This window comes from Chryseobacterium sp. D764 (genome assembly GCF_019317325.1).
Lineage (GTDB): Bacteria > Bacteroidota > Bacteroidia > Flavobacteriales > Weeksellaceae > Chryseobacterium.
Window position 1 is genome coordinate 1,844,876 of record NZ_CP079219.1, and the last position, 922,746, is coordinate 2,767,621.

Annotated in this window: 845 protein-coding genes, 17 tRNA genes, 2 other RNA genes, 5 pseudogenes and 3 riboswitches (2 of these 872 only partly in view); of the genes and pseudogenes, 398 read left to right on the forward strand and 471 right to left on the reverse strand. The window is 35.9% G+C overall.

Annotation, left to right across the window (positions count from 1 at the left end):
- The 12 genes from KYG33_RS08240 to KYG33_RS08295 all read right to left on the reverse strand — a co-directional run.
- Positions 1–1,867, reverse strand: the 5' portion of a protein-coding gene (locus KYG33_RS08240) for a TonB-dependent receptor (RefSeq protein WP_219073053.1). 380 nt of this gene lie to the left of the window's left edge; the window shows 1,867 of its 2,247 coding nt (coding positions 1–1,867); it begins with the start codon at positions 1,865–1,867; its stop codon lies off the left edge, out of view.
- 152 nt (positions 1,868–2,019) lie between these two features.
- On the reverse strand, positions 2,020–2,907 hold the full coding sequence (locus KYG33_RS08245) for an urea transporter (RefSeq protein ID WP_219073054.1): 888 nt from the start codon (positions 2,905–2,907) through the stop codon (positions 2,020–2,022).
- Between the two features lie 177 nt (positions 2,908–3,084).
- Positions 3,085–3,786, reverse strand: coding sequence for a hypothetical protein (locus KYG33_RS08250; protein WP_219073055.1), 702 nt, complete (start codon positions 3,784–3,786; stop codon positions 3,085–3,087).
- A 65-nt stretch (positions 3,787–3,851) separates the two neighbouring features.
- Positions 3,852–4,640 carry an urease accessory protein UreD gene (locus KYG33_RS08255; protein WP_219073056.1) on the reverse strand — a complete coding sequence of 263 codons (789 nt, stop codon included), beginning with the start codon at positions 4,638–4,640 and terminating at the stop codon, positions 3,852–3,854.
- Positions 4,641–5,279, reverse strand: a complete 639-nt coding sequence (gene ureG, locus KYG33_RS08260) for an urease accessory protein UreG (RefSeq protein WP_045499433.1) — start codon at positions 5,277–5,279, stop codon at positions 4,641–4,643. It lies immediately after the preceding gene.
- Between the two features lie 134 nt (positions 5,280–5,413).
- A complete protein-coding gene (locus KYG33_RS08265) occupies positions 5,414–6,112 on the reverse strand; it encodes an urease accessory protein UreF (protein ID WP_077418501.1) in 699 nt (232 codons plus the stop codon).
- Positions 6,105–6,614, reverse strand: coding sequence for an urease accessory protein UreE (gene ureE, locus KYG33_RS08270; RefSeq protein ID WP_219073057.1), 510 nt, complete (start codon positions 6,612–6,614; stop codon positions 6,105–6,107). The genes KYG33_RS08265 and ureE overlap by 8 nt, the downstream gene beginning before the upstream one ends.
- Positions 6,604–7,251, reverse strand: a complete 648-nt coding sequence (locus KYG33_RS08275; protein ID WP_077418499.1) for a hypothetical protein — start codon at positions 7,249–7,251, stop codon at positions 6,604–6,606. Before KYG33_RS08275 ends, ureE begins: the two co-directional genes overlap by 11 nt.
- A 173-nt stretch (positions 7,252–7,424) precedes the next feature.
- Positions 7,425–9,146 carry an urease subunit alpha gene (ureC, locus tag KYG33_RS08280; protein WP_180564214.1) on the reverse strand — a complete coding sequence of 574 codons (1,722 nt, stop codon included), beginning with the start codon at positions 9,144–9,146 and terminating at the stop codon, positions 7,425–7,427.
- Position 9,147: 1 nt separating this feature from the next.
- On the reverse strand, positions 9,148–9,516 hold the full coding sequence (gene ureB, locus KYG33_RS08285) for an urease subunit beta (protein WP_047387761.1): 369 nt from the start codon (positions 9,514–9,516) through the stop codon (positions 9,148–9,150).
- Positions 9,517–9,527: 11 nt separating this feature from the next.
- Positions 9,528–9,830: an urease subunit gamma gene (gene ureA, locus KYG33_RS08290; RefSeq protein WP_047387758.1), complete on the reverse strand. Its 303-nt coding sequence runs from the start codon at positions 9,828–9,830 to the stop codon at positions 9,528–9,530.
- Between the two features lie 154 nt (positions 9,831–9,984).
- Positions 9,985–10,350 (reverse strand): hypothetical protein, encoded by a 366-nt coding sequence (locus KYG33_RS08295; protein WP_077418498.1) that lies wholly within the window; start codon positions 10,348–10,350, stop codon positions 9,985–9,987.
- Positions 10,351–10,756: 406 nt separating this feature from the next.
- Here KYG33_RS08295 and pruA point away from each other — a divergent pair, with 406 nt between their 5' ends.
- From pruA to KYG33_RS08310, 3 genes are all read left to right on the forward strand, one after another.
- Positions 10,757–12,382 (forward strand): L-glutamate gamma-semialdehyde dehydrogenase, encoded by a 1,626-nt coding sequence (gene pruA, locus KYG33_RS08300; RefSeq protein ID WP_180564215.1) that lies wholly within the window; start codon positions 10,757–10,759, stop codon positions 12,380–12,382.
- Positions 12,383–12,688: 306 nt separating this feature from the next.
- A complete protein-coding gene (locus tag KYG33_RS08305; RefSeq protein ID WP_077418496.1) occupies positions 12,689–12,910 on the forward strand; it encodes a cytochrome C551 in 222 nt (73 codons plus the stop codon).
- A gap of 235 nt (positions 12,911–13,145) precedes the next feature.
- Positions 13,146–13,352, forward strand: a complete 207-nt coding sequence (locus KYG33_RS08310) for a hypothetical protein (protein WP_077418494.1) — start codon at positions 13,146–13,148, stop codon at positions 13,350–13,352.
- Positions 13,353–13,756: 404 nt separating this feature from the next.
- Here KYG33_RS08310 and KYG33_RS08315 read toward each other — a convergent pair whose 3' ends face one another.
- The gene (locus tag KYG33_RS08315; protein ID WP_219073058.1) at positions 13,757–15,385 is read right to left on the reverse strand and encodes an AraC family transcriptional regulator; all 1,629 of its coding nucleotides are present in this window, start codon (positions 15,383–15,385) and stop codon (positions 13,757–13,759) included.
- Between the two features lie 301 nt (positions 15,386–15,686).
- On the opposite strand from KYG33_RS08315, the gene KYG33_RS08320 reads away from it, so the two are divergent.
- Positions 15,687–16,847, forward strand: coding sequence for a thioredoxin family protein (locus KYG33_RS08320; protein WP_077418490.1), 1,161 nt, complete (start codon positions 15,687–15,689; stop codon positions 16,845–16,847).
- 217 nt (positions 16,848–17,064) lie between these two features.
- Here the strand turns inward: KYG33_RS08320 and KYG33_RS08325 are convergent, their stop codons facing one another.
- Entirely contained in the window at positions 17,065–18,087 is a 1,023-nt protein-coding gene (locus KYG33_RS08325) for a 3-oxoacyl-ACP synthase III family protein (protein WP_077418488.1), read from the reverse strand.
- Between the two features lie 73 nt (positions 18,088–18,160).
- Between KYG33_RS08325 and KYG33_RS08330 the strand changes: the two genes are divergently transcribed.
- The 5 genes from KYG33_RS08330 (at position 18,161) to KYG33_RS08350 (ending at position 22,222) form a co-directional block, all read left to right on the forward strand.
- Positions 18,161–19,060, forward strand: coding sequence for a CorA family divalent cation transporter (locus tag KYG33_RS08330; RefSeq protein ID WP_077418486.1), 900 nt, complete (start codon positions 18,161–18,163; stop codon positions 19,058–19,060).
- Positions 19,061–19,167: 107 nt separating this feature from the next.
- On the forward strand, positions 19,168–20,754 hold the full coding sequence (locus KYG33_RS08335; RefSeq protein WP_219073059.1) for a patatin-like phospholipase family protein: 1,587 nt from the start codon (positions 19,168–19,170) through the stop codon (positions 20,752–20,754).
- A 38-nt stretch (positions 20,755–20,792) separates the two neighbouring features.
- Positions 20,793–21,293 (forward strand): DUF2199 domain-containing protein, encoded by a 501-nt coding sequence (locus KYG33_RS08340; protein ID WP_232538979.1) that lies wholly within the window; start codon positions 20,793–20,795, stop codon positions 21,291–21,293.
- Positions 21,294–21,767 carry a hypothetical protein gene (locus KYG33_RS08345; protein WP_077418479.1) on the forward strand — a complete coding sequence of 158 codons (474 nt, stop codon included), beginning with the start codon at positions 21,294–21,296 and terminating at the stop codon, positions 21,765–21,767. It abuts the gene before it with no gap.
- Between the two features lie 2 nt (positions 21,768–21,769).
- Complete coding sequence (locus tag KYG33_RS08350) at positions 21,770–22,222, forward strand: hypothetical protein (protein ID WP_219073060.1); 453 nt, start codon at positions 21,770–21,772, stop codon at positions 22,220–22,222.
- A gap of 42 nt (positions 22,223–22,264) precedes the next feature.
- Here the strand turns inward: KYG33_RS08350 and KYG33_RS08355 are convergent, their stop codons facing one another.
- Positions 22,265–22,795, reverse strand: a complete 531-nt coding sequence (locus KYG33_RS08355; RefSeq protein ID WP_180564218.1) for an NAD(P)H-dependent oxidoreductase — start codon at positions 22,793–22,795, stop codon at positions 22,265–22,267.
- Between the two features lie 91 nt (positions 22,796–22,886).
- Between KYG33_RS08355 and KYG33_RS08360 the strand changes: the two genes are divergently transcribed.
- Complete coding sequence (locus KYG33_RS08360) at positions 22,887–23,264, forward strand: winged helix-turn-helix transcriptional regulator (RefSeq protein WP_077418472.1); 378 nt, start codon at positions 22,887–22,889, stop codon at positions 23,262–23,264.
- A gap of 76 nt (positions 23,265–23,340) precedes the next feature.
- On the opposite strand, the gene KYG33_RS08365 is transcribed toward KYG33_RS08360, so the two are convergent.
- Complete coding sequence (locus tag KYG33_RS08365; RefSeq protein ID WP_219073061.1) at positions 23,341–23,901, reverse strand: DNA-3-methyladenine glycosylase I; 561 nt, start codon at positions 23,899–23,901, stop codon at positions 23,341–23,343.
- A 163-nt stretch (positions 23,902–24,064) separates the two neighbouring features.
- On the opposite strand from KYG33_RS08365, the gene KYG33_RS08370 reads away from it, so the two are divergent.
- From KYG33_RS08370 to KYG33_RS08380, 3 genes are read left to right on the forward strand one after another with little or no spacing between them, the layout of a single operon-like run.
- On the forward strand, positions 24,065–24,979 hold the full coding sequence (locus tag KYG33_RS08370; protein ID WP_077418468.1) for an alpha/beta hydrolase: 915 nt from the start codon (positions 24,065–24,067) through the stop codon (positions 24,977–24,979).
- A 17-nt stretch (positions 24,980–24,996) separates the two neighbouring features.
- Positions 24,997–25,374, forward strand: a complete 378-nt coding sequence (locus KYG33_RS08375; RefSeq protein WP_139348569.1) for a hypothetical protein — start codon at positions 24,997–24,999, stop codon at positions 25,372–25,374.
- A gap of 52 nt (positions 25,375–25,426) precedes the next feature.
- The gene (locus KYG33_RS08380) at positions 25,427–26,440 is read left to right on the forward strand and encodes a TQO small subunit DoxD (RefSeq protein ID WP_077418464.1); all 1,014 of its coding nucleotides are present in this window, start codon (positions 25,427–25,429) and stop codon (positions 26,438–26,440) included.
- Between the two features lie 169 nt (positions 26,441–26,609).
- On the opposite strand, the gene KYG33_RS08385 is transcribed toward KYG33_RS08380, so the two are convergent.
- From KYG33_RS08385 to KYG33_RS08410, 6 genes are all read right to left on the reverse strand, one after another.
- Entirely contained in the window at positions 26,610–27,206 is a 597-nt protein-coding gene (locus KYG33_RS08385) for a hypothetical protein (protein WP_219073062.1), read from the reverse strand.
- A 401-nt stretch (positions 27,207–27,607) separates the two neighbouring features.
- On the reverse strand, positions 27,608–29,185 hold the full coding sequence (locus KYG33_RS08390; RefSeq protein ID WP_077418460.1) for a DHA2 family efflux MFS transporter permease subunit: 1,578 nt from the start codon (positions 29,183–29,185) through the stop codon (positions 27,608–27,610).
- A 142-nt stretch (positions 29,186–29,327) separates the two neighbouring features.
- Positions 29,328–30,431, reverse strand: coding sequence for an HlyD family secretion protein (locus tag KYG33_RS08395; protein ID WP_077418458.1), 1,104 nt, complete (start codon positions 30,429–30,431; stop codon positions 29,328–29,330).
- 16 nt (positions 30,432–30,447) lie between these two features.
- Entirely contained in the window at positions 30,448–31,761 is a 1,314-nt protein-coding gene (locus KYG33_RS08400) for a TolC family protein (protein ID WP_180564220.1), read from the reverse strand.
- Positions 31,745–32,371, reverse strand: coding sequence for a TetR/AcrR family transcriptional regulator (locus tag KYG33_RS08405; protein ID WP_228408885.1), 627 nt, complete (start codon positions 32,369–32,371; stop codon positions 31,745–31,747). Before KYG33_RS08405 ends, KYG33_RS08400 begins: the two co-directional genes overlap by 17 nt.
- A gap of 298 nt (positions 32,372–32,669) precedes the next feature.
- Positions 32,670–33,788, reverse strand: a complete 1,119-nt coding sequence (locus KYG33_RS08410; protein ID WP_077418453.1) for an ATP-binding protein — start codon at positions 33,786–33,788, stop codon at positions 32,670–32,672.
- A 250-nt stretch (positions 33,789–34,038) separates the two neighbouring features.
- Between KYG33_RS08410 and mdlD the strand changes: the two genes are divergently transcribed.
- The 4 genes from mdlD (at position 34,039) to KYG33_RS08430 (ending at position 38,511) form a co-directional block, all read left to right on the forward strand.
- A complete protein-coding gene (gene mdlD, locus KYG33_RS08415; protein ID WP_219073063.1) occupies positions 34,039–35,358 on the forward strand; it encodes an NAD(P)-dependent benzaldehyde dehydrogenase MdlD in 1,320 nt (439 codons plus the stop codon).
- Positions 35,359–35,555: 197 nt separating this feature from the next.
- On the forward strand, positions 35,556–36,863 hold the full coding sequence (locus KYG33_RS08420; protein ID WP_047387668.1) for a membrane protein: 1,308 nt from the start codon (positions 35,556–35,558) through the stop codon (positions 36,861–36,863).
- A 1-nt stretch (position 36,864) separates the two neighbouring features.
- On the forward strand, positions 36,865–37,455 hold the full coding sequence (lptC, locus tag KYG33_RS08425) for an LPS export ABC transporter periplasmic protein LptC (RefSeq protein ID WP_034699921.1): 591 nt from the start codon (positions 36,865–36,867) through the stop codon (positions 37,453–37,455).
- Between the two features lie 12 nt (positions 37,456–37,467).
- The gene (locus tag KYG33_RS08430; RefSeq protein ID WP_219073064.1) at positions 37,468–38,511 is read left to right on the forward strand and encodes an anhydro-N-acetylmuramic acid kinase; all 1,044 of its coding nucleotides are present in this window, start codon (positions 37,468–37,470) and stop codon (positions 38,509–38,511) included.
- Between the two features lie 49 nt (positions 38,512–38,560).
- On the opposite strand, the gene KYG33_RS08435 is transcribed toward KYG33_RS08430, so the two are convergent.
- Entirely contained in the window at positions 38,561–38,950 is a 390-nt protein-coding gene (locus tag KYG33_RS08435) for a hypothetical protein (protein WP_047387661.1), read from the reverse strand.
- Between the two features lie 36 nt (positions 38,951–38,986).
- Between KYG33_RS08435 and KYG33_RS08440 the strand changes: the two genes are divergently transcribed.
- Complete coding sequence (locus KYG33_RS08440; RefSeq protein ID WP_219073065.1) at positions 38,987–39,595, forward strand: NUDIX hydrolase; 609 nt, start codon at positions 38,987–38,989, stop codon at positions 39,593–39,595.
- 166 nt (positions 39,596–39,761) lie between these two features.
- On the opposite strand, the gene KYG33_RS08445 is transcribed toward KYG33_RS08440, so the two are convergent.
- A complete protein-coding gene (locus KYG33_RS08445) occupies positions 39,762–41,033 on the reverse strand; it encodes a UDP-N-acetylmuramoyl-tripeptide--D-alanyl-D-alanine ligase (RefSeq protein WP_077418445.1) in 1,272 nt (423 codons plus the stop codon).
- A gap of 153 nt (positions 41,034–41,186) precedes the next feature.
- On the reverse strand, positions 41,187–42,788 hold the full coding sequence (gene gldJ / locus KYG33_RS08450) for a gliding motility lipoprotein GldJ (protein ID WP_077418444.1): 1,602 nt from the start codon (positions 42,786–42,788) through the stop codon (positions 41,187–41,189).
- A 164-nt stretch (positions 42,789–42,952) separates the two neighbouring features.
- Between gldJ and porU the strand changes: the two genes are divergently transcribed.
- Both porU and porV read left to right on the forward strand, forming a co-directional pair.
- A complete protein-coding gene (gene porU / locus KYG33_RS08455; protein ID WP_219073066.1) occupies positions 42,953–46,855 on the forward strand; it encodes a type IX secretion system sortase PorU in 3,903 nt (1,300 codons plus the stop codon).
- Positions 46,856–46,914: 59 nt separating this feature from the next.
- Positions 46,915–48,078: a type IX secretion system outer membrane channel protein PorV gene (gene porV / locus KYG33_RS08460; RefSeq protein ID WP_047378455.1), complete on the forward strand. Its 1,164-nt coding sequence runs from the start codon at positions 46,915–46,917 to the stop codon at positions 48,076–48,078.
- Between the two features lie 144 nt (positions 48,079–48,222).
- On the opposite strand, the gene blaCHM is transcribed toward porV, so the two are convergent.
- A complete protein-coding gene (gene blaCHM / locus KYG33_RS08465; protein WP_077418440.1) occupies positions 48,223–48,981 on the reverse strand; it encodes a CHM family subclass B1 metallo-beta-lactamase in 759 nt (252 codons plus the stop codon).
- 229 nt (positions 48,982–49,210) lie between these two features.
- Between blaCHM and KYG33_RS08470 the strand changes: the two genes are divergently transcribed.
- A complete protein-coding gene (locus tag KYG33_RS08470) occupies positions 49,211–51,475 on the forward strand; it encodes an FUSC family protein (protein ID WP_077418438.1) in 2,265 nt (754 codons plus the stop codon).
- Here KYG33_RS08470 and KYG33_RS08475 read toward each other — a convergent pair.
- Positions 51,456–52,070, reverse strand: coding sequence for a 4'-phosphopantetheinyl transferase family protein (locus tag KYG33_RS08475; protein ID WP_219073067.1), 615 nt, complete (start codon positions 52,068–52,070; stop codon positions 51,456–51,458). The two genes, KYG33_RS08470 and KYG33_RS08475, sit on opposite strands and share 20 nt — an antisense overlap.
- Positions 52,071–52,253: 183 nt before the next feature.
- A complete protein-coding gene (locus tag KYG33_RS08480) occupies positions 52,254–52,772 on the reverse strand; it encodes a pyridoxamine 5'-phosphate oxidase family protein (RefSeq protein ID WP_219073068.1) in 519 nt (172 codons plus the stop codon).
- Positions 52,773–52,938: 166 nt separating this feature from the next.
- On the opposite strand from KYG33_RS08480, the gene ahcY reads away from it, so the two are divergent.
- The 6 genes from ahcY (at position 52,939) to KYG33_RS08510 (ending at position 60,703) form a co-directional block, all read left to right on the forward strand.
- Positions 52,939–54,252 carry an adenosylhomocysteinase gene (gene ahcY, locus KYG33_RS08485; protein ID WP_047378461.1) on the forward strand — a complete coding sequence of 438 codons (1,314 nt, stop codon included), beginning with the start codon at positions 52,939–52,941 and terminating at the stop codon, positions 54,250–54,252.
- A 103-nt stretch (positions 54,253–54,355) separates the two neighbouring features.
- Positions 54,356–55,153, forward strand: a complete 798-nt coding sequence (locus KYG33_RS08490; RefSeq protein WP_219073069.1) for a hypothetical protein — start codon at positions 54,356–54,358, stop codon at positions 55,151–55,153.
- 389 nt (positions 55,154–55,542) lie between these two features.
- Positions 55,543–55,935, forward strand: coding sequence for an inner membrane protein YiaA (yiaA, locus tag KYG33_RS08495; RefSeq protein WP_034699887.1), 393 nt, complete (start codon positions 55,543–55,545; stop codon positions 55,933–55,935).
- A 183-nt stretch (positions 55,936–56,118) separates the two neighbouring features.
- Positions 56,119–57,441: a BspA family leucine-rich repeat surface protein gene (locus tag KYG33_RS08500; protein ID WP_180564310.1), complete on the forward strand. Its 1,323-nt coding sequence runs from the start codon at positions 56,119–56,121 to the stop codon at positions 57,439–57,441.
- A gap of 23 nt (positions 57,442–57,464) precedes the next feature.
- Complete coding sequence (locus tag KYG33_RS08505) at positions 57,465–59,138, forward strand: BspA family leucine-rich repeat surface protein (protein WP_077418428.1); 1,674 nt, start codon at positions 57,465–57,467, stop codon at positions 59,136–59,138.
- A gap of 56 nt (positions 59,139–59,194) precedes the next feature.
- Positions 59,195–60,703 (forward strand): BspA family leucine-rich repeat surface protein, encoded by a 1,509-nt coding sequence (locus tag KYG33_RS08510; RefSeq protein WP_257468964.1) that lies wholly within the window; start codon positions 59,195–59,197, stop codon positions 60,701–60,703.
- Between the two features lie 54 nt (positions 60,704–60,757).
- On the opposite strand, the gene purE is transcribed toward KYG33_RS08510, so the two are convergent.
- A complete protein-coding gene (gene purE, locus KYG33_RS08515) occupies positions 60,758–61,261 on the reverse strand; it encodes a 5-(carboxyamino)imidazole ribonucleotide mutase (RefSeq protein ID WP_077418424.1) in 504 nt (167 codons plus the stop codon).
- Between the two features lie 210 nt (positions 61,262–61,471).
- Here purE and KYG33_RS08520 point away from each other — a divergent pair, with 210 nt between their 5' ends.
- The 7 genes from KYG33_RS08520 (at position 61,472) to KYG33_RS08550 (ending at position 67,673) form a co-directional block, all read left to right on the forward strand.
- On the forward strand, positions 61,472–62,377 hold the full coding sequence (locus KYG33_RS08520; protein WP_219073249.1) for a DMT family transporter: 906 nt from the start codon (positions 61,472–61,474) through the stop codon (positions 62,375–62,377).
- Positions 62,378–62,499: 122 nt separating this feature from the next.
- The gene (locus tag KYG33_RS08525; protein ID WP_219073071.1) at positions 62,500–63,198 is read left to right on the forward strand and encodes a hypothetical protein; all 699 of its coding nucleotides are present in this window, start codon (positions 62,500–62,502) and stop codon (positions 63,196–63,198) included.
- A gap of 70 nt (positions 63,199–63,268) precedes the next feature.
- Entirely contained in the window at positions 63,269–63,835 is a 567-nt protein-coding gene (locus KYG33_RS08530; RefSeq protein WP_077418418.1) for a hypothetical protein, read from the forward strand.
- Between the two features lie 6 nt (positions 63,836–63,841).
- Positions 63,842–65,965, forward strand: a complete 2,124-nt coding sequence (locus tag KYG33_RS08535) for a cation:proton antiporter (RefSeq protein WP_219073072.1) — start codon at positions 63,842–63,844, stop codon at positions 65,963–65,965.
- Positions 65,966–66,118: 153 nt separating this feature from the next.
- A complete protein-coding gene (locus KYG33_RS08540; RefSeq protein WP_139348568.1) occupies positions 66,119–66,820 on the forward strand; it encodes an SH3 domain-containing protein in 702 nt (233 codons plus the stop codon).
- Positions 66,821–66,858: 38 nt separating this feature from the next.
- Entirely contained in the window at positions 66,859–67,275 is a 417-nt protein-coding gene (locus tag KYG33_RS08545) for a hypothetical protein (RefSeq protein ID WP_219073073.1), read from the forward strand.
- A gap of 26 nt (positions 67,276–67,301) precedes the next feature.
- Positions 67,302–67,673: a hypothetical protein gene (locus tag KYG33_RS08550; protein ID WP_219073074.1), complete on the forward strand. Its 372-nt coding sequence runs from the start codon at positions 67,302–67,304 to the stop codon at positions 67,671–67,673.
- A gap of 182 nt (positions 67,674–67,855) precedes the next feature.
- Here the strand turns inward: KYG33_RS08550 and KYG33_RS08555 are convergent, their stop codons facing one another.
- The gene (locus tag KYG33_RS08555; RefSeq protein WP_219073075.1) at positions 67,856–68,968 is read right to left on the reverse strand and encodes a 5-(carboxyamino)imidazole ribonucleotide synthase; all 1,113 of its coding nucleotides are present in this window, start codon (positions 68,966–68,968) and stop codon (positions 67,856–67,858) included.
- A gap of 25 nt (positions 68,969–68,993) precedes the next feature.
- The gene (locus KYG33_RS08560; protein ID WP_180564316.1) at positions 68,994–69,545 is read right to left on the reverse strand and encodes a DUF1543 domain-containing protein; all 552 of its coding nucleotides are present in this window, start codon (positions 69,543–69,545) and stop codon (positions 68,994–68,996) included.
- A 97-nt stretch (positions 69,546–69,642) separates the two neighbouring features.
- On the opposite strand from KYG33_RS08560, the gene KYG33_RS08565 reads away from it, so the two are divergent.
- Together KYG33_RS08565 and KYG33_RS08570 are read left to right on the forward strand one after the other, a co-directional pair.
- Positions 69,643–70,473, forward strand: coding sequence for a sulfite exporter TauE/SafE family protein (locus KYG33_RS08565; protein WP_077418408.1), 831 nt, complete (start codon positions 69,643–69,645; stop codon positions 70,471–70,473).
- On the forward strand, positions 70,473–70,856 hold the full coding sequence (locus tag KYG33_RS08570) for a DUF1634 domain-containing protein (RefSeq protein ID WP_047378474.1): 384 nt from the start codon (positions 70,473–70,475) through the stop codon (positions 70,854–70,856). The genes KYG33_RS08565 and KYG33_RS08570 overlap by 1 nt, the downstream gene beginning before the upstream one ends.
- 3 nt (positions 70,857–70,859) lie before the next feature.
- On the opposite strand, the gene KYG33_RS08575 is transcribed toward KYG33_RS08570, so the two are convergent.
- Together KYG33_RS08575 and KYG33_RS08580 are read right to left on the reverse strand one after the other, a co-directional pair.
- Positions 70,860–71,237, reverse strand: coding sequence for a VOC family protein (locus tag KYG33_RS08575; protein WP_219073076.1), 378 nt, complete (start codon positions 71,235–71,237; stop codon positions 70,860–70,862).
- A 34-nt stretch (positions 71,238–71,271) separates the two neighbouring features.
- Positions 71,272–71,712, reverse strand: a complete 441-nt coding sequence (locus tag KYG33_RS08580) for a nuclear transport factor 2 family protein (protein ID WP_219073077.1) — start codon at positions 71,710–71,712, stop codon at positions 71,272–71,274.
- A 108-nt stretch (positions 71,713–71,820) separates the two neighbouring features.
- On the opposite strand from KYG33_RS08580, the gene KYG33_RS08585 reads away from it, so the two are divergent.
- On the forward strand, positions 71,821–72,903 hold the full coding sequence (locus KYG33_RS08585; RefSeq protein ID WP_180564317.1) for an endonuclease/exonuclease/phosphatase family protein: 1,083 nt from the start codon (positions 71,821–71,823) through the stop codon (positions 72,901–72,903).
- A 54-nt stretch (positions 72,904–72,957) separates the two neighbouring features.
- Here the strand turns inward: KYG33_RS08585 and KYG33_RS08590 are convergent, their stop codons facing one another.
- The 11 genes from KYG33_RS08590 to KYG33_RS08640 all read right to left on the reverse strand — a co-directional run bounded on the left by KYG33_RS08590 (position 72,958) and on the right by KYG33_RS08640 (position 82,967).
- Positions 72,958–73,101, reverse strand: coding sequence for a hypothetical protein (locus KYG33_RS08590; RefSeq protein WP_180564318.1), 144 nt, complete (start codon positions 73,099–73,101; stop codon positions 72,958–72,960).
- Between the two features lies 1 nt (position 73,102).
- Positions 73,103–74,161 carry a diphosphomevalonate/mevalonate 3,5-bisphosphate decarboxylase family protein gene (locus KYG33_RS08595; RefSeq protein WP_180564319.1) on the reverse strand — a complete coding sequence of 353 codons (1,059 nt, stop codon included), beginning with the start codon at positions 74,159–74,161 and terminating at the stop codon, positions 73,103–73,105.
- 21 nt (positions 74,162–74,182) lie between these two features.
- Entirely contained in the window at positions 74,183–75,952 is a 1,770-nt protein-coding gene (locus KYG33_RS08600) for an AMP-dependent synthetase/ligase (protein ID WP_219073078.1), read from the reverse strand.
- On the reverse strand, positions 75,949–76,962 hold the full coding sequence (locus tag KYG33_RS08605) for an NAD-dependent epimerase/dehydratase family protein (RefSeq protein ID WP_077418396.1): 1,014 nt from the start codon (positions 76,960–76,962) through the stop codon (positions 75,949–75,951). Before KYG33_RS08605 ends, KYG33_RS08600 begins: the two co-directional genes overlap by 4 nt.
- Positions 76,963–77,221: 259 nt before the next feature.
- On the reverse strand, positions 77,222–78,226 hold the full coding sequence (locus KYG33_RS08610; protein ID WP_077418394.1) for an MvdD family ATP-grasp ribosomal peptide maturase: 1,005 nt from the start codon (positions 78,224–78,226) through the stop codon (positions 77,222–77,224).
- A complete protein-coding gene (locus KYG33_RS08615) occupies positions 78,219–79,175 on the reverse strand; it encodes an MvdC family ATP-grasp ribosomal peptide maturase (RefSeq protein WP_219073079.1) in 957 nt (318 codons plus the stop codon). The genes KYG33_RS08610 and KYG33_RS08615 overlap by 8 nt, the downstream gene beginning before the upstream one ends.
- 73 nt (positions 79,176–79,248) lie before the next feature.
- Positions 79,249–79,473 carry a microviridin/marinostatin family tricyclic proteinase inhibitor gene (locus KYG33_RS08620; protein WP_047387582.1) on the reverse strand — a complete coding sequence of 75 codons (225 nt, stop codon included), beginning with the start codon at positions 79,471–79,473 and terminating at the stop codon, positions 79,249–79,251.
- A gap of 52 nt (positions 79,474–79,525) precedes the next feature.
- Positions 79,526–79,762: a microviridin/marinostatin family tricyclic proteinase inhibitor gene (locus KYG33_RS08625; protein WP_077418390.1), complete on the reverse strand. Its 237-nt coding sequence runs from the start codon at positions 79,760–79,762 to the stop codon at positions 79,526–79,528.
- Between the two features lie 114 nt (positions 79,763–79,876).
- Positions 79,877–80,656 carry an alpha/beta fold hydrolase gene (locus tag KYG33_RS08630; RefSeq protein WP_219073080.1) on the reverse strand — a complete coding sequence of 260 codons (780 nt, stop codon included), beginning with the start codon at positions 80,654–80,656 and terminating at the stop codon, positions 79,877–79,879.
- 145 nt (positions 80,657–80,801) lie between these two features.
- Positions 80,802–81,521: a pyridoxine 5'-phosphate synthase gene (locus KYG33_RS08635; protein ID WP_077418386.1), complete on the reverse strand. Its 720-nt coding sequence runs from the start codon at positions 81,519–81,521 to the stop codon at positions 80,802–80,804.
- A 177-nt stretch (positions 81,522–81,698) separates the two neighbouring features.
- Positions 81,699–82,967: a mechanosensitive ion channel family protein gene (locus KYG33_RS08640; RefSeq protein WP_180564323.1), complete on the reverse strand. Its 1,269-nt coding sequence runs from the start codon at positions 82,965–82,967 to the stop codon at positions 81,699–81,701.
- Positions 82,968–83,237: 270 nt separating this feature from the next.
- Here KYG33_RS08640 and KYG33_RS08645 point away from each other — a divergent pair, with 270 nt between their 5' ends.
- The 3 genes from KYG33_RS08645 (at position 83,238) to KYG33_RS08655 (ending at position 85,519) form a co-directional block, all read left to right on the forward strand.
- A complete protein-coding gene (locus tag KYG33_RS08645) occupies positions 83,238–84,422 on the forward strand; it encodes a carboxypeptidase-like regulatory domain-containing protein (RefSeq protein ID WP_228408883.1) in 1,185 nt (394 codons plus the stop codon).
- 78 nt (positions 84,423–84,500) lie between these two features.
- The gene (locus tag KYG33_RS08650) at positions 84,501–84,992 is read left to right on the forward strand and encodes a DUF456 domain-containing protein (protein ID WP_219073081.1); all 492 of its coding nucleotides are present in this window, start codon (positions 84,501–84,503) and stop codon (positions 84,990–84,992) included.
- A 17-nt stretch (positions 84,993–85,009) separates the two neighbouring features.
- On the forward strand, positions 85,010–85,519 hold the full coding sequence (locus tag KYG33_RS08655) for a hypothetical protein (protein WP_077418380.1): 510 nt from the start codon (positions 85,010–85,012) through the stop codon (positions 85,517–85,519).
- On the opposite strand, the gene KYG33_RS08660 is transcribed toward KYG33_RS08655, so the two are convergent.
- From KYG33_RS08660 to KYG33_RS08675, 4 genes are read right to left on the reverse strand one after another with little or no spacing between them, the layout of a single operon-like run.
- Complete coding sequence (locus KYG33_RS08660; RefSeq protein WP_047378498.1) at positions 85,506–86,147, reverse strand: uracil-DNA glycosylase; 642 nt, start codon at positions 86,145–86,147, stop codon at positions 85,506–85,508. The genes KYG33_RS08655 and KYG33_RS08660 overlap by 14 nt on opposite strands.
- A gap of 36 nt (positions 86,148–86,183) precedes the next feature.
- Positions 86,184–87,188, reverse strand: a complete 1,005-nt coding sequence (locus KYG33_RS08665) for an acyltransferase family protein (protein WP_077418378.1) — start codon at positions 87,186–87,188, stop codon at positions 86,184–86,186.
- A gap of 50 nt (positions 87,189–87,238) precedes the next feature.
- Positions 87,239–87,757 carry a GNAT family N-acetyltransferase gene (locus KYG33_RS08670; RefSeq protein ID WP_077418376.1) on the reverse strand — a complete coding sequence of 173 codons (519 nt, stop codon included), beginning with the start codon at positions 87,755–87,757 and terminating at the stop codon, positions 87,239–87,241.
- A 54-nt stretch (positions 87,758–87,811) separates the two neighbouring features.
- Positions 87,812–88,180, reverse strand: a complete 369-nt coding sequence (locus KYG33_RS08675; protein ID WP_077418374.1) for a hypothetical protein — start codon at positions 88,178–88,180, stop codon at positions 87,812–87,814.
- A gap of 256 nt (positions 88,181–88,436) precedes the next feature.
- On the opposite strand from KYG33_RS08675, the gene KYG33_RS08680 reads away from it, so the two are divergent.
- Both KYG33_RS08680 and KYG33_RS08685 read left to right on the forward strand, forming a co-directional pair.
- A complete protein-coding gene (locus KYG33_RS08680) occupies positions 88,437–90,584 on the forward strand; it encodes an endonuclease MutS2 (RefSeq protein WP_180564324.1) in 2,148 nt (715 codons plus the stop codon).
- Positions 90,585–90,693: 109 nt separating this feature from the next.
- Positions 90,694–91,362 (forward strand): hypothetical protein, encoded by a 669-nt coding sequence (locus KYG33_RS08685; protein ID WP_219073082.1) that lies wholly within the window; start codon positions 90,694–90,696, stop codon positions 91,360–91,362.
- A 53-nt stretch (positions 91,363–91,415) separates the two neighbouring features.
- Here KYG33_RS08685 and KYG33_RS08690 read toward each other — a convergent pair whose 3' ends face one another.
- Positions 91,416–92,507 carry a GEVED domain-containing protein gene (locus KYG33_RS08690; RefSeq protein ID WP_219073083.1) on the reverse strand — a complete coding sequence of 364 codons (1,092 nt, stop codon included), beginning with the start codon at positions 92,505–92,507 and terminating at the stop codon, positions 91,416–91,418.
- Positions 92,508–92,766: 259 nt separating this feature from the next.
- On the opposite strand from KYG33_RS08690, the gene KYG33_RS08695 reads away from it, so the two are divergent.
- Together KYG33_RS08695 and KYG33_RS08700 are read left to right on the forward strand one after the other, a co-directional pair.
- The gene (locus KYG33_RS08695; RefSeq protein ID WP_077418366.1) at positions 92,767–93,567 is read left to right on the forward strand and encodes a hypothetical protein; all 801 of its coding nucleotides are present in this window, start codon (positions 92,767–92,769) and stop codon (positions 93,565–93,567) included.
- 33 nt (positions 93,568–93,600) lie between these two features.
- Positions 93,601–93,781: riboswitch (cobalamin riboswitch) on the forward strand.
- A gap of 118 nt (positions 93,782–93,899) precedes the next feature.
- Positions 93,900–94,283, forward strand: a complete 384-nt coding sequence (locus KYG33_RS08700) for an acyl-CoA thioesterase (RefSeq protein WP_002977578.1) — start codon at positions 93,900–93,902, stop codon at positions 94,281–94,283.
- A 57-nt stretch (positions 94,284–94,340) separates the two neighbouring features.
- Here KYG33_RS08700 and KYG33_RS08705 read toward each other — a convergent pair whose 3' ends face one another.
- Positions 94,341–94,931: an HD domain-containing protein gene (locus KYG33_RS08705; protein WP_077418364.1), complete on the reverse strand. Its 591-nt coding sequence runs from the start codon at positions 94,929–94,931 to the stop codon at positions 94,341–94,343.
- Position 94,932: 1 nt separating this feature from the next.
- Positions 94,933–95,631, reverse strand: a complete 699-nt coding sequence (locus KYG33_RS08710) for an XAC2610-related protein (RefSeq protein ID WP_077418362.1) — start codon at positions 95,629–95,631, stop codon at positions 94,933–94,935.
- A gap of 518 nt (positions 95,632–96,149) precedes the next feature.
- Here KYG33_RS08710 and KYG33_RS08715 point away from each other — a divergent pair.
- The 5 genes from KYG33_RS08715 (at position 96,150) to KYG33_RS08735 (ending at position 100,735) form a co-directional block, all read left to right on the forward strand.
- On the forward strand, positions 96,150–96,479 hold the full coding sequence (locus tag KYG33_RS08715; protein WP_047387534.1) for a PadR family transcriptional regulator: 330 nt from the start codon (positions 96,150–96,152) through the stop codon (positions 96,477–96,479).
- Between the two features lie 11 nt (positions 96,480–96,490).
- Entirely contained in the window at positions 96,491–98,212 is a 1,722-nt protein-coding gene (locus KYG33_RS08720; protein ID WP_219073084.1) for a PspC domain-containing protein, read from the forward strand.
- A gap of 316 nt (positions 98,213–98,528) precedes the next feature.
- Entirely contained in the window at positions 98,529–99,116 is a 588-nt protein-coding gene (locus tag KYG33_RS08725; RefSeq protein WP_077418358.1) for a 1-acyl-sn-glycerol-3-phosphate acyltransferase, read from the forward strand.
- Positions 99,117–99,161: 45 nt separating this feature from the next.
- Entirely contained in the window at positions 99,162–99,590 is a 429-nt protein-coding gene (locus tag KYG33_RS08730; RefSeq protein WP_149386627.1) for a PaaI family thioesterase, read from the forward strand.
- Between the two features lie 158 nt (positions 99,591–99,748).
- The gene (locus tag KYG33_RS08735) at positions 99,749–100,735 is read left to right on the forward strand and encodes a chorismate-binding protein (RefSeq protein WP_219073085.1); all 987 of its coding nucleotides are present in this window, start codon (positions 99,749–99,751) and stop codon (positions 100,733–100,735) included.
- A 328-nt stretch (positions 100,736–101,063) separates the two neighbouring features.
- Here the strand turns inward: KYG33_RS08735 and KYG33_RS08740 are convergent, their stop codons facing one another.
- The 10 genes from KYG33_RS08740 to KYG33_RS08785 form a co-directional block, all read right to left on the reverse strand.
- Entirely contained in the window at positions 101,064–101,264 is a 201-nt protein-coding gene (locus KYG33_RS08740; RefSeq protein ID WP_047387519.1) for a hypothetical protein, read from the reverse strand.
- A gap of 5 nt (positions 101,265–101,269) precedes the next feature.
- Positions 101,270–101,872, reverse strand: coding sequence for a MarC family protein (locus tag KYG33_RS08745; RefSeq protein WP_047387516.1), 603 nt, complete (start codon positions 101,870–101,872; stop codon positions 101,270–101,272).
- 44 nt (positions 101,873–101,916) lie between these two features.
- A complete protein-coding gene (locus KYG33_RS08750; RefSeq protein WP_257468966.1) occupies positions 101,917–103,632 on the reverse strand; it encodes a BatD family protein in 1,716 nt (571 codons plus the stop codon).
- A gap of 23 nt (positions 103,633–103,655) precedes the next feature.
- Positions 103,656–104,399 (reverse strand): tetratricopeptide repeat protein, encoded by a 744-nt coding sequence (locus KYG33_RS08755; RefSeq protein ID WP_219073087.1) that lies wholly within the window; start codon positions 104,397–104,399, stop codon positions 103,656–103,658.
- A gap of 99 nt (positions 104,400–104,498) precedes the next feature.
- The gene (locus KYG33_RS08760; protein WP_077418348.1) at positions 104,499–105,506 is read right to left on the reverse strand and encodes a vWA domain-containing protein; all 1,008 of its coding nucleotides are present in this window, start codon (positions 105,504–105,506) and stop codon (positions 104,499–104,501) included.
- Positions 105,506–106,498, reverse strand: a complete 993-nt coding sequence (locus tag KYG33_RS08765) for a VWA domain-containing protein (RefSeq protein ID WP_077418346.1) — start codon at positions 106,496–106,498, stop codon at positions 105,506–105,508. Before KYG33_RS08765 ends, KYG33_RS08760 begins: the two co-directional genes overlap by 1 nt.
- Positions 106,491–107,387 carry a BatD family protein gene (locus KYG33_RS08770; RefSeq protein ID WP_077418344.1) on the reverse strand — a complete coding sequence of 299 codons (897 nt, stop codon included), beginning with the start codon at positions 107,385–107,387 and terminating at the stop codon, positions 106,491–106,493. The genes KYG33_RS08765 and KYG33_RS08770 overlap by 8 nt, the downstream gene beginning before the upstream one ends.
- Positions 107,388–107,442: 55 nt before the next feature.
- The gene (locus KYG33_RS08775; RefSeq protein WP_047378531.1) at positions 107,443–108,306 is read right to left on the reverse strand and encodes a DUF58 domain-containing protein; all 864 of its coding nucleotides are present in this window, start codon (positions 108,304–108,306) and stop codon (positions 107,443–107,445) included.
- A gap of 60 nt (positions 108,307–108,366) precedes the next feature.
- Complete coding sequence (locus KYG33_RS08780) at positions 108,367–108,825, reverse strand: GNAT family N-acetyltransferase (RefSeq protein ID WP_219073088.1); 459 nt, start codon at positions 108,823–108,825, stop codon at positions 108,367–108,369.
- Positions 108,825–109,829, reverse strand: a complete 1,005-nt coding sequence (locus KYG33_RS08785) for an AAA family ATPase (protein WP_077418735.1) — start codon at positions 109,827–109,829, stop codon at positions 108,825–108,827. The genes KYG33_RS08780 and KYG33_RS08785 overlap by 1 nt, the downstream gene beginning before the upstream one ends.
- Positions 109,830–110,080: 251 nt before the next feature.
- Between KYG33_RS08785 and KYG33_RS08790 the strand changes: the two genes are divergently transcribed.
- From KYG33_RS08790 to KYG33_RS08825, 8 genes are all read left to right on the forward strand, one after another.
- Positions 110,081–110,554, forward strand: coding sequence for a DinB family protein (locus tag KYG33_RS08790; RefSeq protein ID WP_047387497.1), 474 nt, complete (start codon positions 110,081–110,083; stop codon positions 110,552–110,554).
- Between the two features lie 114 nt (positions 110,555–110,668).
- Positions 110,669–111,418, forward strand: a complete 750-nt coding sequence (gene rlmB, locus KYG33_RS08795; protein WP_077418341.1) for a 23S rRNA (guanosine(2251)-2'-O)-methyltransferase RlmB — start codon at positions 110,669–110,671, stop codon at positions 111,416–111,418.
- Positions 111,419–111,420: 2 nt separating this feature from the next.
- Entirely contained in the window at positions 111,421–112,542 is a 1,122-nt protein-coding gene (locus KYG33_RS08800; protein ID WP_180564331.1) for a serine hydrolase domain-containing protein, read from the forward strand.
- Between the two features lie 12 nt (positions 112,543–112,554).
- A complete protein-coding gene (locus KYG33_RS08805; RefSeq protein ID WP_077418337.1) occupies positions 112,555–113,604 on the forward strand; it encodes a DUF6263 family protein in 1,050 nt (349 codons plus the stop codon).
- Positions 113,605–113,662: 58 nt separating this feature from the next.
- The gene (locus tag KYG33_RS08810) at positions 113,663–113,893 is read left to right on the forward strand and encodes a hypothetical protein (protein ID WP_219073089.1); all 231 of its coding nucleotides are present in this window, start codon (positions 113,663–113,665) and stop codon (positions 113,891–113,893) included.
- Between the two features lie 31 nt (positions 113,894–113,924).
- Positions 113,925–116,465, forward strand: a complete 2,541-nt coding sequence (locus KYG33_RS08815) for a YfhO family protein (protein ID WP_219073090.1) — start codon at positions 113,925–113,927, stop codon at positions 116,463–116,465.
- 176 nt (positions 116,466–116,641) lie between these two features.
- Positions 116,642–116,824 (forward strand): GIY-YIG nuclease family protein, encoded by a 183-nt coding sequence (locus KYG33_RS22570; protein ID WP_317169714.1) that lies wholly within the window; start codon positions 116,642–116,644, stop codon positions 116,822–116,824.
- A 53-nt stretch (positions 116,825–116,877) separates the two neighbouring features.
- Positions 116,878–118,167 (forward strand): glycosyl transferase family 1, encoded by a 1,290-nt coding sequence (locus KYG33_RS08825; RefSeq protein ID WP_077418333.1) that lies wholly within the window; start codon positions 116,878–116,880, stop codon positions 118,165–118,167.
- A 64-nt stretch (positions 118,168–118,231) separates the two neighbouring features.
- Here KYG33_RS08825 and KYG33_RS08830 read toward each other — a convergent pair whose 3' ends face one another.
- Positions 118,232–118,873 (reverse strand): hypothetical protein, encoded by a 642-nt coding sequence (locus KYG33_RS08830; protein WP_219073091.1) that lies wholly within the window; start codon positions 118,871–118,873, stop codon positions 118,232–118,234.
- Positions 118,874–119,004: 131 nt separating this feature from the next.
- On the opposite strand from KYG33_RS08830, the gene KYG33_RS08835 reads away from it, so the two are divergent.
- Positions 119,005–119,970: a YpdA family putative bacillithiol disulfide reductase gene (locus KYG33_RS08835; RefSeq protein ID WP_180564334.1), complete on the forward strand. Its 966-nt coding sequence runs from the start codon at positions 119,005–119,007 to the stop codon at positions 119,968–119,970.
- 83 nt (positions 119,971–120,053) lie between these two features.
- Here the strand turns inward: KYG33_RS08835 and KYG33_RS08840 are convergent, their stop codons facing one another.
- On the reverse strand, positions 120,054–121,235 hold the full coding sequence (locus KYG33_RS08840) for an MFS transporter (RefSeq protein ID WP_077418327.1): 1,182 nt from the start codon (positions 121,233–121,235) through the stop codon (positions 120,054–120,056).
- A 303-nt stretch (positions 121,236–121,538) separates the two neighbouring features.
- Here KYG33_RS08840 and KYG33_RS08845 point away from each other — a divergent pair, with 303 nt between their 5' ends.
- Together KYG33_RS08845 and KYG33_RS08850 are read left to right on the forward strand one after the other, a co-directional pair.
- Positions 121,539–122,417, forward strand: coding sequence for a helix-turn-helix domain-containing protein (locus KYG33_RS08845; RefSeq protein WP_219073092.1), 879 nt, complete (start codon positions 121,539–121,541; stop codon positions 122,415–122,417).
- Between the two features lie 89 nt (positions 122,418–122,506).
- Positions 122,507–124,447 (forward strand): oleate hydratase, encoded by a 1,941-nt coding sequence (locus KYG33_RS08850; RefSeq protein ID WP_219073093.1) that lies wholly within the window; start codon positions 122,507–122,509, stop codon positions 124,445–124,447.
- 83 nt (positions 124,448–124,530) lie between these two features.
- Here KYG33_RS08850 and KYG33_RS08855 read toward each other — a convergent pair whose 3' ends face one another.
- The gene (locus KYG33_RS08855) at positions 124,531–126,204 is read right to left on the reverse strand and encodes a glutamine--tRNA ligase/YqeY domain fusion protein (protein WP_077418321.1); all 1,674 of its coding nucleotides are present in this window, start codon (positions 126,202–126,204) and stop codon (positions 124,531–124,533) included.
- Between the two features lie 155 nt (positions 126,205–126,359).
- Between KYG33_RS08855 and KYG33_RS08860 the strand changes: the two genes are divergently transcribed.
- Both KYG33_RS08860 and KYG33_RS08865 read left to right on the forward strand, forming a co-directional pair.
- Positions 126,360–127,490 (forward strand): alpha/beta hydrolase, encoded by a 1,131-nt coding sequence (locus KYG33_RS08860; RefSeq protein ID WP_219073094.1) that lies wholly within the window; start codon positions 126,360–126,362, stop codon positions 127,488–127,490.
- Between the two features lie 430 nt (positions 127,491–127,920).
- Positions 127,921–128,088, forward strand: coding sequence for a bacteriocin-like protein (locus KYG33_RS08865; RefSeq protein WP_156118473.1), 168 nt, complete (start codon positions 127,921–127,923; stop codon positions 128,086–128,088).
- A gap of 9 nt (positions 128,089–128,097) precedes the next feature.
- On the opposite strand, the gene KYG33_RS08870 is transcribed toward KYG33_RS08865, so the two are convergent.
- Both KYG33_RS08870 and fbp read right to left on the reverse strand, forming a co-directional pair.
- Positions 128,098–129,108, reverse strand: a complete 1,011-nt coding sequence (locus tag KYG33_RS08870; RefSeq protein ID WP_180564337.1) for an o-succinylbenzoate synthase — start codon at positions 129,106–129,108, stop codon at positions 128,098–128,100.
- Entirely contained in the window at positions 129,108–130,124 is a 1,017-nt protein-coding gene (fbp, locus tag KYG33_RS08875) for a class 1 fructose-bisphosphatase (protein ID WP_047421077.1), read from the reverse strand. Before fbp ends, KYG33_RS08870 begins: the two co-directional genes overlap by 1 nt.
- Before the next feature lie 324 nt (positions 130,125–130,448).
- Here fbp and KYG33_RS08880 point away from each other — a divergent pair, with 324 nt between their 5' ends.
- The 4 genes from KYG33_RS08880 (at position 130,449) to KYG33_RS08895 (ending at position 135,300) form a co-directional block, all read left to right on the forward strand.
- Positions 130,449–131,687 (forward strand): aspartate kinase, encoded by a 1,239-nt coding sequence (locus KYG33_RS08880; RefSeq protein WP_180564338.1) that lies wholly within the window; start codon positions 130,449–130,451, stop codon positions 131,685–131,687.
- A 22-nt stretch (positions 131,688–131,709) separates the two neighbouring features.
- Entirely contained in the window at positions 131,710–133,551 is a 1,842-nt protein-coding gene (locus KYG33_RS08885; RefSeq protein ID WP_047387446.1) for a lysophospholipid acyltransferase family protein, read from the forward strand.
- 108 nt (positions 133,552–133,659) lie between these two features.
- A tRNA-Phe gene (locus KYG33_RS08890) sits at positions 133,660–133,732 on the forward strand.
- A 221-nt stretch (positions 133,733–133,953) separates the two neighbouring features.
- The gene (locus KYG33_RS08895) at positions 133,954–135,300 is read left to right on the forward strand and encodes a DUF3472 domain-containing protein (RefSeq protein WP_219073095.1); all 1,347 of its coding nucleotides are present in this window, start codon (positions 133,954–133,956) and stop codon (positions 135,298–135,300) included.
- A 130-nt stretch (positions 135,301–135,430) separates the two neighbouring features.
- Here the strand turns inward: KYG33_RS08895 and KYG33_RS22480 are convergent, their stop codons facing one another.
- The 9 genes from KYG33_RS22480 to tssD (KYG33_RS08940) form a co-directional block, all read right to left on the reverse strand.
- Positions 135,431–136,696 carry a hypothetical protein gene (locus KYG33_RS22480; RefSeq protein ID WP_257468967.1) on the reverse strand — a complete coding sequence of 422 codons (1,266 nt, stop codon included), beginning with the start codon at positions 136,694–136,696 and terminating at the stop codon, positions 135,431–135,433.
- A 110-nt stretch (positions 136,697–136,806) separates the two neighbouring features.
- Positions 136,807–138,051 (reverse strand): hypothetical protein, encoded by a 1,245-nt coding sequence (locus tag KYG33_RS08905; protein WP_180564340.1) that lies wholly within the window; start codon positions 138,049–138,051, stop codon positions 136,807–136,809.
- A 15-nt stretch (positions 138,052–138,066) separates the two neighbouring features.
- Positions 138,067–142,299, reverse strand: coding sequence for a hypothetical protein (locus KYG33_RS08910; protein WP_219073096.1), 4,233 nt, complete (start codon positions 142,297–142,299; stop codon positions 138,067–138,069).
- Positions 142,300–142,317: 18 nt separating this feature from the next.
- A complete protein-coding gene (locus KYG33_RS08915; RefSeq protein ID WP_180564342.1) occupies positions 142,318–143,112 on the reverse strand; it encodes a hypothetical protein in 795 nt (264 codons plus the stop codon).
- A gap of 23 nt (positions 143,113–143,135) precedes the next feature.
- Positions 143,136–143,378, reverse strand: a complete 243-nt coding sequence (locus tag KYG33_RS08920; protein ID WP_077418303.1) for a hypothetical protein — start codon at positions 143,376–143,378, stop codon at positions 143,136–143,138.
- Between the two features lie 437 nt (positions 143,379–143,815).
- Complete coding sequence (locus KYG33_RS08925) at positions 143,816–144,211, reverse strand: hypothetical protein (RefSeq protein WP_077418301.1); 396 nt, start codon at positions 144,209–144,211, stop codon at positions 143,816–143,818.
- On the reverse strand, positions 144,211–145,506 hold the full coding sequence (locus KYG33_RS08930) for a hypothetical protein (RefSeq protein WP_219073097.1): 1,296 nt from the start codon (positions 145,504–145,506) through the stop codon (positions 144,211–144,213). The genes KYG33_RS08925 and KYG33_RS08930 overlap by 1 nt, the downstream gene beginning before the upstream one ends.
- Before the next feature lies 1 nt (position 145,507).
- Positions 145,508–147,388: a type VI secretion system Vgr family protein gene (locus KYG33_RS08935; RefSeq protein WP_077418296.1), complete on the reverse strand. Its 1,881-nt coding sequence runs from the start codon at positions 147,386–147,388 to the stop codon at positions 145,508–145,510.
- A gap of 127 nt (positions 147,389–147,515) precedes the next feature.
- A complete protein-coding gene (tssD, locus tag KYG33_RS08940) occupies positions 147,516–147,920 on the reverse strand; it encodes a type VI secretion system tube protein TssD (protein ID WP_077418293.1) in 405 nt (134 codons plus the stop codon).
- A gap of 542 nt (positions 147,921–148,462) precedes the next feature.
- Here tssD (KYG33_RS08940) and KYG33_RS08945 point away from each other — a divergent pair.
- Positions 148,463–148,535, forward strand: a tRNA-Phe gene (locus tag KYG33_RS08945).
- Between the two features lie 174 nt (positions 148,536–148,709).
- Here the strand turns inward: KYG33_RS08945 and KYG33_RS08950 are convergent.
- The 7 genes from KYG33_RS08950 to KYG33_RS08980 form a co-directional block, all read right to left on the reverse strand.
- Entirely contained in the window at positions 148,710–149,471 is a 762-nt protein-coding gene (locus tag KYG33_RS08950) for a LytR/AlgR family response regulator transcription factor (RefSeq protein WP_077418290.1), read from the reverse strand.
- A gap of 79 nt (positions 149,472–149,550) precedes the next feature.
- On the reverse strand, positions 149,551–150,870 hold the full coding sequence (locus KYG33_RS08955) for a RagB/SusD family nutrient uptake outer membrane protein (protein WP_219073098.1): 1,320 nt from the start codon (positions 150,868–150,870) through the stop codon (positions 149,551–149,553).
- A gap of 11 nt (positions 150,871–150,881) precedes the next feature.
- Positions 150,882–154,214, reverse strand: a complete 3,333-nt coding sequence (locus KYG33_RS08960; protein ID WP_219073099.1) for a SusC/RagA family TonB-linked outer membrane protein — start codon at positions 154,212–154,214, stop codon at positions 150,882–150,884.
- Positions 154,215–154,220: 6 nt separating this feature from the next.
- Complete coding sequence (locus KYG33_RS08965; RefSeq protein ID WP_219073100.1) at positions 154,221–156,806, reverse strand: zinc-dependent metalloprotease; 2,586 nt, start codon at positions 156,804–156,806, stop codon at positions 154,221–154,223.
- 112 nt (positions 156,807–156,918) lie between these two features.
- Positions 156,919–158,502: a histidine kinase gene (locus KYG33_RS08970; RefSeq protein WP_077418279.1), complete on the reverse strand. Its 1,584-nt coding sequence runs from the start codon at positions 158,500–158,502 to the stop codon at positions 156,919–156,921.
- 209 nt (positions 158,503–158,711) lie between these two features.
- Positions 158,712–159,278 carry a cysteine hydrolase family protein gene (locus tag KYG33_RS08975; protein ID WP_077418276.1) on the reverse strand — a complete coding sequence of 189 codons (567 nt, stop codon included), beginning with the start codon at positions 159,276–159,278 and terminating at the stop codon, positions 158,712–158,714.
- Positions 159,279–159,295: 17 nt separating this feature from the next.
- Positions 159,296–160,240: an alpha/beta hydrolase gene (locus KYG33_RS08980; protein ID WP_077418273.1), complete on the reverse strand. Its 945-nt coding sequence runs from the start codon at positions 160,238–160,240 to the stop codon at positions 159,296–159,298.
- Positions 160,241–160,383: 143 nt separating this feature from the next.
- Between KYG33_RS08980 and KYG33_RS08985 the strand changes: the two genes are divergently transcribed.
- The 4 genes from KYG33_RS08985 (at position 160,384) to KYG33_RS09000 (ending at position 162,955) form a co-directional block, all read left to right on the forward strand.
- On the forward strand, positions 160,384–160,743 hold the full coding sequence (locus KYG33_RS08985; RefSeq protein WP_077418271.1) for a winged helix-turn-helix transcriptional regulator: 360 nt from the start codon (positions 160,384–160,386) through the stop codon (positions 160,741–160,743).
- A gap of 178 nt (positions 160,744–160,921) precedes the next feature.
- Entirely contained in the window at positions 160,922–162,097 is a 1,176-nt protein-coding gene (locus tag KYG33_RS08990; protein WP_077418268.1) for a thioredoxin family protein, read from the forward strand.
- Positions 162,098–162,111: 14 nt separating this feature from the next.
- Positions 162,112–162,744: a DUF3575 domain-containing protein gene (locus KYG33_RS08995; RefSeq protein ID WP_077418266.1), complete on the forward strand. Its 633-nt coding sequence runs from the start codon at positions 162,112–162,114 to the stop codon at positions 162,742–162,744.
- Between the two features lie 4 nt (positions 162,745–162,748).
- Positions 162,749–162,955 (forward strand): hypothetical protein, encoded by a 207-nt coding sequence (locus KYG33_RS09000; protein WP_077418263.1) that lies wholly within the window; start codon positions 162,749–162,751, stop codon positions 162,953–162,955.
- Here the strand turns inward: KYG33_RS09000 and KYG33_RS09005 are convergent, their stop codons facing one another.
- Positions 162,956–164,152, reverse strand: coding sequence for an exo-beta-N-acetylmuramidase NamZ domain-containing protein (locus tag KYG33_RS09005; protein ID WP_219073101.1), 1,197 nt, complete (start codon positions 164,150–164,152; stop codon positions 162,956–162,958). It abuts the gene before it with no gap.
- 4 nt (positions 164,153–164,156) lie between these two features.
- Here KYG33_RS09005 and KYG33_RS09010 point away from each other — a divergent pair, with 4 nt between their 5' ends.
- Both KYG33_RS09010 and KYG33_RS09015 read left to right on the forward strand, forming a co-directional pair.
- Positions 164,157–165,386: an ABC transporter permease gene (locus KYG33_RS09010; protein WP_077418260.1), complete on the forward strand. Its 1,230-nt coding sequence runs from the start codon at positions 164,157–164,159 to the stop codon at positions 165,384–165,386.
- A gap of 126 nt (positions 165,387–165,512) precedes the next feature.
- Positions 165,513–166,511: a PLP-dependent cysteine synthase family protein gene (locus KYG33_RS09015; RefSeq protein ID WP_219073102.1), complete on the forward strand. Its 999-nt coding sequence runs from the start codon at positions 165,513–165,515 to the stop codon at positions 166,509–166,511.
- Positions 166,512–166,568: 57 nt separating this feature from the next.
- Here the strand turns inward: KYG33_RS09015 and KYG33_RS09020 are convergent, their stop codons facing one another.
- Genes KYG33_RS09020 through KYG33_RS09030 form a run of 3 tightly spaced genes read right to left on the reverse strand, consistent with a single transcriptional unit; the run spans position 166,569 to position 168,354 of the window.
- Positions 166,569–167,096 (reverse strand): hypothetical protein, encoded by a 528-nt coding sequence (locus tag KYG33_RS09020; RefSeq protein ID WP_180564351.1) that lies wholly within the window; start codon positions 167,094–167,096, stop codon positions 166,569–166,571.
- A gap of 37 nt (positions 167,097–167,133) precedes the next feature.
- Entirely contained in the window at positions 167,134–167,436 is a 303-nt protein-coding gene (locus KYG33_RS09025; protein ID WP_219073103.1) for a chaperone modulator CbpM, read from the reverse strand.
- A gap of 3 nt (positions 167,437–167,439) precedes the next feature.
- Positions 167,440–168,354: a DnaJ C-terminal domain-containing protein gene (locus KYG33_RS09030; RefSeq protein WP_219073104.1), complete on the reverse strand. Its 915-nt coding sequence runs from the start codon at positions 168,352–168,354 to the stop codon at positions 167,440–167,442.
- Between the two features lie 93 nt (positions 168,355–168,447).
- On the opposite strand from KYG33_RS09030, the gene KYG33_RS09035 reads away from it, so the two are divergent.
- Together KYG33_RS09035 and KYG33_RS09040 are read left to right on the forward strand one after the other, a co-directional pair.
- Positions 168,448–169,647 (forward strand): dicarboxylate/amino acid:cation symporter, encoded by a 1,200-nt coding sequence (locus KYG33_RS09035; RefSeq protein WP_219073105.1) that lies wholly within the window; start codon positions 168,448–168,450, stop codon positions 169,645–169,647.
- Positions 169,648–169,674: 27 nt separating this feature from the next.
- A complete protein-coding gene (locus KYG33_RS09040) occupies positions 169,675–170,187 on the forward strand; it encodes a hypothetical protein (protein WP_219073106.1) in 513 nt (170 codons plus the stop codon).
- A gap of 21 nt (positions 170,188–170,208) precedes the next feature.
- Here the strand turns inward: KYG33_RS09040 and KYG33_RS09045 are convergent, their stop codons facing one another.
- The 3 genes from KYG33_RS09045 to KYG33_RS09055 form a co-directional block, all read right to left on the reverse strand.
- Positions 170,209–170,592 carry a DUF779 domain-containing protein gene (locus KYG33_RS09045; protein ID WP_047387354.1) on the reverse strand — a complete coding sequence of 128 codons (384 nt, stop codon included), beginning with the start codon at positions 170,590–170,592 and terminating at the stop codon, positions 170,209–170,211.
- 86 nt (positions 170,593–170,678) lie between these two features.
- Complete coding sequence (gene adhP, locus KYG33_RS09050) at positions 170,679–171,713, reverse strand: alcohol dehydrogenase AdhP (RefSeq protein ID WP_077418242.1); 1,035 nt, start codon at positions 171,711–171,713, stop codon at positions 170,679–170,681.
- Between the two features lie 204 nt (positions 171,714–171,917).
- Positions 171,918–173,447: an aldehyde dehydrogenase family protein gene (locus KYG33_RS09055; protein ID WP_180564354.1), complete on the reverse strand. Its 1,530-nt coding sequence runs from the start codon at positions 173,445–173,447 to the stop codon at positions 171,918–171,920.
- Between the two features lie 182 nt (positions 173,448–173,629).
- Between KYG33_RS09055 and KYG33_RS09060 the strand changes: the two genes are divergently transcribed.
- On the forward strand, positions 173,630–174,553 hold the full coding sequence (locus tag KYG33_RS09060; protein WP_180564355.1) for a helix-turn-helix domain-containing protein: 924 nt from the start codon (positions 173,630–173,632) through the stop codon (positions 174,551–174,553).
- A gap of 74 nt (positions 174,554–174,627) precedes the next feature.
- Here KYG33_RS09060 and KYG33_RS09065 read toward each other — a convergent pair whose 3' ends face one another.
- The 11 genes from KYG33_RS09065 to KYG33_RS09115 form a co-directional block, all read right to left on the reverse strand.
- On the reverse strand, positions 174,628–176,307 hold the full coding sequence (locus tag KYG33_RS09065) for a RagB/SusD family nutrient uptake outer membrane protein (protein ID WP_219073107.1): 1,680 nt from the start codon (positions 176,305–176,307) through the stop codon (positions 174,628–174,630).
- A gap of 12 nt (positions 176,308–176,319) precedes the next feature.
- Positions 176,320–179,172 (reverse strand): SusC/RagA family TonB-linked outer membrane protein, encoded by a 2,853-nt coding sequence (locus KYG33_RS09070; RefSeq protein WP_180564357.1) that lies wholly within the window; start codon positions 179,170–179,172, stop codon positions 176,320–176,322.
- Between the two features lie 620 nt (positions 179,173–179,792).
- Positions 179,793–181,121: a hydroxymethylglutaryl-CoA synthase family protein gene (locus KYG33_RS09075; RefSeq protein WP_180564358.1), complete on the reverse strand. Its 1,329-nt coding sequence runs from the start codon at positions 181,119–181,121 to the stop codon at positions 179,793–179,795.
- Between the two features lie 167 nt (positions 181,122–181,288).
- Positions 181,289–183,799, reverse strand: coding sequence for a M1 family metallopeptidase (locus KYG33_RS09080; protein WP_219073108.1), 2,511 nt, complete (start codon positions 183,797–183,799; stop codon positions 181,289–181,291).
- Positions 183,800–183,823: 24 nt separating this feature from the next.
- On the reverse strand, positions 183,824–184,042 hold the full coding sequence (locus KYG33_RS09085; RefSeq protein ID WP_180564360.1) for a hypothetical protein: 219 nt from the start codon (positions 184,040–184,042) through the stop codon (positions 183,824–183,826).
- Between the two features lie 229 nt (positions 184,043–184,271).
- Positions 184,272–185,066, reverse strand: coding sequence for a thymidylate synthase (locus KYG33_RS09090; protein WP_149386689.1), 795 nt, complete (start codon positions 185,064–185,066; stop codon positions 184,272–184,274).
- A 135-nt stretch (positions 185,067–185,201) separates the two neighbouring features.
- Complete coding sequence (locus tag KYG33_RS09095) at positions 185,202–185,642, reverse strand: hypothetical protein (RefSeq protein ID WP_077418216.1); 441 nt, start codon at positions 185,640–185,642, stop codon at positions 185,202–185,204.
- A gap of 139 nt (positions 185,643–185,781) precedes the next feature.
- The gene (locus KYG33_RS09100; protein ID WP_219073109.1) at positions 185,782–187,131 is read right to left on the reverse strand and encodes an alpha-amylase family glycosyl hydrolase; all 1,350 of its coding nucleotides are present in this window, start codon (positions 187,129–187,131) and stop codon (positions 185,782–185,784) included.
- 255 nt (positions 187,132–187,386) lie between these two features.
- Positions 187,387–187,983, reverse strand: coding sequence for an IS1096 element passenger TnpR family protein (locus KYG33_RS09105; protein ID WP_077418212.1), 597 nt, complete (start codon positions 187,981–187,983; stop codon positions 187,387–187,389).
- Positions 187,984–188,117: 134 nt separating this feature from the next.
- Entirely contained in the window at positions 188,118–189,149 is a 1,032-nt protein-coding gene (locus tag KYG33_RS09110) for a sensor histidine kinase (RefSeq protein WP_180564361.1), read from the reverse strand.
- Positions 189,150–189,197: 48 nt separating this feature from the next.
- Positions 189,198–189,872: a response regulator gene (locus KYG33_RS09115; RefSeq protein WP_077418208.1), complete on the reverse strand. Its 675-nt coding sequence runs from the start codon at positions 189,870–189,872 to the stop codon at positions 189,198–189,200.
- Positions 189,873–190,196: 324 nt separating this feature from the next.
- Between KYG33_RS09115 and KYG33_RS09120 the strand changes: the two genes are divergently transcribed.
- Positions 190,197–192,986: a TonB-dependent receptor domain-containing protein gene (locus tag KYG33_RS09120; RefSeq protein ID WP_077418206.1), complete on the forward strand. Its 2,790-nt coding sequence runs from the start codon at positions 190,197–190,199 to the stop codon at positions 192,984–192,986.
- A gap of 44 nt (positions 192,987–193,030) precedes the next feature.
- Positions 193,031–194,440: a hypothetical protein gene (locus tag KYG33_RS09125; protein WP_219073110.1), complete on the forward strand. Its 1,410-nt coding sequence runs from the start codon at positions 193,031–193,033 to the stop codon at positions 194,438–194,440.
- Between the two features lie 384 nt (positions 194,441–194,824).
- Here KYG33_RS09125 and KYG33_RS09130 read toward each other — a convergent pair whose 3' ends face one another.
- The 7 genes from KYG33_RS09130 to KYG33_RS09160 form a co-directional block, all read right to left on the reverse strand.
- Positions 194,825–196,063 carry an amidohydrolase gene (locus tag KYG33_RS09130; protein ID WP_219073111.1) on the reverse strand — a complete coding sequence of 413 codons (1,239 nt, stop codon included), beginning with the start codon at positions 196,061–196,063 and terminating at the stop codon, positions 194,825–194,827.
- 81 nt (positions 196,064–196,144) lie between these two features.
- Entirely contained in the window at positions 196,145–196,990 is an 846-nt protein-coding gene (locus tag KYG33_RS09135) for a helix-turn-helix domain-containing protein (RefSeq protein ID WP_077418200.1), read from the reverse strand.
- A 287-nt stretch (positions 196,991–197,277) separates the two neighbouring features.
- Positions 197,278–198,612, reverse strand: coding sequence for an amidohydrolase (locus tag KYG33_RS09140; protein ID WP_219073112.1), 1,335 nt, complete (start codon positions 198,610–198,612; stop codon positions 197,278–197,280).
- Positions 198,613–199,942: 1,330 nt separating this feature from the next.
- A complete protein-coding gene (gene hemL / locus KYG33_RS09145; RefSeq protein WP_219073113.1) occupies positions 199,943–201,232 on the reverse strand; it encodes a glutamate-1-semialdehyde 2,1-aminomutase in 1,290 nt (429 codons plus the stop codon).
- A gap of 74 nt (positions 201,233–201,306) precedes the next feature.
- A complete protein-coding gene (locus KYG33_RS09150; protein ID WP_077418194.1) occupies positions 201,307–202,365 on the reverse strand; it encodes a glucosaminidase domain-containing protein in 1,059 nt (352 codons plus the stop codon).
- Between the two features lie 15 nt (positions 202,366–202,380).
- Positions 202,381–203,289 (reverse strand): 1-aminocyclopropane-1-carboxylate deaminase/D-cysteine desulfhydrase, encoded by a 909-nt coding sequence (locus tag KYG33_RS09155; protein ID WP_077418192.1) that lies wholly within the window; start codon positions 203,287–203,289, stop codon positions 202,381–202,383.
- A 285-nt stretch (positions 203,290–203,574) separates the two neighbouring features.
- Entirely contained in the window at positions 203,575–203,901 is a 327-nt protein-coding gene (locus tag KYG33_RS09160; RefSeq protein ID WP_180564365.1) for a hypothetical protein, read from the reverse strand.
- A gap of 40 nt (positions 203,902–203,941) precedes the next feature.
- Between KYG33_RS09160 and KYG33_RS09165 the strand changes: the two genes are divergently transcribed.
- The 3 genes from KYG33_RS09165 (at position 203,942) to KYG33_RS09175 (ending at position 206,787) form a co-directional block, all read left to right on the forward strand.
- Positions 203,942–204,124 carry a DUF5522 domain-containing protein gene (locus tag KYG33_RS09165; protein WP_034745671.1) on the forward strand — a complete coding sequence of 61 codons (183 nt, stop codon included), beginning with the start codon at positions 203,942–203,944 and terminating at the stop codon, positions 204,122–204,124.
- A gap of 1 nt (position 204,125) precedes the next feature.
- Positions 204,126–204,653: a DUF4136 domain-containing protein gene (locus KYG33_RS09170; RefSeq protein WP_047387292.1), complete on the forward strand. Its 528-nt coding sequence runs from the start codon at positions 204,126–204,128 to the stop codon at positions 204,651–204,653.
- A 343-nt stretch (positions 204,654–204,996) separates the two neighbouring features.
- Entirely contained in the window at positions 204,997–206,787 is a 1,791-nt protein-coding gene (locus tag KYG33_RS09175) for an endonuclease (protein WP_219073114.1), read from the forward strand.
- Between the two features lie 176 nt (positions 206,788–206,963).
- Here the strand turns inward: KYG33_RS09175 and KYG33_RS09180 are convergent, their stop codons facing one another.
- The 17 genes from KYG33_RS09180 to namA form a co-directional block, all read right to left on the reverse strand.
- The gene (locus KYG33_RS09180; RefSeq protein ID WP_077418186.1) at positions 206,964–207,680 is read right to left on the reverse strand and encodes a hypothetical protein; all 717 of its coding nucleotides are present in this window, start codon (positions 207,678–207,680) and stop codon (positions 206,964–206,966) included.
- Positions 207,681–207,842: 162 nt separating this feature from the next.
- Complete coding sequence (locus tag KYG33_RS09185) at positions 207,843–208,238, reverse strand: hypothetical protein (protein WP_219073115.1); 396 nt, start codon at positions 208,236–208,238, stop codon at positions 207,843–207,845.
- Positions 208,204–208,764: a LemA family protein gene (locus KYG33_RS09190; protein ID WP_077418182.1), complete on the reverse strand. Its 561-nt coding sequence runs from the start codon at positions 208,762–208,764 to the stop codon at positions 208,204–208,206. Before KYG33_RS09190 ends, KYG33_RS09185 begins: the two co-directional genes overlap by 35 nt.
- The gene (locus tag KYG33_RS09195) at positions 208,764–209,546 is read right to left on the reverse strand and encodes a hypothetical protein (protein WP_219073116.1); all 783 of its coding nucleotides are present in this window, start codon (positions 209,544–209,546) and stop codon (positions 208,764–208,766) included. Before KYG33_RS09195 ends, KYG33_RS09190 begins: the two co-directional genes overlap by 1 nt.
- A gap of 81 nt (positions 209,547–209,627) precedes the next feature.
- Positions 209,628–210,278, reverse strand: coding sequence for a hypothetical protein (locus tag KYG33_RS09200; protein ID WP_219073117.1), 651 nt, complete (start codon positions 210,276–210,278; stop codon positions 209,628–209,630).
- Positions 210,279–210,347: 69 nt separating this feature from the next.
- Positions 210,348–211,001, reverse strand: a complete 654-nt coding sequence (locus KYG33_RS09205) for a hypothetical protein (protein WP_219073118.1) — start codon at positions 210,999–211,001, stop codon at positions 210,348–210,350.
- A gap of 9 nt (positions 211,002–211,010) precedes the next feature.
- Positions 211,011–211,826 carry a hypothetical protein gene (locus KYG33_RS09210; RefSeq protein WP_257468972.1) on the reverse strand — a complete coding sequence of 272 codons (816 nt, stop codon included), beginning with the start codon at positions 211,824–211,826 and terminating at the stop codon, positions 211,011–211,013.
- A gap of 8 nt (positions 211,827–211,834) precedes the next feature.
- Positions 211,835–214,495 carry an OmpA family protein gene (locus KYG33_RS09215; RefSeq protein ID WP_077418173.1) on the reverse strand — a complete coding sequence of 887 codons (2,661 nt, stop codon included), beginning with the start codon at positions 214,493–214,495 and terminating at the stop codon, positions 211,835–211,837.
- 11 nt (positions 214,496–214,506) lie between these two features.
- Positions 214,507–214,995: a DUF4280 domain-containing protein gene (locus tag KYG33_RS09220; protein WP_077418171.1), complete on the reverse strand. Its 489-nt coding sequence runs from the start codon at positions 214,993–214,995 to the stop codon at positions 214,507–214,509.
- Between the two features lie 29 nt (positions 214,996–215,024).
- Complete coding sequence (locus tag KYG33_RS09225) at positions 215,025–216,068, reverse strand: hypothetical protein (RefSeq protein ID WP_219073119.1); 1,044 nt, start codon at positions 216,066–216,068, stop codon at positions 215,025–215,027.
- Between the two features lie 43 nt (positions 216,069–216,111).
- Positions 216,112–217,527, reverse strand: a complete 1,416-nt coding sequence (locus KYG33_RS09230) for a T6SS phospholipase effector Tle1-like catalytic domain-containing protein (protein WP_077418167.1) — start codon at positions 217,525–217,527, stop codon at positions 216,112–216,114.
- Positions 217,528–217,558: 31 nt separating this feature from the next.
- Positions 217,559–218,536 carry a DUF2931 family protein gene (locus KYG33_RS09235; RefSeq protein ID WP_219073120.1) on the reverse strand — a complete coding sequence of 326 codons (978 nt, stop codon included), beginning with the start codon at positions 218,534–218,536 and terminating at the stop codon, positions 217,559–217,561.
- A 64-nt stretch (positions 218,537–218,600) separates the two neighbouring features.
- On the reverse strand, positions 218,601–218,771 hold the full coding sequence (locus KYG33_RS09240; protein ID WP_156106421.1) for a hypothetical protein: 171 nt from the start codon (positions 218,769–218,771) through the stop codon (positions 218,601–218,603).
- 1 nt (position 218,772) lies between these two features.
- The gene (locus tag KYG33_RS09245) at positions 218,773–220,704 is read right to left on the reverse strand and encodes a type VI secretion system Vgr family protein (RefSeq protein ID WP_180564372.1); all 1,932 of its coding nucleotides are present in this window, start codon (positions 220,702–220,704) and stop codon (positions 218,773–218,775) included.
- 150 nt (positions 220,705–220,854) lie between these two features.
- The gene (tssD, locus tag KYG33_RS09250) at positions 220,855–221,259 is read right to left on the reverse strand and encodes a type VI secretion system tube protein TssD (protein WP_077418161.1); all 405 of its coding nucleotides are present in this window, start codon (positions 221,257–221,259) and stop codon (positions 220,855–220,857) included.
- A 287-nt stretch (positions 221,260–221,546) separates the two neighbouring features.
- The gene (locus KYG33_RS09255; RefSeq protein ID WP_077418159.1) at positions 221,547–221,825 is read right to left on the reverse strand and encodes a DUF2752 domain-containing protein; all 279 of its coding nucleotides are present in this window, start codon (positions 221,823–221,825) and stop codon (positions 221,547–221,549) included.
- A gap of 29 nt (positions 221,826–221,854) precedes the next feature.
- Entirely contained in the window at positions 221,855–222,907 is a 1,053-nt protein-coding gene (namA, locus tag KYG33_RS09260; RefSeq protein WP_219073121.1) for an NADPH dehydrogenase NamA, read from the reverse strand.
- Between the two features lie 100 nt (positions 222,908–223,007).
- Between namA and KYG33_RS09265 the strand changes: the two genes are divergently transcribed.
- Positions 223,008–223,490, forward strand: a complete 483-nt coding sequence (locus KYG33_RS09265) for a cytidine deaminase (RefSeq protein WP_077418153.1) — start codon at positions 223,008–223,010, stop codon at positions 223,488–223,490.
- A 172-nt stretch (positions 223,491–223,662) separates the two neighbouring features.
- Here KYG33_RS09265 and KYG33_RS09270 read toward each other — a convergent pair whose 3' ends face one another.
- From KYG33_RS09270 to KYG33_RS09300, 7 genes and pseudogenes are all read right to left on the reverse strand, one after another.
- The gene (locus KYG33_RS09270) at positions 223,663–223,971 is read right to left on the reverse strand and encodes a barstar family protein (protein ID WP_077418150.1); all 309 of its coding nucleotides are present in this window, start codon (positions 223,969–223,971) and stop codon (positions 223,663–223,665) included.
- 385 nt (positions 223,972–224,356) lie between these two features.
- Positions 224,357–224,428: a hypothetical protein gene (locus KYG33_RS22575; protein ID WP_317169715.1), complete on the reverse strand. Its 72-nt coding sequence runs from the start codon at positions 224,426–224,428 to the stop codon at positions 224,357–224,359.
- 92 nt (positions 224,429–224,520) lie between these two features.
- On the reverse strand, positions 224,521–225,039 hold the full coding sequence (locus KYG33_RS09280; protein ID WP_232538990.1) for a ribonuclease domain-containing protein: 519 nt from the start codon (positions 225,037–225,039) through the stop codon (positions 224,521–224,523).
- 89 nt (positions 225,040–225,128) lie between these two features.
- Positions 225,129–225,920: an NAD(+) synthase gene (nadE, locus tag KYG33_RS09285; protein ID WP_219073122.1), complete on the reverse strand. Its 792-nt coding sequence runs from the start codon at positions 225,918–225,920 to the stop codon at positions 225,129–225,131.
- Between the two features lie 13 nt (positions 225,921–225,933).
- A complete protein-coding gene (locus KYG33_RS09290) occupies positions 225,934–226,464 on the reverse strand; it encodes a GNAT family N-acetyltransferase (protein ID WP_180564375.1) in 531 nt (176 codons plus the stop codon).
- Positions 226,454–226,996 (reverse strand): annotated as a pseudogene (locus KYG33_RS09295) (GNAT family N-acetyltransferase). Before KYG33_RS09295 ends, KYG33_RS09290 begins: the two are co-directional and overlap by 11 nt.
- A 6-nt stretch (positions 226,997–227,002) precedes the next feature.
- Entirely contained in the window at positions 227,003–227,641 is a 639-nt protein-coding gene (locus tag KYG33_RS09300) for a leucine-rich repeat domain-containing protein (protein ID WP_077419340.1), read from the reverse strand.
- 52 nt (positions 227,642–227,693) lie between these two features.
- Here KYG33_RS09300 and KYG33_RS09305 point away from each other — a divergent pair, with 52 nt between their 5' ends.
- The 8 genes from KYG33_RS09305 (at position 227,694) to KYG33_RS09340 (ending at position 234,210) form a co-directional block, all read left to right on the forward strand.
- Positions 227,694–228,680, forward strand: coding sequence for a gliding motility protein GldB (locus KYG33_RS09305; RefSeq protein ID WP_175627297.1), 987 nt, complete (start codon positions 227,694–227,696; stop codon positions 228,678–228,680).
- Between the two features lie 29 nt (positions 228,681–228,709).
- Positions 228,710–229,033, forward strand: a complete 324-nt coding sequence (gldC, locus tag KYG33_RS09310) for a gliding motility protein GldC (RefSeq protein WP_077419338.1) — start codon at positions 228,710–228,712, stop codon at positions 229,031–229,033.
- 132 nt (positions 229,034–229,165) lie between these two features.
- On the forward strand, positions 229,166–230,305 hold the full coding sequence (locus tag KYG33_RS09315) for a cystathionine gamma-synthase (protein ID WP_219073123.1): 1,140 nt from the start codon (positions 229,166–229,168) through the stop codon (positions 230,303–230,305).
- A 69-nt stretch (positions 230,306–230,374) separates the two neighbouring features.
- Complete coding sequence (locus tag KYG33_RS09320) at positions 230,375–230,821, forward strand: GNAT family N-acetyltransferase (RefSeq protein ID WP_077419336.1); 447 nt, start codon at positions 230,375–230,377, stop codon at positions 230,819–230,821.
- A gap of 117 nt (positions 230,822–230,938) precedes the next feature.
- Positions 230,939–231,451, forward strand: a complete 513-nt coding sequence (locus tag KYG33_RS09325; protein WP_219073124.1) for a DinB family protein — start codon at positions 230,939–230,941, stop codon at positions 231,449–231,451.
- Positions 231,452–231,753: 302 nt separating this feature from the next.
- The gene (locus KYG33_RS09330; protein ID WP_219073125.1) at positions 231,754–232,302 is read left to right on the forward strand and encodes an L-threonylcarbamoyladenylate synthase; all 549 of its coding nucleotides are present in this window, start codon (positions 231,754–231,756) and stop codon (positions 232,300–232,302) included.
- Positions 232,303–232,409: 107 nt separating this feature from the next.
- Positions 232,410–232,754, forward strand: a complete 345-nt coding sequence (locus tag KYG33_RS09335) for a nuclear transport factor 2 family protein (RefSeq protein ID WP_077419333.1) — start codon at positions 232,410–232,412, stop codon at positions 232,752–232,754.
- 37 nt (positions 232,755–232,791) lie between these two features.
- Complete coding sequence (locus tag KYG33_RS09340; RefSeq protein ID WP_077419332.1) at positions 232,792–234,210, forward strand: CCA tRNA nucleotidyltransferase; 1,419 nt, start codon at positions 232,792–232,794, stop codon at positions 234,208–234,210.
- A 162-nt stretch (positions 234,211–234,372) separates the two neighbouring features.
- Here the strand turns inward: KYG33_RS09340 and KYG33_RS09345 are convergent, their stop codons facing one another.
- From KYG33_RS09345 to KYG33_RS09355, 3 genes are all read right to left on the reverse strand, one after another.
- Entirely contained in the window at positions 234,373–235,428 is a 1,056-nt protein-coding gene (locus KYG33_RS09345; protein ID WP_180564379.1) for a YncE family protein, read from the reverse strand.
- A 20-nt stretch (positions 235,429–235,448) separates the two neighbouring features.
- Complete coding sequence (locus tag KYG33_RS09350) at positions 235,449–237,275, reverse strand: TonB-dependent receptor plug domain-containing protein (protein WP_219073126.1); 1,827 nt, start codon at positions 237,273–237,275, stop codon at positions 235,449–235,451.
- Between the two features lie 31 nt (positions 237,276–237,306).
- Positions 237,307–237,484: riboswitch (cobalamin riboswitch) on the reverse strand.
- 126 nt (positions 237,485–237,610) lie between these two features.
- Entirely contained in the window at positions 237,611–238,903 is a 1,293-nt protein-coding gene (locus KYG33_RS09355) for a T9SS type A sorting domain-containing protein (protein WP_257468975.1), read from the reverse strand.
- Positions 238,904–239,075: 172 nt separating this feature from the next.
- Here KYG33_RS09355 and KYG33_RS09360 point away from each other — a divergent pair, with 172 nt between their 5' ends.
- Together KYG33_RS09360 and KYG33_RS09365 are read left to right on the forward strand one after the other, a co-directional pair.
- Positions 239,076–240,704, forward strand: a complete 1,629-nt coding sequence (locus KYG33_RS09360) for a helix-turn-helix domain-containing protein (protein WP_219073128.1) — start codon at positions 239,076–239,078, stop codon at positions 240,702–240,704.
- Positions 240,701–241,834 (forward strand): tetratricopeptide repeat protein, encoded by a 1,134-nt coding sequence (locus KYG33_RS09365; protein WP_219073129.1) that lies wholly within the window; start codon positions 240,701–240,703, stop codon positions 241,832–241,834. Before KYG33_RS09360 ends, KYG33_RS09365 begins: the two co-directional genes overlap by 4 nt.
- A gap of 60 nt (positions 241,835–241,894) precedes the next feature.
- Here KYG33_RS09365 and pafA read toward each other — a convergent pair whose 3' ends face one another.
- Positions 241,895–243,541 (reverse strand): alkaline phosphatase PafA, encoded by a 1,647-nt coding sequence (gene pafA, locus KYG33_RS09370; RefSeq protein WP_077419326.1) that lies wholly within the window; start codon positions 243,539–243,541, stop codon positions 241,895–241,897.
- Positions 243,542–243,593: 52 nt separating this feature from the next.
- On the opposite strand from pafA, the gene KYG33_RS09375 reads away from it, so the two are divergent.
- From KYG33_RS09375 to KYG33_RS09405, 7 genes are all read left to right on the forward strand, one after another.
- Complete coding sequence (locus KYG33_RS09375) at positions 243,594–244,430, forward strand: hypothetical protein (RefSeq protein ID WP_219073130.1); 837 nt, start codon at positions 243,594–243,596, stop codon at positions 244,428–244,430.
- Positions 244,431–244,450: 20 nt separating this feature from the next.
- Positions 244,451–244,843, forward strand: coding sequence for a VOC family protein (locus tag KYG33_RS09380; RefSeq protein ID WP_180564384.1), 393 nt, complete (start codon positions 244,451–244,453; stop codon positions 244,841–244,843).
- 16 nt (positions 244,844–244,859) lie between these two features.
- Complete coding sequence (locus tag KYG33_RS09385) at positions 244,860–245,396, forward strand: GNAT family N-acetyltransferase (protein ID WP_077419323.1); 537 nt, start codon at positions 244,860–244,862, stop codon at positions 245,394–245,396.
- A gap of 113 nt (positions 245,397–245,509) precedes the next feature.
- Positions 245,510–245,743, forward strand: coding sequence for a hypothetical protein (locus KYG33_RS09390; RefSeq protein WP_180564385.1), 234 nt, complete (start codon positions 245,510–245,512; stop codon positions 245,741–245,743).
- 123 nt (positions 245,744–245,866) lie between these two features.
- Positions 245,867–246,439 (forward strand): Crp/Fnr family transcriptional regulator, encoded by a 573-nt coding sequence (locus tag KYG33_RS09395; protein ID WP_180564386.1) that lies wholly within the window; start codon positions 245,867–245,869, stop codon positions 246,437–246,439.
- 24 nt (positions 246,440–246,463) lie between these two features.
- The gene (locus KYG33_RS09400) at positions 246,464–247,015 is read left to right on the forward strand and encodes a putative glycolipid-binding domain-containing protein (protein ID WP_180564387.1); all 552 of its coding nucleotides are present in this window, start codon (positions 246,464–246,466) and stop codon (positions 247,013–247,015) included.
- A 55-nt stretch (positions 247,016–247,070) separates the two neighbouring features.
- A complete protein-coding gene (locus KYG33_RS09405) occupies positions 247,071–247,988 on the forward strand; it encodes an alpha/beta fold hydrolase (RefSeq protein ID WP_180564388.1) in 918 nt (305 codons plus the stop codon).
- 158 nt (positions 247,989–248,146) lie between these two features.
- On the opposite strand, the gene KYG33_RS09410 is transcribed toward KYG33_RS09405, so the two are convergent.
- From KYG33_RS09410 to KYG33_RS09420, 3 genes are all read right to left on the reverse strand, one after another.
- On the reverse strand, positions 248,147–249,073 hold the full coding sequence (locus KYG33_RS09410; protein WP_045500033.1) for a malate dehydrogenase: 927 nt from the start codon (positions 249,071–249,073) through the stop codon (positions 248,147–248,149).
- Positions 249,074–249,190: 117 nt separating this feature from the next.
- Positions 249,191–249,742, reverse strand: coding sequence for a biliverdin-producing heme oxygenase (locus tag KYG33_RS09415; RefSeq protein WP_180564389.1), 552 nt, complete (start codon positions 249,740–249,742; stop codon positions 249,191–249,193).
- Positions 249,743–249,763: 21 nt separating this feature from the next.
- Complete coding sequence (locus tag KYG33_RS09420) at positions 249,764–251,986, reverse strand: ATP-binding protein (RefSeq protein ID WP_232538992.1); 2,223 nt, start codon at positions 251,984–251,986, stop codon at positions 249,764–249,766.
- 357 nt (positions 251,987–252,343) lie between these two features.
- Between KYG33_RS09420 and KYG33_RS09425 the strand changes: the two genes are divergently transcribed.
- The 6 genes from KYG33_RS09425 to KYG33_RS09450 all read left to right on the forward strand — a co-directional run bounded on the left by KYG33_RS09425 (position 252,344) and on the right by KYG33_RS09450 (position 259,602).
- On the forward strand, positions 252,344–253,393 hold the full coding sequence (locus tag KYG33_RS09425; protein ID WP_180564390.1) for a linear amide C-N hydrolase: 1,050 nt from the start codon (positions 252,344–252,346) through the stop codon (positions 253,391–253,393).
- A 225-nt stretch (positions 253,394–253,618) separates the two neighbouring features.
- Positions 253,619–254,785 (forward strand): porin, encoded by a 1,167-nt coding sequence (locus tag KYG33_RS09430; RefSeq protein ID WP_047387125.1) that lies wholly within the window; start codon positions 253,619–253,621, stop codon positions 254,783–254,785.
- A 20-nt stretch (positions 254,786–254,805) separates the two neighbouring features.
- Positions 254,806–256,236 carry an anion permease gene (locus KYG33_RS09435; protein WP_077419315.1) on the forward strand — a complete coding sequence of 477 codons (1,431 nt, stop codon included), beginning with the start codon at positions 254,806–254,808 and terminating at the stop codon, positions 256,234–256,236.
- 16 nt (positions 256,237–256,252) lie between these two features.
- Entirely contained in the window at positions 256,253–256,909 is a 657-nt protein-coding gene (locus KYG33_RS09440) for a succinate dehydrogenase cytochrome b subunit (RefSeq protein ID WP_047387121.1), read from the forward strand.
- 11 nt (positions 256,910–256,920) lie between these two features.
- On the forward strand, positions 256,921–258,837 hold the full coding sequence (locus KYG33_RS09445) for a fumarate reductase/succinate dehydrogenase flavoprotein subunit (protein ID WP_219073131.1): 1,917 nt from the start codon (positions 256,921–256,923) through the stop codon (positions 258,835–258,837).
- A 12-nt stretch (positions 258,838–258,849) separates the two neighbouring features.
- Positions 258,850–259,602: a succinate dehydrogenase/fumarate reductase iron-sulfur subunit gene (locus KYG33_RS09450; protein WP_077419312.1), complete on the forward strand. Its 753-nt coding sequence runs from the start codon at positions 258,850–258,852 to the stop codon at positions 259,600–259,602.
- 81 nt (positions 259,603–259,683) lie between these two features.
- Here KYG33_RS09450 and KYG33_RS09455 read toward each other — a convergent pair whose 3' ends face one another.
- From KYG33_RS09455 to KYG33_RS09475, 5 genes are all read right to left on the reverse strand, one after another.
- Positions 259,684–260,463: a cyclase family protein gene (locus KYG33_RS09455; protein ID WP_180564393.1), complete on the reverse strand. Its 780-nt coding sequence runs from the start codon at positions 260,461–260,463 to the stop codon at positions 259,684–259,686.
- A 106-nt stretch (positions 260,464–260,569) separates the two neighbouring features.
- Positions 260,570–261,427 (reverse strand): GLPGLI family protein, encoded by an 858-nt coding sequence (locus tag KYG33_RS09460; protein WP_077419310.1) that lies wholly within the window; start codon positions 261,425–261,427, stop codon positions 260,570–260,572.
- 72 nt (positions 261,428–261,499) lie between these two features.
- Positions 261,500–261,703, reverse strand: coding sequence for a bacteriocin-like protein (locus KYG33_RS09465; RefSeq protein ID WP_077419309.1), 204 nt, complete (start codon positions 261,701–261,703; stop codon positions 261,500–261,502).
- 318 nt (positions 261,704–262,021) lie between these two features.
- Entirely contained in the window at positions 262,022–262,984 is a 963-nt protein-coding gene (locus KYG33_RS09470) for a hypothetical protein (protein ID WP_077419308.1), read from the reverse strand.
- A gap of 60 nt (positions 262,985–263,044) precedes the next feature.
- A complete protein-coding gene (locus KYG33_RS09475) occupies positions 263,045–264,058 on the reverse strand; it encodes a nucleoid-associated protein (protein ID WP_219073132.1) in 1,014 nt (337 codons plus the stop codon).
- A gap of 418 nt (positions 264,059–264,476) precedes the next feature.
- Here KYG33_RS09475 and KYG33_RS09480 point away from each other — a divergent pair, with 418 nt between their 5' ends.
- The 4 genes from KYG33_RS09480 (at position 264,477) to KYG33_RS09495 (ending at position 266,405) form a co-directional block, all read left to right on the forward strand.
- The gene (locus KYG33_RS09480) at positions 264,477–264,641 is read left to right on the forward strand and encodes a hypothetical protein (protein WP_232538993.1); all 165 of its coding nucleotides are present in this window, start codon (positions 264,477–264,479) and stop codon (positions 264,639–264,641) included.
- Positions 264,642–264,652: 11 nt separating this feature from the next.
- Entirely contained in the window at positions 264,653–265,009 is a 357-nt protein-coding gene (locus tag KYG33_RS09485) for a hypothetical protein (protein WP_219073133.1), read from the forward strand.
- Positions 265,010–265,274: 265 nt separating this feature from the next.
- Positions 265,275–265,670, forward strand: a complete 396-nt coding sequence (locus KYG33_RS09490; RefSeq protein WP_180564398.1) for a hypothetical protein — start codon at positions 265,275–265,277, stop codon at positions 265,668–265,670.
- A 132-nt stretch (positions 265,671–265,802) separates the two neighbouring features.
- Positions 265,803–266,405, forward strand: a complete 603-nt coding sequence (locus KYG33_RS09495; RefSeq protein WP_219073134.1) for a hypothetical protein — start codon at positions 265,803–265,805, stop codon at positions 266,403–266,405.
- A gap of 67 nt (positions 266,406–266,472) precedes the next feature.
- On the opposite strand, the gene KYG33_RS09500 is transcribed toward KYG33_RS09495, so the two are convergent.
- Positions 266,473–266,985, reverse strand: a complete 513-nt coding sequence (locus KYG33_RS09500; protein WP_219073135.1) for a thioredoxin family protein — start codon at positions 266,983–266,985, stop codon at positions 266,473–266,475.
- A gap of 83 nt (positions 266,986–267,068) precedes the next feature.
- Between KYG33_RS09500 and KYG33_RS09505 the strand changes: the two genes are divergently transcribed.
- From KYG33_RS09505 to KYG33_RS09520, 4 genes are all read left to right on the forward strand, one after another.
- Positions 267,069–267,638, forward strand: coding sequence for a hypothetical protein (locus KYG33_RS09505; RefSeq protein ID WP_219073136.1), 570 nt, complete (start codon positions 267,069–267,071; stop codon positions 267,636–267,638).
- Between the two features lie 72 nt (positions 267,639–267,710).
- Positions 267,711–268,502 (forward strand): AraC family transcriptional regulator, encoded by a 792-nt coding sequence (locus KYG33_RS09510; protein ID WP_180564402.1) that lies wholly within the window; start codon positions 267,711–267,713, stop codon positions 268,500–268,502.
- A gap of 368 nt (positions 268,503–268,870) precedes the next feature.
- Positions 268,871–269,290: a DoxX family membrane protein gene (locus KYG33_RS09515; protein WP_077419299.1), complete on the forward strand. Its 420-nt coding sequence runs from the start codon at positions 268,871–268,873 to the stop codon at positions 269,288–269,290.
- 19 nt (positions 269,291–269,309) lie between these two features.
- The gene (locus KYG33_RS09520) at positions 269,310–269,663 is read left to right on the forward strand and encodes a cupin domain-containing protein (RefSeq protein ID WP_077419298.1); all 354 of its coding nucleotides are present in this window, start codon (positions 269,310–269,312) and stop codon (positions 269,661–269,663) included.
- A gap of 79 nt (positions 269,664–269,742) precedes the next feature.
- Here KYG33_RS09520 and KYG33_RS09525 read toward each other — a convergent pair whose 3' ends face one another.
- From KYG33_RS09525 to KYG33_RS09550, 6 genes are all read right to left on the reverse strand, one after another.
- Positions 269,743–270,852, reverse strand: coding sequence for a heparan-alpha-glucosaminide N-acetyltransferase domain-containing protein (locus KYG33_RS09525; protein ID WP_180564404.1), 1,110 nt, complete (start codon positions 270,850–270,852; stop codon positions 269,743–269,745).
- 311 nt (positions 270,853–271,163) lie between these two features.
- Positions 271,164–272,306, reverse strand: a complete 1,143-nt coding sequence (locus tag KYG33_RS09530) for a cytochrome-c peroxidase (RefSeq protein ID WP_180564405.1) — start codon at positions 272,304–272,306, stop codon at positions 271,164–271,166.
- 6 nt (positions 272,307–272,312) lie between these two features.
- Positions 272,313–273,905: a DUF6850 family outer membrane beta-barrel protein gene (locus KYG33_RS09535; protein ID WP_219073137.1), complete on the reverse strand. Its 1,593-nt coding sequence runs from the start codon at positions 273,903–273,905 to the stop codon at positions 272,313–272,315.
- Positions 273,895–275,244, reverse strand: coding sequence for a DUF4876 domain-containing protein (locus KYG33_RS09540; protein WP_149386773.1), 1,350 nt, complete (start codon positions 275,242–275,244; stop codon positions 273,895–273,897). Before KYG33_RS09540 ends, KYG33_RS09535 begins: the two co-directional genes overlap by 11 nt.
- A 20-nt stretch (positions 275,245–275,264) precedes the next feature.
- Positions 275,265–277,982 (reverse strand): TonB-dependent receptor plug domain-containing protein, encoded by a 2,718-nt coding sequence (locus KYG33_RS09545; RefSeq protein ID WP_257468978.1) that lies wholly within the window; start codon positions 277,980–277,982, stop codon positions 275,265–275,267.
- Positions 277,983–278,151: 169 nt separating this feature from the next.
- A complete protein-coding gene (locus tag KYG33_RS09550; RefSeq protein WP_219073138.1) occupies positions 278,152–278,595 on the reverse strand; it encodes a DUF3291 domain-containing protein in 444 nt (147 codons plus the stop codon).
- 91 nt (positions 278,596–278,686) lie between these two features.
- On the opposite strand from KYG33_RS09550, the gene KYG33_RS09555 reads away from it, so the two are divergent.
- On the forward strand, positions 278,687–279,049 hold the full coding sequence (locus KYG33_RS09555; RefSeq protein WP_219073139.1) for a winged helix-turn-helix transcriptional regulator: 363 nt from the start codon (positions 278,687–278,689) through the stop codon (positions 279,047–279,049).
- Positions 279,050–279,212: 163 nt separating this feature from the next.
- Here the strand turns inward: KYG33_RS09555 and KYG33_RS09560 are convergent, their stop codons facing one another.
- From KYG33_RS09560 to KYG33_RS09570, 3 genes are all read right to left on the reverse strand, one after another.
- A complete protein-coding gene (locus tag KYG33_RS09560) occupies positions 279,213–280,211 on the reverse strand; it encodes an erythromycin esterase family protein (RefSeq protein ID WP_219073140.1) in 999 nt (332 codons plus the stop codon).
- A gap of 180 nt (positions 280,212–280,391) precedes the next feature.
- Positions 280,392–282,290, reverse strand: a complete 1,899-nt coding sequence (gene dnaK / locus KYG33_RS09565; protein ID WP_219073141.1) for a molecular chaperone DnaK — start codon at positions 282,288–282,290, stop codon at positions 280,392–280,394.
- A gap of 152 nt (positions 282,291–282,442) precedes the next feature.
- Positions 282,443–283,675 (reverse strand): zinc-dependent metalloprotease, encoded by a 1,233-nt coding sequence (locus KYG33_RS09570; protein WP_219073142.1) that lies wholly within the window; start codon positions 283,673–283,675, stop codon positions 282,443–282,445.
- 242 nt (positions 283,676–283,917) lie between these two features.
- On the opposite strand from KYG33_RS09570, the gene ppk1 reads away from it, so the two are divergent.
- From ppk1 to KYG33_RS09600, 6 genes are all read left to right on the forward strand, one after another.
- On the forward strand, positions 283,918–285,990 hold the full coding sequence (ppk1, locus tag KYG33_RS09575; RefSeq protein WP_077419288.1) for a polyphosphate kinase 1: 2,073 nt from the start codon (positions 283,918–283,920) through the stop codon (positions 285,988–285,990).
- Positions 285,987–286,871: an exopolyphosphatase gene (locus KYG33_RS09580; protein WP_077419287.1), complete on the forward strand. Its 885-nt coding sequence runs from the start codon at positions 285,987–285,989 to the stop codon at positions 286,869–286,871. The genes ppk1 and KYG33_RS09580 overlap by 4 nt, the downstream gene beginning before the upstream one ends.
- Positions 286,872–287,194: 323 nt before the next feature.
- Entirely contained in the window at positions 287,195–287,848 is a 654-nt protein-coding gene (locus KYG33_RS09585; RefSeq protein WP_077419286.1) for an NAD-dependent epimerase/dehydratase family protein, read from the forward strand.
- Complete coding sequence (locus KYG33_RS09590) at positions 287,845–287,994, forward strand: hypothetical protein (RefSeq protein WP_156118480.1); 150 nt, start codon at positions 287,845–287,847, stop codon at positions 287,992–287,994. The genes KYG33_RS09585 and KYG33_RS09590 overlap by 4 nt, the downstream gene beginning before the upstream one ends.
- A gap of 140 nt (positions 287,995–288,134) precedes the next feature.
- Entirely contained in the window at positions 288,135–291,173 is a 3,039-nt protein-coding gene (locus KYG33_RS09595) for a choice-of-anchor I family protein (protein WP_219073143.1), read from the forward strand.
- A gap of 177 nt (positions 291,174–291,350) precedes the next feature.
- Positions 291,351–291,743, forward strand: a complete 393-nt coding sequence (locus KYG33_RS09600) for a DUF3060 domain-containing protein (RefSeq protein WP_077419284.1) — start codon at positions 291,351–291,353, stop codon at positions 291,741–291,743.
- Positions 291,744–291,843: 100 nt separating this feature from the next.
- Here the strand turns inward: KYG33_RS09600 and KYG33_RS09605 are convergent, their stop codons facing one another.
- The 4 genes from KYG33_RS09605 to KYG33_RS09620 all read right to left on the reverse strand — a co-directional run bounded on the left by KYG33_RS09605 (position 291,844) and on the right by KYG33_RS09620 (position 296,099).
- The gene (locus KYG33_RS09605; RefSeq protein ID WP_002977212.1) at positions 291,844–292,092 is read right to left on the reverse strand and encodes a NifU family protein; all 249 of its coding nucleotides are present in this window, start codon (positions 292,090–292,092) and stop codon (positions 291,844–291,846) included.
- Between the two features lie 45 nt (positions 292,093–292,137).
- Positions 292,138–293,244, reverse strand: coding sequence for an Mrp/NBP35 family ATP-binding protein (locus KYG33_RS09610; RefSeq protein WP_047387055.1), 1,107 nt, complete (start codon positions 293,242–293,244; stop codon positions 292,138–292,140).
- Between the two features lie 118 nt (positions 293,245–293,362).
- On the reverse strand, positions 293,363–294,109 hold the full coding sequence (locus tag KYG33_RS09615) for a hypothetical protein (protein WP_077419282.1): 747 nt from the start codon (positions 294,107–294,109) through the stop codon (positions 293,363–293,365).
- A gap of 34 nt (positions 294,110–294,143) precedes the next feature.
- Positions 294,144–296,099: a metallophosphoesterase family protein gene (locus tag KYG33_RS09620; RefSeq protein ID WP_219073144.1), complete on the reverse strand. Its 1,956-nt coding sequence runs from the start codon at positions 296,097–296,099 to the stop codon at positions 294,144–294,146.
- Positions 296,100–296,326: 227 nt separating this feature from the next.
- Between KYG33_RS09620 and KYG33_RS09625 the strand changes: the two genes are divergently transcribed.
- The gene (locus tag KYG33_RS09625; RefSeq protein ID WP_219073145.1) at positions 296,327–296,782 is read left to right on the forward strand and encodes a hypothetical protein; all 456 of its coding nucleotides are present in this window, start codon (positions 296,327–296,329) and stop codon (positions 296,780–296,782) included.
- Between the two features lie 92 nt (positions 296,783–296,874).
- On the opposite strand, the gene KYG33_RS09630 is transcribed toward KYG33_RS09625, so the two are convergent.
- Entirely contained in the window at positions 296,875–299,217 is a 2,343-nt protein-coding gene (locus KYG33_RS09630) for an outer membrane beta-barrel family protein (RefSeq protein WP_219073146.1), read from the reverse strand.
- A gap of 95 nt (positions 299,218–299,312) precedes the next feature.
- On the opposite strand from KYG33_RS09630, the gene KYG33_RS09635 reads away from it, so the two are divergent.
- Complete coding sequence (locus KYG33_RS09635) at positions 299,313–302,114, forward strand: GH92 family glycosyl hydrolase (protein ID WP_219073147.1); 2,802 nt, start codon at positions 299,313–299,315, stop codon at positions 302,112–302,114.
- A gap of 190 nt (positions 302,115–302,304) precedes the next feature.
- Here KYG33_RS09635 and KYG33_RS09640 read toward each other — a convergent pair whose 3' ends face one another.
- Both KYG33_RS09640 and KYG33_RS09645 read right to left on the reverse strand, forming a co-directional pair.
- Complete coding sequence (locus KYG33_RS09640) at positions 302,305–303,030, reverse strand: phytanoyl-CoA dioxygenase family protein (RefSeq protein ID WP_077419277.1); 726 nt, start codon at positions 303,028–303,030, stop codon at positions 302,305–302,307.
- Positions 303,031–303,038: 8 nt separating this feature from the next.
- The gene (locus KYG33_RS09645; protein WP_077419276.1) at positions 303,039–304,289 is read right to left on the reverse strand and encodes a dicarboxylate/amino acid:cation symporter; all 1,251 of its coding nucleotides are present in this window, start codon (positions 304,287–304,289) and stop codon (positions 303,039–303,041) included.
- A gap of 220 nt (positions 304,290–304,509) precedes the next feature.
- On the opposite strand from KYG33_RS09645, the gene KYG33_RS09650 reads away from it, so the two are divergent.
- The 4 genes from KYG33_RS09650 to KYG33_RS09665 all read left to right on the forward strand — a co-directional run bounded on the left by KYG33_RS09650 (position 304,510) and on the right by KYG33_RS09665 (position 310,275).
- Positions 304,510–304,998, forward strand: coding sequence for a BON domain-containing protein (locus tag KYG33_RS09650; protein ID WP_180564415.1), 489 nt, complete (start codon positions 304,510–304,512; stop codon positions 304,996–304,998).
- Between the two features lie 6 nt (positions 304,999–305,004).
- Complete coding sequence (locus KYG33_RS09655; RefSeq protein WP_077419274.1) at positions 305,005–305,424, forward strand: SH3 domain-containing protein; 420 nt, start codon at positions 305,005–305,007, stop codon at positions 305,422–305,424.
- Positions 305,425–305,520: 96 nt separating this feature from the next.
- Positions 305,521–308,289: a TonB-dependent receptor gene (locus tag KYG33_RS09660; protein WP_219073148.1), complete on the forward strand. Its 2,769-nt coding sequence runs from the start codon at positions 305,521–305,523 to the stop codon at positions 308,287–308,289.
- A gap of 126 nt (positions 308,290–308,415) precedes the next feature.
- Positions 308,416–310,275, forward strand: coding sequence for a CocE/NonD family hydrolase (locus KYG33_RS09665; RefSeq protein WP_219073149.1), 1,860 nt, complete (start codon positions 308,416–308,418; stop codon positions 310,273–310,275).
- Positions 310,276–310,420: 145 nt separating this feature from the next.
- On the opposite strand, the gene KYG33_RS09670 is transcribed toward KYG33_RS09665, so the two are convergent.
- The 3 genes from KYG33_RS09670 to speB form a co-directional block, all read right to left on the reverse strand.
- Positions 310,421–311,029, reverse strand: coding sequence for an alpha-ketoglutarate-dependent dioxygenase AlkB family protein (locus tag KYG33_RS09670; RefSeq protein ID WP_219073252.1), 609 nt, complete (start codon positions 311,027–311,029; stop codon positions 310,421–310,423).
- A 343-nt stretch (positions 311,030–311,372) separates the two neighbouring features.
- Complete coding sequence (locus KYG33_RS09675; RefSeq protein WP_219073150.1) at positions 311,373–312,215, reverse strand: bifunctional helix-turn-helix domain-containing protein/methylated-DNA--[protein]-cysteine S-methyltransferase; 843 nt, start codon at positions 312,213–312,215, stop codon at positions 311,373–311,375.
- Positions 312,216–312,284: 69 nt separating this feature from the next.
- Complete coding sequence (speB, locus tag KYG33_RS09680) at positions 312,285–313,142, reverse strand: agmatinase (RefSeq protein ID WP_180564419.1); 858 nt, start codon at positions 313,140–313,142, stop codon at positions 312,285–312,287.
- Positions 313,143–313,327: 185 nt separating this feature from the next.
- Between speB and KYG33_RS09685 the strand changes: the two genes are divergently transcribed.
- Entirely contained in the window at positions 313,328–313,987 is a 660-nt protein-coding gene (locus KYG33_RS09685; RefSeq protein WP_077419269.1) for an HAD family hydrolase, read from the forward strand.
- A 202-nt stretch (positions 313,988–314,189) separates the two neighbouring features.
- Here KYG33_RS09685 and KYG33_RS09690 read toward each other — a convergent pair whose 3' ends face one another.
- From KYG33_RS09690 to KYG33_RS09715, 6 genes are all read right to left on the reverse strand, one after another.
- On the reverse strand, positions 314,190–315,584 hold the full coding sequence (locus KYG33_RS09690) for an arginine decarboxylase (RefSeq protein WP_077419268.1): 1,395 nt from the start codon (positions 315,582–315,584) through the stop codon (positions 314,190–314,192).
- Positions 315,585–315,706: 122 nt separating this feature from the next.
- Positions 315,707–316,582 (reverse strand): tyrosine-protein phosphatase, encoded by an 876-nt coding sequence (locus tag KYG33_RS09695; protein WP_077419267.1) that lies wholly within the window; start codon positions 316,580–316,582, stop codon positions 315,707–315,709.
- Positions 316,583–316,687: 105 nt separating this feature from the next.
- Positions 316,688–317,335 (reverse strand): thiamine diphosphokinase, encoded by a 648-nt coding sequence (locus KYG33_RS09700; RefSeq protein WP_077419266.1) that lies wholly within the window; start codon positions 317,333–317,335, stop codon positions 316,688–316,690.
- Positions 317,325–317,894: a cob(I)yrinic acid a,c-diamide adenosyltransferase gene (locus tag KYG33_RS09705; protein WP_077419265.1), complete on the reverse strand. Its 570-nt coding sequence runs from the start codon at positions 317,892–317,894 to the stop codon at positions 317,325–317,327. The genes KYG33_RS09700 and KYG33_RS09705 overlap by 11 nt, the downstream gene beginning before the upstream one ends.
- A gap of 187 nt (positions 317,895–318,081) precedes the next feature.
- Positions 318,082–320,502 carry a TonB-dependent receptor plug domain-containing protein gene (locus tag KYG33_RS09710; protein ID WP_077419264.1) on the reverse strand — a complete coding sequence of 807 codons (2,421 nt, stop codon included), beginning with the start codon at positions 320,500–320,502 and terminating at the stop codon, positions 318,082–318,084.
- Between the two features lie 323 nt (positions 320,503–320,825).
- Positions 320,826–321,410 (reverse strand): hypothetical protein, encoded by a 585-nt coding sequence (locus KYG33_RS09715; RefSeq protein ID WP_077419263.1) that lies wholly within the window; start codon positions 321,408–321,410, stop codon positions 320,826–320,828.
- 169 nt (positions 321,411–321,579) lie between these two features.
- Here KYG33_RS09715 and KYG33_RS09720 point away from each other — a divergent pair, with 169 nt between their 5' ends.
- Entirely contained in the window at positions 321,580–322,071 is a 492-nt protein-coding gene (locus KYG33_RS09720; RefSeq protein WP_047387000.1) for a DinB family protein, read from the forward strand.
- Between the two features lie 222 nt (positions 322,072–322,293).
- Here KYG33_RS09720 and KYG33_RS09725 read toward each other — a convergent pair whose 3' ends face one another.
- Entirely contained in the window at positions 322,294–323,247 is a 954-nt protein-coding gene (locus KYG33_RS09725) for a helix-turn-helix transcriptional regulator (RefSeq protein WP_219073151.1), read from the reverse strand.
- A gap of 95 nt (positions 323,248–323,342) precedes the next feature.
- Here KYG33_RS09725 and KYG33_RS09730 point away from each other — a divergent pair, with 95 nt between their 5' ends.
- Together KYG33_RS09730 and KYG33_RS09735 are read left to right on the forward strand one after the other, a co-directional pair.
- The gene (locus KYG33_RS09730) at positions 323,343–323,915 is read left to right on the forward strand and encodes a Crp/Fnr family transcriptional regulator (protein WP_219073152.1); all 573 of its coding nucleotides are present in this window, start codon (positions 323,343–323,345) and stop codon (positions 323,913–323,915) included.
- 196 nt (positions 323,916–324,111) lie between these two features.
- Complete coding sequence (locus KYG33_RS09735) at positions 324,112–324,576, forward strand: carboxymuconolactone decarboxylase family protein (RefSeq protein ID WP_077419260.1); 465 nt, start codon at positions 324,112–324,114, stop codon at positions 324,574–324,576.
- 49 nt (positions 324,577–324,625) lie between these two features.
- On the opposite strand, the gene KYG33_RS09740 is transcribed toward KYG33_RS09735, so the two are convergent.
- On the reverse strand, positions 324,626–326,353 hold the full coding sequence (locus KYG33_RS09740) for an ABC transporter ATP-binding protein (protein WP_219073253.1): 1,728 nt from the start codon (positions 326,351–326,353) through the stop codon (positions 324,626–324,628).
- Positions 326,354–326,858: 505 nt separating this feature from the next.
- Positions 326,859–327,584: pseudogene (gene lptB / locus KYG33_RS09745) on the reverse strand (LPS export ABC transporter ATP-binding protein); the annotation flags it as partial.
- A 153-nt stretch (positions 327,585–327,737) separates the two neighbouring features.
- Here lptB and KYG33_RS09750 point away from each other — a divergent pair.
- Positions 327,738–328,031: a TM2 domain-containing protein gene (locus KYG33_RS09750; RefSeq protein ID WP_077419258.1), complete on the forward strand. Its 294-nt coding sequence runs from the start codon at positions 327,738–327,740 to the stop codon at positions 328,029–328,031.
- Between the two features lie 78 nt (positions 328,032–328,109).
- Here the strand turns inward: KYG33_RS09750 and KYG33_RS09755 are convergent, their stop codons facing one another.
- Both KYG33_RS09755 and hemB read right to left on the reverse strand, forming a co-directional pair.
- A complete protein-coding gene (locus tag KYG33_RS09755) occupies positions 328,110–328,256 on the reverse strand; it encodes a bacteriocin-like protein (RefSeq protein ID WP_156118482.1) in 147 nt (48 codons plus the stop codon).
- A gap of 145 nt (positions 328,257–328,401) precedes the next feature.
- The gene (gene hemB, locus KYG33_RS09760; protein ID WP_077419257.1) at positions 328,402–329,391 is read right to left on the reverse strand and encodes a porphobilinogen synthase; all 990 of its coding nucleotides are present in this window, start codon (positions 329,389–329,391) and stop codon (positions 328,402–328,404) included.
- A gap of 118 nt (positions 329,392–329,509) precedes the next feature.
- Between hemB and KYG33_RS09765 the strand changes: the two genes are divergently transcribed.
- From KYG33_RS09765 to KYG33_RS09775, 3 genes are all read left to right on the forward strand, one after another.
- Positions 329,510–329,860, forward strand: coding sequence for a T9SS type A sorting domain-containing protein (locus KYG33_RS09765; protein ID WP_047378731.1), 351 nt, complete (start codon positions 329,510–329,512; stop codon positions 329,858–329,860).
- 108 nt (positions 329,861–329,968) lie between these two features.
- Entirely contained in the window at positions 329,969–330,880 is a 912-nt protein-coding gene (locus KYG33_RS09770; protein WP_077419256.1) for an ABC transporter ATP-binding protein, read from the forward strand.
- A gap of 3 nt (positions 330,881–330,883) precedes the next feature.
- Positions 330,884–332,194, forward strand: coding sequence for an ABC transporter permease (locus KYG33_RS09775; protein ID WP_077419255.1), 1,311 nt, complete (start codon positions 330,884–330,886; stop codon positions 332,192–332,194).
- Between the two features lie 105 nt (positions 332,195–332,299).
- Here KYG33_RS09775 and KYG33_RS09780 read toward each other — a convergent pair whose 3' ends face one another.
- The 9 genes from KYG33_RS09780 to KYG33_RS09820 all read right to left on the reverse strand — a co-directional run bounded on the left by KYG33_RS09780 (position 332,300) and on the right by KYG33_RS09820 (position 340,370).
- Positions 332,300–332,968: a porin family protein gene (locus KYG33_RS09780; protein WP_077419254.1), complete on the reverse strand. Its 669-nt coding sequence runs from the start codon at positions 332,966–332,968 to the stop codon at positions 332,300–332,302.
- Positions 332,969–332,984: 16 nt separating this feature from the next.
- The gene (sucD, locus tag KYG33_RS09785; RefSeq protein WP_077419253.1) at positions 332,985–333,857 is read right to left on the reverse strand and encodes a succinate--CoA ligase subunit alpha; all 873 of its coding nucleotides are present in this window, start codon (positions 333,855–333,857) and stop codon (positions 332,985–332,987) included.
- 90 nt (positions 333,858–333,947) lie between these two features.
- Positions 333,948–334,850 (reverse strand): LpxD N-terminal domain-containing protein, encoded by a 903-nt coding sequence (locus KYG33_RS09790; RefSeq protein WP_077419252.1) that lies wholly within the window; start codon positions 334,848–334,850, stop codon positions 333,948–333,950.
- A gap of 70 nt (positions 334,851–334,920) precedes the next feature.
- On the reverse strand, positions 334,921–335,484 hold the full coding sequence (gene efp, locus KYG33_RS09795; protein ID WP_077419251.1) for an elongation factor P: 564 nt from the start codon (positions 335,482–335,484) through the stop codon (positions 334,921–334,923).
- Between the two features lie 15 nt (positions 335,485–335,499).
- Positions 335,500–335,835: a hypothetical protein gene (locus tag KYG33_RS09800; RefSeq protein WP_257468980.1), complete on the reverse strand. Its 336-nt coding sequence runs from the start codon at positions 335,833–335,835 to the stop codon at positions 335,500–335,502.
- 20 nt (positions 335,836–335,855) lie between these two features.
- Entirely contained in the window at positions 335,856–336,650 is a 795-nt protein-coding gene (gene lpxA, locus KYG33_RS09805) for an acyl-ACP--UDP-N-acetylglucosamine O-acyltransferase (RefSeq protein ID WP_047386961.1), read from the reverse strand.
- Positions 336,651–338,048, reverse strand: coding sequence for a bifunctional UDP-3-O-[3-hydroxymyristoyl] N-acetylglucosamine deacetylase/3-hydroxyacyl-ACP dehydratase (locus KYG33_RS09810; RefSeq protein WP_047386958.1), 1,398 nt, complete (start codon positions 338,046–338,048; stop codon positions 336,651–336,653).
- Positions 338,041–339,072 (reverse strand): UDP-3-O-(3-hydroxymyristoyl)glucosamine N-acyltransferase, encoded by a 1,032-nt coding sequence (gene lpxD / locus KYG33_RS09815; protein ID WP_077419250.1) that lies wholly within the window; start codon positions 339,070–339,072, stop codon positions 338,041–338,043. Before lpxD ends, KYG33_RS09810 begins: the two co-directional genes overlap by 8 nt.
- A gap of 71 nt (positions 339,073–339,143) precedes the next feature.
- Positions 339,144–340,370 (reverse strand): HD domain-containing protein, encoded by a 1,227-nt coding sequence (locus KYG33_RS09820; RefSeq protein WP_180564426.1) that lies wholly within the window; start codon positions 340,368–340,370, stop codon positions 339,144–339,146.
- A gap of 229 nt (positions 340,371–340,599) precedes the next feature.
- Here KYG33_RS09820 and KYG33_RS09825 point away from each other — a divergent pair, with 229 nt between their 5' ends.
- The 4 genes from KYG33_RS09825 (at position 340,600) to KYG33_RS09840 (ending at position 345,061) form a co-directional block, all read left to right on the forward strand.
- Positions 340,600–342,246 (forward strand): S41 family peptidase, encoded by a 1,647-nt coding sequence (locus tag KYG33_RS09825; protein WP_219073153.1) that lies wholly within the window; start codon positions 340,600–340,602, stop codon positions 342,244–342,246.
- A gap of 115 nt (positions 342,247–342,361) precedes the next feature.
- Entirely contained in the window at positions 342,362–343,906 is a 1,545-nt protein-coding gene (locus tag KYG33_RS09830) for a bifunctional response regulator/alkaline phosphatase family protein (RefSeq protein ID WP_077419247.1), read from the forward strand.
- 100 nt (positions 343,907–344,006) lie between these two features.
- Positions 344,007–344,297: a YciI family protein gene (locus KYG33_RS09835; protein WP_219073154.1), complete on the forward strand. Its 291-nt coding sequence runs from the start codon at positions 344,007–344,009 to the stop codon at positions 344,295–344,297.
- A complete protein-coding gene (locus KYG33_RS09840) occupies positions 344,297–345,061 on the forward strand; it encodes an exodeoxyribonuclease III (protein WP_219073155.1) in 765 nt (254 codons plus the stop codon). The genes KYG33_RS09835 and KYG33_RS09840 overlap by 1 nt, the downstream gene beginning before the upstream one ends.
- Before the next feature lie 68 nt (positions 345,062–345,129).
- Here KYG33_RS09840 and KYG33_RS09845 read toward each other — a convergent pair whose 3' ends face one another.
- The 34 genes from KYG33_RS09845 to KYG33_RS10010 form a co-directional block, all read right to left on the reverse strand.
- Positions 345,130–345,501 carry a septal ring lytic transglycosylase RlpA family protein gene (locus KYG33_RS09845; RefSeq protein WP_034699143.1) on the reverse strand — a complete coding sequence of 124 codons (372 nt, stop codon included), beginning with the start codon at positions 345,499–345,501 and terminating at the stop codon, positions 345,130–345,132.
- Positions 345,502–346,066: 565 nt separating this feature from the next.
- Entirely contained in the window at positions 346,067–346,801 is a 735-nt protein-coding gene (locus KYG33_RS09850; protein ID WP_219073156.1) for a hypothetical protein, read from the reverse strand.
- 25 nt (positions 346,802–346,826) lie between these two features.
- Positions 346,827–347,462 (reverse strand): hypothetical protein, encoded by a 636-nt coding sequence (locus tag KYG33_RS09855; protein ID WP_077419243.1) that lies wholly within the window; start codon positions 347,460–347,462, stop codon positions 346,827–346,829.
- A gap of 374 nt (positions 347,463–347,836) precedes the next feature.
- Positions 347,837–349,138: a 30S ribosomal protein S12 methylthiotransferase RimO gene (gene rimO, locus KYG33_RS09860; RefSeq protein WP_077419242.1), complete on the reverse strand. Its 1,302-nt coding sequence runs from the start codon at positions 349,136–349,138 to the stop codon at positions 347,837–347,839.
- Between the two features lie 96 nt (positions 349,139–349,234).
- Positions 349,235–349,780: a dTDP-4-dehydrorhamnose 3,5-epimerase gene (rfbC, locus tag KYG33_RS09865; RefSeq protein WP_077419241.1), complete on the reverse strand. Its 546-nt coding sequence runs from the start codon at positions 349,778–349,780 to the stop codon at positions 349,235–349,237.
- A 15-nt stretch (positions 349,781–349,795) separates the two neighbouring features.
- Entirely contained in the window at positions 349,796–350,365 is a 570-nt protein-coding gene (locus tag KYG33_RS09870; protein ID WP_219073157.1) for a sugar transferase, read from the reverse strand.
- 14 nt (positions 350,366–350,379) lie between these two features.
- Entirely contained in the window at positions 350,380–351,516 is a 1,137-nt protein-coding gene (locus KYG33_RS09875; RefSeq protein WP_077419239.1) for an aminotransferase class I/II-fold pyridoxal phosphate-dependent enzyme, read from the reverse strand.
- A gap of 20 nt (positions 351,517–351,536) precedes the next feature.
- Positions 351,537–352,130, reverse strand: a complete 594-nt coding sequence (locus KYG33_RS09880; RefSeq protein WP_219073158.1) for an acetyltransferase — start codon at positions 352,128–352,130, stop codon at positions 351,537–351,539.
- 9 nt (positions 352,131–352,139) lie between these two features.
- Positions 352,140–352,742: a sugar transferase gene (locus KYG33_RS09885; protein ID WP_180564433.1), complete on the reverse strand. Its 603-nt coding sequence runs from the start codon at positions 352,740–352,742 to the stop codon at positions 352,140–352,142.
- Positions 352,743–352,792: 50 nt separating this feature from the next.
- Positions 352,793–353,917, reverse strand: coding sequence for an O-antigen ligase family protein (locus KYG33_RS22580; protein ID WP_077419236.1), 1,125 nt, complete (start codon positions 353,915–353,917; stop codon positions 352,793–352,795).
- Positions 353,918–354,006: 89 nt separating this feature from the next.
- The gene (locus tag KYG33_RS09895; protein ID WP_219073159.1) at positions 354,007–355,245 is read right to left on the reverse strand and encodes a glycosyltransferase family 4 protein; all 1,239 of its coding nucleotides are present in this window, start codon (positions 355,243–355,245) and stop codon (positions 354,007–354,009) included.
- 5 nt (positions 355,246–355,250) lie between these two features.
- A complete protein-coding gene (gene asnB, locus KYG33_RS09900; RefSeq protein WP_219073160.1) occupies positions 355,251–357,101 on the reverse strand; it encodes an asparagine synthase (glutamine-hydrolyzing) in 1,851 nt (616 codons plus the stop codon).
- A gap of 1 nt (position 357,102) precedes the next feature.
- Positions 357,103–358,230, reverse strand: a complete 1,128-nt coding sequence (locus KYG33_RS09905; protein ID WP_077419233.1) for a glycosyltransferase family 4 protein — start codon at positions 358,228–358,230, stop codon at positions 357,103–357,105.
- Positions 358,231–358,364: 134 nt separating this feature from the next.
- On the reverse strand, positions 358,365–359,474 hold the full coding sequence (locus KYG33_RS09910; protein ID WP_139348595.1) for a hypothetical protein: 1,110 nt from the start codon (positions 359,472–359,474) through the stop codon (positions 358,365–358,367).
- Between the two features lie 163 nt (positions 359,475–359,637).
- Positions 359,638–361,470, reverse strand: coding sequence for a glucosamine 6-phosphate synthetase (locus KYG33_RS09915; RefSeq protein ID WP_077419231.1), 1,833 nt, complete (start codon positions 361,468–361,470; stop codon positions 359,638–359,640).
- Between the two features lie 101 nt (positions 361,471–361,571).
- Entirely contained in the window at positions 361,572–362,333 is a 762-nt protein-coding gene (locus KYG33_RS09920; RefSeq protein ID WP_175627296.1) for an O-antigen ligase family protein, read from the reverse strand.
- Positions 362,334–362,796: 463 nt separating this feature from the next.
- Entirely contained in the window at positions 362,797–364,068 is a 1,272-nt protein-coding gene (locus tag KYG33_RS09925; protein ID WP_219073161.1) for a lipopolysaccharide biosynthesis protein, read from the reverse strand.
- A gap of 82 nt (positions 364,069–364,150) precedes the next feature.
- On the reverse strand, positions 364,151–365,161 hold the full coding sequence (locus tag KYG33_RS09930; RefSeq protein WP_219073162.1) for a Gfo/Idh/MocA family protein: 1,011 nt from the start codon (positions 365,159–365,161) through the stop codon (positions 364,151–364,153).
- A gap of 10 nt (positions 365,162–365,171) precedes the next feature.
- Positions 365,172–365,744, reverse strand: a complete 573-nt coding sequence (locus KYG33_RS09935; RefSeq protein ID WP_077419227.1) for an acyltransferase — start codon at positions 365,742–365,744, stop codon at positions 365,172–365,174.
- A 12-nt stretch (positions 365,745–365,756) separates the two neighbouring features.
- Complete coding sequence (locus KYG33_RS09940; RefSeq protein ID WP_219073163.1) at positions 365,757–366,881, reverse strand: DegT/DnrJ/EryC1/StrS family aminotransferase; 1,125 nt, start codon at positions 366,879–366,881, stop codon at positions 365,757–365,759.
- Between the two features lie 37 nt (positions 366,882–366,918).
- Positions 366,919–368,109 carry an L-2-hydroxyglutarate oxidase gene (gene lhgO / locus KYG33_RS09945; protein WP_219073164.1) on the reverse strand — a complete coding sequence of 397 codons (1,191 nt, stop codon included), beginning with the start codon at positions 368,107–368,109 and terminating at the stop codon, positions 366,919–366,921.
- A 6-nt stretch (positions 368,110–368,115) separates the two neighbouring features.
- Positions 368,116–369,411 (reverse strand): nucleotide sugar dehydrogenase, encoded by a 1,296-nt coding sequence (locus KYG33_RS09950; protein ID WP_219073165.1) that lies wholly within the window; start codon positions 369,409–369,411, stop codon positions 368,116–368,118.
- Positions 369,411–371,798: a GumC family protein gene (locus tag KYG33_RS09955; RefSeq protein ID WP_077419223.1), complete on the reverse strand. Its 2,388-nt coding sequence runs from the start codon at positions 371,796–371,798 to the stop codon at positions 369,411–369,413. Before KYG33_RS09955 ends, KYG33_RS09950 begins: the two co-directional genes overlap by 1 nt.
- Before the next feature lie 5 nt (positions 371,799–371,803).
- The gene (locus KYG33_RS09960) at positions 371,804–372,628 is read right to left on the reverse strand and encodes a polysaccharide biosynthesis/export family protein (RefSeq protein WP_077419222.1); all 825 of its coding nucleotides are present in this window, start codon (positions 372,626–372,628) and stop codon (positions 371,804–371,806) included.
- Positions 372,629–372,667: 39 nt separating this feature from the next.
- Positions 372,668–374,596, reverse strand: coding sequence for a polysaccharide biosynthesis protein (locus tag KYG33_RS09965; RefSeq protein ID WP_077419221.1), 1,929 nt, complete (start codon positions 374,594–374,596; stop codon positions 372,668–372,670).
- Between the two features lie 358 nt (positions 374,597–374,954).
- On the reverse strand, positions 374,955–375,413 hold the full coding sequence (locus KYG33_RS09970) for a regulatory protein RecX (protein WP_077419220.1): 459 nt from the start codon (positions 375,411–375,413) through the stop codon (positions 374,955–374,957).
- Positions 375,414–375,469: 56 nt separating this feature from the next.
- A complete protein-coding gene (glyA, locus tag KYG33_RS09975; protein WP_077419219.1) occupies positions 375,470–376,735 on the reverse strand; it encodes a serine hydroxymethyltransferase in 1,266 nt (421 codons plus the stop codon).
- Between the two features lie 149 nt (positions 376,736–376,884).
- The gene (locus tag KYG33_RS09980) at positions 376,885–377,790 is read right to left on the reverse strand and encodes an NAD(P)/FAD-dependent oxidoreductase (protein ID WP_219073166.1); all 906 of its coding nucleotides are present in this window, start codon (positions 377,788–377,790) and stop codon (positions 376,885–376,887) included.
- A 197-nt stretch (positions 377,791–377,987) separates the two neighbouring features.
- Positions 377,988–379,514, reverse strand: coding sequence for an ArnT family glycosyltransferase (locus tag KYG33_RS09985; protein ID WP_219073167.1), 1,527 nt, complete (start codon positions 379,512–379,514; stop codon positions 377,988–377,990).
- Positions 379,515–379,569: 55 nt separating this feature from the next.
- Entirely contained in the window at positions 379,570–380,136 is a 567-nt protein-coding gene (locus KYG33_RS09990) for a hypothetical protein (RefSeq protein ID WP_077419216.1), read from the reverse strand.
- Positions 380,137–380,261: 125 nt separating this feature from the next.
- Entirely contained in the window at positions 380,262–381,473 is a 1,212-nt protein-coding gene (locus KYG33_RS09995) for an efflux RND transporter periplasmic adaptor subunit (RefSeq protein WP_047386834.1), read from the reverse strand.
- A 97-nt stretch (positions 381,474–381,570) separates the two neighbouring features.
- Positions 381,571–382,842, reverse strand: a complete 1,272-nt coding sequence (locus KYG33_RS10000) for an ABC transporter permease (RefSeq protein ID WP_047386832.1) — start codon at positions 382,840–382,842, stop codon at positions 381,571–381,573.
- Positions 382,843–382,899: 57 nt separating this feature from the next.
- Positions 382,900–384,129 carry an ABC transporter permease gene (locus KYG33_RS10005; protein WP_047386830.1) on the reverse strand — a complete coding sequence of 410 codons (1,230 nt, stop codon included), beginning with the start codon at positions 384,127–384,129 and terminating at the stop codon, positions 382,900–382,902.
- Positions 384,130–384,220: 91 nt separating this feature from the next.
- Positions 384,221–384,910, reverse strand: a complete 690-nt coding sequence (locus tag KYG33_RS10010; RefSeq protein WP_077419215.1) for an ABC transporter ATP-binding protein — start codon at positions 384,908–384,910, stop codon at positions 384,221–384,223.
- Between the two features lie 424 nt (positions 384,911–385,334).
- Here KYG33_RS10010 and KYG33_RS10015 point away from each other — a divergent pair, with 424 nt between their 5' ends.
- From KYG33_RS10015 to KYG33_RS10040, 6 genes are all read left to right on the forward strand, one after another.
- A complete protein-coding gene (locus tag KYG33_RS10015; RefSeq protein ID WP_047378790.1) occupies positions 385,335–386,309 on the forward strand; it encodes a ribonucleotide-diphosphate reductase subunit beta in 975 nt (324 codons plus the stop codon).
- A gap of 112 nt (positions 386,310–386,421) precedes the next feature.
- Positions 386,422–386,712, forward strand: a complete 291-nt coding sequence (locus KYG33_RS10020; RefSeq protein WP_077419214.1) for a hypothetical protein — start codon at positions 386,422–386,424, stop codon at positions 386,710–386,712.
- A 54-nt stretch (positions 386,713–386,766) separates the two neighbouring features.
- Positions 386,767–388,425, forward strand: coding sequence for a ribonucleoside-diphosphate reductase subunit alpha (locus KYG33_RS10025; protein ID WP_047386822.1), 1,659 nt, complete (start codon positions 386,767–386,769; stop codon positions 388,423–388,425).
- Positions 388,426–388,744: 319 nt separating this feature from the next.
- Positions 388,745–390,883 (forward strand): T9SS type A sorting domain-containing protein, encoded by a 2,139-nt coding sequence (locus tag KYG33_RS10030; protein ID WP_219073168.1) that lies wholly within the window; start codon positions 388,745–388,747, stop codon positions 390,881–390,883.
- 98 nt (positions 390,884–390,981) lie between these two features.
- Positions 390,982–391,872 (forward strand): DUF72 domain-containing protein, encoded by an 891-nt coding sequence (locus tag KYG33_RS10035; RefSeq protein WP_077419212.1) that lies wholly within the window; start codon positions 390,982–390,984, stop codon positions 391,870–391,872.
- Positions 391,873–391,980: 108 nt separating this feature from the next.
- Positions 391,981–392,211: a hypothetical protein gene (locus tag KYG33_RS10040; protein ID WP_077419211.1), complete on the forward strand. Its 231-nt coding sequence runs from the start codon at positions 391,981–391,983 to the stop codon at positions 392,209–392,211.
- Between the two features lie 52 nt (positions 392,212–392,263).
- Here the strand turns inward: KYG33_RS10040 and KYG33_RS10045 are convergent, their stop codons facing one another.
- The 7 genes from KYG33_RS10045 to KYG33_RS10075 all read right to left on the reverse strand — a co-directional run bounded on the left by KYG33_RS10045 (position 392,264) and on the right by KYG33_RS10075 (position 399,339).
- Positions 392,264–392,857: a hypothetical protein gene (locus KYG33_RS10045; RefSeq protein ID WP_077419210.1), complete on the reverse strand. Its 594-nt coding sequence runs from the start codon at positions 392,855–392,857 to the stop codon at positions 392,264–392,266.
- A gap of 258 nt (positions 392,858–393,115) precedes the next feature.
- Complete coding sequence (locus tag KYG33_RS10050; protein WP_077419209.1) at positions 393,116–393,760, reverse strand: HD domain-containing protein; 645 nt, start codon at positions 393,758–393,760, stop codon at positions 393,116–393,118.
- Positions 393,757–394,602, reverse strand: coding sequence for an alpha/beta fold hydrolase (locus tag KYG33_RS10055; RefSeq protein WP_077419208.1), 846 nt, complete (start codon positions 394,600–394,602; stop codon positions 393,757–393,759). Before KYG33_RS10055 ends, KYG33_RS10050 begins: the two co-directional genes overlap by 4 nt.
- 90 nt (positions 394,603–394,692) lie before the next feature.
- Positions 394,693–395,583, reverse strand: a complete 891-nt coding sequence (locus tag KYG33_RS10060; RefSeq protein ID WP_219073169.1) for a ribokinase — start codon at positions 395,581–395,583, stop codon at positions 394,693–394,695.
- Positions 395,584–395,649: 66 nt separating this feature from the next.
- Positions 395,650–396,285 carry a DUF4241 domain-containing protein gene (locus KYG33_RS10065; protein ID WP_077419206.1) on the reverse strand — a complete coding sequence of 212 codons (636 nt, stop codon included), beginning with the start codon at positions 396,283–396,285 and terminating at the stop codon, positions 395,650–395,652.
- Positions 396,286–396,290: 5 nt separating this feature from the next.
- A complete protein-coding gene (locus tag KYG33_RS10070) occupies positions 396,291–396,656 on the reverse strand; it encodes a GIY-YIG nuclease family protein (protein ID WP_077419205.1) in 366 nt (121 codons plus the stop codon).
- A gap of 67 nt (positions 396,657–396,723) precedes the next feature.
- Positions 396,724–399,339 (reverse strand): valine--tRNA ligase, encoded by a 2,616-nt coding sequence (locus KYG33_RS10075; protein ID WP_077419204.1) that lies wholly within the window; start codon positions 399,337–399,339, stop codon positions 396,724–396,726.
- A gap of 128 nt (positions 399,340–399,467) precedes the next feature.
- Here KYG33_RS10075 and KYG33_RS10080 point away from each other — a divergent pair, with 128 nt between their 5' ends.
- Entirely contained in the window at positions 399,468–399,938 is a 471-nt protein-coding gene (locus tag KYG33_RS10080) for a DUF1573 domain-containing protein (protein WP_077419203.1), read from the forward strand.
- A gap of 207 nt (positions 399,939–400,145) precedes the next feature.
- On the forward strand, positions 400,146–401,015 hold the full coding sequence (locus KYG33_RS10085; RefSeq protein WP_219073170.1) for a polyphosphate kinase 2 family protein: 870 nt from the start codon (positions 400,146–400,148) through the stop codon (positions 401,013–401,015).
- Between the two features lie 11 nt (positions 401,016–401,026).
- Here KYG33_RS10085 and KYG33_RS10090 read toward each other — a convergent pair whose 3' ends face one another.
- The 4 genes from KYG33_RS10090 to rnpB form a co-directional block, all read right to left on the reverse strand.
- Complete coding sequence (locus tag KYG33_RS10090) at positions 401,027–401,617, reverse strand: glycine-rich domain-containing protein (RefSeq protein WP_180564457.1); 591 nt, start codon at positions 401,615–401,617, stop codon at positions 401,027–401,029.
- 46 nt (positions 401,618–401,663) lie between these two features.
- On the reverse strand, positions 401,664–402,191 hold the full coding sequence (locus KYG33_RS10095) for a hypothetical protein (RefSeq protein ID WP_219073171.1): 528 nt from the start codon (positions 402,189–402,191) through the stop codon (positions 401,664–401,666).
- Between the two features lie 22 nt (positions 402,192–402,213).
- Positions 402,214–402,744 carry a hypothetical protein gene (locus tag KYG33_RS10100; RefSeq protein ID WP_077419199.1) on the reverse strand — a complete coding sequence of 177 codons (531 nt, stop codon included), beginning with the start codon at positions 402,742–402,744 and terminating at the stop codon, positions 402,214–402,216.
- 176 nt (positions 402,745–402,920) lie between these two features.
- Positions 402,921–403,245, reverse strand: an RNA gene (gene rnpB / locus KYG33_RS10105) — RNase P RNA component class A.
- A 159-nt stretch (positions 403,246–403,404) separates the two neighbouring features.
- Here rnpB and KYG33_RS10110 point away from each other — a divergent pair.
- The 3 genes from KYG33_RS10110 to KYG33_RS10120 are packed head-to-tail and all read left to right on the forward strand — an operon-like array spanning position 403,405 to position 406,244.
- On the forward strand, positions 403,405–403,896 hold the full coding sequence (locus tag KYG33_RS10110) for an RNA polymerase sigma factor (RefSeq protein ID WP_047386784.1): 492 nt from the start codon (positions 403,405–403,407) through the stop codon (positions 403,894–403,896).
- Positions 403,889–404,563 carry a beta-carotene 15,15'-monooxygenase gene (locus tag KYG33_RS10115; RefSeq protein WP_077419198.1) on the forward strand — a complete coding sequence of 225 codons (675 nt, stop codon included), beginning with the start codon at positions 403,889–403,891 and terminating at the stop codon, positions 404,561–404,563. Before KYG33_RS10110 ends, KYG33_RS10115 begins: the two co-directional genes overlap by 8 nt.
- Positions 404,564–404,621: 58 nt before the next feature.
- On the forward strand, positions 404,622–406,244 hold the full coding sequence (locus tag KYG33_RS10120; RefSeq protein ID WP_180564459.1) for an AMP-binding protein: 1,623 nt from the start codon (positions 404,622–404,624) through the stop codon (positions 406,242–406,244).
- A 271-nt stretch (positions 406,245–406,515) separates the two neighbouring features.
- On the opposite strand, the gene KYG33_RS10125 is transcribed toward KYG33_RS10120, so the two are convergent.
- From KYG33_RS10125 to KYG33_RS10155, 7 genes are all read right to left on the reverse strand, one after another.
- The gene (locus tag KYG33_RS10125; protein WP_219073172.1) at positions 406,516–408,663 is read right to left on the reverse strand and encodes a hypothetical protein; all 2,148 of its coding nucleotides are present in this window, start codon (positions 408,661–408,663) and stop codon (positions 406,516–406,518) included.
- A gap of 199 nt (positions 408,664–408,862) precedes the next feature.
- Complete coding sequence (gene rpoN / locus KYG33_RS10130; protein ID WP_077419195.1) at positions 408,863–410,326, reverse strand: RNA polymerase factor sigma-54; 1,464 nt, start codon at positions 410,324–410,326, stop codon at positions 408,863–408,865.
- A gap of 160 nt (positions 410,327–410,486) precedes the next feature.
- On the reverse strand, positions 410,487–411,935 hold the full coding sequence (asnS, locus tag KYG33_RS10135; RefSeq protein WP_047386768.1) for an asparagine--tRNA ligase: 1,449 nt from the start codon (positions 411,933–411,935) through the stop codon (positions 410,487–410,489).
- Positions 411,936–412,695: 760 nt separating this feature from the next.
- Positions 412,696–414,438: an AraC family transcriptional regulator gene (locus KYG33_RS10140; RefSeq protein ID WP_219073173.1), complete on the reverse strand. Its 1,743-nt coding sequence runs from the start codon at positions 414,436–414,438 to the stop codon at positions 412,696–412,698.
- 153 nt (positions 414,439–414,591) lie between these two features.
- Positions 414,592–414,750 (reverse strand): hypothetical protein, encoded by a 159-nt coding sequence (locus tag KYG33_RS10145; protein WP_219073174.1) that lies wholly within the window; start codon positions 414,748–414,750, stop codon positions 414,592–414,594.
- Positions 414,751–414,761: 11 nt separating this feature from the next.
- The gene (locus tag KYG33_RS10150; RefSeq protein ID WP_219073175.1) at positions 414,762–415,232 is read right to left on the reverse strand and encodes a hypothetical protein; all 471 of its coding nucleotides are present in this window, start codon (positions 415,230–415,232) and stop codon (positions 414,762–414,764) included.
- 30 nt (positions 415,233–415,262) lie between these two features.
- Positions 415,263–415,913, reverse strand: coding sequence for an LA_2272 family surface repeat-containing protein (locus KYG33_RS10155; protein ID WP_219073176.1), 651 nt, complete (start codon positions 415,911–415,913; stop codon positions 415,263–415,265).
- A 105-nt stretch (positions 415,914–416,018) separates the two neighbouring features.
- Between KYG33_RS10155 and KYG33_RS10160 the strand changes: the two genes are divergently transcribed.
- The 5 genes and pseudogenes from KYG33_RS10160 to KYG33_RS10180 all read left to right on the forward strand — a co-directional run bounded on the left by KYG33_RS10160 (position 416,019) and on the right by KYG33_RS10180 (position 421,552).
- The gene (locus tag KYG33_RS10160; RefSeq protein ID WP_219073177.1) at positions 416,019–416,948 is read left to right on the forward strand and encodes a helix-turn-helix domain-containing protein; all 930 of its coding nucleotides are present in this window, start codon (positions 416,019–416,021) and stop codon (positions 416,946–416,948) included.
- The gene (locus KYG33_RS10165; RefSeq protein ID WP_219073178.1) at positions 416,945–417,751 is read left to right on the forward strand and encodes a helix-turn-helix transcriptional regulator; all 807 of its coding nucleotides are present in this window, start codon (positions 416,945–416,947) and stop codon (positions 417,749–417,751) included. Before KYG33_RS10160 ends, KYG33_RS10165 begins: the two co-directional genes overlap by 4 nt.
- 132 nt (positions 417,752–417,883) lie before the next feature.
- Positions 417,884–418,396 (forward strand): annotated as a pseudogene (locus KYG33_RS22615) (SDR family oxidoreductase); the annotation flags it as partial.
- A gap of 493 nt (positions 418,397–418,889) precedes the next feature.
- Positions 418,890–419,804 carry a helix-turn-helix domain-containing protein gene (locus KYG33_RS10175; RefSeq protein WP_077419188.1) on the forward strand — a complete coding sequence of 305 codons (915 nt, stop codon included), beginning with the start codon at positions 418,890–418,892 and terminating at the stop codon, positions 419,802–419,804.
- Between the two features lie 26 nt (positions 419,805–419,830).
- Entirely contained in the window at positions 419,831–421,552 is a 1,722-nt protein-coding gene (locus KYG33_RS10180; protein ID WP_257468981.1) for a serine hydrolase domain-containing protein, read from the forward strand.
- 41 nt (positions 421,553–421,593) lie between these two features.
- Here the strand turns inward: KYG33_RS10180 and rimM are convergent, their stop codons facing one another.
- From rimM to KYG33_RS10205, 5 genes are all read right to left on the reverse strand, one after another.
- On the reverse strand, positions 421,594–422,136 hold the full coding sequence (gene rimM / locus KYG33_RS10185) for a ribosome maturation factor RimM (RefSeq protein WP_047386745.1): 543 nt from the start codon (positions 422,134–422,136) through the stop codon (positions 421,594–421,596).
- Between the two features lie 14 nt (positions 422,137–422,150).
- Positions 422,151–422,717, reverse strand: a complete 567-nt coding sequence (locus tag KYG33_RS10190) for a 30S ribosomal protein S16 (protein ID WP_077419187.1) — start codon at positions 422,715–422,717, stop codon at positions 422,151–422,153.
- A 202-nt stretch (positions 422,718–422,919) separates the two neighbouring features.
- The gene (locus KYG33_RS10195; RefSeq protein ID WP_219073179.1) at positions 422,920–423,432 is read right to left on the reverse strand and encodes a nitroreductase; all 513 of its coding nucleotides are present in this window, start codon (positions 423,430–423,432) and stop codon (positions 422,920–422,922) included.
- Positions 423,433–423,536: 104 nt separating this feature from the next.
- Entirely contained in the window at positions 423,537–423,986 is a 450-nt protein-coding gene (locus KYG33_RS10200) for a hypothetical protein (RefSeq protein ID WP_077419185.1), read from the reverse strand.
- 224 nt (positions 423,987–424,210) lie between these two features.
- Positions 424,211–424,735 carry an SRPBCC family protein gene (locus KYG33_RS10205; protein WP_077419183.1) on the reverse strand — a complete coding sequence of 175 codons (525 nt, stop codon included), beginning with the start codon at positions 424,733–424,735 and terminating at the stop codon, positions 424,211–424,213.
- Between the two features lie 197 nt (positions 424,736–424,932).
- On the opposite strand from KYG33_RS10205, the gene KYG33_RS10210 reads away from it, so the two are divergent.
- From KYG33_RS10210 to KYG33_RS10250, 9 genes are all read left to right on the forward strand, one after another.
- A complete protein-coding gene (locus KYG33_RS10210) occupies positions 424,933–426,969 on the forward strand; it encodes a M3 family metallopeptidase (RefSeq protein ID WP_077419182.1) in 2,037 nt (678 codons plus the stop codon).
- Between the two features lie 147 nt (positions 426,970–427,116).
- Positions 427,117–427,536 (forward strand): DUF1801 domain-containing protein, encoded by a 420-nt coding sequence (locus KYG33_RS10215; RefSeq protein ID WP_077419181.1) that lies wholly within the window; start codon positions 427,117–427,119, stop codon positions 427,534–427,536.
- A 39-nt stretch (positions 427,537–427,575) separates the two neighbouring features.
- On the forward strand, positions 427,576–428,886 hold the full coding sequence (locus KYG33_RS10220; protein ID WP_077419180.1) for a hypothetical protein: 1,311 nt from the start codon (positions 427,576–427,578) through the stop codon (positions 428,884–428,886).
- 11 nt (positions 428,887–428,897) lie between these two features.
- Positions 428,898–428,972 (forward strand) — tRNA-Lys (locus KYG33_RS10225).
- 4 nt (positions 428,973–428,976) lie between these two features.
- Positions 428,977–429,049, forward strand: a tRNA-Lys gene (locus tag KYG33_RS10230).
- A gap of 97 nt (positions 429,050–429,146) precedes the next feature.
- Positions 429,147–429,530 (forward strand): tetratricopeptide repeat protein, encoded by a 384-nt coding sequence (locus KYG33_RS10235; RefSeq protein ID WP_180564467.1) that lies wholly within the window; start codon positions 429,147–429,149, stop codon positions 429,528–429,530.
- Positions 429,531–429,557: 27 nt separating this feature from the next.
- A complete protein-coding gene (locus tag KYG33_RS10240; protein WP_077419178.1) occupies positions 429,558–429,758 on the forward strand; it encodes a YqaE/Pmp3 family membrane protein in 201 nt (66 codons plus the stop codon).
- Positions 429,759–430,007: 249 nt separating this feature from the next.
- A complete protein-coding gene (locus tag KYG33_RS10245) occupies positions 430,008–430,739 on the forward strand; it encodes a class I SAM-dependent methyltransferase (RefSeq protein ID WP_077419177.1) in 732 nt (243 codons plus the stop codon).
- Positions 430,740–431,000: 261 nt separating this feature from the next.
- Positions 431,001–432,104 (forward strand): serine hydrolase domain-containing protein, encoded by a 1,104-nt coding sequence (locus tag KYG33_RS10250; protein WP_219073180.1) that lies wholly within the window; start codon positions 431,001–431,003, stop codon positions 432,102–432,104.
- A gap of 12 nt (positions 432,105–432,116) precedes the next feature.
- Here the strand turns inward: KYG33_RS10250 and KYG33_RS10255 are convergent, their stop codons facing one another.
- Together KYG33_RS10255 and KYG33_RS10260 are read right to left on the reverse strand one after the other, a co-directional pair.
- Positions 432,117–433,523: an MFS transporter gene (locus KYG33_RS10255; RefSeq protein ID WP_219073181.1), complete on the reverse strand. Its 1,407-nt coding sequence runs from the start codon at positions 433,521–433,523 to the stop codon at positions 432,117–432,119.
- Positions 433,524–433,564: 41 nt separating this feature from the next.
- Positions 433,565–434,128 carry a TetR/AcrR family transcriptional regulator gene (locus tag KYG33_RS10260; RefSeq protein ID WP_219073182.1) on the reverse strand — a complete coding sequence of 188 codons (564 nt, stop codon included), beginning with the start codon at positions 434,126–434,128 and terminating at the stop codon, positions 433,565–433,567.
- Between the two features lie 188 nt (positions 434,129–434,316).
- Here KYG33_RS10260 and KYG33_RS10265 point away from each other — a divergent pair, with 188 nt between their 5' ends.
- Complete coding sequence (locus KYG33_RS10265; RefSeq protein WP_219073183.1) at positions 434,317–434,697, forward strand: VOC family protein; 381 nt, start codon at positions 434,317–434,319, stop codon at positions 434,695–434,697.
- 96 nt (positions 434,698–434,793) lie between these two features.
- Entirely contained in the window at positions 434,794–435,414 is a 621-nt protein-coding gene (locus tag KYG33_RS10270) for a hypothetical protein (protein ID WP_219073184.1), read from the forward strand.
- A 266-nt stretch (positions 435,415–435,680) separates the two neighbouring features.
- Here KYG33_RS10270 and KYG33_RS10275 read toward each other — a convergent pair whose 3' ends face one another.
- Positions 435,681–436,040, reverse strand: coding sequence for a hypothetical protein (locus tag KYG33_RS10275; protein WP_219073185.1), 360 nt, complete (start codon positions 436,038–436,040; stop codon positions 435,681–435,683).
- Positions 436,040–436,174 (reverse strand): hypothetical protein, encoded by a 135-nt coding sequence (locus tag KYG33_RS22490; protein WP_257468984.1) that lies wholly within the window; start codon positions 436,172–436,174, stop codon positions 436,040–436,042. The genes KYG33_RS10275 and KYG33_RS22490 overlap by 1 nt, the downstream gene beginning before the upstream one ends.
- Positions 436,175–436,274: 100 nt before the next feature.
- Between KYG33_RS22490 and KYG33_RS10280 the strand changes: the two genes are divergently transcribed.
- The 8 genes from KYG33_RS10280 to KYG33_RS10315 all read left to right on the forward strand — a co-directional run bounded on the left by KYG33_RS10280 (position 436,275) and on the right by KYG33_RS10315 (position 442,367).
- Positions 436,275–436,895, forward strand: a complete 621-nt coding sequence (locus KYG33_RS10280; RefSeq protein ID WP_180564471.1) for a TetR/AcrR family transcriptional regulator — start codon at positions 436,275–436,277, stop codon at positions 436,893–436,895.
- The gene (locus KYG33_RS10285) at positions 436,873–437,370 is read left to right on the forward strand and encodes a GNAT family N-acetyltransferase (protein WP_077419170.1); all 498 of its coding nucleotides are present in this window, start codon (positions 436,873–436,875) and stop codon (positions 437,368–437,370) included. Before KYG33_RS10280 ends, KYG33_RS10285 begins: the two co-directional genes overlap by 23 nt.
- A 10-nt stretch (positions 437,371–437,380) precedes the next feature.
- Positions 437,381–438,199, forward strand: coding sequence for a helix-turn-helix domain-containing protein (locus KYG33_RS10290; RefSeq protein WP_180564473.1), 819 nt, complete (start codon positions 437,381–437,383; stop codon positions 438,197–438,199).
- Positions 438,200–438,274: 75 nt separating this feature from the next.
- Positions 438,275–438,874 (forward strand): NAD(P)H-dependent oxidoreductase, encoded by a 600-nt coding sequence (locus tag KYG33_RS10295; RefSeq protein ID WP_219073186.1) that lies wholly within the window; start codon positions 438,275–438,277, stop codon positions 438,872–438,874.
- Between the two features lie 466 nt (positions 438,875–439,340).
- Positions 439,341–440,540: a tyrosine--tRNA ligase gene (tyrS, locus tag KYG33_RS10300; RefSeq protein WP_219073187.1), complete on the forward strand. Its 1,200-nt coding sequence runs from the start codon at positions 439,341–439,343 to the stop codon at positions 440,538–440,540.
- Positions 440,541–440,745: 205 nt separating this feature from the next.
- Positions 440,746–441,267 (forward strand): 3'-5' exoribonuclease, encoded by a 522-nt coding sequence (locus KYG33_RS10305; protein ID WP_219073188.1) that lies wholly within the window; start codon positions 440,746–440,748, stop codon positions 441,265–441,267.
- A gap of 13 nt (positions 441,268–441,280) precedes the next feature.
- Positions 441,281–441,787 carry a hypothetical protein gene (locus KYG33_RS10310; RefSeq protein WP_219073189.1) on the forward strand — a complete coding sequence of 169 codons (507 nt, stop codon included), beginning with the start codon at positions 441,281–441,283 and terminating at the stop codon, positions 441,785–441,787.
- A gap of 139 nt (positions 441,788–441,926) precedes the next feature.
- Positions 441,927–442,367, forward strand: coding sequence for a GNAT family N-acetyltransferase (locus KYG33_RS10315; protein WP_077419165.1), 441 nt, complete (start codon positions 441,927–441,929; stop codon positions 442,365–442,367).
- Positions 442,368–442,542: 175 nt separating this feature from the next.
- On the opposite strand, the gene KYG33_RS10320 is transcribed toward KYG33_RS10315, so the two are convergent.
- The 8 genes from KYG33_RS10320 to panD form a co-directional block, all read right to left on the reverse strand.
- Positions 442,543–444,054, reverse strand: coding sequence for a helix-hairpin-helix domain-containing protein (locus KYG33_RS10320; RefSeq protein WP_219073190.1), 1,512 nt, complete (start codon positions 444,052–444,054; stop codon positions 442,543–442,545).
- 4 nt (positions 444,055–444,058) lie between these two features.
- On the reverse strand, positions 444,059–445,336 hold the full coding sequence (locus tag KYG33_RS10325) for a protein phosphatase 2C domain-containing protein (RefSeq protein WP_180564480.1): 1,278 nt from the start codon (positions 445,334–445,336) through the stop codon (positions 444,059–444,061).
- Positions 445,336–446,379, reverse strand: coding sequence for a TerY-C metal binding domain-containing protein (locus KYG33_RS10330; RefSeq protein WP_180564481.1), 1,044 nt, complete (start codon positions 446,377–446,379; stop codon positions 445,336–445,338). The genes KYG33_RS10325 and KYG33_RS10330 overlap by 1 nt, the downstream gene beginning before the upstream one ends.
- A gap of 17 nt (positions 446,380–446,396) precedes the next feature.
- Entirely contained in the window at positions 446,397–447,035 is a 639-nt protein-coding gene (locus tag KYG33_RS10335; protein WP_180564482.1) for a vWA domain-containing protein, read from the reverse strand.
- 85 nt (positions 447,036–447,120) lie between these two features.
- Complete coding sequence (locus tag KYG33_RS10340) at positions 447,121–447,798, reverse strand: TerD family protein (protein WP_219073191.1); 678 nt, start codon at positions 447,796–447,798, stop codon at positions 447,121–447,123.
- A 29-nt stretch (positions 447,799–447,827) separates the two neighbouring features.
- Complete coding sequence (locus tag KYG33_RS10345) at positions 447,828–448,403, reverse strand: TerD family protein (protein ID WP_047378867.1); 576 nt, start codon at positions 448,401–448,403, stop codon at positions 447,828–447,830.
- A gap of 177 nt (positions 448,404–448,580) precedes the next feature.
- Positions 448,581–449,609, reverse strand: a complete 1,029-nt coding sequence (locus KYG33_RS10350; RefSeq protein WP_077419159.1) for a lysylphosphatidylglycerol synthase transmembrane domain-containing protein — start codon at positions 449,607–449,609, stop codon at positions 448,581–448,583.
- 3 nt (positions 449,610–449,612) lie between these two features.
- Positions 449,613–449,963: an aspartate 1-decarboxylase gene (panD, locus tag KYG33_RS10355; protein ID WP_047386679.1), complete on the reverse strand. Its 351-nt coding sequence runs from the start codon at positions 449,961–449,963 to the stop codon at positions 449,613–449,615.
- A gap of 399 nt (positions 449,964–450,362) precedes the next feature.
- Between panD and KYG33_RS10360 the strand changes: the two genes are divergently transcribed.
- Complete coding sequence (locus tag KYG33_RS10360) at positions 450,363–450,653, forward strand: HU family DNA-binding protein (RefSeq protein WP_002976900.1); 291 nt, start codon at positions 450,363–450,365, stop codon at positions 450,651–450,653.
- A 251-nt stretch (positions 450,654–450,904) separates the two neighbouring features.
- Here KYG33_RS10360 and pdxH read toward each other — a convergent pair whose 3' ends face one another.
- Positions 450,905–451,546, reverse strand: a complete 642-nt coding sequence (pdxH, locus tag KYG33_RS10365; protein ID WP_077419158.1) for a pyridoxamine 5'-phosphate oxidase — start codon at positions 451,544–451,546, stop codon at positions 450,905–450,907.
- 24 nt (positions 451,547–451,570) lie between these two features.
- Here pdxH and KYG33_RS10370 point away from each other — a divergent pair, with 24 nt between their 5' ends.
- A complete protein-coding gene (locus KYG33_RS10370) occupies positions 451,571–452,119 on the forward strand; it encodes a YqgE/AlgH family protein (RefSeq protein WP_077419157.1) in 549 nt (182 codons plus the stop codon).
- A 101-nt stretch (positions 452,120–452,220) separates the two neighbouring features.
- On the forward strand, positions 452,221–452,802 hold the full coding sequence (locus tag KYG33_RS10375) for an N-acetylmuramoyl-L-alanine amidase (RefSeq protein WP_077419156.1): 582 nt from the start codon (positions 452,221–452,223) through the stop codon (positions 452,800–452,802).
- Positions 452,803–452,888: 86 nt separating this feature from the next.
- Here KYG33_RS10375 and KYG33_RS10380 read toward each other — a convergent pair whose 3' ends face one another.
- The 12 genes from KYG33_RS10380 to KYG33_RS10435 all read right to left on the reverse strand — a co-directional run bounded on the left by KYG33_RS10380 (position 452,889) and on the right by KYG33_RS10435 (position 466,565).
- Complete coding sequence (locus KYG33_RS10380) at positions 452,889–453,704, reverse strand: aminotransferase class IV (RefSeq protein WP_180564484.1); 816 nt, start codon at positions 453,702–453,704, stop codon at positions 452,889–452,891.
- A gap of 78 nt (positions 453,705–453,782) precedes the next feature.
- Complete coding sequence (locus tag KYG33_RS10385) at positions 453,783–454,169, reverse strand: START-like domain-containing protein (protein ID WP_034696870.1); 387 nt, start codon at positions 454,167–454,169, stop codon at positions 453,783–453,785.
- 188 nt (positions 454,170–454,357) lie between these two features.
- Positions 454,358–455,533 (reverse strand): aspartate aminotransferase family protein, encoded by a 1,176-nt coding sequence (locus KYG33_RS10390; RefSeq protein WP_180565763.1) that lies wholly within the window; start codon positions 455,531–455,533, stop codon positions 454,358–454,360.
- Between the two features lie 135 nt (positions 455,534–455,668).
- On the reverse strand, positions 455,669–456,445 hold the full coding sequence (locus KYG33_RS10395; RefSeq protein ID WP_077419154.1) for a hypothetical protein: 777 nt from the start codon (positions 456,443–456,445) through the stop codon (positions 455,669–455,671).
- A gap of 2 nt (positions 456,446–456,447) precedes the next feature.
- Complete coding sequence (locus KYG33_RS10400; RefSeq protein ID WP_077419153.1) at positions 456,448–457,275, reverse strand: hypothetical protein; 828 nt, start codon at positions 457,273–457,275, stop codon at positions 456,448–456,450.
- Between the two features lies 1 nt (position 457,276).
- Positions 457,277–458,182, reverse strand: a complete 906-nt coding sequence (locus KYG33_RS10405) for a hypothetical protein (RefSeq protein WP_219073192.1) — start codon at positions 458,180–458,182, stop codon at positions 457,277–457,279.
- 273 nt (positions 458,183–458,455) lie between these two features.
- Entirely contained in the window at positions 458,456–460,195 is a 1,740-nt protein-coding gene (locus KYG33_RS10410) for an OstA-like protein (protein ID WP_077419151.1), read from the reverse strand.
- A 3-nt stretch (positions 460,196–460,198) separates the two neighbouring features.
- Complete coding sequence (locus KYG33_RS10415) at positions 460,199–460,672, reverse strand: Fur family transcriptional regulator (protein WP_047386665.1); 474 nt, start codon at positions 460,670–460,672, stop codon at positions 460,199–460,201.
- 65 nt (positions 460,673–460,737) lie between these two features.
- Positions 460,738–462,732: a KUP/HAK/KT family potassium transporter gene (locus tag KYG33_RS10420; RefSeq protein WP_077419150.1), complete on the reverse strand. Its 1,995-nt coding sequence runs from the start codon at positions 462,730–462,732 to the stop codon at positions 460,738–460,740.
- A gap of 114 nt (positions 462,733–462,846) precedes the next feature.
- Positions 462,847–463,827 carry a pyruvate dehydrogenase complex E1 component subunit beta gene (locus tag KYG33_RS10425; RefSeq protein WP_047378880.1) on the reverse strand — a complete coding sequence of 327 codons (981 nt, stop codon included), beginning with the start codon at positions 463,825–463,827 and terminating at the stop codon, positions 462,847–462,849.
- Between the two features lie 239 nt (positions 463,828–464,066).
- Complete coding sequence (locus KYG33_RS10430; protein WP_219073193.1) at positions 464,067–464,486, reverse strand: DUF2147 domain-containing protein; 420 nt, start codon at positions 464,484–464,486, stop codon at positions 464,067–464,069.
- A 150-nt stretch (positions 464,487–464,636) separates the two neighbouring features.
- A complete protein-coding gene (locus tag KYG33_RS10435; RefSeq protein WP_077419148.1) occupies positions 464,637–466,565 on the reverse strand; it encodes an LTA synthase family protein in 1,929 nt (642 codons plus the stop codon).
- Positions 466,566–466,654: 89 nt separating this feature from the next.
- On the opposite strand from KYG33_RS10435, the gene KYG33_RS10440 reads away from it, so the two are divergent.
- The 5 genes from KYG33_RS10440 (at position 466,655) to KYG33_RS10460 (ending at position 469,802) form a co-directional block, all read left to right on the forward strand.
- Positions 466,655–467,368 (forward strand): CDP-alcohol phosphatidyltransferase family protein, encoded by a 714-nt coding sequence (locus tag KYG33_RS10440; RefSeq protein WP_077419147.1) that lies wholly within the window; start codon positions 466,655–466,657, stop codon positions 467,366–467,368.
- A 75-nt stretch (positions 467,369–467,443) separates the two neighbouring features.
- Positions 467,444–468,208: a 3'-5' exonuclease gene (locus KYG33_RS10445; RefSeq protein ID WP_077419146.1), complete on the forward strand. Its 765-nt coding sequence runs from the start codon at positions 467,444–467,446 to the stop codon at positions 468,206–468,208.
- Between the two features lie 2 nt (positions 468,209–468,210).
- Complete coding sequence (locus KYG33_RS10450) at positions 468,211–468,609, forward strand: putative signal transducing protein (RefSeq protein WP_077419145.1); 399 nt, start codon at positions 468,211–468,213, stop codon at positions 468,607–468,609.
- Positions 468,610–468,699: 90 nt separating this feature from the next.
- On the forward strand, positions 468,700–469,305 hold the full coding sequence (locus KYG33_RS10455) for a fumarylacetoacetate hydrolase family protein (protein ID WP_180564489.1): 606 nt from the start codon (positions 468,700–468,702) through the stop codon (positions 469,303–469,305).
- 59 nt (positions 469,306–469,364) lie between these two features.
- The gene (locus tag KYG33_RS10460; RefSeq protein WP_047386643.1) at positions 469,365–469,802 is read left to right on the forward strand and encodes a universal stress protein; all 438 of its coding nucleotides are present in this window, start codon (positions 469,365–469,367) and stop codon (positions 469,800–469,802) included.
- Between the two features lie 83 nt (positions 469,803–469,885).
- On the opposite strand, the gene KYG33_RS10465 is transcribed toward KYG33_RS10460, so the two are convergent.
- The gene (locus KYG33_RS10465) at positions 469,886–470,119 is read right to left on the reverse strand and encodes a DUF6341 family protein (protein WP_047386641.1); all 234 of its coding nucleotides are present in this window, start codon (positions 470,117–470,119) and stop codon (positions 469,886–469,888) included.
- Positions 470,120–470,161: 42 nt separating this feature from the next.
- Here KYG33_RS10465 and KYG33_RS10470 point away from each other — a divergent pair, with 42 nt between their 5' ends.
- Both KYG33_RS10470 and KYG33_RS10475 read left to right on the forward strand, forming a co-directional pair.
- Positions 470,162–471,067, forward strand: a complete 906-nt coding sequence (locus KYG33_RS10470; RefSeq protein ID WP_219073194.1) for a DUF6427 family protein — start codon at positions 470,162–470,164, stop codon at positions 471,065–471,067.
- Positions 471,068–471,073: 6 nt separating this feature from the next.
- Positions 471,074–471,658, forward strand: a complete 585-nt coding sequence (locus tag KYG33_RS10475) for a DUF3109 family protein (RefSeq protein ID WP_077419142.1) — start codon at positions 471,074–471,076, stop codon at positions 471,656–471,658.
- A gap of 76 nt (positions 471,659–471,734) precedes the next feature.
- Here the strand turns inward: KYG33_RS10475 and KYG33_RS10480 are convergent, their stop codons facing one another.
- The 15 genes from KYG33_RS10480 to KYG33_RS10550 form a co-directional block, all read right to left on the reverse strand.
- On the reverse strand, positions 471,735–474,599 hold the full coding sequence (locus KYG33_RS10480; protein ID WP_077419141.1) for a M16 family metallopeptidase: 2,865 nt from the start codon (positions 474,597–474,599) through the stop codon (positions 471,735–471,737).
- Between the two features lie 152 nt (positions 474,600–474,751).
- The gene (locus KYG33_RS10485; protein ID WP_077419140.1) at positions 474,752–475,438 is read right to left on the reverse strand and encodes a hypothetical protein; all 687 of its coding nucleotides are present in this window, start codon (positions 475,436–475,438) and stop codon (positions 474,752–474,754) included.
- Positions 475,439–475,674: 236 nt separating this feature from the next.
- Positions 475,675–477,009 (reverse strand): trigger factor, encoded by a 1,335-nt coding sequence (locus tag KYG33_RS10490; protein ID WP_077419139.1) that lies wholly within the window; start codon positions 477,007–477,009, stop codon positions 475,675–475,677.
- Positions 477,010–477,147: 138 nt separating this feature from the next.
- Positions 477,148–477,735 (reverse strand): hypothetical protein, encoded by a 588-nt coding sequence (locus KYG33_RS10495; RefSeq protein ID WP_077419138.1) that lies wholly within the window; start codon positions 477,733–477,735, stop codon positions 477,148–477,150.
- 18 nt (positions 477,736–477,753) lie between these two features.
- The gene (locus KYG33_RS10500; protein ID WP_077419137.1) at positions 477,754–480,147 is read right to left on the reverse strand and encodes a TonB-dependent receptor; all 2,394 of its coding nucleotides are present in this window, start codon (positions 480,145–480,147) and stop codon (positions 477,754–477,756) included.
- Positions 480,148–480,413: 266 nt separating this feature from the next.
- Positions 480,414–480,770: a hypothetical protein gene (locus tag KYG33_RS10505; protein WP_228408911.1), complete on the reverse strand. Its 357-nt coding sequence runs from the start codon at positions 480,768–480,770 to the stop codon at positions 480,414–480,416.
- A gap of 146 nt (positions 480,771–480,916) precedes the next feature.
- Positions 480,917–482,842, reverse strand: a complete 1,926-nt coding sequence (locus tag KYG33_RS10510) for an ABC-F family ATP-binding cassette domain-containing protein (RefSeq protein WP_077419136.1) — start codon at positions 482,840–482,842, stop codon at positions 480,917–480,919.
- 135 nt (positions 482,843–482,977) lie between these two features.
- Positions 482,978–483,226 carry a hypothetical protein gene (locus KYG33_RS10515; protein WP_077419135.1) on the reverse strand — a complete coding sequence of 83 codons (249 nt, stop codon included), beginning with the start codon at positions 483,224–483,226 and terminating at the stop codon, positions 482,978–482,980.
- 36 nt (positions 483,227–483,262) lie between these two features.
- A complete protein-coding gene (locus KYG33_RS10520) occupies positions 483,263–483,997 on the reverse strand; it encodes a hypothetical protein (RefSeq protein ID WP_077419134.1) in 735 nt (244 codons plus the stop codon).
- A 251-nt stretch (positions 483,998–484,248) separates the two neighbouring features.
- Positions 484,249–485,601 carry a T6SS phospholipase effector Tle1-like catalytic domain-containing protein gene (locus KYG33_RS10525; protein ID WP_219073195.1) on the reverse strand — a complete coding sequence of 451 codons (1,353 nt, stop codon included), beginning with the start codon at positions 485,599–485,601 and terminating at the stop codon, positions 484,249–484,251.
- 149 nt (positions 485,602–485,750) lie between these two features.
- Complete coding sequence (locus tag KYG33_RS10530; RefSeq protein WP_047386609.1) at positions 485,751–486,428, reverse strand: response regulator; 678 nt, start codon at positions 486,426–486,428, stop codon at positions 485,751–485,753.
- Complete coding sequence (locus KYG33_RS10535) at positions 486,397–486,978, reverse strand: sensor histidine kinase (RefSeq protein ID WP_228408910.1); 582 nt, start codon at positions 486,976–486,978, stop codon at positions 486,397–486,399. Before KYG33_RS10535 ends, KYG33_RS10530 begins: the two co-directional genes overlap by 32 nt.
- 200 nt (positions 486,979–487,178) lie before the next feature.
- Positions 487,179–487,808, reverse strand: coding sequence for a hypothetical protein (locus tag KYG33_RS10540; RefSeq protein ID WP_077419131.1), 630 nt, complete (start codon positions 487,806–487,808; stop codon positions 487,179–487,181).
- 17 nt (positions 487,809–487,825) lie between these two features.
- On the reverse strand, positions 487,826–488,605 hold the full coding sequence (locus KYG33_RS10545) for a hypothetical protein (protein WP_232538996.1): 780 nt from the start codon (positions 488,603–488,605) through the stop codon (positions 487,826–487,828).
- Positions 488,606–488,668: 63 nt separating this feature from the next.
- On the reverse strand, positions 488,669–489,289 hold the full coding sequence (locus KYG33_RS10550; protein WP_077419129.1) for a DUF5715 family protein: 621 nt from the start codon (positions 489,287–489,289) through the stop codon (positions 488,669–488,671).
- 218 nt (positions 489,290–489,507) lie between these two features.
- Here KYG33_RS10550 and aqpZ point away from each other — a divergent pair, with 218 nt between their 5' ends.
- Positions 489,508–490,224: an aquaporin Z gene (aqpZ, locus tag KYG33_RS10555; RefSeq protein WP_034696881.1), complete on the forward strand. Its 717-nt coding sequence runs from the start codon at positions 489,508–489,510 to the stop codon at positions 490,222–490,224.
- Between the two features lie 148 nt (positions 490,225–490,372).
- Here the strand turns inward: aqpZ and KYG33_RS10560 are convergent, their stop codons facing one another.
- The 12 genes from KYG33_RS10560 to aceB all read right to left on the reverse strand — a co-directional run bounded on the left by KYG33_RS10560 (position 490,373) and on the right by aceB (position 502,490).
- A complete protein-coding gene (locus KYG33_RS10560) occupies positions 490,373–490,918 on the reverse strand; it encodes a hypothetical protein (protein WP_077419128.1) in 546 nt (181 codons plus the stop codon).
- 163 nt (positions 490,919–491,081) lie between these two features.
- Positions 491,082–492,074, reverse strand: a complete 993-nt coding sequence (locus KYG33_RS10565; RefSeq protein WP_180564496.1) for an acyl transferase — start codon at positions 492,072–492,074, stop codon at positions 491,082–491,084.
- Between the two features lie 194 nt (positions 492,075–492,268).
- Positions 492,269–493,039: a UDP-2,3-diacylglucosamine diphosphatase gene (locus KYG33_RS10570; protein ID WP_180564497.1), complete on the reverse strand. Its 771-nt coding sequence runs from the start codon at positions 493,037–493,039 to the stop codon at positions 492,269–492,271.
- A 23-nt stretch (positions 493,040–493,062) separates the two neighbouring features.
- Positions 493,063–493,506: a 6-pyruvoyl trahydropterin synthase family protein gene (locus KYG33_RS10575; RefSeq protein WP_077419125.1), complete on the reverse strand. Its 444-nt coding sequence runs from the start codon at positions 493,504–493,506 to the stop codon at positions 493,063–493,065.
- 86 nt (positions 493,507–493,592) lie between these two features.
- Positions 493,593–494,846: an erythromycin esterase family protein gene (locus tag KYG33_RS10580; protein WP_219073196.1), complete on the reverse strand. Its 1,254-nt coding sequence runs from the start codon at positions 494,844–494,846 to the stop codon at positions 493,593–493,595.
- Positions 494,847–495,066: 220 nt separating this feature from the next.
- Complete coding sequence (locus KYG33_RS10585) at positions 495,067–496,509, reverse strand: serine hydrolase (protein WP_077419123.1); 1,443 nt, start codon at positions 496,507–496,509, stop codon at positions 495,067–495,069.
- Between the two features lie 73 nt (positions 496,510–496,582).
- Positions 496,583–496,969, reverse strand: coding sequence for a hypothetical protein (locus tag KYG33_RS10590; RefSeq protein ID WP_219073197.1), 387 nt, complete (start codon positions 496,967–496,969; stop codon positions 496,583–496,585).
- A 35-nt stretch (positions 496,970–497,004) separates the two neighbouring features.
- A complete protein-coding gene (locus tag KYG33_RS10595) occupies positions 497,005–498,171 on the reverse strand; it encodes a hypothetical protein (RefSeq protein WP_219073198.1) in 1,167 nt (388 codons plus the stop codon).
- A 79-nt stretch (positions 498,172–498,250) separates the two neighbouring features.
- Complete coding sequence (locus tag KYG33_RS10600; protein WP_232538998.1) at positions 498,251–498,658, reverse strand: acyl-CoA thioesterase; 408 nt, start codon at positions 498,656–498,658, stop codon at positions 498,251–498,253.
- A 117-nt stretch (positions 498,659–498,775) separates the two neighbouring features.
- Positions 498,776–499,348, reverse strand: a complete 573-nt coding sequence (locus KYG33_RS10605; RefSeq protein ID WP_180564501.1) for an OmpH family outer membrane protein — start codon at positions 499,346–499,348, stop codon at positions 498,776–498,778.
- A 160-nt stretch (positions 499,349–499,508) separates the two neighbouring features.
- Positions 499,509–500,789: an isocitrate lyase gene (gene aceA, locus KYG33_RS10610; RefSeq protein ID WP_077419119.1), complete on the reverse strand. Its 1,281-nt coding sequence runs from the start codon at positions 500,787–500,789 to the stop codon at positions 499,509–499,511.
- A 126-nt stretch (positions 500,790–500,915) separates the two neighbouring features.
- The gene (aceB, locus tag KYG33_RS10615; RefSeq protein WP_219073199.1) at positions 500,916–502,490 is read right to left on the reverse strand and encodes a malate synthase A; all 1,575 of its coding nucleotides are present in this window, start codon (positions 502,488–502,490) and stop codon (positions 500,916–500,918) included.
- A 126-nt stretch (positions 502,491–502,616) separates the two neighbouring features.
- On the opposite strand from aceB, the gene KYG33_RS10620 reads away from it, so the two are divergent.
- The 3 genes from KYG33_RS10620 to KYG33_RS10630 all read left to right on the forward strand — a co-directional run bounded on the left by KYG33_RS10620 (position 502,617) and on the right by KYG33_RS10630 (position 506,038).
- The gene (locus tag KYG33_RS10620) at positions 502,617–504,095 is read left to right on the forward strand and encodes a helix-turn-helix domain-containing protein (RefSeq protein ID WP_077419117.1); all 1,479 of its coding nucleotides are present in this window, start codon (positions 502,617–502,619) and stop codon (positions 504,093–504,095) included.
- Positions 504,096–504,577: 482 nt separating this feature from the next.
- Positions 504,578–505,231 (forward strand): ComF family protein, encoded by a 654-nt coding sequence (locus KYG33_RS10625; protein WP_219073200.1) that lies wholly within the window; start codon positions 504,578–504,580, stop codon positions 505,229–505,231.
- Between the two features lie 120 nt (positions 505,232–505,351).
- Entirely contained in the window at positions 505,352–506,038 is a 687-nt protein-coding gene (locus KYG33_RS10630; protein ID WP_180564505.1) for an alpha/beta fold hydrolase, read from the forward strand.
- Between the two features lies 1 nt (position 506,039).
- Here the strand turns inward: KYG33_RS10630 and upp are convergent, their stop codons facing one another.
- On the reverse strand, positions 506,040–506,690 hold the full coding sequence (upp, locus tag KYG33_RS10635; protein WP_180564506.1) for a uracil phosphoribosyltransferase: 651 nt from the start codon (positions 506,688–506,690) through the stop codon (positions 506,040–506,042).
- 162 nt (positions 506,691–506,852) lie between these two features.
- Positions 506,853–508,163, reverse strand: a complete 1,311-nt coding sequence (gene der / locus KYG33_RS10640; protein WP_077419113.1) for a ribosome biogenesis GTPase Der — start codon at positions 508,161–508,163, stop codon at positions 506,853–506,855.
- A 374-nt stretch (positions 508,164–508,537) separates the two neighbouring features.
- On the opposite strand from der, the gene KYG33_RS10645 reads away from it, so the two are divergent.
- Positions 508,538–508,608, forward strand: a tRNA-Gln gene (locus KYG33_RS10645).
- Positions 508,609–508,741: 133 nt separating this feature from the next.
- Positions 508,742–508,960 carry a hypothetical protein gene (locus KYG33_RS10650; protein ID WP_219073201.1) on the forward strand — a complete coding sequence of 73 codons (219 nt, stop codon included), beginning with the start codon at positions 508,742–508,744 and terminating at the stop codon, positions 508,958–508,960.
- A gap of 120 nt (positions 508,961–509,080) precedes the next feature.
- On the opposite strand, the gene katG is transcribed toward KYG33_RS10650, so the two are convergent.
- On the reverse strand, positions 509,081–511,360 hold the full coding sequence (katG, locus tag KYG33_RS10655; RefSeq protein ID WP_219073202.1) for a catalase/peroxidase HPI: 2,280 nt from the start codon (positions 511,358–511,360) through the stop codon (positions 509,081–509,083).
- 462 nt (positions 511,361–511,822) lie between these two features.
- Here katG and KYG33_RS10660 point away from each other — a divergent pair, with 462 nt between their 5' ends.
- Together KYG33_RS10660 and KYG33_RS10665 are read left to right on the forward strand one after the other, a co-directional pair.
- On the forward strand, positions 511,823–512,290 hold the full coding sequence (locus tag KYG33_RS10660; RefSeq protein WP_077419096.1) for a heme-binding domain-containing protein: 468 nt from the start codon (positions 511,823–511,825) through the stop codon (positions 512,288–512,290).
- A gap of 4 nt (positions 512,291–512,294) precedes the next feature.
- Positions 512,295–512,705 carry a thiol-disulfide oxidoreductase DCC family protein gene (locus KYG33_RS10665; RefSeq protein ID WP_180564508.1) on the forward strand — a complete coding sequence of 137 codons (411 nt, stop codon included), beginning with the start codon at positions 512,295–512,297 and terminating at the stop codon, positions 512,703–512,705.
- 209 nt (positions 512,706–512,914) lie between these two features.
- Here the strand turns inward: KYG33_RS10665 and KYG33_RS10670 are convergent, their stop codons facing one another.
- Complete coding sequence (locus tag KYG33_RS10670; protein WP_077419094.1) at positions 512,915–514,354, reverse strand: alpha-amylase; 1,440 nt, start codon at positions 514,352–514,354, stop codon at positions 512,915–512,917.
- A gap of 187 nt (positions 514,355–514,541) precedes the next feature.
- On the opposite strand from KYG33_RS10670, the gene KYG33_RS10675 reads away from it, so the two are divergent.
- Positions 514,542–515,219, forward strand: a complete 678-nt coding sequence (locus KYG33_RS10675) for a DUF4290 domain-containing protein (RefSeq protein WP_077419093.1) — start codon at positions 514,542–514,544, stop codon at positions 515,217–515,219.
- Positions 515,219–516,526 (forward strand): UDP-N-acetylglucosamine 1-carboxyvinyltransferase, encoded by a 1,308-nt coding sequence (murA, locus tag KYG33_RS10680; RefSeq protein ID WP_047386545.1) that lies wholly within the window; start codon positions 515,219–515,221, stop codon positions 516,524–516,526. The genes KYG33_RS10675 and murA overlap by 1 nt, the downstream gene beginning before the upstream one ends.
- Before the next feature lie 269 nt (positions 516,527–516,795).
- Here murA and KYG33_RS10685 read toward each other — a convergent pair whose 3' ends face one another.
- Together KYG33_RS10685 and KYG33_RS10690 are read right to left on the reverse strand one after the other, a co-directional pair.
- The gene (locus tag KYG33_RS10685) at positions 516,796–517,107 is read right to left on the reverse strand and encodes an NIL domain-containing protein (RefSeq protein ID WP_047386542.1); all 312 of its coding nucleotides are present in this window, start codon (positions 517,105–517,107) and stop codon (positions 516,796–516,798) included.
- Positions 517,108–517,267: 160 nt separating this feature from the next.
- Positions 517,268–517,930 (reverse strand): YiiX/YebB-like N1pC/P60 family cysteine hydrolase, encoded by a 663-nt coding sequence (locus KYG33_RS10690; protein WP_180564510.1) that lies wholly within the window; start codon positions 517,928–517,930, stop codon positions 517,268–517,270.
- A gap of 101 nt (positions 517,931–518,031) precedes the next feature.
- Between KYG33_RS10690 and KYG33_RS10695 the strand changes: the two genes are divergently transcribed.
- Both KYG33_RS10695 and KYG33_RS10700 read left to right on the forward strand, forming a co-directional pair.
- Complete coding sequence (locus tag KYG33_RS10695; protein WP_077419091.1) at positions 518,032–518,736, forward strand: response regulator transcription factor; 705 nt, start codon at positions 518,032–518,034, stop codon at positions 518,734–518,736.
- Positions 518,737–518,763: 27 nt separating this feature from the next.
- Positions 518,764–520,125, forward strand: a complete 1,362-nt coding sequence (locus tag KYG33_RS10700) for an ATP-binding protein (RefSeq protein WP_180564512.1) — start codon at positions 518,764–518,766, stop codon at positions 520,123–520,125.
- Positions 520,126–520,137: 12 nt separating this feature from the next.
- Here the strand turns inward: KYG33_RS10700 and KYG33_RS10705 are convergent, their stop codons facing one another.
- Complete coding sequence (locus KYG33_RS10705; protein WP_077419089.1) at positions 520,138–520,989, reverse strand: EamA family transporter; 852 nt, start codon at positions 520,987–520,989, stop codon at positions 520,138–520,140.
- 403 nt (positions 520,990–521,392) lie between these two features.
- On the opposite strand from KYG33_RS10705, the pseudogene KYG33_RS10710 reads away from it, so the two are divergent.
- The 4 genes and pseudogenes from KYG33_RS10710 to KYG33_RS10725 form a co-directional block, all read left to right on the forward strand.
- Positions 521,393–521,773, forward strand: a pseudogene (locus KYG33_RS10710) (MgtC/SapB family protein); the annotation flags it as partial.
- Between the two features lie 106 nt (positions 521,774–521,879).
- Positions 521,880–522,980, forward strand: coding sequence for an efflux RND transporter periplasmic adaptor subunit (locus tag KYG33_RS10715; protein ID WP_219073204.1), 1,101 nt, complete (start codon positions 521,880–521,882; stop codon positions 522,978–522,980).
- 26 nt (positions 522,981–523,006) lie between these two features.
- Positions 523,007–526,102, forward strand: coding sequence for an efflux RND transporter permease subunit (locus KYG33_RS10720; RefSeq protein ID WP_219073205.1), 3,096 nt, complete (start codon positions 523,007–523,009; stop codon positions 526,100–526,102).
- Entirely contained in the window at positions 526,092–527,357 is a 1,266-nt protein-coding gene (locus KYG33_RS10725; RefSeq protein WP_219073206.1) for a TolC family protein, read from the forward strand. Before KYG33_RS10720 ends, KYG33_RS10725 begins: the two co-directional genes overlap by 11 nt.
- Before the next feature lie 254 nt (positions 527,358–527,611).
- On the opposite strand, the gene KYG33_RS10730 is transcribed toward KYG33_RS10725, so the two are convergent.
- From KYG33_RS10730 to KYG33_RS10745, 4 genes are all read right to left on the reverse strand, one after another.
- Entirely contained in the window at positions 527,612–528,067 is a 456-nt protein-coding gene (locus tag KYG33_RS10730) for a DUF1801 domain-containing protein (protein ID WP_077419084.1), read from the reverse strand.
- Positions 528,068–528,091: 24 nt separating this feature from the next.
- Positions 528,092–529,513 (reverse strand): hypothetical protein, encoded by a 1,422-nt coding sequence (locus KYG33_RS10735; protein WP_219073207.1) that lies wholly within the window; start codon positions 529,511–529,513, stop codon positions 528,092–528,094.
- A gap of 10 nt (positions 529,514–529,523) precedes the next feature.
- Positions 529,524–530,708 carry a hypothetical protein gene (locus KYG33_RS10740; protein ID WP_219073208.1) on the reverse strand — a complete coding sequence of 395 codons (1,185 nt, stop codon included), beginning with the start codon at positions 530,706–530,708 and terminating at the stop codon, positions 529,524–529,526.
- A 143-nt stretch (positions 530,709–530,851) separates the two neighbouring features.
- On the reverse strand, positions 530,852–533,443 hold the full coding sequence (locus KYG33_RS10745; RefSeq protein ID WP_219073209.1) for a fibronectin type III domain-containing protein: 2,592 nt from the start codon (positions 533,441–533,443) through the stop codon (positions 530,852–530,854).
- Positions 533,444–533,669: 226 nt separating this feature from the next.
- Here KYG33_RS10745 and KYG33_RS10750 point away from each other — a divergent pair, with 226 nt between their 5' ends.
- The 4 genes from KYG33_RS10750 to proC all read left to right on the forward strand — a co-directional run bounded on the left by KYG33_RS10750 (position 533,670) and on the right by proC (position 537,512).
- Positions 533,670–534,875, forward strand: coding sequence for a pyridoxal phosphate-dependent aminotransferase (locus KYG33_RS10750; RefSeq protein WP_077419080.1), 1,206 nt, complete (start codon positions 533,670–533,672; stop codon positions 534,873–534,875).
- A gap of 10 nt (positions 534,876–534,885) precedes the next feature.
- Positions 534,886–535,371 carry a hypothetical protein gene (locus KYG33_RS10755; protein WP_077419079.1) on the forward strand — a complete coding sequence of 162 codons (486 nt, stop codon included), beginning with the start codon at positions 534,886–534,888 and terminating at the stop codon, positions 535,369–535,371.
- A 3-nt stretch (positions 535,372–535,374) separates the two neighbouring features.
- On the forward strand, positions 535,375–536,388 hold the full coding sequence (gene murB, locus KYG33_RS10760) for a UDP-N-acetylmuramate dehydrogenase (protein WP_077419078.1): 1,014 nt from the start codon (positions 535,375–535,377) through the stop codon (positions 536,386–536,388).
- 317 nt (positions 536,389–536,705) lie between these two features.
- Entirely contained in the window at positions 536,706–537,512 is an 807-nt protein-coding gene (proC, locus tag KYG33_RS10765) for a pyrroline-5-carboxylate reductase (protein WP_228408906.1), read from the forward strand.
- Here proC and KYG33_RS10770 read toward each other — a convergent pair.
- On the reverse strand, positions 537,502–537,915 hold the full coding sequence (locus KYG33_RS10770; RefSeq protein ID WP_077419077.1) for a VanZ family protein: 414 nt from the start codon (positions 537,913–537,915) through the stop codon (positions 537,502–537,504). The genes proC and KYG33_RS10770 overlap by 11 nt on opposite strands.
- 56 nt (positions 537,916–537,971) lie before the next feature.
- Between KYG33_RS10770 and lnt the strand changes: the two genes are divergently transcribed.
- Positions 537,972–539,606, forward strand: a complete 1,635-nt coding sequence (gene lnt, locus KYG33_RS10775) for an apolipoprotein N-acyltransferase (protein ID WP_219073210.1) — start codon at positions 537,972–537,974, stop codon at positions 539,604–539,606.
- Positions 539,607–539,704: 98 nt separating this feature from the next.
- Here the strand turns inward: lnt and KYG33_RS10780 are convergent, their stop codons facing one another.
- On the reverse strand, positions 539,705–541,414 hold the full coding sequence (locus KYG33_RS10780; protein ID WP_257468989.1) for a T9SS type A sorting domain-containing protein: 1,710 nt from the start codon (positions 541,412–541,414) through the stop codon (positions 539,705–539,707).
- 243 nt (positions 541,415–541,657) lie between these two features.
- Between KYG33_RS10780 and rpmB the strand changes: the two genes are divergently transcribed.
- The 6 genes from rpmB (at position 541,658) to KYG33_RS10810 (ending at position 544,120) form a co-directional block, all read left to right on the forward strand.
- Positions 541,658–541,900 (forward strand): 50S ribosomal protein L28, encoded by a 243-nt coding sequence (gene rpmB, locus KYG33_RS10785; protein WP_002976757.1) that lies wholly within the window; start codon positions 541,658–541,660, stop codon positions 541,898–541,900.
- 6 nt (positions 541,901–541,906) lie between these two features.
- The gene (rpmG, locus tag KYG33_RS10790; RefSeq protein WP_027373683.1) at positions 541,907–542,089 is read left to right on the forward strand and encodes a 50S ribosomal protein L33; all 183 of its coding nucleotides are present in this window, start codon (positions 541,907–541,909) and stop codon (positions 542,087–542,089) included.
- A 20-nt stretch (positions 542,090–542,109) separates the two neighbouring features.
- On the forward strand, positions 542,110–542,262 hold the full coding sequence (locus KYG33_RS10795; protein ID WP_073175385.1) for a DUF4295 domain-containing protein: 153 nt from the start codon (positions 542,110–542,112) through the stop codon (positions 542,260–542,262).
- 89 nt (positions 542,263–542,351) lie between these two features.
- Complete coding sequence (locus KYG33_RS10800) at positions 542,352–542,819, forward strand: RidA family protein (RefSeq protein ID WP_077419075.1); 468 nt, start codon at positions 542,352–542,354, stop codon at positions 542,817–542,819.
- 15 nt (positions 542,820–542,834) lie between these two features.
- Positions 542,835–543,788, forward strand: a complete 954-nt coding sequence (gene ftsY / locus KYG33_RS10805; protein ID WP_047386493.1) for a signal recognition particle-docking protein FtsY — start codon at positions 542,835–542,837, stop codon at positions 543,786–543,788.
- A gap of 71 nt (positions 543,789–543,859) precedes the next feature.
- Positions 543,860–544,120, forward strand: coding sequence for a GlsB/YeaQ/YmgE family stress response membrane protein (locus tag KYG33_RS10810; protein ID WP_077419074.1), 261 nt, complete (start codon positions 543,860–543,862; stop codon positions 544,118–544,120).
- Positions 544,121–544,196: 76 nt separating this feature from the next.
- On the opposite strand, the gene sppA is transcribed toward KYG33_RS10810, so the two are convergent.
- Positions 544,197–545,954: a signal peptide peptidase SppA gene (sppA, locus tag KYG33_RS10815; protein ID WP_047386490.1), complete on the reverse strand. Its 1,758-nt coding sequence runs from the start codon at positions 545,952–545,954 to the stop codon at positions 544,197–544,199.
- A gap of 20 nt (positions 545,955–545,974) precedes the next feature.
- On the opposite strand from sppA, the gene folK reads away from it, so the two are divergent.
- The 6 genes from folK (at position 545,975) to fmt (ending at position 553,801) form a co-directional block, all read left to right on the forward strand.
- A complete protein-coding gene (gene folK / locus KYG33_RS10820) occupies positions 545,975–546,391 on the forward strand; it encodes a 2-amino-4-hydroxy-6-hydroxymethyldihydropteridine diphosphokinase (RefSeq protein ID WP_077419072.1) in 417 nt (138 codons plus the stop codon).
- 17 nt (positions 546,392–546,408) lie between these two features.
- A complete protein-coding gene (locus KYG33_RS10825) occupies positions 546,409–547,524 on the forward strand; it encodes a flagellar motor protein MotB (protein WP_077419071.1) in 1,116 nt (371 codons plus the stop codon).
- A 50-nt stretch (positions 547,525–547,574) separates the two neighbouring features.
- On the forward strand, positions 547,575–549,101 hold the full coding sequence (locus KYG33_RS10830; RefSeq protein WP_077419070.1) for an OmpA family protein: 1,527 nt from the start codon (positions 547,575–547,577) through the stop codon (positions 549,099–549,101).
- A gap of 210 nt (positions 549,102–549,311) precedes the next feature.
- Positions 549,312–550,751 (forward strand): OmpA family protein, encoded by a 1,440-nt coding sequence (locus KYG33_RS10835; protein WP_077419069.1) that lies wholly within the window; start codon positions 549,312–549,314, stop codon positions 550,749–550,751.
- A 76-nt stretch (positions 550,752–550,827) separates the two neighbouring features.
- Entirely contained in the window at positions 550,828–552,732 is a 1,905-nt protein-coding gene (locus tag KYG33_RS10840) for an ATP-dependent DNA helicase RecQ (RefSeq protein WP_077419068.1), read from the forward strand.
- A gap of 121 nt (positions 552,733–552,853) precedes the next feature.
- Positions 552,854–553,801 (forward strand): methionyl-tRNA formyltransferase, encoded by a 948-nt coding sequence (gene fmt / locus KYG33_RS10845; RefSeq protein WP_219073211.1) that lies wholly within the window; start codon positions 552,854–552,856, stop codon positions 553,799–553,801.
- A 91-nt stretch (positions 553,802–553,892) separates the two neighbouring features.
- On the opposite strand, the gene ribB (KYG33_RS10850) is transcribed toward fmt, so the two are convergent.
- Together ribB (KYG33_RS10850) and KYG33_RS10855 are read right to left on the reverse strand one after the other, a co-directional pair.
- A complete protein-coding gene (gene ribB, locus KYG33_RS10850) occupies positions 553,893–555,014 on the reverse strand; it encodes a 3,4-dihydroxy-2-butanone-4-phosphate synthase (protein ID WP_077419066.1) in 1,122 nt (373 codons plus the stop codon).
- Between the two features lie 54 nt (positions 555,015–555,068).
- The gene (locus KYG33_RS10855; protein WP_077419065.1) at positions 555,069–556,085 is read right to left on the reverse strand and encodes an LLM class flavin-dependent oxidoreductase; all 1,017 of its coding nucleotides are present in this window, start codon (positions 556,083–556,085) and stop codon (positions 555,069–555,071) included.
- A gap of 189 nt (positions 556,086–556,274) precedes the next feature.
- Here KYG33_RS10855 and KYG33_RS10860 point away from each other — a divergent pair, with 189 nt between their 5' ends.
- A complete protein-coding gene (locus tag KYG33_RS10860) occupies positions 556,275–556,730 on the forward strand; it encodes a hypothetical protein (RefSeq protein WP_175627292.1) in 456 nt (151 codons plus the stop codon).
- Positions 556,731–556,958: 228 nt separating this feature from the next.
- Positions 556,959–557,807 (forward strand): M12 family metallopeptidase, encoded by an 849-nt coding sequence (locus KYG33_RS10865; protein ID WP_077419064.1) that lies wholly within the window; start codon positions 556,959–556,961, stop codon positions 557,805–557,807.
- 42 nt (positions 557,808–557,849) lie between these two features.
- Here KYG33_RS10865 and KYG33_RS10870 read toward each other — a convergent pair whose 3' ends face one another.
- Positions 557,850–559,976: a helix-turn-helix domain-containing protein gene (locus tag KYG33_RS10870; RefSeq protein WP_077419063.1), complete on the reverse strand. Its 2,127-nt coding sequence runs from the start codon at positions 559,974–559,976 to the stop codon at positions 557,850–557,852.
- Positions 559,977–560,058: 82 nt separating this feature from the next.
- On the opposite strand from KYG33_RS10870, the gene KYG33_RS10875 reads away from it, so the two are divergent.
- Positions 560,059–560,511, forward strand: a complete 453-nt coding sequence (locus tag KYG33_RS10875; protein ID WP_180564522.1) for a hypothetical protein — start codon at positions 560,059–560,061, stop codon at positions 560,509–560,511.
- A 103-nt stretch (positions 560,512–560,614) separates the two neighbouring features.
- Here the strand turns inward: KYG33_RS10875 and KYG33_RS10880 are convergent, their stop codons facing one another.
- Complete coding sequence (locus KYG33_RS10880; RefSeq protein WP_047378983.1) at positions 560,615–561,151, reverse strand: gamma carbonic anhydrase family protein; 537 nt, start codon at positions 561,149–561,151, stop codon at positions 560,615–560,617.
- A gap of 165 nt (positions 561,152–561,316) precedes the next feature.
- Here KYG33_RS10880 and KYG33_RS10885 point away from each other — a divergent pair, with 165 nt between their 5' ends.
- The 3 genes from KYG33_RS10885 to hemH are packed head-to-tail and all read left to right on the forward strand — an operon-like array spanning position 561,317 to position 563,779.
- Entirely contained in the window at positions 561,317–562,195 is an 879-nt protein-coding gene (locus tag KYG33_RS10885) for a NifU family protein (protein ID WP_077419061.1), read from the forward strand.
- Positions 562,196–562,207: 12 nt separating this feature from the next.
- Complete coding sequence (locus KYG33_RS10890) at positions 562,208–562,735, forward strand: NADPH-dependent FMN reductase (protein ID WP_180564523.1); 528 nt, start codon at positions 562,208–562,210, stop codon at positions 562,733–562,735.
- 15 nt (positions 562,736–562,750) lie between these two features.
- Positions 562,751–563,779, forward strand: a complete 1,029-nt coding sequence (gene hemH, locus KYG33_RS10895; RefSeq protein WP_077419059.1) for a ferrochelatase — start codon at positions 562,751–562,753, stop codon at positions 563,777–563,779.
- An 80-nt stretch (positions 563,780–563,859) separates the two neighbouring features.
- Here the strand turns inward: hemH and KYG33_RS10900 are convergent, their stop codons facing one another.
- Positions 563,860–565,818, reverse strand: coding sequence for a M4 family metallopeptidase (locus KYG33_RS10900; protein ID WP_180564524.1), 1,959 nt, complete (start codon positions 565,816–565,818; stop codon positions 563,860–563,862).
- A gap of 367 nt (positions 565,819–566,185) precedes the next feature.
- Complete coding sequence (locus KYG33_RS10905; RefSeq protein WP_180564525.1) at positions 566,186–567,406, reverse strand: DUF5103 domain-containing protein; 1,221 nt, start codon at positions 567,404–567,406, stop codon at positions 566,186–566,188.
- Positions 567,407–567,476: 70 nt separating this feature from the next.
- Here KYG33_RS10905 and KYG33_RS10910 point away from each other — a divergent pair, with 70 nt between their 5' ends.
- Complete coding sequence (locus KYG33_RS10910; RefSeq protein ID WP_077419363.1) at positions 567,477–568,115, forward strand: MBL fold metallo-hydrolase; 639 nt, start codon at positions 567,477–567,479, stop codon at positions 568,113–568,115.
- Between the two features lie 136 nt (positions 568,116–568,251).
- Here KYG33_RS10910 and KYG33_RS10915 read toward each other — a convergent pair whose 3' ends face one another.
- Genes KYG33_RS10915 through KYG33_RS10925 form a run of 3 tightly spaced genes read right to left on the reverse strand, consistent with a single transcriptional unit; the run spans position 568,252 to position 573,417 of the window.
- A complete protein-coding gene (locus KYG33_RS10915; RefSeq protein WP_077419362.1) occupies positions 568,252–570,681 on the reverse strand; it encodes a TonB-dependent receptor in 2,430 nt (809 codons plus the stop codon).
- Positions 570,682–570,703: 22 nt separating this feature from the next.
- Positions 570,704–572,185 (reverse strand): trehalase family glycosidase, encoded by a 1,482-nt coding sequence (locus tag KYG33_RS10920; protein WP_219073212.1) that lies wholly within the window; start codon positions 572,183–572,185, stop codon positions 570,704–570,706.
- Between the two features lie 2 nt (positions 572,186–572,187).
- The gene (locus KYG33_RS10925) at positions 572,188–573,417 is read right to left on the reverse strand and encodes an MFS transporter (RefSeq protein WP_077419055.1); all 1,230 of its coding nucleotides are present in this window, start codon (positions 573,415–573,417) and stop codon (positions 572,188–572,190) included.
- A gap of 123 nt (positions 573,418–573,540) precedes the next feature.
- Here KYG33_RS10925 and KYG33_RS10930 point away from each other — a divergent pair, with 123 nt between their 5' ends.
- On the forward strand, positions 573,541–574,446 hold the full coding sequence (locus tag KYG33_RS10930) for an AraC family transcriptional regulator (protein ID WP_077419054.1): 906 nt from the start codon (positions 573,541–573,543) through the stop codon (positions 574,444–574,446).
- A gap of 222 nt (positions 574,447–574,668) precedes the next feature.
- Here the strand turns inward: KYG33_RS10930 and KYG33_RS10935 are convergent, their stop codons facing one another.
- Positions 574,669–575,223, reverse strand: coding sequence for a thioredoxin family protein (locus KYG33_RS10935; RefSeq protein WP_077419052.1), 555 nt, complete (start codon positions 575,221–575,223; stop codon positions 574,669–574,671).
- A gap of 309 nt (positions 575,224–575,532) precedes the next feature.
- On the opposite strand from KYG33_RS10935, the gene KYG33_RS10940 reads away from it, so the two are divergent.
- The 4 genes from KYG33_RS10940 to KYG33_RS10955 all read left to right on the forward strand — a co-directional run bounded on the left by KYG33_RS10940 (position 575,533) and on the right by KYG33_RS10955 (position 582,463).
- Complete coding sequence (locus tag KYG33_RS10940; RefSeq protein WP_047386447.1) at positions 575,533–576,129, forward strand: TetR/AcrR family transcriptional regulator; 597 nt, start codon at positions 575,533–575,535, stop codon at positions 576,127–576,129.
- A 366-nt stretch (positions 576,130–576,495) separates the two neighbouring features.
- A complete protein-coding gene (locus KYG33_RS10945) occupies positions 576,496–577,656 on the forward strand; it encodes an efflux RND transporter periplasmic adaptor subunit (RefSeq protein WP_077419051.1) in 1,161 nt (386 codons plus the stop codon).
- Positions 577,657–577,696: 40 nt separating this feature from the next.
- On the forward strand, positions 577,697–580,879 hold the full coding sequence (locus KYG33_RS10950; protein ID WP_077419050.1) for an efflux RND transporter permease subunit: 3,183 nt from the start codon (positions 577,697–577,699) through the stop codon (positions 580,877–580,879).
- A 171-nt stretch (positions 580,880–581,050) separates the two neighbouring features.
- A complete protein-coding gene (locus KYG33_RS10955; protein WP_180564530.1) occupies positions 581,051–582,463 on the forward strand; it encodes an efflux transporter outer membrane subunit in 1,413 nt (470 codons plus the stop codon).
- A 218-nt stretch (positions 582,464–582,681) separates the two neighbouring features.
- Here KYG33_RS10955 and miaA read toward each other — a convergent pair whose 3' ends face one another.
- On the reverse strand, positions 582,682–583,602 hold the full coding sequence (gene miaA, locus KYG33_RS10960; protein ID WP_077419048.1) for a tRNA (adenosine(37)-N6)-dimethylallyltransferase MiaA: 921 nt from the start codon (positions 583,600–583,602) through the stop codon (positions 582,682–582,684).
- Between the two features lie 293 nt (positions 583,603–583,895).
- On the opposite strand from miaA, the gene KYG33_RS10965 reads away from it, so the two are divergent.
- The 3 genes from KYG33_RS10965 to nadA all read left to right on the forward strand — a co-directional run bounded on the left by KYG33_RS10965 (position 583,896) and on the right by nadA (position 586,519).
- Positions 583,896–584,753, forward strand: a complete 858-nt coding sequence (locus tag KYG33_RS10965; RefSeq protein ID WP_077419047.1) for a YicC family protein — start codon at positions 583,896–583,898, stop codon at positions 584,751–584,753.
- A 77-nt stretch (positions 584,754–584,830) separates the two neighbouring features.
- Positions 584,831–585,394 (forward strand): guanylate kinase, encoded by a 564-nt coding sequence (gmk, locus tag KYG33_RS10970; RefSeq protein WP_077419046.1) that lies wholly within the window; start codon positions 584,831–584,833, stop codon positions 585,392–585,394.
- Positions 585,395–585,499: 105 nt separating this feature from the next.
- Positions 585,500–586,519 (forward strand): quinolinate synthase NadA, encoded by a 1,020-nt coding sequence (gene nadA / locus KYG33_RS10975; protein ID WP_077419045.1) that lies wholly within the window; start codon positions 585,500–585,502, stop codon positions 586,517–586,519.
- Between the two features lie 279 nt (positions 586,520–586,798).
- On the opposite strand, the gene KYG33_RS10980 is transcribed toward nadA, so the two are convergent.
- The 5 genes from KYG33_RS10980 to KYG33_RS11000 form a co-directional block, all read right to left on the reverse strand.
- Positions 586,799–587,008 carry a bacteriocin-like protein gene (locus KYG33_RS10980; RefSeq protein WP_077419043.1) on the reverse strand — a complete coding sequence of 70 codons (210 nt, stop codon included), beginning with the start codon at positions 587,006–587,008 and terminating at the stop codon, positions 586,799–586,801.
- A gap of 68 nt (positions 587,009–587,076) precedes the next feature.
- Positions 587,077–587,274 (reverse strand): hypothetical protein, encoded by a 198-nt coding sequence (locus KYG33_RS10985; RefSeq protein WP_077419042.1) that lies wholly within the window; start codon positions 587,272–587,274, stop codon positions 587,077–587,079.
- A gap of 61 nt (positions 587,275–587,335) precedes the next feature.
- A complete protein-coding gene (locus KYG33_RS10990; protein WP_175627291.1) occupies positions 587,336–587,506 on the reverse strand; it encodes a bacteriocin-like protein in 171 nt (56 codons plus the stop codon).
- 57 nt (positions 587,507–587,563) lie between these two features.
- Entirely contained in the window at positions 587,564–587,755 is a 192-nt protein-coding gene (locus KYG33_RS10995; RefSeq protein ID WP_219073213.1) for a bacteriocin-like protein, read from the reverse strand.
- A gap of 14 nt (positions 587,756–587,769) precedes the next feature.
- Entirely contained in the window at positions 587,770–587,970 is a 201-nt protein-coding gene (locus KYG33_RS11000) for a bacteriocin-like protein (protein WP_077419041.1), read from the reverse strand.
- A gap of 332 nt (positions 587,971–588,302) precedes the next feature.
- Between KYG33_RS11000 and thrA the strand changes: the two genes are divergently transcribed.
- The 9 genes from thrA (at position 588,303) to KYG33_RS11045 (ending at position 597,662) form a co-directional block, all read left to right on the forward strand.
- Complete coding sequence (gene thrA / locus KYG33_RS11005) at positions 588,303–590,750, forward strand: bifunctional aspartate kinase/homoserine dehydrogenase I (RefSeq protein ID WP_219073214.1); 2,448 nt, start codon at positions 588,303–588,305, stop codon at positions 590,748–590,750.
- Positions 590,751–590,759: 9 nt separating this feature from the next.
- Positions 590,760–591,686, forward strand: a complete 927-nt coding sequence (locus KYG33_RS11010) for a homoserine kinase (RefSeq protein WP_219073215.1) — start codon at positions 590,760–590,762, stop codon at positions 591,684–591,686.
- Positions 591,687–591,700: 14 nt separating this feature from the next.
- Positions 591,701–593,005 (forward strand): threonine synthase, encoded by a 1,305-nt coding sequence (thrC, locus tag KYG33_RS11015; RefSeq protein WP_219073216.1) that lies wholly within the window; start codon positions 591,701–591,703, stop codon positions 593,003–593,005.
- 4 nt (positions 593,006–593,009) lie between these two features.
- Complete coding sequence (folB, locus tag KYG33_RS11020) at positions 593,010–593,378, forward strand: dihydroneopterin aldolase (protein ID WP_077419037.1); 369 nt, start codon at positions 593,010–593,012, stop codon at positions 593,376–593,378.
- A gap of 35 nt (positions 593,379–593,413) precedes the next feature.
- Positions 593,414–594,778 carry a DUF4403 family protein gene (locus KYG33_RS11025; protein ID WP_219073217.1) on the forward strand — a complete coding sequence of 455 codons (1,365 nt, stop codon included), beginning with the start codon at positions 593,414–593,416 and terminating at the stop codon, positions 594,776–594,778.
- A 41-nt stretch (positions 594,779–594,819) separates the two neighbouring features.
- The gene (locus tag KYG33_RS11030) at positions 594,820–595,329 is read left to right on the forward strand and encodes an RDD family protein (protein ID WP_219073218.1); all 510 of its coding nucleotides are present in this window, start codon (positions 594,820–594,822) and stop codon (positions 595,327–595,329) included.
- Between the two features lie 58 nt (positions 595,330–595,387).
- Positions 595,388–595,458, forward strand: a tRNA-Cys gene (locus KYG33_RS11035).
- Between the two features lie 713 nt (positions 595,459–596,171).
- Complete coding sequence (locus KYG33_RS11040) at positions 596,172–596,399, forward strand: glutathione synthase (protein ID WP_077419034.1); 228 nt, start codon at positions 596,172–596,174, stop codon at positions 596,397–596,399.
- Between the two features lie 429 nt (positions 596,400–596,828).
- On the forward strand, positions 596,829–597,662 hold the full coding sequence (locus KYG33_RS11045; protein ID WP_219073219.1) for a glycosyltransferase family 2 protein: 834 nt from the start codon (positions 596,829–596,831) through the stop codon (positions 597,660–597,662).
- Positions 597,663–598,147: 485 nt separating this feature from the next.
- Here the strand turns inward: KYG33_RS11045 and KYG33_RS11050 are convergent, their stop codons facing one another.
- A complete protein-coding gene (locus KYG33_RS11050) occupies positions 598,148–598,588 on the reverse strand; it encodes a hypothetical protein (protein WP_077419032.1) in 441 nt (146 codons plus the stop codon).
- Positions 598,589–598,933: 345 nt separating this feature from the next.
- Between KYG33_RS11050 and KYG33_RS11055 the strand changes: the two genes are divergently transcribed.
- The 8 genes from KYG33_RS11055 to KYG33_RS11090 all read left to right on the forward strand — a co-directional run bounded on the left by KYG33_RS11055 (position 598,934) and on the right by KYG33_RS11090 (position 608,228).
- Complete coding sequence (locus KYG33_RS11055) at positions 598,934–599,485, forward strand: YMGG-like glycine zipper-containing protein (protein WP_180564536.1); 552 nt, start codon at positions 598,934–598,936, stop codon at positions 599,483–599,485.
- 117 nt (positions 599,486–599,602) lie between these two features.
- A complete protein-coding gene (locus tag KYG33_RS11060; RefSeq protein WP_257468992.1) occupies positions 599,603–601,174 on the forward strand; it encodes an LIC_10190 family membrane protein in 1,572 nt (523 codons plus the stop codon).
- Between the two features lie 50 nt (positions 601,175–601,224).
- The gene (gene aroC / locus KYG33_RS11065; protein ID WP_219073220.1) at positions 601,225–602,295 is read left to right on the forward strand and encodes a chorismate synthase; all 1,071 of its coding nucleotides are present in this window, start codon (positions 601,225–601,227) and stop codon (positions 602,293–602,295) included.
- A 17-nt stretch (positions 602,296–602,312) separates the two neighbouring features.
- Positions 602,313–602,876, forward strand: coding sequence for a thioredoxin family protein (locus KYG33_RS11070; RefSeq protein WP_219073221.1), 564 nt, complete (start codon positions 602,313–602,315; stop codon positions 602,874–602,876).
- A gap of 9 nt (positions 602,877–602,885) precedes the next feature.
- On the forward strand, positions 602,886–603,425 hold the full coding sequence (locus tag KYG33_RS11075) for a TlpA family protein disulfide reductase (protein ID WP_077419027.1): 540 nt from the start codon (positions 602,886–602,888) through the stop codon (positions 603,423–603,425).
- Positions 603,426–603,508: 83 nt separating this feature from the next.
- Positions 603,509–603,850, forward strand: coding sequence for a YkvA family protein (locus KYG33_RS11080; protein ID WP_077419026.1), 342 nt, complete (start codon positions 603,509–603,511; stop codon positions 603,848–603,850).
- Positions 603,851–603,971: 121 nt separating this feature from the next.
- Positions 603,972–605,351, forward strand: coding sequence for an orotidine-5'-phosphate decarboxylase (gene pyrF / locus KYG33_RS11085; RefSeq protein WP_077419025.1), 1,380 nt, complete (start codon positions 603,972–603,974; stop codon positions 605,349–605,351).
- A gap of 54 nt (positions 605,352–605,405) precedes the next feature.
- A complete protein-coding gene (locus KYG33_RS11090; RefSeq protein ID WP_257468994.1) occupies positions 605,406–608,228 on the forward strand; it encodes an aminopeptidase in 2,823 nt (940 codons plus the stop codon).
- 178 nt (positions 608,229–608,406) lie between these two features.
- Here the strand turns inward: KYG33_RS11090 and KYG33_RS11095 are convergent, their stop codons facing one another.
- Positions 608,407–609,216 carry a T9SS type A sorting domain-containing protein gene (locus tag KYG33_RS11095; protein WP_077419023.1) on the reverse strand — a complete coding sequence of 270 codons (810 nt, stop codon included), beginning with the start codon at positions 609,214–609,216 and terminating at the stop codon, positions 608,407–608,409.
- A gap of 159 nt (positions 609,217–609,375) precedes the next feature.
- Positions 609,376–610,245: a T9SS type A sorting domain-containing protein gene (locus KYG33_RS11100; protein ID WP_257468996.1), complete on the reverse strand. Its 870-nt coding sequence runs from the start codon at positions 610,243–610,245 to the stop codon at positions 609,376–609,378.
- Between the two features lie 154 nt (positions 610,246–610,399).
- On the opposite strand from KYG33_RS11100, the gene KYG33_RS11105 reads away from it, so the two are divergent.
- Positions 610,400–613,627, forward strand: coding sequence for a hypothetical protein (locus tag KYG33_RS11105; protein WP_077419021.1), 3,228 nt, complete (start codon positions 610,400–610,402; stop codon positions 613,625–613,627).
- A gap of 78 nt (positions 613,628–613,705) precedes the next feature.
- Here KYG33_RS11105 and KYG33_RS11110 read toward each other — a convergent pair whose 3' ends face one another.
- A complete protein-coding gene (locus KYG33_RS11110) occupies positions 613,706–615,676 on the reverse strand; it encodes a T9SS type A sorting domain-containing protein (RefSeq protein ID WP_219073222.1) in 1,971 nt (656 codons plus the stop codon).
- Between the two features lie 198 nt (positions 615,677–615,874).
- On the opposite strand from KYG33_RS11110, the gene dusB reads away from it, so the two are divergent.
- Positions 615,875–616,870 (forward strand): tRNA dihydrouridine synthase DusB, encoded by a 996-nt coding sequence (dusB, locus tag KYG33_RS11115; RefSeq protein WP_077419019.1) that lies wholly within the window; start codon positions 615,875–615,877, stop codon positions 616,868–616,870.
- Positions 616,871–616,920: 50 nt separating this feature from the next.
- On the opposite strand, the gene deoC is transcribed toward dusB, so the two are convergent.
- The 5 genes from deoC to KYG33_RS11140 form a co-directional block, all read right to left on the reverse strand.
- Positions 616,921–617,664: a deoxyribose-phosphate aldolase gene (deoC, locus tag KYG33_RS11120; protein WP_219071745.1), complete on the reverse strand. Its 744-nt coding sequence runs from the start codon at positions 617,662–617,664 to the stop codon at positions 616,921–616,923.
- 4 nt (positions 617,665–617,668) lie between these two features.
- The gene (locus KYG33_RS11125) at positions 617,669–618,139 is read right to left on the reverse strand and encodes an Lrp/AsnC ligand binding domain-containing protein (protein WP_047379047.1); all 471 of its coding nucleotides are present in this window, start codon (positions 618,137–618,139) and stop codon (positions 617,669–617,671) included.
- A gap of 28 nt (positions 618,140–618,167) precedes the next feature.
- Positions 618,168–619,103 (reverse strand): endonuclease/exonuclease/phosphatase family protein, encoded by a 936-nt coding sequence (locus KYG33_RS11130; RefSeq protein WP_219071746.1) that lies wholly within the window; start codon positions 619,101–619,103, stop codon positions 618,168–618,170.
- Positions 619,104–619,483: 380 nt separating this feature from the next.
- Positions 619,484–620,155: a tRNA (guanosine(37)-N1)-methyltransferase TrmD gene (gene trmD, locus KYG33_RS11135; protein ID WP_180564541.1), complete on the reverse strand. Its 672-nt coding sequence runs from the start codon at positions 620,153–620,155 to the stop codon at positions 619,484–619,486.
- On the reverse strand, positions 620,152–621,414 hold the full coding sequence (locus KYG33_RS11140; protein ID WP_077419015.1) for an NAD(P)/FAD-dependent oxidoreductase: 1,263 nt from the start codon (positions 621,412–621,414) through the stop codon (positions 620,152–620,154). Before KYG33_RS11140 ends, trmD begins: the two co-directional genes overlap by 4 nt.
- 66 nt (positions 621,415–621,480) lie before the next feature.
- On the opposite strand from KYG33_RS11140, the gene KYG33_RS11145 reads away from it, so the two are divergent.
- Entirely contained in the window at positions 621,481–622,344 is an 864-nt protein-coding gene (locus KYG33_RS11145) for a glycoside hydrolase family 25 protein (protein WP_180564542.1), read from the forward strand.
- A gap of 93 nt (positions 622,345–622,437) precedes the next feature.
- Here the strand turns inward: KYG33_RS11145 and KYG33_RS11150 are convergent, their stop codons facing one another.
- On the reverse strand, positions 622,438–624,093 hold the full coding sequence (locus KYG33_RS11150) for an alpha/beta fold hydrolase (protein ID WP_219071747.1): 1,656 nt from the start codon (positions 624,091–624,093) through the stop codon (positions 622,438–622,440).
- A 145-nt stretch (positions 624,094–624,238) separates the two neighbouring features.
- Positions 624,239–624,751: a 5' nucleotidase, NT5C type gene (locus KYG33_RS11155; RefSeq protein ID WP_077419012.1), complete on the reverse strand. Its 513-nt coding sequence runs from the start codon at positions 624,749–624,751 to the stop codon at positions 624,239–624,241.
- A 209-nt stretch (positions 624,752–624,960) separates the two neighbouring features.
- On the opposite strand from KYG33_RS11155, the gene KYG33_RS11160 reads away from it, so the two are divergent.
- Positions 624,961–626,856, forward strand: a complete 1,896-nt coding sequence (locus KYG33_RS11160) for an ABC-F family ATP-binding cassette domain-containing protein (RefSeq protein ID WP_219071748.1) — start codon at positions 624,961–624,963, stop codon at positions 626,854–626,856.
- 145 nt (positions 626,857–627,001) lie between these two features.
- On the opposite strand, the gene KYG33_RS11165 is transcribed toward KYG33_RS11160, so the two are convergent.
- Complete coding sequence (locus tag KYG33_RS11165; RefSeq protein ID WP_180565769.1) at positions 627,002–628,057, reverse strand: Gfo/Idh/MocA family oxidoreductase; 1,056 nt, start codon at positions 628,055–628,057, stop codon at positions 627,002–627,004.
- A 181-nt stretch (positions 628,058–628,238) separates the two neighbouring features.
- On the opposite strand from KYG33_RS11165, the gene KYG33_RS11170 reads away from it, so the two are divergent.
- The 3 genes from KYG33_RS11170 (at position 628,239) to KYG33_RS11180 (ending at position 631,935) form a co-directional block, all read left to right on the forward strand.
- Positions 628,239–630,476 (forward strand): TonB-dependent siderophore receptor, encoded by a 2,238-nt coding sequence (locus KYG33_RS11170; protein ID WP_219071749.1) that lies wholly within the window; start codon positions 628,239–628,241, stop codon positions 630,474–630,476.
- Positions 630,477–630,572: 96 nt separating this feature from the next.
- A complete protein-coding gene (locus tag KYG33_RS11175; protein WP_077419009.1) occupies positions 630,573–631,088 on the forward strand; it encodes a hypothetical protein in 516 nt (171 codons plus the stop codon).
- A 256-nt stretch (positions 631,089–631,344) separates the two neighbouring features.
- Positions 631,345–631,935 carry an outer membrane beta-barrel protein gene (locus tag KYG33_RS11180; RefSeq protein WP_047379061.1) on the forward strand — a complete coding sequence of 197 codons (591 nt, stop codon included), beginning with the start codon at positions 631,345–631,347 and terminating at the stop codon, positions 631,933–631,935.
- Positions 631,936–632,032: 97 nt separating this feature from the next.
- Here KYG33_RS11180 and KYG33_RS11185 read toward each other — a convergent pair whose 3' ends face one another.
- The gene (locus KYG33_RS11185) at positions 632,033–632,668 is read right to left on the reverse strand and encodes a peroxiredoxin (protein ID WP_077419008.1); all 636 of its coding nucleotides are present in this window, start codon (positions 632,666–632,668) and stop codon (positions 632,033–632,035) included.
- A gap of 94 nt (positions 632,669–632,762) precedes the next feature.
- On the opposite strand from KYG33_RS11185, the gene KYG33_RS11190 reads away from it, so the two are divergent.
- Together KYG33_RS11190 and KYG33_RS11195 are read left to right on the forward strand one after the other, a co-directional pair.
- On the forward strand, positions 632,763–633,647 hold the full coding sequence (locus KYG33_RS11190; RefSeq protein ID WP_077419007.1) for a mechanosensitive ion channel family protein: 885 nt from the start codon (positions 632,763–632,765) through the stop codon (positions 633,645–633,647).
- 243 nt (positions 633,648–633,890) lie between these two features.
- Complete coding sequence (locus KYG33_RS11195) at positions 633,891–634,352, forward strand: hypothetical protein (RefSeq protein ID WP_219071750.1); 462 nt, start codon at positions 633,891–633,893, stop codon at positions 634,350–634,352.
- 93 nt (positions 634,353–634,445) lie between these two features.
- Here KYG33_RS11195 and sucC read toward each other — a convergent pair whose 3' ends face one another.
- The 5 genes from sucC to KYG33_RS11220 form a co-directional block, all read right to left on the reverse strand.
- Positions 634,446–635,636, reverse strand: coding sequence for an ADP-forming succinate--CoA ligase subunit beta (gene sucC / locus KYG33_RS11200; RefSeq protein WP_047386334.1), 1,191 nt, complete (start codon positions 635,634–635,636; stop codon positions 634,446–634,448).
- Between the two features lie 131 nt (positions 635,637–635,767).
- Positions 635,768–637,045 (reverse strand): chloride channel protein, encoded by a 1,278-nt coding sequence (locus KYG33_RS11205; protein WP_077419005.1) that lies wholly within the window; start codon positions 637,043–637,045, stop codon positions 635,768–635,770.
- Between the two features lie 2 nt (positions 637,046–637,047).
- Positions 637,048–637,434 carry a DUF423 domain-containing protein gene (locus KYG33_RS11210; RefSeq protein ID WP_219071751.1) on the reverse strand — a complete coding sequence of 129 codons (387 nt, stop codon included), beginning with the start codon at positions 637,432–637,434 and terminating at the stop codon, positions 637,048–637,050.
- A gap of 1 nt (position 637,435) precedes the next feature.
- A complete protein-coding gene (locus KYG33_RS11215) occupies positions 637,436–638,506 on the reverse strand; it encodes a hypothetical protein (protein ID WP_219071752.1) in 1,071 nt (356 codons plus the stop codon).
- Between the two features lie 166 nt (positions 638,507–638,672).
- Positions 638,673–640,001, reverse strand: a complete 1,329-nt coding sequence (locus KYG33_RS11220) for a hydroxymethylglutaryl-CoA reductase, degradative (RefSeq protein WP_077419003.1) — start codon at positions 639,999–640,001, stop codon at positions 638,673–638,675.
- 156 nt (positions 640,002–640,157) lie between these two features.
- Between KYG33_RS11220 and KYG33_RS11225 the strand changes: the two genes are divergently transcribed.
- Both KYG33_RS11225 and KYG33_RS11230 read left to right on the forward strand, forming a co-directional pair.
- Positions 640,158–641,417, forward strand: coding sequence for a putative DNA modification/repair radical SAM protein (locus tag KYG33_RS11225; protein WP_219071753.1), 1,260 nt, complete (start codon positions 640,158–640,160; stop codon positions 641,415–641,417).
- Between the two features lie 164 nt (positions 641,418–641,581).
- Complete coding sequence (locus tag KYG33_RS11230; RefSeq protein WP_219071754.1) at positions 641,582–642,340, forward strand: TIGR03915 family putative DNA repair protein; 759 nt, start codon at positions 641,582–641,584, stop codon at positions 642,338–642,340.
- 401 nt (positions 642,341–642,741) lie between these two features.
- On the opposite strand, the gene KYG33_RS11235 is transcribed toward KYG33_RS11230, so the two are convergent.
- Positions 642,742–643,542, reverse strand: a complete 801-nt coding sequence (locus tag KYG33_RS11235) for a DNA alkylation repair protein (RefSeq protein ID WP_077419000.1) — start codon at positions 643,540–643,542, stop codon at positions 642,742–642,744.
- Positions 643,543–643,638: 96 nt separating this feature from the next.
- Between KYG33_RS11235 and KYG33_RS11240 the strand changes: the two genes are divergently transcribed.
- The 4 genes from KYG33_RS11240 (at position 643,639) to gap (ending at position 647,037) form a co-directional block, all read left to right on the forward strand.
- Positions 643,639–643,980, forward strand: coding sequence for a winged helix-turn-helix transcriptional regulator (locus tag KYG33_RS11240; RefSeq protein WP_219071755.1), 342 nt, complete (start codon positions 643,639–643,641; stop codon positions 643,978–643,980).
- 71 nt (positions 643,981–644,051) lie between these two features.
- A complete protein-coding gene (locus KYG33_RS11245) occupies positions 644,052–644,930 on the forward strand; it encodes a DUF4846 domain-containing protein (RefSeq protein ID WP_077418998.1) in 879 nt (292 codons plus the stop codon).
- Between the two features lie 83 nt (positions 644,931–645,013).
- Positions 645,014–646,000, forward strand: coding sequence for a 6-phosphofructokinase (pfkA, locus tag KYG33_RS11250; protein WP_149387061.1), 987 nt, complete (start codon positions 645,014–645,016; stop codon positions 645,998–646,000).
- 32 nt (positions 646,001–646,032) lie between these two features.
- Positions 646,033–647,037 carry a type I glyceraldehyde-3-phosphate dehydrogenase gene (gene gap / locus KYG33_RS11255; protein WP_047386314.1) on the forward strand — a complete coding sequence of 335 codons (1,005 nt, stop codon included), beginning with the start codon at positions 646,033–646,035 and terminating at the stop codon, positions 647,035–647,037.
- 100 nt (positions 647,038–647,137) lie between these two features.
- On the opposite strand, the gene KYG33_RS11260 is transcribed toward gap, so the two are convergent.
- On the reverse strand, positions 647,138–648,058 hold the full coding sequence (locus KYG33_RS11260; protein WP_219071756.1) for a hypothetical protein: 921 nt from the start codon (positions 648,056–648,058) through the stop codon (positions 647,138–647,140).
- A 140-nt stretch (positions 648,059–648,198) separates the two neighbouring features.
- Between KYG33_RS11260 and KYG33_RS11265 the strand changes: the two genes are divergently transcribed.
- Together KYG33_RS11265 and KYG33_RS11270 are read left to right on the forward strand one after the other, a co-directional pair.
- A complete protein-coding gene (locus KYG33_RS11265; RefSeq protein WP_219071757.1) occupies positions 648,199–648,540 on the forward strand; it encodes a hypothetical protein in 342 nt (113 codons plus the stop codon).
- A 59-nt stretch (positions 648,541–648,599) separates the two neighbouring features.
- Positions 648,600–649,784, forward strand: coding sequence for an oxygenase MpaB family protein (locus KYG33_RS11270; protein ID WP_180564553.1), 1,185 nt, complete (start codon positions 648,600–648,602; stop codon positions 649,782–649,784).
- 94 nt (positions 649,785–649,878) lie between these two features.
- Here the strand turns inward: KYG33_RS11270 and KYG33_RS11275 are convergent, their stop codons facing one another.
- On the reverse strand, positions 649,879–651,090 hold the full coding sequence (locus KYG33_RS11275) for a hypothetical protein (protein WP_219071758.1): 1,212 nt from the start codon (positions 651,088–651,090) through the stop codon (positions 649,879–649,881).
- Positions 651,091–651,460: 370 nt separating this feature from the next.
- Here KYG33_RS11275 and recA point away from each other — a divergent pair, with 370 nt between their 5' ends.
- Positions 651,461–652,462 carry a recombinase RecA gene (recA, locus tag KYG33_RS11280; protein WP_077418994.1) on the forward strand — a complete coding sequence of 334 codons (1,002 nt, stop codon included), beginning with the start codon at positions 651,461–651,463 and terminating at the stop codon, positions 652,460–652,462.
- Positions 652,463–652,768: 306 nt separating this feature from the next.
- Here recA and KYG33_RS11285 read toward each other — a convergent pair whose 3' ends face one another.
- Together KYG33_RS11285 and KYG33_RS11290 are read right to left on the reverse strand one after the other, a co-directional pair.
- Positions 652,769–654,205: a hypothetical protein gene (locus KYG33_RS11285; protein ID WP_180564555.1), complete on the reverse strand. Its 1,437-nt coding sequence runs from the start codon at positions 654,203–654,205 to the stop codon at positions 652,769–652,771.
- Positions 654,206–654,356: 151 nt separating this feature from the next.
- Positions 654,357–657,257 (reverse strand): alpha/beta hydrolase family protein, encoded by a 2,901-nt coding sequence (locus KYG33_RS11290; protein WP_219071759.1) that lies wholly within the window; start codon positions 657,255–657,257, stop codon positions 654,357–654,359.
- A gap of 153 nt (positions 657,258–657,410) precedes the next feature.
- Between KYG33_RS11290 and htpG the strand changes: the two genes are divergently transcribed.
- Positions 657,411–659,303 carry a molecular chaperone HtpG gene (gene htpG / locus KYG33_RS11295; RefSeq protein WP_180565770.1) on the forward strand — a complete coding sequence of 631 codons (1,893 nt, stop codon included), beginning with the start codon at positions 657,411–657,413 and terminating at the stop codon, positions 659,301–659,303.
- A 517-nt stretch (positions 659,304–659,820) separates the two neighbouring features.
- Positions 659,821–660,213 carry a helix-turn-helix transcriptional regulator gene (locus KYG33_RS11300; RefSeq protein ID WP_077418990.1) on the forward strand — a complete coding sequence of 131 codons (393 nt, stop codon included), beginning with the start codon at positions 659,821–659,823 and terminating at the stop codon, positions 660,211–660,213.
- Positions 660,214–660,506: 293 nt separating this feature from the next.
- Here KYG33_RS11300 and KYG33_RS11305 read toward each other — a convergent pair whose 3' ends face one another.
- Positions 660,507–660,803 (reverse strand): MGMT family protein, encoded by a 297-nt coding sequence (locus KYG33_RS11305; protein ID WP_077418989.1) that lies wholly within the window; start codon positions 660,801–660,803, stop codon positions 660,507–660,509.
- 89 nt (positions 660,804–660,892) lie between these two features.
- Here KYG33_RS11305 and KYG33_RS11310 point away from each other — a divergent pair, with 89 nt between their 5' ends.
- A complete protein-coding gene (locus KYG33_RS11310) occupies positions 660,893–661,039 on the forward strand; it encodes a hypothetical protein (RefSeq protein ID WP_167498843.1) in 147 nt (48 codons plus the stop codon).
- Positions 661,040–661,390: 351 nt separating this feature from the next.
- Here KYG33_RS11310 and KYG33_RS11315 read toward each other — a convergent pair whose 3' ends face one another.
- The 5 genes from KYG33_RS11315 to KYG33_RS11335 all read right to left on the reverse strand — a co-directional run bounded on the left by KYG33_RS11315 (position 661,391) and on the right by KYG33_RS11335 (position 665,600).
- The gene (locus tag KYG33_RS11315) at positions 661,391–662,365 is read right to left on the reverse strand and encodes a deoxyhypusine synthase family protein (RefSeq protein ID WP_077418987.1); all 975 of its coding nucleotides are present in this window, start codon (positions 662,363–662,365) and stop codon (positions 661,391–661,393) included.
- 398 nt (positions 662,366–662,763) lie between these two features.
- Positions 662,764–663,144, reverse strand: coding sequence for a GreA/GreB family elongation factor (locus KYG33_RS11320; protein WP_077418986.1), 381 nt, complete (start codon positions 663,142–663,144; stop codon positions 662,764–662,766).
- Positions 663,145–663,446: 302 nt separating this feature from the next.
- Positions 663,447–664,091 (reverse strand): hypothetical protein, encoded by a 645-nt coding sequence (locus tag KYG33_RS11325; RefSeq protein WP_219071760.1) that lies wholly within the window; start codon positions 664,089–664,091, stop codon positions 663,447–663,449.
- A 48-nt stretch (positions 664,092–664,139) separates the two neighbouring features.
- A complete protein-coding gene (gene arfB, locus KYG33_RS11330; protein ID WP_219071761.1) occupies positions 664,140–664,532 on the reverse strand; it encodes an alternative ribosome rescue aminoacyl-tRNA hydrolase ArfB in 393 nt (130 codons plus the stop codon).
- Between the two features lie 39 nt (positions 664,533–664,571).
- Entirely contained in the window at positions 664,572–665,600 is a 1,029-nt protein-coding gene (locus KYG33_RS11335) for an AMP-binding protein (protein ID WP_219071762.1), read from the reverse strand.
- Between the two features lie 99 nt (positions 665,601–665,699).
- Between KYG33_RS11335 and KYG33_RS11340 the strand changes: the two genes are divergently transcribed.
- From KYG33_RS11340 to KYG33_RS11350, 3 genes are all read left to right on the forward strand, one after another.
- Positions 665,700–665,770: transfer RNA gene (locus tag KYG33_RS11340), tRNA-Gln, on the forward strand.
- A gap of 144 nt (positions 665,771–665,914) precedes the next feature.
- Positions 665,915–665,985, forward strand: a tRNA-Gln gene (locus KYG33_RS11345).
- A gap of 139 nt (positions 665,986–666,124) precedes the next feature.
- Positions 666,125–667,531 (forward strand): hypothetical protein, encoded by a 1,407-nt coding sequence (locus tag KYG33_RS11350; protein ID WP_219071763.1) that lies wholly within the window; start codon positions 666,125–666,127, stop codon positions 667,529–667,531.
- A gap of 56 nt (positions 667,532–667,587) precedes the next feature.
- Here KYG33_RS11350 and KYG33_RS11355 read toward each other — a convergent pair whose 3' ends face one another.
- The 3 genes from KYG33_RS11355 to KYG33_RS11365 form a co-directional block, all read right to left on the reverse strand.
- On the reverse strand, positions 667,588–668,220 hold the full coding sequence (locus tag KYG33_RS11355) for an HdeD family acid-resistance protein (RefSeq protein WP_219071764.1): 633 nt from the start codon (positions 668,218–668,220) through the stop codon (positions 667,588–667,590).
- A 256-nt stretch (positions 668,221–668,476) separates the two neighbouring features.
- On the reverse strand, positions 668,477–669,895 hold the full coding sequence (locus KYG33_RS11360; RefSeq protein ID WP_219071765.1) for an amino acid permease: 1,419 nt from the start codon (positions 669,893–669,895) through the stop codon (positions 668,477–668,479).
- 243 nt (positions 669,896–670,138) lie between these two features.
- Positions 670,139–670,432, reverse strand: coding sequence for a helix-turn-helix domain-containing protein (locus KYG33_RS11365; protein ID WP_077418979.1), 294 nt, complete (start codon positions 670,430–670,432; stop codon positions 670,139–670,141).
- A 184-nt stretch (positions 670,433–670,616) separates the two neighbouring features.
- On the opposite strand from KYG33_RS11365, the gene ccoN reads away from it, so the two are divergent.
- From ccoN to KYG33_RS11390, 5 genes are all read left to right on the forward strand, one after another.
- On the forward strand, positions 670,617–672,896 hold the full coding sequence (gene ccoN, locus KYG33_RS11370; RefSeq protein ID WP_047388501.1) for a cytochrome-c oxidase, cbb3-type subunit I: 2,280 nt from the start codon (positions 670,617–670,619) through the stop codon (positions 672,894–672,896).
- Positions 672,897–672,915: 19 nt separating this feature from the next.
- Complete coding sequence (locus tag KYG33_RS11375; protein WP_219071766.1) at positions 672,916–673,803, forward strand: cbb3-type cytochrome c oxidase N-terminal domain-containing protein; 888 nt, start codon at positions 672,916–672,918, stop codon at positions 673,801–673,803.
- 290 nt (positions 673,804–674,093) lie between these two features.
- Complete coding sequence (locus tag KYG33_RS11380; RefSeq protein WP_219073260.1) at positions 674,094–679,121, forward strand: translocation/assembly module TamB; 5,028 nt, start codon at positions 674,094–674,096, stop codon at positions 679,119–679,121.
- Positions 679,121–681,448, forward strand: coding sequence for a BamA/TamA family outer membrane protein (locus KYG33_RS11385; RefSeq protein WP_180564569.1), 2,328 nt, complete (start codon positions 679,121–679,123; stop codon positions 681,446–681,448). The genes KYG33_RS11380 and KYG33_RS11385 overlap by 1 nt, the downstream gene beginning before the upstream one ends.
- Before the next feature lies 1 nt (position 681,449).
- On the forward strand, positions 681,450–682,409 hold the full coding sequence (locus tag KYG33_RS11390; protein ID WP_077418975.1) for a YihY/virulence factor BrkB family protein: 960 nt from the start codon (positions 681,450–681,452) through the stop codon (positions 682,407–682,409).
- Positions 682,410–682,464: 55 nt separating this feature from the next.
- Here the strand turns inward: KYG33_RS11390 and argS are convergent, their stop codons facing one another.
- From argS to KYG33_RS11420, 6 genes are all read right to left on the reverse strand, one after another.
- On the reverse strand, positions 682,465–684,225 hold the full coding sequence (argS, locus tag KYG33_RS11395) for an arginine--tRNA ligase (protein WP_219071767.1): 1,761 nt from the start codon (positions 684,223–684,225) through the stop codon (positions 682,465–682,467).
- A gap of 128 nt (positions 684,226–684,353) precedes the next feature.
- Positions 684,354–684,803, reverse strand: coding sequence for a lipocalin family protein (locus KYG33_RS11400; protein ID WP_077418973.1), 450 nt, complete (start codon positions 684,801–684,803; stop codon positions 684,354–684,356).
- A gap of 59 nt (positions 684,804–684,862) precedes the next feature.
- On the reverse strand, positions 684,863–686,323 hold the full coding sequence (locus KYG33_RS11405) for a SusD/RagB family nutrient-binding outer membrane lipoprotein (protein WP_077418972.1): 1,461 nt from the start codon (positions 686,321–686,323) through the stop codon (positions 684,863–684,865).
- A gap of 3 nt (positions 686,324–686,326) precedes the next feature.
- Positions 686,327–689,284, reverse strand: a complete 2,958-nt coding sequence (locus KYG33_RS11410; RefSeq protein ID WP_077418971.1) for a SusC/RagA family TonB-linked outer membrane protein — start codon at positions 689,282–689,284, stop codon at positions 686,327–686,329.
- A gap of 407 nt (positions 689,285–689,691) precedes the next feature.
- A complete protein-coding gene (locus tag KYG33_RS11415; RefSeq protein ID WP_219071768.1) occupies positions 689,692–691,344 on the reverse strand; it encodes a SusD/RagB family nutrient-binding outer membrane lipoprotein in 1,653 nt (550 codons plus the stop codon).
- 8 nt (positions 691,345–691,352) lie between these two features.
- On the reverse strand, positions 691,353–694,319 hold the full coding sequence (locus KYG33_RS11420) for a SusC/RagA family TonB-linked outer membrane protein (protein ID WP_257468761.1): 2,967 nt from the start codon (positions 694,317–694,319) through the stop codon (positions 691,353–691,355).
- A 611-nt stretch (positions 694,320–694,930) separates the two neighbouring features.
- Here KYG33_RS11420 and KYG33_RS11425 point away from each other — a divergent pair.
- The gene (locus KYG33_RS11425; protein WP_219071770.1) at positions 694,931–695,515 is read left to right on the forward strand and encodes a ribonuclease HII; all 585 of its coding nucleotides are present in this window, start codon (positions 694,931–694,933) and stop codon (positions 695,513–695,515) included.
- 128 nt (positions 695,516–695,643) lie between these two features.
- Here KYG33_RS11425 and yidC read toward each other — a convergent pair whose 3' ends face one another.
- From yidC to KYG33_RS11440, 3 genes are all read right to left on the reverse strand, one after another.
- A complete protein-coding gene (gene yidC, locus KYG33_RS11430; RefSeq protein WP_077418967.1) occupies positions 695,644–697,443 on the reverse strand; it encodes a membrane protein insertase YidC in 1,800 nt (599 codons plus the stop codon).
- 178 nt (positions 697,444–697,621) lie between these two features.
- Positions 697,622–699,229 (reverse strand): CTP synthase, encoded by a 1,608-nt coding sequence (locus KYG33_RS11435; RefSeq protein WP_219071771.1) that lies wholly within the window; start codon positions 699,227–699,229, stop codon positions 697,622–697,624.
- 314 nt (positions 699,230–699,543) lie between these two features.
- Entirely contained in the window at positions 699,544–700,113 is a 570-nt protein-coding gene (locus KYG33_RS11440) for a YceI family protein (protein WP_077418966.1), read from the reverse strand.
- Positions 700,114–700,250: 137 nt separating this feature from the next.
- On the opposite strand from KYG33_RS11440, the gene radA reads away from it, so the two are divergent.
- Positions 700,251–701,600 (forward strand): DNA repair protein RadA, encoded by a 1,350-nt coding sequence (gene radA / locus KYG33_RS11445; RefSeq protein ID WP_077418965.1) that lies wholly within the window; start codon positions 700,251–700,253, stop codon positions 701,598–701,600.
- 108 nt (positions 701,601–701,708) lie between these two features.
- Positions 701,709–702,302 (forward strand): ACP phosphodiesterase, encoded by a 594-nt coding sequence (locus KYG33_RS11450; RefSeq protein WP_219071772.1) that lies wholly within the window; start codon positions 701,709–701,711, stop codon positions 702,300–702,302.
- On the opposite strand, the gene KYG33_RS11455 is transcribed toward KYG33_RS11450, so the two are convergent.
- The 3 genes from KYG33_RS11455 to KYG33_RS11465 all read right to left on the reverse strand — a co-directional run bounded on the left by KYG33_RS11455 (position 702,299) and on the right by KYG33_RS11465 (position 707,203).
- The gene (locus tag KYG33_RS11455; protein WP_219071773.1) at positions 702,299–703,261 is read right to left on the reverse strand and encodes a phosphatase PAP2 family protein; all 963 of its coding nucleotides are present in this window, start codon (positions 703,259–703,261) and stop codon (positions 702,299–702,301) included. The two genes, KYG33_RS11450 and KYG33_RS11455, sit on opposite strands and share 4 nt — an antisense overlap.
- Positions 703,262–703,387: 126 nt before the next feature.
- Positions 703,388–703,903: a DUF6702 family protein gene (locus KYG33_RS11460; protein WP_077418962.1), complete on the reverse strand. Its 516-nt coding sequence runs from the start codon at positions 703,901–703,903 to the stop codon at positions 703,388–703,390.
- Between the two features lie 81 nt (positions 703,904–703,984).
- Positions 703,985–707,203, reverse strand: a complete 3,219-nt coding sequence (locus KYG33_RS11465; RefSeq protein ID WP_219071774.1) for a S8/S53 family peptidase — start codon at positions 707,201–707,203, stop codon at positions 703,985–703,987.
- Positions 707,204–707,353: 150 nt separating this feature from the next.
- Here KYG33_RS11465 and KYG33_RS11470 point away from each other — a divergent pair, with 150 nt between their 5' ends.
- From KYG33_RS11470 to KYG33_RS22495, 5 genes are all read left to right on the forward strand, one after another.
- Positions 707,354–707,932 (forward strand): HupE/UreJ family protein, encoded by a 579-nt coding sequence (locus KYG33_RS11470; RefSeq protein WP_180564580.1) that lies wholly within the window; start codon positions 707,354–707,356, stop codon positions 707,930–707,932.
- A 67-nt stretch (positions 707,933–707,999) separates the two neighbouring features.
- Positions 708,000–710,387, forward strand: coding sequence for a M1 family metallopeptidase (locus KYG33_RS11475; RefSeq protein WP_180564581.1), 2,388 nt, complete (start codon positions 708,000–708,002; stop codon positions 710,385–710,387).
- 56 nt (positions 710,388–710,443) lie between these two features.
- Positions 710,444–711,166: a hypothetical protein gene (locus tag KYG33_RS11480; RefSeq protein WP_219071775.1), complete on the forward strand. Its 723-nt coding sequence runs from the start codon at positions 710,444–710,446 to the stop codon at positions 711,164–711,166.
- A 155-nt stretch (positions 711,167–711,321) separates the two neighbouring features.
- Positions 711,322–711,459: a hypothetical protein gene (locus tag KYG33_RS11485; protein WP_165790518.1), complete on the forward strand. Its 138-nt coding sequence runs from the start codon at positions 711,322–711,324 to the stop codon at positions 711,457–711,459.
- Positions 711,460–711,724: 265 nt separating this feature from the next.
- Positions 711,725–711,859: a hypothetical protein gene (locus tag KYG33_RS22495; RefSeq protein ID WP_255812661.1), complete on the forward strand. Its 135-nt coding sequence runs from the start codon at positions 711,725–711,727 to the stop codon at positions 711,857–711,859.
- A 54-nt stretch (positions 711,860–711,913) separates the two neighbouring features.
- Here the strand turns inward: KYG33_RS22495 and KYG33_RS11490 are convergent, their stop codons facing one another.
- Positions 711,914–712,612, reverse strand: a complete 699-nt coding sequence (locus KYG33_RS11490) for a LytR/AlgR family response regulator transcription factor (RefSeq protein WP_219071776.1) — start codon at positions 712,610–712,612, stop codon at positions 711,914–711,916.
- Positions 712,605–713,573 carry a sensor histidine kinase gene (locus KYG33_RS11495; RefSeq protein WP_257468762.1) on the reverse strand — a complete coding sequence of 323 codons (969 nt, stop codon included), beginning with the start codon at positions 713,571–713,573 and terminating at the stop codon, positions 712,605–712,607. Before KYG33_RS11495 ends, KYG33_RS11490 begins: the two co-directional genes overlap by 8 nt.
- 382 nt (positions 713,574–713,955) lie before the next feature.
- On the opposite strand from KYG33_RS11495, the gene KYG33_RS11500 reads away from it, so the two are divergent.
- From KYG33_RS11500 to KYG33_RS11540, 9 genes are all read left to right on the forward strand, one after another.
- Positions 713,956–714,561, forward strand: coding sequence for a DUF2490 domain-containing protein (locus tag KYG33_RS11500; RefSeq protein WP_232539004.1), 606 nt, complete (start codon positions 713,956–713,958; stop codon positions 714,559–714,561).
- 24 nt (positions 714,562–714,585) lie between these two features.
- Complete coding sequence (locus KYG33_RS11505; protein WP_180564585.1) at positions 714,586–715,872, forward strand: CitMHS family transporter; 1,287 nt, start codon at positions 714,586–714,588, stop codon at positions 715,870–715,872.
- Between the two features lie 44 nt (positions 715,873–715,916).
- Entirely contained in the window at positions 715,917–717,128 is a 1,212-nt protein-coding gene (locus tag KYG33_RS11510) for a cation:dicarboxylate symporter family transporter (protein ID WP_232539005.1), read from the forward strand.
- Complete coding sequence (locus tag KYG33_RS11515) at positions 717,115–717,906, forward strand: TerC family protein (RefSeq protein ID WP_219071778.1); 792 nt, start codon at positions 717,115–717,117, stop codon at positions 717,904–717,906. Before KYG33_RS11510 ends, KYG33_RS11515 begins: the two co-directional genes overlap by 14 nt.
- Positions 717,907–718,021: 115 nt before the next feature.
- Positions 718,022–718,300, forward strand: coding sequence for a co-chaperone GroES (gene groES, locus KYG33_RS11520; RefSeq protein WP_034696138.1), 279 nt, complete (start codon positions 718,022–718,024; stop codon positions 718,298–718,300).
- A 52-nt stretch (positions 718,301–718,352) separates the two neighbouring features.
- A complete protein-coding gene (locus KYG33_RS11525) occupies positions 718,353–718,709 on the forward strand; it encodes a four helix bundle protein (RefSeq protein ID WP_180564587.1) in 357 nt (118 codons plus the stop codon).
- A gap of 69 nt (positions 718,710–718,778) precedes the next feature.
- The gene (gene groL / locus KYG33_RS11530) at positions 718,779–720,404 is read left to right on the forward strand and encodes a chaperonin GroEL (protein ID WP_219071779.1); all 1,626 of its coding nucleotides are present in this window, start codon (positions 718,779–718,781) and stop codon (positions 720,402–720,404) included.
- Between the two features lie 296 nt (positions 720,405–720,700).
- Positions 720,701–721,378 carry a hypothetical protein gene (locus KYG33_RS11535; protein WP_219071780.1) on the forward strand — a complete coding sequence of 226 codons (678 nt, stop codon included), beginning with the start codon at positions 720,701–720,703 and terminating at the stop codon, positions 721,376–721,378.
- A 452-nt stretch (positions 721,379–721,830) separates the two neighbouring features.
- The gene (locus KYG33_RS11540) at positions 721,831–721,974 is read left to right on the forward strand and encodes a hypothetical protein (RefSeq protein WP_175627286.1); all 144 of its coding nucleotides are present in this window, start codon (positions 721,831–721,833) and stop codon (positions 721,972–721,974) included.
- 27 nt (positions 721,975–722,001) lie between these two features.
- On the opposite strand, the gene KYG33_RS11545 is transcribed toward KYG33_RS11540, so the two are convergent.
- Positions 722,002–722,349, reverse strand: a complete 348-nt coding sequence (locus KYG33_RS11545) for a winged helix-turn-helix transcriptional regulator (protein ID WP_219071781.1) — start codon at positions 722,347–722,349, stop codon at positions 722,002–722,004.
- A gap of 81 nt (positions 722,350–722,430) precedes the next feature.
- On the opposite strand from KYG33_RS11545, the gene KYG33_RS11550 reads away from it, so the two are divergent.
- From KYG33_RS11550 to KYG33_RS11690, 30 genes and pseudogenes are all read left to right on the forward strand, one after another.
- Positions 722,431–722,940: a dihydrofolate reductase family protein gene (locus KYG33_RS11550; RefSeq protein ID WP_219071782.1), complete on the forward strand. Its 510-nt coding sequence runs from the start codon at positions 722,431–722,433 to the stop codon at positions 722,938–722,940.
- Positions 722,941–723,137: 197 nt separating this feature from the next.
- On the forward strand, positions 723,138–724,313 hold the full coding sequence (locus KYG33_RS11555; RefSeq protein ID WP_219071783.1) for a kelch repeat-containing protein: 1,176 nt from the start codon (positions 723,138–723,140) through the stop codon (positions 724,311–724,313).
- 124 nt (positions 724,314–724,437) lie between these two features.
- Complete coding sequence (locus KYG33_RS11560) at positions 724,438–725,103, forward strand: DUF4919 domain-containing protein (RefSeq protein ID WP_219071784.1); 666 nt, start codon at positions 724,438–724,440, stop codon at positions 725,101–725,103.
- A 98-nt stretch (positions 725,104–725,201) separates the two neighbouring features.
- Positions 725,202–725,711 (forward strand): DUF2314 domain-containing protein, encoded by a 510-nt coding sequence (locus tag KYG33_RS11565; protein WP_219071785.1) that lies wholly within the window; start codon positions 725,202–725,204, stop codon positions 725,709–725,711.
- Between the two features lie 510 nt (positions 725,712–726,221).
- Positions 726,222–727,136, forward strand: coding sequence for a serine hydrolase domain-containing protein (locus KYG33_RS11570; RefSeq protein ID WP_257468763.1), 915 nt, complete (start codon positions 726,222–726,224; stop codon positions 727,134–727,136).
- A gap of 211 nt (positions 727,137–727,347) precedes the next feature.
- Positions 727,348–728,148: a hypothetical protein gene (locus tag KYG33_RS11575; RefSeq protein WP_077418944.1), complete on the forward strand. Its 801-nt coding sequence runs from the start codon at positions 727,348–727,350 to the stop codon at positions 728,146–728,148.
- Positions 728,149–728,350: 202 nt separating this feature from the next.
- Positions 728,351–728,896 carry a hypothetical protein gene (locus KYG33_RS11580; RefSeq protein ID WP_219071787.1) on the forward strand — a complete coding sequence of 182 codons (546 nt, stop codon included), beginning with the start codon at positions 728,351–728,353 and terminating at the stop codon, positions 728,894–728,896.
- Between the two features lie 7 nt (positions 728,897–728,903).
- Positions 728,904–729,563 (forward strand): DUF2461 domain-containing protein, encoded by a 660-nt coding sequence (locus KYG33_RS11585; RefSeq protein ID WP_139348590.1) that lies wholly within the window; start codon positions 728,904–728,906, stop codon positions 729,561–729,563.
- A gap of 433 nt (positions 729,564–729,996) precedes the next feature.
- Positions 729,997–730,473: a hypothetical protein gene (locus KYG33_RS11590; RefSeq protein WP_219071788.1), complete on the forward strand. Its 477-nt coding sequence runs from the start codon at positions 729,997–729,999 to the stop codon at positions 730,471–730,473.
- A 63-nt stretch (positions 730,474–730,536) separates the two neighbouring features.
- Positions 730,537–731,505 carry a DUF4809 family protein gene (locus KYG33_RS11595; RefSeq protein WP_219071789.1) on the forward strand — a complete coding sequence of 323 codons (969 nt, stop codon included), beginning with the start codon at positions 730,537–730,539 and terminating at the stop codon, positions 731,503–731,505.
- 50 nt (positions 731,506–731,555) lie between these two features.
- Positions 731,556–732,197, forward strand: coding sequence for a hypothetical protein (locus tag KYG33_RS11600; protein ID WP_077418939.1), 642 nt, complete (start codon positions 731,556–731,558; stop codon positions 732,195–732,197).
- 60 nt (positions 732,198–732,257) lie between these two features.
- Positions 732,258–732,803 (forward strand): hypothetical protein, encoded by a 546-nt coding sequence (locus KYG33_RS11605; protein WP_219071790.1) that lies wholly within the window; start codon positions 732,258–732,260, stop codon positions 732,801–732,803.
- A gap of 18 nt (positions 732,804–732,821) precedes the next feature.
- Positions 732,822–733,214: a hypothetical protein gene (locus KYG33_RS11610; protein WP_219071791.1), complete on the forward strand. Its 393-nt coding sequence runs from the start codon at positions 732,822–732,824 to the stop codon at positions 733,212–733,214.
- Positions 733,211–733,867, forward strand: coding sequence for a hypothetical protein (locus tag KYG33_RS11615; RefSeq protein WP_219071792.1), 657 nt, complete (start codon positions 733,211–733,213; stop codon positions 733,865–733,867). Before KYG33_RS11610 ends, KYG33_RS11615 begins: the two co-directional genes overlap by 4 nt.
- A gap of 236 nt (positions 733,868–734,103) precedes the next feature.
- Positions 734,104–734,424: pseudogene (locus KYG33_RS11620) on the forward strand (hypothetical protein); the annotation flags it as partial.
- A gap of 112 nt (positions 734,425–734,536) precedes the next feature.
- Complete coding sequence (locus KYG33_RS22500) at positions 734,537–734,674, forward strand: hypothetical protein (protein ID WP_257468765.1); 138 nt, start codon at positions 734,537–734,539, stop codon at positions 734,672–734,674.
- A complete protein-coding gene (locus KYG33_RS11625; protein ID WP_257469007.1) occupies positions 734,644–735,075 on the forward strand; it encodes a dihydrofolate reductase family protein in 432 nt (143 codons plus the stop codon). The genes KYG33_RS22500 and KYG33_RS11625 overlap by 31 nt, the downstream gene beginning before the upstream one ends.
- Positions 735,076–735,093: 18 nt before the next feature.
- Positions 735,094–735,468 carry a VOC family protein gene (locus tag KYG33_RS11630; RefSeq protein ID WP_180564611.1) on the forward strand — a complete coding sequence of 125 codons (375 nt, stop codon included), beginning with the start codon at positions 735,094–735,096 and terminating at the stop codon, positions 735,466–735,468.
- Between the two features lie 19 nt (positions 735,469–735,487).
- Positions 735,488–736,261, forward strand: a complete 774-nt coding sequence (locus KYG33_RS11635; RefSeq protein WP_180564612.1) for a hypothetical protein — start codon at positions 735,488–735,490, stop codon at positions 736,259–736,261.
- Between the two features lies 1 nt (position 736,262).
- Positions 736,263–736,784 carry a hypothetical protein gene (locus KYG33_RS11640; protein ID WP_077418934.1) on the forward strand — a complete coding sequence of 174 codons (522 nt, stop codon included), beginning with the start codon at positions 736,263–736,265 and terminating at the stop codon, positions 736,782–736,784.
- Positions 736,785–736,794: 10 nt separating this feature from the next.
- Complete coding sequence (locus KYG33_RS11645; protein ID WP_219071793.1) at positions 736,795–737,280, forward strand: hypothetical protein; 486 nt, start codon at positions 736,795–736,797, stop codon at positions 737,278–737,280.
- A 1-nt stretch (position 737,281) separates the two neighbouring features.
- The gene (locus KYG33_RS11650; protein WP_077418932.1) at positions 737,282–738,070 is read left to right on the forward strand and encodes a hypothetical protein; all 789 of its coding nucleotides are present in this window, start codon (positions 737,282–737,284) and stop codon (positions 738,068–738,070) included.
- 84 nt (positions 738,071–738,154) lie between these two features.
- Positions 738,155–739,765, forward strand: a complete 1,611-nt coding sequence (locus KYG33_RS11655) for a serine hydrolase (RefSeq protein ID WP_219071794.1) — start codon at positions 738,155–738,157, stop codon at positions 739,763–739,765.
- A gap of 132 nt (positions 739,766–739,897) precedes the next feature.
- The gene (locus tag KYG33_RS11660) at positions 739,898–740,281 is read left to right on the forward strand and encodes a 5-carboxymethyl-2-hydroxymuconate Delta-isomerase (RefSeq protein WP_219071795.1); all 384 of its coding nucleotides are present in this window, start codon (positions 739,898–739,900) and stop codon (positions 740,279–740,281) included.
- A gap of 42 nt (positions 740,282–740,323) precedes the next feature.
- Positions 740,324–740,827, forward strand: coding sequence for a DinB family protein (locus KYG33_RS11665; protein WP_077418929.1), 504 nt, complete (start codon positions 740,324–740,326; stop codon positions 740,825–740,827).
- Between the two features lie 494 nt (positions 740,828–741,321).
- Entirely contained in the window at positions 741,322–742,566 is a 1,245-nt protein-coding gene (locus KYG33_RS11670; RefSeq protein ID WP_219071796.1) for a hypothetical protein, read from the forward strand.
- A gap of 42 nt (positions 742,567–742,608) precedes the next feature.
- Entirely contained in the window at positions 742,609–742,962 is a 354-nt protein-coding gene (locus KYG33_RS11675; protein WP_219071797.1) for a DUF2200 domain-containing protein, read from the forward strand.
- Positions 742,963–742,976: 14 nt separating this feature from the next.
- Positions 742,977–743,408, forward strand: a complete 432-nt coding sequence (locus tag KYG33_RS11680) for a hypothetical protein (RefSeq protein ID WP_219071798.1) — start codon at positions 742,977–742,979, stop codon at positions 743,406–743,408.
- A gap of 224 nt (positions 743,409–743,632) precedes the next feature.
- Positions 743,633–743,758, forward strand: a riboswitch (FMN riboswitch).
- A 92-nt stretch (positions 743,759–743,850) separates the two neighbouring features.
- Positions 743,851–744,498: a 3,4-dihydroxy-2-butanone-4-phosphate synthase gene (gene ribB / locus KYG33_RS11685; RefSeq protein WP_047386148.1), complete on the forward strand. Its 648-nt coding sequence runs from the start codon at positions 743,851–743,853 to the stop codon at positions 744,496–744,498.
- Between the two features lie 137 nt (positions 744,499–744,635).
- Positions 744,636–745,637 carry a T9SS type A sorting domain-containing protein gene (locus KYG33_RS11690; protein WP_077418925.1) on the forward strand — a complete coding sequence of 334 codons (1,002 nt, stop codon included), beginning with the start codon at positions 744,636–744,638 and terminating at the stop codon, positions 745,635–745,637.
- Between the two features lie 63 nt (positions 745,638–745,700).
- Here the strand turns inward: KYG33_RS11690 and KYG33_RS11695 are convergent, their stop codons facing one another.
- A complete protein-coding gene (locus tag KYG33_RS11695; RefSeq protein WP_219071799.1) occupies positions 745,701–747,785 on the reverse strand; it encodes a TonB-dependent receptor domain-containing protein in 2,085 nt (694 codons plus the stop codon).
- Positions 747,786–747,952: 167 nt separating this feature from the next.
- Here KYG33_RS11695 and KYG33_RS11700 point away from each other — a divergent pair, with 167 nt between their 5' ends.
- Positions 747,953–748,705, forward strand: coding sequence for a DUF3575 domain-containing protein (locus KYG33_RS11700; protein WP_219071800.1), 753 nt, complete (start codon positions 747,953–747,955; stop codon positions 748,703–748,705).
- Between the two features lie 106 nt (positions 748,706–748,811).
- Positions 748,812–750,104, forward strand: coding sequence for an MFS transporter (locus KYG33_RS11705; RefSeq protein ID WP_077418922.1), 1,293 nt, complete (start codon positions 748,812–748,814; stop codon positions 750,102–750,104).
- A gap of 60 nt (positions 750,105–750,164) precedes the next feature.
- Here the strand turns inward: KYG33_RS11705 and KYG33_RS11710 are convergent, their stop codons facing one another.
- Entirely contained in the window at positions 750,165–750,380 is a 216-nt protein-coding gene (locus tag KYG33_RS11710) for a hypothetical protein (protein WP_077418921.1), read from the reverse strand.
- A gap of 220 nt (positions 750,381–750,600) precedes the next feature.
- Here KYG33_RS11710 and KYG33_RS11715 point away from each other — a divergent pair, with 220 nt between their 5' ends.
- A complete protein-coding gene (locus KYG33_RS11715; RefSeq protein WP_077418920.1) occupies positions 750,601–751,275 on the forward strand; it encodes a DUF4919 domain-containing protein in 675 nt (224 codons plus the stop codon).
- Between the two features lie 10 nt (positions 751,276–751,285).
- Here KYG33_RS11715 and KYG33_RS11720 read toward each other — a convergent pair whose 3' ends face one another.
- Positions 751,286–751,783 carry a GNAT family N-acetyltransferase gene (locus KYG33_RS11720; protein ID WP_180564621.1) on the reverse strand — a complete coding sequence of 166 codons (498 nt, stop codon included), beginning with the start codon at positions 751,781–751,783 and terminating at the stop codon, positions 751,286–751,288.
- A gap of 368 nt (positions 751,784–752,151) precedes the next feature.
- On the opposite strand from KYG33_RS11720, the gene KYG33_RS11725 reads away from it, so the two are divergent.
- From KYG33_RS11725 to KYG33_RS11740, 4 genes are read left to right on the forward strand one after another with little or no spacing between them, the layout of a single operon-like run.
- The gene (locus KYG33_RS11725) at positions 752,152–753,003 is read left to right on the forward strand and encodes an alpha/beta fold hydrolase (RefSeq protein ID WP_077418918.1); all 852 of its coding nucleotides are present in this window, start codon (positions 752,152–752,154) and stop codon (positions 753,001–753,003) included.
- Positions 753,003–753,473 carry an RNA polymerase sigma factor gene (locus tag KYG33_RS11730; protein WP_047386138.1) on the forward strand — a complete coding sequence of 157 codons (471 nt, stop codon included), beginning with the start codon at positions 753,003–753,005 and terminating at the stop codon, positions 753,471–753,473. The genes KYG33_RS11725 and KYG33_RS11730 overlap by 1 nt, the downstream gene beginning before the upstream one ends.
- The gene (locus KYG33_RS11735; protein WP_180564623.1) at positions 753,463–754,053 is read left to right on the forward strand and encodes a hypothetical protein; all 591 of its coding nucleotides are present in this window, start codon (positions 753,463–753,465) and stop codon (positions 754,051–754,053) included. The genes KYG33_RS11730 and KYG33_RS11735 overlap by 11 nt, the downstream gene beginning before the upstream one ends.
- A complete protein-coding gene (locus tag KYG33_RS11740) occupies positions 754,053–754,667 on the forward strand; it encodes a class I SAM-dependent methyltransferase (RefSeq protein WP_219073261.1) in 615 nt (204 codons plus the stop codon). Before KYG33_RS11735 ends, KYG33_RS11740 begins: the two co-directional genes overlap by 1 nt.
- Positions 754,668–754,761: 94 nt before the next feature.
- Here the strand turns inward: KYG33_RS11740 and KYG33_RS11745 are convergent, their stop codons facing one another.
- Positions 754,762–756,519, reverse strand: a complete 1,758-nt coding sequence (locus KYG33_RS11745) for an ABC transporter ATP-binding protein (protein ID WP_077418916.1) — start codon at positions 756,517–756,519, stop codon at positions 754,762–754,764.
- Positions 756,520–756,784: 265 nt separating this feature from the next.
- Entirely contained in the window at positions 756,785–757,516 is a 732-nt protein-coding gene (truA, locus tag KYG33_RS11750) for a tRNA pseudouridine(38-40) synthase TruA (RefSeq protein WP_219071801.1), read from the reverse strand.
- Positions 757,517–757,625: 109 nt separating this feature from the next.
- Between truA and lpxK the strand changes: the two genes are divergently transcribed.
- From lpxK to KYG33_RS11780, 6 genes are all read left to right on the forward strand, one after another.
- On the forward strand, positions 757,626–758,651 hold the full coding sequence (gene lpxK / locus KYG33_RS11755) for a tetraacyldisaccharide 4'-kinase (protein ID WP_047386127.1): 1,026 nt from the start codon (positions 757,626–757,628) through the stop codon (positions 758,649–758,651).
- Positions 758,635–759,450, forward strand: coding sequence for a purine-nucleoside phosphorylase (locus tag KYG33_RS11760; RefSeq protein ID WP_219071802.1), 816 nt, complete (start codon positions 758,635–758,637; stop codon positions 759,448–759,450). The genes lpxK and KYG33_RS11760 overlap by 17 nt, the downstream gene beginning before the upstream one ends.
- Positions 759,451–759,568: 118 nt before the next feature.
- Positions 759,569–760,084, forward strand: a complete 516-nt coding sequence (locus KYG33_RS11765; protein ID WP_219071803.1) for a TlpA family protein disulfide reductase — start codon at positions 759,569–759,571, stop codon at positions 760,082–760,084.
- Positions 760,085–760,176: 92 nt separating this feature from the next.
- On the forward strand, positions 760,177–760,629 hold the full coding sequence (locus KYG33_RS11770) for a GNAT family N-acetyltransferase (RefSeq protein WP_219071804.1): 453 nt from the start codon (positions 760,177–760,179) through the stop codon (positions 760,627–760,629).
- A gap of 185 nt (positions 760,630–760,814) precedes the next feature.
- Complete coding sequence (dinB, locus tag KYG33_RS11775; protein ID WP_077418911.1) at positions 760,815–761,912, forward strand: DNA polymerase IV; 1,098 nt, start codon at positions 760,815–760,817, stop codon at positions 761,910–761,912.
- A gap of 44 nt (positions 761,913–761,956) precedes the next feature.
- Complete coding sequence (locus KYG33_RS11780; protein WP_219071805.1) at positions 761,957–763,429, forward strand: alpha-amylase; 1,473 nt, start codon at positions 761,957–761,959, stop codon at positions 763,427–763,429.
- Positions 763,430–763,562: 133 nt separating this feature from the next.
- On the opposite strand, the gene KYG33_RS11785 is transcribed toward KYG33_RS11780, so the two are convergent.
- From KYG33_RS11785 to KYG33_RS11795, 3 genes are all read right to left on the reverse strand, one after another.
- A complete protein-coding gene (locus KYG33_RS11785) occupies positions 763,563–763,730 on the reverse strand; it encodes a hypothetical protein (RefSeq protein WP_175627285.1) in 168 nt (55 codons plus the stop codon).
- A 246-nt stretch (positions 763,731–763,976) separates the two neighbouring features.
- Complete coding sequence (locus tag KYG33_RS11790) at positions 763,977–765,314, reverse strand: carboxylesterase family protein (RefSeq protein WP_219071806.1); 1,338 nt, start codon at positions 765,312–765,314, stop codon at positions 763,977–763,979.
- 133 nt (positions 765,315–765,447) lie between these two features.
- A complete protein-coding gene (locus tag KYG33_RS11795) occupies positions 765,448–766,350 on the reverse strand; it encodes a helix-turn-helix domain-containing protein (protein ID WP_219071807.1) in 903 nt (300 codons plus the stop codon).
- Positions 766,351–766,669: 319 nt separating this feature from the next.
- On the opposite strand from KYG33_RS11795, the gene KYG33_RS22505 reads away from it, so the two are divergent.
- Both KYG33_RS22505 and KYG33_RS11805 read left to right on the forward strand, forming a co-directional pair.
- Positions 766,670–766,885, forward strand: a complete 216-nt coding sequence (locus KYG33_RS22505) for a cupin domain-containing protein (RefSeq protein ID WP_232539107.1) — start codon at positions 766,670–766,672, stop codon at positions 766,883–766,885.
- Positions 766,886–766,908: 23 nt separating this feature from the next.
- Positions 766,909–767,961 (forward strand): NAD(P)-dependent alcohol dehydrogenase, encoded by a 1,053-nt coding sequence (locus tag KYG33_RS11805; protein WP_077418906.1) that lies wholly within the window; start codon positions 766,909–766,911, stop codon positions 767,959–767,961.
- A gap of 55 nt (positions 767,962–768,016) precedes the next feature.
- Here the strand turns inward: KYG33_RS11805 and KYG33_RS11810 are convergent, their stop codons facing one another.
- Positions 768,017–768,445 (reverse strand): winged helix-turn-helix transcriptional regulator, encoded by a 429-nt coding sequence (locus KYG33_RS11810; protein ID WP_077418905.1) that lies wholly within the window; start codon positions 768,443–768,445, stop codon positions 768,017–768,019.
- An 82-nt stretch (positions 768,446–768,527) separates the two neighbouring features.
- Between KYG33_RS11810 and KYG33_RS11815 the strand changes: the two genes are divergently transcribed.
- Positions 768,528–769,406 carry an NAD(P)H-binding protein gene (locus KYG33_RS11815; protein ID WP_219071808.1) on the forward strand — a complete coding sequence of 293 codons (879 nt, stop codon included), beginning with the start codon at positions 768,528–768,530 and terminating at the stop codon, positions 769,404–769,406.
- An 84-nt stretch (positions 769,407–769,490) separates the two neighbouring features.
- Here the strand turns inward: KYG33_RS11815 and KYG33_RS11820 are convergent, their stop codons facing one another.
- The 41 genes from KYG33_RS11820 to rpsU form a co-directional block, all read right to left on the reverse strand.
- Complete coding sequence (locus KYG33_RS11820) at positions 769,491–770,774, reverse strand: ectonucleotide pyrophosphatase/phosphodiesterase (RefSeq protein ID WP_077418903.1); 1,284 nt, start codon at positions 770,772–770,774, stop codon at positions 769,491–769,493.
- A gap of 109 nt (positions 770,775–770,883) precedes the next feature.
- Positions 770,884–771,729, reverse strand: a complete 846-nt coding sequence (locus tag KYG33_RS11825) for a GNAT family N-acetyltransferase (protein ID WP_219071809.1) — start codon at positions 771,727–771,729, stop codon at positions 770,884–770,886.
- A gap of 31 nt (positions 771,730–771,760) precedes the next feature.
- Positions 771,761–772,360 carry a GrpB family protein gene (locus KYG33_RS11830; protein ID WP_180564632.1) on the reverse strand — a complete coding sequence of 200 codons (600 nt, stop codon included), beginning with the start codon at positions 772,358–772,360 and terminating at the stop codon, positions 771,761–771,763.
- Between the two features lie 134 nt (positions 772,361–772,494).
- A complete protein-coding gene (locus KYG33_RS11835; RefSeq protein ID WP_077418900.1) occupies positions 772,495–773,274 on the reverse strand; it encodes a T9SS type A sorting domain-containing protein in 780 nt (259 codons plus the stop codon).
- A gap of 4 nt (positions 773,275–773,278) precedes the next feature.
- Positions 773,279–773,803 carry an ankyrin repeat domain-containing protein gene (locus KYG33_RS11840; protein ID WP_077418899.1) on the reverse strand — a complete coding sequence of 175 codons (525 nt, stop codon included), beginning with the start codon at positions 773,801–773,803 and terminating at the stop codon, positions 773,279–773,281.
- Positions 773,800–774,345, reverse strand: coding sequence for a YceI family protein (locus KYG33_RS11845; protein ID WP_047388481.1), 546 nt, complete (start codon positions 774,343–774,345; stop codon positions 773,800–773,802). Before KYG33_RS11845 ends, KYG33_RS11840 begins: the two co-directional genes overlap by 4 nt.
- A gap of 9 nt (positions 774,346–774,354) precedes the next feature.
- Positions 774,355–774,702: a hypothetical protein gene (locus KYG33_RS11850; RefSeq protein WP_232539009.1), complete on the reverse strand. Its 348-nt coding sequence runs from the start codon at positions 774,700–774,702 to the stop codon at positions 774,355–774,357.
- Position 774,703: 1 nt separating this feature from the next.
- Positions 774,704–775,546 (reverse strand): DUF5777 family beta-barrel protein, encoded by an 843-nt coding sequence (locus tag KYG33_RS11855; RefSeq protein ID WP_219071810.1) that lies wholly within the window; start codon positions 775,544–775,546, stop codon positions 774,704–774,706.
- Between the two features lie 125 nt (positions 775,547–775,671).
- Positions 775,672–776,322, reverse strand: a complete 651-nt coding sequence (locus tag KYG33_RS11860; protein ID WP_077418896.1) for a Crp/Fnr family transcriptional regulator — start codon at positions 776,320–776,322, stop codon at positions 775,672–775,674.
- A gap of 185 nt (positions 776,323–776,507) precedes the next feature.
- Positions 776,508–776,813, reverse strand: a complete 306-nt coding sequence (locus KYG33_RS11865; RefSeq protein ID WP_002976436.1) for a DUF3467 domain-containing protein — start codon at positions 776,811–776,813, stop codon at positions 776,508–776,510.
- A gap of 87 nt (positions 776,814–776,900) precedes the next feature.
- The gene (gene rpoC, locus KYG33_RS11870) at positions 776,901–781,166 is read right to left on the reverse strand and encodes a DNA-directed RNA polymerase subunit beta' (protein ID WP_077418895.1); all 4,266 of its coding nucleotides are present in this window, start codon (positions 781,164–781,166) and stop codon (positions 776,901–776,903) included.
- Between the two features lie 83 nt (positions 781,167–781,249).
- Positions 781,250–785,071 (reverse strand): DNA-directed RNA polymerase subunit beta, encoded by a 3,822-nt coding sequence (gene rpoB / locus KYG33_RS11875; RefSeq protein WP_077418894.1) that lies wholly within the window; start codon positions 785,069–785,071, stop codon positions 781,250–781,252.
- Positions 785,072–785,513: 442 nt separating this feature from the next.
- Positions 785,514–788,111 carry a T9SS type A sorting domain-containing protein gene (locus tag KYG33_RS11880; RefSeq protein ID WP_219071811.1) on the reverse strand — a complete coding sequence of 866 codons (2,598 nt, stop codon included), beginning with the start codon at positions 788,109–788,111 and terminating at the stop codon, positions 785,514–785,516.
- Between the two features lie 30 nt (positions 788,112–788,141).
- On the reverse strand, positions 788,142–789,278 hold the full coding sequence (locus tag KYG33_RS11885) for a hypothetical protein (protein WP_077418892.1): 1,137 nt from the start codon (positions 789,276–789,278) through the stop codon (positions 788,142–788,144).
- 131 nt (positions 789,279–789,409) lie between these two features.
- A complete protein-coding gene (locus KYG33_RS11890; protein ID WP_219071812.1) occupies positions 789,410–789,910 on the reverse strand; it encodes a hypothetical protein in 501 nt (166 codons plus the stop codon).
- A 270-nt stretch (positions 789,911–790,180) separates the two neighbouring features.
- Positions 790,181–790,546 carry a 50S ribosomal protein L7/L12 gene (gene rplL, locus KYG33_RS11895; RefSeq protein ID WP_007845452.1) on the reverse strand — a complete coding sequence of 122 codons (366 nt, stop codon included), beginning with the start codon at positions 790,544–790,546 and terminating at the stop codon, positions 790,181–790,183.
- Between the two features lie 46 nt (positions 790,547–790,592).
- Complete coding sequence (gene rplJ, locus KYG33_RS11900) at positions 790,593–791,180, reverse strand: 50S ribosomal protein L10 (protein ID WP_047379247.1); 588 nt, start codon at positions 791,178–791,180, stop codon at positions 790,593–790,595.
- Positions 791,181–791,197: 17 nt separating this feature from the next.
- The gene (gene rplA, locus KYG33_RS11905; RefSeq protein ID WP_047099699.1) at positions 791,198–791,890 is read right to left on the reverse strand and encodes a 50S ribosomal protein L1; all 693 of its coding nucleotides are present in this window, start codon (positions 791,888–791,890) and stop codon (positions 791,198–791,200) included.
- 11 nt (positions 791,891–791,901) lie between these two features.
- Positions 791,902–792,345, reverse strand: coding sequence for a 50S ribosomal protein L11 (rplK, locus tag KYG33_RS11910; RefSeq protein WP_047379251.1), 444 nt, complete (start codon positions 792,343–792,345; stop codon positions 791,902–791,904).
- A gap of 267 nt (positions 792,346–792,612) precedes the next feature.
- Positions 792,613–793,281: a hypothetical protein gene (locus KYG33_RS11915; RefSeq protein WP_077418890.1), complete on the reverse strand. Its 669-nt coding sequence runs from the start codon at positions 793,279–793,281 to the stop codon at positions 792,613–792,615.
- 6 nt (positions 793,282–793,287) lie between these two features.
- A complete protein-coding gene (locus KYG33_RS11920) occupies positions 793,288–793,935 on the reverse strand; it encodes a hypothetical protein (RefSeq protein ID WP_180564637.1) in 648 nt (215 codons plus the stop codon).
- An 8-nt stretch (positions 793,936–793,943) separates the two neighbouring features.
- On the reverse strand, positions 793,944–794,564 hold the full coding sequence (locus tag KYG33_RS11925) for a hypothetical protein (RefSeq protein WP_077418888.1): 621 nt from the start codon (positions 794,562–794,564) through the stop codon (positions 793,944–793,946).
- Between the two features lie 438 nt (positions 794,565–795,002).
- Positions 795,003–795,545, reverse strand: coding sequence for a transcription termination/antitermination protein NusG (gene nusG, locus KYG33_RS11930; protein WP_047379257.1), 543 nt, complete (start codon positions 795,543–795,545; stop codon positions 795,003–795,005).
- Between the two features lie 19 nt (positions 795,546–795,564).
- Positions 795,565–795,771 (reverse strand): preprotein translocase subunit SecE, encoded by a 207-nt coding sequence (secE, locus tag KYG33_RS11935; RefSeq protein WP_045501119.1) that lies wholly within the window; start codon positions 795,769–795,771, stop codon positions 795,565–795,567.
- A gap of 12 nt (positions 795,772–795,783) precedes the next feature.
- Positions 795,784–795,854, reverse strand: a tRNA-Trp gene (locus KYG33_RS11940).
- 54 nt (positions 795,855–795,908) lie between these two features.
- Complete coding sequence (tuf, locus tag KYG33_RS11945) at positions 795,909–797,120, reverse strand: elongation factor Tu (RefSeq protein ID WP_034687396.1); 1,212 nt, start codon at positions 797,118–797,120, stop codon at positions 795,909–795,911.
- 254 nt (positions 797,121–797,374) lie between these two features.
- A complete protein-coding gene (locus KYG33_RS11950) occupies positions 797,375–800,473 on the reverse strand; it encodes an efflux RND transporter permease subunit (protein ID WP_219071813.1) in 3,099 nt (1,032 codons plus the stop codon).
- 70 nt (positions 800,474–800,543) lie between these two features.
- Positions 800,544–801,629, reverse strand: coding sequence for an efflux RND transporter periplasmic adaptor subunit (locus tag KYG33_RS11955; RefSeq protein ID WP_180564639.1), 1,086 nt, complete (start codon positions 801,627–801,629; stop codon positions 800,544–800,546).
- Positions 801,630–801,631: 2 nt separating this feature from the next.
- Entirely contained in the window at positions 801,632–802,873 is a 1,242-nt protein-coding gene (locus tag KYG33_RS11960) for a TolC family protein (protein ID WP_180564640.1), read from the reverse strand.
- Between the two features lie 218 nt (positions 802,874–803,091).
- Entirely contained in the window at positions 803,092–804,456 is a 1,365-nt protein-coding gene (locus KYG33_RS11965) for an ATP-binding protein (RefSeq protein ID WP_077418883.1), read from the reverse strand.
- A complete protein-coding gene (locus KYG33_RS11970) occupies positions 804,457–805,137 on the reverse strand; it encodes a response regulator transcription factor (protein ID WP_047379264.1) in 681 nt (226 codons plus the stop codon). It lies immediately after the preceding gene.
- A 259-nt stretch (positions 805,138–805,396) separates the two neighbouring features.
- Positions 805,397–805,468: transfer RNA gene (locus KYG33_RS11975), tRNA-Thr, on the reverse strand.
- A gap of 41 nt (positions 805,469–805,509) precedes the next feature.
- Positions 805,510–805,582 (reverse strand) — tRNA-Gly (locus tag KYG33_RS11980).
- A gap of 86 nt (positions 805,583–805,668) precedes the next feature.
- Positions 805,669–805,749 (reverse strand) — tRNA-Tyr (locus KYG33_RS11985).
- Positions 805,750–805,769: 20 nt separating this feature from the next.
- Positions 805,770–805,843, reverse strand: a tRNA-Thr gene (locus KYG33_RS11990).
- An 89-nt stretch (positions 805,844–805,932) separates the two neighbouring features.
- Positions 805,933–806,005: transfer RNA gene (locus KYG33_RS11995), tRNA-Gly, on the reverse strand.
- An 88-nt stretch (positions 806,006–806,093) separates the two neighbouring features.
- Positions 806,094–806,174 (reverse strand) — tRNA-Tyr (locus KYG33_RS12000).
- A gap of 19 nt (positions 806,175–806,193) precedes the next feature.
- Positions 806,194–806,267: transfer RNA gene (locus tag KYG33_RS12005), tRNA-Thr, on the reverse strand.
- 109 nt (positions 806,268–806,376) lie between these two features.
- On the reverse strand, positions 806,377–806,667 hold the full coding sequence (locus KYG33_RS12010) for an HPF/RaiA family ribosome-associated protein (protein ID WP_047386085.1): 291 nt from the start codon (positions 806,665–806,667) through the stop codon (positions 806,377–806,379).
- A complete protein-coding gene (locus KYG33_RS12015; protein ID WP_219073262.1) occupies positions 806,664–807,551 on the reverse strand; it encodes a tyrosine-type recombinase/integrase in 888 nt (295 codons plus the stop codon). Before KYG33_RS12015 ends, KYG33_RS12010 begins: the two co-directional genes overlap by 4 nt.
- Positions 807,552–807,629: 78 nt before the next feature.
- On the reverse strand, positions 807,630–807,827 hold the full coding sequence (rpsU, locus tag KYG33_RS12020; RefSeq protein ID WP_047379266.1) for a 30S ribosomal protein S21: 198 nt from the start codon (positions 807,825–807,827) through the stop codon (positions 807,630–807,632).
- Positions 807,828–808,097: 270 nt separating this feature from the next.
- Here rpsU and ssrA point away from each other — a divergent pair.
- The 6 genes from ssrA (at position 808,098) to pyk (ending at position 813,391) form a co-directional block, all read left to right on the forward strand.
- Positions 808,098–808,496: a transfer-messenger RNA gene (ssrA, locus tag KYG33_RS12025) on the forward strand.
- A gap of 713 nt (positions 808,497–809,209) precedes the next feature.
- Complete coding sequence (locus tag KYG33_RS12030) at positions 809,210–809,449, forward strand: acyl carrier protein (protein WP_002976354.1); 240 nt, start codon at positions 809,210–809,212, stop codon at positions 809,447–809,449.
- A gap of 34 nt (positions 809,450–809,483) precedes the next feature.
- The gene (fabF, locus tag KYG33_RS12035) at positions 809,484–810,728 is read left to right on the forward strand and encodes a beta-ketoacyl-ACP synthase II (protein WP_077418881.1); all 1,245 of its coding nucleotides are present in this window, start codon (positions 809,484–809,486) and stop codon (positions 810,726–810,728) included.
- Between the two features lie 9 nt (positions 810,729–810,737).
- On the forward strand, positions 810,738–811,502 hold the full coding sequence (gene rnc, locus KYG33_RS12040) for a ribonuclease III (protein ID WP_077418880.1): 765 nt from the start codon (positions 810,738–810,740) through the stop codon (positions 811,500–811,502).
- Positions 811,480–811,953 (forward strand): IPExxxVDY family protein, encoded by a 474-nt coding sequence (locus KYG33_RS12045; RefSeq protein ID WP_047386079.1) that lies wholly within the window; start codon positions 811,480–811,482, stop codon positions 811,951–811,953. Before rnc ends, KYG33_RS12045 begins: the two co-directional genes overlap by 23 nt.
- The gene (gene pyk, locus KYG33_RS12050; RefSeq protein ID WP_077419354.1) at positions 811,946–813,391 is read left to right on the forward strand and encodes a pyruvate kinase; all 1,446 of its coding nucleotides are present in this window, start codon (positions 811,946–811,948) and stop codon (positions 813,389–813,391) included. The genes KYG33_RS12045 and pyk overlap by 8 nt, the downstream gene beginning before the upstream one ends.
- 171 nt (positions 813,392–813,562) lie before the next feature.
- Here the strand turns inward: pyk and KYG33_RS12055 are convergent, their stop codons facing one another.
- From KYG33_RS12055 to hutI, 3 genes are all read right to left on the reverse strand, one after another.
- Positions 813,563–814,855, reverse strand: a complete 1,293-nt coding sequence (locus KYG33_RS12055) for an aldehyde dehydrogenase family protein (protein WP_180564665.1) — start codon at positions 814,853–814,855, stop codon at positions 813,563–813,565.
- A gap of 136 nt (positions 814,856–814,991) precedes the next feature.
- On the reverse strand, positions 814,992–815,912 hold the full coding sequence (hutG, locus tag KYG33_RS12060) for a formimidoylglutamase (RefSeq protein WP_077419353.1): 921 nt from the start codon (positions 815,910–815,912) through the stop codon (positions 814,992–814,994).
- A gap of 357 nt (positions 815,913–816,269) precedes the next feature.
- Positions 816,270–817,493: an imidazolonepropionase gene (gene hutI / locus KYG33_RS12065; protein WP_219071814.1), complete on the reverse strand. Its 1,224-nt coding sequence runs from the start codon at positions 817,491–817,493 to the stop codon at positions 816,270–816,272.
- 259 nt (positions 817,494–817,752) lie between these two features.
- Here hutI and ruvB point away from each other — a divergent pair, with 259 nt between their 5' ends.
- The 4 genes from ruvB to coaE all read left to right on the forward strand — a co-directional run bounded on the left by ruvB (position 817,753) and on the right by coaE (position 820,955).
- Positions 817,753–818,775 (forward strand): Holliday junction branch migration DNA helicase RuvB, encoded by a 1,023-nt coding sequence (gene ruvB / locus KYG33_RS12070; RefSeq protein ID WP_047425136.1) that lies wholly within the window; start codon positions 817,753–817,755, stop codon positions 818,773–818,775.
- 91 nt (positions 818,776–818,866) lie between these two features.
- A complete protein-coding gene (locus KYG33_RS12075) occupies positions 818,867–819,436 on the forward strand; it encodes an FMN-binding negative transcriptional regulator (protein ID WP_232539011.1) in 570 nt (189 codons plus the stop codon).
- Positions 819,437–819,449: 13 nt separating this feature from the next.
- Positions 819,450–820,316, forward strand: coding sequence for an MBL fold metallo-hydrolase (locus KYG33_RS12080; protein ID WP_077418876.1), 867 nt, complete (start codon positions 819,450–819,452; stop codon positions 820,314–820,316).
- Positions 820,317–820,325: 9 nt separating this feature from the next.
- Positions 820,326–820,955, forward strand: coding sequence for a dephospho-CoA kinase (gene coaE, locus KYG33_RS12085; RefSeq protein WP_077418875.1), 630 nt, complete (start codon positions 820,326–820,328; stop codon positions 820,953–820,955).
- A gap of 283 nt (positions 820,956–821,238) precedes the next feature.
- On the opposite strand, the gene KYG33_RS12090 is transcribed toward coaE, so the two are convergent.
- From KYG33_RS12090 to lpxB, 12 genes are all read right to left on the reverse strand, one after another.
- The gene (locus tag KYG33_RS12090) at positions 821,239–825,669 is read right to left on the reverse strand and encodes a GEVED domain-containing protein (protein ID WP_219071815.1); all 4,431 of its coding nucleotides are present in this window, start codon (positions 825,667–825,669) and stop codon (positions 821,239–821,241) included.
- 168 nt (positions 825,670–825,837) lie between these two features.
- Positions 825,838–828,870: a reprolysin-like metallopeptidase gene (locus KYG33_RS12095; protein ID WP_180564668.1), complete on the reverse strand. Its 3,033-nt coding sequence runs from the start codon at positions 828,868–828,870 to the stop codon at positions 825,838–825,840.
- Positions 828,871–829,050: 180 nt separating this feature from the next.
- A complete protein-coding gene (locus KYG33_RS12100) occupies positions 829,051–829,716 on the reverse strand; it encodes a DUF6048 family protein (RefSeq protein WP_180564669.1) in 666 nt (221 codons plus the stop codon).
- The gene (locus tag KYG33_RS12105) at positions 829,682–830,158 is read right to left on the reverse strand and encodes a DUF6452 family protein (RefSeq protein WP_077418871.1); all 477 of its coding nucleotides are present in this window, start codon (positions 830,156–830,158) and stop codon (positions 829,682–829,684) included. Before KYG33_RS12105 ends, KYG33_RS12100 begins: the two co-directional genes overlap by 35 nt.
- Positions 830,159–830,189: 31 nt before the next feature.
- The gene (gene rlmD, locus KYG33_RS12110; protein ID WP_077418870.1) at positions 830,190–831,602 is read right to left on the reverse strand and encodes a 23S rRNA (uracil(1939)-C(5))-methyltransferase RlmD; all 1,413 of its coding nucleotides are present in this window, start codon (positions 831,600–831,602) and stop codon (positions 830,190–830,192) included.
- 108 nt (positions 831,603–831,710) lie between these two features.
- Complete coding sequence (locus KYG33_RS12115) at positions 831,711–833,252, reverse strand: TlpA family protein disulfide reductase (protein WP_077418869.1); 1,542 nt, start codon at positions 833,250–833,252, stop codon at positions 831,711–831,713.
- Between the two features lie 308 nt (positions 833,253–833,560).
- A complete protein-coding gene (locus tag KYG33_RS12120; RefSeq protein ID WP_062675785.1) occupies positions 833,561–834,328 on the reverse strand; it encodes a succinate dehydrogenase/fumarate reductase iron-sulfur subunit in 768 nt (255 codons plus the stop codon).
- Positions 834,329–834,352: 24 nt separating this feature from the next.
- The gene (locus tag KYG33_RS12125) at positions 834,353–836,365 is read right to left on the reverse strand and encodes a fumarate reductase/succinate dehydrogenase flavoprotein subunit (RefSeq protein ID WP_180564670.1); all 2,013 of its coding nucleotides are present in this window, start codon (positions 836,363–836,365) and stop codon (positions 834,353–834,355) included.
- A 15-nt stretch (positions 836,366–836,380) separates the two neighbouring features.
- Entirely contained in the window at positions 836,381–837,043 is a 663-nt protein-coding gene (locus KYG33_RS12130; protein WP_047386045.1) for a succinate dehydrogenase cytochrome b subunit, read from the reverse strand.
- A gap of 144 nt (positions 837,044–837,187) precedes the next feature.
- Positions 837,188–838,966 (reverse strand): ComEC/Rec2 family competence protein, encoded by a 1,779-nt coding sequence (locus KYG33_RS12135; protein WP_077418867.1) that lies wholly within the window; start codon positions 838,964–838,966, stop codon positions 837,188–837,190.
- A gap of 136 nt (positions 838,967–839,102) precedes the next feature.
- A complete protein-coding gene (locus KYG33_RS12140; protein WP_219071816.1) occupies positions 839,103–840,194 on the reverse strand; it encodes a glycoside hydrolase family 99 protein in 1,092 nt (363 codons plus the stop codon).
- 40 nt (positions 840,195–840,234) lie between these two features.
- Complete coding sequence (lpxB, locus tag KYG33_RS12145) at positions 840,235–841,338, reverse strand: lipid-A-disaccharide synthase (RefSeq protein ID WP_077418865.1); 1,104 nt, start codon at positions 841,336–841,338, stop codon at positions 840,235–840,237.
- A 78-nt stretch (positions 841,339–841,416) separates the two neighbouring features.
- Here lpxB and KYG33_RS12150 point away from each other — a divergent pair, with 78 nt between their 5' ends.
- The 3 genes from KYG33_RS12150 (at position 841,417) to KYG33_RS12160 (ending at position 843,924) form a co-directional block, all read left to right on the forward strand.
- Positions 841,417–841,926, forward strand: a complete 510-nt coding sequence (locus tag KYG33_RS12150; protein WP_077418864.1) for a DUF2480 family protein — start codon at positions 841,417–841,419, stop codon at positions 841,924–841,926.
- A gap of 1 nt (position 841,927) precedes the next feature.
- Entirely contained in the window at positions 841,928–843,187 is a 1,260-nt protein-coding gene (locus KYG33_RS12155) for a protein O-mannosyl-transferase family (RefSeq protein WP_219071817.1), read from the forward strand.
- A gap of 80 nt (positions 843,188–843,267) precedes the next feature.
- Complete coding sequence (locus KYG33_RS12160) at positions 843,268–843,924, forward strand: DUF937 domain-containing protein (RefSeq protein WP_077418862.1); 657 nt, start codon at positions 843,268–843,270, stop codon at positions 843,922–843,924.
- Positions 843,925–843,982: 58 nt separating this feature from the next.
- Here the strand turns inward: KYG33_RS12160 and KYG33_RS12165 are convergent, their stop codons facing one another.
- Positions 843,983–844,102 carry a 30S ribosomal protein THX gene (locus KYG33_RS12165; RefSeq protein WP_065119703.1) on the reverse strand — a complete coding sequence of 40 codons (120 nt, stop codon included), beginning with the start codon at positions 844,100–844,102 and terminating at the stop codon, positions 843,983–843,985.
- Positions 844,103–844,353: 251 nt separating this feature from the next.
- Entirely contained in the window at positions 844,354–845,748 is a 1,395-nt protein-coding gene (locus tag KYG33_RS12170) for an MATE family efflux transporter (RefSeq protein WP_077418861.1), read from the reverse strand.
- Positions 845,749–845,950: 202 nt separating this feature from the next.
- Here KYG33_RS12170 and KYG33_RS12175 point away from each other — a divergent pair, with 202 nt between their 5' ends.
- From KYG33_RS12175 to KYG33_RS12205, 7 genes are all read left to right on the forward strand, one after another.
- Complete coding sequence (locus tag KYG33_RS12175) at positions 845,951–846,535, forward strand: DUF2975 domain-containing protein (RefSeq protein ID WP_077418860.1); 585 nt, start codon at positions 845,951–845,953, stop codon at positions 846,533–846,535.
- Positions 846,536–846,537: 2 nt separating this feature from the next.
- The gene (locus KYG33_RS12180) at positions 846,538–846,741 is read left to right on the forward strand and encodes a helix-turn-helix domain-containing protein (protein WP_077418859.1); all 204 of its coding nucleotides are present in this window, start codon (positions 846,538–846,540) and stop codon (positions 846,739–846,741) included.
- Between the two features lie 10 nt (positions 846,742–846,751).
- Positions 846,752–847,192, forward strand: coding sequence for an ankyrin repeat domain-containing protein (locus KYG33_RS12185; RefSeq protein ID WP_077418858.1), 441 nt, complete (start codon positions 846,752–846,754; stop codon positions 847,190–847,192).
- A gap of 150 nt (positions 847,193–847,342) precedes the next feature.
- Positions 847,343–847,705, forward strand: a complete 363-nt coding sequence (locus tag KYG33_RS12190) for a hypothetical protein (RefSeq protein WP_139348588.1) — start codon at positions 847,343–847,345, stop codon at positions 847,703–847,705.
- Positions 847,706–847,842: 137 nt separating this feature from the next.
- Entirely contained in the window at positions 847,843–849,597 is a 1,755-nt protein-coding gene (gene aspS / locus KYG33_RS12195) for an aspartate--tRNA ligase (protein ID WP_180564675.1), read from the forward strand.
- A 45-nt stretch (positions 849,598–849,642) separates the two neighbouring features.
- Complete coding sequence (locus tag KYG33_RS12200; RefSeq protein ID WP_219071818.1) at positions 849,643–850,347, forward strand: glutamine amidotransferase-related protein; 705 nt, start codon at positions 849,643–849,645, stop codon at positions 850,345–850,347.
- 497 nt (positions 850,348–850,844) lie between these two features.
- Positions 850,845–852,176 carry a M12 family metallopeptidase gene (locus KYG33_RS12205; protein WP_219071819.1) on the forward strand — a complete coding sequence of 444 codons (1,332 nt, stop codon included), beginning with the start codon at positions 850,845–850,847 and terminating at the stop codon, positions 852,174–852,176.
- 89 nt (positions 852,177–852,265) lie between these two features.
- Here KYG33_RS12205 and KYG33_RS12210 read toward each other — a convergent pair whose 3' ends face one another.
- Together KYG33_RS12210 and KYG33_RS12215 are read right to left on the reverse strand one after the other, a co-directional pair.
- Complete coding sequence (locus KYG33_RS12210) at positions 852,266–853,540, reverse strand: adenylosuccinate synthase (RefSeq protein ID WP_077418853.1); 1,275 nt, start codon at positions 853,538–853,540, stop codon at positions 852,266–852,268.
- Between the two features lie 129 nt (positions 853,541–853,669).
- Positions 853,670–854,239, reverse strand: coding sequence for a Crp/Fnr family transcriptional regulator (locus KYG33_RS12215; protein ID WP_077418852.1), 570 nt, complete (start codon positions 854,237–854,239; stop codon positions 853,670–853,672).
- Positions 854,240–854,383: 144 nt separating this feature from the next.
- Here KYG33_RS12215 and KYG33_RS12220 point away from each other — a divergent pair, with 144 nt between their 5' ends.
- The 3 genes from KYG33_RS12220 (at position 854,384) to ligD (ending at position 857,717) form a co-directional block, all read left to right on the forward strand.
- Positions 854,384–855,169 carry a Ku protein gene (locus tag KYG33_RS12220; RefSeq protein WP_219071820.1) on the forward strand — a complete coding sequence of 262 codons (786 nt, stop codon included), beginning with the start codon at positions 854,384–854,386 and terminating at the stop codon, positions 855,167–855,169.
- Positions 855,169–855,774, forward strand: coding sequence for a DNA polymerase ligase N-terminal domain-containing protein (locus KYG33_RS12225; protein ID WP_180564680.1), 606 nt, complete (start codon positions 855,169–855,171; stop codon positions 855,772–855,774). Before KYG33_RS12220 ends, KYG33_RS12225 begins: the two co-directional genes overlap by 1 nt.
- A 71-nt stretch (positions 855,775–855,845) precedes the next feature.
- Positions 855,846–857,717 (forward strand): DNA ligase D, encoded by a 1,872-nt coding sequence (gene ligD / locus KYG33_RS12230; protein ID WP_219071821.1) that lies wholly within the window; start codon positions 855,846–855,848, stop codon positions 857,715–857,717.
- Between the two features lie 54 nt (positions 857,718–857,771).
- Here the strand turns inward: ligD and KYG33_RS12235 are convergent, their stop codons facing one another.
- From KYG33_RS12235 to KYG33_RS12255, 5 genes are all read right to left on the reverse strand, one after another.
- Positions 857,772–858,617 (reverse strand): mechanosensitive ion channel family protein, encoded by an 846-nt coding sequence (locus KYG33_RS12235; protein WP_219071822.1) that lies wholly within the window; start codon positions 858,615–858,617, stop codon positions 857,772–857,774.
- Positions 858,618–859,103: 486 nt separating this feature from the next.
- Positions 859,104–859,838 (reverse strand): SDR family NAD(P)-dependent oxidoreductase, encoded by a 735-nt coding sequence (locus KYG33_RS12240; protein ID WP_219071823.1) that lies wholly within the window; start codon positions 859,836–859,838, stop codon positions 859,104–859,106.
- Positions 859,839–859,994: 156 nt separating this feature from the next.
- The gene (yajC, locus tag KYG33_RS12245; protein ID WP_077418845.1) at positions 859,995–860,357 is read right to left on the reverse strand and encodes a preprotein translocase subunit YajC; all 363 of its coding nucleotides are present in this window, start codon (positions 860,355–860,357) and stop codon (positions 859,995–859,997) included.
- 10 nt (positions 860,358–860,367) lie between these two features.
- Positions 860,368–860,874, reverse strand: a complete 507-nt coding sequence (locus KYG33_RS12250) for a DUF1573 domain-containing protein (RefSeq protein WP_180564684.1) — start codon at positions 860,872–860,874, stop codon at positions 860,368–860,370.
- Between the two features lies 1 nt (position 860,875).
- Positions 860,876–861,781: a transcription antitermination protein NusB gene (locus tag KYG33_RS12255; RefSeq protein WP_077418843.1), complete on the reverse strand. Its 906-nt coding sequence runs from the start codon at positions 861,779–861,781 to the stop codon at positions 860,876–860,878.
- 91 nt (positions 861,782–861,872) lie between these two features.
- Between KYG33_RS12255 and KYG33_RS12260 the strand changes: the two genes are divergently transcribed.
- Positions 861,873–863,534, forward strand: coding sequence for an ABC transporter ATP-binding protein (locus KYG33_RS12260; RefSeq protein WP_219071824.1), 1,662 nt, complete (start codon positions 861,873–861,875; stop codon positions 863,532–863,534).
- A 99-nt stretch (positions 863,535–863,633) separates the two neighbouring features.
- A complete protein-coding gene (locus KYG33_RS12265; RefSeq protein WP_034701927.1) occupies positions 863,634–863,969 on the forward strand; it encodes a DUF3276 family protein in 336 nt (111 codons plus the stop codon).
- A gap of 131 nt (positions 863,970–864,100) precedes the next feature.
- Here KYG33_RS12265 and KYG33_RS12270 read toward each other — a convergent pair whose 3' ends face one another.
- The 13 genes from KYG33_RS12270 to KYG33_RS12330 form a co-directional block, all read right to left on the reverse strand.
- Positions 864,101–864,646 carry a hypothetical protein gene (locus KYG33_RS12270; protein ID WP_219071825.1) on the reverse strand — a complete coding sequence of 182 codons (546 nt, stop codon included), beginning with the start codon at positions 864,644–864,646 and terminating at the stop codon, positions 864,101–864,103.
- Between the two features lie 223 nt (positions 864,647–864,869).
- On the reverse strand, positions 864,870–865,292 hold the full coding sequence (locus tag KYG33_RS12275; RefSeq protein WP_219071826.1) for a hypothetical protein: 423 nt from the start codon (positions 865,290–865,292) through the stop codon (positions 864,870–864,872).
- Positions 865,293–865,538: 246 nt separating this feature from the next.
- Positions 865,539–865,614 (reverse strand) — tRNA-His (locus KYG33_RS12280).
- 35 nt (positions 865,615–865,649) lie between these two features.
- Entirely contained in the window at positions 865,650–866,369 is a 720-nt protein-coding gene (gene bshB1, locus KYG33_RS12285; protein ID WP_077418839.1) for a bacillithiol biosynthesis deacetylase BshB1, read from the reverse strand.
- An 81-nt stretch (positions 866,370–866,450) separates the two neighbouring features.
- On the reverse strand, positions 866,451–868,103 hold the full coding sequence (locus KYG33_RS12290; RefSeq protein ID WP_219071827.1) for a tetratricopeptide repeat protein: 1,653 nt from the start codon (positions 868,101–868,103) through the stop codon (positions 866,451–866,453).
- Positions 868,104–868,194: 91 nt separating this feature from the next.
- The gene (locus KYG33_RS12295; protein WP_219071828.1) at positions 868,195–869,067 is read right to left on the reverse strand and encodes a PstS family phosphate ABC transporter substrate-binding protein; all 873 of its coding nucleotides are present in this window, start codon (positions 869,065–869,067) and stop codon (positions 868,195–868,197) included.
- Complete coding sequence (locus KYG33_RS12300; protein ID WP_175627284.1) at positions 869,057–869,254, reverse strand: DUF308 domain-containing protein; 198 nt, start codon at positions 869,252–869,254, stop codon at positions 869,057–869,059. Before KYG33_RS12300 ends, KYG33_RS12295 begins: the two co-directional genes overlap by 11 nt.
- Positions 869,255–869,329: 75 nt before the next feature.
- Positions 869,330–870,169, reverse strand: coding sequence for an energy transducer TonB (locus KYG33_RS12305; RefSeq protein WP_077418835.1), 840 nt, complete (start codon positions 870,167–870,169; stop codon positions 869,330–869,332).
- A gap of 29 nt (positions 870,170–870,198) precedes the next feature.
- Positions 870,199–870,768, reverse strand: a complete 570-nt coding sequence (locus KYG33_RS12310; protein WP_047386008.1) for an ExbD/TolR family protein — start codon at positions 870,766–870,768, stop codon at positions 870,199–870,201.
- Between the two features lie 11 nt (positions 870,769–870,779).
- Positions 870,780–871,388, reverse strand: coding sequence for an ExbD/TolR family protein (locus tag KYG33_RS12315; RefSeq protein WP_047386006.1), 609 nt, complete (start codon positions 871,386–871,388; stop codon positions 870,780–870,782).
- A 61-nt stretch (positions 871,389–871,449) separates the two neighbouring features.
- Complete coding sequence (locus KYG33_RS12320) at positions 871,450–872,313, reverse strand: MotA/TolQ/ExbB proton channel family protein (RefSeq protein ID WP_047386005.1); 864 nt, start codon at positions 872,311–872,313, stop codon at positions 871,450–871,452.
- A 240-nt stretch (positions 872,314–872,553) separates the two neighbouring features.
- On the reverse strand, positions 872,554–875,367 hold the full coding sequence (gene leuS / locus KYG33_RS12325) for a leucine--tRNA ligase (RefSeq protein ID WP_219071829.1): 2,814 nt from the start codon (positions 875,365–875,367) through the stop codon (positions 872,554–872,556).
- Positions 875,368–875,549: 182 nt separating this feature from the next.
- Entirely contained in the window at positions 875,550–876,023 is a 474-nt protein-coding gene (locus tag KYG33_RS12330) for a lipocalin family protein (protein WP_077418833.1), read from the reverse strand.
- Positions 876,024–876,221: 198 nt separating this feature from the next.
- Between KYG33_RS12330 and KYG33_RS12335 the strand changes: the two genes are divergently transcribed.
- From KYG33_RS12335 to KYG33_RS12345, 3 genes are read left to right on the forward strand one after another with little or no spacing between them, the layout of a single operon-like run.
- Positions 876,222–877,199, forward strand: coding sequence for an acyltransferase family protein (locus KYG33_RS12335; protein ID WP_077418832.1), 978 nt, complete (start codon positions 876,222–876,224; stop codon positions 877,197–877,199).
- 23 nt (positions 877,200–877,222) lie between these two features.
- Positions 877,223–877,978 (forward strand): glycosyltransferase family 2 protein, encoded by a 756-nt coding sequence (locus KYG33_RS12340; RefSeq protein WP_219071830.1) that lies wholly within the window; start codon positions 877,223–877,225, stop codon positions 877,976–877,978.
- Complete coding sequence (locus KYG33_RS12345; protein ID WP_219071831.1) at positions 877,978–878,604, forward strand: deoxyuridine 5'-triphosphate nucleotidohydrolase; 627 nt, start codon at positions 877,978–877,980, stop codon at positions 878,602–878,604. Before KYG33_RS12340 ends, KYG33_RS12345 begins: the two co-directional genes overlap by 1 nt.
- On the opposite strand, the gene KYG33_RS12350 is transcribed toward KYG33_RS12345, so the two are convergent.
- From KYG33_RS12350 to KYG33_RS22620, 6 genes are all read right to left on the reverse strand, one after another.
- A complete protein-coding gene (locus KYG33_RS12350; protein WP_219071832.1) occupies positions 878,596–879,828 on the reverse strand; it encodes a 3-deoxy-D-manno-octulosonic acid transferase in 1,233 nt (410 codons plus the stop codon). The genes KYG33_RS12345 and KYG33_RS12350 overlap by 9 nt on opposite strands.
- A gap of 5 nt (positions 879,829–879,833) precedes the next feature.
- The gene (locus tag KYG33_RS12355; protein ID WP_077418828.1) at positions 879,834–880,178 is read right to left on the reverse strand and encodes a cupin domain-containing protein; all 345 of its coding nucleotides are present in this window, start codon (positions 880,176–880,178) and stop codon (positions 879,834–879,836) included.
- Positions 880,175–880,642: a DUF1648 domain-containing protein gene (locus tag KYG33_RS12360; RefSeq protein WP_077418827.1), complete on the reverse strand. Its 468-nt coding sequence runs from the start codon at positions 880,640–880,642 to the stop codon at positions 880,175–880,177. The genes KYG33_RS12355 and KYG33_RS12360 overlap by 4 nt, the downstream gene beginning before the upstream one ends.
- A 22-nt stretch (positions 880,643–880,664) precedes the next feature.
- Positions 880,665–881,381 carry a C40 family peptidase gene (locus KYG33_RS12365; RefSeq protein ID WP_047385994.1) on the reverse strand — a complete coding sequence of 239 codons (717 nt, stop codon included), beginning with the start codon at positions 881,379–881,381 and terminating at the stop codon, positions 880,665–880,667.
- Between the two features lie 85 nt (positions 881,382–881,466).
- Complete coding sequence (locus tag KYG33_RS12370) at positions 881,467–882,114, reverse strand: O-methyltransferase (RefSeq protein WP_077418826.1); 648 nt, start codon at positions 882,112–882,114, stop codon at positions 881,467–881,469.
- A gap of 128 nt (positions 882,115–882,242) precedes the next feature.
- On the reverse strand, positions 882,243–882,398 hold the full coding sequence (locus tag KYG33_RS22620; RefSeq protein WP_410493605.1) for a CCPGW family putative bacteriocin: 156 nt from the start codon (positions 882,396–882,398) through the stop codon (positions 882,243–882,245).
- Positions 882,399–883,238: 840 nt separating this feature from the next.
- Between KYG33_RS22620 and KYG33_RS12375 the strand changes: the two genes are divergently transcribed.
- The 3 genes from KYG33_RS12375 to KYG33_RS12385 are packed head-to-tail and all read left to right on the forward strand — an operon-like array spanning position 883,239 to position 885,425.
- Positions 883,239–883,832 carry a hypothetical protein gene (locus tag KYG33_RS12375; protein WP_077418824.1) on the forward strand — a complete coding sequence of 198 codons (594 nt, stop codon included), beginning with the start codon at positions 883,239–883,241 and terminating at the stop codon, positions 883,830–883,832.
- Positions 883,833–883,885: 53 nt separating this feature from the next.
- Positions 883,886–884,458, forward strand: coding sequence for a hypothetical protein (locus KYG33_RS12380; protein ID WP_077418823.1), 573 nt, complete (start codon positions 883,886–883,888; stop codon positions 884,456–884,458).
- Complete coding sequence (locus tag KYG33_RS12385) at positions 884,442–885,425, forward strand: HTTM domain-containing protein (protein ID WP_257468767.1); 984 nt, start codon at positions 884,442–884,444, stop codon at positions 885,423–885,425. The genes KYG33_RS12380 and KYG33_RS12385 overlap by 17 nt, the downstream gene beginning before the upstream one ends.
- Positions 885,426–885,477: 52 nt before the next feature.
- Here the strand turns inward: KYG33_RS12385 and KYG33_RS12390 are convergent, their stop codons facing one another.
- The gene (locus KYG33_RS12390; RefSeq protein ID WP_047385985.1) at positions 885,478–886,311 is read right to left on the reverse strand and encodes an OmpA family protein; all 834 of its coding nucleotides are present in this window, start codon (positions 886,309–886,311) and stop codon (positions 885,478–885,480) included.
- Positions 886,312–886,398: 87 nt separating this feature from the next.
- On the opposite strand from KYG33_RS12390, the gene tilS reads away from it, so the two are divergent.
- The 7 genes from tilS to KYG33_RS12425 all read left to right on the forward strand — a co-directional run bounded on the left by tilS (position 886,399) and on the right by KYG33_RS12425 (position 895,762).
- Positions 886,399–887,748, forward strand: coding sequence for a tRNA lysidine(34) synthetase TilS (gene tilS / locus KYG33_RS12395; protein ID WP_219071833.1), 1,350 nt, complete (start codon positions 886,399–886,401; stop codon positions 887,746–887,748).
- Complete coding sequence (locus KYG33_RS12400) at positions 887,738–889,807, forward strand: protein-disulfide reductase DsbD family protein (RefSeq protein ID WP_077418820.1); 2,070 nt, start codon at positions 887,738–887,740, stop codon at positions 889,805–889,807. The genes tilS and KYG33_RS12400 overlap by 11 nt, the downstream gene beginning before the upstream one ends.
- A gap of 122 nt (positions 889,808–889,929) precedes the next feature.
- Positions 889,930–891,468, forward strand: coding sequence for a T9SS type A sorting domain-containing protein (locus KYG33_RS12405; RefSeq protein WP_219071834.1), 1,539 nt, complete (start codon positions 889,930–889,932; stop codon positions 891,466–891,468).
- Positions 891,469–891,626: 158 nt separating this feature from the next.
- Positions 891,627–893,162, forward strand: a complete 1,536-nt coding sequence (locus KYG33_RS12410; protein ID WP_219071835.1) for a T9SS type A sorting domain-containing protein — start codon at positions 891,627–891,629, stop codon at positions 893,160–893,162.
- A 304-nt stretch (positions 893,163–893,466) separates the two neighbouring features.
- Positions 893,467–893,991 (forward strand): biopolymer transporter ExbD, encoded by a 525-nt coding sequence (locus tag KYG33_RS12415; protein WP_077418817.1) that lies wholly within the window; start codon positions 893,467–893,469, stop codon positions 893,989–893,991.
- A 109-nt stretch (positions 893,992–894,100) separates the two neighbouring features.
- Entirely contained in the window at positions 894,101–894,883 is a 783-nt protein-coding gene (locus KYG33_RS12420) for an alpha/beta fold hydrolase (RefSeq protein WP_077419351.1), read from the forward strand.
- Positions 894,884–894,955: 72 nt separating this feature from the next.
- Entirely contained in the window at positions 894,956–895,762 is an 807-nt protein-coding gene (locus KYG33_RS12425; RefSeq protein WP_180564695.1) for a patatin-like phospholipase family protein, read from the forward strand.
- Between the two features lie 50 nt (positions 895,763–895,812).
- Here the strand turns inward: KYG33_RS12425 and KYG33_RS12430 are convergent, their stop codons facing one another.
- Positions 895,813–896,817, reverse strand: coding sequence for a DHH family phosphoesterase (locus KYG33_RS12430; protein ID WP_077418815.1), 1,005 nt, complete (start codon positions 896,815–896,817; stop codon positions 895,813–895,815).
- Between the two features lie 236 nt (positions 896,818–897,053).
- On the opposite strand from KYG33_RS12430, the gene rpmH reads away from it, so the two are divergent.
- The gene (rpmH, locus tag KYG33_RS12435; RefSeq protein ID WP_034701860.1) at positions 897,054–897,212 is read left to right on the forward strand and encodes a 50S ribosomal protein L34; all 159 of its coding nucleotides are present in this window, start codon (positions 897,054–897,056) and stop codon (positions 897,210–897,212) included.
- Between the two features lie 153 nt (positions 897,213–897,365).
- Positions 897,366–898,076 (forward strand): cell division ATP-binding protein FtsE, encoded by a 711-nt coding sequence (locus KYG33_RS12440; protein WP_077418814.1) that lies wholly within the window; start codon positions 897,366–897,368, stop codon positions 898,074–898,076.
- A 73-nt stretch (positions 898,077–898,149) separates the two neighbouring features.
- Here KYG33_RS12440 and KYG33_RS12445 read toward each other — a convergent pair whose 3' ends face one another.
- Genes KYG33_RS12445 through KYG33_RS12455 form a run of 3 tightly spaced genes read right to left on the reverse strand, consistent with a single transcriptional unit; the run spans position 898,150 to position 900,882 of the window.
- Positions 898,150–898,842, reverse strand: coding sequence for a tRNA1(Val) (adenine(37)-N6)-methyltransferase (locus KYG33_RS12445; protein ID WP_219071836.1), 693 nt, complete (start codon positions 898,840–898,842; stop codon positions 898,150–898,152).
- Positions 898,842–900,296, reverse strand: a complete 1,455-nt coding sequence (locus KYG33_RS12450) for a sensor histidine kinase (RefSeq protein ID WP_077418812.1) — start codon at positions 900,294–900,296, stop codon at positions 898,842–898,844. Before KYG33_RS12450 ends, KYG33_RS12445 begins: the two co-directional genes overlap by 1 nt.
- A 1-nt stretch (position 900,297) precedes the next feature.
- The gene (locus tag KYG33_RS12455) at positions 900,298–900,882 is read right to left on the reverse strand and encodes a riboflavin synthase (RefSeq protein WP_077418811.1); all 585 of its coding nucleotides are present in this window, start codon (positions 900,880–900,882) and stop codon (positions 900,298–900,300) included.
- A 48-nt stretch (positions 900,883–900,930) separates the two neighbouring features.
- Here KYG33_RS12455 and pdxA point away from each other — a divergent pair, with 48 nt between their 5' ends.
- The 16 genes from pdxA (at position 900,931) to KYG33_RS12535 (ending at position 916,520) form a co-directional block, all read left to right on the forward strand.
- The gene (gene pdxA, locus KYG33_RS12460; protein WP_077418810.1) at positions 900,931–902,022 is read left to right on the forward strand and encodes a 4-hydroxythreonine-4-phosphate dehydrogenase PdxA; all 1,092 of its coding nucleotides are present in this window, start codon (positions 900,931–900,933) and stop codon (positions 902,020–902,022) included.
- 84 nt (positions 902,023–902,106) lie between these two features.
- Positions 902,107–902,637: a YceD family protein gene (locus KYG33_RS12465; protein ID WP_219071837.1), complete on the forward strand. Its 531-nt coding sequence runs from the start codon at positions 902,107–902,109 to the stop codon at positions 902,635–902,637.
- Positions 902,638–902,704: 67 nt separating this feature from the next.
- Positions 902,705–902,908 carry a 50S ribosomal protein L32 gene (gene rpmF / locus KYG33_RS12470; protein WP_002976251.1) on the forward strand — a complete coding sequence of 68 codons (204 nt, stop codon included), beginning with the start codon at positions 902,705–902,707 and terminating at the stop codon, positions 902,906–902,908.
- A gap of 127 nt (positions 902,909–903,035) precedes the next feature.
- A complete protein-coding gene (accB, locus tag KYG33_RS12475) occupies positions 903,036–903,512 on the forward strand; it encodes an acetyl-CoA carboxylase biotin carboxyl carrier protein (RefSeq protein WP_077418808.1) in 477 nt (158 codons plus the stop codon).
- A gap of 91 nt (positions 903,513–903,603) precedes the next feature.
- On the forward strand, positions 903,604–904,959 hold the full coding sequence (gene accC, locus KYG33_RS12480; RefSeq protein WP_047385963.1) for an acetyl-CoA carboxylase biotin carboxylase subunit: 1,356 nt from the start codon (positions 903,604–903,606) through the stop codon (positions 904,957–904,959).
- 317 nt (positions 904,960–905,276) lie between these two features.
- Entirely contained in the window at positions 905,277–906,524 is a 1,248-nt protein-coding gene (rocD, locus tag KYG33_RS12485; protein WP_180564698.1) for an ornithine--oxo-acid transaminase, read from the forward strand.
- Positions 906,525–907,307 carry a glycosyltransferase family 2 protein gene (locus KYG33_RS12490; RefSeq protein WP_180564699.1) on the forward strand — a complete coding sequence of 261 codons (783 nt, stop codon included), beginning with the start codon at positions 906,525–906,527 and terminating at the stop codon, positions 907,305–907,307.
- Between the two features lies 1 nt (position 907,308).
- Positions 907,309–908,073, forward strand: coding sequence for a polysaccharide deacetylase family protein (locus tag KYG33_RS12495; protein WP_180564700.1), 765 nt, complete (start codon positions 907,309–907,311; stop codon positions 908,071–908,073).
- Positions 908,074–908,128: 55 nt separating this feature from the next.
- Positions 908,129–908,875 (forward strand): glycosyltransferase family 2 protein, encoded by a 747-nt coding sequence (locus KYG33_RS12500; protein WP_257468768.1) that lies wholly within the window; start codon positions 908,129–908,131, stop codon positions 908,873–908,875.
- 4 nt (positions 908,876–908,879) lie between these two features.
- On the forward strand, positions 908,880–909,866 hold the full coding sequence (locus KYG33_RS12505; protein ID WP_077418803.1) for a hypothetical protein: 987 nt from the start codon (positions 908,880–908,882) through the stop codon (positions 909,864–909,866).
- 3 nt (positions 909,867–909,869) lie between these two features.
- Positions 909,870–911,057, forward strand: coding sequence for a glycosyltransferase (locus KYG33_RS12510; protein ID WP_180564703.1), 1,188 nt, complete (start codon positions 909,870–909,872; stop codon positions 911,055–911,057).
- A 3-nt stretch (positions 911,058–911,060) separates the two neighbouring features.
- Positions 911,061–912,296 (forward strand): glycosyltransferase, encoded by a 1,236-nt coding sequence (locus tag KYG33_RS12515; protein ID WP_219071839.1) that lies wholly within the window; start codon positions 911,061–911,063, stop codon positions 912,294–912,296.
- Between the two features lie 79 nt (positions 912,297–912,375).
- Entirely contained in the window at positions 912,376–913,623 is a 1,248-nt protein-coding gene (locus KYG33_RS12520) for a glycosyltransferase family 4 protein (protein WP_219071840.1), read from the forward strand.
- The gene (locus KYG33_RS12525) at positions 913,623–914,762 is read left to right on the forward strand and encodes a glycosyltransferase (RefSeq protein ID WP_219071841.1); all 1,140 of its coding nucleotides are present in this window, start codon (positions 913,623–913,625) and stop codon (positions 914,760–914,762) included. Before KYG33_RS12520 ends, KYG33_RS12525 begins: the two co-directional genes overlap by 1 nt.
- Positions 914,741–915,643 (forward strand): glycosyltransferase family 2 protein, encoded by a 903-nt coding sequence (locus tag KYG33_RS12530; RefSeq protein ID WP_257468769.1) that lies wholly within the window; start codon positions 914,741–914,743, stop codon positions 915,641–915,643. The genes KYG33_RS12525 and KYG33_RS12530 overlap by 22 nt, the downstream gene beginning before the upstream one ends.
- Entirely contained in the window at positions 915,636–916,520 is an 885-nt protein-coding gene (locus tag KYG33_RS12535; protein ID WP_219071842.1) for a hypothetical protein, read from the forward strand. Before KYG33_RS12530 ends, KYG33_RS12535 begins: the two co-directional genes overlap by 8 nt.
- 55 nt (positions 916,521–916,575) lie before the next feature.
- Here the strand turns inward: KYG33_RS12535 and KYG33_RS12540 are convergent, their stop codons facing one another.
- On the reverse strand, positions 916,576–917,541 hold the full coding sequence (locus tag KYG33_RS12540; RefSeq protein ID WP_077418797.1) for a glycosyltransferase family 1 protein: 966 nt from the start codon (positions 917,539–917,541) through the stop codon (positions 916,576–916,578).
- A gap of 306 nt (positions 917,542–917,847) precedes the next feature.
- A complete protein-coding gene (locus KYG33_RS12545) occupies positions 917,848–919,236 on the reverse strand; it encodes an MAC/perforin domain-containing protein (protein WP_077418796.1) in 1,389 nt (462 codons plus the stop codon).
- A 440-nt stretch (positions 919,237–919,676) separates the two neighbouring features.
- Here KYG33_RS12545 and gltX point away from each other — a divergent pair, with 440 nt between their 5' ends.
- Both gltX and KYG33_RS12555 read left to right on the forward strand, forming a co-directional pair.
- Complete coding sequence (gene gltX, locus KYG33_RS12550; protein WP_180564707.1) at positions 919,677–921,185, forward strand: glutamate--tRNA ligase; 1,509 nt, start codon at positions 919,677–919,679, stop codon at positions 921,183–921,185.
- 49 nt (positions 921,186–921,234) lie between these two features.
- Positions 921,235–922,191, forward strand: a complete 957-nt coding sequence (locus KYG33_RS12555; RefSeq protein WP_047385949.1) for an acetyl-CoA carboxylase carboxyltransferase subunit alpha — start codon at positions 921,235–921,237, stop codon at positions 922,189–922,191.
- A gap of 56 nt (positions 922,192–922,247) precedes the next feature.
- Here KYG33_RS12555 and KYG33_RS12560 read toward each other — a convergent pair whose 3' ends face one another.
- Positions 922,248–922,746, reverse strand: the 3' portion of a protein-coding gene (locus KYG33_RS12560) for a DUF6759 domain-containing protein (protein WP_077418794.1). 287 nt of this gene lie beyond the right edge of the window; only the last 499 of its 786 coding nucleotides appear in the window; its start codon lies beyond the right edge, outside the window; it ends in the stop codon at positions 922,248–922,250.

Here is a 922,746-nt window from a genome sequence, read left to right on the forward strand (position 1 = left end):
GGGAATAATTGATATCGGCATTCAGATAAAAGTTTTCCAACGGCTGGAAACGAACTCCAAGATCGGCCCCGAAACGTCTTGACTTTCCGGACGGCTCTACTACAGCATCGTCTCCTACATAAACAAATTCCTGCTGCAGATCCATATACCATAATGCCGGAGTAATAATCAATGATTTGAACGGATGTAATCTCACCCCAAAATCTGCTCCAATAGAATATGGAAGGGTATTTTCGTTTTTATTGGGAACGACTACTCTCAGGTCATTGGAGTGGAAGCCCATCCCTGTTTTCAGGAACCACATCACGTTATCATTCTGAGCGTAGGAGAAATTCAATTTCGGGCTTAGTCTTGTTGCTTCTTTTGACTGTCCGGACGGCAATTGTTCTACATCCAGCAGATTATGCATATTAAAGATAAAATGATCTACTCTCAAAGCAGGGTTAATGGTCCATTTTCCTGTCTTCCATACCAATCCTGAGTAAGCATGAAGGTTGGTTTCCGTTCCTGTCACATCAGATAATCTGTCAAGCAGCATATCTCTGTGATACACATGGTTAAGCTGTAAAGTATTGATATCATCATTCCTTAACCCTATTCCAGAAGTCCAGTTTAAAGAACTATTAGCCAGGGCAAAAGTTTTGGTATATTTCACTTCGGCACCGTAGATATTTCTTCCGTCGGTCTGCTGAATTTCATCTCCATGATCTTTATCTTTTAAATTAAAGGTAAAATCAGAATACAGATTGAAATTATACTTTGAATAGAAAGCCATGGCATCAATCTGCTCAGAAGGAGATATAATGTGCTTGAAATTCATCTGAAGATTTGTTCTGGAAGTTTTTCCGCCTTCCGTAGGGTCTATACTTCCCCATCTGCCAATGATTCCTTCATCTAAGGCACGTTCCGGAATCTGTCCGGAAGCATTCCATGAAGAATTGAATGTTGAAAACTGAATATTGAAATAGTCTTTATCAGTTAACCATTGGTTGTATTTCCCGAAGATGTTAACTCTGTTGAAATTCTGTTTTACATCAAAAGGGCCGTCTGTATAGTTGTATTCTGCTGCGATATAGGCATTTTTTCTTCCCTGATCATCATGCAGAATATTGAACATTCCCAAGACTCTTTTTGAATTGAAAGAGCCTCCTTCCAGTTTAATCATACTGTTTTTCAATCCATTATAGGTCTGAAAATCTACATATCCTGCCGTATTGAAATCACCGCGATCCATATAATAGGCTCCTTTTCCGAAGTCAATATTGTTTACCGTTTCAGGAATCACAAAGTGTAAATCTGAGTATCCCTGACCATGGGCATGAGAAACGATATTCACCGGCATTCCGTCCATATTAACGCTGACATCGGTACCGTGATCGGCATCAAATCCTCTTAAAAAAAGCTGTTCGGCCTTTCCTCCTCCGGCATGCTGTGCAATAAACAATCCCGGAACTTTTCTTAATAAATCCTGCGCTGAGTTTACCGGAAATTTATTCAGATCAACCTTGGTAATGGCTGATAAAAATGAACTGTGATTGATGGCAACTTCAGAAATCTGAAAAGGCTTATGCTGCAAAAAAATAACTTTATTTTTATCTTCATCGCTGGTCACCACCCATTTTACCCCATCATATCCCTGACGGCTGATCACAAGGGTATCAGGAAGTGATTTTACAGGAATGGCAAATATACCATCTGCCGCTGTATGAGTATGGCTGTTCCCGTGGTCATATTTTACCAAAGCATCTGCAATGGGAAATTTGTCATCTGCATCTTTGATCAGCAACTGTTTTTCTGCTTCCTGCGCCATCATTTTTCCACTGAATGCCATGACCAGAAATACGGCTGCTATTTTTGTTATTTTCATTTTTTATTTGTTTGTATAATGTATTAATGATTTTAGAAGTCAAATGAAAGACAAGTGAATCATCAGTCATTCGTAGGAGAACTTTAAACTTTAAACTTTAAACTTTAAACCTTGAACGTTAAACTTTGAACTTTGAACTCCCTTCTAAAACTCTATTCTTTAGTTTTAAGAAATACTTTCTGAATTAAAAGCGTAATCCACGTTCCGGCTACGAATGGAAAAGTAAATACTCCACCCACGATATCTAAACAATGATTGTCAATCAAAAGATCATCAATGGCAATCGTGATAAGAACGGCAATAAGTACCCATAAACCATCTGTTTTTTTAACTCCGGAAAAAGCAATTGCTGAAAGCACGGCATTAAAACCAAATAATCCCATGTGGATTTCTTTAATAGGCTCTCCGTTCAACTGTGATAATCCTGCACCAAGAATAGATGCTGCCAGCCCATATAAAGCGGCTATGGGAGAACTGATGAAAACGGCAAGAAAGAAAATCATTCCTGAAAGTACTCCACCCTGAAATATTACTTCGCCAAAACCATTGGTACAGGCAAGAAAATCATCATATTCTGTGGGCACCACTTCACTGCTCAACATCGCAGATGGCGGAATATGCGTAAAATGATGGAGTGCAAATACCAATATCCATGTAATGATAATGAAAGGAAAGGTAAACACCGGAATTTTCTTCTGAATAAAGAAATGCTGAATAACAGCTGCCAATGCTCCACCCAACACTATTAAAATCCAGATCAGCAATGTAGTTTCAAATAGAAAGGACAACGCTACTCCTACAAGTGCCGCACTGAAGCCGTAAAGCCCGGCATTGATTTCAGATTTAGTATAGTTAAGTTTCATGGCAGTAAAAGTTCCGGCCGCCGTTGAAAGCAATACTGCAATCCCGCACTGCCAGCTTCCCATAAAGATTCCTGTAAGAAACAGAAGTCCTGTCCATCTGTTTTCCTGAAGCATAATCTGTCCGATTCCTTTCAAAACATGGTCTATAAAAGGTAGTTTTTTGAAAAATTCGTTCATAGTTTTTTTGTATAATGTATTTTGTACAATGTAAAATGTATTGATGATTTGAGTGAGACAGTAAAAGTAATAGCTGGAAGCTAGAAGTTGGGAGCAGGAAGTGGGACTCTACCCTAAAACTCTCATTCTCTCTGACCTTCAAACTCTACCACTCGTACCCCAAATCCCGAAACTCGTTTACCATCCAAGAAAGACCATTCCTATTCCGCAAACGGTTACCACAGCTCCGCTCACCACTCCCATATATCTTTCCAGCTTTTCAGTATTGAATAGTGTTGAATAACCATAACGTCCCAGAAGAACCATTCCAAGCATTGTCAGGACGGTAGTTATGGTGAAAGACGTTACCAGAACAGCAATTTCAGACATTGAATGTTTTACTCCCGAATAGAATAATAAAGGAATTAAGGGTTCACTGGGTCCCATTACGAAAATCATAAAAAGTACAAGCGGAGTCACTTTTATTCTTTTTTGAGGCATTACCACTTCACTATGATTATGTTCGTATACATAAACATCATCACCCATTACATCAAAATGCTTATGAGGCTTGTTTCTGATGGCCTGAATGAGACCATATACCAGATAAACGCCTCCAAAAATAAGCAGTGCCCATCCTGAGAAATTTCCTCTGATATCCTGAAACCAGGAGATCTTATTGAGCTGCCATCCAAGGAAAACTCCGATAAAGCCTAAAATCAGAGAACTGAATACATGTCCGAAACCGCAGACAACCGTTAATACTGCTGTTTTCATTCCGCTCCATTTCTTGGATTTTGAAATCACAATGAATGGCAGGTAGTGATCCGGCCCTGAAGCGGTGTGTATGAAACTTATTGAAACGGCACTCAAAAGAAGCGCCCAAACTGTACTATCCATTTTTTACTTTTTTGTTTTACTTGAGAGCCTTGTCAAGGTTTTGAACCTTGACAAGGCTCCCTTTTTTACTCGAATGACCAGAGAATTTCCTGAATATACAGGAAGAAGTTGTACATCAACTCTCCTCCGTGTCCCAAAGCTCTTACGACAAAACCATTGTCATCCATTGCAGAGACTCCGACTTCCATTTCTTCATGATGCTGTGCCGCTGCTTCAACGATCTCTTCAATCAATCCATTCTTGTCTACATTTCCCTTCGTACTATAGAAGATCAGGGTTCCCTGGTGGGTATACTGTTCCAGATTTCCGATACTGCTGATCGGGATCATATCAGGCTGAATGAGAACATTATCTTTCACTACCAGCTTATTGTTGTGGTAGATTTCCATCACATTCTGAAAACGCTTCAGTTTAAAAACTTCTCCATAATGTTTTCTTCCGCAGGTAATAATCTCACTGATGATGATCTGGCTGTTGTTCCCAATATGAATATTCGCTTTGCTCTTAAAATTGGAATCTTCATGCGGAACTATGGGATGAGGAACGTAAGCAAAAGAGGTTTCATCTTCCATAGAAACATTAAGCTCCTGAAGTGCTTTATCCTTCATATTGAAAAGCCTCTGATAGGATTGTGACTGCAGCTGAAGCGCAGCACCTTTTTCAAGAGCAACCTCCAGATGGTAGTGGTCTCCATCCAGAATTCCCGGAGAGGAGCTCATCACCATCTGATAAAGTTTTTTGTCACTTTTCCGCTGCCCTACAAAAACCACTCTGAAAGGAAGTGAGACATAAAGGTCTTTCACATAGGATTCTCCTCCCTTAAATCCTGCGATAATATTTAAACGACTGTCCATTTATCTTACTAAGTTCGGTTCTTCAATTTCCTCGAGAAGAGCATATTTTTTAATCCAACCTATTACTTTGTCCAGTCCTTCATCTGTTTTAAGGTTTGTAAATACAAAAGGATTTCCTTTTCTCATTCTTCTGGCATCATTTTCCATTACTTCAAGGCTGGCTCCTACATACGGGGCAAGGTCTATTTTATTGATAATTAACAAGTCTGATCTTGTAATACCAGGACCTCCTTTTCTAGGAATTTTCTCTCCTTCTGCTACGTCAATAATGAAGATGGTAACGTCTGCAAGGTCCGGGCTGAATGTCGCTGAAAGGTTATCACCTCCACTTTCGATAAGAACCAGTTCAATCTCAGGGAAACGTGCTGCAAGCTCATCTACGGCTTCAAGGTTCATACTTGCATCTTCACGGATGGCAGTGTGTGGGCAGCCTCCTGTTTCTACTCCGATAATTCTGTCATGGGGAAGAAGACTGTTTTTTGCCATAAATTCAGCATCTTCTTTTGTATAAATATCATTAGTGATTACTCCAAGGTCATACTTTCCGAATAATTTTCTGCTTAAACGTTCCAGTAATGCAGTTTTTCCTGAACCTACAGGTCCTGCAACTCCTACTTTTATATATTTTCTATTTTCCATTTTTTTTAAATTTTAATTGTTTTTTAACGCTATGGACGCTAAGTTTTTTACCGTGAATATTTTACGATCGCAAAGGCGTTTCACTCAGCAATGTGCATCGTATTCTGCATCATCAGCTATTTACCTCCTTTTCCTTACGACATATAAAGTCTTGAATACAATCTCTCATGCTGCATACACCTGATATCGAAAGCGGTATTACAAAGTCCTACCATATCTCTGTCCAGCTCTATGGTTTCCCAGACTGTTTTTTCCATTACAGGATAAAGGGAAAATAAAATATCTTGCCCATCCAGCTGTCCAAGAGGAACAAGCTTTACCGCATTGGTGATCATTCCCGCCACTGAGGTATAATAGAATCCTAAAAGAGCTTCATACAAAGGAATTTTCATTAGGTAAGCATACACTCCGAACACAATACAGTAATGGGAATTGGCTTCTTTATTCTGCACTGCTTTTTCAAACGCTTCCATAAAAGGAAAACGGTCTCTCCTTTTAAAGATTTTGATCAGCCTGATCCCCAATTTCTGACTGGCCTGGCGGATTTCCTTCGGACATTTTATAGCGTTACACTCATTATCAAGAAGTAACAATGCCTGCAAATCTCCTTTTTCCGCTGCTTCATACGCCAGTTTTACAAAAGCCCCGTCATTAAATTTAAGGTTGTACTGAAGCATATTCTGCACAAATTCTTTGGCTGTACCTAAATTATGTACAATCCTTTCCTGCACATAGGTTTCAAGTCCGTTGGAATGAGTATACCCTCCGATGGGAAGTGTCGGATCTGCAAGATGAAGCAGTCCTGACAGGAAATTTATGTTGATATTATTCATCTTTCGGAGCTGCCATTTTTAAGATTTTTGTAAAGATTGTTGATCCCAGACTTCCATGCCCGTGGGGTTCTACATTGGATTTAAGAAGATTCAGCAGTTTCACAGATTGTTTCTCCGGGTTGAAACCGCTTGCCTCCAGCCATCTGAACATCGGCATTTCAAAAGGAAGCAATACTTTATCATTCTGAATGAAGAGCGGAATATGTTTGTTTCCGATCTCATAACATACGGTACCCATTTCCAGGAGCGAAGCGGGTGACATCACGATCGCTTCCGTCTCCAGAACATTTACCGCGATTATTTTTTCCGCATCCTCAAAAAGAATATCTCCTTCATGCAAACGCTGTCCTTCTCTGAGAAACTTGATCGCAACGTCAGTTCCCTGTCTGGTTTTTTTGCGCTGGATTCTTTTGGTAGTTTCAAACCATTCCAGATCAAGATAATCTATGGTTTTCCCTGTAGGATTTTCAGAGAGATTTCCTGTGATTTGATTAATTATCATTTTTGGATTTTTTTCTAAAGTCTAAGTTTTTGGAGATTCCTACCCCGAATGTTGAACCACTGATTCCTGCTACATAGTTCTTCGTCCAGCCTTCTTCTTTGGTTTTAGTCTGAAGCATTGAAAGTTCTGCAAATTTGAATTTCAGGGCCCAGCCTCCTCCCAGTAATATTCCGATCAAGGGATAGGCACGAAGACGGAATCCGTTAAAGTTCTGCATTGCATCAGCAGCCGTTGACAGCTGCTGTCCCCAAACATAGTGAGCATCTACCTGCCCGATCAGTACAAAGTACTTTCCAAGCATCAATGAAGGGCTGTACCAGATACCTGCTTCATTTTGTTTGTAGACTACATTATGATCAACTGTATTCTGTGAGTAAGCATAATTGACTCCGATAAGGTCATTATTGTTAATGAAGTACCCTACTCCAAGCGGTGCGCTTGAGACAGTACTGCTGCTGCTGGATGGAGTTGTAAGTTTAGAGTAATCTAATGAACCATACACCATAAACTGCCCTTTTGGTCCATCTTCATCACTTTTAAGCCTGTGCCCGCCCAAAAACTGAGCGCTCAGATTTCCTGAAAGCATAGACATTCCGGCTACAACAAGAGAAACAACTGTTTTATTTAAATATTTCATTTTAAACTTAGTTCTATAATTATTTTAAATTCAGTGAGTAAACCTGGGATAAAGAAGTACCTGAAAGTGTCATTCTAAACGAAATGTAGTGAAGAATCCCTATGAGATTCTTCCTTCGTCAGAATGACAAAGCCCAATAGTTTCGCTTTCAGATACTGTACTTTAAATTGATCTTAGAATAAGTAATACAGCTGTGTTAAAGGAAGTGTTTCCGCAGGTTCGCAAGTGATGTACTCACCGTCTACCGTTACTTTATAGTTTTCAGGGTTCACTTCAATTAAAGGAGTCTTATCGTTATGAATAAGGTCTTTTTTGGAAATATTTCTACAATTTTTTACCGGAAGAATCATTTTCTCCAATTTGTAAGAAGCAATGGTTCCGTTGTCGATAGAAACCTGAGAAACGAAATTCGCACAAATACCAAACTTGGCTTTTCCATGAGCTCCGAACATATTTCTGTAAATAATTGGCTGAGGTGTTGGAATAGATGCATTTGGATCTCCCATTTTAGCAGCAATCACAAACCCTCCTTTTACAATCATTTCCGGTTTTACTCCGAATAATGCAGGCTTCCAGATCACCAAATCTGCCAATTTACCTTCTTCAAGAGATCCTACATATTCTGAAATACCATGTGCAATAGCGGGATTGATGGTATATTTAGCCACATATCTTTTTGCACGGTAATTATCGTTTCCACTATCCTGATCTTCAGCTAAATCACCTCTTTGCTCCTTCATTTTGCTTGCCGTCTGCCATGTTCTTGTAATCACTTCTCCCGGTCTTCCCATCGCCTGAGAATCCGAACTCATGATGCTGAAAACGCCCATGTCATGAAGAATATCTTCTGCTGCAATGGTTTCAGGGCGAATACGGGAATCTGCAAAAGCTACATCTTCAGGAATATTCTTGCTCAGGTGATGACAAACCATCAACATATCTAAGTGCTCATCAATCGTATTGACTGTATAAGGACGTGTAGGATTTGTAGAAGCGGGCAGTACATTTGGGTACATTGCTGCTTTAATGATATCCGGGGCGTGACCTCCACCAGCTCCTTCTGTATGGAATGTATGGATCACTCTTCCGTTGATTGCTCTCATTGTATCTTCCAGGAATCCTCCTTCATTCAGCGTATCGGTATGGATAGCAACCTGAACGTCATATTTATCCGCTACTTTCAGTGCTGCATCAATTGTTGCGGGAGTTGCTCCCCAGTCTTCATGGATTTTCACACCTAAAGCACCTGCTTCTACCTGCTCTTCAATAGGTTCTTCTGCCGAACAGTTTCCTTTTCCGAAGAAACCAAGGTTCATAGGATATTCTTCTGCTGCCTCAAGCATTTTCTGCATATTGAATTTTCCCGGAGTCACTGTTGTAGCATTAGTTCCGTCATTCGGACCTGTACCACCGCCAATCATTGTTGTGATCCCGCTGTATAGAGATGTTTCGATCTGTTGAGGACAGATGTAGTGAATATGGGTATCAATACCTCCGGCTGTTACGATATATCCTTTTCCACCGTGGACTTCAGTTGAAGCTCCAATAATCATATTGGGACTTACACCATCCATTGTATCAGGGTTACCTGCTTTTCCGATTCCTACGATCTTTCCGTCTTTGATTCCGATATCACCTTTTATAATTCCCCAATGGTCAATGATGACAGCTCCTGTGATGCAAAGGTCCAGAACACCTTCATCTCTTTTAGCAGTAACATTCTGTCCCATTCCGTCACGGACTGTTTTTCCTCCTCCGAAAACGGCTTCGTCTCCATAGTGAGTGAAATCTTTTTCAATTTCAATGATTATTTCAGTGTCTCCCAATCTGATTTTGTCTCCGGCTGTAGGACCTAATATATTGGCGTATTGTTTTCTGTCTACGTGTAAGCTCATCTTAATGATTTTTAAAGTTTAATTCTTCAACTTTTGCAAGGCTTGCCTTTTTCTGTTCTTCGGAATCTATCTGTCCGTCGACAAGGTTGTTGAAGCCCATTGCTTTTTTGGTTCCTCCTATTTCTACCAATTCCACTTCTTTTTCTTCTCCCGGTTCAAACCTTACTGCAGTACTTGCTACAATATTCAGTCTCTTTCCGAAAGCTTTTTCACGGTCAAAGCTCATCGCTTTATTGACTTCAAAAAAGTGGAAGTGTGAACCCACCTGAATAGGACGGTCTCCGGTGTTTGTTACTTTTATTTTTACAGTTTCTCTGCCTTCATTGCAGATAATTGTACCTTCTTTTACAAAAATTTCTCCTGGTATCATAATCAGTAGTATTAGCGGATTGGGTTGTGTACGGTTACCAGCTTAGTCCCATCAGGGAAAGTGGCTTCAATCTGAACATCGTGGATCATTTCTGATACGCCGGGCATTACGTCATCTTTAGTAAGAAGATTAGCGCCTTCCTGCATCAGTTCGGCTACTTTTTTTCCATCTCTTGCTCCTTCAAGCAAAAAGTGGCTGATGAGTGCAATTGATTCAGGATAGTTTAATTTAAGGCCTCTTGCCTTTCTTTTTAGAGCGAGTTCGCCTGCCAGAAATAGCATAAGCTTTTCCGTTTCTCTCGGTGTTAAGTGCATAGTATTTTTATTTAAAATTGGACAAACAGTACTGGTTCACCTCTCCATAAAGGCAAATAGACATGTTCAAAAAATGTAAAATGGGAATGATTTTTACAGATCTGTATTGAGTGAATACAAACCACAATGGATCATTAAAAATTTAAAAAAGGGATTAGCAGCCCGCTATCTGCAGACAGTGATACAGAATGTATCTTGGTGCTGTAATGTAGGTACGGTTTTGAACAGCCGCAACCTGTGTATTGTAAGTGTAGCCTGCAAAGAAATAATTGAGCCACTGCTGTGCAAGTACTGAGTAATCAAATTTCACTTTCTCCCAGTCATTGGAATCCTGTACATCCTGCACATCTGAAAAACTATACATTTCAGGCTGGGTCTGCTGATCGGATTTCTGCTGAAGGAGATTGATTTTTGAGATAATATCAGAGTATGACTGAGTTTTCCCTTTATGTGCAAAAAGACCTGCACACAACGCTGAGAAAAACATCAGAAAAGAGAAAAATAAAACTCTTTTTTTCATACTATTAATAATGGTGTAAAATTAGAACAATCTTAAAACCTTGGCTATCAAAAAAATTATTTAAAATGTTCAAAATCGCAACAAATACAATTTTATGTAATTTTAACATTTCATGATAAATCCCTTATTTATAATACTTAAGCATAGTTTATGAACTATGACAAATATTTTATTGTCCTTATTCCTATAATTCTGATATTCCACTTTATCTTTTCCTTCTATTTAAAAGATCGAGTAAATACATCCAATATTATCAACACAACATGTTAAAAATCCTTTATTCATTAGCTATTACTTAACAATAAGCTTTATTTCATAAAAACAGGCGGTATTTTTTTCTTTCCTTATAATTATCGTAAATTTGTATACACATCTTATTTAATTTAATAAAATAATAAAACGTAATATGTCAAAAGCAATTTCGCAAGTACCATTAGCGGTAAATGAGCCGGTAAATTCTTATGAACCGGGATCTCCGGAAGTTAAAAGCCTTATCGACACTTATAAAAAAATGTGGGCTGAAAAGGTGGAAGTTCCAATGATTATCAATGGAAAAGAAGTGAAAACTGATACAAAAGTACAGCTTCAGTCTCCTCAGGATCATGCTCATGACTTCGGTTTCTACTATCAGGGTGGTATGCAGCATGTGGATGACGCTATCAACGCGGCATTGGCAGCTAAACAAGAATGGAATGAACTAGGCTGGGAACAGCGTGCAGCAATTTTCTTAAAGGCAGCTGATCTTTTGGCTGGTCCTTACAGAGATGTGATTAATGCTGCAACAATGATCGGACAGTCTAAGAATGTACACCAGGCTGAAATTGATGCAGCTTGTGAATTCATCGACTTCTTAAGATTCAATGTAGAGTTCATGACAGAAATGTATGCTGAGCAGCCGGTTTCTGACAATGGAATCTGGAACCGCGTTGAATACAGACCATTAGAAGGATTCTGCTTTGCAGTAACTCCGTTCAACTTTACTGCTATTTCCGGAAACCTTCCTACTTGTATGGCAATGTTAGGAAACGTTGTAGTTTGGAAGCCGTCTGACAAGCAGGTATATTCTGCAAAAGTAATTATGGATGTATTAATTGAAGCTGGTCTTCCTGCGGGAGTTATCAACATGATCTTTACAGATGGAAAAGAAACTGCTGAAAAAGTATTGGCACACCGTGATTTTGCTGGTCTTCACTTCACAGGTTCTACAAAAGTATTCCAGGGAATGTGGAAAATGATTGGTGATAATATCCACAACTACAGAACATATCCAAGAATTGTTGGAGAAACAGGAGGGAAAGATTTTGTAATCGCTCACCCATCTGCTAACGTAGAAGCTGTAGCTACTGCATTGGTAAGAGGTGCTTTCGAATATCAGGGACAAAAATGTTCAGCTGCTTCAAGAGCTTATGTACCTAAGTCTCTTTGGGCTGACGTGAAAAAAGTAATGGAAACTCAGATGAATTCTATTAAAGTAGGTTCTCCAGAAGATACTTCTAACTTTGTAAACGCAGTAATTGACAAAAATTCTTTCGAGAAATGTAAAGGATATATCGACAGAGCAAATGCTTCAGATGAAGCTTCTGTAGCAATCGGTGGAAAAGTTGATGATTCTAAAGGATGGTTTGTACACCCAACAGTAATTGAAACTACAAATCCTCACTACGAAAGTATGGTAGAAGAGATCTTCGGGCCAATCTTATCAATATTTGTATATGAAGATAAGGACTGGAAAGAAACGCTAAAACTTGTAGATTCTACTTCTCCTTATTCATTAACAGGTTCTGTATTCTCACAAGACCGTTACGCGATCAATGAAGCTTATAAAGCTTTAGAGAATGCTTCAGGTAACTTCTACATCAATGATAAACCAACAGGTGCTGTAGTAGGACAACAGCCTTTCGGTGGTGGTAGAGCTTCAGGAACAAATGATAAAGCAGGTTCTAAAATGAATCTTCTGAGATGGACCTCTGTAAGAAGTGTAAAAGAAACTTTTGTTTCTCCAAAAAACTACAAATATCCTTATTTGGGATAATAAAAGATAAATGATCATTGATAAATGATTAAACAGCCTCGGAATTTCGGTTTCGGGGCTTTTTTGTGGGATGCAGAGTTCAAGGTTTAAAGATTTAAAGTTCAAGGTCTAAGGTTTAAGGTTATTGGTAGCCAGAAATATACTTTTACTTCTCCAATACTTCAATACTCTCTCCCCTAATCCCTACAACCTGTTACCTTTTACCTAACATCTTTTAACAAACTTTACCTATATTTTACGACTTTCCCTACCCTCTTAGGAATAATTGTTGATTTTGAATAGGTATACACCCCAAAATAAAATAGTATGAAAAAGTTATTGCTAACAGTCATTGGAATAGGAATATTTGCAGTGAGCTGTGGAACCAAAGAATCGACAATGTCATCGAGCAATCGTGATTCAGCGACAGTAGAAAATACTCAAAAAAGTATACCGCCTACAACCACTGATACAATGACTACAAAAATGACAAATCCTGACAGTGTCAAGATAAAAAAAGATTCAGCGGTAATGTCTCCAGTCAAATAGTATTGATATACGTTCAATTTAAAAATGGAAAATCTGCAGATGAAATCGCTGCAGATTTTTTTTATTGGATAAAGCCAATGGGACGAATATTTTTTTGTTAGTGAGTTAAAATCCACCCCCTATTGAATTTTAATAATAACATCTTTTATCTTTTATCTTTTATCTTTTATCTTTTATCTTTTATCTTTTAATTAATCTTATATTTGATTATTACCAAACATTAATATATACTACTATGAAAAAATTCTGGATAGGAGCAGTTCTTGGACTTCTTTTCCTTGGAAGTTGTGCTCAAAATAAAGAAAAACGAGAGGAATATAAAGATGCCCACAACAAGGAATCTTTAAGAAACAAAATGGGTGATTCTGCTGTAGCTAATTCTATACCCGCTCCGGCAGCTGATACTTCAAAAACCAAACCCGACAGTCCAAAAGTTAAATAAAATCACAAATCCACAGACTTCTGTGGATTTGCACTTAAAAAAACTTGACTGAAAAAAAACCGGGCAATCAACCCCGATTATAAGATATGGTTTATATTCTGTGAACAGAATACTTCCTTTAAAGATAAAAACAGGAACCGTGGCTGTTTCAATGATGAAATATACACGCGTTCCATATATAAATTTTCATGGTTTAGTTTTCAGCTTAGGGATGATTTTCTTACTATAATATTATTTCAGGAAAAAAAATATTCCTTCAAAAAATAAAAGAGATAAGCTGTAGTATGATTGTATTCATGTCCCTCGAACTGGCGCAAAGATAGGATAGCAAAGGGTTCCTGTAAAACAATAGGTTGTTCATTTTCGTGAAAACAGTAAGATAGAATTTAAAAACCTATCTATTTTTAATCATTTTCAGGAAAATGAACATTTTTATCTGATTGATTTTCAGCATCAAGATATTTAATATAGGCTGATGGAGAATAGTCTGTGACCGCTTTGAAAACTGCAGCAAATTTACTGTGTGAAGAGAAGCCGCATTCATCAGCAAGGATGCTTATTTTATACTGTCGGTATTTCTCATCGTTGATCAGCTTATCCACAATATATCTGATTCTCAGTCGGTTGATATACAATTTAAAGTCAGCACTCTTATGCTGATTGATTACATAAGACAGATATTTTGTATTGGTATTCAATTCACCTGCAAGGAAAGACAGAGACATTCCCTTATTGTTATAGAGATCACCTTTCTCAAAATCTTCAAGAAGTTCAAGCAGCTTTGATTCTGTTTCGGAAGTCATCAGAGAATCATTTCGTCTTCGGTCTGTTTCAGAATCTTTTTCATCAATTTCTTCCACAGATATATTGGAAAACTCAGAACCATCGGATTGTTTTAAAGGATGATTACTTCTGCTGCTGATCATTTTCAACTGAGTTCTTATGATATTTCTGAACTTTGAACGTTGTTTTTTCTGTTTCGTTCTGAAGAAAACAAGTAAACCAACCAACAATGTAAACAGGACAATAATAGTGGCATTTTTCACCAGATTCATCTGTCCGTTCTTCTTACTGGTCTTCCCTTTTGAAACCTCTACTCCTTTCATTGTGAAGCTTTGATTACGGGCTGCAATACTGTCGTATGTCCGTACATATTTCACAGCATATAAAGAAGCTTTGAAATTATCCCCCATCCCTTCATAGTAATCATTTATATTGGAGTATACTGCTTTTTTCAATGTAAGACTTCTGGAGGTGTCTGCTATTTTTTCTGCTTTTTTCAGGTATAGTTCCGCATCTTTCCAGTTTTTCTGCTTCAGACGGATTCCTCCCAGACCATTATAAACCAATCCGAGCGTACAGCTTCCGACTTTGAGCAAACCTTCAGCTTTCCTGTAATAATTTTCAGAAACAGGATAGTCATTCAGTTTGAAATAGACATCACCAAGCAATTGATAGGAAGCAGCAGCTGTTCTGTTTTCATTACGGCTGTTGATTCTCTCAAAATATTTCAGAGAAGATTCTATAAATCGTATTGCATTTGAGTAATTGCCCAGTTCCATTTCATAGAAAGCCATTTCCTGATTCAGGAGTCCTGCCGCCTCATTACTTTTTTGAAAATCAGTAATCCTGCCGGAAGCTTCTAGTCCTTTTACAATGTATTTTTTAGACCTTTCATACAACCCTACCTGTCTATATTGCCTGGCAAGTAATCGGGTTACCACAGCCATCTGTTCCGGGTCATTTATCTGATTGATTATCGAGTGGGCGTTTTCACTATAGCAAATTGCTTTTTTAAGCTCGCCGGCATGATGATAAAGTTCTGAAGAGAGAATAAGAGATTGTATTTTCTCAGAAGGTTTCTGTGCCAGCATATAAAGAGAATCTGCGGTCTTGATCGCTTTGGGTAAATCCTTATGTGCGGTAACAGAAGACGTTCTTTCACAGATAAGCTCAAAGTTGTTTTTTTTCTGAGCGAATATTGGGACTGCTGTTGCCAGCAAAAACAAAAATTTCAGGATATTTTTAGACATACAGAAACAAATTATTATTTTTATTTTATAATAATTCATCATTATTTTCACTGGGTGTCTTTTTGTTTTTTACAAAACTAGTGATATTTTATTTTTTATTAAAATATTATATTGAAATTTAATCATTTAACTTAAAATAGTGATTTACATTAATTTTAATAATTAGACCGAAATAATAAATGATTATCCTTCATATGAACTGATGCCTGTTTTAAAACCAAAATTCCTTTATAATTATTTTCAATATGAACGGCTCATGTGTCATCATATTTATTACATTTGCAGGGAATAAAAAGTTTTTATGAAAAAAATAGCAATACTTTCCTCAATCTTTATAGGAGTTCTTGCATGGGCACAGGGAATTAAATTTGAAGACGGCAATTTTGCGTCTATCCTTGCCAAAGCAAAAAAAGAAAAAAAACTGGTCTTTATAGATGCATATGCTTCATGGTGTGGACCTTGTAAACTGATGGTAAAAAATATCTTCCCACTTCAGTCTGTGGGTGAATACTATAATTCTCACTTCATCAATGCTAAAATTGACATGGAAAAAGGTGAAGGAATTGAGTTGGCTAAAAAATATAATGTAAAAGCATTCCCTACTTACCTGTTTATTGATGGAAACGGTGAAGCAGTACACAGAACGTTAGGATATGTTGAAGAAAAAGACTTTATCCAGTTTGCCAAAGATGCCGAAGATCCAAACAAAAGACTGACTTCTTTAAAAGAGCAGTTTGAAAAAGGAGAAAAAGATCCTGAGTTTCTAAAGAATCTTGCAGGACTTACAATGTATAATGATGCTGAGTTTGCCGGTAAAGTACTTAACCGTTATTTCCAGCAGAAACCAAGTTTAGATCAGGAAGATGTTCAAATGCTTCTTTCAGGGGTTCAAACTATAGACAGCCCTTTGTACAAAATTTTTCAGGATAAGAAAGCGGATATCGTTAAATTCTTCCCGGAAGATAAGTATGAAAAGTTTGACAAAAACATCAAGTTGAATACCGTTTCCAAAAAAGCATATAATGCAGATACAAAAAAATGGGACGACAACTATTTCATGTCTGAAACTCAGAAATTCCTAAGCAAAGAAGAGGCTGACAAGATCTTAAAAAGAATGAAAGCCAACAGAGCTTTAAAGAATAAAGATATTCCTGAGTATGAAAAATTGATCATTGACTTATACAAAGACTATTCTGCAGCAGGTTCTGAAGAACTGAATTCTCTTGCGTGGAACTTCTTTGAAAACGTAAGCAATAAAACATCTCTTGAAAAAGCAATTGCATGGGCACAGGAATCTGTAAAGAAAGATCAGAACTTTGCTAATACAGATACTCTGGCAAATCTTTACAATAAGATTGGGGATAAGAAAAATGCAAAAACATGGGCTGAAAAATCTATTGAGCTTGCAAAAAGTACAGGACAGGATTCTACTGATACCGAAAAATTATTGAAAAGCCTTTAATAGGAATACATAAACCAAAAACCGCAGAACTTTAGCAGTTCTGCGGTTTTTTTATATTGTTTAGGGAATAGATGTTGCCAACCGCCCCGTCAAAAATTCTTTGAATTTTCCCCACCCCTCCAAAGGATGGGAATTTTCACGTCTTCAGCTGTAATATAAGTGGAACATAAAGCTTTCTTTCTGTTTTATAGATACAAAAGCTATTTACTCTCTTCTCTTAGTATTCAAACAGCACACTTCCCCAGGTAAATCCGCTTCCGAAAGCTGAAAGAAGTACCAAATCACCTCTTTTAATTTTCCCTTGTTCAATCGCTTCACTTAAAGCAATAGGAATAGAAGCAGCGGTTGTATTTCCGTATTTCTGAATATTGTTAAAGACTTTTTCATTCGGTAATCCGAATTTATCCTGTACAAACTGAGCAATTCTAAGATTCGCCTGGTGCGGAATGAACATATCTAGATCTTCAACTGTTTTCCCTGCTTTGTTCAATGCTTCCATCATCGTTTCAGGAAACCTTGTCACCGCATGTTTGAACACGAAGTTACCGTTCATGATTGGGTATACTTCTTTGTTGGTTACATTTTCAGGCTCTTTTCTCATTCTGTCACTCCATCCGAATTTTGAACCCGGGAACTGCGTACAAAGTTCGTCTGCATATTTACCTTCAGAATGCATATTCACCGCTAAAATATCTCCTGAATTTTCATCTTCTGAAGCTGAAAGTACAACTGCTCCTGCTCCATCTCCGAAAATAACAGAAACTCCTCTGCCTTCATCAGAAAAATCTAATCCGAAAGAGTGAACCTCCGCTCCTACAACAAGAATATTTTTATAAGTACCTGATTTAATAAATGCATTGGCAACACTCATAGAATATACAAATCCCGAACATTGATTTCTCACGTCCAGTGCTCCAATTGTATCGCATCCCAACATATCCTGAAGCAATACCCCGCTCCCAGGAAAATAGTAATCCGGAGAAAGGGTTGCAAAAACAATAAAATCAATATCTTTTGAGGTAAGACCTGCGTTCTGAATGGCTTTTTCTGAGGCTTTAAACGCTAAATAAGCAGTAGTTTCCTGAGCGTCATTCCTGTTTTTTCTATGTCTGCGTTCCTTGATACCCGTTCTTTCCGTAATCCATTCATCATTGGTCGTCATTAGTTTTGCTAAATCATCATTTGTAACAACGTTATCTGGAACATAAAATCCCACACCTTTTATTGTACTTTTAATCATATAGTTTTTTAATTTTGGCAAAGATAAAACTTATTTAACACATAGTTTTTCAAAATATTAGTATTTTTACTTTATGCCAATTGATACGATATACAGAACCTCCCAGTGCGAATGGGTAGATGTAGAGGCTCCTACTGCAGAAGACCTGAAATTTCTTCATGAAAGATATGAAATCAATAATCTTCTTCTGGAAGATACAATGGATCCCAACCACCTTCCCAAATATGAAGAGGACGGAAATATCAAATTCTTTCTCCTGCGTGAAAGTACAGAACTGGAAAGAAAGAATCTGAATACCATCAGTGATATCAGTACCAAGATTGGGATTTTTTTGGTGGAGAATACCATTATCACCATCCACAGGATGAAAACCAGAAGTATCACCGAAGTCAAGAAGAAAGTTTCTTCGATTCAGGAAGACCTTAATCCTCAACAGATCACACTGATGATCGCGATATTGATTATGAAAAGTTTTGATGATGAATCTTTAAGTCTGTTTGAAACTATGGACAATATAGAGAATGAGATTTTCCTTAAAAACACCAATCATACAAGCCAGATCCGCCGCCTTTATAAACTGAAACGAAAATCAGGATTGAATTCACGGGTACTGGTGATTTCTACGGATGCCATTGATAAATTTAAATTATTGAATTTACAGGACTCCGAAATTGTTGATTTGAAAGATAAACATAAAGATGTAGTGGCAGATTTTGATCACTTGAATATTCAGATCACCAACCTTATTTCCATGTTCCTGGCACTTTCGGATCAAAAGGCCAACCAGGTTATGAAAGTTCTGGCTATTTATTCTATTTACTTCTTACCGATCACCTTTATTGCCGGGGTTTATGGGATGAATTTCGATAATATGCCTGAACTTCATCATAAATACGGATATTTTATAACGCTGGGAGCTATGGCTACGGTCATGATCAGTACGTTTATTTATGTAAGACGTAAACAATGGTGATTAATTTTTATATAAGCACAAAGACGCAAAGATTTTATCTTCGATAAAAATATAAACCGGTTGATTGCTTTTTGCCTTTAACCCAAACACCATCAAGACAAAATACCATGACCTCGGAAAACCTCAACAAAATCCTGGAAGATTCTTCTCTTTCGCAGGCCTCCAAAGATAAACTGGCTGCTTTGCATGAGAATATATCTGCCAAAGAATTCTCTGATCTCCTGGATCAGTCTGGGAATCAGTATATAGAGTTTGTGCAGGAAGGTGGTGGTGTCTGGGGAAGTGCACTGGTAGGCTATCTTTACGGGCTGGAAATATTTGGTATCCGTTTTCTGAAAGTAGCAGGAACGAGTGCCGGAGCCATTAATACGATGCTCATTGCGGCCTGTAAAACCAAAGAAGAGCCCAAAAGTGAGCTTATCAAAGATATCCTTTTCAGCTGGGATTTTTCCGATTTTATGGATGGAAAAACTTATGTAAAAACGACGCTGCATGCAATGCTTAACAATAAGGATTTTTTTAAGATCAATGCCATTATTGCTGCGATCCTGTTCATTATCCTGATCAGTATTCCTTTTTTGGTTTCTTCAGCTACTATACTGAATGCCAAACTGATGTTTTTGATTCCTCTGATTCCGGCTGTCATTCTCTTTTTCTGCATTCAAAAACTGTATAATAATTTTAGGAAAGAAAACAGCGGTCTCAATCCCGGAAATGTTTTCCAGAATACCATGCAAAATGCACTGGATCAATTTGGAATCAAAACGGTGGCCCACCTCAACGAGAAATTTATTCAGAAAGAACGGAATCTTAACCTCAACTACCGGTATGGAAACGGTCAGGAATATTATATAGTGACTCTGCAGAATATCGAAAAGATTAAAATAAAAAATAAGGAACATATTGATCAGACCCGATATCGAATTTTCTATGAAAGTGCCCTCAATAATGATTATTATAAAAACAACCCGTTTTACCTTCTCAAATCTGAATATGTTGTCATTACCACCGATATCAATGCTAAAATTAAGGTGGAACTTCCTACGATGGCCAATCTCTACTGGTCCGAAGAGGAACTGAAGCACATCAGCCCGGCGGAATTTGTAAGAGCATCTATGGCTGTTCCTTTTTTCTTTGAACCTTTTCAGAAACAGATCAATAAAGATGACAGCTCTGTAAAATATGCCTGGAGATATTGGATGAATACCCAACCGGAAGATATCAACCCTGCCGGGGTTTTCATTGATGGAGGCAGTATTTCCAACTTTCCTATTGACCTGTTTCATGCCGATGAAGTTTTTTATCCAAGAATGCCTCTTTTCGGAGTACAGCTGACTAGTGATTCTGCTATTCTTTCGGAAAGAGGGAAAACCAGTGCAGAAATCCTTAAGACACCTTTCAGCTATGCCGGAAATATCATCAGTACGTTGAAAGGTTTTAATGACAAAACTTTCCTTACCAAACATACTTTTTACCGTTTATACAGTATACAGAGTGTGAACTGCGGTACCAGCAGCTGGCTGAATTTCTTTATGAAAAAAGAGGAAAAGGAAGAACTTTTCAACAGAGGTTTCCAGGCAGCCCTTGATTTTCTCAATGGTTTCGACTGGGAAAAATACAAATATGAACGCATGATACTCACCATGAAAGAGAAGAAAATACTGAAAGAAGAGGATACGCCGACGGTGGGATAAGGATTTTTAGGTATTTTAGCCGAAAAGCAAATTTAATCATGAAATACATCTGCCAATGCTGCGGGGAAGAAAAAGAAGACTGGCCGGCAATAGCCTATTCATACCCTTATTTTTATTCCTGCTTATCCGAAGAAGAATTAAAAAATGCTGAACTCAGTTCAGACCTGTGTGTCGTCAAAGATCCTGAAAATACACACCGATTTATCCGCACAGTTCTTGTGCAGGAAGTTAATGATGACTGCAGAGATCTGGATTATGGAATATGGGTTTCATTGAGTGAGAAGAGCTATAATGAATATGTTGAGAATTACGATAATAAGGAATTTGAAGCTGAATATTTCGGATGGCTTTCTACCTATCTTCCGGATTATGATTTTCAGGAAAGCGTTCCTACAACTGTGGTGGTAAATAATGCAATCGGCAGGCCATTTGTTTATCCTCACCAAAGCTATGAACATCCTTTTGTACATGATTTTTATAATGGAATTACAAAGGAAGAAGCAGAGAAAAGAATCAACAGGATTTTAAATAAAGAATAAATGAACTGGATTATCAGAAGTACAAAGAAAGTAAAATTCCATACCAATCTTCAGGAAATTTTAAAGCCTATATGGGATGATCTGACTATTTATCACTGGATCTTAACTGATCTGGATTTTATATCTGAACAGCCACTTCCCATTAATTTTGATGAAGATTTTTTTGTTTTGGATCATCGGGAATTTGAAAAGCTTTATCAAAGCAATACTCAGATGATTTGGGGGATAATATCCGCTGTTCCAAATAATATTGTACCAGATACTTCATTAATCTCTAAACTATCTGCTGAAGATTCCATCGTTTGGGAACCTAATCATTTTTTAATTCAGGAAAGTATTTTAGAAATTATTGCTTTTGATAGCGGGTATACTATAGTAAAGTTTAAAGAAAAAAATCTTTCAGATAAATTTAAAGAATATTTTCAGGAACAGGCAGTAGATCTGCAAAAGTTCAATGAAAAATATATGAGTTGAACATGAAAAAATTTATCTCTGAAAAATTTCATATTATTCTTTTGGTACTCACTTTAGGATTGATCATATTCTGCATGGTAGACGAGAATTTATGGGTAAAAAAAATGCTCAAAAGTCCTAAATATACAATTGGAGAGGCTATTACGGATTGGCATCCAAAGAATAACAATGGTGTAGGAACAGATTATAGCTATCAGGTTAGTAATAAAATATATTATAAAACAACAAATTGTTCTTACAAAAAAGGAGATAAATTTCTCATCATTTTTGATTCTATAAAACCTAAAAATGCAAAAGTTCTTGACATTTATTCTATTGAGAATTATCTTATAGATTTAAAAATTCCCGCAAAAGGCTGGAAATATCAAGATGTCCCTTTTAATATTGATAGTAATACAATAAAGAAATATATTCAGGACCGGAATGTAGAACCTTTTGAATACATAGAAAAGTAAGTTGAACTCATTTAATTAAAGTCCAACTTTACTTTTACTCTGTTATAAAGCATCCAAAAACTCCAGATACATCGGAACACTTCTGTTGATCCATTCATCGGAAGAATCTCTTTCAATTCCGTAGTAAACAAAAGGTTCTTTATAATCTGCTTTTATATAATCAAACGTCAATTCATAAGGCCTGAAAAGCTCCTTCATGGTATATTTATACTCTCCGGATGTACTGTATCCTTCTTCATCAATTCCAGCAGTAACAGCCAGTGACATTTTCTTTCCTGCAAGCTTGAAACCACTGTTGCTTCCATACGCCCAACCATATAAAACCACCTCATCCAACCATTGTTTTAAAAGTGGCGGGCTGCTGAACCAGTAAAAAGGAAACTGAAATACAATTTTATCATAAGATTCCATCAACTTCTGCTCCTGAGTTACATTGATTTTTCCATCAGGATAAGCTTCGTATAATTGATGAACCGTATATTTTTCAGGATATTTTTTTAATTCGTCAGTCCATTTTTTATTGATCACAGATTTTTCAATATCAGGATGGATAATAATTACTAAAGTCTTCATTATGTTTAAATTTCTATTACAAAATTACGATACGTAACTTACATTTTGTACATTAGCCACCCATTGTATGGTACTATAAAAAATGTAAGTAATGACTAAAATAAAGGAAACTTCAACGAATTTTGCCAATAAAAAAGCGCTTGCTGATGAATGTCCGGAAATCTATGCTTCCAACATTATCGGGGGGCAATGGGCATTGGCTATCTGCTGTTATCTGATTAATGGAAAAATGAGATTCGGAGAACTGAGAAAAAAGCTTCAGAATATTACAGAGCGTATGCTTACTCTTCAGCTTCGCAGGCTGGAGGAGGACAAAATCATTACCAGAACAGTATTTGCCGAAGTTCCTCCAAGGGTAGAATATGAGCTTACAGAAATCGGGTACAAGCTGAAACCCATTATCCTCGAGTTTGAAAAATGGGGAAATGAGCATAAAGAAGTAGTGAATAAAGCTACAAAGAATGATTGAGATTCCTACGGAGTGACAAAAAAGAAGTGTTTGACATTATTTACACACTCTGTCATTCCGTAGGAATTTATGTTTATTATTGATCCAAACTTCTCTTCCACAAAGGTTTTTGAGCCAAAACTTTTGAATGTATCGGACAGGTTTCATGATGGGCTCCTTTCAGATATCCGGTACTCATGAGAAATTCGTTGACAATCTCTCCACCTGTGAATTTGAATGTTTTTTTGAATAACTTCATCCATTCCTGCAATGTTTTAGGATGATGATGTTCCAGCCATTTTTCAAATGACCCGAATTCTTTCTGAAGCTCTAAAATCGCTCTGGCATTTTCAATCGCAGCATTTACCTTTAATTTATTTCTGATAATTCCCGGATCATTCAACAGTCTTTCGCGGTCTTCTTCTGTATACGCTGCTATTTTCTGAATATTAAAATGATCATAGGCTTTTCTGAAACTGTCTTCTTTTTTCAGAACGGTTTCCCAGCTTAAGCCTGCCTGGTTGATTTCCAGAATCAGCCTTCCAAACAATTCATTATCATCATGAATTGGAAATCCATAATAGTGGTCATGATAATTTTTGTGCAGTTCTTTTCTGCTTTCGGGCTGCATACCTTCTATTGCTAAACAATAACTCATTACAATATTCTGTTTAAATTCTAAATAATGTTGTAAAAATAAATCAGATTTGTGACAACTGTCCGTCAGTAGTGATTTTTATTTTTTAAATTTAATGATAATTCCATTTATTTTATCCTGCTCACAGAATATTCAGTAGTTTAGAGGATCCTAAAACGCTATCATGAAATCACTGTTTTCTATTATCTTTATTGTATGTTCTATTGTTTTAAATGCACAGAATCTATATTCTAAAGCCTATGGAAATCCAAAAAACATTCCTGTTATTTTTATTCATGGAGGACCGAGCGGAAATGCCACTTTATTTGAAGGAACTACAGCTCAAAAACTGGCTGATAAAGGATTTTATGTCATTGTCTATGACAGACGCGGTGAAGGCCGTTCAAAAGATGAAAATGCCACTATGACTTTTAAAGAAAGTTTTGAAGATTTAAAAGGAATTTACACAGCTTATCATATTAAAAAAGCAAATATTCTTGCTCACAGTTTCGGTGGAATTATCGGGACTCTATTCACTTCACAATTTCCTGAAAAAGTAAATTCTCTGACTCTTGCCGGAGCTTTATTTACCCAGCAGGAAACTTATGATCATATTTTAAAACAGGCAAAAGAACATTTTAAAAATGATTCTGTACAGCTCAAAGAGATTTCGGAAATAGAAAATCTGGATAAAAATTCTGCGGCCTATAGAAAAAGATGTTATGAAATGGCCGGTAAGCTGAGTTTCTTCGATATGCCCAATCCTACTCCCAAAAGTGAAATGCTGAGAAACGAATACAAGGCAGGTGAGTTTTATAAAAACAATATAAGAAATCCTGATTCACCCCTTAAATTCTATAAAAATGAAACTCTGAACAATCTGGATAATACTCCCGTTCTAAAAGACATCCGAAAAAAAGGAATTCCCATTTTTGCAGTGTATGGTAAGGATGACGGAATATTTTCAGAAAAACAGCTGAATGATCTTAAAAATATCGTTGGGGTGAAAAATTTCAGACTTATCGACAACTGTTCCCATTATTTATTTGTAGACCAGCAGGAGGATTTTTTACAATTTATTAAGCTTACATTAAAATAAAGTGTAGTTTTGTAACCATGCCCCATTCAGGACTCCATATGAAAACCTATAAAGCTGTCATTACGATGCTTGTATTGGTGTTTTCATTATCACCGTGTTCTGTAAAAAGAAATGTTCTTGATATTTTTGATATTCAGTATATCAGCGGGCTGAATAAGGTAAAGATAACTTCATCTCTTTCTTCCAGCTGTGATGCTGCATCCGCTTCAGCAGGAGTTTCAGTCTCAAAAGCTAACATTCAGGGCCAATACAAAGATTCTTTTTCCAATTTTTATTCTTCTGCAGAGGTTTCTGCTGAAGAGAAGATTTTTTTCAATGAATACTCAGGGCATTCTACAGGAAACAGCCCGCCGAAATATATTCTGTTTAAAAGACTGAAGCTTAATCTGGTTTAAACTTTTTTAACCTAATTAAAAATCAGTTTTTTACAATACAATATTAATTTCAATGAAACATACTCTAAACAGCCAGTCTTCGGACATGGCCGGATTATATGCTTTATCCCTCCGCATGGTGATCGGATGGACTTACTTTTCAGCCTTCTGGCGCAGACTTATCCTCGAAAACAAGCTTATTCCTGATGAGCAGGGATATATCGGGGAAAAATTCAATCACTTTTTACCGAATGCACTCGGTATAAAACCTATTATTGAATATCTGGTCACCCATCCTGATGCCTTACAGCGATCCATGATGATTTTCACTATTATTGAAGCTATTGTGGGATTATTCATTATTCTCGGGTTATTTACACGGCTGATGAGCATCGGCATCTTCAGTCTTGCCCTTGGGATTCTATTGGGTTCCGGCTGGCTGGGAACAACCTGTCTTGATGAATGGCAGATAGGAGTTTTAGGAGTTGCTGGCGGATTTGTTCTGTTTCTTACCGGAAGCGGTCCTTATTCACTGGATTACTATTTCATGAAGAATAACAAAATCTTCACTCAAAAAAGAGGGTTTCAGTGGCTTGGCTCAGGAAACTTTCCTATCTCACAACCAAAAGTTCTTGTACTGGCAGGTTCGCTTATCATATTCGGGCTGACTCTTTTTACCAATCAGTATTTCCATGGAGGTGTATGGGGAACCCTGCATAATAAATCGGTAAAACCGAAACTGGAAATTTCAAATATTTCCCATACTAATTCGGATTTAAAATTTGAAGTCTACAGGACGGAAGGGGCCGATGTTTATGGCTCTTTCCTGATAGGCATCCATATTCTGGACAAAAATGGAAATATTTTAAAAGCACTGAATCATCAAGAACTTTCTGAATTGTCTAAAGAAAATATACAGAATCATTATGTCACCAAAGTAAAACCCGGAAAGCACAGCTTGGTAATTCCCTTGGGAGCAAAGGCTGATGTAACTTTGGATATTGATGATATTCTTCAGAAAAGTGAAATTCATGCGCTGAAACTGATTGATGTGAGCGGAATTGAGTGGATAGAGAGGATGAAGTAGATTAAATTTCAAGATTCGGGGTGCGGGTTTTATGTTCTCGCTAAAGCCGATCCTTAATTTATAATGGTAAAAGCGGACTAAAGTCCGCTTTTATTAATATTTTGAGATAAAATTGATTACAATAAGATCTGCGAAATCTTCAAAATCTGCGAAATGCTTTTGAAGAATCTTATTTCTCTGAGACCATTATATGATAACTGCATGAGCTGTCCGGGTCAAGTTTCAGCACTTTTATTTCAAGTAAAACATCCAGCCCCAGGGTATCGCAAACTCCCTGTAAAAATGGTTTTATGACCGGCCATTTCAACAGGCCGGCGATTTGCAGGCTCTGCGTTATTTTATGGTAACGGTCTACTCCTTTGATCAGCAGTTCACATTGGTGGTCATTTAATTCTTTAAATTCAAAATTATATTCGGGACTGGATGTAAAAATTGCTCCTATCAGTATTTTGGCTGCGGCCGGAATACCGGGCTGCAGATTAGGTTTTGTTTCAAGATTTCTCAGTGTCATTCTGGATCCGAGATCATACATGAAGGTACTGGAAAGCTGTTCAATAGCTTCGACTCCATAAAGTCTGCCAATCTGCTTAAGCATTCCACCATAAAAAGCTCCTGTAATATCAGACAGGCGCTGGGTAAGTTCTGTAAAGGTTCCGGGAAAAAAATCTGAAATAATCTGAGCCTGATTCATTTCAGGAAGATAGACATCATGCTTTCTGAAATCTGATAATGCCAGATAGGTTTCCGGCAGTTGTATTTGATTCATATTTAATATTTTGTAAGTATGTTGAGATCATGGTTTAGTTAATTATTAAAACGAAAGACAATATTTAATAAAGCTTTCAGAAATAAGGACATTGTCTTTATTGAATATAAAAACAAAGTGGATGATAGTGCTCAATCAATTGATATTAAAACTGATATTCAGATAAAAATCCGGTACTTTATTGGGAAAACACCTTTTTGAAGAGGGTTTGAGGGATTAGGGAATCTATTCATATTTTTTCATTTGTTCTTGTAAAGCTAGAAAAAATAATTAAACTCTCCAATAAGTGATATTATTTTTTGTTTAACAGAATTAAAACTAAAAGTTATTGTCTGATATTTTTTTATGACAGAAATGAACAAAAAAAACCTTCGAAAATATCGAAGGTTTTTAATTAAAATTTAGTGCATGGCTTCACTCAAATCTATTTTTTCTTTGCTCTTTCTTTCTTTTACGAGTAAGATAAACGGAATACATATCAGGAATACGATTCCGAGGTAAAGAAATACATCCATGTAAGACAATACCGTTGCCTGCTTGGTTACTGACATGTCGAGCATTTTATAAGCCGCATTCATCGCGGCGTCCGGGGTCATTCCTTTCGCTACAAAACTTGCCTTCAATGCTGCGAGTCTTTGCTGGACCTCAAAACTGTTTTCGTCAAGGTGGGAAATCAGGTTATTCCTGTACTTCTGGCCTGCATTGGCAATAAAAGTTGTAATTGCTGCAATCCCGAAAGATCCTCCTAGCTGTCTCATCATCCCGGTAAAGGCTGCTCCCTGACCAATCTCCTGCCCTTTCAATGTACTTAAGGACAAAGAGGTGATTGGAATAAACAGTAGTCCTAATCCTGCTCCTCTTACAATCAGCATCCAGAAAAAGGCATCTTTACTGGTATCCGGTGTCAGAATTTTATATCCCCAGAAACTATAGACAAAGAAGATGAACAATCCTAAAGAAACCAGGATCTGCTGTTTTGCTCCTTTCGCCAGTAATCTACCAATGATTGGCATCATGAAGGCCGTCGTTAAAGCTGCAGGAATCATCAAAGCTCCTGACTGAAGTGCCGTCCACCCTAAAATACTCTGGGTATACAGTGGAACGATGAATGTGGAACCATAAAGCCCAAATCCAAGCACGAATGACATCATGGTTCCGATTCTTAAATTGCTGTTTTTAAGCACCCTGAGCTCAACAATTGGATATTTAAAGGTAAGTTCCCTCCAGAGGAATAATATAAATCCTAAAATTGCTGCTGCTGTGAAGGCTACGATCATTCCGCTTTCAAACCAGTCTTCTTCATGTCCTCTTTCCAGAATGAACTGTAATGAACCTACCGTTACCGCCAGTAAACCAATTCCAATCCAATCTACATCCGAGACCTTACGTTTTTCGGCATATTTCGGACTTCTTACAAACTGCAGCGTCATCAAGGTTGCGGCAATTCCAATCGGAATGTTAATATAGAAAATATATGGCCAGCTGAAGTTGTCAACGATATATCCTCCAAGAGGCGGACCTAATGTAGGACCAATGATTACTCCCAGACCATAAATAGCCTGGGCCATACTTCTTTTTTCAATCGGATAAGATTCCGTAATAATCGTCTGTGAAGTTACCAATAAGGCTCCCCCACCGATTCCCTGCATCAATCTGAAGAACACGAGTTCCCAGATATTGGTCGCATTTCCACATAAAAATGAAAATATGGTGAATATAATGATGGATGCCGCAAAGTAATTCCTACGTCCAAACTGCTGGGAAAGCCAGCTCGTCATTGGTACTATAATTACGTTACCAATGGCATAAGCCGTAATTACCCATCCCACTTCAGAAAGTGTAGATCCAAGATTCCCCTTCATTTCATTCAAGGCAACATTGACAATCGTGGAGTCTACAATTTCAAGAAGGGCACAAAGGATAGCAGTAATCGTAATGATCACTCTACGCGCTCCATATTCTACTAATGAATCTTGCATAAGTTTTTATGATGTAAAAAATCAATGGCGAATTTTGTTTCACAAGTGAATCCTGAATTATAAAGCAGTCTATTTTAAATTGACTACAAAAACTGATTCACTATTGACAACGAAGTCCATTGACTTTTAACAATTTTAAATGTTATTTCAAAGCAACTTCTGCTTTCACGTTCATTCCTGTTCTCAGTCTTTTTGCAATATTCTTGTCAAGATTTACAAAATCGATTTTTATAGGAAGTCTCTGAACTACTTTTACGAAGTTACCACTCGCATTATCCGGAGGAAGAATAGAGAAAGTAGCTCCTGTAGCCGGAGAGAATGAACTTACCACTCCTTCAAATTCCTGATCAGGGAAAGCATCAATCTCGATTTTCACCTTCTGTCCTTCTACCATTTTATCTACCTGTGTTTCTTTAAAGTTGGCTACAACCCATTTCTGATCGTTTTTAACCAAAGCAAACAACTGTGATCCTGCCTGCAGATACTGACCTGCCTGTGTAGACACTTTTCCTACATGTCCGTCTTCAGGAGCAAGAATTACGGTATATGATAAATTCAATTTTGCATTTTCTACATCTACTTCTCTTTGCTTAGCAACAGATCCGGCAACACTGATTTGTTGTGAACTTGCGGCTGTCTGAGAAGAAGCAATATGGGTTTGCTGAGCAATTTGATTTCTCTGATCAACTAAAACCTGTAACTGTCTGTCTGCAGATTGTTTTGCAGCTAAAGCCTGCTCATATTGCTGTTCTGTAATAGAATGATCTTTTACAAGATTAGCATATCTCTTCAAATCCTGAGAAGTTTTCCAAACGTTTACTTTTGCCGCTTCTATCTGAGCATTAGCAGTTACTACTGCCGCTTCTGAAGAACCGATATTTTTAGAAGTAGCTGTTGTAGTAGCTTCTGCATTTGAAATATTGCTTTTAGCAGTAGATAATGCTGCCTGAGCCTGTTCAAGAGCCATTTTCTGATCTCTGTTATCCAAAATCACCAACGTATCTCCTTTCTTTACAAACTGGTTGTCTTTTACTTTTACCTGAGCTACATATCCTGAGATTTTAGAAATTACCGGTGACATATTGGAAGCAATCTGAGCATCGTCAGTTTCTTCATGATACTGTCCGTAAGTAAAGGCTCTGTAACCATAGAATCCTCCTCCGATTACTACTGCCGCTAAAATGATAGGAAAAACTAAACTTTTTTTCTTTTTAGGTTCAGCTGCCTGTGTATTATTATTTTCCATTTTGGTTTCGATCTGATTATTTAATTGTTAAAGTTCCTGTTGTCTGTAATAGTTTTCTGTATGCTAAGGCAGCATCTGCTTTAGCATTGATCACTCCAACGTTGGCTGCAATCTGAGCCGCATCTGCATCCAGTAATTCTGTCATGGTTGCAAGACCGTTGTCGTATTTATTTTTTGTAATTCTGTAATTTTCATTTGCCTGCTCAGCAGATTTTTCGAAAACAACAATTCTCTTTTTTGAATAGTCTGTATTCTGATACTCTCTGTTGACATCAAGCTTAATGTTATCATTCAATAGCTCATCTGTAGCGGCAAGTTGTTTTTCTCTCGCCTGCGACTGTCTTAATGAAGAGTTTTCTTTCCATAAGTTGGATAAGTTATAAGAAACCCCGATTCCTACATTGATAGCATTGTATACAGTAAGAAACTTAGGAATATCTGCGGCTACATAGCCTCCGGTAAATGCAATAGAAGGAAGATTTTCAGCTTTTGCCGCTTTTGATCCCAACTCTGCCGCTTTTCTCTGTTGTGCCAAAGCCTGTAAGTCCTTACGGTTTTCTCTGGCTTCAGTTACATAAAAATCAACAGGTTTCACATCTGAACCTTCTTCAATATAGTTTTCATCTACTACTAACTCTGTAGTTTCAGGAATTCCTAGCAACAAATCCATATTGATGTTGGCAATATTGTAGTTGTTCTTAGCTTCCAATAGCTGAAGTTCGATATTTGAAGTCTGAAGGTTTGCTTTTAATCTGTCATTTCTCGCAATCAAACCATTGTTTTCCATTTTAAGGAATGTTTCATCTCTTTTTTGAGAAGCAGCAAGGTTTTCTTCAAAAACTTTAATAGACTGATTGGCTTTAAATAAGTTGTTGTAAGCCTGGGCAACATTATAAGCAATCGCAATTTTGTCGTTCTCAGTGCTTAATTTCGAAGCTTCTACCAAATATTTCGCTGACTGAATACCATACTTGATTCTTCCTCCGCTGTAAATTGGAACACTAAGATTAGCTGAACCGTAAAGTACTTGATGTACTTCGGGACCTCCTGCTCCTGAAACACCCGGAAGTTTGATATCTACATTCGGTTTTATCGGAAGATACATATAGCTGCCTGATACTTTCAATTCCGGTAACTGTCTGTTTTTAGCTTCCAAAAGATCAGCTGTAGCCTCTTCGATCTTGGCTGCATCGATCTTGAGATTCTTGCTGTTCTGGATTCCCAACTGTACAGCTTCGTCAAGAGAAAGTGTTTTTTTCTCCTGAGCATTTGCATTTGCTATTCCTACGAATAGTGATAATGCAATCACTGAGTTATTTATTCTCTTCATAACCTAAAAGGTCTTTTAGTAAGTATTTAATATGTTTATTAAGTTCTGTATAGTATTTTGCATCAAAATTTTCCTCATCCTCTGTTTCATTCAGAAACTCTTTATACATTTCTTTTGCATTGAATGCATAAAATAAGGTTCCGCTTATAGTGGAATGAAGGAGATAAATAGGTGGATTTTTGGTGAAAATTCCATTTTTAAGACCGCTTTCCAATATTTGTGAATACATAGAAAGGAATCCCATTTTAGTTTGTTTCAAAAATTCTATAATCTGAGGATTCTTACTATACAGCTGTTCTCTCTGCATAATCCTGTAAAAGCATTTTTGAGTACGGATCTTGTTAGAAAACTGATCAATTACTTTTTCAATCTTCTGCCACTCGTTGATATCGGTTCTTCCCAAAAGGTCTTTTGAAAAAAACTGACCTTCATTCATTCTGTATTCTACTAATTTCTCATAAAGTTTTTCCTTAGAGCCAAAATAATACGAAATCATAGAAATATTTACATTAGCATCCTTTGCAATTTCACGGGTGGAAGTTCCTTCGAATCCCTTTTCTGCAAAAAGCTTTTCGGCTGCGAATAATATATTTTCTTCTTTTGAAATCATGTTAGTGTTCATTTTTCAGGGCGCAAATGTACACAAGTTTTAATACAAATCAAACGATTGATTGATTTTTTAATATAGATTTAATTTATTGTAAAGAAAAGACGTTTTCTATAATGGGCACTGAAACTGCTGGAAAGCCTGTTTTCAGACAAAAACAACCTCAGAAAGCTTAATAATAATGGAGTATTTAGAGAAATTTCAATGCAAAATGTGAATCTTTAACACAATGTTAATGTAAAATGTATTAAAAAAAAGGAAAAACAGAAACAAAAAACTCCGGTTGCTACCGGAGTTTTATTTATGTGCTTTTGTGAATATATCTTGATAATTTTATGCCGAGATCGGTCCAGACAATTTTAGGATTTCCGTTTCGGGTAAGGTGCAGATCCGCAGTATTGATTTCTTCCAGAATACTTTCAATATTGGCGCCACTGATAAATTTTGAAAACCCTGCCCAATTGAAGCCGTTCGCATTAATCTTTTTATACACCAGATTTTCGGACTGATAATTCTGAAGTAATGCCAGTCTGAAGATTTCAGAACAGTAGTTCAGGAAGTTTTTCTGTTTTTCCCTATTCCATCCTGCAATTTCCCTTGCCCAGAAAATAATGCTTTTTAAATATTCAGGTTTCTTTTTAACCATAAATGCATCTCTCACCCACTGTACAAAGAGCTTTTCGAATTCATTACTTTTATCTCCAGAATTCAACAGTTTTATGGCATCATTGAGATCTCCCTGCGCTTCATGAACAATCTCTTTCACTTTTTCTTCTGAAACAGAAAAGTTCTTTTTAAGATGGTTTTCAATATCTTCATCATGTATTCTCGGGATTTCTACAATCTGCGTTCTGGAAAGGATGGTAGGAAGAATATCATTGGTACTTTCCGCAGTAAGAAGGATGATTGTTTTAGCCGGTGGTTCTTCTAAAAATTTCAAAAACTTGTTGGAAGCGGCAATATTCATTTTATCAGCTCTCCAGACGATAAGAATTTTAGTTCCTCCTTCAAAACTTTTCAAAGAAAACTTCTGGTTCTGGTCATCAATTTCATCTGCGGAAATAAACAGCTGCTTATTTTCCGACTCTAAAAAAGCAGTCCAGTCATCATAGCTTGCATAAGGAGAAGCCATGATCATTTCTCTGAATTCATCAAATTTATTCTTACTTAAAGAATTTCTATTATCCGTAAAAACAGGAAAGCTGAAATGCAGATCCAGGTGATTGAGATGTTCTACTTTCGCTGCAGCATGTTCATTCTCACGATTTAGAATCTCTTTTGCATAGGCTAAAACCATAGGTAAAGTTCCGTATCCCTCTTTTCCTACAAAAAGTTGGGCATGGCTCACTCTGTTTTCGGCAATGCTTTCTCTAAGAAGTTTTTTCAGATTCGTCTGTCCGGCGATATTCTCCCAATTCATGTTTCAAAGATAAAAAATCTTATCTCAATTTATAAAATTAAGTCTGCTTAAAATGTATAAAACTATAGATTACAAATTTCAAAAGAGATCACTCCTATCTTATTATAGGAAATATCAATAATAAGATTAGAATAAAACTTAAAATTAAATTTTACACAATTTAATTTTAAGCAATAAATTTACGGAGTGAAATTTTTCGTAAATTCATTACGGTTTCACATCATTTTCAACTAGTAAAAATCATACACCAATGGATACAAACCTGGAACAAAAAATCAAAGGTATATTTCAACAGCAGAAAACCTTTTTCAAAACCAATAAGACTAAAGATATTGAATTCAGAAAAGCGCAATTAAGAAAATTCCGTGAAGTTTTTTTGCAGCATACGGATGATCTTTGTGAAGCCCTGTCTATTGATCTGGGAAAAAGCAGAAAGGAAGCAGAGTATGTGGAAATTCAAATTGTCATTAGTGAGCTGGATTATTTTCTGGAGAATATTGATGAATGGGCAAAACCAACTTCCGTCCCTTCAAAGCCACATCCATCAGGAGCTGAAGTGGTAAGCAAAGTAATGTATGAACCTTATGGTGTTACCTATATTATTGGCCCTTTCAACTATCCGGTTCAGCTTACATTCAGTCCGCTTATTGGCGCTTTGGTAGCCGGAAATACAGCTATTCTAAAACCTTCTGAAAATACACCTCATGTTGCCCAGGTTCTTGAAAATATTGTAAAAGAGTCTTTCGATGAATCTTATGTAGCAGTCATTCAGGGAGCTATTGAAGAGAATACTCTATTATTAAGCCTTCCTTTTGATTATATTTTCTTTACAGGAAGTCCGAATGTTGGAAAAATTGTGATGAAAGCAGCCGCAGAGCAATTAATACCTCTGGCATTGGAACTTGGGGGAAAATCGCCAACGATTGTTCACAAAGATGCAGATCTTGATAAGGCGGTAGCAAGAATATCTTACGGAAAGTGGATTAACTGTGGGCAAACGTGTGTTGCTCCGGACTATATTTACATCCACGAATCTATAAAGGGTGCATTTATTGAAAAGTTTAAAGCGCATTTAAATACTACTTATGAAGGTCAGTCATTAGGGAAAATCGGGAAAATTGTGAGCCAAAATCAAATTAAACATCTAGCCGGTTATTTGGAAGCAGCTCCTGAAAAAGTGATCTATGGGGGCAGCTATGATCTGGAAACCCGTCATTTTGAAGCTACTTTAATGGATAATATCACCTGGAATGATCAGGTAATGCAGCAGGAGATCTTCGGCCCTATTCTTCCTATCATGACATATAGTGATATTAATGAGGCTCTGGAAGAAATAAACAGCCGCCCAAAACCACTGGCATTATATGTTTTTACAGAAAACCAGGAATTTGCAGATAACGTTTTGCATCATACCACAAGCGGAGATGCGGAGATCAACAGTACAATTATCCATGTGGGTTCGCATTATTTACCTTTTGGGGGTGTAGGAACTTCAGGAATGGGAAAATATCATGGAAAGTTCAGCTTTGAAAGCTTTAGCCACAGCCGATCCGTGCTTCAGGTAAAATAATAAATAGAGATAATAAGTCCTATAAACTAAGGCTGTTCAATATAGAACAGCCTTTTTTATATAATAGAACTGATATTTTAACTGATGAAAATTTGCATTTTTCTTTGAAAGAAAGGCCCTTAACAAACTTTAACCACATATAATTTTTACAATTCATTAATATTTAAGATATTTGCGCATTGTTTTAAAAATAAAGAATGAAAAAAATCTTTGTAGTATCATTCATATCAGTTGGATATTTTCTAAATGCACAGAGTCTAAGCAACTCGCCTTATGCAACGTATGGAATTGGAGATGTGAAATATGATAATACGATCGAGACTACTTCTATGGGAGGTATATCAACTGCTTTTATAAGTGATTTCACTAGTAGTTTCAATTTTGCCAACCCGGCAAACAACGCCAATTTTGAACTTACGAGTATCAGACTGGAGGCTACCAATGAAAACAATTATTTCAAATCGAACTATAACGATATGAAATCTACAAAGCATTCTACGTATCTTTCCAATATTTCTCTTGCATTTCCACTATCTCCAAAAGTGAAAATGGGGATTTCATACCAGCCATACAGTTCTAAAAGTTACGATATCGTAAATGAACAATTGGCTGCAGACGGAACTCCAATGTATAAAAATAACTTTAAAGGCAGCGGAACATTGAATGCTGCACAGGTTGCTGTTTCTTATAAAATTAATCAGGAACTTTCTGTGGGAGCAAGAGCGAACCTTTATTTTGGAGACCTTAATGACCTTAATGAATTCCGTGCGTACAACCCTGCTACAGGTAGTTATGCTGGTGAATATGTTAACGGTTATCAAACTAAAAACAGAGTCAGAAACTTTAATTTTACGCTTGGTACAAGCTACCAGACTTTAAATACCCGTACTGATAAGAAATTCACAGTAGGAGCAACTGCTACTTTTGGTAACACAAGTAATATGACTACTGAATACGTCAACAGTACTTACAGATACTCTGATGCTCAGGAAACCAATAAGGTATATGAGACAATCATAGATCAGCAGGAAACAAAATCTAAAAACCTTCTTCCATTACAAGCATCCGTAGGGGTTGGATATGGAAGTGAAAACCATTGGTTCTTATCAGGACAGGTGGATTATAAAAAAGGAGAAGATATCTCTTATTTTGGTAAAACTTTCGACTTTCAGGATACGTACAGAGTTTCTGCCGGTGGATGGTACCTTCCTAACTATAATAACTTCAGAAACTACTTTTCAAGGGTAATCTACAGATATGGAGCTTTCTATGAAAGAGGAAACCTTAAACTGGAAGGAACAAGCATCAACAAATTCGGTATTTCTGCCGGGGTAATGCTTCCATTCAAAACAAGTAGTATCACAAGAATGAGTGGTCTGGAAATAGGTCTGGAAGTAGGTAAAAGAGGAACTCTTAAAAACAACCTGATCAATCAAAATTTTGTCAACCTGAAAATCGGCTTTAATTTTGCTGATAAATGGTTCCGAAAGACTCTTTATAACTAGAATGAATTTTTCAAAAAAAATATCATATAAAAATATAGCATGCCTTTTTAGTTGTGCTATATTTTTTATATTGACATCCTGTGAAGAGGATCTTACCAAAAGAAATGGAAGCCAAAGCAAAAATTTCCCTTCACAGATTATCAACAACGCCAATATTATACAGCGTGACTCCGGCTTTATCACTTTAAAAGCCAAAGCACCCATCATTGAAAAGTATGAGCTGATTGACAGCCCTTATGTAGTAGCCAGAAAAGGAATTGACATTGAGTTTTTTGATAAAAAGAAACCTAAAGTTCCGGGAAGGATTACAGCTAAATACGCCCGTATCTTTGAATATAAAAAATTCTACGAAGCCAAAGGTGACGTAAGGATAAAAACCAATGAAGGACAGAGATTTGCAATGCAGAGTATTTATTGGGATCAAAGAAAGAACAGAATCTATACTAAAGATACAGTATATGTTACCATGGAAGACGGCTCTACGCTGGTAGGCGCCAATGGAATGACTGCAAAGGATGACTTTTCAGAATATACTTTCTATAACAACTCAGGAGATTTCAGTTCAAAGAGAATTTCCGAGAATAAAAAATAATCCAAAAAAATAATGAAAGCTCTGGCTATTGGACTGATGTCCGGGACAAGTCTGGACGGTTTGGATATCTGTCTTGCTGAATTTGAGAAACAAGACAAATGGACCTTTCAGATCCTGAAAGCCGAGACAATCCCCTATTCTGAGGATTGGGAAAACAAACTTCGAAACTCTATTCATCTTTCTGCTGAAGATTTACTGGAACTGCATTCAGAATATGGTTTTTACCTTGGTCGGCAGGTGAAAAAATTCATTCATAAGCATCAGCTCGAAAACATCAGCCTGGTTGCATCTCACGGTCATACGATTTTCCATCAGCCTAAGCGAAAATTTACCCTTCAGATAGGAGACGGCAGAGCGATCAAACTGGAAACAGGATTACCCGTTATCTATGATTTCAGAAGCCAGGATGTGCTGATGAATGGAAACGGAGCTCCGTTGGTTCCTATAGGTGATGAATTACTTTTTTCGGAGTATAACGCCTGCTTAAACCTTGGCGGGTTTTCCAACATATCTTTACATTCAGACGGAAAAAGAATCGCTTTTGATATAGCTCCGGTTAATATTGTATTGAATCATTTAGCACAACAAATCAACAAAAGTTTTGATGAAAACGGAGCTCTTGCTCAAAAAGGAGAAATAAATGAAGCTTTGCTGAACGATCTTAATACTTTAGATTTCTACCAGCATTCACACCCAAAATCTTTGGGAATCGAATGGTGCAATAAACATATATTTCCGGCTCTTAAAAACATTGAAATCTTAGATGCCCTTGCCACTTTTACGGAACACACCGCACAGCAGATCGCCAATGTTATCAATAAAAATAATATAAAGGATATTCTTATCACCGGCGGAGGTGCTTACAACTCATTTTTAATTGAAAAAATAAGATCAAAAACACAAGCTGAAGTGATTATCCCTAAAAAAGAAATCATTGATTATAAGGAAGCCCTGATCTTCGCTTTTATGGGTGTTTTAAAAGTAAATAATGAAGTGAATGTACTGTCTTCTGCTACAGGAAGTTCCTATGACCACTGTTCAGGGGTCATTGCATAACAATTTTCATATCAAAATAAAAAAACCTTCAAAAATGAAGGTTTTTTTGTTATTTATAGGCTTCGATTTTATCGGTAAGCGTATTGATAAAGTTCTGTAAAGGTTTTTCTACCATCATTTTGATGAACGGATTGAATTTTCCCTCGAATAACATCTGAACTTCAGTCTGATTATCACTGATTGGGTTTAAAGTTGCTGTTAATGTGAAATCCAAGCTTGAACTTGCAGATTTTAAAACAGCTTTCTGATCATCTACTTCGTCTATTTTTAACGCGATTTCCGGCATTCCCTGTAATCCGAATTTAAATCCGTTATCTCTTGTTTCAAATTTTTGAAGACCATCCGGCATAAAATCTTTATAGTTTTCAGGTGATTTTAACAACTCGGTAAGTTCTTTAGATGATTTATTGACAATAATCTTTCGTCCTTCTAAATTCATTTTTTATTTTTGTATTTAAATTCTTAACTATTACAAATGTATAAAGTTTTTGTCAACGAAAAAAAATTATTGATATCTAAGCATCCGGAAGCTCTTGAAAAAAAGCTTGAGTATGAAAATTATACAACTTTAGAGATCGCTTTGGATCTTCTGGAGAATACTTCTGTGCAGGAACTTAACGTATATGGAGAGAATTTGGATGAAATATGGCAGGAATTTAAAAAGCTTTTCAGAATTATAGAAGCAGCTGGAGGCCTTGTTAATAATCCTGAAGGTAAAATCCTTTTCATTAAAAGACTCGGCAAATGGGATCTTCCGAAGGGTAAAATGGAAAAAGGAGAATCCAGAGAAGAGTCTGCAGTACGGGAAATAGAAGAAGAAACCGGTCTGAGTGATGTAGAACTTGTAAAATTCATCAATACCACTTACCATATCTATATAGAAAGAAACGGCGAGAAAATCCTTAAATGTACCCATTGGTTTGAAATGAACTTTGACGGAGAAGACACTTCCAAGCCGCAAATAGAAGAAGGTATTACTGAAGTGGCCTGGAAAACAACAGCAGAAATTGAGGATGAAGTTTTCCCAAGTACCTTCAAAAATATTATACTGATTGTACAGGAATTCTGGGACTTGAAGAAATAAGTAGTAGGTCTGGAAGCTGGAAGAGTGAAGCTGGAAGTTACTATCCGGCAATCCACTTTTTCGGAGATCATTTAACAATGAAGTTTATAAAGTTGAATAAAAAAGAGAATACTCTTCACTTACCTTCAGGATCTTCCCTCTCCCAGCCTCCAGCTTCCTTACTCTGTTAAATAAATTCGATCAGCTTCTCGAGAGCAATTCCCCTGGAGCCTTTCAGCAATATATTTTCAGAGTGAATTTTGTTCTGTTTTAAATATTCTATCAGGACTGTTGTATTTTCAAAAGCAAGATCTGAAGAATTAACCTCTTTAAAATGCTTTCCTACCGTGATAATTTCATTGAAGTTAAGTTCCTGAGCCAGTTTTAAGATGTTCTGATGTTCTTTCTCACTTTCATCACCCAATTCCAGCATATCCCCAATAATAATGGTTTTACTGCCCTCAAAACTGATGAAATTATTCAAAGAAGCGGTCATAGAGCTCGGGTTGGCATTATACGTATCCAGAACCAAAGTCTTACCCTCTTTTTTCACCACCTGAGATCTCATATTGGTAGGCGTGTACAATTCCAGCGCATGTTTTATTTTTTCAAAACTGATTCCGAAATGAAGCCCCAGGCTTGCCGCTGCACAAAGATTGGTGAAATTATATTCTCCAGTCAGTTTTGAAACTGCTTTTACTCCCTGATAAGTCAATCCTACAAAATGTTCTGCAGAAAAAGATTCAAAATTGTAATCTGATGTCTCTTTTCCAAAAGTAATTTTAGGTAAATAATTTTCAGTTTTTTCTACCTGAATAGGATCATTTTCATTAACAAGAACAGTTCTGTTATCATTTTTAAGATAGTCATAAAGCTCAGACTTTCCTTTAATCACCCCTTCAAAACCTCCGAATCCTTCTAAATGGGCTTTTCCGAAATTGGTAATATATCCAAAATCGGGTTGAGCGATGGTACACAGGAATTCAATTTCTTTCTGATGATTAGCTCCCATTTCAATCACAGCCATTTCATGTTCCGGTTTAATGGAAAGAATTGTCAAAGGAACTCCTATATGGTTATTCAGATTTCCAAATGTATACTGTACATTATATTTTTCTGAGAGTACAGCATGAATCAATTCTTTAGTCGTCGTCTTCCCATTACTTCCTGTAAGCCCAATAAAAGGAATGGTAAGCTTGCTTCTATGATAAAGAGACAATTGCTGTAAAAACTCAAGGGTAGATGGAACATAGAAAATATTTTTATCTCTGTTTTCAAACTCCGGAAGTTCAACAATTACGGCCAAAGCTCCATCATCTATGGCTTTTTCCGCTAATGTAGCTGCATTGAAATTCTCACCGGAAAAGGCAAAGAAAATATCATTCTCTGCTATTTTTCTGCTATCGATGGTCACTTTTGCAGCCTGCAGAAATAAAGGATAAAACTGTTCTATATTCATGTGGAAATATATATTTTTTAAAAAGAGGTCATATGCAATCGCCAAATCTATATGAGTATTTTAGACTTTTTAACCAAAGCGATTTCATGGTTCAAAAATAAAAAAACCTTCCGAAAGTTCGGAAGGTTTTTTATAAGTATTTTTTGATAAATATTATCTTCTAGTTCTACCCTTATCGTTAGTTCTGGCATCCTGTGCAACACGGAATCCTACCCAACCATAAGCTCTGTTTTGATTTTTATATCTTCTTTGTCCCGGATCCAGCCAATATGCTGTATCCTGCCAAGAACCACCTTTTACAACTCTAACCTCGTTAGAAATTCCTGAAGTTCTGTCTTTGGTATCTTTTTGTAGTTTCACTCTACCAGCTCCATCTACAACAAAGCTTTGTTTAGGAGCATTGTACATATCGAACCCAGCAGCAGAATCAGAAGCTCTGTAATATTCTAAAGAAGATTGTCTGTCACCATCTCTGTAGTTTCTGTAATCAGCGATAGTTTGTCTTTCGAATTGTCCAGGAAGTCCTTTGTAAACTAATCTTCCGTCAGCCAAAGTATCATATTTGATAGTACCTTCGTCGATCATTTTATAAGTTCCGTCACCGTTTCTTACGATAGCCTGAGGCATGTTTCCTCTATAGTAGTTGAAATCACTGTAATCTTCATCAATGATTGGTCTGTACACATCCGCAGTCCATTCTGAAACGTTCCCGAACATACCGTATACACCAAGATCGTTAGATGGATACTTTCTTACGTCAGAAGTCTGTGCTGAACCGTCATTCTTCCATCCTGAAATCCCTGAATAGTCACCTTTACCCATTTTGAAGTTTTCAAGGAACATTCCTCTGTCTCTTCCTTTGGTACCTCTTAGTCTTTCGATTTCAGGTTTTTTTCCTAGGTATTGGTTATATTCTCTGGTTTTTGCCATACCAAGAGCTGCATATTCCCATTCAACTTCGGTAGGAAGTCTGAACTTCTGTACCATTGCAGAATTTGGAGCTCTGTTAGCTGCAAGCAATCTCTGGTTTGTAGTTTTCATACCAGTTTTTTGCTGCATCCTTTTTTCATTAATATATCCTTGCATTTCAGGATCATTCGATTTGAATTTATCCATGTTGAATGCAGTTCCTCCCTGGTTGTTGGATTCGTTGATATACAAATCTTTGGCAATAATACCAGACTGCATCAAAGCTTTTTCATTCGCTCTATCTGTCAGCCATTCACAGTATCTGTTTGCCTGAGTCCAGGAAACTCCTACCACCGGATAGTAATCAAATTCCGGAGAACGCAGATACGTTTCATTATAATCGTTTCTTGCTAATTTGTTGTCCCACAATAAGGTATCCGGTAATGCACCGTTATAGATTTCCTTAAAACTAGGATCACTTGGTGGGAATACATACTTCAACCATGTCAGGTATTCGCGGTATTCGTAGTTAGTAATTTCTGTTTCTCCGATAAAGAATGAACTTACCTGCATCCTGCGAGGCGTGTTATTCCAATCGTGCATAACATCATCTTTCACTAATCCCATTGTAAAAGTTCCACCTTCTACATATACCATTCCAGGCCACCCCTTCTGCTTTTGTTGCTTTCCTGCAAAAAACCAACCTTGTTTTTCGTTTGGTTTCCAACCCGTTTTACTGACAAATTTTTTGGTACCGCCACCTTTGCTGGTTCCTGATCCGCCACAGCTGGTTAATGCAAGTGTAGAACTTAATGCTATTAATGAAAACAACTTTAGTTTTTTCATAGTCGATATAAATATTTTCAAAGTACAAAGAAAAAATAAATTATTCAATAAATCAAGTAAACATTTGATTTTTTTGAAAAACGTTAACAATTTAATTTTATTGTATCGCAATTTAATTCTAAAATTTTCATTTATTTTGTAATTTAGCAATTTCAATAGTAAACATGAAACGAAAAATTACGCTTTTATCTTTAATCGCTTTTGCATCAACACTTTACGCCCAAAGAAACACCATAGAATGGAATGGATCGAAAATTCAGGATTTTGGCGACACAAAATTAAATCTTCCTAATTTTAAAAATGAGGGTTTTTCTTTCAGCCAAAATAATGTTTTTATAGTAACCAAGCAAAAAATCGGAGAAAAGCAGCTTAAAATTTCAGATCTTGTCTGGGAAAGCGTTCCTACTCAGGATTTATTTGAGTTGGATAAAGGAAGACTCCCTGATTATGATGTAGCAGATGTTTCTTATTATAATTTAGATGGAGACAGCTATGCCAGTATCAGTGTTGCTTTGTTTAAAAATGTAAAAGGCCGTGTTCAGAGATTATCTTCGTTTAATGTTTCAGAAGCCTCTTCATTTGTAAATACTACAGGAACTGTTAATAAGATAGGAACAACCGGCAACCCATTATCAAGTGGTAACTTTTATAAAATAAAAGTTGACAAATCCGGTGTATTCAAAATCACATCCCAGTTTTTAAAAGATAACGGAATCAATCCCGGCTCTGTAAATCCTAAAAATTTCAGAATTTATGGAAACGGAGGGGTACTGCTTCCTGAATATAATCAGGATGCAAGATATGGAGCTTTACAGGAAAATGCCATTCAGGTAGTAGGTGAAGATGACGGGGTATGGAACGATAATGATTATGCTCTTTTCTATGCTCAGGGTCCTGATGGATATAACCTTTACGACACTTCCAATGGAAATGGTTTTAAAAGAAAAGATACCCGGTTCAGCGAAAGAAGTAATAACGTTAAAAATATATATGAAGATTTTTCTTATTACTATATCAACTTTGACAAAGGTTCAGGGAAGAGAGTTCCAACTGTTGATGGAACCCTTCCTGCCCAGCTGATTACAAGATATGACAATTACCAGGTGATCAACAAGGATCAGAAAAACTTGTTGAAAGTAGGAAGAACCTGGGTGGAAGACACTCCTTTCAGCAATGAAAAAACAATAACACTTTCCACCAACTCGCCAATACAGGCCGGTGATGTTATACGATACAGAACTCAGGTGGTAGCTTATAATTCGCAACAGAATACGATTGATTTTAAGATCAATAATTTAAATCCGCATCCACTGCAAACGATTCCTACAGATACTTCATCTTATCAGTATACCTTCTACCCTGTAACCTATTCCGGAACGCTTACCAATCTTACCGGAAATCAGATTACAATGGTTTTGAATCCTGATATTTCTAAAAACCCTAACGGAACTTTCTATTTTGATTATGCAGAAGTTCAGTACAAAGAAAATCTTGCGTTCAATGGTTCACAGATGAACTTCAGGGATTATTCAATTGTAAGTGGAAGTAATACAGATTACGGATTCAGCATTACCAATGCGGCTAATATAGAACAGGTATGGGATGTAACGGATATTACCAATGCCAGCCGAAGAGTGAATAAAGCCGGAGCCGGCGCTTTCAACTTTGCTTATACAGCTGCTGATCAGAATTTCAATAATGAATTTGTGGCATTCCGTGCTGATGCGGCTTTCAGCCCACAGTTTGTAGGAAGAATTTCCAATCAAAATCTTTCTGCCTTACAAAATATAGATTACCTGATTCTGACGGTTCCTGAAATGATGGGCCAGGCACAGAGAATTGCCAACTATCATCAGACTGCTCATAATTATAATGTAGAAATTGTAGACGTTAACAAAATCTATGAAGAATATGGCAGCGGAAGTAAAGATCTTACGGCTATAAGAGATTTCGTCAGCAAACTCAATACTCCTCTTGGCAGACTTCAATACGTATTTATCCTGGGTGATGCTTCATTTGATTATAAAAACAGAGTTCCCAATAATACAAACGTTGTTGCCAGCTACCAGAGTGAACAGTCTTCAGATTACGTATCCTCATTTGTAACGGATGATTATATTGTAATGACCAAACCGCAGACCACATTGTTAATTGAAAACAATTTACCGGATCTGCCTGTAGGAAGAATTCCTGCTGCAAACGCAAGTGAAGCTGGAGATATGATCAATAAAACATTGGCTTATTACAACAAACTTCAGGGGCAGTCAACTCCTTTCGGAGACTGGCGTATGCGACTTGACTTTGTAGTGGATGATAATGATGAGGGAGGAGGTCCGTTTCATAATGTAATGAACAGTTCTCTGGCCGGCATATTTGAACAACCGGGACAGACGGAACTTAAAGAATATAATGTTAAAAAGTTATATATGGATGCCTTTACCGCTCAGAGTACCTCTGGAGGTCGAAGATATCCACAGGTAAACCAGGCTATTTCCAATGCTATCGGAAACAGTTTATATCTGTTTTATTTCGGACATGGAGGAATCAATGGCTGGGCACAGGAAAGAGTATTAACAACTACTGAGGTTCAGAATGCCAATAACTTCTCTAATGTATACAGCAGATTCCCGTTTGTTTCTACCATCACCTGTGAATTTACATTATGGGATGAGCCTGCAACCAATTCTGTAGGGGAACAGTTTATCAAAATGAAACAGGGAGGTGCATCAACAATGATTACTTCCAGCCGTGCTATTGGTGTAGATTACGGACGTGATTTCACGAATACATTTACCCAGAATATTTTTAAACTAACGAATGACGATTTCAATACGTTAGGAAATGCCCATTTACTGGCTAAAAAACAGAAGGGACCAAACAATAACCATTTAAAGGTAAACTTCCTGGGTGACCCTGCTATGAAATTAAGCAGACCTCAAAGACTTCTTACCATTGATAATATTGAAACTCCCGTTCCGGGACTGATCAGAGGATTGGATTTCGTGAAAATAAAAGGACACATCAATAATCCGAACGGAACATTGAACAATACCTTCAACGGGAAAGTCAGCATCAATATTTTTGATAAGAGATTAAATAAGAAAACATTAAATAATACCGGTGTTTTAACCCCGGTTTTAGATTATACAGAGGAGGGAAGTGCTATTGTAAAAGCTGCCGGAACTGCTGTAAACGGAGTATTCACTGCAGAATTCTATGTTCCTAAAGATATCAACTATGCGGTGGGACAGGGAAGAATTTTAGCCTATGCAGACAACAAGTCAACGGATGTTTTCAACAACCAGGCGGTGCAAGTAGGTGATATCAACCCTAATGGAATCAATGACAGCCAGCCTCCAAAAGTAAAACTGTATATGAATAACACCAACTTTGCAGATGGTGGAATTACCAACCAGAATCCAATGCTTCTTGCCTGTCTTACAGATGACACAGGAATCAACTCTACAGGTTCAGGGGTAGGTCACGATATTACCACGTACCTGGACGGGCAAATTATCAATACCGTTGTTTTAAATGATTTTTACTCTGCAGGAGAAGGAAACGGATGTTTAAATCCAAGTCTTGCTGACTACCAAAAAGGAAATGTAACCTATCCTTTCAGAAATTTAGCGATTGGACAACACCAACTGACATTTAAAGTTTGGGATATAAACAATAATTCTACATCTGCTACGTTAAATTTTGAAGTTAAAGATGAATCTGACCAACACCTGACGATCAACCGTCCGCTGAACTGGCCAAATCCATTTACAAATAAAACCTATATTCAGTTTGAACACAATTGTGATGATATTCTGGATGTGAACGTACAAATTTATACTATAACCGGAAGATTGGTAAGAACTTTATCGCAGCCGGTAGTCGCAGAACCTTTCCTACAGGGCTTTAGAACCCCTCGTCAGGCAATAGAATGGGACGGAAGAGATGATTTTGGGTCAACAGTAGCAAAAGGTACGTATATTTTTAAGATATTTGCAAAAAGTCAAAATCAAGAAAAATGCAAAGGAAGTGCTACAGCTGTAGAAAAAATGGTACTTTTGAAATAATTAAATAATACATAGACAATAATATTAACAAAAAACTGATAATATATAAAAGACAACATATGAATTTAACTACTAAACTGCTTTTAGGATTTGGTTTGAGTGCTGGTTTTTTAGGCTATTCGCAAGATTTAGGTAAAGTAAACCCAGTTCTTACCGGAGCTCCTTTCCTAAGAATTGCGCCTGATGCGAGATCAGGAGGTATGGGAGATCAAGGGGTGGTAACCTCTCCGGATGCATTTTCACAATTCTGGAATGCGGCTAAATATCCTTTCAGCAGAACAAGTTCTTCCGTAGGTCTTAACTATACGCCTTACATGGGGAAACTTACCAATGATGTATTCTTATTATATGCTTCGTTCCATAAGTTTTTGGGGCAGGAAGAGAGATCTACAATCTCTGCAAGTATCTATTATTTCAACATGGGACAGGTAGACCTGACTCAGTTGGTAGGTACAGAAATTGCATCAATGGGTACATCAAAACCAAACGAATTCTCAATTGACGTTGCTTATGCTTTGAAGCTTTCTGATTCATTCTCTGGTGCTGTTACCGGTAGATTTATCCGTTCAGACTTAGCCGGAGGATTCAACACAGACACTACACTTAAAGCAGCAAACAGTTTCGCAGTAGACGTTTCAGCATACTATACCTCACCAAGATTCTCCAGTATCGGAGGATATGATGGTAAAGTGAATGCAGGTTTAGCTATTCAGAATGTAGGTCCGAAACTGGATTATACAGGAAATGAAGAGTCAAGATCTTATCTTCCTACAATGGCAAGATTAGGAGTTGGGTATGACATGTACCTGGATGATATGAACAGAGTTGGAATTTCTGTAGAAGGTTCAAAACTTTTGGTTCCCGGATCTGAATATGCAGGAATTGATCCAAATACAAGACAGCCTATTTATCAAATCCCGAATGTAGGGCCAATGGCTGGTATTGGAAAATCTTTCAAAAATAAAAACAGTATCATGTACAGTGGTGCTTTAGAATATTCTTATGACAATGCATTTTCTGTAAGAGGAGGTTACTTCCATGAAAGTGAAGAGCAGGGAGCAAGACAGTTTGCTACAGCGGGTGTTGGTTTAAGATACCGTTCTTTCGGGCTTGATCTTTCTTACCTGATCAACATGTCTAAAATCAACAGTGCATTGGATAACACGCTTCGTTTCGGTCTTACCTGGAACATCGGAGAAGAAACATCCAACAACGATCGTTAAAAAAAGCTACAGCTATATAAAAAAAGCCTCATACATTGTATTGAGGCTTTTTTATATCAATTGTGAAAGGGTCAATTCGCTTCGCTTGTCAATTTCTTTTACATACTATAAAAATTCACCATTCACTTTGCGAAGCAAAATTCACTATTGACCTTTAAATAATGTAATGGTATACTCAAGAAGTCTCCCATCTCCATAATCTCCATGTCCCGGAACTACAATTTTCACGTCGGGATATTCTTTTTTTACTTTTTCAATGGTATTTGACCACGCAGAGACATTTGCATCTCCTAAATATCCTTTGCCCGCCTCAAGCTCTTTCAACAAACAACCTCCAAACAGAATATGTTCACTTGGGAAATATCCAACAGCATTATCTCTTGTATGACCTTCTCCGAAATACTTAGCAATAACATCCTTATCACCCACTTTCAGAATCACAGAATCATTAAAACTGTTTTCAGGGACAACGAAATTATTTTCTTTGGCTAGTTCTATTGTTTTAGCATTGGAATAAGAAGGAATATTCTTTTTATGAAAGGCCAGCAATCCTCCTAAACTATCATCATGAAAATGAGTGGGAATCACTGCATTGATTTTCGCATGAAGTTTTTCATTGATCCATTGTATCAGCTCATCTGAACCTGTATCATTAGTAGGTGTATCAAAAACAATAGTTTCATTATGGTCTTTTACAATCAATCCGTTACAGGGAACATTCCCGAAATCATTGGTCTGCTTAAAAGAAGTATGAATAAATGTGTTTTCTGAAATCTGGGTGATGATCAGAGTTTTTGATTCATAAATTTTCTTTGCCTTAAAACTGCTTTTCTTCTGTGAAATACAGCTTAACATGATAAAAGAAAACAAAATGGCTAATATATTTTTACTGATGATCTTCATAAAATGATAATTTAAGCTTGAGATAAGCTAAGGTAAGAATTCGTGGAACAAGATTTGTTAGCTGTTGTGTTAAAAATAACCAATTATGAGTTGTGAATCATTCATATGTTTCTTCTGTCAATTTATTTTTAAATAGTACTACAGCTCAATTAAAAAAATATAATATTTAAGTTTACAAAAGTCTTTCTTTTATGGCGATTTTCTTAAATTCAATAGCTATTTTTGTAGTATGAACTATTCGGCAGAGCTAAAAAAATTTGTAACCAGCCAGTATGTATATTCTGCTATCAGAATTACATTAGCTACTGTTCTGCCTTGTTTAGTCCTCGCCCACTTCGGGCTTTTGAAGGAATATTTTCTTTTCCCTCTAGGAACCAGCTTTGTAGCTCTTACAGATCAGCCCGGGCCTTTCATCAGAAGAAGGAATGCCCTTACTTTTGCAATCCTCTGTTTTGTTTTTGTCGCGCTCATCGCAAGTCTTGTGATGAATATCAAAATATTGGTAATCCTGGAAGTCATCGTATTTGGGATGTTTTTCTCCCTGATCGGAGTTTACGGTCAGAGATTGGCGGCAGTAGGTTCACTATCACTCGTTGTACTTGCCATTTTTATTGACGGTCATCTTACAGGAAGTAATATCTTTAAAAGTCTGCTGATCTTTGCTTCAGGCTGTATTTGGTTTTTGCTCATATTCCTTATTGTAACGACAATCCGTCCATATAAACTGGCAAGCCAGATGATTGGGGAAAATTATCTTCAGCTGGCCGAGTTTTTAAAGATTAAAGCTAATTATTATCAGAAAAATCCGGATTTTAATAAACTGACCACTCAGGTTATTGCAAAACAGATTGCAATAAAAAACTTACAGGAAGACACCAGAGAAACTGTTTTTAAAACAAGAACTATTGTCAATGAATCTACAACAACCAGTCGTTTATTGATGCTGATGTTTTTGAATTCCATGGACCTTCATGAGAAGCTGATGACTTCCGAAAGCGATTATCAGAAGCTTCAGCAGAGTTTTGAGGACAGTATGATCCTTGTTAATATCCATGATTATCTCAATCTTTTGGCAGAGGAGATCACCAATATCGGAATTGCCCTTCAAAGTGGTACCAGAGCAAAGCCGATGGTAAATCTGGAACAGGAATTAAAAAGTCTTAATTACAATTATTTCGAACTCAGAAATAAACAGCTTTCTCCTGATAATCTGGAAAATTTCATGATCCTGCGCCAGATCCTGATGCGTATCTATGAAATTACGAAAGAAATCAACGAGATCTATAAAGTATTTTCTCAGAATATAAAACTGGCAAAAAGTTTATCCACGGGATTAGACTTGAAAAAATTCATGCCTAATGAACCCAAACTCAATGCTAAGGTTTTAAGAAATAATATTTCGTTATCCTCTTCCCATTTCCGCCATGCGATAAGAATTACAACGGCTTTGCTGCTGGGGTATATTTTCTCGATGTTTGATGTTCTGGGACTGGGACATACGTATTGGATATTAATTACCATTACAGCCATTTTAAAACCAGCTTACTCCATCACGAAACAGAGAAACCTGCTCCGTCTCTATGGCACAATTGCAGGGGCCAGCATTGCTTACGCCATTCTGCATTTTGTACATATTAACGGTGTTTTACTCGCTATTCTGCTTATCAGTATGATTATGTGTTTCAGTTTTCTGAAAGGACGTTATTTCTGGGCGGTATTATTCATGACAATTTATGTTTTCCTGAGTTTTAATTTTTTAAATCCAGGGAAAGTCAATATCATTTTTAAAGACAGAATATTTGATACAGCGATTGCGGGAATCATTGCTTTTGTAGTATCTTATATAGTACTGCCAGTTTGGGAACATACCCAAAACCTGGATCTGATGAAGAAGTCTGCAGCAGACAACCTTATCTATTTTCAGAGTGTGATTTCCAAATTCTTACAGGGAAATTTTGATCTTGAAGATTATAAGGTAAAGCGAAAAAATGCGATCATTTCTTTGGCCAACCTTTCTGACAATTTTCAGAGAATGATTTCGGATCCTAAAAATCAGCAGAAAAAACTGGAAGTTGTTCATCAGTTTGTGGCAACATCACACCTGATCACAGCATATACCGCTTCTCTTTCTCAATATTCCAAGAGTAATGAACAATATCCTGAAATAGATGCTGAAAGCTGGAGCCGGAAGATTGAAGCTGAAATGCAGCAAACTTCTGCCCTCCTCAACGGAAATGACATCAACGAAACCTTGAAAATGGAAAGCCGCCTTGAGCCGGAAGATTCTTCCATTGAAGATATGCTTCTGAAAAGAAAAACCGAGATTGAGGAAAATGACATTGTAGACAGAAGAGATCCAGATAAAATATCCCATTTAACGGAGCTTAAAAACATCCATGATATTCTGGAACTGATCTATGATGTAGCAAAAGAACAGAGAAAAGTAATCGAGAAGTACAAAAACGAGACAGATCCTACTCCTCCACAATCGTAAAGCAGTAGTCATCGAAAAACTCTACCCTGGCCTTGAATTCATCTGAAAACTGGTCGTCATAGACACGGCAGCTTATTTTATGAAGATGCTTCAGCTCGAAAGGCTTCACCTCATAGTTTTTCTTTAAAGACCAATATTTTGAGTGGTGAATTTTATACATACTTTCTTTTACACTCCATATAATTGTATAAAAAGTATGTGCTTTATCTTCAGGAATAAAACCGCGCTCATTTTCATAGGTAAATTTATCGATCACCCTTAAAATCTTAGGATTGAACTTTTCTACATCAATCCCTATTTTATTTTTAGAAATGGCAATGGCAGCAAAGGGAAAAGAATGCGTAATGGAAATCTCTGCATCGTTGGGAGAAAGAAAAGGCTCTCTTTCTTTATATAAAATCTTAGAATTGGGCTTTAATCCTTTCAGGAGCTTGCGTACCATCAGGACTTCCAATAATTTTTTAGGATGATAATCTTTTACCTTCTCAGCATTTTCCGGTTCCAGAAGCTTATGGATATCCAATTCTTCACTTTCATCATACTTCCAAACAAGGATGGTGGCATTATCATCTGAAAAATCTCTGTAGAGTGGCATTCTTTTTTATATGAGACAAAAATACTAAAAAAAGCTTGAAGCTGGGAGCTGGAGAATGGAAGTTACTATTTGTTATAAAAATAATTTGTAAACCAGATAAAAGAAATTGTCGATAAAAAACAAACTCTTTGTTTCCTTAATATTTATAAACCTCCAGCTTCCCGCTCCCAACATCCAGCTTAATTATTTAGATTGATGATTCACATCATTTCTATGCTCTACAATTTCAAGATTTGCATCTACAAAATAGGCGCTTCCGAATCCGTTTACATAAGATCCCTTTACAGGCTGCAAGGCAATTAAAATAAAATCTCCCATTTCAGAAATGACATCCACTACTTTACCATGAGTCTCTTTAAGTTGGGCAACTACAGTATTCCATACTTCAGAATCTCTTTCAATCTGAGACGCTCCTGCTTCAATAGTCAGCCTTTCACGGGCATAGATCTGCTTCGTTGCTGATTCATCTTCAATAAACATGATGGATGTTTTTCTTCCGTCAGCAAGGTTTTTAGTATGTTTTGCCATGAAAGATACCAGGATATAAAATGTATGCTCTACTTGAGCAAAAGGAGCATAGCTTGAATTGGGATTCCCTTCTGCATCTACAGTAGCCAGAATAATACTTTTTGAAGCATTGATGAGTTCCTGTACTTTTGGAGCAACAGGTTTGATTTTCTTTTCTGTATGAGTATGGTTCATAATATATTTATTTATCAGTTAAAATTAATTATTTATATTAAGACTAAATAATATTAATTCATGTTTAATCTCATAAAACTGAACTTGATCTGCCGTTTTTATATCTTAATTATTAATCGTAATTTTGCCTTTCGTAATCAATTGAATTTAAAATTATTCATTACATATGAGTACTACAACACAATACGTTCCTTATAAAGTTAAGGATATCTCCCTTGCAGAATGGGGTAGAAAAGAAATTACCCTTGCAGAAGCAGAAATGCCTGGTTTGATGTCTATCCGTGAAGAATACGGACCATCTCAGCCACTGAAAGGAGCAAGAATCGCAGGATGTCTTCACATGACAATCCAGACGGCTGTGCTTATCGAGACATTGGTAGCTTTAGGAGCTGAAGTTACCTGGTCATCTTGTAATATTTTCTCTACACAGGATCACGCTGCTGCTGCTATTGCTGCTGCTGGAATTCCGGTGTATGCCTGGAAAGGTTTAAATGAAGAAGAATTTGACTGGTGTATTGAGCAGACTTTATTCTTTGGTGAAGACAGAAAGCCATTAAACATGATTTTGGATGATGGTGGAGATTTAACAAACATGGTTTTTGATAAATACCCTGAATTCACAAAAGATATCAAAGGTCTTTCTGAAGAAACCACTACAGGTGTTCACAGACTGTATGAAAGAATGAAGAACGGAACTTTAGTAATGCCTGCAATCAACGTAAACGATTCAGTAACTAAATCTAAATTCGACAACAAATACGGATGTAAAGAATCTGCTGTAGATGCAGTAAGAAGAGCTACAGACGTAATGTTGGCCGGAAAAAGAGTGGTAGTTTGCGGATACGGAGATGTTGGTAAAGGTACTGCAGCTTCATTCAGAGGAGCTGGTTCTATCGTTACTGTTACTGAAATTGACCCAATCTGTGCGCTTCAGGCTGCTATGGACGGGTATGAAGTAAAAAGATTAGACACTGTAGTAGACAACGCTGATATCATCATCACTACAACAGGTAACTTCAATATCGTAAGAGGAGAACACTTCCTTAAAATGAAAGATAAAGCTATCGTTTGTAACATTGGACACTTCGATAACGAAATCGATATGGCTTGGTTAAACAAAAACTATGGTCAGACTAAATCTGAAGTGAAACCTCAGGTTGATATTTATACTATTGAAGGAAAAGAAGTGATCATCCTTGCAGAAGGTAGATTGGTAAACTTAGGATGTGCTACTGGCCACCCAAGTTTCGTAATGTCTAACTCTTTCTCTAACCAGACTTTGGCTCAGATCGAATTATGGAACAACTCTGCAGCTTATGGTAATGAAGTATATATGCTTCCTAAGCACCTGGATGAAAAAGTAGCAGCTTTACACCTTAAGAAATTAAGCGTAGAACTTGAAACTCTTTCTCCTGAGCAGGCTGAATATATCGGTGTAGATGTAAAAGGGCCATTCAAGCCTGAATACTACAGATACTAAGATTTAAATAAAACATGATATGATCCCACTATTTCTAAGATAGTGGGATTTTTTATGGAGTGCCGCAGGGCAATTCCTTATTTTTGTCAGCTAAAAAAATAACATGAAAAACTACTTATTTCTGGGAATGATGAGCGCTGTTGTATTCCTTAACAGCTGCAGCGGCAATGATGATAATGAGGGAACCAATAATCCTTCCGAACCAAAAATGTTATTAAGTAAAATCACTACAGTTTACTATGATAATCCATCACAGCCTCAAACCAGCGTAGAAACCCTTGAATACAATAGTCAGGGACAGCTTATAAAAACTTCGTCTGCCTATGGAACTTCCACATTTGAATACAATAACGGGAAACCTGTAAAGATAAATCATTATAATACCAACCAGACACTGGAATACTATTCTGCTTTTAATTATAACGGAGATCAGCTGGCAAGCGTTAAAGCAATCTACAACACTCATCCGGATTACAACAGAACGATTACCTATAATTATAATACCAACGGACAGGTGATCTCTACATCTCTTTGCCAGTCGCCAGACTGTTCCAATCCCATCGTTGATACGTATGCTTATAATGGGAACAATATTTCATCAGAGATTTCAGAGGGTGGAGGATCCAGCACTAAAGTTGTGTATTCCTACGATGATAAACTGAACCCATATACCAATCTCAATAAGTATATTAGAATTATGATGGGCAGAGCTATTGTGATGAGCCCCAATAATTATCTGATAGAAAAGGTAAGCTACAAAAGTAACGGGACCTGGATACAAAACCAAACCAGAACCTCTACGATAGAATACAACAGCGCCGGTTTACCTACTCAGGTAGTCTCAAAAGAAGCCAACGGAAACCTTTCAGCTCAGTATAATTACGAATATATCACTCAATAATAACAGACTCTCCAATTTTGGGGAGTTTTTTTATGAGCTGATCCCGCTATCCGCTCATACTCCTCACACCAGCACTGTCACCCTGAGCGAAGCCTAAGGGTCTCAACGCAAGTTCCGGGGTAACCGCTTCTATCGGGGGCTAGGGGAAAATTTTGAATTATAGATTATGAGCTATGAATTTGGAGGTATTCTATACATATTCAATAAGAACGGACTATAATCCTGAGCTTAGACGAAGGGAATCCGTTTTTATAATAAAATCAACCGGCTTTAGCCAAAACTTAAAATCCATGAATATAACAATCCGTATTTTTCCCATATTTCCCCTCTGCTAGAGCTCTATTTATAAAAAATGAATATCTTAGCCCTCTTAAATAAAACATTAAACTATGAAAAAACAAAGAGTATCGAATGCATTCGTCGCTGCATCATGGGTAGCATTGGGAGCAGGAATGATTGGTTTCATCGTCGGTCTTGCAAGAGCTGAAATGCTGCTGAATGAAAAAGGATATTATTTTACTATTCTTCTTTATGGCCTATTTGCCGTTGTTTCTCTACAAAAAGCAGTACGTGACAGGTTAGAAAATATTCAGGTAACAGACATTTATTACGGGATCTGCTGGTTTGCTACATTATCATCTATTGTATTGCTGGCCATTGGACTTTGGAATGCCACTATTCTTCCGAGTGAAAAAGGTTTTTATGCCTTTGCCTTTCTGCTCGCTCTCTTCGGAGCCATCGCAGTCCAGAAAAATACACGTGACAATATGCTTCAGGAATAAAATAAAACTCTCCAAAACGGAGAGTTTTTTATTTGATCAAAATAAAAAATAATTAAAACATTAACGAATAATATTACTAATATTTTAAAATTTCCATATATTTATATCATAAAATAGAGATATAATTAAAAATATTCACTCATTTCTATTTTCACCTTAAAACTAATACCATAAACTATAATCATGATTTTAAAAAAAATCTCATTACTCATTTTCCTATTGTTGATACTCACAATAAAAGCACAAAATGAGTTCATCACCATTTGGAAACCCCAAAATGCACAGCTCATTAAATTTCCCGGCCGAGGAACTAACTTCCAGGTGTCATGGGAAGAGGTAGGATATCCGCAACATACCGGAACAATGCACAATGTAACCTCAACTACTGAATTTACTATCAACTTAGGAACACCATTAAATCCATCTTCTGCCCAGGCCAGCTACAGAATCAAAATTAGTGACGGAACCGGCAGCTTTGATCAGGTGAGGTTTTTTGATAATACAATAATTCCCACTTATAATGCCCCTGACCGCACGAAAATCACACAAATTACTCAATGGGGAAATATAAAATGGAAAAGCTTTGACAATGCTTTTGTATTCTGCGACTATATGGATGTGACAGCTACTGATGTACCAGACCTCAGTATGGTAACCAGTTTGCGTCAGATGTTTTATTTATGTACTTCATTACTCGGCAATCCTTCTTTCAATACATGGAACACCTCTACAATTACAGATATGTATTATATGTTTGGTGATGATTATCTCTTTAACCAACCATTGGGAAACTGGGATACTTCCAATGTTACAGATATGTCATATATGTTTGACAATACAGCATTCAACCAGCCTTTGGGAAAATGGAATACCGCAAAAGTTACCACCATGGAGCATATGTTCCATACTGCTCACAACTTCAATCAGGATATTCAAAACTGGAATACAGGAAATGTCACTAATATGAATGAAATGTTCCATGACACCGCTTTTAACCAAAATATTGGAAGATGGAATCTAAGTTCATTAACAACCGCTACCGGTATGTTTCTCAACTCTGCTATGAGCTGCCTGAATTATGATAAAACCCTTTACGGATGGAGTCAAAGCTCATCAACACCTGCTAATATTAATCTATCAAATGCATCACCATTGGTCTATTCTCATGCTGATGCTGTAGCTGCAAGAAATTATTTAATCAATAATAAAGGCTGGACGATATCCGGTGATGTTTACAATGGACTCTGCAATCAAACACTTTCAACTTCTGAAACGGCAACCATCAATACAGCTTCCATTTATCCCAATCCTGTAAAAGATCATATTTATCTGAAAAACATTCCGAAGCCGGAAAGTTATATTATAACTGATATGAGTGGAAGAACTGTTGCCAAAGACAATCTGAAACATGAAGAAATTACTGTCAGACTTTTGTCTCCGGGAAATTATATTCTGCAGGTCTTGACAGAGAATAAGATTCATTCATTTCCATTCATTAAACAATAACCTAATACCATAAAACGATAATCATGATTTTAAAAAAAATTCCAACACTCATTTTTCTTTTGCTGATATTCCTGGTAAAGGCACAAAATGAATTTATCACGGTATGGAAACCCAGTCTTACCCCGCCTTCCTATCCTTATGCAGGAATTCCTGTTAACTCAAATAATAATCAAATCTGGTTTCCAGGAAGAGGAACAAACTATCAAATCTATTGGGAAGAAATAGGCTATCCTTCACACAATGCGACCTTAACGAATGTAACTTCTGCTTATCAGACCCTGATCGATTTCGGAGTTCCGCACAACCCCAATCCATCAGATGCCACTTACCGGTTAAAAGTAAGTAATGGAAACGGAAATTTTCACCAGATAAGATTTGCTGACTGGGACATATTTAATGACAACGGAATTGTAGGAGATGTTCATAAAATACAATTGATAGAACAATGGGGAAATATTCAGTGGTCTTCTATGGAACAGGCATTTCAGGCATGCAAAATTTTAGATTTTACCGCCACAGACATTCCTGATCTGAAGGAGGTAACTGATTTGTCTTACATGTTTTCAGGTTGTTATGGCTTAGTGGGAAATCCTACTATAAATAACTGGAATACATCCAATGTAACTACATTACTTGGAACATTTACAGGATGTTTCGTTTTTAATCAGCCGGTTGGAAACTGGAACACTTCCAATGTAACCATAATGGCTATCACGTTCAATGTAGCTAAACTTTTCAATCAACCATTAGATAACTGGGATACTTCTAAAGTAACTTCTACTACGGCTATGTTTAATGGAGCCGCTGAATTCAACCGCCCTATTGGAAACTGGGATATGTCTAATAATCTTGATTCAGAGTTTATGTTTTCCGGGGCTACGAAATTTAATTATCCCCTTAAAGACTGGAATACTTCAAAAATCATAGAAATGAATCATATGTTTAATGGTGCAAAAGCTTTCAATCAGGATATATCTATGTGGAATACAAGCAGTGTCACCATTATGAATGGTATGTTTTATAATGCTGAGAATTTTAACAGCAATATTTCCAATTGGGATACCAGAAAAGTAGAATGGATGCAGGACATGTTCAACGGAGCAAAAAGCTTCAATCAGGATATAGGAAAATGGAATGTCAGTTTAGTAAAAAGTATGAACAGCATGTTCAACAATGCCATTGCTTTCAACCAGAACCTGGGAAAATGGAATCTCAGTTCATTATTGTACGCTTCCAATATGTTCAAAAATTCTGCGCTGAACTGCCAGAATTATGACAGCACGCTGTATGGCTGGAGCCTGAATCCTTCAACACCAAATGACATTAGCCTAACCTCAGTTTCTCCTCTTACTTATTCCCATAATGCAGCAGTAACTGCGAGAAACAATCTGATTAACAATAAAGGCTGGGCAATCAGTGGAGATACATATAACGGAGAATGTCAATCCTTCCTTGGAACTTCTGATGTAAAGATAAAAGGTGAAATCAATATCTACCCAAATCCTGCCACAGACATTATTTATGTAAAAAATTCCAATGCTAAAGACTTTAAAATTATTGACGCTAGCGGAAGAATCGTTTCAAGTGGAGATCTGGCGAGTGAGCAGATCAATATTCAAGCTTTAATTCCAGGGAATTATATTTTACAGCTTTATTCAAAAGAGAATATCCGGAATTTAAAATTCATAAAGAAATAACACTGAACATGCTATTAAAAAAAATTTCAACACTCTTTTTTCTAATACTGATTTTCATGGTGAGAGCTCAGGATGAATTTATCACGATCTGGAAACCTGCTTCTACGGCATTACCTGCAGTAAATGTAGACGCTCCCTATCAGGCTAGTCCTCAGCAAATATGGTTTCCCGGGATTGGTGATAATTATGATATTTACTGGGAGGAAATAGGCTATCCCCAGCACAACGGCTCTCTTACCAATGTCACTTCTACGAAACAGGTCCTGATTGATTTTGGCATATCACTTTCAGACGGAAATGATGCAAAATACAGAGTAAAAGTAAGTAATGGAAATGGGGAGTTCAAACAAATAAAATTCGGGTCACCACAGATGATGACACTTCCTGAGCAGTTATTTCCTATCTGGCAGATCAATGGAAATACAGACAAATTACTGGAAATAGAACAATGGGGAAATATTTCATGGACAACAATGAACAGTGCATTCAGTTTGTGCAGGCTAATGATTCTTACCGCAACAGACAGTCCTGATCTTAATAATGTTGATGATGCTTCTTTTATGTTTTATGGTACAACCAGCTTTATGGGTGCCAGCTCCATGCAAAACTGGGAGACTTCGAAAATCAAAAATTTCAGTTTTATGTTTTCGCTTTTATTTGATGTTTCTCCGGTAACAATTACAGATCAGTTTAATCCACCCTATCTTGACAGTTGGAATATGTCTTCTGCTACAAACCTTAGCTATATGTTTGGAAACAGGACCGTTTTTAACCAAACTCTCAATAGCTGGGACGTTTCAAAAGTGACAGATATGAGCTGGATGTTTGGGCAGTGTTTAAGTTTCAATCAACGTCTGGACAACTGGGATACTTCTAGTCTTGAGGATATGCATTTTATGTTTCATGTGATCCCTGTTTTCAATCAGCAGCTCAATTGGAATACGTCTAAGGTTACCAATATGGCTCATGTTTTTCATGGTTGTTCAACCTTTAATCAACCTTTGGAAAACTGGGACATGACCAAGGTCACCAGAATAGACCAGATTCTCAACGGTGCTTCAAGTTATAATCAGCCCCTAGGGAACTGGAACTTAGCTTCTGTTACAATTGCTAATGCTGCATTAAATTTAGCTGCGCTCAATTGTGAAAATTACAGCAAAACACTTCTGGGATGGGCAGACAACCCCAATACGGCAAACAACGTTGCATTAGGTCCTGTAACAGGATTTAAATACGCTTCAAACGTGGCAGATAAAAGAGATATTCTTATCAATAAAGGCTGGATTATGACCGGTGATACAGTAGGAAACTGTTTACTGTCTTCATCTGATTTAAAACTGAATAAAAAACTTTCACTTTATCCTAATCCAGCAGTGGATGATATTCATATTGAAGGATTAAAGGACATGAAAAGCTATAAAATTTATGATGCAAGCGGAAGGCTTGTGAAAGAAGGAAATCCTAATAATGATATGATTAATGTAAGCTCTTTACCTAAAGGAAATTACATTTTACAGCTCATTCTAAAAGAAAAAACAATTTCTTCAAAATTCATTAAGAAATAAAAACAAAAAAGCCTCGCTGAAAAGTGAGGCTTTTATTTTGAGTTTAAAGATAAGCTATTTGTCAAAATGATTTGGATGCTGGGCTTTGATATCCTCTACCGTTCCTAATACTTTATCTTTTAGGGAATCTTGGTATTTCTGAAGTTTTGCTGCTACTTCTTCATTTCCGCTTCCTAAAATTTTTGCCGCTAAAATTCCTGCATTCAAAGCACCGTTTAAAGCTACAGTAGCTACCGGAATTCCGCCGGGCATCTGAAGAATAGATAAAACAGAATCCCATCCGTCTATTGAATTACTGGACAAGATCGGAACCCCAATTACCGGAAGTGTTGTACAGCTTGCCACCATTCCCGGAAGGTGTGCCGCCCCTCCGGCTCCGGCTACGATTACTTTCAACCCTCTTTCCTGAGCGGTTTTTGCATAATCGAACATTCTTTCCGGTGTTCTGTGTGCTGAAACTACAGTTAGTTCATAAGGGATATCCAGGCTTTTAAGAAAATTTGCAGCCTGCTCCATGATCGGCAGATCACTCTGACTGCCCATAATAATTCCTACCATCTTCAATTTTATTAGATCTTCAAAGATAAAAAAATAAAGCGGGAAGTTGGAAGAAGGAAGCAGGAAGTTCTTTTATCACAATCAAACAAAATCCAATCAATCATCAATTATTTCCCCTTTTCCCATCTGTATCATCAAAAATTAAAACAACTGTACCCATTCTTTTTTCTTCAAAACCTCTACATTTGTGTGTTACACTACTTATTTACATTGAAAGACTATAAACTTATTTTTGCTGTTCTTACCGTTGCTATGGTCTGGGGAACTACATTTTTGGCTATACGTGTAGCTGTGGAAACCATTCCTGCCTGGTTTGTAGCAGGAATCCGTCAGTTTTTGGCTTCTCTCATTATGCTTGTCGTTCTACTTTCGAGAAAGGAATTCAAATGGATTGGCTGGAAAAGCTTAGGATATCAGGTTGTTTTTTCTTCCCTGATGTTGGTTGTCGCTAATGGTATGACTACAGTCGCTGAGGAAACTGTTTCGAGCAGTCTTGCCTCACTGATCAGTGCCTGCTCTCCTATCCTTGTTTTTTTGGGAAGTGTAGCTGTGGGATTACAAAAATTCAGTTTACGGGCTCTTAGTGGCGTCTTGTTATGTTTCAGCGGAATTCTTTTTATTTTTTGGGATGGACTGCAAGATCTTGCCAACCCTGATTACAGAATGGGGATGATTTTCCTCTTCTGTGCCATTGCAGGCTGGGCTTCCGGAACCATTTTCACCAAAAAATTAAATATCCAGAGCGGAAATATAACGTTGAATCTGTTCTATCAGTTCCTGTTTGCAGGGGTTGTTCAGATTATTTTTGCATTCCTGTTTTCTGAAAATTATAACTTTGGAAACTGGTCTGTAAAGAGTATTTCAGCCATGTTATACCTTTCTGTTTTTGGTTCAGTAGCCGCTTTTTTTGCCTTCCATTATGCACTGACAAAAATTTCGCCGGTACAGGTTTCTATTCTGGCCTATATCAATACCATCATTGCTATATTTTTAGGCTGGCTGACTATGGATGAGAAAGTGACTTTCAAGTTTATTCTTGCAGCTGTTATGATCATCTGTGGCGTTTTTATTATTAATTACAAACCGGAGATGTTCAGGAGGCAGAAAGTATCATAATATGTGAAAAATTTCCTCATTTTTTTATTTGCTGTATTGCATTTCTAACCATTAAATTCGATTAAAATTTATAGGTAAGTATCAGAATTTCTTTACATTTGTCAAAACACAACTTTATAACCATGAAGCAAAAACTATCCATCATTACTGTTTTACTTCTTCCTGCATTTTATCTTTCTCAAAAAGCAGAGCCCAGGGAAGATATCAAACTGAAAAGTTTTGATTACAAAATCTATATTCAAAACAAAAAAGACAAAGAAACGAATCAGGAAGTATATCTGATTCCTAATAAAGGGGATACTATCAGAGAAAATGCTCTTGTTAAAAAAATATCAGGGGAAGAAACTCACAGAGGTATTTACAGAATTAACAACGCAGAAATTCATTTTGTAGATATTGATCTTACCACAGAAAAAATCAACCATAAAATCTATAGTCCCAATAAAAAAGGAGTGCTAACATTAGTCAAAGAAAATTCAAATCTGACCTCTTATCCCAAGGATCTTCCTCCAAAATTTAAAGACAATAAACCTCCGCATCCTGAATTCGAAGGTGGTGAAGCAGCATTGTATCAATGGATTGAAAAAAACATATATCCGGCCTTGGAAAAGAAATATAAGAAAAAAGAGAAAGGAAATTCTGTTCTTATTTTAGATATAGAGCCAAACGGAGTTCCAACTTTTGTGGAAATAAAAAATTTGAATATTTCTGATACCATCAAAAAACAACTCACCAATATCGTAAAAACATCTCCTGTCTGGAAGACCAATATACAAGGGTTTGACGTGTCGGGAATTGTCTTTATTCCTTTAGAATACTAAAGAACATCATCAGGGAGTATTTTCATATTCCCTCCATTTTTCCTATATTGTATACTCCAACCTATACAATATGCTGAAAAACACATTTTTTTTATTTCTGGTCGCCTCTTTTTTTCTTGTTAGCTGTGATTACAAAGAGAAGGAGAAAAACCTGACAGACAGGGAAAAACAATTATTAGAAAAAGAAAAAGTATTCGCGAAGAAAGAATCCGAATATCAGTCGCTCCTGAAAATGAGAGACAGTATTTTTGCTAAAAAAGATTCGGTAGTTATTACTTCTTCATGGCCCGCTGAAATTTCCGGTCCATGGAATGGAAAAGTAATCTGTACAGAGTCTAACTGCAGTGAGTATGCTGTGGGTGACCAGCGTACTGACATCTGGGAGTTTGATAACGATTCTACCCAGCCTATTACCAAAATCATCAATAACAATAATCTGGTAAGGCTATATACAGGCAAGTTTGAAAACAATGAGATCAGGTTGTCTTTCAAAACAGATTCTACTGCCAAAAAGAATGTAGAAATGAACGTTCTTCTTAATGATATTTCAGACAACAAGATCAAAGGCACAAGAACTATCACATCTGATGGCTGTACCGCTAAGTTCTCTGTTGAATTAGTTCGTTCCACAAAATAAACACTTATGATTTTACTGAGTATACACAACCTGAGTCTTCCTATAGAAGATCCGGTACTGAAGTTCCTGTTGGTACTGGTCATTATTTTGGCAGCGCCATTGCTTCTTAATAAAATTAAAGTTCCCCACCTTTTGGGGCTTATCATCGCCGGAGCTATCATTGGTCCGAACGGATTCAATGTATTGTCCAGAGACAGCAGTATTGTTGTAACGGGAACCACCGGACTACTCTATATTATGTTCCTGGCGGGTCTTGAAATTGATATGGGAGATTTTAAAAAGAACAAGTGGAAAAGTCTCACCTTTGGTATCTATACCTTCACCGTTCCTTTTGTACTGGGATATCTTGGAGGATATTATATTTTGCACTTTTCAATGCTGACTTCCATTCTGTTTGCCAGTCTTTTTTCATCCCATACTCTTATTGCCTATCCATTAGTAAGCAAGTTGGGAATTGCCAAAAACAAGGCTGTTAATATCACCGTTGGAGGTACAATGATCACGGATATCCTGGCCTTATTGGTACTTGCCATAATTGTGGGAATGTCCCAGGGAGATGTAGGGACAAAATTTTGGGTTAAACTATCTGTTTCTTTCATTGTTTTTGCACTGATTGTACTCATTGTCTTTCCGATTATAGGACGTTGGTTTTTCAAAAGAGTAGATGATAAAATCTCACAGTATATTTTCGTATTGGTCATGATTTATCTGGCAGCGATGCTTGCGGAACTTGCGGGTGTGGAAGCCATTATCGGGGCATTCTTTGCAGGATTAGCCTTAAACAGACTTATTCCTCATACTTCTTCTTTGATGAACAGAGTTGAATTTGTAGGAAATGCCATCTTTATTCCGTTTTTCCTGATCAGTGTAGGAATGCTGATTGATTTTAAAGTGTTCTTTAAAAGCTGGGAAACACTGGAAGTTGCCGGAATTATGCTGGTAGCGTCCATAGGAGGAAAATATCTTTCTGCGGTAGCAACTCAAAAAACATTCAGACTGACCAAAGAGGAAGGAAAACTTATCTTTGGGTTAAGTTCTGCCTCTGCAGCTGCAACACTGGCTTCAGTAATGGTAGGATACAACATCATCCTTTCCGAAACCGAAACCGGAGAACCTGTAAGATTACTAAATGAACATGTACTGAACGGAAGTATCCTTCTGATCCTGATTTCATGTACCATTTCCTCTTTTATTTCTATGGCAAGTGCTCAGAAAATTGCTGAAAGTGATAATGAAGATACCGTTTCCGGAAATACGCATGAAGAAGAAAGCATTCTGTTGGCCATCAACCATGAGGCTACTGTTGAGCGAATGGTGAATCTTGGAATTCTGATTAAAGCACATTCCAATACAGAAGATCTGTTTGCCCTGAACGTCATCAATGAAGATAAAAATGAATCTTCAGTAAAAAATGCTGAGAAACTTCTCCATCAGGCAGCAGATGCAGCCGCAGCCGCAGATGTGAAACTGCAAGCCCTAAAAAGATATGACAATGATGTTGTCAATGGAGTAAATAATGTGATTAAAGAACAGAAAATCACAGACCTCATCATCGGATTGGAGGATGAAAAAGGATTCTCACCTTCTTTTGTCTATAATCTTTATAACGGTTACCTGCAGAATGATGATGTGAATGTACTGGTATATCATGCTGCACAACCGCTTTCCACCATAAAGAAATATGCCGTCATGATTCCTGAGAATGCCGATAAGGATGCAGGATTCTTCCATGCATTGCTTAGGGTCTGGAATATTGCCAGAAATTCCGGAGCTACAGTTGTTTTTTATGCCCCTGAAAATATCATTGATATTCTACAGAAAATTATGAAAAAAGCCAGTATAGAAGCAGAATTTATCATTATGAGCACATGGCAGGATGGCGAAAGAACCGCTGCCCAGCTGAAAGATGATGAAGCGCTGATTATCCTGATGGCAAAACGAGGCATGAAATCCTATATTCCACGAATGAGACTGATCCCGGAACTTCTCAACAGAAATCTGAAAGACAACAATTATCTTTTGATTTTCCCTTTCTCAGAATATGATAAAAACAGTCCCGAAATACGTTCCGTAGGAAATCATGGGGATTTTGTAGAGATTGGAAATGTGATTCAGAAGATTTTTAAATAAAGCTTTTTAAAGCTGGAAGCTAAAAGAGGGATGCTGGAAGTTACCATAATCGAATAATAAGTTCTCTCTTTTAGTTTTCTTTAGTAAAATATCTCGGCCTTGATTGTAGATTCCATCACAACTATTATTTTAACAAAAAAAACATATAAACCATTGAAAGCAAACAAAGTATTCCTGTTAATAGCAATTCTAAGCATACAAATGTCTTTTGCTCAGTTTGCTAAAATTGTAGACAAAGATGGTTATGTAAATGTGAGGGAGAATGCAGATGCTAAAAGTAAGATTGTAGGAAAGGTCAATTCTGATGAAATTGTCTACGCTTATGAACCGGATGAGAAGAACAAAAACTGGCTGAATGTTTATTATAATGACAAAATAATAGGCTACATCCATAGTTCAAGAGTACAATTGATAGAATCTTACGAACCTGTTTCTCCTATAGTAAGGAATGAAAATAAAGCGGTTTTCAAATCTGGGAATATCAAGGTAGATATCATTTCAGGAAAGTTCAATTACAAGGAAAATAAAAAATTCTTTTCTTCATCTGATTATAACGGGCAAAAAATTGAGGATAAATATAAAGGGCAACCCATATGGGGAACAGACGGCACCATTCCTCAAACCTATTACCAATCTATTACGGTACAGATTGGAGATAAAAAAGTTCAGATTCCTAACCGGGAGATTGAAAATCTCTTTAATCCTAACAATGAATTTACGGAATGTCATTTTGACCGTAAAAACGATACGTTATATATCACAACTATTAATTCTGACGGAGCGGGAGGTTATGTTGCTCTTTTTAAAATTGTAAATGGAGAATATAAAGGAAAAATGATAACAATACCTTTTTAGAATCTATCAATTTCGTATTTTGGCTCAAAAAATAACCTATGAGACCAACTATCGGATTATTATTCTTTTTAGTTTCAATGATTATCTCTGCACAAAGCCTTACTCTTTCTGATAAGGAGCTCCGGCAGAAACTAGATTCCATCAAAGCAGAAGGAAACCTACTCTATTCATATGAAAGTGCATCATGGCATGCCGGAGATCTTGTAGGCAATAACAAAAATTTGGCTGAAAATACCGGAAGCTACATCACCTATCAAACCAACGATAATAATATAAAAACAGCTTTTCTTAATAAAAGCAGTAATCTGATCATCGCCGAATTTTCTTTTAAAAATAACCAAACAAAACCAATAGATGAAAGTTATAAGCAAAGAGAACTTAATGAAACTGAAAGCACATTAAAAATATCCGATCAGCCATTATACCACAGTTATATGATCCAAAATATGAGGTAACGGTACCACAGGGATATAGTCTTAATATGATTATTATTCCGTTTAATGAAAACTATAAGGTATATTTAATACCAGGTACTGCACAGTCCGGAGTCATCCCCTTCGGAAATGATTATCTTTTTATTTCTGATAAAAAGGGTACTATTATTTCCAGTAAAAAATTTCATTCAAGGCTTATTCCGGCTTTTACGTCATTGGAAAACGGAGGTACTGTAACAATGGCTACCCATAGCCATTTAGTCACTAATCCTTTTATTTCTGCAACGGATATCTGTACTTTTAAACTCTATGCTCCGCTTACAAAACTGGAAGAATTTTCAGTTCTGTCAACAGCTTTAGGAAGCTATATCAAATACAATTATAAGAAAGACAGTATCGAGGTGGTTAAAAATCCTTGATAAATCAAAACAATTAAATCATCAATAGCATTAGATTTTAGTTTTTAAGTTTTGGCTAAAGCCAATTGAATTTATAATCATTTTATAAAAGGGCTAAAGCCCGCTCCTATTGAATAACCGTATAACAAAAAAGGGAGCTGTTTAAATTTTTAAACAGCTCCCTTTTAATTATTTTAAACGGATTACTCGGAAATTACTTTCATCATACCTTTTACAATAACAAGCTTTTCCATAAGTTCTTCTCTGGAGTCTGCAAGAACATTGATATGTCCCATTTTTCTTCCTGGCTTGGTTTCTGTTTTCCCATATAAATGGATGTAGGTTTCAGGTAACTTAAGAACGTCTTCCATTCCGTCATAGACTACTTTTCCAGCGTATCCTTCTGCTCCAACAAGATTCAGCATTCCGCTGTAAGTGATAGCATCAGTATCGGCTAAAGGTAAGTTTTTCACCACTCGGTACATCTGCTCAAATTGAGAATTGGTATTTCCTTCCTGGCTCTGATGTCCTGAATTGTGCAGTCTCGGAGCGGTTTCATTCACCCATATTTTTCCTTCTTTGTCAAGAAATAATTCGATAGCAAACAATCCCGGAGAGTTCACCGCATTTAGAAATTTCTCTGTTATGGAATCAATCTGATTCTGAACATCTTCTGTTAAAAGAACCGGACATACATTGAAGTCTAATAGATTTAATTTGGGATCAGCAACCATTTCCGTCACCGGGAAAATATTGGTTTCTCCTTTTTCATTTCTTGCCACAATTACGGAAAGCTCTTTTTCAATATCTACCAGACTTTCAATGACAGAAGCTTCCGTCCATAAGTGTTGATAATCTTCTTCCGTTTTGATCACCTGTACTCCTTTTCCGTCATATCCGCCTGTATTCATTTTCTGAACAAACGGCAATGGCATAATGATTTTCTCATCACTATTCCAAACTACCTGAAATTCCGGGCTTGGGATATCATGGCTTTTATAAAATTCTTTCTGAAGGATCTTTTGCTGGATCGTTTTGATGATACTGGCATTAGGAACAACTTTTATTCCCTGCTTTTCAAGTTCTGCCAATGCATCAGCATTTACATGTTCTATTTCAATGGTTACAACATCCTTGTCTTTACCGAAGTTCAGAACTGTATCATAGTCATTAAAATTTCCCTGTGTAAAATACGATATGTTATGACATGGCGCATCAGAAGCCGGATCCAGAGTATAAAACTCATCGTCATACTTCAGTGCACTTTGTATCAGCATTCTTCCCAGCTGTCCGCCTCCCAGAATTCCTATTTTCATTTTTTATTTTTATTAAATTTACTTCTTATTGAATTTTATCGATTTTTAAATACCCAAGTCCCATCGGGTTCTCCTGATTTTCTGCATCAGATTTTTTAAGAATGATAGTGTATTTTTCTTTCATATAGGCAGGAAGAATATCACTCACATTGAAAATATCATCAATATCCACTCCATGCTTATCATCAATATGGCTTACAGCTCCTTCAAAGCCCATTGTCTGATAAAACTCGGTAGCTTTTGCCCTTTTTACAATCTCTCCCATAGACTGCCCCACCATTAAATGCTGCTCATGGAATTCTTCAAAAAACCCCGGCTTATACCCTCCCAGATTGAGGAAAAACAATTGGTCTTCTGATGATTTCTCTTCCTTCTCTACAATTTCCACTTCATAGCCGTCAGCAAATTTGACTTCCTGATAACAATCCAGGTGAATTTTACCTTCTGCTTCCTTCCAAAACTCTTTCATATCCGGAATCAAATCTTTAAGATTCTCTGCTATTCCGAAGAAAACATCGTGCTGCTCAATATTTCTTCCTTTAGGAGTTGCCCCAAGGATAACATAAAATAATTTCATTACATTTTTCATGCATGCAAAAATACGTTAAATTTATCTTTTTCAAATGTTTGGCAGACTACTACAATAATTTTATATTTGTAACATTATTTGTAGTATGTCAGAAATCATCATACTCTTCCTTGGCGCAATTTCCGCTGGTCTTTTAGGTTCACTTACGGGTTTAGGAGGGGGAGTTATTATCATTCCTTTATTAACGCTGGGATTCGGCGTTCCAATGCATTATGCTATCGGTGCTTCACTTATTTCAGTGATTGGTACCTCTTCCGGCGCGGCCGTAGCTTTCGTCAAAGAAGGATTTACCAACATGAGAATCGGGATGTTTCTCGAAATTGCCACCACAGCAGGAGCTATTGCGGGTGCTCTGGTTTCCGGAATGCTTAACCCCAATACAATCGGAATTATTTTCGCAAGTATTCTTCTTTTAACAGTTATTTTAAATCTTAAAGGAAAGCCCGATCACCAGGAACCTCTGATCAAAGGAAGTCTTGAAGATAAACTGAAATTGTACGGAACATTCCCTGATAAAGGAATATTGAAAAACTATTCTGCAAGAAATACAGTTCCTGGATTTTTGATGATGATGTTTGCCGGTGCAATGTCTGGGTTATTAGGAATAGGTTCTGGTGCGCTGAAAGTATTGGCAATGGATAATATGATGAAACTGCCTTTCAAAGTATCTACAACGACCAGTAATTTTATGATCGGAGTAACGGCAGTAGCGAGTGCACTGATCTATTTCCAGAGAGGAGAAATTATTCCTGTCATTGTAGCTCCGGTATTGATAGGAGTTGTCATCGGAAGTTTTATTGGTTCAAAAACACTGATGGTATCAAAGACAAAAAAATTAAAGGTATTTTTTGCCATTGTGATTACCATTCTTTCGGTTTATATGATGTATAACGGTATCAACAAAAGCTTCAGATAATGAAAAAGAATTTTACAGATGTAGATCTGAACCGCTCCGTAGGAAACCTTCTGAGATTGGGTGTTATTCTTTCTGTGGCAACATCCCTGATTGGTTTTATCAAGTTATTTTTTGAGGGTTTCAAAATGCCCGAAAAATATACCAGCCTTGTGGTAGGTACTTCTTCAGAGAAAGTATGGGGACATTTCTGGAATTCCCTGTGTAAAGGAGAAGGAATGGCTATTATTCAGCTGGGAATTCTTCTGTTGATCTTCACCCCTTTAATGAGAATTGTTTTCGCTTTAATAGGCTATCTAAAAGAAAAAGACTACGTATATGTAGTCATTTCTTCTATTGTTTTAGCGATTATGGCAGTGAGTTTCTTTGCAGGCTATGCACACTAATTTTTACATTTCATAAAACTCTAACGGCAAGTGGTCGGGATCCTGGGTAAAGAAAAATTCTTTTCCGGTGAATTCGTCTATACGGATTTCTTCACAATCCAATCCCATTCCTAGCAGTTCATTCCGTTTTTCCGAGACATTCTCAACAGAAAAAGCAAGATGTCTTAAACCGCATGCTTCAGGACGTGACGGACGTTGTGGAGTATTGGGAAAAGAAAACAGCTCAATCACATAATGATCTCCAATAGCGAGATCAAGTTTATAAGACTGTCTTTCCTCCCGATATACTTCCCGGATGATATTCAGGTTTAAAATTTCCGTATAAAACTTCTTTGAAACGGCATAATCTGAGCAGATGATTGCAATATGATGGATCTTCATTTTCTATTTTAAATTAATTTTCAATTGAACTTTATTATTGTATTTCTTTACAGTTGTCTTTTCTTCTTGTATCAATAATATACTGGATTTTCCATTCGTTATTCTGCTTTACCAGCTGAAAACTATTAGCCCCGCAATGTGATAATTTTCCTTTTAAGTAAAAAGAGTAAGGTGTAAATACACTGGCCAGGTTTCCATCTGTATGAATGGCTTCTATAACAATCCTTTCATCCAGATCTCCTTTTGTAAATTTTGAAACCGAAGCAACAAAATCCGGTATGCTGTCACTTTTTACAACACCATCCTTTGCGATCGTTTGAAGAACGGCATTTTCAGCAAAGGCCGATTTTACCAGTTCCGGATCTGCATTTTTCATACCAAGGAATAAGTTACGGATAGGTTTTTCAATATCTTTATTCTGCTGACCGAAACCCGAAATACTGATCAGAAGAAGAAATATAATTATTTTATTCATAGTATATGATTTAGATAATTAAAAATAGATAAAATAAAATTTAAATTGATTAACAAATTTTAAAATTCATTTTCCTTAAATTGTGGTCAAAATTATTTCAGAGCTTTTATGTGGATTATTTATCTGACTTTGGCCATACTTCTGCTGGTCATGACAATACTGCCAAAAATTCAGCATTCACACTGGATATTCAGGGTGCCAGAATTTGCTAAAATACAAATCACCTACCTTATATTTCTTACTTTTCTGTTAGGCCTTTTTACTGATTCTAATGGATATTTATGGTATTACCAGGGGCTTCTGCTGGTCTTATTTGTTCATCACAGCCATACCCTCATCAAATACACCCGTTTTTACCCAGTAAAAAAACACAGACAGCGTCACAAGTCTTCTGATAAACTGCATTTTATTTCTGCCAATGTTTATCAGTTCAATAAAGAATATGAGAAATTCACCGGACTTATTAAAAAACATAATCCTGATTTTTTCATGACTATGGAAAGCAATGGTGATTGGGAAAATGCTATGAGATCTTTAGAAAAAGAATACGGCTTCCAACATAAAGTGACTCTTGAAAATACTTACGGCATGCATTTCTATTCCAGAATTGAAATCAAAGAAGCAAAGACCCATTATTTCGTAGCTGATGATATTCCGAGTATTGAGATCCATATGAAAACAGCTGCTGGTTTTTCTTTTGTTTTCTTCGGGGTTCATCCGCCGCCGCCGAGTCCTACGGAAGAAGAAACTTCAAAGGAAAGAGACGGCGATCTTCTAAGTACTGCCAAATGTGTAAAAGACATTAAAAAACCTGTTATTGTAGTGGGAGATTTCAATAATGTTGCATGGTCAAGATCATCTGTACTTTTCAGAAAAACAAGTCATCTGATAGATCCGAGAATCGGGCATTCTTTTGTTTCTACCTTCCATGCGAAATACCGTCTTTTAAGATTTCCTATCGATCTGATGTTTCATAGTGAAGATATTTTTATTAAACAGCTGAAGACATTGGAAAATTTTGGTTCAGACCACCTTCCGGTATACTGCGAATTTTTCATAGACCATCACAACGATGAACAGGAAGAATTGATTGAAACAGCGACTTCCGAAGAGAAAGCAGAGGCTGAAATTATGATAGAAGAAGGAAAAAAAGAAGATGGCGAACGTGAAACTGTTGTTACTGAAGATTAATAAAAAAAGTGGGCTTTAACCCACTTTTATTAAATATTCAATGCTATTTTTATATTAAAATCCAAAGTTCCAGCCCCAGTTAATAGTTCTGTTTCTACCCCAGCTGCCTGTTTCCGTCCCTACTTCATATTCAGTAAAAAACATAAGTAATACAGCAATAAAAACAGCAATGAGAATATAAAGTTTTTTCTTTTGCATACTAGAACTTCATAATATCTTTCACTACTCCATTTTTCTGTGTGTGCTGTAATAATTCAGCTTCAATAAAGGCTTTAATCTGTTCTTCAGTCCCATTATTTGGGAACAGAATGTGAACATTAGCTCCAGCATCCAGCGTAAAGAATAATGATAGGCCAGTTTCTCTTCTGAAATCCCAGATTTTGTTGATAACCGCCAAAGTACCTGTTTTCATGAGTATAAAAGCAGGATCACTCATCATCATCATCGCATGTAGCGTAAGTGCTTCATGTTCTACCAGCTTGATGAAACGTTCCATATCTCCCTTTTTCAGGATCTCTTTCATTGGGACGAAGTTTTCCCTTGCTTCCTGAAATCTTCTTTCCGCATAAGGATTGGTATTCATCAACCCGTGTCCTACTGTTGAGGAAACACTTTTCTGCCCTTCATGAATCAGTAAAACCCAGTCGTTAAAGTTTTTGAATACATCATGAATTTCAGCATCCGGATACTGTACCCCGAAAAGATCTGAGCTTCCTTCTACCTCATCAGTTTTTCCCCATACCACAAGTCCGTTATACAAACTTCGGCATGCACTTCCGCTTCCTAATCTTGCTAAAAATGATGCCTTTCTCAAAGATTCTTCTCCAGAAGTTTTTCCTGTAAATGAAGTGTCCAGTGCCATCAGACATTTTGCAATGGCTCCAAATCCTGAAGCTGAACTTGCTATTCCTGAACTGTGGGGAAATGTATTTTCTGTTCTGATGATATATTTTCCTTTTAAAATCCAGGGAAGATACTGTTCTATATTTTTAAAATATTTCTCAATTTTTTCGGCAAACTTCACTTCTTCATTTCCAGCCAGAAAGGTCTGTACCGAAAAAGCTCCATCCGCGATGAATTCCATTGAGGTATTGGTTTTACAATGGTTTAAGGTATAACTGATACTCGGATTGGCAGGAATCTGATCCGCATATTTTCCCCAGTATTTAATCAGGGCAATATTAGATGGGCAGCTTTCTGAAACCGTTTGTGTATGAATGGTGAAATTTTCTTTTCCTATAAAATCTTGTGTCGTCATAGTCTAATTTAACTGTACTGCTTAGTACATTTTCTCTATAATATCCGCGTATTTTTTGATCACTACATTTCTTTTGACTTTCAGTGTAGGAGTAATTTCTCCTGTATTGATATCAAATTCTGCCGGCATCAAAGTAAATTTCTTCACTTTTTCATAGTCCGCCAGGTGATTCTGTAATTCTTTTATTTTCTCTTTATAAAGGTTGATGATCTTTTCATCTTTTACAGCATCTTCCCAATTGGTGAAAGGAATACCATTCTTTTTAATATAATCCTGTAAAAATTCAAAATTTGGAACAATCAACGCTGAAACGAACTGTCTTCCTTCCGCAATCAGCATAATCTGCTGGATAAAATTATTGTTGGTCAGAAGATTTTCAATCTGTTGTGGAGCAATGTATTTTCCATTGGAAGTTTTCATCAGATCTTTGATTCTATCTGTGATAATAAGATTTCCTTTATCATCGAACTTTCCGGCATCACCGGTTTTGAACCATCCATCTTCTGTGAATACTTTCCGGGTTTCTTCAGGTTTATTGTAATATCCTTTCATGATTCCATTTCCTCTCGCCTGAATTTCATCGTTTTCCCCGATACGCATTTCAACACCCGGTAAAGGCTTTCCGCTCGTACCATGTTCAAAATGTGTTAAAGGGAAAAGTGTCAATGTTGCAGTAGTCTCTGTCAATCCATAACCTACTGTCACGTGAATTCCCACTGAATCGAAGAAACGGGTAACTTCCGGTGACAATGAAGCTCCTCCACAAGGTAAGAACCAAAGTCTTCCACCCATTTTTTCTTTTATTTTACTGAAAACCAATCTGTCTGCGACAGCTTCTTTGAATTTTAATCCAAAAGGAATTGGTCTTTCATTTCTTCTCAATTCAGCAGTTTCCCATCCGGTTTTAAGAGCCCAGTCGAAGATTTTCTTCTTCAATGATGAACCTTCTTCTGCTTTTTCCAGAACTCCTGCATATACTTTCTGGAAAAACCTCGGTACCGCACACATGGCAGTAGGTTTTACTTCTTCCAGTGCTTTGGCTACATTTTTCGGATCTTCCAGGAAATACACGCGAGCTCCGCCATATAAGCATAATAAACTCCAGCTTCTTTCAAAAACGTGGCTTAATGGTAAGAATGCCAGCGAAAGTTCTTCCTCGAAGTTTTTAAACTTAAAAAATTCAAAATGAGAATCAAATGCTTTGATAAAATTTCCATGAGTAAGCATTACCCCTTTCGGAATTCCGGTAGTTCCGGAAGTATAGATCAATGTAGCAGTATCATCATTTTCCTTTTTGTATATCTCCAGCTCCGGAGAAGCTTTTGCGATAAAATCTTCAAGATAAAAACTATTGAATTCTTTCTTGATCCATACTGCTTTTTTAGAAACAATAATGGTTTCAAGATTGTTTTCTTCATTATGTAAAAACTCAAGACAGGCATCATACTGCATCTGATTTCCTACTAAAACAGCTTTAGCTCCGGAATCGTTAATGATATGTTCTGCCTGCTCCGCATTATTGGTTGAATAAATAGGTACCGTAACGGCGCCAATGGCCATTGAAGCCAGGTCAACGATCATCCATTCTGATGAGTTATCCGAATAAATAGCAACTCTGTCATTCTCCTGAACTCCAGCCTCCTTTAAAGCATTGGCTGTTTTAAAAATAACCTCACTGAATTTTTTCCAGCTCAGCTCTTTCCAGGCTCCATCTTTCTTTTTAAATCCGATGGCTGCTTTTATAGGATGTTTTTCTACATTTTTAAGGATAATTGCCTCTGCAAGATTCATTTCTTCAGCTTTTTGTCGTTAATATAATTATTCAGGTGAAAGTCTATACTTTCTTTTACAGGAATAAACTGATAGTTCAGTTTTTCTTTGACTTTGTGATTGGAAATGGTGTTGAATGAAGAAATGGCTTCAATATTTGATTTGGTAGCCATTTTCAGTTTGGGAATCAGCCATCCGAAAAGGATATTGGCTATTCTTCCGATATTTAATATGGATTGTGAAAGAATTCTGGCATCTTTAAGCCCCAGACGGGTTCTTACCTGTTTTGCCAGGTCGGCATATCTGTTATTTTCAGCAACAATGATAAAACGTTCTCCGAAAAGATTATTTTCCATGAGCCCGATTGCAGTATGGGCTACGTCTCTTACATCAACATAGGCAGAACCTCCTGAAAAAGTAAAACTGTTATCTTCAAAGGTTGAGAAAAGTTCTCCACTGCTTTGATTCCAGTTTCCGCTTCCTACGATCATTCCCGGATTGATGATGACTACATTCAAGCCTTCTGCTGAAGCTCTCCATGCTTCCATCTCAGATAAATGTTTTGAAATAGCATAGGCAGAGTGTTCCAGTTTTGGATTAAAGTCAGAATCTTCGTCCAGTTCTCCTTTTTCATTAAAATTATCAAGAACGGCAACGGAACTCACATGAAGAAATTTTTTAACGTCTGATCCTTCACATGCAAAGAGGAGATTTTCTGTACCTTTAATATTTGTACGGTACATTTCTTTTTCATCTTTGGGATGAAAGCTCACTTTTGCGGCACAATGATACACCTCATCCACACCTCGCAGTGCTGTTGTCAGAGAATTGAGATCATCAAAATCTACATTTACCCATTCGATCTTGTTGAAAAAATCGTCGGGATTCTCTGTATAAAAGCTGTATGAATGCTTTACTTCGTTTAAATTGCTGCCCGGTCTTTTGGAAGCACGTACATTTTTACCCCTTTTAAGAAGCTCCAGTACAATTATTCTTCCCAGAATTCCGGTAGCACCCGTTACAAAAATCATTAATTATTTTACTTGATTACTGACTAAAATATAACAATATTTTCTATCCGGCAATTCTTCCGGATCCGGCAAAAATTCCTTAGAAAAACTGCTTCTGCAAATTTGCGATTTTTAAAGCATAATTCAACTTTATTTAACCAATATTATCACTCAGAAATCAACATACAGGAAAAATTTAAATCACAACAGGTTATTATATTTAAAAGTCCTGAAAGAATATACAACTTTCAGGACTTCTATGATTAAAAACACTTTGTTCTTAAGCCATTACCTCATTATTTCTCCTTGGAGCTTTGTCACACAGAACGTCTGAAATACTCTTGGAAATAAGGTTTCCTTCTGTAAGATTATCCAGCCAGAAGAATTCTCCTGCTGCATTGATCTCGATGAAATAATATTCGTCTTCAGGGGAAACAATCATGTCTATCGCTCCGTAATCTACGTTATAGATATCAAGAAGTTCAAGCAGTTTTGCTTCTACATCTCCAGGAAGTTCTGTTCTGTTCCATTTATCAATCAGATTAATTCCATCTTTTCTCCAGTCTACTTTGGCATCTTCAGATTGCTGGGAGTCTATTTCAAATGCATAAACATCTCTTCCCACAATGGTAATACGAAGTTCTTTTTTCTTTTGAATCATTTGCTGGAATTGCATAGGGCAGTACAATAATGAATCCAGTTCTTCCAGTTTATCTTCGCTGACAACGTTAGTAAACACTACATTTTCCACACCGTCTTCATAGATGGCAAAACCGGTTTGCATTTTCGCCACTACATTCTGATGTTTCAGAATAAATTTTCTGGCTTCATCAGGATTGTTGGTAAGACATGTAGCCGGAATGGTCAGCCCTAGTTTATCTGCAATTTTCAATTGCTCTTCTTTACTGTCGAGTCTTCTGTACACACTTGGTTTTCCTAAAGAATAAGCATCCACAGATTCAAAGAAACCGAAAAGTGTATTTCTGATTTCTCCCATTGCCGCACCGTAAAACTTAGAGTCCATTTCCTCTTTCAGTCCTTTTCCGATATTGTAAGCTCTTCTGTACCAGATGGCTGAAATATCATCCAAACGGTGTTTTGCATCTGGAGTTTCAAGAAAACTTATCCATTCTCCATCCTGAAAAATGGTAGACAGTTTGTTTTGTAAAGGATAGACGTCAACATCAAAACGAATGACTTCACAGTTATTTTTTTCAATGTATTCTGTTACTTTTTCAATAGAAAAATTATCTGCGGTATGGGTTATAATTAAAATTTTATTCATGGAAATTGATTCTGTTGATAAGATTATCGGCAATTCTTTCTGCAATGGGAAATCCCAGTTCTTTTTGCAGCATTCCCCACTCTCCCTGTGGATTAACTTCAAGGAAATAATATTCTCCATCTTTCCCTTTGATGATATCGATGGCTCCTATATAAAGTCCCATTTCATTCATCATGGAAGTGAGATTGGTTTTAATGAAATCCGGAAGTTCGTAAGCTGACCAGAAATAGCCTTCACGAGCTACCCTCCAATCTGCATTTTCACTGTTATTGATCTTTCCTGTAAAGAAATCACCGCCTACATAGACGATTCTCAATTCATATTCTTTGTCGATGTAGGGTTGAAAAATCATTGGACAGTAAGCAATGTCTGCAAGGTTTTCAAGTGATTCCTCTTCAATAATTGTAGTGGACATCATATTTTCTCCTGACATCGTTTTCGCTGTTACTCCATGAAGCTTGGCAATTGCTTTCCCCTGACAGTATTGATGAAAAAATGTTGTTATTTTCTCTTCATCATTGGAAAATACAGTTTTGGGAATGGTTAAGTTATTTCTTTCTGCAATTTTCAGCTGAAATATCTTATTCCCATCTACTTTTTTTTCATTTTCATAAGGGTTGATCCAGGGAATATGCTCTAAGGCAGTGATCAGATTGTAACGCAGGCTTCCATATTCGTTCAGGAAAATTCGTTCATAGTCCTTATCCAATTCTTCAGGAGCACTGATTCTCCATGCTTTCCTGTGCCATACTCCTTTGATCGCATCAGAATGAATAGTATTTCCATATTCATCAGTCAATTCAAATGAATTTTCATGAATGCTGATTTTCTGAAGGTGATTCAATCGGTCAGAATTCAGTCTAAAATAAGGGATATTTTTGGAGGCCAGGTATTCGAAAAAGATATCGATATTATAAAAATCCTGTGAATGGGTGATGCAGAGAATCATTTGCCGGTTTTTATTAAAAAGGGAAACTTAATGTTTAAGTTTCCCCTACTATTTATTAAATATTCTACTGATTTTATAGTGGAATAGTGATTACATCATCATCACCGTCAGATGGATATTTCAGCGTGTGCATCATATCATCTTTCGGAGAAGTTACAACGTCTATTGCCGGTTTTGTAATAACGTCTCTTTCAGGAATTGACATATCAGTTCCTCCTTTTACTGTCTCAGGATCTTTAACCTGTTTTTCTAAGAATGATGCGAAAAAAGGCTTCTTCTTTGAGTTTTGGTTTTTCATAATGTTTAGTTTTAGTTTGATATATAATTTAGCTTAAGCTGTATGTATATTCTTACACATCTAAAACATCATCATCCCCATCAGAAGGATATTTCATCGTTACATTATCATTATCAGGCTTGGTAACATTATCCTTAAGAGGTGTAGTGATCTGGTCCTGAAGGGATGTAGTAATCTGATCTACCAATACAGAAGTAATACCTCCTCCTTTTACTGTTTCAGGATCTTTAACCTGTTTTTCTAAGAATGACGCAAAAAATGGCTTCTTTTTTGAATTTTTGTTTTCCATAAGTTAATATTTTTATTGTTTTGGAAATCCAAAATACAAAAAATTCAAATCATGGAGAAATAATATTGGTTTTTAATAAAAATTTAACATAATATAAAAAATCAAAGAATAAAATTAATTCAATTCAAGAAACTCTTTAACAACGTTTGCGAAATCAACCGGATTCTCTGCCTGTACCCAGTGTCCGGCATTTTTCACTGTAACTACCTTAGCTTTAGGAAATTGCTGTCTGATCCCAAATTCATCCTGAGGCAGGATATAATTGGACTTTTCGCCCGCAATAAAGAGTGAGTCACCTTCAAAAACACCGAATTTAACAGCATTGGAAACAAATTCGTTATATTTTTCAGATAATGTTTTAAGATTGAATCTCCAGCCCAGCTTTTTATTTTCATCCCAATACAGGTTTTTCGTTAAAAACTGTACGGTAGATTTTTCTGGAATATATTGGTTCAGAACTGCTTCTACATCATTTCTTGAACCTACGGTATTGAAATCAACAGTTTCAAGTGCTTTGATAATTCCCTGGTGGTGTGGCGGATATGCTTTAGGTGAAATATCAACAACAATCAGTTTTTCAACACGTTCAGGATATTTTATAGCAAACTGCATCACTGCTTTACCACCTAGAGAATGTCCTAAAACATGAGCTTTCTGAATTCCATAATGATCCATATAGTGCGCAATATCATCTGCCAGATCGTCATGAGACATACTTTCTGAATGAAAGCTTCTTCCGTGGTTTCTAAGGTCAATAAGATGTACGGGTAGATATTCTCCCAGATCTTTTCCGAAACTTCCCCAGTTGTCAAGCATTCCAAATAATCCGTGAAATACAAGAAGCGGCGTATGAGTTGAATTTTCGCCGAATATTTTTGAATTTAAAATTTCCATATTGTATTAGAAGTTAGATGTAAGAAATCAGAAGTCAGATAATAAGTCCCTGTAGCATTGTTTGCATTATAAACCTGCAAAACACATGAGAGCCAAAAACGAAGTTTTACCAACCTCTAATCTCTAACTTCCGGTTTCTTAATTATTACCATTTTGCCAGTCTCTTCAGATAAGCCTGAACTGTATTTTCCAATCCCATATAAAGTGCTTCTGAAACCAAAGCATGTCCGATAGATACTTCCAACAGGTTTGGAATGGTGTCTGCAAAGTATTTCAGGTTTTCTAAGCTTAGATCATGACCTGCATTGATTCCCAATCCAAAATTGGTAGCTTCAACCGCTGTGTCATAATAAGGTTTTATAGCCTGTTCTTTATTGGTCAGATAATTTTTTGCGTAAGCTTCGGTATACAGTTCTATTCTGTCTGCGCCTGTTTTAGCAGCATATTCTACCAACTCCGGCAAAGGATCAAGGAAAACAGAAGTACGGATCCCTGATTTTTTAAATTCTGCAATAATCTCTGTAAGGAAATCAAGATGTTTTTTAGTATCCCAGCCTGCATTAGATGTAATTGCATCATCAGCATCCGGCACTAAAGTTACCTGCTCCGGCTTCACTTCCAATACCATATCAATAAAACTCTGATGTGGATTTCCTTCAATATTAAATTCAGTCGTAACTAACGGTTTCAGATCATAGACATCTTTTTTTGTGATATGCCTTTCATCAGGTCTTGGGTGGATGGTAATTCCCTGCCCTCCGAATTCCTGAATTTTTACAGCAGCTTCTGTAACACTTGGGGTTTCGCCTCCTCTTGCATTTCTTAACGTCGCAATTTTATTAATGTTTACGCTTAGTTTTGTCATTTTTTATTTTAGATGTTAGATATAAGATGTTAGAAGGTGGAAGCATGGGGCTGGAAGTAAATCCAGACTTTGTACTTCTATTGGTCTTCCACATTTATGATCATTTAAAAATTTAATTTAAAATTTGTTTAAAAGGTTCTGAAACTTCCAGCTTCCTTCTTCCGTCTTCCAGCTCTTTTACACTTTTACACTTACCTGCATCACCTGAAGTTCAAATTCTTTTGAAGCGACTAATAAGTGATCAAAAATATCGGCCTGAATCTGTTCAAAACGTTCCCATTGAGAGTCACTGGCAAAACAATACACTTCAAGGGGCAGCCCTTGCGGGGTAATCTCTAGCTGACGTACCATTCGGGTTCCATTTTTGTCTACATCCGGATCATTTTCAATATATTTCTGTGCATAATATCTGAAAACACCGATATTGGTAAGCTGCCTTCCATTCACAATTTTATCTCTATGTTCAAGGCTTTCTTTTTCTTTTTTGATCTCTGAAGTCCTTTCTTCCAGATAATCTGAAATCAGGTTAATCTCCTTTAAGCGCTCAACATCTTCATCAGTCAGAAACTTAAAAGAATTGATGTTGAAGTAAATGGATTTTTTTATTCTTCGGGTATTAGACTCAGACATCACCTGCATATTCTTGATCTCAGTGGTCATCAAATCATAAGTAGGAATAGTGGAAACCGTTTTATCAAAATTGGTGATCTTAGTCGTTAAAAGATTTATTTCCGTAATATTCCCTTCAATAGTATATTTTGGAATGCTTACCCAGTCTCCTACTTTTAAATTTTTAGAAGTGGCAACGTGAAGTCCTGTTACAAATCCTAATATTGTATCTCTGAAAACCAGTACAAGCACTGCTGTAATCGCCCCAAGACTTCCTACGATTGTGGTTCCTTTGATCCCAAAAATCACACAAAACCCTACTACGGTAAATATAAAAAGTCCTAAAATCTTTACAGTTTCTGAAATGGCATTAAGCGCCATAATCTTGTAGAAATCCTGTTTGATGCTGAAATAGTTTCTGAAAGCCGTCAGTGATCTGTAAAGCATTCCTGCTAACATTAATACCAATCCCAGATTGATACATCTTATGATAAAAATGGTTGTCTTCGGCAGCGCATTTTCCGGAAATATGGATCCCTGGATGCCAGCTACAGCAATCAGAGCAGCAAAATGAGCTACAGAGTTGGTGATTTTGGCCTGATAAATAGATTTTAAGATGGGAAATTTCTGTTCATTATGAAATAACCTGAATACAAAATTGATGATGAACTTAAAAACAAAATCAGTAATTAAAAACAGGACAACAAGTAAGCTCAGTTTTACAATAATATGGAAAACCCAGTCCAACCCGGAAGGTGATATCTGGGTAATATAAATGTAAAGCTGTTCGCTCAGCTCCTGTATAAAGTTTTTAGTTTCTTGTAACTGGTCATTCATTACAGCAAATTTATGAAATTAAGAATCATCATTTTACTATTCATAATCAATTTTCATCCCAAAAGTTATTCATCAGAAGATATTTGATAAAAATATTTTTGAGAAAAACTGAAAAATATCAAATCCTCTACAACCCCTGATTATAAATGAAAATTTAACTATAAAAATCAACATAAAGTAAATAATATTAAAAACAATTACAATTTTAACGTTTTAATATTAAAAAATTATTAAATTTGATTAAAACTAACCCATAAAAATCAATTAAATATGAAACAAAATTACTTGTTCATCATGCTGTGCAGCCTTGTACTGTTAGCAAACTGTAAAGGTGGAGATGAGTCAATCAATCCCGAAGACACCAAACCGATACCCACCGGAACAGTAGAAGGTAAAGTATTTGCTAAAAACGGAACAAAACCTATTGGAGGAGCTATTGTATTTACTATTGATAGTAAAAATCAGGTTTACCACACCTATTCCGATGCAGATGGTACATTCAGTCTAACTGCACCTGAAGGAAACTCTACACTTCACATTCAGACAGGAAATGGTTTAAACTTCAGAACAGAAGTTCCAGTTACCGTTAAAAAAAATGAAACAACCAGTGTAGCAAGCAAAGATTCAAAGCTGAATCAGATTGCAAAAATAGCTTATGTAGAAGGCAGTTATGACGAAATAGAAACTATAATTACAAGTCTTGGTTATACAGCAACAGAAATTAGCTATCAGGATTTAAAAAACTTCAACACCATTTCTCAGTACGATATTATTTTCCTGAACTGTGGTTCACGTAACTTCAATTACTCAGGAACCAATTATCCGAGTAATGACCTTTCTGTTTTCAGTAATCTCTCTACTTTTATCACGAATGGTGGAAGCATTTATACTTCAGACTGGGCTGCAGCCTATCTGGTAGGTGGAGATAAAAATGCACCATACTGCGGTGTTTATGGAGGCTTTCTGGATCTTACAAAGATCTGTTTTAATACCAATGGTAATAGTGCGATGTATAATAACTGTAGCGTTTCCAATACTGCTATGGCTTCAGCAATAGGATTTAGCACATTAGATATTCAGTATGATCAGCCTTTGTGGCAAAAAATCCAGTATTATGATCCTTTGTTCTGGGAAGTATTGGTACAGAAAGATAATGAACCATTGATGATAAGAACCAATAAGTATGTAAATGCAACAGCTCCTAAAACACCTGTCGGAACATCGTTAAACAATAATCAGATGACAATCTGCCATCATACGGCAAGTGGTAACAATATTACCATTACCATTAATCAGAATGCATGGAACGCCCACCAGGCACATGGTGATTATGTGGGATCATGTTCAGCAACTACAAGCAGTGGAAATATCTACTATACCACATTCCATAACCACGCCAGTGGAAATATCGGTAAAGCAGGACCGATTCTGGAATACGTAATCTTAAATTTGTAATAAAATTTTATAACTCAGTTCTCAAAGTGGTCTTTTATAAGGCCACTTTTTTTATATTGCATCTATATTTTAAAAAGAATGGATACGACAATTATTAATATATTCTGCCTTATTCTCCTGTTTGTAGGGATATTGGGAACTTTTCTTCCTGTTTTGCCGGGGCTTTTGCTGAGCATCTGCGGGCTTCTGATCTATAAATTCGGGACGGATGCGGATCTTCCTATGATCTATATCTGGGCATTCGGAATTCTTACAGCAGCATCTGTAGTGTTAAGTTATGTCATTCCTGCAAAAACCAACAGAAAATATGGAGGTACACGCTGGGGAAGCATCGGGTCTGTAATAGGAACTATTGTTGGTATATTTATTCCGATTCCCCTGGGTTTCCTTATAGGAATGTTTGCAGGGGTATTTATTGGTGAATTACTTCATGACAGTAAGGATATGAATAAAGCCTTACAATCTACCAAAGGAGCACTGATTGGATTCATTTACGGAATCGGTTTCAGTTTTGTGGTAGGAGTGGCAATGTTTTTGGTAGTACTTCTTAATATGTTTAACGTTATTTAATTAAAATATAAGAAACTATGTTCCATAAAATTATCATACTCAGCCTGGGAATTTTCGCATTAACAGGATGCGATGCCCAAAAGAAATCTAAGATTAACACAAAAACTACTGAAATGCCTGCAGGTACTAAAACAACAAGCACTAATAGTCAGAAAGATGGTGTTATATACCTTAATGAAGGAGAAAATAAGTTTTTAAAAGAATACCAGATGAATGTGACATTCAAAGGGGTTTCTGAAGACAGCCGTTGTCCTGAAGGAGTCAATTGTATCTGGGCCGGAGCCGCTCTTGCTCAGGTGGAAGTAATGGGAACTTCTACACGACCTATGATTCTGAATCTCGCAAGCATAGATTATCCGGGAAGGAATTACCGCCAGTCGGCAGAATTCAATGGGTATACCATTACCTTACAAGATGTTGCTCCATATCCAAAACAACAGGACGGAACAAAAGCATTAGCCGGAAAATATAAAATCGGAATTACAATAAAAAAGGCAGATCAATCAACAGATTCTACCACGAAATAGGCTTCTTGCCTTTGGAAACAAGATACTCATTAATTTTTGAGAAAGGCTTACTCCCAAAAAAACCTCTGTATACAGAAAATGGTGAAGGGTGCGCCGATTTCAGAATAAAATGCTTAGCCGGATCTATGAGTTCGGCTTTTTTTTGTGCAAAAGCACCCCATAAAACAAATACTACATTCTCTTTTTTATCTGAAATTTCTTTAATGATAAAATTGGTGAATTTTTCCCAACCCAGATCTTTATGGGAATTGGGTGAATGAGCGCGAACCGTTAACGTAGCATTCAGCAACAAAACACCTTGTCTTCCCCAGTCATCCAATTCTTTGGAAGTTCTCACCACTCCTAAATCATCCTTTAACTCAATAAAAATATTTTTAAGTGATGGCGGTGCAGTAACCTGTTCAGAAACAGAAAAACACAAACCATTGGCCTGAAAATCATTATGGTAAGGGTCCTGACCAATAATAACGACCTCAACATCATCAAAAGCCGTCAGCTCCAGTGCTCTGAAAATCTGATTTTTCGGTGGAAAAACTTTAGTTGTTGCATATTCATTCTTTACTTTCTCCCAAAGGGTTGTAAAGTATTCTGTACTCTTTATAGGGGCTAAAATTTCTGTCCACGTCATACTGCAAAAATAATAATATTAAAATAAGGGCCTGCATTATACTTTAAATATCTTCAGTTTTCTTTCGATCAGCATATAAGAAACATAGGATAATAACAACGAAAAAGATATCAATAACAGATTATTAAGATGATAAGAATGCACAATAACGAAATCCTGCTTCTTCACAATATAATGGATAATATATAGCGAATAAGAAATATTCCCCAGGAAATACACTGCCTTGGTTTCTAAAAATGTTTTTAAATAGTTTTGCTTTCCTTCATACAGATATTTTATCATCAATGCTGATAATAAAGGAATAAATAACAATCCTTTTTCAATAAACAACATAGATACAAACAGTAAGAGAATGATATAAATAACGAGGGTATCCTTCTTCATTTTAAATAGTGGTAAAAGAGCAACCCCAATTCCAAGAAAATAAGAAGATACTGTTCTCAGAAGGGAAACAAGACCATAAGGAAGATCAAGATATCTTGGTGATTCGCCTACTTCCATGGAATGTTCAGAACCTATATACAAATGGCCTGGGAGATAGGGAAGCATAAATCTCAAAACCAAACTTGCAATAATTAAAACTTCGCTTCGTATTTTATAATGCAGGACAAACCATAGTATAAACGGAAAAATCAAATAACAAACCCACTCTGTACTTAGCGACCAATAGACAACATTCAGCAGGTAATCAGGATTAAAAAAGCATTGTAATAAGGTCGCATTAATCAGAAGCCCTGCTATAGAAGTCTTCATTAAAAACAATGCAATAAAAACAACCGATACAATGTATACAGGATAAATTCTATTGATTCTTTTTTTATAAAAAATTTCTATTGTTTTATAATTAAGTTCTTTAAATTTTCCAGAATAAGAAACAGTCAATAAAAAAGCACTCAATACAAAAAAGATATCCACTGCCACATACCCTTTCCCTACTATATCCTGAATGAATTCATTTCTAAAAAAACTAAAATGAAAAAAAGCTACCCATAATGCAACAACCCCTCTAAGCCCCGTTAAAGATTTTATTTCATTTTTCATATATAATTTCAATCGGCGATAAAGATAGAAAAAACCTGTTAGATTTTATATTATTCATTACCGGACGGTCTTTTTAAACTAAAAATAATGTTATCCGGAAAGCCTTCATCTTTCTTTCCCTCTAACAAAATAAAGTCATGTTTTACAAGAAGTCCTTTTGAGTTTTCATTAATTTTATTGGTAATCGCTACAATTTCCTGTAAATGCAATTCGTTAAACCCAAAATCTAAAACTGCTTTCAATGTTTCAGACATTATTCCCTGTCTGTGATATTCCGGCAATAATTCATAACCAACTTCTGCTGTTTTCCGGTTTGCAGAAAAATTCCAAAGACAGATTGTTCCGATAAGATTCAACTGATCTTTTAAAGAAATTCCCCAATACACGGTTTGATTATTCTGAACTCTTTCCTTAATCGTTAAAATAAACTGAAGGGCATCATAATTTGTCTTCGGTGAAACCCTTTTCACAAATTTATTGACCTCCGGATTGCTTCGGATTTTTAAAATATCTTCGGTATGCTGTTCATTGATACCGTTTAAAATCAACCTTGAGGTTTCTAGTTTCATTGTTCAGATAGGATAAGTGGTTGTAAATAAATTTTTATGTTTACTAAAGCTATTTCAGATATCTCTTAATACTAAGGTTTCTGAGAATCCGCTTTCATCAGCGTCCAGATTCATAAATAAATACACCCCGTATTTTACAGTATAGCTTTTTTCGTAAATAACAATTGATTCTGTTTTATCCTGATCACTTTTTTTGTGTTCTTTTTTACGGACATTATTATTTTTATTGCTATGGCCAGCCATTTTTTTACGGTCCTTATTTTTTAAGCTTTTCACCGGAAGTTTTTTACCAGCGGTCTTTTGGGGAGTTCTGCTAATGGATTTCTTTTCATTTTTTTCAATCTCATTTTTCTGAATCTGAATCTGGGCCTGAGCCTGAATACCTGCCAAAAGAAAAAGAAGGGCAAGCAGTAAATTTTTCATAGTTATAGTTATTAGTGCAATAAATATAAGCCTTAACCATTATACATTCAAACTTTTTCTTTTTCAAAAAAAAATTATTCTGTTTTTTCAATCATACGGATCACTTACTTTATGTATCAAGGTATTTAGATCCATCGGTAAACCTTAAAACTTTTATCATTTTAAGGGTTCAAAAAAAACATCAGATTTAAAGTTAATTTATTCTGTAAATCTCTCGGATATACGTAATAATCAAAATTCTCACTAAATTTGCAGTGTGTATATAGATAAAGAAGATTTAGACGAATTAGAGTTTCCGCAATTGCTCGCGGAAATCTCCCCATTTGCGTATTCTCCGAAAACAAGAGAAAAAATTCTTCAACTTCGCCCAATGGAAATAGACGAGGCGGAACTTTCGTTAAAAAAAACGTCAGAATATCTGTCGAGTTTTGAAAGTTCAAATGCGATTCCGTTTGATGAATATGAAGATATTGAAAGTGAGCTGAAACTGATGCTGATTGAGAATTACCGACTGGAAAATGCTGCTTTCATCAAAATAAAAACCATCACGGAACAGATCGGAAAACTGCAGAAGTTCTTCCCTACCATGCCCGAAACATTTCCTACTTTATTACAAGAAGTTTCTGTACTGGAATTCAGAAAAGAGATCATTGATAAAGTAGATAAGGTTTTCAACCGTTTTGGTGAAGTAAAAAATGAAGCTTCTCCGGCCTTAAAAGGCATAAGAACTGAAATTCAGCTTGCTAAAAAAGCAATTCAGGAAAATTTCAACCGTGCACTCACCACCTATGGACAGAGTGACTTTTTGGATGATATCCGGGAAACAATTATTGATGACCAAAGAGTTCTGGCTGTAAAATCAGGATTCAAAAAAAGAGTGGCCGGAAGAACGTTGGGAATTTCCAAAACAGGTTCCATTACTTACATTCAGCCGGACAGTGTTGTAAAACATTACTTCAAGCTTCGTGAAAGTGAAGAAGAAGAGAAAAAAGAAATCGACAAAGTTCTCCGACAGCTTACCACAGAACTGGCAGAGTTTCAACCTCAGCTATGGAGATATCAGGTTTATATTTTTGACCTGGATCTTACAAGAGCGAAAGCTAAATTTGCTGATTTAGTGAATGGAATTCTTCCAAAGATCAACCGTCATAAGACATTGAAGCTTAAAGACGCTTACCATCCATTGCTATGGTTGAGAAATAAAGTAGAGAATAAAACGATTCATCCCCAGACTCTTGCTTTAACAGAACATAACAGAATCATCTGTATTTCCGGGCCTAATGCCGGTGGAAAATCAATTACTCTGAAAACAGTAGGATTATTACAGCTGATGATTCAGAGTGGTATTCTGGTTCCGGTTCATCCCAAATCTGAAATGTTTTTCTTTGAGAAAGTCATGACCGATATTGGTGATAATCAATCCATTGAAAACCACCTGTCGACTTATTCATCCAGATTGAAGAAAATGTCCGGAATCATCCGTGAGGCAGATGCCAATACGCTTCTATTGATTGATGAATTTGGTACCGGTTCTGATCCTGAACTTGGAGGTGCGCTGGCAGAAAGTTTCATGGAGTTTTTCTACGACAAAAAGAGTTTTGCCATTATTACAACGCACTACACCAATATTAAACTGGTGATAGAACAGCTTCCCAATGCCCAGAACGCAGCAATGCTCTTCAATGAAGAAACACTGGAGCCGATGTATAAGCTGGAAGTAGGCCAGGCAGGAAGTTCATTTACTTTTGAAGTTGCAGAAAAGAATAAAATCCCAAGATTTATTATCCATTCTGCGAAGAAAAAGGTAGAGCATGATATTGTTAACCTTGATAAGACTATTGTAAAGCTGCAGCAGGAGAAATTTGAAGTTGAAAAGCTGAAATCTGATCTTGCAGAAAGAAAAGAATCTGTAGAAGATAAGCGTGACAATCTTCAGAAACTGAATGATCAGCTTCAGCAGAAACTTTTCAATTTCCAGAAATTATATGAGGAGGAACACCGCAAGCTTCAGTTCGGGAATAAGATTGAAACATTCATCGACAGTTATACAAAGGGAAAATCCAGAAAGGATGTTGTAAAAGACTTTGTAAAGCTTCTTGAGCAAGAGAAATTCAGAAAATTGGGCCATGACAAAGATGAAACAAAACGCCTGCAGGTTGTTAAGAGAAAAATTACTCAACAGCTGAAAAAGGAGGAAGTCATTGAAAAAATTGCAGAAACCAATGAAAAACTGGAAGAACAGCGTAAAAGCGACCGTGCTCTTTGGATGAAGATTGGACAGCGTGTTCGTATTACAGGAAGTACCAGTGTAGGAACTATCGAAAAGATTTCCCGAAACAAAGTGATTGTTAATTACGGAACTTTCAAAACAACAATTAATGCGGATGAACTTGAGAGAATCTAATTAATCCGAAAATTAAGTAAATGCAAATAACAAGGGAGAGTGCCAGAAGGTGCTCTCCCTTTTCTATTTAATCCTAAATTTTTTCTATTTTTATATAAAACTATAATTTATGAAACCATTAAAAGCACTTTCAGACCTTTTACCAATACCCAGTTATACGATTATTATTCTATGTTTTTTCTTTCCGTTTTTCCTGATAAAATGTGGAGATACAACATTAATGTCTGTCAAAGGAACTGATCTTATAACAGGAGTTTCCAAAAAGGCTATCAATGAGCGAATGAAGGAAAGCCTCAAAAAAAGCTCACCTTTTGGCGCCGCACTTGGAAATGATAAAGCAGAAGCAGATACATCTTCAGACACAGATATTGAATATTCGCCTCTGAACGAACCCAAGAATAAAAAAGACAAGCAAAACATTCCTCCTAACCCATTGATCATCATTGCATTTTTGGCTGCTATTGCAGGAATTCTTGTTCAGGTGATGAAGAATGTCAGAAAGAAATATCTGTATCATATTATTCTTTCTATTATAGGACTCGCCTCTTTACTTATTTTTTATCTGACATTTCAATCTAATATGGAAGGATTTGGAAATAATAAAATAGCGATGGGATTTGGAAGTGATATTTCGATCAGCTATGGTTTCGGGACTGCGTTTTATCTATGTTCCGTTTTATATCTTTTCGTTCTTTTATTCTATGGGATCTTTTCTTACTTTCTGAAAAATAATCCCCAAGCCATTTATGGTTCTACACAACAAAATACAGAATCTTAAAAACTATATTGCAGATAAAAAAAGAGTGTTTTTTCAAACACTCTTTTTTCATTTTATTTCTTAATGAATTTTAGTCGGGTTACTCTTTCTCTGTCTTTCAGCTGGATGAAATAAACACCTTTTGAAAGGTGATGAAGGCTCACTTTATGATCTGAAACTTTACCTTCTCCTGTTTTTTGTCCCACAGCATTATAAATTTCAAAATTTGCTGCTTCTGAAGTGCCGGAAATATTTAAAATATCAGATGCCGGATTAGGATAAATTTCAGGCTGTACAGATTTTACTGATTCTCCAACGCTTAGTGTGAGATTTATAATATCTACCCCATAATCTTCAACCTCGCCATAGGTGAATGTCCCACAAGCATCTGTAGGTGTAGTTTGACTTGAAACCACTCGCATTACAGTACCACACGTTGTCAGTGTTGCAAAACTTGGAATATTAAATACAGACACAGCCGGAGCTGCCTGAGTAACATTATTGGCAACCATTACTCTTTCACTGGATTCAAAAATGCCGTTAGCATTGAGATCTATCCATGCAGTTACCGTTGTTGTACCTGGAGTTCCGGTCCAGCTATTACTTACCGAAAGTTTATTGCCCACACTTCCTACAAAAAACTTTATTCTACGGCTTACATCGCTTCTGTAATCTGTATAGTTGGATGAGCCGGAGTTGCTGACCATGGGAGCCGTAACCCCTGTGGAGTTTACTGTCACATTGGAAATATGCATCATGCTGGTATCTGTAGAAGCGCTTGCACAGTAATTGATGACTGTTGTAAAAAATATAGGAGTGGACCATGTTCCCGTTATCGTGTTACATATTTTTGCAACTTGTACTTCATAAATTGTACAGGGCTCTAACATACCAATAGTAAACACATTTTGCCCAGACAATCCCGTTGCTATCATCCAGGTGGTACTGCCAGCTTTCCGGTATCTTACATAATTGTTCGGAGTATTTGGGTCGGCAGTCCAGGTAACCGTTGCGGAAGTAAGGCTAACATTTGATACCACAACATCTGTTGGAGCATTTGTATCACAATAAAATAAAGATTTTGATCCTGCTTCTATCTTGTTTTCTGCCTGAAAGCTTGAAATACCCAAAATAAAAGAGAATACATAAAGTAGTCTTTTTGTCATGTTTATTAGTTTTTAAATTCTCCTGAAAAATAGAGCATTTTTTGAAATAATTCTTATAAATATTTCATTTATTGTTATATTTTATCAATACATTTTAAATTACAAGCCAAAAATCACACCTATTATACAAAATAATCCCATAAGATATCTGCATTTTTAATCCATCTGAAACAAATACAAGATTTTAAAGAACTGCAATGGTATAAATTATCTCCTGAAAAGCATTTAATTTATATATTTGGGGGATCAAAAAATTTTCATGATGACTTTCATAAACAAAGCATTCTATTTATCCGCTTTCAGTATTTTATCTATAGCCTTTGTAAAAGGGCAGAATAAAGTTCCTTTCGGAGTTGTAAAAGCTGAAGAAGGATATGCCAATGTACGGGTTCATAAAGACAATTACAGAAAAATTGTAGATAAGATCCGTATGCGTAAAGGAGATGTATTTGTTTATGTAAAACCTGCTCCCGGAGAAACAGAGTGGATCTGGATCAAATATCCTGAAAAACAGGATGAAGACAAACCATTTGTACGTTATGAAACACTGGACAAAGAAGGAATGGTCAATAAAGAACGTATTGCTTATATAGACCAGCTTCCGGCCTATACTCCCTCCAGGTCCAAAAACGGAAAATCACTTATTTTCACAGATAATTCTGATCCAAAAGTTCCTACTGCCCAAAGAAGCAAAGTTGTGATTGATATCTACCCTTCCAATGCCGGCTACCGTAAAAAGGAAAAAGATGCGGAAGGAAAACTTCTTACCATTGATAAAGTAAAACCTTGGGGAATCGGAAATGATCTTCCTGAAGGAATGACTGAGATCAAATCAATCAGAGTACAACAACCCGGAAGAGGTTCTGTCTTTGTAAGAGAAGCCATCAAAAACATGTTCCAGCCTACTATGGATTTTGAGAATATTGGCGTAACATCCCTGGACACCGATAATATTTTCTTATACATGATAAACGGTTCAGGAGAAAACAGATACACCACGCTGTGGACCATCAAGAAAGGAAGAGTAATCAGCCAGATTATTTACCATAATCCGGAATAAATTCATTATTTTTGCACTCGAAAAGTTTTACGCTTATTCATCACAGGAATTGGTTCTGCATCACTGCAGATTAAAAGGGAACCGTGTGAAAATCACGGACTGTCGCGCAACTGTAAGTAACTGAAATCTTTATCAAAGATCCACTGTGCGAGGCATGGGAAGGAGATAAAAGATGTTACAAGTCAGGAGACCTGCCTATTTCTTTAAACAAATAACTTTCGCGATTTGAAGTTGTATTGATCTGATGGATTGTTTCAGGGGGTTCTTTAAGTTCCTGTCATTATTCTGTTGTTTTAATATCGTTTTCATTTCGCTTTAATTAATAATGATATATGACTACAGAAGAAAGAATTGAAGCATCCGAAACCAGAATCTTTAAAGCGGTTTTCCCTAACACAACCAATCATTACGATACCCTTTTTGGTGGTACGGCCATGCAGCTGATGGACGAAGTAGCTTTTATTACAGCCACACGATTTGCCAGAAAAAGAGTGGTAACAGTGAGCAGTGACAAGATCGATTTCAAGAAACCTATTCCAGCCGGAACTATTGTTGAACTGATTGGCAAAGTTTCATACGTAGGAAAAACAAGTATGAAAGTAAATGTTGAGATCTATACCGAGCAGATGTATTCCTATGAAAGAGAAAAAGCCATTGTAGGTGATTTTACTTTTGTAGCGATTGACGAATTCAAGAAACCAATCCAGATACTATAAATGATAAATTTTCGGGCGGCCAAAGGCCGCCCGAAAATTATTCTATTTTCAATAAATTTATTTCACAACTTTTTCAGTTTCCAGGCTTCTGCTCAGCAGCAGTTCAAAGGCTTCTCCCATTTCATCCGATGCTCTGCTGATAGCATTTTCAAGCATATTCCGGATTTGTTTTTCTGTTACTCCGGCTTCCGTCCAGCTTTTTCCTGAAGTATGAGAATTTAAGATAAATGGCATAATTCTGTCGATTCCACAGGCAAAAATAGCATCCGGTGTTTTCTCATCTTCAAACTCAAGCCATAGATTGAAGAACTCTGTACGCAAAGGCTCATCCAGGATACCGAAAATCTTTTGTGCAGATGCTTTCTCTCTGTCAAACTTCCCTACCATTGCTTTTTCATCAAAAATAAAGGTATCCCCAGCTTCTATCTCTACCAAATCGTGAATGGAAAGCATTCTTATCACTCTCAACAGATCAATATCTGCACGGTTTTTAGCATATGGATAAAGAATCTGAGCCAGAATGATGATCTGCCATGAATGTTCCGCAGTATTCTCTCTTCGGGAATCGTCAGCATTATAATTTCTTCGCTGTACATTTTTCAAGGCATCCACTGCCAGGATAAAATCAATCTCTTTCTGAATTTTCATCTTACTTTTCTCTATTATATTGTTCTGAAGGGTACACCTTTGTTTTGGTTACCCACTTATTATTGATCTTTTCTTTAGTGATCACTTTTACGCGGCCTTCTACCGTCATATCTTCTTCTTTTTCAAAGACTTTATCAAGTCCTTTATTGGGAACAACAGCATATTCAGTGGTAAAAATATCACAACAGCCAGATTTTCCATAGGAGATCAGGCGCTTACGTTTCACATCCACATCAAAAATATCAAGAGCACTGGACGCAAGATCCGTAAGTTCTTTACTCTTCACAAATGCCATTCTTGTACTGTTGAATACATAAACGTCATAGGAAGCAGCGCTATAGTTTCCCATATTCCCGTTCCTTACCGCTATATCTTCAGTTCCGTCAAAATTAAAATCATTAATGATTACAGAGTTCTGTTTATTTGTCAGCTGGATCATTTTTCCCAGCCTGGGCTTTTCAGTCTGATCTGTTTCCAACACCAGATTATCCGATGCAAAAGTCTGTACCTTTGTATTTTTATGATCAAACAATTCTACAGTTCCTTTGCCGCTGCACCGGTCATCATAGCAATTTTCTACCTGGATGATTGCATCATAATTCTTTGATGCATTTTTAACCTCAAACTGATATTGTCCGAAACATGCAGGCCCCAGTAAAACAAAAGCCGGTAAATGTTTATACTTATTGAATAAATTCATGGTAATAGTAAGTGATTTAGGTGTTTTTTTCCTAACAAAAATACGAATCATAATACCGATCTCAAAATTCCGGCCTTATTATCTGTAAGGATCTGAAACATTTTAACAGCCTTTAAATAAAAGAGTGTTCAGTAATAAGAAGCTATTTCCCGCTATACGCTCATACTCCTCGCTCCGTACCTGAACCCAAGCCGCTGTGAGGTAACCGCTGCTATCGGGGCTATATCTTGGGTAATGAGCAATAATTAATGAATGATAACTTTTTTTCTCTTTATTTCTTTCATTTTCATTTAAAATTTAAACATTTTTTGATCAAATTCATTCTTATCAAAATTCATAGTAAAATTTATAAATCTGATTATCAAATATTTATACTATTTATTTTAAAAATTTCACTACTTTGTATTGCATAATACCATTTTATTTACATATCTTTGTAATGTAAAATCGAAATAGGTACAACTAGCTAGGTTCCGAACTTCGAAAATTATATAACTAATTAACAAAACTTATCAAAGATGAATACCGAAAATACCAAAGCGCAAATGCGAAAAGGAATTCTGGAATTCTGTATTCTAAGTCTCATCAATAATCGCGAAATGTATGTTTCTGATCTTATTGACGAACTGAAAAAAGGAAAACTGGATGTAGTGGAAGGAACCCTCTACCCTCTTCTTACAAGACTTAAAAACGGAGAGTTTCTCTCTTACAGATGGGAAGAATCTACAGGAGGACCACCCAGAAAATATTATCAGATCACAGAAAAAGGAAAACTTTTCCTGGATGAACTTCAAAACACATGGAATGAGCTGACAGCCTCAGTAAAAAACATCACCCAACAAAATTAAAAAACAAAGCTATGAACAAGACACTCTCAATAGGACTCGCAGGTTTTTCTTTTACAATAGAAGAACACGCATATATAAAGCTCAGCGATTACCTGAATGCTTTGAGAAGCTCACTGGATGCTTCTGAAGCTGATGAGGTAATGCATGACATAGAAATAAGAATGGTGGAGATATTCAAAGATTCTCTGGGAAAACGTGAAGTAATAAATGATACCGATGTAGAAAAGGTAATCGCACAGATCGGAAGCCCGGAAAAAATTGAAGAACAGGAAGAGGCTTATTTTTCTGAAAAAACATCTACCAGAAATACCAATTCAGGAACTTATTATTCCGATAAAAAACAACTGTTCCGTGACCCGGAAAAACAAAAAGTAGCAGGGGTTTGCGCAGGTTTAGCTCAATATGTAGGAATGGATATTACCGCAATGAGAGCAATCTGGCTGGGAATCTTTGTATTAGGAATTTTTACAGCAGCCATTTCATCTTCACTGATCGGTCTTTTATATGTAATCCTTTGGATCGTACTTCCAAAAGCTGAAACAGCAGCAGATTTCCTGAAAATGCAGGGAAAGCCTATGAACTTCGACAATCTTAAGAATGAGTCTAATAAATTGGTTCAGTTTGCCAATGAATCTACTCAGAGGGTCGGAGAAATATACAACGAAAACAAACCTTATATCAACAATGCAAGCAGCGGAATCTGGAATGTTTTCAAGTATATCGTAGGAGGATTCTTCGTATTGATGGCTGTAAGCAGCATTATCGGAGTATTTGTATTATTCGGTCTTTTCGGAATGGATACAGACTTTCCTGGTGCCAATGAAATAAGATTCTATATGGATGACCAGGGTCTTGATAAAGTATTGGCAGCCATGATGGTAATCGGAAGCTTAATTCCAGCAATCCTTTTCAGCTTATTAAGTATTAAGATATTTTCTCCAAAAACAAAACTGAGAAATATCGGATGGGTAGTAGGAGGTTTATTTCTTCTTCTGATCGGACTGGGAACGTACTTCGGAATAAGCATGGCTAAAAAAGACATGATCTACAGAGGAAGTAAGGAAGATGTAGAGAATGTGGCCATCAACACTACTTCAGATACAGTGTATGTAGATGTAAAGCAAATCAATATTCCTCAGAATTTCAAAGCTTATAATAATGACATTTATTCTGACAAAAGATCAGTGTATGAAGAAGACTATATCTCTGTAGACGTAACAAGAAAGCCAGATATTAAAACACCTTATCTGATCATCAAAAAAGAAGGAAAAGGATACAATTTCCCAATTCAGCTGACAGTTCCTGTAGAAGTTGTAAACAACAAAATACTACTTCCAAACTATATCAAATATCCATATGAACACAGATTCAGAGACTATAGCCTGGAATATGAACTTGTAGTTCCGCAAAAAGCAGTGGTTATTTCAATGAACAAAAACCATATCCATATTGATGGTGACTTAGACGGAGATGGTATCAATGATGAAGATCAGGACAACGATGAAGATAACAACGGCGTTAGAATTGAAAAAAATAAAATCACGGTAAACGGTTCTAGTATTGAGTATAACTCTGATGATCAAGACAGTATCATCGTAAATGGCAAAAAAGTTCCGAACAACCAGGCAAAGAAAGTAATTGATTCTGCAGTGTCCAATATCAAAAAATCAAATAAAGATATGGACATCAAAATCAAAGACGGAAAAAACGAAATTTCCATACAAACTAAATAATTAACTTCAGAGAGTGGTAGAAGGTGTGAGTGGATGGCAACCGTTTGAAATTCACACTCTTCTTCTCTCAGAAAAGTAAAAATAAAACCATATTTAGTTTCTTATGTAAAAAAAAAGGTTTAATTTCGTAGAGCTAAAATTTAATAACCAACCAACCAAAAACACAGCTTTATCATGATACAATTTGCAATGGAATTCGTAATGAAAATCGTAGATTTAATTAGCGGTTTGTTTTAAGAGCGATAATATTTCAATATATTTGTAAAGTATAACCAAAGTTTGGTTATACTTTTTTTGTTTTTAATTCAAGAAATCTATGAAAAAGCTGATAGGCAAAGCAATGTTAAAAATATTAGGCTGGAAGGTCGTTCTGCAGGGCGATGTTAACAACCTGAACAGGTGTATCCTAGTGGTAGCACCTCACACCCATAATATGGAATACATTTTAGGAAATTTCGCCTATTGGTCACTGGAAAAACCTTTAAAAATCATTATTAAAGATGCCCACACCAAAGCCTGGTACGGAAGTATCGTAAAAGGTCTTGGCGGTATTGGTATAGACAGAACCCAGAAAAATGATCTGGTGAATTTTGTAGCCAACCAGTTTTCCAAAGAAGATTTCAGTCTTGTTATTACCCCGGAAGGAACAAGAAGCTGGGTTCCGAAATGGAGAAAAGGATTCTATCATATGGCCCTCGCTGCAAAAGTTCCTATTGTACTGGCAGCAGGTGATTTCAAAAGAAATATTGTTTACCTGGGTTATACTATTCCTTACGAAAGAATAGCTTCCGTTCCCTTTTCAGAAATTATGAAGGAAATTCAGGACTATTATATAAAAAATGATATTGTCCCGAAAGTTCCCGAAAACTGGAATCCTGATATCATGGGAACCGGTAATGAATAAAGCTAAAAACGAAATTAATCAATCATCATTTATCAATTATAAAAAATGAAAGGTCAGACAAAAGAAGAAATATTAGCATTCATCAATAACTGGGGAGATGTAACGCTTGCCAAAACCCTTGAAATAAAATTCATCGATATTGATCTTGAAAATGAAACCCTTACTGCCACTATGCCTGTTCTTCCAAGAACACATCAGCCGTTTGGAATCATGCACGGAGGAGCAAGCTGTGTTTTGGCCGAAACTTTAGGGTCAAGCCTGTCTAATATCTTCATTGATGGTGAAAAATATTACGGAGTAGGAACCAATATCAATTCCAATCATTTAAGAAGCAAAAAGGACGGCATTGTAACGGCTACTGCACGTTTTATCAGAAAAGGAAAATCCATGCACGTTTCAGAAATTGAAATCCGTGATGAAAAAGGTGTTTTGATCAATCATACAACAATGACGAATAATATCATTAACAGATAAGTTACCACAACATAAAAAATAAAGAGCTTAAAATAAATTTAAGCTCTTTTTATTTTGACATTTTTAAGACTAGTAATACCTTTGCAGAAAGGAAAATTACTCCGGAAAGTCCTTATATTATTTCTGGTCATTGATTTTCAAAAATTCCTTCATAGCTCATGATTTATTTCAAACTCCCTTTTGACGAAAGACTACTGTCTGCTGATGAAAAAAATATAAAAAATGCAGTCAATTTTTATTCCTACAATGGTTTAGATCAAATCAGTTTCCATGGAAATATTGTTGAAGTTAATGCTGAAGAATTTACCCATACTTCAATTACAAACCAAGAATTGATCAGTGACTCAACAAATTCTGCTGCTGAAACGAAGGAAGAATACTGTAATACTCTACAGCAAGTGATTGAAGTAATCAAAGAAAACAATCTGCCTAAACTTGTTTATTCAAGAAGGAAGATTTTTACAGATTTCAAGACAATCAATTATAGAGAAAGTTTCGAAAATTTGTGTAATTCTTATCCCAATGCTTTCAGATATCTGTTTAACGACGGGCAAAACACATGGATGGGGGCTTTCTCAGAAGTTTTAGGAAAATTCAATAAAATCACCCACGAGTTTGAAACCATGGCCCTTGCCGGTACTCTTCCGGTATCTGAAGAATGGTCTGAAAAGGAAATTGAAGAACAGAAACCTGTTACTACTTATATTCAGGATATTCTTAACAATTATTCTGACAATGTAAAACAATCGGAAACCTATGATCATATTTCAGGAAATATAAAGCATTTACGCACAGATTTTAAGACCCATATTAAAGCAGAAGACCTTGACCGTATTATTCAGGACCTGCACCCTACTCCTGCTGTCTGTGGCATTCCAAAAGACTTTTGCAATGAGAATATCCGTAAATACGAAAAATTTCCACGTGAATTTTATGCCGGGTATATCAAAGTTGAAACCGAAGAAAGTATTCTGTATTTTGTAAATCTACGCTGTGCAAGGCTTTATAAAGATTCTGTACATGTTTTTGTGGGAGGTGGAATAACAGCTCAAAGCAATCCGGAGAAAGAATGGAAAGAAACGGAACTGAAGTCTGAAGCCATATTGAAAAACCTGGTTATTTCACAGAACTCCGGAAACTTTTAATATCTTGATTGATTGTACTATTTAACCACAGATTTCCGGATTTTCGCAGATATTTGCCTATAGTTTTCTTTGCTGAGTGTAACGCCATTGCGAACGATTTTAAAATGGTTTATAATCATTTTTGCGAACTTTGCGTAATAATTTGCTTCGACTAATGCCAATTGAGGTTTTATACTTTTTTGAACAGACCAAAGCACACCTATATTGAATATAAAAAACCAAAATTGTATTTAAGATAACCTATTTCCTAATCCCTATTACCTTCTACCTAATAAAACAAAAACCTCCTTCAAAATGAAAGAGGCTTATATCTATATGAAATATTCAATTATTTCTTTAAACCGATTCTACTCCATGTATCCATTACAAAAAGCAAAATAAGGCCTAATGCAGCAGCTCCAGCTGAGAACGCAAACCTAACGTTATCTTCATCTCCTAAGATATCTGTCGCTTGCCAGTTGATCGCATAAAGATTGATGGCGATGAATACAATAAACAGTACTAAAAATACTTTATAAAACTTCTTCATGACTCTTAAAAATTAATATAATTCTGCACCAACTGGGCAAAATTTGCGGTGAATAATTTAATTGAAATTGCCAAAAGGATAATTCCGAAAACTTTCTGAAGGATCATCAAAGTAGCATCCCCAATTTTCCTCTCCAACCATTTCGCTGATTTCAGCACCAAATATACGAAAATTGTATTAAGAACAATTCCGAGGATAATATTAATATCATGAAATTCAGCCCTCAGAGACAGTGCTGTGGTTAAAGTTCCAGCTCCTGCAACCAGCGGAAATGCGATGGGTACAATAGATGCAGCCTTTGCTTCAGTTGTTTTATTAATTTCAATTCCTAAAATCATTTCCAGGGCTATGACAAAAATCACAAAAGCACCGGCAATGGCAAAAGAATTTACATCTACTCCAATAAGTTTAAGGATCTTGTTTCCTACGAAAAGGAAAACAATCATAATAGCACCAGCAGTGATTGCAGCCTTTCCGGCCTCAATCTGTCCGAACTTCTGCTGAAGACTTACTATAATGGGAACCGAGCCGATAATATCGATAACGGCAAAAAGAACCATAAAGCTGGTAACGACCTCTTTAAAAGAGAAACCATCAAAAATTTCCATCTCTTTGTAATTAAAAATTTCGCAAAAATATGAAAATAAACTGACTATTTGCTAATTTGTGAATACAAATTAACAATTGTTTTCAAAAGTTCTTCAAGTGCATCAGCAGATTTCACAGGATTGTATTTCTCCATCTGAACTCTCTGCTGCAATTTATTGTATTCTTCTGCAACTGAAGCGCCTTTGTGTTTTTCAAGAAAAGTCTTAAACTCTGCTGCAGAGCCTTGAAAATACTGATTTCTCACTTCCTGATCCAATTCCTCTAGCGTTGTAAAGAACTTTTCATAATCGCCGTTATCTTTAAGATTTTCCAGATAACCGAAATAATCATTGATATCTGTTTTCAGCAATTCTCTGATCTCTTTTTCTGTTTCAGCTACTGAACCTAAAGGTTTTGACGGTATATTTTCCCTAACTAATGTACGTTTTTTTTGCCAATTTTTAAATAACAGATAAGCCACAAATAAGCTTATAAGAATGGCGATATTCGTTAAAAGGATATTCCAATGGAATTTACTTTTTTCTTTTACTTTAAATGAAGTAGTTTTTAAAACCGGTGTATTTACAGTCTCCAGTAGGTTATTAGTATACTCATTTACTTTTTCTACCGTAGAGCGGGCTTCCAGGATCTGATCGTGAGAAAAAGCATTAAGATCCAGTGTTTTTTGTCCCAAATCTACATATTCTTTATTTTCAGGATCAAAGAAAGCAAATTGCTCAGTTTTAATAGAGATTGCTCCTGATTTTTTTGGAATAATAACATAATTAGCCAGAATCTCGCCTTTCATTCCTGTAGTTCCCGGAGAAATTTTGGAGGTAATTTTCGGAGGAAAAACTTCATAATCCGGAGATGCTGCAATTTTAGGAAGTTCCATATCCGGTAAGTTTCCTTCTCCTGAAACCTTCACAACAACATTCAGCGGCTTTTTAGCTTCCGGCTTTTCTTTGGAAGCATTATATACATTGACATTAAAGTTTCCAACAGCATTTTTAAAACATTCAGGAGCTCCTTCCGGAAGCTTTCTTACATTGATTTTTACTTTATTGGAGACAATCTTCGTTTTATTAGAATAGCTGCTCACAGAAGCCGATACTCCGGGAATTTCAACAAACCCTGCTTCATTTGGAAATACCATAAACATGGCCAACACCTGTGAAGGCATATTTCCATATCCAGACGGATCTATCTCAGATTTATCAAAATTAATAGGATGTACATTGATATTATCCTGCTGTGGAAGATGGATATTTTTCACCTTTCTCAGGTTATCCATATTTCTTGAATATACTCTAAGAACAGCAATGGTAGGCTGATCCTGATAGACTTCCCTGTCATCAATTTCCATATTCAGATAGACATCATTGGATGTATTGGCCGCTAATGCTCTTCTATCAACAATATCACGGATATTGACATCGAAAGGTTCTGTTTTATAGATTCTGTTGTTTACTGTAACCAGCACAGAACCAATTTTTATTTTTCCTTTTTTCTTAGGTTCGAGAGCAATTCTCGATACTTTTTGAGTAATTAAAGTATTGGTAGCAGGATCAATCACGGTATTGGTAACAGATCCGCTTCCTATAATATTAAATTTTGAAAGATCCGGAAGCTGAAAACCTGTCTGTTGTACAAGGTCACTTCCGTTAAGTTCAAGAACAATAGTAAGGTTTACGATATCCTTCCCTGCATACTCGGATTTGTCAGCATCCAGAGTAAGATTTACCTGTCCGTAAGTAATTACGGATGCGAGGGTAAGCAATATGTAAATCAATTTGTGCTGCATCACCAATCTTTCTCGTTGCTTTCAGGCATCGAATAAGAATTTTTGTTTAAAATTCTTCTGGCGGTTTCTTTTTCTTTTTCGTTTATTTTATCTAAGATCGCATTTTCAAGATTCTTAGGCATTCTGCCTTCATTATTCTGATTCTGCTTAGGATTATCCCCCTGGTCGCTTTTACCTTCGTTTTGCGGGCCATTTCCTTGATCCTGTTTTTTATCTTTATCGCCTTTCTGATCGTCACCTTTGTTCTGATCATTTCCGCCGCCGCCTTTTCCTGAGCTATTCTCTTGGTTCTTTTGTTGTTCTTTTTCTTTCTCTTTCAGTTTGGCAATCTCATAATTTTTTCTGGTTACCTCACTGTAGGGATCCTGCTTCAGAGCTTTCTTATAAAAATCAGCCGCTTTTTCCGGCTGGTTCATCTGCATATAAGCATTTCCTAAATTATGAAGAGCGGCAGTCTTATCAGGAAGTGTTTGTGAAAGTTTCTCTGCTTTTTCAAACTCCGTCTTTGCCTCTTCGTATTTTTTACTTTTATAGAGAGCATTCCCCATATTATAGTGAGCAGTAAAATCTTTATCATTAGATTTTATTGCTTCCATATATTTTGAGGAGGCTCCGTCATAATCTTTACCGTCAAATTTCTGGTTGCCTTCATGAACTAAATTCCTGTAGTTTTCCTGCCCAGACATTAAGCCTGAGAACGAGATGACAACAATAAACGATAAAAATATGATTTTAGTATTCATCACTTGCAAAATTATTCCTTTATATGTTAAGAAACAGAGTTTTATTTGTTAAAATTCGGTTAAAGTACTTGTAGAATTTCTTCTATAAATAAGGGAAATCTACACATTAAAATCCTTTTTCGGATTAAAAATATAAATTAAAAAGAAAAACAGAATAGATACTCCAAGGAAATATTGATAATAATGATTGGCATTCTGTGATTTCACCATGGTTTCAGCACCTGCAGACTTTTTATTGACTGCATCAACAATTCTGTCCGGAGCTTCATTGATATTATTGCCATCAATATAAGTTCCGTCTGTAGATTCTGCCATTTTCTTTAAGGCTTCAGTCTGTCTCTTTGAAATAACTGTTCCACCGTTCACATCTGTTTTGTACCCCATCAGCTGCCCAAATACATATTCCGGAACCGGGGCTCCTTCGTCGGTACCAATTCCTACAGAAGTAACGCTTATACCTTCTTTATTTGCCAGTCTTATCGCTGCATTATCGTTCCCTTCGTTATCTTCACCATCACTCAGCAAGATTACTTTTCTTGATCCTTTGCTTACATTTTTAAATTTATCCGCGGCAGCCTGCATCCCTTTTAGAAAATCCGTCCCCTGAATCTGCATAGAATTGGTTTCAATCCCGCTGATATAAGTCTCTGCAGAATTATAATCTGTGGTAAGAGGCATGATAGACATTGCATGTCCGGCAAAGATGACAATACCCACCTTGTCATTATTCATTTTCTTCATTGTAGCCGTCATCAGGTTTTTAGCTTCTGCAAGGCGGCTTGGGTCTATATCCTCAGCATTCATAGAATTGGATACATCCAGCATGAAGATCACATTGTTCAGTTTCTGGGTACTTTTCACCTCTTCTGAACCATTCAAAAGATCAATGATGGAAAATATCAGAAACAATGTTCCTAATAAATATAATGCAGGAAAAAACTTCGTGAATCCTGATCTCTTTTCAAATAAGTTATCGTGAAACTGGCTGGCTGCAAAAATTTCTCTTTTTTTGTTTCTCCATTGTAAGAAACGGATCAAAAAGAAAGCTAACAGCGGCAGAAGCAACAGTAAAAATAAATACCAATAATTTCCTAAAGACCAACTCATCAGCTTAAAATTTTATAAAACACCCATCTCAATAATGCGTCAAATACCAACATTCCTAAAGCAATCCAAAGAAATATCTTGAAATATTCTTCATAATTGTACAGTTTGGAAACTTTCACATCAGATTTTTCCAGCTGGTTGATCTCATCATATATTTCTTCCAGACTACTGTTTGAGGTTGCTCTGAAGTATTTCCCTCCTGTAGTCTGTGCAATTTCTTTCAAGGTATTTTCATCAATAGTCACTTCCGTTTCCGTAAAGATAAGATCTCCAAAAATGTCCTGCGATGTCGGCATCAGAGCATACCCATTGGTACCGATTCCGATTGCATATACTTTTATATTATTATTTTTTGCCAGCTCAGCTGCAACCTGTGGAGGAATGGCATTCTGAATATTGCTTACCCCATCCGTCATCAGGATCACCACTTTACTTTTTGCTTTGCTTTTAACCAAATGATTCACTGCAACAGAAAGACCTTCTCCGATAGCCGTACCAGGTTCAAGACCTGCAGAATTCAGGTTTTTAATTTCATCAACCACCACCTGATGATCTGAAGTAACCGGAACTTTGGTAAAGGCTTCTGCAGCATAAGCTACCACTCCAATTCTGTCATTGGGACGTTTCTGAACAAATTTTACAGCAATATCTTTCAATGCTGTAATTCTGTCGGGATTCAGATCCTTTGCAAGCATACTTAACGAAACGTCAATGGACAGCATAATATCTACTCCTTTTGTATCATCCCTGTCTTGAGAAATCGTAAACGTTCTCGGTCTGGCCATGGCAATAATCAAGGCAGAAAGAATAATATACTTTGAGATTTTCAGTAAAAAAAGTACCCCCTGGATTCCATCGCTATGGTCCATATTTTTTATGGTAGGCACTTTTATACCTTTTCTTCTCTGTTTTCCGGTATCCTTAATTAAAAGTGGGATAAACAATAGAAAAAGTAACAAGAACCATGGGCTGTAAAATTCAAAATTAAACATCCTTTCTTAAGTTTTCGAATTCTAAATCTTTGGATGATCTTTTCACAAAATCTCTGATATTGGCAAAATCGGTCTCCATTGTATTTTGATCAGGGAAGGTTTTGGCAAATTTCACCAGATCTCCTCTCAGGAATACATCCTCTATTATTTTTTCGTTGTCCTGTGAAATTGTATTGTTCTTTTTCATGACATCAATAAGGTCATCTGTAAGAAGAACATCTGCAGGAAGATGGTATTGTTTGGTAATGAAGGTTCTGGAAATATCGATCAGTTCAACATAGAATGAACGGAAGTTTCCTCCTTCAATATATTTTTTCTTTTTAAGTGAGTCAAGCTCTTTCAAAGTCTGATTGGTAGCTATTACCGGAGAACTTTTGGATTTCCTGCCCCATTTTACAATCATAACAATAGCAATGATTAAAGCAATACCTGCGAGTGCTGCCAGAATATAAAACTTGTAAAGCTCCCAATAATCCTTAGCGTCAAGTTTCACCTGCTTATTACTCATGATATCATTGATCTGATCTGCTTTCTGAGCCGTATTAATGACATCTATTTCATAAGGAATAGTTGTAAGTACTTTATCTCCTACTTTGAATTCCAGTTCCGGAATAGTAAACTTCCCTTCGTCGAAAACAGCAAATTCAATCTTTCTTTCGTAAGAATTAGCCGTCTGACCGATACTGTCTTTGGTTTCTTCAAAATGAAAAGGGAGCAGTTCATTTTTCGGAGCGGAAGTTACCTGCTGCTCATTAAGATTATCAATCTTTATGGTAATATGATTGATTTCTCCAAGAGCAAGGGTTTTCTTTTCTACGTTAGAGGATAATATCTGTGAAAAAGCATTCGCACAGATCAGAAAAGATAATATTAAAAGTATTTTTCTCAATGTTAAAATAATAAAGGCAAATGCCTGATGTTTTTAGTTACGAGCTGAGCCCGTGTTATTTTTTCTGAAAATAATTATACAACAATTTTGAATAATCTGAGCCGGTATTAATATTCATAAAACTGGCAGAGCTGTTGGCAAAATCTTCTTCCAGAGCTCTCAGCTTTTGTTTTTGAGCTTCAGCGAAGGTATACCGCCATCTTGCACTGGAAGTATTGGCCCATATTTCTTTTCCGGTTTCCACATCAAGTAAACGGGCATATCCTACGTCAGGAATTTCATTATCTTTTTCATCATAAATCCTCATTCCCAACAACTGATGCTTCTTTGAAGCTACTCTCAGCATTTTGGAATCATATTCATCTCCAAAATCTGAAAACAGAAAAACCAAAGATTTCCTTTTAAAAATCCCCATCATATATTCCATAGCTTTGTCTATTCTGGATTCTGCCGGAACATAATCTGCGGTCAGAATATTACTGATAATGGAAAGAATATGTTTTCTTCCTTTTTGAGGAGGAATTACTTTATATACTTTATCAGCAAACAGGATCAATCCTACTTTATCATTGTTTCCGGCTGCTGAAAATCCTAGGCTTGCTGCTATTTCGGCTACATATTCTCTTTTCAGCTGAACTTTCGTACCATAATCCATGGAAGCAGAAATATCAACAAGAATCATCATCGTCAATTCCCTTTCTTCCTCCATTACTTTTACGAATGGCTCACGGAATCTTGCAGTTTTATTCCAGTCGATTCTTCTGATTTCATCTCCAAACTGGTAAGGACGAACTTCAGAGAAAGTCATCCCCTGCCCTTTAAAAGCGCTGTGATATTGCCCCATCAAAGCAGCCTCCGTCTTTTTTCTGGTACGGATTTCAATCTGCTTTACTTTTTTTACAATATCTTTTATCTGCATAGACCAAATTAAGGTTTAAAATTCAAAGTTTAATGTTGAATACAGGATGATAGTTTCAAGTTAATCTTTCAACTCAATAGATACATTCAACCATTCGTTATCAAACTTCGGACTGTATTTTTTATAAAAATTGATGGCTGGCTCATTCCAGTTCAATACCTGGAACACCATTCCACTGTAATTTTTTGATTTTCCATATTCCAGCGTAGCATCAAACAGCATTTTTCCGATCTGTTTTCCTCTCAGTCTTTCTGTCACAACAAGATCTTCAAGATACAGCCTTCTTCCTTTCCATGTTGAATATCTGTCATAATACAGCGATATTCCCACTATTTCACCTTCAAATTCTGCCACAAAAGCTCCCCAGACCGGAGTAACTCCAAAACCATCCTGAATAAATTCATCCAGCGTCACCGTTACTTCATGCAATGCTTTTTCATATTCCGCCAGCTCTTTAATTAAATCCAGCATGGAAGCACAGTCCTCCAGAACTGCTTTTCTGATTAGTACATTACTCATTACGGGGCCTGGATTTTTGCTAAAATTCTATTAACGATTTCTTCTGATGAAACTTCTTCTGCTTCAGCCTCGAAAGTCAAGCCTATTCTGTGTCTCAATACATCTTTTGCCAATGCTTTTACATCTTCAGGAATCACAAAGGCTCTTCCCTTTAGGAATGCATATGCTCTTGAAGCGATAGCAAGGTTAATAGATGCTCTTGGAGACGCCCCAAAGCTGATATAATTTTTAAGATCAGAAAGACCGTAATTTTCCGGATAACGCGTCGCAAAAACCATATCCAGAATATATTTTTCAATTTTCTCATCCAGGTAAATCTGGTTGATCAATTCTTTTGCATCTACAATATCCTGAAGAGAAATCACAGGTTTCACAGTCGGCTGATGTGAAGTTGAAACCATTCTCATTACCTGCCTTTCATCTTCAAAAGAAGGATAATCTATGGTACATTTCAACATAAAACGGTCACTCTGTGCTTCAGGCAGCAAATAAGTTCCTTCCTGATCAATGGGGTTTTGGGTTGCCAATACCAGGAACGGCTTCGGCAGCTTCATTGTTTCATCACCAATGGTCACCTGCTTTTCCTGCATTACCTCCAAAAGAGCCGACTGCACTTTTGCCGGCGCACGGTTGATCTCATCTGCCAGTACAAAGTTCGCGAATACAGGACCTTTTTTTATAGAAAAATCATTGTCTTTGATATTGTAAATCATGGTTCCCACTACGTCTGCAGGAAGCAAATCCGGTGTAAACTGAATTCTTGAAAATTCACCATGAACAGCATCTGCCAACGTTTTTATGGCAAGGGTTTTAGCCAATCCCGGCACCCCTTCAAGAAGAACGTGACCATTCCCCAAAAGCCCTACCAAAAGACGGTCTACCATGTAATCCTGCCCAATAATAACTTTGTTGATTTCCTGTCTCAGAAGAGAAAATAAGTAGTTTTTTTCTTTTACTTTTTCCGTCAATTGGCGGATATCTTCAGCTTGATATATCTCTGACATAGCTTGATTTAAAATAAGTGGTAAATTTCTGATAAATACTTGCATTAATCAACACAATAAATGCCATTTTTGAGTTAAAGTTTGTTAAATATTCCAGTATTGATGCAAGGTTAAGAACTGCTGAAAGCTTAAAACTCAATAAGATTATTCTATTTTTTCATAAAAATATATAAATTTTGCTTTAATCACCTGCTCAAAAATTGTCATTTCCAGTTTATTAAACTATTTTTGGTGATTAAAAATTTCGCAAAATGAATTATCATTTTCAAGCGCACAGACAGGTAAGAAAGAACCTTTTAGACGTCCTTCAGAACACATCCCATGAAGATCTGATTCTTATTCCGGATGGTTTCAACAATAATATTTACTGGAATATTGCTCATACTGTTGCTACACAGCAGCTTTTGCATTATTACCTAAGCGGAAATCCTTTCCGTATTGACAAATATTGGATCGAAACTTACAAAAAAGGAACTTTACCGAATTTAAATGTTCAGAAGTCGGAAGTAGAAGATTTAGAGTTTTTACTTACGGAAACTTCGAAGATTTTAATGAAGGATTATGACAGTGATTTCTTCTCAGACTACACTCCTTACACGACAAGTTTTGGGATGGATCTGAAAAGCATTCAGGATGCCATTATCTTCAACAACATGCATGAAAGCCTTCACTACGGATATGTGATGGCGCAGAAAAGAGCAATTTTAGGAGAGAAAGGAAGATAGTAAATCTTGCTGCGCAAGTCAATGGTTAAATGTGAATATTTACACACCAAAATTGACTTACAACGTAAAATTCACGATTGACAATTCACTCTATAACTATATAATAAATTTTCAATGAAAGACGATTTTATTTTCGGGCTGCGTCCCGTGATTGAAGCAATTGAAGCGGGAAAAACGATTGACAAGGTCTTTGTGCAAAATGCACTTCAAGGTCCTATTTATGCTGAACTAAAAGCAATTTTAGCGAAAAATAAAATCCGTCCCAATTATGTTCCGGTTGAAAAACTGAACCGTTTTACAAGAAAAAACCACCAAGGTGTGGTTGCTTTTATTTCGGATGTACCGTTTCATAAAGTGGAGGATATTGTTCCACAATTATTTGAGCAGGGAAAAACTCCTTTTCTTTTAATTCTGGACAGACTTACTGATGTAAGAAACTTTGGTGCTATCTGCAGAACGGCAGAATGTGTAGGTGTTGATGCTATAATCATTCCGGAAAAGGGTGCAGCTCCTATTAATTCTGATGCTATAAAAACCTCTGCAGGTGCTATTTACAATATTAAAATATGTAAAGAAAACAACCTGGCTCATGCTGTGGATTTCCTTCAGCAAAGCGGAATTTCTGTGTATGCAGCCAGTGAAAAAGCTCAGAAATTAATTTATGATGTCAACCTTACAGAGCCATGTGCTATTGTTATGGGGAATGAAGAAACCGGAATTTCTAAAGAGGTTCTGCATCATGCTGACGAAAAAATAAAACTTCCTATTGAAGGGAAAACTCAATCTCTGAATGTTTCTGTAGCATGTGGAGCGATTTTGTATGAAGCGGTAAGACAGAAAATGACTGCTATACCCAATCCTTAAACATGAAAATAAAATTGCTTTTACCATTATTTTTTGTACCATTTGCATTGAATGCACAGACAAAAAATACAACAACTGACAACCACCTTACCACTGAACTTGATAAAATTGTTCAGAAGGAAGCGCTCACTTATATGCAGAATCCTGCACGTGTAGGGCTCTCAATAGGTATTTTCAAAGATGGTAAAAGTTATTTTTATAATTATGGAACCACGGAAATCGGAAAATCAGAACTTCCGACCTCCAAAAGTGTTTACGAGATCGCATCCATCACCAAGACTTTTACCGGAACACTTCTGGCCCATGCTTTAGCAGACGGTAAAATTAAAATAGATGATGATATCCGGAAATATCTTAGCGGGAATTATCCTAATCTTGAATTTGAAAAACACCCAATAACGGTCGGTAATCTTACCAATCATTCATCAGGATTACCACAGTTCTTACCGGATCAGTCTGAAACATTCAAAAAACCGATGGACTCTGTTGCCATAGCATTAGCTGATTTTTATAAAAACTACTCGAAAAAGAAGTTTTATGAAGATCTTCATCAGGCTAAAGTAGATTTTGTACCCGGAACAAACTATAAATATTCCAATGTAGGAACACAGATCGCAGGAGATATCCTGGAAAAAGTATATCAGAAAAGCTATAAAGATCTGCTTTCAGAGTATATTACAAAGCCTCTGAAAATGAACCAAACCATTGTTGGTACGAATTCTGCACAGCTATTGACTCGCTATAATGAAAAAGGAAAGGTAATGCCCAGAAATTTCACAACAATTATGGCTCCTGCAGGCGGAATTCTTTCTACAACAGGAGATCTCGTGAAATACATGCAGTACCATTTGGATGAAAGCAATAAATATGTGAAAATATCCCATACTCCTCTTGTAAAAAGTGATGGGGATGGAATCGGACTGTACTGGAGGGTACATACCTATGAAGACGGAACTCAAATGGTTTTTCATACCGGAGGTACATTTGGTTTTTCAAGCGTACTTCAGGTCTATCCATCAAAAAATATGGGAGTTGTTATACTGTCTAATGAGTCAGATGGAGAATCTCAGGGGAAACTGTATGATATTGCAGAAAATATAATAAGAAATAGTAGTAAAAAATAAAGTTAAAATCAAATGAAGAACATTGCAGCGCTTGCGCTTATATCATCAATAGCTCTTGTATCTTGTAAAAAAGAAACGGCAAAAATAACGAAAGTAGATCCTAAAACCGGAAAAACGGTAACCGTAGAAGTTCCTGCTGATTCTGTGGCAAAAGTTGCAGAAAATCCGGCAATCAAAGATTCTGCGGGAGTTATCAAACAGACTTTTAAGCTTGAAAAAGGGAAAACTTATCCTCTTACCACTTATCAGAGGGATGTAAAAACAATGACGGATCCTCAGGGAAAATCTATCACTGCAACCAGTGAATCTACGGATGAAATGAACTTTGTAGTCAATGATATTAAAGGAGATGTATACGAAATGACCCTTAATCTTGTAGCGAAAAGAAATTCTCAGTCTGCACAGGGAAAAACAGTAGTGGTAGATACCAAGCTTGCTCTTCCTAAAGAGGATGATCTTAAAATGATCTGGAATGTAAACAAAGCACTTACCGGAAACAAACTTGCCATGAAAATGGATACAAAAGGGAATGTAATCTCTATTACAGGATTTGATGCTGTTTATACAAAAGTTTCCAATGCAGTAGGGACTCTTATCAAAGATGCCAATCAAAAAGCGAGTGTTGTGGCAAGTCTTAAAGAATCATTCAATGAAAAGGTATTAAAAGATCAGTTCCATAAAAACCTGATGATTATTCCTAAAAAAGGAGTAAAAATTGGTGAAAAATGGTCTACTTCTGAAAATGCAGATGCAAGTGGGGCTGTAAAAGTAACTTCCAATTATGTAATGAAAAGTTTAGGAAACGGATCAGCAGAAATTGCCGTTACCGGAGGTATTCCTAAGAAGACTGAAAAGAAAGCTCAGGGACCTATTACACACAGCCTGAGCAGTGAACTGGTTCAGAACGGAACCATTAAGTTTGACGAAAGCACAGGATGGATTACCAACCAGAATATCAACGTAAAAACGACACAGATAGAAACCATTTCAGATGGAAAACAATCTCAGTCTATGAAAAGCGTTTCCAATTCATCGGTAATGGTAAACCCATCTGCTAAATAACTGAATTAAATGCATTCAGGGTTTATTATTTAAACCCTGAACTTTAAATTTTAACATTATGAAGTACATTCTTGAGTTAGTACTCACTGCCATTATTATTTTCTTTGTCTGGAATATTCTGAAAAGGATTTTCTTTAAGACATTTTATAGTTACCGTTTTAATAACAATAATCAAAACAACGGACAGCAGGATCTACAAGACTCGAATAAGAATAACAAACAGAACCTTAACTGGGATGCAGAAACTGTAGACTTTGAAGAGGTGAAAGAGAGTAAGGACAAAAGGTAAACATTCCAAGAAATAAAAGATAATAACCAGCATGGCAAAAAATAAAAACTTCATTTATATTGCAGCTTCATTAGTAGTATTTATAGTTTTAGCATTTTTATATTCTACTCCTGTATTTACAGGAAAACAACTTTTCCAGCACGATATTGTGCAATACAGAGGAGGAGCAAAAGAACTGCTCGACTATAGAGCGAATACCGGAAATGAAACCTATTGGAGTGACTCCATGTTTGGGGGAATGCCGACTTATCAGATGGGAAGCCAGTTCAAAGGTGACATCATCAAGAAAATCGACAGCAATCTGAATTTCCTGCCAAGGCCGGTTAATTATCTCTTCCTGCTGTTTGCAGGTTTTTTCCTTTTGGGAATGGTAGTAGTCAGAAACTGGAAGTATGCGCTCTTAGGGGCCACTTTCTTCGGACTTTCAACCTATTTTTATATCATTATTGCAGCCGGGCACAATGGTAAAGTAAACACCATTGAGTATTTTGCACCGCTGTTAGCCGGAATTTTACTGGTTTATATCAGAAAACAATACATCTGGGGGTTCATTGTTACTACCCTTTTTATGGGACTTCAGATTGCAGCCAATCACCCGCAGATGACGTATTATCTGTTCCTTGCACTAGGATTTTTATTCTTGTCTGAACTGATCAGAGCAATACTGAAAAAGACACCGATGAAGCATTTCCTTATTTCATCAGGAATTATTGCAGCATCATGCATTATCGGAGTTGGAATGAATTCACAAAGAATCATGGCCAATTCTGAGTATGTAAAAGAAACAGTTCGTGGAAAGCAGATCTTAAATAATGACAGCCATACTTCAGGAAAATCCGGAATGGATAAAGAAAGTATGCTGATGTGGAGCTATGGACAGCTTGAAACTTTAAACCTTTTCATCCCAAGATTGATGGGTGGCGGAAGCCAGGAGCCGGAAGGAAAAGAAATGATGAACAGAGTTCAGGAACTGGTTCAGGAAAATGTTGGTTCACAGGCTGAAATGGACAGAATTTCAAAAGGCTTCAGCGGAATGACCTACTGGGGAGATCAGCCGGGAACTTCAGGACCTGCTTATCAGGGAGCCATTGTATGTTTCCTTGCTTTTTTAGGATTCTTCTTTGCCAGAAAAAAATACCGTTACTGGATCTTAGGTGCTTCTATCCTGACTATTTTACTGGCTTGGGGAAGTAACTTTATGCCATTATCTGACTTCTTTATTGATTATGTTCCGTTTTATAATAAATTCAGAGCCCCTTCTTCAATCCTGGTAGTTGTAGAATTATTATTCCCTTTGATTGCCATTTTGGGATTATACAGATTCTTCACAGACGAAGAGCTGACTGAAGAATACAAGCAGAAAATTCTTATGTATGTTGGAGGTGGAACTTTAGGATTTTTATTAATTCTTTTGATCTTCGGAAAATCATTATTAGGGTTTTCTACAGAAGGCGAAAAAACTTATTTTCCTCCTTTCCTACTGGATTATCTTGTAGATGAAAGATATAAACTATTCAGAATAGATGCCATAAAGGCATTTATTTATGTAGCGATTACTGCTGCTGCCTTATTCTTAACCTTAAAGAAAAAGCTTAATCAGAATATTGCTTTGGTAGTAATTGGAGTAGTAAGCTTATTTGATCTATGGACCGTAAACAAACGTTATTTAAATGACGAAAACTACGTAGATAAAATATTTGCTGAAAATCCTTTCCAAACAGAAAGTTCAGATCTGCTGGCTGAAAAAGTTCAGGGGAATCCTAATCTGGAATCCATTTTATCCAATGTCAATATTAACAAAACATTGGAAACAATCGCTGAAAAAGACAAAACTCACTACAGAATTTACAACCAGACCCTGGGTGTGACAAGTGAGACCAATACCTCTTATTTTAAAGCTTCAATTGGTGGTTATCACGCCGTAAAACTAAGAAGATATGATGATGTTCTGAATGAATACATCAATAATGTAGACAGTATAAAAACACCTAATATCTTAAACTTATTAAATGCCAAGTACATGGTTTTCGGAGGACCTGAGCAGCCACAGGTTGTTCCTAATCCAAAAGCCAATGGAAATGCATGGTTTGTAAGTGATTTAAAGTTTGTAGATTCTCCTAATCAGGAAATTAAATCCATCGGGACTATCGACAATAAGAAAACAGCAGTTATTGCATCATCTGATAAATCCTATTTTGACAACAAACCGGTTCAGGCAGATCCTGCTGCATTTATCAATCTTACGAAATACCAGCCTAACGAACTTGAATTTAAATCTCAGTCGAAGACTCCGCAATTAGCAGTATTCTCTGAAGTATATTACCCTCATGGCTGGAAAGTATTGGTGGATGAGAAAGAAGTTCCGTACATCAAAGCAGATTACTTACTTCGTGCAGTACATGTTCCTGCAGGAAACCACCACATCAGAATGGTATTTGAGCCTGAAGTAATTGAAAAAGGGAAATGGCTTTCTCTACTATCATTCGGATTATTCATCCTGTTGTCTGCATTTGGAATTTTCTGGATGAACAAGAATAAGAAAAAAGAAATTTTAGCTGAACAAAAAGCTTAAAACAATATAATATTGCACAATGTCATTCTGAATGAAGCATAGCGTAATGAAGAATCCCAAATGAAAACGTTAGGTACACATAATTACTATGTCTATATACTGACTAATAAAACAAAGACAGTATTATAACCAACGATTTACAGAAAAGATTATACTGGCATAAAAATCCAGAAGCTATTGAAAAAAATTTCACATCAAAATATAATTGTTTTTATTTAATATATTTTGAACATTTTGATGACATTGAGACAGCAATAATAAGGGAAAAGCAAATAAAAGGCTGGACCAGTCAAAAGAAAGAAAACTTAATTAAAGAATTCAATCCGGATTGGAAATTTCTCAATGAAGAGATAGAGTGAGATTCTTCACTGCGCTCCGCTTCATTCAGAATGACATAGACATCAATTAAAAAATGGAACAGAAGAAAATATTGATTATCACCTATTACTGGCCTCCTGCGGGAGGTCCTGGTGTTCAAAGATGGCTGAAGTTTGCAAAATATCTGCCGGATTTCGGATGGAAACCTATCATTTATACTCCGGAAAATCCAAGTTATCCATTACTGGATGAAACCCTGATGAAAGATGTTCCTGAAAATATTGAGATGGTAAGAACCAAGATATGGGAACCTTACCAGCTGGCTGAAAAGCTGAATAAAAGCAATAAAAAATTTAAAGCAGGACAGTTTGATGTAGGAAAAAATCAAAGCTGGAAATCCAGACTTTCGATCTGGGTGAGAGGTAATTTTTTCATTCCTGATGCCAGAGTTTTTTGGGTAAAACCTTCCATTAAATTTCTGGAGAAATACCTGAAAGAAAATAAAATAGATACGATTGTAACTTCGGGTCCTCCCCACTCGCTTCACCTGATTGGTTTAGGACTTAAAAATAATATACCGAGTCTGAAATGGATCGCTGATTTCCGCGACCCATGGACAGAAATTTCTTATTACAAACATCTGAAACTAACTAAAAGTTCGGATCAGAAACACCGTCAGCTTGAAAGTGCCGTATTTAAAAATGCTGACATCACTTTGGCTACAAGCTATACTGATGCGGAAAACTTCAGAAAAGCAGGAGCTAATGCTGTTTGTATTACGAACGGATTTGATGAAAGTGATTCGGATAGTAAAGTAAAAGGACAGAATAGTAAAGATCAGTTTACTCTAAGTTATATTGGTGTTTTAGAGCAACTCAGAAACCCTGAGAATCTTTGGAAAGCACTTGATGAACTGGTGAAGGAAAATGCTGAATTTGCAGCTGATTTTACATTGAAATTTGTAGGCAGAATAGATGATAAAATCCTGCAGTCTATCGAAAATTCAAGTCTGAAAAATCATATTCAGAACCTTGGATATCTTGCCCATGGAAAAGCGGTGGAGGAAATGCAGAATTCAGATCTGCTTCTTATCACCAATTTCCCAAATGAATCTTCAAAAGGAATCATTCCCGGAAAAATATTTGAATATCTGGCTTCAGGAAAACAGATTCTTTCATTCGGGCCGGACAAAGCTGATGTTGCAAAAATTCTGGAAGAAACCCAGGCAGGAAAACATTTCAGTTATCAGGATACAGAAATTATCAAGAAATTTATTCTTGAAAAATTTATCCTTTGGAAAAACGGAAATCTTCTCGAAAACACTCAGCATATTGAGCAGTTCTCAAGAAAAAACCTAACCCGCCAACTGACTGAAATTTTATAATACAAAGAAAGGAAGTTAGAAGCTGGATGCTGGAAGTAAAATACCGGCTTCTAACTTCTAATTTTTAAATCGTCCACTGATCATTCACCACTGCAATCAGATAATATTTCTCCTGAAATTCTTCAAATACAAAGCGGAGTGTTTTCCAATCCATTTCGCCATTTTTTTCGGTTCCTTTGATATAGTTTTCGGTGAAGTCATGTTTAGGATAAATTTCCTTTAAATTATTCAGGGAATTACCTCCTCCTATGAATTTATTCAGTGAATATTGGGATGCTGTAAAATCTTTAGAAAAGACCCATTTACCAAGATAATCATTGACCGTTGTCTTATAAGGATCTCCTGAACCGTCATGTGCTCCCCAGGTAAATAGTGTTTTAGTAGGCTGATATTTTTCAAAATCTGCTTTAGAAAAATGTTTATCTCCCTTTATATCCATAAAAGCATACATTGAAAAACGGATTCCTTTTTCAGGGTGGATCAAGGCAGCAAAACTGGTATAGTCCTTATTTTTCAGAGCCTTCAAAACCTCATCATTGGTCTGTTTCAACACAGCTTCTTTATCAGCAATATTCTGAACGGTACCTGCACTGTCTGTTTTATTTTGTGCGATGGAATCAACCACATTGGGAACAGATTTTCCTGCCTCTTTTTTACAGGCTACAACCAGAACCAAAACAACCAATGGAATAAGTATTTTTTTCATATTATAAATTTTGCTATTGGTAAAAAACACCAAAACTGATGCCAAGCGGTAAATGATTTAAAGAGATAAAGACTATGAGAGCTGCTGGGTTATCGCTTCTCATTTTAAAAATTACATCGTACATTTGTTAGATGGAAATGTTGGATATTCTCATTATCGGGGCCGGACCCATCGGTTTAAACTGTGCCCTTGAAGCTCAAAAAAATAATCTTAGTCATTTAATCATAGAAAAAGGAACCATTGTCAACTCTCTGTACAACTATCCTTTATATATGCGTTTTTTCTCTACTGCAGAAAAACTGGAAATTGACGAAATTCCATTTATTTCGACAGCTCCCAAACCAGGAAGACAGGAGGCATTGGAATATTATCAGGGAATTGCCAGACAAAAAAAACTTAACATCAATCTGTATGAAAAAGTACTGGGTGTTTCCAAGAGCAATGAGCTGTTTGAGATAAAAACAACCAAAGCAACCTATCATGCTAAAAATCTGGTGATTGCTACCGGATTCTATGATATTCCCAACCTTATGAATATTCCCGGCGAAAATCTTCCAAAGGTCAAGCATTACTATACTGAACCATATCCTTATGCAAAACAGAAAATTGTTGTTGTAGGATCAAGTAATTCTGCGGTGGATGCAGCCCTGGAAACCTATAGAAAAGGTGCTGAAGTAACGATGATTATTCGTCATTCCGAGATTTCAAAAAGTGTAAAATATTGGGTGAAACCGGATATAGAAAACAGAATTACAGAAGGCAGTATTAAAGCCCATTTTAATGCCGAAATGATCGAAATTAAAGATAATACTGTTGTTTTTAAAGATGAAAACGGAGAAATTCATGAAATTGACAATGATTTTGTGCTGGCGATGACGGGTTATCTTCCTGATTTTGATTTTCTGAGAAATTCGGGTATTGAACTCAATGGAGACTGCCTGAACCCGTTCTATAATCTTGAAACTATGGAAACCAATATTCCCAACCTTTATCTTGCAGGAGTTGTATGCGGTGGAAAAGATACTCACCTCTGGTTCATTGAAAACTCGAGAATTCATGCTCATATGATTATCAATACCATTCTTTCCAGATCTTAATATTAAACAACTCATATATACTAAAAAGCTTCGGGCAATTTCGTAGAAATTGCCCGAAGCTTTTTTTTAAACTGATTCAATACTTACATCATTTCTCCTTCTGCTTTATTTTTATCCTTAAGCAGCCATGGAATGATAAAGTAAAAACCGATGGCAATAGCTGCAGCCAGCACCCCTGTTCCAATCCAAAGTACATTGAATCCTAATTTTTCAGCAATGAGTGTTCCTATATAAGGTGTAATAATGAATGCTATAGAAAATGACATCCCGTTCAATCCCATGTAAGCACCTTTATTATTCTCTCCTGAACGCAATGCTGTAATGGTTGACATAAAAGGAAGTGTCCATATTTCTCCTACACAAAGTAATGTCATAGACAGCACAAGGGTAACCATACTATAATCGAAAGCCAGCATTGCATAGGAAACTCCACACAGGAAAGTCCCGATAAGCATGGTAAAAGCTAAAGTAAAATATTTTTCAGCAATCTGTACAAGACCCATCTCAAGCAATACAATCAGAAAACCACTGTATCCAAGAATATAGCCGATATTTTGCTGACTCATATGTGCGGTATCTTTATAAAATATTGTCAGTGTACTGAACAACTGGAAGAAACATATTGAAAACAGCATACAGAATACACAGTATACCAAAAATTTACCATCCCGGTACGGAGAATTCTCTTTTTTAATGACAATTGCTTCTTTTACCTTTTTCGCCTTTTGTTTGGCCAATCTTGCGCGGCCTTTAAAGAACCATATATACATCAGCCCTGCCAGCAAAGCAGCCAGCGCATTACTGAAAAACAGAAATTCATAAGAAATAGCAGATAAAATACCTCCTAATGCAGGCCCGATAGAAAACCCAAGATTTACAGCCATACGGTTCAGTGAAAAAGCCCTAGTGATATTTTCAGGTTTCGCATATTTGGTGATTGCCACCGAATTTGCCGGACGGAATGTTTCACTTACAATACTCTGAGCCAAAATAATCCCGGCCAGACCAGCTTCAGTTGTAAAAAGCGGAATTAAACAAAATAATGGAACACTGAGGAGTAAACTCAGACTCTGTACCCTGTATTCGCCAATTTTATCTGTGATCATACCTCCCAGCCACGAACCAATTACCGAGCCTATTCCAAAAAAGCTCAGAACAATTCCTGAATTTTCAATACTGAAATGTAAATGATTGGTCATATAAACTCCCAGAAACGGAAGTACCATAGAACCGGCCCTGTTGATGAGCATTACCAACGCCAGCATCCAACTCTCCTGCGAGAGTCCTTTGAAAGAACTCGTATAAACGTTAATTAATCTCACAATAATATTTTGGGGAAAATTTGAAAGAGCAAAATTAGATAAAAATAACCCAAAAGCCTTTATTTAAAACCCTTTTTTATAAATAACATCCATAAAAACAGACTATCAGCTGTATCCTAAAAAAAGCTTTTTTTTTTACTATTTAAAACTAAAATTCATTTATAAAAACCGTAAATTGCAGTAACAACAGGGATTTTTAGACTAAAGTCACTTAAAAACACAATAAAAATTCAATCAATACTAAGAATGGTAACCTACGAGAATTTACATGATACACTATCCTTTTACAGTATTGACTGCCGGCAATCTTACTATATTTCCTCCGGAAAACCCATTTTTGAATTTCCTAAAGCTCCTTTCAGAATGGATTATTATGCACTGTGCATCTGTACTGCCGGAGAAATCAATATTGAGATAGATCGTCAGAAATATAAAGTAGATGCACACAGTTTTCTTATAGCTGCTCCTTCTACAATTGTAAAATTTGGAAAAACCAGTGATGATTTTATCATGAAACTGCTGTTCTTCGACAAGAATTTTCTGATTAAAAATATTTCCAATCCCTTTATCATTGAAAAAATGAATCTTTTCTCCAAAGGTTCTTACAGTGTTGTAAAAACCACTTCAAAAAATTCTTCATTACTCCAGAATCTTCTGGATGATCTTGAAAAAAAATCGAGAAAGCAGGGTAAATTTACAGAAGAGATTATCCGGACCATTATTTTTCACCTGCTGCTGGAAACGGCTGAGATCATGGAACAGGAAAATTCTTCAACTCCGGGAAAAGAGGATGGAAAAAAAGACCTTTATCTGAAATTCAGCAAACTTATCAGAGAAAATATCAGGCAGCAGCGAACAGTTCAGTTTTATGCGGATCAGCTGCATGTTTCCAATAAACATCTTATAGAAATCATTAAAAAAGCAAGTGGAAAAACACCTCATGAGGTTATTGATGAAACCTTGTTGAAAGAAGCTTACGTTATGCTTGGGAATCCGGATATTACTATTTCAGAGATAGCATTTGACCTTCAGTTTAATTCGGCATCTGCGTTCGGACGTTTTTTCAAAAAGCATACTGCTCTCTCTCCTTCAGAGTACAGAAATAAAGAAAATATTCAGTCATGAGAATTTGGGGATAATAATTCTGAACTTGAGGATATATGTCGCTTTGTGAATAGAGGTACCTTTATACTGTTAATTAAAAACAATAAAAGATGAGTACGATCAATTCAAAATTCGACAACGTTTTAAATGCCTCTGACCAGTTTGGAAAAGTAAATCACGAACCGGATTCAAGTAAAGAAGTTCAGATTAACACTCCTGAAAAAACGATGCCTTTCTCCGACCAGATTGGAAATTATCAACGTAATAAAGGAATTCCTTTACAGTCTTACGAAAACAGCAAAATCTATATTGTAGGAAGCGGAATTGCCGGTATGTCGGCTGCTTACTATTTCATCCGTGACGGACGTGTTCCCGGCAAAAACATTATTTTCCTTGACCAGCTTAATGTTGAAGGTGGATCTCTGGATGGAGCCGGTAACGCAAAAGACGGCTATATCATCCGTGGCGGAAGGGAAATGGACATGACCTATGAAAATCTATGGGATATGTTTCAGGATGTTCCTGCTCTGGAATTGCCTGCACCGTACAGTGTACTGGACGAATACCGTCTAATCAATGACAATGACCCGAATTATTCTAAAGCAAGATTAATTCATAACCAGGGACAGATCAAGGATTTCAGCAAATTCGGACTTGAGAAAAAGGATCAACTGGCCATTGTAAAACTACTGTTGAAGAAAAAAGAAGAACTTGATGATCTTACGATTGAAGATTATTTTGCAGAATCCTTTCTGAACAGTAACTTCTGGTTCTTCTGGCGCTCTATGTTTGCCTTTGAAAACTGGCACAGCTTACTGGAACTGAAACTGTATATGCACAGATTTCTTCACGCGATTGACGGAATGAAAGACTTTTCATGTCTTGTGTTCCCTAAATACAACCAATATGACACTTACGTAACTCCACTGAAAAACTTCCTGGTAGAAAAAGGAGTACAAATCCAATTCAATACGCTGGTAAAAGATCTTGACATCCATATCAATACGGAAGGAAAAACAGTAGAAGGAATTATTACGGAACAAAACGGAGAGGAAGTAAGAATACCGATCGGTAAAGATGATTATGTTATTGTGACCACCGGATCTATGACTGAAAGTACTTTCTACGGAGATAACAATACCGTTCCTGAAGTTACAATAGACAACAGCAGTGCAGGACAAAGCGTAGGATGGAAACTGTGGAAAAATCTCGCTGCGAAATCTGAAGTATTCGGGAAACCTGAAAAATTCTGCAGCCATATTGAAAAATCTTCCTGGGAATCTGCAACATTAACATGTCGCCCTTCTGCCTTCACAGAGAAATTAAAAGAGCTCTGTGTAAATGACCCTTATTCCGGAAGAACTGCTACAGGAGGTATTATTACCATTACAGACTCCAATTGGGTAATGAGTTTTACCTGCAACAGACAGCCTCACTTCCCTACCCAGCCGGATGATATATTGGTGGTATGGGTATATGCCTTACTGATGGATAAAGAAGGTAATTATATCAAAAAAACAATACCTCAATGTACCGGAAACGAGATTCTTGCCGAACTATGTTACCACTTAGGAATGACAGACCAACTGGATAATGTCATAGAAAACACAATTGTTCGTACTGCATTCATGCCTTACATCACTTCCATGTTTATGCCAAGAGCGCAGGGAGACCGTCCGAGAGTAGTTCCTGAAGGATGTACCAACTTAGGCCTTGTAGGGCAGTTTGTAGAGACCAATAATGATGTGGTTTTCACTATGGAAAGTTCTGTAAGAACAGCAAGAATAGCCGTTTACAACCTTCTTAACCTTAACAAACAGGTTCCGGATATCAATCCGTTACAGTATGATATCCGACATTTGTTAAAAGCTACTCAGGCTCTGAATGACTACAAACCTTTCTTAGGAGAAGGTATCATAAGAAAAGTATTGAAAGGAACTTATTTTGAACATATTCTGGTCAACCGTCCTGAAGAGAAAGAAGAACATGAATCTTTCATCATGGAACAGGTAGGTAGATTCCAGGAATGGGTAAAAGGCGTGAAGGGCTAATATCTTAACACTTACACTACTTAACGCAATAAAAAAGCAGGACTTAGATTAAGTCCTGCTTTTTTATTATCTATTCCTTAAAATTATTCAGGTTTAAAAGAATCTTTCAGTGTTACTGTACGGTTAAATACCATAGCTTCATCTGTAGAATCCTGATCTTTTGTAAAGTATCCTATTCTCTGGAACTGAAGAGGTTCACCAACAGCTACATCTTTCAGACTTGGCTCAGCGAAACCTTTCACGATAGCCATAGATTCAGGGTTGATAAAGTTCAGGAAATCAACATCTTTCTCAGCATCAGGCTGTTCCACAGTAAACAAGTGATTATAGATTCTTACTTCTACAGGAATCGCATGTTTTGCAGATACCCAGTGCAGAGTTCCTTTTACTTTTCTTAAACTTTCTTCTGTACCGCTTCCAGACTTACTCTTCTCATCATAAGTAGCATAGATGGTAGTGATTTCTCCATTTTCATCTTTCTCTACTCTTTCAGCTTTAATGATGTAAGCTGATTTCAAACGAACTTCTCCGCCTAATTTCAGTCTGAAGAATTTATTGTTAGCTTCTTCTTTGAAGTCTTCACGCTCAATGTATAACTCTCTTGAGAAAGGAACTTCTCTTGTTCCCGCATTTTCCTGCTCAGGATTATTTTCAGTCTCTAACCATTCTTCTTTATCTTCAGGGTAGTTTTCGATCACTAATTTTACTGGATCTACAACGGCCATCACACGTTTCGCAACCTTATTCAGGTCTTCACGTACACAGAAGTCAAGCAACTGGATCTCGATAAGATTTTCTCTTTTCGCAACCCCTACTTTATCAATAAAGTTTCTGATGGAAGTTGGAGTAAATCCTTTTCTTCTCATTCCTGAAATGGTAGGCATTCTAGGGTCATCCCATCCGGTTACCGCTCCTTCCGCTACCAATCTCTGCAGCTTTCTTTTGGAAGTAATCATATAGGAAACGTTCATCCTTGCAAATTCTCTCTGCTTGTTTTTAACCCTTCCTTCTTCGTAAACCTGATCCAAATACCAGTTGTATAGCGGTCTGTGATTTTCGAACTCCAAAGAACAAAGTGAATGTGAAACTTGTTCAATATAATCAGATTCACCATGAGCCCAATCGTACATTGGATAAATTTTCCAGGCTGTACCTGTTCTGTGGTGAGGTTTATTCAAAATTCTGTACATCACAGGGTCACGCATATTCATGTTTGGCGAAACCATGTCGATTTTTGCACGAAGAGACATTGAACCACTTTCAAATTCTCCGTTTTTCATCCTTTCGAATAAATCTAACGATTCTTCAACAGGACGGTTTCTGTATGGAGATTCAATTCCTGGCTCTGCAGGATTTTTTCTTTGCTCAGTAATCACTTCAGATGCCTGCTCATCTACATAAGCTTTGCCTTCTTTAATTAACTGAACTGCCCAATCGTAAAGCTGCTGGAAGTAATCGGATGCGTACAAAACTTTATCCCATTTGAAACCTAGCCATTCAACATCTTTCATAATAGAATCTACGAATTCCTGTTCTTCTTTTTCAGGGTTCGTATCGTCGAAACGAAGGTTTACGGGAGCGTTGTATTTTTCACCCAGGCCGAAGTTGATGCAGATCGCTTTTGTGTGCCCTACATGCAGATAACCATTCGGTTCAGGTGGAAAACGGAAACGAATCTGATCTTTTTTCAGACCGTTTGCCATATCATCTTCAATAATTTGCTCAATGAAATTGAGTGATTTTTTTTCTTCTTCCATTAAAGTAGCTTTTATTTTTTAGCTAAAAAAGTTTTACAAAGTTACGGAAAAATAAGCTTTTGTAAAAGTGATAATTTAAAAGCCTTATTGATTGTAATTCAATATTTTTCACTAACTTCGGGAGAACTAAAACCATTTTAACCAACTTAACCATCATGGCTGTTTATATCTTAAGCAACCGGAAAATTATCCGGTATAAAGGCGAAAGAGTGGACTCTTTTTCCAATGATGAATATTCTATTCCCAATTTCAGGATCGCCAAATGTGATTTTGACAACTACAAAGAACCCACCGCTCAAGCCAAAAAGAAAAAAGACTATACCAACAGGAATATCTTAAACTACAAGTTCTTTTCTGAGCCCGAAAAACAGGGTTATGAAGAAGTTTTGGATGTTCTGCTCAATGAAAAAGGGATTAAAAAATCCGCCCTTACAGCCAATAATCTTGGCGGAACTCAAAGAATGTTCTATGAACTGTACAAAAACATGTCTTCCACTAAAGACCGAAGCGATGTACTGATATTCATCCACGGTTATCTGTATGATTTTGATGATGAATTAAAGGCTATTCTTGATCTTAAGAAAATATTCATTGATAACCCGGCATCTCCTGTAGAACATATTTTATTCGTAAGCTGGCCAGCCTCAGGAAGTATTATCCCGTTGAGTTATTTTGATGATAAAGCTTCCAGTATCAATTCCGGAACATCTCTGATGAGATTGTTTTATTTCTACACCCAATTTTTAAAAGATATCTTTTCCAACCGGGATCTTGCGCCCTGCAATCAAAGAATTCATATTATGGCTCATTCTTTGGGGAACAGAGTACTTCAAAGCATGCTCTACAGCCTTAAAAGGGAGAATATACTTCGTGTTATTGATCAGGTTTTACTGTTGAATGCAGATGTAAGCTATAAGGTATTTGAAGATTCCGAAGATTCCTACAATAAGCTGCCATTACTGGCTAACCGGATTTCTATTTACCTGAACAGACAGGATACTGTTTTGGGAATTTCTCAGTTTACAAAAAACATTCTGACACCACGACTTGGCAAAAACGGACCAAGTGATCTTACCCATTACAAAGATATTGTTTCTATTATCGACTGTACGTTTGTAAAAGATGATATTTTGAACAGCTTTAAATATGAAGTGGGAAACCACTGGGGATACCTCTCCAGCTCGCAGGTACAGTCAGATATCTTTCAGAATTTAAATGGAATTGACAGAAATCTTATTACCAACCGATCCAAGGATAACGAAAACATTTTCACAATTATTTCTTAACAAATAGTTTAAATAATTCTTAAAAAATGAACACTACGTTAAAATTAGTTCAAATCCACAGTGTGGCATAAATATTGCTAATTCAAACTATAGGGAATTATAATTTTTTTTATTATGGAAAATATTAAAAAACAGTTTTCTTATATATTAGACTATATTAAGAAGACCATCTTCGTAAAAGATGTCATTTAACTGAATAACAACCTCTAAATCAACAAAATATTCGATCCAAAAATTACTCATCCTTGTAAAACAGACCGAAAAAACCAATAATTATTCCTCTTAATCTGATGCAGGAATATATTTTCATGTTTGAAATTTATTGAAACATTCCTTTGATATTGTTAAATATTGCTAAATAATTCCCCATTTGTTGTATAATTGAAAAAAGTTTTCGACATTTACTTATCAATCAAATAAAATTAATATCATGAAAAATCTAAAGAAAATCAAAAGAGGAGAATTAAAAACAATCAAAGGAGGAAGACCGCCTCTTGGGTGCAACAGCTGGAACCCGGTTGCTATGTGCTGCAGATCATGGGGGCCTGACTACTGTGGTCAAACCACTTGCCCGGATTCACCTCCCCCATTATGCTAATTAACTTTTCTAAGTTATACTTTTGAACCATAACAGCTCATTTCTGAGTTCTAAATCGGATTCAAAATTATTTACAAATAAAGCTCCAGTGCCTAAACCTTGAGGCATTGGATTTTTTTTGATAAATGTATACTGAGCAATGGCATTCAATCCGATATTACTCTCCAAAGCTGAAGTAATCCACCAGCCGATATTTTGATTTTCTGCAAGAGAAATCCATTCATCCGAACCGGAAAAACCTCCTACCAATGCAGGTTTCAGAATAATATATTGTGGTTGTATTTTTTCTAAAAGTTTTTTCTTTTCTTTAGGATCAATAATTCCGATCAGTTCTTCATCTAATGCAATCGGAGTAGGTGTTTTAGCACATAATTCTGCCATATCATTCCAGTTTCCTGCTTTAATTGGCTGTTCAATAGAATGGATATGAAGATCTGCAAGCTGCTGTAAAACTGTAACCGCTTCTTCTGTGCTGAATCCCCCGTTTGCATCCACACGAATCTCCAGCTGATCTTTGGAAAATTTGTCTCTTAACTTCTGAAGAATAATATGTTCAGATTTCCAATTGACCCCGATTTTTAATTTAATACAATGAAATCCTTTTTCAAGTTTATCCTGAATCTGTTCTTCCATATACCCTACTCCTCCCATCCATATCAGGCCATTGATGGTAATAGCAGATTTACCTTCCGTAAACTCACTTGGAAAATAAAGGCTGTCTCCATATTTCAAATTCTGAACCGCTTGCTCGTAACCAAACCAAATGGAAGGAAACTCTTTCAGTTCTTCTTTTAAAAATGCTCCATCCTGATTGATATTTTCACAAAGCCATTTCAGCTTTTCTTCATAACCGGGCCTGTCATCAAAACTCAGGCCTCTGAAAATAGCACATTCACCAACACCTTTTCTTCCGTCTTCCGAAATAGTGAGGATAAAGGTTTCCTTATCAAGCAAAACGCCGCGAGATGTTCCACTCGGGCGTTTGAATTGTAATAAATATTTTAAATAAATTGCTTCCATTATTTTACGCTGTCGATACGCATGAATTCTTCCGCTTTTTCTACCATTTGTATACTTCCACAGAAGAACGGAATTCTCTGGTGAAGTTCTGTAGGTTCTATTTCAAGAATTCTTCTGAATCCGTCTGTTGCTTTTCCTCCTGCCTGTTCTGCAAGGAATGCCATTGGATTACACTCGTATAAAAGTCTTAATTTACCATTTGGAGCCTGTGAGTAGGAAGGATAGATATAAATTCCTCCTTTCAGCATATTTCTATGAAAATCCGCGACCAAAGAACCGATATATCTTGAAGTATAAGGACGGTCTCCTTCTTCCATCTGACAGTATTTAAGATAATTTTTTACTCCCTGAGGAAATTTGATATAATTTCCTTCGTTGATAGAATAGATTTTACCTGTTTTCGGGAAAGTCATGTTAGGATGAGAAAGATAATATGTTCCTAAAGAAGGATCCAGGGTAAATCCGTTTACTCCGTTTCCGGTAGTATAAACAATCATTGTAGAGGAACCGTAAATCACATATCCCGCAGCAATCTGATTGATTCCTTTCTGTAAAAAGTCTTCCAGCTGTACAGGAGTTCCAGGTTCAGTAACTCTTCTGTAGATAGAGAAAATAGTTCCTACGGAAACATTTACATCAATATTGGAAGATCCGTCTAAAGGATCGATAAGTACTACATATTTACTTAAATGTCCGTTTTCACCACATTTAATATCAATAAAATCATCATTTTCCTCAGACGCAATACCACAAACAACCTCTCTTTGAGACAAAGCCGTAATAAAAATTTCATTAGCAATCACATCAAGTTTCTGCTGTTCCTCACCCTGAATATTTTGGTTACCGGCAGCTCCTGTAATATCTACAATTCCGGCTTTATTTACCTCTCTGTTTACCACTTTCGAAGCCAATCTTATTGCGCTCAGAAGACGAGAAAATTCACCTGTAGAATATTGAAAATCGTCCTGTTTATCTATAAGAAATTCTCCTAAAGTCTGTAATGGTTGATTTGACATATTTTTCTTTTTACGTTTTCCCCAAATTTCGGAAAATTTATCGCATTAAGAAAATTTAATTACAAAAGATCTTATCCACTGTATTTCAACAAAATACAAACAAAAAAAAGCATAACACTGAACTGTTATTGAAAATTATATCTCCGGATTTGTTATCTCAGATGCACAAAAAATCCAAATTATTTCATTATTTGTTGATTTTAAGGAAATCTTAATTCTATCTCCCTTTCAGGCTATTTCATATCTCGTTGTAAATTTATAATTTTGACGTCCGTAAAAAACTCATGTAATTTTTTATCTAACAATTTTATTTTTAATAATTTAATGAAAATTTTTAAGTTTGGTGGAGCATCTGTAAAAGATGCCGAAAGTGTGAAAAACGTGTCTATGGTTCTACAAAGCCAGGGATTTGCCAAATGCTTGCTGGTGATTTCAGCAATGGGCAAAACGACAAACGAGTTGGAAAAAGTTGTTGAACTTTATTTCAAAAAGGATAACTATCAAACTGAGATTGAAAAGATAAAACGAAAACACATTGAGATTGCGGAAGGCCTTTTTCCTGAAAATCATGCCGTTTTTGCAGAAATCAATCTCTTTTTTGATGATATTGATTCTTTTTTAAGAAGAAATAAATCTCCCAACTACAACTTTGTTTATGATCAGGTGGTAAGCTGCGGAGAAATGATTTCTACCAAAATCCTGAGCGAATACCTGAATGAAATCCAATTTACCAATCAATGGCTGGATGCCAGAGATTATGTAAAAACGGATAATTCATACAGAGAAGGTACGGTAGACTGGGTGAGAACTGAGGAATTTATTTCCAATCTGAATCCTGAGATCTGCTATGTTACCCAGGGATTCATTGGTTCTGACGAAAACAATTTTACGGTGACTTTAGGAAGAGAAGGTTCAGACTACTCTGCTGCTATTTTTGCTTATTGCTTAAATGCTGAAGCGATGACAATCTGGAAAGATGTACCGGGAGTAATGACCGGAGATCCAAGAAAGTTCGATGATGTTTCTCTTCTTTCCAATATCTCTTATGAAGAAGCGATTGAAATGGCTTATTACGGAGCAAGTGTTATTCACCCAAAAACATTACAGCCGTTACAGCAAAAAAGTATCCCTTTTTATGTAAAGTCTTTCGTAGATCCTACCAAAGGAGGAACAAAAGTAGGTGCTTCTGAAAAAAACCAACAGGAAGAATCTTATATTTTAAAAGAAAACCAGGATCTTCTGAAGATTTCTACAAGAGATTTTTCTTTTATTGCAGAAGACCATATGAGCTTAATTTTTGGATATTTATCTAAATATAAGATCAAGGTTTCCCTGATGCAGAATTCTGCTATCTCCCTGGCATTGTGCCTTGAAGACAAATTTAATCATATAGATGAGCTCAACCAGGAGCTTCAAAAAATTTTTAAAACCGAAGCAATTAAAAATGTATCTTTATTCACAGTAAGAAATGCGAAGATGGATCACATTGATAAATTTTACCATGAAAAAAATGTATTATTGGAACAAATTTCCAAGAATACTCTTCAAATGGTAACACAATAATATTAATTGCGACTAAACACACATGAGTTTAATTTCGAAAAACGATCTGATCAAAGCTTCCGGCTTAAGTAAACTTGGGTTCCTCAAGAACCCGGTAGCATCTGCTGTGATGAGCATTGCTAAAATAAACGAAGTAAATAAATTATACGACAAACTAAAAGATAAGGAAGGCAAAGACTTTTTCGACTCATTTGTAAGAGAAAGAAACTTAAGCTATGTAGCTTTTGAAGAAGATCTGGCAAAGATTCCGAAAACGGGACCGTTTATTCTGGTTTCCAACCACCCGCTGGGTGCTATTGACGGGATTCTGATGTGCAAGGTCTTATCAGAGGTTCGTCCGGATTTCAAGGTGATGGGAAATTTCCTTTTGGAAAAGATCAAACCTATGGAACCGTATGTAATCGCTGTAAACCCTTTTGAAAACAGAAAAGAAGCTTACAGCAGTTCTTCAGGAATGCGTGAAACACTCAAGCATTTACAAAACGGAGGCTGCGTAGGTATTTTTCCGGCAGGTGAAGTTTCTAACAAGAACAATCCTTACGGAGAAATTTTAGATAAGGAATGGGAAAAAACGGCACTTAAGCTTATCAGAATGGCTAAAGTGCCGGTAGTTCCTATGTATTTTCATGCCAAGAACAGCCGTCTTTTTTATCAGGTGGCTAAGCTTCATCCGAATTTGCAGACTTTGATGCTTCCTTCAGAAATGATGAATGATAGAGAAAAACCTATCAGAATCAGAATCGGGCGTCCTATTACTGTAAAGGCGATGGACGATATGGAAACAATTGAGGAATTGGGAGAGTTTCTGAAACGTAAGGTTTATATGATGAAATCTTACTACGAAAAGAGAAAATCCCTTGCTCAAAGCATCAATCTTCAGAACTTATCGGTGAAGTTTCCTTTATTGAAGGAAGAAAACATTGTTCAGAATATTATTGATGAAACGCCTCTGGAAGACATCATTAAAGATGTTGATAAATTGAGAGGAACAGACAAAATGCTGTTCAGTAACGGGAATTACGAAATTTACTTTACCACTTACGAGGAAATACCTTCTATTATGAGGGAAATCGGACGTCAGAGAGAGCTTACTTTCCGTGCAGTAGGTGAAGGCAGTAATCTTCCGTTTGACCTTGATGAATATGATAAACATTACCATCACCTGTTCCTTTGGGACAACGGGGAGAAAAAACTGGCTGGTGCTTACAGAATGGCACTGGGTAGAGAGGTTATGAAGAAATATGGTATCAAAGGCTTCTATACAAGCTCTTTATTTGAGTTTGAGCAGGATATTCACCCTTTCTTTAAAAAGGTGATCGAAATGGGCCGTGCCTATATCTGCCAGGAATATCAGCAGAAACCACTACCTCTTTTTCTTTTATGGAGAGGGATTGTGCATGTGTGCCTGAGAAATCCTGACCATAAATTCCTTATGGGTGGTGTGAGTATTTCCAACAAGTTCTCGGAGTTCTCAAAATCATTGATGATCGAATTTATGCGTTCCAATTATTTTGATTCCGCAGTAGCTCAGTATATCACTCCAAGGAATGAATATAAGGTAAAGCTTCGTGACAGGGATAAAAACATTTTCTTTGAGGAAATGGAATCTGATCTTAATAAGCTGGACAAAATCATTGATGATCTTGAGCCTGAATTGAGACTCCCTGTTCTGATCAAGAAATACATCAAACAAAACGCAAAAGTAATCGCTTTCAATGTAGATCCTAACTTCAATGATGCGATAGACGGATTGATGTATATCCGAATCAGTGATCTTCCGGAAAACACGATCAAACCGGTATTGGAAGAGATGAGTGAGCAGATCAGAAAGGAGCAGGAAAATAATCCGGCTGATAATCAGTAAGTTTTTAACTTTATTCAAAAAAAGTACGATGAATACTTGCTTTGTATACTAAAACTTACTACTTTTGCATCACTTTAAAACAACGAAGTAATAAACAAAAACATAAATGGTTTCTTAGCTCAGTTGGTAGAGCAATGGATTGAAAATCCATGTGTCCCTGGTTCGATTCCTGGAGAAACCACTTAAAACCTCTAATTCAGTTTAGAGGTTTTTTTGTTTTTATATACCTCCCTTTCCTTCCAGTAGTTTCTTCCGGAATATTGAAAAACGAATACTTAATCTTAATGCACTTCTAGATAAAATCTGTTGAAAAAATAAAATTAATCAAAAAGATGGGAATTAATTTTTTATTTGATCGGTAAAACTTAATTTAGTATTGTAAACCAAATTACAAATACTATTATGAGAATAAAATTATTTGCAGATACTTTTCTGGGTGTCGCTCTGCTTGTTTTTCAATCCTGTGCAGAAATACCGATGATAACAGAGGACACTGCTGCTGCACAAAAAAATGTCTCAACTTTAAAGAACGCATCGTCCTTCAATGTACCCGTTGCCGGGAATTCTTTTTTTACGGTAAAACCTTCGGGAGCCAGCGAGGTGATCACTTCTACTAATTTAGGTAACTGGACCAACTCCAATACTGTTATCAGCACTTATTTCAGAGTGAGCAATACAGGAATATTAAATATAGGATTAAAAGCATCAGTTCCTTCAGGTACAAGTGTTGTAAAAGTAACGGTTGGCAACACATCCAAAAATATTACTTTAACGGGATCGGCTTATACAGATTATACTGTTGGAGATTTTACCGTTTCTACTCCCGGCTATGTAAAAGTCGATCTTCAGGGTGTTTCTAAAACCGATGGATACTTTGCAGATGTTACGGATGTTATCTTCAGCGGCGCAGCTTCTACAGGAACCAATATTTACAGCAATGACCCTTCCTATTATTACTGGGCTCGCAGAGGGCCTTCCTGTCATCTGAACTATGTAGTTCCGACTACCAATAATGTCAGTTATTATTACAACGAAGTAACAGTTCCTGCCGGAGAAGATAAGATTGGTTCTTATTTTATGGCTAATGGCTTTAGTGCAGGCTATTTTGGAATGCAGGTGAATTCTGCCACAGAAAGAAGAATTTTATTCTCTGTATGGAGCTCATTTGATACTGATGATCCTAATAATATTCCTCCTGATCATAAAATCCTCCTCAACAGAGCAGGCACCGGAGTAACAGTTGGAGAATTCGGGAATGAGGGCTCTGGCGGACAAAGTTATTATAAGTATAACTGGAGTGCAGGACAAACTTATAAATTCTTATTAAAAGGCGAACCGGACGGAACCGGAAAAACAGATTTTACAGCCTGGTTCTTATCACCTGATACGACAACATGGAAACTGATCGCCAGCTGGAAGCGACCTCAAACCAGTACTTATCTTAAAAGCTTCTATAGTTTCGTTGAAAATTTCAATCCCGAAAATGGATATCAGGGCAGAAAAGCAGAATTTAAAAATCAATGGGTAAGAACTTCCACCGGTAACTGGGTTGCCATTTCAGGAGCAAAATTTAGTGTGGATAATACCTACAATGCACAGCAAAGAATAGATGCAATGGGAGGAACAAGCGGTAATGCTTTCTTTTTACAAAATGGAGAATTCTTTAACACAACGGTTGCGCCTGGCTCACAGTTTTCTGTTACCGCACCTACACAAGCTCCTAATATCAATTTTTCAACCCTTCCTTAAAATTATAACTTAAAAATAAAAGCCAGTTACTTTATGAGTAACTGGCTTTTATTATATTTTTCCAACTTCGTTCCGTGGATGAGATGCTTTTATATAAAAAGTATAACATTTTTGACTGTGTTTTCAATATTTATTTCTGAGGATGTTGTTTTCGCCATTCTGTTATCTTCATGGGTTGATTGTCTGGGCCGCATGTTCCGTTGTATTCACACTCTTCAACAAAATATTCATCATAATCTGCATTGTCCCACCATTCTTTAAATTTTGGAAGATTGAAATAATTATTTTTCTGTAAAAGATTTATTTCCTCCTGATCTAAAAAGAATCGCAGCCTTCCCATCATTTTAGAATTATCCCCATATCCTGAAACAAATCTTTTGTCATACTTATATTGTTCCGCAAAATAAACAATATTCGCTAGTATTTTCACCTTATCTTCCTTTGAAACACCAGTTTCTTTGTTATTAAAATCAGCAAGATACTCAAGATAATCTTTTATGTGATCCAAGATAAATCTGTTTTCTGACGGATCAGTAGGAAGGTATAGTTTTTGAAGAACTTTAAAAGTATTGGCATGGAGCTTTAAACTTCCGTCACATTGTTTAATCCAAAACAATTTTCCATAATCTTGTGGATTATTTTTATTAAACTTTGTTCTTTCAATAACCCACTTTAAGAGGTCAGTATCTCCTGCATATCCAAATGTTTTTACTAAGCTTGCCATAAAATTTTGATCATTCAAAATAAGCCATTTGTATTGGACTTTGTTATTATTGAATAGATACTGATTACGGGCAATTAAAGTTTTTATGCTCTTTTTTCTCTGTTCTTTTAAGTCTGTAATATCTTTCCAATAATATATTTTCACACCTGCTACATGATTCTTATTCTCAGCTTCTCTTTCATATTGGAATAATTTAGAATCTTTAGTGTAATCCAGTATTTCAGGGATGCTGTATAAATTTGATATAAAAAGTTCATTTTTAAAAACATAAGTACTGTATGGATTAACATCAATACTATTCAAATTTTTAAAAAGCTTAAAATCTTTTGAGCATTTATCTTCAAAATTGATATGCAAATACTTTGATTCTGATCTTGGATCAATTATCCTATTGAATACTTTATTAATTATACTAGAAAAGGCTTCTTTATTGGGCTTCTTGTATCCATTATCTTCTAATTCTTTTGATATAATTGATTCAGTAGCCTCTAAATCTTTTAATGTAAATTGATAAGCTGGATAATCCGTCTCACTTTTTTCGCCACTTGCACCAGCCTTCAATTGTGCCTTAAGAATGGATAAAAAGGAACTTTCGGAATTTTCAGCCATATTTTGTGAGTGAAAATCATTTACCTGCAATACTACCAGAAAAAATAAAATTCTTTTTATCATTATTGTGTTTTTAAATAAAAGCACAGTTTATCAAACTGTGCTCTCAATATTTATTTTTAGGATATTTGTTATATTCAAGGGCTGGTTGTCAATAACAAATTTAATTGAACTTAGTCTGGAGCACCTACACTATCAAATCCCTCTGCGTAACTTATCACTTCTTTTAAATTTGGCAGGTTATAGTAATTATTTTTCTGCATTTCTTCTTTTAGCTGAGTCCACTTAATTTTACTTCTGGAGTCATCTTCAAAATAAGCGCCTAAAATATTCCATCTAGGATCCCAACCATCCTGATGCCTATGATTTTTTTTGAACAAAAAATCATACGTGTTAGCCAGATAAGCTATCATTTTAATTTTTTCTTTTTCCGAATAATTATTATACTCTTCAGTTTCTAATAACTTAGAAGAAAACTCCATTAAACCAAACAGATCGTGAGGATTTGAACTTTTTTGATAAACAGCAGCTATATTCTGTAATATTCCATTTCTCACCTCTAATTCTTTATCACAATTTTTAGCAAAAACAAGCTCCCCAATTTTATACATATCCTTCGATTGAATATATTCATTGATAAGCATTTCATTAAACTTAGGCTCACTGTCATAACCAAAATTTTTAACCAGTAACTTTATAAAGTTTTTATCATGAGTTACCAACCAAATAATATATGTTTTGTTATCATTGAACAAGTACATATTTCTGGCAATGATTCTTTGAATATTTACTTTTCTTTGTTCTTTTAAATTTGCAACATCTTTCCAATGTGGAATTTCAACGTCTACTTGTGAACTTGATTTCCTAATAATTTTGCTAGACTCAATATTATTCAATGTGGGATATTCTTTTTGATAATCAAGAATTTCGGGGAGATAATAAAAGTCAGTGAAAAGTTTTCTTTGTTTATCAATATACCCACCTTCATAATCTACGCTATTATTACTATAGGTAACAAAGTTTCTATCACATCTATCAAAATAATTTACATATAAAAACGGATTACCTGAATTAGGGTCTACTATTCTTCCAAAAATATTTTTAATTTTATTACTAAATTCGTTATCAGATAATTCTTTAAAACCATTAGATAATAATATTTTTTTTGCAGTTTCAGCAGATGCTTCAAGCTCTTCTATCCCAAACTGAATTTTAGCTAATTCAGCTCCCGCCTCATCAATTGATTTACCTGCACCTTCCTGCAACTGTTTCTTTAGAACCTTTTGTATTATAGTATCATCATTCATACTTATTGGTTTTTGACGATTGCCTAAACTTTGCTTTTTTTCTTGGCAGCCAAAACTGCTCATTATTAATAAGGAATATATTGTTAATCTAATTTTACTTTTTATATTCATAGAAATTATATTTTATTATCTGGAACTTTCTTTAGAATTTTCAGCACTAACATCATACTTTGGAAATTCTTTATCTTTTTCAGATATTGTATATTTTTTAGGTTTGGTAATAGCAACGATCGATTTACTCTCTTTATCAACAGAACCAAGTATTATTTTTTGATGTCCTGCTGTTTTTTCTCCATTCCCTTGATTTCCTCCCAAATATACATATCTTGTACCATCTAAATTTTCACCAGCAATTAATGCCACATGTGAATAATCAAAAACTATTAAAGCTCCAACAAAAGCATTACAATCTTCTCCATTTTCCCATGTACTTCCCTTCCAGCCAAAGGCAGCTGCACTTTTAGGAGTATTAATCCTTTGATAATCCTGAGTCTGATCAAAACACCAAGCTAAAAATGCACCACACCACGGATTTGTATAATCGTAACCTAATCCAGCAGCAGAAGAGACATCAAAGTATTCTGTGATTTTTTCTTTTAAAGGGCTATCAATTTCTCTTAATCCTTTATATTTTTCATATTCTTTCCATGCAGCTTGAAACCATGGAGCATTTCCCACCAAGTTCAATCCTGTCCCTTTACCACATTCTACAACTCTAAATACCGCTTTCATAGAATCACCTGCTTTAACTTCCCATTTATCTAGCTTACCTCCACGATACCAAATTTTTCTGTGTAGTCTTGAAGGTGTAAGTTTATTCAAGATATCAACTACAGAATCAACTACAACATCATCCGATAATTTGCCTGTATCATCCGCTTTCAAATACATAGAGTCCTTATACCAATCTGCCATCCCAGTTATTGCTGCTTCCTTAGGGGTATAGTCCCTATCTACTCCGTCAGAAATCATCACTCCAGAGTCTTTAGCTTTTTCATCTATTTTTTTCTGAATTTCTTTGTAATTACCCTTTCCTGTTATTTGTAACAATCCTCTACCTCTAAAATTCCAGGTATCATCAACAGATTCATTTCCAAGTCTTCCTCCATATGCTATTTCTGCAATTTTCTTTTCATTAGATTTATATCCGTTTTTTGAACTTCTACCATATTCATACGCCAGATCATTAGGTGGGCTTTGCTTACCCAGTTCAGGATTTGCTCTAAAATTTTTAAAATGTTTTGGTAGATCTTCGGCTGCATAATCCAAACTTTCACCATGGAGACCTCCTTTTAAACTCGTTCCTGCTTCTTGTAATGACTGTGCGAAAAAATGAGCTTTTCTTGCGCAAGTATTTAATTCGAAAATATTTCTGTATTTATTTAAAGTTAACGCTAACTCTTGTAAATCGTCATTCTCAGCATTTTTATATACTCTTTTGAGAATATCAACTGTAATTTCAGCTTTACATCGTGGACAGCCATTTTCTCCTTCTTTCTTCACCTCCGCCATCTCCACCACCACAGGCATCACATCATTATCAATAGCCTCAGGTGTTTCTTTCTGAGAAACCTTCAGACAACCGCTTTCATAAAAAATATACTGTTTCCTTAACTCCAGCATTTCTTCTTTTGTAAAAGGAGTTCCGTCTTTTTTATAAGCTTTGATTCCCAGTTTTTCCATATCTTCCGTTCTAACCAGATCGGCAGGAAGTGTATTATTAATCGTAAACTGGCTTTTTTCTATTTTCCATACCTTTTTTTTAGGATCTGCAGGATCTTGCACTTGCCGGGAAACCTGTGCTATATAATAATCAAAATTCTTTGGTGGATTTTTCCATTCTTCTTTTGCCGTGAAAGAAACTTCGAGCAAGCCGTCTTTTCCTGTCTTTTCTTCGTTGTAGCTTTGTTTGCTTTCGTGGGTATAGGTTATATGGTCTTTTTCGTTTAACCCTTCTTTAGGAATTTCTTTCAAAACGTCAATTTTCAGAACTTCTTCAGTCATATTGACGGTGTGCACCCAAAGTTTATGGGTTTTACCATAGAAAGTCTGCTCCCGCTGGATATCTTTACCATTTTCTGTGGAGAACATAATGGAGACAATTTTCTGTTCGGAAGTCATCACCAGTTCTTCATTGAAATCCAGAACTTCCAGATAAGTTGTAGTGGCATCTACCACTACAGGACGTGTTCCCTGAATGGTAATATTCCCTGGAAGCACAATATCTGCAGATGAACTCGCCTGAAGTTCTACGGTAAATACCAGACGGTAAGACGGGTTGGGATTTTCTGTTGTTTTGGGTATAGCTGCCAGCAATTTTTTCTTGTAATCGTCATTGGTGGTAATAAGAAAAGACGCTTTGCCCTCACTGTTAAGGGTGACGGTTTTTTCTTCCAGCATATATTTGTCTTTCTCTTTATAGAAATCATCGCCTTCTCCTTTTACCCAGACTTTTACTTTTAAAGCCTGGTTCTGAAGACCATCAATTTCAAGAAATCCATAGGTTTCTTCTCCAAACCCTGTTTCAGTACGTTTTACTCCGGTTGCATACGCCCAAAGAGCTCTTTTTACGGTTGGTTCCGAAACTTTTACTTTAGCTTCTATTTTCTTGCCATCCGTATAATCTCCTGTTAAATAAGCGGAAATCGTATATTCTCCGAGATCATTGAATGTAATGGTACCGTCTCCGTTATTGGTCACTTTATCCGGAACTTCTATTTTTATGGCCTCATTTCCAGCCAGTGTAGCAATTCTTGCTGTTGCTGTATATTTTATCTTGGTTCCTTTTGGAATATTCGTGGCGGGAACGGTGAATTTATCAATTACATTTTGAATCACCTCAAAATTAAAACAGTCTGATCCTGAAAATCCGGGTTGTTTTCCTTCTCCAACCGGGCTGGCATAAGCTTCCAGCACATATTTTCCGAAATACTGATTACTGGCCAGCTTTGCATCATTATAAAGCAATTCAGCAACTCTTTTACTGATGACACTAGTCCTGAAGGAAGGTGAATTTTCAAATAAGGCCACTCTTCCAATTCCTTCTTTTTTAAGATACCAATATACAGATGTCCCGGAAGGTATATAATTAACGTTGAACTTAGAGGCCTGAACTTTGATAGTATCACTGAATCTTACTAAACCCGGTTCTCCTTTCACTCCCATTACCCCGAGGCTGTTTTCTATTTTAACTTCTATAGACTGTGGTTTTGGATCTGTGGGATCTGTAAATGCTTCTACAGTATATTTTCCTTCATTTTTAAAAGTTAGAAATATACGATCACCAATCCCAGTTACATCCACAAGGTGTGGAGAAGAGACTTCTGAATAACTGCTATAGAGTACTGTCGTTCCTTGTTTTACGGTCCATTGAACGCTATTCACAGGCATAAAGAAACCTCTGTTCAGTATTTTCGCCTGGTCGGTCGCACTGCTGAGTTTACGTTCAATAGATACAGGCAAAGGGATTTTAATTAAGGTTGAAGATCCTGGACTGACAATTTTTTTAACAAAGTCCTGAACGACCTCTACATTAATAGAGCATTTAGCATCACCAGCTTTTTTGCCATAAGCTTCGAGCCTGTACTTCCCTTCTGCAAGACCGTCAAATATTTTACTCATAGATTGGCTGAAATTGCTTCCCAATCCAATAAAGGTTTTTACTTTATCTTTGGTTCCTTCTCCTTTGAAAAGAGCCCAGATGATTTTTTTCTCATCACCTTTAAATTGGGCTTTCAAATCCAGATTATCACCGCCAAAAGGATTTGCAATGGGAAATAACGGTCCGTTCATCCCCTTGATATAATAATAGTTTCCGACAGGCTTATCTTCCGGTATCGGCCTTATCATTGAGATTGATGACACTGCAATGCTCGCTTCAGATGCAGCAGATGAAGGCCATTGTGGTGAAGTATTGGCTACGGAAAATTCATCTGCTTCTTTGACTTCAATCTGGGAAACGTTATTGGCCTGCCCGTTAGTTGCAAAAGCAATCGTTCCGGGAACGCCATATCCAGGGCAATTTCCGGTAGAAGCATCCAACAGTATTTTCATACTCTTGTTGAATTCTACGTTTTCATAATAGTCTTTATATTTGATACTGCATTTGCCTTTGCATGGGTAAGTTTTCCCATCTGAACCTTTACAGTTTCCAAATCCATTGCCACCACCGAAGCTGTCGGCTTTATCATCAAGGTAAGTTGCTACAGGTTTATTCTGTGCAAAGTATTTGTTTTTGCCTAATTTTTTTTTCTGGCTTTTCACTTCCATCGGAACAGCGGTTCCATTGGAATTATTGGTTACAGAACTGCTGCAGTACGCAGTGGCTCCTTCTATAATGATGTATCCTTTATCCGCCATGTCATTTGTTCATAAAGATTAAGTCATTGTGATCGTTTCCCGGTATACTGTTTTTTCTCCATCTGACAATATAAAGTCAGCTTTCTTTTTGGAATACTGTTTTTTACGGGAGTTGTATTCCATTTCTATACTTAATTTTACCTGATACTGTCCCGCGTAATACAGGTATTTCTTATCTAATTCTTCCTGTATGGTGTCCGGAACTTTGATTTCAGAAGTAAAAAAGGCATTAAAACCATATTCTCTCTGTTCTGCATTGATGACTCCGGGACATTCTATATCACCAATTCCTTTGATATTCCATATGATAGACTCATGGTTTTCTCCTCCGTTATCTACATAATAAGGGGCGAATAACAGCAGATTCCAGAAGGGTTCTTTCAGTTTATTTTTATAAAAAACAGCTTCATCTTCAAGCGCAGACAGATATTGGTTTCTGAAGACCTCAGCATTCTGGTATTTTTCCTGAAGCACTGCCGTTTTGAGTTTCCAGTTTTCTATATTTTTCTGATGGTCTGCTACGCCCAGAAAACTTCCTTTTTCATCCACTTTTATTTCCAGCGGATAAGAGCTCTGCTCCAGGATATACAGGATTTCCATAAATTTATTTTCAGATGGAAAAGAGGAATCATCTACCTTATCTATCAGCCAGTATTTTGTATGATCTTCATTCTCTTTCTCCTGCAGTGTAATTCTAAAAGATGAATAAAACCCTTTTGCTTCTCCAAATTGTATTTCAAGCGCATTCTCCACGTGATAATCATGGGTTCCTAAGGCATATTTCTGAAAAGGTTTTACTCTTGTTTCTACCATATTGGTTGGTTATTGTCTATTATTTAAAAGTCGTTCCACTCCTGGTGCAGCTCGCTGATTTTATTAATCATTACACTTATTATCCATCCGGAGGCCACACCAATCGACAGATATATCAATGTTTTCAAACTAAAAACCGAATGGAAAATAAATCCAATCTTCATATGGTCACTCAATGATGCTGAATCAGTATGATCAACTATTGAATCCCATGTTGAGAATAATATTCCTATAAATCCTCCTGCAGTTATTATTTTTTTCTTCATTTTGGAATAAAATATTTCTTCATTAATTTTCAATATAACCTGAGTTGTATTACTATCATTATTTTCTTTTTCTAAAAATCACAATACTTATAAAAGATAAAAAAACAACTATTAAAAGGGAATATATCACTGTTGTAAAAAATTCTGTGTCATATTGTGTCGCGTCATGATTTCCATCTCCATTAAGCGAATCATACCTTAAAAAGGAATAAATAATATATGCTCTTGCCAAAAAGGAAGTTCAAGAAATATTATAATTCCGATAGCTATCTTAGATCTTTTATCAATTATCATTGCTTACTAATTATCTGAAATAAAATGTATGAAAAGATAAATTTCATTATACTATTTAAAATCACACTAATGAATATGTGCTTATAGGTTAATAAATCTATTTTAGTCCAATCTGTTTCGATATTATTTGACCATTCAACCTGTTACTTTTTCATAAAAGAGTAAACATATTCTTTACCATCCATACACTCATAAAATATCTGATATTTATAATAATTTTGATGCAGGCGAATACTATCTAATCTTCTCTTTATAGAAAAAGCATTACTTCTATAAAATAAGGTATCAGAGGTACAAGGAACCTTATTTACAATAATTTTATAAACGGTTGTATCTTTAGGTTGATCAACATTATATTTAGGTTCTCTTAATACCTCTTTTGCATGATTTTCTATTTTTATTTTTTCTAAAAGTACTTTTTCAGATGAACTTAAAGTTCCTTCTTTAGGTGTTGTAAGCCAAAATACAATGAGAAAACCATATCTGTAAATGATCAGACACAGTACTGCAATAATTCCTATTATTAAATATTTCTTCATTAATTTTCTGTATAATATTTTTTTGTTTTTTCATCATAAAAGTAAAATTTAGAATTTTTATATACTCTTGAAAAAGGTGTTGGGCTTTTTACTTTTAAGGCATTAAAATTCTTTTGTAATACTGTAGTAGATGTTCCTCCATATCCCATTCCGCTACCAGGTGTTGTGTATGTTTTATTTTCCTGATTTACAAATTGAAACTCTATCAGCTCAAGATCTTCAAACCATCCCCATACAAAAGCTTCGTCTTTTGTATACATATGTCCGAATTCATCCCCTTTTGGATTCTTTGAAATACCGCTGAATTTCACACCTCTTATTGTAGAGGAATCATTAGCATTTTTATACATAAGCACAGGATCCCAGTCAATATCTATCTGGTAAGTTATTTGTGGAAATGTAACACTAAAACCTGAGGTATCTGCCGGGGACAGATGAACAACTTTTTCAATATTGAGCTTTTGGTTTTTAAATACACTCAGAACCCCTTCTGCAAAAGCTCCTCCCATACTATGTGACACCACCATTATACGACGTTCTTCTTTGAATAATTCCTGATAAAATTTTGATGCCTGATTTTTAAGCCTGGCTTCTGCAAACGATTTACCTTGTTTATACCGATCTCCTCCCGATGAAAATTTTGTGCCGGCTCCGTTAATAAAATATTCTTTTGTGGATCTAAAATACTTCTTAGCGCTGCTTTTAAGCCCAATACCCCAATATTGTTCTCCCCATTCACTTCCAGCATAAGGCATTTTTTTATTCCAATATCCACAAATATAAATAATGATTGGATCCAAAATTTTGAATGAAACTTCTGCTCTTACCTTTTCATCTGGTGCTTTAAAGAAAGCATACACTCTTAATTTGGATATTTTCCTATCCTTAGGAACAATATAGGATATCTTCTCCTCACCTGTTACCTGAGAAGCATTAGCTAAAGGGGTATCATCATACTGGATAGCCCACTTAAGACCTTTCAATTCTGATTTCGTAGGAGTTCTGCTATACTGTATTGCTTTAAAGTAATATTTAACTTCTTTTTTTATAATCTTAACTTCTTTTGTACATTCTATATCTTCATAACATTTCACAGCCTTTACAAGTAATGACTGAGTTTCACTTTTCGCCTGATATTCATCAAATTTCTTTCCTCCTTTTTTCCCATAAAAAGTATTTTCCTGAGGGGATTTAAAATCCAATGTCCCCTTGGAAGCATCTTTCATAATCTGTTCTGCTTCCTTGTAGGACTTTCCAAAGACATTTCTTACGATATTTCCACCTTCGCCCGCCATATTACTGCATTTTTACCTGTTTACCACTGTTGATAAGCACTTCCTTGGCACTTTCTACATTGATAGCATCTTTTGTACTGATGTAAGAGCCGGCTTCCATATTTTCTGTAATATTTTTAGCTGTAGATTTTCTGCCAGCTTCAGCCGTTTCAATGATATTGCTTGCTGTCAGATTATAATCATCATTGGCGGTTTCCGTGATATCTTCTCCAGCCATAATATTGACATTTCTCTGCGCTGAGGCAATAATATTTTTACCCGCATTGATCTGTACATTTTCTCCGGCTGTGAAGGTTATATTTTTGGGAGCATTAACTATTATATTCCCTTTTCCGTCCATCAAATAAGTATTTCCACTAGGATCTTCTATGAAAATACTTCCTTCCTGATCATTAAAAATCACTTTATTGCCACTCCTTGTCTGAATAGATTTAAGATGGTTATTGATACTTCCTCCCAATGCCACCTGCCCATGGAACATTCCTCCCATTGCAAACGGAAAATCCGGGTGGTGGTATTCAAAGCCTACCATTACCTGATCTCCCACTTCGGGTACTGCTACAAAACCTCTGTTTTGAGTAATAACATCTGTACCGCCTGCATCCGGGCTCATCATTCTGATAAAATGGGTAGTATCGGGATTTTTCTGCCAGTCAAATCTCACCTGTATTCTTCCCTGATTAAGTGGGTCTGTATTGGAAATAACGGTAGCTACTTGTGGTTCAGCTTTAGGATGTATGAAATCCGGTTTCGGCATAAAGCCTGTACCTTCTGCAATAGCTTCAAAACTTCCCGTATAATACCCTCGGGCGTTTACTTCATGGGATACTTCGGTAATCGTAAGTTTTGTAAAATAAGAAGTCTGACTGGTATCCGGTTTCCTCATTTCAATATCAGCAAGACAACCTGGATATAAAAACGGAACGGTTGTATTTCCTGAAACAGTAAATACTTCTACGGCAGCACTTCCGGCAGCGCTTTTCTGAGAATCACTCACATCCACAAACATATTGGCATTGATAGGCGCCGGAGAAAGTGAATGGGTTTTAAAAATATTATTATTCAGTTCATAAGCCTTGGACGGAATTTCTCCCAAATGTCTGATATTATTTTCAGAGCCTTCCATTTTTGTGTGGCTGCTGCTGTTATATCCAAAAAACCGGGGATTGGTATGGACAGCGTTCAGCTCCACCTGAACGTCTGTTGCATTGCTTCCATATACAAGCCTGATCGGTTTTTCTGAAGGGGGAAGCTTTCCGAAATGAAGGACTTCACCATCATAATAAAACTGTTCTCCGTAGGCTTCTGCAGTTCTTGCAAGATAATTATAATGGGTTTCGTTATATTGTGCACTATAATTAATATAGCTTTTATTTTGAGTATCTACTCTGAAATCAAACTTCTCAGATCCCAGTGCTTCTTTACATATTTTATTGGCAATGATTCCGGTATTAACAGCCTGATCCCCTCCAAAACTTTGAGTATGGGGAGCGGCATCCATAAGAATGGTAGGGCTCTGACCTCTCAGTACAATATTTCCCAGACTCATTTTTTCCTGGCTGAATGCCGCTTTAGTGATGACCCCCACAAAAGTTCTTTCAGGGCTTTCACTTTCATAATCTTTGTATTTAAAGACAATCGTAATCCTCTTTCCCAAAAACTGACGTGCTTGTTCCAGGGTATGGTTTTGGGCTTCTCCAAGAGAATCATGGGCTAGAATAAGTTCAAAATTGTGATGTCTTCTGGCACTTTGCTGTAAGCGGAAATGCTTGAAGTGTTTGATAATTTTGCCTTCAATCACAATATCCAGCTTTACCACACGGTTGATTCCGGGAATATGATTCTCAGAAATCTTATCAGAATTCGAAGCATTTTTATTCATAGTGATTAGGTGTTTTTTTCAGAACATTTTTTTAAATAAACAGTCGTTCTATAAGGTTAAAAAAGGCAGAACAGCATCCCTTGGACCGGGTGTACTATTCTGCCTGATATTTAAATTCTGAGTAGGCTTAAGAAGGCCATGCTCCGAAATAAGAAGAATTCCCCAGATCTATCTGTTCTGCACTTATTATAAAACTGATGTACATACTGTTCTCATCTACAGCATCGAAATCTACCTCATGCTGGATTACATAACCGTTGTTCCACTTCAGTGTTGTTAAAGTTCCTTCTTCGTGAGATTTATTGAAAGTAATCTCTCCTACAGTAGGCTTGTACTTTCCATTCAATAAACTTTCCAGAATATCTGATTTTTCAGTAGCTTCTACCGTGATTTTGATAAGAGCATTGGAAGGATCTGATGCTACACGTCCCGATACATCTGTAGATCTTGATACGCTGTAGTTAAGCTTTAATAACTTTTGCCCTTCACCGTTGTTGAATTTTAAAATTCCTCTTGAATTTTTTTCTGCCATGATTTGTAAATTTTAATGGTTAATATTTTTATGATTTTGTTTTTCTATATCACCAAATATAGATGTAATTACAAAACGTAAATGAAATTTATTATTAAATTTAAAAAAGTGTAGTAATTCTACGACTAACACTTGTTAGGTTTATTACATACTACAAATCAAGCGCTTGCAATTTATTTCAATTGCAAATTTTGTTATTTTACTGCTTGTTTAAGATCTTTTAAAACGGGAAAATAATTTTTATAATTTATCAGATCAAAGTAATTTTTCTATCATTAATAGAGTGTGACAGCAGTTTTTAGGACAGAAAATGAGTTTCAGTACTGAAAATACAATTATAGAAAGGCGTTAAAAATAATATTTTGAAAAAAATAAAAAAAATAAAAGCTACCAAATTACTGATGAACAAAGTATTGAAACTAAAAACAACTGACATCAGAAGGTTTCATCAAAAAAATAAAACAAAATACTTGCGTGGTATTATAAAATATTATACTTTTGCATCACTTTAAAACAACGAAGTAATAAACGAAAACATAAATGGTTTCTTAGCTCAGTTGGTAGAGCAATGGATTGAAAATCCATGTGTCCCTGGTTCGATTCCTGGAGAAACCACTTAAAACCTCTAATTCATTTTAGAGGTTTTTTTGTTGTTATATTACATGCCCCTTACCGATATGAATCAAAAAAATAACGTAAAGATTAGTATTTAGGTTAAAATTTTAAGAAAGCTTAGATAGGAATCAACTTCATTGATTCTTTCTAGGTATGTATTTCTATGCAGTTTTATTACTTGTTCAGCCAATTCAGGCACTCGGTAATCTGCATTTTACTGATAAAAATTTCGGCATTTACTTCCGGTTCTGGAGAAAGCCTAAGTTCTACTTTTTGACTGGAATGCTTGATAATTTCAGAAACAGCTTCTTTATTAATGATAAACTTACGGTTTATTTTAAAGAAAATCTCAGGATTCAGCTTCTGAATAATATCTTTAATGGTATCATCAAAAATATAGGTCTGATGATCTTTTGTGGTAAGGAAAAGGTATTTCCCGGAGGCAAAAAAATAAGCCGTGTTATGCTCGTCTATTGATTTGAGTTTATTTCCTTCTCTTACCATAAAACGTTTCATCACCTCATCTTCTGTCTGGCGCAGTGAGGAAATTGATTTGAGCACCGGTTCGGGATCAAAATTGTTTCTTATGGAAATAAATTTCTGTAAAGCTTTATGCAAATCCTCTTGTTCGAAAGGTTTCAGAAGGTAATCAATGGTAAAATGCCTGAAGACTCTCATGGCATATTCATCAAATGCGGTAATGAAAATAATAGGGGTAAAAAGCTCTACCTGCTCGAAAATTTCAAGGCTCATCCCATCACCAAGATGAATATCCATAAAGATAAGATCTGCCGAATCTTTCTCAAAAAAATCAATTGCCTGCTTTTTGGAACGAAGAATAACAGTCTCTGTAACAGGGACAATGCTCTGTGTATCCAAAAGATTTTTCAGATAATTCACAGCCAGCAGCTCATCTTCTATAATGGCAATTTTCATAACGGTGCAAAAGTACAAAAAAACCGCTAGAACGATTAAGTTCAAGCGGTTTCATCTGTATTGAATTTGATATGAAGTTCTATAGATTAGGGTTATTCTTCTTCGCACTCATTGGATATTCAATGGTATATCGCGGATCATTCTGCTGAAGAATATACTCTTTACCACTGATGGTGTGGCTAATTTTTTTCTGATTTGCTCTTCTTAAGTCGAACCACCTTTGTCCTTCCAAAGCAAATTCTCTGAATCTTTCATCCAGGATAAAGTTCATAAATGTTGCAGAATCCATTGAGTTCACTGCATTTTGAACTGAAGTATATCCGTCCGGAGTATATCTGTTCTTCATTACTTTAAGAAGTGTTTCTTTAGCCTCAGTCAGCTTATTCAACTTTAATAATGCTTCAGATTTTATAAAGTACTGCTCTGCTGTTCTGAAAGACACTTTGAATTCTAAGCTTCCTCCTTTAATGACTTTATACTTACTTCCATTTTTCTCAAAATACATGCCAAACCTTTTATCTGTAGTACTATTGTATGAAGAAATAAGTTCGGGAGACACAAAAGATAAGTTCTTTATAGAATTATCCCATGGGTTATCCAAAGCCATAATTGATTCCGGGGAAGCATAATGATTAGGCACCGTATTTACTGTATTTAAATTGCTTAAATCTCCTTTTACCGCCAGCACCTGATTTGCATAATTCAAAGCTTTATCCCAGTCACTTTCGTACAAAGCTGTTCTTGCCTCGAAGGCCAGCAAAGCTATTTTTGAAAATCTGTAATTAACTCCTAATGCCTGCGTTTGTTCTACCATCAGACCTTCTGCTTTTTTAATATCTGCATGAATCTGGTTATACACCTCCTGTACAGAAGATGGCTTCAATACCTCCTCAAGATCAATTTCAAGATTGATAGGAACTCCTCTGTCTGTTGAAGCAGTAGCATTGTTGTAAGGTTTTCCATATAAATTCACCAAATCAAAATACAGGTAAGCACGCAAAGCATAAGCTTCTGCTAAAATCTGATTCTTCTCTGGAGAATCCTTCATAGTTTTACTTCCTTCGTTGATGATCTGGTTCAGGTAGAAATTAACGGAATAAAACCTTACCCAAGGGAATTCCGTAGATGTGGGATCATTATTCGAATCTTTCCACATTGCCATTTCTCGATAAGAAACAAAATCTACTCCATTGTCATCAATATTCACCTCATCGGTACGAAATGCTACCAGAGATTTGTGAACGGGATATTTTGAATAGGCTGATGTAAGTACTTGCCGGTAATCTTCGGTAGTAACAGGAATGACTTTCCCTTCAGGCTGAATATCTAAAAACCTGTCACATCCGATATTGATTAAACTGATTGCTGCAAGGGCTATGATTGTTGTAATTTTTCTCATTTTCTCAAGTTTTAAAAAGAAACATTAAATCCTACGGTCACCGACTTGGTGATAGGCTGTGCATAAATATTACCATATGTCTCCGGATCAAAGTATCCGTTATATCCGTTACTGAATACAAACAGGTTACGTCCTTCAACGCTCAGTCTTAGACTGGAAATCCCCATAGGATTTGTAAATTCTTTAGGCAGTGTATAGCCTAAACGAATGCTGCTGATTCTTATATAGCTGATCTCTTTTGCCCATACATCAAGTAAACTGTATGCATTGGAACTGTTTCCGGCAAACCACTTATTCGCCATCCATCCATTCGGATTAGCCTCCATATCAGGGCTTGTGATTCCCGGAAGTGAAACTCCTGCTTCATAGATATCTCTTGTATAGTTTCTTCCTCTATCCAGATCCATACCCCGGTAAGAAGGTGTTCTCATTACCGTCTGCTTCAGATTGAATGTTGCGGAGATAGTAAGATCAAAATCATGTACTTTAAAAGTGTTGATAATACCTCCGGTAAACTTCGGATCTCTGTCACCAACATAGGTAAACAGGCTTCTCAGCTCAGCACTTGAAAGCTTTGTATCTACAAGCTGACCTGGAAGGAAATCAGCGTACACATCATATAATTTAAAGAATTCTGCAGCTGAAATCTTCTGGTCTCCTTTCCAGAACAATGGGTTTCCATATTCATCCATTCCTGCCGTTTTCAAAGCAAAAACAGCGTTCACAGGAAGACCTTCTCTGGAAGGAAGGAAGGCATTGTCACGAGGCTGTTCACTCAATACCCTACTCTTGTTGTGAGCAAAGTTGATGGTGGTAGTCCATTTAAAATTATCATGATTGATGTTTCTGGTAGACAATGCCAGTTCGAAACCTTTGTTGGTCAAACTTCCCCAGTTCATCATCGTATATTCGAATCCTGTTTCAAGAGGTGTTTCTTTCATACTGATCATGTCTGTCCCTTTTCTGCTGTAAACATCAGCGGTAAGGCTAACACGGTTATTGAACAATCCTAAATCAAGACCAACGTTAGTATTGGTCGTTTTTTCCCATCTCAGTTTATCATTAGGAGGGCTTATTACAGTAATAACACCTTCTTTTACACCTGGAAGAATCGTCGCATCATTATATTCCCCAATAAAGAATGGTGAAGTATTTCTGTCGATATTCCCCTGAAGACCATAAGATGCCCTCAATCTAAGGTTAGATACGGCAGAAATATTTTTCATAAAGTTCTCCTTAGTTACCAGCCATGATCCTGAAATTGCCCATATCGGAAGATATTTATACTTTTTATTCACCCCAAAAAGGTTGGTTCCATCATATCTCACACTTCCGAAGAAAGTATATTTCTGATCGTAGGTATAAGACGCCGTAGCAAACATGGAAGCATAAGCATTCTCTACCGGTGGATTTTCACGATAAGTTTCATATTTTTTATCTGTTGCGAAATCTGAATTCGGGAAAACAATTGCCGTACCTCTTCTTGAATTCGGATCATATCCAAAAGCTCTGGTAACGGTAGTATTATCCTCTGTTTTACGGATTTCTGTTCCTGCCATCAAATCAATTTCATGTTTTGAATTGATCTTCGTGCTGTATGCCGCCTGCAATTTCCAGTTGTATTGGAAGAAATCATTATCCCAGTTTTGTTTTACAGCCCCTGCAGGTAGAAAGTAATTGAATTTACCATCTTTGTAGTAACGGGTACCTTGTCTCATTTTTCTGGTGAAATAGGTGTTCTCCCCTGCAAATTTCTCCGTTTTATTAGCATCATACTGGATACCTAGCTGAGAGGTAAATCTTAAACTTTTTGAAGCTTTGTATTCTAAGTCTAAAATTGCTTTCAAAGAGTTGTTTTTCAGCGTATAGCTTGTATTTTCTCTTTCCTCAAGGAAATTGAAAGGAACATATAAATCTTCAAAACCGTCTATATCTTTATCATAATTGTAACTTCCATCTGCATTGAAAGGCTTCATGTAAGGATTGGCATTTCTGGAATAATTAATAGGGTTGATAGAAGCATCAGCATCCGTTACAAAAGATGTACGTTCACTTTGCGTTCCGAAAATAGAGATTCCTGCATTTAACTTATCGCTTAATTTATAGTTGTTTTTTAAAGTCAGGTTATAACGTTTAAAACCTGTACCGATAGTTGTTCCTTCTTCATCATAGTACCCCAGGGAGAAATAGTAGTCTGCACGGTCACTTCCTCCGGAAATACTTAATCCGTATTGTTTGTTGATGGCATTTCTGTACAACAGTTTACCCCAGTCTGTATTGTTATTCCTTAGGCCATTGATCTGTTGGCGCGTCAATGAATTCAGCGCATCAAACCCCCCGTTTCTGAAAGCATCAAGCTGACTGTTCTGAGTCAGAATCCTCATCACTTCTCCTTTATCTGCGCGGTAAGTAAGATCAGCACGCTTTGCAAGCATCAGTTCCAGATCTACTTTTTCAGAAGCATTCAAAAGATTCAGTTTCCCAAAATCAGGACGTGATGTAACAAAAGTATCTGCTGAGAAGTTCAGTTTTAAACTTCCTTTTTTTCCTTTTTTGGTTGTAATAGAGATTACTCCATTTGCTGCTCTTGCTCCATAAATGGCTGTTGCAGCTGCATCTTTAAGAATGGTAATATCTTCAATATCATTAGGGTTGAGCCCTGCAATAGAGAAGTTCTGAAGCTGGTCAATATTATCTTTATCTGTAAAGTTCGGAACATCATTTCCTTCTAACGGAAGACCGTCGATTACCCATAGCGGATCCTGAGGACCGGAAAGAGAAGCTGTACCTCTGATTCTGATCTTTGCCGGGCTTCCCGGAGCCCCTGTTTCAGGAGTTACTGCCACACCGGCAATCTGACCTGCCAGCATTTGGTCTACACTGGCAACACCAGCCTGGCTGATGTTGTCCATTTTTACTGTAGAAACCGCTGAGGTCTGCTTACGTTTTTCAATTTTCTGATATCCAGTGATGATTACTTCCTGGATTTTATTTTTGTCTGTAACTTCAGAAGTTAGTCTTATTGTATAGTTGGTCTGTCCTTCATTCAACTGAATTACCCGGGATTCATAACCTGGATAGCTTACTGATACAGATTTGGTATCTGCAGGAATTTCTAATATAAATTTCCCGTCCTTATCGGCTACTGTACCTACAGATACACTTTCGATAATTCCTTCCAATTCTGTTTTTGTTGAAACAGATTGCGTCTCTATTTTTATAGATGCACCGGCAATTATATGAGAAGTATTTCCGTCTTCTATTTTCCCGGTGATGGTTTTCTTTTGCTGGGCCATTGCTATATTAGCAGCCAAAAGAGGTAAAAGTATTAGAGTTTTTTTCATTGCCGTTTATTTGTTTAAAGCCTCTTGTATACGAATGATTAAATCTGTGTAATGTGCTCTGGAAGCATCATCACCTCTGTATCTTGTCCTGTTCAGTAAATCCAGAACCTTCTGAAGTTCCGCCCTCTTGTATGTAGTGACTTCAGATACTCTTTTCATGGATGAATAATTGATATTCCTCAAACCGTGATCATCTTCATGGAAATTACAGATGGTTGGAATATTCAGGGTATCGTCAACTTTCAATCCTTTCACTGCTGTTTTCTCAAATAACTTGTTCACAGAGACAATCAAGGCATCCACATAGTTTTTCTGAGTCATTTTTTCAAGCATCGTAAGGCTTCCTTTTTTGTTAAAAATGGCCGTTCTTACCTGATCAAATAATTTCTCAACGGTATAGATCTCTTCTTTTGAACCTGACATCTGATGCTTCAGCTCATTTTCAAGCAATCTCAACAATCGGTCATCCATAAACAAGGAATAGATATTTGCATACTGCATTCCTCTCGCCATGGTATATGGTGTCTGCTCAAATGGTCCCATTGGTGAATCTTTAACCGGATACGTTTTTTCTGTAATCGGATTGAAGAATAACCATTCCGGAAGGTTGATTGCATTTTTAACAATATAATCAACAGCTCTTGTCTGTATTTCAACAGGAACTGCTTCGTAAGCTTTCTTCTTGTTGCCAAAAACAGTATTGTTCAGATAAATTCCTCCCACATTCGCCATCACATGACCTGTGTACAGATCCCATTGTCCGATAGCTCCCATATACAGTTTTCCAGCATCCGTATATTCCTTACCATCTTCATAGGTCCATTTCAAAAGGTTGTTGAGAACTACTTTCAGGTTTTTCATTCCGTACTCACTGGCTTTCATGGCATCATCTCCTAAATCTTCAGACTGTGAGCGTGGATCGATAGTTTCCAGGTAGCTCTGCTGCTCGCCATAGAAATACATCGGGTCATCCTCATGTTTTTCAATTAAATTTCTCAGCGCTTTTTTCTCAACAAATTCATCCGGATACCAACGGTAACCCCAGTCTATAGCATATTTGTCATAAAGACCAATTTTCGGAGTGATGGCTGTAACCCCATCTTCCGGCTGTGCTACGTAGTTGTAACGTGCATAATCCATAATGGAAGGTGCTGTACCACCCATTTTGTCTGTAAATTCTTTGGAACGAAGCGACTCTACAGGGAATGCAAAGGATGCTCCCATATTGTGCTTCAGTCCGAAAGTGTGTCCAACTTCATGAGATGAAACAAAACGAATCGCTTCCCCCATGTGCTCATCACTGAATTTATTTCCTCTTGCTTTCGGGTCGATAGGCCCTGTCTGAATTATCATCCAGTCATGAAGAGAAGTCATTACATTATGCCACCAGATGATATCTGCTTCGATAATTTCACCACTTCTCGGGTCTACTACAGAGGGTCCCATTGCATTTGACTTTGGCGAAGCGGCGTAAGTAATCACAGAATATCTTACATCATCAATATCAAAATCTTCATCTTTTTCGTCCGGCATTTTCGCAATCACTGCATTTTTGAATCCTGCCTGCTCAAACGCCGCCTGCCAGTCATGTACTCCGGCAATGATTTTTTCACGCCATTGTTTTGGTGTTGCCGGATCGATATAATAAACAATCGGTTTCTTAGGCTCTACCAGCTCACCTCTTAAGTATTTTTCTTTATCCTCGTCCTTCGGTTCAAGATTCCATTTGGTAATGAAGAATTTTTCATCCATTTTCTGCTGATTGTCATTAAACGACCAGTGCTTTTCGGAGAAAAATCCTACTCTTGAATCTGCGACTCTCGGTTTCATCGGTATTTTAGAAAGCAGTACCAGATTTGTAGTAACACCAAGGGTTACCGGAAGATCTACCCCACCTTCATTTACAGAAGTAGACAATTGAGACTTCACCACAAGGTTCCTGGGGAAAGTTTTCACTCCTTCTATATAAGAAAGGCTTGATTTCACAGATCCTCCCAATCCTACATTGGCCAGAACATCATTGAAGCTCTTCTGATTTCCATCAAAAACTTTATTGACTTTAATAGCTACTGCTGTAGAATCGCTATTTTGTGCTTCAATATCAAAGACTTCAATCACAGATTCCGAAAAGTTGTCTTTCACCGATTTTGTAATCGCATCATTTTTTGGGGATGATACTTTAGGCACCACCGTTTTTACCCATACTTTTTTAGCTACGGGATCACGATGGAAAGAAATGACCTTATTTTCATAATTCATTCCTTTGTTCAAACCTGCCTCATTCACCTGCATTGGTACCTGAGAAAGTTTGTTCACCACCAAAAACTGACGTCCCATCAGACTGTCAGGAATTTCAAAATAAATATCCGTTTTTACCTGTATCGTATTAAAAAGTCCTTTTTTATAAGTCCCTTTTTTGATCAAATCTTCAATTTTCTTTGTTTTCTTTGATGAGGAAGTCTCTGTCTTATCAGTTTTGTCTTTGTTGACCTTTACTGTATCTTTTTTCTGTGCTATTGCCATTGGTGAGGCCATAGCAAGACCTAAATACAGTGCCAGCCTGTAATTCTTCATTAAAATAGTCCGATTCATTCCAAATAGTAAATATCTTAGTTTCAGCCAGCAAAGCTATAGGTATCGTGAATCATATATATAATATTAGGGAGTGAATGGTGATTTTTCGGGAGTGAATGGATTTTTATTTTCACTTCATTAATGGTAAAAAACATATGAAATATTCACCATCTACAGAAATATGAAGAAGATTATTCTTAAAATACTCATAAACTTGATTCAAATAATCAATTCCGAATTTTTCTCCCTGCACTGGTTCAGTTTTTGGCTGCCAGGTGTTCTTCACAGTAATCCCATTTTCGTCAATAATAATGATAATTTCCAAAGGCTGATCTATGGTCGCAATATTGTGTTTGATTGCATTCTCAGTAACAATCTGCAGTGATAAATACGGAATGCGCTTCTCCAGACTTGCAGAATCATTAATAATCAGTTCAAAACTCATTTCTTCATCAAACCTGCTTTTCAGGAGTTCCATATACTGCTGTATAAATTTTACTTCCTGCAAAACCGGAACTATATTCTCCTTCGGAGGTACTATAAGATACCTATAAATCTTGGAGAGATTCATGGTAAACTTCTGCGCATTTTCTTTATTGATCCCAATCAGCATGTAAAGGGAATTCAAAGAATTGAAGAGAAAATGTGGATTGATGTTATTCTTAAGTTGCTGCAGCTGGTTGATCACTTCTGCTTTGTGCATCTTTTCGTTCTCTACTAACAATAAATTCTTTTCAGACTGTATTTTTTCTTTTTCCTGATAAGCCAGATTAGTCGCCCTCTGGAATAAGATAAAAACCGTTACAATAAGAAACAGAGCTGCCAGAAAAATATACACAGTATAAGTTTTTATCTTGCTTATATTTTCATCAATGATGAAATTAACATGGTTCACAACCGTATATCCGTCAAAATTGTCTGTTTTTAATGGTTTTATGAAGCGGGTTACTTCAACTCCAAGATATTCCGAGACCGCTGTTCCTTTGGTATATCCGGCTTCAGAGCTGCCAGACAACGTATCTTTAGCCTTAATATCTGTAAAATCAAAAATATTCTTTCCGATGTATTTTTTCTCCGGATGGGTAATACAAATTCCTTCTTTGGTAAAGACATACGCATACGTATTAGAACTTTTATCTACATTGATAAAGTACTGATGGAGATCATCCAGGCTTACAGTAGAACCATAATACAATTTGTTTTTATCAGGCAGCATCAGGGAATCATAACTCACCCAATACATACTGTCTTTTTTAGTTATCAAAAGATCCCTGAAATGTCCGGACCCATTGTTTTTTAAAACAATAGCTTTCTCTTTATGATCTGTATTTTTGAAGATATCGGATAACGGATTATTACTTTCTGTTTTTCCGGAAGCAGTATTTTCATAATAATACCAGCTGTAAGGCAGCAGATTTCTTTTTTTGTTTAAATCATTTAAAACCAAAGAATAATCTTTATAATTCTTCAGACCGTCTTTCTGAATCAATGCGCGAAGCAGATACTGATAGTCCTCAATATTTCTGAATTCATGTTCCACAGATTCATATTTACGGAAGAAGGTTTTCTTTGCAAAATCATCAGTGTTTTTACGGCTGTCTTCAGTAATTAAAAGGCTCAGAACAGCAAATGCTGCCACTGCAATCAAGCAGGCAGATAGAGCGGTGATGTAAATGTATTTTTGGGATAAGGTGTGTTTAAAATTAATACTCAAGTCTCTCTGAATTGTTGTTCTCCTACATATAAATTATTCGTTTGCAAAGATATAACAAAGATTCCAGTACCATAAAGTGAATTATTTTTATATTTAAAACCATCGATAAACAAGCCTATTTTTTGAACCAAAACATATATTATTAACTATATGTAATAAAAAAACCACCAAAAATATGACAGTTTCAATATGTTCAGATTATCGTTCTTCTACAACTTTTTTAATAATTCTTCAGTATTCAGTATCGTGGCAAATTCTTCACTCAGATTGGCCAATGCCATGAGATGAACCAGTTCTGCTTCATATTTTTCTCCGTGTATCCCTACTCTGTCAAAAGCTGCTGTAGCATCAGAAATCACGTAGGTTTCAAATCCAAAGTTTCCAGCCATTCTTGCCGTAGTTGAAACACAATGATTGGTCGTAATTCCCAGAATCACCAGAGTATCTATTTTTTGAAGATCTAATTTTTCTTTTAAATCAGTTCCAATAAAAGCGCTGTTCACATTTTTTGTAATAATAGGTTCATTATTTTGAGGTAAAACATTTTCATTAAATTCAAATCCCGGATCAGATTCATGCAGTTTTGAATTAATGTCTGTTGAGCTATGTCGGATGTGAAATATAGGCAAATTCAAGCTTCTCCATTTTTGCAGTATTTTTCCGCTTAATTTTTCTGCTTCCTTATTATTTCTGTTTCCTCCCCAATAGTTTTCATCAAGAAATCCTTTTTGAATATCAATAAGAAGCAATGCCGATTTTTTGTTTTGTAATTTCATCTGTTTTTATTTTATCATTATTTGAAAAGTCTGTTCATAAGAAACGTATTATATTCATCCTTTACAGGAGAATCGAAGAGATCAAATACATGCAGTGCACCGGGAATTACCCACAATTCAGTTTTCACTCCTGCTTTATATAAAAGCTGAGCATATTCTACATCCTCATCTCTTAAAGGATCCAACTCACAGGCAACAATGGTGGTTTGCGGTAACCTTGAAAAAGCATTATAACAGGTAAGATCCGAATATTGAATGCTTTTATCCTCATTTCCTTCACCCAGAAAATGCAGCCACGCTATCTTTGCGTAGCTTTTATTCCATAGTGGAATATCAGTAAACTCTTCCATTGAAGGAGTATTCAGCCTGTTGTGAATCACAGGATATAGTAAGAACTGATGTTCTATATTTTTAATATTATGGTGTGCTGCCATTTGAGTTACAGCCGCTGCAAGATGTCCACCTGCACTTGCTCCAAAAACGGTAATACGGTCAGAATTAATTCCCAACTTTGACTCACCGTGTTCAATAGTCCATCGTAGAGCATCAAAACCATCTAAAACAGGAATAGGAAACCGATATTGGGGAGAAAGCCTGTAATCAACAGAAATAATGATTGCTTTGAGTGTATCTGCTATTCCAAACATCTGGTCATCCACCTGTTCCGGTAACCCGAAAACATATCCTCCTCCATGAAAGTAAAGCAGAACCCTGTCCCGGTTGAAACCTTCAGGTTGATAAATGTGAAGTCTGATCTCATATCCATCTTCTGAACTTGGTATAAAAATATCTTTTACAGCAATATGATCAGGCTTTTTAAAAGGATTCGCTTTCGTAAATTCTATTCTTTCCTGTTGAATAATTTCCGGGGCATTCAAAAATAAATTTTCATCAATTTCTAATGAATAAGGAACATTTTCAATACTATTTTTTAAATCAATGTTAATTCTATTAAAATCCATTTTTTTCTAAATATTTTATTCTACATCGGCGATAAAACCATTTTCCGACAGGATATTTCCTGTTTTTATTTGTAAATTTAACCTATCAACATCGTCCTTTCCAAGTTGACAAATGATTGTCTGGAACGAACAAAAATGTAAGTATGAGTATTAAAGAATCATCCACCAATAATGAAAATAAGAAAACGCTGGAGTACAGCTGTTCTGAAATATATGCTGTAAATCTGATCAGTGGCCGCTGGATTCTTTCCATCTGTTACCATCTTAAACATGGGAAACTTAGATTTTTTGAACTGAAAGATAAAATCCACAATATTTCTGAAAGAATGCTTACCCTGCAGCTGAAAAAAATGGAACAGGAGGGGCTCATCGCCAAGAAAGTATATGCAGAAGTACCTATAAAAGTAGAATATGAGCTTACAGAAATTGGCAGAAAGCTGATTCCGGTTTTGAATCAGCTGGAAGTATGGGGTAACGAACATAAACAGATGAAGAAAAAATAATCTAAATTCTCACTCATTTAAAAAAAGCCCAAAGGATAACTCTTTTTTTTTACATAAACTGAAAGATCAGAAAAATAGGTATAAATCTTAAAATTAGTTAATATCAATGTTCAATCAGCAGATTCAGCATTTTATATTTTTGAAATTAATTATCTTCGCCTACAAATCTTATTTGAAAATGAAGAAGATCATCTCCGGGATATCTATATTTTGTGCCATTGCTATCTCAGCTCAGGAAGCCATCCAGTTTCAGGAGCTCCCTTTCAAGGATATTATTGCTAAAGCCAAGAAGGAAAAGAAATTGGTTTTTATTGATGCATATGCTTCCTGGTGTGGTCCATGTAAAATGATGGAGAGAAATGTTTTCACCCAAAAATCTGTCAGTGATTATTACAATACCAACTTCATCAATGCAAGATTTGATATGGAAAAAGGAGAAGGCAGAGACATCGCTTCTAAATTCGGAGTACGTTCCTATCCTACTTATCTTTTCCTGAACGGTGAAGGAGAACTTGTTTCCAGAAATACCGGTTATATGGAAGAGAGCATGTTTGTGGCTATGGCTCAGGATATCAATTCACCAGGAAACAAAAAAGGATCCCTGAAAGATCGTTTTGCCAGTGGTGATAAAGATCCGGAATTCCTGATCAATATTATGAAGCTGAACGCCAATACAGATTATGATTTTGCTAAAAAGGCTTCCGAAAGATATTTTCAGAATAAAAAGAAAACCGAGGAACTTACAAAAGATGAAATCGGCTTTCTTCTCTATTTCGTAAAGTCGTCAGAAGATATCAATTATACTGTTTTCGCATCCAGAAAAGCAGAGATCATTAAATTTCTTCCTGAAGAAACCTACAACGAATTTGATGCTCAGCTGAAATTAGGAAAAATAGTAGAACAGTCTATTGATGATAAAAATAAAAAGATCAACGATGACTATTTTTTAAAAACAGCTGAACCATTGGTAGGAAAAGAAGCTGCTCTTAAAAAACTGAATCAAACTAAACTCAGCTATTATGAGCAGAACAGTAATTTTCCTGAATACGAAAAAGCCGCTTTAGAATATTATAAAAATTCTGATTCATTTGACCCTAATGAGCTTTTAAGAGCTGCCTGGGTATTTGTAGATCATGTGAAAACCCCATCTTCATTAAAAAAAGCGACAGAATGGGCAGAAAAATCTGTCATGAGAAGCGAAACCTCAGAAAACACTTACATTCTTGCTAAACTCTATTACCTTACCGGAAATAAAGAAATGGCAAAAAACTATGCTGAAATGGCAAAAAATATAGCAGTTCAGGGCAATAAAGATTCTCAACTTGCAGATGAATTATTAAAGCAAATAAAATAAACATTACATACCGGATGAAATATAAATTATTAGCAGCAGGCATTTTAGCTTTCCTGTCAGCAAGCACAGTAAGTGCTCAGGAACAGGAACAAGGAGGACAGGAGAAAAGTTTATACATAAAGGGAAATGCTTTATTTGCTCCGATAGGAATTTTAAACCTGGGAATAGAAAAACAGATCAGTCCAAGATATACCCTTCAGGGCGATGTTTTCATTTCACCATGGAAATCTTTTGCAGGTCACAAATTACAGTTTTATTCCGTATCCGCTGAAGGAAGATACTATTTCGACAAAGCTTTCAAACATTGGTATGTAGGGGCAAACGTTTCCGTTGCCGCTTACAATGCATCAAAATGGAGCTATTGGAATGACAATACCACCGAAAACTGGAATAAGGAAATTCTTGTTAATTCCAATCTTTATCAGAAAGGATATTCTATAATGCTGGGTGTTACGGCAGGATATCAATTCCAGCTATCTGAACGATGGAATCTTGATATTTATGGAACAATAGGAACCTCTCAGGGATTTTATAAAGGCTATGATAAATCCACTGGGAGACGTTATGATCGTGCAGAAAAATTCAATAAAAGTGGCGAGATCATCCCATACAGAGGAGGCGTAATGATTTCCTATAAATTAAAATAAGACAATGAAGCTATTCGGAAAAAATCATATTATCATTTTAGTGATCACTTTTGTGATTCTTTTTTTAATGAACTATATCGGAAACGATCTGCCTGATAAACTGCAGAGAGCTTTATTAACTGCTTTTGCGGGAGTTGTTGGATTAACAATTGGGCTCTTTATATTAAATAAGGGCAGAAATGATAAAAATCCGCCCCAAAATTTTGATTAATTAATCTTCATATACCACATACCGGGTTCTGATCTTTTCGAAACTTTCCAGATCTTTTTTCCAGGAATCTTTAATTTCCTGAATTGATTTTCCGGCTATAATCTGTTTTCTGAAACCATCAGTTCCTGACAAGGTATCAAACCAAAGATTTTTAAGGAAGAAATCCTGCTGTGGATTCTTATAATTCTGATAAGCTTTGATCACCCATTCAAGGTTAAGCGCTCTTAAGTCTTTAGGATATTCTGAAAGATTTTCACCATAACACAATTTCCCGTTCAGAAATGGATCTTTAGCACCATAGCTTGGCTTCGGCGTAAACTGGTAAGGAAGATTTTCCGTCCATGGGGAACCATAAATCTGAAAAGGAAGATCTGTCCCTCTTCCTACAGAAACCTGAGTTCCTTCAAAAAAACACAGACTTGGATATAAATTGATTGCTTTATCATTGGGTAAATTCGGGGAAGGTTTATCAAGTATTGAATAGCGCTGCTTTTTATGATAATTCTTCATCTGAATAAGCGTATATTTAACCTGGATGCCATTTTTCAGCCATTTTTCTCCGTTCACCATCTTTCCATACTCTCCTATGGTAAGCCCATAAACTACAGGAACTTCATGCATCCCTACAAAGCTGGCCCATTTTTTTCTCAATACAGGTCCATCAGTATATCCGTCATGCGGATTGGGACGATCCAATACCATGATCTCGACATTATTTTCAGCACCTGCTTCCATCAGATAAGACAGAGTGGAAATATAGGTATAGAATCTCACCCCAACATCCTGGATATCAAAAACAACAATATCAATTCCTGCCAGTTGCTCCGGCTTTGGCTTTTTATTATTGCCATACAGGGAAACAATTGGGATTCCTGTTTTTATGTCTACACCATTTTTCACTTTTGCACCCGCATCTGCATCTCCTCTGAAACCATGTTCAGGAGCAAAAATCGACTTGATCTTTATTCCGTTTTTTACCAGAAAATCTACCAAATGAGTTCTGTCACTCATCAAACCCGTCTGATTGGTTACTATCCCTATTGTCTTATCTTTTAAGAGTGGCAAATACATTTCAGGCTGGTCTGCCCCGGTTTTAAAATCCGATTGAACATGAGTCTGAGAATAATATTGATTGAATACTCCTAAAAAAATTAGGCAAATCAGAAGTAAATTTTTAATTTTGAAATCTAAATTCATAAGCTTGAAATTTCCTTTATATTTCTCTAGAAAAATAGCATTTTCCAAAGATAACAAAAATAACCTTTCAAGGGTTATCATCTTCATTGGCAGGCTTTCCGTAGCATTGGGGATTATTGTTTCCTTAATTACTGTAGCCACCGGTTTTGGTTCAAAAAAAGCTATCAAAGAGAGGCTGGCAGATTTCAGCGGACATATTACTGTAAGATCAACACGTTCAAATTCCTCTTATAATACTTCCGTACTTGATAATCAGGGACTCAATATCGCAAAAATAAAAGAACTTCCCGATGTGGAAAGTATTCAGAAATATGTGATGGTTACCGGAATTATGCGTAATGAGCACAACTTTGCGGGAATTATATTTAAGGGAATCGGAAAAGATTTTGACAGTTTAAGGTTTAAAAAATTCCTTATTGCCGGCACCACCCCGAAAGTTACCGAGAAAGGCTTCAACAATGATGTTGCTATTTCGCAAAAAGTAGCCAATGATCTTCATCTTAAGGTGAATGACAGTATTGTTACCGTATTTTTAAAGGCTGATCAAAAACCACTTTATCGTAAATTCAAGATTATAGGGATTTACAGAACTGATATTAAGTTGATTGATGAACAGTTTGTTATCGGTGGAATCAACCATGCCAGAAAAATTCAGGATATGAAGTCTGATGAAATTGGCGGAATAGATATCTTTCTGAAAAATGTAAACGATATCGACAAGGATTTTCCTGAAATTGAAAAACAGATCGGCTATAAAAATTATGCTGAAAAAGCTACTGAAAAATTTCCGCAGATTACGGACTGGATCAGTATTTTTGATACCAATATAGCATTGATCATTATCATCATGCTGATTGTAGTGGTTATTAATATCATCATGGTTCTTCTGATTCTTATTATTGAAAGAACAAATTCCATCGGTCTCCTTAAAACATTGGGTGCAAGCAATTCACAGATAAGAGCCACCTTCATCAATTATACCCTGATTATTATGATTCCGGGACTTTTGTATGGAAATGCTATCGGATTGGGACTTATTTTAATTCAGAAATTCTTTGGAATAATAAAACTTAACCCGGAAAACTATTATGTAAGTACAGTTCCGGTAGACCTTAATCCTATCGCAATTATTTCTATCTCATTGGGAATTCTTCTTATTTCAGGATTGGCTTTAATTATTCCCAGCTACCTGATCAGTAAGATCTCTCCTGTGAAAGTTATTAAGTACAACTAAATTGATAATTGACAGGTATTCGTTGTTTTTCAAGGGATTTTTAATTTTACCCACAACTTATCCACATGTTATCCACAGCGCAGATAATTTTAAAAGCCTTATCTTTGCGCCGCATATAAAACATTTATGAAATACGCAAAAAATATCCTTGAAACTATAGGTAACACGCCGCTGGTAAAGCTTAACAAAGTATTAGGCGAAGATTTCCCAGCATTAGTATTAGCAAAAGTAGAGACCTTCAATCCTGGAAACTCAGTAAAGGACAGAATGGCTCTTAAAATGATAGAAGATGCCGAAAAAGACGGCAGATTAAAACCTGGAGGAACTATTATTGAAGGTACTTCCGGAAATACAGGAATGGGATTAGCATTGGCAGCGATCATCAAAGGCTACAAATGTATTTTTGTAACCAATTCTAAGCAGTCAAAAGAAAAATGTGATATCCTTCGTGCTGTAGGGGCTGAAGTAATCGTTTGTCCTACAGACGTAAAACCTACCGACCCACGTTCTTATTATTCAGTATCCAAAAGACTGGCAAAAGAAACGGAAAACGGATGGTATGTCAACCAATACGACAACTTATCCAACAGAGCGGCTCATTATGAATCTACAGCTCCGGAAATCTGGGAACAGACTGAAGGAAACCTGACGCACTTTGTCGTAGGAGCCGGAACAGGAGGTACAATCACGGGATGCGGAACGTTCTTTAAAGAAAAAAATCCGAACATCAAAGTAATTGGTGTTGATACATATGGTTCTATTCTGAAGGAATTCCACGAAACCGGAGAGCTGCACTACGACCATGCTTACACCTATATCACAGAAGGTATCGGGGAAGATATCATTCCTGAGAATTATGACATGTCTGTAATTGACCATTTTGAAAAGGTAACTGATAAAGAGGGTGCTATCTATGCCAGAAAACTGGCTAAGGAAGAGGGAATTTTCTGTGGATATTCTGCAGGAAGCGCTATTGCTTCTTTGATCCAAATGAAAGATCAGTTTACTAAAGATGATGTGATAGTCGTTTTACTTCATGACCATGGTTCAAGATATGTAGGAAAAATTTACAATGACGAGTGGATGAAAGAAATGGGCTGGCTGGAAGAAAATAAAGAAGGTTAATAAACCACTTTACAGATCATAAAAAAACGGAGCAAAATTTTGTTCCGTTTTTTATTTTTATTGTTTGATATTTTCTTTTAATCTACTTTTAAGAATGCTGTATTCTTTCTCACTCATTGCTTTTCTGGGAAACATATAGCTGTATTTTCCTTCAAGGGAAATAAATTCATTATTGCTGTCAAAATATTCAAAATCTTTCCACTCACTGGTTTCTTTTTCTCCATCAATATTCACAGTGAAAAAATTCTGATCAAACCTGATTTCGTACACTTTACACTTTTCCAGAACATTTAAATAATGATTCACCTGTTTTTTCCATCTTGAAACTTTATTGACACTTACAGACAAAAAAATAGCACAAAGCAAAAATATAAAACTCAAAAAGTATAAAATACCTACACTTTCTTTGCTCAGATTATCTTTCAAAAGAAAAACAATAAAAACAATGATTGCTGCTGCAATGGTGACAATGGTTTTACTCTTCGTTGTAGGTGAAAAAAGCAGACTTCCCTGATTACCGCTAAAATAAATATCTTCAAAAATCTTTCTGTCCGGTTTTAATGTAATCACCTTTTCTTCATTCATAATTATAAAGTTTGCTTTAAAAAGCTACAAAACTAAACTAAATATCTTCATATTGATCACTTATTGCAGAAAGTTTATTCATCAGCTCCCTGTTTCTGCGGTTCAGTGCATCCAGCTTTTTCAGCATATTGTGGATCACTTCAAGACCGGGAAGATTGACTTCAAGATCATAATACCAGTTAGCAAATTTTTCTAGTTCTGACAGATCATCATACATCAGATAATGGATATTGTCTTCAATCTGTATATTCAACAGCCCATAGTCTACAAGCTCATCAAAAAAAGTGATTTCTATATTATAGATTCTTACGAGTTCTTCCCGTGATATTCTTTCACTCATAGCTTAGGAATTTTTTAGTTGTTCAAAAAGTTCTTTCTGCTTCTCGGTAAGGTTCGTTGGCAGTTTCACTTCATAGGTTACAAAAAGATCTCCATGTTCTCCTTCTTTTTTATAGACAGGAAAACCTTTTCCTTTCAATCTTACAGTGATTCCCGTTTGGGTTTCCGGTTTTACTTTAAGCTTTACACTTCCTTCCAGGGTATTAACGTTCACTTCTCCTCCTAAAACAGCAGTGTACAAATCGATCACGACTTTGGTTTTCAGATCATCCCCGATTCTTTCAAAATTCGGATCGGCCGGGATATTGAAGGTGATATACAAATCCCCGTGAGGGCCGCCATTGACACCTGGATTTCCATGTCCTTTCAGTTTGATTTGCTGCCCGTCATATACTCCTGCCGGAATAGTGATTCTGACTTTCTTCCCATTGATATCAAAGGTTTGCGGATGGGTTTTTGCAGCATCTCTCAGATTCAGATTCAATTCTGCTTTGATATCCTGCCCTTTGAATTTTCCGGAAGCTCTTCCTCGTGAGTTTTTACCAAACCCACTACCTACTCCACCGAACATATTCTGGAAGAAATCTGAAAAATCTTCCCCTTCACCAAAATCAGCACCGGAGAATCCTCCGCCATAATTTTGTTGTTGATATTGTCTTTGCTGCTGCTGTTGGGCCTTTTCGTATTCTTCGCCGTGTTTCCAGTGTTCTCCGTACTTGTCGTATTTAGATCTGTTTTCCGGATTGCTGAGCACTTCGTTGGCTTCATTCAATTCTTTGAACTGTCTTTCTGCTTCGTTATCATCAGGATTCAGATCGGGATGAAGTTTCCTGGCCAGTTTTCGATAGGCCTTTTTAATATCATCCTGTGTTGCGCTTTTATCTACGCCTAAAATTTTATAGTAATCTATATAAGCCATAGAAATGAGGTTTACCCAAATTTATGAAATTTAGGTCTGAAAATTGTATAACAAAATGTTAAAAATAAACCTATCTTTGATAAAAAGCACCACATGAAAGAGGTACTGAAAAACTACTCCGGAATCATATTTTTACTTTTGGGAATCACTATTGGAAGCATCATTGGAATTGTTGCTCCCGGTTTTGTGGACTATATAAAACCTTTGGGAGATATTTTTCTTAATCTTCTTTTTGTGAGTGTAGTTCCTTTGGTATTTTTTGCCGTATCCAATTCTATTGCTTCTTTGGAACAGCAATCCAAATTTGGAAAAATCATCCTTGTGATGTCCCTTACCTTTTTATTCTTTATTCTCACAGCAGCTGTTTTTACCCTCTGTGCAGTATATCTTTTCCCGGTTTCGGGAGTCTCAGGGAGTTCTGAGATCATTTCTGAAGCGGCGAGTGATGATACGTGGGGCAACAGGATTGTAAGCTTCTTTACGGTAGGTGAATTCACTGAGCTTTTCTCGAGAAGGAATATGCTGGCTCTTCTGGTATTTGCATTTCTGACAGGGTTTGCGGCCAGAAAAACAGGTGAAAAAGGGCAGCCTTTCAGGGTTTTTATTGCTTCAGGATATGAAGTGATGAAAGAACTTCTTTTACTGGTCATGAAACTGGCTCCCATTGGTTTGGGTGCTTACTTTGCCTATCAGGTAGCAACTTTAGGACCTCAGCTTTTTGGATTTTATGCTAAACCTTTAGGATTGTATTATGTTGCAGGAATCATTTACTTTCTGGTCTTCTTTTCTATCTATGCTTTTATGGCGAACGGGCAAAAAGGAGTTAAAAGTTTCTGGACCAACGCTATCTACCCAACTCTTACTGCAATAAGTACCTGCAGCAGCTTTGCAACCATGCCTGCTAATTTACAGGCAGCATCAAAAATAGGAATTCCCAACTCTATTGCCAATCTGGTCATTCCTATTGGGACTACTCTGCATAAAAACGGATCTTCCATGTCTTCAATCATCAAGATCTATGTAGCATTTTTAATCATTGGAAAAGATTTCTTTGATCCTGCCAACCTGCTTTTGGCATTGGGAATTACTGTATTTGTGAGCATTGTGGCTGGTGGTATTCCTAATGGTGGGTATATTGGTGAAATGCTGATGATTTCTGTTTATAAATTACCTCAGGAAGCAATCCCTGCTGTAATGATTATCGGAACTTTGGTAGATCCTTTAGCCACCGTATTGAATGCTGTAGGAGATATAGTTGCCGCCATGTTTGTCAACCGGTTTGTAAAGGTCTGATGGTCATTTAACTATTTTCTTTAAAAGATGAACTCATTTTTCAAAAGCATTGGCTTATATAACACCATTACTATTGATCTCAATATCAACAGTGCAGAGCTTATACAAAGACTATGGAAGGTAACTTACAAAACCAATACTACTTTCATATCCCTGGAAAAAGATTCTTCAATTCCTACCCGGTTTGAATATCGGGGAATGATTGCTGCAAACACTTTCACCATCAAAAGAAGAGCGAGGCTATTTGATATGAACAGAAATAATCCTGTCTTTCATGGAACTATTTCTGATAAAAATGGGCAATCTTCTGTCTCTGTAGAATTTTTCCCATCAGGATTTCAGATTTTTAATTGGGTGATGATTCTGTGTTTTTGCTTCGTGGCAGCTTTTGTCAATATACAAGGTGATCAAAAAGATCTTATGTTCGCAGGAGTAGCTTTGGTAATTGCTGTTGCTCAATATTTTATTTTAAAAAGAGGAATTTCAAGAGGCAAATATGAATTTGAAAGAGAGCTTATTTATATTGCACAAAAGCCTTAAGCCTATCTTAAATCCAATATTCTATTCACTGCGTTTTACAGATTCAAGGTTTTCATATTCTTCGGGAGTGAAAAGTCTGTAGTGAACTTTAAAGGTTTTTCCCAAAGGAGTTTCCAGAGAGAAACCGCCAGGTCCGAAACCGTCTGTAACATCTAATGTAAAATGTGAATATTTCCAGTATTCAAAAAGATCACGGTCTATCCAGAACTCATATCCATTGATGGTTCCGATCATTGCATCATTCATTCTGGGAAAAAATCCTCCTTTTTCAAAACATTGTGGCTGTGTGCCTTCGCAACATCCTCCTGCCTGATAAAACATAAGGGGGCCATATTGGTCTTCAAGTTTCCGGATCACTTCAAGAGCCTGCTCTGTTGCGGAGAGTCTGGATATTTTTGCTTCCATTGTTTTTATTTTAGCTTATTGCAAACTTTATCGTTATAAAAGATCCCGGCAAGTAATTCTAACCGGGATCAGCAACACATCATCAATTAATTTGAACCGGCAATATCCAAAACGATTCTGCCGTCAATCTGTCCTTTTTTCATTTTATCGAATACCTCATTGATATCTTCTAATTTTGCGGAAGTAACTGTGGCTTTTACCAATCCTTCATTGGCAAAATCCAACGCTTCCTGCATGTCTTTTCGGGTTCCTACGATAGAACCTCTCACCGTGATCCTTTTTAAAACCGTTTCAAAAATCGGAAGTTCAAAAGAGCCGGGAGGAAGTCCATTCAGAGCAATAGTACCTTTTCTTCTTAAAACGTCTATTCCCTGTTTGAAAGCAATAGGTGAAACAGCCGTAATCAATGCACCATGCATCCCACCGACTTCTTTATGTAAATATTTTCCGGGATCGGTATCTTTTGCATTGACAACAAGGTCTGCTCCTAATTTTTTTGCTAATTCAAGCTTATCATCTGCTACATCAATAGCAGCGACATGCATTCCCATTGCTTTGGCATACTGAACTGCTACGTGTCCCAACCCACCGATGCCTGAAATGGCTACCCATTCTCCAGGTTTCGTTTCCGTTTCCTTCAATCCTTTATAAACAGTTACTCCGGCACATAAAATAGGAGCAATTTCCAAAAAGTTGACATCAGACTTCAAATGACCTACGTATCTTGAGTCTGCGATAACGTATTCTGCAAAACCGCCATCTACACTGTAACCTCCATTTTTCTGTGCTTCACAAAGGGTTTCCCATCCTGTGATACAATAGTCACAACAGCCACAAGCACTGTACAGCCACGGAACTCCTACCGCATCACCTTCTTTTACAAAAGCCTCAGGTCCGCAAGCTACCACAATACCTACCCCTTCATGTCCTGGAATAAGAGGCATCTTGGGTTTTGCAGGCCAGTCGCCATCTACAGCATGTAAGTCTGTATGACAAACCCCGCAGGCAATTACTTTAACGAGGACTTCATATCTTCCGGGTTCTCTTACGGGTACTTCTTCAATTTTCAGAGGCTGGCCGTAGCCCTGAACTACTGCCGCTTTCATTGCTTTTGGAATCATATTTTATTTTTTGGATTGAGTTATTGGGTTATTAGTTTTTATCTCCACATCTGAAAAGGCAATTCCTCTGCGTGAGGGATAGTAAGGGCGGCGAGGAACGAGCCGGTGCGAAATGCAATGAAGCACCGAAACGAAGTGCAGCCCTGGATAGCCCGACCGTTGCCCTGGATAAAGCCAAGGCAATCGGGCACGTCCTAAATAATATTAAAAGAAACCTAACTTATTCTTGTTATAAGAAATCAGCATGTTTTTGGTTTGGCGGTAATGATCAAGCATCATTTTATGATTTTCTCTTCCGATTCCGGATTGTTTGTAACCTCCGAAAGGCGCTCCTGCAGGGTAAGAGTGATATTGGTTTACCCATACTCTTCCCGCTTCTATCTGACGGGGAATATTGTACAGTTGGTGTGCATCTCTTGTCCACACTCCTGCGCCAAGCCCATAGATGGTATCATTGGCAATCTTCACTGCGTCTTCTTCATCCTTGAAAGTGGTAAATGCCAGCACCGGACCGAAAATTTCTTCCTGGAAGATTCTCATTCGGTTGTTTCCTTTGAAAATCGTCGGCTGAATGTAGTATCCGTCTTCCAGATCTTCTCCAAGATGATTAACTTCTCCTCCTACCAGAACTTCAGCTCCTTCTTCTATTCCCAACTGGATATAGGAAAGGATTTTATCTTTCTGAATCTTTGAAGCCTGCGCTCCCATCATCACGGTTTTGTCCAGTGGATTTCCTACTTTGATCGCTTTTACTCTTTCGACTACCTTCTCAATAAATGCATCTGCGATATCTTCCTGAACGAGTAATCTTGAGGGACATGTACAAATTTCTCCCTGATTGAGGGCAAAAAGAACGGCTCCTTCTATCGCTTTATCTAAAAACTCATCATCGGCATCCATTACAGAATTGAAGAAAACATTCGGGGATTTCCCACCCAATTCCAATGTCACAGGAATGATATTTTCTGTTGCATACTGCATCACCAGACGTCCTGTAGCGGTAGATCCTGTAAATGCGGCTTTTGCTACTTTCGGATTGGTAACCAAAGCTCTTCCAAGCTCTGCTCCAAATCCGTTAACAATATTGATAACGCCAGCTGGTAACAGATCTCCAATAAGCTCCATCAAGACCATGATGGAAACAGGAGTACTTTCTGCGGGTTTCAAAACCACACAGTTTCCTGCTGCCAATGCCGGAGCCAGTTTCCAGACAGCCATGAGTATCGGGAAATTCCATGGGATGATTTGTGCGATTACTCCAAGAGGTTCATGAACGATCAGCGATACGGTATCTTTATCCAGTTCGTTATGAGACCCTTCATCTGCCCGGATTACGGAAGCAAAATACCTGAAATGGTCAATTGCCAAAGGTAAATCTGCAGCCAGCGTTTCTCTCACCGCTTTTCCGTTATCTATCGTTTCTACGGTAGCAAGATATTCCAGATTCTGCTCTATTCTGTCGGCAATTTTATTCAGGATGATACTTCTTTCCGTAGAGGAAGTATTTTTCCAGGTTCGGAATGCTTTTTCTGCGGCATCTACAGCCAGTTCCAAATCTTCTTTGGAAGAATGGGCAACCTGAGTAAAGTTCTTCCCATCTACGGGCGAGACAACGTCAAAATACTTCCCTTTAACGGGTGGCGTGAATTTCCCGTCGATATAGTTATCATATCTGCTTTTGAACTCCGGACGCTGTAAAAGCGTAGTTGATCTTGGTTCTGTAATAGTGCTCATATTAGTATTGTTTTTATTTTTCGATAAAGCCAAATTACACTGAGATGTCCAAAAGAGTATAGCACAATCCTATAAAAAAAGTGTAAAATAGTGCAAAGTGTTCAATTTTAGTATTTTATTAACAGCAACGTACTCTCAAATTTTCTATATTTGAGTTACCTCTTTTTCAAAAAAAATTAGAAATGAATAACAATAGTAATATTTTATTAAATACTCCTGAATTACGTAAGGAAAGCCAACTATTGAGTCTTGTTGAACACCAGACGAAATTCAATCTAAACAACTGTGAATTCAGTATTTATGAGACTCATAAGGCTGCTTTTGATGTAAAACTTCATTTTGAAAACATTGCATTTACAGCCATGCTGAGAGGTAAGAAACATATGAAGCTGGATAATAAGACCAATTATTTTGATTATTATCCGGGAGAAAGTATTCTGGTAGCGCCGGGGGAAACGATGGTTATTGATTTTCCTGAAGCGGATGAAACCCCTACCCAATGTATTTCTTTAAGTCTTAACCCTGATTTTATAGAAGATTCTCTTAATTATCTCAATTATCATCTTCCAAAAGTGGATGAAACTTCGCAATGGAACATTCAGCTGGAGGAATATTTTCTGTTTAATAATAAAGCTCTGGCTTCCGCGACCAATAATATTATGAGAATTGCCATGGATGATAATTCTCAAAAGGATATTATGGCTGATTTTGCATTGAAAGAGCTTCTGATAAGACTGATGCAGACCCAGGCAAGAAGCATGGTAGAAAAAAATATTGTTAAAAATAAATCCAGAATAGGTTTTGTAGTAGATTACATTAAAAGAAACCTGCATCAGAAATTGTCTATTGATAGTATCGCAAAGCTGGCTTATGTAAGCAAGTCGAATTTCTTTAAAATGTTCAAAGACGAGCTGGGAACTTCACCGAATGATTTTATTCTGCAGGAAAGGATCACCCGTGCGAAAGAATTATTAGCCAGCCAGACCAGCATTAAGGAAACGGCTTTTCAAACCGGGTTTTCAGATACAAACTATTTCACCAGAGTATTTAAACAATTGGAAGGGGTAACTCCAAAAAGTTATCAGGACAGAATGGTTCTGAGATAATCTATCTATAAATTTATATAAAAAAAGAGCCCCATTTCTGGGACTCTTCTTAAAAAATATATTAAAATTAAATCTTAATACTTGTCATTCTGCTTAACGTTCGGGTTTGCAGAGATCTCTCTGATTGGAATAGGTAATGTATATCTGTAATCACCATTTGGAAGATTTTTCACATCGATAATATCATCCGTAAGGTTTCTGTCCATACTTACATTAGCTGCTACAGCAAGTCTCTTAAGGTCGATGAAACGGTGTCCTTCAAGTGCTAATTCAACTCTACGTTCTTTCAAGATATCAGCATAAGCTAATTGAGTGCTTGAATAAGTAGGAGTTGTAGCTGTTCCCTCGAAGTTTCTTGCTACTCTCACTTGTTGAATTCTATCGTGAGCTGCTGTAAGGTTTCCTGCAGCTACTTCAGCTTCCGCTATAATGAAATACATTTCAGACAATCTGAAAACTTTTACATCATTTCTTGTAGCAGTACTTGTTTTACCAGGATACTTGTCAATAACCAATCCGTCAGTTCTTGTATTTCCTGCTGTTGCAGAAGCATAATCTGGATTTGGTTTTGATGAAGGATCTACGTAAGCATATTTTCTGATATCTCCGGGAGTATTTTTAAATATGTTGTATAAGTTTCTTCCCCAGAACCACATTGGTGCTCCACTAATGTTAGACTGGTTTGTATTCCATTTTCCACCAATAGCAGCGCCTGCACCTAAAGGAAGTCTGTTAAGAGAGAAAATAGATTCTCCATTCTCAGTATCGGCCCACATTCTTCTATATGGGTTGAAAGAACCTCCTGCAATACCATTTCCACTTTTCTCATCAGTCCCACCATAGAATGCAATATTCCACTTGTCGGTAGGTGTATCACTGAAAGGTCCGGATTGGAATACAGAACCATCAGCTTCAGTTACAGGAACTGCAGCATTGGAACCTGTGATTGGTGTTGCAACTGTAAGAGAAAGACCTGAACCGTTGATTACTAATTCTGCATTTTGCTTAGCTAGAGCCATTTCACCTCTGTAAAGGTTGAAACGAGCAGCAACAGCGTTTACAAAATTCTTATCTACTTTATATCTTCTCGGTGTTGTAGAGTTTCCTAAGATTCCTCTCGCGTAATCTAAATCAGCATTAATGAAATCATATACATCCTGATTTTTAGCTCTTGGCAATTGCGCTTCTGTAGAAGGAACATCCTTCAGAAGAATAACTCCTAGTGCGTTAGGATCCTTCATATCGCTAGAGAAATAAGCCTCCAGCTGTACATAACAATATGCTCTGATTGCTCTTGCCTGTGCAAGAATCGCATTGTATGTATTCTTTTCTTCAGCAGATGTAGGTGTAATTCTCTTTGCTCCTTCAAGAAGTCTGTTAACTCTGTTGATTACTTTATAGTTATTCATCCAGATTCCATCACTCGCAACAGTACCTACTGTACCTCCTGTAACAACAGCACTAGACGGATCAAGAAAATGTCTGTGCAGAGTATATTCCTGTCCTCCACTACCAGATCCTGGTTTTACTTCGTCAGTAAATACCGCTGTAAAGTAGATCTCATCAATTGGGTCTAACTGAGCGTAAACAGATCCGTTTAAAACTTCATTAAGGTTAGCAACACTTGTATACAGATCTTGTTCCTGTAATTCTCCAGCCTGCTTTATATCTAGTGCATCCTGGCAGCTGTTCAGCGTAAATGCTGCAGATGATAGGGTTGCTACAACTAATATTGTATTGATAATTCTTTTCATAATTCTTCTCTATTAAAAATCAACATTTAAACCTACAGATACGGTTTTTGGGTTAGGATAAACATTTAGTGAATACGAAGTAATTGGCTCCGGATCAAATCCTTTCCAATCTGTCCAAGTATAAAGGTTTTCCGCCTGAACAAATACTTTGATTCCTTTTACCGGCAGTTTACCTAACTGACTTTTGCTAAAGTTATATCCTACAGAAATGTTCTTAAGTCTGATAAAATCTGATTTGTGTAAGAATCTGTCTGAAGAACCTAAGCTAAGGTTACTCGCTTTCAATCCAGGTACATCAGTATCTCTGTTATCAGGAGTCCAAGCGTTTAACAAGTCTGCTGAAAGGTTTCTTGTAGCAGCTGCACTTGGGTCCATAATCCATGACTGTAAGTTATCATAGATCCATCCTCCTTGTTGGAAAGAGAATAATGTATCAAGGAACCAGCCTTTATGTTGTAAGTTGAATCCAAAACCTCCTGTAAACTTAGCATATCTTGATTTTCCAGTCAATACTCTGTCTGCAGATGTCGGAGCTTCAGTGATGTTTCCGTTTTTGTCAAGGAACTGTAAGTTTCCGTTATCACGATTTACACCAACATATGAATATAGCTGATACTGACCAGCAGGACCTCCGATAGCATTTACTACATCTCCAGCAAGATTTTCGCTGTTCATAGAAACAATCTTGTTAGAGTTGTATGCACCGTTAACGAACACGGAGAATCTTGTATTTTCGTTTCTGATCACGTTGTACTTGATCATCCCTTCAATACCTTTATTATCAAGAACCCCATCGTTCCCTCTGATTGAATAGTACCCCGTAACTGATGATTTTTGAAGGTCATTGAACATTCTTGATGTTCTTTTCTGATAGTAATCAACACTACCTTCAACTAATCCTTTATAGTTGAAATCTAATCCGATGTTACTTTGTTTTACCTGCTCCCACTCTAAGTAAGGATTTGATAAATTAACAAAGTTATATCCTAATAAATTCTGGTATCCTGAGAATCCGTTATAAAGATCAAGGAAGTTATTTGGAAGAAGCGCTAATGGGTTTTGGTTATCACTGGCAATTCCTAAGTTCTGGTTACCTGTAGTACCGATTGAAGCTCTTAGCTTAAGCAATCTGAACCCTGAATTAGCCATGAATTCTTCTTTGTCGATATTCCATCTTGCTGCTACTGACCAGAAAGTCTCCCATCTGTTGGTAGGAAGAAAACGGTAAGAACCATCTCTTCTAACAACTCCACTTACACCATACTTATCTTTGTAATCATAATCCACAGTTCCAAAGTACGCTAGTGTACCGGCAGTTACTTTTGTAGCACTGTTAGAAGGTCTGTAGATATTGGGTGTATCCGGGTTAAATGGAATATAACCAGTTCCTGCACCAAACTCCCACTGTAATGGGTTCAGACCATTTTGTCTTTGAGAATTTGTAGTCACATGAGCTTTAATATAGTCCATGTATGCACCAGCACTAATTGTATGATCTCCAAAAGATTTATTGAATGTAATATTCGTAATACTGTTGAATGTCAAATCTTTTGTTGTAGAAAAATCTTCGAATCCTCCATATGTAGATCCATCTCCTTTTGCTACACTGATAGCAAGGTATCCAAGTGGAGATCTTGCGAAGGTTCTATCATATTGTTTATATTCAATACCTGTTCTGTTTCCAACGCTTAAGTAATCTGTAATTTTGTAATTTACGTTCGCATTAGCAGAGATACTTAGCTCTGTAAATCTGTTTCTGATTCCTCCATTAATGTTATCCTGAAGGATCCAATGTCTGTTGTTAGTAGCATCTCCTTTAATAGCATTATATAGCTCCTGTCCATTTGCATATGGAGAAGGTGTTGCATATGGTAATGAAAGAACACTTCCGAATAAAGGATTCTGAAGGGTATTGTTGGAAATACCTGTATTCGTTTCATCATCCAGCTGGTTTCTTCTGGAGTATCCTAACCCCATAATAGCCCCGAAAGTTAATTTCCCGTCTTTAGACTTACCATTAAGGTTATTTCTCATTGTAAATCTCTTGAAGTCTGTAGATTTTACAGTTCCTTCGCTATCAAGATATCCTAGAGATAAGAAGTTATTGATGTTTTCCCCACCACCTGTAATTGAAAGGTTGTGTTGCTGGGAAATACCAATACGGGTAAATTGTTTACTCCAGTCTGTATTAGTACCCCAGTTGTCAATTTCTTGTTGTGATAAAGTTTTACCTTTACCAGTTTGCAAATTCTTTTGAATTTGTAAAAGTTGTCTGCCGTCTGACATATTGTAGTCAGAAGTAGGTAATTTACTAAATGAAGTTAATGCATCATAAGAAACCTTCAGTCCAGCATTGAATTTTCCTCCTTTAGTTGTAATTACAACAACTCCATTCGCAGCTCTGTTACCATAGATCGCAGTTGCCTGAGCATCTTTCAGGATACTGAATGTATCAATATCATAAGAGTTCAGGTTTCTGAACTGAGAACCGGAAGTAATTACCCCATCCACAACATACAAAGGATCTGTAGAACCATTAAGGGAACTCGCACCTCTGATCAAAATATTGAATTTTCCAGAACCTGGAGATCCAGATGCCGAATTTACTACTATCCCGGGAGCAGTACCCTGAATTGAGCTCAGTACCGAGATATTAGGTCTGTTTTCTAAGGTTTCAGAACCAACTGTTACCGAAGATGTAGTCGTTTTTGCTTTAGTAGCAGTCTTGCTATAACCTAAAACAACAACTTCTTCAAGTTTTGTCTCCTTGTCCTTACTGTTCTTAGAGTCCTTTTCCTGAGCTAGTACAGTCTGTCCTGTAAAAAACAGAACACCGACTGTCAAAACGCTTAATTTCACATTCATATTAACAGATTTTAATATATTCAAGGCACAAATATGTCGATAAATATCTATAACATCAATTTGCTAAACGTTGAAAACAGGCTTCCAGAAAGGAGAGATTCACATTCATACTCAAAAAATGATGGAGAATCATTTTAATTGTATTTAAAAAATTAACAAAAAATAAGTCAATTTAAACATTAACGGAATTTTAATAAATTTTAAAATTAAAATCAATTTAAACTCATTTAAAACAAATGGTTAAAAAAATAAACATAAAACATTATTATTAACGAAAATAATAAAAGAAATAAATCCTTAATTGTATTGAAAATGGAGAAAAAAACACCTTATTTTCTTAAATTTTACATAAAAAAGGTACTTTAAAAGGCAGACAACCCCTATTTCAAGACAGGGTTATTCAGATTAAAATAAAAAACCGTTAATATACCATATAGAGAATTCGATTAAAACCAGTAAAATTTTCTGTGATAATACATGTAATTTATTAACCATTTCTCACTTAAAATTAAAAATAATTCAACCTCATAAATTTTAAAAACATTCCCCCGTTTTTTGCATTTATAATAAAGTAAAGCACCCCAAAAGAGAGGTGCTTTGTATGATAAATAAGGATAATCTTACTTCTGATAACTGTAATATCTCGCTCCGACTAAAACCGGATTTTCAGTCTCAACAGAGACAAGCCCAAAACCATTATACTGTTTGTTTACAGATTCCTTCTTCTGTTTTCTGTGAAGTTTCTCATAAGTATCAAAGTCTACAGCGGTTCTTTGATTCAAATTTTCAAATAAGTTCCATTTCTCCACTATCTTGTTCCAGTTTCCGGATACTTTTCCGGCAAAAACTTTTGATTTTGAACCGCTTCCATATCCTATAAAACCAATTTCTTTCCCAGATAAGTCTTCATTTTCATTAAAAGAGGTTTGTAATGCCGAAAGAAATGCCATAAAGACAGAAGCTGTATACATATTTCCTATTTCGGAAGAAGCTCTCTGTGTCTTTTCTATCTTATCATTGATTAATTTTAGATAGTCTTCAGATTTTGCAACAGCTTTCTGCTCCTCTGCTGTTTCATAGGACAGACCATTCTCCAAACTGTAGATTTCAGTAAAAACCCTTTTCCCATGAAATGCATAAGGAAGGTGGAAGATAATATACTTCCAGTCTTCGTAAGGTTTTTCCTTGCCTGTGATCTCTTTATAATGATGATAAGCTTCTTTTATTCTATCCTGATAACATTGGTTAGAATATTGTCCATCAAATACAGGTTCATCTGTAAAAATTTCAATTTTTTCAGGATATGTTTCCGGAGCACCATCCAGATCTTCCTTATTATAAGTTCTTCTTGGTTTGAAAAAATCAAAAACACTTTCTGAAGCTACTCCCCAGTTATTTTCAATTTCAAGAAGGTCCGGCTGTGAAGAAATCAAAAGAGCTACCGCTCCTCCACCCTGCGTATATTCACCTGAAGAAGCCAATTCATATTTAGCATAGTCACTGGCAATCACTACTGCTTTTTTATCAGGATTCACCCTTACAAAATCCAGGGCATTATGCAGTGCGTCTACACCTCCTACACACGCAAAAGTCATATCCAGCACATCACAATTTCTGAAACATCTTGCTCCAAATTTTTCTTCCAGCACCTGTTCTACCATCTGAACAGCATAAGATGCCGTAGGTTTTGCTGCATCCACCGCACTTTCTGTTCCCAGATATACTCTTGCTATTTCCTTAGGATTGATATTATAATCTTGTATAAGCTTCAGTAATGCTTCTGCGGCAAAGGTTGCTGCATCTTCGTGAACATCAGAAAGCCCCATTTTATGAAGACCTAAACCTTTTTCCAACTTCGCCGGTTCTATTCCTCTTTTTTCTGCTAAATCCTTAATCTCCAAATATAAACCAGGCACATAATAGCCCGCTGCCTCAATTCCAAAACTCATAATTGTCTAAATTTTAAACGAATTTATGAAAGATAATGCAAAAAACAGTGGTAAAAAATGCTGATTTTTGTAATATTATTAAAACCCAATCTACTTTATATTATATTTTGACAAATTGGTATTCAGTCATGATAAAATAAAGCCGGCAGATTTGCCGGCTTTATTTATTATTTATAGTTTTCAATTGCTTTATTGATCACATCAATCTGCTTATTAATACTTGCAGCATTTTGTGGATTCTGTTTCAGCAGTTCCATTTTTTTGCTCAAGCCATCTTTCAGCATCTGGACGATCATCATTTTAGCCTGTGGATTATCTGCCATCTGATTCTTGGCATATCCTGCTATTTTCGTAATGCTTTCCGTAGCTTTCAGATTATCGGAAGTCATGATCCAGTTGAAACCATCTTCTGCTGCTTTTCCTAATTCCGGGTTCTGGAATTTAATAAATGGATAAAAGGTGGCAAGAGGAGCAATATTCTCTATCTGAGAAGTAATTTTATTCTTTACAATAATCGGGAGCAATTGTGCCTGCAATTCATCTGAAGCGCCCTTCATATCAATTTTATCGGCCAGATTGTTTGCTTTTGATGGATCAATGGAAAGAAGTGCACCCATAGAACTTCCTTTCACGGCATTTGAAATGGCATTTACTCCTTTTTCAAATAACGGAAGGTATTTTTTGTCTTTTATTTTTCCTAAAGCAGCAATAGCAGCTGCCTGAGTTAATGTTTTAGGATCGCTAGATGCCAGCTTTTCAACATCAGCGCCTAATGCCTTCATTTGTTCAGGATTAGCGAGGTCTATTAAATTCAAAGCTTTTATTCTTACTCTGAAGAAAGGATCTTTCAATGCAGCAGCCAATAATTTTACTGCTGCAGGACTTTTCCCAGCCTGATCTTTGATTCCGGTTAGAGCCAGATATCTGCTTTTAAACTCCTTAGAATTTGTAAACTGCATCAGGTTCTGTTCAGGAGTTTTGGTCTCTGTAATATCTGCCAGTAAAACTCCATCAGCATTGATATTAACCAGATCAGGAGTTTTGGAAACATCAAAACTAAATGTATTTTTTGCTTCTGCATTTACCCAGACACTGTATCTTTTAGGTTTTCCGTTGTCATATACATCTATAACCAGAGGAAATTCAAATGGCTTTTCCTGAGTTTGATTAATGGTTACCGCCACTTGTTTTTTAACAGGCTCAAATGTAAATGAATAATTAAGTTTCGGATTTCCGCTACCAAAATACCATTGGTTGAAGAACCAGTTTAAATCTTTACCAGATACATTTTCAAAAGATAGTCTTAGTTGATGTGCTTCAGCATTCTGATATTCGTTGGTTTTAAGATAGTCGTTCATTCCTGCAAAGAAGGCATCATCTCCAAGATAATTTCTCAGCATATTTAAAATTCCACCTCCTTTCTGGTACGTTACCAGATCAAAAACATCTTCACGGGATTCATAATTGAACCTTACCAGATTTTTATTAAAGTCGGATGGGTTGTGAAGGTAGTTATTCACATCGGTCATCAGGTGATAATCTGCCTGATCTTTCCCGTATTTATATTCATTCCAAAGGTATTCGGAATAGTTGGCAAAGGATTCGTTGACTGTAAGATTGCTCCAGCTTTCCGCGGTAACCAGATCTCCAAACCAGTGATGGAACAATTCATGCGCAATGGTATCTTCCCATGTATTTTCATCAATAAGCTGGCCTGGCTTCTGAAGGATATCACTCCCATGAAGTGTTGCTGTGGTATTTTCCATTGCTCCACTTACATAATCTCTACCGGAAATCTGAGCATATTTAGCCCATGGATAATCATAGTTCAGTTTTTTGGAGAAAAAATCGATCATTTCCGGAGTATTTCCGTAGATCTGCTTAGCATAAGGTTCGTATTCTTTTTCAATATAATAATCAACCGGAATGTTTTTCCATTTGTCTTTTACAATGGCATATTCTCCTACTCCCATGAAGAAAAGATAGGTAGAATGTCTTTTGTCCATCACCCAGTGATCCGTCCTAAGCCCGTTAGATTCTTTTTTAGATTCTTTCAGAAGGCCATTGGAAAGGGTAACATATTTATCAGGAACCGTCATATAGATTTCCTGCGTTGTCTTTTGGTTGGGTTTGTCAATAGTCGGAAACCATGCCGAAGAGGATTCTGTTTCTCCCTGTGTCCAGATTTGTGTAGGCATATCCGGATCTGTTCCCTGAGGATTGATAAAATAAAGTCCTTTTGCATCATTGATGGCCATACTTCCCTGTTGTTTTACCTCATTCGGGCGGGATGTATATTTGATGTAGACTGTATACTCCTGATTTTTCTGGTATGTTTTATCAAGGCTGATTTTCAGAACATCATTTTTGTAATCATATTTCAAAGGAGATTTCTTCCCGTTATTATCAAGCGCTACTTCATGAATCAGCATTCCTTTTGCATCAAGTGTAAGTTCGTTTGCAGCATAAAAATAAGGGGAGGCAGTAAGCCATTCTTCCCCATTCATCTGTTCTTTCTGATAGTCGAAATTTACTTTAAGCTTTGTGTGTTTAAGTTCCGTTACTTTAGCGGGAGTTGCTCTGTATACTTTTTCTCTTCCTGAAGTTTCGGTTTGTGCTGATACATTGGCGGAAAATAAAATCCCGAGTATAGCAATTGATAAAATGGCCTTTCTCATCTGTCTACATTATTATTTTTAGAATTATTTTTTAATGATTATATCGAAAATATCATTCACCAGGGTCTCATAGTCCCCTTTTTGAAGCTGTTCCTTTGTCTTTGCAAAAGCTTTTTTAAGTTCACTTTCCGGATTTTCGTCATCCACTGTTTCAGCTGAAGCTACTCCTTTCAATTGAAGTATGGCGTTTTTCAACACTTCAATGTCTGCATTTTCTTCAATATTTATTTTTAAATACTTCATGATTTATTTTTAAGCATTTGAAATTTATGATCTGTAACCCAATCATCCACTCCTTTTTCAAAGGGTTAAATAAGCCTGAGTTGTTCTTTCAAATTTAAGAAACAATTGCCAAAAGAAAGTGTACTAAAGGATTTATATTCTGATTCTCCAACTTATGAGCACAGGTAATGCCATCTATTAATGTTAAATTAATAGAAGTAAATAAAAAAATTAAAGTGATATAAGATTATTAAATAGCCACAGGAGCTTTGATTCCCGGATGCGGATCATAATTTTCCAGACTGAAGTCTTCAAAATCAAAATCAAAGATATCTTTAACTTCCGGATTCAGTTTCATCGTTGGAAGTGCTCTCGGCTCTCGTCCCAGCTGTCTGTTTACCTGCTCGAAGTGATTATTGTAGATATGAACATCTCCAAAACTGTGAACATAATCTCCCACTTCCAGATCACAAACCTGCGCTACCATCATCAACAGCAATGCATAGCTTGCAATATTGAATGGTACTCCAAGGAAAACGTCAGCACTTCTTTGGTACAGCTGTAGGGAAAGTTTACCATCTGCTACATAAAACTGGAATAGAGCATGACAAGGAGCCAAAGCCATATTCGGTATTTCCGCAACATTCCAGGCGGAGACAATCAGTCTTCTGGAATCCGGATTCTTTTTAATCTGGTCAATTACTTCTGTGATCTGATCTACAACTTTTCCGTCTGCACCGCTCCAGCTTCTCCACTGCGCTCCGTAAACCGGTCCTAAATCTCCATTTTCATTGGCCCATTCATCCCAAATGCTTACTCCGTTATCTTTAAGATACTTGATATTGGTATCTCCTTTCAGGAACCAAAGCAGCTCATAGATAATAGATTTCAAATGCACTTTTTTAGTTGTTACCAAAGGGAATCCTTTAGACAGATCATATCTCAGCTGATATCCGAAAACACTTCTTGTTCCAGTGCCTGTTCTGTCGGTTTTATCAGTTCCGTTATCTAAAATATGCTGTAAAAGATCCAGGTAGTTTTGCATTTTGAATGAGATTTTAAGTTCCAAATTTAGTAAAAACCATCAAAAAAAGCACTCATTTTTATGAATGCTTTTTATAAGCCTGATCTCTATTTTCTATTAAACAACTGTATATCTGCAATCTAACCTATATTAATTTTACCATATATTTTCAATTGTCTGATGAATAGTATTTACAGTGAATGACTCTCCTGTTTTTTTACCATACATCACTTTTACCAAGGGAGATTCTGCAGATACCGTCATGATTTTCTGATTTTCAAAAACAAGTTCACCCATTGAAACAGAGATATAGAACAATCCCTTATTGGTTTTCACCAATGCACCGTTCTGAACTTTTTCCGAAGGGTCGGAAGTTATTTTCTGCAGTACAGCCTGCTGATTCAAAACTTCGTTAAGCTGTCTTTGAAGATTATTAATTTCCTGCTGAAGCATTTCTCTTCCGGTTTCGTATTTGTCACCCATTGAGCTTTTTGTATCATTGTTGGAAGCCCGTGTTTCTGCAATAAGGTTTTCAAAATACTGGATTTTGTCGGCAGCTTTTGCTTTAATAATATTGATTATTTCCTGTTTGTTCATTCTAATAGTGGGATTTTATTGTGGATAGCTAAACCACCCGTCAAAATCTATGATTTTGACACCCCTCCAGCGGAGAGGAATTGAATACCGTTAAAGACTATTCTGTACTATTTTAAAATGTAAGTCAAAAATTTTAAGATTATTTTTCAAATACGGCATAATCAGAAACTTTAAAGCTAAAGTCTGTTCCGTTACTGAAATCTCTTTTCGTTTTATCAAAAACATTTCTGAATGTTCCGGATACATGTTCGTCTTCAATTGAAAAGTTAACAGGTTCTTTTGACATGTTCAAGACTACTAGCACTTCATCATTTCCATTTTTTCTTACATAAGCCAGGATTTTGTCATTGGCTGTAGTATTAAGAAGGTATGTAGTTACATTAGAATCACCTCCTCTTAAAGCTGGGTTGGAAGCTTTTAAATCCAATAATGTTTTATAGAAACCGGCAACCTTATAGGTATTGGTCCATTTGATGACATCTTTTTCGAAAAATTCCAGTCTCTTCATATTTGGAAGTTCCTGGCCTGAGTACAACAACGGAACTCCATTCCATGTTGCAGAGAATACTGCCATAGGTTTTGTGATGACTCCGTATTTTTCATATTCGGTTCCGTTCCATGAGTTTTCATCGTGGTTTGCAGTAAACCATGCTCTCATTGAAGCATCTCCGATATTAGAATATTGTCTCAGAAGATCTTTTAATTCCTGAAGAGGTTCATTTTTTTTATAATAATCTGCAGATTTGTGCATCCATTTCCAGGAATAGCTGGCATCAAAAACTTTCCCATATTCAGGACTTTCCAACTCATCAAATTCTCCCAGCCAGAAAAGAGGTTTTACTTTTTCTACTTCGGGACGGGCCTGAACCCAGAAACCTACCTCTACCCATGAAGCAAGATCACATCGAAAACCGTCAATATCAGTTTCCTGTACCCAGAATTTCATGGCATCAATCATGGCCTGACGCATCTCCTGGTTTTTATAGTCCAGTTCAATAATATCATCCATTCCGGAAGCGATATGAAATTTTCCGTCTGTATCTTTCAGATAAAATTCGGGATGTATTTTCGTCCATACATGATCCCATCCTGTATGATTGGCCACCCAATCTATAATTACTTTGAATCCCAATCTGTGTGCTTCATTCACCATATCTTTAAAATCCTGAAACGTTCCGAATTCGGGATTGATGGAAGTATAGTCTGCAGCAGCATATGGACTCCCCATACTTCCTTTTTTATTCTGCTGGGCAATGGGTGTGATAGGCATAAACCAAAGGGTTTTTATTCCCATAGATTTCAGGCGGGGCATTTCTTTTGCAAATGCTTTGAAAGTTCCTTCCTGAGTATATTGTCTTATGTTTACTTCGTAGATATTTGTATTATGTTTCCAATCTTTTGGCAGTTCTGTCATCTTCCGGGTATTTTTTTGAGTGGTACAGGAAACAATTCCCAGACCAATTACAGCTAACAAAATTAATTTTTTCATTAAACTATTTTTAACAAAAGTAAGAATTGTTTTTTTGAGAAAGGCAAAATTTAAGGCTAGATAAATAGCATCTCCAACCCGTCAGTAGAACCTGAAAATCTTACTGAAGAATTTAAAGAACTCAAAATAGACTTACAAAAGCTCAGCTGATATATCTGAAACCTCAAATGAGGCTGTTTTTATTTAAATACATACCTTCACACTTTTACAAAAAAAAACCCCGGATTAAAATCCAGGGCCAGTATATTGTGTTGACTATCTTTCGTCATCATTGTCATCTTCATCATCAAAGACATCGTCATTGTAGTCTTCTTCTTCCTCATCATCGAAGCTATCGTCTTCATCTGCAAAGTTTCCTCCTGATCCGAAATCTTCATCGAAACCAAACTCATCATCTGCCAAAGGCATTGCTGATTTCTTTTTAGATCCTCCGGCACTTCCATTTTTGCTAGGTGCCTTCAATGGAACGTTTCCGAATCTGTATACCGTGATAGGATAATTAACCCCTTTTGTTTCTTCAATAACTTCTACAAGTTCACAGAAGAATTCCCAAAGGTCAAGAAGCCCGTATTGGAACTGTGCTTTGTCACCTACACTTTCAAAAGCTTCATCAATGTAAACATCTGACATAATCTCACCATCACCATCATCACTCATATCTTCCAATGGGACACTTTTTACAATTGTTCCGTCATCTTCTAACAGATTAAAAGTAGAAAGCTCATCTCCCTGCAGACTGAATGCACTTTTAATTCCTAAATGTAAGTTCCATAACGTTTGTTTTCCCTTAACTTCGATATCACGGAAAATATCTTCTTTCGCATCTAATATTACGCGGATTTTGTAAACCATATCAGTTTCTTAAATTACTTTTTTGCCTTTATAATTATGATAAATCTCTGGTGCAAATATATAATAAATGACATGTGACAAAAAAATATTTCAGGATTTTTTAAAATATTTTTTTTCCTTACATTTTACCGGAATTATTTACTTTTTTCGAGCATAAAACTAAACTTCGTCCCTTCAAGGTACACGCTTTCTACGGTGATATTTTCGTTATGTGCTTCAAGAATATGTTTTACGATGGCCAATCCCAGCCCGGAACCTCCTTCTCTCCTGCTTCTGCTGGTTTCTACACGGTAAAATCTTTCGAAAATCCTTGGAAGAATTTCAGACTTGATTCCCATCCCATTATCTATCACTTCTATCAGCACCTTATTTTTGAGTACACTGGTCTTTACGATCACTTTTGCTTCCTGTCTGTTGGCATAATGGATCGCATTGGAAATAAGATTAATGAAAACCTGGGAAATTTTCTGTTTATCAGCCTCCACAAAAATCTGTGGATGAAGGGTCTGGATCTGTAATGTTGTATTTCGTTTTTCGGCTTCAAGATCAAGAAGATCGAAAATCTCTTTAATCAGAAGATTGACATCAAATTTTGAAACGGTAAGATTGATTTCACCTGCTTCCAGCCTGTTGATCATATCAAGATCTGTTACAATGGCGATAAGTCTTTCGACAGATTTATCAATTCTTTCCAGGTATTTATCCCGGATGGTAAGATTGTCTACTCCGCCGTCTCTTAAAGTTTCTACATATCCCTGAATAGAAAACAAAGGCGTTTTCAGTTCGTGGGACACATTACCGATGTATTCTTTACGGTAGCTTTCCATCTCTTTCATCATATCAATTTCTGATACCTGCTGCTGATTGAGATCTGAAAACCTTTCTCCTAATTCTTTGATGGTAATATTTTCATCCTGATTCTGAACTATTTCCTGTGGCAGAAATCCTGAAAGTCCTTTTACCTGTTTTCTGCTGTAATAATTGAAAAGAAGTTCCAATACCACACAGTTGATCAGAAAGATCAGGACAATACAGATGAAAAGACCCGTTTTAAACAAAGGGGTCTCATAATAGATATCTTTCAGTGAATCGAAGACGACTACTAAAAGAAGCATTACCAATGTCAGCAGACAGGAGGCAACGAGGGTAAGTCTGTAAAATTTCAATTTTACAACGTTTTAATGATTGAACGTAAAGTTAAGATTCTAAAATAATTAAACGATCAGTTTATATCCAATCCCTTTTAATGTCTGAATCGTATTGATTCCTAGTTTTTCTCTCAACCTTCTGATATGTACATCGATTGTTCTTTCACCAACAATCACATCATTACCCCAAACCTTTTCAAGAATTTCTTCTCTTTTGAAAACCTTTTCAGTATTGGAAGCCAAAAGGTAAAGCAAGTCAAATTCTTTTTTAGGAAGAAGAAACTGCTGTCCGCTTTTGGAAACTCTGAAATTATCTTTGTCGATAATAAGGTCTCCGATTTCGATTAGTTTTGCATTGTCAGAAACCTGTGAGGTCAGCTGTAATAATGCATTCACCTTAGAAATAAGGATTTTCGGTTTGATTAGTTTTACGATGTAGTCATTGGCACCCGCCTGAAAACCTGCTAACTGAGAAAACTCTTCGCTTCTTGCAGAAAGGAACACGATAAGTGTTTTCTGAAGTTCTTTCACTTTACGAAGTTCCTGACAGGTTTCTATACCATCTTTTTCAGGCATCATGACATCTAATAAGATAAGGTCCGGAACAATCTCCTTTGCTTTTTCTATACCTTCGTTACCGTTGGTAGCTGTATAGATATCATACCCTTCCTTTTCCAAATTGTAAGACAGAATCTCTAAAATGTCCAGTTCATCGTCTATTAAAAGAATTTTTTTGCTCATCTTCTAGTTTAAGAATTCCCACAAAATTAATTATTTCCATTGATTTCATCTATCTGCCAAATGTTAACTAATTATTAAAAAAACATATCGCAGTATAAAATTACAAAATCAATAAAAAAATTAAACAATAAATACACATAAATCAAATATAGGGAATAATATTTAAAATTAAAACAAAAATTATAATTATATAAATTAAACATCAATAACTATAAATTTCTCTCATCTGTTAATACAAATTTCACAATTAATTAAGATTCTCCTAAAGTTTTCTTAAAAACTTAGCCCTTATTTTGCCCTTGAAAAAGAAGTAAAAGAAGTAAAATGAAAAAACAACTCCACAAGAGCATCATGCTACTTGCCTTGTTTTCTGCTGGCTATGCTTTTGCACAAAGTCAGATTTTGGAAGGTAGGGTATTGGACGAGAAAGATAACACTCCTATAGAAGGGGTAAAGGTAAAAGTAAATGGACAGGAAGTAATGACTGACATTTCCGGATACTACTCTATCAACCTGTCCCCCGGCACCAATTACATTGTAACGGTAAGCTCCAATGGGTATAACAGAAAAGAGATCAGTGAGGTTATTATCAAAAATGAAGGTAATACTCATCTTGATATCGTAATGGACAAGCCCTCTACCAAAGAAAAAGAAATTGAGGGAGTTGTCATCAAATCAAACGCAAGAAAAGAAACCATAGCCTCTACTATCGGACTACAGAAAAATGCCGGTGTAGTTTCTCAGGTTATTGGTGTTGAAGCTATTAAAAGAAGTCCGGACAGAAACACAGGGGAAGTTCTGAAGAGAGTTTCCGGAGTGAGTTTATCTGAAGGAAAATATATTGTAGTAAGAGGTTTATCAGACCGTTATAACCAGGCAATGCTGAATGGTATTCAGTTATCCAGCACGGAGCCTGACAGAAAGACTTTCTCTTTCGACCTTTTCCCTGCCAACGTTATCGAAACCCTTGTTATCAACAAAACTTTCATTCCAGAATATACAGGTGAATGGGGAGGAGCTTTGATCCAGGTAAATACAAAGGATATTCCTAATAAAAATTTCTTCAATGTACAGGTAGGCGTAGGAGGAAATACGGCAACTATGGGACAGGAATTCCATATGCAGAAAGGTGGAAAATGGGACTTTCTAGGAATTGATGACGGTTACAGAAAGCTGCCAACCAATATGCCTGCAAAAAATGCATTCAGTATTTTAGATGAAGGTCAGAAAACCAATATTGGTAAAGGGTTTACAAAGAATTTAGGATACAACAGTATTGGTTATCCTGAAAACTTAAGTTTACAACTTGACGGAGGTTTCAATACCAAATTATTCGGAAAAGATTTAGGGGTAATTGCTGTTTTAAACTATAGTAACAACAAAAGAAGAACTGAGTCTACCAACCGTTTCTTTACCATCAACGACCAACTTGCCGATACCAACTTCGATTATTTTACAGAAAAATACAGCAATGATATTATCTTAGGAGGAATGTTGAACCTTTCTTTAAAGCTCAACAGCAACAATAAAATCTCCTTAAAGAATATCATTACCAACAATACGGTGAACCACATGTCCTTCAGAACAGGAAAGGACTTTGAATTTGACCCGATCAACGGGACAAACATTATGGCAAGGGAAATAGGTTTTAAAGAAACTACTTTCTACAACTCTACCCTTACCGGTACTCATAAAATAGATGCTCTGGGTGGATTTACCGTAAACTGGTACGGAAGCTTCGGGATCCTGGATCAGTATATTCCTTTGCTGCAGCGTTTGCAGTATAACCAATACACCAATATAGAAGGAAGCCCATATTTAGCATTGATTTCTAATGGTCTTTCTCAAAAGTCAGGAAGTGTATTCTATTCTACCCTAAGTGATTATCTATATAATGCAGGGGGTGATATCTCCAAAACATTTACGATGTTTGGACAAAAACAAACGATCAAAGGAGGTTATTTGTTCCAGGTAAAAGACAGAATCTACAACTCAAGACCGTTCTCTGTAAGACTTGAGAAATTCAACCAGGGATTACTTTCTCAGCCTTTCGAAACAATCTTCAATCCTGGGAATTTCGGAGGTAACGGTGGATTTACATTTGATGAAATTGCAGGAAACCAGTACAGATATATTGCCAACACGATCCTTAACGCGGGGTATTTACAGTTTGACAACAACTTTACACCATGGTTAAGAGCAGTTTGGGGATTAAGAGTTGAAAACTTTGATCAATTGGTTGGAAGCACGAAGAAAAGTGATGACCGTTTTGTGAACACCCGTGTTACAGATTTCTTACCTGCTGTAAACTTAACATTCAAGGTAAACCCTAAAATGAACATCCGTGTTGCAGGTTCACAAACTGTTGTTAGACCGGAGTTTAGAGAAGTTTCTCCTTTAGCATATTATGATTTTGATCTTGGAGCTACTGTAATTGGTAACAAATCAATTGAAAGAACCAAAATTACGAGTGCCGATGTTCGTTGGGAATATTACCCAAGAAACGGAGAAATTATATCCGTAGCAGGTTTCTATAAAAACTTCAAAAAGCCAATCGAATTATACTTCAACCAATCAGGGGTAGGAACGAGTAATACCTTCAACTACCTTAACGTAGATAAAGCTGATGCTTATGGAGTGGAACTAGAAGTAAGAAAAAAACTTGATTTTGTAAGCGCTCTTAAAAACTTCACCCTGGGTGGAAACGTAGCTTTAATCAAAAACAAAGTAACAGACGAGGCTACTAAGATTGACAGACCAATGCAGGGGCAGTCTCCTTATACTGTCAACGTAAGTCTTCAGTATGACACTGAAAAATCAGGTTGGTCTTCTACAGTACTATTCAATATGATCGGAAGAAGAATCCTTTATGTAGGAAACGATCAGGTACCACCAATCTGGGAAGCACCAAGACCTCTTTTGGATTTCCAGCTTGCTAAAAAAATATGGAGCAACAAAGGAGAAATCAAGCTGAATGTTTCAGATATTCTGAACCGTCGTGCTAAATTCTACCATGACCTGAACGACAACGGTAAGTATGACAGCAAAGATGCTCTTGCTATCGAAAGACTTTCAGGAACCAATATCAGTTTAACACTGGGATACAATTTTTAATTCATTCAACAAATAATCTAATAAATAATTTAATTCTTTATAACATGAAAAAGTTCGTTTTATATTCTTTAATGCTTGGCGCTCTAGTATCAACTACCGCATGTAGAAATATAGAAGAAGATGGACCTACCATTATTCAAAATGGAGGTAATGGAAACGGAGAAACTGAAAACCTTATTCTTTCAGGAAAGATCACTTCCAGCCTTACGCTTAAAGCAAATAAAATCTATAAGCTAAGAGGACTAGTATATGTAACTAACGGAGCTACTTTAACTATCGAGCCAGGTACAAAGATTGTAGGTGAAGCTGATAAAAACGGAGCTTTGATCATTACAAAAGGAAGTAAAATCATGGCAGAAGGAACTGCTGCCAACCCAATTATCTTCACTTCTGAAAAACCAAGTCCTAAAAGAGGAGACTGGGCAGGTGTAGTAATTTTAGGAAATGCTCCTACTAATGCTTCTTTCGGTGGGGCAAACGGAGTTGGAGAGATTGAAGGAGGAATCAACAACTCTGAAGGTCTTGGACTTTACGGTGGAAACAATGCTGCTGACAACAGTGGTATATTAAAATATGTAAGAATAGAATATGCAGGATATGCATTCTTACCGGATAAAGAGATCAACGGACTTACATTCGGTGGTGTAGGTAGCGGAACTACAGTAGATTACGTAGAAGTTGCTTATGCTAATGATGACAGTTTTGAATGGTTCGGAGGAACGGTAAACTGTTCTCACCTTATCTCTTACAAAGGTCTTGATGATGATTTCGATACAGATAACGGTTTCTCAGGAAAGGTACAGTTTGGTATCGCAGTAAGAGATTCTCAGGTAGCAGACGTTTCCGGTTCTAACGCATTTGAATCTGATAATGATGCTAACGGTTCTACTTTGACACCTCAGACATCAGCTACATTCTCTAACATGACGATTATCGGACCAATCAACTCTGCAGCTCCAGGATCAATCAACGCGTTATTCCAGAATGCATTACAGATCAGAAGAAACTCTTCTATCTCTGTATTCAACTCTGTATTTACAGGATTCCCTGTTGGTTTATTCATTGATGCTACAAAAGGTGCTCCAACAGATAACAATATTGTAGGTAATAAGCTGTTCTTTGAAAATAACGTTTTAGCAGGAATGCAAACTCCTTTAAAATTCGGACCATCTACTTCTACTCCTACAACGTATACATTGAACGATCTTACAACTTGGTTTAATGTTAAAGGAAATACCATCCTTGCTTCTACTGCTGATGTAAAACTTGCCGGTGCATGGGCTCCTGCAGGAACTACACCAAACTTTACGCCTAGCGCAGGTTCTCCTTTATTAACAGGAGGTGCATTTACTAACCCTAAATTAGCTACTTGGTTTACACAGGTAACTTACAAAGGTGCTGTAAAAGATGCTACAGATACTTGGTACGCAGGATGGACAAACTTCAACTTATAATAATACATAAGTACTTAGATTTAATTTCAAATAGAAGGCCTTCGGAAGTATTTTCCGAGGGCTTTTTTTTATTGTTATCATCAGATATTATAACGGTCCGCTGAAATCAATATTAAGCGGTGTTCATATTGTAAAAAACAGAAAATGACAATTTGAACAGTTGTTATTTTTGTTTAAAAGTAGATTTTTATAAGGGTTTGTTAAAAAATTTTGGCTAAAACCAGGGAAATATATTCTATTGATAGAGAAGAGAGAAAAGAGAAGAGAGAAGAGACCCCGAAACCCATAACTCATAATTTATAATTTATCATTCAATAAAAAGCCACCAGGAAACTCCCGATGGCATTCACAAAAAACAAGTGTATAAAAATATATATACTTCAATTAATTTCTCCAAAATAAATTCCCGTCATTCATCAGGGCTTTTATTTCAGACATTCTGGAAACAGCTTCTGCAGAACACGAAGCGTCTGCCAGAACAACTGCAGCTTCATCACCAGCTTTAGGCCATTGCTGTTTTCCTTTCTCATCCAATGGAAGAATACTTTGAGTGGCAAACTGCAAAGCTCTTGATAGTGCATATTCTGTAGCATAACCATATAACTCAGCAATGAGATTCGCTTTCTGGAGCATACTTCCTGAACCAAAAGTACTCCAGTAATCCTGTACATTATCATTTCCGATCAATACATTGACCCCATATTTTTTCAGGGTTGGAATCGGCATTACCGTTCCTTTAAAAGGTACTGAAGAAGCGATTCCCACTTTTCCTTCAGCCAGTTTTTCTGCAATCTGCTCTGTTTCTTTTGGTGAAAGATGAGCCAGGGCAAATGCATGACTTACAAATGTTTTCCCCTGCAGTGCCGGATTTTCAATTGCTTTATCAATCAGGTAATTGATTGTTTTCATTCCAGGCTCTCCTACTTCATGCAGGTGAATATCAATTCCTTTGTGGTGATCTAAAGCCAGCTCAACGGTAAAATCCATTACTTTTTCTATGCTTCCGTCAATACTTAAAGGATCCAATCCACCGATAAATCCTACACTTTTAAGCTGTGCTGCTTCCTTCATCAAAGGAACCGTATCTGTATAGTAAACTCCATGTTGCGGAAAAGCAACTAATTCTGCTTTGAAAGAGTCCTTTTTATTTTCAAGAGCCTGCTCAAGATGCTCCAGAGATTTCAGTCCCGAAGTAGTATCAATATTGAAATGAGTTCTTACGAAATGAGTTCCATAATGCTGCTGCAGACTGATCAGCTGTTCTGCTCTGCTTACAGAAGTTTTCAACAGTTCAGGAATGATTTCCTGCTCATAAGCAATCATATCTTTCACTGTTCTTCTCTTAGGAGAAAGAGCCTGCCATGGAAGACCGTACAATGTTTTATCCAGATGGATGTGCATATCTCTGAACGCCGGAAGCATCAGATATCCTTTAGCATCTATTGCTTCTGAAGCGGGATCATTTGCTTTTACTGTTTTTATTTTTCCATCTTCAATTTCAATACTGAAAAGATCAGTTTTTGTTCCGGTTACCTCTTCATTTTCGTATTCAAAACCTGTTTCCAGGCGGACATTTTTAAGGGAATATTTTCCTTTTGCAGTTAATTGATAGGGAAATTGCATGATTCTAAGATTTTAACAATACAAAATTAGCCCTACTTCAGGGTAAAACAGGTGTATCAATTATGTCTTGTTTTGTACAGATTATTCTTTGAATTGGGTAGGTGTCATTCCCGTCTGTGCTTTAAAGAATTTGGAAAAACTTGCATGATCGTAGAAACCGAGATCATACACAATGTCTTTTACTGACATTTCAGAAACTTTTAAAAGTCTTTTGGCTTCCAGTAAAATACGGTCCTGAATGAGAGATGAAGCCGAAGCATTAAGATTTTTCTTGCAGACAATATTCAGGTAGTTGGCCGAAATATTCAGTTTATCCGCATAAAAAGAAACTGATCTTTCTGTTTTAAAATGTTCATCAATAAGATGGAGAAATTTTGAAATAATAGGATTTGAGTTATAGACTTCAAAGTCTTTGAAAGCTCCTTCCACAGATTTACTTACCAACAGCCCAATCAGCTCACTCCTTTTTTGAATAAGCTCCCAAAATACTTTTTCACCACTAAGTTCTTTCTGGATAGATTGAAATTCATATAGAAAAGTTTTAAAAATTTCCGGGGAAAGATTGATAACCGGATGGTTCTGATAATAAGAGGCAGAAAACCTTAATGACGGCAGGAAACTTTCAAACCAGTCCCGGCTGATCATCAGCTGATAACCGATGGTTTCTTTTTCAATCACCCATTGATGTACCTGATCCGGAAAAACAAGGTGGATCTGATGGTCTTTTACCGGATATTCTGTAAAATCTATAGTATGTGAACCGACTCCATGCTCAAAAAGATTGATGATAAAAAAATCATGCTTATGGGGATCATCAATGGAACGTGCCCCATAAAGTTCATTAAACAGCAGATTACAGCCCTTCAGCTGATTCTCACTAAATTCCTGAATTCCTAAAATTGGAAAATGATCCGTATGATAGCCCACTCTGCCTGATTTTCTCCTAAAATTACTAAAATTTGTGAGAAAAAACTAAAATAACCACAAAAGGGACAAAAGCTTTACATACACCACTCCTACTTCAGTTTCTATCTGCATTCAGTGACTATTTCCGAAAATCAATAATATATTCCCAGGCTTTCCTTTAGTAAAACTTTTATACCCTTTGTGGTTAAAAAAACACAACTAAATTATATATATAAATTTATAAGCAATTATATTGTTCAAATCTTATCTGCAAGACTTTTTTACTTTTCATTTAAGTTCAAAAAAGTTTAAAAGACAACATTTCCATCATGCACCAATGATTCAACTTCTGAAATTCTTGATACAGTTTCTGCAGAACAGCTTGCATTCATCAGAACAAAGTCTGCTTTATCACCTGATTTTGGCCATTGCTGAGTTCCTTTGTCATCCAGCGGAAGAATATTTCCTGTGGCCAGTTTTAAACTTCTTGACAATAAAAACTCTGTTGAATATCCATACAGTTGAGCCATTAAGTTGGCTTTCTGAAGCACACTTCCCGTTCCGAAAGTATTCCAATGGTCTATGATGCTGTCATTTCCTGTCAGAACGGTTACATTATGTTTGTAAAGCGTTGGTATTGGCATGATCAGCCTTCCGAAAGGGATTGTAGAAACAATTCCGATCTGTGCCTCACCTAATTTTTCTGCGATTTCTTCCTGTTTTGCAGCTTCTAGTTTAGCCAGAATAAAACAATGGCTTAAATAGGTTTTCCCTTTCAGAGAAGGGTTTTCATTTACTTTTTTAATAAGATATTCTACAGTTTTCAATCCGGAATCACCGGTTTCATGCAGGTGAATATCGATTCCTTTTTTATTGTCCAAAGCAAGCTGAACGGTAAAGTCTACCACTTTTTCAATATCACCATCAATGTTGAAAGGGTCTACACCACCAATAAAGTCAATATCCATCTTTGCTGCTTCTTTCAGATAAGGTACAGAATCTGTATAGAACACGCCATGCTGCGGAAAGGCTACCAGCTCAGCTCCAAAACCCTTCTTTTTATTTTCTAAAGCTTTCTGCAGATTTTTTAATGACTGCAGTTTGGAAGTGGGTTCAATATTCACATGGCTTCTCGCATAGGAAGTTCCTTTTGACTGTAATAATTCGATCAGTTTCTCTGCCTTGAAGGTTGAATTCTTCAGCATCTCCGGAAGCATTTTCTGCTCCAGCTCTATCATTCCTTTGATCCCTCCGGTTCTTTTTCTAACGGCCTGCCATTGATCTCCATAAAAGGTTTTATCAAGGTGAATATGCATATCCTTGAATGCAGGAAGCATCAATAGTCCTTTTGCATCTGTCGCTTTAGCATTAGGCTGGTTCGGAGCAATCTTTATAATTTTTCCGTTTTCAACTTCTATATAGAACAGATCTGTTTTGGTAGAAGCCACTTCTCCATCCTGATATTCAAAACCTGTTTCCAGACGGACATTTTTCAGAATCATTTTTCCTTTTGCCGAACTGTTATTTCCATCAAGGAAAGGTGATGCAGTCATAATATTAGGTATTAAAGTTAATCCCGCTACAGCCAAAGCTGAATTTCGGATAAAGTCTTTGCGGGAGATGGTATTGTCAGAAGTCTTCATTTCCAATCTATTTATGACAAAATTAAAAAGAAGTCTGGTGAACAAAGTGTATCGTTTATTACAAAATCTGTATGATTTATGCTTTGTTCTGATTGTTTTTTAAATACCCTGTTATTCATTACAGCAATAAACAACTTTATCCATAACGCTGTTATTCCTTAGGAACATATATCATAATACCCGCATTACTAAGACTCCTACGGAGTGACAAACTTTGCGGATATTTTTAGACGTAAAAATTACTTACAATTTATAAAAATGTTTACCAGTAACCTTGTCATTCTGTAGGAATCTATATCATAATATCTACATTACTGAGACTCCTACGGAGTGACAAAGATTGCGGATATTTTTATCAGATGTAATGAGTACTTTTTATTTATCCGGATAGTATTGACAGCATCTTTGTCATTCTGTAAGAATCTAAATGATGCTGTTTTACGTTGCCGAGACTCCTATGGAATGACAAACTTTGCGGATATTTTTAGACGTAAAAATTACTTACAATTTATAAAAATGTTTACCAGTAACCTTGTCATTCCGTAGGAATCTATATCATAATATCTACATTACTGAGACTCCTACGGAGTGACAAAGATTGCGGATATTTTTATCAGATGTAATGAGTACTTTTTATTTATCCGGAAAGTATTGACAGCATCTTTGTCATTCTGTAAGAATCTAAATGATGCTGTTTTACGTTGCCGAGACTCCTATGGAATGACAAACTTTGCGGATATTTTTAGACGTAAAAATTACTTACAATTTATAAAAATGTTTACCAGTAACCTTGTCATTCCGTAGGAATCTATATCATAATATCTACATTACTGAGACTCCTACGGAGTGACAAAGATTGCGGATATTTTTATCAGATGTAATGAGTACTTTTTATTTATCCGGAAAGTATTGACAGCATCTTTGTCATTCTGTAAGAATCTAAATGATGCTGTTTTACGTTGCCGAGACTCCTATGGAATGACAAACTTTGCGGATATTTTTAGACGTAAAAATTACTTACAATTTATAAAAATGTTTACCAGTAACCTTGTCATTCCGTAGGAATCTATATCATAATATCTACATTACTGAGACTCCTACGGAGTGACAAAGATTGCGGATATTTTTATCAGATGTAATGAGTACTTTTTATTTATCCGGAAAGTATTGACAGCATCTTTGTCATTCTGTAAGAATCTAAATGATGCTGTTTTACGTTGCCGAGACTCCTATGGAGTGACAAACGTTGCGTTGAACATTTTGTAATTCCAAACTAATGAAATCAATTTTCTTTACATAAAAAAACCGGATCTAAAATCCGGTCTTATTATTATTTATTTGAATATTCAAATTTTCTTACAGCTTCCAGCGTCATATCAATTTCTTTATCCTTGATTGCATCACTGATGAAATACGTTTCATAACCACTTGGCGGCAGATACACTCCATTCTGAAGCATCTGGTGGAAGAAGTTATTAAACAATGAATGGTTAGCTTCCTGTGCTTCATCAAAGTTAGAAACTCTGTTGATATGGAAGAATACCGACATCATAGAACTTTTTCTGTTGATTTTATGAGCAATTCCTTTTTCATTCAGAATTTTTCCGATTTCAAAATCTAATGTTTCTGTTGTCTTGTATAATCTGTTGAAAAATTCAGGATCATTTTTAATAAGCTGAAGGGTTTTTAATCCCGCTCTCATTGCTAAAGGGTTTCCACTTAATGTTCCTGCCTGGTATACTCCTCCTTTTGGAGCCAGGTGATCCATAATTTCGTTTCTTCCTGCGAAAGCTCCTACCGGAAGACCTCCACCGATTACTTTTCCGTAAGTCACAAGGTCTGCTTTAACATTGAAAAGCTCCTGAGCTCCTCCGAAAGCCAGTCTGAAACCGGTCATTACCTCATCAAAAATTAATAAAGCTCCGTTTTCATCACAGATCTTTCTCAGATTTTGTAAGAAATTGTTTTCCGGCAGTACACACCCCATATTTCCTGCAACCGGCTCTATAATTACCGCTGCAATTTCTCCCTGATTGTGACGGAATAGATCTTCTACCTGTTCAAAATCGTTATAACGGGCAAGTAATGTATCTTTAGCAGTACCTGCTGTTACTCCCGGAGAATTTGGATTTCCGAAAGTTGCCGCACCACTTCCTGCTTTGATCAGAAATGAATCTGAATGTCCGTGATAACAGCCTTCAAATTTTACGATCTTATCTCTTCCTGTATAACCTCTTGCCAGTCTTACTGCACTCATACATGCTTCTGTTCCTGAAGAAACCATTCTGATCTGGTCAATATTCGGAACGTTATCAATAATAAATTTTGCAATTTCCGTTTCCAGTTCTGTAGGCGCTCCGAAAGAGAATCCTTTCTCTGCCTGGATTTTAAGTTCTTCCAGTACTTCAGGATGGGTATGTCCCAAAATGGCCGGGCCCCATGAATTGATATAATCGATGTAAGTATTGTCATCTGCATCGGTAAGGTAAGCTCCTTTTGCCGATTTCATAAAAACAGGAACACCTCCTACGGATTTGAATGCTCTCACCGGAGAGTTTACTCCTCCCGGAATGTATTTGTAGGCTTCATCAAACAAAGCCGAACTTCTTTGATACTTCATATATACTTAGTTGCTGTTGGCAGTTGCTGGTTGGCATGTAACTGTCAACGGTAAACGCTCAACAAAAAATTAAATTAGTTTCTTGGTTTTTTGTCTATTAAATAAATAAGCTGTCCTGCAGATGGTTGCTGTCCTTCATCCATTCTGTTTTTAGCATACAATTTATTTAATTTGATTCCGAATTTCTGAGCGATATCATGCATATCTTCTCCGGATTCTGCTTTATAAGTAGCTGTATTTCCTGTAGAATTTTTTGATTCCAGAAAAACAATATCATTTTTCTTTAAGATTTCACCTTCCAGTTCATTCCACTTGATCAGTCTGCTTTCGCTGACTTTGAATTTATTGGCGATGAATTTCACATCAGTATCTTCAGGAATTACGATATATTTCAGGCCGTCATTCGGATGGCTTTTGATAAGGATGGAATTAAGAATTTCAGCTTTCGTTTTGATTCTTTCCACTCTTTTTTGCTGTTGTGCGTAAGAAGTCTGTTTATAAGGAACTTCTACAGTAACCGGGTCTTTAGCTTTTTTAACCGCTTTTGAGGGTTCCAGCTGTGCCATGAAAGTTCTGTCGTCCTTCAGATCCGGATACATTTTAAGTACGGCATACAATACCTCATTAGAACTGGTATTGTCGAATTCATATAGCTTGTACTTTTCAATTTTGGTAATAAGAATTGAAGCATAACGTGGATTGGTAGCATAACCCGCTTTTTTTAAACCGGTTGCCCACGCTCTGTAATCTCTCATATCCAATTTGAAAAGGTTTGCGTAATATTTTCTGGTGGATAAAAATATAGAATGATCTTCATAAGACTGTCTTGGATCGTCATATACACGGAAGCATTCATTGGGTGCATCATCGGTATGTTTCATCGTTCTACCGGTCCAGTCTTCTTTACATTTTATACCGAAGTGGTTTTTACCTTCCTGTGCCAATCTGCTTTGCCCGCCCCCGGTTTCCAATAATCCCTGGGCAAGGGTAATAGAAGCCGGAATTTTATATTTTTCCATTTCTTCTACGGCATATTTAGCAAACTTCTGAATATACTGATCTTCGGTTGCCCAAGCCTGGGCAGAAAATTTTGATAAAACTAAAAGGCTTATGGATAGGAAAAGTCTTTTCATGTTTTTCAATTTTACTTATATAATTAAATTTCTGTTCTGTTTTTCTAAAAGCAGATTAGCTCCTTCAATCCCCTGTAAACCACCAGTGTGAAAGCACAAAATGCTGCTGTTTTCAGGAAAATAATCATCTTCAATCAGTTCAAAAACTTTCTCCATCATTTTTCCTGTATATATCGGTTCTAAAGGAATACCATACTTCTCTTTGAAATCATTGATAAAACGGATGTTTCCATCATTTATTTTACCATAACCTCCAAAACATGAATCTATTAGATTAAAATTCTGTCTCAAAGTTAATTCAAAAATTTTATTTTCCAGTGAAGCATCATCTACAACTTTAAATCCTATAACTTTCTGATTGTCTTCACTAAATTTTGAAATTCCTGCAATGGTTCCTCCGGTTCCAACTGCGGTGCAAAGATAGTCAAAATCTTTTGTTTGTTCATTGAGCATCATTTTCACCCCTTCCACAGCCTCTTCATTGGTACCTCCTTCAGGTACTATCAGGGCATCGGGAAACTCCTGATGAAGGAATTCTGTCAGTTTTTCTTTATGACGGTATTCTTCACGGGTGACAAATTTCAGGTTCATTCCATTTCTTTTGGCAAAAAGTAAAGTAGGGTTATCACGCCACTTATGCTGCAGCTCTTCACCTCTGATGATTCCCAATGTTGGAATACCCGCCAGATTCCCTACTGCTGAAACCGCGGCGATATGGTTGGAAAAAGCTCCGCCAAAAGTAATAATATAGGGTTTATCCGGATTTTTTTCCAGATAGTGGTTCACATTATAAAATAGTTTCCAGTATTTATTGCCTGAAATCAGCGGATGAATCTGGTCTTCCCTTTTAATGAAAAGTTTTACGTTTTTATGAATGGGAATTTCCTGAATGGAAACAGGTTCTGTGGGAAGTTGTAATAGCATTTCAGTTTTACTACTCAAGGTTTACTGTTTGCAAAAGTAGGAAAAGATTTAGTGTTGTAGAGATTTTCTCTTTGTATAAAGTACTGTTTACTTATTTTTCACAACAGATCATGCAGATTCTTACAGATGATTGTATTGATACTATCTTTTTTCTAAGTTTTAGCTAAAGCCGGATGAATTGTTGATTTATTTGATAAACGGCTTCCTTCGTGTACGCTCAGGATATTAACCCACTTCTATTGAATAAGTAGAGATGTGAATACTTTTTCAAAATAATTCATAATTCTACAGATATTTCCGGAAGTTCCAGAATTTTCTTTTTTTGAGATAATTAAAATTATTTTCATTGGCATAAGCTTCTCTTTCAAATGATATTCTTCTGTAAGCCAGATAGCCGTCTTTGAGCTTAAAAAACCAGTAATAGTATTCAATGACATAAAAAATATAGAAGAAAATAATGAGCATTTCCAATTGTTGGCGTAAATGGATTTTTTCGTGATTGATCAATACATTATTTTCCTTATCTTCGGGTTTCCTAATGAAGATAAAGGGAAAGAAAGCAATGCCATTAATTTTTAATTTTTTTAAAGGCTTTTGGCATACAATTATCATAGTAACAAATATAAAAAGTTTTTTGACTAGCATTTAACTTATGGCCCATTATGACATCAAAGAAGGTGAAGACTTCTACTATAATGAACAGGGGTACAAGGTTTTTACAGAAAAATTCCATCTGAAAAGAGGTCATTGCTGTAAAAGCGGCTGCAGACACTGTCCTTACGGGTACGATAAAAAGACTGATACATTCATTAAAAATGATAAAAAAAATAAATAAAATGAAAAAATATATTTTTATTTTGTTGGCATCTGCTACATTAGGTTTAACTTCTTGTAGCCCTTTTCAGGTACGTTCAGATTATGCTGAAACCGCCAATTTCAATTCTTTCAAAACGTATAAAATAAGAATTGATGATCTAAAATTGAATGATATTGATAAAGACAGAGTCCTGAATGAACTGTCTAAACAGCTTCAGAGCAAAGGGCTTCAATCCGGAGAAAATCCTGATCTGATTATCAACGTAAAAGCGAATCATAAAAAGGTTACAGATATCAATTCTTCTTCACCTTACGGTATGTGGGGATGGGGTGGACCATTCGGATGGGGTGTTGGAATGAGCAGAACATGGACTTCAAATTATAATGAAGGCGCACTGATCGTAGACCTTATTGATTCAAAAACCAACAAATTGGTTTGGCAGGGTATCGGAAGTGGAATTTCTGTAGATTCTCCAAAGGCGAAACAAAGACAGATTCCTGAAATCATGGCTGAGATTATGAAAAATTATCCGCCACAAAGAAAATAAAATTAAGTCATCCATTATATAAGCCAGTATTTTTGTACTGGCTTTTTTTATAAGTAATTATTCCGTTTTTCCATAGATAAAACAGATTTTCACAAATCAATTTTTATGTATTTTTATGAGTAGGATTATTAAGTTTTAAGTTTTGGCTGAAGCCAAATGAATATTGATTTTGATAAGCGGGCTAAAGCCCACTCCTATTGAACTAAAAGACAATCACTTATTAATAGAAAAATAATTTATAACTTATAATTCATCATTACTAACATGCTGTACATTTAAAATTAACGCTCACTTAATTTTTTATTCACAAAAATGTGTTATTCTTGCTTAAACTTAATATTATATGAAAAAAGTTATTTTATTTTCTCTATTTGCAGGACTCGCCTACGCTCAGGCTCCTGCAGGATACTACAATTCTGCCAACGTACTGAGTGGCGCAGCACTGAAAACTGAATTAAGCAGTATTATCACCAACGGACATATGGACAAAGGTTACAGTGGACTATGGACTGCGTATAAAACCACTGATATTGATAAGGATTATGAGAATGACGGTTCTATTCTTGATATTTACTCTGAAAAACCTTCAGGCACAGATCCTTATAAGTATACTCCGGGGACCAACCAGTGTGGAACATATTCTACGGAAGGAAATTGCTATAACAGAGAGCATATTGTTCCTCAAAGTCTCTTTAATGAAGCTTCACCAATGGTTTCTGACGTTAATTTCATCAGAGCTACAGATGGAAAAGTAAACGGAATGAGAAGTAATTATCCTTTCGGAAAGGTAGGAAGTGCTTCTTTTACTTCACAGAATGGTTCAAAGCTTGGAACGTCAGCTTCTTCAGGATATTCGGGGACAGTTTTTGAGCCGATTGATGAGTTTAAAGGAGATGTGGCCCGTATGATTTTCTATTTTGTAACCCGTTATCAGAGTAAACTTTCTTCTTTTTCCTCAGGAAACATGTTAGGAAGTTCTACATTCCCGGGACTGCAGACATGGGAACTGAATGTTCTTCTGGCTTGGCACAATCAGGATCCCGTTTCCCAGGCTGAGATCAAAAGAAATAATGCATCTTATACTTTCCAGGGTAACAGAAATCCATTTATTGACAATCCGAATTATGTAAACCTTATCTGGGGTTCTCAACAGCCTTCAGGTGATACTCAGGCTCCAACCACAGCAACAGGGCTTACTGTTTCAGGGAAAACTTCCAGCAGTATTTCTCTTGCCTGGAATGCCTCTACAGATAACGTAGGTGTAACAGCTTATAACGTTTATATGGATGGAAATCTGAAAACTACGGTAAGCTCAACCTCAACGACTATTTCAGGACTGACTCCTTCTACTACTTACAGCTTCTATGTTGTAGCGAAGGATGCAGCAGGAAATTCGTCATCAAACAGCTCAACGGTTTCCGGTACCACCAATTCAGGAGGTACTACTCCAGGAACCAACTGTGCCAATGAAACTTTTGAAACCATTCCTGCAGCCAATTCTACCTATACAACCAGAACATGGAGCAATGGAGGAATCTCATGGACAGCAACGGATGCAAGAACTGATCAGACTATTAACAATAAAGCTATTACAGTAAGAAACGGGTCTTTAACTTCCGGCAGTTCAGCAAACGGTATTGGTTCTTTAACAGTAACTACACAGCTTAAATTCTCAGGAACAAATGGAACTTTTGATGTAAAAGTAAACGGAACAACCGTAGGAACTGTTCCTTACAGTACTTCATCTACAACTACTACTATCAACAATATCAACCTTTCCGGGAATGTAGTGGTAAGCCTGGTTAATAATTCAACAAGTAACAGAGTGGCTATTGATGATCTTGCATGGACATGCTATTCCGGATCAAGTGCAAGAATGGCTCAAAATACGGCTGTAGAAACAACTTCTAACAGTTTTAAAATCTCTCCTAATCCTATTACCAACCAGGAGATTTTTGTAAAAGGAGATCTTCAGAAGGTAAGAAAAGCTGAGATTTATACCCTACAGGGGAAAGTTCTTCAGACGATTGACCAACCTTTCAGAAATGGAAATTCTATCAGAACCATAAATCTTGGTCAGGGAGTTTATATTCTGAAACTGGATCAGGTTACGATGCAGTTTTTGGTAAAATAATTCAAATACTTATTTAAATATAAAAAAATGCCGGTCTTTTTAGACTGGCATTTTATGTTTTTAAAACTCAACATTTTTTTAATTGACAGGATTTTTTAACGCAGAGATTTTATTTTTTAATGTTTTATTTTTAAAGAGCAAAGAAGGATCAGCAAGCTGATTTGACTAAGCGAATGTTATAGAGAGATTTTATCCAGATCCGGATATCCCGATCCTTTCAGAAGGTCTTTCCATTCTTTATTTTTAAATACAAAGAGATTGCAGCGGTATTCGTCCGGTCTGTTATCTATTTTGGTTTCGCAGTAGTAATAGAGTATATCTTTGTTTCTCCAGATCGCCACTTCCTGTCTGAGTTTGTTATGCGTCTGGATGATTTCATTATCTCTAACTTCTGATTCAAAACCTTCACGTATGGTATCAAAGCTGGGTTTCTGAAGTGTTTTGTTCAGATTATCCAGAAGTGCAGTTTTTTCCTGCTCTGTATAAATATCAAGCTGATACATTCCCAATTCATCTTCTTTTTCATTGGCAAGAGGACCTATTTCCTGATCAACCTTTCCGAAGTGTAAAATTACTTTATTGGTATTTTTATTATACTTTCCTTCCAGATCTATTCCGTTGAAGTGTAATAGTTCTTTTGATGAAAAAGCCAGTTTTTCATTTCCGATGAGGGTAACTTCACTGCTACGTACGGCTTCTTTGGCTGTTGCTCCGGCAGATTTTAAAATTTCATTAATATTCTGACCTACAGTAATTTTGGCAAGATTAAAGGGTTCTGTCTGCGTACTTCCCTGTGTTTCAACCAAAGCTTCAGTTTCTTTATTTTTCTGATGGCCGCATGAAGCAAGTCCCCAACAGATCATTGACAGTACTATATATTTCAATCCTTTCATAATGTTAGTGTTAGTAAGCAGTTCTCAATAATAAAACAGAAAAAAGTGGATTCAAGTATCCAGAATCTGTTTTTTTATTTCTTCATCCTTTTAAAGGCTTATTTTTAATTCATATACTTATACCACGGAGAAGCCGGAGATGTGGGATATTTTAATCCAAAATTACTGATTCTGTTTGTCTTTAATTATTTTAGACCAATCGGTAAACATTTTAGTAATGGTATTGGCATTGATTAAACTGAAAATAAACATTCCGGTAAAGACGGTAAGCCAGCAATATGCTAATTTCAATCCATTTTTGTCTGTAATAAAGAAAAGTACAAATATGGTGATCGCTCCAAATATAAAAGTAAAAAGCAATGTATACATCAACACATGAATGATGTACATATTGAATTTAAGCTTTCTGAACATCCAGCCTATCAGGGCAACGGGGATAAATAATAGCAGAGGTACGAACATCGCCCCGAAGATAACAACTTCAGGATAATCTGTAATTCTGTCCTCCAGTCCGAAGAAGGTGTTAAAACTGAACCCCATCATAATGTTTCTCGGCATTGGTTACCTCCAGTAAAGTCTTATCTTTATATCCTAACATTTTCGCCAGTATAACATTGGGAAATTCATGGATTCCTATGTTATAAAGGTTAATACTGTCATTAAAAAATTCTCTTCTGTCTGCTATTTTGTTTTCCAGATCGGAAACTCTTTTTTGCAGCTCCAGGAAGTTATTATTAGATTTCAGCTCGGGATAGTTCTCTGAAACTGCAAAGAATGAAGAGAGTGCTTTTGAGGTTTCGTTGGCAATTTCGGTTCTTTTATCTGCATCCGTACTGTTATTGTAAAAAGTTCTGAGCTCTGTAAGGCGGGCCAGAAGCTTTTCCTCATAATTCATAAAGTGTTTGGCTACGGTGACAAGATTGGGAATCTCATCTGCACGTTGTTTCAGCACCACATCAATATTTCCGTAAGCTTTTTCAACATTAAATTTGAGCATGACCAATTTGTTATACAGATTGATCAAAAAACTGATAATAACTACTCCTAACAGGATAAGTAATATGATTGCGACCGTCTGATTCATTATTGTATGAGTATATAAATAATTATTAAAAGGATGATGGAACAGGTAAACATAAATGACCTCAGCAATGGCTGATATTTGTTCCAAACACTGATTCCTGATGATGAAGTAATCCCGAGAACTTTATAATAGTCGTCTTTTCTAATGAAAGGTGTCCCGTTTTTAGAATCGGCATATCCCACCAAAAGCATTTTCTGCCCGTCTTTTATAAGGGTTTCTTTGTATCTTTTCCCTCCGTGGCTGCTTATATTGGTTTCTCCCAACAAAACCAGTTCTATTCCTTCAGGTTCTACTTCTATAATTCCTGTATCATCTTTCATCTGAAAAATATTACATTGGGTTTCCCTGTGAATGGTGCTGTATGTTTCTTTACCGTCTGAGTCTCGCCCAATATTTTCGATGGTATAATAATATCCAATGCATTCTTCATTCTTCACCGGTGAAGATAAGGGATTTTTCATGATCAGGCTACCTTCAATCTCTACTACTCCTTTGGCTACGGAATGGATCTTTGAGGTGGGAAGAGAGGACTGCAGACGTAAAAAACGTTTTGCAGCATTAGGCTTCATTACTATGATAAATATGAATATAAAAAATAATAAAGGAATAAGAATGATGGCTTTTTCGGCATAGCTGTCATAATTATTTGCAATTTCATAAGCATATTCATGCAGTGGCATTTTGTCCTTGAAAATAACCCATAGAATAAAATAAATAAAGCATACGGCTATTATTCCTAAAATGATATATGCAATGTACGGCCTTTCTTTTTTTATTCCCATCTGTTCTGTTCTCAAATCCAGGAAAAATACATGACTGTTATTCCGATATTTTTACTTTTCCCTAAATTACATCAGATTCATTTAGTTCATGTATTTATACCACGGAGAGGCCGGAGGCGTGGGATATTTTAACCCGAACACGGCATTATTACGGTAAGCTTCTTTGGTCACGGAAATGTATTTATTTCTTATTTTCCCATCATCTTCAATGGAAATACTTAGTATGGAATAATTTTTTCCATCATCCCAGAAGAAAGAAGTTGGATAAGTAAAGGCATTTTTTTGATTTTGATCCCATGAAACTTTTTCGGGAGAAAGTTTTTTCAATTTTTCAAAAATAGGTTTTACAAGTTTGATATCTACAGTTGCTTTATCCGTGATAGAAGCTGTAGGATTTCCATGTTTTTTTACTATTTTTTCTACAAATTCCAAAGAGTATTTTTCGGCAGCATTGGTGTCAACAGCCCCTACTTTTCCTTTGTATACTGTAATTCTTGTACCCATCGTATTATCTAAGGGTATATTTCCATACGTTATTCCTTTGTTTTCATCAGCATAGTATTGAATGATGTCTACTTTTGCGGCATCTTTCATAAATAAATCTTTGTTTTCAAAGTCATATTTTTTTGCGTCATCGCCTAATGAAACTGATGAAAGGTCAAATGATTTATTTCCACAACAGATATTGATCAATACTACAAAAATCAATATCAGAACTCTCGCTTTTTTCATACTATTTTATATTTTGATGATTACTATAATTCGCTATTTTTTATTATATGTTTGTTTTTAAACTATTCTTTATGATTTCAAATATATGAATACTATACAGGAAATATTAATGAAAATAAGCAATAATGCAAGTCTGGAGGACAGGGCTATTCTTTTTTTCATGGGATATGATGTGGTGTAGGTAGAAATTAATGAAGCAAAAAATGCAGCAAATCCTGTAAAAATACAACCTGCAGCAAACATTACCCAATCCAGCTGAAGAGCATTTATACTATCCTTCCCTGCTTTATCTGTTATCTTTAGTTTCTGTCCCATAGCAGGTGGATGATCACTTGTAATATCCAGTGTTTTTGTTACCTTTTCCCCATTGGCGCCTGTATATTCTACTTTCGGAAAGAAAATCACCTTATCTCTGTAGGTAGAGGTTGAAAAGTTTTTAAACTTTGTAGTTTCTTTTTTGTATCCCACTACTGTTGCTTCATATTGCGGCTCATCAAAGGTTCTGTAAGCCTTTTCCCAGAAAAAGGTGTATGAAAGTACCAATGTCATTGCATTAACAGAAATAATAATGATTGAAATGATAAAAAGAAGGAAGGCTTTCTCAAAAAGACCTTCTTTTTTTCCTGACTGATCTCTGTTCGCAGCAAATTTCGTGAAGATTTTATATCCTTTATACAGAGAAAATATGATAATAATTGCTGTAAAATATCCTAAAAAAGTCATTTTCAATGATTAAATAATACTGAACCCTTTTTCTTTTGTTCTCATATGAAGTTTCACTTCCATTTCTATATTACTTTGTTTTTCAATATCGGGGCTTTTGAATTGCAATGGTTGTGAGCCGTCTTTTCTCATCAGCCTTACTAATTTCCCATATCCCATTATCTCAAGCTGCAGATCTGATTCATGAAGTTCTTCCACTTCCAGGTTCTGAGAAAATAATTGTCCTGCGCTTTCCACAAAGCGTTTCTTTCTTTCTTCTGTATAATATAAAGCTTGTTCCTGCAGTTTCATTTTGTCCTGTGACATTTCCAGATATTTTTCGGCATTATGGCTTTGAAGTACTGTTCTGATCTGCTTATAATATTTAAAAACATCACTGAAAAGGTCTTCTTCTTTGATGTCTTTCAAATCTACTGAATTTTGCCATCCATCCAGTACAAAAGGAAGCTCGACTTCTATTTCACCTGCGATTTCAAAATGAGGATATTTGATATTGTCACTCAGACCGTCCCATGGAGATTCTATTTTGGGATGAAAAGCAGATCGTGAAGCCTTCCAGTTATCAAGCTCTGCACAGAAGAAATCGATGGACATCATATCATCTTCATCCAAGATATTTTTTCCTAAGCGAGGATACATTTTCCCGGTCACTTTATATTTCCCACTCTGAAGCAATGCCTGATTGATCATAGTATCACCTCCGAATCCTCCTTCTTTTGTTTCGTCTCCGTACCAGTCTATGACAGGAACATCATTTATATAGATGGTGCCTGAGCAGTACAGTCTCGGATATACAGAATATAATGTTTTTTTTAAATTATGCATACGTCAATTTAAGTTAAATATTTTTTTTCCAGGTAGAAAGTTTCTTCTTTTATTGCTTTTTCTTCTACTTTAAAATTACTTTTCCACCAGCCGACTTCTCCTTCTATTTCTACTGAAAGAACTACTCCTGAGAATTTCAGGATCGGCTGTATGAATAATCCTTTAGAATCGGAATCCAGTACAATATCTCCTCCAAAGTAAGAATCGGCTTTTGCAGCGGCTTTAAAAGTCATAATCGGTTTTGATTTGGTTCCTTTTACTGTTCCGATTTCGACACTTACACTGAGTTCAATGGTGGCTCCCATTTTCCCTCCAATAGTGGTTTTCCCCTGCATATTGATCCCGTTGATGCTGTCAATTTTCAGGGCATCTACCATTATTTCCAATTCACCATAGAACGTTGCTGTAAAGGTTACCGAAGCTCCTAGTTTTTCTAATCCTCCACGGAATTTATTAATAATTCTTGCGGCAGCTGGATTTCCTGTAGCTCCATAAGAGGCTGCAGCAATAGCAGCTCCCAGAATATCTATGACTACTTCAGCTCCGATCAAGGGTTTAAAGCCAAAGCCTACTTCACCAATTACGCTGAGTGTATTTCTTTCGTTTACTCTTTCCAGATACCATTTTCCTACGACTGTAAATTTTGGATATCTCATATTGAAACCTACCGGTATTGCTGTTTCTTTTGCCGCACTTTGAGCATAGTTGATTGCATTTTGGACAATATTTACAGCAGTGGCAATCATTCTTGCTACCAGTTTAATTTTATCTGCAAATTCATTAGTAAAGCTTCTCTTTTCTCTCCCGGCATCCCATTCAGCAGATAGTCCTACTCCTATTGAAATCGGAACTTTTCCGGTTTCATTCATTCTCATTCTGTTGTATCCTGCCTGCCTGGATTTTTCCTGGTGTTTTGCATAAACAGATCCAGGCGGCATATTGGCCGCTTTATAATTGGAAACATTCACCAAAAACTCAAGAGCGAGTTCCCATTTAATATCGGGATAAGCTTTGATCAGTACTGTAGTTCTTTTTTCGTTACTAAAATATCTACAGCTATGAACATGCAAATGAAACTGATTCGGATTGGTTGCTGAAGGCCAAATATATTCTATTGGATAAACATTGACTCTGGACAGGTTTGAATATACACCATAACTAAATGAAGGAGTAGTAAATGTTTTCACCGTATCTCCTTTATCTATTGCCTGCCCTACGTCTACAATCAGAGCTTGTTTTTTATGTTTTCCTTTACTGTCTCTGAAACATTCATTGGTTTGAAAACCTGTAATATCAATGATCAGATTTTTCTTTGTAGACACGCTGGGAGCTGTCACTTCATAGTTTACCGTTTGTGCATCATGGGCATTGAATACAAATGAGATATCTACTCTACGGTTGTTTTCGTAGTCTTTCTCATTTTTATATTTAATATTATCTCTTCCCATTTTATCATCGGTAGGATCTACTTCTCCTTTTCCTACTGAGATTATTCTTCTGGGATCTAACCCTCCGTCTGCAAAGAATTTTTTGACAACGTCTGCTCTTCTTTGGGAAAGTCCTCTGTTATAATTTTCTTTTCCTATAACGCAGGCATAGCCACTGAGATTCATTGTGGAATCTTTATGCTCCAGAAGGAATTTGAGTACATTATTCAGAATTGCGACTCCGTCTTTGTCAATGACTGTGGAATCAAATTTATAAAAAATCGTTCTTTGAATATGCTCCTGTAATGCAGCAGATTTTATCAGTTTGACACCATTCCCGTTGTCAAAGACTTTAACGGTTGTATTGCTGGCCTGACCGTCCTTTGTTTCATTTTCAGTAATCTTTATCACTTCAAATTTGCACGGCTCTAGTCTTACAGAGTTTACATCCGGTTTATAGACTTTGGTTGGTGTCTGATTCTGAGCTCCGTTGGTATTGGTAGTGGCTATTTTATTCTTTACATTCAGATAGATGGCATGAAGATCATCACCCAGCTTGTCTTTGATGTATTGTTTTGATGCAGTATCTTTTACTTTAACGTAGAATTCTTCCACATTCTGAATGTTGTCTACATAGGACATCCATGCAAAAGTATTCTCCATTTTCACATTTACCTCACCATCTATTACCTGTACATTGTTGTAGGTGTGTACCAGTTTATCTTTTTTTGCAGACTGCTGGTTCCATAGCTCAATACTGAGTGTATTTCCGTTCAGCCCTTCTGTCATCAGGTTCAGGTGAACAATGTGTCCGTAGGAAATATACTCTGCCTTTTTGTTGTTTTTAATACTCTTGCTGTTTTTCTGTGTAGACCATTTACTGCTTACAATTTTGGGATCACACCAGCCTTTTACATATATTCCTGTATCATTTTTTGGGTCTCTCACTCCTGACAGACTGGCTTCAATATAAAACTGATAGCTTCCACAGAACTGTTTTCCTATTAAAAACTTATATCCGGTAGCAGAGGTTATCTGATTGATGATAATTTTTTTACTGTTGTTCTGCCTCATCCAGGTGAGAGGTTTCTTTTTGTCTGCATCTGTAGTGCCTGGTAACCATTCGCCCACTCCAAACTGCACCCACTGATCCGGCTTTATCGTAACCCTTTGTCCTAATACAGACATTTTAGGGTAATAAAGCCCACTTACAACTTTTATTTTCTTTACGCCTTTTGCCATTTTTGTATCATTTAGATTGCACCATCCTGACCTCCTCCCGAAGGCTGTTCGTTATACATTTCTTCGGAATCCACCAACGGATTGATCTGCTGCTGGACGTCTTTATCTGCATTTTTAAAGTTCTGCTGGCTGGCTTCTGCTCTCTGCCCGTGGTCTATAATCTCAATGCATGGAGTTCCGGCAATAGCACATACGGCTTTGCTGTCTTCTACAATTATATATCCGCCATTGCTGAGCTGTACTTTATCATAAAACTTCTGCCATTCTGTAACCATGATCTTGCAAGGTGGCGGCGGAACTCCCATTTTGGTACAGTTTCCGAATGTGTTTTTTTCAAATGTAGCTGCTCCTATTTCTTTCGTGGTGACGATGAGTTTTTTGGAAGCGCTTTTATCATTGGCATATTCTTTTTGGTGTGTAAGTACTTTCAGCTTGTCCGGAGCCTGCCCGAACTGGCATTTGCACATGGCGCCCTGTACTACAATATGTTTTTCTGCCATATTAATTTTATCTTTAGTGAAATGGTAATTTAGTTTTTATCAATTCCTGAAACTGATACTGAAATCTTTTTTTCTTCCTGCAGCATGATACTGCATTCCAGATAAAGAGATTCCGGAAGTGAAGTTTCTCCTTTCATATAGCTTATGAGTCTGAAAGTTCCTTGTTCATTCATCACAGGTTCGTCTTCTATAATCAATGAAAAAGGTGATCTTCTTATAAAATCATCAATGTCTCTTTCTTCATATAATTTCCCTGATCCTTCTACAGTAATCAGACCTGTTTCTCCTTTTATCGGATCTGTTTGCAGCTTAATTTTGTATTTGGGTTCAATAGCGTTGTCCACTACCGGAAAAGTTGATGTCATTTCTGTCGTATAATCCGTTCCGAAACGTTGGTAAATCCCAAAGAACAAAGCCCGGATGAAATAATCATTTTTAAGGTAAAGATCTATTGCTTCAGGCTGGCTGATTACTTTTTCAATCTTTCCGCAGTATTCGTCTACGGTTTCGCCCTCAAATTCTTTATATAATTCTTCTTTTACAGCCGGCCATCTTTTGATAAATACCTCAGCATTTTCTACTGCTTCAAATTTCCCCTGTTCATCTGTACTGATCTGTAAAGGATATAAAATCTCAGAGGTTCTGTACGCCAGCAGATCTGCAATTTCATTGACTTCTTCTTCATTGAGATAAAGATTAGATGTTCTGTCTATCTCAAAAAAGTGGTGTCCTTTTTCTGTTTTCAGCCAGCGAACTGAGGTTTCATATTTTAATTCGCTTTTATCATCTCCTTTTTCAATGGTAATGACAACACTGTATTTCCGTACTGAAATTTCCGGCTGAAAAACGAGATTATTTCCTCTTCCGAATTTCACCAAATTGTTTTTATCTGCAACTGCCGTTCTCGGAATAAAAAGTTCTTTCTGCCCGTTAAGGTTGATCAGGATCATATCCTTAACATCGCAATGATTATTGTGGAAGAGTTTTAATGCATCTTTATCCAGTCCGTACAGCGAGGCTATACTTTTTAAAGTTTCATCTTTCTGAACGGTATGTATATTATATTTCTGCATAAAAATGTTCCTGCTTCAATTTTTTTCTTTATTTGATATTTTATTAAAAATGAATAACCCTTGTTCTGTTAGGTCTTGGATCCATACCAATACCTTCTCTTCTTGCTGACCAGTGAAGATATTCATGGCGAAGTTTTCTTAAATCATCCTGTTCCTTTACTTCTTTCTGATAAGCTGTCTGACGGTTTTCCGGGATTTCGTTTCCTCCATAGGCATCCCGCAGGGCTTTATAATGTTTGAAAGAGTAAGGCTTGCCATCTCCCATCACGTAAGTTCTGAGACGGTCTTTTATTCCTATTAAAAACTGATCATCCAAAATAGAATATTTATCGTCTGTCAGTTTCTTTATGGTTATAGGAAGATTTTTATCAATGCCATATTCCGCCATAAAATGCAAAGGAATGTAGCTGTATGTCTTCAGCAGCTTGCGTGTTCCTCTTAGTGATAAATAGAATCCGGGGGTAATGGTGAGCTCATCTTTATGATACCATCCTTCTGTTTCAAGCTCTGTTTTTAATGCTTTTAATTTGGTACTGGTAGTCCATGAAGTTTCAACTTCTTCCCACGTTTCCTGTCCGTTTTCGTAAGCTCCACCTACATCACAGTGTACCCCGGGGAATGTTTTTTCAGTTCCGATATGTACTCTCGTAAGGTCAAAATTTTCCCTGTGTTCATCTTCTGCAGTAAAGTGAACTACTGTCTGTGCTTTTCCGATATCATTCAGGCTCAGTTCTTCAACGTCATTGCTGAAATTAGGTACTGGTGACAGGTATTTTGAATAGGAAGAAACGGTATCGTAAATTCCCAGGAATCTTACTTTTAAAACATCTACTTTTAATCCTGCTTCTTCAAGTTTAAGGCCTAAATGTCCCCATTTTGGAAGTTCTTCTGAAGCTACCCCTTTTCCATCGTCGTCTGAATAAGTAGTAACGGAAACGGCTTCGTTGGCAACTGTACGTGAGGTGGCTTTATATTTTGCTTTTCCAATTTCGTATACAAAATTACGGGCAGCAGCAGCTCCACGGCTGAATCCGAAAACATCAAAAGTAAGCACAGCAATTTTATCAGCTTTCTTTTCTGCTTTAATGGTTTTTACCTTTTTTACAATTTCTTCGCAGCCTTTTCTTACCTTCGATCTGATCCCGGTTTCTCCTGTTCCAAAAGCATATCCCAACGTAGCATCTCCTTCTTTATCCTGAGTACCGATGCCTTCTATATAGATTCCAAAGTTTTTATCATAGTTATCCCACATACGGGCTACATTACTCCAGTCATTGTTGTAACTGGTATTGTCTGTAGATTTACCACCATGTTTTTTATGGGCATCAGTCTCTCTCTTTCTTTCGTCTGTATTGGTTTTATTATTCAGGGTTCCGTCAAAAAAAATCCCAATGGTAATATCCAGTACTTCCTCTTTGGATACAGATGGTGTATAACTTCCAAATTGATTGTTGTGCATAGTTCTTGTTTTTAAATTGACTGAGTGAACGCTATGATTCTATCTTTCGGGATACCCTTATTTTTGCTTTGGTAACGGCCAGTTTTTCTTTTTCAGATTCTAAGGATACCAAAACATTTGTATTGTCTTCATTGACTTTAATGGTAAGATTAATGTTTTTATCCTTCCCTAATTTTTGAAACAAATCAAATATTTCTTTATCATCAAAAGCGTCTATCCATACTGCATACCTGTTGTTATTTTTATCTTTCCAGTAAAAACCACAGAATCTTGGTACCGCTCTGCTTTTATAGGTATTATCTTTCAAACTCTGATCAAAAAGATTTTCCTGTTCTCCGTTATAATTGGTAAAACCAAAATCTATCCATACTGCTCCTTCAGGAAGAACTACTGAAGGTTTCCAGTTGTATTTTTCTCTGTAGGTTGTATAGATGTCCGCTGCAGGATATCCTTCTTTTTCAATTTTCTCACGAATTTCTGGCTTGAATGTCTTGTAAGAAGGATCTTTCAGCATTCTGTCTGCAAAACCTTCTTTCAGCATATACTGAGCATTATCATATGCTTTTTCTTTGGTAATAACAGTATCGTGAGCCTGGAAAGCACCTATTTCTCTCTGGTTACCAGCACCCTTCATCCAAATCACCACTCTGCCCTGTGGAGCTAATCCTACGACAAATGAGTTGTATGTAGATTTTTTTTTCGTATCCTGATCTACAAATCCTTCATCAAAAAGGCTTTTTATCTTTTCTTTGTCCAGGTTCCATTTTCCGGTATAGAATTTTTTTTCTACCAACGAGTACCATGTGAACTCCAGCTCATGGGGAGCATTCATTCTTTCGGTGGTTACGTTCATCGTTCCTCCTTCTTTTCCCCATCCTGTATTCTGTGTTCCCCAGATCGCATCAAAACTGTAGGTGAAATCATCAGCCACAATAGCTCCTTCATACACTTCCATTGGATATTCCTGTGGGGCAGAAACGGTTCCCAGCCAACTGTATTTTTCTTCCATTTTTTTATTCTGACAATTCGTTAATGAGAAACAGCATACTATAAAAAGAATCAGTATGTTATATTTACTTATGACCATGGGACATAATCTTCTTGTTACTCGCTAAAACCAGATTATCTCTGTGTGCTTCCACATTGATTTTCTTTGCTATTTTTTCAACCTTTTTTCCTACACTCAGGTGATAGGAATCTTTTACTGTTATGCGCAGATTGGTTGCTGTTTTTATGATGGCCATATCAGAAAAGTTTTGATTTTTCAGCGCTGTTGAATTCTACTATCTTTCCACTCTGCATGGTCATATTTTCCAGTTCGCTGAACATAGAAATTTCACCTGCTATTTCATTGGATGTTTCAGATTGTCTCTTGAATTCTTTTTCAATCATTTCTGTTCGGGTATCGGAAGCTTCCGTAATGTCTCCTGAAGCCGTAAGTTTCATATCTTTTCCTGCTATAGAAACAATATTGTCATTTGCAGTACTGGTAATACTTGCTCCAGCTCCTATTGAAATTTCTTTTCCTGCTGTGATATTGATATTGTCACCAGCATTTAAAGTAAAGTTTTTAGGTGCTTTCATACTGATATTGCCCTGTCCGTCCATGAAATAAGTATTGCCACTCGGATCCAGAATGGTTACACTACCTTCTTCATCATTCATTAAAATTCTGATTCCACTTCTGGTTTGGATAGATTTCAGATGATTGTTTACACCACCTCCTAAAGCGATTCCTCCATGGAACATTCCTCCCATTACGAAGGGTCTGTCCGGATGGCTGTGAACAAAATTAACCATCACCTGATCTCCCACTTCCGGAATAGCTACATATCCGCGGTTTTGGGTAATCTGGTCTGTTCCCCCTGCATCAGGGCTCATCATACGGATAAAGTGAGTGGTATCATTGGTCTGCCAGTCAAATCTCACCTGTATTCTTCCCTGTCCTTCGGGATCTGTATTAGAAATTACCGTTGCAGTCTGTGGTTCAGCTTTTGGAAGGGTATATTCCGGTTTTGGAAGAAAGCCAGTGTCTGCTGCTATCCCTATGAAGCTTCCATTGTAATGACCTATTGTGTCAATTTCATGTTCTGCTTCTGTAATCATGATTCTGGTGAAATAAGAAGTTTCATTAGAATCCTGTTTACGCATCTGCACATCTGCTACACATCCTGGATGCAGGAAAGGAACTGTTGTATTTCCTGAAACGGAAAAAACGTTGACAGCTTCGCTTCCTGATGCACTTTTCTGAGAGTATTCAACGTCAAGATGTGTGGTAGCTTTGATGGGAGCCATCTGTAAAGCCGGGGTTTTATAAATAGATTCGTTATGACTGTATGCTGTTTTTGCCAGATCACTCACATGTTTGATCGGGGTTGAACCGGAAGTCAGTCTTTCATTTTTATTACTGTTGTAACCGTAAAATTGTGGTTTGGTATGTACTGCTTTCAATTCCACTTTTATATCATTGGCACTGCTTCCGTAGGTAAGGGTTATGGGCTTGTTCTGAGCAGGAAGTTTTCCGAAGTGTAAGACTTCACCGTCATAGTAGAACTGTTCACCATAAGCTTCAGCCATTCTTGCCAGATAGTTGTAATGGGTTTCATCATACTGGCTGCTGTAGATGATTTGGGAAAAGTTATTCGCATCTACCCTGATATCAAAACGGCTTTTGTCAATTCCCTGTTTAATCACTTCTTCTGCAATGATTCCTACATTTACAGACTGCGTACCTCCAAAACTCTGGATATGTGGTGCTCCGTCAAGGAGAATGGTAGGACTGTATCCGGTAAGCACAATGTTTCCTAGGCTCATTTGTTCCTGGCTGAATCCTACTCCGGTAATCACTCCTACAAAGGTTCTTTCAGGACTGTTGTCTATATCTTTATAGGAAATAACAGCTGTAAGTCTTTTTCCAAGGAACTTATTGGCTTCTTCCAATGAATGGGTCTGTCTGTCTCCCAGGGTATCATGTGCCAGTGTCAGTGTAAATTCGTGGTGTCTTCTGGTGCTTTGTTTAAGCTTAAAATGCTTATAATACTTGATAATCTTCCCTTCTATGACAAGAGAAAGTTTTACCAAACGGTTGATACCTGTATGATGGTTTTCGGAAATACCATCTGCATTCTGCGTAGGACGAAAAGACGTCGCTTGTGATTTTCCAGGTGTATTTGACATATTTTTTAGTGATTTGATTAATTTTCTAACCGTTTATTCAACAGGACGGGAATTTAAAAATAAAAACAAAAGCTCCCACTGAATATAGTCTAAGGTAAAAAAAGACCGTCTTATTTAAGGACAGTCTTTTATCTTTTACTCATGAAAGACCTAGCTCATTGGCCAAAGTCCGTCATAAGATGAGTTTCCATATGTAATGCTTTCAGCACTTACTACAAAGCTGATCAGCATATTGTTACTGTCTATTGCATCAAAGTCTACTTCATGCTGGATAACATATCCGTTTTCCCATTTCAAAGAAATCAATGTTCCTTCTTCGTGAGATTTATTGAAGTTTATTTCTCCGCTTGTAGGTTTATATTTACTGTTCAGCAAACTTTCTAAAACATCAGATTTTTCTGTTGCTTCAATAGTTACTTTAATCAATGCGTTTGACGGATCAGATGCTACACGTCCTGATATGTCTGTAGATCTTGATACGCTGTAGTTAAGCTTTAATAACTTTTGACCTTCTCCTCCATTGAATTTTAAGATTCCTCTTGAATTTCCTGCCATATTCTTAAATTTTAATCATTAACAACTGTTCCCAGATATAGGATTTATATAACAAAGATAGACTTCATGTTCTAATTTAAAAAGTTTTTATGGCACTGTTTCATAAATTGTAGTAGTTCTACGACATTTATCAAATTTTGAATTAAAAATCAATTTTAGAATTTTAAACTAAATTACCTTGTTTTTAATTGAAATTTTTCTACAAAATCCTTTATAATCCCACATGCACAGGAAACCAAAAACAATCACTTTATTCAATATCAATCATTTAGCATTTTTTTGTGACATCAATAGTGTTTATATCCATACCCAATTACCATAATAATAAGGTTAATGATTACCATACCCATTAAAATATTGCTGTATTTTCTTTTTTTGTCGATAAAACTCAGGCCCAGGGTAAAAAAAAACAATAATAAGGTATATACGGCAGGATACATGTGAAAAGCTTCAGAAAACTTTCCTTCAAACACCAATACAATTGCTCTCTGGGCGCCGCATCCCAGGCATTCCACTCCAAGGAATTTTTTGCTGGGGCAGGTAAGCATAAAGTCTTCGATATCCATTACTGTGGTTTTGTCAACTATTTCTGTAATTAAGAAGAGATTTTGGCTCTGGTATACTGATGTGGAAAAAAGCAGTCTTCTTTCATCTCAAAAGACCCCTGAACGGCAATATATGGATTTCTAAGAATTTCTCTTGCCACAAAAACAAGATCGGCATCACCTTTCTGAAGGATTTCTTCAGCCTGCTCTATTTTGGTAATCAATCCTACTGCTCCTGTCTTTACACCGGCTTCATTTCTCACCTGTGATGAAAAAGGAACCTGATAGCCATCGAAAACCGAAATTTTCGCGCCATGGATATTGCCGCCGCTGGATACATCAACAAGGTCTACAGCATGTTCTTTCAAAATTTTTGCCAGTTCCACACTGCTTTGAATATCCCAACCGTTCTCTGCATACTCCGTTCCGGAAATTCTTACAAAAAGGGCTGTATTTTCATTCAATTCTTCATTAACAGCATCTACAATTTCGATCAGAAACCTGATTCTGTTTTCAAAGCTTCCCCCATATTCGTCTGTTCTGATATTGGATAGCGGTGACAGGAACTGATGGATCAGATATCCGTGTGCCCCATGAATTTCAATAACGTCAAAACCAGCTTCTACAGCTCTTCTTGCTGCTTTTTTAAAATTCTGAACCTGCTCCTTTACCTCATCTGTAGTGAGCGTATGCGGAATTCTTTCCGTCGGGTGATACGGAATAGGGCTTGGTGCAACGGTTTCCCAGCCTTCTTCAATAGAAATCTGCAGGTTATTCCATGTAGAACCTTTCCTTCCGGCATGAGCCAGCTGAATTCCTATTCTGCTTTCAGAGTTTTTATGAACAAACTCCACAATCCTTTGTAATTTTTCTGCCTGCTCATCATTCCAGATTCCCATGCAGTGATTGGTAATTCTTCCTTTAGGTTCTACTCCCGTAGCCTCTACAATCAACAGACCTGTACTCCCTTGTGATCTGCTTCCGTAATGTACGAAATGGAAGTCATTGGCTTCTCCGTTTTCACATGAATACATACACATGGGTGACATTACCCATCTGTTTTTTAACTCTACATTTCTAAATTTTATTGGTGTATATAACATTGTACTCTTTAAAAAAATTGAACTTTTCACCGGAAGAATAAAATATTGCCCACCTCATTAAAAAGAACTAATTTTACCCCCCTTTTTTAGTCTACAATATATGAAAAAAGATATACAGATCAGTTACGAATATTTTAAAAATAGCAGTGAACTGAGCACCATAGAAAATACATTATTTGAAAGAGCCAAAGAGGCTCGTGAGAATGCTTATGCCCCTTATTCTCAATTTCTGGTAGGATGTTCCGTGTTATTGGAAAGCGGAGAAATCTATTCCGGGAATAATCAGGAAAATGCCGCTTATCCATCCGGACTCTGTGCAGAAAGAACTACTCTTTTTTGGGTAGCCGCCAATTTTCCAAATGTGAAAATAAAAAAGATCTTTGTGGTGGGAGGTCCTAAAGAATTTCATGAAAATAATCCTCCGATTCCTCCTTGTGGAGCATGCCGTCAGAGTCTTATCGAATATGAGACAAAACAAAATGAGAATATTGACCTTTATTTCTCCAGTATGAATGAAGAGGTTGTAAAAGTGCAGGCAGTGAAGGATCTGCTGCCATTTTATTTTGATTCTTCATTTTTGTAATAATTAGTGTATTGTGTAGAAAGGCACAAAGATTTTATCTCTGATAAATTTAAAGAAATTTCTACACCGTGTCAAGGTTTAAAACCTTGACACGGTGTGATAAAAGAAAACGAACTTCACATTTCAGCATAAAAAAGACTGTTTCGTAATTTGAAACAGTCTTGTTTTTTTTCTATTCTTCGTCTTCATCTTCATCCCCATCGTCTTCATACTGCTCCAGATAGTAGCTAAAGCTAAAGTCTTCTACTTCGTATTCGGCATCTTCAAGAGTGGTCAGCAGATCTTCAAAAATCTCCAGCTGATCTACGGTCATGTTTACGAATTCCAGATGGAGGGGCATTTCTATTTCTCCGGTGATGGTGTCAGACAGTGCATCAAGATTATCGCCAAAATGTTCAGGAAGCTGAATTTTTTCCTTTAACTGAGCGTAAAAATCTTCATAATCACCTATGTCTGTAAAATCTATATATACTGTCTTCATATTGAACTAAATTTCCAATTTTTATTGATTAAAAAAGTTTTGCATTTTTTGCAGAAATCCGTTTCTTGATTAGAAATCTATCTCTGTGTAAATATTTTTCAAAATTAATATTTATAATAATTTAAATGCAAATTATACACTGGTCATTGCGAGGAACGAAGTGACGAAGCAATCTCAAAAAACATCCATAATATTTTCAACATCCTCCGCAAGGTCTTTCCATAATGGATTCATACTGTTTATCAGATCTAATTTCTTTTGTCTCGAACCAGCTTTTATCTGTTTTTCTCTAAATATAGCGTCACCTATTTCCTGAAAAGCTTCCCAATACACCAAAATATATAAATTATATCTCGAGGTAAAGCTTTGTGAGTAATATGATTCCTTATGCTTGAACTCGTTTAGGCAGATTTGAAGTAACTCCTGTATAAAGAGTTGTATGATTTTTATTAGTCATGATATAGACAAAACCTGCTTTCAACTGTGATTATTTTTTTAAAGATCGCTTCGTCACTTCGTTCCTCGCAATGACAATTTGTTATTTACACATTATTGTTTCTCAAAGCTCTTATAATGATTTTTGGTAAGGTATACTTCCCCATTTTGGGTATAAATGATACGGTCAGCATTTCTTCCGCCGCAATGATAGTTTACATCTGCTTCAAAGTACCTTTCGCCATCAGGCAACCGCCCTTCTCTGTTTCCGAATTTATCTCCGCCAATCGCTTTTCCGGGAATTACGTCACAAAGGTTTCCCTGGGAAGGATTCCATCCTTGTTTTCTGGCTTCATTTTTAGTGATATAATAATCCGGAAGTTGATGATTCTGCTTCACGTAGCTGATCACCGTCTTTTCTTCTGTCAGTTGATCAATAGATACCTGAGCTGATGAATTTCCATTATTGGATGCACCATTCGGGGAGGTACTGCCATAGCTCACTGTTTCCTTTTTTACAGAACCTGCATGATCTTTCTTATCTTCAATAAAGTTCCTGTAAACATACATTACAGCCATTCCGAAAAGGAGTCCCAGGCATATAAAAAATAAGGATCTTATTTTACCGTTCATAACAATAGTTGTTTAAATGTGACAATTTACCCATCAGGCAACGCATCGTTTATTGCTAAATGATGACACTGCTGAACTGGTACATTTTATTATGCTCTCCACTCTTCAGGAATATCACAAACCGGAATAGGATCTATTTTATGTTTGGCCGCTTTATGCATTCTGTCAAAAATCTGGAATACTTCCTTATCTCTTCCTTCGTAGTCATCAGCCGTTTTTGTTCCGTATTCTTTCTGGATTTTTTCCAGTTCCGGATACGTAGCCCCAATCTGCTGTTCGTCCGTTCTGTCTACATCCCAAAGTCCGTCTGTAGGAATAGCTTCCTGAATACTCTTGATCAGATTCAATCCTTTGGCAAGTTTATATACTTCAGTTTTATAAAGATCTGCAATGGGAGAAACATCTACTCCACCATCTCCGTATTTTGTATAAAAACCTATTCCGAAATCTTCTACCTTATTTCCTGTTCCACATACCAAAAGACCGTTCAGCTGTCCGTAATAGTAAAGAGTAAGCATTCTCAGGCGGGCTCTTGTATTCGCAAAAGCAAGTTTCTCGTTAGGATACAGATCATCTTTTACATCAAAAGTTTTATACAATTCTTCAAAAGCAGGTGTAAGATCTACAGACATTGTTTCTACATTGGGGAATCTGGATTTAAGGTCATTCATATGATCCTGTGCACGGTCTACCTGATCTACTTTCTGACGAATCGGCATTTCGATCAGTAATGTTTTCAGGCCTGTCATTGCTGCTAAAGTAGAAACCACTCCGGAATCTACTCCTCCGGAAACTCCAATTACATATCCGTTTACTTTGGCATTTGTCGCATAATCTTTTAACCAGCTTACAATATGATCTATCACTTTTTGTGTCTGCATTGTTTATATTTTTTTAGTCTATTCCAAATTCCTGAGGGTATTTCACCACTCCTTTTTTATTTTTTAATCCGTCTTTTATCAATTCTACAGCCATTCCGTTTTCTTCCGGAATATCGAATGGAAAAGAAATCCCAAAATTACTTGTTTTTTTGTAACCAAAGCGCGGATAATAATTTTCATGTCCGATCAATATTACAGATTCATATCCCAATTCTTTGGCAATATGGTGTCCCTGAAGAATCAATTTCCCGCCGATTCCCTGATTTTTAAATTCAGGTTTTACAGAAACAGGAGCCAGTGCAAGAGATTGGAAAGATTCTCCATCACCTTCAATTGTAATTTTTGTGAACAGAATATGTCCTGCAATTTCACCATTCCCATCTTCTGCCACTAATGACAATTCCGGAATAAAAGCACTGGACAATCTTAATTTTTCAACAAGAAACTGTTCCTGATGATCGCTGTGTTCCATATCTCTGAAAGCTTCCTCTACAAGACTGAAAACTTTTTTATGATCTTTTTCTTCTTCTTTTCTAATAGTCATTACTCTTATATTTTTCACGTTTCAGTTCGTACCAGAAACAGACTCCGTCAGGTTCTTCAAACTCACTGGTTTTTTCAAATCCTAATTTTCTTAAAATATGATTAGACACCTCATGTTCAGAATGAGCATAGGCATAAATAACCTCAGCATTCAGGTCATTAAAACCATAATTCAGAGAAGCTATTCCGGCTTCCACAGCATATCCTTTTCCCCATGATTCCGGCAAAAAACGATATCCCAGCTCCAATACATTTTTGTAGCCATTGGTTTCATGGGTTAATAATTTCAATCCGCTCCAACCTATCAGAAGACCGCTTTCTTTCTCCACTACTCCCAGTCATCCTACTCCATTTTCTTCATATTGTTTCTGAATCATGCTGATAACATTTCTAGATTCATTGATATCTGTCAATACCGGTACACCAATATATTTCATGACTTCCGGATTGGAGTCCAGCAGAAATATACTTTCAAAATCTTCATCCTCGAGTTTTCTTAATATCAGTCGCTCTGTTTCTATTTTCATACTCATTAGTTTTTATTCTTCAGCACCAAAAATAGTTACGTCTGTTTTTGTACCTTTTTTGATGTCTGTTTCTTTTATTTTATTTCCCATTACATTGAGGGTTTGTAAAGCAGGATTCCCGGAAATATCAATTTTTTGAAGCTTATTATGTTCTACATTCAGTTTCCTTAATACTTTGAACTGCGTAAGGTCAACTGTTTTTAATTGATTTAAAGATAATGTTAATTGGTCAATTTTTGGAATTCCATTCAGCGAAATACCTTCCAACAGATTATTGTCCAGATATAAAGAACTTAAATTTTTCAGATTTTCTGCTTTGAATGAGGAGATTTTACATCCTGTACAGGAAAACAATTCGAGTTGATCCAAGCTGTTTAGTACAATATTCGGAATCACATTATCATCCAGAATAATCATTTTCACATTTTTAAAAAAGTGCAGATCTTCTGTGGAAGTAATCCCTTTCTGAACAAGGAACAGGTTCGTAACCGTCCCAGCTTCCATGGGTTCAAGTATTCCGTTTCTATTCAGATCAAAATTTTCAAGTACAGCTTTTTCAAAGTTCTTATCTTTAAATTCCAGCTTTTGCCCATAGAAAAAAGAAAGTCCCAAAATAAGGCAAAGGGTTGTAATTATTTTAATTTTCATCATGAATTGTGTATTTAATCCTTATTTTTGTAAACTTAAATTCCATGTAAAAATAATGAAGATTTTTAGATATATTGCGCTTTCTTCTATTTTAGCTGCCGGACTTGTTTCCTGCAAAAAAGAAGCTGAAAATCAATGGAAGGTAGAAGTTAAAGAAACTGCCGAAAAAGTTGATGTAACAGATATCTCCAAAGAATTTTACAATCCGAATGTTCCGCTGGAGCAGTTTAAAACTCAGTTCCCATGGTTTCAGGGAAGTGTTTCAGATGCAGATTTTGAAAAGAGAAGAATGGATGCTGAAGAGATCAAAATCTACAAGGAAGCGATTGGAAAGATAAATCAGGCTACATTACAAACAGAGCTGAAGAGTTTATTCTCGCATATCAAATATTATTTCCCACAGTTTAAAAGCCCCAAAGTATATTTATTTTCATCTGCGTTACAGATGATCCAGGATCCGATATTTTATGATCAGAAAGGAAATCTACTGTTTATAGATATTACCGGTTTTATGGGAGATGGAAATCCTAATTATAAAGGACTGGAACTTTATTTTCAAAAATCAATGAATCCGCAGAATATCGTTCCTAAGGTTTCACAGCTTTTTGCTGAAAATATTGTAACGGAATCTCCTGATCATCAGAAATTCATTGATCAGATCGTTCTGAATGGAAAAGTAATGATTCTTCAGGATGCTTTTCTTCCTGATGTTCCTGATTATCTGAAAATGAATTATACCAAAAAGCAATATGAATGGGCAACAGCTAATGAAGCCAACATCTGGAATTATTTTGTAGAAAGCAACCTGATTTTCGGTGATGATCCAAGATTGGGAGAGCGTTTCATATCGCCCGGACCATTCTCAAAATTTTATACGGAGATTGACAATGAATCTTCACCACAAATCGGAATTTTTACAGGATGGCAGATCTGTAAGACCTACCTTAAGGAAAAGCCTGAAACAAAACTTACAGCTTTCCTGAAAATGGATGCAACGACCATTTTTAATGAATCCGGTTATAAACCGAAACTTAAACAATAGAAAATTTAGAATTTAGAAAAAATAGAAAAATGAGAAAGACTCAGATTACGATAGATGTAGAGCTTGATGAAAATCATGTACCTGAAAATATTACATGGAACGCTCAGGATGGAGGTATTGATAAGCAAGATACTAAAGCAACGATGATTTCTGTATGGGATGATAAAACAAGAGAGGCATTAAGAATTGATCTTTGGACTAAAGAAATGCCTGTAGACCAAATGAAGATGTTTATCCACCAGATTTTAATATCTTTAGGAAGCACTTATCAGAGAGCAACGGGTGAGGAGGATGTAGCGCAGTGGATGGAAGAAGTTGCAGAAGAGTTTGCTGTGAAATCTGCTATTAAGTAAAAAAACAATTGTGATAAGCTGGAGACAGTAAGCGGTAAGCTTTTTGTATTCAGCTAGAGCAAATTTAATAAAAAACAATGGGCTCAAGTAATATATTCTATTGCTTAATGCTCAAGCCTAAAGCAAAAAATTATGAATTTTAATACAAAAGTAATTCACGGAGGGCAGCACCACGAGTCTGCAACAGGTTCTGTAAATGTTCCTGTATTTTTGACCTCTACGTTTGCACAAAAAAGCCCTGGAGTACATTCCGGATATGAATATTCAAGAGCTGCCAACCCTACAAGGCAGGCATTGGAAGATTCTTTGGCAAGTATTGAAAATGGAGCGAGAGGTTTAGCTTTCGGTTCTGGTCTTGCTGCCATCGACTGTGTTTTGAAATTATTAAACCCAGGTGATGAAGTCATTGCTGTAGATGATCTTTATGGAGGTACTTACAGAATGTTTACAAGACTTTTCGAAAAATATCAGCTGAAGTTTACTTTCGTGAATTTCGATGATGTTTCTAAAATTGCTGATGTTATCACTGATAAAACGAAACTGATCTGGGTAGAAACGCCTACCAATCCTTTGATGAAATTGGTAGACATCAAAGCAGTTGTAGATATTGCAAAAGGAAAAGATATTTTAGTAGCGGTAGACAATACTTTTGCAACACCTTATATTCAGAGACCTATTGATCTGGGTGCTGACATTGTGATGCACTCTGCCACCAAATATCTGGGTGGACACTCTGATGTGATTGCGGGAGCGCTTATTGCTAAAGATGCTGAACTGGGAGAAAAACTTCACTTTATTCAGTTTGCAAGTGGTGGTATTTTAGGACCTCATGATTCTTACCTTGTATTGAGAGGGATCAAAACACTGGCTTTAAGAATGCAAAGACATTCTGACAATGGACTTGCTGTAGCGAAGTATCTTGAAAATCATCCTGCTGTAGATAGAGTAATTTATCCGGGATTAGAATCTCACCCTCAGTATGAATTGGCAAAATCTCAGATGAAGGAAGCAGGAGGAATGGTTTCATTCACTTTCAAATCCGGAAAGAAAGAAGATGCAATTAAATTCTTAGAGAAAGTAAGAGTATTCACCCTTGCAGAATCTTTAGGAGGAGTAGAATCTCTGGCTAACCACCCTGCTCTGATGACCCATGCTTCAATCCCGGCAGAAAAACGTGCTGAACTGGGGATCACTGATGATCTTGTTCGTTTAAGCGTAGGTATTGAAGATGCAGAAGATCTTATTGCAGATCTTGAGAAAGCTTTTTCTTAACATACTATAAACTAAAATGAGAAGGGTTAATCAATCCTTCTCATTTTATTATAACCACCAACCAATCATATGAAAAACACAAGAAAAGCAGTCATTTCCGACTTGCCTCAACTTGCTGAACTATTTGATCAGTACAGAATATTCTATCACAAGACCTCAGATATTTCTGCCGCGACAAGTTTTCTTCAGGAAAGACTTGAAAATAAAGATTCTGAAATTTTTGTTGCAGAAGAAAATGGTAAACTTACAGGTTTCGTACAATTATACCCTATATTCTCATCTACAAGAATGCAGCGCTACTGGCTGCTGAATGATCTCTACGTGAATGAAAACCATAGAGGAAAGGGCTATTCTAAAGAATTAATTGAAGAATCCAAGGAGCACTGCCGTTCATCAAAAGCATGTGGTATCCTTTTAGAAACAGGAAAAAGCAATGATATCGGGAATCAGCTGTATCCAGCCTGCGGATTTGAATTGTATGACTCTGTGAACTTCTACGAGTGGAGCAATTCATGAGTAATGAGAAATCAGTAATGAGTAATTTTATAAAATATATTCATTACTATCATTAACTTTCTGTTGCATTCTCTATACCCACACCCCGAAATCAATTTATAAAAACAAAAAAATAATATGACCGATTTTCAAAAATACATTCAAAGATATTTAGATCAGATTCCATCAGGGAACTGGCTAAACGAACTGCAGATATCAGCTGATAAAACCATAGGAATTTATTCTAACCTTACCGAAGAGCAGTCTCATTTTGCTTATGCAGAAGGAAAATGGACATTAAAAGGACTTCTACTCCATTTATCGGATACGGAAAGAGTTTTCCAATACAGAATATTAGCTTTCGCAAGAGGAGAAAAAAACAATCTTCCAGGGTTTGATGAAAATGAATATGCCGATCAGTCTTTCGCCAATGAAAGAACACTGGAATCTCTTCTGGAAGAATACAAGCTGGTGAGAAAGTCTTCCAAGATTCTATTAGAAACGCTTACGCCTTCCGCCTTACAAAATACAGGTACAGCCAATGGCCATGAAATTTCTGTGGAAACCATCGGAAAGCTGATTGTAGGACATAATTACCACCATCTGAATATTATTGAGGAAAGGTATTTATCGAAGTTGGGATGGATGTAGGAGATTAAAAATAAGTTTTAATTAAGTTTTGGCTAAAGCCAGAGGATTTGTTCCTTTTTTATTTAAATGGGCTAAAGCTCATTTCTATTGAATAAGATAGCATACCTAATAATCGTTGAAACATTTTTCAAATGCGTCATAAAAACATCAATAGGAACGGGCTTTAGCCCGTTTTCACGTTTTACACCATTCCATTGGCTTTAGCCAAAACTTATCAACATAACCACATTTACATCCTGATTTTTTGTCTGAAATCCATAGATTTTCTACCTTTATCCACTCTTTGAATTTCACATACAATTATGGAACATATTATCGAAATATTAAAATCCGGAGGAACAATTCTTTACCCTACAGATACCATTTGGGGAATTGGTTGTGATGCCACTAATATAGAAGCTGTCAATAAAATTTTTGACATCAAAAAGCGCGAAAAAAACAAATCCATGATCATTCTTGTAGAATCTGAAAAAAGACTTCAGGATCTGGTGGATGTTCCTGAAATAGCATGGGACATTATTGATCTTAGTGAAAAACCTGTAACGATCGTTTATGAAAATCCAAGAGGTTTACCCAAAGAACTTCTTGCGGAGGATGGAAGCATCGGAATACGTCTTGTAAAAAATGATTTCTGCAAAAAACTAATTACAAAACTGAACAAACCTCTGGTATCTACCTCTGCCAATTTCAGTGGCGAGAAAAGCCCATTGAAATTCTCTGATATTTCTGAAGAGATGATTGGTCTTGTAGATCATGCAGTGGAAGAAGACAGAGAAAAAGTTTCAAAATACGCTGGTTCTTCGGTGATCAAAATATGGAGTGACAACAGAATAAAGGTTCTTCGGGAATAGAAATTCTGAACCTTTTTGTTTATTTTTTAGAGTCTTGTCAGTTCATATCGGCAGGATTTCTTTTTTTTAATTCTATCTTTGCAAACTCAACTCATAAATTATTTGCTATGAATCATCAGGAATTTGCTCAAATGTGGGTTAATGCATGGAATTCTCATGATTTAGAGACTATTCTTACCCATTATTCGGATGATATTGAGATTACAACTCCCATGATTGCGATGGCTACAGGTGGTAAAGAAAGTTCTTTGAAGGGAAAAGAAGCTGTCCGTGAATATTGGAGAAAGGCATTGGAAAAATTCCCAAATCTCCATTTTGATCTTATTCATTCTACAGCGGGAGTAGATTCAGCAGCATTATTTTATAAGTCGATTATGGATAAACATGCTGTTGAAGTCATGTTTTTTAATGAAGATGGAAAAATTAATAAAATGTATGCTCATTATGATTAATGGGTTACATGCGTAGAAATTGTCACTATTATTAACGATGAAAATTAATCTTAATCAAAATAAGAATTTAAAACTTTTTAAAATAATTTCTGAAGCAGCAGAGAGGAATAACCAGTCCGTGTATATTGTGGGTGGTTATGTACGTGACCTTCTGATGAACAGAAAAGCTTCTACAGATATAGACTTTGTAACAGAACAAAGCGGTATAGAGCTTGCTCAAAATGTAGCTCAGGATATAGATCCTAAATTAAAGGTTTCCGTATTCAAAACTTATGGAACAGCAATGATTAAGTATAAAGAACTTGATCTTGAATTTGTGGGAGCAAGAAAGGAAAGCTATACCGAAAACAGCCGAAAACCGGAAGTAGAAGGTGGAAGCCTTGAAGATGACCAGAAAAGAAGGGATTTCACCATCAATGCGATGGCTATTTCTTTAAATAAAGATAATTTCGGAGAACTGATTGATCCGTTCAATGGGGTTGAAGATCTTGAGAATGGAATTTTAAGAACTCCTTTGGAACCGGCTCAAACCTATTCTGATGATCCGTTGAGAATGATGAGAGCGGTACGTTTTGCTTCAACTTTAAATTTTAAAATTGAGGAAAACTCTCTGCAGGCTATCCAGCAGGAAGCGGAAAGAATCAAGATTGTTTCTATGGAAAGAATCATGGTAGAATTCAACAAGATTATGCTTTCTGAAAAACCGTCTGTCGGATTGAGGCTCATGGAGCAAACCGGTCTTATGAAGCTGATTATTCCAGAGCTGATCGAACTTAAAGGAGTGGAAGAAGTGGAAGGACAAACCCACAAAGATAACTTTTACCATACTTTAGAAGTTGTAGATAATATTTCTGTGAATACAGATAATCTTTGGCTTCGTTGGTCTGCCTTACTCCATGATATTGGTAAAGCTCCTACAAAAAAGTTTGTAGAAGGAACAGGATGGACTTTTCATGGACATGAGTTTTTAGGTTCAAAAATGGTTAAAAACCTTTTCCAGAGATTGAAATTACCTTTGGGAAGTGATATGAAATATGTTCAGAAAATGGTAAAACTTTCATCGCGACCTATTGCCCTGATCACTGATGATGCTTCAGATGCTGCATTGAGAAGACTTTTATTTGATGCCGGTGAAAACCTTGAAGATCTTTTTACCCTTTGTAAAGCTGACATTACAACTAAAAACTCCAAGAAACAGGAAAAGTTCAAAAGAAACTTTGAATATGTAGCGGTGAAGATCAAAGAAGTGGAAGAAAAAGATCAGGTAAGAAACTTCCAGCCGCCTATTACTGGTGAAGAGATTATGCAAATGTTTAATCTTAAGCCAGGCCGTGAAATTGGTATTTTGAAAGAGAAAGTAAAAGAAGCCATTCTGGAAGGTGAAATTCCCAATGAAAAAGAGGAAGCCACAAAATTTGTGATTGCTGAAGCGGAAAAACTGGGATTAACAATCTAATTCAATCTATAGCTAATATAAAAGCCCGGCGGGATGTTCCATCCCGCCGGTTTTTTTATTTTCACAAGGAAAACAAAGCCGGCCGGTTTCAAAAGAAACCGGCCGGAAAAAAACACAAATGATGAAAAAATAAAAAATTATTTTTTTATATACTGTGAAGTATTATGGATTCAGGTAAGTACCGTTAGCACCAAGACCTCCAGTTTTAATGGATCCCATCTTGCTCCCTGTAGCTGCTGAATATATTACCATTTCACTTTCTTCTGTAAACTTCTTAACGTCTGATGCAAAGATTCTTCCATCAATAACATTAAATCCATAAAGCGTATAATAAGGTCCACCATCCGCTGCTGTTAATAACGGACTTGCAGGAACTGTTGGTGTAGCTAAGCTTGTTGTATATACTTTATTGACAGAGCTGAAATAGAACTTATCGTTATCAATCTGAAGATTTGTAGCATTTGGAATTCCTGTCAAAGTAATTACCGGTGTTATAATTCCTGCGCTCGTAATCTTGTAGATATAAGAATCTGTAGCTGTTGAAGAAATTGTGTAAACATTGGATTTGTAAGATACAGTGTTTCCAATCTGACCATTCGGAATGGAAATTTCAGTTTTGCTATCGTTGGAAGTATTGATATACGTAATCTTATTTCCAAATCCTGATGAAGCATTCTGTACGAAAACATTTCCTCCTGCTTCTACTGTTTTATCAGAAACATCAGCCATGTTGATTTTACTTACAAATGAATAATCAGAAGCTTTATATTTCGTTACACTTTGAGTATGAGCAATGAAATTGGTGTTGGCAACATAAATAAATCCATTCGCAAAAGTAATTCCTCTTGGATTATCAAGCTGATCTGAAATGACTGCTAATTTCTTAAATGTATAACGGTCTACTACAACAATTTTGTTCGAGTTGTTTATCACAAGATAAGCCTTATTTCCGTCAAGACCAATGGTCTGAAGAACGTCACCTAAGATTTCTTTACTATTGTTATAACCATATACATCGTCCTGCTTCAGGCTTAAATCTCTTGTAAGAAATGTTACTTTAGCCCCCTGGCTGTTGAAGTTACCTTCATTAGAGATAAAATATCCGTTCTGGTAAGTGATCGGAGACATTTCAAACTCTGCAGAGTCACTTGTACATGAAGACATGTTAAACAATAAAACCACTGCAAATAATACAGTTAAAAGTTTAGTTATTCTCATAATTTATTCAATTTAATTTTTTAAAAATTTATTGCCGCATACACACTATAGTTTCTTTTCGGTAAAGGATAAAAAGAAACCGTTTTATAATAAGTATTCGTTAGATTATTCACTTTAAATCCTAAAGTATACTTTTTTGCCAGTGTTGCTGAAACTCCCATATTTAAAAGAAAATAAGGATCTATTGCTTCTGATCTTTTTTCATCACTTGTAGTGTAAGTAACGCCATTCACCAGTCCCTGTGCGAAAAACTTAAAGAAACCGTATTCATAATCTACATTGGCCATTCCTCTGTGCATGGGAACATAAGGTCTTTGCATTTTAGTTTCCTTATCAATAGATTTTGCATAATAGTATCCGGCATTAGCCCGGATTTTATGATTTCCCAATTGTTTGCTGAAAGACAATTGAGATTCCAATCCGTAAGATTCAGATTTATTGACATTAAATGCCTGCCAATACCCCAAAGCAGTAGGCAGCCATACAATAAGATCTGTAATGTTCATATAATAAGGAGACAAAGTAAGTCTGAAATCTCCTACTTTGAACTCATTCACCATATCAAACTGGGTAGACGTTTCCGGTCTCAGATCTTTATTTCCTCCCGGCTCATAATAAATATCATTAAATGACGGATATCTGAAGTTTTTTGACACGTTAACGCTTACATCATACCATTTTGCGGCACTCCATTTTCCAGAGAATGAATACATAAACGGAGACTTCACATCTTCCACAAAATCTTTCTTAAATCCACCCTCAAAACGCAGGTCTTTAGTAGCAAAATACCTCAGCAACCCGGAAACAGAGCCAATATTTCTACTGACACTGGATATTCCGCTCTGATATCCTTCACCTTTATTGATCTGAAATTCTCCGATAAGATTAAAATTCCACTTAGAATTCAGAAAATAATTGAAATCATTTTTAAAGATATAGTTTTTCCCTGTTCCCCCACTTGATTTAGGCTGGTTTAACGAACCGAAATACTGAAAGTTTTCTTCTGTATAGGCCGCTTTAAAAGAGTTGCTGAACTTAGTTTTATTCCAGTCCCAGGAAAGAAGGCTTCTTATACTTTGAGTTTTATATTTTGTTTTTGTTCCCGTTTCTTCATACACAGGATAATGCTGTGAAGAATCGAAAAACTGGCTTTGCCACGAAATTTTATGATCGTTGGTTATTTTATAGGATGCACCTGCATTGAATGTGGTATTATAGTAATTTCCATTTCTGTTGATATACTTCAGATCGCTTACCTCATAATTGTTTTCACTTACAGAATAATTTCCGGAAGCTTTAAAACTGAACTTATCATTGCTGTAAGAACCTTTTACAAAATTATTATAGGTATTAAAGGAAGCCACCTCAGAAAATAAAGAACCATGGAAACCTTTATTAAAATCAAGGGTATTATTCAGGTGAATACTTCCCCCAATGGCACCACTTCCATAGACTACACTTCCACCGCCGGCTTTTATACCGATCTGATCATAGCCAAACAAAGCAATATTATTGATATCTCCCTGTCCTAAAAAACTGGAGTTGATATTAATCCCATTCCATACAAATGCAGTCTGCTGAGCGGTAGTACCCCGGAAAGATGGTGAAGAAACAGCCCCTCGGCCATTTTCTTTGATAAAAACCTGTGACTGAAATCTCAGGAGCTCTGAAAGATTACTGGAGTTTTTCTCGGCCTCTTCTGCCGAAATTATTTTTACGGGATGAAAAAGTTTCACCCTATTCATCTGGTTGTCGAAGACATAAATAGTGTCTATGGTTTTCTCTTGTCCAAAAAGAAAACAGCCATAAGATGAAAAAAGCAGTACTAAAGATCTTTTTATATCCATACTTTTTTACTTTTCCTCCGAAAGCAATATGTTTTTTGATTATAATGTTGGCAGGTCTCCTGACTTTCGCATTCTGCTCCTTCCCGTTTTAGACAGTGGTTGTTTGCAGAAACTTTTATTGCGATTTACAGTTGCGGGGACAGTATGGGAGTTACACCCAATTCCCTTTTCATTCCAAAATACTGGAAACCAAAATTTTTGCAAAGATAGTTTTTTATATGTATTTGCCAAAAAACCGGCTTTTACATCAAAAATTTCAGACTTTTGCAAATAAAAAACAGCCGCTTTCAAAATTGAAAACGGCCATCATCCCACTACTTTACTATTTATATATGTTATTTTTTAATGAATTTATAAGCTTGTTTTTCTCCTTTCACAGAGTATTGCAGAATATAATATCCTTTTGATAAAGATGAAACATCAATTTGTCCTTCCACAGTATTGAATGATTTCACCCTTTGCCCAACCATATTATAGATTTCTGCTTTTTCTATTTTTCCTGTTCCTTTAAAATAAAGCACATCAGTTACAGGATTAGGATAAATGCCAACACTGTTTTTCTCTTTCACGGTATCATTTACTGATAAGAATTCAGAAGTATCCAGATAAAAAGCAACTATTTGACCTGAAGCATTCGTCCCTGATCCGGCAATTTTCTTTCCGTCTTGTGAAATCGCCAGAGGAAGTCCCATCGTTACTCCATTCGTTGCAATTCCTAAGGATACTGCATAATCATTCAGATTAATTCTTCCGGCAGATGCAGTCCAGATAAAACCTTCTCCCGACATTGGAGGTGCTCCAAATGCTCTGTAAAAACCAATAACTCGTGTTCCATCAGCTGAAATTCCTGTAGCTCCTCCTTTGAAATTGAACGAAGCATTAGGATGTGTTATATAAGTCAGCCCGCTTGTAGCATTCCAAACATAAGGATTAGGATTTGCAGATCCTATAATGGTATTTCCGTCAGCCGAAATTCCGCCTGCTTCTCCTACATTATTCCCGTTATTATCTGTAATAAAACTTTCTACTCCATCCTGCCATTTTGCACCGCTTCTTGTTCCGGTTGGCTCATCCTGCCACCCTACAATCACGGTTCCTGCCGCATTGATTGCATTTGCCCTGGAACTGCGTCCGGAAACTATACTTCCCAGGTCAACCATTCCGTTTACGTCATCCCATTTCACAGCATGTGCGTTCGCAGCAGTAAGAAATCCTAACCCTACAATAGTATTTCCGTTAGGTGACATTCCCCATGTAGAACTTACACTGCCGTCCCAACCGGTAGGAACCAGCCCTCCTCTGTTTACCCATGTGGAAGTAGCTACGTCATAAGTTGATATTTCATTAAATCCTGTTGCAGAATTTGTAACAGAAGATGATATTTTGGTTCCATCGTTTGAAACAATCGTTCTCCCTGCGGCTGGATATCCGTTTGATATTGAACCTATCTGTACAAGTCCGCCTGCTGCATTCCATTTATATACTCCTCCTGCACTTGTATGCATACTTACTACTCCATTATCTGAAACTGCACCTACATTATAATTTCCCAGCCCTATTACTGTAAGCTGTGCTGCTGCAAAACTAAATTTCAGAAAAAGACAAGCCGTCAATATTTTTATTGACATTCTGTAAAAATTTTTCATATTTTATTATATTTAGCGTTCCGAATTGGTGAAAACAATATTAATACAATATTTACCCTATCCAAAGAAATAGACTTTCATAATTCGTGAATTTTAAAAGAGTTTAATTTTTAAACAAATAATAATCAATTAGATACAAAACATCATTTTGAATATGGATTTTACCCGAACTATTCAAAAAAGCACAAAAAACAAACTATCAAGACAAAAATTATTTCAAAATAGCAGAAAAATATTACTGTTTATTTTCATTTGCTGTTCTTTTATTACCAGTGGACAGTCAGGTCCGGACTTTAATATTTTGGCAGATAAGGCATTTCTGAAATTGTATCAGAATTCTGACGAATGCATCAGCTATACTCAGGGAATCCTCGTAAGTGATCAGAATACAGAGCATAAAATTGTACTGCAAAACATTATTTCACAGGCTTTTGCTATGAAAGGCGATTACATACAATCTGTGAATATTTTTGCGCAGAAAGAAGATGCCGATCCGAAAAATGAACTTTCTTATTTTATGCAGGTTTTCAGTGATTATAATCTTGCTGACCAATACCAAAATCTGAGTCTGTACAATCAGTCAAAAAGAATTATTACCCATCTTTTATCTGATCAAAAGCTTCTTAAAAGTAATGATGCCACATTACGAATAACCACAGCAAAGCTGTACCAACTGCAAGCTTTGAACTCAGGAATCAATAGAGATTATACTGCAGCATTCAAAAACCTTGATAAAAGTAATCAGTACCTCAGCGATCATAATGAAGAAAACAGAATATTAAAAATGGAAAACAGAATTTTCCGTTCTTCTTATCTCCTAAAACAAAATAGACTTGTTGAATATAAAGCGCTTATAGAAAATATTATTTCTGATCTTGAGCACCAGACCAATCAACCATTTCTTTTAGGTTTAGCTTATGAGAATCTGTCCCAATATTATTTTTTGAAACAGGATTACACAACATCTGTTGAGAAACTGGAAGCTGGACTCTTTTTGATTGAAGATCTGTCTTTTAATAATTTAAAAATTAAAATTTACGAATCATTATCCCGCAACTATTATGCACTTCATGATGATGTAAAATATCATCAATACAATAAACTCTATAATGATTTAAAAACAAAAACCGATGCAAGCTCGAAAGAAGGAATACGATATATTGTAAAACTTGTTGAAACCAATCAGAATAAAAATATTGAATTTCAAAAACTGATGTTCCTTAGGTCCTTCTTACCTCTGGCTCTCATTCTATTCCTGATTATTATTGGCCTGTCCATCTATTTTTTAATTATTAAAAGCAAAAATAAAGATTTAAAAAAGCAGTTTGATTTCTTTAAAAAACAGAGCAATGAGAAACCTCAACCCATTTTATTAAATAAAGCTTCTACAACAGCAAAAGATGTCGGTTTCAACAAAATATCGAGGGAAAAAGAAGATGAAATCCTTCAGAAACTTGAAGAGTTTGAAAAATCCAACGGATATCTGAATAAAAATATGTCCTTATCTATGCTTTCCTCTCAAATGGAAATTAATACAAAATACCTTTCTGAAGTCATCAACAACAAAGAGAAAAATTTCAATGGATACATTAACAAACTAAGGATCAATCATATTGTACAGCTATTAAGGAATGATTCCACTTTTCTTAATTATAAAGTAAGCTATCTTGCAGAATATTCAGGGTTCTCATCACACAGTGCCTTTACAACCGTTTTCAAATCCGTCACCGGAATGTCTCCCAATGCCTATATTCAGGAAATCAGTAAAACCAAAACCGTATGAAATCACTTTTAAAAATATGGCCACTGCTCCTGGTATCCTTTTGTATTTTCACAAAGGCTCAAAAGACACCGGATAGTGTCTTAATGAAAAAGGCCAGGCTTGAAATTTATGACAATCCTGATAATACAATTAAAATTGGGGAACGGCTGTTAAAGAAATCTCATGATGTCAAAACTTCTATCCAACTTTATAAGCTTCTTTCCACAGCTCATATTGCCAAAAGAAACTTTGAGGAATCATTAAGATATATTATGAAGGCAAAGGAACTTTCCCAGAAAACCAATGATCCCTGGAGTCATGCAGAAGTTCTTATCTCTGTCGCAATACAATATCAGCAGATGGAACTTTTCAGCAAGAGCCTTGAAACGCTGAATGAAGCGGACCAGTATATTGCTAAAATCCCGGACAAAAATCCCTTGAAATATGTTGAAACCGCTACAAGCTATGCCATAAGAGGAATGATTTACAAGAGCCAGTCCAATTCAGAAATTGCATTGGAAAAGTTTTTAATTTCAATCCAGAATTTTGAAAAAGTACCTGTAAAGAAAACTACCAATTCCAACATGAGTGTGGTCTTATACAATATCGGGTATTGTTATCTTAATCTCAATCAAATTGATAAAGCACAGGAAGCTTTTATGGAATCTTTAAACTATGCCCGGAAGAATTACTCTAAAAGTCTGGAAGCTTTTGCCTTAAAAGGAATTGCCGAAATACACAAGAAAAAACATGAAAATCAACCTGCTATAAACCTTTTGTTAAAAGCAGAAAATCTTTGTAAAAATATAGGAGATATCACCCTGAATGAAGGAATCTACAAGGAATTGGCAGAAAATCATCTTGCCATGGGACAACAGAATCTTTACCAGCAGTATAATAAAAAACACCTGGAAATGCGCTTTAAAAGAAAACAAAATGAACTGAAATCCATTAACCAGGTCATTGACAATCATAATAAGGAAACCTCTTTAAAAAGTGAAAAACTGAAATCCTATTATCGTTATATTAAAATTGGCTCTGTACTGCTGGGATGTATTTTTATAGTTATCCTTTTATATTCTATTATAAAAATCAGAAAACAGAATAAGAATTTTCATAAAGAGATACAGCAAATGATAAGAACATCATAAGCTATGAAAACAAAAAAGCATTCCAAACTGGAATGCTTTTTTATAATGTATAATTTCAGCTTATCTACCGATAACTTCTGTAATTGGATTTCCTACATTTCCACTTGGGAACTGAATTTTCAGTAAAGAAGATACCGTAGGAGCAATATCAGTCATGTGATATTCTTTATTGCTTTCTCCCTGCTTCACTCCCCATCCCATAAAGATCAATGGAATATGTGAATCATAAGAGTTCCATACACTGTGTGTAGTTCCTGTTTTAGAATATGGAGGAAGCATAGAATCATGAGAAATCAACTGAATATCTCCGCTTCTCTGTCTGTTGATTCCGTTGATAATTCTTTGTTTGATGGGCTCCGGAATGCTTGACTCCTGAACTTTATCTACAGAAACAGCATATAAAACAGTAGGATCTTTCTCAATTTCTTTTACTGCAAAGTTTCTTACATCATCCAATTCAAGTTTGCTGTCTGCCAATACTTTTCTGTCGAAATAAATCTGATAGTTATCAATCGCATTGATCAGTTTATCTGCTCCGAATTTATCTTTTAGCTTTTGGTTCAGATTTTTTTCAGCATCTTCTCCGAAGAAACCTGTAGGAATTTTATGTTCTTTAAGAAATCCTACAGAATGCGCTCCACCATGGTCTGCAGAAAGGAAAACAGTGTATTCTCCTTTTCCTACTTTTGAATCTAAATAATTGAAGAATTCAGCTAAATCCTGGTCTAATCTGATATAAACATCTTCTACTTCAATAGAATTTGGTCCGAATTTATGTCCTGCATAATCTGTAGAAGCAAGGTTGATAGCTAAAAAGTCTGTAATATTATCTCCACCCAGTTTTTCACCCTCTACAGAAGCTTCTGCCAACTTCAATGTCAATGTGTTTCCGAAAGGAGTATAACGGATATTATCTTTTTTAGTCTGATAATCCTTTGCTAAGTTGCTGTAAGGGAATGTAGGTGTTTTTGCGCTTCCCAGCAGCCCTTCCCATGAAGAGTTGTCCGGTGCACTTTCTGTATATTGGTTGATCGGAAGTAAGGTATTCCAACCGTTTGCTACTAATTTTTCAGGAAGATTCTGAGCATTGAATGATTTTACCCATTGAGGCAGGTCATTCATATACCAGGTACTGGTAATGAAATTTCCTGTGCTGTCATCAAACCAGAAAGCTCCGTTTGGAGTGTGCCCTGCAGGAAGAATAGAAGCACGGTCTTTCAAAGAAACACCCACTACTTTTCCCTGGAAGTTGGTCGCCAGTCTCAATTCGTCAGTTACTGTAGTAGACCAAAGATTTTTTGGTGAGTGGCTTCCGATTTTTGTATTGGTTGTTCCTACTGGCTGAACGCTCTCATCTGCAGTACAGTAAACCCCTTTTCCGGTCTCTTTATCTGTCCAGTCGTTTCCTGCAATCCCATGAATTGCCGGTACAGATCCTGTATAGATACAAGTGTGTCCCAAAGCTGTAATGGTAGGCACATAAGGAATGTGTACGTTATTCAAAGAGTATCCTGTATTCAAAAGTCTCTTAAAACCGTCATTCCCATACTTACCATAAAAACGGTATAAATAGTCCCAACGCATCTGGTCTACTACCAGACCAACGACTAATTTGGGTCTTTCCAGTTGAGTATTTCTGTTCTTCTGCGCATTGATTGTAACTACGGACAATAATGTAGCTGCCGCAATTGAAATGTTCCTAAGCATCCAAGTAAATTTTTATTGCCTACAAATTTAAGGGTTTTGAAAGTTTTGGAGTGTGAAATTTTATTTAATTTTGATTATTGTACAATTCATCAATCAACCTTCTATGATTTTAGGCGTATACTGGTATTTCAAATTTCCGGATCATCTATATGACTTTACGTTTTTCAAATTTTATCCGGGATTTGGTGGACATGCCGATACTCCTGCTGAACTGGCAGCGAAAGTTCAGGTTGAAAACACAAATGATTTCCTCATAAAGTTGGAAAAACTGAAAGCAAACTTCAGACAGATACATTTACAGGTAAACATCAATGAAAATCAACTGATCATTACTATTGGAGATTATCAGCTTTTTGACTTTCATTTTCAGTTTGTAACAGAAATTGAAAAATTATTGATTTGTGAAAATGCTCTATTACTAAATTCAGGCATTCCCTTTACTATTCAATCCAGTAAAAGCTATCCTCCGAAAAGAGAAGCTTTCAAAAATATTGAACACCGGTTTATTCAGATGGTGGGTTCAGATTTAAAAAAAAGTAATGCTGAAAATTATATGGTCAGAATTGACTGCAACCTTCCTGCACAGCATAAACAAAATCTTATTAATGACTTAGTGCAGATTTGCCAGGAAGAAAATCTCAATGTCTTCTACTATAATGATTTCAATTTTAATGATCATTGTAATTTGATGCTTTTTTTCAGCAATGGTAGGCAGAAAAAAGAGAATATCCAAAAGGTGGATATCAATTCCTTTGGAAGCAAAGTTCGGCAGCTTGCCCAGAAATACCCTCTTTATTTCGGACATTTCGGAAGCTTCAAAGAATATCCTTTACATGGTCTCCATATAAAATTGATGGTGGATGAAGAGTATATTATTAACAAAAAATAAAACCATTTTAATTCAATACTATGATTAAATTCAAATATGTCATTCTGTACGTGGAAAATGTAGAACAATCTATTAATTTTTATAAAAATACTTTTGATTCTGAAATAAAATTCATCACCCCGGAAAAAGATTATGGAGAACTCCTGACCGGAGAAACTACGCTATCATTTGCCTCTGTAAGCCTTGCAGGTTCAAATATTAAAAAAGGTTTTTTAACTTCAAAAACGGAAGATAAACCTTTCGGAATAGAACTGGGTTTTACCACAGATAATGTAGAAGCCTTAGTAGAAAAAGCAATAAAAAACGGGGCTATTCTTTATGAAGATATTTCGGTAAAACCCTGGGGGCAAAAAACAGCTTACATCAAAGATCTTGATAATTATCTGATAGAAATCTGTACTGAAATTCAATAAGCTTAAAATATCTGATGTGGAAATAAAAAAATTACAAAAATTAGAATCCAACCCAAGCTTAAACTGGGGGCATAATGGCTATACAACGGAAATAATATATTCTGTTTCTTCGATTGAATTTGGAGGTTCTTTTGAGTTTAACTTAAAAGAAAAATCTTTCCCTTACAACAAAATATGGGAAACAACTTCTGAAGATCTGGAAGAACTCAATGCCTTTATCGAACAAGGAAATTCTTTTGGTGCTTTTGCAGATGAACAACTTACAGGCTGGATCATCTGTGAACACAGGACATGGAACAACAGTTTTTATATTGAAAACATCCTGATCGATGAAAAACACAGACGACAGGGAATTGGCATTATGCTGATTAAAAGTGCTCTTAAACAGGCAAGGAAACTAAACTGCAGGGTAATTGAACTGGAAACACAAAACACAAATTATCCAGCCATCCAGTTTTACAGAAGAATGGGATTCAATATTACCGGACTGAACACAAGACTGTATGAAAATGCAGAAGAAATTGCTCTTTTTATGACCTTAGACCTTGATTAAATCTATGATAAAATAAATACTATCTTAAAATCTACATCCATATTAATTAAAACACTTGCTGGTGTGTTAAAAATTTTATACATTAGTTATCAACAAATTAAAACATGATTACTATGAAAAATTTAAAAAAATTAAAGAGAAATCAGCTTGTGATGATCAGTGGTGGTGACACTCCTTATGCATTATGTGATATGGATGGCAATTGCCCACCAACAATAGGCTCTTACTATTGCAGTGATGGAACCTGCTACAGAGTTTCCGGCGGCGGCGGTGGCAACCCTGGATGTAATGAACCAATGCGTCTTTGCCAGGAATGGGAAACAGGATGCGGATGCGTTTATATGTAAAATATTCTTGTTAGATAAAATTTTGTTGAGGGCGGTTTTTACCGCTCTTTTTTATGACCTGTTGCTAAGGTATAATCTCCGGCAATTTCATTAATTTCGCAAAAAACAGAATTTCTCAATATCATGGAAAATCTTCTGAAATATATCAGATTACTCACTCCATTTTCGGACAAAAGCTGGGAAATACTTCAACCCGCTCTATCGGAAAGGAATTACAGGAAAAATGAACTGATGTTACAGAAAGATGAAGTCTGCAACACTTTATTTTATATCGATAATGGGTTTTGCAAAAGCTATTATGAAATAGACGGAGATATCAAAAACACCGGGTTTTTCTTTGAAAATGAAATCGTCACCAATATCAGCAGCTTTGGGAACGGTCAAAAATCTGAATTTAATATCATCGCTTGTGAAGACCTGCATGTTGTTATCTTTGATAAAACAAAACTATTTGAAGCAGCCAGAAATGCACCCGAAATTGAAACTTTAGGACGCCATTGTATTCGCCAGTTTGCATCCAGACAAGAAGAATTTTCAAATCTGTTCAAACTTTATACAGCAAAACAAAGACTGGAATATATTGAATCCAAGCATCCGGAAATGCTGCAACGTATCTCGCTCACTCAGCTGGCTTCATTTCTTGGAGTAGCAAGAGAAACATTAAGCAGAATCCGGAAACGAAGAATTACCCGTTAATACATTACATCCAAAACTATATATATGAAAACACTAATCTGGCAGGGAATTCTTTACCAATCTCTTGAATATTTTAATTTACTATCTGATGATAAAAGCTATACTGCAGAATCAAAAATCATTGGTTGCTATGAAGATAAAATCTTTGCTGTAAACTACAGCATTCTTATTGATAAAAACTGGATTGTTCAGGATTTTTTGATCGAATCCGAGATCAATACTATTAAAAGCAAACTTGCAGGAAAAAGAATACAGGATCAATGGGAAATCAACAATACCATAAGCCCTGAACTCAATGGTTGTGAGTTTATAGACATTTCCCTCACTCCATTTACCAATACTTTACCGATCAACAATTTAAAACTGCAGGAAAGTATTTCTCAAAAAATTGATGTTCTTTATATTGATATATTAAATCAGCAAATCAGGCCTGTTCAACAAGAATATACAAGGACAGCATCCCATAAATATCTGTATGAAAATATTGAAAATGATTTTAAAGCTGAAATTTCAGTCGATGAAATGGGATTAGTCATTAGCTATCCAGAATTATTTGAGAAAATCGCTGAACTCTAATCTCATAATTTTTTAATCTTAGTAATAAACATCCCTTTACAATTGTTATTACTATATGAAAACAATTTCTTTCCTACTCTTTTTGTTCATATCTCTGGCTGTCGTTTCAGCTCAGAATCATCATTCTGAAGGTTTTTATGAAACTTCAGATCATGTAAAGATCAAATACAAAGTCTCCGGAAAAGGAGAAGCCTGTTTCTATGTTCCCGGAGGTCCCGGGCAGGGCTATCCCTCTTTTGAACTGATGGGAGGGAATAATCTGGAAAAAAGCATGCAGATGGTTTATATGGATCAGCGGGGTTCCGGCGCATCCGGCACTTCGGAAAACTATCATCTCGATAAAATGGTTCAGGATATAGAAGAAATGAGACAACATCTCCATTTGAAAAAAATCTTTCTGCTGGCCCACTCCTTTGGGGGAATCATTGCCGTCAGTTATGCAAAAAAATATCCTCAGCATACGAAAGGACTCATTCTGGCGAATGTTACCTTACATTTCCTGAATGATGAATCAGTCAAAGAACAGATTGAATATGGGAACAGTCTTTTACATACAAAAACCAGGGCTGTTTCTAAAGACAGTCTTTCATCAGAACTTTCAAAAATCAGCAGTGCGTTAAGGAAAAAAAGAATCGGATATAAATTTCTGACCGAAGATATTGAAACTATAAAAGAATCTGATAAGATTGACTCTCTTCATCCCCGAATTATCGACTTTGGAATGGCAGTCATCTCAAAACCCAAAGATTTCCCGGAATATTATGCCGATTACGCTCCTATCACAAAAGATATTCATGTTCCTGTATTGATTATTACCGGAAAAAAAGATAAAGCAGTAGGAACCCAGCACTATAAAACATTTAGTTTTCCCAATCAGAAAATAGTTTCTATTGATGGCGGGCATCTTTTGTACTATGAAAAAAATAAAGAATTTGTGAATGCTGTCAGTCAGTTTGTGAATACTGCAAAGTGATATTGTATTGACTATTTTACAGATATTAAGTTTTTGGCGCGGCCTCCGGCCGCGCCAAAAACTTAATCAATATTCAAAGATTAAAAACAAACCCGGCTGTTTCATTTGAAACAGCCGGGTTTTATCTATTTTAATTCCTGATTAAAAGCAGGCAATCATTAAAATTTAAGATCTCCATTCACTTCTCTTACTGCATTAGCAGCTTCAGCGAATTTCAATTGCTCCTCAGCAGTCAATGTTACGTTTACAATTGATTCTACTCCGTTTGCTCCAATGATTGCTGGAACACCAAGACAGATATCATTTTGACCGTATTCTCCTTCAAGCATTAAAGAACAAGGGATCATTTTCTTCTGGTCACATGCAATCGCCTGAACCATTACAGAAACTGCTGCACCTGGAGCATACCAAGCTGAAGTTCCTAATAATTTCGTAAGAGTAGCTCCTCCTACTTTAGTTTCTTCGATTACATATTTTTGTTGATCTTCACTTAAGAATTCAGTTACAGGAACACCGTTTCTTGTAGCTTTGCTCAATAACGGAAGCATACCTGTATCACTGTGAGCAGCAATTACCATACCGTCAACATCAGAAATTGGAGCTTCTAATGCTTCAGCCAATCTGTATTTGAATCTTGCAGAGTCTAATGCACCACCCATTCCGATGATTTTGTGCTTAGGAAGACCTGAAGTCTTGTGAACAAGGTAAGCCATAGTATCCATTGGGTTAGAAACCACGATGATGATTACTTCCGGAGAATGTTTTACTAAGTTTTCAGTAACTTCTTTCACGATACCAGCATTGATACCGATCAATTCTTCTCTTGTCATTCCAGGTTTTCTAGGAATTCCTGAAGTGATTACTGCTACATGAGAACCTGCAGTTTTGCTGTAATCTCCTGTTGTACCCGTAATTTTTGTATCAAATCCGTTAAGAGATGCTGTCTGCATCAAATCCATTGCTTTCCCTTCAGCAAACCCTTCTTTAATGTCTACCAAAACTACTTCTGAACAGAAGTTCTTCATTGCGATGTATTCCGCACAGCTTGCTCCTACAGCGCCTGCACCTACTACAGTTACTTTCATATTGTTACTTTTTAAAAATTATTTTTGTTAGTTAAGTTTAAATTTGAAACTCCCCAAATTTAACAATTCCTGAAAAAATGCGCAATTTTTCAGGAATTTAATTAGAATTAAAATAAATTAGTTGACGTTCAGTAAAAACGTGTACAGCTTTTTCGCACCAGAAAGCACTTCTTTGTAGTTTTCTTCAGCTACCTCCGTATCCAGAACTTCTTTAAAATTTTTCCACATAGGTCCTGTATTTTCCTGATAACACCCGAAAAAGTTGAATGTAACCTCATCAAAACCTTCCGTTTTGGAAAGCTGTTTGGCAATTACGTTCCCACCAAGGGTAGAACCTTCAATCACATACATAGCTCCTAGCGCTTCATGCTCGTTATTGAACTCCAGGTTATGAGATACTTCCTGATTTTCCAGAGAAAGGCTTTTCAGATCTTTTTCAATAAGTGAAAGCTTTTTTCTTGCATCAAGCTGAAGTTTCTCTGCATATTTCCCGGAAAGACTGCTGAATATTTTGTCTTCACTGTGAAGAAGCATCAGGTAATTGGTATGGATGATTTTTTTATAATCCTCTAAGGTGAAAGTTTTGTTAAAAATCTTTTCAGAATTAAAAAGTTTCTCTGCTGCATCGTGATAATCTGCCGTATTCTGTTTAAGATATTCTGATACCATAAATAACGTTTTAAAAGTTTCTCAAATATAAGGCTTTTTGAACGTTAAAATAAAGGAAGTTCCTTCACTGCTGCTTTCATAATCCACATTTCCTCCTATCCTTTTCATGATACGGTGTACAATGGACAGCCCTACTCCGTTTCCTTTAAATTTCTTCGCATTATCCATCCTGTTGAAGATTTTAAACATCTTATGTTTTTCCTCCTCAGGAATACCGATTCCATTGTCGGAAACTCTGTAAATAATAGTCTGGCCATCTTCTCTCCCTTCAATTTCCACTTTCGGAAGCTCTTTGTGGGAAGAATATTTCACGGCATTATTGATAATATTCAGGAACACCTGATGAAGCATTGTTTTATCAGCCAGTACATCCGGACATTCCTTAATGATGATTTCACTATTTGGACTGCCATAGGTCATCTTGGCATTTTGAGATATTTTTTCAATAGTATGAGCCGTTTTCAGGCTTTCAAGCTGTATTTCACTATGCTTGGCGCGGCTGAGCTGCAGTACATCATGCATCATTTCCGCCATATTATCTATTTCCTCAATAATCGTATTGATCTTGTTTTTGCTTTTTATAGAATCATCAGCAAGATTTCCCAAAAGCATTTGTGCATTCAGTTTCATTACCGTAAGAGGCGTTCCCAGGTCATGCGAAATGGTATAAGAAAAACTGTCAAGTTCATCATTTACCTTTTTCAGCTCATCATTAAGCCTTTTGATTGCATTATAATTTTTGTGTGAGGTTTCTAAAATCAAATCTCTTACCGCCTGTACAGCACTCACATTTCTGGAATTCCATCTTTTAGAATTTCCTTTGATATTTTCTGTAAAAATACGGAAGGAGGTTCTAGGTGATATCATCTGCTTTTCTTCTCCGTTTTGAGAAAAGACACTTATCTTTTTCTCAGGATTCCCGGCCCAGTTGATGTGTTCATCAAACTCTTTCCGGAACCAGATCAGCATTTCATTTTTCTCCTTTTCTATAAAATAAATAACGATACCTGCAGCATTGTCAGACAGATCCAGTTCATCACCGTGCTCTTTAAGAAAGTTACGGCTTACATAGATTCTCTCATTTGTATTCCCCAGTGCCCATTGGACAATTCTGTTGATACTTTCCGGATTAGGAGTTTTACCATCTGTTATGATACTCTCATCCGAAACAATGGCAAGCCCATCCGCCTCAGGCAGATTTCTGATCTCTGTCTTACACTCAATAAGAGAGTCGAACAGGTTATTATGTTTTAAAAACTCCGTTTTAAGCTGAGACACTTTCTCATTCAGTTCCAAACGGTAGTTCAGTTCACTCTTGGATTTAAAAGATGAATAAGCATTAGCAGCCAAAGCTGTAAAAATTCCTGCCTGTACCCTGTCCTCAAGGTCAATATGCTTAGGTTCTACATTCTGGCAGGTTACCAATCCCCAAAGATGATCATCAATAATAATGGAAACACTGAAGCTTGAAGCAGCGCCTGCATTTTTAAGATACTGCCCGTGAACGGGTGACATACCTCTGGATGCTGAGTAAGTAAGGTCAATCTTTTCAGGGCTCCTGCTTAAAATAGGAACCGTATCTGCATATACATTGCTGAAGATTCTTTTTCTTTTTTTCAGATAAAGATCGCGTGCCTGTTTTGGAATATCGGATTCCGGATAATGAAGTCCCAGAAAGCTTTCCATATTCTCATTTTTCTTTTCGGCGATTACTTTTCCTGAACCATCCATCATAAATTTGTAGACCATCATCCGGTCATAGTTTACCACCTTCGACAGGGTTTCCAGAAGATGATTCCAGAGCTCCTTTTCATTATCGATGATATAAAAATTATCGTATTTATTCGAAATTCGTTTATTGGGGTTAATCAGGACTTCTTCAAACTCCATAAAAATATAAAGTTCACTTCTGAAAACAGAAAAATGGTACTCTGTATCACCAATAAAAATCTTATCAAAATAAGTTTCATTCTTCCGTCTGGTAAACTTATCCAATGAAGTATAGATTTCTGAATCAATAATGCTTTGAAAACTTTCCGGAAAGTCAGTAAGCTGCCTTCCGAACAGTTCCTCTGAACTCCCGATTTTAAATATATCCGAAATATTCCTGCTAAAAAAAGTAATGGTACGGGATTCCGCATCAATGCCAATCAAATAACCAAAACTTTGTATAGAACCCGGAATATGGATAGGTTCTTCATGGCATTCTATAAAATTCATATATCTCTTCAGTCTATCTATCAAATATAACGTTTTTTGGAACAGCTTCCTATTTTGTGGTACGTAGATTTTAAACTTCAGTCTATCAAATGTTCAAGAGAAAAATCAGTTTAAAAAAAGGCCGAAAAACACATTAAAATATTCTTCATTTTTTCCCACTTTTAATGTCATATATCTAAAATATACAAAAAAATATCCAATAATCCAATTATCATGCTTTAACTATGATTCATAACATGATTTACACATTATTAACCTTAATAATTATTTTATTTAAACAAATTTATCTAAATTTATATCACCAAATAATGAATATGATCAAAATTAATTGAATTATTCACAATAAATTCAATACAAAATTTAAATTCAAATAATACTATTATGAAAAAGTTCCCATTAATTTTATTTTCTCTGGTCCTCTCTATAGGATTATGGAATCCATCGGAAGCATGCACAAGAGTGGTTTACAAAGGGCCTCAGAATACCGTTATTACAGCCCGTTCTATGGACTGGCGTGACGAAATCCCTGCGAACCTGTGGGTTTTCCCAAAAGGAATAGACCGCAACGGGCAGGTAGGCTCTAAATCTGTAAAATGGAACTCCAAATACGGAAGCCTTATCAGCTCTTCCTGGGATATTGCATCAGCAGACGGAATGAACGAAAAAGGACTGGTTGCCAACCTGCTTTGGTTAGGAGAATCCCAGTACCCGAAATTCGATGGAAAAGGAAGTAAAAAGGGACTTGCCATATCATTATGGGCACAATATTATCTCGATAATTTTGCCACCGTAAAAGAAGCAGTAGAATTTTCACGAAAAGAACCGTTTGTTATTGTAAGTGATTATATTCCGGGAACAGAAAGATTTACAACAGTCCATCTTTCCATTTCCGATGCTTCAGGAGACAATGCTGTATTTGAGTATATTGCCGGTAAACTGGTCATTCATCATGATCCATCTTATACGGTAATGACCAATTCTCCTGTTTTTGAAGAACAGCTGGCCCTTAACAATTACTGGAAAGGAATTCCGGGAACAGTTATGCTTCCGGGAACCAACCGCGCTGCAGACCGCTTTGTACGAGCTTCTTACTATGTGAATGCAATTCCGCAGACTGCCGATACCCGTACAGCGGTGGCCAGTGTTTTCAGTGTCATCAGAAACTGTTCCGTTCCTTACGGAATCACCTCTGCAACAGAGCCTAATATTTCTTCAACAAGATGGCGTTCTGTCTCGGATCAGAAAAACCTGGTGTATTATTTTGAAACGGTTTTCACACCGAATACTTTCTGGGTAGATCTTAAAGATTTCGACCTGAGCTCTAAGGGAAAAGTAATGAAACTGGATCTTAGTAATAATAACACTTACAACGGTAAATCCAACGCAAATTTTAAAGAATCTGCACCGTTCACATTCTTAGGATTAAAATAGATATTTTACCACAAACCGCTTACGCTTATGCAAAAACAATCTGCCCTCAGCAGATGAAAAGACCTAAGTATGCAGCACTATAATTGAATGTGTAGCCACTCCTTTCCTCGGGATAGATGCCAAATCAAAGATTTGACAGATAGTTTAAAATACTTGTCTTTCATTTAAGTGCATGCAGGAAAGTAATGGTAAAATAAAGTTTACAATAAAAAAACAAAAATAGATATGGCCTTTTTTTCGATTAAAAAGAAAAGCCTGATCCTGTGCATGCTGGCCTGTGGGTTATCAGCTTATGCGCAAAATCAGGATTCTCTGAAGACCACCCCACCTCCACAGGAAGAAGACAATGTAAAATATCCGCAGCTGCAGATCAAAGGCCTTTTTCAGGCACGTTATCTCGTGGGGATGTCCAAGGATGTTGATGTCAACGGACTCCATCATACCGATGGTTCCGGAACGGATAATAATTTCATGCTCAAATACATGAGGATTCAGGTACGGGCACAGATCAGTAAACGTACAGAAGTTGTTGTTTTGGCCAACCTTGCCGATTTTAAAAATGATCCTAAAAGCAGAGTTCTTGAAAATGCTTATCTGAAGTACACCTTCAATCCGAAATTAGCAATTACGGTAGGACAGTTCAGACCTTGGTTCGGTATCGAAGAAACTTACCCTATTGATATTATTAAATCTTTAGACTGGTCCAATCAGTATACTGAATTCGGAAAACTGGGCTGGACGAGTTTCCAGATCGGAATGTCTGCTACAGGACAGCTTCAATTAGGAGAAATCCCTTTCCAATATGCTGTTTCGGTAGTCAACGGAAATGGAAAGAATCAAATCAATGACAACGATAACGGAAAACAATATTCTACCCGTCTGGTTTTTGGACTCTCCAAAAAATATAATTTTAACGTAGGACTAAATGCGGGTACCGGGGAAGTTTTTAGCAAAAAAGTATATGCTCTGGGAGTAGATCTGAGTTCACTGATCCAATTTGATCCAAAATGGAGCCTTGATATGCAGCTGGAAGCCAAACAGGCGACCAACCACGTTCTGTACAATTCCATTGCCCCTGAACTACGCCCTGATAATCCTGATCAGTATCTGATTCGAGGAGCTTATTTTCTTCCGAATTTAAGATATGAGATCAACCATAAGAACCTCAGTGCTTTTGAATTATCATGCCGGTACGAATATCTTGATACCAATTTCAGAATGGCTTCCAACCCAAGACAAACGATCACTCCTATGTTCGGATTGGAATTTTTGAAAAATTACGGTGCAAGAATTCAGTTGGGGGTTCAGTTTGACCGTTACAAATATCAGGTGGAAAATACATCACAATACAATAACAATCTATTCATTGTGCAGGTACAGAGTAGATTCTAAACGATTAAATAGTTAGTATCATGAAAGAAATTAATATCAAAAACGTAGCGATTACATTTGTTGTTGCGTTAATCATATGGTTCATTCCTGCTCCGGAAGGTGTTGCTGAGAATGCCTGGCATCTGTTCGCCATCTTTGCGGCAACTATTTTAGGGATTATTCTTAAAGCAGCACCAATGGGTACAATGTGTATGATGGCCATTGGTTTTACAGCCCTTACGCAGGTTGTGGCTCCGGGAGATGCTGGAAAATCTATTACCAAAGCGCTTTCCGGTTTTGGAGATAAAGTAATCTGGCTGATCGGGATTTCATTCTTTATTGCCAGAGGATTTATCAAAACGGGACTTGGAAACCGTATTGCCTTTCTATTCATCAGGATTTTTGGTAAAAGTTCATTGGGATTGGCTTACGGATTAGGACTTGCCGATGTTTGTCTGGCCCCTGCTATTCCGAGTAATACAGCGAGAGGAGGTGGAATTATCTACCCTATCATGAAATCTATGGCTATCAGCTTTGATTCCGTTCCTGAAAAACCTGAAACCCACAGAAAATTAGGATCATTCCTAACGTTGAACAGTTATTATATGAACCTCATCGCTTCTTCTATGTTCCTTACCGGGACAGCAAGTAACCCGATGTGTCAGAAATTTGCAGCGAACCTGGGTATTGATATTACATGGATGTCATGGGCTGCTGCAGGTTTCATTCCTGGTGCGGTAGCCTTCTTTGTCGTTCCTTTGGTATTGTACAAACTATACCCGCCTGAACTGAAAAAAACAGGTGATGCTCCGAAAATGGCAGCTCAGAAATTAAAAGAAATGGGACCTATCTCTAAAAATGAATGGCTGATGTTACTGGCATTTTTCATTCTGTTAGCCCTTTGGATATTTGGCGGAGCACTTTCTATTGATGCAACCACTACTGCATTTATCGGATTAACATTATTGCTGTTAACCTCAGTATTGACCTGGGAGGATGTAAAAAGTGAAAAAGGAGCATGGGATACCATTGTTTGGTTCGCTGTACTGGTGATGATGGCAAGTTCTTTAAATGAACTGGGTTTCATTGGCTGGTTCAGTAACCTTATCAAGGTACAAATTGGAGGTCTGAGCTGGCAGGTAGCTTTCCCGGTTATTATTGTAGTCTATTTCTTCAGTCACTATATTTTTGCCAGTGCTACCGCTCACGTAGCAGCTATGTATGCAGCATTGCTGGGTGTTGGGGTTTCTTTGGGAATTCCTCCTATGCTATTGGCGATGATGCTGGGTTTCATGGGTTCTATTTATGGGGTACTTACCCATTACGGCCATGGCCCGGCTCCGGTATTCTTCGGAAGCGGATATGTAGACCTGAAAGCATGGTGGGTCAGAGGTCTTGAAATAGGGATCGTTCTATTGATCATTTATATGGTTGTAGGAGGATTGTGGATGAAAGTCTTAGGATATTATTAATCATAAAATAAAAAATATGTTATCAACACTGTCAAGAAAAATGCTGATGTGCCTTACAGGACTCTTTTTGGGATTCTTCCTGTTGATTCATTTTCTCGGAAATCTTCAGCTTTTTCTGCCACAAGAACAGGCGCACCTGCAATTTAATGCTTATTCGCATTTTCTATCCGGAAATATTATTATCAAAATAGTTTCTTATGTTTTGTATGCCAGTATTATTCTACATGCTGTAGACGGGCTGATCATTACGTTAAAAAATAAAAAGTCTGGTGGCGGTTATCAGTCGGACAGACGTGGAAGAGCCAGTAAATGGGCTTCCAGAAATATGGGAATTCTCGGGACATTAATCCTGATCTTCCTGGTGATCCATTTCCAGAACTTCTGGTATATCTACAAATTCGGAAATCCGCCTTTGGATGAAAACGGAAATAAGGATCTGTACATTCTGGTAGTGAATGTCTTTAAAGAATGGTGGTACGTTATCATTTATGTTTTATCAATGATTGCTTTATGCTATCACCTGATCCATGGGATACACAGTGCTGTAAGAACATTGGGGCTCTATCACCCTAAGTTTGTACAATGGTTCAAAACTATAGGAATTGCCTATTCAATCATTATCTGTGTAGGTTTTGCATTGATGCCGGTGTATGTATTCTTTACTTATCATTAAACAGAACGGTCATGATTTTAGATTCAAAAATACCACAAGGCCCATTAGAACATAAATGGGATAATTATAAAAAGAAAGCAAAACTCGTTAACCCTGCCAACCGCAAAAAACTGGATGTCATTGTAGTAGGAACAGGACTGGCAGGAAGTTCCATTGCTGCTTCTTTGGGAGAAATGGGATATAATGTTAAATCATTCTGTTTCCAGGACAGCCCGAGAAGAGCACACTCTGTGGCAGCCCAGGGAGGTGTGAATGCTGCAAAAAATTACAAAAACGATGGTGACAGTGTCTACCGGATGTTTGTAGACACACTGAAAGGAGGCGACTTCAGAGCCCGTGAAGCGAATGTATACCGTATGGCAGAGTGCTCTCTGAACCTCATCGATCAGGCCGTAGCTCAAGGTGTACCTTTCGGACGTGAATATGGGGGATATCTGAATAACCGTTCCTTCGGAGGGGTTCAGGTAAGCCGTACTTTTTATGCGAGAGGACAAACAGGGCAACAGCTTCTTCTGGGAGCTTATCAGGCTTTGATGAGACAGGTTGGAAAAGGTTCTGTACAATTGTTTTCAAGACATGAAATGCTTGATCTGGTCACTGTTGATGGGAAAGCCAGAGGAATTATCGTAAGGAATTTAGACACCGGAGACATTGAAAGACATGCAGCCCATGCTGTAGTATTGGCAACGGGAGGTTATGGTAAAATCTATTACCTGTCTACCCTTGCCATGGGATGCAATGGCTCTGCGATCTGGAGAGCTCATAAAAAGGGAGCTTTAATGGCTTCTCCAAGCTGGATTCAGGTGCATCCTACTTCTCTTCCACAATCCGGAGATTATCAGTCTAAACTGACCTTAATGTCTGAATCATTACGTAATGACGGGCGAATCTGGGTCCCATTGAAAGAAGGTGAAAACAGACCTCCGAATAATATTCCCGAAAATGAAAGAGATTATTACCTGGAAAGAAGATATCCGGCTTTCGGAAATCTTGCTCCGAGAGATATTTCTTCCCGTGCAGCAAAAGAAAGAATTGATGCAGGTTTTGGAATCGGGCCTTTGAAAAATGCAGTGTATCTCGATTTTTCAAAAGCAATACAGGAACAGGGGAAAGATAAGATCAGTGAAAAATATGGAAACTTATTCGATATGTATCTGAAAATAACAGGTTATGATGCGTATAAAGAACCTATGATGATCTCTCCGTCTGCACACTTTTCAATGGGTGGACTTTGGATAGATTACGAGCTGATGACTACTATTCCGGGATTGTTTGCCCTAGGTGAAGCTAATTTTGCGGATCACGGAGCCAACAGATTGGGAGCCAATTCTCTTTTACAAGCTTCTGTAGACGGTTATTTCATTGCTCCTTACACCATTGCGAACTATTTGGCAGATGAAATTCATACCGGAAAAATTTCACCGAACACTCCTGAATTTGAACAGGCAGAAAATGCCGTTAAAGAGCAGATTCGTGATTTTATCAGTATTAAAGGAACTAAAACCGTTGATTATTTCCACAAAACATTAGGAAAACTCCTGTATGATTATTGCGGACTGGCCAGAAATGAAGAAGGTCTGAAATATGCCATTCAGGAAATCAGAAAACTGAAAGAGGAATTTTATAAGGATGTAAGGGTTTCCGGGCAGGGAGATAAAATGAATACCGAACTGGAAAAAGCAGGCCGCGTTGCCGATTATTTTGAAATCGGAGAACTGATGTGCTATGATGCCTTAACCCGTAACGAATCGTGCGGAGCGCATTTCCGGGAAGAATTTCAGACTCCGGACGGGGAAGCGATGAGAAATGATGCGGAATACCAGTTTATCTCCGCATGGGCGTGGACAGGTGAAAATGGAGAACCTGAACTGATTAAAGAGCCTTTAACCTTTGAAGAAATTCAGCCAACGGTAAGAAGTTACAAATAAAAACAGAAAATTATGGATTTACATCTTAAGATATGGAGACAGAAAGACAGAAAAAGTGATGGAAAACTGGTGGGCTACGACCTGAAAGGATTGAACTCCCATATGTCTTTCTTAGAAATGCTGGATACCTTAAACGAAAAACTGATCATTGAAGGTGATGAGCCTGTAGAATTTGATCACGACTGCCGTGAAGGAATCTGTGGACAATGTGGAATGATGATTAACGGTATTGCCCATGGTCCTCTGAAAAATACAACCACCTGCCAGCTTCATTTACGGTCTTTTAAAGATGGGGAAACGATTCTGATAGAACCTTTCCGTGCTGAAGCTTTTCCGGTGAAGAAAGATTTAAAAGTAGACCGTTCTGCTTTCGATAGAATTATATCTTCAGGAGGTTTTGTGTCTGTAAACACAGGCCAGGCTCCTGACGCTACAGCCATTCCGGTGACTCACCAGACTGCTGAAGAAGCTTTTGATTCCGCAGCCTGTATCGGATGTGGGGCTTGTGTGGCTACGTGTAAAAACGGAAGTGCAGCATTATTTACCTCTGCAAAAATCACCCATATGGCCCTTCTTCCTCAAGGGAAGGAAGAACGCAGTAAAAGGGTTCTGGATATGGTGGCTCAGATGGACACCGAATTATTCGGGCACTGTTCCAATACAGAAGCCTGCGAAGTGGAATGTCCACAAGGAATTTCCGTACTCAATATCGCCAGAATGAATTTTGAGTATAGCAGAGCTTTATTTTTCAGGAAAAAAGCTTAGATCAATAAAAGAAGAACGCTAAAAATGATAATGTTTGAAAGGGTAAATCTGCAATGCAGGTTTGCTCTTTCTTTTTATGATTTACTTCTGCTCATTCATTATGGCCACAACCCTTGCCGGAGCTGCAGAACCGCCTACAATCTTTAATGGAAATACACAGATTTTAAATCCGGACGGAGGTAATGCACTGAGATTCGTAAGCTGCTCGATGTGTAAATATTCTTTTTCAATTCCTACACGGTGTCCTTCCCAAAAGAATTCAGGATCATTGAGTTCTTTGGCTTTTTTAGCCATATATCTTAAAGGAAGATCCCAGCCCCATTGATCAATTCCCATTACTTTTACGCCCTGGTCAATCAGCCACTCTGTAGCTTCTTTGCTCATTCCTGTACCTTTTTCTACAAAATCTGAAGTTCCCATCATCTTATCTCGGTCAGTTCTGATCAGTACAATATTTCCTTCCTGTATCATGATTCCATTTTTGTCAAGGTCTTTTTTGAGATCATCTACGGTGATAGCCACAAAATCTTCTTTATGAGTACAGTCAATCACAATTCCATCCCCATAACACCATTCCAGAGGAATCTGATCTATGGTTTTTGCCGGTTTACCTTCTACTACTGGACCATAATGCCATGGAGCATCAATATGAGTGGTGGCATGAAGTCCCATATTTTTAATCGTGTCATCTGCCCAGCCCGTCCAGTTTTTAGGAAAAAGTCTTGAGGGCAGTCTTAACGCCAGACGAATCAGCCAATGTGATTTTCTGTGTGCTTTATGTTTGATTTTCACCCTCATGAACCATGGGTCTCCTGCATTATATTGAATGGGTTTTGTCAGATCAACAATTGTCGTTTTCATATGATTTAGCTAATAAAACAAAGATAGCGAATATGATAAAAAGAAGAATAAATGGAATATTTGTTTGAGTTAAGAATCTGATCAGTACATAAAAAAGATCAGCTAATTACTGATCTTTTTCTAATTCTATTGGGTTTTCATATTTTTTATTTTCTTCTCGTTCTTTTTCTCTCTGTCTTACCATTTCCTGACCTTTTATTATTGTCGTTCCATAACTTGCAAGTACAGCAGCAGAATTTGCTTCTGCATTTCTTAATGCTTGTTTTAATTTTTGTTGTGTTGTTTCTATAGCTTCAGTATATCTGTTTTTCTTGATGGTAACTAACTTTCCTTTTAATTTAGATGCAGGTATAGATTTTACCAGTTCAAAATCAAAATCTCCTTTATCATCTGTTATTTTGACAATTAATCCTGGTAATCCACTAAATTTATATGGACCATAAGGCAATGGAATTTCAGGAGAATACCATGCTATCCAGTTTCTTCCTTTAAAGGTAACTTCTGCTTTTTTGCAATTAATTGTATTGATCACTTTAGACTCATTAATAAGTTTCCAATTCTTTATTATTGGTTCTTTATAAGTAAGTAAAGACATTCCAACTAATCTAAAATATTGTATATTTTCATTAGATTGAATTATGGTAAAAGATAAACCTGTTTTTGGAATCACTGTTCCTTTTTTCCAACCAAGAGTGATACTACCATCAGCATTCTTTGTTGCTGTTCCTGAAGCCGTCATTACAGAATCACCCTTAAGTGATATATTACTTGCGAAAAATGCACGGTTATTCCCTATCTGTAATAAAAATTGTTCCTCATGTTTATAATCAGTTCGTAAATCGAATTTAGCTTTTAATTGGTAAGTAAATTCACCATGAAGAGTATCCTGTCTGTATGATTGTGCATAAGATAAAACACTATAAAATAAAATGAATATTTGTATTAGTTTTTTATGGTAATGCATAAGAGATATTTTTCATTATAAAATTGCACTTATAGTCTTAATTTTCACTATAAGTGCATTAATTTAAGCTAATTAGGCTAGATTATTACTAGGACCATAGTGAGAAGCCGACTTACAATAATTTGCTTCAAGAGCTTCAACCCACGCATTTGCTTGCTCTGCTGTCCAATCTTGAGTAGTTGTAGCTTGTACACCGCAAGAAGTTTCAGCATACCAAACTTGACCTCCTTTTACAGATTTAAGGTTTTCACGAGTCATTTTTTTTAATTTTTTCATAAAATATGTTTTTAATCAGGTCTCAAATATATACAACTAACTCATATCTATAGGATATTTTTTATTATGTTAAGCAGTTGTTTATCTGATAAAAACATATTTTTCACTTAAAAAATTTTCGTATAAAATTGAATTGATTTTATCATATTTCCTACACAAAAAGTATTCATTAAAAAAATGCTTTTTATTATTCCTGATTATGTTAAATAATTAATTTCAAACAGAAATTTTCACATATAAAGTCTAAAGGTTGTTTAATTATTTTGACGCATTACCATCAAATTTAGCATTTTACCCTTTTGCTTTTTTGCCTTTTCCTTAAAACCCTTTAGGAATCATAATCTTCTTCGGATCATTCTCATCATACATGATTTCAATAGTTCCGGATTTAGGAACAGAAGAGAGGTTCAAAAGACTGACAATTTTCTTGTAAACAGTAATATGTTCTGTTCCTCTGAAATCTTTAAAGCTCACCTGAAACATAATCTGCGGCTGATCATTGACAAGAAGACCTGTCTGGCTTACACTGATAATATTGGCTTCAGCATTTCTTCCTGAAAAGAGGATTCGTTCTTCTTTTTTATTTTTAAAAAGCCTGCTGATCAGCAACTGAAAAACCAAAATATAAATAAGAGTCATTACTCCACTGAAAACAATCGGATGCATGAAGGTCAGAAATCTCCAGCCAAAATCAAAGGATTCCCGCATATAGAAATAATAGTAGAGCCCAATCACGTAAGTAATCAACAGGACAGTAAACACAATTCTTAAAATGATTCCTGAGGTATTGAACCCGACTTTCTGATCGCATAAAATAAAGTAAGGTTCCTTTGAAACATTGGGATTTAACAGTACTTTCACCTTATTTCCGACATCAAACCTTTTTTCCTGTGGTTTGGAGTCGTGAAACATCATTTCATGTTCAATTCCTGTATTTCTGAGATTCGGAAACGAAAGTATAATCTGAATGATATTCATATTGGTTTTCGGAATATACTTCAGGAGTTTATAGTTGATGATTTTGGCTTCTCTTGGAATTCCGTTCCGCAATATGGATTGAATAGTATTCTTTTCTTTAAAAGTCTTTATAAAAAGAATATTGATAAAGAAGGCCATCACATACAACCATATGAGCAAAGAAAAACCGAGATATCCATAGCTCACAGCTAATGAATTTCTCGGTTCTGTTGCAAGTTCCTCACCCATCATATAGATGAAAATGGGAAAAGGAGCACTGAAAAAAAAGAAAAAAGCCCCCCAGAAAATGATCAAAAATTTCATAACGTTTATTTTGTGTGGTGAGATAAAGTTATGATTTCTTATTGAACGGGAGATATCTTTTTACACCTCTTTTTCGAAATAAAGTCTGTAGTATTTTCCTTTATCATCTTCTCCGGTTTCAATTTTCTGTCTGTCTCCGTGGATGTAGATGTGGAAATTTTTATCCAGTTTAATGATACTTTTAAAATGTCTCTGAGTCTTTTTTACCGCAGCTTCACTGATCGGGAATTCTTCAGCGATGTTCACCTGCATTTCCTGTTCGTAATCTGTTTTAAAGTTGACAAAACTTTCAATCACGTGTTCGTCTCCCAATACTTCACTGGCAAAATCATCTAACTTAAATTCTTCTTTTTCTTTGAAGAAATTGATAGACTTATTAAGGAAGTCCGCCTGGTCTGCTTTGGAAACTTCAAATTCCTGAGGCAGCTGTTTTGTGATATAATCTTTATAGACCATCAAGGCCTCCTGCGTGTGAAAATATTCATCATCGCGCTGTTTTACCTTCAGGAAATCTTCGAACCAATAGTACATATCTCCGTTTTTGTTGTTGTCAACTACAGAAAGTACATATCCGGTTTCTTTATCATTGTTGTAGACCAAAGCGGCTTTATCAATTTTAGATAAACCAATTCCCTGATCTTTTTCAATATCAAAAGTTTCTTCTGAAGGGTTGATTTTCAGGAAAGATTCTCTCTTCTCTGTTTTGAAGATCCCGATCTTGTCTACTTTATCAGGACGGTCACTTTCATCTTCAAAAAGTACGATAAAAAGTTCTCCACTCTGAACTCTTGGGTTTTCGGCAGCATCAAAAAGGTGTTTTGCAATATTCTCCGACTCCCAGATGAACTTGGATTTATCCTCAAAAATTTCTGATACAGCACTGTAAACCGGGTTATTTACCAGGTAAGTATCACTGTAAAAATGAAAAGTTTCTTCTGATTTAAAGGAACCTAAAAAGTAATCTTCAAGCATTTCTGCCATTCCTTCTTCCAGCTTCAATTCTTCCTGGGAAAGCGTCAGGGAATCTCCATTGATCTTATTTCCTACTCTGTGTACTATTATTTTTGAAAACATTTTTCTGAATATTTGGACTGCAAAGATATTCATTCTTATTCTTTCTGCGAAACCTAAAAATTTTCATTTTATTCTGGGTGAAATTTTATCCCACTGTATCATTCTGAATGAAATGAAATTTAGTGAAGAATCCCATAAACCTGAATATCAATTAGATTCTTCATTCGTCAGAATGACAACAGCTAAACCATTTGGCCTTTGAAACAGTCCCAATTCTCAGTCGTTCGTTTGTAATAGGCTTGATAATAGAAGTTTTTGGCTTTCATTTTTCCAAATTGATAAAACCCTTATCATTTTGACATGCTTTTTTGTTTTAAAAATTCAGCAACAAATACATAATTATTTAAATATCAAATATTTAAATAAAACATATTTCTAACGGAATACCATTGGCATCATGATTTGAAAACATAGAAAAATGGACTTAAAGACATTAAACAGACTCGATAAGCTGAGAAGATTAAAAAGCAGAGGACCTGAAACTCCAAAATGGCTGAAGCCCTATCACCTGCTCTTTTTTGCTTTTTTAACCATTTTCATCTTTGGCGCCATCATCAGAATGCTGGAACAGAATCACCATTAAAATATAATATTATGAATTACCTACAAGCCGTAAAGGAAATCACCGACGTGGTTCCCGATTTCGAAAAAGAAGTGAAAGAAATTAAAATTCAAAACTCATACAGCATCATCCACACTTTCACGGAGCGCATTAAAAACATGATCCGCCAGAATGACAGAAATCTGCTGTTCAGAAGTTTACAGAAAATGGAAAAAATTTATACTGACGGAGATACCGTATTAAAAAATGCTATTGAAACTACTTTCATCTATTCTCTGGACAATTGTACCGCTTTCTGCAGTGAAGAATACAGAAAAGTGATTTTTAGTCACATTTCTACCAACCTTCAGAAGGTATATTCAAGACAAATTTACAGTCACGGTATATAAAGGTTTTATTACATTTTTTATCCGTTTCATTACAAAGTGTTTAAATTAAACAAAATCAAAAATAACTCACAATCAATAGATTATGAAAAATAAAATAAGAAGAATTTCAGATTGGAAAACCTGGAAATCTACGACTAGCAGACACAATACAGAGATATTACTCACTCACATCGCTGTAATAGTATGTGTATTTATTTTTGCGGCCTGTCTTTAAATTTTGGTATACATTTCGCTGCAATATAAAGTGTTTGAAAAATTCTTAATTATGATGAAAGTACAAATGCAAACTATTAATCAAAAAATAGCTGTTGAATACTTAAAATTTTTCTATCCGCCACTTCGCAAGGAAATCACACAATTGTCTGTTCAGGACAATTTTGCTGGAATCATGCAGGCTACCGTGAATTATCTGAAGAATCTTTTACAGGAATCTAAAATCAGCATTATTGCCCATCACCTTAAACTGATGGACTCAATCTATAAAAATGGGGATTCTTATGTAAGAACCATGATTGAAAATCTGTTTGTAAGATCTTTTGAAAGCTTCAAAAAACACGCAAAGATTCAACATTGGAAACTCCTTTATCAATATATGCCTGTAAGCTTCCAGATCATTTATAATGAGCAGCAGAAGCAGGATATGATATATTTTGGAAAATAACATGTAAAACAAAGAGCAAAAAGGCAGATAAGTGAATTCTCCTTTTTGCTTTTTTGTTCTGTTACTGACAAATCACACCCTTTCCTATTTCACCAATACGTGCAAAACCCTTACTTTTGCAAAAAAATAACGATGAAGTACCCTTTTTACGCAGCAATGATAGGCCTCTCTCTGGTTTCGTGTGGAAATAATGACAGCACCATTGACGATCCGAAGCCAATTGATAGAGAAATGTATCAATTTGAATTTAAAAGCTATGCTGTAAAAGGAACCACTCTTTATACCGGATCATTCGGAAGTAAATCTAATCCTGATGAGTCTTATCTGAACAAATACTGGAGCACGTATCAGGAACCTGCCTGGAAAAAGATAAGCCTTGATCTTACCAACAAGACCATCAAACTGATTTCCGAAACCTCATCTACAGACTTCACTTATAGTTTCACGATTGTAAATGACTCCGTACTCATCAAAGAGAATACTACTAATAAACCAACTTATATTGGTGATTTCAATAAAAATACGTCCTCATTCACTTTAAAAAGAACTTACAGATACGTTAAAAGAGTACCCCGAACCGATGGAGAAGGGATGCTGATTACTAAAAGTGCACATTTTGGAACAACCCAGTACGAAAATATTTTTGGGAATATATTTACCACTCCTTCTGAAATGGTAAAATCAGGAGATCAGGTTTTATGGACAAATATTGAATATTACTACAAGAAGTTTTAATCAATCGATGATATAATAAAAATCCCTCCAATGAACATGTTGGAGGGATTTTCTATTTTTAAAAGTCTTATTTCGTCACAAACACTTTCTCAATGGTCTGCGATTCTTCTTTACTCAGTTTTGAGGATTTCCCCAGTTTAGCAATAAAAGCATTTACTTCTTCCGGGGTTGCCGGTGATCCCAGATTTTGCGCTTTATCATCAAAAGAATCTGCCAATACTTCTCCTTTTGGGTTCAGAACCAGCCAGAAAGGAAGTCCGGCATTTTCACCTTTATATTTATTCATCAATTCCTGCCCGCCAGGGTTTTCAAGACTTTTCTTTTCGCCTCTTTCCTGAACATCCACATAAGCAGTGACGAATCTTTTATCAAAAATAGGTTTGGCTTCAGGAAGATTCATGTTTTTTTCCATCATCTTGCACCATTTGCACCATGAAGCATGGAATACCAGTAAAACATTTTTATTGTCTGCTTTAGCTTCTTTGAAAGCTGTATTTAATACTATATCTGCTTTTTCCTGTGCTGCTCCTAACTGAAATAAAAACAGTGTAACAACGATAATAATTTTAGAGTATTTCATTCTGAATTTTTGTTTAAATCTACACGAATTTAGGCATTTAATCGTTCAATTATTTTATTTAACTTTAAATATTATTATAAAGAATGGGATATAAATATTTTTACGGTTTTCTTCTAGCTTTCAGCTTTGCAGGATATAATGCTCAGGTTTCCGATGCGGTAAAAAAGCTGGCACAGCCTTTAGATACTATTTCTTATGCTGAATCATCTCATATCGGAGTCGGTGGAGAAGAAAGTAAAATTTATAATCAATTTAAAAAAGTTGCCAAAATAGCGAGCAATGACGAGCTCTATTATTTTGCGATGAATGGGAGCAATGCATTAAAATTATATTCAGGGAAAGAATTGTTTAAAAGAAAGGATAAAAGATTTTTAGACATCTATACACTTTACTCCAGAAACCCTTTAAAAATGGAGTATATTTTAGGTTGCACCATAGATAGTAAAAATATTACAAAGTTTTTGAAAGATGAAGTATATGCTGCTCCACAATATATTTCATTACGGGATGGGTTATTAAAAAATAATAAACAAGATGAAATAAGAAAAATACAACTCAAGCAAATTAAAGAAATGGGCTATGGTAAGCTTACGGAAGGAGATGTCAGGACAGTAAAGAAAGATTTGGAGAAAATTGATCAAAAACAAAATTAGTTTCCCTTATGTAATACAATACGCCTAAAGTTTCATCCCATTCAATATATTAACTTTTAGTAAGTTTACAAAATGATTGAAATAAAAAAATATTCTAATCAGTCAGGACATCCTGAGCCAAGACGGGTCATCAAATACACATTATTCTGGTGTGATCATGGAAGTGCTGAAATCCTGATTGACGAAAATATTTTCATCCTGAAAACCGGCCAAACCATAACCATTACTTCAGGGCAGTTTCATCAATTAAAATCGGTGGAAGGAGAACTTACGGCATTAGAATTTACCCTGGACTTCTTCTCTAAAAGTGACAGTGATATTGAACTTATTTTTCACAATGGGCTTTTTTGTCATTTTGGAATGAATGAAATAATTACTGTACTTCATCCCGAATTTTTCTCTGAAACACTAAACACCATTGAAAAGGAAATTCTGGAGCAGCCTTATCAGTATCTCATTTCGACACATTCCCTGGTAGAATTGCTGTTGGTAGAAATCAACCGCAGCAAAATTGCCAACGGTGATGAAATATGGAAACCGGACGCTTTATTCTTAAAGTTCCTGGAAAGTGTCAGGACTCATTTTAAAAATAATTACCAGGTTTCTCATTTTGCTGATATCCTTGGAACCACTGAAGCCAAGCTGAATGAGGTTTCAAAACTCCATACAAGCAAAACCGCCCAGAATGTCATCTACAGCCTTATTATTTCTGAAGCGAAGAGACTTTTACTCTATGAAAAACTAACAGTGAAAGAAATTGCATACCTTCTTGGTTTCAACGATCCTTTCTACTTTTCAAATTTCTTTAAAAAACATACATCCCGTTCTCCAAAAGATTATCAGAAAGCGGTAAAGGAAATTTAAAAGAAATCAGGATGGGAATCAGATACAAAAGTTGGAGAAATCTGTAATTCTGGATTTTATAAAACGCAAAGATTTATTTTCAATTCCGTTTTATCTTAAGTGAGCAAAGAAGTGAATCGATATTCAATCGATTTTGATGAAGCATGTGCCTAAAGCTGTACTCTAATTTATAGCTAAATGTCAATATACCGAATTCTCCACAGGATTTGAGATTCATCCAGGATGGTTTATACATTATCATCGCTTACAGCTTACAGCCTTCTGCTTCCCTTCATACAAATATTCTATGCTTTTCCCGGAATTGTCTATTCTTTAGGCAATGGTTTTCGCTGAACTTTGTACCTGTAATTAAAATCTAAAAATAAGGTATGAAAACTCAACAGGACACTGCCGTTTTTTTGTTAAGGATAGCTCTGGCATCCGGATTTTTATCTGCTGTAGCAAGCAGGCTGAATCTTTGGGGAGCTCAATCTTCAGGATGGAAAAAATTTGTCGGCTATACTGCTGAAACGAATTCATTCTTACCGCAGTCATGGGCTTCCATAATTGCCATATTATCTACAGCTGCTGAATTATCAATCGGCATTCTGCTTCTTATAGGGTATAAGATAAAAGGCACAGCACGGTGCGCCTCTATTCTTACTTTATTTTTTGCGGTTGCGATGAGTATTTCTTTTGGCATTAAAGAGCCTTTGGATTATTCTGTCTTTGCATTCAGTGCCGGAGCATTTCTTCTGAGTACTTTCTCCCGCTATCAATGGAGTCTAGACCAATTTCTACAACAATAACAATTAAAATTTATATATCATGAACACCAACATTCACGATTACATCGTAAAAACAGAACAAAAAGAATGGCAGCCTTTAATTGAAAAAGGGATTCATTATGAAGGTATTTTTGTAAAATCTTTAAAATTTGATCCGGAGAAAAACCGCTCTACCAGCATTCTTTTAAAATTTGAACCGGGAGCCAGCTATCCTTATCACAATCATCCTGCCGGAGAAGAACTGTTTATCATGGAAGGTGACGCTGCTATTGCAGGTACCCAGCTTGAAAAAGGAGATTATTTGTACACTCCGCCGAATTTTAAGCATTCCGTGAAGTCGGAGCATGGGTGTACTATTCTTTTTGTGATCCCTGAAGAAGTAGAGATTCTTTAACCCATTAAAAACAAAACCACAGTGAAATATTTTACTGTGGTTTTCTCTTATAAAATATTGCAGCATTACACTGGCATTTTTATTTCAAGGCGGCTTTGTTTGATGATACAGGTCTGAAATTAATTAAAGTTTTTTTCTTTCTCACAATATCCACCAGAGTCTGTACTGAAAAAGTGAGAATGATATATAGTACAATCAGCACCGACACATACCCAATTTCATGTTGTCTATACCCAAAAATTCCTTTTCCCCAGGAGATCAGTATCCATTGGATCATGTACATTGAGGTTAAATTTCTGCTGCAGTACTTCAGAACACGCATAAAGCCATTTTCCTTAACGTTTGCAGTTATTGTATTGATCAGCCATAAAAACAGTAAGGTCCAGCCTGCAAAATAAATAACCCCGCCAGGCCCCATATGATAAAATCCGTTGTAATTATAATCACCATACAGAAAAACCAACGGTGCACCTATGGCAATAAACAACAGTCCTACATACAGCATATTTCTAAATACCAGTTTGATGTTGTAGTTCAGTTCCTGAAACCATTTACCGAAAAACATTCCGATGATAATAAAAGCCATCCATGGGAAAACAGGAAAATAGACATATGCCGGATAATCTGTATTGAAAAGAAGATCCAGAACATAATTGATCACAGGATAGTCAAGATTAATTCCGCTCACTTCTCTGGATATCAGTGCAACGAATAAGCCTATCGCCAGAATAATATATTTATTTTTCACATACTCTCTGATAAACCCAACGAACAGTAAAGACATCCCTGCCAGCTGTAAAATATCACCCAGCTGTACCAGATATACATACTGCTGCCCTATAGGAGCATGCCATCCGTATTTCTGGATAAAATTATCGGGAGCAAAATTAAAAATAACAGGGATCATAAATTTCATAAAATTCATAAAGAGACCTGCAAACACCAGTAAAACACCCCGTTTTAATGCACTTTTAAGACTTTGATGAGTGGAAGTCATAAAGGTAATTCCCATACAGATCAGGAAAATGGAAGTTCCTCTTCCGAGAAAAACAATAAAACTGCCAATTGCTGTTTCATATTGTGATTTTACATTGGCGTATACCAGTAAGGTATGTATAATGATCATTCCGATAACACTTATACCTTTTATTAAATCCAGAGTGAGGATTCTTTTGTTTTGTTGTTCCATAGTTTTATTTAGTGAAAATTGTGGATTAGATGGATAAAATTGTATTCATTAATTTTTCGTTAAACAATATTTTTATTTATTCTAAATAAAAATCAAATATACAAATTAAAACCACTCCTTATAATTCATTAATAAATTTTCATAAAATATTAATAATTAAAGATTTAATTCCACATTAAAACCCATTTCAGGTCAATATCCGTCCCTATCCATTCATATAATTTACCCTTAAATCCTTTCAAAAATGAAATGATTAATATCCCTCTACATAAAAAAACTCTTCCTGGGTGGAAGAGTTTTTACTATAGTGATTATGATTTAGGCAATTCAGGGGGACGCATTTTGTATTTGTAACTATTTAACGTTTTTAAAAATGCTACGATATCAAAAACTTCGTCGTCCGTAAGATTCAATTTTTCCACCATTCCTGATTTATGGGGAAATTTCGGGTCATTGATCTGATCTTCTTTTGGAGTTTCTCTTCCCATTCCTGCGTTGTACATCATGACAATGTTAGCCAGCTCAGGGAAAAGCCCGTTGTGCATGTAAGGTTTGTTCTCAGAAACCTCTCTCAGTGTAGGGGTTTTGAATTTCCCTACATCTTCATTTTTTTTAGTAACGATATATCTTCCCAAGTCTTCGTATTTCCTTCCGTAATAGGTGAGTCCGAGGTTATGAAACTTCTGGTCAGAAAAATAAGGAGTGTTGTGGCAGTTGATACAATTCGCTTTGGTTCGGAATAAATGAAGCCCATTGATTTCAGAGTCCGTTAACGCATCTTTTTTCCCGGAAACGAATTTATCAAACTTTGATGGCGGACTGATCAGAGAACGCTCAAACGTTGCAACGGCTTTTGCAATTTTCTCTTCTGTCACTTCTCCATTTCCGAAAGCTTTTATAAAGAAAGGCTTATAATCTTTAATCTTCTTGATATTTTTTGTGGCCATTGACATGTGAAGATTCATTTCCACCGGATTTTCGATAGGAGCTTTCACCTGCTCTTCCAACGTTGCTGAACGGCCATCCCAGAAGAATGTTTTGGCATATCCGATATTCACTAAAGTAGGTGCATTTCTTGTTCCCGTCTGTCTGTCATGACCAAAGGAAACTCTGCTCCCGTCTGACCATCCTATTTCAGGATTATGGCAGTTGGCGCAGGAAATCTGTCCGCTTTTGGACAATCTCGGATCAAAGAATAACATTTTTCCCAATTCCATTTTATCTTCGGAATAGGGATTATCTTCAGGAAATTTCATCTTAGACAAAGGTCCGATATCCTGAAACCCGTCTTTTGCTTCATCAAATAAGTGAGGAGCCGGCCATTTGCTCTGATCCCCGCTGCTGTATAAAGTACGAAGCTCTTCTACAGTATATCCTGTAGGATCATTTGAGGTATAACTTAATAAACATACTATTCCGGCAACGGCCAAAAAAGCGATATATCTGTCTTTCATTTATTTTTAATAATAAACATTCAACCCTACCAAGGCAACATGATTAGCTCTGCCATTGTAGTCCACTTGATTTTTATACGTACTGTTCATCAGCCAGGTCTGAGAAAAACTTCCGTACAGCTCATATCTGATTTTGTTCTGATCAAAGATATAACTTGCGTTAAAATTAAGACCAATTTTTGGAGTTGCGTCATAAGCAAAATCCGGCTGAGCAATTTTCATTGCAAAGATATTCTCTTTTGTGCTCTGATAAGGCTGATAATTGAATTCTTTTTCCAATGGAATATACAGGTTTTGCGAAAGACCAACCATTATTTTATGTGAAGGTTTTAAAGCAAATTCTTTTTCTGCACCCAGACGGTAATTGAAAAAAGAAAGTTTTCTGTCCATTACTACCGATGCATCTTTCACATGATTTTTCCCATATGCTGCATCAAAAAGAATCTTAAATGCTTCATTTTTATGGTTAAACCAAATCATACTATTCTGCCAGAAAAGATTCTTCTGCTCCAGGCGGTACGATCTGTATTCCAGAGGATAATTATAATTGGTATCCAGCTGATCCTGATAGGTCACCATGGAAGCCCATTTTTTACCATTATAGTTCCCTAAAAAATTAAGGTAGAAACTATGCAGATCTGTTTTTAGTCCGGAATATTTTGTATAGTCTTTATGCCAGTTAAAGACTGCGTCCTGATATTCGAAGACCCTGTAAAAGCGTTCAATCAGATTTTTATAATCATATCCGGCAGAGAAATGGGTACTTCCATTATTAAAAGCATATTCTCCACCCCAGATATAGCCTCCCATTTTATATTCAGAAGTTTTATACTCGGTATTCCCGATGTACTGATTACCATAACCTTCATTATAACGGATATAAATGCTGTCATTGGCAGGTACATTTCCTTTCATATTCACAAACATGATATCATTTCCCTTGTAATGATTTACGTAGCTCAGTTTCCCGAAAATGGCATGCTGTTTCCACTTTAAACCCAATTTTGCAAAGGCTTTGTATTTGTAATCATCTACCTTCGGTCTTGGATCTGCATTCTGACGGTAAGATTTGGCATACAACCCTTCTCCTCCCAACTGCAGGATTACAGGTTTTACTGGATTATAGGCAAACTGTCCGCTGATAAAATAGCTTTGTTTCTGCCATCTTGCCGAACGGGGAACCCAATAATATGAAGGGTTATAAATAAAAGAAGAATTTGTAGTTCTCTCATCGCTTAGAATATAGGGAACATCTTCTTCAGTTGTTTTGTCTGCTTTAAGTCTTCCTGATAATGCAATTTTATCATTCAGTTTATAAACTCCTTCAGACTTAAAAGTAAAACTTCCTGTTTCTCCTGCTGTCTGTACTCTTTTAAAATTTTGTTTTACAGAAGAATACTGAAAGGTTGTCCGTGAAAAATCCAAAGGCTGGAAAAATGAAATATACGGATCATTTATTCTGATATCCTTTTCTACCGAACTGATGTTAATACTATCTAAATGAGTAGTCTGAGCATGGAAGAACTGGCTGCCTAAAGCAACCAATCCCAACATACTGTATTGAAAGACTTTAATCGTCTTATTTCTATTATTGTGCATATCCTCTAGGGTTTGCTTTAATCGTTACAAAATCATTGGCAGAATTATTTGTATCCTGCAATACCATACGTCCATTGACAATTTCCTTCGTTTTACGGATTACAGAAAATCCTGTAAAAGTACCTTCAGCCTGCCCCAGAGAGTTGACAATGAAAGTTCTTGAAGCATCTATATCTGCAGGGAAATCTTTAGGTACTTTCTGCTCTTTATCCGTAATATCTATTCCGTCTATGATATAGTTTTTAGGAATTTGTAAAAACAGGGTTCCGGTAGGAGCTTTAGGAGCTGCAACTTTTTGCCAGCTTGCCACTTCTGCATCCGTTGCTCTCAGAATTCCTAATCCCAGCATAGAATTTACATTCAGGATTAAATCATTAGAGGCAATACTCCAGTAAGCAACCTGCATATCCGGCACCATAATATTCTGGATATCCCATGCGAAGGGCTTTTTACCAATACTTATATTATAATCTCCCATATAAGTTTCAAAGTCGGCATGGCTCAGATCAACAGTTTTGTCAGGCTCCTGTATTGGTATTCCTGTACCGTTAATATCATCAAAAGGCATCTTATGATTAATGGCCGTTTGAGCTACAATAATACTTTTCCCAGGCAAAATTGGGTACTGGCTACCGTTGCCCGGTATTTTGATAAGTATATTAGAATAAACATAATCCGTATTGGCTGCAGCACCTCCCCCGGCAGTTTTGCTCCAGTCATACTGCCCATTGGATAAAGTATAGGTGGTCACATTACTGTTCACATTTCCTTCCAGAAATACCAGGTATAATCCGTCAGCATAAATAGTCTGATCCGAGTTGTTGTGAACCTCAATAAACTGATCTCTGAAATTGGCTCCTAATTTATTATCCGAACCTGCATAATAATATTGTTTGATTACAAGATCTCCAAGGTTTCCACTGGTGATTCTGATCAGTTTTGAAGAAGTATTGGCATTGATGGTTACTTTTTCATCAAAACCTCCGAAGTGAACAATTTCATAGCTTGTTTCCTCTCCTATTTGCTGTTCATATTCACTCTGCTTCAGCTGTAATTCAGCCTGAATACTGTAACTTCCCGGCAGAACGGCATCTAATTTCAGTTCTCCGTTGGCATCTGTTTTTCCGATAATCTGATCTTCTGTGGCTGTATTTTTCAGGATAACAGTTACATTCGCTACTCCTTTGTCTGCTACGGAAGGGTATTTGGAAGCATCATATTTAATATTTACAGTAAACGGAACAGGCTTAATCTCGTTATTTCCTCCAAAGTCATCATCTCTGTTGCATCCAACAAGGGCAAGAACGGGAATTACTAACAATAGTATTAATCGTTTCATTATTTTTATTTTTAGCGTTATTAAAATCTGTATGAAATATTTCCTCCAAATGAAGTAGACGTAAAGTTTCCGTAAACAGCCCCTCTTTCGTCGTATGCTTTTAAATTGAAAACATTACTTACGTATATTGACAATCTGAAACCACTTAAGAAATCTTTTGTAACCCTTAAATGAACATTATGAAGTGTTTTGTTATATAACCCTGAAAGTTTTTCGTCAGAAGGTTTCAGGAATAATCCCTGGTATTTTGGATTGGTACGCTCATTTTCAGGAATCATCTGCATTTCTCCGTCATGTTTTATATACCCTATCGGATAAATGTCATTCATTCCTGTCAAAGATCTGTCTGAAAGAAAATGATCTGTTCTCAAGCCAATAATTAACCCTGATGAAGCAAGGTGATAATCAAAACTGAAACTTGCTCTGGCCATGGATCTTTTATTTTTGATATCATTATAAATCCCATATTGGTAATCCTTATCCATGATCTCCGGTACACTGATTTTGTAAAGTCCGTCGTCTTTCTGCCCGGAAGTCTCCACATAACTGGCATTAAAACCAATCACAAGATTAAGAGCTTCTATTTTTTTGAAGCTGGCCATCAGTTCCAATCCTTTATCTGAAGACTGATATCCGTTAATAATTCTGTTCTGGAGGTAATTAAATTTTTCAGTTCCTACAATTTCAAAAGTAGGCACATTTGTTCCTGATATATTGACATCAACTTTGGCTTTATCCATTATTTTATGAACACTCATGGTAGTAAAACCATCTACCAGCTTATTGTAATATGCTGTAAGGTTAACAATCCCAAAAGGAAACCTGTAATCTACTCCTATTTCAGTTTTCCAGCTCTTTGAAGGTTTAAGACTCGCATTATCTCCTGGTGTTACGACCGTTTGCATAATAGCTGCTGAATAATATCCAGGCAGACGATAATCCCCAAGAAGGAAGTCAAAATATCTTGGTGCTGTGTAGATCTGATTAAGTGAAGGTGCTTTAGATGTTAATCCAAACCCTCCTCTCACAGAAAGTTTCCCCATCTGATAAGAAGTGTTTACTCTTGGCGAATAGGTAGAATATGAATTCTGCAAATCATAGCGAAGACCCAGATTTGTTTTAAAAATGTGTTTATTAGCAAAGACTTTGGTAATATTATCCTGAATATACAATGCATACTGTTTACTGGAAAATACATTGTCTCTGTAATTAAAATCTCTCATCCCATTGGAACCCTGCCCGGCTGCATTTATCGTTGTGAACTGTCCTGCTGTTCCGTACCTTCCTTTTCCAAAGTTATCTCCATAACGGAAATTAGCTCCCATACTGTAATTATGAGCCCATTTTGAAGAAGTTAGTTTTATTCCGTTAATGCTAAAATTGGTGTAAATATTAAGAGGTTTCCCATCCGAAAATGCCTGATTCTCATAACTTGGCGGTGTATAAGGTGCATAATAAACTCCATCTGTTGTAGAGTTTCCATAAGGACGAGCGCCTTGGTTCAGCCAGTATCTGCGTTCTGTAAGCTGAGTTGCATAGCTTAATCCCATATCGACATTGATTGATTTAAAGAATGTTTTTTTACCATTCTGTGCGAAAAAATAACTGATATTATTTCCTAATGAAAAGCTTTTATTTTCGACATTGATAATCATTCCGTCAACATCATCAGGGTCTCTTTTTCCTTTGCTGCTATTGGTAGAAAATGAAGCAGACAGCTTATTTCTAAATCCATTTTTATTACTTGACCAAAGAAAATTGACATTTGTTCTGTCATATCCTACAAGGCTGGTTCTGGGATCTGAAAGAGAATTCATATAATCAACAGAAGCGTTCAGGGCATTATTCTGATTAATTTTAAACCCTTTGGTAAGGCCAACCTGATAAGTTCCTTCTCTCAGCGATGCATCCAATCGTAATGGTGATGCTTTTGCCGTTGTAGTAACTTTGATCAATCCGGAAGTCAAATCTCCATATTTGGCATCCGGTACTCCTTGTACAACTTCAATACTTTCGATATTCTCTGTAGGAATTTCTCTTAAATCAACCCCGTAATTCGGCTGGCTTGGCATTAGGTTTCCTCCTTTGGTAGAGGTATTAAAGCTTATTCCAAAAGGGCCGCTGTTGGCAGAGTCATAGCTCTGCATATTTTCGTTATTAGATAAGACAATATCATTGACCATCAACTGTACCCCAAACGCCCTGTTCCCGAAATCATCACCTCCAGGAACATTTCCGGAACCTGTTATTGAAGGTCCGCTTGCGGTTCTGAAAACAATATTTTTAAATTGGGTATTGTCAAACTGCTGTACATATTGACCAGGTAATTGCTGTAATACATCTCCGATAGAAAATGACTGCAGGTTTTGAAGTGCTTCCTGTTGAATTGCTATTTCAGAAAATTGTTTTTTTCTTGCAGTAAGCTGCACTCCTTCGATTCTGATTTCTGATCTTTCACGAGATGAGCTTTTAGGTGATAGAATTTGCAACTTTAGTTCCTCCCCCTCTTTGATTATAATGGTTTCTTCTCTATTATTATCATTTAGGAAAGTAATCTGGCATTTTCCTTTGATAACCATAGAATTACCGTTCTTATGCAATTCTTTACATTCTTTCAAACCACCACTGACGAGTTCTCCCGTTTTGATTTGTCCATTATGAGAAAATTCAACTTTCTGAGCAGACAAGAATCCGCCTGCTGTTAGAAAAACAGCACCTGCTAATAACGATAATTTCACCCTTAAAATATTTAGAGCGCAAAATTAATTATAATTATTCTAAATAAAGAGTAAGTTTTAAAATTAATTAAAGTTATTTTTTCTTAAAACCAAACAATATATACAAACAATTCCCTGAATGAAGAATAAAACAATAAAACAACTTAAATACACACGATATTACATCTGGCTATGGCTTTTTAAAAACGGACTGAAAGTTAAATGCATAGGATGATGGACCGTTTTCCTGCAAATACTCTAGCCGCTTCACAGCTTCTGTTATGTCTGGATATTCGCTATCTTTAATCCACCACAGAGCATAAAAGGCTTTTCCATATTTTTGAAACCATTCTTTTCTTCTTTTCAGAAAGTCAACATGAAATGTTTTATAGGTATAGTATTCCAATGTTTCTATATTTCTCCATACAGATAGATTGATAATAATTTGTTCATCATTAAATGGATTAAAGCTTGCCGCATTGTTATCCTCATCTTTTAACCTCCATATGAACCCATCACTTTCTTCTGCTAGTTGATTAACTGAATCAAAATAACTTACAAACTCATTCATTACTGGATCTTCTATGTTAACTCCTTTCATTCGGGCAACATTAATTTGTGCTAATTGGTACATTTTTTTATTTCTTTAATTCTCGTTATATTGTGTAAAAATAGATCCTGTACTATTAGCATAAAATAACTATCAATATAGATACTATAAAAAAATGAAAAAAGAATGTGAGACCTCATACATCAATGTGGACCAAAAATCTTATCCCTGTGCAGTAAGCTTTGTCATGGATCTCATTGGAGGAAGATGGAAAGGAGTTATTCTCTGCCACCTAAAGAACGGTGATAAAAGGTTTGGTGAACTAAAAAAAGAGCTTTCTTTTATTACAGAAACAACCTTAAGTATTCAACTGAGACAATTAGAAAGAGATCAATTAATAACACGAACAGTATTTGGAACAAAGCCTCCCGTAAAAGTTGTATATAGTTTGTCAGATTTAGGATTATCATTTATTCCTTTATTGAATCATATTAATAATTGGGGCAAAACTATTTTAGAAAGTAAAAAGGTGCTTTAAAAGTTTATACATTAAATTTATATATCAGTCTACAAAAAATAAAAACCCGCAGTAAATAAATTTACTGCGGGTTTGATTTATAATTAGATGTTAGTGTTTATAGATAACTATATAAATTAATATTACCCATCCATTAATAAATAGAGTACTCAATTTGCTGTGCTTATTTTGGGTTACCATTTAAAAGTTTTGAGTTTGTTGACTTATTTATGAATATCAAATAATCAAAAGAGTCAGTAACATTGGTTTTTGTAAATTCACTTTTATCTGTACCTGATCTTGTTTTGCGGAATAGAATATCTTTTAATATCCAATTACCAAGTTTGTTGCCATCCTTCTTGATTCCTTTCAGATCCAAAATAAAAATTGGAATGTCGAGCGAGTTAAGCTTATATTCTAATGTTCCGGGACCGGCTTTTTCTGAATTATAGGTACCAAGCTTCCCATTAATACTGGCAGAATAAGTACCTTCATAAAAGGCAAATCCAAAATTCACAAAATCGTTATCATGCATTTCATTCATCCAATACCCCATTTTTTCTGAATTTAATTTTGCAATGTGATAATTATGAGCGGAGACAATTACTTTAGAATTCAAATAGTTTTCCTTTAACCATTTAACATTCTCTGCCATAAATTGGTCTCTTCTAATAAAACTGTGTTGGATATATTGTCTAATAATATCTACATTTTGTAGGAAGCGCGATTTTTCTTCCGGATTTTTTATTGATATACTTTTTTCTTTTATTAAAAACAGATACTCAGATATAATTTTTTGACCTTTTTTAGAATACGTTCTAAAGCCTCTGTTATTTTCCTTTAAAGCGATTTCCATGTCATCAATCTCTTGCTCGGGCAACAGATTTTCCTGATATGTTTTTCTTATTTGATCTATTGCTCCTTTAGCATATTGCATATCGAAACCATCAAAAAAAACTTTTGAATTATGATTTTCATTGTATTTTTTTAACCATTCAACAAAAGTTAAAGTTTCTTCGGTTTGCCAAAGCCAAAAACACATTCCCTTTAGAATATCTTTTGGGTTTCCTTTTCCTTCCTGAATATAGTGATTCATTAAAAAACTTTCAGGCATATTGGCTTCGAGCGAAAAGACATTGAAATTTTTATGAGCGATCAAATATTCACTTATTCTATATTTCATTTGATACACTTCACTCGAACCGTGAGTAGATTCTCCTAATCCTACTATTTCTGCATTGCCTCTGAGTTCTTGGTTAAAAGGCAGTTTTTTGTTGTAAGAAACCTTTTGGAAGTAAAAACCCCATAAACAAATGTTTATGGGTTTTTTTTTATATGTTATTAATTGTTATGAATCAATTAATTATTTTACTTCTTCGAAGTCTGCATCCTGTACATCTTCAGCTCCAGCGTTTCCGCCAGCATTCTGAGCTCCGGCACCTGCATCAGCACCAGGCTGTTGACCAGCTGCATATAATTCTTCAGAAGCTGCCATCCATGCTGCATCTAATGCTTCAGTTTTAGCTTTTACATCATCAACACTTTTAGTTTCGAAAGCTGTTTTTAATTCTGTGTGAGCTGTTTCGATAGCTGCTTTTTTGTCAGCAGAAAGCTTTTCACCGAACTCTTTCAATTGCTTTTCAGTCTGGAAGATCAATCCGTCAGCTTTGTTGAAGATTTCAACTTCTTCTTTTCTCTTAGCATCTGCTGCAGAGTTTTCCTGAGCTTCTTTCTTCATTCTTTCGATTTCTTCGTCAGAAAGACCTGAAGAAGCCTGGATTTTGATAGACTGCTCTTTACCAGTTCCTTTATCTTTAGCAGATACACTTAGGATACCGTTAGCATCAATATCGAAAGTTACTTCAATTTGAGGAACTCCTCTTGGTGCTGGTGGAATATCCTGAAGATCGAATCTACCGATTTCTTTGTTATCGTTGAACATTGATCTTTCTCCCTGCCCTACTCTGATGCTTACAGCCGGCTGGTTGTCAGAAGCTGTAGAGAATACTTCAGATTTTTTAGTTGGGATCGTAGTGTTCGCCTCAATTAATTTAGTGAATACAGAACCCATTGTTTCAATACCTAAAGAAAGTGGAGTAACGTCAAGTAGTAATACGTCTTTTACATCACCTGTTAATACACCTCCCTGGATTGCTGCACCAATTGCTACAACCTCATCCGGGTTCACTCCTTTAGATGGTTTTTTACCGAAGAATTTTTCTACTTCTTCCTGGATGATCGGGATTCTTGTAGAACCACCTACCAAGATTACTTCGTCAATATCTGAAGTTGATAAACCAGCATCTTTTAATGCTTTAGCAACAGGCTCCATAGATCTTCTTACAAGATCTGCAGATAATTGCTCGAATTTAGCTTTTGTTAAAGACTTCACTAAGTGCTTAGGACCTGTAGCAGTAGCCGTGATATATGGTAAGTTGATTTCAGTCTGAGGAGAAGAAGATAATTCAATTTTAGCTTTTTCAGCAGCTTCTTTCAATCTTTGTAATGCGATTGCATCAGATTTCAATTCTACACCTTCTTCAGCTTTGAACTCATCAGCCATCCAGTTGATGATCACATCATCAAAGTCATCACCTCCTAAGTGCGTATCACCATTTGTAGATAATACTTCGAATACACCATCTCCTAAATCAAGGATAGAGATATCAAAAGTACCACCACCTAGGTCATATACTGCGATTTTCTGATCTTTATGGTTTTTATCAAGACCGTAAGCTAACGCTGCAGCTGTAGGTTCGTTGATAATTCTTTCTACTTTAAGACCAGCGATTTCACCAGCTTCTTTAGTAGCTTGTCTCTGTGCATCATTGAAGTATGCAGGAACAGTGATTACCGCTCTTGTTACTTCCTGTCCAAGATAATCTTCAGCAGTTTTCTTCATTTTTTGAAGCGTCATTGCAGAAATTTCCTGTGGTGTATATTCTCTATCGTCGATTTTTACTTTTACAGTATCATTTGGTCCTGCAACCACTTTATAAGGTACTCTTGAAACTTCAGAAGCATCATCTTTAAAGTGCGTTCCGATAAATCTTTTGATAGAGTAAACAGTTTTTGTTGGATTCGTTACAGCCTGTCTTTTTGCAGGATCACCTACTTTTCTCTCTCCGTCTTCTGTAAAAGCTACAATAGAAGGAGTAGTTCTTTTACCTTCTGCGTTAGGAATAACAACAGGGTCTTTACCCTCCATTACAGCAACACAAGAGTTGGTCGTTCCTAAGTCAATTCCAATTATTTTACTCATAATATTTTATATTTTTTTCTATTTTTAAATTAATTTACACTCTCAATTTCTCAATATCTGTACCATTCAAAGAATTGTGACAAAATGACACAATAAAATAAAAACCCCGATAAAATCGAGGCTTTGTATGATTTAATATGGAAATATTTTCATTATTTTTTGATAAACTTCATTGATTTTACGAAGTCTTTGCCATTATAAGTTCTTACATAATAAACACCACTGGCAAAATCTTTCACATCAATTTTATCTGTTTCATTTTTAATAAATGCTTTTTTCACCAGTCTTCCTTCTGCATTGAAAATTTCCACTTCATTAATAGGTGCTAAAGGAGAAGCAATAGAAATATACTGTGTAGTAGGATTAGGGAAAAGATTGATAGAATTTACCTTTTGTACATCATTTACTGATAAAAATGCACATGCGTTAGAATTCAAAAGACTTGCTCTTGGCCCTGCCATCGTATTGGTCTTGATTGTTTTCTGATCATTGGTAAAGAATGCCATTTCTGTATCTGTCACATAATCCATAAAATTCATGAACATAGCTCCGTTTGCAGTCGGATTACACATGAATCCATTATCTGGAAAAACATTACCACCGTAATGAGCATCATTAATAGCAGGGGTATCAGCACACCCATCATCATTATCCGGTGTATTACAAAGACTGCCATCTTCTCCCCAAGGGTGAAGCAATCCGAAATAATGTCCTATTTCATGCGTAGCAGTTCGGCCTCCATTATAAGGATACTGAGCAGCTCCTGTGGTTCCGAAATATTTGTAACCAATAGCAAGTCCGTCTTCCGGAAAACCAGCAGCGTCAGGCAGATAAGCCCAACCTAAGTAAGGATTTGGCATATTCCCTACCCATATGTTCAAATATTTAGTTGGATCCCAGGCTGTAAGTCCCGAAGCTAAATAATATTGGTTTGCAAAATCAAAATTTGCAGCTACAGATTTTCTTTCTATTCCTGTAGTGGAAGCACCTGTAGGAGTTTTTGTTGCCATACAAAATGTCAGTTCCATATCGGCTGCATAAGGCTTGAATGCATCAGGAACGACAGAACTAAAGTTAGGATTCAACTTTCTGAAATCATTATTCAGAATTGCAATCTGTGATGCAATCTGAGCATCAGAAATATTCTGGGCAGCACTTCCATAAAGAACATGTACTACTACGGGAATAGTAACAACAGTCTGTCCATTTTTAGCCATTGTATTAGCATTTTTACTGGTTAAATAATTTCGTAAATCTTCTTTTTTTGCCAGAGCCTGAGGGTTTCTTGTATAAAACTCCTTCATTTTCAAATCAGTAGCACATTCTCTCTGTCCAAATACATTAGCCATCAGAAAGCCGGCAGTTAATAGTAAAATTTTTTTCATATAAATAGTATAAATAGTCGGCAAATATAACCATTCTTCCAACAAGACTATGGAATAAATGAGTAATTTACAGTAAAATCACTGTAACTCTAAATTTGCTTAAACCAATTGATTACCAATATGCTTGTTATCAGCAAAACAATTTAATTCACCAACCTTTAAAAATTAATCAAAGTTTAACCTAAGAAATAGAGACAGAATCTTTACGAATTATTATTTTTGATAAAATATACACATTTAGAATGTCATTACACTTTAATCCACGAGATATTACATGGCTTGCCTTTAATGAAAGAGTTTTACAGGAGGCCATGGATGAAAAAGTTCCCTTACATTTAAGAATACGTTTTCTCGGAATTTTCTCCAACAATTTAGATGAATTTTTCAGAGTACGTGTTGCCGGATTAAAACGTGCCATGGATTTTAAGGAAAAAGTGATTGCTGAATCTTTCTACCAACCTCCCTCCAAAATCCTTCAGAGAATCAATGAAATTGTGATGAGACAGCAGCTGAATTTTGATAAAAGCTGGAAAAATATCCAGACTGAAATGGCTGATCATAAAGTTTTCATTAAAAATGCCAAAAACCTGACAGCAGGACAAAAAGAATTTGTCAGACAATATTTTGATGAAGTAGTAGAATCTAATGTAATTCCTATTCTTCTTCATGAAAATACGCCAATGCCCTATTTGAGAGATAAAAGTCTTTATCTGGGGGTTGCGATGAGAAAAAAAGACTGGCAATATTCCAGCAATTATGCCATTATTGAGATTCCTTCCCGTTTTGTAGGAAGATTCGTATTGCTTCCAACAGAAGATCCGGAAGAGAAAAACGTAATGCTGCTGGAGGATGTCATCACTTTCAACCTTCCGCATATTTTCTCTTATTTCGGATATGATGAGTTTTCTGCTAATGCTTTTAAAGTAACAAAAGATGCTGAACTTGATCTGGACAATGACATCAGAACCAATTTCGCAGAGAAAATAGAAAAAGGACTCAAAAACAGAAGAAAAGGAAAGCCTACCCGTTTCGTGTTTGATAAAGATATGGATAAAGCGCTGCTGGAACTCCTTATCAGAAAGCTGAATTTAACGAAAAAAGACAGTATCATTCCGGGAGGAAAAATTCATAATTTCAAGCATTTCATGGATTTCCCAGATGTTTTTGAAAAGTATGAAAGACCTGTGGAAAGAAGCTCTTTTACTCATCAGGCATTTGAACATGGTGAGAGAGTAACAGATGTTATTTTAAAAGAAGATGTGCTTCTTACTTTCCCTTATCACAAATATAATCCGGTAATTGATCTTCTCCGTGAAGCAGCAATGGATCCGGATGTAAAATCTATACAGATCACTGCCTACCGTATGGCAAGCAGCTCAAAAATCATCAATGCGCTCATCTATGCTGCCAGAAATGGTAAAGAAGTGACCGTAATGCTTGAACTTCAGGCAAGGTTTGATGAAGAATCCAATCTGAAATGGAAAGATATGCTGGAACCGGAGGGGATTACAGTTCTTGTGGGAATTCCCAACAAAAAAGTACATGCTAAACTGTGTGTTATCAAAAAGAGAGCGCATAATAAAACCATCCAATATGGATTTGTAAGTACCGGGAATTTCAACGAAAAAACAGCAAGAATATATGGTGATCATCTGCTCCTTACAGCCGATCGCGGTATCATGGCAGATATCAATAAAGTGTTCAATGTTCTGAAAAAACCGAAGGATGATTTTATTCCGATTTTGAAAACTTGTAAAAATTTATTAGTTTGCCCTCAATTTATGCGTGAAAAGATTGTTCACCATATTGATAAAGAAATAGAAGAAGCCAAAGCAGGCCGAAAAACAGAGATCATCATCAAGGTAAATTCTATGAGCGACAGGCTACTGATAGAAAAGCTATATGATGCCGCCAAAGCTGGTGTGGTAATCAGACTCATCGTAAGAGGAATCTATTGTGCCGTAAACCAGAAAGAGTTTAAAGAAAAAATAAAAGCGATTAGTATTGTAGATGAATACCTGGAGCATGCCAGAGTAATGTATTTCTACAATAAAGGAACAGAAGACATGTACATTTCTTCCGCTGACTGGATGACCAGAAACCTGGATTACAGGATTGAAGCCGCCGCTAAAATCACTGACAAGAACCTTAAGAAAGAATTAAAAGATATTCTTGATATTCAGCTTAGGGATAATGTAAAAGCCAGAATTCTGGATAAGAAACTCAGCAATGAATACATAAGAAATGATAAAAAAGAATGCCGTTCACAAATAGAAACCTATAAATATTTAAAAGCTAAAACAAGCAAAAAATGAAGATAGCAGCGATAGACATAGGGAGTAATGCAGCCCGCCTTCTAATCAATGAAGTTAAGATTAATAACAGAAAACCTGAATTCATCAAACTCAACCTTCTCAGAATTCCCCTGAGACTGGGAATGGATGTTTTCACCATCGGAAAAATAGGTCCCGAAAGAGAAAAAATGGTCATTGACTCCATGAAAATCTTCAGTGACCTGATGAAAATATATAAAGTGGATCATTACAGAGCCTGTGCTACCAGTGCCATGCGTGACGCTTCCAATGGCAACGAAATTATTGAACTCGTAAAAGAAGCATCTGGAATCAACATCGAAATTATTTCCGGTGATGAAGAAGCTACCCTGGTTTATGAAAATCATGTTGCAGAAGGTCTTGATAAAGAATTCGCTTACTTATACATCGACGTTGGCGGAGGTTCTACGGAACTTACCTTCTACGAAAACGGTAAAATGGTTTACGAGAAATCGTTCAATATCGGAACCATCCGTCTTCTCAACAACCTGGTTACGATGGACAACTGGAAAGAGATGAAGGACGAGATCAAGGAAAATATTGTCAGCAAGAAACCAATTGTAGCGATTGGATCAGGAGGAAACATCAACAAAGTGTTCTCCATGAGCAAAACCAAAGACGGGAAACCCATGTCTTTATCACACCTGAAAAAGGTCCATAAAGAATTCAATGAGCTGTCTGTGGAAGAAAGAATGACCAATTACAACCTTAGAGAAGACCGTGCCGATGTATTGGTACATGCCCTGAGCATCTTCAATAATGTGATGTTATGGTCTGATATCAACAGGATTTTTGTCCCTAAAATATCTGTGGCAGACGGATTGATCCACAACATTTACACTCAGTTACAGCACAAAAAGTAACAACAAATAACAATATTATAAGCCAGCCATTGAGCTGGTTTTATTTTTTTGAAACTGTTTTCAGCTTTTCACAGTACTGTCATTGCGAGGAACAACGCGACGAAGCAATCTCTATGTTCTCCCATGCTATTAAGTTTTGGCTAAAGCCAATGATAAATCATTTATTGTCAGGTGGATTAAAACCACCTCTATTGAATTTTAATAAAAGTTACTTTTTACTTTTTACTTTTTACTTTTTACTTTTTACTTTTAGTAAAAAACTTTTCCAAATTTTAAAGTAAAACCCTATCCCCATTCGTCATATCATTATCAATAGCAAAACAATGAATCCAATCAAAATAATTCTTACAGGAGCAACAGGGATGGTAGGTGAAGGCATTTTAATGGAATGTCTTGAGAACCCCAATGTTTCTGAAATCCTCAGCATAAGCAGAAAACCTTCTGGAAAATCACACCCCAAACTGAAAGAATACCTTGTCCCGGATTTTTTATCCATAGACATCCATGATGAAAAACTAAAAGGCTATGATGCCTGTTTTTTCTGTGCCGGAATCAGCAGTGTAGGTATGAATGAAGAAGATTATACCAGAATCACTTACGATACAACCCTTCACTTTGCAAAAGCTGTTTTGAACCAAAATCCGGATATAGTTTTTAACTATGTTTCAGGGGCAAGTACAGACAGCACAGAGAGCGGGAAAATGATGTGGGCACGGGTAAAGGGCAAAACCGAAAATGATTTAAAAAAAATGAATTTCAAAGGGGCTTATAATTTTCGCCCCGGATTTATGAAACCTGTTGACGGTCAATTGAATGTAAAATGGTTTTTTAAACCTTTTATTTGGATTTTTCCTGTTTTTTTTCAATCAAAATCATTAACTTTACACGAAGTGGGTAGAGCAATGATCAATGTGACACAAAAAGGATACCCTACATCTACTTTAGAAATTAGAGATATTAAAAATTTAGCGATATGAGAGACATGTTAAGAAGAATTATTCTGGTTATTTTTGTACTCTTGCTTGTGACTGCTGTTTCAGGATATTTTTATATGCAGAAACATCCATTAGAAGGAAATAAGTCCGGAACAATTTTAAATTTTTCCGGAAAATCAGGAAAATAAATACATCCTACAAGTCCTCATTTGAACAACATTCTATCATTTATCGGAAACAAACCTATTTTTTAAACATTTCTTAAGATTCCATTAAAATAGTTGCGAAACATAAAGTTCATTTTTGCATTTATCTAATTAAAGTAAAAATGATCAACAACTACCTATTAAAAGGGTCTGTGATTGCCGCATTCTTTTTTCAGAGCGGTCTTTTCGGACAGACACTGATTCATTACTGGAATTTTAACAACAATACTTCTGCTGCCACAGTCACTACACCTGCTTCTACCCTGGTGAATGGCTCTCTTACGGCTATAGCAGGAGGTACAAGTGTAATAGATTTTGCTGGTGGTACCGGGCAGAATTTTAGTGATGAAAATTTAAATGCCAGAAATGGAGATGCATCCGGAACTCATTTAAGGTTCAATAATCCAATTGGAGGAGGATTACAGTTTAATCTGCCTACCACCGGATATAACAGCGTCATTGTTAAATTTACCACCAGAAGATCCGGACAGGGAGCCGGTACTCAGACATGGTCTTATTCAACAGACGGAACTAATTTTGTGCAGTTTCAGACTGTGAATCCTCAGGATGCCAATCCTCAGCTCATTACTATTGATTTTTCTGCCATTCAGGGAGCCAATAACAATCCCAACTTTAAATTAAAAGTTGAATTCTCAGCAACAGGAGGCGGAACAGGAGGTAACAACCGTTTTGATAACTTTACGGTAGATGCCACTCCTGCCGGAGGTGCGGACACCACTCCACCAACTGTTACTTATCTTCCTGCCAATAATACCAATAACGCTTCGACTACTGTAAATCCTACCTTATCTTTTAATGAAAATATAAGATTAACAGATAATTCTGCGATCAATAATTCTAACGCTCAAAACCTTATAGAGCTTCGTCTTGGGAATGCAGCAGGGGCGCTAATTCCATTTACAACGACTTTCAGCAACAATACGATTACTGTAATCCCAACTTCGGGACTGGTACCGGGACAAACTTATTATCTTGCCCTTAAACCCAATATGGTAGAAGACTTTAGTGATAATGGAGTTACAGCTGTTACATCCAGCACTTTCACTACAGCCGGAACAATAATTTCTTTGGAAAAAAACTTCATTAAGGTCAATGAAAATGCAGGAAACCTTGCATTTAAAATCAATATCACCAATCCTTCAACGGCTACAGTAAATCTTGTGGTAAAACCGGCACCATTCAGTACGGCTGATGCTAATGATTTTACTTTAGCCAACCAAACTATTAACATCACTCCATCTACAACAAGTTATACAGTCAACATTCCGATTACTGATGACACAGTGGCAGAACAGCAGGCCGAATATTTTGTTGTAAGCCTCGAAAATCCTACCGGAGCAACTATTTCAGGAGACAATACTGCAACTGTTTATATTGTAGACAATGATAAGCCGGCACCGGTTCCATCCCATCAGATCCAACTGAATTATCTGGGAAGTTTTGATCCTTCAGGAAATAATAACAGCTCCACGGAAATTGTGGTTCATGATGCATCAACTCAACGTTTATTCACGATCAGCTCCATTACAGATGTTTTTGATATTATTGATTTCAGTACGCCTGCCACTCCATCGGTCGTAAAAACAGTCAATATGGCTTCCTATGGCGGAATCACAAGTATTGCAGTAAAAAACGGAATCATCGCCGCTGCTTCTCCGAATACCGATCCGCAGCAAAATGGTTCTGTAGTATTCTTTGATATTAACGGAAATTTCCTGAAACAGGTAAGTGTAGGAGCTTTACCGGATATGATCACCTTCTCTCCCGACGGAACAAAAGTAGTGACCGCCAACGAAGGGGAACCTAATGATGCCTATACGGTAGATCCCGAAGGAACGATCAGCATCATTGATATTTCCGGAGGTATCGGAAATCTTACGCAAAGTAATGTGACAACGCTCAATTTCAATAGTTTTGATTCTCAGGTAGCAGCTTTAACAGCTACCGGGTTAAGAAAAGTAAGAACAAATAATACGCTTTCTCAGGATCTGGAACCTGAATATGTTACCATCAGTTCAGATAGCCAGAAAGCATGGGTAACACTTCAGGAAAATAATGCTGTCGCTGAAATTAACCTGGCAACCAAAACCATCACGGGAATCTGGGGATTGGGTAAAAAAGACATGAGCCTTCCGGGTAATGGTTTTGATGCTTCGGACAATAATGGAGAGGTTTTAATTGCCAACTGGCCTGTAAAAGCTTATTATGTTCCGGATGCAGTACAGAATTATAAGGTAGGAAGTACTCATTATATTGTAACAGCCAATGAAGGAGATGAAAAAGACCTTTCAGGCTACAGCGAAAGAACCACTGTAGGTGCAAACGGTTATATTTTAGATCCAGTACTTTTCCCGAATTCAAATATTTTAAAGGCTTCTTATAATCTTGGAAGATTCAGGGTTTCATCTGCCACAGGAAATACAGACGGAGATGCAGAATTTGAAGAAATGGCAGCTTTAGGAGCACGCTCATTCTCTATTTTCAATGCGGATACCAAACAGATCGTGTACGACAGCGGAGATCAGTTTGAAAGATATATTGCAGCTTATCAGCCGTTAATTTTCAATGCCGATAATGAATCCAACGGTGCCAAAAACAGAAGCCGTGCAAAAGGCCCTGAACCGGAAGGCGTAGCATTAGGAAACATCAACGGACAGACATATGCTTTTATCACATTAGAAAGAACCGGAGGCGTTATGGTATATAATATCACAGATCCTAACAGCCCTACTTTTACCGATTATAAACATTCGCGTTCTACTTCAGCTTACGGAGGTGACAATGGCCCTGAAGGGATCATCTACATCGCTCCTGAAAATACTACAACCAATAAAGGCTATGTAATTATTGCCAACGAGATCAGCGGAACTTTATCCATGTATGAAGTGGCAATGCCGCCTACTTTGGGAACTGGTGAAACAAAAGCTGAACAGGCAACCTTCAACGTATTCCCAAATCCTGTTAACAAAGGAAATACACTTTATTTCAACAGAAAACAGGATTACGAACTGTATGATATGTCCGGAAAGCTGATCGGAAAGGAAAAGAATGCTTTAACCATAAGCACATCCAATCTTTCTACTGGTGTTTATCTTGTAAAAACTTCAGAAGGACAAATAAAAAGAGTCATTGTAAAGTAAACATAAATTACAGTATACCATTCTATTTTAAAGCTTCGGATTTTCCGGAGCTTTTTTGTTGTTGATAAATTTGAAGTCAACTCAATATAAAACTTATTATTTAAGATGATTTAACTTTTGAAATGCCTGAAAAAATCATTTTATTTCTATATTTACCTTTAACAAACCAAATTCACAATGAAAAATATTAAAACGGCAGGAATTCTTGCTTTTCTGTTATTGGGAACAGGAACAGCTTTTTCACAATCCAGAAAGATAGAATCCGCAAAAGGTGTAGAGAAAACAGAAGGTAATAAGGTGGTCCATGTAGAAGGTGTAGGTCATAATCTCAATTATACTCTCAACGGAGGAGTTGTTGAGGTAGAAGGTGGTGACAATACATTAACAGTCAAAGGAAGTGCTAAAAAAATTACGGTTTCCGGAACAGGTAATAAAGTATACATTGATAAAGTGGACAAAATATCCATGGAGGGTGGTGACAATATGATCTACTACCGAACTTCCGGAACAAAATCCGGTAAACCTGATGTTTCTATTACAGGAGTGGGGAATAAAGTAGTAAAACAGTAAATACAGTTCTCACAGATTTCAAAATCTGTAAAGAATATATTCAAACAAAAAAAGACAGACCCCATTGAGGTCTGTCTTTTAAAAATATCTCAGATATAATTTATTCTACGTTGATTACCTTTTCGATTTCTGGCGCATGTTGTTTGATGGTATTTTCAACACCTAATTTCAGCGTTGAGAAATTCAACGAACATCCGGAACAGTTACCCAAAAGCTTCACAAACACCTGATTATCTTTCACATCAATAAGCTCAATATCACCTCCGTCTTTATTCAAAAACGGTCTGATGCTTTCCAGAGCTTCCATTACTCTTGTTACTGTATCTTCGTGCGTTATGTTTGTTTCCATATTTTTCAGTTCAATTTGGTTCTTTCAAAGTATTGAAAGGTATTATTATTTTGCTTTTGGTGAGCATCCTGCCATTGTTGAAATCTTCACTGCTTCAGTAGGAGGAAGACTTTTATTTCTTTCTACAAGGCTTTCTACCATTTTTCTGGCTGTTTCTGTGTAAATATCAGCAATCTTAGATCCATCCTGAAGAGCAGCAGGTCTTCCTACGTCTCCAGCTTCTCTGATACTTTGGATCAACGGAATTTCTCCCAATACAGGAATTCCAAGATCTTCAGCTAAATATTGTGCTCCCTGGTTTCCAAAGATATAATATTTGTTGTCAGGAAGTTCTTCCGGTGTAAAATACGCCATATTTTCGATTAATCCAAGCACCGGAATATTGATACTCTCCATCTGGAACATAGCAATTCCTTTTCTTACGTCTGCCAAAGCAACATGCTGAGGTGTACTTACGATCACTGCTCCTGTTACCGGTACTTCCTGAATGATTGACAAGTGAATGTCACCTGTTCCCGGAGGCAGGTCTATTAATAAGAAATCCAGTTCTCCCCATGCAGCATCTCTGATCATCTGGTTTAATGCTTTTGAAGCCATAGGACCTCTCCACACTACCGCCTGATTAGCTCCTGAGAAATATCCGATAGAAAGCATTTTTACTCCATAGTTCTCAATAGGTTTCATCAAATTCTTCCCATTTACTTCTACAGAAATTGGTTTTGCACCTTCTGTATCAAACATGGTGGGAACTGAAGGACCATAGATATCAGCATCCAATAATCCTACTTTGAAACCCATTTTTGCCAACGTTACTGCCATATTTGCAGAAACTGTAGATTTTCCTACTCCTCCTTTACCGGAGGCAATAGCGATAATATTTTGAATTCCCGGAATTTGTTTTCCTTTGATCTGACTTTGCTGAATTTCACTAGGTTCCGGAGAAACGATTTTAAGTTTTAAATGAACCTCTTCTCCAAACTCACTGGCAAAAGCCTGTTTCATTGCAGCCTCCAGTTTTTTCTTTTCGTGCATTGCAGGCGAATGAGCAGTCATGTCAATATAAACATCATTACCCATAATCTGAAGATTATTCACCAAATCGTCTACTTCTATTTCTTTAAGGAAATCCTGAACCTTTTCTTTCGTCAACATATAAATATAAATTGTTTACAAATTTACGCATTTTTCACCTATTTAGAATAAGTAAACACAATCATAGATAAATTCTTTTGTAAACACAGACCTTCAGCCCTTTATATATCGGCAATTATTATCTGAAATAGGTTACTAACGGAATATTTTTATTCCAGAATTCACTGGATTTTAACAGCCAGGAGGTAGAGAAGAAAAACAATGAGGTGGTTTCAAAAATAAGGGTAGAATACGTTAGAAATTGATTCGCGGAAGCTGAGTCATCTCCTAAAATAGCAATAAGCCCAATGCAGGCGAGACTGATGAGTATTCCCCAGCCGCAACATTTGTAATACAGGTTTCTACGGCTTTTTTTGAGTGCTTCTTCTTCGGAAATAGGCTCTCCATCCTGTTCTTTATCACTTTTTTGAAAAAAATAAAGACAAAAAACGGCAAAAGAAACGAAAAGCAGCCCTGCACTGATATAATGTACCCAGCTGAACCAGTCCTGATAGTTAGCCTTATCTATATTGATGTAAATATTTCCTCCATATCCATTAAATTTTGTTGGAAATACAGCGACCAATACCGCCATTACTCCGGCAAAATTTGAAAGCATGTTTTCATATCTGTCTTTTCCTCTGTAGGTAGCGAATAATCCACCCAGAATACATAATGTTCCAACAAAAATCACATGCCCGAAACTGTAGTAATAATGGCTTATACTTACTTTAAGCGGATGTTCATCATTCAAAAAATAGGTGGTCATAAAAAGAAGAAAGGAAAGGAGAAATCCGAGTAATCCGATAAACATTCGTAATTGGTAATAGGAGATCAGAACGCCGTTATTATCATCTGGAGCAGGTTTTTTAGAATGAGTTTCCATGACTTTGTTTTTTGAGGTTATGTTTGTTTTGAGGTTATAATGAAATGGTTATTTTATCAATAATTTTCACATTTTTGTCCGGATCCAGTTTGAAATTGTCTTTGATAAATTTCTTTGGATCCTCCGTAAGCATCTCTTTTTGTAAATGAGAAGCCTGTTTCTTTTTTAATAAATTCATCCATTGGTATGTTTTTTTGATAGCAACTACATAGATGACAATTTCTTTATCTGTTATTTTAAACTTCAGAAAGTTTTTATTTCCTGTATTTATTTTCCCTGATGAGATTTCGGTTACATACAATTTAAAAAAATGATATCCGAAAAGAATATACCATCCAAAAAGTATGGATTGCAAAAGAGCGGAAATGATCAGTTGAGAAACAAAATAATCACAGCCCACCGGAATTTTAAAGAAACTTTTTATTTCATTAATATGAATAAAAGACAAATGACTGTCTTTTAAAAAAGCAAATCCATAAGTCGGAAGCTTCATAAATACAAACCATTGAACAGCAAAAGATAATATAAACAAAAATCCCCGTAAAATTCTGCTCGTCCATTCTTCCTTCCCGGAACATTCTGTATTGGTGACTTTGGTGATGGTAAAATGAAAGATGACAGGAATTAAAAATAAAATCAACCCTTTCAAAATAGAATCTGAGTAACAATGGGTATAGGTAACAATTAATGAGAGAAAAAACAGCAATACAGTAAATTCATAGTTAATGATAAAGAAAATAAGGTTCCAGAATGTTTTTTTACCGGATTTTTCTTTAGACGGATATCTGCCATTCTGTTTATAGGTAAGTTCTGTAGTCGTTGTATTTTGCAGGATAGGAAGAGTGATGGTATCTTTTAAAAAATCGGTAACATGTCCGAAAGCACCGCCGCCTCCTGAAGTAATATAATGTTTGATCTCTTTATCATAGCCTTTCTCATTTTCATCTAATTTATAATGTGAATAATGATGAATATCTCCTGTAAGCACTACATCAAAAATAATTTCTGATTTTATATTACTGGCTTCCAGCTTTCTGACAGCTTCTTTCATCGTTCTGATGATATATTCCAGGCTATCCATACGCTGTCTTCTCTTGTGTCTGTCTTTTATCTGGTAATTGTACCAGTAAGGTTCTGCAATGAGCAGGATAATGTGGTTTGTATCATTTCCTTTTGATATTCTCTCAACATATTCAGTAAAAAAAGTCATCTGAGGAATATCAATATCACCGAGCAATTGATTGTCAATACCCATTAAGTGAACATTATCCCTTAGTAAATAAGCGAAATAGCTTCGGTTCTGTACGGTTCTGTAATCACTGATTTTACTTCTCTGGCACATCAGCCTGAAAAAAGCACTTAAACCATCGTACCAGTCATGATTTCCCGGTGTGGCAATGAGTATCGGGCCTGCTTCTTTTGTATCAGGAGCAACAAGTCTTAAAGGTCCTTTGAAGCGGTCTCTGTAATTGATTTCAGAGCCTACGGGATATACCAGATCACCTCCCACTACCAAAACAGATCCCCTTTTCAGTTTGATTTCAACCTCATCCTCAACATCTCTGTTGAATTCATTTTTAAAAGAATAGATATAGCTGTCTCTTGTCAGATGGTAAAAAACAGAGGTGGTAGCATCAAAGCCATCGCCGGTATCTGCAATGAAATCAAACCAGAATTCATCTTCAGGTTCATCACAATTATTTTCTATCAGTTCTCTTCCGGTATCTTTTCCCAAAGCGGTCTGCATTTCTCTTTTATCAATGATAGAAAGGATATCTGCAGAAAGAGAAACCATTCTGAAACTATTCATCAACCCGGTAAAATCAAACCATTTGACAGGTTTTTGAGGAATAAAGTAATAAGGGTATTTCTCATCAACATCTTTAAATATTTTCACTTTTTTAGAAGCGTATAGACTGTCTTTAAAGTAAAATATCAGAAACGTAACTGCAACAAGCAGCAGAAGGTAAAAAAACAATGTTTCCATCATATTTTGTATTGAGTTGGTCTTCGTTTCCCCAGTTTTGTTATACTTAAAAAATTTTTGAGTATTTCAAACCGGGAATTATTAGTTTACCATCAAATGTATGAAATTTGGAATTCGAATCATATAACACTTTTGTGGTATTTTATCCGTTAATAAAAATATTTATGAATAGATATTTAAAATAAAATAATTAGATTTATTAACACCATTATCATTGTAAAATAATTGTTATGAAAACCAATACCTACCCTTCCAAATATGCACTGCCAAAAGGAATTTTTACAGTCGGAAAAACGAAATTCAAATGGTATGATCTGGCTGGTGACCCTGCAGAAATCTCTCCACAGGACATCCATAATGCCCGGTTATGTGTTGAATATGCTGAAGAAGACTTTCAAAATATTAAGGATCTGGGATTCATCATTATGCATCGTTGCGGAGAAAATTATCTTCTCCTGGTATGTACGTGGCGGAGTGAAAATGAATTATGGGAAAGTGTTTATTATGACGGTTCCGGAAACTTTGAAATATGGGACAGAAACAAAACCCACCTCCCTACTTACTGTGTTTGGGAAATGGGTATTGTATATCATGAATCCCAATCGTGGAAAAAATATCTGGGTTCTGAAAGAGAAGAAAAAGACAAAGAGAAATATCTTACTGATTTCTTTGAGGGAGAAGTATAAATATTTCCATATTGAGATTCTTCCTTTGTCAGAAATCGAAGATTCGACGTAGTCAATGACATGCATCGAAAAAATAATTTAAAATCAGGTGATCAGTTGGCTCTGTTTTTTTCATCAAACTTTACATTGCGGTCCATTCCTTTTACTTTTTTATTTCCGAAAGTATAGGTTGCAGATACCGTAAGTCTTCTGGCATCATAATAATTATTGTACGAATGAGTTCCGGTTGTATAATAGATTTCACCCAGACTTTTCCCTTGCTTCAAAATATCAGAAACAAACACATTCAGCTGAAGACTTCTTTCCATAAAGCCCAGTTTCAGACCCGATGTAAAATTGCCGGCAAATTTCATATATGAATTTCCGGAATTGGAAGGCAGACGGAACCAGTAATTTAAGATCAGCTGTATCGTTTTGCCTGGGTTTAGTGATATATTATTCTGAAAATCAAAATCATAGCTGTTTCCTGTTCTGGAAAGGGCATCGGTTGCAAAAACGTCAGTATTCATATAAGAATAATTGGCCGAATAATTAGCTTCCCATTTTTTGAAAAAAGTATCGGAATAATTAAGAGAAATGCCCATGCTATTCTGATTATAATAATTTTCAAAAGTGCTTACCCTGTTTTCCCCTTTCAGATTAGCCAGCTGACCAAACGCTTCCACTGTTCTCTGAAAATAAGCGGATGCCGATAATTTTCCTTTATAAACATAAGAAAGTTCAAAATTATGATTAATGGAAGGTTTCAGGAAAGGGTTTCCGGTAAAATAGGAATTGATATTGATGTACCAGCGATACGGATTAATCGCACGAAATCCCGGTCTGTTGATCCTTTTGGAATAATTCAGGCTGAAAGTATGATTTTCATTGCTTTTATAACTGATATAGGCAGTAGGGAAAAATTTCCCATAAGAGTTTTCGGTCTGCTGTCCGGAAGTTAAAGAATTCCCATTGACTACAGAATACTCATACCGTAAACCCGCTTTTGCCGACCATTTTTCGTTGAATGATTTTTCAAAACTGATATAAGCTGCATAATTTTTTTCATTATACTCAAACTCGTTACTTTTCAGTGGATCTGTAATGTAGTCTCCATTTGTTAAGTTCTGATAGAATATACTAGAGTTATTATCAAAATTTGTGAATTTCACACCTGTTTCAGTCTTTACGAACTGGTAAGGCAGTGTAAGATCTGCCTGTCCGGAATAAATTTTATAATCCACCATTGAGGGTGATTTTACGACAAATCGGTCGCCAGAACTTTCTCTAGTCGTAAAATCAATGGTCGTTTCCGGAGTATTGGAAAAATAATTTCCTGTAATGCTCAGTTTATTATCCTGTTTCCCGAATTTCAGGTCATAGTAAGCACTTGCAGTATGTTGTCTGCTGGTAGCCCTGTGCTCTGCATAAGTAAGTAAGGTATTGGTATAGCTGCCATTTTGGAAATAGTCCGAAGTATTGGTGATATTCATATTGGAATGCCCGAATCCGAAATCATAAATAAATCCGATATTAGACTTCTTCCCCAGCTGATAATCCAGACTTAAGTTAGCTCCAAGACCATCTCCGAAATCACTTCTGTTATCATTACTTTTAAGACCGTCTGCACCTTCTATCCAATAGTTTTCATAAGAGTGCTTTTCATTTTTATTTTGTCTTAATTTCAATGAGGTTCGCAGTTTTTCATTCTGATAATTCAATGTTACACTGTTTGAATGTCCGGTATAGGTCTGCTGCTGAAGGCTGGAAGTCAGGCTTCCACTCCATCCGATATTCTGATTTTTCTTTAAAACAATATTGATCAGACCGCTGTTTCCCTGCGCTTCATATTTGGCAGGAGGTGAAGTAATGACTTCAATTTTTTCTATATTTTCGGATCTGAGGCTTTTCAGGTAAGTAACCAGCTCAGCATCTGACAAATTCAGAATCCTGTCGTTGATCATCACTGCTACTCCACTTTTGCCAACAATGGAAACTCCGGTATTGTCATCAACTTTTACCAAAGGCGTTGTTGCAAGAGCATCAGCGCCATCCATTCCCTGTGAAGCCACCGAATTGGAAACGTTGAAAACTAATCGGTCAGCTTTTCTCTCAATCAGTTTTTTTCTGGCAGTAAGTGTAACCCCTTCAATCTGTTTTTCATTCTTTTTTTCAATAAAAAAATCGTGTTTTACCTCACCATTTACCATCAGCTCCTTACTGGATATTTCTGCACCGTCCTGGATAATCTTAATATTATAGCTCCCGTTTTCTGAAAGCTTCAGTGAATAGTTTCCTTTTTCGTCTGAAATAGCGGTCTGTTTTTTCTGATCTTTTACAGCAATCACCTCAACATAAGGAACTGCATTTCCGGTTTGGGTGATCTTCCCTGTTATTGTCTGGGCAAATACAGCTGCCGGCAATAGCATGATTACAGCAAATAATGTCTTCTTCATGAATGATAATAGTTTTCTATAAGACAAGCTAGACTTCTGTTTTATTACCTCTGTTTTGCTGTTTTTCAATATCTTCGCCTTTATAAAATCAGAACATGAAAAAAGGGCTTATAGCATTTTCTTTATTTATTACTCACATCATTTCTGCACAGAATTATTCCCAATATGTGAATCCTTTTATAGGAACCGGAGGCCATGGCCATACTTTTCCAGGGGCAATCGTTCCATTCGGGATGGTACAGCTTTCTCCGGATACAAGAATTGACGGAAGCTGGGACGGATGCAGTGGATATCATTATTCGGATTCCGTGATCTATGGTTTTTCTCATACCCATCTGAACGGAACCGGAGTTTCAGATTATGGAGACATTATGCTGATGCCTACGATGGGAAACCCAAGTCTGGACAGTAAAAATTATTCCTCAAAATTTTCGCATAAAAATGAAAAGGCTGCTGCCGGATATTATGCTGTTAAATTAGATAAACATAATATTGGAGTACGCCTGACAACGACAAAAAGAGTTGGTTATCATGAATATACCTTCAATAATGCAGGTAATGCCAATATTATTTTAGACCTCAACCACAGAGATAAGCTTCTGGAAGGGGAAGTAAAAATCATTGATAATAAAACCATTGAGGTTTTCAGAAGAAGTGAGGCCTGGGCCACCAACCAATATATCTACGCCAGAATTGAATTTTCAAAACCTATGAAAATTTCCAAGAAAGAAGCCAATGGAAAACAGGAAACTCATCTTTTTACCGGAACAAAGCTTGCACTGGCATTTTCAACCAGTGTTAAAAAAGGAGAAAAAATTAATGTAAAAGTTTCTATTTCTCCCACAGGATATGAAGGAGCTGGCAAAAATATGCTGGCAGAAGGACAATCAAAGGATTTTGATGCTGTAAGAAAACAGGCAGAAGCCAATTGGGACAAAGAGCTTTCAAAAATTGAAGTGAAGTCTGATGATAAAAATAAATTAGCCGTTTTTTACACCGCTCTTTACCATGTTTTCACACAACCAAACATCAATATGGATGTTGACGGAAAATACAGAGGCAGGGATAACAAACTCTACACGGCAAATGGCTTTGATTATTATACCGTATTCTCACTTTGGGATACCTTCAGAGGAGCTCATCCTCTGATGACTTTAATTGATCGAAAAAGAACTGCAGATTTTATCAACACGTTCATCAAACAATATGAACAAGGGGGAAAACTTCCGGTATGGGAACTGGCATCCAATGAAACAGAATGTATGATTGGCTATCACTCCGTTTCTGTAATGGCAGATGCTATGGCCAAGGGAATTCAGGGGTTTGATTACGAAAAGGCTTTTCAGGCCGCCAAAGGTTCTGCCATGCAGGACATTTTTGGATTGAATGCTTACAAGCAGAATAATTATATCAGTATCGATGATGAGCATGAAAGTGTTTCCAAAACTGTAGAATATGCCTATGACGACTGGTGTATTGCTCAAATGGCAAAAATTTTAGGCAAAAAAGAAGATTATCAGTATTTCATGAAGCGTTCTCAAAACTGGAAAAATCTTTATAACCCTAAAACAGGGTTTATGCAGCCAAGAAAGAACGGAAACTGGTATGAACCTTTTGATCCTAGAGAAGTCAACAATAATTATACAGAAGGGAATTCATGGCATTATTCTTATTCCGTACAGCAGGATATTCCGGGACTTATTGCAGCTCATCGCGGAAAAGAAAAATTTGAACAGTTCATTGATGCCATCTTTACCGCTCCGGATAAAACAACTGGAAGGGAACAGGTAGATATCACAGGATTGATGGGACAATATGCTCAGGGAAATGAGCCAAGCCACCACATTGCTTACCTGTACAATTTTGTAGATAAGCCAGAAAAAACAGATGCTAAAATAAAATATATCCTTGATAATTTTTATAAAAATACACCTGACGGATTGATTGGAAATGAAGACTGCGGCCAAATGAGTGCGTGGTATATTCTAAGCTCTATGGGAATTTATTCCGTTACCCCAGGATTACCGGAATGGGAAACGACAATACCTTATTTTGATGAAATCAAGCTTCATCTGGAAGATGGTACGACAAAAACCATTACTAAAAACACCAGCAGAGCAGAGCTTAAAAAACTTGGTTTCGAAAATGTGAAACCTGTTAAGGACTTTAAATATGCAGAACAAACAGCTTCGCCCGTGATCGCAGCTGACAGAATCTTTGATTTTTCTACCAAAGTTGAGATCTCCCCACTGAATCCAAATGACAAGGTATATTATATGACCATGGATGAAAGCGACAGCAATAAAAGAAAGACTTTCTCTACTTACAAAGGGCCATTCTCCATCACAAAGACTACTCAGGTAATGGCTTATGCCGAAAGAAACGGAGAAAAAAGTTCTGTAACCACAGCCAATTTCAACAGAAGACCAAATTATTGGGACATTAATATCATGTCTAAAGTGACTCCACAGTACAGCGCTACCGGAAAACTGGCTCTTATTGACGGAATCAGAGGTGATGTCAACTGGAGGAAAGGTGAATGGCAAGGCTATCAGGGGCAGAATTTTGAAGCAATCATTGATTTCAAATCTCCTCAGCAAATCAAGTCATTATCTTCCACCTACCTTCAGGACAGCAGAGCATGGATTCTGATGCCTAGAAAAGTAGAATATTACGCTTCCATGAACGGGAAAGATTTTATTCTTCTGAAAACGGTTGAAAGTGACATTGATGCTAAAGATGAGAAGGTACAGGTCAAAGATTTTTCTACTGAAATTCTTCCTACCGAAGCGAGATATATCAAAGTAAAAGCCTATTACTTCGGAAAACTTCCTGAATGGCACCAGGGAGCAGGAGGAGATGCTTATATTTTTATTGATGAGATTTCTGCAAAGTAAGGAAGATGGAAGAGTGAAGCTGGAGGTTTCTATTTGCCAGATTACTTTTTAAAAGTTGGCTTGTAGAAATTTTAGATTTAAAAAAAAATTAATAAAATAGACTGATTTTAATCCTTAGTCTTTCAGAAGCTTTCTTCTTCCAGCTTCCCATCATAAAAAATCGGCCTTCGAAAATTCGAAGACCGATTTTTTATGAATTCATTCTTTCCGACCATTGCAGAACTTCCGGAAGTTCCATATCAGAAAATTCTATGTGGATCACTCTCCTTTTCTTTCCGTTGGTTGTCCGGTTAGAACCGTGAAGCGTTAAGGGTTTCATGATCATAATTCCGCCTTTTTCAACATTACAGATTTCTTCTGTTTCAATCGTCCAGTCGATGGTTTCCGGTCTGTAAATACCTTTTGCGTGAGACTTTGGAACTACTTTCAAAGCTCCATTATTTTCGTCCGTATCGTCCAGATGGATTCTTACAGTATAGATATTTTCCAAAATATTTAATGGAGGCTGTACTGCAAACTGATTCTTTTTAGTTGTCCATGGACCGAAATCAGGCAGATCCAGTTTTTTATCTACAGAAATTGTCAGATCCTGATGATAAGCTACATACCAGTTGGAGGTTTCAGGCTTATCAAAATAAATACTTTTGACCACAAAATATTTTTCTCCGAAGATTTCCTTAACCACTTTCTGGATATTTTCATTAAAAATCAGGTCTTTAATTTCCGGAACTTCTTTTAAAAACTGTCTTATAGCGAAAAGATCTTCAGACTTTCTGAAATTCTCTTTTGAGGTATCTATATGCTGCAGAACATGGTTTATTTCTTCAAGTTCTTTCTGTGAAAATACATTATTGATAACAGCAAAGCCATATTCAAGAATATGGCTTTTATTGTTTTTTAAGTTTTGTAAACTCATTGATATATTTAAATTTTGTCTAATGGCTCTGTCAATTGTCCTTCCCATTTGGAAACTGCAGAAGTGGCCAGTGTATTTCCTAACACGTTTGTCATACTTCTTCCCATATCACAGAAATGGTCAATTGGTAAGATCAAAGCAATTCCTTCCGGTGGAATACCAAACATAGAACAGGTTGCCACAATAATTACCAGAGAAGCTCTCGGAACACCTGCAATTCCTTTTGAGGTAAGCATTAATACCAATAGCATGGTGATCTGCTGTCCAAGGCTCATTTCGATCCCATAGATCTGAGCAATAAAGATTGAAGCAAATGTCATATACATCATACTTCCATCCAGGTTGAATGAATATCCTAAAGGTAAAATAAAGGATACTACTCTGCTGTTACAACCGAATTTTTCAAGCTCTTCCACCAATTTCGGGAACACTGCTTCAGAACTTGTTGTAGAGAAAGCGATCAGTAACGGTTCTTTAATTCTTTTTAAAAGGTCAAAAAGACGGTTTCCTAAGATAAAATAACCTACCAGTAAAAGTACCAGCCAAAGAACTGCTATAGCAAAGAAGAAATCTCTCAGATAAATAGCATATACTTTAAAGATTTCAAAACCATTGGTTGCCACTACTGCTGCAATAGCTCCCAATACTCCCAGTGGAGCAAACCACATGATATACCCTACCATTTTAAGAATTGCGTGAGCGATGATATCAAAAAGCTTTACCACAGGCTTAGAATACTCTTCTCCTAAATTCGCAAGTGCAACTCCAAACATCACAGCAAATATCACGATCTGCAATACTTCATTGGTAGCAAAGGCTTCAAATAAACTTTTAGGAATCATATGCTTTACAAAGTCTTCCATGGAGAAACTTTTACTGCTTTTAAGAAGTTCATCAGCAGAAGATACGTCCTGAATCGGTAGTTTTGTGACATGTCCCGGCTCAAGCCAGTTAACAAGGATTAACCCGATAAAAAGGGAAATCAGAGAAGCGGAAATAAACCAAAGCATTGCTTTTGTTCCTACTCTTCCAATCATTTTAATATCACTCATTTTGGCAATCCCCACTACTAATGTCGTAAAAACCAAAGGAGCAATAATCATCTGTACCAATCTGATGAAAACCGTTCCCAACAATTTTATGTTCTTAGCAAAAGGTTCCGCATTCTCAGGATATTTCACATGTACAATACCTCCGATTCCTACTCCAACAAGAAGGGCAATGATAATTGCTATAAAAAGTTTATTCTGTCCTTTCATATATATAGTTCAATTTGCGCAAATATAATGGTTTTTCAATTGGCAGAAGATTTTCTTCAATGTGGATTAATTTTACATTAAGTTTTTAATCCCTAAAAATTAAAAGCCTGGTTTAGAAAATATTGTAAAAAAATTAAAAAACATTTATTGAATTTTTATTCTTTTGGTACAAATTTTATTATTACATTTGATTGTATAACAACATTAATAAATATACAATATGAAAAAAACTATTGCAATGGCTGCATTAGCTGTAGCTGTATCTTTCGGTGCTATTTCTTGTAAAAAGAAAGTTTCTGATGCCGACCTTCAGACTCAGGCTACAACGGTAGTAACTTCTAATCCCAATGCTTCTGTTGAAGTAAAAGAAGGTGTAGCTCACTTAAGCGGTACTTTCGCAGACCAGCAGTCTAAAGACGCGATGATCACAAAATTAAAAGCGATCAACGGAGTAAAAGACGTAATGGATATGTCTACTGTAGCAGCTGCTCCTGCCCCTGCCCCTGTTGAAACTTCTTCTGCTGTAGATCCTGCTGTTCAGAAAAAAGTTCAGGATGCGGTGAAGGATTTCCCTTCTGTAAAGGTAGAAGTTGTAAACGGACAGCTTACTCTTACAGGAAATGTTTCCGGCCTGCAGGCTAGAAAAATCAAAGAATCTGTAGATGCTTTGAAAATCGGAAAGTATAACAACAACCTAATCGTAAAATAATTTAAGATGAGCGAATTACAAGATAAATATTCAAGCGTAGTTTCAGCGGCACAGTCTGCAGGGATCGCCAATCTTCAGGTTCAGGAGCAGGACGGAATTCTTTATGTTTCCGGAAATGCTTCCAACACCGCGGCTAAAGATGCTGTATGGAATGCTTTAGGAGCTATTGATTCTACTTATTCTGCTTCAGATATCAATATTGATGTACAGGTTGCAGGTCTTACTTCAGGAGCTTCTTTAACAGTAGCAACAGAAGATTCTAACCTTAATATCAGACAGGAACCTTCTACTGAAGCTGCCGTAGTAGGTAAAGCAGCTAAAGGTTCTTCTGTAACTTTAATTGAGCAGACTTCTGATGACTGGTGGAAAGTGAAAACTGATGACGGCCAGGAAGGATATGCTTATTCAAGATATTTAAGAGCATAATTTTTATTAAAAAATAATAAATTTTCACAAAAAAAGCATAGAAACATCCCAACTTTGGGATGTTTTTATATTTTTACGGCTCTGAAAAAAAAACTAATGAAGAAAACTCTGGTGCTATTGACTTTGATGTTCACAGTCATTATTCTGCACGCGCAAAAATTACACATCGATGGAAAAATATCCGATTCTGAAAAGAAAGCGATAGAAAATGCCACCGTTTATCTTTTGAAAGAAAAAGATTCATCCATTGTCAACTATACAGCAACCAATAAAGAAGGTAAATTTTCTCTGAAGATAGACGATGTAAAAGAACCTTCCATTCTTAAAATTGATGCTGATAAATTGTCGTCCTATTCAAAAAAATTTGATAAAATAGATCAACCCCTATCCTTAGGAGATATTCAGCTTGAAAAACAAAGTATTGTCAATAATATTGATGAGGTAAAAATCACCGCATCACCGGTAAAAATTAAAAAGGATACCATTGAATTCAGTGCAGCGGCAATCAAAGTACGGCCTGACAGTAAAATAGAGGAACTTCTGAAGCAGATTCCCGGAGTAGACATCAGCAATGAAGGAAAAATTACAGTCAACGGGAAAGAAGTGGATCAGATCATGATCAACGGCAAACCTTTCTTCGATAAAGACGGCAAAATTGCCCTGCAGAATTTACCTGCAGATATCATCAAGAACATTCAGTTTACAACAACCAAGACAAAGGAAGAAGAACTGAGCGGGCAAGCAGCCAAATCTCAGAACACTACTATCAACTTTAATATTGATGAAAAAAAGAATAAAGGGTTGCTGACAAGACTTACGGTCGGATACGGGTCAGACAAGCGGTATGAAGCAAGCGGACTGGCAAGTTATTTTAAAGGAGACACAAAAGTAAGTATTCTTGCATCATCCAATAATATCAATTCACAAGGGTTTTCCAGGGATGAAGTTTTTGACAGTATGGGGAACGGACGGAATGCCTGGATGATGCAGGGCGGATCAGTCTCAACGGTAGGAAATGTGACGTATTATAATCAGGGAGGCAGTACAAGAGGAATTCAGCGGTCTACCACCATAGGATTGAATTACAGTGATAAAATGGGGAAAAATGCTGATCTGGATTCTTTCAGTCTGATGCATTCGGATTCTAATACGGAGACAAGATCCAAGGTTTCCAGATCTACTCTTCTACCCAATTATACGCTTCAGACCAATTCTGAAAGTAATGGAGAAAATGAATCTAAGCAATACAGTTTTGATACTTCAGTCAAAATCAAGCTGGATTCTATGACAAGTGTTTATTTTTCACCGAGATTTACTAAAAACAGCAGTTTTAATTTCAATAATTCACAATCATCTACTTTGAAGAATGGCAGCCTTCTGAATGAAAGCAACTCCTATTCAAGTAATGATTCGGAAAGCAATTCATTTAATCCTTACATCTATTTTTCCAGAAAATTCAAGAAAAAAGGACGTGTGCTTTCAGCCAATATGAACAGTTCTATTTCTGAGTCTAAAAGGGATAACCTAAGCCAATCCCAGAACACATTTTATGACCAAAACGGGATAACAAAAGATAATCGTGACCAGTTAGCCAAAAATAAAAATCAGAACAGCTCATTCAATTTCAGTGCAGGATATTCAGAACCCGTTTCCGATTCGTCCAGTGTAAATTTTAAAATAAAATATGAAGCGAGATCAGCGAGGGATTTAAGGAATGTAAACGATTTTGATAATGTAACCGGAGATTACACTAAATTCAACCAGCTTTTATCGAATAATATGAAGCAGAGAATCAATCAGATTTCTCCTGAATTGAGCTATCAAATCAATAAAAATAAACTCAACTTCTGGGCTTCGGTGAATCTTGACATTTCAGATATGAAGGTAAACTCTATCTACAACGGACAGCAATATGACCTGCAGAAAAATTTCGTGTTGCCCGAATATAATCTCAACCTTTACTATCAGCTTGGGGAAGGTAAAATCTTAAGTATCTATAATTACTCTAACTTCAACATTCCGACTGCAGAACAGCTGACTCCTTATAAAGATGAATCCAATCCTTTGATTACCTATCAAGGAAACCCCAATTTGAAAAATACCTGGATCAACAATCTTTATCTGTATTTCAATAATTATAATAAAGTAAAAAACCTCAGTTACTATTTCAATATTGGCTTTACGTACAGGAATAATGACATCATCAATTTTTCTACTTATGATAATGCAGGAAAACAGATCGTTACTTATGACAATGTAAGTGGAAATAAAAGCATTAACGCCGGCGGGGGCTTTAGTAAAACCCTGAAATGGAAAAATGACAAACTGACCATTAACCCAACATTCAACATGAATTATGCTTACAATAATGGTTTTATCGACGGACAATCTTTCACCAGCAATTCATACAATCTCAATCCTGGTCTTAATCTTGTGTATGAGATCAAAGATAAAATGACGATCAAACCTTCTTACCGACTTGGATACAGCTTCTCAAATTATACCAATTATAATTTAAAAAGTATAAATACGGCCAATCAGTCATTAAAACTGGAACTTACCAATTATCTGCTGAAAGGCAATTTCGTATTTGGAAACGATTTTGAATATAATACCAACTCAAATATTGCTCCCGGCTTTAAAAAGGATTTCTACTTCTGGAATACCAGTCTGGGTTATTCATTCTACAAAAAACAGTTTACAGCAAAAGTGAAGATTTATGATGTTTTAAATCAAAATCAAAGTGTGAGAAGAACCATCACAGATTCTTATTTTGAAGACCGTGAAGATCTGATTTTGAAACGATATATCATGTTCTCTATCAGCATGAAGCTGAATAAGTTTGCCGGTAAAAAAATGCAATAACACAACACCATACTTTTATATATATATTTTTGATAATGGCCGGATCTTTCCGGCTATTTTTATGAATCCAGAGAAGATTGATCAATAACCGTGTTTTTATTTTTAAATTAGCAGCAAATTTTTTTTATGAAAATCCATATTTCAGTATTATGTATTCTTTTTTTCATTCTTGGAAAAGCTCAGAAGACGGAACAGAAAGATACTTTCGTTAAAGACAATTTCACCAAGAAAGAATTTTATATTCCGATGCGTGATGGAGTAAAGCTTTTTACAGCTGTATATATCCCGAAAGATATATCAAACAAGAACAAATATCCGTTTCTGATGCAGAGAACCTGCTACAGCATTGCACCTTATGGAGAGAGTGAATATAAAACAAAGGTAGGTCCCAACACTTACCTTATGAAAGACAAGTATATCTTTGTATACCAGGATGTGCGCGGAAGATATATGAGTGAAGGTACTTTTACCAATATGACTCCACAAGTAGAGCGTAAAACCAAAAAAGATGTAGATGAAAGTACAGATACTTATGATACCATTGAATGGCTTTTGAAAAACATCAAGGACAACAATGGTAAAGCAGGTCAGTTCGGAACATCTTATCCTGGATTTTATACTGCTGTAGGAACGTTGTCACAACACCCGGCTTTGGTAGCTTCTTCACCGCAGGCTCCTATCTCTGATTTCTGGAATGACGATTTCCTTCACAACGGAAGATTTATGTTAGGCTATTTCAGAACTTTCCCTGTTTTTGGAGTTCAGAAAACACAACCTGAAAAACAGGCCTGGTATATGGATTCTTTCATCAAACAGACTTCCGAAGACGGATTAAAATTCTACAGAGACATGGGCACCCTGAAAGAGGGCTATGAGAAATATTATAAGAATAATTTCTTCATGACAGAAATTATGAATCATCCCAACTACGATGAGTTCTGGCAAAAAAGAGGTCTTCTTCCTCACCTGAAGAATATCAATCACGCTGTAATGACTGTTGGAGGATGGTTTGATGCAGAAGATCTTTCAGGTCCTTTGAATATTTATAAAACCATTGAAAAAACAAGTCCTAAAGCTAAAAATACAATTGTAATGGGACCTTTTTCTCATGGTGGATGGTCTCAGGAACAGGGTAAACATTTCCACAGCGAAACGTATTTTGGAGACAGTATTGCAACCTATTACCAGAAAAATATTGAAACCAGATTCTTCAATCATTATCTGAAAGGCAATACAAAAGAAGATGCCGGACTTCCTGAAGCGCTGATGTATGATACCGGAGCTAAAGAATGGAAAGAATTTGCTTCTTATCCGCCTAAAAATGCTCAGAAAGTTAATTTCTATTTAGCTGACAACACCTTGAAAAAAACTTCGGGACAAGGATATTCTGAATATTACAGCGATCCTAATAATCCTGTTGTAAGCTCAGATCACCTGAAAGATTTCAATGGCTTCACTCCGAAAAATTATATGTCGGAAGATCAGAGATTTGCAGTAGGAAGACCTGATGTACTGACGTTCACAACAGATGTTCTGACTGAAGATATGGCATTTGCCGGAGAAATTATGGCCAAACTGAATATTGCATCCTCTTCTACAGATGCCGATTTTGCAGTAAAGCTTATTGATGTATATCCTGAAGATTTCAAACCGACAGAAAAGAAAGACGGTGTTATCTATGGCAATTATCATCAGATGGTAAGAAGTGAAATAATGCCTGCCAGATTCAGAAATACAAAAGAAAAAGGAGAAGCATTGGTTCCTAATCAGAAAACAGCTGTTAATTTCAGACTTCAGGATGTAGTTCACACCTTCAAAAAAGGACATAAAATTCAGATTCAGATCAGCAGTACATGGTTCCCACTTTTTGCTATCAACCCACAAAAATTTATGGATAATCCGAATTTTGCGACCAAAGAAGATTACACTAAAGCATTTATCAAAGTGTATGATGACAGCTCAATTGAGGCTGAAGTTTTAAAATAAATTGAAAAGCTGTTCGTTTGAACAGCTTTTTTGTTTTTGAAGACTTGAAGTATATTTTTAGGTTTTGGCTAAAGCCGGATGAAGATGTTCTTTCTGTTCAAGTGGGCTGAAGCCCGCTACTATTGATAAAAAAACATATAATAATTTATTCTTCAATTGTTCTGAAGGTCAGGTTGACTCTGGGAGTTTTCACTTTTGTAGTGGGTGGAAGCCTGTGAAGCCAATTATCCTGAGTAGTTCCTTTCATAATGAGCAGACTTCCGTTTTCCAGAAATATTTCGGTCTTTTCTTTGGTCTTTTTATGTTTGAATAAAAATTTCCTTTCTGCTCCAAAGGTCAGAGAAGCAATGGCACCATGTTTTTTCAGATCTGTTTCACCATCACTGTGGTAAGCCATTCCCTCGCTTCCGTCATGATATAAATTCAGCAGGCATGAATTGTAAGTCTCACCCGAAACTTCTTCACATTTCTTTTTTAATTCTAATAATTCCGGAGTCCAGAACTTTGCATATTTTGTTCTTTTCGAATAGGTATATTCAAAAGGCTTTTCTCCGAACCAGGCAACTTTTCTTTTAGTCAGAATCAATTTACCAAAGATCACTGCCTCATCATTTTCCCATGGAATCTGATTGAGGAGATAATCATAATAAAAATCCGATTGTTCTTTAGAAAAAACCTTTCCGTAATAATGAACGGTTCCGTCATGTGGAAGTATATTGAGAGGATAGTCTGATATTTCTTCGAACAGGCTCATCATAGTTTTTATAATTTAAATGTATTTATGATTTTTTATAGCTAAACACAAATGGCTCAAATATTTTTCACAAATGGCACTATAGATTTTGCATCAATAGAAACGGACTTTAGTCCGTTTAATCAGAAATAAAAAATCCATTGGCTTTAGCCAAAATTAACCTTTTTCAACCGCAAAAGTCACAAAGAATTTTATACTTAAGTATTTTTAAGAATAATCCCTGCATATAAAAATACACTTAAGTTTTTGAAAATATAAAATTTTCATTTTATGAACTTTAAGACAAATAATTTGAACTTTAATCCTTTGTAAAGTCTTTTGTGCCTTTTATGGTAAAAATATGTTACGAGTACATCTGTGAACCTTCCCAACCTACGATCAACTGCTTCCTTTCACTTCCCCAGCGATATCCGCCAAGATTACCGGTAGACTGAATAACACGGTGACACGGAATAAGAAATGCGACAGGATTACTTCCAATAGCAGTTCCTACCGCTCTGGAAGCTTTTGGATTTCCTATTTTTTCAGCCAGGCTGCCATACGTTGACAGTTTTCCCATCGGAATAGTCAACAGGCTCTCCCATACTTTAAGTTGAAAATCGGTTCCTTTTAAATGTAATTTTATAGTATTGAGTTTTGTCCAGTCTTTATCGAATATGGACAGTGCATTCTTTTGAAGAGCATCTTGCCGCTCAGTAAAAGAAGCATTAGGGAACTTTTGCTTCAGTTCCCCGAATGCTTTTTCTTTATGGTCTTCAAAAGCCATATAGCAGATTCCTTTTTCTGTAGAAGCTACTATTATATTTCCGAAAGGACTTTCAGAAAAACTGTAATGAATACTAAGGCTTTTTCCACCATTTTTATATTCTGCCGGAGACATACCTTCTACCTTTACAAACAGGTCATGAAGCCTGCTGGTACTGGAAAATCCTGTCTCATAAGCGGTATCAAACAAACTTGCTCTTTCTTCCTTCAATAGGTTTTTGGCATGTTCAAGACTGATGAACTGCAAAAACTTTTTCGGACTTGTTCCTGCCCAATCTGTAAAGATCTTCTGAAAATGGGCGGGGCTCAAGTGAATATTCTCTGCCACTTCCTCCAAACTTGGCTGAAGCCTGAAATTGCTCTGGATATATTCTATCGCTTTAGCAATTCTGTTATAATCTATCTGACTTTGTGTGGACATCGTATTGTTATTTTACCTCACAAATTTCCAAAGAATATACGGCAGAAAAAATCCGATTCTTGCGGAATATTAGTTGTTGTTATAAATATTGTAATAAGCAAGCATTTTGTAATATAGCTTCGCCGATAAGAAAGCGGTTGGCTTAGCCATTGGAGAATCCATTAATTCCACAATATCAAATGCCACTACGTTACATTTTTCAAATACTTTTCTCAATAACTCCAGTGTTGGATACCATTGTAATCCACCTGGTTCAGGAGTTCCTGTAGAAGGAGCAATAGAAGGATCAAAAGCATCTAAATCAATTGTGATATAAACGTTTCCTGATACTTGTTCCAATACATCATTGATCCAGTTTTCGTTGTTCGCGATTTCGTGAGCAAAGAATACTCTTCCTTCCGGTAAATATTCAACTTCTTCAACATCCATAGAACGGATTCCCACCTGTACTAAGTTATGCTTCTGATTTGCTTCAAAAACAGCACAAGCGTGATTGGAAGTAGAACCGTGGAATTCAGGACGTAAATCTGTATGAGCATCAAACTGAAGAACAGTAAGATTGTCATATTTCTCTCCTACTGCACGGATAGAACCGATAGAAACAGAGTGCTCCCCACCAAAAAGAGTAAATAACTTACCGTCATTGTTCAAAAGTTCTTTTGTTTTCTGGTAAACAGCTTCTGTCATTGCTTCCGGACTGGAGTTTTCAGAAATTTCTCCTGCCAGGTATACTCCCTGAAGATAAGGTTCTGTTTGGGTTTCAATATCATAAAGCTCCATGTTTTCAGAAGCATCTAAGAATAATTCAGGGCCTTTATCAGCTCCTTTTCCCCATGTTGAAGTTCCATCATAAGGAACAGTTACCAACATTACTTTCGAATTCTCTAGCGTTGCGTTTTCCTCGGGAATTCCTGCGTATGTTTTCATATATAATTATTAATTAAAAAATTAAATGATTGAAAAATTAAAAGATTCCACAAAGATACAAAATAGTACCTGAGTTATAAATAATGAACGGTTTGTTATGAATTTTTAACCTTCCTTTCTATTTTTAAATTTTTAAACCTTTCAATGTTTAAATTTTAAAGTTATTTTTGCACAAAACTTTTAATATGTCTTTAAAAGCTGTTCTTTTCGATATGGATGGAGTAATTGTAGATACAGAACCATTACATAGAAAAGCTTATTTCAAAACGTTTGATGAATTGGAAATTGCGGTTTCCGAAGAATTGTATACCTCTTTTACCGGAGCATCAACCAAAAGAGTTTCTGAAACCCTGATCAATGAATTTAATTTAAATCAGACTTATGAATCCATTGCAGGAATCAAAAGATCTCATTTCAAAGATTATTTTTATAATGATGATGAATTTGATTTAATTCCGGGGGTAAAAAACCTAATTGAACATTATCATGAAAATGGAATAAAACTTATTCTGGCTTCTTCGGCTACCATGGTAACGATCAATATGGTTTTTGAAAAATTCGGATTGGAAAAATATTTCAGTGGAAAGATCAGCGGTGCCGATTTAAAAGAATCAAAACCTCATCCTGAAGTTTTTTTACTGGCTGCAGAAATGGCAGGCGAACCTGTTGAAAACTGTATGGTCATTGAGGATTCCACCAACGGGATTCTTGCCGCACATCGGGCTAAAATTTTCTGTGCGGCTTACAGAAGTCCACATTCTAAAAATCAGGATTATACATTGGCAGACACTGTAGTTACTGATTATGAGGAACTCGAACTTGATAAAATCTCTACTTATTTCTAAATAAAAAAGCTCTCAGATTCTGAGAGCTTTTGTTTTGTATATGTTTTGTCATCTGAACGAAGTGAAGATCCTTAACTTTCCTTAATTCTTAATAAAAAACTTAATGGTTAAATTTTAAAATATTAAGATATATTGAGTGATTAAGATTATTAAGATGAGATTGCTTCGTCACATTCGTTCCTCGCAATGACAGATTAAGGTTTTATTTATAACCAAGAATCTTCAATATATCTTCCGGTTCCTGTTTTTCGCGGAAAATTTCATAGTGCAATTCACCGTTTTCATCCTTTTGGATCAGGACGTGTCTCGGCTGAGGCATCAGACAGTGGTGTACTCCACCGTATCCTCCGATTGTTTCCTGATACGCTCCTGTATGGAAGAATCCGATATACAATGGCTTAGTATCACTGAAAACCGGTAAATAAATTGCGTTGGTATGCTGTTCAGAGTTATAATAATCATCTGAGTCACATGTAAGCCCTCCTAAAAATACCCTTTCATAAGAATCTTCCCAACGGTTTAGCGGAAGCATGATAAAGTGTCTTGAAATCGCCCAAGTATCAGGAAGAGTGGTCATGAAAGAAGAGTCAATCATATTCCATTTTTCTCTGTCATTCTGACGCTTCTGAGAAATAATCTTATATAGATTCGCTCCACTTTCCCCTACAGTAAAACTTCCGAATTCAGTATAAATATTAGGTTCTTCCACTCCTTCTTCTTCACAGAATTTTTTAATCTGAGAAACGATCTCTTCTACCATATACTGATAGTCATAATCAAAGTTCAAAGAAGTTTTTATTGGGAAACCACCTCCGATATTCAATGAATTTACTTCCGGAGCGATTTTTTTCAAACGTGCATATACACGAAGACATTTATACAATTCATTCCAGTAGTAAGAAGTGTCTTTGATCCCGGTATTGATGAAGAAGTGAAGCATTTTCAATCTTGCATTCGGGTGTTCGGCAATCTTCTGGCTGTAATAAGGAATAATATCTTTATATCCGATTCCTAATCTTGAGGTATAGAATTCGAACTTCGGTTCTTCCTCTGATGCGATTCTGATTCCGATATTAAAGGTAGAATCGATACTTTCCGTAAGTTTATCCAATTCTCTGTAATTATCAAGAATCGGAGTAATATTTTCAAAACCATTGTTGATCATATCTGAAATATTTGTCAGATAATCATCAGTTTTGAAACCATTACAGATTACTTCAATGTTTTTATCTACTTTCCCTTTTTCGTAAAGAGACTTCACAATATCCATGTCATAAGCAGAAGATGTTTCTATCGAAATATCATTCTTCAAGGCTTCTTCCAATACGAAATTGAAATGACTGGATTTTGTGCAATAGCAGTAGGTATAATTCTTTTTATATCCGGTTTTTTCAAAAGCTTCTTTAAACCAGCTTTTGGCCTTCTGAATATTTTGAGAAATTCTCGGCAGATAGCTAATCTTTAGCGGAGTGCCAAATTGTTCAACTACATCCATCAATGGAACGTCGTGAAACAACAAATTGTTCTCAGATACATTAAATTCCTCCGTAGGAAAATATAATGTCTGATCAATAAGTTCCGAGTACTTTATTTTCATTTCTAAACAAGTGAATTAAGAAATGCAAAATTGCTAAAAAAGTTTGATTTTCGGGTGTTAAAATTATTATAATTTTAAATAAAGACCCAATATCATATCCTGCAAAAATTTATCTCTGATAATCAATAGGTAAACTTTTGAATATATTCTGTTCTTTTGGCATCTGAAATCCCTAATACCTGCTGAATATAGACATCTATGGAGCCATACTTTTTATCAATCTCCCCAAAAGCAGCATCAAGGTATCTTTTTTCTACCCAGCTCAGATTTTCAAGCACCTGCAAATCCATCTTCGGATAGATGAAATGTAAGCGATTGGCAAGGCGAAGTCTCTTCTCAACCATCTCTTTCCTGTAGTTGTTGGATAGAAGATATTCATTATAAATAGTCTCTTTATCAAACCTCAGAATCGTTAAGATGAGTGCTGTTGTAATTCCTGTTCTATCTTTTCCTGCAGTACAGTGGTACAAAACCGGATCTTCAGATTCCAGGATCTCAGTGATGATTTTCTTTATGGTCTCAGGATTTTCCGTAACATATTCACGATAGAAATCTATCATTCTCTTATCTGCATCTGAAGCATTCACCTTGCCTTTCAGAACCAGTTTTCTTGCCTGAGCCAGCTGATCTCCTTCATCTTCAAACGCTGAATATTTTTTGTAAACGATTCCTGAAGGCAGCCAATCAGGTTTCTCGGCAATTTCCTTTGAATTTCTAAGATCAATAATCTCTTTGATTCCCAATTTTTCAAAATCATCAAAAGATTTCTTTTTAAGCTTATGAAGATGGGCACTTCGGTAGAACTTTCCTTCTTTTAAGGTTCTTCCATCTACATTTTTAATATTTCCGACAGTTCGGAAGTTCGTTACCTTCTTTATATGAATCACTTTTTCAGTCTCCTTTTTTCCATATTCGGGTGTTTCAAAATGCTGTGTTCTGCATGAGAAAATACTGCATAATGAAATGGTGAGAACTGATATTTTGATTAATTTATTCAATAGTTTTTAATACGTTTTGGCTAAAGCCAGTTGATTTATATATTTTTTATTAAATGGGCTAAAGCCCATTTCTATTGGTAGAATAACTACTCGATAAAGATCTTTTTAATAGATCGTGGGATATTCTATTTCGCTGATTCCTACAAATAACAGGACATCTCCTGATTCATATTCTACGGAAACCTCATCTTCAACGGCAAAGTTTCGGGTTCCTATTCTTGAAGTAATGCTTAAAGTTTCATTCGTCAAAGACCAGTTAAGTCCTTTCGTTGTAATATTATTCACTGATGGAAATGGATAGAGAGAAATCATTCTATTTTTCGCTCCTTTCAATTTAAAATGATTTGGAATAAAGTAATATTCTGAAAACTCATCATAAAATTTAATTTCCATCTGATCTTTGAATGCATAAGCAACGGTAAGGTTTCCAAGAAAATGATCCTGCTCACCTCCACTTCCTCCAAAAACATCAATCTCTGAAAAGCCTTTTTCCAAAATGATTTCTAAAGCTTTGTGAAAATCTGTTTTATCCTGATCCAATGTAAGGATAAATTTTTCCTGATACATATCTTCATCTGATCCGGAATGGGAATCAAAATCACCAGATATAAAATCCAACCTGTCCATTGGGAAACCCATTCTTTTTAAATAGTGAAAAGCACCGTCTGTACAAGCAATCAAGTCATAATGATCAAGATCAGGGAAAGATTGGGGAGCATCTCCGTTGATGAAAAGTAGTGCTTTATCTCTCATTCGGATTCCAGTATTCTTCCGGTTCGTTGTTCAGTTTTGAAACATATCTTGCCAACACAAAAAGATAATCTGAAAGTCTGTTTAAATATTTAATCAATTCAGGACGTATTTCTTCTGATTCATTCAAAAATACCAATGAGCGCTCTGCTCTTCTGCAGATGGTTCTTGCAGCATGTAAAAAAGTGGCAGGCTTTCCACCTCCTGGAAGGATAAAGTATTGAAGCGGCTCCAGTTTATCTTCAAAAGCATCCATCCATTGTTCCAGTTCTTCAATTTCTGTGTCTGAAATAATGATCGGAAGGCGTGATTTTCCGTTGGCCAGCATCAGTTTATCTACTGGTGTAGCAGCCTCGGAACCTACGGTAAACAAATCAAACTGTATTTTTTTCAGTTGTCTCAATACTTCTTCATCTTCGATATGACTTTTTGCAATCCCAATGAATGAATTCAGCTCGTCTATATTTCCATAACTGTCTACTCTGGCACTGGCTTTAGAAACTCTTGTTCCGCCATATAATGCCGTCTGACCTTTATCTCCTGTTTTCGTATAAATTTTCATAGTACTAAAATACCCTTTTTTGTAGAATGTAAAAAGCAAAATATAGTAATAACTTCCTATTCTGCGTGAAAAAACAATTAGCTGACATTATGAATGAATGTCAGCTAATTGTTTATGTGGGTTTTATATTTTTTGAGATTGCTTCGCCTTTGTTAAGCCTAACAATACCAATTCCTTTGTTTATAGATTAAAAAGTATAATTAACATTGAGCTGAAAAGTTGTTCCGTTAAATCCAAACTGATTCACCTCCCAAGGGTATTTGAACCTTCCTCCAAGATCTGTAACTATATCTCCTTTGCTGTCTATAACATCCGGATAAATATTAAACAAATTATTTACAACTCCGGAAACTTTAAGGTCTTTCGTTATTTTATATGTTAAAACGATGTCTGTAACTACTTTACCAGAAAATGTCTGATCTTTGGCAGGATCAGTTGCGTGCTGCCATGTAACAGAACCAAAATAAGTATTATTAAGGTTAAAGTTAAACTTTGAAATATCATAAGAAAGACTAAGAATAGTTTTTGTTTTGGGTCTTGCAGAAGTAATTCTGGATTGTTCTTTTCTATCAAAAAAGTTTTCTGAGTAACCATTTTCAGCCAAAATAGGCGGAACGGCAATATTATCTACTATTTTAGTTTCGTTATAATTGAAAGCAGCAATAACTCCCAATCTTCCTTTGCCTATAGCAGAAGTATAATAATTTGCGACGAAATCTACCCCTTGAGTAACTGTATTTACCGCATTGGTGAAAAACTTCAAAGAGGTTATTTTATTATTGTCTAATATTACCTCCACTGGGTTTGTTATATCCGGACTACCCGGAGCACCGGTTTTATAACCAATATCTCCTGAGAAAAGTACCCGGTCTTTAATTTTTATTCTATAATAATCTGCTGTAATAGTAAGGTTTTTAAACGGTTTTACGGCAAATCCCCCAGTAATGTTAAAAGCTTTTTCAGCATTTAATCTGGCTACACCAAGATCAGATCTTACAATTTGAGAGTCATTATTAAAAGTACCCTGATTAGCTACAGTATTCCCTGTAATTTTGGTTTGAACATTGGAATAATAAATCTGGTGTAATGAAGGTGCTCGAAATCCTGTAGAAACAGACCCTCGGAACACCAATTTATCATCCAACAACTTATATCTTGCATTTCCTTTCCAGGAAACATTATTTCCAAAATCACTGAAGTTTTCATATCTCACAGTTCCTCCAACTAACAGGTTTTTCGTAATATCCCATTCAGCATTCAGATACGCCCCAATATTCTGACGGTTTTTATTGACTTCATTTTGAGGCTGCAGTCCTGGAAATGATTCTGCACCACTTCCTATATAAGATGCTTCCTCACCTGCCTTCGCCTGATAGTTTTCATTACGCACTTCTGCTCCAGCTCCTAAAACAAGCGCACCAAAATCCCGGTTGATGTCTATGTTTCCTATAATATTACTAAACTGATGACCTCCTGCTCTAAAACGGGTTGGTGAATTGGCTCCCAAAGATGTATTAATGGTATTTGCTACAGCATAATCTACGGCATTAGAGCCAAAGGTTGCACTCCCATCAAAATTCCATTTTCCAAACATGCCTTTCCACCCGGAGGTTAAATTATAATCGTAAACATCTGTTTTAAATTGCGGTTGAAATCCATTGTAAGGTTGTCCTTGTGGAGTTAATAAACCAAAATCTGAAGCTACCCAATAGGGAGTTCTGTACAAAGCAAAACTAGTCCCACTTCTGTAAGTTGTACCCCCAAAAGCATAAAATTTGCCTGTTTCACCTGTTGGCAACTCAAAATTGACAAACATATTGCCCACTTTTGTTTCCGGCTGCCCTATAATCATTCCCAGACCAGGATTAGCTTGCGTCCAGGCATTATCTACACCAAAAAGGTCATCTTTTGTAACAGTACCTGCACGGTTGGTTTTATTTTGGGAAGAATATCCGAATGTAAGATTCAGACTTCCATTTTTGGCAACTCTGATTCCTGTATTAAAATCTGCTCCGATATTAAAGCCATCACCTTCTGATGTAATACCTGAAAAAAGATTGACTGTACTTTTTCCAACGCTGTTCTTAAGGATAATATTGATTACTCCTGCAATAGCATCAGAACCGTATTGTGCAGATGCGCCATCCCTCAATACCTCTACGTTTTGTAAGGCTGCTGAAGGAATACTTTTAAGATCTGTACCTACCTCACCTTTTCCCGGTGTATCATTTACATAAATTAAAGCACTTTGATTTTTTCTTTTACCATTTACCAAAACCAATGTTCTGGAAGGTCCTAATCCTCTTAAATCTGCCGGATCAAAATGAGCCGTTGCATCAGAAACGGTTTGCTGTGACGAATTAAAAGATGGAACAGCATAGGTTAAAGCTTTATCAAAAGTAATTTGCCCTGTGGATTTTAATTGTACAGCAGAAATATTATCAATAGGAATTGCTGAGGTAATGATGGTTCTGGGCTTAGTTCTACCCGTTGTAACCACAACTTCATCTATTTTATTTTGTTTTATGCTGTCCTGAGCATATCCCATTGCACCAGCTCCACTTAATACCAGTGCACAAATTTTCTTATTAAACAATTCCTTTTTCATATCAATTGACAATTATTTAATAAATCTAGTGAAAATATTAATATTAAATACAAAAATAAATCATATGATATGAATAATACTCCATAACTTCACAAATAGTATTTATTTATAAAAACTATGATAAACTTACAAACATCAGTAATTTATTAATAATATGAAAAGAAATGCAGTAGTAATTTCCTAATTCTGTCTGAAAAAGTGATTAACTTACACCAGGGAATAAATATGATTTCATTCTTTCTGATAAGTGGTTTTCGTAGCTTGAGATTGCTTCACCTATTGACTACATATAAAAAATGGCCGTTAAAACGGCCATATCCAAATTATTTATTTACCTCTACGTATTGTATGATGGTCTGATTTTTTGGGTTGTAGATAATTGTACTACTGTTGGGAAACCTTTTCAATTTATAATATTGAATGTTTTTATCGGATTTTATATCTTCCAGAATACTTGTATCAAGGGTATTATCAGGAAGAAATTTTGATAAAAGACTTATTTTATCAATGATATTTTGTCCATCAATCTTACGGGCTGTCTTTTCTGATTTGCTTTCATCAGAAGTAGGCTGGCCTTCTAAAAACGGGAGCAATGCGGCAATGTCTGCTTTGTATTTAAAAATGTAACCTTCAGATCTTCCCGGGATTTTAATTTTTTTCCCTTTTTCTTCAGAAACTATAGAAGCTCCCGTACCAGGAAAAACGGTATTAAACTTAACATCTTCGGAATTGGTTATCGTATTTATTGATTCATTGATTGTTTTCTTCACTGTTTCTTCTACAGCCTGCTGTGCCTTTTGCTGCACAGTTTCTGTTGTTTTTTGAACCGTCTGGTCAATTTTTTCCTCAATCTTATTGCATGATACTAATAAAAATGCGGTGACAACAGGCAAAATATACTTCTTCATAATTCTAATAGCGATTTTTGTTATTAATATCCTTCCTTCTAACGGAAAAGTAGGTCCGGATATTTTAGCAAAGAAAAAAATATTTTTTCAATATCAAAAACCCTACTGACAAACTGTTGTCATAACCCTGTCTTACCTTTGTATCAATAACAAACAAAAACAAAACATTATGACAACTACAGCAACAGCCACTAAACAATTCATGACTTCTGAACAGTTATTAAACGACTGGCAAGGACATAGAAATCTAACGAGAAGAGTTATTGAATCTTTTCCAGAAAAAGAACTATTCGAATTTTCTGTAGGTGGAATGAGACCGTTTGCAAAACTGGCAGTAGAGCTGATTGGCATTGGCGGACCTGCTTTAAAAGGAATTGTTGAAGGAAGCATGGAAGCATACAACGAGGAAGCCTTTAATCCGAAAACAAAAGAAGAAATTTTAAAGAAGTGGGATGAAGAAACAGAAGTAATCAACCATTATTTTAATATGATTTCTGAAGAGCGTTTCCAGGAAACTTTCAATTTATTTGGAGAATATGAATTCCCTGTATATCAGAACATTCTTTATTTTGTAGACAATGAAGTTCACCACCGCGGACAAGGATATGTTTATCTGAGAGCTTTGGGAATTGAACCACCTTTCTTCTGGGAAAGATTTTAATTTTAATAAAAGTAAAGAGGTAAAATTGCAAAAAGGCGGAAATCCTGAGAATACATCTGCAATGTCATTTAATTAGCGATTTTCCTCCATCTCAACAACTTATATCATTTTTTGCAACAAAACAAATTTAGCTTTTTTGCGATTTTGCCCTTGGCTTATTAACCATTTCATTTATTTGCCTCAATTAAGTCTTTAAACCTCAACAATTACTCTGTTGAGGTTTTATTGGTGTCTTTCTGTCATTTTTACAAGCAGCTCATTCAATCTGGTGCGAAGACTTTCCGGTTCCAGAACGGTAGCATAGTCTGCAAAAGTAACGAGCCAGCGGGGAAATCCGTCACTGATCCATTCTGTTTCAAAAGTGAGTTCTACCCCCTGTTCAGTTTCCACTTCTTCTGTCAGTCCATAATATTTTTTGGAATTCACCAGATGAGACATTATCTTTTTGTCAACCAAAAGTTTGGCTCTGACTTTATTTCCGTTTGATTTTTTCCGGTAATCATTTACCTGCCCATATTCCTGCAAAAAGGGATTCAAGGTTTTTGAAATTTCTAAAATCCTGTCTATCCGAAACTGTCTGAAATCTTTTCTCAAAGTACAGAATGCCATGATGTACCAAAAATTAAACTCAAAGAACATCCCGACAGTTTCAATTGTTCTGTTGTCTACCCTACCATCTACCGTCTGATATCTTATATTCAATTGGGTTTTGTCTGCGATGCTTTCTAAAATAATTGGAATCACATTTTTAAGAGAATCTCCGGAATCGGTATGAAAACTAAAAACATCAATCTGTTTTTCAATATTCTGAATGAGGTTTTTATCGGAATTCCGCAATACTGACCGTACCTTTTCCATGGCTGCCTGATAATGGCTTCCCAAACTTTGGTGGGAAAATTTCTGCATCAGCTTTTCGGCGGTTATAAAACTTAAGACCTCTTCTTTGGTAAACATAATGGGAGGAAGTTTGTATCCGTCCATCAAAGAATAGCCGTTTCCTGCTTCACCTACAATAGGAATACCTGCATTTTCCAGGGTTTTTACATCACGGTAAATGGTTCTGATACTTACATCGAACTTTTCAGCCAGATCCTGCGCCCGAACTACAGGTTTAGACTGTAATTGGGTAAGGATAGCGGTTACCCGATCGAGTTTTTTAAGATAGTGATCATTCATTATGTAACAAAGCTAAAATTCTTTTTCGAGGTATGTCTTATAAATGGGACTGCTTTTTTTATTAATTTTATTTTTCACAAAACAGTTTCTTTTTTATGCTTCACACTCATTTTGTTCAGTCTATTGAAAAAGTTTTAAAACCGGAACAGGCAGTGATAGACGGGCTTGTTACCCATCTGGAATCCAAAACTTACAGAAAAGGAGATTTTTTGTTAAAAGCTGATGAAACCTGCCGGTATTTTTATTTTATTGAAAAGGGACTTGTAAAACTATTTTTTGACAATGGTGATAAAGATTTTATCATGACTTTTTTTGCAGAAAATGCTTTTTTCGCTGAGCTGAGCGGTTTTCTTACCGGACAGCCGTCAAAATACATGATCGTTGCCCTGGAACCTACTGAAGTCCTCCGCATACACAGAGATGTTATTGAAGGATTGTGTAAAAAATTTCACACGGCAGAAACACTTTTCAGCAAATTGTATTCAAAAGCTCCGGTCAATATGATGGGAAGGATCAGTGAAATGCTGGAAGATGACGGAAAAAAACGCTATCACAATTTCATGAAGCAAAGACCTGATCTTATCCAGCGCATCAGTCTTGGTGATCTGGCAGATTATATCGGAATCACTCAGGTTTCTTTAAGCAGAATAAGAGCACAGAAGTTTTAGAGAAAAGGAAGCTGGAGGCTGGAAGTGGGAAGCTATTGTAGACTGAATATATATCATCTACATAATAGTAACTTCCAGTATCCAGCTTCTATCCTCCAGCTTTTAAAATCTTTCCTTATAAAATTTATCATTTGTAAAAAAATTCAGGAAAATACAGTTCTACATTTGTCACATAATTAATCAAAAAACAAATATTATGTCACAAAGAATCAACGCATTTGCGATCGGAAACAAGGCTGTAAATGCACTTCACACCATGGGATTTCAGGTACAGAATTCATCACTGGACAATTCATTTCTTGAACTGATGTATTTCCGGGTTTCACAAATGAACGGATGTGCTTTTTGCCTGGATATGCATTCTAAAGAATTAAGAGCAAAAGGTGAAACAGAACAGAGAATATTTCTCGTAAGTGCCTGGAGAGAGTGTTCATTTTATACCGATAAGGAAAAGGCAGGACTGCTATGGGCTGAAACTTTAACGGCTTTAAATGGCAAGGAAGTGAATGATGATATTTATTCAAAGGTAAGTCATTACTATTCTGAAACTGAAATAGTGGATTTAACAATGGCCGTTATTGCCATCAACAGCTACAACAGAATTAATATTGCTTTCGGAGCAGATGTAGGGACTTATCAGGTTCCTGAAAAAGCGCATTAGACAATTGTTATTAAAATAAAAACTCAGCGGGCAAGCTGAGTTTTTTTATTTAATTTTCTTTAAAAGTATTCACCAGTTTATCGAGATTCAGACTGCGGGCTGATGCATCAAAGATCTCACGGTAAGTACCTTCTTTACTGTAAAGTTCATCATGAGTTCCATTTTCCACTACTCTTCCTTTTTTCATCACGTAAATAATATCGGAATCCAGAATCTGCGACAGGGAATGGGAAATGATAACCACGGTTCTTCTTTCTTTTATTGCATCCAAAGAATTCTTGATCTGTTCGGTGGCGATGGCATCAAGACTTGCTGTAGGTTCATCCAGAAAGATAATCGGGGGATTTTTAAGAAACAACCTGGCAATGGCAATCCTCTGCTGCTGTCCTCCGGAAAGCTGAGTAGCATCATGCTGGTATTGATCCGGAAGATCCATGATCTGTTCATGCAGATAAGCTTTCCTTCCAGCTTCCTGAATTTCTTCAAAACTTGCATTCATATCTCCATAGCGGATATTATCTTCTATACTTCCCTGAAAGATATGGTTTCTCTGAAGTACCAATCCAAGATCACTTCTCAGAAAAGTATTATCAAATTCATTAAGATTTACTCCGTCAAGAAGAATCTCTCCGGAATCCGGAAAATAAAATTTACACAAAAGATTAATCACCGTTGATTTTCCCGCACCGCTCAATCCTACTAAAGCTGTCGTTTTTCCGTTTTCAATTTTCATGGAAACATCATGTAAGGCTTTTGTTCCGTTGGGATAAGTAAAATCAACATTTTTCAATTCAAAAGTTCCTTTGATTTCTTTTTCCACAAAGGTTCCATTCGATTCGGTTTCGTTGTCTGCATTCAGGATATCAAAGTAGCCTTCAGCGTAGATCATGGCATCATTCATATCATCATAAATCCTGTGCAGCTGGCGGATAGGCGCAGAGACATTATTGAAAAGCATAATATGAAGCATGATCGCACCGATAGTCATTTGCTGATCAAGAACAAGATAAACGGTTAAAAGAATGATTAAAACTACTCCGAACTGCTCAATAAACGTTTTTAAACCATCATAAATAAAGTTGGTTCTTCTTGTGATCATCTGGCTTTCCATCAGTTCCATCTGAAGATCGTATTGTTTTTTTCCTTCAAACTTTTCACGGACAAAACTTTTAATGACCATAATGGAATTGATCAGATTCAGAAGTCCGGATGTCTTTTTTTCTCTCTGATTTCTAAGCTGGCGGCGCACTCCTCCAAGCTTTTTGGCCTGCAGAGAACTGATATAAAAATAAATCGGAACAATGATCGTTGAAACAAGTCCTACGTACACATTCTGCATATACATAATGATCAGCGCAATAATAGCGTTGGAAAAAAGCGGCAGAATATCAATAAAAAAATTCTGTACCAGTCTGGTTAAACTTTCTATACCACGGTCTATTCTGATCTGTAATTTTCCGGATTCATGGTTTTCATCATTAAAATAAGCAACTCTATAGGTTAAAATTTTATCAATGGCTGACTGAGCCAACACAGAACTTACATTGATCCTGATCTTTTCTCCATAAAATTTCTGTCCGAAATTGATAAAAATATTCAGCAGTTCTTTTCCCAGCAAAATAATTGAAATGATGATAAGAATATGAATACCCTCTGTCATCGGATGTGGAAGATGGGTTAGCTTGGTGACTTCATCTACTGTATATTTCAAAACAATAGGGTTTACCTGTGCTGCGAGGGCTCCCAGAAAAGTAAGAAACAGGGTTCCGTAAATCATTAATCGGTAAGGTCTGATAAAGGGGACAAGCTGTTTATAAATTCCGAACAAGGTGACTGTTCTGTTAAAAGGTTTAGCCATAGAAATCATTTTTAAATGAAAAACGTACCGCTTTCAAAAGAAAAAGGTACGTTTTATTATCATGTTCAGCAAATAAATGCTTTATATTTTATCCTTCAAATAGATAAGTTGTAAGGTAATGCAGTTCTTTTCTGCCAGCTTCTTTAGATTCCGCTTCTGCCTGCTCTAGAGAATATTGAGAATTGATTTCTTTTTTCTGGAAAACAAATGAGTTGTTGGCATTTTTATCTACCACATCATTAAAGATATGTTCAATTTCAGAGTTTGCTAATGAAGCAAAGCTGATGTCTTCAAAACCATACATCAGTCTCAGATCATCAAACTGTCTGAAGTTTTCATCTACAAATCCCTGTAACTGCGCTTTTGAATCAAAGTTTCCTGCCCAGATATTATAAGCATATTTTTTCTTTTTAGGTTTATCCAAAATACTCTGATACACGAAGTTTTCACCAAGATATGCCTCTCTTACCTGCGGATCATTCGCAAGGTCTTCCGGAAGTCCTTCTTTCAGGATTTTTCCTTCAAACATAATATAGGTTTTGTTGGTAATGGCCAACGTCTGCTGTACGTTATGATCGGTAATCAGAATTCCAATATTTTTATCTACAAGACTTCTTACAATCTTCTGGATATCTTCAACGGCAATAGGGTCTACTCCCGCGAAAGGCTCATCCAAAAGAATAAAATTCGGGCTTGTAGCCAAACAGCGTGCGATTTCGGTTCTACGTCTCTCTCCTCCGGAAAGAAGATCTCCTCTGTTTTTACGGACATGCTGTAAAGAAAATTCTTCGATCAGTTCATCACATTTGATCTGCTGTTCACGCTTTGAAAGCTTGGTCAGCTGCAATACTCCCATAATATTTTCCTCTACAGACAATTTTCTGAAAACGGAAGCTTCCTGAGCAAGATATCCGATTCCCTTTTGGGCTCTTCGGTACATGGCATCCGTAGTAATCTCCTGTTTATCCAGGAAAATCTTTCCTGAAGTGGGCTTAACCAACCCTACGATCATATAAAACGATGTGGTTTTTCCTGCTCCGTTCGGACCCAGCAAACCAACAATTTCTCCCTGTTGAACCTGTACAGAAACGCCTTTTACAACTTTTTTAGGACCGTATTCCTTGATTAAGTTTTCTCCTCGTAAAATCATAGGGCAAATATATCAAAAATATAAACTTCACTTATATGTTAATATCAACTTGTTTATTTAAATATAAACTTGTTCACTTCCAAATCATTGTAACTTTTAACCATTTTAAACTACTTATCGTAAAACATCTCAATCAATTACAATCATTAAGAAATGGAAAATTACGGTTACACAAAAACAGAAAATGTACAAAACCAGCAAAACAGCGTCCCTTATCATTCGGAAAAGAAAATTCCTGCGGCATTATTGGGAATTCTTGTAGGCTGGCTGGCTTTAAATAAATTTTATCTTGGCTATACGAAAGAGGGAATCATTCAGCTGGTTCTGAATGTTGTTACTTTAGGAGCAGCTTCTGTCATTCCTTTTATTGAAGGTATTTTGTATCTTTTTATGAGTGATAAACAGTTTGATGATACCTACGTCTATGGGAAAAAAGGTTGGTTATAAAATAATAAACCACTCACCTGTCTGAAAATAAAATAGGCTGTTCTTATCTGAACAGCCTATTATTTTTTATTGAAATGATTAATCAGGTGGACAAGCTAAATGATTAATTGTACATGGATGCCAGATTCCCTTGCACCATGTTCCGCAATTTGGATCATCAATGATCACTTCTCCTCCTTTGATTTCCTTCAATTGATTTCTTTCAATCTTTTTAAGATTTCTCATAAATAAATTCTTTTGATGTTTTAATTATTTTCGTTTCTCGAAATTAGCTTTACTCAAAAGTATATTTTTTATGTACTCGAAAGTCTTCAATTCAGACCATTAACCTAACATTAACGTTGGTGTCCGGATCACGATTTTCTAACTGTTATTTATTCAAAAGGATAGCAGCTTCTTTTGCAAAATAAGTAAAGATCATGTCTGCTCCTGCTCTTTTGAAACAAGTCAGGCTTTCAATGATCGTTCTGTCATTATCCAGCCAGCCGTTCTGTGCTGCCGCTTTTACCATTGCATATTCCCCGCTTACATTGTATACTGCGATCGGAAGATCAATGGCTTCACGTACTTTGGAAACAATATCCAGATAAGGAAGTCCCGGTTTGATCATGATAACATCCGCTCCTTCGTCAATATCTTTAAATACTTCATTCAATGCTTCACGTGTATTGTGGAAGTCCATCTGATATGTTTTTTTATCTTTCGGAATTTCCATATCATCTTTCGGAGCGCTGTCTAAAGCACTTCTGAAAGGTCCATAGAAAGAACTTGCATATTTGGCAGCATAGCTCACAATTCCTACATCTGTAAATCCGCTTTGTTCCAATGCCTCACGAATGACCTGTACTCTTCCATCCATCATATCACTTGGTGCCACAAGATCTGCTCCTGCTTCAGCGTGGGATACTGACATTCTTGCCAGTGCATCGTTGGTAGCATCATTGATCACTTTTCCGTTTTCAATAATTCCGTCGTGTCCATAAATTGAATAAGGATCCAGCGCTACATCCGGCATAATGATCATTCCCGGAACGGCATCTTTAATTGCTTTGATTGTACGCTGCATCAGTCCGTCATTGTTCCAGGCTTCTTTTCCTGTATTGTCTTTCAGATGTTCTGACACTTTCATGTACAAATTGACAGCTTTTACTCCCAAAGAAAATAATTCCTTACATTCCTTCACGGTTAAATCTATACTCCGCCTAAAAATCCCCGGCATAGACGGGATTGCCTCCTGCTTGTTTTCGCCCTCCATTACGAAGATCGGCATTACAAAATCATCAGTTGTAAGCACATTTTCTCTTACCAAACTTCTGATAGATTCATTAACTCTAAGTCTTCTATTTCTTGAATGTATCATTTTGGAATACTTTTTGAATAAGTTTCTACAAATTTAATATAAGTTCTACAAAAAACTATTGTATGAAATTATAGAATTTATTACATTTGTTATATATATTCGAGAAATTATAAATTTGATGAAAAAACTTTTACTTTTATTTCTATTTGTAGGCACTTTTGTTGGATTTTCCAACAATTTAAAAGCTCAGCTTAGAGAGCCGAGTTCCATCACTCAGAAAGCGGATGATGGGGTGTTGCTTGCTTATCCAAATCCTGCAAAGGATTTCCTTATCATTAAGGCAAAAGATTCTTCTTTAAGAATCAAAAGTGTGACTTTTTATTCTATTTTGGGTATGCAGGTCGCTAATTATACAGTGAATATGAATTCCGGTGAGATTAATATTGAAAAATTGAAACCCGGAAAGTATATGATCCGTTATATTTTAAGTGACAACACGCAGAAAGTTACTCAAATCGTGAAACAATAAATTACAATCCTGATAATCATCAGGATTTTTTCTTTTACATTAATTCTGTTTTAATATTTCCGTAACTTTCGGAATCTTTTTATACTAATTGTAAAAAGAATAATTTTAATGCTAAAAGCTGAACATATTAAAAAGACCTACAATGCCGGAAAAAAGGTCGCCCTGGATGATTTCAGCATCCATGTTCCAAAAGGTAGTATTTACGGCCTTTTAGGTCCCAACGGAGCCGGAAAAACTTCTTTTATCCGTATCATTAATCAAATTACTCAGGCAGATTCCGGAGATATCTTCATCAACGGACAAAAACTGAGCCCGGATCATATTAAAGACATCGGCTATATGCCCGAAGAAAGAGGATTGTACAAAAACATGAGTGTTGGCGATCAGATTCTATATTTCGGGGAACTGAAAGGAATGAGTAAGAACGATGCTCTGAATGAAGCCAAAAAATGGTTTGAAAAACTGAACATCGATCAATGGTGGAAGAAAAAACTTTCTGAACTTTCTAAAGGGATGGCACAAAAGATCCAGTTTGTAGTAACCGTTCTTCACAGACCTCATCTTTTGATTCTTGATGAACCTTTTTCAGGTTTTGATCCCGTAAATGCCAACTTAATCAAAGATCAGATCATTGATCTTAAAAATAACGGAACAACTATCATTCTTTCTACCCACAGAATGGAAAGTGTGGAGGAAATGTGTGATTATGTTGCTTTGATCAACAATTCTAAAAAAATCATTGACGGAAGGGTTTTTGACGTAAGGGAAAAATTCAAGAAAAATATTTTTGGGGTTACACTTTCTGAAGTCAGCAACGATCAGTTTGACCATTTCAAGAGTAAGTATGACATCTTCAATTTATCGAATGAAAATAATCTTGTTTCCTTTGACCTGAAAAATGAAGAGAGTCAAAATAATGTTCTTCTTGATCTAGTACAAGTGGGCAAAGTGAGATCATTCGATGAAAGAATACCTAGCATGAACGAAGTGTTTATTAATGCTGTAAGTAACCATCCCTAATTTATGAATAATATTTTTTTAATTACCAAGAGAGAATTTCTTACACAGGTTAAGAAAAAATCCTTCATCATATTAACGCTGCTTGCCCCCATAATGATTATTGCTTTCGGAGCTGTAGTAGGATTAATGTTTAAGGCTAATGAGTCACACAGCATTATAGAAGTGGTTGATAAGAGCGGATTGTTTATGAATCAGCTGAAATCTAATGATAAATTAAATTACGTTTTTGTTTCTGCCGCAGATGAAAAATCAAAGATTAACAATTTAAAAGGAAATGAATCCCTGGATGGTATTCTGATTCTTCCGGAATTGAAAAATCAGAATTTCGATGCGCTTGAAAAAGAGACAAGACTGGTAATCAACAGTAAAATAGGATTCGACACAAAGCAGCAAATTGTTTCTGATATCAGCAATGTTGTTAAAAAAGAAAAAATCAAACAGCTGGGCATTCAGGAGACTCAGTTAATTGATCTTGATAAAAGCTTCACATTAAAGACCATTAATGTAACGGATAATAATAAAGAGGATTCTGATCTTGCTTTCGGGGTTAAATCCGGGCTGAGCATGATCCTGATGTATGTTACCTTTATGTTTATCATTATTTATGGGGTAAGGGTAATGCGAAGTGTACTTGAGGAAAAGAACAACCGTGTTGTGGAGATTATTATTTCTTCCGTAAAACCTTTTGAACTGATGATGGGGAAGATTCTGGGGGTAACCATGGTTGCACTGACTCAGTTTCTGATCTGGATCACAATGTCTGTCATCGGAGCATTAGTTCTGAATACAGGCTTCTCACCTCTTCAGAAAAATATCCCGGGTGGAAATAATGAGATTGCGAGTAAACTGGATGTGGGGCAGCTTGCTACCCAGATTTCTCACAGTTTGCTGGAACTTAATTTCCCACTGATCATTTTTGTATTCATCGTTTTCTTCCTTCTAGGATATATTTTTTACAGTTCTATTTATGCAGCAATCGGTTCTGCAGTAGATAACGAAACAGAGACACAGCAATTTACTTTATTTGCAATTTTACCCTTAACCTTGGGGATGTATGGAAGTTTTACTTTGATGAACAATCCTGATGGGCCATTAGGCTTCTGGCTGTCAATCATTCCGTTTACTTCACCGGTTGCAATGATTGCAAGAATCCCATTTGGAGTTCCTGCATGGCAGATTGCATTGTCTATTGCATTATTATTGGTAACAACTGTTTTTATGATCTTCCTGGCCGGAAAAATCTATCGTGTAGGTATTTTGATGTACGGTAATAAAGCTACTTTAAAAGAGCTTTGGAAGTGGATTAAAGGATAATCACCAAAAGGCTGAAAAATAAAGATTACAGATCAATCTGTTTATAATTTATAATAAAAAATCCCGGAAACTTAGTTTCCGGGATTTTTTATATTCTGAGATATTCTATTTGAATATATAGCTTAAGGTAAGTGCAATTACCTGTTCTGATTTTTTCTTATCACTTCCTCCTTTTTCTTTTACAAGACCAGGGTAAGTATCAGAAAGTCCTAAATCATATTTTAAAGCTACTTCGAGTTGTCTCTTATAGCTATATCCTACGCCTAGTCCAAGTCCCCAGTTAAAGCTTTTTGCTTTTCCGTCTACTCCTGGTTGTGTAGGATCAGTAACGTCCGGATCATAATAAGGTCTTCCTACAGGAGGATTCTTTACGTCCTGACTTACTAAAAAGTTAAATCTAGGTCCAATCAATCCAAAGAATTCTGATTCAGCTTCTGAAAAGTATCCTTTGAAATAAAGTGGTACACTCAGATAGTTATTTGCATATACTGCATCGTAACCATCTTTTCCTTTAGCATCTTTATCTTTTCCGGTTTCTCCTGCACCATAGTACAGAACTTCGGGTTGGATAAAGAATTGGTTTGCCTTCCCTACGGGGATCAAAGCCAAAGCTCCACCTTGGAAGGTATATCTTGGGCCAGAGGGATTGTGGGCATTTGCTACTCTTGAGTAGTTTAAACCTGCAGTAAGACCGAATCTTGTATTATTCCATTGCACCTGTGCAAAAGATAATGCAGACAGCGTCAAAGCTGAGGCTAATAAAAGTTTTTTCATATGGTGTGGTTTTATATTATCCTAGAATTTTTGCTACAGTAGCACCAATGTCAGCAGGAGAATCTACAACGTTGATACCGTTTTCTCTCATGATTTCCATTTTAGCCTGAGCTGTATCTTCATCACCACCTACGATAGCACCTGCGTGCCCCATAGTTCTTCCTTTTGGAGCAGTTTGTCCAGCGATGAATCCTACAACCGGTTTAGTAGACCCGCTTGCTTTGTACCATCTTGCAGCTTCAGCTTCAAGACCTCCACCGATTTCACCGATCATTACAACAGCTTCAGTTTCAGGATCGTTGATGAATAATTCTAATGCCTCTCTTGTCGTTGTTCCAATAATTGGGTCACCACCGATACCGATAGCAGTAGAAATACCGTAACCTGCTCTTACTACCTGGTCAGCAGCTTCGTAAGTAAGGGTACCTGATTTTGAAACGATACCTACTTTACCTTTTTTGAAAACGAAACCTGGCATAATACCAATTTTAGCTTCTTCAGAAGTAATGATTCCAGGGCAGTTTGGTCCGATTAATCTGCAGTCTCTGTCAGCAATATAAGATTTTACTTTTACCATATCAGCTACAGGAATACCTTCAGTAATACATACAATCACTTTGATACCTGCTTCAGCAGCTTCCATGATAGCATCTGCTGCAAATGCCGGTGGTACGAAAATAATACTTACGTTTGCTCCTGCTTTTTCAACAGCATCAGCCACTGTATTAAATACCGGTTTTCCTAAGTGCTCGCTACCTCCTTTTCCTGGAGTAACACCACCTACTACATTTGTTCCGTATTCAATCATCTGACCAGCGTGGAAAGTTCCTTCGTTCCCTGTAAATCCTTGTACAATTACTTTAGAATCTTTGTTTACTAAAATTGACATTTTATTGTTGTTTTAATTTATTTATTATTTTATTAATGCTCACAAATTTACTTAAATTTCTTTGATTTTGGATAAAACCTTTGGAATAGTTTATTTGAGATTTCTCAGCTTTACTTCTTTTTTCAGATAAGTTTTGAAATCTTCTGCAAACATCCCAATATAGGTACCTTTTTCAAGATCTCTGTTTACTCCGGTTTTTCCTAAAATTACAGATCCTGCCTCAATTTTATTACCGGAAGCAATGCCTACCTGTCCCCATAATGTCACCTCATCTCCAATGATGCAGCATCCAGCAATTCCTACCTGAGACGCAATAAGACATTTTTTCCCGATAACGGTATCATGTCCTATCTGAATCTGGTTATCCAGAACAGAACCTTCTCCAATGAGGGTAGAATCCGTAACCCCTCTGTCAATGGTACAGCCATTTCCGATCTCCACATTGTTTTCGATGATAACATTTCCTACAGAAATCAGACGGTCAAAATTTCCATCTAATTTTCTGTAATAAAACGCATCACCTCCTAAAACTGTGTTGGACTGGATAACAACATTATCCCCGATTTCGGTACGGTCTCCTATCACAACATTTGGGAAGATAAGGGTATTTTTTCCGATTTTCACATTGTTCCCGATTACTGCAGAATGGTGGATTTTTGTGCCTTCTCCTATTTCAACATCGTGAAGTTCTTCTGTGAAATTATAGATTCTGGTAAAATGAGTATTGATTTTATTAAAGTCTCTGAAAGGATCATCAGAAACCAAAAGCGCTTTGCCTTCCGGGCACTCTACTTCTTTATCAATTAAAATAATAGTGGCTGCAGAGTTTAGTGCTTTGTCATAATATTTAGGGTGGTTCACAAAAACGATATCACCTGGCTTTACCATATGAATTTCATTGGTTCCCAATACTTCAAAGTCTTCTGGCCCAACAAATGCTGAGCCTATTAAATCTGCAATCGTTTTAAGCTTTTGCGGAGAATGGAATCTCATAACAATAGATTTTCTTATAAAACAAAATTCGGACTGCTAGTGCAAACCGAATTTATGTAAATTTTATTTATTATTTCACTCTTTCTAAGTAGCTACCGTCTTCAGTGCTTACTTTAATTCTGTCTCCCGGCTCAATGAACAAAGGAACCATTACTCTTGCTCCTGTTTCAACGATTGCGTTTTTAAGAGCGTTAGTTGCCGTGTTTCCTTTTACACCCGGATCAGCTTCGATAACATCCAGATATACTGACTGTGGAAGTTCTGCAGAAAGCGGAGTTTCATCAGCTTCTTTCAAAATGATTGTTACTTCTTCCCCTGCTTTCATCAAGTTTGAGTTTTCAATCATTTCTTTATTTAAATATAACTGAGAAAAATCATCGTTATTCATGAAGTGGAATCCGTTCTCGTCATCATAAAGATATTGGAACTTTCTTGTGATTACTTTTACTTCATCAATTTTGTGACCAGCAGAGAATGTATTGTCTAATACTTTTCCGTTTGTCACAGATTTTAGTTTTGTTCTTACGAAAGCAGGACCTTTCCCTGGTTTTACGTGAAGAAACTCGATTACTTTAAAAATATCGTTGCTAAATTCGATGCAAAGACCTTTTCTGATATCGTTACTTGTTGCCATTAATTATATAAATATTTATTTTCTTTTTTTAATTTCGATACCTTGTCCTTGAGGCATCATTCTGTTAAATGTATTATTATTGAATGCATTCACATTATTATTTAATCTGTTTACATTCATCTGAACATCAGATTCATACTGATCAGTTGTTCCTAATATTGAACTTCTGATACTTTTCTGTTTCAGAATACCATTTAAGTTATTCTTGGCAATACTATCATTAGATTCTCCGGAAAGTTTTCTTTCTATGGTAAAAGGCTTTTCTTTTTTCCCAGTTGCAGACTTTTCCGTTTGCTGGCCAAACAAAAAAGAAGTTGCAGAAAGCGCAATAAGTACGATTAAACTTTTCATTGTCTGATAGTATTTATAAATTAATCTCTATCCTTTCCGGTACCATATCCTTTTACGATACCTCTAGGTGAGTTTTGAATAAACTGTAAAATTTCATCTCTTTCAGCCGTTGGAAGCATTTCTTTTTCAATATAGGCTAACGCTTGAGAAACATTCATCTTCATTTGGAAAATAGCTCTGTAGATTTTTTGAATTTCAAAGATTTTCTCATTAGAAAACCCTCTTCTTCTTAATCCAACAGAGTTGATTCCTGCATAAGAAATTGGATCTCTTGCTACTTTTACATAAGGTGGAATATCTTTTCTAATTAAAGATCCTCCTGAAATCATAGTATGTTTCCCGATTTTACCAAACTGCTGAACAGCAGATAAACCTCCCATTACGGTAAAGTCACCAATTTCCACATGTCCCGCAATACCGCAACCATTTGCAATAATCACATTATCTCCTATAATACAGTCATGAGCAACGTGTGAAGTTGCCATGATCAGGCAGTGACTTCCTACTTTGGTGTATCCTAATGCTTTGGTTCCTCTGTTTATGGTGACACATTCCCTTAAAGTAGTGTTATCTCCAATGATTGTTTGTGTATCTTCACCATCGAACTTCAAGTCCTGAGGGATTGCAGAGATTACAGTTCCGGGAAAGATTTTACAGTCTTTTCCGATTCTTGCACCTTCCATAATGGTAACATTGGGACCAATCCACGTTCCTTCTCCAATTTCTACGTCCCCTGCAATTGTAGTAAATGGTTCTACGATTACATTTTTGCTGATTTTCGCGCGTTTATCTACGGCTGCTAATTGATGAATCATTTAATCAACTTTATTTTTTGCAACTTGAGCCATAAGCTCTGCTTCTACTGCTACTGTATCTCCTACGTATCCATACCCCTGCATATGAACAATTCCTCTTCTGATAGGCTCTATCAATTCAATTTTGAATATAAGCGTATCTCCAGGAATTACTTTTCTCTTGAATTTCACCTTATCAATTTTGATGAAATAAGTAGAATAGTTCTCAGGATCCGGAACGCTGGCCAGTACCAGGATACCTCCTGTCTGTGCTAGAGCTTCTACCTGAAGTACTCCAGGCATTACAGGTTCTTTCGGGAAGTGTCCAACGAAGAATGGTTCGTTCATTGTTACATTTTTCAACCCTACTACGTGAGAGTCTGAAAGTTCAAGAACTTTATCAATCAATAAGAACGGGGGTCTGTGAGGCATAAGCTTCATAATTCCGTTGATATCGAATACTGGTTCTTTTGTCAGGTCAAAATCCGGAACGTTTTTCTTTTTCTGCAATTTCCACTGGCGGTTTAGTTTTTTCGCAAACTGGGTATTCACAAAGTGTCCCGGTTTGTTGGCAATAACTTTACCTTTTATTTTTACTCCTGCTAAAGCCAGGTCACCAATTACATCTAATAATTTGTGTCTTGCGGCTTCGTTAGGATAGTTTAAATTAAGATTGTCAAGAATACCGTTTGGTCTGATAGATACATTATCTTTTCCAAAGGCTTTCTTTAGTTTTTCTGTCGTTTCAGGAGTAAGATCTTTGTCTACATATACAATCGCATTGGAAATATCTCCACCTTTGATCAAACCGTGATCTAAAAGCATTTCCAATTCATGCAGGAAGCTGAATGTTCTTGCTGATGAGATCTCGTCTTTAAATTCTGAAATATTTTTAAGAGTAGCATTCTGAGTACCTAATACTTTAGTCCCAAAATCTACCATTGTCGTTACTTCGTAAGTATCTGAAGGAATGATTGTGATTTCCGAACCAGTAGCCGGATCACTGTAGGTAAGAACTTCTTTTACAACCAGATATTCTCTCGCCACGCCCTGTTCTGCAACACCAACGCTTTCAATAGCTTCAACAAAGTATTTTGAAGATCCATCAAGAATAGGTGGTTCAGAGGCATCCATTTCTAAGACTGCGTTATCAATATCACAACCTACAAGAGCTGCCAAAAGGTGTTCGCAAGTGGTAATTTTCACCCCTAGTTTTTCTAAGGTAGTTCCTCTTTCTGTTGCTACAACATAGTTTACATCTGCTTCTACCTGAGGATGTCCCTCCAAGTCTGTTCTTACAAATACAAAACCTGTATTTTCTTTAGCAGGTTTAATGGTAAGTTTTACTTCTCTACCCGTATGAAGGCCAATTCCAGAAAGAGTTACCTCTTGCTGAAGTGTTTTTTGCATATCACTCATTAGTATTATCTTTTGAGGTATTCTCAAGATTATTTATTCTATTTACTATTCCAGGAAGATTCCTGAAATGAACATAACTCCTCAAATAGTCATTATAACTGATGGCTGGAGAGCCATACAATGTTTCTCTGTCATTAACGCTGGAATTCACACCACTCTGAGCCTGAATCTTCACTTGATTTCCTATTTTGATATGTCCTACGACGCCTACCTGGCCTCCAATCTGATTCCAGTCACCAATTGTAGTAGAACCTGCAATTCCCGCTTGTGCTGCAATTACATTGTTCTGACCTATTTTCACATTGTGGGCAATCTGAATCAGGTTATCAATTTTAGTTCCTTTTCCTATAATTGTAGAGCCTATTGTTGCTCTGTCAATACTACAGTTTGAGCCTATCTCAACATCGTCTTCAATAATTACATTTCCAAGCTGCGGTATTTTTTTGAAACCCTCGGCAGTTGGCTGGAAACCAAAACCGTCACCTCCAATTACCGTATTGGAATGAATCACACAGTTATCCCCAATAATACAGTAGTCATAAATTCTGGCGCCACTGTCTATCTTGCAGTTTTTACCAATTTTCACTCCTTTTCCTATATATACGTGTGGATAGATCTGTGCCCCTTCCCCGATTTTAGCTTTCTCGGAAACATAAGTAAATGCTCCGATATATGCTTTATCTCCTATGACAGCTGTATCGTGAATGGAAGAACCATTTTCTATACCTTCTTTTCTTCCCTGCATTTCCTGATATAAATTCATCAGGATCTGAAAAGAAAGATAGGCATCTTTTACAACGATTAAGGTAGGGTTATAACTGTTTTTCTCCAGAAGTTTTTCCGAAATGATGATAACAGAGCATCGTGAGGTATCCAAGAAATGAGAAAATCTATCTTGTGCTATAAAAGAAAGATGTCCTGATTCCCCATTTTCAATTGGTGAAACCCCTGTAATAAGTGCATTCTCGTCACCTATTATTTTTCCGTCAATAAAACTTGCAATTTGCGAAGCTGTAAATTCCATATTCTGCAAAGATAAGAAATTCTAGAATTTGCAAACATTTTTTGGTTTCAGATCGTAAATTTTAATATTATTTAAGAGTCTAGCCTGGAGATATCTCTTGGAAACATAAGGATATAGCGGGTCGTCTTATTTACAATTAACCCTGATAAAAGCTGATCTTCTGACTCATGAAGTCTCGTTCTCCTGCCATTTTTATGCAGTAAATAGATTGGTTGTTTTTCCGCATGATAGGGTAAAAGTTTCCTTTTTATTTCATGAACCAATTCATTTCCATTATCAATTTTGAAAAATTCATTGGTATTTTTTACTTTTTCATCAATTATTTCCTTACCAAATGGATGTGATGAAATAATTGTTTTAGGTAAATTTCTCTGAATTACACATTTACACCAATATGACAGCACAAAATCACCTGCATTTTGCCATTCTTTCATTGCCTGAATCACATCATTATCATCAAGACTTGTAAATCTCTCTATATCTTCATCCGTTGCAGCACTCTTTTCTCGGTATAAAAAATATTTCAGATTATCCGCTGCAGGAAGCTCTGTTCCCTGGGAAATCAGATATTTTGCTCTTTCAAGGATTTTAACCAAAAGAAATTCTGCTAACGCTGAAGTTTTATGATAGTAGACCTGCCAGTACATAAACATTCTGGCTGTCAGAAAATTTTCAATGGAATAAATTCCTTTTGCATCAATCACCAGCTCACCTTCTTCACAGACATTCATCATGGAAATAATTCTCTGGGTATTAATATTTCCTTCCGATACACCGGTAAAAAAACTATCTCTTTTCAGATAATCCAAACGGTCCACATCCAGCTGGGAAGAGATCAGTTGGTTGAAAAATTTTCTATGATATTTTCCCTGAAACATTTCGATAGCCATTGACAACTGGCCATCAAACTCCTCATTCAGCTTATTCATCAGGAGTAAAGAAAGGTTTTCATGATGCCAGTCATCCATCAGCATACTTTCCAGCGCATGAGAAAACGGACCATGGCCAATATCATGCATCAGAATAGCCAACATCGCCCCTTTTTCCTCTTCTTCAGAAATTTTCACCCCTTTCTGCTTTAATGTTTCCAATGCCGTAAACATCAGGTGCATTGCTCCCAGTGCATGATGAAATCTTGTATGTGTAGCTCCCGGAAATATCAGGTTCAGAAGACCGGTCTGCCCGATTCTTCTTAATCTCTGAAAGTAAGGGTGCTCAATGATATCAAATAAAATTTCGTGGGGAATTTTGATAAATCCATGAACAGGATCGTTGATGATTTTTAGCTTATTCTGCATTCAAACTTCAATATTAGTAAACAAAGTTAGGCATTTTAAAGTTTAGCCATTTATTAAATTACTATTAAAACATGAAGTTAAAAAACTGATATCATTCATATTTTTCACAAATAATACGATTGAAAATTTCTCCGATTCATTTTTATTTTTAATTCAATATTTTTTTTGAAAACCTTTTGCAGTTGTTGTTGCAAAGGACTACCTTTGAGAGAAAACACGACAACCCTTAATGAGAAAGTATTCTCTTTTCCTTCTATTATTTTTAAGTTTAAATTTTTCCGCACAAATTATAACTGAAACGCAAAAACTGGAATCCCTCTGCAGAATATGGGGATTTTTAAAATATTATCATCCACAGGTAGCAAAAGGAAATCTGAACTGGGATAAACAGCTTTTCCAAAAAATTGATGAACTTGAATCTATTAATGAGAAAGAGGCGTTGAATAATTTTTATGCTGACTGGATCAGAAATCTCGGAGAAGTTACCCCCTGCAAAGAATGCTCAGTAAAGGATAATAAGGTGTATTTTCTTAAAAACTTTGATCTGAGCTGGATAGATAATCGTCAAATTTTCTCCAGAGACCTGTCTCAAAAACTACATTATATTGAAAACAATCGGAATCTTGGAGATAATCACTATTTCGGAAAAAGTGGAAGGAAAATATATTTCAGAAATGAAAAGTCCTACGGTTCAAAATTCACTTCAAAGACCATTAGCTTATTGGAACTATTCAGATACTGGAATTATGTAGAATATTTTTTCCCGTATAAATATGAAACTGATCAGAACTGGAACGATGTTCTTACAGAAATGATACCCAAATTTCTGATGATTGACAATGATGAAAATTATCATCTAACATTGGCAGAACTGGTTACCAAAACAGATGATTCCCATGCTTATCTTTCATCAAAGGAAATTCAGCGGCATCAATACGGAAACCGAAGAGTGCCTGCAGACTATTCTTATGCAGAAGGAAAACTTGTGATTACAAAAATCAATGCTACAAAATTCCGGAATAAAAGCCCGCTTCATGTAGGAGATGTTATTTATGATATTGAAGGTAAAACAATTCCGCAAATAGTCAACAGCCTTGGAAAATATATTCCAGCCTCCAATTCCTGGGGTAAATTCAACAAAGCAAAAAGCAAGCTTCTCTTCAGCAATAACGATTCTATTTCTGTAAAAATTGAGAGAGGTGGACAAAATCTGGAAATAAAAACCAAAACGTATTTTACCAAAGATATTCTTCATGAGAAAAATGAAGCTCCAAAAAAATGGAAATTCATAGATAAGGAAAAGAAAATCGGCTATGTTAATATGGAGATTATAGAGAAGGAAGATCTGGATGAAATGTACAACAGTTTAAAATCTTCAACATCTATTATCTTTGATCTTAGAAATTATCCAAAGCAAACGATCATCCCTCTAAGTTATCTTTTGCTTCCTGAACCTTCCGTTTATTATCAGTTTACTTTTCCTGATCCTTATTATCCCGGTAAATTTTACAGCAGAAAAAATGTTATCGGCAGGAAAAATCCTGAATACTATAAAGGGAATGTAATCGTTTTAGTAGATGAAAATACCCAAAGCCAGGCAGAGACCACTGCAATGATGTTCAAGCAGCATCTGAACGCTAAAATTATCGGAAGCAATACTGCAGGAGCCAACGGAGATGTGATTATGTTTAAAATTGCCAATCTTGATACCCGGTTTACAGGACTTGGAGCTTATTATCCTGACGGAAGGGAAACACAAAGAATAGGCATCACTCCCGACATTCTTGTAAAACCAACTGTAGAAGGCCTTAAAAACGAAAAAGATGAAGTTCTGGAAAGAGCTTTGGAATATATAAAAACCACCACAAAAATGTGAAATATCAGACGATACTTTCATTTAACTAATATTTAACTTATAATCTTTTTATTTTGTGAGATTTTAAAAGGATTTGGTCAACATTTTGATAGAATAACCGTGTAAAAAATAAATTATGTCAGAAAAGATATTATGGATCGACGATGAAATAGATTTACTTAAACCTCATATTGTATTTTTAGAAAAGAAGGGTTACCAGGTAACCCCCGTTAATAATGTGAATGAGGCTTTGGAACTTATGGATTCAGAGAAATTTGCTTTAACATTAATTGATGAAAATATGCCGGGTATCTCCGGATTGGAAGCTATTCCTATGATTAAGGAAAAAGATAACTCCTTAAAGATTGTGATGGTTACCAAAAGCGAAGAAGAACACATTATGGAAGAGGCTATCGGATCTCAGATTGCTGATTATATATTGAAGCCTGTAAATCCTAACCAGATATTACTTTCCTTAAAGAAAAACCTTCAGGAAGACAATCTTGTTGAGCAAAAAACTATTTTGCAGTACCAACAGGAATTCAGAAACCTTTCTATGGAGCTTTCATACCTGAGAACGTATCAGGAATGGGCAGAATATTATAAAAAAATCCTTAGCTGGGAAATCAAATTTGATAAGGTTGCAGATAATGAATTTGCTGACCTTCTGCAGTCTCAGAAAGAGGAAGCCAATATTCAGTTTGCGAAGTTTATTGAAAAAAATTACGCAGACTGGCTGGTTGATTCTGACAAACCTCTCATGAGCCACACCCTATTCAAGGAAAAAGTAAAACCTGAAGTTGAAAAAGAAAAAGTTCTTTTGCTGATGGTAGACAACCTTCGTTACGACCAGTGGAAAGTGATTGAACCTTTATTTACAAAATATTATAATAAGATATCGGAAGATTATTACTACAGCATCCTTCCTACTGCTACACAGTATGCGAGAAACTCTTTTTTTGCAGGATTAATGCCGTCTGAAATTGAAAAACGTTTCCCGGATAAATGGTTTAATGATAATGAAGAGGGAAATAAAAATGAATTTGAGCGTGATTTCCTGGAAGATCAAATGAAGAGAATTGGTCTTGGATCCAAGTCTATGAAGTACCTTAAAGTACTGAATGCTGATTTTGAAAGAAAGATCTATGATGATTTCAACCAGCATAAGAGTAATGATCTGCTGGTTATCGTATACAACTTCATTGATATTCTTTCCCACGCGAAAACAGACAACCACATCGTAGATCAGCTGATCCGTGATGATAAAACTTTCCGTTCTCTTACCTTCAACTGGTTTGAAAACTCTTCTTTGCTGAAGATTATAAAAACAGCGGCAGAAAATGGCTATAAACTGGTCATTACGACAGACCACGGAACGGTATATGTGAAAAAGCCAAGTAAAGTGGTAGGAGACAGAGAAACTTCTACTAATATCAGATATAAAACAGGTAAAAGTTTAACGTATGACGACAGCGATGTATGGGCAATTACCAATCCTGAAAAGCTTTTCCTTCCAAAAGGAAACTTAAGCTCGAAATATATTTTTGCTAAAAACAATATATTCCTGGCTTACCCTAAAAATTACAATCATTTCGTTAATTACTATAAAGAAACCTACCAGCATGGGGGAATTTCACTCGAAGAGTGTATCATTCCTATCAGCATTTTAGAACCCAAGTAGTTTTTTTCATAGTTTATTTAATTTTGGGTTTAAAGCGGAAAAAATCGAATGATTTTTTCCGCTTCTTTTTTATAGTTCATATCTTCGTAAAAAATAAATCATGTTTATTATTTCGCTTACCTACAAGAGTTCTATTGAAAATGTAGAACGTCTTATTCCCCAGCACAATATTTTCCTTAATAAGCATTATGAATCCGGACGCTTTATTGCTTCGGGAAGAAAAGAACCCAGAACGGGAGGTATCATTATAGCCAATGCAGAATCTAAAAATGAAATTGAGCAGATTATTTCTGAAGATCCTTTTTATATTCATCAGGTAGCGGATTATGACATCACGGAGTTTATCCCTTTGAAATACAATGAAAATTTTAAACTTTTTATAGAAGACTAATGAGATTAATCACATACAACGTCAATGGAATCAGAGCTGCTTTTACAAAAGATTTCCTGGGCTGGCTACAAACTGCTGATCCGGATATCATCTGTATTCAGGAGAGCAAGGCCGGAAACGATCAGATAGACATCGAAAGCCTTGAAAAATTAGGTTATCACAGTTATTGGCACTCAGCAGTAAGAAAAGGCTACAGCGGGGTCGGAATTGCCTCAAAAATCAAACCTAATCATGTAGAGTATGGCTGCGGCATTGAAAGCTATGATAATGAAGGGAGAATCATCCGTGCAGATTTTGACGGATATTCCGTTATTTCGGTGTACGTTCCTTCTGCGTCTAATATTGAAAGACTGGATTTTAAAATGCAATTCTGCCATGACTTTCTGGAGTATATCAAAAATTTAAAGAAAGAAATTCCCAATCTGATTATATCGGGTGATTTTAATATTTGTCATGAAGCAATTGATATTCACAATCCAATTGGGTTAAAGAATGTTTCAGGGTTTCTTCCTATGGAAAGGGAATGGATGACGAATTTCATGAATGAATGTGAGCTGATAGACAGTTTCAGATTTTTTAATAATGATCCGGACAATTATACATGGTGGAGCTACAGACAAAATTCCAGAGCCAGAAACAAGGGATGGAGGCTGGATTATAACTTCACTTCTTACAGTTTAAAGGATAAGCTCTCCCGGGCTGTTATTTTAAAGGAAGCTGTACATTCTGACCATTGCCCTGCTTTATTGGAATTGAATGTATAATCAACAGATATTACGCATACAAAAAGCCAGCTGAATCAGCTGGCTTTTTTTTAATTTAAATCATAAAACTAATCGACAATTTCATATTCGACCGGAATTGTACCATGACTGATATCTCCAATCTCATCGAACGCAGCTTTAGACATGTCTAAAGATCTTGATGAATGGTAAGGCCCTCTGTCATTAATTCTCACTATTACCTCTTTACCATTTTTAAGGTTAGTAACCTTAACGTTTGTTCCAAATGGAAGCGTTCTGTTTGCTGCAGTAAACTTTGAGTTATCAAAGATTTCTCCGCTAGCAGTTTTTCTACCGTTAAATTTATCGTGGTAGTACGATGCATAACTTGTTTTTTTCGCATCTAAGGCATTACTCGTAAAAGAATAAACACCTAAGGTTGAAATCATCATTATGATTACGAGAATGAATCTTTTCATCATTTTGAACTTTTATTGGTTTTGACGGAGCAAAAGTATCAGGAATCTTTAGAAAACACTATTCGATATGTTAAAAACCGTTAACAAAATATTAAACAAATGTTAAACATCACTGCAACCCCCTATAAACAGGGGTTTTAGACTACGGTGTTAAAAAGTGTTAAAAAAACAGTCTAAAAGTTAACATAATTAACTACTTTGTGCATAATTTAAATTTTATACTTTTAAAAACAACTGTAAATCAATAAATTACAAAATCAACAAAGTTAAAATAAAATCAGAAAATCAATCTTAAAAAAAAATAAAGTCTTAAGAACCAGATTCCGGAAAAACTTTCTGACAGAGGACCTCTGCTCATATAAAACCAGATGCCTGACTTATTTTTTAACACCGTTTTGTTTTGTTAAAATTTATAGATCGATACGATATCCAATAAATATCCGCTTTAATCATTCAAAAAAATGAATGAGTGATGATTTATAACCCAAAAAAATAAATGAACGCAAATCTCTTAAAAGTAAAAAACCAATGATTTCTCATTGGTTTTATATGTAATTAAATAAATGTCTTATTTTAAATATTCCAATACATAGTCGTATGTACCGTTAGGATACACTACAGACATACTAGGAGATCCTGTAATAGCATTTCCTGGAGTTGTAACCGGATTATAAGAATATAAACTTCTATCATAAACAGTGTTTGTACCTGCTTTATAGATTGTAATACCATACATTGTAGTCATTCCTGTAGGGGCTGGGATATTAACTGCTGTAGAAGTACCACTTGCAGTGAAAGATCCTTTGATAGCATAAAGCTGCTTATCAACACCCGGACTAACATTAATAATAGTATTTGTAGTTGTTTCTGCTGTTCCAACAGTTACTTTAGGTGAAGTTGAAAGCGAAACCCATCTACCAGTTGAAGTTGCAAAACCATTTGCCGTTCCACCAGTTGGATTAGAGAAATAATAATATCCCGGAGTTACACTTGTAGCAATACCAGAAACAGTAGTTCCTGTAGCACTATTAAAAACAATCATACCATCGTAAGCTGTTGGAAAGTTATCCTCGTCAGTAACAGGAGTTGCAAATGTAAAGACAGTTAAGTCTGTTCTTGGAAAAACAATCCCTTTTCCGTCATTAGCACTATCTGTAAAACCTCCGGCACTTCCTGATGCATCAAGGAAAGCACCTTGTCCTTGTATATTTCCACTGGCGAAACCATTTGTTCTTACCTGTGCATTTGTATATTGAAACATTGCCAAAGAAGAGGCAAGAACTAATAATATTTTTTTATTCATGACTAAATCTGTGTAAAATTAATAATTATTGAGCTGAGTACGATTGCCAAGAAGCTCCATCATAAACGAATCCAAGACCTCTACCATTAGTAGTCATTGAATTAAATGATGCTGCACTTGCACCGTTTACAGTAAGGGTACCTCCACCTACTTTAACAAGCGTAATAGTTTTTCCTTTTGTTGCTGCACTTACAGGGATTGTTGACAAATCAGCATTGGTTGTAAGGAATACATAACCATTTAAGTCTGCTGCAGATAAGTCTGCTCCTGTAGCTGAAGTTCTTACAGAAGGAGCAACAGGTGTAACGATTCCACCACCACCTACAGTGATCCAGGTATTCGTAGTCTGGCCATCATAGTAGTAAAAACCTACAGCTGTAACGTTGGTAGTTTTAGGAGTTGCTGTACCGTCAATTGTTGTAACGAAAGCAAGTGCTCCATTTTGAGCTGTAGTATAAGCTGCATCTTTAGCTAATAATTGTGCTCTTGTCATACGAGGGACTAATAAAGCGTCAGGTCTAGCGTTGTCAGTAGTATTTGCTACTACATCTAGCGTTGCGGCAGGCGTGGTTGTGTTAATCCCCACTCGCCCTGTAGTCTGAGCCTTAGAAAAAGCCGAAAGGCCAACAAGCATAATTGCTGTTAATAAAATTTTTTTCATAAGTTTTTAAAGATTTTTAATTACATTTTTTTTCATCAATATTTTCAAAAAATAGGAAAAACGCATCCCAACTTGTGAATATTACATTGAAACTGAAGGGTAAAAAAATTATTTTTATTCAATTTTAGCTTCATATTAATAATTAACTTATTGAAAGCATATTATTTAAAAATATTGCTTATTGCGCAAATTTAAGATATAATTTTCAAATTTATATACTTTAAAATAGAAATTTGAAAAATCTTAATTACACAAAATATTAACAAACTGATTATCAATTAAATAAAAACAAGCCACCGAGAAAATTCTATGTTAATTTTCGTTAATAGCTTAATTTTACAAATCTTATTTCAAACTGATTAATAAGCATTTAACTAGACTAATTCTCCGTATAAGTCAAACTCTTCGGCCGAAGTAATTTTAACATCTGCAAATTCACCTATAGAGATATAGGTATCTTCAGCAGAAACCAAAACCGTATTGTCCACATCTGGTGAATCATACTCTGTTCTTCCGATAAAATAATTGCCTTCTTTACGATCAAAAATACATCTGAATATTTTACCTACTTTTTCCTGGTTCTTTTCCCACGAAATCTGAGACTGCAATTCCATGATTTCTTCTACTCTTGCCTCCTTTACTTCCTGTGGAATATCATCTTCCAATACATAAGCCGTAGTATTTTCCTCATGAGAATAAGTAAAGCATCCTAATCTGTCAAATTTCTGTTCTCTTACCCAGTCTTTAAGTTCCTGGAATCTTTCTTCTGTTTCACCAGGATATCCAACGATAAGTGTTGTTCTGATTGCCATATCCGGAACTTTTTCTCTGAACTTTCCTAGAAGAGCATCTGTTTTCTCATGGGTAGTTCCTCTCTTCATGGATTTCAACAAATCGGAATTGATATGCTGAAGAGGAATATCTATATAATTACATACTTTAGGTTCTTCACGGATAATATCGAGAACATCTTCAGGGAAACCGCTTGGGAACGCATAATGAAGACGAATCCATTCTACACCTTCTACCTTCACCAATTCTTTTAAAAGATCTCCTAACGCTCTTTTCTTATAAAGATCAAGACCATAGTAAGTAAGATCCTGAGCAATAAGAATTAATTCTTTTGTTCCCTTTTTTGCCAGTTTCTGAGCTTCTAAAACCAGTTTTTCGATAGGGGTTGACATATGACCTCCTCTCATCAATGGAATCGCACAGAAAGAACATGGTCTGTCACAACCTTCAGAAATTTTAAGGTAAGCATAATGTTTTGGAGTCGTTGTAAGTCTTTCTCCTACCAGTTCGTGTTTATAATCTGCTCCAAGATGTTTTAGGAGCATCGGCAGATCTCTTGTTCCGAAATATTGGTCTACATCCGGAATTTCTTTTATCAAATCTGGTTTGTATCTTTCTGATAAACATCCTGTAACGAATACTTTTTCAACCTCTCCTCTATTTTTAGCCTCGACATAATCAAGGATAGTATTAATAGATTCTTCTTTAGCATTATCAATAAATCCGCAGGTATTGATTACAACAATGTCACCACGGTCTTCATGAACCACTTCTTTGCCATTAGCTTTCAGCTGGCTCATTAATACTTCAGAATCATATACATTCTTGGAGCATCCAAGAGTGACTACATTGATTTTCTTCTTCCCTACAGATTTTGTACGCATCGTTTTGATTTTGAGTCTGCAAAGATACAAAATATTGAAGAGTTAAGAATTAAAAAATAAAAACCACTTTATAAAAGTGGTTTTCAGGGATATATTTTAAAAGTTTTTGTCTTTAAATCCAGGGGAGTTCTGATCTTTTTCCGAAAGTATGGCGTCTTTTTCATCAACTTTCCAATCAATATCAAGATCCGGATCATTGAACTTTACGCTGCCTTCTGATTCTTTGTTATAAAAGTTATCACATTTATAGGAAAATACAGCATGGGTACTTAATACGGCAAATCCGTGTCCAAAACCTCTTGGTACATAAAGCTGTAGTTTATTTTCTGCGGTAAGCTCTATTCCGAACCATTGCCCAAAAGTAGGAGAATCTTCTCTAAGATCCACAGCAACATCCCACACACTACCCTCAAGACATGATACCAGTTTTGCCTGTGCATGCTCACCTTTCTGAAGATGGAGTCCTCTAAGCACTCCATAAGATGATCTGGAAACATTATCCTGTACAAAGTGGCCGTTCATTCCTGTTAATTCTTCAAATTTCTTTTCGTTGAATTTTTCAAAGAAGTAGCCTCTTTCATCTTCAAATATGGTAGGCTCTATGATATAGCAATCTTTAAGCGGGGTTTCTTTAATTTTCATAATAGTAAAAAAACTCTATTTCAATATGGTTATTATTGTTTTAAATAAAATCTTCGTATCATTTTTGAAAGACATATTTTCAAAATAGTCAAGATTCATTTTTACTTTGTTTGGAAATAATATTTCATCATTATATAGCAAAGGATTCTTCTGGCTGTTCAGAAGGTCTTCTTCATCTCTGTATTTAATGCTTGCTTCACACGTTAATCCGGGTTTTAATTCCAGAACTTTTCTATCTGCTCCGGCCAGTTTATCATAATAACCTTCGATATCAGGTCTGGGACCTACAAAACTCATATCACCCTTTAAAATATTAAACAATTGGGGAAATTCATCAAATTTAAACTTCCTGAGCGTCTGCCCGATTCTGGAGCATACTCTTTTTTTATCATGAATTGTTTTAAATTTAAATATGGTAAATGGCTTTCCATACTGTCCTATCCGGGTCTGAAAAAAAATTCCATTAGAAGATGTATCGATACTTGCAATCACAAATAAAACAATCAGCACCGGCATAAGAAAGAGGGTCAATATTACCGCTAAGATAAAATCAAAAACCACTTTCCAATATTTGTACTGATTCATTAAATTCAATGATATTAAACTCCGAAATAGTTACGGATTACGTTTGCAATTCTTTCTCTGTCATCATCTGACAAGTTGGACCCTGACGGAAGACACAGTCCGTTATCAAAAAGATCTTCGGAAATTTTTCCTCCGTAATAGGGAGAAGATTCAAAAACCGGCTGTAGGTGCATTGGCTTCCAAAGTGGTCTTGATTCAATATTGTCTTCTAAAAATGCAAGTCTTAGGCCTTCTCTGTCTTTTCCTGCTACCTGCGGATCAATAATAATGGCAGATAACCAGTGATTTGAATAAAAATCATTTCCAGGTTCAGAAAACACGGTCACTCCTTCAATATTTTTGAAGGCATCCAAATAGAAATCATGCATTGCTCTACGCGCTACCACTCTATCTTTAAGTACCTCCATCTGTCCTCTTCCTATCCCTGCAACAATATTGCTCATTCTGTAATTGAAACCAATATGTGAATGCTGATAATGAGGTGCATTATCTCTTGCCTGAGTGGAAAGGAAAACCGTTTTATCTTTATCTTCCTGAGTATGACAAACCAAAGCTCCGCCTCCTGATGTAGTAATAATTTTGTTCCCGTTAAAGCTTAATACTCCAAAACGTCCGAATGTTCCGCATGCCTGTCCTTTGTAAGTAGAACCAAGAGCTTCTGCAGCATCTTCTATAACAGGAATCTGAAATTCCTGGGCAATAGCTGTAATTTCGTCCATTTTTGCAGGCATACCATACAAATGAACTACAATAATTGCTTTAGGCTTCGTTCCTTTTTGAATTCTGTCTTCAATGGCTTCTCTTAAAGCTTTTGGACACATATTCCAGGTATCCGGTTCGCTGTCTACAAAAACAGGAATTCCTCCACAGTAAGCAATAGGATTGGCTGATGCTGAGAAAGTCATTGACTGGCAAATCACCTCATCACCATGCTGTACTCCACATTCAATAAGGGCAAGATGCAATGCTGCAGTACCGGCAGAAAGAACGGCAACTTTTGCATTTTCACCCAAAAACTGCTCCAGATCTTTTTCAAATCCGTCAACATTAGGCCCCAATGGTGCCACCCAGTTTTCTTCAAATGCTTCGTTGATATATTTTTGTTCGTTACCTCCCATATGAGGTGAGGACAACCAGATTTTAGTATTCATAATATTAATTAGTAACTTGTTTATATAATATTTTTTTTGATGATTTTACCAGGATTTCCTACCACAACTGAATAATCAGGAATATCATTAATAATTACTGCACCAGCACCTACTACACACCATTTTCCTATTTTGATCCCCTGTATTACTGATGCCCCGATTCCAATCTGGGTACCTTCTCCTACTTCAACCCCTCCAGCAAGCGCTGCATTGGGTGAAATATGAACAAAGTCTTCAATTACACAATCATGATCTACTGAAGCGTTGGTATTGATGATACAGTGTTTCCCGATGGTAGTTTCTGCATTGATCACGACTCCTCCCATTACTACAGTTCCTTCTTCAATGGTTACGGAATCTGAATTTATAGATTTCGGATGTATTAAAATACCAATCTCATTCTTAATTTCTTGTGCAATCTTCTTGCGGATAGCGTTATTTCCAATGGAAATAATCAGTTTTTCCTGATCCGCCGGCAGAGTATTCAACACAGGAAGCCCATAGCATTCTTTTTTAGTGATATCCTGATCTATGAATGCTTTAATTTTTATATCATTAGCTGTTGCAATATCTGCAATTACCTTTCCGTGTCCACTTGCTCCGAATAAATACATAACTCTAAATTAATTTCCCCGAAAGGGTTCTATGGTTACATGTCCATCAGCAGAAATGCCTTCTCTTACAAACACTTTCTTTGCTGTCAGAAAGAAAATCTTCACATCTAAGATGAATGATATATTTTCTACATACCATACATCATAATCAAATTTCTGATTCCATGATATTGCATTTCTACCATTTACTTGTGCCCATCCGGTAATTCCCGGCCTTACCTCATGTCTGCGTGCCTGATTTTCATTATACAGTGGCAGATACTGAACTAAAAGAGGTCTAGGCCCAATAAGGGACATATCTCCTTTAAGAACATTAAGTAATTGTGGAATTTCGTCCAGAGATGTTTTACGGACAAATGCTCCCAGAGCTGTTAATCTTTCTGCATCTGATAAAAGGTTTCCATTAGAATCCTTTTTATCATTCATTGTTTTAAACTTTATAATTTTAAATACCTTACCATTTCTGCCAGGTCTCTGTTGAAAGAAAAAAGGCTTCCCATTATTGGAAAGAAACAATCCAACCATCACAATAAGAAAAATTGGAAGCAGAAGGGTAATTCCTATGAGAGAAACTACAAAGTCGAAAATCCTCTTTAAATAATTTTTGTACATTTTTAGAAATTAGGTGTATCAATCATCATATGCTTTTATCAATATCTTTTTTAAACTTCCTGTGTTTTTGCAGTATAACCAATACCTATAATCATTGAGCTAAAGTACAAAAATTCCGGTATATTGAAAAGATTGCAGGAAGTCTGTACCAAAGTAAAGTATTGCAAAAATAACGCAAAAATCAGTTTATAGTATATATTTCCCTTTTGAATATTCCAAAATAAGGCAGCATTTTTTACAACGGGCCAAAACTTTAAGAAATAAATAATCAGTCCTAGAATACCGGTGGCCATTAAAAGCTCTAAAAAAATATTATGTGGGTGAACGCCGTCCTCAAACAATATCCTTCCTCCAAATAAACGATGTGAATTAAATATCTCGATAGCTTTGCTATACAAGGGACCTCTGCTTGATGTATCTCCATGTGCTATCCATTTATACATTCTGTTAAAACTTGTAATTTCTCCGTTGCCATATTGCTCATGCAAAATAATCAATCCTATAAACAGCAGCAGCAAAATCAGAGCATATAAAATATATTTTTTATTCCCTTTTAAAATAATCATATACAAAGAACATACAGAAATAGCTACAATTGGACTTCTCGCCATAGACTGTATAACATTAAAAAGGCCTAAAAAAAGGCAAAAGAACAGAAAATAGGATTTATAATCCTCTCTGCAAAACAAAAGCAAAAATAATGATATGATAAACAATGAAGCTCCTATATGACCATACATTATGTAGTACGTACTAAAAATATGGTCTAATTTTATATAGCCATATATATAATTTATAACAAGAAGGCTACAGAGAATAGTAACATAGTATTTTACTATACTTTTAAAATCTATTTTACTATAGTTGATACATAATAATGCAATGCTGGGTAAAAGTACCATACATAAGATTCTGAAAATATCTTCATTCCTTGATAATAGTACTTCCTGATTAAAGGAATAATTATTAAACGAATACATAAGCTTGATGATATAAAAAATCCAAAATACAACAAGGCTTATTATTGAAATATTTTTAAAGCTGATATTTTTTCTTTCTCTGTATATTATCAATAAAGAAAAAATAATGATGAAGATTCGGTATGGTATAGAAAAATTCCTGGGGTTCATCTCCAAAGGTTTTGCAAAGGAGATGGCAATAGTATTTCCCACCATAACAGATAACAGGAATAGTTTATAAATGAAATTATTATTAATAGTAATTTTCAAAACAAAGCCTATTTTTTATTTCAACCAGTGCAAAGCTACTTCTTTTGCTTTACGGAATGAAATAAAATAGCATCCATATATTTTTTTCCCAATACCGGATATGTCCTGTTTTCAAGAATCCATTTTCTGCCTTTCCCTCCAATCGCTATTCTTTCTTCCGAGCTCATATTAGCATAATATAAAATTGCGTTTTTTATATCTTCTGTAGATGTACTGTTGATAAATTTACCACAATCCGCTTCATTAATCATAGAAGGATATCCGGTATAAGAAGCAATAATTGGTTTCGCCGCGAGCATATATTCTACTACTTTGTTCATAGACTGCCCGTAGTCCCATACTTTTGAATCTTTGGTGGATAAGTATAGAATATCACAAACCTGGAGAAAATATTTCACTTCGTTTTGCTGGATTCTTTGTAAAAACGTAACATTAGAACAATCTTTTAACTGTTCTTTGTAGGACTCTCTGAGATCACCGCTTCCCACTAATACAAAATGGATATCAGTGTTCTCTTTCATCATCTGTATTGTTTCAATAAAAGGTTCCAATGCATTAGTAACTCCCATACTTCCCGCATAGCCAATAATGACTTTACCCGATGGTACTATTTCTAAAAAAGGATTTTTTTCTGTTAGGAAGTCTTCAGAATAATTTTCAGGATCAAATCCTAATGGTGAACAATGAAAAGGTTTTTTATATCCGAGTAATTCTTCTACGTGTAAATCCAGCCTTGGCATTGTTCCTGCAACCAGATCAGCGTTTTTATATCCAAATTTTTCTATAAATCCTATCAATAAAACAAGAGGATGCCATTTGGAAAAACCCGCTTCTTCTGTCATCGTTAAAGGCCAGATATCACGAATTTCAAAAACTAAAAAACTACCAAACTTTTTTTTCAGATAATAACCATATATGATCGTAAAAATAGAAAGTGATGAAATGATAACCGTATCAGGCTTTGTCATCCCGGCCAGTTTCATAGAGAATAGTTTTCTTTCAAAATCAAACCAGGACAATATCCTGTCCATTGATGCCGTTTTAGTATATTTTTTTGTTTTAATCCATCTTATAGCTATTCCATCTTCCTCTTCATCGTTATAGATCTTGTCAGTTTCAGGACAATTGGTAAAATGATTAGAATCTGAAGTTATCATGAGGGTATTATTTCCCTGTCTTTTAAATTCTCTTGCCAAATAAAACAAACGAGATGGAACTTTTGCGTATTGTGGAGGTGAGGCATATTTGGAAATCAGCCAGATATTTTTTTTCATTTCCATTAGTGCAGGGTTGGTTTTTTAATTGGATCAATTAGGAAATCAAGCATGATGGCTTCATTCAGAATATTACTGTTATTAAGATTCTCAATTGTGAGATTGTTTTCAAGTCGACTGAAGTCTGATACAAAATCTTTTGCTTTAGATTTATTTTCTAAAATATTTGATTTTATTCTTTCCCCCACACCATCATTCACCCAATTCTGTGTGACATCAAAACCTCTCTTAAGACGGTTTTTAAGGATATATCCCGGTACGTCTTTTTTCATCATTTCACGTAATATCCATTTTCCGTAACCATTTTTAATTTTAAGTAAATCAGGTAATGCTAAAGCAAATTCCACCAACCTATAATCCATAAAGGGTAGCCTGCTCTCAATAGAAAAATACATTGAGTTTCTATCTTCATATCTTAAAAGAGAAGGAATACTATATTTTTGAATATCTGAAATCTGTCTGTTTGATAAAGATGAATTTTCAAACAGATTTAAAGAAATTTCCGGTAAGCAATCCAGGAACGATGTATCTTTCCCTGTTGTCTTCAGATATCTGTTTTTCTCATTCCAGTATGTTTTTATTTGTTTTGCTTCAAATACCAACATCAATGCTAATGAGTGAAAATATTGTAAGCCTGGTAAAACTTCTTTATTTTCTATTGCCTTTCGCAATGCTACTATGAAAAACTTTCTGTATCCGGCAAAAATTTCATCACCTCCCTGACCGCCTAATAATACTTTAATGTTTCTTGCTTTTACCTGCTTGTATACTTCATGCTGTGCTATAATACTCAATCCCAGAAATGGAGATTCCTGTGCCTCCATGGTTTGGTCATAGATATTACCCATCTCTTGTGCCGTGTAAGAATGGTGAATATATTCAACATTAATATTTTTATCTTTTGCAAACTTATTAATAACGGGACCTTCTGATTTCGGGTGATCGGGAGCTCCATAGCTGAAAGCCATTAGATGATCTACTTCTTTTGAAGCGATTGCTGCTATAGAGGAAGAATCTACACCTCCACTCAAAGAAATTGCCAAAGGAACATCACTTCTCAAACGTATTTTAGTTGAATTTCCCAACAAGGCTTTTCCTTGAGAAATGAGTTCTTCCGAGCTTAATAACTCTAGTTCTTTTCTTTTTTTTGCAACCTGCTCTTCCAGGGAATACCAGATTTTAGTCTCTGTTTTCAGTTCTCCTTCCAGCTTACATTTCATTAATGATCCTGGTAAAAGATATTTTACATTTTTGAAAGGAGTCCTGTCTTCATATCCTTCAAAAAAACCGAATCTTATCCCACTGGAACAATATTCCAGATCTATATCCTGATTTGTTTGTTTAGCTACAGAGGCTATAGACGAAGAGAATAATAATTGACCATCGAAAAAAGTATAAATTAACGGCTTAACTCCAAATCGGTCTCTTACCAGATAGAACTCTCCTTTTATCTTATCAAATAGACCGAAAACGAACATTCCATTCAGCTTATTCAAACAAGCTTCCCCCCAGCATTCCCAAGCTCTTAAAAGAACTTCTGTATCTCCTTTTGTTCTGAAGACAAAACCATTGGATATTAATTCTTCTCTGATTTCCTGATAGTTATATATTTCACCATTATAAGTGAGACTATATCTTTCATCATCAGAAATCATAGGTTGATTAGATGCTACTGACAGGTCTATAATCGCCAGCCTTGAGTGGGCCAAAGTTACTGACCAATCAGCGTATTCTGCTTTTTCAACGCCATAGTAATCCGGTCCTCTTCTTCGTATATAATTATGTAAATCACTTCCTTCTTTAAAATCAAGATTTTGTGATCTTTTAAATTCTATTGCTCCTGTTATTCCGCACATATTAGTTTGATAAAACTTTTTGATAAAACGTTAATAATTTTTCAGCCTGGCTTTCCCATGAAAAATTTTCAAAGACTAATTTTCTTCCCACTTCACCCATTTGTTTCGCTTTTTGCTTATTAAGCATAAAGTAATCAATAGCATCAGCAATTTCTTTAGGTTTTTGAGGATCTACAAAAATACAACATTCACTCCCTTTCAATAAATTTCTCCAATATGGAAAATCTGAGGCTATAAAAGGAATTCCTGCAACCATGTATTCAAACATTTTTATAGGCAGACTCACTAAAAATGTTGGGATAGGGTGCAAAGTAACCACTCCTACTAAGGACCGGTTATAAATATTTTCTACTTCTTCAGAATTAACATATCCGAAATCATTGACAAGGTGGTAATCTTTATGTTCTTTTATCTCTTTTTCCAAAGTGAGAGAAGAATACATACCTGCCAGATTCAATCTGGCCTGTGATTTTGTGAGCTCCAATGAATTCATCAGATCTTTAATCCCTCTTGTATCATCAATAGATCCTACATAACATACTTCATCCTGTTTTTGATCCCAGGAAATTTGTTCCAGTTTCTTATCAGATAAGATAGGATAGTTATTGATATTTTCAGTTTGTTTGGCAAACTTTTTAAAATAATTTTCAATATGAGGTGTAGCACCAATCACTCCATCTATCTTTTTACAGGTATAGCGTTCAAAATTCTCATATAATGTGGAAATAATATTTGAAACAGGAGATTTTAAATAGGGTGAAACTAAAATCGTGTTTACTGTATCTTCGTGGGAATCAAAGATTACTTTTTTATTTAATTTTTTCAGTTTTCTTGCTATTAAAAGCAATTCAGGATCATGAAGATGAAAAACATCTGCGTTAAGTTCTTTAGCTTTATTAAAGATTTCACCTGTAGTTTGTGTAATTCTCTTCAATCTACCAGCTGGGACTCCTATATCTATAATTTCTACATTGTCCACCGTCTCATTGCCTTTACCATCAGCAACTACCAACGTCATCTTAACATCCTTAGATGCCAGACTTTTACACATCTTATGAAATATTCTAGAATCGTTTCTTGGATGAACACTTGTCAGATGGCAGATGTGAAATCGGTATTTTTTATTCATTAATTGATTTTTGGAAAGTTTTCAATTTTCCTGTTAAACATTGATTATGTTTTTATTTCTTAATTTATTTGGTTCTCCGACTGAATCCGACAGGACTTTATACATAACTTGAAATTCAACAATGCTGCAACAAATCATTTCAGATTTACAATTTCTTGAAAGAAACCTTTATCATGAATGATATAAGCACTCTGTTCAGAATAATAAGGGAATTGTTTTGTTATTCTTTCATACATGACATCAACTTCATTTGTATTCAACATTTTCCACCATCCGATAAAAATATGTTCAAAGTTCTGAGAGGGCTGTATTCCTTTTTTTCCATCTTTAATATCACTTCGGAAACTACTGTTATTGCCATCTATATAATTATTGAAAGTGTAAACATTATTTTTGGAATCATAAACTGCAATATTAGTGGTCAACTGATTTGAAAGTAATGTGGTTAGTTTTTCCAAATAGCTGTATTTTGGTTTATCATCTTGAAAATTAAGTTTCAACAGATGTAAATAAGCAGACATTCTTGAAAAATGAGAAGCATCCCAATTGACACTTTGGCTTTTCTTAAGGGCTACATCCTGAAAATCCGGATGATCACGCCAAATATTGGGCTGTAAGTACCATGCTTTATTATCTTTAATACTTACTTCTTTCTTCAATACCTGATAGAATCTATCTTTAATGGAAACTAAATCAGGAGTTATGGTTTGCTTTGCCTCTTTTTCAATCAGTAAAAGACTTACGCCTGTTCCCATAACGTAGAGCTCAAAATCAGTAATTGCTCTGTAATAGCTTAAATTACCATTAAAGTTCCCACTTAAGATATAATCTATTCTCTGTTTGACCCCATAAAATTTCTTTGATTCCGCATCCCAAATGTTTGCAGGATTTTTATTCCAATAATATAATACTTCACTTTTTATGAAATTATACATTTTGATGTTTTCGGCATTGTCTTTTATTCCATTTCTTCTTAAATATTCTGAAACAGTAAAGTAAAAAGTTCTTTTAGCCAGATCATCTGCCTGAGAATTCTTTTTTACAATAAGTAAAGTATTATAAGTAAACAATTTTCGCAGCTTATTGATTAACTCCTGATTTTGGGTATCATAAGCATATTGTATAGGAATATACAAAAGTGCAGAACTATCATAAACAGAGCTGTACCACTTGGCCAGCTGAGTTTCTGAACTAAACACATCAGTATAAAAATCCAAGAGCTTAGAAATTTCTTTTACACTCAAGTTTTTGTCCGTAAATATTTGATCATCTGATGTAAATATTACCTTATTTTGTGTTTCTGGTGTACGCGCCAAACAGAAAGAATTACTATAAAACAAATAGGTAAGTAATAAAGTAACTTTAAAAATCAGGGTAGAGCTTTTCATTTACGAACAAAAATTTAAATTATTTTTCAGTATACAATTTCGGAATTCTATTCACGATTTTAATTACTCTTTCAAAATCGAGTCCTAAAGTATCCAGATACCATCTGATATTCTGATAACGGGGAGTATTTTCTATACCAACAAGTTCTAAAGCTCTTTCTCTTGTCATTTGCCCCTCTCTGATCTGATTACTTCTGAACGTATCATGCTCTGTAAAACCAGCTACAGTATAATATACATAATTATAAAAAGCTGCTGTACCATCACCAATTCTCCAGGTAGTGGTAGTATCAATTGCTTTCTCCCAATTATAATCATTTAAAAGAGTATTATCTACCTGCTCCTCATCCCATCTCCAATAATCAAAAATGTGATAGTAATCCTGTTTTTCTGTGAAGCTGCGATAGTATTCACCAGACAACGTATCCCAAAGTGAACTATTGAAATATCCAGGACTCTCCATCATCGCTCTGAATCTTTTGGAATGGTATCTCAGCTGTTTCATAGCACCATGACTGTATACTCTTTTTTCTTCAAAATCAGGTTCAATATCTAAAAATCCTGTTTTAAAGTGAGTTACTTCTAATGGATTTACTCCCCAAAGATTAAGATTGATTCCTGTTTGCTTTTTAATATCTTCTACATGTCTGAAGAAGTGTTTATCTCCAGCGGTTAGCATTGCCATCATTCCTAAATGGGGTGATTTCAGCCATGCTTCAAGGTTCATTCTGATATTCTTCCTTTTGAGTGAGATGTCTGCAGCAACAATAATGTTTTCTACGCCAAGATCTGCACACATACGGCTGATATTTCTTCGGCCAAGATCCGTTACCATTCCCCAATCATAGGTATAGGTAACAGGTTTCATTTCCAGCTCTTTTACAATAAGGTGCAGTCCATAGCAGCTGTCTCTACCTCCTGAAAAGGGAACAATACAATCCAGTTCTTTTCCTTTTCTTCTGTAGGGCTCAACCAGCTTAAATAATTCTTCTTTCGGTTTAGGATTATTTCTTGGTTTGTAGCTTTTACAATAATTACAGACCCCAGCTTCATCGAATTTTATAAAAGGCATGGTCTCAGGAAGAATACATTTGGTGCATCTCTTGATGTCGAGTTTTTTATATTCAAGTAGATTTTCTTCAATAGTATTAAATTTAAACTCAGGGATTAAGTCTTCTACTCTGCTTTTTTCATCTATAACCGTAAGATTTTCTTTTGAGACAGGAATATCCAGAATCAAGGATTCTTCTTTTATCTGGGTAATGTTTTCGCATCCTATAATTTTAAGTCCATAGCTTTCTGATGCAAAATAAGTTTTATCCTCATTGTATCCTACGTATAAGCTGCCATTATTAGAGAATAAAAGGAGTTTTCCTTTTTCAGGCAGAGCAAGAGCACAGGCAATAACTCCCTGGCATAAAGAAAGTACTTCTTTAGGAAGGTCTTCTATTTTGTTCTCACTATGAGTAAGAAATTCTTCTGCAATAGCTACAATGGCTTCAGAATCAATTTTTAATTGTCTGCTTACTGATAACTTACTCCAGACTTCGTCTTCGTTAACTATAATACCATTATGTATTGCACATATATTACCTCTGATCACGGGTTGATTATCTCCCAGTCCGTTGGTAATTAATCTGCTATGTCCTAAGACAATATTGTTATTATAGGGTTTTACCTTATTCAGTAATTTTTCAATGCTGTAATCAGCTCTGTTTACTTTATATTGGTTATTTTGATAATAAATCAAACCACTAGAGTCTACTCCTCTTTGTTCGGAGTGTTTTACCAGAGTTTGAAACTTCTGTTTATTAATACTGGTGTTCGATACGACACCAAAAATTCCACACATTTGTTTTTTTTTTAAATTAAATAATATTTATAGGAACTTATATAAGTATAATCATGTTTTATAAAATTAATATTATACATTATCTAAAGTATTTCAAGTTTTTAATTAGCTATTCCAACTTTGTATCTCTTCTCGGATATAAAAAACATAATCCATATAATACTGCACCTCCAGGAATCAAAAGAGTTACTTTTATTGTCTTCAAGATAAAATAACAAAACAATAATAAATAAAATCAGCATATCCTTATTGTTTTTAGAGATAGAATAATTTCTAAGAAAGAATAATATATATACAGATAAGTATAATAACCCTCCTAGTATTCCCAATTCCATCATTGCCTCAACAAACAAATTGTGTGGATAGTTACTCACATCTACACCCTCCAGTATAATTCCTGAGCTTCCAATTCCTAATCCAGAAAAAGGATGATCTAATATTGATTCCAACCCAATCTCAAGAAAATTCCCCCTTATGGATAAACTTGCATCTTCGTTATAAGATTTAAATATGTTAAATCGTTCAAAGTCTACATTTTGAAATGCAAAAGTATAAATATTCTCTCCAAAAATAAGTATGGTAAAAAATAATGCACCTATTGCAAACCCTGTTTTATAATTTATTTTATAATTTTTAAGATTCAAAGTAAAGAAAACAATTAAGGATAGTACCAGATTAATGATAGGTCCCCTTCCTCCAAGTTGAAACAGTAAAAATAATATTGATAATCTGTAAACTGCAACATACCATGTTAATTTACTTTCCAGAGAAAAAACAAAACATGCACACAGCATAATTCCAATAACTAAATAGGTAGGAACTTTATCCACTAATAATTCAGAATCATGGAATATGATAAACATATTATTAAAATACAGATAAAACAATCCTACAATCATTAATCCACCAATAAGATACATCAATGATTTCAATTCGGAAAAAATTGATGTTTTAAATACAACAATGGGATATATTACGGTAAAAATATTTAAAATAATGGCAAGAGATTTAGACTGGGCGTAAATACTAGATATTGAATAAAAATTAGAAATAAGAAAAATAAAACTTAGTATAAGAATCAAAATAACTATGAGACGGTCTTTTACTTTTAGTGGAACTATTGTTCGTAATTCAAAGATCATTACTATAAAACACAACAAAAGAGACAATAGTGTCAAATCTATTGGAATAGGTAACCACTTAAGAGACCCCGAAAAAACAAAAATAAAATAAATGAATACTTTAAAAAATGTAAACTTGTCTGTAAATAATGACATACTTCTTAATTATATTTGTTTTTTAATCAAAATTAAATTTGTTTCTCGTCTATAAAGAATCATTAGTTTCTGAAATTTTGTATGAATTAAATACTAGTATTATATTAAAAACAGAAGCAGAAATCGTGAAAAACACTAACGACATATATGCGTCTGAAAAAATTAAATATCCTGTCAAAATCATTATGAAACCTAAAATTGCATTCAATAATTGAAGTTTCATAAGCAACTTTTGTTTGCCTCTTATATAATAGATTGAACTTAGGGGAGTGGCGATAAATTCAAAAAATAAAAAAATTGAAATAACTTGTGAATACTCACCAGCCACATACCATTGCTTACCAAAAACCCAACTAAATAAAATTTTACTTGTTAAAAATAGGAATAAATATGCAGGTAGTGAAAGAAATATTAGCTTCTTCAATGTAGAAAAGTATAAGTCTTTACAGTTTCCTTTTATCCTGATTGCATCTATTGCCTCATTTCTAAAAACATTACTGATTGCACTCGTAATTACAATATTCGGAATTCTTATTATCCTATTTGCCATAGAAAAAAAACCTACTACGGTGGTGCTGTATAGTAAAGAAAATATAATCGGTATAAATTGCTGGCTAGCCACTAAAGACAAATCCGAAAATGTCATATATTTTGGAAAAGAAGAGTATTTCAGTGCTACACCCTTCACTTCATTTTGTTTCATAACATTTTCTACTATTTTATTTTCAGTCAATATATGATAGAAAATACCAACCAAAATACCAACCATTAGGGATAATATAAGTCCAGATTTTACATGGAAAAAGCCTAATATTAAACTAACTAATGTGGTACTTATGATTTGTAAAGTAGTAGCTATCGTAATGGTTTTATATGCCTTTTGTCTTTGTTTCCAATAATTTAATGCTGAAAAAACAGCAACGGAAAAAATATAAAAAGGAGCCAGATAATATACGTTTTGGGATAAAAATAAATCTTTATCTAAAACTTTCAATATATATTTCGAAAGTATGATCAGTAATAAATAAATAAAAGAAACTACAGATCCGATAATTACAATCAATTTAATGATTTTATACGAATCTTCTTTTGATTTCGGCAACCCTACTGCTAATTCATATCTTCCTGTAGAAACAACAGCTAAAAAAGCAGTAACGCTCGTAAATATTGCCAAATTTCCAAAAGATTCTACCGGATAAATTCTAGATAAAAACGGAGAGGCCAGAATAACTAAAATTTGTCCAATTATAGTCCCTGAAGCCAGTGTTGTGACTCCCTTAAAAAAATTATCTTTGAATAGACGTAAAAGTTTCTCTCGCAAAATATCAGTTTAAAGTTTTTGGAATATTCCTTAATTGATCATCTATTTTTAGAATGTATTTAACCAGCTACTAAATATATAATTACTTAATATTATAAATCCTTTCGATAATATCCACCACTTTCAAGCCTTCTAAAGCATTAGTAGTGATGGTATTTCTGCCTTTTAATACATCCACTACATTTTCTATGATATAATGATGGTTTGCTGCAGATCCTTTATAAGCACCATAATCATTTCCAGGATTTGTTGGAGCTAATTCCGGCATTACATAGTCTTTTATATTACAGACTTCTACTTTGTCCATATACTGCCCACCGATTTTCACAGCTCCATGTTCTGCAATGATTGTCATTGAACTTTCAAGGTTTTGATTCCAAACAGAAGTAGAATAATTTAAGGAACCCATTCCTCCGTCTACAAAATCAAAGCTGACGAAACCTGAATCTTCAAAATCAGTAAGCGTTTCATGATTAAAATCTGCAAATTTCGCCTGAATATTGGTAATATCTCCGAATAACCAATACATGATATCTATAAAGTGAGAAAACTGCGTGAATAAAGTTCCGCCATCCAGTTCTTTCTTTCCGTGCCATGATTCCGGTTTGTAATATCGGTCATCACGATTCCAGTAGCAATTAAGCTGAACCATAAATATTTTTCCCAGTTTTCCGCTCTCTACCATTTCTTTTACCCAGACAGAAGGTGGCGAGTATCTGTTTTGCATCACTGCAAAAACTTGTTTATGTTTATGCAACGCCTGAAAAATAAGTTTTTCAGCATGCTGTTTCTTCAGCGCCATTGGTTTTTCTACCACAACATGCTTTCCTGCATCTATCACTTTATAAGACTGTTCAAAATGGAATCCGTTTGGAGAAGCGATATTAATAACATCCACTTCGATTCCGGAAGCTAAAAATTCATCCAGTGATGCAAAAAAGGGAACGTCATAATTTTCAATTCCCAATACTGATTTATCTTTAACATCAATCAGTCCTACCAACTCACATTCATCATTTCTTGAGATCATTTCGGCGTGTCTTTTTCCGATATGCCCGCAGCCTACTACTGCAAATTTTATTTTTTCACTCATTTGTATGTTTTTAAATTTTTGAAACTTTGTTATTTTCTAATTTGTATTTTTCTCCACTTTCTTCACAAACGGCAATATTTTCTGCATCAAATTGAAGTCTTTGCCCAAATTCGCTCATCCATCCCATCTGTCTGGCAGGGTTTCCTACTACCAATGCATAATCCGGTACTTCTTTTGTAACCACAGCTCCTGCTCCAATAAAAGCAAACTGACCTATATTATGGCCACAGACAATAGTTGCATTGGCTCCTATAGACGCTCCTTTCCCAACATGGGTCTTCAGGTATTCATTTTTTCTGTTTACAGCACTCCTGGGGTTTATTACGTTGGTAAAAACCATTGAAGGTCCTAAAAAGACATCATCATCACAGGTTACTCCTTCATAGATAGAAACATTATTCTGAACTTTCACATTCTGTCCTAAAACTACTTGAGGGGAAATGACAACATTTTGACCAATATTACATTTTTCGCCCAAAATGCAACCTGTCATAAGATGTGAAAAGTGCCAAATTTTGGTTCCTTTTCCTATTTGACATCCTTCGTCAATAACCGCCGTTTCGTGTGCAAAAAAATCTGACATATCTGCTTTATATTAATTAAAATAATTCTTAATTTCTGTAACAATAACATCCAATACTTCCTGATCAAATTCTGTATGCACAGGAAGGGAAATCACTTCGGTACAAAGTTGCTCCGTAACAGGAAGACTAAAACCTTCTTCTACATATTGAAGAAAGGCTTCTTGTTTGTAGAGGGGTAAGGGGTAATATATCATACTTGGAATATTCTTTTCTGCCAAGTATTTTTGTAGTTCATCTCTTTTCCCATTTTTCACTCTAAGGGTATACTGATGGAATACATGGGTAGAGTTTTCAGCTCTTTTGGGTGTTTGAATTTCGGCAATACCTGCAAGATTCTCATCATAATAATCAGCCATTCTGTTTCTGGCGGCTGAGTATTCGTCCAAATGTTTTAGCTTAACTTTTAAAACGGCTGCCTGAAGTGTATCCAATCTTGAATTACAGCCTAAAACTTTGTGGTAATATTTCTTTTCCTGACCATGGTTGGCTATCATTCTGATTTTTGAAGCCAGGTTATCATCATTCGTCATTAAGGCACCTCCATCACCATAACATCCAAGATTTTTTGACGGAAAAAATGAGGTACATCCGATATGGCCGATAGTCCCTGTTTTTTTTACAGTTCCATCAGAAAAAGTATAGTCAGACCCAATTGCCTGAGCATTATCTTCTATTACAAAAAGATTGTGTGTTTTTGCAAATTCAAGAATCTTCTCCATATTGGCACTTTGCCCATATAAATGAACCGGAACAATGGCTTTGGTATTGGGTGTCAGATATTTTTGTAAATCTTCCAGCTCAATATCAAAAGTATCTTCGTTTACATCTACCATTACCGGTTTTAGTCCTAAAAGACCAATAACTTCAGCAGTAGCTACATAAGTGAAAGCCGGGCAGATGATTTCGTCACCAGGCTGCAGATCAAGCGCCATCATGGCAATTTGAAGAGCATCTGTTCCATTAGCACAGGGAATAACATGTTTTACCCCCAAATATTTTTCAAAATCCTGTTGAAATTCTTTTACAGCAGGACCGTTAATAAATGCTGTATTGTCTATACATTCCTGAATACCGGCATCTACGTCTTCTTTTATTTTCAGGTATTGACCTTTAAGGTCAACCATTTGAATTTTCATATCTTTAGTTTTTTGAGTGCACGTAGAGGTGCATATTTTAATTCACGATAAGCTCACTGATCTTATTACCTATAGAAAGGCAGGAAGTGGCTGCCGGAGAGGGTGCATTTCTAACGTGAATGATATTTCCGTTTTTCACGATATCAAAATCATCAATTAATCCTCCATTTCTGTCGCAAGCCTGAGCTCTTACCCCTGAACCTCCTGCTACAAGATCACTTTCCTGTATTTCCGGTAACAGTTTTTGCAGGGCTTTTGTAAATGCGGATTTGGAAAGTGAACGATGCATTTCTCCCATTCCTGTTTTTCCATATTTTGCTACAATTTTCCTAAACCCCGGCCATAGCATAGTCTGCATTGTTTCGGTGAAATTGAAATCGAAAAAATGGTATCCTTCCTTTTTGAAAGCCAGCACAGCATTAGGGCCAGCTTCGATATTACCATCAATCATTCTGGTAAAGTGCACTCCAAGGAATGGAAAACTAGGGTCAGGAACCGGGTAAATAAGATGTTTTACCAAATATTTTTTTTCATCCTTAATTTTATAATATTCTCCTCTAAACGGAATAATGACCACATCGTTTTTTTCGTTGGTCATTTTGGTGATCTTATCAGAATAGAGTCCTGCACAGGAAATCAGCTTTTTGGTTTTGAATTCGGAAATATTGGTGTTTACAATAATTTCAGATCCTTTATCAATGATGTTTTTTACTTCATTATTAAATCTTACTTCTCCTCCTAATTCCTCAAAAAGTTCTTTTATTTTTTTTGCTATTCCCGGATAGTCAATAATTCCGGTTTGTGGTACTTTGATTGCTTTGACGCCCTCACAATGGGGTTCAATTTCTCGAAATTCTTCTCTTGAAAGGTATTTTAAATCCTGCAGACCGTTTTCAACTCCTCTTTTATAAATATTATCCAAGAGGGGTAATTCTTCCTGTGAAGTAGCTACGATTATTTTACCGCAAAGGTCATATCTTATTCCATATTTCTCGGCAAAATTAATTACCGAGTTATATCCTTCGATACAGTTTTTTGCTTTAAGGCTGCCTGGTTTATAATAAATCCCACTGTGGATTACTCCACTGTTGTGTCCCGATTGGTGTAATGCCACATCATTTTCTTTTTCCAAAATTAAAATTTTAGAATCAGGATTTTTCAGCTTAGTCTGATAGGCTGTAGACAATCCTACCAAACCTGCACCAATGATTATAATATCATAGTTCATGATCTGTTACAGTCTTGCATCTACCAGATTTCTGTCTAAACATGCTTTGGTATCAAAAACCACAGCATTTTCTTTTTTAAGTTGATCCAGATCCATTTCCAGGAACTCATTATGAGATACTGCAATAACTAAAGAATCATACTTTTTATCTTCCTGAAGAGCATCCAGAATATCAATTCCATATTCATGTTTCACTTCCTCTTTGCTAGCCCATGGATCATAAATATCCACATTTACTCCGTAATCAGCAAGTTCTCTATAAATATCAACAACTTTAGTATTTCTGACATCCGGACAGTTTTCTTTGAATGTAACTCCTAAAATCAAGGCGTTAGAATTTTTGATCACTCCACCTTTTGCAATAAGAAGTTTCACTACTTTGGCTGCAACAAACTTTGCAATAGAATCGTTTACACGTCTTCCTGATAAAATAACATCCGGATGATACCCTAATTGCTCTGCCTTGTGTGCAAGGTAATAAGGATCTACGGAGATACAATGTCCTCCTACTAATCCCGGTTTATATTTAAGGAAATTATATTTTGTACCAGCAGCTTCCAATACATCATTGGTATCGATTCCTACTCTATCGAAAATTAAAGCTAATTCGTTCACAAAAGAAATATTAACATCTCTTTGTGCATTTTCAATAGCTTTTGAGGCTTCTGCTACTTTAATGCTGGGTGCTTTATGGGTTCCAGCGGTAATGATTTTCTTATATAGATTATCTACTTCTTCGGCAATTTTTTCCGTAGAGCCTGAAGTTACTTTTTTAACACTGGTAAGGGTATTTACTTTATCTCCCGGATTAATTCTTTCCGGAGAGTACCCTACAAAAAAGTCTTCATTAAACTGAAGTCCCGAATATTTTTCAAGAACCGGTACACATTCTTCTTCTGTACATCCAGGAAAAACGGTAGATTCATAAATAATAATATCTCCTTTTTTGATAATTTCGCCCAACATTTTTGAGGCAGAAATCAGTGGATTCAAATCCGGAGCGTTATATCTATCAATAGGGGTAGGAACTGTTACAATGAATACATTAGCTTCAGAAATATCAGACAACAGGCTTGTTGCCTTATAGCCTAAAGAGCCATTAGATTCATTATATTTTTTCAGTCCGTTATTTAATTTATCAACATCTGCTTCAAGCGTTATATCCTTTCCTTCATTAAGCTGATCAACACGCTGCGTATTAATATCAAATCCAAAGACAGGATAGTGATCTGCAAATTCAAGAGATAAAGGAAGGCCTACATAACCCTGGCCTATAACCGCTATTTTATATGTTGTTGTCATTAACTAAGTTTATTTTTTATTTTTTGAAACCAAGATTGTTCTGTATGTTGGTTATAACCATAACCATATTTGTTGCTGTATCCTAAATTTTCTCTGCTTACGTCATTAAGTACAAATCCAACATTTTTGATTTTTTTCTGATCAATATTGCTATTTGCAAATTCTAATAATGCCTTTTCTGTGTATTTAGATCTGGATACATAAATTGTGACATCAGAAAGTTCAGCAATAAGGAATGTGTCTGTAACAAGAAGCAACGGTGCAGTATCCAAGATTATATACTCATATTTATCTTTCAACTCGCTCAGAAGGATTTCATAACGGCCGTTGGATAATAATTCTGTTGGATTCGGAGGAATCATTCCTGAATAAATTACATCCAGATAAGGATTAAAAGATGATACATGAATGATATCTTCAAGTTTAGTATTGTCATTATAAAGATATTCTGTAAGTCCGGTAAGTCCCTTTCTTGCAGGGTTATATCTTTGAAGTTGAGGATTTCTGATATCGGATCCTATGATAATTGCTTTTTTCTTAGGATTGGCCAATGTTAAAGCTAAGTTGACAGATGTAAAGGTTTTTCCTTCTCCTTTTACTGTTGAAGTAACAAATACAACTTTCCCTTTTTTCTCTTTTGAAAGCATGAAGTTCATATTGGTAATAAGAATTCTAAATGCTTCCGCCATAGGAGTAATATCATTCATTTTTACTATTTCAGAATCTCCACTTTCAAGACTTGGTAATTCTGCAATAATAGGAGCATGTATAAGCTTTTCAAGATCATGTTTAGTAATAACTTTATTATTAAATAACTGTAACATATAAATAATAATAAAAGGAACTAACAACCCTAGAAATAGTGAAGCAAATAAGATAGCTTGGGTCTTAGGAGCAATAGGATTTGCAAAAGCATAAGCCTCATCAATCACTCTTGCTTTTGGCGCTGTAATAGATTGCGCAACAGCAGTTTCTTCTCTTTTCTGTAATAATAATAAGTATAAGTTTTCTTTAATTTGCTGCTGTCTTTCTATTCCCCTAAATATTTTTTCCATAGAAGGAATTCTCGCTATTTTCCCAGTTACTTTATTTTGCTCTCCTACATATTCATTTCTGGCAAGTTCTAATCCCGTTTTATTTCTTTGCAAACTTTGAACAACTGAACCGCGCATTGCATTTATTTGTTTACTAGTCTCGACAACTATAGGGTTTTCTGTAGTTGCAGATTCCAGTAATCTCGCTCTCTGCAATATTAATTGGTTATAGGATGTAATCCCTGAAATAGCTTCGGGATTATTTAATCCAATATTTATTGGTAAAACCTGGTATTGTCCTTGCTTCGACATGAAGGAAAGTAAAGAATTTGTCAATTCTATTTGAGCATCAAGCTCCAGCTGCTTACCACGAGCTGTTGCAGAACTTTCAAGATCTATTTTAGCTTCTGTTTCAAGATCGGTAAGATTATTTTTTGATTTAAAACTTTCTTTTTCATTCTCAACCTGTCCCAGTTCTACTGAAAGTTTTCTTACTCTGTCTTCAATAAAATCCAATGTCTTCTTAGACTCTTGGTTTTTATCCAGGATAGCATCGTTATTATAAGCAACAACTAATGAATTAAGAATGTCTTCTGCTTTTGAAATTACCGGGTAATTCATTGAAAGTTTAAGAACGGTAGCTTCTTTGTTTGCCAAATTTACACTAAGAGCTCCTCTTAATGAATTAACCTTTGCTTCAACTGATGATATGATTAATTCTAAGTTCTTTTTATCAACTGTTGGTGATGCTTTTGGGTTATATCCTGTATTTTTAGTAATGATAATATTAGCAAAAGGAAGACTTATCATTCTTCCATAACCAGAAACAACATCTTTTTTCAGCCCTTCATAATGTATTGAAATTTCTTCTCCTTTTAATTCTACATTAATAAGGTTATTGGCGCTTTTAGATACTTTTTCATTTACAACTTTTACTTCAATAGGAGAAGATTCTTTATAAAGCTCAGCACGACTTACTTTTCCTTTAACAATGATATTGGTCTGAAGATTTTTATTGACAACTACATCCCTCATCAGTTTTTTTGATTTCAGGACTTCAATCTCATTAGAAATACTATTAGTTTTCATTCCTCCCAATCCTGATAAATCAGAAAGAACTCCCAAATCATTATTTGAAGAAGAATTTTTAGAATCTTTTATAAGTAATGTAGTTTCTACATAATAGACCGGGGTCATAAATTTTATTGCAAAATAACCTATCGCTAATGCTACCATGGCACAAAAAATAAACCATGGCCATCTCCTTAAATAAGGTTTGATTATTTCACTAAAATTAATTTTGCTTGAATTTTTTTCTTCTTCGGAAAATTGTGACGTTCGCTGGTTATCCATCAATTTTATTTCTTATTAAATAAACTTACTACTACGGCAACTGCTGTAACCGCAATAGAAATGGCGGTCAGATAAAGTCCAGTGTTGGGGTTCTGTTTTGCTATAACATCTTTTGTATTGTTGGAAGAAACAATAATAGCATCTCCTTGTTTCAGATTATAGTATGGAGAGTTAATTAAATTAGCATCCTGAAGATTAATACGTCCGTGAGAAACGACACCATTTTCTGTTCTGACAACTAATATATCTTCTCTTTTACCATACTGAGTCAAATCACCAGCTAACCCTAATGCATTTAAAATAGTTGCCTGTCCATTTGCAATAGTGTAGTCACCCTGTCTATTTACTTCTCCCAGTACAGTAACCTTAAAATTCGAGAGTCTCACATTAATTGTTGGATTAATAACATATTTCGTCATTTTTTCCCTTAAATCATCTTTAAAAGTTGTCAAACTTTTATTTGATGTATTCAGTTTTCCCAATATTGGAAAATCAATATCTCCATTGGCATCTACAATATATGTTGGACCAGACAGTATTGTTGCTCCTTGATTAGGAGTATTCCCTCCTGCTATAGCATTTGTCTGGATAAGTTCTGATGAAGAATAATTCTGATTAAAAGGCTTTACAACATCCATATCCTTTGCCGTGATCAGAATAATCAGCTGATCACCTGCCTGGATTGTATTTGCTGAATTTTTAGCAGAGGCATTGATTGCAACCTGTTCTATATTCTGCATATAATTTAAATCATTCTTAGCATTGGGATTGACTTTACAGGAAATCACTAAAGAGGACACCAAGATTACTGCTAATATTTTTCCTTTCATTCTATTGTTAAATTATGCAAATATACATTTATATTTTTTCTATTTATCCAGGGCCTCATAGATAGAATTATTGCTTCGGAATTCCGGCACTATTGTTTTAAGAATCCTTACTACTTCCACTTTATCTCTTCTGAGGGAAGCTTTAGTAATTTGTCTAGTAAGTGTATCTATTTCTTCGAATCCCGTAGAAGGGTCTTTAGAGATCATAATTTTGTCATTATGAGTAGGAAGTGTTTTCGCATCATCACTCAAAAGTTCTTCATAAAGCTTCTCCCCAGGCCTTAATCCTGTATAAATGATCTTAATATCAATATTAGGTTCGAATCCTGATAATTTGATCATTCTTTTGGCAAGATCGAGAATTTTAACAGGTTCGCCCATATCAAAGACAAAAATTTCACCTCCTTCTCCCATTGTTCCAGCCTGAAGTACAAGTTCACATGCTTCCGGAATCGTCATGAAATATCTTACAATTTCCGGGTGAGTGATGGTTACCGGACCTCCTGCTTCAATTTGTTTTTTAAAATGAGGAATCACAGAACCATTGGATCCTAATACGTTTCCAAATCTTGTTGTAATAAACTTGGTAACATTACCCTCAACATTTTGAAGTGACTGTACAAAAAGCTCAGCAGCTCGTTTGGAAGCTCCCATAACATTGGTGGGATTTACAGCTTTATCTGTAGATACCATTACGAACCTGTTTACTTTATACTTGCTGGATAATTTTGCGACAATCTTTGAACCTAATATGTTAACAAAAATCGCTTCATGCGGATTTTCTTCTACCAAAGGAACATGCTTATAAGCAGCAGCATGGTAGACCATTGAGAAGTTATATGTTTGGAACAAGGATTCCATTCTGTGATGATTAGAAACATCTCCTAAAACAAATTTGAAAGCAATATGAGGATACTTATCTCTCATTTCGAGTTCAATTTCATAAAGAGGGGTCTCTGCCTGATCCAGAATGACAATTAAAGAAGGGTTAAAGTTAGCAACCTGTCTTACAATTTCACTTCCTATGGATCCTGCTCCTCCAGTTACTAATACTGTTTTATCAAAATGCCTGCTCTTAACTTTTTCGTTCTGAATTTTGATAGGTTTTCTATTTAACAAGTCTTCAATTTGAAGATTTCTGATAGATCCTCCCAAATCACTGTCTCTCAATTTTTGTACTGAAGGCGCTTTAAAGACATTAAGATCTTTCTCTAAAAACAAATTCACCCATGTATTCATCTCATCTCTGGCCATCATCTCTTTTACAATAAGAATTCCATCAATAATAAGATCTTCTTTCGTGTTTTCTTCTATTTTTTGTTTTCCGTAGATGGGCTTTCCAAGTAGAGATGCCCTTTTAGAATCTGTTCTTTGAGTTAAAAAGCCCACTACCTGATAAGGCAGACTTGGATTATCAAGAATCGCACGTGCAATTGCAATGGATTGTTCATCAATCCCCAGCACCAAAATTCTTTTTTTCAATGCACTTCTTCTGTATTCCCTTACAATATGGAAAAACTCTTTCACATAGAGTCTGAAAAGGAATAATCCCATAAATGAAATTACAAAATAAAGCATCAGATAAGGAGTAAGTATAAACTTAGCTCCTGTAGTCCAGAAATAAAGAATATTGATAGTTCCAATAGCCAGCATTGTACAAAAGCAGGATATCAGAAGCTTAAATAAATCTATAAATGTTGAATGGCGGATAATTCCGGCATACGTCTTGAAGAGATACATAAAAACAGTATTCGCCAGAATAATAAAAGCAAAGATTAAGCTTTTATCTTCATGGTATATAAATTCCTGCTTGGTAATTTTTTCGATAATGTAAGTGGAAAGAAATAAAGATATAACCAGAATAATAATGTCTATTACAAGAATTATCCATCTAGGAAGGTATCTTACGTCTGAGAGATTGACAACATTATCCCCTCCAAATATTGTTTTTCTAAGAGAATCGTACATTGTCTATATTGGTGTTCATATTTAATTAAAATTGTAATATCTGATCATCTGATCAAAGATAATTCTGATACAATCATGCAAAAATAAAATAATTTTATTTCAATATGTTGAAATCAAAAATAAATTTGATGTTATATTTATGAAATCTAATAATTCCATTACGATACAGCTAAGCTCACAGACAAAAATCATACCATATAAAGTCTTATAAAGGTGATATTTATCTGTAAAAAGTCTTTATTTCAGCTGTTTCATGTTTTAAATCATCATTAAATCTTTATGTATCAATCTCTTTCAATGAACTGATTGTTTTTTTGTTAAAAGTCATATTTCAAGTTTTTTTAAATTCATTAATATATTATTCAAAAATATCAATTATTTTCTCATATTCAAAACCTTTACTCATCAAATATTTTATAGTTTTGGTTTTTTTTTGATATTCTTTCAAACCATTTTGTTTAGAATAATACCCTTCGAAAATTTTTCTGATAGTCTTTTCATAATCAGAATCATCTATCTCATCAAAGCACGAATTGATCAGTCTTTCTGAAACCTGTTTTTGCTTCAGATTCATTTTTATTTTGGTCTTACCCCAGTGTTTGATGTAAAATTTGCCTCTGATATAGCTTCTTGTAAACCTTTCTTCATTCAGATAGTTTTCTTTCAGGAGGTATAAAATAATTTCTTCTTTAGCTTCATCAATAAGCAGAAACTCTCTCATCTTCTGTTCCACTTCTGCATGACAGCGGTCCTGGTAAACACAGTAATTGACCAGTTTCTGTTTGATTTCCTCAAAAGTATAAGATTTCTTTTCCATTTGAATAAAAAAAGAATGAGCAGTTGCCCATTCTTTATATGATATTGAAATGCCTGTTAGTAGTTAAACAAAGCTTTTCCTTCCATTAATTCGTTAACTTTCTTTCTTACAGAGGTAAGAACTTCTTCATTTTTGATATTGTCTACCACTTCAGAAATCAATCCTGCAATAGTATCCATATCATTTTCTTTCAATCCTCTTGTTGTAATTGCTGCTGTTCCTAATCTGATACCAGATGTTGTGAATGGAGACTTATCATCAAAAGGAACCATATTTTTGTTGCAGGTAATATCAGCAAGTACTAATGCTTTTTCTGTTTCTTTACCATTCACGCCCTTGTTTCTAAGGTCTACCAACATTAAGTGGTTATCTGTACCTCCACTTACGATATCAAATCCTCTGTCGATCATCGCTTTTGATAGTGCCTGAGCATTGGATTTAACTTGTTTTGCATATGTTTCGAAATGTCCGTCCAAAGCTTCACCGAAAGCGACTGCTTTACCAGCGATAACATGCTCAAGCGGCCCTCCCTGAATACCTGGGAATACAGCTCCGTCTAATACCTGGCTCATCATTTTGATTTCTCCTTTTGGAGTTTTGTGGCCATATGTATTTTCAAAATCTTTACCCATCATGATCATCCCTCCTCTTGGACCTCTCAGGGTTTTGTGAGTAGTGGTAGTTACTACATGACAGTGCTCAAATGGTGAGTTTAATAATCCTTTTGCTACTAAGCCAGCCGGGTGAGCAATATCTGCCCAAAGGGTAGCTCCTATTTCATCTGCCACTTCTCTGAATTTAGCATAATCCAAATCTCTTGAATACGCTGAGAAACCAGCAATAAGCATTTTTGGTTTTTCTCTTAAGGCAATTTCTCTCATCTGGTCATAGTCAATAAGACCTGTTTCCTGTTGAACTCCATAAGAAACCACATTATATTGGATGCCTGAAAAATTCACTGCAGAACCGTGAGTAAGGTGTCCTCCCATCGAAAGGTCCATCCCCATGATTTTATCACCAGGTTTCAAAACTGCAAGATAAATGGCTGCATTCGCCTGAGAACCGGAATGTGGCTGAACATTCACATAGTCTACTCCGAAAAGTTCTTTTGCTCTGTTGATAGCCAATGTTTCAACCTCATCTACAACTTCACATCCTCCGTAATATCTTTTTCCGGGATATCCTTCAGCATATTTATTTGTCAGTACACTTCCCATTGCTTTCATCACGTTTTCAGAAACAAAGTTTTCTGATGCGATAAGCTCTAATCCGTGAGTTTGTCTTTGTCTTTCCTTTTCAATCAGGTCGAAAATAATATCCATTTTACTTTTAGTTTTTGAAATTTCCACCCCAAATGTACGGAATTTTCATTGAGATTTCTCTATTGAAAAAATGATTTTAGACACTAAAAAATGAAAAAACCTGTCAATAAATCTAATATTATGATCCTTTCAACCTGATCAAAAATTCTTTAAAATTCTTCGTCTGCAAGTTCTTTATTAACCACAGCACCTGCAAAATTCCCCTGTGCAACAGCATTAGCTACGGAACGCATCATCGTTACATTGTCTCCACAGGCAAAAACTCCGGGAACATTTGTTTTCTGCATCATATCTACTTTAATAAATCCCTGTTCTGTAAGCTCACATCCCAGATCATCGGACACATTAAGATTTTGTTCAAAAGGAATTTTAGCATATAAAGCCTGTAAAGAAACTTCTTTTCCGTTTTTAAAAATAATTTTTTGAATAGATCCATTTTCATGTTTGATCTCTTCAATTTCATCTTCATTCAGCATGATTTTATTCTGCTTTAGCTTTTCAGTTTGTTCATTAGTAAGAACAGCTTTTCCATTGGTAAACAGAGTAAGATTTTTAGTCAGATTAAAAATCAGTTTTGAAAATTCGTAAGCCATTTCTCCATTGGAAAGAATTCCGGTAGTCTCGTTTTTCACTTCATAGCCATGACAGTACGGGCAATGTATAACAGAAATCCCCCAACATTCTGCAAACCCTGGAATATCCGGCATTACATCCTTCACTCCAGAAGCAAGGATGAGTTTTTTAGCATGGAATTTTTCATCAGATGAAGTTTCAATCTCGAAACCTTCGGTTGATTTTACTGTTTTCATAACGGTTCCGTTATAAAACCGGACCGTGTTGTATTTTTCTACATCTTCTTTTGCCAGCTTTGTAATTTCTGCAGGCGTTTTGCCATCATGAGTAACAAAATTATGGGAATGAGGAGTCTGCCTGTTACAAGGCTTTCCGTTATCAATAATCAGGACATTTCTTAAAGATCTTCCTAATGACATTCCTGCTGATAATCCTGAATAGCTTCCTCCTATTATAATGACATCAAAGTTTTTGTTTTCCATAGTTCAGTTGATAGTTGATAGTTGATAGTTGATAGTTGATAGTTGATAGTTGATAGTTGATAGTTGATAGTTGATAGTTGATAGTTGATAGTTGATAGTACAAAGGTAAAATAAATTTCATTAACGCAACAAAGTTGCTATAATATTTTCTATCTATCCTTATGATATCCTAAACAAATGATCATGTACCAAAAAAACTATTTCCATTCATTTTTAGTTTCATCAATTTCATCCTGAATTCTTTTATTGATATCAATCTTTGCGCCTTGTAAACTGAAAATCGAAGTCCCTTTTTCTCTTGCATACGGATTGGTAATGGAATCTTTCAATTTTGCGACTTCAAAAAAAGAACCGGATTCTTCAAGTTCTTTTCCTGCTTCGGGAGCATCTTTGACCCTGATAACATTTTTATATTTTTTGCTTACATCTATCCAATTGATATAATCTGCATGAAATGACATCGCCACAATACCCGCTTTTGAATAATAATTAATTGCTCCTGCCTGGCCATAATTATCACACAGCACCATGGTATTTCCTGACTTTGACAGACGGGAATATTCTTTATCTACTTTCTGAGCCAATTCTTTCCAGCCTTGCATATCGGCAAAGTCTTGTGGCAAAGGATGGTCTTTTCCGTCTTCCCAGCGAAGCAGTCCGAATTTCTTATACTGATCCTGATGGGATTCGATATACTCAGGACTTTTATTGGGAAAGGCTACATTATATAAAGGAAGAAATAAAAGTACAGGAATAAGGATGCTGACGGGTTTCAGGAATCTCTTCCTCCCTTTTTCAAATAGATGACCAAGAAAAACGGATCCAAAAGCAATGTACACCGGATAGAGTCCAATTGCATAATAATCTTTTGCTTTAAAAAACAAAAACAAAGCAATTGTGATGATATAGCTCCAAAAGAAAAATCTGAATTTATCGAAAGGCTTATACAATAACAATGCTCCCCAGCCTGCAATAATTACAAAAACAACTCCAATGAAGAATAATAGCTGAGATTTCATAAAACCCATTCTATCTACATGCACAAGCTGTTTTTCAGAAAGTTCTTTCATATGATGAATGACCGGAAAATGATTCTGATACTGCCAGAGAAGGTTAGGAAAAATAATGATTAAAGCTAAAAGTGCGGCCAAATACACATGAGACTGCATAAAAATCTTCCTTTGCTCTGTCAGCAATAATGCAGGAATAAGCCCTAATAATGAAAAAGCAATATTGTATTTATTTAATATTCCTATTCCAAAAATGACAGCTCCAATATAAATCCATTTTACTTTTTCCGAATTAAAATATTTAATCAAAGCATAATAAAGGAACAACCACAGAAAAATTTCTAAAGATGTAGGCTGAAACAGCATATTTACCCGAAGAAGTACTGAAAATAATACTCCCAAAGAAGCCAGTATTTTAGCAAACAAACTTCCCTTGAGTTCTTCAACAACTTTCCATGTCAGCACAATTGTCAAAGCTCCAAACAGGGCTGGAAAAAATTTAATCCAAAATATGGAATTTCCAAGCATTTTAATTATCCAGGCCAGCCAGGAATTTACCGGAGGAACAGAGAGATATCCCCATGCGAGATGATTCGCCTGATCGAGATGCAGATATTCATCTCTGTGAAGTTCATACTCAGGGCTTATCAGTGAGTATTGGAGAGCAAACTTTGCAATGATAAAAAGTAAAAGAATCCAATAGTCTTTTTTCATGGGATATAGTTTGGAATTTAAAGGTAAGACAGTCTAAACCTCTATTTTGTTACACTTATGTTATTTCAAACCTATTATCAATAATTTCAGTTTTTATCTTCTGAATATTTTCAGACCAATACTTAATTTCTTCAATCTTCTTAGGACATTCTTCCAGATGAATCTTCTGACAAGCAGTTAAATATTCCTGATAGGTTTTCAATATAGTATTCAGGTATGTTTCGTAGTCTTTAGGATTTTTAGGAATATACCCTATTCCATCGCAACCACATGAATGAAAGCATTTTCCTGTTTTAAAAAGACTTTCTACAATCCTCCATTCTTTGACTGCTGTTTTTTTAGGAGCTTTAAAATCTTTCCCCAGATCAGCCATCACATTACTGCATTCAGGGCATTTTACCGTTCTGTTTTCAATATCTGAAACCATTTTTTCCAACTCCTTTGTTTCTGCTTTTGTGAAAACATGTCCTACTTTACGAATTGACTTCCCATTAGGGTTATGGTATATCTTTTCTTTTTCGATCCTTTGTATAATGTCATAGGCATCCGGCTGTTTAAATGATTTTCGGCATTTAAAACAGACATAATGTGATTTATAAGTTTTCCGTGCGTATCGACACATTTTTCATGGATTTATCTGATTCAAATATAGGAATTTACTCTTGCAAAAATTTTGATATAAAAAAAGAATCCCGGAGAAAAAAATTCCTCCGGGATTCACAGTTTAAAAGTGTATAGTGTAGTTTATTATTTTTTATTCGCTTTTTCTTTCAGCTCTTCTTTGTCTTTATCAGATGGATTCCAAACTTTTACTTCAGTGTCTTTTGTAATGTTTGATCCCGGAAGAATCTGAACGTTGATACCGTCACTTGCTCCCAATTTCAAGTATACTTTCTTGAATTTCCCGTCTTTTTGTTTCACTTCTACAAAAGGAACATCTTTACCTTGTTTCTTTTCATACTGAACTAAAGATTCATCCAATAATAAAGCATTTTTCTGAGAACTCAAAACAATTTCACCGTTTGCAGAAAAACCTGCTCTAATATACTCATTATTAGGATTAGTTACGTTTCCTTCTACCGGAAATTTAATAGTTCCGGCATTATCCTTTCCTTTAGGCGCGATCATGGTAAGTTTTCCTGGAAAAGTTTTGTTTTGTAAAGCACCGATTACGATATTCATATCCATGCCTTCGTTTAACTTTCCAGCTTGAGCTTCATCAATTTCACCTTTAAAAATCAAAACGTTCAGATCTGCCACTGAACAGATTGTAGTACCTGCGTTGAAGTTATTGGCTTCAATCACCTGGCTTCCTGCTTTTACAGGAACTTCAAGTACGGTACCTGAAGCTTTGGAACGAATTTCAGTGGTAGCTAAGCCCTGTCCTTTAAGTTCAGGAGTTGCTCCTGTTTTAGCGATCTGCAATCTTTTTTGAGCAGTATTCAATTGCTGTTGAGCATTTTTCAAAGTCTGCTGCTGAGAAAACAACTGCTGCTGAGAATTCAGGTATTCCTGTTTAGAAGCTACTCCCTGCTTGTATAATTTCTCCTGCATCTCAAACTGCTTCTGCATATTTCCTACATTCATCTGGGCGTTGCTGATCTGGATCTGTGCATTCTGAACTTCCTGCTGAGAAGCATTTACTTCAGAGATACTTGGGACAATTTTCACGGTAGCAATCAGCTGTCCTACCTCTACTTTATCTCCTTCTTTTACTAAGATTTTATCTATAATCCCTGCAATATTGGGTTTAATTTCAATTTCTTCTTTGGGAACAATTTTTCCTGTTGCCATTACTTTATCATCCATATTCTGAATAGTTGGCTTACGGGTCAAGAAAGCCTCCCCTTCTTTAGAATTTGATTTTATAAGATAGCCAAGCCCCGAGAACAATGCCACTGCAAATAAAAGCCCCAAGACAATATAAATGGCTTTTTTCCAGGTGAATTTCTTTTTCATATGTATAGTTTATTTTTTATTAAATAGATTGAATGATTAAAAATTAAAAGATGGATTCTGTACATTTATCAGCTGTTCATCTTGATTTTCAAATTAATTATTCTGTTCTTAATGCTTCAATAGGTCTGATTTTTACGGCTCTCTGCGCGGGGATCATCCCGATTATCAGTCCTAAAATCACCATTACGGCCATCGCAGCAAATACGTTTCCATAGTTGACTGTCGGATTATAGAATGGAAACGAATCCTGTCCCTGTGTAACGGCATTGAGAATCATCAGCACAAAAATCCCAGACATAAAACCTAGCAATCCCGAGGAAAGCGTAATCACAACACTTTCAAGCAAGATCTGATTTCTTACTTCTGACGGTTTTGCTCCCAATGCTCTTCTGATCCCGATTTCTTTGGTTCTTTCTTTTACCGTAATCAAAAGGATGTTTGAAATAGCAATTACTCCGGCAAGGATTGTCAGTGTTCCCACAATGATTGTTAATAACTGCATTCCCGTAAGGAAACCTGTCAGTTTTTTAAACTCTTTTCCGAGGTTGAAACTCCCGAAAGCATTGGTATCTTCAGGTGAAACTTTATTTTTTGTTTTCAACACCTGCTTTACATCTTCTTCTACAGAATTTACATTGGCATTAGGCTTACTTACAATTGCAAACATGTCTATCTGCTCTCCTGCATTATACATTTTTGTATAGGTAGAAAGTGGGATGAAAGCTGTTTGGTCATTTTCAAATCCGCCTCCTTTTTTTACCCGGAAAACTCCGATTACATTAAAGAACAACCCTTTAATATTGATTGATTTTCCAATTGGGTTTTCTTTTTTCTTGGCATCAAAGAAGTTTTTGTAAATTTCTTCTCCTATAACCACTACATTTTTATTTCCTGAAACATCGGCATCATTGATATAACGTCCGAAGATCAGTTTCTTTTCTGAAATTTTATTTCCCACAGAGTAGTCCCCGGTAAGCGAATACGTTCCATTCTTCCCGTTTCTAGACATCGCTTCCCCTGGTGTTCCTGTAAAGCTTCCTCTTGCATTTTGCGGCGATATATAATCTATGGCAGTTACTTTTCTTTTCAGCATTTCCATATCGTTTAAGTTCAGGTGAACTTCGCGACCTTTAGGAAATCCTTCATAAGGAATAGATGTCTTCTGTGCCCACAGGAATATTGAATTGGTAGCAAAACCGGAAAATAATTTATCAAAACCATTCTCCATCCCTTTTGCTGCTCCAAGAAGGCTTACATACAAAAACATCCCCCATCCTACGCCAATCATGGTAAGAAATGTTCGGAGTTTATTATTCCTCAGTGAGTAATAGATCTCCTGCCAAGTATCTTTTTTAAATATGATATTCACCTTGTTGAATTATAAGTTATAAATTATGAATTTGCTTCATTTCTTTTTTTACACTAATTACTCTGTTCTCAATGCTTCGATCGGTTTAATTCTTGAAGCCCTGTATGCTGGTACAAATCCTGCGATCAATCCTGAGAAAATCAAAGCAATGAATGCCATAATAATAGCTCCCCATCCAACGCTCGGACTTTTGATGAAATATTCTTCAAGACCATCACCAATAAGACTTAATGTCAAAACCCCAATTCCTACTCCAATAAGTCCGGATACCACTGTAATCACAACGCTTTCCTGAACAATCAGGCCTACAATTCCACTTGGTTTTGCGCCAATAGCTTTTCGTACTCCAATTTCTTTGGTTCTTTCTTTTACGATATACACCATAATGTTACTGATCCCAATAATTCCCGCAAGCAATGTACCCATACCAATAAACCCGACAATTGCTGTAAGAACTGCCATAAATGCAAATGTATCATTCATGTTTTTCGCATTGTTCCAGACCCTCACACCGTTTTCATCATCAGGAGAAACACTTTTTCTCGCTTTTAATTTATCTTTAAGCTCATCACCATACTTAATGGCCTGATCCGGAGTCAGTTTATCATCGTATGTGATATAGGCTATATTTACTGTATCAGATCCTTTCTTCATCTGCTGTAAAGTGGTAATCGGAACGGTAATATGTCTTTCATCCCTATCTCCTCCATCATCTGAAAAGACACCAATGACCTTATACATCGTCCCATTAATATCGAGCTCTTTTCCTACCGGGCTTCCATTTTTGATCAAATCCCGCTGAACCATTCTTCCAATGACTGCAACATTTAATTTTCTTTCCAAATCCATATCTGTCAGATACCTGCCATCAATAATCTTTCGGTTTTCAATGACTTGTTCCCCAGGTTGAGCTCCATTGATCTGATAAAGGCCACTTTCTTTTCCATATTTCACCATTAAATTGGCAGTATATCTGGGACTGGAAGGTCCAGCTTTCTTCTTATCTGCATTAATTAAAAAGTCATAATCTGAGTTATTCATTGTTATATTTCGATCAGACTGAAGGCCTTTATAAGCTAAAGATGCTTTTCCTGTAGAAAAAATAATAAGATTTTTAGCATCTCCCGCAAATCCTTCAGAGAATGCATTCTGAAGTCCTTTTCCAATTCCAAAAAGTACAATGAAAATAAACAGTCCCAAAGCTACTGTGAACCCTGAAAGCACCGTCCGAAGTACATTACTCCGGATAGAACTGAATATTTCCTGCCAACGATCTAGGTCAAACATTTTTTATTGGTATTAAAAGATTTAAAAATTTAAAGATTAAAAATTGAATCGTTAAATTTTCAAATTATCTCGTTTTCAAATTTTCAAATTCCTAAAGCACAATTTGCTTAATAAACTCATCACTTTCAATAATCCCGTCCTTCAGTATTACATTTCTTTTGGTTTGTGCAGCAACATCCGGTTCGTGGGTTACAACAATGATTGTTTTTCCTTCATTATTGATATCCTGAAGCAGTTTCATAATATCATGAGTGGTTTTGGAGTCCAATGCTCCCGTAGGCTCATCTGCCAGCACAACTTTTGGATTTGTTATCAATGCCCTTGCAATAGCTACTCTCTGTTTCTGCCCTCCGGAAAGTTCACTCGGAAGATGGTTTGCCCATTGTGCAAGACCTACTTTCTCCAGATATTCCATAGCTTTCAGATTTCGCTCTTTTCTCGGTACATTCTGATAGTAAAGAGGAAGTGCTACATTTTCCAAAGCTGTTTTATAATTGATAAGGTTAAAAGACTGAAAAATAAATCCCAAAAACTTACTTCTGTATTCTGCAGCTTTTACTTCTGACAAGTGTTCAATAGGAACCCCATCTAATTCATAGGTTCCTGAATCTTTTTCATCCAGAATACCAATAATATTAAGAAGTGTAGATTTTCCGGAACCGGAACTTCCCATAATAGAAACAAACTCGCCCTCAGAAATATTCAGATTAATTCCTTTGAGAACATGAAGTTTGCTTTTCCCTGTATCGTATGACTTATTTAAATCCTGAATTACTAACATTAAGTGATGTATGTTTTATACCCAATAAGTAGATGATATTTTCAAATTGTTACAAGAATAAAAATTTATTCAAATATTTTTTTGTTTAATGTTTTAAACCTTTATTAATAATAATTTACATACTTCTGTTTAACTGTAACTCTAGATTTCCATGTATTTATCCTCAAGATAGTGGTCTAGCCTATTATTCTAGCCCGTTTCATGTAAATGTGGAAAACTTTTCAGGCTAAAAGTCAGCCTATTAGTATTTACCCCTTTCAAAATCAGTTCTTTTTTTCGAACTTTGCTATTAGTTCTTTACAAGAAATATGATTTTGCGAAAGTGAATAACTTTATTTCACAACATGCAGAAAAACAAAAAGTTAAGTATTTCCGGAACGTTATCCACAGAGATCTAAATTATTTAATTATAAAGATATTTAATATGGGAATTTTTGATAAAAGAGTAAGCTATAAGCCATTTGAATACCCGGAGGTTCTTCAATTTGTAGAGGCAATCAACAAATCGTTCTGGGTGCATTCGGAAGTGGACTTTACTGCAGATGTTCAGGATTTTCATTCGCAGTTGGAACCACATGAAAAGCACGCTGTGAAAAATGCGCTGTTAGCCATTGCACAGATCGAGGTGTCTGTAAAGACATTCTGGGGGAATTTATACAACCACCTTCCAAAGCCGGAATTCAATGGATTAGGATCTACTTTTGCAGAATGCGAGTTTCGTCATTCTGAAGCATATTCCCGATTATTAGAGGTATTAGGATATAATGACGAATTCCTTAACGTTATCGAAATTCCTGCTGTAAAAGGAAGAATCGAGTTTTTAGGAAATGCTTTAAAGCATGCGAATTCTGCTACTCCGAAAGAATATGTTTCTGCTTTATTGTTATTCAGTATTTTAGTGGAAAATGTTTCTCTTTTCTCGCAGTTTGCCATCATCCTTTCTTTTACAAGATTCAAAGGGTTCATGAAAAATGTTTCCAATATTATTGCATGGACTTCAGTAGATGAACAAATTCACGCGAATGCAGGAATCTATCTGATCAACAAAATCCGTGAGGAACAACCTGACTTATTAACAGACAGCGATATTGAAGATATCTACACCTTGGTAGACGAATCTATCGCAAGAGAAGGAGATATTCTTAGCTGGATCTTTGAATTAGGAGAAATCGACAATGTTTCTAAGGAAGACCTGTTAAACTTCATGAAATACCGTGTGGATGACAGTTTGAAGAAAATCAACATGAAAACAAGATACAACATCACCCCTGAACAATACAAGCCAATGGTATGGTTCGAGGAGGAAGTTTTTGCCAATTCATTAGATGATTTCTTTGCAAAAAGACCTGTAGACTATACGAAGCACGATAAGAGTATTACAGCAAACGATTTGTTTTAATACAGAGGCGCGAGCGAAGCGAGCGTCAAAGCAGTCAGTATTAGGATGATCCTTTTCTGATTAATAAGTGGAATTGCTGTTCAATTAATAATAAAGCACAAGTACAGAAGAAATGATCAATGTAATAGTAAGCTATACGGTAAACCCCGAATTTGTTCCAAACAATAAAACCAATATCCAAAAGTTCCTGGAAGATTTCAAGAATTTAGATCCTTCCACCTTTGAATATAAAGTTTATCTAAAGGAAGATGGTGTTACTTTTGTACATTATTCAAACTACATCAACGAAGAAGTTCAGCATGAAGTTTTGAATGTTCCGTCTTTTAAAGAATTTCAGAGATTAAGAGATGAAAGCGGACTGAACGGTTCCCACAAAGTAGAAATTTTACAATCAATAATATAAAAAACAAAATTCCGGAGTGATTCTCTCATTCCGGAATTCGAAAATATAACATCTATGGAAGAGCAAAATTCAAATATATGGTGGCTCAATGAAGAGTCTGAGCAGATGCTGAACAGAGGATATCTGTTGAAAGGTGAAACGGTAGATGGTGCTATCGACAGAATTACCACTGCTGCTGCAAAAAGGTTATACAAACCTGAACTTCAACCGGCATTCAAAGAAATGATTACAAAAGGATGGATCAGTTTTTCTTCTCCTGTATGGGCAAATATGGGAACAGAAAGAGGTCTTCCTATCTCATGTTTCAACGCTCACATTCCGGACAGTATTGAAGGGATTACTCACAAAATGGGTGAAGTAATCATGCAGACTAAAATCGGAGGGGGTACTTCAGGATATTTTGGAGAATTGAGAAACAGAGGAACCGCTGTAACTGATAACGGAAAGTCTTCAGGAGCAGTTTCATTCATGAAGCTTTTTGATACGGCTATGGACGTTGTTTCACAAGGAGGAGTAAGAAGAGGTGCTTTTGCTGCTTACTTAGATATTGACCACGGAGATATAGAAGAATTTTTATCTATTAAAGATATTGGTAGCCCGATTCAGAACCTGTTTACCGGAGTATGTGTACCAGATTACTGGATGCAGGACATGATAGACGGTGATATGGAGAAACGTAAAGTTTGGGCAAGAGTATTGGAAAGCCGCCAGCAAAAAGGTCTTCCGTATATTTTCTTCACAGACAACGTAAACAGAAATAAACCTCAGGTTTATAAAGATTTAGGAATGACGGTGAATGCAAGTAACCTTTGTTCTGAAATCATGCTTCCATCTACTATGGAAGAATCTTTCATCTGCTGTCTGTCTTCCATGAACCTTGAACTGTATGATGAGTGGAAAGATACAGATGCTGTAAAATTAGCAGTATATTTCCTTGATGCTGTGTTATCCGAGTTTATTGATAAAACTGAAGGGAACTATTACCTACAGGGAGCAAGAAACTTTGCAATGCGTCACAGAGCTCTTGGATTAGGAGTTTTAGGATACCATTCTTATTTACAGAAAAATATGATTCCGTTTGAAAGCTTTGAGGCAACTCAGTTCAACGCAAGAGCATTCAGACATATTAAAGATCAGGCTGAGCAGGCTTCAAGAGAGCTTGCCAACATCTATGGAGAACCAGAAGTATTGAAAGGATACGGATTAAGAAATACCACAACAATGGCTATTGCTCCTACCACTTCAAGCTCTGCAATCTTAGGACAGACTTCTCCGGGAATTGAGCCTTTCTCTTCCAACTATTATAAAGCAGGTCTTGCTAAAGGAAACTTTATGCGTAAGAATAAATATCTTGCAAAATTATTGAAAGAAAAAGGATTGGATAACGAAGAAACATGGAGAACAATCATGCTCAACCATGGATCTGTACAGCACCTGAATGAGCTTACTCCTGAAGAAAAGGCAGTATTCAAAACATTCAAAGAAATTTCTCCAATGGAGATCATCTCTCAGGCAGCACAGAGACAGCAATACATTGACCAGGCACAGTCACTGAATCTTCAGATTCCTTCTACAATGCCTGTAAAAGATGTTAACTACCTTTATATTGAAGCTTGGAAAAAAGGAGTAAAAACACTTTACTACCAAAGAAGTTCATCTGTTTCAAAAGAAATGATGGTTAACTTCGTGTCATGTTCAAGCTGTGAAGCATAAGATCAAGTAATAAACACGCTATATTTAAAAAAGCACACTTTTTAGTGTGCTTTTTTATTTATCAGAACTTTTGAAGGTCATTTTTCCAAGATAACAATGAGAAAAGCCTTTCTTCCAGACTAAAAATTGACATTAAAAATAAATATTAAATAAATAAAATTAAACCATAATACCCTTTTATTAATAAATATTACATAAAACCAAGAAATAAATCTACAGACATCTAAAATGGATTTTTTTCAAAAAAAGAAATTATATTTACAACATCTGATTGTACACAAAGGGATTTGTAATATTATCTGATAACTAAAACTCAAATATGAAAAAACTTTTAATTACCTTATGGGTAAGCGGATTTTCTATCGCTTACTCTCAGAATCTGAACTTTTCTGATTCAAAATTTAAAGCTTTACTTCTAAGCTCAAATACAACTAACCAGATTGCACAAGACTTTAATGGTAATTCTATTGCCATAGACAGTAACGGAGATGGAGAAATCCAGCCTTCAGAAGCGCAACAGATTAAAGTTCTGACAATCAGGTTAGATTCTGACCAAATGTATATTGATCCTAATGGCAGCCCATTTGATCCGAATAATATCAATAGTACATACTATAACACCCATCTGCCGGACGGGATTTCGGATGCCATATTGTTCTCCAATCTCGAGGAACTTTATTTCTGGAATACCAAGACTGCCAACATCAGCTTTACAAACAACACTAAAATCAAAAAAGTACAGGGAAGACCTTTTTATTATGACTTATCACAGGGAGGTCAATATATGGCTTCTCCTATTAACCTTTCTTTTGATAACTGCTCAGGGATTCAGAATATTGCCGATATCATCGCCTATCAGATCTCCGGTAATCCATGGTATCCTGATGAAAACAGCTTAAGGATAAAAAACTGCCATCAAATAAACAATGATGCATTGATTAGTTCCGCAGAGCTTAGAGAATTGTATATTGAAAATTCCAGTATTCAAACTCTTACATTTGATTCCTGTAAATTTCTGGAAAAGATTGTCGTTCCTAATCTGAATACTTTGACTAGAATATCAGTAACAGGAGGTTTCACCTCTTCAGGCAATTCAGAACAGAATATTGAGCTGATTGCCAATAATTGCATAAACCTGCAGGAAATCATTGCAGATACGGATCATTATGAATCAACAGGGTCATATTTCTCCAATGTAAACCTTAATGGTTGCTCTTCCTTAAAGAAAATAATGGGCCTGAATGCACCATCTATTGATTTTAGTATGGCAGGACTGATTAATCTTGAAGAATTAGACTGTTCTTTCTATAACAGATATCTATACTCTACCACTTCCGGAATTTATTTCGGAGATGTAAATAGCTTAAACCTTGTGGGTCTTCCAAAACTAAAAACTCTGAAAGCTTTCAATCAAAAGATCACCAATACTATCAACTTCAGTGTTGCCCAAAAATTGGAAAGCATTGATCTTACCAATTCCTGCGGATATATGAATACGGTAAACACCAATAACCTTTCCCATCTGCATACCTTAAAAACAGATCGTTTTATAACCAACGGGACACAAGGAGCAAACAATCTTCAGAACATTTTCACTAAAAACTGTATTGCACTCACAAATTTTGCTTTCGACAATAATAACGAATTAAAAAAACTCGATTTAGAAAACTGTCCAGGCTTGCAGAATTTATCAATCGGGGCTATGTTCTCGAACTTAGAAGAAATCAACCTCAGCCAATGTACCGGGTTTAAAGATATTGTGGTAAGCAATACAAAAATATCCGCTCTAGACACCAAAGACTGTGCTTCTCTGCAATCATTAAGCCTTTCTTACAATGATCTCCTTGCTTCAGTCAATACTTCAAATAATACGAATTTAGAATCATTGACATTGGCAAATCTGCCTTTGCTTGCCCAGATCAACACTTCCGATAATATTAATCTGAAGAATGTACATTTTAATACCTGTCCTCAGATTACTCAACTTGATCTTTCCACATCATCACATCTGGAATCTGTTACTTTATGGAATATGTCTAATCTTAATTCTGCTAATCTGAGAAATGGTTCAATAGAAGATTTCATTGATTTTACCAATAACAACTCTAATTTATCAGTTTGCGTGGATGATGCACAATTGAATGAACTTCAGACAATGTACCCTGATGTCACATTCACCACAAACTGCAGCAATTCTTTCCTGAAGAGCGACAATCCAAGCTTCAAGACAAAACAGATCAAAGTTTTCCCTAATCCGGTAAAAGACATCCTGCAAATCAGCGCCGATACTCCTATAAAAAACATTAAACTTATTGATTTTCAAGAAAGGATTCTTTTGGACAGAAACTTCAATCAAGCTAATGTAAGTATTGATCTTTCAGGCTATCCTACTGCTGTTTATATCATAAAAATCACGACTGATAAGACTCAGGTTACGAAAAAAATCATTAAAAAATAAGTAATTTCGATACAATTATTTCCATTAAAAATCATAGAAAATTCTATGATTTTTTTGGTTTATATTTGTGTTTATTGTTTAATACCAAAACTACAGATATGAAATTCGGACAAGTAGAAGACCCATCAAAAATAGATTTTACCTTACCAAAAGATCATCCTAAAACCAAGGATATGCTGGCTCTTAATAAAAAAGGACTGGAAAATATTTCTATCGGATGCGCAAAATGGAATAAAACGGATCTTAAAGGATTTTACCCCAAAGGAACTAAAGATGAACTGACCTATTATGCCACTCAGTTTAATTCTATTGAACTGAATGCTACTTTCTACGGAATGCCCACTCCAGATCAGGTAAAAACATGGAAAGAAAAAACCCCTGATAATTTTAAATTCTTCCCCAAGATCACCAATACGGTTTCCCATTTCAGAAGACTGATTGATGTGACTGATCCGGTGACTCATTTTGCTTCGGCAGTAATCAATTTTGATGAAAAGCTGGGAATGGCTTTTCTTCAGCTTCATGACAATTTTAAACCCAAGGATTATGACAGGCTGGAAAAATTTGTAAAAGAATGGCCTAAAGAAGTTCCTTTAGCTATAGAACTCAGAAATACGGAATGGTTTACTGATGAGGAAATCCTCAATACAACCTGTGACCTCTTTGAAGCTCATAACATCACCAATATCATCGTAGATACTGCCGGAAGAAGAGATATGCTCCATATGCGTCTTACTACGCCTAATGCATTTATCCGTTACGTAGGAGCCAATGCTGAAAGTGACTATGAAAGATTGGATGACTGGTTGAAGCATCTCACAAAATGGAAAAAAGAAGGTCTCCAGAATCTCTACTTTTTCGTACACCAGAATATTGAAAAAGCTTCTCCTCTATTATCCGCCTATTTCATCAAGAAACTGAATGAAGAATGGAAAACTGATATTCATGTTCCGCAAATGGCAACGGAGAGTACAGGAACATTATTTTAGAGCAGGAATGCGATAAAAGATTAAAACAAACTTCTTTTTCATAACGAAAAATTTCATAAATTAGAGTGTAATGTATCTCACGATACATTATGCTTTAAAACATAAATCATGGAAAAGGAAATTTGCAAAATCAGTATTGCCAGTAACTGGCTTGGTAATGAATATATCTTTTATGAGAACAGTACCATAAAAAGAGTATATGACCATCACAGTCTTAATTCCAATAAAACGGAATGGATTACCTCCAAAGAAATCAGTAAACAAAGTAAAGACAAACTTATCAGATCCTGTCCTGAGGAATTCAAGGAACAAATCATGCAAATCCTGGATTATCCTTAGCAGAAATAATAATGGGTAATGAGTACTCTAAAAAGGCTCATTACCTATTTTTTTATTTATTTTTCTTCAGAAGCAATACCAGATTGAGAAACAGAAGCAGAAAATCCAGTGCAATCCAGATCCCCAGTTTTGTATTCTCATAATTATAGGCATCTACCTGTTTTTTTGCCGATTCAGACAGTTTCATACTTTGGTTGATGTAATTCTGTACCTCCACAATCTGATCAATATTTTTATTCGGTACGGAATGCTGGGAAAAGTACACGAGGTTTTTCTTTCCGAGATAGCCTATGATCCAGTATTCATCAGACTTATCCATTTTCAGGTATTCTATTCTGTAGTATTCCGGACGTATTTTGCCAATATGCTTAGGCTCAAGGGTTGTATTTTTATCGGTTTTATTTACATTGATCAGATAAAAATCCAATGCCTGAGGAAGCTTATTGATAACCTGCAGCCCTACAGAATTATCCACAAATGCCACAGCACTTTTCTTGATAAACCAATACGTAAAAACAGAAATTGAAAAAACTACTGTTACAATACGGAACAGCTTCGCCCACTTTGCCATACTTCCTGATTTTACCTTAAACAGGACCAGAGAAAGAACAGAAGCCAGAAATATTATAAAAATAATGAGTGTCATATTCTACAAAGATACTTCTTATCTGTATTTTATCTATATCAGAGGTTATTTTTTTAATTTTAAACTACAGTGCAAAAATGTTTTTGAGACTTAGTTTCTTTGATATTTAGAGAGTTTACTGCATAAAAAAAACTATCCAGACACATGAAAGTCTTACACCATTGGTATGGATAGCTATGTTTGGGAAATACATCAATGTAAAATTGAATATCTGATTATGATGTAAATAGTGTGTCAATCTTTATAATCAGCTTATTACTAATCTAAATTCCATTCTTTATAAAACTGGTCGAGGAAATTCAACATATAATTATGTCTTTCTTCGGCCATTTCTTTTCCTTTTTCAGTATTCATCATCTCTTTCAGAAGTAATAATTTTTCGTAGAAATGATTGATGGTTGTGCCATTTGATTTTTTATATTCTTCTTTTGACATTCCCAGTTTGGGTTTCATATCCGGGTGATACATCAGGTTGTTCTTAAAGCCTCCGAAGTTGAACGTTCTGGCAATTCCAATAGCTCCTATTGCATCAATACGGTCGGCATCCTGCACAATTTTAAGCTCAACAGGTGGATTTATCGGTGCCTGATCCCTGTTTTTAAATGAAATATTTTCAATCACAAATAAAACCTTCAGGATTGTTTCTTCGGGAACATTCTGCTCTTCAAGAAACGCCCTGGATATTTTGGGAGCAATAGTTTCATCACCGTTATGAAATTTAGGATCTGCAATATCATGAAGAAGAGCAGACAGTTCTACCACCTCTTTATCACAATCTTCTGTTTCTGCTATTTGAACAGCCAGTTTCCAGACTCTTTCAATATGGAACCAGTCATGTCCTGCCTCTGCTCCTTCTAATTTTTCTTTTACAAATGCTATTGTGTTTTCAATCGTACTTTTCATTTATCTATCAGTTCATTTAAAATAATATCCCAGAGTTTTCTATTGTAGCTTCTAAAAAAATTGACATGTCCGATTTCTTTTTTATCAGATTCTGAAACAGCGATCAGTCTGTACGTTGGTTGAAGATTAGGATAGGTATTATTTAATAAACTCAATACGCCTCTTTCTGTCAGCCAGATATCATCTTCTGCGCGGATTACAAATACTTTTTGTGTCAAATTTTTAGAAAAGTTATCAATTTTCTCCAACAGTTTGTTGGTTGATTTCTTGTTTAAAATTAAGGTTCTCCAGTCATATGCGCAATTTTTTGGAAGACTTTCTCCCAGTCCAAACCAATGTGCAGGAAAATACCCTAATAATGAAGTGGTTAATGGCTGGGCAATTCCAAACCCCAAATAGGCTTCAATTTTTGTCATCCCTTTAAGATTGCCGACAAAAGCATTTTGTGTTCCAACAAAAAAGAATTCCTCAAATATTTCCGAATCTTCATTCATTCCCAGAATCAAAGCACCTACAGAATGGCCTAAGCAATACTTTTTGTGATCTTTAAAGTTTGTTTTGATATATTGGGTTAAAGCTTTATAATCCTTTGAACCCCACAATCTCATTGAACCATGAAATCCCCTCATATCTTTCGGCTTGGAAAGTCCTATTCCTCTGTAATCATAAGTAATCACTGTAAATCCCTGTTCAGAAAAATAACTGGCAAAAGAAAAGTACACCTGTTGTTTTACTCCTGTTGCCGAATTGATCAGCAACAGTTTTCCATTACTTTCTTCCGGTTTAAAGAGATGGACAACCAGAGAGATATGATCTTCTGTGGTAAGTATTAGTTTTTCCATAGTATAAAAAGAAAAAATCCACTATAAAAGTGGACATTTTACTTATATTTTTATGTTAAGTTTCAGACTTTTGATATGTCGTAAATAGTTTTAAGAAAAGAAATCTGACATTCTTGGCAGCCCTGTCTGAGAACCTTTACCGCCGGAAACTCTTGATGAAACTTCATTTCCAAACTTTACACATTCTTCGATAGAGTTTCCATGACAAAGTGCGATAGCAAATCCTGAAGTAAATGCATCACCCATTCCCATTTTATAAACTTTCTCATCTTTGTCGTTTCTGTAATATTTCATCTCAGTACCATCAAAATAAATAGTCGAGTTGGTATCATCTCTTACAAAAACTTTATTGAAATATTTCTTAAGAACCTCTTCCCTTTTTTCTTCTCCGAAAATGGTATATAATTCGTTGCTCTTAGCTACAATAAAATCAACCTTTTCTAAAATTTCTTCACTGACTCTCATTGCGGGAGAAGCATATAAACCTACTTTTTTCCCATATTTCTTGGCTTTTTTAACGGCATGCTCTACCACCTCCATAGAGACCTCAAGCTGTACCAGTACAAGATCTGCCGTATTAAAATACTTTTCAGCTTCGTCTATATGTGATGTGCTAAGATATTTATTGGCTGCCGGCACTACAACAATAGCTGCATTACCGTGAGAAGTCGTCACATAGGCTGTTCCTGTAGCATCTTTATCTGTTTCATGTACAAAACCTACATTCACATTTTCACTTACCAGATTTCTCATAATCTGCTGCCCAAGGGGATCCATTCCCACACATCCTATAAAATACACACTTGCCCCCAGTCTGGCAGTACCTACTGACTGATTGGCTCCTTTACCCCCAAAATAGCTATCTGACTTAACGGCTAAAACCGTTTCGTTGGGTGAAGGAAGTTTTTCGGTTTCAAGAACCAAATCTATGGATGAGCTGCCCACAACAATAATTCGGGGTTGTTCTGATGAGAAATTCATTGTGTTTTGTATTAGCTTTAAAATTTATAACTGACAAATCGTGTTCCAAAAGTAACTAATTTTAAGTTAACTTATTTCTATAAATTCAGTAATTATTTTCACTGGTAATTGATTTTGATCATATGCTATATAACTGGCATAAAATCCTTCACCATATCCGGTTTCAAAAGCAAATATAGTTCCGGGATGTTCTTTTGCAGGTTTTAGGAACGCATATTGGTCAATAGCTCCATTTTCATCAAAGAAATACTCATGGAAAAATTCTTCATAGATTCCCATAAAATCTCCGCCTTTGTTTTGATATAATCTCTGTTCAAGCTCGTTGAGGCTATTTTGAGTATCAACATCCATAAAACATCCCATCCCACTTTCTACAGGATATCCAAAAATTTCTTCTTTTGCCAGATCTTTTATATTCTGCCCTGCTGTGGTTGCCAGCTTCCATTCTTTAATTTCAGAATTATTGAATATAATTTCGGCATAAGCCACACAGTTGCTGTCTCTTTCTTTATGTACTATCACAGAAAAATCTCCCTTCGGAAATTCTGTGGTGAAAGGCAGCATATCATTGGTGATTAATGGATCGCAGGTAACCAGCTTTCCACTGGAAAGATAAATCTTTCCTGCTTCAAAACTTTCTAACAATGGATTTTCTACAAAATCCTTCGAGAATAGTTTTTTTATGTTTTCTATATGTGTCATTTTATTTATTCTTTATTTTCAGTGTCAGGCTGAGCGGAGTCGAAGCCTTCAGGATTTTTATCTTTAAAATTATCCGCGTGGCTGTCATTCCGGCAAATAGATAGTTCTTTCAGTTTATCCCAATTATCATTTATAATTGCTTCCTTTTTTTTACGACTCCAGCCCTTCACTTGTTTTTCAAATACTATTGCCTGAATAATATCATTAAACAGATAAAAGAAGACCAGCTCAACCGGTCTTCTTTTATAAGTATAACTTTCAGGAAATTTTCCTGATTGATGCTGAGAAAATCTCAATTCAATATCATTGGTAACTCCTGTATAATAGGAATTATCGGAACATTTTAAAATATATACAAAATATTGTTTCATCTTTCAAAAAGGCTTCGACTCCGCTCAGCCTGACATTCCGACAAATTAACCTATTATTAGGCAATTTTTACAAACTTTTCAGTTTCTCTTCAAGGATCGCAATTTTATCCTGAGCATCTTTCTGCTTCTTACGTTCCACTTCTACAACTTCTGGTTTAGCATTGGCAACAAACTTTTCATTGGAAAGTTTCTTATCTACTGAAATTAAGAATCCTTTTAAATATTTCAATTCCTCTTCAGTTTTTACTTTTTCTTCTCCTAAATCCAAGTTTTCACTTAAAGGAATAGAAACTTCAGTTGCTCCTACCAGGAAGGTAAAGCTTGGCTTATCTGTTTTCTGCCCAAAATGGATCTCAGAAATATTAGCCAATTTTCTTACTACGGCTTCATTCGCAAATTCAGAAGCATTGGTATATACCTCAACAGTTTCTCTTGGTGAAATTCCTTTTGTCTGGCGGTAATTTCTAACTCCAGAAATCAATTCAGCTGTGATTTCAAAGTTTTTAATAACCTCTTCACTAAAGTTATCAGCATTCTTCTGCTGGGCAATAACAAGCGCTTCATCAATACTTCTTTCAGAAATCAACTGCCAGATTTCTTCAGACTGGAATGGCATGAACGGATGAAGCAGCTTCATCAATTCTTCAAAGAAATAGATGGTTTTATTATATACTTCTTTAGAAATTCCCTCTCCATAGTTAGGCTTGATTGCTTCAAGATACCAACCACAAAAATCATCCCAAATTAATTTATAGATCAAATGCAGCGCATCAGAAATTCTGAATTTCTCAAACTGATCATTAATTTCAACGATTGTTTTGTTCAGTTTATTTTCAAACCATTCAATAGCCTGGTGATCTGTAGCAATTGCAGGTTTATCTTCATGATTCCACATATTGATCAAACGGAATGCGCTCCAGATTTTCGTCATGAAGTTTCTTCCCTGAAGCATTAGATCTTCATCAAAAAGAAGGTCATTTCCAGCTGCAGAACTCAATAGAATTCCTACACGTACACCATCAGCACCATATTTTTCCATTAATTCAATAGGATCCGGAGAGTTTCCTAAAGATTTGGACATTTTTCTTCTTTGTTTATCCCTTACAATTCCCGTAAAGTAAACATTTTTGAACGGCACTTCTTTTTTGTATTCCAGCCCGGACATGATCATTCTTGCCACCCAGAAGAAAATAATATCAGGGGCAGTTACCAGGTCAGAAGTAGGATAATAATATTTGATATCTTTATTTTCTGGATCTAAAAGTCCTTCAAATACAGACATTGGCCATAACCAGGCAGAGAACCATGTATCTAATGTATCCTGATCCTGTCTTAGATTCTCCAGAGTAAGTTCCGGATTTCCGGATTTCTGTTTTGCTAATTCTAACGCTTCTTCAGCGGTTTCAGCTACTACAAAATCTTCATCTCCTGTTCCGTAGTAAAAAGCAGGAATCTGCTGTCCCCACCATAGCTGACGGGAAATATTCCAGTCACGGATGTTTTCCATCCAGTGTTTGTAGGTATTTTTAAATTTCTCTGGATAGAATTTCACATCATCATCCATTACCACGTCTAAAGCAGGCTTAGCAAGATCAGACATCTTAAGGAACCACTGTACAGAAATTTTAGGTTCAATTACCGCACCTGTTCTTTCCGAAGTTCCTACTTTATTTACATAGTCTTCAGCTTTCAGCAAAAGATCTTTTTCTTCCAGTTCTTTTGCAATCTGCTTTCTTACATCGAATCTGTTTTTCCCTGCATAATGTAATCCATGCTCATTAAGATTTCCGTCATCATCCAAAGCATCAATCATTTTCAGCTGATGTCTCTGTCCGATTTCGTAGTCATTCACATCATGTGCCGGCGTAATTTTCAGGGCTCCAGTTCCGAATTCAATATCAACATATTCGTCTTCAATGATTGGAACTACTCTGTTTACAATCGGTACAATTACATTTTTACCTTTTAAGTGAGCATATCTTTCATCATTAGGATTGATACACACTGCAGTATCCCCAAAAATAGTTTCAGGGCGTGTAGTAGCAACTGAAAGGAACTCTTCTGAGCCTTCAATTTTATATTTAAGGAAATATAGTTTTCCGTTCTGCTCTTTGAATATTACTTCTTCATCAGAAATATTAGTCTTGGCTTCAGGATCCCAGTTGACCATTCTGTATCCTCTGTAGATCTTTCCTTTATTATACAGATCTACGAAACTTATGATGACCTGTTTTGAAAGATTATCTTCCATTGTAAAACGGGTTCTGTCCCAATCACAAGAACATCCCAGTTTTTTCAGCTGCTCAAGGATGGTACCTCCATATTTATGAGTCCAGTCCCAGGCATGTTTTAGAAATTCTTCACGGGTAAGATCTGACTTATTGATTCCTTCAGACTTCAATTTAGCAACAACTTTAGCTTCGGTAGCAATTGAAGCGTGATCTGTTCCCGGAATCCAACAAGCATTAAACCCGCGCATTCTTGCACGACGGACCAGAACATCTTGAATGGTATTGTTCAGCATATGTCCCATGTGTAATATCCCCGTTACGTTTGGCGGAGGAATAACCACGGTATATGGTGGTTTGTCATTAGGTTCTGAGTGGAAATATTTATTTTCCAACCAGTAATTGTACCATTTCTGTTCTGTTTCCTGTGGATTGTACTTTTCTGAAATCTGCATAAATTCTATTTCTTTGGCTTGCAATTTGCAAAAATAGTCTAAAGAAAAAAATTTTTAAGCATGAATTAAAATAATTTTTAACTTTGTTTCACAAAATTTATCTAACAAACGTATTAACATTCAAGAATATGAAAAAACTAATTGCAGGAATTGCATTATTCGGGACATTTGCAATTGCATCTGCACAAACAATTACATTTGATAAAACAACTTTTGATTACGGTACTATTAAGCCCAATGCTGATGGTACGAGATTCTTTACTGTAACGAATTCAGGTGATAAGCCTTTGATTCTTTCAAACGTAAAGCCTTCTTGTGGATGTACAACTCCTGAGTTCAGCCAAGATCCTATCATGCCGGGTAAATCCGCTAAGATCAAAGTTGGATACAACACTGCTATTCCTGGAGGTTTCAACAAAATGATTGAGGTTTTCTCTAATGACCCTGTAAACAGTAGAAGTGTAATCTACATTAAAGGTAATGTAGACGCTAATGCTCCTGTTGCTGAGGCAAAAGTATTGACTCCTGCTGAGCAGAAAGAAGCTGCTAAAGCTGAGAAAAAAGCTGCTAAACTAGCTAAAAAGGCTGCTGCGAAGTAATCTCTACTCAAAAAAAATAAAGAAACCGTCTCCATAGAGGCGGTTTTTTTATTACATTTATGTTTGTTAAGGCAGCAGATGACAGGTAATGGGTGGGAGGAAGTGACATTTGCTGAAATCTTTGGGCCTATTCCTTCTTAAAATGGCTGGGCTAAAGCCCACCCCCTATTGAATTATAACAACAACATCTTTTAATCTTTTAAATATATGGACACCAATTTCTCAGATGACTTTAAGGTAAATGGAAAGTTTTCAATAAAAAAAACTTCAACATCTTATAAAGGAAAACTCACCAAAGAAGATGGAGAACAAATGCTGATTCAGGAGAAAGAAAAGCTTCGTGAACTGCAGGAAAGATTATATGCTGACGGAAGCCAGTCTCTCCTGGTTGTATTACAGGCTATGGATGCAGCGGGAAAAGACAGTATGATAGAACATGTTTTCGGAGGGGTGAATCCTCAGGGATGCAATGTGACCAGTTTTAAAACACCAAGTTCTAAAGAGTATTCCCATGATTTTTTATGGAGGCATTATCTCGCATTGCCACAGAAAGGAATGATTGGGATTTTCAACCGGTCCCATTATGAGAGTGTCCTGGTCTGTAAAGTACATCCTGAATATAATTTAAGTGAAAAAACATGGTCTTCAGTAAAAGATTTCGACAATAAATTCTGGGAAAACAGATATGAAAGTATCAGAAATTTTGAAAAGCACCTTTCACAGAACGGAACAACGGTTGTAAAGATCTTTTTACATGTTTCTAAGGATGAGCAAAAAAAAAGGCTTCTGGACAGAATCAATGAACAGGAAAAAAACTGGAAATTCTCTGCAGCAGATCTTCCGGAAAGAGCATTATTCGATCAATATATGGAAGCTTATGAAGCAGCAATCAATGAAACATCAAAAGATCATGCTCCTTGGTATGTACTTCCTGCCGACAACAAATGGTTTGCAAGAGTGGCTGCTATCCAGATTATTATTGATACTCTTGAAAAAATGAATCTCAAATATCCTACCCTTTCTGATAAAGACAAAGAAGACCTAGAGCGGGCCAAAACACAATTAATGGGAGAATAATCAGTCATGGCTTATTTCAAAACCGATCTGTGATGAATATAATTAAAGACCTTTGAATGTAATTTTTCAAAGGTTTTTTTCCATGTGAATTGTCCGGTATTTTTTATCTTATTCCCATTTTCAGGTAATAGGAATGGTATAATTTCCTTTGGAATGCGCCAGAAAACTTCGGGTGGATTTTGCCTGAAAATATTGATGTACAGTTTTAATGTTTCCAGATACCAGTCCTGATGCTTATGATAATCATTAATTCCACCTACATTTGGGAAATGATGCAGCTCTCTTTCCAGGATCTTCGGACAGAATTCTTTCCAGTATTCAGTGGTATAGAGCAAATGCATATGCCATACTTTATCTACTACGATTGAAGGGGAGGCTCCGTTTTTTGAGATACAGCATAAATAAACAAACTTTTTATATTCTTCAATGGCAAGCAGACAGAATCTTCTCGTCCACCCTTCAGTCTGAGCTAATTTTCTGGAAAATGGAATGATGACGTGAGCCTGATCAATCTGATACGATGAAATCCTTTCCCACAAAGGATTCTGGTCATAATCTAACTGTGTGCTATCAAGTAAAACGGAAGTAAATTTGGGTTTCATGATGTCAAAATTTTAATGGTAATGCTAGTTATTAATATAAACTCAATCAACCTCCGCATCCACATGATGGAGGGCTATTATAGTTATAAATTTCTTTTTTGTAATGACATTGAAGTAATTTTGCAAAATCATCTCTGTTCATATCCGTATAAACATCTGTATCCCCTAAATTTAATTGAAAATCTTTTTCAGGATACAAATCTACTGTCACCGAAATAACGGCATCAATAATCTGAATTTCAGAAATTTCGTTCCAAATCAATTGCTGCTTTTTCTTATGGTTAAAAATTCCTGTTTTGGTGATGGATAATATTTCAACAGCTTTTTCTTCCGGCGTTCTCTGTTCCCTAATGCATCCGATTAAGATTTTTACTGAACCATAAAATAAGGCTGATATCAATACAAGTACAATAACCGAGATTAAAAATTTAAAAAAACTATTACTTGTCAGCAAAAGATAGATTATTGCACAAAGGGCAGTCAATAGAGCAAGTGATATGAGCGTAAAGAAAATAATCGCCATATATCCTGGTTTTCTTTGTCTGGATTTATATAAAGTGATTTCTGTTTTCATTTTGTATGTTAATATATTAAAATTAACAGCCACAACCACAGGATGATGGAGTAATATAGGTATAAATTTCTTTTTTATAATGATATTCCAATAGCTTTTCAAAATCTTCCTGCTTCATTTGCTTCTGAAGATCTGTCTTGAAAAGGTTAAGTTTAAAATCTTTTCCAGAATCAAAATCTACAGTTACAGCCAATATAGAATCTATAATCTGTATTTCTGAAATATTTCCCCATTCGGATTTTTTGTTTTCCGGATAATAAGTTATTCCTTCTTTTGAGATGGTTAAAGCAGGATAAATAACCGGACGTTTTCTTTGTTTTCTAATCAGATAAAGGAAATGTTTTACGATCAAATAATTTAAAAACATCAACCCGATCCATACCGTATTATTAAAAATCTTTATCAGTATAACATTGGTAACATCACTGAAAAAATAAACCAGACATTGATCTATCACCCAAAATAATCCGTATACAAAGGCAATGTAGAGTAGAATAAGAATATATCCGGGTTTTTCTTCAGGAACTGAATGTAATGTGATTTCTGTTCTCATTTTAATTTGTTTATACAAATGTGTGGTAACAGAAAAATATAAAAGTTTTCTATTCGTCTTATTTAGTTTCATATAAGTCTTATATTAGACTTATACAAAACAATACCCTTTTTCACATATAACTATGAAAACAGATTTGATTTTAAAAATAAAATTTGAGGAAGATTATATTGTAAAAAACGAGAAAATCTATAAGCCGGATTTTGTACTTCCGAAGAAGTGCCTGTTATTTATCTACGTATTACATTGCTGCAACACTTGAGCTGATTACCCCTCGGTTTTCAGGACGAGCCGCCCCTATTTCCATTACTGAAAAGAACCGATATACTTACCATTGCACCGCAAAGAGTTTACCTGGTTTCACTACAGCCGAACTGTACTTGCTTTCTGTTGCACTTGTCCTACCCTCACGGGTGACGGATGTTATCCGCTTTGCTGCTCTATGGTGTCCGGACTTTCCTACCTCCCGTAAAACGGGAAATCAACAAGCCGATTTTCTCGCGGATGCAAAGATACATAAATTTCGCAAAGAAAGTGGATAAAGCTAAGGCAGCAGAGAAATCTCAGCTGTTAATTCTCTTTGTTTCACATTTCTATGATTTTACATTATAATTTTCACCAATTACCACTTTATTATTATCTTCGTGCCATTATATATCTATGGATTCCAGAGAAAAAGAATTTGCGAAGCTTATTAAGGATAATCAGGGTCTGATTATCAAGGTATCGCGCCTGTATACCAATTCTCTGGAAGATGAGGAGGATCTTTTCCAGGAAATTGTTTTACAGCTCTGGAGAAGCTATGATTCCTTTAAAGGGAATTCCAAGATTTCCACATGGATGTATCGTGTAGCGCTCAATACGGCCATTACCCTCTTTAGAAAAAAAAGCAAAAGTCTTCCTACGAATGAGCTGGACATCAACCACAAGGATTTTGTGGAAGATGACGATGAAAAACAGCAGCAGGTATCACTTTTGTATACTGTAATCAAGACTCTTCCTAATGTAGAAAGAGCCATTGTCATGATGTATCTTGACGATCTGCCTTACAAGGATATTGCAGAAAACCTCGGTATCACTGAAGTCAATGCACGCGTGAAAATGAACAGATTAAAGAAAACCCTTAAAGAACAGATGGAAAAATATGCCTGAATTTGATCTAGATAGTTTAAAAAAAACATGGCAGGAACAACCTGTTCAGCCTAAATATGACGACAAGGAGATTCTCCAGATGTTGAATAGAAAATCACGTAATTACATAAAGTATATTTTCTGGATCAGCGTTGTAGAATTTTTGTTCTTTTCCGTATTAGGTCTGTTTTATCTTTTCCCGGAAGAAGAATCAGACAGCTTCCGCAAAATGCTGGAAAGATTAGGCGCTCAGGAAGCTCCGGAAGTAGAAAACAACTTCGGCCATGCTTATTTAGCTATAAAAGTTTTAAGTTTATTGATCACAGCATATTTTGTATTGAAGTTCTACCAGAATTACAGAAGAATCAAGATTGAGGAAAATCTGAAGGGTCTTATCACCAGAATTATTAAGTTCAAAACCACAGTGAATGCTTTTATTCTGATCAGCATTGTATTATTGTTGATATTCACGTTTGTATTGACTGCATTCATATTTTACACTTTAAATTCTCAGAATATACAGCCTAGCGGCTCAAATCTTACCATCATTATAGTAGGAATTGTTGTCAGTACCTTATTAGGCATATCTATGATCTGGCTTTATTACAGACTGGTATATGGTACAATTATTAAAAAACTTGATAAAAATTTAAAGCAGCTTAAAGAAATAGATTCTCAGGAAAGTTAATATACATAGGCATATTTCGGGATATAATTATTAATTTTAGCCCACCAAATCTTAAACTATGCCCTTATCTTATGTATATGGAACTTCTGAGGTTTCATTATTAGGACAGACCATCGGAGCCAATCTTAAAAGTACTGTCGAAAAACATCCCCATCAGGAAGCATTAGTCTGTGTTCATCAGAATTACAGAGCTACTTACCAGGAATTTTACAATCAGACAACCGCTGTTGCAAAAGCTTTACTGCTTTTGGGAGCAAAAGCCGGTGACAGAATCGGAATCTGGTCTTCTAACCGTTATGAATGGGTTCTTTTGCAGTATGCCACTGCGAGAATAGGAACTATTTTAGTTAATATCAATCCGGCCTACAGGACTCATGAACTCACCTATGTCCTTAATCAGTCTGAAGTTCGTTTCATTTTTTCTTCCTTAAGTTATAAAAGCAGCAACTACAAAGAAATGGTTGAGTATGCCAAAGAAGTATGCCCCACCCTTGAACATGAAATATTCTTTGATGAAACCTGGGAAGCTTTTGTCAATAAGGGTCAGGATATTTCAGATGAAGTTCTTCACAGTTTTGAAGAACATGTACAATTTGATGACCCTGTTAATATTCAATATACTTCCGGAACTACAGGTTTCCCGAAAGGCGTCACGCTTTCTCATCATAATATTCTCAACAACGGTTATTTTATCGGAATCAGATTAAAATATACTGAGAAAGACCGGGTCTGTATTCCCGTTCCCTTCTATCATTGCTTTGGTATGGTTATCGGAAATATATGCTGCACAGCCCATGGAGCCTGCATGGTAATTCCCAACGACAGTTTTGATCCGGAAATTACTTTAAAAGCCGTTTCTGACGAAAAATGTACTTCTTTGTATGGTGTTCCTACCATGTTTATTGCTGAACTGGCAGTAAAAGATTTTAATAAGTATGATTTTTCAAGCTTAAGAACTGGTGTCATGGCAGGATCAGTATGCCCTCCCGAGATTATGAAAAAGGTAGAAAGTTTGATGAATATTAAAGAAATGAGCATCTGCTACGGAATGACGGAAACTTCGCCTGTATCTACCCAGACTTTAATAGGAACACCACTGGAGAAGCAGGTAAGTACTGTGGGAACTGTTCAGGATCACCTTGAAATAAAAATTGTGGATGAAAATGGCAGAACCCTGAAACGTGGAGAACATGGCGAACTTTGTACAAGAGGCTATTCTGTCATGCTGAAATACTGGAATGACCCTGAAAACACTAAAAAAGTACTGGACGATGCCCGCTGGATGCATACCGGAGATATGGCAGTAATGGATAAAGACGGATATATTACCATTTCAGGAAGAATAAAAGACCTCATCATCCGTGGCGGAGAAAATATTTCACCTAAAGAAATTGAAGACTTTTTATATACTTACACCAACATCCTTGATGTTCAAATCATTGGTGTTCCAAGTGAAAGGTTTGGGGAAGAAGTGATGGCCTGGGTAAAAGTGAGAAAAGGTTTTACCATCACCGCTGAAGAACTGCAGGAATACTGCAAAGGAAAAATTGCCCACTATAAAGTACCGAAATACTGGAAGTTTGTAGATGAGTTCCCCATGACTATTTCCGGAAAAATAAGAAAAGTAGAAATGCGGGAGATTTCTATGAAAGAGTTAGAATTAGGCAGTTTTAAAGATTGAGCATGTCTCAATTTGCATTGATAATTTTAGACACAAAAGTTTTAAATATTTAAGTTTTTTTAGAGCCAAACTTTATGTACAATAGTACACATTAGTTTTATAAAATGTTTGATTTTTCGTCTTATATGAGCTTTTCACCAGAAGCATTTTAGACTTACCAATTAAAATAAAAAAACCTGTTTAAAATGCTTAAACAGGTTTTTTTATATGAATTTGCTTTGAATAATTGCTTATCCTTTTGGAGCATTTTATTTTTAAATGGAAATGTACTTTATTCAGGTTCTGCAATTCCAAGGAAAATGACTACTCCGTCACCACCGGGATTATCAAAAACATCTACAAGGGCTGACGGTTTCCAGTTGTTCATACACCACAGATTTCCGGCACCGTCAATATTTGTTGAAGTCAGTCTCATGATTGGCTGATAACAATGCATTTGTAACTCTTCGTGTTTTGATTCGTTCAATTTTGGTTTTCGCTGAGTACCATATAAAGGATATCCATTAGCTAAAGTGACCTCAGAACCGCCTGTAGGAAGAGTAAGCAGCATTGCCGTTTCCGGTTTTGACGGATTACGAAGCATCGTTACTCCAAAAGGCCCCTGCATATCCAGCGTAGGGTTATTCTTAAAATCCGTTTCATGACCAAAATTAGCCAGAAAAACAGTGTGGTTTTTATCTATTTTAACTCCCCAGGGAGCATAAGTATTGACATCATAATATCCCAAAACGGTTGAAAGGTCTTTGCTAAGGACTGTGGCACGGCTGCTGCTTACTCCTACCACAACAACATCGCCATTACCATTTATTGCAATCTGACGAAATGATTCATAACCTTCCTGCTTATTGGCACTTTCAGAGTAATTACTGAACCAGCTATTTGTAACCACCAGTTGATTTCCTACAATTGCAACTTTATAAACTGCTGAAAAAGCACAATTTTCAGGAACATCTTTATCATAATTTCCGATACAGGAAACATAAGCACTTCCTTTATGATCAGGAATTACATCAAATATTTTTAAATAAGGGGTTTTGGTTGGTAACGGAGGTAAGTTTTGTGATCTTTTTACGGGAAATTCATTACAAATAAGAGTTAATTCCTTTGTGGGACCCTTTCCAAAGTAACCATCTTCCGGTTTTAGATAAACAACTACTGCACTCGGTTCGTTTTCAAAAGGATAAACTCCCGGTTTGGCAGGTGCGAAAGGTTCCTGGCAGCCCACCGAAGCCATCCATAGATTTCCCTGATTATCATATTCCATTCCCTGAACCCTGGAAAGTCCTAATGTAAAACCATTGGAAGGGCTTACCGGTTTTCCATTTTTATAATAAAAACGGGAGACACTTCCTTCTTGTGGATTGTTATATTCCGAACCCCAGCCGAAGTTACCGAAGGAAATATATTTTTTATCCGGGCTCACTGCAGCTCCAAAAGCTACTCCAAGTAGTCCGCCACCCTGAACCGGAGAAAAATCAGCAGGTGTAGCATCGTATTTATAAACAGGACAATGCGTTCCGGAATCCGGAGAACCGGCCCTGAAATTATTGGCGATCCATGCATTATCATCTGCATCAAAAACAACAAATGCAGCACCACTTGGAATAAAGTTCTTAGCTCCCGAAGAATTACTTTTTAAGGTAAGTGTCCAGTTATTAGGAATTTTTTGATCATCAGTCATATTTTTCATTGAGACTAATGAATCCGGGTAAATTTCTTTCAAACCAATAAGCATTTTATAAATATTATCGGCATTATTACAAGGATCATGTAATAAATTTCGTACAGCCTGAAGAAAATTTTTGTTTGATTCAGAAGGTTCATGCCACGCATAATCCAAAAACTGTCTGTAAAAAGGTTTTCCTGTACTGAGGATTGGGTTTGTTAAAGAATAATAGTACAAATTACATAAAGAGTTGAACATCGGATAACTGTTCGTTTCAAAGCCATTCGGTGATGTGCTGATCATAGCCCCGATGACTCCTTCTGTTTTGTAAAGATTCTTCTTCATCCCATAAGCAATTTTCATATTTCGTTCGGTACCTGTAATATGAACTGTTCCGTTATCATCTACTTTCGCCATACGTGCAAATGTATAGATTGAAGCGATAGAGGATTCAGGATTCACAATGACAGGAGCAGTGACATCAGGAAGATAGAATGTTGCCAATAAACTTAAGGGCTCGCCTTCAATTTTATATTTTGTATCTTCAATGATATATTCATGCACCCAAACGGTTACAGTGTAATATTCTGATTCTGCATTTTTAATTTCAACACTGAAAGTATTGTTTTCAAATGAGGTTTTGTTATTAACAGCGCCAATAAAATTTTCAACAATTCCAAAAACTTGGAAACTTCCTGAAGTGATGATCATATTTTTCACTTCAACACTAAATTGAACGGTTTTTGTTGACATAAGCAAATGGTTAATTGGTTCAGTTAAAGATTAATCAACCAAATGTCGGGATAAAGGATTGAATTTTATTCAGTAGAAATACGGTACTGAAATTGTTGATAAAAACTTGTTATATTAAAAAAGAAGGAATGAAAACTTTAAACAAGTACAAATTCAATAATAAAAAAAGCATTCCAAATTGAAATGCTTTTTTATATTTTTAAAGTTCTTTTCTTAATCTTGCGACAGGAATATTGAGCTGTTCACGATATTTCGCAATCGTTCTTCTGGCAATATTATAACCCTGTTCCTTTAGAATTACCACTAATGCATCATCAGTAAGCGGCTTTCTTTTGTTTTCTTTACTGATTACTTCCTGAAGATGGGTTTTGATCTCTTTGGTAGAAACTTCCTCTCCATCATCATTCGTTAAGCTGTCTGAAAACAGGTCTTTAAGATATACAATCCCGTTAGGTGTATCTGCATACTTACTTTTTACCACCCTTGAAATAGTGGAGATATCAAATCCTGTAATATCAGCAACGTCCTTCAGAATCATTGGTTTCAGAGACTTTTCGTCTCCGGTAATGAAATAATCCTTCTGGAACTTTACAATGGCTGTAATCGTCTGTAATAAAGTATTCTGACGCTGATTAATAGCATCTATATACCATTTTGCGGCATCCAGTTTCTGCTTGATAAATAATGCAGCCTGCTTATGTTCCGATGAGTTTTTATCATGGGAATAAGTAGTCAGAATATCTTTATATTCTTCAGAAACTCTTAAAGTAGGTGCATTTTTGCTGTTGAGCATAGGAATCACCAATCCATCTTTTACCTGAATTACAAAATCCGGAATAATTTCCTGATTAATTGTAATTGTTTGTGTATCGAAGTTCCCTCCTACTTTCGGGGATAATTTTGAGATTTCTTCCAGTGCATCTTTCAGATCTTCTTCTTCAATATCATATTTCTGAATGATCTTATTGTAGTGCTTATTCGTCAGGGCTTCAAACTGATGTCTCAAAATATTGGCAGCTAAAGAAACTGCTTTATCTGAGCTTACTTTCTTTTCAATTTGCAGCAATAAACATTCCTGCAGGCCTCTTGCTCCTACTCCAGATGGATCCAGTTTCTGAACATAGTTCTCCAGAATATCCTCAACTTTTTCTTTAGTTGTGTAAATTCCTTGTGAGAAAGCCAGATCATCAACTATAGACTTGATTTCTCTTCTAAGATATCCGTCTGTATCTAAGTTCCCGATAAGGTATTCTGCAATCTTAAGATCTTCATCACTGATATTAATCAGGTGAATCTGTTCTGTAAGATAGTCATATAAGGACTGTCCCTCTGTGAGAAGGCTTTCGTTGTCAAATTCTTCATCATCCGGAGAATAGTTGCTGGATGCAGTTTTATAGCTCGGTTCATCGTCATAGATATATTCATTGACGTCGAAATCTGTTTCAATGCTTTCTGTACCCTCATCCTTATAAGCATCTTCCAGGGAAGAGTATTCATCTTCCTTAGAATCTTCTTTCGCAATTTCCAAAGCCGGGTTTTCTTCTAACTCTCTCTCCAACTCCTCTTCAAATTCAAGAGTATGAAGTTGAATAAGCTTCATCAACTGGATTTGCTGAGGGGCCAGCTTTTGTCCTAATTTGAGTTGTAAGTGTTGTTTAAGCATATTCTTATTTGCGTTTTAACATAACATATTCTACGAATTTAATAAATTTATTTGATAAAAAACGTATTTAGCATGATTTTTGCATGATACATCCCATCTTAATAAACTATTGAAAAATAAAAAAAGCCTTAACTTGTGATTAAGGCTTTTTTTTATTGTTCTAGAATTCAGCACTTTTCGGCGTTCTTGGGAAAGGAATCACATCTCTGATATTCGTCATTCCTGTTACGAAAAGAACTAATCTTTCAAGTCCTAAACCAAAGCCTGCATGCGGCACAGAACCGAATTTTCTGGTATCAAGATACCACCAAAGCTCATGTTCATCTACATGCATATCTGCCATTTTCTGTTTTAAAACATCCAGTCTTGCTTCTCTTTCTGATCCACCGATGATTTCACCAATACCAGGGAAAAGAACATCCATAGCTGCAACGGTTTTATTGTCATCGTTCAGTTTCATATAGAAAGCTTTGATCTCTTTCGGATAATCAAATAATACGACCGGGCTTTCAAAATGTTTTTCAACAAGATATCTTTCATGCTCAGACTGAAGATCTGTTCCCCAACTTTCAACCGGGTAAGCAAATTTTCCTTTTTTATTTTCTTTCGAGTTCAATAGGATTTCGATTGCTTCTGTATAGCTTACACGCTTGAAACGCTTAGCCACTACATTCTGAAGTTTTTCGATAAGACCTTCTTTTGCTCTTTCTTTTTCCGGTTTTGTTTTCTGTTCTTCTGCAAAACGGTTGTCTAAGAACTCAAGATCATCTTTACAGTTATCCAATACATACTGGATTACATATTTTAAGAAATCTTCCGCAAGGTCGATATTGTCTTCAAGGTTGTTGAAAGCAACTTCCGGCTCAATCATCCAGAATTCTGCAAGGTGTCTTGTGGTGTTAGAATTTTCAGCACGGAAAGTAGGTCCGAATGTATAGATTCTTCCTAATCCCATGGCTGCAGTTTCTCCTTCAAGCTGTCCTGAAACGGTAAGGTTTGTTTTTTTACCGAAGAAATCCTGTGCAAAATCAATATCTCCTTCCTCAGTTCTCGGCATATTGTTCAGGTCAAAATTGGTTACTCCAAACATTTCACCTGCTCCTTCTGCATCTGCTCCTGTAATAACCGGTGTGTTGATATAGAAGAACTGGTTTTGATTGAAGAACGAGTGAACCGCAAAGCTTACTGCATGGCGCACTCTGAACACTGCTCCGAAAAGGTTTGTTCTGAATCTTAAGTGTGCCTGCTCACGAAGTTTTTCAAGACTGTGTTTCTTAGGCTGAAGAATTGTACTCTGAAGTTCTTCTGTAAAATTATCTCCTAAAACAATAATCTTTTTAGCGATAATTTCCACAGACTGTCCTGCTCCCTGGCTTTCCACTACCTCACCCACTACTTTCAGGGAAGAAGCAGTACTGATATTCTTGATGATTGCTTCATCAAAATTTTCGAAATCAACAACTATCTGCAAATTATTAATCGTAGAACCATCATTAAGTGCAATAAAGCGATTTGCACGGAATGATCTTACCCATCCGTAAACTGTAATGTCATGATGTAATACTTTCTTGTAATCCTTTAGGACTTCTTTGATCGTTTGCTTTTTCATTTGTTGATGATAAATTTTTTATATAAAAATTAATGTCCGCAAAGTTACAAAAAAACAGCGCAACTTGATGATTGCGCCGTCTTTAAAAATCATTTAACGAGTATTTAAACTTTGAGTTCAGGGAATTCACCTGTTTTCTGCTGCAGACTCTTCTTCATTTTCAGGTTACATTTCCACTCAATATTGTCCTGAACTTCAATAAAATCCGTATTGACACGGAATGAACACACTTACACTATCACTTTTAAAAAGAATAAAATTTTATTTTACTCTGAGTTTTCATGGAATTAGTTTTATTGAAATGGTTATTAGTTTTTAAGTGATAACTCCGTGGTAAATTACCCGGTCATACATCCATTTTTAGACTATACTATACTTTTAAACTTTGTGGCGGATTCACCACTGGATTTTGTTTTTAACTGTTTATGATTTTTAATGATCACTACACTTTTATATTTCCAAACTTTTGAACAATTATCTCATTATTTACATTTTATTTTCTGGTTATTATTTTTGGTTCTTATCCACTTCATTATTAATTTTTATGATACAATTCCTGATTTAATTTTTTAATTAATCAATAGTCTGGAATGATATCTTGTATTGTGCACATACAAAATAAATGGTTGTGTTTTTACCTGAAGCAAAGATGCAGGAAGTGGAATAATGAAACAAGTATATGATCTATAGATTCATAAATTTATATACATAAAATCATGAATTTATAAACACAAAGTAAATGAATACCAATAAATTAAACCTAATTTGAAGACATATTTTCAATCTCTTTCAAATAGATGGAAAGAGGGGTTCCGGTTCGTTTTTTGAAGGCTAAAGTGAAAGCCTGCTCATTATTATACCCTAATTCTTCTGCGATAAATGGAATTTTATAGGACCTGAATTTTCTGTCATTGGCCAATCTGCTGATGGCATAATCAATACGGAGATCGTTGAGGTACGTTGCAAAATTTTTCCCTTTGTAAGTATTGATAATTTCCGACAGATATTTAGAGTTTGTTTTTATCTTTTTGGCGAGACTTCCCAATGTAATTCCTTTGTTTAAAAACTGGTCTTTGTTTTCAAAGATTTCAAGTTCTCTTAAAATGGTTTGGGCAATATCTTCTGAGATTGTTCTAGTAGTTCTGTCTTCTGAATTTACTGTATTTTCTATCGGAAGAGGCTCAGACAGGGTTTCTTTTTTGAATTCAGAATCTTTGTTCTTTCCTACTCTGTTTTCATTAACAGACTGGATCAGATCCTGGGCAATCTTTTTATAATTTTTTTCTGATTTTTTGTATTTGAAATAAAAGTTGATAAATAATAAATGTGATATAAGCAAAAGACTTAAAACAATATAAAAGAGACTCTTTCTTTTTGTAAGCTCATTGGTAATATTTTCTTTCTCCTGCTGTAGTTCCGGAGTATCATATCTTCTCGGAAGCTCTCTGGAAATATATCTGAATTGAGTATCCAGAACCTGATCAACTTTTAAAAAGCGATCCACATAATACAGTTGTTTTTCTTTATCACCGTTTTCTTTATAATAATCAATCAGGTAAGTATATACATCTCTCAGCTCCGGATAGATATAATTTGTTTTAAGAACCATAGAATCAATCTTCCGGAAAAAGTCTACAGCTTTTTCTTTTTCCTGAAGCCCGGCATAGGATTTCCCTAAATATAAAAGAGTATAATGCTGGTTTCTTTTACTGCCACTACTATTTGTAAAAAAATATTTTTCACATTCCAATAAACCATCAATAGCTTTCTGATAATTTTTTGAATGCAGATGATAATATCCCAGCAGTCCAAGATTCTGATAATAACGGTAAACATCATTATTTTTTTTGGAATCCTGTAAGCCATTCTGTATCAATACATACGCAGAATCCATTTTATTAATTTCTATGTAAGCATCAGCCAGATTCAGTTTGAGAGAGTTTTTCTCAACCTCATTCATATAATCAGCATCATAGGCATAATGTCTTAATACTTTAGCTGTTTCCGCGTGTTTTCCAATATAATTATTCAGATAGGCAATACTGATGTGTGCCATGGCAATCTGCCTCTTATTTCCTTTTTCTTTTGCATACTTCAGCCCTAAGATATAATTATTCAATGCAGACTGAAGATTATCATTTCTAAAATAAAGATTTCCTCTTAAAAGATAAGTTCTGGCCGGATAGGTATTTTCTTTAGAATTTTGGGTGATATGCTGTAAGCTGTCAAGATATTTTAAAGCATTGGGTAAGTCTTCGTCAAAATGAAGCATAACATATCCCTCAGCAATATGACTGATATTTTTTTCAGATTTTGCCTTTTTAAGATATGAGTCTGCAATACTTTTACTGTTTTCTTCTCCCGCACGGCTGCCATAGAATTCTTTTTCCAATTCTTCATAAGTACGGTGTTCGGGGATATTTTTTTCTATATCATGGGTTTGTGAATGACAGAACACATTCCCGATAATCAAAAACAGTAGTAAAAGTTTTATTTTCATCATTCATCCTAGCTATATTACAAAAATATTATTTTTCTTCAGTAGATACACCAATCCTTTTATTTTTTTCCGTGAATGGGGAATAATTTTATTAAAACCAATGCTGATAAACTTACAAAAGAGAGTAAAGTCTTCATACTGTACTCTCTTCATCAATTATTTCCATTCTACTCTACCTTCCAGATAATACACTCTCCCATTGTTTTCATACAAAAGATCATAGCCCTGAGATGTCAGATAAAAATGACAGACTTTCATCTCTCCGTTTCTGTCTTTAAACTGAATAATAACAGGACACATTTTCGCATGGTCCATTTTCTTTACGATCAGATCAAAATTTTCTGGACATTCTTTTTACCGTACAAAGACAGCATCCGGTCATCAATAAAACGGACATATTTTAAAGAGGAAAGAGGATAAGTAATCAACGTGAAGGGTTGTCCCGCAAGTTTGGCTGCATTTTCATTAAAAAAATTCGTGATCGAAAGACTGTCCTGTGTAATTTTTTTCACTACACTTGATTCATATCTTTTCCCGTCATTAAATTCCATACTGTATATAGCTTCCATTTTAATCGCAAATCCCTTCCCTGATTTTCTTAAATCTGTAAGGTCTGTAAATTCTTTTCCTTTTTTGATCACTAATAAAACATTCCCTTCTCCAAAATCGCAGTCATAATATTTTTTATAATCAAAAGAATCTTCACTATTGGCCTTTAATGTATCGGCTGCAACATTTTGTGAAAAAATAAGCGCTGGCAACATCAATAAAAATAAGATCAGTTTATAATTTTTCATGGTTTAATTATTTATGGGTAACAAACTTTTTCATAACGTCTTATTTGTTTTCTGTTTCTTGAAATTCCAGTTGATCAGAGGAAGTTTTCTTTTGCCGTTTTCATTCCATCCGCCAATCTGTATCCCTCTGAAATCACTGCATTTATTGTATAAACCAATCTGTATTCCCCTGCATTTCTGACCAACATTAGCCAATGGCGCTACAGAAATTCCTTTCATTTCATGATGAAGATTAAAAAATGGAGAAACAGACATTCCGTTAGTCACCGCATGTGTATTAATATTACTAGAAACATTAATCTCCAGACCATTGGTGACGGTAGGTTCCATATTGATCAGAGACAATTGAAGTCCATTGATTTTATTCATCTTTTCACGGGGAACTACTACATAATCATCATCAAGGCTCCAGCTTCCTGGTGACTGTAAAGTGAAAAGCATCAGCGGAGGAAGGAAAATACCTACAACATTGAACCCAAGGCCTAATCCATTTACTTTTTTAGGCTTAAAATGATCTTCCTGATCATAGTATTTAAATAAAATTCCGTTGACGTTTCTTACATTCTTTGAAGGAGAAGCTGCTATCAATCTCGGTTTCAAAGAATCTGCTTTTAAACTGTCTGATGCATAAGCCAGACTATTGAATAAAAGAACTGCTGTAAATAAAATTCGTGTTTTCATAACTCATTATTTTAAAATTACATTTCAAAATTATCAGCAGAAAGCACAGTTCCGAATGTGAAAAAAAATTAAAAAAAATATTACATTTGTGAAAATCACAAAACTATGCACCAGGAAGCTCTATTGAAGGAAATCCGAAGAAAAATCGGGGAAAGATCTTTAAATGATGAGATTGCCAACATTCTCAATATCAGTTATGATGCGGCCCACAGAAGAACTTCTTTGAAAGCCAAGTTCAGCTTTGAAGAAGCGCTGGAGCTTGCCAAATACTATCAAATCTCACTGGATCAGTTCCTGGGAACAGAAAATCAATTGGTTGTCAAAAGAACACAACCGGTAAGAACCACCGAAGACCTTTTAAACTATTTTGAAAACTCATTGAAAATTTTAAACGTTTTTCAGGATATCACCAATTCTAAAGTATTTTATTCCGCAAAAGACATCCCGTTTTTTTACACCATTTCAGGTTCAATGCTATCCCGTTTTAAGTTTTATGTCTGGATGAATTTACTGAACCAGGACAAATTTCTAAGTCCTTTTCATGAGTTTAATATGGAATATCATTCAGTAAAAAATGACATGCTGAAAGATCTTTATGATAAACAAAACGTAACCGAAATCTGGAATGACACCACCATTATGAGCGCTTTGAGACAAATCTCGTTCTACTATGAAATGGGGCTAGTGAAGAAAAATGATGTAGATCTTATTCTGGATGACTTAAGAAAACTACTGGAAGGTCTAGAAATTAAAACACTGGAAAAAACTAATTTCCAGATATATGTGAATGATTTAGTAATTTTAAACAACAGTATTTTATTCAAAAATGAGCAGCAATGTTCCTTTTTCGTTCCTTTCAGCATGTTTGGATATATGATGACCAATGATAAAATCACCTGTGAAGATTCTCTGAGTTATTTTGAGCATCAGATCAAAAACTCCAGATCACTGAACGAATCCGGAAACCGGGAAAGGAAAATGTTCTTTAATAAAATGTATGAACAGATTGACCGATTAAAACAGAACTTATCATGAATACTCTTCGTAAAGGCGAATATTTTGGAGAAACCAATCAAATGGTCAATTTAGAAGGATTGACTATCACTGATACGGAGTATACACATCCTTTCGTAGACTGGCATTATCATGAAAATGCCTACTTCACCTTTTTGCTTCAGGGCAATATGACAGAAGGAAACAGAAAAGAAACTTATGGCTGTTCTGCTGGAACATTATTGTACCATCATTGGGAAGATCCGCATTACAATATTAAACCGGATATTTTTACAAGAGGATTTCACATCGAACTCTCACAAAGTTGGTTTGATCATTTTGACATTCAGAAAAATAAAGTGGAAGGCAGTTTCAATATAAAAGATCCCAATCTGAAACTATTGGTTTATCAGATGTTCAAAGAAACGAAAACCAATGATTTATCTTTTGAAATAGCCGTCAATCAGTTACTATTGCATCTTTTCAGTCAATTGACCCATCAGAAGAAGATAGTTGATAGAAAGCCAGTCTGGGTACGTCAGATCAATGAAATTTTACATGAAAGCTTTACAGAAAGTCTCAATCTTACGGAGCTTTCTAAAACCCTGAACATCCATCCTATTCATCTCAGCAGGGATTTCCATAAATATTTCCACTGTAATCTGGGCGAATACCTCAGAAAATTAAAACTTAATAAATCACTTGAACTGCTGACTTTGCCCCATTCTTTAACGGATATTGCCATGGAATGCGGCTTTTCAGATCAGAGTCATTTTATCAGATGTTTTAAAGAGAATATCGGAATCACTCCCTTGAAATACAGGAATCTTTTGAAAATTCATTAGAATCTATCTGAATTTAAATGATATAAAAACCACCATTCACGATTTGGATACATCATTCCCCGATTTGGATACATTTTCCCTTCTGTAACTTTTCATCTTTGTACCATAATTTAAACAAAAAAATATTTAAAAATGGAAACAAAAAAAGTATGGTTCGTGACAGGAGCTTCAAAAGGCTTAGGATTCGAGTTGGTAAAAAAATTATTATCCGAAGGATTTCAGGTTGCTGCAACAAGCCGTACCGTTGAATCCCTGATCTCCACCATCGGAGAAACTTCTGAAAACTTCCTTCCGCTTAGCGTAAACATCACAGACAACAACGATATAAAATCTGCTATTGCCAAAACGGTTGAACATTTCGGACGAATTGATGTAGTTGTCAACAATGCTGGTTATGGACAAATCGGAACCTTGGAGGAGCTTTCGGATGAAGAAGCAAGAGAAAATTATGCTGTGAATGTTTTCGGAACCTTAAATGTGATCAGAAATGCGATGCCTTATCTCCGTGAGCAAAGATCCGGAAACATCTTCAATATTTCTTCTGTTGGAGGGTATTCTGCTAATTTTCCGGGTTGGGGAATTTACTGTTCAACAAAATTTGCTGTTGCCGGATTTACTGAAGCTTTGGCTGAAGAAGTAAAAGATTTCGGAATTCATGCTACCGTTGTGTATCCTGGATATTTCCGCACAGATTTTTTAACTAAAGATTCTGTGAAAACACCTTCTAATCCTATTCAGGCTTATGAAGCGGCAAGAAATTCTGAACAGGCCCATCTTAATGACATCAACGGAAATCAGCCTAATGATCCGGAAAAAGCAGCTGATGTACTGATCCAGATCAGTAAAGAGAAAAATCCGCCTGTACATTTATTATTGGGTGTCGGAACGATAGAATTTCTGAATAACAAAATTGATATTTTAAAGAAAGACGCTGAAAAATGGGAAAGTCTGACTGTTTCCACTGCGATTTAATTTGATACTATCCTTCGACTCCGCTCAGGATGACATTCCTAATACTTACTATTTTAATTTAATCGGATGAATTAAATATAAAACTTTAGAAATCATCCTGACCGGAGTCGAAGACATTTGAATCAATACGTTATATTTTTTTCAAAAAACAACTAACTTCGCTATTATGAAACAGCCTGTTCGTTTTAATTCCATTTCAGATTTTCATGCCTTCTGCAGTCTTCCCAATCCTGAGCATCCGCTGATCAGTGTGATAGATTACAGTAAAGTCCGCTATGTTGTGGATAATGACGAATTGAAATGGATTCAGAATTTTTATTCGATTGGTTTGAAGAAAAATGTTACTCCAAAATTCAATTACGGGCAGCAGCAATATGATTTTGATTCGGGCGTATTATGTTTTGTTTCTCCACAACAGTTTTTAAGTCTGGAAATAAGACAGGATATTGAAGTAGAGCCTACCGGATTTCTATTGCTGATTCATCCCGATTTTCTGTGGAACACTTCATTAACCAAGAAAATAAAGTCTTATGATTTTTTCAGTTATCAGGTAAAAGAAGCTCTTTTCCTTTCTGATAAAGAAGAGAAAATCCTTGTTGATATTTTTAAAAATATTGAACGGGAATATCAGTCCAATACAGATAGATTTACGCAGGAACTGATCATTGCCCAAATTGAATTATTACTGGTTTACTCTGACCGTTTTTATGAACGTCAATTTTTCACCAGAAAAAAATCAAGCCACGAATTATTATACAAGTTTGAAGATATTCTTTCCCAATATTTCGAAAGTGGAAATCTTCTTGAAACCGGAATTCCATCGGTAAAAACCATTGCCGAACAAATGAATATTTCGCCCAATTATCTGGGAACACTTCTACGACTTCACACGCAGCAAAACACCCAGCAGCACATTCAGAATAAGCTGATTGATTCTGCCAAAGAACGTTTGAGTACCACAAGTTTATCAGTAAGTGAAATTGCTTATGAACTGGGATTTGAACACCCACAGTCTTTCAGTAAACTCTTTAAACAAAAGACGAATCAGTCTCCGGGAGAATTTAGAAAGCTTTTCAATTAGAATACACGGCAAATAATAAAATAGCAATGTTAATTTCATTCTATTTTACCATTAAGAAGTTTGCTACTTTTGTTGAAATACTTCCTGCAATGAAACCAGTTCTACTATTGATCTTTATTTTCACATTTTATATTTATCAGGGACAAAATAAAAATATAATTGATCCTGAAAAAATTGAAAATCCAATTCAAAAAAAATATACCGGAAAAATTGTTTTCCTTAACAAAGCCGTTGCCCTTGAAAACTTAAAAGATTCGGACTTTCTCACTTCTTCTGTGTTTCAGGAAAACGGAGATCTTGGAATTCATGCTTTTTTTGACAATTCTCTTGTCAACTACCTTCATCAGCTTGAACCCAATTGGACTGTTGATGAACTATTGAAAAACGGAAATTATCAATTCTCATTTTATGCAGACGGAAAACTGATCTATAAAGAAAATCTCAATACGGGTGCAGGTACTGCAGAAAATAAAAAAGCCAAAACCACATTGAGAATTCCTCTTCTCAGCAGTAAAAACGAAGATTCGTGGGGAAGATATCTATGGATGCGCTTCTATATGGCCCACAATGGAATTGATGCTCTCACGGAAGGAAATCATATTTTAAAGATTGAAATGCGTCCGTATCTCAATACTTCTACAATCAAGATAGGACCTGTTATAGCAGAAGGTCAGATTAATCTCAGTATTCCTTCCCAAAATATTTCTGAAAAGCAGATCGCTGTTCAGTCCATCCAACCCAGCAGTGAATGGAAGGTTTCTCAGGCAAAGATCAATACGGAAACTATCAGAAATCTGAATAAGAAAATTGCAGAAAACAGGTTTAAAAATATAACCGGAATTGTCGTTGTAAAAGACGGAAAATTGCTTCTTGAAGAATATTTCAACGGATCCGGAAGAGATTCTCTGCAGGATACCCGTTCTGTAGGAAAATCGTTTTCTTCAGCATTAATGGGAATTGCAATCAAGGAGGGATATTTAAAAAGCGAAAATCAAAACCTGAAAGAATTTTATGACCTGAGACAATTTAAAAATCATTCTTCCCAAAAAGAGAATGTTACTATAAAAAGTTTATTGACAATGAGTTCCGGATTTGAAGGAAACGATGAAAATTCTGAATCTGCCGGAAATGAAGAAAACATGTATCCTACCGAAAATTGGGTGAATTTCACATTGAATCTGCCCATGACAGAGAATGTAACAGGAAAAAACTGGAGTTACTTCACAGCTGGCGTTGTGATAACCGGAGATATTTTGGATAAAACAGTTCCGCAGGGCTTAAAAAACTATGCGGATAAAAAGTTATTTCAACCGCTTGGAATCACCAATTATAAGTGGCAGTTTACTCCACAGCAAAAACCTTCTCTGGCAGGAGGACTGCGTATGAAAGCACTTGATTTCGCAAAATTCGGGCAGCTGTACAGCAACAATGGAGTTTGGGAGGGTAAAACTATTTTGAGTAAAGACTGGGTTAAGAAATCTTTTACCAATTATTTTTCCGATCATCAGGATTTTGAAGGCTATGGGTATTTATTCTGGAGAAAAGTTTATACTGTGGGAGACAGCAGTTATGAAGCTTTCCAATCCAGCGGAAATGGTGGAAACAAAATCATCATCTTCACCAGGATACCAGTTGTAATGGTGATTACCGCACAAGCTTACAATAAGCCCTATGCTCACTCACAAGTGGAAAAAATGGTACAGGAATATCTTTTACCCGCCTTGATGATGGATAGTAAAAATGAGTAATGAAAATGAGTAATGAGTAATATAAAGGGAGGAAGAAAAGCTTATTCGTCTTTCTTAGATGGAACCAGAAAAACATCAATAAGACCTTCAGGAAGTTCCATTTTTATGATTCTTTCTTCTCTGTCAACTTCAAGAATCCAGTCTTTGATCATAGGAATAACCACTTCTTTTCCATCCAGATTGGTAATGAAATACACCTGAGCCGTCTGATCGTTTACAGATCTGATCACTCCACAGTTATTATCATTTTGATCAAAAATTTCATACCCGATGATCTCGTGGTAATAGAATTGTTTTCCCGAAAGTTTAGGCAGTGAAGCAAGCGGAAGGTAAACATTTTTACCCAAAACCTGGTCAATCATAGCCTCAGAAGAATTTTTGAATGCAAGATTCAGAGCATCAGATTTGCTCCATGATGATCTTTCAATAAAAAATGGAACCAATAATCCGTTGATTTCAACGAATATTGATTCCAATTTATTGTAAAGCTCGGGTTGATCGGTATCCAATTTAAGGATTACGTTACCCGCAAGTCCATGTCTGCGTGTGATTTTACCTAAAAAATAGCAATCTTCTTTACGCATAACAGGATTTGGTCTTAAGCTTCAGTGTTTTCTTCAGTTTCAGCAGCAGGAGCTTCTCCTTCTGTAGCTTCAGCAACAACTTCTTCAGCAGGTGCGTTTGCAGCCTCTTCAGCAGCTTTAGCATCAGCATCAGCTTGTGCAGCAGCAGCAACTCTAGCTTCGTTTACTTTTACTTCAGCATCTAAAGCAGCTTTCTTAGCATCAGCTTTAGCAGTTGCTAAACCTTCTACTTTACCTTGTACTTTAGAATCTTTAGCCTCTACCCAAGCATTGAATCTTTTTTCAGCTTCAGCTTCGTCAAAAGCACCTTTAGCTACACCACCTTGTAAGTGTTTTTTGTAAAGAGCACCTTTGTAAGATAGGATAGCTCTAGCAGTATCAGTAGGCTGAGCACCGTTGTTTAACCACTGTACAGCAGAATCAACGTTCAATTCGATAGTTGCCGGGTTAGTAATTGGGTTGTAAGTTCCTAGTTTTTCGATGAATCTACCATCTCTTCTAGCTCTAGAATCTGCAACCACGATGTGGAAAAAAGGTTTTCCTTTTTTACCGTGTCTTTGTAATCTGATTTTTACTGACATAATGTTTGAATTTTACGGGAACTCGTCCCAGTTAAATATTTAAGAGTGCAAAGATAGTAAAAAAGTTTGAAGTAAAAAGCTCCAGGTAAAAAGTTTTATAAATTCAAATTATTTTTTCCAAAAGCGGAAACCTGCTCTCACTACTCGCTTTTTTCTTTTACAAAGAAAAAGAGCTTAGACAGGCCGCTCGATCAGGGCTATTTTAAGACAAACCTCCCATATAGAAAAGTCCCAGACACTTCTGGTTTTCTTCAATAGTAAGAGCATCCTTCAACTCTTCTACAATTTTGGGAGAACTCCAATAGCATCCGATATTATTCGCGGTGCAGGTAAGATACATGTTCTGAACCGCCATTGAAACAGCAGCTATTTCTTCCCATTCCGGAACCATTCCGCTGAAATTGACAACAATGGAAACTACGGCATCAGATTTATTGATTTTAAAACCAATATCCTGGTATTTCTTCTCCAAAAAAGTCTGTTCAGATTGTGTAGCTTTATAGATAGCCTGCATTTCTGAAGCCAGTTTTGCTTTTTCTTCCCCTTTGAAGATCTTGAAACGCCAAGGCTTTGTTCTTTTATGATTCGGAGCCAGTGTTGCTGAATGTAAAATTTCATCAATGACTTCCTGAGATATTTCGGTATCAGTATAATCTTTTGGGAAAATACTTCTTCTTTGCTCTATGATTTCTTTTAAAATGGATGCTTTATTCATGTAACAAAATTACAAAAAAGATAGAAGCAGGAAGCGGGATGAAGGAAGTTTAATGTTTGGCCGGGTGATAGATGCTGGAAGCTTATCAAAATTACTTTTTACTTTTACAAAACCTCTATAATCTTCTGATGGATTTTATTTAAAGTAAACTCATCGCCTGATTTCATGCCCATCATTTTTTTGGCCATGGGGCTTTCAGGAGAGATGGCATAAAACCGGTCTCCTTCAAAAAAAAACTCTCCTAAAGACACTGATATATAAAACCGGGCCTTGTTGGTGATCACCAGTGAGCCAAGCTGTACTCTTTCCGTAGAGGTATTCAGGACTTTTGCCATATTTCTTTTAAGATCATTCAAAGCCCCCAGCTGTCGCTGCATCTGATAAATCTCCTCCTGCATCTCTTCTCTCATGCTGTCATATTTTGGAGTTTTTTTGATGTCACGGCTGGCCTCCAGGGTAAATTCGATAAAGTTTTTAAGCTTTTCAATTTTCTCTGCGATAGTAGTTTTTACAAAGTCTCTGATATGATTTTTTTCAAATACAATCTTCTCCATACAATCGATTCTTTATATAAAGATAATATTTTTGAATAATATTTCTTTGACTTAACATAAAAAAACGATTGCAAAATTTCTTTGTATAATTTAGCAGATAATAACCACGGGCCAAAAGAATACGGACCTAATCCTAAGGGTGAAGGAAACTATAACTCGATCAACGAGATTGGTAAGAAAGAATTGTAATAAAAAAGCCTTGTAAAATTTACAAGGCTTTCGTTTTATTTTTCAGCAAGTTTCTTCAGATCACCAAGACCTTGGCCAAACATTTTATCCATGTTACTGTCCATCATAGGCTTCATGATCTTCATCATGGTGTTCAGTTCATTATCAATCATCCAGGTTACTTTTGTTCCGCTTCCTTCAGGAGTCAGTACAATATTACTTTTAGCCATACCTTCAAAAGGTTTTATGAAATGAAGCTGGGTACCTAGCTTTTCATTAGGTGTAATTTCAGTAATGGATTGCTCACCTTCGCTGTCATCCCCTGTCCAGTGATAGGAGTCGCCTATCTGGTCTCCTGCCCCTGAGTAGGTAACAGAGAAATTTTTTATTTCTTTAGAAAAAGGATCCCATGTATTGTATGCTTTTAAAGAGTTTGTATGCTGCCATACTTTATCTTTTGGCGCATTGATGACAATAGATTTTTCATAATGGTAATCTTTACTGAAAGCCAGCATAGCAATTACAGCATAGATAATAATCAGCACGATGATGGCACCGATGATTTTTAAGAGTGTTTTCATAGTCTATATATTTAAGGTTATTTATTTTAAATCTGTTCTCAAAATTAAATATTCCCACATCACTCCCACTTTCCATATGACAAGATTATTTAAAGATAAGTATTTTTGTCATAACTTGTGAGTAAGGCATTATTTTTGAGCATTTCAGCTGTGATTCCTGATGAATCATTACATTTACCTTATATAAAGATCAAAAAATGAATATTTTAACAGAAAAATTTACTACCCCATACCATTCGGCACCATTCAGTGACATTAAAAATGAAGATTATCTTCCGGCATTTAAAGAACTGATACAAAAATCCGAAGCAGAAATTGATACTATTGTCAACAATCCTGAAGCACCTACTTTCGAAAATGTAATCGAAGCACTGGCCTATTCCGGAGAGCAGTTGGATGTGGTTTCAAATATTTTTTTCAACTTAAATTCTGCAGAAACCAGCGATGAAATTCAGCAAATCGCTCAGGAGGTTTCTCCGATCTTAACGGAATATTCTTCAAAAATATCTCAAAACGAAGCCCTTTTCAACAAAATCAAAAAAGTATATGATGAAAAGGACAAATATAATCTTAATGAAGAGCAGGAAATGCTTTTAAATGAGACCTACAAAGGTTTTGTAAGAAGCGGAGCTTTATTGAATGAGGAAGACAAAGAAACATTAAAGAAAATCAGCATGGATCTTTCTTTAAAATCTTTACAGTTCGGACAGAATGTTTTGGCTTCTACGAATGCTTATTTCAAACATATCACCAACAAAGAAGATCTTGCGGGAATTCCTGAGGCTATCATTAATCAATATGCAGAGGAAGCTAAGGAAAGAAACCTGGAAGGCTGGGTAGTAACGTTACAATATCCAAGCTATATTCCATTCATGACGTATGCTGAAAACCGCGAACTGAGAAAGGAACTGGCATTAGCAAACGGTAAAAAGTCTTTTGACGGCGGAGAGTTTGACAATCAGAATCTGATCAAAGAGCTTCTTACTCTAAAACAGCAGAAAGCTGAACTTATTGGATATAAAAACTATGCAGATTTTGTTCTTGAAGAAAGAATGGCGAAGTCTCCGGTAAAAGTTCTGGATTTTCTGAATGAGCTTTTAGCCAAGGCAAAACCATATGCTGATAAGGAAATTGAAGAATTAAAAGCTTTAGCAAAAGCTGATGGAATTGAAGAAATGCAAGGCTATGATCACGCATTCTATGCTGAAAAACTTCGTAAAGAGAAATTTGATCTGAATGATGAGGAATTAAAACCTTACTTCCCGCTCAATCAGGTACAGGAAGCTGTATTCGGACTGGCTGGAAAACTTTTTGGATTGACTTTTGAGGAAAGAAATGATATTCCGAAATACCACGAAGATGTAAAAGTATATGAAGTAAAAGAAACCTTCGGCTCCGCTCAGGCTGACAGCTACAAGGCATTATTATACGTTGATTATTTCCCAAGAAAAGGGAAAAGAGCCGGTGCATGGATGACCAGCTACAAAAATCAGTATAAACAAAACGGTGAAAATTCCCGTCCACATATTTCAATTGTTTGTAACTTCAGCAAACCAACAAAAGATACGCCGAGCTTATTGACATTCCAGGAAGTGACTACTTTGTTCCATGAATTCGGGCATGCTCTTCACGGAATGATGGCAGATACCCAATATCCTACGTTGTCAGGAACTTCTGTAAAATGGGATTTTGTGGAACTTCCATCTCAGTTTCTGGAAAACTTCTGTTATGAACCAGAGTTCTTAAAAACATTCGCCAAACATTATAAAACCGGGGAAGTACTTCCTGACGAGAAAATTGAAAAGATAGAACAGTCTAAAAACTTCATGGAAGGTTATCAAACCTTAAGACAGCTAGGTTTCGGACTTCTGGATATGAACTACCATACAAAAGTTGAAGAATTAAAAAATGAAAGTGTAAAGGAGTTTGAAGATAAGTATACCAAAGCAACAACTCTTTATCCTTCCAATTCCGAAACGGCAATGAGCCCAAGTTTCTCCCATATTTTCCAGGGCGGATATTCTGCCGGGTATTATTCATATAAATGGGCTGAAGTTCTGGATGCGGATGCTTTCCAGTATTTCAAAGAAAACGGAATCTTCAATCCTGAGATTGCTGCCAAATATAAAGTACTGCTTTCTTCAGGGGGAACAAAAGATCCAATGGAATTGTATAAAAGCTTCAGAGGCAGTGAGCCGAAAGTAGAGAGTTTATTGAAAAGAGCATTTGGATAGGATATACATTCAGATTGTGACAGAAAAAATAAATATAAAAAGGACAGCAATTGCTGTTCTTTTTTGTTTCATCGTTACGTGTATTGTGCTTTATGAAATTTTGTAAATTAGTCGCTCAATATACTCAAACCAAATTCCTGATTTCACATGACCATTGAAGAACAAATCAAAGACTATATCAACAGCCAGCCTGAGAAGAAACGAAATGATATGCAGGAACTTCATCACATCATTCTAGAGCTTATGCCGGCATGCCAGCTGTGGTTTCTGGATGGTAAAAACAGTGAAAATAAAACAGTTTCCAATCCCAATATCGGCTATGGATTCTATACCATACAGTATACCGACGGAAACACCAGAGATTTCTATCAGATTGGAATGAGTGCCAACACCACGGGAATTTCTATTTATGTTCTCAACATTGATGATAAAACCTATCTGTCTGCCACCTATGGAGATAAAATAGGTAAAGCCAGTGTAACCGGATATTGCATTAAATTCAAAGCGTTGAAAGATATCAACGTTGAAATCCTGAAAGCGGCCATCCTGGATGGGATTAAAGCATAAGTAGATCCTTTACATAAAATATCTTATAAATTTGTCTTTATGACACCAATCCAACAGCTTTATAAAACCTTAGATGAACGCAAACGTCCTGAAGATGTTGCGGAAATGATTGTTGATATAATAAAAAGCGATCTTAAAATTCATGAACATGCTATTTTAAGTAAAGCAGCCAACCATTCCCTGAAAAACAGTTTCTATGGGTACACCTCAATGCTTGAAACTTTTGGAGTTGCCATCGGTGCAGGAAAACAAATCAAAAAAGCGGTTGAAATTTTTAAAATCAGTGAAAAAGAAAACTCGGGATATAATAATGTGGATGAAATTGAAGCTTTTCTGAAAGAAGTTTCTTCCCTTATTCATAAAGATGTTGGACAAAATGATTTCAGAAAAGACCGTCTTAATAAAGATTTGAGAAAGCTCGCCGGAATGGATATTTCCAAACGGAATTATAATAAAAAATGGAGGCTTCTGAAAAGGATTGAAATCAGGCTTCAGAAATTTATTCACGAATCAAAAAAGATTGAATTTCAGAAAATTTCCAAACACGGACTTTCCCATACGATCAGTTTTGAAGATTTCTCTGCTGATCTGAATACAGCCTGCTTTATCGCTTATTTTAATGCACGCAGCAATCTGAGAAGCACCTTTACCAATCAAAGCCAGGACAGACCTTTTGATGAGATATGCGACATGCTTTTCAACCGATGCAAACAAAATTCGGAAGGAACAAATTGGTCAGCTATTTCCTATATCTACTCTTCCCGGGAAGTTTTACAGCATCTGACAGACGAACAGAAAGGAAATTTATTAGGAAAATGGACCGTTATTCTCGAAGAAATTTCAGGATTTCTGGAGATGCTTTGGTACGAAAATGATATTTACAGGAAAACCATGGCTGTCAAAAAAGGAAATGATTCCACCACCTGGAATAATACAGCCGGAGCCTGGAATAAAGCCAGAGATAATTGGATGAACCTGATTTATGCTTTAGGGCTGGATTCTATTCTTGAAGATCTTTGTTTTGGAAAAGTAATGCGCCTGATGGCAGCCGATGTGATCGCATGGCATTTATCTACTGGCGGCAAGATCGATCCCAATACAGAAGTCTGGAATAATGTACCTTTGCCATGGGAGGTTTTTCAGGAAAGAGTTTTCTGCAATAAGGAAATTATTGTCAATGCCTGTAAGGAGGCTGGCATAGATCCTGAAAAATCAGGATGGATTGCTCCGAGAATTCATGGAGTAAGCCCATTCAGACCTACCCCTGAACTGGTGCATGGGGTGATGGTTTCAAATCCGTTTCTTGCGAAAGTCTTAAGACAGAATAAATATTTTTCAGGAAAAATATGAGAAAAATAAAAGGATAGGTTAGCTCAGTGGCAGAGCACCTGGCTCTTCACCCGGGTTGACGCAGGTTCGAGCCCTGCACCTATCCTGATATCTGATATAGCTCAGTGGCAGAGCACCCGGCTCTTGGACCGGGAGGACACAGGTTCGAGCCCTGTTATCAGACCGAATTAATACAATAATGAACAGGAATACGAAACTTTCTGTTCTAAGAAGCTAAATTTGTACAGCATAAGCAAACATCCATTCTGTAATTTTAAATAATGAGTACTATACCCCAAAGATTAGAAAACGTAAAAAAACTTCAGGCTAAAAGATGGGAAAATGAAGACCATTGGGATACTTTAAATGACCTGCTGATCAAAGAACTGGATGAAATTTTACTGATTGAACCTGAAAACACACCGGCTTTAATTGATATTGGTGCTGTGTATTCCGATATGGGAGAAAATGAAAAAGCGCTGGAGTATTTAAAGACGGCTTTAGAATTAGGTTCTAAAGACAAAAACCTATTTGTAAACCTGGCTATTGTACTCGTTTATATGGAAAAGCATCAGGAAGAATATTTGGAATATCTTGAAGAAGCTGAAGATAAAATTGAAGATCCGCTTACTTTTAAAGCGTATTTTGATCCTCAATCCCGTTAAAAGTATGTTCAATTAAAATTTAAAACTATGTTACTAGCCATATTACTTCCTTTCTTATCCTTCATTATCCGTGGAAAAGTTCTCACCGGAATTATCTGTCTGATTTTACAGATTACGCTGATCGGATGGCTTCCTGCCGCCATTTGGGCTGTTCTTTCTTTAAACAATGAAAGAGCAGATAAACGCAATGACAAACTGATTAAAGCGTTTCGCAAAAATCAAAAGTAACTTTTCAATTCCCAATACAGACAATACATTGAGATTCTGATATAATTGTCGTAAATTTACATAGGCCCTATTCTCACCGGAGAAATTACTGGAACTAAAATTCCTTTGACTGAAATATTTTCAAAGTCTGAAACGTATTAGTTTAACATCAAAAAGAACAGCAATATTCCATGTCAAGGTTTTGAACCTTGACATGGATAATAAAAAAGTCAAAATGATTTTAATTAAAGAACCTCATTTTTTGAAGCTATGAAAGAAAATAAATACGACAATCCATCATTTTTTGACCAGTACGAAAAAATGCTCCGCTCACAGATAGGATTGGAAGGAGCCGGAGAATGGCACACCTTAAAAAAGATGCTGCCTGATTTTCAGGGAAAGAATATTCTTGACCTTGGCTGCGGTTTTGGATGGCACTGCCGGTATGCAATGGAAAATGGTGCAGAATCTGTGATCGGAATTGATCTTTCGGAAAGAATGCTGGCCAAAGCTCAGGAAATCAATAATCTGGAAGGAATTCAATATGAAAGAAAAGCTCTGGAAGATGTTGATTATCCTGCTGAAAAATTTGATATCATATTGAGTTCACTCACATTACATTATGTAGAATCATTTGATACTATTGCTCAGCATATTTACAATTGGTTGAGTCCCGGGGGATCTTTTGTCTTTTCAGTGGAGCATCCTGTTTTCACTGCTGAAGGCGGCCAGGACTGGGTGTATGATAAAAACGGCGAAAAAACCTGTTGGCCTGTAGACCGTTATTTTTTAGAAGGAAAAAGAAACACTACTTTTTTAGGAGAAAATGTGATCAAATACCATCGTACTTTAACTTCTTATTTAAATACACTATTAAAACACGGCTTCAAAATCAAAGAAGTTATTGAACCGGAACCAGGTCAGGAGATGTTGAAAGAAATCCCGGAGATGAAAGAAGAACTCCGCAGACCGATGATGTTGTTAATCTCTGTTGAAAAATAGCTTTTAAACTGGCAGACGGATAATTTTCCCTGCATGGAATCACCTGATTTTCGAAAGATTCGTAAGTGATTAAAATGTATAGACAAAGACGGCAAAAAAACAAAATCTCGCCTGAATAATCAACTTTTTTATAATCTTAAGTCTGAAGATCGTTAACTGTTTTTAGATGAAATCAATTTTAAAAATGAAAAAACAAATTACTATATTGTATAACATAGTAATAATAAATAATTATATCTTTGCATAACAAAGTATAAAAATATGATTATTAAAAAACTAATTTCCTTTTTGATATTGCTTCTGTTTGTCAGCAATGCAGCTGATGCCCAAATCCATACAAAAGGATATGAAAAGAAAATTGACAGTATTATCCAGACAGAATTTGGGAATGAAAATGAGCCTGGCGGTGTTTTCCTGATTACTCAAAACGGAAAGAATCTCTACCGGAAAGCATTTGGAAAAGCCAACCTTGAACTCAACGTCAATATGACTCCGGAGAATGTTTTCCAGATCGGATCTATGACTAAACAGTTTACCGCTGTGGCTATCCTGATGCTGGAACAACAAGGCAAACTTACGATCAATGATCCTGTTTCCAAATACCTTAAAGATTATCCTAATGGAGACAAAATTACCATTCATCATCTTCTGACCCACACATCAGGAATTAAAGATTTCACCAAAATGAAATCCATTTCTTCTATTGCCCAAAAAGAGATGAAACCTGAAGAAATGGTCAATTTTTTCAAGAATGAAACTGTAGATTTTGCTCCCGGAGAAAAGTTTGATTACAACAATTCCGGATACGTAGTTTTAGGCCATATTATTGAATTGGTTTCCGGAACTTCTTATGAAGATTTCATTAAGAAAAATATTTTCGATAAAGCAGGAATGTCTCATTCTTACTATGCTTCGGACAGAAAAGTGATCCCTCAAAGAGCTTATGGCTATCACAAAAAAGAACAGGGATTTGTAAATAAAACGGTCATCAGTTTCAGTGTTCCTTTTTCTTCCGGCTCATTGATGTCTACTGTAGATGATATGCTGAAATGGCAGCAGGCTTTACTTAAGAATACGCTGCTGAATCCGGCAGAAACCCAAAAAGCGTTTCAGAAATATAAACTGAACAATGGTGAAGAATTTACCTACGGATATGGATGGCATCTGAAAGATATCAATGGAACTCCTGACCGGGAACATGGTGGAAGTGTATTTGGATTTAAAAGCATGGGTATTTATATTCCCGGTGAAGATATTTATGTGATAGGATTCAGCAACTGCGACTGCCACTCCCCGACTGAGGTTACCAGAAATATTGCGAATGCAACATTGAGCGAAATAAAAACCTCATCAAAAAAGCCATAAAAGGAGTCCTGGTTATTTTTTACACCTCATTTCAGGGAGAACATGATTGGGAACTCTAAAAACAGAGACAATCACAAAAATCAGACAGAGAATATTGATCAGTACGGCAATTGTGAATGCATTGTGATAATTTTGTACTGCGGGTTTTGTTCCCAGAAAATAATAGAAAATACTTCCTACAGCAACAATTCCAATGATGGCAGCAATCTGCTGGAAGGTGTTATAAACCCCAGATGCATTTCCAATCAGTTTTTCAGGCATTCCTGACAAGGCAATATTGGCCAGCGAAGGAATGATTGACCCTACTCCCAGCCCATGTAAAAATAACAGCAGCCATAAAACAGGAAAACCGATCTGTATTCTGAATAAAAACAGCTGAAGAATAAGAATAACAATAATAAAACTGAGCCCTGCAATCAGGGCTTTTTTTCCATATCTCAAAATCAATTTTACAGAAACAGCGGATGCGAGTATAAATCCAAGCCCTTGAAAAACAATAATTTCTCCGGCTTCTAACGGACTGATCTTTAATCCATCCTGAAAAAAAAGCGACAGAATATAAAAATAGGAATCCAACATAATGAAAAAGAAGGAAACTGCCACAATACCCAGATTGAAATTTTTATAACGGAACAATTCAAAATCAATCAGATAAGAGCGTTCGTTTTGTATTCTCTTCTTTTGATTTTTTATAAAACCAAAAATAATTCCGGCTGAAATAACCATCAACAAAGCGTTTTTAAAATGAAATCCTTCATGCTCAGACATTGTCAGGGCATAAGCAGCACAGAACAATCCTACAGAAAGTATTGCAACTCCACCCATATTGAGAAATTGCTTTACTGAAATTTTAGATTCATTCAATAATTTCAGACTCATGAAAACCGCCGGAAGACATATAGGAATATTCATCAGAAAAATAAGTCTCCAGGGTTCTTCCATGATTGTAAGAGATGAAAAGTATCCCCCGAGAAACTGACCTAGAATGGTTCCTATTCCAATAGTAATCCCGTACCATCCCATCGCTTTTGTACGTTCATGGTGAACAGGAAATAAAATCTGAATCATCGAAAGGACCTGAGGAGCCATCATTGCTGCACTTATCCCTTGTACAAATCTCGAAATGACCAGTTGTTCTGCTCCTATAGAAATTCCGCAAGCAATAGAACTCACCATAAAAGCTATTAATCCAATGATATAGATCTTTTTTCTTCCGTATAGGTCACCCAATCGACCTCCTGTAATCAGAAAAGAAGCAAATCCGATAAGGTAAGCCGCAATCATAAACTGCATTTCTCCGTTGGAAGCATGAAGGTCACGCTGTACTGAAGGTATAGACACATTAATAATAAAAATATCCATGATCGTCAACAACAGACCAAAGAGTATCACCAATAATTTCAAATATTTATGTTTCATTTTTATATAGATATATCTATTTTTTAATATTTAAAAAAAAATTAGGGTAGTAAACCCTGAACAATTTTTTTCACCTGATCAAAAGAATCATTTTGTTTGCTGATTGTAGATGTTACGACCGCTCCTTCTATTAACAGGAAAATATTTTCTGCTGTTAAATCGATATCACTAAGTTGTCCCTGGGCTCCATATTCTGTTACGAGTGCTTTTATCAGATCTTTCTGTTTTTCTTTATGTTGTTTGGCAAAACCCGAGACAGAAGGGTTTTCTTCCCCTATTTCAGAAACTATTTTTATAAAATGACATCCTGCAAACTTAGAGGTCTGCTGCAGTTTCTTCCTATAGTCAATGAGTGCCAGAAGTTTTTCTTTGGGCTCCGAGATTTTGGATGTACTGTTTTCAAATCCTTCAAACCAGCTTAATTCTTCTTTGATGAGATATGCCTGAAGAAGATCATTTTTAGATGAAAAGTGATTATACAGTGAGCCGATAGCAATGTCAGCTTCAGCAATAATCTGGTTGATTCCTGTAGAATTGTACCCTTGTTTATAAAATAAATCTGAAGCAACCCTGATAATCCTATCGCGTACTTTTTCTTTTTTCATCGTGAAAATTTTTACAAATCTACACAAAAAATAGATAAGTCTATCTATTTTTTAAATACATATAAAAGCTTTATTTTAGATTAAAGAAATTCTCACTGTCATGAAATCACAGTTTTCATTTTTCTTATTACTTTTGTTAATCGCTGTATCGTGCAGTCAATCACAGAAATCTAACCCCTGAAAAAAATATGAAATCGACCAATCCTGTTGTGTATTTTGAAATTCCTGTGCATGATCTGGAACGTGCTGAAAAGTTCTATTCTGCTGTCTTTAACTTTAGTTTTGAGAAAGAAATTATTGACCGTTATGAGATGGCTTTGTTTCCTTTTGAAGAAAAAAACAGTGGTATTACAGGAGCTTTGGCTAAAGGAGATGTCTACAAACCTTCCAAAAGCGGTGTCATTATCTATTTTAAAACAGAGAGTATAGACCATACCCTGGAAAAGGCTGTACAACATGGAGGTTCTGTTCTTTATCCCAAGAAAACAGACGAAAAGTTTGGCTTTGCTGTAGCAGAATTTGAAGACTCAGAAGGAAACAGAATTGCACTCCATGAAACGGTAAAATAGTTATACCATTCTCTGCATATTATTTTTTTAAATAAGATTGAGGCATATTTTGTATCTTTCAATAACCATTTTTAAAAGATTATTTGGTAAATACCTATGGCGGAAGAACTTTATTTCATCAAAACCAACCCAACTATTGCCAAAATTAATTTGTACAATAAGCTCGACCGTGAAGAGGAAAATATTCTAAAATTCCTGCCATCTGATGCAAAAGACACGCTTGAGAATATTAAAAACAAGGTAAAGGATTCTGTTGAAGAGCTTACTCAGGAGGAACTTCTGCTTATTTTTCAATGGTTTAGTAATATGTATTCTTCAGATCATGAGGAAGCTAAAACGCAGCTTTACATCAATGGTATTGATCTTTTTTATGAAATACCTACGACCATTCATGCCGAAAATTTCCTTCAGATTCTTTCAGACTATGAAAAACTGCTGAAACAGGACATGAATTATATTGTGGACTCCAAAAATTTCAATCAATTTCTGATCTACGGAATATTTCTCACAGAAATCATCAATAAAAACCAGCATCAGAATAATATGCTTTGTGAGTACCTGAAACCAGACAATCAGTCTTTATATCTTCTGGCAGAAAACCAATGTGGTTCAAAAGAATTTGACGGAAAAATCATTCCGGACCTTCAACATCATTTTGCTGATCTGTATGATCAGACTAAATTTTACAAAGGTTCTATTATTAAACTCGAGCAGTAATAAAAATCTTTCATTCGTTTTTAGCTGTTTTGATGACCCTTTCATTATGATTGGAATGAATTTCTTTATCCTTATTTAAAATTTATTAGTTTAAAAAATATTATCCTGCTCATGTAACATTCCGGATTCAATAGTTGTCTTGTATACATAATCGAAAGAAAACTGTTGAGAAAAACAGTAACCACGATTAGGAAGAATTATTAAATCAGGATAAAAACTATACCACAGCCAGCAGCCTCCTTTACGATGTAGAACTGCTGGTTTTCTTATTTACTTACAGCCAAATTCTTTACGGTAACAAAATAATATATCATTCCTCCGGCAAAATAAGCAAATACATCAAAAATATCTCCGGTAAAGTGTTCAGATAGTTTCGGGCAGATCACTTCAAACAAAAAAGACAGATAAAGTACTGACGTCAATACAAATTTCAAATCTGGTTTCCATTGATAGCCTAAGATAGAATTCATCGTAAAGTCTATCAGATAACAATACATCGGAACAGTAATACCATCTGTAACATAATCATTGATAAAGGGAATATAAATTCCGTTTCGTCTCAGTAAAATAATTGTTCCCCAGACTGCCAGTCCCAGCAGAAACCAATATGAAATTCTTTTTTTCATCACATGTGAAGTACTGCCATTATTATCCCAAGAAGTACCTGCAGTATTTTGGATATAACCTCCTGAGGATCTGTTTTGTTTTCTTTTTCAGTACTTTCTGCTGATTCATAATTGAATTTTGGTTTACCTTCCATTATCCTATGATTTTTATACTGCAAATATATTAAATTAGAACAATTGTTCTAATTTTAAAAATATGATTTATATCCATTCTTATATTCTTATCTTTGAGCTATGAAGACCAAGGATAAAATTCTGTCTAAAGCGCTGGAGTTATTTAATGACAAGGGATATAACAATATTACCACAAGGCATATTGCAGCTGAACTCAATATCAGTGCAGGCAATCTGCATTATCATTTCAGGCACTCAGAAGACATTATTAAAATTCTTTTCTCAGAGCTTATCCTGAAAATGGATGAACTGCTGAGCCAAATGAAAAAAATAGAGAATAAAAGCCTTGAAGATCTTTATCAGTTTACCTATTCTATCTGTGAAATATTTTATTCTTACCGTTTTATATTTGTCAATTTTATAGATATCCTCAACCAGATTCCTGAAATAGAATCCAGGTATGAAGGGATCAATTTCAGTAGAAAAGAAGAATTCCAGCTTATCTTTTCAGATCTTCAAAAGAGTAATATTGTTCAGAAAGATGTGCCTCATTTTATCTTAGATTGTCTCATTGAACAGATTTTCATTATTGCAGATAACTGGCTTACCCATAACAGACTTATCTTAAAACTCAGTCATAAAGAAGCAATACAGCATTATACACTTCTGCAGATGAATCTTTTTTATCCACTTCTTAATAAAGAACAGCAAAAGCTTTATGAACAGCAGTACATCCAATAGTCAAAGCATTACGATCAGAAAAGGGATCAGGAAAGATCTCCCTGAAATGCTGGAGCTTTTTACAGCTACTATAGATGAGGTATGCAAAAAAGACTATAATCCCCTACAGCTCGAAGCATGGAAATCAGGTGCTGAGAACGAGGAAAGATGGATGAATGTGATCAGCAGCCAATATGTTTTAATTGCTGAAAACAGAAAGCAGATTGTTGGTTTCTGTACACTCGATAAGGGAAACTATATTGATCTGTTTTTTGTACACAAAAATTATCAACAGAAAGGAATAGCAGCGATGCTTTACCATGAAATTGAAAAAGAAGCTCTGCAACAAGATGAGAGACTGCTCACAGCGGATGTAAGCAAAACCGCCAGGCCATTTTTTGAGAAAATTGGTTTTCATGTGATTGAAGAGCAGACTGTTCATGTAAAAGGAATTGCCCTTATCAATTATAAGATGGAAAAAAACCTCATCTCTTAATTTCTGAATTATGAAATTACCACGGGAATACAATGAGTTTAGGATTTCAGTTCCTCAGGAATTCGAAAACGTATTTACTCATTTTTATTTTGCTGAAAATATTTCTGATATCTCGGTTACAAAAACTCTTTTACCAACATACCAGACTATTTTGCTATTCTGCTTTGGAGAAAGTGCCACGATGTCTACCCGGGAAAAGACAATTATTGGTGTTGATAAATGTATGATATTTGGTCCCGTGAGGCAATCTTTTGAATATACGCTTCCGGCAGGATGTTCTATTCTTGTAGCCAATTTTAAAGATGATGCTTTTTTCAGATTTTTTGGAAAAGTACCTATTGAACAATCGGTAAGGCATCCAGATGAACTGCTGGAGGAAAATTGCTTTACCGATCTTTGGTATAAGCTGAAAAAGCTAGATTCAACTACAGAACAAGTGAATCATATTATTGAATTCTGCAGACCTTATCTTCAGCATCAGGATACTACCAGCAAGCTCTTGAGCTGTTTTGAGAATAACCTCTTAAATCCAGTTAAAGTGATTGCAGAACAAACTCAGCAGACTGAAAGAAATATTCAGCGCAAACAGAAAGAGCAATTTGGATATTCTCTGAAAGAACTTAACCGCTATAGCCGTTTTTTAAAAGCTGTAAAAATCATTGAAGAGGAAACCGGAAAGCAGAATAAAGTGAAATGGTTTACTATCATTGATGAATGCGGTTATTATGATCAAAGCCAGCTTATTCATGATTTCAAACATTTTATGAACATCTCGCCTGCTCAGTATTTAAAATTTCAGCAGGAAATCTGTAATCCAAAGTCTAAATAGCACGTTTCGTTTTCTTACAATTTTTGAAAAGTACATCCTGATACTTTTGTCTCATTAATCTTAACAAGAAAAACAATGAGACATTTAATAATTTATGCACATCCTAATGAGAACAGTTTAAATCACAATCTTTTAAATACGGTTGTTGAAATCCTTCAGTCCCGGAACGAGGAATTTATTGTGAGGGATCTTTATACCATAGTTTTTGATCCTGTACTTTCTTTGTCTGATATGCAGGGACAACGCATGGGAAAAATATCAGATGATATAAGAATTGAGCAGGAGTATATTTCATGGGCAGAACAGATTACTTTTATTTATCCTATATGGTGGACAGGTCTTCCTGCAATGATGAAAGGCTATATAGACCGTGTTTTCAGTTATGGTTTTGCCTACCGCTATGATCATGGTATACAGAAAGGGCTTCTGACTGGTAAAAAAACCGTGATTATCAATACCCATGGAAAATCTCATGAAGAATATGAAAAAACAGGTATGGATAAAGCACTTGCTTTAACTTCTGATAACGGAATTTTTATCTACTCCGGGCTGGAAATCATCAGACATTTATTTTTTGATAAAGCAGATAAAGCGACTTCAGAAAATCTTGAGATCTGGAAAGAGCAAATTAAAAACTTATATTCTGAATATGCCTTAATTATTAATAATTCATAAAAATAAACACTGTTAAACAAGCCATTAACTCTTTATTAATCAACACCTATAAACTGACAAAGAAAATAATAAAAAACAGTTTTCACATCTTTATCCTGTATTTTGCTTTTAAGAGATTTATGGCATGAAATTAGCTTCAAAAACCGCAAGTAAAATTGTTTTGAACCATTATTTTAAGCCATTAAGATAGATGGATGGTTAAGTTTTTTCTTAAAAACAAATCTTGTTATAACCCTGCAATACGTCTTAATGGTTTAAATATTGGATCTTCAGGAAATTCCTGTATAATGACAACATTATGAAACATTTAAACAGTATACTACGTCTTCCATTCTTCAGTGAATATTATGCTCCGAGCTATCGTTCGGGAAGACTTTCTATATCTGTAATTCAATAAAATAATCTAACGTATATATAGAGCCCGGACAGTACCTGTCCGGGTTTTCTCATTTTAAAACTATTCAACATGATCCATTTATTACAAGAAAATGTGGCTATCATTCTGCCTGAAAATGGGCTGGAAGAAAAACTTACACAAGCCAAAGAGGAAAAGAGAAAACTATCTATCAAGCTGGGGTTTGATCCTACTGCTCCGGATCTGCATCTGGGACATGCAGTAGTATTAAAAAAGCTGAAACAATTTCAGGACCTGGGACATCAGATCATTATAGTGGTAGGAAGCTTTACAGCAAGAATTGGTGATCCTACAGGGAAAAATAAAGCCCGAAAACCTTTAAGTGCTGAAGAAGTACAGCATAATGCCCAGACGTATATCAATCAACTTTCCAAGGTCATTGATGTTCAGAAGACAAAGATTGTGTTTAATTCTGACTGGTTGGATGCGCTTGACTTTTCAGAGGTTATCCAGCTGTTATCAAAAGTAACTGTTGCTCAATTGATGCACCGCAATGATTTTAATAAAAGATTTACAGAAAACACTCCTATTGCCATGCATGAACTTGTATACCCAATTCTTCAGGGGTTTGATTCTGTAAAAATTGAGTGTGACATCGAAATGGGTGGTACAGATCAGCTTTTCAACTGTACCATGGGAAGACAGCTTCAGGAGGTGCACGGAATGCCTGCACAGATCGTCATGTGTATGCCATTGCTGAGAGGTCTGGACGGAAAGGAAAAAATGAGCAAATCCCTGAACAATATTATCAGCCTGACAGATGGGCCGAATGAAATGTTCGGAAAAACGATGTCGATTCCCGATGCTTTGATTGAGGAGTTTATCAACCTGGCCACAGATTTTTCAGTGGAAGAAAAAACGATTCTTGTTTCAAGAATGGCAGAAGGCGAAAATCCTATGAATATTAAAAAACTCATTGCCAAAAATATCATCAGTCAATACCATGACGTTGCTTCAGCAGAAAATGCGGAACAATTCTTTATCAATCAGTTTCAGAATAAAAATTTTGAAGAGAAAGCGTATGAGCCTGTTTCTATAGGTTCTTTGAAGAACAGCCAAAATAAAGTATCTCTTGTGGAACTTTGCCATCAGCTTAAAAGTGACCTCAGCAAATCGGCGATCCGGAGACTGATTGAGAATGGAGGAATTCAAATCAATAACAGTAAAATAACGGACTCTAATGAAGAAATGGAACTGATCCCTCAAACCAAAATAAAGATCGGGAAAAGGGGCTTTTTTGAGCTGATATAAAGCGAGAAGATGGGAGCTGGAAGAGGGAAGTTTTTGAAAGACGATGAACTTATAAAGTTTTTTGATAGGAATATTTTTTAAACAGAAGTTAAAATTAAAAAATACAGAAGTTCCTTACAGTCCAAAAATAACTTCCAGCTTCCCTCTCCCATCTTCCATCCTTCAACTTATTTCAATATCTTCGTTTTCTAAAAACTATTTTCCAATGAGCTACATCATGGTAGACATAGAGTCAGACGGCCCGATTCCAGGAGATTTTTCCATGGTCTGCTTCGGAGCAGTACTTGTGAATGAGAAACTGGACACCACTTTTTATGGAAAACTGAAGCCTATTTCTGAAAAATTTAACCCTGATGCTTTATCGGTTTCCGGTTTCAGCAGAGAAGAAACAATGAATTTTGATGATCCGGAAAAGGTAATGCTTGCTTTTGAAAACTGGATTAAAATACATTCTAAAGGCAGACCGATATTCATCAGTGATAATAATGGTTTCGACTGGATGTTTATCTGCTGGTATTTCCATCATTTTATCGGACGGAATCCTTTTGGCTTTTCTTCGAGAAGACTTTCTGATCTTTATTGCGGACTGGAAAAAGATACTTTTGCCCAATGGAAACATCTGCGTAAAACCGAACATACCCACAATCCGGTAGATGATGCCAGAGGAAATGCTGAGGTTCTGCTCTACATGAAGAAAGAGATGGGACTGAAAATAAGTTTTAAATAACCTTTATCAACTTATGGGAAAAGATACTTCAATTTATATGTTTGACAATGAAAAGGCGGCAGTGAATCTTTATGAGGATCTACGGCATAGAATGTATCATACCCAGACATTCAGAGGTTATATTAATGACAGAAGAAAGGCTCTGAATAATGATAAAATCAGCTTCGATAGAATACTGGAGACCATCAAAAATGATATCAACAGTATTACTCCTGACGATATGCTGGAAATCATGTTGTTCTTTAGAAGTCAGATTGAGCCTCTCTTTTATCATGATTCCTGGGAAGCAAGGAATGAATATTTTGAAACATTATATCAATATTTAGGAATTTTTTGGCTTTACGAGTTTCCTAATGCTGCAGCATATTATGGCTATATGCATCAATACGAAAATTACACTGAGTTCTTCCCCATTAGCATGCTGAAGAATTATCAGTCGGGTATCAGGATCTGCTCAGAAGATTTTCTGCTCTTCAACGATTATGTAATTTGGGTCACAAAGAAAATTCTTGATCGGTAGTCATTCTGTTCTCCATTCTTATTCTTTCTTCCGGAAATCTATAGAAATGAAATCCAGAATTGATGCAAAAAAATCCAAAAATTCTTATCTTAGAGTCTTATTAATGCTGATATAGCCTAAAATTGGAATTCCAAAAAATATGAGTACTTCCCTTATTTACCGAAAAGCTACTGACAACGACATCGATTATCTTCTTGATCTGAGAATGAAAACCATGAATCCTCATTATGAAACTTCAGGACTTTCTACCGACAGAGATACCACCCTGCAAAGAGTTCTGTACCAGTTTGAAAAAGCTGATATTATTCTTTTAGACAATCAACCCGTCGGACTGTTAAAAGTAGACCGAACATTTACCAACATTGAGGTTCTGCAACTTCAGATTGATCCCAGCCAACAAGGTAAAGGTCTTGGAAAAAAGATTTTGTCAGATATTCTGGAGGAAGCTTCATTAGCCGGGAAAACGGTATCATTAAGTGTTTTAAAAACCAACAAGGCACAGCATCTTTATATAAGTCTTGGGTTTAAGATTACAGGGGAAGATGAGTATTCCTATTTTATGGAAACGGAAAGGCAGTAAATAATTTTTTTTAAAATTTTGGCTAAAGCCGTTGAATGTTTCCTTTGATGAAATAATTTGATTTTTGTCATTCTGACGAAGGAAGAATCTCATACATAAACAGCATATGAGATTCTTCACTACATTCCATTCAGAAGGATACTCCCTGAATCAAGTCTTGATTATAGTTTAGTTTTTAGTGATTCGCCATCGTCACGTAGATGAGCCTTCCACCCTCTTCTGCAGATAACAGTATTTTTTTACCATCAGTGAGTTCAACCATAGAACCTGGTGGAATTTCTTTTTGTTCTGTAACATCTTTCATTCCGGATAACCCTTGATTCACCAATACCCATTTTCCCTGATGAAAGGTAAAATATCCTACAGGCATTTTATCCTGCATCGTCAGGTTTTCATTGCGTATTACCTTTCTGGAAACGTGCCATTTGAACAGATACTGGTTATGATAGACCATCAGTCTGTGATTCTCAGGTTTCCATACCTCATCGTCAAATTTAAAATATAAGTCTAAAACGGGTAAGGTTCCCTGATGTGGCGTTCCGCAAAACGGACATTTGGGACTGCTTGTATTATCAAAGACGTACCATTTTTCGGTACAGCCGGAATTATAACAAGGCTGTATCAGATCTACGGTTTTCAACAGCGCAGCTTCCCATTCATTGGCTGTGGGACGCCTGATGGGATCATGCAATCCGTCTATAAAGGTTTTTCTGAAAAGATCCGAAATATAGGGCCCGGTTATGGTATAAGGAATCTTTTGAGGATCACCCCAGAATGCATCCCATTTCCGGAGATGATCAGCTTTTACATGATTGGATAGATTTTCCGGATCTTCCACAAACATAGCTTTTTCTCCCATCGACAGAATTTCATCTTTTTCAGAATCCAGATCCCAGATTTTTCCCCCACGCAGCGGATGTCTTCTTAGCAGGTACATATAGATCAGAACAGCAAGGGCATGCAGATCTGTTTTTTGATTGGGCAGATGTCTTCCCGGATCCTGAAGGCTTAAATGTTTTGTTTTTAAAACTTCAGGAGCAATAAAATCTGCAGTTCCTATCACTTCCGGCGGAAAGAGTTTAGGAACAACCAGACCGTCAATATCGATAATACAGGCAGATTTTGTAACAGGATCTACCAGAATATTATTGTAAGATAAATCAGAATGTGCCAACCCCATCTGATGCAGTTTTTTCACTCCTCTGCTGATATTGACTGCAATCTGGAAATAACTCAGCCAATCTCCCAGCTCCGACTGATCCAGTCTCAACGGATACTGCTGATTCCTGAACATAGGAGCCGTAAACCATTTTCCCACTTTATCCTGTCCCTGAATATTTTCTGACCCGATATATCCTTTCGCAAAATAGAATTTATTATGGTAAACAGGAACCACAATTCCTGTGAGTTTATTTTTTTCAACAATATCGTAAGGCCACCTGAATATTTCATTCAGAAAGTACTCAGAAGCATTACTATTCTGTATACTCTGCAGATAGGTAGAAACAATTCTCATGATTCTTTCTTTTTGCCCTTCATCCAGCGGATTCCGGTAAAAAGCCACCACATAGTCTTTATCAGGAGAAAAATAAACATCTTTCATGCCACCTCGGATAGGGGTTTCATCTACATATTCATAGGATTTGGCTGTGTCCAGGACAGAAACAACCTTAATGGTCTTTTTCATGGTGTTAATAGATTATTGCCAATGTACGGTCATCGTGATTTCCTCTGCTCCAGAAATCGCTCCATATTAAAAGTTCTTCATGAATTTTTTCATCGTTGATAAAATCAACTTTTGTACGGTCATCATTGTTTCCGGCCAGGTCTTCAAAAAACAATTTCCAGTTTTCTGTATCTTCCAGTTTATTTTCGGTGATGAATTTCGGATCATAAATACCGTCAGTCATCAGCACGAGATAGGAAAAATCATCCACACAGGTAATTCTGAAACGGGAATCCATCTGATCGTTGAAAATTTCTTTCATGGTGATAAAACGGGTACCTCCGCTAAACTCACCCACATCCATCTGATTTAAAAGTTTTACTTCAGAAAAATCAGGATCGATAAGATTAATCGGGCAGTCTCCCACTCCAAAACTAAGAATCACATACCCGAAACTAAACTTTTTAAGTAATGTAAAAATCAGCGTAGCATGCAGATCACTTACGGACAGAACATTTTCTATCGCCGCTTTTTCTAATGTCTGATACACTTCTGCAACACTTTCTGATAAAATATTTTTGATATTTTGCTCTGCCTCTGAGCGTTCTCCAATGGAAGCCTCAGTACCATACATCCCATCAATACTGCTTTCAATTCCACTTAAAATCTCCTGCGAATTGAAAAACTGACTGATCGTTGCTGTTGACAATCTTGAACCTTCTCTTGCAGCCGCTGCCGAACCTGCTCCATCTGAAACAGAAACAATATTCCAGTCTCCAGGAAGGTTATTCACTGCAAAATCATCTTCACGAAATTTCCCTTCATGGGCGTGAGAACGTCCTCTTTTGGAAGCCACAACAATTTTTTTGTCTGAAAATGAACCTTTGAATGAATCTTCTTCCGACTTATAAAAAACGGCATTTCTATCGCTTGGAATATTTTTCCACAAATCTTTCGGATCTGCGTTTACAAAGAGCTGTACTTTTTTAGTTTCAATCTGCTTCTGATCATGAATATGATAAAACTGAACATCCAGATGATACATATTGTTGGTAACCGGAGTTCCTGAGATTGTATCATTTTCAAAGGTAAGTTCCGTTTCTTCGAGGCCACTGATATTCTGAATTTTTATGTTCGGAAAATCTTCCATGTCAAGGTGAAATTCATAGAACTGTTTTGCACTGGCATTCTTCAATACCCAATGAACCTCTTTGAATTCTTCTATTTCTTTATAAATAACAGCTTGTTCCACAGTCTTCGGTTTAGATTCACCGGCTGATTTCCGGAAAAATTTACCCATCATTAACCCAAAGTTCTGTTAATATCAAATCCTCCACCGGAAAACCCATAGTAATCCGAAGTTCCACACCATGGACATTTGCTGTATCCTTCTCCCCTCAGACAGTGAATTCCGCCACACGAACATGTTGCCAACGCAATGGGATTGGCACAGTGAGGACATGAAGTTCCTCCATCCAGCTCTTCAATATTGATTTTAAGAAGGGTTTTCTGATTTGAAGAAAGTCTGTAGTAGGCTTTTTCATCAATTTTATAAGCCCCGTCCAGTCTGTAATATCTTGTTGCCATTCCCGGTATGCTGGATTCTGCAAATGCTTTTTTAAATTTCATCAGATAAAGCTTTTCAGTTTCCTGGCATTTTCCGTTCAATACTACAAAATTGTTATCCGGAAATCTCTGTTCCATTTCAGGATCTACTTTCTCAAGAATATGGGAATCGATCTTAGAAAGGTTGATTCCTTCTTTTTTGGCTTCTGTTACGCTTTGGCTGGTCGTTTTAATAGAATCTGTTACCCATTTGAAAAATTCTTTATAAGAATTCTCATCAGAGTTATTAAACAGCAATACATTATCGGCCAATGAACCGAGCAGTTTATAGTTTGTATTTTCACCTATAGATACGGCAATTGTATTGGATTTCCCGCTGTACTTGTTATTCCACCTCTCAATGGCTTTGGTGGCATCATCAGTGGGAACACCATCAGTAAACAGGAAAACGATAGGTTTCCAGTCACCTTTTCTTTCATAGGTGGTTTTCACAATATCCCTGTCAATACAATCCATTACTTTGATCAAACCCTGGGAAAGTGAGGTTCCGCTCCCGATTGGAATTTTAGGAGGATAAAAGCTGATAATATCCTGCAATGGAGTAATCACTTCGGCTTCTCCTGCAAAACCTACAACGGAAATATAAACGGTTTCCAGTGAATACGGATCTTTTTTTAAGTCCCTGATGATATTAGCGATACCTTCCTGTACCTGCTCAATAGGTTCTCCAACCATAGATTCGGAGATGTCTACTAAAAAATAAATAGGCAGTCTTCTCATGTTGTAAAGACAATTTTTTAAATAATAATAGTAAGCTCCGATGGTGGCGGAGGTAATGTGATATTTTCTCCCGTATTCTGCGACTGTCCTCCCTGTGTAATGGAAGAACTCACCCATTTGAAAAAGGAAGAAAGGGTAATAGCATCTGTAGTATCAAGCTTTACTACATGATCTGTCAGTTCTTTCAAAAACTGTTCATCAGCTTTCGGACCGGCTGCACAACCTACGATGGCACCAAACTCCAGTCCTCTGATTACAGGAATCATCTGTCTGTACTTCTGGATATCTGAAGGTTTCCCATCCGTAAATATAAAAAGTAGTGGCTGCCAGTCTCCTTTTGCTTCGGCAGATTCTTTTACAACTTCTTTCTGCACCAATCCTGAAACCATTTCCAGAGCAGCTCCCGTATGGGTTGGGCCACTGTCCGGGCAGGTAATTTCCATGGGATAAAAACTGGCCAGATCTGTTAAAGGAATAATATTTTTAACTTCTCTATCGAAGGTAATGACGCTTAGATGCAGGCTGTCCATCGCCTGCGGATCTGCACGAAGCATACTGATCAATCCGTTGAATCCGTTATTCAGTGCCTGAATAGGCTCCCCGTTCATAGAACCTGAAGTATCTAATAAAAAATAAGCTAATAATCTCCTGCTCATTATGACAAATATTAATTCTGAAGCCGGCGGAGGAAGTCGAAGACTTCCAAGCCGGCTTTTATTTGGTTTGATAAAAATTAAGAATCTAATTGGAATAAGCGTACTGCTGTTTCAGAATATCTATAAAGTTATCTGTATGATGCGGCTCACCCACAGCACGGAATTTCCAGTCTCCATTATGACGGTATGCTTCTGCAAAAACCATTGCACACATTCCGTTCATACTAGAATCTCCGGAAAGGCTGTATTTTGTAATTTCTTTTCCTGTAGCATCTACCGCCCGGATAAATGCATTTTCGATCATTCCAAAGTGCTGATTATTCGTTTTTCCCTGATAAATGGTAACAAGGAATACAATTTTCTGATAACTCTGATCCAGCTGATCCAGTTTTACAATGATCTGTTCATCATCGCCATCTCCCGCTCCAGTTCTGTTATCTCCTGTAAGCCATACATTTCCGCTTGGATGCTGCATAGAATTGAAGAAAATCACATCTCCCTGATAAAGCCACATCTGTCTTCCGTCATTGGTCTGTACGGTTCTTCCAAGATTTGCTACTTTGCCGTTGCCATCTAAGAGGAAAGCCACTGCATCAAGGTCATATTCGGCTTCTTTACTGAACAGTTTTCCAAAGAATCCTCCACCTTGTTTTCTCACATCCCATCCTAAACCAATGGTTACTTTTGAAAGATCATAAACGCTTTCTCCGCGGTCATTCTTTCTTAAATCTATCGTTTGTCCTTTCTGTAAATTAATTGCCATAGTTATCGTTTTTGTGTATTTGGGTGTTTTTATTTGATGATCTGTCCTTTATAGTATTTCTCCAGGAAAAAGCCAAGATCTGCTCTGTATCCTATCCCAGAGGCTTCAAACTTCCAGCTTCCGTTTCTTTTGTACAGCCTTCCGAACTCTACACCGGTTTCAATGGAGAAATCTTCATCCAGCTCATATTTTGCAATTTCCTGGTTTGAATGATTATCAACAACTCTGATATAAGAATTTCTTACCTGTCCGAAATTCTGTCTTCTTCTTTCAAAATCTTCTATGGTTACTACGAAAAGAATTTCTTCCACTCTTGAATCTACTTTATCAAGATCTATTACGATTGCTTCATCATCGTCACCATCACTGTTTTTACCATTGGGATCATCACCTGTATGGGTAAGTGCTCCGTCCGGAGAATTCAGGTTATTGTAAAAAACAAAATATTCTTCGCTTACTAATTTTCTGTCAGAATCAATCATGATTGCAGAAGCATCCAGGTCAAAATCGTAGCCGGTTCCTTCATTGGGATCCCAACCTAATCCAATCGTCATTTTCGTCAATCCTATATCGATTTTTTGTCCTTTCTGTAGATTAATTGCCATAGTGTTTTATATTATGATTATTTTCCGCATTAAGATAGAAGTGATTTATGAATTGACCAAATTTATTTAGTAAAAAATGATCTACAAAGCCCAACTAAAGCTATTTAAGTCACAAATCGCCATAAAAAAAGGTTCAATTAAAAAATTGAACCTTGTATTGTTAAAAAGAATATTAAATTAATTTTCAAACCCCTTATCCGAAACGGCAGCATTTCTTGCTTTGGCCAGCATAGGAATAGAAATCAGTCCCATCACCAGCATAATAACAATCTGCAGCGGTAAAGAAATAAAGGAATAGGTCAATCCCATTTCACCCCCGAAGTCAGCACTTTTTCCTACTGATATAAAAAGAGCCATAAAACCATACTTCATGGCAAGGTTATAAGCTCCAATACCTCCACTGGCAGGAATAATCATTCCCAATGTTCCTACTACAATAATAAAGAAACCGTCTGCAAAAGTAAATGCGGATGTTTCAGGAAGGGCAAAACAAACCAGGTAGGCAGCTAAATAATAACAAATCCAGATTCCTAATGTATAAAGGATAAATTTTCCTTTTTCTTTTAGTTTAAAGATGGAAGTTAATCCCTGAAAAATTCCATCAATAAAGTTGACAATTTTTCCTAAAAACGGAATTCCTGAAAGTTTCTTCTTGAATACAAAAAATAAAACTGTTCCTACAATCAGAATTGAAAGGACCAGTAAAATCTTGTTAGGATTCATATTTATTCCGGAATTTTTGTAGAATGACAGAATTGCATCATATTTAAACAATAAAGTCAATCCTAAAAAACCTAGCATACATATAAGATCCACCACTCTTTCCAAAATGATCGTTCCAAAAGATTTGTCCACAGGTACTTTTTCTACTCCATACAGAGCCGTAGCTCTTGCCACTTCGCCACTTCTCGGAATGGTAAGGTTCATCAGATATCCAAATGATATTGACCAAAGGGAATTGGAATTTGAAATTTTGTATCCCATGGGTTCAAGCATTAGATTCCAGCGAATTGCCCTAAACCAATAAGCAAGAAGGCCAAATACAGATGCAAACAGCACCCATAGGTAATTCGCTTTCGCCAGTGACTTCTGAATGACTTTAAAATCAAGCCCTCTTAAGGCAAGCCATAAAAAAAAGCCTGCAAAAGCAAGCGATATTACTATTGTTAATATTGATTTTACCGGACTTTTTGATGTTTTCTCCATGTCCTAGGTAAGAAGGTTTGTTTTTTCATCCGGGAAAACAATCTTCGGCTGAAAGTCTTTAGCCTCTTCCGGGGTCATCTGCGCATAAGCAATAACGATGATAATGTCATCTTTTTGTACTTTTCTTGCTGCAGGCCCATTCAGACATACTTCTCCGGATTTTCTTTTTCCTTTGATAACGTACGTATCAAAACGTTCTCCGTTGTTCACATTCACAATATAGACCCTTTCTCCTACTACCAGACCGGCAGCTTCAATAAGATCTTCATCTATTGTTATACTTCCTATATAATTAAGGTCAGAGGCAGTTACTCTCACCCTATGAATCTTTGACTTGAAAACTTCTATTAGCATGGTGCAAATTTATTAATAAAAATTAATAAAACAGGTCTTTAGTATCATTTAAAAACTCCCACAAACACAAGGGTTTAATTTTATAAAACACAAGGATTCTGAGGATTACTTATAAATTTAATAATCATATGGTTAAAAAAATTAAATGTTTATACTTAATTTAGGATTTAATAAATACAAGAAACAATATTAACTTTTTGCTAAAGTCAATAAGCATAAGCATTTGGCATGATTTTAGTAACGCGTAACGTAGATTTTCTGTGAAAAGTTGAATTATCATATTTCAACCAATTTCACCAAAAAGCAAAAAAATCTTACAAGTTTTAATAAAAAAATTGCACAATTAGAAAATAGTATTATATTTGCTATAATTACGAACTAACTTTAATATTAAAAATTATGAACAAGTCTGAATTAATCGACGCAATCGCTAAAGATGCAGGTATCACTAAAGTTGCAGCAAAGGCTGCTTTAGAATCTTTCATTGGTAACGTAACTACTACTTTAAAGAAAAAAGATGGAAAAGTATCTTTAGTAGGTTTCGGTACTTTCTCAGTAGCTGAGAGAGCTGCTAGACAAGGGATTAACCCTGCAACTAAAAAACCGATCAAGATCGCTGCTAAAAAAGTTGCTAAATTTAAAGCTGGAGCTGATTTATCAAATGCAGTTTCAGGTGCTAAGAAAAAATAATCATTCAGATTAAAAAAATTCAAGGGCTGTTTCTTAGAAACGGCCTTTTTTGTATTCAAATAATAGAAGAGATGAACCATTAAGCAATTTTAAGCGATTAAGAATTATTAAGTTTCGGCTAAAGCCACTTATTATTGATACAAATAAATAAGCGGGCTAAAGCCCGCTTCTATTTGATATTACTAAGTGTATATTTTCAGGATGTCAGTATCATTAAAAAAAATTATTAACATCTGGCTTCTAAACCCTCATTACGGTGCCAGTCTTGAAATTTTCCAATCCAGATCTTCCAGCTGATAAATAATTCTGTCGTGAAGACGGTTGGGTCTGCCCTGCCAGAATTCAATCTCATAAGGTCTTGCCAGATATCCACCCCAATTGGAAGGTCTTGGAACTTCAGTATTTTCATATTCCTTTTCCAGCTCTTTTAATTTTCCTTCCAAAAACTCTCTGTTCGGAATCACCTGACTCTGCGGAGAAACTACAGCTCCCAGTTGACTTCCTTTCGGCCTTGAATGGAAATAACCATCACTTAAGTTTTCTGCCAGTTTTTCAAGATCTGCTTTGATGATGATCTGTCTTTCAAGATTAGGCCAGAAGAAATGCAGACATGCTTTATGATTGCTTTCTATTGCTTTTCCTTTTCGGCTGTCATAGTTGGTATAGAAAATAAAACCTTCATGGGTATATGCTTTAAGAAGGACCATTCTTGTTCTCGGACATCCATCTTCCTCTACTGTGGAAACAGCCATAGCATTGGATTCTGAGATCATCGGGCTCTCACTGGCCTCCAAAAACCAGTCTCTAAACTGCTCGATTGGATTTTGTTTTATCTCACTTTCAATAAGTTGGGATTTATCGTACACTTTTCTTTTGTCGTGCAGGTTTTCCATAAATATTTTTTATTAAATTTGAGTATGAATCACTCATACAAAGGTAAAATATTAATCTCGACACCTGACATTTCCGGCGATATTTTTTCAAGATCGGTAGTGTTGGTTGTTGAACATAATGAAAGTGGTGCATTTGGTTTGATACTGAATAAAAAGAACAGCCAGATGAGCAGCAAGTTCAAAGATTTTTTTGACTTTAAAATTGAGGTGTATGATGGAGGTCCGGTGGAAAACGACAAAGTGTTTTTTATTGTAAAAGGTAAAAGAGTTACTGAAATCTATACAGACATCGCAGATGAATATTATCTTACAGAAGATATCGAACGTATTATAAATGCTATTTTGAGCAGCGAACTGGATATTGAACACATCAAAATATTCTCAGGCTATTCCGGATGGTCGCCAGGCCAGCTTGATACCGAAGTTCAAAGAAAAATGTGGACGGTAGTGGATGTTTATAACCTTGACTATACGCTGCCCAATGACCAAAGTCTTTGGAAATCGATTATGCAGAACCTTGGGGGAGAATTTCTTCTTTGGGCCAATTCACCTGAAGATATTTCGCTGAATTAAGTACCATTTTCATGGCAATCAGACAATTAACAAACTTTAAGATTCCTTTAACCAATTTTAAAGAAAGTTTTTCCGTTCTTTGAAAAACTAAAATCACTGATATGAAAGGTATTACATTACTTGCTTTATCAATATTTTCTACCGCATTTTTATCATTTAGCCCAATTAACAAAAAATACATTGTCATAGATGCCGGCCATGGTGGAAATGATTTTGGGGCTACACATGGTGAAATTCGTGAAAAAAATATCTCATTAAGTGTTGCTAAGGAAATCCAGAAGATCAATGAAAGCCAGAATAAATATGAAATCGTTCTGACAAGGGATTCTGACAGTTATCCTACTCTTTCCGAAAGAACAGATCAGATCAATAAACTTAATCCTGAAATGGTTATTTCACTCCATGTCAATACGTCCCCTGAAAAAGAGAGATCTGATAACGGATTTGAAGTGTATACTCAGAATTCTGATGTTTCAAAGGAATTAGCCGGAAAAATTTACAAGAAATTCAATGCCCGTAAAATATCGGAGAGTAATCTTCATATTTTAAGAGAAACGAAAGCACCTGCCGTATTGGTAGAACTTGGATTCATCAATAATTCTGAAAACAGAAATTATATAACGAGTGAAAAAGGGCAAAAAGAAATCGCACAGAAATTTGTTGAAATCATCAACGAATACTAAATAAAAAAAAACAATTTCTGATTTAATCAGAATAAAACCCGGTAAAGGACTTCTGGAACTTTGTTGTTTACCGGGTTTGTCAATTTTTATTGATTAAAACTTTTCTTCCAGCTTTCTACCAATTCTGAGAAACGGGAGTTTTCAAAAGTCTTATTTCTTATCTTAGCTACAGAAAATATACCTTTCTCTTCAGAAATCATTAAAATCTCTTCAGCTTTCTGAGACTCGAATGCAATAATCTCGTGTTCCTGAATATCAGCAAGGTTATTTTTATGTAAAAAAGTAACAAAATTTTCCATCAAAGGAGAAATGTAAGCTCCTTCAGTCTGCTTTGGCACTTTGATAATGTCACCTTCTAAAAAAAGAAGATTTCCGGCAGTAGTACGTGCTATTCTTTTATTTGGATTCAGAAGAATAACGTCATCAAGGTCATTTTCCTGAGCATAGATCGCTCCGTAGATATTTTCCGGACAGTGAACCCTGATATTGCTCAGAAGGTTGTTATTAACGTTAATTTCTTTAATCAGATCCAATTCTAAAGGTCTTTCATGAACTGCCAGTATATCTGTCATTTCTGAAATTTCGTAAAAATAGGAAACAGAAGATTTTGCCAATGTTACGCCGTCATTATTCCTGAACACCTGGAAATTGATAATTCCGTTCTTTACTCCTTTACTTTCAATAATTTCTTTTTGAAAAAGTGTCTGGAAAAATTCCAGGGTGTAAGTCAGAGGAATATTCATTCTCATCTTTCTCATGGAAGCCATCAGGAAAAAATAGCATTCTTCGTCCATGATCAATCCACCATTTCTTACAAAGAAAGAAACTTTCACTGAGTCGCCCCAAAGGAAGGCTCTGTTCTTTACATTTAACTCGTCTGATGTAAAATATTGATTTTCCAATTTTTGATGTGATTTATTTACAAAAAAATAATGAACGATAAATCGTTCATCAGTTTTATCATTTAATATAGCCCGGTATTATGCCGCACCCAGTTTTATTCTCAGGTTCTCAATAAGATTTTCCCAATACATTGCATTTTCCTCTTCATCACCTTCTTCACAGAAATCTGTAATATTTAAAGCCAGATCTTCTGTAATATCATCAATTGTAATAGTCATTTCAAAGAAATTTTTTGTTCCTTCATCTTCTTCCCATCTGAAACGCACGAAACCTTCAGGCTTATATCTGATCAAAGTAGCCTTCTCAGCAGGACCTCCACCCCAGCTAAAAAAGAAATCATCGCCTTTCTCTGTTACCTCATCCGCAAACCATTCAGACAATCCTTCTGCAGTCGCCAGATATTCATATAAAATCTCTGATAAACAGTGCATTGGAAATTCGTAATGGACTTTATGTTTCGCCATATAATCTTTGTTTTATCGTCCCGCAATATATAAATTAATTTTTTTATTACGCAAAAAAACAATTACTTTTTTAAAGAATCAGTATGATATTTATCACAGGATTTAAATCCTTATTCCATTAATTTTTACTGGCTAAAATTGTCATGTAAAGCATAAAAAAATCTCTCCTTTCCGGAGAGATTTTATCTTTAATTTTCGTTCAGTATATCAAGAATAATCTGACATCCTTCTCTGATTTCATTTTCAGATAATGTAAGAGGTGGTGAGATTCTCAGGTATTCATTTCTGTACAGCTGCCAGAAAACAACAAGTCCGTTTTCCATACATTTTTTGGCCACTTCCAGTGTATATTCTGGAGTTCCGAGATTCACGGCAAGCATTAAGCCTTTACCATTAATATTTTTAATTTTAGGATGAACTAAAAGTTCTCTAAACAATTTTTCTTTTTTTTCCACTTCATTCATAAGCCCGCTGTCCAGCACTTCCTTTAAAGTAGCGTAACTTGCCGCTGCAATCAATGGATTTCCGCCAAAAGTAGTAATATGCCCAAGCTTTGGTGAATGTGATAAGCTTTCCATAATTTCTCTGGAACTCATAAAAGCTCCTACAGGAACTCCTCCTCCCATTCCTTTCCCCATCACCAGGATATCAGGAACGATTCCAAAGTGTTCGAAAGAAAATAGTTTCCCTGTTCTTCCAAATCCGGGTTGAATTTCATCTAAAATCAAAAGAGCACCTACGTCTTCACATCTTCTCTTCAGTTTGATCAGATAGTCGTTAGCAGGAACCAGAAATCCAGCGGCTCCCTGAATGGTTTCAAGGATGACACATGCTGTTTTCTCAGTAATCTTATCGAAATCTTTTTCATTATTAAATTCAATGAAAGAAACCATCGGTAATAAGGGACGGAATTCTCTTTTATGAGTTTCATTTCCTGAAACACTCAAAGCACCATGGGTATTTCCGTGATACGAGTCTTTAAAGGAAACAATTTCTTCTCTCCCTGTATATCGTTTTGCCAGCTTCAAGCTTCCATCAATAGCCTCAGCACCGCTGTTTACAAGATAGGTAACTTCTAATGGATCCGGAGTAGCTTCCGCCAGCAGTCTGCATAGCGCTATAGGTTTTTCCTGCGCATATTCTCCATACACCATTACATGAAGGTATTTATCTGCCTGTTCTTTGATTGCATTCACAATCTTAGGATGTGAATGCCCCAGCGTATTGGCAGAAACTCCTGCTACAAAGTCAAGATATCTTTTCCCGTCTGTACCGTAAATATAGCTTCCTTCTGCTTTTTCAACTTCAAAACCTGCAGCAAATTTTGTGGTTTGAGCCTGATATATAAAAAAATCTTTTTGCATTTCCATTGTCTCCAAAATTTCAGCAAAGCTATAAAAGATTCGGCACATGCAGAAATTATCCGACTTTAATAAAAAAATTACCCCTGAGCATGTCAAGGGTAATGGATTATCAATATTAAAAAGTTCTGACTGTTCTTACAGTACTTTTTCTATAGTTACAAAGCTGTTATTGGTTACAGTATAAGAAGTGGTTCCTCCCACTTCGGAAACGGCTTCCAATGTGATATACTGTCCCTGCACTGCATAAACCGAGAAATCAAGATTGATCTTTCTGTTCGTTCCGTCAAAATTCACTGTATTTTCAAGCAGCTGGAATCTCTGTGCATCATTTACATAGAGTCCTGCTCCTAATCTGCTGCTGAATGAGCCTGCCGGTCCTGTAAACGTGATGTTCAGGTTAATTCTGTATAAACCGGTCTGGCGTATGTATAACCTGTTGAGATTGGCTCCGGATGTGGCTACATTGGTTTTAAGCTTAAGCGGATCAGCAAGAAAATTAGGTTTATCAATCAGAGAATTGATTGGAAGCAATACAGATCCTGTGGTGGTGGAGACGGCGTTAAGCTGAAATCTAGAAATATTATCAGACTCCACTTCAAAAGCCTTACTCCATACCAATCCGTTAAAAACCATTACCTGTCCCGTACTTTTAACGAAGAGAAGCATTCCTTTTAATTCTTCGATGGCCGTTACCGGTGCACTGCCTCCTGTATAGGGAAGTAACGCTTCTGTATCTACCGCAGGAAGACCAAAACCTTTGACGCCGGATGCCTCATTTGTATTGGTAATGTACATCATCACCTGATCATTTCCGCTCGCATTGGAATCCGGGTTGGGAATATTGGTGAAATTTACCTGTGCGCTGTATAGACTGCCCATGAGTATCAAACAGCTGAAAATATATTTTTTCATGATTAGTAAGCTTTAATTAAACGTGCCGCAAGATATGAGCTGGCCGAATTTGTATCTGTTCCGTAAGCTGCCAATGCACCTCCTGAAATGGCAGTGGAACTGATGGCCGGAACCACTCTGAGCTCTGCTCCCACCGGAAGAGAAATAGTCTGTGCAAAACTGGATGTCTTATTACCCTGGGTATCCACAATGAACACAATGGAATAATTGGTCTTTGACACTACGGTTTCCCAATCTGAAGCAGGTGTGTATTTAACCTGCAATGTGAGTTTAAATTCAGTAACTCCTGCAACGGCTCCAAAACTTCCACCCGTAAAAACAAGAGCAACTCCTACATCGTAGATCCCCGCTGTTTTAACAGTAACGTTGCTTGCATTCTTAAGCAGTAAATTATCTACAAGAACCTGGCTTCTGTTATCGGCAGCAAGGTAGGCAGGTGAGCCTCCGGCAAAGCAGAATCCAATTCCAAATGAGACACAGGGAATGGTAATCCCTGCAGAAATTCCCAGTCTGGATGCCCTTAGCTGATAAATCCCCTGGATTTGTCTGGCAGGATTCCAGGCATAGCCGTCGTATTTATAATACTGTTCATCAGTCTTGTTATAAATAAGACTCCCTACAAGGTTAGCATAATCATCAAATAAATCCGGTGCGGAAGCATTATATCTTGGGAAGGCCGTATGTGTATTTGAATAGGGAAGAATGACCCCTTTCACACCGTCCTGAACTTTCACTATATTCCGGTTGCTAACAATATCGCTACCAATGGTCACCTGTGCTATTAAAGTGTAATGGAAAATAAGCACAACAAGTAATATTATCTTTTTCATCTTATTGCATATTTATTTTTTCAACAATAATTTCAGAAACCGCATTTCCTGTTTTTGACATGGCAAAAAACATATTATTTCCGCCTAATGCTCCTGTGCAGACCCCTGTACCGATATCCTGGGTTCCACCCATCGTCAGTCTTAATTTATCTCCTGCATTGAAGGTTCCTACATAAGTAAATGCCAGAGACTGACCCACATCAATAGAACCCGGAAGAAGGGTTGTAACAGAAAGAGCTCCTGCTGTGGAACCGCTGGTGGTGTTATTAATAGGTCTCCAGGTTGGATCTGACACCGTACTTATCTCAAGATCCAGTTTCGATCTGAGGTTGATAATCACCCCGATACACAGCGGTGTACTGATATCCAGCGCTCCACTTTTAAATGAAACCTTATACAGTCCTCTGGTATTAATATTAATTACATTGCTGGTTGCAGCATCCAGTGAAACATCAGTAGCAATCTCATTAAAGCTCGGGATAGCTGTTGTGAAATTGACGTTAGCCGCTGTACAGGTTCTGACCGTAAGTGCGCATGCGAGTCCGCACGTTCCACAGCTGGTTGTAACCGTACCTGATCGTATGAAACGCGCCATTTTATTGTTCTTCATGGTCGTTACGATAGGATCTGAAATTTTCCAGGTGGTTCCGTCATTCTGTACAATGCTTCCGGTTTCTCTGTTGAAAATAATGGAACTTTGGGTACCGTTTCCGGTGGTACCGACAGCTGATGCCGGCAGGACTGCTGCAGTGTTGGATCTCGGCATCCGTGCCGCATTATTGTCCTGTTTTACATGCAGAAGTGCTCTGTTGTCTGGTTGAAAATTAGGAACTTTCGAAATCCCAACTTGTGCATTGACCCTTATAAGACAAAATATAAGAGCCAACAGGGAATAATTGATTTTCATTTTCTGTTTTTTTTTATCATTGTTGGTATTCTAAATTTATAAAATATTATAATTGAAATGATAACGTAAATAAAAAAAAATGTTAAATAAAAAATCGGGGTAAAAAATCCCGGTTTTAAAAGGAATTAAGTATCAGGTAGAGACTGGATGATGCAAAAAAAACAATATTTATAATTATTTTTTTTTTTTTAAAGAGCCATTTATATAAAAAAAAATCACCATTTCTGATTGAAAGAATGGTGATTTTTTATTTTTGGTAAAAAATATCCGTTATTATTTTCGAACCCTCTTAGGCTTTTTAGCTTCTTCTTTGGCTTTTTCGTCATCAATTGCTTTCTGAGCTTTATCGAAGAGTTCGCTGTCAGCGGTATACTGTATTTCTTCGTTATTCGGGCTGTCTACCAGAATATCCTGCCATTTCCGGATCCGGTCTTTGGTATTCCAGTTAAAATCGGGAAACTTCCTTCGTGCCGGTTCTATTTTACTCATCGGATAGGTATCTGAATTTGCTCCAATACTGCATGAAATAATCTGCAGGGCTCTTTCTTCAAATAATGCTCCGATAATTCCGCAGGTAGAAAGGGTAATACCTATTCTTTCCGGCTTTTTAGTTTCCTGATCGGTATCATCTACATAGACAATAGATTGAGCATTTCCAACTACTCTAGCTTCTTTAATATCATTTTTCTCATAGTAAACCGTCATGAATTTTCCTTTCACCTGATTGAATTCATCTTTGAGAGTAAGTGAATCTACTTTACTGATGGCAAAGGCATTTCCGATTACTTTTAATGAGTCTATATCTTCTGTCTTGGTATTAAAGTAAGCTTCTACTTTATCACCGGTTACCTGTTTTTCACCACTCCAAAGAATCGGGCTGGTGTACATATGCATAACTCCGTCTGTTTCATTGAAAGCAATAGAATCTGCTCTTCCCTGTGCATTGGATTTATAAATACGGGCTTTTTTAAAGGCTCTTAAGTAGCTTTTCTTAACTTTGATATCCAGTGAATCCGGTCTTTGATAGGAGATTATTTTTTCTGCTGCAAAATAAATGGAATCTTTTTCCATCACTTTTACGGCATAAGGATTTTTCGTCATCATCGCAGAGTCTTTTTTCTCAAAAATCTCTCCGTAGCCTCCTTTTATATACCTTCTTTCTTTGGGATCATCAAGGGTTACATTTCCGGTTGCTTTACCAAACCCTGAAATCTGATTGTAGTACATATCATCGCCGGTAAGGATTTTCTCATTATAAAAGATCCTGGAGTTTTTAGTTAGATAAGCCTCCTTGGAATCCATTTTATAGGTTCCTCTCTCCGTATAGATTCTGTTTCGGGGATTGGTTTTGCTGGTAATGGTTGTAGGACCGTTAAAATCTGCAATTTTTGTATTTTGGTTCTGCTTGATATTGGGCCCTTCAATGATATACTGAGGCGTTTCTATTTTCACATTCCCGGTAAGGTCTACCACTCGTGTATTGAGGAAGTAAGTTCCTACTTTGGCGTAGGTTACATTCTGCCCATCAGAGATGGTTCCTCCTGTATTAAAATAAGCCTGATTAGCCAGTCTGTCATAATACAGAATATCTGTTTTTATTGTTTGTTTAGGGTCAGTTAAGACCACATTTTTTCTGGCAACACCTTTCTGGGTATTGGCATCATATTCCATTTCTCCTGCTGTGATTACAGAGCCATCAGTATTTTGAAGTCTTGTATTGCCTATTGCTTTTACAAAATTCTCTTCATTGTACAGGACGACTTCATCAGCAGTAAGAATGGAGCCCTGATGTTCAATCTGAACATGACCGGTAAAATATTGATTCCCGTCGTATTTTTCAGGGTCTTTCTTAATTTCGTCTGCGTGGATGATCTTTACTTTATCTTCAGGTCTCATCTGTTTAGGCTGACCTGTTGAAGGATTCTGCAAATACGGATCTCTCTTCACGGGTGTTTTATCCTGCGCAAAGTTTAGCGTAGAAATAAAGATTAGCAGAAAAAGGATTATTCTCATTAATTAGTCATTCTTAGTGCCATAAAAATATAGCGAATGAGAATCAATTCTTACGCCAAACGCTTCTTCGATGGCTTCTTTGATTCCTTGGATTCTTGGGTCGCAGAATTCAATAATTTCTTCAATCTCTTTGTCAGAGTCTTTTTTGTAGATCACCAGGTGGTCATGTTGCTTGTCAAAATAAGACTTCTCATAAGATGAAGAGGTCAATGTCTTTTCTCCGAACTGATGCTTACGGATCAAGCCTGCATCAAGGAAAATTTCAATAGTGTTGTAAATCGTCGCTTTGGAAACATGATATTTTTTCTGCATCATCAGAAGATACAGATCATCAACGTTGAAGTGATGATCCATATTATAAATTTCTTCCAATATCGTATATCTTTCAGGTGTGTTTCTGAACCCTTTTTCTAATAAGTAGTTTCTTAAAACATCCTTGATCAAAGCTATATTTTTTTCTTTTTGTACTGTATCCATTAAAAAAATTATCTACAAATTTATTGAATTTTATTTAAATAGATATTATGGTTAATACTAGTGGGTTAAGAGTTGTGGCGGAAATATCCGGACTGCTCTATCTTATTATCATAGACTGTTAATTCTGTGATTGGTGCAGATTCAACTTCAACGTTGTGAGAAGATACTCCCCAAGCCTTAAAGTCATCACTTCCGATATACTTCACAAAGTTATAAATGTTAAGAATAATCTTTTGTTTAACAGTTAAAAGGATATCGTTGATATAGGTGTTATCTATGATCACATATTTAAGATCCGGCGGTATCTCATGAGATCTTAAAGAAGGATGGCTGCTTCTTGAAGGAATGGTTCCATCAGCCATTAAATCTTTAAGGACCATATTGAAGTAATCATTGATTCTTCGGTCTACTTTAAACCCTAAAAGGAAGTTGATTTTATATACTGTTCCCGGAAGGATTTCGTCTACTGTATATTTAAAAGTATATGGATCTTCCTGGTTTACAATACTCAGGATAAAATAATGGTCTGCTCTTTTCGGTTGTTTTTTGATGATGGAATAGATGATTTTTGATTCTACTTCATCGTTTCTTTTTGCTCTGCTCAGATAAGCCAGGTTTGTAGCATATTTCGGAATGGTTTCATCCAGTTTCATGTCTTTAAGGATAGACACATATTTTTCTATTTTCACAAACTGGATAAATCTTGTTTTAATCAATCGTCCGTTATACCATGCATACATAGAAAGTCCGATAGAACCAGCCAAAACAACTGTGATCCAACCTCCTTCCAGGAATTTGATAATATTGGCACTGAAGAAACCTAGTTCAATAGCCATATAAACAAACGCGAAAAATAAAATCAATATTTTGCTTACTCTTTGTTTCAGTAGCCAGAATACCAGCAGGATTGTTGTCATCAGCATGGTAACTGTAATGGAAAGTCCATAAGCGGCTTCCATTTTTCCGGATTCCCTGAAATGCAGAACGACAATAATACACAGAATAAGAAGTCCCCAATTGATTCTTGGAATATACATCTGTCCTTTAACTCCGGAAGGATAATCAATTTTTTGATTCGGCCATAAGTTAAGAGACATTGCTTCTGAGAATATGGTGAAAGAACCTGTAATCAATGCCTGGCTGGCAATAATTGCTGCGGCTGTTGCTAAAATTACTCCCGGGATGATCATCCATTCTTCCATAATTCCAAAGAACGGGTTTACTACAGAAAATCCAGGTTTGTTGTAATTAGTCAAAAGCCATGCTCCCTGCCCAAGATAGTTTAGGATAAGCATCACTTTAACAAATCCCCAGCTTACTCTGATATTTTTTGCACCGCAGTGTCCCAAGTCTGAATAAAGCGCTTCTGCTCCTGTTGTACAAAGGAAAACAGCACCTAAAATAACAATTGCACTTGGTGAGTTGACAATAAGTTTGTAAGCATAGTAAGGATTGAAAGATCTTAAGATCTCAAAATTTTCGCTCAAATGCATTACTCCCAAACCACCTAATACCAGGAACCAGACAACCATTACAGGGCCAAAAAACTTCCCGATAAAGCTGGTCCCAAACTGTTGTACTACAAAAATTACAATCAGAATTCCAATAGTGATAGGTACAACCGGGGTGTGAGGGTTATAAATTTCAAGCCCTTCAATGGCCGACATTACGGTAAGCGATGGTGTAATTACTCCGTCTGCAATAAGAGCGGCTGCTCCTACTATAGCAATGAGATACAACCATCCTTTCTTAAGGTTTTTTACTAGTGAAAACAAAGCAAGAATACCTCCTTCACCTTTGTTATCTGCTCTTAAAGCAATGATTACATATTTTATTGTGGTCTGCAGGGTAAGCGTCCAAATAATACATGAAAGAGCACCCTCTATGTATTCATTGAAAGGCATATTACTCCCTTGGAATCTTGCATTCACAATTGCTTTCATTACGTAAAGCGGAGAGGTACCAATATCTCCAAAAACAATTCCTAGAGACACTAAAACTCCAATAAAGGAAAGTTTCTTTATGTCGAAGTGGTAGCCATCTTCTGTAACTTCTGCCATATCAGCTTAATTTATTTTAAAGGCGCAAATTTATACTAATTTTATGACGTCAAGAATTTTTCTTCATGAATATAATAAATGAAAAAACTTCCTTTCGGAAGTTTTTCTCTATAACTATTTTACGTACATCGCTTTTTTAATTTCCTCTTTTACTTTTTCAAGCTTAGGGAACCATTCTGCAAATAATGCTGCAGAGTATGGTGCAGGTGCATCAGGAGTAGTAATTCTCTTGATAGGAGCATCTAAATAATCAAATGCTTTTTGCTGTACCATATAAGTAATTTCAGAAGATATAGAAGCAAATGGCCAAGCTTCTTCTAAAATAACCAATCTATTTGTTTTCTTCACTGATGCCAGAATAGTATCAAAATCAAGAGGACGAACTGTTCTAAGGTCAATAACCTCTACAGAGATTCCTTCTTTAGCCATATCTTCAGCAGCCTGTAAAGCCAGCTTCATGATTTTACCGAAAGAAACCAAAGTAACGTCTGTACCTTCTCTCTTGATATCTGCTTTTCCTAATGGTAAGTAGTATTCTTCTTCAGGAATTTCCATTTTATCTCCATACATCTGCTCAGATTCCATGAAAATAACCGGGTCATTATCCTGAATTGCAGTTTTTAACAACCCCTTCGCATCGTAAGGATTTGAAGGAACCACTACTTTAAGGCCGGGAATGTTTGCAAACCAGTTTTCAAAAGCCTGAGAATGGGTAGCTCCTAATTGTCCTGCAGAAGCCGTAGGTCCACGGAAAACAATCGGACAGTTCCATTGCCCACCACTCATCTGACGGATTTTTGCAGCATTATTGATAATCTGATCAATTCCTACCAATGAGAAATTGAATGTCATATACTCTACAATTGGTCTGTTACCATTCATCGCAGCCCCCACAGCAATTCCTGTAAAACCAAGTTCTGCAATTGGAGTATCAATTACTCTTTTAGGACCAAACTCATCAAGCATTCCTTTTGAAGCTTTATAAGCACCATTGTATTCTGCAACTTCCTCCCCCATTAAAAAGATGGATTCGTCTTTACGCATTTCCTCGCTCATTGCCTGTGCAATTACCTCACGAAAAGTATATTCTGCCATATTTATTCGAAAAATTTAGACTACAAAAATAGTGTTTTTTTATTATACACATCATAAAAAGGCTTCTCATTTGAATGGAAAACTTTAATATTTATTTTATTTAAAACGGTTTTTCTTCGTGATTATACAGTTATTTGCCGTTTATCTAAAGCTATGAAGAAATTCCAAGTAATTCTTTTGCATACAAAAAATGACATCTCATTTCTGAAATGTCATCTAAAATTCTATTTAAACTTAAATTAATTAGCTTTCTCCCAAACCTGGGTTCTTCCTAATAAAGATAATCCTAAGTAACCCCTTACGTTCAGTTTATCACCACTTCTTGTAATGGTACATTTATAAGTTTTTCCTGTTTTAGGATCAGTAATTGTTCCTCCTGTGAACTCATCACCGTCTTTTTTCAATCCTCTGATGATCTCTAACCCTACAATTGGTTTTCCTTTTCTGTCATCCTTACAAGCTGTACAGTTAGGATCAGCAGGCTTTATCAACAATTGGGAAACTTTCCCATAGTATTTACCGTCTGATTTTTTGTACACTTCAACAATAGATTTTGCCTGTTTTGTTTCATCATCTATTGTTTTCCACTTACCTTCTATCTGTGCAAATGTAAGCACACCGCAAAAAGAAAGCGCGAACGTTAGCAATATTTTTTTCATATTTCTTATAGTTTTAATTTTTATACAATATTCTTATCTACGTATTGATAAAAATATAAATTAATTTTCAACGAACAAAAACTTTTGTTATACAAAGCATAAAGAGGTGTATAAAAATAAAAAGCTGATTCACCGCTTATACTTTTTGTTTTAATTGAGCTTTCTGTTAATCACCCTATCCATATAATCCTGATACCAGGCTTTTGCCGTTTTCTTTCCAGCTTCAACTTCAGGGTTTTTAACCTCATTTAGAAGGTTTTTTTCAAGGCTCAGATCAGATTGAGCATATACTCCGATGATTTCTTTTCCGTCAAAACGATAAATATAGTTTCCAATCATGAACTGATCTGTACTTCCATCTGAATTTACGATTATAAAAGGATATTTTTTATCACTTACCAAACTTCTGCCCCAGCTTCTGATTGGTTTGTTGTATCCTATAAGATCCGCCAATGTAGGATAGATGTCTGCCTGCTGTGCTATTTCCTGGCTCACTCCTTTTAACTGATATTCAGGATTCGGAGAATAGAAAATCAATGGAACTGCATAACGGTTCATCGCTCTTTCGTATTCAGGATAATACACCTGATTGGTATGATCTCCGGTGAAAACAAAGATCGTATTGTTATACCAGGGCTGTTTTTTTGCGGTTTCAAAATATTGTTTGATCGCATAATCCGTATACTGCATCGGCTCATGTATTTCAATTTTCCCTTTTTTAAATTTACCGTTATATTTTTCAGGTATTTTAAAAGGATGATGTGATGAAGCAGTGAACACCGTAGTCATGAAAGGTTGTTTCTTCCCGACATTTTTAGCAAAATACTGAAGGAAGGGCTCATCCCATATCGCCCACATTCCGTCGAAGTCTTCATCATGATTGTATTCTGTTTTTCCGAAATAGTGTTTAAATCCTAAAATATTTCCAAATCCAAGGAATCCCATAGAACCATTTGGTGCTCCATGATAAAAAGAAGTATCATACCCCAGATCATTACAAACAGACACAATAGACTGAATTTTCTGGTTGGAATAAGGCGATCCGGTAAAAGCGTCAGTAAGACTCGGAATTCCGGCCAACACGCTGCTCATCCCGTGAATCGACTGTCTTCCATTCGCAAAAGTATTGGGAAAAATCAGACTCTGGCCAGCAAGGCTATCTATAAACGGAGTGTAAGAAACGTAATCTTTAATATTTTTATCTTTATTAAAAGCTCCGGAATATTCTCTCCCGAAAGACTCTACAATGAAAATAACAATATTGGGACGGTTTTCAACTTTTCTGTCATATACTTTATAAGGCTGTACATTTTCTTCAATATATTTTTGATCTACGAAATGAACTTCCTTAAAATTATTGGTATTTAAAGTCCTGAAAAAGGAGAATGTACTGTTGAGCACCATATTTCCCTGCAATGGATTCGTTACAAAACGGGTAGCATCCACCATATTAATAGGTCTGGTACTGTGTTTAAAATCTCCTCTGATTCCTCCTACAACCAAAACAGCAGTGATACACAAAGTAATAATGGACGTAATAAAATAAGGAAGCAGTTTCACAGGTTTACTATCTTCTATTTTTACTCTTTTGTAAAGGAAAACCCACAATCCCATTAAAACAATAAACCAAACCAGTACAAAAGGATGCTCTCCTACGGAAATCATCATCGTTTGGGAAACATTGGATTCATGCTCAGCTACCTGAAATACTGCAGAAGTAAGTCTTGCCTGTGAAAATTTATAGTAAATAAAATCCCCGAAATTCATGGCATACGCAATTCCGTTGGTGATAAAGTACAGCCAGAAAAGAATTTTCTGAAAAATCTTTTTTGTATTGATCACTAAAGGCAATAAACTAAGGAGTATAAATAATGCATTGACGTATAAAATAGCAGTGGTATCGAAAGCTGTACCATGGAAGGCCAGCTTTATATATTCTGAAACAGAGTCAACTTTAATCAGATCTTTATTAAAATACCAGAATAAAAGTCTGGCAATCTGATAAAAAACATAGGCTAAAAAAATCCTGTAAACCAATACCAGAACTTCCTGTTTTCTCAATCCTTTTAAAAATTTCATGGAGCAAATTTACATCAAAATCACTTTAATGCATTTTTTAGTGCAGATTATTTTGAGTTAGAATTTTTAAAAATTGTAATTTTGTGTTTATGAATTTTATAAAGAATAATCTGGCCAATGCCTTAACCCTGGCTAACTTATTTGCAGGCTGCATAGGAGCAATACATCTAATTTTAGGAGATTATCAGACTACAGCAATCTGCCTTATTCTCTCTTCGATTTTCGATTTTTTCGACGGCTTTGTAGCGAGAGCATTAAAATCAAATTCCAATCTGGGGCTTCAGCTGGATTCTCTTGCGGATATGGTAAGCTTTGGAGTAATTCCGGGACTTACGATGTATAAAGCTCTTGAGCCTTTTGGTGCTGAGCTTCTTGGCATTCACTTTCCGTTTGAAATCAAGTATCTCGGATTGATTGTTACCGTATTTTCATGCCTGAGACTTGCCATCTTCAATCTTGATGAAGAGCAGCGTTATTATTTCAAAGGATTGAATACGCCTACCAATACTGTTTTACTGTTTGGTCTCTACTATGCGTTTAAAGAAACCGGAACTTTTAGCTTTTTGTTCGATAATGAACTGTTGCTGATTTTACTGACTCTTCTTACGTCATGGCTTCTGATCAGCCCGATCAAGATGATGGCCATGAAATTCAAATCCAAACAATTAAAAGACAACTATCCTAAAGTAGTATTACTGGTAGGAGGAATTGCCATTCTTGCGATATTCCAGGTAGTAGGAATCCCAATGCTCGTTATTTATTATATAGTAGTCTCCCTTGTTTTTCAGGGACAGTTAAAATAAAAATTAAAGAATTTACATAAGGTTTTTACAGCCTGATTTTAAGTAAAACACATTTTCAAATTATTAATGATCAACATGAATTTAAAACTCCATAAACCACTTTGCATTTTTGACCTTGAAACAACAGGAACCAACATCGGAAAAGACAGAATTGTTGAAATCTGCATCTTAAAAGTAAATCCTGATGCCTCCAGAGAAAGCAAAACATGGCGCGTCAACCCGGAAATGCTTATTCCTAAAGAAACCAGTGAGATCCACGGAATTTATGATGAAGACGTTAAGGATGCTCCTACCTTCAGAGACATTGCTTCTAAAATTATGGAAATGATTACCGGAAGTGATCTGGGAGGATTTAACTCCAACAGATTTGATGTTCCGCTTTTGGCTGAAGAACTTTTACGAGTAGGAATGGATTTTGATCTGAGTAAATTCAGATTGGTAGATGCACAGACTATTTTCCATAAAAAAGAACCTAGAAACTTAGGCGCTGCTTACCAGTTTTACTGTGGAAAAACATTGGAAAATGCCCATTCTGCGGAAGCTGATGTAATGGCAACCTTTGAAGTTCTGGATGCACAAGTAGGAAAATATGATGATATTCCGAATGAGATAGCACCGCTAAGCGAGTTTACATTCCATAATAAGAATGCAGATCTTGCCGGATTTATCGGATATAACGAAAAAATGGAAGAAGTCTTCAACTTTGGAAAATATAAAGGCCAGGGTGTGAAAGCTGTATTTCAAAAAGATTTAGGATATTTCGGATGGCTTCAGAATGCTGACTTTCCGTTGTATACGAAGAAGGTTTTTACAAAAATTCAACTCTCAAGCAGATTTTAAATATGTCTGATCTCGTTCGTTTTAAATTTTATGAAACTGCCCTTGAAGCTAACAGGGACAAGCAGATATTGGCTGAAAATGATATCAACAGCTTCATTGCGAATGAACAGCTAATCCAATCGGATTGGCTTCTGTCGCAGGCCGTAGGCGGTATACAGCTTCAGGTATTTGAAGAAGATCTGGAAAAAGCCAAACAAGCATTACAGGATTATAAGGATAATGAACAGTATTCGCTGGAAGTAGAACACACTATTGAAGATCCTGAGTTTGATTTTGTATGTCCAAAATGTGGTTCTAATCATATTTACAGAGATGACAGCGCAACCAGTTTCTTTGGAATTTCTTTTCTGACGAGTCATAAATTCAAATGTTATTATTGCGGGAATGAATTCACCCATTAATCAATAAGAATTAATACACTTTACCCCATCTGATAAAAGATTACTTCGTTTCTTGCAATGGCGAAGTCAAAAAAATAAATAAAAAGAGTTATGAAAATTATCTGCATAGGAAGAAACTATAGTGAGCATGCAAAAGAATTAGGGAACGAAATTCCTGAGAATCCTGTTATCTTTATGAAGCCTGATACAGCGGTTCTGAAAGGAAATGATTTTTATATTCCAGAATTCTCAAATGATATTCACTACGAGCTTGAAGTGGTATTAAAAATTTCCAAGGGAGGAAAATATATTCAGAAAGAAACAGCAAACAAGCATTATGAAGAAATAGGTCTGGGAATAGATTTCACAGCCAGAGATCTTCAGAGTGAGCTAAAATCAAAGGGACTTCCGTGGGAGCTTGCCAAAGGTTTTGATGGTTCTGCTGTGGTAAGCAGTTTCTTTAAAAAAGAAAGTTTTACTCTTGATAATCTTCAGTTTTCATTATTAAAGAACAAAGAAAAGGTACAGGATGGTAACACAAAAGATATGATGTTCAATTTTGATGATATCATTGCTTTTGTTTCTCAGTATTTTACATTAAGAGTGGGTGACCTTATCTTCACCGGAACTCCAAAAGGAGTTGGAAAGGTAGAAGAAAATGATATTCTGGAGGCTTATCTCGAAGAGGAAAAAATCCTTGATATCCGAATATTATAAGTATTTAACATCAGAGTTTGGCAAATTTTCCCTATCTTTAGGTAACAAAATTAGAGGTTATGATAAATATTGTATTACCCGTAGATTTTGGGGACAAGACAGACCAATTGGTAGACGGTGCCATAAAATTTGCAAAACAGCTTAACGGCAGAATTTACCTTATCCATGTAGCGCCATCAGATATCGGCTTTGCCATTGGTGATATGGGATTTCAATATTTTCCGGAAGTGGAAGCCAATGAAATCAGAGAAGAACTGGTACAGCTTAATAAAATTGAGCAAAGAATCATCGCTCATGATATTGATTGTGAGCACCTTTTAAAACAAGGGCTTGCCAAAGATATTATCCTGGAACATGCAAAGGAAAAAAATGCAGATTATATTGTGATGGGATCACATGGCAGAAGCGGAATTTATGATGTATTTGTGGGAAGTTTAACCAAAGGAATCACAAAAAGTTCAAATATTCCTGTATTGGTACTTCCAATTCACGACTAAGAAAAAGAAATTTTAATCGTTAGTAATAAAAAAACCGATCAAACCCTATTGTTTGATCGGTTTTTTACTATATAACCAATTAATTAACCTTCTTTTTTGTAGATATTCGGATCGTAGTAAGGATTCTTACCTTCCGTTGGAGAATAATAGTCTTTGTCTTTGTCTCCACCTAGTGTTACTACAAGTACATAGCACCAATAAGTAAATAATACACAGCAAACTGCAAATAAAATCCAGTTTAAAACATTACCGAAAGTATCAAAGAAACCGAAAGTCCATTTGAAAACTTTACTTAAGAATAGAAAGAAAGACGTCATTATTTTCCTTTTTTAAATTAACTTTGTACAAATTTATAAAAAATGTTTAAATTACTTTCAAAAGAAAGCAATATTTTTTCAATTCCTGTTTATATTGGTTTTCTTCTTTTAGTAGTCATAATATTTAACATACTGAATTTCAACACTTATGAAGCTATTGTTGCCGGAATAACTTTTCTGGGAATTGCTTTGGGATATTTTTGTTTTCACAGTATTGCCCTTAATTATCAGACTCATCTTCCATTATTCTTATATACTTTTTTCATTTTCGGGCTATATCCCGGAAATCTGGATATTGGGATTGCTGTTTCGCTGCTTACAAACTCCTTTCTTATCCTTCTTCTGACAAGTGCGGATGAAGATATCAGAAAGAAGTCGTATGTATTGGTAGGATCTATTGTGGCATTGAATTTTATTTTCCTTCCTACCACCTGGCCGATGGCTGTTTTTGTGATCATTCACGTGATTGCTACCTCTGCCAAAATCACTTTGAACCTATTCAGATTCCTGCTGGGAACTGTTCTGATTACCTTCAGTTATTTTTCTGTGATGTATTTTTTTCAGTTCACTTCCTGGAATATAGATTATTTTCCGTTTGGAAAGATGAAACCCGTAACGGATTACACGGAGCTTCTGCCACTGATTCCTGTGGTTCTGATGCTTATTTACGCGGTATATGACCATTTTAAAAACTATAATAAGAAAAGCCCGATAAGCAGGTACAAATATACTTTCCTGTTGGTCTTTTCGATGGCACAGCTTGTTTCCATCATCCTGTATATGAATAAGAGCTATGAATATCTGCTGCTTCTGGCGTTCCCTTCAAGTATTATTTTAAGCAGAATGATGAGGTTTTTACCTAAGTACTGGATACGTGAAGCCAGTGTATGGCTTATTATTATTAGCTTACTGACCTTTAAAGCAGGTACAGTTTTTGATTTATTTTAAAAAATTATGATTCAGATAGACGATAAATTGATTTCTGAGGAAATTTTTTCCGAAGAATTTGTTTGCAACCTTACGAAATGTAAAGGTGCATGTTGTGTGGAAGGAGATGTAGGGGCTCCGTTAGATAAAGACGAGCTTGAGATATTGGACAGTATTTTTGATAAAATAAAACCTTATCTTACTCAGGAAGGCATCAAAGCCCTTGAAGAACAAGGAACATGGACTACTGATCCGCACGACGGAATGTATGTTACTCCTATGGTGGAGGACCGCGAATGTGCTTATGTAACGTTTGACGAAAAAGGGATTACCAAATGTGGTATTGAAAAAGCCTATGAAGATGGTGCTGTAGACTGGCAGAAACCAATTTCCTGCCACCTGTACCCTATTCGTGTTACAGAATATTCTGCATTCACTGCTTTGAATTATCATGAATGGAATGTATGCAGCGATGCGTGTACACTTGGAAAAGAACTTCAGGTTCCTGTCTATAAGTTTTTAAAGACGCCATTGACAAGAAAATACGGAGAAGAGTTCTACAATGTTCTAAGTGAAGCCGCTGAAGAATGGAAAAAAGAATATGGTTCTTAACCAATCAGGATTTGAATGAAATAACAAAAACCGCAGATTTCTCTGCGGTTTTCTTATTGTAGGTAAAAAAGTACGGCTAGTTAGCTGCTCCTACTTTTACAGCAGTTACTTCTGCTTTTTTAGTTTCATCTTTTTTAGCTTTTTCCCAACCGTCTTCCGGCATCAAAGTCGCTACAATTCTACCTTTTGTAAGGTATTTTTTAGCAACATCCTGAAGATCTTTTACGGTAAGTGCCTTTACTTTTTCCTGGTAATTCAGGATGTCATATTTATCACTTCCGTCTAATTGGTTTTTAGCAATAGCATTCATCCAGAACATATTGTCTTTAAGTTCTGTTTTATTATCATTGTATTCTCCTTCTTTATACTTATCCAGATCTTTCTGCTCAGGGCCGTTATCAATCAGCTTCTGAAGCTCAGTAATAGCACTCTTGGTCAGTTTATCTGCATTTTCCGGACCACAAGGAAAGTTAATTCCAAAGCTGTAAGTACCATAAGGAATTCTGTTCATTCCTCCTCTTGCACCTCCACCGTAGATACCGCTTTCGTCTTCTCTCAATTTCTCGATAACTTTTATGGTAGCGACTTCTCCAAGAGCAGATAATGCTAAAGCTTCTTTTTCGTTGTAAGGTGCTTCTCCACTATACGAGATAGATACCATACTCTTAGGATCTTTTCCTTTTTTATATACTTTTGTATAATCTCCGGTGATTGTTCTGTATCCGGTATCTTTGAACATTGTAGCTTTTCCTGATGATGGCAGGCTTGCAATATACTGAAGGACTTCATTTTTAAACTTCGTTTCGTCAATATTTCCTACGAAATAGAACTGGAAGTTTCCGGCATTGGCAAATTTATCTTTATAAATATCGTATGCTTTTTTATAGTCTGTATTCGCCCAGTCTTTTTCCATTGGGAATACCCCAATAAATCTAGGGTTCTTCTGATTCATAAATTTTGCATGCTCATTAGAGAAATAAGCCTGAGGATTAGACAACAGGTTATTCAGCATTGCAGACTGTTTTTCTTTATAGGCATTGAAGGAAGCCGGATTGTAATTTAAGCTTGTAAAATAAGCATACATAAGCTCCAGGGCCGTTCCTAAATCTTTTTGGCTTGTTCTTCCGGAAACACCTTCAAAAAGAGAGGTTACCATTGGATTTACATTCACCTGTTTACCTGCAAGATAATTAGTAAGGTCTGCTTTAGAGAATCCACCCACTCCTGCTTCTGTTAATGCAGAGAATGCAAACTGTGTCTTATTGTAATCAACATCCGGAATAAGAGAACTTCCTCCTAAGCTTCTTGCAGTAAATACAATTTCGTCATCTTTAAAGTCAGTTTTCTTGAAAGTCACTTTAGCACCGTTGCTTAATGTCCACGTTGTTGTTCCCAACTTGGCATCCGTTTCTGTTTTAGCAATTTTCCCTTCAGATTTGAAAGGTTTTACTAAATTTTTGATAGTAGCCTTTTCTTCATACGGTTTTAGATCAGCCATTTTTACAGCTTCGAATGTATTCATAACCATGGCTTCTGTAGGCATAGCTACATTATCTTTCTTAGGCCCTGTGATTACAATGACCCTGCTGTCATCTTTCACCATTTTCTTGATGATTTCGTTGGTCTGCGCAAGGGTAACAGATGGCAGGAAAGACTTGGTATCTTCATATTCCCATGCAATTCCAGGCATTGGTTCCTGCTCCAGGAAGTTTCTTACATACTCATCTACAAGCATGTCACTTTCTGTTTTATCTTTGTTATTATAAGATCTTTCAAGGTTGGAAAGCACCTGAGATTTCGCTCTGTCAAGTTCAGACTGTGTAAATCCGAATCTTTTTGCTCTTTCAACCTCTTCCAATAAAACTTTTAACGCATTCAGCTGGTTTCCTTCTTTCACCATGGCAAATCCCTGGAAAGCTTCCTTGCTTCTTGCATAGGTTCCTCCATGATATACTGATCCGAAAGTAAAAGGTGGATTTGTAGAGTTGATCAGTTCTCTCAATCTGTTGTTCAGCATCGTTGTTGAAAGGTTTTCCACAAGACTCTGATTGTACTGCTCTACTGTTACATCCGGCTTGTAGGCATCAGCATCTTTCATGATAAACTGTACCATAGAATTGGTAGCATCAGGATCTGTTTCAATCGCTACCAGTGTTTCTTTATGATTCGGAAGATCAAAAGATTTTCTTTCTCTCGGTTTTGAAGGGTTTTTATATTTACTGAAATTATCCTTGATCTTTTTTTCAATTTCATCCACGTTGATATCTCCTACTACTACAATTGCCATCAAATCCGGTCTGTACCAATCCTGGTGGAATTTTCGGATAACATCAGGCTTGAAGTTTTCCAATACTTCTTTTTTACCGATTGGAAGTCTTTCTGCATACTGAGATTTATATAAAAACTTCGGAAGATATTTATCCATCATTCTTTTATCTGCTCCAAGACCTAATCTCAGCTCTTCCAATACCACTCCTCTTTCTTTATTGATCTGTTCATCAGAAAGGGTTGCATTAAAAGCCCAGTCCTCCATTACTTTCAGTCCGGCATCCAGATTTCCTGGTTTATCCAATGGAACAGGAAGCATATAAACCGTTTCGTCAAAGCTGGTATAAGCATTAAGATGCTGACCAAACTTTACGCCGATGGACTGTAAAAAGTCTACTAATTTATTATCTGGAAAATTTTTGGTTCCGTTGAAGTTCATGTGCTCCATAAAGTGAGCCAATCCCCTTTGATTTTCATCTTCAAGAATAGATCCGGCATTGATTGCCAAACGGAAATCTACTTTTTTTTCCGGTAAGGTGTTTTTTTTGATGTAGTACTTCATTCCGTTGGAAAGGGTGCCAATTCGTACAGAAGGATCCACTGGAATATTCTGTCCAAAGGCATTTGCCGACATCAAAAAGATGACCGCAAATGAAGATAAGACTTTTTTCATGGTATTTGATTTTATTTACAGCTTAAAACTACCACTTATTCACAATGTGAGGAAATTACAGATTCTATTTTATAGTTAAATTTGAGTTAAATTTATTTATATACTAAAAAAACCGGGAAATACCCGGTTTTAATATCTTAAAAAGCAATTTTCTATTTAAAATCAGCATCCGTAACTCCGGAGTTGATCACAATTTTGGTAGTTTTAATTGTCATTTTCTGACCTCCACCTTCAGCATCTACTTCGGCAGGGAACTGTATTCCATCTACTGTCATATAGCTTTTGATTGTAGCATTTCCTTCTCCTGCATTGGTTTTATACAGAAGTCCTGTTCCAGCATCAAAATAAAACTTGCCTTTGTCTGAAGACAATACATTATAATCTTTTCCGTCTAATTTTTCTGTGGATACGTTTGGAAAATTAGAAGCATCAAAAGCTAAAGCATCAATTGGCTTTCCTTTTTTCAGCTCAGCAATCTTATCAGCAGGAATATCTGTTTTATTTCCCATCTGATCAAAGTACCCTTTCTCACCGTCAAAAAGCTGAATCATTTCTTTCCCCATCAGCGATTGTACAGACTTGAATTTATTTCCTAATTTTTTAGTCGTCATTTGAATTTCCATTCCCTGCACAGAAACCGTGTTATCAGTAATGGTAGATTTTATAGCTTCCAATTTATCTTTTCCTCCTAATGCTTTGAAATAATTGTCAACAACTTCTTTAGAGGTAAGTTTGGATTTTACAGCTTCTGTTTTAGCAGATGCAGCCCCTTTCTTCTGAGCCGCTGCCGGTACTGAAAAAAGTACAGCACAGAAAAATGGAATGATGATCTTTTTCATATTTATAATAAAGTTTAAAGGGTAAATATAGGAATATTGGCGGACATACATACCGGAGCAGAAATAAATAATACATGAGCGTTGATGAATGATCAATAAGAACACATGAAACAAAAACAAGAAAGATCATCTCACCAATAATCATGGTACATTTGGTGTAATTCCTATACATAGATTTATAACAAAAAACCGTCAAAAAAAATTGACGGTTTTCAAATATTTATATCTGAGTATAATTATTTCTTAAGTTCTTCTAAAAATTCGTCGTGAGAAATTTTAGTTTCTTTTTTGCTCGCTTTTTCAAGAATTACATCTTTCAATTTAGCCATAGCTACTTCAGAAGAAATTTGTCTTACCTGCTCCTGGTCTTTCAACATTTCAACAGCATATTTTTGGATTTCTTCATCACCAAGGTGGTGAATTCCATAGATTGCCAATTGATTTTTAACTAACTGCTCAGCCTGAGCCAATACATCAGCATAGTCAAGGTTGATTTCGTTTTCAGTCATCAATTTACCTTCGATGATCTGATATCTCAATTGGTTTTTCTCAGCTTCAAGAATTTCCTGAGCCTGTGCTTCAGACTGGATGTTCTGGTTAGAGAATAATAACCACTTCACAAGGAACGTCTCAGGAAGTTTTACTTCTTCTTTATCAGTTACCTGCTCTAATACTTTATTCACAAAGTGAACATCAGCATTTTGCTGGAAGTACTCGTCTAATTCAGTTTTCACTTTATCTTTAAGCTCCTCTTCAGTCTTAATGTTTCCTTCTCCGTATACTTTGTCGAATAAGTCCTGGTTAAGCTCAGCTAAATTTAATGTATAGAAGTCTTTTACTTTTACTTCTAATTCATTGTGGTGTAAGTGCTCAACTTCTTCTTTGCTGAATCCTAATTCTTTAGCTAACTCTTCGTCACCTGCAAGAGTTTCTTTCGTTACTTTTACAGAACCTTCCATTTTCAAACCTTTTACCAATTTGAAAGCTTCTTTGTTTTCAGCAGTAATGGTAAGGTTTTTTGGGTGGTGGTGGTGCTCTCCTTCAGCATCTTCTTCCACAACCTGAGAAACTTCTAAAGCAATGTAAGAATCTTTAGTGATTTTATCTTGAGGAACCTGCTCAGCGAAACGCTTCTGCATGTTTTCAATACTCTTGCTGATTTCTTTGTCAGAAGCTTCTACTTTGTAGTGAGGAGCTTCATACTTAGCTAAATCTATAGTGAATTCAGGCTCATATCCAACTTCGAAAGCAACTTCTAATTGATCAGCATTGTAATCTAATTCGTTTACTGGCTGAGGAACAGGCTGACCAACTAATCTTAATTTGTTTTCATTAACATAGTTGTTTAAAGCATCAGAAACTTGTCTGTTGATTTCTTCGAATGCAATACCTGCTTCATATTGTTTTTTAACCATACTCAAAGGCACTTTCCCTTTTCTGAATCCAGGAACTTGCGCATTTTTAGCATAATTAATCAACTGCTTCTCTACTTTTTCTTTGTAGTCAGATTTTTCCAATGTTACTGTAAGCAATGCACTTACGTCATCATGGTTTTGTGCGGTAACCTTCATTATTGATTAAAATTTTAGGTTGCAAAAATATGAATTTTTTATGAAAATCACCCATTTAAAATCAACTTATAACGCCAAATATTGTTAAATAAAAAACCACCGGAGAATTCCGGTGGTTCAAACAAGATTAAAGGTATATTAATTAATAATATTATAGTTGGCTTGTGCATCAGTTTCACCTCCTGTATGAGTTCCGTAAATCACTCCGTTTCCACTTACAGCAGAAGCTTCAGAAACGGTTACAGGCTCATGGAATAATGTAAGAACCAGCTGACTAGGTACAGATGTATTTTTTACGGCAGTATTTACCACCCATTTTGTTTTTAATCCAACACGGCTACCATCACCTCTTGTAGAGCTGGCATCGTCTGTACGGGTTAAAGTGATATCAGAGTTGGGAAAGTTATATACCAAGAAATGTTCGTCTTTTGCATCTTTAATTTCCTGAGTAGCATCTTCGTCACCATTCTTAAAAATAACTTCTACATTATAAGTATGGCCATTTATTAATTTAACATTAGGATTGGTTGTACTATTCACCTGGTAGTCATATACAACGGGAGTTCCTGTAGCAACATCTGTAACTTTTAAGAGAACATCTGAAAGTTCTTCCTGAGGAAGATCATCTGCTTCATCATCACTTCTGTTGCATGAAGTTAAGCTTAAAGAAACAGCTAAGAATAAAAGTCCTAAGACAAGTGTTGTATTTTTAAAAATATTTTTCATTTTTTTGATTTTAAGTAATTAAAATTGATATTTAAAAGTTAAAATAAAGTTTCTTCCCATTTCGTTGGAAAAGAAACGAAGTCTGTTCAGGTAATCTCTGTAAGACTTATCGAATACATTTCGAACTGAAAAATCAATTCCGAAATTTTTAGACAGATTTACCCCTGTCTGAATGTTCCAAAGCGAATATCCGTTTGGAGGTGTAGAAATATCTACTTCCTGGTTGTAAGCATTTCCGTCGGAATCAAATAATCTGATTGGAACGTTATAAGTTGGAAATCTTGTTTGCTTTAAATAAGTATTATTACTTACTGTAAAATAAAAACCTTTCCATTCTTTTTTATTGAATTCCAGTGAATTATTAAAATTCGGAGGCATCATGAGAATAAGCGGGACATTGTGAGTTGTATCCTGGCCATAAACATAAGATCCGCTTCCTTTATAAGTCAGATTATCTGTAATTTTAAGCTGGGCATCAATATCTAACCCATACATTCTTGCATTGATCTGCTGATAGTTATACACTACAAAAGCTCCTCCCCACTGTGTATTCTGATATCCTGTAGGAATTTGATTGATAAAATTCTGAGTATAAAAGAAGTAAGGGTTTACCGAAATGTTTAATCCTTTCAAGACATTTGCTTTTACATCTGCCACTAAATTAAACTGATGTCCTGTTTCACTTTTCATTCTCATATCTCCTCTTTCAATAATGGCTGCTGAATGGTGAAGTCCGTCTGCAAAAAGTTCTGCAATATTTGGAGACCTTGAAACTCTTGCATAATTGAATTTCAAATCAAAATATTCAGATGGATGATAGACAATTCCTCCGTTCACTGAAATATTATTATAACTTAAAGATGGCTTTGTAAGAATTCTGTTTTGGTTAATTCTTACAACAAAGTCTGAATAATCTGCAGCATATTGTTTATTCCAATCGCTCAGATCATACCATTTTGTTACATCATAATGATCATAATCGTATCGGCCTCCCAATTCAAAATCCAATTGAGGAGTAATTTTATATTTTAGTACAGAATAAATTCCTGCATAATATCTGTCATAGTTTGGAACAAGGCGTCTTGCCTCCGTCTGAGTATTGGAATAGTTGTTTTGATATCCTGCATTAATTCCTGTTTCAAGATTCCATTTTCCTCTTTCTATCAGGTGATTCACGTTCAGATCATTGGTTATAAGCTCAAGATCCAATGCCGGTTTTTTACTAAGCTGTTCCGTACGTCTGATATCATATTCTTTTCTATGATTGTACTGAAAACTATAAGTAGCCGTTATTTTTCCGAAATTTTCAAACCTTTTGTAAGCTGATACTTTGGCAATATGATGTTCAATTTCCTGTTTAGGATTATCAATATCATAACTAAAATCTCTTTGGTAAATTGGCTCTGATTCAGTAAGAGCATTACGCAGATCTTCTGAATTTCCAACATGAGAGCTTCTAAGAATTCCAACAGTGCTTTTTGTCAGATAATAATCAAAAGAGAACCCTTTTTCAAATGTCATCTTCTGAACTCCAAAATTAAATCCGGAACTTTCAAGCCCTGTATTCATCAAGCCATAATCCGGCGCTTCAAGATCTCCCAGTTTTTTATAGCTCCCATTAGTTTTTATTGCCCAGCCATTTTCCCAGGTTTTTGCAAGTTTTACATTAAGGTCAGCCCCTCTTCCGTTAGAAATCCCGGAAAGAGAAACATTTCCCATGATGGTATCTTTTTTAGGCAAGATCTGAGGCTGTAAAACAACAACTCCACCTATGGCTCCACTTCCATATTTCAAAGCAGATGCTCCTTTTATTACATCAATATGTTCAAAATTATTAACATCTACATTGGGAGCATGTTCTACTCCCCATTCCTGTTCGGCAAGTTTTACTCCATCATTCAGAATGGAAACTCTACTTCCATAAAGCCCATGAATAATAGGTTTTGCAATATTGTTCCCCGTTTTCAGAACGTTAACACCAGAAATATTGGTTAATAAATTCCCTAGGTTTTCGGTAACATTTCTTGAAATCATTGATTTATCAATAGTTTTCACAACCATGCTTCCATTGTTCTTGTGACTTCCGTGAACTGTAACAGTTTCGATGTCTTTGACGTGATGTTCCAGTGTAATAACCAGCTGAACATTCTGATCAACTCCTATATTTTCAGTATAATCATTGCAATCAGGATGTTGTGCAATGAGTGTATACTTTCCTGCAGGAATTTTGTCAAAAGAAAATTGACCTTTCTTGTTTGTTTTAGCTGTAAGGTTTCCGATTTTAATCACAGCATTTTCCAACATGGTTTTATCATGAAAATCCTGAACGGTTCCTTCAACAGTATAGGTTTTTTGTGCACTTATAAATACTGATCCGCAAAAGATCAGCAGCAGGCAATATATCAATTTCATTGTAAATAGATTGATTGCGTACCCTTTTCAATAGGGTACATTTTCGTTAAAATTTGTGGGAAGGGTTAATTTAATTGTAAAATGTATTAATGATGAGAAGTTAGAGGTTAGAAATTAGAAGCTAGTAACTGGACATTATTTAATATTAATTACAAACTATCAGTTATTTTCCAACAACTTAAAACTTTAAACCTAAAACTTTAAATTTTTAAGCATTAAACATTGAACTTAAAGTATTAAACTTTAAACCCTATAGAATCTATGAATTATGAAATTGTGGGAGGTCCCCGAAGCTGGAAATTGAATTTGGTCTGTGACCAGATTTTCTCCTGAATGGCGATGATTTGTTTTACCTCATGGCTGTAATGCTCAACAGTAAAACTGAATTCTTCAGGAGCTAATGTATGTCCGGTAACCAAAAAGTGGCAGGCCAGACAGTCGCCAGCTTTCTCTTTAGTAACTGCTTTCGTCACCGTATTCTCTGTTTTTTTAAGATTGAAAACCTTAAAATAATCTACAGCATCGTGATGGTGAAAGCTCTGAGAAAGCAGCGCGAGGAAATATACTCCAAACAATAGCTTGGAGATAAAACTCTTTAGGTTTCTGCTTTCTTTAAAAATCATGGTTCAAAATTATGAAAATAATTCAATTGTTTCCTTAAACTTTTATTAAATTACTTATGACTTATTGATAATAGGTAGAAATGAAAAGTATTTTGTTACAAAAAAAATGCTTCATAATTTTTAGTTTATGAAGCATTTCTATTTTTTTAATCAAGCTGTGTACCAAGATATTCCCACTCCTGTAGAGCTGTATCCAGGTCTTCCTTAGTTTTATTGTATTTTTCTAAGGTTTCATCTGAAGGATTTTCTTTGGCAAAAGAAGCTTCCATTTCCTCTATTTTTGTTTCGAGTTCGGAAATTCTCTCTTCTACTTTCTTGATTTTATTCTGAATATTTTTCTGCTCTTTACTAACGATATTTGAAGATGGGGTGCTAACAGCCGGTTTTTCTTCCACTTTCTTAGGTTCTACCTTTACTTCCTGATGAAGTTTGGCTTTTTCTGCAGAAATCTCTCTGATTGTTTCCTTTTGTCTGTATTCAAGATATTCATTGATGTCTCCAAGGAATTCTTTCATTTTCCCGTCACGGAATTCATAGATCTTATCACAAAGTCCCTGAAGGAATTCCCTGTCGTGCGAGATCACAATTAAAGTCCCTTCAAAATTCTGCAGTGCAAGCTTGATAATTTCCTTAGACTGAATATCCAGGTGGTTGGTAGGTTCATCCATGATCAACGTGTTGAAAGGACGAAGCAACAGTTTACAAAGTGCCAGACGGTTTCTCTCCCCTCCGGAAAGTACTTTTGTCTTCTTTGAAACAGCATCTCCCTGGAAAAGGAAAGATCCTAGTAAATCTCTTACTCTAGGTCTTGTTTCTTCCGTTGCTGCATCCTCTGCTTCTTCAAGAACCGTTTTATTAGGAGTTAAAACCTCTTCCTGATTCTGTGCGAAGTATCCGATATTAACGTTATGCCCAAGATTCCATGCTCCTGAATAATCTTTGATATCTCCTGCCAGAATTTTAGCCAAAGTTGTTTTTCCCTGTCCGTTTTGTCCTAACAGAGCAATTCTGTCTCCTCTCTGAACGATGAAATCTACATCATCAAAGATCTGTTTCTGTCCATAAGATTTTCCAAGATTCATTGCTTCGAAGATCACTTTCCCCGGAACCATAGACTGTACGAAACGGATATTGAATTTTGAAACGTCTTCATTATCAACTTCGATACGTTCTATTTTATCTAATTTCTTAATAAGTGACTGCGCAAAAGATGCTTTTGTAGCACTTGCACGGAACTTATTAATATTGTCTTCCATCTGTTTGATCTCCGCATCCTGATTCTTTTTAGCCTGAATCAGCTTTTCACGGCGATCTTCTCTCATGACAAGATATTTGGTATAATTGGCTTTATAGTCGTCAACTTTTTTATTATTAATATCAAAAGTACGGTTACAAACAGCGGTCATAAACTGCTTATCGTGACTTACAAGAACAATAGCTCCCGGATAATCTCTCAGGAAGTTTTCAAGCCAGATGATAGATTCCATATCCAGGTGGTTGGTAGGCTCATCGAGAAGCATAATATCATTCTTCTGAAGAAGTAATTTTGCCAGTTCGATTCTCATTCTCCATCCTCCTGAAAACTCATCAGTAACCTTTTGGAAATCATCTGCTTTAAATCCTAAACCAAATAACACTTTTTCCATATCACCTTCAAGATTGTAGGCATCGTGGTTCATTAAAAGGTCATTCAGCTCGGTCATTTTATTAATCAAATCCGTATAGGAATCACTTTCGTAATCTGTTCTGACAGCCATTTGGTGATTCACTTCTTCAAGCTCATTTTTCCAGGCATTAATCTGCTCGAAAGCCTGCATTGTTTCGTTCCAAACAGTTCTTCCTTTTACAAAATCAAGATCCTGTTTCAGGAAACCAATGGTAACACTTCCTTCAGTGACCACTTCTCCTTCGTAGAAATTAATTTCTTTGGACAGCATTTTCAATAAAGTGGATTTTCCCGCTCCATTTTTTCCTACGAGGCCAACTTTATCATCTTTTTTGATGGTAAAATTGACATTTTGAAATAAATAATTTCCTGAATGATGTAATCCTAAACTTTGAACCGAAAGCATTTTAATTGATAATTAGTAATGAATAATGAATTTTCGGGTGCAAAAATACGGAAAAAGAAATGAATAGCCCAGAAATAAAAAAAGCTATCCAAAACGGACAGCTTTCTTTTGGATATGAATTGATTTTATAAGGTCTTATCCCGGAGTAAGCGGTGGGGTTTTCTGCCCTGCTTCTACCATAGCAATCATTTCTACAAGGGTTGCTTCAGCTTCTTTATATTTTACCTGTTTGATCCCGTGGTTGGACCCTATTGCAACTTGCAATTCATTCAAAGTCTTAGCTTCTGACATTGTAATGGGTTTACTCCCATTTTTAATACTGATTTGATATTCACAAGTATCTAGAAGTTTATTTGCTTTTTTAAGCCATTCTGAAACTTTCATAATTATTTTGTTTTTGGTGATTGATATAAAATTATTTTATCTATTGAGAAGCTCTCTCAAAGATTGTCCTGAAGATACTTTGTCCACGAAAGCTCCTCCTGGTGCATTTGTAATACCATATGTTCCCTGAATCATCTGTAAATCATAATCTGTATTTTTATCACTGAACATAAATTCACATCCTGGTGCTAGTGCATTACTTGTAACAGTACCTTCTCTCATATTTGTTTGAGCAGCAAATAAAACTATATTTTCATTAGGCTCCACACTCACCTGTCCCTGGGCATTAGAAGTAAATGCACAAAAGGGTAAAAATTGTCCATCTACTCTTGCTGCAAGTCCTATTGTGAGATCTGGAGTACCCAAAGGTCTTTCATTTCTTACCGTAATTACTCCTTCGGGGGCTGTCCCCCTAATAGAAAATGAGCCATTTGGATGGAAACTTACAGCTGTTCCTAAAGGTATTTCCTGTGATAATGCCTGCATTTGAATTGTCGTATTGGGAGCAATCATTGATTTATTGAAAACATATACTTTATATTCCGGTTCATAATCAATATCCACCATGCCAAACATATTGCTATAATCAATAGCAAACCAAGCCGGCACTCCTGAAGTAATCTGGTTCGTACCCGTTGCCCCTTTGTATCCCATTAATCTATAAGCATTTGCCTGCAGATATTGTAAAATTTCGTTCTGTTCCCCTGAGGTAAAATCAAAGTTAATTGAGAATATTCTAGTACCTGCTCTTTGAATGAGTGTCTTTTCCATTGTTTTAATCTTTGGTGTTCTTACTCTTTTGATATTAGGCTTTTCAGAATACGCCTTTGTTCCTATTATATTTTGAAGCTTCGCGAAATGAACAACTCAAAGTAACGAGATTTAACATCCAAAAAATACCGTATAAAATACCAAATTTAAAATTCAGTAATTGTACTCACTGATAATCATTAACTTATAAAAAAGGGAACATCTAACATGATGTCCCCCTAACCTAAATTTAAAACTGAGAAGCGTTGGCACTAATTCTTAATTTCATTTAATGTAATGGCTGCCGGTGTTTTTAAAATAGAACGATCCCAGACATCATTATTGGGAACACTGGTCCCATACAGAAAATCTGCAACAAAACTGTCTTCTGGCAGATGAAGCTCAGCGGAAAGCCTTGTCCGGCTGGTTTGATCAACGGAAGTACAGCTGGAAACATTTAATCCGTTATTAATCAACTCAATAGTAATTTCCCGCTGGGATCTTTTCTGAAAGCTGTTGCTATATAACCCGAAATTTGCTGAAATATGGGTGTAGTCTGCAAATTTTCCGAAATCATAGATTGGCTTTTTACCCACAGAAAGATCTTTTATATATTCTTTTATCTTGATATAAAAACGACTGAGAAAGGGATGCTTATTATAATCTGTTCCAAAATAGGCATCGTTTTCTGTACTGAAAACGGATACTTTAGCATTGGTTTCTTCCAGCATCAATTTCCCATATACTTTTGAAAGGTCATTGTATACCTTATCCCGGCACACATATGCCTGTGAAAAACCATTGGCAGTCTCAATTTCATATCCGGAAAGCAGAGCATCCCAGATTTTATTGCCTTCAGCATTGGTTTTTTCATTCCTGATATCTGAAACATAATGATGCAGATCATCAATATGAATGAAGTCTGTAGAAATATAAACAGACTGCGGACCTTCAAGATATCCTCCTCCGATATCGGCGTGATCACCCGGCACAAAGATTTCTTTCCAAACGGAAGACACATTTTCTGATTTCTGATCTTCCATTATTTTTGAGTTCTCAAAAAAACCGGTAAGTGGAAAGAAAAAGCGGCTCTCATTTACTGCGCAAATATGCAGAGCATTCTCTACCTGAGCAGGGATATTCAGATTATAAGTATTGAAAGGTTTGGATTCTACCGTATCAAAAGCTCCTAAAAATTTTATTCTGCAGTTTCCCAGAGAATAATGAGTCAAAAGCTGATTACAAAAAGTTCTTGCCAGCATTCCTCCTCTCCCGAATCCATATATATAAAAATGGTATTCTATTGTCTGATCATGGATAATCTGCTGTGTAAAATCTCCTGCTTTCTGAAGTTTATCATCAGAAGAATATCCGTTGCCATAGGGTGGATTTGCACATGTTGCCATAGCAAAATTATTATCTTCACTGCCCGTTACGGTTCCAATTCCTTCGATATATATTTTTTCATCACCAATAAATAAGCTGTATAATTTATAGATATTGGTGAAAGTACCATAATAACTCTTATTGTTGTTCAGCGGTTTATCCGGTGAAAGAATATTTACTCCATTATTTCCTGTACCGTCAAAGAAAATCCCGACGGAAATCACTCTACTGCCATTCATGTTTTTACTTTAATTTTTTATTACAGATCTTGTTTGTGTTTTTTTGAATAAAATCCCTAAAAGAGACATTCCAAAATAACAGAAGAAAAACAAGGTTAGGTAGAGTGAAAAGTACCAAATAAAAAATTCCGTATTTCTACGGAATCAGATTACATTTTTTCAAGGGAATAAATATTGTTAATAATAGCATAAATCACTATCCCTACAGTATTTTTGGCTCCTATCTTTTCCAGAATACGCTGCCTGTGGCTTTCTACGGTTCTGGGGCTGATAAAGAGCTTTTCTCCTATTTCATTATTGGTAAACTCCTGACAGATCAGTTTTACTACATCCTTTTCTCTTTCAGACAGCTCATCTTCTGTTTCAAAAAGAGAATTTTTCTTTGCAGAACCATTCATATAAGTAAAAAGCATCTGATGGTCTTCTGCCGTAAAGAAAACTCCATTTTTATCAACCATCGTGATGGCATCAATAAATGTTTTTTTATTTGAATTTTTGGGAAGAAATGCCGATACTCCCAGCTTGACCATATATCCTAAGATAGAGGTTTTATAATGAGATGAAAGGATAATGATTTTGAGGTCAGGATATTTTTCCTTTAGGATTTCTACCAGTTCAAAACCGTTCATAGGTTTCATCTGAACATCTACAAGAGCAATATCAGGAAATTCATCTTTTGAAAGTTTTCCGAGGTCATCTATAAAATCGGGCCCGTTATCTGCGGTAAGGCATACCGATATATTTTTTTCATTAGACAGCAACATTTTTACCCCTTCGAGGATCAGCTGTTCATCATCAATCAGTGCTAGTTTGATTTGGGAACTCATGATATTTTGGAATTTTTATGATTAAACGACTTCCTTTATTTAAAAAAGTTTTTTTCCATTTGTGTGTTGCGTTCATTGATTTGATACGGGATTCTATATTTTTTATTCCCATTCCTTTTTTCACTTCTTCATATTCAAAACCCTGTCCGTTATCAGAAATAATGACAGCCATATTTTCAGGATAATCTTTAATATAGATCCAAAGATCTGCTGCATCTGAATGCTTGATCACATTGGTGGTAAATTCCTGAATAATCCGGTACAGCTGAACTTCTACGAAAAGATCTTTCTTTTCATATCCCGGCATTACCTGCAGGGATATATTAATTTTATGGGAAAGGTTGGCTATTAATTCTTCAACGTATAAAACCAATCCTACCGATTCCAGATTTACAGGGTACAATGAATGGGAAATACTTCTGGCGGCATCAATCAGAGAAGACATCTGGCCATAGATATTTTTTTTAATCAGATCATCACCCTGGGTATCGAGGTTATTCAGCCATAAAGAAAGAATATTGAGGCGGTTTCCGATATCATCATGAATCATTACTGCAATTCTTTTCCTTTCTTCTTCCTGGGCTTTGATGTTTTCCAGTACTAGTTTTTTCTGGTGAAGAACTTCAGCCTCATGTTGTACACTCTTCTCTTTAATAATTCTGGTTATAAAAGCTCTGTAGGCAAGCAGAATAAAGGATACTATAACTGTTATGGTAACAATTATAAGGATCAGCAGATTGATATTTAAAGTTACTTCTTTAATTTGATAAAAGTATATAAAAATGAACAGTACAAAATACTCGAAAGAATATTATTGGCACTGAGAATAATATAATAATCGTTTTCCGACAGTTCTGCAATCTGATGTTGGATGATAAAAATAAATACCGAAACAGAATAGTAGAAAAAAATACTGGCATCTACCAGAATAAAACGATTCTGATTCTGTACAGAGGTGTTTTTAATCTCACGGATCAGGGTAAACCCGGAAAGGCAGATGATAACAATATTGGAAACCACTTTTGCAATATCGGCATTGGACGGATAATCAAACCCATATTTTGAAATCATAAAACCTCCCGCCAGCAGGCCTGTAAGTCCCAGAACATATTTCGGCCAATCCAGTTTTCTGATAAATAAACCTGTCAGCAAGAAAAACTCTCCTGCAATATAAAAGGGATAAAGAAATGATGTATCATTGAGTCTGAAGATATAGGGCAGCGCCAGATTCAGCAGTTCAATAAAAAAAAGAAAAGCAATACAATAAAAATACGGCTTTTCTTTTTGGTTTAATATGCGGTATTTTGCTGCTCCCAGCAGTATAACAGATAGAAGCAGTGCATAATTCAGGAATAAAATTGCCTTATAAAGTTCAGCCATTCCTCAGTTTATCGTTTTTAAAATCCACTTCCGACATCTACGTCCGGAATACGGCAGATAGGAGGGCATGGTTTTGCCCAGTCATATGTATTGGAAATGGTCTCTGCTCCCAGCTCCGAATTTCTAAGATTTGATCGGGTAGAAATAAAAATAAGAGTTACCAGCATTTTCCCATAGATATCATTGTATCTAAGGCCAAAAGAACAGGTAATACCCAGCAAACCATCATCCTCAAGGCAAAGGTCTGCGGTAGGAACATAGAATTTTCTGAAAATTCCAATACCTTCATTTTCTCTACATTCTTTATAAAACCACTCCATACCTTCGTTTCTCCAACGTTCAATAGCTGATACTGCTATATCCTGCTCAAGAATAGGTGTATTGGAAACCGGGAATCCCATATTAGCATTCTTCTCTGTGCTTTGAAGATTTTTAGAAAGAACAGCATTTCTAACAATAGTGTATTCCTGAATCTCCTGCAGTCTCAAGTCTCTGTCAAGCTCGGTAAGGAAACTGTACGGATATTCTTTAACGTCTATTTTTACCCCTTCGTTATTCATAGGGTAAAAAATAAGAATCAGACGATCTCTATAAACTCCTACTGCTGCACAAAAGTCTTTATAGTCCTTGAACTCCTTCATCCACTCAAGGTGTTCACTGGAAATATTAAAAACATAGTTGGTAGGAATCAGCTTTTGAATTTTGGAAAAGTCAGAGAAGTACGCTTTCCATTCGTTTGATGCTGCTTTGCATTCTTCTACAGGCAGCATATAGTCTACAATGTTTAATGTTGACATAAGCATAGTTTTTAGTTCTATAAAAATATATAAACTAAACATGCTACGCAAGTAAGATTTTAATTAATAATTTTTCACTGTAATATGATAACAGCTCTGTTGTCTTTCTTTAATGTAATATATTCTACCGATATTTTGATAATACTTTAAAACTTTCTCCAGAGCGATTTCCATTTTCGGATTGTACTTCAAAACATTGTTGAATCTTACATAAGAAATGTCAAAAGAGTTACCATAATTGTGAGAACTAATCCCTAGTGAGGCATTAGAATTTACTCTTCTCAACCGGCATTGGTCTTCAAGAGTCCGGGTAATGGATGAAACGGTAAAAGTACCTCCTTTTGTATCTTTACTGAACTTTGAACCCATCTTCTCAAGGGTAGTTTTGGCCTTGGATACCATATAAGCCCTGCTGTAATCAAGTCTCTGAACCTGATATCCTTTACCAGATTTCTTTATTTTATGGAATTTACCTTTGTTGATATACTTTTGTACTGTTTTGGAGTCTTTCAACAGCTCTATTCCAAAACTCTTTGAGGCATCAAGATGGGGTTTGTAAAGCGGTGTAGGTTCAACCTTCAGTACAGTAGTAAGATCATAGCAGGGAAAAGCCTTTTTTGCTGCCTGCGAATAATGTAAACTATAAATAAAGGGTACAAAGACCACACAAAGAAACTTTCTCATTCACCATCCTTTTAAATTACAAATGAAAGATAAAACATTTATGTTATATCTTTCAAAACCGACTATAATACTGTATAAATAAATCCCAAACAAACTTTACACCAAATTATCGATTTTATAATTTTTGTTCACTCTTTTTTGAGTTTTTTTTTCAGTTTTAACTTTTTACTTTAAGATTTAAATTTTACATTTGAGATACATAAATAATAAACAACATGATAAAAAAACTTTTCGCTGAATTTTTCGGCACATTTTGGCTTGTTTTCGGAGGGTGTGGAAGCGCTGTTTTCGCAGCCGGTGTTCCCGACATTGGCATCGGACTTTTAGGAGTTGCTTTGGCATTTGGTCTTACTGTTCTTACGATGGCTTACGCTGTAGGTCATATTTCAGGAGGACACTTTAATCCGGCAGTTTCTTTTGGACTTTTAGCCGGGGGAAGATTTCCTGCCAAAGATCTTATTCCTTACATCGTAGCCCAGTGTCTGGGAGCCATTGTAGCAGCAGGATGTCTGTATACAATCCTAAATGGTGCAGGAGCGGTAGAATTCTCAAAACCCGGAGATTTTGCCACGAACTTTTACGGAGAAGCCGTTTACAACGGAAAAGCTTTCAGTATGGGAGCTGCGTTCCTGGCTGAGTTTTTATTAACTGCCTTTTTCCTTATTGTGATCATGGGAGCTACAGATAAATGGGCCAACGGTAAATTTGCCGGTCTTGCTATCGGTCTTGCTCTTACTTTGATTCACCTGATTTCTATTCCTATTACAAATACTTCAGTAAACCCTGCAAGATCACTTTCACAGGCTGTCTTCATGGGAGGAATTGCCATGTCACAGCTTTGGCTGTTCTGGGTAGCTCCTATTTTAGGAGGAGTTGTAGGAGGATTGATTTACAAGTTCTTGCTTCAGAGAGACACCGCAGAAATTGCAGATTAATTTTAAAATCATATTCAATGATAAAATCCTGTCAGGCGGCAGGATTTTTTTATTTTATGATCACAAATACACTATTCTAAATTTTTAATATAGAAAATTGAACTTTGCATTAAAATTATATCATTTTATTTACCAGAATCTCCTGGCTTTATTTCAGTTTTTTGATATCAAAAGGATTTTTGAAGATCAGTTCTTCATGCTTTCCTTTGATCTCCATTTTACGCTGAAGAAGATTGAGCGCCATTTTCCTTATAAAAAAATCTTTATCATTCAGTTTCCAGTAAGAATCTTCATGAAGTTTTTTGGGTGGGCGGATCAGATAAAATTCGGTTTCCCAGGTGTCTGCGTTATGGTAAAATTCAATAATTCCACAGTGTTCGGGGATAAGGGCAGCATCTATCATTCCCATCGGAAGTAAAAAGCTAAAAGAATTACACATATAATCTCCACAGGAAATTTTATCGTGCTTCAAAAATTTTTCTCCGGTATCTTTATTGAGATATGATTTTTTGAAATCATTTTTAAAATCACTTTTCGAAAACTTAATCTCGATTTCATGACTTCCCCCTTCTGAATCTATGATCAGAATATCTGCTTCCCAATCGGCCTGAAAATAATTGGTCAGTACGATTTCTTTTTCAAAATCGCAATGGGAATGGATATAGGCGTGTATGAGTTCTTCTATTTTGATCATTGTTAAAATATAAACACAATGTTTACAAAGTTCTTTATTTACTTGCTGTTTAATGTTCGCAAAGACGTTTCACTCAGCAAAAGTCGCAAGCTATTTATTATGATACAAAATTGACAAGCAAAGCGAATTGACTATTCACAATTGTCTTGTTATATTCAAAGCATTAGCTAACCAGCAGACTGCATCCTCTGATATCAGAATGATCTATTCTTCCCAGTACCTGAAATTTATTACCTGTAATTTTACCTAAATCCTGCGTCGCAATAAAAGAGCAGGAATGGGTATTGGCAAGATCAATGATATTAATAGCTCCGGTTTTTCCTTCTTTTTCATAGGCCAGAGGATCTTCTGCATTCCGAACCATGATTCTCATCCAGTTAGGACATACATATTCATTATTCCCAAGGGAATACGCTTGTGAAAGCAACTCTGTCATGGAGTATTCTGAGTAGATTTTATCTGTTTTGAGACCGTCCTTTAAGATTTTCAACAATTCATCTTTCGTCATTTCTTCTTTTCTGCCTTTCATTCCTCCGGTTTCAATCACTATTAAATTTTCAAGAAAATTCAGAGATTCTTCGCTTCTTTCGGAATGACAGTAATCCAGGAAGTCAAGAAGAGCAAAGGAAACTCCGAAAAGAATGACTTTTTTATCCTGAAGTTTATTCAATAACTCAAAAAGATCAGAATGGTTATAAAGGAAATATCCGTTTTCAGGTTTGGCAGATTTTTTCATCAGATAATCTACCATATAGATCAATGACGAATGCTGTTTTTCCAGATAACTTGGAAGTAAACCCAGGAAAATAAAGTCTTCCGGTTTCCCAATAAACTGTTCAAAACTTTTATAAATACTTTCTTCATAAAGTTCCGGATCTGCAATGAAATGTTTTGACAGATTCATCTGCGTTGTTCCTGAACTCTGAAAAAACAGATCGGTTGTTACATTCTTATCCAGAATCTGATGATTTTTGAACATTTCGATAGGCAAAAACGGAATCTTCACCAAACTATCCACCTCATCAGGATTAACATTCAGAAAGTCGATGAATTTCCTGTATATTTCAACATTTTCATATTGATAGCGAAATGTTTTCAATGATGCATTCAGGAAATCCTGTTCAGTCTGTATATTGAATATATTTTTTAATTCCATAATCTTTTGAGCGCCTTATCACTTCAGTATAAAGCAATTATAAAGATAAAATATTGATATTTAATATTTTTTTAATCTACAAATTACATTTTGGTAAGCTTCTTGCACATACCACAATGGAATATGGATTAAAAACAAGAATGGGTTTCGGCCCGTTCGAAAGTTACCTCTTTTTGGGGGTAATTTTTTTTGCTTTATTTTTCAAAAGTCTTCAGTTCAAAATCCTTTTCAAAAACCCCATAGGTAAAATAGGAAATCCAGTCTCCAAGGTTGATATATTTTGAATTCTGCTCCAGATCAAGCACCATTGGGAGATGTCTGTGTCCATAGATGAAATAGTCTATCTTCTCTGACTTCAGTTTTTCTTTGGAATAAATGATCAGAAATTCTTTATCTTCTCCCAGAAATGCTTTGTCTTCTTCTCCGGAGATCATTTTATTTTTTTGAGAAAGGTATAATGCAACTTTCATCGCAATATCGGGATGAAGCCATTTGAAGAACCATTGTGCCACCGGATTTGTGAATAATTTTTTCATTCTCTTATATCCTTTGTCACCAGGTCCCAGCCCGTCTCCATGGGCCAGCAAAAACTGCTTTCCTCCCATTTCAAAATATTGTTTCTGATAAAAAACAGTACAGCCAATCTCCTCTTCCAGATAATCTTTCATCCACAGATCATGGTTTCCGACAAAGAAATAAATATGAATTCCTCTGTCTTTAAGTTCTGCAATTTTTCCGAGTACCCGGATATACCCTTTGGGAACCACATGTTTCCACTCATGCCAGAAGTCAAAAAGATCGCCCATTAAAAACAAAACCTGAGCATCTTCTTTGATCTCATTCATCCAGCGTATAAATTTTTCTTCACGCACTTTGCTCTCACTTGGAGTGGGAGCTCCAAAATGCTGATCTGAAGCGAAATATACTTTTTTTCCAGGTTCTAAATTAATTGTTGTCTTTAACACTTTCTGAGTTTTGGGGTAAATTATTAATTATCTTCTGCAAACCATTCTCCATAAGAGTTTTCTGTCTCATGAAGTTTAAGATAGGCTAAAGAAATTCCATCAGGAAGTTTTGATTTTACTTTAGCAGCAATAGCATACAACATGTTTTCACAGGTTGGCTGGAAACTGCAATAGATTACTTTATGCCCTTTCTGTTCCAGGTCATCTCCCAATTCTTTGTGTGGAGACAGAGCATTTACAAGAACCGCATGGTCCCATACATCTACAATTTCGGAATTTACGATACTTTTGATATCTCCGAAATCTACCACCATTCCATTTTTAGGATTTTCAATATCATTGATCGGTTTTCCTTTCACTGTTACAAACAGCTTATAGGAATGTCCATGCATATTTTTACACTTCCCATCGTAGTTGTAAAGCACGTGAGCTGTTTCAAATGTAAAAATTTTTGTAATACGTATCATACTGCAAAGATATAATAAAACGGCCTAACTTGGAAAGCCAGACCGTCTATAAATTGATTCACAAAATCTATTGAAATTCTCAGGATTTAATCTGTAGATAAGTGTTCTGCGGCATTTGTATGTTTTATAAAAATTATTCCATCAAAACATTCGTTTAACTTAAGGGGTTCTGTGATGGTAAATTTTTCTGTTGCTGGTGTTATAGGGTTGTATCCCAGAAGTCTCATTTTAAAAGCCTTTCCATATATTTCTTCATTGCTGCTGCGGAAGTCTACAAAATAGTTTTCACTTTTTTTGCTCCCCAATTTCTCTTCCCAGCTATTTTCCAATTGTTTTGGCAGTGGATAAGAGCTGTATTTGTTGTTCTTTACTGCACGGGGATCTGCAGTAGCACTATAGGTTCCTAAAACAGTAGCTGTTGCCAGTGCGTAATATTTGTTTCCGTATTTTTCTTTTAAATACCCTCCCATACCATCTACCAGTATAGGTTTCAATGCAACATGTCCGTCATGTGCAAAAAGAATCATTTTTTTATCATACCCTGACTGAATGTTTTTAATCATCTCGGCCATGATAAAATCTCTGGAAACATCATAATTCTTTTTACTCGCTTCATAAGGTATTTTAAATCCAAGTTCGAGATGCTCTAATGCCAGTTTTGAACTCAAATCCATTTTCTTACCATATAAGCTGTCTACCTTTTTAGTGAGTATATATCCTTCTGTCCCATTTTTTATTACTTCCTTCATATTCAATCTGAAAGATGGATCATTTTGTTTTTCCCACATTCCATCCTGTAACATGGCTTTTTTTTGAATTTCTCCTGTCATCTCAGAATAGTCCTTTCCAAAATCATCGGTTTTTTTCAAAATTTCAGCACTCTTCGTGAGAGAATCAGTATCGAATCCGGAAATGATTACTTTGTCTTTATGATTCTTATTGTATGCTCTGATCCACTCCAAAAGGGTATTAATTTCTTTTGTCTGCCAGATAGAAGTCATATATTTTTTCAATGCCTCTTTTAAATCAACATCAGAGTTCACTGCTTCATTAAGGAATACGGCATCACCATAAGAACTTTCAAAGGCTACAATTCTAAAATCATTTTTGCTAATCAGCTGTTTTGAGATTTCACTTCTTATTTCATTAAACTCTTTGGTTCCATGTGTACCTTCCCCCAGTCCAACGATTACATAATCTTTTATGTGTTCACTAATTTTTTTTACAGCCTTAGTTTGGCTTGTAGAGTGAGTTTGAAATTGTATTTCTCCTTTTGTATTCTGTGAAAATCCTATGGAGGAAATTAATATGAGATTGAGTAAAAAATATTTCTTTAGCATTATATAATTTTCAATGGCTTGTTCTTACCTAAAGACAGCATAAAAGCCTTATTTGTTACGGTAAATTTAAAAATAAGTTATACAAATTTCTCTTCAGAACATGACATTAACTCTTCATTAACTCACTCAATCTTTACTTTACTGGTTATCATAACAACCTATTCTGATTGCTCTCCTAAAACTTTTATTTTTGTGTTTCCACGTTCAATATCTCCCTTTTTTAATCTATTTTTAAGGTTAAATTATTATCCGGAGTTCCATCAACGTTGATTGCATTGTAAGGTACAGTAAGCCAGCCGTTCTTATTCATTATAAATTTGAACTGATACGTTTTTCCTTTTTCAAACTGAGACTTTGGTAAGACCAGCTCAAAAGTATTGTTCTTTTTCAGATTCATATAATAGGTCTTATCATCTGGATTCCAGTCATTAAACGAGCCGGAAACCGAAATATTCCTGATAAATTCTATACTTTGATTTTCAGGAAATTGATAAGAAAAAACAACATTCTCTTTTTCTGTACGATACCCATAGATTTCTTTTTTAAGATTGGGATGAACAAGAGGTTCAGACTTTGTATATTCTTCTGCCAATGTGTAAGGATTCAGCAAATGCTTATCCATAATACCCGCAATCTGATTGATCACCTGATACATCACTGCAAATTCTTTATATCCGTTGTACATCAATACAACAGCCATATTTTTGTCCGGGAAAATTCTGTATGCACTCACATTTCCACCAGAAAAATGATAGGATTTTATATTATTAAAAGTTCCCATATCCCAGCCATGAGTGAAGGTGATGTCTTTATTTTTATATTCAAACGGTTTCCACATCAATTCTTGTGTGGCAGGTTTTAGAAAATCATTTTTGCTGAGATGGATACTCCATTGTAAAAAAGCAGGTAATGTAATGGCCAAACCATTCGCGGGATGTGCTCTTCTCCCTTCTACAAATGTAGATTTATCATATTGATGTTTCTCCTTGTTATAACTATATTTTACAATTCTGTTGGGAATTTTTTCAATAGAATTGGATGAAAAGACCACCTGATTTTTAGAGTCCGAAAACTGATTCTTCACGATATACTCTTCAAATTTTTCTCCGGTTACTTTTTCAATGATCATAGATATCAGCATATAATTGGTCTGGTTATATCTGTAATCAGTTCCGGTTTCAAATTCCATTTTTTCTTTTGACAGCCTGGCAATCACTTCATCATTGGCTGTATCTGCTGCAATATCACTGAAGTTAATCCAGTCCGGTAATCCTGAAGAATGTGATAAAAGATTCTTCACCTGAATATTTTGCCATTCTGTGGGCACATGGTCTATATATTTTGAGATTTTATCTTCCAAAGATACTTTTCCCTGCTCAACGAGCTGAAAGAGCCCAACATTTGATATCAATTTTGTAGTAGAATATACCCTGAACATGGAATTGGCATCTACTTTTTTATCAGTCTCTAAGGTTTCCGTTCCATAGTATTTCTGGAAGGTTACTTTATTATTTGTAACGATTCCCACGGCTAATCCTGGTATTTCATTGATTTGGATAACCTTTTTTATATAGCTATCGATTGTTTTTGACTGGTCTGCGGTCTGGCTATGACCCGTAAAGAAAAAATTCAAAAAAAGTATCGTTAAAATGGATGGTTTCATGGTAATGTTTGTTTCTTACTACTCTATTAAAAACAATTATTAGTCTTATTATATTACATTGAAGAAAAAAACTTTATTCTCCGGGAATTAATTTGTCTGTTTCAAAACCTAATTCATTCAAATAATGAAGTCCGTTTTGTATTTCTATTGAATGAGTTCCCGACCATCCTTTTTTTAATCCCAATAAAATAAACTGTTTGATGTATTTGGGCTCATTAAGATTAACCTCATCTTCCGAGCCTGTAATTTTATTTATCAGCTTAACTCCCGATTTTAAAGGCTGTCCCATCATATAATAATCGGCCGTCAGGAATTTAATGATTAAAGGAGTTTTTTTCTGACCATTTAAAAAAAATTTTACAGTCAGAGTATTGGTTGCTGTTTCAGAATGGAACTGGTCTGTCACAGAATACAGATACTCAATAGTATTAATGGTAATTTTCCTCAACTTATTTTTCATTGTCTCATTTTACCCAACTGATTTCTGCCTGAATTTTATTTTATTCTTTTTTCAAATCTATGAATGATGTTGTACTCTTTATCTTTAATGACAATATCATAATTTCCTTTATCAAGGATTAAAAAACGATGGTCTTGAGGCGTGTTGAGTTCAATGATATCGGCAGGAATTCCTTTTTGTTCAAATTCACCTTTTCGGTATGCAAAAACCATAACCGGATATGTTGAAAGTTGAGCAGCCGGAATTTTATAAAACTTTCTGTTTTCCTGCAGCATCCAACCTGGCTTGCCTTTGATGTATTTTGTAACGGGATGAATGATTTTAATATCTGTATACAACTCTTTGTCCTCACCATTATAGATCATTTGGTTTTCATCTTTCAAAACAACTGGAACAGTATTATTTACCAATTTCAAAAGCGGTTCATTATACTTCAATAAGCTTTTTTCTGAAAACTGAGTTTGGTCTATGGTCAATGGATTGATCCCTGTCAAGTCTGAAAGCCGCCCAGCCATTGTCTTTTCCCAGGATTTATGAATACCTTCATAAGCATGCTGATACCCACAGTAAATCAGATATTTGCCTTCTTTATTTTGCTGCATAAAATTGAAAATATTTTTGGCTTCTCCAATTTCCCTTTCTTTATTATTGCCTTCAGCTTCGTAAGGAAAAAGCTTGAATCCAATTTTCAAAGCATTATAAATAAAGTTTCCGAATTCCGGTTCCTTAGAATAATATCCGCTGTTGAGGGTAGCAAATTTTACAGTATTTAGAGAATCTCCTTCCAGTGTTTCGATTCCTATGTATCTGTAGCCTCTATCATATAACCCCTGAAGTAAAGAAGATGCAAAAGTTCTGTGACTTGCATTGTGATGAGCCTCATTGATGATGATTATTTTCTCATCGTCTGCTTTTTTCAGGATATATTCTTTTGCATTGACCGGGATTAATTTTGTGAATTTCAGACTATCGGCAGTGTTTAGCTTTTTCACCCTTCCGAAAGTCTGGTCCCAACTTTCCAGTGCAGGTTTATAGTGTCCGCTTATGGAGTAATATGTTGCACCCATCTGGCTTCTCCAGGATTGACTTTGAGCAGGATCTTCCACCTTCTTTTTAATATCATCGGAAAACAGGTAAGGATTGTCCTGGCTATGGGCTGCAATGCTCAACAATAGTAAAGCCAGCGAATAAAAGAATTTCATGTTATGTAGTTTTTTATTGAATATTGTAGGTTAAAAATAAAAATTCTATTTCCTACTTTGATTTTAATCATTTTACGATCTAGAAAAATTTCTCGAGCCAGTCACTTCCCAGACGTTTGATCTTCTTGGTTTCCGGATCGAAGAGAATCCAAAGTGTACTTGAATCTACCACCAGCTCATCATTGCAGTAAAATTCCACTTTTCTTGGCTGTTTAGCTCCTTCAGGGACCATAGGATAGGTTCTTACTGTGATAATATCATTCAGATAAACCTGTTTTTTATATTGGATATGGTGATCCAGGAGCATCCAGGCATCGTTTACATATTCGGTTTGATATTTTAGAAGATCCCAGTGCTCTGCGGCCACTTCTTCCACCCAATGTACATATTGTACATTATTTACATGGTTGTTCTGATCAATATGTTCTTCTGTTACCTTTATCTGTTTTTCGTACATTAAATTCATGCTCATGAAAAGTTTACTCAAATTTATCATTTTAAAACAGAACGGTCTTCGTTCTATAAGAACAAAAATTTATTTTCTAAAATAAAAACGGAATCAGATGCTCTCTGATTCCGTTCAATATTCAGTATATTGAAATTATTATTTAGATTTTCCAGCAGGCTTAGCAGCAGTTGCCGTAGCACCTAATTTGGTTTTTACAATAGCCGTAATATCCTCACTTCCGTCCGTATAAAGCAGGTTATTAGCTTCCTGTGCTGCTGTATCAAATACATAGCTTAGATTTTTTTCTTTAGCAACAGCAAAAATAGCATCTCTTACTTTCTTTTGCAGTGGAGTAAGCATTTCATTTTGCTTGGCAGAAATATCTTTAGCTGCCTGCGCTCTAGTTTCTTCTATTTTTTTACCTAAACCTTGTAATTCTGTTTGTGCTGCAATCAGTTCTTTAGTTACTGCTTCTTTGTTAGACTCATTTAAGGTTTTTTCTTTATCCTGTGCCGTTTTCAGCTTAGTCTGATAATCATTGATCAGCTTTTCAATTTCAGTCTGTTTTGTTTTAGTCAGATTATCAATGGTAGTTCCTATAGTTTTTACTTCAGATAAACTTGCAAAAATTTCTTCTGTGTTTACACTTCCAATTTTCTGTTGAGCATTTACAGCATTTGCAGTAAGCGTTAATCCTAATGTAATAAAAAGTACTTTAATTAAATTCATTGTTTTAATAATATTTTTTCGTCCCCAAATATAATTCAAATTTTAATTACTTATCATATAACATTTATTCCTGAAAATCTGAATGAATTAAAAGCAGGCAAACAAAGAAAAACCTCCCCAATAAGGAAGGTTTAACATCAAAAAAATATGGAAAAAATGACTAATGGAATTGTGCGGTTTCTGTAGAATCTTTCATTGCTACAGTAGCTGAAGAACCGTTTGTAACAACATTCTGTATTTCATCAAAATACCCCGTCCCTACAAAAGACTGATGCTTCACCGCTCTGAATCCTTTCTGCTGCAGGGCAAACTCACGTTCCTGCAGTTCTGAGTATCCAGCCATTCCTCTTTCTTTATAAGCTAATGCCAATTCAAACATTGCTGTATTCAAAGCATGGAATCCTGCCAATGTAATAAACTGGAATTTGTACCCCATTTTTGCCAGCTCTTCACGGAAAGTAGACATCTCTTCCACGCTCAGCCTTGCCGCCCAGTTGAATGAAGGAGAACAGTTATAAGCAAGCATTTTCCCAGGGAATTTCGCATGAATTCCTTCTGCAAATCTTCTTGCCTGCTCCAGATCAGGATTTGAGGTTTCCATCCAGATCAGATCTGCATATGGAGCATAGGACAACCCTCTGTCGATTCCCTGCTCTACTCCGTTTCTTACTACATAAAATCCTTCAGCAGTTCTTTCTCCTGTTACGAATTTCTTATCTCTGTCATCAATATCAGAGGTCAGTAAATCCGCTGCATCCGCATCTGTTCTTGCAATAATAAGACTCGGAACTCCCAGTACATCGGCTGCCAGACGTGCTGCAATCAGTTTGTTGACTGCCTCCTGTGTTGGCACCAATACTTTTCCGCCCAGGTGTCCGCATTTTTTTGCAGAAGAAAGCTGATCTTCAAAGTGTACGGCAGCAGCTCCCGCTTCTATCATCTGCTTCATCAGTTCAAAAGCATTCAGGTTACCTCCAAAACCTGCTTCTGCATCTGCAATGATGGGTACCAGATATTCTTTATCTCCAGCTCCGCTCACAGATTGTACCTGATCTGCCCTCAGCAATGCATTATTAATTTTCTTTACCACAGAAGGCACTGAATTGGCGGGATACAGTGATTGATCCGGATACATTTCTCCCGATAAATTGGCATCTGCAGCCACCTGCCATCCTGAAAGGTAAATAGCTTCCAGTCCGGCATCTACTTCCTGCACGGCCTGATTGCCTGTAAGCGCTCCAAGTCCTGCCACATAATCCTGGTTATTTAATTTATTCCAGAATTTTTTGGACATTTCCGTAGCAATAGTATATTCTATGGTATAAGAACCGCGAAGTTTCAAAACTTCTGCTGCTGTATAGGGCCTTTTTACACCGTTCCAACGTGGATTTGTCAGCCAGTCTTGTTCTATAGCCTGGATTTGTTCTTGTCTTGTTTTCATAATATTTGGATTTTGTTTGATTAGATTTGAAAGTAATTCTATTGCTAGATGCTGGTTCTATTGTTGTTTGTTAATTGATGATCTGCTTTTCAACCAGCCATTATAAACCAGCAACCAATATTTTCATTAAATAAAAGGATAAGCTTTAAGGGTTAGAAATTCTTCAAAATTCTCAGAGAAGATCAGCTCATTGAAAAGTTCTTTGGCAAGGTTGAATTTTCCGTTTTTGAAACGGGTTTCACCTACATATTTTTCAATATTGTCCATTTCTTCGCTTTCCCACTGTAAAATCATACTTCGGGTCAATGTTCTGTCATCACTTAACACCGCTTCATTTTTCAGCCATTGCCAGATCTGTGTTCTTGAAATCTCTGCTGTAGCAGCATCTTCCATCAGATTATAAATAGCAGCAGCACCGGTTCCCATCAGCCAGCTTTCGAGGTAGAGAATTCCTACGTTGATATTTTTTCTGACTCCTTTTTCGGTAATCTCACCTTTGGGAATTTCCAGCAGATTACTTTCTGTTATGTGATATTCAAATTTCTTATCAATCTGATTTTTGGAAGGCATATGCTTGTCAAAAATTTCTTTTGCTACTGAAACTAAGGCTGGATGTGCTACCCAGGTTCCGTCATGACCATTTTTCACTTCCCGTTCTTTATCACTTCTTACCTTTTCAAAAGCAATATTATTGGCTTCATCATTGTCTTTTACAGGAATTTGAGCGGCCATTCCGCCGATAGCATGTACATTTCTCTTATGGCATATTTCGATGACCCTTTTTGAATAGGCACTCATAAAAGGAGAAGTCATGGTCACCTGATCTCTGTCCGGTACAATAAACTCCGGAAGGTTTCTGAATTTTTTGATATAGGAAAAAATATAATCCCATCTGCCGCAGTTCAGTCCTGCACTATGTTCTTTTAATTCAAATAAAATTTCATCAATCTGAAATGAAGCCGTAATGGTTTCGATCAAAACTGTGGCTTTAATTGTTCCCTGCTGAATTCCCAGATAGTTTTGGGCAAAGACAAAAACCTCATTCCACCAACGGGCTTCTTTATAATGTTCCAGTTTCGGAAGGTAGAAGTAAGGACCACTTCCCTTTTCTAAAAGCGACTTTGCATTTCTGAAAAAATACAGTCCAAAATCAATCAGCGAACCGGAAGCTTTTTCACCATTGATTTCAATATGCTTCTCCGGAAGGTGAAGACCACGTGGACGAACCTGTAAAACTGCAGGTTTTTCGTTAAGCTTATAAGTTTTTCCTGCTTCGTTTACAAAATCAATAGTACGGTTAATAGCATCAGAAAGATTAATCTGTCCCTGAATACAGTTTTCCCATACCGGCGAGCTGCTGTCTTCAAGATCTGCCATAAACGTAGAAGCCCCTGAATTTAATGCATTGATAATCATCTTGCGGTCTACAGGTCCTGTAATCTCTACTCTTCTGTCTGACAAATCTTCCGGCAAAGAGGCACACACCCAATTCCCATTACGGATTTCTTCTGTTTCTTTTAAAAATTCAGGAAGCTTTCCTTGATCAAAATTCTGCTGGGTATTTTTTCTTTCTTTTAAAAGTTCCAGTCTTTTATGATTGAAGTTCTGATGAAGTGCAATCAGAAAATCCATCAAATCCGGAGTAAAAACTGCTTCAAACTGCTTCTGAGCTTTTATTTCTAATTGAGTCTTGGTTTCCATAACATATTGATTTTGTGATTTGATATTACAAACATAAATAAAAATTTTCACAAACAGCGAACGTTCGCTAAATTTATTCAAAAATTATTATGCGAATAATCGCATCTAATTATTTATATTTGAGTAATGAATTCAGAAAGTGACTTTATCAAAACAGTTTTCGGGTTAAAACTGAAACAGCAGAGACAAAAGAAAAACTGGTCTCTGCAGGATCTTGCTGTAAAGACAGGATTATCAAAATCTTATCTTAACGAAATTGAAAACGGAAAAAAATATCCCAAACACGATAAGATCATCCAGCTTTCTGAAGCACTGAGCTGTACGTTTGATGATCTGGTGTCCACCAAACTCGATAAAAGTCTGGCTCCTTTCAATGAAATTCTGCAGTCTGATTTTTTCAAAGAAGTACCATTGGAGCTGTTCGGAATCAACAAAAACAATCTTATCAGCATTATCAGTGATGCTCCCAAAAAGGTGACGGCTTTCATCAATGCCCTGATTGAGATTTCCCAGAATTATAATCTTGGCAAAGAAAGATTTTATTTTGCCGTATTAAGATCATTCCAGGAATTATATGACAATTATTTTCCGGAAATTGAAGAAAAAGTAAATCTGTTTACTCAGGAAAATCAGATAAAACCCGGCAAAAATTTAAAGTCTGAAATTCTGGAAAAAATTCTTACAGAAAAATTCAGCTATACGATTCAATCTGAAGATTTTGAAAAATATGGAACGCTGGATAACCTTCGTTCGCTTTTTATTCCGGAGAAAAAACTATTACTACTGAATCAAAAACTGGAAAAGGATCAGAAAACATTTATCCTCGCTAAAGAAATCGGCTTCAATGTTCTGGAACTAAAAATACGTCCAAACACCTATTCATGGCTTGACTTTGGGAGTTTTGAGGAAATTCTCAATAACTTTTATGCTTCTTATTTTGCAGGGGCTTTATTAATTTCAAAAGAGCCTGTCATTGAGAAGACATCAGAATTTTTTCAGCACAATACATGGGAATCTGAAAATTTTGAAAATCTTATTAACAGTTTTACCCGTTCCCCTGAAACGTTCTACTACCGACTGACTAATATTCTTTCGGCTGAAATGGGAATTAAAGATTTGTTTTATCTGTGTCTGGTAAAAAAGAAAAATTCGGATAAGATTCAGATTTTAAAAGAACTTCATCTGAACCATCAGCAGGCTCCTCATGCCAATGCAACCAACGAGCATTACTGCAGACGGTGGATTGCCGTGAAAAACCTTGATCATTTAAAAGAAAATGAAACATTGACGGATGCTCAGATCTCCCATTATAAAGACCAGGGAATAAGTTATCTTGTCATTTCCACTTCGCAAAAGAACCCTTTTTCAGACGGAAGCAATAGAAGCTATTGTTTGGGGATTTTATTGAATACTCAAACGATCAAAAAAATAAGCTTTATAAAATCTCCTTCTTTAAAAACGATCAATGTTGGAGTTACCTGTGAATCGTGCAGTATTGCAGATTGTGAAGTGAGGCAGGCTCCTCCGGTAAGGCTGGAAAAGGAACATTTTAACCTGAGTATGAAAAGTTCTGTGGAGAAAATAAGGAAAAAGTTTGAAAATTAGAGGGGAAAGGATGAATGGTGAATCGTCAATCCGCTTCGCTTGTGAATTTTAAATATGTTTTGAGATACGTAATACATGTTTTAATCTAAGAATAATACGTTAATCTTAAACGCAAAGTTCGCAAAGTTTTTATAATATTTTATAGTTTTTTCGGGCGCTATGGCGTTTCACTCAGCAAAGAAAAGTCTGTCCATCTGCTTAATGAAATGCCTTTACGAACAAATAAATAATGTAGATTAATAAACATCCCGAACATTAGCGTTAATAATTATTCACTATTACCTTCGGAAAGCAAAAGTTAATTAGTACCAATACAAAACTAAATGACGAATGATAAATCGTCAATTCGCTTCACTTGTGAATTTTTAATACTGCTATGAAATATTCGTTTATGAACTTTTTCACCTTCAATTCACTTACGAAGTAAAATTCACCATTGACTTAATTGACCTTTATTTCCTATCTTAGTACAAAACACACTCATGATAGTAGATTTATTGTTTCCGAACCGTTGTATCCACTGCAACAAAATCATTGATTCTGAACTTTTGGTATGTGATCTTTGTTTTAGCCAGCTCCATTTTACCCACTATTCCTATTTTGAAAATAATCCGATTAAGGAGAAATGCAGTTTGTTTTTTCCTATTGAAAACACCTTTGCTTTACTGCAATTTGAAGAGGAGAGCTTAAGTCGTCAGATTATCCATGAGCTGAAATACAAAGGCCGGGAAAAAGCTGGAAAGATCCTTGCAGACTGGACCACAGAACGCCTGGACTTTAAGAACGAGAAACCTGATCTTTTGGTAAGTGTACCGCTTCATCCAAAAAAAATGAAGGAACGTGGATACAACCAGCTTCATTTATTCACAGAAACCTTAGCGGCATTTTATGACATTCCCTTTGATCATCAACTAATCAAAAGAAATCATTATTCAAAGGCACAGGCTTTAAAGGATAAGAAACACAGATTGGAAGCTGTCAACACATTCTCTATCACACAATCGGTTTCAGGAAAACATATTCTTCTGATTGATGATGTTTTTACCACAGGGAATACCGTTTCATCGGTTGCATGGGAAATTTTAAATGCCGGAAATAACAAAGTGAGTGTATTAGTAATAGCAATGGATGTTTAAGATAAGAAATGAGTCAGGAAATCTATTATGAATACGAGATTCAAATATGTAAAACCTTTCAATCACCCGCCATTTTCATCGTTCAAATCTTTTTCTTAATTTTCCGGAAACTAAACCACTATGCCACATCTGCTTTTATTACACGGAGCTTTAGGTCACAGCGACATTTTCACGCCTTATCTGAAAACTATATCTCACTATTTTACAGTACACACTCCTTTGTTTTCAGGACATGGAGATCTGGAACTTCCGGCAGAGGGTATTAGTATTGAAAAGTATACTCAGGAGCTATCAGAATATTGTGAAGCAAATAATTTGACAGATGTATCTATTTTCGGGCACAGTATGGGTGGTTATGCGGCACTCTGTTACGCGATGAAGAATCCTGAAAATGTAAATTCTATTATAACGCTGGGAACAAAGTTTGACTGGACTGAGGAGCAGGCTTTAAAAGAAAGTAAAATGCTTAGTCCTGATGTCATTCTTGAGAAAATTCCACAATATGCTCAGGTTTTAGAATCACAACACGGATCAAAATGGAAGCAGCTTCTTCCTGCTATTGCTGATTTGATGATTGATTTAGGTAAAAATCCTCCGTTGGAAAATAATCTTGCGACGATTAATATTCCCATTCAAATCATGGTAGGAGATAAAGATAATATGGTAACTCTCGAAGAAAGCTCCAGGGTTTACAGAAGTCTTCCGAATGCAAAATTGGCCGTACTTCCAGACACAAAACATCCACTGGATAAAGTACGACCAAGTCTATTGTTGAACTTAATAAAAGATTTCTGGAATCTTTCTTAAATTATCTTTGAAGTTTTTCTCCGTAACTAAGATCTCCGGCATCTCCTAAACCAGGAGTAATATAACCTTTTGATGTTAACTCTTCATCAATAGCTCCTACCCAGATGTGAGCTTCAGGATAGGCATTCTGAATGGTTTCAACGCCTTGTTTTGATGCAATGGCTGCAACAATATGAAGCTGGGTTGGATTTCCATTGGTTAACAGGTCTTTGATTGCTTCAATTAAAGAAGCTCCTGTTGCCAGCATTGGGTCTGCTACAATCAAAGGTCTGCCTTCGATGCTTGGGCAAGTCAGATAATCCTGCTTGATTGAGAAATAATCGTTGGCATCATGTTTTCTGTAGGCAGCTACAAAACCGCAGTCGGCTCTGTCGAGATAGTTCAGAATTCCTTCAAACAATGGAACTCCCGCTCTTAAAATGGTTGTAATAACAGGCTGTACAGCAATTTCCCTGCTTTTAATTGTATCTAAAGGAGTTTGAATTTCAACTTCTCTGTACTCCAGACCTTTACTGATTTCAAAAGCGGCAATCTCCCCGATTCTTTCCATATTTCTTCTGAATCTCATTCGGTCATGCTGAACATTAACGTTTCTAAGTTCGTTAATCCATTCATTGACAAGAGAAAAGTTTTGCGATAAAATAGTAAGCATGAAAATTTTATTTTTAATTTCAGTTAATTGACATTAATTCCTACAAAATTACAACTAAAAAACGAATTGAAAGATTGGGCTAAATGAGAAACTCTGATCTGATTTTATAAAAAACTCCGGCAAGCTTCGCTTGCCGGAGTTTCCAATGAACACTTGTTCTTATTATTTTTGTCTGAAATATACTTCAATCGGAACTCCGGTAAATCCGAATTGTTTTCTCAACTGATTTTCAGTAAATCTTTTATAAGGTTCTTTCACATACTGTGGAAGGTTACAGAAAAACACAAACTGTGGTGACGGCGTAGGAAGCTGAACACAATATTTGATTTTAATATACTTCCCTTTCAATGCAGGTGGTGGCGTATTTTCGAAGATTGGAAGCATTACTTCATTCAGTTTTGAAGTTTTAATTTTCTTCTTACGGTCTTCATAAACCTCCATGGCTACTTCTACAGCCTTTAAGATTCTCTGCTTCGTTAAAGCTGAAACAAATAGGATTGGAATATCCTGGAACTGACCGATTTTATCTTTGATTGATTGTTCAAAATCACGCATTGTATTGGTCTGCTTGTCTTCAATCAAATCCCATTTATTCACAAGGATTACAATTCCTTTTCTGTTTTTCTGAGCCAGTCCGAAAATGTTCATATCCTGAGATTCCCATCCTTGTGTAGCATCCACCATAATGATTACTACGTCAGAATACTCGATAGAACGGATAGATCTCATTACAGAATAGAATTCAAGATCTTCGTTTACCTTAGATTTCCTTCTCATCCCTGCAGTATCTACCAATACAAATTCATGTCCGAATTTGTTATATAAAGTCTGGATACTGTCTCTTGTAGTTCCTGCAATATCCGTTACGATATTTCTTTCAACATCCAATAAAGCATTTGTCATTGTAGATTTTCCTACGTTCGGACGGCCGGCAATAGTGATTTTAGGTAATCCTTCGAAAGGATCTTTATATTCTGTTGTTGGAAAGTCTCTAACGATATCGTCTAAGATTTCTCCTGTTCCTGAACCGGTAGCAGAAGAAAGAGTGTAATATTTATCAATTCCTAACTGGTAGAATTCTGTTGCCGGAAGTTCTTCTTTTGCAGAATCTACTTTATTGATAACGATATAAATCGGTTTATTGGATCTTCTTAATAAACTGTAAATTTCGTAATCTGTATCAGTAAGTCCCTCTTCCACGTTCATCATAAAGATAATGGAAGTAGCCTCTTCTACAGCCAATTGTACCTGCTTACGGATTTCTTCTTCAAAGATATCATCTGTACCTACATCATAACCTCCGGTATCAATTACAGTAAAATCTACCCCGTTCCAGTCTGATTTTCCGTAGTGACGGTCTCTGGTAACACCGGCTGTAGAATCTACAATAGCTTCTCTTCTTTCTAATAAACGATTAAAAAGCGTGGATTTTCCTACGTTTGGACGTCCAACGATTGCGACAATATTTGACATAAAAAATGTTTAATAATCCTTCTGCTTATGCTCAGGATATGTTATTAATGGGTTACTCCAACTTTTGGAGCCCAATTTTTTGCAAAGATAAGATTTTATTATTTAACGAGGCTTTTAAGGATGGGAGCTGGAAGAAGAAGGCTGGAAGTTGCTATTCACCGGATAAAATATCATGTTCGTTAAGATTAAAATTGAACTGACAACATCTGTGAGTCTCCTATTTCAGGCTAAAGCATATTTTTTTGAAGATTTTTATCAGAAAATAATTATTTGGCAATCAATACATAAAGCAATTGCCCATGTATTATGTTAATTAATCTTTAATTTTGATTTTCATATTTAAAATAAATTCTATAATTTCGCAACATAGAAACAGACCTATAGTGTAACGGTAGCACTCCGGTTTTTGGTACCGTCAGTCGGGGTTCGAATCCCTGTGGGTCTACAAACCATCCTTTTTTAAGGATGGTTTTTGTTTTTTATATCTTTATGACAAATTCTTAAATTGTAATCCCGATCACGAATAACGACAGAACAGACCTATTTTTTTAATCCAGCACTCAAAAAAACTGAGTAAAATGACAGAATCAGAATTAAAAAACATCATGGAAGTATGTAATAAAGCTACCCCATCTCCATGGACATCATATATTGAAGGCAGAGATTTCGATTCCGGATCCAGTTTTATAATGACTGGAAAAGAAAAGAGAGACTATGATATAGAATTCATTTCAATAAAACCTGAAGATCAGGATTTCATTGCTATGGCAAGAAACGTAATTCCACTGTTAGTATAAGAAATTATTAAATTAAAAAGAAACCAATAAATAAAGTTTCTCCCGACCTTCATTGTCAACAATATAAAATAACAGGCTGCCTTTTCAAGACAGCCTGTTATTTTATATGATTAAAAAAGATTAAACCAGATCAAACCTATCCAGATTCATCACTTTCGTCCATGCTGCCACAAAGTCTTTTACAAATTTACCTTGTGCATCGGCACTTCCGTATACCTCAGCAATCGCTCTCAATTCGGAATTGGATCCGAAAACAAGATCAGCTCGAGTTGCAGTCCATTTTGGCTGACCGGTTGAACGATCACTTCCCATGTAAAGCTGCTGATCGTCTGACATAGCTTTCCATTGAGTTCCCATATCTAAAAGATTCACGAAGAAATCATTGGTAAGAACTCCCGGACGGCTGGTAAATACACCATGTTTTGAACCGTCAAAGTTGGTATCCAAAGCACGCATACCTCCTACTAATACAGTAAGTTCCGGAGCTGTAAGACTTAACAGTTGGGCTTTATCTATTAGTAAAGATTCTGTAGATACGGTAAATCTTCTTTTCAGGTAATTACGGAATCCATCGGCAATAGGCTCTAGATATCCCATAGATTCTACATCGGTTTGTTCCTGAGAAGCATCCATTCTTCCCGGAGCAAATGGAACTTTCACATCCTGTCCTGCATTTCTTGCAGCAACTTCAACTGCAGCATTACCTGCCAGAACAATAAGATCAGCTAAAGAGATTTTCTTACCTCCGTTTTGAGAATCGTTGAATTCTTTCTGGATTCCTTCCAATACTCCTAATACTTTATTCAGCTGTGAAGGATTATTCACTTCCCAGTTTCTTTGAGGTTCCAATCTTATTCTGGCTCCATTGGCACCCCCACGCTTATCACTTCCTCTGAAAGTAGAAGCAGAAGCCCAGGCTGTAGATATCAGTTCAGCATTGCTTAATCCTGAATTTAAAACTTTTGATTTTAATGCTTCCACATCATTTCCGTCAACCAGTTCATGATTCACTTCCGGAATAGGATCCTGCCAGATCAGTTCTTCCTGTGGTACATCTGGCCCCAAATAGCGGGCACGCGGTCCCATATCTCTGTGTGTAAGCTTAAACCATGCTCTTGAAAAGGCATCGGCAAATGCATCAGGATTTTCGTAAAAATGTCTTGAAATTTTTTCATAAACAGGATCCAGTCTCAATGAAAGGTCTGTTGTAAGCATTGTTGGTTTATGCTTTTTAGAAGAATCGAATGCATCAGGAATAATATCAGCACCATCCTTTGCTACCCATTGGTGAGCTCCGGCAGGACTTTTTGTCAATTCCCATTCATTTTCAAAAAGGTTTTTAAAGAAATAATTACTCCATTGAGTCGGCGTTTCTGTCCAGGTCACTTCCAGGCCACTGGAAATAGCGTCTTTACCACTTCCGGATTTATAGCTGCTTGACCATCCTAATCCCTGTTGTTCAATTCCTGCTCCTTCAGGTTCTTTGCCAACATGATCTGCAGGACCAGCCCCGTGGGTTTTACCAAAAGTATGTCCTCCGGCGATCAAAGCAACCGTTTCTTCATCGTTCATTGCCATACGGCCGAAAGTATCACGGATATCTTTAGCGGCAGCAATAGGATCTGGATTTCCGTCCGGACCTTCAGGGTTTACATAAATAAGTCCCATTTGTACGGCTGCCAATGGATTTTCAAGGTTTCTTGAATGAATATCTCCGTCTGCATTATCATCAGTAGGAAGAACTGCTGAATGTCCTTCTACAACTCCTTCTGAACCGTGGGCATAACGTAAGTCACCTCCCAGCCACGTCTTTTCTGATCCCCAATATACATCGGAATCCGGTTCCCAAACATCGGCACGTCCTCCTGCAAACCCAAATGTTTTGAAGCCCATTGATTCAAGGGCAATATTTCCGGTAAGAATCAAAAGGTCTGCCCAGGAGATATTTCTGCCATATTTCTGCTTAATCGGCCATAATAATCTTCTCGCTTTATCAAGGCTTACATTATCCGGCCAGCTGTTTAAGGGTGCGAAACGCTGTTGACCAGCCCCTGCTCCGCCTCTACCATCTCCTACCCGATAGGTACCTGCGCTGTGCCAGGCCATACGGATAAATAAAGGACCATAATGACCAAAATCTGCCGGCCACCAGTCTTGAGAATCTGTCATTAATGCATGAAGATCTTTTTTTACGGCCTCCAGATCCAGGCTTTCGAATGCTTTGGCATAGTCAAAATCTTTGTCCATAGGATCTGAAAGGGAAGAATGCTGGCGCAGAAGATCTACTCTAAGCTGATCCGGCCACCAATCAGAATTTTGGGTTCCACCGCCTGCTACACTCTTCTTCATTGTTCCGTTATGAAACGGGCATTTACTGATGTCATTCAAATCGTTTTCCATTGTCGTTTATTTTATTTTTATATTGATTAATACAGTTTAAATTCTCTGTTGTAAGAATATGACAAACCTACAACGTTTGAGTAATAAATACAATCTATTAATTTTTATTTCAACGATAGTTAAAAACTATAAACATATATTTCCGACTGCATGAGAATTAAGACTAAATTGTGGTATTAAGTTAATCATTTTTCAGATTAACTTAAATAAAAACAGCAGTATAGGGCTCAATTTAGAATTACTCAACGTAAGAATTTTATGGAAAAAGGAAGAAAGGAAGCTTGAAGAGGAAAGTTTGATGATTGCCGGAAAATATTTGATTAATATTTATAAAAATTGAAAAAAACGAGCTATTTCAAGAACTTCTAAAAGCACCTCCAACCTCACTCTTAAAGCTTCCGATTTTATCTCACTAAAAATAAATTAACTACCTTTATCATTACCAAACATGAAACACCTGCTATGAAAAAAATAATTGTTATCATTCTTGTTGCTTTTATCATCATTCAGTTTTTTCCTATTGACAAAACAAATCCGCCTCCTACACCCGGCATGGATTTTCTTAAGATCAAAAACACTCCGGAAAAAATTGCCCGTACCATCAGAACTTCTTGTTACGACTGTCATTCCAATGAAACAGCATATCCATGGTATACCAATATTTCCCCGGCTTCATGGTGGGTAAAAAATCATATTAATGAAGGCAGGAAACATCTTAATTTTTCTACCTTTGCAGTATATGAACCTAAAAGACAGCTTCATAAACTGGAGGAATCTATAGAAATGGTTGAAAAAAAAGAAATGCCGCTTGAGTCTTATTATTTAGGACATCAGAATGCCAAACTCTCGGATGAACAGCGTGCAGAACTTATCCAATACTTTAAAAAAGTAAAAGAAGATACCGAAAGAAGAATCATGTTTAATAAATAAAGTCGTGGAAAACTGGGAAAATAAACATATTGTGTTTTTTGACGGAGATTGCGGAGTCTGTAATTTCTGGGTACAGTGGATTTTGGAGCGTGACAAGAAAGACCAATTCATGTTTGCTTCTCTACAATCTGATTTCGGGCAACAATTTTTATCCGAAAGAGGCCTGGAAACTAATATATTCAATACCCTGTATCTATGGAAGCCCGGACGGTATTATCAAATCAAATCAAGGGCAGTACTGGAAATCGCTAACTTATTGGGAGGAGTTTATAAACTTTCCTTTATTGGAAAAATTATACCTGCTTTTTTAAGCGACAAAGTATATGATACTATTTCCAGAAACAGGATGAAACTTGCCAATCAGAAGTGTTATTTACCGGATCAGCATCAGAAGAAAAAGTTTATTCAGGTGTAGTTTCTCTTATATACAATTTCCTTCAGATTATATAAAATACCATTCCGTAAGAAAAACCGGACAACCTAACATTAAAATGATGTGTTGCGGAGATTCCTACGGAATGACAAACTTGATGGATAAGTAAACAAACTGGGATTGATTATAAAAATAATTCTATCACCCGCTTATTACTTATTACTTATTACTTATCACTTATTACTTATCACCTATAAATTCAGTGACCACACAGAATAAGAGTTTGGCGGGCATTGAATTTTCACCCATTTATCTCCCTGAGTTGTAGGATACCAGCCTGAGTGTCCGGTGAAATCTTTGATCTGCTGGCTGCTCCAATTGGTTTCTACCCATCTTTCCTGCCAGCTTGATGATGTATTGATATAAACAACCAGCCCGGGATTTCCATTATATCCGTTTCGTCTTGCGATATATTCATCATTATCGGTATACAGAATAGAAGTTGTTCCGGTAGCTTTATTGTTATGAATCCAGATCAGGTTATTTAGTCTTTCTTTGTTCAGCCATTCTTCATAATCTCTGTAAAAAATGGTTGGATATCCTTCATGAGTCAGGATATAGGCATAGGCCGGCATTTTATTGTTAATAATATCTGTGTCGTGATTGGCTACAAAAGTGACTGCTTTGTATGGATTTCTTTTCCACATCATATCATCATTCAGAACATTCAAATTTCCGTTGTCAAATGCCTCGTCCATTTTATAATAAGCTGCAAAATCAAATACAGAGCTGTTCGCATTATTGGCCCACCATTCCAATGTATTTACGTTGGAATCCCATAGTTCACCAACAGAAAATCCACCTACATTGGAATTCCAGGTATTGACAACCCAAGGACCAAAACCTTTAACGTAATCGAACCTCCAGCCATCAAATTTCATCACATTCTTATAATATTTGGCAACAGAATCATCTCTACCCCAAAGCCAGTCCTGCACATGAGGGTTGGCATGAGACAGATCAGGAAATCCACCAAAAGCTCCTTCATCATTGTTTCCGTAAGCATTTTTATAAAAATCATTGTAGTTTCTCTGAAATTTTCCGGAAGCAACGCCTGAAAAATCAGTCCAGGTATTCGTTCCTGTAAAAGGATTGGCTTCGGATTGTCCGCCACTATTATGATTGATCACAATATCTGCGTACACCTGCATACTTTCTGCGTGCGCTTTTGTAATCAGTGCTTCAAGTTCTGTTCTTGATCCGAAACGGGTTTCCACGCTTCCATTTTGATTAAAATTTCCAAAATCATAATAATCTGTAGGATCATATCCCATAGAGTAAGCTCCGTTCTGCGCTTTTGAAGCTGGAGGCAGCCATACAGCACCAATTCCGGCATCAGACCATGCGGTTAATTTATCTTTAACAGTGTTCCACCAGTTTCCCCCTTCAGGAACATCCCAGTAAAAGCCCTGCATCAAAACTCCTCCACCTGGTCCTGCTATAAACTTCCCCTGCATAGATCCGGAATCATTTCCGGTACTGAAAGGTCGGCCGTCATGATGAGTGACATTCACAGTTTTGTTATGAACTTCTTCCTGCCCGGAAGTCTCCGTAATCAATTCATCCCTGTTCTGACAAGAGTTAACCAGTGCTAAAGCCAATAGGGAAAGGAAAAAATATGTTTTTTTCATCGTAATAATTAATTATCAATCTATTAAACAAGATACAATTTTATTGAAAACAAATTCAAACGAATGGGAAATATTTTAATTTTTAATAATAAATCAAGAAGAAAGCCATTTAAAATTTTCATTAAAAAATCATAAATTTTTCAGATTCTCGAAACAATTTTTCTTTTAATCCATATATTTGCATACTATGGAATACAATACCCAAAAAACTCAGCTTAATATGCCGGAATATGGCAGAATAATACAACAGTTGGTTGAGCGCTGCAAAGAACTTCCTACCAAAGAGGAAAGGAATGAAATGGCTATGGCAATCATCGATTTTATGGGTCAGAGAAACCCACAACTTCGCGACGAGGAAAATTATAAACATAAACTTTGGGACCATCTTTTTATTCTTGCTAATCATGATCTGGACGTAGACTCTCCTTATCCGTTCCCAACTCCGGAACAATTGGCAGAAAAACCTAAAAGAATGGAATATCCAAAACTTCAAGGTGACTTTAAGTTTTACGGAAAGAGTATTCTTCAATTGATAGAAAAAGCAATCGAACTGGAATCTGGTGATGAAAAAGAGGCCCTTATCGAAGTGATTGCCAACAATATGAAGAAGTCTTATAATGTCTATAATAAAGAACATGTGACGGACGATGTTATCTTCCGCCACCTGAAAGAACTGTCTGAAAACAGGTTGGACCTTACGGGAATAGATTCACTTGAAAAAAGTAAAATCTATTACACCAGCAATAACAACAACCGAAATAATAACAATAACAACAATAGGAACAGCAACAACAGCAATAATAAGAACAATAACCAGCCTAACAAGAGAAGGCATAACAACAACAATCATAAAAACAGGAAGTAATGAGTGGAACATTTCAGATAAGAGGAGGAAAAAGACTGCAGGGCGAAATAACTCCACAAGGAGCCAAGAATGAGGCTCTACAAATTTTATGTGCGGTTCTCCTTACGGACGAAGAAGTAAGAATCAAAAATATTCCGGATATTCATGATGTAAACAGACTGATTGAAATTCTTGGAGATTTTGGAGTAAAAATTACTAAAAACGGACAGGGAGATTATACTTTCAAGGCTGATCAGGTAAATTTTGATTATATAAAATCTAACGAGTTCAAAAAAGACGGCGCAAAACTGCGTGGATCTATTATGCTGATGGGCCCGATGCTTGCCCGCTATGGAGAAGCTTATATGCCGACTCCGGGAGGTGACAAAATTGGAAGAAGAAGACTGGATACTCACTTCCAGGGACTGGTTGAACTGGGTGCTGAATTCAATTATGATGAAGAGGAATATTTCTATTCTTTAAAAGCTAAAGAATTAAGAGGAAAATTCATCTTATTGGAAGAAGCCTCTGTTACCGGAACAGCTAATATTGTAATGGCAGCAGCTCTGGCAAAAGGAAAAACAAGAATCTACAACGCGGCATGCGAACCTTATCTTCAGCAATTGTGTAAAATGCTGAACAGAATGGGAGCCAATATCTCAGGAATCGGATCTAACCTTCTTACTATTGAAGGAGTAGATTATCTGAGAGGAACGGAGCATACAATGCTTCCGGATATGGTAGAAATCGGATCCTGGATTGGTCTTGCGGCCATGACGAAATCTGAAATTACCATCAAAAATGTAAACTGGAACCAGCTTGGTGTCATCCCAAATACATTCAGGAAATTAGGAATCGAACTTGAGCAAAGTGGTGATGACATCTATATTCCTGCTCAGGAACATTATAAAATTCAGAAATTTATTGACGGGTCTATCCTTACTATTTCAGATGCTCCCTGGCCAGGATTTACGCCGGATTTATTATCTATTATTTTAGTGGTAGCTACTCAGGCAAAAGGAAGTATTCTGGTTCATCAGAAAATGTTTGAATCCAGATTATTCTTTGTTGATAAATTAATTGACATGGGAGCTCAGATCATTTTATGTGATCCACACAGAGCAACGGTAATCGGATTGAACCAGGAAGCTCCTCTAAGAGGCACAACGATGGTTTCCCCGGATATCAGAGCCGGAAATGCACTTCTTATTGCAGCACTTTCTGCAGAAGGAAAATCTATTATCCATAATATCGAACAAATCGACAGAGGATATGAAAATATCGATGGAAGGCTGAAAGCAATTGGTGCTGATATCGAAAGAATTTAAAATTATTTTATTTAATATGGAAGCGTTCAGAGTAATCTGAGCGCTTTTTTGTTTGACTTTTGTCATTCTGACGAAGGAAGAATCTTATTATCAGTCAAATACATGAGATTCTTCACTACATTTCATCTCGTTCAGAATGACACTTTTGAGGCAACCTCAATTCTGTACCGATTAATTATTGTTTTTTTATATCTGCTTTTAATAAAAAATAAAAAGTGTCCGGTAAAAGTACCGGACACTTTGAGTAATTAAAACTATATGAATCTCACTTAAAAATACTTTCTGCAGATATACTCCACCGTCGTATTCATAAGTTTATTTTTATTCAGATAGATTTCAAGCTGCTGAAAATCTTCTGAACTGACATTAATATATAACTGCACTGAACCAAAACTATATCCGTTCACATACTCTACATTAGCGGATAGCACTCTATGACAGATCCCAAATTGATTGTAGATGGTATTCATTAAATGTTCAAATTTCATTTTGCCATTCAACTCTATTTCCAATAACAATTCTTTTTTAGGCAGGTTAATTTTATTTTGTAAAACCTGCAGGCCCGGATTAGGTGTAATCATCGCTAAACATTTTTTGGTTAAACTTCTAAGATCATATTGCGTTCTGCATTTAAATCTGTGACAAAAATATAAAAAAATATTAGTCCACCAAATTAGTAGACTAATATTTTTTAAATTTTAACATAAAAAAAAAGAAGCCTCTTCAGCTTCTCTCAATATTTTAATAACTCCCTACTCGTTCTAATCTATCAGAACCAGCAAGTCCATTGGGGTTACAACCAGGCTCTCCTTCAGGGATCTTCAGATTTTTCCTGGTATAAAATTCTTCCCAGAATGCATTCGTTTTTCCTGTTTTAGGATCAATGAATGTCATGGGCTCCAGTTTGAAAATATTTTCTGCCCTAAAAGCTCTTTCAACGAAATCTGAACAGTAATATGAATTTTCATCCAGGATGTAATTGAAGTTATAAGGTTTTCCAAGCATAGAATTCGCTTTTTCAACAGCTTCAGGAATTATTTTCTGGTATTCGGTCTTCAAACGATAAACAATTACCTCCTGCCCATCTTCTTTCTGGTCTTTGATAAAATCTTTCAGATCCTGTTTCTGAGAACCTCCTTTTGGCGCAGCATGCAAAACAAACATTTTGTTACCATCTTTTTCCAGAATTCCTATGTGATCAAATGAAGCTATTTTTTGTTTTTGAGTCACATTATTAATAGCACCGGAAAGCCCCGATTCTTTAGCCGTTACGAAAAGCAGATCTCCATTTTTGAGCAGTACATTACCGGAATAAGTATTTTTGCACTGTATCAATAATAACATCAGACAGAACAAAAACCCAACAACAGTATTTTTTCTTTTTTTAATTCTAAATTCAGACATTTGATTATACTTTCGGTGCCAAAATTACAAAATAGAAATCATTACATTTGTGGGAATATTGATCTATTCTTCACATCAACCCAAACATTTCACAGATTCTTATGCCACATATTTTATTAGTTGAAGATGATGACAGACTTTCAAAACTGATTGCAAAAGGATTTCAGGAAGCTGAATTTGAGGTAACCGTAGCATATGACGGAATCATAGGTTTGAAACTGGCTTTGCAGACCAATTTTGATCTGGTAGTCACAGATATTGTCCTGCCTAAAAAAAACGGACTTGAATTCTGTAATGAAATCAAAGCATTACAACCGAATCTTCCTGTAATTATGCTGACTGCACTGGGAACTACTGATGACAAGCTGGAGGGATTTGATGCCGGAGCCGATGACTATCTTACCAAACCTTTTGAAATGCGCGAACTGACAGCAAGGATCAAAGTACTTCTGAAACGCTTTTCACAACAGAGACAGCAAAAAGTGTCTGTTCTTACCTATGAAGGAATTGAAATGAATCTGGAGCAGAAAACGGTGCGCAGAGATCATACTCCAATAAAACTGACTCCGAAAGAATTTAACCTCTTAAAATTCATGCTGGAAAATTCCGAAAGGGTTCTTTCCCGAAGTGAAATTGCAGAAAAAGTGTGGGAAACCCACTTTGACACAGGAACGAATTTTATTGATGTATATATTAATTATCTCCGAAAAAAAATTGATAAAGATTTTGAAATCAAGCTGATCCACACCAAAGCCGGCATGGGATTTATCCTGAAAAAAGACTATGAATCAGGCTTTGTGCAGTAATCACTGAGATAAGCTAAAAATATCAGGATGAAAATAAGAACCCGACTTACGCTGCTTTTTACTTTAATCACTGCAATGCTTTTAAGTGTTTACAGCGTTTCGATTTATTATTCATCCAAAGAAGCCAGAGAAAAATCTTTTTACAGTGAGCTTCAAAATGAAGCGATTGCCAAAGCAGATCTGTTTTTCCGAAGTTCACTGCCGGAGCAGGAAATGCACAAGCTTTATAAAAACAATACCAGAACCCTAAATGAAGTTCAGGTAGCGATTTATGATATTAATAAGCAGCTCGTTTATCATGATGATGCCAAAGTGGATTATGTAAAGGAAACCCCGGAAATGCTTTCCCAGATATTCCAGAAAAAGAGAATCAATTTCTTTTTAAACGATTTGCAGGTGATCGGAATGGTATATCATTATGAGGGAAAAACTTATGCGGTAACCGCTGCAGCTTATGATCAATATGGATATGAATATCTCACTCATCTTCTTACCATCAGCATTATCTCTTTCTTCAGTATTTTAATATTAATTTATCTGGCCGGAATATTTCTTTCCAAAAAAGCATTGAATCCGCTCAGTGAAATGGTCACTCAGATTAAAAAAATCACGGCCGGAAAACTACAATTAAGGCTTAAAACAACAAAAGAGAAAGACGAACTTAATGAACTTGCTCAAAACTTCAACGGAATGCTGGAAAGACTTGAGAACTCTTTTGATTCACAAAAGCATTTCGTATCCAACATTTCACATGAACTGAGAACACCTTTGGCTGCTATTATTACCGAACTGGAACTGGCTTCTGAAAAAGATAAAACCAAAGAAGAATATCAGGAAACCATTCAATATGCGCTTGAAGATGCACGAAATATGGTAAAACTGTCCAATAGTTTGATGGATCTCGCTAAAGCCAGTTATGACCCTAACGAAATCAGTTTTTCCGAAGTTCGTCTTGATGAGGTTCTTCTGGAATCTTACACCAAAATCATAAAAGAAAATTCAGGATATAAAGTTTCATTAAATATAGATGAGTCGTTAGAAGAGCATCAACTGGTCATCCAGGGAAATGAATATCTTCTGCAGGTCGCTTTTAATAATCTTATTGACAACGCCTGTAAATATTCACCAGAACACATATGTTCAATAGATGTCAAAAGCAATGCGAAAATCCTTTTGATTAGTTTTACCAACAAAGGAAACATGATTCCTAGCGAAGATTTAGAACATATTTTTAAACCTTTTTACAGAAGTGAAATACCCAAACCGGAGAAAGGACATGGAATAGGGCTTTTCCTTACTGAGAAAATTATTCTCCTTCACCACGCAAAAATTACAGTCGTATCAGATCATAATGATACTATTTTTACCGTGATATTTGATATCATTTAATTTCTCTATTGCTTATTCGTGAGAAAGAGATTTTTTATTGAAAACTGTAGTTCCAATACTGGCTGCAATTACACAGGTAATAGAAATCCACTGTAAAAAAGATAATTCTTCAGCAAGAAAAACCAATCCTGAAAGCGCTGCAAATGCAGGTTCCAGACTCATCAGAATACTGAAAGTTTTTGCAGGAAGTTTCTTCAAAGCCATCATCTCTAATGAAAATGGCAAAGCACTTGAAAGGATAGCAACCCCAAGCCCTTTTACAAAAATAGCCGGAGTAAGATTGAAAACCGCACCATCCCATATTGTAAAAGGAATAATCACCATACTCGCAAATATCATTCCGGTAGTCACGGCATCTTTTCCGTCCATTATTTTCGAAACCTTTCCACCCATTATGATATAAAGAGCCCAGAACATCCCTGCAAGAAAGGCAAGCCCAAGTCCTACCAAATCAACATGATCATTCTGCCACGGAACAATCAGCAGGATTCCCACACAGGCCAGCAAAGCCCAGACAACATCCAGCAGTTTACGGGACAAAGCTAATGCAAGAAATAAAGGTCCCGCAAATTCCACAGTAACCGCCAGCCCCAAAGGAATTCTTTGAATCGCCATATAAAAAATAAGATTCATCGCTGCCAAACCTATTCCGTATATCGCACAGTATTTCCATTTTTGTCTGTCAAACTGCAAAAATTTCGGACGGTTAATCAACGTAAGCAAAACAGCTGAAAGTACAATTCTTAAAGTAACCGTTCCAATAGCTCCAATGGCAGGAAAAAGCTGCTTGGCAATGGAAGCTCCTCCCTGTACACATATGATCGCTAACAATGTAGCGGGTATCGCTATGTTTGATTTTTTCATTTCTAAATATATAATTCAAAAGATTTTGGAAAGAAATTTCCGCGATTAAACACACTTTTATTTACATGATAAATCGTGAAATTCATCATGTAAAACTGCCTGCCCCAAATGTATTGAAATTTTATCTTTTACAATGGGTACAGTTTACTCTTATTAATAGGGTCTAATCAATAATTGACTCTTTCAGGAGCAACTTAAAAAAGCAGAAATGATTTTCTCTAATGATTTTCTAATAACATTCTAAAGCTTTTCTAACGGTAAAAAAAGGTAGGCTTTTCTACTTTTGCACAGTAAAAAATAAAGCATATGGACTCAGATCCTTACAGTAGTTATCAATCTTAAAGTTTTAGTTGTACTCACTTTTCCCGTACAGCTGCAACGCTTTATAAAAACAGGAAAAGTTATGAATACATTTGAATTTACCCTTCGTTTACTGACTGCATTCTGCCTGGGTGCCGGTATAGGTTTTGAAAGACAGTGGCGAAAAAAAAATGCAGGACTCAGAACCAATACTTTGGTTTGCATTGGCTCTGCAGCATTCGTATTGATTGCCATCAGAATTGGTGGCGATGCAGCCGGAAGAATCACCTCTTATATTGTCAGCGGAATCGGTTTCCTGGGCGGCGGCGTTATCATGAAAGACGGCCTTACCGTAAGAGGATTAAATACAGCAGCCACATTATGGTGTTCTGCGGCCATAGGCGCATTATGTGCACTGGGATATCCTGCAGAAGCCCTCATCACAGTTTTCTTTATTGTCTCTACCAATATATTCCTTAGACCTACTCTCTCTTCTCATAAAGAAGCAAGGAGCAAAAAATGGTTCAGTACCAAGAAAAATAACAACAAAAAAGTAAAAATCAGTAACAGCACTCAATTGTATTAAGATCATGAAAAAGATAATCTTAAGTAGTATTATTCTCTTTGCAGCCTCTTGTAAAGACAATACACCTCAACAAAATAAAGAACCGGAAATAATGATAAAAGGTAACCAGGTAACTGTTCCGGAAAACAATCCCGTTTTCAAAAAAATTAAAACACAGGTTGTTACCGAACAGGAACACAGCGATGGGGTAATTTCAGCGGGAACTATTCAGGCAATTCCTAATCATTATGCAGAAATTGCCAGTCCCTTTTCCGGAAGAATTACAAAATCATTTATTCAGCTTGGACAACATATTTCTGCCGGAAGTCCTCTTTTTGAGATTCTTTCTTCAGATTATTTTTCGGTTCAAAAAGATTATACGGATGCCCTGAATGATGTACAGCTTGCCGAAAAAAATCACAGACGCCAGCAGGATCTCGTAAAACATGGCGTAGGTATTCAGAAGGAGCTGGATGAAGCGGAAACGGATTTTAAAAATAAAAAAACATCCCTCTCCAATGCTTCTTCTGCCTTGAAAGTCTATAACAGTAAAGGTGGAGGTATAGGAAGTCCTCTTATTGTAAGAGCTCCCATCAGCGGAGAGATCATTTCCAACAAAATTGTAAACGGCCAATATCTGAAAGGAGATGCTGATCCGGTAATGATCATTGCAGAATTATCCAAAGTCTGGATTTCCGGTGATGTAAAAGAAAAGGACATCCGCTTTGTGAATACCGGAGATCAGGTTTCTGTAAAAGTAAGTGCGTATCCGGACAGAAATATTACCGGAAAAGTATATCACATCAATGAAATTGTAGATGAAGATACCCGAAGTATAAAAGTCCTTATTGAATGTGATAATCCAGACAGAAAATTAAAACCAGGCATGTATGCTACGGTCAACTTCTCCACGACTCCTGCAAAAGCAGTGATGATTCCCGTAACCGCTTTGATGCAGCAGGATAACTTCCAATATGTATGGGTAAAAACAGGCAAGAGTCAATATGTAAAACGTTCAGTGACAACAGGAGAGACTGATCAGAAAACAGTAAGAATCACTTCAGGGTTAAAACCCGGAGAAACCATCATGACTGAAGGGGGAATTTATATGCTGGATGCAAAATAATGTAAAATGATGCGAAATCAAAAACTATGAAGAAATTATTAACAATCTCTATACAGAAGAGATGGCTGATGCTTGCTCTCTTTCTTTTACTGGGATTCTTCGGGTATTATTCCTGGACCAGACTATCCATAGAAGCCTATCCTGATATTGCTGATGTAACCTCGCAGGTGGTAACACAGGTTCCGGGACTGGCCGCTGAAGAAGTAGAACAGCAAATCACCATTCCTTTGGAAAGATCTCTGAACGGACTTCCCGGAATGCATGTGATGAGAAGCAAAAGTACTTTTGGACTGTCCATTATTACAATGGTTTTCGATGATGGGATAGACGATTACTGGGCAAGACAGCGTATTCAGGAAAGACTGACGGATGTGGAGCTTCCTTACGATGCACAACCAGGGTTAGATCCCCTCACCTCTCCCATTGGAGAAGTATACCGTTACATAATCGAAAGTAACAACCACAGTCTGCGGGAATTGACGGATTTACAAACATTTGTGATCATCCCACGCATTAAACAGATTTCAGGAATTGCTGATGTTACCAATTTTGGAGGAATTACCACGCAGTTCCAGATCGAACTTGATCCCCATAAGCTTGAACAATACGGATTATCTCTGTCAGAAGTTACCGAAACAATCTCCAAAAACAATGTGAGTGCCGGAGGGAGTATGCTTTCCCGCGGAAACCTCGCTTATGTCATCCGCGGAATAGGTTTGGTAAAAGACTTAAATGATCTTGGAAAAATTGTAGTCAAAACCCAAAATGGCGTTCCTGTTTTTTTGAATGATGTAGGAACATTAAAATACGGAAACCTGGAAAGAAAAGGAATTCTGGGCTACACAGACCAAAAACGTAATTATTCTGAAAGCGTAGAAGGTATTGTCCTTTTATTAAGAGGGCAAAATCCTTCACAGGTGTTGGAAGGAGTACATGAAGCGATCGAAGAACTGAATAACGAAACACTGCCACCCGGAGTAAAGATTCATCCTTTTCTGGACAGAACAGACCTTGTAAAAACAACACTCACTACAGTTTCTCATACGCTTACTGAAGGAATTGTATTGGTTATTATCGTACTGATTGTATTTCTTGGAAGCTGGCGGGGAGCATTACTGGTGGCGATAACTATTCCGCTTTCTTTATTATTTGCTTTTATACTGATGCATTTTACGAATATTCCTGCCAACCTTCTTTCACTGGGAGCCATTGATTTTGGGATCATTGTAGACGGAGCAATCGTTATGCTGGAAACCATTCTGAGGAAAAGAGAAGAAAACCCGGAAGAAGTACTGGAAGAAAAAACAATCACCCAAAGAGTAATTGAAGTAGCAAAGCCTATTTTCTTTTCAACCATTATTATCATTACTGCCTATCTGCCTTTGTTTGCGTTTGAAAGAGTAGAAAAAAAATTATTTACCCCTATGGCTTTTACTGTTGGATATGCCCTATTGGGAGCACTTGCTGTAGCCTTGCTTCTGATCCCTGGATTGGCTTACGTGATCTATCGAAAACCACAGAAGATTTATCACAATAAATGGCTGGAAAAACTAAGCACTGCTTATGGAAAGAGCATTGAAAAAATAATGCAGACTCCTAAAAGAGTTATCATCCCTATTATGATTGTTCTCGTATCTGCCGGAATCCTCTCCTATCATGTAGGAAAAGACTTTCTTCCCGAACTGGATGAAGGCTCTATATGGCTGCAGGTACAGTTACCTCCCGGAATTTCTTTAGCCCAATCAAAAGAAATGAGTGATACGCTGCGTGTCCGTACTCTGAAACATCCTGAAATTACTTATATGATGATTCAGGCAGGCCGTAATGATGATGGTACAGATCCGTGGACTGCCTCACACTTTGAAGTCTCTATCGGGATAAAACCTTACAGCGAATGGCCGGCCGGGAAAACAAAAGCAGATCTCATCAAAGAATTGGCAGCAGATTATAAAAATATGCCGGGATTCACCGTAGGTTTTTCACAACCTATGATTGACGGAGTAATGGATAAAATCTCAGGGGCTCATAGTGAACTGGTGGTAAAGGTGTATGGAGAAGATTTTAAGGAAACAAGGCGTATTGCAGAAAATGTATTATCAACCCTAAATACAATTCCGGGTTCAGCAGATCTTGCCATTGATCAGGAACCACCATTACCTCAGCTGCAGATTATTGCAGACAGAGACAAGATTGCTCAGTATGGACTGAATGTAGCAGATGTTGCCGACCTTATTGAAGTGGCATTGGGAGGAAAAGCAATTTCCCAGATCTTTATTGGTAATAAAGTATATGATATTTCCTGCCGTTATACGGAAGACAGCCGTGACACTCCTGACAAAATAGGAAACCTAATGCTGACCTCAGCTTCCGGAGCGAAAATTCCACTTTCTCAGGTGGCAGAAGTAAAATTAAGTACAGGTGAAAGTACCATTACCAGAGAAATGAACAAACGCCACCTTACCGTAAAACTGAATTTAAGAGGTACCGATCTTTCTTCTTTCCTGAAAAAAGCACAGGATAAAATTGAAAAAGACATCAAATATGATCATGAGAAATACCAGATCAAATGGGGTGGGCAGTTTGAAAATCAAAACAGAGCGTATTCAAGGTTAGCATTTATTGTCCCGCTGGCATTGGCAATTATGTTTTTGTTGCTGTATGGTGCATTTGGAGATTTCAGACAGGCTTTGGTTCTGATGTCAATTGTTCCGTTAGCTTTATTTGGCGGAATGCTGGCACTCAATATCCGGGGAATGTCTCTGAATGTGTCTTCTGCAGTAGGATTCATCGCACTCTTCGGAGTTGCCATTCAGAACGGAGTCATTATGATTTCTCATATCAACGATCTGCGTAAGAAAGGATATGAGCTGAAACAAGCTGCCATCAAAGGAGCAAAAGACCGCTTCAGACCTGTACTGATGACGGCAACGGTTGCAGTAATCGGATTATTCCCTGCCTCATTGGCTACAGGAATCGGTTCTGATGTACAACGTCCACTGGCAACAGTAATTGTCTATGGGTTGATGTTCTCTACTATTTTAACACTATTCGTGCTTCCGGCTATTTATTTTATGGCTGAACGACGTAATGAAAAACAAAATTTAGAATCAGATGAAAATTAAAGTTCATATTATCATATTATCTGTAGTATTGTTGAGTATAACAGGTATGAAGGCACAGGAAAAAGAACTTTTACAATTTGAAGACTACCTGAGTCTTGTTGGAAATAAAAATCTTGGATATGCTTCCCAGAAATACAATGTAAGTATGGCTGAAGCTTCCATCCAGACTGCCAGTATGTTTCCTGATCCTCAACTGGAAATGGAAACTGCCAATAACGGAGTGAAGCAGAATATGGGGTATGTATATGGAGCTTCCATTGGCTGGACACTTGAACTTGGCGGCAAAAGAAAAGCCCGGGTTAATCTCGCCAGAAACCAATCTGAGCTAAGCAAAATACAATTGCAGGATTTTTTCAGGAATCTCCGTGCAGATGCCAGCTTAGGATATATTGATGCTCTAAAATCCAAAGCTTTGCTTGAGGTACAGCAGGATTCTTATGAAAATATGCAGCAGCTGGCAAAATCCGACAGTATCCGTTACAAATTGGGAACTATATCATTAGTTACGTCCAAACAGAGTAAGCTGGAAGCGGCTTCTTTGCTCAATGAAGTATATCAGGCTGAAAGTGCAGAAGAACAGGCTCTCACCAGTTTATCAGTATTTCTTGGAGACAGCAAAATAGCAGGAAGAGATGTTGCCGGGGATTTTAATGCCTTCAACAGAGATTTCAGTATTGATGATCTGATTCTTCAGGCGTTAAACGAAAGAGCAGATTTATTGGCAGCCAAACAAAATACAGAAGTTGCCAAAAGTCAGATCAATCTGGAAAAAGCCAATCGTATGATAGATTTAGGCATCAGTGCCGGAGCAGAACGACATACCGAAGCGACTAATGAAATTGCTCCATCTCCAACCGTAAATGCTGTAAAAATGGGTATTAGTATTCCTTTGAAGTTTTCCAACAGAAGAAATGCAGGATTGAAAATAGCAGAAATGGCACATTCCCAGGCTGAGGTTGAATACAAACAGATCGAACAAGGCATAAAGGCTGAAGTAATGCAGGCTTATCAGCAATATACAGCAACGCAAAAACAGCTCAGACAATTTCATAACGGAATGCTTTCTGAAGCACAAAGTATTTTGGCAGGAATTACCTACAGCTACAAAAGAGGGGAAAGCTCTATCCTTGAAGTTCTGAATGCCCAGAGAACGTATAACAACGTAAGAAAAGAGTATTACCAGGCCCTTGCAGATAATGCAGCCGCTTTGATAGAACTTGAAAGGAAGGCTGGGATCTGGGATATACATTTTTAGCTGGAAGAGGGAAGCTGGATGATGGAAGTTTCCGGAAGCCGATGAATAACTATATATCAATTTTATTAACTTTTTAATATTCAGAATGCTCATCAAGGAATGACAATCGGTCGCTTTAAAACACAAATATAACTTCCAGCTTCCAACATTTACGATCAGTGATTCTAAAAACACAAATATGACTTCCAGCTTCAAACCTCCAGCTTCCAGCATAAAAAAGAGCCCTTAAATCAAATAGATTTAAGGGCTCTTTTTTATCTTTTATACTGAGATTCATAAATTCCGATCCAGTCATCGGGAGTCATTTTCCGGCTCAGCTCGGCAATCAGTTCAAAAGGAATATCATCCACTTTTTTGAAGCGGATACAGGATTTCCCCATATCGAGTTTCTTTTTGGAATATTTTGGATATTCTCCTACGAACCAATCCAGAAGTTCCGGCTTTGAATACAGTCCCATATGATAGAGTGCTATAAAATTCTTCTGGGAAGCCAGATTGATGAATGGCAGCGGTGTTCCCGGTGCACAGTGATATCCGGCAGGAAAAGTTGCCAAAGGAACTACCCAACCTATCATCCCATAATTCGTAGCTTCTTCAAAACCTTTCGGAAGGTTATCATTCACCGTATCAAAAAGCTTTTTAAAAGACTCCTGTCTTTCTTCAGGAATCTTTGAGATATAATCTTCTATGGAAACTGACTGAATCTGCATATTTTAATTTTTTCTAAAATACGATTATTTTATAAAATTGTACACACTGAACATCTGAACGTCTTTACTACTCTTTTGAAGGAACATCATTTTGTTTACATTCGGAACGTACTGAATCATATTTCCATCTGCAAAACCATAGTTCTGGAAGAAATTTCGTCCTTTATAATCAAGGCTTACTTCCTGAGGTTTCAGATTGGCAAAATCAAAAACTTTCATAGAAAATCCTGTGTTTCCGAATGCTCCTTTAGGATAGAAAGCAGAAATATAAAGTTTGTCTCCGGCTTCAACGAGATGAATTCTTTTTCCTGTAGAAGTTCCTGCTGCAACAAATTGCTTTACTTCCCCTTCTTTATTAAATTTGATCAGCATTCCGGCATCCAGAGAATATACAGGATCAGGGAAACGATTCATTGTTGTAGGCATTGGTCTTGTCACAGTCTCCTGCTGAACAGCCATTAAAGTTTCATCTCCTTTCACAATGGTTTTGATGACCTTTACATCGTTCATGTCTTTACTTCCTGCTAAATTGGTATTGCTGATGACCGCTTTTCCAGATTTCATATCATAGTACATTACTGTTCCAAAAGTACTTGCGCCAATAGTAACCGCTGCATTTTTCCTTCCAAAAGTTACCAGATAGTCATTATCGTTTTTACTGAATGCATATAGTTTCTCAGGGATATATTTATCATCAAATGGAAGGTCTTTATCTTCAGTGTTGGAAACCAGTTCCAGCTTATAAGATTCCTTCCAGCCTGCAGCTTTACGCAGTACAACGATTTTCGCTGAGTTGGTCAATGTAAAAGATTTTTCAACATAATCATTACTCAATGTAATTTCTTTGTTCCAAACCGGAGAAAGGGTTCTCAGATCCATTACCAGAACATCGTTCACATTATCCGTTTTTTTGTTGGCAAACCGGTCATTGAAGATGGCTGCATATTTCCCGTTTTCTGAGAAAAGTACGTAAGTAGTTCCTGATCTATTGGTAGATTCAATACTGTATTTTGCAATACTCTTTGTTGTAAAAGTACCTTCTTTTCTACTGAAAACATGCTGAAAGACTTCTTTTCGGTTTTCTTTTCCAAAATACTCTTCCGTAAATGCTATAAACTTATCATCATCTATCTGCTGTGATCCCAAATAATTGTGAAGTACTCCATTCGTTTTGTTGGCGTAATCTTTCACATAAGTATCTACAAGACTTCCGTTCTGATCCAATTTTCTCATCAGTAATTTCTTGTGGGGAAAAACATTTCTCATCAGCCCGTCGATATTGATTGCGCTGAACATATAAGAATTGTAATCATCTACTAACACCAGTTTATCATCCGTTTCAAGATTGGCATCCACTGTAAATTTTGTTCCTTCAGTCACTTTCGTCTGTGCATACGCGTACACAGAAGCTGTAATTAATGCCGAAGCAATAATCTGTTTAATCATATAGTTTTCGTTAGTTATTATAAATTTTTTCTTCTAATCTTTTCAGTTCAAGATTAGCGTCGTAGGATAGTTTAATATCTACTAAATGTTCCTGTAACTCATTTAAATATTTCTCTGCTTCCTGATAGTTTCCTAAAGCGATATTCAATCTGATCAGGTTAAAATAAACATACTCCCCGATTTTTTGGTTATAAAGCGCTTTCTTATCACTGTAATTCACTTTCGTCAGACTGCTTTTCCAAAGATCAATTCCTTTCTGCATATTTTCCATCGCTATTTTGTTTGGAGCATACTCTGACTTTGCCTGAAGTTTTTTCAGATTGGTTGTCACGTAGATGTAGGCTTTTTCCAAATCGTCATACTCTCCTTTGTTCTTTACAGTGGCCAGGGTCACCGTAGAATTGATGGTCTGATACCCAAAATTTTCATTGATAATATTCCTTGTACGGTCTATCGTTCTCTGAAGATATCTTTTTTCCTGAGCATTCAGATTAATTTCGTTGGTTGGAACACTTGCTATTTCCGAAAAATCGGAGAAATAGGTCTTATCCAGTTTTACAGCTCCATCTTGTTTTGCGATAATCCTTGTAGGCTGATTGGCAAAAGTTTTCCCTTGATTGTCCTGAAAGTTTGTTCGTTCCATTTCAATCACAATGTCAAGATAGTTTCCTCCTTTTGAAAAACCTGTTACATCCATTTGGGAAGCCAGAATCTTATTATCTACAATTAAAGCGTCTCTCAGGTCTGGCTGCTGATACACCGGAACCGGAGGAATATTAAGGATAGGTCTTGAAGGTAATCTCAGTGTAGGCGCTCCGTTAGTTGCCGCAATTTTTTCAACCGCTGATAGTTTGCTGTATTCTGCGGATTCAAGTTTGTACTTTTCCTGAAGTTTTTTTACTTCAGCATCATAATCCTTTAATCTTTCTCCGTGTTCGTACTTGGCATTTTCAACGTTTGCCTGATAATTATCTACCTTTTTCTGATGATCTTCTTTTGAAAGTCTTACAACATCATCTTTAGTAATATTATAAGGAGATTTTACCGTAATCGTATAGTTTCTGCTGGAAAGATCTGTAGGAAAAATCGGTTCTTTCAAAAGCTGAAAACTGATTGTTTCTTTATCAATTCGTTGAGCCTGCGAAAATTCGGAATAAAATAATGGTATTAAAAAAAGTAGTTTAAATTTATTCATGGATGTTATAGTTTTCGATGCAAATGTATAATAATTTCATCAACATTTTTTAAGAATAAATTGTCCAGTTATTATGAAATAGATCATAAAAAAGGCAGCCACATCAATGCAACTGCCTACAGAAATTATTAACTCAAAAAATTTTATTTTTTAATTGCCTTTACTGTTGATTTTGAACCATCTTTAAAGTTCATTGTCACTAAGTAAAGACCGGTATTCAACTCACCTAACTGAAGTTCTGTAGTTGGATTGTCAATAGTTTTCACTACTCTTCCTGCTACATCTGTAACCGTTACATATTTAACATTTTTGATATCAGCAACATGCAGAACATCTTTGAAAGGGTTAGGATATACATTCACTTCTTTTTTCTTAACAGATGTTTCAGCAGTAGCTAAATTAGACTGTGTAAGAGAGAAATCATCAAATCCCATATAGTACGGATCTGTTGTTGTATTCAAAGCTTTAATTCCAAATGAATAGTCACCAGTAGCCGTTGGGATATAGGTAACGGTAACTTTAGTATAATTAGCACTATTACCTCCCCCTGCAGCTGTTTGATCAGCCGTAATAAATGTTGATAAGCTAGTTGCTCCAGTCGCTGTTTGTCCGTTGTTTACCAATACTTCATTCTGCCAACCTGAATAGCCATCTCCTACCCAGTAGAATGTAAAATCATACGAACTTCCTGCAGTTAAAGTAAATGTAGGTGTCCATAAATAAGCAGCATTGCTATATGGATAATAGATCGTTACATAATTCGGAGCAGATTTAGGATCATTATAAGCCTGCTGAGAAGCATTTGCTGAGGTAAAGTTATAAGTAGATGAACTTCCTCCCGGAGTTTGTGTCCAGCAGTTCGGAATGATTGCAGAACCTATAGTTGCCATTGCATCAAAATTTTCACTCCAAGGCAGTGTAGTTATTGGTACACAAAGAGTTGTAAATGATGTAGAAGTACTCCAGATACTCTTATCAGATGCACTACAGCTGGATCTTACCCATGCATAATATGTTGTAGAGGGCTGCAGTCCGCTTAACGGTGCAGAAGCTGTTGTAGAAGTTACAGAGTTTGTAGCATTTAAAACAGTAGATACATCCGGCGCAGTGCTGTTTGTGCTGTAATAAACTTCGTATCCGCCTGCAGGAACTGGAGATGGTTCCGTCCAACCGATCGTTGCTGTGTTCGCTGCTACATTTGATGATGTAACTGCAGTTGGTTCAAAACAAGAAGGAATATTCTGAACGGTAATATTATCAATATAAATAGAACGTGAAGAACCTCCTAAACCATGTTTAAATGCTAATTGTAAATCAGAACCTACAGGTATGTTAACCGTATATTGTGTATGAGTAGTTGTCAAAGCAATAGGAGAACCTATTTGTGTAAAGGAAGCAGGATCCGTAGGGTTTGATAATGTTCCTACTAATAATGTATAATTGTTTCCTCCGGCTTTTGCATAGAATCTTACACGTTTAGTACCATCTGAAAGGTTTACAGTTGGAGGCGCAACCAGCATTTGACTACCAGTAGTAGCACTTGAATTAGTCATGTAATATGCATTGGGTGCTGAATAGTTATTTGATGTCGTTACATATCCATACCCTGCAAATGATGCACTTTCAAGATATGCCCAACAGCTTGGCGCATTCGTATTAGTGCTGGAGCCTGTACTTGTTGTATCAAAGTTCTCTGTATAGGGAACCGTAAAAGTAGAACAAGCTGTTTTAAATGTTCCAACAAAAGACCATACACTTTGGCTTGTTGCAGTATTACAGTTGCTTCTTACCCAATAATAATACGTTGTATTTGAATTAAGACCACCAATAGTTGTACTTGTACCTGTTACCCCCGGATAAGTAGGCGTTACTGAACCCGCAGGTGTTGTGTTTGAAGTACTGTGGTATACATCATAACTGGCAGCATTGCCCGTCCATGAAACTAAAGCAGAATTAGCTGTTATTCCAGAAACCGCCTGTAATACGGGAGGTGCACAGTCTGAATAGACATCTGCTGAAAAAGCAAAGATATTCGGTAAACCTGAACCAGTGGTTTTGGTAACCGTTACACTTTGTATTGGTTTTGCCTGATTCGCAGCATCTATTGCCAGTTCAATCTGATATAATCTTGGGTTCGTTCCGCCCTCAGGAGAAGGAACATCATCACCAGCTGCAGGAGTAGCTCCTGGCTTTTTAACCCTTCCTATCCCCTGGATGGCAAAATTAGATCCATTATACCAGTCTGCAAGACTGATACTTGAAAATGTCTGCGAACTGCCATCTGTAAAATTTACCACTGCACTTACTGTAGAAGTACCACTTCCGCTTACAGCAAGCATATACAGTTTGGTAACGGGTTTGGCGGTTGTAAATGCCAAGGTCCCGTTATCATTTACAGCAGCCAATCTCAAAGAATTGTTAACATTCAAATCTGCTAACTGAAACTTCAATCCGGGAGTTGCCGCCACTACAGAATTAACAGTTCCGTCAACAGGAATACCATACGTAATAGCAGCACTTGTGGATGTCAGCTGAAAATCTTTAGCTACAAAAGCGTAAGAAACTCCGTCTACGTCATTATTTGTAGTAATTGTTGAAGAACCTATACCGTTTGCAATTACATCAGCTGTTAAGCCTGAAGCAATCGGCATGGTTTGATAATTTTGAGCCATTAGTACACTGGCTGAGAAGAGAGCGATAGCAGGTACCACTCTAGAAAATAAATTTATTGCCATTTTGATCACATTTGAGGCGAAATTTAGTAAAAATAACAATATGAAAATATTATTTTTACTAAAATCTTAAACTTTATTAAAAATGCATGAAAAATTAATATTAAACATCATTAAAATAAGCAGATTTTAAATACAGTGTGAAACTTAATGAAACACCTTCTTATTGATTCTTAATTTTATTATTGAGAAATTAAATCCTATTTTTGTCATACAAATTTTTTGAACAATGCCGAATATTTCAAACAGAGCGCTGCATATGCCGCCATCGCCGGTAAGAAAACTGGTTCCCTTTGCATTACAAGCAAAACAGAAAGGAATAAAAGTATACCACCTTAATATTGGACAGCCTGATATTGAAACTCCGGAAACAGCTTTAAATGCTTTAAAAAACATCGATTTAAAAGTATTGGAATATGCACTTTCTGAAGGAAATATAGAATACAGAAAAGCCCTTACAGAATATTATCATTCATTAGGTTTTTCAGATCTTACCCCTGATAATTTCATTGTTACCAATGGAGGTTCTGAAGCCCTGAACTTTGCTATTTCTACTTTATGTGACGAAGGTGATGAAGTGATTATTCCTGAGCCTTACTATGCCAACTACAATGGTTTCACCAGCACATTTGATGTGAATGTAGTAGCGGTATCTTCTACTATTGATACTGGTTTTGCTCTGCCTCCTATTGAAGAATTCGAGAAAAAAATCACAGAAAAAACAAGAGCAATCATTATCTGTAACCCAGGAAACCCTACCGGATATCTGTATACCCGTGAGGAGCTTCAGCAGCTTGCAGACATTGCTTTGAAATATGATATCGTAATCATTTCTGATGAAGTATACAGAGAATATGTATATGACGGAAAACAACAGATCTCAATGTTTGATTTCCCTGAACTGAGTGAAAACTGTATCATCATAGATTCAGAATCCAAGCGTTATTCTATGTGTGGAGTAAGAATCGGATGTATGGTTACCCGTTCCAACAAAATCCGTAATGCTGCCATGCTTTTTGCACAGGCGAGATTGAGCCCGGTTCTTTTAGGACAGATTGCAGCAACAGCAGCACACCAGAATGATGGGGCTTACATCAGAGCAGTAAGAGAAGAATATACCCACAGAAGAAATGTATTGGTAGATCTTTTAAATGCTATTCCTGGAGTTATCTGCCCAAAACCAAGAGGAGCTTTCTACTGTGTTGCTGAACTTCCGGTAGATGATACTGAAAAATTTGCACAGTGGCTGCTTGAAAAATATGCTCTTAACAACGAAACCATCATGGTAGCTCCTGCAGGAGGATTCTACAGTGATCCGGAATTAGGAAAGAAACAGGTAAGAATTGCCTACGTTCTGAAAGAAGAAGATTTAAAAAGAAGTGCTGAAATTCTTAAAGAAGCTTTAAAGAAGTACAGAGAAGAATTCAGTCTGTAAAATATATCCTATGCCGACAACAAAAAAACTCTATCTGAAAATACTGTTTTCGATTCTTTTGCTGTCGGCATTTTTTTCCTGTGATTCCAAAAAAACGGAACAGACTATTTCTCACAAAAATCCGCACGAGATTACTTTCATCAGTGTATCCGAAATCGGAGGACATCTTGGAAATTACAGAATTATTAAAATCACAAAAGATTCCGTTTTTGCAGAAAAAGGAATGACAGCCACTCAAACTCATACAAAATGGGGGTCTGCCATCAATTCCAACACATGGAAACAGCTTATCTCATCGGTAAGGATTGTAGATCTTGACCATATAAAAAGTTCTCCCAGCCAGCAATCGGCAGACGGAACAGATGAAACTTTCCAGATCCGAACTCCGAAAAAATCACACATCTATGTGAATGCTTATGTGGATACTTTACATTACAAACAGCTACAACAACTTAAAGAACAACTAGACAAAATTCTTCCCCAAGAATACAAATAAAACATGCAGGAAAATTTTTCATTAAAACCTTATAACACATTCGGTGTTGAAGCCAAAGCCCGCTACTTTACAGAGGTCAATACAATTGATGAATTAAAAGAGGCCCTTATTTTCTCGGAAACCCAATCTCTTCAGCTTCTGTTTTTGGGAGGAGGAAGTAACATTCTTCTTACCAAAGATTTTGATGGTCTGGCTATCAGACTTAATTTAAAAGGAATTACCGAAGAGAATGTCAATGAAAATGAAGCACTGGTAACCGCAAAAGCAGGTGAAAACTGGCATGAATTTGTGATGTACTGCCTGCAAAAGAATTTTGGAGGGCTGGAAAACCTTTCTTTAATTCCCGGAAATGTAGGAACTTCTCCGATGCAGAATATCGGGGCTTATGGGACAGAAATCAAAGATATTTTTGTCAACTGTAAAGTCTTGGATCTGGAAAATCTTGAACTTACAACATTCAACCTTGAACAGTGCAGGTTCGGTTACAGAGACTCTATTTTCAAACAGGAAGGAAAAGGCAGATATGTTATTCTGGAAGTCACTTTTAAACTTACCCGGAAAGACCATTCTATCAAAACAGAATATGGTGCTATCAAATCTGAACTGGAAAATCTCGGCATTGAAAATCCTACCATTCAGGATATTTCCAGAGCAGTAATCAATATAAGACAAAGCAAACTGCCGAATCCTAAAGAAATCGGAAATGCCGGAAGCTTTTTCAAAAACCCGACTATTCCTTTAATTCAATTTGAAGAATTAAAACGAAAGTTTGAAAATATTCAAGGCTACCCTAATGGTGATATGGTGAAGGTTCCTGCAGGATGGCTGATTGAACAATGCGGCTGGAAAGGAAAGCAGATTGGAAATGTAGCTTCACACAAACTGCAATCCCTGGTCATCATCAATGCAACAGGAAATGCTACCGGAAAAGAAATTTTTGACTTTTCTACTGAAATTATCAATTCTGTGAAAGAAAAATTCGGAATAGAGCTTGAACGGGAAGTGAATATTATTTAATCTAAAAAAAACATACAAGCTGTATTCATGATGAGTACAGCTTTTTTCTATTTGTTGGAAGGCGCAGAGTCCTTAATTTATGTTGAACTTTTAAGGCGCAAAGATTTTATCTTCGATAAAATTAAATATCGTATAATCTTTGCTACAGGATTTTATAATATTTACATGCTTGCTGAAAATCTTCGGTTTTCCTGCGTCTTAAAAACAGTCTGTTTTTCAAAATCTTTGCGACTTTGCGTTTTCCAACAAAATTAATTCAGAATCAATTCACATCCAGTCTCCGGAAAATCATTATTTTAGCTTAAAAATTACAACTCATGATGAAAATAGCTATTCTTGGAGCCGGAAATATGGGCCTTTCTTTTTCAAAATCATTTTTGAAATACGAACTGATCAAACCTGAACATCTGCATCTGATTATCAGAAATGAATCTAAAATCTCCAAAATAGCTGAAGAATTCCCCAAATCTAAAATTTCCACCTTTGAAGAAGTAAAGGAAATTGATTCTGATTTGATTATCATCGCTGTAAAACCTCAGGATTTTCAATCGGTTGCCCAAAATATTCAATTTACTTTAAAAGAAAACCAGATGGTATTATCCATCATGGCGGGAATCAATATTGAAAAAATTCAAAAATTACTGAACCATCCACTTGTTGTAAGAGCAATGCCAAACTCTCCTACCCTTCTGGGAATGGGAATTACGGGATATACAGCCGCAGAAGGAATTTCTTTCACTCAATTAATAAGTATAGAAAGATTACTGAACAGCACCGGAAGATCCGTTTATCTGGAAGAAGAAGAACTTTTAGACGGTGTTACAGCACTTTCCGGAAGTGGTCCCGCTTATTTCTATTACATCATTGATGCCATGATTAAGGCTGGCATTGAAATGGGAATTGAAGAAAATCTCTCTAAGCTTTTTGTAAAGCAGACGATGCTGGGAGCTTATCACCTGATCAATAACTCAGAAAAAAATCTTGAAGAACTGATTAACGATGTAGCATCTAAAGGCGGAACTACAGAAGCTGCTTTAAAAACATTTGAAGACAGCAGTTTAAAAGAAATTCTGAAACAGGGGATTCTGAATGCCGAAAAACGAGCCAAGGAACTTAATAATTAAATCTTTTTTCAAAAATCCTGCAAAATTCCCATCCCAGATACACGCCAAATGTATTCAGGATGATATCGTCTACCTCAAAGATTCCCATTCTTGTAAAGTACTGTAGAGCTTCAACAATAACGATACATGAGATAAAGCTAAAAATCAATGGTTTTAATTTTTTCAGGTCAGGAAAAATCCAACCCAAAAACCCAAAAGGAATAAACATGATAATATTTCCTAGAACAATCATCACAATATCTATCATCTTATTCGGGCCCTGGATAAATTTTATTGTAGAAAAAACAGGTTCTAAAGTAAGGAGATTTTCTTCATACTGAAATCTGCCCATTCCCAAAAACATCAGGTAAAGCAGAAACAGAGTATACGGAACAATAATGATTTTATATATTTTCTTTAACATTGAACTGCTAATATATTCATTTCAAAAACATTAAATTTGTGTATTAAAATAATTTAATGAAATACGTTCTACTTACACTTATTTCAGCAATGCTGCTGTCGGTTTCATGGCCAACTTATGGAGTTCCGTTTTTTATATTTTTTGCCCTTGTTCCTCTTCTGATGATGGAACATGGTGTTTCAAAATTTTCAGATTACAAAAGGAAAAGCTGGATTGTCTTCGGATTGTCTTATCTGTGTTTTGTGATCTGGAACATAGTAACTACAGGATGGCTGTATGGTTCAAAGAATCCTGATGGAAGCCATTCTCTGATGGCTGTTGTATTTCCGGTATTAGTCAATTCTCTTTTATATTCTTTAGTATTCCAATGCTATCACTGGTATAAAAATGCTCAGGGAACGTATTGGGGATTAGGATTCCTGATCGCGATCTGGATGAGTTTTGAAAAATTTCATCTAGGATGGGAGTTGACATGGCCGTGGCTGAACCTGGGGAATGTATTCGCTGATTATCCAAAACTGATCCAGTGGTATGACACTTTAGGAGCTACCGGAGGAAGTTTCTGGATTCTTCTGATTAACGTTCTGATTTTCTACACAGTAAGAACATGGGAAGCCGGAAGAAAGAGAAAAGATTTAATTAAAAATTCAACTATCGTTGGATCTCTTATTATTCTTCCGATGATTATTTCAGTGATCAAATACAATAATTTTGATGAAAAACCAACCGGACAGGTAAGCGTTCTGATGCTGCAGCCGGATCTTGATCCTTACGCCGAAAAATATTCAAAAGACAGCCTGACCATTGAGCAGGATTTATTAGCACTTGCTGAAAAAAACTCTACAGGTAAAATTGATTATTATATTGCTCCTGAAACCGCTCTTCCGGGGAGAGGATCTATTTCTGAAACAGCATTTGAAAAGAGTTTACTTCTCAATAATATCAAAGGATTTCTAGCCAATCATCCGGGATCTGTTTTTGCAACAGGAATTTCTTCACATCGTTTTTTTTATAATCCTGCCGATTTACCTAAAGAAGCCTATCAGATTAATAGCGGGGTTTGGGTGAGCAGTTATAATACTGCGATTCAATTGGTACCGAATCAGAAAGTACAGGCCTACCACAAAGGAAAACTGGTACCGGGTGTTGAAATATTTCCTTATATGAATGTTTTAAAACCGCTTTTAGGAAATGCTATGCTCAACCTGGGAGGAACTGTAGCTTCTTTGGGAACAGACAAAGAAAGAGTTGCTTTTTCAAATCCGTACAACAAAGGGAAACTGGCACCTATTATCTGCTATGAAAGTATTTACGGTGAGTTTGTAACAGACTATGTGAAAAAAGGAGCCAATTTCTTAGCTATTATGACCAATGATTCCTGGTGGGGTGTTACAGAAGGACATAAACAGCTTTTATCTTATGCTAAACTTAGAGCCATTGAAACCAGAAGAGAAATTGCCCGCGCTGCAAACAGTGGAATTTCAGCGCATATCAATGCTAAAGGAGAAGTGACTGCTGATACTTTCTATGGAGACAAAACCGCTTTATTTGCGAAAGTAAACCTGTATGACACCAAGACATTCTATACCAGAGCAGGAGATATTCTTTCAAGGTTTTCCATATTTGCATTGGGGTTCTTACTGTTTTATTACCTTATTGAATGGTTCAAAAAGAAAACAAAGAAAGCATAGTTTTTAAACACAAACTGCACAAATCTTCACGAATAAAAAAGAGAAAAGCCAGCTGGACGTCTGGCTTTTCTCATTGATAGAAGATAGAATTGATTCAATTATTTAATCGTAAGCTTCCTTGTGGTTATTTCGTTTTTTATCTTCAGTTTTAATAGATACACTCCTTTAGGTAAATGGGACACGTCAATAGACTGATCTCCATTCACACTGATATTCAGTTTTTTTCCATCCATAGAATACATTTCAGCTTCAGAAACTTTTTCTCCTTTGATGTAGACTTTATCTGATACAGGATTCGGATAGATGACAAGCTGTTTAACAGATTTAATTTCGGATGTTCCCAATACACTTTGTACAGAAGCATCGGAATATACTTTTGAGGCATCAATAGATTTCACACTCCAGTATACATTCTGAATAGCCGGATCAAGGTCCAGAAACCATGATGGTGTCGTTACTATGTATTTTGCAATATCATGAGCTCCCTGTGTAGATCCTACCGTAATTTCATAGCGTAATGCATTCACCGGAGTTTTGTCATCAGATGCCCCACTCCATGCAAAATTAAACCGGTTTCCGTTTTTAGTCAGATTCAATTGAGTTGGCGCTGTGGGTTTCGCATTTTCAGCTGTAGAATTATTTTTAAAAACTTTAGTCAGTGAAGGCAGATCAGAAGCCGCCCAGTCAAATCCTCCCAATAAGATATCCAGATGATGATCATTATTAAAATCAAATAGATTGATCAGTCCCGGACCTCCCAGCGCAGTTATACCCGTTAAGATTCCTTCATTAAACTTATTATTGGAAACATCATAGATATACGTTTTCACAAAAGCATTATAGTCTTCATTTCCTGAAATGATAAAGTCATAATACCCATCATTATTAAGGTCACCAACACTTAATGCAACATCAGAAATATCACCTGCAGGTATTATCTGAGGAGTCAGTACGCCAGCACCGTCATTCATCAGAACAGCAAAATATCCGTCATCATTTCCATCTCTTCCAATCACTACAATATCCTGAAAACCATCCGCATTGAAATCTGCAAAATCTATTTTTCCTACCGCTACAGGAGCAAGGTCCTGCGTAGGAGTAAGAACTCCTGCCTGATTCATATATACTTTAGAAACCGGAGCACCATTGATATCCGACCCGATAATCACAAGATCCAGAAGTTTATCATTATTCAGATCTACTACTTTAAAGCTTCCATTCTGGGTTCCATCCACCCAGTTCCCTGTCATATCAAAACCATTACCTGTATTTTTATAATAGTCTAAACTGTTTCCAAAACCTCCGCCATGAGCATATTGAGTTCCGTTGATCGCATAATCTGATTTTCCATCGTGATTAAAATCAAAAACTTCTACAGATCCATAAATTTTCCCGGGAAGTTCAGCATCTTTTACAAAACCTGTTCCTGTATTTTTGAATCGGTACTGTTTATAATTCACAACATCCATATAGCTGAGTCCTGTGGAAATAATATCCATCAGCCCGTCATTATTATAATCAATAAATCTAATATCTCCAAGATGAGTCACATCAGCTCCCAATCCTGCATAAGGCAATAATGTTGTTCCATTGTTCTGATATACTTCATTATAAGTACTGTCTACATTTCCGTCACCATCAGAATCTATTGCTCCATTGAGCACGATATCCATTGTACCATTGTTGTCTATATCAGCAATATCTGCCGCAGAATAATAAAAATTATTCATGCTGGTCTGTACCTCAGTAAAATTCTGAGCCATCAGACTGACAGGCAACATAGACCATAAAATATAAATCCTCTTCATATTTGTTTTTATTTAGATTAATTAAAAACAAAGATAGAATATTAAATTCTTTGCTCTAAAAAAAGCCTGTATGAAATATATCAGCACTGATTATCTGCTGTATCCCAAGGATTCTACTATTTTAAAAATTCATGATTATTAATCAGTCACTTATTTGCAAATATTTTCTAAAAGATTTGTCTATCTAAAAAATTCTTCGTTATTTTGCACTCTCAAATATTATACAAATAAGAACATCGAGATATGTCAAGAATTTGCCAAATAACAGGAAAGCGTGCAATGGTTGGTAACAACGTTTCTCACGCTAATAACAAAACGAAGCGTCGTTTTGAAATTAACTTATTAGAGAAGAAGTTTTACCTTCCAGAGCAAGATAAGCACGTAACACTGAAAGTATCAGCTCATGGATTGAGAGTGATTAACAAGATTGGAATCGAGGAAGCTATTGAAAGAGCTACTAGAAACGGATTGATTAAAAAGAATTAATAAATCATGGCAAAAAAAGGAAATAGAGTTCAAGTAATCCTTGAATGTACAGAGCACAAAGAAAGCGGTATGCCAGGAATGTCTAGATACATTTCTACAAAAAATAAAAAGAACACTACAGAGAGATTGGAATTGAAAAAATACAATCCTGTTCTTAAGAGATCTACCCTTCACAAAGAAATTAAGTAATTTATAAATAATAACTTACCATGGCAAAGAAAGTAGTAGCAACCCTACAAAGCGGTCAGTCTAAGAAAATGACAAAAGTGGTGAAAATGATTAAGTCTTCTAAATCAGGAGCTTACGTTTTCGAAGAAAAAGTAATGAATGCTGACGAAGTAGACGGTTATTTGAAAAAATAATCAGTACTTTGTTTACAATATAAAAAACTACTCATATTTTGGGTAGTTTTTTTGTTATCTTTGTGCACCAGATTAATAATCAGTAGAGTATGAAAAAGGTACTTGTTCTGGCTTGCACAGCAATTTTTCTATTTTCATTCAGTCAGAAAACAATGAGCCCTGTAGAATATAAAAGTTCGCCAAAAGTTTTCAGCATAAAAGGCCTGTCACAGTCAGTAAGTATTGACTGCGGGAGTTCTAAAATGATTTTATTATCTGGACAGGTGCCTCTGGATCCGGAAGGTAACCTTGTGGGAAATACTATAGAGGAGCAGACTCAGCAGGTATTCAAAAATATCGAAAGCATCCTGAAAGAATATGGGGGAACAGGAAAAGATATCATTAAACTTGGAATCTTTACCACAGATATCAAAAAAACACCTGATTTCAGAAAAGTCAGAGATTTGTATGTCAATCTTCAAAACCCTCCTGTAAGCACCCTTGTGGAAGTGAGCAGGCTTTTCAGAGATGATGTGCTTATAGAAGTAGAAGCCACAGCAGTGATTAAAAACAAATAAGAATAAACTAAAACTATGAGTTGGTTTAAAAATATTTTCAAAAAGGAAGAGAAAGAAACTTTAGACAAAGGATTGGAAAAATCCAGTCAGGGATTCTTTGAAAAAATGACAAAAGCCGTAGTCGGCAAAAGCAAAGTAGATGATGAAGTTCTTGATGATCTTGAAGAAATACTGATTGCATCCGATGTAGGCGCCTCTACTACTATCAAAATCATAGGAAGAATTGAAGAACGTGTTGCCAGAGACAAATATGTAAGCGTAAACGAACTTGACAAAATTCTTCGTGATGAGATTTCAGGACTACTGCTTGAAAATCCTCACGCCAGTACAGGAAATATTGATACCTCCAAAAAACCTTACGTCATTATGGTTGTAGGAGTGAATGGAGTGGGAAAAACAACAACTATAGGAAAATTGGCTCACCAGTTCAAATCAGAGGGTAAAAAGGTAGTTCTTGGAGCTGCTGATACCTTCAGAGCCGCTGCAGTAGATCAGCTTGTGATCTGGAGCGAAAGAGTGGGTGTTCCTATCGTAAAACAGGAAATGGGTTCTGATCCAGCTTCCGTAGCATTTGATACTGTACAAAGCGCTGTAGCACAAAATGCAGACGTTGTGATCATTGATACAGCAGGAAGACTTCATAACAAGATCAACCTGATGAACGAACTTTCCAAGATCAAAAGAGTAATGCAGAAAGTAATTCCTGATGCACCTCATGAGATCCTGCTGGTTCTGGACGGTTCTACCGGACAGAATGCCTTTGAACAGGCAAAACAGTTTACAGCAGCAACGGAAGTTAATGCATTAGCAGTTACAAAACTAGACGGAACAGCAAAAGGAGGTGTTGTAATTGGTATCTCTGACCAGTTCCAGATTCCGGTTAAATATATTGGTGTAGGCGAAAAAATGCAGGATTTGCAGCTTTTTAATGGTACGGAATTTGTAGACTCATTCTTCAAGAAAAGATGATTTATATCATGTTTTCCCTTATATTAGCAACAATCAATTTTAAATATTAACAATTAAAAAAATTTGCAACTATGGGAATACTAACATGGATTTTATTCGGTCTTATTGCAGGTGCAATCGCTAAAATGATCATGCCAGGAAGTCAGGGAGGAGGATGGCTAATCACTATTATCCTGGGGATTCTGGGAGCTTTTGTAGGAGGAGCTATAGGAGTTTACGTTCTACACTGGGGAGATGTTTCTTCATTCTGGAATCCAAGAAGCTGGATTCTTTCAATCGGAGGAGCTTTAATTATCCTATGGATTTATGGGATGGCTACCAAGAAAAGCTGATAAGTATTTATAAAAAATAAAATCCCGGATCTGAAATTTCAGATCCGGGATTTTTGTATACAATATAAAATTTAGTTTAGTTGTTGATTCTGATCTGATAAGGCATTTCCATTTTCACCTCAGACTGTAGTTTTTTATCTGTAATCTGCTGTAGAATCTCATAGTTGGATTTACCAATCTTATTTTTAATGATTCTGGCAGAAACATCTTCTTCATTCAGATCTTTAAAGATTTGTTCAAATGGTGACATTCTCTTAGGGAAAGCATCTATTTGATAAGATTTTAATCCTGCTTTTTGTGCAGCAAATTTCACCGCATCATTCAAAGTACCCAGCTCATCTACTAAGCCAATCTCTTTGGCACGAACTCCACTCCATACTCTACCACCACCTACATTGTCAATCTGCTCAAAAGTTTTCTTTCTGTTCTGAGTTACAAAATGTACAAATCTCTTATAAGTACCTTCTACACTTCTCGTCATCATATTTACTCCATAAGGCGTAACTCCGTTTAAGCCTGAATAATACATAGAGTTGGCATTGGTAGCTACAATATCCGCACGGATTCCGTTTTTGCTTGCTATATCTTTATAATAAGGCATTACCCCAAATACTCCGATAGAACCGGTAAGTGTATTAGGCTCTGAATAAATTTTATCAGCTGCCATGGCAACATAATATCCTCCTGAAGCCGCATAATCACCAAAAGAAACCACCAATGGCTTTTTCTTTTTCAGCTGCTGCAATTCAAATAAGATTTCATCCGAAGCATTGGCACTTCCCCCAGGAGAGTTGATTCTGAAAACAACTGCTTTCACTTTATCATCTTCCTGAAGTTTTTTAATATACTTCACATATTTCTCAGAATGAATATCGTTATACTCATCTCCATTGTTAATAGATCCTGAAGCGTACAGTACAGCAATCTTTTCACCAGATTTATCTTCATCAGCATAAGAACTGATATAGTTTGTCAAAGAAATTTTATTAAGCTTTTCCTTATCTTTTACACTTAACTTCGTCTTAAGAAGATCTTCATATTCTGATTTCTGAATAAGTTTATCTGCAAGTTTATATTTTAAACTTTGTTCAGGAATCATTCCATATAAACTATCTGTAATTGTTCTGAACTGAGCGGTATCAATTTTTCTTGAAGCTGCCATTTTGTTGGACGTATTTTTCCAAAGGTCATTCAGAAGAGTGCTTAGCTGCTCTTTATTTTCCGGAGAAATATCATTCCTTAAAAAAGGTTCTACCGCAGATTTGAATTTACCGTGACGAATCACTTCAATTCCAATACCGTATTTATCAGCAAAATCCTTAAAGAAAGTAACTTCAGTAGAAAGACCTTTCAATTCAATACCACCTGCCGGATGAAGATAATATTTATCTGCTACCGATCCTAAATAGTAAGCTGATTGCGACACTCCGTTTCCGTAAGCATACACAAATTTTCCACTCTTCTTAAAATCTTCAATAGCATTTCTAAGATCATCAATCTGAGTCAGACCTGCATTCAGATCATCTGCCTCAATACTGATCCCTTTAATATTATCATCGGTTTTAGCCTTATTAATAGCTTCCAGTGCATCATATAAAAGGACACTTTTATTTTGGGCGCCTATACCAAACAATCCCATCTGCTCTTCAGTAGGACTATCGATTATATTTGTTTTTAAATTAATCGTAAGAACCGAGTTCTTTTTCACCGCCACCGACTTATCATTTCCCATAGAACTGAACACAAGCATCATGATGAAAAAGATGAAAAATAAAGCGCAAAGTATGACAATTGCCACTATATTTGCCAAAACATTTTTAAAGAAACTTCTCATAAATCAATCAATTTTCTAATATGTCGCAGCATAAGGTCGTTTTGTTACTAGGAAGTAACTTAGGAGAGCAAAAAAAAAATGTAGAGCTTGCATTAAAGAGGTTAAAAGATGCTGGAAATAACATTTCACAAACCAGCGAATATTTAATGTCTGAGCCTGTAGAATTTGCCAGTTCCAATATTTTTTGTAATATTGCAGCAATAATATTCACACCTCTTTCACCAATTCAACTGCTTGATTGTATTAAGAATATAGAAGTTGAGATGGGAAGAATTAATGATTCAAAAGTATCTGGAGGCTATACTGACAGGATAATAGACATTGATATCATTAAGTATAATGAATTAAATTTTCAATCAGAAAGATTAGAAATCCCTCATAAAAAGCATCTTTTTGAAAGGGATTTTTCCAGAGTATTATTAAAAGATTTTATTTAAAACATAAAACATATTGTATGAAATTAGGTTTATTATTATTGGCTACGACATTGCCAATTGCAGCTTTCGCACAGAACAGCAGCACTACAGTAAACTCTTCCACAGAGTATCCTAATACATTCTCCTCAGGCTCCGCTAATGTACAAACTTTCGACAATAAAGCCAGACGCTTTAGAGACTGGTCTATTTCTGTCGGAGGTGGTCCTGCATTTATGGTTCACTCCGATTTAAAATCTATCCGTAAGGATAAGACCAATTGGGGGTACAATGCCTATGTAAGCGTAGACAAACAAATCACACATGCATTCGCTCTAAGCGTAATGTATATGAGAGGAGAAACGAAACAGACAGCACAGCTTCCCGGTGCTGCAGGAGTAAAATCAGGAGTAGCAACTGCAACAACACAGTTTGACAACATCTCTTTATTAGGAGATATCAACTTCTCGAACTTATTCAGAAGAGTAGACAACCACTCCCCTTACAGATGGGCATTCCATGGATATATGGGAATTGGAGTTCAGGGATTCAGAACGTCATTACATGATAATGATGAGTTCAGATGGAGTAATACTCCAAGAAGAGCCCCTTTATTCATTAAACAAGATATCGATATCAATTCTATCTTTTATCAGGGAGGTCTAGGAATAAAATATAATGTTTCAAAACTTATTGATGTTGAAGCAAGAACCATGTATATCATCAGTGGTGATGATGAATTTGATGGTGGCGGATGGGCTGATCCTAATGACTATGATCCTTCCACACCAGGTTCAAAATATAACATGCTAAACCCTAGAAGATCAGATAATGCCTGGACAGTAAGTTTAGGAGTATCTTTCAAATTAGGAAAGCAGTTATCTCACCTTGCATGGCATGACCCACTTCAGGAAGCTTACTACAGAACAAGTGTTCTTGAAAATGCATCAACAGATCTTGTTGTTTGCGAAAAAGGAGATGCTGATAATGATGGAGTATGTGATGATTGGGACAGACAGCTTGACACTCCTGCAGGAGCAAGAGTAGATGGTGCCGGAGTTGCTTTAGACATGGATCTTGACGGAGTTATTGACCTTTATGACAAGTGTGTAACTGTACCAGGACCTGTTGAAAATAACGGATGTCCAATCAAATAATTAATAAATCTAAAAATTCTTTTTCAAAAGAAATCAAATAATAATACACGATGAAATTAAGTTTAGCAATTGTAGCATTTGCTTTGGCAATTCCTTCTGCCACTTATGCACAAGACTCAACTGCTGATTCAGGTGGAAAATACCCAAATACATTTTCTTCGGGATCTGCCAATGTTGCTCCATTCACGAACCAGTCTAAGAGATTTAACGATTGGTCTGTTTCAGTAGGAGCTGGAGTTCCACTTCTTCAGTCAGCAGATTTAACCTCTATCAAAAATGGTAACGGTAAAAACCTTTTTGGATATTCAGCCTATGTAAGTATTGATAAAGCAATTACACATGCTTTCGGAATCAATCTACAATATGACAAAGGTGAAACCAGACAAGGATGGTTCAATACTAAAAACGCAGCACCAGATGCAACAGCAGTAGGAGCAAGAACTCAGTATGATGCGATCTCTATCTTAGGAGACATTAACTTTTCTAATTTATTAAGAAGAGTTGATAACCATTCTCCTTACAGATGGGCTCTTCATGGATATGCAGGTATTGGTACTATTGCCTACAGAGCATACCAGAAAGACGGGAATAACAAACAGACATTGATGACTGAAATTAAACCTTTCCAGTTAGGTTCTATGTTCATGCAGGCTGGTACAGGTCTGAAGTTTAAAGTGAACAGAAGAATTGATATTGAAGGTAGATTAATGTATGTAGTAACCGGTGATGACGAATTTGATGGTGGCGGTGATGCTTACAGTGCTATCAACAAGCGTTCTGAGCAGGTTTCTGACAACTTCTTCAATGCAACTTTAGGTCTTACTTTCAAATTAGGAAAACATGAGTCTCACCTAATGTGGCATGACCCACTTCAGGAAATCTATTACAAACTGGATGTATTGGCTAATAAAAACCAGGATATCGAAGTATGTAAAAAAGGAGATGCTGATAACGATGGGGTATGTGACGATTGGGACAGACAGCTTGACACTCCTGCAGGAGCAAGAGTAGATGGTGCCGGAGTTGCTCTTGATGTTGACCTGGATGGCGTAATTGATCTTTACGACAAATGTGTAACGGTTCCTGGACCTGTTGAAAACAATGGATGTCCTATCAAAAAAGACAACAAGGAGACTGCTGTAGAAGTAGAGAAAACCCTTAAAGATATTTATTTCAATTTTAATAAAGCGACTATCAGACCTGAATCTAATGAAAAACTAGACCTGGCTGCTTCAATTATTAAGGAAAACGGAGGTAACTATCTATTGACAGGACATACTGATATCAAAGGAAATGCAGCTTACAACTTAAGACTGTCTAAAGAAAGAGCAGCTGCTGTTGTAGGAGCTCTGGAAACCAGAGGTATCAATGAAAATGTACTGAAATCAAGAGGAGTAGGCTCTGCAGAAGCTACTATCCCTGCATCAGCTTCTGATGCTGAAAGAATGGCGGATAGAAAAGTTACGGTAAGATTTGTAGAAACATCAGAATGGGATTCTATCAAAAAGAAAGACTATGAAGATGCGCCTGTAAAAAAAGCAGTAAAAAAAGTACCTGCTAAGAAAAAGAAGAAATAATTTTCATAATACACAAAACCGAAAAGAATTACTCTTTTCGGTTTATTTTTTTTTTACTACGAATTATTTTACATACCTTTATCATTATTTTCAGGACAACGGTATGAAACACATTAAAAATCAACTAGTTTGATTTGAAAAAAAATAACATAAAACCGCTTTTTGGCGTAAAAAATCATTTAAAATAACTTAACTTAAAAAAATAACACTATGAAATTAAGTTTAGCAATTGTAGCATTTGCTTTGGCAATTCCTTCTGCCACTTATGCACAAGACTCAACGGCAGTTTCAAAAGGAGAATATCCTAATACATTTTCTTCGGGATCTGCTAATGTTTCCCCATTCACCAGTCAATCTAAAAGATTTAACGATTGGTCTATCTCTGCAGGGGTTGGAGTTCCACTTCTTCAGTCAGCAGATTTGACTTCAATCAAAAATGGTAACGGTAAGAACCTTTTTGGATATTCAGCCTATCTAAGTATTGACAAAGCAATTACACATGCTTTCGGAATCAATTTACAGTATGACAAAGGTGAAACCAGACAAGGATGGTTCAACACTAAAAATGCAGCACCAGATGCAACAGCAGTAGGAGCAAGAACTCAGTATGATGCGATCTCAATCTTAGGAGACATTAACTTTTCTAATTTATTAAGAAGAGTTGATAATCATTCTCCTTACAGATGGGCTCTTCATGGATATGCAGGTATTGGTACTATTGCCTATAGAGCATACCAGAAAGCAGGTAACGGAAAGCAGGCATTGATGACAGAAGTAAAACCTTTCCAATTAGGTTCTATGTTCATGCAGGCTGGTACAGGTCTGAAATTTAAAGTGAACAGAAGAATTGATATTGAAGGTAGATTAATGTATGTGGTAACCGGTGATGACGAATTTGATGGTGGCGGTGATGCTTACAGTGCTATCAACAAACGTTCTGAGCAGGTTTCTGACAACTTCTTCAATGCAACTTTAGGTCTTTCTGTAAAATTAGGAAAACATGAGTCTCATCTAATGTGGCATGACCCACTTCAGGAAATCTATTACAAACTGGATGTACTGGCTAATAAAAACCAGGATATCGAAGTATGTAAAAAAGGAGATGCTGATAACGATGGGGTATGTGACGATTGGGACAGACAGCTTGACACTCCTGCAGGAGCAAGAGTGGACGGTGCCGGAGTTGCGCTTGATACTGACCTTGATGGTGTAATTGACCTTTACGACAAGTGTGTAACGGTTCCTGGACCTGTTGAAAACAATGGATGTCCTGTAGCAACAACAGGACCTGTAGTAGAAACAGAAACTAAATTGGAAGGAATCGAATTTGATTTAAATTCTGACAGAATTTTACCTTCAAACACTCCAATCTTAAATAATGCTGTAAACTATATTAATTCTTCAAATGGTTCTTATAGTGTAATCGGAGCTACTGATACAAGAGGTACTGATGCTTACAACCAAAAACTATCTGAAAGAAGAGCAAACAACGTTAAGAACTATCTGATCAAAAACGGTGTTCAAACTGGTAAATTACAGGCAGTAGGAAAAGGTGAAAAAGACCTTAAATACCCTGAGTGTGAACCAGCAACAAAGTGCCCTGAATGGAAAAACAGAGCCAACAGAAGAGTATACTTCGAAGCTAAATAATAAACTTATTTATATTATATGAAAGTCACGCCAGGCGTGACTTTTTTTGTCATAATACTTTCCTTATTTTTACAACATGATTTCGCCGCAGGATTTTCAAAAGCTCAAATATGATACCCTTAAGTATTTCTGGGGTTACACCGAATTCAGAGATGCTCAGGAAGAAATTATTAATGCCGTCATTAATGAAAAAGACACGCTGGTTCTGTTACCCACAGGAGCAGGGAAATCGCTATGCTATCAGTTGCCCGCTTTATTGAAAGAAGGAACCTGCCTGGTAGTTTCTCCTTTACTTGCATTGATGAAAGATCAGGTAAATCAGCTTAAATCCCGTGGCATTGAAGCAGAATATCTTTCTTCCGAACTGGATGAATATGATGTTGAAACAATTTACAATCGCTGTAAAGAAGGCCTCACAAAATTACTCTATGTTTCTCCTGAAAGACTTACCAATAGCCAGTTTATTCAGAACATGCAAGAAATCCAGTTATCTTTTATTGCAGTTGATGAAGCTCACTGTATTTCAGAATGGGGCCAGGATTTCAGACCAAGCTATCAGAATATTAAAGGGTTCAGAAGCAACAATCCTGAGATCCCCTGTCTTGCCCTGACCGCAACGGCAACTCCAAAAGTTCTGGAAGAAATCAAAAATAAATTAGAACTGAAGAAACCTTTTGTTTTCCAAAAAAGTTTTAAGAGAGATAATATCAAAATATTTTCAGATGAAGTATCTGATAAATTCCAACGTGTTTTTGATATTTTAAAATACAGCAACGATTCTGGAATTGTATATGTAAGAACCAGAAAAGAAGCTGAACTGTTGGCAGAATTTTTGAAAAAAAATCAACTGAAAAATGTAGATTATTTTCACGCAGGCTTAACGACCAGAGAAAAAAACACCAGACAGAATCTTTGGAACAACAGTGACAACCATGTTCTTATTTCTACCAATGCCTTTGGGATGGGTATTGACAAAGATAATGTACGTTTTGTAATTCACTATTCTCCTGCCGCCTCGCTGGAAAACTATTATCAGGAAATCGGAAGGGCCGGAAGGGATGGAAAAGACAGTTTTGCCTTCATGCTTTGGAATAAACAGGAACTCCTGAATTTTGATCAGATCTTAAAAAATCAAACGCCCAACAAAGCAGAATTTTTAAAGATCATCAGCTACCTCTACTCTATTTTTCAGGTAGCAGAATTTGAACTTCCTGAAAAAACATTTCAGCTGAATACTCTGGGTATACAGAATTTTACCAAACTGTCGAAAGCAAAAATCAACAACATACTCAATTTTCTTCACAACCAGGAGATTATTTACTATAATGAAAATAAAAGTCTGTCCTCACTTGAACTGTTTATCAAAGCTGATGAGATAGATCAATTGCCACAAAAAGATGCTCATTTCATAGAGCTTCTTTTCCGTACTGTATCTGGCATCACTACTCACAAAGTAATGTTCAGTGAACAGCAGGTAAGCAATAAAATCAATGTCGGTGTCCCTTTGATCAAAGAACGTCTTAAGGAACTGCAGCAAAAGAATTATCTTGAATATATTGACGGTGCGCTTTCCAGTATTAAATTCCTTAAACCCCGTGATGAAAGAGCGGTAAATAGTGCTTATTGGAAGGTATTTGAACATATTCAGAGAAACAAAATCCAGAAATGGGAAGAGATGAAGTTTTACGCAGAAAATAATAAATACTGTAAAATGAAACTCATCCTAGCCTATTTTGGCGAAAAAAATTCAAAAAACTGTGGCCAGTGTTCTGTTTGTGAAAAAAATAAACAGTCAATGTTTGGCAAGAATATTTCTCAGCAGATCATCAATTTATTAACTAAAAAGCCGGCAACGATTGAAGAGCTTTCTATACAGCTGAGTTATCATTCTAAAGAGAATATCTTAGAAAATCTTATTTTCCTTTTAGATTCCGGAAAAGTAAGAATGCTGAACTTCAGGACTTACGAACTGAATCAGTAATGATAATGTAGTGCAATAAAGGCGCAAAAACACTTTAGTAAGCTATTCTCTTCTCTAAAACTCTCTCACCCTCGAACTTCAATATCTTCCGACTCTCAGATCAAAAACTTATCTTTGCAGCATGAAATCATTGAAAGTCGTTTTTTTAGGGACTCCTGAGTTTGCAAAAACTTCTTTGGAGGCAATCCATCAATCTCACCATCAGGTGGTAGGTGTTGTAACTGTAGCTGATAAAGCAAGTGGACGTGGGCAGAAAATACACCAATCCCCTGTAAAAGTTTATGCTGAAGAAAATAATATTCCTGTCTTTCAGCCGGAAAAGTTGAGAAATCCTGAGTTTTTGGAAGAACTTAGAAACCTGGATGCCGATGTTTTTGTAGTAGTGGCTTTCAGAATGATGCCCAAAGTTCTTTTTGAAATGCCTAAAATGGGTACCTTCAATCTTCATGCATCTTTACTGCCGGATTACAGAGGAGCTGCTCCCATCAATTATGCAGTAATTAACGGTGAAAAAAAATCAGGAGCAACGACTTTCTTTATTAATGAAAAAATTGATGAAGGTAATATTCTTCTTCAACAGGAAATAGAAATTTTACCTGACGAAAATGCAGGAAGCCTTCACGACAGACTCATGGAAATGGGTTCAGGACTAGTCGTCAAAACACTAGATAGTCTGGCTGAAAATGCCATTGAAGAAAAACCTCAGCCGCAGGTAGAACATCCTAAGAATGCTTATAAAATTTTCAAGGAAGATACAAGAATCAAGTGGGATCAATCTTCAAAAACTGTTCATCAGTTTATTCTGGGAATGTCGCCTTATCCTGCAGCTTTCACTACTTTAAAAATTGAAAACGAAGAAAAAGGATTAAAAATATTCGGCGGTAAATTTGAACTTTCTGATCATGAAAAACCGGCAGGAACTTTAGATATTTCCAAAAATGAATTTAAAATCTATACTCAGGACGGAATTTATTATCCTCTGGAACTTCAGTTGGAAGGTAAAAAAAGAATGACTGTAAAAGATTTCTTAAATGGTTTCAGAAATTTTGATGGAATCTCATTAACATAAAGGACTACATTCAGTTCATCAACATAAAAAAGGTTTAGAATTTTTCTAAACCTTTTTTATGATAAACAGTCAAAGTTGACTATCCGTTTTATTATAGTTGTACCATCTCAGTAACCTCTACATCATATCCTCCAACCTGAGGCTTGATATTAGGGTTTTGAGTGATTACTTTGAACTTGTTGATTCCTAAATTCTTTAAGATCTGCGTTCCAATTCCATAATCTCTGTAATTGTATGCTAAAGTAGGATGCTGCTCCTGCCCGTCCTGATAGTTCAGGAACTGCTGAAGTTTTCTCAATGTATTTTCAGAGTTAGAAACATTATTGATGAAAATGATTGCACCTTTTCCAGCTTCATTTACCATACCTGTTACTTTTTCCAATAATGGCTTCTCACCGTTGTTTAATCTTGTCAATACATCAAAATAAGAATCTGAAGACTGTACTCTCACCAAAACCGGCTCATCTACAGTCCATGTTCCTTTTGTCAGTGCAAAGTGGATCTGGTCATTGGAAGTTTCTCTGAAAGCATAAAAATCAAACTCACCGTAGTGCGTTTTTACTTTTTTCTCCTCAAGTCTTTCTACCAGGTTTCCTTTTTTAAGTTGGTAATGAATAAGATCTTCAATAGAAACGATCTTCATATCGTGCTTCTGAGCGAATGCATGAAGTTCAGGCAGACGGGACATTGTACCATCTTCATTCATAATCTCACAGATCACACCGCCTTCTTTCAAACCTGATAAGTTAGTAAGATCAATGGCAGCTTCAGTATGTCCGGCTCTTTTCAATACTCCTCCTTTTCTTGCACGAAGCGGGAAAATGTGGCCAGGTCTCATAAAGTCTGTAGGCTTGGATTTCTCATCCATCAGTGCTAAAATTGTTTTGGCTCTGTCTCCTGCAGAAATTCCGGTAGATGTTCCGTTTCCTAAAAGGTCAACCGATACCGTAAAAGCCGTTTCTTTAGGATCACTGCTTCTGCTTACCATCACTTCAAGCCCAAGTTCATCACATCTTTTTTCAGGAAGCGGCATACAAATAAGCCCTCTTCCGTGAAGAGCCATAAAATTGATAATTTCCGGTGTTGTCAACTCTGCTGCACAAAGAAAATCTCCTTCATTTTCTCTGTCTTCGTCATCTACTACTATGATTATTTTACCATTTTTAAGGTCTTCAATAGCCTCTGGAATAGTATTTAATTTAATATCGGACATTTTTACTTTTTATTTTTGCAAAGATACTCATAAAAATAAGCATCTGCCAACTAATTATGAATGGTTTATTACGCTTTGGATAGAGTTAGCTGCCTCTCTGAAAATCTCATAAGATCTCAATCTTTTCTGATGATCATAAATATGCGAATTGATGATCAGTTCATCAACCTGGAATTTTTCCTGGAAACTTTTAAGCTCTTCCTGAACTTCAGCCTGATCACCAATAAAAGTATATCTCAACTTCTGTAAAACCATGGATTTTTCCATTGGAGACCAGATTTCGTCCATATCATCAACAGGCGGAGCGAAAGGTTTTCTGTCATTTCTTACAATATTGATGAAGGCCTGAAATAAAGTGGTGGAGATTTTATGAGCTTCCTCTGAAGTTTCTGCTGCTACACCGTTTACACAGGCAATGATATAAGGTTTATCCAGATATTTTGAAGGTTCAAAATGTTCTCTGTATATTTTAAAAGCCATTTCCATCTGCTCCGGAGCAAAATGTCCTGCAAATGCATACGGCAAACCAAGTTCCGCCGCCAGCCAAGCACTGTCTGTACTTGATCCCAGAATATAAATTGGTATATCCAGCCCTTCTCCGGGAATAGCACGAACCATAGCATCTGAATTTTCCTTAGAAAAATATCTTTGAAGTTCCAGAATCTGTCTTGGAAACTGTTCATTAATAATTGCAGGATTTCTTCCTAAAGCCTGAGCCGTCAATCCGTCCGTTCCGGGTGCTCTCCCAACTCCAAGATCTATTCTTCCGGGAAAAAGAGACTCCAAAGTACCGAACTGTTCTGCAATAATCAGAGAACTATGGTTGGGAAGCATAATTCCTCCAGAACCTACTCTGATTTTTTTGGTCCCATTGGCAATAAACCCAATCAAAACAGAAGTTGCCGAACTGGCAATACTTTCCATATTGTGATGTTCTGCAAGCCAGAATCTTTTATAGTCTAAATTTTCAGCGTGATTGGCTAATGATAAGCTGTCCTGAAAAGTATCGTGAATGCTTTTACCTTGCTTTACTGGTGCAAGATCTAAAACAGAAATTTCAAAATTTTTCATATTGAGATGTTAATTTTTCTTTGGTCTCGAAAAAAACCATACAAATTTAAAACATAAAAACTGCATTAGTTACTTTTTGTAATTAATAAAACCGATCAGTTAATTCAGGGAAAAACTATTGGAATTCAAATTTTCTTTACCTGATTTTAGTTATACAATTTTGAGTAAATTGCAACATCATTCAAGAACATGAAAACAAAGGTAATGTATATCGAAAACAAATCCTTCGGTCATCACGGTCCGGCATGGATTGGTTTTGTAGAATTTTCAAAATCCGGGCAAACTGTTTATTTTGATAACAAGGCTCTCAAAAAACTTAAAAAGCCAGGAATCAATGCCAATCATTTTGATATAGAAACAGGAGAAGAATACTGGATATCCGGTATTAAGCAAAATGGTCAGAACAGACATCAATTTGGTGGTGGAAAAATTATGATTGATAGAAATTCAATTGATGAATATTTGAAACTGGTAGATTTTAACCATATTGATGAAAAGTATTTTGAAATTATTGAGTTCTCCGGAACAGATAAAAATAGATTTAGGGAAATAGAAAATACCGAAACTGAATTCAGAGACAGAAGCTATCGGGCTACTTTCTATGACAACAATAAAAGAAAATTAATCTTCGATATTAATATTTAAATGAAAAATATTTATTAATTCTTTATCTCAGAGTTACAGAGTTAATCAGGATTTATTAAACGAATAAAATGAAAAAGGGTTTGAGTATTTTCAAAACCTTTTTTTATTTTACTCAAGCGAATTCTCACATTCAATAATTATCATATAAAAGTTTTTTTTAACATTAATAATTCAATAAAAAGAGAAATATTAATTATATTCGTATACCACATCTTTAAAAACTTTAACATGAACAAAAAACCAAACAATCTGTTTTCCCGGCAGATTCTGACAGGAAGAACTGTCTTTATGAGCCTTGTTATTGCTGCAGTATTAACATCTTGTAGTAAAAACAATGAAGAAATAACCTCCGAAGCTCAAACTAATGCTTTTACTACTGAAAATGTCAAAAAAGGGCAATTGAATGGCCAGGAAATTAGTTATGAAAGAAAAAACGGAATGAATTTTTTCCAGGGAGACATTGTTCTCTCCGACAAACAGCTGGCAGAAGGCAGTGAACTCAATAAGGGCGGTGCAAGCTATTCAAGATGGCCAAGCAGTAAAATTTATTATACTGTTGCCAGTAATATGGGATCTATCAATGCTAATAAAATTACTTCTGCCGTGAATGAGTACAATACAAAAACAAATACTCAGTGGATTCCACGTACCAACCAAACAAATTATGTAGAATTTATTTTTGGAAGTTCATCAGGATCAGACGGCTGGGCTCATATTGGATATCAGGGAGGAAAACAAACTGTTTCTTTGGATCAATATATTTCTGTAGGATCGGTAATTCATGAGATGGGACATACGATAGGGCTTTATCATGAACACACCCGCAAAGACAGAGATCAATATGTAAAAATTCTTTGGAATAATATCCAAAGTGGGCAGTCATATAATTTCAATATTTATAGCTCGGGGACAGATATAGGACCATTCAATATCAATTCAGTGATGATGTACTGGCCGACTTCTTATTCTAAAAACGGGCTTCCAACTATTACAAGAGCAGATAATTCAAGCTTTACATATAATAGAACAGGTTTTACAACCGGGGATATCAATACCATTAATGCTATGTACCCTTAATTTTAAAGAATTTTTTGTGACCATCAAAAAAGGGAAGAATTCTTATGAATTCTTCCCTTTTTTATAATTATAATGATTAATCAAAATCCTGATTTCATTGAATTCAAAGTGACTTGGTAATGCACTCTTCCACTCAGTCAATGTTTCGTGTGGATTTTTGTAGAATTCATCTTCAAAAGCCTTGATCTTATCTGAGGTGATTACTCTGGAGATATCCAGCAATCCCTGTTCTGCAAATTTGGCAAGATGGCCAATAACCGTTTCTTTTACCAAACCTCTTTCCAAAGCAATTTCTCCGATAGTTTTTCCCTGTTCAAATAACTGAAAGGTTAAAACCTGAGACGGAACTTTAGCTATTTTCAGATTGATTTCTTTATCATTCTTTTCATCTAAAAGTTTAGTTTCCAGAAGATAAATTTCTCTTAAACTGTTCAGGTATTCTTCAATATCTTCCAGCCAGTTTTTGAATTCCTCGTTATATTGTTTTAAACCCTTCGCTCCTTTTATTTCAGCATAAAACTCTTTCAAAGGATCGAAAATTTTATTTCTGGTTTCTATAAAGAAGAAATTAACGGCTCCTTTCGATTTGCTTTCAATCTCAGACCAGTCTTCTTTTTGTTCAATAAAATTATTGACTTTCTGGAAAATGATTCGTTCCAGTTTTTCAAAGATTTTTCCAAGATTTACTGCTTCATGTTTCAACTGAAGATAAAGCTGTTTAGTCTTGGCATGATCTATATTCTTGGTCACAATAGACAGGTTATTCCATTCCTCTACTTCTTTTAAAAACCATGTGCAGTCAAGCGTACGAAGTACTTTCCTGATGCTGTAGTCATATTTTTCCTGATTCAGAATAGCCTCCACATGATCATTGGCAATAGTATCCGTATGGAAATGCAAAATCCTGTTATCCTTGAAAATAACTTCAGGGGTAATTTTTGATTTTAAAACAATTCCTTCCAATGTTCTGCAACGGGATAAAGCCACATATACCTGACCTGCCGTGAAACTTTTTCCGGCATCAATAATTACCTTATCAAACGTCAGTCCCTGGCTTTTATGAATAGTAACAGCCCAGGCCAGTTTTATCGGAAATTGTTCAAAACTTCCTAATACTTCTTCCTGGATATTTTTATCAGTGTCAAGGAAATATTTTTTCTGTTCCCAGGTTTCTCTTTTAACTACAATTTCATTTTCGCTTTCATCCAGAACAACACGAATTTCATTTTCATCCAATCCAATGATCTCGCCTAATTTCCCGTTGAAATATTTCTTTTCTCCGGAAATATCATTTCGGATAAACATGATCTGAGCGCCAATTTTCAATTCTAAAAACTGTTCGTTTGGAAACTGATTTTCTTTAAAATCACCTACAAGTTTAGCTTCATAAGTTTGAGGATCTACCTTTATCTCCGCCAGTTTTTCCAGGTTGATTTCATCAGCCATTCTATTGTGAGAGCACAGGTATACGTAAGATTCTTTCCCCATGTCAAAATTGGGATCGTATCTTTCATTGAGGTGGTTAAAATCTATATTATCCACATCACCGTCACGGATAGCATTCAGAATCGCCAGAAATCCCTGATCAGACTGTCTGTAAACTTTTGTCAGTTCAATGGTAACAATCGGAATTTCCTTAATGGCATGACTGTCAAAAAAGAAGGGTGAATTGTAATACATTTTAAGAATATGCTCATCCCTCACCACAGGCGGAAGCTGAAACAAATCTCCAATAAACAGCATCTGTACTCCCCCAAACCTTTGATTATTCCTTCTGATAAACCTCAAAGAAAAATCCATCATATCAAGAACATCAGCTCTCAACATGGAAACCTCATCAATGATAATGATCTCAACTTCTCTCAGAAGCTTCAGTTTATCTTTACGGTATTTGAAATGGGGCATCAGATCGGCAATATTATTAGCCAAACTGGTGTCTATTCTTTCTGTCGTAGGAAGAAAAGTTCTCAACGGCAGTCCAAACATGGAATGAATTGTAACGCCGCCCGCATTGATTGCAGCAATTCCTGTGGGTGCTACTACAATATGCTTTTTCTTTGTACGTCTTACAAAATCATTGAGAAATGTCGTTTTACCTGTTCCGGCTTTCCCAGTCAGAAAAACACTTCTATTCGTATATTCTATTAAGTCAAAAAAATGATTGTTCATCGTTGTCAAAAATACGGAAATGAATTTGAATTTCTTACCTTGGCATAAGTTTTGAAAATTCTTAAAAAGAAAAAAGTTTATTGTGAAAAAAATATTCTTCCATTTCCCGGTGATAGTATTATGTACTACATTAACTATGGTTTCCTGTAACACATCAAAAAATGCCAATACCAATCTTCCTGTTGATATCGCAGACAGACCTGTTGACGAAGACAGTCAGAAGTATGAGCAGGCACAACTCGATAGATTAAAAGCTTCTATTGAATCTGAAGTGTCCGGAGAAAAATGTACGGATCCCAGTGAATGGGCATTTGCGCCTATGGGAGCAAAATCCTGTGGCGGACCTCAGCAATACATTGCTTATCCCAAGAAAATAGAAACTGCTTTCTTACTGAGAGTAAATGATTACACGGATAAAGTAAAAACTTTTAATGAAAAATATAATATCATGTCTGACTGTGTAGTAATCACACCTCCTACATCTTTGAAATGTATTCATGGAAAAATCAGACTGATCACTCCGGACAATAACTAACAATAAAACAAAGGTTCTATATCAAATCGAAAAAAGCTCTGTCTCAGGACGGAGCTTTTATATTTATAGGGTCAATGTTGAATGTTGACCATTCAAAGGTAAATTAGAATTGATGATCTTTCACGTTTTCTTTATACCACGATGAGTATTTTACATAGTTATCAGCGATTCTGTTAACTTCTCCTTCTAATAGCTGAGCATTAATATCTTTGATTTTTTTTGCAGGAACTCCACCCCAAACTTCTCCGGATTTTATATGAGTGCCCTGAGTTACTACAGAACCTGCCCCTACAATAGAATTTTCTTCCACCAAGCAGTCATCCATTACAATAGCTCCCATCCCAATCAGGACATTATCTTTAATGGTACACCCATGAACAATTGCATTATGTCCGATAGAAACGTTATTTCCGATATTCAGCGGATGTTTCTGATAGGTACAATGCAGCATTGCATTATCCTGAACATTTACCTTGTCACCCATTTTTATATAGTGAACATCGCCTCTGATCACAGCATTATACCAAACGCTGCAGTCTCTTCCCATTGTAACATCACCAATAATAGTAGCGGTTTCTGCTAAAAAAGTATTTTCTCCGATCTGTGGTGCTTTTCCTAAAAGTTCTTTTATAAGTGCCATAATATTAATTTGAAAATTTGAAAATATGCCAATTGAAAATAATGATCTTCTGCTTATAGTCTCTGGTATCTAACTTCTAAATTACAGTGATAGCAAAAATCTAACTCTCAATTTTCAGCGTCTAACTTCTAATGCGTATTTTTGTATCTCAAATTTAACGAAAAAATGCGTACCGTACTTATAGAACCTACCGAAAACCCGAAAGTAATGAAATTTGTAGCAGATTACAATCTCATTCCAGGGTCTTTAGAGTTGGACAGAAATTCAGATATTTCAGAAATTCCTATGGCACAGGAACTTTTCAATTATCCGTTTGTAGAAAGAATTTTCATAACGGCTAATTTTGTAGCTGTGGCTAAACAGGATACCATAGAATGGGAACATGTAGCTGAAAGTCTGAAAAATGTGATTGAGGATGAATTATTGGCCAACCCAAGAATTTACCTTCAAAAGAAAAAAGAAATGTATCAGATCTATGCTGAAATGACTCCAAATCCTAATGTAATGAAATTTGTTTCAAGCAAATTACTGATGGATGGTTTTGTGGAAGTAAAATCTATTGAAGCCGCTGAAGAAGTTCCTTTGGCACAGGCAATCTTTAAAGAATTTGAATTTACAAAAGAAGTTTTCATTTCTGACAATTTTGTAGCTGTTACCAGAGACAATTCTGTAGAATGGCATCAGGTGATGATGACTGTTCGTGCACTTATTGCCGAGTATCTTCAAAATGGAGGTGAGATTTCTAAAGTAGAGCCTCAGAAACACGAAAACCCTGTTGAAAAGATCATCAACAGAGATTATACGGAAGATGAGCAGAAAATTTCTGACATTTTAAATGAATATGTGGCTCCTGCAGTAGAAAATGATGGTGGAAAGATTTCATTGATGGAATATGACCAGGAGAGCAAAACTGCAAAAATGCTTCTACAGGGAGCTTGTTCAGGCTGCCCAAGTTCTACGGCTACTTTGAAAAACGGAATTGAAAATATTTTAAAACAATTCGTTCCGGATCTGGTAGAAAAAGTAGAAGCTGTAAACGGATAATTCAGTTTGAAAATGCCTCCCGAAAAGAAAATTGTGGTTATCATTGGAAGTGCGTCGGAGAATTCCAGCAACCAGAAACTTATGGAACAGGTCCTGGAAAAGATAGGAAATACAGATTTTCAGATGTATGATAATCTTTCTGTTCTTCCTCATTTTGATACTGCAATAACGGATGACAATATTCCTGATGAAGTTCAGAAGATCAGAAAGGATATTAAAAACTCAGCAGGTGTTATATTTTCCACTCCGGAATATATTTTCAGTATTCCCGGCAGATTAAAAAATTTGTTGGAATGGTGTGTTTCCACAACAATCTTTTCTGAAAAGCCAGTGTCAGTAATTACCGCATCAGCCAGTGGAGAAAAAGGCCACGAAGAGTTATTAATGATTTTAAAGACTCTTGGAGCGGTAACAGATGATAAACATCAGGCATTAATAAAGGGGATAAAAGGCAAATTTGACAGCAATGGCTTACTGGAAAGTAATACCTTTGCTAAAGTATCAAAATTAGTAGCAGATTTTACAACGTCTGTTTCATAATTAAAAATTAGAATATTGAATAATAAAGGAATTTTACTGGTCAATCTTGGATCACCGAGATCAACCTCTGTAAGCGACGTAAAGGAATATCTTGACGAATTTTTGATGGATGAAAGAGTGATTGATTACCGTTGGATCTTTCGTGCTCTGCTTGTACAGGGAATTATCCTGAAAACAAGACCTGCCAAATCTGCTGAAGCCTATAAAACGGTGTGGACAGATAAAGGTTCTCCACTGATTGTCATTACTGAACAAATTCAGAAAAAACTTCAGAAAGTGGTAGACGTTCCTGTGGAAATAGGAATGAGATATGCACAACCAAGTATTGAAACGGGTATTCAGAAACTGGTAGACCAGGGAATCACTGAAATCGTTCTTTTCCCTTTATATCCTCAATATGCCATGAGTACTACGGAAACGGTAATTGAAAAGGCTGAAGAAGTAAGAAAAAAGAAGTTTCCAAAGGTAAAGATCAATTATATTCAACCTTTTTACAACAGAGATATTTATATCAACTGTCTGGCAGAAAGCATTAGAGAGAAACTTCCAGAAAATTTTGATGCCCTTCAGTTTTCTTATCATGGAGTTCCGGAAAGACATATTTATAAGACAGATCCTACAAAAACCTGTAATCTTAATGACTGCTGTTCCAGAGATGACAATCCAAGCCATCAGTTCTGCTATCGTCACCAATGTTATAAAACGACACAGCGTGTTATTGAAAAACTGGATTTACCAAAAGAAAAAACTATTGTTTCTTTCCAGTCACGATTAGGAAAAGACAAGTGGATCGAGCCTTATACTGATGAAACACTGGAAACCATTGGTAAAAAGGGAATAAAAAATCTGGCCATAGTTTGTCCTGCATTTGTCTCTGACTGTCTTGAGACTTTGGAGGAAATTTCTGTAGAAGGAAAAGAACAGTTTATGCACGGAGGTGGAGAGAATTTCCATTATATTCCCTGTCTGAATGATGAAGACCGATGGATTGATGTCGTAAAAACACTTTGCGAAGAAAAGCTGAATGATTTCTATCTGGTATAATCACTTTACTCAAAATATAAAAAAGGCTGCAAGAATTAACTTGCAGCCTTTTCGTTGAATATATTAAAATTTGATTTGGTCTATTTTTTAATCAGGTTTCCTGCTTTCTGTCCGTTTACCGTTACAATATATACTCCAGGAAGCATATTGGAAGGAAGCTGAACATTCAGTTTATTTGCACCTTCTGTAATTTCAACTTTTTCAGAAATTTCTTTCTTACCTGTAAGACTTACCACTTCTACAATTCCTTTTCCGGCTTTACCTTCAAAGTTCACAGTGAATCTGTCAGTTGCAGGATTCGGGCTGATTGTATAAGCTGAAACATTTGAAGCTGCTGCAACAAGTCCCGCAGAAGAAGTTCCTCCTCCTACACCTACTGCATTCCATGCATTGGTAACCTGTGTCACTTCATTACTGCCAGCTCCATATAGGTCTGCTGCCGCCTGAAGAGAATAGGTTCTTGTATTTGCATAGTTGGATGATGAAGTCAGGTAAGTAGTTAATGTTCTGTAAGCAATAGCTCCTGCTTTATCCAGTCCAATTCCGGAAACATTATAAGCGAAACCGTTATCATTCGTACCAGAACCTCCTGTTACCAATAAATAATACCAGAAATTAAGGACTCCTGAATTGGTATGAACTCCACAATAGTCATTAGTATTTTGGCCTGGCACTGCACATCCTGTGGTAGTTGCATCTTTCCAGTATGTACCTTTATAAGTATCCGGTTGGCGGTAGGCATTAGGGTTTGCCATATCTCTGATGACATAATTGAAATCTTCTCCCAAAGTCCAGCTTGCTTTGGTTGGTCTTGCCCAACGTTCTATTGAATTTCCGAAAATATCAGAAAACCCTTCGTTCAATGCTCCCGGCTCTCTCTGATACACAAGGTTAGCCGTTTTGGAAGTAAGCCCATGGGTAATTTCGTGTCCGCAGACATCTATAGCTGTTAAAGGTTTACCACCATTTGTTGTAGAACTTCCGTCACCATAAAGCATTCTCGAGCCATCCCAATAAGCATTGAAGATATTGTTTCCATAATGAACATATGATTTTATGGTAAAATTATTATTATCAATACTTTTTCTTCCGTATTTTGTATAATAATAATCTAAGGTTTTTTCAGCACCCCAATGAGCATCTGTAGCATATTGATCTTTATTGGTATTTACATTATTCCAGGCATTATCTGTATCTGTAAAATCAACAGCAGATGCAAAATTGGTCGTTTTCTTAAGATTATAGGTCTCTACAGATGTTCCTGCATTTCTTCCCGTTTCTCTCAGTCTGTAACTTCCGTTATAAGAATCAGTTACTATGTTTTGACTTCCACTGTAAACGGTTGTAGCCGTTCCCGGAGTATTTACTTCATGAATAATTGCATCTACTCCTAGTACTTTCCCGTTTTTAGCATCTACAAAAACATATTGTCTGCTTAATGGTTTGTCTGAGTAAATATCGAATTTATAAGCCAGCGTTAAATCATTCATTTTTTCATCCGTAGGATCTGAATAATACACTAATTCACCTTTAGGAGCAAAACTTGCATTGGCATCATTGGAGTCTCTTTTGATAAAATCTTCCTCTTCTTTATTCTGCCATTTATAGGATTCTGCCCCTACGAATGATAAAGCACTCTGAAGAGCGATAGTCTCAGAAATATTGGCTTTCTTTTCAGCTCCTTTTGGAATATTAAGAACCCATTTTCCTGACTGTCCTACAATTTTTCCTCCTTTTGTCTGTACAGCCATCATTCCGTATTCTACCGGAATACCATTTACAGTCTGTTGAAATCTGTGAGTTTCAAAACCTAAAGCATCTCTTTCCAGTCCTAACTTGAGCCCTTGCCCCTGAGAAAGTCTCTCTGTAGCTTCGTCAAATAAAACAGGACTTCCCTGAAAAGCAGGTGCATTTTTTTCGAATCGCATAAAGTCTGCGTGTAATCCACTTTTACCCGGATTTAATTTTGATGGTGTGTTTTGTCCAAAAACAAAAGAGCAGGCAGCAACACTTGCCACTAAGATAAATTTCGTATTCATAATAATATTTGGTTGATTGTGTTGACGAATTTATAAACTTTTCTCAATAAAACATCATAAATTATAAATAAAATTCAATAGATATTATAGATCAATAAATAAAACACAATAATGATTTTAAAAAAAAGAAAAATATTTAAATATAATTTTTTTGCAATATAATTTTTGAATTAAAATATTTAATTAAAATCAAAATTTTGTGAATTATTTTTTTTCACCAAATAGTGCATTATAATCAAAAAAAAATAATTCTAATCTGATATTTTAAGGTCTGATATTTTTAAAATGGCAAAAAATAAGGACTATCTTAAAAGACAGTCCAAAATTATAGGGTATATTTTTATGTAAAATTATATCAGGTCATGATTTATCGTTTATTGGCAATTGGTGTCCTGAATTCACCATATCCCATCAAACCATCATAATTTCTTCCGAAAGGTGCATAATAAAGAAATGCCTGGTAAAGGTTTTCCGTCTGCCAGAAATTACCGTTTACTTCACCGAAATTCAATGTTCCATTTCCTTCTTTGGTCACCAAAACGTAATTATAGAAACCTTGTTTAAGGAATATTTTAGCCACATACTGTTTGGTAGCTGCATCATACTGCATCTGATTTTCTTTGCTTGGTTTATAATTATTAAATCCACCCAAAACATAAATCTCTTTATCTACCGGATCCGATTCAAGGTAAAAATGCACCCATGAATAGTCAGCTTCTCTTTCTGCATCTCTTTCTCTACCCAAATCATTTCTTCTGTAATACCATGCTCCGTTGACATCCGGCTGATATTGATAATTTAAAGGAAACGCCCATACCGGATGAAGATAGGTCTGGTTGACATCTTCTTTTATTTCGGTTGTACGCACCATATCTGCTGCCATATTCATATTTTTATTATCGAAATAATAAAACTCATTGTCTCCCGGAAACGTAAGATTCATCTGCTGGAAAAGCACCTGGTTTCCTAAAACACTGCTTGGCTTCAGATTAGCAATCACCATATTCGGGTTGTTATTCTGCATCACATTCATTGTGATTGAATTGACATTGGAAGAAATATCTCCTCCTTTCGGAGAAACATTCACCTCTACCCTCTGGTTAAGGTTAGGATTTTTTGCATCTGCAAATCTTGAAATATTTAAACCCACAGATGTTGCATCTTCAACCAGATAAAATCTTTTTTTGAAAAGAGGCTGATCTGCAGAATCTTTGTAAACAATCAGTTCATAATTCCCTGAGATCTTCAGCTGGATTTTATCATTGGGAAAAACAAGTTTATAGTGAGTATAAGCCTGTAAGGTATTGAATGAATACTGAAACTGATCCAAAAGCGCATTCATACTTCCCGCAGCAAATTCTGTAAAAAAAAGATTATCATCATTCCAGTTTCTGTCATAATGCTTGAATGTATATCTGTAGATCTGGCTGCCGTTTGTAAGATCGTCAAAGCCCAGAACCAGCTGTTCGCCAATTCTAATTACCGGAGTTTCATCATTGGTCTGAGGGTTGAACAACTGAACACTTTGGATATTTTGTCCAAAAACCAGTCCGCTCAAAGTAAGTAAGAGTATTCGCAAAGTTTTCATTATGACGAAGATAACGAAAAATAGCCATTTTCTTAATAATATCGTATTTTTGAATAAAAAATATTCAGATATGCTTCAGATTCAAGGTTTCGTATTCAACTTTGCAAGCGAAAATACTTACATCATTTATAACGAGAATAAAAACGCTTGGTTAATTGATCCGGGAAATATGAAAGGGCAGGAAACTCAGGCTATTGACAGTTTCATTTCAGAAAACGGACTGAAGATTCAGAGAATTCTTCTTACCCACGCACATATTGATCATGTATTGGGGCTTCAATGGGCTTTTGATACGTTCAAAGTACCTGTAACGATGCACCAGGAAGATCAGGAGGTTCTGGATATGCTTCAGGCAAGCGGAATGAGATTCGGAATGCAGGTAGATCCTGTAAAAGTAGATGTGGAATATATAAAAGAAGGGGATGAACTGGATCTGGATGGTGAAAAGTTTAAAATTTACCATGTTCCTGGGCATTCTCCGGGCAGTGTAGTGTATCACCATGAAAATCAGAAATTCATGGTTTCAGGAGATGTCCTTTTTGAAGGTAGTATCGGAAGAACAGATTTATATAAAGGTAATTATGAACAGCTGATTGATGGTATTAAATCGAAACTTTTCATTTTAGATAATGATACTCAGGTTTTCTCAGGACATGGAAATCCTACTTCGATTGGTTTTGAGAAACAGTATAATCCGTTCTTGAAATAAGTAAAAATAAAAACTCCCGCAGATTAAACAGAGAGTAACACTTAGCATTAAATTGGTGAAATTTGCTTTTGGGAGAACATAAAAATACAAAACCGTCAGTATGTTCGACGGTTTTGTTGTTATAAAGAAATAGAATTTAGAAATCCAGCGTGATTGAAGCTCTGGCGGCAGCTCCCATAATAGGTCTGGCCATAATGATTCCATCTCCGTTTGGAGAACCTGCTCTTGGATCACCTTCTGTGATTCCGATTGTATTAAAGATATTCGTTCCATCCACAGCAAAGCGTATTCTCCCCAATTGATAAGACATTCCTGCTCCAAATTCGGTGAAAGAAGGTAAAGTCTGTACATTCTTCTCATCCTGGAAACGCTTTCCATAGTAATTCATACTTACATAGGTTCTCCATGCTTTTGTAATATTGACTGCCGGAGAAATATTGAAGAAAAATTTAGGCATTCTTCTGACCACATTTCCTTCGAGAACACTTCCAGCCTCAAGGTTTTTATATTTAGGACTCTGGATTGTCCCGTTGAATGTTACTTCTAAAATATTATTGAATAAACGGGCGAAACCTTCTAATTCAACTCCATAGTTTTGTGTATTGGCGAAGGTATTTTCGGATTTACCATCAGAGAAAACATCTGTAAATGACAGGTTCTTCAAAGTAGAATAGAACGGAATTACTGCTATATCAAACGTACGCGAGTAATATTTATATCCTACTTCCAGCTGATTGGTTGTTACTGATTTTAAAGGTTTATCAGGGTTCGGATTGGAGAAATAATTGTAATATGCTTCTTCATTCGGTGATCTGAAACCATTGGAAAAACGGGCATACACTGCATTCTCTCTATTGATCTTATAATTTGTAGCTAATGTGAAAGATACCTTATCTACATTATAATTCCAGTAGGTATATTTATTTCCAAGTACACTCATATTATCATCGGCTGTAGTCGTGTTGAAACCATGAGTTCCATCAGTTGTTAACCCTGAATTATTTAAATTGGAAGAGGTTGTATTGGCAAAATTCCCTTTGTAATAATCATGGCTGTAGCGAAGACCTCCATTCACACTTAAAGCATCAGTAATATTATAATCAAGGTTTACATAAAGATCGTTTAAACTTCCCTGAGTTTGAGTATCTCTCTGTAAAAACGTCATATTGGTAACTCCGTTATAAGTTTTAGAATATCCGGTATCTGATGGACTAAGGGAAGTATCTACGAGATTCAATAATTCTGGTCTGTCTGTGGCTGTAGTCAGGATATTACTCCAGTTCCAGTATTGGTGGGATTTCCAGTTGGATTTATAAAAACCTGCCGTAACATTTCCCTGGTCAAATTTATAATTGAACTGCAGATCATTAACGAAGTTATTCATTTGTTTGTCAATTGCCCAGAATCCCAGTTTCTGTACATATTCAGGATTAACCACAGCTCCGTTGCTCACCAATGAATATTGATAATTGCTGCCGGCAATTCCGTTGCTCTTAGCAAATTCCCCCATCGTCTGTGGACCTCCTGCAGGGAAAATCCCTGTATAATTCATGTTGATATTGGTGTATCTGGTCTTGTTTAAAACACTGAAATTATTTCCAAGATCATATTTAAACTCTGCTCCCAGTGCATCTACTTTCGGATGAATCCCGTCTTCAAGATTTCTGTTGAAAAATCCACCTCCTGCCTGTGGTATATTCAGCTGGCTGATTGCTCTGTAACTGTATGTTCCGTAATTAGGATCAAAATTCTGGAATCCTTTCAGCTTATTGCCATTTTGAACCAAAGGAATAGGAAGGAAAAATGTATTTCTGTCATCCAGTTTTTTATAATATACTTTTACATAGCCTTTATCAAATACATATTTCAGATTCATTCTGATTTGTCCGCCATTATTGGCTTTGAAACCTGTTTTTCTGATTCCGTCATCAGTTCTGTAAAAACCTCCTACATTAAAAAATAGTTTATCCTGAACCAAAGCTCCACCCACATTCACATCAGTACGCATTAATCCATATGTACTTGTTTCCAGTTTTGCTGTACCTCTGAAATCATTGGTTCCTTCTCTGGTAATAAAGTTGATTAAACCACCGGGAGAATTGGTTGCAAAAATAGATCCGGAACCTCCTCTCAAAGCTTCCATACGGTTTACCGAATTATCTACACGAAAAAAGTTGTCTGCATTGGCAAACTGAAGGGCACCGTCTTCAAAAACCGGAAGACCATCTTCCTGTACCTGCACAAACTCATAAGCTCCAGCAGAAGGAATCCCTCTTGCAAAAAGGTTGTTTCCTACTTCACCTCCTGAAGTTTCTACCGCAAACCCGGGAACTCTTTGTAATAAAGCAGCTGCACTGATTGGATTCTGCTTTTGAATTTCTTTGGAACTAAATGTGGAAATCGCTGTACTGGATTCTATTTTTTTCTTTGGATTTGAATTTCCTGTGATGACAATCTGATCGATAGAGGAAATTTTTGCAGAATCCTGCGGAGTTTCCTGGGCATAAGCATTATTAAAATATAACGTAGCTGTTGCGGCGATTAAAAAGATTGATTTTTTTTTCATAGCCTTATTTTTATTGTTAGTTTCAGTTTTGTTGTAATTGTAAATACACTCCATTGGTCCAACCGAACCCATCCTGATTAGGGTATTCCCCGCCGCCTGCTATTGTTTCTGTGTCTAATGCATTGTATTTTTCCATTAGTTTTCCGGTATTCTTGTAGACTCTTTCTACATTGGAACACCAATTGTTTTTTATCTTCTCAGCCAGTTCATCAAAGCCATAATTTTTCATTGCTTTAAAGCCCAGCCACTGATAAGGGGCCCATGCATTGGGAAGATCCCACTGCTGGCCTGAGTTTTTAGTGGTGGTAACCAACCCGCCTTTATAAAGAAATTTTTCGGCAACAGCTTTAGCAACAGCCTCCGCTTGTTCCTGATCTGCAATTCCAAGGAATAAAGGGTAAAGAGCAGCAATATGTTCAGACGGTGTTTTTGTGTTTTTTTTTGTGTGATAATCTTTATAATTGTTAGTATTTCTATCCCAGAAATATTTATTGATCATCTGTCTTCGGCTTGCTGCTCTTTCTGAAAAATAATTTTCTTTTTCACTCAGATTCTGAAGCGCTGAAGATTTTGCCAAAGTCGTTTCCAGATGCCACAAAAGGCAATTCAGGTCTATTTGGGCAAGATTCAGTGTTTCTATCGTCTGTATATTTTCTCCGTCTGCAAACCATCTGCTGGAAAAATCCCAGCCTGATTCACAGGCACTTCTTATATTTCTGTAAAATTCATCTCCTGAAGTTTTTTCATGATCTTCAATGTCGATCAGGTAACTTTCAGGGCGTGGTGCATTTTCTGCATCGTAGTAACGGTTCAGAATATCTCCGTCTATTGTTTTAACCACTCTTTTTACACTGGAATTATTTTCCAGCCATTCTTCGCCATTCATCCAGAAAGCATATTCTTTTTCCAGAGTGTCGTGATATTGTGTATAAATTCCTTCGTCATTCGTCGTTTCAAAAAGCAGGTCCAGCATTAATGAAAAATAAGGAGGCTGCGATCTGCTCAGGAAATGAGTTCTGCTGGCATTTGGAACAAATCCTACATTCTGAATCAGGTAAGAACAGTTTTCAATAATATTTTCCATCATTTCTATTCTGCCGGAAGCTTTTAATCCCAGCATAATAAAATAGCTGTCCCAATAGAAAAATTCATTAAAACGACCTCCCGGAACGATATAAGGTTTTGGTAATTTTAAAAGGGTTCCTTTTTCTTCAGAAGCTGTACGGGTCAATTCATCCCATAATTTTTCAATATGCTCTTTGATAGGAAGGTGCTCTTCTCTCTGAACAGAAACTCTGGCCCCTAAAAAATCAAAATGGGTCATCACAAAATCTTTAAGATCAAAACCAGGGATATCTTTTGCTTTTTCATACTTCTCATTGATTTTTGCAATGGGAAATAATGGAACTGCATCCGTCATCATTTTCTGATCTTCAAAAATTTCAGATCTCTGTACATCATCAAAAAGAGTTTGAATTTCGTTTATGTAAAGCTGATTACTCATTGTTATTTTTTAGGATTAATTTTTAATTTATTCATGAAAATTGCCGAAGTGATCAGTAATGAAAGCGGAATCAGGGAAAGATAAAATGCCTGCTGACCGCTGAATTCCTGAAATACAAAACCGGTAATAATAGAACCTATCGTTCCTCCAATTGCTGAGAAAACAACAATTAAACCTGACATTGCGCTGTGCAAATATTTCGGAATAGATGCCAGAATTACAGAATTAATGCTTGGATAAATCGGTGCCAGCAAACCTCCCATCAAAGGAAATAAATAAACGACCAAAGGTGCATTCATCCAACTGGTATTTGTATCTATATGAATATTATGGGTAAGGGGTAAAACCAACAATAAACTGATAGCAAAGCCTATCACACAAAAAGAAACTACATAGATCCAGTTGAACTTCTTAGAAAAGAATCCCGACAAAAATCTTCCCAACGCAAAAGCTCCCGCCAAAACGGCTCCCGCCTGAATACTCATTGAGGTAGGCACTTTTAAAATTTCTTTATAAAAAGTAGGTGTCCATGTTTGAAAACTCTGCTCTACCAGTACAAAAAGGAAAGCACATAATAAAAAGAACAATACTTTTTTATAACTGAACAGGCTGACGCTATTTCTTAAATCTCCCAATAAGTCTGTTTTCTCACTTTTGGCTTCCTGCTCATTCAGTTTTGAAAAGAACAGGAATAAAAAAGATAAAGTGGAAAGCCCGCCCAGAATCCAATAGACATCCAGCCATCTTGTAGATTCCGGGTTATGATCATCAATATATAAACTGAATAATACATTTCCTGCCAGAACTCCAATCATGAAAAATCCTTCCAGAAATCCCATAAAACTGGAATGTTCTTTATCTGTTTCCGTTACCAATCCAATAGAGGTAAAAACCGAGATTTTAATTAAAGCAAAGGAAACTCCTACTGTTGCAAATAATAGTTTGAAAACCCAAAAGGTATTGGTAAACGGCATTATAAAACACATACAGCTTACCAGAAATAAAGCAATCAACATGGATTTTTTGATTCCTATTTTGGGAAGAAATGAAGCAAGAATGAATGAACATATTGCAATGGGAAGATCTTTGAACCCTTCCAAAACACTGGCCGAAGATTTTGAAATCCCAAAATTCTGCTGTACCTGTAGAATGACTGTTCCTACAGAATTCAGAAGAATGGCAAAGACAAAATAATTTAAAAATAAAACGGCCTTGATGTTAATATTTTTCATTCAGGTTATTTCTTGTCGGCTAAGATAGAAGCATTTGTGTTAACGATAATTTAACACAGTAAATCAATATTTGAACTATATTAATATAATTAGTATTTTTAGTAATTAAATATGATTAATTAAATGAAAGTTACTTTTGAAAGGGTAATCCCTAATGAAAAGAGCTCGTTCCGCACGATTCATAACAACTCCCCTATTTCAGAATTCAAATGGGAGTATCATTATCATCCCGAAATTGAACTGGTATGTGTCATTTCCGGGAACGGAACCCGCCATGTGGGTTATCATAAAAGTAATTACACCAATGGAGATCTGGTATTAATCGGGTCCAATATTCCGCACTCCGGATTTGGACTGAATTCTATTGATCCTCATGAAGAAATTGTACTTCAATTCAAAGAAGAAATTCTGCAGTTTCCCCAACAGGAAGTAGAAGCCAGATCTATCAAAAATCTGTTGGAACTTTCAAAATACGGGATTCATTTTCATCATAAAGTAAAAAAAGTAATGCTTCCAAAATTGAAGCTTATGCTGGAATCGGAAGGTTACAAAAGGTATTTGCTATTGCTTGAGATTCTTTTCGAGCTTTCAAAATGTGAAGATTATGATCTTTTGAACAAAGAAATCATGCCCTACACCATTATTTCCAAAAATAAAACCCGTCTTGAAAATATCTTCACGTATGTAGAACATCATTATGACAGGGAAATTGAAATTGAAGAAGTCGCCAGACTCGCCAACCTGACATTGCCAGCTTTCTGTAATTTCTTTAAGAAAGCAACCCAGATCACTTTTACAGAATTTGTCAATAGATACAGAATCAATAAAGCTTGCCTGCTGATGGCACAGGATAAGTCGATTTCAGAATGCAGCTATCATTGCGGCTTCAATAATGTGACCTATTTCAATAGGATGTTTAAAAAATATACCGGGAAAACGCCTTCAGAATTTATTAAGAATTATTCTCACAACAACATCAATGTAGATTTGAAAGTTGAAAAAGAGACTAAAGCTAAGGTAAGTTTTTGATAATGACATGTTGAAATTCCTCTGTCAACAAACTTTTCTGAGACTTCTACGGAGTGACAAAGTGGATGAAGAAATATGCTATGAATTAAACATCTGCCAAATCCACGAAGGAAAGACCAGATCTATAAATAAACAAGAAACAAAAAAAGCCACTCAAAAAGAGCAGCTTTATATTAGTATGAATAAGAACCAGTAACTGAATAACCAGCAACTGATCATTACTTATTTCCATTTAATATTGCATCCCATACTTGGTCTTTGAATTTCTTCCTGCGCTTCTCCAGCCAAAAGATTTTCAAAAGCAATAATCAGATCCTCACCTGTAACATCTTTATTATTTCCCGGTCTTGAATCATCCATCTGACCTCTGTACACAAGATCCAGTTTATCATCAAAGAAATAAAAATCCGGGGTACAAGCCGCATCGTAAGCTTTTGCTACCGCCTGGCTTTCATCAAATAAATAAGGGAAATCAAAATTTCTTTCAATCTGAAATTCGATCATTTTCTCAGGAGAATCTGCCGGATATTTCTCAATATTATTAGCATTGATAGCGATGAATTCTATTCCTCGCTCGTTATAATCTTCGTATAATTCATTGATCTTATCAATCACATGAAGAACAAATGGACAGTGGTTGCACATAAAGATCACCAAAGTACCATTTTCTCCTTTCAGTTCTTCCAAAGACTGAAGTTCGTTCGTTTTTGACGGGTTAGGAAGTTCAAAAAACGGAGCCTTTGTTCCTAATGCCAGCATATTTGATGGAGTATTCATATCCTTTTTCTTTACCGGCAAAGATAGATATTTCTTTTATTAATTATGAAGAAGACATTTCTATTTTAACTTTAGTAAAGAAGATTGAAGCTGGAGGAGGGAAGATTTTAAGGTCTCAAAAATAGTTATAGTCAAATTCTATTAATATTTTTTTTTACCACAAATCAACTTCCAGCTCCCATTCTTCCAGCTTCCAGCCATTGAATGAAATCTTCAATACGTCCTCTTTTGAAGTTAAATGTATAATATCCTTTGGAAGTTATATTAAAAAGTTTGTAGTTTTGCTAACGCTGTTAGTAAATAAATATCATGGGTCTACATGAACGCCGTCAACGAGAAAAAGAATCCATCCGTGCAAATATTTTGCAGGCTGCTTTTACTTTGGCTAAAACTGAAGGCTGGGGTTCACTGTCTATGCGTAAGATAGCTGATGCTATTGAGTATAGTGCTCCTGTAGTCTATGATTATTTTGAAAATAAAGAAGCTATTCTATTTGAGATTTCTTTAGATGGCTTTCATAAGTTACACATAGAATTATTAAAAGCTCAGCAGAAGCATGATACTCCGGAAGAGCAAATGGTTGCTATTGTGGATGCATACTGGAACTTTGCTTTTAAAAACAAGGAATATTACCAGCTTATGTTTGGTCTTGGAATGCAATGCTGTGGAAAAGGGCAGATGAAAAAAGAATTCTCATCATTCCAGGAACTGATCTATGAATGTACCTATGAGATTATTAAGAAAAACGGATCCAATCCTGACAATGCATGTCATATGTCTCATGCTCTGTTTTCTGCCGTTCACGGAATGATCTCTATTATGATGATGCGTACTGCTGATATCCCTTCCACAATGAACAAGACGACATTGGACGAAACTGTTTCGGCTTTTATTAAGTCTTTGTAAATTTTTTTTGAATTTAAAATTAACATCGTTAGGAAACTTAACGCCTAATTAATTTAGATGATTCTGTAATTCCTGATTAAAAATGAAACCATTTATGAAGCAATTCATAGTATTCAGCTGCTAAAATTAGTCATTTTTTTGCTTATTAATTAACACTGTTAGTAAAATTAACACACCTTACACCATCATTATACACTTAAATACATTAAAAACAATTTTCAATTATGGAAACAATCGACTTCATCGGACATTAATAATTCTGTAATTTTTTTTGAACTAATCATTAACACTGTTAGGAAAAAAAACAGCATTTATTAAAAAGAACTTTACTTAAATCTAACACTTCATTAAAAAAATTAAACCACAATGAAAATACCTGGAAAAACAAGGTTTATTGTACTTATTGCAAGTATAATTCTTTTACAGAGCTGTACCAAGGCTGCAGAAGGATCCAATGCCGCGCCGCCAGCTCCAGAACTTCCGGTTTATACCGTTCTCACATCACCCGCTACTACATATCAGGAATTCCCTACTGCCTTAGAAGGGAAAAATAATGTTGAAATCAGATCTCAGGTAGATGGCTATCTTGATAGAATCTATGTAGAGGAAGGATCTTACGTAAGAGCCGGACAGCCATTATTTAAAATAGACTCCAGAAGCTATGGTGAGCAAATGAATATGGCACAAGCTAATCTACAGGTTGCTAATGCTAACATCCAAAAGGCAAGAGTAGAAGTAGACAGACTTCAGCCATTGGTTGCCGCTAAAGTAGTTTCTGATGTACAGCTAAAAACAGCAAAAGCCAATTATGAAGCCGCTGTTGCTGCTGCCTCACAGGCTAAAGCTTCTGTAGGGAGCGCAAGAATCAATGTAGGATTTACAACCATTACAGCTCCTGTAAGTGGTTATATCGGAAGAATCCCTTTCAAAAAAGGAAGTCTGATCTCCAGAACAGATGCAAGTCCATTGACATTATTATCTGACATCAGTGAAATTTATGCTTATTTCTCTTTGAGTGAACTGGACTTTATTGCTTTTCAGAATAAATATCCTGGCGCTACTTTGGAAGAAAAACTGAAAAATATGCCAATGGTAGAATTGGTGATCGCTGATAACAGTACATATCCTGAAAAAGGAAAACTGAGTATCGTAGACGGGCAGTTTGATAAAACTACCGGAGCCATCAGTGTACGTGCCGTTTTCCCTAATGCCAACGGAGCTTTAAGAACCGGAAACACGGGAAGAGTACGCATGCCGCAACTGATCTCGAATGCTGTAGTGATTCCACAGGAATCTACTTTCGAAATTCAGGATAAAACATATGTGTATGTAATGGGTAAAGACAAGAAAGTAACCGGAAGACCTATCAAAATATCTGGAAAAACAGATAGCTATTATTTTATTTCTGAAGGGCTTGCACCTGGAGAAAAAATCGTATTCACAGGAATTGGAAGCTTGAAAGACGGGGCATCTATCAGACCGAAAAATATTTCTTCTGACAGCTTACTAAAAGCAAAACCATTATAGTCCATTCCGAATACAGAAGACTTTAAAAAATAAACTTCTTATGTTAAAACAATTTATAGAAAGACCGGTCCTTTCAACGGTCATCTCCATAATACTCTTATTATTGGGAGCCTTGTCTCTCTTTAATTTACCGATTGCCCTCTTTCCGGACATCGCCCCACCAAGTGTACAGGTAACTGCATTCTATCCGGGAGCCAACGCGGAGGTTGTAGCACGTTCGGTTGCTACCCCAATTGAGGAAGCCGTGAACGGAGTTGAGAACATGACGTATATGACCTCAAATTCCAGTAACGACGGTACAATGACACTGAGTGTCTTCTTCAAGCAGGGTGCTGACGCTGATAATGCAGCTGTAAACGTACAAAACCGTGTATCGAAAGCGATGAGCCAATTACCTCAGGAGGTAGTACAGGCCGGGATTTCTACCCAGAAAGTACAGAACAGTATGATCATGTTCATGGGTTTGACCAGTGAAAATGAAAAACAATATGACGAACTATTCCTTCAAAACTACCTGAAGATTAATGTTATTCCTCAGATACAGCGTATTCCAGGGGTAGCACAGGCTCAGGTATTCGGTACAAGAGATTACTCGATGAGAATCTGGCTGAAACCGGACAGACTGGCTGCCAACAACCTTTCTCCTCAGGAAGTTCTTGGAGCTATCAAAGATCACAATCTTGAAGCCGCTCCGGGCCGTTTGGGACAGGGAAGTAAGGAAACTTATGAGTATATCCTTAAATACAAAGGAAAACTGAATAAGAATGAAGACTATGAAAATATTGCTATTAAAGCCAATAGTGACGGTTCATTCTTAAGATTAAAAGACGTAGCAAGAGTAGAATTCGGTTCTTATACTTATACGGCAACAAACAGAGTAGACGGGAAACCGGTTGCCGGATTTGCAATTTTACAGACTGCAGGTTCCAATGCGAATGAAATCCTTACTGAAATTGAAAGTCAGGTGAAAGTAATGGAAACTACCCTTCCAAAAGGAGTAAAGCCAATTATCATGTATAATTCCAAAGACTTCCTGGATGCATCTATCCATCAGGTTGTGGAAACTTTAGTCATTGCCTTCATTCTGGTATTTATTGTAGTATATATTTTCCTTCAGGATTTCAGGTCTACATTAATTCCGGCTATTGCAGTACCAGTTGCGATCATCGGAACATTCTTCTTCCTTCAGCTCTTTGGTTTCAGCATCAACATGCTTACGCTGTTTGCATTGGTTCTGGCCATTGGTATTGTAGTGGATGATGCCATTGTAGTGGTGGAAGCCGTCCATTCTAAAATGGAACAAACGGGAATGCCTGTAGAACATGCTACAATGAACTCGATGAGTGAAATCTCAGGAGCTATTATCTCCATTACACTCGTAATGTGTGCGGTATTTATTCCGGTTGGTTTCATGCAGGGACCTGCAGGAGTTTTCTACAGACAGTTTGCGTTTACCTTAGCAATTGCGATTTTAATTTCAGCAGTAAACGCATTGACATTAAGTCCGGCGTTGTGTGCAATGTTCTTAAATGACCCTCAGGGAGAACATGGAGAACACGGTCATAAAACAGGTTTTGGAGCAAGATTTTTCAATGCATTCAATGCAAGCTTCAACAACATGACCAGAAAATATATCTATAGCCTTAAGTTTTTAATTAAAAATAAATGGGTTGCGATAGGAGGACTTGTAGTCATTACAGCAGCAAGTATATTCCTGATTAAAAAAGCACCGTCAGGATTTATTCCTACGGAAGACCAGGGATTCGTATTGTATGCAGTAAATACTCCTCCGGGAAGTTCACTGGAAAGAACGCACAGAGCGACAGCACAAATTGATAAAATTATCAATGGTGAGAAAGCAACCAACCACCTTTGGGTAGCCGATGGGATGAACTTCATCAGTAATGCCAATGCTTCTCCATATTCTGCAGGTTTCATTAAGCTTAAAGATTATGACAAACGTGGTGAAATGAAAGATCCTGATCAGATCGCAGGAACTTTAACAGGAAAGGTAAGCCAGGTGAAAGATGCCAATGCATTCTTCTTCAACTTCCCTACTGTTCAGGGATTCGGTAACGTTTCCGGATTTGAATTCATGCTTCAGGATAAAACAAATGGTTCCTTTGAACAGCTTGGAACAACCACCCAGCAGTTCATTGGTGAATTGATGAAAAGACCTGAAATTGCATTTGCCTTTACGACATATGCTGCAGGAAACCCTCAGTATACCATTGATGTAGATACTGATAAAGCCAATCAGCTGGGTGTTTCTGTAACAGAGCTGATGCAGACGATGCAGATCTATTTCGGAAGTAGCTTTGTATCAGATTTCAACAGATTCGGAAAGTATTACAGAGTAATGGCACAGGCAGATATTCCTTATCGTACTGACGTCAACTCTCTGGAGGGGATTTATGTAAAAAATAAATCGGGAGAAATGGTACCTGCAAAAACACTGGTAACGTTAAAAAGATCTTTCGGTCCTGAAACGGTAACAAGAAATAACCTTTTCAACGCAGTAACAATTAACGGAACTCCAAAACCTGGCTACAGTACCGGAGATGCCATCAAAGCGGTAGAAGAAGTTGCACAGCAATCATTACCAAGAGGTTATGGATACGAATGGACAGGGATTACCCGTGAGGAGATCAAAACAAGCGGGCAGACTGCATTTATTTTCTTCTTAAGTATTTTGTTTGTCTATTTCTTACTCGCAGCTCAGTATGAAAGTTATATTCTTCCATTTGCTATTATTCTTACGATTCCTACAGGGATTTTCGGAGTATTTGCCTTCACAGGACTGGCAGGAATTGATAACAACATCTACGTTCAGGTAGGATTGATCATGCTTGTCGGGCTATTGGCTAAGAATGCCATCCTGATTGTAGAATTTGCTGTACAGAGAAGAAAAGCAGGAAAAACTTTGATTGAGTCTGCACTTCAGGCATCAAGATTACGTTTAAGACCAATCTTAATGACCTCTTTTGCCTTCATCGTGGGGATGCTTCCGCTGGTATGGACACAAGGTGCCTCTTCAAAAGGAAATCACTCTATCGGGTACAGTACCGTAGGAGGAATGCTTACAGGAGTAGTATTCGGAATTTTTATTATTCCGGTAATGTATGTGATCTTCCAGTACCTGCATGAAAAAATGCCAAGCAGAAAACAGAAAAGACTTCTGAAAAAACAAATGGAGGAAGAACTTTTAACTGCTACTCACTAATAAAAAAATGAATTACAAAAACTTAGAGAAAACTTTAAGATTACAAAAGATTAACGAGTCTCTTATTTGTTCTTGATGGTTTGGAAAGCTAATATTTTCTCCTACTAAAGACAATTTTTGCATAACAGAAAACCTCTCTAAGTTTTGTATTCAATTAAAAGTTAAAAAACTATGAAAAGAGTAAAAAATATTATTCTAACATTTGCGGTGGCCATAGGCTCTGTTTCGTGTGTGTCAAAACTGGCATACACGGAGCCGGAGCTTCCACTTCCGGAAAAATTTCAGTACACCGCAACTGCAGATACTGCCAGCATAGCCAATCTGGAGTGGAAACAGTTCTTCAGCGATCCTATTTTACAGGGATTGATTGAAAAAGGAATCAAAAATAATTATGACCTTCAGATTGCATTAAAACAGGTTGCCTCTTCACAGGAAAAACTGAAACAGGCAAAATATCTGCAATATCCCGATGTAGGATTCGCTGTTTCTGCACAAATTTCAAAACCTTCAGAAAACAGCATGAACGGAAAAAGCTTAAATTCATTTTTAGGACAAAACCATGTTGAAGATTACAATGCAGCCTTCAACCTTTCATGGGAAGCTGACATCTGGGGGAAAATTAAAAACCAGCAGGAAGTTTCAAGAATGCAGTATCTTCAGACTTATGAAGGATCAAAAGCAGTTCAGACTCAGGTAGTAGCAGCTATTGCTCAGGGATATTATAACCTGTTGATGCTTGACAGACAACTAGCTATTGCAAAATCGAATCTGGAGCTAAGCAGCAATACCCTAATGATCACACAAAAAATGTGGGAAAGTGGTGATAATACCTCTTTAGGCGTACAGCAGGCCGCAGCACAGAAACAGGCAACAGAACTTCTGATTACTCAACTGGAACAGAATATTGCTATTCAGGAAAATGCATTGAGTATTTTGGTGGGAGAACTGCCTAATAAAGTAAACAGAACAATTGAAATGTCTGATACTTCTTTACCTCAGAATATTACTGCAGGACTTCCGGCAGCTATGGTAAGCCGTAGACCTGATGTACGCCAGCAGGAACTTGTTTTACTGGAATCGAATGCTACCGTAGGAATTGCTCAGGCCAATATGTATCCGGCATTGAAAATTACAGCTAACGGAGGGGTAAATTCATTCAAGTTTGATAACTGGTTCCAAATTCCGGCTTCTTTATTCGGATCAGTTTTAGGAGGACTTACCCAGCCTATTTTTCAGAAAAGACAGTTGAAAACAGATCTGGAAGTAGCTAAAATTCAAAGAGAGAAAAATGTTCTGGCATTCCGTCAATCAGTATTAAATGCTGTAGGTGAGGTTTCAGATGCTTTGGTATCCAATGAAAACTTAAAAGCTCAGGAACAAAAAGCTACTGAACAGGCAACGACTTTGAAAGACGGAATAAAAAGTGCACAGCTTCTTTACAAAGGAGGTTCAGCCAATTACCTGGAAGTGATTACAGCACAGGGAAATTCCCTACAGGCAGAGTTGAATCTGGCTTCCATTAAAAGACAGAGATTAAGCAGCATTGTAGATTTATACAGAGCTTTAGGCGGCGGTTGGAAGTAGTAAATTAAATTATATTTGTTTTAAGATGCGGTTCTTTTTAGAACCGCATTTTTTTGTATTGTTTCTTTTTATTACAATATGAATTTAAACTTAGATTCCTACGGAATGACAAACTGGATGCTTAATTTATCCATACACTGTGTCATTCCGTAGGAATCTATATTTTCAAAGCTTATTAAGTTTGTATAAGAAAGGCTGTCTGATAATTTAAAAAGTATTTATTTCTGAAACTGCTCAGCAATCCATTTTAGTAAATTTTCAAAATCATTTTGAGCATACCCCAACTGCAAATAATGAATATCATCCGCCTTTCTGTACCATGTCAGCTGACGTTTGGCATACCTACGGCTGTTCTTTTTAATTTCTGAAACCGCAAAATCAAGATCCCATTCTCCATCAATATATTTGAATAATTCTGCATAGCCTACTGTATTTAAAGCAGTCAGCTCTTTGAATTGTTCAAGACCTTTCACCTCATCCAGCAAGCCGTTCTCCATCATAACGTCTACTCTACGATTGATTCTGTCATACAGTTCTTCTCTTGGAGCTTCTATTCCGATTCTGATGACATTAAAATCCCTTGAATCCTGGGATACTGCAATCAATTCAGAATATTTTGTTTCCGTTTGCCAGATCACATCTATGGCCCGTAGAAGCCTGCGGTGGTTGTGAATATCCACCACATTGAAATATTCGGGATCGAGTTTCTGTAGAATTTCCTGAAGTTTTTCTATCCCCTCCTGCTCCATAATCATCTGAAGCTTTTCCTGATTTTCAGTATTGGCTTCAGGAAGATCATGCAAACCTTCTATCACTGCTTTTTCATACATCATACTTCCACCGACAAGAATAACGGTATCATGAGTTGCAAAAAGTTCATTGAGTTTCTGAAGGACATCTTCTTCGTATTGCCCTATAGAATAATATTCTTCAACTGAAAGATTTCCGATAAAATGATGAGGTGCCCCAGCCAGTTCTTCTTCTGAGGGTGCAGCGGTTCCTATTTTCATTTCCTTAAAAAACTGGCGGGAATCACAGGAAATAATCTCAGTACTGAAATGTTGAGCCAAATCAATTGCCAATCTCGTTTTACCAATTCCGGTGGGTCCTACTACAGAAATCAAATTTTTCTTTTTCACCGCGCTAATTTACGAAAATGCATTCATTTGAATTTTTATTCTGCAAAAGAAAGCTGCTGTTATTTTGAACCATTAAGATTTTATGAAGAAGTTAAGAATATTAAGATGAGCTTCGCTTTTAGTATAACGCTTATCAAAATCTATTAGATTTTTTTTTAATTAAACGGAACGGCTTAAATCTTCTTAATGGTTCAAAAATAAATTTAGAATGAATAATCAGATTGTTTACGTTAAAGTTTCATCTTATTACATTATACACTTAAATGTTTATCTTTGTAGAACAATAAAAAACTATGATTTTATCAATGACCGGATTCGGTAGAGCCGAAGATGTTTTTGAAGGAAAAAAAATTACAATAGATATTAAATCATTGAACAGCAAGAGCTTTGATTTGAATATCAAAATTCCTTTACGCTATAAAGAAAAAGAATTTGAAATCAGAAAAATTCTTAATGATAGAATTATCCGTGGAAAAGTAGACTGCTACGTTAATATTGAGAACCTTGAAGAGTCAAATGATGTAAAGATTAATAAAAATTTAATTGACGCTTATATCAAAGAACTTAAAGGCATAGCTTCTGACGGTCCCGATTTCGAATACCTTAAAATGGCGGTAAGACTTCCTGATGCCATCTCATCAAGACCTGATGAACTTACAGAAGGTGAATGGGAATCATTGGCAAAAATTGTCAATAATGCCGTAGACAGATTTGAAGAATTCAGAAGAACTGAAGGCAGCATTCTCCATGAAGAATTAAACAGGAATATTCAGAATATTGACAAATATCTTGGAGAAGTGATTCCTTTTGAAGAAGAAAGAATTGTAAGCGTGAAAGAACGTTATCAGAAATCTTTGAAAGAATTTGAAAATGTTGATGAAACACGTTTTTACCAGGAAATGGCCTATTTTACTGAAAAGCTTGATATCTCTGAAGAAAAGGTAAGACTTACCCAGCACTTGAAATATTATAAAGAAGTAATGGACAATGAATCTTTCAACGGGAAAAAACTGGGCTTTATTTCTCAGGAAATCGGAAGAGAGATCAATACATTAGGTTCTAAAGCTAATCACGCAGAAATCCAGAAACTGGTAGTGATGATGAAAGATGATCTGGAAAAAATTAAAGAACAAACGTTAAACGTATTGTAGGTACGAGGTATGAGATTGTGGTTATTACTTGTAAGAATGCCCCGGAACTCAAAACCCGTAACCCGAAATTGTAAAAAATGGATAAAGTAATTATATTTTCAGCACCATCAGGGAGCGGAAAAACTACATTGGTAAAACATTCTCTGGAAACATTTCCGGAACTGAATTTTTCAATCTCATGTACCACAAGACAGCCGAGAGGAAGCGAAGTTCATCAGGTGGATTATCATTTTCTGACGCCTGATGAATTCAGACAGAAAATTTCTGAAGGTGCTTTTGTAGAATATGAAGAAGTATATACTGACAAATATTACGGTACTTTAAAATCTGAAGTAGAAAAAATCTGGAATCAGGGAAAAGTAGTTATTTTTGATGTAGATGTAAAAGGAGGTATTTCATTAAAAAAATATTTCGGTGAAAAAGCCCTGTCTATTTTTATAGAACCGCCTTCCATTGAAGAATTGGAACGAAGATTGATTTCAAGAAATACAGATGATGCAGAAACCATAAAAACCCGCGTAGCAAAGGCAGAAGAAGAAATGTCCTACGCCAGCGAGTTTGATAAGATCGTGATTAATACCGATCTTGATGTAGCTAAAAAAGAAATAGAAAGTTTAATAAAAAGTTTTATCAGTAATTAATGGCTGAAAGATGGAAGCAGGAAGATGGGAGCAACCGAAATACTCTCAAAATCTAACTTCCAATTTCTAACCTCTAACTTCTGATACTAAAAAATTGAGGTTGATATGAGTACCGAAACATTAGAAAAAGCTAAATCTGCAATTCCTGTCAGAGGATTTCTGGATATAAAAGATATAGCTATTCCTCAGGGAGAAGAGTTGGTAAAAGCCATTCTTAAACTTAAAGAGGAGAAAAATGCTGTTATTCTTGCCCATTACTACCAGCCGGGAGAGATTCAGGATATCGCTGATTTCCTGGGAGATTCCTTACAACTGGCAAGACAGGCAAAAGACACGAATGCAGACATGATTGTATTCTGCGGTGTACATTTCATGGCGGAAGCGGCTAAAATTCTGAACCCAACTAAAAAAGTAGTTCTTCCTGATACCATGGCCGGATGCTCTCTGGCAGACGGTTGTTCTGGAGAAGGGTTAAGAAAAATGCGTGAACAGCACCCGAATGCTTTAATTGCAACTTACATCAACTGTAACGCAGAAACTAAAGCAGAAAGTGATATCATCGTAACCAGTTCAAATGCTGAAACCGTAATAGAAGCACTTCCGAAAGACAGACCTATTATTTTCGCACCAGACAAAAATCTGGGAAGATATTTATCTAAGAAAACAGGTCGTGATATGATCCTTTGGGATGGAAGCTGTATAGTACACGAAGCATTTTCAATGGAAAGAATTGCCCAGCAGCTGGCAGATAATCCAGATGCCAAGCTGATTGCACACCCTGAAAGTGAAGAAGCTGTTTTGAAACTGGCTCACTTTATCGGTTCTACTTCTGCCCTGTTGAATTATGTGGAAAAAGATGACTGTCAGAAATTCATCATTGCTACAGAAGAAGGTATTCTTCACGAAATGAGAAAACGTGCTCCTCACAAGGAACTGATTCCAGCATTGGTTTTTGATGAAAGCTGTAACTGCTCGGAATGTTTCTATATGAAACGTAATACAATGGAAAAATTGTACTTATGTATGAAGTATGAACTTCCGGAAATTCTTATCGACGAAGAATTAAGATTAAAAGCATTGAAACCTATTGAAGCAATGCTTGATCTTTCAAAAAGCATAAAATAAACAAAGAGGCTGTCTCTGAAAGAATTTACTTTTGAGACAGCCCTTTTTATTTTTAGTCCGCAGTAATTGCAACAAAACAATCTGCACTTACAACAACGCACATTCTGCAATTCTCAGACAATCTCCAATATGCCTCGCATGAAGGATCACTGGAAGAGCCTGGGCCAAAAACCAGATGGGTAGGACAGCCGTCACATTTTGATACACCAGCCCCTATCATCTGTTCCAAATCTCTTCTGTTCAATTTCTTTAAATCTTTCATAAAAGTCTGATTATCTTTTAAGAAACTCCTCCGTCCACACATTCCATACTTACCAGAACACACATCTTGCAGTAGTCGGGAAGCCCCTGATAAGCAGAACATGGATACTGATATTCAGGACCATCTCCGAATGTAGCATGTTGTGGGCATCCTGCACATCTTGAAGGGCCTGCTGCTCCATTTAATTGTCCAAGCTCTTTTCTGTTTAATTTCTTTAAATTTTTCATAGTAGTTTTAAATTAAATGTTGATTATATGTTTTACAACAAATTGATGGTTTTTAAATAATATATTTTCTAACCCTCCAGAACCATACAGCTTCCTGGAATAGATGGATCATAAGGGAAAAGATAAAGACAAACTTTACGCCCTCTAAAATCTGTACATACCGCACAACCTTTCGGTCCGCAATCAAGATCTACAGCACAGGTATCTCCTCCACCTCCAATAATAGCTCTTAAGCTTTCTCTGTTTAATTTTTTTGAATTTTTCATGGTAGTTTAATTTTAAAATTAAGTTTTAATTTTTTTCATTGGATTGTATAAGCAGCAATACTTACAGCATTGGTGCATAACAGGTTCCTCCCGGTTTCAGCCAGCATCCCCATTTCCCCCCTCCTCGGAAACATACAAATTGTTCACCACCACAGGCTTCAATCTGGATATCGGTAAATCCTCCAGCGATGTTTTTCTTTTCTTCGCGTGATAATTTCTTAATTGTTTTCATATTGTAATAATTTTAGTATTCTGTAATAAAAAACAACAAACTTTTTGTCATTAAAAATTAATAAGGACCAAAGCATTCAAAACTTACCAGTACTCTTCCTTTACAACATTCTGGTAAGGCATGATAATCAGCACATGACCTTGGTTCACCTGGTCCGTAGGGTCCGGCAGGACAGTTCGCATTACAAGGGCCTATTCCACCGTTGACAGATTTTAAATCATTTCGATTGATTTTCTTTAAATTTTTCATATTTATTTTTTTGATTAGATTTCAGGATAGATACATAATGAACTTACGAATACACAGGATTTGCAGCGTCCCGGTAATGCATCATATTCTTCACAGGAATGTGCAAATTCAGGGCCTGGGCCGTATCCTCCACCTGTAGGACATCCGTCACATCTGAATGCCGCTCCACTGATTTGCCCTAAACCTTTCCGAGAAATTTTCTTTAAATTTTTCATGGTTATGTCGTTATTAGTTAATCTTATAAATATAACATTTTTAATCAATTACAACAAATATATCCCCAAAAAAGGAAATATATTTTATTATATTAAAAACTTGGCTGTTTCAAAATAATTTGTACATTTGTTCTGTTACAATGAATTTGTTAAGAAACATATCTGATATTTCTGACCTGAGATTACCTATTTCAGGCATATCTTCCGTTTCTACATTCACAACTACAACAACTACCCCATAACGGGGTAAATTTTCACATATTATTTCCGGCACCGTACTCTTTTTTTAAAGAGTAACCATTTCTTTTTACCCAACTTTAAAAAAATAATTGATGAAAGTTTTAAAATTCGGCGGAACATCAGTCGCCCATTCTCAGAATATTCTACTGGTGGAAAAAATCATAAAAGATGAATCTTTAAAAAACAAAATAGTTGTTATTGTATCAGCACTTCATGGCGTTACCGACCAACTGATCAGGGCAGCAGAATATGCTTCTGTGAAAGATGAAAACTATGTTCAGATTATTCAGAATCTGGAAGAAAAACATATCAGTCTGGTCAAAGATCTTTTTCCAATCACAGAACAAAGTTCATGGCTAAGCTTTGTAAAAAAGCATTTCAATGATATTGAAGATCTTTGCAACGGAATTGCCGTTCTTGGTGAGCTGACAAACAGAATAAAAGATAGAATAGCTTCTTATGGAGAGCTTCTGTCTTCAAAAATTATTGCAGCAAGACTTCAACATAAAGAATTGGACTCTGTGTGGATGAATTCCGCAGAACTGATCAGAACAGACAGCAATTTCACCCATGCAAAAGTAAATTTCGACGCTACCGAAAAAAATATTATTCATTTTCTGAATGAAAATCAAAACCGTATTATTATAGGTCCGGGGTTTGTAGCTCATGATGAAAAGAACAACCCAACAACATTAGGAAGAGGCGGTTCGGATTATACTGCTTCTATTATTGCTGCTTCCGCTCATGCAGAAGAACTCCAGATCTGGACCGATGTAAGCGGAATGATGACTGCTGACCCTCGTCTTGCTTCCAATGCTAAACCTATTTCAGAAATATCTTATCATGAAGCCATGGAACTTTCTCATTTTGGGGCAAAAGTACTTTATCCACCTTCCATTCAGCCTGTAATGATAAAAAATATAGACCTGATCATCAAGAACACTTTTGATCCTGAATCACCGGGAACTTTAATTTCTCATCAACAGAAATCTTCAGACAATGAAAAACAGATTGCAGTAGGTATTTCAAATATGAATAATATTGCTCTGCTTACATTGGAAGGAAGCGGTATGGTAGGAATTCCGGGTATTTCTGCAAAACTTTTCCAGTGTTTAAGTAACGAAAAAATAAATGTAATCCTTATTACACAAGGATCATCAGAACATTCTATCACCATAGCTATTGAAGAAAAAGAAGCTTTACGTGCTGAACACGCGATCAATTCTTCTTTCGAAGATGATATCAATCTTAAAAGGGTTTATGCCGTAAAAATTGAAACAGGACTTTCCATTGTAGCACTTGTAGGAGAAAGCATGAAAAGCAGAAGCGGTGTAAGTGCAAAAATGTTCGGATGCCTGGGAAATAACGGAATCAATATAAGAGCGATCGCACAGGGTTCTTCGGAAAGAAATATCAGTATTGTTATTTCAGAAAAGGACAGTAAGAAAGCTGTGAATGTACTTCATGAAGAATTTTTTGAGTCTGAAATAAAACAGATCCACATCTATATCTGTGGAACAGGAAATGTAGGCTCAAAACTGATTCAGCAGATTTATGACCAAAACGAATATTTAAAGGAAAACTTTTTGATCAACTTGAGAATTGCAGGGATTTCCAATAGCCGTTATATGCTGTTTTCAGATCAGGGAATATCAAAGGAAAACTACCTTAACTGGAATCAACAGGGAGAAAAAGCCTCTGCCAATGAATTTGCCAATGAAATTATCCACAGAAACCTTAGAAATTCCGTTTTTGTTGATATAACTGCAAGCCCTGACGTTCCTGAAGTGTATAAAAGCCTATTGAAAAGAAGTGTGAATATCGTTGCATGTAATAAAATTGCGGCTTCTTCAGATTTTAAAAAGTATAAAACCTTAAAAAATACAGCGAGAAACCACAGCTGTAATTTCTATTTTGAAACCAATGTAGGAGCTGGGCTTCCTGTGATAGGAACGATTAACGACCTCATCAAAAGCGGAGATAAAATCCAATCCATCCAGGCCGTTCTAAGTGGAACATTGAATTTTGTCTTTAATGAATATGATGGCAGCAGAACATTCTCTGAAGTAGTAGCTCAGGCTCAGAAAGAAGGATATACAGAACCGGATCCGAGACTCGATTTGTCGGGAACTGATGTAGCAAGAAAAATTTTAATTCTGGCAAGAGAAGCCGGATATCCCCTTCAGTTTGACGAAATTGAAAACATAGGTTTTCTGCCTGAAGAATGCATGCAGGGAAGCGTTGACAGTTTTTACGAAAAACTCTCAGTGTATGAAAATCACTTTAAAAACTTATTTAACGAAGCTAAAAACGAAGGCAAAATATTAAAATACGTTGCAAAGTTTGAAGAGGGAAAAGCAAAAGTAGGTTTACAGCATATCGCTCCGGACAGTGATCTGTTTCATCTTTATGGCAAAGACAATATTGTCATTTTTAAAACCCTTAGATATTCCGAGCAGCCTTTGGTCGTAAAAGGAGCCGGTGCCGGAGCTGATGTAACGGCAAGCGGAGTTTTTGCAGATATTATCCGTTCTATTTAAAATACAATTATGAAAAAAGTAAAACTAAAAGTCCCGGCTACTGTTGCCAATCTGGTTTGCGGATTTGATATTCTAGGAATGGCTGTCCATGATCCATATGATGAGATGGAATTCAGATTGTTGGAAACTCCTGAAATCATTATAAAACATACCGATTCTTTTGGACTTCCCGAAGAACCTTCCAGTAATGTTGCGGGTATTGTCCTTTTAAAAATTCAGGAATATTTTAATCTGAAGAATGGTTTTGAGGTGATTATCCGTAAACATATAAAACCTGGAAGCGGGCTCGGCTCCAGTGCGGCAAGTGCCGCCGGAGCCGCCTTTGGAGCTAATTCATTATTAGGAAACAAATTGTCACAAGAAGAGATGATTCATTTTGCCATGTTTGGAGAAGAACTGGCTTCAGGAGTACGTCATGCAGATAATATTGCTCCGTGTATCTATGGGGGAATTACTCTGGTAAAATCTACCAATCCCATTGATATCATTCCGCTGAACAGTCCAGATTTATTTGTAACGGCAGTACATCCGCAGGTGGAAGTCAAAACTTCAGATGCAAGGCAGATATTAAAGAAAAATATCAGTTTAAAAAGCGCTGTAGAACAATGGGGAAATATAGCTGGTCTTGTAGCAGGAATTCAGAAAAATGATTTTCCATTGATTGGCAGGAGTCTTCACGATGTCATTATAGAACCAATCCGTAGTATTCTGATTCCGAAATTTGACGAAATTAAAGCCAAAAGCTTGCAATTGGGAGCTCTGGGAGGAGGAATTTCCGGATCAGGACCTTCTATTTTTATGCTGTCTCAACAAAAAGAAACGGCAGAAAAAATTGCTCAGATGATGAAATCAGTATATGATGAGATTGAAATAGAAAATCTTATATATGTTTCAAAAATAAATCCAACAGGCATTCAAATCGTTGAAGAAGTTTAACCTAAAAAACAGAAATGAAATATTATAACTTAAAAGATACTCTGGAAAAAATTAACTTCAGAGAAGCAACAATAAAAGGTCAGGGAAAAGAAAAAGGATTGTTTTTCCCTGAAAGTATTCCTCAGTTTGACGACAGATTTATTCAAAATCTTCATCAGTATTCTAATGAAGAAATTGCTTATCAATGCATGAAAGATTTTGTGGGAGATGAAATTCCTTCAGAAGTCCTGAAAGAAATTGTGGCAGAAACGGTCAGTTTTGAAATTCCTCTGGTAAAGATCAATGAGCATATCTCTATTTTGGAATTGTTTCATGGTCCCACTCTTGCCTTTAAAGATATCGGTGCGAGATTTATGAGTCGTTGTCTGTCTTATTTTCTGAAAGATCAGCAGAAAAAAGTTACTGTTCTTGTGGCAACTTCCGGAGATACAGGAGGTGCTGTTGCCCATGGGTTTTATAAGATTCCACAAATCAATGTGGTCATACTGTACCCTAAAAACAGAGTAAGCCCGGTTCAGGAGAAACAATTGACAGCACTAGGAGAAAATATTTCAGCATTGGAAGTAAATGGCAGTTTCGATGACTGTCAGAATCTTGTCAAGCAGGCTTTTTCTGATGAAGAAATTAATAATCAGTTATTTCTGACCTCAGCCAATTCTATTAACGTTGCGAGATGGCTTCCTCAGCAGATTTATTATTTAATAGCTTTAAAACAATGGATCCAACATCATAAAGAAGAACCGGTAATCTGTGTTCCGAGTGGAAATTTCGGAAATATCTGCGCCGGGCTTCTTGCTCATTTCAGAGGCCTTCCTGCCAGTCATTTTATTGCAGCCTGTAATGCTAATCAGGTAATTCCTGATTATTTTAAAACTCAGAACTACCAGCCACAAAAAGCAGTTGCTACTTTATCTAATGCCATGGATGTGGGAGATCCGAGCAATTTTGTAAGGATTTTAGAGCTTTTCGGACATCGGTTTGATGTTTTAAAAAATAAAATATCTGCATATTCCATTGATGATGATAAAACAATGAATATCATCACAGAAGTGTATAAGAAATACGCCTATATTCTGGAGCCTCACAGTGCCGTAGCATTTGCTGCTATGGAACAGTATCTGCAAAAAAATCCTGGTCAAAAAGGGTTTATCATCGGAACTGCACACCCTGTAAAATTCCCCGATGCTGTGGAAAAAGCAATCCATACTCAGATTGAAACTCCTGAGTCATTGAGTGAACTGATGAAAAAGGAGAAAAAAACTGTAGAAATAAATTCAGATTTTGAAGAATTAAGACGATTTTTGCTTCATAAAATATGAGGCAATGAGCAAAATATATCTTGAAGATGTACGAATATATGCGTACCATGGCGTACTTCCTGAGGAAAACATTATCGGGACGTATTATATTCTGAATGTAGAACTTCATACTGATCTGTGGAAAGCAGCAGCATCTGACGATTTGCATGATACCATAAGCTATGCGGATATCAATGATATTCTTCACAAGGAAATGAAAATAAAATCCAGATTACTGGAACATGTAGCCGGAAGAATAATCTCAACCATCCACAACAGCTTTCCACAGGTTGATTATATTAAATTAAAAATTACCAAAACAGCTCCCCCTATGCAGGGAGAAATGACAGGTGCCAGCATTGAGCTGGAAAAAAGCTTTAAACCGGAAAATTAAAATTCTTATTTTCGTTCATTAAAAAAACATACAAATTGAAATTCGTTAAAATATTATTTTTAGTAGCAGGTATCAGCGTTTTTGGTCAGGCCGGCGTTGATAATCAGTTGGCAGCTTATAATTTTCCAAAGATAAAGTCCAGTATTACGATGCCTGTGACAATTCCTCTTTCGGAACTGAGCAATATGATCAATGCTTCTGTGAAAGAGCTTGTTTACCAGGATGACTCTTATACTGACAATAACAATGATCAGTTTAAAGTAAAAGTATGGAAAACCAGGCCTATTCGTCTTGTTGGCGGAACCACTCAGAATTTACTGATTGAAGTTCCTTTAAAAATATGGGCAGAAAAAGGAATCGGAACTTTGGGAGTATACACATATCAGAATACAACTTTTGAAACGGTAATGTCATTCAATACAACCGTTACTTTTAAGAATAACTGGACCATTACTACCAATACACAGCCCAATGGATTCAGGTGGGTAACAAAACCCGTTCTTGATTACGGAAGAATACAGATTCCCATTACCTCTATTGTTGAAAAAAGCTTAAAAGAACAGCAGGAAAAATTCTGTAAGACGATAGATCAGCAAATGGCTACACAGCTGAATTTCCAACAATATGCCTTAATGGCCTGGAATACATTTCTGCAGCCTTTCAATATCTCCGAAGAATATAATACATGGCTGAAGGTTAGCCCGGTGGGAGTCAATATTACTCCTTTGAAATTTTATGGTAACCAGATCAATGCTACGCTTGGTGTTGATATTTATTCCGAAACTTTTACAGGAAATAAACCTGCAGCTTCTTCACCGGTAACCAGTGTTGCCAATTTTAACTCCACTCCTACTGTTGCGGATAAGTTTATTTTACAGACTACAGCCAATATCCCTTTTACAGAGGCAAGCAGTATGGCAAGAAAAACATTCCTGAATAAGGAATTTGATATTCGTGACTCTAAAGTGAAAGTCACTGATATCAGAGTATATGGAGTTGATAACAGAGTGGTTATCGAAGCTCAGACCGACGGCTATATAAAAGGTACGGCCATTATTTCCGGAATTCCTGTGTATGATGATACAAAAAGAAAAATTGTTTTATCAGAGACCAAATTTAAACTGAAAACTACCAATATCCTTCAGAAAACAGCTTCTCTCCTTTTCCAGGGAAAAATTGTAAAAATGATTGAAGATGAATATGGTATTCCAACCCAGGAGCTGGAAGAAGCATCAAGAAAGAGTATTGAAGAAGCTTTTAATAAAGAATACTATAAAGGTTTAAAGATGAACGGGAAAGTTTTCAATCTGAAACCCAGTAAAATTCTACTCAACAATACCGGAATTACAGCAGTGATTGACACGAATGCCTCATTAAAATTACTGGTCAACGGATTTTAAAATTTCAATAAAAAACTAAACTAAAAACTAATAACCGATTCATGAGAAAATATTTAGTCGTTGTAGACAGAAACAGAGCCCAAAAGGGGATAAGACTTGCTAATCTTATAATTGACAGAGCTATTATCACCATTATCTTTTTTGCTTTTGGAGTTATTGCAGCCCTGACATATAATCTTACCAGTAATGATTTTCTTCTCAAAATTGTGTATAAAATGTCAGAAATAAATAAATTCCTGGATATACTGATCACCTCTTTAATCTATTTTATGTACACTTTTCTCATAGAATATTTTACAAAAGGTAGATCTATTGGCAAGTATATCACAGGAACTAAAGTTATTTGTATTGATGGTACAGAGCCTACTTTCAATGATTATCTTATCCGGAATATTTCCAGGTTCGTTCCCTTTGACGGTCTTTCTTTTTTAGGAGAAAACGGCTGGCATGACAAATGGAGTGAAACAAGAGTTATCAACATCAAAAATTATCAGGCTGAAATTCAAGCAAAAAGCGAAATCGAGGCTCTTGGAAAGAAAGAAATTGCTTAAAAACTTTTGTTCATAAAGAAATTTTGCTATATTTGCACACCTCAAAAATGGTAAAAATGGTACTTTGGCCGAGCGGCTAGGCAGTGGTCTGCAACACCATCTACAGCGGTTCGAATCCGCTAGGTACCTCAGAAAAAACCTCTAAGTTATTTAGAGGTTTTTTTGTTTTTATACCTTTAATCTTTTCAAATATTCCATTCTTTTATCATCAAAATTACTTTATCAACATCAGTAACTTATTCTTCACTTCATTCGCTCTTATCTTTTTGAATGAATATCTTTTTATTGCATTAGACTTTTCCTTTTAACAATAGAAAATAAGCTCTTTCAGATCAAAGAAGAGTTTGATAAATAATGTAAAAAGATGATGGATAGAAAATTATCTTACTCAAAAATAGAAGGTTGATCAATTTACGTTTATGAGCATCATCATATTAGAACAAAAAAATCCTCGGAAATTCCGAGGATAAAAACTAATAACCATGAAAACTCAAATTAAACATGAGTTACATTTCTATATTGAAAAATCGTGCCAAGAATGCCAGTTTTGAGAAAAAAAAGCATTTTACTCTGGTATTATTCATTTTGAAATTTTAGCATTTTAGACCGTTTTTACTAATGTTTTAAAAACCACTTCATAATTAATTATAATTAATTAAAATAAATCCAGCATGCCGATAAAAACATTAAAAATAAAATAATTTACATTTTGATAAAATACAATTCATATTCAGGAAATAAAATTGTCAAATATTTAGTCAGAGATCAAAAAAAACCTAAATCAACACCAAATTGGCATAATTTATTCTTCATATAAATCAATCCAATAAATTTAAATAGTCATGGCACAAATAATTTTTAGTAAAGAAGATTTTACGAAAAGAAATGAAAAAGAATATCAGTTGGAGTATAACGTAAATGAAATAGGCAAAGGTTCTGACCTCATTGTAGAAAGATTAACCGAAAAAGGAGACTATGAAATCATTCAGGCTCCCCTGCAAAAATCAAATGACAAAATATTCATCATTTGGGATACTCCTTTTTACGGTAGAATACTCTTTGATCTTTAAAACATTTTGAGATTATTATATGAAAAAAGCCCCCAAAAAAATGGAGGCCTCAAAAAACACAAATGATGAAAAAAAATTTTATATCAGAGATAAAAATTATTTTATCTATTAATTCTTAACCAAAGGTATACCAGTCTTTTTTTTTATTTTATGAGTACAATCATAAAATTATTATTTCTTTTAAATAGTAAGCTATCCAGCCAGCACACAATATTTCTCAAAAAAAGACAATAAACAATACTGTTTTAATTCCTATTCTTCGGCTATTCTCAAATATTCCAAAACTGATTCACTGAAAAAATAGTAGTTAAGATATAATTCACACGCATAGATTTCAAAATATAATAAAAAATATCAGATATCTTATGATCATAGTAATATTCTTCACATATCTTATTTTATAATTTCGCGTAATTAATTCAAAATAACGTGATAATTTTTTCTATACTTATAGCCAACTATAATAATGGAAAGTATTTCAAGGAATGCTATGATTCATTAATCAATCAAACCTATAGAAACTGGGAAGTGATTATTGTTGATGATGCCTCTACAGATGATTCAGTAGAAATTATACAGTCTCTTATCCAGGATGATTCCCGCTTCAAACTCTATCGTAATGCAACAAATAAAGGTTGTGGCTTTACAAAAGCTGCCTGTATGAAATATGCCCAGGGAGATTTGTGTGCCTACCTGGATCCTGATGATGCACTTTATCCGGAAGCATTGGAAAAAACAGCCCAGGAATTCGTTGATAGAGATGATCTTGCAGCTGTTTATTCCCAAATGATGCTATGTGATGAAAATCTCACTCCTGAAAGAGTATATGCCGGCACCAAGCAAATTTACAACAACCGCCATTTTTTCAACTGTCCCATTCAGTTTGCACATTTCTTTGCATTTAAAAAAGAAACTTACTCAAGAACAACAGGAATTAATCCTAATTTGAAAAATGCAGTAGATCAGGATCTGTATTTAAAAATACTGGAACAGGGAGAAGCTAAATTTATCAAAGAACCCTTATACTTGTACAGGCTTCATTCTGATGGAATTTCCCAGGACAAAGCAAAACAAAGCGCAAAAGAATCGTTTGCCAGAGTAATACATGATACAATGAAAAGACGGGGAATCAAAACCATCAATAACCAGACTGTTCCTGAGGTTTTCACCAGTTCACAGGAAATCTATAACCTTATTGGGTATCAGACTAAAAAAATTCACCGATTAATCAGTAAAATAAAAGTCACCTTAGATAATATATAATACAAAAGACTCTTCGAAACGAAGAGTCTTTTTGATAAAATATGGAATGAAAATATTCTTATACTCAAAGATACCATCTCCCTTCCAATTATTATATGAGCAGAATCATAAAGCTTTGATAAAACTTAATACATAGAAACGGCCTCCTGACGGAGGCCTAAAAAACACAAATGATGAAAAAAATCTATTTAGAAAAATCCAAACAGAATATCGTAGAATCGTTCAATACAACTATTACTATTACATTTCTTCAGAAAAACATAATACAACATAGAAATAGAGAATGAATACTTCTATAGGAACCTAACAGCATCCCGAAAATTGTATTAATAATATTTTACACAATTATAGCAATTTATTAGTTTTTATTCAATATAAAATTGATAAAAACAAAATAAAAAATGCAATTAATTATTTAAATGATTAAAAAAACATTCATTTTCGAAAAGGGTAAATTTAGTTAAATAATTTCTTGCTCACAAGGTCTACTCCTCCCAAATGATCGGAATATACACCGTAATATATCCATCAGAATCTACCTGTGCGTCCGAAACCGTAGCAATTACCGTTCCATAACCTACCCAACCACCTTGTCCCTGCATAGCAGAAAAAGTATAAGTTCCTGCAGGAAGACCATTATAATATTGTGGCACAGACTGAAATCCACCACTGTAATAGGTATCATAAACTTCTCCGGTAACCATGTTTTCTGCAAGGAAACTTCCTACATCATAATTTCCGGAAAGAATTTTCGCCCCGCTTTTTGAAAGAAGACCATAACGGATCTTATACGTCTGGGTCTTTGGTGTGGTATCCGCTATTTCTGAACAGTTTTTATTGTTCTCTGTTATTTCATTAGAGGAAAATGAGGTTGCAACAGCCAGCAGTCCGATACATGCTGATACTGTAAAAATTGATTTTTTCATATTAAAAAGTAATTTGGTTCTCAAAAGTAATCAACTTATATGAATTGAGTAAAAACAATCAATGAACTAAAATTTACAAATCCAAATTCCGGAACGGTCTGAAATACTAATGATAGATTTACTTAAAGAATCAATTTCCCTTTTCTGAAGAAATTTTTAACATAAAATAAAATTTCAATAGTAAACGCATAAAATCCCCATCAATAATACAAAAGTGAACAGTATTTAAAATTAATTCACTTTTCTCTGATCAATTTTAACACTCCTTAACTAAATTTTGGCTTCATAATTGAAAATACATTTAAATCAAAGTCATTTTGGCTTTACCTTATTAAAATTTGAATTATGAGAAAGATAGTATTAGCAGGTTTTTTATCCGTCTTTTTAATGACGGCCTGCAAGAAAGATGACAGCGTTGCTGAGAAATCACTGGAAGCACAGAAACTTGAATTTCAGGCCAGACAACTTGAAATAGAAAAACAAAAACTGGCTATTGAAAAAGAAAAGATGGTCTATGAAGCTCAGAAAAAAGCAGACAGCATATCTGAAACCAAAAAAGCAAGAGCTGCTGCTGAAAATAATTCAAGACCACAGGTAATCAGAGAAACAAGAACAATATATAGAGACAGAAACTCAAATTCCGGCTCATCAGGAAGTAACGGAAGTTATGCCAATAACGGAAGTGGAGCTTCACAGGGAACTACCCAGAAAAAAGGATGGAGTAAAGCAGCCAAAGGAACCGTAATTGGTACTGTAGGTGGAGCTGCGGCAGGAGCACTCATCGCTAAGAAAAACAGAGGACTCGGAGCTGTAATTGGTGGTGTTGTAGGTGGTGCCACAGGTTATACCATCGGTAGATCGCAAGATAGAAAAGACGGAAGGGTACAACCCCGTTAATAAATATTTTCACAATAAATATAAAGATTGCTTATTTTTAAGCAATCTTTTTTTATGCTATTGATTCTGTTTTCTTCAATTCTCATCATTCCTGTCTTAATGGGTTGGGGGAAAATCATGGAAAATATCTCAGGGGTTTTATTCCAGGGAATCTCAGGAAAAATCCTATCCGGAATCTTGGGAATAAGCCTGATATGGACACTTATTTCATTTTTTTTCCCTTTAAATATTTATATAGAAACAATTTCAATACTTTTGGGATTATTCTTTTTCTTTAGAAACAGACTCTACAGGGAGTTTTATCAGTTTTCAAAAAAAGATTTCACATTAATGAGTGCTGCAACTCTTATTATCATACTCGCAGGCTCTTATTATCCTTATATACTAGATCATTTTGGCTATTACATCCCAACTCTTCAGTGGCTTACAGAATATGGGCTGGTAAAAGGAATTTCAAACGTTGATCTCACGCTGGGACAAATGTCTGTCTGGCATATTTTCCAGGCTGGATTTTCCAATTTCTCTGACCCGTTTTTAAGAATCAATGCTGTATTACTGATTATTTACACCCTTTATATCATCGAACGGAAAAACTGGATACACCTTTGTTTCCTGCCGGTCTTATTATTGTTTACGCAATCTCCAAGCCCGGACCTTCCTGTTATTATTTTTTCACTGATTATCTTAAATGAGCTCATAGCCGGAAACAGAAATACAACTCTTCTTTTTGCCTTTTCAGTTTTTGTTTTTGCTATAAAACCTACCATGATATGGCTGCCCCTATTAGTATTTTCAAGCTCTGTTTTTATTTTCAAAAACAATTTCAGACAATTACTTTTAGGAATTCTGATTCTTTTACTGTTCTTTATTAAAAATATATGGACATACGGTTTTCCTGTTTTTCCTGTAGCAATGGGTGATTTGGGTGTATCCTGGAAACCCAATCCGGAAGTACTAAAAATTTCGTCACAGTTTGCCATCATGAAGACCTATGATATGCAGTATACCTATGAAGAAATTCAAAAATTTTCAACAGCAGATCATATTAAAAACTGGCTTTCTCTGGAAGGAATCAAATCAAAGATTAATATTCTTTTTGTCCTGAGTTTAATTATTTTTTCTGTATTTGCCTGGATAAAAAAGAAAAAACTCATCACGCTGATCTGTATTTCTTTGTTGGTAAAAAGTATATTGATCCTTGCGTTTTCCGCTCAATACAGATTTTTTATCGATGTTTTCTTTGTGGTATTTTTTGTTCTGTTTCATGAATATTTTAATCAGAAGAAATCCATTATTGTTTTTTCAGTTTTAAGCTTATTTTTCATTTCAATGTTATCCTTTCCGGCATTTATTCAAAAATACATTCCCAGTTTCAGGGTAGGAAGCTTTATGACAGGATTTAAAACAGAACAGCTTTACAAGCCTTCAAGCTATGCATACCATCAGTTTAATACATTTAAAATCGGCAATTTTAAATTTAATGTTTCTCACAATTACCCTTACAGTTTTGACACTCCTCTTCCAGCCGTTACTCCATTCTATATTTTTGATGATGTAAAAGCAGGTATTTTCCCCCAACTTTCAGACAAAAATAATCTCAAAAAAGGATTTATCTGGAAAAAAATGACTCCAGAAGAAAAAAAGGAAGCCCAAAAGGTTATCAATAATATCAAAAACACCGATAAATAGAACAAATCCAGAAACTTTATTATCTGAAGAAAAAAAGGTAATTTTGTACTATGTTCAACACATTAGGTAATCTTCTTAGTCTTACAACATTTGGAGAAAGTCACGGAGTGGCTTATGGCGGTATCATCAATAATTTTCCGGCAGGTTTAACGGTAGATCTCGATAAGGTTCAATACGAACTGAACCGAAGAAAACCTGGCCAGTCAGCAATTGTCACTCAAAGAAAAGAAAGTGACACAGTAAAGTTTCTTTCAGGAATCTTTGATGGAAAAACAACAGGTACCCCAATTGGTTTTATCATTGAAAACGAAAATCAGAAATCGAAAGATTATGATCACATCGCAGGGGCATATCGCCCAAGCCATGCTGATTTTACCTATGACCAGAAATTTGGTTTCAGAGACCATCGTGGTGGCGGAAAATCTTCTGCAAGGGAAACCATGAACTGGGTGGTTGCCGGAGCACTTGCCAAGCAGCTTTTACCAAACATTGAGATCAATGCTTACGTTTCTTCTGTAGGTGATATTTTCTGTGAAAAACCATATCAGGCTTTAGATTTTTCCCAAACAGAAAGCAATGATGTTCGTTGTCCTGATGCTGAAACGGCTGAAAAGATGATCTCAAAAATCAAAGAAATCAAAAAAGAAGGTAACACTATCGGAGGAACGATCACTTGTGTGATTAAAAATGTTCCCGTAGGAATTGGTGAACCTATATTTTCGAAACTTCAGGCTGAGCTTGCAAAAGCAATGCTGAACATCAATGCCTGCAAAGGTTTTGAGTATGGAAGCGGTTTCTGTGGTGCTAAGATGACAGGAAAAGAGCATAATGATGACTTCAATACAGATTTTACTACAAAATCGAATCTTTCAGGAGGTATTCAGGGTGGAATTTCCAACGGAATGGACATCTATTTCCGTGTAGCATTCAAACCTGTGGCAACTATTCTGAGACCTCAGGACAGTATTGATAAAGACGGAAATCCTGTGATCGTTGAAGGAAAAGGACGCCATGATCCTTGTGTGGTTCCAAGAGCGGTTCCTGTAGTGGAAAGTCTTGCTGCATTTGTGCTGGCAGACTTGTTTCTGATCAACAAAACAAGAAATATCAATAATTTTTAACATAAATATTTTTGGTAATGAAAAATTACTGGGATAAAGGAATTTCTTTTGAGGAATATCTTCAGATTGCAAAAGAAAGATTAGAGAATCCTGCCAACCAGCAGGAAGCTGACTATAAACAATATTATGAACTGGGTCTCCAGAGAATGGACCGAACGGTAAAGAAATACGTTCCGGATGAAGATCAGCTGAAAGAACTTGCTGCCAAAAATTTTGACGGAAAGATTTTAATCATTTCTGAAGCATGGTGCGGGGATGCAAGCGCAACTGTTCCTGCTGTCTTTAGATTTTTTGAGGGACATAATGAAGTAAGAGTATTTCTGAGAGATAGTGATAAGAGCCTAATTAATCAGTTTCTGACCAATGGTACGGAATCTATTCCTAAGGTACTTATTCTGGATAAAGACCTGAATGTAAAAAATTCATGGGGCCCTCGTCCTAAATACGGGTATGAACTGTTGATGAAATATAAAGCTGATCCTGAAACGTACCCAAAAGATATGTTCTACAATGATCTGCAGATATATTATGCTAAGAACAGAGGAAAAGATGCTGTTCAGGAAATTTTAGATCTTCTATAAAAAAGAGACATGAAAAAGAGTATCATTTATATTGTAATAATAGCTCTCATCGGTATTGTTGCATTTGTTCCGGGAATAAGAAATTTTCTAAAGGATACATTTTTCCCTGTTGCAACCATTGAAAACGCTGTACATATCAGTGAAGAAGATTACAACATAGAACTTAAAGGAATCAATGCACCAAGTACGAATCTTAAAAACTTTAAGGATAAAGGGATTTTTCTGAACTTCTGGGGAACCTGGTGCCCGCCATGCAGAAAAGAATGGCCTTCTATTCAGAAACTGTATGATACCAGAAAAGATCATGTAGATTTTGTATTGATTGCCATGAATGATAAGGAAGATGATATAAGAAAGTTTTTGAAAGAAAATAACTATACCGTTCCTGTATATATTGCTCAAAGCCCAATTTCTGAGAAAATTCTTCCCAAGGTATTCCCAACCACTTTCCTGCTGGATAAGCATGGAAGAATCCTTATCAAAGAAGATGCGACAAAAGATTGGGACACAGAGACTGTACATCAGTTCATTGACAATATTATCAAATAATATTTTAACTAAATTTTATAATTTATTGGTACAGGATTTGTGAAATTTATAGCATTGAAAAATTTATTAAATCCAAACACAAAATGAAATATTCAAAATTAAATCTTGCAAAAGAAGCCATCAATCATAAGGGCTTTATAAAAAAGATCCCTGATATTTTCAGAATGGTCAAAATGTGGAGAAAAGGAATGTATCCGATGAAATCCATAGACATTATTCTTCCTTTACTGGGAATTTTATATGTACTCTCTCCTATTGACCTGCTTCCTGAATTTGTTATACCGGTACTTGGAGTCATGGATGATCTGGCAGTATTGTCGCTCACCATTCCTAAGCTCATCAAAGAGGTTGACAAATTTTTATTATGGGAAGCCGAACAAAAATACAGAGGCGCTCAATTGATTGATGCTGAAATCGTAAAATAATAGTTTATTATATTTTTCACACCATCCTGGTCTATTCGGGGTGGTTTTTTATTTACAAATGAACGATTAATTTTTAAGCTTTATTTCAATTCCTTAAATTTGCAATATCTAATAAAAAATAATGGAAAGTAAAAAAGAATTCTTCTTAGAGTGCTACAAACTAGGCATCATCAAATTTGGTAGGTTTACCCTAAAAAGTGGTATTGAAAGTCCTTTTTATGTAGACTTAAGACCTTTGGCTTCAGATCCTAAAATTTTAAAAAATCTTGCTAATTATTTACTGGAAATGCTTCCGCTGGATAATTTTGATTTAATCTGTGGAGTTCCTTATGCTGCTCTTCCTATGGCGACTGCAATGTCTCTGGAAAGCTACATTCCATTAATTATTAAAAGAAAAGAAGCTAAAAGCTACGGTACGAAAAAACTGATTGAAGGAATTTATCAGAAAGGACAAAACTGTCTTTTGGTAGAAGATGTGATCACATCAGGAAAATCTTTGTTGGAAACCATTCCTGAAATAGAGCAGGAAGATCTTAAAGTTTCTGATATTGTAGTGGTATTGGACAGAGAGCAGGGAGGAAAACAGCTATTGGAAAGTAAAGGATACAGAGTACACACTCTTTTCAATATTTCTGAAGTATGTGATATTCTTCAGGAAACTGGTGAATTGTCAGATGAAGAAGTAAAAAGAATTCAGGATTTCCTTCAGGGGAACCATATTCAGTTTGAAGAGGAAACAAGATCTTCTTACGAGCAGAAGCTTCAGACTGCACAACATTCAGTTTCAAAAAAATTACTGGAAACGGCTTTAGCAAAAAAATCAAACCTTATTGCTTCTGCAGATGTTACTACAACTCAGGAGTTACTGGAACTTGCTGAAAAAGTAGGCCCTCACATCATTGCTTTAAAAACGCATATTGATATTATTTCTGATTTTGATTACGAAAAAACAATCACTCCTTTAAAAGCTATTGCTGCAAAACACCAGTTCTTACTGATGGAGGACAGAAAATTTGCCGATATTGGAAATACTCAGGAGCTTCAGTTCACAAGCGGTGTTTTCAAAATTACAAATTGGGCAGATTTCGTAACATCTCAGGTTATCGGAGGTTTTGAATCACTAGACTGCTTCAAAAATGTAGGAGTGGTAGCAATTGTTGGAATGTCTTCCAAAGGAGCATTGACAACCGCAAGCTATCGTGAAGAAGCTTTAAAAGTAGCTTTATCTCATCCTAATGTAATTGGTGGAGTATCTCAGAACAAAATCCCTGAAGACCTTTTATTATTCACTCCGGGAGTTAATCTTGCAGACTCCGGTGATGGTAAAGGACAGCAGTACAATACACCGGAACATGTTTTCAAAACGCTGCATACAGATTTTATCATTGTGGGAAGAGGAATCTACAAATCTGATAATCCTGAAGCATCTGCGATTACTTATAAGACAGAGGGTTGGAACGCGTATATTAATTCTTTGGAAAAAAAAGCAATTCAGGGTTAAAAAACCTATAAAGTATATACAAAATAAGTTATATTTGGGCTTTATCACGAATATTTGAAAAAGATCAGCATTTGCCTTATTTTGTTCTGGGGAGTCGCACAGGTTTCTGCACAGAAAGACAGTATATATATTGAAGCTAAACTTTCTCCTGACAAAAAGAACCTTGAGATCAGTCAGGAAATTGTTTATTACAATCATTCTGAAAAAGACCTGCAGACCATAAAACTCCTGAATTGGGTTTCCGCTTACAACAAACGCGGAACCTCTTTAGTCTACAGAAAACTGGAAGACAGAAATACTGATTTGCATTTTGCAAAAAGTGATCAATTAGGAAAACTTCTTGAACTGAATGTTAAGAATTCTGAAAATGAAGCCATTCCTGTTAATACAATCTCAGATGAAAATCTTTTTATTCCTCTGAAAAATGTATTAAAACCTGGCCAAAGCGTTACTCTACAGTTGCAATACCGGATGCAGCTTCCCGACAAAACCTTTACGGGATATGGAACATCCACTCAGAATACTGTATTAAAATATTTCTTTATTGTCCCGGATCATTTTGATCCGGACAATATTTCCACAAGAAACTACCACGATATTGAAGAACCAGTAAGTTTCAATACTTTCTGGACCGTCAACTTTGATATTCCTGTAAATAATTTTGTGGAAGGTAATCTCCCACAGGTTCAGATGAACTCATTCAAAGGATATCTGGATTCAGACCCTGAGTTTTTGATTTCGCCCACGGAATATCCTTCAATAAAAACCAATGTTGACGGAGCTGAAACCGAAATTAAGTTTGGTTATAACCTGAAGCCGGAAGAAAAACAAAATCTGGAGTTCTTCCTTCCTTTACAATTAAAGTTCCTGAAAGAAAGAATTGGTATTCTTCCGAAAAGTATTTTTATTTCTGATAAATTCAGAGCTAAGGAAGACTTTTTCGGAAATAATGATATTACTTTCTGGAAATTCAGATTTCAGTTATTTACCAATGCTGAAAAGACAGATCTGGATTATTTTGGAATCATTGCCAAGAAAGTTCTTGATGAAAACGTTATTGCTGATAAAGAAAAAGACCACTGGTTCAAAAACGGTTTAAAATCTTATCTGGAAATTCAGTATCTGAAAAAATTCTATGCTGACACGAAACTTTTAGGGACACTTCCTGAAACCAGAATATTTGGACTTAAACCATTAAAATTTTTCCATGCATCCAAAGTAAAACTTCTGGATCGTTACGGACTTTCCTATCAGTATATCATGCTGCAAAATCTTGATCAGAAAATTGATGAGCATTTCCCTGTTTTAAGCAATTTTAATGACATGGCTGTCAGCAGTTTTGAAACCGGAAGTCTTTTTAATTATTCAGCTGATAAAATGGGGTATGACAACTTCAATGATATTCTGAAAGATTATATTACTCAGAATACCGGAAAAAAAATTAATCCTGAAAATTTCCTGACTTCTATTTCTGAGAAAAATAAATCAGCAGCCTATCTTTCAAACTTTTTTAAACAGAAAAACAGAGTTGATTTCAAGTTAAAAAACATTAAAAAAGGCAACGATTCCTTAGAAATAAAAATTACAAAAAATACAGACATCTCCATTCCTGTAAAACTGGAAACCGAGACCAAAGAAGGAGAAAAAAAGGTGTACTGGATAGATACTGAAGAAAATGAACGTATTACCAATCTGTCACTTCCGGCTTCTGATAACATCTATAAAGTTACATTAAATAGTGGCTACACCTTCCCTGAATCGAATTACAGGGATAATTTTCTGTATGCAAAAGGAATATTTTCCAATGCAAAAAAAATCAAACTTAAATTAATAAAAGACATTCCGAATCCGGAATACAACGAAATTTATATCACCCCAAGAGTACGTTTCAACAATACGTATGATAAATTTCTTTTGGGGATTAACTTAAAAAACCAATCTTTATTTGATCAGAAATTCCTGTATTCAGTTACACCAACCTACAGTACCGGAACAGGAAAACTGACAGGTTCGGGTGCTGTTTCCTACTCTATTCTGCCTGCCGAAAGTATTATCCGAAGCTTAACCTTTGGTGTTTCCGGTTCTTATTTTCATTACGATTATGGATTAGCCTACAGAAAGAGTTCAATAGCTTCCTCTATCAACTTCAGAAAAAATCCCAGAAGTACAGTAAGCAGAAGCATCGGAGTTTCTTATAATTATTTTGAAAGAGATCTGAGCCCTAAAATGGTTGCCAATAATGACTACAGCAAATACAACGTCTGGACTGTTGGGTATGGCTATAGCGACAGTCAGATGATCCATGAAAAAAGCTTTAGTCTGAGCACGCAAGGAATGGAGGATTTTAATAAAATAACAGCTGAAGGCTTCTATAGATGGGAATTTGCCCCTAAACAAAAGCTAAGTCTACGTTTATTTGCAGGATATTTTTTAAGAAACAATACCCGAAACAATCTTTTCGACTATGGAATTTCAAGGGTTTCTAACTACTCCTTTTCTTATAATCTTTTAGGAGAAAGTGCCAGCAGCGGTCTCCTTTCACAGCAGTTTATATTAGCTGACGGTGGTTTTAAATCTTTTCTGCCGGGAACGGTAAACCAATGGATTACTTCTGCCAACGTAGATTCAAGTATATGGAAAATTTTCCATGTGTATGCTGATGCCGGAGTTTATAAAAACAAAGATCTTCCTGCCAAATTCATATGGGACACCGGAGTTAAAGTAAGAATCATTCCGGATTTCCTAGAAGTTTATTTCCCGATACAGTCTTCTTTAGGATTTGAACCTTCATTTAAAGATTATGGAAAGCGTATCCGATATACATTGATTCTTAATCTTGGTTCCATTATTAATGCCGCAAGAAGAGGCTGGTACTAAAATATCGGAAAAAAGATAGTCTCAAAAGTCAAATAATCTGGCTTTGTCATTCTGACGAAGGAAGAATCTTATGAATAGCCAAGCTTATGAGATTCTTCACTACATTTCTGAACTATGTTCGCAGGATTTCAGCCTGTGTTCAGAATGACATTTAACAAAGAAGCTGTTTTTATTAAAATTAATCTTTTATAATTTTCTGTGAGATCGGAATATTATTAATTGTTCCGGTAACAATATAAGTTCCTTTTGGAAGCTCAGCAATATCAAGAGTTGAGGCTAATTTAGTAGGTGATTTCTTCACAATCTGCCTGAAGGTATCATAGATTTTCACATCTTTTACTTCAGTTCCGAAGACAATTTTACTGTCCTTTATAAAAGGGTTCTGCACAAAACCGGATTTCACGCTGCCTTCCAGAGAAAAATCGGCCCTATTATCATTACTGTCTACTAATGTTCTTTTTATAGCTGTGGTTGTAGTTGGAGAAGGAGCTGGCCCATCTCCTTTAAACTGATCTGCATTTGATCCGTAGCCTACAAAATCCAGGACATTAGATGCAAAAGGTCCGGTCACCTGCACTATATTTCCGGCTAAAGCAACTTTTCCGGAGACACTGGAAATTCTTAATCCTGAAGATTTATTGGGTGTTCCGTCAAAACGGGTAATAGTAGTTGCAATAAAATCCGGTGTCGGTAAATTCTCAACACCACCATCAATGGCTGCTTCCTGAATCAGAAAGGTTTCTTCAGGACCCAGAGTAAAATCCGGAAGTGTATGATATTCGGTAAAAGCCCCTATTGCCGGAGCATATTGTATACTTGCCCCAGTCAAAGAAACCAGGTTCGTTCCGACGTTTTTGAGCACAATATAATTATTTTTCAATACGGCACCTGAATCGGCATTACCGCCATAAATCTCATTGATTACAATCTGAGCATTCGAAAAGGCAGCTAATGATACAAGCCCGACAAGAGTAAAGATTTTTTTCATCGTAATAATTTTTAGAAATGGATTTGTAATAAAAACATCAAAAATAATACCACCAAATTAAGAAATAAACAAGATACAAAAATCTAAAAAACAGTAAATAATCATATAAAAAAACAGCCGTTTCAATGAAACGGCTGTTTGTATTTTTATTTCAAGAGATTAGTCTTTAAGAACTTTTTGAGAAGCCGGCTGGTTGTTTACTGTACCTGTTACGATATAGTTTCCTTTTGCCAGTTCAGCAATATTTACCGTTCCGTTTTGTTTCACAGAACCTTCTTTTACAAGCTGTCCGAACATGTTGAAAACTTTTACATCTTTTACATCAGATCCGAAAACAATCTCATTGTTTTTAACAAAAGAATTCTTTACAAAGCTCCCTGATTTTGCATTTTTAGCATCAATAACAGCTAAAGAAGCAGTAGATGAAGTAACAATTAAAGAAATATCATCTATTCTCCAGTTGGCAGTACCAAGAGATGGAGTTCCTGTACCAGGACTGTCACTTCCATAGATTCTTAAGGTAACAGGAGCTGATTCTGCACCTACTAAATTAGCACCTGCAAAAGTGATATTATTCAATGTCCATGTACTATTATTGTTAACATTTACAGTACCTATCGCCGTTGTATAGTTATCAATGCTGGAATATACTGTAATCTTTCCAGGTCCTGTAGATGTTCCTCTCGATCCTAAATTTAAAGAATTTAAAGTTACTTTATTACCTGCAACAGGAGTAACAGTTACACTAAAATAAGTACTTGCAGCAGTGGTAAGAGCTTCTTTAAAAGCAGCAGCACCAAAATTACTGGATCCGCTTGCTCCTGTATAGCCAGAAGACACAGATGAAGTGGTAATTAAATTAGTAGTACCATTATTATTTCCCTGAGTTGCTGCAAATGCTACACTTGAAATATTAGCATTTGTACCAGAAATAGGATTTACAGAACTGCCATCCCAAAGGTAAGTTGTTTGTGCAAAAGCAACTGCACTTATCATCGCTGTTGCAAAAAGAGAATAAAGTTTTTTCATGATTTAAATTTTTTGTTGTTAATAATTTTCTTTCCATACAAAACTACATTCTAATTTTTTTTTGGGGACAATAAAGAGGTTAAGTTTTTGTTAATTATAGTTGACCCCTTAATGTTAACATTTTTTAATTATTTTTACGAATTATTTTTAAAAGTTGCGGAATTTCATCATTCTATTCGTTTTATTCTTCTTAGGCATATTTTCAGGAAATGCTCAGGTATTTTCATGGAAAAATCCCAACGTTCCTGAAGACAGCATTAAAAGGGATAGTATTCTCGCCGCACGGCTGGAGCAGGATATCTTTGCCAAAGACACTCTGGATTTCATAAGAACACACAATAAGATCATTATCGATGAGGCTGTACTGGCAAAAAATGATAAAAAAAGATTTTTAGGAGAGCTTAATTCAAAAGGATCTATTATCCGTGGAATTACTTTTGGTAACAACCAGGGACAATCTGTACAAAGTTCTATGGATCTCCAGATTTCAGGACGATTGTCAAAGGATGTTACGATTTTAGCCAGTATTTCAGATCATAACCTTCCTATTCAGGCTGATGGTTATACCCAGACTTTGGAGGAATTTGACAAAATTTATATGCAGCTTAATATCAAGGAAAAGTCTATTCTCAGAGCCGGACACCTTGATCTTGTAGAGGCTAAAAATTATTTCGCGAAATACCAGAGAAGAAGTATGGGACTTCAGTTTCAGACAGAATTTGGAAAGGAAAATAAAACATTGATCGATATTTCTGCCGGTGTTGCACGAAGTGAATTCCATAGAATCCGTTTTCAAGGGGTTGAAGGTAACCAGGGACCTTACCGCCTGACCGGTAAGAATGGTGAGCAGTTTATTACCCTAATCTCAGGCTCTGAGCAGGTTTTCATTGACGGTATCTTAATGAAACGAGGAGAAAATCAGGATTATATCATCAATTACAATACAGGTGAGGTTACTTTTACCAGTTTCCGTCCTATTTTCCAACAGAATTTCATTACGATTTCTTATAACTACGCCAACAGAAATTATTCAAGATATTTATTTACCGGAAAACTTGAGCATCAGAGAGAAAAATTCAAAGTGGGCCTAAACTGGTTCATGGAAAATGACAACAAAAATGCACCTCTTTCTTTAAATCTTTCTAAAGAAGATGAACAGATCCTTGCTGAAGCAGGTAACGACCCCAACCTGATGTATGCACCATCAGGAGTTGTTACCGAATATGATGTCAATAAAATTTTATACAAATTAAACACTGCCGGGAATTTCTACGAATTTTCTACTGATCCTAACTTAACACTTTATCAGGTTTCTTTCACTTATTTCGGAGTTAATCTGGGAGATTATAAAATAGCACAGACCACTAATAATGGGCGTGTTTTTGAATATGTAGGGCCTAATGCCGGAGATTACAGAGCGGTAAGAAAACTTCCTTCTCCTCAGAAATCACAGGTATATTCCCTGAATTCTGAGTATTTATTAAATGAAGGAAAAATAGGGGCCGACATTTCCCTGAGTAATTATGATGTCAATTTGTTTTCATCAAAGGATTCTGATCAGAATATGGGCTATGCGTGGCGTATTTTCGGGAATAAAAGCTTTACGAAGAACACTTGGAAGGGAACTCCAAGTTTTGAATATCAGTATATAGACAGACAGTTTCATATTCTTGACCGTATCAATGATGTGGAATTCTCCAGAGATTTCAACCTTACACAGGAATTTAACAAGAAGACCCAAAACAGGTTTATTTTCAGCTTCCTGAACAAATGGAATAATAAATCTACCTTAAACTACCGTGTCAATTATTTAAATGAACAGGACTCTTACAAAGGTCTTAAAAATGACCTGGATTTCGGATGGATTACAGGGAAACTCTTTACCAAAGGGAATTTATCTTATCTGAGTACCAATGCCACTCTTCAGGATACTAAATTTATCCGTGGAGGAATTTCAACTGAATTTACCGGTAAAAAAGGAAGCTGGGCGATCGGTGGAAGCATGGAACACAATGAGAAAAAATACAATGACACTCAACTTATGGATGTCACAAGTTTCAGCTGGAAAGAAATCTTTTTGCAAAAGAAGATTGGTGACAGTACGAGAACCAAGCTATTGGCAAAAGTATACATGAGAGATAATGACTCTGTACGTGACAACAGACTTCAGAATATGAATAATATTTTAGGGTTCATGGCCGAAAGTCAGATCATCAAAACGGAAAAAACTACGCTAAATGCTTTAATTCACTACAGAAAATTTTTCTACTCAGGTGCAGAAGGTGATGTTACCCGAAATAATGACTTTGTAGTAGGAAATATTCTATACAATCAACAGCTTTTCAGAAACGGAATGCGCCTTCAGGCTTTCTACGAACTTGGAAACGGGCAGGAAGCGCAGAGAGAATTCCAGTACATTAAAGTAACGGATGGACAAGGTGTATATAAATGGACAGATTATAACGGAGACGGCATACAGCAGCTTGATGAATTTGAAATTGCCGAGTATTCCGATCTTGCCCAATATATTCGTGTGTATACCAATTCCGTAAGGTATATTCCTTCCAATAAAAATAAATTACAGTTGGCATTATTTGTCAACCCGGCCATCGTTTTCAACTCAGAAAATGGATTTTTAAAGCGTTGGAATTTCAATATTTCATTGAATTCCCAAAACTCATTCTATAAAAAGGATAAAGTTCTTGTGCTGAATCCTTTTGAAAAAAACAGTGATCAGATCCTTAAAAATCAAAATATATTGGCTTCAGTACAATTCAATCCTACCGACAAATCAGGCTGGAACGGTAATTACAGATTCATCACAAATGATAATCTTATCAATGCCAATTTTAGTAATGAAGAGCGTGAGCAAACCTCTCATTTTCTGAATATCGGATACTGGTTCAATAAAGAATTCAGAGTAGATTGGGAAAATTCTGTTCATGATATCCAAAACTCCTCACAATTGTTTGCAACAAGGGATTACCGTCTCAATAATTTTGAAACAAAACCTAAGGCCACCTATAAGTTTACAGACGCTATACAGGCTGAACTGTCTTCCGCTTTCCGTCAAAAACAAAGGCTGGATGGTGAAGAACTTCTTAAAGCTTTTGATGTGACAGGAACCATCCAATGGGAGCGCAGAAAAACATCCATCCGCGGAAACTTCTCATTCATCAGTAACAATTTTACCGGAAACAATTTCAGTATTGTAGGAAACCAGATGCTGGATGGTCTGAAGCCAGGAAAAAACCAGGTATGGAGTGTATTTATTCAGCAGGCGATCAACTCATTTATCCAGCTGAATCTTAATTACGAAGGAAGAAACTCCGGTGACAGGACCATTCATATTGGAAGTATGCAGGTAAAGGCAAGTTTCTAAGCTGAACATTTCCTTTTTTACCATAAAAAAAAATCCCCAATGTGATATTGGGGATTTGTATTGGTTATCAGTTAATTTTTATTTTTTAATAATTTTAAGTGGCTGTGAGCCTCTTTCAGTATTCACTTTTAAGATATAAATTCCTGCAGGAGCACGTCTCATATCTACAGAGCCTTTTTCTGCATTGATTGTTTCATTAAGCATTTTTTGCCCTGAAACATTATATACTTCAACATCTTTTATTCTGCTGTCATTATTGATGTAAAGGTAATCAACAACTGGGTTCGGATAGAAACTGACTGTATTCTTTTTCGCTGCTTCATTTACAGCCAATACTGTTGCTGTAAATTCAAAACTTCCAAGATCCGGTGTTACAGCGTTTCTTGTATTGCCATCAGCATCCAATGCAACTTCAACAACCGGAGTTCCTTTATTATCAAGAGCTGCGTTTCCGGTACCAGATACATGGAAGTCTGTTGCTGATACAAATACCGGCAGAACATTTAAAGAATTTACATTACCTCCAAATCCTGACTGGATATCAGCAAGGGTAGCTTTTGCAACTCCACCGATATAGCCAAGATTAGTTCCGGAAGAATAAAAATTATTATAATTAATAGTAGAAAAAACCGTACTGGCCGCACCGGCATAAATAGCATATCTATCTCCTGCCTGGGTCTGGGTATTTACAAAAAGATTATTTCTCACATCAATACCTCCTGCACCGGTTACCCCACTTGTAATGTTTAAAGCAGATGGCCTTCCTGCAACAGTCTGGCTTACATCCATCACAACAGTATTATAATAAAGCTTATAACCTCCTCCTGCAGTAATGACAACTCCGTTTCCGTTATCATTTACGCCTCCGGTTGTTGCATATCCATAGCCAGCTACACCACTTACAATGTTATTGGCTACTAAGGTATTGGAGGTAGGACTTGTTGTAGCAAGATATATTCCCTGCGCTCCATATCCGAATGTATTGGTATTTTTGATCCCGGATATTTTATTATTAGTGATAGTCATTCCATTTGTCAATGTGCCTCCTGCATAAATTCCCGCAAACAGAGACCCCGTTCCGGTGGAGGTAAAATTGGAAATGGTATTTCCTCTTACAATAATATTAGCTGCTGCAGAGGCACCTGTATTACCGGAAGTAATAGTGATCCCGGAAGCTCCTCCAGCACCAGTTCCTGTATAACCAAGATTGGTAATGGTATTTGAAATAATTGAAGAATTCACTGTTGCTGTTGCAAACCAGATTCCTCTTTTTATTTCCGCATTGGTAGTTTCAAAATTACCTAAGGTATTATTACTTACCGTCACTCCATCTGCACCCTGGACATAAATTCCTCCAAGACGGTTCGCATCTGCTCCTGAAGCACTTATATCATTACCAGTAACCAATGTATTCCCTCCATTACCTGCTCCTATAGCTGCAAATAGATAGATTCCCATATAGGCTTTTTTCACAGAATTATTCTGAATGGTAACATTATTAAAAAAACCTCCGGTAGGCGTTGTAGCTCCATCATACATTACCAAAGCTGAAGAATTATTGATACCATTTATAATATTCAGGTTTTTAACCATAATATTAGTATTGGCCGCTGCTGCAGAAGCCGCAATAAATGTAAGGACCTGCGGTGCTGTAACAGAAGTATTGGTAAGGGTAAGATCTTTTGTAGTTCCTGAAGCAGCATTACTTCCATCTAAGGTAATATTACTGCCCAGTATTCTCACTAAAGGCGCACTGGCAACATCTCCTGAAATAGTAGCTGTAACTCCCACTGCCGGTTTGATCCCAACGGAAGTGTAGCTCGTTACACCACCACTGGCATTCAGGCTGGCAGTTGCTGTTTCGGTTGTATTAGCTGTGATACTGATTGCAATTGCTCCCTGATGTGTTCCCGCATTGATAGCGTCAAATGCTCCCTTTAACGTAGTATAGGTTCCTGTAGCTGTACCTGCTGTAGCAGACACATTCACTTGTGAATAAAAATTTGATGCAGCAAAACCTGCGATCAAGCAAAATAGAATTTTTCTCATATTATTAATTTTTGTTTGTATTAAATATAAAAAATATTTTTCAATACAACACCAAAAACACTGAAAATCAAACATATAAATTAAATAAAAATTAAACAAAATATCATAAAATCCCTTAAATAAACAGTAATATGTGAAACACTTAATGTTTTACAAATAGTAAAATATTGTTTTTTCAGAATTTCGTAAATTTGCACCATGATAAAAATAGGCAACATAGAACTGCCGGAATTTCCACTTTTGCTGGCTCCGATGGAAGACGTAAGTGATCCTCCGTTCAGACGTTTGTGTAAAATGCATGGTGCAGACTTAATGTATTCAGAATTTATTTCTTCTGAAGGGTTGATTCGTGACGCTATCAAAAGCCGTAAAAAGCTTGATATCTTCGACTATGAAAGACCAGTGGGGATACAGATCTTTGGTGGAGACGAAGAAGCTATGGCCATGTCTGCAAGAATTGTTGAAACAGTAAATCCGGATCTGGTAGATATCAATTTTGGATGTCCTGTAAAAAAAGTTGTCTGCAAAGGAGCGGGAGCAGGTGTTTTGAAAGACATTGACCTGATGGTTCGTCTTACAAAAGCTGTTGTAAGTTCCACTCATCTGCCTGTAACGGTAAAAACCCGTTTAGGATGGGACAGCCATACTATCAATATTGATGAAGTAGCAGAACGCCTGCAGGAAACAGGAATTAAAGCTCTTACTATACATGCCAGAACCCGCGCTCAAATGTACAAGGGTGAGGCAGACTGGGAGCATATTTCCAGAATCAAACAAAACCCTAATATTGAGATTCCAATCTTTGGAAACGGAGATATTGATTCTGCCGAAAAAGCATTAGAATATAAACAAAAGTACGCATGTGACGGTATTATGATCGGGCGTGCTGCTATTGGCTATCCATGGATATTTAATGAAATCAAGCATTTCTTTAAAACAGGAGAGCATTTACCTGCCCCTACAATATCAGACCGATTATTGGCAGTTCGCCAGCATGCGGAATGGAGTGTTGAATGGAAAGGAGAAAGATTAGGTTTGGTGGAAATGAGACAACACTACAGTAATTATTTCAGAGGAATACCTCACTTCAAGGACTTCCGAAAAAAATTCCTGGAAGTTTTCACATTGGAAGAAATGAACAGCTTAATCAAAGAAACCCAACAGTTCTACGAAGAATATCAGGCACAGATATAAATAAAAACCATCAGCAAAACTGATGGTTTTTTTATTATTTGAACCTTAGATTAATATCCTTCTGATGAGGATTCATTTTTAATCAACGCTAAAGCTGAAGAGGTACCTATTCTTTTCACTCCCGTATTGATCATTTTCTCAGCATCTTCAGGAGTTCTTACACCACCTGCTGCTTTTACAGGAAGGTTTCCTGCGTTGTTGAGCATAATTGTTATTCCTTCAAAAGTTGCTCCGTTAGGTTTTCCTTCAGGAGTTTTGTAGAATCCTGTTGAAGATTTAACAAAAATTTTTGACCAATCATTTTCAGAGAAATTCTCTTCGGCCCAGGTAGAAATATTTTTGGTAAGATCTGCAATTTGTTCATCTGTCAAAGCGGCAATTTCAATAATCCATTTTGCTATTTTATGATGCTCAAGAGACAATCTTGTACATTTTACAAATTCATCTTTTACCAGTTCTATATTTCCTTGTAGATAAGCTGTATAATTAATAACGAAATCCAATTCATCAGCCCCATCCTCTATTGCTTTTGAGGCTTCAGCAAGCTTCTCATCAACAGAATAGGTACCTTCGTGAAAGCCTATTACAGTTCCTACTGCAACATTTGAATTTCTTTCCTGAATATATTTCCTGATCTCAGCTACATAATCCGGGCGAATCATTACAGCAAAAATACCATTCTCTATAGCTTCCTGTGCAAGTTCTTTATCTTTTTGAAGTGTTTCTTCATGGGAAATACCTGATTGTTCTGGTGTTTTCAGGTAGGTTGAATCCAAATATTGGGCTATGTTCATATCGTTATACTTTCAATTGTCTGTAAATACCTTGTTCTAAAGATATAAAGGTTTCTGTTCTTGTTACTCCTTTCAGTTTCTGCAGCTTGTTAAGGATCTGCATTAAGTGATCATTATCTTTACACAGAACTTTCAGGAATATGGTATAGTTTCCTGTTGTGTAATGGGCTTCCACTACTTCGTTTATATCATGCAAAGATTTTACCACTTCTGGATAATGGCTTGGCTGATCCAGAAATACACCAATGTAGGAAATCACTTTATATCCTATTTTTTTAGGATTAAGAAATGATATTGAATTTTCAATAACTCCTGCATGTTCAAGTTTTTTGATTCTTTGATGCACTGCAGTTGTGGAAATCCCAACATTTTTTGAAATATGGGCTAAAGAAGTTTTAGCATTATCCATCAACATGTAGATAATTTCCTTGTCAATAGAATCTAAATGATAGCTTGTGTTGCTCGAATTTTTCATTTTCTACTTTTTTATTATTTATGTTTTTTTACTGTAAACTTTTAAATTTTACAAAAACCGGAAAGTGATCACTATATCCTCCCAAATACCTTGTACCAGCATAAGTTCGGAAAGGCCGTCCTTCAAAATTTCTGGTTCTGCTGCGGATTTTTTCAGAATTGAATATTTGGGCATCCTGAAAACTCAGCGTCTTATTATCAAGCAAAGATCTTGACATAATGATCTGATCATACAGCAATCCAGATTTATAATGAAAAGTAGAATAATTTCTTGTAGAAAACAATTGCTGAAAAGGGTTCATTAAAACCTTCTCATGGTCATTGTTATAGAGAATCTGTACTAAATTTTCATCATCCGGGTTTTCGTTAAAATCACCACACAATATGACATGCTCTTTATCAGCATCTACAATTTTCATAATCCGTTGCCGGATTTCATTCAATATAAAGGCTCTTTTAGGTTTATTGATATCTTTTTCTCGCTTAGAGGGAAGATGGGCGATAAAGACATTAATAATTTCCCCTTTATATTTAATTTTTGAAAAAAGTACGTCTCTGGTTGTGTCGTAATTTCCTGTGTTTTTGTTTACTATTTCAAAAAAGAAAGTAATGGTTTCTGAATCTATTACCTCTACTTTATTTTTATCATACAACATGGCTACATCCACTTTTCTTTCGTCCATAGAATTGTAATGTACAATTCCATATTGCGAATCAAAGGGGTCCATCTCCACAAGATCTTCCAGTACTTTCCTTCCGGAAACTTCAGACAATCCTATTACAAATGGCATTACACCATTATCCTCCTTCATCAACTGAAATACATGGGAGATTTTGAAAAGCTTATTATTATATCTTTTTTCATCCCAATTCCTTAATCCTGACCGGGTAGGATCTAATTTGTGGACAGGTTTCGGATCGGGTAAAAATAAATTTTCAACATTATAAAAAGAGAACAGTTCCATCTACACTAATTTCTATACTTTTAATTTATTATGTTCTTTTTTTCTTAAGATGTAAAATTATTGTTTTTTCAAATTCCTTTGATTCAACTTAAGAAAAGCGAATCAATTTCCTATAAAAAACGATTCAAATATAATAAAAAATACCAATGAAATCAGCTATAATAAATTAATTTTTCAATTATTGGAGAGTTTTAACACATTAATCAAAATTGAGACAATACGTAAAAACCAGAATAATAGAAATAAATTTTTAATTTAAAATTAGAAATATTAATATTTTTCACATTTATTAAATCTACAACAAATATTATTCCATTTATCTTCATGACAAACGGAATTCAAAGCGGATAAAAATTTAAATAAATTTCAACAATATTTGACTATAATAAATCGGGACGTTTTTCCCTGGTGATCCTTACAGCTTCATCATGACGCCATTCTTCAATTTTTCCTGAATTGCCACTCAGTAAAATTTTAGGCACATCCAGTCCTTTATAACTTTCAGGTCTGGTATAAATGGGCGGTGAAAGAAGATCATCCTGAAAACTATCCGTTAAGGCACTCTGTTCATCATTTAAAACTCCTGGAAGCAGTCTTATGACAGAGTCTGCAAGAACGCAGGCAGCCAGTTCTCCTCCGGTAAGAACATAATCTCCTATTGAAATTTCTTTTGTGATATGGAGATCCCTTACTCTTTGGTCTATTCCTTTATAGTGGCCGCAAAGAAAGATCAGATTTTCTTTTATAGAAAGTGAATTGGCTATTTTCTGATTTAAAGTAGCCCCATCCGGTGTAAGGTAGATTACCTCATCATAGTTTCTCTGCGACTTAAGCTCTGAGATACACTTATCCAGCGGCTCAATCATCATGACCATTCCTGCTCCGCCTCCGTAAGGTTCATCATCAATCTGCCTGTGCTTATTAACAGCCCAATCTCTCAGTTGATGAAAATGTACTTCTGCCAGCCCTTTATCCATTGCTCTTTTCAAAATAGAAGTTTTGAATGGACTTTCCATCAATTCCGGAAGTACGCTTATTATGTCAATTCTCATTGTAATGTTTCGTTTTTCTTAGTAGGTAGAATAATTAATCTTAAAGAAGAATCTTTGTTGATATAGCTCCACATCCAGTTGAAGAATATAGCCAGCTTATTTCGAACGCTCAAAATTAGCATTAAATGGAGAAACATCCAGAAATACCACGCCAGAAATCCCTGGAATTTTATAAATGGTAAATCAACAACAGCTCTGTGCTTCCCTATAGTCGCTAGTGAACCTTTATCATCATACTCATATTCTTTCCACTCGTTCTGACTTTTCTTTAATAAATTTTTACCTAAATTTTTTGCCTGATTAATGGCTACGTTTGCTACCTGCGGGTGCCCCTGTGGGTATTTTGGAGTTTCCATATAGGCAATATCTCCGATAGCATAAATATTATCGTATCCTTTTATTTTATTATATCGATCTACAATATATCTGTTTCTTACTAATTTTTCTTCGGGGAAACCTCCTACCACATTTCCGGTAACTCCGGCTGCCCAGATTACATTATTGGAAGCTATTTCTTTCCCGCTTTTAAGATGTACTTTATCTCCATCATAATCTGTCACCACTTCTCCACTCATAAAAGTCACCCCAAGGTCTTTGAGGTATTTTTCAGATTTTTCCTGAGCTTCACTGCTCATTACCGCAAGTGGCTTTTCTGTGGAACTTACCAGAATAATCTTCAGATGGTCAAAATTCATGTAGGGATAATCTCTTGGAAGGATGTCTTTTTTCATTTCGGCAAAAGCACCTGCCAGCTCTACTCCGGTAGGTCCGCTTCCTACGATAACGATATTCCAGTTTCCGTCATCGCTTCGGCTTTTTTCAATAATCAGTTTTTCAAAGGTCATCAATACATGATTTCTTATGCTGATGGCTTCCTGGGTATTTTTCATTCCGAAGGCTTTTCCTTCCAGATCTTTGTTCCCGAAAAAATTAGTTTTACAGCCCGTTGCAATGATAAGTTTATCATAAGTAAATTCTGCCTCATCGGTAATTACTTTATTGCTGGCAGGGTCTATTTCTTTCACCTCTGTCATACGGAACTGAGTGTTTCTGGACTGCTGAAAAATCTTTCTGAAAGGGAAAGAGATATTGGAAGGTTCTATCCTTCCTGAGGCTACCTGATAAAAAAGCGGCTGGAACATATGATGGTTCATTTTATCCAGAACGATTACTTTTTTGTTCTTGTTATTCAATGTTTTTGCAAGCTGCAGCCCCGCAAATCCTCCTCCTATAATGATGATTTTTTCGCGTGTTTCCATAATACACAAATTTACTGATTTTATTTTAGCATTTAGCAGTGAAAAAAGTTAGTTTTGCAAAACTTTATGACACCAAAAAAGTACACCAAAAAAACTGCCAAACAGCTCCATAAAACAAGACGGAAGAACTATTTTTTCCGCAGAAAGGTAATATTGGCTATTTTAATTGTAGCTCTTATCGGAACCGGCTTTTATTTAAAGCAATCCATCAGCTATTATTACGCATTGTACTTTAACAAATTTACCCACAAGAAACTCCACAACAGTGAAAGAGAAGCCGCAAGAATTCAGAGGATTTTAACGAGCAACCTTGATAAGACCTATGGTTTTGATGTTTCTCATTATCAGAGCAGGGAAGATATCAAATGGGACAGTCTCAGCATTGGTAACAAAACCATTCCGCTGGAATTCGTCGTAATGCGTGCTACGATGGGAAACCGAAGTGCCGACAAGCATTTTGAGGAGTTCTGGGAAATGGCTAAAAAAAATGATCTTATCCGTGGCGCATACCATTTTTACAGAGCTGACGAAGATCCTGTTATTCAAGCCAACAACTTTTTAGCAAACGTAAAACTTGAAAGCGGAGATCTCCCTCCTATTCTTGATATTGAAAAAATTCCAAAACGTAAAACGAATAAAAAACTGATTGAAGATCTGAAAGTCTGGTGCAAAATTGTAGAGGAGGCTTATGGTGAAAAACCTATCATTTACACCTATTATCATTATCATAAAGATTTTCTGAAAGGTGAATTTGAAGGCTATCCATTATGGCTGGCCAATTACAATGATGTTCCGTCTCCGTCTCCCGATGATCAGTGGGATTTCTGGCAGTTTACAGAAAACGGAATTGTGCATGGCATCAACGCCAAAGTGGATCTTGATATTTATAATGGTAATTCCTGGTCGCTAAGAAGGCTAACTCTGGATTAGAAACAAGAAAGGAAGGTAGAAGCAGGAAGATGGGAGTATATATTCTGACTGATATAACTTCCAGCCTCCATCTTGCCACTTCCCGCCTTTAACTTAATTGCTTTTCCCTAAAAAATTCAGAATATCTGTATTGAGTTGATCTGCATTTTCAAAAGGAATCATATGGGTAGCATTGCTATAAATTTTGAGTTCCGCATTAGGAATTTCTTTGGCAATAAGTTCAGTGTGCTCTGGTTTAATAACATCTTTATCTCCGGCGATCACCAACACTCTGCTTCCAATTTTATTTAAATCTTTTCTGGCGATACGAGGCTGTGTAAGCATGATATTCAGAAGCCTTTGTTCATTAAACTTTTTAGAATCCTTCAGTGCTTTCATGACCAGCATTTTATTTTCAAAATGATCAGTAAGTTTATCATCTACTCCATCAGGAAAAGCATTTGCTCCGATGGTTATTAATTTATTAAGTCTTTCCGGATATTTCAGAGCGAATTCAAGACCTGTATTTCCGCCATCACTCCAGCCGGTAATGTTTACTTTATTCAATTTTAATTGATCAATAAGTGCCTTTACATCATCAGCAAACATTTTATAAGTAAAATCCTTTTTTGAAGAATCTATACTTTTTCCCTGTCCTCTGGTATCTATTGCAATTACTTTGTACTGCTTTGATAAAACAGGAATCTGCTGATAGAAATCTTTTATACTTCCGGAATTTCCATGAAGCAGAATCAATGGTTCTCCTTCACCATAGATCTCATAATAAAGGTCTGTATCCTGAAGTTTGAGATATTTCCCGGCAGCTGCATTCTGACCATATACCGTCTGCTCCGATTCCTGAACATATTTTGATACATCAGGCATTAGTGCTTCAGCGCTGTCATCCGCAAACCCGCCTTCGTTTTCTGGATTATTGTCTCCGTTTTTATCCATTTTTACATCAATATTAATCGCTGGTGCAGCAATGGTCATTTTCTGCCAGTCTCCATAAAATTCTCTTATAAATCCGGTTCTGAATAAAGCGGCACTTATTTTAATTCTGCCATCAAAATCTTTTAAAAACTGTATTCCGATAAAAAATTTTCCCTGAACCCAGATATTACGATCGTTGACATCCAGTGTATAAGTTCCATCTTTGATCATATTTTCAGTAAGTTCCACAGTAATCTCTTCTTCAAGAATATTTTTGTCCGGGAAACCATTTTTTTCACTGTAAATACTGTATCTCATTAAAACCGGCTGGGTAGAAACATAGCTGGCTATATTCAGATTGATATTTTTAAGCTTAGATCTTTTCTTAGCATTGAATTCTAAAGCCGTTTCTCCCAAAAAACTTTTCTTGTCAAATTCCGGATTAACAGAGTACGTGACGCTTTTTGTTTTTGTATTTACTCCCCAGTTTTTATCAACAAGTTTTTTAGGTTTAATGGTTATCTCTTTAATATTTTTAGTTTTCTCTGTTAAAAATATTTTTTGTTGATCATGCTTTTTAAAATCCTGGATTGTTTCCTGATAAATGTCATATCCAGGTACTTCGATTCTTACCTTTTGCTGCGGATCCAGATTGGAAAGATCTATTGAAAAATTTCCTTTTTCGTCAGAAATCGTTCCGGTTGTTTTCTTTTCAACGCCAATTTTCACATAAGAAACAGGTTGATTTTCATTTTTAGAAATAATAGTTCCGGAAATAATCTGTGCATGGAAGGAAGAAGCCAACAAAAGGAAGAATAAGGTATTACGTTTTTTCATGTTAAAAGTTTGATGCAAACTTATTTCTTTTCAACAGCCTGTTCTCACAACGTCTTATTAAATTTAATCTAGCTTTAGTTAAAATTCATTTAAAGCTTTCCGCTATTTTTATGATTATTCTAAAAAACATTTAAAATCCCTGTTTTTAAAGGATATTCATAACTTCTTCCCATGAATGAACTCTTTCGTAAGTCTCGTTTTCTATCAGTTCATTATGGGGTTGGGTAAATATTAATCTCTGCCCAGAAAAATGATCTAAATTTTTGGGATAGTCATCAATCATCACATCTCCGGAAACTACTTTTTTGCTTCCACAAAGAACGATCTGCTCCCAGGTGATGAATGGAAAATGTTCTGCAAGCCAATCATATTTTTCTCTTAAGCTGTTGGGAAATTCCATGCCTGCAGATACAATATACAGATCATATTTATTATTCAGATATTCCATTGCTTCACGGCTTCCCTCCATTACAGGCAAGGTTCTGAAAAACCCTATTTCATTAACGTGTTTTTTTCCATTCGGAAATGATTCTATTTCAGGCTTACCTGTCAAATCACTGATTTCAATTTCTCTTCCTGTATCTCTTTTTTCAAATTGTACCAGCTGATGATATACATCCGCCATTACCCCGTCCATGTCGACAATTACTTTTTTCATTACTTCAATCAGATTTTGTATTATTTACTATTAAAAATGTATTCATTGTGTTTTATCAAATTTACTGAATAGTTTTTTCAGCCCGCCTGTAAACTCTATTAAAAAATTATAAATATTCATTTTTATAAAAGAGGTTCCGGAAAATTTTAGGTTACATTTTCGTATTTTTGCGGTTCAATTCAAAATTAAAATCAAACCATTAATTTCCAATGAATTACGTTTCTGCAGAAAACCTTACCAAATCATACGGCATCAAAGTTTTATTTGAAAACATTACTTTTCACATCAATGAAGGGGATAAAATTGCTATTGTTGCCAAAAACGGAAGTGGAAAATCTACCCTTCTGAAAATATTAATGGGTAAAGAAATTGCAGACAGTGGAACTGCGATCATCAACAAAGATATCCAGGTGGTATTATTTGACCAGGAAATTGATTATGATCCTAAAATCAGCATTGAAGAATTTATGATGGCGCTGGATTCAAAACCTATTCTTGCCCTTAAAAATTACCATCAATCACTTCATTCTACTGATAATGATTTTATTGAGAAAGCATTGGCCGATATGGAAGCTCATAAGGCATGGGATCTTGAAAATGAAATGAAACAGATTCTTTCCCAGCTTAAGATCACTGATCTGGATGCCAAGATGGGAACCCTTTCCGGAGGACAGATCAAGCGTGTAGCGCTTGCTAAACTTCTTACGGAAACAAGAGCCGAGCACAGACATACCCTTCTTATTATGGATGAACCTACCAACCACCTGGATGTGGATATGGTAGAATGGCTTGAAAACTATCTGAATAAGGCAAAAATCACATTATTGCTTGTAACCCACGACCGATATTTCCTTGACAGTGTTTGTGACATTATCTGGGAAATGGAAGATAGAAACCTTTATGTTCATAATGGTTCATATGCTACTTATCTTGAGAACAAAATGATTCGTGAGGAGAATCTAAATGCTACTATTGATAAAGCCAATAACCTTTACAGAAAGGAGCTGGAATGGATGCGCAGACAACCGAAAGCCAGAACCACAAAATCAAAAAGCAGAATTGATGCTTTCTACGAAACGGAGAAGGTTGCCAAAACTGATACTAGAAAAGATGGATTGGAACTGGATTTTGAGATGAAGCGTCTGGGAAATAAAATTCTTGAGCTTAAACATATTGATAAAAGTTTTGGAGCAAAAGTTCTTCTGAAAGATTTCAGCTATCAGTTTCAACGTGGTGAAAAGGTTGGAATTATCGGAAAAAACGGAGCAGGAAAATCTACTCTACTTAATATTATCCAAGGTTTGGAAAAAGCTGATAAGGGAGAAATTGAAACCGGAGAAACTATATCTTTCGGTTATTTCGCCCAGAAAGGTCTTACCTATAAAGAGGATGAGCGTGTGATTGATTTTATCAAGGAGATTGCAGAATTCTATCCTTTAGCCAATGGCAGAAGCTTATCTGCATCACAGTTCTTAAGGCTGTTTCTATTTGATGATCAGACTCAGTACTCTCCTATCTCCAAACTTTCTGGTGGGGAAAAGAGAAGACTTCACCTGATGTATATTTTGTATCAGAATCCCAATTTCCTGATTTTTGATGAACCTACGAACGATCTGGACCTTCCTACGCTAACGGTTCTTGAAAACTTCCTTCAGCAATTCCAGGGATCTTTGATTATCGTTTCCCACGACAGATATTTCATGGACAGAATTATAGATCATGTTCTGGCTTTTGAAGGAGACGGAAAAATCAGAAATTTTGTAGGAAATTTCTCAGAATACAGAGATGCAAGAAGCCGTGAAGAAGCATTAGAAAAAAACACTATTGTAAAACCTGAGCCCGTTAAAGAAGTGGTTGCTGTAACAGAAACAGCTCCAGCTTCTGCCTCTAAAAAAAGAAAATTAACTTTTAAAGAGCAAAAAGAACTGGAAACTATAGAAAAGGAAATGCCTGAACTGGAAGACCAGCGTTCCAAAATTCTGGATCAACTCAACAATGAAGCTGATTACGAAAAGATCGCCAAACTCTCTTCCGAACTGGAAACAGTTTCAGAAAAACTGGAAAACCATGAGATGAGATGGCTGGAGCTTCAGGAAATCCTTTAATAGTTATGAATTATGAATGAATTTAAGGTTCAAAGTTTAAGGTTCAAGGTTGATAGCAGTCGTGATTAGAAGTTTCCAACCCGGTTACATTCAAACCCTAAAACTCTCAGATGATCTGATCCATTCATAATTCATCATTTATAATTTATAATTTAATTACTCTTTCTTCTTTTGCACTTTCCAGGGAAGCATCAATAATTTTCATATTCTGAATAACTTCTCTTCCCGGAGACGGTAAAGCATATCCAAACACAATGTGCTCATAGATTTGCTGGTAATAATCCATATAATTTCCGGCTTCACTGGACGTAAGGCTTTTTTCTGTTTCTGATTGATCATTCAGGAGGTTTAAAATTCCATCCGTTTCTTTCAATGGCTGGGTCCATTCTTTACCATATACAGGAATTGCACCTGCTACTAATTCATTTTCCTGATTATCTGTTCTTTCCTGTAAAAAAGTTCCTCTATCGCCGTGAATAGTATATGCGTAGTGACCTTCTTTACTGAAAACCGATGTTTTTAGTCTTACTCTCAGATCATTTTTATAGAATAGCAGAATCTCGAAATAATCATTTGCGAATTCTTTTCCTTTCATAGAAAATACATCTGCAAAAAGTTTTTCAGGATATCCAAAATACTGTACAGCCTGGTCTACAAGATGTGCTCCCAGATCATGAAGTGTTCCTGAACCTACCTGGTCCGGACTTTCTTTATGCTGTTTTCCACTAGGCGTTGTACGGAATCTGTCAAAACGAATTTCAGCTTCTTTAATATTCCCTATTTTTTTATCATTTAAAATCTTTTGAACCTGTAAAAAGTCCCTGTCAAATCTTCTGTTTTGATACACACTTAAAAACAATCCTTTTTCTTCTGCCAACTGCACCAGTTCTTCAGCTTCGGAAACATTTACAGTAAAGGGTTTTTCTACAATAATATTTTTTCCGGCTTCCAAAGCTTTTTTGGCATATTCATAGTGAGTCTGGACAGGAGTATTGATGATAACCAGCTCTACATCTGCATGCTGAAGCATTTCCTCTACAGAACGGTAAATGGTTGCTTCAGGATATTTCTCTTTAGATTCTTCCTTGCTTCTTTCCACTACAGCAGATATAAAAAATCCCGGATGTTCCTTTAAAAAGGGAGCATGGAATACTTTTCCACTCATTCCAAAGGCACAAAGCCCTGCTTTTACCAATTGCATATTATAATTTTCAACAAATATATTCATAAAAAATTCTCTATTCTCCAGTCTAAAGAAGGTATAGAAATAATCCATCTCATCAGCTGCAAGAATATGATTTAAATCATAAATTTATTTTTATCTATTCTAAACAAATACTTACATTTGCGCCTTATTTAAAACTGTTCTACATAAAAATAAAATGAAAAGACAACTACTTTCTTTAGGTCTTCTATTTATCGCTGTTTCAGCGAGTTCACAGATGAAAAATGCGGAAGCAGACACCATCAGAACTCAGACCATTGAGGATATTAATCTTCACAAAACAGGAAATCCTAACCAGGCAAGACCATTATCTACAAAATCAAACCTGACGGTAATGGAAAATCCACAGCCTATTGCTATTGTTACCCACGAAATCATTGAGCAGCAACAAGCAAAACAGCTTAGTGATGTTCTTCAGAATGTAAACGGGATGTATGTTACTTCATCCAGAGGAAATTCTCAGGATAGCTTTGGTGGACGTGGTTTCATTTTAGGAAATGATAATATCTTCAAAAACGGAACAAGAGTAAATAGCGGCGTTTTTCCTGAAGTAAGTGGTCTGGAAAGAGTTGAAGTTTTAAAAGGGGCAAATGCAATGTTATTTGGTAATGCTGCTGCAGGTGGTATCATCAACATGATTACAAAGAAGCCTAAATTCAATTTTGGTGGAAGTATTGGATTAAATGGTGGTAGCTGGAATTCTTATAAACCAACAGTTGATATTTACGGCCCTTTATCAAAGAATATTGCTTTCAGAATAAATGGAGCTTACGAATATGCAGAAAGTTTCAGAGATGTTGTAGAATCAGAAAAATATTACTTCAATCCTTCATTCCTTTTCAATTTAAGCCCAAAATCGCAATTGATCGTTGAAGCAGATTATCTTAAGAATAATTTTACTCCTGATTTCGGTCTTGGATCCATCACCAATCCTGATGGAAGTTATAAAATCAATGACCTACTCCCTAAAAATGCTTTCTTAGGAGCCGACTGGCAATATCAAAATGTAGAACAAGTTTCTACCAACATCACTTTTAATCATCAGTTTACTGAAAAATGGTCATTAAATACTGTAGCTTCTTATCAGAATTATACTAAGGACTACTATTCTACTGAAAGAGTACAATGGGGATATGAAAAGAACACGAACCGTCTTTTCTGGCAAAGACCTTTAAATAAAACATTTAACGAACAAAATTACACTTCATTACAAGTTAATATTAATGGAGAGTTCAATACCGGAAAAATCAATCATAAGGTTTTAATTGGTACTGATGGAGACTATGGTGTTCAAAATAACTACACTTATACCAATCCAACTATTTATGGGACTAATGGCAATACTTCACCCATTAATAACAACCTTTATTTAGATGATTCATCAAGTTGGGCTAGTGGAAAAATGCCTGATGCTTCTTTAAAAGACAGAACAAGAATTCCTACACAAAGATTTGGTATTTACATTCAGGATTTCATAAGCCTTACCAAACAGTTTAAAGTAATTGCTGGTTTAAGATGGTCTTATTTAGAAACAATGACTAATACTAAAAACACATTTTCAAACGACCTTGGAGATGTTGATCAAAAAAATACTGCTATATCAGACAGAGCATTTTCTCCAAAAGCTGGTTTAGTATATATGCCAAATGATAACCTTTCTGTATTTGCAACCTACACCAATTCTTTTGCTCAAAATACTGGAAAAGACATTTATGAGCAAGCATTAAAGCCTACTACTATTGATCAATATGAAGCAGGAGTAAAAAAGAATTTTTGGAATAATGCTTTAGCTGTAAACCTAACAGTATATCAAATTGTTTATAATAATTATTACCAAACTGCACCTCAATTAGCAAATGGGCAGGCGAATTCAGATTCATTCTATAAAGAATTCGCAGGAAAAATGAGAAGCCGTGGTGTTGAATTGGATATCACTGGAAATCCAACAGAAAATTTATCCATTATTGGAGGATTCTCTTACAACAACTCTGTATATCTTGATACACCAGACGGTTTTGGATATGTTGAGAAACAAAGATTGGTAAGAACACCAGCTACAACAGCTAACGCTTCTGTATTTTATAAATTCACACGTTTTGCAAAGGGATTGAAAGTAGGCGCAGGAGCTTACTTCATCGGTGATAGATTAGCTGGATGGAATGATACTAAAAATGGTTCTACCGGCTTAGGTGCGCGTAATGGAATCAGTAGATCATTTGCTTTAAAAGATTACACTACCGTAATGGTATCTGTAGGGTATGAGTGGAAAAAATTCTCAATCCAAGGGAAAGTGGGCAACCTGTTTGATGTCGAAAACTATAATGTTCACGAAAATTATTCAGTGAATCCTATCACTCCGAGAAACTACTATTTCACGCTGACATATAGACTTTAGAATTATTTTTTATAATAATTCTTTCATTAAAAGTGGAAATTGCATTTTTGCAGTTTCCACTTTTGAAATTTTAAAACAAAAACAAAACAATAAGATATGGATAAGATTAAAGACACAAGAAGTTTCATGAGAATTACGCACCGTTATCTGGGATATTTCCTTGCCGGAATTATGGCCGTGTATTCATTAAGTGGAATCCTTCTGGTGTACAGAGACACTGATTTTCTGAAGAACGAAAAAAAATATGAAAAGAACATTGCAGCCAATCTTTCTGAAAAAGAACTGAAAAAAGAACTGAAGATGAAAGGTCTTGAGGTGGAAAAAACAGAAGGAAGCATTCTTTATTTTAAACAGGGAACTTATGACAGTGCAACCGGAAAAGCAAAGTATACCAAGAAAGAATTACCTTTCGTATTAGATAAAATGGTTTCCCTTCACAAGTCACAGTCAAAGGATGCTATATCTCCTCTAAGTGTATTCTTCGGAGTTTCTCTTTTCTTTTTTGTAATTTCAAGTTTCTGGATGTTTAATCCTAAAACCAAAGCTTTCAAACGCGGAATCAAGTTTACTATTGCAGGACTGATCATATCTATAATCCTTTTATTTGTTTAAATAATCAGGAAACTGAACAAAAGGAAAAAAGCACTTGAAATTATTATTCTTTTTTATCATTTTCTTTTTAAAACCCACCTTTTATTTTCTTTATCATTATGGAATCCTCAGCGAATATGTTAAAAAGATGAATTATAACTTCCTGATAATATTAACGTTTATTTAGAAAAATTATCTAAAATTAAGAGTCTGGCACATTTATTGTTTTTTCTATAACACGTGAATAATAAACATTTAATTATTAAAATAATAAATTATGAAAAAACTTATTTTAACAGGGATATTAGCCGTAGCAGGTTTAACAGCAACCGCAAACGCTCAGATTCAAAAAGGTAATTGGATGGTAGGGGGTAACCTTGCAGGGGCAAATTTTGGTTTAAATGAAGGAGCAGGATACGACTTTGCAATTCAGCCAAAAGGAGCATATTTCATTGAAGATAATATTGCAGTTGGGGGATATGTGGATTTAGGCTTCAAAGGAGCTAAAGATGCACCCACTACTTTTACATATAATGTAGGAGCATTAGGGCGTTATTACCTTAACCCAGGAGAACAAGGAGTAAACAACTTGCTTCACCACGGAAGATGGTTCTTCGAAGGTAACGTAGGTGTTGGAGGGATGTCAATCTCTAAAGGAGGTTCTTCTTCTAACGGTCTTAACTTCGGATTCGGGCCTGGTTATTCTTACTTCATCACTCCAAACATCGGATTGGAAGGTTTAGTGAAATATGATGCAAATGCAGGATTCGGAAGCGGTGGATATACTAACAAAATTACTTTTGGTTTAGGATTCCAGATTTACCTTCCAACGTCTAAAGCAAAACAAATCATCAACGACGTTAAGTAATCACTGAAATACTTATAAAAAAATGAAAGCGCCCCGGAATTTTATTCCGGGGCGCTTTTCGTACAAATTAAAACTAAACTATAAAAAATCAAATAAATCATGTATTGGGCTGTGGCGTGTATCGTAAATAGGGTTTTATTTCCGTCACTCCTTTTGGGAATATCTTGCGTGCTTCTTCTGTAGAAATCGTTGGCGGAACAATGACATCTTCTCCATTTTCCCAATTAACAGGAGTGGCTACGTGATAATTATCTACCAATTGTAGAGAATCCAGCACTCTAAGGATTTCGTCAAAATTTCTTCCTGTAGAGGCCGGATAGGTAATAATCAGTCTTACTTTTTTGGAAGGATCAATAATCAAAAGAGAACGTACAGTAGCCGTCACCGAAGCATTAGGATGAATAAAATCATACAGCTCTGAAACTTTTCTGTCTTTATCAGCAATAATAGGAAACCGGACATTGGTATTCTGAGTTTCATTAATATCTTTTACCCAGTTTTGATGATCCTCTACTCCATCTACACTTAAAGCAATCACTTTCGTTCCTCTGGCAGCAAATTCAGACTGCAATTTTGCAGTATATCCCAACTCTGTAGTGCATACCGGGGTATAATCTGCAGGATGTGAAAACAAAATCCCCCAGGAATCTCCCAGATAATTATAGAAATTGATATCACCTAAAGATGACTCTGCCTGAAAGTTGGGTGCCGTATCTCCTAGTTTAATTGACATAATGCGTTTCTTTTATAGTCTACAAATTTAGTAGACTTTTTGGAACTGGCAAATTTTTTGATGAAAATTTATATCTTTAATTAAAATTTTATTCATGGAGAAGACCGGACTCAGGTATGTAGATCTTGTTTATAAAGTATTGGAAAACTGGTATGTGACATTTGCTGAGCTTACCCCCAAACTTATTGTCGGAATTTTAGTATTTACATTTTTCCTGATCACCAGTAAATATTTAAGCCAGATAGCCGTAAAACTCTTCCACAAATTCTTCCCGAAGAGCAAAAAAGAGAGTTCATTAGTTACTTTAATCAGTATCTTCAGATTCCTGATCATGCTGATGGGAACTTTTATTGCCCTTGAAATAATGGGTTTCAGCGGCTTTCTCTGGAAGTTTATCGGAAGTCTGGGAGTTGCAGGGGTTATTGCAGGGGTTGCCCTGAAAGATCTTGTATCCAGTATTTTCTCCGGAATGCTGATTGGAATTGATAAAGCTTATAAAGTAGGCGATTACATTACCATTGGAGCACATTCAGGAACGGTACAGGAAATCGGGTTTTTAACGACCAAAATTCTTACTGATGATGGAAAGAAGGCTTATATTCCCAATCAGGTTGTTTTCAATGCGCCGTTTTATAATATTACTGCTTCCCCACAGCGCAGGATTATTTTAAATTTTGAAATTCCAGCTGATGAAGATATCAGTATAGCACAGAAAGGAATTCTGGATGTGATTAAAAACCTTGACAATGTGGATAAGCTAGACACCATTGAGGTCATCTTTACAGACCTGAAACAAGGTGCATTTAATCTTCAGGTGAAGTTCTGGATAAAAGTGGGTGCTAACCTGGCTCAGGTAAGAAGTAAGGCTTATTTAGGGATTAAAGAGCGTTTTGATGTGGATAAAGTTCAGCTGGTAACGCCTACAAGCATCAGTATTACCAATGGGGAGAATAATTTACATGAAAACCAGGATAAATAAATGTTTTCATATTAATTCACCGGTTTAATTAAGGTATATACTCCCTTCGTTTTTGGATCCAAATTGTTATTACATAATTTCTTACTTTTATATAAGATCTTAATCCACAAAATAATGTCATCACAATCCAATTCATTCCTACCTATTGAATCAAAAACTTCAAAAGGGCTTGCTTTATTGATTAAGATAATTGGCGGATCTTTTTTAATTTTGACCCCTTTATCCGTTATAATAATGGCTGTAATGGTAATAAATGCAAAAGAAATCTCTGTAGGAATAAAGATTGTTTTAATTGTCCTTTTTATGGCAATCCTAAGTTTTTGTGTCTGGATGCTTTTTCAGAAAAATTCCAAAAATACAACTACCCATATTATTGTTGATGAAAAAGGAATCCACCATTACTGCAACCGGGACATTTTATATTCCATAACCTATGCTGAGCTTCATTCAAATCCGGAATCGGGGAAATATGATGTGTTACTGACTGAGTATGATGAATCTGCTCCTAGTTTATGCATTCATCTCTTTGAGCCTGCATTAAAGAAAGCCACCCGAAAAACTGTCAATTTAAATATTGATATAGTGATTACAAATGGGAATCTGTTACTCAAAAATTTTGTAAAAGGAATATTGATTTTCAGGCCGGATTTAAAAATTGCACCCAATGTTCTGGATCTTTACTGGCTGGAAGAATTCAAGAAATAAAATCATATTATTTTAATGTTCAACACTTAAAATAATAACAAAAAAAACCGTTCCAAAAATGGAACGGTTTTCTATTTATTTGAAAGTTTCAGATTAAGCTAAAACTTCTTTTACTTTGTTTGCAGCTTCTTCTAAAGTAATTGCAGAGTGTACCGGAAGACCAGACTCGTCAATTAATTTTTTAGCTTCTACAGCATTAGTCCCTTGTAATCTTACGATCAATGGAACCGGAAGGCTACCCATAGCTTTGTAAGCATCTACAACTCCCTGAGCAACTCTGTCACATCTTACAATACCTCCGAAGATGTTGATCAAAATAGCTTTTACGTTTGGATCTCTTAAGATGATTCCGAAAGCAGTCTGTACTCTCTGAGCATCAGCAGTACCTCCTACGTCAAGGAAGTTAGCAGGGTTACCACCTGATAATTTGATGATATCCATAGTTGCCATTGCAAGACCAGCTCCGTTTACCATACAAGCAACGTTACCATCTAGTTTTACGAAGTTAAGACCAGCTTCACCAGCTTCTACATCCATTGGATCTTCTTCTCTTGTATCTCTAAGTTCAGCTAAATCTTTGTGACGGAACAATGAGTTGTCATCTAAAGTTACTTTAGCATCTACAGCGATAATCTTGTTATCAGAAGTTTTTAATACCGGGTTGATTTCGAAAAGAGAAGCATCAATTCCTGTATAAGCATTGTAAAGAGATGAAATAAATTTCACAAATTCTTTGAATGCATTTCCTTCAAGACCTAGGTTGAAAGCAATTTTTCTAGCCTGGAATCCTTGAAGACCGATAGCCGGATCAATAAGTTCATTGTGGATCAAATGAGGAGTTACTTCTGCAACGTGCTCAATATCCATACCACCTTCAGTAGAATATACGATTGTATTTTTTCCTTCAGCTCTATCTAAAAGAATAGAAACATAAAATTCTTTAGTTTCAGATTCTCCTGGATAATAAACATCTTCTGCAACCAAAACAGAGTGTACTTTTTTACCTTCAGCAGAAGTTTGAGGAGTTACCAACTGCATTCCGATGATATTCTGAGCGTTCTCTTTAAGTTTATCCATGTTTGGAGAAAACTTAACACCCCCACCTTTACCACGACCACCTGCGTGAATCTGCGCTTTTACAACCCAAGCCTGTGCTCCGGTTTCAGCAGTCAATTTTTCAGCAGCTGCTACAGCTTCTTCTACGTTGTTTGCAACGAAACCACGTTGGATAGCTACTCCATACTTTGATAAAATCTCTTTTGATTGATACTCGTGAAGATTCATATTATTTTTATTATTTTATTTTAATATTTAAAGGTTGACAAATTTACTAAAAAGACATGGAAGTTCAAGTTTATTGACTTAAAAATTAAAGTCTGATCGACTTGATTTTTAACATATCATTCAAATTTCCTTTATTCTTCCACTAATTTCTCAGATTGTGATCCGATGAACGGAATTCTTGGAGCCAGAAAATATCCTGTAAGACTCGCAAATAATATTGGTACAAAATAGGTAAACCCGGTAAGTGTTCCTAAGATAATGGTAGTACTCATCGGTGTTCTTGTTACACACGCATTGATTGCTGCCATGCAGCTTACAATCGCTAATGTGGTATCTACACCTGGAAATAAATTATGAATAATGAGTCCTAATGTTGTTCCTACAAAGAACAGCGGAATGATAAATCCTCCTCTCCATCCTGAAGTTACCGTAATGGCAATAGCCAGTATTTTAAAAACCAAAATCAGGATTAAAAAATTCAATCCGAAATTGCCACCGATCAGCTGATTGATCTCGTTATGTCCAAAGTATCTTGTAATAGGGAAATTATAGGCAATGATTCCTAAAATAATTCCTCCTACTAATGTTTTAATATATATTGGGAACGCTCTGTATTCGAAAACTTTCTTGAAAAATTTGACTACAAAAATGAAAATCCATCCAAAAAATGTTCCCACAATTCCGAACAGTGCAGCATATAGAAAATCATATACTCCTGTATAATGATACGCTTTCAGATCCCAGGTTGCCCCGATTCCTAAATGGATAATCAAAGCAAACATCAGATAACTGAAACAGCTTGCTACCAACGCAGGAATAATGGCTTTATAATATTCTACCGCATGTTTATGATGCAGTATTTCCAGGGAAAAAAGACTTCCTCCAAGCGGAGCTCCAAATAATGCGGTAAAACCAGAAGCCATCCCGGCAATACTCAAAGAACGCAGCTCTTCGCCTTTCAATCTGAAAATTTTCCCCAGCCAGGTTCCCGTAGATCCGGTGACCTGTACCAAAGGCGCTTCAGGCCCTAAACTTCCTCCTGATGCTACACAAAATAAAGATGAAAGGATCATTGATGGATTGTTCTTAGGCTCCAGTTTTCCCTTATTGAATCTGATGTTATTAACGATCAAATGAATTTCTCCCGGATCACCGATAAAATGAATCACTAACCCAGCCAATAACCCGCAGATTGCCATTGTCGGAATCACTTGCCAGCCTTGAAATTCGGCCAGGAATTCAGTGAAATGTTCCAATACGATCCAATATCCTCCGGCAATAATACCACCTACAAGGCCTGTAACAGCCCACATAAAAAAAGTACGGCTGAATACAAACGGATTGAATCTGATGGGTTGATCTAAGAGATTGAATGTTTTTATTAACCGTCTTCTTCTGTTAATTTTCATTCTTAAATTCTGTTTTTAGCAAAATAAAAGATAAGCATTCCCCAACTTAAGATCATCATCAGACCTCCAAGCGGAGTGATAGGTCCTAAGAATTTAAGGTTCATTCCCAAATAATCCTGCATACTCAGGAAATAGATACTCACTGAGAACAACAATGTTCCTGCAATCATTAAAATGGCAGTCCATTTTTCAGCAGAAGTTTCAAATTTTAAGATATACCCGATGATCAGCAGAAAAAAGGCTGCATACATCTGATACCTTACTCCTGTTTCAAAACTTTCCAGTCTTTCCACAGCTAATATTTTCTTTAAAGCGTGCGCTCCAAATGCCCCCAGGATCACAGACACCATTCCGTAAACCGCTCCAAAAACTAAAGTAATTGTTTTCATTTTATAACTCTTCTAATTCTAAGGTTAAATATTTCTTTGTCTTATAATCTTGCCAAGTTCCTATGATTTTATTTCCTTTCAAATCGGCTTCTATCAAAGCTCTTGGAATCCATTCCTTCAGTTCCTCGCTATGATAATCATCTTCTGTAATGGAAAAATGATCATGGATAAATTCTCCTCTCCAATTGATAGGTTTTTTATTCTTATCATACCAGTACATTGCTGAAAACGAATCATCCTCATTGATTCCGTTAATCAGAACTGTAATGGGATATTTACCATCAATTTTTCCTTTAAACAATTTATTGCCAGGACTTGTTTTGTTAAGTTTTTCAGAACCGGAAATCAAGTTTTTTGCATAGGAACTCCAATATTTGTCAAGCTCTTTATAAGTAAATTCTATTTCGTGGCTTCCCAGATCATCCAATGCCCTCATCGCATGATTAGAACATCTACCTGCTACAAAAGTAAGTTTATCCTTTCCGAAAAAATATTTGATGCCGTTCAAAGTATACTCCATGAAACAATCTTCATACAGAGCAATTTGATTCTGAGTTTCTTCCGAAGGATTTTTTTCGGATTTCAGTTGGTTTAAAAAATCACCAACTCTTTTTTGAATTCTCTTTTGAATTAAACCATTGATGGTTTTAAAGCTCTCTGCTTGAAATAAATCTTCAGGGTTGATATAGTTTCCGGTTCTCAGGTCGAAATTTTTCCAGTCTGTAAACTCTTCCGGATACGCTCCTGAAGCTTCACCATCTATTGCAATACTCAGAATATTTTTAGGAGTCTCAATCTTATCCCAACTATAAAAATAAACATAGTTTGAATAGGAATTTGTTGCTGTAGAAGCCAGTTTAAAAGGATTACCGTCAGATCCGGGAACATATTCCAGCTGATCTACCTGCAGAAATGTATTGATTTTATTTTCTACTCTCGGATTTTCAGGATAAGAAACAACCGGAAAAACAGCGTTTTCAGTTTTTGGCCGCAGATTACTTATTTTCACTTTTTGCTGTTGTGAAAAACTTAACCCGGAAATCAGTAAGAAAAATACAATACTTTTTTTCACTATTTCGATTTTAGGTACATTAGAATAAACTTAGCAACCAATGTAGAAATTCCCAGTATGATAAACATATTGGCAAATCTCTTGGAGCTTCTGAAACCTTCATGATTTGTTTTCTTTAAAAAGAACCCAAAAAGAAGGAATACAATGGGCAAAATGATCTGTAACATTAGTTTCCTCTCATTCTGTTAAATTCATTGATCACCTCATGGTGGCTCACTGTCTTATCTTTGAAATACGTTACAAAGTGCTGCTTTTCTTCTTCCGTAGCTCCCAACTGGTTCAGAATATTCAATAAGTGCATTTTCATATGACCTTTCTGAATTCCTGTAGTTACCAGAGAACGCAATGCCCCAAAGTTCTGTGCAAGACCTGAAACTGCCAGAATACTCATCAGTTCCTGTGCAGAAGGTTTTCCAAGAAGTGCTAACGAGAATTTTACCAAAGGGTGAAGATTCGTAAGTCCTCCTACAACTCCTACAGAAATAGGAAGATCAATCCAGAATCTGAATACTCCGTTGTCTGTTGTACAGTGTGTCAAAGATCTGTATTGCCCATCTCTTGCAGCATAGGCGTGTGCACAGGCTTCTGTTGCTCTGAAATCATTTCCGGTAGCGATTACAACAGCATCTACCCCATTCATTACTCCTTTATTGTGAGTTGTTGCACGGTAAGGTTCAATTTCTGCGATAGTGACTGCCTGTTTGAATTTAGAAGCGAATTCTTCAGGAGAAATTCCGCTGTCATCTTTTAAATCTTCCATTTTACAGGAAACCTCAGCTCTCACGATACAGTCAGGCGTAAAGTTGGAAAGGATATTCATCACAATCTGCAGTGAATTCTTTTCTTCCTGAGTGAAGTCCTCGCTGGTTGCCACTTCCTGTCTCAAAGTTTTCCCAAACTGCTCAAGACATGAGTTGATAAAGTTAGCTCCCATTGAATCCACGGTATCAAAACTTGCTTTCAGCTGGTAGTAATTAGGCATTTCTGCAGTTTTATCCACCAGACTGATATTTAAAATACCACCACCGCGTCTTCTCATGTTCGCCGTGATATCTTCTGTCGCTTCAAGTAATTTTTTCTTTAAACTGAAATTAAAGAAATGCAGTAATTTGTGAGGTTCAACATCAAAAATAAAATGGGTGTGCCCCAGTTTTTCAGTGTTGATAATCGTTGTTTTAAAACCTCCTTTATCGATCCAGAATTTCGCAGCTTTGGAAGCGGCCGCTACTACTGAACTTTCTTCAACAGCCATTGGAAGTGCCAACAATTTTCCGTCGATCAAAAAGTTCGGAGCAATTCCGTAAGGCATATAAAAATTGGAGATGGTATTTTCAGAAAACTCATCGTGAAGCTTCTGAAGATCTGCATCATCATTCCAATATTGTTTTAATATATTTTGATATTCCTGGTTTCCTTCAAGATATTCGTTTACGAGCCAGTCGATTTTCCCCTGCTTTGGAAGCTTGGAAAAACCTTCGATTGGTTTATGATTCATGATATAAACTTTAATGAGCCGTAAATATAATGATTTTGAGGCTCTTTTTTGTTGATAACTTCTATGAAAAAAGATTGACTTTTATCAATTTTGGAACTAAATTTGAACAAAATTTAAATACAATTCAGATACAAAACATATCAATCATTTAAAAATATGAATTTTGACCGTCTTAAAGAAAAACTGGAAATCCTTGCTGATGCAGCGAAATATGATGTTTCATGTTCATCCAGCGGTGGCTCCAGAAAGAATAAAAAAGGAGCTTTAGGAGACAGTTCCGCAAGTGGAATCTGCCACACTTATACGGAAGACGGACGATGTGTTTCTCTTCTTAAAGTTCTCCTGACCAATCATTGTATTTATGATTGTGCGTACTGTGTTTCCAGAAGTTCAAATGATATCAAAAGAGCAGCTTTTACAGTAGAAGAAGTAGTAGATCTTACGATCAATTTTTATCGCAGAAACTATATTGAAGGTCTATTTCTGAGTTCAGGAATATTCAAAAATGCAGACACAACAATGGAACGTCTGGTGAGAGTAGCCAAAAAGCTGCGCCTCGAAGAAAACTTTAACGGTTATATTCATCTGAAATCTATTCCTGGAGCGAGTGATGATCTTATGCAGGAAGCAGCTCTGTACGCAGATCGTTTATCAGTAAACATTGAAATCCCTACAGAAAGTGGATTAAAGCTATTGGCTCCTGAAAAGAACAGACAAGATATGATCAACCCAATGCGGTATATTCAGAAAGGAATTACCCAATATCAGGATGAAAAGAAAGTCTTAAAGAAAGTTCCCAAATTTGCTCCTGCAGGGCAGTCTACCCAGATGATTGTAGGAGCAACCAATGAAAACGACCTCCAGATCATTAAAGTTGCCGATCATTTTTATAAAAATTTTAATCTGAAAAGGGTTTATTATTCAGGATATGTTCCGGTTCTGGAAGATCAGCGGTTACCTTCTTTAACAACTGAAGTTCCTATGCTTCGTGAAAACCGATTGTATCAGTGTGACTGGCTGATGAGATTTTATGGTTTTAAAGCAGAAGAGATTTTAGATCCGAATATTCCTTTTCTCGACCTGGAAGTAGATCCAAAATTAAGCTGGGCATTGCGGAATCTGGACCAGTTTCCTGTTAACCTTCAGACTGCCGACTACCAAATCATCTTAAGAATTCCGGGAATTGGAGTAAAAACGGCTCAAAAAATCATCAGTGCAAGACGTTTTCAGATTTTAACAATGGATCATTTAAAAAAATTAGGAGCAGCTGTAAACCGCGCAAAATATTTTATTGATTTCAATGCAGGTAACGCATACTTAAGGTATTTAACAGATAAAAACTTCAGAAAACTGTTGATAGGTGGAAGCTCATCAAAGTTTCACAATCAATTCTCACAACAGTTGAGTTTATTTTGATTTCAACACAAATCACACCAATATTTTCACGAAAGGCCACAAATTTATAATAAACATTGTTGTCATTCTGACGAAGGAAGAATCTCTTCAGTAACCAGATTCTTTACTTCATTTTATATCGTTCAGAATGACAAGCCAACTAAATTTAATTTTAAGCTAAATATATGACAACCCTACTCTATGATGGAAGTTTCGATGGTCTTTTCACCACGATATTTGAAGTTTTCGAATATCGTTATAAAGAGGTAGAAATTTTCAGCAGAGAGCGTTTTCATCAGGAAAATATTTTTGCGGAAATTCATGAAGTTATTACTCAAACGGAAAAATCTGAGCGGGTTCTCAACAAATTGGAACAGAATATCGGGAAAGTGGGCGTCCATAAGCTTTTAAAAGTTTTTTTATCAGAGGAACCCGATCTTGAAAACCTCATCTTATCTGCTGTAAGGCAATCTATCAAGCATCCGGAAGAAAATATTCTTGAAAATTTTGCAGATTCTGATATTTTAAAAATTTCTAAAATCGGGAAATCTGTAGACAGGGAAAGACATAGAATGACAGCTTTTGTCCGCTTTGAAAAGATGAAAGATGATGTTTTCTTCTCTAAAATAGATCCCGACTTCAATGTTCTTCCGTTAATCCGAAAACATTTTAATGACCGGTATCAAGATCAGAAATGGATGATCTATGATCTGAGAAGAAACTACGGAATTCTTTATGATCTGGATACCTGTGACTTTTTCTATCCTGAAGAAAGAATTGATTTCAATAATTATCAGCAGAAATTCCATGATGAAGAGAAAAATTACCAAACTCTTTGGCAGCGTTATTTTACAAAAACCAATATTGTGGAACGAAAGAATATGAAACTGCATATTCAGCATGTTCCGAAAAGATACTGGAAATATTTGACTGAAAAATGGTAACATAATCGGCAGCAGGTAATGCGATTTTTACAGATAAGTTTATCTTGAATCCTTATCATATGAGCTCAAATTACGCTCAATAATTCCATATTGTGGATAACTTTTTTTTCCGGCAAAGAAAAGACTGTATTTCAGGTCTTCATTTTTTTATTTTATTTAAATTATTAATTTAGTGACAGATAGAATCCACATTAATCGAAAACTCATATTGTGGATAACTTTTTTCAATTAACATATAGTTAATATTGAAAATATTTCAACATCAATTTTTATGTGAAAATTGAGTAAACAAAGTCATTCCCAAAGAAGAAAAGGAATATAAAAAGAGTATATAAACCTATGTAAATCTGTGACCTACATATTAAAAAACCGAATCAACATTTCCAATTTGTGGATAACTTTTACTTTTTGATAGTCCGCAAGGCTTTCTTTACGATGTACTGGGTTTCTTTTGTGAAACTTTCCCGAAGCCATTCATCACAGATTTCCACTACAAACTCAGGTTGTGATTTGCTGGCATCATTAAGCCAATTGCCGACACTATCCTGTACGTATCGGGATGAATCTGATCGTAAAGGTTCTAAAATTTCAAGGCCTAGTCCCGGATTTTGTTTTAGAGCATCAATATGTTCACACCAGACTCCTCTCGGCCGGGTAGATTCACTGGCAAAACGTCTTACATTTTCATTGTTATGCTGAGTCCATTCTGATAAAATAGATATACTTTCATCAAGGTTTTTTGAGATATCCGAACGCACAGTCATCCAGCAGATCTCTCTCACTCCAAAATGGGAATCAGAAGCGAAAGACTGGATGCTTTTTAATTTTTCTTTAAGTTTCAAGTCATTGTTTCTTCCAATGGTATAAGCTGCCCAGCAACGTACGAGATCTGCCGGATGTGTGGAGAGTCCAAACAAAAATTCGTCATCATTATTTCTCATGGTTAAATTTAAAAGCTCAACTCCAATAGCTTCCTTAACAGTGTTGACAGTTTGCTTTTTCAGTTGATCTACATTTTCTAAAACAGGTTTTAAATAGTCAATCCGGTTATTCTGCTGAAGTAAATTTTCCAACAAGAGCCTTTGATCTACTGCAAGCCATTCTGTAAGATTGGCGGTTTCAATTTCTCCCCGATTCAGCTGTTCCAGAATATCCGGTGGAATATCTTTAATGGAACGGGCCCCTTTTCGTTTTTCTGACATGCTGTTTTTAATGATTATCTTTACAAAAGTCTGAAACTAACCGGACAAAAGCAATACCGTATATTTTTCACCCATAGGGATAAAAAAGTCAATTTTATGGAAACAAAGGAAAGAGTTGAAGAAAATAAAATTTGTCCGTTGGAAGTAGCCGTTAATACCATCAGTGGAAAATGGAAAATTCCTATTGTGTGGCAGATCAATGAAGGAAAAAAACGTCCGAGTGAATTTCTGCGCGGTATCGCTAAAGTGGACCGAAGAGTTTTGAATCAGCAATTGATGGGGATGGTAGAAGACGGTATTCTAACGAAACAGTCTTATAATGAACTTCCCCCAAAGGTTGAATACACTTTAACAGAACTTGGCGAAAAGCTGGTGGAAATCCTCTGGCAATGGAATGATTGGGGAAAATTGTTGATTCCGGAGAAAAAAGGCCATTAAACTAACAGATTTTCAGATTATGTATTGGCAGATCTGCGAAAAAAAATGATATTTGTGTTCACTAAAAACACATGAAAAAGATTATCACTGGAATCACAGGATTTTTACTTCTCACAGGCTGTACAAAAGAAAAGTTATCAGACCGCTTACTGCCTGAACCGGATAAGAACGAACATTTAATCGCAGAAAATGCTTTAAAAATCCATAAGGATAAAAATACCATCCGTGAAAGATTTTCTCCTCCTGAAGGCTATGAATGGAGTGAAGAAAAACCGGATTCTTTCGGATATTTTATTGAAAATTTTAAGCTGAAACCTTATGCCAGTCAAATTTTAAAATATGACGGAACTCCTATTTCTACCCAGCATCTTCATGAAGCCGTTTTTGATATTGATACAGGAAATAAAGACTTGCAGCAATGTGCTGATGCGGCAATCCGTATGAGGGCTGAATATCTTTATAAATCGAAAAAATTTGACGCGATCAGATTTCATTTTACCAGTGGTGATCTTCTCAGCTGGAATGACTACAAAAACGGGACGAGAGCATTTGTCAGTGGAAATTCGGTCAGCTTCAGAAAAGCTGCGGCTTTTGATGACTCTTATCAGAGTTTCAGAAATTATCTGGATCTGATCTTTAATTATGCGGGAACGATTTCATTACATAAAGAAACAAAACCTGTAACAAAAAATTCAGATCTTAAAACCGGAGATATTCTGATCACACCAGGAAGTCCGGGACATATTGTTTTTATTTCCGGTGTCTGCCGCAATAAGGAAGGGAAAAGATTGTTTTTATTGAGTGAAGGATTTACACCGGCACAATCTATTCATGTACTCTCCAATCCTTTTAACCCCTATTTTACACCCTGGTATGACCTGGATATCGATGCTCAGGAAACTAAAACTGCACGATATTTTTTTAAACCTACAAACTTCAGAAGCTTTTAATAATTTATATTCAAAACTATTGGAAAGTTACTACGATAATCTGAACTTGTTTTTGTAAATTTGTGTTCGAAATTTTTTTCTTGATGAAAGAGAGTGCTGTAAAAAAAATTGCAGTTCTTACTTCAGGAGGTGACTCTCCGGGTATGAATGCGGCGTTAAGAGCGGTAGTAAGAACCGCCAATTACTATAATATCGAATGCTACGGGGTGAGAGAAGGCTACAACGGTCTTATCAACAATGATTTCCTGAAAATGGGAGCCCGTTCCGTAAAAAATATAATCAACCAGGGTGGAACAATTCTAAAGTCTGCCAGATCCGCTGAATTCAGAACAAAAGAAGGCCGTCAGAAAGCTTATGACAATTGCGTAAAGCTTGGAATAGACGGATTGGTTTGTATTGGTGGAGACGGAACTTTCACCGGTGCAAAAATCTTTAATGAAGAATTCGGAATCAGAGTAATCGGTATCCCGGGAACGATCGACAACGATATTTTCGGAACAGATAATACCATCGGATACGACACTGCTTTGAATACTGCCATGGATGCCATTGATAAAATCCGTGATACTGCAACTTCTCACAACAGAGTTTTCTTTGTAGAAGTTATGGGTCGTGATGCTGGTTTTATTGCGTTAAACAGTGGATTGGCAACGGGAGCTTTAGATATTTTAATTCCTGAGAAAAAAGATAGTATTGATGAACTTTTCGCGAAATTCAGAGATGCAGAAAAAACAGGAAAAGCATCAAGCATTGTGGTGGTTGCAGAAGGTGAAAAACTAGCCAATGTGTATGAACTTGCCGAAAAAACAAAACAGACATTCCCTGATTATGACATTCGTGTAGCAATTTTGGGACACATGCAAAGAGGAGGTTCTCCAAGCTGTGCAGACAGAGTTTTGGCAAGCAGATTAGGCTATGGTGCTGTAACAGGATTAATGGAAGGACAAAGCAATGTAATGGCAGGAATGCGTTCCAACGATCTTACGTATACGCCTATTGAAGAAGCCATTAAAAAACATAACGAAATCAATGAAGATCTTTTACTGATTTCAAAAATTTTAGCAATCTAATTATTTTTATAATCTAATAAAAACAAACTATTATGTCAACAATTAAAGTAGGTATCAACGGTTTTGGTAGAATTGGACGTCTTGTTTTCAGAGCAATGACTGAAAGAGACAACATTGAAGTTGTAGGAATCAATGACCTTATTAATGCAGAATACATGGCTTACATGTTAAAATATGACTCTGTACACGGTATTTTCCCAGGTGAAGTTTCTGTAGAAGGAAATGATCTTGTAGTAAACGGGAAAAGAATCAGAGTAACTGCTGAAAGAGATCCTAACAACCTAAAGTGGAATGAAATTGGTGCTGACTATATCGTAGAATCTACAGGTCTTTTCTTATCTAAAGATACTGCTCAGGCTCACATCAATGCAGGTGCAAAGAAAGTAATCCTTTCTGCTCCTTCTAAAGATGATACTCCAATGTTCGTAATGGGTGTAAACCACAAGGAACTTACTGATGATATCAAAATTTTATCAAACGCTTCTTGTACTACAAACTGTTTAGCTCCTTTAGCTAAAGTAATCCACGATAACTTCGGAATCGTTGAAGGTTTAATGACAACTGTACATGCTACAACAGCTACTCAGAAAACTGTTGACGGTCCTTCAGTAAAAGACTGGAGAGGTGGTAGAGCTGCTCTAAACAACATCATCCCTTCTTCTACAGGTGCTGCTAAAGCAGTAGGAAAAGTAATTCCTTCACTAAACGGAAAATTAACAGGTATGTCTTTCAGAGTACCAACTGTTGACGTTTCTGTAGTAGATTTAACAGTGAGAATTGAAAAAGCTGCTTCTTATGAAGACATCTGTTCAGTAATCAAAGCTGCTTCTGAAGGTGAATTGAAAGGTATCCTTGGATATACTGAAGATGCTGTAGTATCTCAGGACTTCGTAGGAGATAAGAGAACTTCTATCTTCGACAAAGATGCTGGTATCATGCTTTCTCCAAACTTCGTGAAACTTGTTTCTTGGTATGACAACGAAATGGGTTACTCTAACAAGTTAGTAGATATGCTTGTACACGCTGCTTCTTTATAATAAGCGATAAACAATAAGTAATATAAAACCTTCCCGATGGGAAGGTTTTTTGTGTTATAGTACAATTAGTATTTTTAAATAATTACTCTATAATAAAGACTTATGGAGAATTTGTTGCTTTTGGTGTATCGCTTGTACTACTAGAAAATAAATTCATTCCAATTCCTATAGCATAAAATATTTTTTTATTATAAACCCATTTTTTAGATTCCTCGTCATCTAAATTAATCCAATCAAAACCAGCACCAATCCCTATGAAAAAATTTTTGTAATTACATAAAATATTCAAAGTTGGGGATAGTGAAATTTTTTCAATGCTTTTATCAATTGATGGTGAAGTAGATAATGAATCAATTTTCGCTTTGCTAAATGAAATCCCTCCTAAAGCTGCAATTCCCCAATTCTTATTAAAATTCCTTTTTATACCATAAGCAAATCCCAAATTTAAATCAGTAGACCAATAACTGGGAATATCTTTTACAGAAGGCCTAATTCTTGCTAAATAAGAAATGGTTCCAAATACAAATTCATATTTTGGAAGATTATAAACCGATCCATTTAGTAATAAATCATCTTTTTTTACTAAAAAGAATCTTTCTGTTACATTTATAACATTTGATTCACTATCTACAATATTTTTTTTAACAGCTTTTCCAGTTTTTAAATCAAATTCTTCTGTTTTAATTGCGTCTAATATTTTAGTATTTTTCCCAACTTGTTTATAATAATACGTCAGATTATCTTCTAAGTGATCTTTTGATTTCCATATTGAAAATTTTATAACAAAACTACCATCATCATTTTCTTTTTCAATTGTAAAAATTGCATTTGTAGGCATATTTAATTCTTCTATACCTTCTAGTTTTATTCCATCTTTAGTACAATCAACTCCTTTTGTCGTTGTCAAGTAATCAAAAATAAATTGCGATTTTTCATCAATTTTATTTTTATTAATTTTTTCCTGCCCAAACACTATCCCAACCCATCCGAGCAGGAACAATAATAAAATTTTTGTTTTCATGGTTATTTATTTTTTTAGATTAAAATTTTTGAAGTGGTCATTAGTTTTATTTAAAGCTACAACACTTACCTACCACACGAAATACCACAAAAGGGTGATTTTTCAACATAATTTTATTATTTTTAAGAAAACACCAACCAATGGAGAAAAAACATTTGACTCATGCAAAAAAACCGCATCCCCTCACCAAAGTATGGAATGACTGTCCTGAAATTTTACAGAATGATAACAGAGCCCTGCCCGTTCCTGCTATTGAGCACCTTATCGGAGAAATCTTCGTGCCGGGAAAGTTCTATTATTATGTTATTAATTTCGCAGACAGCCCCATCTGCAATCATCATGAAGACATTCTGAAAATACACGGACTCCATAAGTATCCTGTACACCTGAAAGAAATCATAGACCTCATCCATCCCGATGACATTGAGTTTGTCATGGAACTTTTGAATGGGGATATCTCTAAAATCTTTATCGAAGCCTGACAAATCTCACCATAAAACTTCAGCATAAAACTTGTACTTTTATAGGTAAAGGAATGAACATGATACAACCACGATATAAAGATGCTCCTCATTTCAGAAATTTCTGGGAAAGTGGGAACGGAAAACTGCTTATTGAGTTTTCCGGAGCAGAAGTGAGTTTTGAAAAATTCGAGAAATTCGCTCCTTTTTTTCATCATGTTGATGAGGTCGGTGATGAGGTTGTAAGAGATGTGTATTTTACTAAAAAATTTCATGAGGCATCCAGAGAAATTGAGCAATACATCAGAAATGGAGTTTCGGAAACAGATTCTGTTCCTGAAAGTGTAAAAAAGCTTTTCACCCAAACTCAAAAAGTCCCGGAATGGCTTGATTACAATTTACTCAAAAGCGGTGCAGAACTCTGTATGAGAAGTAACCTGGATTCTTTGATCTCCCTGAGAGATTATTGCCTGATTGGCGGTTATGATTATGCTTACCTCAACAAACCGCTTATTGTTACAGAAGCTTTGAAGAAAGGAGCTGTGAAAAGGCTTTCGGAAACATTGGATTTCTGGGTAAACGCTACGCGCTATAATGCATTGGAAGTTCATGCAAAAGGGTATGAATTTGCTATAAAAACCCGTTTGATCCATTCTTATGCGAGACTTTCCATAAAAAAACATTATAAAGACTGGGATACCGAAAACTGGGGTGAGCCGATCAACTCCTGGGATATGATGGCAACGTATATTGGTTTTAGTCTTGTCTTTCTTCACAGTCTTCAAAAATTGGGAAATAGTTTTTCCATTGAAGAAGAACAGGGAATTTTTCACCTGTGGAAATATGTAGGCTATCTTTTAGGCATTCCGGAACAGCTTCTCCCTGACAACAAAAAGCAAGCTACTGAATATTTTTATTTATGGACATCTGTTCAGCCTCCTTCCGATAAAGATTCTGTACTCCTTGCCCACTCTCTGCTGAATGAATCTTTGGAAAATCCTATTTTAAAATTTGAGTTTCAAAGGAAAAATTTAAAATATCTCCACGTTTGCTGTACCTGGTTTCTGCTGGATGATGAAGTCTGCAAAAGACTGCAGATCCCGGAAGTTTCCAACAAAAATCTGTTTCCAAAATCAAAGATACTTTTCAACAAGATTTATGACAGAATCGTAAGTCGCGATGCCAGAATAAAAAGAGGAAATAAGGATCAGATGAAAGTACTGGAAGATTACCTGAATATCACCAAAAATTCAAATTTTCATTAAAAACTTTATTTTTGAAGGAAATCAAAAGCTGGAAGTTATTTAAAATAAAAATTGAGAGCCTCTCCATTTCATTGAAAAAGAGGCAATATTATATTTATTCTTTTTCCTTTACGTTTCCTGTAATAAGCTTTCTGTTTCTTACACTCCAGATCAAGTACAATAAAAGTAAGATGATCCAGACACCAATGACAACCCCTATAAAAATAATTGTAATGGAGGGATGAAGATAATTCGGTTTGTAGAACAATCGGTCAAGGGTTTCAAATTTTTCTTTTAACCTATTTCTTTCGTAAGTATTTCGTATTTCATTCAGAGGCTCCTGCTGATGATCTCTGTAATAAAAGACATCTTTTGTTAGCTGTTTCGGAATTATCTGTGTTTCTATATTGTATTTTTTTAAAAGAACATCCAGCCTCTTCAACGAGTTTAGCAGCGAATCCTGATTATCTTTATAAAGCAAATTGTATCTTTTGACGGCATTTTCATACTCCTGCTTCCGTTCAGGGATATTATGCAATGAAGAAAACAAGCTTTTATTTTCAAGGAAAATACACATTTTCTCATCATATTGAGGATGTACTTCGATTCCTTGAAATAGAATTTCAGTACTGTCCCCCATCTCTTTTTTAGAAATTAATCTTTTTCCCAGCTTCTCGGCATCAAGCCCCAGAATATCAAGCACCGATTTCGATTTATTGCTTAATTTTTTATAATCAGCACTCAGGATTCTCAAGGTATCAATACTATAATACCTGGATTCTGTTGAGAAATAATCCTTATTATTACCCGGCTCATAATATACCGTATCCCTCAGTTCAACTACTGGATAAGGTTTGGGGTATAAAATATTTTTGGGATTAAATAGCTTTTCGGAACTGTAGGAAGTATAGTTGTATAAAAAAGGCTGTAAGACGTTCAGTAGCGTTTTGTCCTTATTAAGATTCTTTTCAGGCAATTCAGTTCGTAGCTTTGCATTTAACCCAAAACTATAACTGATGAAAAAAGTGAGGGATAAAAAGGATACAAATAACAATATAATGCCCATTCTCCAAATATTTAAAGGTTCATTTTTCTTTGGGGAATGATTTCTAAGGAGAAAAACAAAAAAGAAAAACAAAAAAAAACTGGTTACAAAAAAGTGAGAAATGGAAACATCATCATAAAATTTGAATCTGTAAAACTCTGTATAAATATCAATTTTTTGCAGACCTTCAAACTTTATATAGCCATAGATAAAGTAAGCGAGATGCATCACCGCTAATACAGCAAAAGATTTGATCAGGAATCGTTTTAATTTTCTGTTCATAGAATAATCTTTAAAAACAATTTTTTTAAGATAAGCATTTTTTTATATGAATGGATAAAAAGGCATTCGTACTGATCAACATAAAAAATGTTGTAATAGACTAATTTAATAAGCAGTGAAAACTACATCTCACAGAAATCCCCCAACCAACAGTAGCTTTAACCCTCTTGTCTTTTTCTTACATGATCACTTTATCAACTTATTTTTTTTTAAAACATCCCATACCTTCACACCCCACATCTATCTCGTTATGAATGATATCACTTATAAAATTTTATCATTTTTTAACTCTAAAAACAGTTTTCAGGGACAAATAATATTAGTTTTTGATATTTAAATTATGTATTTTTGAGAAATTATTTTAATAGCGATGAGTAACATTGATGATAAGAAAAAAGCACTCGCTTTAGTGCTTGACAAATTAGATAAAACATACGGAAAGGGAACTGTAATGACTTTAGGTGATCAATCTATAGACAATACAATAGAAGTAATTCCTTCCGGTTCTTTAGGAGTAGATATCGCATTAGGTATAGGTGGATATCCAAAAGGAAGAATCATTGAAATATACGGTCCTGAGTCTTCAGGTAAAACAACATTGACCCTTCATGCTATTGCTGAAGCTCAAAAAGCAGGTGGTATTGCTGCATTTATTGATGCAGAGCACGCTTTTGACAGAACATATGCTGCTAAATTAGGAATTGATTTGGAGAACCTGATCATTTCTCAGCCAGACAATGGTGAGCAAGCTTTAGAAATTGCCGATAACCTTATCCGTTCAGGAGCTATTGATATCGTTGTGATTGACTCTGTTGCAGCTCTTACACCAAAAGCTGAGATCGAAGGTGAAATGGGAGATTCTAAAATGGGTCTTCATGCAAGATTGATGTCTCAGGCATTAAGAAAGCTTACGGCTACTATTTCAAGAACGAAATGTACAGTGATCTTCATCAACCAGTTGAGAGAAAAGATCGGGGTAATGTTCGGAAACCCTGAGACAACTACCGGAGGTAACGCTCTTAAGTTCTATGCTTCTGTAAGAATTGATATCAGAAAAGCCAGTGCACCTATCAAACAAGGTGACGAAGCTATCGGTAGCCGTGTGAAAGTAAAGATTGTGAAAAACAAAGTAGCACCTCCTTTCAAGCAGGCAGAATTCGATATCATGTATGGTGAAGGAGTTTCTAAAGTAGGTGAGATCCTTGATACAGCAGTAGATATGGGAATTGTGAAGAAAAGCGGTTCTTGGTTCAGCTACGAAGAGACTAAACTTGGTCAGGGACGTGATGCTGTAAAAGATGTACTAAAAGACAATCCTGATCTTTCCGAGGAATTGGAAAACAAGATCAAAGAGGAAATGAAAAATAAATAATTTTTCAGGAAAATATAGAAAAGGCAGTCTTAGGATTGCCTTTTTTTGTTTTTAAATGGTTACGTTTTTTAAATACAAAGTTTTTATTTATAAACTGTACATTTTAAAGGGAGCAAAGGCAGAATCAATTTCATTGATCCTTTCTAATGTATTATTTAGTACTTAAAGTCGCTCATCATTGTTTCCTAAAAAAAAGTATTTGAATTACATATTCTTTGCGTTTAAATAAAACTTTTCTTAGATTCAAAATAAAAAGAGGTTGTCCATAGGTCAACCTCTTTTTAAGCTTTTATATTTTAAAAAAAATTATTCAGCAATTTTACCTTGAAGCTGAAGTGCACCAGTCACTTTCATTCCTTTTGTTGGAGTTTCAAATCTCATGTTCTCCTTATTAACGAAAGCATCGATAGTGAAGAAATCTTCATTCTCTTCATTTGTAATTAGTTTTAACTTCAGGATATATCCTTTAACAGTACCATCTTCTAGTAATTCTGTTTCCTTATAGTCTACAACCTGAGCAATAAAATCAAAACATGCATAGTTCGGAAGATCCTGGCTTGGTGCATAGGTTGTGAAGTCTTCACTCATTTTAGTCCCGTCAGGTAAATCAGTGTTTGTTTGAACATCAAGAATAAAAACAATTCCACTGATATTTACCTTCAGATGAGGCTGAGTCATGTATGTATTTCTATTTTCAGCATAATCTGTAGCAAAAAACCAAACTCCAAAAGTATCTCTGGCCGGACCCGCTACAATTGCCTGTAAGTTCAATGCATTTTCCCACTCTCTGATTGATCTTGTTTCAAAATCTAAAACATAATTAGTTTTTACCTCCGGAATTATTGTACTAAGCTCCTCTGTAACAATGGTTTTAAATCTTACATCTTCAAATTCTGTTTTGCTTTTATCTTCACCATCAGGATCTGCAACCGTGGACTGCATTAAAACAGTGGTAAGATATTGACCGTAATCTTTAGTCTGGAAATTCTCGTGACCAAAAACCCCGCTCCAGGTATTCACAAGATTATGAATATTTGATTTTCTTATGATAATTCCTGCTTCGTTAGTGGTCTCAGGAGCAGCAATTCCTTCTGTATTTGGAAAATAATCTTTGCCATCCACCAACTGATGATTCATGATTTCATTGTTTTCTTCGTGAGAAAACGATGCAAAACCTTTATAAGTGACATTTTGGTTTTCGAAAACATAAGGAAGTCCCGTTTTTGCCTTATCAGCTCCTTCAAAATGATAGGAAAGTGAAATCGCTTTGAACTCATCCTCTTTTGTCGCCGGATTATGATTATCATTATCATCAAACTGAGAGTGATATAAAATCATATAGGACTTAATCTTACCCTCCTGAAGTTCGTTTTCAAACTTTTCTTCCATTTGCCCGATCGCCTGTTGTGGAGCAAGTGCATAAGCATCTTCCGTTACCATATACGCAAAGCCTTCTACCTCACCATTTTCTTTTTCAAAAGCAGAAATAGGTGTATACTCGCCCCTTAACTGAAGCGCTATAGAATACACTATATAATCGTTATAAATCCTGATTTTTTCGTACTCATCATTTTTTACTTTTGGTTCTTCTACTTGTGATGAAGGGATTTCTGGTATTGTTTCTACAACTTCTTCCACCACTTCCTCTATTACTTTTTCCTCTGGCATTTCTATTTCCTGAACCAAAGTACTTATATTTTCCTGGTTGTTATTTTTCCTCTTAAAAAAATCAAAGATTCCCATACTGTTGTTTATAATTGGCGGTAAATATAATAAAAGTGTCCAACAGGCTCATCATAAAAAAAATGCCATTGTGTCAGTTTATCTTTTGTGATATATTTTTCTGAGAAAAATAAAAAACTCGGCGGAGCCTTTGGCTCCGCCGAGTTTTTTATTAATTAGGCTTATCATCTGTCAGCTCAAATCCCCAATCTTTTCCTTTTTGGGTGGCCGGGATACCTTTAGTCATCCAGACCGGAGCTTTAGCACCTTTAAGATAGTAATCAAAAAACTGCTGTTCACGGATTTGGATATCCTTTCTGTTCTGACGTTTTACAAGGTTGTGATCATCACCGTTATAATTAAGAAGCCATACCGGTTTTCCGAGACGACGCAACGCAGTAAACATCTCAATTCCCTGATACCATGGCACTGCTCCATCTTTATCATTACTCATAATAACAACCGGAGTTTGTACTTTATCAATGGTAAAAAGCGGTGAATTTTTAATATAAAGATCTGGAGCTTCCCATAGATTTTTCCCTAATCTACTCTGCGATTTCTCATACTGAAATTGCCTGTTCATCCCCGATGTCCATCGGATTCCGCCATATGCAGACGTCATGTTTACAACAGGAGCACCACTCCATGCTGCTGCATACATATTGGTATGAGCAATAAGATACGCTACCTGATAACCACCCCAGCTTTGCCCCTGAATTCCGATTTTAGTACCATCTACCCAGGAATTTTGTTTTAATTTTTCAACACCGGAATTAATGTATTCCATTGCAGATTCTCCGGGAAGACCATCGGTATATGAAATATCAGGAGTGAAAACCAGATATCCGTTGCTTACGAAATAAGAAATATTCAATCTTGAAGGCGTTGGAGCCGGTGCTACATAACGGTTCAGATTATCCGAAAGTTTTTCATAGAAATAGACAATCATAGGATATTTTTTATTCGGATCGAAATTTTCAGGTTTGTATAAAACTCCTGTAGATGTATTTCCTTTTGGTGTTGTCCAGTTTACCAATTCGTCTGTACCCCAATTATAATGGTTTTGCTGTGGATTGGTATCACTCAGCTTTTGTTGTTCTGAGAAATCTGATGTTGAAAAAATATTCGGAGAATCAGTGTATGATTCTTTTACTACAATATATTCTTCTGCATTTTTCGCTTTTTGAAGGCTTCTATATCCCCAGACATTTTCCATCTGGATTTTTACCGGATCAGAACTCGACTGAACAGATGTTTTAAAAATCCCATTCGCTTTGGATGTATTATCAAATGCTGATAAGTAAATGACAGATTTTCGGTTTAAGCTTTTAATATCTTTATCCAGATCGTAGGTATCAAATGTTATTTTATTTTTACGACCAAATCCGTTAGTGATATTTCTTGGTTTTTTTGAACCGTTCAGGAAAAATTCCCAAAGATCAAAACGGTCTTTGATAATCACAGATTCATCATTATTTGTCCATGATGCGATGCCATAAGAATTTGGAAAATCCGGCATATCAAACTCTTCATCCACAAAGGAAACAGGTAATCCGTTGCTTAAAGGCAGTATTTGCTTTGTTTTCACATTATAACTCAGCCATTTTCCTTTTTCTCTGTCAAAAATCACAACGAATTTCCCAAGTGGAGATACAGCAACCGAGCCATTCAGATTATGAATAATTTCCGTTCTCTCACCTGTTTTATTATCAATCAGAAAATACGTTTTCTTTGTTGCACCTTCCCATTGCGAAGAAATACGGTTATTCAAACTTGTAATACCCAATGCAAATTCAGCATTTCCTTCGTTTACCAATCGTAATGTATCCAGGTCTTCAGCGTCAATATTTCTAAAGAAGTCCGGTTTTTCCGTCTGCATTACCGCAGCATAAGATTTTTTCAGATCATTTTTCAATTCTTTTAGCTGTACTGTTTGCAGATAATCATCTTTATAATTCCAGATATCTACAACCGCATGATCATTTGCAATCATCGCAGTATCTTTTGCTATAGGTTTTGGAGCAACGCCGAAATACAGCTGCTTTCCATTTTTACTGAATAAGGGTAAACGGTTTTCAGAAATCACCCAATTCTTCTTCATCTGTGAGTTTTCATTGGTGACCGTTTCTTTTTTATTTCCTTTAAAATTAAAGTAATACAGCTGATACAATTTCACCAGGTCATTTTGTGCAGAAGAAGTTCCTACAAATGCCAGCTGGTTACCCTCTTCATCAAAAGATAATTGTGAAAAATCCCCTTCCATTTCTGAAATATTAGTTACAGTCCCTTTTTGAAGATCTACAACCTGTACCGTTTGAAATGCAAATTTCTTTGGCTTTGATTTGTCGTTATCCTTCTTGTCTGCAGATTTTTCATCTTCAGAATCCTTCCCTTCTTTTTTATCCTTTTTAGGTTTTTCTTCCGGTTTTTTAGTCACAAAAACAAGCTGTTTTCCATTTTTGCTGAATTCATAACGGATTACATTATCATATTCTGTAGTTTTCCCGTCCAAAAGATTTCGCACAACCAGCTGCAAAGGTTTTACATTTTTATCTTCATCCTTATTATCATCCCCATCTTCTTTATCAGAAGTATCGTCTGAAGATTTATCTTTTGTGTTTTCCAGCAGATAAGCAACGTAGGAACCAGCTTTTTCAGGAATTTTAAAAGATTTTACATTAGGAATTTTCTCCGTTTTATTATTTAAAAAATCAACAACTGCAAGGCTGTCTTTTGTTAATTTATTTTTTTTAAGCTTTTTATCTTTTACCGCTTTTATATCTTTATACTGCGGACGGATCTGAAAAACAGCAAATCTGGAATCATTCGTAAAATCTACTTTTGTTCCTCTTGCAAACTTCTTTGTCATTTTATTTTTTACGGAATATAAAGAAAGGCTAGAATTTCCTTCCTGAGCATCCACAGAATAGGCAATCCATTTTCCGTCATTGGAAATTTTTCTTGCCCCAATATTTTGCCAACTGTCATAAACAGAATGGTCTAAAGGCTTTTTCTGTCCATAGACCCAGCAGGTCACCATAAGCAGAATAAAAACTGTACATTTCAACTTCATCTTTAAAAAATTTTTAATAATTAAAAGTAAGATATTTCTTTGACAAATCTATAGGATAAGACTGTTTCACGTTGAAAAAATGCCATTCTGTCACTTTCTTCCGCATGGTATTTTTTTTGAGAAGTATCTTGAACAATTAAAATATAAAATATGATGACTAAAGGAAATATTAATGTATCTGTGGAAAATATTTTCCCACTAATTAAAAAATTTCTTTACAGTGACCACGAAATATTCTTAAGAGAATTGATCTCCAATGCAACAGATGCTACTTTAAAATTAAAGCATTTAACAAGCATCGGAGAAGCAAAAGTGGAATACGGAAATCCGAAACTTGAAGTTAAAATTGATAAAGACCAGAAAACTTTACGCATTATCGACCAGGGTATTGGTATGACTGGTGAAGAGGTTGAAAAATACATCAATCAGGTTGCTTTTTCAGGGGCTGAAGAGTTTTTGGAGAAATATAAAGATTCTGCGAAAGATTCAGGAATTATCGGACATTTCGGTCTTGGATTCTACTCTGCGTTCATGGTGGCTGAAAAGGTTGAAATTGTTACAAAGTCTTATAAAGATGAACCGGCAGTACGTTGGATCTGTGATGGAAGCCCGGAATTCACTCTTGAAGAAACTACTGACAAAACAGACAGAGGTACAGAGATTATCCTTCATATTGCAGAAGATTCTGTAGAATTTTTAGAAGAAGGAAAAATCCGCGAATTGTTATTAAAGTATAACAAATTCATGCCTGTTCCTATTAAATTCGGGACAAAAACACATACGCTTCCATTACCGGAAGACGCTCCTGAAGATGCTGTGGCTGAAACAGAAGAGGTAGACAATATTATCAATAATCCGGTACCAGCGTGGACGATTGCTCCAAACGAACTGACCAACGAAGATTATATGAAGTTCTACCACGAACTGTATCCTATGCAGTTTGAGGAACCATTATTCAATATTCACCTGAATGTTGATTATCCTTTCAATCTTACCGGAGTTCTTTTCTTCCCGAAACTGAGCAACAACCTGAATATTGACAAGGATAAAATTCAATTATATCAAAATCAGGTTTTTGTAACAGATGAAGTAAAAGGTATCGTTCCGGACTTCCTGATGCTTCTGAGAGGTGTCATAGATTCTCCGGATATTCCATTGAACGTTTCCCGTTCTTACCTTCAGGCTGATGGTGCAGTGAAGAAGATCTCATCTTACATCACGAAAAAAGTAGCCGACAAAATGGCTTCTTTAATCAACGAAAACCGTGAAGACTATGAGCAAAAATGGAATGACATAAAGATCGTTATTGAGTACGGAATTGTTACAGAAGAAAAATTTGCTGAAAAAGCAGACAAATTCACACTATATCCTACAACAGACGGAAAGTATTTCCTTTGGGATGAATTGGTTGAAAAAATCAAGCCTGTACAAACGGATAAAGACAATAAACTGGTTGTACTATATGCTACCAATGCCGATGAGCAGCACAGCTACATCCAATCTGCAAAGGATAAAGGATATGAAGTTCTGTTATTAGACTCACCTATCACTCCACATGTTATCCAGAAGCTGGAAACATCAAAAGAAAATATCTCTTTTGCAAGAGTAGATGCAGATCACGTGAATAACCTGATCAAAAAAGATGAGCCCGTAATTTCGAAACTGAATGAAACGGAAAAAGAGTCTCTGAAAAAGAATGTTGAAGAAGCTATTCAGGATTCTAAGTTTACCGTTCAGCTTGAAGATCTTGACAGTAATGATGCTCCATTTACCATTACCCAGCCTGAATTCATGAGAAGAATGAAGGAAATGCAGGCTACAGGCGGAGGCGGAATGTTCGGAATGGGAGGTTTCCCGGAGATGTACAATCTTGTGGTAAACTCCAACAGTGAACTTTCTAATCAGATTTTAAAAACTGAGAATGCTGAAGAGAAAGAAAGTCTGATCAAATATGCTTTGGATCTTGCCAAGCTTTCACAAAACTTACTGAAAGGAAAAGACCTGACAGATTTTATACAGAGAAGCTATAAGCAACTTGAAAAATAATACACAAGAGACTGTTTCATTTTGAAGCAGTCTTTTTTTATCTTTTTAACCACAAAAGTCACAAAAGATCTTGGGCATTTAAGGTTTTATTAATTAAGTATCATACTGTTGGGAAGAGTACTTAAGCTTTTTGAAAATCTTAAATTTCCACAGATGTTTGTGGAGAATTTTTTGGAAAACGCAAAGACGCTATTTTTTATATAGATTATGTTTTAAGGCGCAAGGATTTTATCTTCGATAAAATTGTATCCTGCTAAGTCATGATCTATTATTCTTCCTGAAAATCTTCGATTTTCCTGCGTCTTCAAACAGTATAAAAATAGAAATCCTTGCGCCTTTGCGTTTTTCCAACAAGACAAAAACCATCTTAAAAATCATCATCAATTAACATAAATAAGATTCATATTATAAAGCTTTTCTGCATTTTCTATTCGCTTTCATTGTCTTGCTCTATATTTTTTCTGTTTTCTATTGTATAGATTATGCTTTTTTGCCATTTTTGTATAAAATGTAGGTCATGCAAAAAGAAAAATTACGCGTCATCAGAAAGCAAAAAGGCTATACTCAACAACAGGTAGCTGACTTTATCGCAACGGATGTATCCAATTACAGCAGAAAAGAAAGCGGTGATGTAAGAATCGTAAAAGATGAATGGGACAAACTTGCCCGTTTCCTGGATGTACCGATTGAAGACATTTATGAGGAGGAGGAACCAACAGTAGTTGTTAATAATGATCATCCTGTCTTTAATGACAGATCTTCTTCTGCAGGAGTAATCAGTAACCAGAATAATTATGATAATATTCCAGGAGCTATTATTGAGAATTTACAAAACTATATTACTTTATTAAAAGAAGAAAATATAAGGCTTAAACAAGAACTGAAAAGTCTCCCAAAAGGAGGAAAATAATACGGTTTAAAACTTTTAAAATATTAGTGTCACTCATATTAAATTATGGAGTGACATTTTTTTGTAAAATAATTTTAAAACAAAATGTATTTTTTGACGCAAAGAATGAATGATTCTAAGGTTTTATTTCAGGAAGCAAAGAGTTCTGACTTTGTAGCTGATGAAGCTTTGTGTGATAATGCATTCGCTTGAAAAATCAATGGAATTGATTTCGACTTTGTCCCCTTAAAATATTAAAGAAAACAAATAAAAACTTTGCGTTAAAAAATTCTTTTATTTAAGTCCCTTGAAACTTACAATTCCTCCAACGGATCCCAAAACAGCTTTTTGAAATTTTTTATTCTAAGATTTTCCACAACAATTCCTTCTTTTTCCAGCTTAGGCTGAAATTCAGGAACAGATAAAACTCCTGAGCTTGATATGACACGGTGAGCAGGAACATCTTTCGGGCATCCTCCCATCGCTTTTCCTACATGTCTTGAATGGTTAGGATAGCCAACTGCTTTTGCTATGGCACCATAGGTAGAAACTCTTCCTTTGGGAATAAGTCTTGCTACTTCGTATACCTGTTGTTTAAAAATCTCGTCCATATCAAATTGTTATTTTTAGCTGGCTTTCTTTTTTTGCATCATTTTTGAACTCTCTTAAGCTCGATGATGTTTCATTAAAAGATAAAGATATGAAAAAATCATTTTTCAGGCTGTTGAATGCAGTTAATAAAAAGGTGCTTCCGAAGTTGAGTAAGAAGGATCCTAATCAATTGACGAAAGTTGAGAAAGGTATTCTTGCGTATCGGTATTTTGTACTGGTGAATTCTTTAGATTGATTTTTTTATTTGACCACAGATGACACAGATTTTCACAGATGCTTGTGGAGTTTTTTGGAAAACGCAAAGACGCAGGGATATTATCTGAGATACAAATTGAATATCACTATTTATTTAAACCATTAAGCGCATTTAAGTTTTTAAGAATATTAAGAGAATAGCTAAAGCTATTTTTCAGCTGCCTGCTTTATTATTCATCAAAGATGAAACTTAATTCTTACTCTCTTCATTTTTTCTTAATGGTTTAAAGAGTTTAGTTTTCATAACATATCTATTTCCAAATCTAGCAAATAAAAAGCGCTTCAAATGAATTGAAGCGCCGTATTGTAATCTCTGGTGAGAATTTTATTCTTAAGCGTTTTCTAAGATATAAGAGAACATCAATGGTGCACAGATTGTTGCATCACTTTCAACGATAAATTTCGGTGTAGTGATATCAAGTTTACCCCAAGTGATTTTTTCATTCGGAACTGCTCCTGAATATGAACCGTAAGATGTTGTAGAATCAGAAATCTGGCAGAAATAAGACCAGAAAGGAATGTCATGCATTTCCATATCCTGATACAACATTGGCACAACACAGATAGGGAAATCTCCTGCGATACCCCCACCAATCTGGAAGAATCCAACTCCTTTACCTCCTGAATTTTTAGTATACCAGTCAGCTAAATAAGTCATATACTCAATTCCCGATTTCATTGTAGTAGCTGTAAGCTCTCCTTTGATACAGTATGAAGCGAAGATATTACCCATTGTAGAATCTTCCCATCCCGGAACTACGATTGGCAGATTAACTTCCGCAGCAGCAATCATCCAAGAGTTTTCTCTAGGAATTTCATAATACTGCTCCAATACTCCTGAAAGGATCATTTTGTACATGAATTCGTGCGGGAAATATCTTTCTCCTTTAGCTTCAGCATCTTTCCAGATCTCAACGATATGTTTTTGCAATCTTCTGAAAGCTTCTTCTTCAGGGATACAAGTATCTGTAACTCTGTTTAAACCTCTTTCTAAAAGATCCCACTCATCCTGAGCAGTCAAATCTCTGTAATGAGGAACTCTTTCATAGTGAGAGTGTGCTACAAGGTTCATTAAATCTTCTTCAAGGTTGGCACCTGTACAAGAAATAAAATCTACTTTTCCCTGACGGATCATTTCAGCAAGAATCTTCCCTAATTCAGCAGTAGACATTGCTCCTGCCAAAGTAATCATCATTTTTCCGCCATCTTTAAGATGTGCAACATATCCTTTAGAAGCATCCACCAATGCAGCTGCGTTGAAGTGCAGGTAATACTTTTCTATGAATTCAGTTATCGGTTTGCTCATTTTTTTAATTTTTGCAAAGATAAAACTTAAAAACGGAATGCAGTCAAAGCACTTGAAGAAAGTGTGATAGAGGAGTCTTTTTTTATCATTTGTTAAATGCTAAAGTTATTTTGTTGGGAAACGCAAAGACGCAAAAAGTTCCCAAATATTGTGGATATTTTTAAGGCGCAAGAACATTTGGACTTCGCTCAATGTAAGTTTTTCAGCAAGGGTTGTGTATAAAGCAATCAACAGCACAAAATTTTATCGGAGATAAAATCCTTGCATCTTAAAGCATTTAGTATATGAAAATCTTGCGTCTTTGCGTTTCCAAAAATAGTTGAGCTAATAAAATAAAAAGCGCAGCTAAATAAGCCACGCTTTTATTATAATTCAACTTAATAATATTCAATATCTATTTATCCTTCCCAGGCTTCCACTTTCAGGATCTCAATTTTTCTTTCTCCGTCTCTGAAAGGCCAGTTGATAACATCTCCTACTTTATATCCCACTACTGCAAGGGCAATATCCGATAGTATGGAATGTTTATTCTTTTTAAGCTTTGCTTTGGTAGACGGCACAAAAATATATTCGTGTTCAAAATCTAAGGTATGGTCTTTCAAAGTCACCTTCCTTTCAACGGTTACGATATCAGCAGGCAGATCTCTTCTCAATACCTGTTTTGCATTTCTAAGTTCTTCTGTAAGTCTTTTTTCTTCTCCGATGCTCACTTTTTTCCTTTTGAGTGTATCTTTTATAGCATCATAAATTCCGGTGGTTACAATAATATGATTGGACATTTTATTCAATTTTTTTTTAAATTAAAATGCAGTTATTCCCTAACGATCCAATGTAGAATCCAGGCATACAACAGCCTTCTTCTATAGAAAACCGCAAAAAAGCAATAAATAAAATCCGAAATGAGTCCCTGTCTTGGATCCTGACAGGGCTTAATTGATAAAGTCCTTAGAACTTTTCAGAAAAGAATCTGTGTGTAGATAAAGTAATGACAGCAACAATCCTGATTGTCTGCGTTCTGCTGATAAAGAGATTGTTGCTGCCATTATTATGAGATTATTTGTAATCCTTACAAATATAGCATTTAAAAACGGAATGTAGCGGCTGCACTTAAAGAAACTCTTGTAAGACCTTCTTTCTGGTCATCATCAAGATCAACGGTCTGTCCATTAACTTTCATTTTGTTCAAGGTTCCTGCAGTAATTCCCAACTTCGGACCTATCATAAAGTTTTTCGAAACTGCATATTGATAGGCTGCCCCCAGCTCCAGACCAAGATTTGAACCTGTACCTTTTACAGCTTCAGTTTTTGTAGTATAGGTAATCACTCCAAGAGATACATCAGCAACAATTTTGTGGTTTGTAGGTTTGGTATAATTGGAGAACATAACGGAAGGTCCAAAGAATGTAATATTATCTTTAGTACTTATAGAAGCTGTAACCGTCTGTCCATTCATATTGTATCCGCTCAATACAGCGCTGCTGGAAGCATTATAATTGGAAAATTTAGCACCAATCCCAATATCTTTCACATTATAATAAGCCGCAATTTCAAAATGAATTCCGTTTTTCAACCCTTTAACGTAATTTTTTTCCGCCATGGAAAGCCCAGGTGCTGTTTTAGCTACTCTCCATGCATATCCTACAGCCGGTATGATAGTTATTTTTTCCTGTGCAAAAGAAAGTAAAGAACTCGAAATAGTTCCCAATAGAATTAGTTTTTTTATCATGGTTTTAAAGTTTCCGGCAAAATTAAAATTTTCTCCGGGAGAAACAAGCTAAAATTTGAAGCGCCTGTTCTCTTTTTTATCGGAAAGCTTTTTCTTACCATCAAGTCTTTTTTGTTTCTGAGCTCTTGAAGGTTTTGTTGCTGTTCTTTTCTTCGGAATGACAAGAGCTTTATTTACAATTTCAATTATTTTTTCAATGGCTTTATTTTTATTCATCAGCTGAGTTCTGCTTTCAGAAACGGTAAGGAATAAAAAGCCTTCTGCATTGATTCTGTTTTTCAGTTTATCCTGAATCAATATTTTTTCATCATCATTGAAAAACTCAGATGAATCTACTTTCCAAAGTACGGTAACAGCAGTCTCTACTTTGTTGACATTCTGCCCTCCGGCCCCGCTGCTGCGGGAAGTTCTGAAGCTGAGTTCTTTTGAAAAGGTTTTCATTTTTTTAAGATTTTGAGATACTAGAATCAAGAGCCAAGACTATAAATTTACATTTAAACTTTTATATAGTTCTAATCTGTTTACTTTCCCGTTGGGTGTGCGCAGAATTTCACTGATAAAAATAATTTCTTTGGGTTTGTGAAAGCTTTTTTCAAACGGTATTTCTGAAATTTTCTTTATCACCTCATCTGATTCATACCCTTCTATAATCAATATTAATTTCTGACCCAAACTTTCATCTGGCAAGCCAATAAATACAGCTTCATTCGGAATTTCTTTTTTTATCAAAGCTTCAAGAGTTTCCGGAAAAATTTTTGCGCCTCCTGAGTTGATCACGTTATCAATTCTTCCAAGAAATTTAAATTGTTTTCCATTTCTAATATCAACTAAATCATTAGTTTGCAATTCTTCAGCATTTAAATTCGGTGCATAGATTTTCAGACATTCCCTTTCATCTAAAGAGATGGATACATTTTCAAAAACCGTGAAATAGTCTTCCTGTTCCGGCATCAGTTGTTTTAATCCAATATGAGAAAGGGTTTCAGACATTCCATAGGTTTCAAAAATACGGGTTGAAGAACTAAGGTTCATCTTCAGAATTTTATTTTTCAGACTTTCTGAAACGGCGGCACCACCAATGATCAGATTTTTAATCAGATGAAGTTTCTCCAGTGAATTTTCTACCTGAAGCGGAGTCATAGCACAAAAATCTATTTCTTCATTCAAGTTTTCAACAGGTTTTATGGAAGGTTCGGCAATTCTTAACTTCAATCCTCTTTCTATAGATCGCACAATCATCATTTTTCCCGAGATATATTCTACAGGCAGGCAGAGTAATGCAGTATCTCCTTTTTTTAATCCCAAAAAGTCACATGTCATCACCGCTGAATTGATCATTTTCTTTTTTTCGATTTCAAAGATTTTTGGCACTCCTGTAGAGCCTGAAGTCTGGACATTTACTCCACTTTTTTCTGAAAACCATTCTTTCAGAAAAATTTTCACTTTTTTTTCAAACTCCGTATGGAATGATAATTTATTAATATTGAGATTATTGAAGTCTATCAGCATATTTTCCGTAAATAAAATCCACAGTAAATTTAAAAAAAAAATCAAAAAGTTCTTGTATGTAAAGAAAAAAGCTGTAAATTTGCACCACCAAAATAAAACAGACCTATAGTGTAACGGTAACACTCCGGTTTTTGGTACCGTCATTCGGGGTTCGAATCCCTGTGGGTCTACAAACCATCCTTCTTTAAGGATGGTTTTTGTTTTTATCCTACTTGATTAAAAATCTATTTTTTTTAGGTAAACAGTAGAAAATTGAAAGAAGATATTTGTAAATAAGAAAAAAATATATAAATTTGCAACACCAAAAATAAAGCAGACCTATAGTGTAACGGTAGCACTCCGGTTTTTGGTACCGTCAGTCGGGGTTCGAATCCCTGTGGGTCTACAAACCATCCTTTTTTAAGGATGGTTTTTGTTTTTTATTCTACTTTCTAAAATTTTAAAATGGGTAATCAGCTTCTTTTATTATAAAAAATAACAACAAGATTGTCAAGCATTTATTAAAAAAAATTATCTTTAAAGTAATGAAAACCAAAATAATATATATCTGGCTTTTGATAGTAGGTACTTTCATTCCAATAAATGCCTGTACTATTTTTTTAGCCAATGACGGTAAAAATGTATGGATAGGCAATAATGAGGATGAGAGCCCTGATATGAAATACAGATTCTGGTATATTTCCAGAGAAGAAAAATCATGGGGATATATGCTGTGGTCTGAAAAACATGACGGATATAATGATATCATGTGGCAATATCCTCAGGGAGGAATGAATGAACACGGTCTTTTTTTAGATTATACCGCAATTGATAATATTCCTGTAATCGTTAATTTATCCAAAATAAGCAGAGAACAAGAGGTAGTAAATGATATTCTGAAAAAATGCAAAAGTGTAAAAGAAGCTCTTCAACTTATTGCTCCTTATAATTTATTAAAGCTTTCAGGAGCTCAATTATTCATAGCTGATTCTTCAGGAGATTACGCTACCATCCATGGTAATTATATTGTTACTAAAACAACCCAAAATTTTTCACTGACTAATTACTGCATTGCTAACGGACATCAGGAAGCCTGCTGGAGAAGAGAAACATCCAAAGATCTTCTGTCCCAGTTTCATTCTTTTACTGAAAAGAATATTACCCATATTCTTGCAGAAACTGCACAAAGAGAACCTGGAGACGTTACAACCAACTACTCAATGACCATTAATCTGAAAAAGCAGGAAATGATGCTTTATTTAAAGGGAGATTTTACCACGCCTGTCAGATTCAAATTGGCTAAAGAGCTGAAAAAAGGAAAACACTCTTCAGACATTACGGAATATTTTCCAAAAAATATCAGAACCTTTTTAAGTTCCATTTATCAGAATAAAGGAATGGACGAAACTATTCGGCTTTACAATTCTTTATTTAAAAATTCATCGGAGGTTTATAATTTAAAAAATAATGATGCTATTTATTTTGGAGCAGATCTTCTCCGAACAGATAAAACCGATGATGCCATCACATTTATTGAAAACCTGAAAAAGAGAACGGGTAAAAGCATACTGATTAATGACTGGCTTGCCATCGCTTATCAATATAAAGGAGATTCTATACAATCACAGAAATACTTTCGCTCTGTACTTAAGGATTCTCCGGATGATTATCTGGCGAATTTGTATGGAAAAAGAAATTCCCGAAAGGTTATTTTTAAAATCAATGCCTGGCCGGGTGCTCATAATGTAAAACTTATCGGAAGTTTTACCCAATGGCTAAAAGAACCAATTGTTCTTGAGAAGCAAAAAGGATACTGGTACGCGGAGGTTGAAGTCCCGAAAGGCAGACATGAGTATAAATTTCTCGTTGATGATGTATTTTATCTGGCTGATCCTTTTAATCTTATTTATATCTGGAACGGGAATAATGTGAATTCAGTTTTATCATTTTAAAAATAAAAAAAAAGACCTTTCAAAAGGCCTTTTATATTGGCAAATACTACACTTATTTATTTTTTAAGATTATCAATCTCTTCCTGTATAGATTTGATTCTGTCTCTTAATTCCTGGCTTATTTTCCCTGGAATCTTTTTGACTTTTCTTAAATCCAGAGCCAGCATAATGGAGGCTATTCCCATAAAAATAAAAGAAACACCTGTAAGGGTAACTAATGAAAATCCTGTAAACACAGGATTAAATATCAGCAACAGGGAAAAGATAATTCCTCCGACGCTTGCAAGGGCTACATTTCCCCAACTCATTATTCTCATACTTTTCAGGTCGAAAGCAAAGCCCAACAACTGAAAGGAGCGAAACAGTAAAGTAAATCCTATGACAAACGGAAGTACTGTCATTGAAATCTGAGGATTTGCGATAAGATAAACTCCTATTGCAGTCGTTAATAATCCACTTACCAGAAACCAGCCCCAGCCCTGTAAGGACTTACTGTTCTGTAAGGAAAAGAATATTTCAGTAATTCCTGAAAATAAGAATGAAACACTAAAGAAAATAGAAAGTGTAACATAGGTTGCAAGCGGTACACTGAATACATAAAAACCACAGATCAGGAAAAGAATTCCGAAGATTAATGGAATATACCAATGTTTTACAGTGTTGGTAAGAGTTTGAAATAAATTAGCCATAGGTGTCTTTTTTAGTTCTGCCTACTTTTTGAAACGGGTTCGGCTTGTCCGCAGGTATTTCAAACAGATTAAAATTTCACCTGAATTTGAAATATAACCTCTTACTAATGTACAAAAAAAATAACCGTAGAACATACCAGATTGTGTGAATTGTTCCCACAAAAAAAACACTTCATTCTATCAGATACAGAAACAAAAAGGTGAAAACTAAATAATTTTCACCTTTCCAAAACATGTTTAAGTCTGTTTTATATTATTACTTCGGTTTGTACAATTTGTACATAACAAACAAAAAGCCAATCCATACCGGGATCAGAATAACCTGAATTTCCATTCCTGTAATACTCATCAATCCTAATATAAGAACCAAAAAGGCAATACAGATATAATTGGATATTGGATAAAATATAGATGGGAATTTTGAAAGAATTCCTGATGCATTTATTGATTTTTTAAATTTTAAATGGGTGTAGCATATCATCAGCCAGTTGATGATCAAAGTAGATACTACTAAAGCCATTAAGTATTCAAAAGCTTTTTCCGGCACTAGTTTATTAATGATAATACATATCCCGGCAAAGCATGATGAAATAAGAATAGCGTTGATAGGAACAGAGTTTTTATTCAGTTTTTTCAGGAATTTCGGAGCATTTCCCTGCTGAGCCAGTCCGAAAAGCATTCTGCTGTTACTGTAAACACTACTGTTATATACTGATAAAGCCGCTGTTAAAACAATCAGATTAAGAACATTTGCAATCAATGTATTGAACTGAATTACCTTACCAAAAATACTGAATTCAAGACCATTTAGATTTTGAAACACCATCACAAACGGGCTGGATCCTTCTGTAATATCTCTCCAGGGACTTAATGAAAATAAAATCACCAAAGCTCCTACATAAAAAATAAGGATTCTATAGATTACCTGGTTGGTAGCCTGTGGAATGGTTTTCTCTGGATTTTTAGCTTCTGCCGCAGTAATTCCGATAAGTTCCAATCCACCGAAAGAGAACATGATCATGGCCATTGCAGCAAATAATCCTGAATACCCGTTTTCTGTTTTATTAAATAATCCTTTCGGAAAGAATCCGCCATCGTTCCATAAATTGGTGATGGTTGCTTTTTCTCCTCCTGTACCGCTTATCAAAAGGTATACTCCGAAGATAATCATGGCAATAATAGCTACGACTTTGATGATGGAAAACCAAAACTCTGTTTCTCCGTACACCTTTACGGAAGCGAGATTAAGCACATTGATCACAATAAAAAAGAACAAACTGGAAACCCAGAGCGGTATTTCCGGCCACCAAAAGTGAATATAATGCCCTATTGCCGTGAGCTCGGCCATACTTACCAGGATATAGAGAATCCAATAGTTCCATCCGGAAGCAAATCCTGGGAAATTTCCCCAATATTTGTAGGCAAAGTGGCTAAAACTTCCTGATACGGGTTCCTGAACAACCATTTCACCAAGCTGACGCATAATAAAAAAGGCAATAATTCCGGCTAAAGCATAGCCTAAAATTACTGAAGGTCCTGCCAGTACTGCAGCCGGCCCGATTCCCAGAAACAGCCCGGTTCCTATGGCACCTCCAAGGGCAATTAATTGTATATGTCGATTTGTTAATCCTCTAACTAAAGTCTCCTTTTCTCCTGTTTTATTTTCGTTGCTCATTGAATGAATTATTCGGTCGCTAAATATATAAAAACTTTTCAGAGAAATTCACATTCCATGGGGTAAATTGACAATTCGGGTTTCCCCTAACAGAAGAGCCCACTTTTCTTTTTATCTCATGATTGATAAAGCTTACGAGTTGTTGTCTATTTTTAGCACAAAAAAATATGATCTTCTTCGATAGCTGAAGAAGATCATTATTTTATGATGACTTATATTTAATGTTAAGCGTAAAACTAAAGTCTACAAAAACTCTTTCGGAATCGAAATATTATTCTTTTTCATATACTCCAAAAGATCCTGATATTTGTCTTCATACCCATCTATTCCACATTTATGCGAAATGCTGCAGATATCGGCTGGCTTGATGTCTAAAATAGTTGATATTTTAGTCAGTATCTCCAGGTTGATCTTTACCTTGGAATTCTCAATATCGGAATAAGCCTTCTGGGAAATCCCCATTTCAAAAGCCATGTATTCCTGCGTAAAGTCTTTACTCCTCCGTATTTTCCTGATATTTTGTCCACATACTTTCATCGTTTTTGTTTTAGTAGTTTTCGGTATATTTTAGAAGATTATCTAATAGCTTCTAACAAAGTTAATAAATACCTTTGGCAAAACATTATACACGTTACATGATATTTATTTTCAACATAGAAAAGAGTCAAAAATAAGCCTTTTTTCAGAGAAAATATCACTTCGGTAAACACTATTGGAATTTATGGAGACGCAAAAATTTAATTATGACAATAATATTGTCAGAGCATTCCTCTATGCGACTATCGCATTCGGACTTGTCGGATTTCTGCTGGGGCTTACAGCTGCATTGATGCTTTTTTATCCTGAATTACCTGAATTTTTATTCGGTACGGATGATACAACTATTAAAAGCTTGGCTTCAGGCAATATTCAGGGGCTGATTAATACTCAGGGAGCAATGGGCTTCGGAAGAATCAGAATGCTTCATACAAGTGCTGTAATTTTTGCTTTCGTGTGTAACTCCTTTTTCTGTGGTGCTTACTACAGTATGCAAAGGCTTCTTAAAACCAGAATGTATAGTGATACACTTTCATGGATTCACTTCTGGTCATGGCAGTTGATGATTGTGAGTGTAGTGATTACTTTCCTTATGGGAATCAATACTTCTAAAGAATATGCTGAACATGAATGGCCTATTGACATTTTAATTGCATTCTCATGGATCGTTTTTGGGATCAATATGTTCGGAACTATTGCCAAGAGAAGAGTGAGACATTTGTATGTAGCCATCTGGTTCTATCTGGCAACCTGGATTGCCGTAGCAATGCTCCATATCTTCAATAATCTGGAAGTTCCGCTATCTTTCACAAGCTGGAAATCTTATTCTGTATATGCAGGTGTAAAAGATGCATTAGTACAATGGTGGTATGGGCACAATGCAGTAGCATTTGTATTAACTACCCCTGTATTAGGTCTGATGTATTACTTTATGCCAAAAGCAGCACAACGACCGGTATTCTCATACAAACTATCCATTATTCACTTCTGGTCGCTGATCTTTGTATACCTTTGGGCCGGGCCTCACCACCTGCAATATACAGCTTTACCTGCCTGGGCTCAGGCTGTAGGAACAGGATTCTCTATCATGCTTATTGCACCGTCATGGGGAGGAATGCTGAATGGCCTTCTTACTCTGAGAGGTGCATGGGATAAAGTAAGAGAAAATCCAATTCTGAAATTCTTTGTAGTTGCTATTACCTGTTATGGTATGGCTACTTTTGAAGGGCCTTTATTGGCAACAAAATCATTAAATAAAATTGGTCACTATACCGACTGGGTTATTGGTCACGTACATTTAGGAGCTCTTGGATGGAATGGTTTCATGGCATTCGGAGTAGTATATTATCTGGTTCCGATCATGTGGAGAACGTCTCTTTGGTCTAAAAAACTGGCCAACTGGCACTTCTGGCTGGGAACATTAGGAATTATCTTCTATGCCGTGCCTATGTATATTTCAGGATTCACACAGGGACTGATGTGGAAACAGTTCAATCCGGACGGAACATTATTATGGAAAAACTGGCTGGATACCGTTACCGCGATCATTCCTTACTTTAAAATGAGATTCTTAGGAGGTATTCTCTATCTGTCCGGAGCAATCTTAATGGTCATCAACGTTATCAAAACTGTTAAAGCCGGTTCATTCCAGAAAGAGGTTCCTGCGGAGGCTCCTGCACTGGCCAACATTGGTACTTCAAGAAAAGAAGGTGAAGGAGTACACCTGTGGTTGGAAAGAACCCCTACTCTCCTTTCTATATTAGCTTTTATCACGATAGCAATTGGTGGATTGGTGGAAATTGTTCCGACACTCTCACTGAAGCAAAGTGTTCCGACGATCACGGCAGTAAAACCATATACACCACTGGAACTGGAAGGAAGAGATCTTTATATCCGTGAAGGCTGTAATTCATGCCACTCTCAGATGATCAGACCTTTCCGTGATGAAGTGGTAAGATTTGAAGGAAAAAACGGACAGTATTCCAAAGCCGGAGAATTTATTTATGACAGACCTTTTTTATGGGGATCTAAAAGAACAGGACCGGATCTTCACAGAGAAGGAGGAAGAAACCCAGACTCATGGCACTTCAAACATATGTACAACCCAAGAATTACATCTGCAGGTTCTATCATGCCTCGTTTCCCATGGCTGATCACCAATAAACTGGACCGCGATCAGATGGTGGATAAAATGAAACTGATGAAAAACGCTTTCGATGTTCCTTATACAAAAGCCCAGATAGATTCTGCCAACCAATGGGCAGACAACCAATCAAAAGCAATTGTACAGAGAATCTACTCTGAAGCAACGGATGTAAAAGATCAGATGGTAAAAGAAAAAACAGCAAAAGGATCTGCGTATGTACCGCTTGAACAGAGAGAAATTGTAGCAATGATTGCTTACCTGCAGAGATTAGGTACGGATATTAAAACAACACAGGTACAAACAGCCAGCGTAGAGTAACATTTAAAATTTAATTGCAATGAAAACGAGAACCCCAATTTCAATATATATCGCAGCAACGATAGGTTTAACGATCATGGCCTTTGAAATGTTCGCCAGTGATTCAGGATATTTTTCTTCTCCTTTTTTCTGGGCGCTGATATTAATTGCCATTATCCTCCTGCTGATCATGAATTCTATTGGAGATCTGGTGGAAAATGAAAACTTCAACAGATTATCAGAGGAAGAGAAAAAACAATATCTAACAGAGAAGAATGTGCCTTATTATCAGAAATTATGGAACTCTGCCTTCAAAAAACAATCCGTTACAGAAGAAAAGGATATCCTTATCGACCACGGTTTTGACGGAATTACAGAGCTTGACAACTCGCTCCCAAAATGGTGGATTGGCCTGTTCTGGTTCGGATGTATCTTCTGTGTAGTTTATCTGGTAGCTTTTTCTTTCACAGATTATGCCCATCCGGAAGTGGAATATACCAAAGAAGCAAAAACCATGTTGGCTTCTATTGAAGAGTATGAAAAAACAGCTCCTCAGATCAATCTGGAATCCGCAAAGTACAGTGCTGATAATATAGCAGAAGGCCAAGAACTTTTCAAAACGAATTGTGTTACCTGTCATGGAGACGGGGGAAAAGGAGGAATAGGTCCTAACCTTACCGATACGCACTGGATCAACATGAAAGAAAAAAGCCTGTTTAAAAATGTATTCTGGATGCTTGAAAACGGTTCTCCAAACAATCCTACCATGAGACCTTTCATCAAGGAAGGAACTATCACAGGAAGAGATGCCGAAAAAATTGCCGCTTACATTTACCATATCAACCAGGAAACCGCTCCTATTACCGCCGCACAAGGTGGTGCCGCTCCACAGGGAGAAGAGGTGAAATGGGAAAACGGAAACAACTAAAAAATTATTATCTATCATATAAACCATGCCAGGCCCCCTTTACAACTACACTAACATTTGAATTTCATTTTTGCTAACTAACCTTTTCAACATTAAAAATGATATAAAGGGGGCCTTTTTAAAATAAATATCCATGCCTTAGCTTGTCTTACTCAACTATTCACTTGACAACTACAAACTAAAAATTCCATAATAAGACAGCCAAGGCAGGATTTTTGCATTTGCAAAGGATACCACAACAAAGACTAAGTAAAATAGTATTATTATCTTTGTTAGAAACCACCTCGCATTTGAAACTGAAAATCAACACCACAAAAATTTTAAGGCGTATTGTAATAACCTTTATTTCAATATTGGTTTTTCTTACCCTGTTGATATTAAGCTTAAGGCTTCCTGCCGTTCAAAACTTCATTAAAGACAAGCTTATTGTTTACCTTGAGAAAAAAATCAAAACCAAAGTAAGCCTTGAAAAAGTCTACATTGGATTTCCCAATAGCCTGGTGATGGAAAATCTCTATCTCAAAGGACAGGATGTAGATACCCTTCTTGCGGTGAAGAAACTGGATGTGGGTTTACATATGCTGAAGCTTCTCAATTCTACAGCAGATATTACTTCAGTCAGCATGGAAGGAGCCCGTGCTAACGTCGTACGGAAACCGGATGGCAAATTCAATTTCGATTATATCATTGATGCCTTCGCAACCAGCGACAAAGAAGAAAGTTCTACCAAACCATTCATTATTTCTCTTGATAAAATCAATTTAAAAGATATTGGGGTAACCTTCAATGACCAACAATCCAGGAATGATATTAAACTATATTTTAAGTCGTTTGATACCAGGGTAAAAACTTTTGATCTTAATAAAAACAATTACGCTGTTAATGATATTAATCTTGACGGATTAAAATTAAGGCTAAAACAGGGGCTTGTAGAAGAAGTTGCCCAAAAGGTTGAAAAAAAAGTAGACTCCCTCAATGAAAAAAAACCAATGAATATTGGATTGAGAGGTATTAAGCTTACTCATTTCGACATTGACTATGGTGATGAAAATACCAAAACATTTGCAAAAGTTATATTCAAAGAACTGAGCACCAAGGTCAATAAACTGGATCTTGAAAACAATGCCTACAACGTAGCGAATGTATTTCTTTCCGGTGCGGATATTAATGCCAACCTTTATCTTCCCGCTCAGAATGCTAATCCGAAAAAAACACAGGAACCTGAGGTTTCCAAAGCTTCCGATCAGGATAAAGCCATAAAACTTCTTTTAGGAAAACTTGTTTTGAATGATGTAAAGGCAAATTACAACAACACTGCTATTTCTCCTACCAAACAGGGAATGGACTTCAACCACCTTAATTTTTCAAAAATGAATGTGGAAGTAAGAAGCTTCAAAATGGAGAATAATACTTTTGCAGGCACAGTGAATTCTGCAGAAATCAAAGAAGGGAGAGGACTGGATATTCAGAAATTCAATACAGATTTCGTATATGCAGAAAAGGAGGCTTACCTCAAAGATCTTTACCTTCAAACCCCAAAAACAATATTGCGTGATGAGGTTATTTTAAACTATAACTCCATAGACCAACTAAGCTCAAATCTTGGTGCTGTAAAGATCTCAGCCAACATTAAAGATTCAAAAATAGGATTCTCTGACATTCTGAATCTGGTTCCTACTTTGAGAAATACAGTTCCATTTAATAAATATCCGAACGCTGTTTTAAATGTAAACGCTAATGTAAAAGGAAGCGTGAATGATCTTTTAATTCAGGATCTTAAAGTTTCAGGGCTGGATCAACTGAGGGTAATGGCATCCGGGAAAATTAAAAATGCGATGAATCCTGATCAGTTGTATTACGATCTGAGAATTGGAGAATTTTCTTCCAGTGCCAAAACAATATTCAATCTTGTCCCGAAAAATACAATTCCTTCCAATATTTCCCTTCCTTCCCATTTCAGCATCAAAGGAAATGCAAAAGGAACGACCAAAGTGGTGAATACAGATCTGAACCTCTACTCCACACTCGGAAATGCAGCCGTAATCGCACAAGTAGATATGCGTAAGAAAAATCATGAATTATATGATATAAAAGCAAATCTTCAGGGTATACAGGTAGGAAAAATTATTCAGAATAAAGATATTGGTCCTGTCACCGCACAGATTGCAGCGAAAGGTGAGAGTTTTGATTTTAAAAATGCCAATGCAGATCTGAAGGGACATGTTGCTTCTGCGGTGTACAAAGGATACCGTTATCAAAACATGAATCTTACCGGTAAGATCAACAAAGGGGCTTATCATGTTATTCTGGATTCAAAAGATCCGAATGCCAGTTTACAGCTGACCACGTCCGGAGTGTATGATGAAAAAAATCCTACGGTAAAAGTGAATGGAGAAGTCATCAAACTGGATGTCAACAAACTTGGCTTCTATGAAAAACCGATGATTATTGCCGGAAAAATTGATGGTGATTTCACAAGTCTTGATCCGAATAATCTGAATGGGTATTTAAACCTTAAAGATTTTGCATTCTCAGACACCAAAGAAGTCTATCCTGTACAGGAAGTGAACCTGAAGGCTTCATCTACTCAGGACTCAACCCAGATTATTTTCAATTCTCAGGTGGCAGATTTGGAACTGAAAGGTAAATATAAACTTACCCAGATTTTTGGAGCTCTAACGCAAACTGTCAATCAGTATTATCAGTTCCAGAAGCCGGATAAAAGCCAGAAAATAGATCCGGGGCAGCATTTTACTTTTACAGCCAAAATCAAAAACGATGACCTTATCAGAAAGTTTGTTCCGGATCTGAAAGATTTTGAAACCATCAATCTGGCAGGAAACTATGATGCGGATTCTCAAAAAATTGAAATTGACGGACAGATTCCCCGATTATTGTATGGTGAAAACACCATTGAAAAAGGAACATTGAAAGTCACCAATGAAAATCAGGCATTACAATACAGTCTGAATGTCGCAGCATTGAAAAGTTCGAGTTTTTCTTTAAACAAAATTAATATTGATGGAGACGTTGCGGACAATACCATCCGATACAATGTTACAACTAAAGATGAGAAAGATGCTACTCAATTCCTGATTGCAGGAAATGCAAAATCATTGAATGATATTACAGAAATTTCTCTGAACCCGAACGGATTAAAGCTCAATTATACAGATTGGAACGTTGCAGAAAACAACAAAATCCAGATCAGCAGCAAAGGAATTCTGGCTGACAATTTCATTTTGTCCAATGGAAACAGTGAAATTGCTGTTCAGTCTGAAACCAATAGCCCAAGCAGTCCTTTGAACATTTCGTTGAAAGATTTTAAGATTGAAACCATTACGGAACTTATTAAAAAAGATACTGTTCTGGCAAGAGGAACTATTAATGGGACAGCACAGCTCCGTGATGTTACTAAAAATATGACCTTCACTTCTGATCTGAATATTTCAGATTTAATTGTCTATGGAAGCCCTGTAGGAAATCTTGCTGTAAAAGTAAACAATGCTTCACCGAAGGTTTTAAATGCTGATATTGCGCTTTCCGGAAATAATAATGATGTAAAAATCCTTGGTGATTATAATACGTCTTCCAGTACTTTCGATCTGAATATGGCGATCAATCAGCTTCAGATGAAGAGTATTCAAGGGTTTTCTATGAATGCCATCACCAATACCGAAGGTTATCTTTCAGGAAATTTAAAAATTACCGGAACTACCGATAAACCTAATATTTTAGGGAAAGTAAAATTCAATGATGCCGGACTAGAAATTGCAAAAACAGGAAGTGATTTCAGACATCTGAGTGATGAAATAGATTTTACGAACCGGGGAATCGAATTTGATAAATTTAAAATCAAAGATAAAGACGGAAATTCCCTTGTTGTAGACGGACAGGTTCTGACGCAGACCTACAGAGATTTCGCCTTTAATCTTAATGTCAATGCTAAAGATTTTAAAGTGGTCAATTCAGAGAAATCGAATGATGCGATGATGTATGGTGTTTTGGCCATTGATGCCGGACTTCATATCCGTGGAAATCTTGATCTTCCAAAAGTAGACGGTAGATTAAGCGTGGCAGATAACACAGATTTTACTTTTGTTCTTCCTCAATCCAGCCCTTCTTTACAGGAAAGAGACGGTATTGTAGAATTTGTAGATCAGGATCAGGTGGTTTTAAATAAGACTATCAAAGCAGATTCTCTCAATGCACAGAGCCGTATCAAAGGGATGGATGTAAGCGTTAATATTGAAGTCAGCAAAGAAGCAAAACTATCTTTGATCATTGATAAAGCCAATGGTGATTTTGTACAGCTTCAGGGTGAAGCAGAATTAACCGGCGGAATAGATCCTTCAGGAAAAACGACACTGGTAGGAGTATATGAAGTAGAAAAAGGAAGTTATGATCTTTCTGTAAGTTTCCTGAAACGTAAATTTGATATCCAGAAAGGCAGTACCATCACATGGACAGGTGAACCTACAACGGCTCAAATGGATATTACCGCTGTCTATAAAACAGAAGCTCCGCCTATTGACCTTGTAGAGCAGCAGATCAGCGGAGAAAGTGCTTCAACATTGAATCAGTTTAAGCAAAGAGTTCCTTTCAATGCATTATTAAAAATGAAAGGGGAATTATTGAAACCTCAGCTTACTTTTGATATTACTACCGATGAAAAAAATAATTCTGTATCTACGAATGTAAAAGATGTTGTAGATCAGAAGCTTGCCCAGATCAGAACTCAGGAGTCTGAACTGAACAAACAGGTATTTGCATTATTACTTCTGAACCGTTTTATCGGGGAAAACCCATTTGAAAGCGGAGCCGGAATGTCTGCAGAAACGATGGCAAGACAAAGTGTGAGTAAAATTCTTTCCCAGCAGCTAAATAATCTTGCAGCAGGCCTGATCAAAGGAGTAGATCTTAATTTTGGTCTTGATTCTTCGGAAGACTATTCCAGCGGGGAGAAAAATACCCGAACCGATCTGAATGTAGATATCAGTAAAAAATTATTGAATGACCGACTGAAAGTAACGGTAGGAAGTAACTTTGGACTGGAAGGGCAGGCTCGTCAGAATGAAAATATGACCAATATTGCAGGTAATGTTTCCGTAGATTACAGTCTTTCCAAAGATGGAAGATATATGCTGCGTGCGTACCGTAAGGATGAATATCAGGTTGCTCTTCAGGGGCAGATTATAGAAACCGGTGTTGGATTCATTATTACATTGGATTATGACAAATTCCGGGAGATTTTCCAGAAATCTAAAGAGAAAAAGCAGAAAAAGAATCAAAATAACCAAGTGGTAGAATTTAAATAATGAGTAATAAGTTCCATATCTATTGTAAGTACCTGTTGGTTTCCGGAATGGCATCCACTGTGGTTTCGTGCAGTAATACAAGGTTTTTAAAAGAAGGCCAGATGCTCTACACCGGAGCCAAAGTAAAGATTGAAAATGATACGATTTCTAAAAAAGAAAAAAAAGATCTTCAGTCAGTATTAGAAGCCAATCTTACTCCAAAGCCCAATTCTACATTTTTAGGATTGCGCCCCAAGCTGTATTTTTATAATATAGCCAAAGAGCCTAAAAAAGATAAAGGTTTTAATTACTGGCTTAAATATAAAGTGGGTGAAAAACCTGTATTATTAGGAGATGTTGACCGTGAATTCAATAAAGACATTATTGTAAATTATTCTGAAAACAAAGGGTATTTCAATGCTAAAGCTTCTTATGATACGGTTTCAAAGAATAAAAAAGCCCAGGTCATTTACACCGTAAGACCGGGTTCAAGATATCTGATTGACGGAGTAAAATTCCAGAAAGATTCTACACTGGTCAATCAGGAAATTCAAAGTCTTACTGGTAAAACTCTTCTTAAAAACGGAAGACCATTTGACCTGGATGTTATCAAAGCAGAAAGAGAAAGGATTGATAACAGACTAAAAGAAAGAGGTTTTTATTATTTCCACCCTGATAATATTATTGTACAGGCCGACAGTACGGTGAGCAAAAATCACAAGGTTGAACTTAATGTAAAACTGAAAGACAACACCCCTGATTTAGCAACTCAACAGTTCAGCATTGATAATGTTATTGTATTCCCCAATTACAACATTCAGGATGTAAAGGATGGCAAGTACAGTATCCCAATGAATAAAGATTCTCTTTCGAAATATGCTTTTGATGATATTTATGTCATTGACCCTCAGCATAAATTCAAGCCGAAGATTTTTGACAGAGCTTTATATTTCAAAAAAGGAGATCTTTACAACCGTTCCAATCATAATCTTACCCTGAACCGATTGATCAGTCTGGGTGTTTTCAAATTTGTAAAGAATGAGTTCGTTGTTTCTGATTCATTGAGTCATAAATTTGATGCGTATTATTTATTAACTCCAAGACAAGTCCAATCGCTTCGTCTGGAAGCATTGGGAAGAACCAACTCTGCCAACTATGCAGGTAGCGAACTTAACCTGAACTGGACTCACCGAAATTTTTTCCGGGGAGCAGAACAATTTAAAGCAGCGATCTATGGAGCATTTGATTTCCAGATGGGAGGTGCACAGAATGCTAATAATATTTTCCGTGCAGGAACGAATGTACAGCTTTCTATCCCGAGAATTGTAGCACCATTCCGTTTTCACTCATCTAGTGAATTTGTTCCCAGAACGAATATCACTTTGGGTTATGAATTCCAGAACAGGACACAATATTATACCCTTAATAATTTCACCGGATCATTCGGATATGTGTGGAAGGAAAATGCAAGGAAAGAACATGATCTGAAGGTAATTGATATTACTCTGGTTTCTCCTGCCAATGTTACTGAAGAATATAAAGTCAAATCCGATGGAAATCCTGCTATGAAAAGAGTTGTAGACAAGCAGCTTATTTTTGGCCCTACTTATTCTTATACTTACACCAATACCATGCTGCCAAGAACCAATACCTTTTACTATAAAGGAACACTTGATCTGGCAGGAAATATTACAGGTTTGGTTACCGGAGCAGATGTGAAAAAAGACAAGGAAAAGAAAATATTCGGTATTCCTTTCAGTCAGTATGTAAAGATTGAAAACGATTTAAGATTCTATCATAAGTTTACTGAAAAGTCTTCATTGGCAACGAGATTTATCGGAGGAATTGCTTATCCATATGGAAATTCAGAATTTATTCCTTTCTCCAAACAGTTTTTCTCAGGAGGTAGTAACAGTATCAGAGCGTTCCGTGCAAGAACATTAGGACCGGGAAGTTTTGATCCGCGAACAATAGATCCGGGAACTTATTTTGATCAGTCTGGTGATGTGAAGCTGGAATTAAATGCTGAATACCGAGCTAATCTATATAAATTTTTAAATGCTGCCGTTTTTGTAGATGCAGGAAATATCTGGCTGCTTCATGATGATCCTACAAGACCTGGAGCTAAATTTTCAAAAGACTTTTTAAATGAAATTGCGGTGGGAGCCGGAGTGGGTCTGAGACTGGATTTTTCTATCCTGATTTTAAGACTGGATCTGGCCATGCCACTGAGAGTTCCTTATTATGAAAAAGGAGACAGATGGGCCTTCGATAAAATTAATTTCGGAGATTCAAACTGGAGGAAAGATAACCTTGTTTTAAATATTGCCATTGGATATCCTTTTTAATATGATCAAAAATGCTAAATTTTTCTGGGAGGTTCTGAAAGACTCATTTACAGAATGGAACAATTCTACTGCATCAAAAGATTCAGCAAGTCTTGCCTATTATGCCATCTTTTCAATCCCGGGATTATTGATCATTATTATCTGGGTACTCGGAAATTTCTTTGGTGAAGAAGCCATCCGTGGACAAATCAGCACACAGATCAGCGGTATTATGGGCCCTGATGTTGCTAAAAGTATTGAAGGTATGCTGGCAGGGGCTCTAATTGACAAAAAAAATATTTTTATGAAAGCAGTGGGAGTCGGATCATTGGTTTTCGGTTCTACTACGCTCTTTTTTCAACTCCAGCATTCATTAAATTCACTTTGGGAAGTAGAAGCAGCTCCCAAAAAGGCATTGATTAAATTTCTCCTGGATAGAGCCAATTCTCTGGGGATGATTCTTATTATGGGATTTCTTTTGATGATCACTATGGTTTTATCTTCTCTGATCAGCCTTTTCAATCAGATTATTACCCGATATTTTGGTTTTGAAACCTATATGCTGGTAGAGTTTGTGAATTTTGCTGTAGGATTTGGCCTGGTCATGCTTTTATTTGCTTTAATGTTTAAAGTGCTGCCTGATGTTTTGATCAGCTGGAAGCCAGTATGGAAAGGAGCATTTCTGACGACCCTTTTATTTACCCTCGGAAAGTTTTTATTAAGTCTTTATTTTAACCAGGTGAAACCTACTTCAGCCTTTGGTGCTGCCGGAACGGTTATCCTGATTATGATGTGGATTAACTATTCCTGTATGCTGATCTTTTTTGGCGCCGTATTCACCAAAGTTTATACTTACAAAAAAGGATATAAAGCCATTCTTTCCAAGCATGCAAGATGGACTCCAGCTAAGCTATATGCGGATAGTCTGAAGCAGATGAGCAACCAGCAAACTTCAGAAATTTCAGATTCAAAACAATTCTAAAATATTCCATGTACATATAATAAAAAAGCCTCCCGAATTTCAGGAGGCTTTATTTTTACATTCTGTTTACTGTTCCGATTCCCAGTAGTTCCAACGATTTTTTGATTGTCTTCGCTGTGATATCTGAAATATTCAAACGGAATTGTTTTACATTTTCATCTTCCTGATTCAGAATTGGGTTATTCTGATAGAAAGAGTTGTAGGCCTTTACCAGATCATAAACATAGTTTGCAACCAAAGCCGGACTTAATGTCTCCGCCGATTTGGCTACTACAGTTTTAAAGTTTGTCAGCTGCATAATCAATTCCTTTTCGGATTGATTTAATTCAATATCAGCTGTTTCTGTTTGCAAAGTACCCGCTTTAGACAACAATGATTGAATACGGGCATAAGTATACTGGATGAATGGTCCTGTATTTCCGTTAAAATCAATACTTTCTGCCGGATTGAAAAGCATTTTTTTCTTAGGATCTACTTTAAGCATAAAATATTTTAATGCCCCCAACCCTACTGTTTCATAAGATATTTCTTTATCTTCTTCAGAAAGTGTCTCTAATTTTCCTAATTCCTGAGCTTTAGATTTTGCTGTTTCATACATTTCCTGCATCAAATCGTCTGCATCTACTACTGTACCTTCACGGGATTTCATTTTACCTTCAGGCAATTCTACCATCCCGTAAGAAAGGTGGAACAACTGATCAGCCCATTCATATCCTAATTTTTTCAGGATTTTAAATAAAACCTGGAAGTGGTAATCCTGCTCGTTTCCTACGGTATAGATCAGCTTTTGAATATTGTTTTGTTTAAAACGCTCTACTGCTGTTCCAAGGTCCTGCGTCATATAAACTGATGTACCGTCTGAACGCAGCAACAGTTTCTGGTCAAGTCCTTCATCAGTAAGGTCACACCAAACAGAACCGTCTTCTTTCTGATACAGAACTCCTTTATCTAATCCTGCCTGAATAAGATCTTTTCCTAAAATATAGGTATTGCTTTCGTATTGAACCTGATCAAAGTCAACACCCAGTCTTTTATAAGTTTCATTGAATCCTTTATAAACCCATGAATTCATCTCTTCCCAAAGCGCTCTTACAGTTGCATCACCATTTTCCCAATCCAGAAGCATTTTCTGCGCTTCTTTCATTACCGGAGCATCCTTTTTAGCCTGCTCCTCTCCTGCTCCCTGTTCTACAAGCTCTGCAATTTCTTTTTTATAGTTTTTGTCAAATTCTACGTAATAGTTACCAACAAATTTATCTCCTTTGGTATTTGTAGTTGCAGGAGTTTCTCCGTTCCCGAATTTCTCCCAAGCCAGCATAGATTTGCAGATATGAATTCCTCTGTCATTGATGATCTGAGTTTTGATTACGTCATACCCGGCTTCTTTTAAAATCTGAGCTACAGAGAATCCTAACAGGTTATTTCTGATGTGTCCCAAGTGCAAAGGTTTATTCGTATTCGGTGAAGAATATTCTACCATTACCGTAGCATTTTTCTTTTCTATAACAGAAAAATTTTTGCTTACAGATCTGAAGTTATCTACAAACAATTGGTTTTTAACCTTAACATTAAGGAATCCTTTTACAACATTAAAGCTTTCGAAAATTTCCGTCTGCTCTGTCAAAGCCTCACCTAATTCAACCCCGATACTTTCGGGATTCTTTTTCAATTGTTTCACCAACGGAAAAGTAACAATCGTAAAATCACCCTCAAATTCCGTTTTATTTTCCTGAACTTCCAGCTTGATGTCTTTTAACTGATAGACATTTAAAATAACTTCTGAAAGTTTTTCTTCTATAATATCTTTAATATTCATGTTTCTAAATTCTCTTTTAATACTTATCGCTGAAACATCCTTACAGTATATTTCCGCCTAAAATCTGAGCTACAAATATACGGAAATAAAAAAACCGCCCGAAGGCGGTTTTATAGGTAAAAAAATATTTATTCTTTTCTGAAAACAAGGACAGCCTCGTCATTCCCTGGTGTATTATCCAAGTTTTTGCTGTTGTCATTAATTTTGAGTTCAGTAGTAGAATAGGAATCTATTTCCTTTTTCAATGTTTTGGAAACTCCAGCTTCTGTATAGGTAAGAGTTAATGTCTGATACATTTTATCAAAGGTCCATTTTCCTCCAAAGGAATCAAACAAATTACAATTTCCGGAAGAAGAAGAAACATCATATCTTTCATAAGATCCTGAGAAATCCTGATTTATAAATATGAATCCTTTCTTTTCGCAATCAGTCAGCATTATATCTTTACCTTTAAATTCATACTTATATGGTTTCCAGCTTCCATTAATACTTACATCTTCATTTACAACTGCACGATCATCATCATTGGAACACGATGCAATACTCATTAAAAGAAGAATTCCTATAAAAAATCTCATATCAAAGTTTTTATATTCTTCAAGCCATAAACTGGCCTGAAGAATTATTATTATTTAAATTAAAATTTATCCCAAAATAGTTTTGTTGATACTTTATCACCTCCAATTTTTGAAGCGGCAGCATTTACATTCTTAGCATTAAGAAGGTATTCCTGGTCAGAATATTTCATTCTTACTGGTACTGATTCTACTACAGAACCTCCTGGATTTTGAAATACAGGGAAGTCTAATCTTCTTGCAAAATTCCATGCCTGGAATCCTTTATTGAACATTGCTATCCAAGCTTGCTCACCTACAGATTTTTTCCAGTTAGCAGCATTATATGGATTAGCAGCTATAAAAGTATTTGCAGTAGCTTCGGTAATACCATACTCAGTCATTGATGCTTTAATTGCAGATTCATATAAATTAGCAGCAGTATCTCCAACACTGAAACCTCTTGCAGCAGCTTCAGTTCTTAAAAACTGAATTTCAGAATAATCTAATAAAAAGCCTTGTGCATTTTCTCCAGAAATTACGTTTGTAAAGTGAGAGTAATCTTTGAAAATATTCTGGTCTCCATAAACTCCACCAACATAAGCACCAGTAACCTGTGTAAACCACGTTGCTCTTCTTGGATCTGAAGTAGTATTCATAAAATCAATTAGAACATCTGACGGAATAAAGTCATTTCTACCAGATTGAATAACATCCTGATACACAGGGTTTGACAGCAATCCCGATGGAAAAGTCTGCAGTCCGAAATTATCCATTTTGTCAGTAAATAATCCCGCAGTGTAAGCTGCTTCTGCATACGTTTTAGCCAATGCAGGGTCGCTATCCGCTAAAGTTACAGCCATTCTGAATTTCAATGAATTACCCATTTTCTTCCATTTAGTCATGTCTCCTTTGTAGATCAAATCCTTGTCATATCCACTACCAGAAGTATTAATCATAGCAACAGCAGCATCAATTCTTTTGATAAGATCCAGATACACTGTTTTTGCATCATCATAAGGAATTTCCGCACTTCCTGGATTTTCAGCGGTAGCTTTCAATGCTCCGAAATAAGGGATATCACCATATGTGTCAACCAAATTAGCCCATGCATAAACATTTACTAATTCAATCATAGCAATATTGTTATTTTTAGTAATGGGATCTACTCCTTCGGTCTCAAGAAACCTTCTGGCATCTCTTAATGCAGATAATACTCCTGGAGAATTAATTGTAGCTGATGCAGATGCCATCATACGGTTATAATGATTCCTTGGAATTGGTCTCGTCACCATATCATAGTTCGTCTCATCAGTATAAGTAGTTTCTGACCACTGCTGCGTAAAAAACCTGGTAATGTTACGGTTTACATTGGCAGACAATAGCTGGTCAAGAAGTGCATGTTCGGCACTGGCAAAAAGCACTCCTGACGGAACTTCAGTTGGGTGTTTAGGGTCTTCATTTAGTGACGTGATGTCTCTTTCACAAGATGTAAAAGTTAACGATAATGAAGCTAAACCTATAATTAAAAATATTTTTTTCATTTTCTAGAATTTTAAAGTTATATCAATCCCAATATCACGGGTAGTAGGTAGTACTCCGATAGAATTACCTTTAGCTCCTAAACCATTCCCAGTACCCGCTTCCGGATCTGCATACGGTAAGTTTTTGTGGATAATCCAAAGGTTTCTACCTACAATTGAAATTTTTGCATCACGAATAGCAGTATTAGCCAGAACAGATTTAGGAAGGTTATACCCTATACTTGCTTCTCTCAATTTTACGTAAGATGCATCATACACAAATCTTTTATTCGGCATTCTTCTATATCCGTCAACGTTACCAAAAGATCCAGGATTGATCGCAGGTGTTGTATTTACATTTCCATTTGGATTAACTCCCGGATGCACAAATCCTCCTTCTCTGTAGTCAGCAGTTTCTGCGTAAAGACCAGTTGCCAATCCGTAATACATATCGGTAGAGAATACATCTCCTCCTTTTTTCACATCAATAAGGAAACTTACTGAGAAATCTTTATAACGGAAGCTGTTTCTGATACCACCTACCCAGTCTGGTGTGATATTTCCTATAACCTGATTATTATTTCTTAAATAACGACCTGTAGCTGGATCAATTACTCTATCCCCATTCGCATTATATACATAATCTGATCCTACCAAAGCTCCAAAAGATTCTCCTACACGTGCGTTAAGGGAAACTCCTCCCTGGTAACTTGCCATTAAGTAATTCTGAGAATCACCATTTAATGCAATAACTTTATTTTCGTTTTTAGACCAGTTCACGTTAACATCCCATGTAAAATTATCTGTTTTAAATGGTGTACCATTTAACTGTACTTCGACCCCTTTATTGTCAATCTGTCCCGCATTTACAAGGAATGTTCTATATCCTGTTGCAGAAGAAACCGGCAAGTTGATAATCTGGTCAAATGTTCTTGTTTTATAGATTGCGATGTCAAAACCTAGCCTATTTTTGAAAAACTGTGCTTCCATACCGAATTCAGTTTCCTTAGATCTTTGAGGTTTCAAATTTGGATTTGCAAGGAAATAAGGCTGGTCAAATAAACCTTCACCTCTTGCTTTGAAAGTATTTACCAATCTATAATTGTTGGTAGAAGAACCTACTTCAGCGTAGTTTGCTCTCAATTTCCAGAAGCTTAACCATGGTTGTTTTACAAATTCGGATAGAATAACAGCACCTGTAACCGAAGGATATCCATAGCTGTTATTTCCTTTTGGTAAGTTAGACGATTGGTCTACACGGTAAGTACCGTCCACAAATAAGAAGTTCTTATACCCAAAAGATGCTGTTGCATATAAACTGGAAGTAACCCATTTTGCATAATTTTCATCAGGTGGAAGTATCGTTCTTACAGAGTTGGATATAGCAAAAAGCCCAGGTTTAGATAGACCTCCTTCTGTACTCATAAAAATATTATCCACAAGATTTCTTCTAACGTTCCCCCCTGCAATACCGCTAACACTTAGGTCTGAAGTAATATCAACCTTGTAATTAGCAAATAAATCAAAGTTGATCTCAGTGTTTTTCACATTGGTTCTTGCGTATCCCGAACTTACATTAAGCCCAGATGCACCAAATGCCTGAGGAAGCGATCCATTCATTAATCTCTCTTCTACAACCATCTGTAAATCATCATAAGATAGTTTTCCTGTGATTCCAAAATTTTTGGAAACATCGTATTTCAACTGAGCATAACTGAATATTCTGGTTCTGTCATCAGACTGATAATTCTGATATCTCTGGAAATATGGATTGTTCCAATATTGAGGAGTTCCATCAGCCGCTGTAGATCTGTTCCAGGAAAAGTTACTATTTCCATTGTTAGCATAAGCATCTCTTAATGCCAACACATCTACGTTGGTCTGCCACCACTGTCTGAAACCAGAAACAATATTATCTGAATAGCCCGTTTCATTACGCCCTCTCGTATCTTGTAAAGTTAAAGTTGTAAAAACAGAGGCATGTAATTTATCTGTAAAATCGTGATTAAATTTCGCAGAAATTGTATTTTTTTTAAGTTCAGAGTTAGGCATCAAACCATTAGAAAGCATATTGGAATATGACAAGGAAAGATTTGAAGTTTTGTTTCCTTTTTCAATGGTAATTGTATTAATGTATGTGACTGGTGTTTCAAAGAATTTAATAGGTCCGTTTTTCGCAGCAACCCAAGGTGTAGCTTTTCCATAGTTTGGAGAAGAAGGATCAAATGAATCCCATTGGTAAACCAATTGGTTGGGATTAAATGCAGGTCCGTAAGATGCGTCATCTACAAAGTTAGCATAATTGTAACCTCCAGGTCCAGGATCTTCGTTCCATGCCTGGCCACCATATCCTGCTCCATATTTTTTCTGATAAGTAGGGAATGTAGATTTATCGATAAATCCTGCTGTAATTCCTGAATTTAAAGTAACCCCCCAGCTTCCGTCGTTATTTCCTCTTCCGCTTTTAGTTACAATCAGGATTACCCCATCACTTCCTCTTTCACCATACAAAGCAGATGCAGCAGCACCTTTCAATACGTTTACAGATTCTATATCTTCCTGATTGATGTCTGAAAGAAAGTTACCATAATCGAATGTAGACCCGGTTACAGTATTATTGTTAACGGGTGAACCATCAATTACAATAAGTGGAGAACCTCCTGATAAAGATTTATATCCTCTGATCAAAAGGTTTGCAGATCCGCCAAAGTTGTTGTTTGTATTTACCTGTAGTCCGGCCACTTTTCCTGAAAGAAGAGAGGCTACGTTACCGGTATTGGTAGTTCCTCCGGTTAACTCTGCTGCTTTTACTTCTTCAGAAGCATAACCAAGAGATTTTTTCTCTCTTTTAATCCCGAGCGCGGTTACAACCACCCCCTCAATTTCTTTTGTTTTAATAGTATCATTCTTTTGCTGGGCGTTAGCAACAGCTATGGAAGATGACAGTACTAAAACAAGAAGACTTGCTGTTAGTTTCTTCATATCAAATTAATTTTTGTGACATTACAAATTTGTAAAACTTTCTTAATACCACAAAGCAAAATTTAAAAAAATTACAATCTATTCAATATTTTAGAAAAAAAACAACAAATAAAGTATTAAAATTAGTTAAAAACAAAATATTTAACAAAAACAAATTACTTAATTGTTAATTTCATTTAAGAAATAATAACAATCATTTAAATTGATAATATCTATATTAAATTACAACCAAGAGCAATTAAACAATTTGAATGTCAACAACTTGAAAATCGTAACAAGATAAAATGCACAAATATTCAGCACAGATATTATGCTAGACATATTTTTAAATTTAAAGAAACATTACATCTTAAAACAAAAAAAACCGCCCGAAGGCGGTAAAATATATTAAAATTGTATTATAAAAATTAGTTTCTAGCCCAGAATGGGGTAAATTTATTTTTAACAAATACATCATCTGCTGCCATGTTTGGAACATTGTTGACATTAGATTGATATTCGGAATTTGGATACAACAATCTGTTAGGCTTAACAGTTTTAAGTGAGATTGTTGGTAATGGAGTCTCCGGATAAGATGTTCTCGTATAATCAAAATAAGATTGTTCAGGGTTAATTCCTGTTAAAGCAATCCATTTTTGAGTCATGATTGCTTCAATCTTATTAGTATCAGTACCAGTCCATCCTAATTTAGGCACAGCATTTACACTTGTAATATAAGCAGAAGCACCAGAAGCACCTAGGTAAGTATACGATGCAGTAATACCAGCCTGAAAGTGAGATTGAGCTCCAGAGAATTGTGAAGGATAACGCAAAGCAGCTTCAGCTAACAAAAATTCTGTTTCTGCTTTTGTCATTAGAACACCAGCTTTTGAAGAACCTTTTTGAATTAATTCCGCTTTTCTTCCAGCTGCATCTGTAGCCCCAATTGTTTGAGATCCTGCAATTAATCCATCTCCAGCTCTTGAAACACTTCTAAGTGATGGTGCACCTGGTTGTCCAGGAGTAGCACCTTGTCTTACTCCTTCAACATTACTTGTAGAAGTCCCTGTATTATCTTTGGTTGCAACCAATGTAAAGATTCTACCCCTTCTTCCATCAACAATTCCATTAAACTTCTGATATACACTTCTAGAATCAGGAGCTGTAGCCTGTCCCTCTAAATGAACAGCATTACCATTTAAAGCAATAGCAATATGTTCTGAAGGTACAACTAATGTCCAGTTTTGAGGCTGTGCTCCTGCACTGGTATAAACATAATAGTTCATCCATGGATTTTGCTGAGCGTCAGAGCCTTGAGAATACCCAGGATTAACAGTTACATCAGCAGCATTAAATGTTGCACCTTGTAAACTTGCTAATTTTTGATCTCTAAAGGTTGCTAAATCACCTGTAACATTAGACATTCTAATAAGATATCTAAGCTTTAGTGTATTTGCGAAAGCTTTCCAGCTGCTCATAGATCCTTTGAAAACAACATCAGCACTACCTGGGTTAGTCCCTTGATTTGAATCAATCATTTGGATAGCACTTTCTATATCTGCAATGGAAGCTTTATAAATATCCTCTCCTTTATCATATTTAGGAGTCAGATTTAATTCTCTTTTGAAAGCTTCAGAATATGGCATATCTCCCCATAAATCTGTTAATGTCTGAACATAATAAGCTTTCATTATTTTAGACATCGCTTTATATTGAGTATATTCTCCTGTTGGATCACTATAATCTAAAACAAACTGAAAGTTGGAAACATTTCTGAACAATTGATCCCAAACATCTGCATAAAATGCACTGGTAATATTCGGAGAATATTCATCTACAAAAGGTGTTCCGTAGGAATAAGAGTTTCCTGCAACACTGTTCATCATTATTCCTGAAAAAAGATTTAATCTTCTTGCCTGCACATAATAACTGTTTGTAACAGCCCCTGGAAAAACAAAGTTAGGAGTCAGATCATTTACAGAAATTCTATCCGGGTTTTCATTAATATCAAGGTAATCATTACATGAAATGGATCCAAGTAATAAACTTGACAATGCAATTATATATAATTTATTTTTCATTTTCTTAATTAAAAAGTTGCGTTAATTTTAAAACCAAAAGTTCTTGTTGTAGGATATTGAGTCGTTAAAGCAATCCCAGCAGCATTATCATTGCTACTTGCCGTTTCCGGATCTGCAAAGTTTCTATTATCTTTTGAATAAATAATAATAGGATTTCTTGCATATAAGCTCAAACTAAGACTGTTGACGAAAGTAGAGTTTAAAACAGATTTTGGAACATCATAAGATATTGCAATTTCTCTTACTTTAAATGCTGTTGCATCTACCACAAGATTTTCTCCAACATTTCTGTAAATTGAACCTGACCAATATGTCGTTGCACCATTATAGTCATCACCATAAGCAGGTGTTGAATTCGGAACATATGAACCATTTACAAGCTGTACAGACCCTGGCACAACATAACCTTGTGTTCTGTCTTGGCTTGCTGTCTCCTCAAGTGCTCCAGTAAATGCTAACAATCTTTTTGAAAAGGATACAAACTTACCACCTTTACGATAATCAGCTACTGCTGATAGAGTAAACGCTTTATATCTAAAAGAAGTATTAAATGTCATCGTGTAATCAGGATTCAAACTTCCTAATACTTTTGTTGCAGAATTCACTAATGGTACCCCATTAGAGTTTACAATGATATTACCATTTGGATCTCTTTGATAAGTCGTTCCAACAATTGAATAGAAGTTCTCACCTACTACAGCTGCTAAACCAACTGAAGGAGTCGTATATGTCAAGATAGGAACTCTTTCTGCACCACTGCTTAATTCTAATAATTTTGTTCTGGACATTGCATAACCTGCATGAAGATTCCAAGTAATATCTTGTGTTTTAATTGGAGTTAGCCCTAAGTCAACTTCAAATCCTTTCATTCTAGACTTACCAATATTATCTCTGTAAGAAGATAATCCAGAACTGTTTGAAGGAGTGATACTACTAATTAAATCCTGCGTAGTAGACTGATAAACAGACCCTTCTAATGTAATTCTATCTTTCAGGAATCCTAAGGCAATATTTAAATCAAAAGTATTTACGAACTCAGGTTTAATATTAGGATTGGTAATACTAGTAGACATGATATAAGAAGGCATAGGTCCAAAAGGATATCCTGTAGGAATGATACCAGCTGCATTAACATTATATGGGTTAATACCAGATGAGTTACCTACCTTTGTGAAACTTGGAGCAATTTTCATGTAATTCAACACACTTCCTCCAAAATCAAACGCTTTAGTCGGAATAAAAGATACCCCAACTGAATAATAAGAATATGGCTTGTTACTAGTCAATCTAGTATTTGTAAGTGGGTCTCTGCTATTTACTGTATAAACAGAATTCTTTTCATATCTGAATGTTCCATTTAAGAATAAATAATCTTTGTATCCTAAGTCTACGTTTGCAAACCCTGCAAATACTCTGTTTCTGGTAGTATAATTATCCATATACCCACCATCTGCTTGAAGATCGCTACTTCCGTATTGAGATGGATTAGATACATTATTATAGTTATACCATCCTGGAATGAATAATCCTGTTCCTCCAACTGTTCTTGCAGTAGAATAGCTATCTTGAATATTATTACCTATATTAAATTTTAAATTTAGATCTGACGTTAAGTCATAATCAAAATTCAACATTAAATCTCCATAATATTTTCTGTCATTATATGTTCTGTTGAAATAATAAGCTGTAACGTCTGGAGATCCAAACTGATTTAAAGTATGAGAATCTAGGAATGGTACTCCTGTGTTAGCATAACTGATAATACCAGTAGATCCATCATTCCAGTTATCCTGCTTAGTTGTAGTAAGGTTTAAGTTCCCAGTATAACTAATGTTGATATGCTTATTAATTTCATATTGTAATGACAATATACCATTTAGATAATCTCTGTTGGTATTATATCTTGAATGCTGTGCAATCCAATAAGGATTTGTAGAATACGCTGTAAGATACCCTCCGATCCCAGAATTTCTATAATTTCTAATATCATTAGTAGATGGCATTTGTAAAATATTATCATACAAATCAGAATCAGTTTTATTAACTAGCCTACCTATATAATTGAACTGACCATCAATTCTTAGTTTTCCAAGCTTTTTCCCTCCTTTGAATAAGAAGTTATTTTGTCTCATTTTATCTCCATCCACAACAAACGTGTTATCAAGTCTGTTGATTGACATAAATGCATAGCCATCAGAACCACCTGCATTTACACTTACACCATTTTGGAAGCTAACCCCATTGGTGAAAAATTTTGAAAAATGATCCTTAACCGGGGCAAATTTTTCGTAAATAAATTTCCCATCTGCTTGTGGTAAACCACTTGGAACCAATGTACCTCCGAATCCCGGATAGTCGTATGCAGGTCCCCAAGACATATTTTCCCATGGCACATAGTTAGTACCACCGTAATCAACATCACTATAACTGTCATCCTGAACTCCTTTTCCGTATTTTTTCTGTACAAGAGGATATTTAAATCCTTGCGTAACTTCAACGGCAGAAGTTAGATTAATTTGAATTTTTTCTGATTTTGTACCTCTTTTAGTTGTAACAATAATCGCTCCGTTAACCCCTTGAGAACCGTACAAAGCAGCTCCCTGTAATCCTTTAATAACATTCACACTCTGAATGATTTCCGGAGGTAAAGAGTTAAGAACGGTAGCATCTGAAATCACATTATCAATAACAACTAAAGCCTGGTTGTTACCCGTAATTGATTTTGATCCTCTCAAAATAATTTTAAAAGTTGGATCAACAGAACTGTTTGTGTTGGTAATTTGTAGTCCAGACACTTTTCCTGTTAATGCCTGAACAGCTCCTGGAGCAGCAGCCTGATTTAGTTCTTTAGTGTTTACTATCTGCTGCGCATTTGTAACAGCGTCGGCTTTTTTCTTAATACCCAAGGCACCAGTAACAACTATTTCCTCAATATTTTTGGTTTTTAGAGTATCCTTCGTGTTTTGGGCGGACATCATCACAAATGAGGATGATAGCACAACCGCAAATACACTCGCAGTTAATTTCTTCATATCAAATTCAATTATTTTTTACAGGCTACAAATTTGTAAAACTTTCTTAAAAACACAAAGCATTTTCTTAAAAAAATATAAAAATTTCAATTATTATCAAAAAATATCGAAAATAAAATATTAATATTTATTAAAAATAAAAATTTTAACAAATACTAAAGAATAATCAGACTACATTATTCAAAAAAATACAATAAAAAATTAAATTGATGATTTTTACATAAAATAAACAAAACAACCATACAAAAAATCAAATCAAACAAATAATCATGAGATAAATTCAAAAAATAAACAATAACAATAAAGTATCATCAAATCATACATATTTTACTTTTCGTTAAAAAAATATAAAAAAACATCAAGAATCAAAAATAATAGTATAATTATCAAAAAAATAACCCTTTTTAACAAAAAACATCAATATCAGATATTTAAAAATCATCCATAAAAAAATGCCCTTATCATATCATTATACATTAGCAAAAATCATCCAGTCAAATAATAGATTAAATTATATTTGTTTTTTTAATTTTGCATCTGTCATTTAGATAAATATGGAGCTAATAAAGAACTGGTCAAACCTTTACATCGAAGCAGGATGTGATGAAGTAGGAAGAGGATGCTTAAGCGGCCCGGTAGTGGCAGCGGCGGTAATACTGGATGATAATTTCAAACAAAACCTGGTGAATGATTCAAAAAAATTAACGTTCAAAACCCGAATGGACCTTGATAGTTATATTAAAGACAATGTGAAAGATTACGCCATATCAGAACTTCCTCCTTCGTTTATTGATGAGCATAATATTCTTAATGCAAGCATTCACGCCATGCATCGGGCATTGGATAAACTTACCGTAATTCCAGAGCTTATTCTGGTAGATGGAAACAAATTCCATCCTTATAATTACATTCCACATCAATGTATTATTAAAGGAGATTCTAAGGTTTTGTCTATTGCTGCAGCATCAATTCTTGCCAAAAATTACAGAGATAAATTAATGATCCAACTTCATGAAGAGCATCCAGAATACGGCTGGGACACTAATTTTGGCTATGCTACAAAAAAACACCAGGAAGCCCTTATAAAGTATGGTCCAACATCATATCACAGACAATCTTTCAGACTGAAATATGATTGAAATAACTCATTCTCAATTATTAAATTCTCATGCCAAGATCAAAAATTTGAAATCATTCTAAATAAAATCCAAATAAAAAAAGAGAAGCAATGTCTAATTGCTTCTCTTTTTTTATTATAATTAAAGAATTATTTCTTCTTATTTTTTTGCTGTTCCTGAGTTTTTTGCTGCTCCTGAGCTTTCTCCATCATTTCTCTCATTCTCTTCTGGAACTTACCTTCTGCTTTCGGTTTTTCCTTGTTAGACTGAATCTGAGCGTGAATTTTCTTTTCATCCAGAATCACGTATTTAATCACCAGGATAATTAAGATGTTAATCGCATTCGATACAAAATAATACCAGGAAAGACCTGAAGCTGATGTATTAAGGAAGAATAGGAATGTAATCGGGAAGATATACATTAAAACCTTCATATTTGGCATTCCTTCCTGCTGAGGCTGCTGCATATTCCCTGAAGTCATGACAGTATATATCAAGATAACAACTGTACAAGCTAATGCAAAAATACTTAAGTGATCTCCAAGGAAAGGAACTTTAAACGGAAGCTTGATCAAATCATCATAAGCCGTTAAATCTTTTGCAAACCAGAACCCTTGTCCTCTAAGATCAATAAAGTTCGGGAAGAAACGGAATAAAGCATAAAAGATCGGAATCTGTACCAATGCCGGCAAACATCCCGCCATCTGATTCACTCCTGCTTTTCTATAGATCTCCATCGTAGCCTGCTGCTTCTTCATTGGATCCGCATCCTTAAATTTAGCATTCGCTTCATCAATTTCCGGACGGATCACCTTCATCATCGCACTCAATTTATGCTGCTTATACATAATTGGCGACAGGATCAATTTCACAATAATTGTCATTACAAAAATCACCCAACCTGCTGATAATCCCCACGCAGCAATAATGCTATACAGCCACATGAAGAAGTAACGGTTCATTGCTCCAATGAATGACCAACCTAACGGAAGAATTTCATCAAAGTTTTTATCATAGGATTTAAGCAATGGTAAATCCAATGGCATAAAATACCATGTGAAATCCTGGTTCAGCTCACTTCCTGTCATCTGAACAAAACCTTCATAGTTGAGTTTCTTCAAATATTCTCCTTCTTCAACATTTTCCTGATTTCCTTTGCTCTGAGTAAATCCGTTTTTAGCTTCAATTACTGAAGTAAAAAACTGCTGCTTTACACCAATCCAGTTAAGAGTTTCCTTTTCCTCTTCCATTGTCGTTCTTCCATCATAATCATAGTCTTTATAATTATTGAATGCATACGAGAATTCTGAGTGAGACTGCTCTTGAGCTCTACCTTTCTCTAGGTTTCTTACATTATAGTCCCAGATAAAATCAGCTTTATTGTCTGAAGTAATTTTGGAAAGCCCCTGAGTTCTTACTTTAAAATCAAGAGTGTATTTTGGAAGTAGCGTGTAAATGAATTGAATTACAGCACCATTATAATCTGCAGTTAAGGTTACAGCATTTCCATTAACAGAAGGTGAGAAAACTAAATCTTTAGTATTAACAATCTTTCCTGTTTTGTCTTTAAACTGAAAACCATAGTTTGAATTATTTTTAGTAATCAGATAAAGTGGTTGATCTGCATTGTCTGTTTTGTGGTTGTATGCTTTATATTTTAAAAGCTCTACTTTGGAAACCTGTCCTCCTAAGCTTGAAAATTCAAGTTTCAGTTCATTATTCCCAAGACTTGCAGTCTGGATGGAGTTAGGAGTTACATTTGGATTGATATTGTTTGCCTGAGTTTGCTTTACGGCATTTTTTACCTGTTCCGTTTTCTGCTGCTGAGCTTTTAACTCCTCTTCTTTTGCTTGTTTGTTCTGGAAATAGAACATAAAACCGAAGAGAACCAGGCATAAAACCGCGAAACTAATCATTTGTTTCTTATCGATTCCGTTGTTTTGTTGCATTTTATTTTATATTAAAATTTTAAACTTAGGATGTACCTGTAACGTACATAATTTTGAGCTGACAAAAATACTGTTTTTTTATCAAAACTCTATGCTTTACGATGTTACTATATAATAAACTCAAGCTGAGAATAATCAGCTTGAGTTTATGTATAGACGTTTATGATAAAATATTACCTTATTTCTTTTCGCAAGCCTTGATGAAAGCTCTGAATAAAGGATGCGGTGTTGCTACCGTACTCTTATATTCCGGGTGATACTGAACTCCTACATAGAATGGGTGATCAGGAAGCTCAAGTGCTTCTACCAAGCCTGTTTCAGGGTTTGTACCTGTAGCAAGGAAACCATTTTTCTCAAATTCCTGAAGATAATCACTGTTGAATTCATAACGGTGACGGTGTCTTTCAGAAATATTTTTGCTTCCGTAGATATCAAATAGTTTAGAACCGTTTTTCAAAGAACATTTCCAAGCTCCAAGACGCATTGTTCCTCCTTTATCAATTACATTTTTCTGTTCCTCCATTAATGAGATCACAGGATCCGGAGTTGCTGTATCAAATTCTACTGAATTCGCTTTTGTATGTCCTAAAACATTTCTTGCAAATTCAACAGTCATGATCTGCATTCCTAAACAGATTCCCAACATTGGAATTTTATTTTCTCTTGCATATTTTGCTGTAAGAACTTTTCCTTCAATCCCTCTGTCTCCAAAGCCAGGAGCCACAAGGATACCATTCACTCCTTTCAAAGTATCTTTAATATTTTCCTCTGTGATATCTCCACTGTATACCCATCTTACTTTTACTTCAGTTTCAAGGTCAGCACCCGCGTGTTTGAAAGCTTCAGCAATAGAAATATAGGAATCCTGAAGGGAAATATATTTTCCAACCAATGCAATCTCAACTGTTTTCTTAGGGTTCTGGAATTTCTTAAGGAAGTTCTTCCAGTCTTTAAGATCAGCTGTTTTATCACTTTTCAGATCCAGTTCTTTCAATACTACATCATCAAAGTTTTGTTTCTGAAGATACATAGGAACTTCATAGATCGTTTCCAAATCTTTACACTCAATAACGTTTTCTAAAGCAACGTTACAGAATTGAGCCAGCTTTGCTCTCTGATCTTTAGGAATTTTATGTTCTGTTCTGCAAACTAAAACATCTGCCATAATTCCGCTTTCCATCAATTGACGAACGGAGTGCTGGGATGGTTTGGTTTTTAATTCTCCACTTGAAGCCAGATAAGGCAGTAAAGTAAGGTGAATTACCATAGAATTGTGCTCTCCCAATTCCCATTTCAACTGACGAACAGTTTCAATGTATGGCAAAGATTCAATATCCCCTACAGTTCCTCCGATTTCCGTAATGATGATATCGTAATTCTGTTTTGAAAGGATTTTTATTCTACGTTTGATTTCGTTAGTAATATGAGGAATTACCTGAACTGTTTTTCCAAGGAAATCTCCTTTTCTTTCTTTTTCAATTACAGTCTGATAAATTTTTCCTGTAGTAACGTTGTTGTTTTGGGATGTAGGAGCATCAAGGTAACGCTCGTAGTGGCCTAAATCCAGATCCGTCTCCGCACCATCTTCAGTTACATAACACTCTCCGTGCTCATAAGGATTCAAAGTTCCTGGGTCGATATTGATATAAGGATCTAATTTTTGGATCGTTACATTAAAGCCGCGTGATTTTAGTAGAAGTCCCAGAGAAGCAGAAACGATTCCCTTTCCCAAAGATGAAGTTACACCTCCTGTCACAAAGATGTACTTTGTATTCTTTTTACTCATTAGATTAGGTTTGTGCAAAGTTATGGGAAAAAGAGATACAAAGCAATTATTTACATTTTGAAAATTCAAAAACACCACTCAAACAATTATAAAACCTGATAAAAATTTTTATCTATATTTGATATAAGCAAATGAAACAAAGCTATAGCCACTATGATTTCCGTTTATAAACTAACAGTGAATTTATTTCAAGTTAAAATATTTTTAATCCTCTCTCCAACTTCGAAGATAACACAAATATTATATCAGCTTTTATAAACAAAAAAGGTTTTCCATGGAACGGAAAACCTTTCTATCTTTTATATTTTACAATGTTATTGCTTAACCAATTCAAAGTAAGCCGTTACTTCAACATCTTTCGCAATCCCAGCTCCTGTAGGGTCATACTTGATTCCGTAATCCAGACGGTTTACTGTAAATTTCGTCTGAATTCCCATGATTTCTTTTCCGTCTTTATTTTTTGTAATTCCACCGAATGTAGCTGGAGCACTGATTTCTTTTTCTACCCCTTTCATAGTCAGTTTCCCTTTTACGATATAATTGTTGTTTTTATCTTTTGTAACAGAAGAACTTTTAAATTCAATAGTAGGATATTTAGCAACATCAAAAAACTCTTCGCTTATAAGATGTCTGTCTCTCATGTCTACTCCCGTATTAATGGTAGGAACACTGATTGAAAAGTTTAAATCGGCATTATCAAGATTGGCACCACTAGTCGCCGCTTTTCCGTCAAATTTATCAAATCTTCCCTGCACAAAACTAATTCCCATGTGCTTGATATTAAAATTGACCGATGAATGCATCTGGTCCACCTGCCAGGTTCCCTGTGCAAACGCCACAACACTTAAAAACGCAAATACGAAAGATAAAAATACTTTTTTCATTGTAATTATATTTTACATTAATATTTTAATTGAATGAAGCTAAGATATGAAAGATATTTCTACTGCGAATGGATTAGTTTTTAATATTAAATCCATTTAGATTCTGAAAGAAAAATGCTTTTTTATAACTTCGCAGTATGGCAAAACTGAAAACAGCATATTTCTGTCAAAACTGCGGAACACAATATCCACAATGGCTCGGACAATGTAAAAACTGTGGAGAATGGAACTCTCTGGTGGAAGAAGTGGTTGAAAAACCTTCTCATAAAACTCCCCCTTTCTCAAAAACCAAACAACATGTAATCAATATTGTTGAAGTGGTAACGAGTGAAGAGCCGAGAATAAAAACTCCTTCAGATGAACTGAACCGCGTTTTAGGAGGTGGAATTGTTTTAGGTTCCGTTACTTTGATTGGTGGTGAACCGGGAATCGGGAAGTCTACCCTTCTGCTTCAGCTTGCTTTAAAAATGAAGAAAAAAATATTCTATGTTTCGGGGGAGGAAAGTGCTTCTCAGATTAAAATGAGAGCAGACAGGCTTACGGATATTCAAAATCCTAACTGCTTCCTTTTTACTGAGACATCATTGGAAAAAATTCTTCATGAGGCAAAAAAACTAGAACCGGATTTTATGATTATTGACTCTATTCAGACTCTGCAGTCTCAACTGATAGAAAGCTCTCCGGGAACCGTTTCCCAAATCCGGGAATGCTCCAATGAAATCATCAAATATGCCAAAGAAAATAATACGCCTGTTTTTCTTGTAGGACACATCACCAAAGATGGTCAGATTGCCGGACCAAAAGTCCTGGAACATATGGTGGATGTAGTTTTGAACTTTGATGGGGACCGGAATCACCTTTTCAGATTGCTGAGAGCTAATAAAAACCGTTTTGGATCTACTTCTGAGATTGGTATCTATGAAATGGTTTCTCAGGGATTGAAAGAAATTAAAAATCCTTCTGAAATTCTGATCACCAAGAAATTTGAAGAACTTTCCGGGAACTCCGTTGCGGTAACTCTGGAGGGAAACCGGCCTATGCTTCTGGAGATTCAGGCATTGGTAAGTACTGCCGTTTATGGTACTCCTCAAAGAAGTTCCACCGGGTTTGATTCCAAGAGGCTGAATATGCTTTTGGCTGTACTGGAAAAAAGAGCAGGTTTTCAATTGGGAGCTAAAGACGTTTTCCTGAATATTACCGGAGGAATAAAAACAGACGATCCGGCACTGGATCTGGCAGTGGTAGCTTCTGTTCTTTCATCCAATGAGGATATCGCCATCTCAGAACATTACTGCTTTGCCGGAGAAATCGGATTAAGTGGTGAAATACGTCCTGTAGCACAGGTGGAACAAAGAATTACTGAGGCTGAAAAGCTTGGTTATGAAAAAATATTTGTGTCCAATCTTAATAAAATTCCGAAAAGAAAATTTGGGATAAAGATCGAAGAAGTAAGTAAGATTGAGGATTTTCATGAGAGGCTTTTCTAATATGAATGGTCAATTTTGCTGCGCAAGTCAATGGTCAATGGGGATGTAAATAAAAAATTCACAAGCGAAGCGGATTCACTATTCACTTTTAATTCATACCTTTAAGTTATGAATTATCTGGCGCATTCTTTTCTTTCTTTTACCGACGGACAGATCGTTGGTCAGTTTCTCGAAGATTTTATCCGCAACAGGGATCGTTTTTCTTTCCCGAAAGATATTCAGGACGGAATTACTTTACACAGAGCTATTGATACTTATACAGACTCCCATCCCGCGATTCATGAAGCTAAAAAAGTATTTGCTCCTTTGGTAAGATTGTATGCCGGTGCATTTGTAGATGTCTCAATGGATCACTTTGTGGCAAGAGACCTTTCCCTTAATTCTCTGACAGAATGGAAAGCCCATTCTCTTAAGGTTTACAGCGCTTTGAATGCCCATGAACAATGGCTGCCTGAAAATTTAAAAAAAATGCTGGTTAAAATGGAACAGGATGACTGGCTTTATAATTACCGTGAAGACTGGGGAATTAAATTCAGTATTCAGAATGTGCTCAATAAAGCAAAATATCTGGATAAAGATATTCCTGTTTTTGAAGCTTTTTTAAAGAATAAGGATCATCTTCAGCAATGTTATGATGATTTTTTTCCTGACCTGCTGGAACACACAAAAGGAATTAATTCATTATTACAACTGGAGAATTAAAAGCGTCCCACAAACCCTATTCCTAAAGGTCCCGCATTAATATCCCATGCAATTTTATTTTTATTTTGCTGTTTAAGATTATATTTTTTATCCTCTTCGTATTTTTCCTTTCTTTTCATAAATTTATCGATCCCTTCAACAATGGCAATACTCATAATAGCACTTAAAGTAACATCAGAAAACCAATGAGCCCCTTCAAGCAATCTTGAAACCGGAACAACAGACCCTACAGCTAAAATTCCACCTTTTACCCATGGATTTTCAAATTGTTTGGATAATGCATAGCTCGTTGTGATGGAAAGCACAGTATGTCCGGATGGAAAGCTCCTGAAATTGGCATCTCTTCCGTATGGTTTGAAGAAGTGTTTTCCAAGTCCGGATCCCGGTCTGGCTCTTCCCGTTGCCGATTTTGAAATTTGCTGAATAGCTCCTGTTGCACTTGCTGCTGTAATCATCAGAACTCCTGTTCTTCTCAGCTTTTCATTATTAATCAAAAGACCCGTTACATACACAGCACCCGTAATACCATAATTGATCTGTGGACTCCCAAAATACCACCCGAATTTTTTTAAAACATTAGGCACATTTTCCCTATTTCTGATAAAGGCACGGCTGATGTCTTCATCTGCAAGGTATATCATTCCTACAGTAGCAACAGTAGCTCCTAATCTAATATAATCTTTCTTCTCCCAGGATAAAGGACGCGTAAAAGCATTCCCAAAACCTCCCGCCATTGTCACAAGATCATATTTAAAATGTCCCCAAATATCATTTTTCCTGTTCCTATTCTTTGTGAAAGAATACTGTGGATCAGTTTCATCCAAATGTAAAAGTGATATCGAATCTTTGTCTGCAATAAGACTGTCAGAAGCATTATTAACAATGAGACTGTCCTGTTGGGCAAACAATGTGAAAGAAATTAATATGGCAAATACAGTAAGCGCTTTTCTTCTCTTCATAACCTAATAAAAACAAGACGCAAAACTATCTAATTAATATTATTTTATGTTAAATGAAAAGTTTTTAAAATAAATAACGATGATTAATGATTTCGATTATAATTTTAAATGCAAAAACAAATCGAATTAAAATTGCTTAAATAAATAACGGTTGGGATACGTCATCTTCTCACTTTTCCTTTCTCCTTTTACAATGATGTGAACGATATTGATCTGATCATCGAAAAGGTTGTACAGAAAACTTACCGCAGTTTCCACTTTTTTAGGTGTGGCTACAGGTTCAGATTCGAGAAATATATCTACAGATTCCTGATCTTCTTCATAACCAATATAGTTTACTTTCAAAAATTTGTTATCTGCTTTTAATTTGAAATATTCCGAACAGTATTTTTGCAGGGCCTCATTCAATTTTGCTTTGTATTTTTCATCATTAAAATGAAAAGATCCCCCATATTTTTTTCCCAATCCGTTTTCCATATCATCTAGGAAGAATCGCCCGGTCACTTCAAATGTTCTGGATTTTGAATTATAATTAATTTCCACAGAGCCTACATGATAGGGATGAAAAACTTCATCACCCGTAAAACTCTGAAATACCAAGGTTACGAATAAAAAAAATCCAAAAAAAAGCTTACCCGACATGAATTCTATTTTTACAGCAAATATAAAAAAAGCAGCAGTTATAAAAACTGCTGCTTCTGATAATAATTGATTGATGAAGATTTATTGTTTAATTACTTTTTTCGTAATTTTTGTGTTATCATCCAGTACAATGGTGAACAGATAAGTTCCTCTTACCAGTTCTGAAACATCAATTTTACCGGCATTGGTATTTACATTTACGGTTTTAACCAGTTTTCCTGATGCATCATAAATGGTTACCACTCCTTTAGAATGTCTGCCTAATGCTACATTCACAAAATCTTTTGCAGGATTCGGAGTGATATTTACTTCTGAGTTCACCTTAATATCTGCTGTTCCTAATGTAGTCCCCGTTTTCACAAAGTATCCGCCAAAGCCTGTCGTCTGGAAGCTCACTTCCCAGTATTGGTAGGTATCATTCCAGATAATATTTGTAATATCAGGTGTAATAATTGTAGCAGTTCCTCCAAAAGAAGCTACTGTACCCGTAGTACTTGTTCCTGTATATTTTTCAATAAGAAGGTTGGCTTTATTGGCAACATCTGTAGGGGAAGTAGGTAATTTCACTCCGTTGGTCAGATTATAAGCGTCAAAATCACTCTGTTTAAAGTATAAAGTTACTTTTCCGGTTGCAGTGACTGCATTCGTATCCGGATTTATTTCATATCTTCTTGCAACATAGTTTGGCTGTGCATTATCTACCCATACCTTTGATGTTGTATTTCCTGTTACAGTACTCGCAGTTTCTTTTTCAACTCTGGAGATAAGCTGGCAGGCATTGGTAAAATAGTTATACCCATTGGCTACTGTGCTTGCTTTAGTTTGATTGGATGTTGCTAAGTTCTTCACTTCAGCAACATTCTCATAGACTACAGCTCTCATTTTGAGATCGAATGTTCTGGAAGTCCATGTTGTACCATCTGTAGACGTCTTGGATCTGTTGTTGACTACTGCATTCTCAGCTTTCACGGCAATTCTTCCCCCTAAACCGTTTACGACAACATAAAATTCTTTTCCGGTTACCATTTGTACATTCAGATCCGAAAGATTCACGTAATTCCAGGTAAATCTCTGCACATTATTTAGCCATGAGGTAATTGTTTTAGTGGCTATAATATCTCCGGGATTTCCATTCGCATCCACTTTTCTGATTTGAATATCTACCGGAATGTCAGAAGGAAGCGAAGTTCCTGTTAATAATGAAAATCCTCCCAATTTTCCTGTCAGGGTTGGTGTATATCTGACAGCAAGGGCTATATTATCAAAATAATAATTAGATTCTGTATTGGCAATAATATAAGGTTCATCATACCCTACCGTCTCAAAATTAGATTTTACACATCCCAGCTCATCAGTCACTGCCTTGTAAATGTCCAGTTTACCATATCCCCATCTCATGTTGGGTACAGTTCCCGTTGCTCCGTCCATTCTTGCATTAGAGGTAAGGCGTGTTTTTACCTGGGCTGCAGTTAATGCCGGATTGGCCTGCAGCAATAATCCTACAGCTCCTGCTACACCGGGTGAAGACATACTTGTTCCCTGGTTTTTTACATAATAATTGGTTCCTGCAATAATATCTGTAGTACCAGGAGCAGAATCACCTGATCTTGATGAAATCACATTCTGGCCAGAAGCAGCAATATCAGGTTTTTGAAAACCATCTGTTCTTGGTCCCTGTCCGCTAAATGAAGATATAGACTCCTGCGGAGTAAGTGTGAAATAGCCGCTTGTTCCACTATACCAGCTGGCTCTTCCCATGTATGAAGCTACTGTAATCGCATTGGAAGCATTCCCTGGACTTCCTACAATATATTCATTATCCCCGTTTTGCAATGTGGTTTGCACTCCCTGGCTGTACAGCCAGCCATGGGTTGTTATTTGCTGCGCTCCATTATTGGTAATTTCCAATGTATAATTTCCCTGAACATTGGTCGTTCCGGAGGTTCTGGTTACGACTAACTGTACGTATCTTTTGTTGTTATCATTTCCCCAATAGTTATACATAGTTGCTGTAAGGCCTCCTCCCAATATGGTGTGCGCGGTAGTCGTACTTATATTCTGTGTATATTGTTGTCCATCGGGAGTAGTCAGTTTTGCTGTAACAGCGGTATTATCATTGGCATACATAATGAATGAAAACACTGAAGTTGCGGAAGTATTGCTTGCTACTGTAAAGTTATACGTCTGTGCCGCACCAGCTGCAATATCCACTTTTCTGTGAAGGTTAGCTCCGTAATCATTTCCGGCAGAAATAACCACCACTCTACCAGGTCCTGATGCTGTAAAATTATTAACAGCCACTTCATGACTGGATGTTCCGTCATGAGCCGTTCCCTGGCCGCCAATACTCATATTGACAACGATAGGTTTATTAAGTGCCGTTGCTACGTTTTTGAAATAGGTTAAGGCATTAATGGTATTTGTTGTAGGAAAAGAACCATTCCCCCCTTTTACAAATACAATATCTGCATCAGATGAAAATCCTTTATGCCTTTTATCTGTAAAAGCTGCACCATTTCCAGCAGCTGTACCTGAAACATGGGTTCCATGTCCGTTGGTATCATTTTCACGAACAAATCCTACCGGCGTTCCATCCAGCTCATCTTCAATCTGTGCTCTTGTATATTCTACACCTGTTGAAAATCCTGTAGGAGTAGTTTCTCCAGATTGTGCCGTTAATGTCTGATCCCAGATCGAAACAATTCTGCTTTTGGTCTGGTCATTAGCTTTTCTGAAGTCCGGATGTTTCCAGTCTATTCCACTGTCATAAATTCCTACCAAAACACCGGTGCCATTATAAACCGTATTATTGAAAACTCCATCCTGCAAAAGGCTTGCTCCGGACTGGGCTCTGCTCACATCATTATGAAGCTCATCAAATGCCGGCCCCATTACAGATGTTACATACGGAAGCTGCACAAGTCTTTCAATATCTTCAATGGTAACTAAAGCGGTAGAAAAGGCTGGCAGCTGGCTCTGAATAATGAAACCGTCTGCTTTCAGTTTTTCCGGCTCTTTAGTATAAATAATACATGAATACATTGTTTGTGCTCCTTTTGAAGTCACCACCAGATGTTGATCAAGTTTCATATCCGGGCGTTCAAGTTCTTTAACCGCTCTCCCATTGGCAATACTTTCTTTATTTTTCAATAAAATGTCAAATCGGGAGTCCAGTTTCTGTACCTGCCCGTAAAAAGCATAGGAATACAATCCTAAAAAGGCTGCTGTTGCATTTCTCAGAAGCTTCGATCCTCCGTGTGAAATGCTTACTTTTGTAAAAAATAATTTTTTAATATCCATATTTCATTTTTAAGCAATACAATTATACAATTTTTATTTAAATCAAAAATAAGATCAACAATTAACAAACAAAAAGCGTAAAAACTAAATCAAATAACAAAATTAATAACATTTTAACAAAATATTTAAAATATAAATTTTTTAACCAAAATGCAGGATTTTCTTTTTTATTTAAACCTTGGATGGGAACATATCATTTCTTTGGATGCCTTAGATCATCAGCTATTTGTTCTGGCTTTAATTGCTGTTTATTCTTACAGTGACTGGAAAAAAATACTGATCCTTGTCACCGCATTTACAATCGGACATTCCATTACGTTAGCTTTAAGTATTCTGGATGTCTTCAGAGTTCCGTCTGACTGGGTTGAGTTTTTAATTCCTCTAACGATTGTCCTGACATCATTGGATAATATCATTATGAAAAATCAGAAACAGACCTTGATGAGGGCCAATTACTACCTTGCTCTGATCTTTGGCCTGGTCCATGGAATGGGATTTGCCAATACTGCAAGAGTAATGATAGCGAAAAGTCAAAGTATTGCTTTACCTCTGCTGGGATTCAATATTGGTTTGGAACTTGGGCAGATTGTAATTGTTGCTGCCATCTTACTCCTCCTGTTTATTTCACTCAATCTTTTCAAAGTGAATAAAAAAGACTGGATACTCTTCGTTTCTTCCGGGGTATTTGCTTTATCCTTAAAAATGACTTTGGAAAGAATTCCTTTTTAAAAGTTAAATATTTTCATTATTTCAAGAGCTTATTACTATCTTTGATCATCAATAAATCATTTCGGTTATGAAACTAAAAGTTATTATACTTTCATTTTCTGTATTTGCATATACAGGTTTCACCGCACAAAATATTCAGAATAACCCGGGCAGCAACCATGGCAACAAGTTTGAACAACTGGGAACAATTCTTCCAACACCCAACATTTACAGAACGGCTTCAGGAGCTCCGGGACACGGATACTGGCAAAACAGAGCCGACTATAACATTACTGCCTATCTGGATGAGGATAAAAGAAATCTGAAAGGTTCAGAAACGGTGACTTACTACAACAATTCTCCTGATGATCTGGATTATATTTGGCTGCAGCTAGATGAAAACGAACATTCAAGCATCAGAAATGCCGGGTATGATACTTCATCCGTTCTTCGTCCTTCAACGACCGACCAACAGCTTAAGGCAACTGAACTTCCAGTAAAAGATAATGGTTACGGCGTGAGTCTTGAAAAAGTAACAGATGCTTCAGGTAGTGCTTTGAAGTATACGGTCAACAAAACCATGATGCGTATCGATCTTCCTAAAGTTTTGAAAAAGGGTGAAAAATTCGTTTTCAAAGTAGACTGGAACTACAATATCTCCAACAGAATGAAAATGGGAGGCCGTGGCGGTTACGAAAACTTCCCTGAAGACGGAAACGATCTGTATACGATGACCCAATGGTATCCCAGAATGTGTGTATACAGTGACTTCCAGGGCTGGCAAAACCATCAGTTTACCGGAAGAGGTGAATTTGCACTGGTTTTCGGAGATTTTAAAGTTTCAATGAATGTTCCTTCCGATCATATTGTAGGCGGAACCGGAGAATGTAAAAATTACGATCAGGTATTAACGCCTGATCAGCTGTCAAGATATAGAAAAGCTGAAAATGCCTCTGAACCTATCGAAATCGTAACATTGGATGAAGCTAAGAAAGCAGAAAAAAATCATTCAAAACAAAGAAAAACATGGATTTTTGAAGCGAAGGATGTTCGTGATTTTGCATGGACTTCTTCGAGAAAATTTGTCTGGGACGGAATGCGTGTAACAATTCCTGAAAACAATAATAAAGTAATGGCAATGAGTTTCTATCCAAAAGAATCTTACGGTCTTTACAGAAAGTTTTCCACAAAAGCGGTTGCTCATACCATTAAAACCTATTCAGAATTTACCATTCCTTATCCATATCCTGTAGCGCAGTCTGTAGAAGCTGCCAACGGGATGGAATATCCGATGATCTGTTTCAATTTCGGAAGAACTGAGAAAGACGGAACGTATTCGGAAGGGACCAAAAACGGAATGCTTGGAGTAATTATTCATGAAGTGGGGCACAACTTCTTCCCAATGATCATCAATTCTGATGAAAGACAGTGGGCATGGATGGATGAAGGTCTGAACACGTTTACAGAATATCTTACTGAAGAAAAATGGGATAATAAATTTCCTTCCAAAAGAGGACCGGCCTGGACGATCGTAGATTATATGAAACTACCGAAAGATCAGCTGGAGCCTATCATGAGCAACTCTGAAAATATTGTTCAATATGGCCCGAACGCGTATTCAAAACCTGCAACAGGATTGAATATTCTTCGTGAAACGATCATGGGAAGAGAGCTTTTCGACAAAGCTTTTAAAACATATGCTAAAAGATGGGCTTTTAAACATCCTGAACCTGCAGATTTATTCCGTACAATGGAAGATGCCAGTGGTGAAGATCTTGACTGGTTCTGGAGAGGCTGGTTCTACGGTACAGATCCTGTAGATATTGCTATTGATAAAGTAACGGTAGTCGTTCCCAATCTGGAGACCGATCCTAAAGCTGCTGCTGAAGTGAAATATCAGGTTGAAAAACCATTGGTGAACAGTTTTGAAGATCTTTCAAAAATCAGAAACAGAGAAGATAAGAATATTAAATTCTATGTGGATACTGACAAAGCTGCACAGGATTTCTATTATAAATATGACAGAGGCCAGGAAAAGGTAGACAATAACAAGGAATATGTCATCAAAACAGAGGCTGGTCTTCCTTTAGATGCAAAGGATAAAGAGAAGTTCAAAAATATTACAGGATATCAGATCGATTTTGTAAACAAAGGCGGACTGGTAATGCCTATCATTCTTGAGTTCACTTTTGAGGATGGTTCCAAAGTGTATGATAAATCTGCAGCACAGATCTGGAGACTGAATGAGCAAAAGGTTTCCAAGACGTATTATTTTGAAAAGAAAGTAAAATCTATTCAGCTTGATCCAATGAGAGAAACTGCTGATATTGATACCACGAATAATCTCTGGAGCAGCACCGGATCCGGTACTGAAACTTCAAAATTCCAACTCTTTAAACAAAAACAGGAAGGAGGACCTGTGAGAGGTGGCTCAACCGGAAAGGTGAATCCAATGCAGGCCGCAGGAAAGAGTTAAAAACCAAAAAGTTGTAACTTTTAACAAATACAGCACTACTTATTATTAAAAAGATCATGAGAGCTATTCTTTTCCTTTTAATACTAAGTAGTGCTAATTTTTTTTCCCAGAACCTGCTTACTCCACAAAATGCAGACATTAATCCGAAATTAATACAGGATGAAACGTATGAAGCGCTATGGTTTACAGAAAATGCCGGAACAAAAATCGAAATAGGCAGCATTACAACAGAAAACAAAAAACTGAACAAAACAGATCTCCTGATCAGAACAACTGTAAAACTGAAACAGGCTCCTGATGCAAAATGGACAGATTCTACCCTTGTGAAAATATCGGACTTCGCACCCATTTATCATTCCTCTTACAACTTGAACAGAGATATGGTTATCAAGTCCGGAAAAGATAAAGCCACCGGATATTATCTTGATAAAAAAACGCAGAAAAAAGATGTTATTGATATCTCTGTAGCTCATTATTTTGACAGCAGCAGCTATGCAATGCTCATAAGATATCTTCCTTTAAAAGAAAATTACACCGCTGAGATTTCTATTTTCGATTACAACCCAAAATCTGAGAAAAAAGGAATGATGAAAGCCTACATTCTGGATACTCAAAAAACAGAATATAAAGGAAAACCGGTTTGGGTAGTTAAAACAAATGATGATATCAGTAACAAAAGTACGACTACCACCTATTATATTGATGCTGCAACAAGAAAAATTGTAAAGCAGGATATGGATATGGCAGGAAGAAAAATGTCTTTGGAAACAACTCAATAAATTACTGAATATCAAACACCAACACCTATTTCTAGTCTACAAAAAATATAACAATCTGACTTAAAATTCTTTATATTTGAATCACCATAAACACCAAATGTCAAAAACCTGATTGACAATAAATGTTCAGGACTTAAAAAAACAAAATATTACTTATGAAAAATGCCAAATTACTAAGCAGAGATGCTCAGAAAACAATTAATGGCGGAATTGCTGCCAGACTTGTATGTTGCGAACGCGACGATAACGGAAAATGTACTTTATGGATCGGACCGGGACAAAACTGTCCTTAGTTCTAACATCTGATAACAATTTTGAATAAAGCCGGAAGTTTCCGGCTTTCTCTTTTTATATTCTCAACCTTTGTATTGTTTATTATACTATTGAATAAAAAACCGTTAACAACTGGTAATCAAAATTTTATTTAAAAAAAATAGCAATAATATATATCACATAATAAGGAAAAATAGTATATTTGAACCACTTCTTTTACACCAAATGTCAAAATCCTGATTGACTTTAAATGCTCAGGACGTACCAATCAAAATATTACTAACTATGAAAAACGCTAAATTATTAAGCAGAGATGCTCAGAAATCAATCAATGGCGGAGCAGCAGGACGCATTTGCTGTGAGTACAATTACAAAGGACAGTGTATCCTTTGGATCGGACCGGGACAATATTGCCCATAGTTCTGTCATCTGATAACAATTTTGAATAAAGCCGGAAATTTCCGGTTTTATTTTTTAGCTTAAATGCGTTTTTAAATTCTTTTTATACGTTCTCCCCAATGGAAGTTCTTCCCCATTTTTCAGGAAAACATGACCGGAATTATAAGAATTGATATGATCCGATAGGACGATATAAGACTTATGAATTCTGATAAATCCGAAATGCTGAAACTTTTCTTCAAAATTTGACATTCTCTCCAAAATCATATATTTTTTCAAAGGGGTCATCAGTACAATATATTCCCCGAATCCCTGTATCCAGAGAATATCTTTGAGAAAAACCTTGTTCATCACATAATTGGATTTGAACATAATAAAGTCTTCCTGCTGTTTACTGCCAGCCGAACTTTTAAACTGAACAAAATCCCTTGCTTTATTGACCGCTTTTTTAAAAGTATCAAAATCTACAGGCTTGATAAGATAATGAACAACATCCAGCTCAAATGCTTTCACTGCATATTTTGTTTCCAACGTAAGGAAAATGCACAGCGGCGGGTCAGGAAGCTGCTCCAAAAGCTCTACGCCATTGATGCCAGGCATATTGATATCGAAAACAACCAGATCCACTTTGTTTGCTTTCAGGAAAGCCAGTGCTTCTTCCGGTTTCTGAAATGAAGCCAGCAATTCAACATCATCAAGCTGACCGCAATATTGTTTTACAAGTTGCAGCGCAGGATATTCATCATCTACATTAACGATAGTCAGGTTAGCCATTGATAGTAATTGTTAAAGCAATTTTATATTGATCATTTTCTTTCGGCCCGGAATAAAATTCATACTGATCAGGATAAAATTTTTCCAATATATGAATAATTGCATCATTACCCAATCCGTGATAATTAGATTCAGCTGCATGAATTCTATCTTTCCCTACAGAATTTATAATTTCAAAATACAGTTCAGAGCGCTCAATATTACAGAATAATTTTATAAAACCATAAGCATCCTCTCCTATTGCTGAGTGTTTTAAAGCATTTTCAAATAAAGTAAGAAGTATAGCAGACGGAATTTCAGCAATGTCAAATTCTTCCTGCTCTTCAATATCCATGACAATATCAAGCTGGTTATTATACTTAAGCTGATATAAAGCTGCAAGCGCTTTCAAGGAAGCAAATTCCTGAGAAACGGTTACTTTTTCTTTTCCGCTGTCATAAATAATATACTTCAAAAGTTTACTCAACTGCAAAATAGAATCTGAAGTCTTCTCCGAATGGGTAAAACTGTTCGCGTAAATATTATTAAGAGTATTCAATAAAAAATGAGGATTCAGTTTAGACTTCAGCAAATCAAGATAAAGTTGATCTTTCTCTTCTCCAAGGCTGATCACATCCTGCTCTATTAAAAATTTGTCTTTGGTAATCCCCAAAAAAGCTCCCACCAGAATGATGATCCCCTGCGAGATGTACACATTATAAAGAAAACCTACATGAAAACCTTTTCCACTGAAATCCATCTGAAAAACGGCAGGTTCCCACAAAATTCTGAAAAGACTGGACACCAAAAAGCAGATTAAAGCATAAAGGATAAACTCCGGGTACTTATTGGATAAATAAAATCGGGGAACAAGATAATAGTACACCAGATAATAAATCCCAACATTGAAAATTGTATTCAAAATAATGCTTATCACCAATTGAATTGAATCCAGGAAGTAGTTTTCGGTGAAATAAGTCATCAAAATGAAGATAATAAGGAAAAAAACATGCTGAAACCTCAACAAAAATTTCCAACGGTACGTCATAAGGCTTTCCAGAATCTTACCACTAAATAAAATCCTGATAATCAATAATATAATAATAAAATTAATGATTAAAAACATAGTCCATACCTTATTTTGAAACGCATCAAATATAATATCTTTTTGTCTCAAAATGCAGTTCGTTGAGAAAAACTGTCATTGATTGAAAAAATCCAGCCCCGCTCTTTCGAATAAATATATTTGAGAAACCGCAATATTAATCAAATATTACATGAAACTTAATATACAATTAACGCTTATTTTATCATTTTGTTTGATAAATGGCCTCTTACACAGTCAGAGCAAAGACAATTACAATATGTGGTTTCAGTACCTGATGTCAGCGAAGATTACAGACAAAAGTACTTTAACTGCACTTACTCAGTACCGTTCCTTCGATTTGGCTTACGATACAAGACTTTTTCTGGTGAATGCTTATGTAGATTATGAAGTGGTTGAGAATATAAAACCTGCTGTAGGAGCTATGTTTTTGATCCTTGAATCTTATAATGCTGATGATTCCAAAAAAATAAGATATGAAAAAAGACCTTTTCAACAGGTAACCGCTGATTATTATATTGGCAGAACATCAATCTCCAACCGTCTTAGAGTAGAGGAACGTTTTATCAGCAACCCTGATGAGTTTGAGGTAAGAATCCGTTATCTGATCTCTGTCAGAATTCCTTTCAATAAAAAAGGAGAAAAAGAAAAGCTCTACGGTATTCTTAAAAATGAAATAAGAATGAATGTTGATAAGCTAGAACCTTTCGACAGCAATCGTATTACTGCAGGTCTTGGAATAAAACTAGGAAAAAATTCTGCTTTGGAGCTTGCCTTTATCAATCAGCTGGAAACCGGAAAAACAAGTAATTACGGGTTTATAGGTTTCAGAAACAATTTTGACTGGAGAAAAAAGAAACAATAACCTCATTAATATTTACAACATACTATGCTTACATTTCTTGGTTTTTTAATGATTTTCATCTTCATGATTCTCATCATGAACAAAAAGATGACTCCGCTTACCGCTTTGGTACTTGTACCTGTACTTATCGCTGTAGTTGCAGGTTTCGGGCCTGATCTGGGGAAAATGATGAAAGAAGGAGTAAAAGAAATAGCACTTACGGGGGTTATGCTGATTTTTGCCATCCTATACTTCAGTCTAATGATTGATACAGGACTTTTTGAACCTCTTGTGAATGCCATATTAAAGGCTGTAGGAGATAATCCTGTAAAAACAACCATCGGAACCGCCCTTCTCACCACTTTAGTTTCCTTAGACGGCGATGGCTCTTCCACTTATATTATTGTAGTGGCAGCATTACTCCCGCTTTATAAAAAACAGGGGATGAATCCTTTGGTTCTGACCTGTATTATCATGTTAGCTGGCGGCATTATGAATATTTTACCATGGGGAGGGCCTACGGCAAGAGTAATGAGTTCTCTTAAATTGGGGCATACAGAAATATTTGTTCCTATGATTCCGGTAATGCTGGTCGGACTGGTCTGGGTATTCTTTGTTGCTTATATTTTAGGAGTACGGGAGAAAAAAAGAATAAGCAAGCACGGAAAATATACAAAATACAGCGGACAGGATATTGCCGGAGAGAATGATCCGGCATTAAGACGTCCCAAGCTTATTATTATCAATCTTATCCTGACAATTATCCTTCTTTGCGTGATGATTCTTGATATTATTCCTTTGGGAATTGCCTTTATGATTGCTTTCTGCATAGCTTCCTTAATTAATTATCCGAAACTGAAAGACCAGCAGAAAATCATTTCAAAACATGCAGGAAATGCTTTATCTGTAGCGGGAATGATCTTCGGAGCAGGAATTTTCACAGGAATCCTGAATGGTACAGGAATTATGAATGCTATGGGAAACAGTATTATCAGTATCATTCCTAAAACCTGGGGTGGCTATCTGAATGTAATCACTGCCATATTCAGTGTACCGCTTACCTTTTTCCTGACTAATGATGCTTATTATTTTGGAATATTACCTGTAATTACAGCTACCGGCAGCCAGTTGAATATTCCTCCTGATATTTTGGGACGCGCCAGTCTTGTGGGGCAGGCCTCTCATTTATTAAGCCCTTTGGTTCCTTCCACTTATCTGCTCGTTTCACTGGCAGGTGTTGAATTCTCCGATCACCTGAAATTCACTTTAAAATGGGCCATAGGATCATCAATTGTAATGTTGCTGAGTGCATTGGTTCTTGGTATTATATAAGGTTATATCTTTGAATTTTGTAATCTTATCATATAAAAAAACGGATGATGAAACCTTTTAAGCAAAAAACATTTACGGACTCCTATTTAAGAAACCTTACCCTTTATGTGTTCACGGCTATTATCTGTGGAGCATTAACAGGGTATTATTTTCCGGAAGTCAGTAAACATCTGGAAACGGTAAGCAATTACTTTTTCATGCTTCTTGAGGTTTTGATTATTCCGGTTATTTTCATTGCAGTAACGTATGGGGTAAGCTATATTTTCAGTACTAAAAATGCTTTAAAGATTGTAAGCCAAATGGTGATCTATTTCTTAATCATCACTTCCATCAGTATTTTATTGGGGATAGGTTCCGGACTTCTTTTAAAACCGGGAGCCGATACGGGAATTATTATTTCTTCCCACAAAGCACTTCCCGAAAGGTTTTTAGCAAAGACTACAAACCCTCTGCACATCAGCAATTATGTACTTTTTCTTTTAATATCAATATCTGCAGGAGTACTGCTTGGCCTTTCAAAGAAAAAGGATAACATTCTTAAAGGTTTAGACGCCGGAAGAAATTTATTTTTTAAACTCATCAAATATGTTTATATATTTCTTCCGATAGTCATTTTCTGTAATATTGCTTATGGCATTTCAGTATATGGAATTAATACTCTGTTGCCATTAAGTAAAATTGTTGCCACAGTATACCTTACGAGTGTATTTTTTATTTTCGGGATATTGGGCGTTATCACAGCTTACTTTAAAATTAACCTTTGGGATTTTTTGATCAGCATCAAAGAAGAAATTATTCTGGTGGTAGCCACGTCTTCTTCCAAAACAGCATTCCCGGTGATTTTTGATAAAATGGAATCACAGGGGTATGATCGGAAAATTCTTCGTCTTATCATTCCTCTCGGATACAATTTTAATCTGGCGGGAGCTTGCATCTACCTTTCAATTTCATGTATATTTCTTATCCAGTTTTATAATATTCAACTTACCTTAAAAGATTATTTCTGGCTTTTCATAACCATTTCAATTGCTTCTAAAACTGCTTCAGGAGTACCCGGATCAGGCTTCCTTGCCCTGATGTTTACCTTAAGCCGGTTTGGGAAAATCCCTACTACAGATCTTGCCCTTTTATACAGTGTAGACCGCTTTATGAATGAAGCCAGATCTGTTACTAATTTCATAGGCATTACCGTTTCTGCTGCCATTATTTCAAAACTTAACCAAAATACTATTTCTTTAAAAAATGATGTTTCCTGATTTTACACAACTATTAAATGACATATTACAAAACCCTGCAAAATCTATCGCCATTATCGGCAATCTTATTCTTATTGAAAGTCTGCTTTCCGTAGACAATGCCGCCGTATTGGCAACTATCGTAATGGATCTTCCGGAGCATCAAAGAAAGAGAGCTTTAAAATACGGAATCCTTGGAGCTTACGTATTTCGCGGACTGGCTCTTATTTTTGCATCCGTCCTGATTTCCGTATGGTGGCTGAAACCACTGGGAGGAGTATACCTGCTCTATATTTCTTTTGACTGGTTGATCAAAAAAATAAAAAACACAAATGATGAAGAAAATCCAGAGGAAAATCCTGATAAAGAATCCAGCTGGCTGTATAAAAATTCAATCGGGCTGTTTGGACAGTTCTGGGCAACCGTTGCTATTGTAGAAGTAATGGATCTTGCTTTTTCTATTGATAATGTTTTTGCTGCCGTAGCCTTTTCAGACAATTTACTTTTAATTACCCTTGGCGTCTTTATAGGAATTTTAGCGATGAGATTTATTGCACAGTGGTTTGTCCGTCTGATGCAGATATTTCCTTTTCTGGAAACAGCAGCGTTTATTGTGATTGCTATTTTAGGAATTAAACTAAGCTTGTCGTTATATGAGCACTTCTACCCTGCTACAGCTTTTGCTCAGTTTTTAGCCAGTCATACAATGGAAATTCTAGTTTCCGCCATTACCGTTCTTTTGTTTGTAGTTCCCGTAGCTACCAGCTATCTCTTCGGATTTCCAGTCCGCAAAAAATAATTTTTCTGCCAAATTTTCACATTCGGAAATAAAAGTCTGCCATTTCAGCCACCGGTGTCTCATGGCATACATTTAGAGAATTATTACACAGAAATAATTAATAAATAAACATATTATGTCAGTAAACTTTAAACCATTAGCAGACAGAGTTCTAGTAGAACCTATTGCTGCAGAAACTAAAACAGCTTCAGGTATTATTATCCCGGACACTGCAAAGGAAAAGCCGCAAGAAGGTACTGTAGTGGCAGTAGGTCCTGGTAAAAAAGATGAGCCAACAACTGTTCAGGTAGGTGACAAAGTTCTTTATGGAAAATATTCAGGTGCTGAATTGAAGTTGGAAGGTAAAGATTACTTAATCGTAAGAGAAGCTGATTTATTAGGAATTATTGGCTAAGCTTCAGACTATTGGCTTCTGGCAAATGGCTTTTCTGTGTTGAAATTAATTCATGAGAGATTTTAAAAAATTTGAGGTGTGGCAATTAAGTCATCAGTTGACTTTAAAAATCTATACTTCAACCAGAAGTTTTCCAAAAGAGGAAATTTTTGGACTTACCTCTCAAATCAGAAGATCATTTGCCTCTATAGGATATAATATTTCTGAAGGAAGCGGTAGAAATTCGGATAAAGAATTTGCCAATTTCATCAATATTGCATTAGGATCCTCTAATGAAGCCGAAAACCAATTAATTCTTGCTAAAGATTTAGGATACATTCATGAAAATGAGTATCAAGATACTTTAGAGGAACTAACAATACTAAAAAAGAAGCTTGTCACCCTATGGAACAGGCTCAATGGAAATTAAAAATTAAAGTTAAACACGCGAATTGCAAAAGCTAAAAGCAAAAAGCAAGTCGCCAAAAGCTAAACAAACATGGCAAAAGAAATAAAATTCGATATTGAATCAAGAGACGCTTTAAAGAGAGGTGTAGATGCATTGGCTAATGCAGTAAAGGTAACTTTAGGTCCTAAAGGAAGAAACGTAGTTATCGAAAAATCTTTCGGTGCTCCGCACGTAACTAAGGATGGTGTGTCTGTTGCAAAAGAAATCGAACTTGAAGACAGAGTAGAAAATATGGGAGCGCAAATGGTAAAAGAAGTAGCTTCCAAAACTAATGATATCGCAGGAGACGGTACTACTACCGCTACTGTATTGGCACAGGCTATCGTAAGAGAAGGTCTTAAGAACGTAGCTGCAGGTGCTAACCCAATGGATCTTAAAAGAGGAATCGACAAAGCAGTAACTGCAGTTGTTGAAAACTTAAAAACTCAGTCTCAGACTGTTGGAGATTCTACAGAAATGGTAAAACAAGTTGCTTCTGTATCTGCTAACAACGACGAAACTATCGGTGCTTTGATCGCTGAAGCTTTCGGAAAAGTTGGAAAAGAAGGAGTAATCACTGTAGAAGAAGCTAAAGGTATCGATACAACGGTAGACGTTGTAGAAGGTATGCAGTTCGACAGAGGATACCAGTCACCTTACTTCGTGACTAACCCTGAGAAAATGTTAGCTGAACTAGAAAACCCATACATCCTTTTAGTAGAGAAGAAAATCTCTTCAATGAAAGAATTACTTCCAGTTCTTGAGCCAATTGCACAAGGTGGTAAGTCTCTATTGATCATCTCTGAAGAAGTTGAAGGTGAAGCTTTAGCTACTTTGGTAGTAAACAAACTAAGAGGTTCTCTTAAAATTGCTGCTGTAAAAGCTCCAGGATTTGGGGACAGAAGAAAAGCAATGTTAGAAGATATCGCAATCCTTACAGGTGGACAGGTGATTTCTGAAGAGCAAGGTTTCACTATGGAAAACATCTCTTTAGATATGCTTGGAACTGCTGAGAAAGTAACAATCGACAAAGACAACACTACAGTTGTAAACGGTGGTGGTGACGAAGCGAAAATCAAAGGAAGAGTATCTCAGATCAAAGCTCAGATGGAAACTTCTACTTCTGATTATGATAAAGAAAAACTTCAGGAAAGACTGGCTAAGTTAGCTGGTGGTGTTGCTGTACTTTATGTAGGTGCTGCTTCTGAAGTTGAAATGAAAGAGAAAAAAGACAGAGTAGATGATGCATTACACGCTACAAGAGCGGCTGTAGAAGAAGGTATCGTTGCAGGAGGTGGTGTTGCTTTAGTAAGAGCAATCTCAGCTTTGGAAAACCTTACAGGAATCAATTCTGATGAAACTACAGGGATCAAAATCGTGAAAAGAGCAATCGAAGAGCCATTAAGACAAATCGTTGCTAACGCAGGTGGTGAAGGTTCTGTAATTGTTGCTAAAGTAGCAGAAGGAACAGGAGACTTCGGATACAATGCGAAAACTGACGAGTATGTTCACATGCTTGAAGCAGGTATCATTGACCCAACTAAAGTAACAAGAGTTGCCCTTGAAAATGCAGCTTCTGTATCTGGAATGCTTCTTACCACTGAATGTGTAATCACTGAAGTAAAGAGCGCTGAACCAGCTATGCCAATGGGTGGTGGAATGCCAGGAATGATGTAACGGTCAGCGACCGAAGCAAATTAATATATTAACCGTTCTACTTTTGTAGAGCGGTTTTTTTATGTATCAACTGTTTGAAAAAGAAAAGTCTCACATGAGCAAGAAAGTATTTTCCAATTATTTTATTTCACAACTAGTGGAAATACTTAAATTCATTTTGGGTAATAAATACGGTATTTTCAACGTTTACATTCGTTTAATTTTACAAAAATAAAAATTCCCAAACAAACATTCTTTTCTTAAACAGGTATACCGAAAACTGTATAGAGTAGGTAAAATAGTAAAACACAATTATTATGGCAGGAGATAATGACAGAATACACGGCTACAATCCCATTTATCGTGTACAAAAACCCGTTAATTTTCACTCTTTTGATCTTGACAGTAAGAACAAACCCACAAACTTTATCTATCAAAAAGTAACCATTGATGGGCCTGGTGCTCCAGTTGATGATCATCAGGGACATATTGTTCCCCAAAGGACCCTTAATATTGTCTTGAATCCTCTGATGGAGAATATGGCAAAAAGTTGCAAAAATTTACACGATGTTGAAAATTTTATAAAAAATTCATGGATGCAGCTTGTCTATGATTATGGAAAAAAAATTGGGGCACCCATGTTTGATTTTGACGACAGCGATCCGGAGACTAAAGTAGGTGGTTTTTTCTCCATTGTAACCTGGAATCCGGTGAATATCTGCCGGGCTCCGGAGGATAAAAAAAGAAATGGTGTTCCTGGTAATACTATTGATACCCAGGTTGAGCAATATCTTGCTGCTCATAAGGATCAGCAAGGCGTTAATGTAGCGTGGCTTTCAAGTTTGCAAACGCTGATGAAAGATGATAAAAATAAGGATAAAATAACAGATTATATTGCGAAATGCTCTGACACTCTATCAGGACAGCTAACTAAAGGGATTGGCTATTATTCATTTCCCTGGAAATACACCAATAATATTTTAAATCCTATATAGATCAATACCAGGAATGATATAACGGCCAGCGATCGAAGCTGATTTAACAGACTAATCGTTCTACTTTTTGTAGAGCGGTTTTTTTTGTTTGAATTATGGTTTTCCGTAAGGAAATAGTTATATTTATATTTTAACTTTAATGATTGATAAATAGATAGCTAAAACCAAAACAATATTAGGCAATTGTACATATTGTATATTGACGCGATGCATTAATTTGGATATTAGCTGCAATTTAATGAAAAGCATATGATTGAAAATTTATCTACTCATTTTATTATTATCATTCCATTGTCTATATTCCTGATTACTCTCGGAATGAAAGCAACTATTGGAAAGAGTCTGCATGAGATTTACCTATACTCATACTGCACTGGAAGTTCCTATTGATTTATTATTTATCTCTGTGGCATTAACAGTGACTTGGACATGATGGCAATGAAATTTATGAAATGAAAATCAAGTTTGGGAAAAAAGCTATAGAAAATTATAAAAATAATAAAAGCTTAATCGAATGTATTCCAGGAAATAATGAAAATCCGAATTGGATAAAGTTATTTATGGAGGATAAAAAAATTGAAATTCAATTAAAATAAATACTATAACTTTTTAATTATATACAATCACTTCTCCTTTATCTTCTTTCTATGCTTCAAACCAAAATTAATTAAGGCATTGACAACATTTTCAGTTTCTTTGGCATGTGCAGTAAGTGCATAAGAAACGGTAACAGGTTTGGTTTTATTAACCGTTCGGGTGATCAGTAAATTATCTTCCAGTTCCTGCAGCTCTTTGGACAGAACTTTTGGACTTATTCCCAGAGCTGTTTCCTTCAGATCTTTGAACCGCATGGTTTCGTAATGATACAAATTATGCAGAATACAGAATTTCCATTTGCCGCTTAATAATTCAATGGCATCTTTAAGCGCCAGTATTTTTTCTTTATTGATGTCATTTTTTTTAGTACTCATACAATAGTTACTTTCCAACAGGTAACGGATAGTAAAGGTAAAGTTTCTTTCAGATAATTTTACACTGTAAAAAATTAAAAAATGAAAATAACAATAATTGCAAACATTTCAGTTAATGGTAAAGTATTATTATCCGATCATCCACATCATCAGCTGCCACCAGAAGCAATGGAGTTTTATTTAGAATTCGCAAAAAAAGTGGGAAACCTTGTCATAGGCTTTAAAACCTTTGAAAATTTTTTAACCTTTCCACAGGAAGTCAAAGAACATTTCAACGGAATAGAAATCGTAATACTCTCTGAAAAACCTTACGTATCAAAAGACTATAAGACTGTGAAAAGTCCCGAAGAAGCTATTGAATATATGTCAGAAAAAGGCTTGCGCGAAATGGCAGTTGGCGGAGGAACAGGTGCATTTAATGCTTTTATAGACAAAGATCTGGTAACGGACATTTATTTTAATATCCATCCGTTAATCACAGGAGTTGGCGGTGTTTTAGGAAACAGCAGTGAACTGAACTCAAAATTTAAACATACAGAATATAACCTTAAAGACGGTTTCATTCAACTGCATCTAACCAAAGAAGACTGAATAGCAACGATCTAAAAAAGTGGATATAGTTTTAGATATTTTCTGAACGAAAAAAACATCCTTATATGAACCGAAAGAACCTCATCAACTTTTTCCTATCTTTAAACCACAGTTATTATCTTAAAGTCCGGTATTAAAAAATAAACCTGAATCACTGAAAGAAAATCGAACAGAACCAAACACTAAAACTCAGACTCTTGAAAACAACATTATTATTCCTTTCATTTTTGGGCTCACTGCTAGCCCATGCACAAACGCTTCAATTTAAAAATCTCGCCAATATGTCTGTAGGCAGAGGGGCTGCAACCAGTGTAATTGTGGATGATAATATCTATGTGAGCAATGGATATCAGGACAAGGGTGGCAATGCAAATTATATTGAGAAATATAATATTACGGATAATAAATGGAGTGTTCTCAATCCCACTCTGCTTTCCAAAAAATTTGCTAATTCTGAGACTTACAATAATAAAATTTATATTTTTAACGGTTGGGGAAACAGCCATCTTGAAATTGTAGACCTTGAAACCCATAAAATAACGAAGGGCGCTGTTAATCGCTCCTATACCGGAAATGCAGGTTCTGCCATCCATAACGGCAAAATATATGTGTTTGGCGGCAGCGGACTGAATGGAGTGGCAACTACCGTCTTTTCTAATAGATTCCAGTATTATGACATTGCTTCAGATACATGGCATCCGTTACCCGATATGCCCACAGCCAGAGAAGCAAGGGGCAAAATTGTGAATGACAAGCTTTATGTTATTGGTGGTTTCAACGGTACCTCATCCCGCCTGATCAATGTTTACGACCTCAACACTAATCTCTGGACCCATCAATATACGATGCCGGCTGCTATATCCGGACACTCATTAGCGGTATCCGGTAATAAGATTTTTATTGCAGGAGGGTATAATAATCAAACTTTTCTAGCCTATTTTGATACTACAACCAATACATTACATCAGCTATCATCCAATATGATTCCCAGAAGACATGCTGTATTGGAAGCATATAACAATAAACTATACATCATCGGCGGAAGTACAACGTCTCTCACCAGCTCAGCTATTAAAAGCATACAAGTGGCAGATATTAACGAAAGTGTACTCTCTGCAAATACAGCCAATGATAATGGAACATTAGAGAAAAAGGTGTATACCAATGCAGCCAAAGACGGTTTTGTAATCAGCAATAAAAACAACAGCAATCAATTTGAATACACTGTTTATTCCACAGATGGCAAGCAGATCAGTAAAGGTTTTGCCTATTATAATAAAACGATAGATTTATCAAGAGTACAGCGCGGAACTTATATTTTTAGTTATAAAGATGAGAAAGGGGTTTTGCAGCAGATTAAAATTTTCAGATAATAATAACCCACAAACATACTAAATCCGCAATAATAATCCGGAGACCAATCAATACCATGTAAACCAGAATGCAAAATATATTCTATAGATTGTATTATTCAATAAATAAAAATAAAACTTCAACATGAGAATTCTCCTCCTATTTATTTTCTTTCCCTTTCTAACTTTTGCTCAAGAAAAATTTAAGTATAAAAAAGATTTTGAGAAAATACTTAAAGAAACAAAAAATATAAAATCAGAATTTTATTATGATCATTTATTAGACAGATATAATAAAATAGATACAACACTCACAGAAAAACAAGTCCTGGCTTTATTAATTGGCTTTACAGATAATAAATTCTATAATCCGTATAAAGATATTGAATTTGGAAAAAGACTATATCAATTGAATGAAGAAAAGGAATACAAGGAAGTGATTCAACTGGGTGATGAATTTTTGATAACCCATCCTTTCGACCTGAAAACACTTTTCGAAACATCCTATGCCTATTTTAAAACAGATCATAAAGAAATAGCAGACCAATATCTCCTGAAAACAAAAATGATATTTCATGCTATGGCTTACAGCGGGCAGGGATTTAAACTGGAAGAGCCTACATTTGCATTAAACCCTACTGATGGTCAGGATTACTTAAGAAAAGGTTTTAATATGAAAATAGGGAAAATGGGATCAGGAAGAGATAAAAATGGTTATTTTTTGGATATTATTGATATTAATTTTGATAATGGCAGTACAACAAGTATGTACTTCATCATACCCCACGCAGCAAAAAAGATGTTTGAATAATTTTTTTTAAGTATTCTCAATATGGAATTTCTATACAGATTGTCGGAGAATCAAAATAATAACTAACAGAACTTGAATTAAAACGTTCAGATTAAATTATGTATTTAAAATACCCAGTCTATCTACTATTAGGTCTTATAATAGTAAGCTGCCAGAAAAAAGATGAAGTTGTAAAAAGAGATAATGAACCTTATGTTCATATTCTGCAGGGAGAAGATAATGAAATGAATGCAGCCATAGGAAATGCACAGAAGTCATTATACAAATTCAAAGAAGCAATAGAAAGCCACAATCCGGATTATTTCAATTTTGCATTGAAAGAAAGATTTACTACCCCTGATTCTGGTGGCGAACACATCTGGATAAGTGAAGTTCAATATTCTGACCATAAATTCTATGGAATTGTAGATGGAAATCCCATTTCAACAACTGAAGTAAAACTGGGAGATACTATTGAGATCAATTCTCAACAGATCACTGATTGGATGTATATTGATAAAAATATTGTAAAAGGAGCTTATACAACTAAGGTTTTAAGGAAAAGAATGTCACAAAAAGAACGAAAACAAATGGATAAAGAAAGTGGTTTTATTTTTGAAAATGAGTAAAAATATCCCTGCTTTTTAATCTTTAATTCTGTATTTAATTTTATCCACAAAACCTCCCGAAAGCAATATTTAAGGAAAAACGCAAACCCCGCCAGTCCTTATGCTGCAAAAATTTATGAAACGGAATGGATAAACGAAAAAATAAAAGTCAATACTCTGCTAGGTAATCCGAGACGCTTATTAACTTTATATGCCACTCTTTCAAAAACAAATAATATTATCTTTGATTTAGTAGGACAAGATCCCATTGGAGCAAAAGAAACTTATAAAAAAGTAAAAGAAGCAGTAGAAAAAGGAGGTTCAGCAATTGTACTCGATGGATATGATGATATGAAAAACGACTGTACAAAATACGTTGAACTGCAATGGATAAACCTATAAAATCAATAACCAAAGAAAAAATTAAACATGAAATATTGTAAACAGCTAATCTTACTTTTCTTCCTTCTTTCCCTTCTGCCCAATCACTCATTTGCTCAAACAAAAAAAGCATTTAAAATTGATTCTCTAATGAAACGGGCTAATCAAACCGGAAGCTTCAATGGTAATATTTTAGTGGCCAAAAATAATAAAGTCATTTACAAGGGGACTTTCGGTTTTACTGATGTAACAAAAACGAAAAGGCTCACCTCTGATTACAGATTTAATATAGGCTCTATTACAAAAGAATTCAGTGCTGTTGCTTTATTACAACTACAGGAGCAGGGCAAATTAAAGCTGGATGATCATGTTTCCCAATACATTCCGGAGTTACCGAAATGGGCAGATGAAGTCACCATAAAAAACTTATTACAATACACGAGCGGTATTCCCGATGTAAACTGGAAAAAAATTAAAAACGACAAAGACCTTTTTGAAGGGTTACAGCTTGTTGACTCATTAGAGTTCAAGCCAGGTACAAATTACGGTTACAACAATAACAATCTGTTTCTACGTCAGTTTATTATTGAACGGCTAACCGGAATGAGTTTTAAAACCTATGCAGAAAAATTCATTTTTAAGCCCTGCAAAATGACATCTGCTGTAATGACCGTTTTTGAAAATGAAAATAACATAGCCAAAGGATTTAATAATAATCTGGCAGCTGACAAACCAGATTTACTCATCACTGGCGGAACATACTTAACTACTGAAGATTTATTAAAATGGGTAGACTGCCTTCATTCCAGCAAAGTAATTAACGCAAATTCATTGTTTGAGTTGGGAAAGCAATTTAATCTGCCGGAAACGCAATCTGCTTTAGGCCAGGCAAAATTTAAAAACAACAAACTCATTGAACATGTACACGACGGAAGAGCCGGAAGCTATGAAGCACTCTTAGTTTCGGATCTGAATGAAAAGTTTACTATCATTTTATTAGGAAACAATCACAACGGAAAGTTATTTGAAATTTCTGATGCTATAAAAGCCATTTTGAAAAACTAAAAATATCGTCTTCTCTTAGCATAGATCCTGAATGCTTATGTTCTACAAAATAATAATATAGAAACCGTTTTGAAAATCAGAATAGTTTTCTTTTATAAAATCTACCACAAAAGGGTTATTGACAGTTAAGTTAATACTGAGTAATTTTGACTATTCAATGTTTTATTTCCAACATTCAGAAAAAAAATGACTAACCATAAAAACTTGTATTATGTTATCAAATACCGGAACCGTTTCATTCTATCTGTACCTTTTCTTTATTGTGATAGGTTTGCTATCTATTTTTATAGTCTATTATCTGATAAAAAAAGGAACTCTGGACCCTGATAAGCTTGAGAACTTTTTAATCTATTTTAAATGGGTGATCATAACTCTTTCTATCAGTACTGTCACTTTAATTGTAACGGATCTCTTTAAAGAGAGGGATCAGGATATTAAAGAACTTGAGTATTTCGATAAGTATGTAAATGATGTTAAAAATGAAGAACGTCCACTGGTAAGGCTTCAGCTGGCAAAATACCTGTCTATTGTTGCCCCAAGCGGTGAAATGAAAAAATCGTGGACCAATTATTATGATACGATTAAACGGGAGTATAAGGAGTATATAAAAGCACAAACAGATTTGAAAAAAGATTCTGCGATCAAAAATCCAACTCCGGATCAATTGAAACAAAAGGAAGAGAACCAAAGAAAGGTGGATTTATTTGAGACTCCTTTATCCAGTAACACCAATGAGAATAATACGGAATGGTTTATTATAGCAGCCGGAAATACAGATATAGATGGGGCAAATATTAATCTTGAAAAAGCGGTTAAGATTAATCATAATTCAAGTATTATTAAAAAAGGAGGTTCATTCAGAACGGTTCTTATGGGATACCCTTCAAAAGTTGAAGCTGAATCCCAATTACAAAAGGTCAGAAATGAAGTCAATCCGATGTCATATATTGTCCGAAAAGCTACCTGGTGCAATACCATTGAAAAGAGCAGCGAGTGCCTGATCTGCAAATAAAAAATATTGAAATAATTTTTCACATACCGTTCTGCTTTTTACAGAGCGGTTTTGTTTATTTTTATAAGGTAAAACCTCACCCTGAATAGCACCAATGAAAACGAGTATTTTCCCCTCTTTCATTTTTTATCCCTCTTACTTTCTCCTATATTTGTTTCAACAACGATCTGATCAATGATTACGATATAAAACCAAGCAAAATATGGCAACAAAAGAAGAATTCTGGGAAAGAAAAAAGAAATTAAATAATGATTTTTTCGTGATGGGGTCCCTTGCAAACCCGGCAACCGAAGAACAGATTACAAAGTATGAAGAAAGCACTGGTTTTATACTCAGCGAAGATATTAAAGACTTTCTGACGACATTCGGTTCCTTAATTTTTGAAGTTGAAGAAGAAATATGGAAACGTCCCAGCGAATTTGATGTTCTTCCGGCTTGGAAATTCGGATACGGCTTTTTTGTATATGGTCTTTCTCAGGATGAAGAAATGCCTTCGTGGATGAATTTTGCAGAAAAACATGCCGAGGCTCTTGAATATAAAGAAAAACCTCTGGGACAGCTATTTTTCAAACGAAGCGGAAATCTGTACAGAGCCTATACGGACAATGGAATCATAAAAATAGAGTACGACAAATATGACGAGAAAGATTATGAAGTATTTGACGGAAATATTTACGATTTTTTAATCAAAGAAATTGACAAGTTAGAAGAAGATTACAAAGAATATATCAATGAAGGAAAATCCTGACCCGAATATGAAAAAAACATTTGAATTTCTCACCCAGTTACAGAAAAACAACAATCGTGAATGGTTTGCTAAACACAAATCCGAATATGATGGCATTGTAAAAGACAACAAAATTCTTTTCACTCAGATCTATCATGAACTTCAGGAACATGATCAGCTCAAGGGAATCCATATTTTCAGGATTTACAATGACGTTCGCTTTTCCAAAGATAAGGCACCGTACAAAACCAATTTTGGGGTCGGATATTCCCGTTCGAAACCAATGTTAAGAGGTGGATATTATATTCAGATTGAACCGGGTAACAGCTTTGTTGGAGGTGGCTTTTGGGGCCCGGAAGCCAAGGATTTACTCCGTATCCGTAAAGAATTTGAAATCAGCAGTATTGAAATTGAAAAAATTATCTCTGACAAGACCTTCATAAAATATTTTGGAGAGCTCAAAGGTGATTCTGTAAAAACGGCACCACGGGGTTTTGATAAAAATCATCCGGCTATAGATTTAATCAGAAAAAAGCAATTTCTGGTGATGCGGAAGTTTACCGATAAAGAAGTTTTATCTGACAATTTTCAAAAAGAAGCACTGCAAACCTTACTTGCCATGCGTCCTTTTTTCGATTATATGAGTGAAATTCTGACAACAGATTTGAATGGAGAACCCTTGTTCTAAAATTCAGTTATAATATATTTAAAAAAATTAAACCCTTATGAAACCTTTCCCCTATTATATTTTGTGTATTAATCTCAGGATACCATTCATCAAATAAAGCTGAAACGATCAATCCGAAACAGATTCCCTCCCTTACAAATTAGTCGCTGAAAATATTCTGGGAAAAGAAAAACAGTTCCTGGGAGAAAACTGGGAAAACTGCTCCAGTATTTTTCCTCATTATTGTATAGACAGTATTCATATTGAAAACAAAGAACTGTATGTACCTTGGACTTTACCCAACAAAATAGACAAGCCCAACAAAACTGAAGTACAAAAAATTAAGCTGAAGCTTTAAAAACAACAATAACCAGCCATGAAATACTCATTCTTACTTATTTTCGCTTCCTATATATTATTGAGTTGTTCTGAGAATTCTCAGAAAACAAAATTCATGGATTTTCGAAGTTTTGCATTTCAGGCTCCTAAAGATTGGAGCAAACTGAAAATGGATGCTTATGATAGTAACGCTGGAATTATCGTCACAAAAAATAATGATTCGATTTTCTACGATTATGGACCTTATTCCTATTCATTAGAAGAAAATGTCACGATTATTAGCAGAAAAGATGTCAACGAAATTCTAACTGTGAATCCAAAGGCTGATACAACAGAATTTATTATCATTGATAAAAATTCAAATAGAGAAGATTTTGTCAAAAGTAAAATAACCTATAAAAAAATTGATGGCTACAGGGCAAAAATAGTAGAGCCCAAACAAGTGGGAAAAGGAATGACAGGAATTTATATCGACAGCCTCAAGACTGAATCAATAGGAAAAATCAGATTCAATTTATATGGTACAAATCTAGAGAAAGAAAGTCAGATAGAACTTTTACAAGCAATTCAAACATTACAATTCAGAAAATAATATTTGAAGTACATAAAAATCGGACTCTCTTTTTTGTATTTTACATCCAACTAAAAACAATCCATGAAAATAAAAATTGTTCTGCTTCTTCTATTAATCATCAACACTGTAACAGCACAAATCAAAGAGAAAATAACCATTCCGAATGGAGTTATTTATAATTATGCAGATGATAAAATAAATGAAAAGGCAAAAAAATTACTTACTGAAAGTCTTACGAATACAACCAATGATGACCTGTTTGGAAATAATTTAATCATAGGACCCACACTTTGGAAGAGGTTTAAAAATATTGAAAGCTTAAAAAGTATTCCGGATAGTGTAATTTTTCATATTGACGATATAGAAGTAGAGGGAAAAATGTCTAAGAACCTGAAGGACTCCAAAAAGATTTGGGATGAAGTAAAAAAGGAAATTTCCGGGAATTATCAGATACGAAAAGCCAACGAAGATGAATTAAAATATTACTGGTCAACCATTTCATTTGATATTGAAGAACCTTTATTTATTTTGCAGACCGAAAACCATTATTATATTATAAACTTTCTAAAGGAAAAGCTGAAGTTATTCTGGCTGGATGAGTTTCCCAATAAAAACACCTATAACAATCCTATTGACAAAGGAACATACAAAACCGAAGGAACGATCAAAACTTATAAAAATGGAAATGAAGTTTATATTACTGATAAAGGAAACAAAGAAACCAAACTGGAGAAAGTACTATTCTTGACTAGTGATCCGGAATTACAGAAAAATTCTTCTGTTGAAGATCTTCAGTCAGTTTTTGAAAAAACCAATAGAATTTTTGAAAATTTATTTAAGGACTCTAAAAAAGAAGGAAAAATAATGGTTCAATTTGAATTGGGAGAAAAGAAAAACGAAATTCAATTTGCCGTTAAGGATGATCTGGATTTAGAACTCATGAAAGAATTTGAAAAACAGGTTAATAAAGAAAAATATCCACATACAAAGAAAGATACTATAAAGTTTCAGCTGATTTATAAAGTCAATTCTTACAATGATACGGAATAAATTCTCTCCACTTTTTGTAATTTAGCCACAGAAAAACCGATAAAAAACTCATGAAATCTTATATTTTATTTTGTCTTCTTTTTATTTTTAACATCGCTGTCGGGCAGGAAAAAGAATATCAATCTATAAAAAAGGGAGATTTTCCTGAAGGTATTTATATGACGCTGGAAGATGTTCTGAATAAAAAACCGTCTTCCACTGAAGAAGTATATTTCAAAGCCTGTGAAAAATGTGATTCTCTTGATCTGCCGGAAAAGGCTTTTTTCTACTTTAAGCAAAAAAATAAAAGAGTTAAAGTTCCTCTGGCTGTTTCGCATAAAGGAGAAATGTATTTTCAGACTTACAGAAAATATACCAATAAGAAAGACAACGGATATGACCCGGACCAATATTCAAGGTTTTGTAAAGTGATCAACTATGGAAGATTCATTTATTTTGAAGAAAATATGAAAGGCTTATGGTCAAAGGCATTCTTAGGCGCATTAAGTCCTCTCACCTACTCCATCAATGGGAAAACCAAGGGAATTGTTTTAGATTTAGACAACAAAGAATTTAATATTCTGCAAAATTGTGATGATTTGAATGACTTCTTATCCAAACATGATATTCAGGAAATTCAATGTAATTCAGAAACCTATACCATTGCAGATCTGAGAGCTAAAATTGAAGAAATCAATCTGCCGTACCGCTAGGTTTACATTTACAATACATTTAAAACCGTTGTAAGAACGATTTTATTATTATAAAAACCGATGAAAAAAATACTCACTCTACTCATATTATTTCCATTTATTTTTCTGTCAGCTCAGGATAATAATGATAATATATGTAGATACTTATCTGAAGAACTTAAAGAGAAACCTTTAGAATGCATTGATAAGTCGACCATTAAAGAAAATAATGAAGTCTATCAGTTTTTCAAATGGTCTGCATTTCGAGAAAATTATTTACTCAGAATAGAAAAAACAGGACATAAATATATTCTTGTCAAAAAGAAAATATATACAAGTGAATATGATCAGAAAACAGGTGAAAAAATAGATTCAAGATTTAAAATTCTTGTACAGAAAAATTTAACCCAAAAACAATATGTACAATTCATGAAGCTATTGTCTGAAAATCATTTTTGGCTTAACAATAATTATGAAGTTCCTACTACGTGTACAGATGGAAGTGGTATAGTTATTTATGCAGTGAAAAAAAACAGTTTATTAAAAATGAGCAATGGCAACTGTGCTCCTCAAGATGAATATATGAATAATATGTATCAAAAAATCATCGAACTATTTAATGTATAGAAGAATAAAAATATCACGTTGAAAATTTTACAAATAATTGGAATTTTCCTGGTAATCGGAATTCTAAACACCCTTATTTCCGGTGAATATATAAAACTACTGAAACTTCCCAGTGGAGATGTTGCAATGATTTCTATTGGGATTATTACCATATCAGGTATTTCCTTAGCTGTCTCAACAATTCTAATTTCAATCATTAGTATTCAAAAGCAGCTCAGTCTTACAATATCCCTCCTGATCTACCATATTATTTACTTTATAACTGTTACTTATTTTGGATTAGAATGGCCGATTGCAAATTTTTCTTTTACGAATATTGATCTATTTACTATTCTCATTGGATTTACAGTATGGGGATTTACTTTTGCAACTATAAAATTTCTCCAATCAAGAAAAAAACAAACTCCATGAAATTTAAAGTTTTTTTACTAGCCCTTTTATTATTTTCCCTAAAAGTTTTAGCCTGCAAATGTAATGGAGAACCCACTTTAAAATCTTCGTTCGAAAATGCTGACATTGTATTGATTGGTGAAGTATTTGATATCTCAGAAGTACCTTCAGGATTCAAAACTGTCCAAAACATTCTAAGCATAGTCAAAATAAATAAAGTCTACAAATCAAATGACTATGGAGAGTTCTATCAGCAGACTGCTACCCTTTTCGGATCTCCGCTGCATTCCTGTGATGTTCTTTTTACCCAAAAAGGAAAATATCTGATTTTCGCCTATGAGGAAAAAGATACCGGATTGCTCCTCTCCGATCATTGTTTTGTACAAAAAAGATTAGACGAACTTTCTTCTGCAGAACTACAAGAACTGGAATCTCTAAGTTCTCAGTATAAAAAATTATCTGAAAATTCCGATACATCCAATCATGCTGAACTTACAGATTTAATTGTGGATGACTCCAATCAATCCGATAGAAAGGTCAATGAGCAAAAAATAGAAATATCATCACTTAACCAACAAAATAATAAATATAAAGTTATTATTTACATAGCCACTTTTGTGATTATTATGCTTCTGATAGCACTAATTTTGTTACGCAGAAGAACTCGACATTGACATGAATGACAGGAGATTGTTTGTTGTGAAAATCATGTGAAAACCAATTTACCTATATTATTTCAACCAACATAAAATTTTATGAACTCAACTATGAACCAAATTCAACAATATGAAAATTTCTTTCAGGAAAGTAGTCCATATTATCTTGAAAAATTAAATCTTTTTGAAAAAGGAAAAAATTCACCTTTAACTATGCTGCTTTTTTCTTTGGCGTATTCTGGTTTCTCTATAGAAGAATGTATCTGGAAGCCATATTCATTTACTCATTCTGCTTTGTTCAAGGCTGCTTTGAAAAATTTTTCTTAGCCCCAATAATTGGAGTGGAGCAAACCAAACTGGTTGGCTATATTATTACAATTTTCATGCTTATTATTGTAGGTTTTTGGGGAAATCTTCTTTACCTCAACAAAGCAAAGAAAATAATAGAAAAAGCAGAGGAAAAATTTCCGGAATATGAACAGCAAAAAAAATATTTGAGCAAAAAAGGAGGAGCAAGCTTTCTGTACGTAAGTATTTTATTGATTATAATAATTGCCTCAATGGCTTTGAGTTAAATATTTATTTAAGTGTTGAAAATCAAAGAATAATACAAACCTTATTTTTAGTAAAAAAAGCAAAACATTCATATCTTTATCGTTATTTCCAACTCATACCTATCTTAAAAAAATGAAAAAAATAATACTAGACCTTGCCACTACATTAGACGGATTTATTGAAGGACCCAACGGAGAAACCGATTGGTGTATCATGGATGATGATATGGATTTTGATGGATTTCTTTCCAGAATAGACACTATTTTTTAGGAAGGGTAAGCTATGATGCCTGGGGAAATTATCAGCCGGAAGACAATACAGATCCGGAAGAACAAAAAGTTTGGGAAGCAGTTCATTCAAAAAATAAATTTGTCTTTTCCAGTCAAAACAGAGAAGATGAAAATGCTGTTTTTATCAATTCTGATATTGCACAGAAAGTTTCCGAAATAAAAAATCAGGGCGGAAAAGATATCTGGCTGTATGGTGGGGCGAGCCTTATCAAAACATTTATTCAGCTTAACCTTATTGATACCTACAGAATATCCGTTCATCCGATTGCTTTAGGAAAAGGGAAACCTCTTTTTGAAGATTTAAAAGAAAGATTAAATCTAAAATTGATCAAAACCAATATTTTTAAATCCGGTGTGGTACAACTTATTTATGAGGCTTAACCTTAAAACAGTCAAGACATGAATGCTCAGCTTGTAACTATTATGATGTATGTGAAAAATGTGCAGCTGCTCAGGAACTTTTATGTGGAACATTTTAATCTGAAAGTGATTGAGGAAGATTCGATCTGGGTTTTACTTGATGCCGGAGGTGCTCATATCGGACTTCACAAAATCGGAGACCAGTATCTTGAAAAAATTGAAACGGGTCATCTCTTCGATAACAATACCAAATTCGTTTTTGAAATTGACATTGACATAGAATCCGCAAGAAACGAGCTGGTCTCCAAAAACATTCAGATGAGAGAGATCAAAACTTTTGAAAACTACCCTTTTTGGCTCTGTGACGGAACCGATCCTGAAGGAAATGTATTTCAATTAAAGAGCAAAAAATAAAAACTAATTCTACAAAACCATGAAAAAAACAATAGGAATTTTATTCTTCATCTTTTTATCTCATATTGTATCCGGACAAAACATAAACACTATAGAAAAAGAACTGGAACTTTCTTTCCGGAAAATCGGTCACTGGTATGCAGATCAGAACCACAACAGGGATGCTGCAGATTCACTTACGGCAGCTAATAATGAATTTGAAAAGTTATTGCTGAAGCACACATCCAATCCGCAGACTATGAGATATGATTTTAAATCACTCAGAAAAAGTGGTTTACAGGTTTCTTCATCCGAGGATGGAAAACTCAGGATTTATTCATGGGATACATGGAACGGTGGCACAATGCATTTCTTCAAAAATATCTTTCAGTATGAAGCAGATAGCAAAGTATATTCTGAAATAATTGGTGATAACAGTGAAATGAATCCCCAGACATTTTATTATAAAATCAATGATATTATCTCTGAGAATAAGAAATATTATCTCGCTCAAAATATGGCCACATATAGTTCTGCCCTTACAGCTCACAGCATAAAAGTTTTTTCTATTGATAATGGAAAACTCAACAGTGATGCCAGGCTTATTAAAACCCAAACCGGTATCAGAAACCAATTGAGATATGAAATAGATCTTTCGGCAAAATCTAATTGGAATAATGAGATTGAAAATTACAATATTGAGTATGATGGTAAAAACAAAATCATCAGTATCCCACTGATTCTTGACGACTATAAAATTACAGATAAAAAAATCCGCTATCAGTTCAAAGGGAAATACTTTGAAAAAATATAACATGAAAAAGATCATTGCCCTAACCTCTGTTATCTTAATTCTTACCCTTTATAACTATCCTATTTTTGACGACAAAAAAATCACATTTACCATTATTTTTATGTGCTTTATTGTGATCATATTTTCGGTAGCAAAACTGTATTCTTCTGATGAAAAAGAGGATTATGATTCAGTTGAAAAAGAAATGGACAAGCTGCATAATGATGACGGAATTTTTCAATACACAAACGACGGGTTTTACTTTAAACAAAAAAATATTACAGAGTTTATAAAATGGGATGAAATTATTTCAATATATTCTTTCCGTATTCCATCTCCATTCAGTGAAAGAAAACAATCCGGGCTGGAAATTATTACCGAAAGAAAAAGCTATGAATTCGATTATAATGTAACCCCAGGAATCGTAAGGCTTACCGATCAACTTTACAGCTATCTTCCGGACTGGGAAGAAGATTCACCCATGGAGATAAATAATTTTGGGCTTAAGAAGACAAAGTTGTATGAAAGAAAACCTTTACAGTAATCGATCAGACATGCCAGTCATCCTTGAAATTAAAAACAAAACCAATTGGCTGGTCGCCTTTGTAACAAGTGTAGGCTTACTCATTTTGTTTTGTATAATTCTTATCATCGTCTCTATTGGATTTCTTCAACCTGCAGGTTTCATCTCTTTCGTGCTTCCTTTTGCTGCTTTCTTTATTTTTATTCTGTATATCTGGTTATGGAATAATTTCGGAAAAACAGTACTTACCATTGACGATGGAAACCTGACAGTACAATATAAAAACAAATTATTCACAAGTCCTAAAACTTATCTGAAAGAAGAAATAGATCATATTGAAACGAAAAATTTTGAAGTAGAAAGACATCAATTGGGTGTCCGTTACCATTTTTCAATAAGTGGTTCAACGTATTCTGTAATTCTTATACAAAAAGACAGCGAAATAAGAATCGTAGACTGGATCACGAAAGATAAGGCAGATGAAATTGCAGGTGAATTAAAAAAAATGTGGTATTAAAATGTATAATCAAACCCGAAGAAATAAAAATATTGGAACTAAAAAACAAGGTTATGGTCAGGATAATAAATTGACTATTTCTTCACCTTATGGTAATTTGAAATCTTTTTACGAAAAACTTACTGATTACCAAAAAGAAACCCGAATCATCAACAATCATGAATTTACATTTGTGGTTGAAAAAACTCGTGAAAATTCAATCCATCCTTGTTCAGTAAATGATATTCAAAGAATTATAGAACAAATTCCGGTCAAAGATTATGGAGAATTAAAGTTTATTATTCTACGGCAGCCCAAACGAAAAGAAGAAATTCTTTCACCCGTTTGGGGAAGATTAATCTACAGTTTTGATTTCGAGGGCGAATATTATCCAGCCATTATCCTGGATGCAATCGATACAGAAAAGCAATTATCATGGTCTAAAAAGCAAACAATTGAAGATAAGCAGGAGTTCGAAAGATTAAAAGCAGATGGACATATTTTCACTGAAACGAAAAGAAACTTTATTGTAGAACTCATACCTGAAACGGCTAGAAACACTCAACTTTATAGAACCCTACCTCATGAGTTCGGGCATTACGTTCATTATTTAGATGTTGTTGAGAGACCTGGGAATAATGATGATGATATAGATTATGATACCTGGGAGAAGAGAATAGATTTTTATTTTCGGATTTCAAAAAGTGAAAAAGAAAAATTTGCACATACTTATGCTGAGAAATTTAAAAATAAACTTATTGATGAAAATCAAATTCCTTTTGAATCCGTAGATACAGAAAATAGCAAATAAATTTTTAAGTGTTTTTTATCAAAAATATTTCGATTACCCCATGTAACATTATCACACTTAAAAGTGTCTTATTTAAAAAATTACATGAAGTCTATTTTAACCTGCATTATTTTCTTGCTTGCAACCAGTCATCTTTTTTCTCAGAAATCCAAAAAACTGGAACAGTTATTCTCAACGTATGAAAAGGCCGACTTGTTCAGCGGTTCTGTTCTGATTGCTGAAAAAGGAAAGATTATTTTTGAAAAAAGTTACGGCTATAGAAATGCGCCTAAAAAACTGAAAAACACCAATAACAGCCTTTACCGGGTTTTCTCTACCACAAAAATGTTCACTGCAACAGTTATTTTTCAGCTGGAAGAACAGGGAAAATTATCTTTGAATGACAAACTTTCAAAATATTATCCTGATTTTCCAAAAGGAGACAGCATCACTTTGGCCCATCTGCTTTCTCATACCTCAGGAATTCCCAATGATACCAATTCTGAGTATACTATAGATGAAGAAACATTTTTAAAATATATTTCCGCAAAACCACTAAATTTTTCACCTGGTAAAGATTGGGATTACTCCAATTCCGGATATTATATTCTCAGTTATATTATAAAAAAAGTGACTGGTCTGAATTATGATAAAGTTATAGAAAACAATATCCTCAAACCTCTGAAAATGGATCATAGTGGATTCAATTTCAATACTGTTACTGATGAAAATAAAGCATTTGGCTATGAGTTTTTATCTGATAACATGTCAAACGAGGCATTACGTTTCAAAACAGATCATCCTTTTGGAGCAGGGGCCATGTATTCTACTGTAGAAGATCTTTTTAAGTTCAATGAAGCGCTGAAGAATTACACGCTCCTGAAAAAAGAAACAATAGATAAAGCTTTTACTCCTTATCTTAAGGATCATTATGGATTAGGCTTTCAGATTTCGACTGTTTTTGACAAAAAACGGGTAGGTCATGATGGCGGCGGGCCAGGTTACAGAAGCAGATATTACAGAATTTTGGAAGATGATATTTGTGTGATTGTAATTTCAAATTCAGAATTATCACACACCGATTTTATTTTTCCTCTGGTAGAAAAAATACTGTACAATAAGCCTTATACCATTCCAGCCATTGCAAAAGTGAGTGTGGAGGATTTAAAAAAACTGGAAGGAGTTTATTACACTGAAAATTCAAATTTTTATATAAACAGCGCTGATGGATTTCTGGTTTTCAAAGAAGGCAGTTATCCTAGAAATGCCTTATTGCCAAAAAGCAAAACATCATTTCAACTGGATGATAAATTTACCTGTACATTTAAACCTGATCAAAACGGAAAAATAGATGCTGTTGTCATTCAGTTTTGGGATGGAACGATGAAAACAGCTAAAAAAAATACACAAAACCTTACCTGGGGAATCATAGGAAATGCAACTCCTAATGGTTGGGATGGAAAAGATATCCCACTACAGACAAATCCCAAAACCCCGAATATTTATTTTCTGAAAAACTATAAACTGAATAAAGGCGATTTAAAATTCAGATTTAATAATGACTGGGGATACAGCCTCGGACTGAATAATGATAATAAAAGTCTTGCCTTTGATGCATATGCCTTCCCAATCAATGAAGACGGATTTTATGATATTGTTCTCGACATGACCAATACTGTAAAACCACAATTCAGTATTAAAAAATCAGTTCAATAAAACAGGTATTTATATAGTAAAAAATACATATTTTTCAACCGCACTGTTCCGAGTGCGGTTTTTATTTTGAATATCCGTTGATATTTTTTATTATTTTTATCTCACACAAAATCAAACCACAAAATATAATCTATGCCTCATTTTATTATAGATTGTTCACAGGAAATTCTTCAGCTGAGAACGCCTGAAGAAATAATGGATGCCTTATATGAAGCGGCTGATGCAACGGGTTTGTTTGCTCCCAATGATATAAAAGTCAGACTTCAGCCCTATCAATATTATAAATTAGGCATTTATAAGAAAAACTTCCTGCATGTCTTCGGATACATTATGGAAGGCCGTACTACAGAACAAAAAGCTCATCTTTCCAGACAGATCTGCAACAAACTTTCTGAATTGCTGGCTGACATTTCCTTTCTTTCTGTAAATATCAATGATTTTGAAGTCGCAACATACAGCAACAAGGCACTCATTAATCCTGAGAATATAAATAACGACCGGCATTTCGGACTCTGATGTCTTTCTTTTTTAAACCAACACCAACTAAATACTAATATTATGAGCTTAAAAGCATTAGTCAACAAAAGCGTACAGTACAATAATTGGGTAGTCAACAAATATATTGACTGGTTATCCACAAAATCTGACGAACAGCTTAATCAGGAAACAATTTCAAGTTTTCCGACTATCTTAAAAACATTACACCATATCTGGCAGACCCAGGAATACTGGTGGAGTCACATTTCTGAAAAAAATGATTTTGATTTTACTAAAACTACAGAAACTACCAACAAAGAAGATGTTTTCAATGCTATTAAAAACAATTCACAAAAGCTGGTAGACTATGTGGAAAGTCTCTCTGAAGACGATCTTTCAAAGAATGTGAAGATAGAATCTCAATGGTTTCAGTGTGATTTTTCAAAATATGAATATATTCAGCACGCCATTCTTCACGGGACTTATCACAGAGGGCAAATCGTAACGATGGGACGAAATATCGGAATAACAGACGCTCCTATGACAGATTTCAACTTCTGGAATATTTATAAGGATAAGCAGTAATATTATCCGTTTTGTGGATAAGTCTGATAAAGAATTTCAGAACCCCAGCACAAACCTAATTAAACTACTGATTTTAAATATTTTAAATTAAAAACAACCAGTTATCCACATCTTGAAAAATTTGTGGATAACTTTTTATGCTTCAATATACTTCTGTGGATAAACTATGGATAAGTTTTTCACCCATTGAAACAAAACCTCATAAACATATTAAATTCAATTACTTATATCATATATTAATTTACTGTAAATTTCCACAATATAAAATCATGTGGATAAGTTTTATGGATAACTTACGTACATTTTTTTAACCTTATTATTCAGCAATTATTAGCCCACATTATTTAAAACTAACGCTTGAGGTTATCCACAAAAATAAATTACTCTAATAATCAGGATGGTTTTTTATCCTCTCAGAATCATTAGATTTTTTGTAAGTTAGTTGATAAGGAATACAACCTCATTTTCAATAAATTTTAATATAAAAAAATTCAATGTACAACACTACAATCCAAAAAGAATGGTTCTCAGAAGGGGAACGCTATGCAAAAGAAATCAATGAAATGGTTGAGTTTGGTGAAAAAAACGGCTGGGAAAACTGGAAAGGTAAAGAACCTGAAGATAACAGAGCCAATATAGTCCGCGAAGTTTTTGAACTGCTTAAAACTGCTAACAAAAACGAAGACACAGAAAATTTCAGGGAACATTTCCCACCTGCCCATGCTCCTATTATTCCCTTAATGGAAAATAAAGCTCAGAATATTGAGCATATGCACTTTATCTCTGATGAAAAAATTGTTTTTATGACAGGCACATCATATGAAAAAAGGCAGGCTTATCTTCTTGATAAAGATATTATTACACAACTGGATGAAAATATCCGTGCCATCGGAAAATCTAACCGGGAAAACATTTTCGCCATTGCAGATTCTCATAAAATATCTTTATACAAAGGTTGGAAAGGAGACCTCATCAATAAATTTGAACTAGATGAAAACCCAGATTTTGGAATTACTGATTTGTATCCTTTCAATGATGGAAGCAAAGTAGCGATTGTTTCCTCAGACGGAATTTTCCTGGTTTCAAATACTGAAAAAAAGCTCATCCATCCCATCAATGAAGACCATGAAGAAGACTGGAGCTCTCAGATTGATATGGAAAATGCAGCATTATCCAACGACAATTCTTATATCGTAGTCGGAGATCAGTGCTATGATCACAGAATATTGGATCATGAAGGCAATACTGTAGGATCTATAGGACCTCAATCGTCTTATCCACATTTTTGTCTATTTGCAAAAGATGATAGCCAGCTAATTACAAATTCCTGTCATTTTTACAATGGAATTACCATAGGAATCAATGCTGATCAATATGTAGGAGCTGATATTGAAGCCTATACGGAAAGTGAAGACTTTACTTTCATTGATGAGGAAATGAGAGTCTATGAAGGTATTGCCATAAAAGATTATTATATCCTTGGAGACGCTTACGGCTATATCAAAGCCTTTGATAAGAATGGAAACCAGCTTTGGAGATACTTCCTTGGTTCTACCATTACAGGAATGGCACTTTCTGATGATGAAGAAACCCTGTGGGTAGCCGCACACTCAGGCATTTTACACAAACTGAAATTAGAAAAAGGACACAGAGATGCTCATACCATCGGAAATGGAAAGCATTATGAGGAATTCAGATTGCTGGTCTGGAAAGATGAACCTCAGATCTGGAAGTGGTAATTAAAACCTTCATATAAATATTAATTAATAAACAATAAAGTCATGCAGAATACCAGAATTTTCACAACGGCTTTTGCCAGTGTTTATCCACATTATATTCAAAAAGCAGAAAAAAAGGGACGCAGTAGAGAGGAAGTGCATGAGATTATATTCTGGCTCACGGGATACAATGAAAAAAGTCTGCAGGAAATACTGGATCACAAAACTGATTTTAAAACATTCTTTGAGCAGGCTCCTCAGATGAATCCAAATGTTTCATTAATTAAAGGAGTTATTTGCGGCTATCGTGTAGAGGAAATTGAAGATGAACTTATGAGAAATATCCGGTATCTGGACAAACTGATTGATGAGCTGGCAAAAGGAAAGAAAATGGAAAAAATTTTGAGAACAATATAAAAAATAAAATTTCAATGTACGAATGGAATTATTTTTACGGAGCTATTATGCTGGACAAGGATTATAATGGTTTTCTAGACTTCATTAACAATAAAATGAAGGATCACAAATATTTTTATTTTCATCCGCAAATCTTCTCCCATGCCACTCAGGAACCGGCATATTATTATGACAATATTCTTATTTCTTTTGGAAGAACAGAAAGATGGCTTATCGACGATACGAGGCAACTACAAAACTTTATTCGGGAATTCGAAGATATATTAAGTCAACTGGATTTTGATCATGCTCAGATAAAGACTGGGGGAATTAATTCAGATCATTCATTCTTTTGGTCAAACAAAGAAAAGGTGACAAGGTCTTATCAGTCTGATATTATGATGAATTTTGAGCAAAAATATCAAATACGGCTTTATGAAAGTGAAAAATTCTATTTTGGACTGTGAGAGATTAATTTATCAACCGGACTGTTCAATAAAAAAAATGATGATAATGATCTAAAGTCTTTTGACAGACAATATAAAGATTTTAACTACCCTTTTTAAAGGCCATAAATTTCACAAAATCTCTTCTCCATTTCAAAAAACTTCCCGAAATTAGCAGTCTGTGCGTTAAATACTATTCAATGAAATAAAAATTTAAATTACAACATACAATAAAACTTAGTATAAGTTTTCTTCGGGGCAGGGTGAAATTCCCTACCGGCGGTTACAGTCCGCGACTCCTTTCTTATGAAGGGACTGATCTGGTGAAATTCCGGAACCGACAGTTAAAGTCTGGATGGGAGAAGAAAATGAGATGACCAATAAGATTCCTTATGGATTCTTGTTGCGTTGTATTTCATTTCCATGTACCGAAGACTATTTTAACTTTTAAAAGTAAAATAACATGGAAAAATTATTAGAACAATTCGGAGCAACCTCCAAAGAACGTGTAGAAAAAGCACTTTCAACTTTACAACAGGGAAAAGGTATTCTACTGGTAGATGATGAAAACCGCGAAAATGAAGGTGATATCATCTTTCCCGCTTCCACTATTACAGAACAGGATATGGCACTTCTGATCCGCGAATGCAGCGGCATCGTCTGCCTATGCATTTCTGAGGAAAAAAGCCGCCACCTCAACCTTCGTCCGATGGTGGAAAACAACAATTCAAAAAATCAAACCGCATTTACCATTTCCATTGAAGCCAGAGAAGGCGTGGAATCAGGTGTTTCAGCAAGAGATCGTGTAACAACGATCAGAACTGCCGTGGCAGCAGGTGCTCAGGCAGAGCATATTGCAAGTCCCGGGCATGTTTTCCCTCTGATTGCCAGAAAAGATGGTGTATTTGAAAGACGTGGTCATACTGAAGGCAGCGTAGATCTTGTAAAAATGGCCAATCTGGGTGATGATGCCGTACTTTGTGAACTGACAAATGAAGACGGTTCTATGGCAAGACTTCCTGAAATTGTGGACTTTGCTATCAAAAAAGGGATGAGCGTCGTGACCATCGAAGACATTTATGCTTACCGTAAAATGGTGATGAGCAATTAAACTTAAATATTTTTAACGCACAGAGTCGCCTGCTGATATGATCAGCAGGCGTTTTTATTAAAAATTTAATCAAAAACAAATAAATTTAACATTTTGATACTATTTTTTAATTATTTTTAACAAAAAAAATCTTGACTATGAAAAAAACTTTACTCCTTTTATTAGGAGCTTCTGCAATGTTTTCTGCGCAGATCACGCTTACAAAAGCAGCCAATGACCCTATTTCCGGAAACCTTGTCAATTACAATCATGTAACCGGAGTGGTAAACAACTCCGCAACAGGAGCTAACGTTACATTTTCAAATGGAGGTCTTATCATGGGAGTTTCGTCAATAACGACTTATTCTACTCCTACTTCTACGGAAATATCGACTTTTCCAGGTTCAACTATTAAAATGGCAGATGGGGCAACAACTGTTTATTACAAAGCGTCTTCTACTAAACTGGAAATCACGGGAATTGTAAACCCACAGGCAACTTTAAATTTTAACGTGGATAATGGGACCTATAATAGTTATCCATTGACCTACGGACCTGCCCAAAATGATACAGCCAAAGGAACTTTCTCATCGTCTTCTGCCAACGGATTGTTCAGCGGTACAATGGCTGCCATTGCTGATGCATATGGAACTCTGATTATAGGTAATCAAACATACAGTAATGTTCTTAGAGTAAAATACACACAGAACTTTAACCTATATGCATCTTTTGATATTATTTATGCCAACCCTATCGGAACAGTTACCAATACAGCCTATGCTTATTACGATGCTTCTCACAGATATGCTTTGCTAAATTCTACAAGCGGAAATATCAGTGTTCCATTGTTAAGTATCAACCAGACAGTAGCCACTGCACTAGCTTTAAACGAAGCATTTCTGGCTACAAGCAGCAATGCAGTAAAAAAAGAAAACTTAGTGGTTTATCCTAACCCTGCACAGGACTTTATCGGTTTCAAAGGGAATACCGATAATTATTCCAAAGCAAATATTTACAGTCTGGACGGAAAACTGGTAAAAACATCAGATGTAAAATCCGGAAATATTCAAATCTCAGATCTTCCACCAGCGTCTTATTTCATAGAGATCAGTGGGAAAAATACTACAGAGACAAAGAATACAAAATTCATCAAGAAATAATAAAAACAAAATCCCCGCTCCTACAAATGAGCGGGGATTTCTTATTAACATTCAAAATTGCTTTTAAAAAGTAGCTGCAGGAGCTGTTTCGTTGTTAAGCTTCCGCTGAATCTCTGTCTTTTTCCCTTTAGAGAAATCATAACTCAGTCCTAATACAAACATTGACTTATTATTCATAATCTGAGTATGAACTTTATAATCCACTAAGCTTTCCGGTAAACTTTTCGTTTTGTATTCTGAAGGCATCCCTATCCAGTACATGCCTGTGGAAAACGTCCAGTTCTTGTGTTTATAACTTACAAAAATATTATTCTGATTTTCGTTCGTGTTCAGGAAAGCTCCGCTAAGACTATACACCGGAATATTGAACTGATACTGAACTGAGAAGGATTTATATTCTGAGGAAAGCGAAAAATAATTTCCTAAATAATCATTCTTAATCAGAGCACCAGTACTGGTTCTTACCGTTTCAGAAGTAGGCGTAATCACAGCTTTTATTACAAGCAGGCTATTCCCAAAAGGTTTATAAGATCCTGTAAGCTGCACTCCGTACCGCTGTCCGTTTTTTCCGTTTTCATAAGTCAGCGCATAACCTCCCAATATATCATCCTGAACATAATACTGATTGATTACCCTGTTGGTATATCGGTAAAATAAACCTGCATTAAAATCAAAGAACTTGTTATTAAAAGAATAGGTCAGGTTGTTAGAAAATACCTGCTGAGATTCTAAAAAGGGATTTCCTCTTTGGACAATATTAGGAGCCAGCTGCACCACATTACTGCTCAAAGCATTACTCCATGGGCTTACCGGATTATAGCTAGCTGTAAAACGAAGATTCTGATTGTTTTTAAGTTGATAGGCTAAAATAACCTTCGGAGTAAAAGTCCATTCATCAAAAGTATTCTCTGCACTTTTGTTGTGGATATTCGTTAGACCAGCTCCAATACGGTAGCTGAATTTATCAACTTTTCCTGCAAACTCTGTGTAAAAATACTGTTCCAAATAATTGACACTGTATTGAGAATATCCGGCAAGGTTATTCAGATCATTGGAAATAGAAGACCTTGAAATACGATATCCGGATGAAAGTTTTCCTGCCTTAAAATCATGAGTATGGGCAAGTTCTCCCACCAGGCTCGTTTGCTTTGCCTTTAAAATCATATCATTATCATATACCGAAAGTCCGGAATCTGTAATCCACTCCTTCGCTGTTTCTGAAGTATTGGTAGTATAATGAGAACCTACTACATTAATGCTCAGCTCATCTTTTTCACCAATCTTTTTGGAATAATAAAGATCCAGCTTAGGAATCACATAATCTGAACCATTATTTTTAAACATTGCATGTTCTTCCTTCAGATCATCTTCACTAAAGGTACTCTGCCCCACTCCTTTTGAAAATCTGCTGAAAATATCCATATTCAGTTTGGCCTGAAAAGCATAATTATCAGGAACAAGTCTCGTATAGCGTAAAGCAACATTCTGGAAAGTATACCCGAAATGATCTTTCCTGTTTTCATCAGAACGATAATGCTTTCCGTTCAGCTGGTAATCATAAATACTGTTTACTCTTCGGTCATCATAATCCCTCAGGTTCAGAGAATATTCAAGCCCAAAATTATTTTTCCCTTTTGTATAATTCGCATAGGCAGAACCATTCACAAATCCTGTATTCAAAGCCGTGGAAACATCTGCCCCGAACACATATCCTGTTTCTGTGGATCTTGTCAGAATATTAACTACAGTATCTGCCCTTGTTGCCCATCTTGCCGGCGGAATATCATAATACTCAACTTTCACAACCTCACTGGGTGCAACACTTCTGATCTGCATATCTGTAGCTTCAATCCCGTTGATCAAAAACAGTGTAGTTCCTCCCTTAGTGCTGGTAATGGTATTCGCTACCGGATCCAGCTGCAATTCCGGAAGGGTACGAAGCAGATCTTTTGCATAGCGTGCTCTTTCCAATGCTTCTTTATCAAAAGTATAAACGGCCTTATCCGCAAACTGTTTTTTACGTTGTGATTTTAAAATAACTTCCTGAATTTCTTTTGTTGCTGCAACATCGGCTGTATCATTTTTCTTCTCCTGGGCAAAAACAAAAGTTCCGCAAAGAAAGAATATGGTATAAATAGTTTTTTTCATATCAAAAGATGAATTATACTATTAGGACAATCAATTCCCGATGTGTATTACATTGATGATGGCTAATATTCAGGATTTAACAATAATTTTTCTTTAAATTCTAATTATTATGTTAAATACAGCCCGTTTTTTGCTGGTATTATTTAACATCACAAAATAGTAAAGTCATGAAAAAAGCATTCATATTAATTCCGTGCTTTCTTTTTTCAGTATTAGGAGCTCAGGAAGCCCAAAACAGTTCGGCAGAAAAGATGAATATCATCAAGACCAATGTTACAGCCTATGCTTTCAGAAACATTAACCTGTCTTATGAGCGGGTCATCAACCAATGGCTTTCGGTAAACATAGGTTTCGGAACAATGCCTGAAGGGAAAGTACCATTCATCAATGCCTTTCTGAAAGATGAAGATGAGAAAAGATTTCAAAATCTTAGGGTAAAAGCTACCAACTTCACCATAGAACCCAGATTTTATATCGGTAAAGGCTATGGAAAAGGATTTTATTTTGCACCTTATTATCGGTATTCAAGTGTCACTTCCAATACTTTTGATTTTTATTATGATTATAATGGCCCGAATGGAATTGCCTATCAAATTCCCCTTAAAGGCCAGGGAGATACCAAAGGAAACAGTGGAGGTCTGATGGTTGGTGTACAATTCTTTCTCACCAGAAGTCAAAATCTTGTTCTCGATTTCTGGATTGCTGGCGCTCACTACGGAAGCGGAAAAGGTGATTTTATAATGACCTCAGATTATGTATTGACTCCGGATATGCAGGCTCAATTAAAAAAAGAAATAGAAAATCTGGATATTCCTTTTGTAGATTACACCGTGGAAACCAACGCCAATGGAGCCAAAATAAAAGTGGACGGTCCATGGGCAGGCTTCAGAAGCGGACTCTCTATCGGGTACAGATTTTAAAAACATACAACTTATACTAATAACCGTTCTGATATCAGAACGGTTTATTTTTTTCTGAAATTTGTATCTTGGATGTCAAAAAACTTGTCTGAAACAATAATAATTTATGAATACATCCTCTATCACTACCGGTCAAAGAATCAAAGCCATCATAGGTGGATCTATAGGAAATCTTGTAGAATGGTATGATTGGTATGCCTATGCTGCATTTGCTATTTATTTTTCACATTCATTTTTCCCGGATTCTGACCTGAATGCACAGCTGATGAATACGGCAGGAATATTTGCAGTAGGTTTTCTGATGCGTCCCATTGGAGGCTGGATATTCGGAAGTATTGCGGACAAGATCGGAAGAAAAAAGGCGATGACACTTTCTGTATTACTGATGTCCTTCGGATCTCTGCTGATTGCCCTTACTCCTACCTATAAAACCATCGGAATCCTGGCTCCTGCTTTGTTACTGGTCGCCAGATTATTGCAGGGTTTGAGTGTGGGAGGAGAATACGGAGTTTCTGCCACTTACCTCAGCGAAATGGCATCGGAAGATAAAAGGGGATTTTATTCTAGCTTTCAGTATGTAACTCTGATCGGTGGTCAGCTGATTGCATTGGGAATACAGCTGATCTTACAGAAACTTCTTTTAACAGAGGCCCAGCTTGAAGAATGGGGATGGAGAATTCCTTTTGTTATTGGAGCATTACTTTCTGTTATCGCTTTATACTTAAGAGCCAATCTTCATGAAACCGAAGCATTTGAGAATAAAAAAGAACTTAGTGAAAAGAAAAAAGGAACGGTAACAGAACTTCTCAAGCATCCCAAAGCTCTGCTTACGGTAATTGGGCTGACATTAGGAGGAACTCTTGCCTTTTACACTTATACCACTTATATGCAAAAGTTCCTGGTGAACACCGTTCATCTGACTAAAGAGCAATCTACCCTTATTTCATTTATTTCATTATTTATATTTGCCTGCCTGCAGCCTGTTTTTGGAGCGTTATCTGATAAAATCGGAAGAAGACCGCTTCTTTTAGGCTTTGGAATTTTGGGAACGTTATTCACTGTACCTCTTCTCACCGCTTTAAGTACCACAACTTCAATGTGGACCGCATTTTTCCTGATTATGGCATCCCTGATCATTGTCAGCGGGTACACCTCCATTAATGCCGTTGTAAAAGCAGAACTTTTCCCTTCTGAGATCAGGGCGCTGGGCGTAGGACTTCCCTATGCACTCACAGTAGCTATTTTCGGAGGAACAGCAGAATATATTGCCCTATGGTTTAAACAGACAGGAACAGAAAGTTATTTCTACTGGTATATTACTGGATGTATTTTATTTTCCCTGATCGTTTATGCCGGAATGAAGGATACAAAAGAAACTTCTACCCTCGATAAAGACTAATATTATACCGCTTTATAAAAACTGTGCGCCGCAGATTCTCTGCGGCGCACTTTCTATTTCTTAATGATAGGCTTGCTTAAATTTTTCAATCATATTGTCCAGATTATGACGCTGAACATAGATACTTTTTACCTCTTCATACCTCGGCGATTTATAGAAAACCTCGTGGAAATCCATACTTCCGTTTCCTACTTTTACAACTTTCTGTACTTCGATATTTAACTTTTTCAATTCGTCTCTGAAGACTTTAAATTCATCTTGGATACTATTATTCATTAATATTTTAAGTTTTTTAGTTAAAAATTACATGTACCCCCTTTGAATATCAGGGGTAACCTCTTAAATTCCGAATAAAGTTAGTAAATTTATCGACACAAAATAACACTTTGACAACATTTTATTGTTTTTTTTACAAACAGTCCGTAAACTTTTATCTTATTAATGCATATTCCGTATTTTTAGATCATCAAAAAATCACAAAAACTTTATACAAACCATGAATATTAAAGCATTTTTCACTTTATTCTTTTTAACACTGCTTACTTTCCTGTCTGCACAAAAAATGGAATTTAAGGCACCTGATTATTCTTTAATTCAAAAAAATATTGAGGATAAAAACTCAGAGTTCTATTATCCGAAGCTTTTAAAAAGATTAAAACAGAATGATACGCTCCTTACAAGCAGCCAATACCGTCACCTTTACTTCGGTTATACCTTTCAAAAGGAGTATCAGCCCTATAAAATCGGGAAGAAGGCTGAAGAGGTTTCCAAATATTATCGTGGGGAAGGCATTTCACAAAAAGATCTTTCCAAAGGAATACAGCTATTTCTGGATGCTTTAGATGAAAACCCGCTGGATCTTCGTGCCATGAATTATCTTGCGTATCTGTATCATTTAAATAAAGACGACGCCACTGCTGAAAAAATCGCTGGGAATTTCCACGGATTATTAAACGCTATCCTCACTTCAGGTGATGGATTGAAATGTGAGACGGGGTTTCACGTTATTTCTGTTACTGATGAATATGTACTTTTGAACAGGTTCCAAATGGAAACTAAGGCACAAAGCCATAATGGAAAATGTGATTATCAGGAATTTGAAAAAGACAAATACAAAATCCCGGGATTTTATTTTGATATCAGTAGATTTTATGGGAAAATATTAGATTAATCTGTTCTAATCAGGGCTTAATATACTGATATTCAATTTCATTATCAGGCAGATCTGCAACTTTTATAAAGTTCAGCCGATTCATTAATTTTATTGCGCCTTCATTATCATTAGAAGTGATTGCTCCTACCTGAGCGAGCTTTATAGTCTCCAGCCCAAATTGTACAGCCAATTTAATTGCTTGTGTCATATATCCCTTCCCATAATACTGCGGAAGAAGCACACAGCCTAGCTCTCCCACGCCTTGATCCAGTCCTCTATAATATCCACAAGTTCCTACAATTTTATTGGAAACCTTATCTGCTATTCCCCAATGTATAGAATCTCCTTTATCATAATCAGCATTAATCTTATCTTGCATTGCTACTGCTTCAGTTATACCCACAGCAGCTACTGCATCATAATATGAAATCGAAATAATATCAAAGACATCGGCGGGTTCGATTTTTCTTAATATAATATTTTCTCCGATTATTGTAGGGAAATCTGTGTATGGTGGTAAATTCATCTTTTACAAATTTATTGATCACGGATGTCATTCTAAATCAATTTTTTTTTAGAAGTAGTTTTGGGTTCTTATTTTATTGATACTAAAGTTCCCGATTCAACAAGTTTACCAAATCCATCCATATTCTGTAAATATAGGGCAAAATGTTTATTTTTAAAGATTTCATTTCATATCTCTTACAGCTTTTATAATTGGCATAATCAAAGTATCTTGCTGGTAAACACCAATCAATTACATACCTGTAAATCACTCATTATAAGCATTCTATTAATTTTTTATTTTTTTTCAGAAAAAAAAATGAAATTTTGTGTAACATTTTAAAAGGGTTCGTCTCTAAAAGACAAATAAACCTTAAAACTTTAGAAATCATGAAAAAATTCACATTCCTTCTTGTTATCATGTTATTTTTCTTAGCGGTATGCAATATATTCGGTCAGGAAACAGTGTATCCGTTTGAAGTAAAGAAAACCGGAAAAGGAAATCAGTCTTTACTATTTATTCCAGGGTTTGCTTCTTCCGGAGACGTATGGAACGAAACGACTGCAAAATTTGAAAAAAACTTCACTTGCTATACTTTAACGATGGCTGGATTTGCGGGAACAAAACCACAGGCAGACGCCAGCTTTAAAGATTGGGAAAAAGGGATTGCTGCTTATATAAAGAATAATAAAATTGACAAACCTATTATCATCGGACACAGTATGGGAGGTGGTCTTGCCCTGGCTATTGCCGCAGATTATCCTGAGCTGGCAGGAAAAATCGTCATTGTAGACACACTTCCTTGCCTGGCTGCAATATCTGATCCTAATTTTACGTCTAAAGAAAATAATGACTGTTCCTCTACCATTACTCAATTGACCGCGATGAGCGATGATCAGTTCCGCAAAATGCAGACACAGACTATGCCGCGTCTTCTGGCAGATACTTCTATGCTGGAAACGGTGATCAACTGGAGCATGAAATCTGACCGAAAAACATTCGCTAAAATGTACTGCGATTTTTCTAATACTGATCTGAGAGATAAAATAAAAAATATACAATGTCCCTCTCTTATTCTTCTGGAATCATTTTTTGCCAATCTGAAACCTACTATTGAAGGCCAGTACAAAAATTTAAAAAATGCCAATATGCAGTATGCTTCAAAAGGATTACACTTCATCATGTACGATGATAAGGATTGGTACTTTACTCAGCTTACTCACTTTTTATCTGCGAAATAATGGCTTTTGAAGAGATATACGAACTCTACTGGCAAAGGATATTCCGTCTGTGTATGGGATATGTGAATGATCCTGATCTCGCTCAGGACCTTGCCCAGGAAACATTTATCATTGTATGGCAGCAGCTTCCGAAATTCAGAAATGAATCCAGCATAGGAACATGGATCTTCAGAATTGCTTCTAATAACTGCCTTCGACAGATTGAAAAGGAAAAGAAATTTACCAAAACCGATCTGCCTATTAATCTGGAAGAAAAAAAGCAGGAATCTATGGAACCTCAGATACAAATGCTGTATCAGTTTATTTCGGAGTTGCCGGAAACGGACAGGATTATTATTTCATTGGAGCTTGAAGAGGTAAAACAGGCTGAAATAGCACATATCGTAGGGCTTTCAGAATCCAACATACGGGTGAAAATTCACAGGATAAAAGAAAAATTAACACAAAAGTTTAGAGAAAATGGATACTAATATCAATTTCAAAAATATATGGAAACAGCAGACTTCCAACAAACCCAATCTGGAAGAGCTTCTTGGAAAGCTGAGAAAATTCAGAAATCAAAATCTGCGTAAACTGATCCTGGCTAATATTGCATTAATCACCACCTCATTAATAATTATTTATATCTGGTATCGTTTCCAGCCTCAGATGATTACTACAAAAATCGGGATTGTACTTGTCATTCTGGCCATGGTGATGTTCCTTTTTGCCTATAATAAAATGTTTATGGTTTTTTACAAAATTGATCAGACCCAGTCGAACAATGAATATCTCCAGAGTTTATATGTGGTAAAGCGTAAGCAGAAATTTATGCAGACCACCATACTCAACTTATATTTTATTATGCTGTCTCTGGGAATATGTTTTTACATGTATGAATACACGTCCAGAATGACACTTGGTTCAGGCATGCTGGCTTATGTGGTAACATTCGCATGGATTGCTTTCAATTGGTTTTATTTAAGGCCCAAAACAATAAAGAAACAACAGGGAAAACTTAACGAATTAATTAATAAATTTGAAGAGATCAATAATCAATTAAAAGAATGATGAGTTCTTCTGACAACAAAAATCACTGGGAAAACGTATACGAAACCAAAAATCCTGACCAGGTAAGCTGGACTCAGAAAAAACCTCAGACCTCACTTACCTTTATCAAATCCTCAGGATTGGGAAAAGATGCTAAGATTATCGATATCGGCGGTGGCGACAGCAACCTTGTTGATTTTCTTCTTGAAGAAGGCTATGAGGATATTACAGTACTTGATATTTCTGCCAAAGCGCTGGAAAAAGCACAGGAAAGACTGGGAGATGCTGCCGGTAAAGTAAAATGGATTGCAACCGATATTATCGCTTTCAACCCAACGGAAACCTATGATATCTGGCATGACAGAGCTGCTTTTCACTTTCTGACAACTCCGGAACAGGTTTCAAAATATGTTGATATTGCGGAAAAGAATGTTAATAACTTTATTATCCTTGGAACTTTTTCTAAAAACAGTCCTGCCAAATGCAGCGGATTGGATATTCAACAGTATGATGAAGGATCATTGTATGAAAAATTTGAAAAAACTTTTACAAAAATAAAGTGTATTACTGAAGATCATACCACTCCTTTTGAGACCGTTCAGAATTTTGTTTTCTGCAGTTTTAAAAAGCATTAAGTATTCGTATATATTCTATTTAAAAAATAAATAAAGAGAGTCATTGATGACTCTCTTTATTGTTTATCTGAACTTTGAAATAGTTGCTTATGGATTATGACTCTTTTTCTTCTTCCAATTCCACTTCATGACGCAGCTGAGCTTTGTAAAGAGTAGCATAATATCCGTTCTTATCCAAAAGCTCAAGGTGCTTCCCTTCTTCTACAATTTTACCATGCTCCATCACAATGATCTTATCAGCTTTTTCGATGGTGGAAAGCCTGTGGGCAATAATAATGGAGGTTCTGTTCTTTGTAATTTTTTCTGTTGCTCTCTGGATAAGTTTTTCACTTTCATGGTCAATGGAAGACGTTGCTTCATCCAGTATTAAAATTTTCGGATCCGATAAATAGGCTCTCAGGAAAGACAGCAATTGTCTCTGGCCTAAAGATATTGATGAACCTCTTTCGCTCACTACATAATCATATCCGCCAGGAAGCTGCTGGATAAACTGATCTACCTCAATTTCTCTGGCACCAGCTTTTATTTTATCTAAAGTTATACTGTCGTCTCCAAAGGAAAGGTTTTCAAAAATACTTCCATGGAAAAGGAAAACATCCTGTAAAACGACTCCGATATGACTTCTCAGATTATAAAGCTCGTAATCTTTTAAATCCACATCATCAATCAGGATATTTCCGGAATTGATATCATACAATCTTGTAATCAAACTGATAATGGTTGATTTCCCGGCACCTGTTGCACCAACAATAGCTACTGTCTCTCCCGGATTTACTTTAAAATCAATCCCTTTCAGAACTTCCTGTTTTTCATCATAGGCAAAATGTACTTTCTGGAATTCAATTTTTCCGGCGAAGTGATCTTTCTTCACCGTTCCGTTATTCGGCATTGCATTTTCTTCATCCATTAATCCCAATACTCTTTCTGCTCCCACAATTCCTCGCTGGATATTGTTGAAACGGTCAGCAATCTGTCTCAAAGGGCGAATCAGCATTGAAATATACTGGATAAAGGCAATCACCACCCCTGCACTGATTGTAATATATCCTCCATAGAAAAGGATAAATCCTATGAATAATGAAGAAATAAGTTCCACTACAGGAAAGAACAGCGAGAAAATAAATACGGTTCTCAGTAATGCTCCCTTTAGTGTAACATTAATATCATCAAATTTCTTAAATTCAGATTCCTGTCTGTTGAATACCTGAATAATAGACATTCCCGCCAGTCTTTCCTGAACAAAAGAGTTCTGATTGGCAGTCCAGTTTCTCTCGTCTCCAAAAGCTTTCTTCAATCTTTTTTGAAAAAATCTTGTAATGACTACCATTAAAGGTAAAATAGCCAGCGTAATGTAACTCAGGTGAACATTGGTGCTGAACATCATAATCAGTACAAACAGAATTCTCAGTATATCCCCGAAAACCATCAGGAAACCGTCTGTATATACTGTAGCAATTGTTTCCACATCTCCTACCGCACGCGTTACCAGCTGCCCGATTGGGGTTTTATCAAAAAATGAAGTTTTGAAATAAATCAGCTTAGCATATAACCGCTCTCTGATATCCCTGATTACATTCTGTGAGATAAAATTTGAAAAATAAACCAGGAAAAAGTTTAAAATCGTTTCAGCAAACACCAATCCTACAAGGATATAGATATGCTTCATCATCAAAGCCTTATCATGGAGCTTTGTAATATCATTATCCACCACCTGCATAGTAAGATACGGCCTGTAAGTAGAAACAATGGAAAGGAATATAGAAATTATAAGAGTAAGGATGAACCATGAACGGAACTTCATTCCGATAAAGAACAGCCTTTTTATAATCTCCCAGGTATCTTGTTTTTTCATTGTACGAATCGAAAGAAAGAATTAAAATAAAATTCTATGCAAAAATAAGACTTTATAACCGGACTGCGTTTACAACTTTTGCAAATCGTCATAGAAAATTTCAGATACCTACCATTTACAATATGAATATATTAAGCATTCTTTTCTTCGCCTGTTTCTCCATTAATGACATAAGAGCCAAAAACACCATCAACAATAAAAACTCTTCAGACAATCTGAACTCTTCTTGAAATTAAACTATTTCTATGATGAATTGATGAAAATTTTAAAATTCATATCCCACATCCACCAGATACAATCCGTGTCCCGGTGCTGAAGTTCCTGCTGCGTTACGGTTTTTATCTTCAATTACTGCACGAAGATCTTCCGGTTTCAGTTTTCCGGTTCCTATTTCAACCATTGTTCCAACAATAGCACGAACCATATTTCTGAGAAAACGATTAGCTGAAACAGTAAATTTAAGTTCTGTTCCGTTCTGCTCCCACTCCGCTTTATACATTTTGCAGATATTGGTCTTATTGTCTGTCTTTAATTTCGCAAAACTGGTGAAATCCTCATATTCAAAAAGAATTTTGCAGGCTTCATTCATAGCATCAATATCCAGAGTCCTTTTCCAGTGCTGCCAGGCAGATTCTTGGGTAAATGGATTTTTTTCCAGTGAGATATAATATTCGTAGGTTCTATATGTAGCATCAAAACGGGCATGAAAATCATCTTTTACCGGAAAAATCCTTTTAATGGAAATATCAGGCGGAAGAAAACTGTTCAGCCTGCGTGGAAGCTGATCATTTATTTCATGTTCAGTATCAAAATGGGCAAATATTTTTTTGGCATGAACTCCGGTATCAGTTCTTCCTGCTCCTGTAGTTTTAATCTCTTCCCTTAAAATTGTGGAAAGTGCTTTTTCCAGTTCTTCCTGCACAGAAATGGCATCCGGCTGTATCTGATAGCCGAAATAATTCTTCCCGTTGTAAGAAAATTCAATAAAGTATCTCAATGTATTGTAATAACTCCACAAAAATACTTTAATTTAACGAAATATTTGTTGAAAAGTCTTTGAGAATGTTGCACCAAATGCTTACGAAAATTCCTATTTTTGCAATCGTATGAAAAGATGGTACCTTTATCCTTTTTCCCTTGGTTATCATTTGGTAACGGGTATCCGGAACACAATGTATGATCTGGGAATTTTTAAGTCGACAAAATTCAAAACTCCGATAATCAATGTCGGAAACCTTTCTGTGGGTGGCAGCGGAAAGTCACCCATGGTGATGTATCTTGCCCAATATCTATCCAAACATTACAGAACCGGAGTACTTTCACGAGGCTATGGAAGGCTGACAAAAGGCTATGAAGTAACCAACTATGAAAGCAACTACAAAATGGTGGGTGATGAAGCCATGCAGCTTTTTGAACGTTTTAAAAACCGTTTTGTCATTGCTGTTTCAGAAGAACGTGTTCCCGGAGCCAAAAAAGTAATTGAAGATATGGACCTTGAAGTTCTCGTATTGGATGATGCTATGCAGCACAGAGCGATCAAGCCTGGATTCAATATTCTGATGACTGACTTTAATGATCCTTTTTTCAAGGATTATGTTCTTCCTGCCGGAGATCTGAGAGAATCAAGAGCCGGATATAAAAGAGCAAATATCATCATGGTAAGCAAATGTCCTGATGAACTTACTGAAGAAACAAAAAGATATTATATCTCAAGAATAAGACCTTCTTACGGACAGAAAGTTTTCTTTTCATCCATTGGTTATGACGAAAATGTATACGGAAAAGATAAAATGCTTCCGGATAACAACCTGAATTATTACGATATTTTACTGATCACCGGAATTGCCAATCCTAAACCGCTTCTGGAACATCTGGCAAAATTCTCAAAAAGGGTGAAACATTTAAAGTTTAGAGACCATCATAATTTCACGGATGATGATATTAAAAAAATCCTTGCCGAGTATAAAAAATTAGGAGAATATAAGCTGATATTAACCACTGAGAAAGACTATGTACGTCTGAAAACTTTTGACTATCTTAGAGATATTGTTTACTACTGGCCTATCAATGTACTTATTGATAAGAAAGAAGAATTCAATCAAATCATCTTAGATTATGTTAGAAAAAATTAAAGAGACCGCAGATTTTATTAAAAATATTATTCAGGAATCCCCTGATTTTGCGGTTGTTTTAGGATCCGGATTGGGAAAATTGCAAAATGAAGTAGAACCAATCCATGTTTTAGAGTACAAAGACATTCCCCATTTTCCACAGACTACAGTGGCCGGACATACCGGAAAACTTATTTATGGACTCCTGGAAGGGAAAAAAGTACTGATGATGAGCGGCCGTTTCCATTATTATGAAGGACATTCTATGGAAACTGTGACTTTTCCTGTGAGAGTTTTTCATTTACTGGGCATTCAAAATCTTATTCTTTCCAATGCGTGCGGCGGCGTAAATCCAGCTTATAGCGTTGCAGATGTTGTCATTCTGAAAGACCATATCAACATGATGCCTGAACATCCGCTTCGTGGAAAAAATATAGATGAGCTTGGACCACGTTTTGTGGATATGAGCGAACCTTATAACAAAAAAATGATTGCTGTGGCAGAACAAGCAGCTGCAGATCATCATATTAAAATCCATCAGGGAACTTATGTTGCCTTACAGGGACCAACTTTTGAAACTCCGGCTGAATATGGCATGATCAAAGCGATCGGCGGAGATATGGTAGGAATGAGTACCGTTCCGGAAGTCATTGTTGCCAGGCATATGGAAATGGATGTATTCTGTATTTCGGTCATCACAGACCTTGGCGGACCCGATATTGCTTTGGCCGTTTCTCACGAAGAAGTTTTAAATGCAGCCAATAAAGCAATGCCCAATGTAATTGCTGTTGTTAAAGGTTTGATTAGAAATTACCAATAAAAAATCATCCAAATATTCTCATAGAAGCCATCAATATTATAAATTTTTCCTAATTCAGCAGAAATCAATCTCAGATTGCAATTCATTGTTTAGATTTGTACACATGAAATTGTACAAAATGAGAAAGTTGATAGTAATTTTTATGATGGGTATTTTTGGAATAAGTTATTCACAAAAAGCTCCTGCTGTTCTTAAAACAGGGTTTTCAAAAGAAGCTTTACAACAGAAACTGGAAGATGAAGAGGGAAAATCCATTACAGTTCAGCAGATTCTTGATCACCATAAAGGAAAAGTTTTGGTCATTGATTTTTGGGCAGGATGGTGTAGGGATTGCTTAAATGCTCTACCAAAAGCTAAAGAATTAGAAGAAAATAACAAGAATATAGATTTTGTATTTTTATCATTAGACCGTTCAAAAGAAGGGTTTGAAAAAAGTCTTGAAAGATTTGACATGAAACACAAAGAAAATTATTGGTTTGCTTCCGGGTGGAAAAATGATTTTAATAATTATGTGGATCTTAACTGGATTCCAAGATATATGGTGATTGATCAGAAATCTTCTATTGCAAAATATTATGCAATATCTCCTGAAGATCCTGAACTTCAACAAACTATAGATAAACTTTTAAAATAACTTTCATCTATTTTCCTTCAAAAAAACATAAAAAACTCATTGAAACCGTTGCTTTTCAATGAGTTTTAAAATTTAAGATATATAATAACATCATGATCACAAGAGAAGCCACAGAACAGGATTTAGAAATCCTTTTAGAATTTGAACAGGGAGTTGTTACTGCCGAAAGACCCTTCAACAGTACACTTATAGAAGGAGAAATTCATTATTATGATTTAAAATATCTGATACAGTCTCCGGAAGCAACGGTAATTGTTGCTGAAGAGAATGACGAAATCGTTGCATCAGGATATGCCCTAATCAAAAAGTCAGAAAAATATTACAATCAATTTGAGAAATATTCTTATCTGGGGTTTATGTATGTAAAGCCGGAATATAGAGGAAGAGGCATCAATAAAGTGATTACAGATGAGCTTATTGCCTGGTCAAAATCAAGGGGAATCAGTGAAGTAAGACTTGATGTATATGCTCAAAATGAATCTGCCATAAAAGCTTATGAAAAAGCAGGTTTTGAACCTCATCTTCTCACCATGAGACTGAAATAGTAAAACGATGGAAGCAGGAAGATCGAGAATGGAAGTAATTTCAGTGCAATTAATAATCAGTTTTTTTAATTTTCAATAAATGGACATTCAATTTTTATATCGTCCTCATTAACTTCCTTCTCCCAGCTTCAGACTTCCCTTCTTAAAATAATTTACCGTAAATAAAGGAATCCATATCTTTGTATATGGATTTTTCTTTGCCACTTCGTAAAATTATTCATGTTGACATGGACGCATTCTATGCTTCTGTGGAGCAGCATGATAATCCTGCATTGAAAGGCAAGCCTATTGCAGTTGGAGGGCAGCATCGCGGTGTAGTTGCTGCAGCAAGCTATGAAGCCAGAAAATATGGAGTACGTTCTGCAATGCCCAGCAAAACCGCAAAAGAAAAATGTCCGCATCTTATTTTTGTTCCTCCCCGATTTGCCAGATATAAAGAGATCTCCAAAAAAATCCGGGAGATTTTCTATGAATATACTGATCTGGTAGAACCTCTTTCTCTGGATGAAGCCTATCTGGATGTCACCGAAAATAAAAAAGGAATGGAATCTGCCAACCTGATCGCCAAAGAAATCCGTCAGAAAATCTTTGAACAGACGGGTCTTACGGCATCTGCAGGAATTTCAGTCAATAAGTTTTTGGCTAAAGTGGCTTCAGACATCAATAAACCGAATGGCCAGAAAACAATTCATCCTGATAAAATGGAGCATTTCCTGGAAGAACTGCCTGTAGAAAAATTTTACGGCGTTGGAAAAGTTACCGCTAACAAAATGTTTAGTTTAGGAATTTATAAAGGAAAAGATTTAAAAAAAAGATCTCTTGAAGATCTGGTAAGACTTTTCGGGAAGTCCGGGAAACATTATTACAATGTAGTACGCGGTATTCATACTTCTGAAGTAAAACCTCACCGAATCCAGAAAAGTGTGGCGGTGGAAAGAACTTTTTTTGAAGATCTTCTGGATGAACAGCAGATCAATGAAAAACTGGAAAGCCTTGCTCAGGAAATTCATCAGAGATTGCAGAAAAATAATATTCTTGGAAGGACTTTAACTTTAAAAATAAAATATAAAGACTTCTCTCTTTTCACAAGGAGTATCACCAGGGAAGATTATTTCTCGTCACCAGAACAGTACGTCAGCACGGGAAGAAAACTATGGGAACTCCGCCCTTTCGATAAAGCTGTACGCCTGCTCGGGTTGTCTCTCTCTCAACTGAATACGGAAGAAAAAAAACAAGTTTCCGTTCAACTAAAAATCCCGTTTGAGGAATTTGAAAATGAGTAGGTCATATTTTTTCGCTACCTTGTATCAACCAAATCAGTAAATTTATGAACCCAACCATGATTCAGTTTTTCCACTGGTATTCTGAAGGAGACGGAAAATTGTGGAAAGAAGCCGAAAAACAGGCCAGATACTTAGCAAAACTTGGAATTACTTCTGTATGGTTTCCTCCAGCCTATAAAGGAACAAATGGCGGTTATTCTACCGGATATGATGCGTATGATCTCTATGACCTCGGAGAATTTGACCAGAAGGGAACCATACCTACAAAATATGGTATTAAAAACGATTATACAAAAGCCATTAAAACCCTAAAGAAACAAAATATACAAGTGATTGTAGATATTGTTCTGGGACACAAAGCCGGAGGTGATGAACTGGAAAAATTCAAAGTGGTAAAAGTAGATGAGGAAAACAGAGAAAAAGTAATTTCTGATATTATTGAAATCGAGTCTTATACCAAATTCACCTTTCCCGGAAGAGGAAAAAAATATTCTGATTTTGAATGGAATTTCACCTGTTTCAGCGGTGTAGATTACGCAGAAGGTATGGAATCCCACATTTATAAAATACAGTCTGAATATGGAAATGATTGGGAGGAAATGATTCACGACGAAAAAGGAAATTACGACTACCTGATGTACAATGATATTGAACACCGGAATCCTTTTGTACGGGAAGAACTCAATCGCTGGGCAAAGTGGTATTTTGATCAGACTGATTTTGATGGAGTCAGACTGGATGCTTTGAAGCATATTTCGTTCGATTTTTATAAAGAATGGCTCACAATGCTTCGTTCCAATTCCGGAAAAAATATCTTCGCTGTAGGAGAATACTGGGCTCCCGGATATCTTCATCTGCTTCAAAAGTATATTGAGGTGACGGAAGGCTGTATGAGTCTTTTTGACAGCTCTCTTCAAAATAATTTTCATAATGCTTCAAAAGAAGGAAGTTCTTATGACCTCCGAAGAATTTTTGATGAAACTCTTACTCAGGCAGATCCTATGCATTCTGTAAGTTTAGTGGCCAATCATGATACCCAGCCGCTCCAGGACCTTGAAGCTCCCGTAGAATCCTGGTTTAAACCTCTTGCTTATGCTTTAATCTTATTGAGAAAAGATGGATATCCATGCGTTTTTTATCCTGATTTGTATGGCGCCCATTATGTGGATAAAGATCGCGGAGGTCATGATCAGGAGATATTTATGCCTAAAGTAGATGGAATAGAAGAGTTATTAAAAGCCAGAAAAGAGCATGCTTATGGAGACCAGAAGGATTATTTTGAGGATGCTAATTGTCTTGGATGGGTTCGTACGGGTGATGATGAACATTCAGGTTGTGCTGTAGTATTAAGCAATAAGGATGCTTACAACAAGCCTATGGAAGTGGGACAGCTTTACACAGGTAAAAAATTTAAAGATCTTTTGAAACGATTCAAAGAAAAAGTAACCATTGATGAAAACGGATGGGGAAATTTCCTTGTTCCGGCAGGAAATGTAAGCGTTTGGATTCCCGAATAAGATTAAATTTCAATAAAAATATAAGAAGTTGTCTCAAAAGTGTCATTCTGAATAAGCCCCTTGTCAAGGTTTAAAACCTTGACAAGGGGCTTCGCTCATTAGAAGCCTCTTTCAGTTTATGAGGATCTGCAGATTAGCAATAGATGTATCGGCAATTCCAAATATCTGTAGCCCATTCACAACATTGCCCGTCTTCGGTGGAAGTACAGCATACTTTACCCCAATTCAGATCTCCAGCCTTTATACTTTTCAGTTCCTCACGTTTAAGTTTTTTCACTTTGAAATCTTTGTTTGCTTTCATAATTATTATTTTATGGTTTACTAATTAAATATACATTAAAAATTATAATTACGAATCAATATTCAACACTAACTACTTGATTTAGTATATATAACCCATAATAACATCATAATATAATAGTAAAAACAGAGCTAAATAATCCGTCAAAAATTCATTGATTTTTTGTCATCCTTTAAAAAGGTAATGTTTACATCTTCAGTTCGGATATGTATTAATATAAAGGATTTTTCAATGGAAAAAATATAATTACATCTTACGGATTTCCAGGATTTCCGGTTTTTCGGATGTATCAGCAATTTTTCCGGTTCTGGCAAATTCTGCCCAGAGAGCCCGCAGTTTCTTACCGTTCTCATGAATACGGCTCCAGGGGATATCTTTCAACATTTCAGAAGATTTCCACGCAGATTCGTTACCAAAGATCAAAGGAAGATCAATACAGTGAGAAGCTCCGATATGATTGTCTTTTAATGTTGAATAAATTCTGAACAGATAAACATTTCCGCCAGCATCAGCCAGATTTTCAGCAAACCGCCTCGCTGGATTTCCATAGATAAATTCTGTAGTTTTCTCAACAGTTTTATCCATGATTTTTAATCCCAACCCTGTTCCAAAATATTTATTTAAAGCTTCAGAAGTTTTGAGATAAAATGCAGTTTCATTATTATTCAGACCAATCAGCACATCATATTTCATAGCATTCTTTTTCCACATTCCCACTGATTCTTCTTCTTTACATAAAGGAAAACATCCGTATTGAGTACCAAAAGGCATCGCAGCTTTCAGACCGTATTTGATGATGGATGGTAAAAATTTTCCGTATTCATCCATCATTTTTAACACGTCAGTTTCATCTTTCAATGCTTCTGTTTTTTTCAGAAATTCTGCGGCCATTTTCTGTCTTTGATGGCGTAACCCCAAAGGCGCACTCTGGATAATAACACGCTGAAATAAATCTTCCACTCCTTCAGAAATCATTAAATGAGCAATCGCATCACCTCCTGAAGACTGCCCGAGAAGGGTGATATTATTTTCATCTCCACTGAAATCTGCAATATGGGTTTTTATCCACTTTAATGCTTCAATCATATCCAGGAGTCCAAGATTAGCAGGCCTGGTTTCATCTCCGCCCAAAAAGCCAAATAATCCCAATCGATACGAAACAGCAACAACGATGACATGCTGTTCTTTCACCCATTCGGAGGGATCTGAAGTGGCAAGATCACCACAGCCTATTTCATGAGATCCTCCATGAATCCAAACTATAACAGGAAGTTTTTCATTTTCAGAAACTGTTTCAGGACGGGTAATTGAAAGATACTGTGTAAATTCATCAGCTTCAAAACTGTCAACAGGAGTAGCTCCAATCATTTTTTCCACAAGCGGACTTAAAGTTTGAGGGCACACCGGAGTTTTTTCAGGAGCAACAATATTTGATGATGAAGATTCTGCAGCAACAGGTTTTTGAAATCTTTCAGAATGGGCATAGCGGATACTTTTAGCCCTGATAATTCCTTCTTCTTTCAATGCTATAATTCTCCCGAAACGGGTATCAAAAATAAAGGTTTCCTGCTGATTTGGTGTCATCTTTACAATGGTGAAAACTTTTCTCTTTAAATTTAATTATTTAAACACAAATTGCGCAAATGAAAGCATTAATATCCACTAATTGTTATAGTGATATTTGTGAAACAATTAGTGTTATTCGTGTTAAAAGATCTTAGTTCAGGATTTTGTATTCACTTGGAGAAATACCCACTTTTGCTTTGAAGAGTCTTGTAAAATGCTGTGGATATTTGAATCCTAGATCATAGGAAATCTCACTGATTGTTTTTGCCTGATCCATAATCTGTTCTTTGGCAATATCGATAAGTTTGTTGTGGATAAATTCCTGAGCGGAAATTCCCAGCTCTTTTTTAATCAGGTCTCCGAAATAATTAGCAGATAAATTCAGTTTTTCTGCAAAGTAATTCACCATTGGGAAACCGATATTTTTAGGGTTTTCAGATTTTAAATAATCATCTACCAGATTTTCAAATTTGCCGATCACTCCCTGATTGATATGATCTCTTGTAATAAACTGACGGTCATAAAAACGCATACAGTAATTCAGAAACAGCTCAATATTATTTACAATTAAAGATTTGCTGTGTTTATCGATAGCCTGCTCCAATTCCAGTTTAATATTTTTAAAGCATTCCAATATGATTTCCCGCTCTTTTTCAGAGAGATGTAAGGCTTCGTGTACATCATATGAGAAAAAGGAATACTCTTTAATGTTCTTACCTAAGTTTGTTCCTTTTATCAAATCGGAATGGAAAATTAATGCGGAACCTGCGGGCTGAACATATTTATCTTTGTTATAAATTCCATAGGTCTGTCCGGGGGCAATAAACACCAATGTTCCTTCCTGATAATCGTAGCTGTGTTTTCCATACTGCATGTCTCCACACATTACATCTTTCAGAAAAACGGTATAAAACCCAAATTTTCTTTTATGCTGGCAGATAGGATCAGATTTAGAAAAATCGATCACACTTACCAGCGGATGCAGAGTTTCATGATTGGCCATTTTATTGTATTCCGAAACACTATTATAGATTTCAACCTCCTGATTTTCCATGAAGTATATTTTTATTACTATTCAAAATTACCACTTTCTGATGTAACTGAAATAGGGTCTGTAAAATTGGTAAGTAATTCGGTAATCTGTATAAGTGTGGTTTACCGGAAAGTTTCGACTTTTGTATCGTTATGCAAACTTTTAATACAGCCACCTTTCCAAAAGGGGAAAAAGCTCCTGCAGATTATTTCTCCGGAGAACGGCGTGGGTTCACATCCTGAAACCCAATGAAGACAACCTGAACTGCCAGATAGGAAATGTCATTTTTGAACCAGGATGCAGAAATAACTGGCATTCTCATGGCGGCGGGCAGATTTTAATTGTAACTTCAGGAACAGGATACTACCAGGAAAAAGATAAACCTGTACAGATTTTGAACCCGGGAGATATCGTCAATATTCTTCCCGGTATCATCCATTGGCATGGTGCCGACCCGGACAGTGAATTTACCCATATCGCGATCAATCCCAACACTCAAAACGGGGTTATAGAATGGCTGCAGCCTGTAACGGATGAAGAATATAACAATTTATAAACCTAAATAAACTAAATATAAAAATGAGTACAATCACTGTAAAAGCTTATGGTGCAGAGTCTACCACAGCAGATCTGAAAGAAATGAATATTGAAAGAAGAGAAGTAACCTCAAAGGATGTAGAAATTGAAATCCTATACTGCGGGGTATGCCACTCTGATCTTCATACAGCAAGAAATGACTGGGGCGGATCTTTGTATCCTGTAGTTCCCGGACATGAAATTGTAGGAAGAATTACTAAAGTAGGAAGCGATGTTTCCAAATTTAAAGTAGGTGACCTTGCCGGGGTTGGATGTATCGTAGATTCGTGCGGACATTGCGACAGCTGCCAACATGATCTTGAGCAGTATTGCTTAAATGGCTTCACGGGAACTTACAATGGAAAAGATAAACATTTGGGAGGTCATACTTTTGGAGGATATTCTCAAAAAGTAGTTGTGGATTCCCACCACGTTTTAAAAGTACCTGAAAATCTTGATCTTGCAGCAGTAGCACCACTTCTTTGCGCAGGTATTACAACCTGGTCACCTTTAAAACACTGGAATGTAGGTCCTGGTTCTAAAGTAGCTGTTGTAGGATTGGGTGGTTTAGGCCACATGGCGATTAAGCTGGCAAAAGGATTGGGAGCTGAAGTTACTTTATTCTCAAGAACTCCCGGAAAAACAGACGATGCAAAACAACTGGGTGCGGATCATGTTGTCATCTCTACTGATGAAGCACAAATGGATGCTGTAAAAGGAAAATTTGATGTGATCATTGATACTGTTCCGTATGTACATGATGTAAATCCATATGTGGCAACTTTAAACATCAATGGAACTCATGTTCTTGTGGGATATCTGGGAGGTCTGGAACCTATTTTGAACACTGTTCCTATGATTTTGGGAAGAAAATCTGTAGCAGGTTCAGTAATTGGTGGTATTGCTGAAACTCAGGAATTATTGGATTTCTGTGGAGAACATAATATTGTTTCAGAAATTGAAATGATCAAAATGCAGGACATCAACGAAGCTTATGAAAGAATGTTGAAAAGTGACGTAAGATACCGTTTCGTCATTGATATGCAGTCTTTATAATTCTTTTGAAGAATATTAACAAAAACAGGTGCTTCGGATTGAAGCGCCTGTTTTTTTATTTTTTAAGATTTTGGCTAAAAGCATTCTGATCCTGATTCACGATATATTTATTTCCTTCAGTGCATTTGATATCATTTCTTTCCATATCCTGAAAAGCCCATGCTGCCATGGCATCAATAACAGGAGCCAGCTCATTACCTGCTTCACTCAGTTTATAAGTAACATGAGGCGGTATTACGGGTTTTGCAGTTCTGATAATCAATCCATCTATTTCTAATTGCTTCAGATGTTGAATGAGCATTTTTTCCGTTACGGCAGGAATTGCTTTTTTCAATTCGCTGTATCTTTTTTCTCCTGTGGAAAGATTAAACAGGATAATGGGTTTCCAGAATCCTCCAATCCTTTCCATCACATACATTACAGGGCAATCCTGCACTGTCTTTCTGTTTTCCTGAATGGTTGAACTTTCTTTGATTGCGGTCATATCTACATACTTTAGGGTAAGTACTTGTATAAAAGTAAGTACAAATATAACTTTGTTCTCAGAAATAAAAAAATATTTACATATGAAAATCGTAATCACAGGATCATTAGGAAATGTAGCTAAACCATTAGCGCAACAATTAATTGCCGAAGGGCATACTATTACAGTAGTAAGCAGCAACGATGCAAGAAAACAGGATATTGAATCTCTGGGAGCCACGCCAGCCATAGGTTCTATTACAGATGTTAACTTTTTAACTCAAACATTTGAAGGTGCAGATGCTGTTTTTGTAATGACACCTCCGGCTATCAGTCCGGATAAGATTGTGGAAAACACTACTAATGCAGGAAAAAATTATGCTGAAGCTTTAAAAAATGCCAACGTAAAAAGAGCTGTAATGCTAAGCAGTGTAGGCGCAGAATCTCCTGTAGAAAACGGTCCTATCGCAGGTCTTCACCATATTGAAAAAATATATAACGGCGTAGAAAATACTTCTTTCACTTTTTTAAGAGCCGGATATTTCTATAATAATTTTTTCAATGATATTCCTTTAATTCAAAATGCCGGAATCATTGGTGGTAATTATCCTGCAACTATTGAAGTACCTGTAGTACATCCCAATGATATTGCCAAAGCAGCAGCTGAAGAACTGGTAAAAGATGGAAATACCAACAACATCAGATATATTGTAAGCGATGTAAGAACAGCTTCGGATTTTGCGAAAGTTTTAGGAACTTCTGTTAACAAGCCTGAACTTCCATGGGTAGAATTCTCTGATGAAGATTCTTTAAACGGAATGCTTCAAGCCGGATTACCTGAAGATATGGCTCATCTGTATGTTGAAATGGGTAGAGGAATAAGAACAGGTGTTGTTCAGAAGGATTTTATTGATCATGGCTCTCCAGTTACAGGAAATGTTAAGCTAGAGGATTTTGCGAAAGAGTTTTCTTCTAAGTTTTAATTTCCACGTTAATCTGTAAAATAAGTTTCGGCGCACCAAAGGTGCGCCGAAACCTGTTTAAATCTTTATTTTTTAATCTTCAGATTATTTTTGCTCTTTTAGTGTTTGTTTTAAAACTTTCAGTTTTCCATCAATAGGCTGATCAATTTTTAATCCCAAAACTTCAGCAACCAAAGGATAAACATTAATGTTGGCAAATTCATTGATGACCAGATTGTTTTTAAATTCAGGGCCCCAGGCAAAGAAAGTCGCTTTCATTTCCGGAACAACTTTAGGGTTGTAGCCATGCTTACCAACAGATGTTTTCTTCCCTTTTTCCAGGAATATTTTTGGGGCTTTAGGAATCAGAAGAATTTGTCCTATCCTGTGATATTGATCATCTCTTGTTGCAAAGTGAAGATATTTAGGAAGTTTTTTATCCAGATATACTTCGTAATCGTCTGTTTTATTAGCTTTCAGTTCTTTATAAACTGCTTTTACCTCATCTGGATTTTTAACGTAAACTCTTAACAAAGTCTGGGAATTGTAAAAATCAAATCTGTTTTTATCAAAAAGCACAGCCGGAATTTCCAAAGGTGTACCTCCATCTACTTTGATCATACCATGGTCGGAAACAAAAATAAAGTTGACATTTTTTAATCCTAATCCATTTACTTTCTGAACAAGGTTACCAATCGCCTGGTCTATCAGATGAACAGCAATTTCTGTTTCTTTGGAATCCGGTCCATGATGATGTCCGCTTCCGTCTACTTCCGGGAAGTATAATGAAATAAAATGAGGTCTTTTCTCTTCCGATAATTTCAGCCAGTTCACCACTTTTTCTACTTTTTCGGAAGGTGTGAATTTTTCATGATAAGGATAATAATAAGAAGGTCTCATTCCTCCTGCATCACTGGCAGATCCTACCCACATTAAAGAAGCAGATACCATTCCCTGCTTTTCAGCGAGTCCCCAAATTGGGGTTCCTCCATACCAGCTGCCATCTTCAGCATTTTTTTTGTTGCTCATGGCATACCCTTCTTTTCTTTTATAATCATAGAAAAAATTATCGATCAAACCATGATGAGAAGGATAAAGTCCGGTAATTAGACTCCAGTGATTTGGGAAAGTAATACTTGGATAACTTGGAATCATTGCTTCAGCCTTCACACCGCCATTGGCCAGTTTCAAAAGATTTTCAGCATTATACTTTTGAGCATAGTCATAACGGAAGCCATCTGTAGATATCATAATCACATAAGGTTTAGACTGTGCTTCTATACTGTTTTGTCTACCCGGGATCACCACCTGGGCTGTATCAATATTGACCTGTTGTGCAAAAGCCGTAAAGGAAATTAGCAGCAGTAAAAAATAGATTCCTCGCTTCATTATTTTAAAATTTTTCTCAAAGTTACATCCTATACTTCTGCCTGAAAAGTTTAAGAGATTAAAAGTATATTAAAAGCGATTATTTTTTTTGAATAAAAATTAAAACTCATTAAATAGGTCTTTTCATTTCAAACTGTGACAGCCAATTGTTCAGTCCTACTCTTTCACTAAGAAATTTACTGGTGTTTTCTGAAGAATCATCTACATTATTCAAGGCAATGGTTTGTCCTCCGTTTTTTTCTTTAATAGCATTAAAAAGCTTTGTTCCAATTCCACGATTTCTGTAATTCTTATCTACTGCAAACTGGTATATTTTTTTCACTGCAGGACTATAAACAATATACCCAACAAGTTTATCCTCCATATAAGCACCTAAAGTCACATAGTTTTCAGGCATAGGCTCCAATACGAACACCGATCCCTGCCATGAAGGTTCAATATCCCAGAAAGAACATAGCAGTTTCCATTGAAAGTCATTCAAATCCCTAATAGAAACCTCAGCATTTCCTTCTCCTTGTTTAATACTTCCGTTAAAACAAAGTAATCTTCGTACAATTGTAAAACCTAGATTTTCATATGCCCTGATGGCAGGCTGATTTCCTTCAATAACTTCAAGCAGCAATGTATTGGCATTTCTCTCTTTTAAAACAGGAATAATAAAATCGTACATTTTCCTTACCAATCCTTTACCTCTGCTTTCAGGAACTACTCCTGTTCCACCATTGTAAATAATTTTCTCCCCATTTTCCACTTTTTCAGACTGAAGGATAAAACCTACCAGTTTCCCATCTTCAAATGCTCCGACAGAGATATTCATATCCATTTTTTCAGCTGCGATTTTTGAGACAAGCACCTCTTTCGTTAAATGAAAAGGAATAACATAATCTGAAAACGAATGGTTGAACACTGATAAAATTTCATCTATGCTTGTATTTGCTAAGGTTTTGAACTCCATTGATATTTTAAATTTATATAGTTATTACACTTTATTTCTGTTGGTTCAAGTACCATTGAATGGCATTATGCTCTTCTCTTTTTATAAATGGGTCTTTTTCCTGATTATAATCATTACCGTCAAACCATTCTTTTTTACTCAATTCCTCTTTCAGTTTTTGATATTCTTCTTTTACCTCCGGATGAATACGAAGATAATCCCTGAAAGCCAAATGGCGAAGCCAGTGTTCTGAAGAAGTCGGAATAACGTGAATGTGAGCAATGCGGAGATGATGATTGTGAATTCTCTCAGGAATTTCATCATTTGAATAAATAACATCAGGAAATCCTAATGTATGGGTATGATCTATAAGTTTAATAAAAAAACGGCGGTACGGCATATCTTCATTATACTTTTCATAATAGACATAATCTTTGCCTTCCAGTAAAGATGGAACTTTATCAAGTTCTTTTTCATCCTTTACCCCAATCATAATATCAATAACAGGTTTTGCAGATAAACCTTCCACAGATGTGCTGCCAATATGTTCAATTTCCGGATTCAAAAAACCGATATAGTTCTCAAGTTCATTTTTAATGGTTTCAAACTGCTTTTTCCAGAAAGGATTATATTTTTCAAAGGTAACTTTCATAAGTATCCAAATAGTACACAAATATAAAATTTTTCTCAGTAATCCCTCTGGAATCGACATTTAACAAAAAATGATACCCCTGAAAGATCAGAGGTATTCATTACTAATTATTTAGTTGTGTTTTTTCTGAAAAATTACTCTTTAATCAGTTTTTCATAAGATGTAGTTCCATCTTTTAAAGTGATTTCAAAATAATAAGCACCTGATTTCAAATCTCTGACACTGATATTTTCTCCCTCAAGTTTTACAGATCTTACTTTTCTTCCTGCAGATTCATAAATATCAACAGATTTTATTTTATCAGCATTTTTAAAGCTCACCGTTTCTTTGGCCGGGTTTGGATAAAGAACTATTTTCTTACTTTCCAAAACTGTTTCATTAGTACCTAAAGTACCAAAATTAAGGGCTGTAGTACCACAGCTGTTAGAACCATGATAAGCAATCGTAAAGTTTGATAACCTGCGTCCATAAGTAATGTTTAAAGGACTTGTAGGAGGAACGGTAAAGACATGGTCATTAGCATCTCCTGTGTTTAAAGCTCTTGTAGCGACTACAGTACGAACACTCCCTGCCACTGTATTAGAGGTTACAGTCCAGTTTTGAGTTCCATCCAAAGGCGGAACCACACCTTGTCCATTAAATGTTCTGTCACTTAAATTAGTACCATCAAAAATTACAACATCTTTCCCTATATCGTCCATATTCGTTGTATCGAAAGCCATTCCCAGCCATCCTGTAGAAGGACCAATAAGGGTAAGGGTAACTAAAGAAGGGGTAAGGTCTATCTTAACTGAATAAGCCAAATCTGCTCCTCCCGGTGTGGAAAAAAGAGGCACAGTTCCTGTCGAATATTGACTTTTTACATGAAAAAAAGCAAAAAATCCGATCAATAATAATGTAGTTTTTAATTTCATATAATCAATTTTTTAATAGGTTAATAATATCTTGATTTTTAGTAAATAAAGCATATTCAAAAACAGTTTTCCCTTGTTTATCGGATAATGCCTTATTTGCTTTATTCTTTAGTAGCAGCTCTACCATTTCTTTGTTTTGTGACTGTACAGCATATATTAATGGAGTTACTCCACTGCTGCTTGCCACATTTGGATCAGCTTTGTTCTCTAATAATTTCTGAGTAAGGTTTTTATCTCCTTTAAAAACAGAAGCCGTTAACGCCGTTCCTTCTCCACTTGCATAATTCATGTTTTTAACGTGAGTAATTAAAAATTCCGCAACTGGAATATTCCCTCTGTAACAAGCTAAAATAAGGGGAGAGAATCCGTTTTCATTAATCTGATTAATAATATCCGGATTTTGTTTCATCAGCTCCTGTACTTCAGGAACTGTTCCGCTCCTGGCAATATCAAATATTGATTTTGCTTTTTCCTGAGCAGATATCAATGAGCTCAGAAATAGTCCTACAATTAAGATTACATTTCTCATTGTTTTACCATTACGTAGTTGTATTCGATGTTGACATTTTCTGCCACTTTCTTGGTAACCATTTTAGGGATGGTCACTTTGTAATCTGCAGGTTTGGCTATAAAACCGCCCTGCATATAGATTTTACCGTCTTTTGCATATAATGTTGCGGAAGAAGCAACCGCTTTGTCTACCCCGTGAAAGTTAAGTGTTCCCTGAACGGTATATTTCTGTGGACTGGCCGTAAGTTTTGTTTTATCAAAGTTGACAATTTTCCCTTTAAAAGTTGTTTTCGGATATTTTGCAGATTCAGCATAGCTTTCATTAAAATGTTCTTCCATTAATTTGGTTTTAAAATGAAAGTTTTTAACGGTAGAAACGGATGCCATTTCGCCGTTGTCTGCGTTAAGAATCACAATATTGTTGTCATCCTGTGCAAAAATATCATCAAACAGAGGTACTGAAGCTTCAAAAGTTACTTTTCCTGTCTTAGAACTGTATTTCTGTGCTGAAGCGTAACCGGCAGAAAGCAGTAATACGCTTAATAATGCTAATTTTTTCATATCAATTTTTTAATTTTCATTTAACCCGTCAGCTTTCCACTTTATGAAAATATTGATTTGAGCTGCAGACAACGATCCTCCCTGAGGCATTTTTTCCGGATCACCGTTAGGCCTTTGGATACGATCCAGAATTCCATCTATATTATTTTTTACCTGATCATAAGTAACAAGGGGTTTATAGCCGGTGGCGGAATGACAGCCAATGCAATTGTTATCCACAATGGGTTTTACATCTGTTGTATATTTTACAGGTGCCGTGATAGGTGTATTATCAGAAATCTCTTCATAAGTTCTGCTGTCACAAGCCGTCAGTATGATTGCTGACGACAGTATCAATAAGGATGTTAGCTTTTTCATATTAAAAAACTCTATAAAGATTAAACCCAAAGAAAATATGTCCCTTTCCCCATGCTCCAGTGGCATTGGTAAGATATCCGATATCTGAATTTATCTGGGAGTTCGTTAATAAAAGCTGGAACACATGTCCTCCGGTTTCTATATCTACCCCTAGTGATAATGGGTTTTTATAAAAACTGTGATCGTCGAAATTCACAAAGTATTCTGCATTCACAGAAACTCTTTTTGAAATTTTATAGCGTCCTCCCAAACCTGCTAAAAACTGATTTTTGTTTTCAATAGTGGATTCGTAAAGGTTTTTATGAACAAAGGAAGGTGTAAGCTGCAAGGAAAACTTATCATTGAACCTTCTTGAGATCAATGCCTGCGTAAGATAAGAAAGCCTGTCACTGAATTTAAGATGTGGATAATTATCTTTATCAAGTTCAGTATTGGCACCCATTACATTGTAGCCCACAATATCCACCGGAAAGTTTTCATTTTGTCTTACCAGCCTGTATTTTACTGCTCCTTCAAACGTTTTCATATTCGTTTCTCTGGAAAGGCTTACGGAAACAGCATCTGAAATACCATAGATAACGCCTAATTTGGTTGAGGCATGATCCAGACCGAAAAAGTCTTTGAATCCGGCGCTTATATCTCCAAATCTGTGGGCAACGATAATGTACCATTCTTTTTTGGCGGCGAGTTTTGTAGATTGCCCCGTAACAATCTGAAGGGCTTTGAAGGCGGGTTGTGAGGTTTCTGAATTGGTTTTCACCGTGTCAATATCCTTCAGCAGATCTTCCTGTGCAAAGACAAGACCTGAAGAAAATACTGACAAAAATAAGAGAGTTTTCGTCATATACAATTTGAATTAAATTATGATATAACAAACTTATCGAGTTCTCAATTCAAAAACAGGTGATAAAAGTCACCATTCAAATTGTTTTTATCAATGATAGAAATAAACTTTTCAAACAATTAAAATTAGATCATTCTAACATTTTCATTCACAGGAACTTTCATTCCTTCTTTGGTCTGAACAATTTCACCTTCACTTTCAATTTTTTTCAAAACTCTGCTTACAACTTCCCTGGAGGTTCCCAAACTGCTTGCAATTTCGCGATGGGTTATCTTAATTGGGTTGTTTCCTGTGGATGAAATCTGCTGTTTGATGTAATTCAGGACTCTTTTATCCAGTCTATGGAACACCGCATCATTCACCATATTCATCACTTCTGAAAATCTACGGTCATATTCATGATAAAACAGTTTGTTGATTTCCGGGAATTTTATCAGCCAGTCATGCATTACGGAAACGGGAATAAGAATGGCTTCCGAGTCTTCCTCGGCAATAGCATACACTCTGCTGACATAGTCTGTAAGAATGGATGAGAAGGTCATAAGACAGCTATCTTTGGGCTTAATATAATAGTAGATAAGTTCTCTTCCGTCATTAAGGGTAAAAACCTTGATAGAGCCTTTTATCAGGAAAGGGACAAATTTATTTTTCTGCCCTTCTCTTATGATTTCAGTTTTTGCTTTTATATCAATTGCAACAGCATGCTTTTCCAGCTCAGCTAAAAAATCAGCCCCTAAAAAGCCAAATTTACTTACAGCGAACGCGTTATCAATCATATCCTATATTTTCTACTTTTTCTTAAACAAAGATATAAAATTGATGAATGGTTATTATATATTTTTATGTTATTAAATAAAATTAACAATCACATGGGTTCGATATTCCTTTGTACATGAGAATTTAGGTCAAAAAAATGCCCCGGTAAAAACCAGGGCATCTTATTTTATTGTAAAAAGAAATCTTACGCTTGAACGTTGTTTCCTCCTAATACGAAAGGCTCAACTTCTTTGATTTCTCCGAACTGCTGCTCGTAGTTAGCGATGTTCTGTTGAAGAGCGTTTAGTACTCTTTTAGCGTGAAGTGGAGCAAGAATAACTCTTGATCTTACTTTAGCTTGCTGAACACCTGGCATCAACTGAATAAAGTCTACTACAAATTCAGATGGAGAGTGGTTTACTAAAGCTAGGTTAGCATAGATACCAGCAGCTACCATTTCGTTTAATTCGATGTTGATGTTTCCGTCTTGTGGATTTTGATTGTTGTCCATTGTTATAAATTATGTTTTTAAAATTCGAAATTTGAGATTGTGAAAATATAAAAATAATTTCAAATCCCAAATTTCAAATCATTAATTTTAGTTAAGGTCTTCGAATTCTTTCTTAGAACCTACAATAACGTTCTGATACTCTTTAAGACCTGTACCTGCAGGGATTCTGTGACCTACAATTACATTTTCTTTAAGACCGTTAAGTTCGTCTACTTTACCAGCAACAGCTGCTTCGTTAAGAACTTTAGTTGTTTCCTGGAACGATGCTGCAGACATGAATGACTTAGTCTGAAGGGCCGCTCTTGTAATACCTTGTAATACAGGAGTTGCTGTAGCAGGAAGAGCTTCTCTTACTTCTACAAGACTTAAATCTTCACGCTTCAACTTAGAGTTTTCATCTCTTAATTCTCTTGCAGTAATCATCTGACCTGGCATGAATTCTTTAGAATCACCAGCTTCTACTACTACTTTAAGACCGAATACTCTGTTGTTTTCTTCCAAGAAATCATACTTGTGCTCAAGAGCTCCTTCAAGGAATTGAGTATCACCTCCATCTACGATAGATACTTTCGTCATCATCTGTCTTACGATAATTTCGAAGTGCTTGTCGTCGATTTTTACCCCCTGTAGACGGTAAACTTCCTGGATCTCATTTACTAAGTATTCCTGAACTGCTGTTGGGCCTTTAATTCTTAAGATATCTTCCGGTGTGATAGAACCGTCAGAAAGCGGAGAACCTGCTCTTACGAAGTCATTCTCCTGAACAAGAATCTGGTTGGAAAGTTTTACCAGGTAAATTTTTCTTTCTCCAGTTTTAGCTTCAACAATAAGTTCACGGTTACCTCTCTTAATTTTTCCGTAAGAAACTACCCCGTCGATTTCAGTAACAACCGCTGGGTTTGAAGGGTTTCTAGCTTCGAATAATTCTGTAACTCTCGGAAGACCTCCGGTGATATCCCCTGCTTTTGCAGATTTTCTTGGGATTTTGATTAAGACTTTACCAGCCTTAATTTTTTCACCATCGTTTACCATTAAGTGGGCTCCTACCGGTAAGTTGTAAGCTTTCTGCTCAATACCTTTAGAGTCTACCACCTTCAAGGTAGGTACGGCTTTCTTATTTCTAGATTCAGAGATTACTTTCTCTTCGAATCCTGTTTGTTCGTCAATTTCAAGTTGGAATGAAATACCCTGGATGATATCCTCGTATTCTACCTTACCTGAAGTTTCAGCAATAATTACTGCGTTATATGGATCCCATCTACAGATTGTATCCCCTTTCTTCACTTTATCACCTGGTTTTACAGCTAATATAGATCCGTAAGGTACGTTAGCTACCATTAATGGAGTTCTAAGCTCATTATCAGCAACTAATCTGAATTCTGTTGAACGGGAAACTACAACCTCAGCTGTATTACCGTTTTCATCTTCAGAAGTAATAGTTCTTACTTCATCCATTTCAACGATACCATCTCTTCTTGCAACGATAGATGGGTTTTCTGATACGTTTCCTGCAGTACCCCCTTGGTGGAAGGTTCTCAACGTAAGCTGAGTACCTGGTTCCCCAATTGACTGTGCTGCAATTACACCTACCGCTTCACCCATGTGGATCACTTTACCTGTTGCTAAGTTTCTACCGTAACATTTAGCACAGATACCTTTCTTAGCTTCACAAGTTAATGGTGAACGAACCTCAACTGATTCTAATCCAGCTTCTTCGATTCTTTTCGCCAATGCTTCAATGATCACCTGATCTGCGCTTGCAATAAGCTCGTCAGTTTCAGGATCGTAAATATTATGTAGCGATACTCTACCTAAGATTCTTTCAGAGATTCTTTCAACGATCTCGTCATTTTTCTTAAGTGCAGTAACTTCTGTACCTCTTAGAGTTCCACAGTCGTCTTCTGTAACGATAACGTCCTGGGCAACGTCTACCAATCTTCTCGTTAAGTAACCAGCATCGGCTGTCTTAAGAGCGGTATCCGCAAGACCCTTACGAGCACCGTGGGTAGAGATAAAGTACTCTAGAATCGAAAGACCTTCCTTAAAGTTGGCAAGGATCGGGTTTTCGATGATCTCCGCTCCGGTAGAACCGGCTTTTTGCGGTTTAGCCATCAAACCTCTCATCCCTGATAACTGACGGATCTGTTCTTTAGAACCCCTCGCTCCAGAATCAAGCATCATATATACAGAGTTGAAACCACCTTGGTCAGTTTTCATTCTGCTCATGATCATTTCAGTTAATCCGGCGTTGGTATTTGTCCAAACGTCGATTACCTGGTTATAACGTTCTGTATCGGTAATTAGACCCATGTTATAGTTAGCTCTAATTTCGTCTACAGTTTCAATTGAAGAAGCAATCATCTGCTTTTTCTCAACAGGAACTACAATATCCCCAAGTGAGAATGAAAGACCTCCTTTAAATGCATTTGAATACCCTAAGTCTTTCATTGCATCAAGGAACTTCACAGTTGTAGGGAAATCTGTATCAGCAAGGATCTTACCGATAACGTTTCTCAATGATTTCTTAGTAAGAAGTTCATTGATATATCCTGACTGCTTAGGTACAATCTGGTTGAATAAAATTCTACCAACAGAAGTTTCGATCAATCTTGTTACTATTACTCCATCTTCTTTAACAGGTAGTCTACATCTTACCTTAGCATTTAAAGAAACTCTACCTTCAGCATAAGCAATTTCTGCTTCCTCAGGAGAATAGAATGCAAGACCTTCACCTTTTACTTTCATATCTTCTGTAGAGCTCAATTCTTTAGTCATGAAATAAAGACCAAGAACCATGTCCTGAGAAGGTACTGTAATTGGAGAACCGTTTGCAGGGTTCAAAATGTTTTGAGAACCTAGCATCAATAGCTGAGCTTCAAGGATTGCCTCTGGTCCTAACGGTAAGTGTACCGCCATCTGGTCACCATCGAAATCGGCGTTGAATGCTGTTGTTACCAACGGGTGTAGCTGGATTGCCTTACCTTCGATCATCTTAGGTTGGAAAGCCTGAATACCCAGTCTGTGAAGCGTAGGTGCTCTGTTCAATAGAACAGGGTGACCTTTCATCACGTTTTCAAGGATATCATAAACTACGGGTTCTTTTCTATCAATAATTCTCTTTGCAGATTTTACAGTTTTTACAATTCCTCTTTCAATTAGTTTTCTAATGATAAACGGTTTGTAAAGTTCAGCTGCCATATCTTTAGGAATACCACATTCGTGAAGCTGCAAGTTTGGACCTACAACAATTACCGAACGCGCAGAGTAGTCTACCCTTTTCCCTAGTAAGTTCTGACGGAAACGACCTTGCTTACCTTTCAATGAATCAGAAAGTGATTTCAATGGTCTGTTTGATTCAGATTTTACTGCAGAAGATTTTCTTGTGTTATCGAATAATGAATCTACTGATTCCTGAAGCATACGCTTCTCGTTTCTCAAGATTACTTCAGGAGCTTTGATCTCCAATAATCTCTTCAAACGGTTATTTCTGATAATTACTCTTCTATAAAGGTCATTCAAGTCAGAAGTTGCGAAACGTCCTCCATCCAATGGAACTAATGGTCTTAATTCTGGTGGGATAACAGGAAGTACACGCATGATCATCCACTCTGGTCTGTTGATCATTCTTGTATTAGCACCTCTCAATGCTTCTACAACGTTCAATCTTTTAAGAGCTTCTGTTCTTCTTTGTTTTGAACCTTCGTTGTGAGCTTTATGTCTCAAGTCGAAAGACAATGCATCAAGATCGATTCTTTTTAATAGATCTTCCACAGCTTCAGCACCCATTCTGGCGATGAATTTGTTTGGATCAGAATCATCAAGATACTGGTTTTCTACAGGAAGAGTTTCCATGATATCAAGGTATTCTTCTTCTGTAAGGAATTCCATATTTTCAAAATCAGAACCATCTAATTTTTTAGCAATACCCTGCTGAATCACTACATATCTTTCGTAGTAGATGATCATATCTAATTTCTTAGAAGGGATTCCTAAAAGGTATCCGATTTTGTTTGGCAATGAACGGAAGTACCAGATATGAGCAATAGGAACAACCAAACCGATATGACCGATTCTTTCTCTTCTTACTTTTTTCTCAGTAACTTCAACACCACAACGGTCACAAACGATCCCTTTGTAACGAATTCTCTTGTATTTACCACAAGCACATTCGTAATCTTTTACAGGACCAAAGATTTTCTCACAGAATAATCCGTCTCTTTCAGGTTTGTGAGTTCTGTAGTTAATAGTTTCCGGTTTTAAAACCTCCCCTCTTGAGTCTTGTAAAATAGACTCCGGTGAAGCTAAACCGATGGTTATTTTATTAAATCTACTTGTTTTATTTTTATTTGACATTTTTTAGATTTTAGATTTTGGATTATAAATTTTGGATTATAGAATTCTGAACGGGTTCAAAATTCAATAGGCAAAATTTAAAATTATTCCTCAAGTCTTACATCAAGTCCAAGTCCTTGTAACTCGTGAAGTAATACATTGAATGATTCCGGAATACCTGGTTCAGGCATAGATTCACCTTTTGCAATTGCTTCATAAGTTTTTGCTCTACCAATCACGTCATCCGACTTCACAGTCAAGATTTCTCTCAAGATATTGGATGCACCGAATGCTTCAAGTGCCCAAACCTCCATCTCTCCGAATCTCTGACCTCCGAACTGAGCTTTACCTCCTAACGGCTGCTGAGTAATCAATGAGTAAGGTCCAATAGAACGTGCGTGCATCTTATCATCAACCATGTGTCCTAGTTTCAACATGTAAATGATACCTACTGTCGCAGCCTGAGTAAATCTTTCTCCGGTACCACCATCATAAAGGTGAGTGTGACCGAATGTAGGAAGACCTGCTTTCTCTGTATATTCAGTAATCTGATCAAGAGTTGCTCCGTCAAAGATTGGTGTAGCGAACTTCATTCCCAGCTTCTGACCAGCCCATCCAAGAACTGTTTCATAGATCTGACCGATGTTCATACGAGAAGGTACCCCTAGTGGATTCAATACGATATCTACTGGTGTTCCATCCTCTAAGAACGGCATGTCTTCTTCACGAACGATTCTTGAAACGATACCTTTGTTACCGTGACGTCCCGCCATCTTATCTCCTACATTCAGTTTACGTTTCTTAGCGATGTAAACTTTAGCCAACTTCATGATTCCTGCTGGAAGCTCATCTCCGATTGAAATTGCAAATTTCTCACGGTTTTTAACTCCTTGAATGTCGTTATATTTGATTTTGTAATTGTGAATTAATTGTTTGATCAATTCATTCTTGTCAGCGTCTACTGTCCAGTCTGCACCACTAACGTTTACATAATCTTCAACTGAAGTTAATAACTTGTGAGTAAATTTCACACCTTTACCGATGATTTCTTCGTCAAGGTCATTTTGTACTCCTTGAGAAGTTTTACCGCTTACCAGTGTATTTAATTTTTCAATTAAAGTATTTCTCAACTCATCAAATTTAGCCTTGTAAGTGTTTTCAATTTCTTCAAGTCTAAGTTTTTCTTCAGTTCTTTTCTTTTTGTCTTTAATGTTTCTAGAGAACAACTTCTTGTTGATAACAACTCCTCTTAATGAAGAGTCAGCTTTTAATGATGCATCTTTTACATCACCAGCTTTATCACCGAAGATTGCTCTAAGAAGTTTTTCTTCAGGAGTCGGGTCAGATTCACCTTTTGGAGTAATTTTACCAATCATGATATCTCCAGGCTTCACTTCAGCACCGATTCTGATCATACCGTTCTCGTCAAGATCTTTGGTAGCTTCTTCAGATACGTTTGGAATATCTGCTGTCAATTCTTCCATACCTAATTTGGTATCACGAACTTCAAGAGAATACTCATCTACGTGGATTGAAGTAAACCAGTCTTCACGTACAACTTTTTCGTTGATTACAATTGCATCCTCGAAGTTGTACCCTTTCCAAGGCATGAACGCTACTACTAAGTTTCTACCAAGAGCTAATTCTCCTTTTTCAGTAGCATAACCGTCGCAAAGTACCTGTCCTTTTTCCACTACATCACCTACTCTTACGTTTGGTCTTAGGGTAATTGTTGTACTCTGGTTGGTTTTTCTGAACTTAGTAAGTTTGTATGTTTTAGTAGCAGACTCGAATTGTACTAAATCTTCGTCTTCGCTTCTTTCATATTTAATAACGATTCTGTCAGCATCTACGTACTCTACAGTACCTGTGCCTTCAGCGTTAATCAAGATTCTTGAATCTCTTGCAACTTGCTGCTCAAGCCCTGTACCAACGATTGGAGCCTGTGGCTTCAATAGAGGAACGGCCTGACGCATCATGTTAGATCCCATCAATGCACGGTTCGCATCATCATGCTCCAAGAAAGGAATCAATGAAGCGGAAATACCTGAGATCTGGTTTGGTGCAACATCGATAAGGTTAACCTGAGCAGGCTCCACTACCGGATAATCACCATCCAATCTTGCAATAATTCTGTCTGTTAAGAAGTCTCCGTTATCACTCAATTCAACGTTTGCCTGAGCAATTACTTTATCTTCTTCATCTTCTGCATTTAAATAAATAGGGTCAGCATTAAGATCAATCTTACCACTTTCTACTTTTCTATATGGAGTTTCGATGAAACCAAGGTTGTTGATTTTCGCATAGATTCCTAGTGATGAAATCAAACCGATGTTTGGTCCTTCCGGAGTTTCAATCGGACAAATTCTTCCGTAGTGAGTATGGTGAACGTCACGAACCTCGAAACCTGCTCTTTCTCTTGATAAACCACCAGGCCCTAGTGCAGATAATCTTCTCTTGTGAGTGATCTCTGATAGAGGGTTGGTTTGGTCCATGAACTGAGATAGCTGGTTGGTACCGAAGAATGAGTTGATTACAGATGTTAATGTCTTAGCATTTACAAGGTCAAGCGGAGTAAAGATTTCGTTATCTCTAACGTTCATTCTTTCCTTGATTGTTCTTGCAATTCTTGAAAGACCTACCCCGAACTGTCCTGCTAATTGCTCACCAACAGTTTTAATTCTTCTGTTTGATAAGTGGTCAATATCATCAACATCAGTTTTTGAGTTTACTAACTCAATTAAGTGTCTTACAATGGCAATGATATCTTCTTTTGTAAGAACTTCAGTTGTAGTTGGAATGTTTAGGCTTAACTTTTTGTTTAGTCTGTAACGTCCTACTTCACCTAAAGAGTATCTCTGTTCAGAGAAGAATAATTTTTCAATGATTCCTCTTGCCGTTTCCTCATCTGGTGGATCTGCATTTCTTAACTGACGATAAATATACTCTACCGCTTCTTTTTCAGAGTTAGTAGGGTCTTTTTGTAATGTATTCTGGATGATAGAGAATTCGTTACTGTTTTCTTTGTGAATCAGGATTGACTTCACACCAGCATCCAGGATAAGATCTAAATGTTCTTTTTCAAGGATTGTTTCTCTATCCAAGATGATTTCGTTTCTTTCGATAGAAACTACTTCACCTGTATCTTCGTCTACGAAATCTTCGAACCAAGTGTTCAATACTCTCGCAGCCAATGTTCTCCCTTCTACTTTTTTAAGAGCAGCTTTAGAAACTTTCACTTCTTCCGCAAGGTCGAAGATCTGAAGGATATCTTTATCAGATTCATATCCGATAGCTCTTAATAAAGTTGTTAATGGTAATTTTTTCTTACGGTCGATATACGCGTACATTACGCTGTTGATATCCGTTGTAAATTCCATCCAAGATCCTTTGAAAGGGATAATTCTTGAATAGTAAAGTTTGGTCCCGTTCGCGTGGTAAGTCTGTCCGAAGAATACACCAGGTGAACGGTGAAGCTGCGTAACAATAACTCTCTCAGCACCGTTGATGATGAAAGAACCACTTGGCGTCATATAAGGAACCGGACCTAAATATACGTCCTGAACCACTGTTTGGAAATCTTCGTGTTCCGGGTCAGTACAATACAGTTTAAGTCTAGCTTTTAGAGGAACTGAATAAGTAAGTCCTCTTTCCACACACTCATCAATTGAATAACGTGGAGAATCTACCAGATAGTCTAAGAATTCTAATACGAATTGGTTTCTTGAATCCGTAATTGGGAAATTCTCTTGGAAAGTCTTGTAAAGAGCTTCTGTCTTTCTGGCTTCAGGAAGTGTATCAAGCTGGAAAAATTCTCTGAAAGACTCAATTTGGATATCCAAAAAGTCTGGAGTGATAATTTTTCCTTTCGCTGATGAGAAATTAATTCTCGGATTTCCTTGAGTTGTTGATTTTGTTTTACTCATAAAACTTTTAAGAAAGGGTTAAAAAATATTTTGATTCATTAAAAAATATCAGAAAAGAACAAGAAACAAGGTAAAAGTAAAAGGTAAAAGTGTTTTTGGCGCTCACAGAAGACCTTAGGACTCTTTTAACAATGCACTTGGCTCTTTCTAACTGCAACACTGGTATATCTTTTCACAGTGTAATGCAAAATATTTTTATTACTTTTGAGGCAGCATTACCGCAATATCTATATATACGAAATCCCTCTCACGTTTTCACAATGAAAGAGCTAATTTTCAGTATTTTATAAATTTACAAACAATTTTTCGCGCCAAAAGAGGGGCAAAGATACAAAAACTTATCCACAATAACAAATAAATCATCTCATTTTGAGACTCTTAAAAAACAAGAGAGGCTGCTCAAATATGAGCAACCCCTCCACAACACAAGCTAATCTTATGACTATTTCACAATAACCTTATAAGATTTTATTTTTGATTTGGTTTCTATCTTAATGATATAAACTCCTGTAGGAATTGAAGATGTATCAATACCGGTATTGGCATTAAACTTATCTGTCTTAATTACCTGTCCCTGTGCTGAGAACAGTATATACACTCCTTCTTCTGCAGAGGTAATTCTAAGATTTTCTCCAGCTTTTACAGGGTTTGGATATACTTTCACATCATTCGCAGCATCAGTAATTTCCGCGTCTGTGATTTTCGCAGCAGTTTTGGAAGCGGTTTTCAACAATGAAGCATAAGGTGAAAGCGGAGAATCAGGAGAACCTCTTTTCACCAGATCAGTATCTACAACAGCCTGAATACCGTCTTTATCTTTATCATTAATTGTAGAGATAAATCCACCTCCTAATGTATCCAGATTACCTTTTCCGATCTGATAAAGATCAGTATCTGAGCCATTGGAAATAATATCCAGGAAGTCAGGCTTATCATCCCCATCTGTGTTTTTAACTGCATATTTTAATACTCCTGAGTCAGGTGACGTTTCCAGAATATCTGAAATACCGTTTTTACCTACCGGAATATTAGTATCGATAACTCCGTTGTGATCTGCATCAATCTGATTGATTACTGATGTTGGAATTCCTGATTCAAATAAATCCAAGATACCATCGTTATCAGAATCCAAGTCCAGATAATTCGGAACTGAATCTCCCAATACTGGCGTTAACAGAATATCTCCTTCATTATCATCATCCTGGAATTTTCCATTTTTATCAAAATCTTCCACAGCATCAAGAATACCGTCGTTATCTGAATCCAGATCACAAGCATCCACAATACCATCTCCGTCTGTATCCAATACAGGAGATTTATCATTTACGGCTGTACATCCTTCTGCACAGTCAGGAATTCCGTTTCCGTTGTTATCTATATTATCATCTCCTCCCTGACATTGATCAAAACAGTTTGGAACACCATCGTTATCATCATCTCTGCTCGCAAAAGCGTTATAGATATAATAGTTCTGAGGAATACGAACCGCTGTTCCGCTGTTGAATGTAATTTTAATGCGGTTAAAAGGCTTTGTAGCTTTTCCTCCAACATAGAATTTATTTGAATTCGTTGTGAAGAAGTTTCCACTTATAAGACTTCCTGAGCTTGTAAAGGTATCTGTCAAGGTATTTCCGTTGTATAATGTCACGGTGATATTTTCCAGAACACTTACTCCAAGAAGATTTCCTGCTTTTTCTACGGTAAACCCAGCCATTGTATTGACAGGAAGCACAGTATTACTGCTCACCGTTGCAAATGCTGAAAAAATACTAAGAAAGGATGCCGCCGGAACAGTAGCCGTTGCATAATTAGAAGGATTATTATCCACAATAGCTCCCGGATTGGTCATCTTCGCTAAAATAAGACCAAGGAATCCAGGACCTGATGTCCATGTAGTTCCGTTTACCAAATTTCCAGGAACAGCAGAACCACTTGTCTGAATTTTATCGTCACATTCACAAGCAACAGGCTCTTCAAAAGCATAGTATACTTTTAAAGCTCCTAAATTAAATCCTACGGTCTGGGTAATTTTTAATCGTACTTCATTGAAAGGCTTAGTAGTCGTTAATGTAACTTTTTGCTTTCCTGAACCAAATCCTAATACTTTAATATTAATCAGACCTCCTCCGTCAGACAGTTGTTTTGAATCCTGAAGCTGGCCGTAAAGATAAGTTTCTATTGTAATATTCTTTAAAAACTCAGCACTTAACAGTTTCCCCTGATCATCCGGTTCTATAACAAAACCTGTTTTGTTACCTGCAGGATACACCTGATTTTTATCTAGAACTCCAACTGAATAAGATCCCAGCAATCCGATCGGAAGAACTATTGATCCATAAGAGTTTTTATTTCCATCTCCAATTCTTTCTTTATTCTGAACATAGGAAAGCGGAGCCAAGAAACTGCTGCTTCCGGATACATTTCCGTCAACACCGCTTCCTGCAATAATATCATCACAAATACCATTATTATCTGTAGGTACTTTTGCCGGATCAAATGCAAATGCATAATACACATTCATAGCACTGAATACAGAAAGAACATTGGTTTGGTACAATCTTACTTCATCAAATTCTTTTGAAGTTTTAAAGTGCAGGAATATCCTGTTCTTACTTCCTCCGAATGCAGGAACAGATAAAAGAGTGCTGCTGGTAGTAGTTTCCTGAAGAACACCATTTTTATAAGTACTGATCCGCAAAGAACTCAAAAGATCTATGGTAATAAAACTCGTCCCTAGATCTACATTGAATCCAGTAATATATCCCGCAGGATAGGTTGTATTTTTATTCTTTACAGAGATTCCGTTTCCACTTAACAGGGAGGCAAAGTTTCCCATGCTTACGCTGTTATCAAGACTTGCATCTACCACCGGATTCATGCTTCCGTTATAACATGCTAGACAGATCCCTGAATTGTTGACAGGTTTCGCCTCCACCCCCATCCCACGGATCGGTTCATAGCCCTGCTGCGCAAATACTACTGCTGACATCATCAATGTCATAAGCATCGCAGCTAACTTTTCGAATAATTTTCTGGTCATTTTTTATTTTTTAAGGTTTGTGTTTATTTTTTAATTATAAAGCGCTTTCCAGGTAGATCCATTACAGCCTTCATGCGCTTTAATGGTTGTATTATATCGGATTGCGCCTTCTTCAGCAGCTGTACATGATGCACCCGCACCAGAAGCAATTCCCTTCATCTGAACAGCAGCTCCTGTAGATGTAGCCGCAGTAGGAATCATATTAATTCCCAATATTGTATCTGTTCCGTTGCTTTTATTAAAGAAAACATGTTGTTTGTTGGCATAAACCATCTGTCCTGCAGTGGCCTGACCCGAAAATCCTATTGCAAAAGCTTCTGTACCGCTTGCCGTATTTGCCGAACCAACAGCTACATTGTTTGTTGATGTTGTATTTCCGCTTCCGATAGCAATTCCTCCGCTGTTTATATGATTGTTCCCAATAGTGAGTCCTGTGAGTCCTGTTACGGTATTCAGGTTTCCAAATACTAAATTATTAGCCCCTGTAGCGCTATTACTATTTCCTATTACTTTAGCACCATTATTCGCTGTATTTCCCAATCCAATAGCTACCGCAAGAAAATTACCCTGCGCAGAGACAGAATTGTCTTTCCCCAATGCAATATTTGAAGAGGTACTGTTGGTAAGAATATTATTAGATCCCCAAGTAAATGAAGCGTAAGGACCTGTTGCAGAATTGGAATTTCCCCCTTGCAGAGTTCCATTAGTATCTAATATTCCTTTTACGTTTTTCTGAGTAGCCAAGACCAAATTCTGACCGTCATTTGTACCTAAATAATTCCCACTGCCTATATCTGCTCCTAAAGCTGCCGTTGTCGCTGTTGTGCCGGCATTTCCTACTGTACGCCAGTTCCCACTTATGCTTCCCCATTTGATTCCATCAAAATAATAATACCCTGGTGAAACAACATCAACGGTCTGTCCGGAAGGTGCAGCTTCAACTGAGGTAACATATACTATGGCTCCTGTTTGGGCTATTGTATAGTTTTTAGCTTTTAATTGTACACCTGTAAGCCTTGGCGCAATAACGCCATCAAGTTTACCGGGATTGGAAGGTGATCCTACTATATCAAAGGTTGCCTGAGCCTGTCCTGTATTAATCCCAACCTGTGCTAATACTGGTAAACCAACTGATAAAAGAGCGATGGTAAATAATCTGTTTTTCATGTCTAATGATATTTGCTGTTTTTTTATGTATATGTGTTTTTTTGAAAGGGCAATTCTCGAGCATTCTCATTCGAATAATAAATGAAATAACAGATAGTACTGTAAGAAGGCGCATAAAATTGTTAGAAATATTAGGAGATAAAAGAATGGATTAATTTATCAGGAATTTTAATAATAAACTTAAAGCCATCAACAAGTTTAAAAGAACTGGCATTGAACTTTCGGAATTCTTTAAATGTCAGGAACATATGTTCTTTGCAGATAGAGAACGAATCATAATACCAATTAGCCCAAACAGCGACAAATTTTATATCTCTAAGAAGGAAAAACTGAAGATTGCTATTATTAAAAAAAGAAAAATTGTATTGCAGGCTATTGCAATAGAATGCAAAAGTTTCATTTTGAGCAGCAGACAATTTGTTTGCAGCCGCCACATCATTTCCTGCTTCAGACAGATAAACTGAAACATCGGCTAAGCATCCCTGCGGATGATTATTTATAGCTGTACAATACCGTAATTGAGCTTTGCTCATTGTATCAGGTATAAACTTAGCATTTAATTTTCCTATAGCCGCCAGAAGCAACAGAAGTGTAATCTTGTGGCCGTAGGAAAGAAAATAATTTCTATCCAATTATGTTGTGTTTTTTCGGTACAAATATAATATTTTTTCAACCAAAACAATACTTTATTAGTAAAAAACTAAATAAAATAAACAAATATTAAAATACAAATAAAATATTATGTTAATTTTTATCAAATAAATAATAATATTAAAATATAACAAAGAAAGAACCAATAATATTCAAATACTATTATAAAATAACACACACATTTATAAAGACTTACATACAAAAAAGCCCGGGCATTTGCCCAGGCTTCTATATTTATAATAAAATTGAAATTATTTCAATTCTACTTCAGCACCAGCTTCTTCTAATTGCTTCTTAAGAGCCTCAGCTTCGTCTTTAGAGATACCAGTTTTGATTGGAGCAGGAGCACCATCTACGATATCTTTAGCTTCTTTAAGACCAGCACCAGTTAAATCTTTTACTAATTTAACGATAGCTAATTTAGAAGCACCTGCAGACTTAAGAATTACGTCGAATTCAGTTTTTTCTTCAGCAGCTTCTCCACCACCTGCAGCAACAACTACAGCGGCAGCAGCTGGCTCAATTCCGTACTCATCCTTAAGGATAGTTGCTAATTCGTTTACGTCTTTTACTGTTAAGTTTACTAGCGTTTCAGCTAAATTTTTTAAATCTGACATTGTTGTAATGTTTTTGTTGATTATTTATTTAATTTTTTGAGTGTAATTATTCAGCACTTGTTTCTTCAGTGCTTTCTGCAGCAGCTTCCGGAGCTTCAGCAGGAGTTTCTTCTACAGCAGGAGCAGCAGCTTCTTCAGCTTTAGCTTCTACAGTTTCAGGTTTGTTTTGAAGAGCAGAAACAACTCTTTGAATTGGAGATTGAAGTAATCCGATGATTTCTCCGATCATTTCTTCTCTAGACTTGATGTTAGCAAGTGCAGATAAGTTTTCGTCTCCAACGTAGAAAGTTTCCTGAACAAAAGCAGACTTTAAAGCTGGCTTTTCTTCTTTCTTTCTGAACCCTTGGATTAATTTAGCTGGACCGTTTGCAGTCTCAGAAATCATTAATGCAGAGTTTCCTTTAAAAGTCTGGAACATTTCAGAGTAATCTACTCCTTCAATTTGCTCCATTGCTTTTTGTAAAAGTGTATTTTTTACAACTTTCACTTTGATATTTTGTTTGAAAGCCTGTCTTCTGAATTCTGAAGACTTCGCAGCGTTCAAACCGTCTAGATCTGCTACGTATACTACTTTTGCATCCTGAAGCAAGTCTTTGATCTCTTGTATTGCTACAACTTTTTGGTCTTTTGTCATTGTCTTAAGGATTTATATTAGTTAACAGATTTAGTATCGATTGCAATACCAGGGCTCATTGTAGAAGACAAATAAATGCTTTTTACATAAGTTCCTTTAGCAGCAGTTGGCTTCATTTTGATCAATGTAGAGATCAATTCCTGCGCATTTTCTTTGATCTTAGCAGCATCGAAAGATACTTTACCAATACCAGCGTGGATGATACCATACTTGTCTACTTTGAAATCAATTTTACCTGCTTTCACTTCAGTTACTGCTTTACCAATTTCCATTGTTACAGTTCCTGATTTAGGGTTTGGCATTAAACCTCTTGGACCTAATACTCTACCTAATGGACCTAATTTACCCATTACAGCTGGCATAGTAACGATAACGTCAACATCTGTCCAACCTTCTTTGATTTTTTGTAAATATTCGTCAAGACCTACATAGTCAGCACCAGCAGCTTTAGCTTCTGCTTCTTTATCTGGAGTTACAAGAGCTAATACTTTAACATCTTTACCAGTACCGTGAGGAAGAGATACAACACCTCTTACCATTTGGTTTGCTTTTCTTGGGTCTACACCTAATCTTACAGCGATATCTACAGAAGCATCAAACTTTGTAGTGTTCACCTCCTTTACAAGAGCTGAACCTTCTTCAAGGTTATAGATTCTTCCTTTTTCTACTTTGCTTAAAGCTTCCTTTTGCTTTTTAGTTAATTTTGCCATTTCTTTAAGTTTTAAGCGTTAGTTGGTTTAGTTCCTGTTACTCTTAATCCCATAGATCTAGCAGTACCTGCAACCATAGAAAGTGCAGAATCTGTTGTAAAACAGTTAAGATCCGCCATTTTATCTTCAGCGATTTTCTTTACTTGTTCCCAAGTTACAGAACCTACTTTGTTTCTGTTTGGTTCACCAGAACCTCCCTTGATTTTAGCTGCATCCATTAACTGGATTGCTGCAGGTGGAGTTTTAATAACGAATTCAAAAGATTTGTCTTCGTATACTGTAATTACTACAGGTAAAACTTGCCCTGGCTTATCTTGGGTTCTTCCGTTAAATTGCTTACAAAACTCCATGATGTTCACACCTGCAGAACCCAATGCTGGACCTACTGGTGGAGAAGGGTTAGCTGCGCCACCTTTCACCTGAAGCTTTACCATTTTAAAGACTTTCTTAGCCATTGTTTGTTTTTTAAATTTGAATAATTAATGAGTTTGGAAGCATTTATTATTCAGCAGGTTATGCACTCACATAACAATAAACCTACTTTTTGGACTGCAAAAGTATAAAATATTTTTGAATTAGCAAACGGAAATTGCTGATTTTTAAAAAGTTTAAGAAAAAAAAATCATAAAGCCCTGCAATATATTTTGAATGCTATCATGAGAAACAAAAACGGCTATTTACATTAAATAGCCGTTTTATATATTTTTAAAGGAAAAGATTTATTAAAAACCTGCTGGTTTATTAATCGTCTGGGTAGAACCGTCATTTCCTCCAAGATCAGCATTGATATCGCTGATATTTTGTTTTTCAATCAGTCTTCTATAGGCCATCAGATAAAGATCAACCGTAAAGTTGTTATAAGTTCTTGATGGAGTGGCTGAACTCACTGCCAGAATCCTGCTGTCAGTAAATCTTGCTCTAATATGCCACGTACCGTTACTTTTGAAAGCAACAACATCCGGTGATCCCTGTTTGTTATCATTCACACCATTGTCTCCATAATCAAGCATTACATTGGTAGTACCGTCATTCAGTTTAAATGAATAGTTATGAAGTATAACCAGAAAATTGTTTGCATCAATTTTGGTATCATAATCTGCGATTCCTGTTCCGGATACTCCTGTAAGAGTAAGTTTAAGATAATTGAATAATCCACTACTCTCCAAAGCCGGATCGTACAGTTGCAAACCATTTTGTGAAGTTGCTAAAAAGCTACCTCCCGTCATGGTAGGTTCTCCCGGATTTCTTAAATATAGAGAGTTTGTATAAGTCTTTCCGTTAACATCAAGTGTTTCCGTAGGTTTTGCTGTGTTTATTCCTACTTTTCCTTGCTGGGCATTAAAAAAAATCCCAAGGCACATGATTATTGTGATATAAATTTTTCTTTTCATATTTTTTTATTGAAGCCCTAGAGGCGTATTGGTTGAAACTCCTGAATAAGCAGGCGAAGCTGATGCTGAAACAGAACCGTTGAAAGTTCCCCAGTCTTTAACCAGTGACTTTTCAAAAACATTCAGAGTAAGAGTCCAGGTTCCGTTTTGGGCTGAAACAGTTCCAGCGCCTTTAAAAGCTAAATTGACTGCATGGTAATTTTTACCCCCACTTACGACCTGAGTAACTTCAGTAGAATAAGATCCAAATGATTTGGGGTTGGTTGTCGTATTAGCTGCCGACACCGCTCCTGTAAAAACAGCACCTGTAATGGCCACAACATATTTACTTACATCTAATCCTGTATTGAGATTCACAACTTCATCCTGTCTCACATTCTTCAATACAATATTATACATATTTACAGGGGCTACATTACGGAGCGATATGTCCAACAACTTTACTTTACCTACCGGTGATGTATCTTTTGAACGGGTAAGAAGAAGATAGTTTCCGCTTGCCTTCGTATTTTCAGTATCTATTAAATAGGACTCTACCAGTGTTTCTCCTTCTACATCGAGAGTTCCCTTAGGTGTATTAGTATTAATTCCTACTTGAGCATGCATGCTTAAAGCAGCAAAACCCATAAAGAGTATCGCAATAATTTTTTTCATAGTGTGTCTTATTGAATTAATGGAGCTGCAGCAGCACCTGTAGTTGAAGCATTAAGGCTTTGCGTTGAGTTGAAATCTTTGGCATATGATCTGTCAAATACCAGCAAATTCAGTGTCCAGATTCCTGTAGGGAAAGAGTTATCAGGAGCGAATCCTTGATAATCTGCCTTAAGTTTCCATGTTCCTCCTGAAGAATAAGCAAAGATCTGAGGCATTGGTGTCACCCAGTCTGCTGTAAAAGTTCTTGTAGGCTGCGTAAATCCAAAAGAAGAAATTACCACCAAAAATTTACTGGAATTAATCTTTGTGTCAAATTGATTTACCCAATCCTTATCTGAAGGATCACAGGTAATTTTAAATTGAATAAGATTAATTGGTGCCGGAGAATTGGGTACAAAGGAATCGTTGTACGCCGTAATTTTGTTTTCCGGAGCTGGAGATTTGATAATGAAAGTGTAATTCTCATCCGCTTTCAATTTCTCCATAGGCTGCTTGAAAACAACTCCTGATGTCTTCATTGTACCGTTTACGGTAAGTTCTTTTTCAGGATTCGCAGTGTTGATACCAACCTGCGCACTCGCGAGTACGGACGTACCCACCAGAATGACCATCGAAATAATTTTTGTCATTGGATTATGTGTTTATATAAGGCTTGTGTTTTGAATAGCTAATCCAAATTTTACATTTTTTAGTTAAAAACATACAATAGACATACGCCTGTAAACAGTGTATGAAATAAAAAATATAAATTTTGGGATTAATTACCATGTTGTTGCAAGAAGCATGCCATCTGAAAGTAAATCAAGAATAGGAGAAGAAATCTGATCTGCAAAAACAACTTTATTCCCAATAAAGTGATAACTGAATTAAAGCAAAGATCTTTATAGGAATAAACAACAGCAGTTGAGAATATAAAAATTTCAGAAAAGCAATTGTAAAGAAAATTAAAAAAATATAATTCGCGATAGGGTAAACCTCACCTGTTATAAACAACAATGTAAAGCGAGTATATAAAAACAAAAAAGACCGCTTAATAGCAGTCTTTTTTTATATTTTATAAATAATTATTATACTTTTTCTACTTGCATGTAGCTTAGTTCCATTGGAGTTTTTCTACCGAAGATCAATACAGAAACTTCAATTTTCTTTTTGTCTTCAAGAATCTTCTCAACTGTACCGTTGAATCCGTTGAAAGGTCCATCGATTACTTTAACGTTTTCACCCACTACATAAGGAATTTCAACATCGCTTGCAAATTCTGAAAGTTCATCCATTCTTCCAAGCATTCTGTTAACCTCTGATTTTCTCATTGGAACAGGATCTCCTCCTTTAGTTAAACTTAGGAAAGAAATAACTCCAGGAATATTCTTGATAACGTGAGGAATCTCTCCCATCAGGTCAGCTTCAATCATCAAGTATCCAGGGTAGTAAGGTCTCTCTTTAGGAACTTTTTTTCCGTTTCTAATTTGAATTACCTTTTCCATAGGAATAACCACTTGAGTAACGTACTGATCAAACCCTAGACGTTTGATTTCTGTCTCAATATAGTTTTTCACTTTATTTTCCTGTCCGCTGATTGCTTTCAGCACATACCATTTCAATTCGCTCATTATGGGAAAATACTTTTAATTAATTGAACAAGTTGATTAGCATTCCAATGATGTTGCTGATTGATTTAGAAAACAATTCATCAACTCCAAAAGTAAATAGAGCCAGAATCACTGTCGCAATAGTCACTACAATAGTAGATGACTGAAGGTCAGCCCACTTTGGCCATTCAACTTTATGCCTGAATTCGTTATAAGAACCTTTTAAAAAATCGACAAATGAACTCATAATTTATATTTGCACGGGCACAAGGATTCGAACCCTGATCAACGGTTTTGGAGACCGGTATCCTACCATTGGACGATGCCCGTAGATAAAAAGCTTCCGAGAGTTTCCTTTCGGAAGCTTTATTTATTTTAAGATAATTAGTCTAGGATTTCAGTAACCTGACCTGAACCAACTGTTCTACCTCCTTCTCTGATCGCAAATCTAAGACCTACGTTAAGAGCGATTGGTTGTAACAATTCTACAGTGATCTCTAAGTTATCACCAGGCATTACCATTTCTACACCTTCTGGTAAGAAGATCTCACCTGTAACGTCAGTAGTTCTTACGTAGAACTGAGGACGGTACTTGTTGTGGAATGGAGTGTGACGTCCACCTTCTTCTTTAGAAAGGATATAAACAGAAGCCTTGAATTTTTTGTGTGGCTTAACTGAATCTTTCTTAGCGATAACCATACCTCTCTTGATGTCAGTTTTTTCAATACCTCTCAACAATAGACCTACGTTATCTCCAGCTTCACCTCTATCTAGGATCTTTCTGAACATCTCAACTCCTGTAATAGTAGAAGTTAATTTTTCGTCACCCATACCTACGATATCAACTGGATCACCAGTGTTGATAACACCAGCCTCGATTCTACCAGTTGCTACAGTACCTCTACCTGTAATAGAGAATACGTCTTCGATTGGCATCAAGAATGGCTTTTCAGTATCTCTTGGTGGTTGCTCGATCCAAGTATCAACAGCATCCATCAATTCTTCAACGCTCTTGAACCACTTATCTTCTGTGTTAGCAGGAGATGCAGTAGCTGCAGTAAGAGCTCCTAATGCAGAACCTTGAATTACTGGAGAGTTGTCTCCGTCAAATTCGTAAGTAGATAATAAGTCTCTAAGCTCCATTTCAACAAGCTCTAATAACTCTGGATCATCTACCATGTCAACTTTGTTCATGAAAACAACGATTCTAGGTACGTTTACCTGACGGCAAAGTAGGATATGTTCTCTAGTCTGAGGCATTGGACCGTCAGTTGCAGCACATACTACGATAGCTCCATCCATTTGAGCAGCACCAGTTACCATGTTCTTAACATAGTCGGCGTGACCTGGACAGTCAACGTGAGCATAGTGTCTTTTTTCAGTTTCGTATTCGATGTGAGCAGTATTGATAGTAATACCTCTTTCTTTTTCTTCTGGAGCAGAGTCAATTGCAGAGAAGTCTTTTTTCTCAGCAAGACCTTTGCTAGCTAATACAGCAGAAATAGCAGCTGTAAGAGTAGTTTTACCATGGTCAACGTGACCAATAGTACCAATGTTCAAGTGTGGTTTGTTACGATTAAACGTTTCCTTTGCCATGATTTAAAATTATTTATTTATTGTTTTTCAAATTTTCGGTGTGCAAATATAATGAATTTTTAAATACCAAAAACTTTTTATTAAAAAAACTTTCAATATTCTCTTCCAATGAAGGACAAACCTTATATTTCAACGTATTGAGACTGCAAATTTACATATTTTTCCTGATTGAAAAAAACTTTCTGAAACCTTTTATGAAAAAGCCTGAAATACAGAATATTCCAGGCTCTACTAATATATAAATGAAAGAAAAATCACATATGGCTGAGCTTTTTTGTCCGGTTGAATATCCAGAAAATAATTGGGAAAATAAGCAGTGTAAGCACGGTAGCTGTAATAAGCCCTCCAATAATGACAATCGCCAGAGGTTTTTGAGATTCTGACCCGATTCCTGTAGACAATGCTGCCGGCATCAATCCGATAGAGGCCATAAGCGCTGTCATAATTACGGGCCTGGTTCTGGATTTCACCCCATTTAATATGGCGGAATCTATATCAAGACCATCTTTCACGTTCTGATGAAATTCTGTGATAAGAATTACCCCGTTCTGAATACAAATACCCAGAAGAGCAATCATACCTACTCCCGCAGAGATTCCAAAATTGATTCCGGTAACGTGTAAAGCGATAATTCCTCCTATTAAAGCAAATGGTACATTCGCCAATACCAGAAGAGAGTCTTTCATATTTCCAAATAAGATAAACAACAGAAAGAAAATCATCAGAATACTCATGGGAACTACCTGCGTCAATCTGTGAGAGGCCCGCTGCTGGTTTTCAAACTGACCTGTCCATCCTACAGAATAACCATCCGGAAGCTCAATAGTTTCAACTTTTTTCTGGGCATCCGCAATAGTGCTTCCCAAATCTCTGTCACGGATTGAAAATTTAACACCAATATATCGCTTGATATTGTCCCGGTAAATAAATGCAGCTCCGTTATCTTTAATAATGGTACTTATTTCTTTTAAAGGGATTTTTGCTCCATCCTGTGTAGGAACCATCAAAGCCGCAATATCATTCTCATTGGTTCTGTATTCCTGTGAATAACGCAGACGGATCGGTAATTTTCTTTCACCGTCAAACATTTCTGAAGCGGTTTTTCCACCAAAAGCCATTTCCAATACAGCCTGTGCATCTGCAGGCATTACGCCGTAAGCCGCCATTTTATCCCTGTCCAATACAACACTTACTTCCGGCTGGCCGATATTTTTAATAATTCCGGGGTCTTTTACCCCTTCTACATCTTTAACTTTTAATAAAACTTCATTGGCTATTTTATCCAGAGTTTCCAGGTTATCACCATAGATTTTGATTCCGTTTTCTGCTTTAAAACCGGCTACTGCTTCCGCTACATTATCTGAAATCGGCTGGGAATAATTGAAAGTAATTCCCTGATAGCTTCTGAGCTTTTTATCAATTTCATTAATCAACTCATCATAGGTGATCTTACGCTTCCATTCTTCTCTTGGCTTAAGGTTGACCGCAAACTGTACGAATCCAAATCCATTAGGGTCCGTCCCGTCATTACTTCTCCCCGTCTGTGCCAGAACATCTGTGACTTCTGAGAAGCTCATAATATCTTTCTTTAAAAGGTCTGCTGTTTTCAGAGATTCTTTTAATGAGGAACTCATCGGCATTTCGGCAGTGATCCAAAGTGAACCTTCATTCAGCTGAGGCAGGAATTCTGTTCCCAAAAATTTCCCGGAAAATAAAGTAACTGCCAGGAAAGAGATAGCAACGATCATACTCGTCTTTTTATGCTTAAATGTTAAATTAAAGCCTTTTAAAACAATTCTGTCCCAAAAATTAACAAATGGGTTATTTTTTTCTCTTACATTTTTATTTAAAAGGATATGGGAAAGAACAGGAACCAGAGTTAATGTAAATATCAATGCTCCAATTAATGCAAATCCCAGGGTAAAAGCCAAAGGAGAGAACATCTTTCCTTCTACTTTCTGAAATGAGAAAATAGGAATCAGAGAAGTAATGATAATTAATTTTGAAAAGAAGATCGCTTTTCCTAATCCGGTTCCGGTCTGTTTGATCCAGCCTCCTTTTGCCAATTTATTAAACTTCTCCATTCCGTACCGTTTCGCTTTATGATCAAGCATTACAAAGAGTCCTTCTACCATGACGACGGCTCCGTCTATGATGATCCCGAAGTCTACCGCTCCTAATGAAAGCAGATTGGCACTCATTCCGGCCAGCTTTAAACATAAAAATGCAAAGAGTAAGGATAGCGGAATGATGATGGAAACAATCAGTGTTGTCCTCCAGTCGGCCATAAAAATTAAAACAATTACCGTTACCAGTACAATTCCTTCAATAAGGTTGTGCATTACGGTATGCGTTGTAAAATCCATCAGATTGTCACGATCATAGAAAGTAACCATTTTGACATCTTTTGGGAGTATCTTTTCGTTAAGCTCTTTAATTTTAGCCTTCACTCCTACCAAAACCTCCCTTGGGTTTTCTCCTTTTCTCATGACAACAATTCCTTCCACCGTATCGTCATGATGATTCAGGGCAGCCTGTCCTACTCTAGGCATTGAACTTTCATGAACTTCTGCTACATTTTTTACCAGAACAGGGTTTCCACTGTCATTCTGAATAGTAATATTTCCGATATCGGCCACTGATTTCACCAATCCAATTCCTCTTACTACATAGGCCTGCCCGTTTTTTTCAATAACATCACCTCCTACATTAAGATTACTTTTAGTGACAGCATCATATACCTGAAGCGGAGTCAGATTGTATTTATCCAATGCTCTTGGATCTATACTTAATTCAAAAACTTTATCCTGCCCTCCAAAAACATTGATATCAGCAACACCCGGCACTCCTCTTAAGGCACGATCTATCACCCAGTTTTGCAGAGTAAGCAACGCTCTCGAATCTTTTGTTTTACTTTCCAGTGTATATCTGAAAATCTCACCGGTTGGCCCGTAGGGTGGCTGTACTTCAGGATCTACCTCATCAGGAAGGCTAATGGTTCTTAATTGGTTGTTGACCTGATTTCTGGCAAAAGTATCCTCCACTCCATCGTCAAACAGAATTTTAACAATGGAAAGACCAAACATGGTGGTACTTCTCACACTTGTTTTTTTCTGAACCGGGCTCATCGCCAATTCGATGGGGGTTGTGACAAAACGTTCTACTTCTTCTGCACTGCGCCCATTCCATTGGGTAATGATTACAATCTGGGTATTGGTTACATCCGGAAAAGCTTCAATAGGCATATTTTTGAAGCTTATAAAACCGGAGATGGCTAGAATCGCTACCCAGATAAAGGTAAATGCTTTATTTTTTAGTGAAAAAGCGATTATATTTTTTATGAATTTATTCATGATAGATAAATTGATGACCTAAAAAAGCCGTTAAAGAAAAATATCAATATTCTTAATGGTTTAAGTAAGGCTAGCTGTTCAGGGAGCGGTATATCAGCAGCTGGTTGTTGGTAATCACTTCTTCTCCTTCTTTCAGACCATCTGAAATATAAGTGACATCACCTACCTGCTTTAATACTTTAATTTCTCTGACCTTCACATCTGTTCTGGATTTAAAAATCACTACAAAACTTTTGTTATCATCAAAAATCACTGCTTTGGATGGAACAGTCAGCATCGTATTGCTTTCCAGGCTGGAAACTTTTATAGTTGCTTTACTGTCCGGAATGAGGAGTCCATTAGCATTATCCAATACCACTCTTGCCTGCATGGCATTGGTTTGCGGATCAATAATTTTGAATATTTTATCAATTTTCCCGTCAAAAACTTTATCCGGGTAAGACAGAGTGGACACCTGGGCTTTCATTCCCAGACTGATTTTATCAATATCCGATTCGTTAACATTCATAATGGCCCAAACGTTGGTTGTATTGGCAACATCAAAGATATTATCACTTCTGTCACTTCTAAGCTGCATATCTTTATTGATACTTTTCTGAACAATATAACCGTTGATGGGTGCTACAACACTGTATATATTTCCTGTTTTCACATTATAAACCGTACTTACTGCCGCTGCTCTCTGCAACTGGTCTTCTGCTTTTTGTAACTGGCTTTTGGCTTCCAGGACATCTCTTTCAGTGTTTAGCTTTCCTTCATACAGCTCCTTTGCAACACGAAGATTATTTTTCGCCACTACCAGATCTGTTTTTGCATCGCTTACATCTTTTTGAATTTCTGCAAGCTCGGTACTCCTGATTGTTGCCAGTACCTGTCCTTTTTTCACATAATCACCCAGCTCTACATTTACACTCATCACGTTTCCTCCTACCAACGGGTAAACGTCTATATAACTATTTTTATCGGCAGAGATCTTTCCGTAAAAGCTATATTCATCTTCTATATTCTTTTTTTCAACTTTGGCCAGGGAAACAGAATTCAACATCGTGTTGCTCAACTCAAATCCTTTTTTGACGTGATTGGTTTTCTCTTCCTCTTTTTTTGAACAGGCCAATAATGAAAGGGCCATCAATACGGGGATAATATATGTTTTCATGATTAATAGAAGATTTTCGTTTGTACTAATTGATTGAGCTGTTCCGCTGACTGCATGATCTCATTTTTCATATCATAGATCTGCAGTGCTGTTTCCCTGTAGCTATCCATAAAGTCTGTGAATTCAATCAGGTTGACATTTCCTTTTCTGAAATTATTCAGCATTCCATTGTATACAAGATCCATATTCTGCAGATCTGTAGTTTTGATGTCCGAAAGCTGGTCATACTGAGCTTTCCAGGTTTTATAAGCAGACTGCACTTTGGTTTCCAGGGTCAGTTTCTGAAAGTCAGCATTTTTCTGATTCTGCTGAATAGCATAGTTTGCTTTTACCACATTCCCCTGATTCGCTTTCCATAAGGGCAAAGGAATTCCTAAGGTAAGGTTCGCTTCATTATTGAAAGTTCCGCCTGCCTGATCCCATGCAGCACCTACGGTCACATCCGGAACATTTAAGGATTTCTGCCATTGTGCATATAACTTGCTGTTATCAATGAGTTTCAGATTGTATTGGTAATCTGCATTATTTTCCAGCGCTTTACTTTTCAGTTCTTCTTCATTTCCGAAAGGCTGCGCAGCCAGAGATTCTTTAGCTTCAGCTTCAGACATCGTTGGCTCTATTTCTTCCGAAACACCTGTTAAAACTTTCAGATTCTGTTCAAAATCCAGAATATTTTTATTGATCTCCAGTTTATCATGATTCAGCTGGATCACAATACTCTGTAACCTGACAGCATCTTTAAGGGAAATATTTCCTTTTGCGGACTGTACACGATAAGCGTTTAAAAGATCATTCATATACCCTAACTGCTTATTGGTGTTCTCCAGTTTTAGTTTTTCGTAATAAAGGTTGAAATAGGCGGAACGAAGCTGAGATCTTAAATCTGCCAACAGTTGGGAAAACTGAAGTTGGGCAAGTTCTTTATTGGATCTGGCAAAAGCAATTTCATTTTTCTTTTTACCACCCATATAGATCAATTGAGTAATTCCTGCTCCTTTTGAGCGTCCTACATCAAAAATCTTCTTATCCTGAGGATTGTAAGCATTGAACTGTCCGCTTAATTGTGGCAATTCCCAGATTTTAGCCTGCAGAATATCTGCATCAGCCATATTGATGTTGTATTGTTCGGCGAGCAGCTGGAGGTTGTTCTTCTGAAAGGCTTCTTCGCAATCCAAAAGAGACATCTGCTGTTGTGCTGCCATGAATGAGGAAACGGCGAGACACAGCACTGCAATTCTGTTCATTGTTTTTCTTTTTAAATTACAAAATTGCTCTGATGCTATTAAAAGAAACTTAAATGGTGCTTAAAAAAATATTAAAATCTCCTTCTACAGGACGTTTCAAAGAAAGAAAACAGCAGTTGAACAGGTGTTTTATTCTCCAATAGTTGAATTTTTATTCAAAAATTTAATCTGGAGTTTAACAAAAAGCAACTGCATTTGAGACCAGTTGCTTTTGAATATTATTTCTTAAAAATTAGAGTGAATTTATTAATATATTCCTGAGGGGAAGAATATATGATATCAGCATCATGATATTCCAGAATCCTTTTGACAATTCTAAGTCCTAAACCTGATCCCGCAATATTCTGAGCATTATTTCCTCTAGTGAAAGCTTCAAACAGTTTGGTCTGCTCATCTTCGGAAATAGTATTCCCATGAGAAAGAACTTCTACAGAAAGGGTATCATTCGTTTCGGTAATCAAGACATTCACTTCTGAATTGTCAGAATATACTGCTGCATTTTTAAAGAGATTAATAAAGACAATGACCAATAGCGATTGAATTCCCTTTATCATCAGAAAAGCATTTTCGGAACTCTCTTCATTAATCAGAAAATCCAGCTTAAGCTGTGGATAACTTTTCTCTACCGCTTCAAAAGCCTCAAAGATGGCTTCATCAATCCTTACCTCTTCATAAATACTCTGAATATTTTCTTTATCAAATTTTGTAAGCAGCAAAAGTGAATTCGTCAAATCTGACAATTGATATACATCCCGCTGAATCTGTTGTAAAGAAGACAGGGTTTCCGGGGAATGTTCTTCAAATTTTATGAGGTTCTCCAGCTGAAATGCCATTCTTGTTATAGGGGTCCTGATCTCATGGGAAGCACTTGCCGTAAAATCCTTTTGTGACTGAAATACGTCATCCAGCCTTCCGATCATTGTATTAAATGATTTTGCCAGCACACTGACTTCATCATTAGACTGCTCAACAGGTATCTGTGTTGTAAGTTTATGGGCCGTCACTTCAGAAATCTCTTTGTTCAGGTCTTCCAGCGGACGAAGGAATTTTTCAACAAAATAATAACTGAAAAAGCCAATAAGAAGGGTACTCATGGCATAAGCGGTAATCAAAAGGTATTTCAGAAACCCCAGCTTCGATTTTCCATTGGTATCAAAGGCACTGGTAAGAATATAATAGTTTTCACCATTAATAGTCCTGAGTGCGGCATAGATCTCCGGAACTGTTCTTTCCGTATAGATAATCTTCTTTTTATCCAGTTCTTTAAGCATCGCACTGTCCCAGGTGACATTGCGGTCCTTGATGGTACTGTAGATCAGCTCTTTTTTTTCATTGAAAATTAAAATCTTTTCATTCAAAAGAATGTTATCTGAATTTTCATTAAAGAAAACCGGAGCTTCCTCCTCAAAGTCTTTTGATTTTGAAATGAAATGGGAAGTAAATTCAAGTCTCTGCCTGAAGCGTTCTTTAAATTCATCTCTTCTGAAATCGTTAAAAGATAAATAAATGACCGCCATTACCATCCCAAAAAGTAATGAAAAGGCGATACTGATCGTTAAGGCTATCTTTCTTTTTAAAGACATTTATAATGGGCTAAGGTAATATCCGAAACCTGAACGGGTATGGATCAGTTTTATTTTAAAGTCTTTGTCAATCTTTTTCCTTAGGAAATTGATATAAACTTCAACTGTATTGGTATTCGTGTTAAAATTATGTTCCCAAACATGTTCTGTGATCTGCTGTTTTGAAACCGTTCTTCCCTGCGCTTCCGCAAGATAAACCAGCAGCTGAAATTCTTTTAATGTAAGGGTGATTTCATTTCCTCCACGATAGACCTTCTGCTCGGTCTTGTTGATAATAAGATCATCAATTCTGAGAATATCCTGATCTGAATTATCGGAGGGTGCTTTTCTTCTCAGCAGTGAATTCATTCTTAAAAGAAGCTCTTCAAACTGAAAAGGTTTTACCAGATAATCATCAGCCAGCCTGGTGAAGGCATCCTTTTTATCAGAGATATCTCCATAGGCAGAAATGATAATGATTGGCGTATTCTTATCAAAAGAACGGATTGTCTGGCAGACATCAAGCCCATTTATTTTAGGAACATTGATGTCGAGCAAATACAGCTCATAAGTATTATTTTTTATCTGGCGGAGAAAAGTTTCCCCGTCGTAGATTTTATCACAGTTAAAATTATTTGATTCTAAAAATCGGCAAAGTTCTGCAGACAGAATGAGATCATCTTCTAATAAAAGAATATTCATCAAAAATTTATTTTACACGAATTTAACGAAAATTTTATGATTGTGATTCTAAAGATTGAGTAAAAATTTCCACGCCACCCCAATATCCTCCTCCTAACACATTAAAAATGATCTGGAGAAAAAAATGGAATGGAATCAATTTACACTTTTGTTTAAGCAAGTGTTTAACAATAAAACTTCTTAAGTAACACAATCACTTCATTCTTATTTTCAAAAAATAGGGTAAAAAAAAATCCCGAAGAAATTCGGGAAAATCGAGAGCCAACTACGGGACTTGAACCCGTGACCTCTTCCTTACCAAGGAAGCACTCTACCGCTGAGCTAAGTCGGCATCAACTAAAAAAATCACACTAAGTAGCGTGATTTTTTTTGAGCGGAAGACGGGGGTCGAACCCGCGACATTCAGCTTGGAAGGCTGACGCTCTACCAACTGAGCTACTTCCGCAATTTTGTTTCCAAAACTATTGGTAAACGCTGTGCAAAACTAAGAAAACTTATTTAATTTTGCAAGTTTTATTATAATATAAAATGTGGGGAGAGCAGGATTCGAACCTACGAAGCCGAAGCAACTGAGTTACAGTCAGTCCCATTTAGCCACTCTGGAATCTCCCCAGATATTTTATATTAAAATGAGCCTCCAGAGGGATTCGAACCCACGACCCCGAGATTACAAATCACGTGCTCTGGCCAACTGAGCTATGGAGGCATTTTAATAAAAGACTGAAAGTGATTGAGAGAATCTACTCTACACATTTCAGTGTTAAAAAAAATCACTCTTATTGAGGTATTTTTTTGAGCGGAAGACGGGGGTCGAACCCGCGACATTCAGCTTGGAAGGCTGACGCTCTACCAACTGAGCTACTTCCGCAATTTTGTTTCCAAAACCATTGGTAAACGCTGTGCAAAACTAAGAAAACTTATTTAATCTTGCAAGTTTTTTTTATAAAAATATAAAGTGGGGAGAGCAGGATTCGAACCTACGAAGCCGAAGCAACTGAGTTACAGTCAGTCCCATTTAGCCACTCTGGAATCTCCCCAAAAAGTTTATATTTTATGAGCCTCCAGAGGGATTCGAACCCACGACCCCGAGATTACAAATCACGTGCTCTGGCCAACTGAGCTATGGAGGCAAATATAAAAAAGAATTCAAAAGATCGCTGTTCCTTTTTTGCGAGTGCAAATATAGAACGGATTTTTTGAATTCTCAAATTTTTTATAAACTTTTTTGAACTTTTTTTTCTACGCCATTTCTTTTTTCTTGATTAATAGCTTTTTAGCAGTATCAACACAAAGGTCTAGACTTTCTTCAAAACTTGCAGATGTCTTTTTTACTACAATATCATCTCCCGGAACCGCCAGAATAAGCTCAGTTGTTTTATTCACTTTATCAGCGTTATTTTCTACTTTCAAAAATACCTTACACTCCTGAATCTTGTCATAGAAGGTATCTAATTTACTTACTTTTTTGTCAATGTGTGACTCTAGTGGTTCGTGTGGAGTTAAACCAATTGATTGTACTGAAATCTTCATAATTCTTCTTTTTTTGAAGCTCGAGGGTGAGCCTGATTAAACACTTTTTTCAATTGTTCAATATTAGCATTCGTATAGACCTGAGTACTGGCAAGACTGGAATGCCCTAATATTTTTTTCACTTTGGAGATCTCCGCCCCATTATCCAATACGTGAGTAGCAAAGCTGTGACGAAGGATGTGAGGACTTTTTTTTTCTTTCGTTGTTATAAGACTAAGGTACTTATTAACTACCACATAAACAAATTTTTCGTTGAGTTTTTTCCCCTTCTTATTTACAAAAAAATATGATTTAAATTCTGTCTGCGGATTTCTTATCGCCAGATAGCTTTTAAGAAGTTCAGACAGTTCATTGGAGACAGGAATTACCCTTTCTTTATTTCCTTTCCCTATGACTCTTAATTCATTTTCATATAAATCAACATGCTCAAATATCAGGCCACAAAGTTCCGCTTTACGCATACCTGTCTGATAAAGAACTTCCATGATGCATTTTTCAAGCACATCATGCATCTGCTCAAAGATCCTGTCATTAAGATCTGTCATTTCCTCCTTAGACATAGGGATTTGTTTTTCAGCGTAAAACTTCAGGGAAGAGATACCTTCGGTGGGAGAAACTTTAATTTCGCCTATTTTTAAAAGAAAAAGATAAAAACCACGGAGAGAAGATAATTTTCTGTTGATACTTCTTTTGGAAATATCGTTTTCGCTCAGTTCAACAATGAAATTTCTGATGATTTTTTTGTCTGCTTTGGCCAGATTGTCAGAAGACTCTGTTCGGAGAAAGAAATGGGAGAAGTCTTCAAGGTCTTTTTTGTAGCTTGTAACAGTATGAGGAGAGTACCTTTTTTCGAATTGTAAGTATTCTAAAAACTTTTCCAGCATCATAGGTATAAAAATAAAAATTCACTCCTCAAATATAAGAATTTAAGAAGTGAATTAATATATGGTTAAGAAAAAATCTTAAGCCTGCTCTTCTTTACTAAGTGCTCTTTGTTTGTAAGCAGCTTTTAACCTTGATTGTCTCAAAGTTACAGAAGGCTTGATAAACGCTTGTCTAGATCTTAATTGACGAACTGTACCTGTTTTATCAAATTTTCTCTTGTATTTTTTTAAAGCTCTGTCGATGGATTCACCATCTTTTACTGGAATTATTAACATATTTTACATCTCATTTTGGATTGCAAAACTAGACAATTTTTCTTAAAACACAAAATATATTACCACAAAGAATTACTCTTTCATTTAAAAACCCTTTACAAACCCAGTATTAAAAGCATTTAACTATGATAATATTTTTATCCACAATGACTAAACATTCAATTGCTAACCGCTTCAAATTATTTATTTTACAATCTCTTCTCATTAAAAAAACACCCATATTAATGAAATATAAACAAAAAGCATTACCTTTGCATTCACTTTATTCATGGGGTTGACTGGTTTCGACAGCAAGACCAATGGGTAAGTAAGCATGCAGAGAACCGTAGCGCGATCTCTATAATCCCTTGCTACAAAATTTTAACTGGCAACGAAGAGTTCGCTCTTGCAGCTTAATATCGAAGTATAGTAGATCAAGCGTTTTCCTGAAGATAGTAAGGAAGCAAGATATCTCACAAATGCTCTGTTCTGCGGCGTTTGATCCTGAGATATAGGAATGCGGGAATAAGATTTTAGAAGCTTCGGCTAAAATTCGAAAACTTTAGAAGATAAGCTGGAAGTTGGGTGTCTGCCCTCTGCCTTCAGTCGAAAACCAATGGTAGAATAAGCATGTAGAAATCTTATGTATTGCTTGTTTGGACGAGGGTTCGAATCCCTCCAACTCCACTAAAATAAAAGAGAATCTGGAAAATCAGATTCTCTTTTTTTATTACTACACCTGATTCAGAATATCATTGTGAATTTGACGAATAGCTCTACTATAATCGAACTGAACTTAACGAACTTCTTCATAGTCACTACCACTATTAGTTGCCATTTTTTGAATTAAAAGACTTTCAATCACCTGCTCTCCAGTGTCACTATTGAGTATAGTTATGTATATTCCAATTTATCTCAGATAGTTTAGCACGACCTGCACAAAATAATTCCTAAGCCATTCTATTTCTTCATCACCTTTTAAACTTCATTGTGAAATAACTTAAAAAGTTATATCTAATAAATGAAATATTATCATTAAACCCTATTGCTTCTGCAAAAAAGGATCTACCCACCTAGCTTATCATTCTTTCTCTTTGAGCACATTTAATCTTGCTTTTTCCAAATTTCTTACTAATTCCAAATACAAAAACTAATACAAAGTGTTACGATTTCTGCTATCACTTTCATATTATAAAAAGGTATCCTTTGAAATACTTCCAGCTTATTTGAATTTGAAATCTAGCACTCAATACATAACAAATTATAACCTACTGAAAACTAAAAGACTAAAGCGACACAATTTAAAATGAAAGCTTCTCGTCCACAAAAAAGGCTAAAAAAATGTTTTATCGTAAAGAATTTTATATATTTGCACCATCTAACAATTAAAAAAATAATTTACTATGTCAGACATTGCATCAAGAGTAAAAGCTATCATCGCGGATAAGCTTGACGTTGAAGAAACAGAAGTAACTCCTGAAGCTAGCTTCACTAACGATTTAGGAGCTGATTCACTAGATACAGTTGAGTTAATCATGGAATTTGAAAAAGAATTTAATATTCAGATCCCTGATGACCAAGCTGAAAAAATTACTACTGTAGGGCACGCTATCGCTTACATCGAAGAAGTAGTAAATAAATAATATTCTTCAACAAAAAAGAAATTAAACAAAGTTTATGGAATTAAAAAGAGTAGTTGTAACCGGATTTGGAGCAATAACACCAATAGGAAATAATGCAAAAGAATACTGGGAAAATCTTGTAAAAGGTGAGAGCGGTGCCGCTCCGATTACTCTTTTTGATGCCACAAACTTTAAAACGAAGTTCGCTTGCGAAGTGAAAAATTTCGATCCGTTACAGCATTTCGACAAGAAAGAGTCTAAAAAAATGGACCGAAACACTCAATTGGGGCTTGTTGCTGCCAGAGAAGCAGTAGCACATTCTGGAATTATTGAAGACAATGTAGATAAAAACAGAGTTGGAGTAATCTGGGGTTCCGGAATCGGAGGATTAGAGACTTTTGAAACTGAAGTGTTAGGATGGGCCAATACGGAAATTCCGAGATTCAACCCGTTCTTTATTCCGAAAATGATTGCGGATATCACTCCAGGACATATCTCTATTGAGTATGGTTTCCACGGACCTAATTACACTACCGTATCTGCATGTGCATCTTCAGCAAACGCTATAATTGATTCCAAAATGCTGATCCAGTTGGGAAAAGCAGACGTGATTGTGTGCGGAGGCTCTGAAGCAGCCGTTACAGCAAGTGGTGTCGGTGGATTTAATGCAATGATGGCACTTTCGACAAGAAATGATGATCCTAAAACAGCTTCAAGACCTTTTGACAAAGACAGAGATGGATTTGTATTAGGTGAAGGGGCAGGATGTATTATTCTTGAAGAATATGAGCACGCTGTAAAACGTGGTGCTACAATTTACGCAGAATTATTAGGAGGAGGTCTAAGTGCTGATGCACATCACATGACTGCTCCTCACCCTGAAGGCCTTGGTGCTTATCTGGTAATGAAGAGTTGCCTGGAAGATGCAGGTTTAACTGCTGATGAAGTAGATCATATCAATATGCATGGTACTTCTACTCCATTAGGAGACATCGCAGAATCCAATGCAATCTCAAGATTATTAGGCGAGCATGCTTACGACATTCAGATTAATTCTACAAAATCAATGACAGGCCACCTTCTTGGTGCTGCAGGTGTTATTGAAGCTATCGCTGCATTGGGAACTATTATTCATGGTATTGTTCCTCCTACCATCAACCATTTTACTGATGATGAAAATATTGACAGCAGACTAAACTTTACGTTTAGCACAGCTGTGAAGAAAGATGTAAAAGTAGCCATGAGCAATACTTTTGGATTTGGCGGGCATAACGCTTGCGTTCTATTTAAGAAAATCTAAATTCAATGAATGGAGTTACAGAAATACTTTTCTAAATTCCTTCTCAAAAAAAGAAAAAGACAATTAACGGAGAGAGAGTATTTTCTCAGTACCGAGCTTAAAAAAGTGTTAGGTACAGAGGTACAGAATATAGCTCTTTACCGCGAAGCTTTTTCTTTGAAAAATTCTTCTAAAAATCAAGACAGCAACTACGAAAGGCTTGAATTTTTGGGAGATTCTGTTTTGGGTACAATTATTTCTTGTCATTTGTTCCAGACCTATCCTCAGGCTAATGAGGGATATCTGACCCAAATGAAATCTAAGATTGTTAATAGGAAAAACCTCAATAAATTAGGCGAAGACCTTAAGCTTACCAACCTTTTGCAAAAGCAAAACAGTTCTTCTGCTTTGGGCGAGAATATCTCCGGAAATTTATTCGAAGCCCTAATTGGTGCCGTTTATTTAGACTTCCATTATGATACCTGTAAAAGGATTATTTTGGAAAAATTGCTGACCCCTTCTGAAATCAATAAGCTTGAAAACAAAATTGTAAGCTATAAAGGTCTACTGCTCGAATGGAGCCAAAAGAAGAAGGTCAATATAAAATACGAAACCTGCGAAGAAATACAAGCTAATAAATCTGTGGTATTCCGATGTCACGTGTGGCTGGGTGAAGGAAAAATTGCTAATGCAACAGAAACTTCCAAGAAAAAAGCAGAGGAAAAGGCAGCACAAAGGGCATTTTATATTTTAAATAAAAAAGAAAATATACTTGGAAATTCAAAAACTTTATGATCTTGATGATATAGAATTTGAAGATATTACCATAGGATTGGTAAGATTAGCAAAAGATGTACCTGCTCATGAGTTTTTTTACAAAATAAATCAAGCCAACAATCTCAGTTTTTCACGAAAAAAAGATCTTGTCTTTCATGGAGGATATTATGATTATTTTTTTCCACGATTTGAGGCCTATCACAAGTTTTCCAGGACCTGTTTTACCTTTATTTCAAATAAATCTTCTGAAAGTAAGCAAAAAAAAGTTCAGACAGAACTCTTTACAGAAGAAGAAAACATTAAATTTTTATTAAATAATCAGGTAGATGTGGAATATATTCTGCATAGTTCGGAACAGTTTCCTGATTTTTCCGTAATTTTGCTCCCTGAAAATCTTGTGTTTCCAATTCAAGATTATACACTGAGTTCTGATGAAGAACTTTATCAAATTATCCAGTATTATGAATAAGTATTTAAAGAAGACAAAAATTATCGCAACACTAGGGCCTGCTTCGTCATCGAAGGAGGTAATGTTAGATTTAATGAAAGCGGGTGTTGATATTTTCAGAATAAATTTTTCCCATGCAGATTACGACTTAGTTCGAAACAATATTGAAATAATTAGAGAGCTAAACAGCGAGTATGGTTATTCAGTAGGAATCCTGGGAGATCTTCAAGGGCCTAAGCTGAGAGTGGGAGTTGTAAAGGAAGGATCTTACCTGAATCCAGGTGATATTCTTACTTTTACCAATGAAAAGATGGAGGGAGATTCCACTAAGGTGTATATGACTTACCAACAGTTTCCACAAGATGTAAAAGTAGGAGAAAGAATCCTTATTGATGATGGAAAACTAATGCTGGAAGTTATCGAAACCAATGAAATAGATACCGTAAAAGCAAAAACCATTCAAGGAGGTCCGTTAAGTTCTAAAAAAGGAGTGAACCTACCTAATACGAATGTATCTCTTCCTGCATTGACAGAAAAAGATATTCAGGATGCCAATTTCATGCTTGACATGGAGGTTGACTGGATTGCCTTATCATTTGTTCGTCATGCTCAGGATATTATCGACTTGAAGGAGCTTATCAAAGCGCATCCAAATGGTAAATTCAAGACTCCGATTATTGCGAAGATTGAAAAGCCTGAAGGCGTTAAAAATATTGAGGAAATCCTTCTTGAATGTGATGGATTAATGGTAGCTCGTGGGGATCTTGGAGTAGAAGTTCCAATGGAAGAAGTTCCTGCGATCCAGAAAAACCTGGTAGAAAAAGCAAGATTCTATTCTAAGCCGGTGATTATCGCTACCCAGATGATGGAGACCATGATCAACAGTTTGACACCAACAAGAGCAGAAGTAAATGACGTTGCCAACTCTGTATTGGACGGAGCTGATGCAGTAATGCTTTCCGGAGAAACTTCTGTAGGCAGATATCCGGTACAGGTAGTGGAAAATATGGCTAAAATCGTAAAGAATATCGAGACCACTCATTTTTACCAACACAAAAATGAGCCAATCGAAAAAGATTATAACTGTATTGATGAGAGATTCATTACAAACAGGGTTTGTCTTGCAGCGGTAAGAATTGCTAAAACAACAAACGTTTCTGCTATTGTGACGCTTACTCACTCTGGTTACACTGCTTTCCAGCTTGCAGCACACAGACCAAACTCTCATATCATTGTATATAGTGGTAACAAAAGAGTGATTACCATGCTGAACCTTCTTTGGGGTGTTCACGCATACTATTATGATATGAAGAAATCTACTGATGAAACAATCATCCAGGTAAATATGCTGACTCATAACTACGGTTATATTGAAACCGGAGACTTTGTAATCAATATCAATGCTACTCCATCATACGAAGGTGGAAAAACGAATACGCTGAGATTGACGACAGTATAAGCAAAATTACTTTTGTAAAAAACATATAAAAAACTCCTGGAAATGATTTCCGGGAGTTTTTGTTTATAGTGTAAAGTCTACTCTTAACTTATAAATGTTCGTTTGCCATTCTGAACAAAACGGAGTGAAGTGAAAAATCTCTGAGATTCCTCGGAATGACATTTACACATCTTAATTACCTACAATAGTCTTAGCTGTCACGAATTCTTTTAAAGCCAACAGGGATAATTCTGTTCCATATCCTGAAGCTTTTGATCCTCCAAACGGAAAACGCGGATCAGAGCTTGTCATTCTGTTGATATTGACTGTTCCTGATTCAAGGTTTTCAATGAAGAATAATTGGCGGTCTTTATTTTTTGTCCATACAGAATTGGAAAGCCCAAAAGGAATATCATTAGCCATTTGTAAGGCTTCTTCATCATTTTTTGCAATCATAACCATACCAAGAGGTCCGAAAAGCTCTTCCTTTAAAATTGGATTTCCTTCCTGAACTCTGATTAAGCCTGGCTTAAATTCATTTTCTGAAATTCTTTCCAGAGGAATAATGATTTCTGCACCATTTTCCAACGCTCTGTTGAATTGAGCTTCCAACTCATCAGCCAGGTCAGGTCTTGCCATTCCTGCCAATTTGGTTTCTTTATCTAAGGGATCTCCAATTTCATATTTTTTATATTCTTCAATGAATATAGGGAGAAACTCATTTTCGATTTTTTCGTCAATGATAAATCTTTTAGCCGCAGTACAGGTTTGTCCACAGTTTTGAAGTCTGGATTTTACTCCAGCTTTTGCTGCTGCTTCCAGATCTGCATCATCAAAAATGATAAATGCATCACTTCCACCTAATTCAAGCAAAGATTTTTTGATATTTAAACCAGCTATTGACGCTACTTCACCGCCGGCTTTTCCACTTCCTGTAAGACTTACCCCTCTTACAGCATCATGCTCAAGAATTTCCTTTACTGCTTTGTGTCCTACTTCAAGATTCTGGAAAACACCTTCCGGAAAACCTGCTTCCAAAAGAACATCTTCAATTGCATTTCCGCTTCCGAAACAAATTGAAGCATGCTTCAAAACAATTGTATTTCCAGCTAAAATTGCAGGAGTAGCAAATCTCAATACCTGCCAAAAAGGAAAATTCCATGGCATTACTCCTAAAATCACTCCTTTCGGAGCGTAATGAACTTCAGAATAAGCAAATTCAGATTCTACTTTTTCTGGTTTCAAAATATTATCAGCAGCGGCATAATAATTCATCATTAAAGCACACTTTTCCACTTCAGCTATTGATTCTGAAATGGGCTTATTCATTTCTGTTGTAATTATTCTACCAAATCTCTCTGAATTATTCTTTAAAATTTCTGCTGCTTTTGCAATTAACTTCTGCCTTTCCTCAAACGGCACTTTTCTCCACACTGAAAACGCTTTATCTGCTTTAATAAGCTTGCTTTCAATTAATTGTTCCATAATATAAATCTGTTTTAAATTCAGCTAATGAATTTATGAGCGCTTTTGTTTTAAAAGCACGGTGAAATCAGCAAATTTCATTCCTTAAAGGTCAATAAAATAATGATTTTCTCTATCGGAAGAATATAGCTTTATCTTAAATCATTAGCCATTCATTCACAAGACATGCTGCCAGTCTTGCTGTTCGGTCCTGGATATCGAAAGAAGGATTAACTTCCGCTACATCCATTGCAACCAATTTTTTATTTTTTAAGATATGCCTGTAAAAATGCATAAAGGTCGGATCCGCAAAGATTCCGTTATACGCTGCAGCCGAAACTCCGGGAGCGACAGATGCATTAAAGACATCCATACAAATTGTAAGATAGGCATAATCTACCGTATCCAATAATTCGTCAATACGCTGATAGATTGACGGAAGGTTTTCAAAAAAAAGTTCATCAGCCAGAATATATTTCATTCCGTACTGATGAGCAGTATCAAATAGCTTCAGTGTATTGGAGTTTCTCTGAATTCCAATATGCAGAGAATTGATAGGACCTTCCTGAGCAATCTGCCAGAATCCGGTTCCTGAGCTTGCCCCTACTCCTTTTTCCGGCTGTCTGTTATCAAAATGGGCATCAAGATTAATAATCCCTATTTTTTGCTCCGGAAAAGCTGTTTTGACTCCTAAATAATGAGCATATGTAACCTCATGGCCTCCACCCAATACAAGGGATTTTCCGCCTTTTAAAAGTACTTTTGAAACATTTTTAGCAAGATTGTTCTGCGTATTTTCCAGATTACCATCGTCACAGGTAATATTCCCAAAATCCAGCATTGAAAAGTCAGGAAGAATCACCGGGAAATTGGACATGTTTTTTCTGATTACATCAGGTGCGTCCTTAGCTCCCTGACGGCCTTTATTTCGCCTTACTCCTTCATCTACAGCAAAACCATGCAGTACGAAGTCATCCGTTGCGATATTATCGTAGTTACGTTCTTCTTTTACTCTTTGAAATATTCTGTGATGGAGAAGTTCTTCTCCGTCCAATCTGCCTTGCCAAATATTACTCATCATTAATAATTTCAATTTGTATATTGTTTCTTTAAAGTTCAATCAAATCAAACTATTTTTAATTGTTATCCCAGTTTTTTTATTGTTTACTTTTTCTAATCAAGGAAGCGTATACACTTTTCATTATTTGAAAAATACAAAATATGATCATGAAAAAAAAGTAAAAAGATAATAGTACTATCGCTAGAAAAGCTATAAAAAGAAATCCGGAATAAAATATTTCTAAAAACTGTTTTTCCCCTTCGATCAAATTCCTATAATTCCAAAAAGACTGCAAAAAAGTAATCACATTTAAAGATACTATGAGTAGTACCAAATAAATTATCAAATTTTTAATAGCTTTCAAAATAGTAAATTTTATATTGAAATCCCATCAATATAAACATGTTCCGCATTCAAGCTTCCTTGATTATACAGTACATTTTGGAAGTTATTGGTTTTGAAAGTGACAAAATCTGCTTTTTTCCCTGTTTTCAACTGTCCTCTATCCTCAAGATTAAGGGCATAAGCTGCACGGAAAGTCATTCCTGCCAACACTTCAGCAGTGCTCAGTTTCTGGAAAGTGGCTAAGATAGAAGCCTGGGTAATTAAATTTCCCATCGGCGCTGATCCAGGATTCCAGTCACTTGCAATCGCTACAATAGCTCCTGCATCTAATAATTTTCTTGCAGGAGTAAATTTTTCTCCTAGTCCTAAGCTTGCTCCGGGAAGTGCTGTTGCTACGGTATCAGACTTAGCCAAAAAATCGATATCCTCATCAATAGTTGCTTCTAAATGGTCTGCAGATGCAGCTCCCACCTCTACTGCAATTCTTGAGCTTCCTGGCGTAAACTGATCTGCATGAACGGTAATCTCAAAACCTAATGCTTTTGCTTTAAGCAAGAATTCTTTACTTTCTTCAGGCTGGAATGCAGACTTTTCGATAAAGATGTCTACTCTATTCGCCAATTCTTCTTCTTTTACTTTTGGTAAAATTTCAGTAATGATATACTCAAGATATTCAGGATTGTTTCCTTCAAAATCTCTAGGCTTTAAATGAGCCGAAAGACAGGTAGGAACTAAAGTAGCTTTAGTTTCATTCTGTGCTTTTTTAATAATTCTAAGCATCTTCAGCTCATTTTCTATATCCAGTCCGTAGCCGCTCTTCACTTCAATAGTGGTAATTCCTAAATCAACCAAAAAGTTGATTCTTTCTATTAAAGTTTTCAGCAATTCTTCTTCTGATGCATTTCTTGTATGCTGCACAGAACTCCAGATTCCACCACCGCTTTCAGCGATTTCCAGATAGGTTTTCCCTGCATTACGCATCGCAAAATCATTGGCACGGTTTCCTCCGAAACAGATATGGGTATGTGAATCTACAAAAGCAGGAAGAACAATCTGCTCTCCCTCGATGTTTTCGATTTTTATGGTAGGATTTTCTGCTTTTAATGTTTCAAAATTTCCAACTTTATGAATGATATTCTGTTCTATTACAATTCCTCCGTCTACAATAATTTCAAGTTGTTCATCGGAAAGTTTTCCTCTTAATGGTAAGTTAGCAAGCGTTACCACCTGCTTAAATGGTCCTATTAATTTCATGAGTTTAAAGTTAATACTAATATTCAGATTGAGGCTGATTCATTTATTATCAACACCTGTCTTCTAAACAATCAAAATTTCAATAATTTTTATCAATAATTTCTCCTCTCAAAAATACTTAAAATATCCCAATTATTTAAATCTTAGCTGTTCTCATTTTTAACCTTAGCGTAAACTCAGCATCAATCTTAACCTTTTCTCAATCTGCCCTTCAACCTTAGTCTAAATTTGCTATCTTTGAGGTAAATGAAATGAATTAATGCCAGATTTTTTACATCCAGATAAGGAAAACTACTCACGCGAGGAGCTGATGCAGGAAGAACAGATCCGTCCCCAGAGCTTTAAAGATTTTGCGGGGCAGAGAAAAACGCTGGAGAACCTTGAAGTTTTTGTTACCGCTGCGAAAAGACGCGGAGGAGCATTAGATCATGTCTTATTGCATGGTCCGCCGGGACTTGGTAAAACCACTTTAGCCAATATTATTGCCAATGAGCTTGGAGTGAACTGTAAGATTACTTCTGGTCCTGTATTGGATAAACCCGGAAGTTTAGCTGGTTTATTAACAAATCTGGAAGAAAATGATGTCCTTTTCATTGATGAAATTCACCGTCTTTCTCCTGTTGTAGAGGAATATCTGTATTCCGCAATGGAAGATTATAAGATTGACATCATGCTGGAAACAGGTCCTAATGCCAGAAGTGTGCAGATTGGGCTGAATCCTTTTACTCTGGTGGGAGCAACTACAAGAAGCGGAATGCTTACCAAACCTATGCTTGCCCGATTCGGGATTCAAAGCAGACTGGAGTATTATTCTATTGAACTTTTGTCTACGATTATCCAACGAAGTGCAAGGGTTCTGGGAGTTGTTATTTACGAAGATGCAGCGATAGAAATTGCTAGAAGAAGTCGTGGAACCCCAAGGATTGCCAATGCATTATTGAGAAGGGTACGTGATTTCGCGGAGATCAAAGGGAACGGTGAAATTGAGATCAATATTACAAAATATGCGCTGAACTCTCTCAATGTGGATGAATTTGGATTGGATGAAATGGATAATAAGATCATGCGTGTTATGATTGAAAATTTTAAAGGAAAACCAGTTGGTATTTCTGCTTTGGCCACCTCTATTGCTGAAAATCCTGAAACACTGGAAGAAGTTTATGAGCCATTTTTGATTCAGGAAGGATTTATTATCAGAACTCCGAGAGGAAGAGAAGTTACTGACAAAGCTTACAAACATTTAAATATTACCAGACCTAAAAATCCGGGTGAACTTTTTTAGTTCAAAGATTCAAGGTTTAAGGTTTAGGTTAATGAGAGTTTATTAGTTTATGTTTATACCCAAATTATACAGAAGCGAAGATTACAATTTGATGAGAGAGATTATCAAAGAAAATTCTTTTGCTTTATTGATTTCTTCTGTTGACAAGATCCGAGCGACCCATGCTATGATGATGTTAAATGAAGATGATCCGGAAAATGCTTATATTGAAACTCATATTTCGAGAGCTAACCCACAGGCGAAAACCTTAAAAAACGGAGATGAGGCTCTTTGTGATTTTTTAGGAGCCCACACTTACATATCCAGCAGCTGGTACGATCATATTAATGTTTCCACCTGGAATTATGAAGCAGTACAGATCTATGGAAAGATTGAACTGATGAATCATGATGAGCTTTATGCTCATTTGGATAAATTAACTTCCAAATATGAAAAAATTCAGCAATGCCCGATGATGGTGAAGGATATGGGAAAAGAATTCGTGGAAAAGGAAATGAAGGGTGCTTTTGGCATTAAAATAATTCCTAACGAAATATTTATCAAGCAAAAACTTTCTCAGAACAGAAAAGAGACTGATTATGAAAATATTATCAATCATCTTGAGGGTTCTGATGATAACGCAAAAAAAATTGCGGAGAAAATGAAAGCAATAAAAAAATAATCAAAATATACATATGAAGTTATATCCAATACAATGTGGAAAATTTAAACTGGACGGCGGTGCTATGTTCGGAGTCGTCCCGAAGAGTCTGTGGGAAAAAACAAACCCGGCAGACGAAAAAAACTTAATCGAACTGGGAACACGTTCCCTGCTTATTGAAGACGGAAAAAAACTAATCCTGGTAGACTGCGGTCTTGGAAATAAACAGGATGATAAATTTTTCGGGCATTATTCTCTTTTTGGAGATGATACTCTTGATAAAAATCTAAAGAAATACGGTTTTATAAAGGAGGATATTACGGATGTATTCCTTACCCACCTTCACTTCGATCACTGTGGTGGTGCTATAGAATGGAATGATGACAGAACCGGATACAGGCCCGCTTTCAAAAATGCTAATTTCTGGACTAATGAAAATCACTGGCAATGGGCAACAGAACCTAATGCGAGAGAAAAAGCAAGTTTCCTGAAGGAAAATATTATGCCGATACAGGAAAGTGGCCAGCTTAATTTTTTACCGCTTCCTACTACCGGAAATTACGGTTTTGCTCCTGATCTGAAGATGGATGTCATCTTTGTGGATGGACATACAGAAAAACAAATGCTTCCGGTCATTCAATACCAGGAAAAAACAGTCGTTTTTGCTGCAGATCTTATTCCTACAGCAGGACATATCAACCAGGTATATGTGATGGGGTATGATACCAGACCTCTTTTAACATTGGAAGAAAAGGGAAAATTCCTAAAGCAGTGTGTAGATAACGAATATTTATTATTCTTTGAACATGATGCTCACAATGAGCTGGCAAGTCTTAAAATGACCGACAAAGGGGTAAGACTTGATGAGACGTTTACCTTTAATGATGTTTTTGGATATTAATTTTAAATCATGGAAGAATTACATTCAGAAACACAACAGGCTGAACCGGAACCAGCACCCAAGATCATAGGTTTAACAGGCGGAATTGGCTCTGGAAAAACTACAGTAGCCCGCTTTATAGAGGAATTCGGATTTCCGGTTTATTATTCCGATGAAAGAGCAAAGGCAATCGTCAATGAGAATGAAGATCTGAAAATAAAGATCAAGGAACTTCTTGGCGAAGAATCTTATGATGAAAATGGATTGTATGACAGAAAATTCGTTGCCAGTAAGGTTTTCAACAATAGTGATATTCTCGAGCAATTAAATGAAATCATACACCCTGCTGTACGAATTGATTTTGAAGATTGGGTAAGTAGGCAAAGCAAATATTTGGTTTTCAAAGAAACTGCATTATTGTTTGAACTAAAACTTAACAGACAATGTTATAAATCTCTTTTGGTAACAGCTGAGGATAATATCAGGGCTAAAAGAGTAATGGATAGAGATAATAAAACCTATCGTGAAGTAGAGGCTGTTATGGAAAAACAGATGCCTGAAAGGGATAAAATTAAAATGGCAGATTGTATCATCTACAACAATACCAATCTGCAAGAATTAAAAGAACAGACCGAAAAAGTAATCTTTGCCATTGAATAGAAATATTCCTAAAGATTATTTTCTCGCTTAAAAATAAAAAAGCCCTCATTTTTTTGAGGGCTTTTTGTATTATTCCTTTATAAATTTCTTTTGGATGATATTTCCATTATCTTCATTAGAGATAACATATACACTATTGATTAATTTACTCATATCAGTCTAATATTATTCTACCTGATATAAATTGGCCGGAAGCGTTGTACATTGTAATTAATCAATAATAATAAGGATAAAAAATAAGCCTCCATTTCTGGAGGCTTATTCTATTTGATATTTAGTTTACTTATTCTTTGATAAATTTCTTCTGAACAGTTTTACCGTTATCATCGATATCAATTACATAAACACCGTTAATCAATCTGCTTACGTTGATTTGGTTGTTTAGTAAGATACCATCTCCTATTACCTGTCCTGCAGCATTGTAGATCTTATATTTAGCTCTCTTGCTGATATTTTTAACAAATAATATTGAGCTTACCGGGTTAGGATAAATCATGATACCCGTCTGATCAATTGGATTAGCAACAATCGGCTTAGAGATTCTTACTGTGTAATCCTCTACTTCTCCGTTTTTGAAGCTTGTACAGTTTACAGGAATACCGTCTCTTTCCATTGCTACTCTCATCACTACATATTTGTAATCCGTCATACTTACAAACGCATCTGCCGGTACATTGAATTTACCTGAGATAGGGCTGTCTGTATTTGGTGGAGAGCTTAATACTCTTTCATTGATATCAAATTCACCATTTCTGTTGAAGTCAATCCAAACTGCGATTCCTTCGTTGTACGTGTTTCCTGTCCACTTCTTCTCAATGATGATCTCATTATCTGTTGATCCCTGGATCATTTCGATGAATGTTTTAGGAACTCCTGTATAATCTGTATACGTTGATGCTCCTGATTCATTCTCCATTGTTTTCTTACCGGTAGGCTTCACAGTAACTTTAGAGATATGCTCGCCTATAGAACTTCCTGAATTCATCTGACAGTAAATTACTGTAGGAGTTGTGAAGTAATATGGAGGAGTATAATTTCCTGGTGTCCCGTTACAGATATTTACCACCTGCATTTCATATTTAGTTAATTCTGTAAGACCTGTTAATACAAGGTTATTAACTAATGATGGTACTTCTGTCCAGCTTGGAATACCTACTTTTCTATATCTAAGAACATATGTTGCTCCAGGGAAAGGATCCCATTGGATTGCTGCCGATGTAGGAAGCAATTGAGTAATTGTTAATCCTGGAGGCGGAATTTCACAGATTCTTTCTGTTGTAAATACTTTAGGGTTTGAATATGGATTCAGAGCAGTTTCTCCGTTACACATATTAGCAATCTGTACTTCATAAGTAGTGAAAGGCTCTAATGGAGTCACACTACCTAACACATAAGTATTTGCAGGAGCTGCTGGTAAACTGATAATATTCCATGTAGTAGTACCTACTTTTCTCCATCTCATTGTATAGGTAGAACTTGCTGCAAGTGGTGCCCATGTAATCAATGCTGTTGTTGGAGTAATGTTACCTACTGTCACATTCGGAGGAGTAGGATCACATCTTGTGGTAAATGTCTTGATTGGAGTTGCTGTTCCTACAATATCTCCACAAATTGCAGCTACTTCTACTTCATAAGTGGTAGCTGGTGTCAATCCGGTGATTACTAATGGAAGGTTCCCCAATTGTGTTGAAGCATATACTTGTGTCCAAGCTGTTGTACCCTGAACTCTGTATCTTACCAAATAACTTACTCCTGCTCCTGTAATTGTAACAGTAGCTGTTGTATGAGTAGTAGTAAATGTAGGTGCGTTTGGAGTTGCATTGCTACAAGGTCTGATTCTTACTCTGTAGTCTTCCACTTCTCCATCTACTGCATTCTGACACATTACAGGAGCACTTGTACGTTTTAGTACCACTCTCATTGTAGTTGTCAATGGACCTGTATAAGATGTTGAAGGAACGGCAAACGTAGCAGTAACAGGGGTAGTTGTGTTAGCTGGAGAAATTAAAATTCTTTCAGCGTCTGTAAACTGTCCGTTTCTGTCAAAGTCAATCCATGCTGTTACAGCATCGTTTCCTGTTGCTCCAGTCCAACCTTTAGCTACAGAGATTTTATTATTTTGAGAATTAACATCTAAAGTAATAAGAGTCTCAGGTGTTGTATAGCTGGTGTAATTAGTCTGTACTGAAGTATTGTTCATTGGAGGAACTCCAAGGTTCGAAGAGGTAACTGTTACATTCGAAATATGGTCATTCGTTCCGGTACCTGTCATCTGGCAGTAAGACAGCGGTGGTGTTGTAAACGTTACTGATGATGAGTAAGATCCTGTAGAACCTCCACATGTTGTAGAGACCTGAACTTCATAATTTGTCTGCTCAGTAAGACCAGTGATTCCATAGAAGTTTTGACCAGCTGGCACAGTAGCCGTCTGCCACACCCCTCCAGGAGTAGTTCTCCATCTTATATTATAAGTAGCTCCTACAGTTGCAACCCATGATACTGTTGCAGTAGTTGCACCAATATTGTTTACTGTAATATTCGTTGGAGGAGCTGTTGAACATGGTTGAGAATCTACAAATTTTACCGCATAATCTTCTACTTCTCCCTGGGTAAATGTTCCACAAGGGTTAGCATTATCAAAATATCTCATTACTACACGCATACGGGTAGGAAGAGTTCCAGTATATACATTTCCACTCGCCACTGTAGGGACAGCAAAAGTTGCCGTTACCGGAGTAGTTGTATTATAAGTAGTATTCAGAATTCTCTCACTCGTTTCAAATGTTCCGTTTCTGTTAAAATCAACCCAAGCTGAAACTCCATAAGATGTAGGAGAACCTGGCCAGTATTTGTTCACAGAAATTTTATTATTTGCAGAACCTCTTTCAAATATAACTACTCTTGTAGGATCTGGTGTATAATCTTTATAGTTATCCGATCCTGAATTACTCAACATGATAGGAGTATTCGTAGGAGTAACGGTTACATTATTAATATATCCGCTAGTAGCACTATTACCTGTAGGACCTGCCGTACAATAAGTAAGAGCAGGAGTTGTAAAGGTTACACTCGGAGAGAATGCACCTGTAGTACCTCCACAAATAGTAGCTACCTGAACGTCATATGTAGTCTGCTCTAATAATCCTGTAAGTATTTGGTTACTTACCAAAGGTGTATTTACAGCAATCTGCTGCCATGCACCGGAAGGAGAAACTCTGTATCTTACAATATAAGTAGCTCCTGTAGTTGATGTCCAAGTAACGTTAGCAGAAGAAGGAGTTACATTGTTTACCTGAATGTCAGCCGGTGGAGCTGTAGTACATGCTGATAAATCAATAAGTTTAACAGCATAATCTTCAGTTTCACCATAAGAATAAGTTCCACAAGCATTAATAGGACTGTACTCATTCATTACTACACGCATTCTGGTAGTAAGGTTTCCGGTATATGCACCACCTGCAGCATTTGGTATATTGAATGTGGCCGTAACCGGCGTTGTCGTATTACTTGGAGAAGTCAATACTCTTTCAGTCGCTTCAAAAATACCATTACGGTTAAAGTCAATCCAAACTCCTGTTAAGAAGCTATACTGGTAACCCGGCCATGTTTTTGCTACAGAAACAGTAGCAGTACCTCCTCTTACCAAAGTAACTAATCTTGTAGGATCTGTACTATAATCTGTGTAACCACTTTGATTAGAGTTACTCACCATCGAAGGAGCTCCTTGTGCATTAACTGCAACCTGGCTTATATACCCATCAATAAAAGTACTTGTAGCCGCTGAATTACAATAAGTAAGTGCCGGAGTTGTAAAGTTTATACTGGAAGAGAATGCTCCCTGAGTACCCCCACAGATAGTAGCTACCTGAACTTCATACTGGGTTTGTTCTGTTAATCCGGTAATGATCTGGTTTCCTACCAAAGGTGTTGTTACGTTAATTGTCACCCAAGGTCCTCCTGCTACAGGTCTGTATCGTACAACATACGTAGCACCTGCAGAAAGATACCAACCTACATTAGCCGAAGTTGTTGTCAGGTTGGAAATTGTAATATTGGTAGGAGGAGCTGTTGAACAAGCTGGCAGCGGATGGCTTTCCAACTGTATTCTAGGAATATCTGCAACTCTGTCTTTTGCAGCAGGAGGTGCTGCAGGGTCTGGGTTTGCAGAATCTTCATAATAGATCATCCCTCTGTTTGCTCCTGCGTTATAAGATCCCCAAGCTGTACCTGGCGAAGACGAATAACCTGGAGTTTTTTCATTTACAGCAATCACAAGATTGTCTGTTCCGTTCCACAAAAACGGAGTTGCCAATTGAAGAGTTACCCAGTTCCCATTTGTCAGGTTAGGTAAATTTCCGGCGAAAACTTGGGTCAAACCACTTAATGGAACCCAGTTTGTAGTGGTTGCAAAGTTATTCTGGGTTGTGTTCCCCATATATACTACCCAATCCTTATAGACATCCTGAGATGTTGAAACGGTGGTAGAATAAAACTTTACAGCCGTGATATAGTTCGACGTACCTATAGCAGTCGTAAGCTCCGCAGCAGTATAAATCTGCTGGGAATAACTATACCCATAATAGGAACGTATGGGGAGATACACTGAGGTACCCGTTCCTGTCCCGATCTGTCCTGCCTGAGCTGAGACTTTGGATACAAAGCCTGTACAGATCAAACAGAGAAACAGAATTAAAGAGGTAAAGAATTTCTTCATAATGTTTTCATTATAATATTAATCATACAAATCTAATCATTTTTTGTTATTAATTTACAGGTACATTTAGGTTTTTTTTGTAAAAATATAACAATATCTCCACTTATGCTTTAAATAAAGAAATCCCCGGGAAAGCCCGGGGATTTACTAATATTTAAAAGGTTATCTTTATTTTTTGATGAATTTAGATTTGAATTGCTCAATTCCTTTATCATCTATTGTAATTATATAACCACCTTTAACTAAAGTTGAAACATTCACCTTTCCATCGTTGATATTTCCTCTGTCTACTAATTGTCCAGCAGCACTATAGATTTTATAAGTAGCTTTATCTGAAACTTTAGTAATATTTAGAATATCACTTACCGGGTTTGGATAAATCTGAATACCGTTATTTTTAACAGCTGTTTCAGAAGTAGCAAGATTACTAGTAATTACTACGTTATAGTCTTCAACTTCACCATCGAAAAGTTCTCCACATATATAATCTGTAGGTAATGATAATCCAACGTTACCTCCACCAGTTCCAGCACCTACATAGAATGCTACAACTCTCATTCTTAATGGCTGTCCTTCTACTGCATTACCTGGAATGGTAACCGTTCCGTTAACTACAGTTGATGGCTGGGTTAATGTTACAGGATAATTCAATACTCTTTCTGAATCACTGAAGACACCATCCTTGTTAAAGTCGATAAATGCAGCTACTGTATCATAATCCGCAGCACCAGAGTTCCCAACAGTAACAGAAATAGGATAAGAAGTTCCTTTTACCAAGTTCGCCTGAAGTGCTGTATTTGTTGTATAGTTTGTATATGTACTATTTGCTGAAGTATTATTTACATTTGCAAGTGTCACATTGGCGATATACTCATAAGCTGCACTAGTTGAAGCAGATGCACAGTAAGCAAGTGCAGGAGTGCTGAAGTTTACAGAAGCTGAATATGTACCTACCGAAGTACCACAAACTAATGCAACCTGAATTTCATATGTTGTTCCATCAATTAAATTACTTAAGTTGATTGAAGGAACTGTTGTATCAGCTTCAGTCCATGCTGTTGTACCTACCTTTCTATAACGTACTTTATAAGTTGCTCCAGTATAGGACATCCAAGATGCGCTAGCTGAAGATACCGTAATATTGCTCACTACTACATTCGTTGGAGCAGCACTGCTACATGCAGATAGAGGTGCAATGCTCACAGGTCCTACAGCATAGAAAACATTACCTATTGAAGAAATTCTAACTTTAATAGTCTGTCCATTCAATGAAGAAGGGAAAGTAAAGTTTTCAGTTCCGTCATTAGGTGTTGATGCTGATAGTACAGTCCAGGTTGTTCCATTATCTGTAGTATAGTCAATCTTTACATTAGCTACATTATAAGGAGCAGCATTTGTATTGGCAACAATCCATTGAACCGGAGTTGGTGTATTTACATCAGCATATTGATTAGCTAACCTGAAAGGTCCGTTATCTCCTACAACAATTGTCTGAACTTTAAAAGCTGACTGCTGTTGAGCTACATTAGAGTTATTATCTCTAACAGTTAATGCAAAATTTGTTGTTCTTGCTACAGTTGATACCGCTTCCCAAGTATTGTTTGCGTTATTCAACACTCCATTCATTACAGATGCAAATTTTGGAAAGTATCTTGCTGGGTTTGTACTTGGTGGAGCAGATCTGAATGAAGCTCCAGACATTGTATTTCCTAAATTATATTTATCCACAGAAACTAATGCATCATCAACTTCTTCCCAAGAATAAGTCATTGGATCATTTTCAGGATCTGTAGCACCACCTGCTAAAACAAAAGCAGTCCCCTTAGGTATAGTATATGTTGGCAGATCCGTAATTACCGGTGGATTATTGGTAATTGTAGTTTCTACATCACAAGTTTTTGCAATTAAGTTAGCTTGAATCTGACCGATACTTGCTTTATGGAAATAAGGATCAGAGTTAGGCTGAATATCCGTATCAGGACCAGTAATACCTGCATATCCCATAATGGTAGATCCTGAACCAGGTTCCATATTTACACCACTTCCCTCAAGATTGTGAGAAAAAGTGTGGTTACCTCCTAGCTGATGCCCCATCTCATGTGCAACATAGTCGATATCAAAGCTATCTCCTGATGGAATTCCATTTGCCGGAGAAGTAAATCCTGAACCTTTTCCTTTAGGAACTGAAGTTGTAGGATTGATACATACGCATCCGATACATCCGGCATTTCCTCCACCTCCTGATTTACCGAACAAGTGTCCGATATCATAGTTGGCATTTCCTACATTGGCTGTCAAAGCAGTCTGTAGTTGTCCATTCCATGCACCCCCTGCTCCTGTAGCAGCAGCAGAATATGGATCTGTAGCTGGATCAATATAAATTACAGTCGGAAAATTCTGCAAATTCAAATGCAATGCAAAATCTTTCTCAAAAACTCCGTTTACTCTGGTTAAAGTATTATTAATTGCAACTAGTGCCGGAGCTCTTTTCTGATCATCTGTAGCTGTAGCAGGTACGCCAGCAAGCCCCATAAAGTATTGAGTATACTCACCGGTAACAGACATCGCCAGTCTCATTGTTCTGTATTTCTTATCAGAACTCTTGTTGAAAGTTGTTGCCTGATTTGAGAATGACTGCCCATTTTTCAATAAGGCATCTATTTCCTTTTTAGCAACAGGAGATTCTTCTGTAGAACATAAGAATCCATTTTTATCCTTTTTAGTTTTAGGATGAACGGCATACACTGTTTTATCTGCAGAAGAAGGGTCAATAAACTCATATTTATCACCATGAATAATCATCGACTGAAAATCATTAGGAGCAATACTGAATCTTAAATACTTGGTAGGGTCTTCTACACTTGTTCCAACATAAGATCCTAATTCATACTTGTCTGCCAGTTCTTTTACAACTACTGGAAAACTGTATACATTAAACCTTTCAATCTTCCCGCTCATAGTGGGAAGAGAAATCACTACAGGAGTGGCATTTGTACCCATTTCCTGTGCATTCTTTAGCTGAGATCTCAGTAAGTTCAGGTCTAATTTATAGTACCCGTTTCCTCTTACATTAGATTGATCTACTCTAAATCCTGTACTTCTTTTGTTATCGTCTCCTTTTTTAAGGGAAGTTGGTGTCCATTGACCAAACACGGCGCTCCCTATAAAAGTGAACATTAAAGCAGTAAATACTCTTTTCATAAATTAAAACACAATTATAATTTCCGCCAAATATAACTATTTTATCAATCTTATAAGTAAAATAAGTTAATATTTTTCAACATAATACACTCATCAACGATATCCATTAAAAAAAACACAAACTTTAGAGTAGTCTAAAGTTTGTGTTTTATATATTTTAAATGTCAAGAAATAATATTTCTAAAACTTATATGCAATATTCCATGCAAATCCCATATTGAATTTTGAAGAACTTTTTCCGAAGCCCGGAACGATCATGGGAGAGATATCATCCTGCTTGGAAGTATATACCATATATCTTGGCTGAAGATTCACATCGATGTAGAAATTGGAATTAAATAATTGTACTCTGCCTCCCAACGTACCTTCCAGCCAAAAAGATGACTGTGATGATGAAGGAAAGGCTTCTGAAGAATTGCTTCCCCCAAATCCACGAACAGGAATTGCCATATACTCCTGATTATAAAATGATCCGGCAGCTTTTCCTCCTGCATAAAATCCATTGAATTCATTCTCTGCATCTTTTGCAAGCATATAGAATGCACCCAATTTCACGAAAGGACCGCTTGCCTTCGCATCATAACCATTTTTCTGATACACATTTTTTTCAAAACCTGCCTCTGCAACAGCATGGAGATTTCCTCTGATTTTTGAAGAAATAAATCCCTGATACAATTTTCTGTCAGAAAAAAAACCGGCTCCGGTATTCAGTACATCAAGGCCAACCATAAAATTGGGTTCATATTTCTCCTGAACCTTCTTCTCTGCTTCCTTTTTTTTGTCTTGTGCCCAGTTTATTATTCCCAATAAACTAAAAAGAAAGGTAAAGATTAGTCTTGTCTTCATTCTCTATTTGATTTTGTCCGGCTTCCAGCTTCTGAACAGGATTCGGAGTTACTAATTCTGAACTTAAATTCTCGTAAGATTTTTTGATTCCGCATCCGGGAGAAACATACGTTGACTTCGTACTATAATTAATTCTTACTTTAGATTCTGCTCCATTATAGGTAAGTTTAAAATAAACGTCAGTATAAGGTGAGCTGTCAACCCGTAAAGGAATTAACCGGGAATCAATTTTTGCAAGTTTTCCAAGATCCACTTTTCCTGCTCCATAATCTACTGCGACATAAAGGGTATCCAGGGTCGTCTCTTTTCCAGTAGCCAGTGATCTGAAAGCCACCTTCATTCTGGGAGTTCCTTCTCCGCTTTCACAAATATCATCATCTCCTCCACAGGAAAAAAGCATTCCTAAAAAACAGATCGCTATCAGAAATTTAAAGTACTTCATATTAAGATTTGAAATTCAAATTTAGATAAAATTATTTTTTAATCAGCAACGCAATGTTCTCAACATGGTGTGTTTGTGGGAACATGTCTACCGGCAAAATCTTCACTAAAGTATAATGGTCTTTCATCAAGGCAAGGTCTCTCGCCTGTGTTGCAGAATTACAGCTTACGTAAACTACTTTTTCCGGTGAAAGCTTTAAGATCTGTTCTACGACCTTCTGGTGCATTCCGTCTCTTGGTGGATCTGTAATTAATACATCTGCTTTAGGATGAGTTGCCATAAATTCGTCATTGAAGATATCCTTCATGTCTCCACAATAGAAAGTACAGTTAGTAAGACCGTTCAATGCAGCATGTTCTATAGCAGCATCTATGGCTTCCTGTACAGATTCTATTCCGATTACCTGTTTTGCATTTCTCGCTACATACTGAGCAATTGTTCCTGTCCCTGTATAAAGGTCATATACAACTTCATCTCCTTTCAGATCTGCAAATTCAAGTGTCTTTCTGTACAGTTCCAAAGCCTGTTTGTAGTTGGTCTGGAAGAATGATTTCGGGCCTATCTTAAACTGCAGTCCGTCCATTTCTTCCATAAGGTAACCTTCTCCAAAATATACATTGATATTTAAATCGTAAATGGAATCATTCTGCTTAGGATTGATAGCATATACTAATGTTTTAATCTGCGGGAATTTTTCCAGTAAGAATTCAAAAAGTTTTTCTCTGTTTTCTTTTTCTTCTCTGTAAAGCTGGAAAAGAACCATCCATTCTCCTTTGGAATTTTGTCTCATCATCAAGGTTCTTAAAAAACCTTCCTGGTTTCTTACATCAAAGAAATCCAGACCGTTGTTTACTCCATATTCTTTTACAGCCAGTCTTATTGCATTGGAAGGGTCTTCCTGAAGGAAACATTCTTTTAAATCAAGAATTTTACTCCACATTCCGGGAATATGGAATCCTAACGCATCTTTACTTCCGAAGTTTTCTTCAGAACTGATTTCATATTGAGTAAGCCATCTTGCATTTGAGAAGGAGAATTCCATTTTATTTCTATAAAAATACTGTTCTTCAGCTCCCAGAATTGATACCGTCTCAAAGTCATCAATTCCACCGATTCTTTTAATATTATTATATACTTCTTCCTGTTTAAAATCAAGCTGCTTTTCGTAGCTCATGTTCTGCCATTTGCAGCCTCCACAAGTTCCGAAATGAACACATTTTGGATCTGCTCTGTAAGGTGATTTTTCAATAACTTCAACCGCTTCGCCTTCATAATATTTTGACTTCGCTTTTTTCACTCTTACATTTACAATATCACCTGGAATAGCTCCTGAAACCATTACAGCTTTTCCTTCTTCTGTCCTTCCTATTGCCACTCCTTTTGCTCCGGCAGTCAATAGCTTTATATTTTCAAGAATTAAATCTCTTTTTTTCTTCCTACTCATTCTAAAATTTTCTATTTTCCTAATTGAAACTTTTACGCTTCAGTTTGCAAAAATACAATAAAAAAAACCTTATCCGAAGATAAGGTTTCTATACTGTGTTAAAGTTTATTATTTTGTTGGAGCCGGCTGTGGATTTGCTGGCTGTGGAGCTTGCTGCTGAGCTGCAGAAGGATCAAGTTGTAATTGTGGCTGCATCTGCATTGGTTCTGCTTTTGGAGCTGAAAGACCAGTCTGCTTATCCAGAATAGTTACCAGTTCCTGCTCACCAAGGTTTACAAATGATCTGCTGGCAATTTTACCATCTTTATCGATGATCACAAAGCAAGGTAATTTGAATCCGTATACACCATATTTCTTAGCAATATCAGAGTTCAGACCTCCTTCTCCGTAAACATTCACTCCCTGAATTCCTTTTAAAAGAGAATTGCTTGTTTTAATGAACTGATCTTTTGTGTCATCTACGTTTACAAACACAAAGTTCATTTTTGATTTATAAAAGTTTACTACTTCTTTTAATACAGGTACTGTAGCTTCACTGATGTAAGGATTCCATGAAGCGTAGAAGAATAGCATATAGGGTTTTCCTTTGTTTTCAGAAAGTTTATAAGCTTTTCCATCCTGCTTTGCTACAGCTGCTTCAGGAGCTGCATCTCCGATTTTAAGTCCAGTAATAGCCACCTGCATTTTTAAAAGGTCACTTTTAATGGTAGCATCTTTAATATCTGAATCAATAATCTTTTTGATTTTATCAATATTTGCAGCCGGAGTTGTTGGATGAATATCCGCCTGAGCCATTACAAATGCCAAAAGATAATCTTTTGCAGTCTGAGATAAATCTTTCTTTGTTTTTAAGTACTGAGCAAACATCTCAGAAGTTGTAATTCCTGTTTTTCCTTTGCTGTTTGCTTCTGCATACTTCTGGAAATCCGGAGTCATTTTTACAAGAAGATATTGTCTGTAAAGAGGGATTGTTTTCACCATCGCTTCTTTATCTGTTTCCAACTGAGCTTCGTAATCCTTTAATGCTTTAGTAGCTTTGTAAGATGGGTTTCCAGACATTGGTCCGTGAGACATTTCATAGTTGGCAATCAAATTAAGAATGGTAACTTTCACATCATTTTTCTTCCACTCCAAAAGTGCTTTGCTAGGATTATTTTTCTTTGCAAGATCATCTACATTTTTATTAATATCTGCTTCAATTTTATGCATACCTTTAAGGAATGCCGCTTCATCTCCACCCATTAAGGCAGCTATATTAACTTTAGTACCATATTCAGCTAAGAACTTTTGAGAAGCTGTAAGAAAATCATTATTCTTTTTAGCATCTCCGGTAATCACAAATTCATTTGGGAAAGTAGTTCCGTTTCCTGAAATATTCACTTTTTGTCCTCCTTCAAGATAAATCAGGTTTTGTCTGCCCGCATAGTTGATCACGTACATACCGTCTTTAGGAGCATCAAAGCTTCCTGAAAAGTTTCCGTCTTTATCTAAACCTATATTAATCAAAGGCAGGGTTCCTACTCCTGAAGCTTCTACAAATTCAATTCTTTCTAATGATGAGCTTCCAGTAATTTTTCCTTTTACTTCTACTTTTTTTGAACAAGACATCACAAAAACTGTGATGATAAACAATAAAAGATATTTTTTCATTTCAATTTTTAATATTACACAAAAATACGCTTTTTAGGGCTTGCTAATTCACACTAATTATTTTTTTTAAAAATTTTATTATCACCTTTCAAGAGGGTTATTCCAATTATTTCAATTGTCTCTTTCTGAGTGGCATGCTGTATTTGAAAGTTTAAAAAAAATGTTTCAACTACCCTCCAAATATATACTTATTAAATAAAGAATGACTAAAACCTGCTAATAAGTTAACAAACTTTAACAGGACTTAGCATTTCATAAAAAAATCGCCTCCAAAAATGAAGGCGATTTTTTATGTATTTGAATCAATTCTATCCTTGATCTACAAGAGCAGCCATGTATTCTCTGTTCATTCTTGCGATGTTTTCAAGAGAAATACCTTTAGGACATTCTACTTCACATGCTCCGGTGTTTGAACAGTTACCGAATCCTTCTTCATCCATAGCTTTCACCATGTTCAGAACTCTTCTTTTAGCTTCTACTCTACCTTGAGGAAGTAATGCATACTGAGAAACTTTAGCGCCTACAAATAGCATTGCAGATCCGTTTTTACAAGTCGCTACACAAGCTCCACATCCAATACAAGCAGCTGCATCCATTGCTTTGTCTGCATCTTCTTTTGGAACCGGAATTGCGTTAGCATCCAATGTATTACCGGAAGTATTTACAGAGATGAAACCTCCTGCTGCCATTACTCTGTCGAATGCGCTTCTGTCTACCATCAAATCTTTGATAACAGGGAAAGCAGCACTTCTCCAAGGTTCAATAACGATCGTTTCTCCATCTTTGAACATTCTCATGTGAAGCTGGCAGGTTGTGATTCCTGTATCCGGCCCGTGAGCTCTACCATTGATGTAAAGTGAACACATACCGCAGATTCCTTCACGACAGTCGTGGTCGAAAGCGATAGGTTCTTTTCCCTCGTTAATTAAGTTTTCATTCAGAATATCCAGCATTTCCAAAAATGAAGAGTCTGTAGATACATCTGATATTTTGTAGGTCTCAAACTGACCTTTAGTTTTACTATTTTTTTGTCTCCAAATTTTCAGCGTAAGATGAAGGCCTTTTTTTGCACTCATAATGTTATATTTATAGGTTGGAGATTATTTGTAACTTCTCGCTTTAACTTCGATATTGTCATAGATAAGTTCTTCTTTATGCAGAATTTCTTGTTTGATATCATCACCCTGATATTCCCAAGCTCCTACATATTTGAAGTTTACGTCATCTCTTTCTGCTTCACCTTCCGGAGTAGCATGATCTTCTCTAAAATGCCCACCACAAGATTCATTTCTGTGTAATGCATCAATAGCCATTAATTGTCCAAGTTCAAGGAAGTCTGCTACTCTGAATGCTTTTTCAAGTTCAGTGTTCATTCCTTCACCATCTCCTGGAACTTTTACGTTTTTCCAGAAATCGTTTTTCACTTCTTCAATTTCTCTGATTGCCTCTCTTAACCCTTCAGGAGTTCTTCCCATTCCTACTTTGTTCCACATAATGTTTCCTAATTGCTTATGGAAGTGGTCTACAGAATGAGTTCCTTTATTATTTAAGAAGAAATCTATTTTTTCTTTAATTCCTTTTTCAGCTTCGTCAAACGCTCCTGAATTGGTAGGAATAGTTCCTGTTCTGATATCTGCAGAAAGATAATCTGCAATTGTATAAGGAAGCACGAAATATCCGTCCGCAAGACCCTGCATCAATGCAGAAGCCCCAAGTCTGTTGGCTCCGTGATCTGAGAAGTTAGCTTCACCAATTACGAAACATCCAGGAATTGTAGACTGAAGGTTATAATCAACCCAAACACCTCCCATTGTGTAGTGAACCGCAGGATAAATCTTCATTGGAGTTTTGTAAGGATCATCAGCAGTAATCTTTTCGTACATTACAAATAGGTTACCATATTTTTCTTCAATCCAAGCTTTTCCAAGGTCGTAAATTTGCTGTTCACTAGGATTATGAATATGCTTTTCAATAGCAGCTTCTTTACCTTTTTTGATAATTTCTGTAGAGAAATCTAAGTAAACACCTTCTTTAGTATCATTATTTTCGATTCCGAAACCAGCATCACATCTTTCTTTACCCGCTCTAGACGCAACGTCACGAGGAACCAAGTTACCAAATGCAGGATATCTTCTTTCTAAATAGTAATCTCTATCTTCTTCTTTAATATTTTCAGGTCTTAATTTACCTTCTCTGATGGCTACAGAATCTTCAATTTTCTTAGGAACCCAGATTCTTCCTGAGTTTCTTAATGATTCAGACATCAAAGTCAGTTTAGACTGCTGTGTTCCATGAACAGGAATACAAGTCGGGTGAATCTGTACATAACAAGGGTTTGCGAAGTAAGCTCCTTTTTTGTGGATTTTCCAAGCTGCAGAAACGTTTGATCCCATAGCATTGGTAGAAAGGAAATATACGTTTCCGTATCCTCCTGAAGCAATTACTACAGCGTGAGCAGAATGTCTTTCAATTTCACCTGTCACAAGGTTTCTCGCAATAATTCCTCTTGCTTTTCCGTCAACAATAACTAGATCTAGCATTTCATGACGGTTGTACATTTTAATTCTTCCTTTACCGATCTGACGGCTCATAGAAGAATAAGCACCTAATAATAGCTGCTGTCCTGTTTGTCCTTTTGCATAGAAAGTTCTTTTTACCTGAACCCCACCAAATGAACGGTTATCTAGCTGACCACCGTAATCTCTACCGAAAGGAACCCCTTGGGAAACACACTGGTCAATAATATTTGCAGAAACTTCAGCTAATCTGTAAACGTTGGCCTCTCTTGCTCTATAGTCACCACCTTTGATGGTATCGTAGAATAATCTGTAAGTAGAGTCACCGTCACCCTGGTAATTCTTAGCTGCGTTGATCCCTCCCTGAGCTGCAATAGAGTGTGCTCTTCTTGGTGAATCCTGGTAGCAGAACGCTTTTACGTTGTATCCTTGCTCAGCCAATGTAGCTGCTGCAGAACCTCCTGCCAAACCCGTACCTACAACAATAATATCAATCTTATCTCTGTTGTTTGGTGCAACAAGGTTCATATGGTCTTTATGATTTTTCCACTTGTCTTTAAGAGGACCCGCTGGAATTCTTGAATCTAATTTACTCATATTAGTATATTGATATTATTGAGTTATAAAATGGAAAACTGCTACGATGATGAATCCTGCAGGAATAAGGATTGAATACCATTTCCCGAAAGCTTTGATCACCGGCGTATATTTTGGATGTCTTGCTCCGATAGACTGGAATGAAGACTGGAATCCGTGAGCAAGGTGTAATCCTAATAAAACAAAAGAGATCACATACAAAGCCACTCTCCAAAGATCAGCAAACTTCTCATGAAGTTCCGGCCAGAAACGTTCTGCATCCGGAGTCAATCCTTCTACATACTTGTAATTGATTTCATGCAGCCAGAAATCATATAAGTGAAGCGCTAGGAAAGCTAAAATAACAGCACCCGAAATAATCATATTTCTGGACATCCATGAAGAATTCACAGATGCATTGTTTGCTGCATACTTTACCGGACGCGCTTTATTATTCTTGATCTCAAGCACAAATCCCATAATGAAATGGAAAATTACTGCAAAACCAAGAATAGGCTGCATTAAGAACTGCACAAAAGGATTATAGCCCATGAAGTCTGATGCTGTATTGAATGCATCCTTATTCAGAACTGATAACAAATTGGTCGTCAAATGCAGTATAAGAAAAATCAGCAAAAATAGAGCTGATAATGCCATAGCATATTTTCTACCTATCGTAGAACTCGTTAAACCTGCCATATAAGTTTAAATTTGAATTTCTACAAAATTAAGAAAGTTTAACAATATCGAAAAGTGAGAAATCTCACAAATAGACAGTTTGTAATGTTTCTAAATAAGAATTCCATACATTATAAATGCAGGAAAACACATAAATGATAACCATTATCTCAAATCGTAACTCTCATTCCTGAAAACTACTTTTTGAACTGAATCTGAAAAGGTTTTAAGTTCAAAATGATTTATTCTTCGAGAAGAGCAGTAAGGCTTCACAACAAACTGTAAAACCTTGTCCTTATTTTCCATATCCGAAATCCAGAAACAAGCCTTATCTCCCCTTTTTATTGAAAAAATATTGGTTTTGTTGAATGTATGAATCAACACCTCTTCTCTCTGATTTTCAAACACATTACTTCCCGTTCTTATAATCAGAAATACGACGACAGCCATCATCAGTCTTGAAGAATTTTTAACATTGAATTTTAAGATGACTGATCTTAATAAATAGACAATCATAAACACTGACAGCACCTCCAATCCGTTCATTGGAATGTTTTCAAAGAATAATACATCAACCTCAGCAAACCAATGGATTATTTTCAGCAAAATCTGAATAACAAAATCATATATCCCATTTATAAGTTCAAAGTCAATCCCAAAAGAAATAAGAGCTGTCATTAGGAATGAAAAAACGATGATTATTTCTGAAAAAGGAACAATGACAATATTTGCAACGATTGAAATGAATGAAAACTGATGAAAGTAGTACAGTACCAAAGGAAGTGTTGCCAATTGAGCAGATAAAGATATTGTAATGGTATTAAACAGTAGTTTTTTAAGGTAATTATCTTGTTTTGGAAAATATTTCAAGAGAGGCTGATTCAGCCAAAAAATCCCCAAAACGGCCAAAAAACTGAGCTGGAATCCTACATCGAAAAACTGCTGTGTATCTCCAGTCAAAATAAAAAAAGCGGATAAAGCCAATGAATGAAGCAGGTCTGGTTTCCGCTGAAGCAATACAAAAATAAAATAGACACTCAGCATGATACAGGAACGCAGCACTGAATTTCCAAATCCGATAAAAGCAGCAAACAGCCAAATAAAAACCAGGCTTAGAACGACTGCATATTTTCTGAATTTTAAGGGAATACAACGAATCAGCAAAAAGTAAAACATCCCGAAAATAACCACAATATGAGTTCCGGAAATAGCGAGAAAATGAACCAGTCCGGATTTATTGAAATCCTGTACAGTATCTGCATCAATCTCTGTACGGTCTGCCAGAATGATTCCTTTTAAAAATTCTTTGGTTTTTCCTGAAATTCCGGTTTCATCAATATTTTTGAGAACCATAAATCTATATTGGCGCAACTTATCTGCAGGAGTTAAATCATCACGTTCTGCAGATACAATTTCTTTTGAAAGATAAACCTGATAATTAATATGTTTTCGTCTCAAATATCTGGCATAGTGGAACTGAAAATCATATTGGGGCGTTTTTGGTTGTGTTATATAAGCTTCCGCTTTGTAATAATGAAGAAAATCCAACTCTTTGATATCCTTCGGAACATACACTATTGAGTTAAAAGTTGTGTTTCCTACCTGTGCTGTCCCTTCATATTTTTTATATTTCTCAGTAGTATTTAATTTTTGAGAGATTGTAAAAGTAACTGTTTCTTTTTTCTTTACAAATGAAGAAACATCCGCTGAAAAAGTATTATGAAAATGAAGAATAATCCCTGTTCCAAAGAATAGAAGTCCCAGCAAAAAAGCTTTGATTTTATGTAAGAAATAAGAATGAAAACATATTGCAGCCAAAATAATCAGGCAGATCACAATAACCAAATAAAGTGCAATACCTGTCAATACCATTTTCTCTTGAAAAAAAATTCCAAGGATAAAACATATAACCAGAATAAGAAGAGGCTGCTTTTGCAATTTCAATTAATTATCCTTGTAAAATAGATAATTAATCCATGAAGTATTATCTCTTGAATAACCAAATAAGCACTTCGCAGCATATTAAAGTTATCAACAGAACACTTGATTTTTTGCTATGAAATCAAAGATTGAAAGTGTGTTATTTCTTTTTCAGAAATTTATCCGCCAAACGCTTCGTTTCTTTGATATAAAATAAAGGATCTTTCCCATAATCTTCATATTTGAAATCTCCCACTTTTTTAGGAATAGCAGGTTCTATCTGTGTTCCTTCATGCCATTCATTGAATGATGTGATTCCGATGAAGTCCGGATTTACTTTGATGGCAGCATCAAACATATTTTCGTAATACTTCCCATTGTTTCTGCTTTTGAAGTTGGCTTCATTCCACGGACGGATTCTTGTATCTGAATAACCGGGCCCTACACAAGGGATAAAAATCAGATGGTGGTCTTTAGCATAGCTGGCCATAAAATCCCAGTTAGCAATTGTACTTCCATACACAAATCCTTCGCTGGCAAAATAAGTATAGAAACCATCAAATCCCGATGAATCAAAAAATTTCGTATCGCCTTTTTCAACCCATAATCCAATGTAAAGAGCATCCAGATCTGTATTTCTAACCGTTTTCTCTCCGTCTTTAGATAGCATTTCAGACCATTCTTCTTTAGGAATTTTATAACTGTCGTAAACATAAAACAATGGTTTTCCTTCCTTTTTATAGAAGGCGTGATGACCAGAATATGTTTTTACGAGATAAGAAAGCTGTTCTTTTAATTCCGAAGTATTTTTATAAAACGGCTCAATGTGAAATGCAATTTTTAAATCAAAATGATCGGCAATATCGAGGTATTTGATAAGACTTTTATCCGTGAATGAATCTTTTCCCAGCCAGCTGACAACAACTACTCCCACTCCGGATTCTTTGATCATTTTCATATGTTTTTCAATGATCTTTGCATCATTGGAACTGTAATTTCCAAGTGCTGGATAAAAATTGGCACCAATATCATCTCCACCTTTGTGGTGGCCAAGATTGTTCCACTTCGGATTACTCCAGTGAGGTAAGATCTCATGATTCCAATGTTGGTAACTTGCGTCCGTTTCAGGATTTCCATACCATCCATAATAAAATATCTGAACTTTATCTCTTGAGCTGCTTTGCTGTGCGGCACTTTTCGAGAAAAACAATATAAATACCAATAATAACAAAAAACGGTTACAATAATTCATAGTTAAAAAGTAAATTAAATTCTCAAAAGCTTGGGTAAAACTATACTTTCAATATCACCTCAGCAGCATGATCACTGGCCCCTTTTCCACCCAATTTTTCTCTCAGAAGGCTGTAATCATTCAAAACCTGTGTTCTTTTGTCTCCTTCTATGATTTTATTGAGTTCTTCTACCAGGTTTTTGGTATTCAGATCATTTTGTATCAATTCTTTCACTACTTCTCTGTCCATGATAAGATTAACCAGAGAAATATAATTAATGTTTTTCACTAATCTTTTAGCAATAGCATAGGAAATCTTACTTCCACGGTAACAAACCACTTCAGGAATATTTAACAAGGCTGTTTCTAAGGTAGCTGTTCCGGAAGTAACAAGAGCTGCTTTGGAACATCTTAACAAATCATATGTTTTGTTGGATACAAAATGAACATTATCATCCACATATTTCTGATAAAACTCTTTAGGAAGACTCGGTGCTCCGGCAATTACAAACTGATAGTTTTTAAAATGCGGTCTTACGGAAAGCATTATTTCAAGCATTTTTTCCACTTCCTGTTCTCTGGAACCTGGCAGAAGCGCAATGATTTCTTTTTCGTTCAGTCCGTGCTCCGATTTGAAACTTTCAATACTGATTTCCTGCAGATCCGAAATAGCATCCAGCAAAGGATGGCCTACAAAGTGAGAATGAACTCCATGTTTTCTGTAAAAATCTTCTTCAAAAGGAAGAATCACCATCATTTCATCCACATATTTTTTGATAGTTTCTACCCGTCCTTCTTTCCATGCCCAAAGCTGCGGAGAAATATAATACACGACTTTGATACCAAGTTCTTTGGCAAATCTGGCAATCCTCAGGTTGAACCCGGGATAATCAACCAAAATCAAAACATCAGGTCTGTTCTTCCGAATATCCTCTTTACAGAATTTGATATTATTCAGAATGGTTCTGAGATTCATCACCACTTCCAGAAACCCCATAAAAGCAAGGTCACGGTAATGTTTTACCAGTGTTCCGCCCTGAGCTTTCATCAGATCACCACCCCAAAACCTAAACTCCGCATTCGGATCCTTTTGTTTTAAGGCTTTCATCAAGTTGCTTCCGTGCAAATCACCTGAAGCTTCTCCTGCAATAATATAATACTTCATTTCTATAGTAAGGATAGAGAACAAATTAAAATAGATATGATCTTAATTCGTAAATTTGTTCAAAGATAATGATAAAAAATGTCAGAAGAATTTGAAATCCGGAATAAAATTGCCGAAAGCGGCCTTATCAATTTTGACCTTGCCACTTTACTTCCAAAGGGAGAAAGAAAAGGTATTGACCTTAAAGATTTTCTTTTTCAGGAAATGATCCTCAAAGAAAAAGATTTTCGTGAAAAGGTAGAGGCTATAGATACTGAACTATACAAAGACTCATACATATACATTTACAATTCTGTAGATACGATTATCCCGCTTTGGGCTTATTTTGTATTGACCGCAAAACTTACTGATGTTGCCAAAAAAATAGTCTTCGGAAGCCGGGAGGATCTTGATGTTATTTTAATGCACAATGCTATCCAGACGCATGATTTTGAAGAAATGAGAGGCAAAAGAGTTCTGGTAAAAGGCTGTTCAGATAAAGATATTCCTGAAAATGCATATATAGAACTGGTTGAACAGTTAAAACCCATTGTAAAATCCCTGATGTTTGGAGAAGCCTGTTCTAATGTTCCTATCATAAAGAACTAATATGAACAAATATTTATCAGCTGTATTTTTGTTTATTATTTTTCTTGGTATCTACTATTTCGGAAGTTTTTCAAAAATTCCTTTTGCCGATTGTGTAGGATTTGTGTTGAGTGCAGAAAAAGGGATATGGGAAACAACTGCTTCAGCAACCAGTCACTTTTTATATATCAATACTGTTATCTTTATTAAAAATCTGGCGGGTATTAATGCTATTGAAGCAAGCCGGTTTTTGGTTGTTTCTTCAGGAGCAGCCACAGTTTCCGTTATTTATCTCACTGTAAAAAGTATTTCAAAAACAGAATGGGCATCGCTTACAGCCGCCTTTATTTTCGGTTTCAGTTTCTCATTTTGGAGAAATGCAGAGATAGTAGAAGTATATACTTACAATTCCCTGTGGGTAAGCCTTTTTTTCTTTTCAATGATAAAAAGTGTTATTGAAAAGAAAAGAATTTACATCCTGTTAAGCAGTCTGTTTTTAGGGATCAGCTTATGGGTTCATATTCAAAATATACTGCTGATACCTTCTTTATTAGTCTTCTTATTTTATTTCAGAAACGAAAAGAAATATGCAGTGGCCTCACTATTCATTTTTGCAGCATTGTTTAGCTCTTTATTTATTCTGAATATTTCCCAGGGACTCCCCTTCAAATCACCATATAGCTCTGATCAGGGAACATGGGTAGAAGATTCTTTAAAAAAAAGTACAATTCAGTATGTGAAAGATTTTTTCCAATCTTTGGCATATCTTATTTATAATTTCAATGTATTCACATATTTCGGAGTCGCAGGTATTCTGTTGTTATACAAGACTAATCGAAAAATGTTTTTTGTTTTTACTGCCGGTGCAGTATGTGTATATGGATTTTCTACGTTTTATGCGGTATCCGATAATTACGTATTCTTTTTACCCTTCAATATTATTTTTGCGTTATCAGTAGGATATGGTCTTTCTTCCGCAAAGTATGCCCGTTTAAGAAAATTCTCCTGGGTATGCCTGTTGATTCCGATGGGATACCTTCTCTTCTATAAAGCAGCATTTTTAACGGAGAAAGGAAAAGAATTTCATGCATATAAGGAGTACAAAGGCGGTCTGGATTATTATGTTCTTCCATGGATGAATAACAATGCAGGTATTCTGGAGTTCACCATTGATAAAAAACAGGCACCCGAACCTATTGAATGGATGACAATAAGTGCTGTAGAATACATTAAAGTACTAAAAGGCAAAGGCTATACAGAAGAACAGATCAGAAAACTTTAACAATAATTATGAAAGGCGGTCATTTTATGAGGCATATTTTTTGATAACTTTGATTTACTTAATACTAACAAACACAAAAAATGAGTTTAATTGACCTACTTACAGGGAACACAGGCAACCAGGTTGCTGAACAGGCCGAAAACAAATTCGGAATCGGCAAAAATCAGGTAATCGCCCTATTAGCAGTAGCTACACCTCTTATTATTTCTTATCTTAGAAATAAATCTCAGGATGCTAAAGAAGCAGAGGCTTTAAATAATGCTTTAGATAAAGACCACAATGGAAGTATCTTAGATGACGCTTCTCAGATTGAAGCAAGACAGGCTGAAGGCGGATCTATTCTTGATCATATCTTTGGAGGGCAAAAAAGCACTGTTGAAAACCAACTGTCACAAAACACAGGAATTTCAATTGACAAAATAGGTCCTATCCTGGCGATGCTGGCACCTGTTGTAATGGGATACATTGGGCAGCAGAAACAACAGAGTAATGTAGGTGCAGGTGGTCTTGGAGATCTTTTGGGAGGAATTCTTGGGAATGCTTCCAACCAGGCTCAGGCTCAGCAGTCTAATCCTTTAAATGACATTCTTGGAAGTGTTTTAGGAGGAGGTACACAATCTCAATCATCAGGAAATCCATTGAATGATATACTTGGAAGTGTATTGGGTGGTGGAAATCAACAACAAGGCGGTGGCGGCTTAGGCAACATCCTTGGTAATATTCTTGGAGGTAAATAATTAATTTAATTTTCATAAAAAAGACCGGAGAGATGATCTTCGGTCTTTTTTATTTTGATTATTTTTTAGATTTTTCTTCAGAAGCAGCAAAAGACTTTGAAGCTTTTTTAGGTCTTCTTTTACCATAACTTCCGGAATTTATTTTTCCTCTTCTTGATTTTTTGTCTCCTTTTCCCATAGTATTATGTATTTGTTGTATTACGAATTTAAAAAATGTAAGCTTAAAATCCAATTAATGAAGCTGTTAAAGTTTTATAAATTAAGGAGGGAAGTATGAGGAAGAAGGCTGGAAGTTACTTTTAGGCTACTATCTTCTATTCTTTGTTATTGAATCATTTATCACCTTCATCTTACTGATAAGGGCAATTTAAGGTATTTTAGACTTTTGAGCATTTCCTACATCCAGCTTCCAGCACCCAGCCTTTTAAATTAAACCTTAATCGTTTTCCATTTTCCTTTTTTGAATAAGATAAACGCAACTATTGTAATCAGGGTTTCTGCGGCAGGAATTGAAATAAAGACTCCTTTTGGACCCATTTCAAGATATTTTGACAGAAAATACGCCAGAGGAATCTGAAACAGCCAGAATCCAAAAAGATTAACCCAGGTAGGTGTCCAGGTATCGCCGGCTCCATTGAATGCATTGATCATTACCATCCCGATTCCGTAGAAAATAAATCCTGTACTCATAATCTGAAGAGCATTTTTAGCAAAATCTTTAATAGCCGTTTCCTGAGTGAAAAAACCAACTAAAAAATTGCCCATAAAAATAAATATCAGACTTACAATCAACATAAAGATGACATTATATTTTACAGTTTTCATTACTGATTGTTCTGCTCTCAGCATTTCGTTTGCTCCCATATTCTGCCCTACCAGCGTAGACGCCGCATTGCTCAGTCCCCAGGCCGGAAGCATAAAGAACATCATCAGTCTTAAAGCCGTCTGATAGCCTGCCGATGCATTTTCGCCCCCTGTAGTCGCTACCAATTCTGCGAGGAAAATCCAGCTGCATGAAGCGATAACAAACTGAAAGATTCCAGGAGTTGCGATCTTTACAATGGATTTGATTAATTCATAATTCGGTTTAAAATAAGGAATCTTTATGCGGATTTGGGTATCCGCTACTAAAAGATGATACAACTGGTAAATTACTCCGATACTTCGTCCTATTGTAGTTGCCAAAGCTGCCCCTGTCAATCCCAAAGCGGGAACGGGTCCTAAACCTTTTATCAGTATAGGGCACAGAATAATATTGGCAATATTCGCGATCCACAAGCTTTTCATAGCAATCATCGCATTTCCTGCACCTCTGAAAATACCATTAATTAAAAATAACAGCATAATGATTGTACTGCTGCTCATCATAATTCTGGTAAAATCCTTTCCATAGGCTGCCGCTTCCGGCTTTGAGCCCATTAAAATCAGGATTTCCTCAGCATAAATCACTCCCAGTAAACTTAAAACGAAAGTAATAGCAAATGACACCAGTAATACCTGTGCAGCACTTCTGGAAGCCTGCTCCGGATTTTTCTCCCCGATTCGTCTTGCCACTAAAGCTGTTGCCGCCATACTCATACCGATCGCAATAGAATACATCACAGAAAGTACAGATTCGGTAAGTCCTACAGTTTGAATAGCAAAACCACTTTCTTTCAGGTGTCCGACAAAATATAGGTCAACCAGCGCGAATACAGATTCCATAGCCATTTCCAGCATCATTGGGATCGCTAAAAGCAATACAGCACTTCTGATATTCACCTTCGTAAAGTCTGTTTCTTCGCCACTGAATGCTTTTTTCAAAAATTCAACATATTTTGTCATGATTTCTTTTAGTTTACTTAGCAAAAGTATTCATTCAAAAGCAATTAAAAGTTGGCATATGAAAAGTTTTTAATAACTATTGACCGCCGATTACTCCTGAAAAAAAAGTCAAATCAAAGACTTTAAAATAAAATTAACAACAAATATTTATCGTATTACGATAAATATTTATACATTTACAACAATTAAAAATAATAACTGCATGAAATTAATTGGTGAAAAATCTGTCTCCACAGTTTTAAATAAAATTCTGCTGGCTGTCTCAATAGCTCAGCTGCTGTATTTAGGTTACTTAATTTTTGGATTCATTATGGTATATCTCAATATACATCAAGACACACAGTATTTCTCAGATACTTTTAAAACCGGGGATTTCAACAATGAAGTCCCAAAAACAGCTGCTGACTCATTAACCTTTGAATTCAACATACCATTAACCGGTTCTGTAATCAGAGGAAACTATACCCTGTATACCTTTATTTCAATTATATTTTTCATTGGGTTTTACAGTCTGTTTACTTTTTATCTGTTCAGAATTTTCAAAGGAATGAGCAAAGAGATTATTTTTAATATAAAAGTAATCCGAGACCTCAGACTATTTTCTATCCTCAATATAATTTTCGTCCCGGTTTATTGTGCCGTTTTATATTTCATGGATAAATCTGTATACAGTATAGATCCGATGTTTATATTACTTCACCTCACCTTAGGAATAATGATCCTTTTCATTATGGAGTTTTTTAAAAAGGGGTATGAATTACAAACTGAAAATGACTTAACAATATAATTATGCCGATCATTATCAATATTGATGTAATGCTTGCAAAAAGAAAAATGCAATCCCAGGAATTGGCTGAAAAAATAGGGATTACACAGGCCAATCTATCCATTTTAAAAAACGGAAAAGCCAAAGCTTTAAAAATTTCAACGTTAGAAGCCATCTGTACAGCACTGGATTGCCAGCCTGGTGATATATTAGAATTTAAACCTTAAAATCAATAATATGAAACTCAGTTTAACCTTAAGAACAATCATTTTGACATTGGTTGTATTTTCAACATTTACAAGTGCTCAAGAACTGACTAATGAACACAAACAAATGTTGAAGTATGACAATACCGCTTATTTTAATACTCTGATCAATAAAAATAACATCAATACCTGTTATCAAATTGAAAACAACACCTATACTTTATTAGGCTTAGCCATTAAAATGAATAGTAAAGAGATATTCCAAAAACTGATTGATGAAAAAGCAGATTTGGACAAAGTATGTGACGGAAAGACCCCCTTGATGTTTGCCGCAAAATATGGAAATACAGAATTTACAAAGAAACTCCTGGCCAATGGAGCAAAAAAAGAGATTAAAACATCAGCAGGCTACACAGCTCTGGATTATGCCCGAAAATATGAGAAACCAGAAATCATTAAGCTTTTAGAGTAATTTTTAACTCATGATATTTAAAACAGCAGTTTTGCAATTCTATAATTAATACGAGAATAATCTGATTAATAGAACGATAATTATTATCAAAACTTAGCAATTGGTAATAAAATTTAATTTAGATTTGTATATTCTTAAAAAAGTATCCTTATGAAAAAAATAATCTCTACTACCTTTCTATTTGGAATGTTACTATCTGGAAGTATGTTTTCTGCTCAGAAGATGACTCAGGAAAAGATGAAAGCGATCTATTCTGATGATGTGGCAACATTTAAAAAACAGTTTGCCCCGGGAGATTACAACAAATGCTTCCTTGTTGGAAATATAGCTTATTCACCCCTTGGATTCAGTGTAATGTCTGATAGAAAGAATATTATACATTTCCTTTTGGACAACAAGGCCAATGTTAATAAAAAATGTCAGAACAAAACACCTCTTGAAGTAGCTGATGATACAAAGGGTACTGAAGAAATAAAGAAAATTCTGACAGAAAAAGGCGGTAATAGAAATTAAAAAACCTGAAAACAATATACGAAACTTCCGAAAGGAAGTTTTTTTTATTTATAAAACCTGCAAAAATCTTATCTTTGCCAACGAAAAATTCAAGGTTCGGAATTGAACCTTAAACATTGAACTTTAAACAAATAATTATGTTTCGATCACACACCAACGGAGAGCTATCTCTGAAAAATCTGAATGAAGAAGTTACACTATCAGGATGGGTACAGACTATCCGTGATAAAGGATTTATGATTTGGGTAGATCTTCGAGATCGTTACGGAATTACCCAGCTGGTTTTTGACCAGGAGCGTTCTTCTGCACAACTGATGGAAGAAGCTAAAAAACTGGGCCGTGAATTTGTGATTCAGGCTACCGGAAGAGTTATTGAAAGAGTAAGCAAAAATCCTAATATTCCAACAGGGGAAATTGAAATCCTTGTAGAAAAACTGACTATTCTGAATGAATCTCAGTTGCCTCCTTTCACTATTGAAGATGAAACAGATGGTGGCGAGGAATTAAGAATGAAATACAGATATCTGGATATCAGAAGAAATCCGGTAAAAGATAAACTGATCTTCCGTCACAAAATGGCACAGAAAGTAAGAAATTACTTATCTGATGAAGGTTTCATTGAAGTGGAAACACCTGTTCTGATCAAGTCTACTCCGGAAGGAGCAAGAGACTTTGTTGTACCAAGCAGAATGAACCCGGGACAGTTTTATGCATTGCCACAGTCTCCACAAACTTTCAAACAGCTATTGATGGTAGGTGGAATGGATAAATACTTCCAGATTGTGAAATGTTTCCGTGATGAGGATTTAAGAGCCGACAGACAGCCGGAGTTTACACAGATCGACTGTGAGATGGCATTCGTAGATCAGGAAGATGTAATGAATGTATTCGAAGGAATGACTAAAACTCTTATTAAAGATATCACAGGCCAGGAATTCGGAGATTTCCCAAGAATGACTTTCGCAGATGCGATGAGAAAGTACGGAAATGACAAACCGGATATCCGTTTCGGAATGGAGTTCGTAGAACTGAATGAACTGGTAAAAGGAAAAGACTTTAAAATATTTGATGATGCAGAATTGGTTGTTGGAATCAATGTAGAAGGATGTGCAGAATATACAAGAAAACAGATTGACGAGCTTGTTGATTGGGTAAAACGCCCTCAGGTTGGAGCTTCAGGAATGGTTTGGGCTAAATTCCAGAATGATGGAGTGAAAACCTCATCAGTAAACAAATTCTACAACGAAGAAGATTTAGCAAAAATCATCGAAAAATTCGGAGCTAAAGAAGGAGACTTAATGTTGATTCTTTCCGGAAACGAAAATAAAGTAAGAGCTCAGCTTTCTGCTTTAAGAATGGAGCTTGGAAACCGTTTGGGACTAAGAAAAGGAAACGTATTTGCACCACTTTGGGTAGTTGACTTCCCTCTATTGGAATTTGATGAGGAAACCGGCCGTTACCACGCAATGCACCATCCGTTTACATCTCCAAAACCTGAAGATATTCATTTATTGGAAACAGATCCTGGAAAAGCAAGAGCTAACGCATATGATATGGTTCTTAACGGAAACGAAATCGGAGGTGGATCTATCAGAATTTTTGATAAAGACCTTCAGTCTAAAATGTTTGATTTGTTAGGATTCACCAGAGAAGAAGCTGAAGCACAGTTTGGATTCCTGATGAATGCCTTCAAATACGGAGCACCGCCACATGGAGGTTTAGCATTTGGATTTGACCGTTTGGTAGCGATTCTTGATGGAAACGAAGTGATCAGAGATTATATTGCATTCCCTAAAAATAACTCAGGACGAGATGTAATGATTGATGCTCCGGCTTCTATTGCTGATACACAGCTCGACGAATTAGAATTACAATTGAATTTAAAAGCATAAATGTAAAGCGGGGTATTTGCCCCGCTTTTTTTATACACAAATATTATGATACAAAAAATTGCCATTCTGGGAGATTTCAACCCCGTCCATTCTACGCTTCATGCATTAAATGAAAGCACAAGAAACATTCAAAAAAAATTAAATCTGGATATTCAGTTTGACTGGATTCCCACAGACATTTTTAATAATAAAATTGTTTTTGAGACCCAAAAGTATTCAGGACTTTGGATTGCTCCCGGAAGTCCATATCGTGATATGGAAAATGTCCTTAAAGCCATACAATTTACACGGGAGAATAATATTCCTACTTTTGGAAATTGTGGCGGATTTCAGCACATGATTATAGAATTTGCAAGAAATGTTTGCGGTATTCAGAATGCTGATCATGAAGAAACAAACCCGGATGGGGCAGATCCATTGATTAAAAAACTTCCCTGCTCTTTAAAAGGAGAACAGGAAAACCTGAAACTCATTGATAAAAATAGTTTTCTCTATCAAACCATCCAGCAGGATAATATCATAGGAAAATATTATTGCAGCTATGGCATTAATGAAAAGTATGTTGATATTTTGACAAAGAACGGACTGTCTCTTACTTCAATATCTGAAGACGGAAATTACCGTTCATTTGAAATAAAATCCCATCCCTTTTTTGTAGGAACATTATTTCAGCCTGCTTTAACTTCTACAGAAAAAGAACCGAATCCAATTATTATGGAATTTGTGAAAAAATGTTTAAATAAAAGCTAGTTAGAAAGGATCAATAATGTAAAGCGGAGCCAATACTCCTTTTTTATACTCTAAATTACAGGAATCTTCAATGTACAACGCCTTATATTGATAATATTCATGAGGTCACATTTTTGCAGTCATAGCAATTCAAATTCTATCATACTATATTAATTTGTCAATAGAATGAACTTTATGTTAGTATAATATACAGTTTTAGCTACTATATCAAATATCTGTGAAATAACTTAATTTAAAATTTAATAGTAAAAATTAAATCAAAATATTTTATTACATGAAACAATTGCATATTTTAAACAAAATAACAACAAAATAATCATTATATTATGTTATATACAAATAATAACTTTTATGAATATATTTACAATACACGGCTGAATTATAATGAAGACTTAATCAAACCTGGGATTTGATTTATTGTTACAATCTTTTGCGTGCGGTAATAATATAGCTGTTCATATTTTACAAACCTGATCAACCAACCAATATTAAATAATATGAAAAACAAACTATTACTCTTATCAGCATGCCTTGTTCTGGCACTGAATTCATGTAGGTCTGATATTGAAAATGCACAAGCAGACTCAATAGATCTTACAACAACGAAGCTGGACAATACAAAGATTCACAAATTACTGATTAACGGAAATTACACGTATGTCAATGAAGTAAATGGTGAATATTTTTATGCAGATGATATTACTATCAGCTCTGAGCAGTTTGACAAATTAAAAATGCAGGCCAATTCTGAAATTTCAACCGTTGAGAAAAGCACCATTGTAAGCTCCTTTATTAAGACATGGCCGAATGCAACGGTCTATTATACATTACCCAGTCAGGGAAGTCTGAGCACTCAGAATTACAATACATTCCTTACCAATATCAACAAAGCGTTTGATATGATTTCTTCTCAAACCAGTGTGCAGTTTGTTGAACGCACGAATCAAACAGAATACATCACCTTTACTTATACAACAAGCAACAGTTCACCACTTGGATGGCAAAAAAACAGAGTTAACGGTATTAAAATTTATAATATTACTTATCCCGCAATTATCGCACATGAAATAATGCATTCTATGGGAATCATGCATGAACAGTGCCGTCCAGACAGAGATCAGTATATTATTGTAGATGTTAACAAAGCAGTAGAAGGAAGCCGCCATAACTTCAACCTTTACAATGATTATGCAGGACATGGTGCATTTGATTTCGGTTCAGTCATGATGTACCAGTCTACAGACTTTGCTATAGACCCAAGCCAGCCTGTAATGACTAAGCTAGACGGATCCACTTTTACAAAGCAAAGAACAGGATTGTCTGCCGGTGATTATGCTGGAATAAATCACTTGTATGGACCTGTTAATACTACTTCTGCCATCAACGGAACTTATACAATGAGAACAGCTTTAGCTAGCGATAAAAATTTGGATATTTCCGGGAGCTCTACTGCAGACGGCACCAGCATAATTCTGTATTCAGCCTCTACCGAGAATAACCAGAGATTTACTTTCAGCAAGTCAGATCATGGTTATTACATCATCAAATCTATATTGGATCCTGCAAAGGTGTTAACCGTAAAAGGTAACGGAACAGTGAATGGAACGGCTGTTGAATTAAGAACCAATGCTAATACAGATTCTCAGAAATGGTTATTATTCAATCTGGGAAATAATGGCTTTGGATTCGCTCCTAAGAATGCACCAGCACTGAGATTAGAAGTAAAGGATGGCCTAACAACTAATCTTACCCCTATTGTAATTGGCACTACAGATCAAACGGTTCAGCCTTCTACAAAGCAGCGTTTTATACTTACAAAAGTTAACTAAACTTTTTTCATACAAATCTAAAGAGGTTAGGAAATGTATTTCCTAACCTCTTTTGTTTATCGGATCAGTATATAATTTCTGCTCAATAATTATTTACTTGTTAATCTTAACATTTCATGTCTTCCCGGACCTGTTGAAAGATAAGCCACCGGAATTCCCAATTCAGCCTCCAAAAATGATAAAAACTCAATTAATTCTTGTGGCAATTCTGAAGGACTTTTCATCGTGGAGAAATCAGCATTCCATCCCTTCATCCATTTCAGTACGGGTTTTCCATTTTCAGGAAGTAAACCTGTTACATCTACTGTTTTTCCATCTTCCAGTTCATAATGAGTGCACACTGCTACTGATGGTAATCCGCTTAACACATCTGCTTTCGTCAGAACCAGCTGGGTTACGCCGTTGATCATTACCGCATATTTTAAAGCAGGTAAATCCAGCCAGCCTGTTCTTCTCGGGCGCCCTGTATTGGAACCAAATTCATTTCCTTTTGTTCGGATCTCTTCACCTAATTCATCAAATAACTCTGTTGGAAATACTCCGTTCCCTACTCTTGTGCAATATGCTTTTGCAATCCCAAATATATCACCTATCTTTTTCGGTGAAACCCCCAGTCCACTGCTTGCTCCTGAAGCTGTTGTGGAAGAAGAAGTGACATGAGGATACGTTCCATGGTCAATATCCAGCATGGCAGCCTGAGATCCTTCAGCTAATATTGTTTTTCCTTCTGTCAGAGCATTGTTTAAATATATTTCTGTCTCAGTACATTTGAATCTCTTCAGAAATTCTACGGCTTCAAAAAACTCATTACTTATTTCCTTCAAAGAAGGCAGTACCATACCTCCTGCTGTCAGCATTTTATAATCTCTTTCTAAAATATGCAGCACTCTACTTCTAAAGTCAGGAGCAAACATATCTCCAACTCTTACATTCTGTCTTAAAATTTTATTTGAATACGCCTGTGCAATCCCGTTTTTGGTTGTTCCTATCGTTGTATAATCCGGACTTTCTTCCATAAAAACATCGAGAAGCTTGTGAGTAGGCAGTACAAAGTGCGCTTTAAGAGAAATAATCACATTGCCTTCAGGCTGAACTGTGGGATCAAATATCTGAAGATTTGCAATTTCTTTTTTAAAACTTACAGGATCCAGAACAGTTCCTGTACCAATTACATTCTGTACTCCTTTCATGAAAATCCCTGAAGGAATCATTTTAAGAGTTATTCTACGCCCGTTTCTTTCAATGCTGTGTCCAGCATTAGATCCGCCATTAAAACGCGCTGTAATGTCATAATTTTCACTGATAAGATCAATAAACTTTCCTTTACCTTCATCTCCCCATTGCAATCCTAATACAATATCCATATTCGTACTTTAATTTTATGAGGCAAAGCTATGACAGTCAACAAGAAAGACCATTGTCATTTGACAAAAAGGGAATTCAGTTGTAAAATGTAAAAAGTATTAATGACCCAAACTATCATCAATGATATTCTAAACTATATTCCTTCTGATCCGGCTTAATGAAGAGGGAGTCACCCCAAGATAAGATGCCAGCATAGATTGCGGAACCCTGTTGGCAAGGCCCGGATAATGATTTAAAAAATGGATATACCGTGATTTCGCATCCTGATTCAGCATGATACTCGCTACCTTCAGTTTATTCTCCACAACAAAAGCATGGATTCTAGCAAATAAAACTGGCCAGACTATTATTTTCTCTTCCAGTATTTTAAAATGCTTAAGATCTATCACCAGCAATACAGCATCAGTAATAGCTTCAATATCTTCGTGAGCGGGAAGCTGATCGGTAAAGCCCTGAAAATCTCCGATAAACCTTCCTTCGTAAATAAAATAGCGCGTAAAATCATCCCCCTGTTTATTATAATACAAAGACCGGAAGACCCCTTCTTTTACAAAAGCAATTCTTTGACTCGCCTTTCCTGCTTCTATGAAAGGATGCCCTTTCTTTACAGTGATTTCCTGAATTCCTTCAGCAATCAAAAGTTCATCCTGAGGATTCAGTGTCCCGAATTTTTTGATATAATTAAAAAGTTCTTCCATATTTTTTGTAACCACAGATTACGGAAATATAAAGGTATAAAAGTCGGGGCTAAAAACAATTGTCATTTGACAAAAAGCCGGTTAAAGGTACCACACAGGCCTCCAACGGCATGTTAATTGCTTGATTTTTAAAAACGTAAGACAATGAAAGCAATTTGGAATGGTGCCATTGGCTTCGGTTTAGTCAACATTCCTGTTAAAATTTATTCGGCAACGGAAACCACAAAATTGGATCTCGATATGCTCGACAAATCTGATTTTTCTAATATCCGTTTCAAAAGAGTAAATGAAAATACAGGAAAAGAAGTTAAATGGGAAAATATCGTCAAAGGTTATCTCATGGACGACAAATATATCATTCTCGATGAGGAAGATTACGAAGCGGCAAGCCCCGAAAAGTCAAAAATACTCTCTATTGACCAGTTTGTAAAGGAAGTGGAAGTAGACAGTGTGTATTTTGAAAACCCTTATTATCTGGAACCTCAGAAAAATGGAGAAAATGCCTACAGACTTTTACTGAAAGCTCTTGAAAAAACAGCTATGGTAGGAATCGGAACATTTGTGCTCCGTGAAGCTGAAGCCATTGGAATGATCCGCCCGTACAAAGATGACATCCTCGTTCTCAATCGTTTAAGGTTTGATCAGGAAATAAGGGATTATAAAGATCTAAAAATTCCCGCGCAAAAAGCTCCGAAACCGGCAGAACTTAAAATGGCGGTTAACCTTATTGAGCAGCTTTCCCAGGAATTTGATCCTGCGATGTACAAAGACACCTATTCTGATGAATTGATGAAAATCATTAAGCAGAAAGCAAAAGGCAAAAATACAAAAGCTAAAAAAGCACAGCCTGCAAAAGAGGGCAAAGTGATTGACCTCATGGCGCAGTTAAAAGCCAGTCTGAATACCTCTAAATCCAAATCTGCATCGTAATGGCTCTCAAAGATTATAATGAAAAACGAAAGTTCGATGAAACCAGCGAACCTAAAGGAAAAACCAAAAAAAGCAAAGATAAATTGATTTTTGTGATTCAGAGACACGCCGCATCCAGACTTCATTATGATTTCCGGCTTGAAATGGAAGGTGTACTGAAAAGCTGGGCCGTTCCGAAAGGCCCTTCTTTAGATCCAAAAGATAAACGTCTGGCCATGATGGTGGAAGATCATCCCTACGATTATAAGGATTTTGAAGGAAATATCCCTGAAGGAAATTATGGTGCCGGGCAAGTGGAAGTATGGGACAGTGGAACTTATGAACCTTTGGAAGAAAATACCAAACTTTCTGATGAAAAAGAGCTGCTGAAAGAATTGCATGCCGGTTCTTTAAAATTCATTTTACACGGTAAGAAACTGAAAGGTGAATTTGCTTTGGTTAAAATGAAAAACACAGACGACAATGCATGGCTGCTCATCAAACATAAGGATGAATTTGCAGAAAGCCCTTATGACGCTGAAGAAAACACCTCACCAAAATCTTTGGTTACCCAATTTTTAGAGGAAAAAAAAAGCTTAAAAATAAAAGAAAAAAAGAAGTCGTAACCTTTGAAAAACCGTTCAGAAATTTTAATTCTTTAACGAACGAAAAAAAATTAAAGTCTTTCATAAAGCCCATGTTGGCTAAGCTTTCCGAAGAAGCCTTCAATGATAAAGGCTGGATTTTTGAAATAAAATGGGACGGCTATAGAGCCATTGCGGACTTAAGCCATGACACTCCTCTCTTCTATTCCCGGAATGGAATTTCCTTTTTATCAAAATTCGAAAAAATTGCACTGGAATTCGAAAAACAGAAACATCATATGATTCTGGATGGTGAAGTTGTAGCGTATGATGAACAAGGGGAACCTAATTTCCAGTTTTTACAGCAGATTGGAGATCATCCGGATGCTGCGCTTGTGTACCATGTTTTTGACCTTCTATGGCTAAATGGTCATTCTACCGAAGACCTTCCCCTTATTCAGCGAAAGGAACTTTTAAAAGAGGCTCTGACAGAAACTGATCGTATTAAATATTGTGATCATATTCAGGAAAAGGGTATTGAGTTTTTTGCACAGATGAAAAAAATGCAATTGGAAGGTATGATTGCAAAACGGGCAGAAAGCCCATACATTGAAAATCACAGAACCAGTGACTGGCTGAAAATCAAATTTTCCAATACAGAAGAGGTTATTATTTGTGGTTTCACAGAACCCAGAGGTTCACGAAAAAGTTTCGGGGCCTTAATTTTAGGAAAATATTTGAATGGAAAGCTTACTTACTGCGGACATACGGGAACAGGTTTCAATAATGCTTCTTTAAAAGAGCTTTACCAGAAACTTCAGAAGCTGATTGTAAAATCATCTCCATTCGAAACTATTCCAAAGACCAATATGCCGGTAACATGGACAAAGCCTGAACTGATTTGTGAAATAAAATATTCTGAAATTACAAGGGACGGAATCTTCAGACATCCTGTTTTTATAGGGTTACGAGAAGACAAAGACCTTAAAGAGATCAAAGATTCATCCTTCACCGAAAAATCTAAAGAAATGAAAACGAAAGCATCATCAAAAAAAACTGAAGTTTCTGAGAAAGAAAAAGAGATCACTTTGGACAAACATATCGTAAAACTGACCAATCAGGATAAAACCTATTTTCCAAAAGATGGCATTACTAAAGGAGATGTCATTGATTATTATCAATCAGTAGCTGCTTATATTCTGCCTCATTTAAAAAACCGTCCGCTTTCTCTCAACCGCTTTCCGAATGGAATTGAAGAGCAGGGGTTTTATCAGAAAGATGCCGGAGATCATATCCCGGACTGGATAAAAACTACACAGGTTTATTCTGAATCCAATGATAAATACATCGACTATATGTATTGCAATGACAAAGCAACTCTAGCCTACCTGAATAATTTAGGCTGTATAGACCTCAACCCATGGAATAGTTCTTTACCCGATCTGGAGCATCCTGATTATCTGGTTTTAGATCTTGATCCATCTTCCAAAAATACATTTGATGAGGTAATTGAAACAGCACTTCAGGTGAATGAGGTTTTAAAAACGATTAAAGTAAAAGGATACTGCAAAACTTCCGGAAGTACAGGAATTCATATTTATATTCCCATGGGAGCTCATTATGATTTTGACCAGGTAAAAGATTTTGCCCATATTCTTATGAAACAGGTCAATGACAGACTTCCTGAGATCACTACTTTAGAACGAAGCCTTCAAAAAAGAGATCATAAAAAAATCTATCTCGATTATCTTCAAAACAGAACAGGACAAACGCTGGCAAGTGCTTACAGCTTAAGACCTAAACAGGGAGCTTCAGTTTCAATGCCGTTGAATTGGGAAGAATTGAAACCCGGGTTGAAACCTATAGATTTTAATATTAATAATGCTCTGGACAGAATCAAAGAAAAAGGAGATTTGTTCAAACCGGTTCTGGGTAAGGGAATTGATATGATGAAGGCTCTGGAGTTGCTACAAAATATTGATTAAAAAAACTCCTACATTATTGTAAATGGAGGAGTTTCTTAAAAAAATTAAATCTAATTATTGATTATAAACATGAATATCCCGTTGTGGAAAAGGAATTCCGATTCCCGCTTTATCGAGAGCTTCTTTACAACCGATGATGAGTTCTTCGTTCATAGCCCAGTAATTTTCTATAGAAGTGCTTACCCTTACTGACAAATTCACAGCGCTTTCTCCCAGTTCTGTAACCACTACCTGCGGAACAGGGGTTGCAAGAGCATACTGATTATTTTTGATAACGTTCATTAAAAGCTCTTTGGTCTGCTTAAGATCTGCATCATATGCAACTCCGATATCCAATGATGTTCTTCTTGTTCCCAGCTGGGTAAAATTGATAATACTGTTATTTGAAACCACACCATTAGGAATAACGATCAACTGGTTTTGTGGTGTAACCAGTTTTGTATGGAAAATATCTATTGCCTGTACCGTCCCTGAAACTCCTGAATTGGTAGAAATAAAGTCGCCAATTTTAAAAGGTTTTAATAATAAAATTAAGATTCCTCCCGCAAAATTCGTCAGGGATCCCTGTAAAGCCAAACCTACCGCTAAACCTGCTGCACCAATCATAGCCACAAATGCAGAGGTCTGCACTCCCAATTGAGTTACAACAACAATAAACAACAGAATATTAAGCCCCCAATTGATAATATTCAACAGAAAATGTCGCAGAGAAGCTTCCATATTACGTTTTATAAAAGCTTTTTCAACCAGCTTTTTAATCATTCTGATCATCCATGATCCAATCAGATAAATTAATAATGCAGAAATAACTGCAGTAAAAACTCTTGGTGCCCATGAAATTGCTGAAGAAATTAACGTGTCCCAGTGCTGTTGAATCTTGTTCAATTCTAAATCGTCCATTTTATACTATATGTTTATTATTATCAATGAGATATTAAGTTCTGCAGGATTTAAAAATGAAATTGAATACATCTGTCTAAAAAAGAAATTTACCTTACACTTCAAAAGTGAAAGTAAATGGTATTATAGATTAAAATAGATTGACAGCAGAACAGATTGTTTCAGCTTACTCAATAATCATTCAGAAATTGAATCTTGCAGGAAGAAATAATTTTTCGGTCATAGAATTACAAAAACGATACCGAAGTCCAATTATTAAGGGAAATTAATCTTTTATAACCTTCTTATTGATTAATTATTTTATTTTGATTAAAAACCAATCAATATGGTTCCAACTGGAATAAGACAAGTTATACCATCGTTGATCAATATCTTATTTTGAATCTTCTTCAACAAAATCAATCTCATCTTTACAGCATCTGGTTTTGAAGGGTCTGGCTATAATACTTTCAAGGATTTTGTTCAAAAACATTCTCATCTAAAGGATTAAGGCAGTTTCGCAGCAAGCCCTTCCGGAAGCAATTTCAGAATATAATAAATAATTTTCCATTTAAAATTCGGAACAATGGTAAAAGAATTTCCTGCATTGACAATATATTTTACCACATAATCCGGTTCCATGATCAAGGATTCATTCAATGCTAATCCTTCATTGATCTTTGTTCTGATATAGCCAATGACCAAAGCATTTACAATGATTTTTCGGGAAGCCAATTCCTGCCTCAATCCGGCCAGAAACTGAGTAAACGCAGCCTTGGTACTTCCGTAGACAAAATTACTTTTTCTTCCTCTTACTCCAGACAATGAAGAAAGGCCAATGATCCTTTCAAGGTTTTTGTTGTCTTTATCCATTGCAATAATGCTCAGGATAGATACTCCGCCCATATAATTAACTTCCATCATTTGCCTGGCACCTTTGAAATCTGTTAACGCTTTCTGATTATCTACTAAAAAACCTGCGGCATATACTACAATATGAGGTTTTGCGGAAAGTTCGGAATAAAATTTCTGATGTGAATCAAAATCTGCTGCATCAAAAAACAAAACAGAAACTTTTGAAGAGTCCAGATTATTTGAATAAATAAAATCATCCAAAGATGTTGTATTTCTGGAAGCAGCAATCACTGTAAATCCTTTTTCAACATATTGCTTTATACATTGTTTTGCTACATCTGAATTAGCTCCCAGAATAAGAACCGTTTTGTTTGTGCTTTGATTCATAGGACAAAGATAATTTTATTAAACACTAATCCCAAATGAACACAAAAACTGCTTAATCATCTTTATTATATTTTGTTCTGTTCAGTAAGTTGTATAAAAAAATTGCGGCGGGTGAACTTCGTTCACCCGCCGCAGCTAAAATATTTTCAGACTGAATTATTTTTTCTCTTCAGTTGCTGTTTCTTTTTTGTCATCCGCTTTATCTGCAGATTTTGCTTTATCTCCAAAACGAGATTCTGTCATTTCTCTGGAAACTGCCGCTTTTTCAAATTTCAGTTTTCCGGATAATGTTTCAATAACAAAACCATCATCCTGAACCTGAGCAATTCTTCCGTGAAGACCAGAGGTAAGAACTACTCTTGTTCCTACTTTAAGGTTTTCCTGAAAGTTTTTCTCTTGCTTCTGCTTTCTCATCTGAGGTCTGATCATCAGGAAATAAAATCCTACAAACATCACTCCCATCATGATCAGCATCATAGGTGAAGATCCACCTGCTGCCTGTAAAAATAGTGTCAACATATTTTAAATATTATGGTTGAATGTTTGCTGTGAATGTTAATCTGATTGGAGCTTTCTCTACGTTTGCAAAAACATCTGCATATTTCTGAACGTTTCCGTCAAAGCTTGAAGAATCAAAGTGTAATGTAACCTTTCCTTTTTTACCTGGCATAATCGGCTCTTTTGTAAAATCAGGAGCAGTACATCCACAACCTGGCTTAACTTCAGAAATGATTAAAGGATTTTTTCCGGTATTGGTAACTTCATATACGTGTTCCACTTTATCTCCTTTTTTGATTTTCCCAAAATCGAAGTTGTTTTCAGATAAAGCAACAGAAGTAGATGGTTCGTTAGAAACCGGAGCCGCTGCTTCACCAGTTACAGGTGCTGCTGCAGAATCAGTGGTTACCGGAGCCGCAACAGCCGTAGAATCAGTAGTTGCAGTTTCAGTACTTTGAGTTTCTTTGTTTTCTTTTTTACATGAAACTAACCCAAAGCCTATAATAGACAAGGCGATAATTGATAACGTCTTTTTCATTTTATATTCTATTTTGATCTTTACAATATTTATCTAAAATACCATTGATGAAGATATTGGAACGGTCAGTAGCAAATACTTTTGCAATTTCAATATATTCATTAATGATAACTCTTGAAGGTGTGAAAGCAAAATTATCAAGTTCTGCAATCGCTGTAGACAAAATTACTTTATCCATTAAAGAAACTCTTTCCAGATCCCAGTTTTCAAGTCTTTCTCCCAGTTTCTTTTCATTGTTTTCCCAGTTGTTCAGAGTATCTCTCAACAATTTTGCAGCGAAAGTCTTATCTTCTTCATCTTTAATCATTTTAATTAAAGTTCTGCTTTCTTCATCTTCTCTCAGGAAACCGATTGTTTTTTGTACCATGGAGTTGGCAATGTGAATATCATCATACCATGAAAGTTCTTTATCTCCCAGATAATCATGAAAATCTTCATTTTCAGCAATATATCTTAAAAATAATTTTCCGATAAACTTCTGATCTTCTTCAAAAGAGTATCCATCTTCTTTCATGAAATCCTGGTAACGCTTTCCTGCAGTAATTCTTTGGAAAGTTTTTACCAATAGGTCATCATGCATATCCCATTTCAACTGCTTATGCTGGCCTGTAAAGAATAATCTTTCAGGATTTTCTTCCAGTTTAAGCAATACTTGGTTGTTGATGAATTTTTGGTTAGGATTAATATCAGCATCAGTTTTAAGATATTTATTCTTACCAATTTCGATCTGATTTTCTGCCAAATCTTTCAGACCCACCAAAAAATTGAGCTGATAGATGTATAGATAATAGATTTTCTCTATCCCGGCAAACATGTTTTTCTCTAAAACATCAAATTTTACAGGATTTTGGTAGTATGAATACACTGTCTGTACTACTTTTTCACGGATTTGTCGTCTTCCTAACATTCAAAGAGCTTTTTTATGGGTGCAAAGATACAAAATTTAAAATTGATGAAATTCGTAGTGTGATGACATTTTTGTAATTTTGTCAAACTATATGAAAGCGCTAAAAACCTTAAACCCCTATTTTTGGAAACACAAAATACTGCTGTTTTGGGGGGTACTATTTATCATTGCCAGTAATTTTTTTAATATATATAAGGTTCAGTTTGTAGGAAAGTCTGTGGATGAGCTTACAAAAAATGGAAACCTTGGCTTCAACCATCAGGTTTTGATCTATGTAGGAATTATTGTTGGGTGTTCCCTTTTGACCGGATTTTTCACCTTCATGATGAGACAGACCATCATTGTGGCTTCCAGGAGGATAGAATATGAGCTTAAAAATAAAATTTACAGACATTATCAGGATTTATCCTTAACGGATTATAAACAGACTACCATCGGAGACTTAATGAACAGATTGAGTGAAGATGTGGTTGCTGTAAGAATGTATCTTGGTCCCGGAGTGATGTATGTAGCCAACCTGATCGTCCTTGTACTGATCACAGCTATTTATATGGTAAAAACGGATGCTTCCATGACCATGTGGACTTTACTTCCGCTTCCGATTTTATCTTTTGCTATTTATAAGGTAAGTTCTATCATTAACAAAAAGTCGAAGATCATGCAGAAGAGCCAGTCTGCAATTTCAACTTTTGTTCAGGACAGTTTCTCAGGAATCCGTGTAGTAAAATTCTTCGCCCGAGAGAAATACATTGAAAAAAACTACGGAATCAAAGTGACCGATTATCAGAATAAAGCTTTGGATCTTGCCAAAACAGAAGCGTATTTCTTCACCATTATTCTTTTTGTAATCGGATTATTAAACGTAGCGATCATCTGGATTGGCGGTGCTAAATATATTGCCGGAGAATTAAGCATCGGAAAAATTGCAGATTTCTTTATGTATATCAACACACTGATTTTCCCATTCTCTATGGTTGGATGGGTAACTTCTGTGAACCAGAGAGCTGAAGCGTCCATGCAAAGAATCAATGAATTCATGGATAAGAAATCGGAAATTATTAATACTAATTTTGAAAACTATCCTATCAAAGGAGATATAGAATTCAGGAATGTTTCTTATGTATATCCTAATACAGGAATTAAGGCACTGGATAATCTGAACTTTAAAGTTAAAGCCGGAGAATCTTTGGCCATTATGGGCAAAACAGGAAGCGGAAAATCAACAATAGCCCTGCTCTTATGCCGATTGATAGATCCCAGCGAAGGAGAGATTTTGATAGATGGTAAAAACCTGAAAGATCATAATCTGATTAACTACAGGAACTTCATTGGATATATTCCTCAGGAGAGCTATTTATTCTCTGATTCTATAGAAAATAATATAGGTTTTGCCATTGATCACCCTTCTCATGAGAAAGTGGTAGAATATTCAAATATTGCAGATGTTCACAAAAATATTGTAGAGTTTAAAGAGCAATATAAAACACTTGTTGGTGAACGCGGAGTAATGCTTTCGGGGGGACAAAAGCAAAGAATTTGTATTGCAAGAGCCTTAATTAAAGACCCGAATATCATCATTTTTGATGATTCCTTGTCTGCTTTAGACACCGAAACTGAGCAGAATATTCTGGAAAATATCGATAAAAAGATAAGTAACGCTACTTCCATAATCATCACACACAGAGAGTCTAGCGCTCAAAAAGCAGATCAAATTATCAACCTGACGGAAATTACCAATTCTGTAACCGCTTAGCCGTTTCGTTCTCAATTGTTAAATAAATCATAAAAAAAATTTTGTGATTAAAAGAATTCTTTTATATTTGTTCTTAACAAGATTAAAAAATATCTAACAATGAGTGAATACAAGGAACGCCATGAAAATGAGATTTTCACTAAGGTGTTAAAAGCAGGGAGAAGAACTTATTTCTTTGATGTGCGTGAGACGAAAGCAGGAGATTATTATCTTACAATCACTGAGAGTAAGAAAAATTTCGGAGAGAATGGGGAAGCTACATTCGAGAAGCATAAAATTTACCTTTACAAGGAAGATTTTAAGAGTTTTCAGGAGATGTTTAATGAGTCCACAGATTTCATCATTAATGAAAAGGGTGAGGATGTAATTTCAGAAAAACATGATAAAGACTTCAAAAGCAAATCATTCACAATTGATTCTGACGACGAAGTTTAAAAAAGAATATTAAAAAACACAAGCATCTGAAAAAGATGCTTTTTTTATGTTCTGAAATAGCTTATCAAAGAAAAATAATCTAATCTTTTTTAAGGAAAGTTATACCTTACATAGTCAGTAGAGGAAAAAAGTTAGATTTCACTAGATGCCAAAAGTGCAATTGTCAAAGGATCATTTGTAGATAATTTTGTATAGTAGTTCTTATTATTTTGTATATCAACAATCAATAAAAATAATTTTTTATCATAACCTGATAAGCATAGCCATCTGTTACAGATATAGCTATCAAATGTCAGACTGCCTACTTTCATATTAGACTTTAGATCCCAATATTGCACATTATCATTTACACCTCCATTCATAAATAAGGAAGATTTTACAGTGTCTTTCATGAAAGTATTAATATATCTTTGTATTTCTTGATATGAATAAATAGATTTTTTATTATATAATATCTTATAGCATTCATATGGAAAACTTGCAGTCAGACCTACATGAGAAACATCTTCAGGTAAGTCATTTTTTTTCCAATATTTCCAGATATTAGATTGTAGATCGCTGTTATAGAACGTATTTGATTTTATAAAATTTGCTATTTGATACACTTGTGTAAGATAAGATTGCTGAGACGTTGCCCTATACATTTGAATTAATACTCTTCCTATAGCACTTTGCATATTAAAAGGTAAAATTACATCTGGATGAGCTATCGGAGAATTACTACTGCCCCATTCTTTATAATACCCTATATTTTTAGATTCAGTATGCCATTGTTCTTCATGATAGTTAAGGGTTTCTTTTACTTTTTAAATAATATCATCTGCAATACGGCTATAAATTTGATTACCAAGCGACCGCCTGGATTTGAAATTAAACGCTGAGCAGAACTGTTAAGTTTAATTATCGCAGAAAATTTAGCCATTGGATATAATTAGCACTATGCACCAAATGTGAATAAGGAGCCCCTTCATCTGTAATAGTATTATAATGGTTGGTTGACCAAGCCGCACCAGAAACTTTCCGATAATCAGAAATTTTACTTAATCCTTTTTCCTGGCTTCTAAGATCGTCTCTTCTATCTATCGCATTACCTATAAACTTTATTAAAGTTTCAGCATACTTTTTTTCTTTCGTTTTCTCATACATCAGTACCAATGCTTCCATATGAGCAGATACCCCCCATGAAAATTCAAGTTGATTTGCACTAGTAGAATAACCTATTGAGGTATCATATCCTTGGCTATCAAATAAATCTTTATAGTAGGATTGTGGATAATACTGTAATGAGAATAAAACAGTGAAAATTATAAAAAGATTTTTCATACAAATGTTTATAATTTCAAGATGTCAGATTCAATAGTTGCTGATTAACAAATATAAAATATTTTTTCAGCCTGTCCTTGAATTTATTTTTGAGAACTTAAAGAGAACCATTTTTGTCCACCGACTTACAAATTATAAGCGTATGATGGAAAAATCTTTTAGAAAGAATGTAAAAAAAGAAGTCTCTGTTATTATTGAAACAGATATAAAATAAAAAAGTACACTTTTAAAAAGTGTACTTTCTTTGGGTGAATGAGGGGTCTCGAACCCCCGACCTTCGGAACCACAATCCGACGCTCTAACCAACTGAGCTACAATCACCGTTTTGTGAGTGCAAATATAGGACATTTTCCTCAACTACCAAACAATTCCATCAAAATTTTTCAAAGAAATTAACTTCTCAGATGTAAATCCCTCAGCATAAGTAACTCCCGATAATCGCCCTAAATCCTGTGCACGGTAAGTTAAGCTCTCATAAAAGTCTTTTGTTGTAATCGGAGTTTCTGGTTCTTTAGAAGCAGGGTCATAAAATTGAGTTTTATAAGCCATACAAGATGCAATTTTTGTATCCAGAAATTCTGAAATGTCAATAACGAACTCCGGTTTGATATCTTTCCATTGAATATAATGAAAAACGTGCTTAGGTCTCCACACCTCCTGATTTTCTCCTTCTTCTACAGTTTCTATTTTTCTCAGTCCGGACAAAAAGCACGCATCCGACACTAATTTCGCTCCTTTTGCATGATCCGGATGTCTATCATCAATAGCATTGGCTAATACGATTTCCGGGCGGTATTTGCGAATCATTTTTACGATCCTCATTTGGTATTCTTCAGAGTTTACCAGAAAGCCATCTTTCATTCCAAGATTTTCTCTTGCTGAAAGTCCCAAAATTTTAGCAGCATCTGCCGCCTCGGCCTTTCTTGTTTCATCTGTACCTCTTGTTCCGAGTTCTCCTCTGGTAAGATCTACAACTACACATTTTTTACCCTCTGAAACCATTTTAGCAATAGTTCCGCCACATCCTAGCTCTACATCGTCAGGATGTGCTCCAAAAGCAAGTATATCAGTTTTCATATAATCAAAGATAAGTTTAAAATAAAAACTTCCCAAACATTACGAATGGGAAGTTTTTATATCTATAATTTAAATTTTAAATTACTTATTGATCTCTGCATTTAATTTTACAGCATCCTGGTAAGTAGGATCTAACTGTAAAGATTTAGCTACATAATCTTTTGCTTTTGCAGCATCAGAATCTTTGCTCATATAAGCTACTGCAAAGTAAGCATAAGCAAGAGTCTGCTTGTTTGCTTCCTGATCAGCAGGTTTTACTGTACTGATGAATTTTTCGTAAGCTATTTTTGCTGCATCATTGTTTCCAGCCTGTTGGTAAGAATATCCCTGGCTGTAATAAGCAGGAGCCCAATCAGGAAGAAGAGCTGACATTTTTTGCCATGTAAGGATAGCCCCATTCCAGTTTTTAACATCTTGATATGCTGTTGCCAACTTGAATAATGCATCAGAATCCTGAGCATTAGCTGCAACCTGCTTTTTCAATGCTTCAATGGCAGGGTTAGTAGGCCCTTTATCAACATCTGCCTGAGAAGCACCTCCACCTCCAGCGATGTTAGCTAGTTCAAGATCCCACTTCATTGTTTCATCTTTAGCAGCTTTTGCGATAGCAACTTTCTGCTGAGATTCCGTCATTAAAGCTGATTTTTTAGCAGCATCTTTTTCATCTTTTGCTAAACCTGCAGCAATAAGCCCTTGTAAACCTTGGTCAGCAGGCTGTATTCTAGTTTTCTCAGCTTGAGAAGCGAAAGTATCCATGTTCTGCTTAGCATCTGCATAGTTTTTATCTGCGTATGCCTGATAAGCTCTTAATTTAAACTTAATAGGATCTTCGATTTTGTCAAAAATTTTATCCAAAACTGTTTTAGAATTTGCATAGTCTTCGTTTGTGAAATATAATTTTGCAATTTCTAACTGAGTATACGGATCTTCGTCAGCGTATTTTGTATAGTTGATAAGGTCTTGTGTAGCCTTTGCATTCTGCTGATATCTGATGTCATAACCAGCCAATGCTTTGTATGCAGGAGCGTAAGTAGGATCTACAGCAATTGCTTTATCAATACTTTCTTTTGCATTTTTCCAAACTTGTGCAGCCATCCATAAAGTTGCCATTCTTGTATAAACGGAAGCTTTATTTTTAGCAGTAGGTAATGCTTTATCATAAGCAGACATAGCCTCTCCTGGCATTCTTTTTAATCTGTAAGCATCTCCTAATGTATAATAATAATGTGCAGGAACACCTTTTTTCTCAGCTTTTTCAATCGCTTTAGTCAAGAACTGGATAGCAAGATCAGGTGAACTGTTCTTTTCAAATAAAGTTAAAGCTTCTGCAGCTCTGAACAGAACTTCAGCATCTTTTTCTCTAGAATCAGTCACTACTTTCTGAATTTCAGCAACAGCGTTTTTATCGCCTTTACCTAATTTAACAGCAGCTAAACCGATTTTGTTAAGATAGCTTTTTGCATCAGCAGCTAATCCTTTGTTGAAGCTTTCAGTTGCTTTAGCATAATCTGGTTCTCCCTGTCTTAAGAAAGTATTTCCCAAATAGAAGTAGTTTTCAGCTGTAGGCTCTTTAGCGATCATTTCAGTGAAATTCGTTTTTGCCTGAGCAAATTTATCACTGTCTATACTGTTGATACCATCCTGCAATGTTTGTGCAGAGGCAAAACCGGTAAAAAATACCACGGCTGCTCCAAAAGCAATCTTCTTTACATTCATATTCATTATATCTTTCATTTTATATTTTCTAATAATTGAGTTATATTCTACACAATTTTCAGACCAAATCAATATTTTTAACAAGGCTAAATTGTGAATTTAATATTTTTTAACGCATCTGAACTTCTCTCTTATAAATATTATAAGGCTGCAGACCTTCTTTCTGAACAATTTTTTGACCTAAATGAGTACATGAAAATCTTATAAATCCATTGGCAATATTAAAATTACCTTCATTAATCAAGAAATAAAGAACTCTTGTAAAGGGATATTCCATTGTACTTAGCCCTTTAAAATCTGCATTATAGGGTTTTCCCTTTTCTACAACAGGGAGGATTTTAACCATTTCTCTCAGTTTTTCAGAAGTTTTATCATAAGGACGGCTAAAAGTATTAAGCCCTACAACCCCTATTTTATTGGGATACTTTCCTAATTCCTCTATGATCTTCTGATTTCCCGGGATAATTGAAAACTGGAGGTCCTTTGGCTGTTTTTTTAATTTTTCAGCGACAAAATTCAGATTACTTGAGTTGGTTCCATCAAAGATAAATTCTTTTTTATCAGACATCAGTCCAGCATTGATTTCCTCCATGGAAATACTTTCTTTCGGAGAGTCTTTAGGAACTACAAAAACTACTGCATCTGCAGCAAATTTAGAGGGAAGAAACTTCAGATCAGTTCTTTCTTCATATGTTTTTATTTCTTCAGGAGTAAGATTTCTGGACATTACCACGGCTTTCGCACTTCCTTTCAGAAGATCAAGAAGTCCTAAGTCTTCTTTCTTTATTTCTACTTTGATGTGGGTGTCAGGGTAGTTGATCATATAGCCGTCAGCTAATGCTTCTGTGACGCTTTGAAAGGACTCGTCAGTAAAAATTGTAAGATCACCCTTGTGATAGGAAGGAGCATTTTTCTCCTTTTTGCAGCTTGCAAGCATTATGCTCAAAACAAAAATTACTGCAAGCTTAAAACTATTCTTCATTTCTCGATTTTTTAATTCTTGAGATCGCCCTGTAAATTCTGAAAATACCATAAATAACCAGTACTACACCTAGTGCATAGGCAACAGCAGGTTCCAAAATAGTAAAGAAGAATTTATAGACAATCACTACAATTCCTAAAACGATATAAAACAATCCCGTAATCAGGGATAACCAATTGAACATCATGTAACAAAAATACCAAAAAAAATAAAAAGAGAAGCATATGCTTCTCTTTTTATTTATATTTTGAACAAATAAGTCTTATTCAAAGTTCATAGTAAATGGTACACTATAGTAAGATCTAACGCTCTCCCCGTTTCTCTTCGCAGGAGTCCATTTTTTAAGTTTCTTAACTACACGTACAGCTTCACTGTTAAAGTCGCCATTTGGAGATTTCTCTTCAATAGTAACTGCAGAAACAGTTCCGTCTTTTTCTACAACGAACTTCAGCTTAGCTTTAAGCGTTCCTTCGCCTCCTTCCATTAAAGAAGTATCAAAATTATCTCCCAAGAACTTTCTTAATGCTCCCATACCTCCAGGATATTCTGCAGACTGGTCAACATCTTTGTAGATCTCGTTAGGATTATTTGTTTTCACCTCTGCTGTACTAGCTTTAGTACCTGTAGATGGTGGTGGCGGTGGCGGCGTATAAGCCGGAGCCTTTACCCCCTCCTGATTATTCAAACCAGTTGTAGTTTCCAACTGCTTAGAAATCGGTGGTGGTGGAGTTTCAATTTTCGGAGCTTTTACAGGCTCAGGAACTACGTTCTGAATCACCTCAATTTTCTCTTCTTCTTTTGGAGGAGGTGGTGGCGGTGGTTCTTCTTCCTTAGGCTGCTCGATAATCGGTTCTTCTTCGATAATATCTACTAGATCTGCCTTTACTTCTTGCTTAGGCGGAGCTGTAAGATTTTTAATCGTAAGATAGATGAACGGAGACAAAGCTGCCAAAAGGAATAATGCTGTTCCGATGATAAAAGACTTTGTTAAAAGTCTCGGATACTGATGTCTAATATCGTAGGCACCATATTCCTTGTTTCTATTTTCAAATACGATTTCGTCTAGAGTAAGATTCTGACCGTATACATTTTCATCTGCCATAGATTAGATATAACAATTTTATGGTTAAATTACTTTGTAGCAGCAGCTGGTGCAGCAGCACCTCCTACTTTTTTCTCGTAAATAGCTTTTTCCCAAGGTTTGATATCAGTAACACCGTACTGCTCACTTTTGGTAATTGCCATTTCGTCAAGAATATCAACAAAGTTCTTATATATAGCATCGTCAGTTGGCTTAATGATCACGGTAAATTTCGTTTGATCTGCAGCTCTAGATTTTGCCTGCTGAATTACTTTTCTAATTCCTTCTCTATCAAGAGTAGTTTCCATAAGAGTCTGGTCATTCAAGGAAGTTGCATCCTGCTGGTGCCAAAATACTCTATTATTTTTTCCTAATAAGATAGAAATTGAGTTAGAAAGTTTAATTTCTGTTGGAGGTGGTTTTTGTTTTTCATCTTTCGGTTTAGCCGGAAGACCCAAATCCATAACATTCGGTTTACTGAATGTAGTTGTGAACATAAAGAAGGTAATCAATAGAAAACCCAAGTCCACCATCGGAGTCATATCAACTCTGGTGTTTTGCTTCTTGGAACGGACCTTGCCGCCCTTGCCGCCTTTTTCTTGTACTTGTACTTCTGCCATTTCTATCGATATTATTCGTTAGGTTTACCTTCTTGTGATGTAATCAACCAAAATTTAAGAAAATCAATATCTCTTAAACCCTCAAATAGACTTTTAACTTTAGGGTACTGCGTTGTAACGTCACCTTTAATGGCTAACTTGTAGTCAGGGTTAACACTTAAACTTTCTTTTACCCAGTCAATTAACTGCTTATTTGTACTGTCCATAGGAATTCCTGAAGGACTCTTATAATTTTTCTGCTCATCTGCAGGCATATCCAAGTAACCTTTAAGTTGGTTCATTGGAACTCCAATTGCCTGAACTTTCTGGAAAGCCACTTTTTGGTTGTTGTCAAAAGTAATACCATACTTTTGTCCCATTTTATCCAAAAGAGCAAGTCTTTCTGATGCATTGTCCACTGGCTGGAAATAGAATTTTCCATCCGGAGTAGCGTTGATAGTCATTAAACTAGCATCAGGAAGCAATTTTTCCGAAATTGAAGATGGCGGTTTGATCTGCTCCACGTCAGGTTTTTTAAACTGAGTGGTCAAGATAAAGAACGTAAGAAGTAGGAACGCAACGTCACACATTGCGGTCATGTCCGTAACTACTCCATGTCTTTTTGGTTTGACTCTCGCCATTATTATAAAATATTTTTAATTAAACTTCTTTTAATTGCTAATGCAAATATCTTGCTAATTCTTAGTTGAATTCAGCGAAAGATTGTTGGATACTCATAGAGATCTCGTCGATCTTGTAAGTTAATCCATCAATTTTAGACGTAAAGAAGTTATAAAGGATAATAGCGATTGCTGAAGTACCAATACCTAATGCCGTGTTGATCAAGGCTTCAGAGATACCTGTAGATAGAGCAGCAGCATCCGGAGTACCACCTCCTGAACCTAATGCGAAGAATGCCTTGATCATCCCGATTACGGTTCCAAGTAGTGCGATTAACGTTGCAACTGTACCTAGAGTAGAAAGGATCATCATGTTTTTCTCAAGCATTGGCATCTCAAGAGTAGTAGCTTCTTCGATAGCTTTGTTAAGAGCTACCATTTTCTGCTCCTTATTTAATGTAGTATCGTGAGAAAGTGCTTTGTAAGTAGTAAGACCTTCTTTTACTACGTTACCTACAGAACCTTGTTGTCTGTCACACTCTTCGATAGCTTCGTCAATTTTGTTTTGGTTTAGTAAGCTTCTTACTTGTACAACGAAGTTGTCTAAGTTTCCTTTTCCAGCAGCTTTACCAAGAACGAAATATCTTTCAAAAGAGAAAACGATTACAGTAATCATGAAAGTAATCAAGATTGGTACGATAACCCCTCCTTTGTAGATAATACCTAAGAACGATTCTGGGTGAATGTCTTTTCCTTCAACACTTGAAAAGGCTACAGAACCACTTCCTAGTTTATCTGCATCTTTAAAGTTTCCTGGGCTCCCAAGAACGAATAAATAAATACATACTCCTATAATAAATAGAATAGGAATAATAACAGCTGGATTTAAACCTCCTGCCTTTCTAGCAACTACTTGCTCATCATTTTTTGAAACATTCATTTCCATATTTAACTAAATTATATTGTTTTAAAATTTTACAGGGTGTAAATTAAAGGCAAAATTAATTAAAATGCAAGAGTCTTAATTAAACATTTTGCTTTTTTTTGATAAAGAAATTTTAATACGATTTCGATATAATAATTATTTTTAAATATTTTATTTATTTTTCCCAAATTTAACATTTGAGTTAAAAAATCAAAAAAATAAGACACCCATTTTTTTTAATTTCCCAATGTTAAATTTTATTTAAATTACGATATTCACAATACGGTGAGGGACTACAATGATTTTTTTAGGGGTTTTGCCTTCCAAAATTTGTTGCATTTTCTCATTCGAAATCACCAAATCTTCCACTTCCTTGGCAGATAATTGAGCTGAAAGTGAAATTTTGAACTTCATTTTACCATTTACACTTACCGGATACTGAATTTCGTCCTCAACCAGATAATCTTCATTTAATACCGGGAACTGTTCAAATTCAATAGACGTATCATGTCCTAACAAATTCCATAGTTCTTCACAGATATGAGGAGCATACGGAGAGATGATAACGGCCAGCGGCTCTAAAATATTGCGCTTATTGCATTTTATTTTCTGAAGTTCATTAACAGCAATCATAAACGACGATACAGAAGTATTGAAAGAGAAGTTTTCAATATCATATACCACCTTCTTTATTAAGGTATGTAAAATTTTGTATTCTGCTTTTGTAGGTTCTTCTTCTGAAACTTCAAATGTATCTTCGCTGAAATACAGATTCCAGAATTTTTTAAGGAAACCATATACTCCACTTAATCCCTGCGTATTCCAAGGCTTGGATTGTTCTAATGGACCCAGGAACATTTCATACAGTCTTAAACCATCAGCGCCATACTCTTCACAGATATCATCAGGATTAACAACATTGTATTTTGACTTGGACATTTTTTCTACTTCACGATCTGTGATGTATTTTCCATCTTCCAGGATAAATTCTGCATTAGCATAATCAGGTCTCCAGGCTTTGAAAGCTTCAGTATCCAATTCGTCTGAAGTCCCTTTTAATAAGGATACGTCAACGTGGATCTGTTGAGTCTGGTAATCTTTTGCTAAGTTTTTAGATACATATTGGTTGGTTCCGTCAATTCTGTACACAAATGCACTCATTCCCAAGATCATCCCCTGGTTGATCAATTTCTGGAATGGCTCATCATGATTGATATATCCTCTGTCTTTTAAGAACATGTTCCAGAAACGGGAATATAATAGGTGGCCTGTTGCATGTTCGCTTCCTCCTATATATAAATCTACTTGTCCCCAATAGTCTGAAAGATCTTTGGCACAGAATTCTCCGTCATTCTGAGGATCCATATATCTAAGGAAATACCATGAGCTTCCAGCCCAGCCCGGCATTGTAGATAATTCTAACGGGAAAATAGTTTTATCATTAACAAGATTTGTAGCAACTACTTTTTGGTTAGCTTCATCCCAGGCAAATTCTTTTGCATTTCCTAATGGCGGATCTCCGTCTTCTGTTGGTAAATATTTTTCAACTTCAGGAAGTTGTAATGGTAAAGCAGAAGCAGGCAATGTGTAAGGCATCCCATCCTTATAATATATAGGAACAGGTTCTCCCCAATAACGCTGTCTTGAGAAAATAGCATCACGCTGTCTGTAGTTCGTTGTTCCATGACCGATTCCTTTAGTTTCGATCTCGGAAATTATTTTTGACTTTGCGTCGTTATAATTCAATCCGTTTAAGAAATCAGAGTTTACACAAACGGAATCTTTGGAATCAAAAGATTTTTCCTGAATGTCTTCTTCTGTCTCTACAACTTTTTTAATTTCAAGGTTGAATTTCTTTGCAAATCTGTGGTCACGTTCATCATGTGCCGGAACAGCCATCACTGCTCCTGTTCCATATCCCATCAATACATAGTCTGAAATATAGATTGGCATTTTTTCGTTGCTGAACGGATTGATTGCATAACTTCCTGTGAAAGCTCCACTCACGTTTTTCACGTCAGACATTCTGTCTCTTTCCGTTTTTTTGGAAGTTTCTTCAATATAAGTATCTACTTCTACTTTTTGAGCATCAGTAGTAATAGTTTCTACTAAAGGATTTTCTGGAGCCAATACCATAAAAGTTGCTCCAAATATAGTATCAGGTCTTGTCGTGAATACCTCAACGATTTCATCGTGGCCTTCTACCTGAAACTGAACCTGCGCTCCCTGAGATTTTCCTATCCAGTATTCCTGAGAATCTTTCAAAGGCTGTGGCCAGTCTAAAGTATTCAATCCTTGTAATAATCTTTCAGAGTAAGCAGAAATTCTCATACTCCACTGCATCATTTTCTTTTGGAAAACAGGAAACCCTCCTCTTTCAGATTTTCCGTCTTTTACTTCATCGTTTGCCAATACAGTTCCTAACGCAGGACACCAGTTTACAGTGGTTTCTGCTCTGTAAGCAAGACGATAGTTTAACAGGATATCTTCTTTATCAAGATCAGAAGCCATTTTCCATTCTTCTGCTGTGAAATTTAATTCGTCGTTCTGATTGGCATTTAATCCTTCCGTTCCTTTTTCTTCAAAGTGTTGAATCAGGGAATCAATAGATTCTGCCTTGTCGGTATTTTTATTATACCATGAGTGGTACAGCTGGATAAAGATCCACTGTGTCCATTTATAGTAAGAGGCATCTGAAGTTCTCACTTCTCTGCTCCAGTCAAATGAAAATCCGATTTTTCTTAACTGCTCTTCGTATCTGTTAATATTTTGTTCTGTAGTAACAGCCGGATGCTGCCCTGTCTGGATAGCATACTGCTCAGCAGGAAGTCCAAAACTGTCATATCCTACGGGGTGAAGAACATTAAACCCCTGATGTCTCTTATATCTTGCATAGATATCAGATGCTATATATCCCAGCGGGTGACCTACGTGAAGACCTGCTCCGGATGGATACGGAAACATATCGAGTACGTAAAATTTGGGTTTATCTGTGTTATTAGAGGTTTTATAGGTTTGATTTTCCTCCCAGTATTTCTGCCACTTTTTTTCTATCTGCTGATGATCGTAAAACACTTTATATATATGTTATATGTTAGACTTTAAAATATTGAATTATTTTTCTTTTTAACAAGATTCACAAAAATAATGATTTTAAAGTAAATGGAAATTTAATTTATGATGAATTGCAATTCTATCCCCAACAAAAAAATCCCATCCGGAGATGAGATCTGTTTTATATCCTGAAGTACATCCTATTATTGAGTAATTCTTTTGAAGGTATATGTTCTTGTCTGGAATATAGTAGGATCCTGAGTTTCCTCTCTTACAGCAAGATTGAGCGTTGTAGCATCCAAAGTAATAACCTTTGCATTTTGCGGCTCTACGATCCCCTGGATTTTCATTTGAACGTCTTTTCCTTCCTTATTATAGGTATAATTGAATTTTATATCAGAAAGAATAGCACACTGGCCAGGTGTAGCGGTATCTCCCCAGTTCGTTTTTCCTCCTTTGGAGTCAACGCTGAAAAACCATCTGGTCTGCTTCTGACAGTCAGTATAAGTAATCGTGTTAGAAACCGGGTCTTCACCAACCTCTACAGTGGTAACTACTTCTTTTAACGGTTGCCATGTCCCAACTAGAGGAGCTTCCAGAACAGGATCATTGTCATCACTACATCCTGTAGCTGCAAACAAAGACAAACCTGCAAATAGTAATGCTAATTTCTTCATAGATCAATTTTTTCAAGCGCTAAAATTATAATTTTTTTGATTTATATTACTATTTTTTATGAAAAATTATTTCATCGACCTTTATTTATATATATTTTAAAACCCTCAGACCTCATTTTCCCTTTATTTAACAAATAATGAATACATGAACCCATTCATTTTATTAAAAAAGTTATTTTTGCAAAAAAGAAAATACAAATGCAGGATATTACGAAAAACAATTTTGATTTTATACGCGTTCTCCTTGCCTTTATTGTCTTTCTCGGACATCTGGGCACCCTCAGTAATTCTCCTGATCTTAAAATTTTTGAGCACAGCCCTATAGAAATTGCCGTTTTCGGTTTCTTTGCAGTCAGCGGATTTCTTATAGCAAGGAGTTATGACAGGTCTTCAAGCCTGAAAAGTTATTTAAAAAAGAGAATCAAAAGAATTGTTCCCGCTTACTTATTGGTTATTTTTTTATGTGCAATTTTATTAAGTTTGGTAAGTACATATTCTTTCACCGAATATTTCAGTAATACACAAGTTTACAAATACCTTTTCTGGAATTCATTATTTTTAAATTTCAAAGCACCCTGGCTTCCCGGAGTTTTTGGAAATCAAGCAGTAAATGGTGCTCTTTGGACACTGAAAATAGAAATGTGCTACTATTTCGCAGTACCGTTGTTGTTTTTGCTTTTTGGAAAGAATAATAAATACAGAAATATAAGTTTGATTATTTTATACTTTTTGTCACTTATTTATCTAAATTATTTTGAATCATTACATAAAATTTCACTTGCTAAACAGCTTCCCGGAACATTATCCTATTTTATCCCTGGAATGTTGATTTACTTTAATTTTGATAAATTTATCAAACATAAAAATATAATTTTCATCATCGCTCTCGCTACCGCTTGGATTGATTTATACTTAAAAATTCAGCTTTTTTCCCCAATGATGATCGGTGTTATCGTAATGTATATTGCCTATTCATTCAAATTCTTAAATAATTTTGGAAAATATGGTGATTTCACATACGGAATTTACATTTTTCACTTCCCAATTATCAGAACTTTCCAGACTTTAGGGTTATTTGAAGATTACAATCCGTTTGTAATGGCTCTGGTATGCATGTTGGTAGTCATTGCTGTAGGGGTAAGCTCATGGCATTTTTATGAAAAAAGATTTTTATAATTTTACAGTCTCAAAAAACATAAATGAAAGATCTTGTCTCCATTATCACTCCCTGTTATAATTCGTCAGAATTTATCGAGGAAACCATACAGTCTGTTCTTAACCAAACCTATGAAAACTGGGAATGGCTGATTACTGATGACCTTTCCACAGATAATACTGTTGAGATCATCAGAAAATATAATGATCCAAGAATAAAACTACAGGTACTGGAAAAAAATGGCGGAGCAGGAAATGCCAGAAACAATAGCCTGGAAAGAGCTCAGGGAAGATATATTGCTTTTCTGGATTCTGACGATTACTGGTATCCGGAATATCTGGAAACAATGACGGATTACATGCAGGAACATAATGCAGAACTGGTCTACTGCAATTATTCCAGATGTGATGAACAGCTTCAGCCTATTCTAAAAGATTTTTTGGCTGATAAAGTCGTTACGTTCTCCAATCTGTTGAAGACATGCCGTCTGGCACCGGTTTCTACGATGTACGATACCAAAAGAGCAGGTAAGTTTTTGTTCCCTGTAAAAAGTAAGCGTGAAGATCATGTCATGTGGCTTAATCTTTTAAAAGTAATTCCTGAAGGGATTCCTGTACAAAAGACCCTGGCAAAATACAGAATGCGCGAAAACAGTGTTTCCAGAAAGAAAAAAAACATCATCAAAGATCAATATCTTGTCTATAAAGATTTCATGGGATTTTCAACAGTAAAATCATTGTATTATACAGCTAACTGGGCACTGAACGGATTCATGAAATATTCGAAAATTTTCAATTAATGGAGTATTCAAAAGAGTTTAAAGCCGCTCTGAGCGCTTTTTCCGCTACCGAGAAAGACAAACTTATTTTCAGACTTCTGAGAAAGGATAAATTACTGTCGAAAAAGCTGTATTTCGAACTTATTGATCCGGAAACTACAGATGATAAGAGAGATGCAATGGAGGAAATTGTAACGGAAAAGGTTCTTTTAGCCTCAAAATACACCGGAAACGCTCCCTATTTCCTGACGATCATCCGAAAGATAAGTGCAGAGATTACTGAACACATCAAAATTACCACAGATAAATTCGGGGAAGTTTCACTGAATCTTCTTCTTATCAATAAAATCCTGGAAAACAACAGTGACCTCAGCAGACAAAGGTTTGATAATGTTTACAAGCTTTATATTTATGTCATCAACAAATTATTCAAATCTTTGACTCTTATTAAAAAACTGGATGAGGATTACTGGATGGAAATTGATGAATATCTGCGTGACACCCAAGAGAAGATCTCAGAAAATCATTATCTACAAAAACTTTGCGTCAACAATGGCCTTGATACCAGCTGGCTGGAATGTGACAGGATTCCTGAAAACATAGATCAGATCATGAAGGAAATGAAAAGCCAGGGATATTTACGATAAAATTTTCTCCAGAATCATTTTGGTAGAATCTGGTTTTCCATCTACAAATTTTTCCGCATTTTGAGACATTTCTGTAAGCTCTTCCTGATTGTCTTCATTCATAAGAAATAAAACAAATTCTGCAGCTGTATATTCGTCTGAAAATGATTTCCCACCGTTCGCAGCGATGAGATCATCGGCTTCCGGATTCTTTTTGTACTGATTTCCAAAAATCACAGGAACGCCAAAAGTTGCCGCTTCCAGAATATTATGAAGTCCGGCATCATGAAACCCCCCTCCTACAACAGCTGCATCTGCGTAAGAATATAATTTTGACAGTAAACCAATGCTGTCTATAATCAGAACCTGAGTGCTGGAAATATGAATGTTTTGAATTTGGCTGTATAATAAAGCATCGGGAAATATATTTTGCAAATGTTCTACTCTTTTCAGATCATGTGGTGCTATGATGAGTTTCACCGTATTGTTTTTACGGGAAATCACTTCTGCTATCTTTTCTTCAGCATGCCATGAGCTCCCAAAAACTACAGCTTTATGATCTCCTTTAAAGTCTGCTATAAAGTCTACATGGTTGTTCCGTTCACGAAGTTGTTTTACTCTGTCAAATCTTGTATCTCCCGTTACGGAAGATTTTATCAATCCCACACTTTTAGCCAAGGCTAAGGAAAACTGAGTCTGATGAAAAAACCAATCTACATCTTTCTGAAGCTGCTTTACAAACCATTTACCATAGGAAGTAAAAAAGGATTGTCTCTCATAGAACAGAGCGGAAATAACGTATATTTTTGTCCCTTTACTTTTCAGTTCAGCAAGCAGATTATACCAATAATCATATTTAACCGTAAAAAATAGTTCAGTATTAAACTGCGATATAAATTCCCTCACAGTATGTTTTTTATCGAATGGCAAGTAACAAATAACGTCTGCGATGTATTTCTTTTTAATGACATTCTCATATCCTGAGGGAGAGAAAAAAGTCACCAAAATTTTATGCTGAGGGAAATTCTCTTTAAGCTTCTCCAGGACAGGTAATCCCTGCTCGTATTCTCCCAAACTGGCAGCATGCATCCAGATTACTTTATCTGTTTTTGTAAATGCTGATTTTACTTTATCCAAAGACTGCTTTCTTCCTTCAACGCCTTTTTTAGTTTTATCATTAATCAATGCAAAAACCTTCATTCCGAAAGTAAGGAGACTGATAAATATAGTGTATAGAAAAGCCATTTTAATTATTCTTTTATTTCAATTCTATCGTGATCCGCAGGTGGATTGGATATGACTAAAAATTCGATTTCTTTGGTGGATTCATTGGAGATATAATGTTTTGATTCCTGTGCAATAGAAATAGACTCCCCCTGTTTAACCTGGAATTTCTCTTCATTAATATAAAATACAGCTTCTCCTTTCAGAATATAAAAAAACTGCTCTGCTACTCTGTGAAAGTGCAGTTTTTCTGATGTTCCCGCAGGCATTTTTTCCTGCTTCACAGATAAGCCTTTTGTGTTTTTCAGAATCCAGCTGTCACAATGGTTTCCCCAGATATAGTGCTCAGAATTATCTTTAGAATGTATCATTTGAATATATGGGCAATAAAAAGTAGTGCAGGAGTAAATAACACAACGGATAAAAATATGGTGGCAAATGAAATTTTGGGTTTTGCCTGATCATCTGCAGCATATCTGAACATATAGTCCTGAATATTTGTAAAAATGATTGCCAGTACAACAAAAAGTATTCTCAATCCAATTTTCATAATTAAAAACTGAGCATTCATATTCTGATCTGTAATTTCTACAGGGAAATTAGTATCTTCAGGATGTCTTAATCCATAGACGAACAGGGCATATAGCCCAAGAGCTAATACAGGCATCAGAAATGCATATATTTTCCCACCAAATCCATCAGCCTTTCCTTCCATATCAAAATGTACAGGAATTCTCTCTGGCAATGCGCTATAGTTTTTCAGGGTAAATCCCCACAAAAAAGCGACCCATCCAAAATTAAAAATATCAAAAATTATAAAAAGAGTATTTTCCATTTCAGATGAGATTGAATTAGGATTAAATTACACTTTTCAATACTCTCAGCTTGTGAGTATGCTTGTTCATTTCTTTATTGAAAATCCCTGTGGAATCCAATGTATCAATTCTTACTTTCCCGGAAGCATGAATGATCTTTTGATTACCCAGCATAATTCCTACGTGGATAATTTTTCCTTCTGCATTTTCAAAGAATGCAAGGTCTCCGGGCTGTGTTTCCTCTATAAAAGTAAGCGGCTCTCCTACCTCAGCCTGTTGTGAAGCATCTCTTGGAATTTTAATATTGTGAATTTTATATACCAGTTGAGTAAATCCTGAGCAGTCTACAGCAAAAAAGCTTTTGCCTCCCCACAGATAAGGTACATTAAGGAATTCTTTTGCCGTAAGGGCAATACTTTCACGTACATCATGACTTCTTCTTGAAGCAACCACCGGGAACTCCACTTCTGATCCCATAGACAATAGTGTCTTCCCATCATTCATTAAAACGGAAGAAAAATCTTCAGTAACGACAGTCACTTTTCTGCCTGCCAGCTCTTCATCCGTTACCGGTTTCAGCTGTTTGGTATCCATCCATCCTTCATAGCCGTCGTAATGCATTTTTATTTTGGTCCAGTTTTTATCTACTTCCAAAATATCTGCACTTTCTCCAAACAATATTTCCGTAACAATTTCAGCTCTGTCAGAATTCTCTGCACGAACCGGCGCTACTGTAACAATACAAATTCCTTTATTCATTAACTCTCAATTTAAAGATTGAATAATTTAAGATTAAAATACGATCTGTACAATCTTTAACTATTTTACTCTTTGAATATTTTAATTACTTTCTGCGAAGAAAGTTGACTCCATCACGCAAAGGTAAAATAAGATTTTCAAAATCTTCGTCTTTTGCCGCCAAATCATTCAATTCCTGGATAGACTGCGTAGATTTCAATTTCGGATTTTCTTCAAGCACTTTCCCGTACCACAAAACATTATCAAACAAAATTACCGTTCCGGATTTGGTGTGAGGTTTTATCAATCTAAAATATTCTGCATAATTTTCCTTGTCAGCATCCACAAAAATCAGATCAAAAAACTCATCTGTTTCTTGCAAGAATTCTTTGGCATCCTGAAGTTTAAAATCAATCTGATTGGCATATTCACTGGTCTCAAAATACTTTTTCGGCAAATAGGCAAGATCTTCGTTCACATCCAGCGTTGTAATTTTCCCCTCTTTTGCCAATCCTGATGCAAGGCATAGAGTAGCATATCCTGTGAATGTTCCTATCTCCAAAATACTTTTTGGCTGCAGCATCTGGGAAATAATAGTCAATAACCTTCCCTGCTGGTATCCGGAAATCATATGAGGCTGTGTCGTCTTTTGATAAGTCTCTCTTCTCAGTTTTTTCAGAATTTCGGATTCCGAAGAAGCGTGTGCTTCCAAATATCTGTCCATTTCAGGATTCTTTTCTTCAAAAAAACTCATACAATTTTAATTTAAAACAAATTTAAGGATTTTAAAGCTAGTTTTTAAATTCAACAAGAAGATACAAAAAAGAGAGAAATTAATCCCTCTCTTTTTCTTAGCCATATCTAAATTTTATGTAAAAATCATTATACTGCTATACAATATTGTCTTATACCAGCACAAACCCATCCTGGGCAACACTCTGTTTGTGGGCTAGTACAAAATATCTGTGGATTACATCCTCTAATAGCACCTTGTACAGTTTTCATTTCTACTCTTGAAAGTTTTTTTGAATTTTTCATAATTATTTTGTTTAGTATTAATTTCCTACTCTTTAAGATTTTCGGACACCTCTTTTTTATTTCCTTTTAAAGGGATTTAAATATACACATTCTTTTGTTAACCAAACAATTATACGCTAATAATTGGTTAGAAATTAAAAAAACACATCATACCGGGAAAACCCCCATATAAAATACCGTGAAAATACGGATGGTATTTTTGTGGTATCCGTTGTAAGTTTGCAATGAGAATAAGGGGTAAAAACACTAAGAGAAACAAGATGATTGCAGGAGAGACACAAACTAACCATGGGAATCACAAAAAAGTTATGCTGAAAGGCAAAACTGATTCTTCTGCAGCAAAAACTAAGAAAGAAATATCCACTTCATTTTTGCTACGAATTATTTCACTCCTGAAAAAGGAAGAATTAATTTGATTAAAAATAGATCCCGGCCACCTTCGGGATTTATTTTTTTTTAAGCAGTAGTATCTCTTTTCAAACTCCATCAGCTATTCTTCCTGATCATTGGATCAACAATCTAATCCCATTCCGGGACCAACATTTCCCAACTTCAATTCAAAAGAACTTTTCTGAGTTCATCTGACAAACCATTGTTATAAACATCAATAAAAACAGTCTGGATTATCATTAAGCAGCCTGTTATTCCGGGGTCCTCATATTTCCAATCTTCACATTTCAATATTACAGGTTAAAGTCCTTATAAAAAAACAGGATAAACACTTATTCTTAAGCACTTACATAATTCTACATTTGATCTAAGTTTCTCAACCATGAAACACTCACACGAGGAGGCCCCCGAAAATCCTAAAACAGAGTAGGGATATTTTAAAACAACCACATGAAAACAAAGACTTTATTTTTAATTGGAGCAATAGTGGGACTTGTTATGATATTTTCCCAGCTAAAGCCTCAGGAAATGTCTTTTTATAAAGAAAAAGGCAATTACATTGTAGACAACAATTACATCCTTAAAGATGTTAAAAAAATTTCTGATGAAGACATGAAGAGTTTATTAAAACTACAAAAACTCCATCAGAATAGTTTGGGTACCAATTTTATTATATACAAAATCAACAGACAGTATATCATCCGCGGATGTTTAATGAAAGCTAATATCGACTGGAAAAAATACGGTGACCTAAGAGCTAAAGTAGATGGCATCCTGAAAAAATACGGAGCCAAAGAACTTGGAACGGATTATTATGCAATTCAAAACAATCAGGTTGCTACTAATGCTGCCCTGCTGAGCCAGAAAGATATTGCTTCTTTAGGTAAACTTACCATAAGAGGTGCTGAAGAATATACGATCTGTCCGCCAACTATGGGAAGAAAGAATCTTACCAATGTGATCATAAAATCTTACAAAGTCAATACAGCTATTGATCCAAGAATCAATGTAAAACTTAATAGTGTGTTGGCTAACTACAAATAACAGTTAAAGGCTGTTTTTGTTCTGAAGACAGCCTTTTCTTAAATCTTTTTGTCATGAAAAAAAAGCTTCAGTTATCCGGAATATTCATTATCATATTGATGGTATTTACCATTGGTATGAAGGGAACGTTTGATGGCTACTACGGTTTTTATTATGAAAACAAAAACTATGATAAACCTCTGGTTTATGTGATATCAGAGAACTTTGCCCAATCAAAACCTATCAATATGTTTACAGCTTATACCGGTTTTGATACCGGATATGGTTTTTATGCACCGAATGTTGCCAGTGATTTTGTAATGAGCTTTGAGCTGAAAGACAAGAATGGAACTCTCCTGGAACAAAAGACCATGCCTTATTTCAAAAGTAAGGAGAGCAGAGTGAGATATACTACTGTCTTTAATATGTTTCTGGATAAAATTTCCGATAAAAATACCTATGACAAAAAATATTATCAGTATCTGGATATTATTATCAGACAGATTGCAGCACATGTGATGAAAGAAAACCCAAAAGCTGCCAGTGTTACTACAAAACTTTATCTGTACGACTACCCTACTATTGCAGATTTTAAACAGGGAAAAACGAATGAAAATCTTATTCTTATTGATGAATTCAAACATTAAAGTGATGAAAAAGCTGAATGTACTTTATACCCAACTTGAAAGCTTCTTTTTCAAACAGGACAATCAAACGGAATTCTTAAGCTTCTTCCGTGTTGCTATAGGAACTGTTATCCTCTTACAGTTTCTCGCAGTGATCCCGGATTTTGACAAATTATTTTCAAGCAGCAGTATTATTCCACAGGATATTATGAGTGTTTTCACTCCTGACTGGCTGATTACTTTCTCAAAAATCATCACCTTTTTACAGGGCTTCGGCATTGAAGAAAGTACAACAATTGTGATGACCAAAATATCATTTATTACCTTGTGCATTTTGATCATTACCGGATTTTATTCCAGAGGCTCTGCACTTCTTTTACTTATACTTCAAATTGCATTACTCAAAGGAAGTTCTTTCTTTGCATATGGTGCAGACTTTTTCACAAGCATGTCTTTATTTTATCTCATCCTTTTTCCTTCAGACCAACATTTTTCACTCAGGAATTTTATTTTCAGTAGAAAATCACGAGAGATAAATACCACACCGGTAAAAAGATTATTTCAGGTTCATATTTCAATTGCTTACTTCTTTTCCGGACTGGATAAAGCTTTAGGTTTCAACTGGTGGAACGGAGAATCTATCTGGAAAGCCATTCATCTGCCCTATTCCAACAGAGATCTGAATTTTGATTTCAGCTGGCTTACAGAACATTCTTATCTCTTAAGTTTCATGGGATGGAGTACCATTATCATCGAGATGTGCTACCCGTTTTTCATCTGGTACAAACCGACTCAGAAGACATGGCTTTTCCTAACAATTTCTATGCATATAGGAATCGCACTCGTTCTTAATTTATACTACTTTTCAGCTATTATGATCGTATGGAATATCACCAATTTTTATTTTGAGCAAACAGCGAAAAAAGCAGTTCCTTATTCAAAGAAAAAAATATCAGCTCATTATATTCCGAAACAGATTAACTCATAAAAAAATAAATCCCGAATTGCTTCGGGATTTATTTGTATGTATGGTTGAGTGATTATTTCTTAGGAGCGATATCCATCAGTTTCATAAACTCATCAAGCTTAGGCATAATGATGATTTCCGTTCTTCTGTTTTCGCCTCTACCTGAAACGCTCATGTTCGTTGCTTTCGGGTTGTACTCAGAACGACCTCCAGCTGTAATTCTTGCCGGATCTACTCCAAACTGAGTCTGAAGAACTTTAGCCACAGAAGTACCTCTCAATGCAGAAAGATCCCAGTTGTCTCTCGGAAGATTTGGAGAGTTCAGTGGAGCATTATCTGTATTACCCTCGATCAATACTGAATATTTATCGTAGTCATTGATTACTTTTGCTACTTTACCTAACACTTCCTGAGCAGCAGGCAGAATGTTGTAATCTCCTGTTTTGTATAACATATTATCTGAAAGAGAGATCATTACCACTCCTTTCAATACCTTCACCTGTACATCCTGATCTGATACATTATCTAAAGATCTCTTCAGCTTGTTAGACAACGCCAGGTTCAGGCTGTCATTCTTAGCATTGTTAGAGATCAATTGCTTGATATAAGAATTGGAAGCATTGATTTCTCCTACCAGTTTATCAATATTAGCAGAACTTTTTCCGGTATTGGAAAGACATGCATCAAGTGATGATTTTAAAGCATCATGCTGGCTTTTCAGCAAGTTATTTTCACCGGACAATGCAGAGTTCTGAGACTTCAAATCCTGAATTTCTCTCTGTCTTTCTCCGATATTTTCAATACACTGCTTATAGTTTGAGCTCAAAGCATCATACTGCTTCTTGCTGACACAAGATGTCATTCCCAGCGCCATTGCAGAAACTGCTACAATTTTTAAAATCTTCATAAATAATCATTTTTAGACTACTCAAAGTTAGGAAAATTCAATTGAATTATATCGGTTATCTTTGCATAAAAGAAATTCTCAACATCTATGTTGGAAAAATCAAGCTTTATCAGTCAATTAAAAAATCTCGTTCACGAACCGGAAAATCATACGTATCTTCTGGCGGTAAGCGGAGGAGCAGATTCTATAGTTCTTGCCTCTTTATTCAGGGATTTTGGGAACAAAAACCAAGATTCAGAATTCCAGTTTCACGTTGCCCATATCAATTATAAACTTCGTGGTAATGATTCGGATCTGGATCAAAAAACAGTGCAAGATTTTTGTGAGAAAAATCATATAAAATTTCATTTGTATGAAGTTTCGGAAAAGGATCGAAAACCTGAGAATTCTATTCAGCTTTGGGCGAGGGAACTTCGATATACCTTTTTTAAAGAAATTCAGAAAAAGGAAAAACTGGAATTTCTGGTTACTGCTCATCATCTGAATGACCAGCTGGAAACATTCATCATCAACCTTTCCAAAGCTGCTGGCATCAACGGACTCAGTGGGATTCCATCAAATGACAATTATATTCTCAGACCGCTATTGAATTTTTCAAAAAAAGAAATTTATCAGTTTGCTGAGGAAAATACGATTGAATTCCGGGAAGATTTGTCTAATAAAAAAAATGATTACCTGAGGAATAAGATTAGAAATGAGATTGTTCCGATGCTGATGGAAACCAACGACCATTTTCTGGAAAACTTCAAAAAAAGTTCTTTGTACCTGAACCAAACTAAAGATTTTGTCCAGAAACAGATTCAGGAGATCGAAAATCGTCTTACGGTATTTAACCAAAACAATAAAATCTTATCAAAGGAAAAGCTGGATCAGGAAAGCGACTTCGTAAAATTTGAAATTTTAAAAAAATACGGATTCAACCAGGAGGAAGAAATACCAAAAATTTTTAAAGCCGAAAACAACAGTTCATTTTTTTCAAAAGAATATCAGTTGATTGTCAATCGTGATGAACTGATTTTTATTGACAAAAGCAATGAAAAGGAAATCGAAGAGGAAATTGTACTGATTGATCATTTTGATTTTTCCGAAAACCAAATCAACATCAATCTCGTAGATTACATTGAAAGCATTGATGGAATCAATAAGGGGTTTGAATGGGATTTTGATGCTGACAAACTTCATTTCCCACTACGTTTGAGAAAACAAAAAGAGGGTGACGAGTTGTATCCAACCGGTTTTTCCGGGAAAAAGAAAGTTTCTAAGTTTTTTAGGGACGAAAAATTATCTATTTTAGCGAGGCAAAAAATCTGGATACTGACTGACAGTAATGATTCTGTACTAGGGATCATTCCCTTCAGACAGGATAGAAGATATGCAAAGAATGAGAAGACAAAATGGAGTCTCAAAATTTTTAATGAAATGAACAATGAAATTTAGAAATTGGTTTTTATTAATTCTACTATTTTTAGCGACAGGGATTAATGCGCAAATAAAAAATCCTGTAAAGTTTAAATTCACCATCAACGACCTGGGAAACAATCAGTACGAAGCTGTATTGAATGCTACTATGGAAAGCGGATGGCACATTTACTCAAAAGATTTACCGGAAGATACCGGAATTCCTACTGAGTATAAAGTTACGGGAAAGAATATTGAACTGATTGGGAAGTTTACCGAAGTAGGTAAAAAACATGAAGAGTTTTCTGAAGCTTTTGGTGGAACAATTGTCTTCTACTCCAATTCAGCAGGATTTAAGCAGAAATTTAAATTAAAAGATCCGACAAAACCTGCAGATGTCACGTCTGAAATTACTTATCAGACTTGTGACGACAGAGTTTGTCTTGCTCCCAATACATTAGAATTCAACCAAAAAGTTACCCCAAAAGGGGCAACAGAAGAGGCCGCAACTGAGGAAACAGCGGCTCCTGTAAAAGACTCTGTAAAAATAACTGAAACGGTTACTGAGAATCCTGCCAAAACAGAAGTTGCGATCACAGAAACTTCAAAACTGGATCCTAAGCAGCTGAAAATTGAAACGATAGATTTCAAAAAACCATTAACAGATTGTGGTACTGCTTCTACTAAAGTGGACGAAAATTACTGGACCTATTTATTCCTAGGATTTATAGGCGGTCTGATCGCGTTGCTTACGCCTTGCGTTTTCCCAATGATTCCATTAACAGTTTCATTCTTTACGAAAGGCAGCAAGAACAAAGCGAAAGGAAAAAGAGATGCTCTTATTTATGGGTTTTTCATTCTTCTTATCTTCGTTTTATTAAGTATTCCTTTCCACATTATCGACGGGATTGCAGGAAATATCTTCAACGAGATTTCTACCAGCGTATGGCTGAATATCGCCTTCTTTATCATTTTCATTTTCTTTGCCGGAAGTTTCTTCGGATATTATGATATCACTTTACCGAGTTCAATTGCTAATAAATCTTCTAAAGCGGAAGAAGCAGGAGGACTTATCGGTATTTTCTTCATGGCATTGACATTGGTGATTGTTTCTTTCTCCTGTACAGGGCCAATTTTAGGAAGTTTACTAGGAAGTGCAGTAACGGGTTCTACTAACGTTCCGATGTTATTGACATTTGCATTGGCAGGATTTGGTCTTGCCTGGGCAATCATTTTCGGACTATTGGCTTTATTCCCGCAAGCATTACAAAGTCTTCCGAAATCCGGAGGATGGATGAATACGGTAAAGGTAGTTTTAGGTTTCGTAGAATTGGCTTTAGCCTTGAAATTCTTATCTAAAGCAGATCTTGTTTCTAAGACATTCTTCTTAAAAAGAGAACTTTTCATTGCAATCTGGATCATCGTAGCATTAGGATTAGCATTATATTTATTAGGATTCATCAGATTCCCGCATGATGATAAAAAGCCTAAAATATCCATTACAAGAAAGATATTAGGCGCATTGGGAATAGGTTTTGTAATCTATTTAATCCAGGGATTAATACCATCTGACCGTCCAAAACTGCAGTTGTTAAGCGGGATTTTACCTCCACTGAACGTAAGTTATTTCCATGATGAAAAAGATGGAATTTTAGGAATGCATCCGGAACACGACTTCTTCAAAGCAATAGAACTTGCCAAAAAAGAAGATAAACCTATTTTAATTGACTTCACCGGATACGGTTGTGAAAACTGTAGAAAAATGGAGGAGTTTGTATGGAGCGAACCAGATATCTTACCTATCCTTCAGAACGATGTAGTATTAGCATCTCTGTATGTGGATGACAAAGAAGAGCTTCCGGAGGATCAAAAAACTAAAATTGACCTTGGTGAAGGGCAGATCAAAAAGGTAAAAACAATCGGTGACAGATGGAGTTTATTCCAGCAGGTTAACTTTAACAATAACTCGCAGCCTCACTATGTTTTGATAACTCCGGACGGAAAAGTAATCAATACTCCGGTTTCAGGATATATGCCAAAAGAGGATTTCAAGAAATTCTTGGAATGCGGTGTTAATTACTATAAAAAGAGTAAATAAAACATTTACATATCATTGAAAAACTCACACTTTACCGTGTGAGTTTTTTTATTTCTAATGACTTGAATAAACATCAAAATAAATTAATTACATTAGAGCAAACTAATACCCAATCAAAAAAAATGAGAAACTTTACGGTGATTCTATCATTATTCTTAACTTCTATTTTGTCCGCCCAGACTGCTCCTTCCATTCAATGGCAAAAATCTATGGGCGGAAGTAATGTAGATATGTTTCATTTTGTTGAGCAAACTTCCGACGGGGGATACATTATTTCAGGTTCTACCTTTTCCAATAATGGAGACCTTACGGGAAATTTTGGCAGCAGGGACGCATGGATTCTTAAGTTGAGTTTCAACGGAAGCATAGAGTGGCAAAAATCATTAGGAGGCAGCCAGGCAGAATTATTCCAGTCTATACGGGAAACTTCCGATGGAGGTTATATTCTCGCAGGAGCATCAACTTCTGTAGATGGCGATCTTACCAACAACAACGGTCTTGAAGATTATTGGATTGTAAAATTAGATTCAGTTGGAAATATAGAATGGCAAAAATCTATGGGTGGAAGCGATCGTGATATTGCACAAGATATTTTGCAAACGTCTGACGAAGGATACATTATTGCCGGAACAAGCTATTCTACTGATGGTGATATACTGGGAAGCCATGGAGGTTCAGATATCTGGATCATTAAAACAAATTCCACAGGAAATATACAATGGCAAAAGTCTTTAGGCAGTAGTTCAGCCGAAGAAGTACAATCTATTCAACAAACTTCTGATAATGGATATATTATTGGAGGGACCACCGGAAATATTGCAGATGGAGATGTCACACAGATATATGGAGGAACAGACTATTGGATCGTAAAACTGGATTCGGATGGGAATATACAATGGCAGAAATCTTTAGGCGGAACCGGATTTGATGTTGTCCATTCTATCCAACAGACTTTTGATGGAGGTTATATTGTTGCTGGAGTATACGAAAGGGCAATTCCTCCCTATGCTCTAAATTCCGATTATGGCATCATAAAACTAGCCAGTAATGGAGATATACAGTGGCAAAAATTTTTTGGAGGAAGCAACAGTGAGGTCGCCAACTCTATTCAGCAAACCGCTGATGGGGGATATATTATTGCAGGATTTTCCAATTCTAACAATGGCGACGTGCTAGGAAATCATGGTAACAGTGATTTCTGGATTTTAAAAACAGATAATACCGGAACGCTTCAATGGCAAAAATCTTTAGGCGGAACTGGTAATGAGAGCGCAGGATCTATCCGAAAGACAGTGGATGGTGGATATATTATTATTGGATATTCCAGCTCCAACAATGGAGATGTTTCAGGGAACCACGGAAACATTGACGGGTGGATCGTAAAATTAGGCCCGCAACAATTAGGAATCTCGGAAAGTCAGAAAATGAATCAACCTAACCTCTACCCAAATCCGGCAAAAGATTTCTTTTATGTGGACCATCTTCCAAAAGGAACTGTTATGGACATTATTGATATGTCAGGAAGAAAACTTTTATCCAAAAAAAATAATGAGGAAAAAATAAAAATCAATACTTCTATATTCTCAGAAGGAATCTATATTGTGCAAATAAAAAACAAAGACGGAATCATTTTCTCAAAGAAAATAACCGTCAGCAGATAGTTTATTGATAAAATTCAGTCATTCACCAATAACATCAATACATTATTTAAGCTTAGAAAAATAATTATTTTTATTATAATCAACTAAATAAACAATAAAACACCAAGCGTAGTGTAAAATTAATTATATTTGAATAACTATCACCAATTCAAATACATATGAGATATTATATATTTACTTTTTCATTCCTTACCTATTCATTATTTACAGCTCAGACTGCTCCATCGATAGAATGGCAAAAAGCCTTAGGAGGAACTCAGGGCGAAACCGCGCATTATACCCAGCAAACTTCTGATGGAGGGTACATCATGGCCGGAGATACATCATCAAACGACGGAGATGTTAGTGGAAACCATGGCGAAGGAGATGGATGGGTAGTAAAAATGGATGGCAATGGAAATATACAATGGCAAAAAGCACTGGGAGGAAGTAATAATGATATATTTCAGTCTATCCGCCAGACTACAGATGGAGGATACATTGCCGCCGGATCTTCTAAATCTACAGACGGAGATACTACTGTAAACCATGGGAATTTTGATTTCTGGGTGGTAAAATTGGATAACTCCGGAAACATACAATGGCAGAAATCTTTAGGAGGAAGCGGTATTGATGAAGCTCAATCTATTCAGCAGACCGCCGAAGGAGGATATATTGTTGCCGGAACCTCCAGTTCTAATGATGGGGATGTGAGTGGGAATCAGGGAGGACAGGATTATTGGGTTGTAAAATTGGATAGCTCCGGAAATATACAATGGCAGAAGTCATTGGGAGGAAGTGACAGCGATCAGCTGAATTCTGTTCAGCAAACTTTTGACGGAGGATACATTATTGCAGGAACCACCGTATCTACAGATGGCCATATTACTGTAAGCTACGGAAACAACGATTTTTGGGTGGTAAAACTTGATCTTTCCGGAAATATACAATGGGAAAAAACACTGGGTAATATTGGTGATAATTTGGGATATTCTGCACAACAGACTTTCGATGGCGGTTATATTGTGGTGGGTACTTCTTATGACCCCACAAACATTGAAAACGGTCTTCCTGATTATTGGGTAGTAAAACTAAATAATAGCGGAGTTATACAGTGGGATAAATATTTGGGGGGAAGCCTTCATGACAACGCAATAACAATAAGACAAACCCCTGAATGGGAATATATTGTCGGAGGCTGGACAATTTCCAATAACGGACAGGTAACTGGAAATCATGGCGATCTGGACTATTGGATCGTAAAACTGGATACTAATGGAAACCTGAAATGGGAAAAAACTCTGGGAGGTCCAGACACCGAATACTTTAGCTCTATTGAGCTAACCAATGATAATGGATATATTGTTTCAGGAAATACATTTTCTACAAGTGGAGATATTACAGGAAATCATGGGTTAATTGATGCCTGGGTTGTGAAACTAAGCCCGGAACAATTAGGAATCTCAGAAAACCACCCGACAAATAAGCCTAACCTCTACCCTAACCCCTCAAAGGATTTCTTTTATGCGGATCATCTTCCCAAAGAAACAGTTATCAGCATCACGGATATGTCCGGAAGAAAACTTTTCTCTCAAAAATATAACGAAGAAAAAATAAAAATCAATACTTCTACATTCTCAGAAGGAATCTACATTGTGCAGATCAAAAACAAAGACGGAATCATTCTCTCCAAGAAAATAACAGTCAGCAGATAAGTTATTGGTAAATATTTAAGCTTAACAAAATAATTATTTCTTTATAATTGAAAAACTCACACTTTATTGTGCGAGTTTTTTTTATAATCTTCAGACAAAGAGTATCCTGAAAATTTAATAATCAGTAAACCAACAACATCATGATTATCGGTTTAAAAAAAATAGATTAAAAAGACAGGAAAGTTTAAAATCGCCATAAAAACAATCAATAAATTCATGAATCTATTAATTATTCATCAAACAAGGCATATGTTTTGCAAGAATTATACAACAAATACCGTTTAACATTTAAAAACTTTCAATCATGGCAGAAGTAATTGCACAAGAAAAACAAGGCAGCAAACAAAAGAAAAAAATGATCAGAGTAGACATGACTCCTATGGTAGATCTGGGATTCTTACTCATCACGTTCTTCATGTTCACCACTAACTTTACAAAACCTAATGTAATGGATTTAGGATTACCAGCAAAAGATCCAAACCCTGATCCAAAAAACATTAATGTAATTGGCGATAAAAACCAGATTACATTTATCCTTGGAAAAGACAACCGTGTGTTTTATCATCAAAGTAATGCTACAGACTTAACTACAGGAAATCTTAAAGAAACAGATTTCAGTGGAATAAAAATTTCAAAAATTATTTCTGAAGCTTATAAAAATGCACCGGCACCTAAAAACTTCACCGTAATTGTGAAGCCAACAGACGAAGCCAATTATAAGAATTTTGTGGATATGCTGGACAACCTGGCCATTTCCAAAAAAGAACGATATGGCGTAACCGATATCAAGCCTTGGGAAACAAAGATTTACAAGGAATTAACTCAATAAAAGATAAAGGGCATTTTTAAAATGCTCTTTTTTGTTTACATTTGAAAGGAAAATTGATCTGCAGTACGTAAAAGCTGTATTATTTTTAACCTTCTATAATTTTGAAATCATGCTGAACTTTGAAAGAAAAGGAAACGGAAAAGAAGCATTGGTACTTCTTCACGGATTTATGGAAAACCTATCCATCTGGAGCGATATGGAGCATCATCTTTCCAAAGATTTTTCACTGCTCAAAATTGACCTTCCCGGCCACGGACAGTCTGAAATTCTTGCGGAAGTTCACACCATGGAACTGATGGCCGAAGAAGTAAAAAAAGTTTTAGACGATCAGCATGTAGAAAAAGTTCACCTTTTGGGACATTCCATGGGAGGATACACCTCTCTTGCTTTTGCAGAAAAATATCCCAACTCTTTAAAAAGCTTAACTTTATTTTTCTCTACTTATTTTCCGGATGATGAAGAGAAAAAACAACAGCGCATCAAAAGCTACAGGATCATTAAGGATGCATTTGCCCATTATGCAAGAGCGGGCATTCCCAATTTATTTAATCCAAATGAAAGGGATATCCTGGAAGGAAAAATTGAAATTGCTCTTGAAACAGCCCTATCTACAAATAATCTGGGGGCTCTTGCCTGTGTGAAAGGCATGGTGGAAAGAACCGACAAAAAACATATCCTGGAAAATCTGGAAGCTAAAATTTTAGTATTAGCCGGCAAGCATGATAACGCAGTGAAAACTGACATGATGATCAAACATCTTCCGGACAGGACAAATATCAAATCTTATATTCTGGACTGCGGACACAACGGACATTGGGAAAAGCCCGGCATCTGTGCTGAAATCATCAATACGGAACTTCTCCACAACCTTCCTAAAAAACTTGTTTTATAACATCAGTTTCCTGATAGATTAAAATCGCCTTTAATAAAAAATCCTGTATATTAGTAGAGGATAATTTTGTCAATGGCTTTATTTTCATTCAAAAAAAAGAAACCACCGGCACCACCGGTTATCGGGCTTACACTTTCAGGCGGAGGAATGCGTGGGATTGCCCATATTGCCGTACTGAAAGCTCTTGAAGAATATAATCTGAAACCGCACATTATCTCCGGAACCAGCGCAGGTTCTATTATTGGTGCTTTTTATTCTTTTGGAAAAACACCGGATGAGATGATGGAAATTGTACGTCAGACCTCTTTTTTTTCCCGATCAGCTTTAAAATTATCAAAAAACGGAATTTTCAGCTCCAATTTTATTCTAAAACTGCTTAAAGATTATTTACCGGAAGACAATTTCAACATTTTAAGAATCCCTATATATGTTGCTGCGACAGAGATGACCCATGGTATTGTGGACTTTTTCTCTGAAGGAGAACTTTTCGGTCCATTACTGGCTTCTTCCAGTGTTCCTTTTATTCTTCCTCCGGTAAGGATAGGGGAAAAAATTTATGTAGATGGCGGTGTTCTGGATAATCTTCCCATTGAACCTATCATGGATAAATGCAACTTCCTTATTGCATCCCATGTGAACTCCATCAGCTACGATCAATTAAACAAAATGAGTCTGATGAAAGAATTTGACAGAATCCTTCACTTAGCCATTGCAAAATCTGTGTATTCTAAGGCAAAATACTGTAATATTTTTTTAGATCCGCCTAAGATGACGAAATACAGCCTTTTCAACAAACGATATATGGATGAAATGTTTCAGCAGGTGTATGAATATACCTGTCAGGAACTTGAAGAGAAAGGATTTCGTAAAGTTTTGTGAGTTTGAAAAGTTCCGGAAGTTTATCAGATCAGGGACTTTCTTTTTGCCTGTTACAGGCCTTCCTCTTTTACTTTATTTTTGAAGGTTTCTATAGTTCCGGATAAAGACTCCAAAGACTTTCCTCCGGCGGCATTGATGTGTCCGCCTCCATTGAAATATTTTCTTGAGAATTGGTTTACATCCACATCATCTTTACTTCTGAACGAAATTTTAACAAAATCCTCATACAGATCTTCCATGAAAAATGCAGACATTTTTACGCCTCCAATGCTTAAACCATAGTTTACAAAACCTTCCGTATCTCCTTTCTGGAAGCCCAATTCTTTTAATTCGTTTCGTGTAAGGCTTAAAACTGCTACCGTTCCATCATTCACCACTTCTATTCTCCCCAGAACCAAAGCAAGCAAATGCAGACGGGAAACGGTATTGGTATCCCAGGTATTGGATGTGATCATCGCCGGATCTGCACCATTTTCAATCAGGTTAGCAATAATTCTGTGTGTCGTAGCACTGGTAGAACGAAAACGGAACCCTCCTGTATCGGTCATAATTCCGGTATAAAGGCATTCTGCCATATCCTGATTCACCAGTTTCTCATCATTCATTGCTTCAATGAAATGATAGATCATCTGTGAAGTTGCCGGAATTACGGTATCAGAATAAACAAAATCAAATTTTTCCGGCTGCTGGTGGTGGTCAATAAGAATTTTCTTCCCCTGAGCTTTCACCAGCCAATCTCCTAATAATCCAATTCGTGATGGAGAATTAAAATCCAGACAGAAAATAACATCTGCTCCTGCAATCATATCAGATGCCAGCTTTCTTTTATATTCTGCAATAATAACTTTTTTAGACTCCGGCATCCATTTCAGAAATTTAGGAAAATCATTAGGTACAATAACTTCAGCATGAATTCCTTTTGCTTTCAGATAGTGCTTCAATCCCAAACTTGAACCAATAGCATCTCCATCCGGGTTGTAATGGGTAAGGATAACTATTTTGCTCTCTTGAGTAAGTAATGTATTGATATCTAAAAGTTCTGCTGGTGTAAACATCTGGTGTTTATTTTCGTTAAAATTAAAGTTTTCAAAGATAGAGCTTTTATATAAATCATTTAAATATTATTTTTGCACAGAGAAATGGTATTCTTATCAGGGGTTTGCCATTCTTCAATAAAAAAACATTGCATTTAATTTAAAAAAAATAATAATTAAAGTTTGTAACTTATAAAAATTTATATATCTTTGCAACCTGAAAATTAATAGATTAATTACGATTTAAACATATAGTAATGAGTAAAAGAACATTCCAGCCATCAGAAAGAAAAAAGAGAAACAAACACGGTTTCAGAGAAAGAATGTCTACGCCAAATGGAAGAAGAGTTTTGGCTGCGAGAAGAGCTAAAGGCAGAAAGAGTTTAACTGTAAGTGCTGCACGCGCTAAGAGATAATCTTTTTATTATCATATACAAAACATGCTTGAGAAGTTCCTTTTCAGGCATTTTTTGTTGTTAAAATTTACTAAAATTTAGGCTAGATCAACATCTTTTTCTATTTTTAAAAGTTGAAATATTTTTGTTAGAAACAGTCTTTAAAATTAAATTATGCCACATACAAATATCTCCGGAGACAATATTATAAGTTTACAAAGCGCAAAGATTGCGCAAAAAAACTTCACTGTACTTTCTGATGTAAATCTTAACATTAAAAAAGGTAGATTCTGCTATCTTATCGGAAAAACAGGTTCCGGAAAAAGTTCCCTTCTGAAAACGCTTTACGGACACATTCCATTGGCTTCAGGACACGGAACTGTTGTAGGATTTGACCTGGCAAAGCTAAAACCTTCTGATATCCCTAACCTAAGAAGAAAATTAGGAATTGTATTCCAGGATTTCCAGTTACTGTCTGACAGAACGGTTGAAAAAAACTTAAAATTTGTTCTTGAAGCAACAGGCTGGAATGATAAAGTAAAAATAGAAGACCGCATCAATGAGGTTTTGGGAAGCGTGAACATGAAAAGCAAAAAGCACAAAATGCCACACGAGCTTTCCGGAGGTGAACAGCAGCGTATTGCCATCGCAAGAGCTCTTCTTAACCATCCAGATCTTATCTTGGCGGATGAGCCTACAGGAAACCTGGATCCTGAAACTTCCAACGAAATTATGACACTATTGAAGCAGGTTGCCCTTGAAAATGGCGCTGCCGTAGTAATGGCAACACACGATTACCACATGATTCAAAACTTCCCTGGTGAAGCTATCAGATGTGAAGATGGAAAAGTATCCGTACTGGATACAGCAGAATTGTTTGAGTAAGAATTGAAAATTTAGAAATTAAGAGATTCAGACTATAGAATTCCTGTATGAACTACTCTAATTTTCCAGCTCTTTATTTAAAAACATGAAACTCTTTGGTGAGTTCAAGATATTGGTCCGAGTATTGCCTCGGACTTTTTTCTATAATAAAGTCAGATTCATTGATTTCTTTCTCTCGTAATGAAAACTCCAGAATCAACCTTTTAGCTTTTGAATTTTCAATTCCTTTGATATTAATCCTTCTGTGTAAAAACAGATGATTTTCTTTACCTATTGAAATAAAAATTTCTCCGGCTTCAACAGGAATAATTACGGAAAAAATCCCGTTCTCAGATAATAATTGCGCCGAATTGGCAATTAACTGTCTGAAGTTTAATTCTACAGTCTGGCGTGCAATCTTGTCTTTTTCTGATCCTGATTCTTCAAAATATGGAGGATTGGAAACAACAAGATCAAACTGTTCTTCTGTCTCGAAAGTTTTAAAATCCTGATGCCTGTTTTTTAGCCTTGCATGAAAGGGTGCATTTTCAAAATTAAGCTTAGTAAGCGCTGCTGCATCTTCGTTAATATCCAGTCCAAGAAAATAAGCCTGTGGATTTCTTTGCGCCAGCATTAAGGAGATCAGCCCTGTTCCCGTCCCGACTTCCAAAACACTGGAAGCGCCGTGAACATCCGCTAAAGCACCAAGCAGAACACCGTCTGTTCCTACACGGAAGACGTCTTTAGACTGTTCAATTTTAAATTGCTTAAATGTAAAAGGTTTCACTATAAATTGGTAGGCAGTGTAATAATGAATGTAGAACCCTTTCCTACTTCGGATTTCACCGAGATTTCTCCTTTATAATCTTCAATCATCTTTCTTACCATAGATAGCCCCAGCCCCATTCCACTGCTTTTAGATGTAAAATTAGGTTCAAAGATTCTTTCGTACATACTTTCAGGAATTCCTATTCCGTTATCCTGAACAGAAATAATTACCCTTCTCTGATGCTGCTCCACATCTACATTGATGATCAGTTTTCTTTCATCACTTTCTGCCTGTTTTGCATTGGTAACAAGATTGGTTATAATCCTGGAAAGATAAATTCTATCCATATTGATCATAATATTGGTCTTATTGGCATGCATAAAGATACTGTCGTCATTGAAGACACGGAGAATATCTTCAACCTCGGTATTCAGATTGATAACCTCATTATTTTTTTCTGGGAGTTTCGCAAATTCTGAAAAGGCAGAAGCTACCGTTGCAATCAGATCTATCTGATCCACAATTGTTTTACTCATCTGTTTTACCCTTTCTCTGATATTCGGATCTTCCGGATCAAATTTTCTTTCAAAATTCTGAATGGTCAATTTCATCGGTGTCAACGGGTTTTTCACCTCATGAGCAACCTGCTTGGCCATTTCCCTCCAGGCTTCTTCAGAGGCTTTGAATCTAAGTCTTTCTTTCTGGTCCTGAATCTGCAGAATCATTCTGTTATAAGCTCTTGCCAAAGCATTAAGCTCATCATTTTTATAATATCTGATAGGGCGCATTTCATTTTCAAATAATGTAATACGGGTAATCATATCAGAGAATTTCGTAATTGTTTTCGCAAGACTGTTGGACGTCACCCAGCTAATCCAGATACTAAACAGAATAAGAAATATATCGACTAAAAGAATATATTTTACATATTGATGAAGAACCTCCAGGTAAGCAGATTCATTATGATATAAAGGAATATAGACAATTCCGATCGGTTCCAGCTCATTATTTTTCAACAAAAGATATGAAGAAGTAAGCTTAGCATCTTTAGCAGCATCATAATTGATCATATCTACTCTTGCATCAGTAGACAGAATCTTGTTGATGATTTCGATAGGAATCGTTTTCTGCTCAACTAAAGCTTCATCTTTATTGGAAAGTAAATAGTTTCCTTTCAGATCGTAAATAAAAATGTCATGCTGATTGATATCCGCTATTTCGAAAATTTTATTTCCCAAAACTTCCGGAAGATCTTTTGTTTCAATAAGTGTCTGGCTTACCGCGTAGTCCAGATATCTCATTACAGCATTCGTCTTATCCTGCATATCGATATTACTTTGCTGCAGAGAGTGATTTCTCAGTACAAAATAAGGGACAAGCGACGTAGCTACAACACTTAAAAAACATACCAGCAGGAAACCGAAAAACACACGGTTCCTTAAGCTATATCCTTTATACTTATTAATCGACATTCTACTTTTTAATTAACCTAGCAATATACTTACCAATGATATCAAATTCCAGGTTTACTTTATCACCAATTTTCAAATGTTTCATATTGGTAAATTCCCATGTATAAGGAATAATGGCTACAGAAAACTGAGCATCTTCACTTTTTGCAACTGTAAGACTGATTCCATTTACCGTGATTGACCCCTGAGGTACCGTTACAAAACTTCCGTCTTGATCATATTTCATGGTAATAAAATAGCTTCCGTCCTTATTTTCAATACCCACAACTTCACCGGTTTTATCAACGTGTCCCTGAACGATATGTCCATCCAGTCTTCCGTCCATCTTCATACAGCGCTCCAGATTCACAACGGTTCCCAATTCCCATTTTCCAAGATTGGTTTTTTCCAGTGTTTCGTTGATTGCGGTTACCACATATTGATTGTCTTTTATTTCAACAACTGTAAGGCAACAGCCGTTGTGTGCAAGACTCTGGTCTATTTTTAATTCGTTTGTAAAGGGGCATGTCAAGGTAAAATCTATATTGCTTCCTTTTTCTTCAATCTTCTCAATAACACCAACTGCTTCAATAATTCCTGTGAACATATTATTTTTTGCTAAATTTGTAAATTATAATCTTCAAAGATAATCAAAATGAGCCCAAAAAACCATAAAGTACGAGTAGGAATTTCAATCGGTGATTTCAACGGCATAGGCCCGGAGATCATTATGAAGTCTCTGAAAGACAAAACCATTACGGATTTTTTCACTCCTGTAATTTTTGGTTCGGGAAAATTATTCACTTATCAGAAAAATATTTTTAAGCTGAATCTTAATTTCAACTATATTAATGAGGCTTCGCAGGCTCAGGCAGGGAAACTTAATATGCTTAACCTGACGAAGGAAAACGTTAATGTAGAACTGGGAGTTCCCACGGAAGAGTCCACCAAAATGGCTATTGATTCTTTGGAAGCAGCTACTGAAGCTTTGATAAAAGGAGAGATTGATGTTTTGGTAACTGCTCCTATCAACAAAGATGAAATGGTGAAAATGGGCTTTAAACATGCCGGACATACAGGATATTTTGAAGAGAAATTCAGCAAAAAGGGATTAATGTTCCTTGTAACTGAAGATCTTAAAGTAGCTGTATCCACACACCATATTCCAATTGCACAGGTCGCTGAAAATATTTCCAAGGAAAAAATAAAGAAACAGATCAGAGTTCTGAACCAAACCCTTATAGAAGATTTTTGTATCCAAAAGCCTAAAATTGCCGTATTGGGATTAAATCCTCATGCCGGAGATGGTGGTGTTATTGGAAATGAAGAAATTGAAATCATCAGCCCGGCAATCAAAGAACTTTCGGACAACGGAACATTGGCATTTGGCCCTTTCCCGGCAGACAGCTTCTTCCAGCCAAGCAAATATAAAAATTTCGATGCGGTTTTAGCAATGTATCATGATCAGGGATTAGCTCCTTTCAAAACCTTAGCATATGAAGAAGGTGTGAACTATACAGCAGGACTTCCTTTTATCAGAACTTCTCCGGATCACGGCGTAGCTTATGACATTGCAGGAAAAAATATTGCTGATGAGCAGAGTTTTACGGAAGCAATATTTACAGCTATTAAAATTTTCAAGAACAGAAGTGAATACAGCGAACTTATGAACGACCGCATGCAGCCTAGAAAAATGGTTGTAGACAATGGAATAGACGAGGATCTACCGGATGAAACTGAAGGATAAATCTTTAAAACAAATTTTAAATTAATTTGTTTTAAATTTTATTTGTTATTATAAAAAAAATGCATATTTTTGCACACTCATTTTATGGACAAGTTAAGAAACTATGACGTAAGCTTTTCCGGACTAAAAAACGGAAAACACGGGTTCAAGTTTGAGATAGATAAAACGTTCTTTCAATTATTTGACACTGAGCAGGAATTTACAAATCCTAGAATAGAAGTGAATGTATCACTTGATAAACACACTACTTTTTTAGAATTTGAGATTAAAATTAATGGATTGGTTGAATTGGTTTGTGATATTACAAACGAAGATTTTGACTATCCTATTGAAAATGAAATCAAGATTTTGGTGAATTTCGGGGAAGAATATGATGACAGCAATGAAGATGTTATTACCATTCCTACCGCAGAGCATGCTTTCAACGTAGCACATTTGATTTATGAAAATGTAATGCTTTCTATCCCGATGAAAAAGATTTCACCGAATGTAAGCAATGAAGATCTTAAAATTCTTGACCAGTTCAGTCCGAAAGATATTGAGGAAACAGAAGAGGAAGAACATGAAAGCGATCCCAGATGGGATGCTTTAAGAAAGTTAAGAGAGAATAATTAAATAGAATAATTTAAATATGATGAGATGATGAATCTCATCGCTCATCAATTAAAAAAGTTATTAGAAAATGGCACATCCAAAGAGAAGACAGTCGTCGACAAGAAGAGATAAGAGAAGAACTCACTACAAAGCTGTAGTTCCTCAATTAGCTAAAGATGCAACAACAGGAGAGCTTCACCTATACCACAGAGCTCACTGGCATGAAGGAAAACTTTACTACAGAGGTAAAGTAGTATTGGAAAAAGAAGTAGCTGCTACTGAAGAAAACTAAGAGTTGCTTTTCATTGAAAAAGCCTCGTTTTAATACAAAAACCGCCCAATTTTGATAAAATTTGGCGGTTTTTTGTTGTTTTTTACGTTTTTTTGGTATCTTTGACCCAAAATCAAATATCAAATTTATGGACATTAAAGACATACAAAATCTTATTAAGTTTGTATCTAAAGCTGAAGTTTCAGAAGTAAAATACAAGACTAAAGATTTCGAAATCACTATTAAAACTCCATTAGCTGGAAGCGACGCTGTATATGCACAGCCTGCAGTATATCACACTGCGCCACAAGCTGTAGCGGCTCCGGCACCTGTTGCAACTCCTGCTGCTGCTGAGAAAGCTGAAGCTGCATCTGATGACAGCAAGTATGTAACAATCAAGTCTCCTATGATTGGTACTTTCTATAGAAAACCATCTCCTGATAAAGATGTATTTGTAAATGTAGGTGACGAAGTTTCTGTTGGTAAAGTAGTTTGCGTTATTGAAGCAATGAAGCTATTCAACCAGATTGAATCTGAAATCAGCGGAAAAATCGTTAAAATCTTAGTTGACGATGCTACTCCTGTAGAATATGACCAACCTTTATTCTTAGTAGATCCATCTTAAGGAATTTTAGATTAAAGATTATAAATTTTAGATGAATCTTTTTCATTTAAAATAATTTAAAATTCAAAATTTATAATTTAAAATTTCGGAGATGTTCAAAAAAATATTAATAGCCAATCGTGGCGAAATTGCAATGCGTATTTTACGTACTTGTAAAGAAATGGGGATAAAAACCGTTGCGGTATACTCTACTGCTGATAAAGACAGTCTTCACGTAAGATTTGCTGATGAAGCGGTATGTATTGGCCCTGCAATGAGTAAAGACTCCTATCTTAAAATCCCTAACATTATTGCAGCTGCGGAAATTACCAATGCTGACGCTATTCACCCAGGGTATGGATTCTTATCTGAAAATGCTAACTTCTCAAGAATCTGTCAAAAGAACGGCATCAAATTTATTGGTGCTTCTCCTGAGCAGATTGAAAAAATGGGAGACAAAGCTAATGCTAAGGCTACCATGAAAGCTGCAGGTGTACCATGTGTACCAGGTTCTGACGGATTGATAGAATCTTACGAACACGCTGTAAAAGTGGCTGAAGAAACAGGATACCCGGTAATGATCAAAGCAACTGCTGGTGGTGGTGGAAAAGGAATGAGAGCTGTTTGGAAAGCTGAAGACCTTAAAGATCACTGGGAGTCTGCCATTCAGGAAGCTGTAGCTGCCTTCGGAAACGGAGGGATGTATATGGAAAAACTGATTGAAGAGCCTAGACACATCGAAATTCAGGTTGCCGGTGACCAATTCGGTAAAGCATGCCACCTTTCTGAAAGAGACTGTTCTGTACAGAGAAGAAATCAGAAATTAACTGAAGAAACTCCTTCTCCTTTCATGACAGATGAACTTCGTGAGAAAATGGGTGATGCTGCCGTAAAAGCTGCTGAATTCATTGGGTACGAAGGTGTAGGAACTATCGAATTCCTTGTAGACAAGCATAGAAATTTCTATTTCATGGAAATGAATACAAGAATCCAGGTAGAGCACCCTATTACTGAACAGGTAATTGATTATGACCTGATCAGAGAACAGATTCTTCTTGCTGCGGGAACTCCTATTTCAGGAATCAATTATTACCCTAAATTACATTCAATTGAGTGTAGAATCAACGCAGAAGATCCTTACGCAGATTTCAGACCATCTCCAGGAAAAATCACAGGATTAAACATCCCTGGCGGACACGGAATCAGAGTAGATACTCACGTATATTCCGGATACAGCATTCCTTCCAACTATGACTCTATGATTGCTAAGCTTATCACAACGGCTCAAACCCGTGAAGAAGCTATTGCAAAAATGAGACGTGCTCTTGAGGAATTCTATATTGAAGGAGTAAAAACAACTATTCCTTTCCACAGACAACTAATGGATAATGAAGATTATCTTGCAGGAAACTATACGACAAAATTCATGGAAGATTTTGTAATGGATAGAAAATATGATAATCACTAAGATTATTTTAAAATATATAATGAAACTGCCTCAAAAAGAGGCAGTTTTTTTTTCCACCCATCATACAGTATCTCAGATTACATATCATAAAAACAATTAAAAGTAATCTATCGTTAATTATTTAATGAAAATTTAATAAAAATAAAATTCTGCCATAAGAAAGATATAAAACCTAAAACAACCTGTTGACAAAGAAAATATTTTTGACACCTCATTATTTTGCCTTAAAATCTACTTTAATTAGACCTCCATACGACACAAGGTATTTGTTCAGGCATATCATTAATATTGTGTAAATTTGTTGAAAACCAAAATATATGTCAACAGCAGAACAAACAAAAAACTCACAGTATTTTATTGACCTTGAAGACAAACATGGAGCACACAATTATCACCCGCTTCCAGTAGTTCTGGATCGTGGAGAAGGTGTTTTCGTTTGGGATGTAGAAGGCAAAAGGTATTATGATTTTCTTTCAGCATATTCTGCTGTGAACCAGGGGCATTCTCACCCTAAAATTGTAGAAGCATTGGTAGAGCAGGCAAAAAAACTGGCTCTAACATCAAGAGCATTCTACAACTCTAAATTGGGAGAATACGAACAAAAAATCACGACTCTTTTCGGATTTGATAAAGTTTTACCAATGAATTCCGGAGCTGAAGCTGTGGAAACCGCAGTAAAGCTAGCAAGAAAATGGAGTTATGAAGTAAAAGGGATTTCGGAAAACGCAGCAAAAATAATCGTTTGCGAAAATAATTTCCACGGAAGAACGACAACTATCGTTTCTTTCTCTAATGATCCGGATGCTAACCAGAACTACGGACCTTTTACACCAGGATTTATCAAAATTCCTTACAATGATATTGCCGCCTTAGAAGAAGTTTTGAGCAGAGAAGCAGATAATATTGCTGCATTCCTTGTAGAACCTATTCAGGGAGAAGCTGGAGTATATGTTCCGGATGACAACTTCCTTAAAAATGCTTCTGAACTATGTAAAAAATACAACGTTCTTTTCATTGCAGATGAAGTTCAGACGGGTATCGCAAGAACAGGAAAACTGATTGCATGCCATCACGAGGATGTACAGCCGGATATCTTAATTTTAGGAAAAGCACTTTCCGGAGGAATGTACCCAGTATCCGCTGTTTTAGCAAATGACAGCATCATGAATGTCATTAAGCCCGGACAACATGGTTCTACATTCGGAGGAAACCCGATTGCCTGTGCGGTAGCCGTAGCAGCATTGGATGTAGTAGCAGATGAAAAATTGTCTGAAAGAGCTGAAGAACTTGGCCAACTGTTCAGATCTGAAATTGAAAAATTGATCGAAAAGTCAGATCTTATTACCAAAGTAAGAGGAAAAGGACTTTTAAATGCTATCCTGATCAACGACACCCCTGACAGTTCTACTGCATGGAACCTTTGCCTGCAACTAAAAGAAAACGGATTACTGGCAAAGCCTACCCATGGTAATATCATCAGATTGGCACCACCATTGGTAATTACTGAAGAGCAATTACTAGATTGTGTAAAGATTATTGAAAAGACTATTCTCGAGTATAAATAAATGGCTCTTTCCCTTGCAATCATCACTTATAATGAAGAAGAAAACATCGTAAGACTTTTAGATTCATTAGTAGATATAGCTGATGAGATTATCATTGTCGATAGCTTTTCAACAGATAAGACAAAAGAAATCTGCACTCAAAAATATCAACAGGTACAATTCTTTGAGAAAAAATTTAACGGGTATGGTGAACAAAAAAACCATGCCCTTAATTTATGTTCTCATGAATGGGTTCTGTTTCTGGATGCTGATGAAGTTCCTGATGAAAATCTGAAAAGATCCATACAGAGAATCGTTTCTTCAGCAAGTACAGAATTCAATGTGTATAAGGCCAGATTTAATAATCATCTAGGCCCCCACCTGATCAAACACGGTGGTTGGGGAAATGTATGCCGTGAAAGGCTTTTCAAAAAAGAATATGCCGCGTATTCACATGACAAGGTTCATGAATTTTTGATTACCTATGAAAAAGTGGGGTTATTGGACGGAAGGCTGAATCATTATACTTACAAAAGTATTCACCATCATGTCTCAAAAATCAATAAATATTCCGATATGATGGCGGAGAAAATGTTTGAAAGAGGAAAAAAAATCAATAGATTTAAAATCATTGTAAGTCCTGTTTTTGAATTTATCAAGGTATTTATTTTCAAATTGGGGTTTCTGGACGGATTCCCTGGATATTATATTGCCAAAACAATGTCCTATTACACCTTTTTGAAATATATTAAATTGCGCGAAAAAGTAAGACTACTGGAAATTGAAAAAAACACGGTAAAATAGCATGATCTTTTATCTTATTCCTGTTTTGTTGGCGGTATTTATCGTCATATATTTTCGTCTGTATCTCTTTACCTTCCCACACAACAGACTGATCATCCTCATGTACCATCAGGTTGAAAAAGAAAGTCATGAAGACCTTACGGTAAGTTTAGAAAACCTTGAACAACAGTTTTCATATCTAAGCCATAAAAAATATACTTCAAAGTTTTTTTCAGAACTCAGTGTTTCTGCGAAAAAAAATATTGTTATCACCTTTGATGACGGTTACAGAAACAATTTTGAATATCTGCCATCTTTACTGGAAAAATATAATCTCAAAGCAACCATTTTTATTCCCACAGGATTTATCGAAAAAGGATATCAAAATTATCCGATGATGACCTTTGATGAGATCAGAAGTCTGGATAAAAAATATTTTGAGATTGCTCTTCACAGCCATGCCCATGAAAATCTGAAAAACATGTCTTTAGATCTTATAGAAAAAGATCTAGAAAAGAATATGCAAATTCTCGATGCCCAAAAGATACCGTATTCAAAGGTTTTAGCGTACCCTTATGGAAAATATCCTAATCAAAAAGAGGAAAAATCTGCTTTTTTTTCTATTTTGAAAAAAATAGGAATTGATTTTGCAGTAAGAATTGGAAATAGAGTTAATTACTACCCAACACAGCACCCATACGAACTGTGTAGAGTTGATATAAAAGGCAAAGATTCGATCATAAAGTTCAAATTAAAACTTATCTTTGGAAGATTAAAACTATTTTAAAAAACAATTTTAAAGGAGTATTTTGATGTACTCCTCTATCAAACAAATCGTTGTGATGAATATAAGTGGTTTAATCATAACATATAATGAAGAAAAAAATATACAGGCTGTCCTTGAGTCTTTTGATTTCTGTAATGAAATAGTAGTGATAGACTCATTTAGCACGGATAAAACTGTAGAAATTGCAAAGAAATTCCCTAATGTAAAAGTGGTTCAAAATACATTTGAAGACTTTACAAAGCAAAGAAATTTGGCTCTGGATTCTGCAAAAAATGACTGGGTTCTATTTTTGGACGGTGATGAAAGGCTTACACCAGCCCTGAAGCAGGAAATTATAGGTGAGCTGAATAAACCCGGGCAAAAAGATGCCTATTATTTTTACAGGAAATTCTTTTTTGCTCAGAAACCGATTCATTTTTCAGGAACACAGTCTGATAAAAATTTCAGGCTTTTCAGAAAATCGAAGGCCAGATACATGGCAGGGAAAAAGGTACACGAAACTCTGGAAGTCAACGGAACCATTGGGATTTTAAAAAATAAATTACTACATTACTCCGTTTCAGATTATGAATCTTATAGAAAAAAAATGATTCATTACGGAGTTTTAAAGGGGAAAGAACTGGCTGCAAAAGGGAAAAAGTACAATGTTTTAGCGCAATATCTTAAAACAGCTTTTAAATTCTTTAAAGCCTACATAATGAGATTAGGTATTTTAGACGGAAAAGAAGGGTATCAGTTATCTTACCTGCAATCTTTAAGCGTTTTCAAAACCTATGAATCATTAAAAAAAGAGCAAAATTAGTTGAATGAAGATTTGTATCATTAGTTATGATTTTTGGGATTATGATAAGTATATTGTTGAAACATTATGCAAACGGGGTATTGATGCCCATCATATAAAGATCAGTACCGTTACTCATTCCAATTTCAATGAAAGAGCTGTAAATGCTTTAAGCAAAACCTTTTTAAACAAAAATCTTAAGACTGAAAAAAGACAGAAATATGTTCTGGATGCCTTGGAAAAATTAGGACATCAGGATCAGATATTAGTGATGAACCCTGATACATTTGATCTTTCAACCCTTGAAAAAATCCGAAAATATACAGACCGCCTCGTTACCTATCTTTATGACAACCTTGAAAGAGTTCCTGTAGAAGACAAACTCTACCTTTTTGACAAAGTATTTTCCTTTGACTATATAGATGTTAAAAAGCATGGATTTGAAAAACTAACGAATTATATTTATCTGCCCCACTGCGCAAAAGAAATCCAGCAGCCTGAAATGGATCTTTTCTATATCACCTCTTATGATAACAGAAGGGTTTCGCTGATAAAATTACTGGCTAAAAAGTTGATTGAGCAGGGTCTGAAATTCCAGATTATGATTATCGGGAAAAAATCATGGAAACATCAGCTGACGAATATTTTCATGACGGTACCTAAAAACCTCTTTCTGATTTTCAGCATCAAAAAGATTCCTCATAATGATCTTCCTAAGTATTATAAAAATTCAAAAGTGTTGCTTGACCTGATGCGTGAAGGTCAATATGGGCTTAGTTTCAGAGTTTTTGAAGCGATGTCTCTGGAGAAGAAAATCATTACTGATAATGAAGCCATTAAAACCTATGATTTTTACAATCCCAATAATATTTTGATTTTAAACAAAAATATTAGTAATCTTGACAAATCTTTTTTTGAAACACCTTACGAAAAAATTCCTGAGGAAATCTATCACAGATATACTTTGGATAGTTGGGTAAACAAAGTTTTTGAACTTGATACTAAAAACTAGCAAATGGGAATCTTAAAAAAAATAAAAAAACACTTCGAAAGAAAAGAAAAGCTCAAATATCTTCAATCTAAGGATATAGTCAATATCAATCTGTTTGACGATTCCAAAAAAACAATTCTGTTTGCTTCAAGAGATTTTCCTGCCCATGATAAAGAATCCGGGGCTAACAGACTGAAAGAACTCATATTAATCTACAAAGAATTAGGATACAACTGCATTTTATTTGCTCCTCATATTTTTGAAGACGATTCATATGTAAAGTTTTATCAGCAGCATGATGTTATCGTGTATATAGAGAACAATAAATATAAGAATATCTATGATTTCCTGTCTTCCTTTAAAAAGGTAGATTATATTTGGTTTAATGGGCCCCTTGCCCTGAATCTGTTTTACAAAAAAATGAAGGCTCTTCTCCCTTCTACCCGATTCATTTATGATATGGTGGATATTCATTTTTTAAGGTTTAAAAGAGCGATTGAACTGGAACCAACCCGTATTTCTTTAAAGAAAAATTACAAGCATTTCTTCCGCCTGGAAACGGTTGTTGCACCACAGCTGGACTACATTATTGCCATCTCGGATAAAGAGAAAGAGATTATGAGCCAGTACGCGGATAAAAATAAGATCATTACCATATCGAACATTCACTATCCTAAAATTGATATTTCAGAAAGGAAGAACTTTAGTGAAAGTAAAGGAATCACCTTCATCGGGTCTATCCATGAACCGAATATTGATGCGGTAAAGTTCCTTTATGAAAAAATAATGCCCATTGTCTGGAAAACAAATCCTGAACTGGAAGTAAGTATCATTGGAAATGTTTCCGAAAAATTGGACCTTAAACTATATCCTAAGTTTAAATTTTTAGGGTTTGTAGAAAGCATTGAAGAGCATTTCATGAATTCTAAAATCATGGTGGCTCCTTTACGGTTTGGGGCTGGGGTAAAAGGAAAAATAGGGCAAGCCTTTGAATACTTTTTCCCGGTGGTTACCACAGACATTGGTGCTGAAGGGATGAAGCTTACAGATAAAAAAAATGTATTGATTGCCAATGACGAAAACAGTTTTGCAGAAGCAATCATTCAGCTGAATATTAATGAAGAACTTTGGAATACATTAAGCCAACATTCTGTGGACAGTCTGAGAGCATTTTCACCGGAAGAAGTAAAAGAAAAACTTAAAACATTATAATCCATGTCATTAAGTGTAAATTACCATGGTTTTTTTGACGGAAATTTTGGAATTTCTGAAGCAACCAGACTGAATGCCTTAGCATTGGAAACAATCGGTATCAAAGTAAACCGGATTAATTATTCCAGCGAAACTTTTGAGAGAATTGATACAGGTTCCGAAACATCATCTTCGATTAATGTTTTCCACATTAACATCAATTTTATTAACAATTTTTTCTCTAAGAATCAGGATCTGAATCTTAAGGATCATTATAACATTATTTACTGGGCCTGGGAATTTCCCGAAGTTTCCGATAAAGTTGTCGAAATATTAAATGTTTTTGATGAGCTTTGGGTTCCAAGTGATTTCTGTGTCAATATATTCACAAAATATACGGGAATTCCGGTCATTAGATTTTCTCACCCGATTCAAAAGATGGCAGAATCTAAGGATTTTGAACTGAGCCAGTATACTATTTCTTCAGATTCAAAGATCTATCTTACGATTTTTGACTCTTTGAGTACAACCATCAGAAAAAACCCGGAAGCGACACTTGAAGCTTTCACAACGGTTTTCAAAGAGGATAAAAACAGTGTTCTTATTATAAAAACACACAATCTTGAAAGAAGCAAAGATGCTCAGAAAGCTTTGGAAGCCTACAATAATATCCCGAACGTGGTTATCATTAATGAACATTTTTCAAAGGAAAAGCTGCATTCTCTGATTCAGCAGTCTGATGTTTTGATTTCTCTTCATGGTTCGGAAGGTTTTGGGCTTACAATGGCAGAAGCCATGGCTTATGGAAAAATTGTAGTCGGAACCGGTTATTCCGGAAACCTTGATTTCATGAATGTAAATAACAGTTTTCTCATTCAGTATGATTTCATCAAAACCTCCAATACAAAAGGATTGATCGACGAAGGTTTAACACTTGCTAAACCAAGTCTGAAAGATGCTGTTGAAAAACTCCAATACATCAAAAACAATTTTGATAGTCTGACCTCAATGAGAGAAAAGGCAAAATCACAAATCGCTGAGAATTTTTCTATCCAGTCTATCGGGGATTTATTCAAAATAAGACTGGGTTCCATTGATGGTTTTGGCAAAAAAGAAAGCAGCGGAGGCAGTGATGTAAATAATGTTTTCTATTTGAGCGAAATTGAAAGATTAAACACCAGAGTCAATTATCTTGAACGTACTCTTTATAATAAAATAAGAAAAAAAGTAAACGCGTTTTTTAAAAAAGGCAGAAAATAATTTTATTTGGTTAATTTTCCGGGCCGTCATCCAATGGACAGGTCTATAGATTAATAATGAAATAATAATCATGTTTCATATGAAAGACAAAATTGCAATAGTAGTCCAAAGATATGGATTGGAGATCAACGGAGGCGCAGAGCTTCACGCAAGATTACTAGCTGAAAAATTATCTGCCATCTATGATATTGAAATTATTACAACCTGTGCTATAGAATTCGAACGTTGGGATAATCATTATCCGGAAGGAATTGAAATCATCAACGACATTAAAGTAAGAAGATTTAAAACTTTAAAAAAAGACTTAAAAAAATTCAACGAGCTAAGTAAAATAGCTCGTAACTTATATAAGTATTATAGCAGAAAGCTAAGTGTTCTAAACTTCCCTTATTTGATTTATAAGAGATTTAAATACAACAAAAAAGATTTTAATTTCAATGAATGGTTAGAAGTACAGGGACCCTATTCCAATGATTTAATTCAATTTATAAAAGACAAAAAAGAAAATTATAAGGCTTTTATTTTCTTCACCTATTTATACCACCCTACCAATATAGGTATAAGAGAAGTTGCTGATAAAAGCATTCTCATTCCTACGGCACACGATGAGCCTCAGTTTTATCTTGATGGCTATTCTCAATTGTTTTCTCTTCCAGAATTCATCATGTATAATACTCAGATTGAAAAGGATTTTGTGGAGAAAGTTTACCCTCAGGCCCAAAAATTAAAATCTGAAATTGCAGGAATTGGTTTCGATGATTATGACGTTACATCAGGCACATTACCGCAGGATCTTTATCAGAACAAATATTTCATTTATATTGGAAGAATTGTTGAAGACAAAGGCTGTGTCATGATGATTGAATATTTTAAAGATTTTAAAGAAAAAAAACCTGAATATCGCGATATAAAGTTAGTTTTGGTAGGTAAAAATTCTCTTGATGAAAAAATAACTCAGGGAGATGATATTATCCTGACAGGATTTGTAGATCATGAGCTTAAAAATGCGTTGCTGGCAAATGCAAGTGCACTTATAATGCCTTCGTTTTATGAAAGTCTGTCATTAATTACATTAGAAGCCATGTTACTGAAAGTTCCTGTCATTGTAAACAAAAACTGTGAAGTACTGTATTCGCATATTGAAAAGAGTGAAACCGGGAAAAGCTTCACAGACAGTAATGAATTTTCCGAGGCTCTGACTTTTTACTTACAACAAACACAGGAAAATCTGATTTCAGAGGGTAATAAAGCAAAAGATTACGTCTTGAAAAACTATTCATGGGACACTATTATCAATAAATTTAATTCAGCCATCAAATCTTTATAATGAAAAGAAAAATTCTATTCTTTTTCCCTGAAAATCCTTTTTCAAACAGGGCCGGAAATACCACAAGAGCAAAAACGACTCTTACCGTTTTAAAAAATCTGGGTTATAGTATTGATCTGGTGGGGGCTACTGAGATTTATAAGGGACAAAACGACACTACGGAAATTGATAAAAGTATTGTTGACAATCTGTTCTTAATCAATCAGAAACCACCGAAAATAAAGACGTCATCAGATTACTGGAAATACAAAATATCAAAATTTTCTAAAAAATCTAATGAGTATAACCACTTATTGACAGATTTTGCAAAGAAAGAATTTACGAATATCTTCAATAAAGAAAAATATAATGCCATCGTCATCAATTATGAGTTCTGGGCCGGATTAATTGATAATGAGTCTATGAAAGATACTTTAAAAATCATTGAAACTCATGATTGGATTACACTCAATGAATTCTACAAAAACAAATCATTAGATATTGGAAAGCGCTTCAATGAGGAGATAAATAACCTTTCAAAATTTGATAAGGTGATCACCATATCAGAAGATGAACATCTTGTTTTTAAAAGATTTTTAGGAGAAAAGGTAATCAATATTCCTCCTTCTTTCACCCCTCATTTCGAGAAAAATGACACTGATAAAAAGTATGATTTAATTTTTGTGGGGTCTGAAAATATTTTCAATATACAATCAATGCAATGGTTTTTTGATCATGTATATCCATTACTTCCCAAAAACATTCATATGGTAATTATTGGAAGGATATGCAAACACTTCCAAGAACGGGAAGGGGTCAAATTGGTAGAATTTGCAGAAAATTTAGAAGAATATTACCACCAGTCGAAAATTGCAATTTGCCCGATGCTGGAAGGTACGGGTATCAAAATAAAAGTAATAGAAGCATTATCTTACGGTCTTCCTGTTGTAGGAACTGAAAGAGCTATTGATGGCTTTCCGTCAAAAATTTCAAATGGCTGCTTAGTAACTGACAATCCGGAATTTTTTAGGGATCAGATAATGTCTTTACTACAAAATGAATCTTCTTATCAGGAAATGAAAATACAGGCTGAAGTCTATTTTAAGAATAATTTTTCTGAAGAAAAAGCGATAGAAAAATGGAAAAACATTTTACATTAATGGATGATTTAGCAATTATCATATTGAATTACAATTCTTTTGATGACACCAACAGGGAAGTTAATTCATTATTAAGCGAAGGAATTTCTCAAAAATCTATTTATGTAGTGGATAATAATTCAAAAGACAGGAAAGAAATTGAGAAACTGGGATCTCAAAAACACATACACTATATTTTAAGTGATTATAATGGAGGTTATGCTTTCGGTAATAATCTGGCCATAAAAAAAGCGATAGAAGACGGTAAGAATTATTTTTTATTATTAAATCCGGACATTGAAATATCGCGTAGTACGATCTGCCAATTATACAAAGATTTAAAAGAGCTTCCAGATATTGGAATAATAGGTCCCCGCATCTGCTACAGAAACATTCGTGACAGAATATTTTCAGACGGCGGACTGCTATTCCCTGAAGAGGGTTTTCAGGGTGGACATACCAATTCTGAAAAGGATAAGAATCATGTAAATGCTCCTCATTATAACTACAACATACAATATGTAGATGGAAGTGCATTAATGTTCAGAAAGGAAATATTAGATGATGTGGGTTTAATGAATACCCGTTTTTTCATGTATTATGAAGAGTCTGAATGGTGTCTGCGCCTCCTTAGGAATAACAAATGGAAGATTGCGGTGAATACCCAATGTGAAGCTTTCAACCTTGCCAGTGATAAAGGCAGTTTTTACGAATATTATATCACCAGAAACCGAATCTGGATGTGCAGATTATACGATGGAAATATAAAATATGTAACCAAAGAACGATGGAAATTCGCAAGGAAAGCACTTAAAAAAGGAAAATTTTCTATGGCGAAAGCATACATTAAAGGTATATTAGACGGTCTTTATTCCAATTTAGAGAAAATAAAAAATGAGTAATAAAAAAAATATTATTAAAGTAGGATATCTTTTATCGTATGACTACTCTTACATCTTTACATCTCTTCAGCATATTTATGAGCATGCAGACTGTATCGTGATAAGCTATGATGCCAATAATAAAACATGGGCGGGAAATGACATCCATATTCCTGAAAATGTTTTCAGTGATATCAAAAAATTGGATATTAAGAATAAAATCATCTTTTATAAAGACACTTTTTTTATTGAAGGTATGCAGCCGATGGATCTGGAGACCAGACAAAGAAATATGATGGCTGAAAAGATGGGGTCTGGCGGATGGCATATCCAGATGGATGGTGATGAATATGCCTATGATTTCAAGGTATTAGCTCAGTTTTTGAAAAAAAATAAATTCTTATTGAAGAATCCAGCTAAAAATCCTTTTAATTTTCAGGTAAACTTCGTTACATTATTCAAACATAATACTGAAGGTTTCTTCGTTATTACACCTTTTGATGAGAAGTGTATGCTTATTACAAACTATCCTAAATATGAATATGCCAGAAATACCAATAAGGGAAGAATTCTCCCATTAGATTTTTATTTAATTCATCAGTCCTGGGCGCGTGAAGAAATGGAAATTTCAGAAAAGATCAATAACTGGGGGCATAAAAATGATTTTGACACTTCAAAATTTTTAAATTCCTGGAAAGAGGTCAATTCTGATAATTACAAAACATTCATAGATTTCCATCCATTATATAAAGGGATCTGGAAAGAACTTTCTTTTTTCCCGGCAAAAAACATTGATGAATTTATTCTGTCCTTTTCTAAGAAATATCCTCAGCAAAAACTCAATCTGAACTTATCTTTCACAAAAAAAATAAAGATGAGAATTAAAAGCCTTTTTTAATTCCTTCAGACCAAAAATATAAAGGCTAATGTTGTTGTAACACTAGCCTTTTTTATTATTTGATAAAAACATTCTCAAATTTCTCCATGACTGTCCGTGGATTGAAAAGTTCAGAATAACAATCCCAGTTTTTATCAGGATCCGGTTCAAAATTATTCAGAATCTGCAGGATATCTTTTTTATCGCTGTATAAGAACGCTTTATCTCCCAAAATCTCAAGATGTGACTTTTCATCAGATCCGGACCATGTTATAATAGGTTTATTTTTAATGGAAAACTCGCCTACCGCCATTCCGAAACTCTCTCCCTGTCTACGGGCATGCAAAAATGCATCAGAAGTATTAATAAATTTCACTTTTCTTTCAACATCTGTTGTAGGAGGAAGGAAAATAATATTCTTGTAAGACCTGAAAAAGTTTCTCTTTACAAATGCATCGGTTCCCATAAAAACAAAATATATATTTTTATTTTTCAGGGCTGTTTTCTTTACAGCATCCATTACGAAATCTATATCAAAAGTTTCGGTTCCTCCGTATCTTGCAAATACCACAGCATCTTTCGGAATATTCAATTCGGCCCGAAGATCACCTCCTATTTCAGGAAGATCTACGATATGAGGAACAAAAGGAAGCTTTCCATCACTCATGGTTTTTGCCAGCCATTCGGAGACATATGCGTAGACATCACCGTAAGGCTCATTATACTTAAAAACCGCATGAATAACCGTTTTAATAAGATCTTGTGGGGTATCCGTTTCCTTTTCACCAGATTTTATCGCATAAAAAAGATCAGCATTTGATTTCTTAATAAGAGCATCTCTTTCCTTTATATCACTATATCCAACAACATTAAACCTCTTTTTAAAACGCCCGATAGCTTCTTCTGCATTATTCGGACTATTTTGGGGATAAAGAATCATTGATTCATTGCCAAGCATTTCCTCATTATAATAAGCGTAATCAAAAAGGGCATTGGAAGTCCCTCTATAACATAATTGATTTTCGTGGAAAATAATTTTCATTTGTTAGTAAATAAGTTAAATTATTTAGCTTCTATCCTATTCAATGACAGAAACAGGAATACGATAATCTTATTTCTGTAGTTTCTGACACAGATTTCATCTGTAAAGACAAAATGCTCTTTCATTGATAAACTAAACTTATAAGGTACAAAAATACATTTTTAATGATAAGACTGCCGGAAATATTCTTTCAGTGTTCCTAATATCAACGAAAATATTTTACAAATATTTATTTTGGTTTTTCGTTGTATAAAGAAACCGTCTCAAAGCTGAGACGGTTTTTTGTAAAATATTAATATTATCTAGTTAGTATGCGTAGAATTCAATTCCTTCAGAAACATAACCAGAAGGTCTTACACTTGATCTTGAATAATAATGATCTTTCCCATTCCAATATCTATAAATAGGAACTGTATTAGGCTGTTGAGTAGCAAAAGCATTAAACTCAATTCCCTCATCTACATATCCCTGATAATATCCAGGAGTTTTTGTATAGTAGTGATCTTTCCCATTATAATATCTATAAACAGGAACTGTATTTGGAGCTTTATATAAGAATGCGTTGAACTCTGTTCCTTCATAAGAATAGCCACTGTAGCTTCCCGGAGTTTTTGTATAATAATGATCTACTCCGTTGTAATATCTGTATACCGGAATGGTATTGAATTCCATATAAACTTTATTGTCTATCAGATACTGATCTACATAAGCCTTAAGCTGAGCTTTTTTAGCAGCATCTTTCACTAAGTCATAGATAATAACCAATCCGTTGTTTCCGAAATCTACCAAAACAGAATTGCTCGTATTAGAGCTGTTCTGCCAGTTGGAAAAGTTGATTTTTGGATTTGACATATCAAGATTCAGTTCTCCTAATAACCCTTTTGATGGATCTCCTCCTCTTGTTTTAAAGGATAATTTTTTAGAATAGTTCATAGAGGATTCTGAAGTATTCACATCATTGGTTACATCTACATCAAAGATATCTTTCATTCCTACTTTTACTCCAATTCTTGCAGCACGGTCACGGCTCTGGCTTCTTGTTTCCGCCTGGAATAAAACATCAAGTTTTGCTCCTGTATAGATATCAAGTGTTACGTGAGTTCCATAGTCCTGTACAATTTGTTGTGGCGTTTTTGTCTGCAGATCCTGAACAAATTCTGGAGTAAGATAGTCTCCCAACATGTCTGTAGTTGCATTGAATCTTACTCTTTTTTGTTTAATGGTAAGGTTATAACTTCCGTAGATGTATTTTCCTTCAAACTTATTGTTTGTAGTTACCGCAGAGTTAAATCCTACTGAAAGTGTTTTCTTGAATAATGGAATACCGGCAGTAACATTCACTTTGGTTGAAACCATTTTAGAATACGCCTCAGCATTTTCACCATATTCTTCAGTATATTCCTGTGAGAAAGTGTTTTCGCTGATCAATCTGTTTGTCTGCTCCACTTTAAAACGATCAATATCAATCACTTTAAAACCAGCTGCAGTTGCATTGGCATATTCACCGGCAACATTATAACCATGCCCTAAGACATCGTAAATTCCATCTCCTGCAAATTTGGCTGCTGATAATCGGTGATTAGCTTTTGCCGCCGGGCTTTCAGGTGTTGCCTCATTGCTCAGTTCTTCCGTTGAACATGAACTCATGAAAAGCATCAGTAAACTACTGAAGCAAAATAAAATTTGTTTTTTCATAGTATTAATTAAAAGTTTCCGGCAAATATAATATTCAACACTTAGTGAAAAAAGGAATCACACAATGATATATATCATTATTTAGTGAATTCAAATATGGTTTAACACACCATTAATAAAGAAACAATATATCATTTATTTGTGATTTAATAACAAAAACAAATTATAAAAACCAACTTTATTACATCCATTAGAAGACACAAACATTAATATAATACTTTTCCTTTATGAGCTTAATTTTCATAATATGATCAGTCATACATGATCCTCCATGAATTAAAATCATAATCCGAAATAATAAGATTGAAAGCTTTAAAACAGTATTTCACGAAAATCCGCAGAAATAAATACAAAAATTGGAATTAAAAAAAAGAATACCAGGTCATAAATCACCTCTTAAACGCATAATTTTAAGTAAATTTGCAAAAATTAAAATTGAAATGGAGAAAGTAAGAGTACGTTTTGCTCCAAGTCCTACAGGACCATTACATTTGGGAGGCGTAAGAACCGCATTATATGATTATCTTTTTGCTAAAAACCAGGGAGGGGAATTTGTATTGAGAATTGAAGATACAGATACTGCCAGATATGTGGAAGGAGCTGAAGAATATATTGAAGAAGCTTTGGAATGGTGCGGAATCATCCCGGATGAAAGTCCTAAGAAAGGAGGAAAATTTGCTCCTTACAGACAGTCTGAAAGAAGAGACATCTATGACCGCTATACGGAGCAGATTTTAAAAACAGATTATGCTTATATTGCTTTTGATACTGCAGAAGAACTGGATGCCATTCGTGCACAATATGAAGCCAAAGGTGATGTTTTCTCATATGACAATAAAACAAGAAACGGTCTTAGAAACAGCCTGACACTTTCTGAAGAAGAAGTTAAAAAACTACTAGACGAAAAGACTCCGTATGTCGTAAGATTCAAAATGCCTGTTGACAGAGTATTAAATCTTGAGGATATCATTCGTGGAAAATTCTCTGTAAATACAAATACTTTAGATGATAAAGTTTTGGTAAAGAATGACGGAATGCCGACTTATCATTTCGCCAACATCATTGATGACCATGAAATGGAAATCTCTCACGTCATCCGTGGAGAAGAATGGCTGCCATCTTTAGGACTCCACACTTTATTATATGAAGCAATGCAGTGGGAAGCACCACAGTTTGCACACCTTTCTTTAATTTTAAAACCTGAAGGAAAAGGAAAACTAAGTAAAAGAGATGGAGATAAATTTGGATTTCCGGTATTCCCGCTTGACTTCAAAGATCCAGCTACTGGCATAGTTTCCAAAGGATACAGAGAAAACGGTTATCTTCCTGATGCTTTCATCAATATGGTAGCATTATTGGGATGGTCTCCGGCAGATGATAAAGAAATTCTTCCTTTAGAGGAAATGATTAAGGAATTTGACCTTCATAAAGTACATAAAGCGGGAGCAAGATTTAGTAAAGAAAAATCGGAGTGGTTCAACCATCAGTATATTCAGATGAAATCTGACGAAGAGCTTCTTCAGATATTGAAAAACACAGCTATTGATTTTGCAGGAGCTTCTGATGAAAAACTGTTGAAAGTAATTCATCTGATGAAAGAAAGAGCAACTTTCCCTAAAGACATCTATGAAAACGGAAAATTCTTCTTTGAAGCTCCGGCTTCTTATGATGAAAAAGCATCTAAAAAAGCATGGAATGATGAAACATCTGCAATTTTAGCAGAATTGGCATCAGCTTTTGCATCTACAGACTTTACTTCAGAGACATTGAAACATACAATGCATGATTTCGCGGAAAGCAAAGGACTGGGTATGGGTAAAGTAATGATGCCGCTACGTTTGGCTTTAGTAGGAGAATTAAAAGGACCGGACGTTCCCGATATCCTGGAAACCCTTGGTAAAGAGGAAAGTACCTCCAGAATAAGCAATGCTATAAATAATTTTAAATAGAATAACCATAATTTTTCATACATTTGAAAGATTTAATTTACTTCAAGAAATGGAATATTTAAGTTTCGAACTTCCTATCAAAGAATTGATGGATCAATACCAGACGTGTTCTTTAGTAGGAGAAGAAAGTGGTGTTGATGTAAAATTAGCATGCAGCCAGATTGAGGATAAGATTTTAGAAAAGAAAAAAGAAATCTATGGAAATCTTACACCTTGGCAAAGAGTACAACTGTCCCGTCACCCGGATCGTCCTTATACATTGGATTATATCAACGGAATGGCAGACAAAGGCAGTTTCTTAGAACTTCATGGAGATAGAAATTTCGCTGATGATCCGGCAATGATTGGAGGATTGATTACCCTTGATGGTCAAAAAGTAATGATCATAGGGACTCAAAAAGGAAGAACAACTAAAGAAAGACAGTACAGAAGATTTGGGATGCCAAATCCTGAGGGATACAGAAAAGCTTTAAGACTAATGAAGCTTGCTGAAAAATTCAATATTCCTGTGGTAACTTTGGTAGATACACCGGGAGCATATCCAGGATTGGAAGCTGAAGAAAGAGGACAGGGAGAAGCTATTGCAAGAAATATTTTTGAAATGGTTCAGCTGAAAACTCCTATCTTCACTTACATCATTGGAGAAGGTGCCAGTGGTGGTGCATTAGGAATAGGTGTTGGAAATAAAGTGTATATGTTGGAAAATACATGGTATACTGTAATTGCACCGGAAAGTTGCTCTTCTATCTTATGGAGAAACTGGGATCACAAGGAAGATGCAGCCAATGCATTGAACCTTACTCCAGCAGATGCCTTAAGAGAAAAGTTCATCGACGGAATCATTGAGGAACCACTTGGTGGAGCTCAGTATGATCAGGAGACTACCTACCTAAATCTGAAAAATTCAATTTTACAAAACATCAAAGCTTTCTCCAAATTTACAGGACAGGAGCTTGAAACCCAGAGACAAGATAAATTCATTGCGATGGGTCAGTTTAAAGGATAAAAATAAAAAGGTTAAGAATTTCTTCTTAACCTTTTTTACTTTAGCTTTCTTCTATTCTAATCTGCAACATTAAGTGCTATTTCAATATCCTGGCTAATCTTTTTCAAAGCAGAATATTTGGCATCACATACCATTGTTGTCATGACATACTCTCCTTTATCTACCAGAATAAAGTTCTCTCCTTTTGCAGGAACACTCAGATTATAATATTTTTTACCGCTTATCTTTACAATAAGATTGCAGGTAGATCTGTTTTTAATATTGATATAAGCTTCATTTTTGCTAGTGTCATTATTAAAAAGATGGGTAAGCATTGCTGCTGTTCTTTTATTTTCTTCACTTGGGCCTGCTTTAGATGCTCCTGTAGAAGTACCGGCACTTTTTGCTGAGCCGGCAGAACCTACCGATGCAAACGTAGTTGTTCTTCTTTCTTCTTTTAAAGCTTCAATAGCAGCTGCTGTATTATTAGAAACAGGCTTGCCATTCGCTGTATAAGTTTTATTTGCAGCAAGTGTTTTACCGCTGTTTAACTCATTATTCTTAACGATATTTTCA

Coding starts and splice junctions, on each gene's coding strand:
- KYG33_RS11830 (WP_180564632.1), bottom strand. CDS start 772,360: ATGAAAGTTACCTTTGAAAAATATAATCCTTTCTGGAAAAAGCAGTTT.
- KYG33_RS09715 (WP_077419263.1), bottom strand. CDS start 321,410: ATGAAGAAGTATATTTTGCCTGTTGTCACCGCATTTTTATTAGTATCA.
- KYG33_RS11480 (WP_219071775.1), top strand. CDS start 710,444: ATGAGAGCTATTCTTTTCCTTTTAATACTAAGTAGTGCTAATTTTTTT.
- KYG33_RS12500 (WP_257468768.1), top strand. CDS start 908,129: ATGAATATAAGTGGTTTAATCATAACATATAATGAAGAAAAAAATATA.
- KYG33_RS09300 (WP_077419340.1), bottom strand. CDS start 227,641: ATGATGAAAATTAAAATAATTACAACCCTTTGCCTTATTTTGGGACTT.
- KYG33_RS10155 (WP_219073176.1), bottom strand. CDS start 415,913: ATGAAAACACGAATTTTATTTACAGCAGTTCTTTTATTCAATAGTCTG.
- KYG33_RS09355 (WP_257468975.1), bottom strand. CDS start 238,903: ATGTCAATAAAAATATTGACGGCTTGTCTTTTTCTGAAATTTAGTTTT.
- KYG33_RS10035 (WP_077419212.1), top strand. CDS start 390,982: ATGAAATTCGGACAAGTAGAAGACCCATCAAAAATAGATTTTACCTTA.
- trmD (WP_180564541.1), bottom strand. CDS start 620,155: ATGAGAATTGACATAATAAGCGTACTTCCGGAATTGATGGAAAGTCCA.
- rimO (WP_077419242.1), bottom strand. CDS start 349,138: ATGCGTACAAAATCTGTAGGGAAGAAGAAAATCAATGTAGTCACTCTT.
- KYG33_RS10420 (WP_077419150.1), bottom strand. CDS start 462,732: ATGGCAGAAGTTACAGAAGATGGCTACCACTTCGACATAAAGAAACTT.
- KYG33_RS11040 (WP_077419034.1), top strand. CDS start 596,172: ATGGCACAAATAATTTTTAGTAAAGAAGATTTTACGAAAAGAAATGAA.
- KYG33_RS08640 (WP_180564323.1), bottom strand. CDS start 82,967: ATGAATGACCAGTTACAAGAAACTAAAAACTTTATACAGGAGCTGAGC.
- KYG33_RS11600 (WP_077418939.1), top strand. CDS start 731,556: ATGAAATCTTATATTTTATTTTGTCTTCTTTTTATTTTTAACATCGCT.
- blaCHM (WP_077418440.1), bottom strand. CDS start 48,981: ATGAAGATCATCAGTAAAAATATATTAGCCATTTTGTTTTCTTTTATC.
- KYG33_RS10795 (WP_073175385.1), top strand. CDS start 542,110: ATGGCAAAGAAAGTAGTAGCAACCCTACAAAGCGGTCAGTCTAAGAAA.
- KYG33_RS12075 (WP_232539011.1), top strand. CDS start 818,867: ATGAGAGAGATTATCAAAGAAAATTCTTTTGCTTTATTGATTTCTTCT.
- KYG33_RS08615 (WP_219073079.1), bottom strand. CDS start 79,175: ATGATTCTCTGCATCACCCATTCACAGGATTTTTATAATATCGATATC.
- KYG33_RS11140 (WP_077419015.1), bottom strand. CDS start 621,414: ATGGAAACACGCGAAAAAATCATCATTATAGGAGGAGGATTTGCGGGG.
- KYG33_RS08420 (WP_047387668.1), top strand. CDS start 35,556: ATGAAAAAAATCTTTGTAGTATCATTCATATCAGTTGGATATTTTCTA.
- KYG33_RS08315 (WP_219073058.1), bottom strand. CDS start 15,385: ATGTCTAAAAATATCCTGAAATTTTTGTTTTTGCTGGCAACAGCAGTC.
- recA (WP_077418994.1), top strand. CDS start 651,461: ATGAGTAACATTGATGATAAGAAAAAAGCACTCGCTTTAGTGCTTGAC.
- KYG33_RS10605 (WP_180564501.1), bottom strand. CDS start 499,348: ATGAATTTAATTAAAGTACTTTTTATTACATTAGGATTAACGCTTACT.
- KYG33_RS08510 (WP_257468964.1), top strand. CDS start 59,195: ATGGTGAGAGCTCAGGATGAATTTATCACGATCTGGAAACCTGCTTCT.
- KYG33_RS10545 (WP_232538996.1), bottom strand. CDS start 488,605: ATGTCAACATTAAACATTGTAGACTATATGCTGCCTGTAGAAGAATGC.
- KYG33_RS10140 (WP_219073173.1), bottom strand. CDS start 414,438: ATGATGAAAATAAAACTTTTACTACTGTTTTTGATTATCGGGAATGTG.
- KYG33_RS10685 (WP_047386542.1), bottom strand. CDS start 517,107: ATGATTACACCTAATCCGGGCCTGCAGGTTTTACAAAATAAAATTAAC.
- KYG33_RS12270 (WP_219071825.1), bottom strand. CDS start 864,646: ATGCAAAGTGCTATAGGAAGAGTATTAATTCAAATGTATAGGGCAACG.
- KYG33_RS09245 (WP_180564372.1), bottom strand. CDS start 220,704: ATGTCAAATACACCTGGAAAATCACAAGCGACGTCTTTTCGTCCTACG.
- KYG33_RS10315 (WP_077419165.1), top strand. CDS start 441,927: ATGAGTACTTCCCTTATTTACCGAAAAGCTACTGACAACGACATCGAT.
- KYG33_RS11245 (WP_077418998.1), top strand. CDS start 644,052: ATGAAAAAGATTATCACTGGAATCACAGGATTTTTACTTCTCACAGGC.
- KYG33_RS10985 (WP_077419042.1), bottom strand. CDS start 587,274: ATGAAAAATTCAAAAAAATTAAACAGAGAAAGCTTAAGAGCTATTATT.
- KYG33_RS11970 (WP_047379264.1), bottom strand. CDS start 805,137: ATGAATATTCTTTTATTAGAAGATGATCTCATTCTGTCTGCAGAACTT.
- sucD (WP_077419253.1), bottom strand. CDS start 333,857: ATGTCAATTTTAGTAAACAAAGATTCTAAAGTAATTGTACAAGGATTT.
- KYG33_RS12465 (WP_219071837.1), top strand. CDS start 902,107: ATGGACAAGTTAAGAAACTATGACGTAAGCTTTTCCGGACTAAAAAAC.
- KYG33_RS09015 (WP_219073102.1), top strand. CDS start 165,513: ATGAAATACGCAAAAAATATCCTTGAAACTATAGGTAACACGCCGCTG.
- htpG (WP_180565770.1), top strand. CDS start 657,411: ATGACTAAAGGAAATATTAATGTATCTGTGGAAAATATTTTCCCACTA.
- KYG33_RS08865 (WP_156118473.1), top strand. CDS start 127,921: ATGAAAAATCTAAAGAAAATCAAAAGAGGAGAATTAAAAACAATCAAA.
- KYG33_RS11305 (WP_077418989.1), bottom strand. CDS start 660,803: ATGGACGAGATTTTTAAACAACAGGTATACGAAGTAGCAAGACTTATT.
- KYG33_RS10580 (WP_219073196.1), bottom strand. CDS start 494,846: ATGCTAAAGAAATATTTTTTACTCAATCTCATATTAATTTCCTCCATA.
- KYG33_RS09570 (WP_219073142.1), bottom strand. CDS start 283,675: ATGAAAAAAATTTTACTATTAACTGCCGGCTTTCTGATGGCTAATGTA.
- yidC (WP_077418967.1), bottom strand. CDS start 697,443: ATGCAACAAAACAACGGAATCGATAAGAAACAAATGATTAGTTTCGCG.
- KYG33_RS08895 (WP_219073095.1), top strand. CDS start 133,954: ATGAGAATAAAATTATTTGCAGATACTTTTCTGGGTGTCGCTCTGCTT.
- KYG33_RS08600 (WP_219073078.1), bottom strand. CDS start 75,952: ATGAATCTTGCAGAGGCAATTATCCTTAAAAATGTAGAAAAACATCCT.
- KYG33_RS11160 (WP_219071748.1), top strand. CDS start 624,961: ATGAATTACGTTTCTGCAGAAAACCTTACCAAATCATACGGCATCAAA.
- KYG33_RS10770 (WP_077419077.1), bottom strand. CDS start 537,915: ATGTTAAAGAAAATATATAAAATCATTATTGTTCCGTATACTCTGTTT.
- KYG33_RS08365 (WP_219073061.1), bottom strand. CDS start 23,901: ATGAGTTATTGTTTAGCAATAGAAGGTATGCAGCCCGAAAGCAGAAAA.
- KYG33_RS09535 (WP_219073137.1), bottom strand. CDS start 273,905: ATGCACAATAATAGAAATAAGACGATTAAAGTCTTTCAATACAGTATG.
- KYG33_RS10700 (WP_180564512.1), top strand. CDS start 518,764: ATGAAAATAAGAACCCGACTTACGCTGCTTTTTACTTTAATCACTGCA.
- KYG33_RS09200 (WP_219073117.1), bottom strand. CDS start 210,278: ATGAAAAAAGCGAGAGTTCTGATATTGATTTTTGTAGTATTGATCAAT.
- dnaK (WP_219073141.1), bottom strand. CDS start 282,290: ATGAGTAAAATAATTGGAATTGACTTAGGAACGACCAACTCTTGTGTT.
- KYG33_RS09530 (WP_180564405.1), bottom strand. CDS start 272,306: ATGAAAGACAGATATATCGCTTTTTTGGCCGTTGCCGGAATAGTATGT.
- KYG33_RS08395 (WP_077418458.1), bottom strand. CDS start 30,431: ATGGAAAATAATAATACACAGGCAGCTGAACCTAAAAAGAAAAAAAGT.
- KYG33_RS09555 (WP_219073139.1), top strand. CDS start 278,687: ATGAAAAAAGAATGTGAGACCTCATACATCAATGTGGACCAAAAATCT.
- KYG33_RS09510 (WP_180564402.1), top strand. CDS start 267,711: ATGATTGAAATAAAAAAATATTCTAATCAGTCAGGACATCCTGAGCCA.
- KYG33_RS09280 (WP_232538990.1), bottom strand. CDS start 225,039: ATGAACGGTAAAATAAGATCCTTATTTTTTATATGCCTGGGACTCCTT.
- KYG33_RS10515 (WP_077419135.1), bottom strand. CDS start 483,226: ATGAAAGTTTCAGAATGGCTTAAAAAAGCAAATAAACTTCTAGATACT.
- KYG33_RS10660 (WP_077419096.1), top strand. CDS start 511,823: ATGAAAAAAATAATTGTTATCATTCTTGTTGCTTTTATCATCATTCAG.
- KYG33_RS10735 (WP_219073207.1), bottom strand. CDS start 529,513: ATGATTAAACAGATTATTGCTTCGGCATTAATTACAGCTTCTGTGTAC.
- KYG33_RS08585 (WP_180564317.1), top strand. CDS start 71,821: ATGTGGATTATTTATCTGACTTTGGCCATACTTCTGCTGGTCATGACA.
- KYG33_RS09345 (WP_180564379.1), bottom strand. CDS start 235,428: ATGAGAATAACTAAACTTTTAACTGTATTATTTGCAGTGGTTTTATTG.
- KYG33_RS10145 (WP_219073174.1), bottom strand. CDS start 414,750: ATGGACCATGCGAAAATGTGTCCTGTTATTATTCAGTTTAAAGACAGA.
- KYG33_RS09810 (WP_047386958.1), bottom strand. CDS start 338,048: ATGAGTGATATGCAAAAAACACTTCAGCAAGAGGTAACTCTTTCTGGA.
- KYG33_RS08955 (WP_219073098.1), bottom strand. CDS start 150,870: ATGAGAAAAATTACAACAATCATAGCCCTTGCAGCAATCAGTTTAATC.
- KYG33_RS08385 (WP_219073062.1), bottom strand. CDS start 27,206: ATGAATCAAATACAACTGCCGGAAACCTATCTGGCATTATCAGATTTC.
- KYG33_RS10350 (WP_077419159.1), bottom strand. CDS start 449,609: ATGGAGAAAACATCAAAAAGTCCGGTAAAATCAATATTAACAATAGTA.
- KYG33_RS08575 (WP_219073076.1), bottom strand. CDS start 71,237: ATGAAGATCCATCATATTGCAATCATCTGCTCAGATTATGCCGTTTCA.
- KYG33_RS09585 (WP_077419286.1), top strand. CDS start 287,195: ATGAATCCAATCAAAATAATTCTTACAGGAGCAACAGGGATGGTAGGT.
- KYG33_RS10930 (WP_077419054.1), top strand. CDS start 573,541: ATGAAAGTTACTTTTGAAAGGGTAATCCCTAATGAAAAGAGCTCGTTC.
- KYG33_RS08570 (WP_047378474.1), top strand. CDS start 70,473: ATGAAAAAGAATTTTACAGATGTAGATCTGAACCGCTCCGTAGGAAAC.
- KYG33_RS10840 (WP_077419068.1), top strand. CDS start 550,828: ATGATTTCGCCGCAGGATTTTCAAAAGCTCAAATATGATACCCTTAAG.
- KYG33_RS10425 (WP_047378880.1), bottom strand. CDS start 463,827: ATGGCAGAATATACTTTTCGTGAGGTAATTGCACAGGCAATGAGCGAG.
- KYG33_RS10520 (WP_077419134.1), bottom strand. CDS start 483,997: ATGGAAAAGACACTCATTCAAAGAGCAGGTACTAGAATATTCTCAATT.
- KYG33_RS11925 (WP_077418888.1), bottom strand. CDS start 794,564: ATGACAAAAATTATTTCGATGGTCATTCTGGTGGGTACGTCCGTACTC.
- KYG33_RS10500 (WP_077419137.1), bottom strand. CDS start 480,147: ATGAAATTGATATATTGCCTGCTGCTGATCTTTTGCGGATCAGTATTT.
- KYG33_RS08335 (WP_219073059.1), top strand. CDS start 19,168: ATGACCTCGGAAAACCTCAACAAAATCCTGGAAGATTCTTCTCTTTCG.
- KYG33_RS11275 (WP_219071758.1), bottom strand. CDS start 651,090: ATGAACAGAAAATTAAAACGATTCCTGATCAAATCTTTTGCTGTATTA.
- thrA (WP_219073214.1), top strand. CDS start 588,303: ATGAAAGTTTTAAAATTCGGCGGAACATCAGTCGCCCATTCTCAGAAT.
- KYG33_RS08405 (WP_228408885.1), bottom strand. CDS start 32,371: ATGATTTCAAAAGAAGAAAATATATTATTCGCAGCCGAAAAGCTTTTT.
- KYG33_RS12290 (WP_219071827.1), bottom strand. CDS start 868,103: ATGAAAGATATAATGAATATGAATGTAAAGAAGATTGCTTTTGGAGCA.
- KYG33_RS10385 (WP_034696870.1), bottom strand. CDS start 454,169: ATGGCGAAACATAAAGTCCATTACGAATTTCCAATGCACTGTTTATCA.
- KYG33_RS09495 (WP_219073134.1), top strand. CDS start 265,803: ATGAAGTACCCTTTTTACGCAGCAATGATAGGCCTCTCTCTGGTTTCG.
- lhgO (WP_219073164.1), bottom strand. CDS start 368,109: ATGAACTATGATATTATAATCATTGGTGCAGGTTTGGTAGGATTGTCT.
- glyA (WP_077419219.1), bottom strand. CDS start 376,735: ATGGATATTATTTTCGACCTGATTGAAAAGGAAAGACAAAGACAAACT.
- rpmB (WP_002976757.1), top strand. CDS start 541,658: ATGTCAAGAATTTGCCAAATAACAGGAAAGCGTGCAATGGTTGGTAAC.
- KYG33_RS08810 (WP_219073089.1), top strand. CDS start 113,663: ATGAAGTACATTCTTGAGTTAGTACTCACTGCCATTATTATTTTCTTT.
- KYG33_RS09190 (WP_077418182.1), bottom strand. CDS start 208,764: ATGAATCAGACGGTCGCAATCATATTACTTATCCTGTTAGGAGTAGTT.
- KYG33_RS10650 (WP_219073201.1), top strand. CDS start 508,742: ATGACAGAATCAGAATTAAAAAACATCATGGAAGTATGTAATAAAGCT.
- KYG33_RS12235 (WP_219071822.1), bottom strand. CDS start 858,617: ATGGACGATTTAGAATTGAACAAGATTCAACAGCACTGGGACACGTTA.
- KYG33_RS12350 (WP_219071832.1), bottom strand. CDS start 879,828: ATGGCTTTTCTATACACTATATTTATCAGTCTCCTTACTTTCGGAATG.
- KYG33_RS12250 (WP_180564684.1), bottom strand. CDS start 860,874: ATGAAAAAGACGTTATCAATTATCGCCTTGTCTATTATAGGCTTTGGG.
- KYG33_RS10370 (WP_077419157.1), top strand. CDS start 451,571: ATGAATCACTCATACAAAGGTAAAATATTAATCTCGACACCTGACATT.
- lpxB (WP_077418865.1), bottom strand. CDS start 841,338: ATGAAGTATTATATTATTGCAGGAGAAGCTTCAGGTGATTTGCACGGA.
- KYG33_RS11225 (WP_219071753.1), top strand. CDS start 640,158: ATGAATTTTGACCGTCTTAAAGAAAAACTGGAAATCCTTGCTGATGCA.
- katG (WP_219073202.1), bottom strand. CDS start 511,360: ATGGAAAACGATTTGAATGACATCAGTAAATGCCCGTTTCATAACGGA.
- KYG33_RS12180 (WP_077418859.1), top strand. CDS start 846,538: ATGCCGATCATTATCAATATTGATGTAATGCTTGCAAAAAGAAAAATG.
- rplK (WP_047379251.1), bottom strand. CDS start 792,345: ATGGCTAAGAAAGTCTTTAAAATGGTAAAGCTTCAGGTGAAAGGTGGC.
- KYG33_RS10810 (WP_077419074.1), top strand. CDS start 543,860: ATGGGAATACTAACATGGATTTTATTCGGTCTTATTGCAGGTGCAATC.
- KYG33_RS09325 (WP_219073124.1), top strand. CDS start 230,939: ATGACCGATTTTCAAAAATACATTCAAAGATATTTAGATCAGATTCCA.
- KYG33_RS09390 (WP_180564385.1), top strand. CDS start 245,510: ATGAAAAATTTAAAAAAATTAAAGAGAAATCAGCTTGTGATGATCAGT.
- KYG33_RS09475 (WP_219073132.1), bottom strand. CDS start 264,058: ATGTTTTCAAAAATAATAGTACACAGAGTAGGAAATAAGATCAATGGA.
- KYG33_RS09105 (WP_077418212.1), bottom strand. CDS start 187,983: ATGGTTTACAAAATCCGCGTAATATTAGATGCGAAAGAAGATATTTTC.
- KYG33_RS08250 (WP_219073055.1), bottom strand. CDS start 3,786: ATGGATAGTACAGTTTGGGCGCTTCTTTTGAGTGCCGTTTCAATAAGT.
- KYG33_RS12275 (WP_219071826.1), bottom strand. CDS start 865,292: ATGAAAAATCTTTTTATAATTTTCACTGTTTTATTCTCATTACAGTAT.
- KYG33_RS09775 (WP_077419255.1), top strand. CDS start 330,884: ATGAATAATATTTTTTTAATTACCAAGAGAGAATTTCTTACACAGGTT.
- KYG33_RS12315 (WP_047386006.1), bottom strand. CDS start 871,388: ATGGCGAGAGTCAAACCAAAAAGACATGGAGTAGTTACGGACATGACC.
- porU (WP_219073066.1), top strand. CDS start 42,953: ATGAAACGAAAAATTACGCTTTTATCTTTAATCGCTTTTGCATCAACA.
- KYG33_RS11785 (WP_175627285.1), bottom strand. CDS start 763,730: ATGAAAGCAAACAAAGATTTCAAAGTGAAAAAACTTAAACGTGAGGAA.
- KYG33_RS09180 (WP_077418186.1), bottom strand. CDS start 207,680: ATGAAAGGATTGAAATATATAGTACTGTCAATGATCTGTTGGGGACTT.
- rnc (WP_077418880.1), top strand. CDS start 810,738: ATGGAGTTACAGAAATACTTTTCTAAATTCCTTCTCAAAAAAAGAAAA.
- KYG33_RS10565 (WP_180564496.1), bottom strand. CDS start 492,074: ATGGAATTAAAAAATATATTCAATATACAGACTGAACAGGATTTCCTG.
- KYG33_RS10005 (WP_047386830.1), bottom strand. CDS start 384,129: ATGTTTGACCTAGATCGTTGGCAGGAAATATTCAGTTCTATCCGGAGT.
- KYG33_RS12370 (WP_077418826.1), bottom strand. CDS start 882,114: ATGAGTTTTTTTGAAGAAAAGAATCCTGAAATGGACAGATATTTGGAA.
- folB (WP_077419037.1), top strand. CDS start 593,010: ATGAGCAAAATATATCTTGAAGATGTACGAATATATGCGTACCATGGC.
- KYG33_RS12545 (WP_077418796.1), bottom strand. CDS start 919,236: ATGAAAAAACAAATTTTATTTTGCTTCAGTAGTTTACTGATGCTTTTC.
- KYG33_RS08780 (WP_219073088.1), bottom strand. CDS start 108,825: ATGAGTAATGTACTAATCAGAAAAGCAGTTCTGGAGGACTGTGCTTCC.
- KYG33_RS10940 (WP_047386447.1), top strand. CDS start 575,533: ATGGGTCTACATGAACGCCGTCAACGAGAAAAAGAATCCATCCGTGCA.
- rlmD (WP_077418870.1), bottom strand. CDS start 831,602: ATGAGTAGGAAGAAAAAAAGAGATTTAATTCTTGAAAATATAAAGCTA.
- KYG33_RS10745 (WP_219073209.1), bottom strand. CDS start 533,443: ATGGCAATAAATTTATTTTCTAGAGTGGTACCTGCTATCGCTCTCTTC.
- KYG33_RS11145 (WP_180564542.1), top strand. CDS start 621,481: ATGACACCAAAAAAGTACACCAAAAAAACTGCCAAACAGCTCCATAAA.
- KYG33_RS09600 (WP_077419284.1), top strand. CDS start 291,351: ATGAAAAATATTAAAACGGCAGGAATTCTTGCTTTTCTGTTATTGGGA.
- KYG33_RS08670 (WP_077418376.1), bottom strand. CDS start 87,757: ATGAAACTAGAAACCTCAAGGTTGATTTTAAACGGTATCAATGAACAG.
- KYG33_RS11355 (WP_219071764.1), bottom strand. CDS start 668,220: ATGGCTAATTTATTTCAAACTCTTACCAACACTGTAAAACATTGGTAT.
- KYG33_RS08525 (WP_219073071.1), top strand. CDS start 62,500: ATGAAGCAAAAACTATCCATCATTACTGTTTTACTTCTTCCTGCATTT.
- KYG33_RS09290 (WP_180564375.1), bottom strand. CDS start 226,464: ATGACTATTAGAAAAGAAGAAGAAAAAGATCATAAAAAAGTTTTCAGT.
- KYG33_RS09710 (WP_077419264.1), bottom strand. CDS start 320,502: ATGAAAAAGGAATTGTTTAATAAGAAAATTTGTGCACTGGTATTAAGT.
- KYG33_RS12140 (WP_219071816.1), bottom strand. CDS start 840,194: ATGAATTATTGTAACCGTTTTTTGTTATTATTGGTATTTATATTGTTT.
- KYG33_RS08435 (WP_047387661.1), bottom strand. CDS start 38,950: ATGAATTTAGAAGGACGAAAGATTATTGTCAATAAATCATCTAAAGAA.
- KYG33_RS11765 (WP_219071803.1), top strand. CDS start 759,569: ATGAGAAAGTTGATAGTAATTTTTATGATGGGTATTTTTGGAATAAGT.
- KYG33_RS10740 (WP_219073208.1), bottom strand. CDS start 530,708: ATGAATAAATTTAAACTACTTTTTTTAATACCATTATTTTATTCCGAA.
- KYG33_RS09560 (WP_219073140.1), bottom strand. CDS start 280,211: ATGAAATATAGAATAAGTGAATATTTGATCGCTCATAAAAATTTCAAT.
- KYG33_RS12540 (WP_077418797.1), bottom strand. CDS start 917,541: ATGAAAATTATTTTCCACGAAAATCAATTATGTTATAGAGGGACTTCC.
- KYG33_RS10670 (WP_077419094.1), bottom strand. CDS start 514,354: ATGAAAAAAACATATTTTTTCCTTTCCCTATTGGCTTTAGCACTGGTT.
- KYG33_RS11440 (WP_077418966.1), bottom strand. CDS start 700,113: ATGAAAAAAGTATTTTTATCTTTCGTATTTGCGTTTTTAAGTGTTGTG.
- KYG33_RS11260 (WP_219071756.1), bottom strand. CDS start 648,058: ATGAAAACAAAAATTTTATTATTGTTCCTGCTCGGATGGGTTGGGATA.
- KYG33_RS10285 (WP_077419170.1), top strand. CDS start 436,873: ATGAACAGCAGTACATCCAATAGTCAAAGCATTACGATCAGAAAAGGG.
- KYG33_RS09035 (WP_219073105.1), top strand. CDS start 168,448: ATGAAAGAGGTACTGAAAAACTACTCCGGAATCATATTTTTACTTTTG.
- KYG33_RS11700 (WP_219071800.1), top strand. CDS start 747,953: ATGAAAAAAGCATTCATATTAATTCCGTGCTTTCTTTTTTCAGTATTA.
- KYG33_RS10360 (WP_002976900.1), top strand. CDS start 450,363: ATGAACAAGTCTGAATTAATCGACGCAATCGCTAAAGATGCAGGTATC.
- KYG33_RS09515 (WP_077419299.1), top strand. CDS start 268,871: ATGAAAACTCAACAGGACACTGCCGTTTTTTTGTTAAGGATAGCTCTG.
- KYG33_RS11820 (WP_077418903.1), bottom strand. CDS start 770,774: ATGAAGCGAGGAATCTATTTTTTACTGCTGCTAATTTCCTTTACGGCT.
- KYG33_RS08730 (WP_149386627.1), top strand. CDS start 99,162: ATGAAAGGTCAGACAAAAGAAGAAATATTAGCATTCATCAATAACTGG.
- KYG33_RS11730 (WP_047386138.1), top strand. CDS start 753,003: ATGGCTTTTGAAGAGATATACGAACTCTACTGGCAAAGGATATTCCGT.
- nadE (WP_219073122.1), bottom strand. CDS start 225,920: ATGCAGACACAAAAAGTGATAGATCATATTGTAAGCTGGTTAAAAGAT.
- KYG33_RS09235 (WP_219073120.1), bottom strand. CDS start 218,536: ATGGAAGAAAAATACAGTTGGCTGGGAACCGTTTCTGCCCCACAGGAA.
- KYG33_RS08350 (WP_219073060.1), top strand. CDS start 21,770: ATGAAAAAATTTATCTCTGAAAAATTTCATATTATTCTTTTGGTACTC.
- KYG33_RS08920 (WP_077418303.1), bottom strand. CDS start 143,378: ATGAAGAAAAAAATAATAACTGCAGGAGGATTTATAGGAATATTATTC.
- KYG33_RS11705 (WP_077418922.1), top strand. CDS start 748,812: ATGAATACATCCTCTATCACTACCGGTCAAAGAATCAAAGCCATCATA.
- KYG33_RS12320 (WP_047386005.1), bottom strand. CDS start 872,313: ATGGAAATGAATGTTTCAAAAAATGATGAGCAAGTAGTTGCTAGAAAG.
- KYG33_RS08390 (WP_077418460.1), bottom strand. CDS start 29,185: ATGCAAGATTCATTAGTAGAATATGGAGCGCGTAGAGTGATCATTACG.
- KYG33_RS09435 (WP_077419315.1), top strand. CDS start 254,806: ATGAAAGAAATTAATATCAAAAACGTAGCGATTACATTTGTTGTTGCG.
- KYG33_RS12400 (WP_077418820.1), top strand. CDS start 887,738: ATGAAATTTAGAAATTGGTTTTTATTAATTCTACTATTTTTAGCGACA.
- KYG33_RS09850 (WP_219073156.1), bottom strand. CDS start 346,801: ATGAATAAAAAAATATTATTAGTTCTTGCCTCTTCTTTGGCAATGTTT.
- KYG33_RS09350 (WP_219073126.1), bottom strand. CDS start 237,275: ATGGATATAAAAAGATCTTTAGTACTGCTTTTTTCATCTTATGGCTGT.
- KYG33_RS08910 (WP_219073096.1), bottom strand. CDS start 142,299: ATGGCGGATAAAGGATACATCATTATAGAAGGAGCCACTGCGTACTGC.
- KYG33_RS10275 (WP_219073185.1), bottom strand. CDS start 436,040: ATGAAAAAAAGAATTTCATATTGGTTTCTGCTGGGACTGGCAGTCTGG.
- KYG33_RS11715 (WP_077418920.1), top strand. CDS start 750,601: ATGAATATTAAAGCATTTTTCACTTTATTCTTTTTAACACTGCTTACT.
- KYG33_RS09425 (WP_180564390.1), top strand. CDS start 252,344: ATGAAAAAGTTCCCATTAATTTTATTTTCTCTGGTCCTCTCTATAGGA.
- KYG33_RS11265 (WP_219071757.1), top strand. CDS start 648,199: ATGGAGAAAAAACATTTGACTCATGCAAAAAAACCGCATCCCCTCACC.
- KYG33_RS10965 (WP_077419047.1), top strand. CDS start 583,896: ATGATTTTATCAATGACCGGATTCGGTAGAGCCGAAGATGTTTTTGAA.
- rpmG (WP_027373683.1), top strand. CDS start 541,907: ATGGCAAAAAAAGGAAATAGAGTTCAAGTAATCCTTGAATGTACAGAG.
- KYG33_RS08960 (WP_219073099.1), bottom strand. CDS start 154,214: ATGAAAAAAACTCTAATACTTTTACCTCTTTTGGCTGCTAATATAGCA.
- KYG33_RS10880 (WP_047378983.1), bottom strand. CDS start 561,151: ATGGCACTTATAAAAGAACTTTTAGGAAAAGCACCACAGATCGGAGAA.
- KYG33_RS11780 (WP_219071805.1), top strand. CDS start 761,957: ATGAACCCAACCATGATTCAGTTTTTCCACTGGTATTCTGAAGGAGAC.
- KYG33_RS12340 (WP_219071830.1), top strand. CDS start 877,223: ATGAAAGATCTTGTCTCCATTATCACTCCCTGTTATAATTCGTCAGAA.
- KYG33_RS12295 (WP_219071828.1), bottom strand. CDS start 869,067: ATGAAGAATAGTTTTAAGCTTGCAGTAATTTTTGTTTTGAGCATAATG.
- ureA (WP_047387758.1), bottom strand. CDS start 9,830: ATGCACTTAACACCGAGAGAAACGGAAAAGCTTATGCTATTTCTGGCA.
- KYG33_RS10620 (WP_077419117.1), top strand. CDS start 502,617: ATGAATTCAGAAAGTGACTTTATCAAAACAGTTTTCGGGTTAAAACTG.
- KYG33_RS09620 (WP_219073144.1), bottom strand. CDS start 296,099: ATGATGGAAACATTGTTTTTTTACCTTCTGCTGCTTGTTGCAGTTACG.
- KYG33_RS11745 (WP_077418916.1), bottom strand. CDS start 756,519: ATGAAAAAACAAGATACCTGGGAGATTATAAAAAGGCTGTTCTTTATC.
- KYG33_RS11495 (WP_257468762.1), bottom strand. CDS start 713,573: ATGACTTATTTCACCGAAAACTACTTCCTGGATTCAATTCAATTGGTG.
- KYG33_RS12365 (WP_047385994.1), bottom strand. CDS start 881,381: ATGAATAAAGGAATTTGTATTGTTACAGTAGCGCCGGTTCGTGCAGAG.
- KYG33_RS11580 (WP_219071787.1), top strand. CDS start 728,351: ATGGCAACAAAAGAAGAATTCTGGGAAAGAAAAAAGAAATTAAATAAT.
- KYG33_RS11060 (WP_257468992.1), top strand. CDS start 599,603: ATGGAAAATATCTCAGGGGTTTTATTCCAGGGAATCTCAGGAAAAATC.
- KYG33_RS11310 (WP_167498843.1), top strand. CDS start 660,893: ATGAAAAAATCATTTTTCAGGCTGTTGAATGCAGTTAATAAAAAGGTG.
- KYG33_RS09405 (WP_180564388.1), top strand. CDS start 247,071: ATGAAAACAATTTCTTTCCTACTCTTTTTGTTCATATCTCTGGCTGTC.
- KYG33_RS09330 (WP_219073125.1), top strand. CDS start 231,754: ATGGAACATATTATCGAAATATTAAAATCCGGAGGAACAATTCTTTAC.
- KYG33_RS10715 (WP_219073204.1), top strand. CDS start 521,880: ATGAAAAAGATAATCTTAAGTAGTATTATTCTCTTTGCAGCCTCTTGT.
- KYG33_RS08555 (WP_219073075.1), bottom strand. CDS start 68,968: ATGAAAATAGGAATTCTGGGAGGCGGACAGCTGGGAAGAATGCTGATA.
- KYG33_RS09165 (WP_034745671.1), top strand. CDS start 203,942: ATGGCCCATTATGACATCAAAGAAGGTGAAGACTTCTACTATAATGAA.
- KYG33_RS09880 (WP_219073158.1), bottom strand. CDS start 352,130: ATGTATTTATTCGGAGCAAGTGGACACGGAAAGGTAATTGCAGATATT.
- KYG33_RS11465 (WP_219071774.1), bottom strand. CDS start 707,203: ATGGATATTAAAAAATTATTTTTTACAAAAGTAAGCATTTCACACGGA.
- KYG33_RS08560 (WP_180564316.1), bottom strand. CDS start 69,545: ATGAAATTATTTTATGTTATCCTTGGGGCAACTCCTAAAGGAAGAAAT.
- sppA (WP_047386490.1), bottom strand. CDS start 545,954: ATGAGAAGTTTCTTTAAAAATGTTTTGGCAAATATAGTGGCAATTGTC.
- KYG33_RS09940 (WP_219073163.1), bottom strand. CDS start 366,881: ATGAAAATTCAAATGGTTGACCTTAAAGGTCAATACCTGAAAATAAAA.
- KYG33_RS10400 (WP_077419153.1), bottom strand. CDS start 457,275: ATGAAAAAGATAATATTACTTGTTGTGCTTATTTTCCATTACACTTTA.
- KYG33_RS10330 (WP_180564481.1), bottom strand. CDS start 446,379: ATGAGAAGACTGCCTATTTATTTTTTAGTAGACATCTCCGAATCTATG.
- KYG33_RS12255 (WP_077418843.1), bottom strand. CDS start 861,781: ATGTTAGGAAGACGACAAATCCGTGAAAAAGTAGTACAGACAGTGTAT.
- KYG33_RS12420 (WP_077419351.1), top strand. CDS start 894,101: ATGCTGAACTTTGAAAGAAAAGGAAACGGAAAAGAAGCATTGGTACTT.
- KYG33_RS12555 (WP_047385949.1), top strand. CDS start 921,235: ATGGAATATTTAAGTTTCGAACTTCCTATCAAAGAATTGATGGATCAA.
- KYG33_RS09460 (WP_077419310.1), bottom strand. CDS start 261,427: ATGCATTACCATAAAAAACTAATACAAATATTCATTTTATTTTATAGT.
- KYG33_RS09185 (WP_219073115.1), bottom strand. CDS start 208,238: ATGCCGAGAAACATTATGATGGGGTTCAGTTTTAACACCTTCTTCGGA.
- KYG33_RS08630 (WP_219073080.1), bottom strand. CDS start 80,656: ATGGAAATTTTAAATTCAAAAATATTCGGCGAAAATTCAACTCATACG.
- KYG33_RS09605 (WP_002977212.1), bottom strand. CDS start 292,092: ATGGAAACAAACATAACGCACGAAGATACAGTAACAAGAGTAATGGAA.
- KYG33_RS08645 (WP_228408883.1), top strand. CDS start 83,238: ATGAAACAAAATTACTTGTTCATCATGCTGTGCAGCCTTGTACTGTTA.
- KYG33_RS09730 (WP_219073152.1), top strand. CDS start 323,343: ATGCTTCACACTCATTTTGTTCAGTCTATTGAAAAAGTTTTAAAACCG.
- accC (WP_047385963.1), top strand. CDS start 903,604: ATGTTCAAAAAAATATTAATAGCCAATCGTGGCGAAATTGCAATGCGT.
- KYG33_RS10690 (WP_180564510.1), bottom strand. CDS start 517,930: ATGTCTGAATTTAGAATTAAAAAAAGAAAAAATACTGTTGTTGGGTTT.
- rplL (WP_007845452.1), bottom strand. CDS start 790,546: ATGTCAGATTTAAAAAATTTAGCTGAAACGCTAGTAAACTTAACAGTA.
- KYG33_RS10725 (WP_219073206.1), top strand. CDS start 526,092: ATGAAAATTAAAGTTCATATTATCATATTATCTGTAGTATTGTTGAGT.
- KYG33_RS09965 (WP_077419221.1), bottom strand. CDS start 374,596: ATGTACGATTCTCTTAGAAAAACAATATTTGGAGGGGATAATGTTGTC.
- KYG33_RS11205 (WP_077419005.1), bottom strand. CDS start 637,045: ATGAAAATTAACAGAAGAAGACGGTTAATAAAAACATTCAATCTCTTA.
- KYG33_RS10900 (WP_180564524.1), bottom strand. CDS start 565,818: ATGAATACGAAATTTATCTTAGTGGCAAGTGTTGCTGCCTGCTCTTTT.
- rpmF (WP_002976251.1), top strand. CDS start 902,705: ATGGCACATCCAAAGAGAAGACAGTCGTCGACAAGAAGAGATAAGAGA.
- KYG33_RS11825 (WP_219071809.1), bottom strand. CDS start 771,729: ATGGAGTTCAAAACCTTAGCAAATACAAGCATAGATGAAATTTTATCA.
- gltX (WP_180564707.1), top strand. CDS start 919,677: ATGGAGAAAGTAAGAGTACGTTTTGCTCCAAGTCCTACAGGACCATTA.
- KYG33_RS10250 (WP_219073180.1), top strand. CDS start 431,001: ATGATTATTAAAAAACTAATTTCCTTTTTGATATTGCTTCTGTTTGTC.
- rpsU (WP_047379266.1), bottom strand. CDS start 807,827: ATGTTAATAATTCCAGTAAAAGATGGTGAATCCATCGACAGAGCTTTA.
- KYG33_RS09845 (WP_034699143.1), bottom strand. CDS start 345,501: ATGATGAAAAGATTCATTCTCGTAATCATAATGATGATTTCAACCTTA.
- KYG33_RS08870 (WP_180564337.1), bottom strand. CDS start 129,108: ATGGAAGCAATTTATTTAAAATATTTATTACAATTCAAACGCCCGAGT.
- KYG33_RS10945 (WP_077419051.1), top strand. CDS start 576,496: ATGAAAATACCTGGAAAAACAAGGTTTATTGTACTTATTGCAAGTATA.
- KYG33_RS11665 (WP_077418929.1), top strand. CDS start 740,324: ATGAGCTTAAAAGCATTAGTCAACAAAAGCGTACAGTACAATAATTGG.
- aceA (WP_077419119.1), bottom strand. CDS start 500,789: ATGAAAACAAGACAAGAACAAATCCAGGCTATAGAACAAGACTGGCTG.
- KYG33_RS10125 (WP_219073172.1), bottom strand. CDS start 408,663: ATGTCAACAAAAACCGTTCAATTTAGTGTTGAAGTGAAAAATATGATC.
- KYG33_RS10950 (WP_077419050.1), top strand. CDS start 577,697: ATGTTAAAACAATTTATAGAAAGACCGGTCCTTTCAACGGTCATCTCC.
- ribB (WP_077419066.1), bottom strand. CDS start 555,014: ATGTCCGATATTAAATTAAATACTATTCCAGAGGCTATTGAAGACCTT.
- KYG33_RS10755 (WP_077419079.1), top strand. CDS start 534,886: ATGCCGACAACAAAAAAACTCTATCTGAAAATACTGTTTTCGATTCTT.
- lpxA (WP_047386961.1), bottom strand. CDS start 336,650: ATGATTCATCAATTAGCAGCCGTAGATAAACGCGCGAAAATCAGCAAA.
- ligD (WP_219071821.1), top strand. CDS start 855,846: ATGTTGGCTAAGCTTTCCGAAGAAGCCTTCAATGATAAAGGCTGGATT.
- KYG33_RS09855 (WP_077419243.1), bottom strand. CDS start 347,462: ATGAAAAAAATTTTATTAACAGCAATTATGCTTGTTGGCCTTTCGGCT.
- KYG33_RS09955 (WP_077419223.1), bottom strand. CDS start 371,798: ATGGATAACCAGCGAACGTCACAATTTTCCGAAGAAGAAAAAAATTCA.
- KYG33_RS10320 (WP_219073190.1), bottom strand. CDS start 444,054: ATGAAAAAGACCATTAAGGTTGTTTCTGTCCTGGACACAGCCAAATCC.
- KYG33_RS10190 (WP_077419187.1), bottom strand. CDS start 422,717: ATGTCAGTAAAAATCAGATTACAAAGACACGGTAAAAAAGGAAAACCT.
- KYG33_RS12170 (WP_077418861.1), bottom strand. CDS start 845,748: ATGACAAAATATGTTGAATTTTTGAAAAAAGCATTCAGTGGCGAAGAA.
- KYG33_RS12310 (WP_047386008.1), bottom strand. CDS start 870,768: ATGGCAGAAGTACAAGTACAAGAAAAAGGCGGCAAGGGCGGCAAGGTC.
- KYG33_RS09970 (WP_077419220.1), bottom strand. CDS start 375,413: ATGGAAAAGAAATCTTATACTTTTGAGGAAATCAAACAGAAACTGGTC.
- KYG33_RS08625 (WP_077418390.1), bottom strand. CDS start 79,762: ATGGAAAACAAAAATTCAAAAAAGAAGCCATTTTTTGCGTCATTCTTA.
- KYG33_RS12510 (WP_180564703.1), top strand. CDS start 909,870: ATGGGAATCTTAAAAAAAATAAAAAAACACTTCGAAAGAAAAGAAAAG.
- KYG33_RS09765 (WP_047378731.1), top strand. CDS start 329,510: ATGAAAAAACTTTTACTTTTATTTCTATTTGTAGGCACTTTTGTTGGA.
- KYG33_RS10430 (WP_219073193.1), bottom strand. CDS start 464,486: ATGAAAAAAATATTGCTAACGTTCGCGCTTTCTTTTTGCGGTGTGCTT.
- KYG33_RS12080 (WP_077418876.1), top strand. CDS start 819,450: ATGAAGTTATATCCAATACAATGTGGAAAATTTAAACTGGACGGCGGT.
- KYG33_RS08740 (WP_047387519.1), bottom strand. CDS start 101,264: ATGAAGAAGTTTTATAAAGTATTTTTAGTACTGTTTATTGTATTCATC.
- pafA (WP_077419326.1), bottom strand. CDS start 243,541: ATGCTTAGGAACATTTCAATTGCGGCAGCTACATTATTGTCCGTAGTT.
- KYG33_RS10750 (WP_077419080.1), top strand. CDS start 533,670: ATGCCGAATATTTCAAACAGAGCGCTGCATATGCCGCCATCGCCGGTA.
- KYG33_RS11415 (WP_219071768.1), bottom strand. CDS start 691,344: ATGAAAAATAAATTATATATAATTGCATTGTCAAGTTTATTACTTGGA.
- arfB (WP_219071761.1), bottom strand. CDS start 664,532: ATGAAAACCTTTTCAAAAGAACTCAGCTTCAGAACTTCCCGCAGCAGC.
- tilS (WP_219071833.1), top strand. CDS start 886,399: ATGTTGGAAAAATCAAGCTTTATCAGTCAATTAAAAAATCTCGTTCAC.
- KYG33_RS11605 (WP_219071790.1), top strand. CDS start 732,258: ATGAAAAAAATACTCACTCTACTCATATTATTTCCATTTATTTTTCTG.
- KYG33_RS08995 (WP_077418266.1), top strand. CDS start 162,112: ATGAAATATAAATTATTAGCAGCAGGCATTTTAGCTTTCCTGTCAGCA.
- KYG33_RS11560 (WP_219071784.1), top strand. CDS start 724,438: ATGAGAATTCTCCTCCTATTTATTTTCTTTCCCTTTCTAACTTTTGCT.
- KYG33_RS11535 (WP_219071780.1), top strand. CDS start 720,701: ATGGCAGGAGATAATGACAGAATACACGGCTACAATCCCATTTATCGT.
- KYG33_RS08855 (WP_077418321.1), bottom strand. CDS start 126,204: ATGGAAGAAGAAAAAAAATCACTCAATTTCATTGAGCAAATTATTGAA.
- KYG33_RS09270 (WP_077418150.1), bottom strand. CDS start 223,971: ATGAAGACAGTATATATAGATTTTACAGACATAGGTGATTATGAAGAT.
- KYG33_RS10215 (WP_077419181.1), top strand. CDS start 427,117: ATGACCATTGAAGAACAAATCAAAGACTATATCAACAGCCAGCCTGAG.
- ureC (WP_180564214.1), bottom strand. CDS start 9,146: ATGAGCTTACACGTAGACAGAAAACAATACGCCAATATATTAGGTCCT.
- KYG33_RS08720 (WP_219073084.1), top strand. CDS start 96,491: ATGAACAAGACACTCTCAATAGGACTCGCAGGTTTTTCTTTTACAATA.
- KYG33_RS08355 (WP_180564218.1), bottom strand. CDS start 22,795: ATGAAGACTTTAGTAATTATTATCCATCCTGATATTGAAAAATCTGTG.
- KYG33_RS09735 (WP_077419260.1), top strand. CDS start 324,112: ATGTCACAAAGAATCAACGCATTTGCGATCGGAAACAAGGCTGTAAAT.
- KYG33_RS09395 (WP_180564386.1), top strand. CDS start 245,867: ATGGAAAATCTTCTGAAATATATCAGATTACTCACTCCATTTTCGGAC.
- KYG33_RS22495 (WP_255812661.1), top strand. CDS start 711,725: ATGAAAAACGCTAAATTATTAAGCAGAGATGCTCAGAAATCAATCAAT.
- namA (WP_219073121.1), bottom strand. CDS start 222,907: ATGTTATATACACCAATAAAATTTAGAAATGTAGAGTTAAAAAACAGA.
- KYG33_RS10120 (WP_180564459.1), top strand. CDS start 404,622: ATGCCCTTATCTTATGTATATGGAACTTCTGAGGTTTCATTATTAGGA.
- KYG33_RS08400 (WP_180564220.1), bottom strand. CDS start 31,761: ATGAAGAGAATAAATAACTCAGTGATTGCATTATCACTATTCGTAGGA.
- KYG33_RS11320 (WP_077418986.1), bottom strand. CDS start 663,144: ATGTCCAATCATATTATTGTAACCACCGGAATTTATGATGCTATAAAA.
- KYG33_RS10340 (WP_219073191.1), bottom strand. CDS start 447,798: ATGGCAATTAATTTACAGAAAGGACAAACGATAGATTTAAGAAAGAAT.
- tuf (WP_034687396.1), bottom strand. CDS start 797,120: ATGGCAAAGGAAACGTTTAATCGTAACAAACCACACTTGAACATTGGT.
- KYG33_RS09030 (WP_219073104.1), bottom strand. CDS start 168,354: ATGGCTTATATAGATTACTATAAAATTTTAGGCGTAGATAAAAGCGCA.
- murB (WP_077419078.1), top strand. CDS start 535,375: ATGCAGGAAAATTTTTCATTAAAACCTTATAACACATTCGGTGTTGAA.
- purE (WP_077418424.1), bottom strand. CDS start 61,261: ATGGTAGGAATTATTATGGGCAGTCAGAGTGATCTGCCGATCATGGAG.
- KYG33_RS09335 (WP_077419333.1), top strand. CDS start 232,410: ATGAATCATCAGGAATTTGCTCAAATGTGGGTTAATGCATGGAATTCT.
- KYG33_RS12200 (WP_219071818.1), top strand. CDS start 849,643: ATGATACAAAAAATTGCCATTCTGGGAGATTTCAACCCCGTCCATTCT.
- KYG33_RS09205 (WP_219073118.1), bottom strand. CDS start 211,001: ATGACTTTTTTAGGATATTTTACAGCAATTATTATCATATTTTCTCTG.
- KYG33_RS12430 (WP_077418815.1), bottom strand. CDS start 896,817: ATGTTTACACCAGCAGAACTTTTAGATATCAATACATTACTTACTCAA.
- KYG33_RS10560 (WP_077419128.1), bottom strand. CDS start 490,918: ATGATCAAAATAGAAGAACTCATACACGCCTATATCCATTCCCATTGC.
- KYG33_RS10025 (WP_047386822.1), top strand. CDS start 386,767: ATGGAAGAGCAAAATTCAAATATATGGTGGCTCAATGAAGAGTCTGAG.
- KYG33_RS09320 (WP_077419336.1), top strand. CDS start 230,375: ATGAAAAACACAAGAAAAGCAGTCATTTCCGACTTGCCTCAACTTGCT.
- KYG33_RS12095 (WP_180564668.1), bottom strand. CDS start 828,870: ATGAAAAGAGTATTTACTGCTTTAATGTTCACTTTTATAGGGAGCGCC.
- KYG33_RS09645 (WP_077419276.1), bottom strand. CDS start 304,289: ATGAAAGGACAGAATAAACTTTTTATAGCAATTATCATTGCCCTTCTT.
- KYG33_RS11150 (WP_219071747.1), bottom strand. CDS start 624,093: ATGAAAAAACGTAATACCTTATTCTTCCTTTTGTTGGCTTCTTCCTTC.
- KYG33_RS09220 (WP_077418171.1), bottom strand. CDS start 214,995: ATGGCAGAAAAACATATTGTAGTACAGGGCGCCATGTGCAAATGCCAG.
- KYG33_RS11010 (WP_219073215.1), top strand. CDS start 590,760: ATGAAAAAAGTAAAACTAAAAGTCCCGGCTACTGTTGCCAATCTGGTT.
- KYG33_RS11725 (WP_077418918.1), top strand. CDS start 752,152: ATGAAAAAATTCACATTCCTTCTTGTTATCATGTTATTTTTCTTAGCG.
- KYG33_RS10220 (WP_077419180.1), top strand. CDS start 427,576: ATGACACCAATCCAACAGCTTTATAAAACCTTAGATGAACGCAAACGT.
- fbp (WP_047421077.1), bottom strand. CDS start 130,124: ATGTCAAATCAACCATTACAGACTTTAGGAGAATTTCTTATAGATAAA.
- KYG33_RS09155 (WP_077418192.1), bottom strand. CDS start 203,289: ATGCTATTACAACTTCCCACAGAACCTGTTTCCATTCAGGAAATTCCC.
- KYG33_RS09685 (WP_077419269.1), top strand. CDS start 313,328: ATGTCTTTAAAAGCTGTTCTTTTCGATATGGATGGAGTAATTGTAGAT.
- KYG33_RS10695 (WP_077419091.1), top strand. CDS start 518,032: ATGCCACATATTTTATTAGTTGAAGATGATGACAGACTTTCAAAACTG.
- KYG33_RS09085 (WP_180564360.1), bottom strand. CDS start 184,042: ATGAAGTATTTAAAAATAAATATTGAAGAAAATGCAGACATTGAAGTG.
- KYG33_RS12300 (WP_175627284.1), bottom strand. CDS start 869,254: ATGATGTTCAATTGGTTATCCCTGATTACGGGATTGTTTTATATCGTT.
- KYG33_RS11360 (WP_219071765.1), bottom strand. CDS start 669,895: ATGAGCAACGAAAATAAAACAGGAGAAAAGGAGACTTTAGTTAGAGGA.
- KYG33_RS09095 (WP_077418216.1), bottom strand. CDS start 185,642: ATGAACAAACAGGAAATAATCAATATTATTAAAGCAAAAGCTGCCGAC.
- KYG33_RS08745 (WP_047387516.1), bottom strand. CDS start 101,872: ATGGAAATTTTTGATGGTTTCTCTTTTAAAGAGGTCGTTACCAGCTTT.
- KYG33_RS10540 (WP_077419131.1), bottom strand. CDS start 487,808: ATGGCTGAACTTTATAAGGCAATTTTATTCCTGAATTATGCACTGCTT.
- KYG33_RS09065 (WP_219073107.1), bottom strand. CDS start 176,307: ATGAAAAGAATTATCAATACAATATTAGTTGTAGCAACCCTATCATCT.
- KYG33_RS08505 (WP_077418428.1), top strand. CDS start 57,465: ATGATTTTAAAAAAAATTCCAACACTCATTTTTCTTTTGCTGATATTC.
- KYG33_RS11385 (WP_180564569.1), top strand. CDS start 679,121: ATGAGTAATAAGTTCCATATCTATTGTAAGTACCTGTTGGTTTCCGGA.
- KYG33_RS10465 (WP_047386641.1), bottom strand. CDS start 470,119: ATGACGTCTTTCTTTCTATTCTTAAGTAAAGTTTTCAAATGGACTTTC.
- ureB (WP_047387761.1), bottom strand. CDS start 9,516: ATGATACCAGGAGAAATTTTTGTAAAAGAAGGTACAATTATCTGCAAT.
- KYG33_RS08380 (WP_077418464.1), top strand. CDS start 25,427: ATGAAACATACTCTAAACAGCCAGTCTTCGGACATGGCCGGATTATAT.
- ftsY (WP_047386493.1), top strand. CDS start 542,835: ATGAGTTGGTTTAAAAATATTTTCAAAAAGGAAGAGAAAGAAACTTTA.
- KYG33_RS08345 (WP_077418479.1), top strand. CDS start 21,294: ATGAACTGGATTATCAGAAGTACAAAGAAAGTAAAATTCCATACCAAT.
- KYG33_RS08310 (WP_077418494.1), top strand. CDS start 13,146: ATGAAAAAATTCTGGATAGGAGCAGTTCTTGGACTTCTTTTCCTTGGA.
- KYG33_RS11510 (WP_232539005.1), top strand. CDS start 715,917: ATGATGAAACCTTTTAAGCAAAAAACATTTACGGACTCCTATTTAAGA.
- KYG33_RS08785 (WP_077418735.1), bottom strand. CDS start 109,829: ATGTCAGAGATATATCAAGCTGAAGATATCCGCCAATTGACGGAAAAA.
- KYG33_RS11055 (WP_180564536.1), top strand. CDS start 598,934: ATGAGAAAGATAGTATTAGCAGGTTTTTTATCCGTCTTTTTAATGACG.
- KYG33_RS12260 (WP_219071824.1), top strand. CDS start 861,873: ATGAAAGCGCTAAAAACCTTAAACCCCTATTTTTGGAAACACAAAATA.
- KYG33_RS08755 (WP_219073087.1), bottom strand. CDS start 104,399: ATGAATACTAAAATCATATTTTTATCGTTTATTGTTGTCATCTCGTTC.
- KYG33_RS12345 (WP_219071831.1), top strand. CDS start 877,978: ATGGAGTATTCAAAAGAGTTTAAAGCCGCTCTGAGCGCTTTTTCCGCT.
- KYG33_RS11455 (WP_219071773.1), bottom strand. CDS start 703,261: ATGAAGAGAAGAAAAGCGCTTACTGTATTTGCCATATTAATTTCTTTC.
- KYG33_RS11660 (WP_219071795.1), top strand. CDS start 739,898: ATGCCTCATTTTATTATAGATTGTTCACAGGAAATTCTTCAGCTGAGA.
- KYG33_RS08445 (WP_077418445.1), bottom strand. CDS start 41,033: ATGAATATAGAACAGTTTTATCCTTTATTTCTGCAGGCTGCAAAAGTG.
- KYG33_RS09455 (WP_180564393.1), bottom strand. CDS start 260,463: ATGAAAACGACAATTGTTGATCTGACAAAACCCATTCAATATAATGCA.
- speB (WP_180564419.1), bottom strand. CDS start 313,142: ATGAAAACATACGCAGGAATTCCCGAGGAAAACGCAACGCTAGAGAAT.
- KYG33_RS12205 (WP_219071819.1), top strand. CDS start 850,845: ATGAAAAACAAACTATTACTCTTATCAGCATGCCTTGTTCTGGCACTG.
- KYG33_RS10705 (WP_077419089.1), bottom strand. CDS start 520,989: ATGAAAAAATCAAACATAGCGATACCCGCTACATTGTTAGCGATCATA.
- KYG33_RS09705 (WP_077419265.1), bottom strand. CDS start 317,894: ATGAAAATTTATACGAAAACAGGAGATAAAGGTCAGACGGCATTATAT.
- KYG33_RS09525 (WP_180564404.1), bottom strand. CDS start 270,852: ATGGAACAACAAAACAAAAGAATCCTCACTCTGGATTTAATAAAAGGT.
- KYG33_RS10195 (WP_219073179.1), bottom strand. CDS start 423,432: ATGAATAAAGCATCCATTTTAAAAGAAATCATAGAGCAAAGAAGAAGT.
- KYG33_RS08775 (WP_047378531.1), bottom strand. CDS start 108,306: ATGCAGATAAAAGATATTGTAAAAAAAGTAAAGCAGATTGAAATCCGT.
- KYG33_RS12240 (WP_219071823.1), bottom strand. CDS start 859,838: ATGAATCAAAGCACAAACAAAACGGTTCTTATTCTGGGAGCTAATTCA.
- KYG33_RS11585 (WP_139348590.1), top strand. CDS start 728,904: ATGAAAAAAACATTTGAATTTCTCACCCAGTTACAGAAAAACAACAAT.
- KYG33_RS09610 (WP_047387055.1), bottom strand. CDS start 293,244: ATGTTGACGAAAGAAAAGGTTCAGGATTTCCTTAAAGAAATAGAAGTA.
- KYG33_RS10095 (WP_219073171.1), bottom strand. CDS start 402,191: ATGAAAACAGAAATCACTTTATATAAATCCAGACAAAGAAAACCAGGA.
- KYG33_RS12120 (WP_062675785.1), bottom strand. CDS start 834,328: ATGAGTGCAAAAAAAGGCCTTCATCTTACGCTGAAAATTTGGAGACAA.
- KYG33_RS11235 (WP_077419000.1), bottom strand. CDS start 643,542: ATGTCAGAAAAACGAAAAGGGGCCCGTTCCATTAAAGATATTCCACCG.
- KYG33_RS12450 (WP_077418812.1), bottom strand. CDS start 900,296: ATGTCGATTAATAAGTATAAAGGATATAGCTTAAGGAACCGTGTGTTT.
- KYG33_RS09675 (WP_219073150.1), bottom strand. CDS start 312,215: ATGTCCACACAAAGTCAGATAGATTATAACAGAATTGCTAAAGCGATA.
- sucC (WP_047386334.1), bottom strand. CDS start 635,636: ATGAATCTTCACGAGTATCAATCAAAAGAGATTTTATCAAAGTATGGA.
- KYG33_RS09140 (WP_219073112.1), bottom strand. CDS start 198,612: ATGAAGACTTCTGACAATACCATCTCCCGCAAAGACTTTATCCGAAAT.
- efp (WP_077419251.1), bottom strand. CDS start 335,484: ATGGCAACAAGTAACGATATCAGAAAAGGTCTTTGCATCGAATTTAGC.
- yajC (WP_077418845.1), bottom strand. CDS start 860,357: ATGTTGACACTATTTTTACAGGCAGCAGGTGGATCTTCACCTATGATG.
- KYG33_RS11460 (WP_077418962.1), bottom strand. CDS start 703,903: ATGTCGGGTAAGCTTTTTTTTGGATTTTTTTTATTCGTAACCTTGGTA.
- bshB1 (WP_077418839.1), bottom strand. CDS start 866,369: ATGAAAACTGATATACTTGCTTTTGGAGCACATCCTGACGATGTAGAG.
- KYG33_RS10235 (WP_180564467.1), top strand. CDS start 429,147: ATGAGTACTATACCCCAAAGATTAGAAAACGTAAAAAAACTTCAGGCT.
- KYG33_RS09490 (WP_180564398.1), top strand. CDS start 265,275: ATGATGAAAGTACAAATGCAAACTATTAATCAAAAAATAGCTGTTGAA.
- mdlD (WP_219073063.1), top strand. CDS start 34,039: ATGGATACAAACCTGGAACAAAAAATCAAAGGTATATTTCAACAGCAG.
- KYG33_RS08860 (WP_219073094.1), top strand. CDS start 126,360: ATGGCTGTTTATATCTTAAGCAACCGGAAAATTATCCGGTATAAAGGC.
- KYG33_RS11210 (WP_219071751.1), bottom strand. CDS start 637,434: ATGAAAACAATTACTTTAGTTTTTGGAGCGGTTTACGGAATGGTGTCT.
- KYG33_RS08830 (WP_219073091.1), bottom strand. CDS start 118,873: ATGAAAAAAATACTTATTCCATTGGTTGTTTTGGTTCTGGTTGTAGCC.
- KYG33_RS10995 (WP_219073213.1), bottom strand. CDS start 587,755: ATGAAAAATTTAAAGAAAATCAATCGAAATGATTTAAAATCTGTCAAC.
- KYG33_RS11230 (WP_219071754.1), top strand. CDS start 641,582: ATGACAACCCTACTCTATGATGGAAGTTTCGATGGTCTTTTCACCACG.
- KYG33_RS11315 (WP_077418987.1), bottom strand. CDS start 662,365: ATGAGCAAACCGATAACTGAATTCATAGAAAAGTATTACCTGCACTTC.
- KYG33_RS12055 (WP_180564665.1), bottom strand. CDS start 814,855: ATGGAACAATTAATTGAAAGCAAGCTTATTAAAGCAGATAAAGCGTTT.
- KYG33_RS08655 (WP_077418380.1), top strand. CDS start 85,010: ATGTTCCATAAAATTATCATACTCAGCCTGGGAATTTTCGCATTAACA.
- KYG33_RS08550 (WP_219073074.1), top strand. CDS start 67,302: ATGATTATTATTCCGTTTAATGAAAACTATAAGGTATATTTAATACCA.
- KYG33_RS08705 (WP_077418364.1), bottom strand. CDS start 94,931: ATGAAAATTCAGAAAGAGATTGATTTTATCCTGGCAGTGGATGCCTTG.
- KYG33_RS11165 (WP_180565769.1), bottom strand. CDS start 628,057: ATGCAATTGGTAAAAGCAGGGCTTTGTGCCTTTGGAATGAGTGGAAAA.
- KYG33_RS09410 (WP_045500033.1), bottom strand. CDS start 249,073: ATGAAAGTAACTGTAGTAGGTGCAGGCGCTGTAGGAGCAAGCTGTGCG.
- KYG33_RS08700 (WP_002977578.1), top strand. CDS start 93,900: ATGACTACAGAAGAAAGAATTGAAGCATCCGAAACCAGAATCTTTAAA.
- KYG33_RS12155 (WP_219071817.1), top strand. CDS start 841,928: ATGAACAAATATTTATCAGCTGTATTTTTGTTTATTATTTTTCTTGGT.
- tssD (WP_077418161.1), bottom strand. CDS start 221,259: ATGGCAGGAAATTCAAGAGGAATCTTAAAATTCAATGGAGGAGAAGGT.
- KYG33_RS11960 (WP_180564640.1), bottom strand. CDS start 802,873: ATGAACAGAATTGCAGTGCTGTGTCTCGCCGTTTCCTCATTCATGGCA.
- KYG33_RS09905 (WP_077419233.1), bottom strand. CDS start 358,230: ATGAATAAAAAATACCGATTTCACATCTGCCATCTGACAAGTGTTCAT.
- aroC (WP_219073220.1), top strand. CDS start 601,225: ATGTTCAACACATTAGGTAATCTTCTTAGTCTTACAACATTTGGAGAA.
- KYG33_RS09660 (WP_219073148.1), top strand. CDS start 305,521: ATGAAGAAAACTCTGGTGCTATTGACTTTGATGTTCACAGTCATTATT.
- KYG33_RS11965 (WP_077418883.1), bottom strand. CDS start 804,456: ATGTCTTTAAAAAGAAAGATAGCCTTAACGATCAGTATCGCCTTTTCA.
- KYG33_RS10100 (WP_077419199.1), bottom strand. CDS start 402,744: ATGAGAACAGAAATCACATTACATTCAGTTCCTGAAGAAAAACCCGGA.
- KYG33_RS08980 (WP_077418273.1), bottom strand. CDS start 160,240: ATGGATTTTAATAGAATTAACATTGATTTAAAAAATAGTATTGAAAAT.
- KYG33_RS11670 (WP_219071796.1), top strand. CDS start 741,322: ATGTACAACACTACAATCCAAAAAGAATGGTTCTCAGAAGGGGAACGC.
- KYG33_RS11075 (WP_077419027.1), top strand. CDS start 602,886: ATGAAAAAGAGTATCATTTATATTGTAATAATAGCTCTCATCGGTATT.
- KYG33_RS08935 (WP_077418296.1), bottom strand. CDS start 147,388: ATGAATAAAAATGCTTCGAATTCTGATAAGATTTCTGAGAATCATATT.
- KYG33_RS10440 (WP_077419147.1), top strand. CDS start 466,655: ATGAATTTTATAAAGAATAATCTGGCCAATGCCTTAACCCTGGCTAAC.
- KYG33_RS09230 (WP_077418167.1), bottom strand. CDS start 217,527: ATGCACAACAATCAATTTGGAAGTTATACACCATCTGTATCCAAAGAG.
- KYG33_RS08545 (WP_219073073.1), top strand. CDS start 66,859: ATGAGACCAACTATCGGATTATTATTCTTTTTAGTTTCAATGATTATC.
- KYG33_RS09365 (WP_219073129.1), top strand. CDS start 240,701: ATGAAATCACTTTTAAAAATATGGCCACTGCTCCTGGTATCCTTTTGT.
- der (WP_077419113.1), bottom strand. CDS start 508,163: ATGTCAAATATTGTCGCAATCGTTGGACGTCCAAACGTAGGAAAATCC.
- KYG33_RS10265 (WP_219073183.1), top strand. CDS start 434,317: ATGAAATCGACCAATCCTGTTGTGTATTTTGAAATTCCTGTGCATGAT.
- gldJ (WP_077418444.1), bottom strand. CDS start 42,788: ATGAAAAAACTAAAGTTGTTTTCATTAATAGCATTAAGTTCTACACTT.
- ccoN (WP_047388501.1), top strand. CDS start 670,617: ATGGAGACGCAAAAATTTAATTATGACAATAATATTGTCAGAGCATTC.
- KYG33_RS10860 (WP_175627292.1), top strand. CDS start 556,275: ATGAAAACAAAGGTAATGTATATCGAAAACAAATCCTTCGGTCATCAC.
- KYG33_RS09090 (WP_149386689.1), bottom strand. CDS start 185,066: ATGCAAAACTACCTGGATCTTTTACAGCATATTTTAGATAACGGAACT.
- KYG33_RS12380 (WP_077418823.1), top strand. CDS start 883,886: ATGAAAAAAAAGCTTCAGTTATCCGGAATATTCATTATCATATTGATG.
- KYG33_RS11680 (WP_219071798.1), top strand. CDS start 742,977: ATGTACGAATGGAATTATTTTTACGGAGCTATTATGCTGGACAAGGAT.
- KYG33_RS12185 (WP_077418858.1), top strand. CDS start 846,752: ATGAAACTCAGTTTAACCTTAAGAACAATCATTTTGACATTGGTTGTA.
- KYG33_RS08840 (WP_077418327.1), bottom strand. CDS start 121,235: ATGCTGGCGTTGGTAATGCTCATCAACAGGGCCGGTTCTATGGTACTT.
- KYG33_RS10395 (WP_077419154.1), bottom strand. CDS start 456,445: ATGAAAAAATATATTTTCAGCTGTTTGATACTCATGGGCAGTCTATAC.
- KYG33_RS11790 (WP_219071806.1), bottom strand. CDS start 765,314: ATGACACCAAATCAGCAGGAAACCTTTATTTTTGATACCCGTTTCGGG.
- KYG33_RS10075 (WP_077419204.1), bottom strand. CDS start 399,339: ATGCAGATTTCAGAAAAGTACAATCCACAGGAAACAGAACAGAAATGG.
- KYG33_RS10280 (WP_180564471.1), top strand. CDS start 436,275: ATGAAGACCAAGGATAAAATTCTGTCTAAAGCGCTGGAGTTATTTAAT.
- KYG33_RS09615 (WP_077419282.1), bottom strand. CDS start 294,109: ATGGAAACTCATTCTAAAAAACCTGCTCCAGATGATAATAACGGCGTT.
- KYG33_RS11450 (WP_219071772.1), top strand. CDS start 701,709: ATGAATTATCTGGCGCATTCTTTTCTTTCTTTTACCGACGGACAGATC.
- dusB (WP_077419019.1), top strand. CDS start 615,875: ATGATAAAAATAGGCAACATAGAACTGCCGGAATTTCCACTTTTGCTG.
- tyrS (WP_219073187.1), top strand. CDS start 439,341: ATGATCCATTTATTACAAGAAAATGTGGCTATCATTCTGCCTGAAAAT.
- upp (WP_180564506.1), bottom strand. CDS start 506,690: ATGCTTACTATTTTATCGCAAAACTTTTCTCTTGTCAATGAATGGATT.
- KYG33_RS11805 (WP_077418906.1), top strand. CDS start 766,909: ATGAGTACAATCACTGTAAAAGCTTATGGTGCAGAGTCTACCACAGCA.
- KYG33_RS12165 (WP_065119703.1), bottom strand. CDS start 844,102: ATGGGAAAAGGAGACAAAAAATCAAGAAGAGGAAAAATAAATTCCGGA.
- KYG33_RS09115 (WP_077418208.1), bottom strand. CDS start 189,872: ATGAGCAAAAAAATTCTTTTAATAGACGATGAACTGGACATTTTAGAG.
- KYG33_RS12520 (WP_219071840.1), top strand. CDS start 912,376: ATGAAAGACAAAATTGCAATAGTAGTCCAAAGATATGGATTGGAGATC.
- KYG33_RS11185 (WP_077419008.1), bottom strand. CDS start 632,668: ATGTCAATTAAACTAGGAGATACGGCACCCAACTTTCAGGCAGAGTCA.
- KYG33_RS12030 (WP_002976354.1), top strand. CDS start 809,210: ATGTCAGACATTGCATCAAGAGTAAAAGCTATCATCGCGGATAAGCTT.
- KYG33_RS10730 (WP_077419084.1), bottom strand. CDS start 528,067: ATGCAGATTCAGTCAGTTTCCATAGAAGATTATATCTCAAAGATTCCT.
- KYG33_RS09690 (WP_077419268.1), bottom strand. CDS start 315,584: ATGAAAATAAAGTACTCGGAACTTATTGATCAGACATTATATTTTCCT.
- KYG33_RS11290 (WP_219071759.1), bottom strand. CDS start 657,257: ATGAAGTTGAAATGTACAGTTTTTATTCTGCTTATGGTGACCTGCTGG.
- KYG33_RS10865 (WP_077419064.1), top strand. CDS start 556,959: ATGAACAAAAAACCAAACAATCTGTTTTCCCGGCAGATTCTGACAGGA.
- lpxK (WP_047386127.1), top strand. CDS start 757,626: ATGAAAAGATGGTACCTTTATCCTTTTTCCCTTGGTTATCATTTGGTA.
- KYG33_RS09480 (WP_232538993.1), top strand. CDS start 264,477: ATGGACTTAAAGACATTAAACAGACTCGATAAGCTGAGAAGATTAAAA.
- KYG33_RS10920 (WP_219073212.1), bottom strand. CDS start 572,185: ATGAGTAATCAGCTTTACATAAACGAAATTCAAACTCTTTTTGATGAT.
- aspS (WP_180564675.1), top strand. CDS start 847,843: ATGTTTCGATCACACACCAACGGAGAGCTATCTCTGAAAAATCTGAAT.
- KYG33_RS10510 (WP_077419136.1), bottom strand. CDS start 482,842: ATGCTTTCGGTTCAAAGTTTAGGATTACATCATTCAGGAAATTATTTA.
- murA (WP_047386545.1), top strand. CDS start 515,219: ATGAGTGGAACATTTCAGATAAGAGGAGGAAAAAGACTGCAGGGCGAA.
- KYG33_RS11545 (WP_219071781.1), bottom strand. CDS start 722,349: ATGAGTACTAAAAAAAATGACATCAATAAAGAAAAAATACTGGCGCTT.
- KYG33_RS11760 (WP_219071802.1), top strand. CDS start 758,635: ATGTTAGAAAAAATTAAAGAGACCGCAGATTTTATTAAAAATATTATT.
- KYG33_RS12525 (WP_219071841.1), top strand. CDS start 913,623: ATGAAAAGAAAAATTCTATTCTTTTTCCCTGAAAATCCTTTTTCAAAC.
- KYG33_RS10485 (WP_077419140.1), bottom strand. CDS start 475,438: ATGAAAAAGATCATCATTCCATTTTTCTGTGCTGTACTTTTTTCAGTA.
- KYG33_RS10925 (WP_077419055.1), bottom strand. CDS start 573,417: ATGAAAAATATTAACATCAAGGCCGTTTTATTTTTAAATTATTTTGTC.
- KYG33_RS10245 (WP_077419177.1), top strand. CDS start 430,008: ATGAAAGAAAATAAATACGACAATCCATCATTTTTTGACCAGTACGAA.
- KYG33_RS09725 (WP_219073151.1), bottom strand. CDS start 323,247: ATGAATGATCACTATCTTAAAAAACTCGATCGGGTAACCGCTATCCTT.
- KYG33_RS12530 (WP_257468769.1), top strand. CDS start 914,741: ATGGAAAAACATTTTACATTAATGGATGATTTAGCAATTATCATATTG.
- KYG33_RS11550 (WP_219071782.1), top strand. CDS start 722,431: ATGAAAATAACAATAATTGCAAACATTTCAGTTAATGGTAAAGTATTA.
- KYG33_RS08760 (WP_077418348.1), bottom strand. CDS start 105,506: ATGAGTTGGTCTTTAGGAAATTATTGGTATTTATTTTTACTGTTGCTT.
- KYG33_RS10070 (WP_077419205.1), bottom strand. CDS start 396,656: ATGAAACAATATTTTGTATATATTTTAAAATGTTCCGATAATTCCTAT.
- KYG33_RS11865 (WP_002976436.1), bottom strand. CDS start 776,813: ATGGACAACAATCAAAATCCACAAGACGGAAACATCAACATCGAATTA.
- gmk (WP_077419046.1), top strand. CDS start 584,831: ATGGATAAAGTAATTATATTTTCAGCACCATCAGGGAGCGGAAAAACT.
- KYG33_RS11880 (WP_219071811.1), bottom strand. CDS start 788,111: ATGACCAGAAAATTATTCGAAAAGTTAGCTGCGATGCTTATGACATTG.
- KYG33_RS10505 (WP_228408911.1), bottom strand. CDS start 480,770: ATGATTTTTAAAGAAAGCAGAAACCTAAAGAGTTTTATCTCCAAGCTA.
- lnt (WP_219073210.1), top strand. CDS start 537,972: ATGAAATACGTTCTACTTACACTTATTTCAGCAATGCTGCTGTCGGTT.
- KYG33_RS08685 (WP_219073082.1), top strand. CDS start 90,694: ATGAAACCATTAAAAGCACTTTCAGACCTTTTACCAATACCCAGTTAT.
- KYG33_RS10115 (WP_077419198.1), top strand. CDS start 403,889: ATGCCTGAATTTGATCTAGATAGTTTAAAAAAAACATGGCAGGAACAA.
- KYG33_RS08915 (WP_180564342.1), bottom strand. CDS start 143,112: ATGGTAGAAACAAGAGTAAAACCTTTTCAGAAATATGCCTTAGGAACC.
- KYG33_RS10040 (WP_077419211.1), top strand. CDS start 391,981: ATGGAAAAGGAAATTTGCAAAATCAGTATTGCCAGTAACTGGCTTGGT.
- KYG33_RS09360 (WP_219073128.1), top strand. CDS start 239,076: ATGGATTTTACCCGAACTATTCAAAAAAGCACAAAAAACAAACTATCA.
- ureE (WP_219073057.1), bottom strand. CDS start 6,614: ATGATAATTAATCAAATCACAGGAAATCTCTCTGAAAATCCTACAGGG.
- KYG33_RS08480 (WP_219073068.1), bottom strand. CDS start 52,772: ATGAACCATACTCATACAGAAAAGAAAATCAAACCTGTTGCTCCAAAA.
- KYG33_RS08440 (WP_219073065.1), top strand. CDS start 38,987: ATGTATAAAGTTTTTGTCAACGAAAAAAAATTATTGATATCTAAGCAT.
- KYG33_RS10990 (WP_175627291.1), bottom strand. CDS start 587,506: ATGAAAACAATTAAGAAATTATCACGCGAAGAAAAGAAAAACATCGCT.
- KYG33_RS11475 (WP_180564581.1), top strand. CDS start 708,000: ATGAAACTAAAAGTTATTATACTTTCATTTTCTGTATTTGCATATACA.
- fmt (WP_219073211.1), top strand. CDS start 552,854: ATGAAATCATTGAAAGTCGTTTTTTTAGGGACTCCTGAGTTTGCAAAA.
- KYG33_RS10590 (WP_219073197.1), bottom strand. CDS start 496,969: ATGAAAAATAAGTTGAGGAAAATTACCATTAATACTATTGAGTATCTG.
- KYG33_RS12225 (WP_180564680.1), top strand. CDS start 855,169: ATGGCTCTCAAAGATTATAATGAAAAACGAAAGTTCGATGAAACCAGC.
- KYG33_RS22490 (WP_257468984.1), bottom strand. CDS start 436,174: ATGGAAGGTAAACCAAAATTCAATTATGAATCAGCAGAAAGTACTGAA.
- KYG33_RS11030 (WP_219073218.1), top strand. CDS start 594,820: ATGAGAAAATATTTAGTCGTTGTAGACAGAAACAGAGCCCAAAAGGGG.
- KYG33_RS12355 (WP_077418828.1), bottom strand. CDS start 880,178: ATGATACATTCTAAAGATAATTCTGAGCACTATATCTGGGGAAACCAT.
- KYG33_RS09985 (WP_219073167.1), bottom strand. CDS start 379,514: ATGAAAAAAGACTATTGGATTCTTTTACTTTTTATCATTGCAAAGTTT.
- KYG33_RS10240 (WP_077419178.1), top strand. CDS start 429,558: ATGTTACTAGCCATATTACTTCCTTTCTTATCCTTCATTATCCGTGGA.
- KYG33_RS12150 (WP_077418864.1), top strand. CDS start 841,417: ATGTCAGAAGAATTTGAAATCCGGAATAAAATTGCCGAAAGCGGCCTT.
- KYG33_RS08710 (WP_077418362.1), bottom strand. CDS start 95,631: ATGAATTTATTCAATAAGTATAAACATTTACCGGCTTTTGTTTTACTG.
- KYG33_RS11515 (WP_219071778.1), top strand. CDS start 717,115: ATGATGTTTCCTGATTTTACACAACTATTAAATGACATATTACAAAAC.
- KYG33_RS11720 (WP_180564621.1), bottom strand. CDS start 751,783: ATGAATTTACCACCATACACAGATTTCCCTACAATAATCGGAGAAAAT.
- KYG33_RS11630 (WP_180564611.1), top strand. CDS start 735,094: ATGAATGCTCAGCTTGTAACTATTATGATGTATGTGAAAAATGTGCAG.
- KYG33_RS09840 (WP_219073155.1), top strand. CDS start 344,297: ATGAGATTAATCACATACAACGTCAATGGAATCAGAGCTGCTTTTACA.
- KYG33_RS11100 (WP_257468996.1), bottom strand. CDS start 610,245: ATGAAAAAACTTTATTCTCTTTTTGCAACAGCGATGATAAGTGCAGTT.
- KYG33_RS09000 (WP_077418263.1), top strand. CDS start 162,749: ATGAAGCTATTCGGAAAAAATCATATTATCATTTTAGTGATCACTTTT.
- KYG33_RS11490 (WP_219071776.1), bottom strand. CDS start 712,612: ATGGCTAACCTGACTATCGTTAATGTAGATGATGAATATCCTGCGCTG.
- KYG33_RS12160 (WP_077418862.1), top strand. CDS start 843,268: ATGAGTTTAATTGACCTACTTACAGGGAACACAGGCAACCAGGTTGCT.
- KYG33_RS09500 (WP_219073135.1), bottom strand. CDS start 266,985: ATGAAATACTCTAAAATTATTATCGTTGTTACACTGTTTTTATTTCAG.
- secE (WP_045501119.1), bottom strand. CDS start 795,771: ATGAGTTCATTTGTCGATTTTTTAAAAGGTTCTTATAACGAATTCAGG.
- KYG33_RS09550 (WP_219073138.1), bottom strand. CDS start 278,595: ATGTACCAATTAGCACAAATTAATGTTGCCCGAATGAAAGGAGTTAAC.
- KYG33_RS08565 (WP_077418408.1), top strand. CDS start 69,643: ATGTCAGAAATCATCATACTCTTCCTTGGCGCAATTTCCGCTGGTCTT.
- KYG33_RS11650 (WP_077418932.1), top strand. CDS start 737,282: ATGTATAATCAAACCCGAAGAAATAAAAATATTGGAACTAAAAAACAA.
- KYG33_RS11695 (WP_219071799.1), bottom strand. CDS start 747,785: ATGAAAAAAACTATTTATACCATATTCTTTCTTTGCGGAACTTTTGTT.
- KYG33_RS08735 (WP_219073085.1), top strand. CDS start 99,749: ATGATTTATTTCAAACTCCCTTTTGACGAAAGACTACTGTCTGCTGAT.
- KYG33_RS08990 (WP_077418268.1), top strand. CDS start 160,922: ATGAAGAAGATCATCTCCGGGATATCTATATTTTGTGCCATTGCTATC.
- KYG33_RS11050 (WP_077419032.1), bottom strand. CDS start 598,588: ATGAAAAAATCAATTTTTACAGTATCAGCATGTATCGGACTGCTGGCT.
- KYG33_RS09340 (WP_077419332.1), top strand. CDS start 232,792: ATGAAAATTAATCTTAATCAAAATAAGAATTTAAAACTTTTTAAAATA.
- hemB (WP_077419257.1), bottom strand. CDS start 329,391: ATGATACATTCAAGAAATAGAAGACTTAGAGTTAATGAATCTATCAGA.
- KYG33_RS10445 (WP_077419146.1), top strand. CDS start 467,444: ATGAATTTAAAACTCCATAAACCACTTTGCATTTTTGACCTTGAAACA.
- KYG33_RS09960 (WP_077419222.1), bottom strand. CDS start 372,628: ATGAAAGGAAAAATATTAGCAGTAATCTTGGTGTCCTCTTTAGTGATT.
- KYG33_RS12515 (WP_219071839.1), top strand. CDS start 911,061: ATGTCATTAAGTGTAAATTACCATGGTTTTTTTGACGGAAATTTTGGA.
- KYG33_RS12210 (WP_077418853.1), bottom strand. CDS start 853,540: ATGGATATTGTATTAGGATTGCAATGGGGAGATGAAGGTAAAGGAAAG.
- KYG33_RS09130 (WP_219073111.1), bottom strand. CDS start 196,063: ATGCAATTTCCCTATCAATTAACTGCAAAAGGAAAATATTCCCTTAAA.
- ruvB (WP_047425136.1), top strand. CDS start 817,753: ATGCCAGATTTTTTACATCCAGATAAGGAAAACTACTCACGCGAGGAG.
- KYG33_RS10630 (WP_180564505.1), top strand. CDS start 505,352: ATGCCACATCTGCTTTTATTACACGGAGCTTTAGGTCACAGCGACATT.
- KYG33_RS12535 (WP_219071842.1), top strand. CDS start 915,636: ATGAGTAATAAAAAAAATATTATTAAAGTAGGATATCTTTTATCGTAT.
- KYG33_RS11220 (WP_077419003.1), bottom strand. CDS start 640,001: ATGAATCATAAACCAATCGAAGGTTTTTCCAAGCTTCCAAAGCAGGGG.
- KYG33_RS11070 (WP_219073221.1), top strand. CDS start 602,313: ATGAAAAATTACTGGGATAAAGGAATTTCTTTTGAGGAATATCTTCAG.
- KYG33_RS08370 (WP_077418468.1), top strand. CDS start 24,065: ATGAAATCACTGTTTTCTATTATCTTTATTGTATGTTCTATTGTTTTA.
- KYG33_RS10180 (WP_257468981.1), top strand. CDS start 419,831: ATGTTAATTTCATTCTATTTTACCATTAAGAAGTTTGCTACTTTTGTT.
- KYG33_RS11400 (WP_077418973.1), bottom strand. CDS start 684,803: ATGAGATTTTTTATAGGAATTCTTCTTTTAATGAGTATTGCATCGTGT.
- KYG33_RS10470 (WP_219073194.1), top strand. CDS start 470,162: ATGTTTAAATTACTTTCAAAAGAAAGCAATATTTTTTCAATTCCTGTT.
- KYG33_RS10015 (WP_047378790.1), top strand. CDS start 385,335: ATGGGAATTTTTGATAAAAGAGTAAGCTATAAGCCATTTGAATACCCG.
- KYG33_RS08255 (WP_219073056.1), bottom strand. CDS start 4,640: ATGGACAGTCGTTTAAATATTATCGCAGGATTTAAGGGAGGAGAATCC.
- KYG33_RS10110 (WP_047386784.1), top strand. CDS start 403,405: ATGGATTCCAGAGAAAAAGAATTTGCGAAGCTTATTAAGGATAATCAG.
- KYG33_RS09950 (WP_219073165.1), bottom strand. CDS start 369,411: ATGACAACAACATATAAAATAGCGGTTATAGGCCAGGGTTATGTAGGC.
- KYG33_RS12375 (WP_077418824.1), top strand. CDS start 883,239: ATGAAAACAAAGACTTTATTTTTAATTGGAGCAATAGTGGGACTTGTT.
- KYG33_RS08325 (WP_077418488.1), bottom strand. CDS start 18,087: ATGATTAAAAGTACAATAAAAGGTGTGGGATTTTATGTTCCAGATAAC.
- KYG33_RS09315 (WP_219073123.1), top strand. CDS start 229,166: ATGAATTTTAATACAAAAGTAATTCACGGAGGGCAGCACCACGAGTCT.
- KYG33_RS11835 (WP_077418900.1), bottom strand. CDS start 773,274: ATGAAATTAAAAACTACATTATTATTGATCGGATTTTTTGCTTTTTTT.
- KYG33_RS09655 (WP_077419274.1), top strand. CDS start 305,005: ATGAGCGAATTACAAGATAAATATTCAAGCGTAGTTTCAGCGGCACAG.
- KYG33_RS10050 (WP_077419209.1), bottom strand. CDS start 393,760: ATGAAAAGTACGATTGAAAACACAATAGCATTTGTAAAAGAAAAATTA.
- KYG33_RS09430 (WP_047387125.1), top strand. CDS start 253,619: ATGGCCTTTTTTTCGATTAAAAAGAAAAGCCTGATCCTGTGCATGCTG.
- yiaA (WP_034699887.1), top strand. CDS start 55,543: ATGAAAAAACAAAGAGTATCGAATGCATTCGTCGCTGCATCATGGGTA.
- KYG33_RS10830 (WP_077419070.1), top strand. CDS start 547,575: ATGAAATTAAGTTTAGCAATTGTAGCATTTGCTTTGGCAATTCCTTCT.
- KYG33_RS10030 (WP_219073168.1), top strand. CDS start 388,745: ATGAAAAAACTTTTAATTACCTTATGGGTAAGCGGATTTTCTATCGCT.
- deoC (WP_219071745.1), bottom strand. CDS start 617,664: ATGAACATAGCCCAATATTTGGATTCAACCTACCTGAAAACACCAGAA.
- KYG33_RS09635 (WP_219073147.1), top strand. CDS start 299,313: ATGAAAAAAGGGCTTATAGCATTTTCTTTATTTATTACTCACATCATT.
- rplJ (WP_047379247.1), bottom strand. CDS start 791,180: ATGACAAAAGACCAAAAAGTTGTAGCAATACAAGAGATCAAAGACTTG.
- KYG33_RS09100 (WP_219073109.1), bottom strand. CDS start 187,131: ATGAAAAAATTAATTTTGTTAGCTGTAATTGGTCTGGGAATTGTTTCC.
- KYG33_RS10535 (WP_228408910.1), bottom strand. CDS start 486,978: ATGATTCATGATGATATCGGAAACCGCCTCAATATTCTTTCTTTATGG.
- KYG33_RS12390 (WP_047385985.1), bottom strand. CDS start 886,311: ATGAAGATTTTAAAAATTGTAGCAGTTTCTGCAATGGCGCTGGGAATG.
- KYG33_RS09885 (WP_180564433.1), bottom strand. CDS start 352,742: ATGTACAAAAATTATTTAAAGAGGATTTTCGACTTTGTAGTTTCTCTC.
- KYG33_RS11590 (WP_219071788.1), top strand. CDS start 729,997: ATGGATTTTCGAAGTTTTGCATTTCAGGCTCCTAAAGATTGGAGCAAA.
- KYG33_RS08610 (WP_077418394.1), bottom strand. CDS start 78,226: ATGAATAAAATTTTAATTATAACCCATACCGCAGATAATTTTTCTATT.
- KYG33_RS09990 (WP_077419216.1), bottom strand. CDS start 380,136: ATGTGTCGATACGCACGGAAAACTTATAAATCACATTATGTCTGTTTT.
- KYG33_RS08340 (WP_232538979.1), top strand. CDS start 20,793: ATGAAATACATCTGCCAATGCTGCGGGGAAGAAAAAGAAGACTGGCCG.
- KYG33_RS10915 (WP_077419362.1), bottom strand. CDS start 570,681: ATGAAAAAAAAATCAATCTTTTTAATCGCCGCAACAGCTACGTTATAT.
- KYG33_RS09720 (WP_047387000.1), top strand. CDS start 321,580: ATGACAACTACAGCAACAGCCACTAAACAATTCATGACTTCTGAACAG.
- KYG33_RS10575 (WP_077419125.1), bottom strand. CDS start 493,506: ATGATACGTATTACAAAAATTTTTACATTTGAAACAGCTCACGTGCTT.
- KYG33_RS09980 (WP_219073166.1), bottom strand. CDS start 377,790: ATGGAAAACAAAAACTTTGATGTCATTATAATAGGAGGAAGCTATTCA.
- KYG33_RS11435 (WP_219071771.1), bottom strand. CDS start 699,229: ATGAGTAAAAAGAATACAAAGTACATCTTTGTGACAGGAGGTGTAACT.
- KYG33_RS11770 (WP_219071804.1), top strand. CDS start 760,177: ATGATCACAAGAGAAGCCACAGAACAGGATTTAGAAATCCTTTTAGAA.
- pyrF (WP_077419025.1), top strand. CDS start 603,972: ATGGAAAGTAAAAAAGAATTCTTCTTAGAGTGCTACAAACTAGGCATC.
- gldC (WP_077419338.1), top strand. CDS start 228,710: ATGAGAAAGACTCAGATTACGATAGATGTAGAGCTTGATGAAAATCAT.
- KYG33_RS10835 (WP_077419069.1), top strand. CDS start 549,312: ATGAAATTAAGTTTAGCAATTGTAGCATTTGCTTTGGCAATTCCTTCT.
- KYG33_RS08265 (WP_077418501.1), bottom strand. CDS start 6,112: ATGAATAATATCAACATAAATTTCCTGTCAGGACTGCTTCATCTTGCA.
- hutG (WP_077419353.1), bottom strand. CDS start 815,912: ATGAGTAATATTTGGCAAGGCAGATTGGACGGAGAAGAACTTCTCCAT.
- lptC (WP_034699921.1), top strand. CDS start 36,865: ATGAATTTTTCAAAAAAAATATCATATAAAAATATAGCATGCCTTTTT.
- KYG33_RS08665 (WP_077418378.1), bottom strand. CDS start 87,188: ATGAAAAATGAAATAAAATCTTTAACGGGGCTTAGAGGGGTTGTTGCA.
- KYG33_RS10210 (WP_077419182.1), top strand. CDS start 424,933: ATGAATATTTTAACAGAAAAATTTACTACCCCATACCATTCGGCACCA.
- KYG33_RS09895 (WP_219073159.1), bottom strand. CDS start 355,245: ATGAAAAAAAATATCTGGCTGATTTCCAAATATGCCTCACCTCCACAA.
- KYG33_RS08475 (WP_219073067.1), bottom strand. CDS start 52,070: ATGCCACTCTACAGAGATTTTTCAGATGATAATGCCACCATCCTTGTT.
- KYG33_RS10310 (WP_219073189.1), top strand. CDS start 441,281: ATGGGAAAAGATACTTCAATTTATATGTTTGACAATGAAAAGGCGGCA.
- KYG33_RS09305 (WP_175627297.1), top strand. CDS start 227,694: ATGAAGATTTTTAGATATATTGCGCTTTCTTCTATTTTAGCTGCCGGA.
- KYG33_RS08605 (WP_077418396.1), bottom strand. CDS start 76,962: ATGATTTTTGTAACGGGTGCTACCGGAATTCTGGGAAGAATAATTGTA.
- KYG33_RS10885 (WP_077419061.1), top strand. CDS start 561,317: ATGCGTACCGTACTTATAGAACCTACCGAAAACCCGAAAGTAATGAAA.
- KYG33_RS09630 (WP_219073146.1), bottom strand. CDS start 299,217: ATGAAGAAGACATTATTTGCTGTAATCATGCTATTGCCGGCAGCTGTA.
- KYG33_RS09595 (WP_219073143.1), top strand. CDS start 288,135: ATGATCAACAACTACCTATTAAAAGGGTCTGTGATTGCCGCATTCTTT.
- KYG33_RS11375 (WP_219071766.1), top strand. CDS start 672,916: ATGAAAACGAGAACCCCAATTTCAATATATATCGCAGCAACGATAGGT.
- KYG33_RS10205 (WP_077419183.1), bottom strand. CDS start 424,735: ATGAAAACACTCTTAAAAATCATCGGTGCCATCATCGTGCTGATTATT.
- KYG33_RS09450 (WP_077419312.1), top strand. CDS start 258,850: ATGGATTTACATCTTAAGATATGGAGACAGAAAGACAGAAAAAGTGAT.
- coaE (WP_077418875.1), top strand. CDS start 820,326: ATGGAAGAATTACATTCAGAAACACAACAGGCTGAACCGGAACCAGCA.
- KYG33_RS08375 (WP_139348569.1), top strand. CDS start 24,997: ATGCCCCATTCAGGACTCCATATGAAAACCTATAAAGCTGTCATTACG.
- KYG33_RS11565 (WP_219071785.1), top strand. CDS start 725,202: ATGTATTTAAAATACCCAGTCTATCTACTATTAGGTCTTATAATAGTA.
- KYG33_RS08305 (WP_077418496.1), top strand. CDS start 12,689: ATGAAAAAGTTATTGCTAACAGTCATTGGAATAGGAATATTTGCAGTG.
- KYG33_RS08880 (WP_180564338.1), top strand. CDS start 130,449: ATGAAAATTTTTAAGTTTGGTGGAGCATCTGTAAAAGATGCCGAAAGT.
- KYG33_RS09700 (WP_077419266.1), bottom strand. CDS start 317,335: ATGAGAGATAAAGCACTACTTTTCATCAACGGAGATGCTCCCCAATCT.
- KYG33_RS09080 (WP_219073108.1), bottom strand. CDS start 183,799: ATGAGAAAGGCCATTTTATCAATTGCTATACTCGGGATTTTATTTTCC.
- KYG33_RS09665 (WP_219073149.1), top strand. CDS start 308,416: ATGAAAATCCATATTTCAGTATTATGTATTCTTTTTTTCATTCTTGGA.
- KYG33_RS11920 (WP_180564637.1), bottom strand. CDS start 793,935: ATGAAAAAAATTATTGCGATACTCTTTATGGGTTTTGCTGCTTTAAGC.
- KYG33_RS09755 (WP_156118482.1), bottom strand. CDS start 328,256: ATGAGAAATCTTAAAAAGATTGAAAGAAATCAATTGAAGGAAATCAAA.
- KYG33_RS10595 (WP_219073198.1), bottom strand. CDS start 498,171: ATGAAATTCTTTTATTCGCTGGCTTTACTATTGTTGAGCATTGCAGCC.
- KYG33_RS11425 (WP_219071770.1), top strand. CDS start 694,931: ATGGAGCTAATAAAGAACTGGTCAAACCTTTACATCGAAGCAGGATGT.
- KYG33_RS10160 (WP_219073177.1), top strand. CDS start 416,019: ATGCACCAGGAAGCTCTATTGAAGGAAATCCGAAGAAAAATCGGGGAA.
- folK (WP_077419072.1), top strand. CDS start 545,975: ATGTCGCAGCATAAGGTCGTTTTGTTACTAGGAAGTAACTTAGGAGAG.
- KYG33_RS10055 (WP_077419208.1), bottom strand. CDS start 394,602: ATGGAAAAACTAATACTTACCACAGAAGATCATATCTCTCTGGTTGTC.
- KYG33_RS09540 (WP_149386773.1), bottom strand. CDS start 275,244: ATGAAACGATTAATACTATTGTTAGTAATTCCCGTTCTTGCCCTTGTT.
- nadA (WP_077419045.1), top strand. CDS start 585,500: ATGAGTACCGAAACATTAGAAAAAGCTAAATCTGCAATTCCTGTCAGA.
- KYG33_RS10090 (WP_180564457.1), bottom strand. CDS start 401,617: ATGAAACCCAAATTTACTTCCGTTTTACTTGATAGCACACAGTTAGAT.
- KYG33_RS09590 (WP_156118480.1), top strand. CDS start 287,845: ATGAGAGACATGTTAAGAAGAATTATTCTGGTTATTTTTGTACTCTTG.
- KYG33_RS09920 (WP_175627296.1), bottom strand. CDS start 362,333: ATGTTTATCATATTCCATGATTCTGAATTATTAGTGGATAAAGTTCCT.
- KYG33_RS11815 (WP_219071808.1), top strand. CDS start 768,528: ATGAAAATCGTAATCACAGGATCATTAGGAAATGTAGCTAAACCATTA.
- KYG33_RS10955 (WP_180564530.1), top strand. CDS start 581,051: ATGAAAAGAGTAAAAAATATTATTCTAACATTTGCGGTGGCCATAGGC.
- KYG33_RS10905 (WP_180564525.1), bottom strand. CDS start 567,406: ATGAAAACTTTGCGAATACTCTTACTTACTTTGAGCGGACTGGTTTTT.
- KYG33_RS12410 (WP_219071835.1), top strand. CDS start 891,627: ATGAGATATTATATATTTACTTTTTCATTCCTTACCTATTCATTATTT.
- KYG33_RS08245 (WP_219073054.1), bottom strand. CDS start 2,907: ATGAACGAATTTTTCAAAAAACTACCTTTTATAGACCATGTTTTGAAA.
- KYG33_RS12220 (WP_219071820.1), top strand. CDS start 854,384: ATGAAAGCAATTTGGAATGGTGCCATTGGCTTCGGTTTAGTCAACATT.
- KYG33_RS10720 (WP_219073205.1), top strand. CDS start 523,007: ATGAAGAAATTATTAACAATCTCTATACAGAAGAGATGGCTGATGCTT.
- KYG33_RS10625 (WP_219073200.1), top strand. CDS start 504,578: ATGATAGTAGATTTATTGTTTCCGAACCGTTGTATCCACTGCAACAAA.
- KYG33_RS09055 (WP_180564354.1), bottom strand. CDS start 173,447: ATGAGCACTATTACAGAACCAAGATCAACTACGCTTTTACAGCGTCCG.
- KYG33_RS09825 (WP_219073153.1), top strand. CDS start 340,600: ATGAGAAAGTATTCTCTTTTCCTTCTATTATTTTTAAGTTTAAATTTT.
- KYG33_RS09195 (WP_219073116.1), bottom strand. CDS start 209,546: ATGGGAATAAAAAAAGAAAGGCCGTACATTGCATATATCATTTTAGGA.
- KYG33_RS08800 (WP_180564331.1), top strand. CDS start 111,421: ATGAAAATAAAATTGCTTTTACCATTATTTTTTGTACCATTTGCATTG.
- KYG33_RS12425 (WP_180564695.1), top strand. CDS start 894,956: ATGGCTTTATTTTCATTCAAAAAAAAGAAACCACCGGCACCACCGGTT.
- KYG33_RS10490 (WP_077419139.1), bottom strand. CDS start 477,009: ATGAAGGTTACCGCACAAAACCATGATGACGTAAGTGCATTGCTTACA.
- KYG33_RS09995 (WP_047386834.1), bottom strand. CDS start 381,473: ATGAAAAAGAAATTCACCTGGAAAAAAGCCATTTATATTGTCTTGGGG.
- rlmB (WP_077418341.1), top strand. CDS start 110,669: ATGAAAGACGATTTTATTTTCGGGCTGCGTCCCGTGATTGAAGCAATT.
- KYG33_RS09020 (WP_180564351.1), bottom strand. CDS start 167,096: ATGAATGAAGAAAAGGTGATTACATTAAAACCGGACAGAAAGATTTTT.
- rplA (WP_047099699.1), bottom strand. CDS start 791,890: ATGGCAAAATTAACTAAAAAGCAAAAGGAAGCTTTAAGCAAAGTAGAA.
- KYG33_RS11950 (WP_219071813.1), bottom strand. CDS start 800,473: ATGAATAAATTCATAAAAAATATAATCGCTTTTTCACTAAAAAATAAA.
- KYG33_RS10910 (WP_077419363.1), top strand. CDS start 567,477: ATGCTTCAGATTCAAGGTTTCGTATTCAACTTTGCAAGCGAAAATACT.
- KYG33_RS09005 (WP_219073101.1), bottom strand. CDS start 164,152: ATGAATTTAGATTTCAAAATTAAAAATTTACTTCTGATTTGCCTAATT.
- KYG33_RS08965 (WP_219073100.1), bottom strand. CDS start 156,806: ATGAATCGGACTATTTTAATGAAGAATTACAGGCTGGCACTGTATTTA.
- KYG33_RS12100 (WP_180564669.1), bottom strand. CDS start 829,716: ATGAAGACAAGACTAATCTTTACCTTTCTTTTTAGTTTATTGGGAATA.
- porV (WP_047378455.1), top strand. CDS start 46,915: ATGAATTTAACTACTAAACTGCTTTTAGGATTTGGTTTGAGTGCTGGT.
- KYG33_RS08825 (WP_077418333.1), top strand. CDS start 116,878: ATGGAACAGAAGAAAATATTGATTATCACCTATTACTGGCCTCCTGCG.
- KYG33_RS08790 (WP_047387497.1), top strand. CDS start 110,081: ATGAATTATCATTTTCAAGCGCACAGACAGGTAAGAAAGAACCTTTTA.
- rpoC (WP_077418895.1), bottom strand. CDS start 781,166: ATGTCAAATAAAAATAAAACAAGTAGATTTAATAAAATAACCATCGGT.
- KYG33_RS08275 (WP_077418499.1), bottom strand. CDS start 7,251: ATGAAATATTTAAATAAAACAGTTGTTTCTCTTGTTGTAGCCGGAATG.
- KYG33_RS12405 (WP_219071834.1), top strand. CDS start 889,930: ATGAGAAACTTTACGGTGATTCTATCATTATTCTTAACTTCTATTTTG.
- KYG33_RS11190 (WP_077419007.1), top strand. CDS start 632,763: ATGGAGAAGACCGGACTCAGGTATGTAGATCTTGTTTATAAAGTATTG.
- KYG33_RS11410 (WP_077418971.1), bottom strand. CDS start 689,284: ATGAAGAAACTAACAGCAAGTCTTCTTGTTTTAGTACTGTCATCTTCC.
- KYG33_RS11640 (WP_077418934.1), top strand. CDS start 736,263: ATGAAAAAGATCATTGCCCTAACCTCTGTTATCTTAATTCTTACCCTT.
- KYG33_RS10855 (WP_077419065.1), bottom strand. CDS start 556,085: ATGAAAAATTTTGAAATTTCTGTTTTAGATCTTGCACCAGTAAAGCAA.
- KYG33_RS09225 (WP_219073119.1), bottom strand. CDS start 216,068: ATGCAGAAATATAATATACATACCGTTCAGAAAGATGAAACTTTAAAA.
- KYG33_RS11575 (WP_077418944.1), top strand. CDS start 727,348: ATGTTATCAAATACCGGAACCGTTTCATTCTATCTGTACCTTTTCTTT.
- KYG33_RS11855 (WP_219071810.1), bottom strand. CDS start 775,546: ATGACGAAAACTCTCTTATTTTTGTCAGTATTTTCTTCAGGTCTTGTC.
- KYG33_RS08950 (WP_077418290.1), bottom strand. CDS start 149,471: ATGAAAATTGCCATTATAGAAGATGAGCTGCTGGCTGTGAATTATCTG.
- KYG33_RS11645 (WP_219071793.1), top strand. CDS start 736,795: ATGCCAGTCATCCTTGAAATTAAAAACAAAACCAATTGGCTGGTCGCC.
- KYG33_RS11570 (WP_257468763.1), top strand. CDS start 726,222: ATGAAACGGGCTAATCAAACCGGAAGCTTCAATGGTAATATTTTAGTG.
- KYG33_RS10800 (WP_077419075.1), top strand. CDS start 542,352: ATGAAAAAGGTACTTGTTCTGGCTTGCACAGCAATTTTTCTATTTTCA.
- KYG33_RS11810 (WP_077418905.1), bottom strand. CDS start 768,445: ATGACCGCAATCAAAGAAAGTTCAACCATTCAGGAAAACAGAAAGACA.
- KYG33_RS09160 (WP_180564365.1), bottom strand. CDS start 203,901: ATGATAATTGTATGCCAAAAGCCTTTAAAAAAATTAAAAATTAATGGC.
- KYG33_RS08660 (WP_047378498.1), bottom strand. CDS start 86,147: ATGACGTGGACAGAAATTTTAGCCCCTATAAAGAGTACAGAATACTTT.
- KYG33_RS08535 (WP_219073072.1), top strand. CDS start 63,842: ATGATTTTACTGAGTATACACAACCTGAGTCTTCCTATAGAAGATCCG.
- KYG33_RS11405 (WP_077418972.1), bottom strand. CDS start 686,323: ATGAAAAAAATATTTTTAATTATAGGTTTAGCTTCATTATCGTTAACT.
- KYG33_RS10150 (WP_219073175.1), bottom strand. CDS start 415,232: ATGAAAAATTATAAACTGATCTTATTTTTATTGATGTTGCCAGCGCTT.
- pfkA (WP_149387061.1), top strand. CDS start 645,014: ATGAAAGAGAGTGCTGTAAAAAAAATTGCAGTTCTTACTTCAGGAGGT.
- KYG33_RS11130 (WP_219071746.1), bottom strand. CDS start 619,103: ATGGAACTGTTCTCTTTTTATAATGTTGAAAATTTATTTTTACCCGAT.
- KYG33_RS11270 (WP_180564553.1), top strand. CDS start 648,600: ATGATACAACCACGATATAAAGATGCTCCTCATTTCAGAAATTTCTGG.
- KYG33_RS09255 (WP_077418159.1), bottom strand. CDS start 221,825: ATGGATATCGAAGACTTTATGCTTACCTGCCCCAGCAAAAAATTCCTT.
- KYG33_RS10060 (WP_219073169.1), bottom strand. CDS start 395,583: ATGAATTTCTCATCAGAACAACCCCGAATTATTGTTGTGGGCAGCTCA.
- KYG33_RS10255 (WP_219073181.1), bottom strand. CDS start 433,523: ATGAAACATAAATATTTGAAATTATTGGTGATACTCTTTGGTCTGTTG.
- KYG33_RS10335 (WP_180564482.1), bottom strand. CDS start 447,035: ATGAGCAGGAGATTATTAGCTTATTTTTTATTAGATACTTCAGGTTCT.
- KYG33_RS11840 (WP_077418899.1), bottom strand. CDS start 773,803: ATGAGAAATGTAATCTTAATTGTAGGACTATTTCTGAGCTCATTGATA.
- KYG33_RS11955 (WP_180564639.1), bottom strand. CDS start 801,629: ATGAAAACATATATTATCCCCGTATTGATGGCCCTTTCATTATTGGCC.
- KYG33_RS11470 (WP_180564580.1), top strand. CDS start 707,354: ATGCAGGATTTTCTTTTTTATTTAAACCTTGGATGGGAACATATCATT.
- KYG33_RS09830 (WP_077419247.1), top strand. CDS start 342,362: ATGTCAGAAAAGATATTATGGATCGACGATGAAATAGATTTACTTAAA.
- KYG33_RS08295 (WP_077418498.1), bottom strand. CDS start 10,350: ATGAAAAAAAGAGTTTTATTTTTCTCTTTTCTGATGTTTTTCTCAGCG.
- KYG33_RS11000 (WP_077419041.1), bottom strand. CDS start 587,970: ATGAAAAATTTAAAGAAAATTTCTCGGAAAGGTTTAGGGCAAATCAGT.
- aceB (WP_219073199.1), bottom strand. CDS start 502,490: ATGGAAACCAAGACTCAATTAGAAATAAAAGCTCAGAAGCAGTTTGAA.
- KYG33_RS09380 (WP_180564384.1), top strand. CDS start 244,451: ATGATTAAATTCAAATATGTCATTCTGTACGTGGAAAATGTAGAACAA.
- asnS (WP_047386768.1), bottom strand. CDS start 411,935: ATGAAAAAGCAAACGATCAAAGAAGTCCTAAAGGATTACAAGAAAGTA.
- KYG33_RS08930 (WP_219073097.1), bottom strand. CDS start 145,506: ATGGCGGGCGAAGGTGGAAATATCGTAAGAAATGTCTTTGGAAAGTCC.
- KYG33_RS11505 (WP_180564585.1), top strand. CDS start 714,586: ATGCTTACATTTCTTGGTTTTTTAATGATTTTCATCTTCATGATTCTC.
- KYG33_RS08330 (WP_077418486.1), top strand. CDS start 18,161: ATGCCAATTGATACGATATACAGAACCTCCCAGTGCGAATGGGTAGAT.
- KYG33_RS10450 (WP_077419145.1), top strand. CDS start 468,211: ATGTCTGATCTCGTTCGTTTTAAATTTTATGAAACTGCCCTTGAAGCT.
- KYG33_RS09820 (WP_180564426.1), bottom strand. CDS start 340,370: ATGCAGAATAAGCTAAAAATCATCAACGATCCTGTTCATGGATTTATC.
- adhP (WP_077418242.1), bottom strand. CDS start 171,713: ATGATTCCAAAAGCAATGAAAGCGGCAGTAGTTCAGGGCTACGGCCAG.
- KYG33_RS12440 (WP_077418814.1), top strand. CDS start 897,366: ATGCCACATACAAATATCTCCGGAGACAATATTATAAGTTTACAAAGC.
- KYG33_RS11300 (WP_077418990.1), top strand. CDS start 659,821: ATGCAAAAAGAAAAATTACGCGTCATCAGAAAGCAAAAAGGCTATACT.
- KYG33_RS08430 (WP_219073064.1), top strand. CDS start 37,468: ATGAAAGCTCTGGCTATTGGACTGATGTCCGGGACAAGTCTGGACGGT.
- KYG33_RS10290 (WP_180564473.1), top strand. CDS start 437,381: ATGAAATTACCACGGGAATACAATGAGTTTAGGATTTCAGTTCCTCAG.
- KYG33_RS10065 (WP_077419206.1), bottom strand. CDS start 396,285: ATGACACATATAGAAAACATAAAAAAACTATTCTCGAAGGATTTTGTA.
- KYG33_RS09800 (WP_257468980.1), bottom strand. CDS start 335,835: ATGAAAAGTTTAATCGTACTTATTGCGCTTTCTGCAACTTCTTTTTTG.
- KYG33_RS10935 (WP_077419052.1), bottom strand. CDS start 575,223: ATGAATACTCCATCAAATATGCTGGCATTAGGAACAAAGGCTCCGTTT.
- pdxA (WP_077418810.1), top strand. CDS start 900,931: ATGAGCCCAAAAAACCATAAAGTACGAGTAGGAATTTCAATCGGTGAT.
- KYG33_RS12215 (WP_077418852.1), bottom strand. CDS start 854,239: ATGGAAGAACTTTTTAATTATATCAAAAAATTCGGGACACTGAATCCT.
- KYG33_RS11740 (WP_219073261.1), top strand. CDS start 754,053: ATGAGTTCTTCTGACAACAAAAATCACTGGGAAAACGTATACGAAACC.
- KYG33_RS08975 (WP_077418276.1), bottom strand. CDS start 159,278: ATGAAATTACAAAACAAAAAATCGGCATTGCTTCTTATTGATATTCAA.
- KYG33_RS09740 (WP_219073253.1), bottom strand. CDS start 326,353: ATGATTTACGGAACCCTGTTTCTTACTTTTCTGGGAGCCCTCGCAGCA.
- KYG33_RS11795 (WP_219071807.1), bottom strand. CDS start 766,350: ATGGAAAATCAGGAGGTTGAAATCTATAATAGTGTTTCGGAATACAAT.
- thrC (WP_219073216.1), top strand. CDS start 591,701: ATGAAATATTATAACTTAAAAGATACTCTGGAAAAAATTAACTTCAGA.
- KYG33_RS09440 (WP_047387121.1), top strand. CDS start 256,253: ATGTTATCAACACTGTCAAGAAAAATGCTGATGTGCCTTACAGGACTC.
- KYG33_RS09075 (WP_180564358.1), bottom strand. CDS start 181,121: ATGAGTTTTGGAATTGAGGCAGCGGGCTATTATGTGCCTGGTTTATAT.
- KYG33_RS10480 (WP_077419141.1), bottom strand. CDS start 474,599: ATGAAAAAAGTCTTATCTTCATTTGCGGTCATCTTTTTGATGTCGGCA.
- KYG33_RS09935 (WP_077419227.1), bottom strand. CDS start 365,744: ATGTCAGATTTTTTTGCACACGAAACGGCGGTTATTGACGAAGGATGT.
- KYG33_RS11285 (WP_180564555.1), bottom strand. CDS start 654,205: ATGGGAATCTTTGATTTTTTTAAGAGGAAAAATAACAACCAGGAAAAT.
- gap (WP_047386314.1), top strand. CDS start 646,033: ATGTCAACAATTAAAGTAGGTATCAACGGTTTTGGTAGAATTGGACGT.
- KYG33_RS09650 (WP_180564415.1), top strand. CDS start 304,510: ATGAAAAAAACTATTGCAATGGCTGCATTAGCTGTAGCTGTATCTTTC.
- KYG33_RS09175 (WP_219073114.1), top strand. CDS start 204,997: ATGAAAAAAGTTATTTTATTTTCTCTATTTGCAGGACTCGCCTACGCT.
- KYG33_RS09505 (WP_219073136.1), top strand. CDS start 267,069: ATGGGATATAAATATTTTTACGGTTTTCTTCTAGCTTTCAGCTTTGCA.
- KYG33_RS09835 (WP_219073154.1), top strand. CDS start 344,007: ATGTTTATTATTTCGCTTACCTACAAGAGTTCTATTGAAAATGTAGAA.
- KYG33_RS09400 (WP_180564387.1), top strand. CDS start 246,464: ATGAAAACACTAATCTGGCAGGGAATTCTTTACCAATCTCTTGAATAT.
- KYG33_RS12010 (WP_047386085.1), bottom strand. CDS start 806,667: ATGAAGATTTCAGTACAATCAATTGGTTTAACTCCACACGAACCACTA.
- KYG33_RS09265 (WP_077418153.1), top strand. CDS start 223,008: ATGAAAAAAGATATACAGATCAGTTACGAATATTTTAAAAATAGCAGT.
- KYG33_RS10085 (WP_219073170.1), top strand. CDS start 400,146: ATGGACACCAATTTCTCAGATGACTTTAAGGTAAATGGAAAGTTTTCA.
- lpxD (WP_077419250.1), bottom strand. CDS start 339,072: ATGGAATTTACAGCTTCGCAAATTGCAAGTTTTATTGACGGAAAAATA.
- KYG33_RS08620 (WP_047387582.1), bottom strand. CDS start 79,473: ATGAAAAACCAAAACTCAAAGAAGAAGCCTTTTTTCGCATCATTCTTA.
- KYG33_RS09780 (WP_077419254.1), bottom strand. CDS start 332,968: ATGAAAAAACTTTTATTAGCCTCAGCTTTGACGCTGTCTGCATTATCT.
- tssD (WP_077418293.1), bottom strand. CDS start 147,920: ATGGCAGAAAAAAATTCAAGAGGAATTTTAAAATTCAACAACGGTGAA.
- KYG33_RS11735 (WP_180564623.1), top strand. CDS start 753,463: ATGGATACTAATATCAATTTCAAAAATATATGGAAACAGCAGACTTCC.
- KYG33_RS12305 (WP_077418835.1), bottom strand. CDS start 870,169: ATGGCAGATGAAAATGTATACGGTCAGAATCTTACTCTAGACGAAATC.
- KYG33_RS08500 (WP_180564310.1), top strand. CDS start 56,119: ATGATTTTAAAAAAAATCTCATTACTCATTTTCCTATTGTTGATACTC.
- KYG33_RS10165 (WP_219073178.1), top strand. CDS start 416,945: ATGAATACTCTTCGTAAAGGCGAATATTTTGGAGAAACCAATCAAATG.
- KYG33_RS10980 (WP_077419043.1), bottom strand. CDS start 587,008: ATGAAAAATTTAAAGAAATTAAACAGAAAAGAGCTTGGACAATTAAAT.
- KYG33_RS11325 (WP_219071760.1), bottom strand. CDS start 664,091: ATGATAAAAAAACTAATTCTATTGGGAACTATTTCGAGTTCTTTACTT.
- KYG33_RS08470 (WP_077418438.1), top strand. CDS start 49,211: ATGAACTATTCGGCAGAGCTAAAAAAATTTGTAACCAGCCAGTATGTA.
- KYG33_RS10270 (WP_219073184.1), top strand. CDS start 434,794: ATGGCGGAAGAACTTTATTTCATCAAAACCAACCCAACTATTGCCAAA.
- KYG33_RS09060 (WP_180564355.1), top strand. CDS start 173,630: ATGAATAACAATAGTAATATTTTATTAAATACTCCTGAATTACGTAAG.
- KYG33_RS12265 (WP_034701927.1), top strand. CDS start 863,634: ATGAGTGAATACAAGGAACGCCATGAAAATGAGATTTTCACTAAGGTG.
- KYG33_RS12330 (WP_077418833.1), bottom strand. CDS start 876,023: ATGAAGAAATTAGCATTACTATTTGCAGGTTTGTCTTTGTTTGCAGCT.
- KYG33_RS10550 (WP_077419129.1), bottom strand. CDS start 489,289: ATGAGAAAGTTTCTTTGTGTGGTCTTTGTACCCTTTATTTATAGTTTA.
- KYG33_RS09045 (WP_047387354.1), bottom strand. CDS start 170,592: ATGGAAGCAAAAATATCCAGACTCTCCGCAACAGAGCAGGCTCTTGAA.
- KYG33_RS08885 (WP_047387446.1), top strand. CDS start 131,710: ATGAGTTTAATTTCGAAAAACGATCTGATCAAAGCTTCCGGCTTAAGT.
- KYG33_RS08580 (WP_219073077.1), bottom strand. CDS start 71,712: ATGAATAAAATAATTATATTTCTTCTTCTGATCAGTATTTCGGGTTTC.
- KYG33_RS11195 (WP_219071750.1), top strand. CDS start 633,891: ATGGTAATAAATGCAAAAGAAATCTCTGTAGGAATAAAGATTGTTTTA.
- KYG33_RS12105 (WP_077418871.1), bottom strand. CDS start 830,158: ATGAAGTACTTTAAATTTCTGATAGCGATCTGTTTTTTAGGAATGCTT.
- rfbC (WP_077419241.1), bottom strand. CDS start 349,780: ATGAAAATTAAAGAAACCCCGCTTAAAGATTGCTATATCATAGAGCCT.
- KYG33_RS10295 (WP_219073186.1), top strand. CDS start 438,275: ATGAGACATTTAATAATTTATGCACATCCTAATGAGAACAGTTTAAAT.
- KYG33_RS08985 (WP_077418271.1), top strand. CDS start 160,384: ATGAGTATTAAAGAATCATCCACCAATAATGAAAATAAGAAAACGCTG.
- KYG33_RS11485 (WP_165790518.1), top strand. CDS start 711,322: ATGAAAAATGCCAAATTACTAAGCAGAGATGCTCAGAAAACAATTAAT.
- KYG33_RS09025 (WP_219073103.1), bottom strand. CDS start 167,436: ATGAGTGAAAGAATATCACGGGAAGAACTCGTAAGAATCTATAATATA.
- KYG33_RS09150 (WP_077418194.1), bottom strand. CDS start 202,365: ATGAAAAGACTTTTCCTATCCATAAGCCTTTTAGTTTTATCAAAATTT.
- KYG33_RS08635 (WP_077418386.1), bottom strand. CDS start 81,521: ATGACAAAACTAAGCGTAAACATTAATAAAATTGCGACGTTAAGAAAT.
- KYG33_RS12130 (WP_047386045.1), bottom strand. CDS start 837,043: ATGGCAGGTTTAACGAGTTCTACGATAGGTAGAAAATATGCTATGGCA.
- KYG33_RS11155 (WP_077419012.1), bottom strand. CDS start 624,751: ATGAAAAAAGTAATTGTCGACATGGACGGGGTAATGGCGGATGTATAT.
- KYG33_RS09445 (WP_219073131.1), top strand. CDS start 256,921: ATGATTTTAGATTCAAAAATACCACAAGGCCCATTAGAACATAAATGG.
- KYG33_RS22580 (WP_077419236.1), bottom strand. CDS start 353,917: ATGGTGGGAAATACTATTGCCATCTCCTTTGCAAAACCTTTGGAGATG.
- ribB (WP_047386148.1), top strand. CDS start 743,851: ATGGAAAAATTATTAGAACAATTCGGAGCAACCTCCAAAGAACGTGTA.
- KYG33_RS10045 (WP_077419210.1), bottom strand. CDS start 392,857: ATGACACTCATTATTTTTATAATATTTCTGGCTTCTGTTCTTTCTCTG.
- pruA (WP_180564215.1), top strand. CDS start 10,757: ATGTCAAAAGCAATTTCGCAAGTACCATTAGCGGTAAATGAGCCGGTA.
- KYG33_RS12415 (WP_077418817.1), top strand. CDS start 893,467: ATGGCAGAAGTAATTGCACAAGAAAAACAAGGCAGCAAACAAAAGAAA.
- KYG33_RS11850 (WP_232539009.1), bottom strand. CDS start 774,702: ATGAAAAAGCTAACATCCTTATTGATACTGTCGTCAGCAATCATACTG.
- KYG33_RS11420 (WP_257468761.1), bottom strand. CDS start 694,319: ATGTCCGCCCAAAACACGAAGGATACTCTAAAAACCAAAAATATTGAG.
- argS (WP_219071767.1), bottom strand. CDS start 684,225: ATGAATATTAAAGATATTATAGAAGAAAAACTTTCAGAAGTTATTTTA.
- KYG33_RS11615 (WP_219071792.1), top strand. CDS start 733,211: ATGAAATTTAAAGTTTTTTTACTAGCCCTTTTATTATTTTCCCTAAAA.
- rpmH (WP_034701860.1), top strand. CDS start 897,054: ATGAGTAAAAGAACATTCCAGCCATCAGAAAGAAAAAAGAGAAACAAA.
- fabF (WP_077418881.1), top strand. CDS start 809,484: ATGGAATTAAAAAGAGTAGTTGTAACCGGATTTGGAGCAATAACACCA.
- KYG33_RS11240 (WP_219071755.1), top strand. CDS start 643,639: ATGGAAACAAAGGAAAGAGTTGAAGAAAATAAAATTTGTCCGTTGGAA.
- rpoN (WP_077419195.1), bottom strand. CDS start 410,326: ATGCTTAAACAACACTTACAACTCAAATTAGGACAAAAGCTGGCCCCT.
- KYG33_RS09470 (WP_077419308.1), bottom strand. CDS start 262,984: ATGAAATTTTTGATCATTTTCTGGGGGGCTTTTTTCTTTTTTTTCAGT.
- KYG33_RS09415 (WP_180564389.1), bottom strand. CDS start 249,742: ATGGTATCAGAATATCTTAAACAGAATACGGCAGATTATCACGATGCA.
- KYG33_RS09125 (WP_219073110.1), top strand. CDS start 193,031: ATGAAAAAGTTCGTTTTATATTCTTTAATGCTTGGCGCTCTAGTATCA.
- KYG33_RS11860 (WP_077418896.1), bottom strand. CDS start 776,322: ATGATTGATAACGCGTTCGCTGTAAGTAAATTTGGCTTTTTAGGGGCT.
- KYG33_RS08715 (WP_047387534.1), top strand. CDS start 96,150: ATGAATACCGAAAATACCAAAGCGCAAATGCGAAAAGGAATTCTGGAA.
- rimM (WP_047386745.1), bottom strand. CDS start 422,136: ATGCGTAAAGAAGATTGCTATTTTTTAGGTAAAATCACACGCAGACAT.
- KYG33_RS09875 (WP_077419239.1), bottom strand. CDS start 351,516: ATGAATACTAAAATCTGGTTGTCCTCACCTCATATGGGAGGTAACGAA.
- KYG33_RS11655 (WP_219071794.1), top strand. CDS start 738,155: ATGAAGTCTATTTTAACCTGCATTATTTTCTTGCTTGCAACCAGTCAT.
- KYG33_RS12175 (WP_077418860.1), top strand. CDS start 845,951: ATGAAATTAATTGGTGAAAAATCTGTCTCCACAGTTTTAAATAAAATT.
- KYG33_RS11080 (WP_077419026.1), top strand. CDS start 603,509: ATGAAATATTCAAAATTAAATCTTGCAAAAGAAGCCATCAATCATAAG.
- KYG33_RS10410 (WP_077419151.1), bottom strand. CDS start 460,195: ATGAGAATAATCCTTTTTCTGCTAATCTTTATTTCTACGCTAAACTTT.
- KYG33_RS10455 (WP_180564489.1), top strand. CDS start 468,700: ATGAAAATTATCTGCATAGGAAGAAACTATAGTGAGCATGCAAAAGAA.
- KYG33_RS09915 (WP_077419231.1), bottom strand. CDS start 361,470: ATGTGTGGAATTTTTGGTGTCGTATCGAACACCAGTATTAATAAACAG.
- KYG33_RS10080 (WP_077419203.1), top strand. CDS start 399,468: ATGAAAAAACTAATTGCAGGAATTGCATTATTCGGGACATTTGCAATT.
- asnB (WP_219073160.1), bottom strand. CDS start 357,101: ATGTGCGGAATAACAGGAGCAATAGAATTTAAAAGATCACAAAATCTT.
- KYG33_RS10675 (WP_077419093.1), top strand. CDS start 514,542: ATGGAATACAATACCCAAAAAACTCAGCTTAATATGCCGGAATATGGC.
- KYG33_RS10415 (WP_047386665.1), bottom strand. CDS start 460,672: ATGGATACAGTACAAAAAGAAAAAAATATAGCTTTGATCAAGGATGTT.
- KYG33_RS12115 (WP_077418869.1), bottom strand. CDS start 833,252: ATGAAAAAATATCTTTTATTGTTTATCATCACAGTTTTTGTGATGTCT.
- KYG33_RS08905 (WP_180564340.1), bottom strand. CDS start 138,051: ATGAATATAAAAAGTAAAATTAGATTAACAATATATTCCTTATTAATA.
- KYG33_RS11845 (WP_047388481.1), bottom strand. CDS start 774,345: ATGAAAAAATTAGCATTATTAAGCGTATTACTGCTTTCTGCCGGTTAC.
- KYG33_RS08835 (WP_180564334.1), top strand. CDS start 119,005: ATGGAAATGTTGGATATTCTCATTATCGGGGCCGGACCCATCGGTTTA.
- KYG33_RS11125 (WP_047379047.1), bottom strand. CDS start 618,139: ATGAAAAATTCGAGCAACACAAGCTATCATTTAGATTCTATTGACAAG.
- KYG33_RS11110 (WP_219073222.1), bottom strand. CDS start 615,676: ATGAGAAAAATTCTATTTTGCTTGATCGCAGGTTTTGCTGCATCAAAT.
- KYG33_RS09625 (WP_219073145.1), top strand. CDS start 296,327: ATGAAAACCAATACCTACCCTTCCAAATATGCACTGCCAAAAGGAATT.
- radA (WP_077418965.1), top strand. CDS start 700,251: ATGGCAAAACTGAAAACAGCATATTTCTGTCAAAACTGCGGAACACAA.
- KYG33_RS11500 (WP_232539004.1), top strand. CDS start 713,956: ATGTGGTTTCAGTACCTGATGTCAGCGAAGATTACAGACAAAAGTACT.
- KYG33_RS22620 (WP_410493605.1), bottom strand. CDS start 882,398: ATGAAAAATTCAAAAAAACTTTCAAGAGTAGAAATGAAAACTGTACAA.
- KYG33_RS12490 (WP_180564699.1), top strand. CDS start 906,525: ATGGCTCTTTCCCTTGCAATCATCACTTATAATGAAGAAGAAAACATC.
- KYG33_RS10390 (WP_180565763.1), bottom strand. CDS start 455,533: ATGCAAAAAGATTTTTTTATATATCAGGCTCAAACCACAAAATTTGCT.
- KYG33_RS11180 (WP_047379061.1), top strand. CDS start 631,345: ATGAAAAAACTTATTTTAACAGGGATATTAGCCGTAGCAGGTTTAACA.
- KYG33_RS10780 (WP_257468989.1), bottom strand. CDS start 541,414: ATGAAGAGGATTTATATTTTATGGTCTATGTTGCCTGTCAGTCTGATG.
- pdxH (WP_077419158.1), bottom strand. CDS start 451,546: ATGGAAAACCTGCACGACAAAAGAAAAGTGTACGATAAATCCCAACTT.
- proC (WP_228408906.1), top strand. CDS start 536,706: ATGATGAAAATAGCTATTCTTGGAGCCGGAAATATGGGCCTTTCTTTT.
- KYG33_RS08805 (WP_077418337.1), top strand. CDS start 112,555: ATGAAGAACATTGCAGCGCTTGCGCTTATATCATCAATAGCTCTTGTA.
- KYG33_RS09640 (WP_077419277.1), bottom strand. CDS start 303,030: ATGAGTTTACAAAACTTAAAAAACAATAAAAGCCATATTCTTGAATAT.
- KYG33_RS10375 (WP_077419156.1), top strand. CDS start 452,221: ATGAAAGGTATTACATTACTTGCTTTATCAATATTTTCTACCGCATTT.
- KYG33_RS10460 (WP_047386643.1), top strand. CDS start 469,365: ATGATAAATATTGTATTACCCGTAGATTTTGGGGACAAGACAGACCAA.
- KYG33_RS10890 (WP_180564523.1), top strand. CDS start 562,208: ATGCCTCCCGAAAAGAAAATTGTGGTTATCATTGGAAGTGCGTCGGAG.
- KYG33_RS09770 (WP_077419256.1), top strand. CDS start 329,969: ATGCTAAAAGCTGAACATATTAAAAAGACCTACAATGCCGGAAAAAAG.
- KYG33_RS09040 (WP_219073106.1), top strand. CDS start 169,675: ATGAACTCATTTTTCAAAAGCATTGGCTTATATAACACCATTACTATT.
- KYG33_RS11095 (WP_077419023.1), bottom strand. CDS start 609,216: ATGAAAAAAATCTTTACTCTTGTCGGGCTTGTATCATTAGCTGCCTTT.
- KYG33_RS10585 (WP_077419123.1), bottom strand. CDS start 496,509: ATGAAACCATCCATTTTAACGATACTTTTTTTGAATTTTTTCTTTACG.
- KYG33_RS12015 (WP_219073262.1), bottom strand. CDS start 807,551: ATGCTGGAAAAGTTTTTAGAATACTTACAATTCGAAAAAAGGTACTCT.
- KYG33_RS09580 (WP_077419287.1), top strand. CDS start 285,987: ATGAAGATAGCAGCGATAGACATAGGGAGTAATGCAGCCCGCCTTCTA.
- KYG33_RS12190 (WP_139348588.1), top strand. CDS start 847,343: ATGAAAAAAATAATCTCTACTACCTTTCTATTTGGAATGTTACTATCT.
- KYG33_RS09240 (WP_156106421.1), bottom strand. CDS start 218,771: ATGGCCATCATAAAAACAGCAACCAATCTGCGCATAACAGTAAAAGAT.
- KYG33_RS09170 (WP_047387292.1), top strand. CDS start 204,126: ATGAAAAAATATATTTTTATTTTGTTGGCATCTGCTACATTAGGTTTA.
- KYG33_RS11365 (WP_077418979.1), bottom strand. CDS start 670,432: ATGAAAGTATGTGGACAAAATATCAGGAAAATACGGAGGAGTAAAGAC.
- KYG33_RS10825 (WP_077419071.1), top strand. CDS start 546,409: ATGAAATTAGGTTTATTATTATTGGCTACGACATTGCCAATTGCAGCT.
- KYG33_RS11690 (WP_077418925.1), top strand. CDS start 744,636: ATGAAAAAAACTTTACTCCTTTTATTAGGAGCTTCTGCAATGTTTTCT.
- KYG33_RS09670 (WP_219073252.1), bottom strand. CDS start 311,029: ATGAGCCTGTTCGAAGAAATATCAGACTATCCTCTCAATATACTTCCA.
- KYG33_RS08410 (WP_077418453.1), bottom strand. CDS start 33,788: ATGAATTGGGAGAATATCGCCGGACAGACGAATCTGAAAAAACTTCTT.
- KYG33_RS22500 (WP_257468765.1), top strand. CDS start 734,537: ATGAAAAAAATAATACTAGACCTTGCCACTACATTAGACGGATTTATT.
- KYG33_RS10530 (WP_047386609.1), bottom strand. CDS start 486,428: ATGAGTTCCCAAATCAAACTAGCACTGATTGATGATGAACAGCTGATC.
- KYG33_RS10405 (WP_219073192.1), bottom strand. CDS start 458,182: ATGAAAATCAATTATTCCCTGTTGGCTCTTATATTTTGTCTTATAAGG.
- KYG33_RS11885 (WP_077418892.1), bottom strand. CDS start 789,278: ATGAAAAACAGATTATTTACCATCGCTCTTTTATCAGTTGGTTTACCA.
- KYG33_RS11525 (WP_180564587.1), top strand. CDS start 718,353: ATGAGAGATTTTAAAAAATTTGAGGTGTGGCAATTAAGTCATCAGTTG.
- KYG33_RS08650 (WP_219073081.1), top strand. CDS start 84,501: ATGGATACGACAATTATTAATATATTCTGCCTTATTCTCCTGTTTGTA.
- KYG33_RS08690 (WP_219073083.1), bottom strand. CDS start 92,507: ATGACAAAAAGACTACTTTATGTATTCTCTTTTATTTTGGGTATTTCA.
- KYG33_RS12360 (WP_077418827.1), bottom strand. CDS start 880,642: ATGGAAAATACTCTTTTTATAATTTTTGATATTTTTAATTTTGGATGG.
- KYG33_RS11710 (WP_077418921.1), bottom strand. CDS start 750,380: ATGAATAATAGTATCCAAGATGAATTTAAAGTCTTCAGAGACGAATTG.
- pyk (WP_077419354.1), top strand. CDS start 811,946: ATGAATAAGTATTTAAAGAAGACAAAAATTATCGCAACACTAGGGCCT.
- KYG33_RS12335 (WP_077418832.1), top strand. CDS start 876,222: ATGCAGGATATTACGAAAAACAATTTTGATTTTATACGCGTTCTCCTT.
- KYG33_RS10525 (WP_219073195.1), bottom strand. CDS start 485,601: ATGAATGGCAGTAGAGTGATTTCCGTCGGGATTTTCTTTGACGGTACA.
- KYG33_RS09750 (WP_077419258.1), top strand. CDS start 327,738: ATGGAAAATTACGGTTACACAAAAACAGAAAATGTACAAAACCAGCAA.
- KYG33_RS08490 (WP_219073069.1), top strand. CDS start 54,356: ATGAAAAACTACTTATTTCTGGGAATGATGAGCGCTGTTGTATTCCTT.
- KYG33_RS11175 (WP_077419009.1), top strand. CDS start 630,573: ATGGATAAGATTAAAGACACAAGAAGTTTCATGAGAATTACGCACCGT.
- KYG33_RS08590 (WP_180564318.1), bottom strand. CDS start 73,101: ATGCAAAAGAAAAAACTTTATATTCTCATTGCTGTTTTTATTGCTGTA.
- accB (WP_077418808.1), top strand. CDS start 903,036: ATGGACATTAAAGACATACAAAATCTTATTAAGTTTGTATCTAAAGCT.
- KYG33_RS11915 (WP_077418890.1), bottom strand. CDS start 793,281: ATGAAAAGAAAAATTTATATCACAATAATCATGTGCCTTGGGATTTTT.
- KYG33_RS09070 (WP_180564357.1), bottom strand. CDS start 179,172: ATGAATGTGAAATTAAGCGTTTTGACAGTCGGTGTTCTGTTTTTTACA.
- KYG33_RS10020 (WP_077419214.1), top strand. CDS start 386,422: ATGATCAATGTAATAGTAAGCTATACGGTAAACCCCGAATTTGTTCCA.
- KYG33_RS08530 (WP_077418418.1), top strand. CDS start 63,269: ATGCTGAAAAACACATTTTTTTTATTTCTGGTCGCCTCTTTTTTTCTT.
- hemL (WP_219073113.1), bottom strand. CDS start 201,232: ATGAAGTATCAAAGAAGTTCGGCTTTGTTTGATGAAGCCTACAAATAC.
- KYG33_RS08360 (WP_077418472.1), top strand. CDS start 22,887: ATGACTAAAATAAAGGAAACTTCAACGAATTTTGCCAATAAAAAAGCG.
- ahcY (WP_047378461.1), top strand. CDS start 52,939: ATGAGTACTACAACACAATACGTTCCTTATAAAGTTAAGGATATCTCC.
- KYG33_RS08320 (WP_077418490.1), top strand. CDS start 15,687: ATGAAAAAAATAGCAATACTTTCCTCAATCTTTATAGGAGTTCTTGCA.
- KYG33_RS12455 (WP_077418811.1), bottom strand. CDS start 900,882: ATGTTCACAGGAATTATTGAAGCAGTTGGTGTTATTGAGAAGATTGAA.
- dinB (WP_077418911.1), top strand. CDS start 760,815: ATGGATTTTTCTTTGCCACTTCGTAAAATTATTCATGTTGACATGGAC.
- KYG33_RS08925 (WP_077418301.1), bottom strand. CDS start 144,211: ATGAAGAAATATTTAATAATAGGAATTATTGCAGTACTGTGTCTGATC.
- KYG33_RS09485 (WP_219073133.1), top strand. CDS start 264,653: ATGAATTACCTACAAGCCGTAAAGGAAATCACCGACGTGGTTCCCGAT.
- KYG33_RS09520 (WP_077419298.1), top strand. CDS start 269,310: ATGAACACCAACATTCACGATTACATCGTAAAAACAGAACAAAAAGAA.
- KYG33_RS09210 (WP_257468972.1), bottom strand. CDS start 211,826: ATGCATAATTTAAAAAAAACATTATATTCTGTATATCCGAGACTGTAC.
- KYG33_RS11675 (WP_219071797.1), top strand. CDS start 742,609: ATGCAGAATACCAGAATTTTCACAACGGCTTTTGCCAGTGTTTATCCA.
- KYG33_RS08695 (WP_077418366.1), top strand. CDS start 92,767: ATGATGACTTTCATAAACAAAGCATTCTATTTATCCGCTTTCAGTATT.
- groES (WP_034696138.1), top strand. CDS start 718,022: ATGTCAGTAAACTTTAAACCATTAGCAGACAGAGTTCTAGTAGAACCT.
- KYG33_RS12090 (WP_219071815.1), bottom strand. CDS start 825,669: ATGAAGAAATTCTTTACCTCTTTAATTCTGTTTCTCTGTTTGATCTGT.
- KYG33_RS12495 (WP_180564700.1), top strand. CDS start 907,309: ATGATCTTTTATCTTATTCCTGTTTTGTTGGCGGTATTTATCGTCATA.
- KYG33_RS10305 (WP_219073188.1), top strand. CDS start 440,746: ATGAGCTACATCATGGTAGACATAGAGTCAGACGGCCCGATTCCAGGA.
- KYG33_RS08725 (WP_077418358.1), top strand. CDS start 98,529: ATGAAAAAGCTGATAGGCAAAGCAATGTTAAAAATATTAGGCTGGAAG.
- rpoB (WP_077418894.1), bottom strand. CDS start 785,071: ATGAGTAAAACAAAATCAACAACTCAAGGAAATCCGAGAATTAATTTC.
- KYG33_RS11350 (WP_219071763.1), top strand. CDS start 666,125: ATGAAAACCAAAATAATATATATCTGGCTTTTGATAGTAGGTACTTTC.
- KYG33_RS09870 (WP_219073157.1), bottom strand. CDS start 350,365: ATGAATCAGTACAAATATTGGAAAGTGGTTTTTGATTTTATCTTAGCG.
- KYG33_RS09930 (WP_219073162.1), bottom strand. CDS start 365,161: ATGAGTGAAAAAATAAAATTTGCAGTAGTAGGCTGCGGGCATATCGGA.
- KYG33_RS11335 (WP_219071762.1), bottom strand. CDS start 665,600: ATGCTGATAGACTTCAATAATCTCAATATTAATAAATTATCATTCCAT.
- KYG33_RS08850 (WP_219073093.1), top strand. CDS start 122,507: ATGAGTACGATCAATTCAAAATTCGACAACGTTTTAAATGCCTCTGAC.
- KYG33_RS12125 (WP_180564670.1), bottom strand. CDS start 836,365: ATGAGTAAATTAGATTCAAGAATTCCAGCGGGTCCTCTTAAAGACAAG.
- KYG33_RS10435 (WP_077419148.1), bottom strand. CDS start 466,565: ATGAAATTTTTAAAAGGATTGAGAAAACAGGAAGTTCTGGTATTGGTT.
- KYG33_RS12385 (WP_257468767.1), top strand. CDS start 884,442: ATGAATTCAAACATTAAAGTGATGAAAAAGCTGAATGTACTTTATACC.
- KYG33_RS08595 (WP_180564319.1), bottom strand. CDS start 74,161: ATGACGACACAAGATTTTATAGGAAAAGAAAATTTCACCATTCATACA.
- rocD (WP_180564698.1), top strand. CDS start 905,277: ATGTCAACAGCAGAACAAACAAAAAACTCACAGTATTTTATTGACCTT.
- KYG33_RS08675 (WP_077418374.1), bottom strand. CDS start 88,180: ATGAAAAATTTACTGCTTGCCCTTCTTTTTCTTTTGGCAGGTATTCAG.
- KYG33_RS10010 (WP_077419215.1), bottom strand. CDS start 384,910: ATGTTAGTAATTCAGGATTTAAATAAGTCATACGATACAGGGAAAAGC.
- KYG33_RS10345 (WP_047378867.1), bottom strand. CDS start 448,403: ATGGCAATTAATCTACAGAAAGGACAAAAAATCGATATAGGATTGACG.
- KYG33_RS10475 (WP_077419142.1), top strand. CDS start 471,074: ATGATTCAGATAGACGATAAATTGATTTCTGAGGAAATTTTTTCCGAA.
- hutI (WP_219071814.1), bottom strand. CDS start 817,493: ATGAAATTAATAGGACCATTTAAGCAGGTGGTAACGCTTGCTAACTTA.
- KYG33_RS11540 (WP_175627286.1), top strand. CDS start 721,831: ATGAAAATCAAGTTTGGGAAAAAAGCTATAGAAAATTATAAAAATAAT.
- ppk1 (WP_077419288.1), top strand. CDS start 283,918: ATGTCATTACACTTTAATCCACGAGATATTACATGGCTTGCCTTTAAT.
- KYG33_RS09465 (WP_077419309.1), bottom strand. CDS start 261,703: ATGAAAAAATTAAAAAAAATGACTCGTGAAAACCTTAAATCTGTAAAA.
- KYG33_RS12505 (WP_077418803.1), top strand. CDS start 908,880: ATGAAGATTTGTATCATTAGTTATGATTTTTGGGATTATGATAAGTAT.
- KYG33_RS10260 (WP_219073182.1), bottom strand. CDS start 434,128: ATGAAAAAAGAAAAAGTACGCGATAGGATTATCAGGGTTGCTTCAGAT.
- KYG33_RS08845 (WP_219073092.1), top strand. CDS start 121,539: ATGGTAACCTACGAGAATTTACATGATACACTATCCTTTTACAGTATT.
- KYG33_RS08765 (WP_077418346.1), bottom strand. CDS start 106,498: ATGTTTAATTTTGAATTTTACAGCCCATGGTTCTTGTTACTTTTTCTA.
- KYG33_RS10200 (WP_077419185.1), bottom strand. CDS start 423,986: ATGGAGAAGATTGTATTTGAAAAAAATCATATCAGAGACTTTGTAAAA.
- KYG33_RS09120 (WP_077418206.1), top strand. CDS start 190,197: ATGAAAAAACAACTCCACAAGAGCATCATGCTACTTGCCTTGTTTTCT.
- KYG33_RS10325 (WP_180564480.1), bottom strand. CDS start 445,336: ATGATGGGTAAATTTTTCCGGAAATCAGCCGGTGAATCTAAACCGAAG.
- KYG33_RS11170 (WP_219071749.1), top strand. CDS start 628,239: ATGAAAAGACAACTACTTTCTTTAGGTCTTCTATTTATCGCTGTTTCA.
- KYG33_RS10870 (WP_077419063.1), bottom strand. CDS start 559,976: ATGAACAATCATTTTTTTGACTTAATAGAATATACGAATAGAAGTGTT.
- KYG33_RS09790 (WP_077419252.1), bottom strand. CDS start 334,850: ATGAGATTCCATTCTCCGCAAAAGCTTAAAACGATTGCAGATTTAATA.
- KYG33_RS09215 (WP_077418173.1), bottom strand. CDS start 214,495: ATGGCAAAAGGCGTAAAGAAAATAAAAGTTGTAAGTGGGCTTTATTAC.
- KYG33_RS10175 (WP_077419188.1), top strand. CDS start 418,890: ATGAAACAGCCTGTTCGTTTTAATTCCATTTCAGATTTTCATGCCTTC.
- groL (WP_219071779.1), top strand. CDS start 718,779: ATGGCAAAAGAAATAAAATTCGATATTGAATCAAGAGACGCTTTAAAG.
- KYG33_RS22480 (WP_257468967.1), bottom strand. CDS start 136,696: ATGATAAAAAGAATTTTATTTTTTCTGGTAGTATTGCAGGTAAATGAT.
- KYG33_RS11390 (WP_077418975.1), top strand. CDS start 681,450: ATGATCAAAAATGCTAAATTTTTCTGGGAGGTTCTGAAAGACTCATTT.
- nusG (WP_047379257.1), bottom strand. CDS start 795,545: ATGAGCGAATTGAAATGGTATGTGCTGAAAGCAATCAGCGGACAGGAA.
- KYG33_RS11595 (WP_219071789.1), top strand. CDS start 730,537: ATGAAAATAAAAATTGTTCTGCTTCTTCTATTAATCATCAACACTGTA.
- KYG33_RS08815 (WP_219073090.1), top strand. CDS start 113,925: ATGGCAAAAAATAAAAACTTCATTTATATTGCAGCTTCATTAGTAGTA.
- panD (WP_047386679.1), bottom strand. CDS start 449,963: ATGCTAATAGAAGTTTTCAAGTCAAAGATTCATAGGGTGAGAGTAACT.
- KYG33_RS11635 (WP_180564612.1), top strand. CDS start 735,488: ATGAAAAAAACAATAGGAATTTTATTCTTCATCTTTTTATCTCATATT.
- KYG33_RS10495 (WP_077419138.1), bottom strand. CDS start 477,735: ATGAAAAATATTTTTAAAAATACAACACTTGTCTTAGGACTTTTATTC.
- ureG (WP_045499433.1), bottom strand. CDS start 5,279: ATGGAAAATAGAAAATATATAAAAGTAGGAGTTGCAGGACCTGTAGGT.